Origin of the sequence: Nocardia terpenica, from assembly GCF_013186535.1 — a bacterium.
In the GTDB taxonomy this organism is placed as follows: Bacteria; Actinomycetota; Actinomycetes; order Mycobacteriales; family Mycobacteriaceae; genus Nocardia; species Nocardia terpenica.
Window position 1 is genome coordinate 224,574 of record NZ_JABMCZ010000001.1, and the last position, 922,746, is coordinate 1,147,319.

General features: G+C 68.4%; 763 protein-coding genes, 9 tRNA genes and 9 pseudogenes (2 of these 781 running past the window's edge). 435 read left to right on the forward strand and 346 right to left on the reverse strand.

Features of this window, described 5'->3' with window-relative positions; translation table 11 throughout:
* Positions 1 to 2,120: the 3' portion of an alpha-glucan family phosphorylase gene (glgP, locus tag HPY32_RS01110; RefSeq protein ID WP_067582194.1), read on the forward strand. Its footprint begins 472 nt before the window's first position; 2,120 of the gene's 2,592 nt are visible here — the last part of the coding sequence; the start codon falls outside the window, past its left edge; its stop codon occupies positions 2,118 to 2,120.
* 104 nt (positions 2,121 to 2,224) lie between these two features.
* Here glgP and HPY32_RS01115 read toward each other — a convergent pair whose 3' ends face one another.
* On the reverse strand, positions 2,225 to 4,279 hold the full coding sequence (locus HPY32_RS01115) for an AMP-binding protein (protein ID WP_067582197.1): 2,055 nt from the start codon (positions 4,277 to 4,279) through the stop codon (positions 2,225 to 2,227).
* 270 nt (positions 4,280 to 4,549) lie between these two features.
* Between HPY32_RS01115 and HPY32_RS01120 the strand changes: the two genes are divergently transcribed.
* Positions 4,550 to 5,911, forward strand: a complete 1,362-nt coding sequence (locus HPY32_RS01120) for an NCS2 family permease (protein WP_067582200.1) — start codon at positions 4,550 to 4,552, stop codon at positions 5,909 to 5,911.
* A gap of 106 nt (positions 5,912 to 6,017) precedes the next feature.
* Positions 6,018 to 6,557, forward strand: a complete 540-nt coding sequence (locus HPY32_RS01125; protein ID WP_082870895.1) for a DoxX family protein — start codon at positions 6,018 to 6,020, stop codon at positions 6,555 to 6,557.
* A 181-nt stretch (positions 6,558 to 6,738) separates the two neighbouring features.
* Here HPY32_RS01125 and HPY32_RS01130 read toward each other — a convergent pair whose 3' ends face one another.
* From HPY32_RS01130 to HPY32_RS01140, 3 genes are read right to left on the reverse strand one after another with little or no spacing between them, the layout of a single operon-like run.
* Positions 6,739 to 8,790 carry an ATP-dependent DNA helicase gene (locus HPY32_RS01130; RefSeq protein WP_067582203.1) on the reverse strand — a complete coding sequence of 684 codons (2,052 nt, stop codon included), beginning with the start codon at positions 8,788 to 8,790 and terminating at the stop codon, positions 6,739 to 6,741.
* 52 nt (positions 8,791 to 8,842) lie between these two features.
* Positions 8,843 to 9,409 carry a nicotinamidase gene (locus HPY32_RS01135; protein ID WP_067582206.1) on the reverse strand — a complete coding sequence of 189 codons (567 nt, stop codon included), beginning with the start codon at positions 9,407 to 9,409 and terminating at the stop codon, positions 8,843 to 8,845.
* A 41-nt stretch (positions 9,410 to 9,450) separates the two neighbouring features.
* Positions 9,451 to 10,764: a nicotinate phosphoribosyltransferase gene (locus tag HPY32_RS01140; protein WP_067582210.1), complete on the reverse strand. Its 1,314-nt coding sequence runs from the start codon at positions 10,762 to 10,764 to the stop codon at positions 9,451 to 9,453.
* A 138-nt stretch (positions 10,765 to 10,902) separates the two neighbouring features.
* On the opposite strand from HPY32_RS01140, the gene clpS reads away from it, so the two are divergent.
* The 9 genes from clpS (at position 10,903) to rdgB (ending at position 16,794) form a co-directional block, all read left to right on the forward strand.
* Entirely contained in the window at positions 10,903 to 11,247 is a 345-nt protein-coding gene (clpS, locus tag HPY32_RS01145; protein WP_067585513.1) for an ATP-dependent Clp protease adapter ClpS, read from the forward strand.
* Between the two features lie 21 nt (positions 11,248 to 11,268).
* A complete protein-coding gene (gene aosR, locus HPY32_RS01150) occupies positions 11,269 to 11,838 on the forward strand; it encodes an oxidative stress transcriptional regulator AosR (protein ID WP_067582213.1) in 570 nt (189 codons plus the stop codon).
* 201 nt (positions 11,839 to 12,039) lie between these two features.
* Positions 12,040 to 12,465, forward strand: coding sequence for a M67 family metallopeptidase (locus HPY32_RS01155; RefSeq protein WP_067582216.1), 426 nt, complete (start codon positions 12,040 to 12,042; stop codon positions 12,463 to 12,465).
* A 35-nt stretch (positions 12,466 to 12,500) separates the two neighbouring features.
* Complete coding sequence (locus HPY32_RS01160; protein WP_067582219.1) at positions 12,501 to 12,779, forward strand: MoaD/ThiS family protein; 279 nt, start codon at positions 12,501 to 12,503, stop codon at positions 12,777 to 12,779.
* A 4-nt stretch (positions 12,780 to 12,783) separates the two neighbouring features.
* Entirely contained in the window at positions 12,784 to 13,746 is a 963-nt protein-coding gene (locus HPY32_RS01165) for a PLP-dependent cysteine synthase family protein (protein ID WP_067582222.1), read from the forward strand.
* 87 nt (positions 13,747 to 13,833) lie between these two features.
* The gene (locus tag HPY32_RS01170; protein WP_082870896.1) at positions 13,834 to 14,541 is read left to right on the forward strand and encodes a rhomboid family intramembrane serine protease; all 708 of its coding nucleotides are present in this window, start codon (positions 13,834 to 13,836) and stop codon (positions 14,539 to 14,541) included.
* Positions 14,542 to 14,610: 69 nt separating this feature from the next.
* On the forward strand, positions 14,611 to 15,375 hold the full coding sequence (locus HPY32_RS01175; protein ID WP_067582225.1) for a cyclic nucleotide-degrading phosphodiesterase: 765 nt from the start codon (positions 14,611 to 14,613) through the stop codon (positions 15,373 to 15,375).
* A 46-nt stretch (positions 15,376 to 15,421) separates the two neighbouring features.
* Positions 15,422 to 16,186 carry a ribonuclease PH gene (gene rph, locus HPY32_RS01180; protein ID WP_067585519.1) on the forward strand — a complete coding sequence of 255 codons (765 nt, stop codon included), beginning with the start codon at positions 15,422 to 15,424 and terminating at the stop codon, positions 16,184 to 16,186.
* Positions 16,186 to 16,794 carry an RdgB/HAM1 family non-canonical purine NTP pyrophosphatase gene (rdgB, locus tag HPY32_RS01185; RefSeq protein WP_067582228.1) on the forward strand — a complete coding sequence of 203 codons (609 nt, stop codon included), beginning with the start codon at positions 16,186 to 16,188 and terminating at the stop codon, positions 16,792 to 16,794. Before rph ends, rdgB begins: the two co-directional genes overlap by 1 nt.
* A gap of 88 nt (positions 16,795 to 16,882) precedes the next feature.
* On the opposite strand, the gene HPY32_RS01190 is transcribed toward rdgB, so the two are convergent.
* The 3 genes from HPY32_RS01190 to HPY32_RS01200 all read right to left on the reverse strand — a co-directional run bounded on the left by HPY32_RS01190 (position 16,883) and on the right by HPY32_RS01200 (position 18,796).
* Positions 16,883 to 17,278: a DUF3817 domain-containing protein gene (locus HPY32_RS01190; RefSeq protein WP_082870897.1), complete on the reverse strand. Its 396-nt coding sequence runs from the start codon at positions 17,276 to 17,278 to the stop codon at positions 16,883 to 16,885.
* Positions 17,275 to 17,712, reverse strand: a complete 438-nt coding sequence (locus tag HPY32_RS01195; protein WP_067582231.1) for a transcriptional regulator — start codon at positions 17,710 to 17,712, stop codon at positions 17,275 to 17,277. Before HPY32_RS01195 ends, HPY32_RS01190 begins: the two co-directional genes overlap by 4 nt.
* Before the next feature lie 208 nt (positions 17,713 to 17,920).
* On the reverse strand, positions 17,921 to 18,796 hold the full coding sequence (locus tag HPY32_RS01200; protein WP_171982684.1) for an oxidoreductase: 876 nt from the start codon (positions 18,794 to 18,796) through the stop codon (positions 17,921 to 17,923).
* 147 nt (positions 18,797 to 18,943) lie between these two features.
* Here HPY32_RS01200 and HPY32_RS01205 point away from each other — a divergent pair, with 147 nt between their 5' ends.
* Entirely contained in the window at positions 18,944 to 20,986 is a 2,043-nt protein-coding gene (locus HPY32_RS01205; RefSeq protein WP_067582234.1) for an MDR family MFS transporter, read from the forward strand.
* Between the two features lie 12 nt (positions 20,987 to 20,998).
* Here the strand turns inward: HPY32_RS01205 and HPY32_RS01210 are convergent, their stop codons facing one another.
* Complete coding sequence (locus HPY32_RS01210; protein WP_067582237.1) at positions 20,999 to 22,204, reverse strand: FAD-dependent oxidoreductase; 1,206 nt, start codon at positions 22,202 to 22,204, stop codon at positions 20,999 to 21,001.
* Between the two features lie 187 nt (positions 22,205 to 22,391).
* Positions 22,392 to 23,054, reverse strand: a complete 663-nt coding sequence (locus HPY32_RS01215; protein ID WP_067582240.1) for a PadR family transcriptional regulator — start codon at positions 23,052 to 23,054, stop codon at positions 22,392 to 22,394.
* A gap of 65 nt (positions 23,055 to 23,119) precedes the next feature.
* Between HPY32_RS01215 and HPY32_RS01220 the strand changes: the two genes are divergently transcribed.
* Positions 23,120 to 24,040: a LysR family transcriptional regulator gene (locus HPY32_RS01220; RefSeq protein ID WP_067582243.1), complete on the forward strand. Its 921-nt coding sequence runs from the start codon at positions 23,120 to 23,122 to the stop codon at positions 24,038 to 24,040.
* Between the two features lie 92 nt (positions 24,041 to 24,132).
* The gene (mmuM, locus tag HPY32_RS01225; RefSeq protein WP_082871168.1) at positions 24,133 to 24,996 is read left to right on the forward strand and encodes a homocysteine S-methyltransferase; all 864 of its coding nucleotides are present in this window, start codon (positions 24,133 to 24,135) and stop codon (positions 24,994 to 24,996) included.
* On the opposite strand, the gene HPY32_RS46025 is transcribed toward mmuM, so the two are convergent.
* Together HPY32_RS46025 and HPY32_RS01235 are read right to left on the reverse strand one after the other, a co-directional pair.
* A complete protein-coding gene (locus tag HPY32_RS46025; RefSeq protein WP_067582246.1) occupies positions 24,989 to 25,939 on the reverse strand; it encodes a M56 family metallopeptidase in 951 nt (316 codons plus the stop codon). The two genes, mmuM and HPY32_RS46025, sit on opposite strands and share 8 nt — an antisense overlap.
* The gene (locus HPY32_RS01235) at positions 25,936 to 26,304 is read right to left on the reverse strand and encodes a BlaI/MecI/CopY family transcriptional regulator (protein ID WP_082871169.1); all 369 of its coding nucleotides are present in this window, start codon (positions 26,302 to 26,304) and stop codon (positions 25,936 to 25,938) included. The genes HPY32_RS46025 and HPY32_RS01235 overlap by 4 nt, the downstream gene beginning before the upstream one ends.
* 433 nt (positions 26,305 to 26,737) lie before the next feature.
* On the opposite strand from HPY32_RS01235, the gene HPY32_RS01240 reads away from it, so the two are divergent.
* From HPY32_RS01240 to HPY32_RS01255, 4 genes are all read left to right on the forward strand, one after another.
* Entirely contained in the window at positions 26,738 to 27,532 is a 795-nt protein-coding gene (locus HPY32_RS01240) for a helix-turn-helix transcriptional regulator (RefSeq protein ID WP_067585528.1), read from the forward strand.
* 37 nt (positions 27,533 to 27,569) lie between these two features.
* A complete protein-coding gene (locus HPY32_RS01245) occupies positions 27,570 to 27,971 on the forward strand; it encodes a nitroreductase/quinone reductase family protein (RefSeq protein ID WP_067582252.1) in 402 nt (133 codons plus the stop codon).
* Between the two features lie 72 nt (positions 27,972 to 28,043).
* Entirely contained in the window at positions 28,044 to 28,661 is a 618-nt protein-coding gene (locus HPY32_RS01250) for a hypothetical protein (protein WP_067582255.1), read from the forward strand.
* 34 nt (positions 28,662 to 28,695) lie between these two features.
* Complete coding sequence (locus HPY32_RS01255) at positions 28,696 to 29,343, forward strand: pentapeptide repeat-containing protein (protein ID WP_067582258.1); 648 nt, start codon at positions 28,696 to 28,698, stop codon at positions 29,341 to 29,343.
* Positions 29,344 to 29,352: 9 nt separating this feature from the next.
* Here the strand turns inward: HPY32_RS01255 and HPY32_RS01260 are convergent, their stop codons facing one another.
* Complete coding sequence (locus HPY32_RS01260; RefSeq protein WP_067582261.1) at positions 29,353 to 30,678, reverse strand: lipase family protein; 1,326 nt, start codon at positions 30,676 to 30,678, stop codon at positions 29,353 to 29,355.
* A gap of 178 nt (positions 30,679 to 30,856) precedes the next feature.
* On the opposite strand from HPY32_RS01260, the gene HPY32_RS01265 reads away from it, so the two are divergent.
* Positions 30,857 to 31,477, forward strand: coding sequence for a TetR/AcrR family transcriptional regulator (locus HPY32_RS01265; protein ID WP_067585531.1), 621 nt, complete (start codon positions 30,857 to 30,859; stop codon positions 31,475 to 31,477).
* A gap of 3 nt (positions 31,478 to 31,480) precedes the next feature.
* Here HPY32_RS01265 and yczE read toward each other — a convergent pair whose 3' ends face one another.
* The gene (gene yczE, locus HPY32_RS01270) at positions 31,481 to 32,101 is read right to left on the reverse strand and encodes a membrane protein YczE (protein ID WP_067582263.1); all 621 of its coding nucleotides are present in this window, start codon (positions 32,099 to 32,101) and stop codon (positions 31,481 to 31,483) included.
* 265 nt (positions 32,102 to 32,366) lie between these two features.
* Between yczE and trpS the strand changes: the two genes are divergently transcribed.
* A complete protein-coding gene (trpS, locus tag HPY32_RS01275) occupies positions 32,367 to 33,344 on the forward strand; it encodes a tryptophan--tRNA ligase (protein WP_067582265.1) in 978 nt (325 codons plus the stop codon).
* A gap of 149 nt (positions 33,345 to 33,493) precedes the next feature.
* On the opposite strand, the gene HPY32_RS01280 is transcribed toward trpS, so the two are convergent.
* Positions 33,494 to 34,252 carry a VIT1/CCC1 transporter family protein gene (locus tag HPY32_RS01280; RefSeq protein ID WP_067582268.1) on the reverse strand — a complete coding sequence of 253 codons (759 nt, stop codon included), beginning with the start codon at positions 34,250 to 34,252 and terminating at the stop codon, positions 33,494 to 33,496.
* 13 nt (positions 34,253 to 34,265) lie between these two features.
* Positions 34,266 to 34,730, reverse strand: a complete 465-nt coding sequence (locus HPY32_RS44290) for a MarR family winged helix-turn-helix transcriptional regulator (RefSeq protein ID WP_067582271.1) — start codon at positions 34,728 to 34,730, stop codon at positions 34,266 to 34,268.
* Positions 34,731 to 34,855: 125 nt separating this feature from the next.
* Here HPY32_RS44290 and HPY32_RS01290 point away from each other — a divergent pair, with 125 nt between their 5' ends.
* The 5 genes from HPY32_RS01290 to HPY32_RS01310 all read left to right on the forward strand — a co-directional run bounded on the left by HPY32_RS01290 (position 34,856) and on the right by HPY32_RS01310 (position 40,010).
* On the forward strand, positions 34,856 to 35,179 hold the full coding sequence (locus HPY32_RS01290) for a rhodanese-like domain-containing protein (RefSeq protein ID WP_067582279.1): 324 nt from the start codon (positions 34,856 to 34,858) through the stop codon (positions 35,177 to 35,179).
* 71 nt (positions 35,180 to 35,250) lie between these two features.
* Positions 35,251 to 36,219, forward strand: coding sequence for a serine/threonine dehydratase (locus HPY32_RS01295; RefSeq protein ID WP_067585534.1), 969 nt, complete (start codon positions 35,251 to 35,253; stop codon positions 36,217 to 36,219).
* Between the two features lie 366 nt (positions 36,220 to 36,585).
* The gene (locus tag HPY32_RS01300; RefSeq protein WP_067582282.1) at positions 36,586 to 38,586 is read left to right on the forward strand and encodes a hypothetical protein; all 2,001 of its coding nucleotides are present in this window, start codon (positions 36,586 to 36,588) and stop codon (positions 38,584 to 38,586) included.
* A gap of 138 nt (positions 38,587 to 38,724) precedes the next feature.
* Positions 38,725 to 39,495 (forward strand): hypothetical protein, encoded by a 771-nt coding sequence (locus tag HPY32_RS01305; RefSeq protein ID WP_067582285.1) that lies wholly within the window; start codon positions 38,725 to 38,727, stop codon positions 39,493 to 39,495.
* 2 nt (positions 39,496 to 39,497) lie between these two features.
* The gene (locus HPY32_RS01310) at positions 39,498 to 40,010 is read left to right on the forward strand and encodes a hypothetical protein (RefSeq protein ID WP_156674145.1); all 513 of its coding nucleotides are present in this window, start codon (positions 39,498 to 39,500) and stop codon (positions 40,008 to 40,010) included.
* Between the two features lie 6 nt (positions 40,011 to 40,016).
* On the opposite strand, the gene HPY32_RS01315 is transcribed toward HPY32_RS01310, so the two are convergent.
* Positions 40,017 to 40,241: a helix-turn-helix domain-containing protein gene (locus HPY32_RS01315; protein ID WP_082870899.1), complete on the reverse strand. Its 225-nt coding sequence runs from the start codon at positions 40,239 to 40,241 to the stop codon at positions 40,017 to 40,019.
* Between the two features lie 584 nt (positions 40,242 to 40,825).
* Here HPY32_RS01315 and HPY32_RS01320 point away from each other — a divergent pair.
* Positions 40,826 to 41,896 carry a calcium:cation antiporter gene (locus HPY32_RS01320; RefSeq protein WP_231951560.1) on the forward strand — a complete coding sequence of 357 codons (1,071 nt, stop codon included), beginning with the start codon at positions 40,826 to 40,828 and terminating at the stop codon, positions 41,894 to 41,896.
* A gap of 23 nt (positions 41,897 to 41,919) precedes the next feature.
* Here HPY32_RS01320 and HPY32_RS01325 read toward each other — a convergent pair whose 3' ends face one another.
* The 3 genes from HPY32_RS01325 to HPY32_RS01335 form a co-directional block, all read right to left on the reverse strand.
* The gene (locus HPY32_RS01325; RefSeq protein ID WP_067582291.1) at positions 41,920 to 42,255 is read right to left on the reverse strand and encodes a YnfA family protein; all 336 of its coding nucleotides are present in this window, start codon (positions 42,253 to 42,255) and stop codon (positions 41,920 to 41,922) included.
* Positions 42,252 to 43,052: a MerR family transcriptional regulator gene (locus HPY32_RS01330; protein WP_231951561.1), complete on the reverse strand. Its 801-nt coding sequence runs from the start codon at positions 43,050 to 43,052 to the stop codon at positions 42,252 to 42,254. Before HPY32_RS01330 ends, HPY32_RS01325 begins: the two co-directional genes overlap by 4 nt.
* A 164-nt stretch (positions 43,053 to 43,216) precedes the next feature.
* Positions 43,217 to 43,429 (reverse strand): DUF397 domain-containing protein, encoded by a 213-nt coding sequence (locus tag HPY32_RS01335; protein WP_067582294.1) that lies wholly within the window; start codon positions 43,427 to 43,429, stop codon positions 43,217 to 43,219.
* Between the two features lie 332 nt (positions 43,430 to 43,761).
* Here HPY32_RS01335 and HPY32_RS01340 point away from each other — a divergent pair, with 332 nt between their 5' ends.
* The 12 genes from HPY32_RS01340 to yidC all read left to right on the forward strand — a co-directional run bounded on the left by HPY32_RS01340 (position 43,762) and on the right by yidC (position 54,733).
* Positions 43,762 to 44,115 (forward strand): hypothetical protein, encoded by a 354-nt coding sequence (locus HPY32_RS01340; protein WP_067582297.1) that lies wholly within the window; start codon positions 43,762 to 43,764, stop codon positions 44,113 to 44,115.
* Positions 44,116 to 44,376: 261 nt separating this feature from the next.
* Positions 44,377 to 45,222 carry an ABC transporter permease gene (locus HPY32_RS01345; protein WP_067585540.1) on the forward strand — a complete coding sequence of 282 codons (846 nt, stop codon included), beginning with the start codon at positions 44,377 to 44,379 and terminating at the stop codon, positions 45,220 to 45,222.
* A gap of 1 nt (position 45,223) precedes the next feature.
* Positions 45,224 to 46,090: an ABC transporter permease gene (locus HPY32_RS01350; RefSeq protein ID WP_067582300.1), complete on the forward strand. Its 867-nt coding sequence runs from the start codon at positions 45,224 to 45,226 to the stop codon at positions 46,088 to 46,090.
* A gap of 4 nt (positions 46,091 to 46,094) precedes the next feature.
* A complete protein-coding gene (locus HPY32_RS01355; RefSeq protein WP_067582303.1) occupies positions 46,095 to 47,120 on the forward strand; it encodes an MlaD family protein in 1,026 nt (341 codons plus the stop codon).
* Between the two features lie 320 nt (positions 47,121 to 47,440).
* A complete protein-coding gene (locus tag HPY32_RS01360; RefSeq protein ID WP_067582306.1) occupies positions 47,441 to 48,439 on the forward strand; it encodes an MlaD family protein in 999 nt (332 codons plus the stop codon).
* Positions 48,436 to 49,452 carry an MCE family protein gene (locus HPY32_RS01365; RefSeq protein ID WP_067582309.1) on the forward strand — a complete coding sequence of 339 codons (1,017 nt, stop codon included), beginning with the start codon at positions 48,436 to 48,438 and terminating at the stop codon, positions 49,450 to 49,452. The genes HPY32_RS01360 and HPY32_RS01365 overlap by 4 nt, the downstream gene beginning before the upstream one ends.
* Positions 49,452 to 50,534 carry an MlaD family protein gene (locus HPY32_RS01370; RefSeq protein WP_067585543.1) on the forward strand — a complete coding sequence of 361 codons (1,083 nt, stop codon included), beginning with the start codon at positions 49,452 to 49,454 and terminating at the stop codon, positions 50,532 to 50,534. Before HPY32_RS01365 ends, HPY32_RS01370 begins: the two co-directional genes overlap by 1 nt.
* On the forward strand, positions 50,531 to 51,934 hold the full coding sequence (locus HPY32_RS01375) for an MlaD family protein (RefSeq protein ID WP_253949535.1): 1,404 nt from the start codon (positions 50,531 to 50,533) through the stop codon (positions 51,932 to 51,934). The genes HPY32_RS01370 and HPY32_RS01375 overlap by 4 nt, the downstream gene beginning before the upstream one ends.
* On the forward strand, positions 51,931 to 52,887 hold the full coding sequence (locus HPY32_RS01380; RefSeq protein WP_067582312.1) for an MlaD family protein: 957 nt from the start codon (positions 51,931 to 51,933) through the stop codon (positions 52,885 to 52,887). The genes HPY32_RS01375 and HPY32_RS01380 overlap by 4 nt, the downstream gene beginning before the upstream one ends.
* A 15-nt stretch (positions 52,888 to 52,902) precedes the next feature.
* A complete protein-coding gene (locus HPY32_RS01385; RefSeq protein ID WP_067582316.1) occupies positions 52,903 to 53,511 on the forward strand; it encodes a hypothetical protein in 609 nt (202 codons plus the stop codon).
* A gap of 18 nt (positions 53,512 to 53,529) precedes the next feature.
* Positions 53,530 to 53,826 carry a DUF6412 domain-containing protein gene (locus tag HPY32_RS01390; protein WP_067582319.1) on the forward strand — a complete coding sequence of 99 codons (297 nt, stop codon included), beginning with the start codon at positions 53,530 to 53,532 and terminating at the stop codon, positions 53,824 to 53,826.
* An 82-nt stretch (positions 53,827 to 53,908) separates the two neighbouring features.
* Positions 53,909 to 54,733, forward strand: a complete 825-nt coding sequence (yidC, locus tag HPY32_RS01395) for a membrane protein insertase YidC (RefSeq protein ID WP_067582322.1) — start codon at positions 53,909 to 53,911, stop codon at positions 54,731 to 54,733.
* Here yidC and HPY32_RS01400 read toward each other — a convergent pair.
* Positions 54,654 to 55,202 carry a hypothetical protein gene (locus HPY32_RS01400; RefSeq protein ID WP_156674146.1) on the reverse strand — a complete coding sequence of 183 codons (549 nt, stop codon included), beginning with the start codon at positions 55,200 to 55,202 and terminating at the stop codon, positions 54,654 to 54,656. The genes yidC and HPY32_RS01400 overlap by 80 nt on opposite strands.
* A 153-nt stretch (positions 55,203 to 55,355) precedes the next feature.
* Here HPY32_RS01400 and HPY32_RS01405 point away from each other — a divergent pair, with 153 nt between their 5' ends.
* Complete coding sequence (locus tag HPY32_RS01405; RefSeq protein ID WP_067582328.1) at positions 55,356 to 55,781, forward strand: hypothetical protein; 426 nt, start codon at positions 55,356 to 55,358, stop codon at positions 55,779 to 55,781.
* Here HPY32_RS01405 and HPY32_RS01410 read toward each other — a convergent pair.
* From HPY32_RS01410 to HPY32_RS01420, 3 genes are all read right to left on the reverse strand, one after another.
* Complete coding sequence (locus HPY32_RS01410) at positions 55,751 to 56,431, reverse strand: class II aldolase/adducin family protein (protein ID WP_067582331.1); 681 nt, start codon at positions 56,429 to 56,431, stop codon at positions 55,751 to 55,753. The two genes, HPY32_RS01405 and HPY32_RS01410, sit on opposite strands and share 31 nt — an antisense overlap.
* A gap of 29 nt (positions 56,432 to 56,460) precedes the next feature.
* The gene (ctaD, locus tag HPY32_RS01415; RefSeq protein WP_082870900.1) at positions 56,461 to 58,137 is read right to left on the reverse strand and encodes an aa3-type cytochrome oxidase subunit I; all 1,677 of its coding nucleotides are present in this window, start codon (positions 58,135 to 58,137) and stop codon (positions 56,461 to 56,463) included.
* Positions 58,138 to 58,239: 102 nt separating this feature from the next.
* Positions 58,240 to 59,298, reverse strand: a complete 1,059-nt coding sequence (locus HPY32_RS01420) for an AraC family transcriptional regulator (protein WP_231951461.1) — start codon at positions 59,296 to 59,298, stop codon at positions 58,240 to 58,242.
* Positions 59,299 to 59,332: 34 nt separating this feature from the next.
* On the opposite strand from HPY32_RS01420, the gene HPY32_RS01425 reads away from it, so the two are divergent.
* The 4 genes from HPY32_RS01425 (at position 59,333) to HPY32_RS01440 (ending at position 62,591) form a co-directional block, all read left to right on the forward strand.
* On the forward strand, positions 59,333 to 60,793 hold the full coding sequence (locus HPY32_RS01425; RefSeq protein ID WP_067582337.1) for a flavin-containing monooxygenase: 1,461 nt from the start codon (positions 59,333 to 59,335) through the stop codon (positions 60,791 to 60,793).
* A 338-nt stretch (positions 60,794 to 61,131) separates the two neighbouring features.
* Positions 61,132 to 61,617, forward strand: coding sequence for a methylated-DNA--[protein]-cysteine S-methyltransferase (locus HPY32_RS01430; protein ID WP_171982685.1), 486 nt, complete (start codon positions 61,132 to 61,134; stop codon positions 61,615 to 61,617).
* Positions 61,607 to 62,323 carry a 2OG-Fe(II) oxygenase gene (locus HPY32_RS01435; RefSeq protein ID WP_067582339.1) on the forward strand — a complete coding sequence of 239 codons (717 nt, stop codon included), beginning with the start codon at positions 61,607 to 61,609 and terminating at the stop codon, positions 62,321 to 62,323. Before HPY32_RS01430 ends, HPY32_RS01435 begins: the two co-directional genes overlap by 11 nt.
* On the forward strand, positions 62,316 to 62,591 hold the full coding sequence (locus HPY32_RS01440) for an Ada metal-binding domain-containing protein (RefSeq protein WP_067582342.1): 276 nt from the start codon (positions 62,316 to 62,318) through the stop codon (positions 62,589 to 62,591). The genes HPY32_RS01435 and HPY32_RS01440 overlap by 8 nt, the downstream gene beginning before the upstream one ends.
* Here the strand turns inward: HPY32_RS01440 and HPY32_RS01445 are convergent.
* From HPY32_RS01445 to HPY32_RS01460, 4 genes are all read right to left on the reverse strand, one after another.
* On the reverse strand, positions 62,573 to 62,953 hold the full coding sequence (locus tag HPY32_RS01445) for a hypothetical protein (protein WP_067582345.1): 381 nt from the start codon (positions 62,951 to 62,953) through the stop codon (positions 62,573 to 62,575). The genes HPY32_RS01440 and HPY32_RS01445 overlap by 19 nt on opposite strands.
* Positions 62,954 to 63,015: 62 nt before the next feature.
* Positions 63,016 to 64,071 carry an aminotransferase class V-fold PLP-dependent enzyme gene (locus HPY32_RS44295; protein WP_067582348.1) on the reverse strand — a complete coding sequence of 352 codons (1,056 nt, stop codon included), beginning with the start codon at positions 64,069 to 64,071 and terminating at the stop codon, positions 63,016 to 63,018.
* Positions 64,072 to 64,112: 41 nt separating this feature from the next.
* A complete protein-coding gene (locus HPY32_RS01455; protein ID WP_067582351.1) occupies positions 64,113 to 64,643 on the reverse strand; it encodes a dihydrofolate reductase family protein in 531 nt (176 codons plus the stop codon).
* A 1-nt stretch (position 64,644) separates the two neighbouring features.
* On the reverse strand, positions 64,645 to 65,562 hold the full coding sequence (locus HPY32_RS01460) for a helix-turn-helix domain-containing protein (protein WP_067582354.1): 918 nt from the start codon (positions 65,560 to 65,562) through the stop codon (positions 64,645 to 64,647).
* Between the two features lie 179 nt (positions 65,563 to 65,741).
* On the opposite strand from HPY32_RS01460, the gene HPY32_RS01465 reads away from it, so the two are divergent.
* Positions 65,742 to 66,467 (forward strand): VIT1/CCC1 transporter family protein, encoded by a 726-nt coding sequence (locus HPY32_RS01465; protein WP_373686595.1) that lies wholly within the window; start codon positions 65,742 to 65,744, stop codon positions 66,465 to 66,467.
* Positions 66,468 to 66,479: 12 nt separating this feature from the next.
* Here the strand turns inward: HPY32_RS01465 and HPY32_RS01470 are convergent, their stop codons facing one another.
* Positions 66,480 to 67,478, reverse strand: a complete 999-nt coding sequence (locus tag HPY32_RS01470) for an acyl-ACP desaturase (protein ID WP_067582356.1) — start codon at positions 67,476 to 67,478, stop codon at positions 66,480 to 66,482.
* Positions 67,479 to 67,777: 299 nt separating this feature from the next.
* Here HPY32_RS01470 and HPY32_RS01475 point away from each other — a divergent pair, with 299 nt between their 5' ends.
* From HPY32_RS01475 to HPY32_RS01485, 3 genes are all read left to right on the forward strand, one after another.
* Positions 67,778 to 69,022 carry a KasA/KasB family beta-ketoacyl-ACP synthase gene (locus HPY32_RS01475; protein ID WP_067582359.1) on the forward strand — a complete coding sequence of 415 codons (1,245 nt, stop codon included), beginning with the start codon at positions 67,778 to 67,780 and terminating at the stop codon, positions 69,020 to 69,022.
* Positions 69,023 to 69,123: 101 nt separating this feature from the next.
* The gene (gene fadD32, locus HPY32_RS01480; RefSeq protein ID WP_067582365.1) at positions 69,124 to 71,007 is read left to right on the forward strand and encodes a long-chain-fatty-acid--AMP ligase FadD32; all 1,884 of its coding nucleotides are present in this window, start codon (positions 69,124 to 69,126) and stop codon (positions 71,005 to 71,007) included.
* 265 nt (positions 71,008 to 71,272) lie between these two features.
* Complete coding sequence (locus HPY32_RS01485) at positions 71,273 to 71,506, forward strand: hypothetical protein (RefSeq protein WP_067582368.1); 234 nt, start codon at positions 71,273 to 71,275, stop codon at positions 71,504 to 71,506.
* 30 nt (positions 71,507 to 71,536) lie between these two features.
* On the opposite strand, the gene HPY32_RS01490 is transcribed toward HPY32_RS01485, so the two are convergent.
* Positions 71,537 to 71,965 carry a hypothetical protein gene (locus HPY32_RS01490; protein ID WP_156674147.1) on the reverse strand — a complete coding sequence of 143 codons (429 nt, stop codon included), beginning with the start codon at positions 71,963 to 71,965 and terminating at the stop codon, positions 71,537 to 71,539.
* Between the two features lie 221 nt (positions 71,966 to 72,186).
* Here HPY32_RS01490 and HPY32_RS01495 point away from each other — a divergent pair, with 221 nt between their 5' ends.
* The 5 genes from HPY32_RS01495 (at position 72,187) to HPY32_RS01515 (ending at position 78,639) form a co-directional block, all read left to right on the forward strand.
* Entirely contained in the window at positions 72,187 to 73,692 is a 1,506-nt protein-coding gene (locus HPY32_RS01495) for a hypothetical protein (RefSeq protein ID WP_067582377.1), read from the forward strand.
* A gap of 61 nt (positions 73,693 to 73,753) precedes the next feature.
* Positions 73,754 to 74,593 carry a DUF72 domain-containing protein gene (locus HPY32_RS01500; protein WP_067582380.1) on the forward strand — a complete coding sequence of 280 codons (840 nt, stop codon included), beginning with the start codon at positions 73,754 to 73,756 and terminating at the stop codon, positions 74,591 to 74,593.
* A 118-nt stretch (positions 74,594 to 74,711) separates the two neighbouring features.
* Positions 74,712 to 75,209, forward strand: coding sequence for a MarR family winged helix-turn-helix transcriptional regulator (locus HPY32_RS01505; protein ID WP_067582384.1), 498 nt, complete (start codon positions 74,712 to 74,714; stop codon positions 75,207 to 75,209).
* A 9-nt stretch (positions 75,210 to 75,218) separates the two neighbouring features.
* Positions 75,219 to 77,789 carry an MFS transporter gene (locus HPY32_RS01510; RefSeq protein ID WP_067582387.1) on the forward strand — a complete coding sequence of 857 codons (2,571 nt, stop codon included), beginning with the start codon at positions 75,219 to 75,221 and terminating at the stop codon, positions 77,787 to 77,789.
* 31 nt (positions 77,790 to 77,820) lie between these two features.
* The gene (locus HPY32_RS01515; RefSeq protein ID WP_067582390.1) at positions 77,821 to 78,639 is read left to right on the forward strand and encodes a YceI family protein; all 819 of its coding nucleotides are present in this window, start codon (positions 77,821 to 77,823) and stop codon (positions 78,637 to 78,639) included.
* Between the two features lie 2 nt (positions 78,640 to 78,641).
* On the opposite strand, the gene HPY32_RS01520 is transcribed toward HPY32_RS01515, so the two are convergent.
* The gene (locus HPY32_RS01520) at positions 78,642 to 78,974 is read right to left on the reverse strand and encodes a hypothetical protein (protein WP_067582392.1); all 333 of its coding nucleotides are present in this window, start codon (positions 78,972 to 78,974) and stop codon (positions 78,642 to 78,644) included.
* Between the two features lie 439 nt (positions 78,975 to 79,413).
* Between HPY32_RS01520 and HPY32_RS01525 the strand changes: the two genes are divergently transcribed.
* The 3 genes from HPY32_RS01525 to HPY32_RS01535 are packed head-to-tail and all read left to right on the forward strand — an operon-like array spanning position 79,414 to position 82,882.
* Entirely contained in the window at positions 79,414 to 80,460 is a 1,047-nt protein-coding gene (locus HPY32_RS01525) for a helix-turn-helix domain-containing protein (protein WP_067582395.1), read from the forward strand.
* Positions 80,457 to 81,887, forward strand: a complete 1,431-nt coding sequence (locus tag HPY32_RS01530; protein ID WP_067582398.1) for an aminotransferase class I/II-fold pyridoxal phosphate-dependent enzyme — start codon at positions 80,457 to 80,459, stop codon at positions 81,885 to 81,887. The genes HPY32_RS01525 and HPY32_RS01530 overlap by 4 nt, the downstream gene beginning before the upstream one ends.
* Positions 81,884 to 82,882 (forward strand): Rossmann-fold NAD(P)-binding domain-containing protein, encoded by a 999-nt coding sequence (locus tag HPY32_RS01535; protein WP_067582401.1) that lies wholly within the window; start codon positions 81,884 to 81,886, stop codon positions 82,880 to 82,882. Before HPY32_RS01530 ends, HPY32_RS01535 begins: the two co-directional genes overlap by 4 nt.
* On the opposite strand, the gene HPY32_RS01540 is transcribed toward HPY32_RS01535, so the two are convergent.
* The 3 genes from HPY32_RS01540 to HPY32_RS01550 form a co-directional block, all read right to left on the reverse strand.
* Positions 82,849 to 84,237 (reverse strand): aspartate aminotransferase family protein, encoded by a 1,389-nt coding sequence (locus HPY32_RS01540; RefSeq protein ID WP_067585555.1) that lies wholly within the window; start codon positions 84,235 to 84,237, stop codon positions 82,849 to 82,851. The genes HPY32_RS01535 and HPY32_RS01540 overlap by 34 nt on opposite strands.
* A 176-nt stretch (positions 84,238 to 84,413) precedes the next feature.
* Positions 84,414 to 84,899, reverse strand: a complete 486-nt coding sequence (locus tag HPY32_RS01545) for an Lrp/AsnC family transcriptional regulator (protein WP_067582404.1) — start codon at positions 84,897 to 84,899, stop codon at positions 84,414 to 84,416.
* A 232-nt stretch (positions 84,900 to 85,131) separates the two neighbouring features.
* Positions 85,132 to 86,649, reverse strand: coding sequence for a PucR family transcriptional regulator (locus tag HPY32_RS01550; RefSeq protein ID WP_067582406.1), 1,518 nt, complete (start codon positions 86,647 to 86,649; stop codon positions 85,132 to 85,134).
* A gap of 125 nt (positions 86,650 to 86,774) precedes the next feature.
* Here HPY32_RS01550 and HPY32_RS01555 point away from each other — a divergent pair, with 125 nt between their 5' ends.
* The 7 genes from HPY32_RS01555 to HPY32_RS01585 all read left to right on the forward strand — a co-directional run bounded on the left by HPY32_RS01555 (position 86,775) and on the right by HPY32_RS01585 (position 94,893).
* On the forward strand, positions 86,775 to 88,205 hold the full coding sequence (locus HPY32_RS01555) for an aminobutyraldehyde dehydrogenase (protein ID WP_067582409.1): 1,431 nt from the start codon (positions 86,775 to 86,777) through the stop codon (positions 88,203 to 88,205).
* Between the two features lie 9 nt (positions 88,206 to 88,214).
* Complete coding sequence (locus HPY32_RS01560; RefSeq protein ID WP_067582412.1) at positions 88,215 to 89,738, forward strand: APC family permease; 1,524 nt, start codon at positions 88,215 to 88,217, stop codon at positions 89,736 to 89,738.
* A 124-nt stretch (positions 89,739 to 89,862) separates the two neighbouring features.
* Positions 89,863 to 91,203 (forward strand): 4-aminobutyrate--2-oxoglutarate transaminase, encoded by a 1,341-nt coding sequence (gene gabT, locus HPY32_RS01565; protein WP_067582414.1) that lies wholly within the window; start codon positions 89,863 to 89,865, stop codon positions 91,201 to 91,203.
* 144 nt (positions 91,204 to 91,347) lie between these two features.
* Complete coding sequence (locus HPY32_RS01570; RefSeq protein ID WP_067582417.1) at positions 91,348 to 92,802, forward strand: NAD-dependent succinate-semialdehyde dehydrogenase; 1,455 nt, start codon at positions 91,348 to 91,350, stop codon at positions 92,800 to 92,802.
* A 49-nt stretch (positions 92,803 to 92,851) separates the two neighbouring features.
* Positions 92,852 to 93,427, forward strand: a complete 576-nt coding sequence (locus tag HPY32_RS01575) for a Uma2 family endonuclease (RefSeq protein ID WP_197696392.1) — start codon at positions 92,852 to 92,854, stop codon at positions 93,425 to 93,427.
* An 87-nt stretch (positions 93,428 to 93,514) separates the two neighbouring features.
* Positions 93,515 to 94,027: a mycothiol transferase gene (locus HPY32_RS01580; RefSeq protein ID WP_082870903.1), complete on the forward strand. Its 513-nt coding sequence runs from the start codon at positions 93,515 to 93,517 to the stop codon at positions 94,025 to 94,027.
* 8 nt (positions 94,028 to 94,035) lie between these two features.
* On the forward strand, positions 94,036 to 94,893 hold the full coding sequence (locus HPY32_RS01585; protein WP_067582423.1) for a GNAT family N-acetyltransferase: 858 nt from the start codon (positions 94,036 to 94,038) through the stop codon (positions 94,891 to 94,893).
* Positions 94,894 to 94,906: 13 nt separating this feature from the next.
* On the opposite strand, the gene HPY32_RS01590 is transcribed toward HPY32_RS01585, so the two are convergent.
* A complete protein-coding gene (locus tag HPY32_RS01590; RefSeq protein ID WP_197696393.1) occupies positions 94,907 to 95,443 on the reverse strand; it encodes a GNAT family N-acetyltransferase in 537 nt (178 codons plus the stop codon).
* A gap of 84 nt (positions 95,444 to 95,527) precedes the next feature.
* On the opposite strand from HPY32_RS01590, the gene HPY32_RS01595 reads away from it, so the two are divergent.
* The 4 genes from HPY32_RS01595 (at position 95,528) to phoA (ending at position 100,690) form a co-directional block, all read left to right on the forward strand.
* The gene (locus HPY32_RS01595) at positions 95,528 to 97,144 is read left to right on the forward strand and encodes a DUF885 domain-containing protein (RefSeq protein ID WP_067585564.1); all 1,617 of its coding nucleotides are present in this window, start codon (positions 95,528 to 95,530) and stop codon (positions 97,142 to 97,144) included.
* Positions 97,145 to 97,292: 148 nt separating this feature from the next.
* A complete protein-coding gene (locus HPY32_RS01600) occupies positions 97,293 to 97,787 on the forward strand; it encodes an aggregation-promoting factor C-terminal-like domain-containing protein (RefSeq protein WP_082870904.1) in 495 nt (164 codons plus the stop codon).
* A 137-nt stretch (positions 97,788 to 97,924) separates the two neighbouring features.
* A complete protein-coding gene (locus HPY32_RS01605; protein ID WP_067585570.1) occupies positions 97,925 to 99,067 on the forward strand; it encodes a DUF475 domain-containing protein in 1,143 nt (380 codons plus the stop codon).
* Positions 99,068 to 99,199: 132 nt separating this feature from the next.
* Positions 99,200 to 100,690, forward strand: coding sequence for an alkaline phosphatase (phoA, locus tag HPY32_RS01610; RefSeq protein WP_067582425.1), 1,491 nt, complete (start codon positions 99,200 to 99,202; stop codon positions 100,688 to 100,690).
* 147 nt (positions 100,691 to 100,837) lie between these two features.
* On the opposite strand, the gene HPY32_RS01615 is transcribed toward phoA, so the two are convergent.
* Positions 100,838 to 101,440, reverse strand: a complete 603-nt coding sequence (locus HPY32_RS01615; RefSeq protein WP_067582427.1) for a TetR/AcrR family transcriptional regulator — start codon at positions 101,438 to 101,440, stop codon at positions 100,838 to 100,840.
* Between the two features lie 580 nt (positions 101,441 to 102,020).
* Here HPY32_RS01615 and HPY32_RS01620 point away from each other — a divergent pair.
* The 17 genes from HPY32_RS01620 to HPY32_RS01700 all read left to right on the forward strand — a co-directional run bounded on the left by HPY32_RS01620 (position 102,021) and on the right by HPY32_RS01700 (position 132,525).
* A complete protein-coding gene (locus HPY32_RS01620; RefSeq protein ID WP_171982686.1) occupies positions 102,021 to 102,839 on the forward strand; it encodes a CPBP family intramembrane glutamic endopeptidase in 819 nt (272 codons plus the stop codon).
* Positions 102,840 to 102,851: 12 nt separating this feature from the next.
* Positions 102,852 to 106,097: a type I polyketide synthase gene (locus tag HPY32_RS01625; protein WP_156674148.1), complete on the forward strand. Its 3,246-nt coding sequence runs from the start codon at positions 102,852 to 102,854 to the stop codon at positions 106,095 to 106,097.
* Positions 106,081 to 111,927, forward strand: coding sequence for a condensation domain-containing protein (locus tag HPY32_RS01630; RefSeq protein ID WP_171982687.1), 5,847 nt, complete (start codon positions 106,081 to 106,083; stop codon positions 111,925 to 111,927). The genes HPY32_RS01625 and HPY32_RS01630 overlap by 17 nt, the downstream gene beginning before the upstream one ends.
* A gap of 2 nt (positions 111,928 to 111,929) precedes the next feature.
* Positions 111,930 to 115,055: a type I polyketide synthase gene (locus HPY32_RS01635; protein WP_171982688.1), complete on the forward strand. Its 3,126-nt coding sequence runs from the start codon at positions 111,930 to 111,932 to the stop codon at positions 115,053 to 115,055.
* Positions 115,048 to 120,729 (forward strand): non-ribosomal peptide synthetase, encoded by a 5,682-nt coding sequence (locus tag HPY32_RS01640; RefSeq protein ID WP_067582440.1) that lies wholly within the window; start codon positions 115,048 to 115,050, stop codon positions 120,727 to 120,729. The genes HPY32_RS01635 and HPY32_RS01640 overlap by 8 nt, the downstream gene beginning before the upstream one ends.
* Complete coding sequence (locus HPY32_RS01645) at positions 120,726 to 122,504, forward strand: fatty acyl-AMP ligase (RefSeq protein ID WP_082870907.1); 1,779 nt, start codon at positions 120,726 to 120,728, stop codon at positions 122,502 to 122,504. Before HPY32_RS01640 ends, HPY32_RS01645 begins: the two co-directional genes overlap by 4 nt.
* Positions 122,501 to 123,457, forward strand: coding sequence for a cysteine peptidase family C39 domain-containing protein (locus HPY32_RS01650; RefSeq protein WP_067582447.1), 957 nt, complete (start codon positions 122,501 to 122,503; stop codon positions 123,455 to 123,457). Before HPY32_RS01645 ends, HPY32_RS01650 begins: the two co-directional genes overlap by 4 nt.
* 2 nt (positions 123,458 to 123,459) lie before the next feature.
* Complete coding sequence (locus tag HPY32_RS01655) at positions 123,460 to 125,223, forward strand: HAD-IIIC family phosphatase (RefSeq protein WP_067582451.1); 1,764 nt, start codon at positions 123,460 to 123,462, stop codon at positions 125,221 to 125,223.
* A gap of 7 nt (positions 125,224 to 125,230) precedes the next feature.
* Positions 125,231 to 125,464, forward strand: coding sequence for an acyl carrier protein (locus HPY32_RS01660; RefSeq protein ID WP_157777340.1), 234 nt, complete (start codon positions 125,231 to 125,233; stop codon positions 125,462 to 125,464).
* Positions 125,461 to 126,978 carry an SDR family oxidoreductase gene (locus HPY32_RS01665; protein WP_082870908.1) on the forward strand — a complete coding sequence of 506 codons (1,518 nt, stop codon included), beginning with the start codon at positions 125,461 to 125,463 and terminating at the stop codon, positions 126,976 to 126,978. The genes HPY32_RS01660 and HPY32_RS01665 overlap by 4 nt, the downstream gene beginning before the upstream one ends.
* Complete coding sequence (locus tag HPY32_RS01670) at positions 126,941 to 127,921, forward strand: ABC transporter ATP-binding protein (protein WP_067582460.1); 981 nt, start codon at positions 126,941 to 126,943, stop codon at positions 127,919 to 127,921. The genes HPY32_RS01665 and HPY32_RS01670 overlap by 38 nt, the downstream gene beginning before the upstream one ends.
* On the forward strand, positions 127,908 to 128,699 hold the full coding sequence (locus HPY32_RS01675; protein WP_082870909.1) for an ABC transporter permease: 792 nt from the start codon (positions 127,908 to 127,910) through the stop codon (positions 128,697 to 128,699). Before HPY32_RS01670 ends, HPY32_RS01675 begins: the two co-directional genes overlap by 14 nt.
* 46 nt (positions 128,700 to 128,745) lie before the next feature.
* Positions 128,746 to 129,906, forward strand: coding sequence for an AbrB family transcriptional regulator (locus HPY32_RS01680; RefSeq protein ID WP_067582463.1), 1,161 nt, complete (start codon positions 128,746 to 128,748; stop codon positions 129,904 to 129,906).
* Positions 129,907 to 129,992: 86 nt separating this feature from the next.
* Positions 129,993 to 130,790: an acyl-[acyl-carrier-protein] thioesterase gene (locus HPY32_RS01685; protein ID WP_067582466.1), complete on the forward strand. Its 798-nt coding sequence runs from the start codon at positions 129,993 to 129,995 to the stop codon at positions 130,788 to 130,790.
* Positions 130,791 to 130,847: 57 nt separating this feature from the next.
* Positions 130,848 to 131,315: a peptide-methionine (S)-S-oxide reductase MsrA gene (msrA, locus tag HPY32_RS01690; protein WP_216675947.1), complete on the forward strand. Its 468-nt coding sequence runs from the start codon at positions 130,848 to 130,850 to the stop codon at positions 131,313 to 131,315.
* Between the two features lie 199 nt (positions 131,316 to 131,514).
* On the forward strand, positions 131,515 to 132,312 hold the full coding sequence (locus HPY32_RS01695; protein ID WP_067585576.1) for an alpha/beta fold hydrolase: 798 nt from the start codon (positions 131,515 to 131,517) through the stop codon (positions 132,310 to 132,312).
* A 66-nt stretch (positions 132,313 to 132,378) separates the two neighbouring features.
* A complete protein-coding gene (locus HPY32_RS01700; protein WP_067582473.1) occupies positions 132,379 to 132,525 on the forward strand; it encodes a DUF1059 domain-containing protein in 147 nt (48 codons plus the stop codon).
* A 10-nt stretch (positions 132,526 to 132,535) separates the two neighbouring features.
* Here HPY32_RS01700 and HPY32_RS01705 read toward each other — a convergent pair whose 3' ends face one another.
* A complete protein-coding gene (locus HPY32_RS01705; protein WP_082870910.1) occupies positions 132,536 to 133,198 on the reverse strand; it encodes a DUF4232 domain-containing protein in 663 nt (220 codons plus the stop codon).
* A gap of 460 nt (positions 133,199 to 133,658) precedes the next feature.
* Positions 133,659 to 134,726 carry a zinc-binding dehydrogenase gene (locus tag HPY32_RS01710; protein ID WP_067582477.1) on the reverse strand — a complete coding sequence of 356 codons (1,068 nt, stop codon included), beginning with the start codon at positions 134,724 to 134,726 and terminating at the stop codon, positions 133,659 to 133,661.
* A 69-nt stretch (positions 134,727 to 134,795) separates the two neighbouring features.
* On the opposite strand from HPY32_RS01710, the gene HPY32_RS01715 reads away from it, so the two are divergent.
* The 4 genes from HPY32_RS01715 (at position 134,796) to HPY32_RS01730 (ending at position 137,586) form a co-directional block, all read left to right on the forward strand.
* Positions 134,796 to 135,596 (forward strand): helix-turn-helix transcriptional regulator, encoded by an 801-nt coding sequence (locus HPY32_RS01715; protein WP_067582480.1) that lies wholly within the window; start codon positions 134,796 to 134,798, stop codon positions 135,594 to 135,596.
* A 381-nt stretch (positions 135,597 to 135,977) separates the two neighbouring features.
* Positions 135,978 to 136,874 carry a helix-turn-helix domain-containing protein gene (locus HPY32_RS01720; protein WP_082870911.1) on the forward strand — a complete coding sequence of 299 codons (897 nt, stop codon included), beginning with the start codon at positions 135,978 to 135,980 and terminating at the stop codon, positions 136,872 to 136,874.
* Positions 136,864 to 137,070 (forward strand): DUF397 domain-containing protein, encoded by a 207-nt coding sequence (locus tag HPY32_RS01725; protein ID WP_067582486.1) that lies wholly within the window; start codon positions 136,864 to 136,866, stop codon positions 137,068 to 137,070. The genes HPY32_RS01720 and HPY32_RS01725 overlap by 11 nt, the downstream gene beginning before the upstream one ends.
* A gap of 135 nt (positions 137,071 to 137,205) precedes the next feature.
* A complete protein-coding gene (locus HPY32_RS01730; protein ID WP_156674151.1) occupies positions 137,206 to 137,586 on the forward strand; it encodes a hypothetical protein in 381 nt (126 codons plus the stop codon).
* Between the two features lie 8 nt (positions 137,587 to 137,594).
* On the opposite strand, the gene HPY32_RS01735 is transcribed toward HPY32_RS01730, so the two are convergent.
* Positions 137,595 to 138,179 (reverse strand): hypothetical protein, encoded by a 585-nt coding sequence (locus tag HPY32_RS01735; protein ID WP_171982690.1) that lies wholly within the window; start codon positions 138,177 to 138,179, stop codon positions 137,595 to 137,597.
* Entirely contained in the window at positions 138,176 to 138,829 is a 654-nt protein-coding gene (locus tag HPY32_RS01740; RefSeq protein ID WP_067582499.1) for a papain-like cysteine protease family protein, read from the reverse strand. Before HPY32_RS01740 ends, HPY32_RS01735 begins: the two co-directional genes overlap by 4 nt.
* 304 nt (positions 138,830 to 139,133) lie before the next feature.
* On the opposite strand from HPY32_RS01740, the gene HPY32_RS01745 reads away from it, so the two are divergent.
* A complete protein-coding gene (locus tag HPY32_RS01745) occupies positions 139,134 to 139,988 on the forward strand; it encodes a C1 family peptidase (protein ID WP_197696394.1) in 855 nt (284 codons plus the stop codon).
* On the opposite strand, the gene HPY32_RS01750 is transcribed toward HPY32_RS01745, so the two are convergent.
* Both HPY32_RS01750 and HPY32_RS01755 read right to left on the reverse strand, forming a co-directional pair.
* Positions 139,985 to 140,548 (reverse strand): TerD family protein, encoded by a 564-nt coding sequence (locus HPY32_RS01750; RefSeq protein ID WP_231951465.1) that lies wholly within the window; start codon positions 140,546 to 140,548, stop codon positions 139,985 to 139,987. The two genes, HPY32_RS01745 and HPY32_RS01750, sit on opposite strands and share 4 nt — an antisense overlap.
* A gap of 196 nt (positions 140,549 to 140,744) precedes the next feature.
* Complete coding sequence (locus HPY32_RS01755; protein ID WP_082870913.1) at positions 140,745 to 141,437, reverse strand: MIP/aquaporin family protein; 693 nt, start codon at positions 141,435 to 141,437, stop codon at positions 140,745 to 140,747.
* 167 nt (positions 141,438 to 141,604) lie between these two features.
* Here HPY32_RS01755 and HPY32_RS01760 point away from each other — a divergent pair, with 167 nt between their 5' ends.
* The gene (locus HPY32_RS01760; protein WP_067582501.1) at positions 141,605 to 142,216 is read left to right on the forward strand and encodes a TetR/AcrR family transcriptional regulator; all 612 of its coding nucleotides are present in this window, start codon (positions 141,605 to 141,607) and stop codon (positions 142,214 to 142,216) included.
* Here the strand turns inward: HPY32_RS01760 and HPY32_RS01765 are convergent.
* Complete coding sequence (locus HPY32_RS01765; protein ID WP_067582504.1) at positions 142,197 to 143,081, reverse strand: SAM-dependent methyltransferase; 885 nt, start codon at positions 143,079 to 143,081, stop codon at positions 142,197 to 142,199. The genes HPY32_RS01760 and HPY32_RS01765 overlap by 20 nt on opposite strands.
* 39 nt (positions 143,082 to 143,120) lie before the next feature.
* Here HPY32_RS01765 and HPY32_RS01770 point away from each other — a divergent pair, with 39 nt between their 5' ends.
* Together HPY32_RS01770 and car are read left to right on the forward strand one after the other, a co-directional pair.
* A complete protein-coding gene (locus HPY32_RS01770) occupies positions 143,121 to 143,744 on the forward strand; it encodes an HAD family hydrolase (protein WP_171982691.1) in 624 nt (207 codons plus the stop codon).
* Positions 143,745 to 144,066: 322 nt separating this feature from the next.
* Entirely contained in the window at positions 144,067 to 147,540 is a 3,474-nt protein-coding gene (gene car / locus HPY32_RS01775; protein ID WP_067585591.1) for a carboxylic acid reductase, read from the forward strand.
* Here car and HPY32_RS01780 read toward each other — a convergent pair.
* A complete protein-coding gene (locus HPY32_RS01780; protein ID WP_156674155.1) occupies positions 147,509 to 148,117 on the reverse strand; it encodes a hypothetical protein in 609 nt (202 codons plus the stop codon). The two genes, car and HPY32_RS01780, sit on opposite strands and share 32 nt — an antisense overlap.
* 36 nt (positions 148,118 to 148,153) lie before the next feature.
* Here HPY32_RS01780 and kynU point away from each other — a divergent pair, with 36 nt between their 5' ends.
* Positions 148,154 to 149,377 (forward strand): kynureninase, encoded by a 1,224-nt coding sequence (gene kynU, locus HPY32_RS01785; RefSeq protein ID WP_067582511.1) that lies wholly within the window; start codon positions 148,154 to 148,156, stop codon positions 149,375 to 149,377.
* Positions 149,378 to 149,491: 114 nt separating this feature from the next.
* Here the strand turns inward: kynU and HPY32_RS01790 are convergent, their stop codons facing one another.
* Positions 149,492 to 150,454 (reverse strand): VOC family protein, encoded by a 963-nt coding sequence (locus HPY32_RS01790; protein ID WP_067582513.1) that lies wholly within the window; start codon positions 150,452 to 150,454, stop codon positions 149,492 to 149,494.
* Positions 150,447 to 152,192 (reverse strand): FAD-dependent monooxygenase, encoded by a 1,746-nt coding sequence (locus tag HPY32_RS01795; RefSeq protein ID WP_067582516.1) that lies wholly within the window; start codon positions 152,190 to 152,192, stop codon positions 150,447 to 150,449. Before HPY32_RS01795 ends, HPY32_RS01790 begins: the two co-directional genes overlap by 8 nt.
* Positions 152,193 to 152,300: 108 nt before the next feature.
* On the opposite strand from HPY32_RS01795, the gene HPY32_RS01800 reads away from it, so the two are divergent.
* Positions 152,301 to 153,092, forward strand: a complete 792-nt coding sequence (locus HPY32_RS01800; RefSeq protein WP_067582519.1) for an IclR family transcriptional regulator — start codon at positions 152,301 to 152,303, stop codon at positions 153,090 to 153,092.
* A gap of 113 nt (positions 153,093 to 153,205) precedes the next feature.
* On the opposite strand, the gene HPY32_RS01805 is transcribed toward HPY32_RS01800, so the two are convergent.
* On the reverse strand, positions 153,206 to 153,568 hold the full coding sequence (locus tag HPY32_RS01805; RefSeq protein WP_067582522.1) for a histone-like nucleoid-structuring protein Lsr2: 363 nt from the start codon (positions 153,566 to 153,568) through the stop codon (positions 153,206 to 153,208).
* A gap of 328 nt (positions 153,569 to 153,896) precedes the next feature.
* A complete protein-coding gene (locus HPY32_RS01810) occupies positions 153,897 to 154,835 on the reverse strand; it encodes a MerR family transcriptional regulator (RefSeq protein WP_067582525.1) in 939 nt (312 codons plus the stop codon).
* Positions 154,836 to 154,961: 126 nt separating this feature from the next.
* On the opposite strand from HPY32_RS01810, the gene HPY32_RS44300 reads away from it, so the two are divergent.
* A complete protein-coding gene (locus HPY32_RS44300; protein ID WP_067582527.1) occupies positions 154,962 to 155,399 on the forward strand; it encodes a hypothetical protein in 438 nt (145 codons plus the stop codon).
* A 14-nt stretch (positions 155,400 to 155,413) separates the two neighbouring features.
* Here the strand turns inward: HPY32_RS44300 and HPY32_RS01820 are convergent, their stop codons facing one another.
* Positions 155,414 to 156,523, reverse strand: coding sequence for an AbrB family transcriptional regulator (locus HPY32_RS01820; protein ID WP_082871173.1), 1,110 nt, complete (start codon positions 156,521 to 156,523; stop codon positions 155,414 to 155,416).
* 200 nt (positions 156,524 to 156,723) lie between these two features.
* Here HPY32_RS01820 and HPY32_RS01825 point away from each other — a divergent pair, with 200 nt between their 5' ends.
* Positions 156,724 to 157,017 (forward strand): hypothetical protein, encoded by a 294-nt coding sequence (locus tag HPY32_RS01825; protein WP_156674157.1) that lies wholly within the window; start codon positions 156,724 to 156,726, stop codon positions 157,015 to 157,017.
* 8 nt (positions 157,018 to 157,025) lie between these two features.
* Here HPY32_RS01825 and rpoB read toward each other — a convergent pair whose 3' ends face one another.
* Entirely contained in the window at positions 157,026 to 160,493 is a 3,468-nt protein-coding gene (gene rpoB, locus HPY32_RS01830) for a DNA-directed RNA polymerase subunit beta (RefSeq protein ID WP_067582533.1), read from the reverse strand.
* 1,468 nt (positions 160,494 to 161,961) lie between these two features.
* Here rpoB and HPY32_RS01835 point away from each other — a divergent pair.
* Complete coding sequence (locus HPY32_RS01835) at positions 161,962 to 162,714, forward strand: helix-turn-helix transcriptional regulator (protein ID WP_082870914.1); 753 nt, start codon at positions 161,962 to 161,964, stop codon at positions 162,712 to 162,714.
* A 58-nt stretch (positions 162,715 to 162,772) separates the two neighbouring features.
* Here HPY32_RS01835 and HPY32_RS01840 read toward each other — a convergent pair whose 3' ends face one another.
* Positions 162,773 to 164,005 carry a cytochrome P450 gene (locus HPY32_RS01840; RefSeq protein ID WP_067582536.1) on the reverse strand — a complete coding sequence of 411 codons (1,233 nt, stop codon included), beginning with the start codon at positions 164,003 to 164,005 and terminating at the stop codon, positions 162,773 to 162,775.
* A 216-nt stretch (positions 164,006 to 164,221) separates the two neighbouring features.
* On the opposite strand from HPY32_RS01840, the gene HPY32_RS01845 reads away from it, so the two are divergent.
* The 8 genes from HPY32_RS01845 (at position 164,222) to HPY32_RS01880 (ending at position 174,176) form a co-directional block, all read left to right on the forward strand.
* Complete coding sequence (locus HPY32_RS01845) at positions 164,222 to 167,332, forward strand: non-ribosomal peptide synthetase (RefSeq protein ID WP_082870915.1); 3,111 nt, start codon at positions 164,222 to 164,224, stop codon at positions 167,330 to 167,332.
* Complete coding sequence (locus tag HPY32_RS01850) at positions 167,329 to 168,174, forward strand: ABC transporter permease (RefSeq protein ID WP_197696397.1); 846 nt, start codon at positions 167,329 to 167,331, stop codon at positions 168,172 to 168,174. Before HPY32_RS01845 ends, HPY32_RS01850 begins: the two co-directional genes overlap by 4 nt.
* Positions 168,175 to 168,178: 4 nt before the next feature.
* The gene (locus HPY32_RS01855; RefSeq protein WP_067582539.1) at positions 168,179 to 169,165 is read left to right on the forward strand and encodes an aldo/keto reductase; all 987 of its coding nucleotides are present in this window, start codon (positions 168,179 to 168,181) and stop codon (positions 169,163 to 169,165) included.
* A gap of 25 nt (positions 169,166 to 169,190) precedes the next feature.
* Entirely contained in the window at positions 169,191 to 169,796 is a 606-nt protein-coding gene (locus HPY32_RS01860; RefSeq protein ID WP_067582542.1) for a dTDP-4-dehydrorhamnose 3,5-epimerase family protein, read from the forward strand.
* A gap of 13 nt (positions 169,797 to 169,809) precedes the next feature.
* A complete protein-coding gene (locus tag HPY32_RS01865; protein ID WP_067585602.1) occupies positions 169,810 to 170,751 on the forward strand; it encodes an NAD-dependent epimerase/dehydratase family protein in 942 nt (313 codons plus the stop codon).
* Positions 170,752 to 170,910: 159 nt separating this feature from the next.
* Positions 170,911 to 171,891 carry an ABC transporter ATP-binding protein gene (locus HPY32_RS01870; RefSeq protein WP_067582544.1) on the forward strand — a complete coding sequence of 327 codons (981 nt, stop codon included), beginning with the start codon at positions 170,911 to 170,913 and terminating at the stop codon, positions 171,889 to 171,891.
* The gene (locus tag HPY32_RS01875; protein WP_067582547.1) at positions 171,888 to 172,727 is read left to right on the forward strand and encodes an ABC transporter permease; all 840 of its coding nucleotides are present in this window, start codon (positions 171,888 to 171,890) and stop codon (positions 172,725 to 172,727) included. The genes HPY32_RS01870 and HPY32_RS01875 overlap by 4 nt, the downstream gene beginning before the upstream one ends.
* 33 nt (positions 172,728 to 172,760) lie before the next feature.
* Positions 172,761 to 174,176, forward strand: coding sequence for an NDP-hexose 2,3-dehydratase family protein (locus tag HPY32_RS01880; protein ID WP_231951467.1), 1,416 nt, complete (start codon positions 172,761 to 172,763; stop codon positions 174,174 to 174,176).
* Positions 174,177 to 174,179: 3 nt separating this feature from the next.
* Here the strand turns inward: HPY32_RS01880 and HPY32_RS01885 are convergent, their stop codons facing one another.
* The 8 genes from HPY32_RS01885 to HPY32_RS01920 all read right to left on the reverse strand — a co-directional run bounded on the left by HPY32_RS01885 (position 174,180) and on the right by HPY32_RS01920 (position 183,095).
* Entirely contained in the window at positions 174,180 to 174,815 is a 636-nt protein-coding gene (locus HPY32_RS01885) for a dTMP kinase (RefSeq protein ID WP_082870917.1), read from the reverse strand.
* Between the two features lie 189 nt (positions 174,816 to 175,004).
* On the reverse strand, positions 175,005 to 176,105 hold the full coding sequence (locus HPY32_RS01890) for a nucleotidyltransferase domain-containing protein (RefSeq protein WP_067582556.1): 1,101 nt from the start codon (positions 176,103 to 176,105) through the stop codon (positions 175,005 to 175,007).
* A gap of 271 nt (positions 176,106 to 176,376) precedes the next feature.
* On the reverse strand, positions 176,377 to 177,645 hold the full coding sequence (locus HPY32_RS01895) for a phthiocerol/phthiodiolone dimycocerosyl transferase family protein (RefSeq protein WP_067582559.1): 1,269 nt from the start codon (positions 177,643 to 177,645) through the stop codon (positions 176,377 to 176,379).
* 18 nt (positions 177,646 to 177,663) lie between these two features.
* The gene (locus HPY32_RS01900; protein WP_067582562.1) at positions 177,664 to 178,770 is read right to left on the reverse strand and encodes an acyl-CoA synthetase family protein; all 1,107 of its coding nucleotides are present in this window, start codon (positions 178,768 to 178,770) and stop codon (positions 177,664 to 177,666) included.
* Positions 178,767 to 180,197, reverse strand: a complete 1,431-nt coding sequence (locus HPY32_RS01905; RefSeq protein ID WP_067582565.1) for an MmgE/PrpD family protein — start codon at positions 180,195 to 180,197, stop codon at positions 178,767 to 178,769. Before HPY32_RS01905 ends, HPY32_RS01900 begins: the two co-directional genes overlap by 4 nt.
* Positions 180,194 to 181,033, reverse strand: coding sequence for a cyclase family protein (locus HPY32_RS01910; RefSeq protein WP_067582568.1), 840 nt, complete (start codon positions 181,031 to 181,033; stop codon positions 180,194 to 180,196). Before HPY32_RS01910 ends, HPY32_RS01905 begins: the two co-directional genes overlap by 4 nt.
* Positions 181,030 to 181,911, reverse strand: a complete 882-nt coding sequence (locus HPY32_RS01915) for an HpcH/HpaI aldolase/citrate lyase family protein (protein WP_067582571.1) — start codon at positions 181,909 to 181,911, stop codon at positions 181,030 to 181,032. Before HPY32_RS01915 ends, HPY32_RS01910 begins: the two co-directional genes overlap by 4 nt.
* Positions 181,908 to 183,095 (reverse strand): CaiB/BaiF CoA transferase family protein, encoded by a 1,188-nt coding sequence (locus HPY32_RS01920; RefSeq protein ID WP_067582574.1) that lies wholly within the window; start codon positions 183,093 to 183,095, stop codon positions 181,908 to 181,910. The genes HPY32_RS01915 and HPY32_RS01920 overlap by 4 nt, the downstream gene beginning before the upstream one ends.
* Before the next feature lie 221 nt (positions 183,096 to 183,316).
* Between HPY32_RS01920 and HPY32_RS01925 the strand changes: the two genes are divergently transcribed.
* The 15 genes from HPY32_RS01925 (at position 183,317) to HPY32_RS02245 (ending at position 284,873) form a co-directional block, all read left to right on the forward strand.
* Positions 183,317 to 184,666 (forward strand): carboxylesterase family protein, encoded by a 1,350-nt coding sequence (locus HPY32_RS01925; RefSeq protein WP_067582577.1) that lies wholly within the window; start codon positions 183,317 to 183,319, stop codon positions 184,664 to 184,666.
* 329 nt (positions 184,667 to 184,995) lie between these two features.
* On the forward strand, positions 184,996 to 197,985 hold the full coding sequence (locus HPY32_RS43720) for a type I polyketide synthase (protein ID WP_216675861.1): 12,990 nt from the start codon (positions 184,996 to 184,998) through the stop codon (positions 197,983 to 197,985).
* A 51-nt stretch (positions 197,986 to 198,036) separates the two neighbouring features.
* Complete coding sequence (locus HPY32_RS43725) at positions 198,037 to 212,853, forward strand: type I polyketide synthase (RefSeq protein WP_216675862.1); 14,817 nt, start codon at positions 198,037 to 198,039, stop codon at positions 212,851 to 212,853.
* Between the two features lie 104 nt (positions 212,854 to 212,957).
* Positions 212,958 to 237,482 carry a type I polyketide synthase gene (locus HPY32_RS44310; protein WP_373686596.1) on the forward strand — a complete coding sequence of 8,175 codons (24,525 nt, stop codon included), beginning with the start codon at positions 212,958 to 212,960 and terminating at the stop codon, positions 237,480 to 237,482.
* Positions 237,483 to 237,510: 28 nt separating this feature from the next.
* Entirely contained in the window at positions 237,511 to 257,688 is a 20,178-nt protein-coding gene (locus HPY32_RS02160) for a type I polyketide synthase (RefSeq protein ID WP_067582587.1), read from the forward strand.
* Between the two features lie 11 nt (positions 257,689 to 257,699).
* Positions 257,700 to 258,959 (forward strand): nucleotide disphospho-sugar-binding domain-containing protein, encoded by a 1,260-nt coding sequence (locus HPY32_RS02165; RefSeq protein WP_067582590.1) that lies wholly within the window; start codon positions 257,700 to 257,702, stop codon positions 258,957 to 258,959.
* A gap of 49 nt (positions 258,960 to 259,008) precedes the next feature.
* Positions 259,009 to 259,743, forward strand: coding sequence for a TetR/AcrR family transcriptional regulator (locus HPY32_RS02170; RefSeq protein WP_067582593.1), 735 nt, complete (start codon positions 259,009 to 259,011; stop codon positions 259,741 to 259,743).
* Positions 259,740 to 260,204: a hypothetical protein gene (locus HPY32_RS02175; RefSeq protein ID WP_067582596.1), complete on the forward strand. Its 465-nt coding sequence runs from the start codon at positions 259,740 to 259,742 to the stop codon at positions 260,202 to 260,204. The genes HPY32_RS02170 and HPY32_RS02175 overlap by 4 nt, the downstream gene beginning before the upstream one ends.
* Positions 260,205 to 260,229: 25 nt before the next feature.
* Positions 260,230 to 261,441 carry a macrolide family glycosyltransferase gene (locus HPY32_RS02180; RefSeq protein ID WP_067582598.1) on the forward strand — a complete coding sequence of 404 codons (1,212 nt, stop codon included), beginning with the start codon at positions 260,230 to 260,232 and terminating at the stop codon, positions 261,439 to 261,441.
* Positions 261,442 to 261,523: 82 nt separating this feature from the next.
* Positions 261,524 to 262,798: a cytochrome P450 gene (locus HPY32_RS02185; protein WP_082870919.1), complete on the forward strand. Its 1,275-nt coding sequence runs from the start codon at positions 261,524 to 261,526 to the stop codon at positions 262,796 to 262,798.
* A 13-nt stretch (positions 262,799 to 262,811) separates the two neighbouring features.
* Complete coding sequence (locus tag HPY32_RS46030; protein WP_216675863.1) at positions 262,812 to 273,701, forward strand: type I polyketide synthase; 10,890 nt, start codon at positions 262,812 to 262,814, stop codon at positions 273,699 to 273,701.
* A 21-nt stretch (positions 273,702 to 273,722) separates the two neighbouring features.
* The gene (locus HPY32_RS02230) at positions 273,723 to 282,482 is read left to right on the forward strand and encodes a type I polyketide synthase (RefSeq protein WP_067582604.1); all 8,760 of its coding nucleotides are present in this window, start codon (positions 273,723 to 273,725) and stop codon (positions 282,480 to 282,482) included.
* A 108-nt stretch (positions 282,483 to 282,590) separates the two neighbouring features.
* Positions 282,591 to 283,343 (forward strand): thioesterase II family protein, encoded by a 753-nt coding sequence (locus HPY32_RS02235; RefSeq protein ID WP_067582607.1) that lies wholly within the window; start codon positions 282,591 to 282,593, stop codon positions 283,341 to 283,343.
* Positions 283,336 to 284,100, forward strand: coding sequence for an aldose epimerase family protein (locus tag HPY32_RS02240; protein ID WP_156674161.1), 765 nt, complete (start codon positions 283,336 to 283,338; stop codon positions 284,098 to 284,100). The genes HPY32_RS02235 and HPY32_RS02240 overlap by 8 nt, the downstream gene beginning before the upstream one ends.
* Positions 284,097 to 284,873, forward strand: a complete 777-nt coding sequence (locus HPY32_RS02245; RefSeq protein WP_067582612.1) for an alpha/beta fold hydrolase — start codon at positions 284,097 to 284,099, stop codon at positions 284,871 to 284,873. Before HPY32_RS02240 ends, HPY32_RS02245 begins: the two co-directional genes overlap by 4 nt.
* A 203-nt stretch (positions 284,874 to 285,076) precedes the next feature.
* On the opposite strand, the gene rfbA is transcribed toward HPY32_RS02245, so the two are convergent.
* Both rfbA and HPY32_RS02255 read right to left on the reverse strand, forming a co-directional pair.
* Entirely contained in the window at positions 285,077 to 285,943 is an 867-nt protein-coding gene (gene rfbA / locus HPY32_RS02250; RefSeq protein ID WP_067582615.1) for a glucose-1-phosphate thymidylyltransferase RfbA, read from the reverse strand.
* A gap of 39 nt (positions 285,944 to 285,982) precedes the next feature.
* Positions 285,983 to 286,747, reverse strand: a complete 765-nt coding sequence (locus tag HPY32_RS02255; RefSeq protein WP_067582618.1) for a VC0807 family protein — start codon at positions 286,745 to 286,747, stop codon at positions 285,983 to 285,985.
* A 1,369-nt stretch (positions 286,748 to 288,116) separates the two neighbouring features.
* On the opposite strand from HPY32_RS02255, the gene HPY32_RS02260 reads away from it, so the two are divergent.
* Positions 288,117 to 289,754, forward strand: coding sequence for a helix-turn-helix transcriptional regulator (locus HPY32_RS02260; protein ID WP_067582621.1), 1,638 nt, complete (start codon positions 288,117 to 288,119; stop codon positions 289,752 to 289,754).
* A 179-nt stretch (positions 289,755 to 289,933) separates the two neighbouring features.
* On the forward strand, positions 289,934 to 291,463 hold the full coding sequence (locus tag HPY32_RS02265) for a glycosyltransferase family 39 protein (protein ID WP_082870921.1): 1,530 nt from the start codon (positions 289,934 to 289,936) through the stop codon (positions 291,461 to 291,463).
* Here HPY32_RS02265 and HPY32_RS02270 read toward each other — a convergent pair.
* Together HPY32_RS02270 and HPY32_RS02275 are read right to left on the reverse strand one after the other, a co-directional pair.
* On the reverse strand, positions 291,447 to 292,175 hold the full coding sequence (locus HPY32_RS02270; RefSeq protein WP_067582624.1) for a VC0807 family protein: 729 nt from the start codon (positions 292,173 to 292,175) through the stop codon (positions 291,447 to 291,449). The genes HPY32_RS02265 and HPY32_RS02270 overlap by 17 nt on opposite strands.
* Complete coding sequence (locus HPY32_RS02275) at positions 292,172 to 292,762, reverse strand: TetR/AcrR family transcriptional regulator (protein WP_197696398.1); 591 nt, start codon at positions 292,760 to 292,762, stop codon at positions 292,172 to 292,174. Before HPY32_RS02275 ends, HPY32_RS02270 begins: the two co-directional genes overlap by 4 nt.
* A 151-nt stretch (positions 292,763 to 292,913) precedes the next feature.
* Between HPY32_RS02275 and HPY32_RS02280 the strand changes: the two genes are divergently transcribed.
* The 4 genes from HPY32_RS02280 to HPY32_RS02295 all read left to right on the forward strand — a co-directional run bounded on the left by HPY32_RS02280 (position 292,914) and on the right by HPY32_RS02295 (position 298,650).
* Positions 292,914 to 295,952 (forward strand): alpha-mannosidase, encoded by a 3,039-nt coding sequence (locus HPY32_RS02280; protein ID WP_067582629.1) that lies wholly within the window; start codon positions 292,914 to 292,916, stop codon positions 295,950 to 295,952.
* A 252-nt stretch (positions 295,953 to 296,204) separates the two neighbouring features.
* Complete coding sequence (gene ccrA / locus HPY32_RS02285; RefSeq protein ID WP_067585611.1) at positions 296,205 to 297,527, forward strand: crotonyl-CoA carboxylase/reductase; 1,323 nt, start codon at positions 296,205 to 296,207, stop codon at positions 297,525 to 297,527.
* A 28-nt stretch (positions 297,528 to 297,555) separates the two neighbouring features.
* Positions 297,556 to 298,209 (forward strand): HAD family hydrolase, encoded by a 654-nt coding sequence (locus tag HPY32_RS02290; protein ID WP_067582630.1) that lies wholly within the window; start codon positions 297,556 to 297,558, stop codon positions 298,207 to 298,209.
* A gap of 84 nt (positions 298,210 to 298,293) precedes the next feature.
* Positions 298,294 to 298,650: a cupin domain-containing protein gene (locus HPY32_RS02295; protein ID WP_082870922.1), complete on the forward strand. Its 357-nt coding sequence runs from the start codon at positions 298,294 to 298,296 to the stop codon at positions 298,648 to 298,650.
* Positions 298,651 to 298,672: 22 nt separating this feature from the next.
* On the opposite strand, the gene HPY32_RS02300 is transcribed toward HPY32_RS02295, so the two are convergent.
* The 12 genes from HPY32_RS02300 to HPY32_RS02355 form a co-directional block, all read right to left on the reverse strand.
* Positions 298,673 to 299,707 carry a beta-ribofuranosylaminobenzene 5'-phosphate synthase family protein gene (locus tag HPY32_RS02300; RefSeq protein ID WP_067582633.1) on the reverse strand — a complete coding sequence of 345 codons (1,035 nt, stop codon included), beginning with the start codon at positions 299,705 to 299,707 and terminating at the stop codon, positions 298,673 to 298,675.
* Positions 299,704 to 300,705, reverse strand: a complete 1,002-nt coding sequence (locus tag HPY32_RS02305) for a phosphoribosylaminoimidazolesuccinocarboxamide synthase (RefSeq protein ID WP_067582636.1) — start codon at positions 300,703 to 300,705, stop codon at positions 299,704 to 299,706. The genes HPY32_RS02300 and HPY32_RS02305 overlap by 4 nt, the downstream gene beginning before the upstream one ends.
* 201 nt (positions 300,706 to 300,906) lie before the next feature.
* Entirely contained in the window at positions 300,907 to 302,514 is a 1,608-nt protein-coding gene (locus HPY32_RS02310) for an FAD-dependent oxidoreductase (protein ID WP_197696399.1), read from the reverse strand.
* 32 nt (positions 302,515 to 302,546) lie between these two features.
* Entirely contained in the window at positions 302,547 to 303,116 is a 570-nt protein-coding gene (ssuE, locus tag HPY32_RS02315) for an NADPH-dependent FMN reductase (protein ID WP_067582641.1), read from the reverse strand.
* Positions 303,117 to 303,154: 38 nt separating this feature from the next.
* Positions 303,155 to 304,336, reverse strand: a complete 1,182-nt coding sequence (locus HPY32_RS02320; protein ID WP_067582644.1) for an amidohydrolase family protein — start codon at positions 304,334 to 304,336, stop codon at positions 303,155 to 303,157.
* Positions 304,336 to 305,529: an MFS transporter gene (locus HPY32_RS02325; RefSeq protein WP_269456496.1), complete on the reverse strand. Its 1,194-nt coding sequence runs from the start codon at positions 305,527 to 305,529 to the stop codon at positions 304,336 to 304,338. Before HPY32_RS02325 ends, HPY32_RS02320 begins: the two co-directional genes overlap by 1 nt.
* Before the next feature lie 49 nt (positions 305,530 to 305,578).
* Positions 305,579 to 307,009 (reverse strand): adenylosuccinate lyase, encoded by a 1,431-nt coding sequence (purB, locus tag HPY32_RS02330; protein WP_067585624.1) that lies wholly within the window; start codon positions 307,007 to 307,009, stop codon positions 305,579 to 305,581.
* Between the two features lie 11 nt (positions 307,010 to 307,020).
* Positions 307,021 to 308,247 carry a Rieske 2Fe-2S domain-containing protein gene (locus tag HPY32_RS02335; RefSeq protein WP_067582647.1) on the reverse strand — a complete coding sequence of 409 codons (1,227 nt, stop codon included), beginning with the start codon at positions 308,245 to 308,247 and terminating at the stop codon, positions 307,021 to 307,023.
* A 16-nt stretch (positions 308,248 to 308,263) separates the two neighbouring features.
* Positions 308,264 to 310,294 (reverse strand): class I tRNA ligase family protein, encoded by a 2,031-nt coding sequence (locus tag HPY32_RS02340; protein ID WP_067582650.1) that lies wholly within the window; start codon positions 310,292 to 310,294, stop codon positions 308,264 to 308,266.
* On the reverse strand, positions 310,291 to 311,619 hold the full coding sequence (locus tag HPY32_RS02345; protein WP_067582653.1) for a lysine N(6)-hydroxylase/L-ornithine N(5)-oxygenase family protein: 1,329 nt from the start codon (positions 311,617 to 311,619) through the stop codon (positions 310,291 to 310,293). Before HPY32_RS02345 ends, HPY32_RS02340 begins: the two co-directional genes overlap by 4 nt.
* On the reverse strand, positions 311,616 to 312,818 hold the full coding sequence (locus HPY32_RS02350) for a saccharopine dehydrogenase family protein (RefSeq protein ID WP_197696401.1): 1,203 nt from the start codon (positions 312,816 to 312,818) through the stop codon (positions 311,616 to 311,618). Before HPY32_RS02350 ends, HPY32_RS02345 begins: the two co-directional genes overlap by 4 nt.
* A 10-nt stretch (positions 312,819 to 312,828) precedes the next feature.
* Complete coding sequence (locus HPY32_RS02355) at positions 312,829 to 314,079, reverse strand: ATP-grasp domain-containing protein (protein WP_067582656.1); 1,251 nt, start codon at positions 314,077 to 314,079, stop codon at positions 312,829 to 312,831.
* A gap of 167 nt (positions 314,080 to 314,246) precedes the next feature.
* On the opposite strand from HPY32_RS02355, the gene HPY32_RS02360 reads away from it, so the two are divergent.
* The 6 genes from HPY32_RS02360 (at position 314,247) to HPY32_RS02385 (ending at position 319,688) form a co-directional block, all read left to right on the forward strand.
* The gene (locus HPY32_RS02360; protein ID WP_067582659.1) at positions 314,247 to 315,356 is read left to right on the forward strand and encodes an NAD(P)/FAD-dependent oxidoreductase; all 1,110 of its coding nucleotides are present in this window, start codon (positions 314,247 to 314,249) and stop codon (positions 315,354 to 315,356) included.
* Between the two features lie 49 nt (positions 315,357 to 315,405).
* Positions 315,406 to 315,759, forward strand: a complete 354-nt coding sequence (locus HPY32_RS02365; RefSeq protein WP_156674162.1) for a hypothetical protein — start codon at positions 315,406 to 315,408, stop codon at positions 315,757 to 315,759.
* 10 nt (positions 315,760 to 315,769) lie between these two features.
* Entirely contained in the window at positions 315,770 to 316,792 is a 1,023-nt protein-coding gene (locus tag HPY32_RS02370; RefSeq protein ID WP_067582661.1) for an LLM class flavin-dependent oxidoreductase, read from the forward strand.
* Positions 316,793 to 316,797: 5 nt separating this feature from the next.
* Positions 316,798 to 318,120, forward strand: a complete 1,323-nt coding sequence (locus HPY32_RS02375; protein ID WP_067582663.1) for an LLM class flavin-dependent oxidoreductase — start codon at positions 316,798 to 316,800, stop codon at positions 318,118 to 318,120.
* A 13-nt stretch (positions 318,121 to 318,133) separates the two neighbouring features.
* Complete coding sequence (locus tag HPY32_RS02380; protein WP_067582666.1) at positions 318,134 to 319,030, forward strand: ParB/RepB/Spo0J family partition protein; 897 nt, start codon at positions 318,134 to 318,136, stop codon at positions 319,028 to 319,030.
* 205 nt (positions 319,031 to 319,235) lie between these two features.
* Positions 319,236 to 319,688 carry a DUF6196 family protein gene (locus HPY32_RS02385; RefSeq protein WP_197696402.1) on the forward strand — a complete coding sequence of 151 codons (453 nt, stop codon included), beginning with the start codon at positions 319,236 to 319,238 and terminating at the stop codon, positions 319,686 to 319,688.
* Positions 319,689 to 319,714: 26 nt separating this feature from the next.
* Here HPY32_RS02385 and HPY32_RS02390 read toward each other — a convergent pair whose 3' ends face one another.
* Positions 319,715 to 320,440, reverse strand: a complete 726-nt coding sequence (locus tag HPY32_RS02390; RefSeq protein ID WP_067582672.1) for a dienelactone hydrolase family protein — start codon at positions 320,438 to 320,440, stop codon at positions 319,715 to 319,717.
* 466 nt (positions 320,441 to 320,906) lie between these two features.
* Complete coding sequence (locus HPY32_RS02395; protein ID WP_067585630.1) at positions 320,907 to 321,458, reverse strand: helix-turn-helix domain-containing protein; 552 nt, start codon at positions 321,456 to 321,458, stop codon at positions 320,907 to 320,909.
* A 90-nt stretch (positions 321,459 to 321,548) separates the two neighbouring features.
* On the opposite strand from HPY32_RS02395, the gene HPY32_RS02400 reads away from it, so the two are divergent.
* The gene (locus tag HPY32_RS02400) at positions 321,549 to 322,814 is read left to right on the forward strand and encodes an alpha/beta hydrolase (protein WP_067582676.1); all 1,266 of its coding nucleotides are present in this window, start codon (positions 321,549 to 321,551) and stop codon (positions 322,812 to 322,814) included.
* A 371-nt stretch (positions 322,815 to 323,185) separates the two neighbouring features.
* Here the strand turns inward: HPY32_RS02400 and HPY32_RS44335 are convergent, their stop codons facing one another.
* Both HPY32_RS44335 and HPY32_RS46440 read right to left on the reverse strand, forming a co-directional pair.
* Positions 323,186 to 323,374 carry a hypothetical protein gene (locus HPY32_RS44335; RefSeq protein ID WP_231951469.1) on the reverse strand — a complete coding sequence of 63 codons (189 nt, stop codon included), beginning with the start codon at positions 323,372 to 323,374 and terminating at the stop codon, positions 323,186 to 323,188.
* A gap of 239 nt (positions 323,375 to 323,613) precedes the next feature.
* Positions 323,614 to 323,754 (reverse strand): annotated as a pseudogene (locus HPY32_RS46440) (MarR family transcriptional regulator); the annotation flags it as partial.
* Positions 323,755 to 324,397: 643 nt separating this feature from the next.
* Here HPY32_RS46440 and HPY32_RS02415 point away from each other — a divergent pair.
* The 15 genes and pseudogenes from HPY32_RS02415 to HPY32_RS02480 all read left to right on the forward strand — a co-directional run bounded on the left by HPY32_RS02415 (position 324,398) and on the right by HPY32_RS02480 (position 340,120).
* Positions 324,398 to 324,703, forward strand: coding sequence for a hypothetical protein (locus HPY32_RS02415; protein ID WP_067582679.1), 306 nt, complete (start codon positions 324,398 to 324,400; stop codon positions 324,701 to 324,703).
* Positions 324,700 to 326,766, forward strand: coding sequence for a hypothetical protein (locus HPY32_RS02420; protein ID WP_067582682.1), 2,067 nt, complete (start codon positions 324,700 to 324,702; stop codon positions 326,764 to 326,766). Before HPY32_RS02415 ends, HPY32_RS02420 begins: the two co-directional genes overlap by 4 nt.
* Positions 326,763 to 327,116, forward strand: a complete 354-nt coding sequence (locus HPY32_RS02425) for a hypothetical protein (RefSeq protein ID WP_067582685.1) — start codon at positions 326,763 to 326,765, stop codon at positions 327,114 to 327,116. Before HPY32_RS02420 ends, HPY32_RS02425 begins: the two co-directional genes overlap by 4 nt.
* A 102-nt stretch (positions 327,117 to 327,218) precedes the next feature.
* A complete protein-coding gene (locus HPY32_RS02430; RefSeq protein ID WP_156674163.1) occupies positions 327,219 to 327,887 on the forward strand; it encodes a hypothetical protein in 669 nt (222 codons plus the stop codon).
* Positions 327,888 to 327,948: 61 nt separating this feature from the next.
* Positions 327,949 to 328,338, forward strand: coding sequence for a YbaB/EbfC family nucleoid-associated protein (locus tag HPY32_RS02435; protein WP_171982693.1), 390 nt, complete (start codon positions 327,949 to 327,951; stop codon positions 328,336 to 328,338).
* 81 nt (positions 328,339 to 328,419) lie between these two features.
* Positions 328,420 to 328,743 carry a WXG100 family type VII secretion target gene (locus tag HPY32_RS46770; protein WP_444939651.1) on the forward strand — a complete coding sequence of 108 codons (324 nt, stop codon included), beginning with the start codon at positions 328,420 to 328,422 and terminating at the stop codon, positions 328,741 to 328,743.
* A gap of 99 nt (positions 328,744 to 328,842) precedes the next feature.
* Positions 328,843 to 329,142 (forward strand): annotated as a pseudogene (locus tag HPY32_RS46775) (WXG100-like domain-containing protein); the annotation flags it as partial.
* Positions 329,143 to 329,497: 355 nt separating this feature from the next.
* Entirely contained in the window at positions 329,498 to 335,794 is a 6,297-nt protein-coding gene (locus tag HPY32_RS02445) for a toxin glutamine deamidase domain-containing protein (protein ID WP_171982694.1), read from the forward strand.
* Entirely contained in the window at positions 335,787 to 336,374 is a 588-nt protein-coding gene (locus HPY32_RS02450) for a hypothetical protein (RefSeq protein WP_156674166.1), read from the forward strand. Before HPY32_RS02445 ends, HPY32_RS02450 begins: the two co-directional genes overlap by 8 nt.
* A gap of 31 nt (positions 336,375 to 336,405) precedes the next feature.
* Positions 336,406 to 337,188: a hypothetical protein gene (locus HPY32_RS02455; RefSeq protein WP_156674167.1), complete on the forward strand. Its 783-nt coding sequence runs from the start codon at positions 336,406 to 336,408 to the stop codon at positions 337,186 to 337,188.
* Positions 337,185 to 338,201: a DUF6301 family protein gene (locus tag HPY32_RS02460; protein WP_156674168.1), complete on the forward strand. Its 1,017-nt coding sequence runs from the start codon at positions 337,185 to 337,187 to the stop codon at positions 338,199 to 338,201. The genes HPY32_RS02455 and HPY32_RS02460 overlap by 4 nt, the downstream gene beginning before the upstream one ends.
* Positions 338,202 to 338,279: 78 nt before the next feature.
* Positions 338,280 to 338,648 (forward strand): toxin-antitoxin system YwqK family antitoxin, encoded by a 369-nt coding sequence (locus tag HPY32_RS02465; protein ID WP_067582720.1) that lies wholly within the window; start codon positions 338,280 to 338,282, stop codon positions 338,646 to 338,648.
* A 72-nt stretch (positions 338,649 to 338,720) separates the two neighbouring features.
* Entirely contained in the window at positions 338,721 to 339,083 is a 363-nt protein-coding gene (locus tag HPY32_RS02470) for a toxin-antitoxin system YwqK family antitoxin (RefSeq protein ID WP_067582722.1), read from the forward strand.
* Positions 339,084 to 339,197: 114 nt separating this feature from the next.
* Positions 339,198 to 339,686 carry a DUF6301 family protein gene (locus tag HPY32_RS02475; RefSeq protein ID WP_067582725.1) on the forward strand — a complete coding sequence of 163 codons (489 nt, stop codon included), beginning with the start codon at positions 339,198 to 339,200 and terminating at the stop codon, positions 339,684 to 339,686.
* Positions 339,683 to 340,120, forward strand: coding sequence for a TY-Chap domain-containing protein (locus tag HPY32_RS02480; protein WP_067582728.1), 438 nt, complete (start codon positions 339,683 to 339,685; stop codon positions 340,118 to 340,120). The genes HPY32_RS02475 and HPY32_RS02480 overlap by 4 nt, the downstream gene beginning before the upstream one ends.
* A gap of 659 nt (positions 340,121 to 340,779) precedes the next feature.
* Here the strand turns inward: HPY32_RS02480 and HPY32_RS02485 are convergent.
* Entirely contained in the window at positions 340,780 to 341,178 is a 399-nt protein-coding gene (locus tag HPY32_RS02485; RefSeq protein WP_067582733.1) for a hypothetical protein, read from the reverse strand.
* 367 nt (positions 341,179 to 341,545) lie between these two features.
* On the opposite strand from HPY32_RS02485, the gene HPY32_RS02490 reads away from it, so the two are divergent.
* Positions 341,546 to 341,887 carry a hypothetical protein gene (locus HPY32_RS02490; RefSeq protein WP_067582736.1) on the forward strand — a complete coding sequence of 114 codons (342 nt, stop codon included), beginning with the start codon at positions 341,546 to 341,548 and terminating at the stop codon, positions 341,885 to 341,887.
* A 355-nt stretch (positions 341,888 to 342,242) separates the two neighbouring features.
* Positions 342,243 to 343,139 (forward strand): esterase/lipase family protein, encoded by an 897-nt coding sequence (locus HPY32_RS02495; protein WP_082870924.1) that lies wholly within the window; start codon positions 342,243 to 342,245, stop codon positions 343,137 to 343,139.
* A gap of 12 nt (positions 343,140 to 343,151) precedes the next feature.
* Here HPY32_RS02495 and HPY32_RS02500 read toward each other — a convergent pair whose 3' ends face one another.
* Positions 343,152 to 343,595: a hypothetical protein gene (locus HPY32_RS02500; protein ID WP_156674169.1), complete on the reverse strand. Its 444-nt coding sequence runs from the start codon at positions 343,593 to 343,595 to the stop codon at positions 343,152 to 343,154.
* 585 nt (positions 343,596 to 344,180) lie between these two features.
* Here HPY32_RS02500 and HPY32_RS02505 point away from each other — a divergent pair.
* The 3 genes from HPY32_RS02505 (at position 344,181) to HPY32_RS02515 (ending at position 347,439) form a co-directional block, all read left to right on the forward strand.
* On the forward strand, positions 344,181 to 344,843 hold the full coding sequence (locus HPY32_RS02505; RefSeq protein ID WP_156674170.1) for a hypothetical protein: 663 nt from the start codon (positions 344,181 to 344,183) through the stop codon (positions 344,841 to 344,843).
* A gap of 80 nt (positions 344,844 to 344,923) precedes the next feature.
* Entirely contained in the window at positions 344,924 to 346,015 is a 1,092-nt protein-coding gene (locus tag HPY32_RS02510; RefSeq protein ID WP_216675864.1) for an acyl-CoA synthetase family protein, read from the forward strand.
* On the forward strand, positions 346,015 to 347,439 hold the full coding sequence (locus tag HPY32_RS02515; protein WP_082870925.1) for an aldehyde dehydrogenase family protein: 1,425 nt from the start codon (positions 346,015 to 346,017) through the stop codon (positions 347,437 to 347,439). Before HPY32_RS02510 ends, HPY32_RS02515 begins: the two co-directional genes overlap by 1 nt.
* Here HPY32_RS02515 and HPY32_RS02520 read toward each other — a convergent pair.
* Entirely contained in the window at positions 347,422 to 348,177 is a 756-nt protein-coding gene (locus HPY32_RS02520; RefSeq protein ID WP_082870926.1) for a P-loop NTPase, read from the reverse strand. The genes HPY32_RS02515 and HPY32_RS02520 overlap by 18 nt on opposite strands.
* A gap of 9 nt (positions 348,178 to 348,186) precedes the next feature.
* Positions 348,187 to 348,486, reverse strand: coding sequence for an alpha/beta hydrolase (locus HPY32_RS02525; protein WP_067582755.1), 300 nt, complete (start codon positions 348,484 to 348,486; stop codon positions 348,187 to 348,189).
* Positions 348,487 to 348,761: 275 nt separating this feature from the next.
* On the opposite strand from HPY32_RS02525, the gene HPY32_RS02530 reads away from it, so the two are divergent.
* Positions 348,762 to 349,316, forward strand: coding sequence for a hypothetical protein (locus HPY32_RS02530; protein WP_067582758.1), 555 nt, complete (start codon positions 348,762 to 348,764; stop codon positions 349,314 to 349,316).
* Positions 349,306 to 350,004, forward strand: a complete 699-nt coding sequence (locus HPY32_RS02535; protein WP_156674171.1) for a hypothetical protein — start codon at positions 349,306 to 349,308, stop codon at positions 350,002 to 350,004. The genes HPY32_RS02530 and HPY32_RS02535 overlap by 11 nt, the downstream gene beginning before the upstream one ends.
* Before the next feature lie 18 nt (positions 350,005 to 350,022).
* Here HPY32_RS02535 and HPY32_RS02540 read toward each other — a convergent pair whose 3' ends face one another.
* Entirely contained in the window at positions 350,023 to 352,605 is a 2,583-nt protein-coding gene (locus tag HPY32_RS02540; RefSeq protein WP_156674172.1) for a helicase C-terminal domain-containing protein, read from the reverse strand.
* Between the two features lie 691 nt (positions 352,606 to 353,296).
* Positions 353,297 to 353,378, reverse strand: a tRNA-Leu gene (locus tag HPY32_RS02545).
* 387 nt (positions 353,379 to 353,765) lie between these two features.
* Here HPY32_RS02545 and HPY32_RS02550 point away from each other — a divergent pair.
* Both HPY32_RS02550 and acpS read left to right on the forward strand, forming a co-directional pair.
* The gene (locus HPY32_RS02550) at positions 353,766 to 363,098 is read left to right on the forward strand and encodes a type I polyketide synthase (protein ID WP_067582767.1); all 9,333 of its coding nucleotides are present in this window, start codon (positions 353,766 to 353,768) and stop codon (positions 363,096 to 363,098) included.
* 161 nt (positions 363,099 to 363,259) lie between these two features.
* The gene (gene acpS / locus HPY32_RS02555; protein ID WP_067585636.1) at positions 363,260 to 363,685 is read left to right on the forward strand and encodes a holo-ACP synthase AcpS; all 426 of its coding nucleotides are present in this window, start codon (positions 363,260 to 363,262) and stop codon (positions 363,683 to 363,685) included.
* A gap of 109 nt (positions 363,686 to 363,794) precedes the next feature.
* Here the strand turns inward: acpS and HPY32_RS02560 are convergent, their stop codons facing one another.
* Positions 363,795 to 364,427, reverse strand: coding sequence for a TetR/AcrR family transcriptional regulator (locus HPY32_RS02560; protein WP_373686615.1), 633 nt, complete (start codon positions 364,425 to 364,427; stop codon positions 363,795 to 363,797).
* A 247-nt stretch (positions 364,428 to 364,674) separates the two neighbouring features.
* Between HPY32_RS02560 and HPY32_RS02565 the strand changes: the two genes are divergently transcribed.
* On the forward strand, positions 364,675 to 365,988 hold the full coding sequence (locus HPY32_RS02565; protein ID WP_156674173.1) for a DUF7159 family protein: 1,314 nt from the start codon (positions 364,675 to 364,677) through the stop codon (positions 365,986 to 365,988).
* A 159-nt stretch (positions 365,989 to 366,147) separates the two neighbouring features.
* Here HPY32_RS02565 and bcp read toward each other — a convergent pair whose 3' ends face one another.
* Positions 366,148 to 366,621 (reverse strand): thioredoxin-dependent thiol peroxidase, encoded by a 474-nt coding sequence (bcp, locus tag HPY32_RS02570; RefSeq protein ID WP_067582773.1) that lies wholly within the window; start codon positions 366,619 to 366,621, stop codon positions 366,148 to 366,150.
* Positions 366,622 to 366,732: 111 nt separating this feature from the next.
* Between bcp and HPY32_RS02575 the strand changes: the two genes are divergently transcribed.
* Positions 366,733 to 366,957 (forward strand): DUF3618 domain-containing protein, encoded by a 225-nt coding sequence (locus HPY32_RS02575; RefSeq protein WP_067582776.1) that lies wholly within the window; start codon positions 366,733 to 366,735, stop codon positions 366,955 to 366,957.
* A gap of 73 nt (positions 366,958 to 367,030) precedes the next feature.
* Here the strand turns inward: HPY32_RS02575 and HPY32_RS02580 are convergent, their stop codons facing one another.
* Both HPY32_RS02580 and HPY32_RS02585 read right to left on the reverse strand, forming a co-directional pair.
* A complete protein-coding gene (locus HPY32_RS02580; protein WP_067582779.1) occupies positions 367,031 to 367,345 on the reverse strand; it encodes an excalibur calcium-binding domain-containing protein in 315 nt (104 codons plus the stop codon).
* 228 nt (positions 367,346 to 367,573) lie between these two features.
* Positions 367,574 to 368,104 (reverse strand): hypothetical protein, encoded by a 531-nt coding sequence (locus HPY32_RS02585; RefSeq protein ID WP_156674174.1) that lies wholly within the window; start codon positions 368,102 to 368,104, stop codon positions 367,574 to 367,576.
* 271 nt (positions 368,105 to 368,375) lie between these two features.
* Between HPY32_RS02585 and HPY32_RS02590 the strand changes: the two genes are divergently transcribed.
* On the forward strand, positions 368,376 to 369,830 hold the full coding sequence (locus tag HPY32_RS02590) for an amidase (protein ID WP_067585642.1): 1,455 nt from the start codon (positions 368,376 to 368,378) through the stop codon (positions 369,828 to 369,830).
* A gap of 111 nt (positions 369,831 to 369,941) precedes the next feature.
* Here the strand turns inward: HPY32_RS02590 and HPY32_RS02595 are convergent, their stop codons facing one another.
* The 4 genes from HPY32_RS02595 to HPY32_RS46035 form a co-directional block, all read right to left on the reverse strand.
* The gene (locus tag HPY32_RS02595; protein ID WP_067582785.1) at positions 369,942 to 370,961 is read right to left on the reverse strand and encodes a crotonase/enoyl-CoA hydratase family protein; all 1,020 of its coding nucleotides are present in this window, start codon (positions 370,959 to 370,961) and stop codon (positions 369,942 to 369,944) included.
* Between the two features lie 144 nt (positions 370,962 to 371,105).
* Entirely contained in the window at positions 371,106 to 371,435 is a 330-nt protein-coding gene (locus tag HPY32_RS02600; protein WP_067582788.1) for a hypothetical protein, read from the reverse strand.
* Positions 371,432 to 372,115 (reverse strand): response regulator transcription factor, encoded by a 684-nt coding sequence (locus HPY32_RS02605; RefSeq protein ID WP_067582791.1) that lies wholly within the window; start codon positions 372,113 to 372,115, stop codon positions 371,432 to 371,434. The genes HPY32_RS02600 and HPY32_RS02605 overlap by 4 nt, the downstream gene beginning before the upstream one ends.
* A complete protein-coding gene (locus tag HPY32_RS46035; RefSeq protein ID WP_197696406.1) occupies positions 372,112 to 373,272 on the reverse strand; it encodes a sensor histidine kinase in 1,161 nt (386 codons plus the stop codon). Before HPY32_RS46035 ends, HPY32_RS02605 begins: the two co-directional genes overlap by 4 nt.
* A 220-nt stretch (positions 373,273 to 373,492) precedes the next feature.
* Here HPY32_RS46035 and HPY32_RS02615 point away from each other — a divergent pair, with 220 nt between their 5' ends.
* Positions 373,493 to 374,167, forward strand: coding sequence for a VC0807 family protein (locus HPY32_RS02615; protein ID WP_156674175.1), 675 nt, complete (start codon positions 373,493 to 373,495; stop codon positions 374,165 to 374,167).
* Between the two features lie 3 nt (positions 374,168 to 374,170).
* Here the strand turns inward: HPY32_RS02615 and HPY32_RS02620 are convergent, their stop codons facing one another.
* On the reverse strand, positions 374,171 to 374,818 hold the full coding sequence (locus tag HPY32_RS02620; RefSeq protein WP_216675867.1) for a TetR/AcrR family transcriptional regulator: 648 nt from the start codon (positions 374,816 to 374,818) through the stop codon (positions 374,171 to 374,173).
* Positions 374,819 to 374,963: 145 nt separating this feature from the next.
* Here HPY32_RS02620 and HPY32_RS02625 point away from each other — a divergent pair, with 145 nt between their 5' ends.
* The 16 genes from HPY32_RS02625 to HPY32_RS02700 all read left to right on the forward strand — a co-directional run bounded on the left by HPY32_RS02625 (position 374,964) and on the right by HPY32_RS02700 (position 390,769).
* Complete coding sequence (locus tag HPY32_RS02625) at positions 374,964 to 375,959, forward strand: C40 family peptidase (RefSeq protein ID WP_171982695.1); 996 nt, start codon at positions 374,964 to 374,966, stop codon at positions 375,957 to 375,959.
* A gap of 392 nt (positions 375,960 to 376,351) precedes the next feature.
* Positions 376,352 to 377,128, forward strand: coding sequence for an SDR family NAD(P)-dependent oxidoreductase (locus HPY32_RS02630; protein ID WP_067582803.1), 777 nt, complete (start codon positions 376,352 to 376,354; stop codon positions 377,126 to 377,128).
* A gap of 27 nt (positions 377,129 to 377,155) precedes the next feature.
* The gene (locus HPY32_RS02635; RefSeq protein WP_067582807.1) at positions 377,156 to 378,631 is read left to right on the forward strand and encodes a coproporphyrinogen-III oxidase family protein; all 1,476 of its coding nucleotides are present in this window, start codon (positions 377,156 to 377,158) and stop codon (positions 378,629 to 378,631) included.
* Complete coding sequence (locus tag HPY32_RS02640) at positions 378,624 to 379,058, forward strand: SRPBCC family protein (protein ID WP_067582810.1); 435 nt, start codon at positions 378,624 to 378,626, stop codon at positions 379,056 to 379,058. Before HPY32_RS02635 ends, HPY32_RS02640 begins: the two co-directional genes overlap by 8 nt.
* Before the next feature lie 23 nt (positions 379,059 to 379,081).
* Positions 379,082 to 380,623, forward strand: a complete 1,542-nt coding sequence (locus tag HPY32_RS02645) for a class I adenylate-forming enzyme family protein (protein ID WP_067582813.1) — start codon at positions 379,082 to 379,084, stop codon at positions 380,621 to 380,623.
* The gene (locus HPY32_RS02650; RefSeq protein WP_067582816.1) at positions 380,620 to 381,543 is read left to right on the forward strand and encodes an SRPBCC family protein; all 924 of its coding nucleotides are present in this window, start codon (positions 380,620 to 380,622) and stop codon (positions 381,541 to 381,543) included. The genes HPY32_RS02645 and HPY32_RS02650 overlap by 4 nt, the downstream gene beginning before the upstream one ends.
* On the forward strand, positions 381,540 to 382,688 hold the full coding sequence (locus HPY32_RS02655) for an alpha/beta hydrolase family protein (RefSeq protein ID WP_067582819.1): 1,149 nt from the start codon (positions 381,540 to 381,542) through the stop codon (positions 382,686 to 382,688). Before HPY32_RS02650 ends, HPY32_RS02655 begins: the two co-directional genes overlap by 4 nt.
* Complete coding sequence (locus HPY32_RS02660) at positions 382,685 to 384,100, forward strand: MFS transporter (protein WP_067582822.1); 1,416 nt, start codon at positions 382,685 to 382,687, stop codon at positions 384,098 to 384,100. The genes HPY32_RS02655 and HPY32_RS02660 overlap by 4 nt, the downstream gene beginning before the upstream one ends.
* Complete coding sequence (locus tag HPY32_RS02665; RefSeq protein ID WP_067582824.1) at positions 384,097 to 385,362, forward strand: beta-ketoacyl-[acyl-carrier-protein] synthase family protein; 1,266 nt, start codon at positions 384,097 to 384,099, stop codon at positions 385,360 to 385,362. Before HPY32_RS02660 ends, HPY32_RS02665 begins: the two co-directional genes overlap by 4 nt.
* Positions 385,359 to 386,624 carry a ketosynthase chain-length factor gene (locus HPY32_RS02670; RefSeq protein ID WP_067582827.1) on the forward strand — a complete coding sequence of 422 codons (1,266 nt, stop codon included), beginning with the start codon at positions 385,359 to 385,361 and terminating at the stop codon, positions 386,622 to 386,624. The genes HPY32_RS02665 and HPY32_RS02670 overlap by 4 nt, the downstream gene beginning before the upstream one ends.
* Positions 386,608 to 386,847, forward strand: a complete 240-nt coding sequence (locus HPY32_RS02675; protein ID WP_067582830.1) for an acyl carrier protein — start codon at positions 386,608 to 386,610, stop codon at positions 386,845 to 386,847. The genes HPY32_RS02670 and HPY32_RS02675 overlap by 17 nt, the downstream gene beginning before the upstream one ends.
* On the forward strand, positions 386,840 to 387,763 hold the full coding sequence (locus tag HPY32_RS02680; protein WP_067582833.1) for an aromatase/cyclase: 924 nt from the start codon (positions 386,840 to 386,842) through the stop codon (positions 387,761 to 387,763). The genes HPY32_RS02675 and HPY32_RS02680 overlap by 8 nt, the downstream gene beginning before the upstream one ends.
* The gene (locus HPY32_RS02685) at positions 387,760 to 388,680 is read left to right on the forward strand and encodes an MBL fold metallo-hydrolase (protein WP_067582836.1); all 921 of its coding nucleotides are present in this window, start codon (positions 387,760 to 387,762) and stop codon (positions 388,678 to 388,680) included. The genes HPY32_RS02680 and HPY32_RS02685 overlap by 4 nt, the downstream gene beginning before the upstream one ends.
* A 79-nt stretch (positions 388,681 to 388,759) precedes the next feature.
* Positions 388,760 to 389,188 carry an SRPBCC family protein gene (locus HPY32_RS02690; protein WP_067582839.1) on the forward strand — a complete coding sequence of 143 codons (429 nt, stop codon included), beginning with the start codon at positions 388,760 to 388,762 and terminating at the stop codon, positions 389,186 to 389,188.
* A 5-nt stretch (positions 389,189 to 389,193) separates the two neighbouring features.
* A complete protein-coding gene (locus tag HPY32_RS02695) occupies positions 389,194 to 390,126 on the forward strand; it encodes a DNA-3-methyladenine glycosylase family protein (RefSeq protein WP_082870927.1) in 933 nt (310 codons plus the stop codon).
* 46 nt (positions 390,127 to 390,172) lie between these two features.
* A complete protein-coding gene (locus tag HPY32_RS02700) occupies positions 390,173 to 390,769 on the forward strand; it encodes a TetR/AcrR family transcriptional regulator (RefSeq protein ID WP_067582842.1) in 597 nt (198 codons plus the stop codon).
* Here the strand turns inward: HPY32_RS02700 and HPY32_RS02705 are convergent.
* The 4 genes from HPY32_RS02705 to HPY32_RS02720 form a co-directional block, all read right to left on the reverse strand.
* Positions 390,741 to 392,186, reverse strand: a complete 1,446-nt coding sequence (locus HPY32_RS02705) for a sodium:solute symporter family protein (protein ID WP_231951472.1) — start codon at positions 392,184 to 392,186, stop codon at positions 390,741 to 390,743. The genes HPY32_RS02700 and HPY32_RS02705 overlap by 29 nt on opposite strands.
* Complete coding sequence (locus tag HPY32_RS02710) at positions 392,183 to 392,410, reverse strand: hypothetical protein (RefSeq protein ID WP_067582845.1); 228 nt, start codon at positions 392,408 to 392,410, stop codon at positions 392,183 to 392,185. Before HPY32_RS02710 ends, HPY32_RS02705 begins: the two co-directional genes overlap by 4 nt.
* On the reverse strand, positions 392,400 to 393,608 hold the full coding sequence (locus tag HPY32_RS02715) for a M20 metallopeptidase family protein (protein WP_067582848.1): 1,209 nt from the start codon (positions 393,606 to 393,608) through the stop codon (positions 392,400 to 392,402). Before HPY32_RS02715 ends, HPY32_RS02710 begins: the two co-directional genes overlap by 11 nt.
* Positions 393,609 to 393,724: 116 nt before the next feature.
* Positions 393,725 to 395,101, reverse strand: a complete 1,377-nt coding sequence (locus HPY32_RS02720; protein ID WP_197696407.1) for a pyridoxal phosphate-dependent decarboxylase family protein — start codon at positions 395,099 to 395,101, stop codon at positions 393,725 to 393,727.
* A 536-nt stretch (positions 395,102 to 395,637) separates the two neighbouring features.
* On the opposite strand from HPY32_RS02720, the gene HPY32_RS02725 reads away from it, so the two are divergent.
* Together HPY32_RS02725 and HPY32_RS46040 are read left to right on the forward strand one after the other, a co-directional pair.
* Positions 395,638 to 396,933 carry a M14 family zinc carboxypeptidase gene (locus tag HPY32_RS02725; RefSeq protein WP_156674177.1) on the forward strand — a complete coding sequence of 432 codons (1,296 nt, stop codon included), beginning with the start codon at positions 395,638 to 395,640 and terminating at the stop codon, positions 396,931 to 396,933.
* A 132-nt stretch (positions 396,934 to 397,065) separates the two neighbouring features.
* Positions 397,066 to 398,952: a YecA family protein gene (locus HPY32_RS46040; protein ID WP_067582859.1), complete on the forward strand. Its 1,887-nt coding sequence runs from the start codon at positions 397,066 to 397,068 to the stop codon at positions 398,950 to 398,952.
* Positions 398,953 to 398,961: 9 nt separating this feature from the next.
* On the opposite strand, the gene HPY32_RS02735 is transcribed toward HPY32_RS46040, so the two are convergent.
* From HPY32_RS02735 to HPY32_RS02745, 3 genes are all read right to left on the reverse strand, one after another.
* Positions 398,962 to 399,828 (reverse strand): LLM class flavin-dependent oxidoreductase, encoded by an 867-nt coding sequence (locus HPY32_RS02735; protein WP_067582862.1) that lies wholly within the window; start codon positions 399,826 to 399,828, stop codon positions 398,962 to 398,964.
* Between the two features lie 73 nt (positions 399,829 to 399,901).
* The gene (locus HPY32_RS02740) at positions 399,902 to 400,798 is read right to left on the reverse strand and encodes an alpha/beta fold hydrolase (RefSeq protein WP_067582865.1); all 897 of its coding nucleotides are present in this window, start codon (positions 400,796 to 400,798) and stop codon (positions 399,902 to 399,904) included.
* A 53-nt stretch (positions 400,799 to 400,851) separates the two neighbouring features.
* Positions 400,852 to 402,072 carry an ROK family transcriptional regulator gene (locus HPY32_RS02745; RefSeq protein ID WP_067582868.1) on the reverse strand — a complete coding sequence of 407 codons (1,221 nt, stop codon included), beginning with the start codon at positions 402,070 to 402,072 and terminating at the stop codon, positions 400,852 to 400,854.
* A 458-nt stretch (positions 402,073 to 402,530) separates the two neighbouring features.
* Between HPY32_RS02745 and HPY32_RS02750 the strand changes: the two genes are divergently transcribed.
* From HPY32_RS02750 to HPY32_RS02770, 5 genes are read left to right on the forward strand one after another with little or no spacing between them, the layout of a single operon-like run.
* Positions 402,531 to 402,866 carry a PadR family transcriptional regulator gene (locus tag HPY32_RS02750; protein WP_156674178.1) on the forward strand — a complete coding sequence of 112 codons (336 nt, stop codon included), beginning with the start codon at positions 402,531 to 402,533 and terminating at the stop codon, positions 402,864 to 402,866.
* Positions 402,847 to 403,821 (forward strand): sterol desaturase family protein, encoded by a 975-nt coding sequence (locus tag HPY32_RS02755; protein ID WP_082870929.1) that lies wholly within the window; start codon positions 402,847 to 402,849, stop codon positions 403,819 to 403,821. The genes HPY32_RS02750 and HPY32_RS02755 overlap by 20 nt, the downstream gene beginning before the upstream one ends.
* Entirely contained in the window at positions 403,815 to 404,888 is a 1,074-nt protein-coding gene (locus HPY32_RS02760) for a PrpF domain-containing protein (RefSeq protein WP_067582874.1), read from the forward strand. Before HPY32_RS02755 ends, HPY32_RS02760 begins: the two co-directional genes overlap by 7 nt.
* Complete coding sequence (locus HPY32_RS02765) at positions 404,885 to 406,009, forward strand: AbrB family transcriptional regulator (protein ID WP_067582876.1); 1,125 nt, start codon at positions 404,885 to 404,887, stop codon at positions 406,007 to 406,009. The genes HPY32_RS02760 and HPY32_RS02765 overlap by 4 nt, the downstream gene beginning before the upstream one ends.
* A gap of 1 nt (position 406,010) precedes the next feature.
* Positions 406,011 to 406,970: an SMP-30/gluconolactonase/LRE family protein gene (locus tag HPY32_RS02770; protein ID WP_067582878.1), complete on the forward strand. Its 960-nt coding sequence runs from the start codon at positions 406,011 to 406,013 to the stop codon at positions 406,968 to 406,970.
* Between the two features lie 312 nt (positions 406,971 to 407,282).
* Here the strand turns inward: HPY32_RS02770 and HPY32_RS02775 are convergent, their stop codons facing one another.
* From HPY32_RS02775 to HPY32_RS02785, 3 genes are all read right to left on the reverse strand, one after another.
* Positions 407,283 to 407,486: a hypothetical protein gene (locus tag HPY32_RS02775; protein WP_156674179.1), complete on the reverse strand. Its 204-nt coding sequence runs from the start codon at positions 407,484 to 407,486 to the stop codon at positions 407,283 to 407,285.
* 172 nt (positions 407,487 to 407,658) lie between these two features.
* Positions 407,659 to 408,732 (reverse strand): alpha/beta hydrolase, encoded by a 1,074-nt coding sequence (locus HPY32_RS02780; protein ID WP_171982696.1) that lies wholly within the window; start codon positions 408,730 to 408,732, stop codon positions 407,659 to 407,661.
* 313 nt (positions 408,733 to 409,045) lie between these two features.
* Positions 409,046 to 409,747: a TetR/AcrR family transcriptional regulator gene (locus HPY32_RS02785; protein WP_067585651.1), complete on the reverse strand. Its 702-nt coding sequence runs from the start codon at positions 409,745 to 409,747 to the stop codon at positions 409,046 to 409,048.
* Positions 409,748 to 409,861: 114 nt separating this feature from the next.
* Here HPY32_RS02785 and HPY32_RS02790 point away from each other — a divergent pair, with 114 nt between their 5' ends.
* Both HPY32_RS02790 and HPY32_RS02795 read left to right on the forward strand, forming a co-directional pair.
* Positions 409,862 to 410,728, forward strand: coding sequence for an SDR family NAD(P)-dependent oxidoreductase (locus HPY32_RS02790; RefSeq protein WP_067582884.1), 867 nt, complete (start codon positions 409,862 to 409,864; stop codon positions 410,726 to 410,728).
* A gap of 145 nt (positions 410,729 to 410,873) precedes the next feature.
* Positions 410,874 to 411,734 (forward strand): SDR family oxidoreductase, encoded by an 861-nt coding sequence (locus HPY32_RS02795; protein ID WP_067582887.1) that lies wholly within the window; start codon positions 410,874 to 410,876, stop codon positions 411,732 to 411,734.
* A 191-nt stretch (positions 411,735 to 411,925) separates the two neighbouring features.
* On the opposite strand, the gene HPY32_RS02800 is transcribed toward HPY32_RS02795, so the two are convergent.
* The 7 genes from HPY32_RS02800 to HPY32_RS02830 all read right to left on the reverse strand — a co-directional run bounded on the left by HPY32_RS02800 (position 411,926) and on the right by HPY32_RS02830 (position 416,988).
* Complete coding sequence (locus HPY32_RS02800; RefSeq protein ID WP_067582890.1) at positions 411,926 to 412,942, reverse strand: tyrosine-type recombinase/integrase; 1,017 nt, start codon at positions 412,940 to 412,942, stop codon at positions 411,926 to 411,928.
* Positions 412,939 to 413,409, reverse strand: coding sequence for a hypothetical protein (locus tag HPY32_RS02805; protein ID WP_156674181.1), 471 nt, complete (start codon positions 413,407 to 413,409; stop codon positions 412,939 to 412,941). The genes HPY32_RS02800 and HPY32_RS02805 overlap by 4 nt, the downstream gene beginning before the upstream one ends.
* A 263-nt stretch (positions 413,410 to 413,672) precedes the next feature.
* Entirely contained in the window at positions 413,673 to 414,761 is a 1,089-nt protein-coding gene (locus HPY32_RS02810) for a GAF domain-containing protein (protein ID WP_171982697.1), read from the reverse strand.
* 15 nt (positions 414,762 to 414,776) lie between these two features.
* Complete coding sequence (locus HPY32_RS02815; RefSeq protein ID WP_067582898.1) at positions 414,777 to 415,046, reverse strand: hypothetical protein; 270 nt, start codon at positions 415,044 to 415,046, stop codon at positions 414,777 to 414,779.
* A 293-nt stretch (positions 415,047 to 415,339) separates the two neighbouring features.
* Positions 415,340 to 415,540, reverse strand: coding sequence for a hypothetical protein (locus tag HPY32_RS02820; RefSeq protein ID WP_156674182.1), 201 nt, complete (start codon positions 415,538 to 415,540; stop codon positions 415,340 to 415,342).
* A gap of 17 nt (positions 415,541 to 415,557) precedes the next feature.
* The gene (locus HPY32_RS02825) at positions 415,558 to 416,523 is read right to left on the reverse strand and encodes a GAF domain-containing protein (protein ID WP_156674183.1); all 966 of its coding nucleotides are present in this window, start codon (positions 416,521 to 416,523) and stop codon (positions 415,558 to 415,560) included.
* 123 nt (positions 416,524 to 416,646) lie between these two features.
* On the reverse strand, positions 416,647 to 416,988 hold the full coding sequence (locus HPY32_RS02830; protein WP_067582902.1) for a hypothetical protein: 342 nt from the start codon (positions 416,986 to 416,988) through the stop codon (positions 416,647 to 416,649).
* A gap of 216 nt (positions 416,989 to 417,204) precedes the next feature.
* Here HPY32_RS02830 and HPY32_RS02835 point away from each other — a divergent pair, with 216 nt between their 5' ends.
* The 14 genes from HPY32_RS02835 to HPY32_RS02900 all read left to right on the forward strand — a co-directional run bounded on the left by HPY32_RS02835 (position 417,205) and on the right by HPY32_RS02900 (position 431,639).
* Positions 417,205 to 418,593: a cytochrome P450 gene (locus HPY32_RS02835; protein WP_067582905.1), complete on the forward strand. Its 1,389-nt coding sequence runs from the start codon at positions 417,205 to 417,207 to the stop codon at positions 418,591 to 418,593.
* A 41-nt stretch (positions 418,594 to 418,634) separates the two neighbouring features.
* Positions 418,635 to 419,879, forward strand: a complete 1,245-nt coding sequence (locus HPY32_RS02840) for a GAF domain-containing protein (RefSeq protein ID WP_067582908.1) — start codon at positions 418,635 to 418,637, stop codon at positions 419,877 to 419,879.
* Positions 419,880 to 420,205: 326 nt separating this feature from the next.
* Positions 420,206 to 420,712, forward strand: coding sequence for a hypothetical protein (locus tag HPY32_RS02845; RefSeq protein ID WP_067582913.1), 507 nt, complete (start codon positions 420,206 to 420,208; stop codon positions 420,710 to 420,712).
* A gap of 5 nt (positions 420,713 to 420,717) precedes the next feature.
* Positions 420,718 to 422,112: a cutinase family protein gene (locus tag HPY32_RS02850; protein ID WP_171982698.1), complete on the forward strand. Its 1,395-nt coding sequence runs from the start codon at positions 420,718 to 420,720 to the stop codon at positions 422,110 to 422,112.
* 3 nt (positions 422,113 to 422,115) lie between these two features.
* Positions 422,116 to 422,772: a hypothetical protein gene (locus tag HPY32_RS02855; RefSeq protein ID WP_067582920.1), complete on the forward strand. Its 657-nt coding sequence runs from the start codon at positions 422,116 to 422,118 to the stop codon at positions 422,770 to 422,772.
* An 11-nt stretch (positions 422,773 to 422,783) separates the two neighbouring features.
* Positions 422,784 to 423,071, forward strand: coding sequence for a hypothetical protein (locus tag HPY32_RS02860; protein ID WP_067582923.1), 288 nt, complete (start codon positions 422,784 to 422,786; stop codon positions 423,069 to 423,071).
* 8 nt (positions 423,072 to 423,079) lie between these two features.
* Entirely contained in the window at positions 423,080 to 423,298 is a 219-nt protein-coding gene (locus HPY32_RS02865; RefSeq protein ID WP_156674185.1) for a hypothetical protein, read from the forward strand.
* A gap of 10 nt (positions 423,299 to 423,308) precedes the next feature.
* Entirely contained in the window at positions 423,309 to 423,950 is a 642-nt protein-coding gene (locus HPY32_RS02870; protein ID WP_156674186.1) for a DUF8175 domain-containg protein, read from the forward strand.
* Positions 423,951 to 423,982: 32 nt separating this feature from the next.
* A complete protein-coding gene (locus HPY32_RS02875; protein WP_156674187.1) occupies positions 423,983 to 424,729 on the forward strand; it encodes a DUF8175 domain-containg protein in 747 nt (248 codons plus the stop codon).
* Positions 424,726 to 426,150, forward strand: coding sequence for a TrbL/VirB6 family protein (locus HPY32_RS02880; RefSeq protein ID WP_156674188.1), 1,425 nt, complete (start codon positions 424,726 to 424,728; stop codon positions 426,148 to 426,150). Before HPY32_RS02875 ends, HPY32_RS02880 begins: the two co-directional genes overlap by 4 nt.
* Positions 426,147 to 427,610 (forward strand): SCO6880 family protein, encoded by a 1,464-nt coding sequence (locus HPY32_RS02885; RefSeq protein WP_067582938.1) that lies wholly within the window; start codon positions 426,147 to 426,149, stop codon positions 427,608 to 427,610. The genes HPY32_RS02880 and HPY32_RS02885 overlap by 4 nt, the downstream gene beginning before the upstream one ends.
* 116 nt (positions 427,611 to 427,726) lie before the next feature.
* Complete coding sequence (locus tag HPY32_RS02890; RefSeq protein ID WP_216675870.1) at positions 427,727 to 429,283, forward strand: putative type IV secretion/conjugal transfer ATPase; 1,557 nt, start codon at positions 427,727 to 427,729, stop codon at positions 429,281 to 429,283.
* A gap of 64 nt (positions 429,284 to 429,347) precedes the next feature.
* A complete protein-coding gene (locus tag HPY32_RS02895) occupies positions 429,348 to 430,385 on the forward strand; it encodes a C40 family peptidase (RefSeq protein WP_082870932.1) in 1,038 nt (345 codons plus the stop codon).
* 138 nt (positions 430,386 to 430,523) lie between these two features.
* Complete coding sequence (locus HPY32_RS02900; protein WP_156674190.1) at positions 430,524 to 431,639, forward strand: toprim domain-containing protein; 1,116 nt, start codon at positions 430,524 to 430,526, stop codon at positions 431,637 to 431,639.
* 15 nt (positions 431,640 to 431,654) lie between these two features.
* On the opposite strand, the gene HPY32_RS02905 is transcribed toward HPY32_RS02900, so the two are convergent.
* Complete coding sequence (locus HPY32_RS02905) at positions 431,655 to 432,353, reverse strand: hypothetical protein (protein WP_156674191.1); 699 nt, start codon at positions 432,351 to 432,353, stop codon at positions 431,655 to 431,657.
* Positions 432,354 to 432,400: 47 nt separating this feature from the next.
* Between HPY32_RS02905 and HPY32_RS02910 the strand changes: the two genes are divergently transcribed.
* The 9 genes from HPY32_RS02910 to istB all read left to right on the forward strand — a co-directional run bounded on the left by HPY32_RS02910 (position 432,401) and on the right by istB (position 440,910).
* Positions 432,401 to 434,188 (forward strand): type IV secretory system conjugative DNA transfer family protein, encoded by a 1,788-nt coding sequence (locus HPY32_RS02910; RefSeq protein WP_171982699.1) that lies wholly within the window; start codon positions 432,401 to 432,403, stop codon positions 434,186 to 434,188.
* Positions 434,185 to 434,697 (forward strand): DUF4913 domain-containing protein, encoded by a 513-nt coding sequence (locus tag HPY32_RS02915; protein ID WP_067582952.1) that lies wholly within the window; start codon positions 434,185 to 434,187, stop codon positions 434,695 to 434,697. Before HPY32_RS02910 ends, HPY32_RS02915 begins: the two co-directional genes overlap by 4 nt.
* Positions 434,698 to 434,712: 15 nt before the next feature.
* The gene (locus HPY32_RS02920) at positions 434,713 to 435,213 is read left to right on the forward strand and encodes a hypothetical protein (protein ID WP_067582954.1); all 501 of its coding nucleotides are present in this window, start codon (positions 434,713 to 434,715) and stop codon (positions 435,211 to 435,213) included.
* 57 nt (positions 435,214 to 435,270) lie between these two features.
* A complete protein-coding gene (locus tag HPY32_RS02925; RefSeq protein ID WP_156674192.1) occupies positions 435,271 to 436,380 on the forward strand; it encodes an AAA family ATPase in 1,110 nt (369 codons plus the stop codon).
* A gap of 14 nt (positions 436,381 to 436,394) precedes the next feature.
* The gene (locus HPY32_RS02930; protein ID WP_067582960.1) at positions 436,395 to 436,916 is read left to right on the forward strand and encodes a hypothetical protein; all 522 of its coding nucleotides are present in this window, start codon (positions 436,395 to 436,397) and stop codon (positions 436,914 to 436,916) included.
* A 121-nt stretch (positions 436,917 to 437,037) separates the two neighbouring features.
* Positions 437,038 to 437,658, forward strand: coding sequence for a hypothetical protein (locus HPY32_RS02935; RefSeq protein WP_067582963.1), 621 nt, complete (start codon positions 437,038 to 437,040; stop codon positions 437,656 to 437,658).
* A 53-nt stretch (positions 437,659 to 437,711) separates the two neighbouring features.
* Positions 437,712 to 438,524 carry a hypothetical protein gene (locus HPY32_RS02940; protein WP_067582966.1) on the forward strand — a complete coding sequence of 271 codons (813 nt, stop codon included), beginning with the start codon at positions 437,712 to 437,714 and terminating at the stop codon, positions 438,522 to 438,524.
* 143 nt (positions 438,525 to 438,667) lie between these two features.
* The gene (istA, locus tag HPY32_RS02945; protein ID WP_067585657.1) at positions 438,668 to 440,140 is read left to right on the forward strand and encodes an IS21 family transposase; all 1,473 of its coding nucleotides are present in this window, start codon (positions 438,668 to 438,670) and stop codon (positions 440,138 to 440,140) included.
* Complete coding sequence (gene istB, locus HPY32_RS02950; RefSeq protein ID WP_067582969.1) at positions 440,137 to 440,910, forward strand: IS21-like element helper ATPase IstB; 774 nt, start codon at positions 440,137 to 440,139, stop codon at positions 440,908 to 440,910. The genes istA and istB overlap by 4 nt, the downstream gene beginning before the upstream one ends.
* Before the next feature lie 693 nt (positions 440,911 to 441,603).
* On the opposite strand, the gene HPY32_RS02955 is transcribed toward istB, so the two are convergent.
* The 9 genes from HPY32_RS02955 to HPY32_RS02995 all read right to left on the reverse strand — a co-directional run bounded on the left by HPY32_RS02955 (position 441,604) and on the right by HPY32_RS02995 (position 449,009).
* Complete coding sequence (locus tag HPY32_RS02955) at positions 441,604 to 442,626, reverse strand: IS110 family RNA-guided transposase (protein WP_067577925.1); 1,023 nt, start codon at positions 442,624 to 442,626, stop codon at positions 441,604 to 441,606.
* Positions 442,627 to 442,801: 175 nt separating this feature from the next.
* Positions 442,802 to 443,818, reverse strand: coding sequence for a site-specific integrase (locus HPY32_RS02960; RefSeq protein ID WP_067582972.1), 1,017 nt, complete (start codon positions 443,816 to 443,818; stop codon positions 442,802 to 442,804).
* Positions 443,815 to 444,288 (reverse strand): hypothetical protein, encoded by a 474-nt coding sequence (locus HPY32_RS02965; protein WP_156674193.1) that lies wholly within the window; start codon positions 444,286 to 444,288, stop codon positions 443,815 to 443,817. The genes HPY32_RS02960 and HPY32_RS02965 overlap by 4 nt, the downstream gene beginning before the upstream one ends.
* A 252-nt stretch (positions 444,289 to 444,540) precedes the next feature.
* Positions 444,541 to 444,813 carry a hypothetical protein gene (locus HPY32_RS02970; protein ID WP_156674194.1) on the reverse strand — a complete coding sequence of 91 codons (273 nt, stop codon included), beginning with the start codon at positions 444,811 to 444,813 and terminating at the stop codon, positions 444,541 to 444,543.
* A gap of 335 nt (positions 444,814 to 445,148) precedes the next feature.
* Entirely contained in the window at positions 445,149 to 446,366 is a 1,218-nt protein-coding gene (locus HPY32_RS02975; protein ID WP_171982700.1) for a GAF domain-containing protein, read from the reverse strand.
* Between the two features lie 48 nt (positions 446,367 to 446,414).
* Complete coding sequence (locus HPY32_RS02980) at positions 446,415 to 446,681, reverse strand: hypothetical protein (protein WP_156674196.1); 267 nt, start codon at positions 446,679 to 446,681, stop codon at positions 446,415 to 446,417.
* A gap of 255 nt (positions 446,682 to 446,936) precedes the next feature.
* Complete coding sequence (locus tag HPY32_RS02985) at positions 446,937 to 448,073, reverse strand: GAF domain-containing protein (RefSeq protein ID WP_156674197.1); 1,137 nt, start codon at positions 448,071 to 448,073, stop codon at positions 446,937 to 446,939.
* Between the two features lie 103 nt (positions 448,074 to 448,176).
* A complete protein-coding gene (locus HPY32_RS02990; RefSeq protein WP_067582996.1) occupies positions 448,177 to 448,512 on the reverse strand; it encodes a hypothetical protein in 336 nt (111 codons plus the stop codon).
* Positions 448,509 to 449,009, reverse strand: coding sequence for a hypothetical protein (locus tag HPY32_RS02995; RefSeq protein ID WP_067582999.1), 501 nt, complete (start codon positions 449,007 to 449,009; stop codon positions 448,509 to 448,511). The genes HPY32_RS02990 and HPY32_RS02995 overlap by 4 nt, the downstream gene beginning before the upstream one ends.
* Before the next feature lie 342 nt (positions 449,010 to 449,351).
* On the opposite strand from HPY32_RS02995, the gene HPY32_RS03000 reads away from it, so the two are divergent.
* The 6 genes from HPY32_RS03000 (at position 449,352) to HPY32_RS03020 (ending at position 454,366) form a co-directional block, all read left to right on the forward strand.
* On the forward strand, positions 449,352 to 449,768 hold the full coding sequence (locus HPY32_RS03000; RefSeq protein ID WP_067583001.1) for a hypothetical protein: 417 nt from the start codon (positions 449,352 to 449,354) through the stop codon (positions 449,766 to 449,768).
* A 53-nt stretch (positions 449,769 to 449,821) separates the two neighbouring features.
* Positions 449,822 to 450,289 carry an ImmA/IrrE family metallo-endopeptidase gene (locus HPY32_RS03005; protein ID WP_156674198.1) on the forward strand — a complete coding sequence of 156 codons (468 nt, stop codon included), beginning with the start codon at positions 449,822 to 449,824 and terminating at the stop codon, positions 450,287 to 450,289.
* A 6-nt stretch (positions 450,290 to 450,295) separates the two neighbouring features.
* Entirely contained in the window at positions 450,296 to 451,522 is a 1,227-nt protein-coding gene (locus HPY32_RS03010) for a hypothetical protein (RefSeq protein ID WP_067583006.1), read from the forward strand.
* Entirely contained in the window at positions 451,455 to 452,540 is a 1,086-nt protein-coding gene (locus tag HPY32_RS43760; protein WP_082870936.1) for an FAD-dependent oxidoreductase, read from the forward strand. The genes HPY32_RS03010 and HPY32_RS43760 overlap by 68 nt, the downstream gene beginning before the upstream one ends.
* Complete coding sequence (locus HPY32_RS03015; RefSeq protein ID WP_067583009.1) at positions 452,524 to 454,014, forward strand: carboxylesterase/lipase family protein; 1,491 nt, start codon at positions 452,524 to 452,526, stop codon at positions 454,012 to 454,014. Before HPY32_RS43760 ends, HPY32_RS03015 begins: the two co-directional genes overlap by 17 nt.
* A gap of 70 nt (positions 454,015 to 454,084) precedes the next feature.
* Positions 454,085 to 454,366, forward strand: coding sequence for a hypothetical protein (locus HPY32_RS03020; protein ID WP_156674199.1), 282 nt, complete (start codon positions 454,085 to 454,087; stop codon positions 454,364 to 454,366).
* Between the two features lie 240 nt (positions 454,367 to 454,606).
* Here HPY32_RS03020 and HPY32_RS46045 read toward each other — a convergent pair whose 3' ends face one another.
* On the reverse strand, positions 454,607 to 455,602 hold the full coding sequence (locus HPY32_RS46045) for an FAD-dependent oxidoreductase (RefSeq protein WP_171982701.1): 996 nt from the start codon (positions 455,600 to 455,602) through the stop codon (positions 454,607 to 454,609).
* Positions 455,603 to 455,808: 206 nt separating this feature from the next.
* Here HPY32_RS46045 and HPY32_RS03030 point away from each other — a divergent pair, with 206 nt between their 5' ends.
* Both HPY32_RS03030 and HPY32_RS03035 read left to right on the forward strand, forming a co-directional pair.
* On the forward strand, positions 455,809 to 456,906 hold the full coding sequence (locus HPY32_RS03030) for a hypothetical protein (protein ID WP_067583017.1): 1,098 nt from the start codon (positions 455,809 to 455,811) through the stop codon (positions 456,904 to 456,906).
* 248 nt (positions 456,907 to 457,154) lie between these two features.
* Positions 457,155 to 457,397, forward strand: coding sequence for a hypothetical protein (locus HPY32_RS03035; protein WP_156674200.1), 243 nt, complete (start codon positions 457,155 to 457,157; stop codon positions 457,395 to 457,397).
* 1,101 nt (positions 457,398 to 458,498) lie between these two features.
* On the opposite strand, the gene HPY32_RS46445 is transcribed toward HPY32_RS03035, so the two are convergent.
* Positions 458,499 to 458,747, reverse strand: a complete 249-nt coding sequence (locus HPY32_RS46445) for a hypothetical protein (protein ID WP_331713278.1) — start codon at positions 458,745 to 458,747, stop codon at positions 458,499 to 458,501.
* Here HPY32_RS46445 and HPY32_RS46450 point away from each other — a divergent pair.
* The gene (locus HPY32_RS46450; protein WP_331713279.1) at positions 458,740 to 459,099 is read left to right on the forward strand and encodes a hypothetical protein; all 360 of its coding nucleotides are present in this window, start codon (positions 458,740 to 458,742) and stop codon (positions 459,097 to 459,099) included. The genes HPY32_RS46445 and HPY32_RS46450 overlap by 8 nt on opposite strands.
* Positions 459,100 to 459,369: 270 nt before the next feature.
* Here the strand turns inward: HPY32_RS46450 and HPY32_RS44355 are convergent, their stop codons facing one another.
* Positions 459,370 to 459,747 carry a hypothetical protein gene (locus HPY32_RS44355; RefSeq protein WP_231951476.1) on the reverse strand — a complete coding sequence of 126 codons (378 nt, stop codon included), beginning with the start codon at positions 459,745 to 459,747 and terminating at the stop codon, positions 459,370 to 459,372.
* A 207-nt stretch (positions 459,748 to 459,954) separates the two neighbouring features.
* Here HPY32_RS44355 and HPY32_RS03045 point away from each other — a divergent pair, with 207 nt between their 5' ends.
* The 15 genes and pseudogenes from HPY32_RS03045 to HPY32_RS46780 all read left to right on the forward strand — a co-directional run.
* Positions 459,955 to 460,605: a deaminase gene (locus tag HPY32_RS03045; protein WP_156674201.1), complete on the forward strand. Its 651-nt coding sequence runs from the start codon at positions 459,955 to 459,957 to the stop codon at positions 460,603 to 460,605.
* 1,150 nt (positions 460,606 to 461,755) lie between these two features.
* Complete coding sequence (locus tag HPY32_RS03050) at positions 461,756 to 462,802, forward strand: ParB/RepB/Spo0J family partition protein (RefSeq protein ID WP_082870938.1); 1,047 nt, start codon at positions 461,756 to 461,758, stop codon at positions 462,800 to 462,802.
* A gap of 3 nt (positions 462,803 to 462,805) precedes the next feature.
* Positions 462,806 to 463,822, forward strand: coding sequence for a phosphoenolpyruvate mutase (gene aepX, locus HPY32_RS03055; protein WP_197696408.1), 1,017 nt, complete (start codon positions 462,806 to 462,808; stop codon positions 463,820 to 463,822).
* Positions 463,823 to 464,107: 285 nt separating this feature from the next.
* Complete coding sequence (locus HPY32_RS03060; protein WP_082870940.1) at positions 464,108 to 465,028, forward strand: phytanoyl-CoA dioxygenase family protein; 921 nt, start codon at positions 464,108 to 464,110, stop codon at positions 465,026 to 465,028.
* Complete coding sequence (locus tag HPY32_RS46455; RefSeq protein ID WP_082870941.1) at positions 465,018 to 466,262, forward strand: enolase-like domain-containing protein; 1,245 nt, start codon at positions 465,018 to 465,020, stop codon at positions 466,260 to 466,262. The genes HPY32_RS03060 and HPY32_RS46455 overlap by 11 nt, the downstream gene beginning before the upstream one ends.
* Positions 466,259 to 467,488, forward strand: coding sequence for an MFS transporter (locus HPY32_RS03070; protein WP_082870942.1), 1,230 nt, complete (start codon positions 466,259 to 466,261; stop codon positions 467,486 to 467,488). The genes HPY32_RS46455 and HPY32_RS03070 overlap by 4 nt, the downstream gene beginning before the upstream one ends.
* Positions 467,489 to 467,492: 4 nt before the next feature.
* Positions 467,493 to 468,461 carry an aminotransferase class IV gene (locus HPY32_RS03075; RefSeq protein ID WP_082870943.1) on the forward strand — a complete coding sequence of 323 codons (969 nt, stop codon included), beginning with the start codon at positions 467,493 to 467,495 and terminating at the stop codon, positions 468,459 to 468,461.
* A complete protein-coding gene (locus HPY32_RS03080; protein WP_067583022.1) occupies positions 468,458 to 469,252 on the forward strand; it encodes a transketolase in 795 nt (264 codons plus the stop codon). Before HPY32_RS03075 ends, HPY32_RS03080 begins: the two co-directional genes overlap by 4 nt.
* Positions 469,245 to 470,171, forward strand: coding sequence for a transketolase family protein (locus HPY32_RS03085; RefSeq protein ID WP_171982703.1), 927 nt, complete (start codon positions 469,245 to 469,247; stop codon positions 470,169 to 470,171). The genes HPY32_RS03080 and HPY32_RS03085 overlap by 8 nt, the downstream gene beginning before the upstream one ends.
* Position 470,172: 1 nt before the next feature.
* Positions 470,173 to 471,372, forward strand: a complete 1,200-nt coding sequence (gene aepY / locus HPY32_RS03090) for a phosphonopyruvate decarboxylase (protein WP_067583024.1) — start codon at positions 470,173 to 470,175, stop codon at positions 471,370 to 471,372.
* 548 nt (positions 471,373 to 471,920) lie between these two features.
* Positions 471,921 to 473,171: an aminotransferase class V-fold PLP-dependent enzyme gene (locus HPY32_RS03095; RefSeq protein WP_197696409.1), complete on the forward strand. Its 1,251-nt coding sequence runs from the start codon at positions 471,921 to 471,923 to the stop codon at positions 473,169 to 473,171.
* Positions 473,172 to 473,174: 3 nt separating this feature from the next.
* Positions 473,175 to 474,098 (forward strand): DMT family transporter, encoded by a 924-nt coding sequence (locus HPY32_RS03100; RefSeq protein ID WP_082870945.1) that lies wholly within the window; start codon positions 473,175 to 473,177, stop codon positions 474,096 to 474,098.
* A 42-nt stretch (positions 474,099 to 474,140) separates the two neighbouring features.
* Positions 474,141 to 474,905 carry a class I SAM-dependent methyltransferase gene (locus HPY32_RS03105; RefSeq protein WP_156674202.1) on the forward strand — a complete coding sequence of 255 codons (765 nt, stop codon included), beginning with the start codon at positions 474,141 to 474,143 and terminating at the stop codon, positions 474,903 to 474,905.
* Positions 474,906 to 474,938: 33 nt separating this feature from the next.
* A complete protein-coding gene (locus tag HPY32_RS03110) occupies positions 474,939 to 476,000 on the forward strand; it encodes a D-alanine--D-alanine ligase family protein (protein ID WP_082870946.1) in 1,062 nt (353 codons plus the stop codon).
* Between the two features lie 555 nt (positions 476,001 to 476,555).
* Positions 476,556 to 476,684: pseudogene (locus HPY32_RS46780) on the forward strand (histone-like nucleoid-structuring protein Lsr2); the annotation flags it as partial.
* Positions 476,685 to 476,924: 240 nt separating this feature from the next.
* On the opposite strand, the gene HPY32_RS03120 reads toward HPY32_RS46780, so the two are convergent.
* From HPY32_RS03120 to HPY32_RS03185, 14 genes are all read right to left on the reverse strand, one after another.
* Positions 476,925 to 477,647 (reverse strand): hypothetical protein, encoded by a 723-nt coding sequence (locus HPY32_RS03120; RefSeq protein WP_156674203.1) that lies wholly within the window; start codon positions 477,645 to 477,647, stop codon positions 476,925 to 476,927.
* Positions 477,644 to 480,157, reverse strand: a complete 2,514-nt coding sequence (locus HPY32_RS03125; protein WP_067583032.1) for a TPR repeat domain-containing protein — start codon at positions 480,155 to 480,157, stop codon at positions 477,644 to 477,646. Before HPY32_RS03125 ends, HPY32_RS03120 begins: the two co-directional genes overlap by 4 nt.
* Positions 480,157 to 480,465, reverse strand: coding sequence for a hypothetical protein (locus HPY32_RS03130; RefSeq protein WP_067583035.1), 309 nt, complete (start codon positions 480,463 to 480,465; stop codon positions 480,157 to 480,159). Before HPY32_RS03130 ends, HPY32_RS03125 begins: the two co-directional genes overlap by 1 nt.
* Before the next feature lie 136 nt (positions 480,466 to 480,601).
* Entirely contained in the window at positions 480,602 to 481,318 is a 717-nt protein-coding gene (locus tag HPY32_RS03135) for an ESX secretion-associated protein EspG (protein WP_067583038.1), read from the reverse strand.
* Positions 481,315 to 482,715: a WXG100 family type VII secretion target gene (locus tag HPY32_RS43765; RefSeq protein ID WP_067583041.1), complete on the reverse strand. Its 1,401-nt coding sequence runs from the start codon at positions 482,713 to 482,715 to the stop codon at positions 481,315 to 481,317. The genes HPY32_RS03135 and HPY32_RS43765 overlap by 4 nt, the downstream gene beginning before the upstream one ends.
* A gap of 19 nt (positions 482,716 to 482,734) precedes the next feature.
* A complete protein-coding gene (locus tag HPY32_RS03145; protein WP_082870947.1) occupies positions 482,735 to 483,412 on the reverse strand; it encodes a DUF3558 domain-containing protein in 678 nt (225 codons plus the stop codon).
* Complete coding sequence (locus HPY32_RS03150; RefSeq protein ID WP_067583047.1) at positions 483,409 to 483,792, reverse strand: hypothetical protein; 384 nt, start codon at positions 483,790 to 483,792, stop codon at positions 483,409 to 483,411. Before HPY32_RS03150 ends, HPY32_RS03145 begins: the two co-directional genes overlap by 4 nt.
* 136 nt (positions 483,793 to 483,928) lie before the next feature.
* Positions 483,929 to 484,417, reverse strand: a complete 489-nt coding sequence (locus HPY32_RS03155) for a DUF3558 domain-containing protein (RefSeq protein ID WP_156674204.1) — start codon at positions 484,415 to 484,417, stop codon at positions 483,929 to 483,931.
* A gap of 1,072 nt (positions 484,418 to 485,489) precedes the next feature.
* The gene (locus tag HPY32_RS03160; RefSeq protein WP_082870948.1) at positions 485,490 to 486,518 is read right to left on the reverse strand and encodes a nucleoside hydrolase; all 1,029 of its coding nucleotides are present in this window, start codon (positions 486,516 to 486,518) and stop codon (positions 485,490 to 485,492) included.
* Positions 486,519 to 486,617: 99 nt separating this feature from the next.
* Positions 486,618 to 486,842 carry a hypothetical protein gene (locus HPY32_RS03165; protein ID WP_067583056.1) on the reverse strand — a complete coding sequence of 75 codons (225 nt, stop codon included), beginning with the start codon at positions 486,840 to 486,842 and terminating at the stop codon, positions 486,618 to 486,620.
* The gene (locus tag HPY32_RS03170; protein ID WP_156674205.1) at positions 486,832 to 487,182 is read right to left on the reverse strand and encodes a hypothetical protein; all 351 of its coding nucleotides are present in this window, start codon (positions 487,180 to 487,182) and stop codon (positions 486,832 to 486,834) included. The genes HPY32_RS03165 and HPY32_RS03170 overlap by 11 nt, the downstream gene beginning before the upstream one ends.
* 209 nt (positions 487,183 to 487,391) lie before the next feature.
* Positions 487,392 to 487,862, reverse strand: coding sequence for a hypothetical protein (locus tag HPY32_RS03175; RefSeq protein WP_067583062.1), 471 nt, complete (start codon positions 487,860 to 487,862; stop codon positions 487,392 to 487,394).
* On the reverse strand, positions 487,852 to 488,256 hold the full coding sequence (locus tag HPY32_RS03180) for a hypothetical protein (RefSeq protein ID WP_156674206.1): 405 nt from the start codon (positions 488,254 to 488,256) through the stop codon (positions 487,852 to 487,854). The genes HPY32_RS03175 and HPY32_RS03180 overlap by 11 nt, the downstream gene beginning before the upstream one ends.
* A 98-nt stretch (positions 488,257 to 488,354) precedes the next feature.
* Positions 488,355 to 488,765, reverse strand: a complete 411-nt coding sequence (locus HPY32_RS03185) for a hypothetical protein (RefSeq protein WP_156674207.1) — start codon at positions 488,763 to 488,765, stop codon at positions 488,355 to 488,357.
* Between the two features lie 326 nt (positions 488,766 to 489,091).
* Between HPY32_RS03185 and HPY32_RS03190 the strand changes: the two genes are divergently transcribed.
* Both HPY32_RS03190 and HPY32_RS03195 read left to right on the forward strand, forming a co-directional pair.
* Positions 489,092 to 489,979, forward strand: coding sequence for a helix-turn-helix domain-containing protein (locus tag HPY32_RS03190; RefSeq protein WP_067583068.1), 888 nt, complete (start codon positions 489,092 to 489,094; stop codon positions 489,977 to 489,979).
* Positions 489,980 to 489,987: 8 nt separating this feature from the next.
* Positions 489,988 to 490,200: a DUF397 domain-containing protein gene (locus tag HPY32_RS03195; RefSeq protein WP_082870949.1), complete on the forward strand. Its 213-nt coding sequence runs from the start codon at positions 489,988 to 489,990 to the stop codon at positions 490,198 to 490,200.
* Positions 490,201 to 490,439: 239 nt separating this feature from the next.
* On the opposite strand, the gene HPY32_RS03200 is transcribed toward HPY32_RS03195, so the two are convergent.
* Positions 490,440 to 491,579 (reverse strand): cytochrome P450, encoded by a 1,140-nt coding sequence (locus tag HPY32_RS03200; protein WP_067583071.1) that lies wholly within the window; start codon positions 491,577 to 491,579, stop codon positions 490,440 to 490,442.
* Positions 491,580 to 492,300: 721 nt separating this feature from the next.
* On the opposite strand from HPY32_RS03200, the gene HPY32_RS03205 reads away from it, so the two are divergent.
* From HPY32_RS03205 to HPY32_RS03305, 22 genes are all read left to right on the forward strand, one after another.
* Positions 492,301 to 493,107 (forward strand): DUF8176 domain-containing protein, encoded by an 807-nt coding sequence (locus tag HPY32_RS03205; protein WP_156674208.1) that lies wholly within the window; start codon positions 492,301 to 492,303, stop codon positions 493,105 to 493,107.
* Positions 493,104 to 493,943 carry a hypothetical protein gene (locus HPY32_RS03210; RefSeq protein WP_067583077.1) on the forward strand — a complete coding sequence of 280 codons (840 nt, stop codon included), beginning with the start codon at positions 493,104 to 493,106 and terminating at the stop codon, positions 493,941 to 493,943. The genes HPY32_RS03205 and HPY32_RS03210 overlap by 4 nt, the downstream gene beginning before the upstream one ends.
* Before the next feature lie 137 nt (positions 493,944 to 494,080).
* Positions 494,081 to 495,946 (forward strand): cutinase family protein, encoded by a 1,866-nt coding sequence (locus HPY32_RS03215; protein ID WP_156674209.1) that lies wholly within the window; start codon positions 494,081 to 494,083, stop codon positions 495,944 to 495,946.
* A complete protein-coding gene (locus tag HPY32_RS03220) occupies positions 495,946 to 496,845 on the forward strand; it encodes a TnsA-like heteromeric transposase endonuclease subunit (RefSeq protein ID WP_231951480.1) in 900 nt (299 codons plus the stop codon). The genes HPY32_RS03215 and HPY32_RS03220 overlap by 1 nt, the downstream gene beginning before the upstream one ends.
* Entirely contained in the window at positions 496,842 to 498,902 is a 2,061-nt protein-coding gene (locus HPY32_RS03225; protein ID WP_067583083.1) for a TnsB C-terminal domain-containing protein, read from the forward strand. Before HPY32_RS03220 ends, HPY32_RS03225 begins: the two co-directional genes overlap by 4 nt.
* Entirely contained in the window at positions 498,899 to 499,945 is a 1,047-nt protein-coding gene (locus HPY32_RS03230) for an AAA family ATPase (RefSeq protein WP_067583086.1), read from the forward strand. Before HPY32_RS03225 ends, HPY32_RS03230 begins: the two co-directional genes overlap by 4 nt.
* Positions 499,942 to 503,028: a TniQ family protein gene (locus HPY32_RS03235; protein WP_067583091.1), complete on the forward strand. Its 3,087-nt coding sequence runs from the start codon at positions 499,942 to 499,944 to the stop codon at positions 503,026 to 503,028. The genes HPY32_RS03230 and HPY32_RS03235 overlap by 4 nt, the downstream gene beginning before the upstream one ends.
* A gap of 65 nt (positions 503,029 to 503,093) precedes the next feature.
* On the forward strand, positions 503,094 to 504,128 hold the full coding sequence (locus tag HPY32_RS03240; protein ID WP_067583095.1) for a C40 family peptidase: 1,035 nt from the start codon (positions 503,094 to 503,096) through the stop codon (positions 504,126 to 504,128).
* A complete protein-coding gene (locus tag HPY32_RS03245; protein WP_067583100.1) occupies positions 504,125 to 505,516 on the forward strand; it encodes a P-loop NTPase family protein in 1,392 nt (463 codons plus the stop codon). Before HPY32_RS03240 ends, HPY32_RS03245 begins: the two co-directional genes overlap by 4 nt.
* Entirely contained in the window at positions 505,513 to 505,965 is a 453-nt protein-coding gene (locus HPY32_RS03250) for a hypothetical protein (RefSeq protein WP_156674210.1), read from the forward strand. Before HPY32_RS03245 ends, HPY32_RS03250 begins: the two co-directional genes overlap by 4 nt.
* Before the next feature lie 172 nt (positions 505,966 to 506,137).
* Positions 506,138 to 506,728 (forward strand): DUF8175 domain-containg protein, encoded by a 591-nt coding sequence (locus HPY32_RS03255; RefSeq protein ID WP_082870953.1) that lies wholly within the window; start codon positions 506,138 to 506,140, stop codon positions 506,726 to 506,728.
* A 9-nt stretch (positions 506,729 to 506,737) separates the two neighbouring features.
* Positions 506,738 to 508,915 (forward strand): hypothetical protein, encoded by a 2,178-nt coding sequence (locus tag HPY32_RS03260; RefSeq protein WP_082870954.1) that lies wholly within the window; start codon positions 506,738 to 506,740, stop codon positions 508,913 to 508,915.
* The gene (locus tag HPY32_RS03265; RefSeq protein ID WP_067583106.1) at positions 508,912 to 510,486 is read left to right on the forward strand and encodes a hypothetical protein; all 1,575 of its coding nucleotides are present in this window, start codon (positions 508,912 to 508,914) and stop codon (positions 510,484 to 510,486) included. Before HPY32_RS03260 ends, HPY32_RS03265 begins: the two co-directional genes overlap by 4 nt.
* The gene (locus tag HPY32_RS03270; protein ID WP_067583109.1) at positions 510,483 to 511,985 is read left to right on the forward strand and encodes a putative type IV secretion/conjugal transfer ATPase; all 1,503 of its coding nucleotides are present in this window, start codon (positions 510,483 to 510,485) and stop codon (positions 511,983 to 511,985) included. Before HPY32_RS03265 ends, HPY32_RS03270 begins: the two co-directional genes overlap by 4 nt.
* Positions 511,982 to 512,476, forward strand: a complete 495-nt coding sequence (locus HPY32_RS43770) for a hypothetical protein (RefSeq protein ID WP_067583111.1) — start codon at positions 511,982 to 511,984, stop codon at positions 512,474 to 512,476. Before HPY32_RS03270 ends, HPY32_RS43770 begins: the two co-directional genes overlap by 4 nt.
* Complete coding sequence (locus HPY32_RS03275) at positions 512,473 to 513,867, forward strand: type IV secretory system conjugative DNA transfer family protein (protein ID WP_156674212.1); 1,395 nt, start codon at positions 512,473 to 512,475, stop codon at positions 513,865 to 513,867. The genes HPY32_RS43770 and HPY32_RS03275 overlap by 4 nt, the downstream gene beginning before the upstream one ends.
* The gene (locus tag HPY32_RS03280; protein WP_082870955.1) at positions 513,864 to 514,541 is read left to right on the forward strand and encodes a hypothetical protein; all 678 of its coding nucleotides are present in this window, start codon (positions 513,864 to 513,866) and stop codon (positions 514,539 to 514,541) included. The genes HPY32_RS03275 and HPY32_RS03280 overlap by 4 nt, the downstream gene beginning before the upstream one ends.
* Before the next feature lie 47 nt (positions 514,542 to 514,588).
* Positions 514,589 to 515,857: a DUF1173 family protein gene (locus HPY32_RS03285; protein ID WP_067583117.1), complete on the forward strand. Its 1,269-nt coding sequence runs from the start codon at positions 514,589 to 514,591 to the stop codon at positions 515,855 to 515,857.
* On the forward strand, positions 515,769 to 518,336 hold the full coding sequence (locus HPY32_RS03290; RefSeq protein WP_156674213.1) for a hypothetical protein: 2,568 nt from the start codon (positions 515,769 to 515,771) through the stop codon (positions 518,334 to 518,336). The genes HPY32_RS03285 and HPY32_RS03290 overlap by 89 nt, the downstream gene beginning before the upstream one ends.
* Positions 518,337 to 518,434: 98 nt before the next feature.
* Complete coding sequence (locus HPY32_RS03295; RefSeq protein WP_067583123.1) at positions 518,435 to 519,817, forward strand: hypothetical protein; 1,383 nt, start codon at positions 518,435 to 518,437, stop codon at positions 519,815 to 519,817.
* 244 nt (positions 519,818 to 520,061) lie between these two features.
* Positions 520,062 to 520,751, forward strand: coding sequence for a hypothetical protein (locus HPY32_RS03300; protein ID WP_067583126.1), 690 nt, complete (start codon positions 520,062 to 520,064; stop codon positions 520,749 to 520,751).
* Positions 520,748 to 521,020, forward strand: coding sequence for a hypothetical protein (locus HPY32_RS03305; RefSeq protein WP_067583129.1), 273 nt, complete (start codon positions 520,748 to 520,750; stop codon positions 521,018 to 521,020). The genes HPY32_RS03300 and HPY32_RS03305 overlap by 4 nt, the downstream gene beginning before the upstream one ends.
* A gap of 35 nt (positions 521,021 to 521,055) precedes the next feature.
* On the opposite strand, the gene HPY32_RS03310 is transcribed toward HPY32_RS03305, so the two are convergent.
* Both HPY32_RS03310 and HPY32_RS03315 read right to left on the reverse strand, forming a co-directional pair.
* The gene (locus HPY32_RS03310) at positions 521,056 to 521,487 is read right to left on the reverse strand and encodes a hypothetical protein (RefSeq protein WP_156674215.1); all 432 of its coding nucleotides are present in this window, start codon (positions 521,485 to 521,487) and stop codon (positions 521,056 to 521,058) included.
* Positions 521,488 to 521,646: 159 nt separating this feature from the next.
* Positions 521,647 to 521,859: a hypothetical protein gene (locus tag HPY32_RS03315; protein ID WP_067583136.1), complete on the reverse strand. Its 213-nt coding sequence runs from the start codon at positions 521,857 to 521,859 to the stop codon at positions 521,647 to 521,649.
* 106 nt (positions 521,860 to 521,965) lie between these two features.
* Between HPY32_RS03315 and HPY32_RS03320 the strand changes: the two genes are divergently transcribed.
* The 3 genes from HPY32_RS03320 to HPY32_RS03330 all read left to right on the forward strand — a co-directional run bounded on the left by HPY32_RS03320 (position 521,966) and on the right by HPY32_RS03330 (position 527,617).
* Positions 521,966 to 522,388, forward strand: coding sequence for a hypothetical protein (locus HPY32_RS03320; protein ID WP_067583139.1), 423 nt, complete (start codon positions 521,966 to 521,968; stop codon positions 522,386 to 522,388).
* A gap of 323 nt (positions 522,389 to 522,711) precedes the next feature.
* Positions 522,712 to 526,737, forward strand: a complete 4,026-nt coding sequence (locus HPY32_RS03325) for a PDDEXK-like endonuclease domain-containing protein (RefSeq protein WP_067583142.1) — start codon at positions 522,712 to 522,714, stop codon at positions 526,735 to 526,737.
* Position 526,738: 1 nt separating this feature from the next.
* Positions 526,739 to 527,617: a hypothetical protein gene (locus tag HPY32_RS03330; RefSeq protein ID WP_067583144.1), complete on the forward strand. Its 879-nt coding sequence runs from the start codon at positions 526,739 to 526,741 to the stop codon at positions 527,615 to 527,617.
* A 157-nt stretch (positions 527,618 to 527,774) separates the two neighbouring features.
* On the opposite strand, the gene HPY32_RS03335 is transcribed toward HPY32_RS03330, so the two are convergent.
* Positions 527,775 to 528,749 carry a hypothetical protein gene (locus HPY32_RS03335; RefSeq protein WP_067583147.1) on the reverse strand — a complete coding sequence of 325 codons (975 nt, stop codon included), beginning with the start codon at positions 528,747 to 528,749 and terminating at the stop codon, positions 527,775 to 527,777.
* A gap of 865 nt (positions 528,750 to 529,614) precedes the next feature.
* Between HPY32_RS03335 and HPY32_RS03340 the strand changes: the two genes are divergently transcribed.
* The 3 genes from HPY32_RS03340 (at position 529,615) to HPY32_RS03350 (ending at position 531,009) form a co-directional block, all read left to right on the forward strand.
* The gene (locus tag HPY32_RS03340) at positions 529,615 to 529,947 is read left to right on the forward strand and encodes a hypothetical protein (RefSeq protein WP_067583150.1); all 333 of its coding nucleotides are present in this window, start codon (positions 529,615 to 529,617) and stop codon (positions 529,945 to 529,947) included.
* Positions 529,944 to 530,306, forward strand: coding sequence for a hypothetical protein (locus HPY32_RS03345; RefSeq protein WP_067583154.1), 363 nt, complete (start codon positions 529,944 to 529,946; stop codon positions 530,304 to 530,306). Before HPY32_RS03340 ends, HPY32_RS03345 begins: the two co-directional genes overlap by 4 nt.
* A 268-nt stretch (positions 530,307 to 530,574) precedes the next feature.
* The gene (locus HPY32_RS03350; RefSeq protein WP_171982705.1) at positions 530,575 to 531,009 is read left to right on the forward strand and encodes a hypothetical protein; all 435 of its coding nucleotides are present in this window, start codon (positions 530,575 to 530,577) and stop codon (positions 531,007 to 531,009) included.
* Between the two features lie 103 nt (positions 531,010 to 531,112).
* On the opposite strand, the gene HPY32_RS03355 is transcribed toward HPY32_RS03350, so the two are convergent.
* Positions 531,113 to 531,343 (reverse strand): hypothetical protein, encoded by a 231-nt coding sequence (locus tag HPY32_RS03355; RefSeq protein WP_067583160.1) that lies wholly within the window; start codon positions 531,341 to 531,343, stop codon positions 531,113 to 531,115.
* A gap of 454 nt (positions 531,344 to 531,797) precedes the next feature.
* On the opposite strand from HPY32_RS03355, the gene HPY32_RS03360 reads away from it, so the two are divergent.
* Positions 531,798 to 534,218, forward strand: a complete 2,421-nt coding sequence (locus HPY32_RS03360) for a DEAD/DEAH box helicase (RefSeq protein ID WP_067583163.1) — start codon at positions 531,798 to 531,800, stop codon at positions 534,216 to 534,218.
* Positions 534,219 to 534,307: 89 nt separating this feature from the next.
* On the forward strand, positions 534,308 to 535,183 hold the full coding sequence (locus HPY32_RS03365; RefSeq protein ID WP_231951482.1) for a DUF885 domain-containing protein: 876 nt from the start codon (positions 534,308 to 534,310) through the stop codon (positions 535,181 to 535,183).
* Between the two features lie 8 nt (positions 535,184 to 535,191).
* Here HPY32_RS03365 and HPY32_RS03370 read toward each other — a convergent pair whose 3' ends face one another.
* The gene (locus HPY32_RS03370) at positions 535,192 to 536,058 is read right to left on the reverse strand and encodes a hypothetical protein (RefSeq protein WP_067583169.1); all 867 of its coding nucleotides are present in this window, start codon (positions 536,056 to 536,058) and stop codon (positions 535,192 to 535,194) included.
* 224 nt (positions 536,059 to 536,282) lie between these two features.
* Between HPY32_RS03370 and HPY32_RS45555 the strand changes: the two genes are divergently transcribed.
* The gene (locus HPY32_RS45555; RefSeq protein ID WP_269456482.1) at positions 536,283 to 536,417 is read left to right on the forward strand and encodes a hypothetical protein; all 135 of its coding nucleotides are present in this window, start codon (positions 536,283 to 536,285) and stop codon (positions 536,415 to 536,417) included.
* A 311-nt stretch (positions 536,418 to 536,728) separates the two neighbouring features.
* On the forward strand, positions 536,729 to 537,439 hold the full coding sequence (locus HPY32_RS03375) for a GIY-YIG nuclease family protein (RefSeq protein WP_067583172.1): 711 nt from the start codon (positions 536,729 to 536,731) through the stop codon (positions 537,437 to 537,439).
* A gap of 288 nt (positions 537,440 to 537,727) precedes the next feature.
* Here HPY32_RS03375 and HPY32_RS03380 read toward each other — a convergent pair whose 3' ends face one another.
* From HPY32_RS03380 to mobF, 4 genes are all read right to left on the reverse strand, one after another.
* Complete coding sequence (locus HPY32_RS03380; protein ID WP_156674216.1) at positions 537,728 to 541,447, reverse strand: tetratricopeptide repeat protein; 3,720 nt, start codon at positions 541,445 to 541,447, stop codon at positions 537,728 to 537,730.
* A gap of 611 nt (positions 541,448 to 542,058) precedes the next feature.
* Positions 542,059 to 542,376, reverse strand: coding sequence for a hypothetical protein (locus tag HPY32_RS03385; protein ID WP_216675871.1), 318 nt, complete (start codon positions 542,374 to 542,376; stop codon positions 542,059 to 542,061).
* A 155-nt stretch (positions 542,377 to 542,531) separates the two neighbouring features.
* Positions 542,532 to 542,822, reverse strand: coding sequence for a hypothetical protein (locus tag HPY32_RS03390; RefSeq protein ID WP_067583183.1), 291 nt, complete (start codon positions 542,820 to 542,822; stop codon positions 542,532 to 542,534).
* 118 nt (positions 542,823 to 542,940) lie between these two features.
* Positions 542,941 to 547,590, reverse strand: coding sequence for a MobF family relaxase (gene mobF / locus HPY32_RS03395; RefSeq protein WP_067583186.1), 4,650 nt, complete (start codon positions 547,588 to 547,590; stop codon positions 542,941 to 542,943).
* Positions 547,591 to 547,816: 226 nt separating this feature from the next.
* Between mobF and HPY32_RS03400 the strand changes: the two genes are divergently transcribed.
* Positions 547,817 to 548,548, forward strand: coding sequence for a hypothetical protein (locus tag HPY32_RS03400; protein ID WP_067583189.1), 732 nt, complete (start codon positions 547,817 to 547,819; stop codon positions 548,546 to 548,548).
* 240 nt (positions 548,549 to 548,788) lie between these two features.
* Here the strand turns inward: HPY32_RS03400 and HPY32_RS03405 are convergent, their stop codons facing one another.
* From HPY32_RS03405 to HPY32_RS03435, 7 genes are all read right to left on the reverse strand, one after another.
* Positions 548,789 to 549,103: a hypothetical protein gene (locus HPY32_RS03405; protein WP_067583192.1), complete on the reverse strand. Its 315-nt coding sequence runs from the start codon at positions 549,101 to 549,103 to the stop codon at positions 548,789 to 548,791.
* Between the two features lie 28 nt (positions 549,104 to 549,131).
* On the reverse strand, positions 549,132 to 549,440 hold the full coding sequence (locus HPY32_RS03410; protein ID WP_156674218.1) for a hypothetical protein: 309 nt from the start codon (positions 549,438 to 549,440) through the stop codon (positions 549,132 to 549,134).
* 89 nt (positions 549,441 to 549,529) lie between these two features.
* Positions 549,530 to 550,024, reverse strand: coding sequence for a single-stranded DNA-binding protein (ssb, locus tag HPY32_RS03415; protein ID WP_067583196.1), 495 nt, complete (start codon positions 550,022 to 550,024; stop codon positions 549,530 to 549,532).
* Positions 550,025 to 550,430: 406 nt separating this feature from the next.
* A complete protein-coding gene (locus tag HPY32_RS03420; protein WP_082870957.1) occupies positions 550,431 to 552,146 on the reverse strand; it encodes a DNA cytosine methyltransferase in 1,716 nt (571 codons plus the stop codon).
* 427 nt (positions 552,147 to 552,573) lie between these two features.
* Positions 552,574 to 553,365, reverse strand: a complete 792-nt coding sequence (locus HPY32_RS03425) for a hypothetical protein (RefSeq protein ID WP_156674219.1) — start codon at positions 553,363 to 553,365, stop codon at positions 552,574 to 552,576.
* 66 nt (positions 553,366 to 553,431) lie between these two features.
* Complete coding sequence (locus tag HPY32_RS03430) at positions 553,432 to 554,685, reverse strand: hypothetical protein (protein WP_082871183.1); 1,254 nt, start codon at positions 554,683 to 554,685, stop codon at positions 553,432 to 553,434.
* A gap of 114 nt (positions 554,686 to 554,799) precedes the next feature.
* A complete protein-coding gene (locus tag HPY32_RS03435) occupies positions 554,800 to 556,218 on the reverse strand; it encodes a hypothetical protein (RefSeq protein WP_231951484.1) in 1,419 nt (472 codons plus the stop codon).
* Between the two features lie 18 nt (positions 556,219 to 556,236).
* Here HPY32_RS03435 and HPY32_RS46785 point away from each other — a divergent pair, with 18 nt between their 5' ends.
* Positions 556,237 to 556,659 carry a hypothetical protein gene (locus HPY32_RS46785; protein WP_231951485.1) on the forward strand — a complete coding sequence of 141 codons (423 nt, stop codon included), beginning with the start codon at positions 556,237 to 556,239 and terminating at the stop codon, positions 556,657 to 556,659.
* 87 nt (positions 556,660 to 556,746) lie between these two features.
* Here the strand turns inward: HPY32_RS46785 and HPY32_RS03440 are convergent, their stop codons facing one another.
* From HPY32_RS03440 to HPY32_RS03475, 8 genes are all read right to left on the reverse strand, one after another.
* Positions 556,747 to 556,953 carry a hypothetical protein gene (locus HPY32_RS03440; RefSeq protein ID WP_156674220.1) on the reverse strand — a complete coding sequence of 69 codons (207 nt, stop codon included), beginning with the start codon at positions 556,951 to 556,953 and terminating at the stop codon, positions 556,747 to 556,749.
* 120 nt (positions 556,954 to 557,073) lie between these two features.
* Complete coding sequence (locus tag HPY32_RS03445) at positions 557,074 to 557,352, reverse strand: hypothetical protein (protein WP_067583207.1); 279 nt, start codon at positions 557,350 to 557,352, stop codon at positions 557,074 to 557,076.
* Between the two features lie 189 nt (positions 557,353 to 557,541).
* Positions 557,542 to 558,477, reverse strand: coding sequence for a bifunctional DNA primase/polymerase (locus HPY32_RS03450; RefSeq protein ID WP_197696411.1), 936 nt, complete (start codon positions 558,475 to 558,477; stop codon positions 557,542 to 557,544).
* Positions 558,474 to 559,043, reverse strand: a complete 570-nt coding sequence (locus HPY32_RS03455; protein ID WP_156674221.1) for a hypothetical protein — start codon at positions 559,041 to 559,043, stop codon at positions 558,474 to 558,476. Before HPY32_RS03455 ends, HPY32_RS03450 begins: the two co-directional genes overlap by 4 nt.
* 180 nt (positions 559,044 to 559,223) lie before the next feature.
* Entirely contained in the window at positions 559,224 to 560,036 is an 813-nt protein-coding gene (locus tag HPY32_RS03460) for a hypothetical protein (RefSeq protein WP_067583214.1), read from the reverse strand.
* A gap of 264 nt (positions 560,037 to 560,300) precedes the next feature.
* Positions 560,301 to 560,759, reverse strand: a complete 459-nt coding sequence (locus HPY32_RS03465; protein ID WP_156674222.1) for a hypothetical protein — start codon at positions 560,757 to 560,759, stop codon at positions 560,301 to 560,303.
* Positions 560,756 to 561,316, reverse strand: a complete 561-nt coding sequence (locus tag HPY32_RS03470; RefSeq protein ID WP_156674223.1) for a hypothetical protein — start codon at positions 561,314 to 561,316, stop codon at positions 560,756 to 560,758. Before HPY32_RS03470 ends, HPY32_RS03465 begins: the two co-directional genes overlap by 4 nt.
* A gap of 70 nt (positions 561,317 to 561,386) precedes the next feature.
* Positions 561,387 to 561,962: a hypothetical protein gene (locus HPY32_RS03475; protein WP_156674224.1), complete on the reverse strand. Its 576-nt coding sequence runs from the start codon at positions 561,960 to 561,962 to the stop codon at positions 561,387 to 561,389.
* Between the two features lie 604 nt (positions 561,963 to 562,566).
* Between HPY32_RS03475 and ltrA the strand changes: the two genes are divergently transcribed.
* Positions 562,567 to 563,964, forward strand: a complete 1,398-nt coding sequence (ltrA, locus tag HPY32_RS03480; protein ID WP_067583226.1) for a group II intron reverse transcriptase/maturase — start codon at positions 562,567 to 562,569, stop codon at positions 563,962 to 563,964.
* Between the two features lie 340 nt (positions 563,965 to 564,304).
* Here the strand turns inward: ltrA and HPY32_RS03485 are convergent, their stop codons facing one another.
* Together HPY32_RS03485 and HPY32_RS03490 are read right to left on the reverse strand one after the other, a co-directional pair.
* On the reverse strand, positions 564,305 to 566,269 hold the full coding sequence (locus HPY32_RS03485) for a recombinase family protein (RefSeq protein ID WP_067583229.1): 1,965 nt from the start codon (positions 566,267 to 566,269) through the stop codon (positions 564,305 to 564,307).
* A 132-nt stretch (positions 566,270 to 566,401) separates the two neighbouring features.
* The gene (locus HPY32_RS03490; protein WP_197696320.1) at positions 566,402 to 566,749 is read right to left on the reverse strand and encodes a hypothetical protein; all 348 of its coding nucleotides are present in this window, start codon (positions 566,747 to 566,749) and stop codon (positions 566,402 to 566,404) included.
* 129 nt (positions 566,750 to 566,878) lie between these two features.
* Between HPY32_RS03490 and HPY32_RS03495 the strand changes: the two genes are divergently transcribed.
* Positions 566,879 to 568,006: a reverse transcriptase/maturase family protein gene (locus tag HPY32_RS03495; protein ID WP_067583232.1), complete on the forward strand. Its 1,128-nt coding sequence runs from the start codon at positions 566,879 to 566,881 to the stop codon at positions 568,004 to 568,006.
* A gap of 456 nt (positions 568,007 to 568,462) precedes the next feature.
* On the opposite strand, the gene HPY32_RS03500 is transcribed toward HPY32_RS03495, so the two are convergent.
* The 6 genes from HPY32_RS03500 to HPY32_RS03525 all read right to left on the reverse strand — a co-directional run bounded on the left by HPY32_RS03500 (position 568,463) and on the right by HPY32_RS03525 (position 572,953).
* Positions 568,463 to 568,831 (reverse strand): class I SAM-dependent methyltransferase, encoded by a 369-nt coding sequence (locus HPY32_RS03500; protein ID WP_156674225.1) that lies wholly within the window; start codon positions 568,829 to 568,831, stop codon positions 568,463 to 568,465.
* The gene (locus tag HPY32_RS03505) at positions 568,816 to 570,099 is read right to left on the reverse strand and encodes a deazapurine DNA modification protein DpdA family protein (RefSeq protein ID WP_156674226.1); all 1,284 of its coding nucleotides are present in this window, start codon (positions 570,097 to 570,099) and stop codon (positions 568,816 to 568,818) included. The genes HPY32_RS03500 and HPY32_RS03505 overlap by 16 nt, the downstream gene beginning before the upstream one ends.
* A 157-nt stretch (positions 570,100 to 570,256) precedes the next feature.
* Positions 570,257 to 571,261: a hypothetical protein gene (locus HPY32_RS43775; RefSeq protein WP_197696412.1), complete on the reverse strand. Its 1,005-nt coding sequence runs from the start codon at positions 571,259 to 571,261 to the stop codon at positions 570,257 to 570,259.
* 23 nt (positions 571,262 to 571,284) lie between these two features.
* Positions 571,285 to 572,310, reverse strand: coding sequence for a tyrosine-type recombinase/integrase (locus HPY32_RS03515; RefSeq protein WP_067583245.1), 1,026 nt, complete (start codon positions 572,308 to 572,310; stop codon positions 571,285 to 571,287).
* Positions 572,307 to 572,687: an AbrB/MazE/SpoVT family DNA-binding domain-containing protein gene (locus HPY32_RS03520; RefSeq protein ID WP_067583247.1), complete on the reverse strand. Its 381-nt coding sequence runs from the start codon at positions 572,685 to 572,687 to the stop codon at positions 572,307 to 572,309. The genes HPY32_RS03515 and HPY32_RS03520 overlap by 4 nt, the downstream gene beginning before the upstream one ends.
* A gap of 193 nt (positions 572,688 to 572,880) precedes the next feature.
* Positions 572,881 to 572,953, reverse strand: a tRNA-Lys gene (locus HPY32_RS03525).
* Between the two features lie 223 nt (positions 572,954 to 573,176).
* Between HPY32_RS03525 and HPY32_RS03530 the strand changes: the two genes are divergently transcribed.
* Positions 573,177 to 574,373, forward strand: coding sequence for a L,D-transpeptidase (locus tag HPY32_RS03530; RefSeq protein ID WP_171982706.1), 1,197 nt, complete (start codon positions 573,177 to 573,179; stop codon positions 574,371 to 574,373).
* 1 nt (position 574,374) lies between these two features.
* On the opposite strand, the gene HPY32_RS03535 is transcribed toward HPY32_RS03530, so the two are convergent.
* The 5 genes from HPY32_RS03535 to HPY32_RS03560 form a co-directional block, all read right to left on the reverse strand.
* On the reverse strand, positions 574,375 to 576,069 hold the full coding sequence (locus HPY32_RS03535) for a beta-N-acetylhexosaminidase (RefSeq protein ID WP_301546020.1): 1,695 nt from the start codon (positions 576,067 to 576,069) through the stop codon (positions 574,375 to 574,377).
* 3 nt (positions 576,070 to 576,072) lie between these two features.
* Entirely contained in the window at positions 576,073 to 576,933 is an 861-nt protein-coding gene (locus HPY32_RS03545; protein WP_067583256.1) for a carbohydrate ABC transporter permease, read from the reverse strand.
* Entirely contained in the window at positions 576,924 to 577,865 is a 942-nt protein-coding gene (locus HPY32_RS03550) for a carbohydrate ABC transporter permease (protein ID WP_067583259.1), read from the reverse strand. Before HPY32_RS03550 ends, HPY32_RS03545 begins: the two co-directional genes overlap by 10 nt.
* A 6-nt stretch (positions 577,866 to 577,871) precedes the next feature.
* Complete coding sequence (locus HPY32_RS03555; protein WP_231951487.1) at positions 577,872 to 579,197, reverse strand: extracellular solute-binding protein; 1,326 nt, start codon at positions 579,195 to 579,197, stop codon at positions 577,872 to 577,874.
* Between the two features lie 224 nt (positions 579,198 to 579,421).
* Positions 579,422 to 581,119 carry a helicase HerA-like domain-containing protein gene (locus HPY32_RS03560; RefSeq protein ID WP_067583262.1) on the reverse strand — a complete coding sequence of 566 codons (1,698 nt, stop codon included), beginning with the start codon at positions 581,117 to 581,119 and terminating at the stop codon, positions 579,422 to 579,424.
* Positions 581,120 to 581,284: 165 nt separating this feature from the next.
* Between HPY32_RS03560 and orn the strand changes: the two genes are divergently transcribed.
* The 5 genes from orn to HPY32_RS03585 all read left to right on the forward strand — a co-directional run bounded on the left by orn (position 581,285) and on the right by HPY32_RS03585 (position 586,928).
* Positions 581,285 to 581,908 (forward strand): oligoribonuclease, encoded by a 624-nt coding sequence (gene orn, locus HPY32_RS03565; protein ID WP_373686616.1) that lies wholly within the window; start codon positions 581,285 to 581,287, stop codon positions 581,906 to 581,908.
* A gap of 54 nt (positions 581,909 to 581,962) precedes the next feature.
* Positions 581,963 to 582,035, forward strand: a tRNA-His gene (locus HPY32_RS03570).
* Between the two features lie 263 nt (positions 582,036 to 582,298).
* On the forward strand, positions 582,299 to 583,780 hold the full coding sequence (locus HPY32_RS03575; protein WP_067583268.1) for an aldehyde dehydrogenase family protein: 1,482 nt from the start codon (positions 582,299 to 582,301) through the stop codon (positions 583,778 to 583,780).
* Positions 583,781 to 583,837: 57 nt separating this feature from the next.
* Positions 583,838 to 585,379, forward strand: a complete 1,542-nt coding sequence (locus HPY32_RS03580) for an APC family permease (protein ID WP_067583271.1) — start codon at positions 583,838 to 583,840, stop codon at positions 585,377 to 585,379.
* Positions 585,372 to 586,928 carry a GMC family oxidoreductase gene (locus tag HPY32_RS03585; RefSeq protein WP_067583274.1) on the forward strand — a complete coding sequence of 519 codons (1,557 nt, stop codon included), beginning with the start codon at positions 585,372 to 585,374 and terminating at the stop codon, positions 586,926 to 586,928. The genes HPY32_RS03580 and HPY32_RS03585 overlap by 8 nt, the downstream gene beginning before the upstream one ends.
* On the opposite strand, the pseudogene HPY32_RS03590 reads toward HPY32_RS03585, so the two are convergent.
* Positions 586,912 to 587,034, reverse strand: a pseudogene (locus tag HPY32_RS03590) (nuclear transport factor 2 family protein); the annotation flags it as partial. The gene HPY32_RS03585 and the pseudogene HPY32_RS03590 overlap by 17 nt on opposite strands.
* A 46-nt stretch (positions 587,035 to 587,080) precedes the next feature.
* On the opposite strand from HPY32_RS03590, the gene HPY32_RS03595 reads away from it, so the two are divergent.
* A complete protein-coding gene (locus HPY32_RS03595) occupies positions 587,081 to 587,971 on the forward strand; it encodes a helix-turn-helix domain-containing protein (RefSeq protein WP_067583277.1) in 891 nt (296 codons plus the stop codon).
* An 11-nt stretch (positions 587,972 to 587,982) separates the two neighbouring features.
* Here HPY32_RS03595 and HPY32_RS03600 read toward each other — a convergent pair whose 3' ends face one another.
* Positions 587,983 to 589,167 carry an epoxide hydrolase family protein gene (locus tag HPY32_RS03600; RefSeq protein ID WP_231951488.1) on the reverse strand — a complete coding sequence of 395 codons (1,185 nt, stop codon included), beginning with the start codon at positions 589,165 to 589,167 and terminating at the stop codon, positions 587,983 to 587,985.
* Positions 589,168 to 589,641: 474 nt separating this feature from the next.
* Positions 589,642 to 591,897, reverse strand: coding sequence for an ATP-binding protein (locus tag HPY32_RS03605; RefSeq protein ID WP_156674228.1), 2,256 nt, complete (start codon positions 591,895 to 591,897; stop codon positions 589,642 to 589,644).
* Positions 591,898 to 591,962: 65 nt separating this feature from the next.
* Here HPY32_RS03605 and HPY32_RS03610 point away from each other — a divergent pair, with 65 nt between their 5' ends.
* Positions 591,963 to 592,799 carry a class I SAM-dependent methyltransferase gene (locus HPY32_RS03610; protein ID WP_067583280.1) on the forward strand — a complete coding sequence of 279 codons (837 nt, stop codon included), beginning with the start codon at positions 591,963 to 591,965 and terminating at the stop codon, positions 592,797 to 592,799.
* Here HPY32_RS03610 and HPY32_RS03615 read toward each other — a convergent pair.
* The 16 genes and pseudogenes from HPY32_RS03615 to HPY32_RS03685 all read right to left on the reverse strand — a co-directional run bounded on the left by HPY32_RS03615 (position 592,780) and on the right by HPY32_RS03685 (position 609,700).
* A complete protein-coding gene (locus tag HPY32_RS03615; RefSeq protein WP_067583283.1) occupies positions 592,780 to 593,196 on the reverse strand; it encodes a VOC family protein in 417 nt (138 codons plus the stop codon). The genes HPY32_RS03610 and HPY32_RS03615 overlap by 20 nt on opposite strands.
* A 22-nt stretch (positions 593,197 to 593,218) precedes the next feature.
* Positions 593,219 to 594,784 (reverse strand): 4-hydroxyphenylacetate 3-hydroxylase family protein, encoded by a 1,566-nt coding sequence (locus HPY32_RS03620; protein WP_082870963.1) that lies wholly within the window; start codon positions 594,782 to 594,784, stop codon positions 593,219 to 593,221.
* The gene (locus HPY32_RS03625) at positions 594,781 to 595,335 is read right to left on the reverse strand and encodes a flavin reductase family protein (protein ID WP_067583286.1); all 555 of its coding nucleotides are present in this window, start codon (positions 595,333 to 595,335) and stop codon (positions 594,781 to 594,783) included. The genes HPY32_RS03620 and HPY32_RS03625 overlap by 4 nt, the downstream gene beginning before the upstream one ends.
* Positions 595,336 to 595,347: 12 nt before the next feature.
* On the reverse strand, positions 595,348 to 596,334 hold the full coding sequence (locus HPY32_RS03630; protein WP_067583289.1) for an aldo/keto reductase: 987 nt from the start codon (positions 596,332 to 596,334) through the stop codon (positions 595,348 to 595,350).
* Entirely contained in the window at positions 596,331 to 597,578 is a 1,248-nt protein-coding gene (locus tag HPY32_RS03635) for a multidrug effflux MFS transporter (protein WP_067583292.1), read from the reverse strand. Before HPY32_RS03635 ends, HPY32_RS03630 begins: the two co-directional genes overlap by 4 nt.
* A 43-nt stretch (positions 597,579 to 597,621) precedes the next feature.
* Positions 597,622 to 598,431, reverse strand: coding sequence for an ArsR/SmtB family transcription factor (locus tag HPY32_RS03640; protein ID WP_082870964.1), 810 nt, complete (start codon positions 598,429 to 598,431; stop codon positions 597,622 to 597,624).
* Positions 598,424 to 598,969: a CapA family protein gene (locus HPY32_RS03645; RefSeq protein WP_171982801.1), complete on the reverse strand. Its 546-nt coding sequence runs from the start codon at positions 598,967 to 598,969 to the stop codon at positions 598,424 to 598,426. The genes HPY32_RS03640 and HPY32_RS03645 overlap by 8 nt, the downstream gene beginning before the upstream one ends.
* 37 nt (positions 598,970 to 599,006) lie before the next feature.
* Positions 599,007 to 599,621 (reverse strand): annotated as a pseudogene (locus HPY32_RS46465) (CapA family protein); the annotation flags it as partial.
* A 42-nt stretch (positions 599,622 to 599,663) separates the two neighbouring features.
* The gene (locus HPY32_RS03650) at positions 599,664 to 600,194 is read right to left on the reverse strand and encodes a RidA family protein (protein WP_067583295.1); all 531 of its coding nucleotides are present in this window, start codon (positions 600,192 to 600,194) and stop codon (positions 599,664 to 599,666) included.
* A 27-nt stretch (positions 600,195 to 600,221) separates the two neighbouring features.
* Positions 600,222 to 601,847, reverse strand: a complete 1,626-nt coding sequence (locus tag HPY32_RS03655) for a long-chain-fatty-acid--CoA ligase (RefSeq protein WP_082870965.1) — start codon at positions 601,845 to 601,847, stop codon at positions 600,222 to 600,224.
* 79 nt (positions 601,848 to 601,926) lie between these two features.
* On the reverse strand, positions 601,927 to 603,339 hold the full coding sequence (locus HPY32_RS03660; protein ID WP_067583298.1) for a class-II fumarase/aspartase family protein: 1,413 nt from the start codon (positions 603,337 to 603,339) through the stop codon (positions 601,927 to 601,929).
* A gap of 42 nt (positions 603,340 to 603,381) precedes the next feature.
* Positions 603,382 to 605,364, reverse strand: a complete 1,983-nt coding sequence (locus HPY32_RS03665; RefSeq protein WP_067583301.1) for an FAD/NAD(P)-binding protein — start codon at positions 605,362 to 605,364, stop codon at positions 603,382 to 603,384.
* Positions 605,365 to 605,371: 7 nt separating this feature from the next.
* A complete protein-coding gene (gene aroF, locus HPY32_RS03670) occupies positions 605,372 to 606,694 on the reverse strand; it encodes a 3-deoxy-7-phosphoheptulonate synthase (protein ID WP_067583304.1) in 1,323 nt (440 codons plus the stop codon).
* Positions 606,691 to 607,674, reverse strand: a complete 984-nt coding sequence (locus tag HPY32_RS03675) for a methionyl-tRNA formyltransferase (protein ID WP_156674231.1) — start codon at positions 607,672 to 607,674, stop codon at positions 606,691 to 606,693. Before HPY32_RS03675 ends, aroF begins: the two co-directional genes overlap by 4 nt.
* Complete coding sequence (locus tag HPY32_RS03680; RefSeq protein WP_067583311.1) at positions 607,671 to 608,555, reverse strand: ThiF family adenylyltransferase; 885 nt, start codon at positions 608,553 to 608,555, stop codon at positions 607,671 to 607,673. Before HPY32_RS03680 ends, HPY32_RS03675 begins: the two co-directional genes overlap by 4 nt.
* 179 nt (positions 608,556 to 608,734) lie before the next feature.
* On the reverse strand, positions 608,735 to 609,700 hold the full coding sequence (locus HPY32_RS03685; RefSeq protein WP_082870966.1) for a ParB/RepB/Spo0J family partition protein: 966 nt from the start codon (positions 609,698 to 609,700) through the stop codon (positions 608,735 to 608,737).
* 544 nt (positions 609,701 to 610,244) lie between these two features.
* Here HPY32_RS03685 and HPY32_RS03690 point away from each other — a divergent pair.
* Positions 610,245 to 611,804, forward strand: coding sequence for a class I adenylate-forming enzyme family protein (locus HPY32_RS03690; RefSeq protein WP_082870967.1), 1,560 nt, complete (start codon positions 610,245 to 610,247; stop codon positions 611,802 to 611,804).
* A 275-nt stretch (positions 611,805 to 612,079) separates the two neighbouring features.
* Here HPY32_RS03690 and HPY32_RS03695 read toward each other — a convergent pair whose 3' ends face one another.
* The gene (locus tag HPY32_RS03695; protein ID WP_197696414.1) at positions 612,080 to 613,621 is read right to left on the reverse strand and encodes a sodium:solute symporter family protein; all 1,542 of its coding nucleotides are present in this window, start codon (positions 613,619 to 613,621) and stop codon (positions 612,080 to 612,082) included.
* 81 nt (positions 613,622 to 613,702) lie between these two features.
* Between HPY32_RS03695 and HPY32_RS03700 the strand changes: the two genes are divergently transcribed.
* Positions 613,703 to 614,890, forward strand: a complete 1,188-nt coding sequence (locus HPY32_RS03700) for a helix-turn-helix domain-containing protein (RefSeq protein WP_082870968.1) — start codon at positions 613,703 to 613,705, stop codon at positions 614,888 to 614,890.
* Here the strand turns inward: HPY32_RS03700 and HPY32_RS03705 are convergent.
* Positions 614,871 to 616,178 (reverse strand): serine hydrolase domain-containing protein, encoded by a 1,308-nt coding sequence (locus HPY32_RS03705; protein WP_067585710.1) that lies wholly within the window; start codon positions 616,176 to 616,178, stop codon positions 614,871 to 614,873. The two genes, HPY32_RS03700 and HPY32_RS03705, sit on opposite strands and share 20 nt — an antisense overlap.
* Before the next feature lie 308 nt (positions 616,179 to 616,486).
* On the opposite strand from HPY32_RS03705, the gene HPY32_RS03710 reads away from it, so the two are divergent.
* A complete protein-coding gene (locus HPY32_RS03710; RefSeq protein WP_067583323.1) occupies positions 616,487 to 617,815 on the forward strand; it encodes a serine hydrolase domain-containing protein in 1,329 nt (442 codons plus the stop codon).
* A 202-nt stretch (positions 617,816 to 618,017) separates the two neighbouring features.
* On the opposite strand, the gene HPY32_RS03715 is transcribed toward HPY32_RS03710, so the two are convergent.
* Positions 618,018 to 618,959 carry an amidohydrolase family protein gene (locus tag HPY32_RS03715; protein ID WP_067583326.1) on the reverse strand — a complete coding sequence of 314 codons (942 nt, stop codon included), beginning with the start codon at positions 618,957 to 618,959 and terminating at the stop codon, positions 618,018 to 618,020.
* Between the two features lie 55 nt (positions 618,960 to 619,014).
* Between HPY32_RS03715 and HPY32_RS03720 the strand changes: the two genes are divergently transcribed.
* Positions 619,015 to 619,479 carry a MarR family winged helix-turn-helix transcriptional regulator gene (locus tag HPY32_RS03720; RefSeq protein ID WP_067583329.1) on the forward strand — a complete coding sequence of 155 codons (465 nt, stop codon included), beginning with the start codon at positions 619,015 to 619,017 and terminating at the stop codon, positions 619,477 to 619,479.
* A 451-nt stretch (positions 619,480 to 619,930) separates the two neighbouring features.
* On the opposite strand, the gene lysA is transcribed toward HPY32_RS03720, so the two are convergent.
* Entirely contained in the window at positions 619,931 to 621,274 is a 1,344-nt protein-coding gene (gene lysA, locus HPY32_RS03725) for a diaminopimelate decarboxylase (RefSeq protein WP_067583331.1), read from the reverse strand.
* A 144-nt stretch (positions 621,275 to 621,418) separates the two neighbouring features.
* Positions 621,419 to 622,213 (reverse strand): mycolate reductase, encoded by a 795-nt coding sequence (cmrA, locus tag HPY32_RS03730; RefSeq protein ID WP_067583334.1) that lies wholly within the window; start codon positions 622,211 to 622,213, stop codon positions 621,419 to 621,421.
* Between the two features lie 171 nt (positions 622,214 to 622,384).
* Between cmrA and HPY32_RS03735 the strand changes: the two genes are divergently transcribed.
* On the forward strand, positions 622,385 to 623,569 hold the full coding sequence (locus tag HPY32_RS03735) for a serine hydrolase domain-containing protein (protein ID WP_253949537.1): 1,185 nt from the start codon (positions 622,385 to 622,387) through the stop codon (positions 623,567 to 623,569).
* Positions 623,570 to 623,574: 5 nt separating this feature from the next.
* Entirely contained in the window at positions 623,575 to 623,727 is a 153-nt protein-coding gene (locus HPY32_RS03740) for a hypothetical protein (protein WP_156674232.1), read from the forward strand.
* Positions 623,728 to 623,761: 34 nt separating this feature from the next.
* Here HPY32_RS03740 and HPY32_RS03745 read toward each other — a convergent pair whose 3' ends face one another.
* From HPY32_RS03745 to HPY32_RS03755, 3 genes are read right to left on the reverse strand one after another with little or no spacing between them, the layout of a single operon-like run.
* Complete coding sequence (locus tag HPY32_RS03745) at positions 623,762 to 624,349, reverse strand: VOC family protein (protein WP_067583337.1); 588 nt, start codon at positions 624,347 to 624,349, stop codon at positions 623,762 to 623,764.
* Positions 624,349 to 626,388, reverse strand: a complete 2,040-nt coding sequence (locus HPY32_RS03750; protein WP_067583340.1) for an NADPH-dependent 2,4-dienoyl-CoA reductase — start codon at positions 626,386 to 626,388, stop codon at positions 624,349 to 624,351. The genes HPY32_RS03745 and HPY32_RS03750 overlap by 1 nt, the downstream gene beginning before the upstream one ends.
* 7 nt (positions 626,389 to 626,395) lie before the next feature.
* A complete protein-coding gene (locus HPY32_RS03755) occupies positions 626,396 to 626,962 on the reverse strand; it encodes a PadR family transcriptional regulator (RefSeq protein ID WP_067583342.1) in 567 nt (188 codons plus the stop codon).
* A gap of 287 nt (positions 626,963 to 627,249) precedes the next feature.
* On the opposite strand from HPY32_RS03755, the gene HPY32_RS03760 reads away from it, so the two are divergent.
* Positions 627,250 to 628,005, forward strand: a complete 756-nt coding sequence (locus HPY32_RS03760; protein ID WP_067583344.1) for an SDR family NAD(P)-dependent oxidoreductase — start codon at positions 627,250 to 627,252, stop codon at positions 628,003 to 628,005.
* Between the two features lie 82 nt (positions 628,006 to 628,087).
* Here the strand turns inward: HPY32_RS03760 and HPY32_RS03765 are convergent, their stop codons facing one another.
* Positions 628,088 to 628,705, reverse strand: coding sequence for a TetR family transcriptional regulator (locus HPY32_RS03765; RefSeq protein WP_228786820.1), 618 nt, complete (start codon positions 628,703 to 628,705; stop codon positions 628,088 to 628,090).
* Positions 628,706 to 628,850: 145 nt separating this feature from the next.
* Between HPY32_RS03765 and HPY32_RS03770 the strand changes: the two genes are divergently transcribed.
* Genes HPY32_RS03770 through HPY32_RS03780 form a run of 3 tightly spaced genes read left to right on the forward strand, consistent with a single transcriptional unit; the run spans position 628,851 to position 631,547 of the window.
* The gene (locus tag HPY32_RS03770) at positions 628,851 to 630,047 is read left to right on the forward strand and encodes a ferredoxin reductase (protein WP_067585715.1); all 1,197 of its coding nucleotides are present in this window, start codon (positions 628,851 to 628,853) and stop codon (positions 630,045 to 630,047) included.
* Positions 630,048 to 630,062: 15 nt separating this feature from the next.
* The gene (locus tag HPY32_RS03775; RefSeq protein ID WP_067583356.1) at positions 630,063 to 631,226 is read left to right on the forward strand and encodes a fatty acid desaturase family protein; all 1,164 of its coding nucleotides are present in this window, start codon (positions 630,063 to 630,065) and stop codon (positions 631,224 to 631,226) included.
* Positions 631,227 to 631,547: a hypothetical protein gene (locus tag HPY32_RS03780; protein ID WP_067583358.1), complete on the forward strand. Its 321-nt coding sequence runs from the start codon at positions 631,227 to 631,229 to the stop codon at positions 631,545 to 631,547.
* Here HPY32_RS03780 and HPY32_RS03785 read toward each other — a convergent pair.
* Complete coding sequence (locus tag HPY32_RS03785) at positions 631,544 to 632,107, reverse strand: DUF4254 domain-containing protein (RefSeq protein WP_067583360.1); 564 nt, start codon at positions 632,105 to 632,107, stop codon at positions 631,544 to 631,546. The genes HPY32_RS03780 and HPY32_RS03785 overlap by 4 nt on opposite strands.
* A 418-nt stretch (positions 632,108 to 632,525) precedes the next feature.
* On the opposite strand from HPY32_RS03785, the gene HPY32_RS03790 reads away from it, so the two are divergent.
* A complete protein-coding gene (locus HPY32_RS03790; protein WP_231951490.1) occupies positions 632,526 to 632,879 on the forward strand; it encodes a hypothetical protein in 354 nt (117 codons plus the stop codon).
* Positions 632,880 to 633,314: 435 nt separating this feature from the next.
* Positions 633,315 to 634,031, forward strand: coding sequence for a DUF4389 domain-containing protein (locus HPY32_RS03795; protein ID WP_067583364.1), 717 nt, complete (start codon positions 633,315 to 633,317; stop codon positions 634,029 to 634,031).
* A gap of 33 nt (positions 634,032 to 634,064) precedes the next feature.
* Here the strand turns inward: HPY32_RS03795 and HPY32_RS03800 are convergent, their stop codons facing one another.
* From HPY32_RS03800 to HPY32_RS03810, 3 genes are read right to left on the reverse strand one after another with little or no spacing between them, the layout of a single operon-like run.
* Complete coding sequence (locus HPY32_RS03800; RefSeq protein ID WP_067583366.1) at positions 634,065 to 635,072, reverse strand: ABC transporter ATP-binding protein; 1,008 nt, start codon at positions 635,070 to 635,072, stop codon at positions 634,065 to 634,067.
* Positions 635,069 to 635,899 (reverse strand): ABC transporter permease, encoded by an 831-nt coding sequence (locus tag HPY32_RS03805; protein WP_067583368.1) that lies wholly within the window; start codon positions 635,897 to 635,899, stop codon positions 635,069 to 635,071. The genes HPY32_RS03800 and HPY32_RS03805 overlap by 4 nt, the downstream gene beginning before the upstream one ends.
* The gene (locus tag HPY32_RS03810) at positions 635,892 to 636,674 is read right to left on the reverse strand and encodes an ABC transporter permease (RefSeq protein ID WP_231951491.1); all 783 of its coding nucleotides are present in this window, start codon (positions 636,672 to 636,674) and stop codon (positions 635,892 to 635,894) included. Before HPY32_RS03810 ends, HPY32_RS03805 begins: the two co-directional genes overlap by 8 nt.
* Before the next feature lie 528 nt (positions 636,675 to 637,202).
* Here HPY32_RS03810 and HPY32_RS03815 point away from each other — a divergent pair.
* The 5 genes from HPY32_RS03815 to HPY32_RS03835 are packed head-to-tail and all read left to right on the forward strand — an operon-like array spanning position 637,203 to position 642,672.
* Positions 637,203 to 638,324 (forward strand): sugar ABC transporter substrate-binding protein, encoded by a 1,122-nt coding sequence (locus HPY32_RS03815; protein ID WP_067583379.1) that lies wholly within the window; start codon positions 637,203 to 637,205, stop codon positions 638,322 to 638,324.
* Positions 638,324 to 639,097 (forward strand): ATP-binding cassette domain-containing protein, encoded by a 774-nt coding sequence (locus HPY32_RS03820; protein WP_067583380.1) that lies wholly within the window; start codon positions 638,324 to 638,326, stop codon positions 639,095 to 639,097. Before HPY32_RS03815 ends, HPY32_RS03820 begins: the two co-directional genes overlap by 1 nt.
* Before the next feature lie 16 nt (positions 639,098 to 639,113).
* Positions 639,114 to 640,535 (forward strand): sugar ABC transporter permease, encoded by a 1,422-nt coding sequence (locus HPY32_RS03825; RefSeq protein ID WP_067583381.1) that lies wholly within the window; start codon positions 639,114 to 639,116, stop codon positions 640,533 to 640,535.
* Between the two features lie 54 nt (positions 640,536 to 640,589).
* Positions 640,590 to 641,747, forward strand: a complete 1,158-nt coding sequence (locus HPY32_RS03830; RefSeq protein ID WP_156674233.1) for an ROK family transcriptional regulator — start codon at positions 640,590 to 640,592, stop codon at positions 641,745 to 641,747.
* A 28-nt stretch (positions 641,748 to 641,775) separates the two neighbouring features.
* Positions 641,776 to 642,672, forward strand: a complete 897-nt coding sequence (locus HPY32_RS03835; RefSeq protein WP_067583390.1) for a LysR substrate-binding domain-containing protein — start codon at positions 641,776 to 641,778, stop codon at positions 642,670 to 642,672.
* On the opposite strand, the gene HPY32_RS03840 is transcribed toward HPY32_RS03835, so the two are convergent.
* From HPY32_RS03840 to HPY32_RS03855, 4 genes are all read right to left on the reverse strand, one after another.
* Positions 642,647 to 643,483, reverse strand: a complete 837-nt coding sequence (locus tag HPY32_RS03840; protein ID WP_067583393.1) for a M24 family metallopeptidase — start codon at positions 643,481 to 643,483, stop codon at positions 642,647 to 642,649. The two genes, HPY32_RS03835 and HPY32_RS03840, sit on opposite strands and share 26 nt — an antisense overlap.
* 185 nt (positions 643,484 to 643,668) lie before the next feature.
* Complete coding sequence (locus HPY32_RS03845; protein WP_231951492.1) at positions 643,669 to 645,270, reverse strand: peptide ABC transporter substrate-binding protein; 1,602 nt, start codon at positions 645,268 to 645,270, stop codon at positions 643,669 to 643,671.
* A gap of 139 nt (positions 645,271 to 645,409) precedes the next feature.
* On the reverse strand, positions 645,410 to 645,829 hold the full coding sequence (locus HPY32_RS03850) for a pyridoxamine 5'-phosphate oxidase family protein (protein ID WP_171982708.1): 420 nt from the start codon (positions 645,827 to 645,829) through the stop codon (positions 645,410 to 645,412).
* An 83-nt stretch (positions 645,830 to 645,912) separates the two neighbouring features.
* The gene (locus HPY32_RS03855; protein ID WP_067583399.1) at positions 645,913 to 646,365 is read right to left on the reverse strand and encodes a winged helix-turn-helix transcriptional regulator; all 453 of its coding nucleotides are present in this window, start codon (positions 646,363 to 646,365) and stop codon (positions 645,913 to 645,915) included.
* 85 nt (positions 646,366 to 646,450) lie between these two features.
* On the opposite strand from HPY32_RS03855, the gene HPY32_RS03860 reads away from it, so the two are divergent.
* Positions 646,451 to 647,692, forward strand: a complete 1,242-nt coding sequence (locus tag HPY32_RS03860; protein WP_231951493.1) for an MFS transporter — start codon at positions 646,451 to 646,453, stop codon at positions 647,690 to 647,692.
* On the opposite strand, the gene HPY32_RS03865 is transcribed toward HPY32_RS03860, so the two are convergent.
* The gene (locus HPY32_RS03865; protein WP_067583402.1) at positions 647,680 to 648,123 is read right to left on the reverse strand and encodes a PIN domain-containing protein; all 444 of its coding nucleotides are present in this window, start codon (positions 648,121 to 648,123) and stop codon (positions 647,680 to 647,682) included. The two genes, HPY32_RS03860 and HPY32_RS03865, sit on opposite strands and share 13 nt — an antisense overlap.
* Positions 648,120 to 648,350, reverse strand: coding sequence for a ribbon-helix-helix protein, CopG family (locus tag HPY32_RS03870; protein ID WP_067583405.1), 231 nt, complete (start codon positions 648,348 to 648,350; stop codon positions 648,120 to 648,122). Before HPY32_RS03870 ends, HPY32_RS03865 begins: the two co-directional genes overlap by 4 nt.
* An 85-nt stretch (positions 648,351 to 648,435) precedes the next feature.
* On the opposite strand from HPY32_RS03870, the gene HPY32_RS03875 reads away from it, so the two are divergent.
* The gene (locus HPY32_RS03875; RefSeq protein ID WP_067583408.1) at positions 648,436 to 649,098 is read left to right on the forward strand and encodes an HAD-IA family hydrolase; all 663 of its coding nucleotides are present in this window, start codon (positions 648,436 to 648,438) and stop codon (positions 649,096 to 649,098) included.
* A gap of 6 nt (positions 649,099 to 649,104) precedes the next feature.
* On the opposite strand, the gene HPY32_RS03880 is transcribed toward HPY32_RS03875, so the two are convergent.
* On the reverse strand, positions 649,105 to 650,037 hold the full coding sequence (locus HPY32_RS03880) for an alpha/beta fold hydrolase (RefSeq protein ID WP_067583411.1): 933 nt from the start codon (positions 650,035 to 650,037) through the stop codon (positions 649,105 to 649,107).
* Positions 650,038 to 650,150: 113 nt separating this feature from the next.
* On the opposite strand from HPY32_RS03880, the gene HPY32_RS03885 reads away from it, so the two are divergent.
* Both HPY32_RS03885 and HPY32_RS03890 read left to right on the forward strand, forming a co-directional pair.
* Complete coding sequence (locus tag HPY32_RS03885) at positions 650,151 to 651,122, forward strand: helix-turn-helix transcriptional regulator (protein WP_067583414.1); 972 nt, start codon at positions 650,151 to 650,153, stop codon at positions 651,120 to 651,122.
* 52 nt (positions 651,123 to 651,174) lie between these two features.
* Entirely contained in the window at positions 651,175 to 652,398 is a 1,224-nt protein-coding gene (locus HPY32_RS03890; protein WP_067583417.1) for an MFS transporter, read from the forward strand.
* On the opposite strand, the gene HPY32_RS03895 is transcribed toward HPY32_RS03890, so the two are convergent.
* Entirely contained in the window at positions 652,352 to 653,599 is a 1,248-nt protein-coding gene (locus HPY32_RS03895) for an MFS transporter (protein WP_171982709.1), read from the reverse strand. The two genes, HPY32_RS03890 and HPY32_RS03895, sit on opposite strands and share 47 nt — an antisense overlap.
* 73 nt (positions 653,600 to 653,672) lie before the next feature.
* Here HPY32_RS03895 and HPY32_RS03900 point away from each other — a divergent pair, with 73 nt between their 5' ends.
* Positions 653,673 to 654,047, forward strand: a complete 375-nt coding sequence (locus HPY32_RS03900; RefSeq protein ID WP_067583423.1) for a MerR family transcriptional regulator — start codon at positions 653,673 to 653,675, stop codon at positions 654,045 to 654,047.
* 100 nt (positions 654,048 to 654,147) lie between these two features.
* Positions 654,148 to 654,993 (forward strand): alpha/beta fold hydrolase, encoded by an 846-nt coding sequence (locus tag HPY32_RS03905; protein ID WP_197696415.1) that lies wholly within the window; start codon positions 654,148 to 654,150, stop codon positions 654,991 to 654,993.
* On the opposite strand, the gene HPY32_RS03910 is transcribed toward HPY32_RS03905, so the two are convergent.
* The 6 genes and pseudogenes from HPY32_RS03910 to HPY32_RS03935 all read right to left on the reverse strand — a co-directional run bounded on the left by HPY32_RS03910 (position 654,925) and on the right by HPY32_RS03935 (position 661,118).
* Positions 654,925 to 655,308 (reverse strand): allophanate hydrolase-related protein, encoded by a 384-nt coding sequence (locus tag HPY32_RS03910; protein WP_067583426.1) that lies wholly within the window; start codon positions 655,306 to 655,308, stop codon positions 654,925 to 654,927. The genes HPY32_RS03905 and HPY32_RS03910 overlap by 69 nt on opposite strands.
* Before the next feature lie 16 nt (positions 655,309 to 655,324).
* Positions 655,325 to 656,335, reverse strand: a pseudogene (alc, locus tag HPY32_RS03915) (allantoicase).
* A gap of 93 nt (positions 656,336 to 656,428) precedes the next feature.
* Positions 656,429 to 657,568, reverse strand: coding sequence for a glycerate kinase (locus HPY32_RS03920; RefSeq protein WP_067583429.1), 1,140 nt, complete (start codon positions 657,566 to 657,568; stop codon positions 656,429 to 656,431).
* A gap of 130 nt (positions 657,569 to 657,698) precedes the next feature.
* On the reverse strand, positions 657,699 to 659,390 hold the full coding sequence (gcl, locus tag HPY32_RS03925; RefSeq protein WP_067583432.1) for a glyoxylate carboligase: 1,692 nt from the start codon (positions 659,388 to 659,390) through the stop codon (positions 657,699 to 657,701).
* Positions 659,391 to 659,418: 28 nt separating this feature from the next.
* A complete protein-coding gene (locus HPY32_RS03930; RefSeq protein WP_067583435.1) occupies positions 659,419 to 660,300 on the reverse strand; it encodes a 2-hydroxy-3-oxopropionate reductase in 882 nt (293 codons plus the stop codon).
* Positions 660,297 to 661,118, reverse strand: a complete 822-nt coding sequence (locus HPY32_RS03935) for a hydroxypyruvate isomerase family protein (RefSeq protein ID WP_067583438.1) — start codon at positions 661,116 to 661,118, stop codon at positions 660,297 to 660,299. The genes HPY32_RS03930 and HPY32_RS03935 overlap by 4 nt, the downstream gene beginning before the upstream one ends.
* A gap of 302 nt (positions 661,119 to 661,420) precedes the next feature.
* Here HPY32_RS03935 and uraD point away from each other — a divergent pair, with 302 nt between their 5' ends.
* From uraD to HPY32_RS03970, 7 genes are all read left to right on the forward strand, one after another.
* Complete coding sequence (uraD, locus tag HPY32_RS03940) at positions 661,421 to 661,918, forward strand: 2-oxo-4-hydroxy-4-carboxy-5-ureidoimidazoline decarboxylase (RefSeq protein WP_067583440.1); 498 nt, start codon at positions 661,421 to 661,423, stop codon at positions 661,916 to 661,918.
* Positions 661,915 to 662,250, forward strand: a complete 336-nt coding sequence (gene uraH, locus HPY32_RS03945; RefSeq protein ID WP_067583442.1) for a hydroxyisourate hydrolase — start codon at positions 661,915 to 661,917, stop codon at positions 662,248 to 662,250. The genes uraD and uraH overlap by 4 nt, the downstream gene beginning before the upstream one ends.
* Positions 662,251 to 662,256: 6 nt before the next feature.
* Positions 662,257 to 663,162 carry a factor-independent urate hydroxylase gene (pucL, locus tag HPY32_RS03950; RefSeq protein ID WP_067583444.1) on the forward strand — a complete coding sequence of 302 codons (906 nt, stop codon included), beginning with the start codon at positions 662,257 to 662,259 and terminating at the stop codon, positions 663,160 to 663,162.
* A 22-nt stretch (positions 663,163 to 663,184) separates the two neighbouring features.
* Positions 663,185 to 664,564 (forward strand): nucleobase:cation symporter-2 family protein, encoded by a 1,380-nt coding sequence (locus HPY32_RS03955; protein WP_082870974.1) that lies wholly within the window; start codon positions 663,185 to 663,187, stop codon positions 664,562 to 664,564.
* Positions 664,565 to 665,026: 462 nt separating this feature from the next.
* Entirely contained in the window at positions 665,027 to 665,794 is a 768-nt protein-coding gene (locus HPY32_RS03960) for an IclR family transcriptional regulator (RefSeq protein WP_231951495.1), read from the forward strand.
* Positions 665,795 to 665,904: 110 nt separating this feature from the next.
* Positions 665,905 to 666,867: a carbohydrate kinase family protein gene (locus HPY32_RS03965; protein WP_082870975.1), complete on the forward strand. Its 963-nt coding sequence runs from the start codon at positions 665,905 to 665,907 to the stop codon at positions 666,865 to 666,867.
* A gap of 103 nt (positions 666,868 to 666,970) precedes the next feature.
* Entirely contained in the window at positions 666,971 to 668,872 is a 1,902-nt protein-coding gene (locus HPY32_RS03970) for an ArnT family glycosyltransferase (RefSeq protein WP_231951569.1), read from the forward strand.
* A 4-nt stretch (positions 668,873 to 668,876) separates the two neighbouring features.
* Here HPY32_RS03970 and HPY32_RS03975 read toward each other — a convergent pair.
* The 3 genes from HPY32_RS03975 to HPY32_RS03985 all read right to left on the reverse strand — a co-directional run bounded on the left by HPY32_RS03975 (position 668,877) and on the right by HPY32_RS03985 (position 670,134).
* Positions 668,877 to 668,950 (reverse strand) — tRNA-Asp (locus tag HPY32_RS03975).
* Positions 668,951 to 668,961: 11 nt separating this feature from the next.
* A tRNA-Gly gene (locus HPY32_RS03980) sits at positions 668,962 to 669,037 on the reverse strand.
* A gap of 74 nt (positions 669,038 to 669,111) precedes the next feature.
* On the reverse strand, positions 669,112 to 670,134 hold the full coding sequence (locus HPY32_RS03985) for an LLM class flavin-dependent oxidoreductase (RefSeq protein ID WP_231951496.1): 1,023 nt from the start codon (positions 670,132 to 670,134) through the stop codon (positions 669,112 to 669,114).
* A gap of 138 nt (positions 670,135 to 670,272) precedes the next feature.
* On the opposite strand from HPY32_RS03985, the gene HPY32_RS03990 reads away from it, so the two are divergent.
* Positions 670,273 to 670,488 carry a hypothetical protein gene (locus HPY32_RS03990; protein WP_067583455.1) on the forward strand — a complete coding sequence of 72 codons (216 nt, stop codon included), beginning with the start codon at positions 670,273 to 670,275 and terminating at the stop codon, positions 670,486 to 670,488.
* A 12-nt stretch (positions 670,489 to 670,500) separates the two neighbouring features.
* Here the strand turns inward: HPY32_RS03990 and HPY32_RS03995 are convergent, their stop codons facing one another.
* Complete coding sequence (locus HPY32_RS03995) at positions 670,501 to 671,265, reverse strand: enoyl-CoA hydratase (RefSeq protein WP_067583458.1); 765 nt, start codon at positions 671,263 to 671,265, stop codon at positions 670,501 to 670,503.
* A gap of 136 nt (positions 671,266 to 671,401) precedes the next feature.
* Between HPY32_RS03995 and HPY32_RS04000 the strand changes: the two genes are divergently transcribed.
* The 3 genes from HPY32_RS04000 (at position 671,402) to inhA (ending at position 673,920) form a co-directional block, all read left to right on the forward strand.
* On the forward strand, positions 671,402 to 672,328 hold the full coding sequence (locus HPY32_RS04000) for a LysR family transcriptional regulator (RefSeq protein WP_082870976.1): 927 nt from the start codon (positions 671,402 to 671,404) through the stop codon (positions 672,326 to 672,328).
* A gap of 85 nt (positions 672,329 to 672,413) precedes the next feature.
* Positions 672,414 to 673,121 carry a 3-oxoacyl-ACP reductase FabG gene (fabG, locus tag HPY32_RS04005; RefSeq protein WP_067585733.1) on the forward strand — a complete coding sequence of 236 codons (708 nt, stop codon included), beginning with the start codon at positions 672,414 to 672,416 and terminating at the stop codon, positions 673,119 to 673,121.
* 1 nt (position 673,122) lies between these two features.
* Entirely contained in the window at positions 673,123 to 673,920 is a 798-nt protein-coding gene (gene inhA, locus HPY32_RS04010) for an NADH-dependent enoyl-ACP reductase InhA (RefSeq protein WP_067583460.1), read from the forward strand.
* Between the two features lie 53 nt (positions 673,921 to 673,973).
* Here inhA and HPY32_RS04015 read toward each other — a convergent pair whose 3' ends face one another.
* The 5 genes from HPY32_RS04015 to HPY32_RS04035 all read right to left on the reverse strand — a co-directional run bounded on the left by HPY32_RS04015 (position 673,974) and on the right by HPY32_RS04035 (position 679,285).
* Positions 673,974 to 675,158, reverse strand: a complete 1,185-nt coding sequence (locus HPY32_RS04015) for an acyl-CoA dehydrogenase family protein (RefSeq protein ID WP_067583463.1) — start codon at positions 675,156 to 675,158, stop codon at positions 673,974 to 673,976.
* A 50-nt stretch (positions 675,159 to 675,208) separates the two neighbouring features.
* Positions 675,209 to 676,861, reverse strand: a complete 1,653-nt coding sequence (locus HPY32_RS04020; protein WP_067583467.1) for an NAD(P)/FAD-dependent oxidoreductase — start codon at positions 676,859 to 676,861, stop codon at positions 675,209 to 675,211.
* Between the two features lie 35 nt (positions 676,862 to 676,896).
* The gene (locus HPY32_RS04025) at positions 676,897 to 677,940 is read right to left on the reverse strand and encodes an acyltransferase domain-containing protein (RefSeq protein ID WP_067583470.1); all 1,044 of its coding nucleotides are present in this window, start codon (positions 677,938 to 677,940) and stop codon (positions 676,897 to 676,899) included.
* 21 nt (positions 677,941 to 677,961) lie between these two features.
* Complete coding sequence (locus tag HPY32_RS04030) at positions 677,962 to 678,549, reverse strand: flavin reductase family protein (protein WP_067585736.1); 588 nt, start codon at positions 678,547 to 678,549, stop codon at positions 677,962 to 677,964.
* 88 nt (positions 678,550 to 678,637) lie between these two features.
* The gene (locus HPY32_RS04035; RefSeq protein WP_067583473.1) at positions 678,638 to 679,285 is read right to left on the reverse strand and encodes a methyltransferase domain-containing protein; all 648 of its coding nucleotides are present in this window, start codon (positions 679,283 to 679,285) and stop codon (positions 678,638 to 678,640) included.
* 185 nt (positions 679,286 to 679,470) lie between these two features.
* Here HPY32_RS04035 and HPY32_RS04040 point away from each other — a divergent pair, with 185 nt between their 5' ends.
* The 16 genes from HPY32_RS04040 (at position 679,471) to HPY32_RS04115 (ending at position 696,172) form a co-directional block, all read left to right on the forward strand.
* Complete coding sequence (locus HPY32_RS04040; protein ID WP_067585738.1) at positions 679,471 to 681,111, forward strand: GMC family oxidoreductase; 1,641 nt, start codon at positions 679,471 to 679,473, stop codon at positions 681,109 to 681,111.
* A gap of 46 nt (positions 681,112 to 681,157) precedes the next feature.
* A complete protein-coding gene (locus HPY32_RS04045) occupies positions 681,158 to 681,691 on the forward strand; it encodes an RNA polymerase sigma factor (RefSeq protein ID WP_082870978.1) in 534 nt (177 codons plus the stop codon).
* On the forward strand, positions 681,688 to 682,965 hold the full coding sequence (locus HPY32_RS04050) for an NAD(P)/FAD-dependent oxidoreductase (protein ID WP_082870979.1): 1,278 nt from the start codon (positions 681,688 to 681,690) through the stop codon (positions 682,963 to 682,965). Before HPY32_RS04045 ends, HPY32_RS04050 begins: the two co-directional genes overlap by 4 nt.
* Positions 682,966 to 683,029: 64 nt before the next feature.
* Positions 683,030 to 684,790, forward strand: coding sequence for an NAD(P)/FAD-dependent oxidoreductase (locus tag HPY32_RS04055; RefSeq protein WP_067583479.1), 1,761 nt, complete (start codon positions 683,030 to 683,032; stop codon positions 684,788 to 684,790).
* A gap of 293 nt (positions 684,791 to 685,083) precedes the next feature.
* The gene (locus HPY32_RS04060) at positions 685,084 to 686,109 is read left to right on the forward strand and encodes a ParB/RepB/Spo0J family partition protein (RefSeq protein ID WP_082870980.1); all 1,026 of its coding nucleotides are present in this window, start codon (positions 685,084 to 685,086) and stop codon (positions 686,107 to 686,109) included.
* A 129-nt stretch (positions 686,110 to 686,238) separates the two neighbouring features.
* On the forward strand, positions 686,239 to 686,511 hold the full coding sequence (locus HPY32_RS04065; protein ID WP_067583482.1) for an acyl carrier protein: 273 nt from the start codon (positions 686,239 to 686,241) through the stop codon (positions 686,509 to 686,511).
* A gap of 37 nt (positions 686,512 to 686,548) precedes the next feature.
* Positions 686,549 to 687,838 (forward strand): beta-ketoacyl-[acyl-carrier-protein] synthase family protein, encoded by a 1,290-nt coding sequence (locus tag HPY32_RS04070; protein ID WP_067583485.1) that lies wholly within the window; start codon positions 686,549 to 686,551, stop codon positions 687,836 to 687,838.
* A gap of 1 nt (position 687,839) precedes the next feature.
* Positions 687,840 to 688,343: an ester cyclase gene (locus HPY32_RS04075; RefSeq protein WP_067583487.1), complete on the forward strand. Its 504-nt coding sequence runs from the start codon at positions 687,840 to 687,842 to the stop codon at positions 688,341 to 688,343.
* On the forward strand, positions 688,340 to 689,701 hold the full coding sequence (locus HPY32_RS04080) for a cation:proton antiporter (RefSeq protein WP_067583491.1): 1,362 nt from the start codon (positions 688,340 to 688,342) through the stop codon (positions 689,699 to 689,701). Before HPY32_RS04075 ends, HPY32_RS04080 begins: the two co-directional genes overlap by 4 nt.
* 9 nt (positions 689,702 to 689,710) lie before the next feature.
* Positions 689,711 to 691,429, forward strand: a complete 1,719-nt coding sequence (locus tag HPY32_RS04085; protein WP_067583495.1) for an AMP-binding protein — start codon at positions 689,711 to 689,713, stop codon at positions 691,427 to 691,429.
* Positions 691,426 to 691,647, forward strand: coding sequence for a phosphopantetheine-binding protein (locus tag HPY32_RS04090; RefSeq protein WP_067583497.1), 222 nt, complete (start codon positions 691,426 to 691,428; stop codon positions 691,645 to 691,647). Before HPY32_RS04085 ends, HPY32_RS04090 begins: the two co-directional genes overlap by 4 nt.
* Positions 691,644 to 693,050: a flavin monoamine oxidase family protein gene (locus tag HPY32_RS04095; protein ID WP_082870981.1), complete on the forward strand. Its 1,407-nt coding sequence runs from the start codon at positions 691,644 to 691,646 to the stop codon at positions 693,048 to 693,050. Before HPY32_RS04090 ends, HPY32_RS04095 begins: the two co-directional genes overlap by 4 nt.
* Complete coding sequence (locus tag HPY32_RS04100; protein WP_067583499.1) at positions 693,047 to 694,453, forward strand: KamA family radical SAM protein; 1,407 nt, start codon at positions 693,047 to 693,049, stop codon at positions 694,451 to 694,453. Before HPY32_RS04095 ends, HPY32_RS04100 begins: the two co-directional genes overlap by 4 nt.
* Positions 694,450 to 694,929 carry an FAS1-like dehydratase domain-containing protein gene (locus tag HPY32_RS04105; RefSeq protein ID WP_067583501.1) on the forward strand — a complete coding sequence of 160 codons (480 nt, stop codon included), beginning with the start codon at positions 694,450 to 694,452 and terminating at the stop codon, positions 694,927 to 694,929. Before HPY32_RS04100 ends, HPY32_RS04105 begins: the two co-directional genes overlap by 4 nt.
* A complete protein-coding gene (locus HPY32_RS04110) occupies positions 694,926 to 695,387 on the forward strand; it encodes a MaoC/PaaZ C-terminal domain-containing protein (protein WP_082870982.1) in 462 nt (153 codons plus the stop codon). The genes HPY32_RS04105 and HPY32_RS04110 overlap by 4 nt, the downstream gene beginning before the upstream one ends.
* Positions 695,384 to 696,172, forward strand: coding sequence for an AfsR/SARP family transcriptional regulator (locus HPY32_RS04115; RefSeq protein WP_171982710.1), 789 nt, complete (start codon positions 695,384 to 695,386; stop codon positions 696,170 to 696,172). Before HPY32_RS04110 ends, HPY32_RS04115 begins: the two co-directional genes overlap by 4 nt.
* 368 nt (positions 696,173 to 696,540) lie before the next feature.
* Here the strand turns inward: HPY32_RS04115 and HPY32_RS04120 are convergent.
* Positions 696,541 to 696,625 (reverse strand) — tRNA-Gly (locus HPY32_RS04120).
* 37 nt (positions 696,626 to 696,662) lie between these two features.
* A complete protein-coding gene (locus tag HPY32_RS04125; RefSeq protein WP_067583505.1) occupies positions 696,663 to 697,664 on the reverse strand; it encodes a DUF2156 domain-containing protein in 1,002 nt (333 codons plus the stop codon).
* A 116-nt stretch (positions 697,665 to 697,780) separates the two neighbouring features.
* Here HPY32_RS04125 and HPY32_RS04130 point away from each other — a divergent pair, with 116 nt between their 5' ends.
* Genes HPY32_RS04130 through HPY32_RS04150 form a run of 5 tightly spaced genes read left to right on the forward strand, consistent with a single transcriptional unit; the run spans position 697,781 to position 702,823 of the window.
* A complete protein-coding gene (locus HPY32_RS04130; protein ID WP_067583507.1) occupies positions 697,781 to 699,415 on the forward strand; it encodes an aldehyde dehydrogenase family protein in 1,635 nt (544 codons plus the stop codon).
* Positions 699,415 to 700,551 carry an acyl-CoA dehydrogenase family protein gene (locus HPY32_RS04135; RefSeq protein ID WP_067583509.1) on the forward strand — a complete coding sequence of 379 codons (1,137 nt, stop codon included), beginning with the start codon at positions 699,415 to 699,417 and terminating at the stop codon, positions 700,549 to 700,551. The genes HPY32_RS04130 and HPY32_RS04135 overlap by 1 nt, the downstream gene beginning before the upstream one ends.
* Before the next feature lie 10 nt (positions 700,552 to 700,561).
* Positions 700,562 to 701,812: an aspartate aminotransferase family protein gene (locus HPY32_RS04140; RefSeq protein ID WP_067583511.1), complete on the forward strand. Its 1,251-nt coding sequence runs from the start codon at positions 700,562 to 700,564 to the stop codon at positions 701,810 to 701,812.
* 15 nt (positions 701,813 to 701,827) lie between these two features.
* Positions 701,828 to 702,325, forward strand: a complete 498-nt coding sequence (locus HPY32_RS45565; RefSeq protein WP_067583513.1) for an SRPBCC family protein — start codon at positions 701,828 to 701,830, stop codon at positions 702,323 to 702,325.
* A gap of 3 nt (positions 702,326 to 702,328) precedes the next feature.
* Positions 702,329 to 702,823 (forward strand): hypothetical protein, encoded by a 495-nt coding sequence (locus HPY32_RS04150; RefSeq protein ID WP_067583516.1) that lies wholly within the window; start codon positions 702,329 to 702,331, stop codon positions 702,821 to 702,823.
* Here the strand turns inward: HPY32_RS04150 and HPY32_RS04155 are convergent.
* The gene (locus tag HPY32_RS04155; RefSeq protein WP_067583519.1) at positions 702,789 to 703,415 is read right to left on the reverse strand and encodes a TetR/AcrR family transcriptional regulator; all 627 of its coding nucleotides are present in this window, start codon (positions 703,413 to 703,415) and stop codon (positions 702,789 to 702,791) included. The two genes, HPY32_RS04150 and HPY32_RS04155, sit on opposite strands and share 35 nt — an antisense overlap.
* A 93-nt stretch (positions 703,416 to 703,508) precedes the next feature.
* On the opposite strand from HPY32_RS04155, the gene HPY32_RS04160 reads away from it, so the two are divergent.
* The gene (locus tag HPY32_RS04160; protein ID WP_067585750.1) at positions 703,509 to 705,782 is read left to right on the forward strand and encodes an MMPL family transporter; all 2,274 of its coding nucleotides are present in this window, start codon (positions 703,509 to 703,511) and stop codon (positions 705,780 to 705,782) included.
* Here the strand turns inward: HPY32_RS04160 and HPY32_RS04165 are convergent.
* From HPY32_RS04165 to HPY32_RS04175, 3 genes are read right to left on the reverse strand one after another with little or no spacing between them, the layout of a single operon-like run.
* Positions 705,722 to 706,489, reverse strand: a complete 768-nt coding sequence (locus tag HPY32_RS04165) for a metallophosphoesterase family protein (RefSeq protein WP_067583522.1) — start codon at positions 706,487 to 706,489, stop codon at positions 705,722 to 705,724. The two genes, HPY32_RS04160 and HPY32_RS04165, sit on opposite strands and share 61 nt — an antisense overlap.
* Positions 706,490 to 706,543: 54 nt before the next feature.
* Positions 706,544 to 707,809: a YhgE/Pip domain-containing protein gene (locus HPY32_RS04170; RefSeq protein ID WP_082870984.1), complete on the reverse strand. Its 1,266-nt coding sequence runs from the start codon at positions 707,807 to 707,809 to the stop codon at positions 706,544 to 706,546.
* Positions 707,810 to 707,863: 54 nt separating this feature from the next.
* Positions 707,864 to 708,898: a TRM11 family SAM-dependent methyltransferase gene (locus HPY32_RS04175; protein WP_067583525.1), complete on the reverse strand. Its 1,035-nt coding sequence runs from the start codon at positions 708,896 to 708,898 to the stop codon at positions 707,864 to 707,866.
* A gap of 341 nt (positions 708,899 to 709,239) precedes the next feature.
* Between HPY32_RS04175 and HPY32_RS04180 the strand changes: the two are divergent.
* Both HPY32_RS04180 and HPY32_RS04185 read left to right on the forward strand, forming a co-directional pair.
* Positions 709,240 to 709,633, forward strand: a pseudogene (locus tag HPY32_RS04180) (hypothetical protein); the annotation flags it as partial.
* A 95-nt stretch (positions 709,634 to 709,728) separates the two neighbouring features.
* Positions 709,729 to 710,886: a hypothetical protein gene (locus HPY32_RS04185; RefSeq protein WP_156674235.1), complete on the forward strand. Its 1,158-nt coding sequence runs from the start codon at positions 709,729 to 709,731 to the stop codon at positions 710,884 to 710,886.
* A 459-nt stretch (positions 710,887 to 711,345) separates the two neighbouring features.
* Here HPY32_RS04185 and HPY32_RS04190 read toward each other — a convergent pair whose 3' ends face one another.
* Positions 711,346 to 712,170 (reverse strand): helix-turn-helix domain-containing protein, encoded by an 825-nt coding sequence (locus HPY32_RS04190; RefSeq protein WP_082870986.1) that lies wholly within the window; start codon positions 712,168 to 712,170, stop codon positions 711,346 to 711,348.
* 194 nt (positions 712,171 to 712,364) lie between these two features.
* Between HPY32_RS04190 and HPY32_RS04195 the strand changes: the two genes are divergently transcribed.
* The 4 genes from HPY32_RS04195 (at position 712,365) to HPY32_RS46470 (ending at position 714,154) form a co-directional block, all read left to right on the forward strand.
* Positions 712,365 to 712,679 (forward strand): heme-binding protein, encoded by a 315-nt coding sequence (locus HPY32_RS04195; RefSeq protein WP_067585756.1) that lies wholly within the window; start codon positions 712,365 to 712,367, stop codon positions 712,677 to 712,679.
* A gap of 58 nt (positions 712,680 to 712,737) precedes the next feature.
* Positions 712,738 to 713,040 (forward strand): putative quinol monooxygenase, encoded by a 303-nt coding sequence (locus tag HPY32_RS04200; protein ID WP_067583535.1) that lies wholly within the window; start codon positions 712,738 to 712,740, stop codon positions 713,038 to 713,040.
* Positions 713,041 to 713,044: 4 nt separating this feature from the next.
* On the forward strand, positions 713,045 to 713,593 hold the full coding sequence (locus HPY32_RS04205) for a type 1 glutamine amidotransferase domain-containing protein (protein WP_067583537.1): 549 nt from the start codon (positions 713,045 to 713,047) through the stop codon (positions 713,591 to 713,593).
* 204 nt (positions 713,594 to 713,797) lie between these two features.
* Positions 713,798 to 714,154 (forward strand): antibiotic biosynthesis monooxygenase, encoded by a 357-nt coding sequence (locus tag HPY32_RS46470; RefSeq protein WP_331713288.1) that lies wholly within the window; start codon positions 713,798 to 713,800, stop codon positions 714,152 to 714,154.
* A 102-nt stretch (positions 714,155 to 714,256) separates the two neighbouring features.
* On the opposite strand, the gene HPY32_RS46790 is transcribed toward HPY32_RS46470, so the two are convergent.
* From HPY32_RS46790 to HPY32_RS04225, 3 genes are all read right to left on the reverse strand, one after another.
* Positions 714,257 to 715,329 (reverse strand): IS630 family transposase gene (locus HPY32_RS46790; RefSeq protein WP_444939652.1). Its coding sequence is split into 2 segments (ribosomal slippage): positions 714,257 to 714,792 and positions 714,792 to 715,329, totalling 1,074 coding nucleotides; the frame shifts between segments, so codons are not numbered across the junction.
* 301 nt (positions 715,330 to 715,630) lie between these two features.
* On the reverse strand, positions 715,631 to 716,293 hold the full coding sequence (locus HPY32_RS04220; protein WP_067583540.1) for a TetR/AcrR family transcriptional regulator: 663 nt from the start codon (positions 716,291 to 716,293) through the stop codon (positions 715,631 to 715,633).
* A 102-nt stretch (positions 716,294 to 716,395) separates the two neighbouring features.
* Entirely contained in the window at positions 716,396 to 717,349 is a 954-nt protein-coding gene (locus tag HPY32_RS04225) for an enoyl-CoA hydratase/isomerase family protein (protein WP_067583543.1), read from the reverse strand.
* 337 nt (positions 717,350 to 717,686) lie between these two features.
* On the opposite strand from HPY32_RS04225, the gene HPY32_RS04230 reads away from it, so the two are divergent.
* A complete protein-coding gene (locus HPY32_RS04230) occupies positions 717,687 to 718,742 on the forward strand; it encodes an alcohol dehydrogenase catalytic domain-containing protein (RefSeq protein ID WP_269456484.1) in 1,056 nt (351 codons plus the stop codon).
* A 119-nt stretch (positions 718,743 to 718,861) separates the two neighbouring features.
* Positions 718,862 to 719,728: a class A beta-lactamase gene (bla, locus tag HPY32_RS04235; RefSeq protein WP_171982802.1), complete on the forward strand. Its 867-nt coding sequence runs from the start codon at positions 718,862 to 718,864 to the stop codon at positions 719,726 to 719,728.
* A gap of 72 nt (positions 719,729 to 719,800) precedes the next feature.
* On the opposite strand, the gene HPY32_RS04240 is transcribed toward bla, so the two are convergent.
* Positions 719,801 to 720,697: an SDR family oxidoreductase gene (locus tag HPY32_RS04240; RefSeq protein ID WP_067583552.1), complete on the reverse strand. Its 897-nt coding sequence runs from the start codon at positions 720,695 to 720,697 to the stop codon at positions 719,801 to 719,803.
* Positions 720,698 to 720,702: 5 nt separating this feature from the next.
* Positions 720,703 to 721,116, reverse strand: coding sequence for a nitroreductase family deazaflavin-dependent oxidoreductase (locus tag HPY32_RS04245; protein WP_067583555.1), 414 nt, complete (start codon positions 721,114 to 721,116; stop codon positions 720,703 to 720,705).
* A 403-nt stretch (positions 721,117 to 721,519) separates the two neighbouring features.
* On the opposite strand from HPY32_RS04245, the pseudogene HPY32_RS46050 reads away from it, so the two are divergent.
* Positions 721,520 to 721,781: pseudogene (locus tag HPY32_RS46050) on the forward strand (MFS transporter); the annotation flags it as partial.
* A gap of 213 nt (positions 721,782 to 721,994) precedes the next feature.
* Positions 721,995 to 722,816 carry an MBL fold metallo-hydrolase gene (locus tag HPY32_RS04250; RefSeq protein ID WP_082870988.1) on the forward strand — a complete coding sequence of 274 codons (822 nt, stop codon included), beginning with the start codon at positions 721,995 to 721,997 and terminating at the stop codon, positions 722,814 to 722,816.
* A 406-nt stretch (positions 722,817 to 723,222) separates the two neighbouring features.
* On the opposite strand, the gene HPY32_RS04255 is transcribed toward HPY32_RS04250, so the two are convergent.
* Positions 723,223 to 723,399 carry a hypothetical protein gene (locus HPY32_RS04255; protein ID WP_171982712.1) on the reverse strand — a complete coding sequence of 59 codons (177 nt, stop codon included), beginning with the start codon at positions 723,397 to 723,399 and terminating at the stop codon, positions 723,223 to 723,225.
* A 133-nt stretch (positions 723,400 to 723,532) separates the two neighbouring features.
* Between HPY32_RS04255 and HPY32_RS04260 the strand changes: the two genes are divergently transcribed.
* Positions 723,533 to 724,801, forward strand: coding sequence for an NsdA family TPR-like regulatory protein (locus HPY32_RS04260; RefSeq protein WP_067583560.1), 1,269 nt, complete (start codon positions 723,533 to 723,535; stop codon positions 724,799 to 724,801).
* Positions 724,802 to 725,179: 378 nt separating this feature from the next.
* Positions 725,180 to 725,551, forward strand: coding sequence for a phosphotransferase family protein (locus HPY32_RS44375; protein WP_231951570.1), 372 nt, complete (start codon positions 725,180 to 725,182; stop codon positions 725,549 to 725,551).
* A 1,546-nt stretch (positions 725,552 to 727,097) separates the two neighbouring features.
* On the opposite strand, the gene HPY32_RS04270 is transcribed toward HPY32_RS44375, so the two are convergent.
* A tRNA-Arg gene (locus HPY32_RS04270) sits at positions 727,098 to 727,171 on the reverse strand.
* Positions 727,172 to 727,379: 208 nt separating this feature from the next.
* Here HPY32_RS04270 and HPY32_RS04275 point away from each other — a divergent pair.
* The 8 genes from HPY32_RS04275 (at position 727,380) to HPY32_RS04310 (ending at position 739,815) form a co-directional block, all read left to right on the forward strand.
* Positions 727,380 to 729,419, forward strand: coding sequence for a bifunctional copper resistance protein CopD/cytochrome c oxidase assembly protein (locus tag HPY32_RS04275; protein WP_067583563.1), 2,040 nt, complete (start codon positions 727,380 to 727,382; stop codon positions 729,417 to 729,419).
* Positions 729,416 to 730,372: a threonine/serine dehydratase gene (locus HPY32_RS04280; protein WP_082870989.1), complete on the forward strand. Its 957-nt coding sequence runs from the start codon at positions 729,416 to 729,418 to the stop codon at positions 730,370 to 730,372. The genes HPY32_RS04275 and HPY32_RS04280 overlap by 4 nt, the downstream gene beginning before the upstream one ends.
* Positions 730,373 to 730,500: 128 nt before the next feature.
* Positions 730,501 to 730,788, forward strand: coding sequence for a hypothetical protein (locus tag HPY32_RS04285; RefSeq protein WP_067583566.1), 288 nt, complete (start codon positions 730,501 to 730,503; stop codon positions 730,786 to 730,788).
* Positions 730,789 to 731,000: 212 nt separating this feature from the next.
* A complete protein-coding gene (locus HPY32_RS04290; RefSeq protein ID WP_082870990.1) occupies positions 731,001 to 731,474 on the forward strand; it encodes a single-stranded DNA-binding protein in 474 nt (157 codons plus the stop codon).
* Positions 731,475 to 731,549: 75 nt separating this feature from the next.
* Entirely contained in the window at positions 731,550 to 733,226 is a 1,677-nt protein-coding gene (gene ettA / locus HPY32_RS04295; protein ID WP_067583569.1) for an energy-dependent translational throttle protein EttA, read from the forward strand.
* Positions 733,227 to 733,586: 360 nt separating this feature from the next.
* A complete protein-coding gene (locus HPY32_RS04300; protein ID WP_067583572.1) occupies positions 733,587 to 738,479 on the forward strand; it encodes an NAD-glutamate dehydrogenase in 4,893 nt (1,630 codons plus the stop codon).
* Between the two features lie 174 nt (positions 738,480 to 738,653).
* Positions 738,654 to 739,091, forward strand: coding sequence for an acyl-CoA thioesterase (locus HPY32_RS04305; RefSeq protein WP_269456499.1), 438 nt, complete (start codon positions 738,654 to 738,656; stop codon positions 739,089 to 739,091).
* Positions 739,092 to 739,128: 37 nt separating this feature from the next.
* Positions 739,129 to 739,815, forward strand: a complete 687-nt coding sequence (locus HPY32_RS04310; RefSeq protein ID WP_171982713.1) for a DUF8185 domain-containing protein — start codon at positions 739,129 to 739,131, stop codon at positions 739,813 to 739,815.
* A 232-nt stretch (positions 739,816 to 740,047) separates the two neighbouring features.
* Here the strand turns inward: HPY32_RS04310 and HPY32_RS04315 are convergent, their stop codons facing one another.
* Both HPY32_RS04315 and HPY32_RS04320 read right to left on the reverse strand, forming a co-directional pair.
* Positions 740,048 to 740,362 carry an AzlD domain-containing protein gene (locus HPY32_RS04315; protein ID WP_067583578.1) on the reverse strand — a complete coding sequence of 105 codons (315 nt, stop codon included), beginning with the start codon at positions 740,360 to 740,362 and terminating at the stop codon, positions 740,048 to 740,050.
* 43 nt (positions 740,363 to 740,405) lie between these two features.
* The gene (locus tag HPY32_RS04320) at positions 740,406 to 741,146 is read right to left on the reverse strand and encodes an AzlC family ABC transporter permease (protein ID WP_067583581.1); all 741 of its coding nucleotides are present in this window, start codon (positions 741,144 to 741,146) and stop codon (positions 740,406 to 740,408) included.
* Between the two features lie 76 nt (positions 741,147 to 741,222).
* Here HPY32_RS04320 and HPY32_RS04325 point away from each other — a divergent pair, with 76 nt between their 5' ends.
* The gene (locus HPY32_RS04325; RefSeq protein ID WP_067583584.1) at positions 741,223 to 741,795 is read left to right on the forward strand and encodes a helix-turn-helix domain-containing protein; all 573 of its coding nucleotides are present in this window, start codon (positions 741,223 to 741,225) and stop codon (positions 741,793 to 741,795) included.
* Between the two features lie 2 nt (positions 741,796 to 741,797).
* Here HPY32_RS04325 and HPY32_RS04330 read toward each other — a convergent pair whose 3' ends face one another.
* Entirely contained in the window at positions 741,798 to 742,154 is a 357-nt protein-coding gene (locus HPY32_RS04330; protein ID WP_067583588.1) for a hypothetical protein, read from the reverse strand.
* A gap of 59 nt (positions 742,155 to 742,213) precedes the next feature.
* On the opposite strand from HPY32_RS04330, the gene HPY32_RS04335 reads away from it, so the two are divergent.
* Positions 742,214 to 742,660, forward strand: a complete 447-nt coding sequence (locus HPY32_RS04335) for a MarR family winged helix-turn-helix transcriptional regulator (protein ID WP_197696417.1) — start codon at positions 742,214 to 742,216, stop codon at positions 742,658 to 742,660.
* Here HPY32_RS04335 and HPY32_RS04340 read toward each other — a convergent pair whose 3' ends face one another.
* Positions 742,661 to 743,359: an HNH endonuclease gene (locus tag HPY32_RS04340; RefSeq protein WP_195117849.1), complete on the reverse strand. Its 699-nt coding sequence runs from the start codon at positions 743,357 to 743,359 to the stop codon at positions 742,661 to 742,663.
* A gap of 453 nt (positions 743,360 to 743,812) precedes the next feature.
* Between HPY32_RS04340 and HPY32_RS04345 the strand changes: the two genes are divergently transcribed.
* The 4 genes from HPY32_RS04345 to HPY32_RS04360 are packed head-to-tail and all read left to right on the forward strand — an operon-like array spanning position 743,813 to position 746,636.
* Positions 743,813 to 744,217 (forward strand): globin, encoded by a 405-nt coding sequence (locus HPY32_RS04345; protein ID WP_067583596.1) that lies wholly within the window; start codon positions 743,813 to 743,815, stop codon positions 744,215 to 744,217.
* A gap of 33 nt (positions 744,218 to 744,250) precedes the next feature.
* Positions 744,251 to 745,858: a glycoside hydrolase family 13 protein gene (locus tag HPY32_RS04350; protein ID WP_156674238.1), complete on the forward strand. Its 1,608-nt coding sequence runs from the start codon at positions 744,251 to 744,253 to the stop codon at positions 745,856 to 745,858.
* 42 nt (positions 745,859 to 745,900) lie between these two features.
* Positions 745,901 to 746,179, forward strand: coding sequence for an aa3-type cytochrome oxidase subunit CtaJ (ctaJ, locus tag HPY32_RS04355; protein WP_067583602.1), 279 nt, complete (start codon positions 745,901 to 745,903; stop codon positions 746,177 to 746,179).
* On the forward strand, positions 746,166 to 746,636 hold the full coding sequence (locus tag HPY32_RS04360) for a DUF5130 domain-containing protein (protein ID WP_067583605.1): 471 nt from the start codon (positions 746,166 to 746,168) through the stop codon (positions 746,634 to 746,636). Before ctaJ ends, HPY32_RS04360 begins: the two co-directional genes overlap by 14 nt.
* 81 nt (positions 746,637 to 746,717) lie before the next feature.
* On the opposite strand, the gene HPY32_RS04365 is transcribed toward HPY32_RS04360, so the two are convergent.
* A complete protein-coding gene (locus HPY32_RS04365) occupies positions 746,718 to 747,542 on the reverse strand; it encodes a class I SAM-dependent methyltransferase (RefSeq protein ID WP_067583607.1) in 825 nt (274 codons plus the stop codon).
* A 77-nt stretch (positions 747,543 to 747,619) separates the two neighbouring features.
* Between HPY32_RS04365 and HPY32_RS04370 the strand changes: the two genes are divergently transcribed.
* Both HPY32_RS04370 and HPY32_RS04375 read left to right on the forward strand, forming a co-directional pair.
* Positions 747,620 to 748,216, forward strand: coding sequence for a TetR/AcrR family transcriptional regulator (locus tag HPY32_RS04370; RefSeq protein WP_067583610.1), 597 nt, complete (start codon positions 747,620 to 747,622; stop codon positions 748,214 to 748,216).
* 51 nt (positions 748,217 to 748,267) lie between these two features.
* The gene (locus HPY32_RS04375; RefSeq protein WP_171982714.1) at positions 748,268 to 748,696 is read left to right on the forward strand and encodes a helix-turn-helix domain-containing protein; all 429 of its coding nucleotides are present in this window, start codon (positions 748,268 to 748,270) and stop codon (positions 748,694 to 748,696) included.
* 787 nt (positions 748,697 to 749,483) lie between these two features.
* On the opposite strand, the gene HPY32_RS04380 is transcribed toward HPY32_RS04375, so the two are convergent.
* From HPY32_RS04380 to pepN, 3 genes are all read right to left on the reverse strand, one after another.
* Positions 749,484 to 750,074 carry a ClpP family protease gene (locus HPY32_RS04380; RefSeq protein ID WP_067583613.1) on the reverse strand — a complete coding sequence of 197 codons (591 nt, stop codon included), beginning with the start codon at positions 750,072 to 750,074 and terminating at the stop codon, positions 749,484 to 749,486.
* Complete coding sequence (locus HPY32_RS04385) at positions 750,071 to 750,676, reverse strand: ClpP family protease (RefSeq protein WP_067583616.1); 606 nt, start codon at positions 750,674 to 750,676, stop codon at positions 750,071 to 750,073. The genes HPY32_RS04380 and HPY32_RS04385 overlap by 4 nt, the downstream gene beginning before the upstream one ends.
* A 296-nt stretch (positions 750,677 to 750,972) precedes the next feature.
* Positions 750,973 to 753,561: an aminopeptidase N gene (gene pepN, locus HPY32_RS04390; protein WP_067585765.1), complete on the reverse strand. Its 2,589-nt coding sequence runs from the start codon at positions 753,559 to 753,561 to the stop codon at positions 750,973 to 750,975.
* A 121-nt stretch (positions 753,562 to 753,682) separates the two neighbouring features.
* Between pepN and HPY32_RS04395 the strand changes: the two genes are divergently transcribed.
* Positions 753,683 to 754,516 carry a phosphoribosylaminoimidazolesuccinocarboxamide synthase gene (locus HPY32_RS04395; protein WP_067583619.1) on the forward strand — a complete coding sequence of 278 codons (834 nt, stop codon included), beginning with the start codon at positions 753,683 to 753,685 and terminating at the stop codon, positions 754,514 to 754,516.
* On the opposite strand, the gene HPY32_RS04400 is transcribed toward HPY32_RS04395, so the two are convergent.
* Positions 754,502 to 755,722 (reverse strand): NAD(P)/FAD-dependent oxidoreductase, encoded by a 1,221-nt coding sequence (locus tag HPY32_RS04400; protein WP_067583623.1) that lies wholly within the window; start codon positions 755,720 to 755,722, stop codon positions 754,502 to 754,504. The two genes, HPY32_RS04395 and HPY32_RS04400, sit on opposite strands and share 15 nt — an antisense overlap.
* A 135-nt stretch (positions 755,723 to 755,857) precedes the next feature.
* Here HPY32_RS04400 and HPY32_RS04405 point away from each other — a divergent pair, with 135 nt between their 5' ends.
* Positions 755,858 to 756,496 (forward strand): mycothiol-dependent nitroreductase Rv2466c family protein, encoded by a 639-nt coding sequence (locus HPY32_RS04405; RefSeq protein WP_156674240.1) that lies wholly within the window; start codon positions 755,858 to 755,860, stop codon positions 756,494 to 756,496.
* Positions 756,497 to 756,541: 45 nt separating this feature from the next.
* On the opposite strand, the gene HPY32_RS04410 is transcribed toward HPY32_RS04405, so the two are convergent.
* Positions 756,542 to 757,594: a M48 family metallopeptidase gene (locus HPY32_RS04410; RefSeq protein ID WP_373686617.1), complete on the reverse strand. Its 1,053-nt coding sequence runs from the start codon at positions 757,592 to 757,594 to the stop codon at positions 756,542 to 756,544.
* Between the two features lie 91 nt (positions 757,595 to 757,685).
* Here HPY32_RS04410 and HPY32_RS04415 point away from each other — a divergent pair, with 91 nt between their 5' ends.
* Both HPY32_RS04415 and HPY32_RS04420 read left to right on the forward strand, forming a co-directional pair.
* On the forward strand, positions 757,686 to 758,147 hold the full coding sequence (locus tag HPY32_RS04415; protein WP_067583629.1) for a ribose-5-phosphate isomerase: 462 nt from the start codon (positions 757,686 to 757,688) through the stop codon (positions 758,145 to 758,147).
* Entirely contained in the window at positions 758,147 to 758,959 is an 813-nt protein-coding gene (locus tag HPY32_RS04420) for an Fpg/Nei family DNA glycosylase (RefSeq protein WP_067583632.1), read from the forward strand. Before HPY32_RS04415 ends, HPY32_RS04420 begins: the two co-directional genes overlap by 1 nt.
* Positions 758,960 to 758,962: 3 nt before the next feature.
* On the opposite strand, the gene HPY32_RS04425 is transcribed toward HPY32_RS04420, so the two are convergent.
* Complete coding sequence (locus HPY32_RS04425) at positions 758,963 to 759,832, reverse strand: GA module-containing protein (RefSeq protein WP_067583635.1); 870 nt, start codon at positions 759,830 to 759,832, stop codon at positions 758,963 to 758,965.
* Between the two features lie 64 nt (positions 759,833 to 759,896).
* Positions 759,897 to 760,901 (reverse strand): GGDEF domain-containing protein, encoded by a 1,005-nt coding sequence (locus HPY32_RS04430; RefSeq protein WP_067583638.1) that lies wholly within the window; start codon positions 760,899 to 760,901, stop codon positions 759,897 to 759,899.
* Between the two features lie 452 nt (positions 760,902 to 761,353).
* Here HPY32_RS04430 and HPY32_RS04440 point away from each other — a divergent pair.
* The 4 genes from HPY32_RS04440 (at position 761,354) to HPY32_RS04455 (ending at position 763,659) form a co-directional block, all read left to right on the forward strand.
* A tRNA-Gly gene (locus HPY32_RS04440) sits at positions 761,354 to 761,427 on the forward strand.
* Between the two features lie 468 nt (positions 761,428 to 761,895).
* A complete protein-coding gene (locus HPY32_RS04445) occupies positions 761,896 to 762,555 on the forward strand; it encodes a hypothetical protein (RefSeq protein ID WP_156674242.1) in 660 nt (219 codons plus the stop codon).
* 120 nt (positions 762,556 to 762,675) lie between these two features.
* On the forward strand, positions 762,676 to 762,903 hold the full coding sequence (locus HPY32_RS04450; RefSeq protein WP_156674243.1) for a hypothetical protein: 228 nt from the start codon (positions 762,676 to 762,678) through the stop codon (positions 762,901 to 762,903).
* 54 nt (positions 762,904 to 762,957) lie between these two features.
* Positions 762,958 to 763,659: a helix-turn-helix domain-containing protein gene (locus HPY32_RS04455; RefSeq protein ID WP_082870992.1), complete on the forward strand. Its 702-nt coding sequence runs from the start codon at positions 762,958 to 762,960 to the stop codon at positions 763,657 to 763,659.
* A gap of 187 nt (positions 763,660 to 763,846) precedes the next feature.
* On the opposite strand, the gene HPY32_RS04460 is transcribed toward HPY32_RS04455, so the two are convergent.
* Positions 763,847 to 764,647 carry an NHL repeat-containing protein gene (locus tag HPY32_RS04460; RefSeq protein WP_067583650.1) on the reverse strand — a complete coding sequence of 267 codons (801 nt, stop codon included), beginning with the start codon at positions 764,645 to 764,647 and terminating at the stop codon, positions 763,847 to 763,849.
* A 287-nt stretch (positions 764,648 to 764,934) separates the two neighbouring features.
* On the opposite strand from HPY32_RS04460, the gene HPY32_RS43780 reads away from it, so the two are divergent.
* Both HPY32_RS43780 and HPY32_RS04470 read left to right on the forward strand, forming a co-directional pair.
* On the forward strand, positions 764,935 to 765,147 hold the full coding sequence (locus HPY32_RS43780; RefSeq protein WP_197696418.1) for a hypothetical protein: 213 nt from the start codon (positions 764,935 to 764,937) through the stop codon (positions 765,145 to 765,147).
* Positions 765,148 to 765,443: 296 nt separating this feature from the next.
* On the forward strand, positions 765,444 to 765,899 hold the full coding sequence (locus tag HPY32_RS04470; protein ID WP_156674244.1) for a hypothetical protein: 456 nt from the start codon (positions 765,444 to 765,446) through the stop codon (positions 765,897 to 765,899).
* 563 nt (positions 765,900 to 766,462) lie between these two features.
* Here HPY32_RS04470 and HPY32_RS04475 read toward each other — a convergent pair.
* The 23 genes from HPY32_RS04475 to HPY32_RS04580 all read right to left on the reverse strand — a co-directional run bounded on the left by HPY32_RS04475 (position 766,463) and on the right by HPY32_RS04580 (position 788,625).
* Positions 766,463 to 767,953: a hypothetical protein gene (locus tag HPY32_RS04475; RefSeq protein WP_156674245.1), complete on the reverse strand. Its 1,491-nt coding sequence runs from the start codon at positions 767,951 to 767,953 to the stop codon at positions 766,463 to 766,465.
* A 15-nt stretch (positions 767,954 to 767,968) separates the two neighbouring features.
* Positions 767,969 to 768,367: a hypothetical protein gene (locus tag HPY32_RS04480; RefSeq protein ID WP_156674246.1), complete on the reverse strand. Its 399-nt coding sequence runs from the start codon at positions 768,365 to 768,367 to the stop codon at positions 767,969 to 767,971.
* A gap of 73 nt (positions 768,368 to 768,440) precedes the next feature.
* On the reverse strand, positions 768,441 to 768,701 hold the full coding sequence (locus HPY32_RS04485; RefSeq protein ID WP_231951497.1) for a hypothetical protein: 261 nt from the start codon (positions 768,699 to 768,701) through the stop codon (positions 768,441 to 768,443).
* A 7-nt stretch (positions 768,702 to 768,708) separates the two neighbouring features.
* Positions 768,709 to 768,924, reverse strand: coding sequence for an Acb2/Tad1 domain-containing protein (locus HPY32_RS04490; RefSeq protein WP_082870993.1), 216 nt, complete (start codon positions 768,922 to 768,924; stop codon positions 768,709 to 768,711).
* Positions 768,921 to 770,189 (reverse strand): peptidoglycan DD-metalloendopeptidase family protein, encoded by a 1,269-nt coding sequence (locus tag HPY32_RS04495; protein WP_067583667.1) that lies wholly within the window; start codon positions 770,187 to 770,189, stop codon positions 768,921 to 768,923. The genes HPY32_RS04490 and HPY32_RS04495 overlap by 4 nt, the downstream gene beginning before the upstream one ends.
* Positions 770,190 to 770,205: 16 nt before the next feature.
* Positions 770,206 to 771,741 carry a Gp37-like protein gene (locus HPY32_RS04500; protein ID WP_082870994.1) on the reverse strand — a complete coding sequence of 512 codons (1,536 nt, stop codon included), beginning with the start codon at positions 771,739 to 771,741 and terminating at the stop codon, positions 770,206 to 770,208.
* Positions 771,738 to 772,568, reverse strand: a complete 831-nt coding sequence (locus HPY32_RS46795) for a hypothetical protein (RefSeq protein WP_067583673.1) — start codon at positions 772,566 to 772,568, stop codon at positions 771,738 to 771,740. The genes HPY32_RS04500 and HPY32_RS46795 overlap by 4 nt, the downstream gene beginning before the upstream one ends.
* Positions 772,569 to 772,585: 17 nt before the next feature.
* Entirely contained in the window at positions 772,586 to 776,158 is a 3,573-nt protein-coding gene (locus HPY32_RS04505) for a phage tail tape measure protein (RefSeq protein ID WP_067583676.1), read from the reverse strand.
* Between the two features lie 27 nt (positions 776,159 to 776,185).
* Positions 776,186 to 776,569, reverse strand: a complete 384-nt coding sequence (locus HPY32_RS04510) for a DUF7426 family protein (RefSeq protein ID WP_067583680.1) — start codon at positions 776,567 to 776,569, stop codon at positions 776,186 to 776,188.
* A gap of 10 nt (positions 776,570 to 776,579) precedes the next feature.
* The gene (locus HPY32_RS43785) at positions 776,580 to 777,218 is read right to left on the reverse strand and encodes a DUF7426 family protein (protein WP_197696419.1); all 639 of its coding nucleotides are present in this window, start codon (positions 777,216 to 777,218) and stop codon (positions 776,580 to 776,582) included.
* Between the two features lie 17 nt (positions 777,219 to 777,235).
* On the reverse strand, positions 777,236 to 778,006 hold the full coding sequence (locus HPY32_RS04520; RefSeq protein ID WP_156674247.1) for a phage tail tube protein: 771 nt from the start codon (positions 778,004 to 778,006) through the stop codon (positions 777,236 to 777,238).
* On the reverse strand, positions 778,003 to 778,443 hold the full coding sequence (locus tag HPY32_RS04525) for a phage tail terminator protein (protein ID WP_067583686.1): 441 nt from the start codon (positions 778,441 to 778,443) through the stop codon (positions 778,003 to 778,005). Before HPY32_RS04525 ends, HPY32_RS04520 begins: the two co-directional genes overlap by 4 nt.
* Positions 778,440 to 778,781 (reverse strand): hypothetical protein, encoded by a 342-nt coding sequence (locus HPY32_RS04530; protein ID WP_067583693.1) that lies wholly within the window; start codon positions 778,779 to 778,781, stop codon positions 778,440 to 778,442. The genes HPY32_RS04525 and HPY32_RS04530 overlap by 4 nt, the downstream gene beginning before the upstream one ends.
* A gap of 12 nt (positions 778,782 to 778,793) precedes the next feature.
* Complete coding sequence (locus HPY32_RS04535; RefSeq protein ID WP_067583696.1) at positions 778,794 to 779,120, reverse strand: hypothetical protein; 327 nt, start codon at positions 779,118 to 779,120, stop codon at positions 778,794 to 778,796.
* Positions 779,117 to 779,545 carry a hypothetical protein gene (locus HPY32_RS04540; protein ID WP_067583699.1) on the reverse strand — a complete coding sequence of 143 codons (429 nt, stop codon included), beginning with the start codon at positions 779,543 to 779,545 and terminating at the stop codon, positions 779,117 to 779,119. Before HPY32_RS04540 ends, HPY32_RS04535 begins: the two co-directional genes overlap by 4 nt.
* Positions 779,546 to 779,622: 77 nt before the next feature.
* Positions 779,623 to 780,444 (reverse strand): phage major capsid protein, encoded by an 822-nt coding sequence (locus HPY32_RS04545; RefSeq protein ID WP_156674248.1) that lies wholly within the window; start codon positions 780,442 to 780,444, stop codon positions 779,623 to 779,625.
* Between the two features lie 108 nt (positions 780,445 to 780,552).
* Positions 780,553 to 781,281 (reverse strand): hypothetical protein, encoded by a 729-nt coding sequence (locus HPY32_RS04550; protein WP_067583705.1) that lies wholly within the window; start codon positions 781,279 to 781,281, stop codon positions 780,553 to 780,555.
* A gap of 103 nt (positions 781,282 to 781,384) precedes the next feature.
* Positions 781,385 to 781,558 carry a hypothetical protein gene (locus HPY32_RS04555; protein ID WP_156674249.1) on the reverse strand — a complete coding sequence of 58 codons (174 nt, stop codon included), beginning with the start codon at positions 781,556 to 781,558 and terminating at the stop codon, positions 781,385 to 781,387.
* The gene (locus tag HPY32_RS04560) at positions 781,555 to 783,345 is read right to left on the reverse strand and encodes a phage minor capsid protein (protein ID WP_067583708.1); all 1,791 of its coding nucleotides are present in this window, start codon (positions 783,343 to 783,345) and stop codon (positions 781,555 to 781,557) included. Before HPY32_RS04560 ends, HPY32_RS04555 begins: the two co-directional genes overlap by 4 nt.
* A gap of 18 nt (positions 783,346 to 783,363) precedes the next feature.
* The gene (locus HPY32_RS04565) at positions 783,364 to 785,031 is read right to left on the reverse strand and encodes a phage portal protein (RefSeq protein ID WP_067583711.1); all 1,668 of its coding nucleotides are present in this window, start codon (positions 785,029 to 785,031) and stop codon (positions 783,364 to 783,366) included.
* A 2-nt stretch (positions 785,032 to 785,033) separates the two neighbouring features.
* On the reverse strand, positions 785,034 to 786,341 hold the full coding sequence (locus HPY32_RS04570) for a PBSX family phage terminase large subunit (protein WP_067583715.1): 1,308 nt from the start codon (positions 786,339 to 786,341) through the stop codon (positions 785,034 to 785,036).
* Positions 786,338 to 786,760, reverse strand: coding sequence for a hypothetical protein (locus tag HPY32_RS04575; protein WP_156674250.1), 423 nt, complete (start codon positions 786,758 to 786,760; stop codon positions 786,338 to 786,340). Before HPY32_RS04575 ends, HPY32_RS04570 begins: the two co-directional genes overlap by 4 nt.
* 599 nt (positions 786,761 to 787,359) lie before the next feature.
* A complete protein-coding gene (locus HPY32_RS04580) occupies positions 787,360 to 788,625 on the reverse strand; it encodes a hypothetical protein (protein WP_156674251.1) in 1,266 nt (421 codons plus the stop codon).
* Between the two features lie 201 nt (positions 788,626 to 788,826).
* Between HPY32_RS04580 and HPY32_RS04585 the strand changes: the two genes are divergently transcribed.
* The 7 genes from HPY32_RS04585 (at position 788,827) to alaS (ending at position 795,089) form a co-directional block, all read left to right on the forward strand.
* Positions 788,827 to 789,141, forward strand: a complete 315-nt coding sequence (locus HPY32_RS04585; protein WP_067583721.1) for a WXG100 family type VII secretion target — start codon at positions 788,827 to 788,829, stop codon at positions 789,139 to 789,141.
* A complete protein-coding gene (locus tag HPY32_RS04590; RefSeq protein WP_067583724.1) occupies positions 789,142 to 789,438 on the forward strand; it encodes a WXG100 family type VII secretion target in 297 nt (98 codons plus the stop codon).
* Positions 789,439 to 789,449: 11 nt separating this feature from the next.
* On the forward strand, positions 789,450 to 790,829 hold the full coding sequence (locus HPY32_RS04595; RefSeq protein ID WP_197696420.1) for a WXG100-like domain-containing protein: 1,380 nt from the start codon (positions 789,450 to 789,452) through the stop codon (positions 790,827 to 790,829).
* A 20-nt stretch (positions 790,830 to 790,849) separates the two neighbouring features.
* A complete protein-coding gene (locus HPY32_RS04605; RefSeq protein WP_156674252.1) occupies positions 790,850 to 791,149 on the forward strand; it encodes an immunity protein CdiI family protein in 300 nt (99 codons plus the stop codon).
* Between the two features lie 15 nt (positions 791,150 to 791,164).
* Positions 791,165 to 791,599, forward strand: a complete 435-nt coding sequence (locus tag HPY32_RS04610; RefSeq protein WP_082870995.1) for a hypothetical protein — start codon at positions 791,165 to 791,167, stop codon at positions 791,597 to 791,599.
* A gap of 28 nt (positions 791,600 to 791,627) precedes the next feature.
* Positions 791,628 to 792,326, forward strand: coding sequence for a cysteine hydrolase family protein (locus tag HPY32_RS04615; protein ID WP_067583730.1), 699 nt, complete (start codon positions 791,628 to 791,630; stop codon positions 792,324 to 792,326).
* Between the two features lie 90 nt (positions 792,327 to 792,416).
* Positions 792,417 to 795,089: an alanine--tRNA ligase gene (alaS, locus tag HPY32_RS04620; RefSeq protein WP_067583733.1), complete on the forward strand. Its 2,673-nt coding sequence runs from the start codon at positions 792,417 to 792,419 to the stop codon at positions 795,087 to 795,089.
* 1 nt (position 795,090) lies between these two features.
* On the opposite strand, the gene HPY32_RS04625 is transcribed toward alaS, so the two are convergent.
* From HPY32_RS04625 to HPY32_RS04690, 14 genes are all read right to left on the reverse strand, one after another.
* Complete coding sequence (locus HPY32_RS04625) at positions 795,091 to 795,756, reverse strand: HAD family hydrolase (protein ID WP_067583736.1); 666 nt, start codon at positions 795,754 to 795,756, stop codon at positions 795,091 to 795,093.
* Complete coding sequence (gene pyrE, locus HPY32_RS04630) at positions 795,756 to 796,298, reverse strand: orotate phosphoribosyltransferase (protein WP_067583740.1); 543 nt, start codon at positions 796,296 to 796,298, stop codon at positions 795,756 to 795,758. The genes HPY32_RS04625 and pyrE overlap by 1 nt, the downstream gene beginning before the upstream one ends.
* On the reverse strand, positions 796,298 to 796,903 hold the full coding sequence (locus HPY32_RS04635) for an SLOG cluster 4 domain-containing protein (protein WP_082870996.1): 606 nt from the start codon (positions 796,901 to 796,903) through the stop codon (positions 796,298 to 796,300). Before HPY32_RS04635 ends, pyrE begins: the two co-directional genes overlap by 1 nt.
* Positions 796,900 to 797,769 carry a nucleotidyltransferase domain-containing protein gene (locus tag HPY32_RS04640; protein ID WP_156674253.1) on the reverse strand — a complete coding sequence of 290 codons (870 nt, stop codon included), beginning with the start codon at positions 797,767 to 797,769 and terminating at the stop codon, positions 796,900 to 796,902. Before HPY32_RS04640 ends, HPY32_RS04635 begins: the two co-directional genes overlap by 4 nt.
* The gene (locus HPY32_RS04645; protein WP_156674254.1) at positions 797,766 to 798,632 is read right to left on the reverse strand and encodes an aspartyl/asparaginyl beta-hydroxylase domain-containing protein; all 867 of its coding nucleotides are present in this window, start codon (positions 798,630 to 798,632) and stop codon (positions 797,766 to 797,768) included. Before HPY32_RS04645 ends, HPY32_RS04640 begins: the two co-directional genes overlap by 4 nt.
* A gap of 381 nt (positions 798,633 to 799,013) precedes the next feature.
* Positions 799,014 to 799,715, reverse strand: a complete 702-nt coding sequence (locus tag HPY32_RS04650) for a histidine phosphatase family protein (RefSeq protein ID WP_067583753.1) — start codon at positions 799,713 to 799,715, stop codon at positions 799,014 to 799,016.
* A 675-nt stretch (positions 799,716 to 800,390) separates the two neighbouring features.
* Positions 800,391 to 801,626 carry a helix-turn-helix domain-containing protein gene (locus HPY32_RS04655; RefSeq protein WP_082870998.1) on the reverse strand — a complete coding sequence of 412 codons (1,236 nt, stop codon included), beginning with the start codon at positions 801,624 to 801,626 and terminating at the stop codon, positions 800,391 to 800,393.
* Positions 801,627 to 801,717: 91 nt separating this feature from the next.
* Positions 801,718 to 802,560: a hypothetical protein gene (locus tag HPY32_RS04660; protein ID WP_156674255.1), complete on the reverse strand. Its 843-nt coding sequence runs from the start codon at positions 802,558 to 802,560 to the stop codon at positions 801,718 to 801,720.
* Positions 802,561 to 803,007: a hypothetical protein gene (locus HPY32_RS04665; protein ID WP_156674256.1), complete on the reverse strand. Its 447-nt coding sequence runs from the start codon at positions 803,005 to 803,007 to the stop codon at positions 802,561 to 802,563. It abuts the gene before it with no gap.
* A 4-nt stretch (positions 803,008 to 803,011) separates the two neighbouring features.
* Positions 803,012 to 803,581, reverse strand: coding sequence for a class I SAM-dependent methyltransferase (locus HPY32_RS04670; RefSeq protein WP_067583766.1), 570 nt, complete (start codon positions 803,579 to 803,581; stop codon positions 803,012 to 803,014).
* Positions 803,578 to 804,156 carry a ParB N-terminal domain-containing protein gene (locus tag HPY32_RS04675; protein WP_067583771.1) on the reverse strand — a complete coding sequence of 193 codons (579 nt, stop codon included), beginning with the start codon at positions 804,154 to 804,156 and terminating at the stop codon, positions 803,578 to 803,580. Before HPY32_RS04675 ends, HPY32_RS04670 begins: the two co-directional genes overlap by 4 nt.
* A complete protein-coding gene (locus HPY32_RS04680) occupies positions 804,153 to 805,178 on the reverse strand; it encodes a phosphoadenosine phosphosulfate reductase domain-containing protein (protein WP_082871196.1) in 1,026 nt (341 codons plus the stop codon). The genes HPY32_RS04675 and HPY32_RS04680 overlap by 4 nt, the downstream gene beginning before the upstream one ends.
* Before the next feature lie 79 nt (positions 805,179 to 805,257).
* The gene (locus HPY32_RS04685) at positions 805,258 to 805,857 is read right to left on the reverse strand and encodes a ParB N-terminal domain-containing protein (RefSeq protein ID WP_067583777.1); all 600 of its coding nucleotides are present in this window, start codon (positions 805,855 to 805,857) and stop codon (positions 805,258 to 805,260) included.
* Positions 805,857 to 806,321, reverse strand: coding sequence for a DUF6378 domain-containing protein (locus HPY32_RS04690; protein ID WP_156674257.1), 465 nt, complete (start codon positions 806,319 to 806,321; stop codon positions 805,857 to 805,859). The genes HPY32_RS04685 and HPY32_RS04690 overlap by 1 nt, the downstream gene beginning before the upstream one ends.
* On the opposite strand from HPY32_RS04690, the gene HPY32_RS04695 reads away from it, so the two are divergent.
* On the forward strand, positions 806,302 to 806,439 hold the full coding sequence (locus tag HPY32_RS04695) for a hypothetical protein (protein ID WP_156674258.1): 138 nt from the start codon (positions 806,302 to 806,304) through the stop codon (positions 806,437 to 806,439). The two genes, HPY32_RS04690 and HPY32_RS04695, sit on opposite strands and share 20 nt — an antisense overlap.
* Positions 806,440 to 807,141: 702 nt before the next feature.
* On the opposite strand, the gene HPY32_RS04700 is transcribed toward HPY32_RS04695, so the two are convergent.
* The 15 genes from HPY32_RS04700 to HPY32_RS04770 all read right to left on the reverse strand — a co-directional run bounded on the left by HPY32_RS04700 (position 807,142) and on the right by HPY32_RS04770 (position 820,996).
* Positions 807,142 to 807,654 carry a hypothetical protein gene (locus tag HPY32_RS04700; protein WP_156674259.1) on the reverse strand — a complete coding sequence of 171 codons (513 nt, stop codon included), beginning with the start codon at positions 807,652 to 807,654 and terminating at the stop codon, positions 807,142 to 807,144.
* A gap of 52 nt (positions 807,655 to 807,706) precedes the next feature.
* Complete coding sequence (locus HPY32_RS04705; protein ID WP_067583783.1) at positions 807,707 to 808,012, reverse strand: hypothetical protein; 306 nt, start codon at positions 808,010 to 808,012, stop codon at positions 807,707 to 807,709.
* A gap of 863 nt (positions 808,013 to 808,875) precedes the next feature.
* Entirely contained in the window at positions 808,876 to 810,321 is a 1,446-nt protein-coding gene (locus tag HPY32_RS04710) for an NF041680 family putative transposase (protein ID WP_067583788.1), read from the reverse strand.
* Positions 810,322 to 811,364: 1,043 nt separating this feature from the next.
* The gene (locus HPY32_RS04715) at positions 811,365 to 811,586 is read right to left on the reverse strand and encodes a hypothetical protein (protein ID WP_156674260.1); all 222 of its coding nucleotides are present in this window, start codon (positions 811,584 to 811,586) and stop codon (positions 811,365 to 811,367) included.
* Positions 811,583 to 812,032: a hypothetical protein gene (locus HPY32_RS04720; protein ID WP_067583791.1), complete on the reverse strand. Its 450-nt coding sequence runs from the start codon at positions 812,030 to 812,032 to the stop codon at positions 811,583 to 811,585. Before HPY32_RS04720 ends, HPY32_RS04715 begins: the two co-directional genes overlap by 4 nt.
* Positions 812,033 to 812,108: 76 nt before the next feature.
* A complete protein-coding gene (locus HPY32_RS04725; RefSeq protein WP_067583794.1) occupies positions 812,109 to 812,720 on the reverse strand; it encodes a hypothetical protein in 612 nt (203 codons plus the stop codon).
* A gap of 528 nt (positions 812,721 to 813,248) precedes the next feature.
* Complete coding sequence (locus tag HPY32_RS04730) at positions 813,249 to 814,208, reverse strand: DUF3560 domain-containing protein (protein ID WP_067583797.1); 960 nt, start codon at positions 814,206 to 814,208, stop codon at positions 813,249 to 813,251.
* 147 nt (positions 814,209 to 814,355) lie between these two features.
* On the reverse strand, positions 814,356 to 814,544 hold the full coding sequence (locus tag HPY32_RS04735) for a hypothetical protein (RefSeq protein WP_156674261.1): 189 nt from the start codon (positions 814,542 to 814,544) through the stop codon (positions 814,356 to 814,358).
* Entirely contained in the window at positions 814,541 to 815,086 is a 546-nt protein-coding gene (locus tag HPY32_RS04740) for a hypothetical protein (protein ID WP_067583800.1), read from the reverse strand. Before HPY32_RS04740 ends, HPY32_RS04735 begins: the two co-directional genes overlap by 4 nt.
* A 199-nt stretch (positions 815,087 to 815,285) precedes the next feature.
* Positions 815,286 to 815,768 carry a hypothetical protein gene (locus tag HPY32_RS04745; RefSeq protein ID WP_067583803.1) on the reverse strand — a complete coding sequence of 161 codons (483 nt, stop codon included), beginning with the start codon at positions 815,766 to 815,768 and terminating at the stop codon, positions 815,286 to 815,288.
* Between the two features lie 204 nt (positions 815,769 to 815,972).
* Positions 815,973 to 816,449, reverse strand: a complete 477-nt coding sequence (locus HPY32_RS04750; protein ID WP_067583807.1) for a hypothetical protein — start codon at positions 816,447 to 816,449, stop codon at positions 815,973 to 815,975.
* A 21-nt stretch (positions 816,450 to 816,470) separates the two neighbouring features.
* On the reverse strand, positions 816,471 to 817,586 hold the full coding sequence (locus HPY32_RS04755) for a hypothetical protein (RefSeq protein ID WP_067583810.1): 1,116 nt from the start codon (positions 817,584 to 817,586) through the stop codon (positions 816,471 to 816,473).
* Between the two features lie 634 nt (positions 817,587 to 818,220).
* Positions 818,221 to 819,300, reverse strand: coding sequence for an AAA family ATPase (locus tag HPY32_RS04760; RefSeq protein ID WP_067583813.1), 1,080 nt, complete (start codon positions 819,298 to 819,300; stop codon positions 818,221 to 818,223).
* Positions 819,301 to 819,316: 16 nt separating this feature from the next.
* A complete protein-coding gene (locus HPY32_RS04765; protein ID WP_067583817.1) occupies positions 819,317 to 820,264 on the reverse strand; it encodes a YqaJ viral recombinase family protein in 948 nt (315 codons plus the stop codon).
* 510 nt (positions 820,265 to 820,774) lie between these two features.
* Positions 820,775 to 820,996: a helix-turn-helix transcriptional regulator gene (locus tag HPY32_RS04770; protein ID WP_067583820.1), complete on the reverse strand. Its 222-nt coding sequence runs from the start codon at positions 820,994 to 820,996 to the stop codon at positions 820,775 to 820,777.
* Between the two features lie 254 nt (positions 820,997 to 821,250).
* On the opposite strand from HPY32_RS04770, the gene HPY32_RS04775 reads away from it, so the two are divergent.
* The gene (locus HPY32_RS04775; RefSeq protein WP_082870999.1) at positions 821,251 to 821,625 is read left to right on the forward strand and encodes a helix-turn-helix domain-containing protein; all 375 of its coding nucleotides are present in this window, start codon (positions 821,251 to 821,253) and stop codon (positions 821,623 to 821,625) included.
* A gap of 393 nt (positions 821,626 to 822,018) precedes the next feature.
* On the forward strand, positions 822,019 to 822,390 hold the full coding sequence (locus tag HPY32_RS46475) for an ImmA/IrrE family metallo-endopeptidase (protein ID WP_507236491.1): 372 nt from the start codon (positions 822,019 to 822,021) through the stop codon (positions 822,388 to 822,390).
* Between the two features lie 49 nt (positions 822,391 to 822,439).
* Here the strand turns inward: HPY32_RS46475 and HPY32_RS04785 are convergent, their stop codons facing one another.
* Complete coding sequence (locus HPY32_RS04785) at positions 822,440 to 823,684, reverse strand: tyrosine-type recombinase/integrase (RefSeq protein ID WP_067583830.1); 1,245 nt, start codon at positions 823,682 to 823,684, stop codon at positions 822,440 to 822,442.
* 269 nt (positions 823,685 to 823,953) lie between these two features.
* Between HPY32_RS04785 and HPY32_RS04790 the strand changes: the two genes are divergently transcribed.
* The 5 genes from HPY32_RS04790 (at position 823,954) to HPY32_RS04810 (ending at position 829,516) form a co-directional block, all read left to right on the forward strand.
* A tRNA-Pro gene (locus tag HPY32_RS04790) sits at positions 823,954 to 824,027 on the forward strand.
* 88 nt (positions 824,028 to 824,115) lie between these two features.
* On the forward strand, positions 824,116 to 824,589 hold the full coding sequence (locus HPY32_RS04795) for an NUDIX hydrolase (RefSeq protein ID WP_067585781.1): 474 nt from the start codon (positions 824,116 to 824,118) through the stop codon (positions 824,587 to 824,589).
* A 99-nt stretch (positions 824,590 to 824,688) separates the two neighbouring features.
* Positions 824,689 to 826,176: a sensor histidine kinase gene (locus HPY32_RS04800; protein WP_067583833.1), complete on the forward strand. Its 1,488-nt coding sequence runs from the start codon at positions 824,689 to 824,691 to the stop codon at positions 826,174 to 826,176.
* A gap of 63 nt (positions 826,177 to 826,239) precedes the next feature.
* Positions 826,240 to 827,493 (forward strand): bifunctional glycosyltransferase family 2/GtrA family protein, encoded by a 1,254-nt coding sequence (locus HPY32_RS04805; protein WP_171982718.1) that lies wholly within the window; start codon positions 826,240 to 826,242, stop codon positions 827,491 to 827,493.
* A 64-nt stretch (positions 827,494 to 827,557) separates the two neighbouring features.
* A complete protein-coding gene (locus tag HPY32_RS04810; protein ID WP_067583839.1) occupies positions 827,558 to 829,516 on the forward strand; it encodes an ArnT family glycosyltransferase in 1,959 nt (652 codons plus the stop codon).
* Between the two features lie 13 nt (positions 829,517 to 829,529).
* Here HPY32_RS04810 and HPY32_RS04815 read toward each other — a convergent pair whose 3' ends face one another.
* The 3 genes from HPY32_RS04815 to HPY32_RS04825 form a co-directional block, all read right to left on the reverse strand.
* Positions 829,530 to 832,100: a polynucleotide kinase-phosphatase gene (locus HPY32_RS04815; RefSeq protein WP_067583842.1), complete on the reverse strand. Its 2,571-nt coding sequence runs from the start codon at positions 832,098 to 832,100 to the stop codon at positions 829,530 to 829,532.
* Positions 832,100 to 833,680, reverse strand: a complete 1,581-nt coding sequence (locus tag HPY32_RS04820) for a 3' terminal RNA ribose 2'-O-methyltransferase Hen1 (protein ID WP_067583845.1) — start codon at positions 833,678 to 833,680, stop codon at positions 832,100 to 832,102. The genes HPY32_RS04815 and HPY32_RS04820 overlap by 1 nt, the downstream gene beginning before the upstream one ends.
* 70 nt (positions 833,681 to 833,750) lie before the next feature.
* On the reverse strand, positions 833,751 to 834,320 hold the full coding sequence (locus HPY32_RS04825) for a condensation domain-containing protein (RefSeq protein WP_067583847.1): 570 nt from the start codon (positions 834,318 to 834,320) through the stop codon (positions 833,751 to 833,753).
* Positions 834,321 to 834,544: 224 nt separating this feature from the next.
* Here HPY32_RS04825 and HPY32_RS46480 point away from each other — a divergent pair.
* The 6 genes and pseudogenes from HPY32_RS46480 to clpX form a co-directional block, all read left to right on the forward strand.
* Positions 834,545 to 834,598, forward strand: a pseudogene (locus HPY32_RS46480) (hypothetical protein); the annotation flags it as partial.
* Positions 834,577 to 835,098, forward strand: a complete 522-nt coding sequence (locus HPY32_RS04830) for an FKBP-type peptidyl-prolyl cis-trans isomerase (RefSeq protein WP_373686619.1) — start codon at positions 834,577 to 834,579, stop codon at positions 835,096 to 835,098. The pseudogene HPY32_RS46480 and the gene HPY32_RS04830, both read left to right, overlap by 22 nt.
* Positions 835,099 to 835,198: 100 nt before the next feature.
* Entirely contained in the window at positions 835,199 to 836,572 is a 1,374-nt protein-coding gene (tig, locus tag HPY32_RS04835) for a trigger factor (RefSeq protein WP_373686597.1), read from the forward strand.
* A gap of 170 nt (positions 836,573 to 836,742) precedes the next feature.
* Positions 836,743 to 837,357 (forward strand): ATP-dependent Clp protease proteolytic subunit, encoded by a 615-nt coding sequence (locus tag HPY32_RS04840; RefSeq protein ID WP_309247500.1) that lies wholly within the window; start codon positions 836,743 to 836,745, stop codon positions 837,355 to 837,357.
* A 27-nt stretch (positions 837,358 to 837,384) separates the two neighbouring features.
* Positions 837,385 to 838,050 (forward strand): ATP-dependent Clp protease proteolytic subunit, encoded by a 666-nt coding sequence (locus tag HPY32_RS04845; protein ID WP_067583854.1) that lies wholly within the window; start codon positions 837,385 to 837,387, stop codon positions 838,048 to 838,050.
* 333 nt (positions 838,051 to 838,383) lie between these two features.
* The gene (gene clpX, locus HPY32_RS04850; RefSeq protein ID WP_067585787.1) at positions 838,384 to 839,667 is read left to right on the forward strand and encodes an ATP-dependent Clp protease ATP-binding subunit ClpX; all 1,284 of its coding nucleotides are present in this window, start codon (positions 838,384 to 838,386) and stop codon (positions 839,665 to 839,667) included.
* 166 nt (positions 839,668 to 839,833) lie between these two features.
* Here the strand turns inward: clpX and HPY32_RS04855 are convergent, their stop codons facing one another.
* Positions 839,834 to 840,406 carry a carboxymuconolactone decarboxylase family protein gene (locus tag HPY32_RS04855; protein WP_067583856.1) on the reverse strand — a complete coding sequence of 191 codons (573 nt, stop codon included), beginning with the start codon at positions 840,404 to 840,406 and terminating at the stop codon, positions 839,834 to 839,836.
* Between the two features lie 158 nt (positions 840,407 to 840,564).
* On the opposite strand from HPY32_RS04855, the gene HPY32_RS04860 reads away from it, so the two are divergent.
* Together HPY32_RS04860 and HPY32_RS04865 are read left to right on the forward strand one after the other, a co-directional pair.
* Positions 840,565 to 841,161, forward strand: a complete 597-nt coding sequence (locus tag HPY32_RS04860) for a TIGR03086 family metal-binding protein (protein WP_067583859.1) — start codon at positions 840,565 to 840,567, stop codon at positions 841,159 to 841,161.
* A gap of 64 nt (positions 841,162 to 841,225) precedes the next feature.
* Entirely contained in the window at positions 841,226 to 841,684 is a 459-nt protein-coding gene (locus HPY32_RS04865) for a MarR family winged helix-turn-helix transcriptional regulator (RefSeq protein ID WP_067583862.1), read from the forward strand.
* 135 nt (positions 841,685 to 841,819) lie between these two features.
* Here HPY32_RS04865 and HPY32_RS04870 read toward each other — a convergent pair whose 3' ends face one another.
* The 3 genes from HPY32_RS04870 to HPY32_RS04880 all read right to left on the reverse strand — a co-directional run bounded on the left by HPY32_RS04870 (position 841,820) and on the right by HPY32_RS04880 (position 845,723).
* The gene (locus HPY32_RS04870) at positions 841,820 to 842,215 is read right to left on the reverse strand and encodes a hypothetical protein (protein WP_231951499.1); all 396 of its coding nucleotides are present in this window, start codon (positions 842,213 to 842,215) and stop codon (positions 841,820 to 841,822) included.
* Positions 842,216 to 842,556: 341 nt separating this feature from the next.
* Positions 842,557 to 843,402, reverse strand: a complete 846-nt coding sequence (fdhD, locus tag HPY32_RS04875) for a formate dehydrogenase accessory sulfurtransferase FdhD (protein ID WP_067583867.1) — start codon at positions 843,400 to 843,402, stop codon at positions 842,557 to 842,559.
* A complete protein-coding gene (locus tag HPY32_RS04880; protein ID WP_067583870.1) occupies positions 843,399 to 845,723 on the reverse strand; it encodes an FdhF/YdeP family oxidoreductase in 2,325 nt (774 codons plus the stop codon). Before HPY32_RS04880 ends, fdhD begins: the two co-directional genes overlap by 4 nt.
* A 157-nt stretch (positions 845,724 to 845,880) precedes the next feature.
* On the opposite strand from HPY32_RS04880, the gene HPY32_RS04885 reads away from it, so the two are divergent.
* From HPY32_RS04885 to HPY32_RS04900, 4 genes are all read left to right on the forward strand, one after another.
* Positions 845,881 to 846,321: a hypothetical protein gene (locus HPY32_RS04885; protein ID WP_067583874.1), complete on the forward strand. Its 441-nt coding sequence runs from the start codon at positions 845,881 to 845,883 to the stop codon at positions 846,319 to 846,321.
* A 419-nt stretch (positions 846,322 to 846,740) separates the two neighbouring features.
* Positions 846,741 to 847,865 carry a PheS-related mystery ligase SrmL gene (gene srmL / locus HPY32_RS04890; RefSeq protein ID WP_067583877.1) on the forward strand — a complete coding sequence of 375 codons (1,125 nt, stop codon included), beginning with the start codon at positions 846,741 to 846,743 and terminating at the stop codon, positions 847,863 to 847,865.
* A gap of 110 nt (positions 847,866 to 847,975) precedes the next feature.
* The gene (locus HPY32_RS04895) at positions 847,976 to 849,256 is read left to right on the forward strand and encodes an erythromycin esterase family protein (RefSeq protein ID WP_067583880.1); all 1,281 of its coding nucleotides are present in this window, start codon (positions 847,976 to 847,978) and stop codon (positions 849,254 to 849,256) included.
* A gap of 88 nt (positions 849,257 to 849,344) precedes the next feature.
* A complete protein-coding gene (locus HPY32_RS04900; protein WP_067583883.1) occupies positions 849,345 to 849,620 on the forward strand; it encodes a YggT family protein in 276 nt (91 codons plus the stop codon).
* On the opposite strand, the gene HPY32_RS04905 is transcribed toward HPY32_RS04900, so the two are convergent.
* The gene (locus HPY32_RS04905; protein ID WP_067583886.1) at positions 849,610 to 850,233 is read right to left on the reverse strand and encodes a LysE family translocator; all 624 of its coding nucleotides are present in this window, start codon (positions 850,231 to 850,233) and stop codon (positions 849,610 to 849,612) included. The two genes, HPY32_RS04900 and HPY32_RS04905, sit on opposite strands and share 11 nt — an antisense overlap.
* Before the next feature lie 109 nt (positions 850,234 to 850,342).
* Between HPY32_RS04905 and HPY32_RS04910 the strand changes: the two genes are divergently transcribed.
* On the forward strand, positions 850,343 to 850,801 hold the full coding sequence (locus HPY32_RS04910; protein WP_067583889.1) for an Lrp/AsnC family transcriptional regulator: 459 nt from the start codon (positions 850,343 to 850,345) through the stop codon (positions 850,799 to 850,801).
* A 75-nt stretch (positions 850,802 to 850,876) separates the two neighbouring features.
* Positions 850,877 to 852,139, forward strand: coding sequence for an alpha/beta hydrolase (locus tag HPY32_RS04915; RefSeq protein WP_197696421.1), 1,263 nt, complete (start codon positions 850,877 to 850,879; stop codon positions 852,137 to 852,139).
* Between the two features lie 58 nt (positions 852,140 to 852,197).
* Here the strand turns inward: HPY32_RS04915 and HPY32_RS04920 are convergent, their stop codons facing one another.
* Positions 852,198 to 853,637: an MFS transporter gene (locus HPY32_RS04920; RefSeq protein WP_067583892.1), complete on the reverse strand. Its 1,440-nt coding sequence runs from the start codon at positions 853,635 to 853,637 to the stop codon at positions 852,198 to 852,200.
* A 102-nt stretch (positions 853,638 to 853,739) separates the two neighbouring features.
* Here HPY32_RS04920 and HPY32_RS04925 point away from each other — a divergent pair, with 102 nt between their 5' ends.
* On the forward strand, positions 853,740 to 854,180 hold the full coding sequence (locus HPY32_RS04925) for a MarR family winged helix-turn-helix transcriptional regulator (protein WP_067583895.1): 441 nt from the start codon (positions 853,740 to 853,742) through the stop codon (positions 854,178 to 854,180).
* A gap of 183 nt (positions 854,181 to 854,363) precedes the next feature.
* Here the strand turns inward: HPY32_RS04925 and HPY32_RS04930 are convergent, their stop codons facing one another.
* Together HPY32_RS04930 and HPY32_RS04935 are read right to left on the reverse strand one after the other, a co-directional pair.
* Positions 854,364 to 855,389 carry an S-adenosylmethionine:tRNA ribosyltransferase-isomerase gene (locus HPY32_RS04930; RefSeq protein ID WP_067583899.1) on the reverse strand — a complete coding sequence of 342 codons (1,026 nt, stop codon included), beginning with the start codon at positions 855,387 to 855,389 and terminating at the stop codon, positions 854,364 to 854,366.
* The gene (locus HPY32_RS04935; RefSeq protein WP_067583903.1) at positions 855,386 to 856,075 is read right to left on the reverse strand and encodes an SDR family NAD(P)-dependent oxidoreductase; all 690 of its coding nucleotides are present in this window, start codon (positions 856,073 to 856,075) and stop codon (positions 855,386 to 855,388) included. Before HPY32_RS04935 ends, HPY32_RS04930 begins: the two co-directional genes overlap by 4 nt.
* Before the next feature lie 120 nt (positions 856,076 to 856,195).
* Here HPY32_RS04935 and HPY32_RS04940 point away from each other — a divergent pair, with 120 nt between their 5' ends.
* Positions 856,196 to 856,990, forward strand: coding sequence for a VOC family protein (locus tag HPY32_RS04940; protein WP_067583906.1), 795 nt, complete (start codon positions 856,196 to 856,198; stop codon positions 856,988 to 856,990).
* Between the two features lie 12 nt (positions 856,991 to 857,002).
* On the opposite strand, the gene HPY32_RS04945 is transcribed toward HPY32_RS04940, so the two are convergent.
* Entirely contained in the window at positions 857,003 to 858,544 is a 1,542-nt protein-coding gene (locus HPY32_RS04945; protein WP_067583909.1) for a glycerol-3-phosphate dehydrogenase/oxidase, read from the reverse strand.
* Between the two features lie 172 nt (positions 858,545 to 858,716).
* Complete coding sequence (locus HPY32_RS04950; protein ID WP_067583913.1) at positions 858,717 to 859,343, reverse strand: TetR/AcrR family transcriptional regulator; 627 nt, start codon at positions 859,341 to 859,343, stop codon at positions 858,717 to 858,719.
* A gap of 107 nt (positions 859,344 to 859,450) precedes the next feature.
* Between HPY32_RS04950 and HPY32_RS04955 the strand changes: the two genes are divergently transcribed.
* Together HPY32_RS04955 and HPY32_RS44390 are read left to right on the forward strand one after the other, a co-directional pair.
* On the forward strand, positions 859,451 to 861,028 hold the full coding sequence (locus tag HPY32_RS04955) for an FAD-binding oxidoreductase (protein ID WP_171982805.1): 1,578 nt from the start codon (positions 859,451 to 859,453) through the stop codon (positions 861,026 to 861,028).
* Complete coding sequence (locus HPY32_RS44390) at positions 861,025 to 862,191, forward strand: diacylglycerol kinase family protein (RefSeq protein ID WP_309247501.1); 1,167 nt, start codon at positions 861,025 to 861,027, stop codon at positions 862,189 to 862,191. The genes HPY32_RS04955 and HPY32_RS44390 overlap by 4 nt, the downstream gene beginning before the upstream one ends.
* 137 nt (positions 862,192 to 862,328) lie before the next feature.
* Here the strand turns inward: HPY32_RS44390 and HPY32_RS04970 are convergent, their stop codons facing one another.
* Complete coding sequence (locus tag HPY32_RS04970; RefSeq protein ID WP_067593356.1) at positions 862,329 to 862,700, reverse strand: hypothetical protein; 372 nt, start codon at positions 862,698 to 862,700, stop codon at positions 862,329 to 862,331.
* 186 nt (positions 862,701 to 862,886) lie between these two features.
* Positions 862,887 to 863,471, reverse strand: a complete 585-nt coding sequence (locus HPY32_RS04975) for a helix-turn-helix domain-containing protein (RefSeq protein ID WP_269456525.1) — start codon at positions 863,469 to 863,471, stop codon at positions 862,887 to 862,889.
* A gap of 78 nt (positions 863,472 to 863,549) precedes the next feature.
* On the opposite strand from HPY32_RS04975, the gene HPY32_RS04980 reads away from it, so the two are divergent.
* The 10 genes from HPY32_RS04980 to proB all read left to right on the forward strand — a co-directional run bounded on the left by HPY32_RS04980 (position 863,550) and on the right by proB (position 877,346).
* A complete protein-coding gene (locus HPY32_RS04980; RefSeq protein WP_067593353.1) occupies positions 863,550 to 864,479 on the forward strand; it encodes an NAD(P)/FAD-dependent oxidoreductase in 930 nt (309 codons plus the stop codon).
* Positions 864,480 to 864,692: 213 nt separating this feature from the next.
* Positions 864,693 to 867,395, forward strand: coding sequence for a valine--tRNA ligase (locus HPY32_RS04985; protein ID WP_067593350.1), 2,703 nt, complete (start codon positions 864,693 to 864,695; stop codon positions 867,393 to 867,395).
* On the forward strand, positions 867,392 to 868,843 hold the full coding sequence (folC, locus tag HPY32_RS04990; protein WP_067593347.1) for a bifunctional tetrahydrofolate synthase/dihydrofolate synthase: 1,452 nt from the start codon (positions 867,392 to 867,394) through the stop codon (positions 868,841 to 868,843). The genes HPY32_RS04985 and folC overlap by 4 nt, the downstream gene beginning before the upstream one ends.
* Positions 868,840 to 869,247, forward strand: a complete 408-nt coding sequence (locus tag HPY32_RS04995; RefSeq protein WP_067593344.1) for a DUF4233 domain-containing protein — start codon at positions 868,840 to 868,842, stop codon at positions 869,245 to 869,247. The genes folC and HPY32_RS04995 overlap by 4 nt, the downstream gene beginning before the upstream one ends.
* Positions 869,248 to 869,305: 58 nt before the next feature.
* Positions 869,306 to 869,722, forward strand: coding sequence for a nucleoside-diphosphate kinase (ndk, locus tag HPY32_RS05000; RefSeq protein ID WP_067596185.1), 417 nt, complete (start codon positions 869,306 to 869,308; stop codon positions 869,720 to 869,722).
* Positions 869,723 to 870,123: 401 nt separating this feature from the next.
* Positions 870,124 to 873,678: a translation initiation factor IF-2 N-terminal domain-containing protein gene (locus HPY32_RS05005; protein WP_067593341.1), complete on the forward strand. Its 3,555-nt coding sequence runs from the start codon at positions 870,124 to 870,126 to the stop codon at positions 873,676 to 873,678.
* A 321-nt stretch (positions 873,679 to 873,999) separates the two neighbouring features.
* Positions 874,000 to 874,311 carry a 50S ribosomal protein L21 gene (rplU, locus tag HPY32_RS05010; RefSeq protein ID WP_067593338.1) on the forward strand — a complete coding sequence of 104 codons (312 nt, stop codon included), beginning with the start codon at positions 874,000 to 874,002 and terminating at the stop codon, positions 874,309 to 874,311.
* Between the two features lie 60 nt (positions 874,312 to 874,371).
* On the forward strand, positions 874,372 to 874,638 hold the full coding sequence (gene rpmA / locus HPY32_RS05015) for a 50S ribosomal protein L27 (RefSeq protein WP_067593335.1): 267 nt from the start codon (positions 874,372 to 874,374) through the stop codon (positions 874,636 to 874,638).
* Between the two features lie 116 nt (positions 874,639 to 874,754).
* Positions 874,755 to 876,215, forward strand: coding sequence for a GTPase ObgE (gene obgE / locus HPY32_RS05020; protein ID WP_067596184.1), 1,461 nt, complete (start codon positions 874,755 to 874,757; stop codon positions 876,213 to 876,215).
* 3 nt (positions 876,216 to 876,218) lie between these two features.
* On the forward strand, positions 876,219 to 877,346 hold the full coding sequence (gene proB / locus HPY32_RS05025; RefSeq protein WP_156674682.1) for a glutamate 5-kinase: 1,128 nt from the start codon (positions 876,219 to 876,221) through the stop codon (positions 877,344 to 877,346).
* 22 nt (positions 877,347 to 877,368) lie between these two features.
* On the opposite strand, the gene HPY32_RS05030 is transcribed toward proB, so the two are convergent.
* From HPY32_RS05030 to HPY32_RS05040, 3 genes are all read right to left on the reverse strand, one after another.
* Positions 877,369 to 878,634: a hypothetical protein gene (locus HPY32_RS05030; protein ID WP_171982719.1), complete on the reverse strand. Its 1,266-nt coding sequence runs from the start codon at positions 878,632 to 878,634 to the stop codon at positions 877,369 to 877,371.
* Positions 878,631 to 879,005, reverse strand: a complete 375-nt coding sequence (locus HPY32_RS05035; protein WP_067593326.1) for a hypothetical protein — start codon at positions 879,003 to 879,005, stop codon at positions 878,631 to 878,633. The genes HPY32_RS05030 and HPY32_RS05035 overlap by 4 nt, the downstream gene beginning before the upstream one ends.
* A gap of 92 nt (positions 879,006 to 879,097) precedes the next feature.
* Positions 879,098 to 879,802: an ESX secretion-associated protein EspG gene (locus tag HPY32_RS05040; RefSeq protein ID WP_067593323.1), complete on the reverse strand. Its 705-nt coding sequence runs from the start codon at positions 879,800 to 879,802 to the stop codon at positions 879,098 to 879,100.
* Positions 879,803 to 880,118: 316 nt separating this feature from the next.
* Here HPY32_RS05040 and HPY32_RS05045 point away from each other — a divergent pair, with 316 nt between their 5' ends.
* The 10 genes from HPY32_RS05045 to HPY32_RS05090 all read left to right on the forward strand — a co-directional run bounded on the left by HPY32_RS05045 (position 880,119) and on the right by HPY32_RS05090 (position 892,584).
* Positions 880,119 to 882,779, forward strand: coding sequence for a phosphoenolpyruvate synthase (locus tag HPY32_RS05045; protein ID WP_309247514.1), 2,661 nt, complete (start codon positions 880,119 to 880,121; stop codon positions 882,777 to 882,779).
* Entirely contained in the window at positions 882,769 to 886,092 is a 3,324-nt protein-coding gene (locus tag HPY32_RS05050; protein WP_156674679.1) for an AMP-binding protein, read from the forward strand. Before HPY32_RS05045 ends, HPY32_RS05050 begins: the two co-directional genes overlap by 11 nt.
* Positions 886,089 to 886,355 (forward strand): acyl carrier protein, encoded by a 267-nt coding sequence (locus HPY32_RS05055; protein WP_067593317.1) that lies wholly within the window; start codon positions 886,089 to 886,091, stop codon positions 886,353 to 886,355. Before HPY32_RS05050 ends, HPY32_RS05055 begins: the two co-directional genes overlap by 4 nt.
* On the forward strand, positions 886,352 to 887,494 hold the full coding sequence (locus HPY32_RS05060) for an SDR family oxidoreductase (RefSeq protein ID WP_067593314.1): 1,143 nt from the start codon (positions 886,352 to 886,354) through the stop codon (positions 887,492 to 887,494). The genes HPY32_RS05055 and HPY32_RS05060 overlap by 4 nt, the downstream gene beginning before the upstream one ends.
* Complete coding sequence (locus HPY32_RS05065; RefSeq protein WP_231951842.1) at positions 887,491 to 888,396, forward strand: nucleoside-diphosphate kinase; 906 nt, start codon at positions 887,491 to 887,493, stop codon at positions 888,394 to 888,396. The genes HPY32_RS05060 and HPY32_RS05065 overlap by 4 nt, the downstream gene beginning before the upstream one ends.
* Entirely contained in the window at positions 888,393 to 889,349 is a 957-nt protein-coding gene (locus tag HPY32_RS05070) for a ScbA/BarX family gamma-butyrolactone biosynthesis protein (RefSeq protein WP_067593308.1), read from the forward strand. Before HPY32_RS05065 ends, HPY32_RS05070 begins: the two co-directional genes overlap by 4 nt.
* On the forward strand, positions 889,346 to 889,957 hold the full coding sequence (locus tag HPY32_RS05075; protein WP_309247502.1) for a nitroreductase family protein: 612 nt from the start codon (positions 889,346 to 889,348) through the stop codon (positions 889,955 to 889,957). Before HPY32_RS05070 ends, HPY32_RS05075 begins: the two co-directional genes overlap by 4 nt.
* Before the next feature lie 55 nt (positions 889,958 to 890,012).
* On the forward strand, positions 890,013 to 890,948 hold the full coding sequence (locus HPY32_RS05080; protein ID WP_067596181.1) for a UbiA prenyltransferase family protein: 936 nt from the start codon (positions 890,013 to 890,015) through the stop codon (positions 890,946 to 890,948).
* Positions 890,949 to 891,171: 223 nt separating this feature from the next.
* Positions 891,172 to 891,681, forward strand: a complete 510-nt coding sequence (locus tag HPY32_RS05085; RefSeq protein WP_067593302.1) for a hypothetical protein — start codon at positions 891,172 to 891,174, stop codon at positions 891,679 to 891,681.
* Between the two features lie 447 nt (positions 891,682 to 892,128).
* Entirely contained in the window at positions 892,129 to 892,584 is a 456-nt protein-coding gene (locus HPY32_RS05090; RefSeq protein WP_067593299.1) for a pyridoxamine 5'-phosphate oxidase family protein, read from the forward strand.
* Positions 892,585 to 892,587: 3 nt separating this feature from the next.
* On the opposite strand, the gene HPY32_RS05095 is transcribed toward HPY32_RS05090, so the two are convergent.
* Positions 892,588 to 893,682: a methyltransferase gene (locus tag HPY32_RS05095; RefSeq protein ID WP_067593296.1), complete on the reverse strand. Its 1,095-nt coding sequence runs from the start codon at positions 893,680 to 893,682 to the stop codon at positions 892,588 to 892,590.
* A 42-nt stretch (positions 893,683 to 893,724) separates the two neighbouring features.
* Positions 893,725 to 896,235, reverse strand: a complete 2,511-nt coding sequence (locus tag HPY32_RS05100) for a cytochrome P450 (protein WP_082871695.1) — start codon at positions 896,233 to 896,235, stop codon at positions 893,725 to 893,727.
* 51 nt (positions 896,236 to 896,286) lie between these two features.
* Here HPY32_RS05100 and HPY32_RS05105 point away from each other — a divergent pair, with 51 nt between their 5' ends.
* Positions 896,287 to 897,573 carry a glycosyltransferase gene (locus tag HPY32_RS05105; protein ID WP_067593290.1) on the forward strand — a complete coding sequence of 429 codons (1,287 nt, stop codon included), beginning with the start codon at positions 896,287 to 896,289 and terminating at the stop codon, positions 897,571 to 897,573.
* Between the two features lie 331 nt (positions 897,574 to 897,904).
* Here HPY32_RS05105 and HPY32_RS05110 read toward each other — a convergent pair whose 3' ends face one another.
* The 4 genes from HPY32_RS05110 to HPY32_RS05125 all read right to left on the reverse strand — a co-directional run bounded on the left by HPY32_RS05110 (position 897,905) and on the right by HPY32_RS05125 (position 904,255).
* A complete protein-coding gene (locus HPY32_RS05110) occupies positions 897,905 to 898,846 on the reverse strand; it encodes a D-isomer specific 2-hydroxyacid dehydrogenase family protein (protein ID WP_067593287.1) in 942 nt (313 codons plus the stop codon).
* A 53-nt stretch (positions 898,847 to 898,899) separates the two neighbouring features.
* Positions 898,900 to 899,886 carry a non-homologous end-joining DNA ligase gene (ligD, locus tag HPY32_RS05115; protein ID WP_067593284.1) on the reverse strand — a complete coding sequence of 329 codons (987 nt, stop codon included), beginning with the start codon at positions 899,884 to 899,886 and terminating at the stop codon, positions 898,900 to 898,902.
* 1,055 nt (positions 899,887 to 900,941) lie between these two features.
* On the reverse strand, positions 900,942 to 903,074 hold the full coding sequence (locus HPY32_RS05120; protein ID WP_171982806.1) for a RecQ family ATP-dependent DNA helicase: 2,133 nt from the start codon (positions 903,072 to 903,074) through the stop codon (positions 900,942 to 900,944).
* Between the two features lie 284 nt (positions 903,075 to 903,358).
* Positions 903,359 to 904,255, reverse strand: coding sequence for an alpha/beta fold hydrolase (locus tag HPY32_RS05125; protein ID WP_067593281.1), 897 nt, complete (start codon positions 904,253 to 904,255; stop codon positions 903,359 to 903,361).
* A gap of 139 nt (positions 904,256 to 904,394) precedes the next feature.
* Between HPY32_RS05125 and HPY32_RS05130 the strand changes: the two genes are divergently transcribed.
* From HPY32_RS05130 to HPY32_RS05140, 3 genes are all read left to right on the forward strand, one after another.
* Positions 904,395 to 904,877 carry a hypothetical protein gene (locus HPY32_RS05130; RefSeq protein ID WP_067593278.1) on the forward strand — a complete coding sequence of 161 codons (483 nt, stop codon included), beginning with the start codon at positions 904,395 to 904,397 and terminating at the stop codon, positions 904,875 to 904,877.
* Positions 904,878 to 904,974: 97 nt separating this feature from the next.
* On the forward strand, positions 904,975 to 906,165 hold the full coding sequence (locus HPY32_RS05135; RefSeq protein WP_197696594.1) for an MFS transporter: 1,191 nt from the start codon (positions 904,975 to 904,977) through the stop codon (positions 906,163 to 906,165).
* An 88-nt stretch (positions 906,166 to 906,253) separates the two neighbouring features.
* A complete protein-coding gene (locus HPY32_RS05140; RefSeq protein ID WP_067593275.1) occupies positions 906,254 to 907,093 on the forward strand; it encodes a glycoside hydrolase family protein in 840 nt (279 codons plus the stop codon).
* Positions 907,094 to 907,130: 37 nt separating this feature from the next.
* On the opposite strand, the gene HPY32_RS05145 is transcribed toward HPY32_RS05140, so the two are convergent.
* Positions 907,131 to 908,540, reverse strand: coding sequence for an MFS transporter (locus HPY32_RS05145; protein ID WP_067593272.1), 1,410 nt, complete (start codon positions 908,538 to 908,540; stop codon positions 907,131 to 907,133).
* Positions 908,541 to 908,611: 71 nt separating this feature from the next.
* On the opposite strand from HPY32_RS05145, the gene HPY32_RS05150 reads away from it, so the two are divergent.
* Positions 908,612 to 909,604 carry a GlxA family transcriptional regulator gene (locus tag HPY32_RS05150; protein ID WP_067593269.1) on the forward strand — a complete coding sequence of 331 codons (993 nt, stop codon included), beginning with the start codon at positions 908,612 to 908,614 and terminating at the stop codon, positions 909,602 to 909,604.
* A 13-nt stretch (positions 909,605 to 909,617) separates the two neighbouring features.
* On the opposite strand, the gene HPY32_RS05155 is transcribed toward HPY32_RS05150, so the two are convergent.
* The 6 genes from HPY32_RS05155 to HPY32_RS05180 form a co-directional block, all read right to left on the reverse strand.
* Positions 909,618 to 910,829 carry a lipase family protein gene (locus tag HPY32_RS05155; RefSeq protein WP_067593266.1) on the reverse strand — a complete coding sequence of 404 codons (1,212 nt, stop codon included), beginning with the start codon at positions 910,827 to 910,829 and terminating at the stop codon, positions 909,618 to 909,620.
* Between the two features lie 132 nt (positions 910,830 to 910,961).
* On the reverse strand, positions 910,962 to 911,720 hold the full coding sequence (locus HPY32_RS05160; protein ID WP_197696593.1) for a maleylpyruvate isomerase family mycothiol-dependent enzyme: 759 nt from the start codon (positions 911,718 to 911,720) through the stop codon (positions 910,962 to 910,964).
* A 78-nt stretch (positions 911,721 to 911,798) separates the two neighbouring features.
* Positions 911,799 to 912,332, reverse strand: a complete 534-nt coding sequence (locus HPY32_RS05165) for a hypothetical protein (protein ID WP_082871692.1) — start codon at positions 912,330 to 912,332, stop codon at positions 911,799 to 911,801.
* A gap of 179 nt (positions 912,333 to 912,511) precedes the next feature.
* A complete protein-coding gene (gene xylB, locus HPY32_RS05170) occupies positions 912,512 to 913,912 on the reverse strand; it encodes a xylulokinase (protein ID WP_197696655.1) in 1,401 nt (466 codons plus the stop codon).
* Complete coding sequence (locus HPY32_RS05175) at positions 913,909 to 914,919, reverse strand: zinc-dependent alcohol dehydrogenase family protein (RefSeq protein WP_067593254.1); 1,011 nt, start codon at positions 914,917 to 914,919, stop codon at positions 913,909 to 913,911. The genes xylB and HPY32_RS05175 overlap by 4 nt, the downstream gene beginning before the upstream one ends.
* 50 nt (positions 914,920 to 914,969) lie before the next feature.
* Positions 914,970 to 915,809, reverse strand: a complete 840-nt coding sequence (locus HPY32_RS05180; RefSeq protein ID WP_067593251.1) for a helix-turn-helix transcriptional regulator — start codon at positions 915,807 to 915,809, stop codon at positions 914,970 to 914,972.
* A gap of 101 nt (positions 915,810 to 915,910) precedes the next feature.
* Here HPY32_RS05180 and HPY32_RS05185 point away from each other — a divergent pair, with 101 nt between their 5' ends.
* The gene (locus HPY32_RS05185) at positions 915,911 to 916,618 is read left to right on the forward strand and encodes an SDR family oxidoreductase (RefSeq protein ID WP_067593248.1); all 708 of its coding nucleotides are present in this window, start codon (positions 915,911 to 915,913) and stop codon (positions 916,616 to 916,618) included.
* A 25-nt stretch (positions 916,619 to 916,643) separates the two neighbouring features.
* The gene (locus tag HPY32_RS05190; protein ID WP_067593244.1) at positions 916,644 to 917,312 is read left to right on the forward strand and encodes a peptidylprolyl isomerase; all 669 of its coding nucleotides are present in this window, start codon (positions 916,644 to 916,646) and stop codon (positions 917,310 to 917,312) included.
* Between the two features lie 285 nt (positions 917,313 to 917,597).
* Here HPY32_RS05190 and HPY32_RS05195 read toward each other — a convergent pair whose 3' ends face one another.
* From HPY32_RS05195 to HPY32_RS05205, 3 genes are read right to left on the reverse strand one after another with little or no spacing between them, the layout of a single operon-like run.
* Positions 917,598 to 918,938, reverse strand: a complete 1,341-nt coding sequence (locus tag HPY32_RS05195) for a cytochrome P450 (protein ID WP_067593241.1) — start codon at positions 918,936 to 918,938, stop codon at positions 917,598 to 917,600.
* 51 nt (positions 918,939 to 918,989) lie between these two features.
* On the reverse strand, positions 918,990 to 919,529 hold the full coding sequence (locus tag HPY32_RS05200; RefSeq protein WP_067593238.1) for a cupin domain-containing protein: 540 nt from the start codon (positions 919,527 to 919,529) through the stop codon (positions 918,990 to 918,992).
* Between the two features lie 7 nt (positions 919,530 to 919,536).
* Positions 919,537 to 920,139 carry a TetR/AcrR family transcriptional regulator gene (locus HPY32_RS05205; protein ID WP_067593235.1) on the reverse strand — a complete coding sequence of 201 codons (603 nt, stop codon included), beginning with the start codon at positions 920,137 to 920,139 and terminating at the stop codon, positions 919,537 to 919,539.
* 108 nt (positions 920,140 to 920,247) lie between these two features.
* On the opposite strand from HPY32_RS05205, the gene HPY32_RS05210 reads away from it, so the two are divergent.
* Together HPY32_RS05210 and HPY32_RS05215 are read left to right on the forward strand one after the other, a co-directional pair.
* Entirely contained in the window at positions 920,248 to 920,949 is a 702-nt protein-coding gene (locus tag HPY32_RS05210) for an SDR family oxidoreductase (protein WP_067593232.1), read from the forward strand.
* A 41-nt stretch (positions 920,950 to 920,990) separates the two neighbouring features.
* Positions 920,991 to 921,416, forward strand: coding sequence for a tautomerase family protein (locus HPY32_RS05215; RefSeq protein WP_067593229.1), 426 nt, complete (start codon positions 920,991 to 920,993; stop codon positions 921,414 to 921,416).
* A 34-nt stretch (positions 921,417 to 921,450) separates the two neighbouring features.
* Here HPY32_RS05215 and HPY32_RS05220 read toward each other — a convergent pair whose 3' ends face one another.
* Positions 921,451 to 921,894, reverse strand: coding sequence for a VOC family protein (locus HPY32_RS05220; protein WP_067593225.1), 444 nt, complete (start codon positions 921,892 to 921,894; stop codon positions 921,451 to 921,453).
* Positions 921,895 to 921,952: 58 nt separating this feature from the next.
* Positions 921,953 to 922,746: the 3' portion of an ornithine cyclodeaminase family protein gene (locus tag HPY32_RS05225; RefSeq protein ID WP_067593222.1), read on the reverse strand. Its footprint extends 229 nt past the window's final position; only the last 794 of its 1,023 coding nucleotides appear in the window; the start codon falls outside the window, past its right edge; the stop codon is at positions 921,953 to 921,955.

Below are 922,746 nucleotides of genomic sequence, written 5' to 3' on the forward strand. Positions count from 1 at the left end.
TGTACCGCTCCGGGTATTTCCGGCAGTCGCTCACCGCCGACGGGTGGCAGACCGAGCACTACCCCGACCTGGATCCGCAGGGGCTGCCGCTGCGGCTGCTCACCGAGGAGGGCGCGCCGGTGCTGATCCACGTGCCGATGCCGGAGGGGCGGGTGCTGCGGGCGCGGGTGTGGATCGCGCAGGTCGGCCGGATTCCGTTGCTGCTGTTGGATTCCGACATCGCCGACAACGATCCGGAGCTGCGCTCGGTGACCGATCGGCTCTACGGCGGCGATCAGGACCATCGCATCAAGCAGGAGATTCTCGCCGGTATCGGCGGGGTGCGGGCGGTGCGCGCCTACACCCACGCCCACGGCCTGCCCGATCCCGATGTCTTCCACATGAACGAGGGGCACGCGGGCTTCCTCGGCATCGAGCGGATCCGCGAATTCATGGCCGCCGGAATGGATTTCGATGCCGCCCTGACCGCGGTGCGGGCGGGCACGGTGTTCACCACGCACACCCCGGTGCCCGCCGGTATCGACCGTTTCGCCGCCGCGCTGGTGCGCCGCTACTTCGGCGGCTCGCACGGGGAGCGGGAATCGCCGCTGCTGCCGGGTGTTTCGGTGGATCGGATCCTGGGGCTGGGCCGCGAGTCTGATCCGTCGGTGTTCAACATGGCCCACCTCGGGCTGCGGCTGGCCCAGCGCGCCAACGGCGTATCGAAACTGCACGGCGAGGTCAGCCGGGCCATGTTCGCCCCGCTGTGGCCGGGTTTCGACGCCGCCGAGGTGCCGATCGGATCGGTCACCAACGGCGTGCACGCCCCCACCTGGGCCGCGCGCGAATGGATCGACAAGGCACGCGAATTCGTCGGGCCCGAACTGGTCGAGGAGGCGCGCGGCTGGGAGCGGCTGCGCGACGTCGATCTGCGCGAGCTGTGGTCGACGCGGAATACGGTGCGCGGCATCCTCGTCGACGAGGTGCGCCGCCGGTTGCGGGCGTCGTGGCTGGAGCGCGGCGCGGCCCCGGCCGAATTGGCCTGGGTGGACGAGGTTTTCGATCCGGGTGTGCTGACCGTCGGCTTCGCCCGCCGGGTGCCGACCTACAAGCGGCTGACCCTGATGCTGCGCGATCCCGAGCGGCTGCGGTCGCTGCTGCTGGATCCGCAGCGGCCGCTGCAACTGGTGGTGGCCGGTAAGAGTCATCCGGCCGACGACGGCGGCAAGGGCCTGATCCAGCAGGTGGTGCGGTTCGCCGACGATCCCGCGGTGCGGCATCGCATCGTGTTCCTGCCCGACTACGACATGTCGATGGCGCGCTACCTGTACTGGGGATGCGATGTGTGGCTGAACAATCCGCTGCGCCCGCTGGAGGCGTGCGGCACCTCGGGCATGAAGGCCGCGCTCAACGGCTCGCTGAATCTGTCGATCCGCGACGGCTGGTGGGACGAGATGTACGACGGCGAGAACGGCTGGGCCATCCCGACCGCCGACGGCGTGCGCGACGACCACCGCCGCGACGATCTGGAGGCCGCGGCGCTGTACGAGACGCTGGAACGGTCGGTGCTGCCGCGCTTCTACGAGCGCGACCACGACGGGATGCCGGTGCGCTGGATGGAGATGGTGCGCCACACCCTGCAGACCCTCGGCCCGCAGGTGCTGGCCTCGCGCATGGTCCGCGACTACGCGGTGGACTACTACGCGCCGGCCGCCGCCTCGTATTCCGCTGTCGCGCAGGACGAGTACGCCGGTGCGCGCGAGCTGGCCGAGTACCGGCGGCGCGTCGAGTCCGCGTGGCCGCACGTGAAAGTGACCCAGGTCGACAGCTCCGGCCTGCCCGACACCCCGGTGATCGGCGCGACCCTGTCGCTGCGCGCCCGCATCGACCTCGGCGGCCTGGCGCCCGCCGACGTGGTGGTGCAGGCGGTGCTCGGCCGGGTCACCCAGGACGACGACCTGTCCGACGTCACCACGGTCGAAATGTCGCATACCGGAAGCGATTCCGGTTTCGAGATCTTCGCCGTACAGACCGAGGTCCCGCTGTCGGGCGCGGTCGGCTACACGGTCCGCGTCCTCCCACACCACCGCCTGCTGTCGAGCGACGCCGAGCTCGGCCTGGTCGCCTCGCCCAGCCCATAGCCCTGTCGCCGTCCAGCCCTGATCCCGGCGTGCTTTTGGCCGGGATCTCACGCTAGATCCCGGCCAAAAGCACGCCGGGATCAAGAGAAAGCATGCCCCCGGGATCAAGACGACTGAATCAGCATGCGCTTCATTATCTTCCCCGTAGCATTGCGCGGCAGCGCATCCAGGAAGGTCACATCCCGCGGAACCGCGAACCGGCCCAGCCGGTGGCGGATGTAGTTGCGGATCATGTCCGGGTCCAGGCCGAAGCCGTCGCGCTTGACCACGAAGGCGGCCAGGCGCTGGCCGAATTCGCGGTCCGGCACGCCGATCACCGCCACCTCGCTCACCTGCGGCAGATGCGACAGCGCCTCCTCGACCGGGCGCGGGAAGACGTTCTCGCCGCCGGAGATGATCATCTCGTCGTCGCGACCGGCGACGAACAGGCGGCCGGTGGCGTCGAGATAGCCGACGTCGCCGGTGTCGAGCATGCCGTCGGCCTCGCCGGGCGGCGCGGCGTCGGTGTAGCCGTCGAACAGCATGTGGTTGCCGACGAAGATGCGCCCGGTCGCCCCGACCGGCACCGGCCGCGAATCCTGGTCCAGCACCGCCACTTTCGTGCCCAGCGGCGGGCGCCCCGCGGTGGTGGGGGAGACCCGCAGATCGTGCGGGTCGGCGATGGTCGCCCACGACACCTCGGTGGAGCCGTACACGTTGTAGAGGATGTCGCCGTAGGTGTCCATGAACCGCAGCACCGCGGCCCCGGCCAGCGGCGCCCCGCAGCTGGCCACCACCCGCAGGCTGGAGGTGTCGTAGCGGTCGCGAATCGCGGTGGGCAGGTCCAGGATTCGGTTCACCATGATCGGCACCACGATCAGTGTGGTGATCCGCTGCTCGGCGATCAGGCGCAGGCAGTCCTCGGCGTCGAAGCGTTCCGGCAGCACCACCGTGGCCCGGATCGGGGTGCTGATCTGCAGCGCCGCCAGCCCCCAGGTGTGGAACAGCGGCGCCGGGATCAGCATGGTCTCGTTCATCTGTAACGGGATTCGCGACAGCAGCGCCGCGACCGTGCCGAAGCCCTTCGGATGCGGGCGGCGCGCACCCTTGGGGGTGCCGCTGGTTCCGGAGGTCAGCACGATCAGACGGCCGGGGCGGGCAGACTTGACGAATCCGGTTGTCTCCGTATCGATCAGGTCGTCCACGGTGGCGCGTCCGGGGTGCGGCGCGGGACCGTAGGTGGTGAACCGCGGCAGCTCCGGCGGCAGATACCGGATCAGCTCCTCCAGGTCGGAATCCGCGAAAATAGCGGTGAGGCGGTGCTTTTCGGCGATCTCCTCGATCCGGGTGGCCGACAGCCCGGTATTGAGCAGCACCACGTCGGCGCCGAGTTTGCCTGCGGCGACCATGATTTCCACCATTTCGACATGGTTGCGCGACAGCAGCCCGATGGCGTCCCCGGTCGCCATGCCCAGCGCCGCCAGCGCCCCGGCCAGCGCGTGGGTGCGCCGGTGCAGTTCGGCGAAGGTGCGCACCCCGCGATCGTCGACGACGGCGGCGCGGTGCGGGGAGTGCGCGGCGGCCGCGGCGTACCCGCCGGCCAGGGTGAACCCCCACTTGGCCAGGCGGCCGAGCTGTTTGATGCCCCGGTCCGGCCGGTAGGTGCGCACCACGCCGGTCGACACCATCTGCCGGGCGACCTCGGCCTGCCGCCGCATCGGCGAATCCTCGCCGTTGACGACCACCGACGTGGGCGCGCCCGCGATGAGATCGGCCACCCGGTGCAATCCGGCCAGGATCCACTCGGACACCGCCGCGTTCGACAGCGCCGCGACCGCCGGATGCACCCGGCCCGGCGCGAAGAAGGTGACCACGACCCGGGTCCGCTCCTCGTGGTCGCGCAGCCGGATCGCGGCGAAGCTGCCCAGCGCCGGGCACTGCAGCTCCAGCTGCGCGGCCTCGCGGCCCGCGATCAGCAGCACGTCCAGGGTGCGGATCTCGGCCGGGCCGGAGCCGATGCGCAGGCGCAGCACCGGCGGGCCGCCGTCGGTGTCGAGTCGTTCGCAGGCGCCGATGCCGGGGAACAGTCGGGCGTAGGTCTCGGGATCGTTCAACAGATCCCACAGGGCTTGACGCGCGATCGCCAGATCCGTGACCGCGTCGACGACATCGGTAACCAATGGCTTGCACTTCCGACATGGCCGGTTCGGAACCACGATCCGGCGGGTAACGTAGTTGTAATGGTCGTCACAACCCAGGTCAAGAACCTGCGGATTCTAGGCGAATTCTCCGTTAAATTGCCACAGGTTTGCGCGTAACTCGAAGTTACATATAACCACCGCCGGTGGCGATTGCCTCCGGTTCGCCGATGCCGAATGGCGGCATGCGCTTTGCGGCATATACGGTGCTCAGGGCATTCGTAGTTCGGTCGGCCGAGGTGGAGACAGCAGATGAGTACCGACGTTCAGTCGCGTCTGAGGGGTCGTATCGACTCCTATTTCGGAATCAGCAGGCTCGGTTCGACCTACAAGCGCGAGATCATGGCCGGGACGGTCACCTTCCTCGCGATGTCGTATGTGCTCGCGGTGAATCCGGCCGTACTCGGCGACCACGGTCAGCTCGGCGCGCGCGGCATTCCGACGCAGGCGGTCTTCACCGCGACGGCCGTCGCCGCGGTGGTCGGCACGCTGGTCATGGGAGTGTGGGCGCGCTACCCGGTCGCGCTGGCCCCCGGCATGGGCCTGAACGCCTTCTTCGCGTATTCGGTCGTGCTCGGCATGGGCATTCCGTGGCAGGAGGCGCTGTCGGGCACCCTGCTCTCGGGCGTGATCTTCTTCCTGCTGGCCGTCACCAAGGTGCGCGAGAAGATCATCGACGCCATTCCGCTGCAGATGAAACTGGCCGTCGGCGCGGGCATCGGCATGTTCGTGGCCTTCCTCGGCCTGAAGAACGCGGGTGTCGTCGTCTCCAACCCGGCGACGTTTGTTCACCTGGGTGATTTCACCAAGGGAACAACCCTGCTCGCGCTGTTCGGACTGCTGGTGACGGTGATCTTCCTGGTGTTCGGCTGGCACGGCGCGGTGCTGTACGGCATCCTCGCGACCACCGTGGTCGGCATCGTCAGCGGGCTCGTGCAGCTGCCGCGGCACGTGGTGGCCATGCCGCACGGGCTCGAGCACACCTTCGGCCAGGCCATCGTGAACCTGCCGCACGCGTTCACCGGGCAGATGGCGATCGTGGTGCTCACCATGCTGTTCGTCGACTTCTTCGATGCCTCCGGCACCCTGATCGGCATCGCCAACCAGGCCGGGCTGCTGGGTTCGGACGGCAAGCTGCCGCGCGCCGCGCAGGCCCTGGCCGCGGACTCGATCGGGACCACCGCGGGTGCCATCATCGGAACCTCCACCACCACCGCCTATGTCGAGTCCACCGCGGGTGTCAGCGCGGGTGGGCGGACCGGCATGACCGCGGTGTCGACGGCCGGGTGGTTCCTGATCGCGATGTTCTTCTTCCCGCTGTTCTCGGTGGTCGCCGACGCACCCTCGGTGACCGCGCCCGCGCTCATCGTGGTCGGCGTGCTGATGGCCCGGTCGCTGGGCGACATCGAGTGGCAGAAGCTGGAATACGCGGTCCCGGCGTTCATCACCGTGGTCATGATGCCGCTCACGTACTCGATCGCGAACGGCATCGCCATGGGCCTGCTGTTCTATCCGGTGGTGATGGTGGCCCGCAGGCGCGCCCGCGAGGTGCATCCCATCATGTGGGCGCTGATGGCGGTATTCCTCGCATACTTCTTCTTCCTCGCGGAGTAGACCGACCTCGCGGAATAGACGATGAACCGTCTATGGTTGTGTCCCGTGTTTCAATCGGACCATGGTCCGTTTTGCTTTCCCCAACTAAGCAGATGAGGACACAGCCATGACTGCCAACAGTAATACCGCGTTACGCACCACCCCGGGCGGCTCCGGCGAAGCGCTCGGTTCCGTGTCCGGGCCCGCGATCGGCCTTCTTCTCCTGCGGGTCGTCTTCGGCGGCCTGCTGTTCAGCCACGGCAGCCAGAAGCTGTTCGGCTGGTTCCACGGGGCCGGATGGGAGAAGACCACCGCCGGGTTCGAGCAGATGGGTTACCATCCCGGCAAGTTCTTCGGCACGCTCGCGGGCCTGTGCGAATTCACCGGCGGCGCACTGCTGTTCCTGGGCCTGGCGACGCCGCTGGCGGCCGCGATCGTGGTCGGCACCATGCTCAACGCGATCCACGTGGAATGGTCGCACGGCCTGTACAGCGGGTACGAGACGGCGCTGCTGTACCTCGTGGCCGCCGCCGCGGTGGGCTTCACCGGTCCGGGACGCTACTCGCTCGACTACGGCCGCCCGTGGTACCGGCACGGCGTGGTGTGGGGCGGGGGCGCGATCGTGCTCGCGGTCGTCGCGGCGGTACTGACGCTGGCGCTCAAGTGATTTCGGTCGGCTGACATAGGTGTCCCCGCGCCGCGTGCAGGGCTTGGCGCGGGGACATCGGTTACGTCGATGTGGGAATTGGGGGTCATCGGCGTACCGTTCAACAATTTACTTCCGCCCAGAAGTGAACTCTAGAGCTGTGAGAGGTATCACAGCCGGGCGGATTTGTCTCGGGTTTACCTCATTTCGCCGCGGGTGCGGCGGTGAGGCGCTGAAGCGCCTTGGTCACGACCTCGGGGTCGGAGGTCTCCCAGTACGGCGGCAGCGAGGCCCGCAGGTACGCGCCATAGCGCGCGGTGACCAGGCGCGGATCCAGGATCGCCACCACGCCGCGGTCGTGCACGCTGCGCAGCAGCCGACCCGTGCCCTGGGCCAGCAGCAGCGCGGCGTGATTGGCAGCGATGGTCATGAAGCCGTTGCCCCCACGGGATTCCACCGCGCGCTGGCGCGCCACCAGCAGCGGATCGTCCGGGCGCGGGAACGGAATGCGGTCCAGGATGACCAGGCTCAGCGACGGACCCGGCACGTCGACGCCCTGCCACAGCGACAGCGTGCCGAACAGCGAGGTGGCGTCGTCCTCGGCGAACCGGCGGACCAGCGCGCCGGTGGCGTCGTCGCCCTGGCACAGCACCGGGGTGTCCAGGCGCTCGCGCAGAATCTCGGTGGCCGCCTTGGCCGCTCGCATCGAGGAGAACAGTCCGAGGGTGCGGCCGCCGGCGGCGCGGATCAGCCGCTCGATCTCGTCGAGGTAGGCCGGGGCCAGCCCGTCGCGCCCCGGCGCGGGCAGATGCTTTGCGACATAGAGGATTCCGGACTTGGCGTGATCGAACGGCGAGCCCACGTCGAGCGAATTCCACCGTATCGCACCGGAATCCGAGGGCGCCTCGCCGCCGTTGGCCAGCGCCGGATCCACCGTGTTCGGCGACTGCGCGGGCAGCCCCCAGGTGCCGGCCAACCCGTCGAAGGAGCCACCCACCTGTAGCGTCGCGGACGTCAAAACCACTGTGGCAGCGGCGAACAGGCGGCTGCGCAGCAGTCCGCCCACCGACAGCGGGGCCATGTGCACGGTGCGGCGGGCGACGCCGCGCACGTCCTCGACGGCCAGCCAGACGACGTCGCGCCGGGCCGCCGGATCGGACTCCTCGAAGGTGGTCAGCACCCGCACCGCCGCGTCGTGCACCTCCTCGACGGCGGACAGGGCCAGGTTGCGCGTCGCGGCGGCATCCGGATCGCCTTGCGGCGCAGTCGATCCCTGCGGGGCGAGCGCGGTGCGGCAGTTCCAGGCGGCGTCGCGGACCAGGGCCAGCACCGGGGCCGCGCCCTCGGGCAGCCGATCCCAGCGGCCGGGCGGGAGCTCGTCGAGCAGGCCGTGCCACGCCTCGGCCGCGCCCTCGAGCCGGTCGACCTCCTTCTCGTCGACCAGCTTCGCGCAGCGCTTGGCGGCCGCGCTGATGGCGGCGGTGGACAGCTCGGAGGTGGCCACGCCGGTGACCCGGTCGACCAGCTCGTGCGCCTCGTCGATGACCACCACGTCGTGTTCGGGCAGCACCTGGATGCCGCTGATGGCGTCGATGGCCAGCAGGGCGTGATTGGTGACGACCACGTCGGCCTGCCCGGACTCGCCGCGGGCGCGCTCGGCGAAGCAGTCGGTGCCGAACGGGCAGCGCGACTTGCCCAGGCACTCCCGCGAGGAGACGCTGACCTGCCGCCACGCCCGGTCGGTGACGCCGGGGGTGAGCTCGTCGCGGTCGCCGGTCTGGGTGTCGGAGGCCCACTCGTTGAGGCGCTGCACCTCGCGGCCCAGCCGGGAGATGGCGAACGCGTCGAACAGCTCGGCGTCGGGCGCCTCGTCCGGGATCGCGCTATTGATCTTGTTGAGGCACAGATAGTTGTTGCGCCCCTTGAGGATCGCGAACTTCGCGCGGCGGCCCAGCGGCTTCTCCAGCGCCTCGGCCAGGCGCGGCAGGTCGCGGTCGACCAGCTGCCGCTGCAGCGCGATGGTCGCGGTGGACACCACCACCGTGCGCCCGGTCTGCACCGCGTGCCGCAGGCTCGGGATCAGATAGGCCAGCGACTTGCCGGTGCCGGTGCCCGCCTGCACCGCCAGGTGCTCCTTGGTGTCGATCGAGTGCGCCACCGCCGCGGCCATGGTCTGCTGGCCCTTGCGCGCCGTGCCGCCGAGCGCTTCGACGGCGGAGGCCAACAGGGTCGGGACGGGCGGCAGTTCGGGCACCGCAGCAGACTACTGCGCCGGACCGACAGCCACGACCAGCGCCCGAGAATCGTCAGTTCTCCAGATGCCCGGCCAGTTCCACGCCCGCGCCGCGCATCCGGTCCAGAGCCTTGGCGACGGTGTCGGGAGAGACCCCGGCGGTGAGGCCGAGCAGGACCCGGGTGGTGAACCCGGCGGTGCGGGCGTCCAGGGCGGTGGCGCGGACGCAGTGATCGGTGGCGATGCCGCAGACGTCGACGGCGTCGATTCCCTTGGCGCGCAACCAGTCCGCGAGACCGGTGCCGTCGGCGGTGGTGCCCTCGAAGCCGGAGTAGGCGGCGGTGTGGGCGCCCTTGGAGAAGACCGCCTCGATCGGGTCGGTGTTCAGATTCGGGTGGAAGTCGGCCCCGGGGGTGCCGACCCGGCAGTGCGGCGGCCAGCTGTCGACGAAGTCGGGCGTCGCGGAGAAGTGCGCCCCCGGGTCGATGTGGTAGTCGCGGGTGGCGGCGATCGCGTCGTAGTCGGAGACGCCCAGGTACTCGCTGATCCGGTCGGCCACCGCGGCGCCGCCCGCGACGGCCAGCGAGCCGCCCTCGCAGAAGTCGTTCTGCACGTCCACGACGATGAGTGCTCTGCCCATGGTGTGCCCCTCGATTCGGCCGGGTCGGTCGCGGCCCGCCCTCATTGTAGGAACGTGGTGGGGATCGCGGGCTCTCCGGCGGACAGTTTCAGGCCCTCCCACGGCAGGCTCACCAGCCCGCTCGCCACCAGCTCCCGGCTCTGCGCCAGGGTGGGCGCCGCGTCGGTGACCTTGCCGTCGCGGACCAGCGGCACCAGCAGCTCGCGCGCCTGGAAACCGTTGGGCCGCGGGTGTTCTCCGGCGGCCGGGTACACGATCTCCTCCACGATGGTGCCGGTCGGCCGGGCCAGCCGCACCGCGCGCTTGGTGCCGCCGCGGGACTCCTTGTGGCTGCTGCGCTTGGCCACCGGCACCCCGTCGACCTCGACCAGCTTGTAGACCATCCCGGCGGTCGGCGCGCCCGAGCCGGTCACCAGCGAGGTGCCGACCCCGTACGCGTCCACCGGTTCGGCGCGCAGCGCGGCGATCGAGTACTCGTCCAGATCCCCCGACACCACGATGCGGGTCCGGGTCGCGCCGAGCGCGTCCAGCTGGTCGCGCACCTGCCGGGCCAGCACGCCCAGATCGCCCGAGTCGATGCGCACCCCGCCGAGTTCGGGACCGGCCACCTCGATGGCGGTCGCCACGCCCTGGGCGATGTCGAAGGTGTCGACCAGCAGCGTGGTGCCGATGCCCAGCGCCTCGATCTGGCTGCGGAACGCGGCCGCCTCGTGCTGGCCGTCCGGTCCGCTGTGCAGCAGGGTGAACGCGTGCGCGCTGGTGCCCGCGCCGGGAATTCCATAGCGACGCACCGCCTCCAGATTGGAGGTGGCGTCGAATCCGGCCAGGTAGGCGGCCCGCGCGCTGGCCGGGGCGGCGAGCTCGTGGGTGCGCCGCGACCCCATCTCGATCATGCGCCGCCCGCCCGCGGCATTGACCATGCGCGCCGCCGCCGACGCGATGGCGGTGTCGTGATTGAGAATCGACAGGATCAGCGTTTCCAGCACCACGCATTCGGCGAAGGTGCCCCGCACGGACAGAATCGGCGAGCCCGGGAAATACAGTTCGCCCTCGCGATAGCCGTCGATATCTCCGCCGAACCGGTAGTCGCGCAGCCACTCCAGGGTGCGGTCGTCGAGGAATTCCGCGGCAACCGCGAGTTCGGGCTCGCCGAAGCGGAATTCGGCCAGCGCGTCGAGCAATCGTCTGGTGCCCCCGACCACCCCGTATCGACGGCCATTGGGCAACCGTCGAGCAAATGCTTCGAAGGTGCAGCGCCGCCGCGCCGAGCCGTCCGTGAGGGCGGCCGCGAGCATGGTGAGTTCGTACTGATCCGTCAGCAGCGCGGTGCTGGGCACGGAGTCCGCGGTATCCACGCCGTCACTGTAGCCGCCGGGTGTCGTCCGCCCCGGTCACGGCGTCACGCGGAACTCACCGCGCGGTCGGCATGTCGGCATCGTCCGGGTGTTGTGTATTCGGAGTCGCGTCGTACCCTGAAGGTTATGGGTCTGTGCATGAAGGACGCTGTCCGGGTTGCCGCCGGTCCGGTCGGCGCAATCGTGGAACTGTCGGCCGCGCAGGCGACCCCGGAGACGATCGAGGTCACCGAGATCCTCGAGGCCGAGGACCGGCCGTGGGTCACGGTGGTCTGGGACGATCCCGTCAACCTGATGCACTACGTGACGTACATCTTTCAGAAGCTGTTCGGCTATAGCAAAGCCAAGGCAACCGAGCTGATGTTCAAGGTGCACAACGAGGGTAAGGCGGTGGTGTCCTCCGGCTCGCGCGACCGGATGGAGCACGACGTCCAGCGACTGCATGCGGCCGGCCTCTGGGCCACCATGCAGCGCGACGAATGACCGGCCGACTACCGTAAGTCCGTGCGTAAGTGGAGCAGGAAGAACTCGCTGAGCGGGCTCAAGCTGCGGTCGGAGATGGACGCGCGGGAAGCCGAGGTGCTGCGCTCCCTGGTGGGCGCGGTAACCGGACTGCTCGCCGACCGGGCGCAGTCGACGCCCGAGGACGATCTGGCCGCGCTGACCGGGCTACGCATCGGCAACACCATCCCGCCCGACGACCCGCGGCTGGCGCGGCTGCTGCCGGACTTCCACCGCCCCGAACCGGGCTCGCCCGACGCCGATAGGGCCGATATCAACAGCGCGCTGCGCAGCCTGCACGAGCCGGAGATCATCGAATCGAAGGTGGCGGCCGGGACGGTCGTGCTCGACACCCTGCCCGCCTCGGGCGGCAAGATCGTGCTCACCCCCGAGCAGGCCGACGCCTGGCTGGTCGCGCTGAACGATGTGCGGCTGGCGCTGGGCACCGCGCTCGGGGTCGACGCCACCACCCCCGATCATCTCGACCCGAACGATCCGCGCGCCCCGCATCTGGACGTCTATCACTGGCTCACCTGGATGCAGGATTCGCTGTTGCAGGCGCTCGCCCCCTGATTGCCGTGCCGCGCAACGAAATATGAATCGTGGTGCGCGAAACCCTTGACAGCGTCGCTGATCGGCGCATTTTCCGGGCGAATGCGGGAAATGCCGGTCCGGGGCCCGGATCGCCGGGAATAGCTGCATATCCTGGGCCGTTGACGACAGCGTTTTCGGCTCGCGATCGAGGACGCCGGGCGCGGACGGAAGGATTCGACAGTGTTGGTGATCAGGGCCGACCTCGTGGAGGCGATGGTGGCGCACGCGCGTGCCGACCATCCGGATGAGGCGTGCGGGATCATCGCCGGGGCCGAGGGGTCCGATCGTCCCGAACGCTTCGTGGCCATGGTCAACGCCGAGCGCTCCCCCACCTTCTACCGCTTCGACTCCGGTGAGCAGCTGCGGGTGTGGCGGGAGATGGACGATCGCGACGAGGAGGCGGTGGTGGTCTACCACTCCCACACCGCGACCGAGGCGTACCCGAGCCGCACCGACATCTCCTACGCGTCCGAGCCGAACGCCCACTACGTGCTGATCTCCACCCGCGATCCGCGCGAGCACGAGCTGCGCAGCTATCGGATCGTCGATGGCGAGGTCACCGAGGAACCGGTGCGGGTCGTCGCGTCGTACCTCGTCGAGGGCTGACACCGTCCACAACCAGCGCAACCAAGGAGCACCCCATGGCGGTAACCGTGTCCATCCCGACCATCATGCGACCCCTCACCGGCGGTGAGAAGCGGGTCCAGGCAAGCGGTTCCACGCTCGCCGCGGTGATCGACGATCTCGACGCCACCTACACCGGCCTGAAACAGCGGCTGCTGTCGGACGGCAAGCTCAACCGCTACGTCAATATCTATGTCGACGACGAGGACGTGCGCTTCACCGGCGGGCTGGCGGCCGAGGTGCCCGAGAACGGCACGGTGACCATCCTCCCGGCCGTCGCCGGTGGTTCGCGCTGATCCCGTGGCACGCTTCGAATCGCTGATCGAGACCCTCGGCAATACGCCGCTGGTGGGTCTGCGCACGCTGTCGCCGCGCTGGGACGGCGACGACCACGTGCGGCTGTGGGCCAAACTCGAGGACCGCAACCCGACCGGGTCCATCAAGGACCGCCCCGCGCTGCGGATGATCGAGCAGGCCGAGGCCGACGGCACGCTGCGGCCCGGCTGCACGATTCTCGAACCGACCAGCGGCAACACCGGGATCTCGCTGGCCATGGCGGCCAAGCTCAAGGGCTACCGGCTGGTCTGCGTGATGCCGGAGAACACCTCGGTCGAGCGGCGGCAGCTGCTGACCATGTTCGGTGCCGAGATCATCGATTCACCGGCCGCGGGCGGCTCCAATCAGGCCGTGGCGCAGGCCAAGAAGATCGCGGCCGAGAATCCGGACTGGGTCATGCTGTACCAGTACGGGAACGCGGCCAACGCCCTGGCCCACTACGAGGGCACCGGACCGGAGATCCTCGCGGACCTGCCGGAGATCACGCACTTCGTGGCGGGGCTGGGCACCACCGGCACGCTCATGGGCACCGGGCGCTATCTGCGCGAGCACGTCGCGGACATCGACATCGTGGCGGCCGAGCCCCGCTACGGCGAACTGGTCTACGGATTGCGCAATCTCGACGAGGGTTTCGTGCCCGAGCTGTACGACGAATCGGTGCTGACCTCCCGGTTCTCGGTCGGTCCCTACGACGCGGTGCGGCGCACCCGGGAGCTGATCGCGCAGGAGGGCATCTTCGCGGGCATCTCCACCGGGGCCATCCTGCACGCCGCGCTCGGCGTGGGGAACAAGGCGCGCCAGGCCGGGCGGCGCGCCGATATCGCGTTCGTCGTCGCGGACGGCGGGTGGAAGTACCTGTCCACCGGGGCGTACGACGGAACCCTCGACGAGGCCGAGGAGCGGTTGGAGGGTCAGCTCTGGGCCTGAGCGATCGGTACGCTCGAAGGAGCGAGGTCCGGTTCGAGCGTCCGGCCGTGTCGTGCGGCGCCCGGGTCCCGTGAGGAGGTTCATGCGATGACCGACGGCATCGGTTCGTCGTTCGATCCCGATCGGATCGCGGCCCTGCGCGGGGTGTCTCGCCCGTCGGGGCTCACGCCGCGTGGCACCTCGTCGGCCGCGCTGAAACTGCTGTGGCAGCGGGCGATCGTGCTGACGCTCGGATTCACCGCGCTGCTCTACGGTGTCCTGGGCATCGACGCGCTCGACCATCACGATCTCGATCAGATCGGCGGTGTCCGACCCCGGACGGGGGAGGGGCTCACCGGCATCGTCTTTGCGCCGCTGTTGCACTCCGGTTTGCCGCATCTGCTCGGCAATACCCTGCCCGTGATCGTGCTCGGCATGCTGACGCTGCTGACCGGAATCGCCCGCGGCCTGACCGCCACCGCCATCGTCTGGGTGATCGCGGGATTCGGCACCTGGGTCATCGGCCAATCGGGGACGACCAATATCGGGGCCTCGGTGCTGGTGTTCGGGTGGTTGACCTATCTGATCTCGCGGGGATTCTTCGCGCGCAATGTGTGGCAGATCCTGATCGGTGTTGTCGTGGGGTTGCTGTACGGGTCGATTCTGTGGGGAATTCTGCCCGGACAGGTCGGAATATCTTGGCAAGGGCATCTTTTCGGGGCCGTGGGTGGAGTGGTTGCCGGCTGGGTACTCTCTGGGGATGAACGTCGTCATCGTCGTGGAGGTCGCGCCGGCCGCCTCCCGTCTGCGGGGTGACAGCACAACCCGGCCGGTGAGAGCGGGGATTCCCTCTTGACCGACAATGCAGCATGGCAGCATGGGGGAATGCGCCTCACCGTCCTCGGATGTTCGGGCAGTGTGTCCGGCCCGGATTCCCCGGCGTCGGGTTATCTGCTGACCGGTCCGGATATGACGCCGACGGTGATCGATTTCGGCCCCGGCATCCTGGGGGCGCTACAGCGGCATCTGGATCCGGGTGAGGTCGACATCTTCCTCACCCATTTGCACGCCGATCACTGCCTGGATCTTCCGGGTTTGCTGGTGTGGCGCCGATATCATCCCAATCCGCCGAGCGGGTGCGCCGTCGTGCGGGGGCCGTCGGATACCGCGCTGCGGATCGGCAACGCCTCCGCCGAGATCGGCGGCGAATGCGACGACTGGTCCGATGTGATCGATATGCGGGTGTGGTCGGAGGGTGTGCCGGTGTCCTTCGGGCCGGGCCATACCGTGACCGCCCGCCGGATGTTCCACCCGCCGGAGTCCTACGGCCTGCGCATCACCACCGCGGCGGGCCGCACCCTCGTCTACACCGGCGACACCGCGCTGTGCCCGGCGGTCTTCGAGCTCGCCGCGGGCGCCGACGTCCTGCTGTCGGAGGCGTCGTGGACCCACGACCCGGCCAATCGCCCTCCGGGTATTCATCTTTCGGGCACCGAGGCGGGCATGGTGGCCGCTGGAGCCGGTGTCGGCGAACTGCTGCTCACCCACATCCCCCCGTGGACCTCGCGGGAGGATGTGATCGCGGAGGCGAAGGCCGAGTTCAGCGGGCCGGTGCATGCGGTGTCGCCGGGCGAGGTCATTGATATCTGAGGGCCGCCGGAGGCGGCGCCAAAAGCACAGCGGTTAGGCTGTGGCCGTGTCTAGACGAGCCGATGGCAGGGCGGACGACGAACTCCGCGAGGTCCGGATCACCCGGGGATTCACCACGCATCCGGCGGGTTCGGTGCTGGTGGAGTTCGGGCAGACGCGGGTGATGTGCACCGCGAGCGTCACCGACGGGGTGCCGTCGTGGCGCCGCGATTCCGGATTGGGCTGGCTCACGGCCGAATACGCGATGCTCCCCGCAGCCACCCACACCCGCAGCAGCCGGGAGTCGGTGAAGGGCAAGGTCGGTGGGCGCACCCAGGAGATCAGCCGGTTGGTCGGCCGCTCGCTGCGCGCGTGCATCGACCTGGCGGCCATCGGCGAGAACACCATCGCCATCGACTGCGATGTGCTGCAGGCCGACGGCGGCACCCGCACCGCCGCCATCACCGGCGCGTACGTCGCCCTGGCCGACGCGGTCACCTATCTGGGCGCGGCCGGGCAGCTCGCCGATCCGCAGCCGCTGTCGTGCATGATCGCCGCGGTCAGCGTCGGCGTGGTCGACGGCCGGGTGCGCCTGGATCTGCCCTACGAGGAGGATTCGCGCGCCGAGGTCGATATGAACGTGGTCGCCACCGACACCGGCACCCTGGTCGAGGTGCAGGGCACCGGCGAGGGCGCGACGTTCCCGCGCTCGACACTGGACAAGCTGCTGGACTCCGCGCTGACCGGCTGCGAGCAGCTGTTCGCGATCCAGAAGGAGGCGCTGGCGCTGCCGTACCCGGGTGTGCTGCCCGAGCCGGAGAAGAAGAAGTAGTGACGCGCACGATCCTGGTCGCCAGCCGCAACGCCAAGAAGCTCGACGAGCTGCGGCGCATCCTCACCGAGGCGGGCATCGAGGGCCTACGGATCGTCGGCCTGGACGAGGTGCCGCCCTACGAGGAGGCCCCCGAAACCGGCGCCACCTTCGAGGAGAACGCCCTGGCCAAGGCCCGCGACGGCGCGGCCGCCACCGGATTGGCCTGCGTCGCAGACGATTCCGGCCTCGCCGTGGACGCGCTCAACGGCATGCCCGGCGTCCTGTCCGCCCGCTGGTCCGGCCGCCACGGCGACGACGCCGCCAACAACGCCCTCCTGCTGGCCCAACTGCACGACGTCCCCGACCACCGCCGCGGCGCCCGCTTCATCTCCGCCTGCGCCCTCGTAGCCGACGGCCGCGAAACCGTCGTCGTAGGCGAATGGCCCGGCACCCTCACCCGCCACCCCATAGGCACCGAAGGCTTCGGCTACGACCCCCTCTTCACCCCCACCAACGAAACCCGCACCTCCGCCCAACTAACCCCCGCCGAAAAAAACGCCACCTCCCACCGAGCCCGAGCCCTCCGAGCCCTCCTCCCCACCCTCGCATCCCTGGCCGAGCGTTAGATCTGGTCTCAGCTCTTTTGAATTGGGCCGGGCCCTTTTGTTCCCTGTTGCACGGCCCCCTGGGGCCGTGCAACAGGGAACTAGCGGTCTACAGGCTGTAGTCGGCGCGGACCTGGCGGGTGCGGTAGTGCTCGCAGATGAAGGAGAGGAAGGGGATGGTGCCCGCTAGGGCCGTGATGATTGTGGTGGCGGGCTTCCAGCGGGTCTTGATGGCCAGGTCGATGGTGAAGACCAGGTAGAGCATGTAGAAGATGCCGTGGATTTGGCCTACGTAGAACAGCCAGTGGGGGGCCTTGCTGCTGTCGTCGAGCAGGAGGTATTTGTAGATCATTTCGGCGCAGAGCAGGAGGAGCCAGACGCCGGTGATGTAGGCCAGTGCGCGGTAGCGGGTCAGCGCCGAGCGGATGCGGGCGGTGTCGCGGGTGGTGGGGCCGGGCGCCTGGGGGGCGGTGGCCGGGGCGGTGGGGTTGTCGGCGGCGCTCAACCGGCGCTCCTCTCGGATTCGTGCGGGATGCCGACCTGCTCGCGGGCGTCGCGCTCGTACAGTTCGGCCAGATACCTGTTGTATTCGGCGAGTACCGGATCGTCGGCGCGCGGCGCGGTCGGCCGGTCCGGCAGGATGCCGGGCGGAATCTCGCGGGGCGCAACGGTTTTCACCTTTTTCCGCGGTCGCTCGGGCGCGGCGGCGGGCTCCGGCTCGTCCGGTTCCCGCGTTTCACGCTCCAGGCGCACGAACCGGATGTAGGCGAACACCACGAACCCCGCGAACAGCGGCCACTGCAGCGCATAACCCAGGTTCTGCGCCGTGCCGCTCGCCGATTCGAACCGACCCCACTGCCACCAGCCCAGCGCCAGGCAGGACAGCGAGGCCACGATCACCAGAATGATCAGAGCCGGGCGGCGGTGTGGAGCGGACACGGCTACCACGGTACTCGTCTACTACACGGTACGTAGTGAGAGGTCCCGGCCAAAAGCATGCCGGGAACAAGAAGCGGGATCAGCATGCGCCGGGAACAAGAAGCGGGATCAGCATTCGCCGGGAACAAGAAGTGGGATCAGCGTGCGCCGGGAACAAGAAGTGGGGATACGCCGGGAACAAGGGGGCGAAGAAATGCGGCCCGGCGCATCAGAACTTGTAGGTGATGCCGGTCAGGCGTTCGGATTCCTCCCAGAGGCGGCGCCACAGGTCTCGGTTTTTGGAGAGTTTGGTGGAGGGGGCGGGGCGGACCGGGCCGTTGACGCCGAACAGGCGGGTGGGGCCCCAGTAGGTGTCGGGGTCGGCGTCGGGGGTGGTGGCGGCGAAGAGGCTGGATTCGGCGGCGTGGGTGGGGGAGTGGCCGATGACGGCGATGACCGGCTTGGCGATGCGGTCGGTGAAGGTTTCGGTGCGGGTGAACAGGTCCGTGGCGGCCATGCCGGGGTGCACCGCGTAGGAGCGCTTGCGCGAGCCGGATTCGGCCAGGCGCCGCTGCAACTCGCGGGCGAACATCAGATTCGACAGCTTGGCCTGCGAGTAGGCGAGGTTGCGCTGGTACCGCCGGTGCTCGTAGTTCAGGTCGTCGATCCACAGCTTGGGCGTCATGGCGTGCGCGACGCTCGACAGCGTCACGATCCGGTCGCCGATCCGGTCCAGCAGCAGCCCGGTCAGCGCGAAATGGCCCAGATGGTTGACGCCCCACTGGGTCTCGAAACCATCCTTGGTGCGCGAGAACGGGATGTTCATCAGCCCGGCATTGTTGATCAGCACATCGAATTCGCCGGTGCGTTCGGCGAACTCGCGCACCGAGGCCAGATCGGCCAGGTCCAGCGCCGCCACCCGCACGTCGCCGTCGATGCCATCGGCCACCTGCTGTGCGGTGGTGGTGTTGCGGCAGGCCATGACGACGGTGGCGCCCTTGCCTGCCAGCACTCGGGTAGTGTGCTTGCCGAGGCCACCGTTGGCCCCGGTGATCACGAAGGTGCGCCCGGTCTGGTCCGGGATTTCGCTGGGATTCCACGCCATGGTCGAGACCTCACTGCCTTACCGTGTACGACGACGCGCCGGTGCGCTCCTGCCTAGACCTTACTTCAGAGTAAGTTTATCCGGTAGGGGAGCCCTACGACGCCGTGTCGTCCTGCCGAACCGGGCAGGTCGGCACATACTGAGCTAATGACCGGTGCCCACGCAGTCGCCGAAGCCGCCGCGCCCGCACCCGTGAGTCGTGGCCGGGCCAATGTCGTATTCGTCGCCGTCGTGCTCGGCATGCTGATGGCCGCGCTCGACTCCACCATCGTCTCCACCGCGCTGCCGACCATCGTCGCCGACCTCGGCGGCGCCGGGCACATGGCGTGGGTGATGACGTCGTATCTGCTGGCCGAGGCGGTGGCGACCGCGCTCGCGGGCAAGTTCGGCGATCTGTTCGGGCGCAAGGGCGTATTCCAGATCAGCGGGCTGATCTTCATCATCGGGTCGATGATCGCCGGTCTGGCACACGGGATGACGCTGCTGGTGATCGCGCGCGCCGTGCAGGGCGTCGGCGCGGGTGGGTTGATGGTCACCGCGATGGCCCTGATCGCCGACGTGATTCCGCTGCGGGAACGCGGCAAATATCAGGGTGCGCTGGGCGCGGTGTTCGGCGTCACCACCGTGATCGGCCCGACGCTGGGCGGATTGTTCACCGACCACGCCAGCTGGCGCTGGTGCTTCTACGTGAACGTGCCGGTCGCGATCGTGATGATAGCCGTTGCGGCACGGGCGATTCCGTCGATCCGCGTGGCGGCCCGGCCGGTGATCGACTACCTCGGCATCGCCCTGGTCGCGATCGGCGTGAGCTGCCTGGTGCTGGCGCTGGAGTGGGGCGGGCAGGAGTACGCGTGGGGTTCGGCGACGATCATCGGGCTGTTCGCCGCGTCGGCAATTCTGTTGGTGGCCTTCGTCTTCGCGGAGCTGCGTGCCCGGGAGCCGATGCTGCCGATGCATCTGTTCCGCAGCAATGTCTTCACCGTCTGCTCGATCCTGAGCTTCATCGTCGGGTTCGCCATGCTGGGCGCGATGACCTACCTGCCCTCGTATCTGCAGTACGTGGACGGAGTGTCGGCGACGGCGTCGGGCCTGCGGACGCTGCCGATGGTGATCGGCCTGTTCACCACCTCCATCATGTCCGGCCAGGTGGTCGGAAAGACGGGGCACTACAAGTACTTTCCGATCGTCGGCAGCGCGGTGATGGCGGTGGGCCTGTACCTGATGTCGACCATGGGACGCGGCACCGGGTTCTGGCTGGAATCGCTGTACATGCTGATCCTCGGCCTCGGGCTGGGTCTGACCATGCAGGTGCTCACCATCGTGGTGCAGAACACCGTCCCGTACTCCGATCTCGGCACCGCCACCTCGGGCGTGACGTTCTTCCGCACCATCGGCAGCACGTTCGGCACCGCGATCTTCGGCACCCTCTACAGCAACAGGCTGCAGCCGAACCTGCGCGACGCCCTGCTGCACACCCCCGGCGTGCCACCCGCGGTGGCGGCCAATCCGCAACTGCTGCACAAACTTCCGTACGAGAAGGCGATCCCGGTCATCGACGCCTACGCGCACACCATCCAGTACGTGTTCCGCTGGGTGGTGCCGGTGGCGGTGCTCGGCTTCCTGGTGGCCTGGTTCCTGCGGCAGGTGCCGCTGCGCGACAGCGCCCGAGCCGAGGCCACCGATGTGGGCCAAGGATTTTCGATGCCGGAGTCGGCGGATCGGGTGCAGCGGCTGGAACAGTCGCTGGCCACCATGATGCGCAAGCTGCGCGACGACGAGCTGCCCGCCCCGCATATTCTGGCGGCCGCGGACAGCCCGCTGACCCGCGATCAGTGGTGGGCGATCGGCCAGGTGCAGATGCTGAACCGGGTCCGCGGCGCGGCCACCATGGACGCCATCGCCCGCGCCCACTGGATGCCGCCCGAGGTGCTGAAACCGGTGTACGACAAGGCCGTCGGCAACGGCTACGTCGAATTCGACGGTGAGCGTATGGATCTCACCGACAGCGGGCGCGCCGAGCTGGATCGGGTGCTCGCGGAATGGCGCCGGTGGCTGTGCGGCTACCTGGACGACTGGGATTGCGCCGACGCGGAGGATCGGCGGCTGCTGGATCAGGCGGTGGACAATATCGCCGCCAGGCTGCTCGACGAGGCCGAGCGACCGGACGTATTGCCCGCTCGCTCGGCCTGATTCGGCGTCGGCTCAGATCCTGGCCAGCTCCGCGGTGACGTCGACCCGGGCGTCCCAGTCGATGGTGTAGCCCTGCTCGCGCCGCATCACCTCGTCCATCTTGCCGAGCTTGGCGAAGATCGGCATCATGACCGGCAGCAGCCGCCGCATCACCGGCCCGAGGGTCTTGGTGTGGTTGACCTTCGCCCCGCGCGCCGCGATGCGTTCCACCCGGGGTCGGCGGATGCGCTCGTAGGTCGCGAAAGCCGTTGCCGGGTCCGGGAAGTCGCGCAGGCAGCGGGCCAGCTGGATGCCGCTCTCCACCGACAGCGACGCGCCCTGGCCGGTGCTGTTGGAGGGTGCGTGCACGGCGTCGCCGACCAGCGCCAGGCGGCCGCGATGCCAGTGCGGTACGGGCGGCATGATGTGCAGGCCGCCGACGGTGATCAGATTCTCGGGGCGGGTGTCGCGGACGAACATGCCGCCCGGGACGTCGTCGCGGTAGGTCTCGCGCAGGATCCCGAGCCAGTGCTCGGCCGGGGTGGCGCGCGCCTCCGACATCGAAATGTACTGCTTCTGCGGCAGATTCGCGCCCCAGCACACCCGGCCGTCGGGCATGGACCAGTACAGGTAGTAGGCGTTCTTCCCGAAGTGGAAGAACATCGTGTCCGGCTCCAGCTCGACCGGGGAGTCGAGGAAGGCGCCGAAGCCGAGGAGGCCCGTGTAGTCCGCGGCCGGTGCGTTCGGGTCGATCAGGGTGCGCACCAGCGATTTGATGCCGTCGGCGCCGATCAGGATGTCGGCGTCGGCGGTGGTGCCGTCGGCGAAGCGGGCGGTCACGCCGTCGCGATGTTCGTCGACGCCGACGAGGCGCTTGTCGTACTCGAACCTCACCCCGGACGCCACCGCGTGATCGTGCAGCACCGTGTGCAGGTCGCTGCGGTCGACCGCGTGCAGCGGCTCCATACCCGTGGGCGCGGGCAGCCGAATGGTGTTGGTACCCATCATCATAACGGTGTTGTGCATGGGCAGCGCGACCTTGCGGACCGCGTCACCGGCCCCGATGATATCCAGCGCGGCCAGCCCGTTCGGGGCGAGGCCGAGCGCCGCGCCGATGTTGTAGGCCGGGCCCGGATACGCCTCGTAGACGCGGGCCTCGATACCGGCCTGGTGCAGGGCCGTGGCGGTCACCGGACCGGCGATGCCGCCGCCGATGATCAAAGCGGAACGAATGGACATGACGGATCTCCCTGGTTGGTTCGGTGGTGCTCGAACAGCGCCCCAGGGAGCCCGGTTATCCTGTAGCTGCCACACTCGGTCCGGGTTCGCCTGCAAACGGATGCGGTTCGAGACGGTGATTCGATCGGGCTCGGCGTCGGTGTTGCCGCACCGCGCCGGGCCCGATTGCTTTGAGCGAGCGAAGGATTCACGAATCCTTCGGCGCCCGGAAGTCCCCCCTTTCGACCATCGCCACGATGTCTGCCGGTGGCGTGCCGTCGGCATGCCATTGCCGCCAGAGATCGATGTGCGGGAACGCACCGGAGGCCAGCTGGTCGCGCAGGGTGCGCGCCCACTCGGCCTCGGCCTCGAGCATCGCGACCGAGAACTCGGCCTCGACGAGGAACAGGCGCGGCAATCCGGCCGCGGTCATGGTGGTGAGCTCGGCGCGCGCCGTGGCCGTCACCTCGTCCAGCTTGGTGACCCGCTCGCCCAGCAGGGCTATCACCCGGTCGGGGCTCAGCAGGCCCATGATGGACAGGCCGGAGACGAAGCGGTGGTGTTCGGGCTCGGGCGTGGACAGCAGCTCGGCCGTCCAGTCCTCCATTTCGGTGCGACCCGCGGCGGTGAGGCGGTAGATGGTGCGCTCGGGCCGCGCGCCGTCGCGCTCGCTGCCCGCCACCTCCAGGAACCCGTGCTTCTCCAGGTTCTGCACCACCGTGTAGAGCGAGCCCCACTTGATGTCCATATCGCGTTCCTTGCCGCGACTGCGCAACACCGCGGCGATCTCGTAGCGATGCATCGGCCGCTCGACCAGCACCGACAGGACCGCCAGGCCCAGCAGGTTCTCGACCTTCCGTTTCTTCGCCATCGCGCCTCCTTACTCGCCTACGAATATACGTCTACGAGTATTCGTCCGCAAGTAGACTCGGCGAGATGAATGGCACGGGGAGCGAGGGCGGTCTCGACCTGGTCCAGCTGCGGACGTTCCTGGCGGTGTATCGGGCGGGGTCGGTGACGGCGGCGGCGCGCCAGGTCGGGCTGTCGCAGCCGACCGTGACCACGCAGCTGCAGATGCTGGAAAAGCGGTGGGGGAGCCAGCTTTTCGAGCGGCTGCCGCGCGGGGTGACGCCGACCGCGGCCGCCGACGAGCTGGCCGCGCGGCTGGCCGGGCCGATGGACGCGCTGGAGGCGATCGCGGGCGGGGGAGTGCGGGCCCCGGTCGCGCAGCCGCCGGTGCGGTTGGCCGGTCCGGCGGAAATGCTTGCCGCGCTGGCACTGCCCGCGCTCGCGCCGCTGATCGCGCAGGGGGTGCGGCTGACGGTGACCGACGGGGCGAACGAGGACCTGCTCGCCGGGCTGCGCACCGGTCGGTACGACCTGGTGCTGTCGGAGATCCGGCCGCGCGGGCGGACCGTGCGGGCCGAGGCGCTGGTGGACGAGGAATTCGTGCTCGTCGCCGCGCCCTCGGTGGCGGCCGGGATCGACGCCCGGCGGCTGCGCACGCACGGGCCCGCCGAGCTGGCCGGGCTACCGCTGATCGGTGACGCCACCGACCTCCCGATGGTGCGGCACTACTGGCGGCACGTCTTCGGCCTCCGGCTCGATGCCGAACCGGCGGTGGTCGTCGCGGATCTGCGCGCGGTCGCGGCGGTGGTCGCCGCCGGTGGCGGGGTGAGCGTGCTGCCACGGTATCTCATTGCCGCACAGCTGGATTCGGGTGCGCTGGCGCCCCTGCTGGAGCCGGGGGACCCGCCCGTCAACACCGGCTTCCTGGCCCGCCGCATCGGCGCCCCCGCCCTCCCGCACGTGGATCTGGTGTACGACGCCCTGCTGGCGGCCGGGCGCGGCCGGTAGTCGTCGTCCCGGCTCGGTGCGCCGGAGTCGTGCGCGGTGCACGGCCCGCGACCTAGAGTGAGGTTGTGGTGTTCGATCCGCGGGCGGGGGTGCTGATCTCGGACGGGGGGCTGGCGACCGAGTTGGAGGCGCGCGGGCACGATCTGGCGGATGCGCTGTGGTCGGCGCGGCTGCTGGTGGATGCGCCGGAGGCGATCCGGGCCGTGCACGCGGCGTTCTTCCGCGCCGGGGCGGTGATCGCGACGACCGCCAGCTATCAGGCGTCCTTCGACGGGTTCGCCGCCGCCGGTCTCGATCGCGCCGAGACGATCCGATTGCTGAGGCGCAGTGTGGAATCGGCCCGCCAGGCCCGCGACGAGGCGTCCGGCGACGGCCGCCCGCGCTGGGTGGCCGCGTCCGTCGGCCCGTACGGGGCGGCCCTGGCCGACGGCTCCGAATACCGTGGGCGCTACGGCCTTTCCGCGGCGCGACTGCGCGACTGGCACGCCCCCCGGCTGGCGGCCCTGGCCGAGGCCGAGCCGGATGTGCTTGCCCTGGAAACGATCCCGGACGCCGACGAGGCCGAGGTGCTGGTGGATCTGGTGGCCGACCTCGGCCTGCCCGCGTGGCTCAGCTACACCGTCGCGGGCGAGGCCACCCGCGCGGGACAGCCCCTTCCCGATGCCTTCGCCGTCGCCGCCGACGCCCCGAACATCGTCGCCGTCGGCGTGAACTGTTGCAGTCCAGCCGATGTCGCCCCCGCCATCGCCGCCGCCCGGGCCGCCACCGGCAGACCCGCGGTCGTCTATCCCAACAGCGGCGAGGGCTGGGACCCCGTCGGCCATACCTGGACCGGACCCGCGCTCTTCTCGGAAACCCAAGCCCACGAATGGGTTTCCCTCGGCGCGACCATTATCGGCGGCTGCTGCCGAGTGCGGCCCGCGGATATCGCCCGCCTCGCGGCGGCGCTCACGTGAGGCAGAGCCAGAGCTCGGTCGCGGCGGCGGTGGTGACCAGTGCCGGGCCGGTGACGGCGATGCCGATGCCGGTCAGCAGGCCCGCGCGGGTGCGGTAGTGCGGGCCGGGGTCGGGAGCGGCCAGGCGCCGGGCGCGGGCCAGGATGTCGGTTCCGCTGGCGCCCAGGGCATTCGAGGGGACCGTGCCCGACATGGCGAGCAGGCCCGACAGCAGCGGGACCCGGCCGTGGGTGCGGACGGCGGCATCGTCGGCGGACATCTCCAGCAGGCGCGCGATCTCGCGGGCGCCGACGGTACACAGCCGCAGCCGGGGGAAGGTGGCGGCCAGGCCGCGGGTCACCGCCAGCAGCAGGGGATGATGGCGGGCGAGATGGGCGTGTTCGTGGGCGAGCACCGCGGCCAGTTCGCGATCCTCGAGCGCGGCGAGGGCGGCGCTGGTGACCACCACCACATTCGGTTCTCCCGCAACGCAATACGCGGCCCGCTCGGGGGTATCGACGACCACCACCTCGCCGACATCGTGGCGCTGCACGCGGCGGCCGGTCAGGCGCAGCGCCTCGGCGTGATCGCGCGAGCGCAGCCGCATCCGCCGCAGCAGCCGGGCCAGCCGCACCCCGAGCATCGCGATCCCCGCGACCAGTGCGGCCGTCACCGCCACCAGGGCGAGTTCGGCGGCGAGACCGGCATGCCCGGTCGCGATCACCTCGGCCTCGTGCAGCCCCTCGGCCATCAGTCGCTCCGGCCGCAGCCAGGAGTGCGTGGCATCGGCGAGCGCGAGACCGGCGGCGACGGCCCAGCAGCCGAGCGCGCTGACGATCAGGGTCGACCACGCCGCCACACCCAGTCGCGGGGCGACACCGTGGCGGGTCAGCCGCGGGAGCACCCGCGGGGCGCAGACCGCCACCACGGTCGCGAAGACGAACAGTCCGAGGGCCGCGCTCACTCCTCGGCCAACTGTCTCAGTGCCGCGCGCAGTCGCTCGGACTCCTCGGGACCGATCTGCTCCACGAAATGCGCGAGCACCAGATCCGACCGGCCGCCGTCGTGCAGTGCCTCCTGCATCAGTCGCGCGCTGTGCTGCTCCCGGCTCAGCTTCGGCCAGTAGCGGTATGCCTTGCCCTCCCGGCGGCGCTCCAGCCAGCCCTTGCGATGCAGGTTGTCCATGGTGGACATGACCGTGGTGTAAGCGATCTCACGCTCGCGCGCGAGCTCGTCGAACACCTCCCGCACCGTCGTCTGTTCGCCCTCACGGTTCCAGAGCCGGTCCATGACCACGGCTTCCAGGTCCCCGAATCCGCGTGTAGGCAACTGCACCTCCCTCGTCGTGCCGCCCCGAAAGGCGGGTCGGCTCGGGACATACTATCTACGTAACCCGCCCGTAGTCGGGTGAGCGAGCGAACGCGGTTTGCTAATCAGACAAAATTCACCTACTGTCTACGTACGTAGGTGATAACGAATCGCCTGGCACACACTTCGGCGGACCTCCCTCAACAGTCCGCCGGAAGGTCGCGACGCGACCGATCGATCCGCGTGCGGTACCCGGGCTTCCCTCATCAGCCCCGGCTGCCGCGACCGCGCCGGGGGACACGGCGCGACCGCGGACCGGTCGTGACGCTCGTGACCGCGCCACCCCCGGATCCGGCGCCGGCACGCCGGTTCCCGGGGGTGGTTTCTCGTCTGTCGCGCCGCGATTCCCCGCGGGGAATGGCGCACCGCCGCCGCACTGTCGATCATGGGCATCATGACGACCGCACTGGCAGATCCCGGCCCGTTCGCCCGGGAGTTGCGGCGTTGGCGCGGGCTGCGGCGCTGGAGCCAGCTCGATCTCGCGATCCGCGCCGACACCACGCAGCGCCACCTGAGCTTTCTCGAGCAGGGCCGCTCGCACCCGGGCCGGGCGCTGGTGCTGCGGCTGGCCGAATCGCTGGAACTGTCGCTGCGCGACCGCAATACGCTGCTGGCGGCGGCGGGCTATGCCCCGGCCTACCGCGAATCCGGCGTGGACGCACCGGAATTGGCGCCCGTGCGCGGGGCATTGCGCGGCATCCTCGACGGGCACATGCCGTATCCGGCGCTGATCGCGGACCGGCGCGGCACCCTGCTCGAATCCAATGCCGCCTTCGGCCTGTTCACCGAGGGCTGCGCGCCCGAACTGCTGCGGCCGCCGGTGAATACCCGTCGCCTCGCGCTGCATCCCGACGGCATGGCCCGGCGGGTGCTGAATCTGCCCGAGTGGGGACGGCACGTGACCGAGGCACTGCGCCAACGGATTCGGATCAGCCCGGACCCCGAGCTGGAGGCATTGGTCGCCGAATTGGAGGGCTACCTCCCGCCCGCCGACCCCGGCCCCGGCTACCTCGGCTTCGCCGTCCCGCTCCGAATGCGCTGTGACACCGGCGAATTGCGCTTCATCACCACCCTCACCTCCTTCGCCACCGCCACCGACGTCTCGCTGTCCGAACTCCACCTGGAGGCCCTGCTCCCGGCCGACGAGACCACCGCCCGCTATCTGCGCCAGCGCGCCGAATCGCGGTGATCCGTCGGCGGTGCCGCGCATGCGATAGCGTCGGCGCATGGTGAACCGTCGTGATCTGCAGCATCGAGTCATCACGAGCTTTCAGCGGAATATCGGTAATCCGATCCTGCGCCGACTGGGCGGGCAGACCCTGCTGGAGACGACCGGGCGGGTCAGCGGGCAGCCGCGGATCACCCCGATCGGCGGCCGCCGCACCGGAAACTCGTTCTGGTTCGTCTCCGAATTCGGGGACCGCTCGCAGTACGTCCGCAATATCCGCGTCGACAATCGGGTGCGGCTGCGGCTGCGCGGTCAGTGGCACACCGGCACCGCGCACCTGCTGCCCGACGACGACGCGGTGGCCCGGCTGAAGGAACTGCCCCGTTACAACAGCACGGTCGTGCGGGCATTCGGCACGGATCTGCTCACGGTGCGCGTCGATCTCGACCCAATACCGTGATCTTCGGTAACGTGCCTGATGGATGGGCTTTTCGGAGCATCGGTGCAACTGGTGGACGAAAGGTTGTCGACAATGGCGTCACCGGAGAACGGGCAGCAGACTCCGCCGTCCGGCGGCGGAAAAACCACCACCCCGCGCAATATCGCCATTGCCGCGGTGATCGTGGCGATCATTGCGGTGGCCGCGCTGGTGGGGGTGCTGGTCGACCGATCGGACAAGGGATCGGGCAGCACGACGACCAGCACGACCACCCCGGCGCCCACCACCTTGAGCACCGCCCGCCCGACGTCGTCGGCCCCGGTTCCGCAGCCGCCCGGCCCCGCCCGGCCCACCGCCGCCCCGAAACCTCCTGCCCCACCGGCACCCTCGCCGCGACCCGCCGCCCACAAGGTCGGTGACGACTGCTCCCACGACGGCATCGTGGCGCAGTGGGGTCTGGCCCCCGATGGCAGCTGGGCCTGTATCCCGCAGGGCCAGGGCGGCGACGAACACCAGGTCGGTGACGACTGTTCGCACGACGGCATAGTCGCCCAGTGGGGCCTGGGCCCCGACGGCGCCTGGATCTGCATTCCCCAGGGCCAGGGCGGCGAGCAGGGTGGCGGCATCCTCACGCCCCCGCCTCCGCCGGTCACGCCGACCGTCCCGGGCGTACCCGAGATTCCGACTCCGCCGGGGCCGGGGGCGAGATAGCCGGGTTGTCGGTGGGGTCGCCTAGGGTGCAGGAGTGCCTCGTGACCTTGCCGATCTGCCCTATGCCCGCTATCTGACGGCGTTCGATGCCGAGCTGGAATCGGATTACGATTACGAGTCCGTTCATCTCGACAATGCCGTGTTCGACGACCTCGATGTGCATGGTGTGCGATTCACCGAGTCCGCGTTCACCGGGGTGGCCTTCGCCGGGGGCATCATGCAGCACGGGCGATTCGACGATGTCTGGCTGCGGGGCGTGCGTTTCGTCGGGGTCAATCTCGGTCAATCCACCTGGCTGAACAGTGAATTCGTGGACAGCGCGCTGTCGGGCGTGGAGCTGGTCGGTGCGACGGTGCGCCGAATCCGGTTCGAGGGCTGCAAATTCGAGTCGGTGAACTTTCGCACGGCGCAGCTGCGGGACGTCAGTTTCGTCGACTGTGTGCTGCGCGACACCGATTTCAGCGAGGCCGGGCTGACCCGGGTGACGTTCCCGGGCTCGCGTCTGGACGGGGTCACCCTGCACCGCTCCACCTTGGACGCGGTCGACCTGCGCGGCGCGGCGACCCTGGACCTCACCGCCGGTATCGACTCGCTGCGCGGTGCCATCGTCGGCACCGCGCAGCTGCTCGACCTGGCGCCCGCCTTCGCGCGGGCCGCCGGAATCATCGTGCGCGACAACTGAACTCGGGCGTCAGATGCCGATCCGCAGCCGGGGTCCGGGCGGCAGGCCGCGCAGCATCGCGCTGATCCAGGTCTCCGCGGCCGGGAGCACCGACAGGTCGGCGGCCACATGCTCGGGGATCGGCGTGGTGACGTAGCGCAGATCGACGCCGCTGTTCCAGTACGCGTCGACCGTCGATTTGATCGAATCCGGGAACGGCAGCAGCTCGTCCCAGATCCCGTGCCACATGAGGACCGGCATATCGGGCAGATTCTGCGGCTGCCCGAGGCTCTGCTCCACCAGAACATTGTGAATGGCCGGATCGTCGAGGCTCTTGCCCGGCCGCAGATACGCGCTCACCGGGCGATAGGCCCCGGTGAGGGCGCTGGTCCACACGCACCGTCCCCGAACGTTTTTCAGCAGCTCCTGTCCCTCCGGCGTCAGGTACTCGGCCGGATCGAACACCTCGGGATAGCTGCGCGACAGATTGGCCAGCGCCAGCCACATGGTGAAATTCGCCGGACCGCTGAAGTTGGCCAGGCCCTCGTCGTGGGAGATGTTGTGCCGGGCGATCTGCACCATGTCGCCGGGCACCCCGCCCTCGGCCGCACCGAGGATCCGCAGCTCCGGGGCGTAGGCGCGATGCCGCTCGGCGGCGCGGGCGGTCCCGCTCCCGCCGCCGGAGTAGCCGTACAGCGCGGCGGCTGAATCCGCCAGTCCCAGCGTGGGATCGTTCTTCGCCGCGCGAATGCCGTCGAGCACCAGATTGCCCTCGCCGAAGGTCAGGAACTCGGTGCCGTCGAGGCCGTCGAAATCGGTGACCGCCACCGCGAATCCCTGTGCCAGGAAACCGGCCAGCAGGGTGATCTCCTTGAAGATCCCCGCCCGCAACGTGAACGACGGATTGCACAGCGCCGCACTGCCATCGATGGCCTCCTGATACGACAGGATCGGGCGCGGGCTGCCGATCCACGGCACCGGCGGAATCAGCACGGTGGTCGCGGTGACCGCGGCCCGGCCGCGAACATCGGTGGTGCGGAACAGGATCTGGCGGGTGGTCAGCGGCATCGGAATGCCCGTCACATACGTGCCCACGTCGCGGGTGCGCACGATCTGCCCGTTCGCCATCGAATCCAGCCCCGGCGGCGGCGCGTACCAGGGATCGGTCGCCGGATCCGGCGCCGGCAGATGGCGATACAGGTCGGGCTCCTTCGGCAGATCCGGGAGCTGATTCTGATCGGGGGGCATCGGCGGGAGCGGATCGGCGAGCGCGGTGGCGGCCCCGGCCACACTCGACATCAGCAGTACCACCGCGGACACGGCCACGGCCACAACGGGTTTACGGAGGGAGAACATGCTCGTCCTTTGCGATCGGCGATGATCGGCACGCCCTACACAGATACCGAATGCTCGCTAACGCTAGCGGAGCCGTTCCGGAATGGGAATGTTTCCGAGAAACCTTCTGCCCGAGGTGTTTACGCTGGTCGGTCGGCATTGTGAAGACGCACAGAACGGGGCCGCCATACTGGGCATCATGCCCGAAAAGTCGGAACGCGCCGAGCGTCGTACCCAACAGCAGCGCCGGGAAGCGACGATCGCGAAATTGGTCGACGCGGCCATCGACACCATCATCGAGGACGGCTATTACCGGACCACGATCGCCGCCATCTGCGGCCGTGCCGGAGTGTCGGCCGGGGCGCTGTTCCGTCACTTCGAATCCCGGCTGGCCCTCATCGCGGTCGTGGCCGAGGAGATCAGCCGCCGCATCCTGGCCGAGGCGGACGGGGTGCTCGCCGTGCCGCGCGACGAGCGCGCACCGCAGGTGGAGAGCGCGCTGCGGCTGCTGGCCGGGCTGGCGGGGTCGCCGCTGGTCGACGCCTGGCACGAGATGATGGTGGCCGCCCGCACCGATCGGGAGCTGCGCGAGCGGATCGCCCCGGCGCTGCCGCGGTTCTACGACGGAATCCTGGTGCGCGCCAAGGCACTCGGCGCACTCGACGGGCTCCCGGAGTCGGTGCACGAGCTGGCGGCCTTCTCGCTCACCCATTTGTTCTCGGGGGCGGCCCTCACCGGCAGCGTCTACCCGCGCCCGGACCTGGATGCGCGCCGAATTCCCTTGGCGGTGGCCTGGATTCGGTCCACGCCGGAACTGTAGGGGTCAGGCCGGTACCGGTTGCGGGGCCGGGGTGGTGTGAAAGCCCGGGAGCCAGCGATCCACGAACGGGATCAGCGCATGGATGAGCGGGCCGATGCCGAAGGCGTAGACCAGGGTGCCGATGCCGACGCTGCCGCCCAGTAACCAGCCGGTGACCAGCACGGTCGCCTCGATGCCGGTCCGCACCAGCCACACCGGGCGGCCGGTGCGGCGAACCAGGCCGGTCATCAGGCCGTCGCGCGGGCCCGGGCCCATGCCCGCGCCGATGTAGAGCACGGTGGCGACCGCATTGAGCAGGACCGCCGCCACCATCGCGCCGATGCGCACCGGGAGCGGGTGGGCCTGCGGCAGCAGCCACAGCCCCGCGTCGACCGCCAGCGCGATCACCACGACATTGCTCACCGTGCCCAGTCCCGGCCGCTGCCGCAGCGGAATCCACGCCAGCAGCACCGCGATACCGGTGGCCGCGGTGACGGTGCCGAAGCTGACCGGCACGTGCCGCGCCACGCCCTGATGGAACGCGTCCCACGGGTCCAGGCCGAGGCCCGCGCGGATCATCACCGCCATGGACGTCCCGTACAGCCAGAGTCCGAGGTAGAGCGCGAATAACCGGCGAAGCAACATTCGGCAAGCATGCAGGCAACTGGCCTTCGAAAACAGAGCCAGTCGGTCACGGGTGGACTGGTTTTCGGGCGGCGAAAAAGCTCTGGCCGGAGCCACGGGGGTGCTGTTAGTCTCGCGAGGTGCGGACCCTCGTTCATCTCGTGTGGTGGCGGCCCTGACGGGTGGCCACCACTTATCCGCATGCTCTGTAACAACGGCCGCCCGAATCGGGCGGCCGTTGTTCGTGTGATGCCCGATTCGGCTCGCCCCGAAAGGAATCCATCACATGCCACGACGACTCACCGGCTTCACCCCCTCGGGCGATCTGCACCTGGGGAACTACTTCGGAGCCATCGAACCCGCGCTCCGCGAGCAGGTCTCGGGTGACACCGGCATCTTCATCTCGGACCTGCACGCCCTGACGCTGCCGCACGATCCGGCCGAGGTGCGCAGGCGCACGCTGGAATTCGCGACCCTGCTGCTGGCCGCGGGCGTCGATCCCGGTCTCGGCCCGTTCTTCGTGCAGTCGCAGGTGCCCGAACACACCGAGCTGCACTATCTGCTCGAATGCGCCACCGGCTACGGGGAGGCGCGGCGGATGATCCAGTTCAAGGAGAAATCCCGGCGCGGACAACAGGTTCGGCTGTCGCTGCTGACCTATCCCGTCCTGATGGCCGCCGACATCCTGCTCTACGACGCCGAGGAGATCCCGGTCGGCGAGGACCAGCGCCAGCACGTCGAACTCGCCCGCGATGTCGCCACCCGCTTCAACGCCGCCTACGGTCCGGTGTTCACCCTGCCGCGGGCGGTGAATCCACCGGTGGCCGCGCGCATCATGGATGTCGCCGATCCCACGGTGAAGATGAGCAAGTCGCTGTCCGCTGCGGGCTCGCTGCGGCTGCTCGACCCACCGGATGTGTTGCGCCGCACCGTGATGCGCGCTGTGACCGACGGCGGCGCGGAGGTCGCCTACGACCCCGGCCACCGGCCCGGCGTCGCCAACCTGCTGACCATCCTGTCGGCCTGCACCGGAACCCCACCGGCCCGCCTGGCCGAGAACTTCAGCGGCTACGGCACCTTGAAACACGCGGTCGCCGACGCCGTTGTGGCCCTGCTGGAACCGATCCAGCGCCGCTACGCAGAGCTGTCGGCCGATCCGGAGTATGTCCGAAAGGTACTGCGGCAGAGCGCGATAGAAGTCCGGGAAAGAGCCGCGGTCAAGGTGGCGCAGACCAAGGAAGCGATCGGCCTGCTACCTGTGTGAAGATCCCGGCCAAAAGCACGCCGGGATCACAGGATTCGGATGCGCGCTGGAGTGGGGGATTTGGATGCGCGCCGGGGTAGCGGATTCGGATGCGCCATGAGATCCCGGCATGCTTTTGGCCGGGATCTATTGTCGCGCGCCCCCGCCCGTCACGCCCCCGCGGTCCCCGCCAACTGCCCGATCCCATAGGTGATCGCCATGGCCAGTGCGCCGCCGATTACGACGCGCAGCACCGCTCGGCCTCGGCTGCTGCCGCCGAGGCGGGCGCTTACCGAGCCGGTCAGGGCGAGGGCTGCCAGGACGGCGGCGAAGGTTATCGGGATACGCCAGGATGCCGGGAGCAGGAGGATGGCGGCCAGCGGTAGCAGGGCACCCAGGGTGAAGGAGATGGCCGAGGACATCGCGGCCTGCCAGGGGTTGGTGAGATCCTCGGGGTCCAAACCCAATTCGGCCTCCGCGTGGGCGGCGAACGCGTCGTGGGTGGTGAGCTCCTGGGCCACCTGCCGGGCCGTCTCCGGGGACAGGCCCTTGGCCCGGTAGATCTGCGCCAGTTCGCGCAGCTCGTATTCCGGCTCCTCGGCGAGCTCGCGCCGTTCCTTCGACAGCAGCGCCCGCTCGGAATCGCGCTGGGTGCTGACCGAGACGTATTCGCCGACCGCCATGGACATGGCGCCGGCCACCAGCCCGGCCAGGCCCGCGGTGAGAATGGGCCCGCGGCTCGTGGTGGCGGCCGCGACGCCGACCACCAGGCCGGCGGTGGACACGATGCCGTCGTTGGCGCCCAGCACCCCGGCCCGCAACCAGTTCAGCTTCGCGCCCAACCCCTCGGTGTGCGGCTCGTGCGGATGCGGATTCTCGGCTGTTTCGTCCACGACGAGCAGACTATGCCCGCCCGGCCCCGATTCCATGGACCCGGAACGGTCAGGGTCGCCGAGGATCGGGGAGGGCGGTCGGGCCCACGACCTTGCGCAGGGCCGCGGCCACCGAATCGAGCTCCGCGGTGCTGAGGTCGGCGAAGCGGCGCTGAATGCCGGACAGGTAGTGCGGCGCCGCCTCGCGCAACCGTTCGCGGCCGGTGTCGGTGATGGAGACGAAGGCGGAGCGGGCGTCGTCGGGGTTGGTGTCGCGACGGACCAGGCCGTGCGATTCGAGCTCGGTGACCAGGCGACTCACCCGGGTCCGGCTCAGGACCACCCGCTCGCCGAGGTCGCTCATCCGCAATTGGTGCGGCGCATCGAGTTCGAGCAGGACGTCGTACCAGCTCAAGGGGAGCCCGGTCGCGCGGCGCAGCTCGGCATCGAGCTCGGGCACCAGCTTGGCGTGCACCTGCAGCAGGGCGGCCCAGGCCCCCACGGCCGGATGGGATCGTTTCGGAGAGTTCGCCACGACCCCAGTCTAACCAGTTGCGTGCGCCCGCACATATTTAGTAGCGTGTGCACGCACGCAACTACGTGCACGCAGTTGTTCCCGGCATGCTTTCGGCCGGGATCCCCCCGCAGAAAGGCACTCCCATGACCGCACTGATCACTCGCGACGAACTCGCCAAGGAGATCGAGGCCGGTTCGGTGATCGTGATCGACGCGCTCGGCGCCGAGTACTACGCCAAGGCGCACCTTCCCGGCGCCCTGAACCTCGTCGAGGAGGACGTGGAAAGCGAAGCGCCGCGCCTGATTCCGAACAAGGACGCGGCGATCGTCACCTACTGCTCGAACGCGGCCTGCGGCAACAGCCAGCAGGTCGCCACCAGGCTGGAGAACCTCGGATACACGAATGTGCGCAAGTACCGCGAGGGCATTCAGGACTGGTCGGAAGCGGGCCTGCCGCTCGTGAGCTGACGAGTGTGGCGGGCGCGATCGCGCCCGCCATCCGGACCGATAGGGTGGCCGAGGATACCGAAGGAGTGTGCATGGTGGATCGGCTCGGCTACGACGAGATCAAGACCGCGGCGGACCGGATTGCCGGGCTGGTGCGTCCCATCGCGGTGAGTCCGGTCGAGGCCGGGGCCATCGCGGGCGCCGACTCGGGGCGGGTGTGGCTGGCGCATGAATATCTTCAGCACACCGGCACCTTCAAGGCCCGGGGCGCGCTCAATTTCATTGCGGCGCACAAGGAAACGGGCACCCTGCCGGATGCCGGGGTGACCATTGCCAGTGGCGGCAACGCCGCGCTGGCCTGCGCCTGGGCCGCCCGGCGCGAGGGTGTGCGGGCCACGGTCTTCGTTCCCGAGAACGCCCCCCGGGTCAAGGTCGACAGGTTGCGCCGCCTCGGCGCCGAGGTGCGTCAGGTCGGCACCCAGTACGCCGAGGCCGCGGCCGCCTGCGCCGAATTCGCCGCTCGCACCGGCGCTCTGGCCTCGCACGCCTACGACAATCCGCTGATCGCCGCCGGCGCGGGCACCCTGCTCGACGAGATCCGCGACCGGCTCCCGGATCTCGACACCGTCGTCGTCGCGGTCGGCGGGGGCGGACTGTTCGCCGGGGTCGCGACCGCCGCGGGGCAGCACGGCATGCGGACCGTGGCCGTCGAACCCCGCACCTGCCGCGCCCTCAACGCCGCCGTCGAGGCCGGACACCCGGTCGATGTGCCGGTCGACTCGATCGCCGCCGACTCGCTGGGCGCGCGCCGGGTCACCCCGCTGGCCCTCACCGCCGCAACAGTTTTCGACACCCGCTCGGTGCTCGTCGACGACGCCGATATAGTCGCCGCCCGACAGACCCTGTGGGACGACCGCCGCATCGCCGTCGAAGCCGGCGGCGCGGCAGCACTGGCCGCCCTCCTCCGCAACCCGCAGGCGTACGTCCCCGCGCCGGGCGAGCACATCTGCATCGTGCTGTGCGGAGCCAATACCGATCCATCGGATCTCGCGAACGGCTGACTGTGGCGGCGGGCACGCCCGCCGCACCCGGGCTGTGCGCGCTACGGTCCGTGGGATCTCTCATCCAGAACCAAAACCTGGACCACTACCTCTGCGAGGTGGGAGGAACACGCGCGAAGACGATCGCGAACGGGTGTGCGGAACTGGGATTCGGCGTCCGTACTCGTCAACTGGTACCGGTACCCCGACGGCCCGTGTCCGGTACCGGGAACCATTCCGAAGTTCGCGACCCCTGCATGCCGGGTGTGGACGCGGCTCGACCCACCGGTGCAACCCTTGCCCAGCTTGCCGAGCAGGCGTTATGTGTAGGACGATCGGACGCCAGTCTGGATGCTCTGAGCTGTTGATTCGCAACTAGGGGGATCGGTGACGTTGAAGGTCGATCCGGACGCGCTACGCGGCTGGGCGAAGTGGTTGGACGGATTGGCCGGTGAGATCAAAGATCTCGGTAACGGCGTCACCGCACCTACCGACGCCAGCGACCCGTTCCCCGGCACTGACCTGGCAGGCAGCGTGAGTGCTGCGCGTGACCAGGTGGAATCGGCGCTGACATTCTTCTCGTCTCGACCGCAGGAGATGTCGGAGATCGCCAAGGGTGCAGGTGCCGACTCTGCTGCTGCGCGAGTGAATGCGGAGAAGATGGCCGGTAGTCACCTCATGGACAAGGTCGGCAACCTCAGGACGGTCTCGACCACTCACCAGGGCGAGCTGGCCCATGCGAAGCAGTTCGTCATCGACAAGCGAAACCTCATCCAGGGCATGGGATTCGAGGTCGCCGACGACGGCACGGTAACCAGTGTGGCGAAACAGCAAGCACTGAAGGCAGCGGCAGGCCGCAACCCGACGTCCGATCCCGGCTACCTCACCAAGGCCCTGATCGACGTCGAATACGAAGCAGCCCAACAACAACTCGCAATGGTCAGCGCCTTACAGAACGCCGACAACACCGCCACTGCCGCGAAGGCAGCCATCGACGTCGCCAAGGCCGAGCTGGCACATGTGGCGTTCTTCGAGATGCCACCGCAGGGTATTCGGGCCTTGTTTCCGGGCCTGCTACATCCGGATACGGCCAAGCCGGAAGAACTACCGCCGATCCTCGGCGACGCGATGAAGCTGGAGCAGGGCATTCCGCTCACGGTCACCAACTCGGACGGGTCGACGAAGACGGTCACCCCGAACCCGGACGGCACCCTTACAGTGGCGACCTCGGTGCAGCAGCCCGACGGATCGACCATCACCACCGAGACCACGGGGCACAACCCACCCGTCACCACTGTGACGAAGCCTCGACCCGACGGTTCCGGCATCGTCGATATGACGATCACTGGGCCGGACGGCAAACAGCAACAGCTTCAGAAGATTCCGGACGGCAACGGAAAGACGAGCACGTACGCGATGAACGTGGACGGTTCGCGTGGTGCCAAGGTGTCCGAGTCGTATCCGCAGAACGGCGGCACCGTCACCGACAAGTACGGCCCGAACGGTGTTATCGACCGGCAATGGCAAAGATCGGACGGATTCCGGGCCTTCGAGCAATACGCGCAGGGAGCAGACGGGCAGTCGCATCTGGTAGGAACCGCGAACTCGGCTGGTCTGCAGTCACAGATGCAGCAGGACGGTACTGTCAAGACCACGTATCCGGACGGTCGCACGGCACAGACCGCGCAACTCGCCGACGGTCGCATTGTGACGAAGTTCCAGGATGGTTCGGTGCTTCAGTACGACCCGAGCCAGGCACCGCCGAACACTCCCAAGCAGACGATCTGGGACGACGTGAAGTCGTTCACGGGCTCCGAATGGAACAGCCTCTACGGCTCCACCAAGGACACCGTCGGGACACATCCGCTCGCAACCGAGTTCTCGGCTGCCGCAGCTGGGGGTGCGGAATGGGTGAAAGCGGGTGGAGAGTCGATGGCTAGCCAGGCCGGGGCTGCGATGGCCGACTCCCATATCAATCAGATGCGGGCTCTCCAGATGCTCGATTCCGGGACTCCGGGAGCAGGGCATGCCTTCGCTGGCGCAATGGATTCCGCCACCGATGCCGCATCCAAGGCACAGCTCGGTCAGCTGCTGAAAATGGACAGCAAGGCTCTCGGCGGATTGCCCCTGGGTGCCGCGGTCAACGCATACGTCAACTGGGACGACTGGGCACACCACAACAAGCCGGGAGATGAAGCGATAGCCAACGCAGCAGGCGGTACGGTCGGTGGCTGGGCAGGAGCGCTGCTCGGAGCCGAACTAGGAGGCGCGGCATGCGCGGCAGGCGGGCCGATCGGATCGGCATTCTGCGCCGGAGTCGGAGCTGCACTTCTAGGCTTCGGTGGCGGTGCAGGTGGTGCATGGGCTGCTGAGCAGCCGTTCAAGTAGATGTGCGCGAGCCCAGGAGGATTCGGATTGCCCGTGAACAACGAGAACCGTGAGGCCCCGCTACTTGAATGGCCGAGAGAATGGGGGCCGCAACGGCTACCAACGGTACTTATAGTCGCACTCGTATTCGTAGTGGTAATGGCTCTGATCTTTATCCCCTACACGTTGGATTACGCCAGGCGAGGGGAGCCTCTGAAGGCAGCCTTCGGCGCAGTAGCGGGGTTGATGTGCGTCAGCTTCTTCGCCGTCTTCATCCCGCGCCTCAAGGTGCGAAAGAGTAGTTTGCCGCGAACTCTGATGGTCCGCTCCATCAACGACGACGGGGTTGGTCTTCGTATTGATGTCCATTCTTCACTGCGACCCTTACTTGTCGCCTGGCTCTTGATCGGTGCCGCATTTCTGGTTTTGCGTGGAATCCTTTTCGTGTCCAACATGTCAGGAAGTGGCTCGACCAGGACAGGAATAGACCTGGGTGGGTTGATGATCGTTGTGATCGCCCTCGCAATGCTCGCATTCCTCGTCATTTACCTGTTCGTCGGCCGTGGGCGGCAGTACTTCTTCGCGATGACCGGGCAAGGGGTATCCCAGGGCCTCGGTCGTACGACAAGGTCTCTCGCATGGGACGAAATTGCCCTGATACGGCCGATCATGCTCAATAACACTCACACCGTGCAGATCGTCCCCAGGCCCGGCAGCAGAGTGCACGTCAACACCGGACGCAGCCTGATCGACCGCTTGCAGCGTGGCCTGCTGGAGAAGTCCATCGACCTGCCCACATCGACGCTCAGCATTGATCCGTCACTACTACTGCATTCGGTTTATTTCTATTGGCAGCACCCCGAGCTGCGGAACGAACTAGAGTCTGACGCAGTGATCGACAGAATTCGGCGCGGCGAGCTGACAGGCTGAACATGAGACCAGATCAGTGGGATACCTACGAGATCGTGATGGATCTCGGGTGGCCGACGTTCGCGCCCGGCGCTTGGTGGAAATTCGCGCTATCCGCTGCACTGCTCGTCGTTGCCCTATTTTCGGTACTTCGCATCGCATTGCTGGCCCGCAAGGCCGACAAGGGCCGATATTCTCAGCTTGCCTATGCGGCAGTCATCGGAATTTCTCTTGCATCAATGGTCCCGCTCCTCATGACCGTCCACCAAACGACATCTGAACATCGACGGGAAGTTCAAATGAAAGCAATCACCGAGAGGACGGGATACCGGTTCTCTTTCGGAGCTGAATCTTTCCCTTCGGGTGAGTTGTTCCAGAACGAGTCCGTCATCGTACAGCGCGATAGAATATCGCAGATCTGCTCTCTTTCGACATGGCGTAAGCATCGGTGGACCGGCGAATGGCTCCCCCGGCCGACGCACTGGTGGGACGAGACGAACACAGCGAAGATTCTGCTGATATGTCCTAAATCTTGAGCCACATCAGGTAGTCAGAAGGCGCTCGATCTCGGTGACGCGGCGGTCCAGACGTGACGAGCTGACAGCACGTGCTCGGCCGCCTTGTCGTTGTCCAGTTTCGAGCAAGCCCAGCAGAGACTTACTGAAATGGGTACGCGCGGCCAGCGCGGCCAAGCTGACACCGGCAGCCTCACGGGCGGCGCGCAATCGGGCACCGAATGCGGCCGAGTCCCGTTGGCCGGTCTCCATCTCATCATCGTAGGCGGGGTGTAGACGCTAATCGGTATCGGTTGCCGCGCAACGGGAGTGAGGCTGTAGGCAGGCCCAGATGCCGGGTGAGTGTCAGCGTGACAGGAGATCGTGAGCCGAACGGCGCCGACAAGTGCAGGTGGAAGACGCTCGCGCGGTGGACGCGGGTCTGTGGCCGAACAGCGGCCGTGCTTGTTGAGCCATTCCTCTCCGCCGCCGCTTCGCCTACCTGCTTGGACAGTTGTGCGCTCCTGGCCGGGAGCGCAGCAGGGCGACAAGCATGAAACATAAGCAATCACCGCAGGTTCGGAACGACGGCCCGTGGATCGGAGCGGAGCGCTGGGGCTACGTGAAGTGTGGTCCGAAGACCGGCACTGTGCTGGAAGTGCCAAACCGTGGCCCCGGTGGTGGACGGGCGGATAGCCGCACACGAGCGCAAGCTACGCGACGTCGCTCCAGGTCCGTGCGCGTGGAGCCGAGTGCGCATGGACCGGGTCGCAGACGCGGCAGAGCCAGGCGATCAATGTCTCATTTACCCTGAATGCTGAGAATTCGCTGCAATCATGGAGGGTATGACGCGCCTGCTGATCCGACGCTGGACGACCATTGTTCCGTTGCTGGCCGCCGTGGTTCTAGCAATCGCGTGGTTCACCCATCCCTCCGGTCCGGCGGTGATCGTCTTGGCGTTGGCGCTGGCTGGAGCGGTGCTCTCGGCCGTGCAGCATGCCGAGGTGGTGGCCCATCGGATGGGGGAGCCGTTCGGATCGTTGGTGCTGGCGGTGGCTGTCACCGTGATCGAGGTCGGCCTGATCTTGACCTTGATGGCGTCCGGTGGGGACGATGCGTCGTCGTTGGCGCGCGATACCGTGTTCGCGGCGGTGATGATCACCTGCAACGGAATCTTCGGGTTGTCGCTGTTGGTCGGCGCGGTGCGTCGACGGGTGGCCGAGTTCAATGCGGAGGGGACGGGCGCAGCCCTGGCAACCGTGGCTACCCTTGCCACGCTCAGCCTGGTGTTGCCGACGTTCACCACGAGTAAGCCCGGTCCGGAGTTCTCCGGATCGCAGCTGGCGTTCGCCGCGGTGGCTTCATTGCTGCTCTACGGGTTGTTCGTGATGGTGCAGACGGTTCGGCACCCCGGCGACTTCCTGCCCGTGGAATCCATGAACGACGCCGACGAGCACAGCGAAACACCTTCCACTGCAACAGCATTGGTCAGCCTCGGGTTGTTGCTGGTCGCGCTGATCGGCGTGGTCGGGCTCGCGAAAATGGTGTCGCCGTCGATCGAAAACGGCGTACACGCAGCGGGGCTTCCGCGCTCGGTGGTCGGTGTGGTGATCGCCATGCTCGTCCTGCTACCGGAGACCCTGGCCGCCGTCCGCGCTGCCCGTCGTGGCCGTGTCCAAACCAGCCTGAATCTGGCGCTGGGTTCCTCGATGGCGAGTATCGGGCTGACGATTCCCGCCATCGCCATAGCCACGATCTGGATCTCGACGCCCTTGACGTTGGGTCTGGGCGCGACCCAGATGGTGCTGCTGGCGCTGACCGTCGTCGTCGGCGTGCTCACCGTCGTTCCCGGTCGAGCCACCTTGCTGCAAGGCGGAGTGCATCTTGTGCTGTTCGCGGCCTTCGTGTTTCTCGCGGTGAGCCCGTAGGGGGACTCGAGAGTTCGTGGGAGTCAGGTTGTGCGGGGTGCGTACATGATGACGGCGACCCCGATCATGCACACCAAGGCTCCGATGATGTCCCAGCGGTCGGGTCGGAAGCCGTCGAGGGCCATCGCCCAGGCCAGAGATCCCGCGACGAAGACACCGCCGTAGGCGGCGAGGATACGGCCGAAGTGGGCGTCGGGCTGCACGGTGGCGACGAACCCGTACAGGCCCAGGGCGATCACGCCCGCACCGATCCATGCCCAGCCGCGATGTTCGCGTACCCCCTGCCAGATCAGCCAGGCCCCGCCGATCTCGAAGACCGCGGCTACGACGAACAACGCGATCGAACGAGTTACCGTCATGAGCGCCTTGCCTTTCCGTCTCGGGGACGAAGGGGATTCTCGGGCAGACCGAACACCTCGGCGAGCAAGTCGGTGCCGTCGGTGGGAGCGCGTACCTCCAACCGCAGTGCCGGCCCGTCCAGATGGAGGCGGAAGTCGAAGAACGGGCAGCAGTGTTGTTCGGCCGCAGCCAATTCCGCGAGCATACCGGCACGGTCGACCGGCACGACCAGCCGCACACCGTCGGGGATGGTGGTGCGGACGGCACCGTCGAGCGCGTCGCGCCATCGCTCGATCCGGTCGGTCATCGCGTCGCCGGTCAACGAGCAGGCGACCGGTGCGTTGCGCCAGCGTTCGGTGTTCTCGGCGTTGGCGCGGGTGGGGGACAACGGCAACTCGGTTGCCCGGGTGGTGTCGGTGGGGGCGAGGAAACCGCAGTCGGGGTCGCAGCGGTCGGTGCGGTCGGGCAGTTGATCGAGTCGTTGCAGGGCGATGTGCAGGGACGTGATGAAGGCGCGTAGTTCGGTCAGTCGGGCCTCGGCTTGGTCCAGCCTTGCCCGGATCCGCGGCCGCAGATCGACTTTGACCTGGGTGCATGGCCCGTCCTGCCATACCGGAAGCAGTTCGCCGATCTCGTCGAGGGACAGACCGAGGTTCTTGGCTGCGCCGATGAACGCCAGCCGTTCGATCGCGTCCGGTCCGTAGGCGCGGTAGCCGGTCGGGGTGCGGTCGGCGGGGAGCAGCCCCGCGGTCTCATAGAACCGCAGCGTCGTGGCCGGGACGCCGCTGCGTTCGGCCAGCTCGGAGATGCGCATCATGGTCACAATGCGACGGTAAACCTTTGACCCCACTCGAAGGTCAACAGTGATCTTTGACGCGCTCGGCCCGAACGTCCCGGAGCAGCGTCTCGGACAAGAGCGATCTCGGGGGCCTGCTATGAGTAACGCAAGCCCCCGGACAGCGGTTTCTCCGTTCTGCGTGGTCAGGCGGTGATGAATCGGTCGGTGCGGACGCCGTCGAGGAACGCCTCCCATTCGCAGGGGGTGAACTGGAGTACGGGCGCGTGCTGGCCGTCGTTGGTGTTGAATACCGCGATTGTGCCGTCGCCCAATGCCGCGAAGGCCACGCAGTGGCCGTCGGGGCCGCTGGCAGCGGCTTTGAGCGCGGGGATTCCGTCGAGGTCCTTCTTGTTCATGGCGATCTCCGAAGTCAGAGCAGAGGGGGATGGGGGGTCTTGCGGCGACGTCCGGAGCCACACACGTCGGGACTCGCAAACATCTGGTCACCTTGTCTACGCGGTCGTGCCCGCGAATCGCCAGGGGGCGAACGTCACCGCAAAAAAGGCCGAAAGTCCCTGCCGCGTCGGCATTTTCAATACCGACCGGCAGTTCCTGCCAAGGGCTGGTCCGATACTTTTCGCGGGCTTCGTCTTCCTGGCGGTGCGTCCTCGGGCGTACAATATGGCCGAATTCCCGAGTCCTGAAGCGTGGCTCCGGATCTCACTCCCAGTCGACTGAGGAGATCATCATGGATCCGGTCGTATCGCCCATCGCGTCGCTGCCTCCCGCGAACGATTCCCTGCCACCCCACCGGTTCTTCGAACCCGTCCCCGAACTGACGGGACGGAATGCGGCGGCCTTCGCCTACAACAGTGACCGCCTGGTGCGCCACCTCTTCGAAATCAGCCTGTCGCTGTACCCGCTGCGCGCCGAACTCCACCGCACCGACGCCACCGTTGCCGAAATCCGCGCCGCGGGCGACGCCCTCGCCGGACTCCTCGACAGCCTGGACACCGTCATCCGGGATACCGGCCTTGCCATGCTCGCCCTCGCCCTGGAAACCGGCGGCGCCGACCCCGAGATCGACCGGCAGGCCAGCTGATCCGTTCTCTGGCGGTGTGCTGAATATTTTCCCGTTGCGCACCTTTTGTGTCATGACGTGGCTCACAGCGATAGCCGTTCTGTGCTGATAACGCGTGTCAGAATCATGATCAACTTAAAAATTATGCGGTTGACCAGGGTTTTGGGCTAGTGGTCGACAAGCGGCGAAGAGGGCATGCTCACACCGTGACGCTCTTTACTGTAACCAGTTGTAACTATTAGCTTCGTGTTGGCAGTGTTGCCGATCACGGAGAGGCCCACGTTGAAACTCGAGACACACCGCGGCTCGAGCGCGTCCGCCGTCCGAATCGTCCGCAAGAATTTCTCCGACACCGGGGTGTCCGCGCTGCGCACCTTCGGCCGGGCGGTGGATATCGCGCGAGAATCGGTGGCGGGAACGGCGACCGATATCGTGCGCGCCGAATTCCAGTGGCGCGAGGCGATTCTGCAGGCGTGGCGACTGGTGACGGTGACCGCGATTCCGGCCGTGCTCATCGCGATTCCGTTCGGCGTGATCGTATCCGTCCAGGTGGGCAACCTTATTCACACGCTCGGCGCGGATTCGCTGCTGGGCGCGACCGGTGGGCTGGGTGTTATCAAACAGGGCGCGCCGCTGGCGACCGGGTTCCTGCTCGGTGGCGCGGGGGCGGCCGCGATCGCCGCGGATCTGGGCGCGCGGACCATTCGCGAGGAGATCGATGCGCTGAATACCATGGGTATCAGCCCGATTCACCGGATGGTGATCCCGCGGCTGGTGGCCATGGTGGTGGTCGCGCCGCTGCTGAACATCCTGATTATCTTCGTCGGCGTCGTGGCCGGTTACGCGGTCGCGGTCGGCGGGCAGAACGTGACGCCCGGAAGTTACTGGGCGACCTTCGGTTCGTTCACCACGGTCGCCGACGTGTGGGTGTCGCTGCTGAAGGCGGTGCTGTTCGGCTTCCTGGTGGTGATCATCGCCTGCCAGCGCGGGCTCGAGGCCAAGGGCGGGCCGCGCGGGGTGGCCGACGCGGTGAATGCGGCCGTGGTGCTGTCGGTGGTGTCGATCGCGATCGTGAATCTCGGTGTGACACAGGTGGTCGAGATGTTCCTGCCGACGAGGCTGGTGTGAGATGGCGGTATCGACCTACGCGCCGAAGGGATTCGGCTGGTTCTCCCGTTTCTACCGCCGCCGCGGCCTGATCCTCGCGCGCCTCGAGGCGCTCGGTTTCGTGCTGACCTTCGTGTGGCAGGTGCTGTCGTCGATTCCGTTGACGCTCAGGCGGTATCGCGACGAGACGCTGCGCATCATCTCCGATATGACGTGGGGTCGCGGCTCGGTCATCGTGGGCGGCGGCACCGTGCCGATGATGATCGTGCTCGGCCTGGTGATGGGCGCCTCGGTGGCGGTGGAGTCGTTCACGATGCTGGACATGCTGGGCATGGGCCCGGTCACCGGCATCGTGTCCGCCTACGCGACCACCCGGGAGCTGGCTCCGATCGCCGCCGCCATCGGTTTCGCCGCGCAGGCCGGGTGCCGGATGACCGCCGAGATCGGCTCGATGCGCATCTCCGAGGAGATCGATGCCATCGAGGCGCTGGGCCTGCGGTCGGTGCCGTTCGTGGTGACCACCCGCGTCATCGCCGGGGCCATCTCGATCGTGCCGACCTTCCTGATCGGGCTGATCCTGTCGTATCTGGCCTGCCGCGGCCTGATCACGCTGGTGCACGGCCAATCCGCGGGCGTGTACGACCACTACTTCTTCCAGTTCGTCACGGGCTTCGACGTGATCGCCGCCGTGATCAAGGTCGCGATCTTCGCCACGGTGGTGATCCTGATCCACAGCTACTACGGCTTCTTCGCGACCGGCGGGCCGGAGGGCGTGGGCATTGCCTCGGGCCGCGCGGTGCGCGCCTCCTCGGTGGCCATCGTGGCCATCGACATGGTGCTCACCATTGCGCTGTGGGGTTTCAACGCGACGATCACATTCACGGGGTAGCGCGATGCCGAAGTACGGAATGCCCGGGGTCGCCGTGGACAAGCGCCGCTCGCTGCTGATCGGCACGGTCGCGGTGGCCGTGATCGCGGCCGTGGTGGTGGCGGTCTGCGTGTATCGGGGGATGCGGTCCGACGACGGGCTGCGGATCGCGCTGCACACCGAGCAGATCGGTGACGGTGTGCTGGCGGGCACTCCGGTGCGGGTGGACGGCGTGCAGGTCGGCACGGTCACCTCGATCGCGCCCGCCGATTTCGGGACCCAGCGAATCACCCTGCGGCTGGACCGTTCTCAACTGCACGGGATCGACGACAGCCTGCGGGTGGACTACGCTCCGGCGAATCTGTTCGGTATCAGCGAGATCGAGCTGCGGCGCGGGTCCGGCGGGACACCGCTGCGGCAGGACGCCGTGCTCGATCTGACCGGGAATCGTTCGGGCGCAATCTTCGACGCGACCATGGGCAGCCTGCTGCGCAGCCTCTCGCAGACCGGGGACGCGCTGCTGACGCCGCAGATGGCCACGGTCATCGCCCAGATCGCGGGCGACACCCAGGCGTTCACCCCGCTGGCGCAGGCGATTCTGACCGTCGCGCAGACGGTGACCGACAACCAGAAGATGTCGGCCTCCGAGCTGGTCGGCCGCCTCGGCCCCGCCCACGACGGCGGCGGCAAATTCGCCGGGGCGACCATCCAGGTGCTCGATCTGCTGCGCAATATCCCACGGCTGCAACAGGATCGGCAGACCTTCGACGCCGGTGTGCGGCTCACCACCGGGCAACTGCTGCCAGGCGTGGCGGCCCTGGCCACCCAGTCCGGCGCGGACCTGTCCGCCACCACCGACCAACTGGCTCCCGTCCTGTCGCTGCTGGCCCAGATGGTCCCCCGCCCCCACCAATCCGGCGCGGACCTGGAGGAGTTGTTGCAGCGCTTCCGTTCCGCCATGCCCGACACCCCGAACGGCCCGGTCTTGAATGCCGAGGTCGACCTGCGCGGGTTCCCGGTCCTGGCCCCACTGCTGGGAGGTCGGCGATGATTGCTCGCGCGTTGTCTGGTGTTGCCGATGGGACGGTTGTCGGGGCCTCGGGCGCTGGCGCGTGGGCGGTGGCTCGGCGTGGGGTGTGGCTGCTGGGAGGTCGGCGATGATTGCTCGCGCGTTGTCTGGTGTTGCCGATGGGACGGTTGTCGGGGCCTCGGGCGCTGGCGCGTGGGCGGTGGCTCGGCGTGGGGTGTGGCTGCTGGGAGGTCGGCGATGATTGCTCGCGCGTTGTCGGGCGCTGCCGATGGGACGGTTGTCGGGGCCGCGGGTGCTGGCGCGTGGGCGATGGTCGGGCGCGGGGTGCTGGGAGGTCGGCGATGAAGGTGGGTGCGGCGGCCTGGCGGCTGGTGGTGTTCGCGGGGGTGATGGTGGTGGTGTTGGCGGTGGTGTTCACCGCGATCGAGCGGCCGGTGTCGGGGCGGACCGAGGGGCACGATGCGCTGTTCACCGATGCCAACGGGCTCAAGGTGGGGGACGACGTGCGGATGTACGGGGTGCAGGTGGGCAAGGTCGAGCGGATCGGGCTGGACGGGACGCTGGCGCGGGTCCGGTTGTCGCTGAAGACCGATGCGCCGATCTACGACAATTCCAAGCTCGCGATCCGGTATCAGAATCTCACCGGACAGCGGTACATCGACCTGCAGCAGCAGCCGCAGCCGGGTGCGCGGATTCCGGCGGGCGCGACGGTCGGCACCGAGCGCACCGTGCCCTCGTTCGATGTGACGAGCATGTTCAACGGCCTGAAACCGGTGCTGTCCACCATTTCTCCCGAGGCCGTCAACCAGTTCAGCGCCAGCATGGTCGCGCTGATCGAGGGCGACGGCGGCGGCGTCGGCCCGGCCCTGGACGCCATCGGCAAGTTGGCCTCCTATGTGGACAACCGCCAGCAGGTGATCTCCACGCTGATCCACAACATGTCCGACCTGTCGGACAAGGTGGGCGGCCGGGTGCACTATCTGGTGCCGCTGCTGGCCCGGCTCTCCGACATCTTCGAATCGCTGCAGCGCAATATCGGTGGGCTGGCGCAGTTCGCCATGTCGGCGCCGTCGGTGCTGGGGCCGCTGGACACCATGTTCGATGCGCTGGGCCTGCAGACCGGTGACGACGTGGATGCGCTGATCCACAAGCTGTTTCCCGATCCGAAGCAGGCCGTCGAGGTGTTCGACAAGCTGCCCGGCCTGCTCGCGGGCCTGGACGCGGCCGCCCCGAAGACCGTCGCGGGCTGGAAACCGCAGTGCTCCAAGGGAAATGCGGAGGTACCGGGCGTGCTCCAGGTCCTCGTGGCGGGACAGCGGGTGGTGCTGTGCAACGGATGAGCCTGCCCCGCATCGCCGTTCGCGAGCGCGTGATCACCGACGAGCCGACCCGGCGGCGGCGCGAGATCCGGCTGGGCATCCTCGGCGTGATCCTGGTCGCGGTGCTCGTGGTCGCCGCCGGGGTGCTGTACGCGGTGCCGTTCGGGAAGACGACCTACACCGCCGACCTGGCCGAGGCGCAGTCGGTGAAGGTCGGCGACGATATCCGGGTCGCCGGAATCCCGGTGGGGAAGGTGAAATCGCTGGAACTGAAGCCGGATCGGGTGGTCATGCGCTTCACCGTCGACTCGACCGTGTTCGTCGGCAACGAATCCTCGCTGGACGTGCGCATGCTCACCGTGGTCGGCGGCAACTACGTCGCGCTGTTCCCGTCGGGCGGTAAACCGTTGGGCGGCACCGCGATTCCGCGCGAACGGGTGCGCCTGCCGTACAGCCTGGTGCAGACCTTCCAGGACGCCGCCGCCCCGCTGAACGCGATCGACGGAGATACCTTGCGCCGCAACCTGTCCGCGCTGGACTCCTCGCTGGAGAAGGCCCCCGATTCGCTGCGCACCACCCTGAACACCCTGCAGACCTATGTCGACGGGTTGAATCGGCAGCGCGCCCAGGTGTCGAAGGCGATCGCGGTCGCCGACGAGTACGTGACCATGTACGACGGCGCCAAGACCGATCTGGGGCGGCTGATGGACAACGTCAATCTGATGGAGACGGTCCTCGAGGACAAGCGCGCCGAGCTGCGCGAGGGCGTGCGGCTGCTCGGTGCGGTCATCGATCGGGTGGCCGCGCTCGCGCCCACCTGGAATTCGGCATTGAAACCGACGGTGCAGCAGCTGGCCGACGCGCTGCCGCGGCTGAAACAACTCGGCACCCAACTGGAGCCCGCCCTCGAGTCGGTGCGGAGCCTGCAGCAGAAGGTGGGGCAGTGGGTGATTCCCGACGGGGGAGTCACCGTCGACCAGTCCGGGCAGACCGCGACCGCGGTGTGCGTGCCGGTGCCGGGGAAGGACTGCTGATGCATCGGGTATTGGCGTCGCGGGCCTTCATGTCGGTGGCCGGTGCGGTCGTGCTGGTCGTGGTCGCCGCCGCCGGGTATTTCGTCGTCTTCGATCCGGCGAAGAAGACCGAGAGCTACTGCGCGATCATGCCCGACGCCATCGGGCTGTATGTGGGCAATCAGGTGACCATGCGCGGCATCCCGGTCGGGACCGTGACATCCATTGCGGCGCAGGGCGCGTCGGCGAAGGTGGAATTCTCGGTGGACGCCGACAGGCCCGTGTACGCCGACGCCGGGGCGACCACGCTGTCCGACAGCATCGTCGCCGCCCGGCAGCTGGCGGTGGTGTCGAGCGGCACCACCACCGCGCGCTGGAATCCGGCGCAGTGCCTCACCAAGACGCTGACGCCCAAGAGCATCTCCGAGACGCTGAACGCGCTGGCCAAGCTGTCCGCCGAAATCCAAGGGCCGGACCGGAACTCGCCCGACGCACTGGCGCGCGGGCTGTCGGCGCTGAACACCGCGACCGCCGGGACCGGGCCGCAGATCAACGAGATCGTGCAGAAGCTGAGCGCGGCCATGGCCGCGCCCGATGCCGACATCGCCCACCTGGCGGGGATCTTCGACGCCTACGCCTCGGTGGGCAGGAAGGTCGAACAGCACTGGGGCGACCTGAAATCTATGCTCACCCGGCTCGCGCCGGTCCTGGACCAGGCCACCACCGACCTGCTCCAGCCCGGCGCCCGCCTGTTCGACGGCCTGCAGCAGGTGGTGCCGATGCTCAACGACCTCACCACCATCCTCGGCGACCCGATCATGCGCGCCCTCGACGCCACGGTGCCGCTGGTGAAATTCCTCCGCGCCCACGTGGGCTCGCTGGCCCAGATCATCACCATGACCCCGGTGCTCACCCAGGCGTTCCGAACGGCGGGCGAATCCGGAATCGGCTACGCACCACCACGAGTCGCGATCCCCCAGCCCGACGCCGACACCGTCTGCGCCGCGGTGAACACCCTCGCGCCGGGCCGCTGCTCGGCGGACGGCGGCCTGGCAAAGGTGGACGCGGCGACACTGGTACTCGGATTGGCAGGTGTGCGATGAGGATTCGTCGGTTCGACACCACCGGCACGCATGTTCCCGGCGTGCCGCCCACCAATATTCCCGGCGTGCCGCCCACCAATGTTCCCGGCGTGCCGCCCACCAATGTTCCCGGCGTGCCGCCCACCAATGTTCCCGGCGTGCTTTTGGCCGGGACCTCGCGAGATCCCGGCCAAAAGCACGCCGGGATCAAGGAAGTGGAGCACGCCGGGGTCAAGGAAGTGGAGCGCGCCGGGGTCAAGGAAGTGGAGCGCGCCGGGATCAAGGAAGTGGAGCACGCCGGGGTCAAGGAAGTGGAGCGCGCCGGGATGGACGGGGTTAGGCGTGGTGGGAGTGGCCGGGTGAGGAAGGGGCGTTTGCTGGCCGGGCTGGCTGTGACCATGGCCGCCGTATTGCCTGCCGCCGGTTGTGCTTTCGACCCGTCGTCGGTTCCCGTGCCGGGGACGACGGTCTCCGGGCCGACGTATCGCGTTCGGATCGAGTTCTCGAATGTGTTGAATCTTCCGGCGCGGGCCAAGATCATGGCCAATGGGGCGCAGGTGGGGACGGTTTCGTCGGTGGCGGTGGTTGATTCGGCGCGGGCGGGCGGGCGCGGGGGGTATGTGGTTGTCGATGCGGATATTTCGAAGTCGGTGCGGTTGCCCGCCACGACGGTGGCCGAGCTGCGGCAGAACACCGTGCTCGGGGATATTCACGTCGCGCTGATCACGCCGCCGGGCGGGTTCGGCTCGCTGCTGGCCGACGGCGGCACCATTCCGCTGCGACAGACGAAACCGCCTGTGCAGCTGGAGGATACGATGGCCGCCGTCGCCACCTTCACCCAGGGCGGGTCGGTCTCGCAGCTGCAGGACATCATCAATCGGTTCAACGACGTGCTGCCGAAACAGCCGGAGCAGACCGCGCGCATCTCCAAGACCATGGCCGGGGACGCGGTCGACCTGGCCGCCAATCTGGACCGGGTCGACTCGCTGCTCAACGGCATCGGCACCAATGCCCAAGTGCTGCACGACATCCGGCCGGAACTGGACGACATCCTGAGCCAGCATTCGGTGGACGAGATGAACGGCATCGTCGCCTCGATCATGGGGGTGAACAACCTCTTCGGCGCACTCGGCCCGGTGGGTACCTCGCTCGCCTGGCTGGGGCCGCTGCTGACCAGCACCGACGCCGCCGCGCAGGCATTCGTGCCGCTGATCGCGGGCAGCCGCCCACTGGACCTGAGCAAGCCGTCGAATCTGCAGGCGCTGGTGGCGCTCCTGCGCGACAAGGTGATTCCGTTCGCCGAGCACGGACCCAAGGTGAATGTCGTCGGCGTGCGGACCGCGGCGTCGGCCGAGGTGTCGACCCAGGACCAGGTCGACCGGATCGTGGCGACCCTGCGCATGATCGGACTCGTGCGATGAAACTCGGACCACTGGCCTCACTGGGCGGAATCGCCGCCATCACCGTGCTCGGCGCGAGCTACCTGACCTTCGGTGTGGTGCGGGTCGACCCGCTCGCCGACTACACCCGCGCCACCATGGTGCTCACCAATTCCGGTGGGCTGGGCGTGGGTTCGCCGGTGCTGCTCACCGGAATCGAGGTCGGCCGGGTCACGTCGGTGAGCAATGCCGCCGACGGCGTGGAGGTCGGTTTCCGGGTCGGCGCCGACCGGCACGTGCCCACCGACAGCACGGTCACCATCGAGAGCCTGTCCGCGCTCGGCGAACCCTACGTGGAGTTCCGGCCGAAGTCCGGCTCCGGGCCGTACCTGCGCGACGGGCAGCGCCTCGAGACCACGAATGTCCGGATGCCGCTGTCGATTCCGGAGGTCGCCCGGCTGGTCACCAAGACCATGAACCAGCTCGACCCGGCGGTGATGAGCTCGCTGGTCGACACCGCGGGCAAGGCGTTCGTCGGGACCGACGGCTCGATCCCGAACCTGGCCCGCTCGGGAGATCTGCTCGCCGCGGCGATCATGAGCCGCAGCCCGCGAATCGCGGAGCTGCTCAACAGCTTTCAGGCCGCGGCCGCCGACATCGACTGGGCCGGACCGGCGACCGCCGCGGCCGCCCCCGAATTCATTCGATTCACCAAGGCGCTCGACGATTTGGTCGCGGCCGTCGGCCGCCTGGTCGACACCCGGCCGCCCGAGAGCTACACCGACGGCAGCGGTCTGGTGCCGTTCCTGGCCAAGCTGACCGACACGTTGAAACAGCTCGGCCCCGAACTGCGGTCGCTGGCACCGGTATTGCAGCCGCTCACCGACGCGACCACGGCCGCCGCGCCGCGCATAGATATCTCCAGCCTGATCACGCAGGCGCTCGACGACGTCGGCACCGACGGAGCCGTGCGGGTGCGGGTCAATGTCAAATAGGAAAGTGAGGACCGGATGTCGAACGACACCGAACCGAAGCGGGTAGTCGACGCGGAGGAGACCGCCGTGTCCTCCGCCACCGAGGAGGCGGCCAAAGCGCCACGGACCCTGTCGATCCGGCTGTCCACGGTGCTGACCGCCGCGGCAGCGGTGGCGCTGGTCGCCCTGTCGGCCGTCTTCGGGTCGCTGTGGCTGTCCGCGCGCGGGCAGCTGCACGATCGCGACGCCAAGGCCGCCGACGAGAAGCACGCCGAACAGGTCGCCACCGATTACGCGCTGGGCGCGGCCGATATCAATTACCAGGACGTGAATTCCTGGGTGGCGAAGCTGAAGGCCAATACCAGCCCGCAGCTGGCCGACAAGTTCGACGCCGTCGCGCCCAAGCTGTCGCAGATCCTGGTGCCGCTGAAGTGGACCTCCAGCGCCAACCCGATCTCCGCCACCGTGACCGGCAAGACCAACGGCGTCTACAAGGTGAACGTGTTCCTCAACACCACCTCGGCCAGCGCCCAGACCCCCGACGGCACCCAGACCACCGCGGCCTACACCGTGGATGTCGACGCCGCCAACGGCTGGAAGGTCACCGACGTGGGTGGCGTGGCTGCCGCCCTGCCCAAGCAGTAGCCGGGTATTCTCGTCGCCATGGTCACCCGGATCCGATCGACGGCGCTGCTGGTCTGCGCGCTGGTCGTCTCCGTGTGGGCGGCGATGCTGGTACCGGTCGGCGAGTCCAACTCGTGGCTCGCGGTCGGCGCGGCGGCCATGGTCGTGCTGGCCGTCGCGGCGGCCGAGTCGACGCGGGTTCTCCCGGCGCCGGTCGCCGTGTGCAGCGGGCCGCCGGTGTCGGCGCAGCGGCGACGCCGGGGATCGTTCCTGCGCCAGAGCAATCCGGACGCGGCGGGCCGAGCACGGCCCAGGGCACCGGGTCGCGGCGACTGACCGTGCCGTTCGGCACGGTCGATCGTTTCGTCGACCCTGTTCACTTCTCGCCCGTTCGCGGGCGCCTCCCGAGTGAGGTGTCATGCTCGATTTCGTCTACTACCCGGTGTCGGCCGTGCTGTGGTTGTGGCACACCGGTTTCGCCGCCCTTCTGGGCGCCGCCAGCGGCGCGGCCTGGGCGCTGGCCATTGTTTTTCTGGTGCTCACGCTGCGCGCCGCGCTGTTCCGGCCGTTCCTGGCGCAGGTCCGGTTCTCCCGCACCATGGCGGTGCTGCAACCGCAGATGCGCCGATTACAGGCCGAATTGGGCCACGACCGCGAAAAATTGGCGGTCGAGATGCAGAAATTGCAGAAACAGCACAACTTCAATGTGCTCAGCGGCTGCCTGCCGATGTTCGGGCAGCTGGTGGTGTTCATCGGCCTGCTGCACGTGCTGCATTCGTTCGACCGCACCTCGGCGGTGGCGGGAATTCCGTTCCTGGGCAGTCCGGTGCGGATGACCGCCGCGCAGAACGCCGCCACCGCCAACTACGTGTTCTCGCCGGATCAGGTGCAGTCGTTCCTGCACGCCAAGCTGTTCGGCGCACCGCTGTCGGCGACGCTCGCCACCTCCGGTAGCGCGTTCGGCACCGTGCTCGCCGTGGTCATCCCGCTGGTCGTGGTCTCGGTGATCGCCACCCACTGCACGGCCCGCGCCTCCATCGCCCGCCAACTCGAATCCACCCCGCAGACCCGAATGATCAACTGGATGATGCTGTGGCTGTTCCCGATCGGCACGCTCGTCGCGGCGTTGATCATGCCGCTCGGGATTCTGGTGTATTTCGCCACTAGTAGTGTGTGGACGTTTGTGCAGCAGCATGTGGTGCATCGGAGGTTGGGGCCGATCGAGTCTGTGTCGACGGGGTAGGTATGCGCACTTCACCGCGGGCGAGGGGAGTGGCCTCGCCCGCGGCGCCGGGGTGGGTTATCACCACCGTGGCTACGGTGAGGATTTGGTCCAGGTCTGCGCCGCGGGCGGCCAGGCGGGCGATGATGCCCAGGCGGCGTTCCGGGCCGTTGGGGTGGACGGTGACGCCGGGGCCTGTGAAGCGGTGGCGTCGGGCGTCGTAGCGCAGGGGAATGCCGTCGCGCACAGCGAGATACGCGTCGATGTCGAGGCGGCGGTGGCGCACCGGGTCGATCATGAGATCGGCGATGAGCCGGTCGGTCTGCTCGGCGAGCAGCGGCTCGCCGACGGGCGCCGAGCGCCGGGCGCGCGCCGCCGCCGCTCGCCGGTATTCCTCGGCGGGGGCGCGGAGCAGTTCCCGGTGCTCGGCGATGACGGCGGATAGCCGTCGGTCGGCACCATCGGACGACGACGAGCGGAGCTCGGACATGAACGGCCTTTCCTCGGGTTGCGGGATTACCTTGTGCTGCAACCTGGTCGGCGTCCGACACCCATGAGTATGCCGCAGGGGTACGACAGGTTTTCATTGCCTCGGAGCGGTGCTACCGTGGTAGCAAGTTACTCATCTACCAAGGTATTGGTCATGACAGATAATGAATCCGAGCCCAAGTTCGTCACCGAGGAACAGGTCCGCCGCATCATCCGGGAAACCATGAATGAGGCACTCGCCCAAGGGAATCCCTTCGCACACCCGCAGCACCCCGGCGCGCACGGCGTGCCCGGTTTCCCGTCGGCGCCCGGCGGGCCGATGCCGGGCCCGCCGCCGATGCCGGGCATGCCCCCGCACCCGAATTTTGCTCCCCCCGGCCCGTATCCGCAGCTCCCGCCGTTCCCGCCCCCGCCGCCCGGGATGGATCCCTTGATCCAGTCCAGCTTTCGCACCGACGCCGAACTGATGCGCCGGGTCAAGGCGAAACTGGCGATGGAGGGGCGTAGCCTCCAGGATCTGCTCAATGCGTTCCTGTGGACCTGGGTCAATCAGGGCGAGCCGGGCCGGTCGGATATCTGATTCGGTTTGGGCACACCGTAATTGGTTCGTGTGATTACCTCGCGGACCGCGTCCTGCTGCTCGTGGGTGAGGGTGCGCGGGGTTCCGGCGGATTGGGCCTCGAGCAGGATGGTGCACGCCCACTCCAGCAGCCGCGTGTGCTCCACCGCCTCGGCGAGGGTGGCGCCCAGCGTCACCGCGCCGTGGTTGGCGAGCAGCGCGGCCTGCTTGCCGCGCAGCGAATCCCGCACGGCCGCGGCGAGTTCCGCGGTGCCGAACGGGTGGAACGGCACCACGGGCGTGGCTCCGCCGAGCGGAAGCTGCTGATAGTGGATCACCGGCAGCTCGTCGCGGATCAGCCCGACCGCGATCGAGCGCGGCGCATGGGTGTGCACGATTGCGCCGCAGCGGAACTCGCGATAGATGCCCAGGTGCAGCTGTAGTTCCGAGGTCGGGGCGAGCCGCCCGTCCAGCACCGTGCCTTCGAGGTCCACGACGGTGATCTCCTCCGTCGTGATCGAGGCGAGCGCGGCCCCGGTGGCGGTGACGGCGACCAGATCGCCCACCCGCACGCTGACATTGCCCGCCGTCCCGACCAGCAGCCCGGCCGCGGCCAGCGCCCGGCAGGCCGCGACGATCTCGGCGCGTTCGGCGGCAAGGGTGGTCGGCACATCGTCAGCCTAGGGCAGCCGCCCGCCGCTCACTGCGCGGTGTGTGCGACCTCGGCCGTGCGCGCCGCGCTGTGCGAGCCCCAGCCGACGTGTGCCTCGGCCCGCATCCGCTCCACCATGTGCGGGTAGTGCAGCTCGAAAGCCGGTCGCTCGGAACGGATTCGGGGCAGTTCGTAGAAGTTGTGCCGCGGCGGCGGGCAGGTGGTCGCCCATTCCAGCGAGTTGCCGTACCCCCATGGATCGTCCACCGCCACCACCTCGCCGTAGCGGTAGCTCCTGAAGACGTTCCACACGAACGTGATCATCGACAGGCCGAGAACGAACGAGCCGATGGTGGAGATGGTGTTGAGCGTGGTGAACCCGTCGGTCGGCAGATAGTCGGCGTACCGGCGCGGCATGCCCTCCGCGCCCAGCCAGTGCTGCACCAGGAAGGTGGCGTGGAAACCGAAGAACGTTGTCCAGAAATGGATCTTGCCCAGCCGCTCGTCCAGGAAGCGCCCGGTCATCTTCGGGAACCAGAAGTAGATGCCGCCGAAGGTCGCGAACACGATGGTGCCGAACAGCACGTAGTGGAAGTGCGCCACCACGAAATAGGTATCGGAGACATGGAAATCCAGCGGCGGGCTGGCCAGGATGACCCCGGACAGGCCGCCGAACAGGAAGGTGGTGATGAAGCCCACCGACCACAGCATCGGCGTCTCGAAGGTCAGCGTGCCCCGCCACATGGTGAAGATCCAGTTGAAGAACTTCACCCCCGTCGGCACCGCGATCAGGAACGTCATCATCGAGAAGAACGGCAGCAGCACCGATCCCGTCACGAACATGTGGTGCGCCCACACCGCCACCGACAGCGCGGCGATGCCGAGCGTCGCGTAGACCAGCGTGGTGTAGCCGAAGATCGGCTTGCGGCTGAACACCGGAATGATCTCGGTGATGATCCCGAAGAACGGCAGGGCCACGATATAGACCTCGGGATGGCCGAAGAACCAGAACAGATGCTGGTACAGGATCGCCCCGCCGGTGGCCGCGTCGAAGACGTGCCCGCCCAGGTGCCGATCCACCATCAGACCCATCAGCGCCGCGGTGAGGATCGGAAACGCCAGCAGCACAAGCACACTGGTGACGAGGATGTTCCAGGTGAAGATCGGCAGCCGGAACATGGTCATGCCGGGCGCGCGCAGGCACACCACCGTCGTGATCATATTGACGCCGCCGAGAATGGTGCCCACGCCGGACACCGCCACGCCCATGATCCACATGTCGGCGCCGGTGCCGGGACTGTGCTCGGCCAGGCTCAGCGGCGTATAGGCCGTCCAACCGAAATCGGCCGCGCCGCCGGGGGTGACGAATCCCGCCGTGGCGATGGTCGCGCCGAACAGATACAGCCAGTAGCTCAGCGCGTTCAGCCGCGGGAACGCCACATCGGGCGCGCCGATCTGCAGCGGCAGCACACAGTTGGCGAAGCCGAACACGATCGGCGTCGCATAGAACAGCAGCATGATCGTGCCGTGCATGGTGAACAGCTGATTGAACTGCTCCGGCGACAGGAACTGCAATCCGGGCCGGGCCAGCTCGGAGCGCATGAGCAGCGCCAGCAGGCCGCCGACCAGGAAGTACGTCATCGACGTGACGATGTACATGATGCCGAGCAGCTTGGGATCGGTCGTCGTCACGACGTCCCAGAGCTTGGCGCCCTTCGGCCCCATCCGAGCCGGGTACGGCCGCACGGCTTCGATCTCGCGAGATGGTGCTGTGGTCACAGATCCTCCTCGAACCCAATCGGATTCGAGTGTGTCACCGACACAAGATCAATTGTGCGGAATGCGCTTCTGCCGCCGGTGCGAGCGGCGGACGGCGGACGGGGTCGTGCCCCACCAGCGGCGGCAGGAGCGGGTGAAGGTCGCCTGCTCGGACAGGCCGAGCAGGGAGGCGATTTGGCTCATCGGCAGATCGGTGGTGGTCAGGTAGCGGTGGGCCTCGCCCCGGCGCACCTGGTCGAGGATGGCCGCGAACGTGGTGTCCTCGTCGGACAGGCGGCGCTGCAGGGTGCGCGGGTGCAGGGTGAGAAGCCGTGCGACGGCGGTGATTTCGGGCGCGGCCGTGCCGATCAGCTGCCGCACCGCCGCCCGCACCCGCGGCACGAGCGACGGGCCCGCATCCGCGGACTGCTCGGCCAGGAAGGCCATCGCCAATCGACGCAGGTTCTCGTCGCCACCGGTCAGGGCGTGCGCGGCGAGGCTGCGCGGGACCCGCAGCAGGGCAGTGGGCCGCTCGAAACGGACCGGGGCGCCGAAGAATTCCTCGTACACCGCGGCCGGTGCGGGCGGGCGATAGGGCAGGTCCACCGATCGCAGCGCGTACGGCCCGCCGATCAGCCGCTGAATCGTGCGATGCAGGAAGCCCAGGCCGAGATCGGTGCCCTGCACCGGCGGCGGCGCGGGCACGCCGTAGTGCAGCGCGATCAGACCGCGGTCCCCGTCCGGGTCCGGTTCCAGCGTCAGGCTCAGGGCGCGGGCGTGCACGAACAGGTAGCGGGAGGTGCACTCCAGGGCGTCGGCCAGGGTGGGGGAGTTGCGGATGGCCAGCGCGAGCGGGCCGAGCATGCCCAGATCCTGCCGGGCCGCGATGCGCAGGCCCAGGTCGGGGCAGTGCAGCCGGGCCGCGGCGATCTCGAAGACCGCCGCCATCGCCTCGTCGGAGACCAGGAGGTCGTCGGTGTCGAGGGCCGCGACCGGCAGCCCGGCCAGCGCGGCGAACTCCTCGGCATTGCCCCCGAGCTCGGCCACCGTGGCCCGGAAACCGCGCATCCCCGCCGACCGGATGACCGACATGTCGTCCAGAATCAAATACTTGTCGCGCAAAGTCAAGAAGGCGAGCGGGACGGGCCGCACACTGGTGGGTATGGAACATCTCGATGTCGTCGTCGTGGGCGCGGGGCTGTCCGGGATCGGCGCCGCCTACCGGATTCAGACCGAACTACCCGGTAAGAGCTACGCGATCCTCGAGGCGCGGGCGGCGATCGGCGGCACCTGGGATCTGTTCCGCTACCCCGGCGTTCGGTCCGACTCCGATATGTTCACCCTGGGTTACCCGTTCCAGCCGTGGCGGGACGCCAAGTCCATCGCGGACGGCCCTTCGATTCTGCGCTACATTCGCGAGACGGCCGAGCGGCACCGGATCGACGAGCGAATTCGGTACGGCACCAAGGTGATCGCGGCCGAATGGTCGAGCGCCGAGGCGCGCTGGACGCTCACGCTGGAGCGCGACGGCGAACGGTACGGTCTCACTTGCGGATTCCTCTACGCCTGCTCGGGGTATTACAACTACGAACAGGGGCACTCGCCGGATTTCCCCGGCGTCGAATCGTTCTCGGGCCGGATGGTGCATCCGCAGTTCTGGCCCGAGGATCTCGACTACTCGGGTCAGCGGGTGGTCGTGATCGGCAGCGGCGCGACGGCCGTGACGCTGGTGCCCGCCATGGCGGAGCGGGCGGAGCTGGTCACCATGTTGCAGCGCTCGCCGACCTGGATCTCCGCGGTGCCGGGGCGGGACAAGCGGGCCGACCGGATTCGCGCGCTGCTGCCGCCGGACCTGGCGCATCGGGTGATCCGCACCAAGAACATCCTGTTCAATGTGGGTTTCTATCAGTTCTGCCGCCGCCGCCCGCAGGCCGCGCGCAAGATGCTGACCGGGCTGACCACGCGCATCCTGAAGGACGAGGCGCTGGTGGCCGAGCATTTCACGCCCAGCTACGACCCGTGGGATCAGCGCCTGTGCGCCGTGCCCGACGCCGACTTCTTCAAGGCGATGCGCAAGGGTAAGGCGGCGGTGGTCACCGACCGGATCGAAACCTTTGTGCCCGAAGGGATTCGGCTGAAGTCCGGCCGGGTGCTGGAGGCCGACGTGGTGGTGTCGGCGACCGGGCTGAAGCTGCTGGCCTTCGGCGGCATCGCGCTGACCGTGGACGGCGAGCCGGTGAACCTGTCCGAGCAGTTCGTCTGGCAGGGCACCATGCTGACCGGCGTCCCCAACTTCGCGGTCTGCATCGGCTACACCAACGCCTCCTGGACCCTGCGCGCCGACCTGACCTCCCGCCTGGTCTGCAAGATCCTGACCCACCTGGACCGCCGCGGCTACCCCGCCGTGGTCCCCCACCCCCAATCCCACCTCACCGAACACCCCCTCCTGGACCTGGCCTCCGGCTACATTCAACGCTCCATAGCCGACTTCCCCCGCCAGGGCGACCGCCACCCCTGGAAGGTCCGCCAGAACTACCTCCTCGACTCCGCCACCACCATGCGCACCAGCCTGGACAAGACGCTGCGGCCGGTCATGAAAGCGCCTGTGCTGGAACGAGTCTGACGCCGACGTCTGGAGAACGCCGGTACCGCTCCCCTTCGGTCCCGGCGTGCTCCCTTCACTTGATCCCGGCGTGCTTTCTTCTCTTGGTCCCGGCGTGCTTTTGGCCGGGACCTCGCGGGAGATTCCGGCCAAAAGCACGCCGGAATCATGGTGAACGCTCGCCGGGATGACGAGGGGTGGCGCGCCGGAATGGTGGGTGCACGCGCCGGAATGCCGGGTGAACTGCGCATACTCCGGTTGTCGGTCATGAAATGCTATGTCTGATTTCCGCCGGTATCGGGGTGGGGCGCCGGGCAGATTGGTTGTGGAAGCACGTTGGCTCTAGGAAGGGAGCTTCGATGAGTGTGTACACGATCATGAGTAGTCCGGTGGGGGAGCTGGTGCTCGTCGGGGAACCGGCGGGGGCGGGGGTGGTGCTCACCGGGGTGTCGATGGTGGGGGGTAAGCGGGACCGGATTCGGGACGGGTGGGTCGAGCGGCCCGAGGCGTTCGCGGCGGTGGTGGCGCAGTTGAATGCGTACTTCGCGGGGGAACGGACCGGGTTCGATCTCGAATTGGGCGGTGGGGGAAGCGAATTCCAGCGGCGGGTGTGGGAGGCGCTGGACGCGGTGCCGTACGGGACCACGGTCACCTACGGGGAGATCGCGGCGCGGATCGGCGCCCCGCGGGCGGCGGTGCGCGCGGTGGGGGCGGCGATCGGGGCCAATCCGCTGATGATCGTGCGGCCGTGCCACCGGGTCGTCGGCGCGAACGGGGCGCTCACCGGTTACGCGGGCGGGGTCGAGCGCAAGCAGCGGCTGCTGGAGCTCGAACATGCCGGGTAGCTCCGTGTGGGCGGAGCGGGTCGCCGAGCAGGACTGGGCGGCGCTGGCCGCGGAACTGGACGAGCACGGTCACGCGCCGACCGGCCCGCTGCTGACCGCCGCCGAATGCCGGTCGCTGGCCGGGCTCTACGACCGGGCGGAGCTGTTCCGCACCACCGTCGACATGACCCGGCACCGGTTCGGATCGGGCGAATACCGTTATTTCACCCACGATCTGCCCGAGGTCGTGCGCGAACTGCGGGCCGCGCTCTATCCGAGACTGCTGCTCATCGCCCGCGATTGGGCGCAGCGGCTGGGTCGGCCCGGCTCCTGGCCGGAGCGCCTCGAGGACTGGATCGCCCTGTGCCACAAGGCGGGACAGGTCAAGTCGGCACAGATCCTGCTTCGTTACGGTCCCGGCGACTGGAATGCCCTGCATCGAGACCTGTTCGGCGACATGATCTTTCCGCTGCAGGTCGTGATCGGTCTCGATGCGCCCGGCACCGACTACACCGGCGGCGAGTTCCTCATGGTGGAGCAGCGCCCGCGCGCCCAGTCCCGCGGCTCGGCCCGGACGATCCCGCAGGGGCACGGCCTGATCTTCACCACCCGCGAGCGCCCGGTGCGCGGCAGCCGCGGCTGGTCGGCGGCCCCGATGCGGCACGGGGTCAGCGCCGTGCGCTCCGGGCGACGGCACACGCTCGGCCTGGTCTTCCACGATGCGTGAGTACACCCTCCTCGGCGCGGACGGAAAGCCGTACCGCAGCAAGGATCCCGGCACCCTCGGCGGCCATCGTCGGCTCCGCATCTACGGTCGCCTGGACTGCCCGTCGGCCCTGCGGGCGCTCGCCCGCGGGACATACGGTGCGAATCGGGTGTTCTTCGCCGATGAGCAGACCGCGATCGCGGCGGGGTATCGCCCGTGCTCGGTGTGCCTGCGCGCGAAGTACCTGCGGTGGAAGCAATCGGACCGGGATCATCGCCGGTCGCGATGACGCCGCCGAATCGCCATGGGGTGCGGCGTGAACCGGCGGTGCACGATCTGCAGCGCGGCCAGCAGCACCACCGCCACGCCCGCCGCCGGATAGTCGCGGGTCAGCAGCCCCAGCAGCGCCAGCCCGCCGAAGGCCGGGAGTTCGAGGACCGCGCACCAGCCCAGCAGGCGTAACCGGGTCGAGTGGGCGTCCAGCCAGGCGAGACCGTCGTCGACGATGTCCTCGGCGATGTCGGGTTCCACGAGTCCGTCGCCGACCTGCACGAGTCGGTGCACGGCCTGATCGCGGGTGATCCGGCCGAGCCACGCCTCGTCGATCAGCCGCTTACCCTCCATGGCGACTTCCGTGATGACCGCGTTCATCCTGCGGGATCCCTTCGAATCTGTCCCGCAGATTGTAGGCGTCGCGGCTGGCTACCCGACCGCTATCCAGCCAAAACCGTTAGGGCACGGTCGATGTCGGCCTCGGTGTTGTACAGGTGACAACCCAGCCGCAGCCGCCCGGCACGCATCGATCCGACCACACCCGCCTCCCGCAGCCGGTGGATCTGCCCGGGTTCCGCCTCGATCGACACGATCGCCGATTTGCCCGGCGGCAGGCCGAGCCCGGCCCGCAACCGATCGGCCAATGCGAGGTTGTGCCGGTGGATGGCGTCGATCCCGGTCGAGAGCAGCAGCTCGAGCGCGAGCCGCTGCCCGATCCAGGCGGGCCAGACCGGTGCGAGATCGAAACGCCGTGCGTCGCTTGCCGTTCGGAGCGGGGCGTCGTAGCAGGTCTCCCACGGGTTGTAGCCGGAGTACCAGCCCGCGGCCAGCGGCCGCAGCTCGGCCAGCGCCTCGTCGGTGCCCGCCAGGAACGCCGCGCCCTTCGGTCCGAGCAGCCACTTGTAGCCGACGCCGACCACCCAGTCCGCGCCCAGATGGCGCACCGGATACCAGCCCGCGGCCTGGCTGAGGTCGAAAAGGACTCGGGCGCCGTGGTTTCGGGCCGCCGCCCCGACGGCGGCGGTGTCGACGATGCCGCCGTCGGCGGACTGCACCACCGCGGCGGCGACCAGTGCGTCGCCGGGTCGGACGGCCTCGGCGAGGCCGGTGAGCGGGACCGTCCGGACCCGCAGATCGGGGCGCACCAGGAATGGCCACAGCACCGAGGTGAACTCGCCCTCGGGCAGCACGACCGCGGCGCCCTCGGGCAGCGCCGCCGCGATCAGCGATACCAGCTGCGATACCTGTGCTCCGATGGCGATCTGTTCGGGAGCGAAACCGGTCAGCGTGCCGATCGCGACGCGGCAGTCGGCGACGATCTCGTCGACGCCGGTAATGTCGAAAGTTCCTTCGGCGCGCCGCTTTTCGGCGGCGGACACCGCCTCCGCGACCGCGGTCGGCAGTAGGCCGTAGCTGGCGGCATTGAGGTAGGCGACCGTGGGGGCGAAGGCGGTGCGAATCGAATCGGGGAGCAGGGCAGAGGTGGAGACCGTCACCGATCCATCATGTCCGCCGCACCGGCTCCTGTCCTCCGGATTTATTTCACGACGTCGTATCGCACACAGGCGAATTCGCCGTTGGCGACGAGTTCGATCTGCTTCAGTTCGACATGGCGGGGGAGGAGCGGTTTGCCGGAACCGATGGTGACCGGGGCGATGCCGACGGCGACCTCGTCGAGCAGGCCGTGCTCGGCGAACCGGCCCACCAACTCGCCACCGCCGACGATCCAGATATCCCGATCGCCCGCCGCCGCGGCCATTTCCGCGTGCACCGCTGGCACGGACTCCTGGGTGAAACGAATATCGGCGTCGGTGCGTGGCGAGAAATTGCGGTGGGTGAATACCCAGGCCGGAACCGTGTAGTACCAGGGTTCGCCGCCGTGGTTTTCCACGATCCACTGATAGGTATTGGCGCCCATGGCGAGTGCGCCGATCCCGGCCAGGAAGGTGTCGACGCCCATCGGGCCGTTGGTGTCGCTCTCGCGGGTCAGCAGCCAGTCCAGGGAATGGTCGTCGGTCGCGATGAATCCGTCGAGGGTGGTGGCGGTGAAGTAGATGGTGCGGGGCATGTCATCCTCTCCGGCGAAGCCACAAGATCGGGTCGCCACTGTCGATATCTGTTGAGCTGTCGGCCAACTCGCTGCGCAACCACTGGCGCACGAGCAGGCGGCGGTGGGCCGCGTAGGTGAGGGTGTGGGCGATGACGCTGCCGAGGACGAAACTCTCCGGCGGATCGCACAGCGCGTCGATCAGGGTGTCGCCCCAGCCGCCGCGCCGATCGATCTCGCGCACCGCGTCGAGCCAGCGCGGACCGACCTCGTCGAGGCGGCGGCGCAGCGCGGGCAGATCGTCGGGCCCGTAGGTCGGCTGGTCGGCGCCCTCGATCGAGGCCAGCCACGCCTCCTTGGTGCGGATCAGGTGGTGCAGCGTGGTCGCGATCGAATCGTCGGGCCCGTCCCATTCGAGCGCCACGCCGTCCCCGCGAACGCGCCGGAACTGTTCCGCGGTGAGCCTTTCCGCCAGCGTCAGCAATTCGCGAGTGTCATCGAGATCGTGATGCAGCAGCAGCGACGTCGGATCCATATCGTGCCGTCCCGCCGACTCGCTCTCCACCCACAGCGACATCGGCGGATGAAAGTGAATCCCGTTGGCCGCCGGTAACCACCGCTGCTTGCGCACCTGCGGCGTAGCACTCGGCGCATGCCCGAACGCCCTGGCGAAGGCCCGCCCGAACCCCTCCACCGAGTCGTACCCCGCCCCCCACGCCACCTCGGTCACCGACGCCCCCGCACTCAACTCCCACGCGGCCCGCTCCAACAACACCCGCCGCCGCATGGCCACCGGCGACTCCCCGGTCGCCCGCGAAAGCTGCCGCGCAAAATGAAACGGCGAGGCATACGCCCCCGCCGCCATCCGCCCCAGCGTGGAGTTCCCCTCCTCCAACACCGCATCCAACAACTCCCGCAACCGATCACGTCCCTTGACCACGACACCAGTCTGTCCCGCCGGGGCGCGCCCGCGCTTGACCGATCTTGCGCATGTCGGGAACGAATTCACGAATTATGACGAGGATAGGTTTGTAAAGCCTTCCCTTGCACTGCATTACCTAATTGTGGTGAGGCTTGCATTGCTGGAGGGATGCGGAATTCGGGGCTAAATTGCGAGGGGTGGAGAATGGACAGAGCGGTGTGGTGGTTGCCACACATTCGGAGCCGCACGGGATCGGGTTGGCGTCGCGGCTGAATTGGTTGCGGGCGGGAGTGCTGGGGGCCAACGACGGGATCGTGTCGGTGGCGGGCATTGTCGTCGGTGTGGCAGCGGCCACCGTGGATCGGGGGACGATTCTCACCGCGGGTATCGCCGGACTCGCCGCGGGCGCGGTCTCGATGGCGCTGGGAGAGTACGTGTCGGTCAGCACCCAGCGCGACAGCGAGCGGGCGGTGCTCGCGGTCGAGCGGCGCGAGCTCGAGGAGATGCCCGAGGAGGAGTTGGCCGAGCTCGCGGCGATCTACGAGGGCAAGGGGCTGTCCCCGGCGACCGCGTGGAAGGTCGCCGAGGAACTCACCGAGAACGACGCGTTCACCGCGCACGCCGAGGCCGAGCTGGGCATCGACCCGACGGAGCTGACCAATCCCTGGCATGCGGCGTTCTCGTCCGCGCTGTCGTTCACGCTGGGTGCGTTGCTGCCGCTGCTGGCCATCCTCACGCCCGCCTCCGTCCGGGTGCCGGTGACCGTGATCGCGGTGCTGGTGGCGCTGGCCCTGACCGGCGCGATCGGCGCCCGCCTGGGCGAGGCCCCGGTCGGCCGCGCGACCGTCCGGGTACTGGTGGGCGGGGCGCTGGCGATGGCCATCACCTATGCCGTCGGCCACCTGGTCGGCATGGCCATCTGATCGAGCGCGACGTTATCCCTTGGCCCCCACCAAATTTCGCCTGGCCGCCTCCCGTGCCAGCGCGCGGTCGCGCTGTTCCTCGAAGCGCACGCAGTCGCCCTGTAGCTTCTCCAGGAACTCCCCCAGGCGATTGCGGTTCGCGTCGCCGTGCGGGCCGAAATCGTTGCGCTCGAAGATATTCCACTTCCGCACCACCGGCATGACCACCTCCTCCAGATGCTGGCGCAGGTCGTAGATGCCGTGCTTGGCCATCAGCACGCCGTTGCGCCGCCAGTCGGGCATGCCCGCGCCGGGCATCTGGAAGTGCGTGATGATGTCGGTGATCGCCTGTAATGCTTGATCCGGCACCAGGTCCAGCGCCGCGCCGCACATATTCCGGTAGAAGATCATGTGCAGGTTCTCGTCCAGGGCGATGCGCTGCAACATGCGGTCGGCGATCGGGTCGTCGCACACCTTGCCGGTATTGCGGTGACTGACCCGGGTGGCCAGCTCCTGGAACGTCACATACGCGACCGAATGCAGAAATCCGGTGTCGGCCAGCAGATCCTCCACGGAGCCGCCGCCGTCGCGGATGAGCTTCATCGGGTTGTAGCCGCCGGTCATGTGCGCCATGCGCGCGTTCTCCAGCGCCACCGGATCCACGGCGCGCGTCACCACCAGATAGTCGCGAATGACGATGCCGTGCCGGTTCTCCTCGGCGGTCCAGCGGCCCACCCAGGTGCCCCAGGCGCCGTCCCGGGAGAAGTTCTCGGCGATCTCGCGGTGGTAGGAGGGCAGATTGTCCTCGGTGAGCAGATTGGTGATCATGGCGGCGCGGGCCACCTCGCTCAGCCGGGATTGCCCGAGTTCCCAATCGGTCCCGTTCATCTCGGCGAAGTTGCGCCCCTCGTCCCACGGCACGTACTCGTGCGGATGCCATTCCTTGGCCATCGACAGGTGGCGGTGCACGTTCTGCTCGGCGATGGGTTCGAGCTCCAGCAGCAGCTCGAGCTGGGTCAACTTCCTGGCCACGATGATGCCCTTCCTCGAATCTGGATCGGCGGGGACGGTGCGGGAAGAAACCGGTACAGTGCATTAGCGACCGGATTGCTGCGTGTCATATGGCACGGCCGGTCAGGTACGCCTCGATAATGTAGTCCGCCGCCGACCGGCTGCTCGGGGCAGGAGGGTGCGTCGCATTAAAGAGGACGCAAATCCTGTTCAAGGCGTCCCCGGGGAGACGGCCCCGGCCGAACGGCCCAGTCACTTCCGCTTGTATTCGCCGCAGTGTTGCCTACGCCCGCAGTGTTGCCACCGAAAGTGAGCCGAGAATGACGATCTCCAGCCCGATGCGCTATCCCGACGTCGTCGTGACGAGCCTGGCTGCCACCACATCGATCGCCGGTGACGTGGACTCCACCTGGAAGGGCCTGCTCAACGGCGAGAGCGGCATCGACATTTTGGACGACAGTTTCATCGACCAGTTCGAACTGCCCGTGCGCATCGGCGGGCACCTGAAGGTCAATCCGGACGACAGCCTCACCCGGGAGGAGACGCGTCGGCTGTCCTATGTCGAGCGGATGGCGCTGGTGCTGGGCCGCGAGGTGTGGCGCAACGCGGGCAGTCCCGAGGTCGACGGCGAGCGCCTGGCCGTCTCCATCGGCACCGGGCTCGGCGGCGCGGAGATCCTCATCGACGCCACCAACAAGATGACCAACGGCGGCTACAAACACGTGCCGCCGCTGGCCATTCCGATGATCATGCCGAACGGCTCGGCGGCGGTGGTCGGGCTGGAGCTGGGCGCGAAAGCCGGTATCTGCACGCCGGTTTCGGCCTGTTCGTCCGGCTCCGAGGCGATCGCCAACGCCTGGAAGATGATCGCGATGGGTGACGCCGACATCGTGGTCACCGGCGGCGTCGAGGGTTCCATCCAGGCGCTGCCGATCGCGGGATTCAGCATGATGCGCGCCATGAGCACCCGCAACGACGATCCCAAGCGCGCGTCGCGCCCGTTCGACCGCGACCGCGACGGCTTCGTCTTCGGCGAGGCGGGCGCGATGATGGTGATCGAGACCGAGGAGCACGCCCGGGCCCGCGGCGCCACGATCCACGCGCGCTTACTCGGGGCGGCCATCACCTCCGACGGATTCCACCTGGTGGCCCCCGATCCGGACGGCAAGGGCGCCGCGCGGTCCATCACCCGCTCGCTGCAGCTCGCCGGGATCACGAAAACCGATGTGGCGCATGTGAATGCGCACGCGACCTCGACCTCCATCGGCGACACCGCCGAGGCTCGCGCCATCGCGGCGGCCATCGGCAATCACGCCTCGGTGTACGCGCCGAAATCCGCACTCGGCCATTCGATCGGCGCCGTGGGTGCGCTCGAATCGGTGCTGACCGTACTCTCCATTCGTGACGGCATCGTCCCGCCCACATTGAATTTGGACAATCAGGACCCGGATATCGACCTCGACATCGTGCACGGTCAGGCTCGTTCCGGACGAATCGACTATGCCGTCAACAACTCGTTCGGGTTCGGCGGGCACAACGTCTCGCTGACATTCGGACGGTACTAACGCCGAAGCCCGAAGAGCCTGCTACTCTTCGGGCTTCGGTGTCGATCTGTTCGTTCGGTGTCATGGCACGGCCTCGCGTCGTGCGTGAAAAAGGATAGGGAATGATCGGCGAGACGTACGAGACCTTCGATGATTTTCTCGATGAGCACGGCAACATCAAGCTCCCGAGTGATGCGACCCTGATCGATTTGGTCGATATGCACAGCTCGGCGAATGGCGATGACCTTGCCTACCGCTATATCGACTATTCACGCGAACGGGACGGTGAGTATCACGAGCTCACCTGGCGGCAGTTCGGCGTGCGGCTGCGGGCCGTGGCGTCGCGGCTGCAGCAGGTGACCTCGCCCCGCGACCGCGTCGCGGTGCTGGCGCCGCAGGGCCTGGACTATGTGGTCGCGGTGTTCTCGGCGGTCTACGCGGGCAATATCGCCGTGCCGCTGTTCGATCCGGAGGAGCCCGGGCACACCGACCGCCTGCACGCGGTGCTCGGCGACTGCGAGCCCACGGCGATCCTGACGACCGGCGCGGCCGCGGCGGGGGTGCGCGAATTCTTCCGCGCGCTGCCGGTCTCGCAGCGGCCGCGCATCATCGCCGTCGACGCGATTCCCGACAGCGTGGGCTCGACCTGGGTGCTCCCCGAGATCAATATCGACAGCGTGGCCTACCTGCAGTACACGTCGGGGTCCACGCGCGTGCCCGCCGGGGTCGAGATCACCCACCGCGCGGTGGGCACCAATATTCTGCAGATGATCGATGCGCTCGGTCTCGTCGAGAACGCGCGCGGGGTCACGTGGCTGCCGATGTTCCACGACATGGGACTGCTGACGGTGATCCTGCCGACCGTTATGGGCAAGTTCATCACCATCATGTCGCCGAGCGCGTTCGTGCGCCGCCCGTACCGCTGGATCAAGGAACTGGCCGCGGCCTCCGACGGCGCCGGAACCTACGCCGCCGCACCGAATTTCGCGTTCGAGCACGCCGCCGCGCGCGGGCTGCCGAAGGCGGGGGAGTCGCTGGACCTGTCGAATATCATCGGCCTGATCAACGGCAGCGAGCCGGTGTCGGTGTCCTCGATGCAGAAGTTCAACGATGCCTTCGCGCCGTACGGGTTGCCGAAGACGGCGATCAAGCCGTGCTACGGCATGGCGGAGGCGACGCTGTTCGTCTCGGCCACCCGGCGCGAGGACCAGGCCAAGGTGGTCTACGTCGATCGCGGGCAGCTCAACGCGGGCCGCATGGTCGAGGTCGATCAGGACGGCGACGATGCCGTCGCGCAGGTGTCGTGCGGTTACGTCTCGCGCTCGCAGTGGGCGGTGATCGTGGACCCGCAGACCGGGGCCGAGCGGCCCGACGGCCAGGTCGGCGAGATCTGGTTGCACGGGGAGAACATCGGCATCGGGTACTGGGGGCGGGCGGAGGAGACCGTGGCCACCTTCCACAACCTGCTCACCGCGCGGCAGCCGGGCAGCCATGCCGAGGGCGCCGCCGAGGATGCGCTGTGGATGCGGACCGGTGACTACGGCGCGTACTACGACGGCGAGCTCTACATCACCGGCCGGGTCAAGGATCTGGTGATCGTGGACGGGCGCAATCACTATCCGCAGGACCTGGAGATGTCGGCGCAGGAGGCGTCCACCGCGCTGCGGCCCGGATTCGTGGCGGCGTTCTCGGTGGCCGCCGACGAGTTGCCCCCGCAGGCGCTCGAGGGCGGCCGCGACTCCGGTTCCGAGCAGCTGGTGCTGGTCGCCGAAAGGAACACCGGCGCAGCGAAACTCGACCCCGACCCGATCGCGGAGACGGTGCGCGCCGCCATCGCCAAGCGGCACGGCGTCACCGTGCGGGACCTGCTGCTGGTGCCCGCGGGCTCCATCCCGCGCACCTCCAGCGGCAAGATCGCCCGCCGCGCCTGCAAGGCCGCCTACCTCTCCGGCACCCTCCGCGGCGGCCACCGCCAAGACGCCTTCCCGGACGCCATCGACGATTAAGGGATCCCGGCCAAAAGCATGCCGGGATGACTGGAGCCTGCGTGCCGGGATGACGGCGGCTGCCCCTCGTCATCCCGGCATGCCGACCCTCGTCATCCCGGCCTGCTGACCCTCGTCATCCCGGCCTGCTGACCCTCGTCATCCCGGCATGCTTTTGGCCGGGACCGGCACGTGGATGTCCTGCGCTTGTCCTGCGGTGAGGGGAGGATGTTCGGCTACCGTTGAGCTACATCAGTTTCTGTGTGACCGCGCAGGAGGGGTCGACATGGACAACACGATCGCCGAGGTGATTGCGGTGATCGCGCATACCGCACCGGAGCGGCCGTTATCGCTCGATCGGGCGCACCGGGTGATGCAGGTGCACTCGGGGTGCTCCACCGAGAGTTGCCGCAACAAGCGAGCAGCCTTCGCGGCGCTGGTGGACGCCGGGCATATCGTCCCGGACAGCTGCCGCCCCCGGCAGCAACCCGAGGAGGAGGATCGTCAGCCCTCGGGATAGCGGGGGACAGCGGCCCGGGGCGCATGCCCGTCAATGCCCTTCGGGTGTGCTCGGGCTGAAGTTGGCGCCGAAGGCGTAGAGAATCGGGAGCACCACGGCCGCGATCGGGCTGTAGATGTGCAGTTCCTCCGGCAGCGCGCCCAGCGAATACGCCCAGATGCAGTAGGCGCCGACGCCGAAGCCGATCGGCAGCCAGCGGTGCCGATAGCTCGCCGCCGGATACTGCTTCATGAGCAGTGGGATCGTGCCCAGGCCGAGGACGGCGAAGATCACCAGCAGCCACACCGTGCGTTCGATCGTGTGTGCCCCGGTGAGCCCCGTGACCGCCGCCGAGGCGGCCAGATACGGGCCGCTCGTCTCGATCGGGAAGTACTTGGCCAACCGCTCCTGATAGGAGTCGCCACCCGTGGCCGGGGCCGCGCCCCGGGTGCGGACCACGGGCGCCACCGCGCGCGCCATCGCGACCACCTCCATCCCCCTTCGCAATTCAGTCTCGCACCCGTTTCAGACCGACGGACCGGGATTTTCCCGACCGATCCCGCACCGGCATCCCACCGTGATGTCCACGGTTGTCCTGCGCATCGACGTGCTGCAAGACGGTGTTCTGTGGCAGACTCGGCACGCGTGATGCGGCCGCTCGACGACCGTAGGCCGAAGGTGATGCGGGAGTTGGGAATGCGATGGAGCTGAGTGCCATCGAGCGACGGGTCGCCGAGGATCGACGCGTCGCCGCGCAGGAGCGGACCGCCGAGGCCGAGCTGCGCCTGGCCGCCTCGCTGTACGAACTGGCCGAGGGGTTTCTGGCCACCAAGCAGGACGGTTCGGGGCGCGACCGGGCGCCGGCCGCGCTGGAACCGGCCCAGGAGGCGGTGCTGATCCGGCTGCGCTGGCTCACCGCCGGACACGTGAGCGCGCAGTTCGCCGGGCAGGTGCAGGAGGCGCTGCGGCTGTTCGAGCAGGCTGCGCGCACCATCGGGCACCGGGAGCTGGCCACCGCGACGATCCGGCAGGCGTGCGACGCGTACCACCATGTCGCGCAGCGCTATCCGCTGGCGGCCGGGGTGTGCGCCGACGGGCTGTCCAAGTGCGGCGTGTGGCTGTGCCGGTTGGATCCGAGTTCCGCGGTGGCCGCGAGTTCGGAGGCGGTGCGCATCCGGGCGGGGCTGTTCGCGGGCGATCCGGAACAGTCGACGCGCTACCTGGCGAGCCTGAACATGCTGCTGCGCACGCTGATGATCGGCCGCCCGCGCAAGCAGGCGCTGGCCATGTACCGCGAGCGCTACGCGGCGTGGACCTCGCCGGAGATGACGACCCGGCTGCGCGAGACCCGCGCCGAGGATCTGGACTTCACCGCGAAAACCCATGCGGCGCTGGCGAAGCTGGACTGCAAGACGCTCGAGCGCGCCGGGCGGCTGACCCAGCACCAGATCCTGTACCAGACCGAGGGCGACCTCAGCACGATCGAGGAGATCAACTGGAAGCTGGGCCTGGTCGGGCTGAAACCGCTGGCCGCCGGGGCGCTTCCGGACCTGCCGTCCAAACCGGTCGACATCACCGCCTCGTTCGGGACGCTGAGCGTGCGCTGCACCGCCCCCGACGCCCTCGAGCAGGTTCGCGACGCCGTGATCGCCGCGTATGCCGCCGACGGGGTGCGGGCGGTCGGCAGCGGCTTCTTCCGCGGCATGCATCAGCCGCTGTGGGAAATCCCCGAGCCGCAACTGAACACCTCCGCGCAGCTCGGCGACGACGTCGTCCTGATCGAACGCTCCGGCGGCAAATGGATCTCGGTGATGAGCCTGAACTGGGAGCTGACCCCCACCGGCAGCCATCCGCTGGCGCTGCGGCTGGCGCAGCAGTGGCCAGTGCTCGCGGTCAACACCACCGAGAACCTGGCCTACGAGCTGTGCTGGTACGTCGACGGCGCGGCTACCCAGTACGCCGCGCTCGGCCGCCCCGCCGGGCAGCCCGCCCTCGCCCATCCGCTGGCGCCCCTGGACTTCGCGACCTTGGCCGACTACGGCGCGGACTATGCGTCGGAAACCCAGGTGCGCGCGGCATTCGGCAATACCGCGATGTTCGCCAAGCTCACCCACCTGCCGTCGAGCGGCATCCGGCAGGCCGGGCAGTCGCGCCCGCTGGCCGAATACGGTGACCGAATCCTGTTCTTCCGCAAGGGCGCCGCCTGAGCCGAGCCAGTGGCGGTGCCTGGGCGTTTTTCCTGTCGTAGGCGTGCGTTAGCGTCGGAGGATGCAGTTGTCCGTGGGATGTGCGCAGTGGACGCACGCGGCCTGGCAGGAGCGGCAGCCGAATCCCCGCGAGCGACTACGCGGTTACGCCGACTGGTGCACCGCGGTCGAGGGCAACACCACCTTCTACGCCACCCCCGCCCGCGCCACGGTGCAGTCCTGGGCGCGGCAGACCCCGCCCGGCTTCCGCTTCGTGGTCAAGCTGCCGAAAACCATTACCCACGAACGCCGGATGCGCGGCGCCGAGGCCGAACTGCGGGAGTTCCTGGCGGCGGTGGAGCCGCTGGAGTCGCGGCTGCACGCGCTGTGGGTGCAGCTGCCCGCGTCGTTCGGGCCCACCGATCTCGGTGCGCTGGCGCGATTCCTGCGCGAATTGCCGCCCGAGTACCGGCACGCGGTGGAGGTGCGGCACCCGGCCTTCTTCGACGACCCGCGCGCCGCGGGGCAGCTCGAGCACGTGCTGTCGCGGGTCGGCGCGGAGTGGATTCCCTTCGATACCACAGTGCTTTTCGCGGCCCGGCCGACCAGTCCGGGTGAGCGCGAGGCGTGGGGCAAGAAGCCGCGCGTGCCGCGGCGCACCCGCGCGCTCACCGACTACCCGATCGTCCGCTACCACGGCCGCGACAACCTCGACGCCACCGTCGCGGGATGGAAACCGTGGCTCGCGACCGTCGTAAATTGGTTGCGCGAGGGCCGCTCGCCGACCATGTTCATCCATACGCCCGACAACGCCGAATCACTGGTGCTGGCCCGTCGCTTCCACGCCGAGGTGCGGGCCGAGCTACCGGAGCTCGAGCCGCTACCGGAGCCGGCGCCGACGACGCCGATGACCTTGTTCTGAGCGGTTGCCGGGTCGAGGCCCGGAATTCGGGAATGTTGCGGGCCGTCTGTATAGTTGGCATAGGCAACTAGTTGTAGTTGCTAAACAAGTCTTCGGGTACGGGGAAAAGGTGATCGGAATGACCGTTGCGGGCATCGACCGAACCGTGTCCACCGGCGCGCTCGACGATGCCGACCGGCTCGGTGCACAGCTGATCCGATTCATGCGTGCGATCAACCGGGCCAAGACGCAACTGGCCAAGCACGGACCGGATGGTCTGGAGAAGCTGGCCTACGCCGTGCTGTTCTGCCTGGTACACGACGGGCCGCAGCGCACCGGCAAGCTAGCCGAACAGTTGCATGCCGAAATCTCCACCATCAGCAGGCAGTCGCGCACCCTGGTGGAGCACGGCCTGGTCGAACGCCGGGCCGATCCGATCGACGGCCGCGCCTGCGTGCTCGCCGCGACCGCCGAGGGCGAACGGGTCTTCGAGGAGAACCGGCGCCTGCGCAATCTCTGGATGGCCGAGATGCTGGCCGACTGGCCGGACACCGACCGTTCCACGCTGATCGCCCTGCTCGATCGCCTCAACAGCAGCATCGAGTCCACCCCACCCCGACAAGTCGAACCGAGTTAGGCCCATACCATGACGAAATCGATCACCGAGGCACCGGTGGCACAGCCGGAACGGGAGGCAGGTGCGGGTGCGCCACTGTCGCATCGGCAGATTCTGACCATCCTGTCCGGCCTGCTGCTGGGGATGTTCCTGGCCGCCCTGGACCAGAACATCGTGACCGTCGCGATCGTGCGGATCGCCAACAGCTTGCACGGCTTCGACCAGCAGGCATGGGCGACCACCGCGTACCTGATCACCGCCACCATCAGCACGCCGCTGTACGGCAAGCTCGCCGACATCTACGGGCGGAAACCGTTCTATCTCACCGCGATCGCCCTCTTCGTCGTCGGTTCGGCCGCGTGCACCGCGGCCACCTCGATGTACGAGCTGGCCGGGTTCCGCGCCTTCCAGGGCCTGGGCGCCGGCGGCCTGATGTCGTTGGCGTTCACCATCATCGGCGATATCGTGCCGGCGCGGGAGCGGGTCCGCTACCAGGGCTACTTCATGATGGTGTTCGGCACCTCCACGGTGCTCGGGCCGGTGCTGGGCGGCTGGTTGTCCGGCTACGACCACCTGGGCGGCATCGAGGGCTGGCGCTGGGTGTTCCTGGTGAACGTGCCGATCGGCGTGGTCGCGCTGGCCGTGGTCGCCAAGGTGCTCAATGTGCCGCACCAGCGCCAGAACCATCGCGTGGACTGGTATGGGGCGCTGGCGCTCACGCTGTGCGTGGTGCCGCTGCTGATCGTCGCCGAACAGGGCCGCAGCTGGGGCTGGGGCTCGAACAGGGCCATCATCTGCTACGCCGTCGGCGCGGTCGGGCTGCTGCTGTTCGTCGCCGTGGAATATCTGATGAAAGACGCCGCGCTGATTCCGCTGCGGCTGTTCAAGAGCTCGACGTTCTCGATCACCATTCTGGGCGGCTTCATCGTCGGTATCGCGATGTTCGGCGCGCTGTCGATGGTTCCGCTGTATCTGCAAGTGGTGCGCGGGTTCTCGCCCACCAAGTCGGGTCTGCTGATGCTGCCGCTGGTGGCGGGCATCATGATCGGCTCGCAGCTCGCCGGGCAGATCACCCGGTTCACCGGCCGCTACAAATTCCTGCCGGTGGTCGGCACGGCCGTGATCGCCGCCGGCTCGGCGCTGTACGCGCAGGTGCATTTCGACAGCCCGCTGTGGCAGCCGCTGGTGTACAGCGGCGTGATCGGCTTCGGTCTCGGTGGCTGCATGCAGACGCTGATCATCGCGGCCCAGAACGCCGGTCCCCGTTCGGATATGGGCGTGTCCACCGCGTCGGCCACCTTCTTCCGGCAGATGGGCGGCACGCTGGGTGTCGCGGTCTTCCTGACGATCCTGTTCAACCTGCTGCCGCATCGGATCGTCGACGCCTTCGGCGGTCAGCTGCCGCCGGGCTTCGACGCCGGCAAGCTGAGCCAGCTGCAGTCCAACACCAGCGGCATCGCGGCGCTGCCGACGCAGGTGCGCGAGCCCATCCTGGTCGGCTTCACCAACTCGCTGCACGGCGTGTTCTACGCCGCGGCGGGCGTGGCGGTGCTGGCCTGCCTCGTGCTGCTGTTCATGAAGGAGATTCCGCTGCAGGACGGTTCGCAACCACCGGCCGAGGCCGCCGCGGAACCGACGCCCGAGGAGAAGTGGACCGAGGAGCAGATGTGGGAGGGCGCCGCGCAGGCGCTCACCGAGCCGGAACCGGTGCTCGCGGGCGTGGGACGGCACGCGGTATCCGAACTCAACGGCAGCGCGGAACCCGCGCGGGCCATGGCGGTCTCGCAGCTGGCGGTGGTCGACTCCGCGGCCGGGTTCGCCGCGCCCGACGACGGGTACCACACCGTCGGCGGGCGCATTCACCGCGAGGACGGCCATGCCGTGCCGGGCGCCGCGCTCACGCTGATCGACCAGCGCGGACACCAGGTTTCGCGGGCGACCGGCGGCACCGACGGCAGCTATCGCATCGGCACGCCGGGGTCGGGCAGCTTCGTGCTGATCGTGTCGGCGAGCGGGCATCAGCCGGCGGCGGTGAACGTGCTGGTCGGCGACCGGCCACAGACGCTGGACCTGACCCTGCTGGGCTCGGGCGAGCTGTCGGGCGTGGTGCGGTCGGCCGCGCACGGCGACCCGCTGGCCGGTGCCACCGTCACGCTCACCGATCCGCGCGGCGAGGTGGTCGGTGCCGCGGTCACCGCCGCCGACGGCAGCTACGTGTGCCACGGCGTGGTGTCGGGCACCTACACGCTGGTCGCGGTGGCCGACCACATGCGGCCCAGCGCAACGACATTGGTCGTGCCCGACAGCGGGCTGCTGCACTACGACATCGAGCTGGCGGCGATGGCGGTGCTGGCCGGATCGGCCTGGGCCGACGGCCGCATCGTGCCGGACGCGCAGGTGTCGGTGCTGGACGCCGACGGTGAACTGGTCGCCTCCGCCCGCACCGACGAGCAGGGACACTACGTCGTGAGCGATCTGCCCGCGGGGGACTACACCGTGGTGGCGCGCGGGTATCCGCCGGTGAGCAGCCGGGTCACCGTGTCGGGCGGGGAGGTCGAGCACGACGTGCGGCTCGGGTACGAGGAGTCGGCCTCGTCGTGATCGGCGCGGCGCTAGCGAAACAGGTAGTCCAATGAGTGGTTTGACGGCACGTATTCACACCGCGGAGGGCTGGCCGGTACCGGAGGCCGTGCTGACGGTGACCGACCTGAGCGGGCGGCAGCTGGCCCGGGCGGGCGCCGATGCGACGGGCGCGGCCGATACCGGGCCGCTGCCGCCGGGCACGCACACCGCGGTGGTGACCGCGCCCGGTTTCCGGCCGATGGCGCAGGTGGTGCGGATCGCGGCCGACGGGTCGGGGCGGCTGGGCGAGGTCACGCTGGCCCCCGAGGCGGGCGTGATCGACCTGCCGCCCGCGGGGCCGTGGACCATCGACCCGATTCACTCCACGGTGGTGGCGACCGCGCGCCACCTCGGAATCGCCAGCGTGAAGGCGCGATTCGAGGTGGGCGGGCGGCTCGTCGTCGCCGACGGTTTCGAGCGGTCGACGGGCGTCGCGGAGATCAAGGCGGCCAGCATCGACACCGGGATCGGGATGCGCGACGACCATCTGCGCTCGGCCGACTTCCTCGATGTCGAGCGGTATCCGGTGATCACCTTCACCGGCAACGGATTTCGCCGCACCGGCGCCGACACCTGGGTGATGGCGGGCGAACTCACCCTGCACGGGCAGGTCCGCCCGATCGAGCTGGATGTCACCTACGGCGGCGTCGGGCCCGATCCGTGGGGCGGGGTGCGGGCCGCCTTCCACGCCGAAACCCTGCTGCGCCGTAGTGATTTCGCCATCGATTACAACGCGATGGTGCGCGCGGGGGTGGCCGCGGTGGGGACGACGGTGAAGATCGATCTGGATATCGAAGTGGTGCGGGGGGATCAGTTGCCGCAGTTCTAGGTTCAGTGGGCCGGGACGAGTTGGCCGTCGGGGTCGTGGGACGGCTCGTCGCGGTCGGCTATGCGGGTGTAGAGGCGGATCAGGGCCCGTTCCACGTCGATGCCGAGTTCGGTGGCGCGCAGGGCGGCCAGTTCGAAGGCCAGGCGGTTGTCCACCAGGCGGGGATCGCTGAGGGTCTCGTCGAGCACCATGCCGCTGAGCGCCTGCTCGCGGGTCAGTGGGAGTTCCGGCAACCAGCTGAGTGTCCAGTAGCCGCCGGTCGCGGTCGGTAGGTACTGTGCGAATTCGGGAGTGACGTCGCTGGTGATCAACCAGGCGGTGCTGTCGAGTGCCATGAGTGTTGCTCTCGGTGAGTGGGTACTTCTGCGCCTCGTCGGTCGTTCACTCCGCCCGATGCGCTCTGTAGAGCGAGTGGCTATGTCTAAATGCTATGTAGCGCCTCATCGGGCTGTCAACTAAGCATTGCCGATATCTTGTGCCGCTCTTACGACTTGAATGATTTTATTTAGTCCTGTTTGACACATATTGTCGAGATTGTGTGCCGAATGTGGTGTATGTGCTTGCGGATGGTGTTGCAGCGCAGCGGATTCGGCAGATTTTCCGGCATGATCGGTGCCTTGTGCGGTCGTCGAAGGGGGAGTAGAAGGAGATGGGGAGCAGGGTTCCGGCGTGGCGATCCCGCCGAGCCACTCCGAATGACACAGTGTGATTAGGATTCCGCACGGTGACACCGGCTGTGCAGGAATGGATCCAGGAGATGAGGGGAGGCGCGGCATGGCAGGCTCGACGCCCGACGGCGAGCGGATCGGGGACCTCGTCCGCCGGCTTCGCATAGAGCGTGGCTATACGCAGGCGGCACTCGCGAAAAAGGCGGATTGCTCGCGCAGCCTCATCCAGCAGATCGAGAACGGCACCCGGGTTCCGCCGCTGCCGCTGCGCGAGCGCCTGAGCGCGGCGCTGGGCGAGGAGCTGCCCACCGCCGCCGTCGCCGACCCGGCCGCCGAGGTCAGCCACTACGACCTGCGCATGCGGTTCAATATCCTGCTCGGGAAGGATCCGCGGATCGTGGAGCGGGTGCTCGCCATCGCGCAGAGCGTGATCGACGCGGCGTCGGCCCGCGAGGAGATCGACCCGCTGCGTCAGATCGCCGATCGCCAGCTCGAGCGCGCCGAGGAGATCCTCGCGCAGATTCCGTCGCGCAGCGCCACGGTGTGGGAGTGGAACACGGTCATCGACTGGCTCACCATTCTCGAGCAGGCCCAGCGTTCGGTGCGCGCCATCCACACCGCCGATCTGGGCACCATCGGCGGCGACGTCGGCGACGACTACCACGCCATGATCATCCGGCTCGCCGACGACGTCCACGAGCCGAAGGTCGACGTGCGCCGCATGTATGTGCTCGACCGCATCGAGGACGCCTGGTCCTACGACGAGAAGCTGTGGCGGCAGTCGCGATCCGGGGTGGAGAACGTGCTGGTCAAGCGCGAGCATGCGCGCAATGCGCAGAGCATGCTGGTGGTGGACGACCGGTACGTGTGCGTCGGGGAGTACGACTACTCGCGGCAGACCCGGGTCGCCACGCGCTTCTCGGCGCTGCGGCACGACGTGTCGTTCGCGGTGCGCCGCTTCGAGCGGCTGTACGAGCTGCGGCAGATGGGGTCGGCCATCGTGGTCAACGACTTGCTCGCGGATCCGTCGCTGGCCGAGCTCCGGGCGCTCGCCGAGGGCGATACCCGCGCCCGGTTCCGGGCGGCGTTGACGCGCGCCTGGAACGAGCTGCCCGCGCCCGGGCAGGCGCCGTGGGAGGTCGAGCGGCCGTGAGCTGCGGTTCGGTCGTCGAACGATCCGAGCTGACCGCGTTGACGCGGCGGTCCGAGGCGCGTAAACGCCTGGTGCGGCGCCATCTTCGGCTGCTCGGCGGGGATTTCGCGGGTATCGCCGGGCGGCGATACGAGGGGCTGCTCGACGTTTATCACGGCGAGACCGGGTTACGGATCGACCCGGCCGCGGCGGCGGCGCTGGAACGGGCGTGGCGGGAGATCCTGCGCGCCGACCCGCCGCCGGACTATCCGGCGGGCGCGGCCTACGACAAGTGGCAGCCGCTGGTCCTGCGCGAACTGGCCGCCGAGCGGATGTTCGACCGGTTCTTCGCGCCCGCCGCCGGGGTGCCGGGGGTGCGGGTGCGCGCGGATGAGGTTGTGGTGTGCCCGTATTCGAGCACGGTGCTCTTGGAGGAGGCGGTCGCGACGCTGGCGCGCCCCGGCGGTGTGATCGTATGCCCCGAGGGCTTCTACAAGAGCGCGAGCATTCACGTCGAGAAGTGCGGGGCGCGCATCGTGACCTGCCCGGCCACCGTCGACGACGCGTTCGCCATCGATCCGGAGTCGCTGGCGCGCTGCCTGGCCGAGCATCGGGCGCGCGGCGACCTGTGCGGGGTGCTGCTGACGCTGCCCGGTAATCCGGTGGTGGCGCACTACTCCCGGCGTCAGATGGCGGCCATCGCCCGGGTGCTGGCCGCGGCCGAGGTGCCGATCATCTGCGATATGGCCTTCGATCGGATGCTCGCCGCGCACATTCCGATCGCCGCGATGGCGGCCGACACCGCGCGCGGGCCGGTCCGGCTGTACGACCGGGTGCTGACCATCACCGGTAATTCGAAGGGGTACAACGCCGTCGGGCCGTGCAAGTTCGGGGCCGCGTGCACCGGCGACGCCGAATGGCTGGCCCGCATCCGGGAGCGGCTGACCGTCAGCTTCCAGCGCGAGAGCACCCACCTGGTGCGCGTGCTGCTGGAGAACACCCCCCGCACCTACTTCCGGCACAACCGGAAGATCATGCGCGAACAGCTCGATCGCGCCCTGGATCTGCTAGCGGGCATCAACCACCGCGCGGGCGCGAAACTGCTGCGGCCGTTGGGAAGTGCACAGGGCATGTTCCTCACGGTGTTACTCGATCCGGACCTGCTGGTGGCGGCCGGAGTGGGCAGCGGCGCCGAGCTGGAGGACCTGCTCCTGGCCGGGGCGGGCATCGATAGCGTGGCGCTGGATCGCACCGGGTCCTCGCGGCTCGGTGTGCGCCTGAATGTGCTGGCGCCGCGCAAGGCCCCGGGGTACGAGGACCGGGGGTTGCTCGAGGAGCTGTTCGATCGGCTGGACGAGCTGTTACGGGAGTTGGTTTCGGGGCGGGGCTATGCGGAGATTTTAGCCGCGCGGGGGCTGATGCCGCTGAATTCGAGTGTGGCGCAATGATTGTCGGGGTGCTGCGGGAGACCGGGGTGAACGAGTCGCGGGTGGCGTTGGTTCCGGCCGATGCGCGTCGGTTGCGGAGCGCGGGGTGGACGGTCGTGGTCGAGCGCAATGCCGGTGGGGCGGTGGGGTTTACCGACGCGTCGTATGTTCGCGCGGGGGCTGTCGTAGTCGGCGATGCCGCCGCGGTCGTGGCGCGGGCCGATGTGGTGCTGTGGGTGAAACCTCCTCGGTACGACCTGGATTCGATGCCGCTGCGGCCGGGGCAGATCCTGGTCGGCTTCCATGATCCGGTGCATCGCGGCGCGGAGCTCGCGCGCCTGTCCGCCCGGGGCGTGGTGTGTTTCGCCTACGAGCTCGCACCGCGCGACAGCGAGATCGACGCCCTCTCGGCCATGAGCCGGGTCGCGGGCGACGTCGCGTACCGGGCGGGGCGGGACCTGCTGGCCGACGACGTCCGGGAACGCCCGGTCCGCTCCCTCGTACTCGGTTGCGGCCCGGCCGGATTGGCGGCCGTCACCGCCGCGGTGGCACACGGCGACGAACCACCGACGGTCGTCGGCACCCGATCCGCGCAGGAAGAATCGGCGATCCGACACGGCGCCAAGCGCTTTCGCGCCTATCCGACCCACGCGAGCACGGCAATCCGCGACCTCATCGCCGCCGAGAAGTTCGACCTGGTCGTCTGCGCCGCAGCCCGCCGCGGCGAGCCCGCACCCGTCCTGATCGATTCCGCCGCCCTGGACGCCCTCGGCGCGGGCGGCGTAGTCGTCGACCTGGTCGCCAAGGCGGGCGGCAATTGCACCGCCACCCTCCCCGACCGAACCGTCCACCTACCCAACGGCGTCACGATCACCCACCGCTCCAACTACCCCTCCGACCGAGCCCACGAGGCCAGCCACGCCTACAGCACCGCCACCGCGGCAACCGTCCTGCGCCTGGGGCCGGAAGGATGGGGCAGGGGTCAGAGATGGGACAGGGCGGTGGTCAGGGCGTAGCGGATTGCCTGTTCCATTTCGTCGAATTGGGATTGGTCGCAGATCAGGGGCGGGGCCAGTTGGATTACCGGTTCGGCGCGGTCGTCGGCGCGGCAGTGTAGGCCCGCTTCGAAGAGCTTTTCCGAGACTATGCCCTTGAGGATGTGGGTGGCTTCGGCGTCGGTGAACTTTTCCTTGGTTGCCTTGTCCTTCACCAGTTCTACCGCGTAGAAGTAGCCGGTGCCGCGGACGTCGCCGACGATCGGCAGGTCGTACAGCTTTTCCAGGGTGGCGCGGAACGCGGCCTCGTTTCGGCGGACGTGGTCGTAGAGGCCCTCGTTCTCCACGATGTCGAGGTTGGCCATGGCGACCGCGCACGACACCGGATGGCCGCCGTAGGTGGAGCCGTGCAGGAAGGTCTGGCCGTTGCGGAACGGCTCGAAGATGCGGTCGCTGACCATGACCGCGCCCAGCGGCGAATAGCCGGAGGTGAGGCCCTTGGCGGTGGTGATGATATCGGGCTGGTAGCCGAATTTCTTTGCGCCGAAATCGTATCCGAGGCGGCCGAAGGCACAGATCACCTCGTCGGAGACCAGCAGCACGTCGTGTCGGTCGCAGATCTCGCGCACCCGCTGGAAGTAGCCGGGCGGCGGCACGAAACAGCCGCCGGTGTTCTGCACCGGCTCCAGGAACACCGCGGCCACGGTGTCGGCGCCCTCGAAGAGAATGGCCTCCTCGATGCGGTCGGCGGCCCAGCGGCCGTACGCCTCGTAGTCGTCGACGTGCTCGGTGGCGCGGTAGAAGTTGGTGTGCGGCACCCGCATCGTGGACGGCACCAGCGGCTCGAAATCGGCCTTGGCGCCGGGGATTCCGGTGATCGACAGCGCGCCCATCGAGGTGCCGTGATACGCCAGCGAGCGGCTGATCACCTTGTGCTTGGTGGGGCGGCCGGTGGCCTTGAAATACTGCCGGATCAGCTTCCACGCGGTCTCGACCGATTCGCCGCCGCTGACGGTGAAGAACACCCGGTTCAGGTCGCCGGGCGCGGCGTGGGCCAGTCGCTCGGCCAGCTCCAGCGCGGTCGGATGCGCGTAGCCCCACAGCGGGAAGTACGCCAACTCGCGGGTCTGGCGGGCCGCGGCCTCGGCCAGCTCCTCGCGCCCGTGACCGACCTGCACGGCGAACAGGCCCGCGAGCCCGTCGAGGTAGCGCTTGCCGTGCGAATCCCACACGTAGGCGCCGTCGCCGCGGACGATGACCGGGACATCGTCGCCGGTGATGCCGGTGTGCGGGGTGAAATGCATGAACAGGTGATCGCGGACGATCCGCCCGGCATCCTGGGTACTGAGATGTCGGGCGTCGGTAGTCGCAGTCAAGACGAGCTCCTCGCAGCGGGGATGGAAAGGACGGCCCGGGCAGTAGCCGCAGGGCGCCGACATGTCGGTTATCCCATACCGAGGGCGAGCGCGCAACTAAATCAGTTGCGTCGATGGGTCACGACTATCGAAAAATCGAGCCTTTCGGTGATCTAGCTACGGATTTCGTTGTCCGCTCAGCGGGTGCTCCACTGGTAGGTCTGCTTGCGCAGCTTGAGGTACATCATGATCTCGGCGCGTCGCACGCCCGGCAGCGTCCGCAGCCGGGTAGAGACCAGATCCAGCAGCGCCTCGTCGTCGGAGCACACCGCCTCGCACAGCACGTCGTAGCGGCCCGCGCACTCGACGACGTAGGTGATGTCGTCCATGGCGGCGAGCGCGTCGGAGACCGGGCGCAGCGGTCCGTCGACGGTGATCGCGACCATCGCCTGCCGAAAAAGCCCGACCTGCAACGGATCCGAGACCGCGACGATCTGGATGACGCCCGCGTCGGAGAGCCGCTGCACGCGCTGGCGCACCGCCGCCTCGGACAGGCCGACGGCCTTGCCGATGGTCGCGTACGGCCGCCGCCCGTCCTGCTGCAACTGGGCGATGATGCGCTTGGAGATGTCGTCCAGCGCCGGCGCCTGCCGGTGGGAATCGTGATCGGTCACGCTCGGCATCCTGCCCCGAAGAGGGGGTGCGGACAATGGCCGGGGCGGGTCGTGTCGGGGTGATCGGGGCTGACGGCAGGGGGTGGGGCAACGAAATCCGTTGTTTTTCGGGATTGACAGTATCGATTCCGTAGGGTTCTCTTGACGCCGTCGGTGCTGTGCTCTCTTGCACCGTCACTTCCGGCGCGCGACTCGTGACGCCACGCGCGCCGGAAGACAGCCGGAAGACATCGGCGCATTCTCACGAATCCCGGGCCAGCAGGGCCAGCAGCAGTTCGGCGCGCACCCGGGCGCTGTCCAGGTCGACGCCGAGCAGATCCTGGGCCGCCGCGATTCGCTTGCGCAGCGTGTGCCGGTGCACGCCCAGCGCGATCGCCGCCGACTCCCACTGGCCGTTGGCCTCCAGGAAGGCGCGCAGCGCCGCCGTCAGCTCGGTGCCGTTCCCGCGGTCGTGCTCGGTCAGCGGCGTGAGCAGCGTATGTGCCATCGTGTCCAGCACCCGGCGGGTCTCGGCGAACGACAGCAGCGACCGGCCCGCCAGATCGCCGAATTCCACGGCGGCACCGCCGCGTTCGGCCGCCGAGGCCGCCAGACCGGCCGAGCGGGCCGCCTCGGCCAGCTCCGGTAGCGCGTGAGATTCGCTGAGTCCCAACCGGATCGACCTGCGGAAACCGGTATCTATGGTCAGGCGGCGGGCGAAATCTGCTGCCGCGCAACCCGGTAGCACCACCAGCACCCGATCGTGGTCGGTGTGCAGGAACAGGGGGTATCCGGCGCGCAGGGTCGCGTCGTCGATCGCCGCGCGCACCGCCGCGGCGGCCTCGGCCGAATCGCACTCGGCCGCAAGCACACCGATCCGCCCCCGCGCGTCGGTGATCTGCGCGAGCTGCGCCCACGCCGGGGCCGGATCGGTCTGGGCCCCCAGCAGCAGCGCCAGCGCCGTGCTGTTGAGCCGGTGCTGCGCCGCCCGCAGCCGCTCCGGTTTCTCGAAATCCAAGGCCAGCAACGAATTCGCGTGTCCGAGCAGAATCTGGTCGACATGGCCGAGCGGCGCCGGGCCGACCACCACCAGATCCCCGTAGGTGCGCGCGCCGACGCTGATGCGCTGATGGGTGAGCGATCGCCCGGACGGATCGGTGCGCACGCCGCTGGCCACCTCCGGATCCGCCGCCAGCGCCGCCCGCACCGTGCGCAGCAGGTCCTCGCCCGGGGCCGTCGGGTGCGCGTCGGTGAGCTGCCCGGCCGGGTCCAGCACCAGCACCGTCGCGCCCAGCGAGGTCGCCAGCTCCCGCACGATCGCCTGCGCGCCGGATCGCACCAGCGCCCGCGTCATTCGCGGCTGCGCGCGCGAGGCCCGCAGCAGCGCGTCGTATTGGAGTTCGGCCACGCGCGCGGTCACCCGCTTGACGATGGCCGCGAACGGGGTCGGCAGCGGCACCTCGAACAGCGGAATCCCGATCTCGTCCGCGGTCGCCACCAGTTCGGGCGGGATCTCGGGGTGCGACAGGCCGGTGCCGAAACCCACCGCGGCGACGCCGCATTCGTCGAAGCCGCGCAGAAAGGCCCGACGCTCGGCCGAACTCGCGGGCAACCGCATGCCGGTGGTCAGCACCAGCTCACCGCCGGACAGCCAGCGATACGGATTGTCCAGCTCGGTGGTGAGGACGAGATCGACGGTGCGGGCCACGCCGGTGCCGCCGCCGACGAGGCGGATCGCGAGATCGGGTTGGGACAATACCCAGCTAACAGGAACGGACATCGAGTCGAGTGTACAAATCGTCGAAGCATCGGTGTGTAGCGCGCCATTTCGGCAGGCGCGCGGGGATGTGGCTCAGCGCACACTGGCGGTGAAATGTAACGCCCGACAGATGGACGGTGAACGCAGTGCCGAGTCCCGTACTCCAGAACTACATCGACGGCGAATTCGTGGCGTCGTCCGCCACCTCGACGATCGACCTGGTCAATCCGGTCGACGAGAGCGTGGTGGCGCAGGCGCCCGTTTCCGGGGCCGCCGATGTCGATGCCGCCATGGCCGCCGCCGAGCGGGCATTCCGGACCTGGGGGAGGACCACGCCGGGCAAACGCCAAGCCGCGTTGCTCGCGCTGGCCGATGCCATCGAGGCGCACAGCGACGAACTGGTGGAGGCGCAGTGCCGCAACACCGGTCAGCCCAAGGCGATCATCGCCGCCGAGGAGGTGGCGGTCAGCGCCGATCAGGTCCGGTTCTTCGCGGGCGCGGCCCGGTTGCTGGAGGGCCGCGCGGCGGGTGAGTACATGGAGGGGTTCACCTCCTATGTGCGGCGCGAGCCGATCGGCGTGGTCGGCCAGGTGACGCCGTGGAACTACCCGCTCATGATGGCGATCTGGAAGATCGGGCCCGCGCTGGCGGCCGGTAACACCATCGTGCTCAAGCCCAGCGACACCACGCCGGAGAGCACGCTGGTGCTGGCCCGGCTCACGAAAGGCATTCTGCCGGATGGGGTTTTCAATGTGGTGCTCGGCGACGCCGGCACCGGTGAACTGATCGTGAACCACGCGACCCCCGGCCTGGTGTCGATCACCGGCTCGGTGCGGGCCGGTATCGCGGTGGCGGGCGCGGCCGCGCAGCAGCTCAAGCGCACCCACCTCGAGCTCGGCGGCAAGGCCCCGGCCGTGGTGTTCGGCGATGTCGATATCGCCAAGGCCGCCAACGGGATTGCCGAGGCGGCGTTCTTCAACGCCGGGCAGGACTGCACCGCCGCCACCCGGGTGCTGGTGCACGAATCGGTGCGCGACCAGCTGGTGGATGCCCTGGTGCGCAAGGCCGAAACGGTCAAGCCGGGGCTGCCCGACGATCCGGACACCTTCTACGGCCCGCTCAACAATGTCAACCACTATGCCGCCGTGATGGGCAAGCTGGCCGCGCTGCCCGCGCACGCGAAGGTACTCACCGGCGGAAATCGGGTGGGGGACAAGGGTTTCTTCGTCGCGCCGACCGTCGTCGCCGATGTGCGCCAGGACGATCCGATCGTGCAGGAGGAGACCTTCGGCCCGGTGCTGACCGTGCAGTCGTTCCGCGACGAGGCCGAGGCGATCGAGCTGGCCAACGGCGTGCGCTACGGCCTGGCCGCCAGCGTCTGGACCCGCGATCACGGCACGGTCGAAAGGCTCACCCGGGCACTGGATTTCGGCGCGGTATGGGTGAACTGTCACATCCCGCTGGTGGCGGAGATGCCGCACGGCGGATTCAAGTTCTCCGGGTACGGCAAGGATCTGTCGGCCTACAGCGTGGAGGAATACACGCGCGTCAAGCATGTGATGAGCACGCACGACTAGGCCGCACGGGTGACGACGACGGTCGACGAACAGGGGTTCGTCGACAAGGGTTTGGCCGCGGGTAAGGTCGGCACGTTCGCCGGTGCGGTACTGGGGATTTCGACGGTCGCGCCCGGGTACACGCTGACCGCGAGCATCGGGTTGATGGTGGCGGCGGTCGGGTTGAAGATGCCCGCCATCATTCTCGCCGGATTCGTGCCGATGTTCCTCACCGCGTACGCGTATCGGGAACTGAATTCCCGGATTCCGGACTGTGGGGCCTCGTTCACGTGGTCGGCCAAGGCATTCGGGCCGTACGTGGGGTGGATGTGCGGGTGGGGCATGGTCATGGCGACCACGATCGTGCTGTCGAATCTGGCCTCGATCGGCGTGGAGTTCGCATATCTGTTCCTGGCCAAGGTGTTCGATCAACCCGGCCTCGCGGAACTGGCGGACAACAAGGCCGTGAACATCGTGAGCACGCTGGTGTTCATCGCCGTGGCGACGGCGGTATCCAGCCGCGGCATCACCACCAGTCAGCGGGTGCAGTACGTGCTGGTCGGGTTCCAGATGGTGGTGCTGATCGGCTTCGCGGTGACCGCGCTGATTCGCGTCGGGGCCGGAAACGCCCCGGCCGGACTGCATTTCGAGCCGGGCTGGTTCAATCCGTTCACCGGGCTGACGCTGAGCGCGTTCGCGATCGGCGTCACCGGATCCATCTTCGCCTTCTGGGGCTGGGACACCTGCCTGACCCTGGGGGAGGAGTCCAGGGATCCGAATCGGGTGCCGGGGCGGGCCGGGCTGCTGTGTGTGCTGTCGATCCTGCTCACCTATCTGCTCGTCGCGGTCGCGGTGATGATGTACGCCGGGACCGGGACCGACGGGCTGGGGCTGGGCAATGGGGCCAACGCCGCCAACGTTTTCGGGGCGCTCGCCGATCCGGTGCTCGGGTCGTGGGGCGGGCCGGTGTTGATGCTGGCGGTGCTGGCGTCGTCGGCGGCGAGCTTGCAGACGACCTTCCTGCCCGGGGCGCGCACCATGCTGGCGATGGGGGTGTACGGGGCGTTCCCGAAGCGGTTCGCCGAGGTGCATCCGCGGTTTCTGGTGCCGTCCTACAGCACGGTGGTCGCGGGCGTGGTGACCGGTGGCTTCTATACGGTCGTGACGCTGCTGTCGGAGCACACGCTGATGGATACCGTTGCGGCACTGGGCATCATGATCTGCTGGTACTACGGGATCACGGCGTTCGCGTGCGTGTGGTACTTCCGGCGGGAGCTGTTGTCGAGCGCTCGGAACCTGGTGTTCAAGGGGGTGTTCCCGCTGCTGGGCGGGGTCATGCTGCTGGCGGTGTTCGTGGTGTCGGTGCGGGAGAGCATGAATCCGGCCAACGGGTCGGGGGCGTCGATCGGCGGCATCGGGCTGGTGTTCTTCATGGGCTTCGGGATGCTGGTGCTGGGGGCCGTGCTGATGCTGGTGATGTGCTGGCGTGCCCCGGAGTACTTCCGCGGCCGGATGCCGGAGCGGGCGGCGATGGTCGTGGCGGAGACCGGGTAGCCGGGTCGCGCACTGGACGAAATGTCGTGGCCGCCGGGTCCGCGATGGCCGGATCGGCGCTGGTCCGCGCGCTGTCGGCGGCGAAAACTATGGGTAGCTGTTCAATTCGACGGGAGTATTTTCGATGACCGAGATCGCCTACCGGTTGCCGCAGCGGCGGCAACTGGTCACCGCCCTGCCCGGGCCGCGTTCGCAGGCGCTGGCCGCGCGCCGGAAGGCGGCGGTGGCCGCGGGGGTGGGCTCGTCGGTACCGGTGTACGCGGCCGACGCGGACGGCGGCGTGATCGTCGATGTGGACGGCAATGCGCTGATCGACCTGGGGTCGGGCATCGCGGTGACCGGTGTCGGGGCATCGAATCCGGCGGTGGCGGCGGCGGTGGCCGAGCAGGCGGCACGCTTCACGCACACGTGCTTCATGGTCACCCCGTACGAGGGATACGTGCGGGTGGCCGAGGAGTTGGCGGCGCTGACGCCCGGTGCGCACGCCAAGCGCAGCGTGCTGTTCAACTCCGGTGCGGAGGCGGTGGAGAACGCCGTCAAGATCGCGCGGCTGGCCACCGGGCGCAGCGCGGTCGTCGCGTTCGACCACGCCTATCACGGGCGCACCAATCTGACCATGGCGTTGACCGCGAAATCCATGCCGTACAAGGCGAATTTCGGTCCGTTCGCGCCGGAGATCTACCGGATGCCGATGTCGTATCCCTTCCGCGACGAACCGGGGCTGACCGGGGAACAGGCGGCGCGGCGGGCGATCTCGCGGATCGAGACGCAGCTCGGGGCGCAGACGGTGGCGGCGCTCGTGATCGAGCCGATTCAGGGTGAGGGCGGATTCGTCGTCCCCGCACCGGGATTCCTGGCGACGCTGTCGGAATGGGCTGCGGCGCAGGGGATCGTCTTCATCGCCGACGAGGTGCAGACCGGATTCGCGCGCACCGGTGCGTGGTTCGCGTGCGAGCACGAGGGCGTGGTGCCCGACCTGATCACGCTGGCCAAGGGTATCGCCGGTGGCATGCCGCTGGCCGCGGTCACCGGCCGCGCCGACCTGCTCGACGCGGTCCATCCGGGCGGCCTCGGCGGCACCTACGGCAGCAACCCGGTCGCCTGCGCCGCCGCCCTGGCGACCATCGACCAGATGCGCGAGCTGGACCTGTGCGGGCGGGCGCGTGCCATCGAGGCCGCGGTCCTGCCCCGCCTGCGGGACCTGGCCGCGGAGACGGGCGTGATCGGCGATGTGCGCGGGCGGGGGGCGATGCTGGCGATCGAACTGGTGCGAGAGGGGGGTGAGCCGGACGCGGATTTGGCCAAAGCGGTTGCCGCGGAGGCATTCTCGCGGGGTGTTGTGCTGCTGACGTGCGGGTCGTTCGGGAATGTGATTCGGCTGCTGCCGCCGTTGGTCATCGGGGATGACTTGCTGGCGGAGGGGATTGACGTGCTCGGGGAGTCGTTGCGGGCGGCTGTGGGGTGAGGGGATCCCGGCCAAAAGCATGCCGGGATCAAAGATGTCGGGCGTGCCGGGATGGAGATGTCGGGCGGCCAACCCCCCTGATCCCGGCGTGCTTTTGGCCGGGATCTCCACGTGACCAGTGAATTGGATTGAGGAGCAATGATTATGGCCGATTGTGCCGAGGTACTGGGGCGGATTCCGACCAGGCTGTGGATCGGTGGGGAGCAGGCGGGCGCGAAGGGTGGGCGGACGTTCGAGGTGTGCGATCCGGCTACCGGGGCGGTGCTGGCCGAGGTGGCGGATGCGGGGGCCGAAGACGGGGAGCGGGCATTGGCCGCGGCCGCCGCGGCGCAGGCCGGGTGGGCGGCGACGCCTGCTCGGGAGCGGGCCGAAATACTGCGGCGGGCTTGGGAATTGGTGATGGCGCGGCGCGACGAGTTCGCGCTGGTGATGACCATGGAGATGGGTAAGCCGCTGGCGGAATCGCAGGGGGAGGTCACCTACGGCGGCGAGTTCCTGCGGTGGTTCGCCGAGGAGGCCGTGCGGATCAACGGGCGCTATACGCGGTCGCCGTCGGGGACCGGGCGGATCCTGGTGACCAAGCAGCCGGTGGGGCCGACGCTGGCCATCACGCCGTGGAACTTCCCGCTGGCCATGGGAACTCGCAAGATCGCGCCCGCCTTCGCCGCGGGCTGCACCATGGTGGTGAAGCCCGCCGCCGAGACACCGCTGACCATGCTGCTGCTCGGGCAGGTCTTCGCCGACGCCGGGTTGCCGCCGGGCGTGCTGTCCATCCTGCCGACCTCGCGCGCGGCCGAGCTGACCGATCCGATGTTCGCCGACGCGCGGCTGCGCAAGGTCACCTTCACCGGATCGACGGGTGTCGGGAAACTGCTTGTGGCACAGTCGGCCTCGCGGGTGCTGCGCACCTCCATGGAGCTCGGCGGCAATGCGCCGTTCGTGGTGTTCGACGACGCCGACCTCGATGCCGCCGTGGACGGCGCCATCCTGGCCAAGATGCGCAATATCGGCGAGGCGTGCACGGCGGCCAACCGATTCCACGTCGACAATGCCGTGCGCGCCGAGTTCACCGCCCGGCTGACCGACCGGATGAAGGCGCTGAAGATCGGCCCCGGCTACCTGGAGGGTTCCCAGGTCGGCCCGCTCATCAGCGAGAAGCAGCGCGCCACCGTCGCCGACCTGGTGGCCGACGCGGTCGCCAAGGGCGCGGTCGTCACCACCGGCGGCACCCCCCTGCTCGGCGAGGGCTACTTCTTCGAGCCGACCGTCCTCGCCGACGTCCCCGCCGACGCCCGAATCCTGCGCGAGGAGGTCTTCGGCCCCGTCGCCGCCATCACCGGCTTCGACGGCGAACAGGCAGGCATCGCCGCCGCCAACGACACCGAATACGGTTTGGCCGCATACATCTACACCACCAACCTGGACCGCGCCCTCCGCGTCGCCGACTCCCTGGAATCCGGCATGGTAGGCATCAACCGCGGCATCATCTCCGACGTAGCCGCCCCCTTCGGCGGAGTCAAAGAATCCGGCCTCGGCCGCGAAGCAGGCACCGAGGGCATAGCGGAGTACCTGGAAACGAAGTACATCGCCTTGCCCTAGCCGCCTCGAGCTATGTTTGACGACGAGCCGTCCGCAAGGAGTGATATCCGTGACTGTCGCCGCGATGCACCCACGCCCGGGCAATCTGCGGGCTGCGGCCGAGCAGATCGAACGTGCCACGGGCTTGCGTGTCGAGATATTGGGAGGCCATCTCGTGATGTCACCGACGCCGCGTGGCAAACACGCGGGGACGGTCAGGCGTTTGCGCAGGCAGATCGAGGCGGCCATACCGGCTGGCCTGGCGCCCTACGAGGTTTCGTCGGTAGCCATGCCTGGCGATGCGGACGACTACTGCACACCGGATCTCGTGATCCTTCCGGATTCCTGGGACCAGGACGACGAATGGCTGGCGGATCCGGGGGACGTCGAGCTGGCTGTCGAGGTGATCTCGAAGAGCGAGAAGGCAAAGGAAATAACCGATAAGAACGGCTGGTACAGCGTGGCGGGTGTGCGCATGCTACTGGTCGTCGACCCGCGATTCGGGCGTTGGACCCTCTACACCCACCCCAGGGACGGTGTCTACCACGGCCGCCTCGACGGTGACTACGGTGACCCGATTCCACTCCCCGAACCATTCGCCCTGAACCTCGACAGTGGTTGCCTGCCACGCTATGGCGATGGCTGACGAATAAGGCTTCCTCCGCGTGGTTGTTGTCGGTGGGGGTGTGTACGGTCGGGGCCGGGGTAGCTACGCGGGGAAGGAGATTCGGGCGTGAGTGGTAGTGCCGATGTGTTGGTCGATGGGTATGAGCGGGTTCGGGAGGTGGTGCACGAGGCTGTCGACGGGCTCGATGAGCAGGGGCTGGCGTTTCGGGTGGACCCGGGGGCCAACTCCATTGCCTGGCTGGTGTGGCATTTGACGCGGGTGCAGGATGACCATATTGCCGAGGTGGCGGGGCTGGAGCAGGTGTGGACGGCGCGCGGGTGGTATGAGCGGTTCGCGCTGCCGATCGACCGGCGGGCGACCGGATACGGGGACAGCGCCGACGCGGTGGGCCTCGTGCGGGCGTCCGCCGAACTGCTGACCGGCTATTACGACGCGGTGCACGAGCAGACGCTGCGGTACGTGCGGGACCTGCGCGACGAGGATCTGTCGCGCGTCGTCGACCGGCGTTATCGGCCGCCGGTCACGCTGGGTGTGCGGCTGGTGAGTGTCATCTCCGACGATCTCCAGCATGCCGGGCAGGCCGCGTATCTGCGCGGTGTCATTCTGCGGACGCAGTAGGGGCAGACGTGACGACGACCGAAGCGGATCGGCTGGTCGTCGCCGCGGCCACGGTCGAGGAATGGTCCTCGACCGTCACGGGCTGGGCGGCCGACGAGGGCTGGAATCCGGGCCATCATGATGTGCGCGCGTTCTTCGCGCAGGACCCGGCGGGCTTCTTCCTCGGGCGCCTCGACGGCGAACCGGTCAGCGCGGTGTCGGTCGTCACCTACGGTCCCGACTACGCGTTCCTCGGTTTCTACCTGGTGCGGCCGGAGCTGCGCGGGCGCGGGCTCGGGCTGGCCACCTGGCGTGCCGGGCTGCGGCACGCGGGGAACCGCACGGTCGGGCTGGACGGCGTGCCCGCCCAGCAACACAACTATCGCGCAAGCGGTTTCGAGCTGGCCTACCACTCCGCCCGCTACCGGGGCATACCCCGGCTGCCGCCGCCCGACGGCACGGTCCGGCCGCTGACCCCGGCCGACGATCTCACCGCCGTGCACGCCTACGACAGCGCCTGCCTGCCCGCCGACCGTCCCGCATTCCTGACCGCATGGCTCGCCGGACCCGGCCACCACACGGTCGGGCGCATTGTCGACGGCACCCTCACCGGCTACGCCGTCGTCCGCCCCGCCCGCGACTCGGCCCGGGTGGGACCGCTGTTCGCCGACACCCCCGAGGACGCCACCCACCTGCTGTCCGCCCTCGCCGCGCAGGCGGGCGGCCCGCTGGCCATCGACGTCCCGCTCTACAACGAGGGCGCCGTCCGGCTGGTCGAGCAGGCCGGTCTGCGTCCCGGCTTCGAGACCGCCCGCATGTACACCGGCCCCGTGCGCGATTACGCCCGCCATCGCGTCTACGGCGCCACGACGCTCGAATTGGGTTGATACCCGGCGGAATTCAGGTCAGGCGCGCGTACATGTACATGTCGACGGGTCGGCCCGCGATCCGCTGCCACCGGCGCAGCAGCCCCTCCCGGTGGTACCCGGCCGACTCCGCGGCGCGCCACGACCCCTCGTTCCAGGGTTCGATGTACAGCTCGAGCCGCGACACCTCCTCGAGCGTCGAGCCCCAGTCGGTGAGCAGCCGCAGGGCCCGGCCCGCGTAGCCGCGACGGCGGAAGCGCGGCCCGACCCAGTACCCGATCGAGGCCCGGCCGTGGTCGATATTGCGCCGCATGAGCGAGATCTGCCCGACCGCGGCGTCGGTGTCGTAGTCCGCGACGGCGAACGACCAGCCCTCCCCGGCGGCCGCCCGCTGATGCTGACGCCGGACGTACGCGTGCGCGTCGACCTCGTCACCATTGGCGGAAACAGTTGTGATCCAAGGGATCAGCGGATCCCGCCCGGCCTCCATGACCAGGTACACATCGGCCGCGGCGAAGGGGCGCAGCCGAATCTTCTCGCCCTCCAGTACGGGCATGGTCAACTCGCTCACGGCTTCGAGCCCACACCCGCGAGCCGCGCCGTGCAACCCAAAATTGGCGTCGCGGTGATCGATTCGACAGGTACCGTGGCCGGTATGTCGACCTTCGTGGAGCGAGCCGGGCGGATCGTCGATGCGATACTGCGGACGGATCCGGACGCGGGCGCGCTGGTGGGCGATCATCGGGCCGACGGACAGCTGCCGGACTGGTCCGCGACCGCGGTGGGGGAGCGGGTCGCCATGCTCCGGGAGGCGTCGCACGCGCTGGCCGAGGTCGACGACGAGGCGCTGCCCGCCGAGGACCGGGTGGACCACGCGCTGCTGCAGCAGTATGTGGACGCGGCGCTGTTCGAGCTCACCGAGCTGCGCGAGCACGAGTGGAACCCGTTGCGGCACAACCCCGGAAGCCTGCTGTACACGCTGATCGCGCGCCCGTTCGCGCCGCCCGAGCAGCGACTCGAGGCGCTCACCGCGCGCCTGACGGCGCTGCCCGACGCGTTGGCCACCGCCCGCGGGACACTGACCGACTGCCCGCGCATCCACGTCGAGACCGCCATCGGCCAGTTCGGCGGCCTCGCCGCGCTCATTCGCGAGCAGGTGCCCGCCCTCGCCGCGCAGGTCCCGGGCGCGAACCCGGAACCGGTGCTCGCGGCGGCGGTTTCGGCGGTCGACGACTTCGCGGGCTGGCTGCGCAAGCGACTCGACCACTCCACCCGCGACCCCCGGCTGGGCAGGAGAATGTGGGAGGCCAGGCTGTGGCACACCCTGGACACCGAGCTGAGCCCCGCGCAGATCCTCGACGGCGCCCAGCGGCGCGTGGATCACCTGCTCGACCAGATGCGCTGCGCCGCAGGCGAACTCCTGGGCGTCGCCCGGCCCGACGACGACACCGTGCGGGCCGCGCTGGACCACCTGGCCGCCGACCACCCCACCAACGACACCATCGTCGCCCTCGCCGCCACCGCCCTCGACGAGGCCCGCGCCTTCGTCGCCGAGCACGACCTCGTGACGCCGGTGGGCGACATGCTGGTCCTGCAGGAGATGCCGGAGTTCGCCCGCGGCATCTCGGTCGCCTACTGCGACCCCGTCGGACCGCTCGAGACCGCGGACATACCCACCTTCTACGCCATCGCCCCCGCGCCCGCCGACTGGTCACCGGCCCGGGTGGCGTCGTTCTATCGCGAATACAACAGCCACATGGTCCGCAACCTCACCGTGCACGAGGCGATACCCGGCCACTACCTGCAGCTGGCGCACGCGCGCCGGTTCCGCGGCTCGACGCCGGTGCGCGGGCTGTGCTGGAGCGGGCCGTTCGTCGAGGGCTGGGCATGCTACACCGAGGAACTCATGTCCGAGCACGGCTTCGGCGGCCTGCCGGTGCGCATGCAGCGGCTCAAGTCGCATTTGCGCGGGGCCGTCAATGCCCTTCTCGACCAGGGCGTGCACTGCGACGGCCTGACCGAGGCCGAGGCCATGGACCTCATGGTGCGGCGCGGCTTCCAGGAGGAGGGCGAGGCCGCGGGCAAGTGGCGGCGCGCGCAGCTGTCCTCGGCCCAGCTGTCGACGTACTTCGTCGGCTACAGCGAGGTCTCGGCCATCGCCGCCGCCCGGCCCGCCGGCACCTCGCCGCGCGCCTGGCACGACGCGATGATCGGGCACGGATCGCCGTCGCCGCGCCATCTGCGGGCGCTGCTGGAATTGCCCGGGAATTGATACGAATAAATTCCCCGGCGCGTGTTTCGGCGAATCGCTGACACGCCGTAACGCAATACCCGGTATTTTCCGCGGTTAATGGTTTGCTCTTTTTCGCACCGCTGACGTTTCTTGCCTGTCGGTCGACGAGAAAGGAAACGAACCACCGATGCCGCATCGAATCTCACGGGGATTCGCAACGGTCGGGATCTGCTGTGCCGCCGCCGTGGTTATTGCCGCGTTCCCCGTCGCCACCGCCTCGGCCGATGTCGTCGACAGCGCCGTGACCAGCGTGGATGACGACAGCGACGCGGTCTCCTCGGCGGTGGTGCCGGATCTGATCGGCCTGGGCGCCGGATTGGTCTGGCCTTTGCTGCGGCTGCCTCCGAAAATTGCGGCGCGCATCATCGTGCCGCCGGATCAGTACGATTCCTTCGACAACATCATCACCCGCGAAAGCGGCTGGAACACGTTTGCGATCAACCCCGCCTCCGGTGCGTACGGACTCGGCCAGGCGCTGCCGCCGCAGAAAATGGCCACGCACGGACCGGACTGGCCGGTCAATCCGGTCACCCAGATCCGGTGGGCCTACGACTACATGAACCAGCGCTACGGCAGCCCGAACGGGGCCTGGGCTTTCTGGCAGGCGCACGGCTGGTACTGATCCGGCGAACAGTTCCGTCCGGTGATTGTGAGAGCGCCCGCCGAGCTGTCACAATCAACCCAGGGTTGCGGGCACTCTGGATGCCGCTATCCGTGGAGACCAAACCCGCGGGTGTCGGGCTGACGAAAGGCATCGACATGTTCGTGCGCGTGTTCGCCCTGTCGTTCATCGTCGCGGTGGCGGCGCTGCTGGTAGCGCTGATCTACGGCGGCCCACAGGCGCTCGTGCTGGCCGCGATCCTCGGCGTCCTCGAGGTGTCGCTGTCGTTCGACAACGCCGTGGTCAATGCCAGTGTGCTGCAACGAATGAGCCGGTTCTGGCAGCGGATGTTCCTCACCGTCGGCGTGCTGATCGCGGTGTTCGGCATGCGGCTGCTGTTCCCGCTGATCGTCGTCGCCATCGGCGCGCACCTGGACCCGCTGCGCGCCCTGGACCTGGCGCTGCACCCGCCCGCGGGCGGGGCGCCGTTCTTCGCCGACGGGCGGCCCAGCTACGAAACCCTGCTGGGCGACGCCAATCCCAAGATCGCCACCTTCGGCGGCATGTTCCTGCTGCTGCTGTTCCTGAACTTCGTGTGCGGCGAGCGCGAGGTGAGCTGGCTGTCGTGGCTGGAGCGGCCGCTGGCCCGGCTGGGCCGGTTCAACATGTTCACCGTCGTGGTGTCGCTCATCGTGCTGGTGCTGGTCGCGGGCATCGTCGCGCCGAACGACAAGGCCGACGTGGTGATGGTCGCCGGGGCGCTGGGCATGGCCACCTACTTCCTGGTCGACGGGCTCGGCGCGCACTTCGAACACTCCGAGGAGTCCGACGCGTCCGACCGGCGCGGGCCCTCCCGGGTCGCGGTCGTGACCGGTCGGGCCGCGTTCTTCGGCTTCCTCTATCTCGAGGTGCTGGACGCCTCGTTCTCCTTCGACGGCGTCATCGGGTCGTTCGCGATCACCGCGGACCCGATCATCATCGCGCTGGGGCTGGGTCTCATCGGCGCGATGTTCGTCCGCTCCATCACCGTCTACCTGGTCCGCAAGGGCACGCTGTCGGAGTACATCTATCTCGAGCACGGCGCGCACTGGGCGATCGGCGCGCTCGCGGTCGTGCTGCTCTACTCCACCGGTCACCACATCGACGAGATCGCCACGGGCCTGATCGGCGTCACCATCATCGCCGCCGCCTACCTCAGCAGCGTGATCTACAACCGGCGGCACCGATCCGACGACGGTGACACCGCGGCGGAGCGCAACCTACTGAGCGAGGCCGAGACCCGCGAGGTCGCCGCAAGCTGACCGTCGTGGTTCCGGCATGCTTTTGGCCGGAATGTCCCTTTCATCCGTTTGTCACCATGGTGTTGCCAGTGGTTCAGACCGGACCGGCACGATCCGCTGGACTGTTTCCTCGAGTGGCAGATGGGGTTTCGCATGCCGGTCGTCTCGTCCAATTCCGTGTCTCGTCGGCGTCGCGTGGTCGCGGCCGCCGGGGTGGCGGCCGTGCTCGCCGGTGTGGTGACCGCCTGCGGGTCCGATTCCGGCAGGCAGTCGGTCGGCGAGCCGATCAGCCCCGGTGCGCGGGGAACGCTGACCGACAACGGCGGAGCGCGCCGGCTCACCGGCGATCGCAGCGCGGCGCTGCGGGCGTCGATCGACTCCGGGCGGGCCCGCAATGTCATCCTGCTGATCGGCGACGGCATGGGCGATTCGGAGATCACGGTGGCGCGCAATGTCGCCGAGGGCGCGGGCGGCTTTTTCCGGGGCATCGACGCGCTGCCGCTGACCGGCTCCTACACCCACTACTCGCTGGACAAGGCCACCGGGAAGCCGGACTACGTCACCGACTCCGCGGCCAGCGGCTCGGCCTGGGCGACCGGCACCAAGACCTACAACGGCGCGATCGGGGTGAACCTCGCCGGTGCGCCGCAGGCCAATCTGCTCGAGATCGCCAAGGCGAACGGCAAGGCCACCGGCAATGTGACCACCGCCGAGATCCAGGACGCCACCCCGGCCGTGCTCGCCGCGCACGTCACCGACCGCAAATGCTATGGGCCCGAGGAGACCTCGGTGAAGTGCCCGGCCAACGCGCTCGAACGCGGCGGCCTCGGCTCGATCAGCGAGCAGCTGCTGAACACCCGCGCCGATGTGACGCTCGGCGGCGGCGCGAAGAGCTTCGAGCAGCGCGCGACCGCCGGGCAGTATCAGGGCAAGACGCTGCGCGAGCAGGCGCAGTCGCGCGGATACACGCTCGTGTCCGATCGCGCCGGGCTGGACGCGGTGGCCAAGGCCGACCAGGACACGCCGCTGCTCGGCCTGTTCGCGCCGGGCAATATGCCGGTCCGCTGGACCGGTGACAAGGCGGTGCGCGACGGCATCGCCCGCCCCGCCCAGACCTGCCGGGACAATCCGGAGCGCAAGGTCGACACCCAGCCCGACCTGGCGACCATGACCCGCAAGGCCATCGATCTGCTGAAGGGCCGCGGGGACGGCTTCTTCCTCCAGGTGGAGGGCGCCTCGATCGATAAGCAGGACCACGCCGCCGATCCGTGCGGGCAGATCGGCGAGACCGTCGACCTGGACGCCGCGGTGCAGTCCGCGCTGGAGTTCGCCAAGGCGGACGGCAACACCCTCGTCATCGTGACCGCGGACCACGCGCACAGCAGCCAGATCGTGCCGCTGGACACCAAGTCGGCCGCCCTCACCAGCCGGATCGTCACCAAGGACGGCGCGGAGATGGGAGTGTCCTACGGCACCGCCGAGGAGGGCGGCTCGCAGGAGCACACGGGCACCCAGCTGCGCGTCGCGGCCTACGGGCCGCGGGCGGCCAATGTGGTCGGGCTGAGCGACCAGACGGATCTGTTCTTCACCATGTCGGATGCGCTGGGGCTGGATCGGGGGAAGAAGGCTGTGGCGGGGAAGTAGTTTCTCTTGGTCCCGGCCAAAAGCATGCCGGGACCAAGAGGGTGGAGGCTTCTGCATGGTCCCGGCCAAAAGCGTGCCGGGACCATGAGGTGGGAGCTGCTGAGCTACTCCATGATCCCGGCGTGTTTTTGGCCGGGATCTTCTCTTTCAACTGGTCAAGCTCGGCCAGAGGGTGGTGGCGACGCGGTCGGCGAGGTCGGGGGAGACCTCGCCGGAGCGGAGGTAGTCGGCCAGGTATGAGCCGTAGCAGAGGGTGCAGACGGTGTCGATGTCGAGGTCGGCGCGGATGTCGCCACGGTGTTGCAAGGCGCGCAGCGCGTCGGCGAATCGGGCCAGGCGCGGGCCGATGGCGCGCTCGCGCACCACGGCGACCAGCTCCGGATTGTGGGCCTCCTCGGCGAGGATCGAGCCCAGCAGGCGCAGTGGGCGGCTGCTGGACGCCGTGGGATCGAGCCGGCGCAGCGCCGTCCGCAGGCCGTCGATCCCGGCCGGGCCCGCCGGGTCGGGGCCCGCGCCGCCGGGTGCGTCCGTGGCGAGGCTGAAATCCAGTGCGGCGCTGACCAGTTCGCGCTTGCTCGGCCAGCGGCGGTAGACGGTGGGTTTGGTGACCCCGGCGTCGCGGGCGATGTCGGCGACGCTCATCCGGGAGTAGCCGTCGGCGGCGAGCCGATCCAGGGTCGCCCGCAGGATGGCCCGCTCCACGGCGGGGTCCCGGGGGCGGCCCCGCCCCCGCGCGGGCTGTTCACTCACGGTTCTCCTCGGCCGACGATTTACTTACCGGTTGCGGAAACGAACGGATCGTAGCAATCGGGGTCCGCGCGGGGCCGCCGCGGTGTGATCGTGGCGACCGGAGAAGTTGAACTCGAGACGATTCGAATCCTGCTCCGGAGAGCGGTGTCGGAGGCATGCTGTGGTCCGGCCCACCGAATTCCGGCATCGGTTAATTTTTAGCTATCTGACGCGTCCAGGTTGGAACGATGCAGATTCACTCTGCAACACGTTGGCTACCTTCGCTTAAAGCTCCCAAATCGGACATTGATTCGAATTTGCATCCGATTGAAGCTGCAAGTATCAGGTGCCCGAGGTCACAGCAGGTCGCTATTGCTCCGGTAGACAGTACTTCCAGGTGGTAGTACTGTCCCTGCATGTCGACGACGTCCCGTAGTGGCTACATATTCCCGGCGCCTTATATGTCGGCCGCCCCGGTGAATGATCGGCGATGCGCAAGTGAATAAAAGGTGAACCGGTCTCCAGCGTCGTCGGCCCGCTTCACCCTGGCAATTTTTCGAGCAGAGCAGTACCGATCGGATTGTCGATGAAAATCTTCTGCGTGTTGTTCCTGTTGTATCTCGTTGTCGCGGAGTCGTACTTCGAGATACATTCCGTCCGTAAATTCACCCAGGAATTCGGTGGGCGCTCCGATGCGCGCATCCGGCTGTACCAGGGTGGCGTGGCTCGCACCTGGCTGGCCCTGGCCGCCGTTTTCGTCGCCTTCGCGGCGAGCGGGACCTCGTTGACGAAGCTCGGTCTGGGGGGATTCGATACCGCGGTTTTCCGGCACTTCACGCCCGTCGAGAAGGTCGTCGCGCTGGCGATCGCCGTCGTGTACGTGGGTTATCTGCTGATCCCCGCTGTGGTGCCGCTCACCGGGCGCGCCGGGCGCGAGTTCATCGCCCGCAAGATCGAGTACGTCGTGTTCATCACGCCCGCTAATCGGTCCGAGCGGTTCTGGTGGATCATGAATTCGCTGAGCACCCCCGCCGAGGAGATCGTCTATCGCGGATTCACGATCTACGCGGTCGACCTGCTGTTCCCGAATTTGCCGTTCTGGGTGCTGATCATCCTCGCCGCCGGTGTCGTCGACGGTCTGCGGCACGCATTCCGCCCGATGGTCTCATTGCAGGTGATATTCGGTGGTGTCGCCCTGGCGCTGCTCTATCAGATGACCGGCTCGCTGTGGCTGACGATTGCGGTAAAGCTGTTCCACGACTTCCGGGTGCTGGCATTTCCGCTCGATCTGGCGCGGCGGAATCTGGCCGAGAAAGGTCTTTCGGAAATCCCCGGGAAAACGTCCGAACCCACCCCTGCTGCGGTCGGCGATGTCCCGACTGCCAACGGCTCGGCCGGGAGCTCGGTTACCACGCGGTGAAGGTGCTTTTGAATGTCTACAGAGGTAGCTCGTCACTCCGCTGACGAGATCAGTTCCTTCATCGTTGCGACCCTCGGAGAATTGCTGGACACGGTACCGGAGGAGATCGCGCTCACCGAGCCGTTCGCGAGCTTCGGGCTCACCTCCGCGCTCGCCGTGATCCTGGTGGGCCGGGTCTCGACCTGGCTGGGCCGGACGCTGCCGCCCGATCTGCCCTGGGAGTTCCCCACCGTCCAGGAGATGGCCGAGGGGCTGGCGGGCGGCCCGCACGCCGACGCGGCGGACGCGGCCGAACCGGTCGCGCAGCGGCCGCGCGGCGCGCAGGAGCCGATCGCCGTCATCGGCATCGGCTGCGCGGTGGGCGACCGCCGCGGACCCGAGCAGCTGTGGGAAACCCTGTGGCAGGGCACGGAATTGGTGGGCGAGATGCCCGAGCACCGGCGCGGCGGCGCGCAACCGCGGCCGCGGTTCGGCTCCTTCCTGCCTGATCCGTATGCCTTCGACGCCAAATACTTCGGCATCTCCGCCGAAGAGGCGGCGTACATGGATCCGCAGCATCGGCTGCTGGCCGAGACCGTGGCCGACGCCCTGGCCGACGCCGGGCTGCCCGCGGAGCGGCTGGCGGGCACGCCGACCGGCACGTTCGTCGGCATCAGCGCCGGTGAGAACGCGCGCAGCCTGGGCGAGGGCACCTCGATCGCGGCGGTCACCGGCAATGCGGGCAGCATTGCGGCAAACCGGCTCTCGTACCTGTACGACCTGCGCGGGCCCAGCATCAGCGTGGACACCGCCTGCTCGTCGTCGCTGGTCGCCGTGCATCTGGCGCTGCGCAGCCTGAACGACGGCGACTGCGAGCTGGCCCTGGTCGGCGGGGTGAACCTGACCCTGGAGCCGAGCGTCACCGACTCGCTGGCCGAGGCCGGGATGCTCGCGCCCGACGGCCGCTGCAAGACCTTCGACGAGCGCGCCGACGGCTATGTCCGCGGCGAGGGCTGCGCGGCGGTCGTGCTCAAGCCGCTGGCGCAGGCCGAACGCGACGGCGATCGGGTCTACGCCGTGCTGCTGGGCAGCGCCGTCAATCAGGACGGCCGCACCAACGGGCTCACCGCGCCCAACTATCGCTCCCAGGTCGAGGTGCTGCGGCGCGCCTACCGGCGGGCCGGGGTGCGCCCGGGCGACGTGCAGTACATCGAATCGCACGGCACCGGAACCGCTCTCGGCGACGCCGTGGAGGCGCGCGCCCTGGGGACCGTGCTCGGCGAGGACCGGGGCGGCGACCGGGCGCTGGTGGGCTCGGTCAAGACCGTGGTCGGCCACCTCGAGGCCGCCGCCGGACTGATGGGCTTGGTCAAGACCGCGCTGGCGCTGCACCACGGGCAAGTTCCCGGCAACCTCAATTTCGAGCGGCCCAGCAGCCACATCGCCTTCGACGATCTGCCGTTCACCGTCGCCGCCGAGAACACCGCGTGGCCGGATCGGACGGGTCCGGCGCTGGCCGGGGTGAGCTCGTTCGGCTTCGGCGGCACGAACGCGCACGCCGTGCTGACCGCCGCGACGCCCGCCCCGGCCGCCGCCGTGCCCGCGTCCGCCGAGAAGCCCCGGCTGTTCGGCATTTCCGGGCGCAGCGAGCAGGCGACGCTGGCGCAGGTCGACGACTGGCTCGCGCTGCTGGACGGTGCGAACCCGCTGGACCTGGCCGCCCTGTCGCACGCCTCCACCGCGCGCGGGAGTCATCATCCGTACCGGGTCGCCGTGGTCGCCACGCGGCCGGAGGACCTGCGGCAGCGGCTCGCGGCCGTCTCCGGCGGCTCGCTGCCGCTGGGGGCCGCCGCGGGCCGGGTGCCGCGCGGCGGTGCGGGCCGGATCGGGTTCCTGTTCAGCGGTCAGGGCAATCAGTGGCTCGGCATGGGCCGCACCCTGATTCGGCGGCAGCCGGTGTTCCGGGACGCGCTGCGCGCGGTCGACCGCGAGCTGCGGCCGCTGCTCGGCTGGTCGCCGTTCGCGATCATCGACCGGGGCCGCGACGCCGAGGCGCTCGCCGACACCGCGACCGCGCAGCCGCTGATCTTCGCGCTGCAGATCGCGCTGACCGAGCTGTGGCGGTCGTGGGGCGTCGTCCCGGGCGCCGTCGCCGGGCACAGCGTCGGCGAGGTCGCGGCCGCGCACGTGGCCGGGGTGCTCGACCTGCCGACCGCGGCGCGCATCATCGCCGCCCGGGCCGCGACCACCGCCACCCTGCGCGGCAACGGCAGCATGGCCGTGGTCAACCTGCCCGCCGACGAGCTGGAACCGCTGCTGCCGCACCATGTTTGGATCGCCGGGCACAACGCCCCGCGGTGGACGCTGGTGTCCGGCGTGGCCGACGGGGTGGAGGCGCTGGTGGCCAGGCTGGAGGCCGACGGCGTGCTGACCCGGCGGCTGCCCGGCGAGTACGCCTTCCACTCGCCGCTGATGCGGGAGTGCCTGGATCGGTTCGCGGCCGAGATGCCCGCGGTGGCGGCGGCCGAGGCGCGAATCCCGTTCTACTCCACCGTTACCGGCGACCGGGTGGACGGCGTCGCGCTCGGCACCGACTACTGGCCGGATCAGGTGCTGCGCCCGGTCGCCTTCGCGGAGGCGACCGGCGCGATGGTCGACGCGGGCGTGGCGACGTTCGTGGAGCTCGGGCCGCATCCGGTGCTCGGCGGGATGGTGAAAAGCGTGCTGCGGCACCGGGATCGGTCCGGTATCGCGGTGCCGTCGCTGGCGCGCGATCTCGACGATCTGGAGGTGCTGCTGTCGTCGGTGGCCGAGCTGCATGTGCGCGGGCACGAGATCGACTGGACGGCACTGGATTCCGGACACAAGCCGGTGGTTCGCCTGCCGCTGTACCCGTTCGAGCGCACCTCGTACCGGCTGGTCGCGGGCGAGCCGCGGATCGAGCAGGCGGCGGTGGCGCAGCGGCACACCGGGCTGTTCGACGACGATGCCGATTTCGTCGCGCCGCGTACCGAATACGAGCAGTTCGTCGCCGAGATGTGGGCGGAGCTGCTGGGGCTGGAGCGGATCGGGGTCTTCGAGAACTTCTTCCGCATCGGCGGGCATTCGCTGCTCGCCACCCGGTTCGTCCGCCGGGTCCGCGAGCTGTTCGACATCGAGTTCCCGCTCCGGCTGGTCTTCGAGGAGCCGACCGTCGCCCGGGTGGCGACGGCGTTGGAGGAGCTGCTCGTCGAGCAGGCCGATGCGTTGTTGGAGAACGAACATGAACTCACCAGCTAGTAACCTGGCCCTGGCCAAACTGCGCGAGAAGCGCGCGGCGGGCATCGGCGCCCAGGGAATTCCCGCCCGCACCGGGACCGGCCCGTTCCCGGCCACCCCGGCGCAGCGCGGCATCTGGCTGCACGAGCAGCTGGCGGCCAACGACGCGCTCTACCATGTGCCGCTGGGCATTCGGATCACCGGCGAGCTCGACGTCGACGCGCTGCACACCGCCGCCTCGGCCGTGGTGGCCGAGCAGCACGCGCTGCGCACGGTCTTCACCGAGGCGGCCGGGCTGCGCGGCGAGGTCGTCGACGACGTCGAGATCGACTGGGAGACACACGATCTGCGCCTCGTTCCGGAGGCGGTGCGGCCGCAGGCCCTGGACGAGCTGTTGACCACGGTCTCCACCGCCCGGTTCGATCTGGTCGGCGGGCGGCCGGTGCGGTGGGCGCTGATCCGCCTCGGCGCGACCGACTGGCTGCTCGCCGTGGTCGCCCACCACCTGGTGCTGGACGGGCTGTCGATTCCGGTGCTCATCGAGCAGCTGTGGTCGGCCTACGGCGGGCTGCGCTCGGTGGCCATGCCGACGCTGACCCCGGTGCGGCAGTACGCCGATTTCGCGGAGTGGATCGACCGGCAGCCGCCGCGCACGGCCGCGATCGAGCGGCGGGCCGGGCTGGTGCGCGGGGTGCCGCCGCTGGATCTGTCCGTCGGCCGTCCGCGCCCGCCGCGGGTCGGCAACGACGGCGCCAAGGTGCAGCTGCCGGTGCCGCCCGAGACCACGGCCGCCGTGCGCGAAGCCGCTGCGGCGCACGGTGTTCCGCCGTTCGTGTTCCTGCTCGCCTGCTATCAGCTGGCACTGGCCGCGCACACCGGCCGGGACGACTTCGCCGTCGGCATCCCGATGGCGGCCCGCCCGTACGACGAACTCGCCCGCACCATCGGGCATTTCGTGAACACCGTGCCGGTGCGCTCGGTCCTCGCCGCCGGGCAGTCGTTCGCGGAACTGCTGCGCGCCACCCGCGACAGCGCGCTGGCCGCCTACGAGGACGAGACCGTCCCGTTCGAGGGCATTATCGAAACCCTCGGCGGGCCATGGGATCCGCGGTACAGCCCGGTGTTCCAGGTGCTGTTCGTCCAGCAGCGCCTGGAGCGCCCCGATCTGAGCTCGCTGGGCCTGAGCGTGGACTGGCACCCGATCGACACCGGCGCCACCCTGTACGACCTGGTCCTGCACGTCGCCGAGGCGGGCGACGACCTGGTCTGCGAAACCACCTTCAACACCGCGATTCTCGACGAACCCGCCGCCCGCCGCCTCACGGGTGACCTGATCACCCTGGCGGCCACGGCGGCCGCCGACCCGACCATTACGGTCGCCGACCTGCTCCGCACCACCCCGCACCACCACCTGCTGATCCAGGTCGCGACCCCCGGCGGCGAGGAAGTGTCCGCCGGGCTGGCCGAGGCGTTGTACCGGGGCGGTGTGCCCGCACGGGTTGTGGCCGAGAGCGCCGATGCCTCCGTGGGTTCCCCTGGCGATTCCGGCGTGCTTTTGGCCGGAATCCGCTCTGCTGCGGGAGATCCCGGCCAAAAGCATGCCGGGATCACGGGTGAGGGTGCCGGGATCGCGGGTGAGCATGCCGGGGTCGCGGGTGAGGGTGCCGGGATCGCGGGTGAGCATGCCGGGGTCGCGGGTGAGGGTGCCGGGATCGCGGGTGAGCATGCCGGGGTCGCGGGTGAGGGTGCCGGGATCGCGGGTGAGCATGCCGGGGTCGCGGGTGAGGGTGCCGGGATCGCGGGTGAGCATGCCGGGGTCGCGGGTGAGCGCGCCGGGATCGCGGGTGAGCATGCCGGGGTCGCGGGTGAGCGCGCCGGGGTCGCGGGTGAGGGTGCCGGGGTCACGGGTGAGCGCGCTGGAGTGACGGGCGGGACTCCTGCTGGCGTGCTCGGCGAGGTGCGCGCGGTGGTGGGGGAAGGTGCAGTGCCGCAGGGTCGTAGCGATCTTATTGTGGTGGGGGCGGGGTTTGTCGAGGGGGACGAGGGGGCTGCTGTCGAACTGGCCGAGGAGTGCACTCGGGCTGGGGTGGGGCTGGTTGTGCTTGTGCCGAAGGGGGTCGAGGTTGCGCCTGTGCTTGCGGCGCAGGGTGTGATTGTCGAGGTGGAGGGGGACGGGGACTCGTACGGGCTCGGGTGGGGGATCGGGCGGCGGGTGCTGTCGTGGGCGGGGGCGGGTGGTCCTGCCGGGTTGGCTCCCGCGGTGGCGGCCTGGTTGGCGCAGCAGGCGGCCGTGGAGGTTTCGGAGGAGCCGGAACGGGTTGCGGCGCAGGGGGATTCGGCGGTCGAGTTCGAGTCGCCGAATGGGCCGGTGGAGACTCGGCTGGCGGAGTTGTGGGCTCGGGCGCTCGAGGTGCCTGTGGTCGGGCGGCATGATGATTTCTTCCTGCTGGGTGGTACCTCGCTGGGGGCTACCCGGTTGTTGTCGCAGGTGCTCGACGAGTTCGGTGTGACCGTGTCGTTGCGGGAGTTGTTCGAGCGGCCCACCGTTGCCCAGGCGGCATCGCTGGTGGAATCGGCGGCGGCGGAGCGGGATTCGGGTGCGGCGCTGGTTGCGGTGGCGCGCGCCGACGGTGAGCCGCTGCCGGTGTCGTATGCGCAGGAGCGGCTGTGGTTCCTGGAGACGTTGGATCCGGGGAACAGCACCTACATCATGCCGGGTGGGCTGCGGTTGCGCGGGAAGGTCGACGTGCGCGCGCTGGAAGTGGCGCTGGCGCTGGTGGAGCGGCGGCACGAGGTGCTGCGCACGGTCTACCGCACCACCGATGACGGGCAGCTGCGTCAGATCGTGCGGCCGCACGCCGCGCGCCCGCTGCCGTACACCGACCTGTCCGACCTGGCCGCCCCCGACCGCGAACGGGCCGAGAACGAGCTCGCCGCGACGGTGTACACCGCGCCGTTCGATCTGGCCGAGGGCCCGGTGTGGCGCTACCACCTGGTCGAGACCGGGCCCGACGAGTACCTGCTGATGATGGCCCTGCACCACATCGTCTGCGACGGCTGGTCCATCGCGGTGCTCAGCCAGGAGGTGTCCGCGCACTACCGGGCGCAGCTGTCCGGCCTCGACGCCGAATTGCCGCCGCTGGCGGTGCAATACGCGGATTACGCGCAGTGGCAGCGGGACAGCGCCGACCACCTGGACGCGCAGCTCGAGCACTGGCGAGACACCCTCACCGGCGCGCAGATCACCGAGATCCCCGGCGACCGCCGCCGCCCGGCGCGGCGCACCTCGCGCGGTGCGGTCGAGCGCGGCACGCTCGATCCGGAGCTCATGGCCGCGGTCCGCCGGATCGCCGCCGACCGGGGCGTCACGAACTTCGCGGTGCTGCTGTCGGCCTTCTACGCCATGCTGCACCGCTACACCCGCCAGCAGGACCTCATCGTGGCCTCGCCCATCGCGGGCCGCACCCGCTCGGCGACCGAACCGCTGGTGGGCTGCTTCCTCAACACGCTCGCGCTGCGCACCGCGGTCGATCCGGAGGAGCCGGGCACCGAGCTGGTGGCGCGGGTCGGCCGGGTGGTGCTCGCGGCGCACGAGAACCAGGAGTGCCCGTTCGAACGGGTGATCGCGGCCCTGGTGCCCAACCGGGACATGAGTCGAACCCCGTTGGCGCAGATCATGTTCAACTACCTGAACACCCCGCCGCCGGTGCTGGACATGGCCGGGGTGGGCGTGGAGATGGTCGACGCCCCGCGCCGCACCGCCAAGATGGACCTGGACCTCACCGTCGACGAGACCGGCGGCGACATCCGGCTCAGCCTCGAATACAGCACCGACCTCTACGACGCCGACACCGCGCGCCGGTTGCTGCGGCACTACGTCGGCGCGCTCACCAGCCTGGTCGAGGACCCGCGGCGGCCCGTCGGGCACATCGCCCTCGGCGAGCCCGAGCACCCCGCGCCCGCCTGGGAACTGCCCGGCGCGGCCGTGGTCCCCGATCCGGAACCGGGCGAGTCGCTGGCCGACCGGCTCGCGCAGGTGGCCCGAACCCGCGGCGGCGCACCGGCATTGAGCAACGACGAGCGCCGCGCCAGCTACGCCGAACTCGACGCGCTGGCCGACCACGCCGCCCACATGCTGCTGGGCGCGGGCGCGGCCGACGGCGGCGTCGCCCTGCTCTATGACCACACGCCGGAGAGCTTCGTGGCCGTCTGGGCGGCCGTGCGGGCCGGGGTGCCGTACATGCCGCTGGATCCGCGCGCCCCGCAGGCGCGGCTCACTGAGATCCTGGCGGAGGCGAAAGTCGGTGTGGTGCTGTGCGATCCGTCGCTGGTCGACACCGCCCGCGCCATCGCGGGACCGGCGCGCATCCTGCCCGTGGCGGCGCGCACCGGCGAGGCGCACCTGTCTCCCGGGCCCATCCCGCACGTCGCTGTCGGCGCGACCGCCGACCGCCCGGCCTACGTCACCTACACCTCCGGCTCCACCGGGCGGCCCAAGGGTGTGGCGCAGAGCTCGCAGGCCGCTCTGGCACATGCGATCTGCTACGCGCAGCGACTGCGGATCGGGCCGGACGACATCGTCGCCGCGCCCGCGCGCTACACCTTCGACGCCGGGATCCTGAATTCGTTCGGCGCGGCGGTGGCCGGGGCCGAACTGCACGTGATCGACCCGCACCTGTTCACCCCGGCCGCGCTGCGCACCGAGATCGACAGCGCCGGGGTGACCGTGCTGCACTGCACGCCGACGCTGTTCCGCTACCTGCTCAGCGACGCCGCCGAACCCTGGCTGCCGCCGCGGATTCGGGTGGTCGGGCTCGGCGGCGAGGAAGTGGTGCGCGGCGACGTCATCGACTTCGGCCGCCACTTCGGGCCCGACTGCCGGTTGGTGAGCCTGTACGGGCCCACCGAATGCTCGGTGGCGCTGCAACATCTGGTGACCGCCGCCGACGCGGACGGCGCGGGGGTGCCGATCGGCTTCCCGGTCGACGGCGTGGAGGTCGATCTGGTCGACGAAAGCGGCCGCCCCACCGAGGTTTTCGGCGAACTGGTGCTGCGCAGCCCGCGCGTCGCGCTCGGCTACTGGGAGCGGCCCGAGTTGACCGAGGCCGTGTTCGGCGTCGGCCCCGACGGCGTCCGGTACTACCGCACCGGCGATCTGGCGCGGCGCAGCACCGACGGGCGGCTGATCTTCGTGGGCCGCAAGGATCGTCAGGTCAAGATTCGCGGGCACCGCGTGGAACCCGGCGAGGCCGAGACCGCGCTGCGCTCGCATCCGACCGTCGGCGAGGCCGCCGTGGTGCTCGACCGCGAGGCCACCGAGCCGCGGCTGGTCGCCTACCTCACCCAGGACGGGCCGCTGGAGCCGGACTACAGCGAGCTGGCGGCGTATCTGCGAACCCGCCTGCCGGACTACATGATTCCGTCGGCGTACCAGGTGCTTCCGGCGCTGCCGCGCGGCCTCACCGGCAAGCTGGACCAGAACCGGCTGCCCCGCATCGCCCCCGCCGCCGCGGCCGAGTTCGTGCCGCCGCGCACCGACCTGGAACGGGTGGTGGCGCAGGTGTGGTCGGAGGTGCTCGACCGCGAGGTCGGGCTGGGACAGAACTTCTTCGACCTCGGCGGGCACTCGCTGGCCCTGGCCCGCGCCCGCGGCCTGCTGGAACGGCGGCTGGGCGTGCAACTGGCCATGACCGACCTGTTCGCCGCGCCGACGGTCGAGGATCTGGGCCGCCTGCTGGCCGGGCGGACCACCCCGCAGGAGGACACCGATCGCGGTCTCGAACGCCGCGCCGCCGCCGCGCGGCGCCGCGCCCACCGCCGGCCGGGCGCCTCGGAGAGTAACGGGAGCTAGGAATGACCGAGTCAGACAACGACTTTCGCATCGCTGTGGTGGGCATGGCCTGCCGCCTGCCCGATGCCGAGACCACCGAGCAGTACTGGCGCAACCTGTGCGCCGGGCACGAATCGGTGCGGCCGCTGCGGTCGGCGGCCATGCCCGCCGAGCCGCCCGCGGGCTACGTGCACGCCGGATCGACGCTGGCCGATCACGACCGCTTCGACGCCGAATTCTTCGAGATGAGCGCGCGCGAGGCACAATTCACCGATCCGCAGCACCGGCTGTTTTTGCTGTGCGCGTGGGAGGCGTTCGAGGACGCGGGCATCGTGCCCGCCGAGAACCCCGCTCCCGTAGGCGTTTTCGCGGGCGCGGGCCTGAGCACCTATCTGCTGCGCAACCTGGTCGCGCACGCCACCCTGTTCGACAGCCCGTCGGCGCAGCTGCACGCGCTGCACGGCAATGCCTCGGACTATCTGGCCAGCAAGGTGTCCTACAAGCTGGACCTGACCGGGCCCAGCGTGGCCGTGCAGTCGGCGTGCTCGACCTCGCTGGTCGCGGTGCACCAGGCGGTGCAGGCGCTGCAGGACTTCCAGTGCGACGTGGCGCTGGCCGGTGGGGCGAGTGTGCAGGTGCCGCACGAGTCCGGCTATGTCTACGAGGAGGGGTCGATCCTGTCCCCGGACGGGCACTGCCGGGCCTTCGACGCCAATGCGGCGGGCACCGTGTTCGGGTCGGGCGTCGGCGCGGTCGTGCTGAAGCGGCTCGGCGACGCCCTCGCCGACGGGGACCGCATCCACGCGGTGATCCTCGGGTCGGCGGTCAACAACGACGGCGGTCGCAAGGTCGGCTACACCGCGCCCGGGATCGCCGGGCAGCGGGCCGTCATCCGGGAGGCGCTGTCGGTGGCCGGAATCGGGGCCGACACCATCGGCTACGTCGAGGCGCACGGCACCGGCACCCGGCTCGGCGATCCCATCGAGGTGGCGGCGCTGACCGCCGCCTATCGCGAACACACCGACGCGGCACAGTATTGCGCGCTGGGTTCGGTGAAAACCAATGTGGGGCACCTGAATTCGGCGGCCGGTGTGGCCGCGTTCATCAAGGCGGTGCTGTCGGTGCGCGAGGGCGCGATCCCGCCGAGCCTGCACTTCACCCGGGCCAATCCCGAGATCGACTTCGCGGCCAGCCCGTTCTTCGTCAATACCGCGCTGCGCCCGTGGCAGAGCGAGGTGCGCCGGGCGGCGGTGAGCGCCTTCGGCATCGGCGGCACCAATGCGCACGTGATCGTCGAGCAGCCGCCCGCCCCCGTCGCGGAGCCCGCGGCGACCGGGCCGCGCGCCCTGCCGATCTCGGCCCGCACCGCCGGGGCCGCCGACCGGCTCGCGGCGCGGCTGGCCGATCATCTCGACGGGACGGGCCGGGACCTGGCCGCGGTGGCGCGCACGCTGGACCGCGGGCGGCGGCGCTTCCCGCATCGGCGCCTGGTGGTCGCCTCGACGGCCACGGAAGCCGCTGCGGCACTGGCACATCCGATCACGGGACAGGCGCTGGCGGCCCCCGCGCCGGTGCTGCTGTTCCCGGGGCAGGGCGTCTCGCTCGGTTCGCTGTTCCCGCGATTGGCGGCGGCGGTCCCGGCGTTCGGCAACCGGTTACGCGAGTGCGGTGAGTTGCTGCGCGAGACGGCCGGATTCGATCTGGACGCGGCGCTGCACGGGCCGGAGGGCACCGAGCAGACGCAGGCGGCCGTGTTCGCGGTGGAGTACGCGCTGGCGGGCATGTGGCGCGAGTTCGGTGTCGAGCCGCGAGAGTTGCTGGGGCACAGCCTCGGTGAGCTGGTGGCCGCCACCCTCGCCGGGGTGTTCGAGCTGCCGGACGCGCTGCGGCTGGTGGTCACCCGCGGCCGGTTGATGGCCGCCGCGCCGCCTGGCGCGATGCTCGCCGTCTCGGTGGGCGCGGAGCAGCTGGCCGAGCTGCTGCCGGAGCAGGTGTGGCTGGCCGCGGACAACTCCCCGACGCGGTGCGTCGTCGCCGGCGGGCAGTCGGCGGTGCAGCGCCTGGCCGAGGAGCTGTCCGGCGGCGGGGTGGCCGGGGCGCTGCTGCCGGTGGGGCACGCCTTCCACACGCCGCTCATGGACGAGGCCGCCGCGCAGTTCGCGGCCGCGGTCGGGGCCGTGCAGCGGCGGGCCCCGCGAGATCCGTTCTGGTCCAACCTGACCGGCGCGCCGATCACCGCCGAGCAGGCCACCGATCCGGACTACTGGGCGCGGCAGATGACCAGCCCGGTGCGCTTCCGCGAGGCGGCGCAGGCGGTGCTGCAACGGAATCCGGGCACCGTCGGGCTCGAGGTGGGGCCGGGCAAGTCGCTGGTGTCGTTCCTGCGCTCGATCGAGCGGTCGACGCCGACGGTGGCCTCGGCCGGTACCGGGTCCGGTGACCGGCCCGCGGCCGATGTGATCGCCGAGGCGGCGGGGCGGCTGTGGGTGTCCGGGGTGGAGGTGGACTTCGGTGCGGTGCATGGGGATTCGGGGCGGGGGCGGGTGGGGTTGCCTACGTATCCGTTCGTGTTGCAGCGGTATTGGATTGATCCGCCTGGGACCGGGGATCCCGGCCAAAAGCATGCCGGGAACAAGGTGGGCGAGCGTGCCTGGAGCATGGGGGGCGAGCGTGCCGGGAGCATGGGGGGCGAGCGTGCCGGGAGCATGGGGGGCGAGCGCGCCGGGAACATGAGGGGCGACGTTGCCGGGACGGGTGAGCGGCCGGGGACGCCTGTGGTGGTTCCTGAAGGATTCGCCGCCGTCGAGGCCGAAACCGCTGAGGATGCCGATGAATTCACCGTGTCCATGCGGGCGCGGGTGGCGGATGTCTGGTATGAGGCGCTGGGGACCGATGACATTGCCGATGATGCCAATTTCTTCGAGGTGGGTGGGGATTCGCTGATGGCGGTGCATGTGGCGACGCGGCTGCGGGCCACGTTCCCGGTGCAGCTGGCCCTGGGGGATCTGTTCGCCCGCCCGACCATTGCCGGAATGGCCGACGTCATTGCCGACGACCTGATCAACCGATTGGACGAGATGTCCGACAGCGAGGTCGAGCTGCTGCTCGACGAGCGCGGCACCACCGAGGAGCGCACCGAAAATGCCTGAGCTGTCCGACATTCGAGGATCGCGGCGGGAACTGCTGCGCCGCTGGGCCGCCGGTCGCGCCGAGCGATCGGGCATCCCGAGGCGGCCCGACCCGGCCGCGGCCGTGCCGCTCTCGGCGGCGCAGCAGCGAATCTGGTTCCTGGAGCAGCTGTTCCCGGGCCGCGCCACCTACACCATGCCGCTGGCGCTGCGCCTGTTCGGCCCGCTCGACGTGGCCGCGGTGCGCGACGCCCTCGCCGTGGTCGTCGCCCGGCACGAGGCGCTGCGCACCACCATCGAACTGCGCGACGGGCTTCCGGTGCAGGTGGTGGGGGAGGCCGGTCCGGTCCGATTCACCGTGGTCGAGCCGGAGGAACTGGACCCCGAGCGGCGCGAGGCCGATGCGCTGGACCGGGTGGATCGGTTCTGCCGCACCGTCTTCGACCTGTCCGGCCCGCTGTTCGAGGTGCTTTTGGTGCGCCTGAGCGCCGACGAGGCGCTGTTCGCCATCGCCATGCACCACATCGTCTCCGACGGCTGGTCGCTGGGCGTGTTCGCGACCGAGCTGATGGCCGCCTACGGCGCGGACGGCGCGTCCGCGCTGCCCGAATTGGCTGTGCAGTACGCCGATTACGCGGAATGGCTGCGCACCCGCGCCGGGCGCGACGAATTCGACGGCGACCTGGACTACTGGCGCGACGTGCTCGGCGACGAGCCGCCGCTGGTGACCTTCCACCCCGATCGGCCGCGCGCCCTGCAACCCGAAAGCCGGGGCGCGCGACTGACATTCACCATCCCGGCGGAGATCTCCACCGGCCTGCGGCGGCTGGCGGGCGAGGTGCGGCGCAACGATCGCCCCGCGACCCTGTTCGTCGCGCTGATGGCGGGATTCAAGGCGCTGCTGCGGTATTACACGGGCGCGGAGGACATTACCGTCGGCACCCCGATCGCCAATCGCACCCGGCCCGAGGTGGAGCCGCTGATCGGGTTCTTCGTCAATGCGCTCGCGCTGCGCACCGATCTGTCGGGCGCGCCGACCTTCCGGGAGCTGCTGGCCCGCGAGCAGGGCGTGGTGTTCGACGCCTTCGACCACCAGGAGGTGCCCTTCGACCTGGTCGTCGAGCACGTTCGCCCGGACCGGGAACTGAGCCACTCGCCGCTGTTCCGGACCGCGCTGGTGCTACAGAACACCGCGCTGCCGGAGCTGAGCGTGTCCGGCATCCGCGCCGAATACCTCGAGGTGCATTCGGCCACCGCGAAATTCGATGTGCTGGTGCAGCTGCGCCCGGTCGGGGACGAGATCGTCGGTGCGATCGAGTACGACACGGACCTCTACGACGAGGCGACCGCGGCGGGGCTGGCCCGGCACTTCGTGGCGCTGCTGGGGGCGGCGGTACAGCGGCCGGATATTCCGCTGGCGGAGTTGGATTTCCTGGAGGACGAGGAGCGCGAGCGGGCGATCGCGGCAGCGCTGCCCGGTGACGATATCGATGCCCCGAATGCCACCCTGCACGAGCTGTTCCGGGCCCAGGCGGCGCGGACGCCGGATGCGGTGGCGGTGACGTTCGGTGACGAGCACACGAGCTATGGCGAACTGGTTGCGGCGGCAAGCGATTTGGCGAGGGTGCTGCGGGGGCGCGGAATTGGGCTGGGTGACTTCGTCGGCATTCATCTGGAGCGGTCCGCCGATGTGGTGGTCGCGATTCTCGCGGTGCTCGAGGCGGGGGCCGCTTATGTGCCGCTGGATCCGATGAATCCGGGGGAGCGGATTTCGTTCATGATCTCGGATTCCGGTGCGCGGCTGGTTATTACGCAGGAGTCGCTGGCGGGGGCGCTGGGGGCGGAGGATGGGCCGGAGCTGCTGGTGGTGGACGGGGAGGTCCCGGCCAAAAGCACGCCGGGACCAAGGGAAGAAGGCACGCCGGGACCAAAGGAAGAAGGCGCGCCGGGGGCAGCGGAAGGCGGATCGTCCGTCGGCCCGCAGGACCCCTGCTATGTCATTTACACCTCCGGCTCCACCGGTGTGCCCAAGGGTGTGGTTATCGAGCACCGGAATGTGGTTCGGCTGTTTTCCGGGACCCGGCGGTGGTTCGATTTCGGGGCGGGGGATGTGTGGACGATGTTCCACTCCTACTCCTTCGATTTCGCGGTGTGGGAGATGTGGGGCGGGCTGTTGCACGGCGGGCGGGTCGTGGTGGTGCCGAGCGAGATCAGTAGGGCCGCGGAGGATTTCGCGGAGTTGGTGGTGCGGGAGGGTGTCACCGTGCTGAATCAGACGCCCTCGGCGTTCCTGCAACTGATTCCGGCGCTGGCGGGGGCGCGGGGGGACGAGCTGGCGCTGCGGTGGGTGGTGTTCGGCGGTGAGGCGCTGGACCTGCCGAGCCTGCGGCCCTGGTTCCAGCGGCACGGCGACCGCGCGCGGCTGATCAATATGTACGGCATTACCGAGACCACCGTGCACGTCACCTATCGCGAGGTGACCGCGGCCGATGTGGATTCCGCGGCGGGCAGCCTGATCGGCGTGCCGCTGCCGGATCTCGGCGTGCTGATCCTGGACCCGGCCGGGCGGCCGGTGCCGGACGGGGTCGCGGGCGAAATGTTCGTCAGCGGCGCGGGTGTCGGTCGGGGATATCTGAATCGCGACGAGCTGACCGCCCAGCGGTTCGTCCGGCACCCGCTGCTCGGCGAGCGGCGGCTGTACCGCACCGGCGATCTCGCCCGCCGCCGCGCCGACGGCGATCTGGAGTACCTGGGCCGCATCGACCATCAGGTGAAGGTGCGCGGGTTCCGGATCGAACTCGGCGAGATCGAGGCCGTGCTCGACGCCCACCCCGGCGTCGAGCAGTCGGTGGTGCTGGCCCGGGAGGACAGCGGCGGAACCGTCGCGCTGGTCGCGTATTTCACGCCCCGCGACCTGTCGGCCGACGAGGATGCCGTGGCCGCCGAACAGGATCAGGTCTCCGACTGGGAGGTGGTGTTCGACAGCACCTACGGGCAGCACCGCGACGATATCGAGTCCGATTTCAATATCACCGGCTGGAACAGCTCCTACACCAATGCCGCCATCCCGGACGAGCACATGCGCGAGTGGGTGGACTCCACCGTCGAGGCGGTGCGCGCGCTGCGCCCGCGCCGCGTGCTCGAAATCGGTTGCGGCACCGGCCTGCTGCTGTCCCGCCTGGCGCCGGACACGGAACGCTACGACGCCACCGACATGTCCTCGACCGCGCTGGCCCATGTCCGCGAGAACATCGCCGCGGGCCTGTCGCAGGTGCGGCTGTTCCAGGGCGCCGCCGATCAACTGCCCGAGGACCTGACCGGACCCTACGACGTCATCCTGATCAACTCGGTGGTGCAGTACTTCCCGAGCGCCGACTACCTGACCCGGGTGCTGGAGGAGGCCGCCGACCTGCTCGGCCCCGACGGCGTGCTCTACGTCGGCGACGTGCGCGACCTGGACCTGCTGCGGGCGTTCCACACCACCGTCGAGATGGCGGCGGCCCCGGCCGCCGGAGCCGCCGAACTGGCCCCCGCCGTCACCGCGGCCTGCGACCGCGACGCCGAATTGCTGCTGGCCCCACAGTATTTCGCCGATATCGCGGCGAATCACCCGAACCTGTCGGGCGCGCGGATCCGGCTGCGGCGCGGCGCGCACCTCAACGAGATGTCGCGGTTCCGCTACGACGCCGTGCTCTACGCGGGCGGCCCGCAGCGGCCGGTGCTGGCCCGGGTCCTGGACCCGGCCACCTCGCCCGCGGCGCTGGCCGACCTGCTCGCCCGCGAGGAGCCGGAGGCCGTCGTGGTCCCGGATGTGGCCGACGCCCGCATCTCCGGCCCGCTGGCCGTGGCCGCCGCCGTGGCCAAGGGGCGCGCCAATGCCGCGGAACTGCGTGCGGCGCTGGCCGATTCGGACGGCGCCAACCCCGAGACCTATCTCGCGCTGGCGGAACGGTCCCCGTACCGGATCGAGGCGATCCGCCGCCCGGCCGGGCGCTTCGACGTGATCGCCACCCGCTGGGACGTGCCGCTCGCGGCCGCCCCCTCCCGGCCCGTGACCTGGCGCGGCGGCCCGGTGACCTCGGACCCGTTGCGGGTCAAGGCCCGCGACGATCTGGCCGTGGCGGTGCGCGCCCACCTGGCGCGGCGGCTGCCGCAGCACATGGTGCCCGCCGGGGTGATGGTGCTGGACCGATTCCCGCTGACCACCAACGGGAAACTGGACCGCCGCGCCCTGCCCGCCCCGGTGCTGCGCCGCAACCCGGTGTCCTACGAGCCGCCGAGAACGCCGCTGGAGCAACGGATCTCGGCCGTCTTCGCGCAGGTGCTGGGCGTGCCGCGGGTGGGTCGCGAGGACAACTTCTTCGACCTGGGCGGGCATTCGCTGCTCGCCGCGCAGCTGGTGCTGCGGCTGAAGGAGACCTTCGACGAGGACATCCCGCTCGGCTCGCTGTTCGCCCGGCCCACCGTGGAGGGCGTGGCGGCGCTGCTGAGCGGCGACACCGCCGCCGGGGAGGTCGTCGACTACGAGGCCGAGGTGCGGGCGATCACCGCCCGCTGGCCCGTCGGTCCGTGGCCGCTGCCCGCGCACGCGCCGACCGGCGCGGTGCTGCTCACCGGCGCGACCGGCTTCGTGGGCGCGTTCCTGCTGCGAGAGCTGCTGAGCCGCACCGACCTTCGGGTGCACTGCCTGGTGCGCGCCGACAGCCGGGCCGCGGCGCTGCGGCGGTTGACGGCGGCGTTCGACGACTACGAGCTGCCGCACGACGGGCTGGACCGGGTCGTCCCGGTGCTCGGCGATCTGGCCGAACCGCGACTGGGCCTGAGCGAGAAGGAGTTCCTGCTGCTGGGCCGCAGCGTGGACGCGATCTACCACAACGGCGCGCACGTGAACTTCGCGCTGCCCTACCGGGTGCTGGAGGCGGCCAATATCACCGGCACCGAGCTGCTGCTCGACCTGGCCCGAAGTGCCGGTGTGCCACTGCATTTCGTGTCCTCGCTGTATGTGCTCGGACCGGGCGACGGGGCCGACGGCCGGGTCGGGAAGCCCGCCCCGCCGCGCGACCCCTCGCAGCTGGCGCTGGGCTATCTGCAAACCAAGTGGGTGGCCGAGCGGCTGGTGTGCGAGGCGGGCGAGCGCGGGCTGCCGGTCGGCGTGTACCGGCTCGGCCGCATCGGTGGCGACAGCGCCACCGGGGCGTGCCAGACCAGCGACTTCTTCTGGCTGCTGGTCAAGGCCAGCCAGGAGGTGGGCCTGGCCCCGGACGTCGACTTCACCGTCGACCTCGCCCCCGCCGACTTCGCCGCCGCCGCGATCGTCGAACTGGCCCGAAACACCGGACCGGGCACGCACATTCACCACGTGCGCAACCCGGCGCCGGGCGCCTTCGCCGACGCCGTCGCCTGGATTCGGGAGGGCGGCTGGGAGATTCGCCTCGCCGGTATCCCCGAGTGGCGCGACGCCGTCGCCGCGCACGCCGCCACCGCGGGCCCGGAGTCGGCCGCCTACCGGGTGCTGAGCCTGCTCGGCGGCGGCGACGGGCTCGCTCCCGCACTGAGTTTCGACGTCGACCCGGCGATCGAGCGGGCCGGGGTGGCCTGCCCGCCGGTGTCGCGCGAGCTGTTCGTCCGCTACCTGGACTACTTCCGCAAGATCGGTTTTCTTGCGCCGCCGTCACGACAGGAGGTCGGAGTATGACCGCGACGTTACCCACTGCACCGGCGGTGCAGTACGAGACCATGATCCACGCGCTGCGCACGCACGCCGAGCGCCGCCCCGACGCGATCGCCTACAGCTTCGTCAACTACCCGGATCCGCAGGACCCGCACGGCGAGACCACCTCGCTGACCTTCCACGAAATGGACCGCGCCGCACGGGCGTTCGCGGCCACCCTGCAACCCATCGCGGAGCCGGGGGAGCGGGCGGTGCTGCTGCTGCCGCCCGGACTGGACTACGTGAAGGCGTTCTTCGGCTGCCTGTACGCGGGCATCATCGCGGTGCCGCTGTTCCCGCCCAGCACTCACAACGCCAACGGCCGACTCGACGCGGTGTGCACCGACGCCGACCCGGCCTGCCTCATCACCACCGACGACGACATGGCTCGGGTGACGAGCTGGCTGGACGCCTCGCCGACCGACTCCACCCGGCTGATCGTGAGCACCGGCGAGGTCGACGACGCCTTCGCCGCCACCTGGGACTGGCCCGACGTCGACCCGGAACAGTCGGCGCTGCTGCAATATACGTCCGGCTCCACCCGCACCCCCGCGGGCGTGATGGTGCCGCACCGCGGCCTGCTGGCCAACGGCCGCCAGGTGTACGACACGCTGGGCCGGGTCGGGCTCGGCAAGGACGACGACCTGGCCTTCGTGAGCTGGCTGCCGCTGTTCCACGACATGGGCCTGATGGTCGGCGTCGTGCTGCCGATCATCGCCGGGCACCAGGTGGTGCAGCTGTCCGCGTCGTCGTTCCTGCGCCGCCCGGAGCGCTGGTTGCAGGCCATCAGCGACGCGCCGCAGCAAACCTTCGCCGCCGCACCGAATCTCGGCTACGAGCTGTGCGCCGAGCGGATCACCGCCGACCAGCGCGCCCGCCTGGATCTGAGCCGCTGGCGCTACGGGCTGGCCGGTGCGGAGCCGGTGCGGGTCGCCACCGTGCACAAGTTCCGCGAGGCGTTCGCGCCGTGCGGGCTGTCGGAGTCGACGCTGTGCGCCGGGTACGGGCTGGCCGAGTCGACGCTCATCGTCTCGGTGAACTGGGAGACCCGCGGCGGCATCCGGATCCTCACCGTGGACCGCGAGGAGCTGGCGAAAGGTGTGGTGGCCGTGACCGATAGCGATGGTGCCGAGGTCGTCGGCGCGGGCTCGGCCGTGCCCGGCACCACGATCGCCATCGTGGACCCCGAGACCCGGGAACTGCTGCCGGAGGGCCGCCTCGGCGAGGTGTGGGTCACCGGCCCGGCCATCGCCAACGGCTACTACAACCGGCCCGAGGAGACCGAGGCCGCCTTCCGCGCCCGGCTGTCGCCGCCGGACGGCACCCACTACCTGCGCACCGGCGACATCGGCTTCCTGCACGACGGTGAGCTGTACCTGACCACCCGGCTCAAGGACCTCATCATCGTCGACGGCCGCAACTTCTATCCGCCGGACCTGGAGGACACGGCAGAGCAGGCGCACGCGCTGGTGCTGCCGGGCCGCTGCTCGGCGTTCGCCGTCACCGAGGGCGACCGGGAGAAGATCGTGGTGCTGGTGGAGGCCCGGTTGCAGGTCGGCACCGAGGAGGGCGCGGCCACCGCCGCCGAACTGCGGAAGGCGGTGCGGCAGGCCATATTCGACGTGCACGAGGTCGGCGTGCACGAGGTGGTGCTGGTCGCCCCGGGCGCGATCCCGCGCACCTCGAGCGGCAAGATCCAGCGCTCGGCCTCGCGGCAGGCATACCTGGACCAATCCCTGCGAGTACTGAGGGCGAAATGAGCACCACCCTGCACACCCACGGCGACAAGCTGACCTGCTTCACCGCCGCACTGGCCGGGGCGCTCGTCGCGCGCGGCGAAACATCGTGGTGGCGGCCGCTGCTCGCGGGCGGGCCGTTCCTGGCGGTGACCCCCGCCGACACCCTGCTGCGCTTCGATCACCACCCCGCCCCGCCGCTGCCCGCGCTCGGGCTGCGGGTCACCGGCGCCGACGACTGGGACACCGCCTACACCGCGATCGCCGAGCGGATCGCCCACGACGGCGCGGCCGTGGTGCTCGGCGACGTGTACCACCTGCCCTGGCAGCGCGGTTACCGGCGCTGGCACGCCCCGCACTGGTTGACGATCGTGGTCGAGACCGGCGGCTGGGTCGCCGCCGACCCGCTCGCCATGACCACCGAACTGGGCCCGCAGGCGGGCACCCGGATGCCGATCCCGGGCCCGAACGAGTTGCGCGAGTGGGCGATCAGCATCGGCGCGGAGGACGCGGTGCCGCGGCTGCGCGAGGAGTCGATGGCCGGTTCCGCCGACATCGCGCCGGGCCGCGCCTACCGCTGGCTCGAACCCGACCCGGATCCGGTGATCGCCCCCGCGCCGCCGGAGCGGCTGGTCGGCCCGGACGCGCTGCGGGCGCTGGCGAGCCGCTACCGATTCGCCCGCGGCGCCGCCGATTTCGAGCAGATCGACGACCTGTGGCAGGCGCTGCGGCAGCGCGAACTGCTGCTGTGGGCGGCCGACCGGGACGCCGACGTGCTCGACGCGGCCGGGCGCGCGCACTGGGAGGACGCGCTCGAACGCTGGCGCGCCCTGCCGCCGCTGCTGCTGCACGCCCGCCTGCGCGCCCGGTCGGGCGGCACCGTCAATACCGCGACCATCGCCGACACCCTGACCGCCCTGGCCGAATTCGAAGATCAGCACCTGGCGTTCGGCGCCCGGCGCACGGAGGAACGGTAATCGTGCACACCCGACTCGCCACCGAACTCGCCCCCGCCGACGGCTACGCCGAGTGGACCCGCCGCGCCGCGGAGGCCGAAACCCTTGCGGCCCAGGGCGTTCCGGTACGGATCGCGCTGCTGGCCAGCTACACCACCGAATTCCTGACCGAGCTGCTGCCGCTGGCCGGGGCCCGCGCCGGTCTCGCCCCGGAGCTGCTGCGCTTCCCGTTCGGGCAGCTGGAACAGGTGCTGTTCGACCCGCAGAGCCCGCTGCGCGAGGGCGATTACGTGGTGCTGTCCGGAACCCACCACGACCTGGTCGACTCGGTGGAGGAGAACGTGCGCCGCTGGGTCGGGCTGTGGGACGCGGCCGCCCGGCTCGGGGTGCGCGCCATCCAGCTCGGCTTCGCGCCCCCGGCCACCGACACCTACGGCCCGGTGGCCTGGCGCACCCCGCAGTCGCGGTCCGGGCTGGTGCGCGCGGTGAACGCGGCGCTCGCCGAGCAGGCGGCGGGCCGGGTGCTCTACATCGACACCGAACAGCTCGCGGCCCAGGTGGGTTTGAGCCGTTGGGAGGATCCGCGCAGCTGGTATCGGGTGCGGCAGCCGTTCGCGCCGGACAGCCTGCCCTGGCTGGCGACCGCGATCGCCGACACCGTCGCCTCCGACCGCGGCCTGTCCGCGCGCTGCGTGGTGCTCGACCTGGACGGCACGCTGTGGGGCGGCATCCTGGGCGAGGACGGCATCGACGGCATCCGCATCGGCACCGGGCCCGACGGCGAGGCGTTCGCCGAATTCCAGCGCTACCTGCGCGCGCTCACCGAGCGCGGCGTGCTGCTGGCGGTGGCCAGCAAGAACGATCGCGACCTGGCGCTGCGGGCGATCGCCGAGGCGCCCGGCATGGTGCTCGGGGTCGACGACTTCACCTGCATCGTCGCCGACTGGCGGCCGAAATCCGAACAGTTGCAAGAGATTTCGGACCGGGTCCGGCTCGGGCTGGGCAGCATGGTGTTCGTCGACGACAATCGCGCCGAATGCGAACAGGTCGCCGCTGCCCACCCCGAGGTGCGCACGGTGACCCTGCCCGCCTCCCCGGCGAAGTTCCCGGCGCTGCTGGCGAGCCTGCCGTGGCTGCATCCCGGATCGCTGTCGGACGAGGACTTCGCGCGGCAGCGTTCCTACCAGGCCCTGGCCGCCGCCGAGCAGCTGGCCACCGGCCGCACGCTCGACGAGTTCCTGGCCGGGCTCCGGATGGAGGCGGTGATCGAGCCGATCAACAGCACCACCATCGATCGGGCCGCGCAGCTGGTGGCCAAGACCAACCAGTTCAACCTGACCACCCGCCGCCACACCCAGACCCAGGTGCTGAAGATCTCCGAGGACCCGCAGTGGTTCTCGGTCACCCTGCGGCTGCGCGACCGGTTCGCCGACCACGGCATCGTGGGCGTGCTGCTGGCCGAGGACCGCGGCGGCGTCGCCGAGATCGACACGCTGCTGCTGAGCTGCCGGGTGATCGGTCGCGGCGCCGAGGACAACCTGCTGGCCGCCGTGGCCGAATGGGCCCGCGCCCGTGGCTGTTCCCGGTTGCTGGGCCGCTATCTGCCGACACCGCGCAACGCGCTGGTGAGCGAGCTGTATCCGAGTCGGGGCTTCGTCGCCGATGCCGACGCCGACACCGCCGGGGGCGAGACCACCGTGGGCTCGCCGTACGGCTACGACCTGACCGACGGGGTCCCACCCCGCAGCCCCCACATCCGAGAGGCGCAACTACATCATGGCCACTGATCAACTGATGGAACGTTTGCTCGAGGTGTTCGCCACCGTCGTCGGCGAACCGGCCGCGTTCGGTCCCGAGACCGCCCGTGGCGATATGGACGTCTGGGATTCGCTCGCCCAGGTGCGGCTGGTGTACGCGGTCGAGCGCGCCTTCGGCGTGGAGCTGCCCGAGCGGCTGCTCACCTCGGAGGTCTCGCTCGCCGACTTCGCCGCCGCGGTGGCGGCCGCGCAGCGAGCGCTGACGTCATGACCACCCGGGCGTTCCGGCTCACCGACGCCGACGTGGCGGCCTATGCCGACGCGGTCGGCGATCGCAACCCGCTGCACGTCGATGCCGACTTCGCGCGCCGATCCCCCTACGGCCGCCCGATCGCGCACGGCGCCCTGGTCGCGACCCTCGCTCTGGCCGCCCTGTTCGACACCGTGGATCCCCGTCTGGTGCACGGCATTCGGACCACCTTCCGCCAGCCCGCCGTGCCGGGACGGCGCTACGAGATCGAGTGGACGCTCACCCCGGGCGAGGCGCGCGGCCGGGTCAGCTTCGGCGGCGTGGAGGCGGTCGGCATCCGCTGCACGCTCGGTCCCGGGCTGCGCTTCTCCGAGGAGCACAGCGACTGCGTCCCGCACCTGATGCAGCCGCGCCGCCTCGACCCGGCCGACCCGCCCGGACCCGAAACCGGGTGCTACGCGGTCGATCACCGCGGCATCGCCGCGCTGGCGGACCGGCTCATCGGCGGCCGGGTGCCCGAACACGTGGCCACCGTGCTGGGCTGGGTGAGCTACTGGACCGGCATGTGCACGCCCGGCCGGGACGCGCTGCTGGTGGCGTTCGCGGTGGACCTGCTCGGCGCGGGCTTCGGGCCGATCGAATTCCATACCGACGCACCGGATGTCGACCGCCGGTCCGGGCTGATCACGCTGCACGCGCGGACCCGCTGCGGGGTGAGCGCCGACGTGACGGTGGAAAGCCTGGTCCGCGAACCGGTTCCGGGCCCCGACCCGGCGGAGCTGGCCGCGGTGCTGCCGCCGTCGTCGGCGCTGGCCGGGCGCACCGTCCTGGTCGTCGGCGGCAGCCGCGGCCTGGGCGCGGCCGTCTCGCTGGGCCTGGCCGGGCAGGGCGCGCGGGTCCTGGTCGGCTGCTCCCGCTCCCCCGACGCGCTGCTGGCGGCCGCACCCGACCAGCGCGACCGGCTGCGCCCGGTGGTGGTGGACGCGAGCAAGCCGCGCGCCCTGGACGCGGCGCTGCCCGACACCCCGCTCGACGGGGTGGTAGTGCTGGCCGCGCCCGCCATTCCGACCCTGCCGCTGGCCCCGGACGCGGTCGACTCCGCCACCGAATTCCTCACCGAGAGCGCCCGATTGGTGCTCGCGCCGCTGTCGGTGTGCACCGGGCGGCTGCGGCCCGAGGCGTCGGTGGTGCTGGTCTCCTCGGAGGCGGTGACCGACCCGCCGCAGGGCTGGGCCCATTACGCGGCGGCGAAATTCGCGGTCGAGGGGCTGGCACACTATGTGGCACGCCATCATTCGTGGCGGGTCTCGGTGGTCCGGCCGCCCCGGCTGTGGACCGAACTGACCAACACTCCGGGCGGTCGCGCCCGGAGCAACCCCATCGGACCGGTCGCGGCCGCCATCGTCGGGGCCTTCACCGCCCCGGCGGGCGCGCCCGGCGAGGTGCGCGTCCTCGGGGAACCCGAAACGTTGCCGACGCCGAGCGAGGAGGTGTGGCGTGCTGGAAATCCACGACCTGAACAAGTCCTACGGTAAGAAGAAGGTGCTCACCGGGGTTGATCTGACCGTGCGGCCCGGCGAGGTGCTGGGCCTGCTCGGCCCCAACGGCGCGGGCAAGACCACCACCGCCTCGATCGTGGCCGGGCTGACCGCCGCCGATTCGGGGACGGTGCGCGTCGCCGGGATCGACATCCGCACCGACCCGCGCCAGGCCCGCCGCCGGCTCGGCCTGGCCCCGCAGGAACTCGGCGTGTACCCGATCCTGACCGCGCGGGAGAACATGGAGTTCTTCGGGCGGCTCATGGGTGTGGGCCGCACCGAGCTGCCCGCGCGGATCGCGGAAGTGGCCGAGCGCCTGGGCATCACGCCGTTCCTCGGCACTCGGGCGCACAACCTGTCCGGCGGCCAGCAGCGCCGCCTGCACACCGCGCTGGCGCTGCTGCACCGGCCCGAGGTGCTGTGGCTGGACGAGCCCACGGTGGGCGCGGACGTCACGGCCCGCCAAGACCTGCTCACCGAGGTGCGCGGGCTCGCCGACAGCGGCGCGGCGGTCGTCTACGCCACCCACTACCTGCCCGAGCTGGAGGTACTCGGCGCGCGCGTGGTGGTGTTGCATCACGGGCGCATCCTGGCCGAGGGATACGCCCCCGAACTCGTCGAGCGCTATGCGAAATCCGCTGTGAGCCTGGAATTCTCGGACTCGGTGCCGGAGGGGCTGGGCGCCTGGCGGGGTCTGCCCGGCGCGACCGTCACCGACGGGCGGATCCTCACCGTGCCCACCGGTTCTCCCGGTCAGCTGCTGGCCCAGCTGTTCGCCACCCTGGGCGGCGACGCGGATCGGTTGCTGTCGGCCGAGGTGCACCACCCCAACCTGGAGAACGCCTACCTGGCGATCATGGCCGCGGCGGGCGACTCCGATCCCGACGACGACATCGTCGTCCCGGACGCCGCGGAAAGGAGTTCCGATGTTGTTGCATGATTCCGCGCTCGCCCGGGTGCGCGCGCTGTCGTGGGCGGACTTCCACCGCATCCGCTCCGATCCCGCGCAGCTGATCATCATGACGGTGCTGCCGATCGGCTTCATGGCCTTCCTGACCCCGATCGACAAGTATCAGCTGCGGCTCGCGGGTGGCTACCCGCACGCCAACGGGGTCGAACAGGCCGGTCCCGGAGCGATCGTGCTGTTCGCCTTCTTCATCACCAGCCTGCTGGGCGCCTCGTTCTTCCGCGAACACGAGTGGGGCACCTGGGATCGGCTGCGGGCCGCACCGGTGCGGGCCGCGGAGATCATCGCGGGCAAATCGTTTCCGCTGCTGGTGTTCTCGGCACTACAGCTGACGATCGTGTGGGTCGTCGCCTTCTGGGTCTTCGACCTGCACAGCGAGGGCTCGGTGGTCTGGCTGGCCCTGCTGACCGCCTGCCTATCGATAGCGACCTGGGGGTTCGGCATCGCGCTGGTGTCGGTCTGCAAGTCCATCGATCAGCTGACGATCATCGCGCAACCGATCTCGCTGGCCCTCGGCGGTCTCGGTGGCACCATCGCCGCGCGGGACACGCTCCCGGACTGGGCGAAGAGCCTGTCGCCGGTCACGCCGCAGTATTGGGCGCTGAAGGGGTTCAGGGCGGTCATCCTGGAGGGCGGTGGCTTCGACGCCGTGGCCACGCCCTGTGTCGTATTACTCGGTGTCGGCGCCGCCGGTGCGCTGATCGCCACATTCCGATTCAGATTGAGCCACGCCAAGATCGGACGGAGTTGAGTCGGGTATGTTCCGGCGGGTAAGACCCCGGCCCGCGCGGGCGGGTATGACGGGAAAGCAGGCGATCGGCTGGGTGGCGCTGCTGGGTGCGGTGCTCGTGGTCGCCGAAATGCTCGACCGGGTGCGGTTTCCCGCGCCCCAGATGATTCTCGCGATCGTGGTCGGCGGCGGGCTGGCGGTGGCGGGGCGGCTGCCCGCCCCGCTGCCGCGCGAGGTGTCGATCGGTGTGCAGGCGCTGCTCGGGGTGCTGATGGGCAGCTATCTCGAGGTGTCGCTGCTGAGTTCGATCGGGCTGGCGCTGCTGCCGGTGCTGGCCATCACCGTCGCGACGCTGGTGGTGAGCGTGCTGGTGTCGATGGTGTTCGCGCGGGCCTGCAAGGTGACGCTGCCGACGGCGACGCTGGGCCTGCTGGCGGGCGGGTCGGCCGCGGTGGTGTCGTGCGCCGACGAGATGGACGCCGATGTGCGGCAGGTGGCGTTCATGCAGTACCTGCGGGTCATGCTGGTGGCGGTGAGCGCCCCGGCCATCGGCGCGCTGCTCGACAACGGCGGTCACGTCGCGAGGGTGGCGGCGACGACGGCCCACCAGGTCACCGATCCCGATCTGCCGCACTGGATGGTGGTCGGCCGCGGCGACCAGGTCGCGGGGGTGTGCACCGCGATCGTGCTGTCGCTGATCGGTATTCGGCTCGGCCGCTCCCTGCGCATCCCGAGCCCCGCGCTGATCGGCCCGATGCTGCTGACCGCCGCGGTCACCGCGCTGGGCATCAGCCACGGGTACGCGCCCACCAATCTGTTCAAGGAACTGCTGTTCGTGCTGATCGGGTTCGACGTCGGCACCCGCTTCACCCGGGCCGTGGTGCTGGAGATGGCTCGCATGATTCCCGGCATGACCGTCGCCATCGTCGGCCTGTCGGCGGTGGTCGCCGCGCTGGCGTATCTGCTGTCGCTGTTCGTGCCGCTGGAACTGTCCGACCTCTACCTGGCCACCACGCCCGGCGGCATCAATGCGGTGATCGCCGCCGCCGAGGGCATGAACGCGAATATGCCGCTGATAACCAGTGTGCAAAGTGTGCGGCTGCTGTTCATGGTCGCCATGCTGCCGCTGATGATGCGCCTGTTGCGCAGCTGCGTGGACCGGGTGCAGGTGCCCGAGACCGTTCCCGAGGACACCGCCGTCCTCGAACCCGCGCTCGTCCCGGAATGACGAGATAACTCCGCACGGATACGATGATCACAATTCGGATCGTGCTCGACTGCCCAGTATCGGATGAACGTCCGGAGGTCTTGTCGATGACGAAACAGCTTGTGATCGAGAACCAGGCGTTACGGCCGTTGGCCTCGGTGCCCGCGGCCGGACACATCTTCGATGTCGATCGCCGGTTGGGCACCGTGGAGCTGGACGAGCGGCAGTGCCTGCGGGTGGACGGCGTCGCGCGGTATCTGCAGGATGTGGGCGTCGATCACCTCGAGCACGTGGGCGCGCTGCGCGAGCATCCGCACTGGATCGTGCGGCGCACCGTGATCGACGTGATCCGCCCCATCGCCTGGCCCGCCGAGCTGCGGCTGCGGCGCTGGTGTTCGGGCCTGTCCTCGCGCTGGTGCACCATGCGGGTGCGGCTGGACGCCGACAACGGCGGACCGATCGAGACCGAGGGCTTCTGGATCCATATGAACAAGGAGTCCATGAGCCCGTCCCGCTTCTCCGACCGCTTCTTCGACCTGCTGGCCACCACCACCGACGAGCACCGCTTACGCTGGCGGCAGTGGCTGAACGAGCCGCTGCCGTCCGCCGCGGGCGCGCGATTCCCGTTGCGCCGCAGCGATATCGACCATTTCGAGCATCTCACCAACACCGCCTACTGGGACGGCGTGCACGAGTTCGCGGCCACCGCGCCGGATCTCACCGCCGGTCCGCACCGTTACGTCCTGGAATACAACCGCCCGATCCGCTTCGGCGAGGACGTGCACATCCACGCCGAGCGCACCGCCGAGGCACTGACCCTGTGGTTCGCCGTCGACCGCGAGGTCCGCGCGGTGGCCCGCATCGGCGAACTTCCGGGAGAATGGCACCGACCGCAGTTCACATAAGGAGGAACCGTGACCGATACGCGGACAGCGATTCTGGCCGGTGGGTGCTTCTGGGGCATGGAGGACCTGATTCGCAAGCAGCCCGGGGTGGTGTCGACCCGGGTCGGCTACACCGGTGGCAGCAACGATCATCCGACCTACCGCAACCATCCGGGCCACGCGGAGGCCGTGGAGATCGTCTACGACCCCGCGCGCACGGATTATCGTGCGCTGCTGGAGTTCTTCTTCCAGATCCACGACCCGACCACCAAGGACCGCCAGGGCAACGACATCGGTACCAGCTACCGATCGGCCATCTTCTACCTCGACGACGAGCAGAAGCGGGTCGCGCTGGAGACCATCGCCGATGTCGAGGACTCGGGGCTGTGGCCCGGCAAGGTGGTCACCGAGGTGACCCCGGCGAGCGAATTCTGGGAGGCCGAGCCCGAGCATCAGGACTACCTGCTGCGCTACCCGGACGGCTACACCTGCCACTTCCCGCGGCCGGGCTGGAAGCTGCCGAAGCGGCAGACCACCGCGCGGTAGCCGCGAAATCGTAGCTCCCCCACGGGCTCCGCGCGGGGGGTAGGGTCGGTCGCGCGGATGTCGGGGTCGTTCCCAGCGGGGGACGGGCGAAAGGGCGGTGCGCGTGGTCGGTGGGATCCTGGAGCAGGAGCGGTGGCGGGGGCACACATTCGGCCGCAGCGCGTTCGCCCGGACCGAGGACGCTCGGAGACTGCACTACATGGTGCGGGGGACGGGCGAACCGACCGTCGTCTTCGAGTCGGGCATGGGGTTCTCGCGATCGATCTGGGGCCTGGTGCAACCGGCGGTGGCCGAGCGGGTCCGCACCGTCGTCTACGACCGGGCCGGAACCGGGCGCAGCGACGACGATCCGCGCCCGCGCACGCTGGCCCGGCTCTCCGGCGACCTCGATGCCCTGCTGCGGGAGTTGGGGCCCGGCCCGTACGTGCTGGTCGGGCACAGCTGGGGCGGGCCGATCGTGCGGGTCACCGCGGAGTCCGACCCCGAGCGCATCCGGGGGCTGGTCCTGGTCGATCAGAGCGACGAGAACTGCGCGCTGTATTTCGCGCGCGCGGCCCGGCGCAACCGGGTCGCGACCCGCGTGCTGCTGCCGGTGCTCGCCGGGTCCGGGCTGTATCGCAGGCTCGGCGGGAGGCTGGGCGCGGCGCAACCGGCCGATGTCGTGGCCGATCACCACGCCGAGGATTTCACCGTGCGGGCCGCCCGCACCCTGCTCGCCGAACAGGACAGCTTCGCCTCCGAGCTGCGGCGGCTGCGCGACCGGCGGATCGACCTCGGCGAGATCGAGATGAGCGTCATCTCCGGCACGCGAATGCCGCGGCGCGGCGGGCTCGAGCGCGCGGCGCTCATCGACGCCCACCGCCGCACCGCCACCCGCACCCCCAACGCCCGCCACATCGAGGCCGCCCGTTCCGGCCACCTGGTCATGTTCACCGAGCCGGACCTGGTCATCTCCGAAATCCTCCGCCTGGCCGGGGCCGCGACGCAGAGCCGTTGAGGTGCAAGGGTTTCGGTATCCGTGGATGATGGTCTGTGTCGATACCGACGACATCGGAGAGGTGACATGAAGACCAAGCTCAACTGCCCGTGCGGCGAGTACATCACGGGCACCGACGAAGACGATCTGGTGGCCAAGACCCAGGCCCACCTGGCCGCCAAGCACCCCGGGCACGACTACTCCCGCGACGAGATCCTGTTCATCGCGTACTGAGCGGCCGCCGTCAGCCCCGGGGAGCAGTGCCGGGGTGGATGGGGCCGATGGTGAGGGAATGGATGTCCGGGCCCGCGCAGTGCTGGGTCTGCCACGGGAGGAACAGCGACGCCGTCTGATCCGGCGGGTAGATGCGCAGGCCCGCGGCGGGCGAGAGCTTGCACTGGGCCGGGTCGTAGCCACCGATTCCATTGCTGTCGTGCAGCAGCGCGCTGGCCTGGTCGCCCGGTTGCAGGGTCACGGTCTGGACCGGGCCCTCCGCGCGGGTGGCCGGATTGCCGGACTGGTCGCCGGATTCGGTGACGTAGGAGACCCCCGGGTAGCCGGTCAGGGCGCAGGCGATGCCGGAGGAGTTGGTGAAGACCACCGTCACGTACAACTGTCCCGCGCCCACGCCCTGCTGGCCCTTCGCGACCGAAAGCTGGCTGGTGGCACACTCTTCCGCCCACCTGGACTCCGTCGCCGGGGAGGTGGCCGGAGCGCCGCCGCCCGACCCGGACGCCGCCGCGCTAGCACTCGGCGCGGCCGACGTCCCCGCGCCCCCGGCGGTGGTGGCCCCGCCCGCACCACCTCCGCTACTACACGCCGTCAGGGCCAGCGTGGCCCCCACGAGAACGGCGGCCGGGCCTGCCGCCAGGCGAATCATCCGGTACCTCGGGCTGATCGGCATCATCGTGAACTCCCTATGTCTCTCGGATTATCGCCGGAATAGATTGTGCCGTTTCCACTTTCGCGGGTGGGTTCCCGGTCGAAGCATGCCGGGAACCCGGGGGAGGCATGCCGGGAACTCGGGGAGCGTGCCGGAACTTGGTGCCGGGACTAGGGGGAAGTGTGTCGGGAACTCGGGAGAAGTGTGCCGGAACTGGGGGAGTGTGCCGGGGCCTCAGGGAAAGTGTGCCGGGAACTGGGAGGAGGTGGGTCGGGAACCTGGGGCGCGCCGGGAACCGGCTGGGGGCATGCCGGGAACCGGGGGGCGTACCGGTTTCGTGAGCGGTGAGTTCCCGGCCAAAAGCACGCCGGGAACTGGAGGAGACATGCCGGGATCGTGGTCCTCCCGGCTTGTTCTCCGCGTGGTCCCCTCTCTCGGTTCCGACGTGGTCCTTCTCTTGTTCCCGGCGTGCTTTTGGCCGGGATCAGGGGATGAGGACGACGATGGTGAGGCTGTGGGAGTTGGCGGCGGTGGTGAGGGCGGTGGTGGGGGTGTCGAGGGAGACGGTGGTGATGTTCAAGGGGGAGAGATTCAGGACGCCGGTGCGGAGCATGGACCATAGGGTCAGGAGGGTGGTGTCGCGGCACATCCAGGAGCCGCGGAGGGTGAGGCGGCGGTGCATGAAGTCGCCGTAGGGGATTGGCAGGTTCTGGCGGACGCCGCCCACCAGGACCCAGGTGCCGTCGGGGCGGAGGGCGTCGTATCCGGCCATGGTCGGGTCGGGGGTCGGGACCGCGCCGAGGGCGTCGACTACCGCGTCGATCGGTCCGGCGGCGGCGATCGCCTGGCCGTCCACACCGCGATTTCCGGTGAGCGGCACCGGGATCACGCGCGGATCAAGGCCCGCGAGCGCGTCCAGCGATTCTCGATTGCGGCCGTACGCGACCACCGCCGCCGCCCCGCGCGCCAGCGCGACCAGCACCGCCGCCCCGCCGAGCTGACCCGTCGCACCGACCACGGCGACGATCTGCCCGGCGCGCACCCCGGCCCGCTCGACCGCCTCCGCCGCGACGCCCAGCCACGGCAGAAACGCCAGCCGCTCTACGGGATAGGCGTCCGCGCCCGGCAGCGCGACCAGCGTCCGCTCCGGCAGCACCGCCCGCTCGGCGAACATGCCGTCGCGCCACACCGCGCGCATGCGATCGGTGACCGGGGTGGCCCGGCCGTCGCCGCCGATCCCCGTCCAGCCCAGCAGCGCCTCCTCGGGATCGCTGGTCCGGCCCGACCGGAACAGGCCGGTCGCCACGACGATATCGCCCTGCCGCACGCCGAACACGTCGTCGGCGGTCGCGGTGACGCGCCCGATTCCGGTGGGGCCCAGCACGATCGGGGTCGGGAACCCGCCGCGTCCGCCCGCCACCAGCACATCGGTGTAGGCGGGAATCTGGACGGCCAGCACGTCCAGGGTGGCCCCGCCGCCGCGCAGCCGGGGCTCGGGCACCTCCGCGAGGCGCAGTCCACTGTCCGGCGTCATCATCTGCCATGCCTTCATGACCACTAGTTCACGCGCGGCCCGGCGTGGTATCCAGGGCCGCGTGATGGTGGAATCGGGAGTGACACGATGACGAGCGAGCATCGAGCGGCGGCGCGCCGCGAACTCGGCAGCTTCCTGCGGGCACGCCGCGAGCGCACCACCCCGGAGGAGATGGGCCTGCCCGGCTCGCCCCGGCGGCGCACCCCCGGCCTGCGCCGCGAAGAACTCGCGGTGCTCGCGGGAGTCAGCACCACGTGGTACGCGTACCTGGAGCAGGGCCGGGACGTCCATCCGTCGGATCAGGTACTGGCGGCGATCGCGAATGCGTTGCGGCTCACCGGAGCTGAGCGCACCCACCTGCGCGCACTGGCGGACGGCACGGCCCGCGAGCCCCTACCCGCCGCACCGGCCCCCGCCGAGACGGTCGCCGCACCGGTCGCGGCGATCCCCGCCCTGGTCGCCCCCGCCCCCGCATACATCACCGGCGCCACCACCGACGTGCTGGTGTGTAACGACGCGGCCACCGAATACTTTCCGGGACTGTTCGTTTCGTCCGAGCACCCGAATCTCGCACGCTGGGTATTCCTCGACCCCGAATCCCGCCACGTGCTGGTCGACTGGGCGGAGGTAGCGCAATCGGTACTGGCGCGACTGCGAACCAATGCCGGGCGACACCCGGGCGACGAGCGCTTCACCCGCCTCGCCGCCGAACTCCGCGCGGGCAGCCCCGAAGCGAACGCCTGGTGGTCGCGATACGACATCGCGTCAAATCGCTCCGGCGCCAAACAAATTCGCCATCCCACCCACGGCCTCCTCACCCTCATCCACGCCGCCTTCACCGTCGCAGATGCCCCGGAACAGGTCCTGGTCGTGTATTCGCTGCCGTGAGTGACCTGTCAGGACAGGTAGCCGCGCCGACGACATATCTCCCGAAGGATACTTTCGGTGCCGCATTCGTGGCCCTGGTGAAGCTGGTAATTGAACAGCAACGGGGGAATTTCTTTCGGGCGCAGCTGGTTCAGATCCACCTTGTATGGGCAGGGACAGGCGCCGCGTGCGCCGTTTTCATATTTCATATGCGTCTCGCATACCAATGGTAGTGGGATATTGGCCCCATAGGTCTACTCCGGTCCGAGAACGGTCGGAAGCTCTGACGCGGAAGATCCGCGTCAGAGGTGCCATACTTAAATTTCGGAACGCCCCGAAACAGGGGCTTCCGCAACGGAACATTCCGCAAAGGCGTACACCAAAAATAGTGAGGCTAACGAAATGGCCACTGGATCTACCCTCGCACGTAGAGCGCTCGGTCGGCAGTTGCACAAGCTTCGTGAACGCGCAAAGGTCAAGCAGGCCGAGGCGGCAAGACTGATCGGCGTGTCCCCTCAGACCATCGGCCGCCTGGAGGACGGCGAGACCACCCGCCCGAACGATGTATTTTTGAATATTCTTTGTGATGCCTACCGGGTCACCAACAAGGAACGCAAAATGGTGCTCGGGCTGTCTCGTGATGTTCGGAAAGCGGCAAAACAGGGCGGTGGGTGGTGGCGAGGCTTTGCGGACGAGTTTCCGGCGGACTTCGATCATTATCTCGCACTAGAGGATGCCGCGAATAGATTGACCGTATGGAGAACTACCATCCTTCCGGGATTGCTCCAGATCCCGGAGTACCGGCGGGCCATCGCATGGTCCGAGATTCCGCAGCTCTCGGCCGAGACGATCGATCAGCGAGTCGAACTCGTGGTCAGGCGACAAGCGAAGCTCGAGGATCCAGAGTTTCATTTGGACGCCCTCCTTTGGGAAGCCGTGCTTCGGGACCGGGTGGGCGGCGCCGCCGTGATGGCTGAGCAAGCCCGCCACCTTGCGAAACTGTCTGAGAGACAGAATGTTTCGATTCGCATCGTGCCATTCGACGCCCGTCAACGCCTCGGGGTCATGGTGGGCGCGTGCAGTCTTCTGGAGTTCCCGCCACTGCCGCAGTCCAAGGCTGCGGTGTCGCCCATCGTGTACGTCGAAGAGTACGTAGGGGACCTCTACTTCGAGCGTGAAGAGGAGGAGGTGCGGCCCTATCGAGACGCCTTGCGGGAGATCTCCCGTGTAGCGTTGGGTACTGCGGAGTCCAGGCAAAAAATCCTGGAGATAGCGGAGGAGCATCAGCGTGAATGTTGACCTGACCGATGCGAAGTGGTTCAAGTCCAGCCGCAGCTCAGGCAAGGATGCGTGCGTGGAGGTGGCGCACTTGGGTGGGGGTCTGGTTGGTATGCGCGACTCGAAGGACCCCGCCGGACCGGCGCTGGTCTTCACTCCTGCCGAGTGGGATGCCTTCACCTCGGGCGTGAAAGATGGTGAGTTCGACCGCGTCTGAGCTCGGGTACGTCGACAGCCCTGCCGGAAGTCCGGTGGGGCTTTGTCGTTTCGGGCGGCGCGACACCCATCCCGGAGCGCTGTGATCACGAATGTACAGAGATACCTTCACATACCGACGAAGAGGGGAAGCTCTGTGAGGATGCTGCTCGGCGCGTTCGCGTTGTCCACCGGTGCCGCGCTGGTGTGCATGCCGATCGCCAGTGCCAGGCCCGATGCGGGCGAAGCCAATGTCGCGGTGCTCAAGGTCAATCACGCCAACGGCGAGGTCACTGCCGCGTATGAATGCAGCGGCATAGAAAACCCGAAGATCGAAGTGACGTTGACGCACAAGGCGAACGGCAAAACCGGTAAGGGCGAGACCAACAAGCTGACATGCGACGGGAAACCACACTTCGCCGTCTTCGCGACCAACTTGGGGCCGGGAAAACACGGTGACAAGTACGACGCCGACATCAGTCTCGGCGAGACGGATGTGAGGATCCAAGGCCAGGAGGACGCGAACGTGGGCGGGTAGGTACTGGATCAGCGCGACGCCATCCAGCCGCGGAATTGGGCCGCGTCGAATACCCGGCCCTTCGGCATCGGAACGGTTCCGGGGGTGAGCACCGTGATTTCGGACCGCGTCCAGGCGAACCAGGTGTGTGTCGGATAGTCCAGTAGCAATCGGGAATTCGCGGGGAGCGGTTGGGTCGTTTCCTCCGTACCGGTCGCCACGGCGCGCGGCGGGTAGGACGGCGTCGGGACCAATTGCACGGTGTCGGTTTCGGGGCGGTCCGAAATACGTACCGGGACGGCGATATACGAGGCGACTCCGGCGCGGTCCAGCGGGGCGGCCGGGTCGGCGACGAAACCCGGGTTGGTCGCGTAGACCGTGACCGGGGTGCCGGACCGCCGGATCGCGGTGTTTCCGGCGGCGGCGCGGGCCGGATCCTGGGAGCGGAGAAACGATTCCGCGAGCCGCCGCACGCTGGGCGAATCCAGGGTGCGGTCGATGGCGGGGAGATCCGGTGCGGACACCCACGCGGGGGCGGGGGCGGGCTTGGGGTGGGTGCATCCCGGCAGGATCAGGGCGGCCGCGCCCACGCAGAGGGCGGCGCGCAGTCTCATCGCGGGGCGATGCCGTAATCCTCGCCGAACCATATCCAGTCGGGATTCTGCGTGTACGAACCGATGGTCTGGGTGACGCTGCGCCGCGAGGTCGGCCAGGGGTCACCGTAGGTGATGGTGTCGGCGGCCACGTCGTATCCGTAGATCACCTGCGCGTGGCCGCCGCCCGCCGTCCAGGCGATTCCGGCGATCACGGGGCGGTTCGCCGAGACCTCGTCGACCACCTTCGTCATCGAGAACGGCGCTCCCACAGCCGCATCGAAGCCGATCTGGTGGAAGGCCGCTGCGACCTGCTCCAGCGACGCCTGCTGATTCGGGCACGCGCCCGCGGAATCGGCACCGTGCACAAGTTTGCAGTAGTCGTTCTGGGTGATGGGCCTGCTCAGGTAGGTGGCGATCGAGGAGCCGTCGGCCGCCCAGCACCACTGATCGTGCGTCTGGGTCTGTTGCAGGTACGGGAGGGTCTGCGCGCCGAACGCGCCCGAGCGGGGCTCGGGGACCCGGGGCAGATCCAGGGTGACCGTCAGGCCGTGTGATCGCCCGGCCGGGGCCGGATCGGTGGCCGCGGGATCGGCGGCCGCGGTGCCGCCGCACGCGAGAACAGCCGAAACGGCGGTGAGCAGGCCGATAAGTTTCCATTTCAACCCCACGGCGGTCCGTCCTTCCGGAACAATTGTGCTCGGAAGATACCCAACCGTCCGGGTCCGCGCAACGGCAGCTGCCAGATTGTGCAGTTTTACAGGTCCGACATCGTTCTCAACCCGGAGTTAACGATCTTGCAGAAATTATTTGTTGCCAGGTCGGCGATCGTGTGGAAAACTCCTCGTCCAGTTCGATGATGCTTCCATCCTGAAGCGATAAGTCGCGCATGTGCCCGACCGAGTCGAACCCTTTCGAAGATTCACCCATTCGCGTGGGGTGGATGCCTCATGCGAAATTCCAGCAGGAGGAACCTTGCGCTACTCGAGTTTGTCCGCTGCCGTGGTATTCGCGATGGGGGTCGGCATCGCGACGGCCGGGGTGGCCGCGGGCGCCCCGGCCCCGGAGTTGAAGCACCACGCGCTGGGGCTCGACACCGCGGCCGCCAAGGACAGCCGCAGCCGCGACACCAGCGTCGGCCTGACGCTGCCGGTGCAGGTCGGCGCCGTCGGCGCGCCGCCCGCGTCCTATTCGTTGCAGCAGTACGCGCTGCCCGCGGGCGATCAGGGGCCGGTCGGGTCGTGTGTCGCCTGGGCGACGGGCTACAGCGGCTACGGCGTGCTGCTGAACGAGCAGAATATTTCCGGCGGGCCGATGGCCCCGATGTTCATCTATTCCCAGATCGCGAAGGGCAACGATACCGGCACCTATGCGGGCGTCGCGCTGCCGATGGAACAGCAGCAGGGCATCGATACCAAGTCCGACTACTGGCAGGGCGATTTCGACTACACCACCCAGCCCGATGCCAAGGAGCGCGCCAATGCCGCGCACTACAAACTCTCCGGCGCCAAGGACCTCACCAAGGGCGATATTGTGACGAATATCAAGCAGGCCATCGCCTCCGGTCTGCCCGTGCCCATCGGATTCGATGTCCGGGAGAGTTTCGAGAATTTGAACGGCAGCAATTACAATTACGATCCGTCGCCGAACGAGCGTATTCTCGGCGGTCACGAGGTCACCATCGTGGCCTATGACGCCAAGGGTGTCACCATTCAGAATTCGTGGGGTCCGGATTGGGGGAACAAGGGCTTCTTCACCGCGCCCTGGTCCTTCGTCACGGGTGGCGATGTGGACGAAATCCACTCGATGGGCAGGCTGATTCCCGCCTAGCCCGGGTCGCCCGGCGCGAGGTACCGCCGGACGTGCGGGATCGCGTCCACGGGATGGCTCGCGTCGAGCGGTCGCATGATCTCGCGGTACCGCCAGGCCGGGTCGGCGCGGTCCAGCGCGCCGACCACCAGGCCGGTGTGCGGGCCGCGGGGCAGGTCGTAGCGGGCGATCCGGGCCTCGGAGGCGGCGTCGACCAACTGGCAGAAGCCGTTGTCGACCTGCTCGAAAGTCTGTCCGGTGTAACAGGTTACGAGCGGGATGACGGTGGTGACGGCGGGGGACAGGCGGGTCAGGTCGACGGTGACGACCTCGTCCGCGCCGGGGCCCTCGCCGGTCACATTGTCGCCCAGCAGGCGGACCGCGCCGTCGGTGGAGGTGAGCTGCTCGTGATAGACGACGTCGGTTAGGCGGTCGTCGGCGAACAGCAGTACGGCGAGATTGAGATCGACTGCGACGCGGAGGGATCCGTACCAGCGGCGACGATTCAGGGGGTCCCAGCCTAGGCCGATGAGGAGGTACTCGAGCGGCAGGCCGTCCTCGCCGAGCAGGGGGATCGTCACCGGTCGTTCCCCTTTCGCGGATCGTTGATTGTTGCTGCTTCCACTCTAGTTGGGGGTTCCCGGCCAAAAGCATGCCGGGAACATGGTGGGGCGCATGCCGGGAACATGGTGGGGCATGCCGGGAAGATGGTGGGGCATGCCGGGAAGATGGTGGGGGCGTGTCGGGAACATGGTGGGGAGGGTGGCGTGGGTCGCGCTACCGATCGCTCGGGTTTAATGCGCGGAAGGCCAAGCCCGCGAGGGCTCCGCCGACCAGTTCGGCGATGACGTACAGGAGCGTGACAGGGCCGAAGAGGCCCATGGTCATGCCGCCCAGGACTACGGCGGGGTTGAATGCCGCGCCGGAGATGCCGCCGACGGCGATGGCGCCCGCGGCGACGGTGCCGCCGATGGCCAAGCCGTAGAACGAGTTTCGGGGGTGGTCGGCGCTGGTGGCCACGTTCAGGACCACGTAGGCCAGGGCGAAGGTGAACGGCAACTCCACCGTGAGCGCCCCGGCCAGCAGGTGGCCGGACGGGCTCAGCGAACGGTCCGCGGCCGGGCCGGTGACCGCGCGGACGATCAGCGCCGCGACCACGCCCGCCGCCAATTGGGCCACCCAGTAGCCGGTGGCGACGCTCGCCTCGATCCGGCCGCGGACCAGCGCGGCCATGGTCACGGCGGGGTTGTAGTGCCCGCCGGAGATGTGCCCGCCCGCGTAGATCATCACCGCGAGCGCCGCCCCGATGGCCAGCGGCGCGAGCGCGCTGCCGCTGTGTACCGCGGTGCCGACGGTGAAGACCAGAAAGAACGTGCCGATCGCCTCGACGGCGAGCCTGCGGGCGAGCGCCCCGTCGATCGCGTGCAGGACGTGCTGCGCGGTCGCCGGGCTCCGGTCTGCGGCAGTCATAGCGCTTCCTCCATTTTCGAAACTAAGAGTTCAGTTACTGCCAGGCTAGCGCGCTCGACGAACCGCGCGCCTGAGGAGAGTGTAAGAACTTCCGGTCGGCTATAATTACGAAACTGATAGTGCAATTTTTGAATACCCCGACCGTTCCGAACCCAGGAGATCCGAGGATGACCACCCCGGCGGCGCGGCGCGGCCGCCCCCGCAGCGAACGGGCCCGCGAGGCCACCCTGGACGCCACCATGACCCTGCTGCTCGAGCGGGGGCTCGCGGGCACCGGCATGGACGCGGTGGCCGCGGCCGCCGGGGTCAGCAAGGCGACCATCTATCGCTGGTGGCCGACCAAGGAGAGCCTGGCGATGGACGCGCTGTACCGGGAGTGGGCCGCCGTCCCGCCCGCCACGGATACCGGTGCGCTGCGCGAGGATCTGCGCGGCCTGCTGCTGCCGTGGGCGAACCTGGTGGCGCGCCGCCCGTACGGCCGCGTCTTCGTCGGCCTGCTGGCGGAGGTGCTGTCCGACCCGGACTTCGCGCTGGAGTACCGGAGCCGGTTCGTGGAGAACCGCCGCGAGGAGGGCAGGCTCATCCTGCAACGCGCCATCGGCCGCGGCGAGGTGTCCCCCGACATCCGCATCGAGGTGGTGCTGGACCTGCTCTACGGCCCGATCTACCACCGCATGCTGCACGGGCACGCGGCGCTCGACGACCGCTTCGTGGGCGAGGTCATCGACACCGTGCTGGACGGAATTCGGCCCGCCGCGGTCAGGGACGAACGGCCGTGATCAGTCCCGCCAGCGAGCGCGGCGCCGTCGGCCCGGCGCCGGGTTCGGCGGACAGGCGGCCGTGCCGGGCGAGGTAGTCCAGCAGGGCGATGCGCTCGCTCGTCCAGCCGCGGGCGGCGAACCAGGTCGCCGCCTCGGTGTGAGTCTCGCTGTAGATCAACCGGATCCAGTCGCCGCCGCCGGATTCGGCCTCGGCCGCGGCGATCACCTCCGGCGGGGCCACGCCGCGCTCGTCGGCCGCGATCCGGCTGCCGGAGGCGCTGAGCGCGTCGACGGATTCGAACAGCCGGGCCCGGGAGTCGGTCGACAGGTACGGTAGCAGGCCCTCGATCAGCCAGGCGGTCCCGGCGCGCGGGTCGAAACCGCACTCGCGCAACGCGGGTGGCCACGCGCCGTCCGGGTCGACCGGCACCTCGCGGCGCTCGGTCCGAGGTTTGTGTCCGGCGCCGGATATGGCCCGCTGCTTGAACTCCAGCACCGCGGGGCGGTCCACCTCGTAGACGACGGTGTCGTCGGGCCAGGACAGGCGGTAGGCGCGCGCGTCGAGGCCCGCCGCCACGATCACCACCTGGCGCAGCCCGGAATTCGTTGCGTCGCGGAGGTAGTGGTCGAAGTAGTGGATGCGGGCCGCCTGTAGTTCCTGGAAGAACACGCCGAAGTCGTTGTCGGTCAACGGATTGTCGGCCGCGGCGTGGTCGAGCAGCGCGGCCCACTCGCCGCCCGCGGCGCGCAGGAAGATCTCCGCGAAGGGGTCGACCGCGAGCGGGTCGGGGCCCCGGGCGGCCATGGCGCGGGCGGCGGCGACCTGCAAATCCAGGGACCCGACACCACATTCGGTGTTCCAGAAGTCGCCGTCGGGCCGCATGATCGTCAAAGTTACTCGTCATCGATCATGATTGCGGGTATGACGGATGAGACCTGGGTGCTGTTCGACTACGGCGGCGTGATCAGCCGCGACCAACCCGACGCCGACCGCGCCGCGCTGGAGCGGGCGGCCGGGGTCGACCCGGAGGCGTTCTGGGCCGCGTACTGGAATCACCGCCGCCCCTTCGACGACGGCTCGTACACCACCGCCGACTACTGGCGGGCCATCGCCGCCGATCTCGAAACCCGCTGGGACCATGACCGGATCGAGCTGCTCGCCGATCTCGACGTGCGCAGCTGGCTGCACCTGGACGCCGGGACCACCGAGATCATCCGCGCGCTGGCCGCCCGCGACCGGCCGATGGCGCTGCTGTCCAACGCCCCGCGCACTATCGCCGCCGCCCTCGCGGACCTGCCGGAGCTGACACCGCTGCGGCAGCTGTACTTCAGCTGCGACCTCCGCCTCGCCAAACCGGACCCCGACATCTACCACCGGGTGCTGGACGGCCTCGGCGCCCCCGCCGAGCGGGTGGTCTTCATCGACGACCGCCCGGAAAATCTCACGGCCGCAGCGACTGTGGGCATCCGCCCGATCCACTTCACCACCTCGGCCGACCTTGCCACCGACCTCGCCCGGGAACTGGACGATTCCTCGGCGGCGTAGCGGGGAAAATTTCCTGGCCAACGGCGAAATACTTCCATTCGGGAGAGCATTGCACAGGGCGATGCCGCGGGTACGCGGTGTCGCGGTTAACCGTGCCATCCTTTTCGGTCCGCCAATTGTTTTGCCCCACTGAATGTTTCGACCCGGCGGCGCGTCCCGGGTCGATCGGCGCGGGGTGAGAGTGGGCTGGGTTACGTCTCGCGGGGACGGCCTTGATGGACCGGGGCCCGCAGGCGTACCGTGACTCGGGTCGACACTTGTTGTCCGAAACTAATTGTTTATCGCTGCTGTTCCGCTCGTCGTGGTTGGAGAGGTCGTGATGATGGTGGACGAACGTGTAGTAGAACGGATTGCCGAGCTGGAGGCGACCGACGCGCAGTACGCCGGGGCCCGTTCGGACAGAGCGGTCGCGGCCCGCGTCAACGATCCGGAGTTGCGGTTGCCGGAGGTTGTGCGCGCGGCCCTCGACGGCTATGCCGATCGACCGGCGCTGGGAGCGCGCGCGGTGGAGGTGGTCGCCGAACCCGGGACCGGCCGCCGTGTCGCCCGGCTGACCAGGCGCCTGGAGACGGTGACCTACCGGGAACTGGGCGAGCGGATCGCCGCGGTCGCGGGCGGGCTGCGCCGTGACCCGGACGGGAATTCGCTGGTGAGCCCGGGGGATCGGGTCGTCATCCTGGGGTTCACCAGCATCGACTACACGGTGGTCGATCTGGCGCTGACGCAGCTGGGCGCGGTGTCGGTGCCGCTACAGGCCAGTTCGTCGGCGCAGCAGCTGCGCCCGATCGTGGTCGAGACCGAGCCGCGGGTGGCGGCGGCGAGCATCGATCACCTGCTCGACGCGGTGGAACTCGCGCTGACCGGATTCGCGCCCGCCCGGCTGGTGGTCTTCGACTACCTGCCCGAGGTGGATGCGCAGCGCGAGCTGTTCGATACCGCCGCCGAGCGGCTGGCGGGCAGTGGCGTGGTGCTGGAATCGCTTGCGGCCGTGGCCGATCGCGGCGCGGGCGGGTTCACCCCCGAACCCCCGGTCACGGACGATCCGCTGTCGTTGCTGATCTACACCTCCGGTAGCACCGGCGCGCCGAAGGGCGCCATGTACCCCGAGAGCCTGGCGATCCGGCTGTGGCGCGGCGGTTTCGGGCTGGAGGACGAGGACCGCGCGCCGGGCGCGTGGATCACCCTGAACTTCATGCCGATGAGCCACGTGATGGGCCGGGCCACCGTGTTCGGCACGCTGGGCCGCGGCGGCATCGCGTATTTCGGTGGCTCGAGCGATATGTCGACCTTCCTCGAGGATCTGGCGCTGATCCGGCCGACGCAGTTGCAGTTCGTGCCGCGCGTGTGGGAGCTGCTGTTCCAGGAGTATCAGCGGGCGCTGGACCGGTACACCCCGGACGAGGCGCTGACCGTCCTGCGGCGGGACGTGCTGGGCGGCCGCGCGCTCGCGGGCCTGACCGGGTCGGCGCCGATCTCGGCCGAGGTGTACGAATTCGCCGATCGGCTGCTGGGCACCCACGTGATCGAGCTCTACGGTTCCACGGAGGCCGGTGGCATCTTCGTCGACGGCCGGGTGCTGCGCCCGCCGGTACGCGACTACAAGCTCGCCGACGTCCCCGACCTCGGCTACTACAGCACCGATCGGCCGTACCCGCGCGGCGAGCTGCTGCTGCTCACCGAGACCCTGTTCCCCGGCTATTTCCGGCGGCCCGAGGTCACCGCGGAGGTGATCGACGAGCAGGGCTACTACCACACCGGCGATGTCGTCGCCGAGGTCGCGCCCGACGAACTGCGGTATCTGGATCGCCGTAACAACGTGCTCAAGCTGTCGCAGGGCGAGTTCGTGACGGTGTCGAAGCTGGAGGCGGCCTTCGCCGCGAGCCCGGTGATCGAGCAGATCTATGTCTACGGCAACAGCTCCCGGCCGTATCTGCTGGCGGTCGTGGTGCCGACCGAGAAGGCGCTGGCCGGGGACGAGGCGGCGGTGAAATCCCGTGTGACCGAAGGGCTTCGGGCCATCGCGGCAGAGGTGGGCTTGCAGTCCTACGAGGTGCCGCGCGACTTCCTGATCGAGACAACGCCTTTCACGGTGGAGAACGGCCTGCTGACCGGCATTCGCAAGCTGGCGCGGCCGAAGCTCAAGCAGCACTACGGCGAACGCCTCGAGCAGCTGTATCACGACCTGGCGCAGGGGCAGGCCGCCGAGCTGCGCGCGCTGCACGAGGGCGCGGCCGACCGGCCCACCCTGGAGACCGTCACCCGGGCGGCGGCGGCGCTGCTGGGGGTCGCGGTCGCCGATGTCGCGGCGGATGCGCGCTTCACCGATCTGGGCGGAGATTCGTTGTCCGCCTTGACCTTCGGCAATACCCTGAACTCCATTTTCGAGGTGGAGGTGCCGGTCGGTGTGATCGTCGGCCCGGCCACCGATCTGCGGGCGCTCGCGGAGTACATCGAGCACGAGTCCGCGACCCGCGGCGCGCGCCCCACCTTCGCGAGCGTGCACGGGGCCACCGCGACCGAGGTGCGCGCGAGCGATCTCACCCTGGACCGGTTCATCGATCCGGCGGTACTGGCCGCCGCGCCCTCGCTGCCCCGGGCGACCGGTCCGGTGCGCACCGTATTGCTCACCGGCGCAACGGGTTTCCTCGGCCGGTATCTCGCGCTGGAGTGGCTGGAGCGGGTCGCCCAGCAGGACGGCACCGTGATCTGCCTGGTCCGCGCGACCGACGACGCGGCGGCGCGCGAACGCCTGGACCGCGTGTTCGACAGCGGCGATCCCGCGCTGTGGGAGCGCTACCGGGGGCTGGCGCAACGGCATCTGCGGGTGCTGGCCGGTGACAAGGGCAGCGCGAATCTCGGCCTGGACGAGCAGACCTGGCGGGAACTGGCCGATACCGTCGACCTGATCGTGGATCCCGCGGCGCTGGTCAATCACGTGCTGCCCTACAGCGAACTGTTCGGCCCCAATGTGATCGGCACCGCGGAGCTGATCCGGCTGGCGCTCACCGGCCGTATCAAGTCCTACGACTACATCTCCACCGTGGGCGTCGGCGACCAGATCGAACCGGCGGCGTTCACCGAGGACGCCGATGTGCGGGCGATCAGCGCCGTCCGGCGGATCGACGACAGCTACGCCAACGGGTACGGCAACAGCAAGTGGGCCGGGGAGGTGCTGCTGCGCGAGGCGCACGATCTGGTCGGGCTGCCGGTGGCGGTGTTCCGCTGCGACATGATCCTGGCCGACGGCGTCTCGATCGGGCAGCTGAACCTGCCGGACATGTTCACCCGGCTCATGCTCAGCCTGGTCGCCACCGGTATCGCGCCGGAGTCGTTCTACGAACTCGACGCCGACGGCCACCGGCAGCGGGCGCACTACGACGGCCTGCCGGTGGACTTCATCGCCGCCGCGGTCGCCGAACTCGGTGTGGGCGAAGGGTTCTCGACCTATCACGTGATGAACCCGCACGACGACGGGATCGGGCTGGACCAGTACGTGGACTGGCTGGTCGAGGCGGGCTACCGGATCGACCGCATCGCCGACTACCGGTCCTGGCTGGAGCAGTTCGAGACGAAACTGCGCGCGCTGCCCGAACGGCAGCGCAAGGCATCGCTGCTGCCGCTACTGCACAACTACCAGCATCCGACGCCGCCGCTCAACGGTGCGATCGCCGTGACCGATCGCTTCCGCGCCGCCGTGCAGGAGGCGAAGATCGGGCCCGACAAAGACATTCCGCACGTCGGCCCGGCCGTGGTCGTCGGATATGTCACGAACCTGGAGCATCTGGGACTGCTCTGATATCCGCGGCAGGCTCCGCGGCGAGGGCGGCGAGGGCGGCGAGGTCGGCGCGCAGCTGCGCCACCTCGGCGGCCACCTCGTCGCGGAGCTGTTCGCGTTCGGTGAGGCTGGCGCGCAGGCTCTCGATGGTGTCGTTCATGGTGGTGAGCTTGCGGTCGGCTCCGTCCAGGCGCCATTCCAGGACCGCGCGGCGGTCCACGTCGTGGCTGGCATTCTTCACCCACGCCACCACGTATTCCAGCCATTCGGGCTGTTTGGGCATGGGCTCGGCGTCGTCCCAGCCGCGGCGCAGCGCGGGTTTGCCCGACAGCACCCGCTCGTCCTCGGTGGGCGTATTCATCTGCACGAGATTGAGCTTCCCGGCGCTGGTCACCACGGCGGTGAGGCGGTAGCGTCCGGCGAGGTGCATCCGCAGTTCCGCGGTGCCGCGCCCGTCGGCGTCCATCGCGCCGAGCCACGGACCGTCCGCGGCGCTGATGATCGACTCCAGCACGCCGAGCTGCCCGATCCCGCGCCGCAGCCGCGTCGCCCGTTTACGCAGGTCTTCCGTGGTCGCGGTCATCTGGTCCCAATGCACGCCCCCGACTGTAACGACATTTTCGGAAGGAAGCCGATGACGACCTCCCTGGCGGACGCGCGTCGCCTCGACGACGAGGACCCGCTGCGCGGCTTCCGCGACCGGTTCGTCCCGCCGACCGATCCCGGCCTGGTCGCCTATCTCGACGGCAACTCTCTCGGGCGGCCGCCGAAAGCCACCGTGCGGCGGCTGCATTCGCTGGTCACCGAGGAGTGGGGGAGCCGGTTGATCCGGTCGTGGTCGGAGCGGTGGATGACGCTGCCCGAACAGATCGGCGACCGGCTCGCGGCCGCCACGCTGGGCGCGGCGCCCGGTCAGGTGGTGATCGCCGACTCCACCAGCGTGTGCCTGTACAAGCTGCTGCGCGGCGCGCTGGCGCTGCGGCCCGGCCGCACCGAGATCGTGACCGATCGGCACAACTTCCCCACCGACAGCTACATCGTGCAGGGCGTCGCCGCCGAACTCGGCCTGACCGTGCGCTGGATCGACTCCGATCCCGACGCGGGCGTGACGGCCGCGGAGTTGGCGGCGCAGCTGAGCGAGAACACCGCGGTGGTCACGCTCTCGCACATCGCATATCGCTCGGCGTGGATCGCCGACCTGCCTGCGCTCACCGCGCTCGCGCACCGGCACGGCGCGCTGGTGGTGTGGGACCTGTGCCACAGCGTGGGCTGTGTGCCGCTCGAATTGGATTCCTGGGGAGTCGATTTCGCGGTCGGCTGCACCTACAAGTATCTGAACGCGGGCCCCGGCGCACCGGCCTTCGGCTATGTGCGCGCCGAGCATCACGAGGACTTCCGCCAACCCGTGTGGGGGTGGATGGGCGGCGACGATCCGTTCGCCATGCGGCACGAGTACCGGCCCGCCTCGGGGGTGCGCCGGCTGCTGTCCGGCACGCCGCCGATCACCGCCATGATCGGCGTGGACGAGGGCGTGAGGCTGGTGGCCGAGGCCGGTATCGAGCGCATTCGCGCCAAGGCCGTCGCCCTCACCGAGACGGTGGTCGCGCTGGCCGACGAACGGCTTGCGCCGCACGGCATTCGGGTGGCCTCGCCGCGCGATCCCGCCCGCCGGGGCGGGCACGTCACCCTCGCCCATCCCGAGGCCGCCGCGCTCGCCCCGCGCCTCATCGATGCGGGCGTCGTCATCGATTTCCGGCCGCCGGACGGCATCCGGGTCGGATTGTCCCCGCTCACCACGGGATTCGCCGAGATGTGGGAGGCGATGGACGTGGTCGCCCAGCTCGCGGGGCGCGGCTAGCCGATTTGGGCGCGGGCGCCCGACCTCATTACTATCTACGTACGGAGATAGTAAGTATTGGTCGGAATGGAATGAGGACACCGCGTGCGTCGACGAGCCTGGTTTCGCCTGGGGTTACGCATTGCCCTGATCGGTGCGGCGATCGTCTGGCTCGGCGGTCTCGCCTGGCTGGTCGTGCATCTGTGAGCGCCAGGCCGGGGTCTGGCCGCCCCACAGATTGACGGTGTGCGGGTTGGGTTTCCATCGTCGCGGCACGTAGGCGGCGTGGTCGTCGTGGAACTTCTCCATCTCGGCCGACAGCTCGATGTGATTGCCCGCGGGGTCGTCGAAGAAGACGAACAGGTTGTTGCCCGGACCGTGGCGGCCGGGGCCCCAGGTGATGTCGACGCCCTCGTCGGTGAGCCGGTCGCACCACGCCTTGAAGTCCGCCCACTCGGACAGGTCGTAGGAGTAGTGGTCGATGTCGCCGCCGCGACCGACCTGCACCGCCGCCAGGCTGTGGTGATCGCGGTCGCTGCGCAGCCATGCGAAGCGCCCGTCGTCGAGTTCGTCGGACAGGCGGAAGCCGATCACGCCGACGTAGAAGGCCACCATCGCCTCGACGTCGTCGGTGCCCAGGGTGAGGTGCTGGTATCGGACGGGCCGGTATCCGGTGTCGGCGGCGGATTCCCCCTGCCGCAGCACGGTGCCGTGGAAATGGACCTCGGTGCCGTCCGGGTCGACGGTCGAGATGCCGTGCGCGACACCGGATGCCGCGTCGATGTATGCCGGATCCAGGTCCTCGACCGGATATCCGCCCGACCACAGCCGCCCGGCGATACCCGCCACGCCGCCGGCGTCGCGCACCTCGAACCCGTAGTGCCGCAACCGTTTCTCGCCCTCGACCAGGTCGACGACGTGATGGCCGGTGCCCCAGCCCAGCCGCACCCCGCCCCCGGCCAACTCTCCGTGCACGACCAGCCCGAGAATCCGCTCGTAGAACCGCACCGTCGCGCTCAGATCCGGAACCGAGAACCCGATATGCGACGCCGCCGTCCGCGCCAACGCAACCGTCTCCACAACCGGCGAACTATCCACAGCAGCCCACCTCCGCCACGGTGCCTTCCGAACCCGGCGCTTCCACCCCTCTCGGTCCCGGCATGCCCTCCCCTCTTGTCCCCGGCACGCCCACTTCTCTTGTCCCCGGCATGTACTCTTCGCTTGCTCCCGGCATGCCCTCTTCTCTTGTTCCCGGCATGCTTTTGGCCGGGATCCACCCCAACACCCGATCCACAACACCCCCCGACGCCCTTGGGCTCCAAGCGGCGGCAATGATCCGATCCGGCCGGAGCAAAACGAATTGCCCCGAGTACGAGGAGAATTCGCGGTGCAGCCCACCGTCGACATCGAGCAGCACCCGGTGCCGGGTGCGGGGCAGCACGTCGCCGGTGACCACCACCGCCTGCCGGGCCGCGAATGCCGTGCACACGGGGTGCACCGCGGCCCAGTCGGAGTCGTCGACGTCCACGGCGAGCACCGACCAGCCGTTGCCCAGGATGTCGTCCAGGCGGCGCAGCTGGTGGGCGATCGTGTCGAAGACCGTGGGCTGGCCGATGGGCACCCCCACCTCGCCGGTCGCCCCGTCGGCCAGCACGAGGCCGTCGTCCAGGCGGTGCGGGGGGCGGAAACGCATCTGCTCCAGGAAGATCCGGCCCGCGGCGGTGCCCAGCGCGCGCCGCACGGCGTCGTCGCGGCGGCGGGCCAGGCCGGGCCGGGTCGTCATGACCACCCGGCCGAGCCGTTCGGACAGGCGGATGGTCGCCAGCGCGTGCGGGGCGCGCTCGGCCTGATAGCTGGCCAGCACCGACGAATCCAGCCGCCCGGCCAGCACATCGGCGATCTTCCAGGTCAGATTGGCCGCGTCCCGGATCCCGGCGTTGAGTCCCTGACCGGCGAACGGCGGCATCATGTGCGCGGCGTCGCCGAGCAGGAACGAGCGGCCGATCATCCATTCGTCGGCGATCACCGCGTGGAAGCGGTAGTTGACCGCCCGCTCCACGTGCTCGGGCTCCAGGGATCGGTAGCGCGACACCAGCTTCCGGATCAGCTCGAACGACGGCTGTTCGCCCGCCGCGCCCTCGCCGTCGAACAGCCGGAACTCGTAGCGGCAGCGCCCGCCGAGCCCGGGTATCACCACGTGCGGGCGGTACGGGTCGGCGTAGTGCATGGCGAACCGCTCGGTGTGCGGATCGCCGACCGTGTCGACCACCAGCCACACATCGGGATAGCTGCGGCCGCTCATCTCGACGCCCTGTAGCAGCCGGGTGGCCGAGCGGCCGCCGTCGCAGCCCAGCACGTACGCGGCGTCGAGGACCTGGTCGACCCCGTTCGCGCTGGCGCGCAACCGAACCCGGTCGCCGAGCTGCTCGATTCCGGTCACCCGCGTCCCGAATCGCAGCCGCACGAACGGCGATGCCGCCAGCGCCGCGACCAGCGCCCGCTCCAGATCGGGCTGGGCGAACGGATTCTTGATCGGATAGCCGAGCCGGAACGGATGCGGCCCGCGGGCCTGGAACAGCGGCAGCCCCGCGCTGTCGTAGTAGCGAGTGCCGGTGCCCGGCACCACGATCGGCAGAATCCGGTCGACGATCCCGGCCCGCTGATACACCCGCAGCGACTCGTCATCGATGCTGATCGCCTTGGGTTCGTCGCTGGTGGATTCGTGCTGTTCCAGCACCACGACGTCGACTCCGCGCGCGGCCAGCAGCGCGGCCGCGGTCAAACCGACCGGTCCCGCCCCGCACACCGCGACGTCCACACTGCCCGACGACGCCATCTCGCACCTCTTCGATCTCCGGAAACGCTGCCTCTACCGTAGAATTGTGTCCTGTCTTACAACAGGGATGTCCTGAAAAGCGGGACTCGGAATAGCTGAGGCGGGCGCGTGCAGACCGGAGACCATCGAGCGGGCAGCGGATATCGCGAGCGGAACTCGACCGCGGACCGCGCGCTGGACATCCTGGGCTTGTTCAGCGCGGGAAAGCCGGTGTGGTCCGGCACCGAAATCGCCGACCGGCTGGGCGTGGCCCGCTCCACCGGCTACCGCTATCTGCAGAGCCTGGTGGGCCGCGGTTTCATCGAGGAGGCCGGGCACGGGTACCGGCTCGGCCCGCGCGTGTTCGAACTCGCCCGGGTGGCGCGCGCCGGGCTCGGGCTGTCGGAGGTGGCGCTGCCGGTCATGCGCGGGCTGGCCGAGCAGGTGAACGAAATGGTGCTGCTGACTCGGCGATCCGGCCGGTCGGTGGTGTGCCTGGATCTGGTCGAGGCGTCGCGCGGGGTGCGCCTGACCTACGAGCGCGGCCAGGTGCTGCCGATCAACGCGGGCGCCGCCGCGCAGGTCCTGCTGGCCTGGGCCGATCCCGTGGAGGTGACGGCGCTGCTCGGCGCCGGGCCGCTGGAGCGGTTCACCGCGCGGACCATCACCGATCCGAATACGCTGCGCGCCCGGCTGGTTCAGATCCGCAAGCAGGGCGTCGCCGTCGCTCAGGGCGAACTCGACGAGCACATTCTCGGTGTGGCAGCGCCCATTCGCGATGCCGGGGGAGCGGTGTGCGCGGCGGTGAGCGTGGCCGCCCTGGCCGTGCGCATCCCGCGGGCCGAGCTGCCGGCGCTGAAATTCACCGTGCGCGCGGCCGCCACGGATATCTCACGCCGCCTGACCCTGGTCGACGCCTGAGCCCTGCCGTTTACCGCCGGAACGAGCCAGGCTCGCGGCGGTGGGCACCGCTGCGAGCCTGGAGGCTTCCGACGATCGGACCGTGGCCGACGAGAAAATTCGACGGTTAGTGTTCAGGAGTTGCTCTGCCGGTACGCCTCGACAAGCTCTTTCGGCAGCCGACCGCGCGCGGGGGCGGTGCGCCCGTTTTCCTGCGCCCAGTCACGAATCTTGCTCAATTCCGCCTTGCTCAGTCCGCCGGAACCGTTCGAGGCGCCGGCCGGCTTCCGGTTGCTGCGCCGGCCCCCGGTGCGCCGGGCGACCTTGGTGTACGGGTCGAAGGTGGCGTAGAACTTGTCCCGGTTCTTCGCACCCAGCTCGATTTCGTATTCGACTCCGTCGATCGCGAAGGAGATCGTCGGATTCGGGACGATGGTCGTATCGATCCGCTCGCCACTCACATCGTCGTAGGTTTCCACGACCGTTTTCTGTGCCATTGGAATAGGCTAGCACTCCCGGCGATCCTATTTCCAACCTCCGCGGCCGACGCGATTAGAGCATCGATTAGCGGCCCGGTATCGGTTATCATTGTCCGCACCCCATTGCAAACCTCACGGCCTTCCGCTATCGGATTGTCCGAATTCATCCGGTAAACTCCGCCGGGCCGCGGCGACGGGCACGCCCGCCACCCCGGCCCGATCGGCTCCGGGAACCTCCATCCCGGCGCATCCGCCGACCGGAACCGGTCGGACTATTTCTCCTGGAAGGATGTATCGCCGTCGTATTCGAGCGTTCGGAGTTTGTCTGCCGCTTGGCAACTCGGGATCAGGGCGCCGGATGGGCGCGCAGTGCCGCGATCGTCCATTCCCATGCGGGGGACTCGTCGGGGCGGGCGGGCCAGTTGTTGATTACGCCCATCAGTTCCCAGTAGCGGGCCACCCGCGCGTTGGCGAACGTCGCCAGGCGGTCGGTCAGGGCGGCGCGGTATTCGGCGGTGTCGGTGGTGTCGAAGGTTTCGGCCCAGGCCGCGACGATCTCGGCGAGCACCGCGGCGGCGCGATCCGACTCGGCGGCAATGCCTTCGGATAGCGCGGCACCGGCCTTGTCGGCCACCAGCCGGGCCAGGGCCGCATTCGCCTCGCCGGGGGCCTGCTCGGCCTCGGCACCGCGCACGGCCATGGTGCGCACGACCGACCGGAAGTCCTCGTCGGCCACCAACTCCGCCATTTCCACCCAGGCGTCCACCTGTGCCGGGGTGGGATCGTCGGGCAGTTGCGGCTTCGCCGAACGCATCTTGGCGACCATGTCGGCATCCGCGTCGACACCGGTGAAGGTGGCGTCCCAGAATTCATCGATAATGCGCTGCCGCTCTTCCTCGTTGAGCTTGGCGAGCTTGTGCATGAGTCGTATCTCCTCTTCACTGGATCCCCGTTCGGCTACCGCCCGCAACACCGCCCGGCGCAACCGCAGCGTCCGGATCTGAGTGTCCAGTGCGTCCGCATGTCGTTGGGCGAGTTGGGAAATGGTGAGCTCGCGGCCGAGCGCCCGTCGAATGGTCGGGATATCGATACCCAGCTCACGCAGGGTGTTGATCAATCGCAACCGCGCGACGGCCGTCACGTCGTAGAGCCGGTAGCCCCGGGGTGTTCTCTCGGTCGGCGGAGTCAGGCCCTCGTCTGAATAAAACCGGATGGTCTTCACAGGCAGGCCGGTGATCCTGGCCAGTTCTCCGATCGCATAGAGCCTGTCTCCGTCGTTGTTCACGCACCCAACCTTCGCTACTCCAGTTACTGGAGACTCAAGCCTATTTCCGGGAGTGTGTTCGGGGTCATATCGGGGGATGATGAATGGACCGGAAGGTATGGGTCGGGCATCGATAGGAGGTCCACCATGATTCACATTCGGTTCGGGGCGCGTTCGGCGGTGTTCGCCGCGGGGGTGGTCGGTTGCTGGGGGTTGGGCGCGGTGGCGGCGTTCGCCCAGGCGCCCGCGTCGGTATCGGTGCAGCCCGAGCTCACCTACAACGTCACCACGCTGACCGTTGCCGGGTCGGCGACCTGCGGCGGGAGTGGTCAGGCCGGGGTCACCGTGGTCGACGGGTCGCTGGAGCAGATGTTCCCCGGCGGTGTCGGCGGGCCGATCGCCGTGCGGTTGGACGGGCCGGTCATGGTCGACTGCGACGGTGCGGCGCATGCCTGGCAGGGACATCTGGTCGCGCCCGGCCGGGCGCTGCCCAACGACTCCGGCGGGATGCTCACGGTCACGCTGTCGCAGGGGCCGACCGTGCTCGCCACCACCGGGTCCCAGCCGATCCACATCGTGTCCTGAGCGCGGCCGATCGCCTAGCGCGCCACCAGTTCTCGGGTGAGCGCGCGGCGCTCGGCCGTGCGGCGCAGCGCGCGGGCCAGCAGGGGTAGCGCGAGCATCATCAGCAGCAGGCGCAGGCTCTGCACGCTGGTGATCAGGGGCAGGTTGGCGTTCATCGATTCCGCGGTCGCGAGCACCGCGTTGATGCCGCCCGGCGTGGTGGCCAGGTAGATATCGGACAGTTCCAGGTCGATCAGCAGCGCGAGGGCGCAGGCCAGCGCCGCCACCGCCGCCGAGAGCGCGACGATGGCGAGCGTCATGCCCGGGATCATGCGGGCCATCTCCACCACGACCGCCCGGGTGAAGCGGGTGCCGACCTCGAAACCGATGACGACGAACAGGAATTCCTTCAGCAGGTTGGTCGGCGCGTATCCGTGCGTGAGGCCGAGCGCGGTCACCGCGGCGGTGATCAGCAGCGGGCCGATCAGCGCCGGGCTCGGCAGCTTCAGCCTGCGGCCCACCGCGATTCCGGCGACGCAGAGCACGATCGCGATGGACAGCCCGGCGATCTGATCGCCGCGCCCGACGATCATCCAGTGCGGCAGAACGGGATTCGCCGCCACGGGGGTCGAGGACGAGTGCCCGCCGCCGAGCAGTGCGGCAATGGCGGGGGCGCTCAGCGCCACCAGGGCGACCCGCAGGTACTGCATGAACGCGACCCGGCGCGGGTCGGCGTCCATATCGTCCGCGCAGGCCACCACCGCCGCGGAACCCCCGGCCAGCATGCCCAGCGTCGCGGTCGGCAGGTCGACCCGGGTGAACCGGGCGAACACCCACGCCACGCCGATGCTGACCCCCAGCGTGGCGACGGTCACCGCGAGCAGCGGCAGGACCGCCAGGCCGATCGAGGACAGCAGCGAGATCTCCAGGTAACTGCCCATCAGCACGCCGAGCATCGCCTGCACGCCGATGGTCAGCCGCCGCGGCATCGGCGCGGGCAACCGTCCCGTCAGCGCGAGCACCGCACCGACCACCATTGCCAGGATCATCTGGGGGGCCGGAAAGTGGAGTCGGCCAAGCCATTCCGCGGCCACGAGCACGACGACGATCAGCGCTGTCCAGCCGACTATCTGCCACCGGTTCATGTTCATCCAGCATGCCATGGTTCAGTGAACATCTAGTTACTCAACCTGAGAACTCTCTCAGACTTCGCGGACCGTGGTCACTCGGTGACCAAAGACCCTATCTGGACGAGACACGCGCGACTCTATACTCGGGTCGCGCGTCATCGCACTGTGTGAGCCCGGCGTGGTGGCTCCGTGCCGATGCCGGACCAGGAGTCGACATGACAGCAGCGGTGCAGCCGTCGGGCGATTCGTTCGGACCCGCCTTCGCCGAGGCCAACGATCAGCTCGTGCGCAGCATCTTCGACGCCGGGTTACGAATGCACAAGCTGGGCAATGCCATCGAACGCGACCCCACCACCTCCCGGGAATTCCGCACCGCGGTCACCGACGTGCTCGACGAACTCGACTCGGTAATCCGCGCGGCCGGGCTGGCCATGCTCGCCCTGACCCGCGACCACGGCCCGGCCCCCGCGCCCGCCGCGCGGCACTCCAGGAAATTTCGGAAACGCTGAGGGCGGGATCAGCTCGACAGGTCGTCGATCGTCGGTGATTCGTTGCGCGACAGGGTGATTCCGAGACCGGCGGCGGTGCGGTCGAGTTCGTCGTCGCCCTGGTTCAACTGGACGGCGGATCCGGAGGACAGCACCTCGACGTTGAGGCACAGCGACTGGAGTTCCTTGAGCAGCACCTTGAACGACTCGGGGATGCCCGGCTCGGGGATGTTCTCGCCCTTGACGATGGCCTCGTACACCTTCACGCGGCCCACCACGTCGTCGGACTTGATGGTGAGCAGTTCCTGCAGGGTGTAGGCGGCGCCGTAGGCCTGCATGGCCCAGCACTCCATCTCACCGAAGCGCTGACCACCGAACTGCGCCTTACCGCCCAGCGGCTGCTGGGTGATCATCGAGTACGGGCCGGTCGAGCGCGCGTGGATCTTGTCGTCCACCAGGTGGTGCAGCTTCAGGATGTACATGTAGCCCACCGCCACCGGATACGGGAACGGCTCCCCGGTGCGGCCGTCGAACAGGGTGGCCTTGCCGTCCGCCCCGACCATGGTCTCGCCGTCGCGGTTGGGCAGGGTGGAGGCGAGCAGCCCGGCGAGTTCCTCCTCGCGGGCGCCGTCGAAGACGGGTGTCGCGAGATTCGTGTCCGGTTCCGCCGACAGCAGCTGCTCGGGCAGCCGCTGCGCCCAGTCCGGGCGGACACCGTCGGTGAGCCGAATATTCCAGCCCGCCTTGCCGATCCAGCCGAGGTGGGTCTCCAGGATCTGGCCGATATTCATTCGGCGCGGGACGCCGTGGGTGTTGAGGATGATGTCGATCGGGGTGCCGTCGGGCAGGAACGGCATGTCCTCCTTGGGGAGGATCTTGCCGATGACGCCCTTGTTGCCGTGGCGACCGGCGAGCTTGTCACCGTCCTGAATCTTGCGCTTCTGCGCCACATACACGCGCACCAACTCGTTCACACCCGGCGGCAGATCATCGTCGTCCTCCCGGGAGAACACCCGAATACCGATCACCTTGCCCGACTCACCGTGAGGCACCTTCAGCGACGTGTCACGCACCTCGCGCGCCTTCTCACCGAAGATCGCCCGCAGCAACCGCTCCTCCGGCGTCAGCTCGGTCTCACCCTTCGGCGTCACCTTGCCCACCAGAATGTCACCATCACGCACCTCGGCACCGATCCGCACAATGCCCCGGTCGTCCAGGTCGGCCAAAACCTCGTCGGAGATATTGGGGATGTCGCGGGTGATCTCCTCGGCGCCGAGTTTGGTGTCGCGGGCGTCGATTTCGTGCTCCTCGATGTGGATCGAGGTGAGCACGTCCTTCTCCACGAGGCGCTGCGACAGGATGATCGCGTCCTCGTAGTTGTGACCCTCCCACGGCATGATCGCCACCAACAGGTTCTTACCCAGCGCCATCTCACCGCTGTCGGTGCTGGGCCCGTCCGCGAGGACCTGGCCCTGCTCCACCACCTGGCCCTCGTCCACGATGGGGCGTTGATTGGCGCAGGTGCCCTGGTTGGTGCGGGCGAACTTGCGCATGCGGTAGGACCTGCGGGTGCCGTCGTCGGCCATCACGGTGACGTAATCGGCCGAAACCTCCTCGACCACACCGGGTTTCTCGTTGATCACCATCTCGCCCGCGTCGATGGCGGCGCGCAGCTCCATGCCGGTGCCCACCAGGGGCGCCTCGGCGCGGATCAGGGGTACGGCCTGCTTTTGCATGTTCGCGCCCATGAGGGCGCGGTTGGCGTCGTCGTGTTCGAGGAACGGGATCATGGCGGTCGCCACCGACACCATCTGGCGCGGCGACACATCCATGTAGTCGACCTCGGCGGAATCGATGACCTCGACCTCGGAGTCCTTGCGCCGCACCGCGACTCGCGCCGAGACGAAGCGCCCCTCGGCGTCCAGCGGCTCGTTCGCCTGCGCCACGACGTGCAGATCTTCCTGATCGGCGGACAGGTAGTCGATCTCGTCGGTTACGCGCCCGTCGATCACCCTCCGGTACGGCGTCTCGATGAAGCCGAACGGATTGACCCGCGCGTACACCGACAGATAGCCGATCAGGCCGATGTTCGGGCCCTCGGGCGTCTCGATCGGGCACATCCGGCCGTAGTGGCTGTAGTGCACGTCGCGGACGTCGAGACCGGCGCGTTCGCGGGTCAGGCCGCCGGGCCCGAGTGCCGACAGGCGGCGCTTCTGGGTGAGGCTGGCGAGCGGATTGCGTTCGTCCAGGAACTGCGAGCTCTGCGAGGTGCCGAAGAATTCCCGGATCGCGGCGACGACGGGGCGGATATTCATCAGCGTCTGCGGCGTGATGGCCTCGACGTCCTGGGTCGTCATGCGCTCGCGCACCACGCGTTCCATCCGGGACAGGCCCAGCCGCACCTGGTTCTGGATCAGCTCGCCGATGCTGCGCAGGCGGCGGTTGCCGAAGTGGTCGATATCGTCGACATCGACCGGCACCTCGATGCCGCCGGGCGCGGTCATCACCGCGTCGCCCGCGTGCAGGTGCAGCAGGTATTCGACGATGGTGACGATGTCCTCCTCGGTGAGCACCGCCGGACCGACGGGCTCGCCGGTGTGGATACCGAGTTTCTTGTTGATCTTGTAGCGGCCGACGCGGGCCAGGTCGTAGCGCTTCTCCTTGAAGAACAGGTTCTCCAGCAGGTTCTGCGCGGACTCCTTGGTCGGCGGCTCGCCCGGACGCAGCTTGCGGTGGATGTCGAGCAGCGCCTCGTCGGTGCCCGGGGTGTTGTCCTTCTCCAGCGAGGTCAGCATAAGTTCGGAGAAGCCGAACCGCTCGGCGATCTGCTCGCCGGTCCAGCCGAGCGCCTTGAGCAGGACCGTGACCGGCTGGCGGCGCTTGCGGTCGATGCGCACGCCGACGGTATCGCGCTTGTCGATATCGAATTCCAGCCAGGCGCCGCGGCTCGGGACGACGCGGACGCTGTGCAGCTGCTTCTCGGTGGCCTTGTCGATGGCCGCGTCGAAGTAGACGCCGGGCGACCGAATCAGCTGGGACACCACGACGCGCTCGGTGCCGTTGATGATGAACGTGCCCTTGTCGGTCATCATCGGGAAGTCGCCCATGAAGACCGTCTGCGACTTGATCTCACCGGTGTTGTTGTTGATGAACTCCGCGGTGACGAACAGCGGCGCCGCGTAGGTCAGATCCTTGTCCTTGCATTCCTCGATGGATGCCTTGACCTCTTCGAAACGCGGGTCGGAGAGCGTCAGCGACATGGTGGCGGCGAAGTCCTCGATGGGGCAGAGCTCCTTGAGCACCTCCGCCAGCCCGCCGGTGGGCTCCTCACCGCGGGCGATGGCCCGCTCGCGCCAGGCGCGGGCGCCGATCAACCACTCGAAAGACTCGGTCTGGACCGACAGCAGCCCCGGAACATCCAGGGGCTCACGGAGTTTGGCGAACGAGACCCGCCCATTGGTCCGACTGGAGACTGTCACTATGCGTCCTTCCAGCACCTCGCGATGCCCGCGCGTGCGCGGTCGCAACGGTATCTGCTCGTCCTGTGGCCGTATTTCACATTGCGCACCTGGGACGCTGTCCGGACGCGGCACCGCCACGGTCATTTCGCATTTCGAGAGTCGGACAGCACGCGCCCCGGCGCGAAGTCCTAAATTACACCCGAACTCGATCGGTGTCGAGGATTCCCCAAAAATAGGCACCGATTCTCGGCGCCTTTCCCATTTCAATAATGGCATCCGGATATACGGCTCGTCAAGTATGTTGTCGTGTCCGGCTCGGCGCCGGTCCGGGCGGTCTCGGGGCGCTGCCGGGTGGTGGTCGGCGGGGGCGTGGGCGCGGGCGCCCGGGGCGCGGGCGGGGGCCGCGGTGCTCGGTGCGGGCGCCGGTTCCCGGCCGTGGGTCCGGTGCGTGCCGAGTGCGGGAGCGTAAACCCCTACGGATACCCCCTAAATCGGATGAGCTGTTCCGAGGGCACCCGTAAGGGGAGATCTCGAGACCGTGATCGGGGCGGATCTGTACGGTCCGCGGCCGTCCCACCCGAAAATTTTGGATGTTACAAAGCGGCTTTTCGGAATAACCCGGGTCACAGCGGGGTCGCCGTAGTCGATTGGGCCACAATGTGTGCCATTGGATCAACTCGTGCTATAGCGGCTGGTGACGTGTGATCCGTTGTCTCGCATTGCGAGTCGGTGGACCGTTCGTTACGGTGCTTATAGCCGTCCTGTACCGGATCCAGCCGCAGGACAAGTCGTTCGGACCCGGAAGGGGGGCATCATGTCGGGGTTGATCTCCCTCCGTGCGCGACATTCGATTCCGCGGACCCCGGTCGACCGGTCCTTCCGCCCGCCGGTTCGACACCGTTGCGGCCGAACCGGCGGGGTCGTGGCCATCGGTGGGTTGTTACTGAATATTCACGCCGTCGATGCGACGCTCCGGCGTAACCGCAGGTAGGAAGCATTTTCCATACCCCGAATTCGGACGGTTCGGTCCTCGTGTGCGGCCGTCGAGTGCGCTGGCGTGGGGTTTTCCGGCAGGTGAGAAATTGATCCGCATTCCCCCTGGTCCGTTTCTTTGAATTAGCTGTGTATAGCCTGTCCGATTTGTGGGGAATGTTACCGAACATTTGACTTTACGGTAACTCCGGTTAACAGGTTGGCGTGCGGTTGATCAAAGGCCCGAGGGACCCCTTAAGGGTCCCTCAAGGGGTGCTCGAGGGGCTGGCCGTGAATAGAACTGGCATATAGTGGGTGACGGCCGACGCCCGGTAGAGGAAGGGACAAGGGTATCTGCGAGCGTCGGTATTTGCGTCGGTTACCACCGCCGAAATTGGCTCGAGGGCGATGGTGTTCCGAGAACAAGCGTGGCATTACCTACGCTCCGGCGTAGGTACGGTTACCGGCTGGGAATCGAAATTCCGGAGGGTCGATGAGCGCCCCCAGTCGGTAGATTTTCGGAGGGAATCTCGTGAAAAGTTCCACAATCTCCACCGCGAGCGAAACGATCAGGACTGCCGGGCTCACCTCGCGCAAGACGGTCGGGAACCTCTCGTGGCTGATCGATGGCGATGTGCTCTACCGCTCACTGTTCGAGAATTCGGGCCTCGGGGTGGCCGGTCTGGGCCGCGACCTCGTCGTGCACGATGCCAACCTCGAGTTCACCCAGGCCCTGGATCGACGCCAGGAGCATGTCATCGGGCGCAACTTCTTCGAGTTCCTCCACCCGGGCAGCCACCCGCCCGTGCGCAGGCACTTCGAACGGCTGACCGACGGGCGGCGGACCAGCTTCACCGACCGCATCACGGCCCTGCGGCCCTCGTCGATGGTCTTCACCGGGGAGATGACGGGTATCGCGGTCAACCGCGGCGCCCATCGGGCGGCGGCGGTCATCGTGCTGGTGCGGCCGGAGCGCGGCGGCGAGTCGCAGCACACGCCGACCGTGTCGAGCGCCGTCTCGCAGCACGGCCAGGGGCTGTCGGAGATCGACGCGAAGATCCTCGAGGGAATCGCCAAGGGAATGTCGACGATTCAGCTCTCCTCGCAGCTGTTCCTGAGCCGCCAGGGCGTGGAGTACCACGTGAGCACGATGCTGCGCCGCCTCAAGGCGCGCAACCGCGCGGCCCTGGTCTCGCGGGCCTACGCCGCCGGGATCCTCGGCCTTGGGTCGTGGCCTCCCCGGGTGCTGCCCGAGGCGATCCACAGCCCCAGGCGCGCGGACTGAGAGTCCCCGGATAAGAAGACGAGACGTGCGGGGTCGGGAGCGACCGGCCCCGCTTTGTCTATCCGAAGGCGACCGGCAGTTCGTGGACGCCGTAGTGGGTCATCTCGTCCCGCATCCGCAGGTCCGAATCGGGCACTGTCACCCGCAGTTTCGGCAGCCGGGAGAACAGGACCGTCCACCCGACCCGCAGCGTCACCCGGGCGAGGTGGTGGCCGATGCACAGGTGCGCCCCGTGGCCGAAGGCGACGTGACCGCCGGGCGCGCGCGTGAGGTCCAGCCGGTCGGGGTCGTCGAAGGCGGCCGCGTCGCGGTTCGCCGCGTTGAGCGCCAGCACCACCAGCTCACCGGCGCGGACCGGTTGCCCGCCGGTGCCGTCCGCCGCCGCGCCCACCACCACGTCCTCGAGCGCGCGGCGCGAGGCGCCCCACTGGGAGATGGTCAGCCACCGCAGCAGCTCGTCGACCTGACCGTTGTCCGACCCGGACCGGAACAGCCGCAGCTGCTCGGGATTTCGCAGCAGCGCGAGCGCGCCCAGGCCCAGCATGTTCGCCGTGGTGTCCATGCCGCCGATGACCAGCACGCCGGTGATCGACCGCAGTTCCTCGGCATCGAGGTCGCCCCGCACGGCGAGATCGGTCAGCACGTCGGGGGCCTCGCCGGACCCCAGCCGGGCGGCCGCGGCGAGCCGGTCGTCCACGATCCGCTCCACCGCCTCGCCGATGCGCAGGATCGCCTTGTAGGCGACGTGCACGTCCACGGTCAGGCAGAAGGTGGTGTCGACGTCGCGCTGCAACTGCTCGCGCTCCGACTCCGGCACCCCGAGCATTTCGCAGATCACCCGCCCGGCCAGCGGCACCGCGTACTCGGCGACGAGATCGGCCTCCGTGCCCGCCGCCTCGAGCCGGTCGACCTGCTCGTTGGCGATCTCGGCGATCCGGTCGGCCATCCGCTCGGTGCGCCCCGAGCTGAAATAGCGGGTGAGCATCCGGCGGTAGCGGGTGTGGTCGGGCGCGTCCATCATGTTGAACGTCCCGCGGTCGGGCGGCGTCGGCACCCACTCGGTGATCGGGTCCGGCGGCACCGGCGGCTCGATGAGGTCGTTGCGGTGACTGAACCGGGCGTCGCTGAGCACCTGGCGCACATCGGCGAACCGGGTCACCAGCCAGCCGTAATCCCCACTGGGAAGCCGGATCCGGTGGATCGGGTCCGCGCCGCGCAGGCCGCGGTACTCCTCCGGCGGGTCGAAGGGGCAGCGGCGTGCCATCGGCATGGGTGCGGGATCGGGCGACATCGCTACTCCTGACGGTCGGGTGACTTGCCCACCCCAGCCCTATCCGGTCGCCGCGCGGAAGGGCAACGGCCGCTGTTCTTTTCTGGGGAGGCTCGCAGTTTTTGCCGCGGCGGCGCTCGCGCGGAGCCGGGTACCCGCGAAGTCTGGGTAATTTTCGGTCCCCGCGTTCATAGGTTCGTAGCGACACCTTCTCGCTACTGGAGCCGGAGACACTTCGTGACCAGCAACCTCGGCGGCCGGGCAGACCACGACCGTGCCTACAGACGTCCGATCTCTCCTGTCGAGCAGCAATTCATCGCGGCCGGGCCGGACGCCGCGGTCACCCTGCAGTTGTGCGTGGTGGGTGACGGCAGCCTGACGGCCGCCGACCTGGAGCGGGCGGTCGCCGTCGCGGGCGACGCCTGCCCGGGCAGCCGATGTGCCGCCGTCGACGGATACATGGTCGACACCGGCGTTCCGCCGGTCGTGCGCGATGCCGGGGAGATCACCGGCGACATCGGTGACCTCGCGGACCTGCGCCGCCGCCCCGGCGGGGACGGGCGGCCGCTGTGCGAGGTGATCCTGGCGCGAAGGCCCGCCGGTGCGCTATCGGACGAAACCGGCTCCGCCACCGTCGTTTTCCGGGCGGACCACGCGCTGATGGACGCGCGTGGTCTCGTGCTGTGGGCCGCGGCCGTTTTCGCGGCGCTGCGCGAGCAGACCCCGACGCCCGCCACCGACACGATCACCGATGTCGAACTGGCGACCCGGCTGCTGGCCGAGCTGCCCGACGCCGGGGACCGCAAGCCGCCCATGCTGCCCCCCGAGTGGGCGCTGGTGCTGCCGCGGACGTCCAAGGACGCGAACGGTCCGCTGTGGCGGCGGCGCAGCATCGAGGGCGTGCACCACGGGCTGGTCGCGCGCCTGGTCGCGCAACTGGCGGCCCGGCAGGGCCGGGTCCGGTGCCTGATCCCGGTCGACCTGCGCCGCCACGACCCCTCGGTGTCCAGCACCGCGAACCTGGTGCTACAGGTCGTCATCGACGCGTCGGCCGACGACGACTGGACCGACCTGCACGCCCGGCTGCTGTCGGCGCTGGCCGACCGGCGCGAGCTGGACATGTGCCCGCCGCCCGATTCCGACGGCGGCGATCCCGACACCATCCGGCTGATTCAGCGGGGCTTGAACCGGATCGCCCTCGACCAGGGCGTGGCCACCGCCACCGCGATCGTCTCGCACTGGGGACGGCTGCGGCGCGCGGATTACAGCACCGCCGCGTTCACCGCGCGCGGGCTGTACACGCTGCCGGTGATTCCGCCGGGCGCGCCGGTGGTGATCGATGCCATCGAGGTGGAGGGCCGCACCGACGTCTCCGTCGGCTGGTACGACGACCTCGGCGTGGGTCCCGCGGCCGAGCAGCTGCTCGCCGAGCTGAGCGAGGCGGTCTGGCCCGCCGAGCGCAGCCGCTGGGAGGGCAACGACACCGCCCGGCCGCTGCCGGAGACCACCGTGGTCGAGGACCTGGCCGCGACGGTCGCCGCGACCCCGGACGCCGTGGCGATCGCCGAGCTCGACGGCACCGAGATCGCCTACCGCGAGCTGGACGCGCACGCCGACCGGATCGTGGGCGCGCTTGCGCGGCACGGGGTTCGGCGCGGGGACGTGGTCGGCATCGTCGCCGGGCGCAGCGCCGCCACCATCGCCGCGATCTGGGGTGTGCTGCGCGCGGGCGCGGCCTACCTGCCGTTGGACACCGCCCACCCGGACGCGCGGATCAGCGATCTGCTGGCCGACGCCGGTGCGCCGCTGTGCCTGATCGAGCGGGAGCAGACGGGACGCGCGCTGGTGCCCGCCGGGGTGGCGGCGATCGTGCTCGAGGACGCCCTCGCCGACGACGCGAATAGTGAACGGCCCGAGCCGATTCGGCTCGGCCCGGACGATCTCGCCTACGTCATCTACACCTCCGGGTCCACCGGCAAGCCCAAGGGCGTGCAGATCGAGCACGGCGCGCTCGCGAACTATGTCCGGTGGGCCACCAGGGAATTCGGGGTGCGCGCCGATTCGCGCATGCCGTGGCTGACCTCCCCGTCGTTCGACGTGTCGGCGACCACGCTGTACGCGGCGATCGCGGCGGGCGGCGCCATCGTCCCGGTCACCGCCGAACCGGCACCGGACGTGCTGCGTGAGGTGCTGCGCGAGTCGCGGGCCACCGAGATCACGCTCACCCCTTCGCATCTGGAGCTGATCGGCCGCCTGGGGATCACCGTGGCCGGGGTGCGCGCCCTGATCGTCATCGGCGAGCAGCTGCGCACCGCGGTCGCCCGGCGGGCGCGCGAGGTGTTCGGCCCGGACTGCCGCATCCTCAACGAGTACGGGCCCACCGAGGCCACCGTCGGGGTCTCGGTGCACGAGTACGACGACGCGATCGACGGCGGCCCGGACGCCGCCGCGGTGGTGCCCATCGGGCGGCCGCTGGACAACTGCACCATGCACGTCCTCGACGACGACGGTCGACACGCCGGGATCGGCGAGGTCGGGCGGCTGTTCCTCGGCGGCGTGCAGCTGGCGCGCGGGTACCGGGGGCGGCCGGACCTCGATCAGCAGCGGTTCGTGCGGCTCGCCGACGGCGAAAGGGTGTACGACACCGGCGATCTCGCCCAGGTGCGGCCGAGCGGGGCGATGGAGTTCCACGGGCGCACCGACGATCAGATCAAGATCCTCGGCCACCGCATCGAGCCCGCCGAGATCGTGCAGGAGGCCGAGGCGCACCCGGACGTTACCCAGGCCGTGGTGCGCGCCCGCGCGCCCCGGCCCGGCGCGGCGCAGGTGCTGTGCATGTGGGCGTGCCTGCGGCCGGGCGCGCCGCCCGGAGCCGCCGAGGATCTGGAGCGGCATCTGCGGAACCGGTTGCCGCACTACATGATCCCGGCGGCCACGGTGTACATGGAGGTGCTGCCGCAGACGGTCAACGGCAAGGTCGACGCGCTGTCGCTGCCGAATCCCTTCGAGCGGGACGCCGAGACGTGGGCGGACGCGCAGGACGCGCCCGGCGCGGCGGACGGCGACGAGGTGACCGCGGCCGTCGCGGCGATCTGGAGCGAGGTGCTGGACCTGCCGCAGGGCCAGGTTCCGGTGTCCACCATGGACTTCCATCGCTTCGGCGGCGACTCGCTGTCGCTGCTGCTGATGATCGACCGGGTGGCGAACGAGGTGGTCGGGCCGCCCGGCAACGCACGGCTGTTCGGCAGGCTCGGCGACCTGATCCGCAAACCCACCATCGAGCACGTCGCCGAATTGGCGCGCGCGGCCCGGGGCCGCGCGCTCGACCGGACGGGATCGGGCGCATGAGTGAGGTAATGACCGTGCCGAACAGCGGCACCGGCACCCGCATCGCGTCCTACCGTCCGCGGCCGGGCGGGCGATCGGAAAGCCTGGGCGTCTTCGGCGCGCTGATGGCGCGCGACCTGTTCGTGACCGTGCGCGAGCTGCCGTCGTTCATGGTTCAGGTCATCCTGCAACCGCTGTTCATGCTGTTCATCTTCGGCGTGGTGCTGCGCGGGCTGGACCTGGTGACGCCGGAGCTGGTGCGAATCCTGCTGCCCGGCGTGGTGAGCATGACCATCTTCCAGACCGCCGTGCAGAACACCGCGCTGCCGCTGGCCGTGGACTTCGCGGCCACCCGCGAGATCGAGGACCGGCTGCTCGCCCCGATCTCGGTGACCGCGGTCGGAATCGAGAAGGTCGTGTTCGGGGCGATGCGCGGGCTGATCGCGGGCATCGTCATGGTGCCGATCGGGCTGCTCATGCTCGGCGGGCACTGGCCGCTGGCGGCGTGGCCCGCGGTGATCGTGATCTGTATTCTCGGCGCGCTGTCGGGCGGGGCGCTCGGGCTGGTGATCGGCACCTCGGTGCCCGCCCGGCACATCGGCGTGGTGTTCGCCGCGGTGCTGCTGCCGCTGATGTTCACCGGCGCCGCGCAGTACCCGTTCTTCGGGCTGGCCAAGCTGCGCTGGTTCCAGGTGATCGTCGCGCTCAACCCGATGACCTACGTCAGCGAGGGCATGCGCTGGCTGGTGCTGCCGGGGCGGCACTCGATTCCGCTGTGGATCGATCTGACCGTGCTGATCGTCGCGACCGCGGGGCTGCTGGTCCTCGGTACCTCCGGATTCCATCGCAAATCACAGGATTGAGCCGATGCACTACTCCCGACTCGGACGTACCGCGCTGACGGTCAGCCGACTCTGCCTGGGCACCTTGAACTTCGGGGTCCGCACCACCGACGCCGAAGCCTTCGACCTGATGGACACCGCACTGGATCGGGGCATCAACTTCTTCGACACCGCGAACCACTACGGCTGGCAGAAGCACCGCGGATTCACCGAGGAGGTCCTCGGGGAGTGGTTCGCGCAGGGGGACCGCCGGCGGGACAAGGTGGTGCTGTCCACCAAGGTGTTCCAGCCGATGAGCGACTGGCCCAACGATCAGGGCCTGTCGGCGCGGCACATCATCGCCTCCTGCGAGGATTCGCTGCGCCGGATGCGCACGGACTGGATCGACCTGTTCCAGATGCACCACATCGACCGCACCGCCCCGTGGGACGAGGTCTGGCAGGCGATGGAGACGCTGGTGCAGCAGGGCAAGATCCGCTACGTCGGCTCCTCCAATTTCGCGGGCTGGCATCTGGTTTCGGCGCAGGAGTCGGCCAATCGCCGCAACTTCCTCGGCGTGGTCGCCGAGCAGTGCGTGTACAACCTGGTGCGCCGCCACGTGGAGGTGGAGCTGATCCCGGCCGCCACCGCCTACGGGATCGGCGTCTACGCCTGGTCGCCGCTGCACGGCGGGCTGCTCGGCGGCGCGCTGCGCAAACAGGCCGAGGGGACCGCGGTGAAGTCGGCCCAGGGCCGCGCCGTGGTCGCCCTCGAGACCCAGCGCGACACCATCACCGAATACGAAAAGTATTGCGCCGCACTCGGTGCCGACCCCGCCGAGATCGCCCTGGCGTGGGTGCTGTCCCGGCCGGGGGTGACCGGGGCCGTGATCGGGCCGCGCACCCGCTTCCATCTCGACAGCGCGCAGCGCGCGCTGGAGCTGCCGCTCGACGAGGACGTGTGCACACGCCTCGACGAGATGTTTCCCCCCATCGGCAACGGCCTGCCGGGCCCCGAGGCGTGGGCCCGATGACCGCCTCTTCCCGGAACGGATTGTCATGCAGTCACGCAAGCTGGCGGTAGAAGGCGCCGTCGAATTCACCCCGCGGGTGTTCTCCGACGAGCGCGGCATGTTCGTGTCGCCCTTTCAGGAGTCGGTCTTCGACGAGGCCGTCGGCAGGCCGCTGTTCACGGTGCGGCAGACCAGCTACAGCCGGTCGCGGCGCGGGACGGTCCGGGGCATCCACTACACCGCCACCCCGCCCGGCGCGCACAAATACGTGTGCTGCGTGCAGGGGAAGGCGCTCGATATCGTCGTCGACATCCGGGTGGGCTCACCGACTTTCGGCCGCTTCGACGTGCTGACGCTGGACCCGGAGACCTTCCGGGCCGTCTACTTCCCGCTCGGGGTGGGCCACGCCTTCGTCGCGCTGGCCGACGACACCGTGATGTCCTACACCCTGTCCACGAGCTATGTGGCGGAGAACGAGCTGGCGCTGGCCGTGCTCGATCCCGAACTGGCACTGCCGATTCCCGGTGACATCGAGCCGATCCTGTCCGACCGGGACCGGGTCGCGCCGACGCTGGCCGAGGCGAAAGCGGCCGGGCTGCTTCCGGATTACCACCGCTGCACGGAGATCGAGTACGCGCTACGGCGGGTCTGAGGAGGAATTGGCGATGGGTGCTTCGACGGTGGCCGTGCTGGGCGCGACCGGCGGTGTCGGGCGGTTCGTCTGCGCGGCGTTCGCGCGGGCGGGATACGACGTGCTCGCCGTCGCCCGGCGCTACACCGCGCACGTGTACGACCACGAGTTCGCGCCGCTGGATGTCGCGGCGGCCGATCCGCGGGAGATCGCCGCGGTCCTCGACGCCGCGGGTGTGTCGGTGGTGGTGAACGCGACGGGCAGTTGGGGCCGCACCGAGCCGGAACTGGTGTACGCGCACGTGACGCTGATCGAACGGCTGCTGGCGGCGCTGCCGCTGCTGTCGCGGCGAATTCGCCTGGTACACATCGGATCCATTCACGAGTACGGTCCGGTGCCCGCGGGCACGCTGATCGACGAGACCCGCACCCCCGCGCCGACCACCGCCTACGCGCGCACCAAGCTGATCGGCTCGGAGGCCGTCCTCGATGTCACCCACGCGGGTGTGGTGGACGGTGTCGTGCTGCGCGCGGTGAACGTCTGCGGTCCCGGCACCACCTCCGCGAGCTTCCTGGGCGCGGTGGTCGACAAGCTGCGGGCGGCAATTCCGGGGGAGGTCGTGGAGCTCACCGTCGCCGACGCCCGCCGCGACTTCCTCGATGTGCGCGACCTCGCCGATGCGGTGGTGAAGGCCGCGACCGCCCCGGCGGTCGGCCGGGCCGTCAATATCGGCTGGGGCGTGGCGATGTCGATGCGTGAGCTGGTCGGCCTGCTGCACACCGTGTCCGGTCTGCCCGAAGACGCGGTGCGCGCGCTGGACGCGGTGCTGGAGAGCAAGGGTGGCGGCGGCTGGACCCAGGCCGACATCCGGCTCGCCGCAGACCTTCTCGGCTGGAAACCCACGATCGGGCTCTCCGAATCGCTGCGCGACATGTGGGAGGCCGCGGCCGTCCCCCAGCGCGCGGAGTCTGGGTAATTTTCGGTCCTGGTGTTCTTAAAGTTTGGGAGCGAACCCCCTTCTCGCTAGGAGCCGGAGACACCTCGTGGACAGATATCTCGGCGATCGGGCAGACCACGCCGGTCGAGCCCACGGACGTCCGATATACCCCGCAGCACCCCGGACGGAGGCGGGCGCATGAGCCAGGATGTGGCCGTCGAGGTCCGCGATCTCGTCAAGCGGTACCCGGGCGCGGACACCAATGCGGTGGACTCGCTGAGCTTCACCGTGCAGCCGGGTGAGGTATTCGGGCTGCTCGGACCCAACGGCGCGGGCAAGACCACCACGGTCGGCGTGCTCACCACCCGCGTGCGCCCCACCTCCGGGTACGCCTCGGTGTGCGGGGTCGACGTCCTCGAGGATCCGATCGGCGCCCGCCGGGTGCTTGCCGCGGTGTCGCAGCGCAATACGCTCGACGGATCGCTCACCATTCGGCAGAACCTGCTGTTTCACGCGCGCTACCACCGCATTCCGCGCGCGGAGCGGGCCCGGCTCGCGGACGAGATCCTGGAGCGAATGAGCCTGACCCCGGTGGCGAACCGCAATATCGGCCAGATCTCCGGCGGCCAGACGCAGCGCGTCATGATCGGCCGGGCGCTGATGCACAAGCCGGACGTGCTGTTCCTCGACGAGCCCGCCAACGGCCTGGACCCGCAGGCCCGGCTGTTCGTGCACGATCGGGTAGTGGACCTGCACCGCGACGGCACCGCGGTGGTCATCACCACCCACGACATGAGCGAGGCCACCAAGCTCTGCAACCGCGTCGGCATCGTCGACCACGGCCGCATGCTCGCGCTCGACACCCCCGCCAAACTCACCGAGCTGCTGCCCGGTTCGTCGTCGGTCACCCTGACCATCGGGCGCAACGAGTCCGCGGTCGAGAAGGCCCAGGACGTGCTGGCCACGATCCCGGTGGTCCGGCGGGTCGAGCCGATCGAGGGCACCGCCGAGACCGCCGAGGAGACCATCCGGCTGTACTCGGATTCCGCTGCGCCGCAGGTGGTCAAGGCCGCCCTCGACATGCTGGCCGACGGCGGCTGGGAGGTGCGCGACGTCACGATCGGCAAGCCGGGGCTCGAGGACGTGTTCATCGAGCTGACGGGACGGGATCTGAGATGACGACCGTGTCCCCCGCCGACACCGCCGCGACCGGTCTGGCGCGGCCCCTGCGGTCGGCCGCGCGGACGGGCAGCAGCCTCGGGACGTTCGGCGCGCTGCTGGCCCGCGATCTGTTCGTGATGGTGCGCGAGGTGCGGCCCTTCCTGGTGCAGGTGGTGTTGCAGCGCCTGGTCATGGTGTTCGTCTTCGGTGTGGTCCTCGGCAAGCTGGGGCTGGCGACGCCCGCGATGGTGAAGATCCTGCTGCCCGGCGTGGTGAGCATGACGATTTTCGGTGCGGCCGTGCAGAATACGGCGCTGCCGATGGCCATCGACTTCGCCGCGGGCCGCGAGATCGAGGACCGATTGCTGGCCCCGATCTCGGTGACCGCGGTCGCGATCGAGAAGGTCGTGTTCGGGGCGATGCGCGGCCTGATCGGCGGCATCATCATCACCCCCGTCGGTCTGGCCATGCTCGGCGGGCACTGGCCGCTGTCGGCGCTGCCCGCGGTGGTGGGGATCTCGGTGCTGGGCGCGCTGGCGGGCGCGGCGATGGGGCTGGTGATCGGCACCTCGGTGGCGGCCCGGCACATCAATGTGGTGTTCGCCGCGGTGCTGCTGCCGATGACCTTCACCGGCGGGGTGCAGTTCCCGTTCTTCGGCCTGGAGAAGCTGCGCTGGTTCCAGGTGGTCGCCGCGGCCAACCCGATGACCTATCTCAGCGAGGGAATCCGCTGGCTGGTGATGCCGGACATGCATTCCATCGCCCTCTGGATCGACGCGGCCGTGCTGCTCGGCGCGACCGCCGTGCTGCTCGCCATCGGGTGCGCCGGGTTCCGCCGCCGAGCGCAGGACTGACACGGCAAGCGGCCGAAAGGAATTCGAATGAACATGCCCGGCCTTCGACAGGTGGACGGTGAACTGGCGTTGCGGCTGCTGGCCTCGGCCGCGACGACCGAGGGGTGCTGCGTCAGCCGCGAACAGTTCGACCAGTGGCTCGCCGATCGGCGCGCCGCGCAGCGAATGACGGTGCGGCGCATACCGTTCGCGGAGCTGTCGGGCTGGCGGTTCGACAAGGCGACCGGCGATCTGGGGCATCACACCGGCCGCTTCTTCACGATTCAGGGGCTGTCGGTGCGCACGGACCGGCCGCCGGTGCCCGCCTGGACGCAGCCGATCATCAATCAGACCGAGATCGGCGTGCTCGGCATCCTGATCCGCGAATTCGACGGCGTGCTGCACTGCCTGATGCAGGCGAAGGTCGAGCCGGGCAATGTGAACGGGATCCAGCTCTCGCCGACCGTGCAGGCGACCAAGAGCAACTATCAGCAGGTGCACGGCGGCACGGCGGTGCCCTACATCGAGTTCTTCCGCGACGCGCCCGCGCACACCGTGGTCGCGGATGTGCTGCAGTCCGAACAGGGTTCGTGGTTCTACCAGAAGCGCAACCGCAATATGGTGGTCGAGGTCGGGCCGGAGGTGGTGGCGCAGGAGGACTTCATCTGGCTCACCCTCGGCCAGATCAGCGACCTGCTGCGCGAACCCAACCTGGTCAATATGGACGCGCGCACGGTGCTGTCCTGCCTGCCCTACCGGCTGCTGCCGGGCCCGGCGTGGACCGACGGGTCGCTGGGCGCGGCCATCGCGCGGTCCTCCGACGGCACCCGCGGCGGGCTGTACACGATCCGGGAGATCCTGAGCTGGATCACCGGGGCGCAGGCGGAGTACGACGGCGGCCGGGAGCTGATCAGCCTCGGCGAGGTGCGCGACTGGCAGCGCTTCGACGACCGCATCTCGCACGAGACCGGCGCCTACTTCTCGGTGGTCGCGGTCGACGTGACCGCGAACGCACGCGAGGTGCGCTCCTGGTCGCAGCCGCTCATCGAACCGCACGGGCTAGGACAGGTCGCGCTGCTGGTATGCCGCATCGAGGGCGTGCTGCACGCGCTGGTGCACTCCCGAGTCGAGCCCGGCTTCCTCGACGTGGTGGAACTGGCCCCGAGCGTGCAATGCGCCCCCGACAGCTACGACCACCTGGGCGACGAGGCCCGGCCGATGTTCCTGGATGTGGTGCTGGGGTCCTCCGCCGACCAGACCCATTACGACTGCGTCCTGTCCGAGGAGGGCGGGCGTTTCCTGAACGCGGTCAGCCGGTATCGGGTGATCGAGGTGGATGCCGAGATCGGCGAGGGGGCGGCCGACTATCGGTGGATGACGTTGTATCAGTTGACTAATCTGCTGCAGTTCAGCCATTACTTGAATGTGCAGCTGCGGACCCTGGTGGCGGTGCTGCGCGGGTTGGGGTGAGGATCAGCGCCGCACCGGGCCGAGGCTTTCGAGGATGGCGTCGGTGATGTCGTCCGGCGGCAGGGTCGCGTCCAGCGGTGTCCACGACAATTCGTCTGCCAATTCGTCAAGTGTGCGGAGGCTGCGGCGCTGGAATTCGATGAAAGTTCGTTCGTCGCCGTAGCCGCTTTCGTAGTCGCTGCGGTCGTGTTTGCGGGACAGGGCGGTTTCGGGTGTGATGCGCAGGTAGAAGGTGTGGTGGGGGGTGGGGAATCCTTGGGTGCAGGCGCGTAGGGTTTTCGGGTCTGCGCCGTGGGCTATTTCGGTGGCGAAGTACTTGTACCAGTAGGCGTTGATCAGGAGGATGTTCGGGGAGTGGGCGAGGGCGCGATCGAAGGCCAGGCGCATCCAGTGGAAGAGGAAATAGCCGCGGGCGCCGGGGCCTAGGATGCGGACGTAGGCGAATACGTCCTCGCGGGTGCGGAAGGGGAGGCGTTCGGCGACGAACGGGTCGGTGAACGGGTCCCAGATCGTGGCGGTCGCGGTGTGTATGCCACGGTCGGTCAGCTGCTTTTCCAGGGCGGCCACCTGGGTGCTCTTTCCGGATCCGTCGCCGCCGGAAATGCAGATCAATAGGGGGTCGGGGCTGTTTTCCGGCATCGATCCGTACTCTCCTTCTATACTGTTCCTGTCTCGAGGATTCCTGGCTCGAGCAGAGCGGAGGGGGCCGGTCGGCGACCAGCCCCCTCCCTCAACCGGTTGTCACTTCCACGGCGGGTGCCAGATCACACCGCCACTGACAACGATCTTCACGTCGTTGACGTTCATGGCGAACCTCCTTTCCTTCCTCTATCGGTTCGTCGCGAGAGCGACGACGTCACACTCGACGAGCTGCGTCAGCGCAGCGTCGAGAAGTTCCGGTGAAATGCCCGAGAATTCGTCTCGGCTCCGCAGCGCGTGGTACAGCTCGTCGGTCGGGCGGCCGTCGGATTCGCGCCAGATGCCGACCATGGCGGCGGTGGTGCTGAATCCGGTCTGCGGCGAGATGAGGCCCCACGACCGCGGGAAGCGGATGGGGATGGTCCAGGGATTGCGGGTGGGACCGCCGTGGGTCCAGGTGTCGGGGAACGCGGGCAGCGACCGCAGCGGGGTGTCCCAGCCCTCGCGCAGCGACCATGCGATCAGGTGCCCGGCGAAACGCATTCTGCGCGTGACGATCTCGGTGACCTCCCGGAGGGAGAGGTCGCCGACGGGCTGGCTCAGCAGGTGGTAGACGTCGTCGGAGACGGCGCTCAGCGCGGCGTTGCGAAAGACCCTGCGCAGCAGGAACTTACGGCCGATGTACAGGTCGTCGACCGCGGCGAGGGCGCATTCGACGGCCTCCTCGACACCGATGACGGATGCCTGGAGTGCGGTGAGTCCGTCGCCGATGTGCAGCGCCCCGGCGACGTCCTCGGCGAAGCTGGAGGCGTACCAGGCCGTGCGGCTCATGAGGACCTGCCGCAGGGTGTGGCGGGCCACCGCGGGTGTGGGCAGGCCGCTGTCGTTGTCGACCAGAATTGTGCCGATGGCGTATCGGACGGCCCGTTTCAGTTCGGGTTCGCCGAGTTCCACCTGCCAGCGATTGTCTTCGGAAATGGTGTTCGCCGCGCATATTCGGGCGAGTTCTTCCAGGCGATTCGATGTGATCGGATTCACCTGGACGGTATATCCGTCCTGAGAAAGGTTGCCCTCGCGCAGATCGGTGCGGGCGGAAATATACAGATCTATGTCCGAATTTCCGTGGCCGAGCCCGGCCGCGAGCGATCCGCCGACGAAGGCGAGCCGGATATCGGCGCTGTTCACGACCTTGTCCAGCACGCGACGCGCGGCGGTCAGGTGTGATTCGTCGAGAAATCGGTCGGCAACCGTCAGCTCGGCGAAACCTGCCGTGCGCTCGACAATGTGCACGTGAAAACCCCCTGCGACGAGAAGTAAAGCAATGCAATGCCTCGATCCGATGTGTGTGAGAAAGGCATACCCCTGCGGACTCGGTTCCGACCCCTTCGGATCCGTTGTCCCATATCCCTGTGATTCATGAATATATCCGGCGGTTGCGATCGTGTCCAGACCTCGCGTGAAAAAGTTTCACGGCGGCGCGATCGGGTCGAAATCCGGAAACGCGGACAGTCCGTGATACCCGATGCCTATAATAGACATCGGGTATCACGGGCTGTTTTCGTCAGTGCTTTATCAGGCGGCGCAATACCTCGCTCAACGCGTCCAAGCGACGCTGTGAATCCCGTTTCTCCTCCGGCGACGGCGAATGGTGCTCGATGCCCAGCCGTCCGTTGAAGGTGCTGGCGGTGTAGCGGGACACATTCGTCGGCCGCGCGTGCCCGACCGGGGCCTTGGTGCGGCGCGCGGAGTGGAAGTTGGTCATCCGCAGGTCGTCGGGCAGCTGCAACCGCGGGATGCGGCCCCAGTTGGTGAGGCTGATGATGGCGGGCCCCCGCTGCTGTGCCGGTGCGCCCGAGTCCTGGGCCGCCTCCGCGTTCTGTGCCCGCGCGCCCGCCGAACGGTATTCGGCCAGATCGAGGAAGCTGGTCAGCAGGGAGTCGTCGCTCATCCGGGCCTTCAGCTGGTCGCCGACCGCCCGGCCGATGGTGACGGCATCGGGTTCGGCGATCTCGGGGACCTCGAAGCCGATGTAGCCCAGCACGATCGTGCCCTCGGTGGGGCCGACCGGTGGCGTGAAGCGGTGGCGGATGTTCACCGGGAAGATGTACTGGAACTCGGCCAGCGGGCGGCCGCTCACCTCCGCCTCCGCGAGCAGGATCGCCCCGGACAGCAGGCCGTTGATGGTGACGTGCTCGCGGTGGCCGAGGTCCACCAGCGCGGTGGTCTCGGCCTCGGTCAGGCGGAACTGCGCCGACCGCTGCACGACCTCGACCCGCTCCGGCTCGGGCGCGGGAGACCGCGGCGCCTCGGACGGCGCTGCCGCGGACCGCCTTTCGATGCCGCGCTCGGCCAGCAGCTCCTCCAGCGACTTCGGGAACGGGCGGCGCGGCAGGTCGACGGTCGCGCCCGCGAGCGCGGCGGAGTACGCCGACCACAGCGAGGTGAGCACCTCCAGGAAGAAGCTGCCGTCGGAGATGCTGTGATTGCCCATCAGCGCCACGCTCGACTCGTCGCCGTTGCCGACGACATTGAGCGCGCTCAGCGCCCGGCTCGAGTCCATGGCCGCACCCGTCAGCGGTTCGTCCGGGTCGCCCTCGTGGAACCGCGGCTCCGGAGTGTCGGCGGACTCCACCAGGTAGGTCTCGCCGTCGCTGGTCTGTAGCGTGGCCGCCAGTACCGGAAAGGCTTGACACACCGCCGAATAGGCCGCCTGCAGGGCATCCCGATCGATTCGGCCCACCGTCCGCATCACGTATCCGGAGAACGCGTCGTTCTGGGCGAAGGACTTCTCGGTAGGCGCCAGCGGCCGCCTGAATCCGACTTCGGTCATACGATACTCACCTTCCCATTAATAGATGCCCTCGATCACTTGCTCCCCGCCGAAGACGTCGACGGGTTTCGGACCGGCCACCGAGTCGCCGACCTGGCCCGGTCGGCCCTCGACCCGGATCGCGCTGTCGCGCTCCAGGTTGTTCGGCAGGAACATGCCCTTGCTGACGTGGTTCATGACGACCTGGCCGCGCTGTCCGTAGGGGACGGGTTCGCGGGTGTCCGGGTCGACGACGCGGAAGGTCACGATCGGGCTGCGCGGGTCGTAGACGATCTCCTCGTCCGGGCTGACCCCGGCGCGTTCGCGCGCGCCCTCCAGGACCAGCGCGCTGTTGTACCGGCTGATCAGGGTGACGTCGGGAAAGTGCTCGTGGGCCAACAGGAATCGGTCGTCGGCGGTCATGTGCGCGCCGCCCCAGAACACGACCTTGATCTTGGCGTTGATCAGCTTGGCGATCCGCGGGCGGTCCGCGCACGCCTTCAGCAGCTGCGGGGTGGTCACCAACATCCCGACCTGCTGGCTGTCCAGGATGTGCTCGATCTGGTCGAGGATGTGCTCGACGTACGCCTTCGCCTCCTCGGTCGCGCCGCGCCGGATGAGCTTCTTGACCCAGCGCGGGTCGATGTCGATGGAGAACTTGACCGTGTTCTGCCGCGCCACCACCCAGTCGTACTGCGAGCCGATCTTGTGCGGTCCGGTGGGCGCGGCCACCAGGATGTTCGACGGCTCCCGCCCGCTGAACACCGGACCGGCGAGCATGCGGTCGATGGACGCCTCGATCCAGTCCGGCATCAGGATGACCCGCTTGGGCGCGCCGGTGGTGCCGCCGGTCTCGAAGACCTTGGGCGCGGGCGGATTCGGGCCGTAGCCGCGCGGGATGAGGTCCTCCACGGCGACGTCGCGCAGCTCGTCGACGACATTCGGGAACAGTTTCAGGTCGTCGAAGGTGCGCACGTCGCGCAGCGGATCGAAGTCGAGGCGCTGGGCGCGGCTCAGCCAGAACGGGGACCCGGTCTCCTCGCCGAAATGCCATGCGACCGCGACCCGGAGGTATTCGTCGGGGTCGGTCGGATGGACGGCGGGGTCGATGATGGCCCATTTCGGGTCCGCGCTGAGGCTCGTCATGAATTCCCTCCGGAGTGATGGGTGCTGAGCAGTTGCATGGTCGGCCGCGCGTCGGGCGCCTCGATCAGCCCGCGGATCTCGCGGGCGATGGCCGCGGCGGTCGCGGCGTCGTAGCGGGTCGCGGCGTTGAGCGTGAACTTGCGGTCCAGCTCGGCATCGGTCAGCGGCCGGTGCGGCCCACCGCGATTGGTGTCGCGGGCGACCCGTTCGGTGCGGCCGTCGGCGAGGCGCACCGTCACCCGCGCCGGGAACTGGTCGGGGAAGATGGCGGTGCACTCGGGGTCCGCGTGGCAGGTGACCTTGCCCGCCAGCGCGACGACCTCGGCGCGGTGCGCCGCGGCATCGGTGAAATCCTCGACGTACAGGCCCAATCCGCCGCCGCCGAGCAGGGCGGCGGCGACGGTGTACGGGCCGGAGAATGCGGCCGCGTATCCGGTGGCGGGCGCGGCCTTGGCGGCCGCCGGTTCGGCGATGGTGCGCAGCACCGGTTCCGGCACCCCGAGTTCGATGGCGCGAACTTCGTCGGGGCGCACGCCGCGGCGGCGCAGCTCGAGGGCGGCGTCGATGCCGGTGTGTGTGAAGTGGTTGCACGGATAGGGTTTCACGTGCATGCGGTCGCTGTGCCAGTGCTCGCCGAGCCCGTCGGTGACCCGCTCCGGGCGCGCCCGGTCGCCGCAGAATGCCTGGAAGAAGCCGAAGCGTCCCTCCAGCACGGTCGGCGGCCCGGTGAGCCCGGCGACCGCGAGTTGGGCCGCGGTGACGCCGCAGTGCGCGGCCCAGCCGGTCTGGATGCGCTTGACCGTGCCGCCGGTGCGGTTCGCCTCGATCAGGCCGCTGGCCATGCTGGCCGCGATGCTCGCCGCGGCCGCGATGGTGGCGGCATCGCCCGCCAGCACCATGGCCGCCGCCACCGCCGAGCCGACGGCCCCGCAGATGCTGGTCGCGTGCTGGCCGCGGTCGAAGAAGATCGAATTGCGTTGTTCCGCATCGTATCCGGCCATGCCGAGCCGGATGCACACCTCGGTGCCGACCGCGAGGGCGTCCAGCAGGCGGGGGCCGTCGGCGCCGGTGGCCTCGGCCACGGCCAGCACGGTGGGCACCACGCAGGCGCTGGGGTGCAGCACCGAGGGCAGGTGGGTGTCGTCGTAGTCCATGCAGTGCGCGAGCGTGCCGTTGACGAATGCGGCCGACGCGCTGGGCATCCGGTCGCGCTGCCCGATCACGGTGCAGTCCGGGGAGGCGCCCCACTGGCGGGTGACGGCGAGGACGGTGTCCCGAATCGGTTGTGCCGAGCCGAGAATCATCACGCCGACGGTGTCCAGCACCGCGCGGGCGGCCGGATCGCGCCGGGTGCGCGGCAGTCCGTGCTTCACCACGTGTTCGGCGAAGTCGGCCACCTCGTCGATGAGCCCCCGCACCGCGCTCATCGGCCGCTGCTCACGATGGCGAGCGGGCGGATCGGCGAGCCGGTGGCGCCGACGATGTTCAGCGGGGCCAGGACGAACGCGAATTCGGCGATGCCGCGGTCGGCGAGGTCGGTGAGCCGCAGGTGCTCCATGATGTGAATACCGTTGTCCACGAGCAGGATTCGATGTACGGGCAGGGTGGCGTGGCCGCGGCCCGGATGCACCTGCTCGAAGGCCGAGGTGTCCGCGCCCGCCGCCGCGACCTCGTGCCGGGCCAGCCACCGCGCGGCATCGGGGGTGACCCCGGGGACGCCGGATTCGAAGCCCAGATAGCGCTGCGGCTGCGTCCACAGCGTGCCCCAGCCGGTGTTGACCAGGCACACCCCGCCGGGCTGCGGCCGCACCCCGGCCCGCTCCGCCGCCTCGGCCAGCTCCTCGGCGGTAATGCCGTGACCGCCCGGAAGATGCTGTACGCCATGCAGTTTCGCGATGTCCAGCAGGATGCCGTGGCAGATCCGCGGCGCGATGGTGTCCACGCCGTGCACGCTGAACGCGCCGCCGGTCTGGGCGGCCATGCAGTCCACGCCGTCGTAGAGGAAGCCGTCCTGCGACACGTGGGCGAGGGCGTCGATGTGCGTGCCGACGTGGCCGCCGGTCATGATCATCTCGCTGGCCGCGGAGCCGCCGTCCTCGCGGACCATGTCGCCGTGGCGGCGCGCGAGCACCATCCGGAAGCCGGGATGGTTGGGGGAGCAGGGCATTCCGTTCGCCAGCGGCTGGGCCAGGTCGATGGTCTGCACGCCCGCGGCGACCGCGGCCAGCAGCGGGTCGGCGATCCGGTGCGAAATCTCGGTCACGGCTGCACGTTCCCGACCAGGTCCAGGGCGCTGGCCAGCCGCAGCGTCTGGCGCGCGTTGGCGATGGCGGGCGGGCCGACCATCTTGCCGTTGCCGTCCATCACGATCGACTGATTGGTGTCCTCGGCGAGCGCGGCCACCGCGCAGATCTCCATCGCCTCCTCGATCTCGTGCGGTTGCGGGGTGAAGACGCGGTGGATGATCGGCAGCTGCGACGGGTGGATGGCCATGCGGCCGATGAAGCCGAGCGCCTTGCCGTGCACGCTGGTCAGCTCGAGGCCCTCCAGATTCCGCGGATCGGGGAACACGCTTTGCAGCGGATTCGGCAGTCCGGCGGCCCGGGACGCGATGATCGCCCGGGTGCGGGCGGCGTCCATGGTGGCGCCCTCCATATCGGAGTGCAGGTCGGCGCGCAGATCCGATTCGCCCAGGCCCAGCATGCGCACCGACGGCGCGGCGATGGCGAGCCGGTAGGCGTTCTCCAGCCCGCTGGCCGTCTCGATGAGCACGTGGATGACGGCCTCGCTGTTGCGCTGCCGCAGCAGCTTGGCCACGTGCCGAATCTCGCTGGGCTGCTCGGCCTTCGCCAGCCGCACCCCGGTGAGGCCGACGCCCGCGACGGCGAGCACGTCTTGTTCGCACAGCGTGGAGTGCATCGAATTCAGGCGCACGAAGGTCGGTTTGGGGGTGGGCCGCGAGGTGATGTCGGCGACGATCTCGCGGGCCTCGACCTTGTGCCGGACCGGGACGCCGTCCTCGAGATCGAGGATCACCGCGTCCGATTCGGACTCGTACGCCCGCGTGATCCGGTCCACGTGATGGCCGGGGACGTACAGGCAACTCCGGTAGACCGGATAATCCAGCTGAGAGCCGCTCATCTGCCGGCCTCCTCCTTCAGCGGGCGGGACAGTAGCTCCTCGGTGTGCGCACCCAGGTGGGGCCCGGCCCACCGGATGCTCCCGGGCGTCTGCGACAGGCGGAACGGGACCGTCGGCATGGTCACCGTGCCCAGGTCGGCGTCGGGCACCGACACCAGCAGCGACCGCGCCCGGAACTGGGGGTCGGCGGTGATGTCGTCGACCTCGTAGATGGGTGCGGCCGCGGCCTCGACCCGATCGAATTCGGCCAGCACGTCCGGCCTTTCGCGCGCGGCGATCCAGCGGCCGACGGCCTCGTCGATGAGGTCGCGGTGCGCGGCGCGGCCGGAACCGTCGGCGAACCACGGCTCCTCGCACAGTTCGGGCCGCCCCGCCAGGCGCATGACCCGCTCGGCGACCGCCCGCGACGGCGCCGAGATCGCCACCCACCGGTCGTCGGCGCAGCGGTACACGCCGCGGGGGGCGTTGTTGTTGGATCGGTTGCCCAGCCGGGCGGGCTTCACGCCGAAGTGGTCGTACTCCGACAGCTGCGCGCCGAGCGAGCTGATCAGCGTCTCGGTGATGGCGACGTCGGCGGTCTGCCCGCGGCCCAGCCGGTCTCGGGCGCGCAGCGCGATGAGGGTCGCGCAGGCGGCGTGCAGACCGGCGATGGCGTCGCCGAGCGGGAACGAGGGCAGCAGCGGTTCGCCGTCGGGCTCACCGGACATGGCGGCCAGGCCGCTCATCGCCTCGGCGAGCGTGCCGAAACCGGGTCGGCGGTGGTAGGGGCCGTCCTGGCCGAATGCCGTGACGCGGGTGAGGATCAGCCGGGGGTTGGTCTCGGCGAGCACGTCGGGGCCCAGGCCCCAGCGCTCCAGGGTGCCGGGCCGGAAGTTCTCGATGACGGCGTCCGCGGTGGCGGCCAGTTCCAGGAAGCGCGCGGCGTCCTCGGGGTCGGAGAGGTTGAGCGCGACGCTTTTCTTGTTGCGGTTGAACACCTTCCACCACAGCGACTGACCGTCGCGCACCTGGCCGAACCGGCGCAGCGGGTCGCCGGACGGATGCTCGATCTTGATCACGTCGGCGCCGTAGTCGGCGAGCATGCGGGCGGCGAAGGGCCCGGCGAGCAGGGTGGACGCATCGATGACGGTCAGGCCCGCCAGGGGGAGTTCCGTTTCCGCTGCGGCCCAATCTTGTTCGTCCAACGTCCGACCACCCATCCGTTATGGCGCGGCCGACCGACTCGAGCCGTTGCGGCGCGCATGCCAGAGATATCGCCCGGGCGGCGCGGCGGGCAATGGTTCGCCGCCGATTCCTGGGGGGTTTCGTAGTCTTTCGGCCCGGCGCGGAGTCTGGGGGATTTCCGGTCGCGGTGTTCCTAGGTTGATCGAGGACGGGCCGGACGAATTCGGTAGGAGCATCGACGATGAGTGACCTGGTGGTGGAGACGTCGTCCGGGCAGGTACACGGCTGTCTCGACCGCGACGTGCCGAACTGGCGCGGCGTGCCGTACGGGCGGATCGAGGCGCGGTTCCGGCCTGCCGTCGCGGTGGCGCCGGTCGAGCGGGTGGACGCGAGCGTGTGGGGGCCGGTGGGCTGGCAGGTGCCGATGTACGCGGGGATGCCGCCGCGGTTCGTGCACCCCGACGCCGTCGAGAACGAGCAGTGCCTGAACCTGAACATCTGGTCGCCCGGCGTCGACGGCAAGCCCCGGCCGGTGCTGGTGTGGCTGCACTTCGGCGGCCACGTGTACGGCAGCGGCAGCACGCCGTCCATGGACGCCTGGGTGTATGCCGCCCACCACGACGCGGTCATCGTGACCGCGAACTATCGGCTCGGGCCGTGGGGCTGGCTGTATCTGGGCGAGCTCGATCCGGAGTACGCCGACGGCGCGAATCTTCCCGTGCAGGACCAGATTCTGCTGCTGGAGTGGATCCGCCAGAATATCGCTCAGTTCGGCGGGGACCCGGGCAATGTGACGCTGTTCGGCTCCTCCTCGGGCGGTTCGGATGTCGGCACGCTGCTGGGCGTCCCGGCCGCGCAGGGGTTGTTCCACAAGGCCGCCATCTACAGCGGCACCGCCGAGACGCCGGTGAGCCGCGCGGAGGCGGTGCGCCGGGCCGAGCGGTTCATGGCCGGGGCCGGGAAGCTGGCCGGTTCGGTGCGGGAGCTGTCCGAGGTGGCGAACGTGGGGCTGCGCTACATCCACGGCAAGCAGCTGGAGAAGGACGGCCGGGTGCCCTACCATCCGTTCGTCGACGGCCGGGTGCTGCCGCGCGAGCCGCTGGCCGCCGTCGCCGACGGGCTGATTCGCGAGGTGCCGCTGCTGATGTCGGTCACCGCGGCGGAGGCCCAGTTCTACGAGATCATTTCGCCGGACACGATCGACCGCATGTACGCGGCCCGGTCCGGCCCGGACCCCGACGCCGATCGCGACACCAAGATCGAGTTCCTGAGCGACGTCATGTTCTGGCAGCCCACCGAGCGCCTGCTCTCGGCCGCGCGCGCCGCGGGCGGGCGGGGCTGGTGGCAGGTATTCGACTACGTGCCCAGCAATTCGCCCAACGGCCACCGCCCGGAATTCCGCGGGCGGCCGATGCACGGGGCCGATGTGCCGACGCTCTTCGTGGACCCGGACGACGCCGAGTTGACGGATATCGATCGCGCGGTGGGGGCGGAGGAGCAGCGGGCGCTGATGGGGCTGGCGCGGGACGGGCGGGCGCATTGGCGGGAGTGGTCGCCGGAGAATGCTGCGCCTTATCGGGTTGGGCCTTAGGTGGGTCTCCCGTTGGTCCCGGCCAAAAGCACGCCGGGACCAACGGGAGACCTGACGGGACTGCGGGATGGTGGAGCGAAATGCCTTCTCGCACAAGCCCGTCGGCGATCGACCATGCCGATGACAACTGAATCGACCGAAAACAGAAGCAGCAGAAGAACAGAACGCTAGGGGTTGTCCCAGAGTTGTTCTACCGGCCTACAGAGGTCGGCCCTCCCGTGGCTACCGTCGGCTCGGAGGTACGCCGTCACCTGTGTAGACGGGACGACCGGTGAACTCGTCCCTCACTGTCCGTGCGGTGCCATCGCCTAGTCCTGGGAGTGCGATCGATGAGCGTTAGTGGTCCGGGTGTCGAGCCGATCGCGGTGGTCGGACTGTCGTGCCGGCTGCCCGGCGCCGCGAATCCGCGGGCGCTGTGGGAGATGCTGCGCGCGCAGCGGGCCGCGATCCGGCCGCTGGACGGTGCGCGGGCGGCGGCCATGGGCGAGCGGCCGGGCCGCGCGGGCGGCTGGCTCGACGACGTCGCCGGTTTCGACGCCGAGTTCTTCGGCATCGACCCGCAGGAGGCCGTGGCGATGGATCCGCAGCAGCGGCTGTGCCTCGAGCTGGCCTATCAGGCCGTGGAGTCCGCGGGGATGTCCCGTGCGGCGCTGCGGGGTTCGGCGACCGGCGTGTTCGTCGGGACGATCTGGGGCGACTACGCCGACCTGCTCGACACCGTCGATCCCGGCCGGTACGACATGACCGGCGTCGCGCGCGGCATCCTCGCCAACCGCGTCTCCTACACCTTCGATCTGCGCGGCCCGAGCATGACCGTCGACACCGGGCAGTCCTCCTCGCTGGTCGCGGTGCACCTGGCCGCCGAGAGCCTGCGCGGCGGGGACAGCGAGATCGCGATCGCCGGTGGCGTGAATCTCGTTCTGGCATCGGCCAGTAACGCGCGGTCGGTGGCCTTCGGCGCGCTCTCGCCCGAGGGCCGCTGCCACACCTTCGACGAGCGGGCCGACGGCTACGTGCGCGGCGAGGGCGGGGCGCTGCTGGTGCTGAAGCGCCTCGACCGCGCGGTGGCCGACGGCGATCACGTGCTCGCGGTGCTGGCGGGCAGCGCGGTCGGCAACGACGGCACGACCGGCACGCTGACCACGCCGTCGCCGGACGCGCAGGCCGAGGTGATCCGGGCGGCGTGCGCCCGCAGCGGCATCGAACCCGCCGAGTTGCAGTACGTGGAATTGCACGGCACCGGCACGCCGGTCGGCGATCCGATCGAGGCGGCGGGGCTGGCCGCGGCCGTGGGGCGGTCCGGGCGTGACCCGCTGCTCGTCGGCTCGGTGAAGACGAATATCGGTCATCTCGAGGGGGCGGCGGGCATCGCGGGCCTGCTCAAGACCGTGCTCGCCGTCGCGCACGGCGAGATTCCCGCGAGCCTGAACTTCCGCAGGCCGCCCGCGACGATTCCGCTCGCGGAGCTGGGCCTGCGGGTGCAGTCGGAGACCGGGCCGTGGCCGCGACTCGCGGACGCCGCGACACCCAGGTACGCCGGGGTGTCGTCGTTCGGCATGGGCGGGACCAACTGCCACATCGTCATCACCGGGGCGCCCGCTCCTGCCCGGACCGCCGTCTCGGACGCGCCGGAAGCCGTTGTGCCGCAGGTTCTTTCGACGCCTTCGCAGGCCGCACTGGCCGACGACACGGCGGCGCTGGGCGACCCGCGACCCTCCGACCCGGAGGTGCCGGAAGCCGTTGTGCCGTGGGTGCTTTCGGCACGTTCGCGAGCAGCGCTGGCCGCGGTCGCAGACGGCATGGCGGCGCTGGGCGAACCGCAGTGGTCGCGGACCGAGATCGCGGCCGGGCTCGCGCGGCGCGATGCCTTGGAGCACCGGGCGGTCGTGCTCACCGGATCGGGACGGCCGACGGCCGACCTCCTCGCGGATCTGTCCCGCGGCGTGATCGACCGGCACGTGGTGGTCGGCGATCAAGTCGTGCCCCGTCATTCCGGCGTGTCCGGTGCCTCTAGTCATTCCGGCGTGTCCGGTGCCTCTAGTCATTCCGGCGTGTCCGGTGCCTCTAGTCATTCCGGCGTGTCCGGTGCCTCTAGTCATTCCGGCGTGTCCGGTGCCTCTAGTCATTCCGGCGTGTCCGGTGCCTCTAGTCATTCCGGCGTGTCCGGTGCCTCTAGTCATTCCGGCGTGTCCGGTGCCTCTAGTCATTCCGGCGTGTCCGGTGCCTCTAGTCATTCCGGCGTGTCCGGTGCCCCTAGTCATTCCGGCGTGTCCGGTGCCCCTAGTTATCCCGGCGTGTCCGGTGCCCCTAGTTATCCCGGCGTGTCCGGTGCCTCTAGTCATTCCGGCGTGTCCGGTGCCTCTAGTCATCCCGGCGTGTCCTTGGCCGGGACCGGGCCGGTGCTGGTGTTTCCCGGGCAGGGGGCGCAGTGGGTCGGGATGGGTCGTGCGCTGCTCGATGCGCCGGAGCGGGTTGCCCGGGTGTATACCGATCGGCTGCGGGAGTGCTCGCGGGCGCTGGTGGCGGCGGGTGGTCCGGACGCGCTGGCGGTGCTCACCGCCGCCGAGCCGGGCGGGCTCGACGGGACGGCCGTGGTGCAGCCGGTGACGTGGGCGGTGTCGGTGGCGCTGGCCGCGGTGTGGGAGGCCGCCGGGGTGCGGCCCGCCGCGGTGATCGGGCATTCGCAGGGGGAGATCGCCGCCGCGGTGGTCGCGGGGGCACTGACGATTACCGAAGCGGCGCATGTGATTACGGCGCGCACGGTGGGCCTGCGGGTGCTGGCCGAGGCCGGTACCGGCGGCATGCTGTCGGTCGAGCTGGGGCGGGCGGACCTCGAACCGCGCCTGGCGGGGACCTCGCTGGTCCTCGGCGCGATCAACAGCCCGGCGGGGACCGTGGTCTCCGGCGACCTGACCGAACTCGAGGCGCTGGCGCAGGCGCTGCGCGCCGACGGGGTGCGGGTGCGGCGGGTGCCGATCGAATATGCCTCGCACTCCCCGGCGATCGATGCCATCGCCGACGCCGTGCGCGCGGATATCGGTGTGCTCGCGCCGAAACCGCCGCGGGTGCCGTGGCTGTCCACGGTGACCGGCGAGTGGATGACGGAAACGCTGCCCGCCGATGCCGACTACTGGGTGCGCAATCTGCGCGAGCAGGTCCGCTTCGCCGACGTGGTGGCGCGGCTGGCCGAGGCCGGGCACACCGTGTTCGTGGAGTGCGGCTCGCATCCGGTGCTGATCGGCGCGATCGAACAGTCCGGCGGGACAGCGGAATTCGGCGATCCCGCGGTGCTCGCCACGCTGCGCCGGGACGATGGCGGTGCGGACCGGTTGTTGGCCGCGCTGGCGGAGGCGTGGGTGGCCGGAATCGATATCGACTGGGCCGCCGTGGTTTCCGAAACCCATGCGGTGGCGTTGCCCCCGAATGCCTTGCCGCCCTATCCGTTCCAGCATCAGGTGTTCTGGCCCGGCACGGTGCCGACGCGGGCGGCCGCCCGGGAGCCGATCGTCGCGGCGCCCGCGGTACCGACCGACGATGCGGTGGAGGGTGCCACCGGCCGGTTCGCTCGGCTGTCGGAGGAGGCGGCGCGCAGCGAGGTGCTGGGCACGATTCTGCGCGTGACGGCCGAGCTGCTGGGGCGCGACACGGCGGCGGACATCGACGCGGAGGCGACATTCCGCGAACTCGGCGTCGACTCGGTGCTGTCGGTCCAGGTGCGGACCGCCATCGGGCGCGCCGTCGGGATGCGGCTGGCGAGCGTGGTGCTGTTCGATCATCCGACGCCGCGGCGGTTGGCGCAGTGGCTGACGGATCGGTTGCGGCCCACGGGCATTGCGGCCGAGACCGTTGTTTCCGCTGCGCGCGGTCGGACCGGTGCCGGTGTCGACGACGACCCGATCGTGGTGGTGTCGGCGGCCTGCCGGTTCCCGGGCGGTGTGGAGAGCCCGGAAGCGTTGTGGGAGGTCGTCTCCGGCGGCGACGACGTGCTGTCGGGCTTCCCGGCGGACCGGGGCTGGCCCGCGGGGCTGTTCTCGGCGGACCCGGAGGCCGTGGGGCACTCGTCCGTGGATCGGGGCGGATTCCTCAGCGGCGCGGGCGAATTCGATGCCGGGTTCTTCGGGATCTCGCCGCGCGAGGCGCTGGCGATGGATCCGCAGCAGCGGGTGCTGTTGCAGTGCGCGTGGGAGGCGTTCGAGCGCGCGGGCATCGACCCGCGCGAGCGGACCGCCACCGGGGTGTTCCTCGGTGCGATGGCGCAGGATTACGGCCCGCGCATGGATCGTCCGGCCGGAGGGCTGGACGGCTACCTGCTAACCGGCAATGCGACGAGCGTGGCGTCCGGGCGCATCGCGTACGTGCTCGGGCTGGACGGCCCGGCGCTGACCGTGGATACGGCGTGCTCGTCGTCGCTGGTGGCGCTGCACCTGGCGGTGCGCAGCCTGCGCGACGGCGAATGCGAGCGGGCGCTCGCCGGTGGGGCGACCATCATGGCGACGCCGGGAATCTTCGTGGAATTCAGCCGTCAGGGCGGGCTCGCCCCGGACGGCCGGTGCAAGCCGTTCGCCGCCGCCGCCGACGGCACCGGGTGGAGCGAGGGCGCGGGCGTCGTGCTGCTGGAGCGGCTGTCGGCGGCGCGGGCGGCGGGGCACCGGGTGCTCGCGGTGGTGCGCGGGTCGGCGATCAACTCCGACGGCGCGTCCAACGGGCTGACCGCGCCGAACGGCGTTGCGCAGCAACGTGTTATCCGGTCGGCGCTGGCGTCGGCGGGGCTGGCGCCCGGGGACGTGGACGCGGTCGAGGCGCACGGCACCGGCACCGTGCTCGGCGATCCGATCGAGGCCGAGGCCCTGCTCGAGGTCTACGGGGGCGACCGCGCCACGCCGCTGTCGCTGGGGTCGTCGAAATCGGTGCTGGGCCACAGCCAGGCCGCCGCGGGCATCGCGGGGCTGCTGACCATGGTGCAGGCGTTCGCCAACGAGGAGTTGCCCGCGACCCGCGGTGTCGACGCGCCGAGCCCGTTCATCGATTGGGAGCGCGGCGCGGTCGTGCTGCGCACCGAGGCACAGCCCTGGCCGCGCACCGACCGGCCGCGCCGGGCCGGGGTCTCCTCCTTCGGAATCTCCGGCACCAATGCGCACGTCATTATCGAGGAACCGCCGGTGCTCGGCGACGTCGCCGCCACGCCCGCGCCGGTCGCCGGATCGCTGGAGCCGTGGGCGTATTCGGCCACCGATGCCGACCGGCTCGAGGCCCTGGCCGAGCGCCTCACCGATCTGCCCAATGCCGAGACGGCGGGCATTGCCGCCGCCCTGGCTCGCAGGCCCGCGCTGGCGCACCGCGCCGTGCTGGACGGCACCACCCGGACGCCGATCGCACGGGGCGTAGTGTCCGCCGGCGGCGGGGGCACGGTGTTCGTGTTCCCCGGGCAGGGGGCGCAGTGGGTCGGGATGGGTGCCGAATTGCTTTCCGCCGGTGGTGTTTTCGCCGAGCGGCTGACGGAGTGCTCGGCGGCGGTGGTGGCCGCGGGTGGGCCGGATGTGGTGGCGGTGCTGGCGGGCGGCGGCGATCTGGACGATGTCGCGGTGGTGCAGCCGGTGTCGTGGGCGGTCATGGTGGCGCTGGCGGCGGTGTGGGAGTCGGTCGGGGTGCTGCCGTCCGTCGTGGTCGGGCATTCGCAGGGTGAGATCGCGGCGGCCGTGGTGTCGGGTGCGCTGTCGGTGGCCGAGGGTGCCCGGGTCGTGGTTTCGCGGGCGACGGCGTTGCGGAGTTTGGCCGGGTCGGGTGCGATGGCCTCGATCGGGGAGCCGGAGGAACGTGCGCTGGCGCGGATCGCCGCGTGTGGTGTCGAATCCGAAGTCGGTGTGGCGGTGGTGAATTCGCCTGGCTCGGTGGTGGTATCGGGTCCGGTGCGGGCCGTGCAGGTTGTGGTGGATTCGGCGGTTGCCGATGAGGTGCGGGCGCGGGTACTGCCCGTCGACTATGCCTCGCATTCCCCGATGGTGGAGGGCCTGGAGTTCGAGTCGGTCGAGACGGCGACGCCGCGGGTGCGGTGGTTGTCCACGGTCGACTGCGCCTGGGTCGAGGAGGCATTGCCCGGGGAGTACTGGGAGCGGAACCTGCGGCTGCCGGTGCGGTTCGGTGAGGCCGTCTTGCTGTTGGTGGACAACGGCTTCCGGCATTTCCTGGAGATGAGCGCGCACCCGGTGCTGGTGGGCCCGGTGGAGGAGGTCGCCGAATCGGCCGGGGCCGACGAGGTGGCGACGGTGGGCTCGCTGCGCCGCGACGAGGGCGGCTGGGACCGCCTGGTGGAGTCCTTCGCGCAGGCGTGGGTGCGCGGCGTGGGGGTCGACTGGACCCGCGTGGTCGGCGTGCCCGGCGTAATGCCCGCGGCAATACCGACCTACCCGTTCCACCGCACGCACTACTGGGCGCTGCCCGAAGAGGTCACCGGCCCGGCGCCGGTGGCGGATCCGGTCTCGGCGGAACTGTGGGCGGCAGTCGACAACGACGATGTGACCGCCTTCAGCGCGGCCCTGGACGTCGACCCACAGGCAACGCTCGAGCAGATCCTCCCCCGCCTGGCCGACTGGCGCGCCCGCCGCGCCGACGAGCAGCGCACCGAGTCTTGGCGCTACCGGGTCGACTGGCAGCGTCTCGCCGACCCCGGCCAAAAGCATGCCGGGGGCCAGGGTGGAGCGCGTGCCGGGGACCAAGGTGGAGCGTATGCCGGGGGCCAGGGTGGAGCGCGTGCCGGGGGCCGAGGTGGTGTGCATGCCGGGGGCCGAGGTGGTGTGCATGCCGGGGATCAGGGTGGTGTGCTTGCCGGGGATCAGGGTGGTGTGCTTGCCGGGGACCGGGGTGGGGTGGATGCCGGGGAGCAGGGTGGAAAGCGTGACGGGAGTCTGGGTGGGGTGGGCGCGGGGCATTGGCTGCTGCTTGTTCCGGAGGCTTCTGATGGTGACGAAATAGATTCTGTTGCAACGCCTTTGGCTGCGGTTACCGGGGCTGCGGTCCATCGGGTTGTGGCGGGGGAAGCGGCGGAGCGGCTGGCTGAGGTTGTGCGGGTGGAGCGGCCGGATGTGGTCGTTAGCCTGCTCGGGTTGCGGAGAACGGGTGGGGCGAGCGCGGTTTCGCCTGTGCTGGCCGAGACTGTCGGCGTTGTGCGGGCGTTGGCGAGTGTGGGGGGCGAGGCTCGGCTGTGGTGTGTGACGCGGGGGGCGGCGGCGGTGACCGAGGCGTTGGACGGGACTGCGGTGTTGGATGGTGGGCCCGATCCGTATGCCGCTCAGCTCTGGGGGTTGGGGCGGGTTGCGGCGCTCGAATATCCCGATCGGTGGGGCGGTCTCATCGATTTGCCCGTGATATCGGTGCCGCCGGTCGATCCCGAGGCGGAGGCGGAGGTTTGGGCTCGGCGCATTGTCGGGGCGGTTACCCGGGGTGATGGCGAGGATCAGGTGGCGCTGCGGGATGAGGGGGTGTTCGGGCGGCGGCTGTGCCGGTTGGAGGCCATCGAACCGGGCGAGGACCGGCCGCGGCAATTGCGGGGGACCGCGCTGGTGACCGGTGGTACCGGGGCGCTGGGTGCGCATGTGGCGCGCTGGCTGGCGGGTGCGGGGGACATTACGCACATCGTGCTGACCAGTCGCCGCGGTGCGGATGCGCCCGGTGCCGACGAACTGCGCGCTTCCGTCGAGGCGCTCGGTCCGCGAGTGAGCTTCGTGGCCTGCGATATCGCCGATCCCGCCGCCGCGGTGGAACTGGTGGAGCGGTATCAGCCGAGTGTGGTCGTGCATGCCGCGGGTGCCATGACGCTGACGCCGCTCACCGATATCACCCCCGAGCAGCTGGACGATGTGCTGATCGCCAAGGTCGCCGGTGCGGAGAATCTGGACGCCGCCCTCGGCGATCGGCCGCTCGACGCGTTCGTGCTGTTCTCCTCCATCTCCGCGTGGTGGGGTGTCGCCGACCACGGGTCGTACGCGGCGGCCAACGCGCACCTGGACGCGCTGGCGGAACGCCGCCGGGCCATGGGCCGCACGGTGTTGTCGATCGGCTGGGGACCGTGGTCGGGCGGCGGCATGATCGCCGCATCGCTCGGCGAGACGCTGGCCCGCCGCGGCGTGCCGCTGATCGATCCCGAACCCGCGATCCTCGCCCTGCAACGGGCACTCGACCGCGACGACCCGGTCATCGCGCTGGCGGAAGTGAATTGGGAGAACTTCGTCTCGGTCTTCACCACCTCCCGCCCGAGCCACCTGTTCGACGAGGTGCCGGAGGCCCGCGCCGTATTGGCCGCGGCCACCGCCACTTCCGGCCCGGACACCGAGGCGCAGGGCACCGCCGTCGCCCGCCGGATCGCGGCCGCCACCGTGGACGAGGCCGAACGGCTGGCGCTGGAGCTGGTGACCGGCGAACTGGCCACGGTCCTCGGGCACGCCACCGCCGACGCCATCGATCCGGCGCGCGCGTTCTCCGAGATCGGCGTCGACTCGCTGGGCGCGGTCAACCTGCGCCGCGCCCTGCGCGACGCCACCGGGGCGACCATGGCGACCACGGTCGTCTTCGACCATCCGACGCCGCAGCGGCTGGCGCGGTGGCTGGTGGGCCGGTTGCGGCCCGCGGATTCCGGTGTGGCCGTTGCCGATTCCGGATCCGGCGCGGCCGCCGTGCTCGACGATCCGGTGGTCGTGGTGTCGGCGGCGTGCCGGTTCCCGGGCGGCGTGGAGAGCCCGGAGGCGCTGTGGGACATCGTATCCCGGGGCGGCGATGTGACGTCCGGCTTCCCGGTGGATCGCGGCTGGCCGTCCGGGCTGTTCTCGGTGGACCCGGAGGCGGTGGGCCGGTCGACGGTGGATCGCGGTGGATTCGTCACCGGGGCAAGCGAATTCGATGCCGGGTTCTTCGGGATCTCGCCGCGCGAGGCGCTGGCGATGGATCCGCAGCAGCGGCTGCTGTTGCTGTGCGCGTGGGAGGCGTTCGAGCGGGCGGGCATCGACCCCCGTTCCCTGAGCGGCAGCCGGACCGGCGTGTATGTCGGCATGACCGATCAGGACTACGCCCACCTGTTGCGCGGCGACGGCACCGCGGAGGCGCACCTGGCCACCAGCGTGGCCAACAGCGTTGCCTCCGGGCGCATCGCGTATGTGCTCGGGCTGGAAGGTCCGGCGCTGACGGTGGATACGGCGTGCTCGTCGGCGCTGGTGGCGCTGCATCTGGCGGTGCGCAGCCTGCGCGACGGGGAATGCGATCAGGCCCTGGTGGGTGGCGCCATGATCATGTCGACCCCCGACCAGTTCATTCGATTCAGCCGCCAGCACGCGCTGGCCCCGGACGGCCGGTGCAAGCCGTTCGCCGCCGCCGCGGACGGGTTCGCCCTGTCCGAGGGCGCGGCGATGATTCTGGTGGAGCGGCTGTCGGTGGCGAAGGCGGCGGGGCACCGGGTGCTCGCGGTGGTGCGCGGGTCCGCGGTCAATTCCGACGGTGCGTCCAATGGCCTGACCGCGCCGAGCGGCGTTGCGCAGCAACGGGTGGTGCGCGCGGCGCTCGAGGTCGCGGGCCTGCGCCCGGACGATATCGATGCCGTGGAGGCGCACGGCACCGGCACGGCGCTGGGCGACCCGATCGAGGCGAGCGCGCTGCTGGAGGTGTTCGGGGCGGACCGGCCGGAGCCGCTGTGGATCGGGTCGGTGAAGTCCAATATCGGGCACACCCAGACCGTCGCCGGGCTGGCCGGAGTGATCAAGACCATCCTGGCCATGCAGCACGAGCAGCTGCCGCCGACCGCGCACGTCGATGCGCCGAGCCCCTATATCGACTGGGACTCCGGTGCGGTCCGGCTGCTCATGCAGGGGCGGCCGTGGCCGCGCGCCGGTCGGCCGCGCCGGGCGGGTATCTCCGCCTTCGGCATCTCCGGCACCAATGCGCACGTCATTCTCGAGGAGCCGGATCGGGATCTCGACTGTGCCTGCGGCGCAACCGAATCCGTCGGTCCGGTGGCGCTGCCGCTGTCGGCGCGCGATCCCGAGGCGCTGGCGGCGGGCGCGGGCAGGCTGGCCGCGCACCTGACCGAGGCGCCCGCCCTGCCCCCCGTCGCGGCCGCCCTGGCCCGGCGCACCGCCTTCGAGGAGCGTGCCGTCGTGCTCACCGGGGGCGCCCGGCCCGATGCCACGCAGACCCTGCGTGCGCTCGCCGCGGGTGAGGTGCCCGGTGACGTGATTCGGGGTGTGGCAACGGGTTCCGGTGCGGGGGTGGCCTTCGTCTTCCCGGGCCAGGGTGGGCAGTGGGTCGGCATGGGGGCCGAATTGCTGGCCGCCGGTGGGATTTTCGCCGAGCGGCTGACGGAGTGCTCGGCGGCGGTGGTCGCCGCGGGCGGCCCCGATGTGGTCAAGATTCTGGAGAGCGCAAGCGATCTGGACGATGTCGCTGTGGTGCAGCCGGTGTCATGGGCGGTCATGGTGGCGCTCGCGGCGGTATGGGAGTCGGTCGGCGTGGTGCCGTCGGTGGTGGTCGGGCATTCGCAGGGCGAGATCGCGGCCGCCGTGGTGTCGGGTGCGCTGTCGGTGGCCGAAGGTGCCCGCATCGTGGTGTCTCGATCCACGGCACTGCGGAGCCTGGCCGGGTCGGGTGCGATGGCCTCGATCGGAGAGCCGGAGGAACGTGCGCTGGCGCGGATTGCCGCGTGTGGTGTTGGGTCCGAAGTCGGTGTGGCGGTGGTGAACTCGCCCGGTTCGGTGGTGATCTCCGGTCCGGTGCAGGCCGTGCAGGCCGTGGTCGATTCGGCAATCGCCGATGAGGTGCGGGCGCGGGTGTTGCCCGTCGACTACGCCTCGCATTCCCCGATGGTGGAGGGTCTGGAATTCGAGTCGGTCGAGACGGCGACGCCGCGGGTGCGGTGGCTGTCCACGGTCGACTGCACCTGGGTGACCGCGGGGCTGCCGCGCGAATACTGGGCGCGCAATCTGCGGCTGCCGGTGCGGTTCGGTGAGGCCGTCTCGCTGTTGGTGCTCAATGGTTTCCGGCATTTCGTGGAGATGAGCGCGCACCCGACGCTGGTGGGCGCGGTGCAGGAGGTCGCGGAGTCCGCGGCCACCGACGAGGTGGCGGTGGTGGGTTCGCTGCGCCGCGACGAGGGCGGCCGGGACCGGCTGCTCGGATCCTTCGCGCAGGCATGGGCGTTCGGCATGGCGGTCGACTGGACCCGGACGACGGAGGCGCCCGGCCCCCTGCCCGCCGTGGTGCCGACCTATCCGTTCCACCGCACCCGCTACTGGCCCGAACGCGCCACGGCCGCGAATGCCGCTGCGGCCGTGCCGGATTGGCACCACCGCGTCGTGTGGCGTCCGGTGCCGCTTCCGGCCCGTCCGGTCGCCGAGTCCGCCCCTTGGCTGATCCTCGCCCCCGGCGACGAGCCGGTGCGTGAACTGCGAAACGCGTTGGTGGCGGCCGGTTTCGCCGAGCCGGACATCGTGACCGTCGAGCCCGGGACCGACCGCGCCGCGCTCGCCGATCGGCTGCGCGCGGCCGCCCGCACGCCGCACTCGGCGGTGGTGTCGGCGCTGGGCCTGCGGCCGGGGGAGACCGCCGACGGGGTCGCGGCGGGCACGGCGACCGCCGTGACCGTGGTGCAGGCCCTGGGCGACGCCGGTGTCGACGGCCCGTGGTGGTGGCTGACCCGGCGCGCGGTCTCGACCGCGCCGAGCGAAACCCCCGATGCCGCACTGGCACAGCTGTGGGGGCTCGGCCTGGTGGCCGGGCTGGACGACCCCGGCCACTGGGGCGGTCTCGTCGACCTCGGTGACCTCGGGAGCGACCTCGCGACCGCCGTGGCGGTCATCGGCACCGGCACCGACGAGGATCAGCTCGCCGTGCGCGAGGGCCGGGTGCTGGCGCGCCGAATGATCCTGGACACCCCGACCGGGGACGGATCGAGCTGGCGGACATCGGGTACCGCGCTGGTCACCGGCGGCACCGGGGCGCTCGGCGGGCACGTCGCGCGCTGGCTGGCCGACGCCGGGGCCGAACGGCTCATCTTGACCAGCAGGCGCGGACCCGATGCGCCCGGCGCTGCCGAACTCGCCGAAGAACTCGGCGGCCGCGGCGTCGACGTCCGGATTGTCGCGAGCGATCTCACCCGTGCCGACGATCGGGCCGAGCTGGAGAAACTGCTTGCGGGGCACCAGGTTCGGACGGTCGTGCACACCGCCGGGATCGTCGGGACCGAGGCACCGCTGTACCGGCGCACCCTGGACGAGGTCGCGCACACCGTCACGGCCAAGGTCGGCGGCGCGGAATACCTGGACGCCCTGTTCGCCGATACCGACCTGGACGCGTTCGTGCTGTTCTCCTCGGGCGCGGCCACCTGGGGCAATGCCGGACAGGCCGATTACGCCGCCGCCAACGCCCATCTCGACGCGCTCGCCGCGCGCCGCCGGGCCGCGGGCCGCCCCGCGCTGTCGGTGGCGTGGGGCGCCTGGGCGGGCGGCGGCATGGTCGACGACGACACCGCCGCCGCGCTGCGCAATCGTGGTGTGCGGCAAATGGATCCCCGTGCCGCCGTGGGCGAACTGGCGCGGCTGCTCGCCTCCGGCGCGGGTCCGACCGCCGTCGTCTCCGATATGGACTGGGCGCGGTTCGTCGACGTGTACACCGCGGTGCGGCCGCGGCACCTGTTCGACGATCACGGTGCGGTGCGGCATCGTTCGGTCGCCGCGGAGGAGCCCGAGCAGGCCGCGGGCAAGGCCGATCCCGCCGCCGCGCTGCGCGAGCGGCTGGCCAAGGCGGTCTCGGAGACCGAGCGGACCCGAATCGTGGTCGAACTCGTGCGCCGCACCGCGGCCGCGGCGCTCGGGCACGACAAGCTGTCGGCGGTGGGCGCGTCCCGCTCCTTCAGCGACCTCGGCTTCGAATCGGTGACCGCGGTCGAGTTCCGCAACCGGCTCGCCGCGGCCAGCGGCATCCGCCTGCCCGCCGGGGCGGTCTACGACTACCCGAGCTCGGCCCGCCTGGCCGCGCACCTCATCGACCTACTGGGCCCGATCGCACCGGCGACCGGGGACGGCGCGCCCGTCACCGTGACCGGCGCGTTCGCCGACCTCGAGACCGCGCTGCGGCAGGCGGACGGGGCCTGGCCCGACGACCTGGACACCCACGACCTCGCCGCCCGGCTGCGGGCGCTCGCCGACCGGCTCACCGAGACCAACGACGCCGCGCCCGCGGTGCCCGACCTCGAGCCGACCGGCGGGCCCATCGACGCCGATCTCGAATCCGCCTCCGGCGACGAGATCTTCGACCTCATCGACAACGAGTTCGGGACGGTCTGACCGATCCCGCGAAACCGCGCCCCCGCGCGGTGCACCGAAGGAGCCGACTGCATGGACACCGAGTCCCGCCTGCGCGACTATCTCAAGCGCGTCACCACCGACCTGCGGGCGGCACGCCGGGAGCTGGAGACCGAACGCGGCCGCCGGACCGAGCCGCTGGCCGTGGTCGGCATGGCCTGCCGATTCCCCGGCGGCATCGCCACCCCCGAGGCGTTCTGGGCGGCGCTGCGCGGCGGGCGGGACATGGTCGGTCCCTTCCCGACCGACCGCGGCTGGGACCTCGAGCACCTGTTCGACGCCGACCCCGACCACCTCGGCACCTCCTACACCTCCCAGGGCGCGTTCCTCGACGAGGCCGGGCAGTTCGACGCGGGCTTCTTCGAGATCTCCCCGCGCGAGGCGCTGGCCATGGACCCGCAGCAGCGGCTGCTGCTGGAGACCTCGTGGGAGGCGTTGGAGAGCGCGGGAATTGATCCGCGCGGGCTGAGCGGCCAGCAGATCGGTGTGTTCGTCGGGGTGAGCAACCAGGGGTACGGCACCCCCGGTCCCGCCGAGGTCGAGGGGCACGTGCTGACCGGCACCTCGGGCGCGGTCGTATCCGGGCGCCTGGCATACGTTTTCGGGCTGGAGGGCCCGACCGTCACCGTCGACACCATGTGCTCGTCGTCGCTGGTGGCGCTGCATCTCGCGGCGCAGGCGGTACGCGCGGGCGAGTGCGACGCGGCGCTGGTGGGCGGCGCGACGATCATGGGCACCGCCCGCAACTTCGTGGAATTCAGTAGGCAGCGCGGCCTGGCGACCGACGGCCGCTGCAAGCCGTTCTCCGCGGACGCCGACGGCACCGGCTGGGGTGAGGCGGTCGGCACCGTCTTCCTCGAGCGGCTGTCGACGGCCCGCCGCGCGGGGCATCCGGTGCTGGCGGTGCTGCGCGGCACCGCGATCAACTCCGATGGCGCGTCCAACGGCCTGACCGCGCCGAACGGGCCCTCGCAGCAGCGGGTCATCGGTGCGGCCCTGCGGCGCAGCGGATTACGGCCCGACGAGATCGACGTGGTGGAGGCGCACGGCACCGGCACCGAGCTCGGCGACCCGATCGAGGCGCAGGCCCTGCTGGCCACCTACGGGCGCGATCGCGACCGGCCCCTGCTGCTGGGCGCGCTCAAGGGCGCCACCGGGCACACCCAGGCGGCCTCCGGTGTCGCCGCCCTGATCAAGATGGTGCTCGCGCTGCGGCACGGGTATCTGCCGGGCATCTTGCACCTGAATGCGCTGTCCCCGCATGTGGATTGGTCGGCCGGGGCGGTCGAACCGCTGGTCGGCGGCCGGGAGTGGGCGGCGGTCGAGGACCGGCCGCGGCGGGCCGGGATCTCCTCGTTCGGCGGCAGCGGCACCAATGCGCACGTCGTGCTGGAGGAGGCCCCGGCCCCGGAAGAAGCCGAAACAGGCAGTGTGGCAACGATATCGGGGCCGGTGGCCTGGCCGCTGTCGGCCCGCGACGCGGAGGCGCTGTCGGCCATGGCCGCCAATCTGGCCGCGGTCGTGGGTGATTCCGATGCGCGGCAGGTGGCCGCCGCCCTCTGCGCGCGCAGTACGTTCGACCACCGCGCGGTGCTCATCGATCCCGGGACCGAGGCGGTGGCCCGGCTCGGGGAGCTGGCCGCGGGCCGGGCCGGAGACGGCGTGGTGCGCGGGCGAGTTCGCGCCGGTGGCGACGCCCCCGTCTTCGTGTTCCCCGGGCAGGGCGCGCAGTGGGCGGGCATGGGCGCCGAATTGCTGGACGGCACCGGCCGTTCCGCGGAGGTGTTCGCGCGGCGGCTCGCGGAATGCTCGGCGGCGGTCGAGGCCGCGGGCGGTCCCGATGTGGTGGCGGTGCTCCGCGACGGTGGGGAGCGCAGTCTCGACGATGTCGGTGTGGTGCAACCGGTTTCGTGGGCCGTGATGGTCGCGCTGGCGGCGGTGTGGGAGGACGCGGGCGTCGCGCCGGGCGCGGTGATCGGGCACTCGCAGGGCGAGATCGCCGCGGCCGTGGTCGCCGGTGCGCTCTCGGTCGCCGACGGCGCCCGCGTGGTCACCGCCCGGGCGCTGGCGTTGCGCGCGGTGGCCGGGTCGGGGGCGATGGCCTCGCTGGGCGAGACCCCGGAGCAGGCCGCCGAGCGGATCCGCGAGCTCGACGGCGTCGAGATCGCCGCGATCAACGGGCCCGCCGCGGTCGTGGTCGCCGGACCGGTCGAGGGCGTGCAGGCCGCGATCGCCGCCGCCGAGGCGGAGGGGCGGCGCGCCAAGCTCATTCCCGTCGACTACGCCTCGCACACCCCGGGCATGGAGGTGCTGCGCGAGCCGGTGCTGGCCGCGCTCGACGGCCTCACCCCGTCCGCGCCGCGGGTGCCGTGGCTGTCGACCCACGATGTCGACTGGATCGACAGCGACAGCGCCGACGCCGCCTACTGGTTCGCCAATCTGCGCGACACCGTCCGCTTCGCCGCGGGCGTCGCCGCGCTCCTGGACGCGGGCTACGACTCGTTCCTCGAGATCAGCGCGCATCCGGTGCTGGTGCCCGCCATCGAGGACGTGGCCGACGCGACCGGCGTCGAGATCGCCGCGGGCGGCACGCTGCGCCGCGGCGAGGGCGGCGCGACCCGGGTGCTGACGGCCCTGGCCGAGGCCTGGGTCGGCGGCGTCGCCATCGAGTGGGAACGCTTCGTCGCGGGTGTCGACCCGCGGGCGGTATCCCTGCCGACCTATCCGTTCCAGCGCCGCCCCTACTGGCTCGCGCCGACCGCCGCCGCGGCCGACGCCGATCCAGCCGACGCCGCGTTCTGGAATGCCGTGGCGGACAACGATATCGCCGCGCTGGTGGAGGCGCTGCCCGGCGACGCGATCGACTCCGGGCGCGAGGCCGCGGCCGTGCTCGCCGAGGCCGTACCGCTGCTGGCCCGGTGGCGGCGCGGGCGCGCGGACAAGAACACCCGCGACGGCTGGCGCTACCGGATCTGCTGGCAGCCGCACCCGGACACCACCGCCACGGCCACCGGCACCTGGATGCTGGTGCGCCCCACCACCTTCGCCGCCGGCGATGCCGTCGTCACCCGGGTCCGCGATGCGCTCGCCGCGGCCGGGATCGAGGTGGTCGACGTGGCCGTCGAGCCCACCGCGGACCGCGCCGACATCGCCGCGCTGCTGGGCGAATTCGCGGCCGAGCCGGACGGCGTGGTGTCACTGCTGGCCGCCGCCGAGTCCGATCACCCCGAGTATCGCGGCCTGCCGGTGGGCGTGGTCACCACACTCGGACTGCTTCAGGGCCTGGGGGACAAGGGAATTGCGGCTCCGCTGTGGGCGGTCACCGTCGGGGCGGAGACCACCGCCGCCGACGATCACCTCACCCGGCCGCTGCAAGCCGCGGTCTGGGGTCTCGGGCGGGTCGCCGCGCTCGAACACCCCGACCGCTGGGGCGGGCTCGTCGACCTGCCGGAGGCCGACCCCGCGTCCGACGATCCGGTGCGGCTGCTGCCCGCCGTCCTCGCCCACCCCGTCGAGGACCAGGTGGCGCTGCGTGCCGCCGGAGCGCTGGTGCGCCGGTTGCAGCGGGCCACGCGCCCGGCGCGCGAGGCCGCGAACGGTCGCCGCACGCGGGGGACCGCGCTGATCACCGGCGGCACCGGCGGCCTCGGCGCGCACACGGCCCGCATGCTCGCCCGTTCGGGCACAGCGCATCTCGTGCTATTGAGCCGCCGCGGACCCGAGGCCGAGGGGGCCGCGGAACTGTGCGCCGAGTTGGAGGCGATGGGTCCCCGGGTCACCATCGTGGCCTGCGACGCCGACGATCCGGCCGCGGTCGCCGCGGTCGTCGAGCGGATCGAGGCCGAGGGCGAGACGATTCGCACGGTCGTGCACACCGCGGGCGTCGGCATTCTGGTGCCGCTCGCCGAGACCGGGCTCGAGCAGTTCGCGGCGGGCGCGGGCGGCAAGCTCTCCGGCGCGCGGGTGCTCGATGCCCTCTTCGACGGGGAGCGCGGGCGCGAGCTCGACGCCTTCGTGCTGTTCTCCTCGGTCGCCGGGCTGTGGGGCGCGGGCGATCACGGCGCGTACTCGGCCGCCAATGCCGTCGCCGACGCCATCGCCTCGGCGCGGCGCGCCCGCGGGCTGGTCGGCACGTCCATTCCGTGGGGCATCTGGGAGGCGTCGGGCGGCGGCATGGGCCGCGACGTCATCTCCACCCAGCTGAAGTGGCTCGGCATCCGGTTCATGCCCGCGACGCTGGCCATCGACGCCATGGCCGACGCGCTCGAGGACGACGAGACCCTGCTCGCCATCGCCGATATCGACTGGGACACCTTCGCGCCCGTGTTCACCGCGGCCCGGCGGCGTCCGCTGCTGGACGGCGTCCCGGATGTGGCTGCGGCGCTGGGCCGTACGGCCGCGGCCGAGGCGGACACCGACGGTCCCGGGTCGGCGCTGCGTGCGCGGATGGCGGCGGCCACCGACCCGCGCCGGGTGGTGCTCGACGCGGTCCGCGACGCCGTCGCCGCCGCGCTGGGCTTCGCCGCCCGCGACGAGGTCGACCCCGATCGGGCGTTCCGGGAACTGGGCATCGACTCGCTGACCGCGGTGGCGCTGCGCAATACCGTCACCGCCGAGACCGGCGTGCGGCTGCCGGTGACCGTCGTCTTCGATCACCCGACCGTCACCGCGCTCACCGACCACCTGCTGGCCGAACTCGGCGTCGCTGCGGTGGATATCGAGCACGACGCGACCGCGCCCGCGGCGACCGCGACCGACGATCCGATTGTGGTGGTGGGCATGGCCTGCCGGTTCCCCGGCGGCATCCGCACCCCCGACCAGCTGTGGCAGGTGCTGCACGACGGCGTCGACGTGATCGGCGGCTTCCCGACCGACCGCGGCTGGGACCTGGACGGGCTCTACGACCCCGACCCCGATCGCGAGGGCCGGATCTACACGCGCTCGGGCGGATTCCTGCACGACGCGGCCGAATTCGATCCGGAGTTCTTCGGCATCTCGCCGCGCGAGGCGCTGGCCATGGACCCGCAGCAGCGGCTGCTGCTCGAATCCTCCTGGGAGGCACTCGAACGCGCCGGAATCGATCCGCGCGCGGCCGCCGACGCCCGCACCGGTGTGTTCATCGGCGCGGCCTATCAGGGCTTCGGCGGCACGGTCGGGTCGACCGACGCCCCCGTCGGGCCCGAGGGCGCCGAGGGGCACATCGTGACCGGGCTGGCGACCAGCGTCGCGTCCGGCCGCATCTCCTACAGCTTCGGGTTCGAGGGCCCGGCCGTCACCATCGACACCGCGTGCTCGTCGTCGCTGGTCGCGCTGCATCAGGCGAGTCAGTCGATCCGCGACGGCGACTGCGATCGGGCGCTGGTCGGCGGCGTGGCCGTGATGGTGGCGCCGGTCGGGCTGCTCGGCTTCAGCCGCCAGCGCGGCCTGTCCGAAGACGGCCGCTGCCGGGCGTTTTCGGCCGACGCCGACGGCATGGGCCTAGCCGAGGGCGCGGGGATGCTGGTGATCGAGCGGCTGTCGGTGGCGCGGGCCGCCGGGCATCCGGTGCTGGCGGTGGTGCGCGCGTCGGCGATCAACCAGGACGGCGCCTCCAACGGGCTGTCCGCCCCGAGCGGGAAGGCGCAGGAGCGGGTCATCCGGGCGGCGCTGCGCCGGGCCGGGCTCACCGCCGACGATGTCGATGTCGTCGAGGCGCACGGCACCGGGACCACGCTCGGCGACCCCATCGAGGCCGGGGCGCTGCTGGCCACCTACGGCCGCGACCGCGACCCCGAGCGGCCGCTGTGGCTCGGCTCGGTGAAATCGAACATCGGTCACACCCAGGCGGCGGCGGGTGCGGCCGGGCTGATGAAAATGGTGCTGGCGCTACAGCATTCGGAACTGCCCGCGACCCTGCACGCCGACAACCCCAGCCCCTACATCGACTGGGAGTCCGGTGCGGTGCGGCTGCTGACCGAGGCGCGCCCGTGGGCCGCCGACGGCAGGCCGCGCCGGGCCGGGGTCTCGGCATTCGGCGTGAGCGGCACCAATGTGCACGTGATCCTGGAGGAGCCGCCGACCCGGGACCCCGAGCCGGTGCCCGTCGCGCCGATCCCGGTGCCGTGGGTGGTCTCGGCCCGCACCGAGGCCGCGCTGGACGAGATGATCGCCGGGGTGGGCGGTCTGCCTGCCGACGGCCCTGGGGCGCAGGCGGCGGCCGCGGTGCTCGCGCGCAAGACCGCCTTCGAACACCGGGCCGTGCTCGACGCCGCGACCGGGGCGGTGCTCGCCCGCGGGCGGGTCGCCGCGCGCGGCAGCGGCACGGTCTTCGTCTTCCCCGGCCAGGGCGCGCAGTGGGCGGGCATGGGCCGGGAACTGTTGGCGGCCACCGACGGTCCGGGCGCGGTGTTCGCCGCGCGGTTCGCCGAATGCGCCGACGCGATCGCCGCCGTCAGCGATATCGACGCCCGCGCCGCGGTGGCCGACACCTCGGGCGCGGCGCTCGAGGACGTGGCCATCCTGCAATCGGTGTCCTGGGCGCTCATGGTCGCCCTGGCCGCGATGTGGGAATCGGTCGGGGTGCGCCCGGCGGCCGTCATCGGCCACTCGCAGGGCGAGATCGCGGCGGCGGTGGTCGCGGGCGCGCTGTCGCTCGCCGACGGGGCCCGGGTGGTCACCGCCCGCGCGCTGGCGCTGCGCGGCGTCGCCGGGACCGGGGCGATGGGCTCGATCGGCGAGGGGATCGACGCGGTGCGGGCCCGGCTCGCCGGTCGGGACTCGGTCGTGGTCGCCGTGGTGAACGGTCCGGCCTCGGTGGTCGTGGCCGGAACGCCGGAGGAGGTCGAGGCGGTGCTCGCCGAGGCCGCCGCCGACGGCGTGCGGACCCGGCTGCTGCCGGTGGACTACGCCTCGCACTCGCCGCTCATGCAACCGTTGGCCGAGACGATCACCGGCGCGCTCGCCGGGATCGGCGGCAGCACGCCGGACATCCCGTGGTACTCCACCGCGCGGCCCGGCTGGGTGGACACCGCCCCGGAACCGGGCTACTGGTTCGCGAATCTGTCCGGCACCGTGCACTTCTCGGACGCGGTCGCGGCGGTGGCCGCGGCGGGCTACGACGCGTTCGTGGAGATCGGCACGCACCCCGTGCTGGTGGCCGCCGTGCTGGAGACCGCCGACGCCGCCGGGCACGAGGTGACGGCCAGCGGCACGCTGCGCCGCGACGAGGGCGACCTGAACCGGGTCGTCGCCGCGCTGGCCGAGGCGTGGACGGCCGGGGTCGCGGTGGACTGGACCCGCGTCCTGCCCGGCGACCGCTCCGCCGCGGCCGCCGTGCCCACCTATCCGTTCCAGCGGAAACGCCTGTGGCTCAACGCCATCGAGACGGCCGCGCCCGATGCGGCCGCCGGTGACGCCGAGTTCTGGGCGGTGGTCGAGCGCCAGGATCCCGCCGAACTGGCGCGGACCCTGGGCACCGACGCCGACGCCGTATCCGGCCTGCTCCCCACCCTGGCGGCCTGGCGTCGGCGGCACGACCGCGACGGCGCGGTGGCCGCGTGGCGGCACCGGGTGCGATGGGTATCGGCCACGGCCCCAGGGCATTCCCGGCTCACCGGCCACTGGCTGGTGCTGACCGGGACTGCTACCGATGTGCGGGCTGCCGGGACTGCTACCGATGTGCGGGCTGCCGGGACTGCTACCGATGTGCGGGCTGCCGGGACTGCTACCGATGTGCGGGCTGCCGGGACTGCTACCGATGTGCGGGCTGCCGGGACTGCTACCGATGTGCGGGCTGCCGGGACTGCTACCGATGTGCGGGCTGCCGGGACTGCTACCGATGTGCGGGCTGCCGGGACCGCTACCGATGCGCGGGCTGCCGGGACCGCTACCGATGCGCGGGCTGCCGGGACCGCTACCGACGCTCGGGCCGCCGGGACCGCTACCGACGCTCGGGCCGCCGGGACCGCCACCGATGCGCGGGCCGACGAGACGGCCACTGATGCGCGGGCCGACGAGGTCGTCGCGGCGCTCACCGCCGCGGGCGCGGAGGTGACGCTGCGGCGCTTCGATCCTGCCGCCGCCGAGGTGCGCCTCGAGGACGGCACCGATCCGGCGGGCATTCTGCTGTTGCCCGATACCGAGCCGGTCGGCGCGGTTCCGGGAGGTGTGCTCACCCTCGCGGCGCTGCTGCGCGCCACCGTCGGGTCGACGGCAGCGGTGTGGTGCGCGACCCGGGCCGCGATCCCCGCTACCGACGCCGATCCCGTCGACGAACGCGCCGCCGGGGTGTGGGGTCTCGGGCGGATCGCCGCCCAGGAGTATCCGGATCGCTGGGGCGGGCTCGTGGATCTGCCTGCGCGACTGGACGATCGGACGGGCGGCCTGCTCGCCGCGGTGCTCGCCGGTGCCGGTGCGCTGGCGGGCGAGGACCAGGTGGCGGTGCGTCCGGCGGGGCTGTTCGTGCGCAGGCTCGAGCACGCCTCCCGCGCTGCGGCCCGGTCCGCCTGGACGCCGCGCGGGACCGTGCTGGTGACCGGCGGCACCGGCGCGCTGGCCGGGCATGTGGCCCGCTGGCTGGCCGGGGCCGGGGCGCAGCGCCTGGTGCTCGCCGGACGCCGCGGACCCGACGCTCCCGGCGCGGCCGAATTGCGCGCCGAACTCATCGATCAGGGTGCGGTGGTCGATGTGGTCGCCTGCGATGTCACCGACCGTGCCGCGCTGGCCGCGCTGCTGGATACCTACCGGCCCGATGCCGTGGTGCACACCGCGGGCATCGTGGACGACGAGCTGATCGCCGACCTCGACGCGGATCGCGCGGCGGCCGTGTGCGCCCCGAAGGTGCTTGCGGCCCAATACCTGGACGAACTCACCCGCGACCGCGAACTCGATGCGTTCGTGCTGTTCTCGTCGATGGCGGGCGCGCTCGGCGGGTCCGGGCAGGGCGCCTACGCCGCGGCCAATGCGACGCTGGACGCGCTCGCCGAATGGCGGCGGCGCGAAGGACTGCCCGCGACCGCCATCGGCTGGGGCGCGTGGGCGGGCGACGGTCTCGCGGAGGCGGTTTCCGATCGCCTGCGCGGCCAGGGCGTGCTGCCCATGGATCCCGAATCCGCCGTCGCCGCCATGGCCGCGGCCGTCGGCTCCGGCGCGGCGCACGTGATCGTCGCCGATGTCGACTGGGCCCGGCACGCCGAGGTGCTGACCGCGTCGCGGCCGCTCCCGGCGCTGGCGGGCATTCCCGAGGCCGCGCCCGCACCGGCCGCGCAGGAATCGGACGTGCCGATCCTGGCGGGGCTTGACGCCGAGGAGCGCCGGGCGGCCGTGCGGCGGCTGGTCCGGACCGAGGTCGCCACGGCGCTCGGGCTGGACGGGCCCGGAGATGTGGTGTCCGACCGCACCTTCCGCGATCTCGGCTTCGATTCGCTCACCGCGGTCGACCTGCGCAACCGCCTGGTCCGGGCGACCGGGGTGCGGCTGCCGGTGACGCTGGTCTTCGACTACCCGACCGTCGACGAGCTGGCCGATCACCTGCTCGCGCGCTGGAGCGCGGACCTCGGCGTGGCGGTGACGCCGACCGAGCCGACCGCGGACACCCTCGCCCCGAGGCCGGTGCCGACCGGTGAGGACGTGATCGCGATCGTCGGTATGGCCTGCCGCCTGCCGGGCGGGGTGACCAGCCCGCAGGACCTGTGGGACCTGCTCGAACGGCGCGGTGACGCCGTGGTCGCCTTCCCCACCGACCGCGGCTGGGACGTCGCCGGGCGCTACCATCCGGACCCCGAACACCGCGGCACCTTCGCCACCACCGGCGGCGGATTCCTGGACGACCCGGCCGGATTCGACGCCGAGTTCTTCGGCATCTCCCCGCGCGAGGCGCTGACCATCGACCCGCAGCACCGGCTGCTGCTGGAGACCTCCTGGGAGGCGTTCGAGCGGGCCGGGATCGCGCCCGCGTCGCTGCGCGGCAGCCGCACCGGCGTGTTCGTCGGATCCAACTACCACGACTACGGCTCCCGCCTGTCCGCCGAACCCGGCATCTACGAGGGGCAGCTGGCCACCGGCAGCGCGGGCAGCGTCGCCTCCGGGCGGGTGGCGTATTCCTTCGGGCTGCAAGGCCCGGCGGTCACCCTGGATACCGCGTGCTCGTCGTCGCTGGTGGCGATGCACATGGCCGCGCAGGCGCTGCGGACGGGGGAGTGCTCACTGGCGCTGGCCGGTGGTGTCACCGTGATCTCGTCGCTGGACACCTTCATCGAGTTCTCCCGCCAGGGCGCGCTCTCGCCGGACGGGCGGTGCCGCGCGTTCGCCGAGGACGCCGACGGCGCGGGCTGGGCCGAGGGCGTCGGCGTGGTGGTGCTGGAGCGGCTGGCCGACGCGCGGGCGGCCGGGCATCCGGTGCTGGCGCTGCTGCGGTCCTCGGCGATCAACTCCGACGGCGCGTCCAACGGCCTGACCGCCCCCAATGGCCCTGCGCAACAACGGGTCATCCGGGACGCGCTCGCCGCCGGGGACCTGTCGCCCGCCGATATCGACGCCGTCGAGGCGCACGGCACCGGCACCCGGCTCGGCGATCCGATCGAGGCGCAGGCGCTGCTGAACACCTACGGCGCGGTCGAGCGCGCGCACCCGCTGTGGCTGGGCGCGCTGAAGTCCAATATCGGCCACACCCAGGCGGCGGCGGGCATCGCGGGCGTGATCAAGTCGGTGCTGTCGCTGCGGCACGGCCGGTTCCCCGCCACCCTGCACGCCGAGACGCCGTCCTCGCGGATCGAATGGGACAGCGGCGCCGTGCGACTCGCCCAGTCCGCGGTCGAGCTGCCCGATGCCGGGCGGCCGTGGCGGATCGGGGTGTCCTCGTTCGGGATCAGCGGCACCAATGCGCACGTCATCGTCGAACAGGCCCCGGCGGAGGCCGCGGCGCAGGCGGTGGCCGAGCCGGAGGTGGTGCCGTGGCAGGTCTCCGCGCGCAGCCCCGAGACCCTGCGGGAAGCATTGGACGCCATGGCCTCTCGGTGGACACCGGATGTTCCGCGGCGTGCCGTCGCGGCCGCGCTGCGCCACCGCGGCGTGTTCGATCATCGCGGCGTCGTGCTGGCCGGTGCCACCGCGGAGCCGAGCGTGGTCGGCGGCGCGGTCGTGCCCGGCCCGACCGGAATCCTGCTGTCCGGCCAGGGTTCTCAGCGGCTCGGCATGGGCCGCCTGCTGCGGGAGAGCTTCGAGCCGTTCGCGACGGCCTTCGACGCGGCCCGCGCCGCGGTGGACGCGCACCTGACCGGTTCGATCGCCGACGTGATCGACGGCGACGACGCCGAACTGCTGGCCGGAACCGGCTGGGCGCAGCCCGCGCTGTTCGCCTACCACGTCGCCGGATACCGGCTGCTGGAGAGCTGGGGTCTCGCGCCCGGCGTGCTGGTCGGGCATTCCGTCGGCGAGATCGCCGCGGCGCACCTGTCCGGCGCGCTGTCGCTGGCGGATGCGGCCCGCCTGGTCGCCGCCCGCGCGACGGCCATGGCCGCGCTGCCCGAGGGCGGCGCCATGGCCGCGATCTCGGCCACCGCGGACCGGCTGGCCGCGCTCACCGCCGACCTGCCGGAGGGCCTGAGCGTCGCCGCCCACAACAGCGCCACGAACCTGGTGCTGTCCGGGCCCGCCGAGATCCTGGAGCGGGTGCTGGCCGAACGGGCCGACGGCCTGCGCGTGTCGCGGCTGGTGACCAGCCACGCCTTCCACTCGCCGCTGATGGCCCCCGCCGCCGCGGCCGTGGAACGTGTTGCCGCCGAACTGGAGTGGCACGACCCGGCGCTGCCGGTGATCTCCACCCACACCGGTGTGGCGGTCGACCGCGCGGCCTGGGCCGACCCCCGGCACTGGTCCGGCCAGCTCACCGCGCCGGTGCGCTTCGCCGCCGCCGTCGCCGAGGCGATGCGCGCGCACGGCGTCGGCCGCTGGCTCGAGCTCGCCCCGCACGCCACGCTGACCGGGCACGTGGCCGCCGACCACCCGGCGGTGGTCACGGCCTGCCTGGGAGACAAGAACATTCGCGAACCACTCGCGGCGCAGCGCGCGGCGGCCACCCTGTGGGTCGCGGGCGCGGACCTGCCGGGCTGGCCCGGCGAACCGGCCGTCCCCGCTGCCGCCGTGCTGCCCACGTTGCCCACGTATCCCTTTGCGCACCAGCGCTATTGGCTCGACGCGCCGGTGCCGGTGACGCCGGAGTCGCTGGGCCTGGCGGCCACCGGGCAGCTGGTGCTGGCCGGGCATCTCGCGCTCGCCGGGGCCGACGAGCACCTGTTCACCGGGCGGCTGTCGGTGACCTCGCATCGCTGGCTGGCCGATCACGCGGTGGGCGGCGCCGCGATCGTGCCCGCGACGGCCTACCTCGAGCTGGCGCTCGACGCGGCCGCCCGCAGCGGCGCGGGCGCGGTCCGCGAACTCACCGTGCAGGTGCCGCTGGTCCTGCCGGAGGCGGGCGGCGTGGATGTGCAGGCCCGGGTGCACGCGGCGGCCGAGGACGGCAGCCGGATGCTCACCGTCGACGCGCGGGAGGACGGCGGCGACTGGGTCCGGCACGCCGAGGGCACCCTGGGCGCGGTCGACGCCGGGACCGCCGAACTGCCGGGCGCGTGGCCGCCCGCCGGTGCGGCGCCGCTGACCGTGACCGGCCTCTACGAGCGGATGGCCGACGGCGGCTTCGCCTACGGTCCGGCGTTCCGCGGCCTGCGGGCCGCGTGGCGCGACGGCGACGCGGTGCTCGCCGAGGTGGCGCTGCCCGAGCACATCGCCACCGACGCCGCCCGCGCCGCACTGCATCCGGCGCTGCTCGACGCCGCCCTGCACACCATCGCCCTGGATCGCGATCCCGGCGACGGCGCGGTGATGCCGTTCTCGGTGCGGTCGGTGCGCATCGACCGCCGCGGCGCGGCCGCGCTGCGGGTGCGGATGCGGGCGACCGGCCCGAATACGGTCGCGCTCGACCTCGCCGACGCCGCGGGGACGCCGATCGGCCGGGTCGAGGAGGTGGCGCTGCGTCCGGTCCCGCGCGCGGTGCTCGCCGGGGCGCGGTCCCGGACCATGTACCGCGTCGACTGGGTCCCGGCGTCGACGCCGGTCACCGCGCCGGCCGCGGTCGAATTCCACACCGACCTGATGGGCGTCGGCGGGGAGATCGGCGGCACCGTCGTGGTGCCCGCGCCGATTCCCGCCGACGGCACGCTGCCGGAGCGGACCGCGGCGGCGACCCGGGCCGCGCTGCTGCTGGTGCAGCGGTGGCTGACCCTGCCGCAGCGGGCCGACGCCCGGCTCGTGGTGCTCACCACCGCCGCCTGCGCGGCCGGTGATCACGCGCCGGATCCGGCCGCCGCGGCCGTGCTCGGCCTGGTGCGCGCCGCCCAGGCCGAACACCCCGATCGGTTCGTCGTGCTGGACCACGCGCCCGCGTCGGTGCCGGGACACGAGGTCACCGAGGCCGCGGTCGGCGCGGCGGTGGCCTCGGGCGAACCCGTGCTGGCCTGGCGGGACGGACAGCTGCGGGTGCCGCGGCTGACCCCGGCCGCGAGCCCGGCCGCGGCCGATCCGGCCTGGCGGGGCACCGTGCTGGTGACCGGCGGAACCGGCGGGCTCGGCGCGGCCGTGGCCCGGCATCTCGCCGCCCGGCCCGAGGTCGAGCGGCTGGTGCTGACCAGTCGCCGCGGCCCGGCCGCCGACGGCGCCGAGGACCTGCGCGCCGAATTGGCCGGGCTCGGTGCGCAAGTCGAGATCGTCGCCGCCGATCTCACCACCGACGACGGTGTCGCCGCCGCGATCGCCGCGGCCGACGGGCGCGTCGACTCCGTGGTGCACGCGGCCGGTGTGATCGACGACGGCGCGATCGAATCGCTGACGCCGGAGCGGATCGCGCCGGTGCTGGCCCCCAAGGTGGATGCGGTGACCCGGCTCGCCGAGCGGCTGCCGCAGGCGCGGCTGGTGCTGTTCTCCTCGCTGTCGGGCACCTTCGGCGGTGTGGGACAGGCCAATTACTCGGCCGCGAACGCCGCGCTCGACGCCCTCGCCACCCGCTGGCGGGGCGGCGGCCGCGAGGTCGTCTCCATCGCCTGGGGCCTGTGGGCGGTGCGCAGCGGCATGACCGGCGAGCTGAGCGCCGCCGACCGGGCGCGGCTGGCGCGCGGCGGCGTCGTGCCGATGGACACCGCCGAGTCGCTGGCGCTGCTGGACGCGGCGGTGGCGGCCGGGACGGCGACCGTGGTCGCGGCCCGGTTCGACATCCCGGCCCTGCGGGCGGCCAGCGGCGGCGTCCCGGCCCTGCTGTCGGCGATCGCGCCCGCGGCCCCGGCTGTCGCGGCCTCCGCGGCGCTCCCGGCGACCGCCTCGGCCACCGGTGTGCTCGATCGGTTGCGCGGGGTGGACGAGGAGGAGCGGGCGGAGATCCTGCTCGATCTGGTGCGCACCGAGGCGGCGCTGGTGCTGGGTCATTCCTCGATCGACGCGATCCCGGTGGATCAGGGCTTCCTGGATGTGGGCTTCGACTCGCTCACCGCGGTCGAGCTGCGCAACCGGCTGGGCGCGGCGACCGGCCTGCGGCTGCCCGCGACCATGCTGTTCGACTACCCGAACATGCGGCGGCTGGCCGGGCTGCTCGACGAGCTGCTGCCCGCCGACGAGCACGGTCCCGGCCTGGCCGAGATCGCTCGCCTGGAGGGCATCGCGCGCGGCCTGAACGGGGACGACCGGGCGCGGCAGGCGCTGGTGCAGCGCCTGCAGGACGTGCTCGGGCTGCTCGGTGCGGGCGCCGAACCGGCCGATCCCGCCGAACTGATCGAGAGTGCCTCCGACGGCGAGCTTTTCGACATCATCGACGGGCTCGGCGTGGACTAGATCTAGGAGATTCCGGGTCCCGCGACGGGTTGACTGGAACATGCCGGTGGCGGTGCCGAAAAGCACCGTCACCTCACATGTTGTCGCCGATGCGGATGGGGCCGGTGTCTCGGATGGAAAACGCGGGCAAGCTGCGGGACTACCTGAAACTCGTCACTGCTGACCTGCACGAGGCCAAGCAGGAGTTGAAGGCCCGGGAGGAGGCCGAGCGCGAGCCTCTTGCCGTGGTGGGTATGGCCTGCCGGTTCCCGGGTGGTGTCGCGACGCCGGAGGACCTGTGGTCGCTGGTCGACGCGGGCGCCGACGCGATCGGCGGCTTCCCCACCGACCGCAACTGGGACGCCGAGGGCCTGTTCGATCCGGACCCGGATCACCCGGCCACCTCGTACTGCCGCGAGGGCGGCTTCCTCGACGATGTCCCGGGCTTCGACGCCGACTTCTTCGGCATGTCCCCGCGCGAGGCGCTGGCGACCGACCCGCAGCAGCGGCTGCTGCTCGAAACCGCCTGGGAGGCGCTGGAAAACGCGGGCGTGCAGCCGCGCGGCCTGCGCGGCTCGGCCACCGGCGTATTCATCGGCGCGGGCGCGGACGGATACGGCTCCGATGTCACCGCGATTCCCGAGGAGCTGGGCGGGCACCTGCTCACCGGCACCTCCACCTCGGTGATCTCCGGGCGCCTGTCCTATGTGCTCGGGTTGCAGGGCCCGTCCCTCACCGTCGACACCGCGTGCTCCTCCTCGCTGGTCGCGCTGCATCTGGCCGCGCAGGCGCTGCGGGCGGGGGAGTGCTCGATGGCCCTGGCGGGCGGCGTCACGGTCATGGTCACGCCCGCCGTCTTCCTCGAATTCAGCCGCCAGCGGGGCCTGGCTCCGGACGGCCGCTGCAAGGCGTTCTCGGAGTCCGCCGACGGGACCGGCTGGGGTGAGGGTGTCGGTCTGGTGCTGCTGGAGCGGCTGAGCGACGCGCTCGCGGCGGGTCGTCGGGTGTTGGGGTTGGTGCGTGGGTCGGCGGTGAATTCCGATGGTGCGTCGAGTGGTTTGACCGCGCCGAATGGTCCGTCGCAGCAGCGTGTGATTCGTGCGGCGTTGGGTTCGGCGGGGTTGTCGCCGAACGAGGTGGATGCGGTGGAGGCGCACGGTACCGGCACGGTGCTGGGTGACCCGATCGAGGCGCAGGCGTTGCTGGCGACCTACGGGCAGGGGCGGGAGCGGCCGCTGTGGCTCGGGTCGATCAAATCGAATATCGGTCATACGCAGGCTGCCGCGGGTGTTGCCGGTGTGATCAAGATGATCAAGGCGATGGAGCACGGGCGGCTCCCCAAGACCTTGCACGCGGACACCCCGTCCAGCAAGGTCGCCTGGCATCGCGGATCGGTGTCGCTGCTGTCGTCGGCCATGGACTGGCCCGAGACCGAACATCCGCGCCGCGCAGGCGTTTCCGCCTTCGGCGTCAGCGGCACCAACGCGCACATCATCCTGGAGCAGGCACCGCAGACCCCGGCCCAGAAGACCGCCGGGGACAGTGAGCAAACAGCCGCCGGGAACAGTGAGCAAACAACCGCAGACACCGCCAACGGGAACCCGTGGCTGCTGTCGGCGCGCAGCGAAGATGCGCTCGGTGCGTTCGCCGCCCGTCTGCTCCACCGCCCCGATCTACTCGCCGATCCCGTCGGAACGGCCGCGGCCCTGACCGGACGGACCCTCTTCGAACGCCGCGCCGCCATCCTGGCCGACACCGACGACGATCGGTCCGCCGCCCTGGAGGCGCTCGCCGCGGGCCGATCCCATCCGGCCCTGGTCACCGGATCGCTCGCCGTCGGCGGCACCGCGGTGGTATTCGGCGGGCAGGGCGCCCAGCGGCTGCGCATGGGCCGCGAATTGCGTTCCGCGTACCCGGTTTTCGCGGAGGCGTTCGACGCCGCCTGCGCCGCCCTCGACGCCCGGCTCGACCGCGACCGTGCGCTGGCCGAGGTGATCGACGGCGCGGGCGCCGACGACGCGGCCGCCACCGCCCTGCTCGCCACGACCGGATGGGCCCAGCCCGCCCTGTTCGCCTTCGAGGTCGCGGGTTATCGGCTGGCCGAATCGTGGGGCCTGCGCCCGGCCGTGCTCATCGGCCACTCGCTCGGCGAGATCACCGCCGCCCACCTCTCGGGCGCGCTGTCGCTGGACGATGCCGCGCGACTGGTCGCGGCGCGGGCCGACGCCATGGCCGCGCTGCCCGAGGGCGGCGCCATGGCCGCGCTCTCCGGCGATCCCGACCGGCTGGGCCGCATCATTGCCGCGCTTGGAGCCGAAGTCGTTGTGGCGGCCTACAATTCGGCCTCCGGCGTGACGCTGGCCGGGGCCGCCGACGCGCTCGAGACCGTGCTCGCCGAGGTCGGCGACGGGGTCCGGGTCGCCCGGCTGGCGACCAGCCACGCCTTCCACAGCCCGCAGATGGCCCCGGCCGGTGCCGCCCTCGCGGCCGTCGCCGCCGACCTGACCTGGTCGGCCCCGGCCATTCCGGTGCTGTCCACGGTCACCGGCGCGCCCGTCGAGGCGCGGACCTGGGCCGATCCCCGGCACTGGGCCGACCAGCTCACCCACCCGGTCCGCTTCGCCGACGCGGTCCGCGCGGTCGGCGAGATCACCGAACCGGGCCGGTGGCTGGAGATCAGCCCGCGGCCGTCGCTGACCGGATACCTGGCCGCCGACCGCACCGAGGCGGCCCACTGCCTGTGCGAGCGCGACGATTCCGGGCCCGCGGCCGCGCGCCGCGCCGTGGCGAGACTGTGGGCGAGCGGGGCCGACCTGGATCGGTGGCCCGGCCTGTCCACCGATCCGCACGCGGTCGGTTCGCTGCCCTCCTATCCGTTCCAGCACCAGCGGTTCTGGCTGGACCCGCTGCCCGTCGAGGCCGCCCCGGCCCCGCTGGTCTCCGGCGCCGACGCCGCCTTCTGGCGCACGGTCGGCGACGACGACGTGGCCGCGCTGTGCGACCTGCTCGCGGTCGATCCGCAGGTCTCGCTGACCGACCTGCTGCCCGCGCTCGCCCGCTGGCACGAGGGGGCGCGCCGCGACACCGCCGCCGACACCATGACCTACGCCGACCGCTGGCTGCGCCGCTCGGTCCGCCCCGCCGCCGGGTCCCCGGGTACCTGGCTCGTGCTCACTTCCGGTGCGGCGCACCAGGAACAGACGATCGCCGTGCTGCGCGCCGCGGGTCTGCCGTTGCGCACCAGCGCGATCGATGCGGGCACCGACCTGGAAACCCTTCTCGGAGAGCCGGATTCCGTCGCCGGTGTGCTACTGCTAGCCGAGACGGATCCCTCGGCCGACCCGGGCGCACTGCTCGCCGGGACGGCACGGGTCGTGGCCGCGGTGTCCGCGGCACTGCCCGACGCCCGCCTGTGGGTCGCCACCCGCGATGCCGTCCGGGTCGGCGACACCGAGGCGATCGATCCGCTCGCGGCGGCACTCTGGGGCCTGGGCCGGGTGGCCGCCCTCGAGGCCCCCGGCACCTGGGGCGGCCTGCTCGACCTGCCCGGCGAGATCGACGAGCGCACGGCCGACCGGATCGTGGCCGTGCTCGACGGCCGCGTCGGCGATGAGGACGCCGCCGAGGACCAGGTCGCGGTGCGCGCCAGCGGCGTCTACGTGCGTCGCCTGGAACGCCACACCCTGCCCGCCGAAACCTGGACGCCGCGCGGAACGGTGCTGATCACCGGCGGGACAGGAGCATTGGGCGGGCACGTCGCCCGGTGGGCCGCCCGAGCGGGAGCCGACCGCATCGTGCTGGCCGGACGCCGCGGGCCGGATGCCCCAGGGGCGCAAGAACTTCGGGCCGAACTCGTGCAGCACGGTACGGACGTCGAGCTGGTCGCCGTGGATGTCTGCGATGCGGACGCCCTCGCCGCGCTCGTCGGCGGTCTCGCGGACCTGCGCGCGGTGATCCACGCCGCCGGTGTCCTCGACGACGGCGTGCTGACCGCGCTCGCCCCCGAGGCCGTGGCCCGGGTCTGGGAGCCGAAAGTCGGTGCGGCGCAACGGCTGGACCTGCTCACCCGGGAGCGGGACCTCGATGCCTTCGTCGTGTTCACCTCCTTCGCCGGATACCTCGGCAACGCGGGTCAGGCCGCGTACGCGGCCGCCAATGCGGCCCTCGATGCGCTGGCCGCGCGCCGCCGCGCGGCCGGGCACCCCGCCACCGCGCTCGCCTGGGGACCGTGGTCGGGCGGCGGCATGGCCGCCGACGCCGCGCTCGCGGAACGCTCCGGCCGCGCCGGTGTGACCGGGCTGCCGGTCGATATCGCGCTCGCCGCCACGGCCCGGGCCACCGGTGGCTCCGGACAGTCGGTGCTGGTGGCCGATATCGCGTGGGAGCGCTTCGCCCCGTCGTTCACCTCGGTGCGCCCGTCGGCGCTGTTCGGCGAGCTGGCCGAGGTCCGCGCCGCCGCACCGGCACGCCCGCCGGTGGCCGCCGACCTGGACGGGCTCACCGCGGACGAGGCCCGCCGCCGCATCCACCGGCTCACACACGTCACGGTCGCGCAGGTGCTCGGCCACGCCTCGCCGGGCACCCTCGATCCGGCGCGCCCGCTGCACGATCTCGGCCTCGACTCGCTGACGGCCGTCGACCTGCGCAACCGCCTTCAGGTCGCCCTGGACACCCAGCTGCCCGCCACCCTGGCCTTCGACCACCCGACCGTCGACGCGCTCGCCGCCTTCCTGCACGACCGCCGCGCCGGGTCCGCCCCGGCCCCCGTGCCGACCGCGCCGGTGGCGGACCTCGACGACGATCCGATCGTGATCGTGGGCCTGGGCTGCCGCTTCCCCGGCGGCGCGAACACCCCCGAGAGCTTCTGGGAACTGCTGGCCGGGGGCCGGGACGTCATCGCCCCGATGCCGGAGGATCGCGGCTGGGACCCGCAGCTCGTGCGGCAGCACCCCGGTGGCGGATTCCTGTCCGACGTAGCCGGTTTCGATGCCGGGTTCTTCGGCATCTCGCCGCGTGAGGCGCTGGCCATGGACCCGCAGCAGCGGTTGCTGCTCGAAGTGGTGTGGGAGGCATTGGAAGACGCGGGTATCGATCCGCTGTCGTTGCGGGACAGCCGAACCGGCGTGTTCGTCGGCACCAACGGTCAGGATTACGTTGGGGCCCTGGTGGGTTCGAGCGTCGATGTCGGCGGGCATATCAGCACCGGCAATGCGGCCAGCGTAATGTCCGGCCGGATCGCCTACTTCCTCGGCCTGTCCGGCCCGGTGGTGACCGTGGATACCGCGTGCTCGTCGTCGCTGGTGGCGCTGCATCAGGCCGTCGGCGCGGTACAGGGCGGCGAATGCTCCCGAGCCGTCGTCGGCGGTGTCACCGTCATGTCTTCTCCCGGAGGATTCGTGGAATTCTCCCGGGTCGGCGGCCTGTCCTCGGACGGTCGCTGCCGTGCCTTCGCCGAGGGCGAGGGCGGCACCGGGTGGAGCGAGGGTTGCGGTGTCGTGGTGGTCGAGCGATTGAGCGCGGCCCGCGCCCGCGGCGGCCGGGTGCTGGCCGTGGTGGCCGGTTCGGCGGTGGGCTCGGACGGTGCGTCCAATGGTTTGACCGCCCCCTCGGGCCCCGCCCAGGAGCGCGTGATCGCCGACGCCCTGGCCGCGGCGGGACTGACCCCGGGTCAGGTGGATGTGCTGGAGGCCCACGGAACCGGTACCGCGCTGGGCGATCCCATCGAGGCGGGCGCGCTGCAACGAGTGTTCGGCGCGGAATCGCGCGACCGGTCGCTGCTGCTGGGTTCGGTGAAGTCGAATATCGGCCACACCCAGGCCGCGGCCGGGATGGCCGGGTTGATCAAGATGGTGCTGGCCATGGAACACGGCTGGGTGCCCGCCACCCTGCACGTGAATGTGCCGTCGCGGCACGTGGATTGGGACTCCTCGGTGCTGGAACTGGTGGCCGAGGGACGGGCGTGGCCGGAGCACTCCGGCGTGCGCCGCGCGGGGGTGTCGGCCTTCGGCATCTCCGGAACCAATGCCCACGTGGTCTTGCAGCAGGCACCGGAATACGAAGCGCCACAGGAGAATCCGTCGACCACCGAGCCGGTGGTCTTCCGGATCGCTGCCAACGACGAGACCGCCGTGCGGGCCATCGCCGCCGGACTGGTCCCGCTGGCCGGGGACGCCACCCGCGTCGCCGCCACCCTCGCCCACCACCGCGCCGCCCTGCCGCACCGGGCGGTCGTGCTGGACGGCTCGGCCGACGGCCTGGCCGCGCTGGCAACCGCGGAATCCTCGCCGCTGGTGCTGACCGGCCGGGCCGCGCCCGGCCCGACCGGCGTGCTCTTCGGCGGCCAGGGCTCGCAGCGTCTCGGCATGGGACAGGCTTTGCGGGCGAGCTCGCTGGTCTTCGCCGAGGCATTCGACGAGGTCTGCGACGCCCTCGCGGCACACCTGCCCGGCTCCCTCACCGACATCGTCTTCGGCAGCGACGCAACGGTTCTGGCCGGGACCGGCTGGGCGCAGCCCGCGCTGTTCGCCTACCAGGTCGCGGGCTACCGCCTGCTCGAGTCCTGGGGCCTGACCGCGGGTGCGCTGATCGGTCACTCGATCGGCGAGCTCACCGCCGCGCACGTGAGCGGCGCGCTGTCGCTGGCCGACGCCGCGCGGCTGGTCGCCGCCCGCGCCACCGCCATGGCCGCGCTGCCGACCGGCGGCTCCATGGCCGCGCTGTCCGGCGATCCCGAACGGCTCGCCGCGATCGTCGCCGCGCTCCCGGACGGCGTGTGCGTGGCGGCCGCCAATGCGGCGGGCAGCCTGGTGCTGTCCGGCGACACCGACGCCCTGGAGACCCTGCTCACCGGGCTCGACGGCGTCCGGGTGTCCCGGCTGGTCACCAGCCACGCCTTCCACTCGCCGCGCATGGCACCGGCCGCCGCCGAACTCGCCCGCGTCGCCGCGGGCCTGACCTGGAACGCGCCGGGCCTGCCCGTCATCTCGACCCACACCGCGCGGGAGGTGACCGCCGCGGACTGGGCCGACCCCGAACACTGGGCCCGCCAACTGGTTTCGCCGGTGCGCTTCGCCGAGGCCGTCGCCACCGCCGTCGCCGAATACGGCCCGGCCCGCTGGGTGGAGGTGAGCCCGCACGCGTCGCTGACCGGTCACCTCGCGGCCGACCACCCCGACCTGCCGACCGCCTGCCTCGGCCATCGCGACCTGCCCGAACCCGAGGCCGCGCGCCGGGCCGCTGCGGCGCTGTGGATCTTCGGCGCCGACCTCCCGCACGCGCCCGGCATCCCGCACACCACCGAGTGGGCCGAGTTGCCCACCTATCCGTTCACCCACACCCGGTACTGGCCCGAGGCCGACGCCCGCCCCGCCGCCGCGGCGGACGACCCGGTCTCGCGGGCGGTCGCCGGTGCCGATCTCGATGCTCTGCTGGCCGCGGTCGGGGCCGAGCCGAATGCCGAAGAGCATGCGGCGCTGAGCGTTTCGCTGCCGCTGCTGGCCGAGTGGCGGCGCGCCGCCGAGTCCCGCGCCGATGTGCTCGCCCACCGGTGGGCCGTCACCTGGCGACCGGCGACCGTGGCCGCCGCCGTGCCCCGGGGGCGCTGGATCGCGCTGACCCGCACCGAGATTCCGTCCGATGCCGCCGCCGTCATCGCGGCCCTGACCGAGGCGGGCGTCGAGGTCACCACCGTGGCCGTCGACGAAACCGCGTCCGACCCAACCGAATTGACCCGACGGCTCGCCGCCGCGCAGACCGCGGACGGGATCGTGTCGCTGCTCGCCCTGGACCACCGGGCGGCGGACGACGACCACAGCCTCGTCCTGGACACCCTCGAGATCGTGCGGGCGCTCGACGGCGACGCCCCGCTGTGGTGTGTGACCGCCGATGCCGTCGGCGCGTCTGCCTCCGATGGTGCGCCCGCGGCGGTACCGGCGGCACTCTGGGGCCTGGGAAGGGTTGCCGCACTGGAGTATCCGCGCCGGTGGGGTGGTCTCATCGATCTGCCCGCCGCGCCGGATGCCGCCTCGCTGGCGGGCCTGCTCACGGTGCTGGCCGGGGACACCGGCGAGGACCAGGTCGCAATCCGCAAGGGCGACATCCTTGTTCGCCGCCTCCGTCGAGAGGCGGCCGCTACCGAACCGGCGTGGAAGCCGCGGGGCACGGTGCTCATTACGGGCGGTGTCGGTGGAATCGGCGCCCGGCTCGCGCGCTATGCCGCGGAGAACGGTGCCGAGCGGCTGGTGCTCACCAGCAGGCGCGGACCCGATTCCCCGGCCGCCGAGCGGCTGCGCGCCGAATTCGCCTCGACCGGTGTCGATCTCGTGATCCGTGCCGTCGACGCCGCCGATCGCCAGGCCGTCGCCGCGCTGCTCGACGAGATCGATGCCGACGGCCCCGAACTGCGCGCCATCATCCACGCCGCCGGGCTGGGCGAGGCGTGCCCGATTGCGGCGGCCGATCGCGGGGATGCCGCCGCCGTGCTCGCCGCAAAGGCCACCGGCGCGGTCGTTCTCGATACCCTCGCCGCCGACCGTGAACTCGACGCCTTCGTGCTCGTCTCCTCGGTCGCCGGGGTCTGGGGTTCGGCCGGGCAGCCCGCGTACGCGGCCGCCAATGCCGCCCTCGACGCCCTGGCCCTGGCCCGGCGGCAGCGCGGTCTTCACGCGACCTCGATCGCCTGGGGCCCCTGGGCCGGTGCCGGACTCACCGATGTCGACGGTGCCCTCGATCGCCTTGCCCGCCAAGGACTTCGCGCCTTCACCCCGGAGGCTGCCGCTGCGGCCCTCGCGGTACTGGCCGGTGGCGAGGACCCCACCCCGATCGTGTGCGAGCTCGACATCGACCGATTCGCAGACGCTTTCACCATGACCCGGCCGAGTCCGCTGCTGCGCGACGTGGTTCCCGCCGATCCGGAGCCGTCCGAGGCGGGGCGCTCGCCGCTGGCGGACGTCCCCACCGGGCGGCGCGGCGCGGTCCTGCTCGACCTGGTGCACCGGCTGGTGGCCGATGTGCTCGGCCTGACCGGCACGCCCGACCCGCGAATCACCTTCCGCGACCTGGGTTTCGACTCGCTCACCGCGGTCGACCTGCGCAATGCGCTGGCCCGCGAGACCGGGCTGACGCTGCCCGCGGCGCTGGTCTTCGACTACCCGACCGCCACCGAACTCGTCGCCTACCTCCAACCGCGCATCTGGCCCGACACCGGGCAGGCCGAACCGGCCACCCCGGCCCCGGCCACGACCGTCGACCGGGGCTCCGCGCTCGCCATCGTCGGCATGGCCTGCCGCTTCCCCGGCGGCGTGGCCGACCCGGACGGCCTGTGGGACCTGGTCGCCGCGGGCGGCGAGGGCATCGGGGACTTCCCGGACGACCGCGGCTGGGATATCGAGAGCCTGCTCGATCCCGAGCGCCAGGGCATCGCCACCTCGCGCGGCGGATTCCTCTCCGGCGCAGCGGAATTCGACGCGCCGTTCTTCGGTGTCGCGCCGCGCGAGGCCGCCGCGCTGGACCCGCAGCAGCGGCTGCTGCTGGAGGTCGCGTGGGAGGCCGTGGAGCGGGCGGGCATCGACCCGGCCGCGCTGCGCGGCAGCCGCACCGGCGTATACGTCGGGGCGGGCGCCTCGGGCTACGGCCACGGCGTCTCCGCGGTCGCGGAGGAACTGGCCGGGCAGCTGCTCACCGGCACCGCCAATGCCGTGATCTCCGGGCGGGTCTCCTACACGCTCGGGCTGCGCGGACCGTCGGTCACCGTCGACACGGCCTGCTCCTCGTCGCTGGTCGCCCTGCACCTCGCCGCCCGCGCGCTCCAGGCGGGCGACTGCGACGCCGCCCTCGTCGGCGGCGTCACCGTCATGGCCAGCCCGGCCGGTTTCGTCGAATTCAGCAGGCAGGGCGGGCTCGCCGCGGACGGCCGGTGCAAATCCTTCGGCGCCGCCGCCGACGGCACCGGCTGGTCCGAGGGCGTCGGCGTGCTCGTGGTCGAGCGCCTCGACGACGCCCTCGCCGCCGGGCACCGCGTGCTGGCGGTGGTGCGCGGGTCGGCGGTCAATGCCGACGGCGCATCCAACGGACTCACCGCGCCCAACGGCCGCGCCCAGGAGGAGGTGCTGCGCGCCGCGCTGCGCGACGCGGGACTGCGGCCCGACGAGGTGGACGCGGTGGAGGCGCACGGCACCGGCACGGTGCTCGGCGACCCGATCGAGGCCGAGGCGCTGATCTCGGTGTACGGGTCCGGCCGCACCGAACCGCTGTGGCTCGGCTCGCTCAAGTCCAATATCGGCCACGCCCAGGCGGCCGCGGGCGTCGGCGGAATCATCAAGATGGTGCAGGCGCTGCGCCACGAGTGGCTGCCCGCCACCCTGCACGCCGAACCCGCGACCACGCACGTCGATTGGAACGGCGGGGTCACCCTGCTCACCGAGGCCCGACCCTGGCTCGGCGGCGACCGGCCGCGGCGGGCCGGGGTGTCCGCCTTCGGCATCAGCGGCACCAACGCGCACATCGTGCTCGAGGAGGCCCCGGCCCAGCACACCGCGCCGGTCGCGCCGCCCGCCGGTCCGTTCCCGTGGCCGTTCGCGGGCCGCACCGCCGCCGGACTGCGCGACACCGCCGCCGTCCTGCGCGACCGCCTGCCCGACTTCGGTTCCGCCCCGGCCGATCTGGCGTTCTCCCTGGCCACCACCCGCGCCGCGCACGAACACCGGGGCGTGGTGATCGCCCGCGACGCGGCCGCCGCGAGCCGGGCGCTGGCCGCGGCCGCCGCGGGAGCGGAGGATTCCGCCCTGATCACCGGCACCACCCGTTTCGGCCGCACCGCGCTGCTGTTCTCCGGCCAGGGCGCGCAGCGACTCGGCATGGGCCGCGAATTGATCGCCGTCTCACCGGTGTTCCGTGCCGCGTTCGAGGAGGTCGCCGATCTGCTCGACGCCGAACTGGGCGTCGAACCCGGGCTGCGCGAGGTGGTTTTCGGCACCGACGCCGACCTGCTCGCCCGCACCGGTTGGACCCAGCCCGCCCTGTTCGCGATCGAGGTCGCGCTCGCGGCGCTGCTCCGCGCGCACGGCGTGATTCCCGATGTGGTGGTGGGTCATTCGATCGGCCAGATCGCCGCCGCCCATGTGGCCGGGGTATTCGACCTGCCCGACGCCTGCCGGTTGGTCGCCGCGCGCGCCACGGCCATGGAGCGGCTGCCCGCGGGCGGCGGCATGCTCGCGGTCCGCGCCGCGGAGGACACCGTGCTCGAGCTGCTGGACGGCTGGGGATACACCCTCGATGTCGCGGCCGTGAACGGGCCCGCCGCGCTCACCCTGTCCGGCGATGCCGATCTGCTCGCCGAGGTACGAGTCCTGTTGGAGGGCCGCGGTATTCGCGCGACGCCGCTGCGGGTCAGCCACGCCTTCCACTCGGCGCGCATGGATCCCGCGCTCGACGCGGTGGAGCGGGTGGCGCGGACGCTGACCTTCCACGAACCGACGCTGCCGATCGTCTGCGACCGGCGCGGCCGCCTCGCCGAACCCGGCGAGCTCACCGATCCCGCCCACTGGGTGGCCCACCTGCGCGAACCGGTGCGCTTCGAGGCCGCGATCCGCGCCTGCCACGCGCTCGGCGTGACCCGCTGGCTCGAGGCCGGTCCCGATGCCACCCTCACGCCGCTGCTGGCCGAGATCTTCGACTCGATCGCGGGAACGACCGGCGGTCCCGCGGTGGCGCTGCTGCGGCGCGACCGCGAGGAACCCGAATCGGTGCTGGCCGCACTGGCCGCGCTGCACGTCGACGGCGTCGACGTGGACTGGGCCCCGGCCTTCGCCGGTGCGGCCCGGGTGGTCGACGTGCCGGTCACCCCGCTGCGGCGGCGGCGCTACTGGCTGGCGCCGACGCCGACACCCGCGACCGCCCTCGGCGACGGCGAACACCCGCTGCTGACCGCGATCACCACGCTCGCCAACGGCGAGACGGTCCTGTCCGGCCGCCTCGACGCACGCACACACCCGTGGCTGACCGAACACCGCCTCGCCGGTTCGGTCGTATTCCCCACGGCCGCATACCTCGAACTGCTCGTCGGCGCGGCGGACGCGGTCGGCTGCGGCCGCGTGGCGGAGATCATCATCGAGTCGCCGCTGGTGCTCGAGGGCGGGGCCCCGGCCAAAAGCGCGCCGGGGACGAGCAATGGCAGCGTGCCGGGGACGAGCAACGGCAGCGCGCCGGGGACAAGCAATGGCAGCGTGCCGGGGACGAGCGGCGGTCGCGTGTCGGGGCTGGACGATGGCAGTGTGCCGGGGTTGGGTGACGGCAGCGTGCCGGGCCTGGGCGATGGCAGTGGGTCGGGGGCGAGCGGCGGTCGCGTGTCGGGGCTGGGCGATGGCGGTGTGCCGGGGTTGGGTGACGGCAGTGTGCCGGGGCTGGGTGACGGGCGTGTGCCGGGGGCGAGTGGTGGCAGCGTGCCGGGGGCGGTGGAGATTCAGGTTGAGGTTGGTGGGGCCGATCGGTCCGGGTATCGCGAATTTGGTTTTTACTCGCGGGCTTCCGCTGGGCAGGCGTGGCGCAGGCATGCCAGTGGGCGGCTTGCGGTGTTGCCCGGGGAGGCGGGGCGGGTTCCGGCGCTTGCCGAATCCGGTGTGCCGGTCCTCGGGGGCGAGGAGGTCGCGGCGTGCTATGACGCCTGGGAGGCGGAGGGCACCAGTTATGGGCCGACGTTTCGGGCGGTGCGGTCGTTGCGGCGGTCCGGGGGGACCCTCGTTGCCGATATTGCGTTGCCGGAGGAGGGTTCCGGGGCGGAGGCATGGCGAGCCGGATTGCATCCGGCGCTGTTGGATGCCGCGCTACAGGCCGTGGCCATGGGGGCGGAGCCTGCGCCGCCGTCGCTGGTGTTCGCCGCTACGGACATCACGCTGCATGCCATCGGGGCCACCGTGTTGCGTGTCGCGCTCGATGTGACCGATTCCGGCACAGCCGATTCCGGGGCCGGGCGGTCGGTGACCCTGCACGCGGTCGATCCGGCCGGTGATCCGGTGCTCAGCATCGGCTCGCTCCGGCTGCGCCCGGCCGCCGCCTCGGCCGTCGCCCCTCCGGCCGCCGCGGCCGAGGCCACGCCGGAACCCCGTCGGCGGCGTCGGCGGGCCGCGAGCACCGCGGCCGCCGCGCCGAATGCGGTGGCGCCCACCGAATCCGAGGTGGTGGTCGGTACCTCCGACACCGCCGCCGGACCGGCGAATCGCTGGTCGGCGTTGCCCGCGGAGCAGGCGCATGACGAACTGCTCGGCATCGTCCGCGCCCGCACCGCCGCGGTCCTCGGCCTCGAGGACGCCGCCGATGTGACCGCCGGGCGCGCCTTCACCGAGCTCGGCGTGAGCTCGATCGGCGCGGTCGAGATCCGCAACGGCATCGAGCGCGACACCGGGGTGCGGCTGCCCGCGACCATGGTGTTCGACTACCCGACCCCGGACGCCCTCGCCGCCGCCCTGCGCGAGCTGCTGACCGCGTCCGCCGACAGCGCCGCGCCGGTCGCCGCCGCGCGCCGCGACACGGCCACCGATCCGCTGGTGATCGTCGCGACCGCCTGCCGGTTCCCCGGCGGCGTGACCACCCCGGAACAGCTGTGGGACCTGGTCGCCGAGGGTCGCGACGCGATCGTCCCGCTGCCCACCGACCGCGGCTGGGACCTGGCGGCCCTCTACGATCCCGATCCCGACCACCCCGGCACCTGCTACACCCGCGAGGGCGGATTCCTCGACGCCGCAGGCGATTTCGACCCGGTGTTCTTCGGGATCTCGCCGCGCGAGGCGCTGGCCATGGACCCGCAGCAGCGGCTGCTGCTGGAGACCTCGTGGGAGGCGCTGGAGCGGGCCGGAATCGACCCGACCACGCTGCACGGCAGCGCCACCGGAGTGTTCGCCGGTATCACCTATCAGGACTACTCGGCCCTGCTCACCCGCTCCGACGACGACGTCGAAGGCTATGTGGGCACCGGAACCTCGCCGAGCGTGCTGTCCGGCCGCATCGCCTACATCCTCGGCCTACAGGGGCCCGCGCTGAGCGTGGACACCGCCTGCTCGTCGTCGCTGGTGGCGCTGCACCTGGCCACCCAGGCGCTGCGCGACGGCGAGTGCGATCTCGCGCTGGTCGGCGGCGTGACCGTGATGTCCACCCCGGGCTCGCTGATCGAGTTCAGCCGCCAGCGGGCGCTGGCCGCCGACGGGCGCTGCAAGCCGTTCGCCGCCGCCGCCGACGGCGCGAGCTGGGGCGAGGGCGTCGGCGTCGTGCTGGTCGAGCGGCTGTCGGACGCGCGGCGCAACGGCCACCCGGTGCTCGCCACCATCGCCGGATCGGCGCTGAACTCCGACGGCGCGTCGAACGGCCTGACCGCCCCCAACGGGCCGTCGCAGCAGCGGGTCATCCGGGCCGCGCTGGCCGCGGCCGGGCTGGCGCCCGACGATATCGACGCGGTCGAGGCGCACGGCACCGGCACCCAGCTCGGTGACCCCATCGAGGCGCAGGCCCTCATCGCGGTCTACGGCCGCGGCCGCGACCCGCAGCGGCCGCTGTGGCTGGGCTCGCTGAAATCGAATATCGGGCACAGCCAGGCCGCCGCGGGCGTCGCGGGCATCATCAAGATCGTCGAGGCGCTGCGGCACGAGAAGCTGCCGCGCACACTGCATCTCGACGCGCCGACCCCGCACGTGGACTGGTCCGGCGGCGGCGTCGCGCTGCTCGGCGAGGCGGTCGACTGGACCGCCGGCGAGCGGGTCCGCCGCGCCGGTGTGTCGTCGTTCGGCATGAGCGGCACCAACGCGCACGTCATCATCGAGGAGCCGCCCGTCGTCGAGGCGGCCCCGCAGCCCGCACCCACGGCCGAACCGGTCGCCTGGACGTTCTCCGCGCGCTCGGCCGAGGCGCTCGGCACGCTCGCGAATCGCCTTGCGGCGCTGGCCGAGTCGCAGCAAGATCCGGCCGGGGTGGCGCACGTCCTGGCCCGGCGTCCACGCGGTCAGCACCGCGCGGCCGTGATCGTGGGCTCCGGCCCCGACGCCGGATCCGTTGCGGCCGGGCGGTTGCGGGCCTTCGCCGCCGCGCCCGACGCCCCGGTCGACGGGGTGGTTCGCGGCCTCGCGCCCGAGGAGGCCAAGGGCCCGGTGTTCGTCTTCCCCGGCCAGGGCGCGCAGTGGGTCGGCATGGGCGCCCGGCTGTTGGACGCCTCGCCGGTGTTCCGGGAGCGGCTGACCGAATGCGCCGCCGCGCTCGCCGAGGTCGTCGACCTCGATGTGCTCGAGGTGCTGCGGTCGGGTGCGTCGCTGGACGCGGTCGATGTGGTGCAACCGGTTTCGTGGGCGGTCATGGTCGCGCTCGCCGCGGTGTGGCGGGCCGCCGGGGTGACGCCGTCGGTGGTGCTCGGGCACTCGCAGGGCGAGATCGCCGCCGCGGTGGTGGCCGGTGTGCTGTCGGTGCGCGACGGCGCCCGCGTGGTCGCGGGGCGGGCGAGCCTGCTGCGCACGATCGCCGGGACCGGCGGCATGGCCTCGGTCGGGGTGCCCGCGGACGAGGTGCGTGAGCGGGTCGAGGCGGCGGGGCTGTCCGTCGCCGCGATCAACGGACCCCGCTCCACGGTCGTGTCCGGCCCGGTCGACGCGCTCGAGGCGCTGCTGGCGGAGCTGTCCGCCGCGGGTGTGCGCACCCGGCGCATCGCGGTCGACTACGCCTCGCACTCGGCGGGCATGGACCCGCTGCGCGCGGGTGTGCTCGCCGCGCTCGCGGGCATCACCCCGGCCGCCGAGACCGCCGACGGCATCCGCTGGTGGTCGACGGTGCGCGGCGACTGGATGACGCCCGCCGCCGCCGATTCCGCCTACTGGTTCGAAAACCTGCGCGCCCCGGTCGGTTTCCACGCCGGAGTCGCCCGGCTGCTCGCCGACGGCCTGCGCACCATGATCGAGGTCAGCCCGCACCCGGTGGTGCTCCCGGCGATCGCGGAGGCCGCCGAGGACGCGGGACTGCCCGAATCCGGGCCCGACGCGCTGGTGGCCGTGCCCACGCTGCGGCGCGACTGCGACACCCACGAGCACCTGCTCACCATCCTCGCCCTCGCGTGGACCGCGGGTCTGCCCGTCGACGCGACGGTGCTGGGCGCGGCCGAGACCGCGTCGATTCCGGCGTCGAGCGTGCCGACGACGCCGTTCGCGCGGCGGCACTTCTGGCCGACGCTGACCCCGCAGATCCCCGCCGCCGACGGCAGCGACGCGGCCTGGGCCGCGCCGCTGTGGGCGGGCGTCGACAGCGCCGATGTGGCCGGGCTGGCCGGTGAGCTCGCCCTCACCCCCGACACCCCGTTCGCCGAGGTGGTGCCCGCGCTCGCCGCGTGGCGCACGCGGCGGCAACAGCATTCGCTGGTCGACGGGTGGCGCTACCGCATCACCTGGAGCCCGATCGCCGACGCCGCCCCGGCCCCCCTCACCGGCACCTGGCTGCTGGCGACGACCGCGGGGGAGAGCGACACGGTGGTCGACGAGGTGCGCGCCGCCGTCACGAATGCCGGTGCCGCCGTGGTGGATCTGGCGGTCGCGACCGACTCCGGGACCCGGGCGGCGCTCGCCGAGACCCTGACCGCCCTCGCCGCCGATCACGAGATCGCGGGCGTGATCGCGCTGACCGGACTCGCCGCCGGAACCCCGGCCGCGCTGGACGCGGCGCGTCCGACCACGCCGCGCGGCCTGACCGCGACCCTGCACCTGGTGCAGGCGCTCGGCGACGCGGGCATTCCCGCGCCGCTGTGGACCCTCACCCGGGGCGCGGTGTCGGTGGGCCGCTCCGATGCGCTCGCGGCGGCGGAACCGGCGCTGATCTGGGGCTTCGGCCGCATTGCCGCGCTGGAGCACACCGACCGCTGGGGCGGCCTGCTCGACCTGCCGCCGGACACCGGGCTCGACGAGCGCGCCGCGCGCCGACTGGTCGCGGTGCTCGCCGGTGCGGGCGATTTCGGCGCGGAAGACCAACTGGCCCTGCGTGGTTCGGGCGTGCTGGCCCGCCGGATGGTGCGCGCCTCGCGCACGGACACGGCCGTGCGGGACTGGCGTCCGCGTGGCACCGTGCTGGTGACCGGTGGCACCGGCGCGCTCGGCAAGCACCTGGCCCGCTGGCTGGCGCGGGGCGGGGCCGACCGGCTGGTGCTGATCGGCCGCCGGGGGCCCGAGACGCCGGGCGTCGCCGACCTGGCCGCGGAGCTCGAGGCGCTGGGCACCGAGGTGGACGTGATCGCCTGCGACGCCGCCGATCCGGAGGCGGTGGCCGCGCTGCTGGCGACCATCGACGCCGGGCCGCATCCGCTGCGTGCCGTGGTGCACGCGGCCGGTGCGCTCGACGACGGCGTCATCGACTCGCTCGACGCGGACCGCTTCGAACCCGTGCTGCGCTCCAAGGCGGGCGCGGCGGCGGTGCTCGACCGGCTCACCGCCGGACGCGATCTCGACGCGTTCGTGCTGTTCTCCTCGACCTCCGGCACCATCGGCGGTCCCGGCCTGGGCAACTACGCGCCCGGCAACGCCTACCTGGACGCGCTCGCCGCCATCCGCCGTAGTCGCGGTGATGTGGCGACGGCCGTGGCGTGGGGTCACTGGGGCGGCGAGGGCGGCATGGGTCAGGGCGCCGTCGGTGAGCGCCTGCGCCGCTTCGGCGTGCTGGACATGGAGCCGGAGACGGCGCTGCGGGCCCTACAGGACGCGCTCGACCACGACGAGACCACCGTCGCGGTGAGCTCGCTGGACTGGGAGCTGTTCGCGCCCGCGTTCACCGCGGGCCGGGCCAGCGCGCTGCTCGCCGACCTGCCCGACGCGCAGTCGGTGCTGGCCGCCGCCGCGGCCTCCGACGCCGCCGACGGACGGCCGCTGCTGCTGCGGCACCTCGAACCGATCGCCCGCTCGGAATGGCAGCGCGAGATCGGCACGGTGGTGCGCTCCTACGTCGCCGGTGTGCTCGGATACCCGGGCCCCGAGGATGTTTCGTTGGACGCCACCTTCCGCGACCTGGGCTGCGACTCGCTGACCGCGGTCGAGCTGCGCAATGCGCTGGGCAAGGCGGTCGGGATGCGGCTGCCCGCCACGCTGGTGTTCGACTACCCGACCCCCGCGGTGCTGGCCGAGCATCTGCTCGGCGAGATCGCGGCGGTGGTCGGCGACGCCCCGAGCGCCCCGGCGGCGGCGCGGGTGCGCGACCGGGCCGAACTCGACGAGCCGATCGCCATCGTCGGCATGGGCTGCCGCTTCCCCGGCGGCGTGCGCACCCCGGCCGAGCTGTGGTCGATCCTGGCCGACGGGACCGATGTGATCGGCCCGTTCCCCACCGACCGCGGCTGGGACCTGGAGGCGCTGTACTCGCCGGATCCGGATCGGCCCGGCACGTCGTATGCGCGCGAGGGCGGCTTCCTCACGGAGGCTTCGGGATTCGATGCGGAGTTCTTCGGCATCTCGCCGCGCGAGGCCCTCGCGATGGACCCGCAACAGCGGGTGCTGCTGGAGGTGTCGTGGGAGGCGTTGGAGCGGGCCGGAATCGACCCGCTCGGCATGCGCGGCTCGGCGACCGGCGTATTCGTCGGGACCAATGGCACGGACTACGCGGGCCTGCTGGTGGCCGCGGGCGAGGATGTCGGCGGGTACATCGGCACCGGCAATGCGGCCTCGGTGGTATCGGGCCGCGTCGCCTACACCCTGGGCCTGGAGGGTCCGGCGGTGACGGTGGATACGGCGTGCTCGGCGTCGCTGGTGGCCATGCATCAGGCCGCGGCGGCGCTGCGGTCCGGTGAGTGCGACCTGGCGCTGGCCGGTGGCGCGACGGTCATGGCGAGTCCCGGCCTGTTCCAGGAGTTTTCGCGCCAGCGCGGGCTCGCCACCGACGGCCGCTCGAAGGCGTTCGCCGAGGCCGCCGACGGTGCGGGCTTCTCGGAGGGCGCGGGCATGCTCGTGCTCGCCCGGCTGTCCGACGCTGTGGCACAGGGACTTCCGGTGCTGGCGGTCATGCGGGGCTCCGCGGTGAACTCCGATGGTGCGTCGAATGGTTTGACCGCGCCCAATGGTCCGTCGCAGCAACGGGTCATTCGGTCCGCGCTGGCGGTGGCGGGGTTGACTCCGGCCGAGGTGGATGTGGTCGAAGCGCACGGTACGGGTACGACTTTGGGTGATCCGATCGAGGCGCAGGCGGTGTTGGCGACCTATGGTCAGGATCGCGAGCGGCCGTTGTGGTTGGGTTCGATCAAGTCGAATGTGGGTCATACGCAGGCGGCTGCGGGTGTGGCGGGTGTGATGAAGTCGGTGCTTGCGTTGCAGCACGGGCGAATTCCGGCCACCCTGCACGTGGACGCGCCGTCTTCGCATGTGGATTGGTCGGCCGGTGCCGTCGAGCTGGTGACCGAAACGGTGGACTGGCCGGACACCGGACGTCCACGGCGCGTGGGTGTTTCGTCGTTCGGTATCTCCGGCACCAATGCCCACGTGATCATCGAACAGGCCCCCGAGACCGAAACCATCGACACACCAGCGCATTCCGATCTGCCGGTGGTGCCGCTGATCCTGTCCGGCCGCACCCGTGCCGCCCGATCCGCTCGCGCCGCCGACCTGCTCGCGGCCGCCGGGACCCTGGCGCAGGACGGTGCCGTGTCGCTCGCCGACCTGGCTCGCGCGCTCGGGACCGGATCCCCGCGCTTCGATCACCGCGCGGTCGTGCTGGCCTCGACCTGGGACGGCGTGGACGCGGCCCTGGCCGCGGTGCCGCAGGACGAGCCGGGACCGAATGCGATTGTGGGCTCGGTGATCTCGGGATCGACCGGTGTCGTGTTCGCCGGGCAGGGCTCGCAGCGCGCCGGAATGGGCCGGGACCTGTACGCGGCCTTCGGGGCGTTCGCGGACGCCTTCGACCGGATCTGCGTGGAGTTCGATCGCTGGCTGGATCGTCCGCTGCGTGAGGTGGTATTCGGTACCGAGCCGGGTCTGGTGGATCGGACCGGGTTCACTCAGCCCGCCCTGTTCGCGTTCGAGGTGGCGCTGTACCGGTTGCTCGAATCCTGGGGCCTGCGTGCGGATGTCGTGCTCGGCCACTCCGTCGGCGAGATCTCCGCGGCCCACGTCGCCGGAGTGCTCGAGCTGGGCGACGCCGTCCGGCTGGTGGCGGCCCGCGCCCGGCTCATGGAGGCGCTGCCCGAGGGCGGCGTCATGGTCGCGGTCGCCGCCGCGGAGGACATGGTCGCCCCGCTGCTCGCCGGGCTCGAGGACACCGTCGGCATCGCCGCGGTGAACAGCCCCGGCTCGGTCGTGCTGTCCGGCTCCGGCGAGACCGTGGACTCGGTGGTGGAGATCCTGCGGGACAAGGGGATTCGCACGCGCCGCCTGACGGTGAGCCACGCCTTCCACTCCCCGCTGGTGGAGCCCATGCTCGCCGAATTCGAGCGGGTGGTCGCGGAACTGGAATTCCACACACCGCGGATCCCCGTCGTCTCGGCGCTGACCGGAGCGACCGCCGGACTCCGGGACATGTCCGACCCGCGGTGGTGGGTCCGGCACGTCCGGCAGACCGTGCGCTTCGCCGCCGCCGTCGAGGCCGCGGCCGGGACCGGAGTGTCCCGATTCCTCGAGGTGTCGCCGCGCGTCGTGCTGCGGCCCATGATCGAGGAGGCGGTGGCCGACGGGGTCGTGCTGTCGACCGCCGCGGGCGCCGAGGTGGGCGAGACCGAATCGGTGCTGAGCGCCGTTGCGGGACTGTGGGTCTCGGGCGGAACCATCGACCCGGCGGGCTGCCTGGGCGACGGCGGTCACCGGCCGACCGAGCTCTACCGCCGGTTGCCGACCTACCCGTTCCAGCACCGCCACTTCTGGCCCCGCGCGCCCCGCGGCCTCGCCAATGCGGGCGCGCTCGGGCTCGACGCCACCGAGCACCCGCTGCTCGGCGCGGTGCTCGAGCTGCCGACCGGCGGGCACCTCGTCACCGGGCGGCTGTCGCTGCGCAACCACCCGTGGATCGCCGATCACGCCGTGGGCGGGACCGTGCTGTTCCCGGGCACCGGATTCCTCGAATTGGCGCTCGCCGCCGGTGAAATCGTCGGCGCGCCGGACGTGCGGGAGGTCACCATCGCCGCGCCGCTGGTGCTGACCAGGGACGCGGCGGTCGACCTGCAACTGATCGTCTCCGAACCCGACGCCGACGGCGTGCGCTCCCTCGAGGTGCGCGGCCGCACGGTCGACGATCCCGACGCCGAGTGGGTCCCGCACGCCGACGGCCTGCTCGCCCCCGCCGCCGACACCGGCCGCCCGGCAACCGATCTCGCCGCCTGGCCGCCCGCCGGGGCGGAATCGGCCGGGGTGGACGACTTCTACGCCCGCTTCGCCGAGGCCGGATTCGCCTACGGTCCCGCCTTCCGCGGCCTGCGGGCGGTGTGGCGGCGCGGCGAGGACGTCTTCGCCGAGGTCGCGCTGCGCGCCGAGGAGAGCGGGGCGGCCGCCGAGATGGGCATGCACCCGGCGCTGCTCGACGCCGCGCTGCACGCCATGATGTTCGCCGAACTCGGCGCCACCGACCGCGGCCGACTCCCGTTCAGCTGGTCCGGAGTTCGCTTGCACGCCACCGGCGCCAGCGCCCTGCGGGTCCACCTGCGGGCCAGCGGGCCGGAGTCGGTGACCCTGACGGTCGCCGATCCCGCGGGCGCCCCCGTCCTGACGGTCGACGAGCTCATGCTGCGCGCCGTCTCGGGAGCCGCGGCGATCTCGCCCGAAATCCGTGCCGCCCGTGCGGCACTGCACCGGGTGCGCTGGATTCCCCAGGCGTGCCCGGACGCCCGGCAGGTACCCCCGACGCTGTGGGTGCCCGCTGGCGCGGCGGTGCGGGTGAGCACCGAGATTCTCGACAAGGTCCGCACCTGGCTCGACGCCGACGCCGGGGACGGCCCGCCGCTGGTCGTGATCACCAGGGGCGCAACGGGTTCCGATCCGGATACCGCCGTCGCCGCCGCGGCCGGACTCGTCCGCTCGGCGCAGGTGGAGAATCCGGGACGGCTGGCCCTGCTCGACACCGACGCGGCCGAGGTGCCCGACGCCATCCTCGCCGGGGTCGCCGCGCTGGCGGGCACCGGAGCCGAATCCTGGTTCGCCTGGACCGGCGGCGACCTGCGGGTCGCGCGCCTGGCCACCGCGACGGGCGCGCGCCCCGAAGACGTTGCCGCACACGGGCTCGTGCCCCCGGCGTGGAATGCCGACCCGCGGTCGGCCTGGCGGCTGGAGGTCGGGCCGGGCGGCGCGGGCACGGTGGACACGCTGGTGCTCGCCCCGAATCCCGCTGCGGGCGAACCGCTCGCGCCCGGCCAGGTGCGGCTGTCGGTGCGGGCGGCGGGCCTGAACTTCCGCGACGTGCTCGGCGCCCTCGACATGTACCCGGGCGGCATCGACGCGCTCGGCAGCGAGGCCGCGGGCATCGTCACCGAGGTCGCCGACGATGTCACCGCGCTCGCCGTCGGCGACCGCGTCACCGGCGTCGTCTTCGGCGCCATGGGTTCGGTGGCCCGCGCGGACGCCCGCATGCTGGCGCGGATCCCCGACGGCTGGGACTTCGTCACCGCGGCGTCGATTCCCATCGCCTACCTCACCGCCTGGTACGCCCTGGTCGACCTCGGCGGCGTCAAGGCGGGGGAGCGGGTGCTGGTGCACGCCGCGACCGGCGGCGTCGGCGGCGCGGCCGTGCAGATCGCCCGCCACCTCGGCGCCCAGGTGTACGCCACGGCATCCGATGCGAAGCGGGATGCGTTGCGGGCGGCCGGTTTCGACGACGATCACACCGCCTCCTCCCGGACCACCGACTTCGGCGCGCACTTCACCGCGACCACCGGCGGCGCGGGCGTGGACGTGGTGCTCGACGCGCTGGCCGGTGACCTGGTCGACGCCTCGCTGCGGCTGCTGCCGCGCGGCGGCCGGTTCCTGGAGATGGGCAAGACCGATATCCGCGATCCGGAGCAGGTGGCCGCCGCCCATCCGGGCGTCGCCTACCGCGCCTTCGACCTGTGGGAAGCGGGCCCGGAGCGGATCGGCGCGATGCTCGGCGAGGTGCTGGGCCTGCTGGCCACCGGAGACCTCGCGGTGCCGCCGGTGCGGACCTGGGATGTGCGGCGCGCCCGCGAGGCGTTCCGCTACCTGGCCCAGGCCCGCCAGATCGGCAAGGTCGTGCTGCGGGTGCCCGCGCCGCTCGACCCGGCGGGCACCGCGCTGGTGACCGGCGGCACCGGCGGACTCGGCGCGGCCCTGGCCCGGCACCTGGTGCGCGAGCACACGGTGTCCAGCCTCGTGCTGACCTCGCGCCGCGGGCCGGACGCGCCCGGCGCGGCCGACCTGATCGCCGAGCTCGAGGCCGCCGGGGCCCGGGTCGCGGTGGTGGCCGCCGACGTCACCGACGCGGCCGACGTGCGGCGGGTGCTCACCCACGTGCCCGCCGACGCGCCGCTGACCGCCGTGATCCACACCGCCGGTGTGCTCGCCGACGGCATGCTCGCCAGCCAGAACAGCGAGCGCATCGCGACGGTGCTCGCGCCGAAGCTCGACGGCGCGCGGGAACTCGACGCGGCGACCGCCGACGCGGATCTCGCGGCGTTCGTGGTGTACTCCTCGGTCGCGGGCACCTTCGGGTCCGCGGGGCAGGCGAACTACGCCGCCGCGAACGCCGCGCTGGACGCGTTCGCGACCGGACGCCGCGCCGCGGGACGGCCCACGCAGTCGCTGGCCTGGGGGCCGTGGTCACCCGAGGTGGGCATGACCGCGGACCTGGACGGCGGCGCGAAATTCGGTGCCATGCTGCCGTTCTCGCTCGACGCCGGGCTGGCCGCCTTCGACGCCGCGCTGACGGTGGACGAGGCGGTGCTGGTGCCGCTGCGGGTCGACCGCAACACCCCGCCGGAGGCGACCCCGCCGCTGCTGCGCGGCATCGTCACCGCCCGCGAGGCCCGGCCCACCGCGGCGGGCTCGGGTCAGGCGGGCGACCGGCAGGCCGCCGCGGCCGACCTGATCGCCGAGCTCGCCGGGCTGGGCGAGGCGGCCCGCGCCGACGCGCTGACCGACCTCGTCTGTGCCCATGCCGCAACGGTTCTCGGGCACGACGACCACGGCCAGCTCGACCCCGACCAGAACTTCTCCGATATCGGCTTCGACTCGCTGACATCGGTGGAGTTGCGCAACCGGCTCGGCGCGGCCACCGGCGTCCGGCTCCCGGCCACGCTGGCGTTCGACTACCCGACCCCGGCCGCGCTGGTGGAACTGCTGGGCGAGAAGCTCGCGCCGAAGATCGCCGCGCAGGCGGGCACGGCGGCCACGCCGGACGAACCCGCGACCGCCCTGCGGCCGGAACACCTGGCCGAACTCGACCGGCTGGAGCAGCTGGTCGGCGGCCTCGGCGAGCAGGCCCGCGCGGCCGCGGTCACCCGGCTGCTCGACCTCGCCGCCCGGTGGGGCGTCCCCCCGGCCCCTACCGGCGGCGAGCCCACCACCAACGGCAACGGCGCCGCCCACAGCAATGGAAACGGCAACGGGCACAGCGCATCCGCTGATCCCGCCCCCGCCGACACCTCCGCCCGAGACGCCGATCTCGAGGCCGCGACCACGATCGACGACGTGTTCGCCCTGCTCGACAAGGAGCTGGATTCGTGAGAGTTACCGACGTGAGAAAGGTCCGCCAGTGAGCAACGAGTCCGCGACGGGCGCCAAGGCGGTCGACGAGCAGAAGTACCTCGAGTACCTCAAGCGCCTGACCGCCGATCTGCGATCGACCCGCGAGGCGCTGTCCGCCATTCGCGAGCGCGAGCACGAGCCGATCGCGATCGTCGGCATGGCCTGCCGGTACCCGGGCGGCGTGCGCAGCCCGGAGCAGCTGTGGGAGCTGGTCGACGACGGCGTCGACGCCATCTCGACCTTCCCCGCCGACCGCGGCTGGCCGATCGCGGACCCGTCGGCCGCGCAGGGCGGATTCCTGCACGACGCGGGCGAATTCGACGCCGGGTTCTTCTCCATGGGTCCCCGCGAGGCGCTGGCCACCGATCCGCAGCAGCGCCTGATGCTGGAGGTGGCGTGGGAGTCGCTGGAGCGGGCGGGCATCGTCCCGGCCGCGCTGCGCGCCTCGGACTCGGGCGTGTTCATCGGCGCGGCCGCCTCCGGCTACGGCGTGGGCGTCACCGCGGCCCCCGAGGGCATCGAGGGCCATCTGCTGGCGGGCGGCGCGACCTCGGTCATCTCCGGGCGCATCGCCTACCACCTGGGCTGGGAGGGCCCGGTCGCGACCGTCGACACCGCCTGTTCCTCCTCGCTGGTCGCCATGCACCTGGCGGTGCAGGCCCTGCGCCGGGGCGAGTGCTCGCTCGCGCTGGCGGGCGGCGTCGCCGTGATGGCCACGCCCGCGATGTTCGCGCAGTTCAGCGCGCAGCAGGGGCTGGCCGCCGACGGCCGGGTCAAGGCGTTCTCCGATTCCGCCGACGGCACCGTCTGGTCCGAGGGCGCGGGTGTGCTGCTGCTGGAACGGCTTTCCGACGCCCAGCGCAACGGCCGCCGCATTCTCGGCCTGGTGCGCGGCACCGCCATCAATTCCGACGGCGCCTCCAACGGGCTGACCGCCCCGAACGGTCCCTCGCAGCAGCGGGTCATCCGCGCCGCGCTGACCGACGCCGGGCTGACCCCCGCCGAGGTCGACGCCGTCGACGCGCACGGCACCGGCACCTCGCTCGGCGACCCGATCGAGGCCCAGGCCCTGCTCGCCACCTACGGGCAGGACCGCAACGGCACCGGCCCGCTGCTGCTGGGCGCCCTGAAATCCAATATCGGGCACACCCAGTCCGCCGCGGGCGTCGGCGGCGTGATCAAGATGCTGCTCGCCATGCGGCACGGGCGGCTGCCGCGCACCCTGCACGTGAATACCCCCAGCACGAAGGTGGATTGGTCGGAGGGCGCGGTCGAGCTGCTGACCGAACCCACCGCGTGGCCGGTGGCCGACCGTCCCCGCCGCTCGGCGGTGTCCTCGTTCGGCATCAGCGGCACCAACGCCCACGTCGTCCTCGAGCAGGCCCCCGAGCCGGTGGCCGAGACCCGCACGGCCACAACCGTTTCCGAGGGCGTCGGCGCGTGGCTGATCTCGGCCCGCAGCGCCGAATCCCTGGCCGGTCAGGCCGCCGCGCTCGCCGAATTCACCGAGCGGTCGGCGGCCACCGCGGCCGAGATCGCCGCCGCGCTGGTCGCGACCCGGTCCACCTACGAGCATCGCGCCGTCGTCCTGGGCGCGGACCGGGACGAACTGGTCGACGGCACCCGCGCGCTCGCCGCGTCCCGTCCGCATCCGGACGTGGTGACCGGCACCGTATTACGCGGCCGCACGGCCTTCCTGTTCCCGGGCCAGGGCAGCCAGCACGCCGGGATGGGCGCGCGGCTGGCCGCGGCGTCCCCGGTGGCCGCGGCCGCGTTCGACGAGATCTTCGCCGCGTTCGACCGGGTGATCACCGACGGCTCGCTGCGGGAGGTCATGTTCGCGCCCGCCGACAGCGAATCCGCGCGGCTGCTCGACGACACCCGCTGGACCCAGCCCGCCCTGTTCGCCGTCGAGGTGGCCACCTTCCGGCTGTGGGAGAGCTGGGGCGTCACCCCGCAGCTGCTGATCGGGCACTCGGTGGGCGCGCTCGCCGCCGCGCACGTCGCCGGTGTGCTGTCGCTCGAGGACGCCGCCACCCTGGTCGCCACCCGCGCCCGCGTCATGAGCGAGCTGCCCGCCGGGGGCGCGATGGCCGCCATCGCGAGCTCCGAGGAGGAGGTGCGCGCCACCATCGGCTCGGACGAGCGGGTCGATATCGCCACCATCAACGGCCCGTCCGCGGTCGTGGTGTCCGGTGTCGCCGAGGCGGTGGACGCGCTGGTCGCCCGCTACAGCGAGCGCGGCGTCCGGTGCACCCGGCTGCGCGTCAGCCACGCCTTCCATTCGGCCCTGATGGAGCCCGCGCTCGCCGAATTGCGCACCGTCGCGGCCGGATTGACCTTCCGTCCGCCGCGCATCCCGATCATCTCCGACCAGACCGGCCGCCCCGCCGACACCGCCGAGCTGACCGATCCGAACTACTGGGTCGACCACATCCGCAAACCCGTGCGCTTCGCCGACGCGATCGCCACCGCCCGCGCCCGCTCGGTCACCCGGTTCCTCGAGGTCGGCCCCGGCCGCGCGCTGAGCACCTCGGCGCGCACCGTCGCCGACGGGGACGGCAAGCCCCTCGCCGTCATGCCCGGATTCCGGTCCGGCCGCGACGAATACCGGGAACTGCTCACCGCCGCCGCCCTGCTGCACGTGGCCGGGGTGACACCGTCGTGGCCGACCCTGCTCGGCAGCGCCGCGGCCCCCGACATCGACCTGCCCACTTACGCTTTCGACCGCACCCGCTTCTGGCTGACCCCCACCTTCGACGCCTCGGCCGCGACGACCGGCACCAGCGCCGGGTGGGAGCGGTCCTTCTGGGAGCAGGTGGAACGCGAGGACGTCGACGCACTGGTCGGCCAGCTCGGCGACCAGGACGGCGCGGCCTTGGCCGCCGTCGTTCCCGCGCTCGCACAGTGGCATCGGGATCGGCGCATCGCCGACGAACTCGCCCGGCTGCGGCTGCGCGTCACCTGGAGCGTGTGCCCGGTGCCGACCAGCCCGACGCCCGCCGGGACCTGGATCATCTTGGGCGCCAACGACTCCGACCCCGCGCTCGCCGCGCTGCGCGCCACGGGACTGGACCTGCGGGTCACGGCCGACGACGACTTCGCGACCGTGCTGAGCACCGAGAACGCGGCGGGCGTGGTGGCGGTGCCACCGGCCGGACGCGACGCCGCCGCCCAGGTCGCGGCCCTCACCGCGTGGCTGCGCACCCTCGCCACGCACGCCGAGGGCCGCACCGCCACCCCGCGGCTGTGGGTCCTCACCCGCGGCGCGGTGTCCACCTCGCGGCGCGACCCCGCCCCCGACCCGGCCGGTGCCGCCGTGTGGGGTGCGGGCCGCGCCCTCGCCCTGGAACGGTCCGACCTGTGGGGCGGCCTGATCGACCTGCCCACCGACGAGGTGGACGACCGGACGCTCGGCCGCCTGCGCGGCATCCTCGCCGGGGCGACCGGCGAGGACCAGGTCGCGCTGCGCGCCGCCGGTGCGCTCGCGCGCCGCGTCGAGCGCGCCCCCGAGGCCAGCGACCACACCGACTGGACGCCGCGCGGCACCGTGCTCATCACCGGCGGCACCGGCGCGCTCGGCGCGCACGTGGCCCGGCTCGCCGCCCGCCGCGGCGCGGCCCACCTCGTGCTGCTCGGCCGCCGCGGGGCACAGGCCCCCGGCGCGGCCGAACTCGCCGCCGAACTGCGCGCCCTGGGCGCGGAGGTCACCCTCGCCGCCGCCGACGCCGCCGACCGGGACGCACTGGCCGCCGTGCTCGCGCGCATCGACGCCGGACCCCATCCGCTGACCGCCGTGGTGCACGCCGCGGGCGTCGGCGACGATACGCCGCTCGCGGCCGCCGACGACGCGGCCGTGCGCGCCGTGCTCGACGGAAAGGCGCTCGGCGCAGAGCATCTCGACGCGCTCACCGCCGATCGCGACCTGGACCAGTTCGTGCTGTTCTCCTCCATCTCCGCGGCCTGGGGCGCGGCGGGCCAGTGCGCCTACGCCGCCGCCAACGCGCGCCTGGACGCCCTCGCCGAGCGCCGCATCCGGTCCGGGAAGCGGGCGACCTCGGTGGCGTGGGGACCGTGGCGCGGTTCCGGCATGGCCGCCGACCCCGCGGCCGACGCCCACCTGCGCCGCCGCGGCCTGAACCCGATGGATCCGGTCGTCGCGCTCGTCGCCCTGGAGCGGGCGCTGTCCGCGGCGGCCCCGGTCGGCATCGTCGCCGATGTCGACTGGCAGCGCTTCCTCCCGGCCTTCACCGTCGTGCGTCCCGCGCCGCTGTTCGACGCGTTCGCCGCCGCCCTCGACACCCCCGCTCCCGACACCGGATCCCGCACCGCGGCAACCGGTTCCGAGCTCGTCGAGCACATCGCCGCGGCCGGAGCCGCCCAGGCACCCACCGTCGTGCTGGATGTGGTGCGTGCCGTGACGGCCGGGGTGCTCGGGCACGCGGGCGGCGACGCCGTCGACCCCGACCGCACCTTCGGCGACCTCGGGGTGGACTCGGTGGCCGCGCTGGCGCTGCGCGACGGATTGGTCGCGCCCGCGGGCAGGCCGCTGCCCGCGACCGCCGTCTTCGACCACCCGACCCCCCGCGCGCTGGCGCACTGGCTGCTCGACGAATTGGTCGGCGCCGCAGCCGGTCCCGCGGTCCCGGCCGCGACCACCGCCGCCGTCGACGACGATCCGATCGTGATCGTGGGCCTGGGCTGCCGCTTCCCGGGCGGTGTGGATGGCCCGGACAGCTTCTGGGAACTGCTGGCCGGCGGCCGGGACGTGATCGGCCCGCTGCCCGACGATCGGGGCTGGGACCCGAACCTGGTGGCGCAGGCGCCCGGCGGCGGATTCCTGTCCGACGCCGGGGGTTTCGACGCGGCGTTCTTCGGGATCTCCCCGCGCGAGGCGCTGGCCATGGATCCCCAGCAGCGGGTGCTGCTGGAGGTGGTGTGGTCGGCGCTCGAGCACGCCGGGATCGACCCGGTATCGCTGCGGGACAGCCGAACCGGCGTCTTCATCGGCTCGAACGGGCAGGAATACGCCACCGCCCTGGCCTTCTCGGGCGAGGACGTCGGCGGGCACGTGACGACCGGCACCGCGGCGAGCGTGCTGTCCGGCCGCATCTCCTACACGCTCGGCCTGTCCGGCCCCTCGGTGACGGTGGACACCGCGTGCTCGGCGTCGCTGGTGGCCCTGCACCAGGCGGTGCACGCGGTGCGCGCCGGGGAGTGCGAGCGCGCCCTGGCGGGCGGCGTCACGGTGATGGCGGGACCGGGCGCGTTCGCGGAGTTCTCGCGGCTGGGCGCGCTGTCGGTGGACGGGCGCTGCCGGGCCTTCGCCGACGGCGAGGGCGGCACCGGCTGGGGCGAGGGCTGCGGCGTGGTCGTGGTCGAACGGCTCAGCGCCGCCCGGGCGCGCGGCGGCCGGGTGCTGGCCGTGGTGCGCGGGTCCGCGATCAACTCCGACGGCGCCTCCAACGGTCTCACCGCCCCGAACGGTGTTGCGCAGCAGCGAGTGCTGCGCGCGGCCCTCGAGGTCGCGGGCGTGCGCGCCGACGATATCGACGCCATCGAGGCGCACGGCACCGGCACCGCACTGGGCGACCCGATCGAGGCGTCCGCGCTGCAACAGGTGTTCGGCGGTGGGTCGCGGCGCGATCCGCTGTGGCTGGGCTCGGTGAAGTCCAATATCGGCCACACCCAGGCCGCCGCCGGTATCGCCGGGGTGATCAAGATGGTGCTGGCGCTGTCGCGCGGCTGGCTCCCGGCCACCCTGCACGCGAATGTGCCCTCCCGCCACGTGAATTGGGACTCCTCGGTGCTGGAGCTGGTCCAGGAGGGCCGGAGGTGGCCGGAGCGAGAGGACGGCGCCCGGTTCGCCGGTGTGTCGGCGTTCGGCATGTCCGGAACGAATGCGCACATGGTGTTGCAGGCGCCCGAACCCGTCGCCGAGTCCGACCGGACCGGAGAACCCGCCGGGGCCGATCCCGTTCTGATCAGCCCGATCGTCCCGTGGATCTTCTCCGCCCGCACCCGGTCCGCGCTGACCCGGATCGCCGAGGGGCTGATCCCGGTCGCGGAATCGGGGGCGGACCTGAGCGGGGTGGCGCGAGCCCTGTTGCGCCGCAGCACCTTCGGCTACCGCGCGATGCTGCCGGTCGACAGCGGCCACCACGGCGTGTGCGCCGCCGCGCGACTACAGGCGTTCACCGCCGCGCAGGGCGCCGGGCCGGTGGACGGCATCATGTCCGGTGTCGCCGAAAGCTCCTCGCCCCGCACGGTATTCGTGTTCTCCGGCCAGGGCGGGCACTGGGCGGGCATGGGCGCGGGGCTGTGGGACACCTCCCCGGTGTTCCGGGCCCGGCTGTCCGAATGCGCCGACGCGCTGGCCGAGGTCTGCGATCTGGATGTGGTGGAGGTGCTGCGGTCGGGCCGCGAACTCGACGGCGACGCCGTGGTGCAGCCCGTCACCTGGGCCGTGATGGTGGCCCTCGCGGCGATGTGGCGGGCGGCGGGCGTCACGCCCTACGCCGTCGTCGGACACTCGCAGGGCGAGGTCGCGGCGGCCGTGGTCGCCGGTGCGCTGTCGGTGGCCGACGGCGCGCGGGTGGTGGCCGCGCGCTCCCGCTTGGTGGGCGCCCTGGCCGGTTCCGGCGGCATGGTGTCGTTCGGCTGGTCCGAGGCCGAGGTGCGCGAGCATCTCGCCGAGCTCGACGGCGGCGACGCGCTGACGGTGGCCGCGCTCAACGGCCCCGCCGCCACCGTGGTGGCGGGCCCGGACGAGCCGCTGGGCCGCCTGATGGCGGTCGCCGAGCGCGCCGGGGTCCGCAATCGCCGAGTGGCCGTGGACTATCCGTCGCACTCCCCGGCCATGGACGCGCTGCGACCGCAGCTGCTGGCGGCGCTGGACGGGATCGCGCCCGCGGACCGGACCGTCGACGGCATCCGCTGGTGGTCCACCGCCCGCGGCGGCTGGCTGGACCCGGCACAGGCCGGGGCCGACTACTGGTTCGACAACCTGCGTCAACCGGTGCGGTTCCGCCCCGCCATCGAGGCGCTGCTGGCCGACGGCTGCCGCGTGCTGATCGAGGCCGGACCGCATCCGACGCTGCGGCCCGCGATCTGGGAGATCGCCGAGAGCCTGGACCTGCCCGAGACGGGGCCCGGCGCGGTGACGGCGATCGCGACCCTGCGGCGCGACGCCGACTGGCCCTATCAGCTGCTGTGCGTGTTCGCGCGGGCCTGGATGTCGGGCGTGGACATCGACTGGTCCCGGATCCACATCCCGGCCGAAACCCGGTCCGAGACACCGGATCTGCCCACCTACCCGTTCGAGCACACCCGCTTCTGGCCCGCGCCGCCCGCGCTCGCGGCACCCACCTCGGTGGACGCCGCCTGGGCCGCGCCGCTGTGGGCCGGAATCGACCGGGCCGATGTCGACGCCCTGGCCACCGAGCTCGCCGTCGCCCCGGACGCCCCCTTCGCGGAGGTCGTTCCGGCACTGGCCGCCTGGCGCGACCGCCGCCGCGAGGGGTCGATGATCGACGGGTGGCGCTACCACATCGCGTGGCATCCGCTGCCCGACCCGGCCCCGGCGCACCTGACCGGAACCTGGCTGCGCGCCACCGCCGCGGGCGCGCCCGGCGCGGTGGCCGACGAGGTCACCCGCGTGCTGCGCGCGGCCGGGGCCACCGTGGTCGACCTCGAGGTCGCGGCCGACCTCGGACACCGGTCGGTGGCCGCTTCCCGGCTGCGCGCCCTGGCCGCCGAGCACGGCGAATTCGCCGGTGTGATCGGCCTGACGGGCCTGCTCACCGGCGTCGACGACGCCTTCGACGCGCTGCACCCGACCACGCCGCGCGGGCTCACCGCGACGCTGCATCTGGTGCAGGCCCTCGGCGACGCCGGGGTGACCGCACCGCTGTGGCTGGTGACCCGCGGCGGCGTCTCGATCGGCCCCTCCGATCGGCTCTCGGCCGCGGAACCGGCGCTGATCTGGGGCTTCGGCCGGGTCGCGGCCACCGAGCATCCCGACCGCGTGGCCGGTCTGATCGACCTGCCCGCCTCGGTCCACGACGGATTCGACGACCGCGCCGCCCGCCGATTCGTGGGCGTGCTCGCCCGGGCGGGGGCACTGGGCGCGGAAGACCAACTCGCGCTGCGCGATTCGGGCATCCTCGGCCGCCGGTTCGTGCGCTTGCGCCGCCCGGCCGCCGAGACTCCCGTGCAACCCTGGCGGCCGCGCGGCACCGTTCTGGTCACCGGCGGCACCGGCGCCATCGGCGGCCATCTGGCCCGCTGGCTGGCCCGCGGCGGCGCCGAGCATCTGGTGCTGGTGTCGCGCCGCGGCCCGCAGGCGGCGGGCGCGGCCGAGCTCACCGCGGAACTCGAGGCGCTGGGCGCGCGGGTGACCGTGGTGGCCTGCGATGTCGGCGACCCGGCCGCCGTCGCCGACCTGCTCGCCGAGATCGACGCGGGCCCGAGCCCGCTGCGGGCGGTCATGCATGCCGCCGGGGCACTCGACGACGGCCTCGTGCAGGACCTCGACGCCGACCGATTCGAGGTCGGGTTGCGGCCCAAGGCCGGTGGCGCGGTGGTGCTGGACCTCGCGACCCGCGGCCGGGATCTCGACGCGTTCGTGCTGTTCTCCTCCACCTCCGGCGTGCTCGGCGGCACCGGTCTGGGCAACTACGCGCCCGGCAACGCCTTCCTCGACGCGCTGGCGCTGCTGCGCCGCGACGCGGGGGAGCGGGCCACCGCGATCGCGTGGGGCCACTGGGGCGGCGAGGGCGGCATGGCCCGCGGCGAGGTCGGCGCCCGTTTGCAGCGCTACGGCGTGGTGGACATGGCGCCCGAGACCGCGTTGCAGGCGCTACAGGTGGTGCTCGACCACGACGAAACCAGCCTGGTGGTCGCGGCTTTCGACTGGCAGCACTTCGCGCCCGCCTTCGTCGGCGCCCGCCCCGCCCCGCTGCTGGCCGAGCTGCCGGACGCCCAGCAGGTGCTGGCCGCGACCCGCGGCGGCACCGCCGAGCGGGCCGATCGCCCCGCGCTGGTCGCGCTGCTGGCGGACGTGCCGCCCAAGGATCGGCCCGCGGAGATCGGGAAGGTGGTCCGCTCGTATGTGGCCGCCATTCTGGGACATTCGGGTCCCGAGGCGATCGTGCCCGGCACCGCGTTCCGCGACCTCGGCATCGACTCGCTGACCGCGGTCGAGCTGCGCAATGCGCTGGGCAAGGCGGTCGGGATGCGGCTGCCCGCCACGCTGGTGTTCGACTACCCGACCCCCGCGGCGCTCACCGAGTTCATCATCGAGCACGTCGCGGGCTCGGTCGACGGCCCGTCCACCGCCCGCCCCGCCGCCCCGGCGACCACCGCCGTCGGCGCGGACCCCGTGGTGATCGTCGGCATGAGCTGCCGCTTCCCCGGCGGCGTGCGCACCCCCGAGGACCTGTGGGAGCTGCTGGTCGACGGGCGCGACGCCATGCGCCCGTTCCCCACCGATCGCGGCTGGGATCTGGAGGCGCTGTACTCGCCTGATCCGGACCGGCCCGGGACCTCGTACGCACGCGACGGTGGATTCCTGGTCGGCGCCGCGGAATTCGACGCGGAGTTCTTCGGCATCTCCCCGCGCGAGGCCCTCGCGATGGACCCCCAGCAGCGGATATTGCTGGAGGTGTCGTGGGAGGCGTTGGAGCGGGCCGGAATCGACCCGTCCGCGCTGCGCGGCTCGGCGACCGGCGTCTTCGCGGGCACCAACGGTCAGGACTACGCGGGACTGCTGGTGGCCTCCGGCGAGGATGTCGGCGGCTACATCGGCACCGGCAATGCCGCGGCCGTGCTGTCCGGGCGCGTGGCCTACGCCCTCGGGCTGGAGGGTCCGGCGGTGACGGTGGATACGGCGTGCTCGGCCTCGCTGGTCGCGCTGCATCAGGCCGCGGCCGCGCTGCGATCCGGTGAGTGCGATCTGGCCCTGGCCGGTGGCGCGACCGTGATGGCGACTCCCGGTCTGTTCCAAGAGTTTTCGCGCCAGCGCGGACTGTCCGCCGACGGCCGCTGCAAGGCGTTCGCGGATGCCGCCGACGGCACCGGCTTCTCCGAGGGCGCGGCGGTCCTCGTGCTGGCCCGCCAATCCGATGCGGTGGCCGCCGGGTACCCGATCCTCGCCGTGGTGCGCGGTTCCGCCATCAATTCCGATGGTGCGTCGAATGGTTTGACCGCGCCCAATGGTCCGTCGCAGCAGCGGGTCATCCGGTCCGCGCTGGCCATGTCCGGATTGACCCCGGCCGAGGTCGACATGGTCGAAGCGCACGGCACGGGTACGACTTTGGGTGATCCGATCGAGGCGCAGGCGGTGCTGGCGACCTATGGTCAGGATCGTGAGCGGCCGTTGTGGTTGGGTTCGATCAAGTCGAATGTGGGTCATACGCAGGCGGCTGCGGGTGTGGCGGGTGTGATGAAGTCGGTGCTTGCGTTGCAGCACGGGCGAATTCCGGCCACTCTGCACGTGGATGCACCGTCTTCGCATGTGGATTGGTCGGCCGGTGCCGTCGAGCTGGTGACCGAAACGGTGGACTGGCCGGACACCGGACGTCCACGGCGCGTGGGTGTTTCGTCGTTCGGTATCTCCGGCACCAATGCCCACGTGATCATCGAACAGGCCCCCGAGCCCGCCGTCACGACCGCGGAAGACACTGTGGCCGAGGTGCTTCCGGTGCTGCCCCTGATCCTGTCCGGCCGCACCCCGGCGGCGCGGGCGGCGCAGGCCGGTGCCCTGGCGGAGCTGTGCGCGGATACCGACCCACGGCTGCCCGCCTTGGCGAGCGCGCTCGGACGGCGCACCGCCTTCGATCATCGCGCGGTGGTCCTGGCCTCCGACCGCGACGGTGCGCATGCGGGCCTGGGTCTGGCCTCGAACGGCGATCAGGGCCCGAATGTCGTTGCGGGCTCGGTGATCTCCGGATCGACCGGTGTCGTCTTCGCCGGACAGGGCTCGCAGCACGCCGGAATGGGCCGGGACCTGTATGCGGCCTTCGACGCCTACGCGGACGCCTTCGATCAGGTGTGCGTGGAGTTCGACCGCTGGTTGGATCGTCCGCTGCGCGACGTGGTGTTCGGCTCCGAACCGGGCCTGGTGGATCGGACCGGGTTCACTCAGCCCGCCCTGTTCGCGTTCGAGGTGGCGCTGTACCGGTTGCTCGAATCCTGGGGCCTGCGTGCGGATGTCGTGCTCGGCCACTCGATCGGCGAGATCGTGGCCGCCCACGTGGCGGGCGTTCTGACCCTGGCGGACGCGGTGCGGCTGGTGGCCGCCCGCGCCGGACTGATGGAGGCGCTGCCCGAGGGCGGCGTCATGGTTGCGGTGGCGTGCGCTGAGGAGGTGGTCGCCCCGCTGCTCGCCGGACACGAGGACACCGTCGGCATTGCCGCGGTCAACGGCCCACACTCGGTGGTGCTGTCGGGACTGGGCGAAACGGTCGACTCGATCGTGGAAATCCTGCGGGACAAGGGCATTCGCACGCGCCGCCTGACGGTGAGCCACGCCTTCCACTCCCCGCTGGTGGAGCCCATGCTCGCCGAATTCGAGCGGGTGGTCACGGAACTGGAGTTCGCCGAGCCGCGCATCGCCCTGGTCTCGGCGCTCACCGGGGCCGAGGTGGGTCGGGCCGAACTGTCCGACCCGCGCTGGTGGGTCCGGCACGTCCGCGAGGCCGTGCGCTTCGCCGACGCGGTCGAGGCGGCCGCCGCCGCGGGAGCCACCCGATTCGTGGAACTGGCGCCGCGCGCGGTGCTGCGACCGTCCCTGGAGCAGGTGCTGGCCGACGCCGTGGTGGTCTCGACCGGCACCCGCGCCGAAACCGGCACGGACGCGGTGGAATCGGTCGTCACCGCGGTGGCCCGCCTGTGGGTCTCCGGCGGCGAGGTGAATCCCGTGGCCTGCCTCGGCGACGCCACCCCCGGTGCCACCGAACTGTTCGAGCACCTGCCGACCTACCCGTTCCAGCACCGCCACTACTGGCCCGTGCTCGACCACGCCGCCCTCGCCCGGCGCACCGACCCGCGGTCGGCCACCGACGAATTCTGGCGGCTGATCACCACCGGCGAGCCCGACGACATCGCCCGCGCGCTCGGCATCGACACGGCGGCCCTCGCCCCCGTGCTGCCCGCGCTCGCGGCCTACGACGAGCGCCGCCGCGACACCTCGGCCACCGACGGCCTGCGGCTGCGCGTCGCCTGGCGCAAACTGCCCGAACCGGCCCCGGCCGCCCTGCGCGGCCGCTGGCTCGTCGCCTGCGCGCCGGATACGGTGCCGCACAACGATTTCCAGCAGACCCTGATCGACGCGCTGGACCGCGCGGGAGCCGACATCGTCCGCCTCACCGCCGAGGACCGGGGCGACGCCCGCACCGCCTGGTCCGAGGCACTGCGCCCGGTGCTCGGCGAGCCGATCGCCGGAGTGGTGTCACTGCTGGCCGCCGCGGACCCCGAGCCGGAACAGCCTGTGCCAGCGGGCTATTCGGCCACGATCGCCCTGGTGCAGGCGCTGACCGATGCCCGGGTGACCGCGCCGGTGTGGGCGGTGACCGTCGACGCCGGTGCCGCCCCCGACCAGGCCATGGCCGCCTCGTTCCTGCGCGTGGCGGGGCTCGAACATCCCGAATTGCGCGGCGGCATAGTCGATCTCCCCGATCGCGCGCCCAATCGGCAGCTTACCCAGCTGTTCGCCGCCGCCGTCGCCGGGCGGACCGGGGAGGACGAGATCCGCCTCCGCGACGGCGCGGCCTTCGGCCGACGGCTCGTGACCGTGCCCGCCGCCCCGGCCGCCACCGAATCCGGCCGGTTCGCCGCCGACGGCACCGTGCTCGTCACCGGCGGCACCGGCGCCATCGGCGGCCACCTGGCCCGCTGGTGCGCCGCCAACGGCGCCGCCCACCTCGTGCTCGTCGGCGCCCGCGGCCCGCAGGCGCCCGGCGCCACGGAACTCGCGGCCGAACTCACCGACCTCGGCGCGACGGTGGACATCGTCGCCGCCGACGCCGCCGACCGCACGGCCATGCGGGCGGTCCTGGACGGGCTGCCCGCCGACCGGCCGCTGCGCGCGGTGATCCACGCCGCCGCCGTCCTCGACGACGCGACCATCACCGCCATCACCCCCGAGCAGGTGGCCCGCGCGCTGCGGGTCAAGGTCGGCGGCGCCCGGCTGCTCGACGAGCTCACCGCCGACGCCGATCTCGAGGCGTTCGTGCTGGTTTCGTCGCTGGCGGGCGTGCTCGGCGCCCTCGGCCAGGGCAACTACGCGCCCGGCAATGCCGCCCTCGACGCCCTCGCGCAGGCGCGTACCCGGCGCGGCCTGCCCGGCTCGGCGATCGCCTTCGGCTCCTGGGCGGGCGGCGGCATGGTCGACGGCGAGCTGGACGCGCGCCTGCGCGCCGCCGGTATGCGGGCACTGGAACCCGCCCGCGCCACCGCCGCCTTCGGCGCCCACCTCGCCGTCGGCAGGCGGCTCGGCACCGGCGGACCGGCCTACGAGATCGTCGCCGACTTCGACTGGACCCGGTTCACCCCGGCGCACCTGGCCGGGCGACCGGACTCCCGGCTGCTCGCCGAGATCCCCGCCGCCCGCGAATTCCTCGGCGCGGCAAAGGAAGCCGACACTCCGACCGGCGGTCTGGCGGCACTGCTGTCCGAACTCCCGGCTCACGAGCACGCCCTGACCGTCGACGCCCTGGTGCGGCGGCACGTCGCCGCCGTGCTCGGCCACGACGGCGCCGAGGCGATCGACCCGGTCGTGACCTTCGGTTCGCTCGGCGTGGAATCGCTTGCCGCGGTGGAGATCCGCAATGTGCTCTCCGGTGTCACCGGCCTCGCGCTGCCGCCGACCCTGGTGTACGACTACCCCACCCCGGCGGCGGTGACCGACTACCTGCTCGGGCTCGTCCAGCCGGAGGAGCCCGCCCGCCCCGCACCGGTGCGCACGCCGCGGCCCGGCGGCGGCGACCCGGTGGCCGTGGTCGGCATCGGCTGCCGATTCCCGGGCGGGGCCGACACCCCGGAGCGGTTCTGGGACCTGCTGCTGCACGGCACGGACGCGGTCGGCGACTGGCCGGACCGGCGGCAGTGGGACCTGCTCATCGACCCGGCGGACACCATCACCACGCGGGGCGCGTTCCTCGACGAGATCGACGGCTTCGATCCCGCGTTCTTCGGCATCTCCCCGCGCGAGGCGCTGGCCATGGATCCGCAGCAGCGGCTGCTGCTCGAAATCTGCTGGGAGGCAACCGAACGCGCCGGGATCGACCCGTCGACCCTGCGCGGCAGCCGCACCGGCGTGTTCGTGGGCACCAACTCCCAGGACTACGCCTCGCGACCGATGGAACTGCGCAACGGTGCGGAGGCCCAGCTCGGCACCGGCACCTCCGCGAGCGTGCTGTCGGGCCGGATCTCCTACGTGTTCGGCGCGGAGGGGCCGTCGATGACCGTCGACACCGCCTGCTCCTCGTCGCTGGTCGCGCTGCACCTGGCCGCCCGCGAACTGCGTTCGGGCGACTGCGATCTCGTCCTCGCGGGCGGCGTCACGGTGATGTCCACGCCGGGCCTGTTCGCCGAGTTCACCCGGCAGGGCGGGCTCGCCGCCGACGGCCGCTGCAAGGCGTTCGCCGACGAGGCCGACGGCACCGGCTGGGGCGAGGGCGCGGGAATCCTGGTGCTGGAACGGCTTTCGGATGCTCGCGCCGCCGGGCACCCGGTGCTGGCCGTGCTCTCCGGCACCGCGGTCAACTCCGACGGCACCTCCAACGGCCTGACCGCGCCGAACGGGTTGTCGCAGGAGCGGGTCATCCGCTCCGCCCTGGAGGCCGCCGATCTCGCGGCCGAGGACGTGGACCTGATCGAGGCGCACGGCACCGGCACCACGCTCGGCGACCCGATCGAGGCGCGCGCCCTGCTGAACACCTACGGCAGCGCCCACCGCGACCGGCCGCTGTGGCTGGGCTCGGTGAAGTCCAACATCGGCCACACCCAGGCCGCCGCGGGCGTCGCCGGGGTCATCAAGGCGATCCTGGCGCTGCGGCACGAGACCGTGCCCGCCACCCTGCACGCCGAAACCCCGACCCGGCACGTGGATTGGACCACCGGCGGCATCGAACTCGTGCAGGCGCCCGTCGCCTGGCCCGCGAACGGACGGCCGCGGCACGCGGGCGTCTCCGCCTTCGGCCTGTCCGGCACCAACGCGCACGTCATCATCGGCGACGCCCCCGAGGACGACCGGCCCGCCCCCGAGGCCGAGACGCCCCGACTGATGCGGACACCGATCCCGTGGGTGCTCTCCGCGCGCACCCCGGCGGCGCTGGCGGACCTCGCGCAGCGGGTGGCCGAGCACACCGACGGGACCGACATCGATCCGATGGCGGTGGCCCGCACCCTGGCCACCGGCCGGGCCGCGTTCGAGGAGCGGGCCGTGGTGCTCGGCCCCGACACCGCGGCACTGTCCACCGCGCTGCGCACCGTCGGTGACGAGAACGCGCCCGCCACAACCACTCTCGTGCGCGGCCGGGCGCGCCGCGGCCGCACCGCCGTGGTGTTCACCGGCCAGGGCGGGCAGCGCCCCGGCATCGGCGCGGAGCTGGCGACGGCGTTCCCGGTGTTCGCCGCGGCCGTCGAGGAGGTCGTCGCGGCCCTGCGCGCGGCCGGTGGCGACGAGGTGGCCGACGCGGTCACCGTCGCCATCACCGCACCGGCGGGCCCCGGCGACGCCGCCTGGCTGGACCGCACCGAACTGGCGCAGCCGACCCTGTTCGCGCTGTCCACCGCGCTGTTCCGGCTGCTCGAATCCTGGGGCGTCGACATCGACGTCGTCACCGGGCATTCCGTCGGTGAGATCGTGGCCGCGCACGTCGCGGGCGTGCTCACCCTGGACGCCGCCGCCCGGTTCGTCGTGGCCCGCGGCCGCGCCATGGCCGCGCTGCCCGAGGCGGGCGGCATGCTGTCGATCACCGCGGGCGAGGACGTCGTGTCCACACTGCTCGACGACCTCGACGCCGGGCTGCGCGACCGGGTGTCGGTGGCCGCGGTGAACGGTCCCGCCGCGGTGGTGGTGGCGGGCGGCGACGACGCCCTCGCCGCGCTCGCCGAGCGGGCCGCCGAGCGCGGCCTGCGGACCCGCCCGCTGCGGGTCAGCCACGCCTTCCACTCGCCGCTGATGCGGCCCTGCCTCGACGACCTCGCGGCCGCGGCCGAAACCGCCGCCCGCGACGCCTCGGTGGCCGTGCGCTCGGTGGTGTCCACCCTCACCGGCGGCCCGGTCGGGCGCGGCGAACTCGCCGATCCCGCGCACTGGGTGGAACACGCCCGCCGCCCGGTCCGCTTCGCCGACGCCGTGGCCGCGCTGCGGGAGCAGGGTGTCACCCGATTCCTCGAGGTGGGCCCGGACGCCGGTCTCGCCGGTGTCATCGCCCAGGGCGTGGCCGACGAGGAGCCGGAGGCCCGGCCGGTCGCGGTGCCGCTGCTGCGCCGCGACACCCCCGAACCGGTGGCCGCGCTCGCCGCGCTGGCCGCGCTGTACGCCGATGGCGGCCAACTGGATTGGGCGCGGCTGCTGGACGACGGCACCGCGCGGGCGGTGCTGCCGACCTATCCGTTCCAGCGCCGCTCCTACTGGCTGCGCGCCGACGCGACACCGGTGACGGCGGCGGTCCTGGGCGATATGCGCCATCCGCTCGTCCCGATCACGCTGCACGACCCCACCGGCGGCGTGACCCTCGCCGGGCGGCTGTCGCTGCGCGCGCATCGCTGGCTCACCGAGCACACCATCGGCGGCACGCCGATCGTGCCCGGCGCGGCCTTCGTCGACCTCGCCATCCGGGCGGGCGACGAGACCGACGCGCCCTGCGTCGAGGAACTGCTCCTGGACGTGCCGCTGCCGCTGGACACCGGCGACCTGGACGTGCGGGTCATGGTCGCGCCCGCGACCGAGGACGGCCGACGCGCGCTGACCGTGCACGCCCGCCCGGCCGACGACCCGGACGCGGCCTGGACCCGGCACGCCCGGGGCCGACTGGGTGAGCCAGGGGAAACCCTTGCCGCACCGGGCGATTGGCCCCCGACGGACGCCGACCCGATCGAGGGCACGCCCCCGCAGTGGTATGCCGACGCCGAGGCGGCGGGCTTCGCCTACGGACCCGTCTTCCGCGGGCTCCGGCGAGTCTGGACCGCGGCGGGCGAACACGGCACGGACGTCTTCGCCGAGGTCGCCCTCCCCGACGACGCCCACCCACCGGCCGATGCCTTCGCCCTGCACCCGGCCCTGCTGGACGCGGCCACCCACGCCCTGGTGGTGGCGGGATCGCGGCTGACCACCGACGGTGTGCTGCCCTTCCTGTGGGCCGGTGTCACCCTGCACCTCGAGGGCGCCCGCGCCCTGCGGGTGTGGTTCCGGGCCGGAGCCAACCCCGACGAGTTCGCGGTCGTCGCGACCGATACCGAGGGCACGTCGGTCTTCGAGGCGACGGCGCTGCGGCTGCGGCCCGCCGCCGACCGCAGCCACACCGAAGACGCTGCCCCGCAGGGCATTCGCGACGACGGGCTGGTGCTCGCGGTGCCGCGGACCGTTCCGCTGGACGCCGAGGTCCCCGCGATCGCCGGTCGCCGCTGGGCCGTCGTCGGCGACGATCCGTTCGACGTGGCCGCCACGCTCGACGCGGTGAACGTGCACCTCGAGGTCTACTCCGACCCGCACGTGCTGGCCCAGGCGTGCGAATTCGGCGCGGTCGCGCCGCCGGTCCTGTTCACCGGCATCGCCGGAACCGACCCCGAATCCGGTTCCGCCCCGGCCGAACTCGCGCCCCGGCGGTGCGCCGAGATCCTCGATCTGGTCCGCGCCCTGGTGGCCGAACCGGCGCTCGCGGACAGCCGCCTGGCCGTCCTGCTCTGCGGTGCCCGCCCCGACGGCGAACTCGCCGATCCGGTGAGCGCGGCGGTGGCCGGATTTGTGCGGACGCTGGCCGCCGAGCACCCGGGTCGCCTGGTCCTGGTGCACGTGGATTCCGATGTGCCACAGGCCGATTCGCTCGCGACGGCCGTGACGAGCGGGCACGGCGAGGTCGTGCTCCGCGACGGGGCGACCCATCTCCCGGCGTGGCAGCGCCGGACGGTACCGCTGACCCCCGGCACGCACCTGCTGCGCGAGCCGGGCACCGTGCTGGTGACCGGCGCGACCGGCGGGCTGGGCACGGTCATGGTTCGCCACCTCGTCGCCGAGTGCGGCGTGCGCCGCCTGGTGCTGGCCTCCCGCGGCGGAACCGAGGTCATCGACCTGGCGGACGCCGAGGTCACCGCCGTCGCCTGCGACGTGACCGACCGCGCGGCGCTGGCCGCGCTCGTGGACGGCATCGCCGATCTGCGCGCGGTCGTGCACATCGCCGGTGTCATCGACGACGCGACCGCCGCGACCATGCGCCCCGAGCAGATCGACCGCGTCTTCGCCCCCAAGGCCGCTGCCGCGTGGGCGCTGCACGAGCTGACCGCCGACCGGGACCTCGACGCCTTCGTCCTGTTCTCCTCGGCCGCCGGTCCGCTGGGCTCGGCCGGGCAGGCGAACTACGCCGCCGCCAACGCCTTCCTCGACGCCCTCGCCGCGCACCGGCGCGGCCTGGGCCTGCCCGGCACCGCCATCGCGTGGGGCAGCTGGGCGCCGATCGAGGTCACCGGCCGCGAGACGCGGGGCATGACCGCCCGCGCCACCGGGTCCGACCGGGCCCGCGTCGCCGGGTACGGCATGCGCCCGATCCTCGCGGCCGAGGGCGCGCGACTGTTCGACGCCGCCCTGGCCGCGCCCGCGGCCGCCGTGCTGGCGCTCGCCGTCACGAACCGGTCCCGGTCCGTGATCGACGGCCCCGCAACCGGATTCGAGGAACTGGTCGGCGGCGGCAAGGCCCGGCCCGCACGCCGCCGGGCTGCGGCGAGTGGTACCGAGACGACCAAGGCGACCCCGGCCGCGGGCTCCGCGCTGCCCACCGACCCGGCCGCGCGCAGGCAGGCGCTGGCGGGCCTGGTCATCGCGCGGGTGGCCGAGGTCCTCGGCCACGACGACACCGCGGAGGTCACCGGCGACATGTCGTTCGTCGAACTGGGCATCGACTCGCTGACCGCGGTCGAGCTGCGCAACCGGCTCGAGGCGGCCACCGGCCTGCGGCTGCCCCCGACCATCGTGTTCGACGTGGCCGGACCCGGCGACCTGGCCGACTACCTCGCCGACCGGCTCGACCAGGCCGGATCCGCGACGGCCGACACCGACCGGGCCCCGGCAGAGGTGGTCGCGGCCCCGGAGGAGACCCTCGCCGGTCTGTTCCGGGTCGCCGTCGAGCAGGGCAAGATGGACGAGGGCTTCGCGCTGCTACAGGCCGCGGCCGAGCTGCGCCCGACCTTCACCGGTCCCGCCGACCTCGAGCGGCGGCCGGTCCCGATCCGGCTGGTGTCGCAGGGCCGCAACCCGACGCCGATCTTCGCCTTCAGTTCCTATGTGGCGCTGGCCGGTGTCCACCAGTACGCGCGCCTGGCCTCGATTTTCCGCGGGGACCGCACGTTCTGGGCGCTGCCCGCGCCCGGCTTCGGCACCGGTGAGCCGCTGCCCGCCTCGCTCGACGCGGTCGCGCGGTTGCAGGCCGAGGACGTCCTCGCCCGCTGCGGGGACACCCCGCCGATCCTGCTCGGCTCGTCCTCGGGCGGCACCCTCGCCCAGGCCACCGCCGACGAGCTCACCCGCCGCGGGGTCCGACCGGCCGCCATCGTGCTGATCGACACCTACCACCCGAAGGTGGACTCCCCGTTCGCGCGGTTCGCGGCGGAGATGATCGGCGGCATGTTCGACCGGGAGGAGACCTTCGCGCGCATGACCGTCGACCGGCTCAGCGCGATGAGCTGGTACCTGCGCACCATCGGCGAATGGGAACCGCCGACCGGACCCGAACCCATCCTGCTGCTGCGCGCTGGGGACCCGCCGGTGGACCTGCGCGCCGAGGACGGCACCCCGCTGCCCAAGGCGGAGTGGCAGACCAGTTACGAGCGCGCCGATCTGGTGCTCGACGTTCCCGGCAACCACTTCACGATGATGGAGACCCACGCGCGCTCGACCGCCGCGGCCATCCGGGACTGGCTCGCCACCGTTCTCGCCGAGGACGGCCCGGAAGACAAGAAGGACTAGGAGATTCGACCATGCGCGTGCTGTTCGCATGCCTGCCCGAGCGGTCCCACCTGTACTGCATGGTGCCGCTCGCCTGGGCGATGACCGCCGCCGGACACCAGGTGCGCGTGACGGCCCCGCCGTCGTTCGTGCCGACGGTGCAGCAGACCGGCCTGACCGCGGCCCCGCTGAGCTCGGAGGGCACCATCCACGAGCTCATGGCCGCGGCCCCGCCGGAGACCCAGGACGAGCCCACCACCAACTGGAGCCGCTGCGAGCCGGGCGAGGTGAGCTGGCCGGAGCTGCTGGAACGGTACGAGGTGAGCGTGCCGTACGGGTTCGCCCTCTACAACGACCACATGGTCGACGACCTGGTGGATCTGGTCCGCGACTGGCGGCCCGACCTGGTCGTGCGCGACCCGATCGCCTTCGCGGCCGGTCTCGCCGCCCACGTCGGGCACGTGCCGCAGGTCCGGCTGCTGTGGTCCGCGGACGTGTGGGGCCGCACCCGCCGCACCTTCCGCGGGCTGCGCGCGGCGGATCCCGCCCGCACCGCCGACCCGCTCGCCGCGTGGCTCGGCGAGGCGGCCGCCCGCTTCGGCACGACCTACGACGAGGTGATCTCCGACGGGCTCGCCACCATCGACATGCTCCCGCCCCCGCTGCGCCTGCCGTCGGATCTGACCGAGCTCCCCATGCGGTACATCCCGCACAACGGCCCGGCCAGCACCCCCGACTGGCTGCGCGCCCCGGCCGAGCGGCCCCGCGTCTGCCTCACCCTCGGCACCGCCAACACCGAAGGCTATGGGGCGGACTACGTTTCGGTGCCCAATGTGCTGCGGGCGTGTGCGGACGCCGACTTCGAGGTGGTGGCCACCCTGCTGCCCGCCCAGCAGGAGGCGGTGCGCGCGGCCGGACCGCTGCCCGCCACCGCGCGCCTGGTCGATCCGGTGGCGCTGCACCTGCTGCTGCCGACCTGCGCCGCGATCGTGCACCACGGCGGCTTCGGCTCCTTCGCCACCGCGCTCGCCGCCGGAATTCCGCAGCTCATGGTGTCGACCTCGTTGGCCGACAACGAGTTCCGGGGCCGCGCGTTCGAACGCACCGGCGCGGGCCGGTTCTTCCACCACACGCAGGCGCGCCCGGACACCGTGCGCGACGCCCTGGACAAGCTGCTCGCCCCCGGATCCGGTGCCCCGCAGGCCGCCGCCGCGCTCGCCGCGGAGGTGGCCGCCATGCCCACCCCGGCCGCCGTCGTGCCCCGGCTGGAGGAGATCGCCGCGGCATACTGATTTTTGTATGGTTGTGCAAGATCTCGGAAATGCGTGCTAATCTCAGCACATGTCTTCGGATAATGGCGCGGTCTTGCGAGAACGCACGTTCACCGAGGTCGCCCGCCGCGACCAGATCGTGCGGGCCGCGATCGCGACGCTCGCCGAGGTCGGCTACGCCAAGACCTCGCTGGGCAAGATCGCCCGCACCGCGGGCCTGAGCAGCGTCGGCATGATCTCCTACTACTTCGACGGCAAGGCCGAGCTGATGTCCGAGGTCGTCGCGACGGTCCTGGCCGGGGCGGAGGCCGAGGTCGGCCCGCGCGTGCGCGAGGCCCCCGGCAGGCTCGCCGCCCTGCGCGCCTACATCGAGGCGTCGCTGTCCTACATCGCGGGGCACCCCGCCGAGATGGCCGCGCTGTTCGAGATCTCCTCCGGCCAGCGCAAGCAGGAGGAGTCCTACGGCGAGAACATCGAGGCCGCCGGCGTGCAGATCGTCGCCGACCTCGTCGCCGGGGCCCAAGCCGAACTCGGCACCCCGGACGCCCTCGATCCCCACGTCGTCGCGGTCGCGGTGCGCGGTGCCATCCACATGGCGCTCGCGCAGCGGATGCACGAGCCCGCCGACGTTTCCCGGCCGAAAGCACGCCGGGATGACGATATAGGCGCATGCCGGGATGACGATATGGGTGCATGCCGGGATGACGATGTGGGTGCATGCCGGGATGACGATGTGGGTGCCCGCATCGCCGACCTGTTCGAGCGATCGCTGCGTTTCGTTCCCCCCGCAGGAGACCCGCGATGACCCTCCCCACCACCCCCACCGCCGACGCCGCCGCGCGCTGGCGCCCCTGGTACAACCGGCTGCGCGTGCTGGTCCTGGTGAACGCCGTGCTGGCCACGATCCTGCTGATCGGCGCCATCCGCTCACCCCACCTGCCGTCCCAGGCGTGGAACCGTGTCGGCGCGGCATTCGCCCTGTCGCTGGTCTACATCGCGCTGGTGTTCTGGCTCAACCGCGGCGTGCAGACCTCGCCCGTCGCCCTGCAGCGCCTGCACCGGTCCGCCCTGTTCGGCCCCATCGGCATGCTCATCGTCATCTGCGTGCCCGGCGAATACCCGATGTGGATGCGCGGCGAGCAGGTGGTGCAGCTGCTGCTCCTGCTGGGCGTGGTCTACATCGTCCGCCGCCCGGAGGTCGACGCCATGTTCCCGGGCTGGAAACAGTTGCCGAACCGCCGTCGCCGTCGCCGCGCCGCCCGCTGATCGGGGCGGCCGGGCCGAGGCACCGATGGCGCACATCCTGCTCATCCAGTATCCGGCCAGCGGCCACATCAACCCCACGCTGCCGGTGGTCGAGGAACTGGTCCGGCGCGGGCACCGGGTGAGCTTCGTGGTCTCGGAGGACTACCGCGAGATCGTCGAGGCCACCGGGGCGCGCATGCTGGCCTATCCCTCGCTGGTGCCGCCCGGCTGGTCCGGGGTCGAGATCCCGCTGCACCCCAGCGGCGACGAACTCGCCCGCGCCCACATCGACATGATCCACGAGACGCTCACCCCGCTGCCGTCGATCGTCGCGTCCCTGGGCGCGGACCGGCCCGATGTCGTCGTCTACGACGTGCTCGGCTGCGCCGCGGGCCGGATGCTGTCGCTGGCCTGGAAGGTGCCCTCGGTCGTGGTCTGCCCGACCTTCGCGGAGAACGAGACGTACTCGCCGTACACCGCCGCCGCCGATATTCCCGCGCCCGGCCCCGATCATCCGCTGCTGCGCCAGGCCGCCGCCGTCGTTCGCACCGCGCTGGACGCCTGGGGGCTGCGGCACGTCACGGTCCCGGAGTTCCTGTCCGGCGCGGGGGAGCGGTGCTGGCTGGTGTTCCTGCCGCGCGCATTCCAGTTGGGCGAGAACACCTTCGACGAGCGGTACCACTTCGTCGGCCCGTGCCTGCGGTCCGGCGCCGACGACACCGGCTGGTCGCCGCCGCCCTCGGGCCGCCCCGTCGTGCTGGTCTCGCTGGGCACCCTGCACTACGACGGGTCGGCGGCGCTGCTGCGCCGGGCGGTCGAGGCGACGCAGCGGGAGGGGGCGCACGCCGTCGTCGCGCTCGGCGAGGTCGACCCGGCGGCGCTCGGCCCCCTCGGCGAGCACGTCGAGCTGCACCGCCGGGTCCCGCAGCTGGCGGTGCTGCGCCACGCCGCCGCGTTCGTCTCGCACGCGGGCATGAACTCGACGATGGAGGCGCTGGCGCACGGCGTCCCGCTGGTCGACCTGCCGCAGACCGGCGAGCAGCGGATGGTGGCCCGGCGGGTGTCCGGCCTCGGCCTGGGTTGCGCGCTCGACCCGGAGACCGCGACCGCCGCCCACATCGCCCGCGCCCTGCACCTGGTGCGCACCTCGGCCGCGGTGCGCGATCGGGTCGCCCGGATGCGGGCGGCCGTCGCCGCGGGCGGCGGGGCGCGCGCCGCCGCCGATCTGATCGAGTCCAGGATTGCGGTGTTCCACTAGAAACCGCCGCCGACGCTTCAGGGTCCCGCGCCGTCCGTGTTGTTCTTCAATAAACGACTCGGTCGACACTCCAGGGAGCGTCATGACTTCATCCCGCACGGCCACCCCGCTCGGCGTCGGTGCCCTCACGGACGCCGATCCCGGCGCCCTGCTCGCGCTCGGTTCGCCACCGCCGGTGGAAACCGACGGTGGCGCAACGCTTCTCGAGTGGCTGCGGGTCCGGCGCGCCGCGGGTCCGATCTGGCGCGACGACCGGGGCCACTACCACCTGTTCCGGCACGCCGACCTGATCGCCGTCGTCTCCGATCCCGCGACCTACTCCTCCGATACGGTGACCCGCCCCAGCGGCGGCACCGAATCCCCGCCGCCGGGCACCCTGCTGCTGATGGATCCGCCGTGGCACCGCACCATGCGCCGGCTGGTCACCAAGGCGTTCAGCGCGCGCCGGGTGAACGATCTCGGCACCCGGATCGCCGAACTCGCCGCCGAACTGCTCGACGACATCGCCGCGCGCACACCGGATGCGGACGGCGGCGTCGAGGTCGACCTGGTCGACACCTTCGCCAATCCGCTGCCGGTCACCGTGATCGCGGAGCTGCTCGGCGTCCCGTTCGACGACCTCGACAAATTCCAGAAGTGGGCGGACTGCCTGCTGACCGACAAGATGGACGACCCCGAGGGCGCGGCCCGGCTCAACACCACCATCCTGGAGATGCGGGACTACCTGCAGGGGCGCGTGGACATCCGGCGAGCCGAGCCCGCCGCGGACCTGATCGGCACCCTGGTCGCCGCCGAGGTCGACGGCCGCACCCTCACCGATCGCGAGGCGATCAACTTCGCGGCGTTGCTGCTGCTCGCCGGGCACGTGACCACGGCCGTGCTGCTCGGCAACACCCTGCTGTGCCTGGACACCGCCCCGGGTGAGTGGGCGGCGCTGCGCGCGGACCCGTCCCGCATCCCCGCGGTGCTCGAGGAGGTGCTGCGCCTGCGCCCGCCGTTCCTGGCCATCGAGCGGGTGACCACCGGCCCGGTCGAGCTCTGCGGTGAGCAGCTGCCGGAGAACGCGGTCATCCACCTGTGGCTGCTGTCGGCCAACCGGGACGAGCGGGTCTTCGAGGACCCGGATGCGTTCCGCCCCAACCGATCCGAGTCGATGCAGATCGCCTTCGGGCACGGCATCCATCACTGCCTGGGCGCCTCGCTGGCGCGGATGGAGGGCAAGATCGCGATGGAGCTGATGCTGGAGCGGTTCGACGACGTCCAGGTCCGGCGCGACGAGGAGTTGCGGTGGCATCAGGACAATGTGCTCGGCGCCCGGCACCTGCCGTTGCGGATCGTCCCGAGCCGGCGGGCGTGAGGGAAGCGGGAGCATGACCGAGTCGACACCGTCGGCGACCGAGGCGCAGCTACGGTCCTACCTCAAGCGCGTCACCGTGGATCTGCAACGGACCAGGGCGAAGCTGGCCGACCACGAGCGCCGGGCCGCGGCCGATGCCGAGCCGATCGCCATCGTCGGGATGGCGTGCCGCTATCCGGGCGATGTGCGCTCGCCCGAGGACCTGTGGGAGCTCGTCGACACCGGTGCCGACGCGATCTCCGGGTTCCCGTCCGATCGGGACTGGGACCTCGGCGCGCTCTACAACCCCGACCCCGACAACCCGGGCACCACCTACACCCGGGAGGGCGGATTCCTGCACGACGCCGCCGAATTCGATCCGGAATTCTTCGGCATGACCCCGCGCGAGGCGCTGGCGACCGACCCGCAGCAGCGGCTGCTGCTCGAAACCGCCTGGGAGGCAACCGAACGCGCCGGGATCGCGGTGTCGGATCTGCGCGGCAGCCGCACCGGGGTGTACGTGGGCGTGATGTACAACGACTACGCCACCCGGCCGATCGCCGACGTGTCCGAGGTGGAGGGCCATCTCGGCAACGGCAGCGCCCCGAGCATCGCGTCGGGCCGCGTCGCCTACACCTTCGGCCTGGAGGGCCCGGCGGTCACCATCGATACCGCCTGCTCGTCGTCGCTGGTCGCGCTGCATCTGGCGGCGCGTGCGCTGCGGGCGGGGGAGTGCTCGATGGCCCTGGCGGGCGGCGTCACCGTGATGTCGACCCCGGTCACCTTCGTGCAGTTCGCCCGCCACCGCGGCCTGTCCGCGGACGGCCGGTGCAAGTCGTTCGCCGAGGGTGCGGACGGGACCGGCTGGGGTGAGGGTGTCGGGCTGGTGCTGTTGGAGCGTTTGAGTGATGCGCTGGCGGCGGGTCGTCGGGTGTTGGGGTTGGTGCGTGGGTCGGCGGTGAATTCCGATGGTGCGTCGAGTGGTTTGACCGCGCCGAATGGTCCGTCGCAGCAGCGTGTTATTCGTGCGGCGTTGGGTTCGGCGGGGTTGTCGCCGAACGAGGTCGATGCGGTGGAGGCGCACGGCACCGGCACGGTGCTGGGCGATCCCATCGAGGCGCAGGCGTTGCTGGCGACCTATGGGCAGGGGCGGGAGCGGCCGCTGTGGCTCGGGTCGATCAAATCGAATATCGGTCATACGCAGGCTGCCGCGGGTGTTGCCGGTGTGATCAAGATGATCAAGGCGATGGAGCACGGGAGGCTCCCCAAGACGTTGCACGTGGAAACCCCGTCCAGCAAGGTGGATTGGGATGCGGGCGCGGTCGCGCTGCTCACCGAGCGCATCGACTGGCCCGAGACCGGCCGCCCGCGCCGCGCGGGCATCTCCGCGTTCGGCGTCAGCGGCACCAACGCGCACGTCATCATCGAGCAGGCGCCGGAACCGGAACCGGCGGCAGCGCCGTACGCGAGTACCGACGCGGATTCCATTGTGCCGCTGCTGCTCTCGGCTCGCTCGCCGGAGGCCGTCGCGGCCTCGGCGCGGCGGCTGTCGTCCTGGTGGACCCGGGCGGGCCGCGAGGCCGAATCGCCCGCCGCGCCCGCGGTCGCGGCCACCCTGGCGAGCCGCACGGTCTTCGATCATCGCGGCGTCGCACTGGTCCGGGGCGGTTCGCCCGCGGACGCGCTCGACGCACCCGGCGGATTCGTCACCGGCTCCGTCGTTTCCGGGCCGACCGGCGTGCTGCTGCCCGGACAGGGCGCGCAACGTCTCGGCATGGGCCGGGACATGTGCACTGCCGCACCGGCTTTCGCCACCGCCTTCGACGAGGTGTGCGCCGCGCTGGACGGGCTGCTGCCCGGCGCGCTGCGCGATGTGTTGTGGGGCACCGACCCCGAGCTGCTCGCCGACACCCGCTGGGCCCAGCCCGCCCTGTTCGCGATGCAGGTCGCCGGATACCGCTGGCTCGCCGCGCTCGGCCTGAAACCCGGTGTGCTGGTGGGGCATTCGATCGGCGAGATCGCCGCCGCGCACCTGTCCGGCGCGCTGTCGCTCGCCGACGCCGCCCGGCTCGTCGCCGCCCGCGCCACCGCCATGGGTGACCTGCCGCGCGGCGGCGCGATGGCCGCCGTATCCGGCAATCCCGAAGCCCTCGCGGCCCTCACCGGCCGATTGCCGGAAGGGCTTTCGGTGGCGGCGGTCAACAGCACGACCAGCCTGGTGCTATCGGGCGCCGCCGAGGTCCTGGAATCCGTTGTCGCCGGGGTCGATTCGAAGCTGCGCGTCTCCCGGCTGGTGACCAGCCACGCCTTCCACTCGCCCGCCATGGCCCCCGCCGCCGACGCGGTGGCCGCCGCCGCGGCCCGGCTGACCTGGCACGCGCCGACCATTCCGGTCGTCTCCACCCTTACCGGCCGCGCCGTCGACCCCGACACCTGGTCGGACCCGCGCTACTGGGCCACCCAGCTCACCGAGCCGGTGCGCTTCGCCGACGCCGTCGCCACCGCCGCCGCGGCCCGCTGGATCGAGATCGGGCCGCACCCGTCGCTGACCGCGCACGTGGTCGCCGACCACCCCGGCGTGCCGGTGACCTGCCTCGGCGACCGCGACGGCGATGCCCGCACCGCCGCGCATCGCGCCGCCGCCACCCTGTGGTGCGCGGGCGAATCCCTGCCGGGCTGGGTGCCCGCGGCCGATGCCGCCGCCGCGACCCCGCCCATCGATCCCTTTGCGCGCCGCCGCTTCTGGCTGTCGGGCGCGCTCCCGGACCGCGACGAGCTCCCCGGCGACCTGCACGTCCTGCGCTGGCACCCGGTCCCGGTCGTCGACCCGGCCGCCGACCCCGGCATCCGGATCCTGGACCTGGCCGAAACACCCTCCGCCGCAGACGATTACCAGCGCATACTCGACCGGTCGACCGATGTCCTCGTGGAATTGCAAGGGCAGCAGGACGACTCGGGAATGCTCGCGGTGGTGACCCGCGGCGGCGTCGATATCGGCGGCGAGGCCGCACCCGAGCCGTGGGCCGCCGCGGTCACCGGCCTGGTCCGCGCCGTGCAGTCCGAATCCCCCGGCGGCATCCTGCTGGTCGACGCCGCCCCGGAGATCGACGCCCGGGCCGCCGTCGCGACCGCGCTCGCCACCGGCCACGCCCAGGTCGCCGTGCGCGGCAGCGGCGCCTTCGCGCCGCGCCTGGCCGCCGCCCCGGCCCCCGGCGCGGAACCCGATGCCTTCGACGGCCTCGACGAGGCCGCCACGGTCCTGGTGACCGGGGCGACCGGCGCGGTCGGTCGCGCGGTGTGCCGCCACCTGGCGGCGCGCGGTGTCCGAAACCTGTTGCTGCTCAGCCGCCGTGGACCCGAAGCCCCGGACGCCGAGATCATGGTCGAGGAACTGGCCGCGCTCGGAACCCGGGCCGTGCTGTTCGCGGGTGACGCCGCCGATCCGGCGGCCGTCGCGGCGGCGCGCGCCGCCGTCGAGCCCGAGCATCCGATCCGCGCGGTCGTGCACGCCGCCGGAGTCCTCGACGACGGTGTGCTCGCCGATCTCGACGCCGAGCGGCTGGCCACCGTGCTGCGGCCCAAGGTGCGGGCGGCCCTGGTCCTGGACGCGGCCTTCCCGGACGTGCCGCTGATCGCCTTCTCCTCCGCCGCTTCGGTTCTCGGCGCGGCGGGCCAGGCCAACTACTGTGCCGCCAATGCCGCGCTCGACGCGATCCTGGCCCGGCGTCGCCGCCGCGGAGCCCCCGGACTGTCGATCGCCTGGGGACTCTGGAATTTCGGCGACACAACCGGCATGGGAACCGGCCGCACCCTCGCCCGCGCCCGGCGCGCCGGGGTGGACGCCCTCACCGAAGCCGACGCGCTCGCCGCCTTCGATACGGCGCTGCGCACCGACGCGGACGCGGTCCTACCCCTCCGCGTGATCGGCCGGTACCAATCGGGAACCGGGGGCGAACGCCCGGAGGTGTTGCGCCCCTTGACCGTTCCCCGGCCCGACGCCGCCACGGCCGGACCGCTCGACGAGCGCGCCGCCCTGGACCTGGTGTCCGCCACCCTGGCCCGGGTCATCGGCTACGAGGGGGAGCGCGCGCACGCCATCGCCCCCGACCGCGCCTTCGCCGAACTCGGTGTCGACTCGCTGATGGCCGTCGAACTGCGCAATGCCCTGCAGCGCGCCACCGGCGCGACCCTGCCCGCCGCGCTCGTCTATGACTATCCGACCCCCCGCGCGGTGGCCGGTCTGCTCTGCGCCGACGCCGCGCCCGCAACTAGTACGCGCGTCGTGGCCCACAGCACCGAACCCATTGCGGTGGTGGGCATGTCGTGCCGCTTCCCGGGCGGCGTGCGCAATCCCGCCGACCTGTGGCGGCTGCTGCTCGCCGAACGGGACGCGCTGGGCGGCATGCCCACCGACCGCGGCTGGGACCTCACCGGCCTCGGCGATCCCGCCACCAGCCCGGTGGCGACCACGACCGGCGGATTCCTGTCCGACGTCACCGGATTCGACGCCGCGTTCTTCGGCATCTCCCCCCGCGAGGCGCTGGCGATGGATCCCCAGCAGCGCCTGCTGCTCGAAACCTGCTGGGAGGCATTCGAATCCGCCGGGATCGACCCGAATGCGCTGCGCGGCAGCGCGACCGGCGTGTTCGTCGGCACCAACGGGCAGGACTACACCTCGCTGCTCACCGAGTCCGACGAGGAGGTCGTCGGGCACCTGGGTACGGGCAATGCCGCCAGCGTGCTGTCCGGGCGGATCGCCTACACCTTCGGCCTGCGCGGGCCCGTGCTGACCGTCGACACCGCCTGCTCCGCCTCGCTGGTCGCGCTGCACCAGGCCGCGATCGCGCTGCGCGCGGGCGAATGCGAATACGCGCTCGCCGCGGGCGTCAGCGTCATGAGCACCCCGTCGGCATTCATCGAATTCACCGCCCAGGGCGGGCTGGCCGCCGACGGCCGCTGCAAGGCGTTCTCCGCCGACGCGGACGGCACCGGCTGGGGCGAGGGCGTCGGCGTCCTCATGCTCGAGCGGCTGTCCGACGCCCGCGCCCGCGGCCACGAGGTGCTGGCGGTGGTGCGCGGCAGCGCGGTGAATTCCGACGGCGCCTCCAACGGCCTCACCGCCCCGAACGGCCCGGCCCAGCAGGCGGTAATCCGCGCCGCCCTCGCCGCCGCCGGACTCACCCCCGCCGACGTCGACGCCGTCGAGGCCCACGGCACCGGCACCGCACTCGGCGACCCCATCGAGGCCGAGGCACTCCTCGCGACCTACGGCCGCGCGGACCGCAAGCACCCCCTGCGCCTCGGCTCGGTCAAGTCGAACCTCGGCCACACCCAAGCCGCAGCCGGTGTCGCCGGTGTCATCAAAACCGTCCTGTCCCTGCGCGCAGGCATCCTCCCCGCCACCCTGCACGCCGACACCCCCACCCCCCTGATCGACTGGACCGGCGGCATCCGCCTGCTCCAAACCACCGAACACTGGCCCGACACCGGCCACCCCCGCCGCGCCGCAGTCTCCTCCTTCGGCTTCAGCGGCACCAACGCCCACATCGTCCTCGAACAGGCCCCGCCCCCAACAACACCCGACCCCACACCCCCCACCCCCGACAACCTCGTCATGCCACTATCGGCCCGCAGCCCAGAAGCCCTAGCCGCCACGGCCGCAGCCCTACACACCCACCGCACCACCCCCACCCCCAACGAAACTTCCCCCCACGATTCCGGCACGCTTTTGGCCGGAATCCCCCCCGCCACAGAAGATCCCGGCCAAAAGCACGCCGGGATCATGAGTGGGACTGATGCCGGGTTCGCGAGTGGGACTGATGCCGGGTTCGCGAGTGGGACTGATGCCGGGTTCGCGAGTGGGACTGATGCCGGGATCACGAGTGGGGCCGACGCCGGGATCGCGAGCGGGGCCGACGCCGGGATCACGAGGGGGGTCGACGCCGGGATCGTGAGCGGGACCGATGCCGGGTTCGCGAGTGGGACTGACGCCGGGGTCACGAGTGGGGCTCCCACCGGGATGACGAGTGGGACTCACGCCGGGAAGACGAATGGGGCTTCGGCCGACGTGTTTACCAGCGGTGTCGATGGCACCGGCGGTGACATCGGCAGTGGTGACACCACTCTCGCTGACGCTGAGATTGCGCGCGGGCTGATCACACAGCGGGCCAGTCATTCTCGGCGGGCGGTGCTGCTCGGTCCGGACTTTGCCGGAGGGTTGGCGGCGCTGGCGGCGGGCGGGGAGCATCCGACGCTCGTTACCGGTACCGCGACCGAGGGTGCCACTGCGGTTCTGTTCGCCGGGCAGGGCACTCAGCGGCCGGGTATGTCGGAGGAGTTGCGGGTCTTTCCGGTATTCGCCGCGGCTCATGATGCCGTGCTCGCGGCCTTCGATGCCCTCGCGGATCGGTCGCTGCGCGCGGTGATTCGGGAGGACGAGCGGGCATTGGCCGACACCCGGTGGGCGCAGTGTGCGATCGTCGCGCACGAGGTGGCCCTCTATCGGCTGGCCGAGCACTTCGGGCTGCGGCCCGATGTGGTCGCCGGGCACTCCATCGGAGAGCTCACCGCGGCCCACATCGCCGGGGTTCTCGCTCTGCCCGATCTCGCGGCCCTGGTCACGGCGCGCGCCGAGTTGATGTCGCAGGTGCCCGCGGGCGGCGAGATGTGGTCGGTGCGGGCCGGTTCGGACGAGGTGCTGGCCGTCCTCGACGAGGTCGGCGAGCGGCACGGGCCGGTCGCGCTGGCGGCGATCAACGACGACGACGCGGTGGTCGTGTCCGGGACGGCCGCGGCGACCGCCGCCGTGGCGGCCATCCTCGAGGGCCGCGGCCGCCGGGTGCGCCGCCTCCAGGTCAGCTGCGCCTTCCACTCGCCGCTCATGGAACCGATCCTGGATCGCTTCGAGACCGCCGTGGCCGCGCTGGACCTGCGGCCCGCCACCCTGCCCGTGGTATCCACGGTGACCGGCGCCGCGCTCGACCCCGAGGCCATGACCGATCCCGCGTACTGGGTCGAACACGCCCGCGCCACAGTCAGATTCGCGGAGGCGGTCGACACCCTCGCCGATCGCGGGGTGACCCGATTCGTTGAAATCGGGCCCGACGCAACGCTCACCACCCTGACGGCCGCACGCTTGGCCGGGCTCACCGCCGCCGGGCGCGCGCTGCCGGGCGCGGTGGCGCTGTCCTTCGGCGAATCCCGTTCCTGCACACCGCGAACCGTGCGCGCCGGGCTCGCCCGCCTGTGGACGCACGGCGGCAATGTGGACTGGACCCGCCTCACCGGCGTGGCCGCACGGGGACCGGCGGTCGCACTGCCGACCTATCCGTTCCAGCACACGCGCTACTGGCCGCGGCCGTCCCGGCGCGGCCGGGACCTCGCGGCACTGGGCCTGACCGGCACCGGCCACCCCGTCCTCACCGCCGCGGCGGAACTCGCGGGCACCGGAACGCAGCTGTTCACCGGCCGATTCGCGGTCGCCGAACACCCGTGGCTCGCCGATCACCGCATCGGCTCCGCGGTCCTGGTCCCCGGCACCGCCCTGCTGGAACTGGCGCTGCTGTCCGGCGACCGGCTGGGTGCGCCGCGCGTGCTCGACCTGGCGATCGTCGCGCCGATGACCCTCGGCCGCGACGGCACCGTACAGGTCCAGGTGAGCGTCGACCCGGAGACTGCCGACGGCCGCCGCACCATCCGGATCCACGGCTGCACCGACGGCGCGACCTGGACCCTGCACGCCGACGGCATCCTGTCCGCCGACGACACCCCCGGCGACGACCCCCACCCGCTGCCCGCCGAGACTCCGGCGGACACCGTCACGGCGGGGGAGACGCTGTACGCGGAGCTCGCGGCCGCCGGGTTCGCCTACGGCCCCGCCTTCCGCGGCCTGCGAACCCTGCGGCCCGGTACGGACGGCGAGGTGCTCGCCGAACTGGCTCTGCCCGAACCGTTCTCCGCCGACGCGGGCCGCTACGGCGTACATCCCGCGCTGCTCGACGCCGCGCTGCACGCCGCCGCACACCTGAATCTCGACGCCACCGACGCGGCCTCCGACCGCCCCGCCCCGTCGGGCCGACTGCCCTTCGCCTGGGCCGACGTTCGCCTGCACGGCGCCGGGGCCGCGGCGGCCCGCGCCCGGCTGACCCGGGTCGGCGCCGACACCGTGGCCGTGCAACTGCTCACCGCGACCGGCGACCCGATCGTCACCGTCGGCAGGCTCACCCTGCGCGCCGTCGACAGCCGTCGGATCGCCGCCGGGGCGGGCCCGAACCCGTTGCGAGTGGACTGGATCGGTGCCCCGATGCCCGAAAACACCACCGCCGCACCCGTTTCCATCGGCACCGACGTATCCGGTTGTGCCCGTGTCGAATCCGTCGAGGCGGTCCCGGCGGGCGACGCGCTCGCCGTGCTCGAGCCCGGCCTCGCCCCGGCCGTCGCCGCCCGGCGCACCCTGGACCTGATCCGGCCCTGGCTGGACCGCCCCGCCGGGCGGCTCACCGTGATCACCTGCGGCGCGGCGGGTCCCGAGCGTTCGCTGCCCGTCGATCTCGGCGGCGCGGCGGCCTGGGGCCTGGTCCGGTCCGCGGCCTCGGAGCACTCGGGCCGATTCGCCCTGCTGGACGCCGACACCCTCGACGGCGTCGCCGCCGCGGCCCGCGGCGGGCTGCCGGAGGCCGCGCTGCGCGCCGGTGCGCTCTCGGTGCCCCGCGCCACCGACGACCGGTTCCTGCCGGTCCCGGACGCGGACGCCTGGTCGCTCGTCATCCGCGAGCGCGGCACCCTGGACGGGCTCGCCCTCGAGGCCGACCCGCGCGGCCTGCGGGCGCTGGCGCCGGATCAGGTGCGGATCGCGATCCGCGCCGCGGGCGTCAACTTCCGCGACGTGCTCAACACCCTGGGCATGTACCCCGGCGACGCCCCCGACTTCGGTCTGGAGGGTGCCGGTGTGGTGACCGAAATCGGTTCGGCCGTCACCGATCTCGCCGTCGGCGACCGGGTGCTCGGCATGTTCCCCGGCGCGTTCGGTCCGGTCGCGGTCGCCGACCGCAGCTCCGTGCACACCCTCCCGGACGGCTGGAGTTTCGCGCAGGGCGCGGCCTTCCCCGTCGCCCACCTGACCGCCTACTACGCGATGACCGAGCTCGCCAAGGTCGGCCCCGGCACGCGCGTGCTCATCCACGCCGCCGCGGGCGGGGTCGGCATGGCCGCGGTGCAGATCGCCCGGCACCTGGGCGCCGATATCCACGCCACCGCCAGCCCCGGCAAGTGGGCCACGCTGGCCGCGCTGGGCCTCGGCGAGGATCGCGTATCCTCCTCGCGCACACTGGAATTCGAGCAGCGCATCCTGGCCGCCACCGAGGGGCAGGGCGTCGACGTGGTGCTGGACGCGCTCGCGGGCGAGTTCGTGGACGCCTCGCTGCGGCTGCTGCCGCGCGGCGGATCGTTCCTGGAGATGGGCAAGACCGACATCCGCGACGCCGCCGCCGTCGCCGCGGATCACCCCGGCGTCGACTACCGCCCATTCGATCTCGCCGACGCGGGATCCGAGCGCATCGGCCGCATGCTGGGCGAGCTGGTCCGGCTCGTGCAGCGGGGCGCGATCACCGCACCGGCCGTCACCGCCTGGGACGTGCGGCAGGCGCGGACCGCGTTCCGCTACCTCAGCCAGGCCCGGCACATCGGCAAGGTCGTGCTCACGGTGCCCGCCGCGCTCGACCCCGACGGCACCGTCCTGATCACCGGCGGACTCGGTGGCCTGGGCGCGGTCCTGGCCCGGCACCTGGTCACCCGGCACGGCGCGCGGCACCTGCTGCTCGCCGGACGCCGCGGCGCGGCCACCGACGGCGCGGGCGAACTGTGCGCCGAGCTGCGTGAACTCGGCGCCGACGTCACCGTCGCGACTTGCGATGTGGCAGAACGCGATCAGGTCGCGGCGCTGCTGGACACAGTCCCCGCCGAGCACCCGCTGACCGCGGTCGTGCACGCCGCGGGCGTGCTGCGGGACGGCATCGTGCAGCAGCTGACGCCGGACGCGCTGGCCGCCGTGCACGCCCCCAAGACCGACGGCGCGCGGCACCTGGACGAGCTCACCCGCCGGGCCGACCTGGCGCGGTTCGTGGTGCTGAGCTCCGCCGCCGGGGTGCTCGGCGCACCCGGTCAGGGCGCGTACGCCTCGGCCAACGCGGCGCTGGACGCGCTCGCGGCCAGTCGTGCCACCGAGGGCCTGCCCGCGACGAGCATCGCCTACGGCCCGTGGACCGGGGTCGGCGGCATGGCCGACGCGCTGAGCGAGACCGATCGGCGGCGCATGGCCCGCTCCGGCGTGCCCGCGCTCGCGCCGGACGACGGTCTCGCGCTGTTCGACGCCGCCTGGCACGACCCGGCGGGCCCGGTCCTCGCCCTGCTCATCGATCGGCGCACGCTGGCCCGCGGCCCCGTCCCGGCCGTGCTGTCCGGGCTGGTCGCGGCGCAGGCGGGCGGGACCTGGCAGTCCTCGGCCGCCGCGGCCGAAGAGTCCTCGGCGGCAGCGGATCTCGTGGACCGGCTGCGCACCCTCGACGCCGCCGCGCGCCGCCGGACGCTGGTCGATCTGGTGCGCCGGACCACGGCCACCGTCCTCGGCCACTCCGGTGGCGGCGACATCGACGCGATGGACAGCTTCTCCGACCTCGGCATCGATTCGCTGACCGCCGTCGAACTGCGCAACCGCCTCGGCGTCCGCACCGGCCTGGCGCTGCCGAGCACCGTGGTCTTCGACCATTCCAACCCGACGGCGCTGGCCCGCTACCTCGGCGAGCAGCTCGTCCCCGACGAGCCGCGGCCGGAGGAGCCGCCGGCGCCCGAGCCCGAATCGGGCGTGGACTACACAGCACTCGACGTGGACGAACTCGTCCGGATGGCCATGGGCCCGGACGCGTCCTGAGCGATTACGGAGTCACTAGGCATGGCAACTTCTTCCGAACAGGTCGTCGCCGCGCTGCGCAAGTCGCTGGCGGACAACGAGCGGCTGCGCCAGGAGAACGCGGAACTCCGCAGGGCGAACGACGATCCGATCGTGATCGTGGGCATGGGCTGCCGGTATCCGGGCGGCGTGGCGAACCCGGACGGCCTCTGGGACCTGCTGATGCGCGGCGGCGACGCCATCGGCCCGCTGCCGGAGGACCGGGGCTGGGACCCGAGGCTGGTGCGCGAGCACCCCGGCGGCGGATTCCTCTCCGACGCGGCCGGTTTCGATGCCGCGTTCTTCGGCATCTCGCCGCGCGAGGCGCTGGCCATGGACCCGCAGCAGCGGCTGCTGCTGGAGGTGGTGTGGGAGGCGCTGGAGGACGCGGGCATCGACCCGCTCTCGCTGCGCGACACCCGCACCGGCGTGTTCATCGGCGCCAGCAACCACGAATACGCCGCCACCCTGGTGCATCTCACCGAGGACGTCACCGGGCACGTGATGACGGGCAACACCCTCAGCGTCGTGGCGGGCCGGGTGGCGTACTCGCTCGGCCTGCTGGGCCCGGTGGTGACCGTGGACACCGCGTGCTCGTCGTCGCTGGTGGCCCTGCATCAGGCGGTGAGCGCCGTGCGCAGCGGGGAATGCGGCCGCGCGGTGGTCGGCGGCGTGGCGGTCATGTCGAGTCCCGGTGCGTTCGTGGAGTTCTCGCGCGTCGGCGGCCTGTCCTCGGACGGCCGCTGCCGGGCCTTCGCCGACGACGCGGGCGGGACCGGGTGGAGCGAGGGCTGCGGCGTCGTCGTGGTCGAGCGGCTCAGCGCCGCCCGGGCGCGGGGCGGGCGGGTGCTGGCCGTGGTGGCGGGCACCGCCGTCGGCTCCGACGGCGCGTCCAACGGCCTGACCGCCCCGTCGGGCCCCGCCCAGGAGCGGGTGATCTCCGATGCGCTGGCCGCCGCGGGACTGACCCCGGGCCAGGTGGACGTGGTGGAGGCGCACGGAACCGGTACCGCGCTGGGCGATCCCATCGAGGCGGGCGCGCTGGCCCGGGTGTTCGGCGCCGCGTCCCGGGACCGGTCGCTGCTGGTGGGTTCGGTGAAATCGAATATCGGCCACAGCCAGGCCGCCGCCGGTATGGCCGGGGTGATCAAGATGGTGCTGGCCCTGCGCCGGGGCTGGGTCCCGGCGACCCTGCACGTGGATGTGCCGTCGCGGCACGTGAATTGGGACGCCACGGTGCTGGAACTGGTGGCCGAGGGGCGGGCGTGGCCGGAGTCCGGCGGCGTGCGCTGCGCGGGTGTGTCGGCCTTCGGCATCTCCGGGACGAACGCGCACGTACTGCTGCAACAGCCGCCGAAAGCCCCTGCCGCCCCGAATGATTCGGACGACCTCGACCCGGAACAGCCGCTGCCCTGGCTGGTGTCCGCCCGCGACCCGCACGCCCTCGCGGCCCTCGCCGGACGCCTGGGCGCCCTGGCCGAGCGCACCGAGTTGCGCGACGCCGATATCTCCGCCGCGCTGGCCCACCGCCGCGCCGCGCTCTCCCACCGCGCGGTGCTGCTGCCGGGCACCGACCGCGCACCGGCGCTGGCCGCCCTCGCCGCCGGAACCGAAACGCCCGATGTGGTCACCGGATTCGTCCGGCGCGGCGGCACCGCGCTGGTGCTGCCCGGCCAGGGCTCGCAATCGCTGGGCATGGGCCGCGGGCTCGCCGACCGGTTCCCGGACTTCGCGCGCGCCTTCGACGAGGCCTGCGCCGCCCTGGATCCCCTGCTGGGACAACCACTCCGCGATATCGTCTGGGGCGACGAGGAGAGGCTGACCGACACCCGCTGGGCCCAGCCCGCGCTGTTCGCCTACCAGATCGCCGCCGCTCGGCTGCTCGAATCCTGGGGTCTGGTCCCCGATGTCCTGATCGGCCATTCGGTCGGCGAGATCGCCGCCGCGCACCTCTCGGGCGCGCTCGAGCTGGCCGACGCCGCGCGGCTGGTCGCCGCCCGCGCGCTGGCCATGGCCGACCTGCCCGGCCGCGGCGCGATGGCGGCGCTGTCCGGCGACCCCGACACCCTCGCCGCCCTGGCCGAGCGGCTGCCCGACGGCGTGGCGGTGGCCGCCCGCAACTCCTCGTCCAGCATCGTGCTGTCCGGCGACACCGCAGCGCTCGACGCCGTGCTTGCCACAGCCGGTGCGGCGGTGCGGATTTCGCGGCTGCGCACGAGCCACGCCTTCCACTCCCCGCTGATGGCGCCCGCCGCCGCCCCGCTCGCCGCGGCGGTCGCGGACCTGCGCTGGTCGCCGCCGCGGCTGCCCGTGGTGTCCACCGTGACCGGGCACGAGATCGAACCGGACACCTGGGCCGAGCCCGGCTACTGGTCCACCCAGCTCACCGCGACCGTCCGCTTCGCGGAGGCGGTCTCGGAGGCGATCGGCGAATTCGGCGCGGGCCGCGTGCTGGAGCTCGGCGCGCATCCGAGCCTGATCGGCCATATCGCCACCGACCACCCCGACACCGCCGCGGCTGCGCTCGGCCACCGCGACCTGGATCCGTGGCTCGCCGCGCACCGGGCGGCCGCCGCCGCGTGGTGCGCCGGGGCGGACCTGCCCCGCTGGATCGCGCCCGGCCGCGCGCCCGGCCCGCACGTCGACCTGCCCACGTATCCCTTTACCCACCAGCGCTTCTGGCCGCCCATCCCGGTGCCCGCCGACGATACCGACGATGCCGCGCTGTACGCGGTCGAGTGGCGCGAGATCGCCGACGCCGTGGCCGCCGCCGAACCCGAACCGGTGCACTGGATCTCGGTGGAGCCGGGAATTCCGGTGGCCGAGACCGCGACCCGGGCGCTGGCCGCGCTCCAGGACGCCCTGACCGAGGACGACACCACCCTCCGCGTCGTGGTCACCCACGGCGCGGTCGCCGCCGCACCGGGCGACCGGCCCGATCCCGCCCAGGCCGCCGTGCGCGGCCTCGCGCTCGCCGCGCTCGCCGAGACACCCGACCGCTTCCGGCTCCTCGACCTCCCGGTCGGCTCCACACCGGAAGACGCCGCGCCGCACCACCGTCCCACCTCGGACGAACCCGATGTCGCCGTCCGCGACGACCAGCGCCGCGGACCCCGCTGGGCCGCAATCGAATCCGCCGACACCATCGATAGCGCGCCGATCGGCGACGGCCCGGTCCTGATCACGGGCGGCACGGGTGGGGTGGGCGCCGCCGTGGCCCGCCACCTGATCGCCTCCGGCGCCACCCATCTGGTCCTGCTGAGCCGCCGCGGCCCGGACGCCCCCGGCGCGGCCGAATTGCGCGCGGACCTCGCCGAATCCGGGGCGACCATCGACATCGTGGCCTGCGATGCGGCCGACCCGGCGGCATTCGCGGCCGTGCTGGCCGACCTGCCCGCGCCGCCGTCGCTGGTCGTGCACGCCGCCGGTGTGCTCGACGACGGGCTGCTCGCGAACCAGACCCCGGAGCGGCTGCTCGCCACGCTGCGCGCCAAGATCGATGCCATTGCCGCCCTCGACGCCGCCGTGGCCGACGACACCGAGATCGTCGTGTTCTCCTCGGTGGCAGGCGTATTGGGGTCGGCGGGCCAGTCCACCTATGTCGCGGCCAATGCCGCACTGGATGCCTGGGCCACCGCCCGCCGCCTCGAGGGCGCCCGCCGCCGCACCATTGCGTGGGGACCCTGGGCGCTGGGCGCCGGAATGGCCGACGGGGCCGACGCGGCCACCGAGCGGCGGCGCGAAAGCGGCGGCCTCACCGGCCTTTCCGCGGAGTCGGCGCTCGCCCTGTTCGATGCCGCGCGCCGCCGCCCCGAACCGATGGTGGTCGCCACCGCCGTGCGCCGCGACCGGCTCGCCGCGCTCGGCCCGGCCCTGCCCGCCGCCTGGCGCGACCTGGTGCCGTCGGCCGCGCGAGAACCGGTGGCGGACAACGCACCCGAACCCGCCTCCTGGTCCCGCCTGGCGAATCTGCCCCGCCGCGAACAGCTCAATGCGGTCCTGGACCTGGTCCGGACCTCGGCGGCGACGGTGCTCGGGCATCGCGGCCCGGACGCGGCCGCGGCCATCGGCGCCGAACACGAATTCCGCAGCCTCGGTTTCGATTCCCTGACCTCGGTGGAACTGCGCAACCGCCTCGCGGCCGCCACCGGCCAGCGGCTGTCGCCCACCCTGGCCTTCGACTACCCGACGCCGCGGCGGCTCGCCGACCACCTGACGAATCTGCTCGGCGGCCACACGAACACGCTCGTCCCGGAGGTGTCCCGGCGGCAGCCGGTCGACGACGATCCGATCGTGATCGTGGGTCTGGGCTGCCGCTTCCCCGGCGGCGCGGAGAATCCGGACGGCTTCTGGGAGTTGCTGGTCCAGGGCCGGGACGCCATCGGCCCGCTCCCGGACGACCGCGGCTGGGACCCGGAGGTGGTCGCCGCGGGCCCCGGCGGCGGATTCCTGTCCGACGCGGCCGGTTTCGATGCCGGGTTCTTCGGCATCTCGCCGCGTGAGGCCCTTGCCATGGACCCGCAGCAGCGGCTGCTGCTCGAAGTGGTGTGGGAGGCATTGGAAGACGCGGGTATCGATCCGCTGTCGTTGCGGGACAGCCGAACCGGCGTGTTCGTCGGCACCAATGGCCAGGATTACGTTGGCGCGCTGATAGGTTCGGGCGTCGATGTCGGCGGCCACCTGGGAACGGGCAATGCGGCCAGCGTCCTGTCCGGCCGCATCGCCTACTTCCTGGGCCTGTCCGGCCCGGTGGTCACGGTCGATACCGCGTGCTCGTCCTCGCTGGTGGCCCTGCATCAGGCCGTCGGCGCGGTACAGGGCGGCGAATGCTCCCGAGCCGTCGTCGGCGGTGTCACCGTCATGTCCGGCCCCGGGGCATTCATGGAATTCTCCCGGGTCGGCGGCCTCTCACCGGACGGCCGCTGCCGCGCCTTCGCCGAGGGCGAGGGCGGCACCGGCTGGAGCGAGGGTTGCGGCGTCGTGGTGGTCGAGCGATTGAGCGCGGCCCGCGAACGCGGCGGCCGAGTCCTGGCCGTGGTCGGTGGTTCGGCGGTCGGATCCGACGGCGCCTCCAATGGTTTGACCGCCCCCTCGGGTCCGGCACAGGAACGCGTCATCGCCCAGGCGCTGGCGACGGCTGGCCTCGGCCCCGCCGACGTCGACGTGCTCGAGGCCCACGGAACCGGTACCGCGCTGGGCGATCCCATCGAAGCGGGTGCGCTCGAACGCGTCTTCGGGGCCGAACCGCGCGACCGCTCGCTGCTGCTGGGTTCGGTGAAGTCGAATATCGGCCACACCCAGGGAGCGGCCGGGATGGCCGGTCTGATCAAGATGGTGCTGGCCATGGAACACGGCTGGGTCCCCGCCACCCTGCACGTGCAGGAGCCGTCCCGATTCGTCGACTGGGACCAATCGGTCCTCGAACTGGTCGACCAGGGCCGATCCTGGCCGACCGGACCGAGCGGCGTTCGGCGCGCGGGCATTTCGTCGTTCGGCATCTCCGGCACGAACGCCCACGTGGTGCTGCTGCAAGCACCGCAGCCCGCCCCCGACGAGCGGCCGACCCCGGCGGGCGACGACCTGCCGCTGGTGCTGTCCGCCGCGACCCCCACGGCGCTGGCCCGCGCCGCCGACCGGATCGCCCGGCACATCGATCCGGAATCCACGCCGCCGCACGCCCTTTCGGCCACGCTGGCCCGCCGGGCCCGGCTCCCGCACCGAGCCGCCATCGTGACCGGCACGGACACCGCCGCGGCCGCGCTCGCGGCACTCGCCCGGGGCGACCAGCACCCCGCGCTGATCACCGGCGTCGCCCGGCCCGGCGGCACCGGAATCCTGTTCCCCGGCCAGGGCACCCAGCGCCTCGGCATGGGACGCGAACTCGCCGCGGCCGACCCGACATTCGCGGCCGCCTTCGACGAGGCGTGCGCGGCGCTGGACGCCTTCCTCGACCGCCCCCTGCGCGAGGTGTGCTGGGGCGACGAGGCGACGCTGACCGACACCCGCTGGGCCCAGCCCGCGCTGTTCGCCTACCAGATCGCCGCGTACCGGCTGCTCGAGGCCCGGGGCCTGGAACCCGCCGTGCTCCTTGGCCATTCGGTCGGCGAGATCACCGCCGCCCACGCCGCGGGCGCGCTCGGCCTCGCCGACGCCGCCCGCCTCGTGGTCGCCCGCGGCCGCCTCATGTCCGAGACCACCGCGGACGGATCCATGGCGGCGGTGTCCGGGCGGCCCGACGCGCTCGCCGAGCTCGCCGCCGACCTGCCCGCGGGAGTGGTTGTCGCCGCACGCAACTCGTCCACCAGCATCGTCCTGTCCGGCGACACCGCCGCGCTGGACGCGGTCCTGACCGGACTCGATGCCGAGCTGCGCGTCTCGCGGCTGCACACCAGCCACGCCTTCCACTCACCCCTGATGGCCCCGGCCGCCGACGCCCTGGCCGCCGTCGCGGGCGAGCTGCGCTGGTCCGCGCCGCACACCCCGGTCGCCTCCACGGTCACCGGCAGGATGCTCGAACCCGGCGCCTGGGCCGACCCCGCGCACTGGGCGACCCAGCTGACCGAGCCGGTGCTGTTCGCCGACGCCGTCACCGCCGCCGCCAAGTCCACCGGCCTGGCCCGGTGGATCGAGCTCGGCGTGCACCCGTCGCTGGTCGGACACGTCCGGACCGATCACGACACGCGCGCCCACTGCCTCGGCCACCGCGACGAACCCCCCGCCGCCACCCTGCGCCGCGCACTGGCCCAACTGTGGTGCGACGGAGCCGAATTCGCCGCCTGGCCCGCCACCGCGGGCCCGCACCTGACCCTGCCCACCTACCCCTTCGAACACCAGCGCTTCTGGCCGCCGGTCACCACCGGCCTGACCTACCTGCGCGAGGAGTGGACCCCGCTCGGCCTCGCCGCCGGGACACCGTCCGGGCGGTGGCTGCTGCACACCGACGGCACGATCGATGCGGCCCTCGCCGCCCTGCGCGACGCGCTCGCCGCCGATGTCACCGCCACCGACGAGGACCTGCGGGCGGCCCTGACCGACGACATCCCCCCGGCCGGTGTGCTCGCCGTCGTGGACACCGTGAACGCCGTCCCCGACCTGGTGCGCGTGCTCGCCGCCGCCCAGCAGACCGGCGCCGAGACCAGGCTGTGGTGCCTGACCCGCGGCGCCGTCGAACCCGGTGCGGCCCAACCCGATTCCGCGACGCCGGAGGCCGCCGCCGTGTGGGGGCTCGGCCGCAGCGCGGCACTGGAACACCCCGGCCTGTGGGGCGGCCTGCTCGACCTGCCGCCGAACACCGACGACGCCCAGCGCGACGCCCGCGCGGTGGCCGCGGCCCTCGCCGCGGGCGGCGAGGACCAGATCGCCGTCCGCGACGGACAGGCCCACGCCCGCCGCCTCGCCGCCATGCCGCGCACGGTCGGCGCCGAATCCTGGCAGCCGTCGGGAACCGTGCTGATCACCGGCGGCACCGGCGCGCTGGGTGGGCGGATCGCGGTGTGGTCCGCCGAGCACGGCGCCGACCGCATCGTGCTCGCCGGTCGCCGCGGCCCCGACGCCCCCGGCGCCGACGACCTGCGCACCGCCATCGAATCCCGCGGCGCCACCGTGCATTTCGCGGCGCTCGACATCGCCGACGAGGCGGCGGTCACCGCACTGCTGGCCGACCTGGACACCGGGCCCGCCCCGACGGCCGTCGTGCACGCGGCCGGTGTGCTCGACGACGCCCCCCTCACCGCGCTGGAACCCGCGCTGCTGGCCTCGACCGCGCGCCCGAAGGCGGTCGGCGCGGCCGTCCTGGACGCGGCCACCCGCGGCCGCGATATGGACTTCATCGTCCTGACCTCCGTCGCCGGGGTGTGGGGCAGCGGCGGCCAGGGCGCGTACTCGGCGGCGAACGCCGCGGCCGACGCCATCGTCCGTCGCCGTCGCCGGGCCGGGGAACGCGCCGTCGCCATCGCCTGGGGACCCTGGGACGGCGGCGGCATGGCGAGCGATCCGCAGGCGCGGGCCGCGCTGACCCGACGCGGGCTGCGGCCGATCGATCCGCAACGCGCCCTTGACGTTCTGCCCACCCTCGCCCGCGGCCCGGAGCCGGTGGTCGCCGTCGCCGACCTGGACCTGGAACGGTTCGTCGCCACCTTCACCAGTCTGCGCCCCGCCGCGCTGCTGGCGGACCTGGCCGTGCCCACCCGCACGCGATCGGGCGAGCGGACGGTGGCGGACGCGGGCGGTGCGGACGCGCCGACCCCGCCGTGGCGGGCGGCCTGGGATCGGGCCGAGCCCACCGACCGCCTCGACCTGGTCACCGGCCTGGTCCGCACGGAGGTCGGCGAGGTGCTCGGTCACACCCGGGTGACCGCGCTGGACGCGGCGACCCCGCTGCGCGATCTCGGTCTCGACTCGCTGACCTCGGTCGACCTGCGCGACCGCATCCGCGCCGCCACCGGCCTGGACCTGCCCACCACCCTCGCCTTCGACCACCCCTCGATCGGCGAGCTCGCCGCCGAGGTGCACCGCGAATTGGCCTCCGCCGGAACCGATGCCGTGCTCGCCGACGTCGACCGGCTCGCCGTCCGGCTCCGCGACCACCTCCCCGACGAGCACCGCGAACACCTGCGGCTGCGGTTGCGCGAGATCCTGGCGGGCCTCGAGGAGACCGACGACGAACCGGACACCCCCCTCGGCGCGACCTCGGCGCGGGAACGGCTGGCCGAGGCCGACGACGAGGCGCTGTTCGCCTTCATCAGCGAGATCCGGGGCGGGTAGCGGGCGAAAATACTAGCGAATCCACTGGATCCGGGCCCCTAGGCTCGGAGGGGGCACGTGACGAGCAGTTCGACGGCCGGTACCGACCTGGCCACCGAAGGAGGACCGATGACGATGATTTCCCCGGACACCGGGGTGTGGTTACGTCGCTACGCGCCCTCGGACGTTACCGACAAGGTGCTGGTGTGCTTCCCGCACGCGGGTGGTTCGGCCACCTACTACCTCCCCGTCGCGCGCGCCCTTGCCTCGGTGACCGACGTTGTCGCCCTGCAATATCCGGGCCGCCAGGACCGCCGCGCCGATCCCTGCATCGATGACCTCGGCGCACTCGCCGACGCCATCGTCCCGCAGCTGCTGCCGTTGGCGGGCAAGAAGATCCGGTTCTTCGGGCACAGCATGGGCGCGACCCTCGCCTTCGAGGTGGCCCGCCGCCTGGAGGCGAACGGCACCGAGATCGCCTGCCTCGTCGCGTCCGGTCGGCGCGCCCCGTCGCGGCACCGCGACGAGACCGTCCACCTCAGCGGCGACGACGGCCTGCTCGCGGAGCTGACCAAGCTGTCCGGCACCGACGCGAAACTGCTTGCCGACGAAGAGGTCCGGCAGATGATCCTGCCGTCGCTGCGCAGCGACTACAAGGCCGCCGAAACCTACCGCTACCGGCCGGGCCCGCCGCTGCGCTGCCCGATCATCGCGCTGGCGGGCGACGCCGACCCCAAGGCCACCCTGGACGAGGTCGCCGCGTGGGAGGAGCACACCACCGGCCCGTTCCGGTTCCGGCAGTGGCCCGGCGGCCATTTCTTCCTGACCGACCACCAGGCGGAGGTACTCGACGTGCTGCGCGAGGAGATCGGTCGTGAGTGACGTGGCCGCGGACATCATCCGGGTCGCCGCGGACGGGGTGCAGGTCGAGGTCGATCCCGTCGGGCCGCGCCTGCGCGGCCTCACCCTCGACGGCGTCCCCTATCTGGCCGACGGCACCGCCTCCGGCGCACGGCTGGTCGGCGCCGAGGACGGCAAGCCCGCCCAACCCCTGGTGGCCGACGGCACGCGCTGGCGGGTCCGCAGCAACAACGGCGGCACCATGGTCTTCGCCGCCGACACCACCCTCGCCTGCAATGTCGTCACCGCCGTCAGCGTGGGCGATTTCGGGCTCGCCGTCGTGCACGGCATCACCAACACCGGCGCCGACCCCGTCCGGGTGGGCGTGGTCGCCGACGTCCACCCCGCGGCGGGCGCCGCGGCCGTGCTCACCCTGTGCGGGCAGGCGCCCGACCTGACCGACCTGGTCGGGGCGGATTCCGCCGAGGTGACCGGGCGCGCCGTGACCGGCCCGGACCTGGACGTGCTCATCGGCGGTGGCCGCCCGCTGCCCGGGAAAACCCATGTGGTGCACCGGCTTCGGGCGGGGGAGGACCGCCCCGGCGACGGCGTGCGCATCTGGGGCGAGGCCGAATTCGAGTGGACCCGTGCGACGGTCGGCTCCGGCTCGGTCCGGCTCGACCTGCGCACCTACCCACCCGACGCACCCGCCACCGACCTGCACGCCATCGCACCCGGGGAGACGAGAATGCTGTCGTGGGGCATGCAGCCGTTCGAACTCCAGGGGCCGACCTCATGACGACGGCCGCCGGAATCGCGGTCGTCGAACGGGGCGAGGGCGCGCCGGTCGTCCTGCTGCACGGCGGCCTCGGCACCCATGTCACCTGGTTGCCGTTCGTCGACGCGGCCGGAAACGGCCTGCGCTTCTTCCTGTTCGACAGCCCCGGACACGGCGGGTCCGACCCGCTCGACTCGCCGCTGACCTATTCGCTGGCGGCCGACCGGGTGGCCGCCGCCATTGCCGAACTCGGCCTGGACCGTCCCCTCGTCGGCGGCTGGAGCGACGGCGGCCAGATCGCCCTCGAACTCGCCGTCCGCCATCCGGGCACGGCGGGCGCGCTGATCGTCGGCGGCGCCTATCCGCGATTCGATCGCGGCGGCATCCGCGACAAGCACCGAATGCTGCTCGGCGCCAACCGGCGCAACGAACCCAATCTCGAATTCCTCGACTACTGCCTCGGCGAAGAAGGCCCGACCATCAAGGGCTGGCACCCGGGCGGCGAACCGCAGTGGCGGCGGGTCGTGGAGGATTCGGCCCACATGTGGCTGACCTACGAGGGCCTGTCCGATGAACAGCTGGCGGGCATCGACATTCCGGTCCTCGTCCTCGGCGCGGACCAGGACGAGCTGGTCGGCCCGGAGATGACCGTGGAACTGTTCCGCGCCCTGTCCGGGTCCGCCGCCGAGCTGGCGATCATCCCCGGCTCCGACCACGACGCCATCCGAACCCCCACGGGCGCACCACGTTTCGTCCCCCCGTTCCGCGCGTTCACCGACCGTGTCGCCAAATAACCTGCCGCCCTTCGCCATTCCGGCGTGACGCTGGCCGGAGCCATCGCCGGGCTTTCGGCCCGGAATCCGCCCTCGTCATTCCGGCTGTCTGCCCTCGTGGTTCCGGCTGTCCGCCCTCATGGTTCCGGCTGTCCGCCCTCGTGGTTCCGGCTGTCTGCCCTCGTGGTTCCGGCGTGCTTTTGGCCGGAACCACGAGGGCACACTCACTCCGCGACCAGCAGGCTCTCCAGATACTCCCCGTACCCGGACTTCGCCAGCCGCCGGGCATGCGCGGCCAATTCCTCGTCGCTGATGTATTTCTTGCGCCAGGCGATCTCCTCCGGCGCGCCGATCTTCATTCCCTGCCTGCGCTCGATGGTGCGCACGAACTGGGCCGCCTCCAGCAGCGACTCCACGGTGCCGGTGTCCAGCCACGCCGTACCGCGCGGCAGCACCTCGACATTCAGCTTCCCCATCGCGAGGTAGGCATTGTTCACGTCGGTGATCTCGTATTCCCCACGGGCGGAAGGCCGCAACCCGCGGGCGATCTCGATGACCTGATTGTCGTAGAAGTACATCCCCGGCACCGCGTACTGGCTCTTGGGCGCCGCGGGCTTCTCGGTGATCGACACGGCGATCCCGTTCTTGTCGAACTCGATCACGCCGTACGCCGAGGGATCCGACACCCGGTAACCGAAGATCGTGGCCCCGTCGACGGCGTTCAGCTGACTGAGCTGCCGCCCCAGCGTGGGACCGTAGAACAGGTTGTCGCCCAGGATGAGCGCCACCGAGTCGTTGCCGATATGGTCCGCGCCCAGGATGAACGACCGGGCCAAACCGTCCGGCTCGGGCTGCACGGTGTAGGTGAGCGAGATGCCCCAGGCGCTGCCGTCCCCGAGCAACCGCTGGAACTGCGCGGCGTCGTGGGGTGTGGTGATGACCAGGATGTCCCGGATCCCGGCCAGCATCAGCGTGGACAGCGGATAGTAGATCATCGGTTTGTCGTACACGGGCATGAGCTGCTTGCTCACCCCGATGGTGAGCGGGTGCAGGCGCGTACCCGCCCCTCCCGCCAGGATAATTCCACGCATGAGATCCCTCGTGGCGCTTGCCGATCCGCCGATCCGCGGTCAGGAGGCCGCGGCGGCGCGGCGGCGGCGCTGGAATTCGAACTCCGGGGGCAGCTTCTTGCGCCCCCGGCGAAGATAGACATTGGTGATGACCTGCATGACGAAGAACCAGGCGAAGTACTGGCTGCTGTTGGTGCCGACCACCACGTCGACGGGCAGGGTGTAGGCGAGCACGATGCGGATGGCGGCGTCGACCAGCAGGCCGACACCCCAGATCACGGTGATCGTGGTCCAGATCCGCCGGAACGCCGGGTAGTTCTCCCAGATGGTGTCCCAGTTCATCATGCCGGGCTTGCCGTAGCGGCCCTCGAGCAGTGGCCGGGCGATGGAGAACGCGGTCGGCCGTTTCGCCCAGCGCACCGAGGCCAGGAAGTAGATGCCGCCGAAGCTGGTCATCCAGGCGTCTCGGGTGAGCAGCGCCCGCGCGTCCTTGGTGGTCAGCGCGAGCAGGATGCTGATGATGAGGAAGACCAGGATGAGGACGGCGAAACCGTCCTTCTTCTTCAGCACGACGGCCTGGATGATGTAGCTGATGATCGGCGGGATGGACGTGGCGATCAGCGAGGTGATCTCGCTGTAGCCGACACCGCGCAGCACGTAGTACAGCACCAGCGGCACCAGCAGATCGAACAGGGCGATGATCAGGGTGAGCCGGCCACCGGTGTGCTCGGGCGGCGGCGGGTTGTCGGCTCCGAGCGTAGGCGCGGTGCCGCCCGCGGGGTTGTCGGTAGTCATGTCGTCGGTGGTCCTGTCGTCGTCGGTCATCCGGTGAACCTCTGCCGCGGACCCGTCTCGCTCGGCACGGCTCGCGCAGCGAAAAGCGTGTAGTTGTAGACCTTTTCGGGCATCGTCGGCCACCCAGGCCGCCTCCGAGGGCGATGCTACGAGGATGCGAGAGGGCCCGACCACCGGATACCCCGGAATATGGGGATTCAACTAGAGTGTGCCCGAAACGATCTCACGAGGGAACCCCGAAAGGAACCCCTCGGTATAACGGACAAATAGGACGCATAGCGATCCGTTTACTTGTTGCGACCAATCGGTCGGACTTGTTACCATCTGGTGATGCTGCGGAGGGAGCCGCAGGGGGAGGAAGGGGTTTGAAAATGCGGTCATGGAGACCTGACCGATCGAATGGCGCAAGCGTACTGCCCGGTTGGCTCGCTGCCGCCCACCCCGCGCCGGATATCCCTCCCGGACCCGAGTCGACGTTACGGTAAGTGGTCCGCCCGGTATTTTTTCGCTCAATCGGAAGAGACGGCCCCCCGGCGTCGTTGCATACATGGCACCCCGGAGGCCGGTCCCGCCCGTCGACCGTGGAGATTCCACACCCGACCCCCGGCGGCGCGGCAACGCCCGATTTCACCGCCGAGGCCGTCGGCAATCGGGCAATCCGTGTTGCGCCGAAACGGTTGACGGAAGCGCTGGAATGGTAATTGCTCAATGAATGCCGAATCACCCGGCGGCGCATCGAGTATATGTGAAGTAATGCCGTTCAGGTATGGTCCCGATAGGCTGTTCACCGTTTTGTCACATGTCATTTCGAGCCGCGTAGCAAGCCGGGGGGTCGCGACATCCCGATACCGCCGGTTCCGGCATGAAGTGCCTGGTGGGAAGTTGAATTTGCGAGTATCGAAGCGATCGGCATTTCCGGCAAATTGGACATTCGCACCAAATACGGCAGAGAACGGAATCTCAGCTTGCTTTCGTTTGCGTCCGGTAATAGCATTGCGGGCGAGCCGGGACGGGAGTTACCCGGCTTCGGATCGTACGAATCGGTGCGTTGGCGGCCCCTGGTGAGAGCGAGATCTGTGTGACTTTCTGAAATTTGTTTCGACTGGTCAATTGGATTCAGTGCTGATGGGCGTTGTCGGATAGCAGATGACGGCGTCGGGTGAGACAGGTGGCGGTTCTTACCAGGTACTCGGATACCCAGCCGAAGCATGCGTATTCGGCTGGAGCGTGGCGAAATGCATGGATCTTTGATTGTACGGAGTGAGTCGACGCTGATTTTACGAGCGGTTGCCGCAATGTCGCGGACCGTTCCGGCCACACGACCGCATGTCGCGAAGGCATACGGTCCTCTCTGCCATGACCTGGCGGAAGCGTTTGTACGGACAGGGGGGTACGGGGAATGCTCGCCGAGCGCGAGAACGAAATCCGTTTGCTGAACGACCTGCTGGACGACAGCGCACACGGCAATGGCAAGGTCGCGATCGTCAGGGGCCCGGTTGCCACGGGCAAGACCGAGCTGCTGTCCACCCTCGCGCGCCTGGCGACCGAGCGCGGACATGTCGTCCTGCGCGCGTCCGCCTCGGTGTTCGAGCGGCATCTTCCGTTCAGCACCCTCGGGCAGGCACTGAACCCGACCTGGGAACCGGGCGAACTGGTCACCCTGGAGTCGGCCGCCGACAAGCTGTTTCAGCTGGCCGCGACGACGCCGATCGTCATCGCGGTGGACAACGCCCAGCACATCGACGCCGATTCGCTGAGCTGCCTGTGCTACCTGGCCGAACGAGTCGGCTTCCATCGCATGCTCATCGCGATGGCCGAATCCAGCAGCGTATTCGCCGACGATCCCTACCGCGGCGCGCTGCGCAGGCACCTGAATGCCCGGAAAATCAGCCTGGGCGCACTGTCGGAGCGCGGGATCGCCCGGGTGCTCGGCCGCGAACTCGGCGCCGCCGCCGAACAATTCGCACCCGAGTGCTATCACCTGACCGGCGGTAATCCCTTGCTCGTCCGTGCCCTCGTCGAGGACGCCGCGGCCGGAACGGGCAGCGCTTTCCCGGGCGCCGCGGTAAAACGCCTGGTTCCGGGCGACGCATTCGTCACCGCGGTCGGCGCGTGCCTGCATTCCTGCGATTCTCAGGTCATGGAGGTGGCGCGGGCGCTGGCCATTCTGCACGAGGACGGTTCCGCCCAACTCGTGGCCCGGCTCGCGAATGCCGAACCCGATGTCGTCGAGCGATCGCTGGGCGTTCTGGAATCCGCGGGATTGGCACACAACGGCACCCTGCGGCACCCGGCGATCCGCCGGGCCGTATTGAGCGCCATCGACCGCCCGACCCGCAACGAATTGCGCACCCGCGCGGTTCGATTGCTGCTCGACTACGGCACGACGGCGGTCGTCGCCCGGCATCTGGCACTGGTTCCCGAACAGCTCGGACCCTGGGCCGTTCCCATTCTCTGCGATGCCGCCGACGAGATGCTGGCGGTGGACGAGACGCATTCCGCGATCGATTATCTGAGCCTGGCGCGAAATGCGACCGACGACGAACCGCAGCGCACGGAGATCACCATGCTGCTGGCCGCGCTGCGGTGGGGTACCGACCCCGCGGGCGTGCGCCGACATCTGGTGCCGCTGTACAACGCTTTCGTCGGCGGGCAGCTGAAGCCCGAGCTGGTCGAGACGGTGGTCAAGAATCTGACCTCGCTCGGCTACCGCGCGAATGCCAAGGAAATGCTCGACAAGCTGTTCGTGGTCGACGGGAGCGACGACGAACCGCCGCTGCGCGAGGCCGCCATGGCCACGACGACGGAGTTGTCGTCGAAGGAACCGCGACGCAATGCGATGTCCGCCCTCAGCGAGGCCGAATATCGGGTCGCCTCCCTGGCCGTGCTCGGCTATTCGAATCGCCAGATATCGCGTAAGTTGTATATCACTGTGAGTACTGTCGAACAGCATCTGACGCGGATATACCGCAAGCTCAATGTCAGCCGCCGTTCCGACTTGCCGACGGACCTGGTCGCCGTCAGGGACGTCGGCTAACCGGTACGAATATCAGTGATCCCGGCATGCTTTTGGCCGGGATCTCAGTGGGGGGCGTCGGGCGATAGTCGGCCCGACGAGCCAACCGCGTGCGGCCGCGCTCTACGCCGACCGCCGCGGTTTCCCCCTGTTCTCCGAGGCCCCCGCGCCGAGGATCGGGCGGGGAAATGGTAAGGGTGATGATGACGTCCCTCGACAGGGAATTACTGATGGTCCGCCGCGAGGTGCGGGCGCGGCGGACCTCCCCGGTGGCGTGGTTGCCGGTCGCGGTGGTGGCGGCCGGGTTGATCGCGTTGCTGCTCGTGTTCGCGAACGAATACGGTTACGCCCCCGACGAATTGTATTTCCGCCTGCTCGGAAAGCGCGGTCTCGCCTGGGGATACGTGGACCAGCCGCCGCTTTTGCCCATGGTGGTGCGCGCCGCGACGGCCGTCTTCGGCGACAGCGTCTGGGGAATCCGGGTGCCCGCGATGCTGTGCGCGGCCGCGGTCACCATGCTCGGCGCGGTCATGGCCGCCGAACTGGGCGGGACCCGGCGCGCGCAGACACTGACCGCGTTCGCCGTCGGGACCTCCGCGCTGGTGCTGAACTTCGGCCACTACATCGTCACCAACAGCCTCGACACCGTGGCGTGGGCCGCGGTGCTGGTCTGCGTGCTCCGCGCGCTGCTGCGGGAGCAGGGCGTGTGGTGGTGCTGGGCGGGTCTGGTGGTCGGGGTCGCGCTGTACGCGAAATACATTGTGCTGCTTCTGGTTGCGGCGTTGCTGCTGGGCCTGGTACTGGCCGGGCCGCGGAAGGTGTTCGCGGACCGGTGGTTGTACGCGGGCGCCGGGCTGGGCCTGGTCATCGGCTCGCCGAATCTGATTTACCAAGCGACACACGACTTTCCGCAGCTGCACATGGCGCAGGCGCTGGGCAGCACGGACGGCACGGCCTACCGCGCCATGTTCGTCACCAACCTGGTGCTGCTGCTGGGTCCCCTCCTGTTCGTGCTCTGCATGATCGGGCTGGTCCAGCTGTTCCGGGTGCCGGAGTGGAAACCCGTGCGGGCGTTGGGCATCGGCTACGTGGTCGCCGCCGCGGCGTCGTATCTCGTCGACGGCGGGCGGCCCGACTACACCGGCGGCCTGCTGATCGCGCTGCTGGCCGTCGGCTGCGTGGTCGCCGACCGCTGGGTGGGAGTGCGCACCCTGCGCCTGGTGACGCTGGTGCTCGCCCTGGTGCTGGGGGCCGCGCTGCAGGTGGTGCTGTCGCTGCCGGTGATCCCGCGCAGCGAGTTCCACAAATTCCAGCGCGCGGGCCGGTCGCTGCAGGATGTCGGCTGGCAGCAGCTGGCCGCGCAGGCCGAGGCGGCCTACCGGGCACTGCCGGACGCGGACCGCGCCGACGCGGTGTTGCTGACCCAGAACTTCGCCGAGGCGGGCGCCCTGGACCGGTACGGCCACGGCCTGCCCGCGATCTACAGCGGGCACAACGGGTTGTACGAGTGGGGCGCCCCGCCGGACTCGGCGGGCGTGGTGGTCGCGATCGGCGTCGACCCGGCGCGGCTCGCCGCCGACTTCGGCTCGTGCCGAACGGTGGACACCGTCGACAACCGGCTGGGCATCGACAATCCCGAACAGGGCCGACCGATCATCGTCTGCCGCGACCGCGAAAAGCCGTGGGCCGCACTGTGGCCCGGCTACCGGCACCTCAGCGCCTACCCGTGACCCCGGCCGCGGCGGGCAGGCCGCCCGAACCTCGGAACGACGCGTACAGCGCCGAGCCGCCGTCGAACAGCCCGGCGAACCGGTAGTAGGTATTGGTGACGATCAGCAGCACGACCGAGGTCACCGTGTACATCGGCGTGCTGAGCGCGGGCACCGTGTCGACCGGCAGGCTGTAGGCCATGAGCACGCGCACGACCGCGTCGCCCAGCAGCGCCAGCCCCCACAGCACGGTGGCCACGCGCCAGATCCGGCGGAAGCCCGGCAGCTGCTCCCACAGCTGCTCCCAGTCGCCCGGGACGCCGCGGCGGGTCAGCCGCCGCTCCAGCACCGGGCGGCTGTAGAGGAAGGCCAGCGGCCTGCGCCCGAAGCGCACCGAGACCAGGAACCACAGGCCGGTGATGCCGGTCAGCCAGCCCTCGCGGGCGAGCATGAAGCGCGGGCTCCCGGCGATCAGCGACACCACCGCGCCGAGCACCATGACCGTCACCGCGTACAGCGCCACGCCGTCGACGCGGCGGTTGCGGATGAGCCGCACCACGGCGATCGCGGCCGGAATGGCGGCCGAGATCAACAGGCTCAGGTACATGCCCATCCCGGTGCTGCGCAGCACGTAGTAGAGGACGGTCGGCAGGACGAGGTCGGTCAGCAGCTCGAGGAGCATGCGCCGCCCCGACTGCTGCGGGGGCGCGGGGCTGGTCTGCGTGGTGGTCATGGGGTACTCCCGGTGGTGGCGAGGTCGAACAGGGTGGTCAGCTCCGCCGCGTACGAGCTCAGGTCGAGGTCCGGCGCGGTGCGGAGCAGGAACGGCAGGCCGTCGATCGCCCGCTCGATGGTCGAGGCCATCACGAAGGTGTCGAACTTGCGGAATTCGCCGGAACGCTGCCCGGCCTCCAGGATGTCCTGCACGTAGGAGAGGGTGCGCCGTTCGTTGGCGCTGTCGTAGCTGCGCTCGTCGTCGGTGCCCCGGAACTCGAGGAAGATCGACATCAGCGCGTCCATCTGGGTGCGGCGGGCCGCGATGAACTCGACCCGGCTGCGGATGTAGGTGAGCAGGGCGCTGCGCTGGTCGGGCAGGTCCCGCAGGCGCTCGGACATGAAGGCGCGGATCTCGGTGGACACGTCCGCGATGACCGCGCGCATCAGCTCGTCCTTGCCGGAGAAGTGATACGAGATGAGCCGGGTGCTGCTGAGCTCGGCCCGTTCCGCGATCCGCGCGAACGATGCCTGCCCGTAACCGAGTTCGGCGATCGTCTCGATGGTCGCGGCCACGATCTGGGCGCGGCGTGCGGTTGCCGTCACCGACCGCCCGGTCACCTCTCTTACTTGCATGAGTAATTATTACGTCGGTCGAGTAACGCTGTCAAGGGCGGCCCGGGTCCGGCGCGGACCGAGAGGTTTTGTGGTTGCATGGCTTCGGGGGAGATCAGTCCACGAACCTTCGGAGTGGCGAATGCACGATGATCGGAAGTTGGTCGAGGACCGCATCTTCCGGATCCTGGTGGAGCGGATCCGGCCCGCGGTGTATCCCGAGTCGGTACCCGCCCGGATCGAGGTGTGGCACGCCCCCGGCGAACCGGTGCCGGTGGCCGAGGGCCTGTCCGCGCAGTACCGCGAGGCCACGGTGGGTCAGATGTGGGGGCCGCCGTGGGCGACCATGTGGTGCCGGGTCACCGGCGAGGTGCCCGCCGCCTGGGCCGGGCGCACCGTGGAGGCGGTCATCGACCTCGGCTTCGACGCCAGCATGGCCGGATTCCAGTGCGAGGGAATGGTTTACGCGCCCGACGGCACGGTGATCAAGGGGCTCAGCCCGCGCAATTCCTGGGTGCGGATCGGCGCGCCCGCCGCGGGCGGCGAGCGGGTCGAGCTCTACGTGGAGGCGGCCGCCAACCCGACCATCTTCGGCGGCACCGCCGGGGCGGCGATGTTCCGGCCCACGCACCTGGGCCACCGCGACACCGCGGGCGACGCCCCGCTGTACCGGATCTCGCGGGTCGCGCTGGCCGTGTACGACACCGAGGTGGCCGACCTCGGCGCCGACATCCAGGTGGCGGTGCAGCTGATGCGGGAGCTGCCCGAAACCGGTTCGCGCCGCTGGGAGATCCTGCGCGCGGTGGAGCGCGCGCTCGACGCGCTGGACGTGCACGACGTGCCCGGCACCGCCGCCGCGGCGCGCGCCGAACTCGCCGACACGCTGGCGCGCCCGGCGCACGCCAGCGCGCACCGGATCTCGGCGGTGGGGCACGCGCACATCGACTCCGCGTGGCTGTGGCCCACCCGGGAGACCGTCCGCAAGGTCACCCGCACTGTCGCCAATGTCGTCGATCTGCTGGAGCACAACCCGGATTTCGTCTTCGCGATGTCGCAGGCCCAGCAGTTGGCGTGGGTGAAGGAGCGCGCGCCGGAACTGTTCGCGCGGGTCGCCGCGCAGGTGGCGGCGGGCCGGTTCGTCCCGGTCGGCGGGATGTGGGTGGAGTCGGACACCAATCTGCCCGGCGGCGAGGCGCTGGCCCGGCAGTTCGTGCACGGAAAGCGTTTCTTCCTGGACGAATTCGGCCTGGAGACCGAGGAGGTCTGGCTGCCGGACTCCTTCGGCTACACCGCGGCCCTGCCGCAGCTGGTCGCGCAGTCCGGATCGCGCTGGTTTCTCACCCAGAAGATCTGCTGGAACCAGATCAACAAGTTCCCGCACCACACGTTCTGGTGGGAGGGATTGGACGGCACCCGGGTTTTCACGCATTTCCCGCCGGTCGACACCTACAACAGCGAATTGACCGGCGCCGAATTGGCGCACGCGGAACGCAATTTCGCCGAGAAGGGCGGCGCCACCCGGTCGATGGTGCCGTTCGGATACGGCGACGGCGGCGGCGGACCGACCCGGGAAATGCTCGCCCGCGCCGCGCGGCTGCGCGATCTCGAGGGCTCGCCGCGGGTGGCCGTCGAGGCTCCGGCGGAATTCTTCCGCAAGGCCGAGGCGGAATATCCGCACGCGCCGGTGTGGTCCGGCGAGTTGTATCTGGAATTGCACCGCGGCACCTACACCAGCCAGGCGCGCACGAAGCAGGGCAATCGCCGCAGCGAGCATCTGCTGCGCGAGGCCGAGCTGTGGGCGGCCACCGCCGCGGTGCGCCACGGCGCCGAGTACCCGTACGACGAGCTGGACCGGATCTGGAAAACGGTGCTGCTCAACCAGTTCCACGACATCCTGCCCGGCAGCTCGATCGCCTGGGTGCACCGCGAGGCCGAACGCGACTACGCCGAGATCGCGGTGCGGCTGACCGAGATCATCGACGCGGCCCAGCGGCGGCTCGCGGGCGCGGGCGCGGACACCGTGGTGTTCAACGCCGCCCCGCACGCGCGCGACGGGGTGGCGGGCCTGGGCGCGGCCGCCGCGGCGCAACCCTCCGGCGACCCGGTCCTCGCCGAACCCGCCGACGGCGGATTCGTGCTGGCCAACGGGGTGCTGCGGGTCGTCGTCGACGGCAACGGGCTGCTGCGCTCGGTGTACGACCTCGCGGCGGGGCGGGAGGCGATCGCGCCCGGCTCGTCGGGCAACCTGCTGCAACTGCATCCGGACGTGCCGAACAACTGGGACGCCTGGGACGTCGACCGCCACTACCGCAATACGGTCACCGATCTCACCGCCGCCGACAAGGTCGTGCTCGAGTCCACCGGCCCCGACCGGGCCGCGGTCACGGTGGTGCGCACCTTCGGGCTCTCGACGGTGCGCCAGCGGCTGACCGTGCGGGCGGGGGAGCGGGCGATCGAGATCGACACCGAGGTCGACTGGCACGAGACGGAGAAGTTCCTGAAGCTCGCCTTCGGGCTGGACGTCGCCGCGGAGCGGTCGGCGGCGGAGATCCAGTTCGGGCACGTGCACCGCCCTACCCACGTCAATACCAGTTGGGAGGCGGCCCGATTCGAGATCTGCGCGCACCGCTGGATGCTGCTGGCCGAATCGGGGTACGGTGTCGCGCTGGCCAACGACTCCACCTACGGTCACGACGTGGCCCGAATCCCGCTGGACGGCGGCGGATTCGGCACGCTGCTGCGCGCGTCGCTGCTGCGCGCGCCGCGGTTCCCGGACCCGGACACCGACCACGGCGTGCACCGCTTCCGGCACGCCCTTATCCCCGGCGCCGACGTGGCCGCCGCGGTCTGCGAGGGCTACCGGATCAACCTGCCGGTCCGGGAGGTCGCGGGCGCGAACGCGGTGGCGCCCCTGCTGACGGTGGACAATCCGGCCGTGGTGATCGAGTCGGTGAAACTGGCCGACGATCGGTCCGGGGACGTCGTGGTGCGCCTGTACGAGGCACACGGCGGCCGCGCGCGGGCCCGGCTGACCGCGGGTTTCCCGCTCGCCGCCGCCCGCTCCACCGACCTGCTGGAGCGGGAGTGGGCGCGGACCGAGCACTATGGGGTGGGCGGCTCCGATATCGAAATGGCATTGCGCCCCTTCGAAATCCGTACGCTCCGGCTTTCGATCGGATAACGCAGCACAGTTTCGTCCGTGAATTCACTAGAGTCGTCCGCGAATTCATTTTCAGGGGTCGATAGGGGTGGGTAGGGGCGGAAAGGGTTGGTGGGCCGGATCACGTCGTTCTACGCTCTTCCCGAGGCGCACACCATATGCGGGGAGCGGAAATGATATGACCGCCTGGAATTCTCGGAAGGTAGACTCCCCGGGCCATTCGCCCTTTTCCGAATGTTCGTCGCCGGTGGTCGGAATGAACGAAGGATGATCATGGACGAACTCTCCGCCGCCGTCGTCTCGGGGGCGTCTTCCGATGTGCTGGAACGCATTCCGGTGCCCACCGAATACACGGCGGCGCATCTGCGGATCGAGGATGTCGACATGTTCCGCGGCGTCGCGGACAAGGACGTCCGCCGGTCGATCCACGTCGACAAGGTGCCGATGCCGGAGCTGGCCCCGGACGAGGTGCTGATCGCCGTGATGGCGGCGGCGATGAACTACAACACGATCTGGTCGGCCACCTTCGAGCCGCTGCCCACCTTCAATTTCCTGCGCTACTACGCCAAGCAGGGCGGCTGGGCCGCCCGCCACGATCAGCCCCATCACGTTCTCGGTTCGGACGCGGCCGGGGTGATCGTGCGCGTGGGCAGCGGCGTGCGGAACTGGAAGGTCGGCGACCACGTGGCCGTGGCGACCGCCCACGTCGACGACCAGGAGCCGCTCACCCACGCCGACGGCATGCTCGGCGCCGAGCAGCGGGCGTGGGGTTTCGAGACCAACTTCGGCGGCCTGGCCGATTACGCCGTCGTCCGGGCGAGCCAGCTGCTGCCCAAGGCCGCGCACCTGAGCTGGGAGGAGGCGGCGTGCAATCCGCTGTGCGCCGGCACCGCCTACCGGATGCTGATCAGCGAGCACGGCGCCAATATGCGCCAGGGCGACGTGGTGCTCATCTGGGGCGCGGCCGGCGGCCTGGGCGGGTACGCGGTGCAGTTCGTGCGCAACGGCGGCGGCATCCCGATCGGCATCGTCAGCTCCGACCGCAAGGCGGAGATCGCCCGAAAGCTGGGCTGCGAGTTGGTGATCGACCGGCGCGAGATCGGTGAGATCTCCCCCGACCCGGAGACCACGGTGGCGGCGGGTCGGCAGCTGGGCAAGATCATCCGGCGCGAGATCGGCGAGGACCCCAATATCGTCTTCGAGCACGTCGGGCGGCAGACCTTCGGCGTCTCGGTATTCGTGGCCCGGCGCGGCGGCGTCATCGTCACCTGCGGCTCCAGCACCGGCTACGAGCACACCTTCGACAACCGCTACCTGTGGATGCGCCTGAAGCGAATCATCGGCAGCCACGGCGCCAACCTGTACGAGCAGTACCAGACCAACCGCCTCATCGAGCGCGGCCGCATCATGCCCATGCTCTCCGCGATCTACCCCCTGCGGGAGTCCGGCGAGGCCGCCCGCACCATTCAACGCAACGAACACCTCGGCAAGGTCGGCGTCCTGTGCCTGGCCCCCGACCCCGGTCTCGGCGTCACCAACCCGAGCCTGCGCACCGAGATCGGCACCGACCGCCTCACCCCGCTGCTGAACGCCTGACACCGATTTCGGCGGGTATGTTGGCCGGGTGGGCACAACATATCAGCTGTTCGTATTCGATTTCGACGGCACACTCGCCGATTCCGGTGAGTGTGTCGTCGCCTCTTTTGCCGGGTCGCTGGAGCGGAACGGGCTGCCACCGGTCGAGCCGCGCCGGATTGTCGAGAATATGGGTCGTTCCCTGCCCGAGGTATTCCGCGATCTGACCGGCGGTATCCACGACGACGCCCGCTACGAGCGATTGGTCGCCGATTACCGCGATCTCTATTGGAAATTCCTGCCGGAGAAGACCAGGGCATTTCCCGGTATCCGCGACGCGCTGGAGCAGGTGACCACCGCCGGTGCCGAATGTACGGTGGCCACGAGCAAGAACACCGAGTTCGCCGTGGTCTCGGCACGGCACCTCGGCATCGGCGACTACTTCCGGCTGTATATCGGCGACGACCTGGTGGTCCGCAAGAAGCCGCACCCGGAGATGCTGGAGCGCACGCTGGCGGAGACCGGCATCGACCCGGCCGATGCCGTGATGATCGGCGACGCCGCCACCGATATCGCGATGGGCGCGGCCATGGGCATGGATACCATTGCCGTCACCTGGGGCGCGCATTCGGTGCAGCAATTGCGGGCCGCCGGGCCGACTCACATTATCGACACCGCGGCGGAATTGCATCGATTCGCCTGAACCCGCGGGCGCTCGCTTCCCGGCCGCCGCCGCGGCATACTGCGGTGGTTCACGCATTTCTGATGCGAATAAGGGAGTGACGTCGTGTTCATCGATTGGGAAAAGATGCCGCGCACGCGGAGTCCGCGCGCGAAGGACAGCAGGCGGATCGCGAGCGGGCAGAATATGTCCTTCGTGCGGATCGAGATAGAGCCGACCGCGGAATTCACCGGGCAGACGCACCACCACCCGCACGAACAATGGGTGGTGGTGCTCGGTGGCGAGGTCCGGATGTCGGTGGCGGGGGAGGAGGTCGGGCTGTCGACCGGCGACGTGCTCTACATCCCCATCGAGGCTCCCCACGCGCCGCTGGGTGTCGGCCCGGCGGGAGCGACGTACCTGGAGATCTTCTCGCCGCCGCGGATGGATCTGCTGCCGGGCAGCATCGTCCCGGCGGTCTGAGGACTACTCGTGCGGGCCGTCGTCACGGCAGCCAGTCGGCGGCCAATCCGCTGTTGCGCACGGTGGTGAACCAGTGATCCCGGATCAGGCCGCGCTCGCGCAGGCCCTCCGCCCAGTGGGCGGCGGCCTCCGGATCCCTGGTGAAGGCGAAGCAGGTCGGCCCGTGGCTGCTCATGGCGATGGCGTCGATACTCGGCTGGGCGCGGCCCTCGTCGAGCAGGTCGACCATCTCCCGCCCCTGCAATTCGATCTGGGCGCGTTTGAAGTAGCCGGTGAAGGTCAGTTCGTCGACCACGGAGCAGAACGTGTCGTAGTCGCGTTCGGCGACGGCGGGCGCCAGCCCCATGAACACCAGGTGGGAGGTGCGCCACGATTCGGCGGGCGGGATCGGCATGGTGGTGGTGAACCACTCCAGTTCCTCGGCGCCGCCGATGTGGCGGCCGTTCGCCAGCAGAATCAGGATCGGCCAGTCCGGGAAGTCCAGCTTGACCAGCGGCGTCGGCGGTTCGACGGCGGTGGCGAAGTGGCTGGGGCGCAGGTACTTCCGGGGTTCGTCGGCGAAGTCCGGGGGGTTCGGGTGGCCGCAGTCGACCAGGAATCCGCCGTGCTCGGCGAGCCCGGTGCTCGCGCCGGAGGTGCGGCCGCGGCCGAGGGTGGCCGACAGCCACCGGATGTCGGGGGTCCGGTCGCAGAGCAGCCCGTAGGCATATCCGGCGGCAATGAGAGTCGTTGTCTTGGAACCGAATCCGCTGTGCGCGGGGAGCGCCGCATCGATGTCGAGGTGAACCGGCGGGCCGTCCCAGAGCGTGCGGAGCGTGTCCGCGGCGGCGGTGAGCGCGGCGTGGTGCTCGCCCTCGACGCCGGTGATCGTGGTGGGGCCGGACGCCACGGCGGCGGTCACCCTCGCCCCCGGCCGCTCGACACCGATGGACGCGATTCCGTTGCGGCGCCGCGATTGCGCGTCCAGGCTGATCAGGGTGAAGCTGATCCGGGCCGGGGAGGACACCCGGACCGCGCTGCCGTGGCGGGTACTCGCCGCCGTGAGGTGCGAGGTCATGCGGCACCGCCGATCGGTGCGGCGGTCAGGCCGGTGCGCTGCCGGAGATCGGTGGGGTTTCCGCAGGCGGTGACGAAATCCTCGACGGCGCGGTGCAATCGCTCCGCCACGGCCGGGCCGGTCGTCCAGGCGGCGGCCAGCGCGGCGTAGATCTCCGCCGTCGCGGCGACCAGGTCCGGCGCCAGCGGCTCCGGCCGGGGCCACCGATCGCGGGGTATCCGGTCGGCGACCAGGCGCTGCACCACCTCGCGCAGGCCGGGGTGCAGGAAGCGCAGCAGTTCCTTGCAGACCGGGGTGGCCCCGAGATAGAAGCGGTTCTCGTCCGGGGTGCCCGCGTGGTCGATCAGGATCGGCCTGCGGTCGCCGTCGAAGCCGAATTCGGCCTTTCCGTCGGCCAGCGTCAGTCCCACTGCGGCACAGTGCCGTTCGAGTACGCGGGCGACGCCGGTGGTCAGCTCGGTCAGCACCGCGAGGTCGGCGGGGTCCACACCGCCGACCCGGGCCGCCTCCGCCCGGCCGATGAATCGGTCGGTCTCCTCGTATTTGGTGGTGAATTCCACCATCGGCTCGGCCAGCCAGGGCGCCCCGGCGTCGCCGTACGGCGGCACGGTGGCGTGGTCCAGGGTGCCCGCCGCGGCCCGGCGATGCACCGAGGATTCCCGGGGCAGGGCCAGCCGGTAGACCACCTGCAACGGAATGGTGCGTCCGGGACCGGCGGGCCCCTTGCTGCCGTCGGTGTCCACGTCGAGCAGCTGGATCCGAATGGCGTTGTCGGCCACCTGCTCCAGGAAATGCGTCCAGATATCGGCCTGTTCGAACAGCTCGAACGAGCGGACCGCCATGGCGCACGAGGCCGCGCCCTTACCCGGTATCTCGTCGGGCATCACCCCGAAGTCGAAGACCGAATAGCGGTCGGAGAAGACGAATATGCCCTCACCCGGCCGTCCGTCGGCGGGCGGAACCAGTACCTTCAGATCCTTACTGGACCAGCGTTTCACCTGTTTGCTCCTGTGTCCGTTTGGATGTCGCGCGCAGTTGGATTCTGTTGTGGCGCTTACTGTTCGGGAATTTATACGTGAAACTCGGCTACTGCCAAGGCGATCGGTGACGGGCATGCGAAAGGCGGTTTCCGGCAACGCGAAGCGCGCGCGAACAACTGAGGAAATTCCTCAGTCGGGTGTGATAGCCGCGGTGCGGACCTATCCGCGGGGCCGCCGCGCGAGCGCGGTGCCGAGACAGTAGGCCGCGGTCAGCGCCGGACCGAGTGTGCCGCCCGAGCCGGGATAGCCGGGGCCCATGACGGTCGCGGACACATTGCCGCAGGCGAACAGTCCGGGCACCGCCGTGCCGTCGGTCCCGAGCACCTCGCCCGCCGGGCCGGTGACCGGACCGCCCTTGGTCCCCAGGGCGCCGGGGACGACGGGGACGGCGTGGAAGGGCGGCGCGGCGAGCTCGCCCAGGCAGGGGTTGCCGCCGTGGCGCGGGTCGCCGTAGTAGCGGTCGTGCGCGGTCTCGCCGCGATGAAAATCGGGATCGCTGCCCGCGCGGGCGTGCGCGGAGAACCGCTCGATGGTCCGGGTGAGCTCGTCCGGGTCGACGCCGATCGCCGCGGCCAGCGCGGCCGGGGTGGCAGCGCTGGTGAACCAGTCCGGCGCGGGTTCGCGCGGCGACGCGGTACCGACCTGGTAACGGGTGCGGAAGGTTTCGTCGAAGACCAGCCACACCGGCAGGTGGTCGGGCCGGTGCTGGTCGGCGTCGAAGTTGAACAGCACCCGGGTGATGTCGTGGTAGTTGACCGCCTCGTTGACGAACCGGCGACCGTGCCGGTCGACCATGATCGATCCCGGCAGGCAGCGCTCGCCCACGAGGTGGCGGGTGAGCGGGGCCCCGTCGTATCGCTCCGGTACTCCCGCGAGCGCGGGCACCCACCACGCCTGGCTCATGCGCTCCACCGCGGCGCCCGCGGCCAGCGCCATCGTCAGGCAGTCGCCCTCGTTGCCCGGTGGGCTGGCGGGCAGGACCGGGATATCGCCCAGAAACGCGGTGCGCAGCACGGCATTCCATTCGAATCCGCCCCCGGCCAGCACCACGTTCGCGGCCGGGAACTCCCGCCCGTCGGCGGTCCGGACACCCGTCACCCGCCCGTCCGCGCGCAGCAGCGCGGTGGCCCGCGCCTCGGTCACGAACCGCACCCCGCGGTCGTCGCAGGCCGCGACCAACCCCGCGACCAGCGCCGCGCCCACGGTGAGCACACCCTCCGACCGCCGCCGTTCGAGTAATTCCCGGTCGGGGCCGTCGAATCGGGCGAGGTGCCGCTCGTGATAGGTCAGCGGCGGGAACTGCGGTCCACGGCGGATGCGCCCGAGCAGGCCGGGCCGGTCCGCGGTCGGGAAGGGCTCGTTGTCCAAGCAGCGACCCACATTTCGCGCGCCCGGCCACTCGGAGTGATAGTCGGGGCGATCGATCGGGAACAGCCGGACCGGGGTGTGCTCCAGCAGCCACTGCACCATCTCCGGTGCCGCCTTGACGTAGTGCTCGAGCCGGGCGCGGGGGACCGTGCCCTCGGTGACCAGGTCCAGGTAGCGCAGGGCGTCGTCGGGGGAGTCCTCGATGCCTGCGGCGGCCATCGGAGCATTGCCGGGCACCCACAGCATGCCGCCGGACACCGCGGTGGTGCCGCCCAGCAGTGCGGTGCGCTCCAGCACCGTCACCGACAATCCGGCGTCCGCCGCCACCGCGGCGGCGAGCAGACCGGCGCCCCCCGAACCGACGACAACGACTTCCGCGCAGGGCATTTCGTCTTCCACGAGCTTCCTTCCGGTGGATGGATCGGGCGGCGTCATCGGATGGCGGCGGTCCAGTGACCACCGGCCAGCGAATCGCGCGCGTGCAGCGTCTCGGAGAAACGGTCGACGGCCTCGTACAGCGGCCCGGTCGTCTCCGGTGCCAGCACCACGTCCTCCCCGATCAGCTGGATGTGGGTGTCCAGGACGAACCAGCCGGGCAGGATGTGATGCGCGCCGAGCGCGGAGAGCACCGGCCGCAGCGCGTAATCGATCGCCAGCACATGGGCGGGGCTGCCCCCGGTGACCACCGGCAGCACCGCCTTCCCGGCCAGCGCGTACTGCGGCAGCAGGTCGAGCAGCGTCTTGAGCACGCCGCTGTAGGCCGCCTTGTAGACCGGCGAGGTCACCACCAGCCCGTCGGCCTCGCCGATCGCCTCCACCACCGCCGCCAGCGCCGGGTCGGTCGCGTCCGCGGCCAGCAGCGGACCAGCGGGCAGATCGCGAATCCTGATGGTGCGCACCGTATGTGAGTGCAGGCGCAGCCGCTCGGCCAGATGTTCGGCGAGCGCCGCGGTCCGGGACACGGCCGACGGACTTCCGGACAGCACGAGAACAGATGTCATGGGGCGACCTCCTGGGGCGCGGTTTCGTGATGTTCTTCTCAGATGGCGACCGGCGCGCTGGGCACGACCGGGACCGCCGGGCGGGGCGTATTGCGGCTCGGCAGTGCGCGCAGCTCACCCGCGGTGACCACGGCGGTGATCGCCGGAATGTCCCCGACGCGCAGCGCGTCCGCGGCGGTGTCGGCCTGGGAACCGGCCGGTGCCGCCAGGGCCAGCACGTCCGCGGGAGCGCCCGGTGCGAGCCGCCCCGCGGACAGGCCCCAGGTGTCGGCGTTGTTGCCGGTGGCCAGCGACCAGGCGACGGCGGGTTCCAGTCCGCCGAGCGCGGTCAGCTCCAGCACCGTCTTCAGCACCGCCAGCGGCATGACGCCGAAGCCGGACGGCGTGTCCGAGCCGACCACGATCCGGTGCAGCTGCTCGCATTCGGCCGCGCGGCGCACCAGATGCAGTGCGGCCCTGAGATTTCCCGCCTGCACCACCTGTAGCGCCATATCGCTCTCGGTGAGCAGCAGCTCCGCCTCGGCCGGGGACAGTGCGGTCGGGCCGCCGTTCGCGTGCCCGCACACGTTCGGCCGCAGCGCCAGCACCACCTCGCCGTTGTGCGCCGCGCCCCCGGCCGCGCTGGCGCCACCGGCATGACACATCACCGTCATCCCGTGTGCCTGCGCCCAGCGCACCTGGTCGCGGCCGTCCAGCGGATGGGCGAACGCGCCGAATCCGAACTTGGCCAACCGAACTCCGCACCCGGCCAGCTCCGCGAAGTCGGCCTCGGTCAGGGTCGGCTCGATCAGGACCGCACCGGCGTGCACCCGCATCCCGCCGGGCCGGTACTCGGCGAAACAGCTGTGCGCCGCCACCGCCAGCGCCTTGACCCCGGCGGCACTGCGCGGGCGGCCGGGCACATGCACCTCGCCCGCGGAGACGGTCGTGGTGATGCCGCCGTGCACGTACCCGGCCAGGTAGTCCACCGCGCGCTGGCGTGGGCTGTAGTCACCGAAGGTGACGTGGCCGTGCGAGTCGATCAGGCCGGGAGCCAGTGTGCCGCCCCGCAGGTCGATCACCTGGTCGGCGGCCTCGAGGTCGGCGGCGAGCCGATCGGCGTCGTCGACGGCCGCGATCACCCCGTCGCGGCACACGACGGTGTCGACGCCGGGCAGCAGCGGCTCGGCGAGATCGCCGGAGAACACGGTCGCCGCACCGGTCAGGACCAGCGTGCCCATCAGCCCGCCTGCCCGGTCGCCGACGATTGGGCGACCCGGTCCGGCGCGGGCGGCGCGAGCCGCCGATAGCCGAGCCCGAGCAGCAGCAGACACCCCGTCACGCCGAACACACCGCACGCCGCCGCCCAGTGCGTGCTGGCGTGGGTCAGCACCACACCCACGAGCGCCGCGCCCATCGAGTTGCCCGCGGCGAAAAGGGTGACCAGCCAGGCGAATGCCTCGGTGGTGGTGCCCGCCGGGGCGAGCATGCCGATGAGCAGCCACACCGAGGCCAGCGTCGGCGCCAGGAACATGCCGGTCAGCAGCAGCACCGCGAACATCGGGACCGGCGGCGGTACGAGAGTCAGCAGCAGCCAGCCGATCAGCAGGCCGCCGACGCTCACCAGCAGCCGGGTGCGCGGCTGGATCGTCCACCTGATCGCCCCGTAGCCGAGCACGCCCGCCAGCGAGGCGAGCGAGAAGACCGCCAGCAGCATCGGCGCGCCGCCGGGGACCCGGTGCTGTTCGGCATAGGAGACCGACAGCACGTTCAGCGTCCCGATCGACATCCCCGCGCCGGACGGCGCCAGCAACACGATGATCAGCCCCAGGTTGCGCAGCGGCCCGAGCCAGTGCCGGTCGTGCGGACTCGGTCGCCAGCGCCGCGACGGCGCGGCCGTGGCGAACACCAGCACGCCCAGCACGCTCAGCGCCGCCTGCACCCACAGCGCGGTGATCGGCGCGGCGATCGCCAGGCACAGCGACACCGCCAGTGGCCCGGCGACGAAAACCAGTTCCTGCGCGGCGGAATCGACCGCGTAGACGTTCTCCAATTCCTCCTGGGCGAAGATGTCCGGCCACAGCACCCGCAGGCACGGTTCGAGCGGCGGGGTGAACGCACCGGCCAGCACCGCGCCCAGCAGCACCGTCGGGTGCTGGGCCGGTGCCAGCGCGATGAGCACGAATCCGGCCGCGGCCAGCACGGTCGTGGCCGCCAGCACCCTGGTCTGACCGATACGGTCGACGGCGCGGCCCAGCACGGGCGCCCCGACGGCGGCGGAGATCGCGAAGCAGGCGGCCGCCGCCCCGATGAACGCGTACCCGGCACCGGCGTGCCGCAGCGCCAGCGGAATGGTCACGGCCGCCATCGAACTCGGCAACCGCCCGATCCAGCTCGCGGACAAGACGCGAAAAGCGTGTGGTGTTCGGAGCATTCGCAGGTAGTTCACGCGCACCCTCTTTCGTTTCTCCTCGCCGCGATGGTCACAGGAGCGGCTCCGGGCGGTAGTCGGCCGCGGCGGGGTCGGCGGCCACCACTGCGGCGACCCGCGAACCGATTTCGGCGATCTGCTCGGCCGCGACCCCGGTGAACGCCCCCCGATCGGCGAGCAGTCCGGTCAGCAGCGCCTCGTCCAAGGGGAAGCGGTCGTCCGCGCCGAGGGTCCGCAGCAGCGTGTTGCCGGTGCCGCCGTCGCGCAGGGTCGCGGCCGCGGCGATCGCGTGCTCCTTGATCAGCTCGTGCGCCCGCTCGCGGCCCTGCCCGGCCCGCACCGCGGCGACGAGCATCTTGGTGGTGGCCAGAAACGGTAGGTGCCGTTCGAGTTCGGCGTCGATGACCCTCGGCGCCGCGGTGAATCCGTCCAGCACGGTCAGGGCGGTTTGCAGCAGTCCGTCGAGGGCGAAGAAGGCGCCCGGCAGCGCGACCCGGCGCACCACCGAGCAGGACACGTCGCCCTCGTTCCACTGGTCGCCCGACAGCTCGCCCACCATGGCGGCGTGCCCGCGCAGCACCATCATCAGGCCGCCGATCCGTTCGCAGTTGCGCGGATTCATCTTGTGCGGCATGGCCGACGACCCGACCTGACCGTCCGCGAATCCCTCGCAGGCCAGCTCGTGCCCGCTCATCAGGCGGATGGTCCGGGCCAGGCTGGCCGGGGCCGCGGCCAGCTGCACGAGCGTGGAGACCACCTCATGGTCCAGCGAGCGGGGATAGACCTGGCCGACGCTGACGAATCGGCGCTCGAAGCCCAGGTATTCGGCGATCTTCGTCTCCAGCGCGGCGACCTTCGCCCGGTCGCCGCCCAGCAGATCCAGCATGTCCTGCAGGGTGCCGACCGGGCCCTTGATGCCGCGCAGCGGGTAGCGGCCCAGCAGATGGTCGAGTCGCTCGACGGCGAACAGCAGCTCGTCGGCCGCGGTGGCGAAGCGCTTGCCCAGCGGAATCACCTGTGCCGCAACATTGTGCGTGCGTCCGGCCATCGCCGTGTCGGCGTGCGCGGTGGCCAGTGCGGCGAGCCGGGCCAGCACGGCGACGCAGCGGCGTCGGATCAGCCGCAGGCTCTCGCGCACCAGCAGCTGTTCGATGTTCTCGGTGAGGTCGCGCGAGGTCATCCCCTTGTGCGCGTGCTCGTGCCCGGCGAGCGCGTTGAACTCCTCGAGTCGCGCCTTCACGTCGTGCAGGGTCACGTGCTCGCGCCGCCGGATCGAGGCCAGGTCGACCCGGTCCACGACCGCGGTGTAGTCCGCGATCGCCCGTTCGGGAATGTCGATGCCGAGGTCGCGCTGGGCGGCCATGACCGCGAGCCACAGCCTGCGCTCGGCGATCACGCGGTGGCGCGGGGACCACAGCGCCACCAGATCCGACGACGCGTAGCGGGTGGCGAGGACATCGGGCACGGTCTCGTCGATGGTCATGTCGGCCGCGGTCATCCGACGAGTTCGCGCCAGGAGGCGTCGTCCGCGGGGACGACGAGGGAGGCCGAGGTGATCTTGCCGTAGTCCACGTCCGCGCCGAGCCCCGGCGCCACCCCACCGGCGGCGTGCGTCTTGACGGCGTTCATCAGGAAATTGCGCGCGCGGGCGATGCCCGTATCGCTCTTGCCCGGGTTCTCCAGTGTCCGATCCACGATCGCCCCCATGCTCTCCTGCACCGCGATGTCCTGCATGGCAAGTCCCCGGATACCGGAGAAGCTGCTCCCGTCCCGCATCGCGATCCGGTCCTGCCCCCACATGTTCTCCCGCGAGTACCCCTCCCGAAAGTTGTCCTTGTTCATCTCGTCGAGCCGCAGACCGAATTGCGCCGCAAAGTAATTCGGGTCCACCGGCTGATTCTCGTTGTACCAGAGGTACCAGAACAGGGTGCGGTGATCGTCGATCGGCACCCAGGCGTGCCAGAGCCGGTCGCCGTTGGGCAACTCGGGCACGATCGTGTACCAGGGCATGATCATCGGCTTGATCCGCACCAGGCTGTCCCCGGTGGACAGGGTGCGGATCGCGGCATAGCGGATGCCCCACGCGGTGTGCTCGATATCGTCGTGCGGCGCACGGTCGTCGAGCAGATCGCGCAGCGGGCCGCCTGCGGCCTCGGTCTCGTGCAGCAGCGACACGTGCGCCGAATCGATATCGGCCTCCAGCCCCTGCATCCAATTGCAGTCCAGGACGGCCACGATCGCGAACACCTGCTCCGCGGGCAGGTCGGTGAAGGCGAAGCGGGGGAACGGTGACGGCGTGCGGTCGGTGCCGCCGACCCACACCCACACGATGCCGCCCGCCTCCACGACCGGGAAGTGCCGCAGCTTCACCAGTCCGGCGAACCGTCCGCCGTCCTCCGGTTCGGACGGGGTCTCCAGTACCTTGCCGGAGGTGTCGAACTTCCAGCCGTGATAGATGCAGCGCAGCGCGCAATCCTCGTTGCGGGCCAGCGCGAGCGAGGCGCCGCGGTGCGGGCACGCCTCGGCGAAGCAGCCGAGCGAGCCGTCGTCGCCGCGGAAGATCACGTAGCGCTCGCCGAGCAATTCGACCGGGACCGGTTCGCCCCCGGCGGTCACCCGCTGGGAGCGCAGCACCGGCATCCAGTATTCGCGCAGGAGCTCACCCATCGGCGTGCCCCGGCCAACTCCGGTCAGTGTGTCGTTGACGGACCTGGTCGCCATGTGGCGGGACCTCTTTCTACGGTCGGCTGAAAAGATCGGTGTCGAAGGTGATGTCGGTGCCGGGCCGCACCCAGCGCGGGTCGATGGCGCAGGGGATGCCGTCCGGCTCGCCGAGCGCGGCGGCGAGCCGGGCGGCCACGCCCGGCGCCAGCGGGGTCAGCGCCATCGCCAGCGTGCGCACGGCCATCAGCTCCAGCGCGACGCTGGTGCGGGCCACGCCCGCCGCCGGGGTGGTCGCCAGCACATCCGTGCTCGTCTCGGCGAAATCCCGGGCCTGCGTGACGAATACGCGCATCGCGGCCACCACCGACCGGGCGTTGAACCGCTCCGGCAGGTAGCCGAGGACCGCGGCCGCCGCGAGATCGGTGATCTGGCCGTAGAACCGCTCCGTCTCGACGTTCCAGCCGCCGCCCTCGGGCGCGCGCCCGTCGAAGTACTTCAGCGTCCGCGCACCGACCTCGTCGATCCACGCCTGCCAGCGGCCGATCAGCTCGTCGGAGACGAAGGCCGCGTAGCCCGCCGCCGTGAAGTTCCGCCGCCGCACATCCGGTGTGGTGGCGGCCAGGTACAGCCGGAGCTGGTCGGCATTGGCCGCCGTGAACGCCTCCCGGGCCCACACGGCGTGCCTGCGGCTGGTGGAGAACTTGGCGCCCTCCAGCAGATAGAACTCGTTGCACACCAACGTATCCGGCAGCGGGAGCGCGTCGGTGAACGTGCCGAGCACGGCCGGGAAGGCGAAGGCGCGCAGGAACGCGTTGTCGAAGCCGAAGAACAGCACGGTGCGGGGCCGCTGCTCGGCGGCATACGCCGACCAGTCCGCCGCGCCCTGCTCCCGCGCCAGCTTGTCCAGGGCGACGAGGAAGCGGGCGGCGAGCTCGAACGCCGAATACATCCGCTGATCCGCCAGCGCCGGGTCCGCCCCGCCGGTCTGCTCGACGTGGATCGGAATACCGTTCGTGGTCGGTGTGCTGACCGGCAGATCCGGCAGCGGCTTGGCGAGCACCCGCTCGATGTAACCGCGCAACCGCGCGTTCATCGCCGTGCCGCGCAGATAGTCGGTAAGCCTGTCGCGCAACGGTTCCAACGGCAGGAAGTAGCGGGTGAGCAACCGCTGCGACGCTGCGGCCCCGCAGCCCGCGCAGCGCGGATCGACCAGCTCGCGGTCGTTGTAGGGCAGCGCGCACGCCTCGCACTCGATGCCCGCGGTCTGATCGGACCCGCAGTGCGGGCACGACCCGGAGACGAACGCCTCCAGCAGGAATCGCCCGCAGGGTTCGCAGTAATTGGTGGGCTCGGACCGGGTGACGAGCGCGCCCTCGGTGAGCAGCCGCCGGAACACGGTGGTCGCCATCGCCGGGTACGACGGTTCGCTCGGCCGCACGAAGACGTCCCACTCCACCCCGGCGGCGGCGAGTCCCGCGGTGATGGCGTCCGTATTACGTTCGGCGAGTTCGTGAAACGACAGCCCCGCCGCCGCGGCCGCGGCGGCCACCTGGGTCTGATGACCGACCGTCCCCAGCAGCAGGTGTGCCCGCGCCCCGGTGGCGAGCACCGCGCGACGGCAGGCGTCGGCGGTCAGCAGCGGCCCGGCGATATGCCCCAGGTGCAGTTCCCCGTTCGGGGTGGGGAACGACGGCAGGATCAGCACCGGCCGGTCCGGCGTGCCCGTTGCCTGCCGCTGCCGCCGGTCGGCGTGGGTCCGGGCCAGGGCCGCCATGTCCTCCCACCAGATCGAGTAGAACGACAGCGGCCGGTCGGCGGAGGTGTTGCGCAGCGTGTGCGGCGCCAGCGGCGGCAGATAGACGGCATCGCCCGCCCGCACCGTCCGAGTCGTTGTGTCCCAGCCGATTTCACCCTCGCCGTCGAGGATCACCCACGCCTCGAGATCGTGATGGTTGTGCTCGGTGGTGATCTCGCCGGGCCGCAGTGTCACCCGGCGCACCTGAAACGGCGCGGCGGCGGCGGTCGCCCACTCCGGGGCCGCGCTGCGGACGAAGTCCGGCGCGTCGAGCTCGGGCAGGGTGCGGGGAATAGTGCTGACGATCATCGATGCACCACCGTTCTGTTCGTCTCGTTCCGGTCGGCGGCCTCGGAGTCGACCGTCTGCCAGTCCAGCGCCGCGGATACCGCACCGGTGTCGTACCGTTCGAAGCCGAGCAGGCTGTTGGCGATGGTCGCGCTGCGCCAGGCCAGCAGGCTCAGATTGGGGTCGGCGACGCCGAAGTGCTGCCGCGCCGCGTTCTGCACATACACCCGATTGCCCGCCGGTCCGGTCCAGTCGAGGCTGAAATCCGCACGCACCCCGGTAGTTCCGTCGCCGGACGGCAGCACCGAACGCAGCGGCGCGAGGGGCCGCGGGAGCTCGTGCCGATAGCCCGTCGCACAGACCACGAGGTCGACCTCGTGGCGCACTTGGTCGCCGTCGTGCGGCAGCCACGCGGTCGCCAGGCCCGACCCGGTCTGGTCGATGCCGGTCAGCCGGTGCCCGAGCAGCACGGTGCACGGCCGCGGCACCTGCTCCAGCATCTCCAGGTCGTAGAGCCGCCGGTAGATCGCCTCCAGCAGGCTCACCGACACCCCGTCGCTGGCCATCTGCTGCTGCCGCACCAGTTCCGCCCGGCGCCCGGCCGGCAGGCCGTGGAAGTAGCGGCTGTAGTTGGGCACGAACAGCTCGTCGACGAACGGACTGTCGTCCAAGGGCAGCATATTCGGGCGCGAGGTACCCCAGACGATCGACGCGGGCCGATCGCGCGCGGTGAGCAGATGATGCACCACCTCGGCGCCGCTCTGCCCGCCGCCGACGACCGCCACCCGGCGCCCCGCGAACTCCCGGGGCGCGTCGAGCAGCGCCGAGGCGTGCAGGACCCGCGCCGGATCCAGCCCGGCCGCGCACGCGGGCAGCTTCGGCGGTAATCCCGTGCCGCTGACCACGTTTCGCGCCCGCAGCACACCCCGATCGGTGCGCACCGCGAACAACTCCCCGTCCCAGCGCACGTCGTGCACCCGGACCCCGAAGCGCAGGCCGGGAATGCGCTCGGCCGCCCACCGGCAGTACTGCTCGAACTCCCGGCGCGGCACCTTGGTCCGGCCGGTCACCAGCAGCCGGTAGAAGCGCTTGGTGTCCACCAGAAATGACGGGAACGAGAACGGGTTGGTCGGGTCGACCGGCGTGACCAGATCCTTGAGGTAGTGCACCTGCATCTGCGCGTCCGGCAGCATCAATCCGGGGTGCCACTCGAAACGCGTCCTGCTGTCGAGGAATTCGGCCTCGAGTGCGGTCCCGCCGGCGCCCGCCAGCAGTGCGGCGAGACTGAGGTTGGCGGGCCCGATACCGATGCCGATCACATCGAGGACGTCGTGTCCACTTCTCATGCGGGTGTGCCTCCAGTTGTGACGCTGCTCGGTGGGGACGCGGCCGCGGGGTCCTCGGCGGTGGTGGTCCACCGCACCCCGAGGGCGGCCAGGTCGGCCTTCATGCGTGTGAAGTGCGTGGCGGACAACGCCTCGTGCGGGCGCAGCCAGCCGGTGGCGGATACCGTGCCCTCGGCCAGCATCGCGGTGGCGGAGGCGAGGGTGAATCCGGTCGTGCGGGTCATCGCGGACAGCCCGGTGCTGCGGTCGAACCGATCGACCAGCAGTGCCGACGCGGTCGCCGCCCGGCCGTCGGTGTCCGCCCGGCCGTGCCCGGTGACCTCCAGCACCACGATGTCCTCGTCCTCGGACCCGGCCCGCAGCCGCGGCGCGAGCACGTTCTCGACCACCCGCAGCGGGGAGACCGAGACGCCGTCGACGACGACCGGCGTCTCGTCGAGCAGGCCCAGATCGGCCAATTCGGTGACCGCGCCGGCGAATCCGGGCCAGCGCAGGGTCTTCTGCGTGCAGTCCGCCGCGGCCAGCGCGGGGTGCCGGGCCAGCCAGGGCACCATGCCGTCGTGATAGCCCTCCAGCCGCCCCACCCCGGGCACGTCGCGGGTTTCCAGCCCGGAGAATCGCAGCTGGCTGACCGTGCGGCCGTCCTTGATGGCGAGCGAGCGGCGCTGCGCGATGGGCAGGTGGTTGGCCTGCTCACCGCCGAAGAACGCGGTGTAGCCCCAGGGCGGCCGGGGCGTGGCGGGGATGCCGCCGCAGCGGATCTCCAGCGCCGCGACCTCGCCGAGCCCACGGGCCACGTCCAGGGCGAACAGTTCGGTGAGCCCCGGCTCCAGGCCGATCGGCAGCAGCACCGGGATACCGGCCGCGGTGGCGACCGCGTCGAGCTCGGACAGCTGCGCGGCCGGTGGCCGGGTGATGCTCGCGATCGGGATCCCGGCCGCCGCGGCCGCGTCGATCGCGGATCGGGTGCCCGCCCAGGGCAGCGCGACCGCGACCGCATCGCTGTCCGCGAGCGCGTCGGCCACGTCGTCGGTCACCAGAATCCGGCAATCGCCGTGCGGCTCCAGCCATCTCGCCAGGCCGTCGGCCCGGCCGCCGTCGCGATCGATGAGCGTCAGGCACGACACCCGCGGGTCGCGCGCGAGCGCGTATGCGGCGCCGCGGCCCATCTGGCCGCAGCCCATCAGCACCAGCTTCACGACGGCCCACTCACTCCCGGCCCCCGGTGACCGTCGCGGTCACCGCTGTTCCCGCGGTGTCGAGCAATCGGTCCAGACCCGCCCGGTCGGTGTGCCGGGCGCAGATCGCGGCGACCCGCTGGGTGCCGAAGTTGTCCGGCGGCAGCGCCACATCGGCGCCGACCGGCACCTCGGTGAACACGTGGTGATAACCGGGGTCCTCGACCAGATCGGCGAGTCCGGTCAGCCCGTCGAACCGGCCCGCCGATTCGGCGAGGACGAAACGCAGCCCGGCCTGCATCTCCCGGTCCGGGGTCAGCCGCAGCGGCTCGCCGGTCGACACCCGAATCACGTTGGCGAAGAAGTCGATTCCGGTGGCCAGTGGCACCAGATGTGAGGCGATGTAGTCACCGGCCGGGCGCGCGGCCACCTCGATGAACCGCATACCGTGCTCGCCCCACTTGGCCTCCAGGTGGAATGCGCAGTTGTCGAAGCCCAGCGCGCCGACGATCTGCTCGGTGCGGGTGCGGATCTCGGCGAGGGCGGCGGCGGGCAGGACGCTCGGCAGCCGGTGGGACAGTTCGAGATGGAACGGCTCGGTGGTGACCTTGTCGGTCACCGCGACCTGGTGCACCACGCCGCCCGCGACGAAACCCTCCACCGACAATTCGGTGCCGGTCAGATATTCCTCGACGATGAATTCCGCGCCGAACTGTCGGAAAACGGGGTCGAACGCGGGATCGGCGATCCGCTGCAACAGGGCCATGGCGGGTTCGAGATCGGCCTCGGTGCGCAGTTCCAGGATGCCCTTGGAACCGGAGGCGCCGGTCGGCTTCACGACCACGGGAAAACCGATGTCCGCCACGGCATTACGCAGCTCCGCCAGATCGCTCACCCGCGCATAGCGGGGCAGTACGCCCGCCACGCCGGACAGCGCCTGCTTCATCGCGTACTTGTTGCGCGCCGACAGCGCGGCCTGCGCCGACAGCCCCGGCAGGCCCAGATCCGCGGCGATGGCGGATACCAGCTGCACATCGATCTCGGTGAAATTCGGGACGCCGACGATATCGTGCGCGCCCGCGATCTCCCGGGCCAGCTTCAGGGACCGCTCCAAGTCGTAGGTGTCCACCTGATGGAACTCGTGTACCAGGGGCTGGGCGAACTCCGGCAGGGCCCGGCCGAGCAGGATCACCCGGTGGCCGAGGCGGCGGGCGGCCAGCAGGGACTCCAGCCCCTCTCGTTTGATCCGCCGCAGATTGACGAACAGGACGCTGCTGCTCACGCGATTCTCCAGACCGGTCGTGTTGGTTCTCGGATGTCAGCGCCAGTCAACCACGGGCTTCCCGGACTGAAAAGATTTGTCTCGCAACACATTCCCTATTGCCCACCGATTGCGCCGAAGGATATGTGTTGGTGCGTCCGGGCAGCTGTCGACAGAGGAGGAACGGGATGAGGGTCGTGGTCATCGGCGCCGGTGTGATCGGATGCTGCGCCGCCCTCCGGTTGGCCGAGGCGGGCGCGCGGGTGAGCCTGGTCTCGGAGACGGGGCCGGGTGCCACCCTGTCCGCGCACAGCTTCGGCTGGGCCAACGCCATCGACGACGGTTCGTCCGCGTACTACGACCTCAGCGTCGAGGCGCTGGCCGCGCAGGAGCGCCTGGCCGTCGATACCGCGGAGTCGCCGCGGTGGTTGTGGCGCAGGGGAAATCTGCACTGGGCCGACGATGCGCCCGGCGCCGCGGCGCTGCGCGACACCGCCGCCGGGTATCGCGAGCACGGATACCCCGTCGCGGAACTGTCACCGGCCGAGGTGCGGCGCGAGCTGGAACCGGGGCTGCGGTTGGATGGGGTGGCCGGGCCCGTCTACTTCTATCCGGACGATATGCACGTCATGGGCGATCTGATGCTGAGCGCGGTGCTGCGCCGGGCCCGAACCGCGGGCGTGCGCCTGCGGATCGGCGAGCCGGTGGCCACGGTATTCCCCGACGGCAGCGGCGTGCGGTTCCGCGACGGGGAATCACTGGCCGCCGACGCCGTGCTGTGCTGCGCCGGGCGCGGAAACATCGACCTGCTGGCCGGTCTCGGGGTCGCACTGCCGCTGCTGGAACCGGGTAGCCCCCAGCGGCTGACCCGCGGTCTGCTCGTCCGCACCACCCGGGTGGCCGAGCCGGTCACCCGGGTGGTGCACGCGCCCGGTCTGAGCATCCGGCCGGACCGCGACGACCGGCTGATGCTGCACTGCCACGACCTCGATCACACCCTGACCGCCGACTCGGACGCGCTGGCCCTCGCCGACCGGATCCTGGATCGGCTGCCCGAGGTGCTGCCCGGCGCGGCCGGGGCCGGGGTGGAGTCGCTGTTCGTCGGCGTGCGCCCGATGCCACGCGACGGGCGCTCGATCGTGGGGCCGGTGCGCGACGCCGAGGGCGTGTATGTCGTTGCGACACACAGCGGTATGACTCTGGCCCCGGTGCTCGCCGAGATCGCCGCCCGCGAGGTGCTGGGTGCGCCCGACCCGTCGGCCGACGCGTTCCGGCCGGAGCGGTTCGCGCTGCTGTAGCGCAAACACGATGCGCCGGAACGGATCCGCGACTGAGGAAATTCCTCACTTGACCGCGAGCGAGTCGCGCATTGGCGCGCCGAACTATGTTGCCCGACAACATATTCCGCGATATTTCACGGAAAACGTTGCGGTATATGGTAATTCGATCGAAGCTTGCGTCATTGGCGGCGCATTACCAGATCTCGGTGGAGTCGTGCAGGCGAACGGGCATCTACGGGAATCGGACAATAGGGGTATTGACTGGTGTCTACGCGCTATGGTTACTTTCTTTCAAGCGGAACTTTCGGATCAGGAATTCACGCTAGGCATTCCGCTGCAACTTGTTCGAAAGCTGCTCGCCGTTCAGGTTTTCTGGTGGCCGAGTTGTGCACGATTGGGAAGTGGGGCACGGCCATTCTGAGGCGATATTCATGACGGCGACAACGCGAAAGCCGATTGTCTCCGTCGGTTACGAATTGCCGCGAGCAGGGATGACGGGGCCCGCCCGGGCCCTGCTCGCCGTGGCCCGGGCCGCGGAGGCCGCCGGTGTCGACTACCTGGTCCTGCCCGACCGGCCCGCCGCCGATCCCGGCGGCGCGAGCGCACCGGCCGCCGCCATCACCGCGGCCCTGCTCGCCTCCGGCACCGAGCACCTCGGCGTCGTGGTCTCCACCGCCATCGCGTACTGGGAGCCCTACAATCTCGCCCGGGTCCTGGCCTCGCTCGACCACATCAGCGCGGGGCGGGCGGGCTGGCAGGTCGTCACCGCGCTCGACGCGGCCGCCGACGCCAATCATCGCCGCGCCGGATTCGATCCGGCGGCCAACCGCGAGGCCCGCGCCATCGAGTACGTCCCGCTGGTCCGCGACCTGTGGGACAGCTGGGAGGACGGCGCCTTCGTGCACGACAAGGACAGCGGGTGCCTCGTCGACGTCGACCGCATCCACGTCCTCGGGCACGCCGGTCCCGCGCTTCAGGTGCGCGGCCCGCTGAACGTGGCCCGCCCGCCGCAGGGCCACCCGGTCGTATTCGCCGCCGCCACGGACCCGCTCGTCGCCTCCGCCGCCGACGTGCTGACCACCGGCCGCCCCGGCGCGACCGACCGGCCGCACCGGGTCCTCGCGGTCGAGCCCTTCGTCGCCGCGGACACCCGGCGTGCGCACGAATTGCACGGCGCCGCAGGCACACCCGAGGGCGACGCGGATCGCGCCGTCGTGGTGGGCGCTCCGGCCGCGGTCGCCGACCGATTACTCGGCTGGGCCGACTCGGTCGATGGCTTTCTCGTGCGATTCGCCACCCTCGACCAGCTTGCCGCGTTCACCGACCTGGTCCTGCCGCGCCTGCGCGCGGCCGGATCGCCCGAGCCCGCCGGTCCGCGCAGCCTCCGGGCCCGACTGGGTCTGGCCAGGCCCGCGAACCGGCTCGTCGCCACCGCCGCCGCGGAGAGGAGCTGACCGGCGTGTCTACCAAGCGTGCAATGCACCTCGGCCTGATGTTCTGGGCGACCGGGACGCATTCCGCGGGCTGGCGCCATCCCGACGCGCGGGGCGATGCGGCCTACGACATCGGCCTGATCCAGGAGGTCAGCCGAACCGTCGAGCGGGCCAAGTTCGACTTCGTATTCCTCGGCGACCGCCTGGCCACCGATCCCGCGCTGCAGCACAGCAATCCGGCGCAGATCTCCCGCCTGGAACCGTTCGTCACCGCGACCGCGATCGCCGCGGCCACGACCCACATCGGCATCGTGGTGACCGCGAACCCCACCTACTCCGACCCGTACGGCATCGCCCGGATGCTGGCCTCGCTCGACCACATCAGCGGCGGACGTGCGGCCTGGAACCTGGTCACGGGTGCCGATCCCGCCGCGGCCCTGAACTTCGGCCGCGACGCACACTGGGAGACCGACAAGCGCTACGACTGGGCCGAGGAGACGCTGCGGGTCGTCCGAGACCTGTGGGACGGCGGCGACCGGGCGATCGGTCACCGCGGCACATACTTCTCCGTCGACGGACCGCTCGACGTGCCGCGCCCGCCGCAGGGCCACGTGGTGCTGCTCAGCGCGGGCACCTCGGACCGCTCCCGGGAGCTCGGTGCGAGCCGGTGCGACATGGTGTTCGCCGGTCCGCAGCCGACTCTCGCTGCGCGCCAGGCGTATTACGCCGACATCAAGGAGCGGGCGGCCCGCCACGGCCGCGCGGACCAGGTGACCGTCGTCCCCGGCCTGACCCCGATCGTCGCGCCGACCACCGAGGAGGCCGTGCGGCTGCACGACGAGCTGAACGCGCTACTGGTCCTCGACCCGGAGGAGGAGGTGACCGATCTGGTGCGCGCCGGTGGCCTGGGCGAGGGATACAAGCGCAATCGCGCCTGCGCCTCGCGCGCGTTCGGCATCGACATTCGCGGGTGCCGCCTGGACGACGTGGTGCCCGCGGAGCAACTGGCCGCGGTGTCGGAGGAGGGCGCCCGGCGGCTGGCCGAGATCACCCGGCTCACCCGGCGCACGGCCGACGGGCCGGAGCGCATCACCTACGCCGATCTGGTGCACGGCACCCCCGCTCAGCTCTCCCACGTCGTGGTCGGCAACCCCGAGGAGGTCGCCGACATGATGCAGGAATGGTTCGAGGGGGACATGGCCGACGGGTTCAACATCTACCCCGCCTACGTCCCCGGCTCGATCACCGCCTTCACCGAGCTGGTCGTGCCGGAGCTGCAGCGCCGCGGCCTGTTCCGCAAGGACTACCACGGCCGCATGCTGCGCGACCATCTCGGCCTGCACGGATAAGGGGGAATCTCCGATGTCCTCACACATGGTGCCGGTCGCGCCGGCCGAACTGGTCGTCGTGCCGATAGCGCTGCTGGCGCAGGCGGACAGCCCGCGCACCGGCGGCGTCGACGCCGAGCACGTCCGGCTGCTGGCCGAGGTGGCGGGGGATCTGCCCCCGATCGTGGTGCACCGGTCCACGATGCAGGTGATCGACGGCATGCATCGCGTGCACGCGGCTCTGGCCCGCGGCCAGAACAGCGTCCGGGTCAGATTCTTCGACGGCGACGCCGCCGAGGCGTTCGTGCTCGCGGTGGAGTCGAATATCGGGCACGGCCTGCCGCTCACGCTGTCCGATCGCCGCGCCGCCGCCGCCCGCATCGCCCGCTCCTACCCGTACTGGTCCGACCGCCGCATCGCGGCCACGGCGGGCATCTCACCGAAAACCGTTGCCGCGGTACGCGCCCGATCGGCCGAGGAGATCCCGCGCTCACGAGTCCGCGTCGGCCTCGACGGCCGCGTCCGCCGCCTGCCCACCCCCGACGCGGACCGCTGCGACGTCACCGACACCCCCGCCCGGCGGCAGCCGGACACCCCGGTCAAGAAGCCGGCGGTCGGACGAGTCGCCGACACATCGGGCCCCCAGGCGACAGCCTTGATCCAGGCCCTGCGCCGCGACCCGTCCCTGCGTTTCAGCGAGACCGGCCGCACCCTCCTCCGCCTGCTGGACCTGCACATCGTCCAATCCTCCACCTGGGGCTCCATGGCCGACAGCGTCCCCCCGCACTGCACCGAAATAGTCGCCGAACTGGCCCGCACCTCCGCCGTCACCTGGCAACTGTTCGCCGACTCCCTGGACCGCAAATCCGCCGAATTCGACCAGCAACACCGCGCCCCGATCCCCCCGCAAGACTACGAATGCCGCGCCTGAACCACCCCACGCCGCACAAACCTCGGAAACACAACAAGCGTCGCCGACGACCCGGTCGCGGAGCGGTCGGCTGCGGAGGGCGGCATGGTCGACGTGCACGACTCGATGACAGCCGCGACATTGGAGGCACCTTGCGCCCCGAACCCTTCACCCTCACAGCCGGAATGGATGGGAACGCAAGGGTGTTGCCACGCTGGTGGTGAGTGTGAGTATTGAGACTGCGGAACAGACCGAGCAGCGGCTGCGGCGGGTGATTGCCGAGGCCGATCTCGTTGTGCACGACGGTGTCTGGTGTTTTACGGAGTGCCCGGCCGACCAGCCGCCCACGCTCACCGGTGGGACGCTCGCCGTCGTTCGGGACCAGGAGAGTTGGAGCTCCCTGGTCCCGTTCACCGAGGACAGCGACGGTGTCGAGCGCTTCGGGATCTTCTCCTTCCATTTCCCCGATGGTGCGGACAACAGTGGTTTCGTCGGCTGGCTGGCCACCCACCTCAAGAGTGAGCTGGGGACCGGCGTATTCGTCGTCTGCGGCAGCAACCGCGCCCGCGGCGGCATCTATGACTACTGGGGCTGCCCGGTCGACGTGCTGGATCAGGCCATCGCGGTCGTCGGGAAGCTACGAAATGACCTCGGCGGCAAGCCTTCTGGCCCTCGGTAGGCCCCGTACCGCCGGACAGCCAGCCCTCACTTCAAGTGCCGGGCGAAAAACCGACCCCCATCCTCGCCCTCGAACTGCGGGACGCCGGTGTGCCCGCCCATATTGGCGTGCAGCGTCTTCTCTCGAGAACCGAAGGCGTCGAACAGGTCCAGGGCAAGTTGCCGGTTGTTTCCTTCGTCGTCCCACTGCAGCAGGACCTGCAGCGGAATGGTGATCTGCCGGGCCTCCTCGAACATGCTGCGGGGCACGAAACTTCCGGCGAACAAACGGGCGGCCGCGATACGCGGCTCGACCACCGCCATCCGAATGCCGATGGCGATCACCCCTCCCGCATACCCGACCGGACCGCCGATCTCGGGCAGCGCAAGAAGAGCGTCCAGGGCGGCCCGCAATTCCGGGACCGCCTTGTCGACCAACGGGAAGACGAGCCGCTCGACGATCTCGTCGTCGACCGGCTCACCGGCCTTCAGCGCCCGCTGCAAATCGGCGCGGGCCTGCTCGATTGCGGCGAAACGGGGCCGCTCACCGCTCCCGGGGAGCTCGATGGTGGCCGCGGCGAGGCCCTCCGCCGCGCAGTGCCGTGCCCGGGCCACCAGTCGGGGGTACATCCTGTGCAGCCCGCCGGGATGGCCGAGCAGGATCAGCGGGGCCGGTGCGGATCCGGGCGTCCACAGGATGCCGGGGATCTCGCCGAGGGTGAATTCGCGCTCGAGAACGCCGTCGTCGAGGCGCTGTTCGGAAATGAATTGCATGGTCGTGCCTTTCGGGAGTGCTCTAGAACGGCGCTCCCGGACGACCTATCGCCCGACCGTGACCCCAGAGGGGAGCACCCATATCAATACTGCGTTCACGGGTACCACCTCCTCGTTCTCTTGCACGGCCTTCGAAAAGTAGCAGTACTCACCGTTGTCCGCCAACAGGTTTTTGCTACACGGCGGCCCATCATTTCGTTCTCTTCGATCACGATGGTCCTCGGCGTGCGTGAATCTCATAGTCGGCCCGAAGAACTCGTCGTGGTCCTCTGCGCGAGTCACAGCATTCCGCCCCTTGATCTCGTGCGCGCCGTCGCCAGTCTCTGCGCCGGTCCCAGCCCCCGGTACGACGCACATCGGCTGGTCGGCATCCGCATCGCCGGTTTGCGCCGCCCCGACTGAGCCCGCTGGAATTTCCCAGCCGTTGCCCCACGATCATCGCGAACCAGAACCTGTTCGGAGTGGATCACGCCCGATCCTGCTCGGCCGGTTCCGCGGATGCCAGCGGGAACAGGATCGGACTGAGCAGGTACGGGTCGCGGTTCGGGGTCGCCTCGTGCGCCAGACGCGGCGCGACGACCGCGCGCAGGTCGTCGATCATGCGGGTGAGTTCGCCGCGGTCGAGCCAGATCGCGTGCTGGCGGTAGCCGACGAGATCGGTTGCCGGATCGGCGGTTTCGCTGTCCAGATAGGTCTGGAATTCGGCCTGCAATATCGCCATCGCCATGGCGAAGATGCGCCGATGCTCGTCGACGGTCGCGGCGGCAGCGGTATCGGCGTCGATCACCGCGCGCTCGCGCCGTAGCCGATAGCTGCGCTCGACCACGCCGCGGACCCGCCGCTCGCCCGCGACCTCGAGGATCCCGTGTTCGGCCAGCAGGTCGATGTGCCGGTACACGGTGGCTTTCGAGACATCCGGGATCCGCGCACACAACTGCGCCGTGGTGGCGACGCGGCCGGACAGGGCGTGAACGATCCGCAGTCGCACCGGATGTGCCAGCAGCTCCGAAGGATTCATGGACATATGGTCTCACAATTGATACTGTTCGCAAAGTTGAGAACATTTGAGTCGCGCTCGAGCGGGGCGACTCCGGATGAGGAGTTCCACATGACGATGTCGATCCCGGAGCGAATCGGTGCCGAGGTTGTCGAGCACCTGCGCGCCGCCCGATTCCGGCGGGTGCACGAGATGTTCGCGCCACCTCTACAAGCCCTGGTCTCTGCCGAAAAGCTTTGTACCGCTTGGCAATCCGTGCAGGAGAAATACGGGACCGTGGTCGACGCCGATGCACCGACCGGTACCGAGGGCTCGTCGGGTACGGCGGTGCGGGTACCGATGCGCCTGACCGACGGCGAGCTGTGGGTCGAACTCGTGGTCGACGATGCGGGCCGCCTGGCCGGTCTGCGGCTGACGCCGCCGGTCGAACCGTGGCAGCCGCCGGACTACGCCGATCCCTCCGCATTCGACGAGTACGACATGGCACTCGACGCCGATCCGCTCCCGGTACCGGCGACGGTCACCGTTCCCCGCCGACGGGGCAGCTGCCCGGCGGTGGTCCTGCTCGCGGGTGGCGGGCCGTTCGACCGTGACGAGACGTCCGGGTCGAACAAGCCGTTGAAGGACATCGCCTGGGGACTCACGAGCCGCGGCATCGCCGTGCTGCGATTCGACAAGATCACGCACGCGCACCCCGAATGCCTCGACGAAACATTCACCGCCACAGACGAATACGTGCCCTATGCCGCGGCCGCCGTGCGAGCCCTGCGAACGCATGCCGCGGTCGCCGCCGATCGGGTATTCGTGCTCGGACACAGCATGGGCGGCAAGTTCGCTCCCCGGGTCGCCGCCACCGAACCGGCCGTCGCGGGCCTGATCACCATGGCCGCCGACGCCCAGCCGATGCAGTGGGCCGCGGTGCGAGTCGCCCGCTATCTCGCCGCACTCACCCCGGGTGGCGAAACCGCCGCCCGGCAAACCCTCGAAACCCTGACCCGCCAAGCACAGTCGGTCGACAGCCCGGACCTCTCCCCGGCCACCCCCGCCGCCGACCTACCGCTGGGTTACTCCGCGGCATACTGGCTGGACCTGCGAGCCTACGACCCGGTGGCAACGGCCGCCGCGCTCGCGAAACCGATGCTCGTCCTGCAGGGCGGCCGGGACTACCAGGTCACCGTGAACGACGACCTGTCCCTCTGGCAAGCCGCACTCGGCGACCGCCCCGAGGTAACCATCCGCATCTACACCGCCGACAACCACCTGTTCTTCCCCGGCACCGGCCCCTCCACCCCCGCCGAATACCTTGCGCCACAACATGTCGACCATCACGTCATCACCGACATCGCCGCATGGATCACCACATCGCACACGTCGTAGCGGCATCACCGATCACGATGGCAGCGCACCGAAACTGTGGTTGTGTGTGAGATCGACTGGCACCCAACGATTCTCGCTTGGGCTGGTCCCGGAGTCATTCGCCCGTCATCGCGGCATCCCCGATGACGGTTCAACATCCCGCCGCTCGCGACGACCAATCCCAGTGCGCCACAGGATATTCCGCCGAGCACGGCGAGACGTGAATGGATCCCCCGCCCGGACAGTGGCGCGGTGGCGTAGCGACGGGGGTGCCAGACCTCCGTCCACGCCGATCCATCATCGGATCGTGTCTCCCCGTGATGCGCTATCCGAACGTCTGCAATTTCGATCGTCTCCGGTATCACCCCGAAATCACTTCCGCTCCTGACGGTTCACGGCAACGCCAGCAGCGCAATGGCAGATGCCGCGCCGACCAATCCGAGAGCCAGCCGTCGATCGACTCGTTCGCGCAGGAATATCAGCGCCAGCAGCACCGGAATCGCCGGGCACAGAGCGGCCGAAACCGTGGCGACGGCCATCGGCCCGCAGCCGTCCGTCGCTCGGCCTGCCCGACCGGGCACACCTGATCATCGGCCACACAGCACGCGCGATCACGCGACCGGCACACCCGCGCCGAGCTGGGCAATTGGCCGTAGATGGCTTCCAGCAACTTGCCCAGTTTGTCCTGCTCGGCCTCGTCGAGGAGCCCTACCAGGGTCGCCAATGGACCGTCACGAGCGCGCAGAACCCGTTCCGCCGCAGCGGTTCCCTCATCGGTCGGATGCACCTCCACCGACTTGCCCGACGCGCTCCGCCGACACACCAGCCCCTGAGCCACCAACCCGTCCACCATCCGAGTAGCCGCCGACTGACTGAGCCCGACCCGCCGCCCCGACTCAGTCACCGACACCCCGGGCACAGTGGACAAAATGACAAGCGCAGCGGCCCCACTGGAACCGATCCCATCAGCATCCGTGGCCCCTCCACCATCAGATCGCTGACCGCCAGCGCCGCAGCCCCGAGGAGGTTACGAGCGCGAGCTTCATGCTGGTCGAACATCTCCCGTAATACACTGATATCGCGACCGAAACCCAATGGCCGACAGTAGAGTTCAGTGCCACGCTCAGAGAAGCTGCAAGGGAGGGACTACTCCGACTCGGACGCGGGTGGTCGGGTCGAGCGGCGTGGCTGGCGAAACGAATGATCGGTGAGGCACGCGAGAATCGGTGGAGTGGACAACCGTCTGCCGCGTGTCCGTCTCCGGACGTGAACTCTGTACGTGGCAGCCCTACGGAACGAAACCGCCTGAAGTTCAAGGGGACATCTCGCAATCTCAGCGTAACGATTGTGCGTTCGCCGGATTCGGCCTGCATCGGGTGTCTTTCGTTGCCATGATCGGCTGTTGATGGTGGACGTCGAGGGTCTCGCGCAGGAATGTGTGGGCCACATCGCAATGTGTCAGCTGAATAGGCTGTGTGCCAACGGCACAGCGATCTACCTGGCTCCGGGTGGCGTGTGTGCTGGTGTTTCTGTAATGATCGGGTGATCTGACCCGTCTCTCCTGGGGGCGGCTCTGCGGACAAGATCTGAGTTGAGGAGGGGGAGTGTTCTTCGTTCCGGAGTCGGTGTTGGCGATGGCGCAGACGATCGAACCGGCGGCCGAGGCGACGCGGGGGCATGCGACGCGGATCGCGGGTGCCGGGTTCGAGGCGGGGCATGCTGGTCAGGATTATCGGGAGCAGGGGCAGAGGCTGGCGGCGGGTGTTGACGGGATCGTTGCGATGTTGCAGTCGTGGTCGGAGGCGTCGAGTGCGACGGTGGGGGCGTTGCGGCAGGCGGTGTCTGCGAGTGTGTCTACCGATCAGGGCAATCGGGCGCGGATCGTGGCGGCGGGGGAGGGGTCGGTGTGACCGATCCGCGGGCGTATGAGCAGCAGTATCAGGGTGGTTTGGCGTCGACTCGGCTGGGGCTGGAGCGTTTCCTGAAGGAGGACGGTAAGAACGTCTTCGACCCGAAGAAGATCTGGAAAGACAAGCCGAACATCAGTGGTCCCGGTGTGAATGAGTTGCTGGATCAGGGGGCTGTCGGTTTGGAGTGGTTCCGGCTGGCGCTGGTGCGGTATCACCGGGTGGGGGAGGTGGTGAAGCTGCCGGGATTCGACCGGATCGTTGTGCCTGCGGTGCCGGTGGACGGTGGAACAATCCCGGTGGAGCCGATCGATACGACTGCGGATCCGAACAAGACGATGATTGCGCTCGAGGGCCGGTATTACGACCAGCAGCGCAGCATGAATCTCGACAGCTTGCGGAAGCTGTCGTCCGAGATCACCGGTGCCGCGCTGGGTGCGGGTGATCGTGCTGGGGCGGTGGATATTACCGGGGATCTGGCCGGTGTGGCCGGTGCGGTGCCCGAGGCGTGGCAGGGGCAGGGTGGGACGGCCGCACAGGACCATCTCGCGGGGTTTCATGCGCATGCCGACCAGCAGTCCCAGTATCTGCAGTCGGTGGCGGCGGCGTTGTTCGGGCTGCCGGATGTGTTGTTGCAGATCGTTAGGGACAAAGCGAGTTTCGTGGCCGGGTTCGACAGTCCGCAGTGCCCGGTGGCGGGGCACGCGATGCGGATCGGCGACGGCGACGACCCGGTGAGTGTGATCATTACCGTCGCGGCCGGTAAGGCCGGAAACCTGTTCAGAGACGACAAGGGCACGGTGCGTGACCAACTGCACCTGGAAAACCGTGATCAGTCCGAGCAGGCGTCCAAAGACTGGTTGAGCAACCATTTCGGCCCGGCGGTGCGGGAGGCGTTCACCGCCTTCATTCATCAGTGCGTGCTGGCCGACTACTACATTCGCCAAGCTTATAAGCCGGTGATCGACCTGCTGGACAACCACGATCGGACCCCGTTCCCGAAACCGCAGGATCCGCCGGCTCCCCCGCCGCAGTCTCGGCCGACCGGAACCGCGACCTCACCGGCATCGGTCACCGCAGCGGGTCTCGCCGCCGGGACTCCCGTCACCGCGGCGGGCCTCGACACCACCGCACCGCCGACTGCGTCCGTATCGACGACTCCTGCAGGCGTGCAGTCGAATCCGCTACAGACACTGACAGGTCTGGCCGGTCAGGCGCAACAGGTGGTGACCGGCCTGGCCGGACAAGCCGCGCAGACGGTGCAACAAGGCGTCGGCCAGGTCGAGAACATGATCCAGAACGGGCTGGGCGGACTGCCCAGCACTCCACCGACCGACCCGGCCGCGTCCTCGGATTCGAGGCCGCTGGCGAGTTTCCCACTCGGCGGCGGAAACCTGTCGCTGGCACAGACCCGAGACGGTGCGGTGACCGCGACATTCACCGGCCCCGACGGCAAACCGCAGCAGTACACGCTCGGCATCAAAAACGGCGCACCGTACCTGACCCGCAGCGAGGACCCATCGGCTCCGGCGGGCGGTGCGTCCGGCACTGCCACCACCGGCCACCGGAGTACAAGCGGGGGAACGGGAGTCGGCTCGGGCGGCAGGCTTCCCACCGGAAGCCCTTCGCCCATAGCGCAAGTCGGTGCCTCATCGGAGCACACACCCCCGATCTCGGTGCCCGCCACCGCATCCGGAACACCCGCATCCGCCTCACCCGTCACCCCGGCACAGGCGGCCACAGGATCGACACCGAGCGGCATGCCGATGGGCGGCATGCCCCCGGGCGGCGGCGCTTCCGCAGGAAAAGGCGCACCGGACGGGGAACGCCGCTCCACCGGAATCATTCCCCCCAAACCGCTGTGGAACACACTCCCCGGTCGCGAAGGCCCAGTCCTCGATGCTTCCGCCATACCCGAGCCAGCGGCCACGGAGAGCCTCTACACCGGCCCGACCACGATGCCCGCCTCCGCCGCACTCCGCCCCGAACCGCCCGCACCACAGGCACCGCCTGCCCCACGCCGCGACGGTGTGAAGATCGAGATCGATATGGGTGACCAACGATGACCGACTACCAGGCAGAGATGGACCGAATCCTCGCCGAATACACCGCCGCCTCCCGCACGGTCCGCGAGCAGTTCATCGACGCCGACGAAAGAACAACCCGCGGCGGCACCGACGTATTCGCCTCGCTGCGCGAGGAATTGGCCCGAAGCGAACAGGAGCAGCAGCATCCGGAGGAAACCAAGGCACTCGAGGAACGCGACCGGCTGCTGCGCGAGACCGCCGAGCGGGCGCGGCAGCGTCGGCTCACCGCGGAGCACGGCCGGGAAACCTATGTGCTGCCGTCGGACTGGACCGAGGAGGACGAGGCCCGCGAAGAGGGCTACGGTCAACCGAAGTCCTGGCTGGTCTGAGGGCGGAACGATATTCGATTTCGAGAGGCGGGGTTCTGAATTGATCTGGTCGGTGCGGCGTCGAATGGCCGATGTGGCCTGGAAATCGGACGGGAGGCGGTAGTGGAGTCGACATCGCGGAGGCCCGAACTCTTCGAGTACCCGTATCCCCGTAGCCTCGTGCTGCCCGAGATCCAGGACAAGGACCACGCTTGGGCGCGCGCGAATCCGGAGACGTGGATGTACTACGTCGATCCGAAGGTCGACAAGTCGGCGCTCCAGCATGCCAATGTGATGGGCGGTCGATTGGCCGACGACAAGGGCGGTTTCGCCGACTACTGGTTGAACCCGGAGTTCGTGCCCACTCCCGAATACGCCGGTGTGGAGCTGACCACCGAGTTCGAACAGGTGTTGTGGCGGACGAACTCGGGGTTCAACAATATCGGCAATCTCATCGAGGCTTTCAGCCGTAGCCGGTTGACTGTTGTGCTGCCCGTGGATGATCCGGAGGGGTTGCGAGGCTGGCCGCTGCGTCGCGAGGGTGACTCGTGGTGGTTGGATGTCTATACCTCCGCGGGCAAGCTGCCCCGTGATGTGAATCCCTGGCTGCGCCGGGAGGTTTCGGGTACGGATGTCCTCGAACAGGTATGCCCGGTGGAGCAGACCAAGGTGAACATCAATCCCGATTCGGAGCCGGGCGTAACGCTTTTCGGCGAGGACCTGGCGCACTGGTGGGCCGAGTGGCGCGAGGCCGAGCGCCGGTATCGCGCCGAGCAGTCCGGCGAACAGTAGCGACATGGAGCGTTGGGAGCGGGACGAGATTCGTTCGGCCAACGCTCATTTGCGGTCGGAGTTGGATGCGATCGAGTCCGATTTCGATCGTGAGATGGGCCAGTTGGGTGAGATTTATCGCAAGCTCGCGGCGATGAAGGTGCACGCGACGTCGCCGCATGATTTGGCGCGGGTCACGGTGAACTCGTCGGGTGTGGTGGTGGAGGTCAGCATTGCCGAGGACGCCTACAAGCGCAGCACTCCGCGTCAGTTGAGTGAGGATCTCAATACCGCGATCCGGGGCGCGGTGCAGGCGGCGGGCCAGGCTCGCGAGGAGGTACTGGGACCGGTGAAGTCGATTGTGGACGGGATGGCCGATCTCGGTGACATCGTGGCGGGGGCGCCGAGTCTGCGTGAGCTGGAACAGCAGCTGTCGCAGCCACCGGCGGAGCCGCCGGACCGATCACGGTGAGCTGCTAGGGAATTCATGGAACCGTCGGCGCTGCTGCTGCGTCGAACTTCGGAGAAGCGAACCTGATGAGGGAAGGTGATCGTGGCTGACTTCTGGGCGGATCCCGATCGATTGCGTGCGGTGGCACCGCAATTCGCGCAGTTGGGTGACGATGTCGAGGCGGCGCTGACGAAGCTGCAGCAGGGGATTGATGCGGAGGGGCCGTGCTGGGGTGACGACAAGCCCGGTCAGGAGTTCGCGAAGAAGTATCCGCAGGGCGGTGGCCCGGGTGGTACCAGGGAAGCCCTTGCGGCACTGGCGAAATTGGCCGACACCCTGCGAGCGACCGGGGACAAGATCACCGGGTCGGCGAATGCGGCCCAGGCTCAGGATCAGCACAGTGCCGACCAGATCCGTCGGGTGTAGCGAAGGAACGCCCGCGTGACTTTGACTCGCCCGCCGCTGATCCCGGATTTCCTGCTGGACTTCGTGGCGGGGCATTGGCCACACGGTGACGAGGACGCGATGCGGCGGCTGGCCGGGCACTGGTCGGAGATGGCCGATGCGCTGAAAAAGCTGCAGGGTCCTGCCGACCAGACCATGACCGCCGCGTTGTCGGCGATCGGTGGACAGACCCATGCGGCGATGGCGACCTACTGGCAGGAGATCTCCGGCGGCAGCGCCAGCGATCTGGATGGTCTGATCGCGGTGTGCGAAAACTTCGCCGAGCAGCTCGAACACGGGGCCACCGATATCGAGCACGCCAAGCTGACCATCTATATCTCGATCGGCACGATGGTGGCGATGGCGTTCATCCCCTTCGGTCAGATCGCCGATCTCGCGGCCGTCGCGGCGGTCCGGCTGGCCATCCGCCGGGTGGTGCAGCAGTTGATCGGCAAGATCATGACCAAGGGGGCGACGTTCCTGGTCGAGCGGGAAGGCATGCAGCTGGCTGCCCGCTGGGGGGCAAGGCTCGGTACCCAGGCGGCGATGGGTTCGGCGCTGGGTGCCGGGACCGATCTGGCCGCCCAGGGTATCCAGGTCGCCGAACATCACCGCGAGGGCGGTATCGACTGGGGCCGGTGCGTCGGCCGAGTCCGGTGCCGTGGCGGGCGCGGTTGGCGGGACGATCGGCGCGGGAACCAGCCACGTCGGGGGAAAGCTCCTGGGCCAGGAGGTCATGGAGTCCAACAAGCTGGGTGGCGTCGCGGCCCGCTGGGTGAGCGAGATGCCCGGCAATGTCGTCGGCAACACCGTCGCCCAGGCCGCGACCTCCGAGGACCATCGTGTCGATCTCGGCAGTGTGGTGGAAGGGGCCGGAGGCGGCCTCAGCCGTCACCATCCCTCCGAGGCCGGACCGCACATCCAGACCGCGTCGCTGACGGATTCGACCCACGTATCCACCGACCGCCCCGACCATTCCGATGTCGCGCCCGCCTCCGCCGTCGATGAGCACGCACCCACCCCTTCGACCCATAACACCGTCGACCCGTCGATCCCTTCGAAGACAACGTATCCGGGGTCGAGCGGTGCGCCGGTGGCTGTCACCGGAGCGGGGTCCGGCGATCACGCCCCCGCCTCCACCGTCGCCGCCGGGCATCACGATTCGATAGCGCCCCAACCGGATTCGCCCGGTATCGGCCATCACGGCGACACCCGATCCTCGTCCGCCGTCACCGCGAGCGCTGGCGGACCCGCACCGCTCGACCATGCTCCGACCAGCCAGCCACCCGCCGCCCCGGCGGATCGCCTCGGCGCCCACACCGCGGAAATGACTCCGCCGCAGCCGATTACCCCTTCCGGAGACCGCCCTTCTCCAGTGAGCGCGGTCCGCTCGTCCGCAGACGCTCCGCCTCGCATCGAGAATGCCTCCAGGCCCGAGACACCTGCGGTCGCGAACGATCGCGGCGCGAACCTGCACCGCACCAACGACATTCCACACTCCACCGCCGACCGATCACCCACTCCTCAGCGTCTCGATACTTCACCGCACACCCCGACCGACCGCCCGCAGAATGTCGAGACCGGTACCCGCGCACAAACTTCCGCTCCACCCGGCGACGGATCGGGTAACCGTGCCCCGCGGACGCGCGATGTGGCAGATCATCCGTCTCGCGAGATCCCAGGACCGGATCAGCCGCGTCCCACGGGCCCAGGCCACGACGCCGTGTCCGAGCACGCCCCGTCACACGGCCAATCGCCTGCCGCGCGATCGGACCGCGGCGGCTCCGACCTCGCAAACGCCCCCCACCGCACCGGGCGAGACATTGATCCTCGCGATGCCGGAGCCCCGGCCCCGAATCGTGCTGCGGCACCCGCCCACACCCCGCGAGTACCCGACGGTAGTCATCATCGGCAGTCGGACCCGGCAACGATCCCGCCTGCCCATCGCCCGGACGAGTTCGCCCCGGCAGCAAGGCGGGCCGAAACGCAGCGACCCGCTGAATGGCCGGGCGATCGTACCTTCGGCTCTGACACAGGCTCGTCGCCGCAACGGCCGACCCTGCCGCACGAGCCGGGTTCTGTGCCGCTGCAACTGGATTTCGGACAGCAGTACGCGGTGGACAGGTATGCCGCCGAGCACGGCATGACCTACGACGAGGTTGTCCGCGGCCTCCAAGAGGGCAGGCTCGAATTCTCTCGGTACGGGATCCGCAAGAGGTCCGGGTTCACAACCGAGCGACGAGACACACCCGACATTGTCGACCAGCACTATCTCACCGAGGTGGTCACCCACAACCTCACCAATAGAGCGGAGCCACGCCAGTACACGAGCGCCGAACCCGACCAATTCAGAGCCGGGTGCCATGACGATGAACTGCCCAGGCACCTGACGCGGGCCATGCCCGACAACGCACTGCGCGATGCGGTCGAGCCTGTCGACCCCACCAAGATCGTCGTGACAGAGCTCGACGAGAGCCTGTCTCCGATGTGGCGGGATCTCAGCGAGAACGACGAATATCTCGACGCCAGAAGTGCGTTGTATCGCATGGATTCCCGGGGACCGGAGATCTTCGGGACCGGTTTCGAACCACGAAACGCCAGTCGGCTGGACATCTCCAGCCACAACGGTCAGGCCGGGCACGACGGCTTCGTATCCCTGTCGAAGAGCCCGGAACACACGATCACCCGGGACGGCACCGGGCTCGGACGCACGCACGAGCTGGAACGGTTGCCCGACGGCAACTTCCGCCAGATTCGCTATATGCACGAGCTGTATCACGCGCACGGCATCGACGTGGACGCGACCTTCCACGACGCTACCGCGCGGAGCGAGGCTTTTGCGGGTAGCCACCACGAAGCCGAAATACTCACCCCCGGCGGGATCTCCGCCGACCAGATCTACCGCATCTGGCCCAGAGAAATCATCGTCGATGCCCACGGCAACCCGCTGTCCATCAGGGTCGGCGAACCCATCTACAACCCACGCTTCGCCCACCTGGACAACCCCCGCTTCACCGCCACCCACGATGTCCCCGAACACATCCGAGGCGGCTCGGCCGACGAACACAACGGACATACCGATCCGGCCGAGAACGACCGTCGTGCACCGGAATCACGGCCACCGGCACCGTACGAACCATGGCTGTACCGCGCACCCGAATCCGAGCCCGCACCGCCACGGGAGCCGGAGTCTCGGGCTGCAACACCGGACGCACCCTGGTTGTCGTATCGTGCACCGGAATCGCAGCCACCGCACACGCCGACGCACGAATCCTCGACACCGCGATTCGCACCCGAGTCGCATCCATTGCCCACTCCGCACGGGGTGGAGCAACCTCATGCACCGGTGCCGGAACACCCTCGACCGCAACCACATTCGATGCCACCGCATGCGCAGGAAGCACCGAACCGGCATGCGGCGTGGCCGTCGCACAGAGCCCCGGAATCGGTGCCGCCGCCGCACGCCCCGACCCACGAGTCCGCGACCGCACCGGCGCAGCCGCATCCGATGCCGACCCCGCACCGTGCGCCCGAACCTCCGCCGACCGTCGCGCCGACCCGTGCGCGCGAAGTGGCTCCGCCGCACTCCAATCGTGTTGACCCACATCAGCAGATAGCGCCTGCCCCGCGCCCGTCGCAGACGAATATGCCTGCGGCACCGCATATTCCATCCACTCCACGGTCAGAGCCGCGCCCACCGGTGCCGCATCGGCCGGTACCGGAACGCGCGCATGCGGTACCACCGCACGAGCCTCCGGTGACGCCGCCGTCGCCACGAGAGCGTCCGCACACTCCGCCACCGCTCCAAGAGCGTCCGCACACTCCGCTACCGCTGCAAGAGCGTCTGCACACTCCGCTACCGCCGCAACAGCGTCCGCATACTCCGCCGCCGTCGCAACAGCGTCCGCATACTCCGCCGCCGTCGCGGGAGCGTCCGCATACTCCGCCGCCGCCGCAAGAGCGTCCACATACTCCGCCGCCGCGTGACCAGTTCCGTGAGCACGGGTCGCGACCGGTCCACCATGGGGATTCGCCTGTGGCTCCGCATGATCCGCGTCAGGCTCGTCCGCATTCGGTTGACGCTGGTCCTCGTGTTCATCCGCAGGAGATGCAGCGTGCGGCCGCGGCGCGGCAGGCGCGAGAGTTCTACCGGGGTCGGCCGCCGGAAGATGGTCGGGTCACTGCGGTGCGGACCGGGCGTGGGCCGGATGGTAGGCCCGCTTATGGTTTCCGGCGTTATCCGGAGGCTCCGGGTGGGCCGATCGCGGTGGCTGGTGTGAAGGTGCATGTCACGTTCGATCGGAGTGTGACGCCGGAGCAGGTCGGTCGGGTGTGGGAAAGGGCGCAGCTGGCCACGGATTTGGTGTTCAATCATGGTCAGCGGTTGTTGTCGGGTGATCGGGTGCTGGTCGATCTGGCGCATACCGCGGATCCGGCGGAAGCGAACCTGCACATCCACGTCAGCGACACCGCCGGGCCGTGGCATCCCGACAGTCACCTCGATGCGGTCGCCGACCGGTTGTGTGAGCAGCTCGGGTTGTCGGCGGAGCCGAGACAGCACGGACCGGGGTTGAGCTCGGAGGAGATTCGCCGGATCAGCAACGACATCGCCAAAAGCAACACTCCTGCCGTGCTCGATGGTCTGCCGGAGACTCGGGTGATCGGCAGCGGTCATCTGCAGCAGCTCGAGCGGGCCGAGTATCAGCATGCGGTGGAGGACGCGTTGCGGGACGGTAACCGGTTCCTCGTCGGCGCGGACCCGCGTACCAATCCGTATGGGTGGCAGATCAACGACGGTGGGCTTCGGCGTCCGGGGCGTAACACCAACTGTGTCGACAACTGCTTGGCGGCGTTGTCGTGTTTTCATGGTCGGCCGGAGGTGGCCTTGGCCCGTTGGCGTGATCATGCCGATGAGGCTGGTGACTTGGGTGAGTCGCCGGATCGTGCCGGGGCGTGGATCGGTGGGCAGTGGGGGCATTACAACGACGGGCGGTCGATCGCTGCGCAGTATCAAGCGTTGCATGAGCGGATGCTTCGTGCGGGTCCTGGCTCGTCGGCGCTGGTGGGTCAGTCGTGGCATGCGCGCGACGACAATGGTGTGCCCCTCTACCATCGCGACGGGTCACCGGTGCTCAACGGCGGCCATGCCATCGTGATCGTCTACCCGCACGACGCGTCCGGGCCGGTGTGGTGGGACCCGCAGGCCGCGACCTTTTCCGATCATCCGCCTCGCGCCCTGACCGACAGGGCGGCCGAGATGGTGTACATGACCGTCGATCCCGAGAGAGGACACCTAGGTGGCGCCAGAACTGGAGACCAGGGAACAAGTTCAGCATTATCTGGCACAGATCTTCGGTCCCACGGTGGGGTTTCAGACGATTCGGTGCGAGCACGGCTGGGTGTGCCGACAGAAGCTCACCCCGCAACAGACGGCCACCGGCCAGCCGATCGGGCTGGGGAACTACGTGGTGAACACGCAGACCGGGGTGGTCACGGCCCACGCGAGTCTGGACCCGATCACGATCGGGGAGATGTACGACGAAGCGATCCGGACCGGTCAACCGGTGCAGGGGTATCAGATCTACCCCGTGCAGTGGAGGGTGAGCATCCAACGCACCCACGAGAGCGCGCAGACGATCGAGTACCACGTCCACGCGCAGAGCCTGACTCGCCCGCCCGAACCGTCCGAGGACTATCAGCTGACGATCGACAAGACCACCTTCGCCTATCAGCCGACAGCACCACTGGCAATGAGCGTCCTGTCCTGGGCGGAACACAAGAGCCGCCAGGACGGCACCTGGCCGACCGAGGGGACCTTCGAGGAATAGACCACGGGGAGCCAGCACGCGACGCCGATACCGCCCTGACCACCTCGACACCGCAAATCCGCCTCGCCGGTAACGAGGGCTTCGAGGTCCCACACCAGCACATCGCCCCGGCCGATCCGCCGCCGCAGTCCACGTCCGGAGCACATGGCCAGTCGAGCGAGGGGGCGAATCGCGCCCATATCGCCGGTGCCGATCAGACTCCGTGGACCCCACCGCCCCGCCCCGAACTCCCGGTTGTCAACGACCCGGTCTCGAACGCCAAGGCCGCCGAGATCCGCCAGCAGATGAACCCGACCCCGGAGCACCACCCCGACCGAAGCCACATCGCGCCCCCAGACCCGACGAATAACCCACCGAGTCACGAAGACAAACCGACTTCGCAACCACACGACCACTCGAAGGCGCCACTCACCAAGGACGCCAAGCAGGTTGCCGATCTGAACGACCATCCCGGCGGCGTAGCCCGGGATGGAAACGGCCTGGTCGTGTCGGTAGACGGTCGGGCAATTCAGGAACACGTCGACACCATGGCGCGAGATCGAGCGCAGGCATTCCGCGCCGCGGCGGAGAATAATAGGCCACGCCCCGGTGAAAAACAGCAGCAAGCGGAAAAGCGGGTGACTGCGGCAAAGAAAAATGGAACTTATGTCAGTCGGAAAACGCACGGCCGGGTCACGGCAATTGTAGTCGACAGGCGCACCGGCATTGCTTATGAAGGCGTCAATGGTGCGGGTAACGACCTAATCCCCGAGGAGAGTCTGCATCAAACCTTGTATGACAATCTCCAGCAGATGAAGGGAGCTGGCCCGCTCGCGGGCGGAAAATATCCTGCATTGGATCGCCACGGCGATCTGGAAAATCCTCCGGCACGCGACTACCCGCACTACGATCAACCGCTCGGGCATGCCGAAGTCAAAGCGGCAAATGAAGCATTGTGGGCGCGTGAAGAAATAAATGAGACCCGACGTGCGAACGGCGAGCCAGAATACCCGACCGGGCCGGAAGCGCTACGTGAGCTGTATTCGCAGACCTATGTCCCGTTCGATTCCGGCAACCCCGAACCGAAGCCATACTGCGCTAATTGCGATCGCATGATGGGTGGGGCGGAAAATTATAGCGGCAGATACACAGGATTTCCGCATGCCGGGGACAATCTCGTGGGCCAGTATCAACCGCAGGTTAGAGAGCTTTCCGGACGTGGGTGAGCATGCTGTAGAGAAAATGTTATCGCGCATCCGAGATGAGAGAATCATGCCGGCGCGAGAAATTGAAGAACAACGTTCGAAACTTTTGAAGGACTTGGATGATAATCAGCGTGAAATCTTACAGCACATAGTCGAATTTGCGGATATCGGTAGGACGCCCGATACGTTGGCCGCACCGGGTCGGTGGCACACCAGTGAGGCGCTGGATCGAGCCCGCGATGCGATAGCACACGGCGCTCCTCTCGGGCAGATCAGCAGGGACCTCGCGTTCGCAAGGGAACATCTGCTCGTGGCGCATCGGCAGGAGCTCGCCAGCCGATTCGTGGCAGCGCAAGAACTCGATCTCGGGCACTCTGCGGCTACGGTGAGGGGGTTGTTGTACCTCGATGTTCTCGAGCGTGATCGTGCGATCGTGGTCGAACTGGATGCAGCCGAACGTCGGCTGATCGAAAAGGTGAATCAACAGATCCTCGAATCGCACGGACAGCAATTGGAAGAGCGTGCGCGGTTTGTCAAGGACTGCATGGCGCGAGCCCGGGAGATGGAAAAGTCAGAACAATTTCGAGGCGGCGCAGTGTGAGATTCAGAATCAACGAGTAATGGAGGCTCGGGTGCTAGAAGGTCTGGGCCTGGACAAGGAGCATCACCGACTCGTGCTCGAGGCATTGGAAGCAGAACGCGCCCGAGCGCTTGGCAGGGCGGCCGATACGTTCGGCAACGAGGTCGTGCGGCAAGCGCACAACAAAGCGGTCGAATCACGGGAGCTGCACCAGCAGGAGCGAGCGGAAGCCCTCGGGCAAGCCCTTGAACAGGCGCGACAGCTCGAGCACACCCTGGGACAGGGCAGGGAGCCAGACCCGGAACAGGCGCGACAAGCCTATGAGGCGCTGCAGCGTGCAATCCGCGACGAGCGGGAGATGGAAGCGCGGGCGATGGAGCCTTTGCAGCTCGGAACGGAACATGCCCAGGCCGTAAGTCAAGCGCTGGAGACGGAGCGCAGCCAAAGATATGGGCAAACCCTCGAGGTTGTCGAGCGGGAACACCTTCGGCAGCAACACAACCAGTTCGTCGGTCAGAGAAAAGCACTGCATCTGACGCCTGATCAGGCCAGAACTTTGGACCCGCAAACCTATTCCCTCTGCATCGAACTTGCCCCGAGCGATTACGACCCGGAAAAGCGTGCTTACATACACGAACGCGCTGGACAGCCGCCGGTTCGGGTTCCATACGATTCGCTGGAGCGCAGGTACGCCGAGGCGGCAAGGACGATCGGGCTCGGGTTGTCGGTAGAAGGTGCGGAGGCCAACTTCTTGCGGTCGCTCGGCGGGGCCGAGGCGGCGACGGAGGCCGGTCGCAGCGACGACCGCTACACCGGACCGGGGGTATCTCGATGACGACGGGAACCATAGCCAAGCGGCAGTTGCCACTCGTTCTGCACGGCAGGCTCGACGAGGGCCAACTCGAAAACCTCTGCGCGAACCTCGGATTGACCGCCTCTGGGAGCACGGACGAATCGATTGGAACCGAGCTCGGGCGCTACACCTGTCAACACCCTCGATTTCGGACACTCACCGACGTGATCCTCACTCTGGTCCGGTCCGGCCCCGCCGAATGGACACTCGCCGTTGACGTTGCACCCGGCTCCGATATCGACTCATGGCTGCGCTGGGTCGAAACGGGTGTTCGTGCCGCAGGGTTGGCAATCGACAGCCGGGTCCTGCCGCCATCGTCCCCGGAACGAACCGAGGCTCAAAGACGTGCGGATCTGGAGGAGGCCACGTACGTGATCGAACAGACCCACCGCGCCCTGGGGATAAGGCGCTCCTCCGAGTCCACTGCCTCGATCACAGACAGGTCCACCGGGGCACCAGCGGAGTCGATCATTCGTCTTCCAGCAATCGACATCCGTCGGAAGATCCGACCCGACCCGATCCGGCCACCGCGAGAATCGACAGGGTGGCGAGCGCTCGACGATCATCAAGTCGTAGAGCTGGCCGTTCGACTCCGCAGCCTGGTCTGGTCGTGGCGTATGGACGACATGTTGAGGCTCAGCGCAGTAATCCCATGGCACTGGGAGCCTGCCGAACTCGGCTCGACAATGTCTGATAGCCAACCGAGCACGGCCGATGGCTACGTGTACGGCGATGGCGCCGAGGCGAGCTGCATCGAGTTGGCCGTGACGACACCGGGCACCGATCCCGCGCAACTACTCGCGGCGTTCACCCGAATGGCCGATGTGCTCACCGAAACCCTCGGCGAGCCGAACACTCGGGTCTCGGAGGCATTACCCCAAGCTTGCTGGGCCTCCGAGAAGAATACATTGGTACTTGCTGTGCGACGGCGTACTGTCGCTCTGCTCTTGGAGAGGCACGACTCCGAGCATGGCAGCCGGTCGAAGCTACCGTAGTGTGGCGCTGATGCCGCAGACCGCATCTCGTCTCCTACCCTGTCGGACACACGGAAGAGCGATACCAACCGAGGGATCATGACAAAACGGATCAACGCCGACTTCGACCCGATCAGCTGGGATGTTAACGATCGGCTGATGTATCAGGGCGAACCCTTCACCGGCGAGGTTGTGGAAACTCTCGGGGACAAAATCCTGTCGCAGCAGTCCTATGTCAACGGTATTCCACACGGACCGGATCGGGAGTGGTGGCCGAACGGAACTCTCGAGTCCGAAGGTCAGATGCGGGACGGACGCCCTTATGGAATCTATCGTAGATGGCATGAGAATGGGCAACTGGCCGGTGAAAAACACTTCGGTGACGACGGTGCACTGCACACCGTGCTCGAATGGGACGAGGACGGCAATCCGATCGAATTACGGACGCGCAGGCGAAGAAATTCGTGAACTGACCTCGATGACACCTCGTCGGCACCCAGCCTGGCAGAGACAGGTGACAGCGATATCGACCGGGGAGTCATGACAAAGCGAATCAACGCCAACTTCGACCCGGTCAGCTGGGATGATGATCTTCGCTTGGAGTACCAGGGAGAGCCGTTCACCGGCGAGGTGGTCGAAACCCTCGGCGACCAACTCCTGTCCCAGGAGTTCTACGTCAACGGCATCCCCCACGGGCCGGACAGAGAGTGGTGGGAGAACGGCGCTCTCAAGTCCGAAGGCCAAGTACGACACGGTCGCGCCTATGGCGTGTTCCGTACATGGCATGAGAACGGCCAATTGGCCTCCGAGAAGCACTTCAGCGACAACGGGCGACTGCACACTGTTCTCGAATGGGACGAAAATGGCAATCCCATAACAGATGAGGGGAGACGCAGAATTTAGCCAGTGTCGCAATGCCCGGCCCAACCGTCGTCGCATGGTGGGAATCCGAATAGCATTGGCGCCGTGATCATCCGGCGTCGACCGAAGCGAGCGGCTGGTGGATCGTCTCGGACAATGACGGAAGGGCGGCTGGCCGATAGCGAGATTGTCGACTTGGCCACTCGCCTACGGTCTTTCAACTGGTCCTGGCGGTTGGCCGATGTATCGGTTCTGGTGGACGCGTTCGGCTGGCAGGTGCAAACCACACGGCCGGACTGGGGCCTGCTCGACGACGGGTTCGGGATGGCGAGCGGGCGCGTGCACGGCCGCGACGGCGCTGTCGAGGGCATTGAGCTGCGTGTGACCGACTACGCGACCGATGATCCGCACGGTCGAGAGCAGGTTCGGGATGCGTTCGCCGGGATGGCTGTCGCATTGAGTGCTTCGTTCGGTGAGCCGTCTGCCCGTAAGCCTGGCGAATCCGCCGAGATCCGGTGGGCGGGTCCGGATACCACCGTGCAGCTAACCCGGCTGGGGAACTCGGTGCGTTTGCGTCTGGCGGCCAATGACTACCTGCGGGCTCTTGACCGCGCTGTCGAGCTGGAGGCGGAGGGCTTGCTGTGACCGATTGGGGGCAATTCGCCGAAGGGCTTGCGGAACAGTTGGCGCTCTTGCCTTCTGGAGCGATCGTGAAAATCGTTGCTCCCGGCCGGTTCGCCCAATTCGCGCAGGACGATGATTCGCTGGTCGCTCATCTGATCGGCGACGAGCATCTCGCCCCGGCGGATCGGCCCGTTGCGGAGAGGCGTCGGCGCATTGTCGATGCGGGCTGGCGGTTGCCTGATGTCGACCATGCCGGGAACTGGTGGATAGAGCTTCCCTGGCCGGTCATGTCGAATATCTACCGGCAACTCGCGGCCATGGTCGTCACCGGGCTTCGTGACGGTTTAGGCGTTCGCGGTCCCGCGGATCTGGTGTACGAGGCTTGGAACGGCAAGGCCGGTAACGCGCCGATGGATCTGCCGCTGCTGGGCCTGCCCCGGGGCGGTGTGTCGTGAATTTCCTGGAACGCCAACTCACCCTGCGCCTCGGTGGCCCACTCGACCAATCCCACCTCGACCGCTTGCGAGGCGGCCTCGGCCTTCAACCATGCGGGGCTGCCACCGATCCGGTGGGCAGCGAGTTAGGGCGCGTGTGAGCTGTCGAGCCGTATATTTTTCGCGGCTCGACAACCCAGACGCCGGTGTAGAGTGCGCTCGCTCATCGCCCGCCACGGCTGCCGGGCGTTTGATCTCGTGTTGTGTTGTCAGGCAGCGGATTTCAGGTATTTCGATATCTTCTTGACGTCCTCGTCACTGATAATCAGGCCCACGCCTTGGCGCATCGTGCGCATTCCGACCGACGATCCGACCAGAGCGCTGGCACCGCCGCGAGCGCACCGGGGAAGTCCGCTGTGGATATCGCCTCGCATCCACGCCGAACTACGCGGCGATATCGCGGTCCGGCAACGCGATCGGACGAAATAGCCTGGCGCCGAAGAGTATCCGGGGCTGCTGCTCAACCGGCGCGGGGTCGACATCGCCACCGTCGCCGGGCAGCTCGGCACCCCGTCTGAAATCGTCCGCACCTACACCCAGCCCAGCGACCAAGACCTCGCCGCCGCCGTCGACCTTCCCCGTCGACCGACAGACCCCGCTCCTGCGGCGCAATCACCTGATCAGCCGATCGTATAATTCCCCTTGGCCTCGACCGTGGCGAACGAATAGGTGGGCTTCGCCAGGATGGTCACATCCCGGTCGCCCCCGGTGTTGCGCCACACCAAAGTCGTATTCGCGCCCGGATTGACACCGGCGGTGCAGCCCAGGTCATCGGTCTGTCCCGCCGTCTCGGCGCAGAACTTGACCTGAGTGCCCCCGGACGAAATCAGATTCACACTCAAACTCTGGCCTGCGCCGATATGCATCGAGCCCTGCGTCGGATTGCACGAGGCCCACCCCACACGCTGCAGAGTGCAGTCGAAATCCAACGGGCCCGCCGCGCTCGCCTGCCCGGCCACAACGGCCAAGAAAGGTGCAGCGGCCAACGGCGCCAACGCGGCCATGACGATCTTCTTCATCGAACTGTTCCTCTTCCCCAACAGTTGATCCCCCGAATCGGCCGCCGAGCATCCCTCCCGATTGCAACGAGTCGGCCGTCACAACCATTGGCAGGCAACCCGATTCGCTGCCCAGTCTAGATTTTCACCCGGGCAGGCGAGCAAGCCCCAGGAAGTGAGGGGCAAGCCGGAATGATCGAACGACAGGCAAGGACATCGACAGCCAGTACCGGGCCGCGTCGTCCAGGGGCCGCCGGGCATCGCAGATGGTGCGCATGGAGGCGGTGAGATCGACGAATTTCGATGGCGCGCTCGGCTTGCTGCCTCAGCCGGACGGCGCCCGCTCTGACCGGCCGGTCGTGTCGGTGCCTGATGGGATACTTCCGACATGGGGTATGAGGCTGTACGGCCGACCGGGCGCAGGGGGCGCTTGCCGGGCGGGTACTCGGTGCGCGGGTATCACCGTTTCACCGACCGTCCCCGCCGCCCGCCGCGCTACCGGTCCATGTATTTCCACGGCCACCGCAGTGGGTCGGCCGAGCCGATCCTGTGGGTCGGCGGGCTCATCGTAGGTGGTGTGGTCATCCTGCTCGTCGTGCTGACCCTCACTCACATGAAGTCCCCCGGCAGGCCAGCCGACACCACCGTTGTCCCCTCGGCCATCGCACCCGCGCCCGCACGCCCGGCTCCGGCCGCGCCGCAGCCGTGCTACCCGCTCCAGCCGTGCTGATCGCGAGAGGAGCACGGCTTCAGTCCGGGTGTGCAGTACGCACTATGCCGCCGCGTGTCGTTTCCGTCAGCTGCACGGTGGCGCCGCCACGCGCCAAGGACGGCAACGACGAAGGTCGTGATCGTTTCGAGCAGCGGCATTGACACCCCTTACTTGCCGACGAGCACGGCAGCAGTAGCCATCGTGAGCACGAACAAGTCGACAAGGACGCCAGTGCGGCGGCCAGTACGGACACGACATCCGCCCGGCGGAGTGTTAGATTATCGCCTGATTCGACCATTTCCGTATGGAATTTTCACCCCGCGGGAGTGCCGATCTCCACCACTGATCAGCATTTCCGGATGAGGAGCGCATCATGGTCAGGTCTCTCGGCGGCATCGGTGGCGGTGCGGTACGGACGGCGTTGGGTGTTGTCCTAGCCCTCGGGCTGCTCTTCGCGTCGGCCACGGTCGCGGTCGCCGATACCGGATCCTCGGATCCGGATCTGGTTGCGGCGCCGCCGGGTTCGAACGACTGGTCCTGCCGCCCGGGCCGCGATCATCCCCGGCCGGTGGTGCTGCTGCACGGCACCTTCGAGAACCGGCTGCTGAACTGGTTCGCGCTGGCGCCGCAGCTGGCCGGGGCGGGGTATTGCGTGTATGCCCTCGATTACGGTCGCAGTCTGGGCGGTTCGGTGTCCGGCGTGGGACCGATGGCGGAATCGGCGCGGCAGATCGCCGATTTCGTCGACCAGGTGCTCGCCTCGACCGGTGCCCGGCAGGTGGACATCGTCGGCCATTCCCAGGGCGGCATGCTTCCCCGGTACTACCTGAAGTACCTGGGCGGCGCGGGCAAGGTTCACACCCTGGTCGGCCTGGCTCCCGACAATCACGGAACGACCTGGGGTCTGCTCCATCTACCGATAACCCTGATCCCCCCGGCCACCACCGTCGCGTGCCCCGCCTGCACCGAGCAACTGCCGACGTCGGAGTTCATGCGCCGACTCGACAGCGACCCGCAGGTACTGCCGGACGTGCACTACACCGTAATCGCCACCGACACCGACGAATTCGCGACACCACACTCCACATCGCTGCTCCCACCCGGCCCCAACGTCGACAACATCGTGTTGCAGAACGTGTGCCCCGGCGACCTCAGCGAGCACATGCTGATCACCTCCGACCCGGTGGCGATCCGACTGGTCCGCAACGCCCTCGACCCGGCCCACGCCGTAACCCCGACCTGCGCACCACTACAGGTCGGCTCGGCCTGACCGACGCCTGTATCAGGGCCTCGTCGGATCGGTCCTGAGTTGGCTACTGCCCGCCCCGGCCAAGGCGTCGTCGAGCGCATCGAGCGCGGGATTCGCCGGACCGACCGCGACGGGACCGTCGAAGACCGTGGCATTCAGCGTGTCGACATCTCCAGGAGTGTCGCAGTAGACGACCACCTTCACCCACGGATTACCCACAGGCGCGGGCACAGTTTTGAGCCCGCCGAACCGCTGGTAGAACTCGTCCTGTGCGACGACCGCGCCGTTGATAGTCGCCAAATATTTCGTATTGCACTGCGCGGAGGCGTGAACGAAGAACTGCACCCGTTCCCGGCCACCGGTGACCGATCCCCATGCCGTGCCTTCGTCGGCCGCGGCCGTTCCAGATCCGGCCACCATGCCCGCGGATACGATCGCCGCCAATGCCGCGGCAACCCCGACAACGCTCACTCGCATAGCTCCACCCTTCGGTCGGTCCTACAGCGGAACGTCAACAACGCCATGCCGCGACATCGCCCGATTCCACTTCGAGCTACCAGTCGGTTAATCATCGTGACCATACCATGCAGGTGACTCCGAGCAGGGCCGATGCACGCCAAATGCGTTGCACTGAAACGGATTCGTGACGGAGACCAGCGGGCTTCCGTAATCAACTGTCGCGAGTTTATGGCGTCCGGGCAGCGTGTATTACGATCCGCGGAGATATGTTCGCGACACATGGCAATTCGACCTCTTCGAACCGATCACCATATACCGGCAGAAAGTTACCGATGCGGGGTTCGATATGCCGATGATTCACGACTGGACGAAGCCGGTAACCGCCACCATCGCGGCCATCGGGGTCGCCATCACCGGTACGGGGACCCATCGTCGCCGCACACAAGAACGTCGCCGATGTCGCACGCTATATCGCCCTCGTATGCGACAAGCCGCCGCGCGGGTCGTTCTGGATGAAGGCGTCAGCAGCACGAACAGTGATGGGCAACACATAGATGTTACAATGCAACAGGTTGGTTGGTATCTAAGGGTCGATCCGAGCCATTGCTCGAGCGGATCCGCCCCGCTGACTCGGTGCGTATCTGTCGATCGCACAGTCGTTCCTGCAGTCTGTTTGCCGAGATTCTTCGTGGACGGAAGGTAGGCGGTCTGAACGCCGTTGCGCGACTGGTCATTGCTCGGCCACGCAGCAGCTTGGTGGCGGGTGTGGCGGTCATGGCGCTGTGCGGACTGTTCGGTGCCGATGCGGCCTGTCGTGAGCTGCCGGATACCGTCGGCGCGGTGCTCCGTACCGGCAGGTGGCAAGTGGTCGGCCGAGCCGACAGTACCTTGAATCTGATCCCGGTCGATCGGGTAGCCGCAGCGGCCGTCGAGATAGCCTCCGCGACAACGACATCCGAGATCTACCATCTGACCAACGTGAACAATTGCCGGATCGGTGATCTCGCCGGTGCGCTCGCCGATGTATTCGGCATCCAAGAGCCCGGATTCGCCGCCACCAGGGACGATTTCACCGATGTCGACCGGCTCGTCGATACCGCGCTCGGCGAGTACCGACCATATGCCTTCGGCGACAAGCGGTTCGACGTCACCCACGATCCCGGCTGGCCGCATTCCTTCGCTGGCACACCGTCAACCGCGCCGCACCGAGAAGCGGGGCACTTTCGTAATACCGCAACCGAAGGGAGGTTGTCATGGTCCAGATGATTGCCGCCAGCGTCGCGTCCGACTGGGTTCGGGAGCTGATGGAGTGGCATTTCAACCCGGACACCGGTAGCCCGTTCTGGTTGGCGAAGGCCGAGTCGTTGGATTTCGATCCGCGCAGCGACGTGCGGTGCGTGGCCGACCTGGTTCGGTTTCCGGACGTCTCGTCGGATCTGCGTGATGTGCGAGTGGAACAGCTGGTACCGAAAGGCATCCGAGAGGGGACGCCGCGGGTATTCGAATCGGGGGGCACGACCGGACGACCCAAGCGGATCGTCGATTTCACCGCCTGGGACGAGGAAGCGACGGCGACGAATGCGGCACTCGACGAGCATGCGTTCCCGGAGCAGGGTAACTGGCTGTATGTCGGGCCGACCGGCCCACATGTCATGGCGTACATCGTTGCTCGGGTCGCCCGGTTGCGCGCGGGTGCGGTGCTGTCGCTGGACTTCGATCCGCGCTGGGTCAAACAGGCGCTGCGCGCCGGGCAGCACTCGGTCGCCGAAGCCTACGTCGCGCATATCGTGGAGCAGGCCCATGACATCCTGCAGGACCAGCGGATCGCCACCGCGGTCTTCACCCCACCGATCCTGATCGCCGCGGCTCGCCGGACTCGGCTGGTTCGGCGATTGGATCGAGTGTCCGCCATCATGTGGGCAGGCACCAGCATCAGCCCGGAGACGCTGCGGCTACTGGAAGCCGATATCTTCCCCGGCATCACGTTCGCCGGGCAGTACGGCAACACCATGATGGGGGCCACGATGCAGCGTCCGCGGGGCGACGACGATCCCGCACGGTGCGTATTCCGCTCGCTCTACCCTCGCGCCCATGTCGATGTGGTCGACTTCGCCGATCCCACCCGGCCGGTTGCCTATGGCGCGCGCGGCCGTGTCCGGGTGCACCGTCTGACCCGTGACATGTTCCTGCCGAACATGTTAGAGCGTGACAGCGCGATCCGGGTCGCGCGCGTCAACGGTGATGACGACCTGGCCGACGTGCGGCCGTGTTCTCCCGACGAGCTGAACATGGCCGATGCCGATCGCACCGACGCCGCGTCGTCTTCGCCCGGCCCGTATGCGCCGGGCGGGGCGTACGCGAATGGAAGCTATGAGGCGTACGGCGAGTACGGGGGAGGGGCCTATTCGGACGGAGCCTATGTGGAAGGTGTGTACTGATGGACTCCTCCGATGCGTCGGTACTGCTCCATTACGGCGGTGTGAGCCGGATATCGTTGGACCGCAACCCGATTCGCACCATCGATGGCGAGGTGGTCGGGTGGTTGCACGAGGCGCCGCCACTGCTGGTGGACGTGGCGATCGCCGCGCTGCGCGAGGTGGGCGATCTTCCGCCCGACGAGTTGCTGGAGGGTGTGGCCGAGGCCAGTCGGTTGTTCGGCTGCGACGATCTCGACGGCGTGTCACCGGATCGATATTGCGCGATGTTGTCGGCCGTATCCGGGGCGTCGGTACATATCGGGGAGCTGACGCTGGCCACGGTCGGTTCGTACGGTGGCGCATTGCCGTTGGCGTTGCGACATCAACGGCCCGCGGAGGTCGGCACGGTGATGCATCGCGGCGGGGTGACCGCGGAGATGCGTTGGGTGCCGCGCGGCCGCGTGCTCACGGTCATCGCGCCGAGCAATCATCCGGCCACCTATACCCTGACCATGTTCGTGCTGGCCTGCGGCTACCGCGTCGCGCTGCGTCCCGGCGCCGCGGATCCCTACACCGGTCGTCGGCTGGTGTCCGCGATGACCGACGCCGGACTCGGCGACCGAATCGCGTTGCTGCCCACCGGCCACGGCACCGTTGATCACCTGGTCCGGTCGGCCGACCTCGCATTGTGTTTCGGCGGCCCGCAGCTCGTTCGCCGCTACGCACGCGATCCGCGGGTGTCCGTCCACGGCCCGGGGCGTTCCAAGGTTGTCACCGGCACCCGCGTGACCGCCGATACCCTGGACTATCTCGAGGACGCCGTCGCGGAGGGCGGCGGGCTACGCTGCATGAACATCTCGGCCGTCTACACCCCGGACGATCCCGCGACGGTCGCAGATGCGTTGGCGCACCGGCTGTCCCGGCTGCCGGTGCTGCACCCCACCGATCAGAACGCGGTGCTACCGGGCGTGTCGATGGCCGAGGCGTCGGCCATCGACGCCGTGATCCGTCGCTACGGGCCGTCGGTACGCGACCATTCGGCACCGCTGTACGACGACCGCACCGTCGAGCAGGTCGGTCCCGGTTCGGCGGTACTGCGACCCCGCGTCCTGTCGGTATCGACGCCCACCCACCCGCTGATCGGCACCGAGCACCGCTTTCCTTTCGTCGTGCTGGCCCCGTGGCCCGCCGAAGCCCCGGTGCGGGTGCGCATGAGATTGCTCCGCGACACGTTGGTCGCAGTGCTACTCGACGACGACGAGGAGCTATCGCGAGCAGCCTTGGCCGACACCAGCATCCGGAAGGTCGTCGTCGGCCCGACCGCACCATGGTGGACCAGCCCGTCGCTGCCCCACGAGGGCTTGCTCACCCAATTCCTGTTCGACGGCAAGACATTACTCACCCGCTCAGGAGCCGAACTTCCGACTTCATCGACCGTTGAGTGATAAGTAGTCGCGCACCGCTCCGGTCACAGCGTCGAGGTCGGTGGGCGCGGGTGTGGCGCCCGGCCGGTACGGCACGCTGGTGAGCTTCGTGATTCCGCGGCTCCAGATGGTGCGGTCGGACGGGGTCGGTGGGTGCAGGTCGATGCGGCAGGTGCAGTGGGGGCAGGACAGATGGGCCATATTCTCCACGCCGCCGAGGATGGGGATCTCGAAGCGTTCGAGCACGGTGACGAGACGGTGGCTGTCGAGATGGGAGACTTCGGCGGGGGTGACCACGAGCAGGACGGCGACACGCTCGGCCATGCGCGGTAATGCCCGTCCGAGATCATTGGTACCCGGAGGCAGGTCGACGACGAGGAGCTGGCGGTCCTCCCAGCGGGTACGGGTAATCAGGCGAGCGAGCAGCAGTTCGGCGAAATCGGTTCCGGCGGCGAAGGGTTGGGTGCCGGCGAGTAGGAATCCGGCCGAGGCGATCTGGATGCCGTCGATTTCGACGGCCTCGAGATCGGGCTCGCGGCTGGTGAAGTCGACAATGCGCAGGGACTTGGCCGGCACATCGCGGCGCAGGCCCACCATGCGCGGGATGTCGGGACCGTACACGTCGGCGTCGACCAGGCCGACCCGCAGCCCGCTGCCGGTGAGGGCCCGGGCCAGGGTGAGCGCGATGCTGGATTTGCCGACGCCGCCCTTACCGCTGGCCACCGCGACGACGGGAGTGGCAAAGGAGGGTGTTGTCACTCTGTCACGCTACCGATCCGGTATCCCGAGGGTAGTCGAAGGTCTTGCCGCGAGCAGATATTGGTCGGCGGCAGCGGTGATACCCGGGTCGCGCCCGTACACGCCGTGTCCGACACCGTTGCGGGTGAGCAGGATGCTGCCGGACACCAGCTGCTGTGCCCGCACGGCTGCGGGATACGGCGTAATCGGGTCGGTGGTGGTGCCCAGAATGAGGGTGTGTGCATGCGTGGCGTTGGGTGGATCGGCATCCACGGCGACCTTGATCGCCAGCAACAGTTCGGGAACGCGCTGGATCTCGTCGAAGACCATCTGGCCGTCGGACTCGATGAAGCCGACCGGATCGGCGAGCGCCGACTGTCGATCTTGGGGACGGTCCAGGTCTCACAAGGGGCCACCGGTGCTTTGTCGCGGCTCCGTCGGCATCGAGTATCGAGTGCGGTCGAGATCTTTCGGCGAGGTCTGAACTCGTGTGCAAGGTAGCGCTTCTGCGCCTTGTTGGCAGACAATGATGTGCAACCGTAGCATGCTTGTTTATCGGTCGAGCCGACCCTGACGGGACACGTAGTGAGCAGCGAAGGGGAAAGGTGAGTCCGGAGGAACTGCTAGCCGCAGAGTCTGAGATACGCTCGGTGATCGTCGGGACCGGCCTCGAGTGGGTGCTCGACGAAGTCGATGCTGCGATTGCAGCCGGTGTCCCCGAGGAGAAGGTGCTCCGCCGCCGACAGCAGCAGGTCGGTGGATCTGCCGGTAGAGCGGCCGAGGCTACGAAGTACGAGGTGGTGGACCGAGCATTAGCAAGCGCGGAGCCTGGGACATCCGGTCGGGGCGCAACGCTGGTGATCGCTACGCGCGCCATGACGGACCAGGAACGTGTGCGGGTCCTCCTCGAAGCGCTCCGGCGGGTGTTGGTCGAGTTGCCGTACATTGAGATCGAGACACTGAAGACGCTGCGGACTGTCCCTGAGAGTGACGAGGGTTCGCGAAGCGAAGTTGAAGGAGTTGTGTTCGAACCGGAAGAAACGCCCCGGCCACGCCGCCGGACTTCGATTATCCTCGGCGATCGACTGCCTGATGCGCGACGTCAGCGGCTGGACACCCTTTTCGCCGCAGCTACCCGTGAGGTTGAACGTGACCGCTGATTCGATGCCGAATGCCCTTACACAACTGGTTGCCGAGATCGGAACGCTCCTGGAGGCCGGAGACATTTCGTATAACTCCGCTTCGGACCCGCCCGATGTCTACGAAGGTTTTGTTTTCGCGCTGATTGTGGGTACTGCAAGCCGACATGGTGCCAGTGTGCGCTACGAAAATGTCTATGGTGCGAGTACGGGCAAACTTGTATTCCGTACCAGCCCGGGGCAGCTCTATGGTGACAGTCGGCCATTCACTCATGCGGTAATCGAATTCAACGGTGCGCCCGCCCTCGAGGTGCATCTGGGGGTATATGTGCAGGGCTCCTCCAGGGTGCTACACGAGTGTGATGTCTTGGTGCTGCCGGCTCAGGAGGCTGCGATCAGTCGCGCACAGAAGATTGCGCCGCGGGGCAGTCAGGCTGTCCTTGTGGTCGAATGCAAATACTATGTGTCAAATTTGGGGATCGGTTTGGCGCGGAACTTCGAAGGCTTGCGCGCCGATATTCGAACTCAGAGCGAAATCTTTGTCTCCAATACGAGTTCACCCAGCCTGACGAGATATCTTGATGCGCGCAATCGCGAGTTCGAAAGTAATGTCGTACCGAACTCGCCGCAGGCCGGCTACCTTCAGGCGGAGATCCGCAAGACATTCAAGAGCTATCTCAGCAAGTATGCGCCGTCGACTGTGATCTAGCGTGACGGTTGTGATCGTTCAGCGGTGCGTGTTGAACGTGCTGAGGACATCCTGACGTCGCAATAGTCGGCCTCCGCTGGGTGACAGGAGCCGAGACAACCAATCGCGATTCGGAAGCTGCTTCTCCATAGCAGCCCTGGCTGCTCCGCGCTCTGCTGTAGTGCCTGTCCCATAGGCAGATAGATAGATCGAAAAGCGATCGGTCATCTCGGTAAAAAGTGCCTCGATGGCGTCGCTGTGAAGAAGTACGAGATCTGAGCTGGCAGCGGCGGCATCAGGAGCAACATCGGTCAGAACAGTCAGCAGACAACCGAAAACCCTCGCTGTGGGATGCTTTCTCTCCTCCTCTTTGACCTGCCCGAGTAATTGATTTACATCGTCGCGGGGAACAGATTCTGGTCCTGTGCCGGTCTTGATCTCCCACACCCTGCGATGGCCCTTGCGGGGCGTTGCCCACACCCACAGCGCATCGCTGGCGCTCTGTCCGGAAGGGCGGCTGCCTGATGCGCCGCACAGTGAGGCGAGAACCTCTAGTGCTTCTGCTCTTTCATCGTGACTCCCAGTCAGTTTCCGTTGTGCCCGGGCCAATCGAGCCCGAAGCTTGTCTGCTCCGACCTCTCGGATCCAGTGATCCCATTCCAGGAATAAGGCATCGTGTTCGGTGGGTGTTAATTGTAGTCCGTCCAATTCTGAGACAGTGCGGCCGAGACGTACGAACCACGCGGTCCGGGGTGCCGACTCTATCGCCTTGGAAATCGCGTCTCGTGCGGCGGAAACAGCCGCATCGCCACCTTTTAGGTATAGGGCGTGGCCCTGCACGTAGCGCCAAAAAGCACTGTGCTCGGGCTCGCGGCTTGCGCGTAGACTATCCGATGCCGCGGCCGCATGGTTCGCGGCTGAGGTGAAGTTGCCAATCCATAGGCTGGTTATCGCTTCGACCTCATCGTCGGAACTATCGGTAGTCGAGCTTTCGGCAGCTCGGCCCGGTCGCCGCCGCTCCGCCGGGTCGCCTTCGCTGGAGCTAACTGTCGATATTGTGCGGTGCGTTTGCCAGAACTCAGTGGCAGCTGCACTTACTGCTTCCCAACCTGAGCCATGCAGTTCGAGTGCCGATCGAACGATCGACTGAACATCTGTGCCGAGTGACGAACGTACTGCGCTCTCGGCGAGGGTACTGGCGAATGCGGGGTCCAATCCGAGATACAGAGCTGAATCTGTTTCGGTACGGTTTGCTCGTCCGAGTGCCTGTGTAATTCGCTGGCCAACCCGGTGCCGCATGAAGGTGGCATCGCTCAAGTACGCGACGACGAAGCGTTCGAACTCGGTGGAGGCGGCGGGCACAGTAGGTATCACAACCAAGCGACAGACTTCATCGGGGAAGTCCATGCCATCGAATCGGCCCGCAGTAACCAGGTGGCCGCCGACGGAATTACGCCAGGCTTCCAATTGCGTATCCTCGCCCGAGATCAGGCGATACACAGTAGAGTTGCGCTCTCGTAATTCGCCTTCGAGCTTGTCGGCCTCGTAGTTACTGGCACATAGCCATGCGACGCGACCCGGTCCGCTTTCGCGCGCGGCCGTTGCTTGGTCGAAAGCAAACTCCAACGCTTCGTTTTTCGACCATTCATCCGTCAACGGGCTGATCAGTAGGACACGACGACCAGTAGAGGCTTTCCGAAGCTCGACGGGTGTTTCGATTACCGTTACGCGACGTACGCCGAGACGACGCTGGAGGTCTCCTGGCTGTCCGAGCGTAGCGGAGAGGTAGATGCGCAGTTTGGACTTTGCATAGCCGGGGACAGTTTGCGTTGGAGGGTGGTAGGGCCGGATCTCGATGCTGGAAGGCCCCACCAGGACTCCGCACCGGGACAGATGAGTTCGAACTTTCTGCCACGCGAAGTATCCAGAAGACCCTTTGGCGACGACCGGCGAACGGTCGATGGTTTCGATCGCGCCCTCGACCACCGTCGACCAGTCGTTGAACGCGATCAGCTCCGGCGGGCTCCCGGACGGTGTTGTGCCATCCCGGAGCGCTTTCAGGGTGGGATAGGCGTTCCCGGCGTGGTGTAGGACGAGATCGCAGAGTTCCCGATATAGGTCGATCCCACCACCGGCTTCGCGTGGCACCCTAAGGGTGAACATGCCGGCGAGCGGTTGCTCGGCCAGATGCGCATCGTCGAGGATCACGAGATCGGCCGGCTCGACCTTGGGGCTGCTGTTGAAGTAGACCCAGTAGTTCATTACACCGACTGCTTGAGCCTGGTGGTAGTCGTCCATCTCGGCACCGAGGTATCGACGTCCCTCGAAACGGTGAACATCGACTCCGGGGAGCCCACCCGCCTCGGTTTGTACTTGCGCAGCCAGCTGTTTGGTGCCCGTGAGGTATGCGACAGACATGCCCAGATCCAGCGCCCAATCTGCGATCAGGAGCGCAATGAGGGTCTTGCCCTCACCAGTCGGTAGCTCGATGCCGATATCGGACACTGCGGCGTGGTCGAGTTCGGCGAACTTATCCAGGACGTAGCGTTGCGCGGGCCGCAGCGTCCGAAACTGTTCCGATGCCAGCTTGCCGAGGCGCTCATCGAAGTTTAGAGGGGCCACCTGATCAAGCGTGCCTCAGGACGGATGGGTATTCCAGAGATTGGGCCGATCGCAGTGGGTTGCGGCCAGCTGCGGGCCGAGTCCCTTGGTGGCCAGGGCATGTTGCTCGAGTACGTGAACGTGACACGTCTGCCACAGTCTCTCGGGCTCCGGTCGGCGCGGGCAGCAGTGCGTGCAGGTCGTGCCAGCAGTGTGTGCAGGGCGCCGGGCGGGAGCACGGCCATGCGCCGGTATTCGGGGTAGGCAGTCGCGGCACCGGATCACCGACGGACCGGGGTGGCGGCGACTACGAGGAGTTCAGCTTCGACGTAGGTCGCCGTGGTTCGGGGGCTTTGCCGTAGGTACCGTCGTGTGAGGCCCGGTTCGTGCGGGCAGTGGCCTGGACCGCGCGAGCCATCTCCTCCGTGTCGGGCTTGACGGCTCGTCCAATCGTCGTGTTCCTCACGGGTTTCCAGTTGCCGGAAGTGTCTCGCAGGTGCGCGGTGTCCCGGATCGAGGCTGCCGCGAACTCTGGGATTTACCTCGTTGAAGGTCGGTGACACTGGGGTGATGTCAATGAGATCGGTGGGGAGATCCCCATCTACGACGGCGGAAGCCGGGCCGTACCGAGGATGTCTGGGGCCCGGCGTCGGACAGTGAGTCGACTGTGAGGGATGCCGTCTTCGATGGTGTCACCGATGACGAATATCTGTGCGCGAGGGGGGACTTGAACCCCCACGTCCGAGGACACTGGAACCTAAATCCAGCGCGTCTGCCAATTCCGCCACTCGCGCGTGATGGTACGACCGTCCAAACTCTACCGGGCTTGACCGGGTTCGCGAAGTCCGGCGGTCGTGTTTTGTACTCATGAGTAACACCACCTGCGGTTATAACAATAGCGTAACGGTCAATGTGAGGGGCCCTCAACTTTTCTACGCGTGGGTAACGGCGTGAGACCAGCGGCTTCAAACGTGAGGGAGGGTCATGTTTCAGAAGATTCTGGTACGGACGTACCTGAATACCGGCGGGTAGGCCCCTAGATGCGGGGCCAAACGTGAGGATTTCCTCATGATTTTGTGCGATCCTCGGCCTTCATCAGGTCCTCAGGGGCGAGGGACGCCTGTGCACGAGGGAGCGGCTCCCAGGAGGGACGTGCCGCCACGAGAAGGAAGTCGAAACTCTTGACGATCAACGAGAGCACCGGGGCCGGATCGCGCGCACGGGTAGCACGGGTAGCCGGGGGAGCTACCGACAACAGGATCAAATCGTCGCTGCTGGATCGCCTGCTGGCGGGGGAGACCTATGCCCTGGCCTTCGGCGGTCAGGGCGCGCGCTGGCTGGGCGAGCTGGAGGAGATCGGGCGCGACAGCGCCCTGGAACCGGAGCTGACCGCACTGGTCAACGAGGCCGCCGCCAAGCTGGAGCCGATCGCGGCGCAGCTGCTGGTGGTGCGCCCGGTCGGCTTCGACCCCGTCGCCTGGATGCTGGAGGACGACCTCGCCGACCCCGACGCCGGTGAGGTGTCGGCCGCCCCGCCCGAGCAGGTGCTGCGATCGGCCGCCGTCTCGATGCCCGGCGTGTTCCTGACCCAGGTCGCCGCGCTGCGCGCGCTGCGCCTACAGGGCCTGGACCCGGCCGCGCACGCACCCGTCGCCATGATCGGGCACTCCCAGGGCCTGTTGGCCGCCGAGGCCGCCCGCACGCACGGCGCGCGCGACGCCGAACTGCTCGCGCTGGCCCAGATGATCGGCGCGGCGGCCACTCTCGTGGCCCGACGCCGCGGGCTGATCCCGGTGGGGGAGCGCTCGCCCATGGTGGCGGTGTCCAACGTCGACCCCGAGCAGCTGCGCGAGGTCGTCGCCGAGGTGTCGCAGGGCGTGGATGCCCAAGCCGCCGTGGTGGTCTCGATCCGCAACGGCCGCCGCCGCGCGGTGCTCTCCGGCACCGTGACCCAGCTGGAACGGGTGCGCCGCCGCTGCGCGGAGATCAATGCCGAGCAGACCCGCGACCGGGACGCCAAGCGGCGCGGCGGCGCGGTGTTCGCGCCGGTGTTCGAGGACGTCGACGTCGAGGTCGCCTTCCACCACCCCGCCCTGACCGACACCGTGGATCTCGTTGTCGGCTGGGCGAATCAGTGCGGCGTGGACGCCGACACGGCCGCGCGGCTGACCCGCGCCATCCTCGTCGACCCGGTCGACTGGGTGGGGACCGTCGAGGCGGCCGTCGCCGCCGGTGCGCACTGGGTGCTCGACCTGGGCCCCGGCGACCTGCTCTCCCGGCTCACCCAGGGCTCGCTGCGCGGCACGGGGGTCGGCATCGTCGCCGCCTCGACCCGGCCCGGGCAGCGCAACCTGTTCACCCCCGGCGCGGCCCCCGAGGTGGCCCCGGCGTGGTCGGCGTTCGCGCCGCAGCCGGTGCGGCTGCCCAACGGCCGCATCGTCGTCGAGACCGCCTTCACCCGCCTGACCGGCCGCTCGCCGATCCTGCTGGCGGGCATGACCCCGACCACCGTCGACGCGAAGATCGTTGCCGCCGCGGCGAATGCGGGCCACTGGGCGGAGCTCGCCGGTGGCGGCCAGGTCACCGAGCAGATCTTCGCCGACCGGGTGGCCGAGCTGAAGCGGCTTTTGCACCCGGGCCGCGCGGTCCAGTTCAATTCGCTGTTCCTCGACCCGTACCTGTGGAAGCTGCAGCTGGGCGGCAAGCGCCTGGTGCAGCGCTCCCGCGCCGCGGGCGCACCGTTCGATGGCGTGGTCGTCACCGCGGGCATTCCGGAGCTCGAGGAGGCCGTCGCGCTCATCGGCGAGCTCACCGAGATCGGCATCGAGCACGTGGCATTCAAACCCGGCACGGTGGCCCAGATCCGGGCCGTGCTGCGGATCGCCGACGAGGTGCCGGACTATCCGGTCATCACCCACATCGAGGGCGGCCGGGCCGGTGGGCACCACTCCTGGGAGGACCTCGACGACCTGCTGCTCGAGACCTACGCCGAGCTGCGCAACCGGCCGAACGTGATCGTCTGCGTCGGCGGCGGCATCGGCACGCCCGAGCGCGCCACCGAGTACCTGACCGGCGAATGGTCGGTGGCACACGGCTATCCGGCCATGCCGCTGGACGGCGTGCTGGTCGGCACCGCCGCCATGGCGACCCTGGAGGCCACCACCGCCCCCGAGGTGAAGCGGCTGCTGGTGCAGACCCCCGGCACCCCCGACTGGGTCGCCGCGGGCACCGCCACCGGCGGAATGGCCTCCGGCCGTAGCCAATTGGGCGCCGACATCCACGAGATCGACAACTCCGCCTCGCGCACCGGGCGACTGCTCGACGAGGTCGCCGGCGACGCCGACGCCGTCGCCGCCCGCCGTGAGGAGATCATCGAGGCCCTGAACCGCACGGCCAAGCCGTATTTCGGCGATGTGGCCGCCATGACCTACCGGGAATGGTTGCGGCGCTACGTCGAACTGACCGTGGGCCTGGACCGCCGCCGCGACTTCGACTGCGGCACCGACCTCGGCGACGCCATCACCGAGGCCACCCGCTCGGTGTGGCTGGACATCACCTGGCGCGACCGGTTCGCGGAGATGATGCGCCGCACCGAATCCCGCCTGCACCCCGCCGACCGCGGCGAGATCCCGACCCTGTTCGCCGACGACGAGGCGTTCGAGGATCCCGCGGAGGCGCTGACCGCGCTGGCCGAGCACTACCCGGATGCCGCCGAGACCGTGCTGCACCCCGCCGATGTGTCGTTCTTCGTGGCGCTGTGCAAGACCCCGGGCAAGCCGGTGAACTTCGTGCCGGTCGTCGACCGCGACGTGCGCCGCTGGTGGCGCTCGGATTCGCTGTGGCAGGCCCACGATCCGCGCTATTCGGCCGACCAGGTGTGCGTCATCCCGGGCACGGTGTCCGTCGCCGGGATCACCCGCGCCGACGAGCCGGTCGGCGAATTGCTGGACCGGTTCGAGCAGAACACCGCCTTCGCGCTGATGCGCGACGGCGTCACCCCGAAGGCGGTCGACGGCCGCCGCCGCGCCGAGGTCACCGCGGGCATCATCGACATCGTGCTCGCCGCACCGGATGTGGCGTGGGCGGGCCGCACCACGGTCAACCCGATCCACCGCCTCGGCGACCGCTTCGAATGGACCGTCGACGACAAGGGCGCGGTACACCCGCCGACCGGCGCCACCCTCACCCCCACCCAGGGCCCCGACACCGACCACGCCTACGTGGAACTGACGGTGCCGCTGCTGGGCCGCGACGCCGTGCGCATCCGCATGACCGTGCCCACCTCCGTGTACAACGGCGGTGCGCCGGTGGTGACCGAGGCCGACGCCGAGGAGGCGATGTCCGCGCTGCTGGCCGTCGCCGCCGGTCGCACCTTGCCGGAGGTCAAGTCCGCGGGCGGAATTCACGTCGCGCACGTGAATCTCGCGTGGACGCCGGATCTCATCGCCGATCACGCGGGCGTCACCGGCGCGGGCCTGCCGCCGACGCTGAGCACCATCGGCCGCACCGTGCCCGACGTGCTCGTGGGCGCCTGCTGGCCCGCGGTGTTCGCGGTGCTGGGCGCCGCCCGGACCGACGACGGCGCCAGCGTCATCGAGGGCATGCTCGACCTGGTGCACCTGGACCACCGCATCGAGCTGATGCACGAATTGCCGGACAGCCACGCGGTTCTCACCGTGCGCGCGGAATCCGGCGCGGTGGTCGACACCGATATGGGCCGCGTCGTGGAGGTGCGCGTCACCGTCGGCGTCATGCGCGACCACGGCCTGGACACCCCGGCGGTGGCGACACTGGTGGAGCGCTTCGCGATTCGCGGCCGCAACGGCGAGGGCGTGCTCGCCGATCCGCCGCGCGCCGCGGGCACGGTCTCCGAGCAGGCGCAGGACACGCCGCGGCGGCGGCGCCGGGACGTCACCGTCACCGCGCCGCGGGCCATGGCGGCCTTCGCCGAGGTGTCCGGCGACCACAACCCGATCCACACCAGCGATTCCGCCGCCAAGCTGGCCGGGCTGGGCAGCCCGATCGTGCACGGCATGTGGCTGTCGGCCGCCGCGCAGCACGTGGTCTCGGCGGTGGACCCCGAATCCGCGCTGCCCGCACGGACTCTCACCGCCTGGACCACCCGCTTCCTCGGCATGGTCCGCCCGGGCGCGGACATCGACGTGCGGGTCGAGCGGATCGCGGTCGACCGCGGCGGCGAGATCGTGGAGGTGTCCTGCCGCACCGGCGGCGATCTGGTGATGACCGCGACCGGGCGGCTGGCCGCGCCGAAGACCGTGTACGCCTTTCCCGGACAGGGCATTCAGACCAAGGGGATGGGCCTGGACGCGCGGTCGCGGTCCAAGGCGGCCAAGCAGGTCTGGGACCGCGCCGACAAGCACACCCGCGCGGCGCTCGGCTTCTCCATCCTCGCCGTGGTCCGCGACAACCCGACCTACCTCAAGGCGCGCGGCGTGGAATACCGCCACCCGCAGGGGGTTCTGCACCTGACCCAGTTCACCCAGGTCGCCATGGCGACCCTCGGCGTGGCCCAGGTGGCCGAGCTGCGCGAGGCCGGGGCGTTCGTGGAGGGCGCCATGCTGGCCGGGCATTCGGTCGGCGAGTACAACGCGCTGGCCGCGGTCGCCGGGGTGCTGCCGCTGGAGGCGGTGCTCGAGGTGGTGTTCCAGCGCGGCTCGGCCATGCACGAGCTGGTGCCGCGGGATGCCCAGGGCCGCAGCGACTATCGGATGGCCGCCATCCGGCCCTCGCAGATCGGGCTGCCCGACGCCGAGGTCGTCGACTACGTGGCGGCCATGGCCGAGCGGGCCGGTGAATTCCTCGAGGTTGTGAACCTGAACCTGCGCGGCGCCCAGTATGCGATCGCGGGCACGGTCAAGGGGCTCGAGGAGCTGGAGGCCGACATCGAGCGCCGCCGTGCGGAATTCGGCGGCAAGCGAGCGTTCATCCTGGTGCCCGGCATCGATGTGCCGTTCCATTCGACGGTGCTGCGCAAGGGCGTTCCCGAGTTCCGGCACAAGCTCGACGAGCTGCTGCCGCAGAACCTGCACCCGGAAGTCCTTGCCGGACGCTACATTCCGAATCTGGTGCCGCGGCCGTTCTCGCTGGAGCGCGACTTCATCGCCGAGATCGCCGCGTACGTGCCCTCCGAGCCGCTGGCCCGGGTGCTGGCCGACTTCGAGGACTGGGCGGCGCGCCCGGCCGAGCTGTGCCGGGTGGTGCTGATCGAGCTGCTGGCCTGGCAGTTCGCCAGCCCGGTGCGCTGGATCGAGACCCAGGACCTGCTGTTCGGCGATGTCGCCGACGGCGGGCTGGGCGTGGAGCGGTTCGTCGAGATCGGCCTGGCCGCCACGCCGACCGTCGCCAACCTGGCCGCCAACACCCTCAAGCTGCCGCAGTTCGCCACCGCCAAGGTGGAGGTGCTCAATATCGAGCGCGAGGCCGGTGTGGTGTACTCCACCGACACCGATCCCGCCGTGGTCGACGAGCCGGAAGAGACTGTGGCCGAGGCGGTTCCGGCCGCCGCGAGCCCGGCGGCCGCCCCGGTCGCCGCCCCCGCTGCCGCGGCAGGCCCGCGCCCGGACGACATCCCGTTCACCGCCGCCGACGCCACCCGCGTGCTGATCGCGCTGTGGACCAAGCTGCGGCTGGACCAGATCGGCCCGGTGGACACCATCGAGGGCCTGTGCGACGGCGTGTCCTCGCGCCGCAACCAGCTGCTGGTGGACCTCGGCTCCGAGCTGTCGCTGGGCGCCATCGACGGCGCCGCCGACGCGGACATGGGCGCGCTGTCGGTCACCGTCGAGCGCCTGGCCCGCACCTACAAGCCGTTCGGCTCGGTGCTGTCCGACGCCGTGAACGACCACCTGCGCAAGGTGTTCGGCCCGTCGGGCAGGCGCCCGGCCGCGGTCGCCGAGCGCGTGAAGAAGGTCTGGCAGCTCGGCGACGGCTGGGCCCACCACGTCACCGCCGAGGTGTCGCTGGGCACCCGCGAGGGCGCCAGCGTGCGCGGCGGCGATCTGGGCGGCCTGGTGTCGGGCGGTCTCGCCGACGGCGCGGCCGTGGACTCCGCGATCGACGCGGCCGTGCAGGCGGTCGCGGCCCGGCGCGGTGTCAGCGTGGCGTTGCCCGCGGCCGGTGGTGGCGGCGGCGCCACCGTCGACGCCGCGGCGCTGGGCGAGTTCACCGAGCAGATCACCGGCCGCGACGGCGTGCTGGCCACCGCGGCGCGGGTCGTGCTCGAGCAGCTCGGCCTCGCCGACGAGGCGACCGCGCCGGAGGCGACCGAGGAGTCGCTGGTCGACCTGGTCTCGGCCGAATTGGGTTCGGACTGGCCGCGTTTGGTGGCGCCGGTGTTCGACGGGCGCAAGGCGGTGCTGATCGACGACCGCTGGGCCACCGCCCGCGAGGATCTGGCCCGGCTGTGGCTGGGCAACGACGCCGACGTCGCCGACCTGCCGGTCGACGGCTACCTCGGCGCGGGCGATGCCGTTGCGGCGCAGGCGAACTGGTGGCGTGCGCGGGCGATGTCGGAGGCCCGCTCGGTGCTGGCCGGGGCGTACGAACGCATCGCCGCGGCCGCGACCACCGCCGAGGCCGGGGCCTGGTCCTCGGATATCGCGGTGATCACCGGCGCGAGCAAGGGTTCCATCGCGGCGGCCGTCGCCGGACGCCTGCTCGGCGGCGGCGCCACGGTCGTGGTCACCACCTCCAAGCTGGACGACGGACGGCTGGGCTTCTACAAGCGGCTCTACCGCGAGCACGCCCGCCACGGCGCGGCGCTGTGGGTGGTGCCCGCGAACATGGCCTCGTATCAGGACATCGACGCGCTGATCGACTGGGTCGGCAACGAGCAGTCCGACAATGCCGGTGGCGCCAAGGTTCTCGTGAAGCCCGCGATGACCCCGACGCTGCTGCTGCCGTTCGCCGCGCCGCGGGTGGCGGGCTACCTCTCCGACGCGGGCGCCCGCGCCGAGATGGAGATGCGGGTGCTGCTGTGGTCGGTGGAGCGGCTCGTCGGGGGCCTGTCGGCGCTCGGCTCCGACCACGACGTGGACGCGAAACTGCATGTGCTGCTTCCGGGTTCGCCCAACCGCGGCATCTTCGGCGGCGACGGCGCCTACGGCGAGTCCAAGGCGGCGCTGGACGCGGTGGTGGCCAAGTGGCGGGTGGAGAAGTCGTGGTCGCAGCGGGTCACCCTGGTGCACGCGCTGATCGGCTGGGTGCGCGGCACCGGGCTGATGGGCCACAACGATCCGCTCGTCGCCGCGGTCGAGAAGGCCGGTGTGCACACCTGGTCCACGCCGGAGATCGCCGACGAGCTGCTCAAATGGTGCACCTCGCGGGCCCGCCTGATCACCGCCTCGGGCCCACAGCAGATCGACCTGACCGGCGGCCTGGCCCGCGCCAAGCTGGACCTGTCGGCGCTCGCCAAGGACGCCGAGAACGAGTCCGCCGATGGTGACCGTCTGCCCGGCGATAGCGACCGTCTTCCCGGCGAAGGCCGGGACCGGACCATTCCCGCCCTGCCCGCGCCGCCCACGCAGACCTCCGCGCTGCCGGTGCCCGAATGGGGCCCGGTGACAGCGGATCTGCGCGACATGGTGGTCATCGTCGGCGCCGGGGAGCTCGGGCCCTACGGGTCGGCGCGCACCCGCTTCGAGATCGAGGTCTCCGACCGGCTGTCGGCGGCGGGCGTGCTGGAGCTGGCCTGGACCACCGGCCTGGTCACCTGGGAGAACGACCCCAAGCCGGGCTGGTACGACACCGAAACCGGGGACTACGTCGAGGAATTCGAGCTCGCCGACCGGTATCACGATGCGGTGGTGCAGCGCTGCGGCGTCCGCCGCTACGGCGACGACGGCGCCATGGTGGACAACTCCGCGCCGCTGCTCACCTCGGTGTTCCTGGACAAGGATCTGACGTTCGTGGTCCACGGTGAGGCCGAGGCCCGCGCGTTCCACGCCGCCGATCCCGAGCACACGGTCGTCAGCCCGGTGCCCGGCAGCGGCGACTGGCGGGTGATTCGCAAGGCGGGCACCGAGATTCGGGTGCCGCGCAAGGCGAAGCTGTCGCGGACCGTCGGCGGCCAGATCCCGGCGGGCTGGGATCCCACCCGGTGGGGCATCTCGCCGGATATGGCGGGCTCGATCGACCGGGTCGCGCTGTGGAACATCGTCTGCACCGTCGACGCGTTCCTGTCCTCCGGGTTCAGTCCGGCCGAGTTGATGAGCTGGGTGCACCCGGCGCTGGTGGCCAACACCCAGGGCACCGGCATGGGCGGCATGTCGTCGATGCGCTCGCTGTACATCGACAACCTGCTCGGCGAGCCGCGGGCCAACGACATCCTGCAGGAGGCGCTGCCGAACGTGGCGCTGGCGCACGTGGTGCAGTCCTATGTCGGCAGCTACGGCGGGATGATCCATCCGGTGGCGGCGTGCGCGACGGCGGCGGTGTCGGTCGAGGAGGGCGTGGACAAGATCCGGCTCGGCAAGGCCGAACTCGTGGTCGCGGGCGGCTTCGACGATCTGGGCATCGAGGGCATCGTCGGCTTCGGCGACATGTCGGCCACGGCGGACTCGGCGGCCATGAGCGCCAAGGGCATCAGCGACCGGTACTTCTCCCGGGCCAACGACCGCCGCCGCGGCGGCTTCGTCGAATCGCAGGGCGGCGGCACGATTCTGCTGGCGCGCGGTGACGTGGCGCTGGAGATGGGCCTGCCGGTGCTCGGCGTGGTGGCCTTCGCGCAGTCCTTCGCCGACGGCGTGCACACCTCCATTCCCGCACCGGGATTGGGCGCGCTGGGCGCGGGCCGCGGCGGCGCGGAGTCCCGGATGGCGGTCGAACTGCGCAAGCTGGGCGTCACGCCGGACGACATCGCGGTGGTGTCCAAGCACGACACCTCCACGGCCGCAAACGATCCCAACGAGTCCGAGCTGCACGAGCGGCTGGCCGCGGCGATCGGGCGGTCCGCGGGCGCACCGCTGTTCGTGGTCTCGCAGAAGTCGCTCACCGGGCACGCCAAGGGCGGTGCGGCCGCGTTCCAGCTCATCGGCCTGTGCCAGGTGCTGGAGCAGGGCGTGGTTCCGCCGAACCGCAGCCTCGACTGCGTCGACGACAAGATGGCCGAGTACCCGCACCTGGTGTGGGCGCGTGAGCCGCTGCGGTTCGGAGATCGGTTCGCGCTCAAGGCCGGTCTGGTCACCTCGCTCGGCTTCGGCCACGTCTCGGGCCTGCTCGCGATCGTGCATCCGCAGGCGTTCGTGGCGGCCATCGACCCGCAGCGCCGGGCCGACTACCAGCGCCGCGCCGAAGAGCGCCGCTTGACCGGCCGCCAGCGCTTCGCCGAGGCCATGTGCGGCGGCGCCCCGCTCTACGAGCGTCCCGCCGACCGCCGCCTGGGCGGAGAAGGCACGTCCGCCAAGCGAATTCGCCAGCTGGAGGCCGACATCCTGCTCTCCGACGGGGCCCGGCTGAGCGCCGACGGGGTGTACAGCGCGGCGCCGGAAGCCTGACGCCCGCCGGGGTAGTCCCTGGCCCCGGCATGCTTTTGGCCGGGGCCTTCCCCAAAACCACACTCGCATATCAGCGCAACTCGTGTGCACACACGGGTTGCGCTGATATGTTGCAGCCGATTCGACGAGTACTTCCCCAGAGGGTGAGGAGCTTTCACACCGTGACGATCCTCGGCATCGGCCTGGACTTGGTGACCATCTCCGAGTTCACCGAACAGCTCGAGCGGGCCGGAACCACCATGCTCCGTGAGAGTTTCACCGCGGGCGAGCGGCGGTACTGCCAGAGCAAGGGCGCCGACCCGGCCCGCAGCTTCGCGGCCCGCTGGGCGGCCAAGGAGGCCGTGCTCAAGGCCTGGGCGTCCTCCCGCTTCGCCCGCCGCCCCCAGATCGGCGACAACCCCTACCCCCTCATCGAGGTGGTGAACGACGCCTGGGGCCGCCCGAGCATCAAACTCCACGGCCTGGCCGCCGAATTCCTCCCCCGCGCCCGCGTCCACCTCTCCATCACCCACGACGGCGACACCGCCGCCGCCATGGTGGTCCTGGAAGACCCAGGCGAACTGGCCGACCTCATCGACCACCCGTAGCCCCCCGCCGATCGCCCCCCGCTTTGCCCGCCATTGTCGGCTCGGCTTGCCCGCCGGTCGGCCCCGGCTTACCGCCGTTCGTTGGCCCCGGCGGGCTTTTGGCCGGGGACTACAGTTGGGGGTCGCGTTGGCCGCCGGTGCGTGATTCCTTTTCGGCGACAAGGAGATACGCGACCATGAGGCGCTTGAGTTCGCCGACGGCGGCCTCGTGGCTGAGGCCGTCCTGGACCGAGAAGTTCATCATCGAATACACCACGTGCACCAGTACCTGGGCCATCATCGAGCGGCGGGCGCGGGGGGTGCGCGGCATCAGTGGGCGCAGCATCTGCTGCACCACCTCGGCGAACTCCTTCTCGTGGATGGCCCCGGTGGCGCGGGTGGAGGGCGTGGACTGCATGGCCAGCCACACCTCGCGCCGGGACGGGTCGGTCATCCACAGGTCGGCCAGGTGGTCGACGAGCTTGTTCATGTGCCGCAGCCAGTCCATCGACGGGATCTCGCCGTGGAAGTCGGCCAGTTCCTGCGAGACCGCCACCAGGTCCTGCCTATTGAGCTCGCAGACGATCACGTACTTGTTGGCGAAGAACTGGTAGAGGGTGCCGATCGGCACCTCGGCGCGCGCCGCCACCTCCTCACAGGTGAACGACTCGAATCCGACCTCCACCAGGAGCTCGCGGGACGCCTGCAGCAGCGCGTCGAATTTGCGCTTGCTTCGCTCCTGGGTGGGACGGCGCCGGGGCATCAGCTCCTGTGGGTCGTCCTGCAGCTCCAACGCCGGATCCGGACGTCGGGTCGACCTCGTTGCCGCGCGCGCTTCCACCACAGTCTCAGGCTAGCGGTAGCGACACGCGGATGACACGCGGCTGCGCCGGTCGACTGCCGTTTCGTTGTCGGTCATGACCCATCCGCGCCGGATGTGGTGACGAACACATACCGAGTATGCGTACCTCTACGTGGCGGAAGGCGTAATTGTGGTAGCTCGATCCGTGGTGACTTTAGGCGTTTCCACCGAGCGCGGCACCGTGCACGCGGTGGCGCTGACCGATGAGGGCAAGCTGCCCGACCGGGTATTGGTCCAACGGTCGCTGCGAATAGGCGGCGACGGCCGGTCGGATCTGGCACGTGCGGTCGAGGCCGTGCTGGAACTGCTGTCCGACGAGATCGGCCCCGACCGGGAAATCGGCGGGGCCGCAGTGGTTTACCGGGACCCGGCCGAGCGGCGGACCATCGTCACCGGCCTGGCGGACGGCCCGTGGCGAGCCGCCTCCATGGTCTCGGCCAAGACCGCGCACCTGGCCCTGGCCCGGGCGATGACCTGGGCCGACGAATTCGATCATCTGGTCGTCTGCGAGGTGGCGCCCGGATACCAGACGTTCACCCTCGTCGCACCCGAGCGCGACCGGGTGCTGGCCTCCCACACCACCACCAGCGCCACGGTGAGCAAGGAGACCATCCGCCCCGCGGCGACGGCGGCGTGGGACCAGTTCGACGCGGCCGGTGTGCGGCCGGATGCGGCGGTGCTGATCGGCTCGGCGGCCAGCCTGCCCGCGGTGGCCACGGTGCTGTCCAGCGGCTTCGGCGCGCCGCTGGTGCCGTGCCAGATCGCCACCGTCGCGACGGCCGCCGGCGCCGCCCTGGTGGTGGAGGTGGCCGAGGAGACGGAGGCCGTGCCGGAGCAGTCGGGGCGGACCCGCCGTACGGCCGCGCTGTTCGCCGCGGCCAGCGTGCTGGCGGGCGGCCTGGTGGGTGGCGGGTTCTACGTCACCGCCAACCACTCCCGGTCGGTCACCGCCTCGCGGCACGCCGATACCCGCGTCGCGGCCGATATCCAGCGGGTCCCGGCGGCCGTGCCGCTCCCGCAGCCGGAGTTCGGGCCCGCGCCCGAGGCGTCGCCGCCGCCCGGCGACGCGATCGCCGACACGGACTCGTCCGCGGCCCCCGACGTGGTGACGGTCGACCCCGCCACCGTGAACTGGGGCTCGTCGGGCGAGGGCCAGCGCCTCGGGGTGCGCGGAAGCGACACCGCCCCTTCGGATTCCGAGGCGGCCAAGGCTCCGGACAAGCCGCAGCCGCAAACCGATTCCGCCGCGTCCGCGCCCGCCCAGGCCGCCCCCGGCTCGGGCGCGCCCGCCCCGGCGACTTCGGCCCCGATGAATCCCGCCACCGCACCCAACGGGGCCCTGCTGTTCCCCGGCGAGTCCGCCCCACCCCAGTTCGGCACCGCCGATTTCGACCACTGGTGGGACAACCACTGGCATTTGGTGATGCAGTGGGTATCGGGGATGACTACGCCTCGCACGTGAGTGGGTGGCCTGTGGTCCCGGCCAAAAGCGTGCCGGGACCATAGGTTTGGCGTGCCGGGTCCAGGTTTGGGACGCCGGGGCCGTGGGTTTGGCACGCCGGGCCATTGGCTTCCGGCGTGCTCTCCCATGTTTCCGGCATGCTTTTGGCCGGAAACCCGCCTACACCGACAGGTCGCGGCGCAGCTTGGCGACGTGGCCGGTGGCTCGGACGTTGTACTGGGCCAGGGCGATTGTGCCCTGCTCGTCGACCAGGAAGGTGGAGCGGATGACGCCGGTGATCTTCTTGCCGTACATCATCTTCTCGCCGTAGGCGCCCCAGGCGGTGAGGACCTCGCGGTCGGGGTCCGACAGCAGGGGGAAGGTCAGCTTCTCGTTGTCGCGGAACTTGGCGAGCTTGGCGGGCTTGTCGGGGGAGATGCCGACGACGTCGATCCCGGCCCCGCCGAGCTCCGCCAGGCTGTCGCGGAAATCGCACGCCTGCTTGGTGCAGCCGGGGGTGCTGGCGGCCGGGTAGAAGTACACGATCACCTTCCGGCCGCGGTAGTCGGCGAGCGACACCGGCTTGCCGTCGGCGTCGGGGAGCGTGAACTCGGGGGCGGCGTCGCCCGGACTGAGTCGCTGGTTCTCGGTCATGACCAAGCACGGTAATCGACAGAGGTGACAGCGACCCGCCCATCCCGGTCCCGGATAGACTCGACCACCAGCGGCTAGGGTCGACACACCGACGAATACAGGAGATCAAGGGTGGCGAAGAATACCGAGAGCATCGAACGGGACATCGAGGTCGCGCGCAATCGACTCGCGAACACCCTCGACGAGCTCGCGGTGCGGGCCGATCCGCAGCGGATCGCCGACAAGACCAAGCACGCCGTGCTGGCGAAGCTCAACGAGCCGAAGGTGAAGTACGGCCTGATCGGCGCGGGCGCCCTGGTCGTGCTGCTGATCGGGGTGAAGATCGTCCGCCGCTGAGGGCCAGGACCGCCGTTCTACGAAACACCCGGTGTGGCTGTGCCACACCGGGTGTCGTCGTTCACCGGGCGAATCAGACCGTCGGGCAGGCCATTCCGGTGCCGTCCGGGTCCAGGTGCGGGGAGTAGCCGGGCTGGCCACGAAACAGCGGCGCCACACCCGCGGCGCGGGCCGCGTCGCAGTCCTTGTAGACCGGACCACCGGCGGAGCCGGTCTGGGCCAGGCCGGAGGAGCCGGTGGCGCCGACGAGATCGTCGATCCCCGACGATCCGGTGCCCGCCGAACCCGTCGGGATGGTCGGGGCGTCGGCTAGTGCGGTCGGGGCGATCGGGGCGGCGAGGGTGACCAATCCCGCGCCCACGGTCACGATGAGCCTGCGTACGTTCATGTAGTCCTCGATGTCAGCTGCGGTTGATACGGCGGTGGGTCGGCACTCCCCGCGGTGGCCGGACCCGGACCGCGGTGTCTACTGTTCTGATGGGCGGTGCCGTTGTCAACTGGAGCGGTGCGATCGCGTCGACTTCCCAGTCGATTCCCAGTCGGTTGCCCGGCGGGGCGGCCGGAAAATCGTTGCGTTCGCCCATGATTCGAGGAACGACAGCACGCGAGGGCGCGCCTAGTGGGTGACGACCGTGCACTGCCCGCCCGAGAACATCGGTGTCTGATCGACCGGCAGGCCGGGATCCGGGTCGACGATGATGTCGAAGTCACCGGTGATCGACGCCTCGCAGTCGTCGAGCGCGGGTTCGGGCTGCATGCTCGCCGGGCCCATCCACAGATCCACGTGGCGCTTCTGGTTCTGCCAGTCGGTGGTGCATTCGGCGCAGCCGTCCTCCATGATGAAGTACTTCTGCAGGTGCGGGACGTAGATGATGGTGCCGGGTTTGTGCTCGCCCGGATCGGTGGCGAAGGTGATCGGGCGATCGTGGGTGCCCAGATCCTCGGTGGCCTGCTGGTGGATCTGCGGGTAGGCGATGACGGCGGTGCCGTAGTGGCCGTTGCCGTCGTCGTTGTCGTTGAATCCGTAGGACGTGACGTAGACGTGGTAGGTCTGCGAGTCCGCGTGTGCGGTCGCGAGTGGCATGCCGACCACCAGTCCCATCGTGGCCGTTGCCGTCGCGAACAGAGATCCGATTGTACGGAACATGGTTGTGCCCCTATGAAAGACAGACGTTCGAACCGAGTTACCAAACTGTCCGGGACTTTTGGATGGGAACAGTTTCACACCCGGGCCGAGTTTTCGCGCGCCGATTCGCGGAAATGTATGAGAGAGATTACGTTCATCGGTATTGACAGTCGAATGTGATGCTGCCCCAGCATCATTCACGTATCTGAATGGCGCGGACACAAGTGCGGCACAACCGCGATATCGCGTATTGCACTCGACCGAACTCTCGAACAAGATCTACCGTGAAGGAATGGAATGGGCGTATCGCACAGCTGAGCAGACCCTCGCCGCGCTGCGGGCGGGGGAGGTGACCTCGGTCGAGCTGACCGAGGCATCGATCGCGCGGATCGAGAAGTACGACGGGGCCGTCAACGCGATCTGCGTGCCGGACTTCGAGCGGGCCAGGGCCGCGGCGCGGGAGGCGGACGCGGCGCGCGCTCGCGGCGAGGATCGCCCGCTGCTCGGCCTGCCCGTGACGGTCAAGGAGTCCTACAACATCGCCGGGCTGCCCACCACCTGGGGCATCCCGGAGTTCGCGGGCTACCTGCCGGAGGAGGACGCGCTGCAGGTGTCGCGGCTGAAGGCGGCGGGCGCGGTGCTGCTGGGGAAGACCAATGTGCCGCTGGTCCTGCGGGATTGGCAGAGCTACAACGACATCTACGGGGTCACCAACAATCCGTGGGACCTCGACCGCAGTCCCGGCGGGTCCTCCGGTGGGTCGGCGGCGGCGCTGGCGGCGGGGTACGGCGCGCTGTCCATCGGCTCCGATATCGCGGGCTCCCTGCGGGTTCCGGCGCATTTCTGCGGCGTCTACGCGCACAAGCCGACCTACGGCCTGACGCCGTCGCGCGGGCATCTCGCGCCCGGCGCGCCCGCACTGCCCACCGCGATCGATCTCGCCGTCGTCGGTCCCATGGCGCGCTCGGCGCGCGATCTCGCGCTGCTGCTCGACCTGATGGTGGCCCCCGACCCGCTGACCCTCGGGCTGGCCTACACCGTGAACCTGCCCGCGCCGCGGCACGACCGGCTGGCCGACTTCCGCGTGCTGGTCCTCGACGAGCACCCGACGCTGCCCACCGGCTCGTCGGTGCGGGCCGGAATCGAGCGGGTCGCCGCCGCGCTGATCGCGGCGGGCGCCCGCGTCGAGCGGCACAGCCCGCTGCTGCCCGACCTGACCGACACCGCGGCGCTGTACTCCCGGCTGCTGACCGCCGCGCTGAGTGTGAATATGCCCGCGCCCGCCTACGAGCAGATCCGCACGGCCGCAGCGCAACTCGACCCCGCCGACGACAGCCCGGCCGCCGAGAGCCTGCGCGGCATGGTGCTCGGCCACCGGGACTGGCTGGCCGCCGACGCCCGCCGCGAGCAGCACCGCCACGGGTGGCGGGCGCTGTTCGCCGAATTCGATGCCGTGGTGTGCCCGGTCTCGCCGACGCCCGCGTTCCCGCACGACCACACCGACTGGCAGACGCGGCGCATCGACATCGACGGCGCGGACCACCCGTACGGCGATCAGATGGCGTGGGCAGGCGTGGCGACCATGTCCGGCCTACCCGCCACCGCGATCCCGGCGGGCCGCGGCGACGACGGCCTGCCGGTGGGCGTGCAGATCCTGGGCCCGATGTTCTGCGACCGCACCCCGCTCCGCCTGGCCGAACTGCTCGAGCGGGAGATCGGCGGCTTCGAACCACCGGCCCTCGGCTGAGCACGTCCACTCGTCATCCCGGCGTGGCACGTCCACTCGTCGTCCCGGCGTGCTTCCACTCGTCGTCCCGGATGCTTCCACTCGTCACCCCGGCGTGCCACGTCCCACTCGTCATCCCGGCGTGCTTTTGGCCGGGGACTTCCCATCGCCGAACGGCTCGTCGCGCTCCCGGACCGCCTCGCGGAAACCCGCTGTCGCGGCGCGGGTCTGGAATGCGTAACCCTCGCGGGTGTGCCGGGAGATGCCGTCGAAGACGGTGCTGATCATTGCGGAGTTGGCGACGCCCTGCGCCAGCAGCGCGCTGTTCAGCGCCAGCTTCGCCATGACGAGCTGATTGATCGGGACCTGCGAAATACGGTGCAGCAGGGCCTCGGTGCGGTCGTCGAGTTCGTCGGCGGGCCAGGACTCCACGGCTAGGCCCCATTCCACGGCCTGCCGCCCGGTCAGGCAGTCGCCGGTGAACAGCAGGCGTTTGGCGCGCTGGTCGCCGAGCCGGTGCGCCCACATGCCCGCGGCGGGGATTCCCCAGACGCGGGTGGGCGGATAGCCGATCTTGGTGTCGTCGGCGCAGACGATCTGGTCGGCGAACAGCGCGATATCGGTGCCGCCCGCGACCGCGAAGCCGTGCAGCTTGGCCACCGTCGGCTTGTTCGCGTACAGCAGGCTGGCGAAGCCGCGGTTGCACCGGCTCATCATCTGGTAGTCCACCATGGGATCCCATGTGCCCCGGGGATTGTGGTTGCGCGCCTGCACCATCGGGTCCAGCGGGGTGCCGGTGTCCGGCCGCGCCCCGCCCTCGGCGACCACCCCACCCTCGTCGAGCACCGACAGGTCGTACCCGCCGCAGAAGCCCTTGCCCCGCCCGGACACCACCATCACATGCACCCGCGGATCCAGATCGGCGCGCTCGACCGCATGGGCCAGCTCCCCCGGGGTGTCCATGGTGATGGCATTACCGTGCTCGGGCCGGTCGAAGGTGATGCGCGCGATCCGCCCGGTGACCTCGTAGGTGAGCGTGCGATAGCGATGCTCGTCGCCCACTATCGGGCGCCCGGCGTACGGCGAATCGTCTCCGGCGGTCGCGTCATCGCGCCAAGCCGCCGGTCGGGTACCGGAATGCTCTGTGTCCACCCAAGAAGTGAACCTCGGTTCATTTCTTACTGTCAACCCTCGCTGCGCTCGGGTACGGGGGATTGACGGGCGGGTACGGGGGATTGACGGGCGGGTCCGGGGACTCAGGAGCGCGAGGGGATGGTGAGGAGTGCCTTCGACCGGTCAGGATCGGTCGGGCTCCGACCATGGTGTCACCGGCGGCTTTACCCACAGGATCTTTTCGTCCAGGTGATTGCGTTGTGCTGCGGGGTGGTTCGGGTTTCGGGTGGCCCAGGCGTCTTTTTGGTCGAGGAGGTGGGCTACCTGGGTCCAGGTTTCGTCGGTGCCGGGTGGGTTGATGTTGGCGGCGCGGGCCAGTTTGCGGCGGGTGGTGGGTGGGAGGGCCAGGAGTTCGGGGGCGGTGATGCCGCGGGGCCAGAGGTAGGCGGCCAGGCGGCGGGCCTTGTCGGCGCGGCTCTTGTCGGCGGAGTCGGTGTGTGCGTAGTCGGTCATGGTTCGGCGAGGCCCTGGCGGTAGGCGTAGCGGACCGCGTCCGCTCGATTGCGTGCGCCGATCTTGGCGAAGGCGTTGTTGATATGGGTTTTCACGGTGGTTTCCTCGACGAACAGGGCCGCGGCGATCTCGGCATTGTTGAGGCCGCGGCCGATCAGGCCGATCACCTCCGCCTCGCGGGCGGTGAGGCCGTCCGGCTTCGGGGCGGCTCGCTCGGTGCGCGCCCGCTCGGCCTTCGGCGGGTCGGCGGCCGGGCGGGTCAGCGCGGCCACCAGCCGCCGCGACACGGCCGGATCGAAGGTGGACTGCCCGGCGGCCGCGGCCCGGATCGCCGCCGTGATCTCCACGCGCCCGGCATCTTTGGTGAGATAGCCGCGCGCCCCGGCCCGCAGCGCGGCCGCGATGGAATCGTCGTCGGAGTAGGTGGTCAGCACCAGCACCGCGGTCCGCGGATAGTCGCGCGCGATCCGCTCGGTGGCCGCGACGCCGTCGGTTCCGGGCATGCGCAGATCCATCAGCACCACCTGCGGGCTCAGCTCCGCCACCGCGCGCAGCGCCTGATCGCCGTCGCCGACCGCGCCGACCACGGTCACCTCGTCGGACAGCCCGAGCAGCGCCACCAGACCTTCCCGCACGACCTGCTGGTCGTCCACCACGAGCACCCGGATCGCCTCGTTCACTCCGGAACCTCCGCCGTCACCAGCCAGCCATCACCCTCGTGCGGACCGGCGGACAGGGTGCCCCCCGCCAGCGCGATCCGCTCGCGCATTCCGGTCAGACCGTACCCGCCGCCGGGGACGGGCTCCGGGGCCCGGTCGGTCGGCGGGTTGCTCACCGACAGGCGCACGCGGTCGGGCCGGTAGTCGAGGGTCACGGTGACGGCCGCGCCCGGCGCGTGCTTGGCGGCATTGGTCAGCGCCTCGCGCGCGGTGCGCAGCAGCGAGACCGTCGCCGCCGAGCCGAGCGGCCGCGGCGTCCCGGCCCGGTGCCAGTCGATGACCAGGTGATGATCGCGCCGGCACCGCTCGACCAGCTCGGCCACCGCCTCGTGCAGCGGCGGCACGTCCTCGCGCAGGGCCGCCACCGCGCCCCGGGCCTCGGCCAGCCCGTCGGCCGCCAGCCGCCGCGACCGGCGCAACCGGGCGAGCGCGCCGTCCACATCGCCCTTGTCGCCGAGCAGTCCCTCGGCCACCTCGAGCTGAATGGTCAACGCGCCCAACGAATGTGCCAGCACATCATGCATTTCCCGGGCGATGCGGGCGCGTTCGTCCAGCGCCGCCGCGCGGGCGTGTTCGTGCTGGGCGCGGCGGGTCTGCTCGAGCAGCAGTTCGGTCTGGTTCACCCGGACCAGGTACTGGCGGCGATACAGGCCGCCCAACATGAGCGCGACCAGGATTGCCAGGTAGGTCAGCAGTTCGCCGCGGGTGCGCCCGGCCCACAGGCATCCGATGGTCAGGATCATCGCGCAGCCGAGGCCGATCGGCACGATCACCCGGGTCGGCAGCGCGGTCTGCTGGCTGAGCATGCTCGCCGCCGCGCACGCCATGACGATCGCCGCCCCGTCCGCGGCCGGTCCGACGGTGGCGGCGCCGAGCACCGCGCACATGATCAGTCCGGCGGCTCCCCAGCTCGGGCGCCACCGCTGGCACAGCGCGTGAATCAGCCAGCCCCCGAACGCCGTTGCCAGCACCGCCCACTCCCAGCCCGGCACCACGCGACCGTGGTTGACGAGCAGATTCACGGTCAGCAGGACGGTGCCGAGGGCTCGCCACAGCGGGCTGCTCTCCGGGTCGCCGCTGATCATCCGCTGCCAGGTTCGCAGCAGCTGCTGCCGCACCGGCCCTCCTTCCGTGGTCGTCGTCCGCATTCTCCCGTGCCTGCGCACTGTGGCGGCGACGGCGTCGGGGCGGACCGGTCCGGGGGTGGAGATTCGGGTGGAGATTTTCGTGCTCCCGCCGTGAGTGGAGGCGGCGGATGTCCATCCCGGCGCCGACGTGGCGCACCCTCCCGCGCGCATAGCGTTCGATGCGACACCGAGCAACGAGGGAGAAACCATCATGACAGTCGCCACGGACCTGCCCGCTCGCCCCGACCGCGGGTCCGGGCGAGCGCGCGATCTGCTGTCGCTCGGGCTCAGCATCGGGCTCGGCCTGGGCAGCTACTACGTTTTCCGCGCGTTCGGGGTGAGCGATGTCGCCGCGCTCGTGGCCTCGAGCATCGTCACCGCGCTGTGGGTGCTCGGGGTCGCCGTGGTCCGGGGCAGGCTCGACGGGCTGGCGGCGATCGGCTTGCCGCTCAATGGATTAGGGCTGCTGATCGCGTTCGCCGGTGGCGACGCCCGCCTGGTGCTGGCCAAGGATCCGCTCACCTCGGCGGTGCTGTGCGTGCTGCTGCTCGGCAGCCTGGTGGTCGGCCGCCCGGCCATATTCGGCATCTCCCGCCGCCTGCACGCCGGGGGCACGGAATCCGCTCGCTACTGGGAAACGCTGTGGCACAACGACCCTCAGGTCCGCCACGCCTTCCGCCGCTCCACCGAGCTGTGGGCCGCGGGCTTCGCGGTCGACGCCACCATCCGCCTGCTGATGATCTACACCCTGCCCCTCTCGGTATCGGTGGCCCTGATGAACGTCGTCCAGTTCACCATCCTCGGCATCCTCGCCGCCTTCACCTTCCACACCCGTCGGCGCTTGAATATGAAGGGGCGCATCGAACAACTGGTTGTGGTCGGGTAGTGGTCAGGCTATCCCGGCGTCGACGAAGCCGATGATCTCCGCGCAGATTTCGTCGAGGGTCACGGTGCTGTCCGGGTCGCGGTCGCTGCGGGCGAGTTCCTGCGCCAGCGAATTCACCGCGCCGATGACGGCGATCGCGAACAGTCGGTAGTCGCGGGGGCGGGCGACGCCCTGGGCCACGGCCCGCTCCGCCTCGGTTTGCAGCAGCGCGCCGATCCGCCTGCGCCATTCCCCGCGCCACTGCTCGACGGTCTCGCTGACGCCGACCACCTCGATGTAGCAGACCCGCGCGGTGCGGGCGTCGGCGCAGGTCACCTCGAGGTAGGCGCGGAAGCCGCGGGCAATGCGATCGGCGACCGGCAGCTCGGCGGTCTCCTCGAGGGTGGACAGGGCGGCCGCCGAGGCGCGCCCGGTGATGTCGTCGGCGAGCGCGATCAGCAGATTCTCGCGGCTGCCCATCTCCTCGTAGAAACTGCGCGTGGAAATGCTCGCCGCGGCGCACAACTGCTCGATGGACGTGTTGGCATAGCCCTGCGTCCCATACAACTCGAGCGCACCCTCGAGCAACCGCGCCCGCCGCTCCCCGGCCCGCTCCGCCGCGGACCGCCCCCCGTAGTGCCGCCCGCCCTTGGCCCCATCCTTCATAGCCATCACCAGGCAGATTACTCGAGCACCACCCCCATCCCACGCCCGCCCCGACGGCGCGGCGCGGCGTGGGTCTCTGTTTCGGAATCGGGCGGGGCGGTAGCGGCGTGCAGTACCCTGAGCTATGGGGTACCGGGCTCGTTTGGGTGGAATGCTGAGCGTATTGGGTCTTGCTGCCGCGCTGCCGATTTCGGCGGGGGCCGAACCGGCGCCGCCTACGCCGCCCAGCGCCTATGTCACGGTGTCGGCGGCCACGGTGTGGACCACGCCGCAGAGTCCGCGGCCGGTGGATGCGCCCGCTCTGACCAATCCGGTCGATGTGCGGCGCTGGCTGGCGGATATGACGCTGGCCCAGCAGGAGGCGCTCACCTCCGACAATCTCACCCAGACGCAGGCGCTGTTCGGCGACCGCGTGTATGTGCTGGGGGAGCAGGGCGACTGGGACGAGGTGCTGGTGCCCGGGCAGCCCACGCCGAAGAACGCGCTCGGGTATCCCGGCTGGATTCCCAAGGCGCAGTTGACATCCGACCCGGCCTTCGGAGCCCTGAAGGACAACGCGCCGTTCGCCCTCGCCGACCGGAGCGTCACCACGTGGCTCTACAACGATCCCGAGGTCGCCGACCGCAACCTCGAAATCAGCGTGAACACCCGGCTTCCCGTGCTGAGCCGCACCGACAAGGCGGTGCTGGTCGCCACCCCGGATCGCGGCCCGAAGTGGCTGGACGCCCGGGCGGTCGCGGTCTACGGGAAACCGTCGGACATCCCGCGGCCCACCGGCGCCGACCTGGTCCGCTTCGCCGCCATGTTCGTGCACATCCCGTACCTGTGGGGCGGGCGGGCCGGATTCGGTTACGACTGTTCCGGTTTCACCTCCACCATCTACCAGGTGCACGGCATCACCCTGCCGCGCGACGCGGGTCCGCAGGCCACCGACGGCAGCGCCCGCCCGGTCGACAAGTCCGACTTCCGGCCCGGCGATCTGCTGTTCTACGCCAGCAACACCAGCGACCCGGACTCGATCTACCACGTGGCCATGTACTACGGGGACAACCAGATGATCGAGGCGTTCGACGCGGCGACCCCGGTCCGCATCACCCCGGTCCGCTTCGGCCCGGACTACTGGGGCGCGCGCCGCTACCTTCCGTGACAGTGCGGATGTGCACTCGGCCAGAATGAGGGCGTTCGGTATTTCCGAATGCTTACCGATCGGCGAGCATTGTATTTGCGGACAGGAAAAACTGGGGGTTGACCCTCCATGGGGCCGCGTATACCCTTGCAGCAGGGTCGGGGAGGAAGAACAATGGACTCAATCAGATCGAAGGTGTGGGGATTCACGTTCGAGTTCGGCGAATTTCGGACACTGCCAAACTGTGAACTATTTCGTTAAGTAATATCCGTCGGCTATCGCCCGACGCGCTTCCCGTCCCACACCGGGCGAATTTCCGCCGATATGTTTCATTGCCAGGCGTTGCGAGGCCGCAGCGGTGGCAATTCTTTGCAGCGACTCGAGATCGCTTGCGGCACCGAGAAAGTTAGTATATGAATACGGCGTTGGTAACAGGGGCCTCCGGTTCCATCGGGTTCGCAATCTCCGACCAACTCGTCTCCGACGGTTTCGACGTCATCCTGCTCGGCAGGTCACTCGATCCGCTCGAAAGCGCCAAGAAAAAGCTCCTGACCGATCACCCGGATCGCCGCGTCGAGATCCAGCTCTGCGATGTGCGGCAGCCGACCGGCGTCCGGCGGCTGTTCGAGTCGCTGACCAGCCGGGACGTCACCCTCGCGGTCCTGGTCAACTGCGCCGGAATCTCCGGCGGCGGGTACACGGCCGAGATATCGGACGCGCTGTGGGCCGACGTCATGTCCACCAATCTGAACGGGACCTTCTACGTCATCCGCGACGCGCTCCAGCTCTCCCGGATCGCCCCCGGCGGCCGGATTATCAATATCGCCTCCACCGGCGGAAAACAGGGCGTCATCCACGCGGCCCCGTACTCGGCGTCCAAACACGGCGTGGTCGGCCTGACCAAGGCCATCGGGCTGGAACTGGCCCGCAACGGATCCGGTATCACGGTGAACGCGGTATGCCCCGGATTCGTGGAATCCGATATGGCCGAGCGGGTGCGCGAACATTACGCCTCGATCTGGGGGACCAGCGTCGACGAGGCACGCCGCCGCATCGAGGAACGCGTTCCGCTCGGGCGTTACATAGCACCCGACGAGGTCGCGGCAATGGTCTCCTATCTCGCCTCCCCGCGCGCCGCGGGGGTCACGGCCCAGGCGTTGAACGTCTGCGGCGGCCTCGGCAACTACTGACCATATTTATCGCCAGAAAGACATCCCATGACCACCACCGAACTGAAACCCACCGAAACCGGCGACCCGTATCCCAACAAATGCTATCTGCCCTTCATTCTCTACCCGCCCGGCATGCACCGGATCGACGGCGGGCGGGAATGGCTCGAACAGCACGTGAACATGCGGCAGGAGGGCGTCGATTTCGTCCTCTACATCGGAATCCCGTTCTGCCGCACGCGCTGTAAGTCCTGCCCCTACTTCGCGAGCCTGCTGTCGGAGAACGACCCGCGCGGCCGGGAGGAGCGCTACGTCGAGGCGCTGATCACCGACATGCGGCGCTGGGCCGAGTACCCGAAGTTCGGCAAGGGCCTGGTCCGCAACATCTACATCGGCGGCGGCACCGGAAGCATCCTGAAGACCGCCAACCTGAAGCGCGTGGTGGACACCGTCGTCGAGGTGTTCACCGTCGCCGAGGACGCCGAATTCACCCTCGAGGGCAACGCCCGCGACTACGACGACGAGAAGATCGACTACGTCGTGCGGTCCCGGATCAACCGAATCAGCCTGGGCGTGCAGTCCTTCCAGCCCGAGATCCTCGGCGTGATCGGCTCACCGCACGCGGCCGAGGACAGCGCGCGCGTCATCCGGGCCTTCCAGGCGCGCGGATTCACCAACATCCAGCTCGACCTCATGTTCAATATGCCCGGCCACACGCTCGACATCTGGCGGCGCGATCTGGAGACGCTCAACGAACTGGACGTCCCGCACTTCACCATCTACCTGTATCGGATCCACAAGGACACCATTCAGGACAAGCTGATCATCAAGGGCAAGATCCCGCGCCCGGCCGCACCGGAGAGCCCGATGGTCAAGGCCATGTACCGGGAGGCGGTCGAGATCGCCGAGGGCATGGGCTACTCGATGTACATGGTCGACCATTTCTGCCGACCCGGGTACGAGAACATGTACAACCACTACAACTGGAAGGTCTACATCGATACGCTGGCCATCGGGCCGGGGTCCTACAGCTACTTCGACGGGCACCGGCTGGGCACCGAGGCCGACCCCGAGAAGTACATGGAGCGGGTCGAGAGCGGCGATCTGCTCATCAGCTCGATCACCGACAAGATGTCCCCCCGCGTGCAGCGGGAGCGCTACGTCATCTTCGCGCTGCTGTACTACGAGATCGAATACGACTTCTACCGAAGCAAATTCGGCACATCCTTCCGCGACGACTTCGCCCCCGAACTCGCCCGGCTGCAACGCAAGGGCCTGATCGAGCTCGCCGACGATCGCATGAAGCTCACCCAACTCGGCCTCGTCTGGCACACCAATGTGATCCTGGAATTCTTCAACGAACAGTTCTGGCGCGACGAGGATTCGCTGCGCGAGCCCAACTGGTCGCTCAACGGGGTCATGGTCGAGGTCGGCGCCCACGAGCGCGCCTACTGGCTCGGCGAGGAGGGCGTCGCCTTCTATCCGCCGATCACCGCGCCCGCCGAGGCGGCCGACCATGACTGAGCGGCACCGCTTCCTGGCGGCGAGCACCGCCACCGTCGTGGCGACCCGCGGCAACGTGTGGGCGCTGTGGGCCGACGTCAACGGCTGGACGTCGTGGAACACCGGTATCAAGGCCAGCCGGTTGCACGGAAACTTCAAGCAGGGCAGCACATTCGACCTGACCCTGCAGGGCGGCCTGACCGCCGTCGGCACCATCGTCGAGGTGTCGCAGGGCGAGGGCTTCACCGACGAGACACCCACGCCGTTCGGGGTGGTCCGCAACGACCATCGCATGGCGGTCTTCGGGGACCTCGTCATCGTCACCCACCGGGTGGCGGCCGATATCGACACCGCGGTGGCGGCCGAATTCGGGACCGGAATCTGGCCGGGAATGCAGACCGGCCTCTACGACTCGCTGGCCGAACTGGTCGATCTCGCGGGCGACTGACCGCCACGACAAGGCAGGAACGGATGAAACTCGTCTCGATGCTGGCGCAGGCCAGGGCGACCGACACCTTCGCCGTCCTCGACGGCCCGCACCGCCGCACCCGCCGCGACCTGCTCGCCGCGACCGCCCGCTGCGCGGACCGCATGCGGGCGGCGGGCCTGCGTCCCGGCCGCCGGGTGCTGGCGCTGCTGGACCAGGACGCCCGCGGGCTGGTCTTCCTGGCGGCCGCCAGCGCGGTCGGCGTCAAGGTATTGATGCCCTACGACCTGGCCCGGGCGGCGGAGCCGGAATGGGCACGGCTGGTGACCCTTTCGCGCCCGGACTGCATCGTGACGACCCGGGATGTCGGCGACGCGGTGCGGGCCGCCGCGCACGCCGACCGCATTCCGGTCCTGTACGTCGGCGCCGACCCGTTCGGCGCCGACCCGGCCGGGGAGCCGGTCCCGGCCGAGATCGCCGCGCCCGTCACCGAATTCCTGGTGCTGTTCTCCAGCGGCACCACCGGACGGGCGAAGGCGATCTGCGTGTCCGAGGAACTGGTGTGCCGCCGGATCCTCAGCGTCACCCGGGCGCTGCGCTTCGGCCCGTCGACGCGGGCGTTCATGTCGGGGCTGATCAACAACACCACCGGGGTGATCTTCGGATTCGGCGCGCTGGCGCACGGGTCGGCCCTGATCTATCCGCCCGACCGGCGGCCCGAGACCTGGCCCGCGGTGGTCGCGGAGACGGGCGCGACGCACATCATGCTCCGCCCGGCCGCCCTGCGCCGGTTCGTGGACGCCGCGCTCGCGCAGGGCGCCGACCTCGGCAGCCTCGAGGTCGTCGCCTACGGTGCCGCGCCCCTGCCGCGCCGGTTGCTCGAGCAGGCCCGCGCGCTCACCGGCTGTGCCTGGATCCAGGGGTACGGCCTCAGCGAGACCTTCGGGCCGTTCTGCTGGCTGGACGAGACCGGTCATGCCGAGGGCCGGTACCGGGCGGGCGTGTACTGCGTCGGCCGCCCCGACGACACGGTGGAGCTCCGGCTCGAACCGACGCCCGAGCACCCGGCCCCGCGCGGCGAGATCCTGCTGCGCGCGGGGCGAATCATGCAGGGCTACTACGACCCCGGAACCGACCGCGTCACCCCCCTCGGCGGATGGTTCCGGACCGGCGACATCGGCGAGTGGTCGTCGTCGGGAGATCTGTTGCTGAAAGGCCGGATTCAGGCGACCATCCTCGGCGACAACGGCCACCGGGTGCACCCGGAGGAGGTGGAGGCCGCCCTCGCCGGGGTCGCCGATGTCGACGAGGTCGCCGTCGTCGGCCTGCGCGGCGCCGACGGCGTCTCGGAGAAAGTCGTTGCGGCCGTGCGCGGTCCGCTGCTGGCGCACTCCGCGGCCGCCATTCGCGACCGGGTGCGGGCCGGTCTCACCGGGGTGCTCAGCGAGGAGCTGTGGCCGGAACTGCTCTACCCCTGCGCACACCCGCTACCCGTCAATGCCGGGGACAAGGTGGACCGCCGCCGCCTCGCGGAATCCCTCGACCCGACCCTGCTCATCCCCCTGACCGGAGCTGATCGATCGTGAGCCTGGAACTTTCGCACAATATCGTCTGCCCGGCCCCGGCCGAGCGGGTGTACGCCCTGCTCACCGACCCGGCGGGCTGGCCCGGCATCCTGACGCCGTGCAAGGCGGCGCGCGTGCTGTCCGCGACGGCGACCACACAGACCGTCGAGCTGACCATGACCGCCGGAACCGGGACCGCCACCTGGGTGACCGAACGCGTGCTCCGGCCGGAGTTCTACGGCGTGGAGGAGGGACAGCCGCGGCCGATGCCGCGGGTCGAACGGATCGACACGAGCTGGCGGGTGGTGGCCCTGGACCCGAATTCCTGTGTCCTGCTCACCGAACACGTCGTCGACGCCGCCGACGACGCGGCCGCGCACGTGCGGACGATGATCCACCGCAATATCGGCAGCGCGCTGGTCGACTACCGGACGGCGAGCGAGAAGCCCCGCGCGGCGACACCGATGATCATGCCCGACACCAGGATTCGGCACACCGCGGAGTGCGCGACCGACGCGGATACCGTCTACGGGATCGTCTGCGACACCCGGTCCTGGCCGACGCTGTTCGACGCCTGCGTCGGCGTCGAGATCGTGCGCGAGGACGGAAATACCTCGGACGTCAGGGTTTTCGCCGAGCAGGACGGCCGCCGGGTGAGCTGGGAGACCCGGCGCACGCACCATCCCGCGCTGCGCCGGGTCGACTACATGCTGCCGGTTCCGATGCCGTTCGTGGCGGAGATGGCGGGGCAGTGGCGGGTGATCCCGCTCGAGGCGCACCGCTGCCTGCTGGCCGTCGACCGCTGGTGGACGATGCTCGACGACGTCACCGGCATTCGCGACGGCATCGAAACCGTCGCGCAGGCAACGGATTTCGTCCGCTCGTACGTGGACACCAATGCCGGGGCCGAGATGCGGGCGATCGCGGCGGTGGCGCGGTGACCGCCGCCGCGGTCCGCCCGCCCCGGATCCCGGTCGAGGTCGTCGCGGCCTGCGGGTACTTCCTGCCGCGGCTGATGTTCCTGAACTCCCGGATCGCACCCCAGATCCACTGGGGAGACGTCACTTCCGCCCTGGACGGCTTCCCGCTCGACGACCTCGATCTCGCGTCCGCGGGCTTCTGGCGCGAGTGGGCACGCCGCTGGGAGTCGGTGGCGCAGACCTATGTCGGCGCGGCCGCGGCGTCGACCACCACCGCGGGCCGGACCGCCGCGCTGCGCAGCGCCGCGGCCTGCTACCACTGGGCCGAATTCATGTATTTCGACGATGCGGAGCGCAAACACGCACTGCGGCAATCGGTTCGGAGCTGCTTCCGGCGAAGCCTGGCGGGCTCACCGACACCGCTGACCGAACAGGTCGCGCGGCTCGCGGACGGCACCGCGGTGCCGGTGTGGATCGCCCTGCCGCCCAACGCATCCGCGCCGGTGCCGTGCGTACTGGTCTGCAACGGCCTGGATTCGATCACCGAGGTGGAGCCGCTGGCGCTCGCCGAAACCTATCTGGAGCGCGGGCTCGCGGTGATCCTGTTCGAGGGCCCCGGCCAGGGCCTGGCACTCGGGCGCACCCCGCTGCGGGTCGACATGGAGGAAATCGTCGGCGCCGTCGCCGATCTCGCGCGCGCCCATCCCGCCGTCGACGCCGACCGGCTGGGCTTCGCGGGCATCAGCTTCGGCGGCTACTTCGCGCTGCGCGTGGCCCAGCACCTGCCGGGCACCTTCGCCTGCGTGCTGAACTTCTCCGGCGGCCCCCGGGTGGCGCCGTTCCCGGGGCTGCCCCGGCGGCTGAAGGACGACTTCCGCTTCGCGTTCCTGCGGCCGCCGGGCGCGGATCTGACCGGGCTGCTGGCGGATTCGGCGCTCGACATCACCTGGATCCCCGACACCCGGGTGCTCAGCGTGCACGGCGCGCTCGACGACATCTTCCCCGTCGCCGACATCCGGCGGCTCGACGAGCAGTGGGCGGGCCGTCACCAATCGCTGGTGTACGAGTCCGAGGCGCACGTGTGCCTCAACAGGCTGGCCCAGGCCGCCCACCGCGCCGCCGACTGGGTGCACTCCTGCCTGACGACCGATCGAGGACTCGCATGACAACTCCGAAACCGACGCCCCCGGTCGTGTCCGGGCGCACCTGGGTGATCGCGGCGACCATCGTGCTCGGTGCGTTCATGACCCAACTCGACTCCGCCCTGGTGAATATCGGCCTGGCGACCGTCAGCGGCGCGCTGCGCACCGATCTGACCACCGCGCAATGGATCGTGAGCGGTTACCTGCTCGGCCTGGCCGTCGGCCTGCCCGCCTGCTCGTGGCTGTGCCGCCGATTCGGCGCGGGCCGGGTCTGGCTGCTGGCGCTGGTCGCGTTCACCGTCGTGTCGGCGGGCTGCGCCGCCGCCCCCGACATCGGGGCCCTCATCGCGGGCCGATGCCTACAGGGCCTGGCGGGCGGAATCCTGCTGCCCGCGGGGCAAACCGTCATCGCCTACGCCGCCGGGCGCGGTGCCATGGGGCGGGTCATGAGCGTCGTCGGTTCCGCGCTGGTGCTGGCGCCCGCGCTCGGGCCGATCGTCGGCAGCACCCTGCTCGCCCGGCTGAGCTGGCCGTGGCTGTTCCTGGTCAACCTGCCCGTCGGCGCGATCGCGATCGCCCTCGGCCTGCGGGTGGTGCCGCGCGGCGAGCGCAGCGCCGGAACGCGTTTCGACGCACCGGGATTCGCGCTGATCGGGCTCGCCCTGCCGCTGGTCGCCTTCGCCATCGACCGGATCGGACAGCCCGGCGCGGGGCGGCCCGTCCTGGTCGCGATCCCGCTGCTGCTGGGCGTGCTGCTCACCGTGCTGTTCGTCCGGCGGCCACCGGCGCCGGGACGGCTGCTGGACCTCGCGGTCGCCGCCACCCCGACGTTCCGGGCCGCGGCCGCGGTCAGCCTGCTGGTGGGGATCGTGCAGTTCGGCGCGCTCGTGGCGTGGCCGCTGTATCTCCAGATCATCGCCGGGGACGGACTGATCGCCTCCGGCGTGATCATGATCGGATTCGCGCTCGGGTCCGCCATGCTGATCGTGTCCGGGCGGCTGACCGATCGGATCGGCGGCGGCCCGGTCTGCGTGGCCGGGACCGCGATCCTGGTCGTGAGTTTCCTTCCGCGCGTGCTCTCCTCGACCGGCGGCACGGTCGTGGTCACCGAGATCTGCCTGATCGTGCTCGGCATCGGTTCCGCCCTGTCGATCGTGCCCGCGTCCACGGCCGCCTATGTGGCCGTGCGGCCGCCGCAGATGCCCGACGCCGTCACGATCATCAATGTGCTGCTGCGCGTCGGCGGCGTGCTCGGCGCGTCGGTCGTGGTGGTCGTCATCGGCAGCCAGGCCATCCACGGGGTGCACGATCCCGGGCGATTCCGGGCCGTGTTCCTGGTGCTCGCCGTCGTGTCGGCGCTCGCGTTCGGATTCTCGGTCCGGCTCGTGCGCGCGGCCACAGTTCTATCCGCTCAACCGAAAACAGCTGTGCAATGAGAGTTCCCGTCATCACCGGAATCGGGGTCCGCGCGCCGGGCAGCGCCGATCGCGCCGGATTCTGGAAGATGCTGGTCGAGGGCAAACCCGCGATCCGCACCATCGACTACTTCGACCCCGCGCCCTTTCGCTCCCGCATTGCCGCGCACTGCGATTTCGACCCCGTCGCCGAGGGGCTCACCCCGCGGGAATGTCGCCGCATGGACCGGGCGACCCAGCTGGCGGTGGCCGCGGTGCGCGAGGCCGTCGCCGATTCGGGACTCGACCTCGACGCGGCCGACCCGCACCGGATCGGGGTGAGCCTGGGCAGCGCCACCGCCGCCGCCACCAGCCTGGAGCGCGAATATCTGGTGCTCTCCGACAGCGGGCGGCAGTGGGAGGTCGACGAGAATCACCTGTCGCCCTACATGTTCGACTACCTGTGCCCGGCCGCCATGCCCGCCGAGGTGGCCTGGGCCGTGCACGCCCAGGGCCCGGTCGCGCTGGTGTCCGACGGCTGCACCTCGGGCATCGACGCGGTCAGCGCCGCGGCCGACCTGATCCGGTCGGGCCGGGCCGATATCGTCGTCGCGGGCGCGGCCGAGACCCCGATCACCCCGATCGTGCTGGCCAGCTTCGACGCGATCAAAGCGACCACGCCGCACAACGATCCGCCCGAGGCCGCCTCGCGGCCCTTCGACGCCGACCGGGCGGGTTTCGTGCTCGCCGAGGGCGCCGCCATCATGATCATCGAGGAGCTGGCGGCGGCCCGCGCCCGCGGCGCGACCATCTACGCCGCCATCGGCGGCTACGCCACCCGCCTCAACGCCTATCACATGACCGGGCTGCGGGTCGACGGCCGGGAGATGGCCGAGGCCATCCGCATCGCCCTGGACCGCGCCCGGCTCGACCCGACCGCGGTCGACTACATCAACGCGCACGGCTCCGGCACCAAGCAGAACGATCGCCACGAAACCGCCGCCTACAAGCGCAGTCTCGGCGATCACGCCTATCGGGTGCCGATCAGTTCGATCAAGTCGATGGTCGGGCACTCCCTCGGCGCCATCGGCTCGATCGAACTGGCGGCCTCGGCGCTGGCCATCCACACCGGCACCATCCCGCCGACGGCGAACCTGGACTCGCCCGACCCCGACTGCGATCTGGACTACGTGCCGCACACCGCGCGGGAGCGGACCGTCGACGTCGCCCTCAGCGTCGGCAGCGGTTTCGGCGGCTTCCAGAGCGCCATGGTGCTGCACTCGGCGCAGAGCGTGGCCGCATGAGTGTCGTGCTCACCGGCATCGGCATCGTGTGCCCGACCGGCATCGGCATCGACCGGTACTGGGACAGCGTCCTGGCGGGTAGGCACGGCATCCGTCCCCTGGCGGGCGCGGCCGGGAACTACTCCAGTTCGCTCGCCGCCCGGATCGAGGGATTCGATGCCGCGCAATGGTTGTCGGACCGGCTGCTGCACCAGACCGATGTCTCCACGCGGTTCGCGCTGGCCGCGGCCGAACTGGCGCTGGCGGATTCGGCGATCGACCCGGACGCGCTCACCGACTACGACAAGGGCGTCATCACGTCCAATGCCACCGGCGGATTCGAGTTCACGCACCGGGAATTCCGCAAGTTGTGGACCGAGGGCGCCGATGTCGTCAGCGTGTACGAGTCGTTCGCCTGGTTCTACGCCGTCAATACCGGGCAGATCTCGATCCGGCACGGCATGCGCGGGCCCGGCACCGTGCTGGTCGCCGAGCAGGCGGGCGGACTGGACGCGATCGGGCGGGCGCGCGACGTGGTCCGGCAGGGCACCCCGTTCGTGCTGTGCGGCGGCGTCGACTCCTCGATGGACCCGTGGGGGTGGGTCTCGCACATCGCCAGCGGCCGGTTGACCCGCAGCACCGACCCGGACCGGGCCTACCTGCCCTTCGCCGCGGAGGCCGACGGGTACGTCCCGGGCGAGGGCGGCGCGCTGCTGGTGCTCGAGGACGCCGACTCCGCCTCGGCGCGCGCCGCCGCCCACCGCTACGCCGAGATCGCCGGTCACGCCTCGACGTTCGACGCGGCCGACGATCAGGGCGGCCCGGCGGGGCTGGCCCGCGCGATCCGGCTCGCGCTCGCCGACGCCGGGCTCACCCCCGGCGACGTCGACGCGGTCTTCGCCGACGCGGCCGGGGTGCCGGAGCTCGACCGCAGCGAATCCGACGCCCTGACAGGGGTTTTCGGTAGCACCGGGCCACCGGTCACCGCGCCCAAGAGCGGCACCGGCCGCCTCTACAGCGGGGGCGGTCCGCTCGACGTGGCCACCGCCGCGCTGTGCATGCGCGACGGCGTGCTCCCGGCGACACCCGGAACCACCGCGGTCCGGGCGGACTGCGCGGTCGACCTGGTGCTCGGCGCGCCGCGCCCGGTGGACGTGGGGGTCGCGCTGGTGCTCGCCCGCGGTCGCCTCGGCTTCAACTCGGCCCTGGTGCTCACCCGGGCTTCGTCCGCTGACAACTCGTCCGCCGACAACCGAAAGGACAACGATGGCAACGATCTCTGAATCCGATGTCCTCGCCGCGCTGATCGCCTCCGCCGGGGAGCCCGAGGCGCAGGTGCGTGCCGAGGAACTGCTCGACACCACCTTCGAGGAGCTCGGATACGACTCGCTGGCCCTGATCGAGAGCGTGTCCCGGCTCGAAAAACGGTTCGCCGTCACGATTCCCGACCACCTCGTCATGGACTGCCGCACCTTCCGCGAACTGGTCGAGCGCGCGAATGGCTGAGCACACCTATTCGCACGCCGCCTGGTGCGCGGGATCGCCGGGGGACGCCTACGGGCTCGTCGCCGATGTCACCCTGTGGCCGATCGTCTTCGGCCCGACCGTCGCGGTCGACGTGCTGGACCGCGGCACCCGCGGCCCGGTGGTGACCGAGGAGTTCCGGATCACCGCGCTGGTCGACGACCGGGTGCGCGGCTGGACCTCGCGCCGGGAATTGAACGCCGACGAGCGGACGATCGGCTTCCGCCAGCGGCATGCCCGCCCGCCCATCGAATCCATGTCCGGCAGTTGGAGTTTCCGCCCCGACCGCGGCGGCACCCGGGTGGAGCTGGTGCACCGCTGCGTGCTCGCCGACGACGGAGCCGACACCCGCGCCTGGCTGCGGGCCGCGCTCGACGCCAATTCCGAACGGGAACTGGGCGCGCTCACCGACCTGTGCGCCGCGGCGGTCCCCGTCGGCGATCTGGTCCTGCGCTGCGCCGACACCGTGCCGGTCGACGACATCGACCACGCCTACCGGGCCATCGATGACGCCGGATCGTGGCCGGACCGGCTGCCGCACGTGCTCGAATCCGTGCTGAGCGAACCCGAACCGGGCACCCAGGATCTGCGGATGACCGTGCGCACCCCCGACGGGACCGTGCACCGGACCCGATCCATCCGGCTGTGCACCGCCGGAAAACGGATCCGCTACAAGCAATTACAGACACCGGACGGGCTGGCCGGGCACAGCGGCCGCTGGGACTTCGACCGGGACACCGCGACCGTCACCGGCAGCCATCTGGCGCTGCTGGATCCGCGCACCGTCACCGATCGCGAGCAGGCGGCCCGGTTGCGCGAAACCTTCGGCGCCCGGCTGCGCGCCAACAGCCGGGCGACCCTCAGCACGCTCACCGGCGTCGCGGGACACCGGTCATGACCCGATCGACCGCCCCGCTGGGGCACGTGCAGGATATCGGCAACGGCGTGCACGCGTTCGTCCAGCCCGACGGCGGATGGTTCCTCAACAATGTCGGCATCGTGGTGGGAGCCGACCTCGTCGTACTGATCGACACCGCCGCGACCGAACGCCGCACCCGCGCGCTGCTCGCCGCCGTGGACGAGCTCGCCCCCGGCCGTCCCCGGATCGCGGTCACCACCCATTTCCACGGCGACCACACCCTCGGGAACGCGTTTCTCGACCGCGAGACCCGGATCGTCGCGCATGCGGGGACCCGTGCCCTGATGGCGGAGACGGGGCTGTCGGTGACCGAGATGTGGCCGGAGGTCGAGTGGGGAGCGGTCCGGGTCCGGCTGCCCGACGTCGAGATCACGGATTTCGCTGCGGTGCATACCGGTTCGCATCGCGTCGAGCTGCGGCACCCGGGCGTGTCGCACACCGCCCACGATCTGGTCGCGTGGCTGCCCGACGACGGCGTGCTGTTCGCCGGGGACCAGGTGATGTCCGGCTGCACGCCGTTTCTGCTGTTCGGCTCGGTCCTCGGCGCCCGGGAGGCGATGACGACGCTGCAGGAGCTGCGGCCGCGGGTCGTGGTGCCCGGCCACGGGGCCGTCGCCGACGCCGGGATCATCGACGACAACATCACCTACCTGGAGTGGATCCTCGACCTCGCCGCGCGGGCAATGCGCCACGGCCACAGCCCGGTTCGGGCCGTCCGCGACGCCGGGCCCGGTCCGTTCCCGCACTGGATCGATCCGGAGCGGCACGTGGCGAACGTGCATCGCGCGCTGGCGGATCTGTGGGGCGTGCCGGGCGGGACCCCGCTCGACCTCGCGAAGGTGATGGCCGATGTCGCCGCGGCCTGCCCGGGCGGGCGGCTGCGATGCCGGGCGTGAGACCACCCGAATATGTCGTACCCATCGAGTACATTTCCGGCGGGGAGTCCGCTGCGAAAAGCAGAATCAGGAGAGCATCATGTGGAAGACCGAATACTCCGCCACCACCGACCTGTCCGCCCACGCCGTCTGGAATGCGTTGCGCGACATCCACACCGGCGCCGCGATCAGCGGCGGCGGCGACACGTTCGAGATTCACGGCCCCTACGAGATCGGCACCGAGATATCGGTGACGCCGCAGGGGCAGGAAACGTTCCGGTCGGTTATTGTCGAGCTCGTCGAGGGCGAGGTTTATGCCGACCGCACCGAATTCAACGGTCTCGTGCTCACATTCCGGCACCTGTTCCGGCCCGAGGGCGGGCGGCTCACCGTCACCCACGAACTGCTCATCGAGGGCCCCGAGGCCGACCGGGTCGGGCCGGAGCTCGGCCCGCAGATCAGCGCCGACTTCCCCGACGCCATGAAATCCCTGTTCGCCATTGCCGCCGAGCGCCGCACCACGGCCTGACCGCCATGACACCCGCTCGCGCGACCACTGTTCCGCGATCGCCGCGCATCGACACTCGGCGGGGGCGGATCACCGTTCTCGGCCGGTTCTCCCTCGCCGAGTCGATCGACTTCGGCTTCGGCGCCCGCCGCGCCGAGACCGGCTCGGCCATGCGCCTGGCATTCGTCACCGACGACTACGAGGGCCACGCCGCGGTCGTGGTCACCCAGCCCGGCCCGCACGACGTCCACTGCGAGGTGGTGTCGGCCCCCGATCCCGAAGCGGCACTGCGCCAAACGGCGCGCATGCTGTCCATCGACGTGGACGGCACCGGGTGGGACGAGCTCGGCGTCGGCGACCGGCTCATCCGGGCGCTGCAGCGGGCCCGGCCGGGCCTGCGCCCGCCGCTGTTCCACTCCGCGTACGAGGCCGCCGCCTGGGCCGTGCTCTCGGCCCGCCGCCCGGCATCGGCCATGACCGTGCTGCGCGACCGGCTCGCGCAGGCGCACGGCGCGAGCTTCGACCTCGCCGGACAGGTCGTGCACGCGTTCCCGACGCCCGAACAACTGCTGCGGGTCGGCTCCTTCCCGGGCCTGCCGGAGGAGAAGCTCACCCGCATGCAGGAGGTGGCGCGCTGGGCCCTGGAGGGCAGGCTCGACACCGACCGGCTGCGCGCCCTCGACCCCGCCGAGGCCCTGCGAATACTGCAGGGAATCAAGGGCATCGGCCCCTTCTACAGCATGCTCGTAGTGGTCCGCGCCCTCGGCCACACCGATGTCCTCGCCGAGGGCGAACCCCGCCTGCTCGCCACCCTCGGCCACCTACTAGCCCGCCCCACCCCCGCCACCCAGCAGGACCTGGCAACCCTCGCCGAAGCCTGGCACCCCTGGCGAACCTGGGCCACCGTCGCCATCCGCGCCGCAGGCCCCCGCCTCGCCCCACTCACCGACCCGGCCTGATCCCGGCTATTCTCGGAGGGTCCCTCCACTTGGCCGGAGGTCGGTCATGTCCGAGCACGACTTGCAGCGGCGGGCCCTGCGCGCCGATGCCAGGCGGAACTACGAGCGCATCCTCGCTGTTGCCGATGCGGCGGTCGCCGAGCATGGTGCGGGCGCCTCGCTCGAGGAGATCGCCCGCCGCGCCGGGGTCGGCTCGGCGACCCTGCACCGGCACTTCCCGACCCGGAAGGCCCTGCTGGAGGCGGTCTTCCACGAGCGGGTGGAGGCGCAGTGCGCCCGCGCCAACGCCCTGGCCGACCGCGCGGACACCGCCACCGGCCTGATCGTCTGGCTGCGCGCCGTCGGCGCCTACATCGCCACCACCCGCGGCCTGGCCTCCTCGCTGCTCGACGGCGGCCACACCCCCGGCCCGCTCGCCGAAACCACCTGCTACACCATGATCCGCACCGCCGGATCCACCCTCCTGCACGCCGCGGTAGCGGCAGACGCCGTCCGCCCGGAAGTCTCCATCGATGACCTCCTAACCCTGGTCAACGCCATATCCCTGGCCACCGAACACATCCCGGGCAACGCGGCCGAAGCCGACCGCCTGCTGCTGCTCGTCATCGATGGCATCAGAGCGCGGCCTCGTCGAGCACCCTGACGTCGCCGCTCCGCCGCCGCGACACCCGCACCGCCGCCTCGACCAGGACCGCGACCGCGATATTGATGCCGAGGGCGGGGATTCCCGCGTTCACGTTGGCCAGGTTGATCTTCCAGAAGGTTGCCCAGATGACGAAGCCGACTCCGGCGAGGAGGCCGCCGAGGACGGACGCCTTGCTCAGTAGTGGGCGGTCGGGGAGCCCGGCGAGCAGGCCGGGGGCGAATTGGACCAGGCCGCTGTAGGTGATGAGCAGCAGGTTGGCGAGGGCGTTGGGGCGGGTCAGGTCGAGGATGAGGGCCGAGCCCAGGATGACCAGGACCGCACCGTGATTGGTGAGGAATTGGGCGCGCGGGCCGCCGACGCGAATCACGTTGCGCGCCACGTTCGACGACATGGCCAGCACCATGACCGAGGCGGGTACCATCGCCGCCGCCGCGCCCGCCACCGCGATGAATCCGAGTAGCCACGGCGGTAGGGCCTGCCGCGCCAGGGTCAGCAGCGCGCCGTTGGCCGACGCGTCCCGGGACAGGGCGAGGATGGCGACGAAACCGATGGTCATCGGCAGGATCAGGGTGATCTGATAGAGCGGCAGCATGATCCAGTTGCGGCGCAGGCTTTTCGGGCTGCGGGCCGACAGCAGCGCGGGCCAGCTGAACGGGAAGGTGAACAGGCCGCTGCCGAGGAAGCTGGCCAGCATGCTGGTGATCCACCAGACCCGATCGTTGGGACCGGCGTGCACGGTCAGCATCGTCGGGTGCAGCCGCGCGACCTCGCGGAAGGTGTGCAGCAGACCGCCGCCGGTGAAATGCAGCGGCACCGCCACCGCCACGATCGCGACCGCGGCGAGCATCAGCGCATCCTTCAGATACGAGGTGGCGGCCGTGCCGCGGATGCCCGCCCAGAGCACGAACGCCGCCGTCAGCACGGTCCCGGCCACCATTCCCCAGGTGCCCGAACCACTGTCGTGCGTGACCAGCCCGATGATCAGTCCCAGCCCGGTGATCTGCAATTGCAGATACGGCAGCATGAACACCACCGAGCAGACCGCCACCACCGTGCCCAATGTCGTGCTGCCGTACCGCTGTTCGTAGAAATCGGCCTGGGTGAGATAGCCGTGCCGCCGCCCCAGCCGCCACAGCCGCGGCCCGATGAAATACCAGGTGATGCACGCCAGCGGCACGTACGGAATGGCGTAGGTGGCCGCCACGCCGCCGGTGAACGCCAGGCCCGCCATGCCGAGGAAGGTGAAGGTGGTGAAGGTCTCCCCGGCCTGCAGGAACCACATGGTGACCGTGCCGAAACGGCCTCCGGCGACCGACCATTCGGCGAGATCGGCGGCGGGCGTGCGGCGGCCGAGGAAGCCGATTACCGCGATCACCACCATTCCCGCGAGCGCGATGATCGCAACGATGTTCACGGCGACGGTTCTCCGCCCTCGTCGTCCGAGTGCCGGGTGCGCCCCCACTCGACCGCCGCCAGGGCGGGCACGATCACCAGCACCCACGCCGAGGTCCAGACCATCATGGCGGGCAGGCCGAGCCACAGCCGCGCGGTATTGACGAACGGCAGCCAGGGCGTGGCCACCAGCGCCACCGCCGGTATCACCGGCAGCAGCAGGACGAGATCGCGGCTACGGCGCACCGACGGCCTCCCGGGCGAGGCGCCGGATCGCGAGCTCGGCCAGCAGCGCCGCGCCGTCGGGCAGGACCGCGTCGTCGAAGGTGGCCCAGGGGGAGTGGTTGTAGGCGGCCTGCGCGGGATCCACATCGCGGGGCACGGCGCCGAGCATGGCGAAACTGCCCGGGATGGCGTCCAAGACGCGGGAGAAGTCCTCGGAACCGGTGAGCGGGTTGGCCATTCGCTGGAAGCGCTGCTCGCCGAAGACCTCGGCGACGGTGTCGGCGAGGAAGTCGGTCTCGGCGGGATCGGTGGCGGTGACCGGGTATTCGTTGTGGTACTCGACGTCCACCTCGAGCCCGTGCGCCGCCGCGACGGACCGCACCAGCGTCACCGCGGCATCGGTGACCCGGGCCTGCGCGGCGCCCGAGAAGCTGCGCACCGTCGCCTCGAACGAGGCCGTATCCGGAATGATGTTGCGGCGGGTCCCGGCCCGCACGACGCCGACGGTGAGCACCACCGGATCGAAGACGTCGAAGGTTCTGGTCACCATCGTCTGCAGCCCGGTGATCATCTCGGCCAGGGCGGGCACCGGATCCTTGGCGCGGTGCGGGCTCGCGCCGTGGCCCCCGGCCCCGCGGACGGTGACATCGAGCCGGTCCGACGCGGCCAGCATCGCCCCGGTGCGAGAGGCGAAGACGCCCTGCGGAATCGCCGCGGAGGTCACGTGCAGCCCGTACCCGGCCGCCGCCCGCCGCCCCGCCGCGTCCAGCACCCCCTCGGCCAGCATGTGCCCGGCCCCGTCCCAGCCCTCCTCGCCCGGCTGGAACATGAACACCACGTCCCCGGACAGCTTGTCCCGATGCTCGCACAGCAGCCGGGCCGCCCCCACGAGCATCGCCACGTGCAGATCGTGACCGCAGGCGTGCATGGTGTCCCCGGTCTGCGAGGCATACGGGACGTTCACCCGCTCGGCGACCGGCAGCGCGTCCATATCCCCGCGCAGAAGTACCGCGGCCCCACCGGGATTCCCGCGCAGCACCGCGGTAACCGACGACAGCGAGTCCCCCGTCTCGATCTCCAGCGGCAGCCCGTCGAGCGCGGCGAGCACCCGCTCCTGCGTGTGCGGCAGCTCGAGCCCCACCTCGGGCCGCCGATGCAGATCCCGCCGCACCCGGGCCAGCTCATCGGACAGTTCGGACGCATCATCAACAAGCCCCACGGGCCACCTCCCGAACATGACGCGAAACCCGATGCGAGATACCGAGCTTCACTGTTTCAGACTTGCGATGATTCCCTATCGAATTCGGTCACGCCACGGGAACGGCGAATGTCTCCTCAGGCGAGCAGGCTCGCCGTCCGCGAGATCAGATCGAGTAATCCGTCGAATTGTTCCGCGTCCGTTCGCGGATGCAGCAGGGTGACCTTGAGCCAGAGTCTGCGCTGGCCGTCGGCGTCGGCGGCGATGGCTCGGCCGAGCACGGCGGTGCCCTCGTGCAGCAGGTGCCTGCGGACGGCGGCCACCAATTTGTCGCCGGTGTGGTCGTCGGCCCAGTCCGCCTCGATCGGGCGCAGCAGCACGGTGCTGATGCCGATCTCGCCGGGGCGGCGGCGCAGGCCGGGGTGGGCGTCGACGGCGGCGGCGAATCGCTCCGCGGTGCGCACGCAGTGTTCGATGAGCAGGGCGATGCCGCGGCGGCCGAGGGCGCGCATGGTGACCGCGATCTTGAACGCGTCGGGTCGCCGGGAGGTGCGCAGGGAGCGGCCCAGCAGATCGGGCAGTCCCGCCTCGGTGTCGTCGGCCGCGTTGAGGTAGTCCGCCTCGATGCTCAGCCGGGTCATGACCGACGCGTCGCGCACGGCCAGGATCCCGGACGCCACCGGCTGCCAGCCGAGTTTGTGCAGATCGAACGAGACCGTATCGGCCGCCTCGATGCCCGCGAGCCGCCCCGCCAGTTCGTCGCTGAACAGCAGCGGCCCGCCGTAGGCGGCATCGACGTGCAGGTGCGCCCCGTGCGCGGCGGCGATCTCGGCCAGCCGGGGGAGCGGGTCGATCAGCCCTTCGTCGGTCGTCCCCGCGGTGGCGACGACGACGGCGGGCCCGGACAATTCGCGCAGCACCCGGTCCACCGACTCGGGCGGCAGGTGGCCGTGGGGGCAGTCGACGACCACCGGGTCGGGCAGCCCGAGCAACCACGCGGCGCGCCCGATGCTGTGGTGGGCGTTGGCACCGCAGACCACCCGCACCGGACCGGTCGCGCGGGCCTGTTCGCGGGCCAGCAGCAGCGCCATGAGATTCGACTCGGTGCCCCCGCTGGTGATCACCGCGTCCGGCCGCGCGGCCCGCGGATAGACCAGGGCGGCAAGCACATCCGTCACACCCTGCTCGATCACCGACGCGGCGGGCGCCTGGTCCCACGAGTCCATGGACGGATTGAGCACCGACGCCGCGAAATCCGCCGCGGCGGCCACGGCCAGCGGCGGGACGTGCAGATGCGCGACACAGTACGGATCCGACGGGTCGGCGGCACCGGCGGACAGCACGGTGGTCAGCTCCCGCAGCGCGGTCTCCGGGCCGTCGCCGTGTTCCGGCAGCACCGCACCGCCGAGCGCGGCGTGCACCCGCCGTGTCACCGCCCCCGGCCCGCCCGCGGGCAGCGGTCCGTGCCGCTGCTCGGCGCCCTCCGCGAGCGCGTCGAGAACCACGGACGTCATGTCCCGCAAGACGTTTCCGAACCCAGCCGGAGCGGCCACCGCATCGACCGGCGCCATGCCTCAACTCCAATTCTTGACACTATCGCCGAAATACGATCCGGTCAGCATCCCACCGGCGAAGAGGACTGTAGGTCTTGGTATCTCGGCCGGGCAACCCCGTGTGTGAGACCTCACCGGCCGCTCGGATCCGGCGGTGCGGTGCGCCGCCGACTCCTTTGCGCGAGCCGCGAATGCATGGGCTGCACAAGTATGCCCACCTGGAATCATTCGAATTCCGTGAATAACCCCTAGGGCAGGTAAATAATCGGTGAACGGTGCACAAACATAAGGTGTACGAGAATTTTGATCATATTTGCCCGGTCGTACCATCGACGTGCCACTACCTCTGAAAGTGGCGTGAGAGAAAAGAGAGGTCGATGAGCAGTATCCGCAAGACTCTTGCCTCTGTTTCTGTGGTGGTTGTCGGTGGCTTTTCCGCACTTGCTTTCAATCCAACGATAGCGTACGCCAACGATGGCGGACCCTATTATTGGGACGTGCCGGTGCCGACGCAGGCGCAGGTGGACATCATCGCTCGCGCGGGCATAGAAATGGTTCCCGCAGGTCCGGGCCGGGTGACGATCGCGGTCGACGAGGCGGGCGCTCAGGCGCTGCGGAATCAGGGCCTGGAGCCGACGAAGAAGGCCCCGGTATACAAGTCGCTACCGCAGCAGCCGAAACCGCCCGGCGCGGAAAATACGTACTACGGCGGCTATCACACCGCGTCGGACCTGCTCGATCACGCCCGGAATGTCGCCACCAAATACCCCGGAATCGCCCAGGTGCACGATTTCGGCAAAACCTGGCTGGCCACCCAGGGCTCCGGCGGTCACACCATGAGCGTCCTCTGCCTGACCGGATCCAAAACACCGCCGCAGGCGACCGATCAGCAAAAGGCCGCGGCGAAAACGTCGGGCGATCCGGCCGGGTGCGCGCTGTCGCCCACCTCGACCAAACCGCGTTTCCTGCTGACCGTGCAGATCCACGCCCGCGAGTTGGCGACCGGTGAACTGGGCTGGCGGTGGATCGATTACCTCGCCGACGGGTACGGCACCGACAGCACGGCGACCTCGATCCTGGACTCCACCGAGATCTGGGTCGTCCCGGTGACCAACCCGGACGGTGTCGACGTGGTGTCCAGCGGCGGCGACCAGCCCAAGATGCAGCGCAAGAATGTCGACAACAGCCAGACGCCGCCGACCTGCGACGTCGTCGACGGGTCCGGCCAGGGCCCCGGCGTGGATCTGAACCGCAACTTCACCGAGCGCTGGGGCGGGGATTCGACGGACCCCTGCGCCGAGACCTACCAGGGCCCGAGCGGGGGCAGCGAACCGGAAACCCAAGCCGTGCAACAGCTTTACGCGGACCTGTTCCCCGACCAGCGGCCCAGCGGCGGCGGCGATGTCCCCGATACCGCGACCGGATTGATGATCGATCTGCATTCCTACGGGAATTACGGCATCATCCCGAACGGTGACACCGATACGAACACGGCCGAATTGCGGGCATTGACCACGAAGATCGTGCCCAGCGGGTTCGTCGTCGGCACCGACGTCGAGACCGTCGGATATTCGACCACCGGATCGACCATGGACCAGGCGAACGGAACCCTGGGCGTAGCGGCACTCACCATCGAGATCGGCCCGAACGATGCCTCGGACTGCGGCGGCTTCATGCCCAGCTACTCCTGCGTGGACAGCACCTTCTGGCCGGAAATGAAGCAGGCCTTCACCACCGCCGCCCAATCGGCGGGCGCACCGTACAAACAATCCGTAACCCACACGGCCCCTTGAGCTTTCGAGCCGTCCGGTAACCAGAGTCCCCTCCCGCCGCCCGACCGGGAGGGGACCGTTCGTTCGAGCTCATGACAGCGGCCTGCCGGATATGACCACGCGGCGCGGCGGGCGGGTCTACCGTGGGCTGTCGTGACCGATCCGATCGCCGATCGCGCGTTCGACCTCCTCCGTGCACACAGCCCACTCACCGAGGACGAGTGGTGCGAGATATTGGTGGCCCACGGGGTGGGGAATGCGCGTGAAATGAGGGAATTGATCCAGAGTTTCGACGTTCCGTGGCTGGGGTTCCTGCCGGACGGGCGCTATATGGCACTGGATGTGCTGTATCGGGACCGGATACTGACCCACCGGCTCACCGCCGTGGAGATCGACGCTGGGCTGATCGCCGCCGACCCGGATCTGAGTCCGATGCTGACCGGCCCCGATTCGGCGGATATCGAGGGATTCGGCGGCGCGCGAACCGCTTACGACAAACTCGACGCCGACATCCTGGACGGTCGCGAGCTGCCCGGGTACACCCACCGCATCCTGGTGTTCGCGCCGTCGGCGCTGGCGGAACTCACCCCGGGCACCCTGATCGGCCTGCAGATCGTCGACGGTCGCGCGCGGCTGCGCGTGGTATCCGAGCCGATCGCCCCGCCGTCGGTGACGGTGGCCGCGATCGAATGCCGGGTGGCCGAGGACGGCGTCACCGAAATAGACGATGTGTGCTGGGAGGCGATGCAGGCCGACCCTCGCCTGTTCACCCGGCCGACGCTGCCGCTGTCGGAGCTGGTCACGGCGGCCGGGCTGGTCCGCAAGGGCAATCTCATCGCGCAGCCGGGATTCGATTTCGACAATATGCCCGGCATCGACCCGGCCGAAATCCTGCAGGTCATCGACAAACTGACCGAAGAGCAGGCCCGAGCCGTGGTCGCGTTCACGGAGCTGACCGACGCGGTGGCGGCCGCGCCCGCCGAGGAGCAGGCCGCGATCCTGGCCGCCGCGAGCCTGGACGAGTTCGTCCCGATGGGCGCCGAGCGGCCCGCGCGGTCGGCGCTCGAAGAACTCACCGTGCGCTCGGAGTGCGACCCGAACGCGCTGGTGACGGTCGCCGAGCACGTCGCCCGGCACGGCCCGCGCAAGCTGGTGGCGGCCGCGCACTGGCTGGCCGCCCGCGCGGTCGAGGTGCTCGACCGGCTCGACGAGGCGCAGCACCACCTCGATGCCGCCGTCGGCGCGGACCCGTTCTGGGTGCTGGCGCTCGCCGACCGCGCCCGCTACGCGATCGACCGCGGCGAATTCACCCAGGCGCTGGGCCTTTTCGACCGCATCGACGGCGGCCAGCGCTTCCCCATCTACTGGCTGCTGGAGGAGATCGTCACGGCCGGACCGGAACTCGGCCGCAACGACCGCTGCTGGTGCGGCTCCGGCCGCAAATACAAGGTGTGCCATCTCGGCCGCGGCGAACCCACCCTCGCCCAACGCGCCCGCCTGCTGTACCAGCGCGCCTGCGTCCACTGCGACCAGCCCGAATGGCGCAGGGTCCGCACGAAACTGGGCATGGTCCGCAGCCGTCACTGGGACACGGGCTCGCTCCACGCCCTGGACGACCCCCTGGTCGTGGACATCACCATGTTCGAGGCGGGCGGATACGCCGACTACCTGGCCCGCCGCGGCCACCTCCTCACCGCCGACGACCGGCTGATCACGGAACAGTGGCAAACGGTCCGTCGATCGATCTACAAAACCGAGCGGGTGCATCCCGGCCGCGGCATCACCCTGCGCGACCTACGCACCGACGAACACCACATCATCGCTTCCCCTTTCGCCAGCCACCACCTCCACCAGGGCCAACTGTATTGCTGCCGACTGGTTCCGGCGGGGGAGGAGATGATCGCGGGCGGCAGCTTCGAACCGGTGACCGATGAGCAGTGCGAGGGATTGTTCGCCTTGCTCGACGACGAGACCACGGAACCGGACCAGCTCATCGAATTCCTCAGTACGCGGTTCGAGGAGTGCCCGGAGGACCAGTGATGTCGCCGCCTACGGGACGAGCGGGCGAACCTTCTCGGCGATGAAGCGGAAGAACCCCACGGGGTCGGGTTCGTCGGGGGTGGGTTCGAGGACCACCGTGTCGGCACCGGCCGCTGCCCACCGTGCCACCACATCGGCGATCGCCTGCGCGTCGCCCACGGCGCACAGGCCGTCGTCGACGTCATGACCCAGTTGCCGCACTTCGGCCGCGGCGCGGTCGGCCGCGTCGGGGCCGGTGGCGGCCACCAGCTGGACCATGAACGAGAAGTCGCCGTCGCCCCCGCGCGCCGCCCGGCCCTGCCGGGTCAGCTCGATGGTCTGCCGCACGCCCGCCAGCGTGGTGCCGGTGACGACGCCATCGGCGGCCTCGCCCGCCAGCCGCAGGGTACGTGGCCCGAATCCCCCGACGACCACGTCCGGCGCGGTGACCGGTGGCCAGTCCAGGGCGACATCGTCGAGCTGAACATAGCGGCCCCGCACCGTGATTCGCTTGCCCGCGAGCAGATCCCGGAGCGCGTCGAGATATTCGCGCAGCAGGGTGATCGGCGAGGCGACCCGGGCGCCGACCTGACCCATCCACTGCTGATTACCGTGGCCCACCCCCCAGATCGTCCGGCCGGGGAACATCCGCTCCAGCGTCGCGATCTCCATCGCCGTGACGGCGACATTGCGCAGCGGCGCCGGGAGCACCCCCACACCGATACGCACGCGCTCGGACCAGGCCAGCGCGGCCGCCGCGGTCGAAATACCGCCCTCGGCAAAACAATCCTCACACAGCCACAGCTGCTCGAGCCCCGCCGAATCGGCCACCCGCACCACCTCCCGCAGCCGCTCGGGAGGATTCTGCGGCTTGAACACCACACCCAGGGTCGTCATGCCCTCAGAGTTACCAGCCGGAACCGCCTGCGGTCGAGGGGATTTCGCCGCATCGGGTATCCCGAAGCCCCGGCTATCGGACGGCGTCGACGTGGTCGAGCAGGTGGGTCAGCACCGCTTCGGGGGCTTCGATCTGTGGCCAGTGCCCGATGCCGTCGTCCAGCATGACCACGTCCGGGTCGGGAATTACCTGCCGATACCGGTCGGCCATGTGCCGACCGGAGTTCGGGTCCGCGGGTCCATCGATGAACCGCATCGGAACCGTGGTCTCGCGCATCGCGCGTACCCACCGGTTGCGATGGACGTATCGGTCGTTGACGAAGCGGCCGACCTTGTGGCTGACCCGCTTGCCGTCGTTGAAACCCAGGATCTGATCGAACTGCGTGATCAGCCGCGGCGACGGTTTGGTTGCGGCGCCGAACATTTCGTCGATCGACCGCGCCAGGACCGCTCGCGACATCAGGACCCGCTGGTAGCGGCTGGCCAAGGCGCCCAATGGAGTACGAGACAGCAGGGTCTGCACCAGGCGAGGGGTGTACACCTCGTTGAACAGCCCACCGTTGAGCCAGGTGATCGACTCGATTCCGCACCGGCCGTAGGCTTGGCCGCCGGAGTCGTGGCGGGCCAGCATTTCCTGAGCGACGGAGACGCCGATGTCGTGGGCCACGATATGGCAGGTCTGCACGCCCAGGTGGGCGAGTAGCGCCTCGTGCATATCGGCATGGTCGAGCACGGTGTACTCGTAGGCGACCGGCTTGTCGGAGAACCCCATACCGAGCATGTCCGGCGCGATCACGGTGAACCGCTGGGTCAACGCCCCCCAGATCGGTGCCCAGTCCCAGGAACTGAACGGATAACCGTGGATCAGCAACAGCACCGGACCCTCGCCCTCGACCCGGAAGAAGACATCGAACCCCAGGTAGTCGAAGTACCGACCACCAGATCTCCACTGCTCGAGCTCGGCGTCCATTCCACCACCTCCGGCAGCTTCCGATTCCGAACTCAGCATAGAGCCGATCGGTACTACCCGACTCTGTGGCCGGGCCGGTGGCCCTGGCGGCGCGCCGTGCCGTCGAGTAGGGCGTTGACGGCGGGGGGAGCGAGGACCTGGTCGAGAATCATTGTGGCGCAGGCCTGTATGCCCGTGGGCGCGTCCTCGGCGCTCGACTCGATGCGCAGTGAGCGGGTGGCCAGGGCCGAGGATTGCTGGTAGATCAGTTCGCGCATCCCGGCTATCAGTGGTTCGGCGGCGTGTGACAGGTCGCCGCGGACGATGATGACGGCGGGGTTGAGGATGTTGACCGCCGCGGCCAGGGCTTCGCCGATGCGACGCCCGGCTTCGCGCACCAGTCGCAGTGCGTCGGGGTCGTTGTCGTGGACCAGGCCGACGAGTTCGGGCAGCGCGGACACGGGCTTACCGGCTTCGGCGAGCTGTTCGAGCAGGGCCAATCCGCCCGCCACGGTTTCCAGACAGTTCAGGTCGCCGCAGCGGCATCGGCGCGACGGAACCCCACCCACCTTGATATGCCCGATCTCGCCCGCCGCCCCCCAGGCGCCGTGTTGCAGTCGACCGCCCGCGATGATCCCGGCGCCGATGCCGGTGGATGCCTTGACCAGAAGCAGGTCATCGATGTCGGGGTGCCTCGCATGTTCGGCCAGGGCCAGCAGATTCACTTCATTGTCGACCCTGACCGGCACGCCGAACCGCTCGGCGAAGAATTCGGCCACGGCAATGCCGCCGAACACGGGCTTGGCGGCCAGGCTCATGCTGTGGCCGGTGGTGACATCGACCGCGCTGGGTACGCCGACGCCGACACCGTGCACGAGCCGCCCGGGCAGCGGTGTCCGCGACAGGAGCCGATCCAGGTGTTCGGCCGCGGCGGCGAACACGGTCTGCGCATCCTCGCTCATGCTCACCGCGAACTCGGACTCGGCCAGTACCCGGCCCGCGAGGTCGCACACCGCGACCTGAGCGCGGCTGACTCCGATCGACGCGGCCAGGACGACCCCCGATTCGGGGTTGAACACCAGCCGGGTCGGGGGCCGTCCACCGGTCGACCCACCCTCGACGCGTTCGACGACGAGTCCGCGCTCGAGCAGCTGCTCGACGCGCAATGTCACCGCTGTTCGCGACAGTCCCGTCAGTCTGCGAATATCCGCGCGGGTCACCACGTCATGCCCGCGGATCAGCCACAACACGTCCCCGGCCGAGGTACCGGGCGTCGTTGTCGGTCGGCCAGTCACCGTTCCTCCTCGCCGGTTCAACGACCACCGTATCCGATTTGTTCAGACCGACTTATCCTGTAGTTAGGTCTTAAAAGATCCAAAGTTTGCTTGCCTGAGGACCTAAGTGAGCGTTAGCGTGTGTATTCGATCACAGTTCGGCCCACGCATGTCGGTCCCCCGCGGACCGCGCGGCGGCATCGTCGATTCGCCCTCTTGCTTCGGCGGCCGGTTGGTCCCGGCGGTCTCGGCCGCTGCCGCAGCACGCTCGTCAACACCGTGTAGCGACTCTCGATCCGAGGAGGAAATGTATGCCCACTCATGAGACCGAGAAGGTGGACGACTCCGGCGCCCCCTGGCTCGAGCGCGCCCGCTGTGGTGTCCGGCCCCGCCTGGACCGCCGGGGATCGTGTGGGCGTCCGCGACGCGGGTTTCCGATCCGATCCGTGATCGACCACTGACGGGCGGGAGTGGGCGAGATGGCTTCATTCTCGGGCTCACGCATGCTCGACAGCAGTCTGCTGTTGCTGTTGGCCGAGCGTCCCGATCACGGGTATTCATTGCGCAATCGCCTCGAACACCTCGGGCTGGACTTCCACGGCGAGCCCGGCGCCCTGTACCGGCGCCTGCACGTGCTGGAACGGCGGGGATTGGTCGAGCACCGCGTAGATCATTCCCACAATGGGCGGAAAAAGAAAGTCTATTCGACAACTGTGGCCGGTATTGCAGAGCTCGGTAGCTGGGCTTCGTCGCTGCAGGGCACGCTCGAAATAATCCAACAATGGCTTGCCGCGCATGCCAGCCTCTCACGGTGAGTGTCTTTCACACTTATACGCCTTCGTCGAGCAACCTATTCTTTCCGTCACCGGATGCATCCGGTGGGCCGAGATTATTATTCGTGTCCCCTCGGCTGATGAATGTGTTGAAGAATCTACGAAGATGAGGTCGATCATGCGTGTGCTCATCGAGGCTGCGGGGCTGGTTGTGCTCGCCGCGATCGAGGCCGTGGCCACCCAGTGGAGACATTTGGTGCGCGGCCAGATCAGAAAGGTCAGGAATCTGACCTTCACCGTGGTGAATCATGCCCTGATTCCGGTGGTCAGCGTAACCATGGCGCATTTCTTGGAGCCGCGGATAGGCACCCAGTGGATCGCCGGACTGCCCGTGATCGTCGGCTTACCGTTGACCATTGTGGTGCTCGATTTCGCCGGATACTGGTTCCATCGCTTCAGTCACCGCAATCTGTTTCTGTGGCGGTTTCATCAGATCCACCACCTGGACGAGGATTTCGACGTCACCACCGGTGCCCGGGTGCACACGGTAGAGGAGACGATGCATCACCTGATCCTGCTGGCCCTGGTGGTCGTGTTGGGCGCACCGGGCTCGTACTTCGCCGCATTCGCCACCATCTCATTCCTGATAGCGCTGTTCCACCACGCGAATATCGCGATCCCGGATCGCCTGGAGCGCGTGCTGCGGCTGGTGCTGTTCACCCCGGCGCTGCATGTCCCGCATCACCATGAGGACATTGTCAATACCGATACCAATTTCGGGTTCATCTTTCCGTGGTGGGACCGGATGTTCGGCACCTTCAACACCGTCGCCCGCACCCCGCAATGGCGTATCGGGCTGGACTATTCCCACGATCTGCCGCTGCATCGGCTGTTCGTCCAGCCGTTTCTGCCTCGTCAGCTGAAGGAGACCGCGACCCCGCCGACCCCCTCGGCCGCGACGTCGGTCGGTACCGGAAAAGGCGGGGCGGCATGCTGATATCGATCGAGGCCATGTTGATACGGGGCGGCACGTCCAAGGGCCTTTATCTGTCCGGCTCCGACGTGGATGCCTGCGGGATAGCCGCGGATGTGCTGTTACCCGCACTGCTGGGCTCGCCGGATCCGCGTCAGATCGACGGTCTGGGCGGAGCGAGCACCACCACGAGCAAGGCCGCCATCGTCCGGCCGTCGACGCGGCCCGATACCGACGTGGACTTCCTGTTCGGGCAGGTGGATATCGAATCGGCCGCGGTGGATTGGAGTCCCACCTGCGGGAATGTGCTCGTGGGGGTGGGGCCTTTCGCGATCGAGCGCGCGATGGTGCCCGTGCGCGGTGAAACCACCGATGTCCGAGTGCATTTGGTCAATACCGGCGCGCATGTGGTGCTGACGGTACAGACCCCGACCGGGGCGGTGCGCTACGACGGTTACGAGGAGATCGCCGGGGTGCCCCGCAGCGCGGCCCCGGTCGGGGTGACATTCACCCGGTTCGCAGGCGGGGCGACCGGAGCGCTGCTGCCCACCGGCAAACCGACCGACATCGTCGACGGGGTCGAGGTGTCCTGCGTCGACGCCGGCGTGTGCGCGGTGCTGGTCCGCGCCGCCGATGTCGGCGTCGCGGGAACGGAAACCCCGGATCAGCTCAACGAGAACCGAGAGTTGTTGCGGCGCCTGGAATCCCTGCGCCTGCAGGCGGGCGCCTTGATGGGGATGGGCGATGTCACCGGCCGCGTGATACCCAAGGTCATCCTGCTGTCGGAGACCACCGAGGCCACCATCCGGTCGCGCTACTTCGTGCCCACCAGTTGCCATCCGGCGCACGCGGTGAGCGGAGCGGTGTGCCTGGGTTCCGCACTCGCCCTGCCGGATACGATCGCCCGGGACCTCGCCCCGGCGGCTGCGGATTCCGGTCGCTACACCATCGAACATCCGGCAGGTCTGATCGACATCGGCCTCACGGTCACCGACGGCCGTCCGGCCGGGGCCACCGTGGTGCGCACCGCGCGAAAGCTGTTCGACGGCACGGTATTCGCCGATATCGACGCGGCGCGGGTGACGGCATGAACGTCGATACCGTGCATGCGAGGCTCGAGGTCGATCATCGTGACGTGTCGACGAGCGCCGCCCTCCGAAAGGGGTTACGGCCCCGGGTGCGCTGGGCCTTGTGTGTGGCCATCACCCTGGCGGTCGGTGTCGTGCTGGCCTACCTCGGGCTCGCTGGCGGTTGGCTGATCGCGGCGATGCTGGCCGCGGCGCTGATTGCCCTGGGCACCGGCCGCGAGCTGGCGATCGGCGGCCGACCGGTCCGGCTCGCCCAGGCGGTGATCGGAGTGCTGGCCGCACTGCCCCTGTGCGAGTTGCGCGGCGGCACCGCCGTCGGTTACGGCGGTGCGGCCACCGTCACGATCCTGACCACCCTGGCCTTCAGCATCGCCTGCGGGCTACTGCTGGCCGGCGCCGGGCAGGGAATCTCGGCGACCACCGGAATCCTGTCGATGATCGCGGGCGGCGCCAGCACGGTGTCCACGATCGCCGACCAACTCGGCGGAGACCAGAGATTTGTGTCCCTGTCGCAGTACCTGCGGCTCATCATCGTCAGTGCGACTCTGCCCGTGGCACTTCCGCTCCTCGGGAGCACCGCGCCGCACGGCGGCGCGCCCGTGGATCAGCGGTCCACGGGCGCGGGGCTCGCGATCACGATCGCCATCGTGGCCGCCGCCGGGCCGCTTGCCGCGCGCATGAAAATCCCCGCACCGCACCTGCTCGGACCACTGGCCGTGGCCTTGGTTGTGGGCGTGTCCCTGCCCGCCGAGCTGCGTCCCGCCGTGCCCGACCCGATGAAGATCGCGGCCTATGCCGTTATCGGCTGGCAGGCCGGGGGCGGCTTCTCACGATCGGCCGCGAGCCGGTTCCTACGCCTGCTGCCCTACATTCTCGCGTGCATCGCCGCCACCATCTCCGGTTGTTTCGGAATGGCCGCCGTCCTGTCCGACTGGTACCACGTCCCCCTCACCGAGGCATACCTGGCCACCTCGCCCGGCGGCATCTATTCGGTATTGGCCATATCCCATGACATCGGCGCCGGTCCGGTCGTCACCACGCTGCAGGTGCTCCGCATGATCGTGATGCTTTTGACCGCGATCGCGCTGCCCTACCTCATTCGGCGATATCGAAAGGAACGATGACATGAAGCGCGTTCTCGGCATCTCGATGGTGTTCGCCTGCCTCGGCAGTGCGATGCTGGTACCCGCGGGTCGGGCCGCCGCGCACCCCTCGGTGTTTCCCACCACGATCGACCTGCCCGCCGGATTTCAGCCGGAGGGCATTGCGATCGGATCACTGCCGGTGGCCTACTTCGGCTCGAAGGCAGACGGTTCCGTCTACCGCGCCAGCCTGGTGACCGGGCGGATCCACCTCCTGAGCCCCGGGCCGGGCACACCCGCGCTCGGACTCGAACTCGACCACCGCGGCCGACTGTTCGTCGCCGGCGGCACCGGAGGCGACGCCCGCGTCGTCGACACCCGCACCGGCTCGATCCTCGCCGACTACCAACTCGGAACCCCGCCAACCACACTCGTCAACGACGTAATCCTCACGCCGACCGGCGCCTGGTTCACCGACTCACGCACCCCCGTGCTGTATCACCTACCCATCGACCGCGACGGCACGCTTCCATCCCCCGAAGCGGTCGAGCGCCTCCCGCTAACCGGCGACATCGCCTACATACCCGGGGCATTCAACGCCAACGGCATCACCCGCACCCCCGACGGCACCAGCCTGATCATCGTCCAAACAGTCACCGGCCAACTGTTCCACGTCGACCCCACAACCGGCACCACCCACCAGATCCCCCTAGGCACCGAATCAGTCCCCGACGGCGACGGCCTACTCCTACAAAACAACACCCTGTTCGTAGTACAAAACCGCCACAACACCATCGCCATGATCACCCTGAACCACTCCGGCACAGCAGGCACACTCGAAACCCGCCTCACCAACCCACATTTCGACGTCCCCTCAACCATCGCATCCTTCGGCCACCGCCTATACCTCCCCAACGCCCGCCTGACCACACCCCCCACACCAACCACGCCGTACAACGCCATCGCGGTCGACCGACCACGAAATAACGACCGACGGCATTGACGGTTCCGGCTCTGGACCGGTTCACCGGTGATCACCCAACCATGAGACGTGGCCGAGACTACGACCGTGACCGTAGCGAAGAAAGCTTCCTGAAATGCCAAAAGCCCTGGCGAGCGATCTGCCAGGGCTTTTATGGTGTGCGCCATCAGGGACTTTGACACACTTTCTCTACCTACAGCCAGGCTGTAGGTGTTCATGCGATAGACGGTAGCCCTCGACTCTGGCGTCGTCAACGCGCCACTCCGAGGGGGCGTGGGAGCGGTCGGTACCCACGAGACTGTTGATGAGGTCGAGCTTGGCGCGGACTGGTAGTTAGTCGGTGTCGCCTTCGCGGAGCCTGGCCCGCAGCCGCGCGATGACGAGGTCGCGCTCACCGAGCGCAGCCTTCAGATCGGATGTGCTCAGCGTGAGTGAAGCTTCGTCAGTGGGAACCGAATCGACTTCCGCACGTGGTGGCGTGAAACCGGACGGGTACCGGCGAATTGTGTGAAAGGTCAGCCAAAATTCGCAGTTCACCGCTGTCTCTTTTCAGGAGACTTTGCCGTGGTGTCAGAACGATTCCAGTGCCTGCGGTCGGATGGCAAGTCAGGGCCGCGGGCGTCTGGACCGGCAATCCTCAATGATCGGGTTGCACTCCTGGTGTGCGAGCATCGCGCGATCAGGGTCGGAGCCAGGAGGCCGATCCAGGTCACAAGCGGTCGGCGAACCAGTCGGCGACAAGCTGCCGCGCGGGGTCGGAGTCATCCATGCTGCAATGTTCGGCACCGCCATCAACGCCGTCGAATACCACCAGTTTCTTGTCGCTGGACCCGGCAGCTTCGATCGCTTCCTCCGCGTGCGAGAGAGGGATCATCGAATCGTCGGCACCATGCACAATGAGGAAAGGCTGCGTCAGGTGCGGCAGCGCTTCGGCGAGGGCGAACGGCTTCACTTTCTCCAGCGCCTGCTCCATCGTGTCGGTGCCCATCACCCACGGCAACTGCCAGAACGGCACCGGAGTGGTTTTGGACCGGGTCTCCCAGCGGTGCTGCCATAGTTGGCCGTAGTCCCACACCCCGCCCCACGCAGCGCACGCCTTGATCCGGTGCTCGAAGGCCGCGCCGCGTGGCGCGTAATACCCGCCGAGACTGATGCCGAGCAGACCGAGCCGCTCCGGATCGAGGTCCGGCCGGGTCATGAGGTGATCGACGATCGCGGACGTGGGCACCTCATAGTCGGGGCGTGACGCGACACCACGCAGCCGCAACGGCTCCCCGGTGCCGGGAGCGTCGACCACCAGACAGGCGATGCCGCGGTCGGCGAACTCCTCCCGGATGATGCAATACAACAGCTCCTTGGTCACGTCGAAACCGTTGTAGAAGATCACCACCGGAGCCCGCCCGACTACGTCTCGGGCGGGGATCAGCCAGCCGGGCAGGATGCCGTCGGGCGAGTTGATCTCGACGCGCTCGAGAGGCCGCGGCATCGTCTCGACGGCCTTGCCGAATGCCTCGAGAGCCAGGCTGTAACTATTGGTCTTCGCCGGGCCGGGCGCGGTCTGGCGCTCGCCAGTCAGGTAGTAGTTCACGGCATTCAGGAACCGCTCGGACGCGCTGCGCCGATAGCCCCGGCTGAGGTCCCGCTTCGCGAATTCGACCTGGAGCGTGCCCGCCTCGTCCCACGCTTTCGTCCACGCCTCTGGATCGGGCTGCGCCTCGCGCAGCCCGGCGAGTTGGCGGTCGATCTGGCCCAGTTGTCCGCCGGCGGTGATCGACAACAGCACGGCCGAGGACCACATGTAGTTGTCCGGAAAGTACCTGAACACGAGACCTCCTTGACCGAAGCGGGCGCTATCCGGCCGATGCTACCGGCCTGAACACGATTCACCAGGAGCCTCACCGGCATTTTTCGCGGCGCGCGGTGCCAACCGTCCCCGCTCAGTCAGTGGATTGTGCGGACACCGGGTACCAGCCGCGCGAACCTCCAGACCACGGTGAACTGGCGCACCTGTCGACGAATCGCGTTCGGCCGCAGAATGATGCATCGACGCCCGGCAGATCTGTCAGGACCGCCTTCAGTGAGTATCGTTGCAGTATTTATGGCCGCTGCGTCGCCGAGCGTGCGGCGTAGCCGGTGAGCAGGGCGTCGATGATGTCGGTCAGTTGGGGCTCGACATCCACGACGGCGTGTACGAGTTCGGGTTCGGATTTGTAGAAGTCGCGTAGTTTCGTGCCGGGGGCCGCCATCTGCCACATGGCTCCGGCCATCGCGGTTGCGGTGGCGATGACGCTGAACGCCTGGTCGAGCCGCAACAGGGTGACAGTGCAGAGCGTGGAGCTGACTTCGGTGACCACGGCGATGGCGCGAGTCTTGAATTCCCGGACCCTCTCCAGTGAGACATTTCGTTCCAGGTTCAGCGGCGTGTGCGCGAGGAGGTCGCAGAACAGTGGGCGGGAAACCAACGAGTGAGCAATCACAGCTGCGGTCTCGCGCGCTGTCGCATCCGATTCCGGCCGCCCGGCACTGGGGCGGGCCGCGAGGTTGTCAAGCTCGCCGCGCACCGCCACCGACCATTCGTCCCAAGCACCGACCGCCAGTTGCAGGAAGATGTCCTCGCGCGTCTCGAAGTAGCGCAACATTGCCGACTTGTGCATACCGACCTCGTCGGCAATGGCGCTCGCAGTCACCTCCCGCACGCTACTGTCCATGGCCAGGCGAGCAGCCGCCACCAGGATCGCCTCCTGCCGAGCGCGCTTCGCCTCGGGGGTACGAGCACGTTCAAAGTCGAAATCAGTCAAACCAGTCACCGTCCAAGCATTGAGTTGCCGCGACCTGGTTGTCGAGCAAATCGCCCATCTCCAGCATAATACAACCTAATTGCATTATTAGTGAAACCGTGTTTCACTAGAGCCATGAGTCCGCAGACCAATACTTGGTTCATCACCGGCTCCTCCCGAGGCTTCGGCCGTGCCCTCACCCTCTCCGCACTCAAGGGCGGCGACAGCGTCGTGGCGACCGCCCGCAGGCCCGAACAGCTCGCCGACCTCGCCGCGCAGTACGGCGACCGGGTCCTCCCGGTCGCTCTGGATGTGACCGACCCTGCTGCGGCCGAAGTCGCACTTACCGCCGGGCTGGAGAAGTACGGCCGGATAGACGTGGTGGTCAACAACGCCGGCTACGCCAACGTTTCCCCCGTCGAGACCACCGACGAGTCCGATTTCCGCCGCCAGTTCGAGACCAACTTCTGGGGCGTCTACAACGTCTCCCGAGCCGCGCTGCCGCTGCTGAAGAAGCAGGGCGGGGGCATCGTGATCCAGTTCTCCTCGAGCGGCGGACGCATCGGCAGCACCCCCGGACTCGGCTCCTACCAGGCAGCAAAATTCGCCGTCGACGGATTCACCCGGGTCTTGGCGGCCGAGACCGCACCGTTCGGCATCCGCTACCTCGTGGTCGAACCGGGCGGCTTCGCGACCGACTGGGCAGGAGCCTCCATGCAGATCGAGGAGATACCGCAGGACTACCGCCAGACCGTCGGTGCCTTGGCCGAGCTGCTGCGCGCCGGTGCCGCACCGGGCGACCCCAATCGGGCCGCGGAAATCCTTGTGCGGGTTGTGCATTCCGGCCAACTGCCCAGCCATCTGTTACTCGGAGCCGGCGCGGCCACGATGGCCCTGGCCTACTCCCGCAGCCAGATCGCCGAGGCGAGCGCTTGGCAGGCCGTCTCGGTCTCCGCCGACACCGGTGCCGGCTACCCAATCGATCTGCCTATCGTCCACTGAACCCGCCAAAGCGGCAGGAAGGACAGGCCATCCGAGAGCACTTTCACCGACAAGGCCGCCTCGTCACGGGCGCGCCGGATCAGGGCTGACATAGGTTCGATTGACCCCGAGAACGGCTTTAGAGCATCGACAAAGGGAGAAGCGCATGTCTGCGAAAACGATCGTTATCACCGGCACGGCCAGCGGTTTCGGACAGCTGAGCGTGCGTCGCTTCAGCGAGGCCGGCTGGAATGTGGTCGCCACGGTCCGCAAAGAGACCGACCTCGACACCCACGCCGCCATGGAGAACGTGAAGACTCTGCTGTTGGACGTGGACGACGAGCAGGCCGACCTGGCATTCGGGGAACTCGCGCAATCACAGTTCGGCCGCGTCGACGCCCTGATCAACAACGCCGGATACTTCCAATCCGGCCCACTCGAAGCCACGACCATGGACCAGGCCCACCGCCAGTTCCAGACCAACGTCTTCGGTCTGATCGCATTGAACAAGGCGTTCATCCCGATCTTCCGGGAACAGCGATCGGGTGTCATCGTCAACGTCAGTTCGATCAGCGCCGACGGCGGCTACCCCTACAACTCGGTGTACCAGGCATCCAAGGCCGCGGTGGCCTCCCTCACCGAGGGTTTGCACGCGGAGCTGAGCGGGTTCGGCGTCCTGGTCAAGGCTTTGCATCCGGGTGCCATGGCAACGAAGATCTACAGCAAGATCGACGGTGCCCAGAACGTTCCCGAGGACTATGACGCTTCGTGGAAAGCATTCACCTCGCTGAACATGATCCTCTCCGACCCGGAGATCACCGCCGAGGCGATGTACCGGATGGTGATTGACGGCGACACCCGCAAGGTTCACTACTACAGCGGCCCCGATGGCGAAGCGACGCCCCGCGTAAAGCAACTTCTCGGCCAGGACTGGTACTTCGAGGAACTCAGCGCCCGCAACCGCAACGAAGCCACGCCGCTGTGGGAGGCATTGATGCCCCACCCCAAGTCAACGGCTCGGAACTGAGACCGACCAATGTATTCCAAGGGCAGCTTCATCGTGGCGATGCGCTCGGCGGCAGTTGGCGGCAGATAGATCCCGGCGATTGTGTCGATTGCCGTTCTTGCATGGGTCGGCCCATGCGACGAAATCAGTTATGCGCGTCAGCTTTTCGGGCGTTTATCCCTTACGGGGTATTCGCTCCGGATTGCCCGAACTCAGGGCACCAACGGGTGTGGCTCGCCAGTCATGGCCGCAAGTGCCTCGGCGACCTCCACCAGACTTGCTCGGATGTATGTCGCGGTCTGTCCGCTGCGGCCGTCGGGCTCGGCGTGGCCAGCGTAGGCGCGGGCCACTGCGTAACCGTAGTTGCGTTCGACCCAGGTGAGGGTCGTGTGACGGAGCCAGTGTGCGCTGATCTGTTGACGGCGGACCCATTCCAGGTGCGAGCCGATGCGGTTCCACAGAGAGTCGTAGTGGCGACGGGTGATTGGGTGACCGTTGCGGCGACGGAACAGGGGCTCGCTGTCGACAGGATCGTCTCCGTGGCGCTCGGCGATATGTTGGAGCATGGCCCGCATCAACGAAGGCGAGACCGGCTGCCAACGGACGGTTTCGCCCTTCTCACGAAGGAAGATGAGACATTGTTCTGGGTCAAGGTCTTTCGGGCGCAAGGCTAGGGCACCGCCACGGCGACAGGCGGTTTCGATGTGCAGCCGCAACAACATCGTGTCGAGAGTTGGGTCGTTGCCGGTGGTAGCAGCTACCTGAACGATCTCGGCGAGTTGGTGGTCTGCGATGGCCCGCCGGGTACTGGCCAGTCGCCGGGGTTTTGCGACACGTTTGGCAGGGTTGTCGTCGGGCCGGATATAGCCGTCTTCCTCTGCGTACCGGTAGAGGCAACGCGCGGCAGCGATGAGATTCTCGGCCGCGCTGCGCCCGCCTCGGGAGTTGCGGCGCACGATGGCGTCCTCTTTGGCTTGTGTGGCGAGCTGGCGCAGCTCCGCTGGTGAGGGCTCATTAATGACACGTTCGCCCCACGATTCCTCGATGCGCCGCAGGTATGTGCCGTAGACCCGTAGCGAGGTCGGGGGCATCAGCGCCCTGATCGTGGGGATGTACTCGGCGAAGGTCGGGATGGTCGTCGGCTGCGCCGTCGCGATTAGCTGCTCGGGGGTGAGTCCGAGTCGGGAAAGCAGCAGCCGGGCAGCGTCGATTTCGGTGGTGGTGGTCATCGGACCGTACTCGTCGCCTGCTCATGGAGCGTCGAAAGGGCCTGATCGATCACCACGAGGGGGTAGATCAGCAACAGGCGGCCAGGCACTGATGCAGCGATCAAGAGCCGGTCTCCAGGTTCGATCCCGCACCGATGTCGAATGACGGCTGGCAGCCGAAGATGGCCGTCGTGATCCACGCGGAAGCCGCCGTCCGAATGCTCGAAGGCGACGGCCGTCCGTCCAGCCACTGTCAGGGAAATCGGCTGTTCAGGAAGCCAGCCGAGTCGCTTCACCGCCGCGCGGTCGCCAACCTGTCCGTGGCAGCAAATCACGGCAACGCTGTATTCGAATCGGTTCATCGCTCCGGTACCGATCATCAGCTCCGGCATCGGGAGAGGGCCGGTACGCCCCATCGGGGTGCCGCGTCGCGAGTTGGCCGGTGGCCAGACGGCCAAGCCGTCGGTGTCTATATCGTTGATGTCCATTGGTTCGCGCCTATCCGCTCAGCAGGTGACCCCGGCGCACGCACGCGCGAACCCTCGGTGTGATCGGTGAAGGCGCTGACCTCGCAGGGTGTACATGCGCGCCAGCCGGGGATGAGTCTGGACTTTTGTGCAAACCGTCGGACTGTCAGGCGGTTGCCTTCAGGGCGGATACTCGCGCCCCGGAGAATAGGCACCGGAACTTCAATAGCCAATGTCTATTATAGCACTAGCGTACAATTCAGTATTTCGCTCCGCCTGCCGGCTCATTTGGGTTGCTCAGGGTAGTCGGGTTGTGCAAGACGGGAACTCCGGTCTGGCAGATACTCGGTATGGGTGTCGGCCTGGAGAAAGCGGCCGATTGCGAACGGTCCATTCCTTCGTCCGTGGTACGGCAAGAGGATGATCCTGGTTGGGGTGTAGCCATTTGTGTGGTTGATGGCGCGCACTACGCCTTCGTCGGGTGCGACGGCACTGGCGAGTCGTGCGCGGTCCTCGGGAGGGAACACTTGGTCGGGTGCGCGAGTGCAGTCGATCCAAGGCGGAGGGTCGGTCAGCCACCGGACGACGGAGCCGTCAGGAACATGAATGACCCCGAGGTATGTCTTCTCGGCCCGCAAGTATTCGCGGAACGCTGTCTGTTCCAGCGTGGCTTTCGGCGGCCGGGACGTCGCGAATGTTAGGTCTTCCAGAAGTCCCCAGGCACCAACGGTTTCAGCGTCGTTGCGGGCGCGAATCGTTGCTTGCCAATACATATCCCGGTGGTGCGTCAGGTTGCGGACGGTGCCCGTTGTCCGAAGCCTGACCTGGGCTCGAGGCCGATACAGGAGGTTGTACACCTCCTCGTGGTGATCGAAACGGTTGGCGTTGTGCCAGAACATCGCCAACGGCAACGCCGGCACGAATTTCGAGTCGGGAATGCCCGCCATCCTGGTGCATTCGACTGTCAGATGAACCACCCTGGCCGGGAGGTCCCATACAACTCCTGTGGCGTGGCGGGGCTCGGGCGGATCTTCGTCGACCGGCCCGAGCCAGTACTGGACCCCATGAACCCGTTGCTGCGGGCCGAACACTGGGCGAGCGAGGAGGACGTACCTCCGACCGCGGTGCCCGAAGACCGCCTCGACTGACGCACGCCGATCCCGCGCTTCGATGATGTGGCCGTATATCTCATCGGCGGTGACGCTGGCTCCGAGTTTGGCAGTGTTGATCGTGCGCTCGATGAGCCTTTTGAGGACCACGAAGTCCTTCTCGCCCTCTCCACCGGAGACGACGGTCGGCTCTGCCGCTGGATCGAGTGTCTCAACCATGGTCCAGGGCTTTGACGCTGCATCTAACTTGCGTGTGGTGTACATGGCGACCTACCTGCCCTACTCGGCCGCGTCGTTGGCGGCGAGGGCAAGAGCCTGATCCGAGAACCACTCCGCAAGCTCGTTGCTCTTGTACATGTCCATTCCCTGTTGGAATTCGTTGAGCAGCGCAGTGATTACGCAGATGGGGTGGACATCCTCGGCGATCGACTCCGCCAGGTGGTGCAGCATTGCGGTTACGGCGTCGGCGTCGTGGCGCGCGGTGTGTGCCAGTACAGCCATGGCGATCTGCCGTTCGCGGTGCGAGGCTTCGTAAGGTAGCGAATGCATTTCGGGCTCCTTTGTCCGATTGGTCGGTCGGAGCCGCTGGCCGGAAAGGCCGGAGGCGACTCCGTCGGATGCGACAGACCTCAAACGACCGCACGAAATCGCGGCGATACAGTCGGGAAGGTCGGTCGGCCGGACACCACGTGAGCCGGATTCGGCTGTCGGTGTTTCGGCTACATCCGGCGTCGCCTCCAGCGAGGCCGGGGAACCCTATGAGAGGGCGGAATTCAATTGTGCGGGTTGGACAGTGACGCTGATCTATTAGTTCTTACCTTGAGCAGGTTTGCGGTGCTCCGTCATTGACGGAATCGGCGAACCTCCGCGAAGGGGCCGAACACTCCGGTCGCGGTCAGCCCGACACCAACAAGCAGGACCAACGGGTTGGAAAACGCGGCGGCCACGATAGCACCGAGTGCTCCGAGCACACCAATGCCCAGCATTAGCGCGATCCGCATTACGAGAACTGGCTTGCTGGGGTGTGTGTACATGTCCTTCACGAGATTTCCTCCTTCGTCTAGCTGTTACCCAGACTTGTGCGGGTGACGTCGAGTACGGCTTGTGGTGCTCCGTCACAGGGCACGGCGGTCCAGCTCGCCCGTACACGAATCCAGGATTCGGTGTCGCTGAATCGCATTCGGAACAAACACTGTTCGGTCACGGCTCCGCCGATCAGGGCGTCACGGCAGCGTTGAAGTTTGGCGGTGTCCTCGGGATGGGTCTGTGGGACTTCGGTTATCCACCGATCCAACGGCGGAGGTCCCGGCACGATCCATTCATGCACAAGGCCGGACCGTAGATCGACGAGGCCAGCTCCGTGTCCCGGTGACACTGGCATCGTGCGCCATACGCCGATGTCGAGAGCCCTCGGAGTCGGTGGTTCGATCTCGGTAATGTCGCAGACAATTACACGCACCAGCGGTCCCTCGGGTGATGGGCAGGATCGCGCGGCGACGCAGAGATGGCGACGTTCCGGACCGACGCTTGTCGCGCTCCCGATCCATTGCTGGCCGGCCGGTGCCGACATCAGTTCAAGCAGGCCCGCCCGATCGGCACAGCCGTCCAGTTGACCTAGCAGATACGGAAGTACGCTCTTGCCAGTAACTTCCGGATTGTCCGTCTGCTGGCTGATCTCGCATCCTTGCGCAATACCGGTGCGCGGGTCGAGAGACAGCACGCCGATCGGCAGCCGCGGTGGAACCTCTGCGTCGGCACGACCAACCCAGAGTTGCACGGCGTAGACCTGGGCGGCTGGGCCGATCACCGGCACGGCCACAATTCGTAGCCACAGACCCGAGGCCAGCCGTACTGGTATCTCGGCAGGCTGCCCGGACCCGACTACCTGGCTTAACACCGCATCGAGTTGCGACGCGACGTTGGCGCATCCAGCGATCCGGGTTCTGCTGGAACGACTAAATTGTCGGATATGCCCGTCTTCGAGAATGACAGACGGCCCTGCACTGGTCATAGTCTCGAATAGCACCCAGCCCTCCTTCGCGGCGTCCCGGTGCCTCTGGGACTGGCGATCCCGGTGCCGACGCGACGCAGCGTTGGAACGTGGGCTTCGGTGGGTGTTTCTGGCGGGGGCAGTCATGATTTTCCCCTTTCAGAAGGCCGCTGCCTGCGAGGCGAGCGCGACCGCCTCGGCGGAGAATCGCTGAGCAAGGTCGTCACCGCATTCGCGCATCGTGCAGCGGCACTCGTCGAGGATGGTGCTGATGATCGACAGCGAATCCTGGGTGTCGAATGGCTCGGCGAGCACGGGCATAGCGCAGCGGCACTCGTCGAAGATGTCCGTGATGATGGACAACAGATCCAGCGGGTTGTTCGGCTCGGCGAGTATGTCGAGCATGGCTGCGATGGCGTCGCCGTCATCGCGTGCGGCATGCGCCAGCAGGGCCATGGCGATTTGCTGTTCGCCGAACGGCGAGTACTCCAGCGGATTCATGATGAACCTCCGGGGACAACAGCCCGGCGAGGAACAGGCGCGGACTCCGGTTACCGCCGGAGTGCGGCTGCCCGCCGGAGCGGGGTCATCGGGGCTAATACAAGTCCCCGGAGAAACCAGACCATTAGGTCGGCAAGTCACAGGGTAACGCTTCACTGTGACCGACGCAACATCGATTTGCCGAAAATTTTCTGGGCATAGGGCAGACTGGTCGCCATGACCGGTGCCTCAAGCCCTGCTGTCGCCTTCCCTCACCCCAAAGACCGGCACCCCATGCTGGGTGACGTCAAAGCCGTGGACTCGTCGCGTCCGACGCAGAGCGAGGCGGAACTCGCCCGCGAACTCGGACCGATTTACGAGCTGATGTTCGGCACCGAATACCGGCTGCTTGTGGTCACCGGAACCGAACTTGCAGAAGAACTTTGGGATGAAAGCCGGTTCGAGAAGCATGTGGCCGCGCCGCTGGAGAAGCTGCGTGAGGTGACCGGCGACGCGCTGTTCATGGCGTACAACTCCGAGTCGATTTGGGGGATCGCTCACCGGATACTGACCCCCGGTTTCGTCAAGCCCGCGATGGCGATTTACCACGACGCGATGGTTTCGTCCATCGAATCAATGTTTGAGTATTGGGACAAGGCTGGGGCACGGCCTCGTGTGAATCTCACTCAAGACCTCAACAGCTTGACCTTTGAGCTGATCGGCCGAGCTGGGTTCTCGACCTCGTTCCGCGCGTTCGATCACGGCGCGGACTCCGATCTGCACCCGTTTCTGACACAGCTCAACAGGGCCATGTGGTGGATCTCCACGTCGTCGAATTCCACGCCGATGGCCCGCGTCCGGCTCGAACGTCAGCACGGCCAACAGTACAAGGACGACCTGGTTGCCCTGCATGAGTACGGTCTCCAGCTCGCCCGCCAGCGTGCCTCCGAACCCCGGCAAGGACCGAAAGACCTGCTCGACCTGATGCTGACTAACGAGGACCCAGCCACCGGAGAAAGGCTCCCCGAAGAAAACATCGCCTACCAGGTCGTCTCGTTCCTGCTTGCTGGGCAGGAGACGACCGCGGGCACGCTCGGATTCGCCCTGTATTTCCTCATGCAGCAGCCGCAGATCGCTGAGCGAGTGCGCGCGGAAGTGCTGGAGGTCTGCGGGGACTCGCCCATCGCGTTTGACCAGGTCGCGAAGCTGCGGTACACCCGGTGCGTCGTCGACGAGACACTGCGCCTGTGGCCCAGCGCCCCCGGCTACTTCCGCGCCGCCCGCGAGGACACCGAAATTGGCGGTCAATGGCCGATACGCAAAGGCGAGCCGATCTTCGTTCTCACCCTCGGCCTGCAGACCAACGAGGACTGGCCCGATCCCCTCCGATTCGACCCCGACCGGTTTCTGCCAGGCCGCGACAAAGGCCCATACCGGCCCTTCGGCACCGGCCCGCGCGCCTGCATCGGCCGTCAGTTCGCACTCCACGAAGCCGTGCTCACCCTCGCTTTAGCGACCCGGCGGTATAATTTTGTTTCCGACCCTGACTACACACTGACCGTGCATGAGCAGTTGACCATCAAGCCCGAAAGCTTGCATGCCACACTGGAACGTCGTACCACCTGACGCCTATCACGCCAGGTGGGAGTCGCCAACGGAGGTGACCCGTGGACACTGTGCCAACGTCGGACAAGATTCCATGGATCATGGTCGAAACGCTCGATCCGGCCATTGAGCCCGCGGTCGTCTCGGTGGGTGGCGACCCCCGCCCCTTCACACCACTCGACCGGAGTGTAGATCGGCTGCTCAAGAACCAGGCCATTCCGGCGAGCTACAGCAAGATGGTCAAGCGGAAGGTCCGTCACGCCATCGACGAAGTCCGGCGAACGGGCACCGAGTTCGACAGTAGCGACAAACCCGTCCGAATCGGCCACGTGCATTACCGGCTGGTCGCGTTGCCGGTGCCAGGGCCGAACATGGGCGTCCATGCGGTCCAGTTCTGGTTCGGCCCCGAGAGCATGCCGCGGTCGCATCCGGAGCCACGTCGTGCTGCTGGGGTCGTGTGGGACTTGGGCAAGCAGGTGATCTGTCAGCCGATCGAATCGCAACGGTTATCCGGCGTCCCTGACGACGAGTACTTTCCCGAGGTCTCCCTGGCGGGCATCTTCGACCGGGCATCGCAGTTCGATGGACACGACCAGGTGCTCAAGCTGGTCTACAACCCTCGCCCCGGCGATCGACTTCAGTGGCAGGTCACGGTGCCCCACATGAACGGCACCCTGATGCTGTGGCAGGTCACGATCCGCGCTCGCGACGACGAGGAGTGCAAGGGCGCATGGTGGATGTGGGAGGACATCACCAGCCCGAAACACCCGCCCAGCCATCCGACACTTGAGTCGATCGGGTACCGCGCGATTCACCGCCAGGCGGGCACCTATGCGGCCGTCGTCATGATCGCGTACCCGGCGACTATCAGCTACTGGCTCACCGAGCCCGCGCCATGGATCAGATGGACCTTCCTGAAGAAGCCCGCCGACGTTTTCCATCCCGAAGACCGAGCAAAGCTCAACATGCTCAACGCGGAGCTCGAAGTCGGTAGCTCCGCCGAAGTCACGGTCCGGACGCTCACGGCTGACGGCGGCTACGCCCTTACTCGGATGTTGTTGTCTCCCTACCCCGGCTATATCGGCAAGGGCATGATGATCGGCCAGTTCCTCCAAGCCGACGACGAACGCTCCCACATCCCCTTCCACCCGGTCGCCGTGCAACCTGGCGAGGTCGGCTACGACGAGCAGATGCGACGGCACCTTGCCCGCTGGCCCGCCGTATCTCCGACAGTCGGACAGCACTGGTCGCAGACCCAGCAACCGCCAGATTCCGACACCCAGTCGGGGGACGGGGAAGGTGACTGATGCGCTCCAACGAAGCAGGCGGTTGATAGCAATTTCCGCTGGTCAGTGCCCGATGACCCATCGATTCCGACGCAGGATTAGCTGAGGGCTTGCGCGTCTGAGTTATAATTGACATCGGCTATTGAAACGGTGACCATCGGTCATCATCCGGGGCGCGGTCTCCACCCCGAAGGCTCGACCCCATTCCGGGGTTGATGCGCATTTCCAACACATGGAGTTGTCCCGGCGTGTCTGGGCGACTCATCCAGGGCTGCTAAGTCCTGATGGTGGCACTCCTCCAGAGGTGAGGAGTTCGATCGTCGCTCCGAACGCTGTTGCAGCGCGGAGTGATTCACACGGACGGCCGGGCCTTCGGCCGTCCACCCTATCCGGCACTCGACAATCGCGCGTCAGCAGGCCATGTTCCTGCCGCCAATCCGCAGCGGTTGCAGCGAGGCGGACTGGAGTGCGCCATGAACACGAGCCGAACGGCCACTGCCGTCGATTCCCTACTCGATGTCAACGAAATCAGCGCCCGCACAGGGCATTCCCCCAAATCGATCCGCCAACTCCGCTCAATAGGCCACGAGCTGTACCGACTCGCCCGCAAGGACGGCAATCGCCTCGTCTTGGAGGCGTCGGTCGTCGATGAGTGGGTCGAGTATCACAAGACCGGCGTCCTTCGCCGCCTCAAACTCAAGCAGGGCCAGCAGAACCGCCAGCTCGCCGAATCCCGCGAGCGTCTGCTGTGCGACGACGACCGGAAGAGGGTCGTCAAGGGCTACGACTTCATCCAGCACCACTGGTGGTGCCGCGATTCGCTCTGCCGCGGCTGCCTCGGCGAGGGCTGGTGATGCACATGGTGATTCGCACCCTCCTGGTTCCGGTCCTGGCGTCAGCAGTCGTTGTGTCCGCGGGTGGTGCAGCGCTTGCCGCACCAGCTCCTGGCGCTGCCCAGTCATGTCCTGCCCTTGAGGTTTTCGGGATTCAAGGCACTGGTGAGTCGTCGCCGGACGCGAATCCGAAAACTGACACCGGGATGCTCGGCATGATGTTCCGGCCGATGATGGCCGCAGCACCGGGTCTGATCGACCGGACCTACGTGGACTATCCGGCAAGTTTCGGTGGTGCGACGGCCGGCGGCCCGATGCCGTATGTGCAGTCGGTCGATCAAGCGGTGGCTGGGATGGATCGCGCCGTAACGGACCTGGCCAAGCGCTGTCCGTCGACCATGTTCGCCGGGGCCGGCTATTCGCAGGGCGCACACGCGATGTCGATGTGGGCCAAACGTGTCGGCGCGGGCACCGGACCGATCCCGGCCGAGCGAGTCGCCGGCGTCGCATTGCTTGCCGACCCCGCGCGGCCACCGCAAGCGCCGGTCTTTCCCGGCCGTCCCGGCACCAGGTCACCCGAGCCGGTGCCTGGCACCAGTGGCAGCGAGGTTGCCCGGATCACAGTTACCGATCCGGGGCTGGGCGGCTCTGGAATCGCGCCGCTGGCCGATGTGGATCAGGGCTACGGCTCGCTAGCCGGACGAGTGGCCGATATTTGTACGCCTGGCGACCTGGCCTGCGACGCACCGGAGCACGCCCCAATTGCGCACCTGATAACCAATATCGCAGGACAGTCGGAACTGAATCCGCAGGACCCCATCGCAGCGATTTCCACGGTCGCACAGGCGCTGGCGACGACCTCGTTCAAAACAGCGGTGCCGGTGATCAACGAGGACATTCAGGGCACCAGCCTGGACGAACTCAGCTACGAGCCACAGAAGACGATCTCCCAGCGGTTGGCGGAGGCGTCGGACCCGCGAACACCGCTACCGTCGATCAACGACGCGCTGTCGGCGCTGATCAAGGTCGGGACCATCGGGTTCAACGCCGTGAAAACGGTCGTGACCAAGGTCTTCACACCTGAGACCATCGCGGAACTGGCAACGGTCGGTCTCGCAAACCCGGTGGCCGCGGCCATGACGCTGGGAACCAAGATCGCTTCGGCGACGATGGAATTGGTTCCGCCTGCGGCCCAATCGCGTTTGGTCAATGAGGCGTTCACTGCGCTTCAGGACAACATCACCGACAACCGCGACCTATTCAATGTCGCCACGCTGGTCCGCTACAGCGACACCATCGCCAAACATCAAGGATATGCCTCCGTTTCGGCATCGCCGACGGGACAGGCACCTGTGATCGTGGCTGCGAACTGGTTCGCCGCTGCCGCTCGCGACCTTGCCGCTCACCAGGGAACGAGGTGAGCAGTGATACTCGCGAACCCTGCTGAATTCGCCGGGGACAACCTGGCTCTGGGAACCCAAAGTCCGAACCTGGTGATCGTGCCGCCCGAGGCGCACCGCGCCCTGGTATGCGACGTTCCGCTGTCGTGCGACGCCGATTCACCGCCGGAATGGGCAGTGATGGCGGCGCATGGCGGCGCGGCAGCGTCAACCCTGACCCGATGGTGGTCCACGGCCGCCGATACCAGTGGCCGGTGGCCGGGCAATCCCGACACCACTCAGTTCGTGGTGCTTGCGGCACGCGAGTGCATGCCGGGACTCGTCGCGGCGGCGACCCGACTGCGGGAGTGGCACTCCCAACTCGCACCGAGCGGTGTGATGGTGCTCGGCCTGGTGCTCAGCGCGGCACGACCGGGCCGCGTTCCCGACCCGGTGCGCCGCTACCGCGACATCCTCGCCCCATTGGTCGCGGGCGCGGTCTACCGGATCGGCTGGCACGACGAACTGCTGGCGCTCGAACGCCGCGAAATCGCCTCCTGCGAACCGCAATCGGCGAGTCACTCGCCACGTCGACGCAGCGCTCTGACCGTCACAGCCCCCCGCGAGGTCGGTCGCATCGCCGCCCAAATTACGGACTCCATCGCCGGTTTGCAGAAAACCGGCGTTCTGCACCAACTCTGAAGGGATCACCTATGTCGCTTCTCTTTGCCGCACAGTCGACCGTCGCTTATCTCGCCGACACCATCAATGTGACCCCGACCGCTCCTCCCGGTTCTAACCAGTTGCTGCGCATCGTCGGATGGCTGTCGTGGGCCGCCATGACCGCTGGCGTGGCCGGAATCATCTTTGCCGGTGGCAAATTCGCGTGGGAACGCTGGCACGGCGGCGCAATGGAGAGCCCGAAAATTGTGCTGGGTGCGCTGGTCGGCGGCATCTTGATCACCTCAGCCGGCGCGATCATGAATGCCGTCGTGGCCTGATGACGCGAATGCCGGACTCGGTAACCGCCCCCTTGTTGCAACTGTTGGGGTGGCTGGGCTGGCTCGTCTTGCTGATCTGCACGGGCCGAATCATCTTGGCCGCAGCGCTTCTGGTGGTGCGGTCTCATCGCGACGAGAGCATCGAGGGCCTCGTCGGCGCGCTGTTGGGCGGCATCATTGTCGGCTCCGCCGGTCTGATCGCCGCCGCTCTCTACGCACCTGTCTGAGGAGGAATCAATGCTCCGTTCACGAATCCGAATCATTGCGGGCCTGTTGGCAACCGCCGCAAGCGTAAGCATGCTGGCGGGCTGCGGGTCGTCTACCCACCAAGCCTCCAGCTCACGACCGGACCTGTATGCAGCCCCCTCGCACCTGCGCTGGACCGTGTTCCAGGGTGTGCCGGTTCCAGAGGGCGACCAAGGACCGAAGCATTTCGACGGCCCGGTGGCGTCCGGCTACGACCTGTCGCCGACGGGGGCAGCGTTGGCCGCCATCGAGTCCAGTATCAGAGTCGCGGTCGCCGATGACACCCAAAGGGCGGACGTGGGCCAGAAGTTGCTGGCACCCGGCCCTGGCCGTGACCGATGGGCCACGGCGCGGTGGCAGATCACCATTACCGAACCTGTCGACCCTGCCATCGCTCCGCGTGTGCTCGGCTACACGATCACCAGCTACACCGCGACCAAGGCCAGCGTCGACATCTACGCCCGCCAGGCCGATCGTTCGATCACTCGCACCAGCACAACCGTGACCTGGCGTGACGACAACTGGCTGCTGGAACTGCCCGCCACACCGGACAAGCCGCTGGTCGCGGCGGTGTCCACTACGCCGGGAGACATGGTCGCCCTGCCGCAAGCCAGCGCCGGGGCGGGCCGATGACACCCATACGACGAACGGCTACATGGGTCGGCGTGGCTCTCACGCTCATCCTGATCGCCCTGTTGGTGGTCAGCCATCGCCAGGATCACGGCCACCACGACCGAAGTCCTTCAGTGTCGATACCCATGCCGAGCATGCCGTCGACCGGCAGATCGGCCAATGGCCTGCCGAGCATGGACCTGTTCGGCAATCGGCTCGACCCTGCCGGGAACGAAGCCGGCGCGGCCCTTGCCCAGGACGCAGGTCGACGCCCCGACCCGCACGCACCCGACTACCTGTCAATCACACCGTCCGGCATGGTGTGGCAGCGCGGCTGGGGTGGAGCCGCGCTGGGCGTGTCACGTAGCGACGGGCCGTCCCGGATCGATGGTGGGATTGCCTCGGGCTATGCCGACACGCCCCAAGGTGCGGGGCTGGCCGCGTATGACGCACTGGGCCGGGCGTTGGCTGCGCCTGATGGCGTGTGGCAGCAGGTGATCGCGCAGCGGTATGTGGATGGTGGGCAGGCACTCGCGTCTCGCTTCGGGCGCAGCCATGCCACGACACCCGATATGGCGAAATACGTTGTGGTTCCGGACGGTATCCGTGTGATGCCAGGTTACCGACCCGACTTCGCCGTTGTGCAGATCGCGATTCGCGGCAAGGACGGCTGGGGTTGCTCAACCTGGCCGATGGTGTGGACGAACGGCGACTGGAAAGTCCGCACCCCCGAAAACCCCGATGACCTCTGGGCGTCACAGCCATTGGATTCGCTGACCGGATTCGGAGTATGGAAATGAGCAAGCGGCTATTCGCTCGCGTCGCCACAACCGGGTGCTTGGCAGGCGGGATCGCGGTCGCCGGAGCCGGTGCCTGCGATGCGGACCCGATCCTCGACGCATGCGGCTACTTACCGGTGGTCGGACCTGCCTGTACTGCCGCGAATATGGCTTTACAGGCAGGTGGAGACGCGATTCACGACGCAGCGGCGTCCGGGTTCCACTCGATCGCCGACTCCATGGCGGGTGGGTTCGGTCGACTTTTGGAATGGAGCATGTCGTGGTGGGTGCGGCTGCCCTCGCCCGATTTGACGCAGATGTCGGCGTTGCAGAGCGTGCGTGATCACACCACCGGCTTGCAGGTGTTGTTGATGACTGCCGCGATCATGTTCACCGCTGCCCGGTTGGCGCTCGCCCGTCGTGGCGCGTTGGCCGGGGAGGTGCAGGAGTCGTTCATGGCGTTCGCTCGCGCCGTGTTCGCCTCATGGATGTTCGCTGCTGTCATCACGGCCGCCACGAAGGCGGGTGATGCGTTCTCCGACTGGGTGATTAGCGACGCCACGCACGGCCAGGCCACTGCCACCTTGTCGCTCATGATGGGCCACGCGACATTTGATCCGCTAGGCACTGCTGCCATGTTCATCCTGTGCCTGATCGGGTTCATCGGTGCGCTCCTGCAACTGGCATTGCTCGTCGTTCGACAGGCACTGCTGATCGTCGTCGTCGGCGCGATCCCGATCGCTGCTGCCGCGGCAGGAACCGGACCGGGATCTCAGGCGTACAAGAAGCTCATCGCCTGGGCAATCGCCTTCGCGTTGTTCAAGCCGGTCGGGGCGATCGTGTATCTGATCGCGTTCGAAGCAGCCGGAGCCCCGGACGCATCCGGTCAGCAGCGGTTACTCGGACTAATTCTGCTCGCGCTGGTGGGACTCGTATTGCCAGCGTTGATGCGGATGATCGCACCCGCAATCTCGACGATGGGCTCCGGGGGCGGCGGCGTCGCGGCGGCGGCAATGCTGGGTGGCGCGGTCGGCATGGCCGCAGCGTCCGGAGGCAAGGCCGCAAGCGGCGAGTCGGGCGGGGGTAGCCAGTCCGGCGGTGCCGACAGTTCCGCGGACTCCGGCGGCTCCTCGTCCTCCGGTGGAGGCAGGGCCATGACCCCCAGCATCGCTAGCGGCGACGGCGGCTCCTCGGCTGCCGGCGGGAGCGGTGGCGGCGGTGCTGGTGGAGCCGGTCAAGCGGCTCAAGGCGGTGCCACGTCGGGCGGCGCTGGTACCGCTGCGGCGGGAGCGGCGGCGGCTGGTCCTGCGGCTGCGGTCATGGCAGCCCAGGAACTCGGCAGCGCCGCGCAGAGAGTCGGTGCACAGGTCGGCGGTGAAGCCGACGCGGGCGCGGGGGGCAACAACGGGCGGAATCTCGAACCACATGAGGTGCGGCGATGAACCGAATGTACGGACGGTGGGAAAAGCCCCGCAGTGCAGGACTTTTCGGCTTGACCTGGGGTGTGTCGATGATGGGCATGGGCTTGGTGGTCGCCATCATGCTCGGCTTCATGTTCACCCGATCGTTGCTGGTGGCAGGCGCGCTGCTTGTTGCGGCAGTGATCGTGTTCGTTCCGTTGGCCGTTGTCCGCAACGGCCGAACAGGCTGGGAGACAGCGGTCCTGCGCGCGCAGTTCCTGTTGGCCCGTCGCCGCGGTGAGCACGTGTATCGGGCGGGACGGTTCTCGATGATTCCAGGGACATCGCGGTTGCCGGGGTTGATGGCCGACTCGACGATGGTTGAGTACGAGACCCCTGGTGGTCGCCGATTCGCGATGCTGCACCTGGCCCGCACCGATCACTACACAGTGGTGCTGCGGGTGCGTCCGCGCGGCAAGGAGCTGGTCGACCAGGCCCAAATCGACACCTGGGTCGAGGGGTATGGCCGGTTCCTGGCCACGCAGGGCCGTGACGAGGTCGTGGCAGTCACCGCTGTACTTGAGCATGTGGTGGAAACACGGCTGGCCCAACGCCGTGAGGTCGAGCGGCTGGTGCGTCCCGATGCTCCGGCGTTCGCGCGGGCCGTGATGAGCGAAGCGGGCAGCAGCGCCGGGACCGGGGTGCGGATCGAAGCCCGGATCGCGTTGACCTATAGGGCAATCGGTCAGGCTAAGTCTCGCCGCGACCGGGCCGAGCAGGCGAAGGAAATCGGACAACGGATGCAAGGTGTGCTCGCACATCTGCACAACGCCGGCTTGCCCGCCGTGCCGATGACTGCGGCGGAGGTCATCGGGCTCGTGAGGTCTCGCTACGACCTCGCCGCCCAATGGGACGTGGAGGCCGCGGGCGACGACATCACCTCGACTCAGAGCTGGGACAACGCCGGTCCGATCTCGCATCTGGACAGCTGGGACCACTACGTTCACGATGCTGCCCGGTCGGTGACGTGGGAGATGGATGCCGCTCCGCGCGGCACGGTGCTGGAGACCGGGTTGGAGGAGTTGCTGCGGCCCCGCCCGGACGTTCCGCGCAAGCGGGTGGCGATCGTGTATCGACTCCACGCGGCGGGCGAGGGCGCGAAGATGGTCGACTCCGACTATCGGGATGCGCTCGCGGCCGAGCAGACCGAGCGCGGCATCGCATCGGCTGCTGCTTCCATCAGGGTCGCCAATACTCAAGCCGCCCGTCAGGAACAGGCACGCGGAGCCGGCCTGACCCGCTTCGGCGTGTTGATCACGGTGACCGATCGGCTCGATGCGGACATGCCGGGCATCGAGGCGACGGTACAGGCGATGGCGGCTGCGTCCCGGCTCGGCGTGCGCCGCTGTTACGGCTACCAGGCGTCCGCGTTCGCCGCGAGCTTGGGCATCGGCTTGGTGTTGCCCGAGCACGCTTCGATTTCCAAGCGGGTGACGGCGTGAAGCAGGCACGGACGGCCCGGATTGCCGGGATACGAGTGATGAGTCCCGCTGCGCGGTCCGCTGCCGAAGCAGCAGCGACTGGGCGAGGTCTGCGACGGCTGCGGGCACGGTATCGGTTGTGGCAGGACGACGCCCGCCACGAGACGGCAGAACGTCGCGAAACAGACACCGGCCGAGACGGATTCGACAGGACATTGGCCAAGTTGACCGATCGTGGCTACCGAGGACTCGGTGGTGGACGCGCCTCCGTGGTGCCGGCAATGCCGGAATGGCGTTCTACAACCACCCAGGTGGCTGGGTTGTGGCCGTGGGCAGTCGGCGCGGCAGCACCGGCCGTCGGCACGCCGATCGGACACCACTGGGTGACCGGTGAGCCGGTGCATTTCGATCCGATGTCATGGTTCCGAGCCGGCCACATCACCGCACCGAGCATGTTTGTGTTGGCGCTCAATGGATTTGGCAAGTCCTCGTTGCTCCGTCGGCTGGTCACAGGTGCCGTAGCCGAAGGGGACACGGTGATGTGTCTGGGCGATACCAAACCCGACTACCGCGACCTTGTCGAGACCCTGGGCGGTCAGGTGATCGATCTGGGCTACGGTCACGGCAAGCTGAATCCGCTTGCGGTCGGTGCCCTCGGTGCCATTGTGGATCGCCTGCCTGATCCTGCGATGAGGCGTCAGGTGGCGTCGCGAGTTCTTGCCGGTCAGGTAACTGTTGTCGCAGCGCTCATCGAATTGGTGCGCGGCGGGCGCGTCGCAGATTACGAGGAAACGCTGCTCGCCGCCGCGCTGCGGCACCTGTACGGCCCTGGCGGATTCACCCCGGCACGCCCACCGTTGCTGGAGGATCTGTTGGCGGTCGTTTCCGACAGCGGCGAGCAGATGATGCAGTTCGCCGAAGAGGACACCGTCGAGTCCTACCGCACTGCCACCAAGCCGCTGCGCCGGTCGCTACGCGCATTGGTGGAAGGGCCATTCGGCGAGATTTTCAACGGCCACACCTCAGTGGTTCTCGATCCGGGTAGCCCTGCCGTCTGCATCGATGTGTCGCACATCCCCGAGGGTGACACAAAGCTGCTGGCGGCGGTCTTGCTGGTGTGTTGGTCCGACGGGTTCGGCGCGATACACGCGGCGCACACCCTCGCGGATGCGGGATTGGCCCCCAAGCGGATCTTTCATGTTGTCATGGACGAGATTTGGCGAGTTCTCGGTGTGGGCGATTTCATGGTGGACAGAGTCGATAGCCTCACCCGGCTGAATCGAACCTTGGCCACATCGCTGATCATGTGCTCCCACACGATCAAAGACCTCGGCGCATTCGACTCCCAAGCCTCGGTGAACAAGGCGCTCGGCTTTCTGGAACGCGCACGCGCCAAGGTTATCGGGCCGGTCGGCCCCGACGAAGTCGAACGACTTCGCGCGGTCATGTCATTCACGGTGACCGAAAAACTACTCGTTAATTCGTGGGCCGCGCCGCGCCCACCAACAGACAACACCAACAGAAGCAGCGGCGGCGGGCTCGAAACACCCGCAGGCGCAGGATGTTTCCTACTGAAGACCGGTGAAGACAATTCGCCCGGAATTCCGTTCCGCATGACATTCACGCCCACCGAACGGGCCAGCGGAATCCACAACACCAATAAGAGGTTTGACGGAATCAATTCCGCCGCATAGAGAAAACGCGGAAACCCGTTCTGGGGCGTTATCCTTCGTTGCGTCTTGACAGGCAGGTGATGTCATGGACAACTCAAAAGCCTTACTCGCTGCTGCGCTGACAATACCACTACTCATTGTCATCACGCTATTCGTTGTTTTCGGCGCGGATTTCGATGGCGGCTGCACCAGTTCAACACCTCAACCGGCCAGCGTCGTCACGGGATTGGACCGGCTCACACCACGACAGCAACAAATCGCTGCAATCATCATCGGGCGCGGTCAACTCCGCAAGCTCCCGTCCAAGGCGCTGGTAATCGCTGTCGCGGTCGGACAGGACGAGTCGAACCTGCTCAATCTGGCCAATCCCAGTGTGCCCGAATCAATGTCGCTGCCCAACGACGGAATGGGCCACGATCACGCCAGTGTCGGCGTGTTCCAACAACAACCGTGGTGGGGCTCCATCCCGGACCTGATGAACCCCGCCGTGGCCAGCGACAAGTTCTATGACGCCCTGTTGAAAGTCCCTGACTGGCAAGCGATGCCAGTTGCCACGGCTGCGGCCACTGTTCAACGCAACCTCAACGGCGCGGCCGACTACGCCCGATACGAGGCCGCTGCCTCCCAGATCGTCACTCGAATCGCACCGGCTCTGGCCCCGGTGAACGACATGGCCGCGTGTGCCGCGTTCGGGTCATCGGCGATCGGCCGCAGGATCGCAGCCGCGGCGGCGTCCCAAATCGGCGTCACCTACGCCTGGGGAGGCGGCGACATCACCGGCCCGACCCAAGGCAAGCACGACTACGGCCCAGCAGACCGATTCGGCGACTACCTCAAAATCGGCTGGGACTGTTCTGGATTGACGCAATGGTCGGTGTTTCAGGCCACCAGGAAGGCCATCGCTCGAACCAGCGAAGCCCAGTCGGCGGGCGGTACGCCCATCGATCCAGCATCCGCCCAACCAGGAGACCTCGTGTTCTTCGGTGGCACCGCAACCGCCCACCACGTCGGGGTCTACCTCGGAAAAGGGCTGATGGTCGACGCCCCGCAATCGGGCGAGAAAGTCCGGCAAGAGCCAGTCGCCGGATTCGGCGGACCTGTCACCTACCGCAGATACGGCTGAACACCAAAACGTTCGTCAGAACCTGCACGTGACCAGAGGAGCAATCAGCTTGTTGCACAACATAACTCATGGCTTCGATTACTGTCGCGCCGAAATTGCCGCCGCAGGGGGCCGTCCCAACCGGCGAGGCGGATCTCGATGACCGCCTCCACAGAATCGGGAACCTCATTTGAGCTGATACATCAAGCGTTGCTCGCCGTAAGCGGACAACCGGCGAGCGAGGGTGCCTGGACCACCTTCCTATGCCCGACTCACGACGACAACCAAGCCAGCGCAGGCATCAAGTACGACGCCGACCAGCACCGCACCGTGCTTCGCTGTTTCGCCGGATGCCCCGACGGTCTGATCCTCGACAGTCTGGGACTGACCGTCGGTGACCTGTTCGACCGGCAAGCCATCGGTTCGCCAAGGCATGTGCCGACACTCCGGCAGGGAGCATCACAGCGGACGCGCGCAGCGACTCCCCTGCCCCGCAAGAAGCGCGGTCTCGGCAAGCAGATCGGCTGGCCGGAAGAAGTCGCTCAATACGTTTACCGCGACATCCACGGACAGCGCGTCGGGCGAGTAATCCGGACTCGGACCGAACATGAGCACGGCGTCTCGAAGGGTTTTTACCTGCGCCGATACGACCCGGCAACCGATACCTGGCCGCTGGGAGCGTTCGAGCCGATCCTGTACCGGCTGCCTCAGATCGCCGCGGCAATCCACGAGGGACAAACCATCTGGATCTGCGAAGGCGAGAAGGACGCCAACCGTGCCGCCGGCCTCGGGCTCGCCGCGACCTGCAACGCGCTGGGTGCCGGATCGTTCACCCCTACCCACGCCCAACAACTGGCCGGTGCGCGCCGTGTCGTCATCGTGGCTGACCGCGACCGGGCCGGTTACGCACACGCCCGCGCAGTCCGCAAGCTGGTACTCCCTCTGGTGCGCGAGCTGGTGATTGTCGAGGCGCGCGATGGGAAGGACTTCAGCGACCACATCGACGCAGGTCACGGTCTCGAAGATTTCGACCCGGTGAGCCAGCTCGGCTATACCGACTCCGACGTCGCGGACTTGGTCGACCTGCGGCTCGACGCCTCCGACGACGAAGCGCGGATGGATAGCGACCCCGAGGCGGCGCGGCTCATCGCATCCGTGGGCTCACCTGCGCCTCAACAGTATTCCGGCTCATCAGCAGACCACGTAGGGCCGCATGCGCTGACCGGATACCTGTCGGACTCCATCAGCCGCCGCGACGACGGGATTGCGCCGTGAACGCGCCACATGCCGTCATCCGCAGGACAACGTCAGCCAACACGTCTCGGACATGGAGGTCAGATGACTGAAATCGATGAAATCACACAGCAATTGACACGCTCCGCTGCCCACACCCTGCGAGCGGCGCGTTTGGCCGTCGACCGCCACCGCCAACGGACCGGACGCCAGCGAGACGAGGACCGCCGTGAACGCGAGCATCGCCTCCGCGTCTTCGAAACCCAATTGCGCACCACAGTCCTTCAGCGCCAACTGGCAGCCAAACAGGGCAACGACCAGATCGCTGCCGAACTTGCTGCGGTCGAACGCGATCAAAAGGCTGGTGAGCTGCGAGCACGGTGGGCTGCGGCCGAAGCGTACCGCGACACGGACCCGGCATTGGCCGACGCCTGGGCAGCTCGACTCCGAGAAGCCGGGATCGACCCAGAAAACGCTCGCGCGCTCGCAGATGAATTCGCCGGCGAGCCCATCGACTATTTCGACGTATCCGACGAGCAGCAGCTTGCTGTCGATCACGTGGAGATGGCATTCGACCTTGCTGAACCGCATACGCCGGCATCGGCGAATTCCATTGGCCGGGCTACCGGAGTGGACGACGGTGCCGAAGCTGCCCGGCTCATCGACATCGCTCACCCGTCTGACCAGCCTGTCGGACCGATCTCCGTCTCCCATCAGGTCCCGGCCGCGAGTACCCAGGCGCTGGACCTCGAGCACGTCGCTCAACTGTAGCCGGCACACGATCGGAGATCAGAACCATGAGAGTGACCCGAGAAACCCGTCGTATCAACAAGTCCGGCGTCGGAGACGAAGTAACCGTACTGTTGATCGGTTGCGGGGTGATGTTGGCCGGCCTACTCGTGTGGACCGCCTTGGCGCTCGGATGCTTGTGTGCCGGAGCGCCGCTGACAAAGAATCCCCCCGCCGCGCTCATCAAGATTGCCGCAGGAACCCAACCCTGGCCATGGCAATCGAGCCTCATCCTGGTCGCGATGGTGGGGTCGACGGCTGTCTGCGCGGTCCGCATGCGGCGGGCACGGCCGAGGAAGGGGCGACTCGACTATGCCGCCCGCACGATGCAGCCGGTGCGCACACTGACCGGTGCCACCCACAAGGATGTCGCCGAAATGGCCCAGCGGCTGATGCCCGACGCGCTGGATGTCGCTGAGAAGTTCCCCGGCGTACCACTCGGTGATCCTGTCCAGGGCGGGGACGCCGTCGAGCTGAACTGGGAAATGCCCGCGACATTCGTCTCCGGCACACGGACCGGCAAGACGATGGCCTGGGCGATTCCCGCCGCACTCGGCGCACCGGGAGCTTTGCTGGCCACGTCCAACAAGCCCGACCTTTACAGCCATACCCGCTACGGGCGTGAGCAGGTCGGCAAAGTGTGGCTGTGCGACTTGCAGGGCGTGACCGGCACCAGGAGAGCCGAGTTCTGGTGGAACCCGCTGCGATACGTCGACTCACTGGCCGACGCGCGAAAGCTCGCGTCGTTCTTCATCTCTGCCAGCCGCGAGGCAGGAGACCGCAAGGACGCCTACTTCGACGGTGCCGCAATGGATTTGCTGTCCACCTACATCCTCGCCGCCGCGTGCGCGGAGGGCGACCTGTTGCACACTGCTGAGTGGCTAGGTCGCGACCAGGACGAAACCCCGCTGCTCATCCTGCATCTGCATAACCACCACAACGCCGCTCGGCTGATCACCGAGAAGCAGAGCCTGACCTCACGCCAGCGTGACGGCGTATTCGACATGGCTAGAAGGTTTCTCGGCAATCTGACCGACGAAACTTACGCCCAAGTCGTCATCCCTCCGCGCCGCCGGATCATCTCTGTCTCCGGCGACGAGCAGACGGGCATACAACTGTCCAGCGAGGCGGATGACCACGTCAACCACGATCTTCCGGAGTTCGATCCGCGGGCGTTCGTGGACTCCACCGACAGCCTCTACGCCCTGTCGATGGAAGGCCCAGACAGCGCCGCGCCGATCATGACGGCCCTTGTAGGTCAGATCATCGAGGCTGCCCTCAAATCGGCACGGCAGCGTCCGAACGGCAGGTTGCGGCTGCCCTTGCTGGCTGTGCTCGATGAAGCGGCGAACTGCTGCAAGCTCGGCGAACTGCCGAACTACTACACCTACGCCGGCGGGCACGGCGTCATCCTCATGACCTTCTTGCAAGTCCTGGAACAGGGCTTGGAGCTGTGGGGCGAACACGGGCTGTACAAGATGTTCGCGCAGAGCATCGAGTGCTACGGCGGCGGCATCGGCGACACCAACTACCTACGTCGCTGGGTCGATCTCGTCGGCAACCACGAAGTCGCCGACACCCAGGTCAACACCGGCCGCGGCGGCACCGGCTATACCCGGTCGTGGCGCAGCGAACCCATCATGGAAGTCGCTGATCTGGCTGCGCTGGAAAAAAACCGCGCCGTCATCCGCATTCCTGGCAATAAGCCCACCTTGTGCCGCAAGACCTTCTGGACGGACACCAAATTCGCGCCGGTCATCCGCCGGTCGCTCGAACTGTACTCAGGAGGGCAAGCAGCATGAGCGCAAGTCCCGAGCAGGAGACACCCGCCTTGGCGTACCCCTGGTTCGTCGACTGGGCCGAGGACTGGTTCTTTCCCCAGTACGCGCGGAGGCTCGCTTCCGGAAATCGGGAAGGCACCTACACCTGGTGTGCCCAGTGGTGGCGGCACCGGGAGGTCGCGGTGCGGATGGCGGCGCTGTGGCAGGCGTGGGAAGCCGCCCGGATCACCCCGGACGGTTCGGCCATGAACGGCTGGTGGCTGATGCACGCGGACCCGACGATGCGCGTGCTTACCGACGCCGCCAACGGCCCGATGTGGCGCTGCACACCCCAACGCCATGACCAGGTCGCGACCCTCCCGGTCGAAGCAGTACCGCCCGGCTACTTCCCCAAACCGCCCGCACAAGAGCTGTCGCCACAGCCGGCCCGATCACGCACCAAGACCGCAACCGGCAACGGGTCATCGCCAGCCGGCGGCCGACCCAGCACCAACATCATCGACGACCTCGACGACGGTCTCGACCTCTAGCCGAAGGACAAGTCCATGGATCGCAGCGACGAAGCCCTCATGCGCGAGGCATTCGCCCAGTACTGGCACAAGCACGAACGAGTGGAACAGTTGTACCGGGAAGCAGAAGACCTCGCGTCAGCCTGGCTGGACGGGCCGCTCGCCGAGCACTGGCAGTATCTGGGTACAGCCGTGGCGGACTGGGTCGCCAAGCCCAACATGATGCGTCGATACACGACCCTCCTGGCCAACGGGCGGACCATGCCGGACGTCACCACTGACATCCAAGCCCGCAGCATCTATCAGGCCCAGCTTCTCGCCGATCCCAACGGTCACCAAGTCGTTGCTCCGGAGGACCAACAGCTCGCAGTCGAGCTAGTCCAAGCGCGGACGCGCTTGGACGTGGCGGCGAGTTACCTCATCGACGTCGCCCACCCGAACGGCACCAGCAGGCCCGATCCGGTGCGTGTGGACACCGCCCGCGCCCTCCCTCCAGCTGCCGTGTCGGGTAGTGCGGGCAACGACCTCGACCTCTAGCGCCGTGGACGAGCCGAATCAGTCAGTAAATCAACGTGATTCATGCGAGGACGTGAAATGACACAGTCAACATCGGACACCGCGACCGAGTTCGCAGAACTCCTTTACTCCATCATCGACACCTGGCGATCCAGAGACCCAGACGCCGGCAGTATGCCGGATGACGTTCGCAGACAGATCAATTTGGCTGTCCGCGAGGACAATCGCCGCAAAGCGGTTGAATACCAGAGCGCCCGAACGAAAATCGAGGCCGCGGTCCGCGACCACCAGCACAACATGCTCGTCGGCTACCGACCAAGGTGCGCTGAGACGCACGACACCTGGTTCACCCGGCAACAACAGCTCGGCAAGCAGCGATTGGCGATCGAGCAGGCCATCAACGCCGAACCCCGGTTGACCACCGAGGACCGAGGGCAGGCAGTCGCGGCGCTCTCGGTGGCCCACCACGCGCCGAGCACCCCCGCGCTGCCCGTGTTCACTCCGCACCCGCCCACCGGGCTCCAGGCGCTGCGCGCCCGCGTCCAGGCAAAGCTCGCACAGTGGCGTGCAGGACAGCTCAGCGACAAGCAGCGACGCATGGCCGAAGCCTGGGAACAGGTACATCGCGAGCGCCGCGAACAAGCCCAACGCCTCGCCGGACCGGAAGCGGCTGAAACACTGGACCTTTCGCGCGCTCTCGGCTTGCACGACCACGGGGTGTGGCTCAGCCGCGACACCCACACTCAACAACAGGCTCAAATCGGCGAACTCGAAGCAACCGTCCAAACGCTGCGCACAGAAAAGGACCAATTGGCCCAGACGGTGGCGGAGCTAACCGCGCGCCTCGACCAGCTGGTGCGACCGACCGCAAACCAGGCTCCGTCCGAGCAGCAGCAGAAGCCGCCCGAGCGCCAACAGCCATCTACCGACCAGGTCAAACCTGATCCTGCTGCGCCGGAGAACCCGGTTGTCGGCGAGACCGAGACCCTGTCGACAGACTCGGCGCTACCTGCTGACGAAACCCCGGCCGAGACAGCCGAATCGGACAAGGCCACAGCCGATCTGATCGGCGCGGCTCACCCGAATTTCGTTACGCCTCAGCCCAAACCGACGGCGTCCACCCAAACCACGGCCGAACACCAACATGTCGTCTCCGCACCGTCGGCTGGTGACGGCCTCGACATCTGACGAAGGGGATTGTGATGGACCCCGACGAAACTCTGCGCCACATACGAGAAATCGTGTATCGCCTCCGCGCGGATTTCTTGAACGACAAGGGCATCCAAATGCATCTCGGCATGCTTGTTGACCGAGTATCCGAGCTGGACGAATGGCTCAGCGACGGCGGAATCGCGCCGTCGGCGTGGACTTCCGACGGGCGGAAGCCGTTCGAATTGCCGCGTTCGCAGCGGATGCGTCGGCTGGGCATGGAGGTGTCCGATCACATTCTCCGGCTGGTCGACACCGCCGATGAGTACACCCGCGGCGACCTTCAAGGGGTCACCGAGGTTGTGGCCTACGACCTCGTCAACCAGGTCTTCCACATCGCGCAGTCTTCGCCGGACGCAGATCGTGCCGAGGCCCGGATCGGCCCCGCGTCAGCGTCGGACCTGATCGCCAAGGCGACTCCACGACCTGCCAGCCCAGGTCCGATCGGTCGGCCTTCCGGCGTGGTGGACAACACGACCGCAGGCTCCGGCGCGGACAGCGCCTTGGACCTGTGAAATCGACCCTGAACTGGGAAAAGAGATACGATGGCATCGAATTCGCGACACCCCGGCGAGGGGCAAATAGATCTGTTTGACTTGCCGGCATCCTGGATGTCGGTAATCGAGGAGGACCAGAATGTCACATCAGATTCGCCAGATAGTCGAGACGACCTGGCGCGAGCACATCGGGCTTCCGACGGAGTGGAGCCCGACGCAGATCGACAGCTTTCTGGATCAGCAGACGGCCTCGATCTGTGGGGAAATCGAGCAGCGGATGGGAACGGCGCAGGGTCCGGCGGTAGCGCGCTGGAAGCTGGAGCATCCCGGTCAGGAGCCGGACTACATGACATTGGTGGCGCTGATCAACACGGGCCGAGCGCAGGTGACCGAGGAAGTGTTGAGCGAGGCGCTGTACGAGAAGGTGCCCGAGCCCGAAGACAGCCGCGACGATCTGCCGGTCGAACCGGCAAGGCGGATGGTGAGCAGCTCGCCGGATCGGTGGAGGTTCCCGGATCAACGGACACCGGAACCGGACGCCGACCTCGACGCGCTGGCCGATCGGCTGCTGCCGAATCGGTCGACGCTGGTGCGGGTGATGGCGGAGCACCTGTTGCAGACGATGAGGGAGGACAACCAGCCGCTGCCGGACGTACGGCACGACCCGGCCATGTTGTCGTTCATCAACCGGCTGGAAGCCGGGATGCGGCTGGACGGCCAGCCGCTCGACGGCCCCGGCGCTCTCGTCGAAACGCGCTAGATCCCAACCAACTCTCGCTGCTCGACGACTTCGGCGCACAGCCGATCGACCCGATGGCAGCGAATCCCGGTGCCACGCCGCTGCCGCCCACTCCAGCGGAGCTGCGCGCCACCGCACAACTTGGTGACCAGCAGAATCGATCAGCCCAGCAGCCCTCCGCGCCCGTAGCCGACCGAACCGGCACGCGACCCGATCCGCGCAGGAAGCCAGCCCCACAAAACGCGGACGCGGAACAGTCCGGCCGTGAGACAACAGAATTCAGTGCGGCGCAGCGGATCGAGCAGATCATCGTCGATGCCGGACTCGATGACGAGCAGGTCGAGAGTCTGAGCTTCGATCTGGAAGCCTGGCTCGATGCGTCCGCAGCGCAGTCACCCTACGCTGACGCGCTCCGAGAGCGGCTGACACGACGGATCGCCGAAATCCGGTCCCTGACCGGCGACGCCGCCGACACCACCATCGACCGCAACCAGCCTTCCGAGGCCGGGCAGATCGATGCCGTCGTGCGGGAAACGGCGGCTGGCACAGATATCGAAGCGCCGGCCGACGGCGAATCCGATGCCGGCTTGCCGGAACCGGTCGATTTCGTGCCCGGCACGGCAGTCCTCGTACCGGACGATCCGAAGGACCGCGCCCGCGCCAACCTCGACGTCATTCGCCTACTCGACGCCATCGATTCCGAGGATCGTTTCGCGACGCCGGACGAACAGGCCGTTCTCGCGACATGGTCGGGATGGGGTGCGATTCCGGAAGTCTTCGCCCGCCAGGCCATTGGATGGGACGACGAGCGCGCCGACGCGAAGGCTGCCAGCGGACACCGGATAATCCGGGTGGGCGGACAGGTGGCTCCGGGCTGGCGGACATGATTTCTCCGGATGGGCGGACATCTGAATCTCCGGGACACGCCTGAGTAAATGCGAAACGGGATCTTTCGGGCGGGTTGGCTTGCGTGTGATCGCTCGTCACCTGCGTCGAAGGGATCCCGTTGACCAAGTCCGACAGGGAGATCATGGAGATTCTGGAAGCGTTCGACCTGACCCGCTGCGCGCACTCGGCCGCGCAGCTGGCCGGTGTCGATGAGAAAACGGTGGCCCGCTATGTCGCGATCCGCGACGAGGGCCGCGATCCGCGGGTGAAACCGCGGAGGGTCCGTTCGATCGATCCGTTCGTGGGCAAGATCGAGGAGTGGGTGGACAAGTCCCAGGGCAAGGTCCGCGCCGATGTGGTGCATGAGCGGTTGCGGGCGATGGGATTCACCGGCACCGACAGGTCGACGCGGCGCGCGGTCGCGCGGGCGAAGGCGGCGTGGAAGGCAGGCCACCGCAGAAAATACAGGCCCTGGCTGCCCGAGCCGGGGATGTGGTTGCAGTTCGACTGGGGCGAGGGCCCGCGCGTGAAAGGGCGCCGGACGCAGTTGTTCTGCGCGTGGCTGGCGTGGTCGCGGTATCGGGTGGTGATCCCGTCGTGGGACCAGACCCTGGGGTCGCTGGTGCTTGGCGTGGATGTGACATTGCGCCGGATCGGTGGCGCCCCAACGTATTTGCTCACCGACAACCCGAGAACCGTGACGGTGGATCGGATCGCGGGGCTGCCGGTGCGGCATCCCGAAATCGTCGCGGCCGGACGCCATTACGGCTGCAAAGTGGAAACATGTGAGCCCTTCGATCCGGAATCCAAGGGCGGCGCGGAGCACACGGTGAAGATCGCGAAGGCCGATCTGGTGCCGACCACGGCGAATCTGCTGCCGGAATATGCGTCGTTCGCCGAGCTGGCCGATGCGTGCTGGGCGTGGTGTGAGCGGGTCAACGCTCGCCCGCATCGCGAGACCGGCGTCGCGCCGATCGCCCGGCTGGGGATCGAGCGAGCGCATCTGCATGTGTTGCCGGCTGCTCCGCATGCGATTGCGCTCGGTGAGGAACGCCTGGTCGGTGACGATCAGACGATCCGGTGGGGATCGGTGCGGTATTCGACCCCCGACGGGCATCAAGGCGAGAAGGTGTGGTGCCGGGTCGCCGGAGAGGAGCTGGTGGTCACCGGCCGGAACTCGGTGGGGCTGGCCGAGATCGCCCGCCACGAGTTGTCGACGCCGGGGCATCCGCGCATCCTCGACGAGCACTATCCGCATCATGCCGGCGGGGATCTGCCGCGGGTGCGGAAACTGCGGCCCCGCACTGCCACCGAGATCGCGTTCCTCGACCTCGGTGAAGGAGCCCGCCGCTGGCTGACCGAAGCCTCGGCTTCCGGGGTGTCGCGGATCCGGGCGAAAATGACCCGGGCGCTGGAGCTGGCCGCGATCACCGGGCCCGACGCGGTCGAGGAAGCCCTCGGTGTCGCCGCGATGGCCGGCCGCTTCGATGACGGCGACCTCGCCGCGATCCTCGACCATCTGGCGAAGTTCCCGGCCGTCGAGGACGTGGTGCGCGCCGACGAAACACACTCGGTGCAACCGGGAACCGCCGGTTGGGGGAGGTTCGGCGCATGAGTCACCCGAAAGCCCCCGCCCTGCCCGACGAGCTCGACGCGATCTGCCGTCGGATGCGACTGCCCTATCTGCGCAAGGCCGCACCCGATGTGCTGGCCACCGCCCGAGCGCAGCGCTGGGATCCCGCCGAGGTGGTGCGGGTGCTGCTCAACGAGGAAGTCACCGGCCGCAATTCCGCCACCCGCCGGCAGCGCCGCAAGCGCGCGAATTTCCCTACGGGAAAGACGTTTTCGTCGTGGCTGCCGGAGGAATCCACCATCCCCGAACCCACGCAGAACGCGCTCGCGACACTGGAATGGGTTGGGCGACATGAGAATTTGGTGGTGGCCGGAGCCTCCGGCACGGGCAAGAGCCACTTCGTCGAGGCGCTGGCCCACTCGGCGATCGAGAAAGATCTGCGGGTCTCGTGGTTCACTCTGGAATCCCTCGCTGTCACGATCGGCAAGGCCAAGGTCGACGGGTCGATCGCCCGCGCGGTCGCCCGGATCTGTTCCTGCGATCTGATCGTGTGTGACGACATCGGCATGCTGCCGGTCGGCCAGGACGCCGCCGAAGCGTTCTACCGCGTGATAGATGCCGCATATGAGAGGCGTTCCATCGCCGTGACCAGCAATATTCATCCGTCCGGATTCGACACCATCATGCCCAAAACCTTGGCCACCGCGGCAGTGGATCGCCTTTTGCACCACGCGCACCTGGTCCAGACAAAAGGCGATTCCCACCGGCTCGCCGAAGCCCTCGCCGGCAAAGGGGTGACGCCGCTGAGCTGACCTGATTCAGCCGGAGACCTGATGTCCATCAGCCCGGAGATCTGCCGTCCGCCCAGCCGGACCCGTCAGGTCCATCCGCCCGGAGGTCCAAATGTCCGTTGACAGAATGACCAGGCAGCCCGACGGGAGCCTGTCCCACACCCGTGACACGGTGATGAGGGGGGCGGCACACCGCACACCACAACCTCGAAACAGAAAGGCACACACCACAGTCCCCGACAACCGCCCGCCCCAACAGGACCACCCAGCGCCGCCACCGGCCAAGGCGTCGACGCCACTACCGCACGCCCCACCCCGCCGAACGAAGACCGGGAAACCGACATCGAGCGACTTGACCGGCCCCACCCCTTCATTCCTGTAAAGGGCGGGGCCGGTCAAGCGGTCGTGTGACTATTTCCGCTGGATGCCCGCAGTGTGTTTTGTGGTGGGGACGCGTGTAACCGCCTTCCCGGGTGGTGCAGGGAAGTTGCGAGAGGGGTCGGTGATTCGGTTTGTTGTGTCGTCGTTCTCCAGGTCGTCGATGAGTTGACGCGTCAGGCCGGGTGGTCCCGGCTGTCGTGCATTCCTTCGCCTGCGACAGGGTGGGGCGTGGAGCTCTGCGACACGCGGCATACAGGGTCAATCAGAAATTCGACCACGCCGTCACGGGGGCCGGAAGGAGGGACGACCACGTGCATGCCGCGGCCGGGATGCTCACCCCGCGTTCCTGGCCAGCGCCCGGATCTCACCGTCGCGCAGGCCGTAGTAGACGAGGATGAGCAGCTTGCGGGCCGCCGCGATCTTGGCGATGTTGCGCCCGCGCCGGTCGGCGATCCGGTCGCGGTCGGCGCGGATCTTGGTGGTGCCGCCGACCTGAATGGCTTCCACCAGCGCCCACCGCAACAACCGGGACCCCTGCTTGGTGATCTTTCCGCGGTGCACGGTGGTGTCGGATTCGCGGTGGCGTGGGGTCAACCCCGCCCAGGAACACAGCTGCGCGGGCCCCCGGAACCTGTCCACCTCACCGATCTCGGCCACCAGCACCGCCGCCAGCACCGGGCCGATCCCGGGCAGCTGCTGGATCGTTCGGTAACCACGGTGGCCGTCGAGCCGGGCCGCGATCCGGGTGGTGAACGTGTCGACTTCGGTGTCGAGGACATCGATCAAGTCCAGCAGCGATCTCACCCGCTGCGCGTAGACCTCGTCCAGGCGGACCTTGGCCAGTCCGGCCCGTCCCTGGACCCCGAACAGATCGGAGGCCGGGATGAGCACTCCAGCCTTGGCCAGCACGCCGTGCACCTGAGCCTTGAGCCCGGACCGCAGGTTCACCAGTTTGGCCCGGTAACGCACCAACTCCCGAAGCTCTCGGGTCGGCGGTGGCGCGATCCACGCCTCGGGCAACCGGCCCATCCGCAACAGATCCGCCAGGTCCGCGGCATCGCGCACATCGTTCTTCACCCGCCGATGCTGAAATCCCTTGACTCCCAACGGATGCGCCAGATGCACCGTGGCACCGCACTCTCGGAGCGTGTCCACCGCCCAATACCAGCCGTAACAGGCTTCCACCACCACCTCCGGCGCCGGACCGGCCTGCCGGATCTGTTCCGTCAGCACCGCCGGATCGTTGGCGATCTTGACCACCCCGATCCGGTTGCCGGCTTCGTCCAGTCGGACGATCACCGACCGGCGACGATGCAAATCAATACCCACGAACTGCTTTCCGCCATCCTCGTTCACCAGGGGCCTCCACAAACTGTGCGGAATCTGACACCCCAGCATCAGCCGAGACGCCACAGGAGCGGGAGACCCCGCCCCTTACATGGCATCAGGAATGACACGCGGAGATGGCCGAGAAGTTCGATGCCTATCGACAGACTCTGTCCCCCGGCCCGCCTTTGCGGTGCGCTGGTGGCTAGGCGGCGAGCGGGTGCGGGATCCCGGTCATAGCGGACAGCGCTTCGGCGACCTCTTGGACGCTGGCGCGGATGTAGGTGGCGGTCTGGCCGGTGCGACTGTCCGGCTCGGCATGCCCGGCGTAGGCGCGAGCGACTGCATAGCCGAAGTTGCGTTCCACCCAGGTCAGCGTTGTGTGGCGGAGCCAATGGGTGCTGATCTGCTGGCGGCGGACCCATTCGAGGTGAGTACCGATCCGATTCCAGAGGGAGTCGTACCGGCGGCGAGTGACGAGTCGGCCGTCGCGCTGGCGGAACAGGGGTTCGGTTTCGACGGGACTGTCACCGTGTCGTTCCGCGATGTGGTGGAGCATTGCCTGCATGAGCGGGCGCGACACGGGTTGCCACCGGACGGTTTCGCCTTTCTCCCGTAGAAGGACAAGGCATTGCTGCGGATCGAGGTCCATGGGCCGTAAAGCAAGGGCCCCGGCGCGTCGGCAGGCGGTTTCGATGTGTAGCCGAAGCAACATGGCATCCAGGCACGGATCGTTGCCGGTTGTCGCGGCGACATGCACGATTTCGGCGAGTTGCTGGTTCGGTATCGCCCGCCGGGTGCTGGCCAGTCTGCGGGGCTTGGCTACCTTTCGGGCTGGGTTGTCGTCAGGACGGATGAATCCGTCCTCTTCGGCGTGCCGGTAGAGATACCGGGCAGCGGCGATGAGACTCTCCACGGCGCTGCGTCCACCGCGGGAGTTACGGCGGACGACGGCCTGCTGTTTGGTCGTTTCGGCGAGTTGCCGCACGTCGGCAGGGGTCGGTTCGGTAATTACGCGCTGACCCCACGCCTGCTCGATGCGTCGCAGGTAGGGGCCGTAGACGCGCAGGGTGCTCGGCGGCATCGTGGCAATGATCGCCGGTATGTAGACGCTGAAGGTCGGGATGTCGGCGGGCGTGGTGGCCTCGACGAGCTGTTCCGGGGTGACGCCGAGTCGGGCGAGTAACAGCCTGGCGGCCTCGATCTCGGTAGCGGCTGTCATCCGGCACCATTCATTGCTCGTTCGTGCAACGATGACAACGCCTGCTCTATAACTCGCATCGGATAGATAAGAAGGAACTTGCGTCGCACTGACGCCGCAACAAGAACTCGTTCACCCGGTGTGATTTGGCAGCGATGGCGGCACACTGCGGGAAGAAGGAGATGTCCTCGACCCGTCAGTCGGCGGTCGCCGTTTGGGTCTTGTCTGACGATGATGGTTCGCCCGGCAACCTCTATTGCCAGCTTCGGCTCGGGTCCCCAATCCAAGACTCCTACCGGCCTACGGTCACTGAGACGACCGTTGACGCTAACCGACGTGACGCTGTACTGGAATTGATCAGCCTCGGCATCGATATCCGCCGCTAACTCCGGCATCGGGAGTTGCATCGGTTGATCGGAATCGGCTGACACCAGGGATTGCGTGGCCGACCAGGTCAGCGGTACGAGGGTGTTGTTGGGGTCATTTTTCATTCGCTGCCCTGTTCAGGCGTGGCCTTCTTGGCCGCGACCCACTCGTCGACGTCGGCTTCGTCGAAGAGCAAGGGGGAATTCCGGGCGCGGCCGGCTTTCCATGCCCGGTCGTAGAGTTCGTGGCCTTCGACGCGAAGGTGGCGGATGCGGTCAGGGCTATGTCCGGTTCGTGCAGAGACCTGGTGAATTCGGAGAATTCTCCCCCGGACACGATCAGGTCGTCCCTGTGCATGTTTCATCGGAGCGGCCCGCTCAGCTAAGGTCAGCCTGTGTGGCGAGTGCTTGCGCCTCGCCGGAGAACCATTGTGCGAGTTCTTCGGCATTGGCCATATCCATGCCTTTCTCGAACTCGGCGAGCAGCGCGAAGATCACATAGGCTGGGCGCACGCCCTCGTCCGGATCCTGGATCATGTTGATCAATGTGATGACGAAGTCGATGTCTCTGCGGGCCGTGTGAGCAAGTGCGGACATCGCAATTTGTTGTTCGTGGACGGAGGGGACTGGGTATTGCTGGACTTGTGCCATGAGGATCACCTCGTGAGGTCGTCCGGCGGGTGCAGTGTTGATATGGCCATCGGCCAGCGGAACCGCCGGAGAATCGCAGACTGACCCGACGCTGCGCTGTGGAACAGGAGCAGAAGGTCGTCGGGAAGCCATCGCTGCGGCACTGATGCACTGTCGGACGATGGCGCTACATCCGGATTCGCTACCAGCGTTCACCGGGAAACCCTGAAAGAGGGCGCTCATAAATTGTAGACCTGAGATCGGAGTCCGTGCAATCTTCTGGCTACCCGTGCAGGAGTGCGCAGATGAGGGTGTCGTCCTCGGCGGCCAATGGATGCCGGGGACATCTGCGCAGGTCAGGGTTGATGTTCTGTAGTGAAGTCGATGATGGCCTGGGGGCGCCGAGTGTCTCGCAGTGCTGACCACTCGGCGTGAACCGGAAGCCACGGGTTTGTCTCGACGAACCTGATCCGGAGGTCGGCCGTGGCGTTGGTGGCTCCCTGGCGTAGCTCGGCGCAGCAGCGGGCGATGGCGGCCATGCCATTGTCGTCGATGTCCGGGTTACGGGATGTCCACGGCTCGAGAGGGCCCGTGACCGGGCACAGCCATCGGTTGATGAGGCATGTGCCGAGATCGATTCGGGCGAGAGCGTGAGTTGGCGGGATGGGGCAGCCGGCGAGGGTGGCCGAGTCCAGGTGAGGCGGTGGCGGCGGCTGCAGGCCGGTGATGTCGTGGACGATGCCGCGCACGCTGCGCTTGCCGGAGTCGATGTATACCCGGGCGATGATGCGGAGGTGCCGGCGGATGATGCTGAACCGGCCCGGGGTGGTGACTGTTCCGATCCATCGATCCGCGGCCGAGTTCCGGTCGAACAGATCCAGGAAACCGAGGAAGTCGTCGAACCCGTCGAAGTGGCTCACAAGATCCGGCAGGGTACGGTGTGTGCGGGACGGGCTAGGCAGGACCCCCAGTTGCCGCTCCAGCGCGGAGTTCAGTTGCGCGACACCGGTTGTGGCGTCCCATTCGATGGTGCCGATCGGTGCGCGCCTCGGCGGCTTCTGTGTGGGGGTCCCCGTCCACAGCTGTACCGCGTGGACCGCTCCGGATGGGCCCAGGGTGGGCACGATGTGTACCGCGAGGGGCGCTGTGCCCTGTATTTCGCGGTATTGCCGCTTCCGGGTGAGGATGCATTCGCCGACGGTCGTGGGCAGTATCTGCGAGGCTCTCCTGCTTTGCGCGATGCGGGTCCGGTCGAGTACTCCATGGTCTTTGAGCTTGTCCTGATCGGCAACGACGACGAGTTCGGCTGTGGCGGAGAGCGTTTCGGCTAGAGCCCAGCCGAGGACGCGAGATTGTTCTGGCTGCTCGGTTCTGGCTCGAGGTGTCTGCTGGGTTCCTGCCGGGCTTGGTGGGCGGCGGCGGGGCAGGTCGGCCGGAGAGGGGCAGCGGTGGGTGGAGGCCGCTGGCTCCGGCCGGGCCGGGTGGAGACCGGGCGTGGGCGTGGTGTGGCCGAGTCGTTCTGTGCCGTGTCCGTTCGGAGCCGGATCGGCGTGGGCCTGGGGGTCGGTAGTCATTTTCGGGCTCCTGTCCGCGGTGAATGAGGTATGAACGCGGGCAGGGGATTACCCCTCGCGCGGGCTGCGGATCGGCGGCTGGTGGGCGGCCTGGTCGGCGAGGGACAGCGCTTGCCTGGAGAACCATCGGGCGAGCTGTTCGGGGTCGATGACGTCGATGCCGCGTTGCCATTCGGCGATCATGACTGCGGCGACGTTGACCGGAGAGAGGTCGGCGGTGGGATCCGAGAGTAGGTGCAGCGACGCGGCGAGCGCGATACGGTCGCGGCGGGCAGCGTGGGCGAGGATCGCCATCGCGAGCTGCTGCTCGGGCACGGAAGCATAAGGAAACGACGGGTTCATGGAAGTGCCTTTCGGTCGAACAAACGGAGTGTTGTGTTCGGGCTTGGAAAGACACACTGGCGATCCGAGGCCCGATTGTGCGCCGCTCGCCCCGCGGTGCGGGAAAGCGGGAGCCGTGTACTGGAACAAGCCAGTACCGGCGGGGTCTCGGTGCCGGAATACCTCGGATCACCGGAAGTATTTATTCCGCCTTGCTATTATACTGCAAATATTGGTACTGCCGTACCGTTATGGCGGAGAATTTTCTATCCAGAAATCGATAGACGCTTGTGGCCGTGAGTAATTCGCTAAGGGTGAGCCGCTCACGTGCAGCGTTGTCCAGGGGCCGTGGTCGATGAACCGCACGCGCAGGGAGAGGGTGACGGACCTGCCGGCGGTCAGGTCTGCGACAGCGATCAAGGCCGCGCGCAGATCATCGGGATGCAACTGGGGGTTGGCGTGGCGCCACGGGGCCAGGTGGGGATCGTGGCAGATGACCGAATGCATGAGCGTTGTGCGCAGGTCCATCAGCGTCGAACCGTGACCGCAGGTCGTGCGCGACGATAGATTTGTCGTGCGAGGTGATAGGTGCTCTGCCAGGGGATCCCAGCTAGGGGGTGGTGTCATGGCGGTGAGATCGGCGATCACCGCGCGCACGATCGGCACGCCCTTTGGACCTATCACCGATCGGGCGGCCATCCATAGGTGCCGCTTGGTCTTCGTGGCTGGGTCGGCCACGACGAGGCTTTCGCACCATCGAGGTGCCGGCTCGATCGGATCGAACAAAGCGATCAGGCCGAGCTTCTCGTCGATCCATAGGACGTGTTCGAGGACCGCGGGCAGTGTCCATGGCACATCGGTACTGAACAGGGCGGATATGGGTGTGAAGCCGTCGGGGCTGCCGAAGTGGGCGAGCAGACTGGTGTCGAACTCCAGGGGAATCAGCGGTACCTGCCGGACGACCTCCTCGGGGGTAGCGGTGTGGATTCGTACGGCGTGGACGGTTCCCGACGGTCCGAACACGGGGAGGCAACTGACCGGCAGTCGCTGATTTCCGGCCTGGAAATGTGCGGTGACCGGCTGGTTCTCCCGGATCGTGCGATGTACGAGAGCGAGCCCCTGGTCGGCAACATTGGGGCCCAGCGCAGGCCAGCTGGTCTCACGCAGGGCACGGAACACGCGCTGGAAGCGGCGCTGACCGCCCGAGTTTGCGATCACCGTGGGCTCGGACTCGAAGCCGTCTAGACATTCGGCGATGAACCAAAATCCAGTGCCCGCAGCCGGTCGGTGCGTGAGCGCGCGTCGCGTCGCGTCGGTGTTTCTCACTGCCGCGCAGGTGGCCAGATTTCCGGAGACGTGGAACCTGGTCTTACGTCTTGTGGTCATCGTCGACCTCCTGTCGGTGAGTGGGCTTCTCCTTCTCGGCCGCCGCGCCCCGAAAAGGCTGGTGGCGGAAGTTTTCGTGTGCCGTGGTGGTTTCGCCGCCTGTTTACGGTGGTTCGGCGGTGAGGGTGAGTGCTTGGGCCAGTGCTGTCGCGAGTCCGTGGGCGCCGACTGCGTCGAGTTCGCAGTCGCCGCCGAGCCCGGTGTCGATGACGTATGTTGTCAGGTCGCGTTCGATGCCGGTGGGGTTGTAGTACTCGGTGCGGAGAACCATGAGGCTGCCGTGGTCGGTGCCGGAGATGGGGATGGTGCGCCGGTGCACGCATATGAGGTCGGTGCCGTCGTTGTCTTCCCAGCCGTGGTCATCGGGTCGTTCGCACCAGAGTGGGCAGGGCTCGCGCAGGGCTGCCGGTGCGGTGTCGTGGAGGCCGGCGGTGGTCATGAGGTCCACCTCTGGTCGGGTGTCTGAGGGTCGCTGAGGTGCGCGGTGATCCCTGGAAGATGGGCAGCGAGCAGATCCACCAGCTCGGTTGCGACGATTTCGTCCAGTGGGTCGTCGGCCAGGCGAGCCGCCAGTTTCCGGGCCCGATGGGAGTAGTCCGAGTCGGCGACCGTCGGGGCTGCGGCCAGGTGCACGAACTCCCATCCGAGGCAGCTGGCGGCGTGGTGGTGGCCGCCAGCGTGCAGCTGGGCGATTCGCTCGATGATGGCGTCGATTCCATATGCCGCAGCGATTTCCCGGAGGTCATGTGTTGGTTCGTCGCCGTTGCCGTGCGCTGGCTGCGATGCCTGCTGCGGCGCCGGTCCCGCGACGTGAATGCGCGGTGCGGGGGAGGTGCGCAACTCGGCTGGATTGTTGCTCGTGCCGCACTCCGCTGGCTCGGTCCATGAGGCGGTCAGTGCAGCGGTGGAGTTGGTGTGTGGTTCTGCGGTTGTCATCGGCAGTCCCTGCCTTATTCGGCTCGTTGACGCCGGCTGTCCGCCGGATGGTCGAGATCACCGGCGTCGACTGGGGAAGACCAACCGCTTCTTCGCACTCGCCGGAATGCCGGCTATTCGCGTATGCACGACGAGGTTACGTCCGTCACATATATCTTAGCAACACTTTTGCGATATTATAGCAAAGCTTCTCAGCAATGATATGATGTGAGAGCGGTCGACATAGGTTCCTGAGTGTGTCGCACCCCCGGGAACGGCTGCAGTGTTCTGGCGGTATTCGAGCCGGTCGAGCTGTTCCTATATGGATGTTGTAGGGCCTGCACGCAGATCGGAGAGGCCACAGTGACCGACAAGCATCGCGGTAGCAGCACCAAGGGTGACCCCGACCACTTCGGCATGGTGATGCGCGGGGAGCGGGAAGCGCGCGGCTGGAGCCGCAAGACCCTGCACGATGAGCACGACGGCCCGTCCGAGATGACGCAGTACGGGGTCGAGATCGTCAGGAAGAAGCGTCCCAAGAAGCCCACGTACGACGGGTACGACCGCGCCTTCGGATGGCCTCCGGGTACAGCGGCAGGCATTTTCCACGGCGACCCGCCGCCGCGCAAGAATGAGCCGGCCACGGGGGGTGGCGAGGACGACGTCCGGCAGGCGATCGCCTTCCGGCTCTCCGGGTACTCCCCGGCCGAACTCGGTCAGGTGCTGGACCTGCTCAAGATCGTGGAAGGGATGCGCAAGCCGACCCCGGAAGGAGATTGACCACGTACCCGTCATTGGTCGATACGCCACCGCTCTGGTTGCCGGTGCGGTACATGATCCTGCGTCGGCGCGTAATCCGGCTGCTTCGTCGCCTGCAAGTCGAGCCGTCGGACGGTGTCCCCGCCATTGTCGCCGCACTGACACGGCGCGTCGGCCCGATCACCGTCAAACCGCACCCCCTCGTCGTCCCCGGCTCCCTGGCCATCACGGTGCATGACCCCGACCTGGGCGTGGTGATCTTCGTGCAGGAGACGACGACGCCCGAGCACCAAGCCCACCTGCTGCTCCACGAGCTGGCCCACGTAATCCTCGGCACCACCGAGGACGCTGCGGTGGTGACGGGCGGTGACCAACACGACCGCAGCGGCCACTACACCGAGCCCGCGGAGCGCGACGCGGAATTCGTCGCCCGGCTCATCTCGACGCGGATCGACCTGAGCACCGGCGCACAACTTCCCGCCCAGGCCGACGAACGCGCCGAGCGACTCGCGCGGACGTTGCAAGAGCGGATCGGCTGGTGACGCGCCATGACCTACGACTCACCCTGGAATATGCCGCTACGCATCGCGGTGACCGTGCTGATCGGGGTGTGGCGGTGCTGGCAGATGACCCACCGCAAACCAACCGCCGAGTCGCTGGCGATCACCGTGGCGATCCTGGCCGCCTGCGTGGCCGGGTGCCTCGAAACGCTGTCGGCCGCGCAGGCCCGCTCCGTCACCGGGCGCCCGTACATCACCGCGTCCCTGCAGACCTGGACCCTGATGATCATGCTCGTCGCGCTGTGCGTCTACTACGCGGCGGGTCACGCCACTCCTGCGGCCAGGAACCTGATCTACACGGTGGCCGGGATCGGCGCTGTGTCGGCGGTCGCGACCCTGGTGTCCGGCGTCACGGTGACGCCCGGCCGCGCGCTCTGGGATTTTGAGCATACCGACACGTTGACCTGGTATTTCACGAGTGCCCTGTTCTTCCCGGTCGCCACCTTCGCCGCCGGTCTGCTCGCCGCCCGCGCGGCACGCCGCGCCACCGGCGCGCTGCGGGTCGCGCTCGGGCTGGCCACCACCGGCCTGTGGATACTCGCTCTGAACGGGCTGGTCATGCCGTTCGGGTTCTGGAGCGGCCACCGGGCCGCCAGTATCGGCATCGGGCCGCAGGATGCGTTGGCTGAACCGCTGAAAGCGATCGTCTTCGTCGGCTACATCGTCGGCGGCGTGGTCGTGGTGCTCAGTTGGGCCGCGGTGGCCGTCGCGCACCGCACGCGGCAACTGCGCGCGACGTGGATCGCCACACTCGATGCCCGCGCCATGCGCCGGTTGCGCGATGACCTCGGCACCATCGGGCCTTACCTGACATTTCCCCGCGCGGGCTGGACTCCGCTGCTGCTGCGACCGCATACCGCGCGCATGACCGCCCGCATCGAATGCCGCGACCGCCTGGTCACTTTCAGCCCGCGCCTGGCCGACGAGCTCGATCCCGCTGCCTATCAGGACCCCGACAGCGTCGCGGCGGCCCTGGTCCGTCTCCGCCGGGCGGGCGCCCTGTATCAGCCCGACAGCCAGGTCGCCGCGGCACCGATCCTCATCATCCCCGGAGCCGACGGCCGGGACCAGCTGATTCCCCTAGCCCGCAGTTACGCACGACAGAGCAGGCCCGACCGCTACGCACGCAACGCAAGGAGATCAGCCCATGGTGACCATCATCGGTGGCGGTATCGCAGGATCGGCCCTCGCGGGCGCCTTCGCCCGGCGGGGTAAAGAAGATGTCCGCCTCTACGAGCAACAAACCGACGTGACCGCGGGCGGCGCGTTCCTCGTGGTCGACGGGCGCGGTCACGCCGCGCTCACCGCCCTCGGCGTCGACGAGGATCGCCTGCACGACGCCTCCTATCCCCTGAACGGCCTGCGGTCCATCAGCAGCGCGGGCGACCGCATCGAGGCCACCCCCGACCAGATCCGCGAGCGAGGCCACCGCTTCTGGCAGCGCCGTCGCCTGATGGCGATCCTGGCCGAGCACGTCGCCGATTCCGGGGTCGACACGCATTACGGCGCCCCCGTCACCGACATCACCCTGGGCGTCACCGACGGCTGCCTCCTCCACCACGGCACCACGACTACCGCCGTCACCGACGACCTGATCATCGCCGCCGACGGCATCGATTCCGTGGTCCGCGCACGCCTCGAGCCCGCCCGTACCCCGGTCTACGCCGGCGAGGTGATGCTCTACGGCATGACCACCGGCCCGGTCGAGCTGCCCACCGACCCGAGCACTCTGCACTTCTATCGTGAGGTCGACTCCCAGCTGTGCACCTTCGGCCACATCTGGCGACCCGACGAGCCGGCGGCCTGGTTCATGCGCTTCACCCGCCCCGCCGCAGACCCCACAGACCTCGGTGTCCGCCCGATCGACGAATGGGCCGAGACTGTGCTCGCGGGCACACCGCACAATCAGAACCTCGCCCGGATCCTCGTCGAGAACACCAGCCAGGTGTACCTGGCCAACGCCCGCAACGTCCCCCTCACGGGCGCGGCAGAGCCTGAGCTGCCGGTCCTGCTCGTCGGCGACGCCGACCATGCCATCACCCCCGCCGCCGGAGTCGGCGCCCGCGATGCCCTCGAAGACGTGCACGCCGTCTACCAAGCCCACATATCCGGTGAATCTCCCGCCGCCGCCATGGCCCGCCGCCGCGCCCAGCTCATCGACAGCCGCAATATGGCGGTGGCGCAAGGCGTCACATCCGGGACAGGAGGACGCGACGGTGGCCGAGCAGAGTGAGACGGTCACCGCGGTCACCGACGCAGGGCAGATCCGCGGCCGCGTGACAGCCGACGGAATCCTCAGTTTCCTGGGGGTTCCTTATGCAGAACCGCCTGTCGATCCCCGGCGTTTCGAGCCTCCCCGGCGCAGAAAGGCGTTCGAGACACCGTTCGAAGCGGGCGAGTACGGCCCGACAGCTCCGCAACGCCGAAGGCAGGGGCCGCTCGCGGCGATCATGCCGAATGTCGTACGTCCCGGCGAGGACTTCCTGAACCTCAACATCTGGACGGGAGCCCTCGACGGCCGTCGGCCCGTCATGGTGTTCATCCACGGCGGCTGCTGGACGTGGGGGTCAGGGACCGATGACGGGTACAACGGGTCCCGCTTCGCCCGCGACGGCGTCGTCCTCGTCACCATCAACTACCGCCTCGGTTTTGATGGGGGGTTCGCGTGGTTCGGTGACGGAACACCCAATCTCGGCCTCCTCGACCAGATTTCAGCGCTCGAATGGGTGCGCGACAACATCGGCGCGTTCGGCGGCGACCCGCACGCTGTCACCGTGTTCGGTCAATCGGCCGGTGCTCTCAGCATCGGAGCCCTGCTCGCCATGCCCCGAGCGCGGGGGCTGTTCCAGCGAGCGATCATGCAGTCCGGAGCCACCTACCACGCCATCGGCCCCACCTCTGCCCGGCTGGTCGCACACCGTCTCGCCGCCGCCGTGGGCGTCCCGCCGTCGCGCGAGGCACTGTCGAAGGTTCCGCTCGACGAGCTTCTCGAAGCACAGGAACAAATCTCGGCGGACATGGCGAAGAATCCGAACACACGGCTGTGGGGCGACGCCGCGGCGAACGGGCTGGCATTCGAACCCATCATTGATGGCGACACCTTGCCTGTGCTGCCGATTCACGCCCTCCAGCACGGTGATTCGGCTGATGTCGACCTCCTGGTCGGCACCAACACCGAAGAGACGATGATCGCCTTCGCCCCCTCGGGTGTCGACCACGTCCAGGCATCGATGCTTCATCCGATCGCGCGGCGAGCCGGTCTTCCCCCCATCCGGGCTCTTGAGGCGTACCGCGCCGAGCGCCCGGCCGGACGTCCGGTCGACCACGCCACCGCCATCCTCACCGATCAGACCTATCGAATCCCGGCCTTGCGCACCGCCGAAACCCACCCGCGCGCTTATGTCTACGAGTTCGCCTGGCGCTCACCGGGATTCGACGGCCAACTGGGGGCCTGTCACGGCGCCGAGCTTCCCTTCGTCTTCGACAACCTCGACAGCCCCGATTGGAAAACACTGGTAGGCGACGCACCGCCCCAGAAACTCGCCGACCGGATGCACGCCACCTGGATCCGATTCGCTCGCACCGGAGACCCGGGATGGGACCGCTACGACTCCGGCAAACGAGTCGTCATGATCTTCGACGGCAACTCCAGAACGGTCTCCGATCCCCGAGGTATCACTCGCGCCGTGTGGTCCGGTCGGCAATGACGTAGCCGAGGAGACAGCCGATCGTTTCCCCGACCATGCTGCCCGCAACATCACGTGAAGGAGGATAACCATGTCCGACACAGTGACCGCCCAGCGGTACGTTGTCCGCTATCCGAACGTCGAAGCACTGCAGTTCGACGGCACCGACGAGTGCGCTCGCCAGCTGCAGCAATGGGGCGCGCCGGTCTGCCCGGACCCGCTACCCGATGGCGGCTGGATGCTCGAATGCACGGCGATCGGCGCCTACCGGCCGCAATCGCTCTACCACAACGTCTGGGTGATTCACTCCGAACTCGGCTGGGACATCTGCGAGCCGGAACAGTTCGAGCGCATGTACACGAGAGCGGGGTGAGTACCTCGGACGGACGGGGCTGTGCACCATCGAAGTCGGCTCTGGCACAACGATTCAGGACAGGTCGGATCCGATCCGATCACCACGTTGTCCACCACCGATCACGAAGTGTCTCAGTGGGATTGCCCGGCCCGATGGCCACGTGGTGGAGTTGAGCGATGTCGCCGGATGGACCAAGGATGAGTTGATCGCGCGCATCTTGGATATCCAGTTCCCGGCCCTGAAGACCGGACCCAGGCATCACAACTGCAACTCGTGAGCAGGTACCCGAGGCCGCGGTTGGCCAAGTTCGAACCGATAGGCAGCGAGGGCGAGGGGGCGGCGTTCGGCCGTGAACGCTTCGAGTCCGGCGGGGAGGTCGGCGGCCTGGCGGAGGCTGCGGGCGAGCACGATCGCGTCTTCGATCGCCGAGGTCGCTCCTCGGCCGGCTAAGGGTGACGCAGCGTGCGCGGCGTCGCCGACCAGCACGATGCGGTCGGTGTGCCACGGCCCGTCGGGTGCGAGGTCATAGAGCGCGATCGGGGTGCTGACCTCGGAGGCGTCGATGAGGTCGCCGACCTCGGTGTCGCGCACCGACTCCAGCATCACCGCCACGTCCGGGATGTCATCGGGTGCCGCTGTGTTCTCCAGGATGGCCCAGAACGATCCCGCACGGACGTCGCCGACGTAACCGACCAACCCGGATGAGCGCGTCCAGAAGTGCAGTACCCCGGTAGGCAGCCCGGGTACGCACTTCGGATGATGGCAGTAACGGATGACTTCTCCGGTAAAGGCCAGCTGAGTGGCGTTCCCGATAGCCTCCCGCGTGGTCGACCGAGCCCCGTCGGCGCCGACGATGAGATCGGCGGTCAGGTCCTCGGCTCGTGCGGCGCACCCATACCGGCAGCGGACGCCTGCCTGGTCGAGCCGATCACGCAGGGCGGCAAGCAGATCGCGACGCCACACATGGGTACTCGGCCACTGATGCGTGGGTTCGTAGCGCGAGTACTCGCCCCCCTGCCCCGTCCGAGTGTCGACATACGCCGCCCTGACCACCGGAAACCCGGCAGTACGGACACGGTCACCGACACCGAGTCGCTCCAGCACCGTCATCGCTGAGGGACCGAGAGTGAGCCAGCCCCGGACATCGGCCGATCGTGAGTCGGCCTCGTAGACCTCCACCACTGCACCGACCTCGGCGAGCGCCAGCGCCGCACAGGCCCCAGCAATCCCGCCGCCGATGACGGCCACTCTCACCCCGGAGATTGTCACTAGATCAGGCTAGGAGACCCGGCTACCGAACTTGGCCGATATCACCGACTTCCTCTCTGCCAAGAGTGGTAGCCGACCTCCAACCGTCGAGTCGTGCAGTTGCCGAAAGCCCTGAGCGCACTTTCGAGCGGACTATGATGACACACCCCACGAAGAGTTGACGTCGCACGACACGACAGGATTCGGTGGTCATGAACGGCCTCACAATGGACCAGTGGTGGTTCCGCTCCGGCGTTCTGGCGGTGGTCACTCTCTGGCGGGTATATCAGACAATCCGCCGCCCCTCGGTCACGTCGGCGCTGATCACGGTCGGAATCCTCGCGGTTGCAGCCAGTTTCGTCTTCGAAGCGCTGGGAAACTCGGAGAATCTCAAGGGCGGCCGGCCTTTCCTGCCCACCTCGATAGAAGTACTGCTGCTGATGGTGGGCTGGCTCGCCCTCGGAGCGTATTACGCTCACGCCGACGCGAGCCGGGTGGCGTGGCGGATCGTCATGTTCCTCGTCGGATTGGCCTCGGTGAGCTTCCTTCTGATCGCCGTCATCGGATTCGTCATCCCCGCTGGGATAAACCTCTACAACTTCACCGTCGGCGAAGTGGTGCTGTACTACCTGGCGCAGCTGCTGATCTACCCGGGATTGAACGGGGCCGTCGGATATCTGGCCTACCGGCACACGCGCCGGTCGCGCGGTGCGTTGCGCGCCGCCTTGACACTGACGACATTCAGCCTGTGGCTGCTGACGCCGATGCTGGTGGTCCGGTTCGTCGAAGTGTGGGACCGATATCGCGGAATTGCGGTACCGCGCTTCATCATGCCGATGTGGCAGGGCATGTATTTCTGCGGCGCGACCCTTCTGTTCGTCAGCTTCATTGCGGTGGCAGCAGCACACCGCACCAAACAACTGGCCGACATGTGGCGTGCGGTGCGCGACAACCGGAAGCTGCGGCGGCTTCTGCACGACCTGGAAGCGATCTCACCACCGCATTTCGCCTATCCCCAGACCGGCTGGACACCCCTGCTGCTGAAGCCGCACACCGCGCGCATGACCGCCCGCATCGAATGCCGCGACCGTCTGGTCACCCTGAGCCCACACCTCGGCGCGGAACTGACGCCTCACGACTGCAATGAACCGGCCGCGGTCGCACGAGCGATCGCCATGCTTCACCGGAGCAGCGGACGACCGCCCGAAACCATGTCCACACAACCGATCGCGATCTTGACCGAGGAGTCACCCGAGAACGATTTACTGGTCAAACTCGCCGAAAGCTACTGCCGCCTCACAGAGAGGTAGCGACGGGGCTCATCCTCGACGGACCGGACGACCGTGCCAGCCGCCTTCCAACAGTCGGGGTGCCTCTACATCTGGCGGCCCGGCGAGCTGGAGGCTTGGTACGTGCGGTTCACCCGCCCCTCCGCGGACCCAGGCAGCAGCGCCTGGAACGCGCTGCGATCGCTTGCGATCGGGTCCCGCCGTCAAGGCCAGCTCGCCGAACCCCGAAAACCGGCTCGTGGTGCGGCAATTGGAACGTGACTGGGAACATGTCAGAACAAACTCTCACTACGCAATGGCAACTGATCGAGGACCACGAACGCTCCCTGCGTCAGCGTCCCACGCGGTTGTCGGCGGCCGAATTGGCCGTGATCGGTGCTGTCGCAGACGATATCCCGGCGCTGTGGTCGGCGCCGACAACCACCGTCGGCGACCGCAAGAAGCTGATCCGTGCCGCCATCGATAAGGTCACCGTCACCCCCGCGGGTGCCATGCACACCACCATCTGCTAGGCCGCGGCCACCACACCGACGCTGACCTGGTCCGCCCCGTCGCCCGCATTGACCAGCTGTCCTACTACCCAGCCCTGACCGAACTACTCGCCACGCTGGTCGGTGCAGGACTGGACAACAGCGTAGTCGCCGACCAGCTCGCAGCCGAGGGCTGGCGCACACCCCGGTTACACGACCGCTTCAACATCGGCGAGATTCAGCACCTGATCCGCCGCCTGGGCCTGCGGCCCGGCCTTGAGCACGACCGCACAAGCGATCGGGGACGTCTCGGCCTCGACCAATGGTGGCTCAGCGCCCTCGCCCGCGAAATCGGCACGCCCACAGTGACTCTCTACAACTGGGTGCGCCGCGGCTGGGCCACCGGCCGCCAGGACAGCCGCCCGCCCTACCGCTGGATCATCACCGCCGATCCGGCCGAGGTCGCACGTCTGCACGCCTTGCACCGGCTCCCACAACCGCCGCCCCTGGATCCCCGACAACCCCACAAACGCCAAAGCTCAACCACCACAAGGAGAACCAGCATCATGAGCAAATCCGATTACACAGATCGCATTGAGAACAACCCACCTCGACGGGGTTGAGGTCCGGGCGTAGGCCCGTAGCTGGCCGACCGTGAACCAGTCCCGGTCGGCGACATAGCTGCGTATCCCGAGGCCAGGTGTGTATTCAGGTTTGTCCCAGACCAGCATAACCTTGCTGCCGGTGAGCGTCGGCGAGCAAATCCCGGTAGTTGGTCCACGCGAAACTCTGTCTGGCCGAACGGCTTCGGTCGTAGCAGTGCGGCCGATAGATCAGCCGGGACCAGTCGCCGGGCCGATAGCAACACAGCGCGCTCTTTGACCTCGGCGTATCTGCGTGCATGGGCGACGCAAAGCTGGGCCGACGGCGCGGTCGCATGCAGCCCGCCCTCGCAGCCTTCGACACGGCAATGCCAACCGTAGGTGGGGTGGTGCGGCGGAAACTCGACCGGTTCCGCCAACAGCCACTCCGGAAACTGCTGACTGACAATGTCGTAGCGGCCATCCGGGCTCAACCCCAGATACTCGGCCGCCGAGTCCGGAACCGACGTCAACGAGGTGCTCGCAGCGATGTCCGGCGTCGTCACGAGTCGGCTCCGCGGGCCTGGCCCGGCACCAGAAACGGTTCGGCCGGTGGGCGGGCGCTGGCGTCCCATGCCTGCTGCAGGAATTTCATCGCCTGCCGGTTGGCCGACCGTCCGTAGACGTCGGTGACCATGGCCGGGCTGGACCAGCCGAACTCCTGGGTCACCAACTCGGCGTTGAAATCCGACTCGGCATAGAGCGCGGGCCGCCGCCTTGTGCCGGAAGGAATGCGGAACCAGATGGACATTCAGGCCGGCGCGGGAACAGGCCCGACGCAGCATCTTTCGGACACCGCCCGTGTGCAGTGCCGCGCCAGCGGTGGCGCCGGTGAGATGGACCAGGATGTGCTCGTGGTCGACCAGGTGCTGGATCGGACCGAACTCGTCGAGCAGATAGGCGTGGAACGTGCTGATCATGTCATTGGAGACCGCGCGGAGCACCCCGTCGACGGTGTAACCGTCCCGGGTTGGGGTCGCTGGGGCGTAGGACTTCGCGCAAGCCCGGTTGGGGTTGTCGTTGCGGCCGACGACATGAACGTGCGGGTCGGCGCGCTGCCTGCAGGGATGGTTCCGGGTCAGGTGCAGGTCGCAGAACCGTAGCCCGCAGAGCCCGCCGACGCGCAGACCACCGTCGTGCAACCAGGTCACGATCATGACGTCCCGGACTGTCGGCAACACTCCCGGCTCGAACAACGCCTCGACGACCTCATCGAGCAGAAACCGACGCTGACGCGAATCCTTCTGTAGGGCGAGCTGATTCGTCTCGACCGACCGCCGACCACGACGGGCGAAGCTGCGCCCCGAGGTCAACGCCTCGACCAGCTCCGGCCGAACCTCGCCGGTCACCTGCAGCGACAGATAGTAGGACCTTCACCACCGTCGCGACGTTGCCCGCCGCCGACGTGCCCAGCGGCTTGCGGTCCGGACGGCGCCAGACCAAGCCATACATACCGTCGGCCTGCCGGTGACGCCATTCATGTAGCGGCGCAGGTCATCGAAGGTCACTGAGTCCGGACTGCGGCTGTTCACATGCAGCCAGTTCAGGTGATCGACCAGGCTGTAAGCATAGGTCTCCTGCGTCGACGTCCCGTGCCGGGTGAGCACCGCCAACGACGGCCGGTGCACCTCACCGGCCGGAGAGAAGATCCAATGCGACAACCGGCCGTCGGGGTGGCGGACCTTCCGAACGGTGAACCGATCCAGATCCACGACCGCCGACGTGGAGGTGAGTGTGGCGAATGTAAGCATCAATCCCTGTTCGCCACAGAGCAATTCAGGGATGGGTACGAATATCGCGGACGCCGGTTACGTGGGGGCTAAGCGACAGATGCTCGGGCGAGTGAAACCGGATCTTCTCCGGAAAGCGAATTCTTTTGAGCAACTGAGTATCCGAGGACGGAACAACGCACCGGCATCTCGCCCGACACCGTGGAGCGCTCTGCGACACTGGTGTTCGTGCCCGAACTGGACGCCATCTGGCGTGAAGCCGATACCGCGATGCTCCGGTGTCTCGAGCTTGCCCACGAGTCGTTTCTTTCGCGCGGACTGCCGGTCGGTTCCGTCATCGGCACCGGGGACGGTGAAGAAATCGGGGAAGGTCGCAATCGCGTCTACGATCCTTCCGGCGGGCCCGACCGGCTGCAGCGCACCTCCATTGCGCATGCCGAGATGAACGCCCTCGCCAGCGTCGATACCACGACCGATTCGAGCAGCCTCACCTTGTGGTCGTCACATCGGCCGTGTCTGATGTGTGCGGCGGCATGCGAATTCACGGGTGTGGGCAGCGTTGTCTTCATCGCCCCTGACCCTTCAGACGCTGCGGTTGTCCGAGACCCGGACGGGATCGATCCGGAATGGGTCGTGGTTGTCAACCTGCTGTTCCTGTCTGGCGTGGCCGCGCGTTCGGGTCCGCCGTCGCCGACGATCGCGCGCGCCCGGTGGAGAGAACCGGAGGTCGTCGCCTTGATGGGGACCGACGCTGACACAGCTCTTCGACAGCAGCCGCTTCGCGCTGCCCTGATCCCGCTATGGACGGGCATAACGACGGCAGCGCAGGAGCGCCTCAACCACCATGGGCGCGGTGTCGGTCCATCCCGATCGGTGTAGTCGATCATCAAGGGCCGGTCTGTCCGCGTTCCGATCCGCGGATATCACGCAAAGTGTGCCTGATCCAGCATTCGACCGGCATTGACGTTTCGCTCGAAGATGGTCCAGCAGCCTCCAACGCTCAGCACCATGGTCTGGGGGCCGACACTCTTGCGTGCTGGTGGATCCGGCCGCGAACGCGAAGAGCAGGGAGCCCGAAGAGATAGGGGATACACACAAGACTGCTCGGCTGAGGGGTGACGAATGTTTCGCGTCCTGTTCGAGGTGGTCACTCGGAGCGCCGTGCGGACTGACTGGACCATGGGGCGACCGAACCGCGAGCGGTGATGCCAACAGTCCATGTCATTGATCGCGGGCCAGCGGGGCCGACTGATCCCTCGGAGGTTCAGTGCGACTGAGGTCACTCATCGATCCGGACAAGAATTCTCCTGCGATTCTCCGGGTGTGTGACTCGTAGATCGCCGTATAAGGCCAGTTCAACGACAGTGATTCTAGAATCAGCGTAGAAACGCTCTCAGAAGTTCGATTGACATTCCCTGTGATGCGCCTTACATTCACCTGAGATGGCACGAGCGGGCGGCGGAAGAAAAGGCTGCACGCGCCGATAGGTGTGCGTGATTCAAGTTTTCACTCGCTGAAGCTCGCTACATTGTTCCCCTCTGTGTGCTGCTGACCCAATGAAAGGAATTGGGCAATGGGCATGTTGCATAGCTACTCCGCAGGGCAATTCTTGCCTCGGCCGGATTTTCAGGCCCGTCAAACGATTCGCGACCGCGCGGGTGAGTGCGCTTACAGTAATCATGGATGCCCCTGCGCATTCTCAACGGATCGACGTATGTATCGGATGATTGCGTATCCTCCGCCCGAACGAGTCGACCTGCGATCTCCTCGCGGAGAAGCGTGGCATGGGGAGTGACTTTACACGCTTTCGGCAGTGTTTGTGCGAGGAGCTGCGCTGTGCCGCACCTGCATATATGCCGGGAGCGCGGTAGAACATTGATTACCTACATGGAGAACGGACGGGAGTGACCGGGAGTAGCAAGCTGGTTGGCGCGGGTGTTCCGCAGTTCGCCAGCGAGTTTCATATCGGTTCGTGATGCCTTCTGAGCAGAAAACATTATAACCGGAATATGCAGGGGGAGAAATCTGCATGAACTTAGATGTAGAAACGTGTAAGGGCTTGAGCGTCGACGAGCCGAATTGTGCAACCCTAATTCGAATAGATTGGGACCAGGTCCCGATCGCGGATTTGGCACTGGATAAGCTCAAGGGTGTAATGTTTGTCCGTGGTATAGGAACGGATCCCGAGCACGTGAGCAATTTGTCCGAGGTGCTGGATAACCTTCCACCAATTACTGTTCACTCGGAAACAATGTCCGTGATAGATGGTATGCATAGAGTCGCCGCCGCTAGACTAGGGGGAAGGTCGGCAGTTCGTGCGCGTATGTTCAACGGAACAGCCGCAGAGGCAATGGTGTTGGCAGTGCAGTTGAATGTTGCTCATGGCCTTCCGCTGACACGGTCTGACCGCGCAGCTGCCGCAGTGAAGATGATTGATAAATATCCACAATGGTCAAATCGAATGATTGCGACGTACGTTGGCTTGTCGCCCAGCACTATCGGATCCCTTCGCCCACGTTCGTCTGATCAGATCGATCAGACGAACATCCGTCTCGGACGCGATGGTCGATCGCGACCAACGGATCCCGCCGCAAGCCGGCAACGCGTAGTCGAGGTCTTGCGTAGGAGGCCGGCGGCATCTATCCGCGATATCGCGACCGAGGCGGGCGTGTCGGTATCGACAGTCCACGATGTCCGCAAACGAATATCCAGCGGCATGGACCCCATCGCTCGCCGATCCCACAAGGCCAAGGGCAACCAGCCTGGTCAGGTATCAGGGCAGAGAGCGGACAAAAATGCCGCCAATCTCGTAGTCGCGCTGGCAAACGATCCTTCTTTACGGCTCAACGAATTTGGGCGCCAACTCCTCCGATGCTTCCATCTGCACCGAGTCACTTTGATGGAACCGAATCGTGCTGCCGAAATGGTTCCGAATCACTGCGTCGGTAAGGTAGCTGAGTTGGCCCGAATCTATGCCAACAGCTGGGCCGATTTGGCGAACTTACTCGAATGTCGTATATCGACTGATCAGGCAAGTGCCTTAAAACCGCAGTCGCTTGAGGATAAGCATAGTTGAAATGTGACTCCAAAGTTTACTGAGTTCAATGGAAGGACTTTTCAGGTGCCTACCTATTCAACAACAAACGATTTGCGCCGGGCGCGCCTTTCTGGATTGTTAAGCGAAAGAGGCTGCATCCGAGTTATAGAAGCGCATAATCCAATTTCGGCGATCGTCGCAGAAGGCGCGCATGTCAGCGCCAGCGGACCGTTTTCGGGAGAATTCGATGCGATCTGGTCTAGTTCTTTGACCGACTCCGCAGTGCGCGGCTTGCCGGATATTGAAATTCTCGATTGGCGTATTCGACTGGCGGCCATCGACGAGATCTTCGCAGTGACGGCCAAGCCGCTAATCATGGATGGCGATACTGGCGGACTCCCGGAGCATTTTGAGTACACGGTTCGTGAATTAGAGCGACGCGGTGTATCTGCAGTGATCATCGAAGATAAGCGCGGCCTCAAGCAGAATTCGCTACTTGGTGGATCTCGGTTACAAGAGATGGAAAGTATGGAGCGTTTCTGCGACAAGATACGACGCGGTAAGGCCACGCAAGTTACGCAAGAATTCCAGATATTCGCGCGCATCGAAAGCCTGATTCTGGGAGAGGGAATGCATTCTGCATTGCAGCGGGCTGATGAATATGTAAACGCGGGCAGTGACGGGATAATGATCCATAGTCGAGACAAATGTCCAGACGATGTAATGAAGTTCGCGACAGAGTTTCGTAAGACTCACCCTGGAGTCACGCTGATAGCCGTTCCAACTACGTACAACAGTGTGCATGCGGACGAGCTTGCCGGGGCAGGTTTCAATATCGTCATATACGCCAACCATCTGTTCCGGTCTTCGATGAAGGCCATGCAAGATGCATGTCGAAGGATCCTCTTGAATGGCAGGACTGCCGAGGTGGAGGAAATTTGTGTCGATCTGGCTGAAATCCTGAATCTGGCCCGGCCGGTCATGCCCACAGCGGACCGGCTCAGCGCTGTTCGGACGGGCGAACTCGAAAATATTGACTCCTATCGCCACACTCTATAAATTAATTCTGTGGCTGCCACGAGATGTAAGTAGTAGCCATTTTTAGGAATCATCGAAGAAATGGAGAATGGAAATGTCTATCTCTGTTCGCGTCACCGAGGATCGAGTTATTCTGAGCGAAGACTCGGGTGAGAATGGAAAGCGGCAGGAGATCGGTCCAGTCTGCGCTTCCTTCAAGCAGTTCATTTCGGAGGTTAAGGAAGGAAAGTACGACAACCTCGTCTAGATAGTCATCGGCTGGGTGGCTCACGCCACCCAGCCGACCCTGGGCGAAGGTTAAAGCGGATGGAGGAATGCATGTTACGGGCGGGCGTTTCGAATATATCGACGGCATCGACAGCATCGGAGCGCGACTGGCAGCCGCTATCCGATGAACAGTTTTGCAGTTATGAAAAGGACGGATATCTACTTCTCCGAAGTGTTTTCAATGAAGCGGAGGTTGAGCTCGGCCTAGCTGTTGTGTCGGATGCCCTGGCTATGCCGCATCCGACAATTGGTCAGCATGCAAGCTTTGCCGACTACTCTCACACGATCCGAGTTCGTAATGCGGTTGATGGCTTGCCGGGCCTCGACTACTTTCTCGATCATCCACGGCTTGTGGGGCCATTAATGACCTTGCTGAACCATAGCGTACATATCTTGGGGACTGAGGTATTTGTCCGCTCCACTCATGCGGATGCTTTGGAGTACTGGCACACCGATGGCGGCGAATATCTACAGCGTCTGCAGTTGGCCGAAGGCAGCCCGAGCCTTCAAGTTAAAGCACAAATATTTCTCACCGACGTGACAAAATCGAATAGCGGAAACTTCTTGCTGATACCAGGGAGCCATCGTAAGATACCCAACTCCCGGAACATGTTATGCTACATGGACGAGCTGGATGAACCACTAAAGCAGGGAATCCTTCCAGAGGACGCCGTTGAGGTGAAAGCAGCACCTGGCGATGTACTAGTTTTTCCGTATTCGCTATGGCACGCTGTATCGAAAAATGTAGTCCGTACTCGAAAGACGTTTATATTTAGATATGGAAATTTGTGGCACCGCCCGCATGATTATCTAACTCAACCGCAACGAGTCCTTGACCGTATGTCGCCGCGTTTGCGCCGTATGTTCGGAGACTTTGGAGATAACGTTCATCCCTCCGACTATTATAAACCTGTCGATCAAGGCGATATAATGGCTCAAGGCGGAAATTATGGCAAGTGAGAATTCTATAACCAAGGTGATTGCTCGTGGCCTGTACGACTCGAATGGACGTGCGGCCGTTGAAGTTACTCTTGTCGACGGGGCAGGACGGAGCTCGAGTGCGCTAGCCCCGCGCGGCTCGAGCGTTGGTGAGTATGAGCCGGCACATCTGGAGGATGCTGCTTCGCAGCCTCGACTTAGGGCGGTGGCGCCTGCTGTGCGCGCAGTAGCACAGCAGGTAGAGCCAGCGCTGGTTGGACTCGACGCGTCAGATTTGACCGCGGTAGATCGCCGGCTCGACGATCTGGACCCACCTCCATCACGAAAGGTCATAGGCGGCAATACAACCATCGCTACATCCATGGCTGTAGCACAATTGGGCGCGCTCCAGCGTTCGCTCCCGCTGCACACACACCTGCGGGACTTCGTCGGCCTACCGGAAGCCGACCGACCTCCGTTGCCTGCCATGAATATTATTGACGGTGGCCTTTGTCCTAGCTCGAAGGTTCCGCACATCGAATTTCTCTTGTTTCCTGACCCAGATGTTCAGCTGTTGGACGCAGTGGAGACCAGCATCAGGGTCCGTGACTACGCGCGAGAAGTGTGCTACCGGAGAGGATACGAAGCTGCGACGAGCCAGCAGGGTGCCATTTCCGTGCCTCTGCAGTCATGCACGGAGGGGATGGATATTATCCTCGCAGTCCTGCAGGAACTCGGGGTAGAGTCTGGATTCCGCCTCGGTCTGGACATGGCGGCGTCGGACGTTTGGAGAAACGGTAAGTACCAGTTCCCGTGGACCAATCGCGCACTGTCGGCTGATGCACTGCTTGACACTTATCTGGAATGGATCCCGCGATATAGTCTTCGCTACCTTGAGGACGGGTTCAGTGCCTCGGCGATGAGCGAATTCACCGTGCTGACATCGAAGGCGGGAGACATGATGATTGCCGGTGACGATCTCTTTGCTTCGAACGTGAGCCGTGTAACCGCTGGCGTGCAAGGAGGGTGGGCGAATGCTGTCGTGGTAAAGCCCAATCAGGCCGGGACTGTTTCGGCGGCGATTCGGGCTGCGGAGGCGACACGGAACAATGGTGCGACATTGGTAATTTCGCAGCGCAGCGGGGAAAACGGCGGATCGTTCATCAGTAGTCTGGCGATCGCTTGTGGTGCACGGTACATCAAAGTCGGAGGTCCCGCGCGTATGGATCGCATCGCAAAGATCAACGAACTTCTCACCACACTGGCACCGAAATGATGGCAATACGGCCACGGCTTGCCGTTGTCGCTTTGGCAATGGGCGTGGTCGAGTTTGGTGACATAGCTTATCTGGTAAGCCTTTCGGCCTCGCTGTACCTGTACGGTGGTTCGTCGATGCATGTCGCGTACGGGATGGCGGCGTACAGCATCGGCAGCTTGGTAGGATCGTGGGTTGGTGGCATTCTTGTCGATGCGATTCCAGCACGACGCTGGATGTTAATCGGTAATACATGCGCAAGCATTCTTGTTTTTACCAACGTATTTGCGGCGTCGCTGCCCGTCCTCGTTATATACGCCGCGGTGGTCAGCATTGCATCGCGGGCCATGCTGGTCAGTCAACAGTCCTGCTTGCCTTTGATTGATTCGGTGAGCCTGCTTCGCGCGAATTCTGTCGTGATGATTTGCCGCAGGATAGGACAGCTTTCGGGTCCGGGGCTGGCGGGAATTCTTGTGGCCCGCGGCGATCTTCATCTTGTGTACGTGCTGAATGCGGCGACGTTCGCGGTTGCCGCCATCGTAGGCTTTGCAGCAGTGCCTGCGGGAACAGCGACTACAAAGAAAAAAACGGGTGAGAGCAAGAGGGATTTCTCATACATCTTGCGAATACCCGCTGTACGCTCGTCTTTCGTGGTGAACTGTGTAACCGGGATTCTTGCGGGTACAAGTAGTGTTTCAATCGTTGTGTACACCGGATCGGTGTTACACGGTGGAGCACGGGAGTTCGGTCTCATCTCAGCTTTCACCGGTGCGGGTGCAGTACTGGGTACGATTGTGGCGCCGCTTGTTGGAAGAATGATGCCAATTAAAATGTCTGTTGCTTCGACAGTCGTATCCGCCGGCGTTGCGCTGAGTATTCTTCCGTTCGTGATGTGGTTACCTGGAGCTGCCGCGCTGCGCGCAGTGAACGGCTATGCAGTGAACGTCATCTTTATTCTTTTGATGGCGAACTTGCAGAGCCATGCTCCTAAAGAGATGTATGGTCGTCTGATCGCTACGACACGAAGTGGTCAGGATTCCCTGATGATTTTATTCATCATGGTGTCAGGCGTACTGGTACAGGCGGTTGGAGTTCGCGTGGTTCTGGTCTTTGTGGGTAGTCTCGCAGTTCTTTGTGCTGCTTTGATTGGCTTGTCGAAGAACCCGTTCGATTGGGAGCCCGCCGACAGAGTAATTACCGACGATAGCAGGTGGCGCCGACCCGGAACAGAACAATCGGTCGGATGACATCATGAGTGGACTGAATAAGGCAGGTAACTCAATGGATAACTGTCTCGACAACGTCAGCGGCAGGAGCGTGCCGAATAATTTTTCTTGGGTGGATGGTGAGTGGGTGGCCAATATGTCCATACCGACACGAACCACGGCGGTCTTGTATGGCGCTTCGGTTTTCGATAACTGCCGTGCCTGGCGAGGTGCGGATTGCGCATCGGTCTACGGACTGGTCGATCACATAGAACGATTCCGTCGTTCGGCGACCGAGGCCCTGCTCGATCTGCCCGTGAAGGATAGTGATCTGACTGATGGGATCGCTGCGGTGTTGAGCTGTAGCCCTCCGAATAAATTTGTGCGGGTGCGCATGCTCGCCTTCGGAGCGGACGAAGAACTGTGCTCACGCCGTGCATCAGTCGTTATCTTTGCACTACCGGTAGAGGGTTACGCACCGCTGAATCCTCGCCTGGTCACATCTACTACCCGGCGTCGGGTATCCGGGGATCTGCCTCGCACGCTGAAGAGCCCGAGCGGATATCTGTTCGTCCGGCGCGAGGTGGCACGAGCCCGTGTCGCCGGATACGACGACGTTGTCCTTGTTAACGAGCACGACCGGATATCAGAAGCAACGCGCTCGAATCTCGTGATAGTGAATGGCTCCGTTTTCAGTAGCCCGCCGACTAGCGAGGGCGCGCTGCCAGGAGTGACGAAGCGAATCGTGCGGCAACTGGTGACTGCTGCAGGCTTCCGCTGGGAGAGTCGCCCAATCGACTGCCAGGAATTGACCTCGGCTGAGGGAGTGTTGCTGACCAGTTCGTCGCTCGGTGTGACGGCAGCACAGTCGGTAAATGATCGACAGTTGGCGACAACCGAAGCCATGCAAACTATCTGCGCACGCTATGCTGACTTGCCGTTCGCCGAATCCGACCACGCGTCTCTGTCGGTGCTTCCGCTGCGTGATCAGGCGGAGAAGGTGTCGTTCGGATGACACTCGACGAGGCCCTCTCCACATTGCGGTTCCAGACATTAACGATGATCGCCGATGCCGGCTCTGGCCACCCAGGAAGCTCTCTGTCATGCTTGCATATTCTCGCAGCACTTTTTCATAAGGTCCTCCGCGGCGTGGCATCGCAGGATCGTGACCGCGATCGCCTGGTGCTCTCGAAAGGGCATGCGGCTCCCGCGCTCTATGTAATGCTGCGCGATATCGGAGTGCTCGCATCGGACGACATATTTGGGTTGCGTAGTATCGGTTCACGGCTGCAGGGGCACCCGGATCGATTACGTACTCCAGGTGTCGAAGCCAGCTCCGGATCTCTCGGACAGGGTTTGTCTATGGGCGTCGGCCTGGGGCTCGGCCTACGTCATCGCAACAGTCCAGCCCGCGTTTATGTCCTTCTAGGCGACGGCGAACTCCAGGAAGGGCAGGTCTGGGAAGCCGCCGCGTTGGCAGGTCATCTCGGGCTGGCTAACATTACGGCGATAGTCGATCGTAACCGGCATCAGCACGATGGTCCCACAGAATCGATCTCGACACTTGAGCCCCTCGCCGACCGCTGGCAGGCGTTCGGCTGGGAGGTCGATGATGTAGACGGCCATGACGTCCAAGAGCTGGCGGCAGCGATGGTACGTCGAAATAGCGGTCCGCGAGTCCTGATCGCGCATACTGCAAAGGGGTTCGGTGTGCCTTTTATGGAAGGAGATTCACCCTGGCATTCGGTCAAGGATGTAGAGGTCCTCCGCCGATACGTCGTTGAGTTGGAGGCATACCGTGCGTAACGCGTTTGGTATTGCGCTGATTGAATTGAAAGAAGACTTTCCAGAGTTGGTGGTATTGGATGGTGATAATGCTACCTCGACGCAGACCCAGCTGTTTTCTAACCGCTTTCCAGAGGCGTTCCTCAACGTAGGTATTGCAGAGCAAAATATGGTCGGGATCGCCGCCGGATTAGCCTTGGCAGAACTCCGACCCGTGGCCTCGGCTTTCGCCTCGATGCTCGTCAATCGGGCACTGGACCAGATCACACACGCGGTGGCCTATCAGAAGCTTGGCGTAGTACTTGTCGGGCACTACGCCGGCCTATCCGGCGGTCGTGAGGGTGCATGTCATCATTCCATCAGCGACATCGCGGCGCTGCGTTCGGTCCCAAACCTGTCGATCGTCTTGCCCGCGGCGGATGAAGACGTACTACCACTGCTACGCCTGGCTGTGCAGTCGGGACAGCCTACCTACCTGCGGCTGAGCCGACAATCTGCGTCGCGCCTGCCACGCCCGGATCGCGGTTCCCCCATGGAGGGCTGGTGCTATTGGGGCAACGACGAGCCTGAGATCCTAATCGTGACATGCGGACCGATCGCGGCGATGGCAGTAGATCTGCAACCTGAACTGGGAGCGAATACCGGCGTGCTGAATATTTATCGTATGAAACCATTTCCCGACGCAGGCTTGTGGGAAACAACACACAGGGCGCGGGCGATCGTGACCGTTGAGGAACATTCGGTGGTCGGCGGGCTCGGCAGTATGATGAGCGAGTGGACGGCACAGCATAAGCCGGTTGTGAATGTTCCCCTCGGAATTGCGGATGAGTTCACTGTATCCGGTGATCACTCCGAACTGCTGAAGCTGTATGGCATATCGCCGACCAATATCTTGAACGCGGTTCATTTGGCTGTGCACCGAATGGAAAGGGGCAGATAGCATGTTCACCGCCGATAGTCTGCTCATCGAATTGACCGCACGGGGTGTGGGTGAGGTGACGGGTGTGCCTTGCTCGTATTTGACGCCCTTGATTAATCGTGTGGCATCGAACGACCGTGTGTCCTATTTTCCTGCAACCCATGAGGGCGAGGCGGTCGCGATAGCGGCCGGTAGTTGGTTGGCTGGAGCTATTACTTGCGTCATATCTCAAAACTCTGGCCTGGGGAATATGGTCAATCCCCTAACGTCTTTGTGTCATCCGTGCCGAATTCCGGTTCCGATGATTGTGACATGGCGTGGCGAACCAGGTGTTGCCGATGAACCGCAACATGAACTGCTCGGCGCAAAAACGCCTGACTTGTTGACACTCATCGGTGTCGGCCACTCGGTGCTGCCCTCGAAGCCAGAGCGACTGAGTGCAACAGTGGGTTTAGGCTGGGAAGCGATGCAACGCGATGAATTGCCATACGCGTTTATACTGCGTGGCGGGTCGATCGCTCCCGAGGCATTGTCCGAAACCTGGTCGACGGGTGCGGCCGAATCTGTAGTCATGGGTGGACGTGATCGGCCGAGAAAATGCTCGCGTCGAATTGACGCACTGGACACGCTGCTGAGCGCTGTTGTGGACAGCGCAGCGATAGTATCAACCACTGGCAAGACCAGCCGTGAACTATTCACTCTCGCGGATAGGCCGCAGCATTTCTACTTGGTGGGCGCAATGGGCTCGGCCAGTGCGGTGGGGCTGGGCGTGGCCCGGCACACGAGCACCCCCGTCGTCGTTGTCGACGGCGACGGTGCCAGCCTGATGCGGATGGGCACGTTCGCCACAGTGGGAGCGGCAGGGCCGCCTTCCCTCATCCACATACTCCTCGACAACCAGGTGCACGACTCGACCGGTGGCCAGCGCACACAGGCTGAGTACGTCAACTTTCCGGCCGTAGCTGCAGCGTGTGGGTACCGGTGGGTTTTCGACTGTGCTGACTTGTTGGAGTTCGAATTCGCCGTACAGCGTGCCCAGACCACGCAAGGTCCTGTTTTTATCTATCTGCGGATCAAACCAGGATCCATCGAGAATCTTGGGCGTCCTACCGTACGGCCATCAGACGTCGCCCGGCGATTCCGAGATTTCGTCAAAGCGAGCAAGGCGGGATGGGATACCGCTCAAACGATGGAGGAGGCTCATTGCATTGAGCAATTGTGACAACTGGCACGAACGGCCGGACATCGCGTCCGCCCTCGCGCATCTGGATGCTCACTACGCGATGTTGGATTGTAGGACCCCAGGCGCGCGAAGAGACCGGTTTCTAAACGATATCCGGCGCTTCCAAACCCCGATAGCTGAAAGCAAATTACGGGCAGGGCTCGTATCTTGTGGAACAAGACGTCGCTCAGCTGATGACATCCAAAACCTCGCGTTCGGTACTTGGCTGACGTTCCTAGAACCGGTGCAGGGTCTGGCCGAAGCCCTGGACGAGTATCGTTTTACCGATGACGGAGTTGGTTGGCCAGGAGCCTTTGGCCGTCAGTGGGCACGTCGTGCCAGCGATGTGGCATGGACTATCTACATGGCGTCATGCGAACCGACCTGAATTCGGCTGCTTGCCCCCGGGGCGCGGAGCCGGGCTACTACGGAACCTTATGAACTATGTCCACGTGAGATGTTCTTAGAGACTCGCGTGTGTGCTCTCCTGCCTCGAATCCAAGACAGGTGCACCCTAGCCGATTCGCATCGAAGGAATTGAAGTGCGAGTGTACGACAGCGTGACACGTTTCCCGGGGCCGGACTATACAGATATCGCCCGAATTTCCGACCTCGACCTTCGAATGATACGCGACGATACGCCGGGGACCGAATGTGTAATTCACCTGAATAATGCCGGGGCAGCCTTGATGCCTCGACCGGTGATCGATACCATGCGGGAGCACATCACCTTAGAATCACAGATCGGCGCATACGAAGCCGCAGAAGCGATGGAGGGTGAGATCCGTGCTTCCTATACCTCGATAGCCCAACTACTCGGTTGCAGTGCGAACGAAATCGCAATAACGGACAGCGCGACGCGGGCTTGGGGCCTGGCTTTTGGCTCGATCCAATTTCATCCCGGAGACAGGATCCTGGCTTCGCCGGTCGAGTACGGGAGCAACTACCTGGCGCTGCTGCACTCGGTGCGACACCTCGGTATCGAAGTCGAAATACTGCGTGTCACGGAGTCGAGCATCATCGACACTGCCGCATTGCGCGAAACCATGGACGAGCGGGTTCGGGCCATTCTCGTTACCCATGTACCAAGTCACTCCGGAGTGATAAACCCGATAGCCGAGATAGGGGAAGTAGCGCGCAAATACGGTTCGCTGTACATGGTCGATGCCTGTCAGTCTGTGGGACAAATACCGATTAGCGTATCCGAGATCGCCTGCGACTTCTTGTCCGGATGTGGCAGAAAATATCTGCGAGGCCCGCGCGGAACCGGCTTTCTCTATATGCGACCAGACATCTCGCACGAGATCGAACCGCCAATGTTGGGATTGGACGGAGCTAGATGGTTGGGTGGTACTCGATACGAAATCGCGCCCGGCGCAAAGCGGTTTGAAACCTGGGAGGCGAATACGGTGGCTAAGCTGGGCCTCGGTGCTGCCGTCGACTATTCATTGACTTTGGGAATTCACGCTATTCGAGAACGCGTCACCACGCTGGCGGACTACCTACGCCGGTGTTTGACCTCGGTTTCGGATGTCCATCTGCTGGACCAATATAACGCGGACGGATTGGCCGGAATAGTTGGTTTCGATGTCCCTGGGCGAAATCTCTACGAGATCAGAAACCAATTGAAAAAGAAGAGAATTAACGTTTGGATTTCTCTGTCGAATACCGCGTGCGTAGACATGGAGAGGCGGAAGCTGAACGAATGCATCCGTGTATCGGTGCATTACTACAACACAATTGAGGAGATCGACACCTTTTGCAACTCGCTACTCGATTCAATTGACGGGCGCGTGTGAAGCATGACTTTAAAGCGGATCGCGAATTTCGGACCGGATGCGTCGCGGGTATTGAGCTATGGTTGCTTGATCGCTGCGGCCGTGTTGTTCGGGTGCACGGGAGTCCTGGTCAAGAACGTCTTTAAACCACCATACTCTACGCTGTCTCTCATATCACTTCGGGCAGTCGTCAGCTTGCTAGTAATGTTGCCTATAATGGTGTATAGGGGCCTGTCTGATCTGAGGATAGATCGGACGCAGTTTCGAGCTCTGCTGGGTCTCGGTCTGTGGCTGTTGCTGGTCAACGTAACCTTCTTCTGCGCGATAAACTTGGTGCCTGTTGCCGAAGTAATTGCTCTGCAGTACACCGCGCCAATTGTGGTGCTACTCGTGGAAATTTTGAAGAAGGCCCAGCCAATGACTCTTTCAGCTGGCGCCGTCGTCGTCGCCTGCACCCTCGGTATAGTACTCCTCTCGGAGGTCCGCTCCGTCGGACTCGGAGGAAAGGGCACAGCGGGTTTCCTTCTTGGTGTGGCTTCTGGTATATCCTTCGCCTTCTACAATCTGCAGGGAAAATATTCTAGCGCAATCGGTCTCAATGCCCGAACGACAACCTTCTATTCGATCCTCTTTTCTGTTGTTCCCTGTCTACCGTTTCTGCCCTTCCTTAAAATTGACTTTTTCGTGGAGAGCTGGCAGACCTTCTTCTGGCTGATCGTGGTGTCGATCCTCGGTTGCGGTCTTCCCTGCCTGTTGTTGTTCAAAGGATTGGGAGGGGTCAGCGCCTTTCCGGCGACGGTCGTAGGTGTTCTGGAGCCCGTTGTTGCGGCGATTTGTGCATATGTGGTTCTGCATGAGAACCTGTCGCTGCAACAAATGGCTGGGGGAGTAGTCGTTGTTTGTGCAGCGGTTTACGCTCCGAGGTCGGTTTCTCGGAGATATCGCTGAGGCGGTATTTCTCATATCCCTTCGACGTTTGGAAGACTTGATTTGATTATTGAACACCATCCGGCAGAGCTTCTCGACACATATCTGGAGATCTGTTCGGGAGAGCAGCTGTTCGTATCCCAGGCACTCGCGGCTTTCGATGCGGTAGATTCGCTTGGCAGTATGCTCGACTGTGCAGTCGGTACCGGATTCGGGACGATCCCGTTGTTGCGGTCTGGTCTACCGCTCGTTTGCTCAGATGGCAGCGCCGAGATGATAGAAAGATTTCACCTGAACTGCAGACGTGCGGGGCTGGGAAACCGGTCGATTCTGGCCCAATGGGCAGACCTGCCGAACTACTTTCCGGCCGTCTTCGACCTGGTAATGTGCCGGGGGAATTCATTGGCGTACGCCGACTCGTGGGACGACGAGGAAGCTCCCAACCCCGATCCGGAAAGAATCGGTCGGCACCTGCGCGGTATGGCGGGAGCGCTGCGCAGCGGCGGTGCGTTGCTGTTGGACATCCCGGATACCCGTGACATCACATCAGATGTCTCCTATGTCACGGAGAACGGCGGGTTAACCAGGGATGGTCTGCGTGTGGCGATTGTCGACGAAGTGCACGTATCACTGGCGCACCGTCTCAGACGATGGCGCACGACAATGACGATCGACGGGACGGTATATGGGTTCGAAAGAACGTCGCATCTGATTCAATTGGAGGAAGTTCGGTCCGACTTAAAGGCGTGCGGCTTCGACGAAGTGAAAACACTTGAGATCAGGAATATTCGAGATAATTTCATTTCACTCTTGGCGATAAAGTTGTAGTTCTGTTGTCTCAATGGAAAGTAGTCGGCCCGTATGCGGATAGTAGTAGTTTGCGGTGGAGTAAGTTCCGAACGAAGTGTCTCGATGTCTTCTGGTCTGACTGTAACGAAAGCTCTAATCGCCGCGCATCACGACGTTGTCGTGCTCGATCCGGCACAGCAGCCGTCGGTGCTCATCGGCGGTTCCGGCTCGGGTACAGACCACCTCTTCGACCTGGAGATCCAGGCTGAACTGCCTGGTTCCGGCGTCGGTCGGTGCGGAGCCTCATTTCTCGACTCGCTGATGGCACCCGATGTGTGGGATCAGCTCAGAGGCGCGGACATCGTCTTCGTCGCCCTGCATGGCGGATGGGGCGAGGACGGGCATGTGCAGGCACTGTTCGAGATGGCCGGTATCCCTTTCACGGGCGCGAGTAGCGTGGCATGCAATTTCTCGTACCGGAAAAGTCGAAGTCTTCAGCTGTTAAAAGCAGCCGGAGTACCGACACCTGAGCACGTTGTGTGGGAAAGCCAGGTACGGTCGGTGCCTGCCGATGCTATCGCGATGGTAAATCGGGGACCTGTCGTCGTCAAACCTGATACTGAAGGCTCAAGTGTAGGCGCTCATTTGGTCGATAATGCAGTACAGATCGAATCGATCAAGAACAATACCGCTGATCTGGTAATCGGTCCCTACCTCCCGGGCCGGGAGTTCACAGTCGGCGTCATCGGCGATACGGTGCTGCCACCGGTCGAGATCAACAATATTCGCGCCTTGTTCGATTACCAGTCCAAGTATCGAAGGGAAGTTTCCTGTCAATGCCCCGCCCCTGTCGATGATGCATTGAACGAGCGTCTGAAAAAGTATGCTCTCAGTGCACACCAAGCGCTCGCCTTCGACTCGACGATGTATTCGAGAATAGATTTCCGGTGCGACGCGGACGAAAATCCATTTGTGCTAGAGGTGAATGCACTTCCTGGCCTCTCGCCGGTGAGTTTGTTGCCTCTGGCGGCCATGCAGCTGGGCTGGAGCTATCTGGAGTTGATCGAATCCTTGATCAACCTGAAGCTTAGTAGTATTCGGAGATGTCGGTCCGTTTCAGCATCCAGCGGTTAATATTGCAACTGGTACGCTCAGAGATGAAATGATGGCCAGGTTAGTGACCGATCGGAAGCTGGTCGTCGCGAGCCAGTGTGAGTCCGGTCCAGGTAACTGCGAACGGACGTCGTCCCGGGTGCGTGCTCGTACGAGAAGTGCTGGAGGAACTCAAATCCGCCCGCCGCCTCCGGACCGTGATCCGGCAGGTACCGAAAGATCATCCGAGTCCCCGCCTGGAACCCACACCGCCCCAGGCGCCCTCAATCAACGAAGAAACCAACCGACAAGGCCCGGTTCGTACATCCCTTCGCAGATGGCCCCTACCGCTACGTCAACGGCATGGCCATTATCTAGCCAGAGCGCCTGTTCAAACTGTTCTGTGCCCGGGATAGACGGGCTGCTGCAGGGGGTGTCATTGTCATCCGCGGCGCATGGCGTGTTGGACGTGGTCGCGGTCAGGGGTGATCTGGGCGTGGCGCTGGGTCATGGCGGGGATGGGGATCGTCCCGGTTATGTGGGCTTGGTAGACGGCGCGGGCGTCTTCGAAGGCGTCGCGGGCGCCGAACCGTCGAATTCGGCCTCGGAAGAATCACATACGAGACCAATCTGACCGCCGACAACGGGCGAGAACTCCGCAACACTGTCGCCTACTGGGCCCAGCACGCGCGAAAGATCTCTGCATACAACAGATTCCGCCGCTAGGGTCTGATTTCTTCTCTCGCAGCGAGATGGACCACACCAGCTGACCGAAGAACGCGCACCCGAAGCGCCTCCACCGGTAAAGCGATCTCGGGTCGTCGGAAGTGTTCGACGGAGTGGGCAACTGGCCTCGGCCGGGTCAACTTGCGGTGTAGCATTATCGTGTGCGGCCCCCGAACTACCCCTTGGTTCGGGGGCCGATACCCATACGTCGATTGCCGAACTCGGAGGGTGGATAGTTCGTTATTTCTGTCCCGGCGCGGGTGTAATCGGCGGCGGGGGAGTCTGTACGAACGGTTCGGGGGCGAACTTGTCGCAGTGCACGCTGGGGGATTCGTTGGGAGCTCCGGGTGGTTCGATTGCGGTGACGAGTGTGCGTGGGGCGGGTGTCTGATATGGGTCTGCGGCCGAGGGTTTTGTTGTCGACACTACGGTCAGCGCTTCAGCGGCGTGGGAACGATTCCCGGGGTCTTTGACCAGCTTGTCGTCGATAAGGCTGTATGTGCCGGGTGTGTCGAACTGGCACAGGGTCACGCGGTAGCCGTCCTCGGCAGGCGTGGTGCCGACTACTCTCCAGAGCATTCCACCGGTGGCTGGCCACTTGCTTTGTGTCGCCTCCCAGCTCGATCTGGAACCGATGTATGTACGAGTGACACGTTCGTTGTAGGCACGTTCGAGGTCGGGTTCGTAGTGGTCGGCCCACATGAATTGATCATCTGCCATTGCGGTTTCGGCGGCGAATCGTGCGGCAGCTTCTTCTTGGCCCGTCAGCGGTACCGCGAAATCCCAAGTGAAGGTAACGGGCGGATAGGGCGACTTCGGCCGAGCTGTCGTCGTTGGTGCTGATGGTGATGCGGTGGGCTGGCCGGGCTGGTTCGCGCAGGCGGTGACCACCGCGGCGGTGGCGCAGAGAACGGCCGATGCTCTGATGATCGTGCGGTTGCTGTAAAGTGACGTTCCTGTCATTTCATCTCCAGCTTTTCGGATCCTCCATCAAGGAAGTTCTGGAGCTTTTGCCGATCGTCCTTCAGGCCCATCGCAATGGCGATGTCGCCGGACTGTTCCGACTCACGCATATAGTCTGTCAAACCTCGATCGTGCAAGTACCGCGTCAGCGCATCGCTCGTGCCTTTCGGGTTTTGGTCCGCTACATGGATCGGTCCGTTGTGATCGGCGTTGAGCAGGTCCGAGGGTAGCTGACCGTTTCGATAGGCTGCGTCCAGTAGCTTGTTCCTCGTTTCGTGACTTAACTCCGCGGAAATGTTGTTGACGTTCGGATCTTGGACATGGATCGGATCGGGCTTGGGGTTCCAGGCTTCGATCGCGGAGTCCATCCATTTTGCAGGCAGGCCGGTGCCATACTTGTTGACGGGATCACCGACTACGCTGGGAAGAAGGTCGGTGGCCGGTTTGGTGATTTTGTCCATGGGAACTGCGTTGGTGACCAGCTCTTTTGCGATGTCCGCAGCTTTCTGTTTGCTGTCGTAGACCTCTTGCAGGTGTTTCGCGGTTTCCTCGGCGTTCATGTTGTCCTGCTGGAACAGGGCGTTGTAATGCTGGACGGTCATCCGGTCGTTCAAGCTTTGGAAGTGATTGAAGTCCTCGTTGTTGGAAAGCCAGTCTCCGACGTTGTTTCCGCCTTCCCGCATCGCCTGGTCGTAGATGGCGGCCTCGCGGAGCGCCCGGCCGGTCTCGAGCAGGTTGCGGCCGTCCTCGGATTGGTTGGCCAGGAACAACAGTCGGTCCCCGTCGTCACGGCTGAGCCGCACCTCGGTGGAGGTGAGCTGGGGATACACATGCGGGCCTCCGGTAGGTAGAGCCAGCGATTGCCCCTGCCTGGGGTCGGCGAGCGCATCCAGATTGGGTGCGAGTACCTTCGACAGCCCGGTGGCCAGTTCGGGGTTCTTCTTGAAAAGGTCGGCGTTGTTCTGGAAGACGGTGTGGTCTCCCGATCTCGCCAGCTGCTCGGGGTGCTTGTCGTCTGCGGGGGCGAACACGTGGGGTAGTGCGGCGATGGTTTTGCGTGAGAGGTCGCCGTCGGGTGTTTGGTCGTGGGCGTGTTCGCCTGCCCAGCTGTACAGGCCGGAGGCGACCTTGCCTTTGTCGCCCCAGTCATGCCCGAAGACTTCGTTGCGGAAGGTTTTCGGGTCGCTGTAGATGTCGCCGGGGGTGGTGACTTGTGCGGGGGGATCGGTGAGGAGGTTGTAGTCGACCTCGTGGTTGCGGACGCCGAGGTCGAGGAAGGCGCGGGCGGCGTCTTTGATCTGCGGTTTGTCCTGGTCGAAGAATTCTTGGGACAGGCCGGTAGGGCCGACGTATTTGAACCGGTCGACCAGATCGTTTACCGACTGGGTCTTGCCGTCGACGTAGCCGGCGAGGCTGGCGCCGGTGACGGCCAGCTGCCCGCCCATCGCCTTGCCCGGTGTGAAACCGGGGTTCGCCTCGCCGAGCAGCCGCGCGAATTTGGATTGGTCGGCGAGGCGGTCCTTGAATTCCAGCGCGGTCTTGGGTGGGGTGGACTCCAGCCGGTCCGACACCAGGTGTTGCATATAGCTGGGCAGCTGGTTCATGCCGCCGGGCCGGAATTGGCCGTCGGGGCCGGTGCTGCCGACCTTTTCGTTGGACAGCATCATGATGGCGTTGGCCAGGTTGTCCCGCTGCACCGCTGCGGCCGGGGTGGTGATACCGGCGCCCCTGGCGAGTTCTTCGGATTGGGTGAGCCGATCCGAGAGCGCGAACAGTCCGTCTTTGCCGGAGTTGGTGAAGAATTCGTGGTAGTAGTCCTGCACGTCGGCGGGAATGGTGGTGACGTTCTTGCCGTCGGCCAGGTCTTGGAGGTCTTGCGGGGTCAGGTAGTACTGCGGCATACCCGCTGCGATGGCGTCGATCGCCGCTTGGTCGTGCGTGCGGGCGGCGTCGGCCAGCCGTTTGCCGTCCTCGCCGCCGAGGCGACCGCCCTGGGACGCGGCTTCGTCCACTTCGATGGCGGAGCCGAACAGGTCACCGGCGGCGCGGACCAGTTCGCCGCGCTCGCTGAGCAGGCGCCCGAGTTCGGCCTCGGCCTGCGCCAATTCGCGGTAGGCGGTGTTGATGGCGTCCTGATGGGACTGCACGGCGGCGGCGTCTTCCCCGGAGACCTGCCAATTGTCGGCGACTTTCAGCCTCGCCTGCTCGGCGTCACCGGCCTTGGCGCGTAACACGGTGCGGTGGGAGTCGACGTTGTCGACCGCGGGCCCGAAGGTGTCGAGGAAGTCACCGATATCCCGGTAGATCTTGCGGGCCTCGTCGTGGTCCTGGCCGACCCGGTCGTAGGCGGCGGTGTAGGCCGCGCCCTTCCAATCGTGCCCGGCGTCGGTGAAGTACTTGCGTGACTTGTCGATCTCTTCCAGGAACTTCTCGTTGCCGCCGTGAACGGTTGTGGCCCAGTCCTTCAGCGTTTGCAGGTTCCAGCGGTCCAGCTCGGAACGGCTCGGCATCACTGCCTCCCCGATGCGTGGAAGTCGAGTTCGTGCATCTTGGCGGCGAACTGCTCGTCGGTCATCGCCAGACTCTTACCGCACTCGCGGACTTTGCCGGCCACGCCGCGCATCCGTTCGGCGACCCGCAGGTACGCGCCCTCCACATTCTCACTCGCTTGGATACAGGCCCGCCAGACGGTCGATCCCGGCATGGCGACGGCGACCTCGTTGTCCTTGCCGCGCACCTCGATGCCATCGATCGCGCCCCCGATCGTGTCCAGCGTCCCCGCGAGCTTGGTGAGCTGGTCGATGTCAGCCTGAAGCATGGTCGGTCCCCCTACTCTCATCCCACGGCCCGCATCGCGACCGAATATCCAACCAAACGGAACCAACGTAACAGCCACACGAATCGGACGAAAACGAACAATCCGGCGGTGCGGCGCGGTCGCCGGAACCACACTGTTACCGGTGTCCGGCGAGCCGCGTAATGTACTGCGCCAGTTCTTCGTTGGCGACCGGGATCAGGCTCATATCGGACCCGACGGTCAGTAGGTAGCGTCCGTCGCCGGTGAAGTCGAGCCACGTGCGATGCTGCGGCGGCGGGGACATCTCGTCCTCGGGCAACACGGTCACGGTGAGATAGCCGCGGGCATCGATCGGGCGGCGCAGCACCTGCCGCAAGCGTTTGGCGCGGCGGCTGCTGTCGGTTTCCTGCCATTGGCCCGGGTCCGGGAACAGTACGGCTTGCCGGGGTTCGCACATCGCCGCCAATCCGCCTGCCGGAGCCGAACCGAGAGCGGTGACCAGATGCTTGGCGACGGTCCGGGCGTGACAGGACACCACGGTCACCGTCTCACTGTTAGCGAGAACGGCGGCGCCCCACTCGGAGAACGCGACACCCAGCGCCAGGATCGACTCCGGTTGCTGCTCACCGTCGGTGAAACGGTCACCGAATGCCGTGATCGTGGTGACATCGGTGCGAGCGATGAACCGCAACGTGCCGGTCAGATCCGGGTCACCGTTGAACGGAAACCTCTCGGCGAGTTTCAGTGCGGCCCTGGCGCTTTCGGTTCCCGCTCGACCGTGTGGAGCGAGGTTGATCGGATACGGCCGGCGATCTCGACCCGTCTCCGTGGCCCAGACGTGAGTGAACCCGTCCGGTGTGAACGTCCACCTCACTCGCCGTCCCCCATCGGGGGCTTCCCGTAATGGATCCTCGGCTCGGCAGGCGACGCGGCGCTCGGCGGTACCGGTGGGGCCGGTTCGATGACGTCCGGGTCGGAACCCAACACACCGGACCCGGCATCCGGCAGGTCCGACAACTCCTCCCACTGTCGGCGCAAATAGTCCGGACTGGACTTGGTGCGTTCCCCCTCCGACCCTTTACCGCGGCCGCCGTGCGGCATGCCGCTTGTCGGGGAACCCGGCGCACCAGCCGCCGACGCAGCGGCACGCCCAGCAGCCCCGGCCGATTGCGCCGCTGCTGGTGACTGCTGCCCGGGAACAGACCGGCCCGGCCGGGCCGGGGACGAACCGCCACCGCGACTTATCGAACCCGAGCCACCCCGGCCACCTCCGATCGGACCGATACCGCCGACCTGCCCCGGACCCACGCCCGAGGACGCCGTCGCGCTCGACGGCACGGTCTGGGTGCCCTCGCCGGGACCGGTGCCGGTGACGCCGCCGGGCAGACCGGGGATCGAGGATGGCTGCGTAGCCACAGGACCCCCAGCCGACGAAGGTCGGGTCTGATCCGCTGATTTCCCGGGCTCCTGATCGTTGCCGCCCGCCTGATCACCGGGCTTCCCGTCCCCGGACTGGCTCTTGTCGTCGGACCCACCGGAGCCCGGACCAAGATGACCACCGCCGGAGCCGGTGCCACTGCCCGAGCTGAGACCACTGCCCGAGCCGGTACCGCCAGGGTTTTGCCCTCCGGGCTGGTCACCGCCCGGTGCGGGCGGGGGAGGCATGAACCGCGGCACACTGTCCCCCGACGCTGGGTGGGTAGGGTTGTACACGTAGTTCATCGTGTCCTGCACGTCCGCCTGCATCGCCGCTGCCGCGTCCTGATACTTCCGCAACCGAACACCACCATCAGCAGCCTCGGCCGCAGGATCCGGATCGGCCTTATACGGCGGAGGCGGCGGCGGGATCGCGGCGCGCACCGTCTGTGCGCTCTCGGAATTCAAGCTCATCAACTGCTGCACGGCGGTCGCCGTCGTATGGGCCTCGCCACCCCCGGCCACGAACGCATCCGTCGACTGCTGCGCGGCACTCGCGAAAGTCCCCGACCAGGAAGCGAACTCACGCTTCACGTCCTGGGAGAACGTAGTGAACAATTCGTTCAGGTTGTCGGCGCGGTTCTTCCACTCGGCCGCGATCTGACCCAACGCACCCGGATCGAGCTTCTCATGCACCAGATCCCAGATCTGCTGGTGAGTGTAGGGGGCGAACACCTCCCGATCAGGCACATACGCCGGATCGCTCCCGGCCGGACCGAAACCGGTCACATGCCCCAGCTCGGACACCTTCACCTGAATATCGAAGGCATGATCCTTCGCCGTATTATCAGCCACCAGGTTCGCCCCCTTGTATCTAGTTGTCTCCGATACGCGGAATGATTGCCTCCGCCAGATCTGTCATGCCCGCGCACTGCTCGGGAACCGGGCCGTCGATCTTGTCTGCGAATGTGACTCGGGCAAAATCAACGTAGCCGACCTTTGTTTGCAGCAATAGATCGCAGAGGGCGCGCCGATTCGGGCGAAGCAGCATCGCCGCGTGTCCGTCGATCGTGAGGTCTTCGACCTGGTCTCCATCCAGACCGGCTTTCGACCGGCCCTCATCCATTGTACGATTCCCCGATAAGATGCTGAGAACATATGCTTTATCTGGAGACTTAAACTCGCATCCTAGGAACGTGTACTCGGCATGGATGTCTGTGGCACGCTTACGAGATTGAGGGTCATAGCCGATGCGTTTGACCGTATCGTCATCGATCCAGGTGCAAGGATCGAAAGCAACGTCCGGCCGATTCTCGTTCTGCTGCTTCGGCGGCTGAAGGCTTGGCGCCGTCAACGTTGGAAATGGTGGCCGCCCACCAGAGCTGGTCACGCTCGACTCGGCCCCCACGGTGGTGTTTCCGGTAGTTTGCGCTTGAGGGGTGCCGTGGGTCGAAGTTGCGCATCCTGCCACCAGTAGTGCAACCGCTACACCCATGATGCCATTGCGGGTGTAGTGTCGCAGATGGTGATTGCTAACGGCCTGAATTGTCATACGTCGCCCTCAAGGTAATTCGCAGTTGCCTTGATTGCGGCCTTGTTGGCAGCGTCGGCCTCGGTAAACTTCTTCCCGGCAGCCAAGTAGGCCGCTTTGTAGCGCAACGCTGTTTCCCGGAAAGCAGCGAGGGTGTCCATGTACTCCTGTCCCTTTTTGCTGAACCCCTGTGTGAGCCCGCGACCGGAAGGTAAGTCGGCAAACCCCGTGACTCGAGTAAGCCGTTGTGCGGCTGCTATCTCGTCTACCAAGCCATCCGCCAGCTTGTCGCAGGTCGCCGCCAGTCGTAGCGCGCCGTCCTCCGGCATTCGGAATTCTCCGGCTTTGGCGGCTTCGTACATTGCCTGCCCAGCCATTTGCCCCTTGTCCGGTAACGCCACAGCCGCTCACCCCCTAGGTCTCGACTGCCGGGCGTGGGCAGCCCAGCCTAGAGGGAAAGCGTATCAGCGCCTCCGAGTGAACGTTCAACGTCGCCGCGGTCCACCCTCGGCTGGGCCGCTGTGCCGCGCTCTGCGGTCAGTGTGGCAGCAGCGGAACCACGATGTTCGCGACCTCGAGAACACGGTCGCGGGGCTCCACAGGGCTTCGTGGGTCCAGCCTGAGTACCTCGATGCTGTAGGAGCCCTGGGGCGACGGGAAGATCAGATGGAGCTGGCCCCCTGTCCGGTCCCGGACAGGGCGATAGAGGAGCCCGTCGCGGCCAGCCACGGTGACCGGCACGAATTCGGCTCCGGCTTCCTTTCTCCGGAAGTCGTCTACCGTGTAGATCTGCGACCACACCGCGACGGCGTAGGTCCGGGGGATGTCGTGGCCGCCGCATCGTTTGAACCCGTCGACTCGATCGAAACCAGCGATGCTGGAGCTGAGGGTGGAGGGATCGATGCCGATCTGCTGCCACACGTCGTGACCGAGTGCGCAGGGATCCCACAGTGCGTCTGTGGCTGGTGCCGGGGCGGTGGCTGGGATAAGGGAGTGGTTGTTCGTCTGTTCACGCTCGTCGGTCATGACCGCCCACCCAGCGTGTGTTCGGCAACCCAGGTGTCGGCGCATCCTTTGGCTTCCTCGACCGACCGAGATGTGGTCTCCCACAGCATGGTTCCGTCTGATTCGCCGATCCACCACGTACACGTCGATGGTGCCGTTGCTCGTATGCGTCCAATACATCTTGGGTAGAACTTGAACAGCCAGTAGCGCTGTGGGCCCTCGCCGCGAAGCTCCCACCCGCCGGTGGCGTGCTCGGGGCGGATCATTCCGGACGGTTGCTCGCTCATATCCGTTGCGCCTGTCCGGGTGATGTCGTGGTTCGAGCTATCGAGTCCATAATTTCCTACTTATGTGAGTGGGTTGCTGGTACATCCCGAACAGCGACGGCCGAGACGCCCAGCGCGGTGTCTTCGCCCACGTATGCAGAAAGGTGGTTGCTGCCTTCACGCAGGCGATGGAGTCGATCTGCTGGTCGACGAAGGTGCGTGCCCTGTGAAGACCAGGGTTTGCTTGGTCGGGGTGACCGAACGGTCCGGCGTGCATACGCAGCCGTCGCTGCCCCTACGCCGCGTTGGTCGTATTCGGGGGCGAGTCGTTGGACTAGTTCGGTCGCATTCTCCCGAGATCCGCGTGTCCGGCGAACCGGGCCAGATCTCGGGAGCTGCCTCGAATTCCACTGCGGCCCAACGATTCGATACTGCCTACGACGTGAAACAAGCTGAGGGAAACCAACACTGGCGTAGGTGCAGAGCACGCACATCGCCCAGAAGCCCAGACCGATCAACACGGCGGTCATATCAACCTCCGGGGGTTCGCAGCCGAGCCGTGCATGCGAAGCCGGACGACCGCGATCACGACCACCAGCGCCGCACCGGCGGATGGCTGGAGTGTGCTGCCAGCGTTGCTCGCCGAGAAACCACTACGATAAGGTCCCGATTCGTCGCGTGAGTGGTATCGAATTCGTTTGCTGCTCATGGTGATTCCCGAAGTAGCTGGTCTTGGCTGGGTTTCCGAGAGTTGATCGGGCGGTGGACCCATCGCCGAGAAACGAGACGGGATCTGCGTTCGGGCCTGGGCGAGGCAGACTCGCCGGTCATTGGTCGTCGTCTCCGGTGTCCAGGTTGATGGCTTGTTGGAGGCGGATTTCCGGGATGATCCGGCTCAACCAGGCGGCGAAAGCGGCATAGTCGATGGAGGTGGTGACCGTGAGGGGCCGCCCGGCCGGGTTGCGGTGCAGGCGGGCGTCGGGGCCGACGAGGATCGGCTCGGTGACGAACTCGGCGACTCGGGCGCCCACCGCGACGGCGACGGCGACGGAGTCGGCCTGCCAGCTGCCGTCGGGGTGGCGGGCGAACCAGTGGTCGCAATACAGTTCCGCGAGCTGGGCGAAGGGGGTGTCGGTGGTGTGGAACCAGTCCACGAGCGGCGAGTCCGGAGTGACGCGGAGCCTCGGGTGGTTGGTGTGGGTCGACAGCAGCAGCCGGGGGCGGTGCGCCATGCGCAGGGCGACTCCGGCGGCGACCTGGTCGATGTGCAAGTTGTGGCTGGCACGAGGCATTTTTCGGTAGTGGTCGAGCCATCCGCCCTGCAGCACCAGGTCGATGGTCTCGCTCAGGTGCGGGTGCCGGTAGAGCAGGGCGGCGATGTTGGTGAATGCGCCGAGACCGATCACTGTGACCGGGGCGTGTTCGGCGCTGGTGGCGACGATGTCGACGGCGTCGCTGTGCGGGCCGGGGATCCGGGGCAGGGGGTAGTCGGCGAACAGGAAGCGGGTGTCGCTGTCGGCGAGTTCACTGCCCGCGGCGACGGGTACCTCGGGGCGGCCGAGCAGATCCAGCACCAGCCTCGCCAGGCCAGCTCGCCGCCCGCGGGTCTCGTCGGAGGTGATCACGATCAACCGGCGGATGATGCGCGCGGCCACCCACAGTGCGATCAACTCGTCGAGGTCCCAACCGATCTGGCTGTCGAGCACAAAGAGTCGCGAATCGTCGCCCTCTTTGTCGAGGTCCCAACCGATCTGATTCTTGAGCACATAGATTCGGGAATTGTCGACTGCCGCAGCCGGAGTCGGGGTAGCGGCCGGTGCGGGAACGGGGACCGGAGGGTCAGGGTCGGGGTGCATGGCGGTTTCCTTGGACAGGTGCGAGGGTGTTGCGGTCGGGTTCGGGCGAGGCCGTGGTCGGTCGGTCCGGTGGTGAGGCGAAACAGGTTGTCGCCGGGGTCATGCCAGGCGGCATGCCCCGGTGGGCTCGTCGTCGGCGGCGAGGCGGGTGAGGCTGGCCAGCCGGACCAGACAGTCGTCCGGTGAGTGGTTGCGGTGCAGGGCGTGTAACTGCTGCGCGCGGGCGCGAGTAAGTGGTCCGAGGAACTCGACCCGGCACATCACCTCCGCGAACCGGCTGCCGGCGGGCACGAACAGGTGCGGATGCGACCGGTCATCGGTCATGACGACCCCGGATGGTGGTCGCGGCGGCGATGATGGCGTCGGCCAGCGCGGGCACACCGGGCCGGGTCCGGCCCTGCGGCGGACGTATCCACACCCGGACCGGGTCACCGGGGGTCGGCAATCCGATCACCCCGCGCGGGACCACGACCATCACACCGAACCGCAACAGCCGCATCGCGATTCGCCCCGACTCCCCCAGCGAAGTCGGACCGTCGCCCAGCAACATCCACACCGTCGAATGAATCGACACCACCGGCACCGGGGCCAGCCCCTCGGCCGCGAGCACCCGCACCGCCAGCGAGCGCGGCATCATCAACCCCGACACCGGCTCCGCACTCACATACAAACCGCCATCCCCGCAGAAAGCATTCAACCCGAATTCTCGCCGATAAATATCGCGACGTTCGATAACCTCGTGAATCGAGACCGAATATCGGGTTTCAGGCACAGCTGTGGTGATCATCGAATTCTCCTCTATCTGTAATAATGTGAAATGAAATCGGTTATCGGAAGATTTTCTCGCGGCCGTGAATGCGGCAGCCGTCAGAATCAGGAGGTCGGGGCCTGCGTGCGCAGGGCGGGGACGCATTCACGGATCAGGGCCAGCAGCAGCTGTAGCGACGGAACTACACCGCCGGGCGCGGGGGCGTTGACCCAGGACTCCTCGGTCTCCGCGGCCGTCAGCGTTCGCGGTAACAGGACGCGGGTTCCATGTGGGATCACTGCCACGGCATGGGCGGTCAACAATTCCGTGCTCGGGGGACTGATCCGGTCTGGTCCGGGCACGACCAGGGCCACGTGGTTGCCCCAGAGCCGGTCGCAGAACTCCGGGATCTCGGCGGCGAGCAAGCCGCACACCGCGCGGCTCAACGTGCCCGGCATCATGACCGCCCCGAGCGAGGCGTCGGTCGTCAGCTTCGGAGAACCGTCATGGACAGCGACTGAGGCCAGCCCGCATCCGCGATACCACTGGCACACTTGTTCCGCGGCGTCCGCATTCGTGTCGAGGTCAATGGGCATCGGTGACCTCCACGACGTGGGCGTGGCCTCGGCTGGCGATGTAGTCGAGCACGCAGATACGAGCTACCCCCATCCCGGACAGGTGCCCGGTGAAGGTCAACACCATGTGCGCCTCGGCGCGGACGCATTCCGCGACCAAGCGGACCAGCTCCGGGGGCAGTTGGCAGCTCTGTTGTGGAGATTCATGGAAGACGCCAGCGAGTTGATGGTGGTACTCGACCGAGGCGATACGGGCCAACGCGGCGTCATACGCCTCGACCGCATCGTCCGCGATCAAATCGGTGCGCACGTAGCCGTAACACAAGGGTGGCAGCATCACCACGTCACCGCTGATCGGTGCGCGGCCACATTTGCTCGTTGGGTTCGGATCGCGAGTCCGATGAGGTTCGAACATGATCTGCTCCTTGCCGGAATATTCGGCACGCGCGGACGCGCGGAGGCCCTGGTAGTGACCGCACCGCACCGATACCGGGTGGATCACCGATTGTGTACTCAAATGTCTCGATCACCTCCCCCGATAGAACTGCCGCCCGAAAGGGCGCGGCGATCACCGCCCCACCCCGGTCCGGGTAGCCGACGTAAGTGCCGGGAGGGTGCAGGGAGCAGCGGTCTTCGTTCCCAGCGGATCTCCGGCTGCAGGGTCCACAGGTCGGCATCGCCGCGGATGGTCCCCATCCAGCCATACACATGCCACAGCGCGGGAACCACGACCACCGAAATCCGTGCTGGTGCCAACGATGCGAACAATCGCGGAAACTCGGCCTCCGACTCGACGATGTTCACGTCGACCAGCTCGGCGCCGCGATCGCCAGCCCACTCCACGATCCGACTGACCAGCAGCTCCACCGGCAATGACCGGCATGCGTCGACGCGTACTACACCCAGAACTCGCGCGGTCACCATCGTTCACACCCCGCCATACCGGGCGATTCGAGGCGTGGGCTGCTGCGGTCGGTCATCGTGCTGCCGCCGCTGATTTCCAGGCATGCCCCAGGGGTGCGCCTCTCCCAAATGCGGCGATTGATTTATGGGCACTGCGGCTGAAGCTTGCTCGCATCGCCATCACCGTCCTGCTGGTCCCAACGCTCTTCAGCGTCGGTATGGGTGTGTTAGCTGCGTCACGTTCTGTGGGTAATCTAGCTGGTATACATACCAGACGCAATACCTAGCGGTCGCCAACTCGTGAGTGGGCTACAGTGCTACCGGCGTCGTAGATACGGAGGCCCGACATGACTGACCGGAGTGCCGAGCCCGATCGCAGGGCTGATCCGAATGCCTTGCGGTTCTTGATCGGTCGCGAGCTGCGGGATGCCCGCGAGCGTGCGAAGAAGACGCAGAAGGAGGCGTCCGAAGTCCTCGACTGCACTCAGACGAAGATCACCTACCTCGAATCCGGTCGGAACCAGCAACAGCCAGCGGAGATCAAGGCGCTCCTGAACTTCTACGGAGGCTCTACCCGGATAGATCCGGTGCACGTCGAGCGGTTGGCATCACTCGCGGAGAGGGCAGACCAGTCGAGCTGGCTCGCGCCGTTCGGCGATGTCTTCCCGAACTGGTTCAAGATCTTTGTCGGGTTGGAAGGTCTGGCGAGCAGGGTCTTCACCTACAAGCAGACTCTGTTGCCGGGACAGCTACAGACGCCCGAATACGCAACGGCACTACTCGACGGAAACCTTCGCGTGGCTCCGATGGATGCTCCGCAAGTCGTCGCAGCTCGGATGGCTCGACAACGTGTTGCGGCCGAGAGGAACCCGTTGCAGTTCTGTGCGGTCATCGAGGAGTATGTGCTCGACCGGATCGTCGGCGGTCCTGAAGTCATGCGGTCGCAACTCGAGCACGTGCTGGAGTTGATGGAGCGTGACAACGTCGAACTGCATGTGATGCCGGTGAGCGTCACGGTTCACGACGGGCTCGATGGTGAGGTCATGCTTCTCGATTTCGACGCCGCGCAAAGTATCGGCTACATCGAGTACCCCGCCGGTGCCATCTACGTGCAGCAACTCGACCAGATCGCGCTCTATAAGATGGCTGCAGATCGGCTCTGTAGGGCGGCGCTCTCGGTATCGGAGTCCGCCGAGGTCATCAGGCGCCGAATCAGGAAGCTATCGGCACGTTAGGAGTATCGGTGATTACCGGCGACCGCCTGGAATGGCGGAAATCCAGCTACAGCAGCAATGGCGAGAACTGTGTCGAGGTCGCCCACTGCGAAGGTGCTGTCTTCGTACGCGATAGCAAATACGTAGGGCCCCTTGAGGATCGGCCGGTCATCGCGGTGAGCGACGTCGATTGGGAACTGTTCATCAAGAGCATCGCAGCCAGTCAGTTTGATCAACGGTAGATTCCTGGCTGGGTGAGGACGGTCGGGGCAATCTGGTTGTGGTGCCGACGGTTTCGCGCACAGCGGTGGTGCAGCCTGGATGCGGGAGTCTCTGCGGAGTGGCCGCTTAACCTCCACTGGCTGCTCGCGCACGTTTTTCTCGGCGGCGGTGGCTTGCAGGATGAGGGCCGGTGAGCTGGCTGCCGAGATAGGTTGGGGGAGTTTGAGTGTGCATCGGTGACCGGTGAAGATCTGGCCGGTCAGTCCCAGCGGACTTGCACCGACAGTGGCTTGCGGAACACGAGGCCGTGGGGTCGGGCTGGTTCGTCCAGTCGCAGGCCCGGAAGTGTGAGCAGCTTTTCCAGTGCCGCTTCGGTTTCGAGGCGGGCCAGTGGGGCGCCGAAGCAGGAGTGTGGGCCCCGTGCGAATGTGAGGTGTGTGGCGGTGTCGGAGCGGTGTATCGAGAACCGGTCCGGGTCGGTGAATATCTCGGGGTCTCGATTGGCTCCCGCGAGGGACACTCGGACCAGGTCGCCTCGGGCGATCGGGACACCGCCGAGTTCGGTGTCCGCCGTGGCGTAGCGGTCGACCACCGCAGCGGTCGGTTCCAGCCGTAGTGATTCCTCGATCGCGGCGGGTAGCAGGTTCGGTTCGGCCTGGACCAGGGTGTGTTGGTTGGGATGGTCGAGCAGGTGCACGACCGTGTTGGTGATCATGCCCTCTGTGGTGTCGATGCCGCCGAACATGAGCACTGCGGCGTTCGCCGCTACCTGTTCGGTGTCCAGGCCGTGTGCCCGGGCCGCGGCGAACAGTGCGGAGTCTGCGGCGGCTATGACGCTGTCTCGCAGTTGCTTTCGCACGTCGTTGGCGTCGGCCGGTCGGCCTGCGGTCAGGTCGGATACGGCGGCGACGAGTGTTTGGTACCAGGACCGGATCGTGGTGGCGTCCACATCCGGGAGGCCGAGGGTTTCGGCCATCACCGTGACAGCCAGCGGGCCCGCGAACTCGGCCCGCAGGTCCGCCCGCCCGTTCGGCATGATCGTGGCGAGCAGGTGTTCGGCTGTGGTGTGGACGAATTCGGTGAGTCGCTCCCGCACCAGTGGCGGTCGGAATGGGCGGGCGAACGGGTCACGGTGGCGGGCGTGTGCGGTGCCGTCCAAGCTCAGCATGTTCGGGCCGAGTAGCCGGGCCGTGGAGAACCGGGGGTCGTCGACGGTGAATGTCTCGGCGTCCCGCAATACTGTGCGGGCCAGGTGGTAGCCGGTTACGAGCCAGCCGTCGAACACGGGTAGCCAGGACACCGGTTCGCTGGTACGCAGCTCGGCGAGCAGTGGGTGCGGATCGCGTTCCAGGTCCTCGATCAGCATGCCCGCACCGATCGGGAAACAACCGAGCGTCATACACACGACGGTACGTTCCCGGGGATCGGTTTCGCCTCCACATTGTCTCGCTCCGAGTAGTGAGCGTTACACGCGCACCAAGCAAGTGCGCTCCGCCGACCCAAAAAGGATTCCCCGGTCGCTGAGATATCAGCCCTGCCGATGTCCATTTCCGGCTGGTTTGGAGGAGTCCTCCGGTGAGACACCGTCCGTACCTGCGAACCCACATCGCCGCTCACTCACCTACCCAAGCACCCTGCCCGCTGCTTGCTGGCCGACCAAGGCATCGCCGTCCAATTCCTGACACTGCTGACCCCGGGGGCTACGTGCTCACCTAGGCTGCGTCGCGATCCGTCCAACTGTGTGCGTGTTTGCCTTGGAGTTGCGCGATTGGTGTGAAGTGTCCTACATTGGCTGTGCGCCCCTTTCTCGGGGGTTTCCCGGTGATCGCTGGTAGCGGATCCGGATGTAGCGCCACAAGAGCATGAGCAGCGCGTAACGCGTGGTTGTGCTGTGGTTTCCCGACATATGACGTGATCGACGGATAGTTCGGTACGAGTGTCGGCGCGCATTCGCCATGAGCCTGCCTGGTGCAGAGCGAGCCGCGAACGGCGTCTTTCCGCCTGCGGCCTTCGCGATGCCTGCGGGTCGCCGTGGAAGTGGGTCCGCCATGCGGAGATCCGACCTTGGAAAGCGTCGTTTTCGTCGTGGGTTCATAGCCAGCACGTTGCGGGATGACGCCATGCGTGGCACCGCGCAGCCGTCCTCGCGAATTCAAGCGCTCGCCGATACTTTGCCGCCGCCGGTCCGGCAAGCCATCGCGCAAGCCCAGCAGGCGTTCGACACAGGTCCAGGCACAACTGCGCATTCGCTGCATCCGGTGTCGAGCAGAGCCGCACGGTTCACCGGCCTGAACACTGCGACATCTGGCTTGGCTGAGGATTTCACCGCGGTGTGGGTCGAGCTAGAGAGTCGGCGCACTCATGGTCGGGCGCAAACGGGAGCGCGTCGATGCTTCGCGATCATCGCGGCGGCCACTTGCGCAGCGACACTGTCGATCGCGGTCGCGCTGTCGCTTCCCAAGTCCGTCACACATTTCCCCCGCACGAGCGGACCACGGCCTAGCCACCGGCCCTCTCCGGTCGCAACCGCCGCGTCGGCATCGCCGGTCGCGGACGCCTGCCCGAAAGTGCCTGTGGTCACCGACCGCACGGTCGAGGGCACCGCTACGGGCGGATCCGACTCGGGACCCGACGCGGTGATGGCGTTCGAAACCGCGTATTACACGAAGCGCAGCGGCGCGGCGACACGCGCGGTGACCACCCCTGACGCACAAGTGCCTGCGGCGGCGGCGGTGATTCAGGCGGGCATCGGCTCCATCCCACCCGGCTCCGAGTTCTGCGTCGTAGTCAGTCCGGCCGGAACCGACGCCTGGCATGTCGATGTGACCGAGACCAGATCCACTCGACCGCCGACGCTCTACCGGCAGATGGTGACCACCGTCAGCGTGGACGGTCGGGTCCTGATCACGGGGATCTCGCAGCGATGAGCACCGAATTCGATATCGAATGCTGGGAATCCCTGCCGGTCGAGGCCAGTGACTATCCAGGGACTCCGCCGCATGCTTTGGCGCATCTGGTGCCGCGACACCCGCTGGAGGAGTCCGTTCCGGCGATCCTCGTGGTCGGCGGCTGCGGGGGAGCGGGTGCCACTACGACGGCGTTGGGTTTGGCGGCAGCGGTCGCGACCACGACGGACTACGACGCGGTCGCGGTCGATGCGACCGCGACCGGCGGCGACCTCGGGCTGCGCGGCGCGGACGAGCTGATGCGGCCGGTCTCGATGCAGTCGTGGCTGGCCGGAATCGACTCCGGCACAACCAGTGTGAGCCGAGAGGTGCTGTCGTGCTCGAGTTCGGGCGCGGGATTGCTGTGGCGCGACGAGGCGCCGCTGCCGAAGCGGACCACGGTGGCCACGGCCGCGCAGTTGTTGACGCTGTCGGGCTATTTCGGGGTCTACGACGGTGGGTACCCGGTGTCGTCACGGCATCTGCTGCCGCTGATCGCCGATGGCCGCACCTGTCTGGTCCTGACCATCCCCGCGCGGGCGGACGCGGCGAACCGGATGGGTGCGAGTCTGCAATGGCTCGACGACAACCTCGGCGGTGACGTCGTCGCCGACACGACCGTGGTGGTGTCGCACCAGAGTCCTGACACCGGACCGGTCGCCGACCGGTTACGCCGCCACCTCGCGGGCTGGGTCCGCGACGTGCTCGAAGTTCCCTTCGACCCGCATCTGACATCTGGTCTGGCGATCAGCGTCGACCAACTCACCCCCGCTACCAGTGCCGCGTACGCGCGCATCGTCGAAGGAGTCTGGCCGTGAACCGCCCGATTATCATTCTTGCGGTCTCGGTTGCCGCGATCACCGCGACGGTAGTGTCTGCGACCGGCAGCGCAGTCGCCGCACCCGCTGACGGGGCCGCTGGTGGCTCGGGATGCCCTGCCGTGGCGGGGATATTCTTGCCCGGAACGTGGGAAACCAACCCGAGCGCCGACCCGGCCCGCCCGGTCGGGATGCTCGCACCGGTCGCCACCGGCCTGCAGGCGCGATTCGGGAGCCGGTTCCTGGCCCGATTCCCCGGATACTCGGCCTCGGCGTGGGACCGTGGCCTGTCCTACGCCGACAGCGAAGCCACCGGCATCGCTGCCGCGACGCGGGAAATCACGGGAATCGCACGACGTTGCGCGGCAACGAAATTCGTGCTGTCGGGCTATTCGCAAGGCGCGGACGCGATCGGCGACGTCGCCGCCGGGATCGGTTGTCATTCCGACCCGATCCCGCCGCAGCGAGTGATCGCGGTCGGGTTGGTTGCCGACCCCAAGCAAGGCACCGCGGGCGGCAAACTAGTTGGCCCCCGTGTCACCGGCCAAGGCATTGAAGGCCCACGACCCAGCGGGTTCTGTCAACTGTCGGCGATCACCGCCGAATTGTGCGACCCGAGAGACGAATACTGCTCCACCGACGCCGCGACCAACCCGATCCTCGCCGGCCTGGGGCGAATCCTGACCGGCCACACCCCCGGACCCGCCGCCGGGCCATCGACCGGGTCCGGACCGAGCGACAGCTCCGGCACGACTGACGGCCCGGACAAGACGACCGCGCTGACCCAGTCGCTGATCTCGGACTTCACAGGCGCAGACCTACCGAGACTGGCGTCGAACATCAACACAGTTGTCTCGCAGGCACTGTCGGAACACCTCGATCCCGCCACCGTATCCTCGGCTGCGGCAGCGGTGCAGTCCACCCTGCGTCCGTTGGCGGACCTGGCACGGTGGGCAGGCGGCAACCCCTCGACCACAGCGGGTCTGGCCCAGGCACCGGCCGGTTCACCACAACGGCAGGCCGGTCAGGTACTGACCGCCGCCCAGAACAGCAACCTGAGTGCGGCACTGAACTCGGTCGCCGCCATCGCATCCGGGGCGTCCGGAACCAACAACGCCGGTCCTGGCGACTTGACGGGCGCCGCCAAGACGCTCGCGTCCTCGACTGCGGCATTGACATCGACTCCCGCGGACGCACTGTCACAGGCACAAGCAGTGTTGTCGATCCTGAAACCGTCGACGATGTTCGACCAGGTCGTGAACGTCGCGACGAACACGCTGGCCTTCGCGACCAATGTCCCGAAAATCCTGGACACCCTGCGCGAGATCGTCGGGACCGTCGGTGACGGGCATACGGACCTGGCTGCCAAGGTCCGCGCGCTGCATCAACAGTTCGGACAGCTGAACGTGCTGTGCAACCCGCTGGTGAAAATGGCGGCCGGTGTCGACTTGCATCTGGTCGCGAACCTGCTGGCACTGATCCCCGATCCCCAAGGCATCGCGCAGATCGCGTCGGCGGTCGTCGGCATCCTCGCCAACCTCGATGTCGTCGAACTCGCGCTGCAGGTCGGAGGGTTGCAGGACCAACTCTGGGGTATCGCCGAAGCCATCACCGGCGGTGGAAATCTCCTCGATGTTGGCTCCCGATTCCTCGGCCTGACCCCGACGCTGCTCGGTTTCGCCACCACCGCAGTGAACACCCTGACCGGCGCAGCGAAGACCCCCGCAGCAGCGTTGGACGCCACACCGGCCGGCGGCTCGGCACCGTCGATGGGGGGTGCGCCCGATCTGGCGAGTCTGGCCGGGGCGCTGACCAACTCGGCGTCACAGGGCCTGGCTGACCTCGGCAAGCTGGTCTCCGCCGGAATTTCGGCGGCCTCGTTCTTCGCCAGCGGCGTGCACGAGGGCTACGACCATTTCGTCGTTGACGGCTCCGGCCGCAGCGCCATCACCTGGCTCACCGACTGGTTCGCCAGCCGCATCCAACAAGTCGGGGCCGTGTGATGGACGAATATGGTGTAGGTTCTCATCTTTCTTGGCGTCTTCTCATTGATTTGGCGTTGATGTGGCGAGTGCGCCAGATCGGTGAGAATTGCCTGCGGCGTGTCTGCGACTGGTCCGTTCTCGACGGCGGAATGGTTGGCGGCATGATTGAAAACATTTGTGTACCAACTGGTTTCGCTGATTTCGGTTCTGCCGACGTGCGGGTCCGCTATCGGGGCAATGATGGCCGGTTCGCGGATACGACCTTGCGGCAGTTGCCGATCGGGGACGTGCTGGATGGTTTGCCGGTGCGGGAGTTCCGTTCCTACAAGGGGCGTCTGCATTATTCGGGCTGGTATTGGTCGTCCACGACCGGCGCGCACCTGGTGTACGAGAGCCGCCTGGAGCTGGCGAGATTGCTTGTGGCCGACCATGACCCGTCGGTGGTGGCGATAGCGGCGCAGCCGTTCCTGCTGGAAGGACCCGACGGTGAGCGGGTGCGGCGGCATGTGCCGGATCTGCTGCTGGCTCACGCCGATGGCGCCGTGACGGTGGTCGATGTGAAAGCGCCCTCGCGGGCGGGTGATCCGGCGGTGGCAGCGCAGTTCGCATGGACCGAGAAGTTGTGCGGTCTACGGGGATTCGGTTTCCAGGTGTGGACCGGCGCGGACCCAGTCGTGTTGGAGAATCTGCGGTTCCTGGCCGGATATCGCCGGCCGATGACGGTGCGCGCGGACTTGGCGGCGGCGGTGTTGCAGACAGCGGTGGCGCCGGTGAGCCTGGCTGCGCTGGAGCGTGGGCTGGCTGGGACGGCGAGCCCGTCGCTGATCCGGCCGGTGGTGTTGGGGCTGCTGTGGCAGTCGCGCCTGCGCGCGGATCTGGCGCGCCGCCTCGGCGGCGACACGGTGGTGGCGGCATGAATACACGCACGGTCCAGGTCGCGGTGGGTGTGGTGTTGCTGTTCGACGGTGAGACGGTGCGGATCGTCGAGTTCGACGGACGCCGGGTCACGCTGCGCCACAGCGATGATCGGTTCACGACGGTCACGGTGGCTGAGTTCGTTTCTCGTGCATGCGGTCTCGACGCGGGCGGCGATGGCTTCGAAGATGCCGGACTGATTCTGGCCGGGCTGTCGGCGTCCGAGCGGGAGCTGGTAGCCGAGCGGGCCGGGCACGTGCGGGAAGTGTTGACCGGTTACCGGGCCGGTCACGCCGAGGCCGCCGCGGACGGTGAGCCCAGATCCGAGTACGGCGTGGGTGTGGCGCTGGCGGATCGCTACCGGGCCAAGGCCGGTGAACTGGGCATCGGCGTGCGCACGATCCAGCGGTGGGCGGCGGCCTACCGCCGCGCCGGGGAGGCCGGACTGGTCGACGACCGGTCCCGCAAGGGGCGGTGGACGGCGGTGGATCCCCGCTGGGACGCGGCGGTGCGTGCGGAATTCGCTGCGGGCGTGGATAAGTCGACACCGTCGCGGGCGGCGCTGTTGATGCGCGTGGCGCAGCGGCTCGAGCGCGAGCACGGGGCGGGCGTGGTGGCGGTGCCCTCGCAGGCGACGGCGTATCGGCGCCTCGAGCTGTTGGCCAAGGGCACCAACGCGGTCTCGGGATCGGCGAGCGGACGCCGCTCGATCGCGGAGCGCCCGGCGGGGGTTTACGGGCGGCTGCGGGCGATGCGGCCGGGCGAGTATGTCGTGCTCGATACCCAGGATTTGGACGTGTTCGCGATGGAACCGGTGACCTGCCGGTGGCTGCGGGCCCAGTTGACCGTCGCCCAAGACCTGTTCGACCGCCAGATTCTGGGGTTGAAGGTCACGCCGGTGTCGACCAAGGCGGTCGATGTCGCGGGCGTGTTGTTCGAGGCGGTCACCGGCCACGGCTCGGGGCGTCCGGCGTTGGGGCCCGCGCACGGGCTGCCGGATCGCCTGGTGTTCACCGAATCCGGTGAATCCGACGGCGAGATCTGGTGCCCGCCAGAGACGTTGGTGATCGATCACGGCCAAGCGTTTGTGTCGACGCATGTGATCGGGGTCTGCGCTCGGCTGGGCATCTCGATCCAGCCCGCGCAACCACGCAAACCCACCGACAAACCCACCGTCGAACGATTTTTCCGATCCCTGCGCGAGGGCCTGATCCAGCACCTGCCCGCCTACAAGGGCCCGGACCTGCACAGCCGCGGCGCCGGTCTGCCGGAGCAGGCGTTTTTGTTCCTGCACGAACTCGAAGACATCATCCGCGACTGGATCACCACGGTCTATCACAGGACACCCCATGACGGTCTGGTAGTGCCGGACTGGCCGCGAGTGGCGTTGTCGCCCAACGACATGTTCGCCGTCGGCCTGGCCAAGGCCGGAGTGCTGCGCATCCCGGCGGCACCGGAACTGGTGTTGGAGTTCCTGCGAGTGGCGTGGCGCACGATCCAGCACTACGGCGTCGAGATCGATGGCCGCCGCTACAACGGGGCCGCGCTGGATCTCTACCGCAACCGGCGCAGCGACTACGGCGGCATCGCCGCCGGCAAGTGGCCGGTGCGGGTCAACGATGACGACGTGCGAGTTGTCTATTTCCAGGACCCCGCCGACGCGAGCTGGCATCGCCTGGACTGGGAACACGCCCCCATGCTGGACACCCCGTTCTCGGCCGAAGCCGCCCGCTACGCCCGAGACCTCGCCACCGCCACCGACCGATTCGCCGACCCGGTGCAGGCATTGGCGCAGGTGCTGAGTCGCTGGAGCACCGGGGAGGTGATCGATCGACGCGAGCGACGCATGGCCGCGCGATTGTCGGCCGAACGCAGCGGGATCCAAGCGCTCGCCGAGCTCACCGCAGCCGAGCCTGCCCCCGCCGTCACGACGGCGGAACCGGTCACGCAGATCCACGGTGACGACGACACCGAGGACGAGGTGTTCGACGACCCCGAACTCGACGGCGGCGACGTCGCCGACGGCTTCTGGGACGACGCATTGGAGGTGCTGCCATGAATACTGCCTACAGCCTCTCACGCAAACAAGGGTGGCGCCGCTTCGTCGACACCCGCGCCCGGACCCGCCCCGAGGCCATGACCCCGAAAGCATTGGCGGCGTTGGGCTGCGACGCGATCGCGGACTACAACGACACCCGCTGCGATTGGCACGCGAATTTCGGCACCATCGCCACACCCCAGCTGATCACGGTCCGCGACGAACTGGACGTGATCGTGGCGTCGAATCGCCAAGACCCCGACCGGGTTCGCGGCGCGGCCGTGATCGACGGCTATCCCGGACTGGGCAAGACCACGATCGTGAACCTGTTCGGCCGGGATTTCCACCGAGCCGCGCTACGCCGCCGCGGTGAGCTCACCGACGAAGGCCACGAACACATTCCGGTATTCCGGGTCGGGCTGACCTCGAACACCACACTGCGCACGTTGAACAAGATGATCTGCCAGTTCTACGGTCATCCCGCAGCCGAACGCGCCAGCGCCGCGCAGCTGGCCAGCTACGCCACCGATTGCGTGCTCTCCTGCGACACCCGCGTCGGCATCATCGACGACATCCATTTCATCCGTCACGATTCCCGCGACGGTCTGGCGGTCAGCAACCACCTGAAATGGCTGGCGAATGAGCTGCCGGTCACCTTCATCTATGCCGGGGTCGGGCTGGGCGAGCGGCGGTTCTTCGAGGAAGGACTCACCGGCGCGCAGGCCGCCCTCGCCCAGAGCGGGCGCCGCTGGACCCGGCTGACGGTGGAACCCTTCGACCACGACGAGCACTGGCACGCCCTGATCAAGGCCGTCGACCGCCAGGTCGTGTTGACCCGGCGGCGTCCCGGCCAGCTCAGCCGCCACATGGATTATCTATTCGCCCGCACCGGTGGGCATATCGGATCACTGATGACTCTGATCAACCGAGGCTGCTTCAAAGCGATCCGCACCGGCACCGAATCCCTGACCCGGGAACTGCTGGACACCGTCCGCATCGATGAGACAGCCGAAAAGGCCGCACGCACAATCCGAACGGACACCCCGAAGGTGGTGACGCGATGAACGACATCGCCATCACCACACTGCCGTTGCGGGTCGACATTATCGACGGCGAAGCCGTGGACTCCTGGATCGAGGCATTGGCCCGCCGCAACGGCACCTCGCCGCAGGTGCTGCTGCAAGCACTCGGCGCCGGTTACGACCTGCGCCGCACCCGGCACCTGCTGAACACAACGACCGACCCTACAATCCTGCGGCACCTGGAACACATGGCCGGGCTGCCCGCTGACCGGCTCGACGCCGCCACGGGCCGCGACCGGTCCTGGGCGACACACAATTTCGCCTCCGGTCGTTCCCGGTTCTGCCCCCAATGCCTGAGCGCCAGCAACGGCCGCTGGCCGCTGAGCTGGCGATCACGATGGCAACTCGCCTGCCCCCAACACCACGCGCTGCTGCTCGACACCTGCCCGGCCTGCGCCGACACGCCACGGAGTCTGTTCGCTGGCGGGCGTGACCCCGTCCCCGCCTCGACCTGCACCCACATCGTCGCGCCACCACGCGGGCGCTGCGGCACCGACCTGTCGGCCGCGCACTGGCGAGCCGCACCCAAACCCGTTCTCGACAACCAACACTGGGTCCAGCAACTCATCGCCGCCCCAGCAGCACAGACCCGCGATCCAGCGCTCTCCGGAGCCGACCTGCTGCCGGTCATTTCCTGGCTGCTGGCCAGCGACCTGGACGGCGCGCTCGCCGACGCGCAGACGATCAACCCCGACCGCAGCGCCACCACCTACCACAGCGACGGCACACCGACCTACCTCGACACCGCACTGACCGCCGCGCTGCTGGCGCGAGCGAGGACCCTCCTCGACAACCCGGACCAGCCCGCTATCACACTCATTCGCACGATCTGGGCGAACAACCCACGCCCACAACGATTCCCGCCAGCCGGGATCGACTTCCGGCGCTGGCAGCCGATGAACGGCAGGTTCCCCAGCAGATTCGTCCGAGCCATGGACCCCGACCTGGGTGCGATGACCCGGCTGCGGCTCAAAAGCCCCATCACCTCGGCGACCCACACCGCCCACGACACCACACCCCGGCTGCATGCGATACCGCAAATGCTGTGGCCGGACTGGACCTCACGACTGCTACCAGCCTCGAGACTCAACGCCGAACGGTTCCGTGCTGCGCTGAGCATTCTGCTACTCCTGCCCGGCAGCCACCCCACCGGCGACTACACGACGCTACTGAACCCGAGAATCTCCGCAGGCAACCTCACCAAGGTGCTGCAAGGCATGGCGAAACTACCCACCGGATCCGCCGTCACCGACGTGATCACCCTGCTCTGCCGCATCGCCGACCACCTCGACACCACCGGCTCACCGATCGACTACCAACGCCGCCGCGAACTCCTCCCGGCCAAAACGATCACCTGGCAGCAATGGCGCGACGTGGCCTGCGCGGCCGGAGCCCACCCAGGCGACCCGACCAGAGGCCGTCTGCGGTTCGCGCAACGTCACCCCCACCAGCTGCTCGCCGGCGCGGATTTGGCCGACCAACGACACCCACTCACCTTTCGAGACGCCACCGACCGCACCAGCTACATCACCTTCCTGGCCAACCTCACCCCGCAGCTGCGCTGCGAGCTGCACCGATACGGGCAGCAACTGCTCGTGAAGCTGGGCATCAACGAACCCCTCACCTGGTCACCACCCACCGCACTCGCCGCGGGCCTCGCGCTACCCGGCATCGATCCCGCCGATCTCGACACCGATCAAATCCGACGCCTCGTCTTCGACGAACACCGCTGCCTCGGCGACGTCGCCGAGGCCCTCGGCCTCCACATCGACCACGTCCGGCTGGCGATGGAGGGCTTGGACCGGCCTCACCTGCAACAAAAGAGCGCCTCACCCGCCGCCTGGCACCGCGACCGTGACGCCGCCAGGGTCTTGACCCGTGAGTACTTCGAACGCGAATACCTCCGCGGCGGACGCAACCTCGGCGATATCGCCACCGAAACCGGATTCGGTGCACGGCGTGTCAGCCGCGTCGCCAAACAGCTCGGCATCCCCCTGCGCAAAGCCGCCGACGCGTTCCCGCTCAACCCGCAATGGCTGCGTGAACAGTACTGCGACCGGCTGCGCACCAGCGCCGACATCGCTACCGAACTCGGCACCGACCAGCAGACCATCAACTACGCGCTGCACCGGTTCGCCATCCCCACCCGCCCCCAAGGCACCTACAGCCGCACCGAATACCTGCGCACCCTCGACCACACCGTGCCCGCACGCGTCCGAACCGCGGTCGAAGGTCAACTCGGCGGCTGGCTTCGCCTGCACCGCTTCCAGATCGCCATGGCGTTCCCCAACCTCGCCACTGCCATGGCCTACCTCGGCACACACACAGCACTGCTCGCGCAGTTCCAGCGACTCGAACAGCAGATAGGCGGCCCCCTGTTCCAGCGCGCCGACCGACGCACACCCCAACACCCCACCACGCTGGGGCAAGCGCTGCTGGCCGACCTCGACACCGACAACGTTCAACAGCTGATGCTCCAAGCATTGGGCACCAAGGCCATGCCTATGCCAACTCCCGCAGCCATCGAAGCAGTCCGAGCGGACGCATCCTCACCAACACCGGCCCGGCAACCCCGACACCCCGACAACCACACCCCACGAAGGTATTCCGCCGCCGACACCGCGAAACAACTTGCCGCACAGCAACGCAAACGCGACTACGAACAGATCTTCGCCGACCTCGCCATACGTCCAATACGCATCGCGGCCGAAAGCACGCTGGTAATCCTCAACGACCTGCTCCACGCCCCCGGCGAGCAGTCCTACGGTCTCGCGGTGCTGCACCGCACCGGACTCACCGAGGGCACCGTCTACCAGGCCCTCGAACGCCTCCACAAGGCCGGATGGCTCACCAGCCAGCTTGAGGACGAGGCCACCTACCGCGCCCGATGCGCCGCACGACGGCCCAACCCCACCCGTCGCCGCACCTACTACCGATTCACTCCCGACGGCCGCACAGCAGCCCAACGAGCCCTCACCAACAACCAAATACGAGAAAACGCCAGAAAGGTGAGAACACACCAACGCCAAACCGTTGAGAAGCAACCAGATTCGAGCCGGTCATGACGAATCAAAATTGCCAACTACGACGGGAACCTACATATGGGACAGCGCTGTCCGGCGGCAAGCCGTTGGCAGTCGTCGGCCTGATCGGCTTGGCGGTCCTGATGCTGATCATCGGCATCGGCGGGCGACGCCACAACGACCCGAACTGTCTGCCCGGCATGCCCAGGGGCGACGCTCGCGAAGCCGCGATGGGTCTGCTCGGCCCAACCGGGTACGGCAGCGGCTGCGGGCCTTCGCCCGCGGCAGCCGCGCTGGCGCCCGGGTCGGTTCCGCCGGCGTTCGAGCCGTGGATCGAACGCGCCGCCACGCTGTGTCCGGAAGTGACCGCGCCGCTGTTGGCCGCGCAGCTGAAACAGGAATCAGGGTTCAACCCCGACGCGCAAAGTCCGGCCGGAGCGGTCGGTCCCGCGCAGTTCATGCCCGCGACTTGGGCCGCGCACGCCGTCGACGCGGACGGCACCGGCCGCAAGGACCCACACAGCATCCCGGACGCGGTCATGACCCAGGGCACCTACGACTGCGAACTCGCCAAGATCGCGAAAGCTGGGGTGGCACAAGGCAAGCTGCACGGCGACCTCACCAAACTGTGGCTGTCGATGTACAACTGCGGGCCCGAGGAGACTCTGCGCGAGGGTCAGGTCTGCCAGAACAGCCAAACGCTGAATTACGTACGTGCGATCCCCGCTGCCGCCCATGCGTACGCGTTCGGTGCCGCCGTGGTCGCCGAAGCGCTGCGCTGGCGCGGCACCCCCTACGTCTGGGGCGGCGGCGGAGCTGACGGGCCGACCGCACCTCACGGCGGGACAGCCGGATTCGACTGCTCCAGTCTGGCCATGCGCGCGATCGCTGTGGCATCGGGCGGGCAGATTATCTTGCCGCGCACCAGCCAGCAACAGGTCCATGACTCCCGCGGAACACCGGAGCCGCTGTCGGCGGTCCAGCCCGGCGACCTCGTGTTCCTGCCGGGGGACGCGCCCGAACACGTGACTGTCTACATCGGCGACGGAAACGTCGTGCACGCCCCCCAACCGGGCGATGTCGTGAAGATCTCGCCTGTCGCATTCCTGGGACCCAATGCCTCAGTCAGGAGGTTCGGATGAACAACGACCAACCCCAACCGTCGCAACCCGACACCACGATCGGTGAACAACAAAGCAGTCCAACCGAATACGACGCCGAAGCAGTCGTCGATCTGCGCCGCCAGCGGCTGCGGCCCACTGTCGCTGCGAGCGAGCCGGACGAACACGACGCCGACTGCGATGACGTCGGCCAACCAGTCGACGCGGACGCTACCGAGGTCGCGGACCCGTACGGGGTGGGCGAACACAATCTGCGACCTGCCCACCCCGACAGCGCACACGCGAGAACCGGCGGGCAGGCAAGCCCGGCGGTGCTGAAACACGCCGACGGAGTCGAAATGGACCCCGCCGAATGGGGTTGGCGCGGACGGTTGAACGCACTGAGAGTCACGCGTCTGCGCCCCGTCCAGGGCGGCGGCGAAGTGGCATTTCGCCGAGCGATCGAACACATCCGTCAACCTCTGCCCGGTACCCCGGTGATCATGGTCGCCAACCCCAAAGGCGGCACCGGCGTGACACCGGCAACCCTGATACTGGCCAACGTATTCGGGCTGTATCGCGGCGGCGGAGTCGTGGCCTGGGACAACAACGAGGCCCGCGGCACCTTGGCCGCGCGCGCCGCCACGACCCTTGACACCGATCCGACGGTGTCCGACGTATTGGCGAATGCCCGCGCACTGTGCTCGGCCAACGCCGACGCGGCGAGTCTGGCGAGGCTTCTGCGATTGCAGCCGACGCTCGACGAAGTGCTGGCCTCCGACCAGGCCGGCGACCTGGTACAGCTGATCGGCCGCAACGAATGCGCCGCGATAATGGCGGTGTTGCGGCGGCATCGATCGATGGTGCTGATCGACACCGGCGACAACGACCGCGCCGAGTCCTTCGGGTGGTCGATCGAGAACGCCACCCAGTTGGTCGTGCCGCTGGTGTGCCGACGCGACGCCACCTACATGGCGTTGCGAATGCTCGAGACCATCGCCGCCCGCGGGCGCCGCGACCTGGCGACCGGCGCGGTAGTCGCCCTGGCAGAGGGCACCGCCACCGACCCGGCCGCGCGTGACGCGGTCCTCGGGGCGCTCGACCACGCCGGAATCACCCAAATCCTGCCGGTGCCACTGGATCCGGTACTCGCCGGCGGCGACCGCATCGTATGGAGCCGCCTGTCGGCAGTGACCACCCGGGCATGGACACATGTCGCCGCAGCAGTCGCCGACGGGCTGGCCGAAGCCCTCTCACGCAGCGGCGCGCCGCTGGAGGCCGCGTACCTGCCCGAAACCTACAGCACGCCAACCCAATCCTGCGACATGCCCCACTGCGGCCGGTGCCGGACACCGGGGAACTTGAGCGACTGCCCGCGCGCAGGCGTCGCGCTGCCCCGCGACCGACGCCCCTACAGCCGGCGGCGGTGACCGACATGGCCACGCCACACCAAACCCATCGACCCCACGGGAGGCCCACCATGAAACCCGTCACCTGCCTGCGCTGGATGTGCGCGCTGACGCGCCGGGCCGCGTGCGCGGCACTGACAGCCGGAATGTGGCTGCTGCTCGATGCCGCATCGGCATCAGCCGCGATCCCCAATCCCCTTGGTGGCGTGGCACCGGACTTCGGCCTGTTCGGCGACGCGATGAACTCCACCTGGAAACGGATCGTCGCGTTCATCTGGGCGCTGATCCTGGTCGGCTGTGTCGTGCGCGTCATCGTCGGCGCCTTCAAAGTCCGCCGGGCCAAATCCCGCGGCTACACCAACGACCTGGCCGAAGGCTCGGAGGAGCTCCAAGACGCCCTCATCGCGCTGGGCCTGGTCGCGTTGGCATCGCCGTTGATCGGCACCGTCCTGTTCGTCGTCGGCGGCTGACCCCGCCCCGCCGAAGGTGGAGGAGAAATCAATGAGCACCAAGGGATTCGGTGGCTTGTCACCCGACACGGCGACGACACCGTCCACACAGCCCGCGACTGCCGCGACACCTGGAACCGGATCAACCAGACGGATCAACGGCCGGTGGCTTCTGTCAGCGGTCGCCGCTGTCGTGATCTTCGTCGTGGTCGCGCTGTCTCTGCATGCCTGCGGGCACAGCGGCACCAGAACTGAGGTCCGCGCCGCGCACGGCCCCACCCGGATCACGGCCGGGGTCCCGAGCGGCTACAGCCACGACCGGGCGGGAGCGGCGACCGCCGCGGTGAACATCGTTCAGGCACTGACCCAAGCAGGCCAGGGCCGCATCTCCGCAGGCGCAGCGCGATCGGCATTGGTGGCGTCCACGCCGGGTCCCGGCCTGGCGAGATCGCTGGACATCGCCGCCGGCCGCGGCCAGGACAGCAACGTGCTCAACGTGTTGCCCGCCGCGGTTAGCGTCGAGTCGCTGTCCGGCGGCTCTGCACAGGTCGACGTGTGGACCGTCGCGGTGTCGCGGGGCTCGATCACCCCCGGCGACCCGGTTTCGGTGATGACGCTGTGGTCCTCGACCAGCGTGTCGCTGACCTGGGAACACGGCGACTGGAAAGCCAAAGACCTCACCACCCACACCGGACCCACACCCGACGAGGTCGTGGCGCCGGGCTCTGGTTCACCGCTGACCCACTCCCTGCTCGGCGGCTACTACACCTTCTACGTCGACTAAAGGCAGACGATGATGATGCGGCGATACCTGTTGCTCCTGATCGTCACGGCGATCGCGGCGCTGACGCTCGGCGGTGCGGCCGTCGCGTCGGCCGACCCCTCACCCGGCCCGATCGCACCCTCATCAGGGGCACTTCCGCATGGGTTCCCGGCCGACCTGCGCAAATTCGTCGGCGGCACAGCCGAATTCAAAGCGGCACCGTGGTTCACCGGAGTCTGCAAGGACCGCGGCGGCGACATCGGCGCCTACATCAATGCCGCGCTGGCCGTGGAGGATCGCCTCATCTACTGGTCGATGTCCGACGATGAAAAGAAGAGGCTGCTCGGAATCGGCTCGTTCACGCCGGGCGGACTGGCGGGCCAAGACCCGCCCCTGAACGCCGACGTCGACGCCGGCCGTGAACCGCCGAAAGACTATCTGCCGAGGGTGTTCCCGTCCGGCGATCCCGGCTACGCCCTGCCGCAACCGGCATGCGCCGACGATCTCAAACGATGGGCGACCCCGCAGTGGAACACGTGGGGCTTTGTGTGGGCGTCGGCGCCGGACAAGCAGTCGATGACCGAAATGCGCAAGACGCCCGGATTCGGTGATGTGCCGGAGAAGGCGTGGACCGCGCCCTGCGGCGGCGGAATTCCCGGAAGCTACTGCGCCCACGCCTTCTTCGTCAATTGCGACCAAGCCGACGCGCCCAGCGACGACCAACAGCGCTGCGTCGCCTGGAATACCCGGGTGGCCCACGTGTTCGCCGGAACAGCCCATTGGATCGACAAGAACACGTCCTTCAGCGACCGGGTCGACGAGTTCATGCACGACTCGGGGATCTACGCCGCCGGAAGCGCTTTCGTCCACGCGTTCAGCTGGTTCTTCGGCACCGCGATCCCCGGCGTGGTCAAGTTCGTCGCCGACCCGCAATCGGTGATCGACGACTGGGCCAACTCCGCGAAAGCCTCCGCCGTCGACCTGTCCACCAAAGTCCTGCACGGACTCGCGGCGGTCGGCACGTTCGACCCCAGCCAAGGCTGGTTTCTGCGTTGGTACGCCCTGTCCACCAGTCTCGGCGTCGCCGTGATGGGCCTGATGACGCTGCTGGCGCTGTGGCGGGCCGCGTCCAAAGGAGAAACTGCGAAAACCATTGCCGCGGATCTGTTCGGATACCTTCCCGCCGGCATCGTATTGATGCTGTTCGCGCCGTTCTGCGCTCAACTGCTCGTCGGCGCCGCGAATGCCATGTCCGACAGCGTCGTGCACATCTCCGGCCCTGACATGGGCGACATGGTTACCAACCTGCAGAAATTCACCGGCCAACTCACTGCGCCCGGTCTGCCGGGCGGGGTGATCGTCGGCCTGATGCTGTTTCTGCTGCTGATCGCCGGATGTCTCGCAGTGTTCTTCGGCTTGTTGATGCACGCGGTGGCTCTGCCCGCTCTCGCGGTGGCTTCGGGCATCGGATTCGGGATGTGGGTCCACCCGAAATGGCGGAGCAAGGCGCTGCGGCCGGTGCTGCTGTTCATCGCCCTGGTGATTTCCAAGCCGCTGCTATTTCTGCTATTGGCTGTGGAAACCAGCGTTATCAACGCGGGCCTGACCGGACAGGCCGCCGGGCAAGGCAATCTCGGCACGCTCGGACAGCTGTGCCTGGTCGTGGTCGCGTTCATCGTCGTCGGGCTCGCGCCGTGGTCGCTGCTGAAGTACGCGCCGATGCTGCCTTCACGCAGCGACGCCAACGGATTCGGTGGGCACTCCGGCTCGCTGATGGCAGGCGCGATCGGCGGCCTCGGCTCGAGGGAGTTATGGCGACGCTCCAACCAGGGGGCGTCGCGGTCCCGCACCGACCCGCAAAAGGGTAAGGGCGGGCGGGGGGACACCGGCGACGGCGCGGACCCGAAGTGGCGTACCGCCGACTCGAACGACGGACGCAGCCCGACCGAAGCCCGGCTGGGCGACACCATGGGCACCCGCCGAACCGACACCATCGGCACGAAGAGCGGCGGCGAAAAGACCGAACGCGGAGCAGGCGCACGCCTCGCGGCCGGACTCGGCAAGGGTGCCAGTGCCGCCGCCTCTCTTGCCTCGTCCGCCGCCTCCGCGGGTGTCGCCGCCATCCCGATCGCCGCGGCCGGTGCCGCCGCTGCCCTGCAGAAGGGCCGCGGCGTCGCCGAAGCCGCGCCCGGAGAGGCCGAAGAATGAGCAGCGAACAACGCACCTACCTGCTCGGCGGCGAAATCGCCCGTCGCTCCTGGCTCGGTTTATCCGAACCCGTCCTCATCACGTGGGGATGCTCGATCCTGGCCGCGATCGCCACCTATGTCATCGGCGGCGGCGCCGCCTGGTGTCTGGTCACCATCGCCGTCGAATTGGTCGCGGTGTTCGCGGCCACGATGGAGTTCGGCGGCAAACGCTCCTGGGCGTCGCTGCGGACCCATCAACTGCGGACCTGGAGCAGGCGCCGCCGCGGCGAACACATCTACCGCAACCCCGCCGACCCCGCCTACGGTGACCCGCAGCGCGATCCTGGCTGGGAGATGCCGGTCCCGCTGGGCAACACCAGCCCGCTCAACGTCACCGGCACCGGCCTGGACGACATGTTCATCCTGCGCACCGCCAACCCGGGTGAGCGCACGGTCTTTACGGTCATGCTCGCGGTTGAAGGGGTGGCGGCCGGGTTGCGGGGTGACGCCGCCTACGCCGCGACGTCGGCGGCGTTCGGTGCCCTGCAGGCCCAACTTGCTCGCCCGTCCTCGTTCGTCCGTGGCATCCAACTCGTGCATCGGTCGGTGCCGCTGGACATGACCCCGCATCAGCGGTGGGCCGAAAACCAGGTCGGACGGCTCGCGGATGAACGACTGTTGCCCGCCGTCGAGTCCTACGGCGCGTTGATCGACGTGCTCGCCCCGCTCGCGGAGGAACACCGCGTCTTCGTAGTGTTGCGCATTCCGCAAACCGACGCGTTCATGGCCGCGACCGCCCGCGCGGCCCGCGCCAAGAACGCCCCGATCGAAGGCGGCATCGCCCAGGTCATCCGGGATGAAACCGAGCGGACAGCGCGTCTGCTCGCCCTGGCGGGCATGGGACGGGTCGAGATGTACGGCCGTAAACGTGCCTGCGCGGTCCTGCGGGCCTGCGTGGACCCCGACTTCCGGCTGGGCCGCCACGCCGACTCGGATTGGGACACGTGCTGGCCCAGCTATGTCGGTGGCGGCGACAGTGTCGCGGTCGGCGAGCACAGTGGGTGGCGCACCCGGGTCGGGTTCATTCCGCCGCGGGCGATCGAACCCGTCCCGCTCGGCCCGTTGTGGCTGGCACCGCTGCTCAGCGGTGTGGAAGCTGACCCCGGCGACGACGACACCGCACCGATGCCCACGATCCGCACCATCAGCGTGCGCATCGACTTCGTCGCCGCACACACCGCGCGCCTCGCCGCCAAAGGCGACTTCACCGCTGACGAAGCCCGAAAACTCAAAGAGGCCGCGAAAGGCAAGATCAGCGACGGCTCCGCCGAAGTACTGGCCTCCGCCTCCGATCGCCGCCGCCACGACCTGATGCCCGGCTCCGGGCACCACGGCGCGATCTACGCCATCGCGATCGCGGTGACCGGCCGCGACAGCGAAGACCTCGACCGTGCCTGTCTGCGGGTCACCGAAGCCGCGGGCGAGTCCGCGCTCGCCGAAATCGACTGGTGCGACGGCGATCACGACGTCGCGCTCTTCGCCACCCTGCCGCTCGGGCGCGGCCTGGCCGAAACGAGGCACACCCGATGACCCGCCGATCCCGCATCCGCCGTACCCGGACACAACGCGCCGCGCAGGTCCACCGCGAACCGAAACAGCGATCCGCCAACCATTTACGCCTGCGGACAAGTCGCAACCGAAACCACACCGCGGTGCCCTCGACCGACGGAGTCGGTCTCGGTCGACGAGCTGCCCCCAAACGGCGTCGCCTGCTGGACAAATACGGCTGGTACGAGCAGCGCCCCGAAGGCGCATGGACCACCACCCGGCAAGCCGAAGCGCTCAACCTCGCAGGCAGCCGCCGCGCCTCCCGCTACGAAGGTGTGGTCGCCGGACTCAACATTGTCTCTGGCGAACTGGAGATCCTCGACCCCTTCGCCCTGTACGGCGAGGAAATCTCCGGCATCAATGTCTGCGTGATCGGGGACATCGGCCAAGGCAAGTCCGCGCTGATCAAGACGGCGTTCGGGCTGCGGCAACTCATCGCCGACCGCCAAGTGGTGATCCTGGACAAGAAACCCCAGTCCGGCCTTGGCGAATACACCCCGATAGCGCAGATGCTGGGCGCCGCATCGATCCGCTTCCAAACCGGCGGAGGCGGAGCATGCGTCAACCTGCTCGACGCCGCAATCAGCACCGGCGGCGAACACGTCGGCGGCCTGTCGGGCATCGTGCCCGCCGGCCAGGAAGCGCTTGTGCTGGCGGTGCTGGCCGACAGCATGAGCCGCGAACTCGATGAACGAGAGAAGTCCGCGGTCGGGCTCGCGCTCGAACTCGTCAACTCTGCGGCTCGCGACCAGGGCCGCGCCCCGGTGATCCGGGAGTTGGCGATGCGACTGCTTGATCCGAATACAGGCGACTTCGACACCGTCGGCGGTCGATGGGCCGACCGTGGTCTCGAATGGGGTGTCGAGCCGGGCCTGGCGCTGCTGCGACTTGCCGACCGCGACCTCAAAGGACTGGTCGACGCCGAAACCAGCCCGGAAATCCGCGACAGCCTCGACACCCACCCCCTGGTCCATTTCGACCTGTCCGCCTTGCCGACCGACGGGCCCGCACTGCGGGTCGTGATGACCGTGATCAACACCTGGCTGGCCAACCGGCTCGCCGCCCGTTCCTCGCGCTTCGCCCAAACGATTCTCCTCGTCGAAGAAGGCTGGCATGTCGCCCAGGGCAGCACCGGCGAAGTGTTCCAGACGAACATGAAACTTTCACGCGGACTCGGTCTGTGCACCGTATCGGCGTTCCACCACATCAGCGATCTGCCGGGGGAGTCACCGGCCCGAGCGCTCATGCAGGAAGCCTCGATCGTCGTGCTCATGGGGCAGGGCCGCGAAGACGACATCCGCGAAACCTGCCACATGTACCGGCTCCCACCGGGCACCGAGGAAACCCTGATGCGGCTGGGCCGCGGCCAAGCTCTGGTCAAGATCGGGCGGCGCGACCCATTTCTGTTGCAGCACATCCGATCCCCGCTCGAGGTCGCTCTCACCGACACCGACAGTGCCGTGAAGGGCAAAGCAGCATGACCACCCAACGGCCGCTACCCAACCCCATCCGCATGGAACCGGTTCTTCCGGCGGGGCTCGTGCTCGCCCTGCACATCGTCTGCGGCGGGTTCGTCGCGGTCTTCGGCGGCGGGGCACTGTCTGCGCTGCTGTGTCTGCGCGGCCCCGCCGCTCCCGGCTGGCATGAACTCACCCCCACGCTGGCCCGATTGACCGAACACTGGGGTGATCCCGCCGCCGCGTGGCCAGCCGACCCGCGACCCGGTCCCGGCTGGCTGACCTGGCCTTGCATGATCGTCGTCGCCATCGCCTGGTGCAGCGCGGTGGCGATCGTCGGCGCCGAAATCGACTCCCGCCGTCGGCACCGCCGTCGCCGTCTCGGGCTGGCAACCCGGGGTGACCTGCGCAGGATCGGACTCGACCCACACACCGCCGCCCGCAAATCCGCCGCCGAATTCCCCGAACAAGCACGGCGCGAGCCACGCCGGTATCGACGGAGGTGGCGGCGATGAATCTCCGGAATCGACTGCGCCGACGGCCGGTAGCGCCGGACCGGCTGACCGTCCGGGTCGGGGTCCTGGCCTGCGACCCACGATCCTGGGTGTGCTTGTCACCTCGAGACGGCGTTATCGTCTACGGCCCCACCGGATCCGGCAAGACCTGGCGGCTGGCTTACCAGCGTGTGTGCGACGCACCCGGATTCGTCGCCGCCACTTCGACCAAAACCGATCTGATGGCGGCGACATTCCTCGACCGCGCGACACGGGGCCGTATCGCAGTGTTCGACCCCGAAGACCTCTCGGGATGGCCCGGGAAAATCCGATGGTCACTGCTGTCGGGCTGCGCGGACCCGGACGTGGCCATCCGCCGCGCCGAAGCGCTCACCAAGGCGATGCCGCTGGAAGGCACCAAGAACGGCGGGTATTTCGAATCCAAAGCCGCCACCCTGCTGCGCTGCTACCTGCACGCCGCCGCCCTCGACGACCGCTCGATCCGCGACGTGCGCGTCTGGGTGCCCAGCCGCACCAACCGCACCGCCGTCGACATCCTCGGTACCCACCTACCCGACTGGGCCGCCGAACTCGAACAGATCCTAGGCTCCACCTCCGAATCCAGCGACGACGTCCTGGCCGCCGCCGCACGCCTGCTCGAACCCCTCGCCTCACCGAAGATGCTTGCCGCGGTGGACGTTCCCGGCGCGGAGTCCTTCGACGTCGAATCGTTCGTCTTGGACACCACGCACGCGAACACGCTCTACCTGCTGTCCAAAGGCACGTCACAGAGCATGGCGCCATTCGTGGCCGCTCTGGCCGCCGAGATCCATCACGTGGCCGACCGCGCCTCACAGAAACGGCCCGGCAAACGGCTCGACCCGCCCGTGCGGCTGGTGCTCGACGAAGTCAACAACGTCGCGCCCATCCCGGAACTACCCAGCATCATGACCGACAGCGGCGGCAAAGGCATCACCGTCTGGGCATTCGCGCACAACCAATCCCAGAACGAACTGCGCTGGGGCCAGATCGGCGGGCGCATGCTCGGCCAGTCACCGCCGGCCATGCTGCTGCTGCCCGGTCTGCGCGGCGACGAACTCGAAGCCGTCTCGCGGCTGCTTGGACAACGCAAGCAATGGGAAGCCAGCCTGTCGCGGACCATGGGCCGCAGCTACTCCCAACGCGACGAACCGGTCCTGCGCGCCGACGAAATCCGCGAACTCGACGAAGACCAAGGGCTGCTGATCTACCGCCACGCCCCCGCCGCCGTGCTGCGGCTGCCCAGCGTATGGGACGACCCCCGCACCCAACGCCAAGTTCGGGCGGCGCTGGAGACCTTCGAAACCATCGTCACCACAGGCGAAGTCCAGCCACAGCTGCGGCTCGATGCACCGGAAGCGAGGCGGCCATGACCGTCGAACCGCACACACCGCAGGACGCGACGCTGGACCGGCCCCATCGAAGCAGGAGCCGTGACGGCGCGTGCCGATTCAGCTGGGCCGACCTCGACACCGACGCCGCCGCACAGCTGTGGCGCGAACTCGCCGACTGGGTCGACTGGCTGCGGCATCGCTACCAACTCGGCAGCCGCGTCCCCACCTGCTGGTACCGGCACGGCAGCGCCGTGGAAACGCTCACCGCGCTCATGGCCGCACACCACGCCGCCTACCTCCCCGGACCCGACCAACACGACACACCCCGAGAAGACCTCATCGCCTGGCACCAGCAATGGCTCTGGCCAGCCATCGACCAACTCACCCGCATCAGCGACTTCTCCAGCTGCGGCCCGGGACGCTGCGGCTACCGCACCCAACCCCAACCCACGCATCCCGGATTCGACGACTTCGTCGACAACGACCTCGCCGACCGACCCGAACCCGCGCTGACCCCCGCGGCGCCGGAGGAGACCACCGGACCGGAACTCGTCGGCGACGAGGACATGGCCGAACTCATCGCAACCCAATCCGCGCAATCCATCCAAGCCGCCGGACGCACCGTCGCGGTCCGCTACGACGGCCGCGTCTGGGTGTACTCGCGCATCGCCGGCGGCTGGATCCCCGAACGCAGCAGCAGGCGACGGCCATGACCACCCGTCGACCACACCCCGACATCCGCGAAAGGTGGTGACAGCCAATGTATGTCATCAACGGACAACCCATCGACAGCGACCACGGCAACGCCCAAGCCATGCTCGCCGCAGCACACGCCACCGGAACCCGGCCACGCTGCACGTGCCAAGGCGGCGACGGCGGCGATATGTACATCGCCAAGGTCAGCGGCCGATACCTGATCAAACGAATGCCCGGCACCGGATCGACCCACGACCCGATGTGTACCTCCTACGCACTGCCACCCGAAGTCTCCGGACTGGCGCACCTACTGGGAAAGGCGGTGAAAGAGCAACCCGAGACCACCCGGATCACCCTCGGATTCCCTCTGACCCACCACAGACGCCGCGTCGCCACCGCAGCCGCGGCCACCGAGGTCGATGACAGCGGCGGCGATCCCACCAAGCTGACTTTGCGCGGTCTGCTGCACCTGCTGTGGGACGACGCCGGATTCACCCGGTGGACACCGGGCATGCTCGGCAAACGCAACTGGGCCACGATCCGCAAGTACCTACTCTGCGCCGCAGAAGACAAGACGACCAACCGGACTCCGCTGGTCAATCGGCTCTGGATACCCGAAACGTTCAACTCCGAGAGTAAGGCCGAGATCATCGCCCGGCGCACGGCCGCCCTGTCTCACATCACCGGCAACCGATCGCACCGCCGGCTCATGATCGCCGTCGGCGAGATCAAACGCATCACGCCGACCATCACCGGCGCCGCACTGCTGTTCAAGCACGTACCGGACCTCCCGCTACACCTCGCGAACGAGACGTACACGCGGATGGTCGCGACGTTCGACACCGAACTGTCGCTGCGAGCCGACAACCCCGACACGCATCTGATCGGAATCCTCACCTTCGGTGAATCCGACAAGGGCACGACCGATGTCGAACAGATCGCGGTCATGACAGTGACCCAGCACTGGATCCCCGTCACCACACCAACCGAAAAGCACCTCGTCGACCGGCTCACCGACGATCAACGACGGTTCGTGAAATCGCTTCGCTACAACCAGGGCCCGGACACCCCCATGGCCGCGCTCACCCTCATCGACACCTCCCCGGTCACGGCGTGCTACATCATCGGCACCGACGACAGCGACCTGCTGCGCAGCGGCATCGACTCGCTCATCTCGACATCGCAGCTGGACTCATGGATCTTCGACGCCGCCAATGAAACACCACCACCAGCGGTGGCACGGCGTGACCGTCGATCTCACGACGAACCCGACCAGCCCACCCTCGACATCGAACTCCCAGACCCGCCTGAAGGGAATCACGGCGATGAGTGACTTCGACTTCAGGCGCGACGTCATCGGCGACGACCTGGTGGTCGACGGCGTGGCCTACTCCGCGACCGAATGGGAGAGTGACGGCGAAGGCGGCGTCCAACGGATCGCCGACCGGGTTCGCCGGGAACTCGACGAGCGATTCGACCCGGAGGTGCGGGCGCACGCGGACCTGGTCGATCTGCTCGACTCGCCGTTCTCCGTCACCTTCGCCGCATCGGCGCCCGACGCCGACAACCGAATCATTCAGATCGTGTTCTACCACGGATGGACCGCATTCGAGCTGGAAGCGGAAGCGGGCCGACGACCCGAAACCGACTCGAGCGCAATTAGTCCGTACGACCCGGCAAACCTACGAGTCGCTGGCGAATATCGAATCGAAAGCGAATCGCTGGAGCGGCTGCTGCAGTACCTGGCCGCCGAACCGGTACTCCAGGACCACAGTTCCTCCACCGACCAGACGACCAGACGACCGCCCATCGTCGTGCCTGAGACGGAACGAACGATCCTGCAACAACATCAGAGCGGGATCAACACCCTTCGTGACGCTGTACGCAGCGCCCGCAGTCCCGCAGCGCTTGCGGCGGCACGGGAACAGGTCGCCGCAGAACTGCGGCGCCACGAGGCGTCAGCACCGGACCTGCACGGCGGCGCGTCCGATGTCGACACTGCCGTCTACGACATCACCCGCGACGGGTACCGGACCTTGGTCGCGTCGCTGGACGACCGCATCCGGCGGCGATCCGGCGCGCAAGCCGAGCCGACAACTCAGATGGATGCGCAGAGAGCACGCCCCGCCGCAGTGAGCGAGCAGAACAGGGCACTCGTCTTCGGCACGAAGGAGCGTGTGCTCCGCGAAGACGACATCATCGCTCTGCCTGATGATCTCGCAGACGCGACCGACGTCGTGAATCCGGGTGGCGCGAACCTTGGTGCAGCAGTGAGAACTCAGCCGCGCGATGCGACAGTCCGCGATCATCGCGATCGAGTACGGGCACGCTTCGATCCGCAGTACGAGGCGTATTCCGAGCTCGAGAAGGTGCGCAGCCAGGGAGTGAACGTCGTGTTCGCCGCCGCGACCGACGCCCAGCCGCATCGCGTCGTACAGATCACCTTCACCGAACATCACGAGTTCGCTGCCCGAGAACTGGTCTCAGATCCCGAGTGGGTGCCCTCGCTATCGGCACCCGCACCCATGTATCTCGACGGCGTTGCCTTGCGTCCGATCGGCGATTACCGCTTGGATGACGCGGAACATCTGGGAGCGGTGATAGGCCAACTCCAAAGAGGGCCAACGCTCAACGGCGACCAACCATCCCGCAGCGGGCCGGTCCTGGTGCCGGCGGCGCACGAAACAATCCTTCTCGAGTTCTTGACCGATCTCGACAACCACCTCGGTCGAGTTCAGGAAAAGGGCACATTGGACGCACTACTCGCTGCTCATCAGGCCGTGAGCAGCGAAATGGCCGTCATGCGACTCGGGGATATGCACCCGGAAATCTCCTGGGAGTGCGAGGTACTGCAGGCCGAGCTCGACGGAAGGATCGGGCGGGTCCTGAACGGTCTCGAGCCTGTCGATGAAAAGGCGACGGGATACGTCGATCTCGACCCATGGGGCGACTACCCGGATTCACCGACCGCCGGTCTTATGGACTCCGCCGTCAGCAGGTCGGCGGAGATCGCGGATCAGATAGAGATTGCCGTTCGACAGCGGTTCGACCCGACATACCCGCAGTGGAAAGCACTCCACGAGACCGAAACCCGCGGAGTCTATGTCGAGTTCGCCGCACCGGCGGCTGATAGCCCCGGACGACGCGTCTCGATCAGCTTCAACAGCGATGCCGGGCAGTGGCAAGCCCGCGAATATCGGCGCGAACACAACGAGCACGTCACCCTGACCGAGTACGTCGGTGAGTACCGGGTCGGCTCCGGAGTGCACCCGTGGCTCGGCGAATTCCTCGACGGTCTGGAAACCAGGCCCGTCCTCATCGACGCCCGGACAGGAGAAGCGATTCCGCGTCCGGCGGTCCACCCTCCCGACACGGCACAAGCACAGCTGTGGAAATACGCGACCGACGTCGCCGACCTCGCCACCGGGCTAGACAGAGCACGCGGAACGGCAGGTTACCGCGCCGCTTACAAGGAGCTGGTCGACTCGATCACCGAGCCAGGACACAGCGCAGAGTGGAGCCACGCCGCCCAACAACTGCTGGATGAATTCGGCCGTCGGATCGCGATTTCCGACGCCTTGCGCGAATCGTCCGGTCGCGCAACCGACGGCATCGGTGACCGGGTGAGGCCACCCGAACCGACCAATGGCGGGGGCCGATTCTCCGACGGCTCCCGTCATGGGGCGCGAGCTGATGACCATACGCAAGGCGGCCCAGCAGAGCGCGCCGAAGGAACGAGCCCATCGTGGGCGCAGCGCATACGCAGGGGTCTGTCGAAACCCCGTGCGGCGCACCCGCGCCGACGCATCTGAACTCCGCGAAACCGCAGCGAAGGAGGCTTCGCGATGACAACACCATTGACATCCCGGATCGCAGCGCACTGCGCTGTCGAGCGGCAGGAGCAAGGGCCATGGCTGAGCCACTGATCGACCGCGACATCGAAGCCATCTCCGCCGTCGCCGCCCTGGTGAACTCCGGTGACCTGCGCCGCGCCAAGCAGCAGGTACGCGAACTCGCCAAGACGATCGACCGTGAGCGTCTTGGCATGATTTGGCAGTGTGTCTCGATCTGGGAGCGCCACCCGTACGAGGAGGCCAAAGCCGAGATGAGACAGCTCTGGCACAACAACCCGGCACAGCGCGCACTCATCGAAAAACTGGTGCCGCCAACCGATCCCCACGTACACGAGGAGCCAGGCAACCGGCTTCCCGCACGACCGGCCGGCGGACGGAGCGTGCGAGCCAGTGCCACGAACTCCAACGGCAGCGACTTCTACCGACCACCCCGCGACACCCGCCGTCGCGTGGACCCGGCGCTGCGGACCGGCCCGACCCGGCCGTCCAATCGCGAGGAACACGCCATCGTCGACGCGTACTTCGGCGACACCGCCGCCGACCAACACACCCGGGCCGCGGCATTACGTCATCGCAAGCGCGCAGGCGAGGACACGATCGACGACAGCGAGCTGGTGAACGAGGTGCCGGATGGGCGGGCAGGTGTCGACGACAACAAACCGTACGCCCGAGACAGTCGAAAACCCTTCGCATCACTGGATATTCAGCACGACAGCGACTACGACGACGACCGCTACAAAGAGGTCGAGGACGCCTACCGAGACCAGGACAAAGAAGACGCCGCCCCGACCCTGCGCGGGCTGCCGTGCGTGGGCTGCCGCCTCGAACGCGCGGCACTCGACGGCAGCACCTCGCCCTACGGGTTGCCGTACAACGAACGCATCCGATCCGGACGTGGCGACGACGGGCTGTGCAACCCATGCCGGATCGACGGCGTGACCGGAATCGGGGAACTTCCGCTGGGACACAGCAGGATCGACGCCATCAACGCCCGATGCGAATTCATCGCCGAACAGAGCGGCCCGGCCGCGCGCAGCATCCTTCGGCAGGAATGGCGCCTCTGCAGGGCAATGGGTGACATTGGATACCGCGCCATCGAAACCTGGGTCCGCAACCACCCCGAACTACCGCAGGCACCGAAACAGCCGAAACCGCGCAGCACATCGACCGCCGGCACCGAGCCCGCCAGCGTCAGCAACGGATGGTGCGAGAGCTGCAGCGAGTTCCGCCAAGTGACCGACGGACAGTGCCTCGACTGCCGTCCTGCCTCGACTGCTCCACCCAGCCGGCTGCTCAGAAAGGGCGAGGTACGTAGCCGGGTCGAGCGTATCGAACGCGCACAACAGCCCGCCCCGGTCGTCACCACAGAACAACGGCGCCAGCGCCTCTGGCGTAGCCAATCCGCGTCGCGGAAAACCGGCCAGCGCCGACACCTGTAAGTCGTATCTGACACATCCATCGAGGACCGTCATGACCACCACGAGACAACCTCGGCGAGCCACCTCCTACCTCGCCGCATTCGCAATCCTCGCTGACCCTGCCCGGCCTCACGAAACACCGCCACCCAGCAGTGCCGAGTTCCACACGCTGCACGACGCGCTGACCTGGCTGCACAACCGTGCACACAACGGCACTTCGGCATCCGCACCAGCCTTGGCTGCGGCAGCCGTCTATGCCCGATCTGTGGGCCGACAAGAATTCGCGCCGATACGCCGGTTCGGTGTCGGCACCGCCACCGAGATCGCCGCCGCGATCCGCACGGCGATCACGACCGCTCGGGCCGCCCAACTGGTGACCGGAACCGGCCGGATGACATCGGTCACCGGTGATCCCGCCTGCGAGGCAGCAGAAGCGCTGGACCAGGCCCTTGCGGGCGGTGTCAGCATCGAGTTCGCCGATCCCGCTGAACCCAGCCGAATCCTGATCGTCGGCATGATCGACCGGGAATGGACGACCGTCGAGTACCGGCAAGACCATCCACGCCGCGGCGAACTCCGCGAAATCGGCCGCGTCGGCGTACCGCATTACGCACGAGTGACCGACATGCTCGGCGACCTCGCCATCGGCGCCCCCTACCGCAGCACCGAGCGGACCGGACAGCACCTGCCGACGGTGACCGTACCGGCCGACATCGTGCAAGACCTCTGCGCGTTCCAAGCCCGCCTCGATGCGCTCGCAGCGAGAGCCCGGATATGTGCGTGCGACCACCCGGAGATCCTGCGCACCGCGCCACACGGCGGCACCACCGACGCAGCCGAACCCGAAACCGCCGCGACCAATCCTCGCCTCGCCGACACGGCGCGCAGCCCACACAGAATGCACGGACGCCGCCACACGGCAGGCACGCGAGCACGACGAAAGGCACGGTTATGAGCCGCATCCGACTGCAGACGCTCGACTCTACCCACCATCCCGACCGAGAAGTCATCGTAGGCTGGGACCGCGGCCTCCAGACCTACTTCGCGCAAGTCTTCGACGGCCAAGACAAAACCGGTGAAGACATCATCCTGCTCGACGTCGGCAATCAACTCGGCGAGTTCGCCAACCCACAGCAAGTTCTGCAGGGGTCGGCGGCGTTGATCAGTTGCCTTCTCTCCCGCAGAATTGACTCTGACCAGACCCGCGCGATGCAGCGCCGGTAACGTCGCCGCTTTCAGTCGTCTGACTGTCGATTTTCTCAGGACGGTCGCATTCGTTCCTCGACTGCGGCACGGCCTTCAGGGGTGAGTGGCCACTCGAATTGCGCATCGATCCACCATCGACCTCCCCCGATGTCGCGGACGTAGTCCCAATTGCTGAATGCGCGCAGCACCACGGCGGCGGCCGGGGCGAGTACTTCGGCTTCGATCTTCTCCACCATCGACACCGGCCACACCAGCCGCCCGTCCGGCAGGGGAACCGGGAGTCCGAAAACCTCATGCAATGTGTCTTCGCGGTAGCCGTTTCGCACCAGATCGGCAGCGGTGTACCAGTACTGCGTATATTCGTTGTACCGGTCCGGCGGCGCGATCTCGGCACGCGCCGCCTCTTGAGTAGCCATCCATCCATCCAACGAATCGGGTGTGGCGTTTGACGGGTAGGGCGCTTGGGGCTGTTGCTCTGCGTCCATCTTCGCTATCCTTCCGACGGTCTGTCCGGCATGGTCTCGGCAAGCTCTTAGATGATCATGGTCCTCTCGTATCGATGTGGGAACTTGGTTCATCGACGGCGTGCCGCGTGACCTGGATCGGTAGGCCCGCGCACAGTGCGGCAGCCCGATCGAGCCGGATCAGAATGGAGTGTCGGGGTCGAAGTAGCTTCGTGGGCGCGGGGGTTCGCCGAGAGCGGCGGCCAGTGCGGCGTGGCTGGGGTAGAGGTGGGACAGCCCAAGGCTGTCGATCGCGTCAGCGATCTGATCGCCGGTCCACACGACCAGGTCGGCGGCCGTGCGGTGCAGGTAGTAGCGGAACACGTCGAAGTCCTCAACGATGATGTTGATCATGTTCGGAGTGTGGGGTGCGCGGAGCGCGGGAGACCTTGCACGGTTTCCAGCGGGCGGTGGCTGCACTTGGGCATTGTGATCCGCCGTCGTTGGCGAAAACGGGTCGATGCCGGCGATCGAGGGCACACACCAGCAGTGGGTGGACCGGGGCGAACGCTGGTATGCGACATCCACTCTCACCCCGAAGGTTCGCGGCATCTTCCGCGGTGCTATGGCGAAGGCCGGTCGCTGGCTCGTCGCCGAGCATCCCGAAACCACCGAGCCCGGCCAGTGGACCCGCCAGACCGGTGCGGCCTGGGTCGGGGCCATGGACCGCCTCAATGTCGGCGACTACGTCCAGCGCACGGTCGGGCTGTCCAAACGGTCCGGCAAGCCGCTGAGCCCGCGCACCAAGGCGTGCTATCCCATTGCGACCAGGACCGTGTTCCGGGACATGCAGGAATGGGAGTGGATCCCTTGTCCAGCCGCAGGTCAATCGTCACCTCTGTTGTTTACGCAGTACTTCACGACCATTCGGTGCAATGAATGACACAAACGTTTAGACCGGGTGTTGACGTGGTCAACGTGGTCTTGAGGGTGGTTCCGAGTAGTTTCTCGCGGGATTCTCGGTTGCTGCGATGGCGGCGGAGTCGTCCCCGCAAGGCATGAACGGACCGGCTGGCCGCTGCGTGAATGGTCGGGGCGTGCGGCCTGGGCCTAAATCGGCTCCGTTCGGTTTGGTTCTGGTTCTTTAGTGAAGTGCTGCACGGGGTTTCGTTGCACCAGATTGTGTGTCATCCTACAGAGTCCGCCGCTTCGGTGGGCTCTGTACGTTCTGCTGTATCACCACCTGTCGTCGAGGGGATCTGCGGTATGACTACGCAGTTGGAGGCTGCGCGGCTGGATGTTGTCATCGCCAAGGCCGCCGAGTGGCGGGACCAGTTGATCGATCTGGGGCACCGCAATACGTTGCTGTACTTCCGTGCTACCAAGCGTGGCAGCCTTGATCTGACCAATGCCGAGGCTTCGGCGCTGGCGGAGCTTGAAGTGGGCAAGCGGGTTTCGCTGCGTGCCATGTTTCCCGGCAGTGACCAGCACCGGGATGCGTGCGCCCGGGCCGGTAGCGTCGGCCGGATTATCAGGCTGTTCGCCGAGGAGCAAGGTATCGATGTCGGACGGGTTGCGTTCGGGTTGGTCCGGACGAATCCGTTGCAGCACAGAGGTTCGGTGCCGGTGCCTTCGTTACGTGCCCCACTGCTGCTGCGCCCGGTCTTCGTGAAGGCGCGCACCGCGACCGAAAGCGACTTCAGTCTGGAGTTCAGCGATGAGGCCGAGTTCAATCCGGTTCTGCTGTACGCGCTGGACCGCCAGTTCGGCATCGATGTGGATCGGGTCCGCGAGCGGCTGGAGTACCTTCTTGACGAGGACATTGATCTGGACACGCTGGTGGAGCGAGCGTATGCCGAGCTTGCCCGAGTAGCCGGCGCTCAGAACATCGAGCTCGAGCTCGACCGCGCTGTCATGCTGGGGACCTTCAACTACGAGAAGCTTCCGATGGTCGAAGATCTTGCGACCGCGAGCGAGTTGCTCGCCGCACACGATCTCGTTGCCGCTCTTGCCGACTACGATCCGGCGAAGGACGCCCTCGCTCAGGATTCGGCCGGCTACTGGCCTGCTGAGATCGACGAGTTGAGCCCGGCTGACGAGTTCCTCGTGCATGACGCCGACTCGTCACAGCATCGGGCAGTGATGGCGGCGCTCGCCGGGCACAACGTCTTCATCGAGGGGCCACCGGGCACCGGGAAAAGCCAGACGATCGCCAACATCATTGCTGGTGCTGCCGCGCTCGGGCAGCGGGTGCTGTTCGTCGCTGAGAAGCGGGCCGCGATTGAGGCTGTCATGAACCGGCTGGTCGCGGTCGGACTCGGTGGCTTGATGCTCGATCTGCACAGCGAGAATGCGAGCAAACGCGAAGTTGCGCGCCAGCTGGCGGAAAGCCTGGCCCGTGTCACCAAAGAACCGCCGGTCGATGTCGTGGACGTTCATACGCGTCTGGTGGCTTCGCGGCAGCGATTGCTCGCTCACTCCGCAGCACTGCATGCCAGGCGGGAGCCGTGGGGGTTGAGCGCGTACGAGGTTCGCGATCGGCTGCTCGATCTCCCCGAAGTGAGCATCCCCTGCGCATTCCGCGGCTCTCAGCTGAAGACGCTGGACGCACATGTCGTCCGGCAGCTTCAGGATGACCTGAAAGAGTTCGTCGATCTGGGAGGGCTTCGAGTCCTGCGCCAGGAGACACCGTGGTGCCGTACGAAGGTCGACAACGAGCAGCAGGTCGAGCAGATTCTCGTCGAACTCGACGACCTCGCCGGCCATACCCTGCAGCGAAGCCAGCAAGGGATGGACTCGTTGCTCCGCCGGGCGGGACTCGCCAACCCGGGCAATGTCGTCGGCTGGAACGATGTACTCGAGTTGTTGGATGATGTCTCCGGAACGGTTGATACCTTCGGGCCGGATATCTTCGGTGAGAAACTGGAGTTATTCTACTTCGCTACCGGAGATCGGAAGCAGCGGAAACGAATCGCGATCAGCACAAAGCCGGGCTGGATCGAGCGCTACCGGTTGATCAAAGAGCTCCGTCGGATGACCAGCGGGAAGATCTCTCAGAAGGCTGCTCTTCACACGGCGCTCAACGATGTTCGTGAACAGCGTCATCGCTGGAAGATGTCGGGTGGGCCGAACACCGAGCCCTCTCAGGTAGAAGGTCTCGAACAGGTCAGCCAGGACTACAAGATCCTGCGGAGACAGCTGGCGTCGGTTGCTGCATCGGCGGGATACCCTGATCTGGAAACCGAGCCAGCTCATCAAGTCGGAGTACAGTTGAACCAGCTGCGCGCCGACAAGGACACGCTTTTCCGGATGCCTCGGCTCAATCAGTATATCGAGCAGTTTCACAGCCTGGGTCTTGATTCTTTTCTCGATGAGGCGGCGCGGCGGAATCTCGCCGCCGAGCAGGTGTGGGAGGCGTTTCTGCGAATCTGGCTGGGTTCACTCGATGACGAGTTCAAGCTGCGGGTTCCCGAGATCGGTCAATTCGTACCCGAGCAGTTGACCAGAGCCGCAGACGAGTTTCAGCGCGCAGATATCCATCACCGGGAATTGGCTGCTCGGCGTGTCCGCCGGAATGTGGCGAAGCAAGCGCGGCAGGCCAGTGACGGCCATCCGGACCAGGCCCGGATTCTCCAGCAGCAGGCCAGCCGTAAGACACGGCATATGCCGACCCGCAAACTGGTCGAACAGGCATCGGATGTGATGCTGGCCCTGCGCCCGTGCTGGGCGATGTCACCGCTGGTCGCCAGCCGCATGTTGCCTGCCGAGCGATTGTTCGATCTCGTGATATTCGACGAGGCCAGCCAGATCCGGCCCCACGATGCGATTACATCCATCATGCGCGGAAAAAGCGTGGTCGTGGCCGGGGATGAGAAACAGCTGCCGCCGACGAACTACTTCGAACGTCGGCTGGCGAGCGGCGACGACGACAACGACGACGACGAGAACCTGTCGGACTACGAATCAATCTTGACCGCACTCAGACCGCTGCTGCCGATTCAGCATATGCTGAACTGGCATTATCGCAGTGCTGACGAGCGCCTGATCGCCTTCTCCAATCGGGAACTGTACCGAGACCAGCTGGTCACCTTCCCGGGATCGACCAAGGAGAGCCCGGTTGCGCTGGTCCGGGTCGACGGTACGGCCTCGCCGGGGCAGAACGGGTCGTCGCCAGCGGAGCTGAACAAGGTTGTCGAGCTGGTCATGCACCATGCCCGGACGAGACCCACCGAAAGTCTCGGTGTGATCACGTTGAACACCACGCACCAGGCCAGGATCGAGCGCGCGCTGATCCAGGCGCGCAAGAACGCCCCCGAGTTCGAGGAGTTCTTCGCCGCAGATAGGGAACCGGGTCGGCGGTTTTTCATCAAGAACCTCGAGAGCGTCCAGGGCGATGAACGCGACGCGATCATCCTTTCGGTCGGCGTGGCTCGCGACGCGGCAGGCCGCATCTCGGGAAAGAGTTTCGGACCGTTGAACCGCTCGGGTGCCGAGCGGCGAATCAACGTTGCCGTCACGCGCGCGAGGATACGGATGACCGTGGTGGCAGCGTTCTCCTCGGCCGATCTTCCCGCCTCGGCGATGCGCGGAACCGCGCTGCTCGGCCGCTACCTCGACTTCGCGGAACGGCACGGCGAGATCGATGAAGTCGGTGCACCGACCGACACCGAGCTGAACGGATTCGAGCGATCGATCCGCGACGCGCTGGTGGCCCGCGACGTTCCCGTTCATCCTCAGTGGGGGATTTCGGGCTATTGCATCGACTTCGCGCTGGCGCACCAGGACCAGCCGGGGCGGATGATTTTGGCAGTGGAAGCCGACGGTCACCGGTATCACAGTTCGGCGTCAGCGCGGGACCGAGACCGGCTGCGCCAGGCTCACCTGGAGAAGCTGGGCTGGCGGTTCCACCGCGTGTGGTCGTCGGCGTGGTACCACAACCCCCAAGCCGAGGCCGACAAGATCCTGGCAGCATGGCGCGACGCCATGGTGGCGGCGGATACAGCGCTGCCGCCGGAGCCGCCCCCGGCCACCACACCGGATCCCGCGGAACCGGTGATCCGTCGTGGGCTCCGCCCGGAGGTGCCGACAGGTTTGAGAATCCACGAATACAGCGACCGCGAGCTGATCGCGATCTGCCGCTGGCTGATGTCCGACAGGCTGCATATCAGCCGGGAAGAAAGACTTGCCCAGGCGATGACGGAACTCGGCTTCCGCCGCCGCGGCACCAGGATCACAGAGCGGTTGACGCACGCGATCGAGGCCGCCCAACGACTCGTCGACAGGGAGGAATGACGTGACACAGCTCGATCCGCGCACCGTGGACAGACTGGCCGAGGTGATCGTCGACATCGGTGGCCCGTACGAGCGCAAGGGGTACGAGCTGGAAGCGCTGCTTCAGCGGGCGAGGTGGGAGGTCACCCCCATCTACGACGGTTCACCGCGAGTGGAATGGCTGCGCGATCAGCTCGAGGCGCGCCAAGAGTATCCCGGCGAAGTGGAACGATTGTTGTGCCGCGTGTGCGATCCCATCGAGTACGACGATGGAGTCCTGATCGCCGAGGAGATCCGCGCCGCCGTCAACGAACGGCTCGCACCCGAGCATCTGGCGATCACGCTCGTCAGCGGACGCCCCGTCCTCGGCGCCGTACAGACGGCCGGGCAGGATCCAACCTTCGCCGAGCCACCAGACCTGCAACAGCGATTGGCGGCCTTGGTGTCGGACCAAGAAACGGTCCACGTTCTGATGGGGAGAGTCGAGGAAACACGGATTTGCGTCGCTGGCGGTGCCTACCGTATGGCGACCATCGGAATCGGCACCTTCATCGAAGGACTGCTCCTGGCGGTATTGCTCGAACGTGACGAGGACCTGCGCCGCAACGGGTTTCCCGACGTACGCCGGCGTACACTCCCGGGAAAGCGCGATCCCAATAAGCGGACCTCAGCGGATTGGGTGTCTCTGGAGCTACTGATCGATACCGCCTACGACAAGAACTGGGTCCAACTCGACGCCACAGCATTTGCCCACGCGGTCCGCGATTTCCGGAACTTCATCCATCCACGAAAAGAGATCACCGAGCAGCCCCGATTCGACGCTGACACCGTCATGTTGTGCTGGGGCCCGGTCCAGGCGCTGATGAACGACCTTGAGCAAAACCTGCCCCCGCTACCGTGACTCATGCGCTGTCGATGCTCAGTCGGGCTGGTCCATTCAATCGTGTTCTTGCACTTCAAGACTGCTCGATCAGTCGGGCTGTCCGGCATCGTGGCCAGTCTGGGATCCCATGCGACGCACCGGGCAACTCCGGGCCCGGAGTACGAAGCACCCTGGTTCAGGGCCGACGTGTTCGCGAGCGACGCGATGCCGGGTGGGCTGGTTTTCGGGGCCATTGGCTGTGCTGATTCGGCTGGTCGGTGGAGGGGACGATACGAGCCGCGACGAAGCAGTAGTAGGCGTGATGGTCGAGCCGGAAGAGGCTCGGATCGAACCGATCCTGGGAAGCGAGGAAGAACATCCACGACCGCACTGAGCTGCCACCGTACTCGCGTGCCTGTCTCTGGGCGGTGGTGATCTCACGCTGCAGCGCGTTGCGGAGTCTGGTGTCCCACGCTGACCAGTCGATGACGACCTGGTAGGGCTTGATCACGCGGGCGCGGGTGTTCCGGTCGCGGCCACCAGCGTAGAGGGTGATGGTTGCGGTGGCGTCGGTGTAATCCGGGTGCGCGGTCCAGGCGACCTCCGAGTAGAAGATGCGCGGGCGCGGGTAGTCACGGATGGCGTAGCTGTCCAGGCGTTTGAATGCGTATCGGTATCGGTCGGCATCGACGCCGGGGAGGTCGATGGACAGATCGGCGCGATCGTGCGGGTAGAGCACGAACATGCTGCAGAAGGGCCGGATCGTGGCCGCGGTCGTCGCTCTGGTGCCGTGACATGGGCCGCCGGACCCCGACCGGCTCGAGCCGGTGGTGGATTGCCTGGCCGATGCGGCATCGGCGGCGGGATCAGTCTGTTCGCGTTCCTCGGGTACGACCAAGCGGGCCGGGTAGCCAGCCGTGCTCGACAACCGGGACCGTCTCGGCTGCAACGGGCCTCCGCGGACGTAGGTGACCTCGCCGGCGATACGGCAGTCGTCTCGGTGCCGGGCGCTGAAGTGCGGTGCGACCCTGGACTCGCTGTCGAGGGCAACCGGCCAGGCGTGCCCGCTGCAGCCGAGGCACTCGTAATCATCGGTGTTGGGTTGGTCGCCGGTAGACAGCTCGATCGCCGTCACGATCACCTGCCGCCGAACATCCCACGCCACATCCATCAGATCCCCTCCTATACCATGCTTTCCACCCGCATACCCATCTTCCATAGTGCCGGGCTCGACCACCCAGGACAGACGAGCTCCGATGCGATTACAGGCTGGCTGCTCCAATTCCATTACCACGGTGGATGTCTCGCGCTCGATCGCGAAGGATCAACGCGAATTATCGTGCTGGCCTATTTGTCCCGTCCCAGCAACTGGCCGTGATACGCGAGTTGCTGGGACCAAGCACCACCGCGCGGTCCACCTGCCTCGTGCGCCATGAGATCCTGCTGGTGATCGACGAGTCCGTGCCCGCGGTGCACCCGCTGTGCGAAGACCGGTATACCCCTGCCTATTCCGAGCACCTCGTCGACAGGTTCCTCACCGCCCTCATGGCCCGGCCAACATCCGGCCGAGTCATGTGCGCTGCAACAGATCTCGTGCCAACACCGGGCCCGCACCAGAGGGTGCGTGGGTGCGGTCGGAGTTCTGAACTGCTGAGTGTCGGCCGGTCGGGTTCTCTTGTCGGGCGGTGCCTTCGGGGGAGGAGGTCGACGTTCCGCGGAATCCGGACCTGCCGTGTGCTGTGTGTGGAAAACTCTTGTGGCGCACGAGAACAAGTCGACCGTCGGGTGAAGCCACTTGTCAGCCGTGCCGCAGGGCGGCCCGCGTGCATGCGTCTGAGGCACTGGCGCCGCCGGTGCGCCGGATCCCCGGAACACCGGGACGGTGGGTGTCGGGCCGGTGCCCAGTGTGCGGGAACTGGTTCGTTTCGCGGAGCCTGCGGCAGCACATCGCTTGTTCGGACGAGTGTCGCGGACAAGCTCTGCAAGGACAGCGTGCCGCCGTGCGTCGCCGTGCGTGCCGTTCTCATCGTCGGCGGGTGACCGAGAACGGGCACCCGATCGACCTGGAGCGGGTGCGGTGGTCAGGCGCGGGCTACCTGCGCCGCGACACCGGGTGGACCGAGTGCGAGGGTAGTGTGCGGGTCGGGATCACGCATGGCTGGCCCGACCCTCCACCGGTTGTCGCTGCCGTCGTGCTCGGCATCGCCAAACGCGCCAAGGATACCCCCGCCACCGCCGTCGGGGCCCGGACCGCCGGGCCGTTCAGCGAGACCCTCACCACCGGCCCGGACGGCTCGATCGGCGGGGTCACCCTCACCCCGACAGAGCGAGATCTGCTCGCCGTCTATCGGATCGTCGCGATCGGATGAGTTTCCCGTTGCGCGGCGTTGTCGGCCATCACCGCTACCGCGACGGCGGCCTCGACGCCCACGGCAACCCGGTCCCCTCCTATACCCCGCCCCTCGATGCCCCCGGCACCCCAGTTGCGGTGTATGGGTGGGGACCGGCCCGCTCGGCCGAACCCGCCCTGCCCGGCCACGACCGCGTCATCATCGACGTCAAAATCTATGTGCCTGCTGACTTTTCGCCCGCGCCACGGGATCTGGTCGATCTGCCCGCCGGGCCGGCGGGGCGTTTCGAGGTCGTCGGGATAGCCGGCGACGCCAACCACGGCCCGTTCGGGTGGGTGCCGGGCAATGTCATCGCCGTCAGAAAGGTGGACGGCTGAATGCCGAAACCGAAACTGTCCTGGAATACGAATGCTTTCTACAACCTGCGCCGGAGCCCGAAGGTGGTGCGGGAGCTGGAATCTCGTGGCCGCCGCGTCGCCGTCGCTGCCGGGACGGATTCGCGACGAAATCGGCTCAGGGTGCACGCCGCCCCGAGGGCCGCTGGCGGGTCACCGTGTTCCCCGCGACGGCGAAGGCCGCCCGCCGCAACGCCCGTGACAACACCCTGGTCAAGGCGCTGAATTCCGCCCGCGGACGATGAGGCCCGTGCCGGAGCTGGTGGAGTTCCCGGCGGTCGAAACCGTGGTCGTGGCCTACCTGGGCGCGCGGCTGGCGGCTCGTGGGGATCCGGCGAGAATCGCGACCGCTGTTCCCGATCCACGCCCGTCCCGCCTGGTCCGGGTCACCGCCGCCGGTGGCGGCAACGACCGGCTGGTGCTCGCGGCACGGATGGTGATCGTCGAATGCTGGGACACCCGCGAACCCGCCGCCGTCGAGCTCGCCGAGCTGGCTCATGCGATCCTGCTGGCCGCTGCCCGCGACCCGGCCGAGCCCCGCTTTCGCGCCGTGACCACCGTGGGCGCGCCGGTCAACCACGAAGACCCCGACACCAGGTGTCCCCGTTACCAATTCACGGTCTCGGTCGACCTGCGCGGGACGCTGTTCCAGCCGGGGCCGACCGCGCCCGAGGCTCCGCTGTGAGTGGTGTGGCGGACGCATCGCAGGACGCGGGGGGTGTCAGGCCGTTTCCTCCGGGGGAGGTGACGGGCGTACTGGTCGACAGCGTGTCCAGGTAGTTGTTCCATCACTGGTTGGCGATGAAGAACACCAGCCATATCAGCGGCAGGAACACAATGGCGACGGTGGCCCAGCCCGACCACGCGGCGATACCGGCCAATATGTACAGCGGTACCGCGTAGGTGAACATTCTCTTCCAGAACTCGCGGGGACGCATTTTCTTGTAGTTCGATACCGCCCACCACCCGAACGCGAAGACGAGCACGAACGCCGCGTAGTTGAGCACGACCTGGACCACGGGGGCCTTGCCCAGGTTCTCCGCTAGCCAGCACCACCCCGGGTTGGGCAGGAGCCCAGTCGATCCATTCGGCGAACTGCTGCTCGGCGGGCGACGGCTCCAGGCCGTCGTTGATGATCAACAGCACAGCGACCTCCCGCCTCGCATCGGTCGCGGCCCGTCGCAGGGTGCGGCAGACCGCGAGATTCGAGAGTATCGCGCCAACTCCATTCTGCGGGTTGGTGTTTCACGAAACGGCACTGTCGGTCAGTTGGCACTGGCTACAGGTCGTTGTTGGCACCGATTGGGGTGTCGGGCTGAGGACGCGCCGGTGGGGGTGTGTTTCATGATGGCGTGTCTGGTGAATGTCGGCGCAACCTCAACCGACCAGACAACAGCATCGTCTCGCTGACAGAGGGACTGATCCTCACCCAAAGTGCGTGCTGTCGTGCGTGATCGGGCAGACTCACTCTTCGTGGAGCGATATCCCGGCGAGCTCGACACCCTGCGTGCCGAGAACCTCCGCCTACGCAACCTGTTGCGTCTGACACCGGAACAGGTCGGCGCCGCTGATCCCGACCAGACCAGTGCTGGCACGCCGGTCGATATGCGTTCCCGTCCAGAGGCCAAGGTGCGCTTCTACGCGGATCTGTTCCGCTGCCGCACCGATGTCTACGCGGTGCGCTGGGAGAACAAACGCGACGGCCGATCTGGGTGGATTCCCGCGATCAACGGTCGCTGGGTCAAAGGAGCAAACCGGGACAGCCTCGACTACCGTCGGCTCACTCCCGACGTCATCGCCAAGCACCTGCGTGGTGATCAGCACATCGGCTTCTACGCTCTCGGCGACGACGACACCTGCTGGTGGGTAGCGGCCGACTTCGACAAAGACACCGCGATGCTCGACGCGCTGGCCTACGTAAAGGCCGCACGCGCGAAGGATATTCCAGCCGCCCTGGAGGTGTCGCAGTCCGGACGCGGCGCGCACGTCTGGATCTTCTTCGCCCACGCTGTTTCCGCCGCCACCGCACGACGACTGGCGACGGGTCTGCTGGCAGAAGCCATCGCCCTGCGCGGCAGCATGAGCTTGACCAGCTACGATCGACTCTTCCCGTCCCAGGACACCCACACTGGAAAAGGTATGGGCAATCTGATCGCCGCCCCGCTCAACGGGGCGCGACGCCAACACGGCACAACTCTGTTCCTCGATCCCGCCACGCTGGAACCCTTCGACGATCAATGGGAATACCTGTCGAGCATCCCGCGCCTGAGTTCCCACGACCTCACCAGACTGACACGAATGGTCACCGAGCCAACAACCGGCAACAAGGTGCGGAACCTGTCGCTGCCGACCTCATCGAAAATCATCCCCCGACCCGCCGCGCTCATCCGAACGACATTCGCCGCCCGCCTCACCCTCACTGCCGCCGATCTGGGACCGGCGATGATCTCGGCGGTCAAACACGCCGCGAGTATCCCGAATCCCGAATTCTTCGACCGGCAACGCGCACGCAGAAGCACCTGGGACACTCCACGATTCATCCGCAGCTACGACGAAACCCTCGACGGAGACCTGATCCTTCCTCGCGGCCTTCTCACGCTGCTCACAACCCTGGTCGAATCAGCCGACTCCACGTTGAACATCGACGACAAGCGCGTCTGCGGGACTGCGGTGCAGCTCACATGCGCCACCGAACTGCGCCCCGAACAGCGCCAAGCGGTGCAGCACATCGAAGCCCACGAACACAGCATTGTCGTCGCGCCACCGGGGACCGGCAAGACCGTGATCGCCTGCGCCGCCATCGCCTCCCGATCCACCTCGACTCTCGTGCTCGTCGACCGCAAAGCGCTCGCAGATCAGTGGCGTCAACGCCTCCACGAGCATCTCGGTGTTCGATGCGGACAGATCGGCGGCGGCCGGTCCAAAACCACTGGGTCCGTCGACATCGCGTTGCTGCCCACCCTGACTCGCAGAAACAACATCGCCGAGATCACCGGCCCTTACGGATTCATCGTTGTCGACGAATGCCATCACGTCGCAGCATCGGCGTTCACCGACGTCCTCAACCAGATCCCGGCCCGCTACTGGCTTGGCTTGACCGCCACACCCCAACGGCGTGACCAGCTCGAAGATCTCATCTACCACCAACTCGGCGCGAACACCCACACCATCACCGCGCCGAGCCCAGGCGAACTGCCAACCGCCCACACCATCCCAGCACCGCACAGGCAACTCCACGTCCACCCCACCTCGTTCGTCTACACCGGTGATGCTGATCCGGCCAAGCCCGGCGGGATCGCGGAGATCTACCGGGCTCTGACCGCCGACGAGCTGCGGTGCCGTCAGATCGTCGACGACGTGCTGCGCGCCCACAAAGACGGAGCCCACGTGCTCGTCCTGACCCGCTGGGTCAAGCACCTCACCGCACTGGCCGACGCGCTCACCGCCGCCGGTTGCACCGAGGTGATCCAGTTGAAGGGCGGCATGAAAGCCTCCGAACGCCGCAACGTCCAGACCCAAATAGACAGCGCCGAAACTCCGCTGCTGATCGTCGGCACCACCTCCTACATCGGCGAAGGCTTCGACTGCCCCCGCCTCGACACCCTCTTCCTCGCCGCCCCGGTCACCTTCCCGAAACTCCTGGTTCAATACGCAGGCCGGATCACCCGCACCCACGCGGGAAAAACCATCGCCACCGTGCACGACTACCACGACGCACTGGTGCCGGTCATCGCATCCTCCCTACTCAAACGAGCCTCCGGATACGTCGAACTCGGATTCCCAGACCCCCGAAAACGAGTTAAAGAAGCCCCAGGCCCCAGGACAGAAGGCTACTTTGCTCAGGCGGACGCTGCGCGAGCCGACAACTTGAACTATCCTCAAGCGGCTCGGTGACAGACACAACCTGCAAATGATAAGAAAACCTGTCGTCACAGAATGTTGGCGGTGTTCGACCTAATCCAGGGTCGCCGACCGAGGATTCAGTGCATGCAAGGACGCGTCCTCACCGTAGTCAAGAAGCAACCCCGAGCGGCAGGCTTTTGGGCACTACCGACGTCGGGGAGATCCTGTCCCGGCTGCGGGACGACCCCGCCCTGCGTTACGACACCGGCGAGGAGATCATGGCCGATGTCTACAAATATCTGGCCGCGAACACCGCCATGTCGGACTGGTTCACGCGCCTGCCGAAACAGTCCTGCACTCCAGTGCCGGTCCCGGATTTCCTGGCCGCCACCATCCCGGCAGCGTTCTACTATCCACCTGCCGCCGACGGGTCGCGGCCGGGCATGTACTTCGTCAACCAGCATCAACCCAAAACCCGTTCCCTCTACGGCACCGCCGCGGTCACGTTCCACGAGGCCGTACCGGGCCACTATCTCCAACTGACCATTGCGAGCGAACTCGACCACCTGCCGCAGTTCCAACGCCAATCGTTCTCCAACACCGCGTTCGTGGAAGGGTGGGGTCTGTACGCGGAACCCCTAGCCGACGAAATGGGCCTGTATCCTGATCCGTTGGCGCGCCTGCGAATGCTCACCTCCGACTCGCTGCGCTCGTGCCGCTTGGTCGTGGACACCGGCCTGCACTCGAAAGGCTGGACGCGCCAACAAGCCATCGACTACATGAGCGCCCACGCCCCCATCTCGCTTGCGGAAATCGAGGTGGAGGTCGATCGGTACATCACGATGCGCGGCCAAGCCGTCGCCTACAAAATCGGACAGAATGAGATCCTGCGGCAACGCGCCCGCACCGCCGAGCGGACTCGGGGATCGGTTCGACATCAAGACATTCCACGATCGCGTGTTGAGCGCGGGGCGGTGAGCCTGCCGGTGCTGAAGGAACTGACCGCATCGGTATAAGCTTTGACTCACACCTCGGTATCGGCCGTGATGCGGTCGAGCGCAGCGTTCCAGGCGTCGCGGAGGAGTTCCCGGTCGGGTTCTCCGATGTTGTCGCCAGAGTCATAACAGCCGCAGGGCCTAGCGTGGAAGCTCTGCTCGCAGTGATGAACCGCGACATTTCCGCAGTTGGTGCAGCCCACCCATCCGGTGTCGGCGGGAGCCAGGTCGTTGGAAACGTCGTCGCGGTGGTCGGGCTCGAACCTCTGGCCGAGTACACCGGCCGGAATCGCGTCCTCCGGCCACGCTACCGAACGTCCGGGATCCACCGGTTCACTTCCCAACACCAGCACGTCATGCAGCCGTGGCCTATCCCCGACAGTTCGATACAAGTCCAGCCGACTGATCTGCTCGATCCGTGCCCACGCGTCCGGGACGCCGACCTCCACGATCAGAGGTGCTTCACCGTCGACCACGAAGCACGCCTGGTTGCCCGGGCCACCCCTGTGGTAAACGGCCTGCCAGCCGATGCCGCGGAAGAACTCGCCGAAGACCGCGTCCACTCCGCCGGCATAGGTGACGCCGTCGACGACCACAGGTTCAGGTCCGGACCAGATATCGTCGAGCATCTCTGTCTCGAATGCCGACCGGACATAACCGACGACCCACTCGGCATATTGGTCAATCGACTCCCGAATCGTCTCCTCACTACGGTCCCGCCCCACGTATACCGGCGGATGATCGTCCGGCAGAGGTCGCAATTGTCCTGTCGCGGGATCCACGATGTCTTCGGGCCGTACGCCGCTGATGTATGAGATCCCGTTGATGCGCATATCCCGCCGCTGCGCCTGAGCATCCAGCCGCAACGCTTCGACCAACTGATCGAACCACTGCATCCGGCCGCGACCTCGCCGCGGAACTCGCGCAACAAGTCGGCCGTCACCGCTCATCTCCGATACCCCTGCCTCAAACTGGTTCTGGTTCAACGACGCGACCGCAACCGACCAGCCCGTTCCACAGAGGTCCGCCGGCCGCACGATAGGCCCACGTGCATTCTCACCCATGCTGGCTTCTCATCCACGGGTTATCTCGGAACGGCGCTTGCCGACCCTCACTGATCGTGACCGAGGAGATGGTGAGCAACCCGCTCACCCACTGCGAAGGCACGATCGGCGTGTTCAACCGCCCTGCTGACCGATGCCGCGGCGTCGCGGTCCAGCCGATCTACGAACACCTCGGCACCGAGGGTCCATGAGCTGTTCTTGCGGGCCGCAGCGAACGCGCTGGCGCTGGCCGCCCGATGCGAAATCCCCGCGCTCGGTGAACTCGGCCCTGCTGCGCCCACCGCCCACCGCTTCGGCCGCGATGACCTCCAAGCTGCCGACCCACTGGCAAGACCACGGTAGTGACCATCCTCGGTGTCTCCGCAAAAGAAAACCGACCGATCTACCTGTGGAAATGATGGATTCGCGGGGCGGAAACCTGTCGGTAGCGCGTGAGAGTATCCCGTATCTGGTTCAGGCGCTAGTTGCCTGAAAGTTCACCGACGCAAAGGAATACACGATCATGGGATACATCTACGCCTTTCAGCTGGGGTCGCTGGCGAAGTTCAAGATCGGCCAGACTTCGATGACGCCCGAGAAGCGAAGGTCCTCGCTGCAAACCTCGTGCCCGGAGCCGTTGTCGTTGTTCGATGCCATCGAAAGCGACGAGTACAAGGCCCTCGAGAAGCACATCAAGGACACGTGGGGTCACCGACGCAACACCGAGGGCGGTACCGAGATCTACCACCTCACCGAAACCGAAGCCGCGCAACTGTTCTCCGACTGCCGGACATGGGTCATCGAGGAGTTGCCCAAGTTGCGGCGAACCGAGGAGCTCGAAGCCCTCGAACCGGACCCGACGGTGTTGCCCAGCGACTCCCAGACCCTCGCGCTGCGGGGTCAGTGGATCATGCTGCATGACCAAGAGCAGCGGCTTCAGCGGGAGTATGAACAGGCTGTGGCCGAGCGGGCGCGGGTGGAGACCGAACTCAAACTCGCCATCGGCACCGCCACTGGCATCGACGGAGTCGCCACCTGGGAGACCGGCGTCAAAAGTCGCCGCATCAACCCCGACCTGATCGAAGCCAGAGAGCCGGAGCTGTATGAAAAGTCTCTGGAGCCGAGGTTGAACGCCGAGACGTTCAAGACCCTTCTCAAGGCTCTGGGACGCGAGGACGACTACGAGAGTTTCCAGGAGATCCGGCACACCAGGAAATTCAAAATCGCCGAATGAGCGGCATCCGGGTCCGGGCCGGTGCGTGTGGTGGTCGGCCTATCCTTGTCGGGCATGGCGACGATTTCGATCGATGACGCGCTGCTGGCCTGGATCCGGGAGATCCGGGAGTCTGTCGGGCCGGGGGACTCTGGTCGGGACAGCTGACAGGCTTGCGTGTCAGCGGAACGTAGCCGATCGCATTCGTGGTGCCTGGCTGGTAGCAGACGGTGAGTGACAGTACCGCTGCCGAGTGCGGGTCTGGGCCGGTCGCTTTCGCGTGGTGTCGTTCTGAGTGGAGCGTGCATGTCATTCGCCGCCGTGAAGTATGACGTTGATGAAGGCGAAGGCCACGACGATGACGAACCATATTTGGGTGAGCAGGTCGGGATCGTCGTGGCCTTTGAGGGGCGAGCAGTCCGGCTCAGCCCCGGCACCGTCGGCGAGGGTGGCATTGATCAGAGCGATGGCGATGGCGTGGGCTTCCCTGCTGACGTGAATCTGGTGGGCGGAAATAGTGTCGATATCGAAACTCTCGCGTATTCGGAGAGCAGCCCGTTGAGGGCCAAATCGTTCTATTAGCAGTTCCCGTACAGACGTCAAGGTCGTAGAGATAATGGTGGCGCCAAAAGGTATCTTGTAAAATAGAAAGTACAGCTCTTCATCGGCGATCAGATCCGAAATATTCCATTCGCGACCAGGATCGGTACCGATCGCCCACAGTCCGTCGTGAATGTTTCGTTGGACCTGGATGATGTCGATGGCGACTTTGCCGTCGCCAGCAGGGGTGCTGGCCGACCTGCCGGAGGCTGTCAAAACGCTGAGTAGGGAGTGCGATTCGGCGGAGTCGGTCGACGTGTCGACGGAGCCGGTAAGGGCGTTCAGAAGAAGCTGATCTTGTTTGCTTTCGGGGTGATCGCGTGTGTAGATCTCACTGTCGACGTTCTGTGCTTCGTGCACGTAGCGCAGGGCCTCGGCGTCCTCACCCAGCTCTTGAAGGACGATTGCCAGATTCATCAGGGGCGCAGGCAGGCGCGGGCGAAAACTTGCAGGCATCGCTTTCAGGATCGTGATCGCCTGTTCGAGGTTGGCTCGCGCCTGGTCGAGATCGCCCATGACGTGGGCGAGTCGTCCTTCGATGGCGAGAGTATCGGCGAACACGATTGAGGTGCTGTCGAATCCGTATTCGGCAGCTAGCTTACGAGCCTCGGCCATCAGTTCATGTGCCTGTTTGAACCTTCCGGCGGAGATGGCGGCGTCGCCTGCGAGGTGCAGATGGTCGATCCGCGCTCTCGGGGGGAAGTACGGTGCTATGTCGGGCCGGTTCTGTAGTTCGACAATGGCCATCGCAAATTTGAAGGACGACAGGGTCGTGCCCAGATCGCGGGCAATGATTGCGGCGGCACTGTACGCATTGACTACCAGCAGTGGTGACAGCTGTTCGCTGTGGCCACTGATGCGATCGAGGGTTCGATCGCAGAGCGCGGCAGCGTCCTGGGTGCGATTGAGCATGCGCAAGATGCGCGCCTGGGTGGTCGATATCTGCACTGCGAAGTGGACGTTGAATTCCATATCGGACAGCTCTTCGATCCGGGACAGCAACAGCTCTGCGGAATCACGGCGGCCGTGCATGGTCACGATGGGTTCCGCAGCGGTGACGGCCTCGGCGATCAACAGTGGGTTGCGCAGTTCATGCCCCCATGTCAGGCTCAAGTCGATCGCGTCGAGGGCCTCGTCGACCCGGCCGGCGAGGGAGTATGCCTGCGCGAGAGGAAGTTGCATGCGAGCGGCTGCCAGCTTCCAGCTCGGAGCTGCGGTGATATTCGCGTGGTTGATGGCATTACTGGTGGCGAACTCGCCTAGTTCGGTGGCTGTCCATCCATGATCGGCGCTGGCCTCGTTCGCACCAACCAGCGAAAGGCGGTGGCACAGAAGTGCTGCCATCGTGATCGGACCCGCGCCTGTGTAGCCGCGGTCGAGAGCTGAGATTGTGATATGGATAGCTGCGCTGAGGTTCTCGTCGAGATTGGGGATGGGGTCGGTGATCGAGCCTCCTGTGGATGTCGGCAAGAGCACGCTGATTCCTGCCTCCAGCCAGGGCGCCGCGTCGGCGACTCGGTCGAGTATTGCCAGTGCTATCAGCGGATGCACCGAGAGATGGTCCGCGCTGGTTGTGAGTAGCGATATGCGTGCCAGATTCTCAGTGGCGCGGTCACGGAAGTTCTTGTCGTGCAGTTTTTTGCGTATCTCGACCGCAAATTCGGTTGCTCGTGGGATTGGCTCTGAGTGGGTATGCGGCGGCTTCCTCCGAAATCGCGACCACCATCGGTCTGTCGCCTCGGTGTCGACCGCGGCAGTGGGTGCGTGGACGGATGTAGTCGGGCTCGCCGCGTCGAACACTGAATCGTGCAATGGTGCGGGCCCCATGAACGCCAGGACGGTCAGGAGGGTCAGCGCTTCCGGCGAGGTGCTTTCGACCGCTTCGATATTTATCCGGATCGATTCGATGATCGATGCAGGATGCCCCGTGGCCTTCCCGAGCGCCAATGTGTGCGCTGGAGCTTCTCGCAGCCGAGTGAGGTAGCTGGTGACGGAGCGGCGAAGGACGTGGCAGTGGTCGACGGCCTGATTGAGCGCCAAAGGATTGTCGTACAGGTCTGCCCGCAGCCGGTCACGGTCTTCGGCAGTCTCATGCGGCAGATGATCGGCGAGAAACGCACGGCTTTCGTCCGGCTCCCAGGCGTGGAGCCGCACTTCGCGATATCCGCTGTCGAGGTTGGCCACCGTCGTGGTGATCAGTACCCGGCACAGCGACCGGCGAGGGATCAGACCACGCAGGGTGTCGGCGTCGACTACTCCGTCGAGGATCAGCAACAAGCTTGTTGTCGCGGGCATGGCGGGTGTTACCGCTGTCCGGGCATCGGCGATATCGCCGCTCCGGGGACCGTCACCGGTTTGACGCAGTTGTTGCAGTCCAGCAACCACGTCGGCGCGGCTACTGGCGCTGATGAACACCGGGCGCAGGGTATCCGCATGCAGTGCAGCGAATTGTGTTGCCACGCTGGTCTTCCCGCATCCAGTCATGCCGGATACGCAAACCGGGACCACAGCGCTGACGGCCCCGGGCTCGAGGAAGTCGGTCAACTGTGACAGCGCAGCGGCGCGACCGACGAATCGATCGTCGGCCTCCCACCCGAATCCGGGATCGGGCACTCTGGACGCCAACCGGCGGTCATGCTCTCTCAACACGATCGCCTCAGCCTCCATCACTGGAAGCGTTCTCGACGCGAGCCGGGCCGCATCATCGGCATCCAGGTGCGGGTACAGCCGATCCACCAGTTCCCTGCGAGTATCGGTCGACGGTGGTGCGGGAGACGCAGCACTGAGCTCGATAATGCGGTTACACAACAGGTCGAAACATTCTCGCGCGAACAACGGAGCGAAATCGCGTCCATGACGCCGCAGGAACTCGGCGACCGCCGCCGCACCGACAGCATCGATATCGAACCTGCGAGGCAACGGCTCGGCGAGCAGTTCCAGATCACGCGCGAACGCGCCCGTGTCCTCCGGAGCGACCCCGACAGTCCGGGTCAGCCAATGCAGAAAATCCGCCGACGGCGCCGCCCCGTCTATCAGACGCGCGTGATCGTCGCGCGCATCGCCGACGAATCCGGCATTCGACCAGAAAGCCAGCTGGCACGCCTGCTCAGCCTCCAACCACTGCCGATACAGAATACCGAGCATCTCCTTCAGCTTTGGTCGGCTCCACCCGCTGTCGCCGCTCTTCTGGTCAGGCTCGCGATGCTTGATCGAGACAAGCTTCGGCCGCCGATCACGGTAGAGCAGGACAATGTCCGAGGAGTGTTGCAGAGCGATCGCTTCGATATCGCTCTGTTGCAGCAGTTCCCGAATCAGCCCCAACGCAGCAGCTTGCTTCTCGTACCTGATCCAGGACTCGGTCGGCGGTCCCGCATTCTTCTTGTCCACAGGCAACCGCCGAACCGGACCCTGCTCCCCCATATCAGCCACGCCGCGAGGATACCGAGTTCCACCGACAGGTCAGCGTGTATCGAGGACGTCCACCGGGAGGTCCGCCTCCGCGGGCGCAGCCGATGCCGTGGGTGATGGCAGAACCTGCCAGGCATGGCTCGGGTCGCGTGCAGGGCCCGTTCCTCAACTCGTTGAACAGAGTGCTGGGTCGCAGATTCCGGATCCTCGGCGGAGGATGCGTTCGCTCAGATATTTCAAGGTGTCGGATTCTTTGGCGCCTGCGCGGGTGCGGGGTGTTGAGGTTGTGGAGTTCGTCGAGGGTGCTGCGAGCGTCGCGGCTCACGCCGGCAGACCGCATCGGTGATGTTGGGCACTGCGAGATCGGCACGTCGAAGAACCGTGGGAACCCCATCGCGATCGTCTCCGGGGCCGCTGCTAGTGGGACGGTGATGCAGACGACAGGGATGTCGTTGGCGGAGTGTGGATTTCGGCGTACGTGGATCACCTCGGTGGTGTTGTCGGTGCGGGTGGGACCGGACACCATCAGCCGTATGGTCGGTAGCGGGCGTGGCGGTTGCGTGGTTGCCGCCCGAGTTTTGGTTCTGGTGCACCGTGGTGATTCGTGGCGGTTTTGACAGCGCAGCCGGCGGCTAGTCTGAATGTACTGACGCTAACGGCGTGTCGGTGAGTTCTGCGTGGAGGCGGTCGACGATGTCGAGGAGCGGGATGGTGACTTCGCCGTTCTGGGATTGTCGAATTCGGTCTACGAGATGCCCGATGATTTTGGAGCGCACGGGGTCGTCGAGATTCCTGCGGACCAAGTGGCCGTAGGCGATGACCAGCACAGAGTATACCTGCGCAAGCTCCTGGTGGCAGGATCCGGCGACGCGGATGCGGTTGGCCTGGTCGGCTGCTGTGGAGGAGGCCGCAGCGACGAACCCGACTGGGTCGCCCGAACGCAAGGTCACGATGGATTCCGCCATTGTCATTATCGCGTCGATCGGCGTGTAAGTCGGTAACGCACAATACCCACATCCATCTACCGGCAGACGACGATAAGTTCAGGGCGCACCGCCAGAGTGGAGGGGTGAACCTGCAGCTTGTGAAGGTGATCAGGGGTTGATCACGGCAGGGCGCGAGGTTGGAGACGTCGCAGACCGGGTAGTCGAAAGGTGTGCTTGGCGATGGCGGATCGCCACGAACGGTCGCGGACGGCCAACCGCCTATGGCTGGCAAGCCACAACGCGATGCCGAAGGCGAGCCAGCCGAGATGGGCCAACGGCGCCTTGTACGGAAACAGGAAGACAGACGCGATGGAGTCGATCACTAGCAGGATGGCGAGGAATCGGGCGAGTCCGGGATACAGCGCCCAGGACAGGAGAAGTACCAGTGCAATGATGACGCTCAGCCCCATCTGCCCATGATCGACGTCCCTCTCTCGGTGTTGAGCGAGCGCGCGGCTACCAGAATTGTCCGCAGGGGACCGATTGGCATCAAGAGGCGATGATGGACCGCCGCGCCACCGCAAGGAGCTACAACGATCGACGGCCACGGCGAACGGGCAGTGATCGCTGTCGCCGTAGGAGTTTCCGACGCCGCCGGGCATCCCGTGTGGGGTCATCCGACGCTGATTCCGGGCCGGTTGACGGGTCGTCGGGACGTGGCGTCGGCGCGGAGGAGAGATTGTCGGGTGATGATGGTGCGCCGCCATCGGGGTTCGGATGATCCGTGACCGGCTGACCGCCGGCAGGCGGATCAGTTCGAGGGAGAACCGCAGCGCGGTCGCTGTCGTGGAGCGAGCGTTCCTCATGGGCGATACGCCGCCGAAGCTCGGCGGCGAAATCCACAAGACGTTGGTCGATACCGGGGAACTGTGGGGGCGGTGGGCTCAGCATCGAGGATGGCGTCCCAGCCGGGATAAGTGCGGTGTGCTCGGTCACCTGGTTTACCGCGCCCACCGCTGAGATGAGTTCGGTCGTGGACGTGTCGTCGCTGAGCGCCAATGTCTCGAGTTTGACCGCGCCGATCACGATGGCTGCGGCCGTGTGTCGGGTCGCTATCTCGCGGGCGACCCATCGCTTAGCGCGGTCGGCCAGCAGGAAGGCAGGATCGCGGGCCTCCAGCAGGCCGGGGCCGAAATCGGTGAAATCGTCGGTGGTAATCGAACCGATCAGCGCACTGGCGTTCAGCCCCGCGGCGTTGGCACGAGCGATCGAGTCGAGCAAGGCGGCGAAATGCTGCGAGCGGGCCGTTTCAGCGCAGATCACCACAGGCAGTGCCCGGTACAGCAGGTACCGTCCATGTTCGTCAGACAGCTGCCTGATGTAGTGCTCATGGTCGCCACGTAGCCGGTTGAGACGTTGGATACGCATCCGACGGGTTAAGTCGTCGCGACCGGACTCGGTATCCGGCGTGTCGGCGGCTTCCACCGGGGCAGCCGGTCCGGGGCCGCCGGTGAGGCGTCGCCGAAGTTCGTCGGCAAGATCGGCGAGTTCGGTGTCGACGCCGGGATGACGGCTCGGCACGGGCGGGCAGCCCGTCACGGGAGCGTCACGCAGCGTCCTGAATCGACCCGATTGCGCTAGCACTTCGCGGCGATTGACGGCGGCAGCGGCGGCGTACAGCGCCGTGTCTCCAGCCGCGTCCGCAGTCAAGGTGTTGGTCGCCGCGGAGACGGCTGCCGTAACGGGCGTGAGTTGCTGCGCGATCCAGTGGTCGGCGCGAGCACACAGCACTGCTGCCACATCGCGTGCGGTGGCCAGGCTGTCGCCGAGGTCGTCGCCGCTGTTGGTGGCGATGTCGGTGACGAGGGCACGGGTGTCGAGCCGATGCTGATCGGCCAGTGCGATGGTGTCGAGCAGGGTTTGGAATCGGTCGGAGGTCTCGGCGTTGCGATAGAGCACGACGGGCAGCGCCCGGTCGAGCAGGTGCCGGCCGCGTGCGTCGGCGAGCAGCTGGGTGATGTGGTCGTAGATGCCGCGCAGTCGCGCGGGGTCGTCGATGCGGGCCAGTTCGAGTCGCATGGTTTCGGTGGCAGTGAGATTGTCGTCCTCGCGGGCCAGGACCTTCGCGAACATTTGCTGTTCGGTGATCGGGTCTTCGGGCTGCTGTTCGCAGGTCGGGTCCAAGGCGTCGGTGGCCAGGTAGATGCGGTTGGATTCCGCGCCGCGGGTGAGTCCGACGTAGGCCAGGGCACGGCCGAGGGTGGCGTTCATCAGCAAGTGACACCGGTCGACGGTGCTGCCTTGGCTGCGATGCACTGTGGACGCATAACCGAGCTCGACGTTGGTGACCACGTAGTCCGCCGGTAGACGCACACTGCCGCGGTGACCGACACCGAGAACAGTGATCGACCTGTCGCCGTGCACTTTCCGGATGCGCCACAGGTCGCCGTTGTCGATGCCGCTGCCGCGGCGTTTGCCGCTGGTGATCCGCAACCGGTTGTCGTTGAGACGAGTCACCACGACATCGCCGACAAAGCCGTCAGCGCTGTCAGATAACCTCACCGATCCGCGTGTGGTGTCGATACGTCCGGACGCGGTGTGTGCTGCTTGGGCGGCGAGGTTCAGGGCGGTGACGTCATCGATCGTGGCCGCGAGCATAAGCGAGGATTTCCCGGCGGCGATGTCGGCGAGGTGATTGGCCAGGATGTGCTCGCGCAGCTCGTCGACCATGCCGGAGGTGACGCGGCCGGAGTCGCTGTAGAAATCCCAAGCCGTCTTCGCATCACCGGCACGGACCTGAAGTGTGGCCGCGGCCTCGCCGGCGGTGGTGAACCGGACGATCGTCATCAGCGTTGGCACGCGGGTGTCGGCAGCGACCAGGCGCAGCGCGCCACCGGATTCGACGGCCGACAGCTGGTGCGGGTCGCCGACCCACCGCACGACCGCGCCGTGCTGGTGAGCGAGTCGTTGCAGCTGGTGCAGGTCATGGGTGGCCGCCATGGCGGCTTCGTCCACGAGCAGCATCGCGCCCGGGGTGATGCCGGTGGGCAGCCCGTACTTGGCCAGGGTCAGGATCCGGGCGAGGGTGGAGCCGCGTACGCCGATGCTGTCGCCGAGTTCGCTGGCGGCGTTCTTCGACGGACCCAGTGCCAGGACCGGCCTTCCGCTGGCTTGCCAGGCGCGGGTGACAACTTTCATCGCGGTGGTCTTGCCGCTGCCGGCGGGGCCGACGGCGGCGGTCAACGCCATCCCCGAGGTGCAGAGGTGATGCGCTATCGCCCGCTGCGCGGCGTTGAGACGGTGCTGGCGGGGTGCGTACCGCTCGACTTCGATGATGGCCGCGTCAATCGCGGCGTGGGGCAGGTAGTGCTCGGTGGCGGTGTTGGCTGCGTCGAGCAGGCGGTGCTCGGCGGCGAGGACTTCTTCACTGGTGTAGCGGATCGCCCCGGTGACGGTGAATTCGCTTTCGCCGTTGCGCCGCGCGATGGCTGCGGGTACCGGGTCCGGGCTGATGGTCAATTGGATGCTGTGTCCGTCGCGGACGGCTTGCACGATTTCTTCGACGGCGGCGCGTTGCGCGGTGTCGCTGTCGAAATCGCATAAACCGACTCGTTCGTCGGCGGCGGAATAGATATTGGCCTCGGTCCAGGTCGCCCGGCGCCGCGCGACCGTGGCCGCGATTTCTCCGGCGATCCGTTTCGGGTCGTATGTTGTGCGCTGGGAGGCGGTGAATGCCTCGTCGATGTCGGCGAGCAGCTCGTCAGCGTCGCGTGAGCGCAGCAGTAGCCGAACCTGCTCGATGGCCGCGGCGCGGTCGCCGATGTGCGTGCCGACGTATCGGTCCACTGCGTGCTCGATCGCGGCGGTCAACTGCGCGTCGTCGGATCGCAGAACTTCGGACGCGCCGCCGACGGCCACGCCTGCGGCGATGGCGACTCGGCGGGCGTCGAACGCGGCCGGATGCTCATCGAGCCGATGCTGTTCGAGGAGATCGGTGACGAATTGGCTTGCGTCGCGGCCGTCGCCGAGGAAACCCCGGACCCGGCGATCCCAGCCGGCCAGCATGTCGCGCAGGCTGTGCGGTTCGGCTTTGGCGTCCCGGGTTTCCAGCGTCGCCTGTTGCGCCAACTTGGCCTGGGCGCGCTTGTCGGGATTGTGGCCGTGTGTTCGCCGGTACGCGGCGAGGAGTTGTTCGGTGCGGGCGATGATCGCGGTGCGGCGCCGGGAGAAGAATTCGATCATGGCATCGGAGATGCCGACGATCTCGAGCACCGGTTGCTTGCCGCGGCCACGGGAGCGTTCCTCGAACCGCAACCCGAGACGGCGGCGCAACTTGCCGACGATCATCGCGTTGTAGCGGCACGACAACGCCACGGCGCCGCCGTAGAGAGGCCGCGCGTCGAGCGAGGACCATTTGCCGTCGCTGCCTTGGACTTTGGTCGATATCGTCGCGTGCGTGTGCGGTAACGGGTCGCCCGTGCGCGAATCATAGTGACGGAACAACGCGACGGTGAACCCGTCCGCATCGATCTGCCGAATGCCGTTGTGGCCGCGGCGGGTGACCGCGTACCGCTGCTCGGCCCACTCCAGGGTTTCGCGCATCGCTTCCTCGTGGCATTCCCAGATGACGCGGCGCACATCGTCGTCGGCCAATCCCCACAGGATCGCGATCGATTTCTGCGGGGTGAAGACGCAGTCGAAACCGGCGACGGCCTTGCGTGAGTTGGCCTTCTCCTGAGCGAGTGCGTCCTCGATGGCCTCGGTCGACGGCTCGGTGCCGAGTTCGGCGGTCAGGTGCGTGCGGGTGGCCTCGGTGCGCAGCATCATCCGCTCGTCGTAGGTTGGTCGCCGCTTGTTCTTCTCGGTGAACGCGACCACCATCCGATCGAGCAATTCCGATATCGGCGTTGAAGAGGAGAATTGATAGAAATTCGTGCCCAAGCTCGCGGCGGCGATCGCCTCGGCAATCGACTTTCCGTCGGCCAAGGCTTCGGTGATGATGCGGTTCGCGTCCGGGTGCATTCCCTCTCCGAACAACAATTGCATCTGCTGTTCGGTCACCTCGCCCGATAAACCGAGCGCGGCTGCTCCGCGGCCGAACCACTGGCCCGGCGGGCAGCCGTGCGCGGTGTAGTAATCGGTGAGGTCACGGGTTCGATCCCGCATCCGGTCACCCGTAGCGACCTGCTGGGTCAAGTACTCGTAGCCGTCACCGGAATGTAGTCGGTGAAGTGTCATCACCTATTCGAAAGTCCCCCAAGTCGCATCGCGATGCAAGGGGTGTGACGCGTTTAAAAAGAAAGCCCATATGGGATGTAATGGTATGTGATGGCGCGAGCGAGGATGGTATTTAGATGGGGTGGTCGCAGAGCTACATTGAAATTCTGGGGAAACGGAATGAAAGAACGGCCACGCCGCCCGGATCCCGGACCGCGAGGCGACCGGCGAGGCATGGATGCCGGGAGTGGAGGACGAGATGGACAGTCAGCGGCCACGCAAGCGGTCGACGTCGGGACGGGCGATCGCGCGCCGCATCGCCGCACAAGCGGTGCGAGACCAGCTCGAGATCGCCAGGGCCAACGGCGACGACCTGTACCTGTTCCGCCGCCACCGTGAGGCTCAGAGGCGGGCAGCGGAGCGCCGCGACGCTGCCATCGCCGTGGCGACGACTCAGTACGAGGCGGCTGTGACGAAAGCGAAAGACACCTACGAGAAGGTGATAGCCGTCGTGCTGCCGCAGCAGAGCGACGCGCTTCGCCGGATGAAGCAACGAGGCGTCAGCGACGCCGACCTCGGCACCTGGTCCGAGATGCCGGTCGGAGAACTGCGCAAGCTGCTGGGCAGCGGCCGAAGCGCAGCGTCAACCGGCAAGTCGAAGCGAGCGCGTCCGAGCCCGGCGCGCGATGACGACCGAAGCGCGGAGGTCTCAGAGCGAGAGGACGCGGCGGGACTATCGGAGCGCGGAGGGAAGCAACCGCCGCAGTATGGACGCGCGGACGATCCGCGCGGCGAGGCGGGAACGCCACACGCCGTACTTGACGGCGAATACAACGTGCCCGGTCAGCCACAGCACGATACCGGCCAGCAGCCAGACGGCATGGGCGGCGGGAGCTCGGTCGGGGAACAGGGCCAACGTGAGGACGGAGTCGACGACGAGCAGGATTCCGCCGATCCGGGCGAGGGTGGGAAACAGTGACCAGAAGATCAGTAAGCCTGCAACAGCGATGACAGCCAACCAGATCAGTGCCATGGCAAAGCCTTTCTCTCGCGCGGCCCAGGGCCGAGGGGAATGTGGGGATCGCGAGCGTCGCTGTGGCTTGGCGTGGACTTCGGGGGCCGTGTCGGCGGGTCACCGCGCATCTGCTGGGCAGGCGGGTAAGTCAAGTGTCGACACGGCCCTCGCAATCCGCGCCGGTCGCGGTGGTCGGCCGCGCGGTCAGACGCTGTGCTGCTCGCCGGAGGAGGTGATGTCGCCGTCGGCGTCGGGGGTCGAGGGTTGTGTATTCGGCAGGCTCCAGTCGTAGGAGCTGCCGGGGTGGGGTGCGACGCGCGATATGCCGGTGGTGGCAAGTCGCTCGCGGCGCACGTCGTTGAGCTGTTCGGACTCGCGGTCGAGACAGTCGTCCACGGTCACGGTCAGATCGTGGACGACTGTTTCGAGAGCGCGACAACGGTCCGAGAGTTCCGCGACCAGAGCGCGCAGCCGAGAATTCTCGGCTTCCAGGTCGACTCGTAGGAGTGGCTCGGACATGACGCACGCATCCGTGGGTGTACCCGACTCAGTCGGGTAGCGGGGTGACCGGTCGACGGTGATAGTGCTCGAATTGCGCCCGCCGGAAGTCGGCGGCAGCGATACGGACACCACGGTCGGACAACCGCGCGACGTAGCGGTCGAGGCGGCCCTGGGCCGCGGCGTGATCATGGGCGGAGATGCTGCGGGCGATGTTTTCCATCAGCTGATGCGCGCGCCGGTCGATCGTGGGGTAGCGGGTGGCCCAGGAACCCTCCATGCGTTCCCACTGGTCCGGGTCGTAGGTGAGGTCACCGACCCACCCGTCGATGTGCGCGGTCGCAGTCACAACAGTCATCGTTTTGCCTTTCAGGACGAGGGAATGGAGACAAGGACGCCTGTCCCGGCCCGTATCGCGGGACCGGGACAGGCGATGGGAGATGAGGGTCAGAACGGCGGCTTGTCGTCGTCCCCCTCGGGGGACGACTGCTCGCCCGCGCCGACCGAGACCGGGGTCTGTTCGGCGGCATCGCCCCACGGGTCGTCGATCGGCTCGCCGATCACGGTGGCGGCGCGCGACGCCTTGGTAACCACCGCCGTCGCGTACTGCAACGACGGTCCGAGGACATCGATGGTCATCTCCATGACGGTGCGCTTCTCGCCCGTGTCTTTCACGGTGTAGCTGGACTGCTTCAACCGCCCGTACGCGATGACAGTCATGCCGCGGCTGAGGCTGTCGGAGATATGCTCGGCCAGCGCACCCCACGCGGTGCAGCGCATGAACACCGCGGGCAGGTCCTTGTACCGTTCGGCGTCCTTGTCGTAGTAGCGGTCATTGCACGCGACAGTGAAGTGAACGCCGGCTTCGCCCTTTTTGCTGAAGAACAGTTCCGGGTCGGCGGTCAGGTTGCCGATGACGGTGGGAGTAATTGCTCCGAACATGGTGAGTCTCCTCGGGTGAAGTGAGTTGATAGGACGACCGACCCACCCCGGCCCTACCAGCTCGAAAGCGAGAAGAGCTGGATCGGTGCCCGGGGGCTGTCGATCTATGGCTCCGCCATCGGGCTGCGGCAAGGGCGTCAAGCCTGGGGCGCTTTTCCGCAGGCTTGACGCCCTTGCCACGGCCTGATCCCCTTGGGGTAGATCGACAGCCCCCGGCACCGATCCCACCTACCCACCGCACCTTTCGTGTACCGACCCGACAATGCCGCAAGGCTTTCCGGCCAGGTCGGATGCTGGGAATCTCCTCAACAGGCACCGGCGAATGTCGAGTTTGGTTCGGAACGATGGGCGCTGCTGGTGAAGGACCCTCGTGCCGTGCGATGAGCAGGTCGTCGTGCAGGCCGGTCTACGCCGCCAGCGGTAGGGAGCGGGTCGGTGCCGCAGTGCGCTGGTGGGGAGCCGGGCTGCTGGGCCAGCGGTCGATCTCTTCGCCGGTGATGGCCTCGACCAGCGCGGAAATGATGACTTCCGCGACGGGCGGGGTGACCGCGTTGCCGAGCTGGCGTACGCGCTGGCGCTTGTTGCCGACCACGACGTAGTCGGTGCCGAACGCCATCGCCCGTGAAATTTCGTGCGGCTCGAGCATTCTGAACCGGACATCGTTGATGTACTCCTCGCTGAGGACGTCCACGAGGGCATAGGTGTCGCGGGTGGTCAGCGTGCCCATGGGCTCAGCCACCGGGTGTGGGACGCTCTTGCCGAAGTACGGCAACAACATCGACTCCCACAACCCATCCGGCATGGTCGTTGAGGGGGTGACCAGGCCGTGGTGATTTCCGGACGCGGTGACGGTGGCCAGGGCCACCATCACGGACCGGGCATCGGAGGATCCGCCGCGCAATTCGGTGACGAACGGCAAGAAGCACACGGCGGTTTCGGCGCGGGTGGTCTGGGTGCGCATCGGCATCGTGGCCGGCACGGCTTCTTTGCCGTCGCGGCCCTCCATCGGCACCACCAGGGGCGGCACCACGAGTCCGTGATTGGATCCGTCCGCGACAACGGTGGCCATCGGCTCGTGCAATCCGACGGTGCGTGCCCTATCCGACCGCAGCAATGCAAGGAACGGGGCCGGAATGGCGATGCCGTCGTTTTCGCGGGTGGTGCGGGCGCTCATCGGCGCGGTGACCGGTATCGCCGCGTCGCGCCAGGTCCCGCCTGCGGGGACCATCATCGGCGCAGGAGTCGCATAGCGCTTGAGTCCGACGCGGATGCGCTCCATCGTCTTCTCCGCTAGAGGCCGATCCCGATCACCGATGCGGGTACCTTCCAGGCTCCAGTCGATCGCAGTCGCCGCCGGGGACGCGGGCGGCTCGAGCACGGAGTTCCGGCAGGTCACGTGCGGGCACCGGTAGGTGTACTGTTGCCGGTAGCGGCCCATGTCGACGCCGGGCTGTTTGAACACCTGCAGCGCTTGGACCCATTCGCCGCAGACCTCGCAATACGCCAAGGGCCGCAACCACTTATCCCAATCCGGTTCGCGCTGCAACGCGGTGTCCCAATAAGCCAGGTAGAGCCTGTCGCGCGACTGTGGGGCGAGTGGTGTGCGGGCGGGCTGGGCGTGCATGGAGTTCATCGCGATCAGCCGGGTCTTATAACCCAGTGCGCGGATTTCCCCGATCCAGCGACTCCACTGGTCCCACCCCCTGACCTCGACAACGTTTTCGACCACTCCGGCGCGGACCCTGCCGCCGCGGTCGATAACACCGCGCAGATACTGGGGGACCTCTTCCATCAGAGCGCGGGAGCGTTCGGCTTCCTCGTCGCGAGGCATTTCGAGCAGGTCGGTTTGGAGGCTGTTGTGGAAGTCGCGGCGCGCTCCGCGCGCAGAGGACCATTGCGGGCACTCCGGGGACGCCCACAGGAGGTCGGCGACTGGCCAGCGATGCACCGGCGCGGTGCGGATGTCACCAAGATAATGATCGGTAGCTGGAAAATTTCTGGAATGCGACTCAATTGCCAAGTCCCAATGATTTGCGGCGCGAGTGACCTGAACGCCGGGAACAGCGTGCGCGCCTTGGCTGGAGCCACCGGCGCCACAGAACCAATCCATCAACTCGAGCATGGGGATCACAGGACCTTTCGGAAGACAACGATGACGGAAGGCGACCCGCGCGGCAGAGGCATCGGACAGGAACGAAAAACGTTGCTGCCGGGACCATTTGAACGGTGAGCCTGAATATGATCAGCGGAGAAACCGAGGTGTGACGCACAACGCGGAACTACCGATGGTCGGGCACGAGACAGGTTCGACCGCAACAACTCAGACGAAGACAAGAAGAGTCAGCTGTTGAAAAGAGTTGTCATGGAAGACAATCGGAACCGACAGAGTGAATCGACAGTCCCGGGTGCAGGGGCTTGACGCAACCGCGTGTGACCGTGGCTGCTCGGGAACTGCTGGGCCTCAGCCGAATGGAGAAGGACAATCGACGGCACGGTGAGCCTGCTCCTATGGCCCACGTCGTACGAGAGTTTGCAGTTTGGGCGAAGTTTCACAAGCCTTGCGCGGCCAGGGCGCGAGCGAGAGCTGACATGAGTGTGTATGCCTCGGCGTAGGCGATGGCCTCGTCATCGCATTGGGTGTCGTACAGCGAGACAAGCCATCCGGTGGGTTGCTCATCGTCGCGCCCGCGCACCAATGCGTGGTCACCGTCTGTAGCCAGGAGGTAGCGATGGCCTTTGTGGGCTTCGATGGCCGTGCAACCGTCGCCTGTTCCAACAGGATGGACTGACTCCCATCCGGCGGACTCGAGCGCCTGGATCTCCTCGGCGTACAGCGTTGTGAGAGTGCGCGTATGATCCGCGGCTGCTGTCGCTGGGATGGCGGCCTTCGTGAATGCGCCAGCGGATGCGCGTAGCAATTGATCGTCGAGCGTGCCGTCCACGAGGTTGGCGATAAATCCGCCATCGAGGTACACGCACACGGTGAACCGGTCCGAGCCTCCCGGCACGCCGTCCATCTCGTTGTTCGATACCGCGACGTCATATCGGTTGGGCAGGCGTGCCCAGAATGCGTAAGCGCCCGCTCCGAGGTAGACACATTCGCACGTGTCTGCGACGGCGTAACGTCTGACCGTCCGGAACTGGTCAGGGTACCGGGATATGAAATGTTCGCATCTATCGTTCATTACTCGGGTGCCTTTCAGTGTGTTGGTGCCTGACCACACCACGAGAACGGAGACCAATTCGCTGATCTGATCAGCAGAAAGGTCGGCGGCCATGCAATCGCCGTCTTCTCGGCGTTCAGCAGAAAAATGCAGACGACCGTGTCCGAGGTCGATCACATACAGCAGCGATCTCCCTCATCGGTGGCGGCATAGATTTCATGATGAATGGAAATATTCAGCTCCTTAGTCGGTGTCGAGCTGATATCGGGGATGTAATGCCAATGCCATGGCCTCGATGGCCAGATCGTCGAGTGTGTCGGCGCGGGTGGGATCGGCCAATGTTTGGGAGAAACTGGTAATTGCGTTGGCGATCCCAGCAGCGTTGAGCTGGCCACCCGCAATAAAATGGCTGAGAATTCCGGTGCGTTCGGTGTCGGAGAACCGCATCTGTTTGGAGATGACGGTGATTGTCTTGTCGGGTTCGGTCACCGGAGTTGTCGCGGTGGTATCCAGACGCGCGATCTGTTCGGCGAGGAATTCAGGCGAGAGCCAATGCCGGACCGTGTCGCGGGTTTTGGCCGTCATGACGGCCAATTGCTTGTCGTAGGTGTCCTGGGACCAGGCAACCGCGCCGGCCTTGAGTCGGCTGCCGAGGTGGACGTCGCGGACGGCCAGCATTGGTAGGGTCAGTCCGTTACCACAGACCTGGACGTAGAGTTCGGGTTTCAGCACGACCGCGCCATGACCGGTTTCGGAGTTGGAGAAGCGGAAGCCGGCGAACATGACCGGCAGGTCCGGATTGCTGGGCGTCGAGGCGGCGTGCGTGCGACGGAGGGGCGGGGTGGTGACGGTGGTGCGGTCGTGGGCGAGTTGTGGTGTGGCGAACGGATTGCGGTAGTTGGCGAGGAGCGCCGGAGCAAGTTGGGCGACGGCGGGTGAGTAGACCTTGACGTGCATGGCGGAGTCGGTCAGGTCGCAGGAGCGGATGGTGACCGGGGTGCCTGCCTGGTTGATGCCGTCGAGAACGGCGGTCAACACGTCGAAGTTGTCGCAGATGCCGAAGCGGTCTGATAAGACCGCCCGCAAGATCCCCGGTCCGCCGGGATCACCGCGGAAGGTCCGCAGGAGGAACTTCCGGTGGTCGGGGTCATGACGGCTGTCGGAGCCGGGGACGCGGCCGTGGATCTTGCCGTTGATGTTCACGTCGAACAGGTCCACGCGGCCGGTGTCGCGCAGGTGGCGCAGGTAGCGGCGGGATATGTCGAGTTTCTCGGCGAGGTCGCCGTCAGCGGAGGCGGTCGGGAGGTACCGGCCGTCGACCGGGGTGACACCGGCCTCGTCGATGACGGGATCGGCTCCGGCTAGTTCGATGAATCCGTCACGGCAGGTCAGCGCGGTAACGGGGGCGACAACGTCGAGTTTGGCGGCCTGCTGGGTTTGCAGCAGAGCGACCATGTCGTCGAGTGCCGCGTTGCGGACGGCGGTGGGCACGGACACGAGGACCATCTCCAATCGGGGAAAGGCGGTACGAAGAGGCAGTTCGCCGGTGTGCCGGGGGTCGGGCACACCGGCGAAGACGGGGATCAACGGAGCGTTGATATCGGGGTGCGTTTAGAGGTCGGTCTCGATGGAGTCCGGATCGAGCTCGCCAATTCCGGCGAGTTCGATTGCGACGAGCGGGTAGCCGCGCGTGGCGAGGAAACGCAGGTAGAACGCCACGTTGTTGTGGTTGTCGCGCCCGGACGCGACCTCGCGCATCCGCCACAGATCCTTGGTGATCAGCCATTCATAGCCTGCGAGAACAAGGACGTAGACATAGACGTCGGCCCGGCCTCGGGTGGCCTCGGTCAACGACGTGGCGGCGTCTTCGGCGTTGTCGAATCCCAGCATGCGCAGCGCCATGTCGGCGGCGCCGAACCGGCTCAACAGCTCCGGATCACGCAGCAGCGATGCGGCGACGAACTGGGCCTCGTCCTTGGTGAGGGTTCTGCGCGGCACGATGTGCTCGGCCAACCAATCGCGCCGGGCGGCGTTGACCGCCTTGGCCTGGTCACACAGCTTGTCGATCCGCGCGGCTGCCTGCCGCTCGGCCTCACGGCGCTCGGCCGCCAAGCGCGCCGCCTCCGCACGGGCAGCCTCCACCCTGGCGGCCTGTTCGGCGGCGAGACGCTCGGCCTCGATACGAGCGTCGTCACGACGCTGGGCTTCGTGCGGGTCTTCGGCGGTGTCGTCAGGATCGTCGACGGCGGCGACGGAGGCCACGGGGGCGGTGTCGGGGGTGGCGGCTTCGACGTCCTCGGAGTGGACATCCGGGTCGTCGTTGTCTCCGGTCGGAGGTGAGACAGGGTCGGGCTCGGCGAGTTCGACGTCGTCCAGGGGCGCGGGCACGACGTCGGCGGCGGTCATGTCGGCGGGCCGGATGTACCACCACGGACGCCACGGTGACAGTTTGACGGTGTCGGCGTGGCGCAGCCCGTCGGCGGCCTGGGCGGTGCGGTCCTCGTCGGTGTCCCAGTCCACGGTGTCGGGATCGACCGGTACGCCGGTCTCGGCGTCGGTGATGTCGAGCTCGTCGTCGAGGTGCTCGAGGTAGACCGCCCACAACGCGGCGTGTTGCCGGGTGGCGGCAGGTGTGACCTGCAGGCCGTCGGGGGTGCGAACGTCGTCGATTGGCACATAGCCGTCGGCAGCCTGCGCGAAGTCGTCCTCGTGCAGGACGCGATAGCCCTGTTCGGTGTAGCCGAGAGCCTCAGCCTGGTGGGCGAGAGCCTGGTCACGTTCGTCGCGCAACAACTGCGCGGTCCAGTTGAAATCGCGGGGGTCGGTTTGTTCCAAGCGCGCGACGGCGTCGGTGTCGCCGGCATTCTCGAATTCTGCGATGACCTCGAGCTGGGCGAGGTCCAATGAGCCTTCGTCGAGCAGTCGTCGGGCCGTCGGCGATTTACCGATCAGGGCCGTGGTTTTCACGGCGTCCTTCTTCATGTGAGTTGCTTTGGACACTTTGGCGATCGGCATGCCCAGGTCCAGCATGAGCGCCACGGCCGCAGCGTGGTCGCCCTTGGGCAAGGCGACGCGGCGGTACGTGCCGAGTTGTTTCGTGATTCGCGTCAGCGCGCGGGTTTTGTCGTCGAGGTCGGGTGCGCGGCGGACCCAGCCTGGTATGGCGTCGAGGCCCGCTTTGCGCGCGGCCAGTACACGCAATTGGCCATCGACGACGCTGATGCTGCCGTCGGCGGTGAGTTCGGCGATGATAGGAATGGAGACGCCGTCTTCCCGAACGGCGGCGAGAAGCTCGACCAGCTCGGGATCGGATTCGAAGGTGTCGTCGAAAGTTCGGCGGACGTTATCGTCTACGACCAGGGTGCGGGGATCCAGCGAAGGCGGCTGGACCAGGAGTTGTTCGACAGCGTCGGTGGATTCGGAAACTGGTGCGGATTCGGCGATATCTATCGACATGGTTGTCTCCCTTGATATTTCAAAGGTTGCCGGGATCGACGCGCGGACTCGGCCGGGGCGTTGCAGTCGTGAATTTCTGGACACAGGCGCTGAGATGCGGGCCTACGGTTCGTGGAAGCCGGTCTCGTAGCCGTCGCCCACGCAACGCAGGCAGGCCAGGTGACCTTTTTCGCCCTCGCAGTTGAGACACCGAACAAAGTGGAAGTCGCACTCCGCGGAGGCGAACGGCCCTGCGAGCCAGCTGTCGTAGTTGTCGAGCCAGATGTTGTCGCCGCAGTGGCGGCACACTCGTGACCGGTCGGATGGCATATCAGCCCTCGACGGAAAGTAGGGGCGGGTGCACGCGGCGGCGGTGGGTGGATGAGTGTGCGACCGCGCCGCCGGTGCGTGTGAGCGAAATGCGGTGAGAATGATATGGACTGCTACGGGTTAAGAACCCGAGTCGCCGTAGTGCGTGTCGGGGCCGTTGTTAACGGACACGACCAGCGGCAACGCAGTGGCCGGGATGTCGTCGTCCTCGACGTGAACGAAGGTGTCCGAGCAGCGCTGGCGGATGTGAACGCAGACTCCGGCGAACTGGAAGACGTACATGTCGGTTCGGTCGCCGTACTCGGGTTGGGTCTCGAAGACCTGAATGCAGGCGAGACCGAGCCGATGAATATCCGGAATTCCGGGAGAACTCTTGGTGACGGTATAGGTGATCGCCATAACTGACCTGCCGTGGTCGTGACGGATGGTTGGATGGGCGGGGACCGATTGCAGGAACGGTCGAGCGGCGGTGTCGAGCCACCGGTCGAGCCGGGCCGCGCCGCACCAGCCGATATGCCGGTTCTCGAGTTGCGAAACGATGCGTCGGCGCGTCCGGCGGAGAAGCGCGACTCGCGAGACGGATGAGAGTCAGCTGATTCGGCGTGGGCGGAGCGCGCCATAGGCGAGGCCGTCATCGATGGTCCGGGCGGCCTCGGCTTCGGTGAATCCGTCGTATCCGATGTGGTGGCGGGCGGCCTCGTGCAGGACCACGCGAGCCTCGTGTTCGTCGAGTTCTCCGCCGCCGACGAGCCGCCCGAGCGCCCCGGCGGCACGCAGCAGTGTCAGATGCCGTTGGCCGGTGACCGCGGAGGTGACCGCGTCCGCCTCGTTCCGGAGAACCTTCGAGATGTAGGCGTGGGCGCGATAGTCGGGTAATACCAAGGGATGTCGCGGCGGTGGTGGCGGTGGCGTGAGCGCGTCGGCCAGCCAGTCGGGCAGCGCCGCGACCGGTGTGCGGCGAACGATCCGATACACGCCGCCGGAGCAGCGCGACCCGGGCGCGACGACGTAGCCGCCAACGCCACGGGTGTCCACCCGCCACCCCAAGCGGGCGGTGCTGTTGCCGAGATCGGACCGCGGTGGTGGCCGAAAGTAGAGGTGCCATCCTGCGGGGGTGCGGACGGTCAGGGTCCGCGAAGGAACCGGCGTGCCTGCGGCCTCGGCCAGGCGTATCAGCACATCGCGTCCGTCGACGGCACCGGACCATTGCGGAGGCGGGTCGGCGTCGGCACCGGCGTCGAGGTCGAGGACGAGCAATCGGCTGGGACCGCAGGCGATACCGATGTTGAACGGCACCGTACGCCAGAATCGGCGGATATCGGCGTGCTCTCGGGTTGCCGCGTCCTGCCAGCCCTTGATGGCCGGGCGCTTATCCCCTGGGCGCAAAGGAAACACATAGTTCCCGGCCGCCGCTGCGGCCAGTGCCATCTGCCTCATCGGTGCGATCCGTTCGCTGAAGGGGGCACCCGGCGCGATGCGGGCCGATTGCCTGGCGACCGCGTTCGCCCACTGTTCGACAGTCATGATCGGGGCTCCATCGACTGGCGACCGGGAGGCGGATCGGGACGCGGATCGGTGGGGTCGTATCGGCCGGGTTCCCAGTCCTCGACGTCGCTCCCGCATACCGCGCACTCGGGATGGGCGGTGCCGTCGGACGTGACCTGCAAATGGTGGGAATGCGTGCTGTAGACGCAGCTACAGCCCGGTTCGGCGTAGCATTCGCGTTCGCCGCCGTCGGGATGATTGTGGTCCCAGTCCCGCGCCGAGACGTCCTGCTCGTCGAGGATCGGGTAGTCCCGCAATGCGGTGATGATCCGGTCGAGCTCACGCAGGGCGGCGGCGTCGTCGGCACGGACGGTCAGCGTGTGGATCTGTCCGCCCGGCCACAGATCGATGCGATAGTCGATGCCGAACGCTGAGACAGCGGCGATGTATTGTTGCGCGACTTCGTAATTGGATTCCGCAATCGTGGTGTCGCCGCGGGCGTTGACCGACAAGGGTGTGGTCAGCCAGAACCAGTCCTGCCGATCGCTTCTGCGTGTCCACCAGACGCTGTCGCATTCGCGGCTGTGGGCTTGAAGGTCTTTCACGAGCGGAATCACGGCGGCGATACGGTTGGCACGGCGTTTTCGTGCTCCCGGCATAAGATGTGTCCCTTCCTACGAGCAGGGCGTCCGCGACACCAGCGGTGCCCAGTTGAAGGTTCCGGCGGGCCGGTGCTCGTCGGGCGGCCCGCCGGAATCGGGCACCGATCGGGTGGTCGCGGAACCTCAAACCAGTTCGGGTGCGCGGCGGTGCCGCGGCACGGCGGTGTGCGGGGTGACCGTGCGGCGAGCGACGTAGCGGGGTGCCAGATACTCGTCGGCGTACCAGCGGCCCGGTGACAGCCACGGGTGATTGGCGTGCTCGCCGTCGACCGCCGGGTCCACACCGGGCCGGAAGATCCGCAAGTGGCCCGGACGGATTGCGTGGTCGGGGCCGAGGGCGGCGTTGAAGCCTGCGACGCTGTCGGCGTCTGCGACGACGACATTGGCCACACCCGCGATCGCAGCGGCGGTGCTGTTCGCGATCGTGCCGAAACCGGACGCGCTACGGCGCAGGCGGGTGAACAGGTCGGGTATGTGCATCATCACCACGATCGGGACACGACGATCGAACGCCGATACCTGTTCGGCCAGCTGTTCACCGGCGGATGCCCCGGCAACGTAGCGGGGTGTCGTCGACAGTAGATCCTCACCTACGCTCGGCCGCAGACCGTGATCGATCAGCGATGCCACGATCGACGGCGCGGCGCACGACCGGCCCTCGCCCCGCACCTCGACGCTGATCGTCGTGGAAAGCGTGCCGGACTGGCGGCGATCCTGCACCGCCCACAACCGGGTCCGTTGAATGGCATTTCCGGACCGCAACTCGACCAACGACGCCGAGTATTCGTCGGGATCGGGGCGCGAAAACTGTTGGCGCGCTGTGATGAAGCGGTTGACCGATGCTTCAGCAGCGACCCAGGTCGTGAATGCCGCCATCGCGGAGGTGAGCGCGTCGTGGGCATGGTCGGTCCAGGCAGCGGTGTAGAGAAGTTTCATGGCTCACTCCTGTGACGAGGGGGTCAGTGCGAGCACTCGCAGACGCGGGGCTCGGCCCGTGTGGTGGGCGCGTTCCGCTCGCCACGGCGTCGGGAAGGGTGTCAAGCCTGCGGGCGCTTTTCCCGCAGGCTTGACACACGACCGACCGCCGTCGGCAGCATCACAAGCGCCCGCCACACGGGCGAACCCCGCCCAACCCCACCAACACGCCAATCTGGACGGCGCTGGGCCGGGCGGATCCGGAAAGTGCGGTTCGCGGAACCGCTATTGCAGGTCGGGCATCGGTTCGCGGCCGTCCCAATCGAAGCAAGGCACGAAACGAGCCGGATCACGCAGGTCGCGGCGGGCCCCGTTGCGGGCCCACCGCTCGGCCTGCTCCGGGCTGTCGGGTCCGAGATCGAAGGGGAACTCGTCGACCCGCTCACTCCAGGTCGCGGTTCCGGCGATGTCGTCGGGATCGGAGAAAGTGATGTACTGGATGTGCCGCTTGACATCCCATCGGTCGCCGGGATCCCGGTCCTCGTCGATCATCGACCAGTCCAAGCGATACCAGACCACCGTGATCGCGGCGCCGGATCCATCTGCATGGACACACATCCAGCGAACCGACCAGCCCACGCCCGCACCGTCTCCACCGGGTTCGTCGATGTGCAGCGGCCCGATGTCATGGGTTGTCCACGAGGAGCGTTGGCGAAACTGCGGTGAGCCAGCGTCTGTAGTCACGATGACGTCGCCCCTCGAGTAGCCAGCAACATCCGGTAACGGGCATCGACAGCGGCATCGGCGTGTTCGTAATCGAGGCTGATTCGGCTACGGCGGTCCAGCAATTCGTCACGGACACGAACAGCCTCGATGTAGCGATAGTGGGCCACGCGATGATCGGTGAGGAAGTCAGTGGCCAGCGAATACAACAGATCGGCAGCGGCGCGCTGGGCATCTTCGGGCTGCGAACGGATCTTCTTGCCCAGCGGAGCATGCAACCGGCCGGACTCACCGCCGACGGTAAAGTGGGGGCCAACCCCGTCGGTGACCGAGTCGGGATAGAAGTACACCCAGCACACCAGGCCGCCCACGGTGTTTCCGGCGATGACCAAATCGCGGAATTCCACCGACACGGCCGGCTGCCAGTCCTGGCGACGACCGGTCCCCACGACATGGCCACAGACGGCCAAGACCGCGATGCCCTTAGCCGGAGGCTCGTCAGACGAGGAGATCCGGTAGGCGGCGCCATTGCCCGGCGTCACGATGTCGAGGGCTGGTGCGAATCGAAGGGCAGTCACGACGTGCCACCTCCATTCTGTGAATATCAGGAAAGGGAAATGCGCTCAGCCCCAAGGGGTGGCGACGGGATCAGGCACCGAACGGGCAGGGGCCGAACATATCGGTCCAGCAGGCAGGGCAGGTACGGGACTTGAGAAACTCGCGATCGGGGATCGACAGGTGCGCGAGCGCGTCCTGGAGGAGCATTCGGCGCTCACGCCATGCGGTGAACCTGGCACGGTTGACCAGGAAGGTTTCGGCCTTGCCGCAGCTTTCGCAGGTCACCTCGACCGGCATGTCCAGCGCAGGGCCGGCGTCGAATCGGCTCGGGTGGTTCCGTGAGTCGTTCACGGGGACTATCGGGTTGATCGGTCGGCATGGAAGTGGTTGCGGCGGTGGATCTTCGGGGGTGTGGTCGGCACGCTGGGGTACCAGACCCCGATGTGGCGATGTCGTCGAGTCGTCGTGCCGTGGGACATCATTGCGCCGGATGGTCGGGAGTTGCACGGAGTCGCTGCGGTCACGTAGTTCGCAGTTGGTCGGCGGCTCATTGTCGGCGGTGCAGTCGTAGCAAATGCCGATCAAGCGGTCGTGTATCAGGTTCTTCGGGGAGATGGTGACGTTCTTAACCTTGCGGCAGCGCTCGCAGTATCCGATGGTGCGCATGTGCTGATGCCTTTGTGCGTCCAGTAGGAAAGGTTGGTTGGTTATGTGAATGACTGACGGCTGATTCGTAAGCTCGTCGTCGCTTGCCGGTGGAAGTCCGGTCCGGGTAGCTGCCAGGAGGCCCGGTAGCAGGCTGGCGGTGCCGTCTGGAAACGGGTGGTGCCGAAGCCCAGCGTCGAACGCCCTCGTGTGTGGGGTGTGCAACCGAACGGTCCGTAACGTGAAGTGAAGCCTGCCGCGTCGTTATCTCACCTGCCCGGTGACGGGTGGGACGAGAGAGTGCCGAGCCTCGAAAGGATGGGCGAAGGCCATGGAAGCGGTGAAGACCCTGGAAGAGCAGCCGTGACGGACTCTCCGGCGTAGGGGGCGCGGAACGTTCGGATAGTGGCGGCGGGAACTGGAGAGGCCCTCCCCGGCCCACTCGACTGCGTGAATCGGGTGGAGCGGCGTGACCTATAACCGGTGAGGAGCCGGGAAGTGGAAGCGAGCCGGAAGGGCGTCGGAGGTGGCTGTAGTACCGATCGAGCCGAGCGGACAACATAACCGCCGGTGAGGGAAGGGCCACTACTTCGTCGATGCATGCTGATGTAGATGGAGGTGCCCGATGAGTGCCCTGAAGCTGGCTAGTCCCGCCGACTCCGGAACCGTTGCGCTGAGCGGGGTTTCGGTGGACAAGGTGCGTGCCCTGCAACACATGCTCTACCGGACGGCCAAGGCCGATCCCGGACGACGGTTTCATGCGCTGTGGGACAAGGTCTCGCGCAGAGACGTCTTGTGGCGCGGCTGGGTCGCGGTGCGCCGCAACAACGGCGCTCCGGGTATCGACCGGATCACCCTGGACTGGATCGACGACGAGTACGGCGCTGACCGGCTCGTTGACGATCTGGCCCGCGAACTGCGAGACGGGTCGTATCGACCGCTCCCGGCCAGACGGGTCTTCATCCCGAAACCGGGATCGAACGAGCAACGGCCACTGTCGATTCCCGCGGTTCGTGACCGGATCGTGCAAGCGGCGGCCAAGATCGTGCTCGAGCCGATCTTCGAGGCCGACTTCGCCGAGTGCAGTTACGGTTTCCGCCCGAAACGCAGTCCGCACGACGGTTTGCAAGTCCTGGTGAACGAGAGTTCCCGGGGCAGGCGGTGGGTGGTGGAAACGGATGTCGCCGAGTGCTTCTCGGCGATTCCGCCTGACCGGTTGATGGCGGCGGTCGGGGAGCGGGTGGCTGATCAGCCGGTGCTCAAGCTGCTGCGCGCGATGTTGCGTGCGGGAGTGATGGACGCTGGGGTGGTCCGCCATCCCGACACCGGAACCGCGCAAGGCGGGGTGATCAGCCCCTTGATGTGCAACGTGTATCTGCATCGGCTCGACCGGGCATGGGACACACGCGCTTTCGGGGTGCTGGTGCGTTTCGCTGACGATCTGCTGGTGATGTGCAGATCCCGGCAGCAGGCCGAGGCCGCGCTCGTGCGGCTGCGGCAGCTGCTGGCCGAACTCGGCTTGGAGCCGAAGGAAGCCAAGACACGCATCGTCGAATTGACCGAGGGCGGAGAGGGTTTCGACTTTCTCGGCTTTCATCATCGGCTGGTGAGGTCGCGGGGATTGCGTGGCAGGCGTGGGGTGGTGTTTCTGGCTCGCTGGCCCAGTGATCGGGCGATGCGACGGGCACGAGACCGGATCACTGAGCTGACGATGCGGTCTCGGCTGTGGTTGCCGGTCGAGGAGGTGGTCAAGGACCTCAACAGGTTCTTGCGCGGGTGGGCGGGCTATTTCCGCTACGGCCACTCCGCTGTTCGCCTCGAGACGATCGAGGATCATGCTCGTATTCGACTCGCCCTGTTCATCGGCAAGCGGCACAAACGTGGTCGTGGTTTCGGCTGGACCATGGTGAACCGCTCGCCGGACAGGTGTGGGTTGCTGAACCTGAGAGGGACTGTTGTGGCACCCAGGGCGAACAAGCCCTGGCGGGAGAAGCCGAATGCCGGTGGTGAACGGCGTCGGTAAGCCGTGTGCGGGAGAACCGCATGCACGGTTTGAGGCGGCGGGAGCTGGAGAGGCCACTGCCTGACCACGGACACCAGGGGACGCACAACCGACCGGGAAACCGGCGGCACGAAGGCCCTGGGTCCTACCGTCAGTGATCATTCGTTACTCCAGTTCCCGACCCGACCTGTCGGACTGTGTTTCACGCGCGTGGTCCGTGCCGGGTCTGGGTGCTGGGGTGTGGTGGCGGTGTCGGCCGGATAGATGAGAATCGAATCGTCGTCGGAGATGATCAGCAGAAGGCGGGTTCTCCAGCCGGGAGAGTGCCGAGTGCGCCGTTGACGGCCTGGTGGTCGGCGATCTACGAGTGGAATGACCAATCGCCGGGCTGGGGTGCGTCGAACGGGTAGCTGGGCGTGTGAGCATGGTCGAGAATCGGCGCGCTGTCGTAGGGCTTGCGCCAGGATCCGTCGTCGGAGGTGGTCGCGTGGCAGGCGGGGTCGGTGCAGTTGCGGCGCCATCCGTGGAATATCGCGGCGTAGGTGAGGTGGTCGCAGTTGATCAGCAGGGAGAGACGACCGCTACGGGCCACGGTGGTGTCGGCGCCGCGGCGGGTGGCGAACAAGCCGACCACCAGGCCGTGCCAACTACGCATGGCGTCGAGGTTACGCCCCCAACGCAGTTGGCAATGTTCGCCCTCCGTGTCGGTGTCGGCGGCGGACTCCTCGCCGCTGTTGGTGCGTTCACGCAGTGGGATGCGGTGGCGGATGGTGATCTTCTCGGGGCCGATGAGGACGTCTTTGACCAGCAGTTTCACCACGCGTCGGCGGTCGTCGACGGTCGCGGTCTCGGCGTTGGAGCGAAGCTGGGCGAGGAACCCTTCGAGGTCGCTGGCGAGCGCGAGGTAGCCTTCGCGGTCGGCTTGCTGGGCGTCGAGGGCGCCGATCTGGTTGCGCAGGCTGGTTTCGCGGGCCCGCAGCTCGGGCATGCGGGCGCGCAGTTCGTCGATCGTGATCAGCTGCTCACCGAACGCTTCGATCATCGCGGCGATCCCGGAGCGGGTCTTGGCCAGCGCGGTATCAAGTCGTTTGCGTTGCGCCACAACGGGGTCGGAGGATTTCGCGGTGTCGAGTCGTTTGTCGATCTCGGTGCGGATCAGCGCGGGGTCGGCGAGCAGGGCGGTGAGGTGGTCCCAGACGACGTCATCGAGGTAGTCCGCGCGGACCGGTTTGTTGTCACAGACCCGTCCGCCTTCGTAGCGGTAGTTGTCCGAGCCCAGGCATCGGTAGTAGGAGATCCGCTTGTTCGTGGTGCGGGTCGCGGTCCGGTAGTAGCCGTAACCGCATCGGGCGCACGCTGAAAGTCCTTGCAGCAGATACGATTCGGTGTGTCCCCGGCCTCGTCCGCGGCCTGTGGTGCGTTTGTTCTCGGCCAGCCGCGCGGCGACCCGGTCGAAGGTTGCTTGCGACACGATCGCCGGGACCGCGATCTCGATCCATTCCTCGCGTGGGCGGTCCACGGTTTTCGACGCGGTCGGTGTCGAGCGGCCCGCCAGCCGCGCCACCCGGTTGAGGTCCGCCGATTCGTGCACGACCTTCGTCTTGCCGAACACCGCCCGTCCGGCATAGGCCGGGTTACGCAGCATGCCCCAGATCACCGACCGATCCCACCGGGTCTTGCCGGTGCGGGTCGGGGTGCCGGTATCGGTGAGCCAGCGCGTCAGGTCGGCGATGGAGGCCCCGTCGTCGGCGTAACGCCGAAACATCTCCGCGACCAGCGTTGCCTCATGCTCGGCGATCTCGTAGACCGCGCCACTGTGGTCGGTTTTGCGCAGATAGCGGTAGCCGAACGGGGCACCGCCGAGCACGTTGACCGACCCCGATTTGGCGCGGTGGGTCTTGCCGCGCCGATACCGTTCCATGATCTGGGCTTTCTCGTATTCGGCGAACATGCCCTGGAACTGCACCATCAGCTGGTCTTCGGGGGTGTCGCCGCGCGGTCCGCGGACGAACTCGACCCGGACCCCGGCGCGGGTGAATTCCTCGATCAGCAGCGCCTGGTAGGCGAACTTGCGGGCGAGGCGGTCCGGTGAGTAGCACAGCACCACATCGATATCGACGCCCGCGATCAGGTCCCGCAACCGCTCGAGCGCCGGACGGATCAGCGTGGCCCCGGAATGCCCGTCGTCGCAGAAGATCCACTGCTCAGGCACCTCGAGCCCGAGGTCTGCCGCGTGGGCGCGCAGGGCTTCGATCTGGGAGCCGATCGTCTCGTTCTTCTTCTGCCGGGCCGAGGACACTCGGGCGTACATCACCGCGTTCGTCATGCGGTGTCATTCCTTCCTGACCGGCTCGCGGAATGCGGGCCCGTCGTTGCGGTACCAGAATGGCGTAGGCCACCGACACATCCGTGGCCGCGTGACGGTCGAACACGAACTCCGCTTCGACCGCCCGCTCGTTCACCTGCGACGCAGCTGTCCAGGGCCCCGCGCCAAGAACTCCGTCAACGCCGCCGCCACCAGGGCGGAGATCGTGATCTGCGAGCCCCGCGCCCGGTCCCGGACCCGCCCCGCCAGCACCGCCGGCAGCTTGACGGTGAAAACCACCGACTCGCCGGGAACCGTGACCCGGCCCTCGCGCACCGCGTGATCGGCATACCGGCGGGCTTGCCGCGTCGAGCAGTCGAACCGAGCTGCCACTGCCACAACAACTTCGGCGACCGATAGCCCCGTGGCGAGGAGATCGGCAGCGGCATTGACCCGCCGCGCGTACTCGACCGCACCCACCCGGACACGACCATCAGCCATGACATAAAACTACTACCCGACATGTCAATCCCGCTCCGGAACAGAGGAATTGGCACGAGGCATCAGCTCGAGCCGACGGTAACTCAGCTCGACGTCGAAGCAGAAGTTGCCAACTGCGTTGGGGGCGTAGTGTCGCCGATCCTGTGCAACATCTACCTGCACCGGTTGGACGATTATGTCGAACACACGCTCATTCCCGAATACACGAAGGGGACACGAAGAATCCGCAACGCCGAATACGAGCGGATCCGTCACCGGCTGGCGCGAGCCCGCCGCCGCGGTGACCGGGATATGGTGCGGCAGTTACGCACTCGGCTGGCTCGCCTGCCCAGTGTCGACTGCCGCGATCCCGGCTACCGTCGGCTGCGCTATATCCGCTACGCCGACGACGTTCTGCTCGGATTCGCCGGACCGAAAACCGAGGCCGAGGACATCAAACAGCGGCTGACCAGCTTCCTGCGCACCGACCTGCGCCTGGAGCTGTCGCAGGAGAAAACGCTGATCACCCACGCGCGCACCCACGCGGCACGGTTCCTCGGATACGAGATCACCACCCAGACCGGCATCGGCGGCCGCAAGACCGCCGAGGGCAGTATCCGGCTGCGGGTGCCGATCCCGGTAATCAAAGCCTCGTGCGCGCCCTATCTGCGGGGCGGTAAACCCGCTGCGCAGCGTGCCCTGCAGAATCTCGACGACTACAGCATCGTTGCAGCATTCGGGGGTATCTATCGGGGCCTGGTCAACTATTACCTGCTCGCCGCGGACGTCTACCGTCTCGAACGGCTGGGCTGGGTGATGCAGACCTCGCTGTTGAAAACGCTGGCGGGCAAGCACAAATCGTCGATGGTCAAGATGGCGACCCGGCATCGGGCCACCATCGACACCCCGCACGGTCTGCGCACCTGCCTCGAGGCAACCCGCCACCATCACAACGGCAGGCCCCTGGTCGCACGGTTCGGAGGCATCCCCCTCACCCGGCGCAGGACCGCGATCCTCACCGATCGCGTTCACGCCCGGAATCCCTTGTCACGCAAGGAGATCGTTACCCGGCTCCTGCATGACACCTGCGAGCTCTGCGGAAGACACGGCACCGTGGACGTCCACCACGTCGCGAAACTCGCCGACCTCGCACCCCTCGGCCCCGATCAACCGGCTTGGGACACGATCATGGCACGAAAGCGACGCAAAACCCTCGTGGTCTGCCCGCCCTGTCACGAACTGATCCACACCGACCGCACCTGGGCCAGCACGGAGTAGTCACTGGAGAGCCGGATGATCGGGAAACCATCACGTCCGGTTCGGCGGGAGGCCGCCCGGAAAAAGGACCCGCACACCGCGGGCACCTCGCCGGACGGCCTACCCAACCCTTCAAACGAGCAAGTGATCGACGAACCGGCCATAGGTCGGCCCGTGCCCGTCCAGGCTTCGGAGGTTGCGCCGCCCACCATCTCCGTGTAGCTGATAGTTAACGGCCGATGGCCAGGTACTCACCACACAAGTGGCTGCCAGCGGGGAGTTTTCAACTGGCCACTGACAAGGCGGCATAACTCACACGCCGAAGATCATTAGAGGCACCCAAGATAGCGCGCAGGCGAGTAGACCCAGCCGACAGCTTCACCGTGACTGGAACCCGCCTCAGGCTGGGGCGGATACCCTCGATGCACCTGCAGGTTCCTGCCATCAGCGTTGCGAGAATTTGCGAACCCGCTCATTTCAGGTGGCCTCGGGCATGATCCGCATGCCGATCCGGAGGTAGTCCGGATTGCGTTCCACACAGACGAATTCGCGCGGCGGCTCACCGTTCCAGCGGTGATCGAGGAGGTTGCGGCACGCGAAGCTCAAGTGCCCGATGCCGGCGCACAGGTCGATGATGCGGGTTCCCACGACATCGATGCGCATGTCACCCGCCAGCCCCAGGGGCGTGAAATATGCTCCGTCCAAACAGTGTTCGGGATTGGCGGCTTCCTGCCAGTGATCCAGGACGAACCTCTTCTCCTCGTCGTCGAGGTCGCGATCGGCATCGATTAACAGGCACGCTTCACGATGCAGCTTGGCTTGGCTCCTGCTCATTGTCGTCGACATACGAATTTCCTTCGCTCAGGCCACGTTGCCGATGGCCGGGAGTGGGTGGGATCGCGCCCAGGCGCCGCGCGGGTGGGCAGCGCGTCGAACAGCGCAATCTGGTCGGGCGCTGGGACGCGGGAGCGGGGACTGGTTGTTGCGGTCCGGCGGAGTGGGCGTGGGATCGGTCCTGCGGGAACAGGATCGGACCACAGGCCGGGGTCGGCGCGGGCCACACGCTCGGCGCAGGCACGCAGCGCGTCCATGGCCTTTTCCCGCCAGTGCAGGGCATAGCGGAAACAATTTCGGCAATCGGTGATCACGCGTTCGCCGGTGATGGGGTCCGGCCGAGACAGGTGCACACAACCGGGCAGCCGGACATGGGCAGTGCGAGAGGCCATCGACCAGGCTTGACTATCACTGCTACGGAGCAGGTGACCGGCCAGTCGGAGCGCATTCAACGACATCCCGTAGCCATGGATTTTCATTCCCAGCGGCGCGAGCGCAGCGAGGACCCTGGCCACGTCGCGGGCGCGATTCTTGCGGCAGACGCTTCCAATTCCGACCCACCGGCCCGTCAGGTCGATACCGGCCTCGAGGTAGCGGTGGTAGTGCTCGACGTAGTCGTGCGGATGCCAGCCTTGCAACGTGGGCAGCCACGGCACGAAATCGAACTGCTCGGACAGATACAGGTAGTTCTCCAGAGTCGCCTGCTGATGCTGGCTTGTGCTCAATCCGGTGAACCGCAGACATCCGGGTTCACAAGGGATGTCTTGGATCCCGACGAACAACGGCGGCCCGATGTCCTCGATCAGCCGAGTCCACAACGCCCCGTATTCGTCGGGATGCGCCCACCAGGGATGCCCGCGCGGATCGGCGGTCAGCATGATCGCCGAATACGCTCCCGAGTCCCCGGCATACGGGGCCCGGATCGCTTTGACCGGGAATCTTTCGCCGCGAGAGCGATACTGCGCCAGTCTTTTCGCCGACACGAATACCGGCACCGGAGACGCGGCCATCAGACTGGGTTGACCGATCCCCAAGAAGAACAGCATCCTGCGGGCCGGGTCGAGATGATCAGCGCTGGTGGTCCACGGCGTGAGCGGTCCCCACGCGGTATCGCACCGTTCGACCGATGCGGTGGCCGTCGACAGCAGACCCCGCAGATCAGAATCTTGAGTAAGCAGGGACGGCAAAGCACCTCCCAGAAACACGAAAATTTCGGGGAATTCAGACGGGACAGAGTGAGTGGAAATTCCCGCCGCCGAGAGCGCGATTTCTCCAAACACAGATCGGGTTCGCGGGGGCGGCGGGCCGGCCGTTCAGTCCGCCTTGGCGGCGGAAAAGGGGTGTCAAGCCGCACGCTTTTCGCGGCTTGACACCACCCGCCGCCAAGGCAAACTGATAAGGCCGCCGCCCCCGCGAACCCGGCTCTGTCGCTTCACCTCAATCCGCGTGAGTTTCGCGCATGAGCATGTGCGTGAGCGCCGCGCCCATTCCGAGCACCACAACCGGAAGGCACGCGACCATCATCGTGATCGGCCACGGTGCGATCCGGGTTCCCGCAGCCTGCATCAGATGGTAGGCGACTTGCCCGGCAGCGCCGAGCGTCAGGCTGCCGATGGCCGACCACTTGGCGTAGTTGACGGTCTTCGCGGTCCGGATGCGATCCGACAACCAGACATACAAGGCGTACGACGCGTAAGCCTCGACGCCGATCGGCAGCGTGATCGCCGTGTTGAGGCGGGCGGAATCCCAGATGCCCGGCAAGGGATGAATGACACCGAACCCGGTCAACTCACCCAAACCGACCCAACCGGACCACACCGCCACCGCTGCGGGCAGCGCGATCAGCAGCACGGGCCAAATCCTGACCGGGCGAGACGACGTTCGCGGTGCCTCAGCTGCTCGAGCGTCGCGACCGGATTCGTCGTCGGTGACGCCGTCAACCGTCAACTCGCCGAATGGTGACGCGTCGACCCGGCGGTCTTCCGGCTCGGGTTCATCGCTAGGAGACGCGCCGATCTCATCATTTGTACGAGACTCTGTAATTGACGCGTCCACTGGCTGCTGTTCGAATTCGAGTGTCGTCACCTCAGTGACCGCGTCCTCCATATTCGCGAGACCGACGCCGTCAGGCGACGCCGGGTCGGCAGGGCGAGGTCGGCAATGGTGAGCTCGCCGCCAATCGTTGACCACGTTCGATGCGTGCTGACGCGAGACCTGCGCTCCGCAGCGCGCCAGCACCGAGCGCACGTCGTCGGTCGTCGGGTCTGCGAACAGCTCGCACACGAGCCGCATCATGTCCTTTTTGGTCGAGCAGCCTTCGAGAGCTGTTCGGAGCATGACTTCGTCGGGCACCTCCTCCAGCCGGTTGAAACCTTCGGAAAGCACGGCCAGCGCGCCTGCACTGGCGGGGCGTGTCGTAGGCCAGGTCGCTTCGATGGTCATATTGCTGTCTCCATCCGGCTCGCTCACGCCGCTGCGGCGAGTGGATGGGGCTCGCCGGTCAAGATGGCCAGTGCCAACGCGACTTCCTCGAGGCTGGCCCGGGTGTAGATGACCGTCGAACCTTCGGACTTCCCCTCGGCGTGTCCGGCGTAGGCGCGGGCCACGGCGAAGCCGAAGTTGCGTTCCACCCATTTCAGGGTCGTGTGCCGCAGCCAGTGGGTGCTGATCTGCTGTTTTTCGACCCACGGCAGTTCGAGCCCAATCCGGGTCCACAGTCCGTCGTATCGGCGGCGGGTGATCGGCTTGCCGTTGCGGTAGCGCAGTAGTTGTTCACCGGGTTGTGCGCCCCGCTTGCGGGCATGATGGAGCAGGTTCGCCATCAGCGTGGGCGAGATCGGTTGCCAGCGAGGGATTTTGCCCTTCTCCACGAGGTGGATCAGGCATTGCTGCGGATCGAGGTCGTCGAGGCGTAAACCCAGGGCACCGCCCCGTCGGCACGCGGTCTCGGCGTGCAAGCGAAGCAGCACCGTGTCCAGGTCCGGGTCGTTGCCGGTGGTCGCGGCCACCTGCGCTATCTCGGCGAGCTGTTCGAGCGGTAGGCCCCGCCTGGTGGACGGGATACGACGCGGTTTGGCAACTCGTTTTGCCGGGTTGTCGCCGGGCCGGAGGAAGCCGTCGCTCTCGGCGTGTCTGTAGAGGAATCGCAGCGCCCCGATCATCGCCTCGGCGGCTCCGCGGCCGTCGCGGGCGTTGCGGTCTTGTTTGGCGTTGCGTCGAGCGGCGTCGCGCATCTCGGTGATCTCTGTGATGGTGGGTTCGTCGATGCGACGGGGGCCCCATTCGCGTTCGAGGTATTTCCAGTGGGTGTTGTAGGTGCGTAGCGTGCTCTGCGAGCTCACCCGTTCGCGAATGGCCGGGATGTATTCGGCGAATGTCGGCGCGGGTGGGCGGACGTCGAGCAGATCGGCGGCGGTGATGCCCATCCGGGCGAGCAGGGTGCGCGCGGCGTCGAGTTCGGCGGCGGTGATCGCCGGGGTAGCGGTTGTCACGACTGCTCACCGCCGTCGATACGGTCGCGGATCTCGGCGACCAGATCCGCGAGCGCGACCTGACACACGATGATCAGCCGTTTCTGGTCGGGATGGGCAGCCAGCAGCACGCGGTCGCCTTTGTGCAGGCGGATCGCCTTGCGGATGTCCGCGGGTATGGAGAGTTGCCCGTTGCGTGCGATCGCGTGACCGCCGGGTTCGCCGCCGGTGACCAGCAGCACACCGGGCAGGCTGGGGGCGGCCGGCCGGATCCGGATCGGGGTGCCGGGGACCCAGCCCAGCGAGCCGAGTACAGCGCGTTCGGCCAGACGGCCCGCGTGGTTGACCAAGACCGAGCCGTAGACGACACGAATGCTGTCCAGCGAGGTCGGCTGCATCCGATCCAGGCGCCCGCCCCGCAACCATGCCGGTGGTATGCCAGAGTCCGGTGGCACAGTACTGTGATCAGCCGTGGCGGCAGACGTCGGCAAGGCGAACGGGAAAAGACCGCCGATGTTCGGTGTCTCTGCAGCGTGTTCTAGCGCGCTAGAACACGAGATACGAGGATGGTGTCCAGAAGTACCGGAATTGTGCGCCATCAGGGACTCGAACCCCGAACCCGCTGATTAAGAGTCAGCTGCTCTGCCAATTGAGCTAATGGCGCTGGTTGTGCTTCCGTTTCGGGGCGGTGGGCTCCGTTGCGGTGCGGGGAAAACCATAACAGGACTGTGCGGGGAAAGTGAAATCGGCTGTTCAGGGGTGGTGTGGGGGTGTTGTTGTCGTGTTTGCGGGGGTTGGGGGTGGGGTGGCTGGCAGAATGGGCGGGGCTTGGTCTCGGGCGGGCGCGGCGGGTTGTGGGCGCGCACGATGCAGGGAGCGGGGTTGGCATGGGCGTGAGGCTTGGTCGGCGTCGGGCGGCGGTGGTTGCCGTGTTTTTCCTGGTCGGCGCGGTGGTTGCGGGGTGTGGTGGGGCGGGGTCGGGTGGGGGAGAGGCGCTTCGGGGGGAGTCGGTGGTCGCGTTGTTGCGGCCGAAGTTCGTGCTTCCGGTCAGGGATGGGCAGGTCGGTGTCTCGCCGGGGGAGCCGTTGGCGGTGCGGGTCGATGACGGGCGGTTGACCGGTGTCACGCTGCTCACACCGGAGGGTGACCCGGTCCAGGGCCGGATCGCGCCCGACGGGCGGTCCTGGCGGCTGGGCGAGCAGCTCGGGTTCGGCCGCACGTATCGGCTGCGGGCCGATGCCGTCGGTCTGGCCGGGGTGGCGTCGGCGGAGCTGAGCTTCACCACTCTCGCGCCGCTCGAGCGCACCCATCCCTGGATGGTGCCCGGCGACGGCGAGGTGGTCGGGATCGGTCAGCCGGTGGCCGTGCAGTTCGACGAGAACATCGCGGATCGACGCGCCGTGCAGGACGCGATCCGGATCACGACGGTGCCGCCGGTCGAGGGGGCGTTCTACTGGGTCACCAATCGCGAGGTGCGGTGGCGGCCGGAGAACTTCTGGGCGCCCGGCACCCGAATCACCGTGGACGTCAACACCTATGGCCGCGATCTGGGCCGGGGGCTGATCGGCGACAACGACATTCACGCAAGTTTCACCGTCGGTGACGCCACGATCTTCACCGCCGACGACAACACCAAGACGGTGACCGTCGAGCGCAACGGCCAGGTCCTGCGCAGCATGCCCACCTCGATGGGCAAGGACTCCACGCCCACCGACAACGGCGTCTACATCCTCAGCGACCGGTTCGACCGAATTATCATGGACTCCACCACTTTTGGCGTCCCATCCAGTTCGTCCGGTGGCTACCGCACCCCGGTCGACTGGGCGACGCGCATGTCCTACAGCGGCATCTTCATGCATTCGGCGCCGTGGTCGGTGGGCCAGCAGGGCTCGGTGGACACCAGCCACGGCTGCCTGAATCTGAGCCCCGCCGATGCCCGGTGGGTCTACGACAATGCGAAGCGCGGAGATATCGCCATTGTGAAGAACACGGTGGGCGGCACGCTGTCGGGCCTGGACGGCCTGGGCGACTGGAACATTCCGTGGCCGGAGTGGAAGGCCGGGAACGCCGACAACAACCGCTGAGTCAGCGCGGCCGGTGCGCCGTGCGGGGCACGTCGGGCCGGGTCTGCCACGGATGCGGGCCGTCCAGGGGGCGGTACTCCACGCCGAGTGCGTCCAGACGGGGCAGGTGGTGCTCGCGCAGCCGGGACAGGAATTCGGCGTAGTCGGTTTCCGGTGGGCTCCACGCGATTTCGGCGATGGCGCACAGGCGCGGGAAGGTCGCGTAGTCGACCCGGCGGACGGTGTCGAGGTGCTCGCTCCATATCTGTGCTTGGATGCCGAGCACCCGCGGGTCGTCGGGCGAGGGCCGGTAGCGGTAGACGTCCTCGAGGGTGCGCAGGTACCCGACGGGAATCGGCTCGTCGGGGTGGTCGGACTGCCGATGATCAAGGTACAGCCGGGTTTCCGGGCACAGCACCACCTCGTGCCCGGCGTCGAGGGCGCGCGCGGCCACCTCCTCGTCGCGCCACGCGCCGATCACCATCGGCGGCAGCGATTCCGCGTCGAGCACCTCGTCCCAGCCCATTGCGCGGCGGCCGCGGTCGGCGAAATAGCGGGCCATGTCGGCGACGAACCGGCCGTGTTCGACTGTGGCGCCGGGAACTTCGTCGCCGCCGAGGCAGATCACCTCCGACGGGAACACGGTCAGCACGTGATCGAAGACGCGGCGGAAGAAGTCCCGCGCGCGGTCGCCGGGCTCCAGGAGCGAGGTGCTGATTCCCCAGGAGGTCCAGACCTCCCACGGCTCGGTGGATTCCGGCCCCAGCTCCGGGTACGCGGCGATCGCGGCCCGCGCATGGCCGGGGATATCGATCTCCGGCACCACCGTGATCGCGCGTTCGGCCGCATAGGCGACGATCTCACGCAGATCGTCGGTGGTGTAGTAACCGCCGTGCGGCCTACCGTCACGTTCCGGGCCGTCGTGCCGCCCCACCATGGAACCCGTTCGCCACGAGCCGATTTCGGTCAGCCGCGGAAACTCCGGGACCTCGATCCGCCAGCCCTGGTCGTCGGTCAGATGCAGGTGCAGCACGTTGAACTTGTGCGCCGCGAGCAGATCGACGAACCGGAGTACCTCGGCTTTGGTGCGGAAGTTGCGTGCCACGTCGAGAAGGCAGCCGCGCCAACGGAATCGGGGGTAGTCCTCGATTATTCCGCAGGGGATCCCGGCCAAAAGCATGCCGGGATCATTGGGTGGTGGTGTGCCGGGATGACTGAGGGGTGGTGCGCCGGGATCACTGGGTGGTGGTGCGCCGGGATCAGTGGGTGGTGGTGCGCCGGGATCAGTGGGTGGTGGTGCGCCGGGATCAGTGGGTGGTGGTGCGCCGGGATCAGTGGGTGGTGGTGCGCCGGGATCAGTGGGTGGTGGTGCGCCGGGATCAGTGGGTGGTGGTGCGCCGGGATCAGTGGGTGGTGGTGCGCCGGGATCAGTGGGTGGTGGTGGGCCGGGATGGTGGAGGGGAGGGGTGGTCGGGTGGATTGGGGCGGCGCGGAAGGTGTTGGGGCCGAGGAGTTGGCGGAGGGTTTGGTGGGCGTGGGATTCGCCTGCGGGGTCGGCGGTGTGCAGGGTTATGGCGGTGGGGGTGATGGTGAGGCGGTAGCCCTCGGGCGGGAGGGTCGGGTCCGGATACACGTGGATGGGGGTGGGCCAGGGGCAGGTGCCGGGGTGGGGGATGGCGGTGACGGGGCGGGGGAGGAGGGTGTCGAATGGTGGCATGGGTCAGCCCTTTACGGCGCCGTCGAGGCCGGACACCAGCTTGCGCTGCATTACCAGGAACAGCACCAGTGCCGGGATGGTCATCAGGGTGGAGGACGCCATTACCGCGCCCCAGTCGGTGTCGTCGGGGGTGAAGTAGACCAGAATCGCCTGCGGCAGCGTCTGATTCTCGGTCTTGGAGATGATGAACGTCTTGGCGAACAGGAAGTCGTTCCAGGCGTGGATGAATGCCAGCACGCTCACCGACACCAAGCCCGGCCCGACCAGCGGCAGCAGGATCTGCCAGGTGAACCGGATCCGGCTCGCCCCATCCAGTTTCGCGGCCTCCTCCAGCTCGACCGGCACCGCGGCGACGAATCCGCGCAGCAGCCAGATCGTCAGCGGCAGGCTGAAGGCCAGGTCCACCAGCATGATCGAGCCCAGCTCGTTGAGCCTGAGCGCCGGGACGGCGCCGCCCATCGAGCGCATGAGGAAGAACAGCGGAATGGTGAGCGCCTCGACCGGAACCATCTGCGCCACCAGGATCATCACCAGCAGCACCGCCCGGCCGCGGAACCGGAACCGGGTCAGCGCCACCGCCGACAGGAACGACAGCAGCAGCGACAGCGCCACCACCACGACCGCGACCAGCAGGCTGTTGGCGAAGTACCGGCCGAAACCGTTCAGCGACAACACCCGCTGGAAACTGTCCCAGCTGGGCGCGAGGGTCCACGGTCGCGGATGCGCCGACTGGATCTCACCGGCGGGTTTGAGCGCCGACAGCACCATCCAATACAGCGGGAAGGCAACCAATCCCGCGATCACGACCGTCACCGCCTCGGCGGCGAGGCGAGACCCCCTGCGGCGGGGCGATGTCACTCCCATGCTGTGCTCCGGCGCTGGAATCGGACGTAGAGTCCGGTGATCGACAACAACAGCAGCGTCATCAGGACGCCGATCGCGGCGCCGAGCCCGTATTCCTGCCCGGCGAACGCCTTCTGATAGGCGTAGACATTGAGCACCAGATTCCGCCCGGCGACACCGCCGCCGTTGGTCATGACATAGATCTGGGTGAACACCTTGAAATCCCAGATGATCGACTGCACCGTGGCGATCAGCAGCAGCGGCCGCAGCATCGGCAGGATCACCGAGCGCACCGTGTGCCACGCGGAGGCGCCGTCCAGCGCGGCCGCCTCCAGCACCTCCTTCGGTATGGCCCGGATGCCCGCGTACATCGTCACCATGACGAACGGGAACGAACACCAGATCACCTGGGCGGCAACGACTCCGAAGGCGCTGAGGGTGCCGTAGGTCCAGGAGTGGCCGCGCATCGAGCCGAAGCCGAGACCCGCCAGCGCCTCGTTCACCACCCCGAAATCGGTGTCGAACAGGAACAGCCACACGTAGGAACCGGCCACGGCCGGGGTCGACCACGCGCCCAGCGCCGCCAGGAACAGCAGCGTGCGGGGCAGCGACCGCACCCGGGCGGCCAGGACCGCCAGCCCGGTGCCCACCACCAGCGAACCGAGCACGCAGGCCGCGCCGAACCCGAAGGTATTGGCCAGCACCGTCCAGAACTGGCTGTCCGACAGCAATTCTCGATAGTTGCCGAGGCCGAGGAAGTGCAGCGGCTCGACGCCCGCCGCCTGGGCCTGGCCGTAGTCGTAGAAGGAGATCAGCACGATCTGGTAGATCGGGTAGGCCAGGACGGCCGCGAGCAGCAGCCCCGCGGGCGCGAAATACAGCCAGGCGGTGAGGGTGTCGCGGCCGATCCGGCGCGGTCGCGCGGCGCCGGCCGGTGGTTGTCGAAGTGCCATGTGCGCCTACCTGAATGCCTTGTTCATCTGCGCGGCCGCCGCACCCAGCGCGGCGTCGGAGGATTTCGCGCCGGTGGCGATCTGCTGCACCGCGGTCGGCAGGATGTTCTGACTGTCGATCTTCGACCACGCGGGCGTGACCGGAACGAATTTGGTTCCGGCCGCGAGGGTTTCGACGAACGGCCGCAGGGACGGGTCGGCGGCGGCCAGCGTGCGCTGCACCCCGGCCAGGGTCGGCAGGTTGCCCATCGCCCGGTACATCTTCTCCTGATACTTCGCGTTCGCGAGCAGTTCGGCGAATTCGCGTGCGAGACTGCGATGTTTGCTCGCCCGGAACACGCCGAGCAGGTTGCCGCCCGCGAAAGCCGGTGCGATCGAACCGGGTCGGCTGCCGGGCAGCGGGACCACCGCGTACTTTCCCTGCGCCGCACCCTGATCCACGGCCTTGCGGTTGAAGTCGCCGCCGATGGTCATCGCGGCCTTCCCGCCCGCGAACGCCTGCACGCTCTGGGTGCCGGTGAATCCGGCGCACTGCGCGGGCGGGCAGATGTCGTCGTGAATCAGGCCGGTATAGCGGGCGATTCCCGCGCGGGCGGCCGCGGAGTCGATCGCGGCGTTCCACATGGTGCCGTCGTAGTCGGCCAGTTCGCCGCCGTAGGCCCACAGGAACGGCAGTAGGGCGTAGGTGTACTTGCCGCCCACCGCGATTCCGTACATGTCGGGCTTCGCGGCCCGGATGCGACGGGCGGTCTCGGCCAGTTCGTCGAGCGTGGCGGGCGGGCGCAGATGCAGGTCGGTGAAGATGTCGGTGCGGTAGTACAGCGCGCGAATGCCGGTGTACCACGGTAATCCGTAGATTTTGCCGCCGGATTTCGCGGTGTCCAGGACCGAGGGGATCAGGTCGGCGCCGTCGGGCCAGGCCGCAACGTCCGCGCCGAGATCGGCGAAGGCCCCGGTCACCGCGTACCCGGCGAGGTCGGTGTTGCCGTATTCGGCGACGTCGGGCGCGTTGGCGGGATCGTTGAAGGCCCCGGCGAACTTGTCCGCCCGGCCCGCCACCGGCACCCACTGCACATCGACCTGCACGTCCGGGCGGGTCGCGGTGAATTCCGCGATGGCCTCGTTCACCACCGCCTCCTTCGGAGCGCGGTTGGCCTCGTCGAACAACCACACCCGGACGGTTCCGGTCCGCTCGTCGGCGCCCGCGCCCGCCGGATTCGAATGCACCGGAGCGCATCCCACCAGCAGCGATACGGCGACGCCGACGACCAGTCCGCACAGGCGGGCCCTCGAACGGGATAAGCGGTGTGGCATCAACTCTTCGAACCCCATGATGTCCGTTGCATATAATGCAACATATGTTGCGATCTATGCCACATGTGTAGCACTGAAACCGGACAATTTTCAATAGCCGGAGTGATGTGGGTCTCGTTCGTGTGCGAATGATTCCGGCCAAAAGCGTGCCGGAATCACGGTTGGGGAGTGTGCCGGAATGACGGTCGGGGAGCGCGTGCCGGAATGACGGTTGGGGAGCGGGCCGGAATGGCGGCGGGGGGCTACCGTTTGCGGGTGCCGAAGATGCTGCGGCTGATCTCGCGCCCCGCGGCGGTGGCGGCGGAGCGGAGGAAGCTCTTCACCGCCGGATTGTTCATGATGCGCTCGGCGGCGCCCGGTTCGGGCGGGGCGGACTTGCCGGGCGCGGGCGCCTGGTCCGGCTGCTGCTGTGCCGCAGCGACTTTCGCGGAGAGGATCTCGTAGGCCGATTCGCGGTCGATGGTCTGCCCGTACTTGGCGGAGAGCGGGCTGGACTGGGCGCGCGAGCGGATGGCCGCCTCGCCGATGGTGTCCATGAGCGAGCGCGGCGGCCGCAGGCGGGTCCAGGCGACCGGGGTCGGGGCGCCCTTCTCCGACAGCACCGTCACGACCGCCTCGCCGATGCCGAGCGAGGTCAGCGCCTTCTCCAGGTCGTAGGCGGCGGTCTTCGGGTAGGTGCGCACCGTCTTCGACAGCGCCTTCTGGTCCTCGGGGGTGAAGGCGCGCAGGGCGTGCTGGATGCGCGCACCCAGTTGGGAGAGAACGGAATTCGGCACATCCGTGGGCAGCTGGGTGCAGAAGAACACGCCGACGCCCTTGGAGCGGATCAGCTTCACCGTCTGCTCGACCTGCTCCAGGAATGCCTTGGACGCGTCGTTGAACAGCAGGTGCGCCTCGTCGAAGATGAACACCAGCTTGGGCTTGTCGGCGTCGCCGATCTCGGGCAGGGTCTGGAACAGGTCGGCCAGCACCCACATGAGGAAGGTGGAGAACAGCACCGGCCGCGACGATTGCGCGCCCAGCTCGAACAGGGTGATCACGCCCTGCCCGCCCGCCGTGCGCAGCAGATCGTTCGGATCCAGTTCGGGCTCACCGAAGAACGTGTCCCCGCCCTCGCTCTCCAGATTGACCAGCGCGCGCAGGATCACCCCGGCCGTGGCCGCGGAGACGCCGCCGATGCCCTTGAGATCCTCCTTGCCCTCCGGGCTGGTCAGGTGCGCGATGACCGCGCGCAGATCCTTCAGATCCAGCAGCGCCAGGCCCTGCTTGTCGGCCCAGTGGAAGATCAGCCCGAGGGTCGACTCCTGAGTCTCGTTGAGCCCCAGCACCTTACTGAGCAGCACCGGGCCGAACGAGGTGATGGTGGCGCGGATCGGGATGCCGATGCCCTCGGTGCCCAGCGAGACGAATTCGGTGGGGAAACCGGATGGCGCCCAATCGGATTCGCCCACCTCGGTGGCGCGGGCGGCCAGTTTGTCGTTCGGCTGGCCGGGTTGCGCGAGGCCCGACAGGTCGCCCTTCACATCCGCCAGCACCACGGGAACGCCCGCGGCGGAGAGCTGTTCGGCGATGCCCTGCAGGGTCTTCGTCTTCCCGGTGCCGGTGGCCCCGGCGACCAGTCCGTGCCGATTGATCGTCCGCAGCGGAATCCGTACCCGCGCGGTGGAATTCACCGTGTCGTCGACCATTACCGCGCCCAATTCGAGCGCCGCGCCCTCGAAGGCGTAACCGGCCGCGATCTCCTGCGCGACCGCGGAACCCGGATTGTCCGCGGATTTCCCGGCGCCGGATTTCGTGCCCTCGGATTTCGCGGTGCTCGCCTCGGATTCCGCCGCTTCCCGTTCGGCCGCCTCCGCCTCGGCCGCCGCTTCGGCCGCGGCACGCGCCGCCGCCTCGGCCGCCTTACGCGCCGCCGCCGCCTTTTCCTGGGGACTAGTCATTGCCGATCCTCCGTCCGCCCTGCCAACTGCTCGCCAACATTGCCGACCGCCTGCACGAAGCGCGGATCTGCGAAAACCATATCCCCCTGTCGGCCGGTCGAATGCGCGACATCCGTGATGACGCCCGACACACCCGTTACCCTTGCGCAAGTGTCCGACAAATACATGGTGTGGATGGATTGCGAGATGACCGGCCTCCGGCTGGACAGCGACAAGCTGATCGAGGTGGCGGCGCTCGTCACCGACAGCGACCTCAATGTCCTGGGAGAAGGCGTGGACATCGTCATTCATGCCGATGATGCCGCGCTCGCCGCGATGCCGCCGGTGGTTCAGGAGATGCACGCGAAATCCGGGCTGACCGACGAGGTGCGCCGCTCCACCGTCACCATGGCCGAGGCCGAGCGGCAGGTCCTCGACTACGTCAAGCAGTATGTGCCGACCCCGCGCACGGTCCCGCTGGCGGGTAATTCGATAGCCACCGATCGCGGCTTCCTGGCCCGCGACATGCCCGCCCTCGACGCCCACCTGCACTACCGCATGATCGATGTGAGCTCGATCAAGGAGCTGTGCCGCCGCTGGTACCCCCGCATCTACTTCGGTCAGCCCGAGAAGGGTCTGTCCCACCGCGCGCTCAGCGACATCCGCGAGTCGATCCGCGAACTCCGCTACTACCGCCGCACCGCCTTCGTCGCCGCCCCCGGCCCCTCCACCGCCGAGATCGCCGCCGTCGCCGCCGCGCTCACCGAGCCCCCGAACAGCACCGATACCCCAGGTGAGGGCGCCGATTAGGTTCTGAACAAGGGTTCGCGTTACGATCTAGCGCGCCGGAACTTACCGGCGATGGTGAGCGTAGTTCAGTTGGTAGAGCACCAGGTTGTGATCCTGGCTGTCGCGGGTTCGAGTCCCGTCGCTCACCCTGCAAGGGGCAGGTCGGGAACATATTCCGGGCCTGCCCCTTCGACATGAATTCGGGATTTGGCGAAGCTTCCTCGACGAGGAGGTGATTCGCTGTGTGAGACCACGTGGTCTACCCTGTTTCAGCGAACTGGAAGCTAATCGTTGAGAACTTCAGGGAGTGTGCTGGCACACGGTGCCACGTTGTCTTCCACCAGGGGTGCCGGTCGGACATCACATCGCGGAGTTCCACGAACGGGCCCTTGATCGTCTGGAAGAGGTGCAATGAACGCAGACCCGGACCTACTCATCGGCGGCGTATGGGAGCACGCGTCGGACGGCGGCATCCGCCGGATCGTCAATCCGGCGGACGGCTCCGTCGTGGCGACCGTGGACGAGGCGACACCGGAGGACGCGCGCCGGGCCGTCGCCGCGGCGCGTGCGGCCTTCGACGACGGGGCCTGGGCCGCGACGCCGGTCGCCGAACGGTCGGCGCTGCTGCTGCGGATCGCGGATCTGCTGGTCCGGGACAAGGAGGAACTGGCCCGGACCGAGACCCTCGACACCGGAAAGACGCTGGCGGAGAGCCGAATCGATATCGACGATATCGTCTCGGTGTTCCGCTACTACGCCGGACTCGTTGCCACACAGGCGGATCGGCTGATCGATGTGGGCGATCCGGCGGTGCTCAGCCGGGTGGTGCGCGAGCCGATCGGCGTGTGCGTGCTGATCGCGCCGTGGAATTACCCACTGCTGCAGATGTCCTGGAAGGTGGCGCCCGCGCTGGCCGCCGGGTGCACCATGGTGGCCAAGCCGAGCGAGGTCACCCCGCTGACCACCATCGCGTTCGCGCGCTTGGCGGTCGAGGCGGGCGTGCCCGCCGGGGTGCTGAATCTGGTGCAGGGCAGCGGAGCGGTGCTCGGCGAGGCCCTGACCGCGAACCCGGACGTCGATTTCATCTCCTTCACCGGCGGGCTGGCGACCGGGCGGACCATCGCCCGGGTGGCGGCCGAGCACGTGACCAAGGTCGCCATGGAGCTCGGCGGCAAGAATCCGCATATCGTGTTCGCCGACGCCGACTGGGACAGCTCCGTGGACCAGGTGCTCACGGGCGTATTCCTGCACTCCGGGCAGGTGTGTTCCGCCGGAACGCGACTCATCGTCGAGGAGTCCATCGCCGACGATTTCGTTGCCGAACTGGCGCGCCGCGCCGAGCGGATCCGGGTCGGCCCGGGCCTGGACCCGGCGAGCGAGACCGGGCCGCTGGTCTCCCAGGAGCACCGGGCGAAGGTGGAAGACTATGTCGCGCTGGGTATTTCGGAGGGCGCCACGCTGGTGACCGGGGGCGCCCGGCCCAGCGATCCGGCGCTGGCGGCGGGAAGTTTCTACCTGCCGACCATCTTCGACCGCTGTGACCGGTCGATGCGGATCGTCCAGGAGGAGACCTTCGGCCCGATCCTGACGGTGGAGCGGTTCAGCACCGAGGACGAGGCGATCCGGCTCGGCAACGACACCGAGTACGGTCTGTCGGCCGGGGTCCGCACCTCCGACGCGGCGCGCGGCGAGCGCATGGTGCGCGCGCTCCGGCACGGCACGGTGTGGCTCAACGACTTCGGTTATTACACCGCCGCCGCGGAATGGGGCGGGTTCAAGAAATCCGGGAACGGCCGGGAGCTCGGCGCCACGGGGCTCGCGGAATATCAAGAGCTCAAACACATCTGGCACAACACGGCACCGAAGCCTGCGGGGTGGTTCAAGGGCGTCTAGACGAGCACTTCACGTTCGGCCCGGACGGGCCCGTACCGCGAAAGGCATTGCAACGTCATGACAGTCACGCAACCACCCCGGGGGTCCGACTCCAACGGGTTGGCGGACTTCGGTTATCGCGAAACACTCGATCGAAGTATCGGGAAGTTCGCCAGCTTCGCCGCCGGTGTCAGTTACATCTCGATCCTCACCGGCACATTCCAGCTGTTCTATTTCGGGTTCGGCACCGCGGGTCCGGCGTACCTGTGGTCGTGGCCCCTGGTATTCGTCGGGCAGCTGGCGGTGGCGCTGTGCTTCATGGAGCTGTCCGCGCGATACCCGGTGGCCGGTTCGGTCTACAACTGGTCGAAGGCGCTGGGCAGCAGGATCGTCGGGTGGTCGTCGGGCTGGCTGATGCTCACGGCGTCCGTCGTGACGCTGTCGGCGGTGGTGCTGGCGTTGCAGCTGAACCTGCCCCGGCTGTGGCGCGGGTTCCAGCTGATCGGTGACGGCAGCGGGCGACACGATTTCGCCGCCAATGCGGTGCTGCTGGGCACCGTACTGATCGTCTTCACCACCCTGGTGAACGCCTTCGGCGTGCGGCTGATGGCGATGATCAACAGCGCCGGGGTGTTCATCGAGTTGATCGCCGCGGTACTGATCGCGATCCTGTTGGCGGCCAACGCGACTCGCGGCCCGCAGGTGTTCTTCTCCACGCACGGCTACGGCGCCGGTGAGACGGGCGGTTACCTGGGCGCGTTCCTGGTGGCCTCGCTCGCCTCCGGCTACGTGATGTACGGCTTCGACACCGCGAGTTCGCTGGGCGAGGAGACGGTGCAGCCGCGGCGCACGGCGCCCAGGGCCATCCTGCGGGCGCTGCTCGCGTCCTTCGTCATCGGGGGCGCCATCCTGGTTTTCGGCGTGATGGCGGCGCCCGACCTGTCGGATCCGAACATCGGCGCCAACGGCGGCGGCCTGCAATACATCGTGAAGCAGGTGATGTGGGGCCCGCTGGGCACGATCTTCCTGTGCTGCATCGTGGTGGCGGTGACGGTGTGCGCGCTGGCCGTGCACACCGCCGCGATCCGGCTGGCCTTCGCGATGGCCCGCGACAACGCGCTGCCGTTCGGCGAGAAGCTGGCTCGGGTGCACAGCAGGACACAGACGCCGGTGGTACCGGCCGTGCTGATCGGCGTGCTGTCCGCTCTGATCCTGGTGATCAATATCGGCCAGCCGAAGATCTTCACGGTGCTGACCTCCATCGCGATCATCATGATCTACCTGGCGTATCTGATGGTGACCGGGCCGATGCTGCGCGAGCGGCTGCAAGGTCGGTGGCCGCCACGGGAACTGGCGGCGGGCGGCTACTTCACCATGGGCAGGTGGGGGCTGCCGGTGAATATCGTCGCGGTGGTGTGGGGCGTCGGGATGGCGCTGAACCTGGCCTGGCCGCGCACCGCGGTCTACGGCACGCCCTGGTACGACACCTGGGGCGCATTCGTCTACATCGGCCTGATCCTCGGCGTCGGGCTGCTGTGGTACCTGCTGCGGGGCAGGCGCAACATCGGCACGCTGGCTTCGCACGTGGCCGCTGACACGGAGGTGAAAAACGATGTCTGACAATACTTTCGATTACGTGATCGCCGGCGGCGGTTCGGCCGGGTGCGTGCTCGCCGCGCGGCTGAGCGAGGATCCGGACGTGACGGTGTGCCTGCTGGAGGCGGGGCCGTCGGATGTGGGTGACGAGAATATCCTGCGGCTGGACCGGTGGATGCACCTGCTCGATTCGGGCTACGACTGGGACTATCCGGTCGAACCGCAGGAGCGCGGCAACAGCTTCATGCGGCACGCCCGGGCGAAGGTGCTCGGCGGATGTTCCTCGCACAACTCGTGTATCGCGTTCTGGCCGCCCGCCGAGGGGCTGGACGAGTGGGCGGCCATGGGGGCGAAGGGCTGGAGCGCGGCCGAGGTGCTGCCGTATGTGACCCGCCTGGAGAACAACAGCGCCCCGGGGGATCAGCACGGTCGCAGCGGCCCGGTGCGGCTGCGCGATGTCCCGCCGAACGATCCCTGCGGTGTCGCGGTGCTGGAGGCCGCGGCGCTGGCCGGGCTGCCCACGGTCGAATTCAACCGGGGCACAACGATTCGCAACGGCGCCGGATGGTTCCAGATCAACGCGGACGAGGACAACACGAGAATGTCGTCCTCCCACGCGTATCTGCACCCGATCCTGGGCTCGCGGCCGAATCTCGAGGTGCGCACCGGATGCTGGGTCAGCGAAGTGCTGTTCGACGAGGCCGGGGGCGCCACCGGCGTGCGATACCAGCGCCCCGACCTCACCGGCTACGACACCGCCACCGCGCGCCGCGAGGTGATCGTGACCGCGGGAGCGATCGACACCCCGAAGTTGTTGATGCTCTCCGGAATCGGGCCCGCGGAGCACCTGCGCGAGATCGGTGTGCCGGTGCGGGTGGATGCGCCCGGGGTCGGCGCCAACCTCGACGATCACGTCGAGGGGCTGGTGTTCTGGGAGGCCGCGCGGCCCATGGTGACCACCTCCACGCAGTGGTGGGAGATCGGGCTGTTCGCCACGACCGACGACGCGCTGCGGCTCCCGGACCTGATGATGCACTACGGCAGCGTCCCGTTCGACATGAATACGCTGCGCCACGGCTACCCGACCACCGACAACGGATTCTGCCTCACCCCCAATGTGACCCAGGGCCGCTCGCGTGGCACCGTCCGGCTGCGCAGCCGCGATTTCCGGGACCGGCCCCGGGTCGACCCGCGGTATTTCACCGACCCGGAGGGCCACGACGAACGGGTGATGCTCGCCGGAGTTCGGTTGGCCCGCAGGATCGCCGAACAGGCGCCGCTCCGGGAGTGGATCGCCAGGGAACTGGCCCCCGGCCCCGAGGCGGTGACCGATGACGAACTGCTGGACTACATCCGGGCCACCCACAACACCGTCTACCACCCCGCGGCCACCGCCCGGATGGGCGCGGCCGACGATCCCATGGCGGTGCTGGACCCGGAGCTGCGGGTGAAGGGGGTGCGACGGCTGCGCGTGGTCGATGCCTCCGCCATGCCGAAACTGCCTGCCGTGAACCCGAATATCACGGTCATGGCCATGGCGGAGAAGTGCGCGGATCTTATTCGGGAAGCGTGAGGGTTCGCATGGTGCGCTCGATCTCCCAGAAGGCGCGTACGGCGACTATTTTGCCCGCCTCGTCGACCCCGTAGAGGAACACGCCCTCGGCGTCGAGCCCTCGGCCCGGCTTGCTCGTCATCGGGTCTCCTGTTGTCGATAGCTTTGATCTCATGGTGTTCGACTCCACGCGTTTGGATCTCCAGCCGTACGTCGGGTTCGAGATGGAACGCTATGTCCGGCGGACGTTTTGCAGTTGGCAGGATGCGGGCTGGCGGTCCCTGCTCGTGCAGCGGTTCGAGCACGTCCCCATGGTCGAGGACATGGAACTGCCGGGTACGGCGGATCTGCACCTGGTGCTGCCGGTCGGTGGACGTGCCGTGCTGGAGACGCGCAGCGGTGGCCGGTGGGGGCGTACCCGGTGGGCGCCGGGGCGCCTCGAGCTGTTGGCTCCGGATCGGCCTGCCCTGCGGCGCTATCGGGCGGACGGGGTGCTGCGCAGCGTGCAGGTGCACATTCCCCGGGACACGGTCGATTCGACGGCGGCCCGGCTCGGCGGTGGCGCGGTGGATTTCGATGCCGTGGCCGCGTCGGTGACGGCGGGGGATCCGCTGGTCGAGGAGATCATCCGGGCCGTCGGTGGCGCGGGCGCGGTCGATGATCTGTATGCCGAGTCCGCGGCGGCGTTGCTGACCGTGCACCTGCTCACCCGCCATACCCGGCTGTCCGCCGGGACGCCGCCGAGGCGGGAGAACGCGCGCGTTCGTGCGGTTGTGACGGTGATGCGCGCGCGGCTCGCCGAGCCCATCACCCTGGCCGATCTCGCCGACGAGGTGCACCTGAGCGTCTACCACCTGGTCAGGGTCTTCAAGGAGGCGACCGGGGTGACGCCGTACCGGTACCTGACCCGGTTGCGGATCGACGAGGCGAAACGGCTGTTGCGCGAGACCGATCTGACGATCGCCCAGATCGCGGTGCGGTGTGGCTTCGCCGGGCCCGCCCCGCTGTCGACCGCGTTCCTGCGGCACACCGGGGCGCGTCCCTCCGCGTACCGCAATTCTTGACGGGGACAACGCTACGGTTTCCGCGTGTGCCGGAACGCTTCTCGGATCTCGGGAACCAGCAGGTGCGGCTGTTCGAGGCCGGGGAAGTGGCCACCGCGGTCCAGTTCGTGCCAGGGCCGCAGATCGCGGTAGCGGCGCTCGGCCCAGCGGCGGGCGGTCGGCCAGGGATCGGCCGGGAATATCGAGCAGGCGGTGGGAGTGGTTATCGGTTGCGCGTTTTCGGCCTCCGCGCCGCGCGGCACCCAGCGCATCGCCTCCCAGTACCACCGGGACGAGGAGGCGCCGGTGCCGGTCAGCCAATACAGCGCGATGGTGTCGATCTGTTGCGAAATGCTCACGCCGCCACCGTATTCGGGCCGGGTATCGGCGTAGGCGGCGAACTTCTCCCCGAGCCATGCGGCCAGCCCGGCGGGGGAATCGAGCAGCGAGTAGCCCACGGTCTGTGGGCGCGTGCTCATTTGCATCCCGAAGCCGTAGCCGTCGGTCATGTGCAGGGTGCGCCGGTCGAGGATGCGTTGTTCGGCAGGGGTTGGCGCGACCAGGTCCTCCGGCAGCGGGGAGGCCACCGGCATCGTCAGGTGCAGACCCGCGACCCGCTCGGGCGCAATGCGCGCGAGTTCGGTGCTCACGAACGCGCCCCAGTCCCCGCCGTGCGCGCCGAAACGCGGATAGCCGAGCACGGTCATCAACTCCGCCCACGCCCGCGCGGTACGGCCGGGATCCCAGCCCCGCTCCCGCGGCCGGTCGCTGAACCCGAATCCCGGCAGCGCCGGTATCACCAGGTGGAAAGCATCGCGCGCGGAACCCCCGTGCGCGACCGGGTCGCTCAGCGGCCCGATGATGTCCTCGAACTCGAGGACCGAACCGGGCCAGCCGTGCGTCAGCAAGAGCGGCAGCGCATTCGGCTCGGGGGAGCGCACGTGCCAGAACGCGATCCCCAGACCGTCGAGCACCACCCGATAGTGGGGAATGGCATTCCACCGCTCCTGCCAGATATCCCAGTCGTGCTCCCGCCAAGCCTCCAGCAGCGCCGTCAATCGCTCCAGTCCGATTCCCTGGGTCTGGTCCGGCACGGTCTCGGGTTCGGGCAGCCGCACTCGATCCAGCCGGGCACGCAGATCGGCGAGGTCCCGATCGTCGATACGAATGGCGAAGCGCTCGGGGCCGAGCGTCTCGCCCGCAGAAATATCAGCCACGACATGAACCGTAGAATCGGGTCATTCCAGCCTCCATACCCGAGATTGCGGTGTGCCGGTCAATAATTGCGCAGCGGCAGCACACCGACCGGATAGTCGGCGCCGTCGAAGACGGCGATGGTATCCAGCGCCCGGTTCGTCACGGCGGAGCTCGAGCACTTCCTCGACTGACGGGTAACCGCGACAGGGCCACGTCAGGGGCTTCGGTCCCGGCGTGGCCCTTGGTGTCTGCCTGGAATTCCGAGTGATATGCCGACTCGTCCCCTCACTGCGAGTCGGTGCACCACGTGGAAATCCGGGTGTCGATCTATCACTGTGTTCGGTTGCTCACCATCCACTATCGGGGACGGCTATCGGTGGGGAACAGGCGTCTGCGGTTGCCTATCCGGTTGGCAACTCCCCGGAAGGTGCAGGTAGGCACCGGCGGTGGCGCGACGTTGTAGCGTCGCGATCATGGGTGTCCCGCCTCGATCGCTACGGGTTGTCCGCGCGCCGCAGATGTGCGCGGAGCCGGGTCGCGCGGCGGTCGTCGAGGCCCTCGAAGATCTCCAGCGCGCGGGTCAGGGCATCGACGGCGGCCCGCTCGTCGCCGGTCTCCCGCAGGATCAGGCCGCGGACCTCCAGGGCGTCGGCCTCGCCCCAGCGGTCGCCGGTCTCGTGGCTGGCCGCCTCGGCTTCCGCGCACAGCGCCAGCGCCGCCGCGTGGTCGCCGCGCCGCCGCGCGGTGCGGGCCAGTCTCGGCAGCGCGTAGCCCTGGCCCTGGCGGTCGTTCATCGAGACGAACAGGTCGCAGCCGCGGCGGCCGTAGTACCAGGCTCGGTCGAGGTCGCCGAGTTCGCGGTAGACGTCGCCGAGATGCGCACAGGCCGTTGCCACTCCGTACACCACGTCGATCTCGGCGAACACGTCGTTCATCCGATGCAGGTATTCCGCCGCGGTCGGATAGTTGCCGAGGTCGAACTGGGTGAACGCCAGGCCCGCCAGCGCCCAGCCGCGGTCGTATTGTTCGGGGCACACCGCCAGCGCCTCCTGGAACAGCCGTTCCGCGATATCCCATTCGCCGCGGCGGCGGTGGGCCTCGGCGAGATTGCTCGAGCACACGCCGTAGCCGTAGGTGCTGTCCCCGGCCCGCGCCGCCTCGATCCCGATCTCGTGCATGGCGATCCACTCGTCCCACGGGCAGCGGAACAGGAAGTAGTAGATCGCCCGCACCGGCAGCTGCCACGCCTGGTCGTACAGGCGGTGATCGGCGGCCAGCCGGGTCACGCCCACCATCGACGACAGCTCCGTATCGCACCAGCGCATGGCGCGGTCGTAGTCGCCGTCGAAACGCGCCGGGTTCACGCCCTCGACCGGCGGGGTCAACTCGATGCGGGGGCGTTGCGGGGCAATGGTTTTCATGGCGGCGTCCACGCTGGCCAGATACCAGTCCACCAGCCGCCGCACCGCCGCCGCGTAGTCGGCGCCGGAGTCCTCCGCGCGCATCAGCTCGGCCGCGTACACCCGCAGCAGATCGTGCAGGCGGTACCGGTTGCGGCCGGTCTCCTCGACCAGGTGCGCCGTGACCAGGGTGTCCAGCTCGCGCTTGGCCACCGATTCGGTGAGCCCGGCCAGCGCCGCGGCGGCGCCGGTCCCGAACGTGGTGCCCGGATGCACGCCCAGCAGCCGGAACATCCGGGCCGCGTGCGCGGGCAGCGCCTGATACGACCAGGAGAACACGCCCCGCACCTCCGGCTCGGCGGCGCTGAGCACGTCCAGCCGCTCGTGCTCGACGGCGAGGTCGTCGGCCAGATCGGCGATGGTGCGATGCGGATAGGTCGCCATCCGGACGGCGGCGATGCGCAATGCCAGCGGCAGGTACGCGCACCGGCGGGCGACGGTGGCGACGGCGGCGGGTTCGGCCGCGGCGCGCCCGCCGATCACCTGGCGCAGCAGCACGCGGGCGTCGTCGGGGCCCAGCGGGCTCACCGTCACGGCGGCCGCCGATGACGAGGCAACCAGCAATCCGGTCAGCCGCTGCCTGCTGGTCACCAGCACCGCGCAGTCGGCCGACCCCGGCAGCAGCGGCCGCACCTGCCGACTGTCTCCCGCATTGTCCAGCACGATCAGGATTTTCCGGCCGTGCACGGCCGAGCGGAACAATCCGGACCGCTCGTCGAGGCCGGACGGAATGCGGTTCGGGTGCACACCCAGGGCGCGCAGGAATCCGTCGAGGACCTCGGCGGGGTTGGCCGGGCCGACGCCGCCGTATCCGCGCAGATCCGCGAACAGCGCTCCACCGCGGAAGGTGCCCGCGATCCGGTGCGCACAGGTCAGTGCCAGCGCGGTCTTGCCCACCCCCGGCGGCCCGTCGACACACACCACCGGCACCGAACCCGATTCGCGATCGTGGACGGTCAGCAGCTCGATCACACGCGTCAGCTGTGCGGCGCGGCCCACCAGCGCCGACGGCGCGGCGGGGAGCTGGGCCACCGGCAGGGCGTCGCGGCGGGCGACGCGGGCGGCGGTGGCCTTCGCCCGGGCCGTCAGCGCGCCACCGGTTTTCAGCACCCGGTCGCACGCCTGCGCCACCGCCTCCGACAGCGGCTGCCGATCGTTCTCCAACCGCGACAGGTAGCCCTTGTCGTAGTGCGCGGCCTCGGCCAGCTGCGCCAGCGACAGACCCGAGCGTTCCCGTAGACCGCGCAGCAGTTGACCGTCGGTCTGCTCCTCGCTCGGTGCGTCAGCCATCGCCACCCTTTGTCAGGACTGCAATTCAGTTCTGACACTACGACAACGGTGAAGGAGCCACCCGCATGGACAGCGAGTTCGACCAGGAAACGATCGCACTCATGCGCGCCAACGAACGCAACTGGGATGCGCGCACCCCGATCCACGCCGTGTCGCGGTTCTACGACGCGCCCGCGGAGTGGTGGTTCGCGCCCTTCGAATGGGACGATCTGGGATCGCTGGCCGACCGCGACCTGGCGCACCTGCAATGCCATCTCGGCACCGAGACGATCGCGTTCGCGCGCCGCGGCGCCCGCGCGGTCGGCCTGGACTTCTCCGAGCGGGCCGTCGAGCAGGCCCGCCGCATCGCCGACCGGCACGGTGCCGCGGTCGACTACGTCCGGGCCGACGTGTACGACGCGGTGACGGCCCTGGGCGCCCGCCGATTCGACATCGTGTACACCGGCAAGGGGTCGCTGTGCTACCTGCCGGATCTGCCCCGCTGGGCCGCGGTGGTCGCGGCCCTGCTCCGCCCCGGCGGCCGGGTGTACGTCGTCGAATTCCACCCGCTGCTGACGGCTTTGGGCCCGAAACCCGGCCCGGACGAGCCGGACCTGGTGCTGCGCCACGACTATCTCGAGGGCCGCGGCCCCATCGAGCACGACGGCACCCACACCTACACCGACGGCCCCGCGCTCCCGCCCGACGCGGCCCGGGGATACGAATGGGCACACGGCATCGGCGAGGTGGTCACCGCCCTGGTCGGGGCGGGCCTGACCATCACTCGCCTCCGCGAAACCGAGCTCCTGCCCTGGCCCCGCTGGAAGCGCATGGTTCGCGACGAGCAGAGCGGATGGTGGAAGCTGCCACCCACCGATGTCCGTGTGCCACTGCTGTATGCGCTCACGGCGGTGCGGGAGTAGCAGGCGAGGGCCAACTCTCGCCGGGCAGATCGAGATAGTACTCGAGCTGCACATTGTCCGGGTCGCGGAAACAGACGAATTCGGCCGGGCGCCACGGATGGCGCTGAATGCCCGACGTCGGTACTCCCGCCGCCGCCAGCCGCTCCACGATGCCGGTCAGTTCCTGCCGTTCGGACACCCGCAGGGCGAGATGGTCCATGCCGATGCGGTATTCGCTGAACCGATCGCCCGATTCGGTTCCCTGCAGGGGCGGGCGCAGCAGGATCGCGGTCTCGCCGACGAATACCCGGTACAGCGCCGAATCCGCCGTCGGCTGGTCGGTCACCAGGCCCAGCACCTCCGCGTAGAAGTGCCTGGTTCTGGCCACGTCGCGGCAGCGGAGCGTGATGTGATGCACGCAGTCGACTGACAATTCGTCCTCACCCCCGCCGGGAACCGTTCGGGCCGATCAGGTCCGAGACGGTCCAGCCGTCCAGGTCGTATTCGGCCATGCACTGCTCCGCGAAACCCTTGTAGCCGTCCACCTGACCCGAATTCTGCTGGGCCAGCAGGACTTCGACCCGGACGTTCTCGTGGTTGCCGGAGTAGTTCCGCTCGTACAGCTCGTGGCGTCCGGCGAATTCGGTGCCCACCGAGTCCCAGATCAGCTTCATCAGCTTCACCCGCTCCACGGCGTCGTAACCGTTGGATCCGCGCACATACCGGTCGAGGTACGGGCGCAGCGCCGGTTCCCGGAAATCGCGAGCGTGCGAGTTGAGGTAGATCAGGGCGCTGCCGAGATCCTGGTGGATGATCTCGCGCACCCGCGGATACCCGATGGTCATGAACCACCGGTAGGCCAGGCCGTAGTCCAGGTTGGGCAGCAGTGCGCCATCGTGCCACGGCACCGGGTGACACACCATGGCATCGCTGATCGCCCAGAACAGGTTTCGCCAGCACAGCACCTCGCCGACCCGGGTCTGGATGCCGCGGAAATCCTTGGTCCCCGTCACCTCCACCCCCTTGAGCAGCAGCCCCGCCAGGAAATCCAACTTGACGGCCAGCCGGGTCACCCCGTGGAAGGTGAACCGGTGAATGAATCCGCTGTTGTTGAGGAAGGTACCGGCCTTCTCGGTGTCGCCGTAGATGAAGACGTTCTCCCACGGCACCTTCACCCGGTCCAGCACGAAGATGGTGTCGTTCTCGTCGAGCCGGCTGGACAGCGGATAGTCGAACGGGCTGCCCATCGCATCGGCCATCGCCGAATACGACGGTCGGCAGATGAGTTTCAACCCCGGCGAATCCATCGGCAGGGTGCACACCAGCGCGAACTCGCGCTTGCGGACCGGCAGCCCGTAGTGGGCGATGAAGTTGTAGTGCGTGATCGCCGAACCGGTGGCGACGACCTTGGCGCCGCTGACCACCAACCCGTCGTCGCGCTCCTGCTCGACATGCACGAACACATCGCCCACCTCGTCGGGCGCCTGATCGCGGTCGACCGGCGGGTTGATCACGGCATGGTTCCAGTACAGGACCTTCTCCTGCGACTCGGCGTACCAGCGGCGGGCGTTCGGCGCGAACTGCCCGTAGAAGTCGGGGTCCGCGCCCAGCGTGCCGAGGAAGCTCGCCTTGTAGTCGGGACTGCGGCCCATCCAGCCGTAGCTCATCCGGGCCCACGCGGCGATCGCGTCGCGATCGCGCCGCAGATCCGAGATGCTGTGCGGCGCACGGAAGAACGGGTGGGTGCGGCCCCCGCTGCCGGTGTCGGTGGGCACGGTGAGCTCGGTGCGCCGGTTCGGATCGTGCAATGCGTCGTAGAGCCGGGCGGTCATGCGGATCGTGTTGGCGAAGGCGGAATGCGTTGTCACGTCGGTGATTCGCTCCCCGTACGCCCACACCTCGCGGCCGTCGCGCAGGCTGTCGATGTACTCGGCCCCGGTCAGCGGCCGGGTTCGCGGCATCGGATCGTCCGCCCGGTCGGCGGAATCGCGTTCTGTTGTGGTCATGTCACACTTCCTGTCGTCGCCGGCAGCACCGGCTCGATGTGCAGCACATTGGCGGGACCGTCCAGCGAGCCGTGCCACGGCATCGCCGTCGACGCGGGCCGGAGGCGATGAAATCCGCTGCGGTAGAACAGCAGCGGGAGGCCGCCCCGCACCTCGAACTCGCGGACCCGCCCCACGTGCAGCAGATGATCGCCGCCGTCGTAGCTGCGCCACGGTTCGCACACGAGGTGGCCGAGGGTGTCCGCCAGCGTCGGGCCGTCGCCGTCCGACCAGGGGATCGGTCCGCGCATCGGTCGTCCGGCGAAGTGCAGGGCGAGGTCGCGCTGATGTTCGGACAGAATATTGATCACGTAGTCGCCCTCGCCGAGATGTCGGCCCGCGCGGCTGGCCCGGTCCAGCGCGACCAGCACCAGGGGCGGATCCAGCGAGACGGCGGTGAAGGAGTTCACCGTGGCGCCGTACACCCGATCCCCGCGTCGGCAGCCGACGACGGTGATGCCGGTCGAGAAATGGCCCAGCACGGTGCGGAGCTCGCGGGCGTCGAGATTCACCGTGCGGCCCCGTCAGGCGTCGACGGTCCGCATGATGCCCTCCGGATACCGTTCTCCCGCAACGGAACCCGCTGGCATAGCGGTGGTCAGTAGGTGAATCTGCTTCTCGCTCAACGAGATTTCCGACGCGGCGGCGTTCTCGGTAAGGTAGCGAAGCCGTTTGGTGCCCGGGATCGGCACGACGTGCTCGTCCCGGGTCAGCAGCCAGGCCAGCGCCACCTGGGCGGTGGTGGCGCCGATCTCGGCCGCGATCTCGGTGACCCGGTCGAGCAGCCGCAGGTTCTGCGCGAGGTTGTCGCCGAGGAATCGCGGATCGGTGCGCCGATAGTCGTCGTCGGCGAGAGCGGACAGGTCGCGGACCGTTCCGGTGAGAAATCCCCGGCCCAGCGGCGAGAAGGCCACCAGGCCGATGCCCAGCTCCCGGCAGGTCGGCAGCATCGAATCCTCGACGTACCGCTCGAACAGCGAATACTCGCTCTCCAGCGCCGTGATCGGATGGGTGGCGTGCGCGCGGCGCAGGGTCTCGGCGTTCACCTCGGACAGGCCGATGTAGCGCACCTTTCCCGCCCGCACCAATTCGCTCATGCCGCCGACGATCTCCTCGATCGGCACGCTGCGGTCGCGCCGGTGCAGGTAGTACAGGTCGATGACGTCGACACCCAGTCGGCGCAGCGAGTCCTCGCACGCCTGGCGCGCGTACTCCGGCGAGGAGTTCAGCACGAAGCTGCGGTCCTCGGTCCAGCCGCGGATACCGAACTTGGTGGCGAGCACCACCTCGTCGCGGCGTCCCGCGATGGCCTTGCCGATCAGGGTCTCGTTGTGCCCGTTGCCGTATCCGTACATATCCGAGGTGTCCAGGAAGGTCGTTCCCAGATCGATGGCGCGCCGGATCGTGTCGACGGACTCGTCGTCGGAGGACGGCCCGTACGACTGCGACATCCCCATGCATCCGAGGCCGATCTCCGAGACCGGCAGTGCACCGAGCAGACGTTGCTTCATTTCCCACTTCCTTCTACTTCTTGCTTGCGGACCAGCGGCCGGACGGCGACGGCCACGACCGCGAGGCTCGTGACCAGGACCGCCATCGGCAGCGCCGAATGTCCGTTGGAGATCCCCGCGAACGGCGCCACGATTCCCGCGAACACGTACTGGGTGAGGCCGATCAGCGACGCCGCGCTGCCCGCGTTGACCGCCTCGGCCACCCCGAGCGTCATGCAGTTGGGCAGCAGCAGGCCGATGCTGAAGGCGAGCACGAACAGCGGGACGCAGACCGCGACCAGGGCGCTCGTTCCGGTCAGCGCCACCACCAGCAGCCCGGCCCCGGCCCCGACCAGGCCGCCGATGCCCCAGCTCAGCATGTGTTGCGGGCGAACCCTTCCGACGACCCTGCCGTTGATCCAGCCCGCCGTGGCGATGCCGATCGCGTTGAGGGCGAACAGCAGGCTGAACAATTGCGCCGACGCCCCGAACCGGCCTTGCAGCAGATAGGGCGAGCCGGAGATGTAGGCGAACAGCGTCCCGAAGGCGATACCGGCCACGCACAGCACGCCGACGAAGGTGCGGTCGGCGACCAGGGCGCGCAGCCCCGCCCGCAACTGCCCGGGGCTCCCGGACACCCGCTGCTCGCCGGGCAGGGTCTCGCCGAGGATGGCGAGGACGCCGATCACGAAGACGGCGCCGAGAACGGCCAGCACCACGAAGATTCCGCGCCAGGACACCACGCGCAGCAACTGGGCGCCGACGATCGGCGCAAGCACGGGACCGAGCGCGCTGATCACCATCAGCCGGGAGTAGTACCGTGCCGCCGTATCCCCGGTGAACAGGTCGCGGACCACCGCATTGGCGATCACGATCCCCGTCGAACCCGCCAGGCCCTGCACCAGGCGCGCGCCGACCAGCACCCCGACCGACGGCGCGAACGCGCACACCAGGGAGGCGAGCGCGAACACCGTCATGCCGACCAGCAACGGGCCGCGCCGCCCCCGCACATCGCTGATCGGCCCGCCGATCAGCTGGCCGACACCCAGTCCCACCAGGCACGCGGTCAGGGTGGTCTGCACGCTGGACGCGTTGCTGTGCAACTCCGCGCTGATCCGGGGCAGCGCGGGCAGATACATATCGATGCAGAACGGCGCCATCGCGGACAGGCCGCCGAGCAGGATCAGCAACGCCGCTCTGCCACGCCGAACCTCGTGGCCCGTCGGCGGTCCGGCAGCCGCCGTCCGGCTTTCGGTGTCGAACATTTTCACGACAAGCACCCCCTAGAGTCGAGCGTTCCGTTTTCCTTCAGCGCCAGTCGTTTTCGCTGGACGCCGCGCGGTCCGGGCCGAAGGGCTCGGCGTCGGGATCCACGCCGAGCGATTCGTACAATCGCCGCGCGCCCTCCTCGGTGACCCGGACGATCCGGTCGCCGAGGCGGGGCCGGACGATCCACCCGCGATCCAGCAGTTCGGCGGTCAGCATCGACGCCAGCGTGCCGGCGAGGTGGTAGCGCCGCTCGCTCCAGTCCAGGCAGGGGCGCACCAGCGGTCGTCCGGTCTTGGGCACATCGCCGCAACGCACCCCGAGGGGCGCGAACTCGTCCCAGCGGAACCGATCGACGCTCAGCGAGTCGCCGTCGACATAGATCAGCCCCTGGGCGAGCAGCGCGTCCGCCAGCGCCACCCCGAGTCGTCCCGCGAGATGGTCGTAGCAGATCCGCGCCTCGTTCAATTCGTCCAACTGCCGCGCGGTGCGCAGCGAATTCGGCGACGGGATCGGGGCCAGCGCGGCGAGCGCCTCCAGGATGGTGGCGACATCCGCGCTCGCCAACCGGTAGTAGGCGTGCCGACCCCGGCGTTCCACGCTGAGCAACCGGCGCTGAACCAGTTGCCCCAGATGCTCGCTCGCCGTCGCCCGGGAGACCCCGGCGATCCGGGCGAGCTGGCTGGCCGACATCGGCTCGTCACCGACCAGCGCGCTGATCATGGTGACCCTGGTCTTGTCGGCCAGCAGGCGGGCGACGACGGCGATATCGGGGCCGACATACCTGCGGCGCAGGGCCGACGACCGCAGCGACTCCACGTTCTCCTCGGGCTTGCGGCGCTGGTCAGGCATGGGACACGAACTGGATGGCGTCGTCGGGAAGACCGGAATCCGGTTGCGGCCGAACGAGTTCGGTTCGCAGCAGTTCCTCGGCGCAGCAGCGGCGCAGATACTCCACCACGCGCTGCCCCTGCGGGCTGTCGGCGGCGAACGGGATCGGCTCGTTGGCCCGGTCGATCACCGCGGGTCGGAACCCGGCGGAGACGACGTTGTCCGCCGCCGCGCCCTCCCGGACCCGGATCACGGCGATACCGGTCATGCGGGAGTCGGGGTGGAACGGCAGCAGCGGGTAGTCCTCCCGCGGCCGAATGCGGTACTCGCCGAATCGGCGGGTGAGCGCCAACTCGTCCTCCGGCGCGGCCGCGGTGAGGTAGCCGTCCCTGGCCTGCCGCTCGGGCAGTCCGGGCAGGTCGAACAGAAAATGGCCGAGCCCGTAGAAGATCGGCTTGCCCCGGTAGAACTCGACGCCGCGGAGCATGTGGTGATGGTGTCCGACGACCGCGTCCGCGCCGGAATCGATGGCGAGGCGGGCCGGTGCGGCGCTCGTGATCGGTCAGCACGAACGGCCGGGTGAAATCGCCCCAGTGGAAACTGGTGACCACGACGTCGGCGCGCTCGCGGGCGGCCTCGATATCGCGCCGCAGCGCGCGGACGTCCTCGGGGAACGCGGTGGTGGTGACCTTGGGCAGCAGCCCCGGGTTCCACTCGTTGAGTTCCCAGGGGGAGTAGTGCGTGTGCGCCCGGATCGGCGCGAGCCCGGGCACCCCGGGACGAGCCTCGTACCCGTGCGGGAAAACCGCCGCATACGCCAGGAAGGCGACGCGCGGCGGACCGTCGACCACGACCGGGGTCCGGGCCTCCACGATGTTCTCACCGGCCCCGACCGGCTGGATTCCACGGTCCAGCAGCGCCTTTCGGGTGCCGAGCAGGGCCGCGTGGCCACCGTCGACGCTGTGGTTGTTGGCCAGCGACATCACCGTGAACCGGCCGCCCGCCAGCGCCCGGGCGTTCGCGGCGCGCGTGACCACCGGCGATCCGGAACTCGGCGCCCGCTCCCAGGCGTCGCTGAAGACGCCCTCGCAGTTGCCGAAGACGATGTCGCCGTCGGCGAGCGCGTCACCGGCGGCGTGGAATGCGCCGGTGGGCGCGGCGCGGTCGATGAATACATCCCCCACGGCGAAGACAGACAGTTCGGCTGTCACGAAAACCCTCCCCTTTCTCGGTGTTTCGAGGTCGCGCGGCCGTCACTCGGCGGACTGCGCGTGCAGCACGAGCTGGGCCTCGATCTCCACGGGCTTGTTCCACGGCAGACCGGCCACGCCGATCGCCACCCGCGCGTGCGTGCCGATCTCCCGGCCGAACGCGGTCACCAGCAGCTGCGAGGCCGGATTGAAAACCCCTGGGAAATCGGTGAACTCGGGCGTGGCGCTCGCCATGCAGTACAGCCGGCGCCAGGCCCGGATCCGGCCGAGGTCGCCGATCTCGCGTTCCAGATCGGCCAGGATGCCGAGCAGGGTCTTGATCGCGGCCTGCTGCGCCCCCGCCAGGTCGACCTCGGCGCCGACCCGGCCGGACACCTCGTCGACCTCGCCGTCGGCGTCGATGGGGACGTGCCCGGAGACGAACACCTCGTTGTCGATGACGCGAATCAGGCTGGACGGGATGGCGATCCGCTCCGGAAGCTTCCACGCGACGGGCAGCCGGTGGCCCGCCTCGGCGAGTCGGCGCCGGACCTCGGCGCCCGTCACGCGTTCGGCGCTGGTTGTGCTGGTCATCTGTATTTCTCCTTCCGTGGCATCCGGTCAGGACGCCGGTGACGGATCGGCGGCGAATTGTCGGCGCAGCGCGTTCTTGTCGACCTTCCCGACACTGGTGCGCGGCAGCGCGGGGGCGAAGACGATGCGCTCGGGCAGCCATGCCCCCGGCACCCTGGTCAGCAGGTGGTCGACGAGCTCGGCCGCGGTGGGCGCCGGTGCGGCGTCTCGGACGGAAACCACGGTGGCCCAGGGCCGTTCGCCGAGTTCGGGGTGCGGCACGCCGACCACCGCCGCCTCCGCGACGCCCGGGTGGCCGGTGAGCTGCTCCTCCAACTCGACGGTGGAGATCAGCGCGTCGCCGGAGCGCACCAGGTCCTTCATCCGATCGACCACGCGCAGATAGCCGAGCCGATCGATGCGCGCCGCGTCGCCGGTGCGCAGCCAGCCGTTGTCGAAGGTGTCCGGCCGGGCGCCGTCGCGGTAGTACTCGGCGGCCACCCAGGGGCCACGGATCTGTAGCTCCCCGATGGCGCGGCCGTCCCACGGCAGCTCCGCGCCCGCGTCGTCGACCAGCCGCATCTCGACCATCGGCGCCGGACGGCCCTGGGAGGTCAGGTAGTAGCGCAGGGTCTGCTCGTCCGGCGCGTCGCCCGCCTCCTGCGGCAGGCGGTCGAAGCAGCCGTGCCCGCTCGTCTCGGTCATGCCGAAGACCTGCACGATCGGCACGCCGACCTCCTCGGCGAACGCCCGCGACAGCGCCCGGGGCACCGGGGAACCGCCGCACAGGTATTCCCGCAGGGAGGACAGATCGGTCCGGGTGCGCCGCCAGTGGTCGAGCAGGCCGGGCAGGGCCGCGCCGAAACCGTCGGCGACGGTGGGGCGTTCGGTCGCGATCAGCTCGCAGATCGCGGCGGGGGACTGGTCGGCGCCGGGCAGCACCAGGCCGCAGCCCTGCATGGCGGCGGCGAACGGCAGCCCCACCTGGCTCAACGACAACGGCACCAGCGGCAGCAGGATATCGGTCGCGGCAAAGGATTTGGCGTTGGCCAGGCCGCTGCACATGCTCTGCAACACCGTGCTGCGGTGGCTGAACAGCACGCCCTTCGGCCGTCCGGTGGTGCCGGTGGTATAGCTCAGATGGGCGGGCGCGTTCTCGTCGATCTCCGGCCAGTCGACGACGGGTTCGGCCGCGGCGAGCAGCTTTTCGTAGTCGCCCGGGTCGTCGGAGTCGTCGGCCGTGCCGTCGGGCAGCACGATCTCGAGTCGGCGGTGACGCAGCAAATCCGCGGCGCGCCACCAGGATTCGCGCAGGCCGCGGTCGCACAGCACCAGCCTGTCGTCGGCGTGCTCGACCAGGTACGCGACCTGTTCGGCGTCGAGACCGACATTGATGGTGTGCAGGACCGCGCCGATCGAGGTGACCGCGAAGTACGCCTCCACGTGCCGGTGGGTGCTGGTCGCGAAGGTGGCCACCCGGTCGCCGGGCCGCACGCCGAGGCTGCGCAGCGCACCGGCCAGTCTCCTGGCCCGGCCGATCACCTCGCCCCAGGTGCCGCGGTGGATGCCGGTCGGGAATCGGGTGACGACGGGCCGCTCGGCGAACAATCGCTCGGCCCGCGGCACGATCATCTCCGGGATCGTCAACGGCCTGTTGCCCATGCCGGACTGCATCGGCTCACCTCTCGTCTGTTCGAAATCGGTGCCGTGGAGAAGGATCGGCTCCGACTGTAGGTCTGGAACAGCTCGGCGCTCACCGAACTGTGCTCGCGGCGCGGTATCGGCGCAGTGCGCGCTCGACCAGCGCCTCCGCCGCGCCGAGGTAGGTCTCGGGCCGGATCAGCTCGCGCAGGTGGTCGCGATCGAGCTGGTGTCCGGCCGCACGCGCCGACTCGGTGAGCAGGTCGGCGAGGTCGCGACCGGTCGTGCCCGACTGCCGGGTCGCCTGTGCCAGAAGCTCTTTCGCCGCGCGTCGGCCCAGGGCGGGCGCGAGTGCGACGGTGAGCCGTTCGGACACCACCGCGCCCGCGGTCAGCGCCAGGTTGGCGCGCATCCGCTCGGGGAAGACGGTCAATCCGGCCAGCAGCTCCACGGCATTGCGCGCCGCACCGGCGGTGAGCCGCAGGGCTTCCCGCAGCGGCTGCCACTCCGCGTGCCAGCCCCCGGCCGAGCGTTCGTCCTCCACGATCATCGACTGGTACAGCACCAGCGCGTACGGCGGCACCTGGCGGGCCGCGGTGGCGATCATGGTGGCGTACACCGGATTTCGTTTCTGCGGCATCGCCGAGGACGCGCCGCGACCCGCGGCGGTGGCCTCGGCGACCTCGCCGATCTCGTTGCGCGTCAGCACCTGGACATCGGCGGCGATCTTGCCGAGGGCGCCGGTGGCGACGCAGAGCGCCGCGGCGACGTCGGCGATCGGGGTCCGCGCGCCGTGCCAGGGGACGAGCGGTTCGGCCAGGCCGAGCTCCGCCGCGAACGCCGCGGCGAGTTCGATCGAGCCGTCGGCTCCCGCGCCGTTCGCGTATTCCTGGTACGCGGCAAGGGTTCCGGCGGCGCCGCCCAGCGCGGCGGGCAGCCCGCCGTCGAGGACGCGGCGCACCCGATCGATCGCGTCGAGCAGCAGTTGCAGCCAGGTGGTGGCCTTGAGGCCGAACGTAATCGGCACGGCGTGCTGGGTGAGGGTCCGCCCGGCCATGGGGGTGCCGCGGTATCGGTCGGCGAGCCCCGCGGCCGCCCCCGCGGCGCGCCGCAGATCGTCGAGGACGCGCCGCAGCGTTCGGGCGCACAGCAGCATCATGGCCGAGTCGAGGATGTCCTGACTGGTACTGCCGCAGTGGACGTGATCGGCGGCGCCGGTGTCGAGCGCCGCGACCGCGGCGGTCAGCTGGGCGACGAGCGCGACGACCGGGTTCGCCGTCGTGCGGACGCCCGCGACGAGCGCGCGGAGATCGATGCGCCCGGCGTCGGCCGCGGTGGCGATGACCCGCGCCGACTCGGCGGGAATCATCCCGCACCGGGCCTGCGCCCGCGCCAGGGCGACCTCGACCTCCACCATGGCCCGCACCCACGCCCGGTCGTCGAGGAGTTCGCCGACATCGGTGTCGGCCCATCCGGGCGACAGCAGCCCGGTGTCGGCGTATTCGAGCACTCCGTCGTTCGTCATGGTTTCTCGTCTCGTTGTGGAATGTCTTGCGGTGGAATGGATTCAGCCGGTCGACAGGGCCGACGCGCCGAGCCGGGAGGCGGTCAGGCCCGCCCGGGCCACCGAGTCGGCGTCGCCGAGGATGACCGAGTCGACGCCCGGCCGGATGCCCGCGGCGGTCACCCAGTGCACCGTCTCCGTCGGCACGCCGAAGGCGAACCGGCGCGGATGGGGACGGCGGTTCCCGTCGAGCACGTGGTAGGGGCGCTGGGTGACGGCCAGCCCACCGGTTTCGTAGTACCCGCCGCCGCGAATCGGGATGCGGTGCGGCGCGCACTCCCCGCGGGCGAGCAGGCGTCGCAGCAGGGGATCGGTGGTGCGCCGGATGTCGGTGTCGGGCAGGCGAGCCTCGATCAGGGCCGTCGCGCGGTACCCGGAGCCGGGTATCGCGGGGGACCGGATGCGGAATCCGTCGCCGTCGTCCGGACATTCGATCGTCACGTCCGGTCCGACGACGGTGAGCACGCCCGCCTCGATCAGCGCGATCATCTCCTCGATCCGGGATACCGGGGGGCCGATGGAGAGAAATCCGTTGAACGGCGTGTACCACCGCTGGAGTTCGTCGCGATAGGAGTCGCCGCCGAGGCCACCGTGGTCGACGACGAGCCGAATCTCGTTGCGCAGGTCCCGCAGTACGTCCAGCGCCGCCTTGAGGGGGCCGTCGACATTGCCGCGCCGCGCCGCGCGGACGTCACGCTCCAGATAGTCCAGCAGCCAGCTCCGGAACTCGGCGACGCCGGTGAGGCTCCGCTCGTCGTACGGGTACGCGATCCGGTGCCAGTCCCACCGCTGCGCCGCCGAGATCCCGAACCGTTCCAGGAGCGCGGCTTCCGCCGGAGACTCGTGGTGGCTCAAGGGATTCGACGATCGTGGGTGGCCCGAGAGCTCCGCGTGGGCGACATAGGAGTGCAGGAAGGCGTCCGCGTCGCACCGGCAGCGCCGATCGGCGATCAGCGTCGAGTAGTAGACCGCGCGCACCTCGCGGTCGATGATCGGCCAGACGTCGGCATCGAAGGCGACGGGTTCGCCGCGGTCGGCCCGGCGTCGCATGCGGTCGATCACGGGCGCGGTGAAGAACAGCGGCGTGTGCCGACCGTGCGGTCCCTTCTGATTCTCGCCGCGGGCATGATAGGGCACGCCGCGGCGCGATCCCGCGATCAAGATCGGCTCCAGCCCGGAGCGCTCGTAGCGCAGCCGCCCGTCCGATCCGCGCGTGAAACTGCCGCCGCGCCCGGTCGTCAGCAGCGCCATGTAGTCGAAGAAGTTGAGCCCGAGACCGCGCAGCGCGGTGGGTTGTCCCGGGGCCAGGCGATCGACGTCGACGTCGGCGGGATTGCCGGGCGGCACGTAGAGCAGATCGCGGCGTCCGGCGAAGTCGGCGAGCGCCCGCTCCCGGTCGGTCGGCCGCGTGCCGGTGTGCCCGAGCGTCAGGATCACGGCGTCCAGGCCGGGCAGCGTCGTTCCGTCGGCGAGGGTGACGATCTGGCGGCCTTCGTCGTCGTCGGCGACATCGATCGCGGTGCGGCAGTGCGGGGTGATCGCGATGTCCGCGGGAGCGGTGTCGGTCAGATGACGCAGCACCCAGGCGAGGTAGCGCCCGTAGAAGGCCCGGGTGGGATAGGTGTCGGGGCCCAGCGTCGCGGCCTCGGCGCGGACGTGCTCGGGAAGCCCGGGAAACGGATCGACCAGCGCGACGAATCGCGCCCATTCGTACAGGCTCGGGCCCGGCACGATCGGTCCGGCACACGACACGCTCTCGTCGACGAACATCGTGATCTGCGCGGCGACGGTATTCATCAGCAGCTGCGGCGGCTGATCGGTCCGCCAGACCCGGCTGCCTCGGCCCAGATGCGGATCGACGAGGTGAATGTGCAGGCGCGCGCCGGGGCCGAGCAGGTCTCGGGCGTTGGCGCAGAGGCGTTCGAACACCGACAGGCCCCGCGGTCCGAGTCCGACGATGCAGACCGTGGTCGTGCTGGAGTCCATGGTGTCGTCACTCGGTGGCCGACGGCAGCGCGGGCAGCGGACCGCGGCCGAGCCGGAGCAGCGCCGCCGCCAATTCCTGCCCGCCCGGCCCCAATTCGCCGTATCGGCGCAGCACGTGCTCCTCGCGGCGGTGCGCGATCCGCTCACCGCCGCTCGCCACCCGGGTATGAACGATCTTGCGGGACACCGCGGTTCGCCGCCGGACCAGATCACGGATCTGGGTGTCCATCGCGTCGATCTCGCGGCGCAGCCCGGCGATGCGGTCGGCGCCGTCGGGCGGCTCGGCCGCGGCGTCGCCGGGCGGGTCCCAGCTCGCCGTCGCGGTGCGCCCCAGGGTCGGCGACAGCATGCGCACGACGTCGGTGAGTGCGTCCACCTCGTCGGGGCCCAGGGCCTGCATGCCGTCGCAGAGCGCCCGGTGCGGCGTCGGATGGACGTCCACGATCAGGCCGTCGGCCCCGGCGGCGACCGCCGCGCGCGCCAGCGGCAGCACCAGATCCCGATCTCCGCCCGAGTGCGAGGGATCCACGACGACCGGCAGGTGGGACAGCCGCTGCACCAGCGGAATCGCGCTGATGTCCAACGTATTTCGGGTCCGGGTCTCGAACGTGCGGATGCCGCGCTCGCAGAGCACGATATCCAAAGTGCCTGCGTGGGCGACGTATTCGGCCGCGAGCAGCCACTCGTCGATCGTGGCGGACAGGCCGCGCTTGAGCAGCACCGGTTTGCCCACCGCGCCGACGGCCGCCAGCAGCGCGAAGTTCTGCATATTGCGCGCGCCGATCTGCATCATATCGGCATGCGCGGCAACCACATCCACGTCCCGGGTGTCGAGCACCTCGGTGACCACCGGTAGGTCGGTCTCCCGGCCGACGTCGGCGAGGATGCGCAGGCCCGCCCGGCCCAGCCCCTGGAACGAGTAGGGCGAGGTGCGCGGCTTGAACGCGCCGCCGCGTAGGACGGTGGCGCCGGCGGCCTTCGCCAGCAGCGCCGCGTCGAGCATCTGCTCGGGCGATTCGACCGCGCACGGTCCCGCGATCAGCGTGCACCGGCCGGGCCCGAACGGTACCCCGGCGACGGATACGGTCGATCGCGTCGCGTGGCCCTCGCGGGTCACCAGCTTGTAGGGCGCCGAGATCCGGATCACCTCGGCCACCCCGGCCGCGCTGACCAGCGGCAGCCGTTCGAACCGCTCGATGTCGCCGACGAGGCCGATGATGGTGCGACTGCTGCCGCGGCTCACCACCGGCGTCCCACCGGCCGAATTCACCATGCCGACAACCGATTCGATATCCGCGTCACCGGCGTCCGGGCGCATGACCACGATCATCCGGCCACCTCCTCGGGCACCCGGGCGCCGAGCGTGACCCCGTCGGGGAGCAGTCCCGGATGCTGGTCCACGCGGACCTCGGCGCCCTGGTTCTCGATGGTGCGGATGCGCAGCCACGTGTCGTTCGCCGCCACGAGCCAGGCGCCGCCCACCCGGCGCACCGTGCCGGTACGCGCCAGCGGCAGGCGCACGCCGATATCGGAGTCGTCGAGCGACAGCAGGACGATCCGCACTCCGTCCGACCGGAACGTGTGCGCGCCGGGGTGGCGGTAGCCCGCGCGCACGATCCGCCGGATGTCTTCGGCGCGGGACTCGAAATTGATCAGGTAGTCCGCCGGACGTGGGCGGCCGAAGTAGCTGCGCTCCCGCGGATTCTGCGGCGTGGTGGTGAACGACCGATCGGCCAGGCGCGGAACGAGTTCCGCGAGCATCCGCACGTTTTCGCGCTCCTGCATGCCGCGCAGTTCGACGGCCGATTCCCGCCCGGTCAGCCGCATGCGCCGCTGCATGATGATCGGCCCGGTGTCGACGCCCGCGTCCACCTCGATCGCGGTGACCCCGCCCTCGCGCTCGCCGTGGCGGACCATCCAGAAGAACGGGGCCAGACCGGCGTAGCGCGGCAGCGGGCTGGGGTGGAAGTTCACCGCGGTGACCGCGGGCACGGCCAGCAGCGCCGGTCTGAGTATCTGCTGGTAGTTGCCGACGATGAGATAGTCGGGCCGAAGCTCGACCAGGGTATCGATCATCTCGGGCGCATTGACGTCGACGGGCCGGAAAACGCGCACGCCGAGGTCGCGTGCCTGCGCCTCGAGGTCCACCTGATCCGAATCGTGCACGAAATACGAGCACAGCCGTCCCGGTCGTGAGGTGACCACGCCGACCAGGTCCACGTCGGGATGCCCGGCCAGGAGCGCCAGAAACGGCGAGCCCAGCTTGGAGTTTATCTCCGACAGCAGGATCACCCGGATTCGGTTGTTCATCCGGCCCACCCCGCCCGCTGCACCAGTTCGGCCTTCCAGTTCACGGTGTCGAAAATCGCGTATCCGGGCTGCACGGGCAGGACGGCCCGGCCGGGGATGTCCAGAATTTCCTGGGTGAGCAGTTCGGTGAGAATGCCTTCCGCCAGCGGCGGGCAGGCGCCGAAGATCGGCATTCGATGCATGTCCACGAACCAGTGATCGAGGGCGGCCCGGCTCGGATAGGCCGGAATCTTCGGCATGATGCGTTCCATCAGCCGCCGTACCGTCTCGGGGGTGAGCTCGGCGTTTTCGTCGAGCCCGTACACTTCCTCGATGGGCATCGAGTCCCGGGTGTATTTGAACACGATCACCGTATGCCCGACGGTGGGTATGTTGAGCATGAATCGGCACCGCTGCGATGCGCGGTACGCTCGGTGCAGGGCATAGCGGTTCTTGATCTGGAAGAACTCCATCTGGTCCATGACGTAGTCGCAACCGTCGACGAATTCCACGGCGGTATCGGGTGTCAGACCGTCCGGGAATACGTCGATGTTGACGTCCTCGGTCAGGGCGAAGGCCTGCTCGGCCACCACCTCGGCCTTGTTCCGGCCGACGGTGTGCAGGTCGGCGCCGAGCTGGCGCTGGATATTCGAGATCTCGAAGGTATCGGGATCGGCCAGTTTCAGATTCCGTACCCCCATGCGGACGAGCCGAAGGGCGACCGCGCCGCCGATGCCCCCGGTGCCGACGATGCCGACGACGGAATCCCGTAGCCGCTCCTGTCGCGCGCGTTGTTCGGGCAGGGTATTTCCGAGCCAGCCGAGATTGCGGTCCACGCGCTCCCAGTAGAGTTCGTCATTGTATTCGCCCCGGTAGCTTTGTCGCTGGTCGGCAACAGTCACTTCGACCCCCTGAAAACAGGTTCCCAACAGTAGGTTCCACTCATTTGTAGTCCAGGTTCGGTCAGGTCCGCGCCTAAGTGTGCTTCGGAATTCCGGAACTTTACGATGAGCCGGGTGGTGAAATGTTCAACTATATTGTCGGTGGTATGTTTCAGGTTTCGGGTCGAAGATTGCAGAATCTAGGACTGCTCGTCGAGTTCCTCGGCGATCTGCGCCCACTTTTCCGCGCATCCCCGGGCCAACTCGGCGACGGTGGCGGTGCAGTGCGGCGGAATCGCCCGCAGGAAATCTTTCGAATTGTCCGGATCGATCTGATGGACGCCGAGCCACTGCAGCAGGGATCGGCCCGCTTTCGAGAATCTCAGCGAGGGGTCTCGGCGCAGTTTGTCCAGGGCGATCTCGAGATTCATGGCCGTCGGTGTGACCGGCCGACGCCGAGACAATGCCGATTGCGACTTCGCGTCGCGCATTCGGTTCGGCAGCGGGTCGTCGCCTCGACGCATTCGCCGGCGCACATCGCGGGCGGTCTCCGGGGAAATGCCCGCCGCCTCGGCGATCTCGCGCAGGGATGCCTCCGGGCGGGCGACGATGATGTCGCGGGCCCGGAGCCGGCCCGCGGCGCCACTGAGCGGGCGGATCCGCCCGTCCACGCCGACCCGGGTGTCCGACTGCTGGAATCCTGAGGTTGGACGGCGCCGAATGGCACCGATCGTGGTGTCGGCGAGCCCGGTGATTCCGGCGATGACCCGATTGGACCACTCGGGGTGCGCGGCGAGGATGCGCTCGGCCGCCGCCTTACGATCCGGTAGCGACAGCGGAAGTCCGTGCGTGACATTGGCCTCGACCGCCCGGACGAACGCGTCGTCGCGGCTGCCGTCGAAGAACTCGACCTCGATGGCGGTTCTGCCGAGCAGCCGGGCCGCGCGCAGCCGATGCATGCCGTCGATCACGCGCAGGGTACTGCGATGGACGAGGATCGGGGGCAGGACCGCATTCGACTCGGCGAGCAGGCGCACGTGCCCGTCGTCCTCACCCTTCGATCGCGGGGAGTCCGCGGGTAGCAGCGAGCTGATCGGTACCAGGCACGACGCCGATTTCTGTTGCGACACAACGCAACTGCCCTGCCGGCCGTCGTTGCCCTGCATGAAGCGACCTCCCCCTGGTGTCACCGGCACTCGGTCGGCGGCGGCATACTCCCGGATACCGCCCCGATTTCGCTCGCGCCGGCCCGGCCGTCGGAGTGACTGTTGCAAGCCCACGGCTCCGGTACCCAGCGCGGAGTGCCCACGGCCACTGTGGTAGAAGCTAATCTAATTGTCAACTGCCGCAGCCTGTTCCGTCCCACCGAGAGGGACGGTCGGCCGGGTCTCGGAGCAGCGATCGCGACAATGGTCAAGCCGGTAATCCGGTGGTCGCGCCGGTTGACTCGCGCCGAGCGGCGGGCCTACCCTGAGACCCGGGTGCTTCAACCATCATCAACGACCTTCGTTCGAGTTCGATTGACAAGGGTCGAGGTCGAAATATTCGGTGCCGGAGAAGTGATGCGCGCAGGCGAGAAGAGGCCGCCAGATCATGGACCTCCTGGACGTCGTCTACCGCCTGGAACAAGCCGAACGCGGCGGAATCATCGAGGAGAACGCATTACATCCAGTGGACGCATCTCGACGCTGAACGCCTGGAAAGGTCACCATGACGACGAGCTCTGCAGCCGAGACAACGATGGTCCGCGTCGCCCTTACGGCGTTTGCGCAGCGCCGCCAGCAGGTGGCGATCACTCATGCGGGTGGTGATTCGACCTATGGTGAACTGCTCGACCGCACTTACCGTTTGGCACGCGCCCTCGGCGCCCAGGGACTGAAGCGCGGTGATGTGATCGCGCTGGCGACAGGCGCCCATCCGGATACCTTCGCGCTGCGGTTCGCGGCCAATGCGCTCGGCTGCGCCACCACCGTTCTCTACGACGATCTGGCACCGGCGGTACTGGTGGAGATGCTGCGCACCGTTGGTGCGGCGGCGGCCGTCTTCCGGCCCGATCACGATGCCGACCGGATACTGGCGGCCGTGAAACAGGTGCCGGGCACCGCGGCTCTGGCGCTCGGGGATCACCCTGATGCGGTGAATCTGGCGAAGGCGGCCGCGGCCGAGTCCGGTGAGCCGGTCGAGATCCAGGCCCGCCCCGAGGATCTGGCCTCGATTCGACTCACCGGCGGCAGCACCGGGACGCCGAAGGGAATTCCCCACACCGCCGTCGCGCCTGCCTATTTCGCCCCGGACGTGCTACCCGGCTTCGCCATGACGCAACTGCTGTGCACGGCCATCGGACATCTCGGAGGGACGATAGCCGAGGTAGTTCTGGCCGCAGGCGGGCGTGTGGTGTTGCAGGAGAACGGATTCGACCCCGGCGATGTACTGGCGGCAATCGAGCGAGAGAAGATCCAGTACGTCTGGATGCATCCGGCCATGTTGCACCGGCTGCTGGACCACCCCGGCCTGGCATCCACCGACACGTCCAGCCTGCGTTCGCTCACGATCGCCGGCGCGCCCAGCACACCCGAGCGGATAGCGCAGGCGCTGAGGCGTTTCGGGCCGATCATCACCCAGGGATACGGGACATTCGAATTCGGGCAGATCACCCTGCTCAGCCCCGAGGAGCACCAGCGGCCGGAATTGCTGACGACCGTCGGCCGTCCGGTGCCCGGCGTGCAGGTGAGCATCCGCGACCGCGAGGGGCAACCGCTCGGCATCGGGGCCACCGGTGAGATCTGGGTGCGCGGAAGCGGTTTGACGAGCGGTGTGATGTCCGGCTACTACAAGCGCCCGGACCTCACCGCCCAGGTAATCCGTGACGGCTGGTACATCACCGGCGACCTCGGATTCTTCGACACCGATGGATATCTCAGCGTTGTCGGCCGCAGCAAGGACGTCATCCTTGCGCGCGACAAGGTACACCCGGTCCAGGTGGAGAACGTACTGCACCGGCATCCACACATCCAGCAGGCCGTCGTCTTCGGCGTCACGAACGGTGTCGACAACGACGAAAAGGTGGGTGCCGCAATTGTTCCCACGCCCCCACAGCACGATCTGTCGACCGACGACGTGGCCGACTGGGTTCGCTCCGAACTGGGTGGAGCATACGCGCCCGAAGTGGTGCTGATCCTGCCCGAGATTCCCATTGTCGGCAGTGGCAAGCCCGACCGCGCCGGATTGCAACGCATGGCCAGGACCGTACCAAGATCCGATTTAGACTGATACGTAATTATGAGATCCAACGGTCTTTCATATGGGTTGACCATCTGGCGACGGATGCCTTATCTTGATGAGTTCGGCGAATGTCGTTTCTAGCGAAGGCGGTTGCTGATCGGACGCCAATTGGGGGCTCGTGGGTTGGGGGAGATCGCGGCGGTGTATGGGGTGGAGGCGATTGTGGGGCGGGTGGAGGAGTTGCGGGCTGCGGGGAATCATTTGGCGGCCGATACCATCGAGTATGAAATGCGGGGGGCGGGTGGGGAATTGGTGGATTCGGATTATGTGGTCCGGGTGACTCGGCAGTTGGTGGCCGTGTTGCGGGACGGGGCGGTGGATGAGGCTACCGCGTTGCGGTTGGTGGGGGCGCTGGTTGCGCGGGCGGCCGGGGGATGCGGGTGTGGGCGGTCGGGCGTACTCGACTGACGCGAAATCCGCACCGCCGCTTCGATCATCGCCGCGACCGCGATATTGAGCCCGAGGGCGGGCAGGCCCGCGTTCACGTTTGCCAGGTCGATCTTCCAGAAGGTCGCCCACACGACGAACGCCTCCCCGGCGAGGATGCCGCCGAGGACGGCCGCCTTGCTCAGCAGCGGGCGCTCGGTGAGGCCCGCCGCCAGGCCCGGGGCGAATTGGATCAGGCCGCTGAAGGTGATCAGCAACAGATTGGCGAGCGCGTTCGGCCGGATCAGGTCCAGGATCAGTGCCGATGCCAGGATCAGCAGGACCGCGCCGTGATTGGTCAGCAGCCGGGCGCGCGGGCCGCGGACGCGAATCACATTGCGCGCCAGATTCGACGACATGGCCAGCACCATGACCGACGCGGGCACCATGGCCGCCGACGCACCCGCCACCGCGATCAGCCCGAGCAGCCACGGCGGCAGCGCCCGCCCCGCCAGCGTCAGCAGCGCGCCATTGGCCGATGCGCCCCGGGGCAGTACCAGGATGGCGGCGAAGCCGATGACGATCGGAAAGATCAGAACAATCTGGTACAGCGGCAGCATCATCCAGTTGCGGCGCAGGCTGCGCGCGCTGCGGGCCGACAGCAACGGGGGCCACAGCGCCGGCAGCGTGAAGAAGGCGCTGCCGAGGAAACTGGCCAGCATGCTGGTGATCCACCACACCTGATCGTTCGGCCCGGCGTGCAGGGTCAGCATCGCCGGATGCAGGCGGGTGATCTCGCCGAAGGTGTGCCCGATGCCGCCGGTGAAATGCAGCGGCACCGCCACCGCCACGATCGCCACCGCGGCGAGCATCAGCGCATCCTTCAGATACGAGGTGGCCGCGGTCCCGCGCAGGCCCGACCACAGCACGAACGCGGCCGTCAGCACCGTCCCGGTGACCTCGGCCCAGACACCGGAACCGCTGTCGCCGGTGACCAATTCGATGATCAGCCCGAGCCCGGTGAGCTGCACCTGCAGATACGGCAGCGTGAACAGCACCGACGAGAGCGCCACCAGCGTGCCCAGCGCCTTGCTGTCGTAGCGATGCTCGTAGAAATCGGCCTGGGTGAGGTACCCGTGCCGCCGCCCCAGCCGCCACAGCCGCGGCCCGATGAAATACCAGGCGACGCACGCCAGCGGGGTATAGGGCAGGGCATAGGTGACGGCGACGCCGCCGGAGAACGCCAGGCCCGCGAGGCCGAGGAAGGCGAAGGTGGTGAAGGTCTCCCCGGCTTGCAGGAACCACATGGTGACCGCGCCGAATCGCCTTCCGGCGACGGACCATTCGGCGAGGTCGACGGCGGGCGTGCGGCGACCCAGCAAACCTACCGCCGCGATCACCACCATCCCCGCGAGCGCGACGACTACGGCGGTATTCACCGTTTCAGTCTCGCAGTGGCGCACTTGCGCCCGCACCCAATTCGGACCTGCGAGAGCGTCTTTTGCAGGAATAATCGTCGTATGGGTCAGGCGCTTCGAGAGTTGAATCCGCAGGTTTCGGCCGCGGCGCTCTTCGGTGCGGAATTGCGGGCGCGGCGGCTGGCGTGCGGCCGGTCGCTGCGCGAACTGGGGCAGGCGGTCCTGGTCAGCGGCGAGCTGCTGGCCAAGGTGGAGAAGGCGCAGCGCCGCCCGCGCCCGGATCTGGTGCAGCGGCTCGATGCCGTGCTCGGCGCGCGGGGTGCGCTCGAGCGTCTGGCCGCACCGCTGTTCACCACCGCGGATCGGCCGCCGGCGCGCCCGCCGCTGCTGTCCCCCGACAGCGCCGAGCCCCGGCTACGGCGGGTGATCGACGAGGTGCGCGCGGCCGATCACGCCCTGGCGTCGGATCGGCTGGCCGAGCTGACCACCTTCGCCGGAGCCGCTGCCGCCGTGGACGGTTCGGGCCTGACGGCGGCGGCGAAGCTGTCGCTGCGGCGCGCGGTGGCCGAGGCCCAACAGCTCGCCGGATGGATGCTGTTCGACCGGGGCGACCAGCCGGGCGCCGAGCGGATGTTCACCGCCGCCCGGGGCGCGGCGCGCCAGGCCGGGGCCGCCGATCTCGTCGCGTATGTGCTCGGACCCAGCGCGGCGTATTCCAATATCTGGGGCGGTGATCCGGAGCTGGGTGTCGAGCGCGCGTACGGGTCGCTGGCGTGGGCGCGGCGCAGCGGCAATCGGAGGCTGGCGGCGTTCGCGGCCGCGGTGGCCGCCCGCGCCCATGCCCGGCTGGGCGAGGAGGAGCTGTGCCGCCGGATGCTCGGCGAGTCGGAATCGGAGCTGAACCGGCACGTGGCAACCGAACCCGACCCCGGCTGGCTGTCGGTGTTCGACGAGGGAACCCTGGTCGGGTACCGGGGGTCGTGCCTGTTCGATCTCGGCAAGCCACGGGAGGCGATCGCGGAGCTGGAGCGGGAGGAGCGGGCCGGATCGCCGCTGTTCGTGCGCAATCGCATCATCTGGCGGCTGGAGAGCGCCCAGGCGCACCTGAAGCTCGGCGAGCTCGAACCGGCGTGCGCCGCCATCGAGAAGGCGCTCGACCACGCCGAGTCCGGCGCGGTGACCCCGCGGGTGGTGCGGGTGTTCCATGCCGTCGACCTCCGGGTCCGGGCGAGCCGGGGCGTGGCCGCCACCTCGGAGCGGCTGCGGGATTTCATCGTGGCGAACGAGTGAACGGGTAGGTGAGCCAGTGCATTCGGATCTCCGACGCACCGCGGGTGACGATCAGGCGTTCACCCTGGTACCGCCCTTCGACCGTCCGGTAGTTGTCGGGCGCCTCGGCGACGAAGCGGGAATCGGTGTTGTCCGGATCGTCGGCGAGGTGGGCGTGCAGGCCGTCGTGCCGCCAGGTGAAGATGGTCTCCTCGCCCTCGGACCACCAGCGGCCGAGGATATCCCGGATCTCCTCCGGGCACGGCGGCGCCGGTTCGAAGACCGGCGCGGTGGTCGGCGGGTGCAGGGCGGCCGCCCGGTCGGCGAGCTCGGCGGTGAGCTCGGACAAGACGATGCCGCGGGTGGCATTGGTGCAGGCGACGACCACGATCCCGGAATCCCGGTCGGTGGCCAGCGACGCCTGGAAGCCGGGCACCGACCCGGTGTGGCCCGCGAGCACGTGATCGTCGCGGCGATCGAGGATGAGGCCCAGCCCCCAGCCTCTCGTCCACGCCCGGGTGTCGACCATGACCTGCAGGGTGTGCATGGCGTCGACGACGGAGGCGGGCACGACCTCCGGTTCGGCCCCGATCAGCGCATTGCCCCAGCGCAGCAGATCGCCCGGAGTGGACCACAATTGGCCGAGGACGGCGATGGCCCGCATATCCATGACCGGTTCGCGATGGAAGGCGTCGGCGAACGGATCGAGGCGGTAGCCCACGACCGCCTCCTCCGGCGGTGTCCATGAGGTCTGGCTCAGGCCCAGCGGGGTCAGCAGCGTCTCGGTGATCAGCTCGGCGCAGGGGCGGCCGGTGACGTGTTCGATGATCGCGCCGAGGGTGGCGTAGCCGAGATTGGAGTACTGCCAGCGCTGCCCGGGCTCGGCCACCATCTCCACGCGGGACAGCGCCTCGCGGAATTCGGGTTCGGACGGGCCGCGCATCGACTCCCACATGTCGATGGGGACCTCGCGCTGGATGCCGCCGCAGTGGGCCAGCAGCATGCGCAGGGGCACCTGCCCGAACGAGGTCGCGGGCAGGTAGTGCCGCACCGGGGCGTTCAGGTCCAGCAGCTGCCGCTCGACGAGCCGCAGGGCCAGGACGGCGGTGAAGGTCTTGGTGATCGAGCCGATCCGGTAGGCGCTGTCGCGGCTCACCGGAATCCGCTGTTCGGCGTCGGCGAAACCCGTTGCGGCCGCGGCCAGGACGACGTCGTGCCGCGCGACGGCCACCGTCAGGCTGGGCAGGCGGTGCGCGGTGCGCCACCGGGCGACGTCGTCGGCCAGCGTCTTCTCGAAGTCGGCGCTCATGATCCCTCCCTTCACCCTCAGCATCGCACACCGCACCCCGTCGGCCATGCGTACAGAATCGGTTGTACGCATGATCTGTCTTCCGCCGCGGCGCTATTCGGTCGACCCTGGAATCAGCACCCGCTGCCGGTCGGCAACGACGCCCATCGGCCCGGGTGCCGCTTTCGGTGGTGCGCACGGGAGGGGAGTGCGTCACCCCCGAATCGAGACCCCGAAACCTGCGCCCCCACAATTTCCGGCACCCACAACCGATAACACGGCCCCCGCGCCACCGATGTGACCCACGGTAGCTCGGGAAGAGGTGTGGTGTGCACGGCTGGACGAAAAGCGTTGCCGCGACGGTGATCGCGGTCGTCGCGATGGTGATGGGCCTCGCCGCGTCCGCGGCGAATGCCGAGGGTGACGGGATGAAACATTGTGCGGCCGTGGACGGCCGGGTGCCGCAGACCGCCACACCCGAAGAGGTCGGGCTGGATGCGGCCGCGCTGCGGCGGGCGATCGCCTTCGCGGCGGATTCGACCCGGTTGACCGTGCGGGTGTTCCGGAACAACTGCCTGATCGCCTCGGGGCCCACCGGCGATCGGTTCGGCGGGATGCCGTGGAACATGTGGAGCAGCACCAAGAGCGTGGTATCGATCGCGACGGGGATCGCCGCCGACGAGAAGCGGCTGCGGCTCGACGATCCGATCGATGCCTATCTGCCTGCGGGACTGGGTGATTCGGCGCATCGGGCGATCACCATCCGCAGCCTGCTGACCGAGACGTCGGGTATCCGGGTCGCGGTGGCGTCCGAGGGGATCACGGGATTGCCGCATCTGGATCCGAATGTGGTGGCGCAGGCGATGGGAATGCCGATCGAATCGCCGCAGGGGGCGGTGTGGCAGTACAGCCAGCGCGCGGTCGATCTGCTCGCCTACGTGGTGCAGCGGGCGGTGGGGGAGGACTTCCAGGCGTACGTGCAGCGAAAGCTGTTCGATCCGTTGGGGATCGAGCGCGGCGACTACTACTGGGGCCGCGATCGCAGCGGAAACACCTACGGCTACGCGCATCTCGTGCTGCCCGCCGACGACTTCGCCAAGATCGGCCTGCTGCTCGCCGATCACGGTGACTGGCACGGCATTCGGGTCCTGTCGGCCGAATACCTGGCGGAGGCGTCCAAGCCCACCGCCGCCAATCCGTGCTACGGATACCTGTTCGTGGTCAACGGCCCGGAGTGCGGCGTCTACTTCCCGGGTCTGCCCCCGGACGCGATCCAGATGTCGGGAATGATGCGCCAGGACAACTTCATCGTGCCCAGCCTCGGGCTGCTGGTGAGCTGGACCGGGGTGACGGTGCCCGGCAGCTCGCTGGGCTTCCCGCACGAGGTGCTGCGCGGGGTCGCCGCCGCCTTCCGCAGCCCGCGCCTTCCCGACGGCGGACCCTATGTGCCGCAACCGGATATCAGCCTGGCCGACCCGATGATCTCCAACCCCGACGCCACCCTCTCCGCCCTCGGCCTCGGCCCCGACGCCTACCCCGGCTGCGGCCCCACCTCCTGCCTCGGCAAGCCGCTGTACCCGCCGTTCGCGGACTGGCCGCCGGGCTGCTACATCATCGGCTGCACGGGGACGGACCCGCGAACGCCCGGAATCCGTTGACCCCCAGCTCATTCCCGTCATACAACCTCGTCGGCCCCTGATTCCGGCGTGCTTTTGGCCGGAATCCATCGTGAGATCCCGGCCAAAAGCACGCCGGGATCAGGGTTGTGGCTCGCCGGGATCATGGCATGTGGCTCGCCGGGATCATGGTTGTGGCACGCCTGGATTATGGTTGTGGCACGCCGGGAGATCGGCGGGCGGGTTACCCCGCCAGCCGCGGGAACAACTTCTCCGCATTGCCTCGGTTGACGGCGGTGAGTTGGCCTGCGTCCCAACCGAAGTACGAGTCGAGGTTGTCGTCGAAGATGGTGCCCATCGGGTCGGCGGCGAAGGGCCAGTCGCTGCCGTACAGGATGTGGTCGTGGTCGGCGAAGGCCGTCAGGGACGGGAGGGCGGTGGGGCTGGCGGACAGGGCGGTGTCGAAGTAGAAGCGGCGCAGCTCCGACATGGTGTCCGCGGCCGGGGTGTGGGTGCCGATGGCCTCCGACGCGATCGCGATGCGGGACGCCAGATACGGCAGGGCGCCGCCCGCGTGCGAGAGGATGATCTTCAGTTGCGGATGGCGGGACAGCACCCGGGCGCGCGCCAGGTCGACCGCGGTGCGGGTGGTGTCGAACGGGAAGTCGGTGACCGGCGCGGGTAGGCCGGGCAGCATCGGCAGCGGCATCTCGGTCGGGTGGATGAAAATGACCGCGGCCCTGGCGTTCAGCTCGGCCCACAGCGGCTCGAACGCCGGGTCGCCCAGGTAGCGGCCGCGCGCGTTGGCCATCAGCACCACGCCGTCGGCATGCAGCACGTCCAGCGCGTAGACCGCCTCGGCGACCGCGCCGTCCACATCCGGCAGCGGCAGGCTCGCGAACTGCCCGAACCGATCCGGCCGATCCTTGACCAGCTCGGCGGTGAATTCGTTGGCGGCGCGGGAGATTTCGCGGGCCTGGGCGTCGTCGCCGGTGTGCGTGCCGGGGGCGCTCACCGACAGCATGCCCGTCGCCATGCCGCGCCCGTCCATCATCGCCAGCGCGGCCTCGGTGCTCCACGGCGGGATCGGCCACCCGCCCGCGTCGAGGCCGAGGCGCTCCACCGTCTGCCGATAGCTCGGCGGAAGGATGTGCTGGTGAACGTCGATACGTGCGGAATCGGACATCCTCTAGCCTCCTAATGGCTAGCAAGCTAAATGTTGCACTGCTAGGCTAACATTCGTGGATGCGGGCGACAAGGACGACTTCGAGGAGCTGGCGCGCGCGGCCGACGCGCTGTTTCTGACCATGCGGCAGGCCCGCTCGGCCGCCCTCGGCGCCGATCAGCTGTCGCTGTCCCAGCAGGCCCTGCTCGAGCCGCTCATCGAGGAGCGGGCGCTCCCGGTGGGCGCCCTCGCGGCCGCGGCCGGGGTCAGCGTGCCGACCGCCACCCGCATGCTCAAACAGCTCGAGGCCAAGGGCACCGTCACCCGCACCCGCTCCGCGCAGGACGAGCGCCGCGTCCTGATCGCCCTCACCCCCCAGGGCAACCGCCAGATCTCCGCGGTCCGCGCCCAACGCCGCGAACTCCAGTCCCGCGGCTACGCCGAATTCACCCCCACCGAACGCCGCGACCTAGCCCGCCAACTCCGCCGCCTCGCCGCCATAGTCCGCTCCCAAATGCCACCACCTCCGGACGCGGTGTGATCCCGGCCAAAAGCACGCCGGGATCAAGAGCAGGCTTGCCGGGGAATAAGGGGCTCGCCGAGGAATTGAGGAGACTCGCCGAGGGATTGAAGAAGCCCGCCGGGATCGTTAGGGAAGCCCGCCGGGATCGTCCCCTCGTCATCTCGGTGGGACCGTCCTCCTCGTCATCCCAGCGTGGATCATCCCCGCATGATCCCGGCGTGAATCCCCCTCATGATCCCGGCATGCTTTTGGCCGGGATCTCCCGTGGATTCCGGCCAAAAGCTCGCCGGAATGACAGGGGGCAGCTCGCCGAAATGACGGGGAGGGCAGCTCGCCGGAATGGGGAGGGGACGCGCTCGGGACGGTGGAAAGGGCGTGCCCCCTCCCGAATTCGGGAGGGGGCACGTCGGCAGGCGCGGGGCGGCTGTGACCGGGCCGCGGGAAGAGGTGCGCCTGCGGTCGGGGCGGGTCAGCCCAGGTCGCGGGAGAGGAGGTCGGCGGGGGTTTCGCGGCGGAGGATTTGCTGGCAGCGGCCCTCGTGGACGGCGACGATCGGGGGGCGGCCGACGCCGTTGTAGGAGGAGGCCAGGCTGTGGTGGTAGGCGCCGGTGCACGGGATGGCCAGGACCTCGCCGGGGCGCAGGTCGGCGGGCAGGCTCACGTCGTGGGCGAGGATGTCGCCCGCCTCGCAGTAGCGGCCCGCCACCGTGGCGGTCATGTGCGCGCCGGTGGGGTGCCGGTTCGCGACGACGGCGTCGTAGCGGGCGCCGTACAGCGCGACGCGCGGGTTGTCGTTCATGCCGCCGTCCACGATCACGAACGTGCGCCCGCCCTCGATGTGCTTGATCGTCATGACCCGGTACAGCGTCACTCCGGCCCGGGCGGCGATGGCGCGGCCCGGTTCCATCGCGATGTGCGGGCGCGGGAAATGGTGGCGCGCGCAGGCGGCGTCGAGGGCGTCCTCGACGATGTCGGCGAGCTCGGGCAGGTTCATCTCCGGATCCCCGCACCGGTAGGCCACCGCGTGCCCGCCGCCGAGGTCGAGCTCGGTCATCAGGTGGCCGTGCTCGCGGTGCACCCGGGCCATCTCGGCCACCATGCGGCGCACCCCCTCCCCGTAGTAGTCGGGGTTGGAGATCTGCGAGCCCAGGTGGCAGTGGAACCCGACCAGGCGCAGCGTCGGCTGCCGCAGAATCCGCTCCACCGCCTCGGCGGCCTGCGCGCTGCCGATCGGGAAGCCGAACTTCTGGTCCAGCACACCGGTTTTCACCGCCGGGTGCCCGTGCACGTCGATATCCGGCGACAGCCGCAGCAGCACCTTCTGCGGCCTGGTGGCCAGCGCCGACAGCAGCGTGACCTCGGTGAGCGAGTCGAGCACGATCCGGCCGACCCCGGCGGCCACCGCAGCCTCCAGCTCGGCGAACGGCTTACCGCTGCCGTGCAACACGATTCGTTCCGGATCCACCCCGGCGGCCAGCGCGATGGCCAGCTCACCGGCGGAGCACACATCGACCGACAGGCCCTCCTCGGTGACCCAGCGGGCCATCGACTTGGTCATCAGTGCCTTGGCCGCGTAGATGATCTCGGCGTCCGGGAAGTGCTTACGGTAAGCCTGGCAGCGCCGGCGCACCTCCGTCTCGTCCAGGACGTAGGTGGGCGTGCCGTACTGGTCCGCGATGTCGGCCAGGGCCACGCCGGCGACGGTGATGCGTCCGAGGTCGTCGTAGTGGGTTTCGCACGGCCAGACCGACGTGGCCAGACGCGGGGACGGCATTCCCGACCGCAGAGACGGAAATATCTCGAGCAGCGTCACGGGCTCTCCTGTGTGTTCCCCGCTTTCTCCTGTGCTGCGGGGCCATCGACAGGACTACGCCGTTTTCCGATCGCCGAACCGTGTGGATACGGCCCCTTGACAGCGCGCCCGTTTATCTTGACGCGGTGCTGACGTCAGGTGTGATCAGCCACCCAGCTTCTTGTAGAACGAGCCGACGATGGGCGCGGTCAATGCCCGCGGCGCATACTGCCCGGCCACGCTCATGCCCTTGCTGATCAGGCCGGGGACCACGCGCATCTTGTTGCGGGCCAGCGCGTCGAGCGACAGCTTGGCGGTGTAGGCGGCCGTCACCCAGATGAAGTCCGGGATCTTGGTGCCGACCTCGTCCTGATCCGGATTGTCGGTGCGCACCGGGCCCGGGGCCAGCAGCGTGACATGGACGCCCTTGCCGGTGAGCTCCCCGCGCAGCGATTCGGAGAAGCTGTTGGTGAACGCCTTGCTGGCCGCGTAGGTGGCGTTGTTGGGGATGGGCATGTTCCCGGCCGCGGAGCCGGTGATGAGAATGCCGCCGCCGCGGCGCGCGATCATGCCGGGCAGCACGGCCAGCGTCAGGTCGTGGACGGCGACCGCGTTGAGTTCCATGATGGCCCGCTCGAAGTCGGGGTCGAGCTCGGCGACCGGGCCGAAGGTGGCGACGCCCGCGTTGTTGCACAGGATCGCGATATCGCGCTCGGCGAGCTCGGCGGCCAGCGGGGCGCGCTGCTCGCGATCGGACAGGTCGATCGCCCGCACCTCGGCGGTGACGCCGTATTGCTCGGTCAGGCGCTGGGCCAGCTCGTTCAGCAGGTCGCCGCGGCGGGCCACCAGGATCGTCGAATAACCGCGGCGGGCCAGTTCCTCGGCCAGGGCGGTTCCGATACCGGACGAGGCTCCGGTGACGACGGCACGGTTCTCGGCAGTGGGGGCAGGCAGGCTCACGCGGCGAGCCTACCGAGGACCCCCGGGGGTGGTGCTGGCCCCACCCCCGGCGGGGTGGTCGCTGTAGTGGAAAGCCGGGTGGTCGCCGGATGGGGTGCGCGGCCCCGGATTCCTACCGTTGATCTCAGGTCGGACCGCCCGGGTCGCGACCGTCGATCCGAAGGAAAACCCTTGACTACGAGTCGTTTTCGACCCTCTACGCGGCGCGCGATGTGGATGGCCGCGGCGGCGGTGACGGTCTGCTCGGTGGCCGCGTGCGAGACGGCGGGCACGTCGGCGGCCCCGGGCGCGGAGGGGACCGCGATCGTGCGCGCGCTCGACACCGTGACACAGCGCGGACTGCCCGGGGCGCAGGTGGTGATCACCGAGCACGGCCGCGACCGGACCATGACATCGGGAGTGGGTGACGGCGCCACCGGCGCCCGATTTCCGGACGGCGCCCACATCCGAATCGGCAGCAACACCAAAACATTCGTCTCGGTGGTGCTCGCGCAGCTCGTCGCGGAAGGGCAGGTGGATCTGGATGCGCCTGTGGAGCGATATCTGCCGGGCGTGGTCCGCGGCAACGGCAACGACGGCAACCGGGTGACGGTGCGAAACCTGTTGCAGCACACCAGCGGCCTGCCCGACTACATCCCCTCGGGCGACCCCGCGGCACTGGCGCGCGCGAATCCCGCTCAGCTGCGGGTGGATCGGGAGGCGGTGCGGCAGCAGTACTATGCGCCCGCCGATCTGGTGGCGCGGGCGATGACCATGCCGCCGCGGTTCGAGCCCGGCGCGAAGTCGGTGTACACCAATACGAACTACATCGTGCTCGGCATGCTGATCGAGCGGGTGACCGGTCGGCCGATCGCCACGGAGATCGATCGGCGCATTCTCGCGCCACTCGGCCTGAGGGACACCTACTTTCCCGCGGCCGACGACACCGGACTGCGCGAACCGCATGCACAGGGTTACGACATCGCCGACGGCAAGCGCATCGATGTCACCGCGGAGAACACCTCGTGGGCGTGGGCGGCCGGTGCCATGGTGTCGACCGGTGCGGACATGAACCGCTTCTTCACCGCACTGCTGGGCGGCAAGCTGGTTCCCCCGGCGCAACTGGCCGAGATGCGCAAAACCATGCCGTGGGATCGCGATTCCGGCGGATACGGCCTCGGGCTGATCCACATCCCGGTGTCGTGCGGCAAGGACGTGTGGGGGCACGGCGGCAGCATCTTCGGCTTCGAGACCCACAACGGCGTGACCGCGGACGGGCGGGCGGTGACGCTCACGGTCAACGAACTGCCGCGCGACCAATCGGACATGGACATCATCACCAAGGCGTTCGACACCGCCATCTGCGCGGCGAGCTGAGCCCCGTGCCCGCCATCCGGCCGCTGCTATCGATCGCCCTCCTGGTGATGCTGGCGATTCGATTGGCGGCGGCCGGAATTCGCGCGCTGGCCCGGCTGCTGCCGATCCTGATGACGCTTGTTCGCACGGTGGTGATCGAGCTCAGGTCCTACCACTGACTCGGACTCGAGGTGGTTGGGGCGAGACGGCCGCTCAGCGGGGCTTCGGCTCCATGAAGGCGATGCCCCAGCCGATGTGGCCGGTCCAGACGCTGGCGATGCGCCCGCCCTGCACGGCCGGTTTCGGATCGCTGATGGGGCCGCCGGCGGCGCGGACCGAGGCGACGGTGGCGTCCAAATCGGGTGCGCCGAAGGCGATTCCGAGCAGGGACGCGGGGCGGCCGGAGCCGACCACCTCGATGAACGCCTCGCCGACCCGATAGAAGGCCATCTCCGGGCCGGACGGGCCGCGCGGATGGAAGCGGCGGCGCGGCTCGGTCCCGAGCACCCCGTTCAGCGCCTCGACGGCCTCGTCCAGCCGCGGCACCGTGTACACGATGTGGTCGACGAACGTCACGCCGTTGGGATGCGTTGCGCCGGAGCGCGTTCCGGCCTCGTGCACCACCTCGGGAATTCCCAGGACCGCCGGATCATCGTGCACGACATCGAATCCCCACCCGGGCGTCACACCCACGGTGCACGCCACCTGCCCGATCTGGAGTGCCCCACCCTCGGGAGCAAAACCCAGTGCCGCCCAGGATTTCTCGTCGCCCGGCAGGCCGAGCCGGTTCAGGACGGGCATTACAGCGCCGCGGCGAGTCGGGTGCCCTGGTCGATGGCGCGCTTGGCGTCCAGCTCCGCGGCGAGCTCCGCGCCGCCGATCAGATGGATCCGCACCCCCGCGGCCCGCAGCGGCTCCTCCAGCTCGCGCACCGATTCCTGTCCGGCACACAGGATCACGTTGTCGCATTCGATGACGGTCGGCCGCTGCCGCTGCTCGCCGAAGCTGATGTGCAGCCCGCGATCGTCGATCCGCTCGTAGTTCACCCCGCCCACCTGCTCGACACCCTTGGCCTTCACCGCCGCCCGGTGCACCCAGCCGGTGGTCTTGCCCAGGCTCTTCCCGAACGACGACGACTTGCGTTGCAGCAGCACCACTTCCCGCGCGGCGGGCGAGGGCCGCGGCGCGGTGAGCTGACCGGGGGCGTTCGGATCGTCGCTGGTGACGCCCCACTCCTGCTTCCACTCGTCCAGCTTCAGCGAGGGGTGGCCCTCGACGGTGAGGAATTCGCTGACGTCGTAACCGATTCCGCCCGCGCCGATCACGGCCACCTTCTTGCCCACCGGTTTCTGCTCGCGCACCAGCTCGGCGTAGGTGAGCACCTTCGGGTGGTCGATGCCGGGGATGCCCGGAATGCGCGGGCGCACACCGGTGGCCAGCACCACGTGGTCGTAGCGGCCCTCGATCAGCTCGGCCGCGCTCACCCGCCGGTTCAGGAACACCCGCACCCCGCTGACCTCCAGCTTGCGGGTGAAGTAGCGCAGGGTCTCGGAGAACTCCTCCTTGCCCGGGATGCGGCGCGCGATGTCGAACTGGCCGCCGATCTTGTCGTCGGCCTCGAACAGATCCACCTTGTGGCCGCGCTCGGCCAGATTCACCGCCGCCGACAACCCGGCCGGGCCCGCGCCCACGACCGCGATCCGCTTCGTCCGGCGGGTGGGCAGCAGCGTCAGCTCGGTCTCGTGCCCGGCGCGCGGATTCAGCAGGCACGACACGGTTTTGTGCACGAAGGCGTGGTCCAGGCACGCCTGATTGCAGGCGATGCAGGTGTTGATCTCGTCCTCGCGGGTCTGGCGGGCCTTGTTCACCCATTCCGGGTCGGCCAGCAGCGGCCGCGCCATCGAGACCAGGTCGGCGTCGCCGCGGGTGAGGATCTCCTCGGCGGTCTCGGGCATATTGATCCGGTTCGACGCGCACACCGGAATGCGCACCCGCGCCTTGATCTTCGCGGTGAACTCGACGAACGCCGCCCGCGGCACCGAGGTCACGATCGTCGGCACCCGCGCCTCGTGCCAGCCGATGTCGGTATTGAGAATGCTGGCCCCGGCCGCCTCCAATTCCGTGGCCAGGGCCAGGATCTCGGTCTCGGTCTGGCCGTGCTCCACGAATTCGGCCATGGACAGCCGGAAGACGATGAGGAAGTCCGGGCCCACCGCGGCCCGCATGCGCCGCACGATCTCCAGCGGGAACCGCCGCCGGTTCTCCGCCGAACCACCCCAGCGATCGGTGCGCTTGTTGGTGCGCGGCGCCAGGAACTGGTTGATCAGGTAGCCCTCGCCGCCCATCACCTCCACGCCGTCGTACCCGGCGAGTTTGGCCAGCTTCGCGCAGCGCACATAGTCGTCGATGGTGCGCTCGACGCCCTTGTCCGACAGCTTGCGCGGCCGGAACGGATTGATCGGCGCCTTGATCGAGGACGCCGAAACACTGAACGGCACATAGGCGTACCGGCCCGCGTGCAGAATCTGGATCGCGATCTTGCCGCCCTCGGCGTGCACCGCCCTGGTGATCGCGCGATGCCGGTACGCCTCGGTCCGGTTGGTGAGCTTCGCGCCGAACGGCAGCAGCCAGCCCTCGCGATTGGGCGCGTAGCCACCGGTGATGATCAGGCCGACCCCGCCCCGGGCGCGTTCGGCGAAATACGCGGCCAGCCGGTTGGTGTCCCACGCCCGGTCCTCGAGGCCGGTGTGCATGGAACCCATCACCACGCGATTGCGCAACGTGCCGCCGCCGACCTGGAGCGGTTCGAACAGGTGCGGGTACGGGTGGGACGCCGTCATCGGGGAATCACCTTTCGGGAGTGGGGCACGGCGAGGGGTCGCGGCGCAGCGCCGCGAGCACCTCGTCGCACCAGTCGACGAATCCGGCCTCCACGCGAATACCGCCGCGCAGCACCAGATATTGATGCAGCGCGGTCGCGGCGAGGCGGTTCGGGTCGGGGAAGTCCTTCTTCTCGATCAGCCGGTACAGCTCCAGCCGCTGCGCGTGCTGCTCGCGGTGGCGGGCCACCTCGGCGCACAGCGCGGACAGGTCGCCGTGGGCGGCGGCGCGGATCTTCACGCCCAGTTCGCTGCGCAGCGGCCCGATATCGTCGGTGGGCTCGCCGATCCAACGGGCCAACTCGGCGCGACCGGCGGGGCTGACGGTGTAGACCTTCTTGTCGGGGCGGCCCTCCTGGGCGACGACCTCACCGGCCACCCAGTGCCGCTCCTCCATGCGCTTGAGCACCCGGTAGATCTGCTGATGGGTGGCGTTCCAGAAGAAGCCGATCGATTTGTCGAAGCGGCGCGCCAGTTCGTAGCCCGAGCCGGCCCGCTCGGTCAGCGATACCAGCAGCGCGTGCTCCAGGGCCATAGCGCCGAGATTAACCGATACTCGCCGTACTATGCAACTGAGTGCATAGAGCGGAATCGGCGGTGTCTTGTACCATCAACAATGGTGCTCGCACCATCTCGGATACGGGAAGGGCACCTCGCGCATCCGGGAGGTTCGCGGGGTGCCCTTCTGTATGCGGCCATCGCTCGGTGTCGACCGAGTCGCCGGATTTGCGCGAATCGATTTGCTGGACACCGTCGCCCGGGGATCGTACAAGGTTGGACTAAAACGCTGGCGGCTCGAAAAGCCTTGGCTACCATGGTCTGATGGCGCATTCCTACGTGGTGACCGGAGGCGCCCGGGGGGTCGGGCGGGCCATTGTCGCGCGTTTGCTGGCCCGCGGTCACGTGGTGGTGGTCGAACGCGACGCCGCCGGATTGGCCTGGGCCGCGGGCAGAATCCAGGTGGTCAGCGGCGACGCGGGCTCCGAGGAGGTGGCCGCGCACGCCGCCGATCTGGCTCAGCGCGCGGGCGCCCTGATCGGCTGGGTCAACAACGCCGCCGTATTCCGCGATGCCTCGGTGGATTCCGCCCCGGCCGGGCGCGTGCTCGAGCTCATCGAGGCCAATCTGCGCCCGGCGCTGGCCGGATGCGCGGTGGCCGTGCGCAGCTTCCTCGCCGCGGGCACCGGCGGGGCCATCGTCAATATCAGCTCGCATCAGGCGCGGCGGGCGGTGCCCGGCGTGCTGCCCTACAGCACCGCCAAGGCCGCCATCGAGGGGCTGACGCGGGCGCTGGCCGTCGAATACGGGTCGCGCGGCATCCGGGTGAACGCGGTCGCGCCGGGCTCGGTTGCCACCGAACGCTATTCGGAATACCTCGCGGGCCTGGCCCCCGCCGCCGCGGCCTCGGTGGAACGCGACATGGCCGCCCTGCACCCGCTCGGCCGCGTGGCCACCGGCGACGAGATCGCCGCCGCCGTCGAGTTCCTCTTATCCGGCGACGCCAGCTTCATCAACGGCGCCAGCATTCCCGTCGACGGCGGCCGGTCGGTACTCGCCTTGGATCCCGAGGCGCGCTAATTGATTTCCCGGCGCGCTTTTGGCCGGGATCCTCACGAGATCCCGGCCAAAAGCGCGCCGGGAACAAGAGTAGAGGTAGCGGTCAGCTCGAGCGCCAGGCCGCCATGCCGAGGGCGATGAGCCGGACCTGGCGCACGGTGCGCTCGACGAGGTCCGGGCGCTGGTGGGGTGGGGCCGTGACGTAGTCGGGGATGTGGTTGGCGACGGTGGAGACGATCAGGTCGGCGGCCAGCTCCAGGTCTTCCGGGGACCAGGAGTCCAGGGCGCGCAGGCGGGAGAGGTCGACCACCAATTCCCGTGTGATCAGCTGCATTTCGACGACGATCGCGCCGCGCAGGGCCGCCGAGCCGCCGTGCCGCTCGCGAACGAGGAAGCCGTAGAGCGCCTCCCGACCGGCGACCTGGGCGAAGACGAACCGGACGGTCTCGGCCAGCCGGGCGTCGGGGGTGCGGCGCAATTCCCGCAGCGCCAACCGCAATTGGCGCACACCCTCGTCGACCAGCGCGGTGCCGAGTTCGTCCAGGGAGGTGAAGTGCCGGTAGAACGCGGTCGGCACGATGCCCGCCGAGCGGGCGATCTCGCGCAGGCTCAGGGCGGCGAAGCCGCGGTCGGCGGCCAGCGCCAGGGTGCCCTCCAGCAGTGCCTGCCGGGTGCGTTCCTTGCGCTCGCCGCGGGTCTGGGCGCGGTCCTGCTCGTCCATTGCGGTGAGCATACATCCGTTCACGACTCATCCATTCATTTCGGTGTTGCCCCGGTCACATCGCCAGCAGGTTGAACTCTTGCGGTACCGAGGGGCACACTATCTAAGTGTACAGATGTGCACCGAAATGCAGTGGGAGAACCGCATGGCAGGACTCGTCGACCTGGTGCAGACCCTGACGTCGCCGCACCCCCTCGATCGCTACCTGGAGTTGGTGCGCCCGGCGCTGACCGTGCGCGATCTGCGCGCCGAGGTCACCCGGGTGCGCCGGTCGGTGCCCGGCTCGGTGACGCTGACGTTGCGCCCGCCCCGGCGCTGGGCCGGACATCGCGCCGGGCAGTTCATCCAGATCGGAGTGGTGATCGACGGCGTCAAACACACCCGCTGCTACTCGCCGATCGACCCGCAGTCGCCCCGGCGGCGCTCGCTGGAACTGACCGTCAAGGCGCATCCGGGCGGGCTGGTGTCGCAGTACCTGTATCGGCACGCCGCGCCCGGCATGGTGGTCGATCTGGCCCCGGCCGCAGGCACTTTCGCCCTGCCCGACCCGCGGCCGGACGCGCTGGTGCTGATCAGCGGCGGCAGCGGCATCACGCCGGTGCTGTCGATGCTGCGCACGCTCGACGCCGAGGACTATCCCGGACGGCTGGTGTTCCTGCACTACGCGAAATCGCCGGAGGCGGTGCCGCATCGGGGTGAGCTCGACGCAATTGCCGAGCGGCACAGTAACTTTCGGATCGTGCTGAGCTACCCTTCGCTCGGGCGGGCCGAATCGGCGGGCGAGGCACAGTGGAGTTGTGACGGGCCGCCGCCCGCCGGTCATTTCGACTACGACGCGTTCGAGCGCATCGCGCCCTGGTTCGCGGGGGCGCAGACCTATGTGTGCGGCCCGGCCTCGCTGATGGATGCCGTGCGTCGCGTGTACGAGGCCGAGCAGTTGGATGGCCGGTTGCATACGGAGGAATTCACCGTGGTTCCCGGCCAAAAGCATGCCGGGAACATAAGGGGCGGGCCTGCCGGGAACATAGGGGGCGGGCCTGCCGGGAACATAGGGGGCGAGCATGCCGGGAACATGGGGGGCTCTGGTGCCGAGGGAACCACCGTCTTCTCCGCCAGTGGCGTTCGGGCCGACAATGCCGGGGCCAGCCTGCTGGAGCAGGCCGAATTCGCCGGGCTCACACCGGTTTACGGCTGCCGGATGGGAATCTGCCTGTCCTGCACCTCGATCAAGCGCTCGGGCTGCACCCGCAACCTGCGCACGGGGGAGCTCGACAGCGATCCCGACCAGCCGATCCAGCTCTGCATCAACGCCGCCGTGGGCGACGTCGATATCGAAATCTGAAAGGGGAGAACGACTATGGCGATACTCACCGAAACCGGCGACGGGCCGCTGGTGCTGAGCCCGGAGCAGGTCCGCGAGATCGGCCGCGAACTGGACGAGCTGCGCGCCCGCATCACCGCCGACCTGGGCGAGCGTGACCGCGCATACATCTACTCGATCATCAAGGCGCAGCGCGGTTTCGAGATCGCCGGGCGCGGCCTGATGTATCTGGGTTTCCTGCCCCCGTTCTGGCTGGCCGGGGTGGCGGCGCTGAGCGTGTCCAAGATCCTGGACAATATGGAGATCGGCCACAACGTCATGCACGGGCAGTGGGACTGGATGCGCGAGCCCGGCCTGAATTCCCGTGTGTTCGAATGGGATACGGTCTGCCCGGCCGATCAGTGGAAGCATTCGCACAACTACGTGCACCACACCTTCACCAATATCCACGGCCGCGACCGCGACATCGGCTACGGCATCCTGCGCATCGACGAGGGCCAGCGGTGGAATCCGTACTACCTCGGCAACCCGGTGTACGCGTTCGCGCTGATGATGCTGTTCGAGTGGGGCGTCATGGTGCACGACCTGGAGGTCGACAACATCATCCGGGGGCGGCGCAGCTGGTCGGACATCAAGCGGCTGCTCAAGGGGCAGTGGCGCAAGGCGGGCCGCCAGGTGCTCAAGGACTACGTGGCGTTCCCGCTGCTCAGCGGCCCGCTGTTGGTATCCACCCTGGCCGGGAACATCGCCGCCAACCTGGTGCGCAATGTCTGGGCGTACTCGATCATCTTCTGCGGGCACTTCCCCTCCGGCGTACAGACGTTCACCGAGGAGGAGACCGCCGAGGAGACCCGCGGCGAGTGGTACGTGCGCCAGATGCTCGGCTCGTCCAACATCACCGGCGGTCGGCTGTTCCACATCATGTCCGGCAACCTGTCCCACCAGATCGAGCACCACCTGTTCCCGGACCTGCCCGCGAACCGGTATCCGGAGATCGCGCCGGAGGTCCGCGCGCTGTGCCGCAAGTACGGCCTGCCCTACAGCACCGGCCCGCTGAGCAGGCAGATCGGCTCGGTGTGGGCCAAGATCTTCCGGCTCGCACTGCCGCCCGCGCTGACCGGGAGTGCCCCGGCTCCCGGTGTTATCGTGATGCGAGAGCCGCGATCCGAGCGGTCGGAGCCGAGCGAAGCGGGCGTTTGAATGATCGGAAAGTTCGAGAGCAACAAGGATCTGATCCAGGAATTGACATCGTCCGGGGCACGACATGTCGGCAATATCGCAACGATCATTACCGGCACCGTCGCGGAGGTGACCCGCGAGATCGGTGAGTGGGTCACCGACGCCATCGAAATGCGGGAGGCCGCCCGGGCCGCCGAGCGCGACCGGGAGGCCGCCGCCCACGTCAACACCGGGCGCGACGACCCCGACGTGCTGATCGACGAGCCGAAGCAGACCCCCCACGCCTCGGCGGCGCAGCCCTACATCGACGCGGACGTCGAGATCGTCGATCCGGAGCGTTAGAACACCGGTAGCCGTCGTCTGTGCTCCACGACGTCGGTGACCAGATCCTTGTAGCCGTCGGCCAGTTCGGCGAGGCGGACCCAGTGCAGGTGCGCCTCGCCGTCGACCGCGCGATGGGTGAGGACCGTGGCCCGGGCGCGGGCGTCGACCTTCGTACTCGGCAGTGGCAGCCCCAGCGCGTCCTGCGCCGCGACCCACTTGCCGGCCATTCGGTCGATCACCGCACCGAGGGTCTCGGTATGCAGCGAGGCTCCGGCCCGGTGCGCGATATTGTCCGCCACCCAGTTGTCGATATGCTCCACCAATTTCGCGCGGTCGCTGTCGATGTCGTCGACGAGCTGGCTGTAGGCCGCGACGTGCCGGGCCGACGTTCCCGGGGCCCGGGCGGCCTGCTGCGCGGCGCGCCGCCGTTCGTGACACTGCACCAGCTCGCGTGCCGAATCGAGCACGCAGTGACCGCACGGAGCGGAGTCGGCCGGGGCGCGGAATGCCCGCAGGACAGCGCCCGCGGACGGCAACTCACCGGGTCCGGTACGGCCACCGGGGTATTCGGTCGCCATGGTTACCCACCCTCGCTAACGATCTCATTGGATACGCCAGGGCCGAGGAGGTAACGGGGAGTGGCTCCCCTCGGCACCGGCGCAGCCCCGCATCGCGGACACGACAGCCCACCGCAACCGCTCACGGCGAAAAGACCGGGAATTACGCGACGATGCGATGAGAGACTGCCCGAAAACAGGGACATATCCAGGAAAGCGCGTCGGAAGAACCCGCGCAACAGGCCAACACCCGAAACCCCTAAGCTGCCGGGGAATCGTTATACATCATTACGACAGGGTTACATGATCGCGTAGATCGGTGACCTATCCGATTGCTGGATCTAGGTACCCATTCGTTGCGGTACCGAAACGTCGTGGCGCCGACGGGCTCCCGGCGCGGGGAGCGATGCGGCGGCAACGCGTCGGCGGAGGTGCCCGCGTGTCGGCGGTCGTTCGGATACCCTGCTCGTTCGTGGCCGCGTACGTCTCGTCGCCGGAGTTGACCTTCGGCTTCCTGTTCGCCCTGGAAGACCCCGAGCGAATCGCCGAGGTGGTTCGCCTGCTCATGGAGCGTCGGCGGGTTTCGGTCTTCCGGCTCGCGCACATGTCCGGTGCGGCGGGCCCGCCCGAGCGCTACGTGGTGAATTGGGCTGCCATCCCGCAGATCTCGATCACCACCGACGCTCCGGATGCGAACGAGTTGCTGGAGAAGCGAACAATGCTCGTCAATGCCTTCCTGGGGGAGGACGGCGAGGTGAGTTTGTACTCGTCGGAGGGCCAAGGCCCCAGGTAGTTGATACGAACCCATCGTATCGGGCGACCGACTTGTTACGGAGATTCAACCCACATCGCCTCTCAGTGTCCCCTCAGTTACGAGTCAGTGAACGTTAAGGACTCGTCGGAAGAGTGGGCCCCGTCGACGAACCACACGGTTCGGCGGTTCACGGATACGACAGAAGAGGTTTGAGGAATGATCCCCGTCATCATTGATACCGGTAGCGCCGCGCTCAACGGACTGTTCAACACCGGCAGCGCCGCTTTCCACGGCATCCTGAACACCCTGTTCACGGGTTCCTTCGGCGGCTGATCCCGCCCGCAAGCTCTCCTTGCACAAAACCGCCCCGGCGCTGACGTAGCGCGCCGGGGCGGTGCCATGTCTTCTCGGTGACACAATTGGCGGGCAACGGCCCGACGACTTGCCCGGAATACGCCCGAGAGGAGCTTGGTCATGCAACCCCAGACCGCAGCCGCAAGCCCGATCCGCGTTCGCGGCGATCTCGACCCGGCGGTTTCCCGCTGGCAATGGATCTTCAAATGGATTCTGGCAATTCCGCATTACATCGTGCTGTTCTTCTTGCACATCGCGTACTTCGTGGTGACGATCGTCGCGTTCTTCGCGATTCTGATCATCGGACGTTATCCCCGCGGGCTGTTCGATTTCAGTGTCGGTGTGCTGCGGTGGGGCTGGCGGGTGGAGTTCTACGCGTGGTCGCCGCTGGGCACCGACCGATACCCGCCGTTCAGCCTGAAGTCCCGCGACGACTATCCGGCCGACCTGGAGGTGGACTACCCGGAGCGCCTGCACCGCGGCCTGGTCTTGATCAAATGGTGGCTGCTGGCAATTCCGCAGTATCTGATCGTGTACGCCTTCGTCGGCGAGAGCTGGAGCTGGACCTGGCGGGGCGATGACGGCGACCAGACCACCACCATGTTCTACGCGCCCCTGCTGGGGATCCTGGTATTGATCGCCGCCATCGGGTTGCTGTTCACCGGCCGCTACCCGCGCGGTCTCTTCGATTTCGTCATGGGCCTGAACCGCTGGATGCTGCGCGTGCAGATCTACACGACGCTGCTGCGCGACGAGTACCCCCCGTTCCGCCTGGACCAGGGCGCACGGGAGCCGGAGGCGGGGCCGCAGCCCGCCGCCGGAGCCGCCTTCGCCTGACGCGCGTTACCGCTGTCGCCCGCCCGCCGGTCGTCAGGCCCACCCGGGCGGGCGGGCACGCAGCAGCGAGGATTCGGCCTGGGTCTGGTAGATCCGGCGCACCACCTCCTCGATGCCGGGCTCCTCGATGGACAGGTCCCGGACCTCCGCGCGCGCCGAGACGGCGGTGAGAAGCTGTGCGGCCGTGGTGGTTTCGGGGTCGAAGGCGAGCCGCTGCCGGATGCCGCCGCCCTCGCTGGAGATCAGTTCCGCCCCCGGCAGCCCGGTCAGGTCGGGGGTGGGCGCGGCGAGATCGACGACCAGTCCGCGCCGCATCCCGGCGGTGGCGGCGAGCCCGGTCAGCGAGCCGTCGTAGACCAGCCGCCCCCGGTCGACCACCAGCACCCGCTCGCACAGCCGCTCGATATCGCCCATGTCGTGGGTGGTCAGCAGCAGCGTGGTGCCGCGCTGAATCCGCTCGTAGCACAGGAATTCGCGTAATCGCTGCTTGGACAGCACATCCAGGCCGATGGTGGGCTCGTCGAGGATCAGCAGCTCGGGCGAATGCAGCAGGGCCGCAGCGATTTCCGCGCGCATGCGCTGCCCGAGCGAGAGCTGCCGCACCGGGGTGTCGAGGGTCGCGGCCATGTCCAGCTGCTCCACCAGTTCGTGCGTGCGCTTGCGCACCAGCTCCGGGTGCAGCCGGTGGATGGCCGCCAGGATCGTGAACGATTCGCGCAGCGGCAGATCCCACCACAGCTGCGATCGCTGGCCGAACACCACCCCGATCCGCCCGGCCAGCTCGCGGCGCTGGCGCACCGGCTCCAGCCCGCAGGTGCGGACCGTGCCCGCGGTGGGCACCAGGATGCCGGTGAGCATCTTGATGGTGGTGGACTTGCCCGCGCCGTTGGCCCCGATATAGCCGACGGCGGCGCCGCATTCGACGCTGAAGCTCATCCGGTCGACCGCCGTCAGCACCTCCCGCCGTCTGCGCAGCCGCCCGTCCTCCCGCCGCCATGACACGAATTGCCGTGTCAGATCGGTGATCTCGATCGCCGTCATCCGCCGCCTCCCTGGTAGTGCCGCACACCCACATGCCAGCAAGTCAGAGCGAGAATCCAGATCCACAGCGCCGCACCGGGAGTCGCCCAGGCCAGCCACGCCGGCAGCCAGGGGGGACCGGGGCGGCCCAGCAACGCGATGGTGGGCAGATAGCCGACGAACGACACCGGCACCGCGAATCCGAACAGCAGCCGCAGCGGTGCGCCGAACACCGCGGTCGGCTGCTGGGCGGCGAAGGAGCCGCCGTAGGTGAAGCTGTTGGTCAGCTCCGCGCCGTCGATGAGGAAGAACTGTAATCCCGCCGCGCACACGAACAGTCCGGCGAAGATCGCGGTCCCACCCGCCAGCGACAAGCCAAGCAACGCCAATCGTGTTGCGGTCCAAGCGATATGGTTGCAGACCAGACCCGCGACGAGCACCGTCCCGGCCACCGCGGCGCGCGCCAGCCGGCGCAGCGAGATGTCGCTGGTGATCAGCTGCAACAGCAGCGGCTGCGGGCGCAGGTGGAAGGCGTCCAGGGTGCCCATCCGGATGTAGGTGGGCAGGGTGTCGGTGTGCCCGACCAGGACCTGGGCGAGCGCGAAGGCGAGATTGGCCAGCCCGAACAGCAGCAGCATGGCGGTGCTGTCGATGCCGCCGAGCACGTGCACATTGCGGTAGATGACCCACACCTCGGCGAATTCCACCGCGCCGACCAGCAGCGAGGACAGCATGTCCGCGGCGAACGACAGCGGATACGCCTGCTGCGAACGCATCCGGGAGCGCAGCACCGCCCGGTAGGGCGTGAACCAGTGCCCGTGCGCGACCGGCACATTCCGGTCAACCACCCTGCACCTCCAGCTTGCAGCGCCCCGCGCGCAGCAGCAGCCGCCCGGCGGCCAGCCCGGCCAGCACCCAGAGCAGTTGCAGCGCCAGGATCTGCGCGGCCGCGCCGCCGCCGACGCGACCGGACAGCACGTCGATCGGGCCCTGCAGCAGCGAGGGGAAGGGGGTGCAGTCGGCGGCGGTGCGCAGCCAGGACGGGAACAGGTGCACCGGGACGAACAGCCCGGCCAGGAAGGTCGCGACGATCTGATAGAGCAGCCGGATGCCGCGCGTCTCCACCAGCCAGAATCCGGCCAGGCTCACCGCGAACAGCAGCAGGAACGAAATCGTCACCGCCAGTACCACACTGACCGCGCCGAGCAGATACGGCGCGACGGCGCGCGGCAGCGCGAGCTGGGTGCTCAGCAACCCGGCGAGCACGCTCGGCAGGCCGCGCAGCAGCAGGGTGCAGCCCGCGCGCCCGAGATCGGCGGCCAGATAGGAGAGCTGGATATCGACCGGGCGCAGGAAATCGATGGCGACATCGCCGTTCTTGATCCGGTCGACGATGTCCAGCGCCGGACCCATCACCCCGAGCGAGCCCAGCAACCCTTGGGACAGCCAGACATACGCGCCGATCGATGTGGAATCGTAGCCGCCCAGACCGGCCGTGGTGTGCACCGCCGCCAGCATCACCGAGGCGCGGATGAGACCGAACACGACATTGGTGAACATGCCCGCGAACATCGCCAGTCGATAGTGCCACTGCCTGCGGAAACCCGCCTCAGCCAGTCGCACGTAGACTGCTGCATCAGCATGCACAGTCAAACCACGCTACGGCCATCCTGTCCCGTTCACAACAGGGTCCGGAAATCGCGGCTGTTCCGATATTGATACCGACCGGTATTCGACTCGCAATCGTGTACTGCCCCGAATTCCAGGGGCGCAGCAATTACGTAACACGGTGTCGGTCAACGCGATACCCTCCCTCGAGCGTCCGGTAATACCGAACAAACCCCCACATTGCGTGGAGCTGCCGACGATCAACCGAATTCGAACGGCTTTCGCCGCAGGCGTTTTCGCCTTCGCCGCCGTCGCGGGAATCCGCCTGATTCGGTCTCGGTGACTGGAACTGCTCCCTCACCGTCGACGGTACCGGCGGCCGCGGTGGCGTTCCCCTCGAAGTGACTTGTGCCACACCGTTGTTCAATTGTGACCTCTGCCGCGCCGCGGGTGCCATATGTTGTTGCCTACAACATTTGGCCGACGCCGTCCGGAACCTCCCGAGCCGGGCCCGTGGGCCGCCAGCTCGAAAGGTTTCACCTGATGGGGACGAAAACGTCCGGGGCCGTCGCGGTTGTGCTCGCGGGCCTGCTGACCCTCACCGCCTGCGGTTCCAACTCCAGCAAGACCACTCCGACCACCAGCGGTGGCTCCAGCGGCGGGGGAGCGAACGGGACCGTCGGGGTGATCCTGCCGGAGACGGCGACCTCGGCGCGCTGGGAGGGTTTCGACCGGCCCATGCTGCAGAAGGCGTTGAGCGCCCAGGGATTCGACGCCGACGTCGAGAACGCGCAGGGCGACGTGCAGAAGTTCACCACGCTGGCCGACGGCATGATCGCCAAGGGCGTGAAGGTGCTGGTGATCGCCTCCATCAATAGCGAGGTCGGCACGGCGGTCGCGAACAAGGCGCGCAAGGCGGGCATCCCGACCATCGATTACGACCGGCTCAACCTCGGCGGATCGTCCGACTACTACGTGTCCTTCGACAATGTGCGGGTCGGCCAGCTGCAAGGGCAGGCCCTGGCCGACGCGCTGAAGGATCGCCACGGCGGGCAGGTCATCGAGATCGAGGGCGCGCCCACCGACAACAACGCCACCCTGTTCGCGCAGGGACAGCGCAAAGCCCTGCAGCCGCTCTACGATTCGGGCGCGCTGAAGCTGGTGGCCAGCCAGCCCATCGACGGCTGGGACAACCAGAAGGGCGGCCAGGTCTTCGAGCAACTGCTCACCGGCAACGGCGGCAAGGTCGACGGCGTCGTGGCCGCCAACGACGGCCTGGCCGGGGCCATCATCACCGTGCTGAAGAAGAACGGCCTGAACGGCAAGGTCCCGGTGACCGGCCAGGACGCCACCGCCGACGGCCTGAAGGCGGTGCTGCGCGGCGATCAGTACATGACCGTGTTCAAGCCGATCCAGGACGAGGCCACGGCTGCCGCCAAACTGGCCGCGGCCCTGGCCAAGGGCGACAAGGCCGCCGCCGACGCCATCGCCACCGCCAGCACCCAGGACCCCAAGGGCAACCGCCAGGTGAAATCGGTGCTGCTGGACCCGCATACGATCACCCGCGCCGACGTCAAGCAGGTCGTCGATCAGGGCTACGTCAAGGCGAGCGAATTGTGCACCGGTGATGTCGCATCGGCCTGCGGCCAGCTCGGGATCTCGTGATGACCGAACCCCTACTGCACATCACCGGCCTGAACAAGAGCTTCGGTGCCGTCCATGTCCTGCACGATGTCGAATTCACCGCTCCCGCAGGCGAAGTCACCGCGCTGGTCGGGGACAACGGTGCGGGTAAGTCGACGCTGGTGAAGTGTATTGCCGGGATCCATCCCGCCGACTCGGGGGAGATCCGGTTCCGCGGTGCACAGGTGCACCTGCGCGGGCCGAAAGACGCTGCGGCACTGGGCATCGAGGTCGTCTACCAGGATCTCGCGCTGGCCGACAATCTCGACATCGTGCAGAACATGTTCCTCGGCCGGGAGCGCGGCAGGCCGTGGTTCATGGACGAGGCGGCCATGGAGGACGCGGCGCGGCGCACGCTCGCCTCGCTGTCGGTGCGAACGGTGAAGTCCGTCCGCACCCCGGTGTCGTCGCTGTCGGGCGGGCAGCGCCAGACCGTGGCGATCGCGAAATCGGTGCTGTGGAACAGCAATCTGGTGTTGCTGGACGAACCGACGGCCGCCCTCGGGGTGGCCCAGACCCGGCAGGTGCTCGACCTGGTGCGCCGGCTGGCCGAACAGGGCCTGGGCGTGGTGCTGATCAGCCACAACCTCGCCGACGTGTTCGAGGTCGCCGACCGGATCGCGGTGCTGTACCTGGGCCGGATGGCGGCCCAGGTGCGGACCGCCGAGGTCACCCAGAACCAGGTCGTGGAACTGATCACCGCGGGCCGTTCCGGCGATCTGGGCCTGGCCCGGCCGGAATCCGCGGTGCTGTAGCAGGAAAGACAGTGTGATGACGCAAGTTTCGGCCGACAAACCCGCAGAGACGGCGATCGCCGATTTCGGCATCGATACCACCACGGTGTCCACGGCCGAGGCCGTGCGCGCCTACGTGGCCCGGGTGCGGGGCGGTGAGATCGGTTCGCTGCCAGCACTTTTGGGGCTGGTGGTGCTGATCGTGCTGTTCTCGGCGCTGTCGGACGTGTTCTTCTCGCTCAACAACATCGCCAATCTGCTGGCGCAGGGCGCGGGGCAGACCATCATCGCGATGGGCATCGTGTACGTGCTGCTGCTCGGGGAGATCGACCTGTCCGCCGGTACCGCGTCCGGGGTGGCGGGCGCGGTGCTGGCCATGCACTTCGTCGACAATGGAAATCTGTTGTCGGGCATGGGAAACACGGTGTTCATCGTGTTCAACGGGCTGCTGGTGCTGGCGGCGGTGCTGGCCGCGCTGCTGCGGATCTGGCCCGGGGTGGCCATGTCGCTGCTGGGCGTGGTGATCACGGTGGTCGGCGTGCACGCCAATCCGTGGATCGAGATGCTGCTGGCGGTCTGCGTGGGCACCGCGATCGGCTGCATCACCGGCTTTCTGATCGCGCGGATCGGAATGCCGTCGTTCGTGGTGACGCTGGCGCTGTTCCTCGCCTGGCAGGGCGCGATCCTGCAATTGATCGGCGAGGGTGGCGTGCTGGGCATCAGCTCCTCGCACGTGCTCGATCAGGTGGCCAACGGCAATCTGTCGGTGCCGTGGAGCTGGGTGCTGTTCGTGGTCGCCGCGGGCGGGTACGGGGGCGTCACGCTGATCGGCCACTTCCGCAGGCGGGCAAGGGGTTTGGTGAGCTCGCCGACGCCGCTGGTGCTCGGCAGGGTGGCGGCGCTGACCGTGCTGGCCGCGGTGGCGACGGCGCTGATGTCGGTGAACCGGTCGCCGAGCCCGCTGATCAGGATCTCCGGGGTGCCGTACGTGGTGCCGATCGTGCTGGTGCTGTTGACCATCGGCACCTACGTGCTCAATCGCACCACCTACGGCCGCCACCTGTACGCGATCGGCGGCAACCGGGAGGCCGCGCGCCGGGCCGGGATCAATGTGACCCAGCTGCGGGCCAGCGTTTTCGTGATCTGCTCCGGGTGCGCGGCGGTCGGTGCGATCGTCTACTCCTCCAAGGTCGGCTCGGTGGATCCGCAGGCGGGCGGGTTGAATACGCTGCTGTTCGCGGTCGGCGCGGCGGTGATCGGCGGGGCGTCGCTGTTCGGCGGCAAGGGCCGGGTGGCCGACGCGGTGATCGGCGGTGCGGTGCTGGCGGTGGTCGGCAATGGTCTGGGCCTGCTGCGGCAGCCCGCGGCGGTGGTCTCCATCGTCACCGGGCTGGTGCTGCTGCTGGCCGCCACGGTGGACGCGTTGTCGCGGCGGCGGGCCGCGGCGACGGGGAAGTGATCCGCACCGAGGGTGGTACGACGATGAGGGGTCCACGATGCTGTTCACGAGGTCATGACGGTCGCCAGGCCGGACGAGGTGCGCCGCTACAACCGGACCTCGCTGCTGCGGCTGCTGCACGTGGGCGGTCCGGCCACCCGCGCCACGCTCGCGGCCGAGTTGGGGCTGAACCGGTCCACGATCAAGATGCTGGTGGACGGATTGGCCGGGGACGGCGTCGTCCAGGAGCGGGTGCCGCGGCTGGCCCAGGGTGCGGGGCGGCCGTCGCTGCTGGTGCTGCCGCAGTCGCAGGCGGTGGTGGTGCTCGCGGTGGACGTGCAGGTCGAGCACGCCGCGGTGGCCCTGGTCGGGCTGGGCGGTCAGATCCTCGGCCGGATGAGCTGGAATCTGCGTGGGCGGCAACGGGATCCGGACGAGGTCGTCTGCCATGTCGCGGAGAACGCCGCGCTGCTGGCGCAGGACCTGCAGCTGCGTCCGGTGGCGGCGGGGGTGTCGGTGCCCGGGGTGGTGCGGCGCTCGGACGGGCTGGTGCACGACGCGTCGAATCTCGGCTGGCGGCAGGTGCCGCTGGGGGAGCGGGTGGGCAGGGTGCTCGGCGTGCCGGTGGTGGTCGGTAACGACGCCGAATTCGGTGCGCTGGCCGAATATGTGCGCGGCGTGGGGCGCGGGGCGTCGGACGCGGTGTTCGTCTCCGCCGATGTCGGGGTGGGCGGCGGCATCATCGCGCAGGGCAGCCTGCTGCGCGGCTCGGCCGGATATCTCGGTGAGATCGGGCATATGACGGTCCGCCCCGGCGGCCGAATCTGCCACTGCGGCAACGAGGGCTGCTGGGAGACCGAGGTGGGGGAGGCGGCGCTGCGCCGGGCGCTGGGCCTGCCCGACGGCAGCCCGCGCGGCGCGATCGTCGCGGAAATGCGGGAGCTACAGCGGGATTCGGACCCGGCGGCGCGGCTCGGCGACTACGTCGACTGGCTGGTACTGGGCCTGGTCAATGTCGTCAATATCCTCGGCCCGGAACTGGTGGTGCTGGGCGACCTGTTCACCACGCTGCCGATGCCGGTGGTGGCCCTGGCCCAGGAGCAGGTCCGCCGCCGCAGCATGGTCAGCCGGGCACTGGGCGGGGTGCGCATCGAAAAGTCGTCGCTGGGCGTGGATCTGAAGCTGCTCGGCGCGGCCGAGGCCGCCTTCGAGGACGTGCTCGCCAGCGTGTGAGGCGCTGGTCGGCTGCTAATCTCTCGGCGTGAAATCTCAGGCGAATTTGGCCGCGCTGCGGGCGCTGGAAGCCGCGGAGCGCCTGCACAGCTATTCGCTCGCGGCGCAGGAGCTTTTCCTCACCCACAGCGCGATCAGCCACCAGATTCGCCAGCTGGAAACGATGATCGGCGCGCCGCTGTTCGTCCGTTCCGGTAATTCCATGCGGCCCACCGCCGCCTGCCGCCGACTGGCCGTCAGCCTGCGCCGCAGCCTGCACGACATCGATACGGCCCTACGGCTGGCGGCCACCGCCGACAATGGCGCGACGCTGCCGCTGGAGTTGAGCGCCATGTCCGATCTCGCCGACGCCTGGCTGATCCCGAAATTAGGCGAATTCACCGACGCGCATCCGGGCGTTCGTTTTTCGCTCCGTCGGCACGCCGACATCGCATCCCCGGACCCGGCATCGGTCGATATCGGAATCTGGCATCGCCCCGTCGAATTGCGGGGATTTCGTTTGGTGCGGCTGCCCGAGGACACGGTCATCGCCGTCTGCAGCCCCGAACTCCTGACCCGATATCCCGGCCTGACCGCCGACACGCTGCCCGATGCACCGTTGCTGCACTTCGGAACCCGATCCTGGCGCGAATTCCTCGAGGCCGCGGGCTGCGCCGATGCCGAGCCGTCGGCGGATGTGACCTTCACCGATGCCGGGGGGCTGCTCGGCGCGGCGCTGGCGGGCCGGGGCGTCGCCATGATCCGGACGCTCATCGCGACGCCCTACCTCGACACCGGCCGCCTGCTCCGGATCGGCGATATCGAAATCCCCGCGCACCTCGGCTATTTCGTCACCTGGCGTGAGGACCACCCGCGGGCGGCCGACATCACGGCGTTCTCCGACTGGCTGTGCGCGCAGCTCAGCGCCGGTGATCGTAGAAGGTGACGTCCTCACCCTCGCGCAGATCGAGCACCTCGCACCCGGTATCGGTGACCGCGACCACGTGCTCCCAGTAGGTCGTCAGCGAACCATCCGCCGATACCGCCGATCGCGTCGAATTCGGTAGCCGCACACCCTCGCCGCTGCCCGCGCTGATGAACGGTTCCACGGTGATGACCATGCCCTTCTCCAGCACCCGCCCCGCGTTGGTCGGATCCTCGTAATACGGAATCAGCCAGCCGTCCGCGTGCACCCGACCGATCGAATGCCCGGTCGCGCTGGCCACCCGGAGCATGGAGAAACCGTACGACTCCACATACGCCTGCACCTGCCGGGCGATCGACTGCACCTGGGCCCCGGGCCGCACCAGGCTGATACCCAGGCACATGGCCTGATACCCCACCGCATTCAACAACCGGGCCTGCGCGGAGGTTTCGTCACCCACGATCCACATCCGCTGGGTATCGCCGCACCAGCCGTCCTTCTTCAGGCTGACGTCGACGCCGAACAGATCGCCCTTCCGCAGCGGAATCTCGCTCGGCTCACCGCTGAACGCGACCTCGTTGTGCGCGATGGACACCGCCGCGTATTCGCTGGAGTCGTAGCCGGACAGATCTTCCCGATCTATTTCCGCACCGTATTTATTGACGATCAGATCGTGGGCGATATCGTTGATCTGCATCGAGGTCACCCCGGGCCTGATGTGCGGCGTCAGCTCCTCCAGCACGCGGGCGGAAATTCCGCCCGCCACCCGCAGCATCGCGATCTCGTCGGGCGTCTTGACCGAAATTTCGTCGTAGTCGACTCCGTGCCCCATGGCAAACCTCCTGTTTTTCGGATTCCGGCCGAGAGCATGCCGGAATGACGAATGCCGAACCGGCCGGAATGACAGGAACCATTATTTCCCGCCCGAGAGGAGGTTGGCCAACGAGAGATATTGGACAGCGATGTGAATGAATTTCACAGGCGTGCCGGGCTTTTCGCGGCCCGGCACGCCCGGTCTTACTTCTCGATGTCTTCGAAGTCGAACAGCCCGCTCCAGGACAGCGGTGCCTGCTTCACCTTGTCGGATCGGCCCGCGTTGGCGATGTAGTCGTACATCGGGATGTCGGCCATATCGTCGATCAGCAGCGCCTGCGCCTGGGAGATGATCCGGTAGGAATCCTCCGGCGTGAGCGCCGCCTGCGCGGCGTCGATCAGCTTGTCGAATGCGGGGTTGGCGTAACCGATGTCGTTGGTGCCGGAACCGCTGTAGAACTGCGACACCAGGAACTCCAGCATCGACGGGTAGTCACCCTGCCACCCGTACCGGAACGCCTTGCCGATGGTCTTCGAGGTGATCGCGTCGCGCATCTGCTTGAAGGTCGGGTAGGGGAATCCGGTGGCGTCGATGCCGAGGGTGTTCTTGATGCTGTTGGCGGTGGCGTCGACCCACGCCTGATGGCCGCCGTCGGCGTTGTAGCCGATCTGATAGCTGCCCGACCACGGCGAGATCGCGTTGGCCTGCTCCCACAGCTTCTTGGCCTGGTCCGGATTGTATTGCAGCGCCTCCTGACCGGGCAGGTTGCCGTTGAACCCGGGCAGGGTCGCGGCCGTGAAGTCGCGCGACGGAATGCGGCTGCCGTGGAAGATGTTGTCGCAGATCTGCTGCCGGTTGATGGCCATCGAAATCGCCTTGCGCCGCAGCACTCCCTCCGGACCGGTGAAGTGCGGCAGGTTCTGCTGCATGCCGATGTGCATGCTCTGCGCGACCGGCTTGGCAATGGCCCGATCGCCGAGATCCTTCTTGTAGGTGGCCAGCGCGCTGTCCGGAACCGTGTCCAGCGCATCGAGATTGCCCGCCAGCAGATCGGCGTAGGCGGTGTCCATGGATTGATACATCACGAACTCGATGCCCTTGTTCTTCGCCGGGCGGCCGCCGTGATAATCCGGATTCGGGGCGACGTCGATCCGCACATTGTGCTGCCACTGCGTGAGCTTGTACGGGCCGTTGCCGATCGGATTCTGTCCGAACGCCTTCATATCCTTGTAGGCGACATCGGGCAGCGGGTAGAACGGCGCGAACCCGAGCGACAACTCGAAATCGATCGACGGGCGGGCCAGATCGACGGTGAACGTGTGGTCGTCGAGCACCTTCAGCCCCGACATGGTCTGCGCCTTGGGCGGGCTGGCCGACACGTCGTCGTATCCGGCGATCGACTGGTACGCCCAGTTCTGTAGCTGCGCATTGGTGCTCAGCGCGCCGAAGTTCCAGGCGTCGACGAAGGACTTCGCGGTGACCGGGGTGCCGTCGGTGAACTTCCAGTCCGGCTTGATGGTGATCTTGTAATGCTGGCGGTCGGTGGTGTCGATGGACTGCGCCATCTCGTTGAAGACCTTGCCGTCGGCGTCGTAGTACTTCAGTCCGGCGAACAGCCGGTCGACGACCCGGCCGCCCTGGTTCTCGTTGGTATTCGACGGAATCAGCGGATTCTGCGGCTCCCCACCGTTCACGGTGACGATGTCGCTCGCGGCGCCCCCGCCGCCGGACGAACATCCCGTCAGACCGAGGCCGGTGGCCAGTAAGGCGGCCGTCACCAGCGCACCCAATCGTGTGAATCGCACAGCGCTCTCCCATCTCGCCCAGCACGGACTGATGCGGACAGTAGCCATTTCCGACGATTCCGGCATGCGTTTCCGGTGATTGCGGCGTGCCGCCCTTGTGATTGCGGCACGCCGTCCGCGGCCGACGGATAGCGGGGCGCTACTCCTTCGTGTAGTCCGTGCTCAGCCACCGTTCCGGGCGCATGCGAATGAGCAGCGATCCGGTGCCGTAGTTCTGCTCGGTGAAGGCCGTGCCCTCGGCCTCGCCGAGGTAGCGAATCGCGATGGGGCGGACCATGTCCGGGGTGGCGGGCTCGATGGTGGTCACCGGGCCTTCCGCCGTGACATACCGGTACGGCGGCTGTTCCACCTGGGCGGTGAGGGAGAAGCGGCCCGCGGCGCGGATCAGTTTCTCCTTCACCGACCCCTGCTCGGTCCAGATCAACACCTCGCCGCCCGGCTCGTAGCCGTACCAGATCGGCACCGACAGCGGCGCCCGGTCGGGCCGCTCGACGGCGATCACCCCCACGTGGAGTTCGGCCAGGAACTTCTCGCGCTCTTCGCCGGTCATCTTCGCCATCGAAAGTCCTTTCGGGTTGGTGTCGCCGGATCTGACGTATCAACAACCGCCCGGGGCGGCAGCGTATTTCCGACTTGTCGGTTTCATTCGATCTTGTGTACCCGGGTCGTCGCCGCCGTGACGGGTCGGCCGTCGTGGCCTTCGGCGCGCAGCGCGGCGACGGGATTGCCGTGCCGGTCGACGAGTGTCGAGTGGGGTTCGCCGTCGGTGAAGGCGTGCCGTTCGCCCCACTGGCGCAGGGCCACGACGAGGGTGAACAGGTCCTGTCCGGCCTCGGTGAGCCGGTAGCTGTGCCGCTTGCCGCCGGGGGTGGTGGTCGTGGCGAGGATGCCGTGGTCGACGAGCCTGCGCAGGCGGTCGGTGAGGATGTTCCGCGCGATCCCGAGCCGCTGCTGGAATTCGGTGAAGGTGGCCGCGCCGTCCATGGCGTCGCGCACGATCAGCAGGCTCCACCGGTCGCCCACGAGATCGACGGTCCGCGCGACCGGGCAGGTGGGATCGGTCCACTCGCGGCCGGATCCGAGTGTCGTGGCCATGAGCCTCTCCTCGATAGGTTGCAATTCGAAACCATTATGCCTTACGGTCGAAGAGTTGCAATTTGCTACTGATTTGGGAGGCGTGGTGGCGACAGGAGTCACGAGAGCGCAGCGATCGGTCCTGGCACTGGTGTGCGCGGTGGCCGTATCGACGATCTATGCGAGCCAGCCGGTGCTGGAGGCGGCGGGCGCGAGCCTGGGATTGGCGCGAGAGTCGTTGGGCGGGTTGGTCGCCGCCGGGCAGATCGGCTACTTCGTCGGTCTGATCCTGCTGGTCCCGCTGGGCGATGTGCTGAATCGCCGTCGGCTCATCATCGCGCACCTGGTGCTCACCGCCGTGGGCGCCGCGGTCACGGCCGTCGCCCCGAACGGTGTCGTCGCGATGGCGGGGCTGGTGGTCGCGGGCCTGTTCGCGGTGGTGGTGCAGGTGGCGGTCGCCTATGTGGCCGCCGCCTCCGCGCCGAGCGAGCGGGGTCGCAATATCGGCGCGGTCACCTCCGGTGTCGTGCTCGGTATTCTCGGCGTCCGCGTCCTCGCGGGCGCCCTGGGCGACACGGTCGGCTGGCGGGCGGTGTACGCGGTGCTCGCCGTGCTCTGCGTGGTCCTGGCGTGCACCGTTCGCGCGACGCTCGACTCCGGCCAGGGGGCTCCCGGCGCGCGGTACACGCAGGTGCTGGCGTCGACGGTGCGGCTCGTGCGCACCGATCGCCTGTTCCTGAGCCGCGGCCTGATCGCCTTCTTCCTGTTCGCGTCCTTCGGAACCCTGTGGAGCGGAGTGGAATTGCCCCTCGGCGCCGCGCCCTGGCATCTCGGCACCACGCAGATCGGGCTGTTCGGATTGCTGGGCCTGGCCGGGGCGCTCGGCGCCGCCCGCGCGGGCCGATGGGCCGACGCCGGTCGCGCCCAAGCGATCACGGGTTCGGCGCTGGCCCTGCTCGCCGCCTCCTGGCTACTCATCGCCCGGCTCGACACCACCCTGTGGCTGCTCGCCCTCGGCATCATCGTCCTCGACTTCGCCGTCCAGGCGGTACAGGTCAGCAACCAACACACCCTGACGGCGGCACACCCCGACCGCGCCAGCGGCATCATCGGCCCATACATGGCCTTCTACTCCCTCGGCTCCGCCCTCGGCGGCCTCACCACCGCCTGGGCATACAGCACCTGGGGATGGTCGGCCTGCTGCTGGATCGGCGCAGGCTACACCCTGGCCGCCCTGCTGGTGTGGGCCGTGGCCCAGGCCACCGGCACCACCCGGCGCGGTGCGGTGCCCGAGGCGCCGGATCTGGCGGACCGCGCGGTCCTGGTAGACGGGGCTCAGTCGTCCTGAAGCAGCAGTCGAAACGAGGGATGGGCGGGCGTCAGAGGGCGGACGGCGCGAAAGTCCTTCTCGTCCAACGTCAATATGTCGTTGGTGAGGTAACGCTCGGCGAGGACGACAGTGACCGCGTCCGCCAGATCGAGCCGGAGACCTCGATACTGCTCGATGATCTGCTGAGCGGCCCGGAGGTCGTCACGGTCGACGGCGGGCACGAGCACCGCGCCCTCCTCGGCCGAGGTGAGCAGATCGTCGAGCACGAGATCGGCTGTGCGGCGGTCTTTTCCGAATCGCGCGACCAACAGATGATCGATCTCATCGAGGACGAGTGGCGAGACGACCGCGACGGAGGTGGCGAGGTATTCGCGAGCCCGCTCGTGCAACCCCGCGGCCCGGTCGTAGGCGGCGATGATGGCCGACGTGTCGGCGATAAAGAAGCTCACTCGCCGTATGCCTCGCCGAGTAGGTCCGCACTGTTGGCGGCGAACTCGGGATCGCCGGAATCGAACGACGGCCACGGGCGGGTGCGGCGGACCTTGTGCGCCCGCAGCAAGACGAGGTCGATACCCTCCCGGATCAGATCGGCTTCCGATCGCCCCGACGCTTCGGCGGCCTCTTTCAAGCGGGCAGCCTGTTCGGGATCGAGGTACACGCTGGTCTTGGCCTTCATGAACGTAGGGTACCGCGTAGGGTACTTGCCGAGGGTGAGCCGACGCGGATTGCGCTGCGGCAGGGGCTGTGGCTACAACCGACTCATGACGGTTACCGCTACGCTTGTTGCCCGCGGTCTGCTCCTTGATATGGACAGCACGCTTGTGAATTCCGAAGCCGCTGTGGAGCGGCTGTGGCGGGGGTGGGCCGCGGCGCACGGGCTGGTTGCCGCGGATGTGTTGGCGGTGGCGCATGGGCGGCAGGGTTGGGCGACCATGGCTGAACTACTGCCTGATCGGCCTATGGAGCTGAACCTTGCCGATAATGCCCGCATGTTGGCGGAGGAGACCGTCGCCGTGGAGGGGGTGGTTCCGGTCGCGGGTGCGCCGTCTTTTATGGCGGCCATTGCGCGACTTCCGCATGCCCTGGTGACCTCCGCCAATATCGCGCTCACCGAATCCCGCATGGGCGCGGCGGGTCTGCCCATACCGGCGATCCGCATTACCTCCGAATCGGTCACGCTCAGCAAGCCCGATCCCGAGGGCTTCCTGAAAGCCGCTGCCGAACTTGGTCTTTCGCCCGAGGAGTGCTTGGTCTTCGAGGACTCCGAGGCGGGGATCGCCGCCGGAAAGGCGGCCGGTATGCGTGTCATCGGCGTCGGCTCGCGCGCCGCCGCCTTCGCGCCGACCGCCCACGTGGACGACCTGACCCGTATTCGCGTGGAGCAGTTGGCCGATGGTGCGATCGCGGTGCATGTGACGGCTTGACCGTGTTCAACTGCTGTGCAGGAACAGTTCGAGTGCGGCCAGTAGCTCGTGCGGTGCGTCCTCGGGGGTGAAATGACCGCTGTGGGGTAGTTCGATGATCGGCGCGTGCGGGTAGGCGAGCCGGAATGCCGGAATGATGTGGCGCGGCAGTAATGCGGTGTCCCGCATGCCCTCCACGAGGATCGCGGGTTTGGCGCACAGGGCGGCGACGGCCTCGGGATTCGGTGCCGCCGGTGCGGCGTTCGGGTCCGGAGCGACCAGTTGCTGGGGGAAGCGGAGCACGCCGCGGCATTCGGCCGGGCCGGTGAAGTGGCTCGAGTACGCGCGAACCCAAGTGGGCGTGATGATCTCGGGCCGAGCGATCGTCTGCAGGGCGAGCATGAGATGGCAGACGGTGGAGCCCGCATTGCCGAGGATCTGCTCCAGGGTGCCGTCCGCATGCGCCGCCGCGGCCCAGCGGAACCAGGAGCTGTCGGCGATATTCGCGGCCATCAGCTCGTCGTATCCGGGAAGGCCCAGCGGCACAACGGTATTGGTGGCGAAGATCCGCGCTACCCGATCGGGGTGCCGCAGCGCGAACCCGGTGCCGATCGGACCGCCCCAGTCGTGCATGACCAGTGTGATGCCGGTGAGATCGAGTTCGTGGGCGAGCAGCACGTCGAGATTGTCGACGTGCTCGACCGCGAGATAGTCGCGATCGGCAGGGGTGGCGCTCTTGCCGAATCCCATGTGGTCGGGCACGATCACGCGCCGGGTGCGCGACAGCGGGCCGATGAGATGCCGCCACAGATATCCCCAGGTCGGCTCCCCGTGCAGCAGCACGATCGGCTCCGCGTCGCGGGGGCCGACGTCGATGTAGTGCTGCCGGAATCCGGCCGCTTCGGTGAAGCTGGCCGCGAAAGGCCAAGTGCCGTCGAAGGTTTCGGTTGCGTCGATCATTCGTTCCTCCGGTGGTCGTTTCGATCGGATCACACCGTAGGCGCGGACCACTGACAGGGGCTGTCAGTGCAGGCGGGCGATTTGCTGTCGGTGGGGGTCGGCAGACTGAGGGGGTGCGTGCGAGCAGGTTGCTGTCCATTGTGTTGTTGCTGCAGGCGCGGGGGCGGATGACGGCGGGGCAGTTGGCGCGGGAGTTGGAGGTGTCGGTTCGTACCGTTTACCGCGATATGGAAGCGTTGAGCGCCGCGGGGATTCCGCTCTACGGCGAGGCCGGTCACGACGGCGGCTACCGGTTGCTCGACGGCTATCAGACGCGGCTGACCGGCATGACGGTCGATGAGGCGGAGGCGCTGTTCCTGTCCGGATTACCCGGTCCGGCCGCCGATCTGGGATTGGGAGCGGTGCTGACCGCCGCCCAGCGGAAACTGATGGCGGCACTGCCGGAACAGGTGCGGGCCCCGGCCGGACGGATCTCTCAGCGATTCCACCTAGATACCGTCGGGTGGTACACCCTCCCGGAGGGGCTCGCGCACCTGCCTGCCGTGGTGGACGCGATCTGGAGCCACCGATGCCTCCGCATCGGATACCGGCGCTGGGCCGATCCCCGGCAAGTGCAGCGCACCCTCCATCCCTACGGCCTGGTCCTCAAATCCGGTCGCTGGTATCTGGTGGCCGCGGCGGGGGAGAGCGTCCGGACCTACCGGGTCTCGCAGATCGTCACACTCGAGGCGCTCGATGAAACCTTCGAGCGCCCCGCCGATTTCGACCTGGCGCGGTACTGGCAGGACTATTTGGACGAGTTCGACGCCCGCCGCCGACAGGGAACCGCCACCGTGCGACTGTCGCCGCACGTGCTGAATCGCCTCGAACACCTGCTCGATCCCGATGTGGTGCGAGCGGTACGCGACACCGCCCGCATCGAATCGGACGGCTGGTCCAGCGCCGAGATCCCCCTGGAAACCATCGAACACACGGCGGGTGTGCTGCTGCGTCTCGGCAGCGACGCCGAGGTTCTCGGCCCGCCCGCCCTGCGTCAGCACATGAGCGAGATCGCCGCCGCCCTGGCCCGCACCTACGCGAAATAGTGCCGGATTCGCTGACACGAGATGTCAGCGAGGCGTCTCTAGATTGCCGGGCATGCCGAAAAGTGTTGCGCCGCGTCCCGATTCCGGACGGTCCGTGCTGCTGTTGCTGGCAGCCGGTCTGTTCGCCATCGGTACCGATGGCTATGTGATCGCCGGATTGTTGTCGCCCATAGGCGCGGATCTGGGTGTCGGCACCGCCGCGGCCGGACGGTTGGTGACCGTGTTCGCTCTGGCCTACGCCCTCGGCGCACCGGTGGCGGGCACGCTGACCGCGCGGTTCTCCCGGCGCGGTGTCCTGCTGGTCGGTCTGGCCGGATTCGCCGCCGCCAACCTGGCCACCACGGTTGTCGGCGACTACGGCGCAATGCTCGCGGCCAGGGTGGTGGCGGCATTGGCGGCCGCCGCTTTCACTCCGGCCGCGTCGGCCGCCGCCGCAACGCTGGTGACCCCCGAACGCCGGGGCCGTGCGCTGGCCACCGTCGGCGCCGGGATCAGCGTGGCCACCGCGGTGGGCGTCCCACTCGGCACGCTCGTCGGCGAATGGTTGGGCTGGCGAGCAACATTCGCCGGAGTCACCGCGCTCGCGACGATCACCGCCCTCGGACTGGCGGCCCTGCTACCGCCGATACCGTCCGATGCGGAGCGCACCACCGAAGGATTCACCGCGATCGCGGACATGCGCGTGTGGGCGGCATTGCTGCTCACCGTGACCTGGATCATGGGAGCATTCACCGTCCTGACCTTCATCGGCCCGGTACTCGTCGCCGCGGCCGGAGTGCACGAGACGGCACTCAGCGCCTGGCTGCTGATCTTCGGCATCGCCGCGGTAGTCGGCAACAACCTCGGCGGCCGAGCCGCCGACCACTACCCAACCGGCCGCCTGCTCCCGATCAGCACCGCCGGACTGGCCGTCGCCCTCGTCATACTCGCGCTGTTGTCCAGCACCGGCGGCCACGGCCGACTCGGCGCGGTATCGGCAGCCGCAGCCATGATCGGATGGGGCATCTTCGGCTGGTCGTTCGCCCCCATCCAACAACACCGCCTCGTCGACCTGGCACCCTCATCCGCCGGAATAGTGCTGTCGTTCAACGCAAGTGCCATTTATATCGGGATCAGCGGAGGAAGCCTGGCGGGCTCCTTCGCCCTGGAACGCCTTGGCGCGGCAGGTGTCGCCTGGACCGGGGGACTGATCGAACTCATCGCTGTCGTCATAGCCGTCGCGATCGCAATCAGCTCGACGTCTCGATACAACCGGTCGTCTGCCGCAGTGCGCTGATGTTGAGACGCCGGGAGCGTTCGGTGACTGCGGTGATGGCGACCGTGGTCAGGGCGAGGGTGGCGGCTGCCAGTGAGCACCATGGGGCGAGGAGGTATCGGCCGGGGTGCCAGGTGATGAGTAGCCCGGCGATGGCTGGTCCCAGTGCGTTACCGAGGTTGAGCATGGCTACGTTGACGCCGGAGGCCAGCGTGGGTGCGTCACCCGCCAGTGCGAACACCCGACCGTTGAGGGCGGGGACGGTGATGCAAGCGGTTGTTCCGAAAAGGAATACGACCACACCCAACACGATCACCGACTGGTGGATCAGCACCATCAATGCCGCGATCGTGATAATGGTGCCGATCAGGCCGGTTGCCATGGTTCGGAGGAAACCGTGTCGGACCGCGGTGCCGCCGAGGGTGACGCCGAGCATGGAGCCGATCCCGAACAGGGCGAGAAGGCCGCCCGTCACGCCGGATCCGAGGTGCCCGATCTGCGTGGTCAGCGGTTGCAGGTAGGTGAATGTGGCGAACATGGCCACCTGGAACAGCACCACCACGGCAAAGGTGACCAGCATCGCCGGACGGATCAGGACGCGTGCCTCCGCGGCCAGTTGCGCGCGCAGGCCGTCGGCGGCCGCCGGTGCGGATTCGATCCCGGTCCGCCCGAGCAGCACGCATCCGGCCACGGCGAGCACGGCAACCAGCACGAAGGCGGCCTGCCAGCCGAAAAACGACCCGGCCCACGCCGAAACCGGCACCCCCACCACGTTCGCCACGGTCATTCCGCCGACCACCACGGCCAGCGCCCGCGCCCGCATCGACGGCTCGACCATGCGCACCGCCGCGACCGCGCCGACGGACAGCTGGGTGGCGCACGCGACACCGGATACCGCCCGCAGGGCGATCACCGCCCAGAAGACCGGGATCGCCGCCGAAAGCACGTGCGCGACAGCGAATGCCGACATCGCGGCGATCAGGGTGCGCCTGGGATGCAACCGGACGGTGAACGCCGCCGTAACGGGCGCGCTGACCATCACCGCGACGGCGAAAACGGTGGTGAGCAACGCGATCACCGGCGCCGGTCGCCGGAACGAGGCGGACATCGCATCGAGCAGGCCCGAGATCATGAATTCGCTGATACACACCGTGAATACGCACGCCGAGAGCACCACCACGCCGGATGGCAGGCGTCCGGTCGGCCTTGTCGTTGTCGTCATACCCGGCAGCATCGAGGATTGACGCTTGTGGCAAGGTCAAGTCCGATCCACGCGCTTTATCCAGGAGAGGTCGATGCAGATCGGCGATTTCGCGGCGGCAACCGGCACAACGACCCGCATGCTGCGCCACTACGAGTCGCAGGGCCTGCTGGAACCGGCCCGCCGCGATGCCAACGGCTACCGCGACTACGACGAGTCCCAGATCGCCCAGGCCCGCCAGATCCGGGACCTGATCCGCTCCGGGATCCCCACCCGCCTGGTCAAGGATCTGCTCGGCGCGCTGACCGACAGCGACGGCATCTACCCCGAGCACGTCGATCCCGGCACGGTCGACGCCGTCGAGAACGAGTGGCAGCGGATGTGCCGGTGCGTCAATTGCATGGCGCAGCGCCGCGATGCCCTGCGCGCCTACCTCGACCAACTCGGCTCCCCGGCCCGCCCGGCCTGACCCGGACCGCCGCGAAATTACCACCGAGGTAATCGTTTTCGCTTCCGGCGCTCCGTAGGTTGGATGCCGAGATCCCGACCGGACAGGAAGTTGGAACACCATGCCGTACCTCAGCGCCGACAGTGTCGATCTGTTCTACCGGGACTGGGGCACCGGCGCGCCGGTGGTGTTCACCCATACGTGGGCGCTGAGTTCGGCGATGTGGCAGTACCAGGCGGCGGCGCTGGCCGACTGCGGGTTGCGGTGTGTCACCTATGACCGGCGCGGTCACGGGCGCTCCGATCAGCCCGGGGGCGGCTACGATTTCGACACGCTGGCCGACGATCTGGCCACCGTGATCGAGCGGCTCGACCTGCGCGATGTCACCCTCGTCGGCCATTCCACCGGGACCGGGGAGATCGTGCGCTATCTGGCGCGGCACGGTTCGGACCGGGTCGCCAGGATCGTGCTGGTGTCCTCGGCGCTGCCGTTCATGTTGCGGACACCGGACAATCCCGACGGTCTGCCGATGGCCGCCTGGGACGAGATGCGGGCGCAGTGGCGCACCGATTTCGCGGCGTGGGCGCGTCGGGTGGCCGAGCCGCTGTTCGGGGTCGGGCTGCCGGGGATCTCGATCTCCCGGGCGCTGATCGACTGGTCCACCGCCGACAGCCACGCGACCTCGGTCAAGGCCATGCTGGACCTCAGCCACGCCGTGAGCGAAACCGATCCACGGCGCCGCAGACGAATTCAACCCGCTGCCGCTGTGCGGCGAGCTGACGGCGAGCCTGATTCCGGACAGCCGCCTGAAGGTCTACGACAACGGACCCCACGGCCTGTACCTGACCCACCGGGAGCAGCTCACCGCCGACCTGCTCGAGTTCATCGAGGGTGGAAGCTAGCGGCGGGTTCCCGACCGGTACGCGCGCCAGTCGCCGATATCGGAGATGTCGATGAGGTCCGGTGAACCCAGCCGGTCTCGGCGCAGAACCGTTGCCAGGCAGGCGGTTCCGTCGTCGAGTTCGATGAGGTCGAGTTCGAGTTCGGGGGGTTCGGCGGGGATCAGGTGGTCGCGCAGGACCTCCATCGGCACCTCGTAGACCTCGCCGATGACCGCGCGGCCGTCGCGGTCGGTGGCGATCATGGCGGGGAAGCGGTCGGCCACGGAGTAGTAGCGGTATTTGGCGGCGCTGTGGGCGGTGCGCAGCAGCGGGGCGCCCTGCAACTGGGCGTTGAGGCGGCCGCCGCGCATGCCGTCGCCGTTGAGGAACATCAGAACCATGGGGTGTCCGTTCGGGTCAGTGGGCGGCGGTGGCGGTGAAGCGATCCCGGAGCTGTCGTCGGCCCGCGTCGGTGAGGGCGCCGAACAGCCGCAGGCGTGCGATGCCGCCGTCGGGAAAGACATTGAGCCGCACCTGTGTCAGCGGCGGCGAACCGGCGAGCCGGAAGCGGTGCGGGGCGTCGGGTTGCACCGGGGTGCAGCCCAGCAGCGGTACCAGCTCACCGGATCGCGTGAATCCCTCGAGCGAAATCTCCGCGGGCGCATTGCCCTTGTAGTGCGTGGTGTCGACCTCGAGCACCGCGGGCACCGCCTCGGCGGCCAGTGCCAGTGTGGCCCAGTCGTTTCCGTCGTCGCGGCGGCGGCGCATCTCCCAGCCGTCGGCCATGAACCGCGAAAGGCCCGGCTGCAGCATATTGTTCGGCGGCGAGAAGAAGCCGTCGCTGCACGCCACCGCCCGGCCGCCATTGCGCAGCGCGACCAGATCGAACGGCACATCGTCGATTTACTGCGGGTCCGGCACCGCGGTGCCGTGCACCCGCACCCGCGCGATGCCGCCGTCCGGATGCATGTTCACCCGCACGTGGGTGAACCGCCGCTCCCCGGACACCTCGAACTCGTTGCGGGCGTCGCCCTGGATCGGCGAGCGCGGCACCACCGTATGCCAGTGCGCCGCAAGCAGTTCCGCCACGGTGGGATGACCGGGAACGCCGCAGCCCTCGATCGACACGTGCGGCGGATAGTTGCCGACGAAATGCGCGGTGTCGACCACGATGCCGGTCGGCACCCCGGCAATGCCCAGGCGGATCACCGCCCAGTCGGGCCCGGGGCCGCCGTCGCGGCGGCGACGAGTCTCCCACCCGTCGTATTCCTGCCCCTTGTTGTTGAAGGTGTGCGGGCGATACACCGGCGCCTCGCCCTTGATGAGATTCTCCCGCTCGGCGAAGAACTCGTCATTGGCGGCGACCACGCTGCCGCCGACCTCTCGCGCGGCCAAGTCGGGAAGCTGGGACCAATCGCTCATCTCCATCCCTTTCTGCAGTGCACTTTCCGTCGCCCTGGCGGAAGCCGAAACTCGTTGACGGCGAGTTGGTTTCGGCTTCCGCCAGGGCGACGGGATGCGTCATAACGGTATATTCGGCAGCCAGTCCCGGGCAATCCGCTCGCCCTGCCGTTCCAGCAGCGACCCCGCATTCAGCTGGCAGCGTTCCACGTCCGGTTCCAGCGCGGTGAGCGGGTAGACCGCCTCGATTCCGGCCGCACGCAGCTGTTCGGTGTCGAGCAGGCAGCGACCGGCTACCGCGACGGTCGGAATGCCTGCCTGTGCCGCGCGGGCCGCGACGCCCACCGGGGCCTTGCCGTGCAGGGTCTGCTCGTCGAGCGAGCCTTCCCCGGTGACGACCAACCGGGCGCCCTTGACGGCCCGGTCGAAGCCGACGAGGTCGAGCATGACGTCGATCCCCCCGGCCCGGCGCGCGCCGAGCACCGCGAGGGCCGCGAATCCGATACCACCGGCCGCACCGGCGCCCGGCCGGTCGGCGGCATCGAATCCGGTGCGCCGCGCCACCAGGCGCGCCCAGTGCGTGAGACCGGCCTCCAGCAGGGCCACCTCGCCGGGCCCGGCCCCTTTCTGCGGGCCGAAAACGTGTGCGGCACCGTGGTTTCCGAGCAGTGGATTGTCGACATCGCTGGCCAGGATCAGCTCCACCTCGTGGATCCGCGGGTCGAGCCGGTGCAGATCCGGATAGGCGATATCGGCGAGCGCCCCGCCACCCGGTCCGACCGGATCGCCGTGCGCATCCCGCAGTGTCGCGCCCAGGCCGACCAGCAGCCCGGCGCCGCCATCGGTGCAGGCGCTGCCGCCCACGCCGAGAACGACGGTGCGACAGCCGGTGTCGAGCGCCGCCCGCAGCAGCTGACCGACCCCGAGGCTGGTCGCGGTCCGCGGCGAGAACCGCCCGCCCGGCAGCCGCCACAGCCCGCACGCCGCGGCCGACTCCACCACCGCCACCTCACCGTTGTGCGCGAAGGCCGCACCCACCGGCTGCCCCGTCGGCCCGGCCACCTCGACGGTGACCCGCTCGAATCCGGCGGCCAGCGCGGCGTCGACGGTTCCCTCGCCGCCGTCGGCCACCGGCACCCACCGGATTTCGGCGCTCGCACACACCCGCCGAACCCCGGCCCCCACCGCCTCCGCCACCTCGGCAGCACCGAGCGAGCCCTTGAACTTGTCCGACGCCAGGACGATTCGTGGCCCACTCATGCTGCCCTCCTTCGTTCGGAATCTGGCCTCCGATAGTGGATTCCGGCCAAAAGCATGCCGGAATGACGAGGTGGTCTGCGGCCGGGATGACGAGGTGGTCTGCGGCCGGGATGACGAGGTGGTCTGCGGGTCACGCGGGCTCGAACTCGCGCACCGCGTCGATGGCCGGGCCATGCGCCGTATTCGCCTCGCGCTCGACCATGATCTCCACCAGCACCGGCCGCGAGGTCACCTCGGCCTGTTTGCGGGCCCAGGCGATGGCCTCGGCGATATCGGCCGGGTCGGCGACGCGGCGGCCCGAACAGCCGTATGCCTCCATGAGTTTCACGTTGTCGGTGCCGCATTCGTCGTAGTGGATGTCCACCTGGTAGTTCATCTCGTACGGCAGCGACGCCTGGCGAATCAGGCCCAGGTACTCGTTGTTGATCATGATGATCACGAACGGCACGTCGTACTGGGCCGCCACCGCCAGCTCCTCGACCAGGAACTGGAAGCCGTAATCGCCCACCACCGCAACGACTTCCGCCTCCGGCCTGGCCGCCTTGACGCCGATGGCGGCGGGCACCTCCCAGCCCAGCGGGCCCGCCTGACCGCACACCTGGTAGTGCCGCGGCAGGTACGACTTCTGGAACTGGCCCGACCAGATCTGATAGAGGCCGATGGCGGTGACGAAATACGTGTCCTCGCCGAAGATCTCGTTGATCTCCTTGAACACCCGCGGCGGCTTGATCGGCGTGACATCGAAATCGTCACGGCGGGTGAGGGTTCCGCGCAGCTCGCCGAGCCGGGCCACCCACGGGGCGAAGTCCCGCTCGCTGCGGCGGCCGCGCGCCTGCGCCAGCAGCGCGGTGAGGAACGGCCGAACATCCGACACCACACCGAGATCCGGCCCGAACACCTTGCCCAGCTGGGTCGGCTCGATATCGACGTGGATGAACTTGCGGTCGCCGCGATACACGTCGAGCTTGCCGGTGTGCCGGTCGCCGAAGCGCGCGCCCAGCGCCAGCACCAGATCCGATTCCAGGAACGCCGCATTGGCCCAGCGCTGACTGGTCTGCACCCCGGTGATGCCCGCGAACAGCTCGTGATCCTCGTGGAAGGAGCCCTTGCCCATCAGCGTCACCTGCACCGGAATGCCCAGCAGCTCGGCCAGTTCGCGCAGTTCCTCGTGCGCCTCGCCGGTGATCACGCCGCCACCGGCCAGGATGAGCGGACGCTCGGCCGCCAGCAGCAGATCCAGCGCGCGCCGCACCCGCGGCGGATGCGGCAGCACCCGCGCCACCGGCAGCGGCGCGTCGATGCTCGGATCCCACTCGATCTCCTGCTTCTGCACGTCCAGCGGCAGATCGACGAGCACCGGCCCGGGCCGCCCCGAACGCGCGATCCGGAACGCCTCGCGGAAGATCCACGGCGCCTGCGCCGCCTCCTTCACCTGCACCGCCCACTTGGTGACCGGCTCGGCGATGGCGACGATATCGACCGCCTGGAATGCCTCCTGGTGCAGCTTGGTCGACTCGGCCTGACCCGTGATGCACAGGATCGGAACCGAATCCGCCTGCGCGGTGTACAGGCCGGTGATCATATTGGTGCCCGCCGGACCCGAGGTGCCGATGGCCACGCCGACATTGCCGGTGGTACGGGCCCACCCGTCGGCCATGTGCGTGGCGCCCTCCTCGTGCCGCACGATGAGATGCCGCATATCGGTTTTCCGCATCGCGTCGTACAGCGGCAGGATGGCCGCGCCGGGACAGCCGAACGTGACGTCCACGCCCTCCGACAGCAGCACATCCAGCACGGCCTGCATGACCGGAACCTTTGCCATGATGTGAATTCCCTTCTGGTGCGGCCGGTTACGCGCCGCGGCCGTTGAGGTTCTCGATCACCTTCAGCAGCGCCGAGTGATCGAGCGAGCCGTAGCCCTGCGCGCGCCCGGCGGCGATGAGCGAGGCGACGAGACCCGACACCGGCAGCGCCACTTCGGCCTGCCGGGCGGCGTCGGACACGATGCCCATGTCCTTGTGGTGCAGGTCGATTCGGAATCCGGGCGCGAATTCGCGCGCCACCATCGAGGTGCGCTTGAGTTCCAGGATCCGGCTGCCCGCCAGGCCACCGGCCAGCACGTCCAGGCCCTTGCCCGCGTCGACGCCGAGCGCCTCCATGAGCACGATCGCCTCGGCCACCAGCGCGTAGGTGCCGCCGACCACGAGCTGATTGGCCGCCTTGACCACCTGCCCCGCGCCGTGCGGGCCGACGTGGATGAACGTCTTGCCGACCGCCTCGAAAATCGGTGTGGCGGCGGCGAAGTCGGCGTCGTCGCCGCCGACCATGATGGACAGCACGCCCTGCTCGGCCCCGGCCTGACCGCCCGATACCGGCGCGTCCAGCACCCGGTATCCGGCCCGCGCGCCGGTTTCGGCGATCGCGATCGAGCTCTCCGGGCGAATGGTGGAGAAGTCGATCAGCAGCGCACCGGCGGGCGCGTGCGCGAAGACACCGTCCTCGCCGAGCACCACCTTCTCGACCTGGGGGTGGTTGGGCAGCATGGTGATCACGATCTCGGCGTCGGCGACCGCCTCGGCGATGCTTGCGGCGGTCTTGCCGCCGTCGGCCGAAAGCCGTTCGTAGGCTTCGGTATTGAGGGTGTAACCGGTGACCTCGTGGCCCGCCTTCACCAGGTGGCTGGCCATGGGTGAGCCCATGATGCCGAGGCCGATGAATCCGATCCTGCTCATTCGGTGACTCCTTGTCGGGTGGGCAGCCAGGCGAAGCTGTCCGCGCTGGCGCCGGAGGGGACGTATTCGGCGGCGACGTAGCCGCGGTAGCCGGTCGCGCCGATCTTGTCGACGTAGCCGAAGATGTCGAGTTCGCCGGTGCCGGGCTCGTGTCGCCCCGGGGCGTCGGCGATCTGGACGTGGGCGATGCGATCGGCGTATCGCACGATGACCTTGTCCAGGTCGTCGCCGTTGACGGTGAGGTGGTACAGATCGGCGAGCAGGCCCAGGTTCTCCGCCCCCTGCGCGGCCACCCGGTCGATGACGCCGATCGCATCCGCGGCGGTGCGCAGCGGATACCGCGGCGCGCCGCTGACCGGTTCGATCAGCACCGTGGCGCCGATGGCGGCCACCGCGTGCGCGGCGTGTACCAGATTGCGGACCGCGACCTCGTCCTGTCCGGCCGCGTCGACGCCGTCGATCCGGTTGCCGTACAACGCATTGAAGGCGCGGCAGCCGAGCCGGTCGCCGATGCGGACGGCCACCTCGACGCTGGCGGCGAAGTCGGCCTCGCGCCCGGGCCACGACACCAGGCCGCGATCACCGGCGGGCATATCGCCCGCGGAGAAGTTCAGCCCGATCAGCCGCACCCCGGCCCGCTCGACGGCCCGCACGAAGTCGTCGACCTCCGCGGGGTCGGGCGTGGCGGTGGGGAACGGCCACCAGAACTCGACCGCGCCGAAACCGGCCCGGGCGGCCGCGGCGGGGCGCTCCAGCAGGGGGAGCTCGGTGAACAGCAGGGACAGATTCACCGCGTAGGGGAGGGGTTCTCGAGTCATGCGGTCTCTTTCCTTCTCGGCCGCGCTTGCTTCCGTCGTTCCGGCCGCGCTTGCTTCCGTCGTTCCGGCTGCGCTTGCTTCCGTCGTCCTCGGCATGCTTTTGGCCGAGGATCAATTCCGCAATATGGAATCTTTCTTCCGTAATACGACGGTAGCGGCACTCGGGTGTGGCGGTCAACACTTTTGGCGAAATCCGGAGAACCCTCGACGGACCCGTTGACAGGCTGCTGTGAGCGGCCTTACATTCGATAAAGCGGAATTTAGTTTCCGCATTGCAGAATTCTCTAGCGGAGGTTTGCCCGTTGACGGAACCGCTCCCGATATCCACCATCAATGCCCTGCCCGCCGATGCCTGGTCGGCATCGTTGAAAGCGGTTGTGGGCGTGGCGGAATGGGTCCAGGCGGTCGGCGCGGCCCGCCCGTACGCCGACCGCGCCGCCCTGGTGGACCTGGCCGAACGCGAGGCGCTGGCGCTCACCGATGCGCAGGTGCGGGCCGCCCTGGCCGATCACCCGCGCATCGGCGGCGCGACCGACCCCGGCTCCCGGGCCGCGAGCGAACAGTCGGGGGTCGATGCCGCCGACACCAATCTCGTGGAACGGCTGCTCGCCGGAAACGCCGCCTACGAGGAGCGTTTCGGCCACATCTATCTGGTCTGCGCCGCCGGTCGCGACGGGCGGGAGCTGCTCGCCGATCTCACCGAGCGACTGACCCACGACCCCGAGACCGAAATCGGCGTCACCCGGGGAGAACTCGCCGCGATCGCGCGAAAGCGGTTGGAACGGACGGTAATCGAATGACCCGCAGTGCCATCACCACCCACGTGCTAGACACCGCCGCCGGGCATCCGGCGCGCGGGGTCGCGGTGCGGCTGGAGGCCCGCGACGCCGACGGCTGGCGCGAACTCGGCTCCGGCCGCACCGACGACGACGGGCGCGTCACCTCGATCGGGCCGGACAGCGTGCGGGCGGGCGACTATCGCCTGATCTTCGACACCGCAGGCTATTACGGCGATCGCGACCGATTCTTTCCCGAGGTGACCGTGACCTTCACCGTCACCGATCCGCGGCAGCACCACCACGTGCCACTGCTGCTGTCCCCCTTTGCCATGTCCACCTATCGAGGGAGCTGACCATCCATGGCCATCCAGCTCGGGCCGAACCAGTACGGCAAGGCCGAAAACCGTCTCGTGCGGGTCTTCCGCGACACCGATCGCCACAGCATCCGCGATCTCAACGTGTCCACCTCGCTGCGCGGCCGGTTCGCCGACGCGCACACCTCCGGCGATCAGCGCGACATCCTGCCCACCGATACGCAGAAGAACACGGTCTTCGCCTTCGCCAAGGAGAAGGGGGTCGAGGCGATCGAGGACTTCGCGCTCTCCCTCGCCGATCACTTCATCGCCCGGTGCCCGGGCGCGGACGGCGCGCGCATCGAGATCGACGAATACGCCTGGGACAGAATCCCGGTGGACGGGCTCGGGCACGACCACTCGTTCGTGCAGACCGGCGGCGGCATCCGCACCACGGTCGTCAATGTGGACGGGGTCGGGCCGGACCGGCGCGCCCATATCGTCTCGGGCATCAAGGATTTGGTGCTGCTGAAGACGACGGGCTCGGAGTTCCACGGCTTCTTCAAGGATAAGTACACCACCCTGGAGGAGACCCACGACCGGATCCTGGCGACGTCGCTGGTGGCTCGGTGGCGATACGACTATGCGGATGTGAACTGGGACAAGAGTTTCGACTCGATTCGCGCGATCCTGTTGCGGCAGTTCGCCGCCGTGCACTCGCTGGCGCTGCAGCAGACCCTGCACAGCATGGGGCGCGCGGTGCTGGAACAGCACGTGGAGGTCGCCGAGATCCGGTTCTCCGCGCCCAACAAGCACCACTTCCTGTATGACCTGGCGCGTTTCGGCGTCGACAATCCCGGCGAGGTGTTCATCGCCGGGGATCGCCCGTACGGGCTGATCGAGGCGACCGTCGAGCGCGACGACGCCTCCGATGCCGGTGCCGCGTGGCACGGCATCCCTGCCTTTTGTTGATCCACAGCTAGGAGGTGCGGCAATGGGCGTGCGCCGCAGGACAAGGGTGTCCACCGGGCTCGGCGGCGAAACCGAAGAGCCGCACCATCATCCGGTCGACGCGTTGCCGCCGCCGTGGCAGCTGCTGGCCGGTGGGTTGCAGCACATCGCGGCCATGGTGGCGGGAGTCGTTGCGCCGCCGTTGATCATCGGCGCGGCGGTCGGGATCGGCGCGGTCGAGCAGGGGCTGCTCATTACCGCGAGCCTGTTCAGTGCCGGGCTGGCGACGCTGCTGCAATCGTTGGGCTGGTGGCGATTCGGGGCCCGGCTGCCGCTGATCAACGGGGCCTCCTTCGCGGCGGTCGCGCCGATCCTGGCGATCGTGGGGTCCTCGGCGCACGGGGACGCGCTGCCCATCGTGTACGGGGCGACATTGGTCGCCGGGGTGTTGGCAACCCTTGCCGCGCCGTATTTTTCGCGATTACAGCGGTTCTTCCCGCCGGTGGTGGGCGGGACGGTGATCACGCTGATCGGGCTCTCGCTGTTGCCGGTCACGCTGAACTGGGTGCGCGGCACCGGGGAAGGGGGCGGGACGCGGGTGCCGACGGCGAATCTGGCGATCGCGGCGGTGACGCTGGCGGTGGTGTTGATCTGCCATCGGTTTCTGCGCGGGTTCTGGCGGCAGCTGGCGCTGCTCATCGGGTTGGTGGCCGGGACGCTGCTGGCCTGGCCGCTGGGCTTGATCGATACGTCGACGCTGCGGGGGGCCGCCGTGTTCGGATTCGTGCCGCCGCTGCACTTCGGTGCGCCGCAATTCCATGCCGGAGCGATTATTTCGCTGTGCATCGTGATGCTCGTGGTCATGACGGAGAGCACCGCGACCATGATGGCGCTCGGTGAGATCGTGGACCGGCCCGCCGACGAGCGCACCCTCGCCGACGGCCTGCGCGCCGCCGGTGCGGGCACCGCGCTGAGCGCGGTCCTCGGCGGATTCCCCTGCGGCGCATTCGCTCAGAACGTCGGCCTGGTCGCCCTGACCCGCATGCACAGCCGCTACGTGGTCGCCACCAGCGGCGCCCTGCTGGTGCTGCTCGGCCTGTTCCCGGTGGCCAGCGGCATCGTCGAACTGGTCCCCAAACCGGCCCTCGGCGGCGCGGGCCTGGTCCTGTTCGGCACCGTGGCCGCCAGCGGCATCCGCACCCTCGGCCGAGCCGACCTCTCCGACCCGGTCAACACGATCATCGTCGGCGTCTCCCTCTTCATCGGCATGACCCCGATCGTGGCCCCCTCCTTCTACACGGGCCTACCCGCCCCGGTGGTCACCATCATGGGCTCGGGCATCAGCGCAGGATGCATCACGGCAATCCTGCTACACCAAGCCTTCCGCATCCGAGCGCGCCGAGCCGTCGGCGCGGAGGCATAGCGATACTCACCGCCGTGGACTCCCAGCGCGCGGCCTATTGTCTTGGTCGATGCACAAGCTTGGTGTTGTGGTTGCGGTGCGGGGCTTGGTGTTGTGGTTGCGGTGCGGGGCTTGGTGTTGTGGTTGCGGTGCGGGGCTTGGTGTTGTGGTTGCGGTGCGGGGCTTGGTGTCGTGGTTGCGGTGCGGGGCTTGGTGTCGTGGTTGCGGTGCGGGGCTTGGTGTTGTGGTTGCGGTGCGGGGCCTGGTGTCGTGGCCCCGGTGCAGGGCCCGGCGTCTTGGTCCCGATGTAGGGCCGACGTCTTGGTCCCGATGCACGGCTTGGTGTCTTGGTCCCGGCGTGCTTTTGGCCGGGACCACATGCTTTCCGCAATACTGAACTAATATTCCGCCATGCGAACTTCCATAAGGTGGAATGGGCCTGCGAAGATGGTGGAGACATCCACACCCGAGGGAAGGATCGCCGTGGTCGAGACGCGAGCGCGGGCCGGTGGCGGGGTGCAGTCCGTCGACCGGGCCTTCGAGCTGCTGGAGCTGGTGGCCGACGCGGGCGGGGAGGCGACGCTGTCGCAGCTGGCCGAGGCGTCCGGGCTGCCGCAGCCGACCATTCACCGGCTGCTGCGCACATTGATCGCCGGTGGTTACATCCGGCAGCAGCCGTCGCGGCGGTACTCGCTGGGGCCCAGGCTGATTCGACTCGGCGAGACGGCCAGCCGGGTGCTGGGCGCGTCGGCCCGGCCGCATCTGACCCGGCTGCGCGACCTCACCGGGGAAACCTCCAATATGGCGGTGCTGGACGGCGATCAGGTCGTCTACGTCGCCCAGGTGCCCTCCCCGCACGCCATGCGCATGTTCACCGAGGTCGGCCAGCGCGTCGACCTGCACTGCACCGCGGTCGGCAAGGCCGTGCTGGCCACCCTCCCCCCGGACGAGTCCGACCGCATCCTCGCCCGAATCACCATGAGCCCCCGCACCTCTCACACCATCACCGACCCGGCGGTCATGCGCGACGAGATCGCCCGCATCCGCATCCAGGGCTACGCCGCCGACGACGGCGAACAGGAAATAGGCGTCCGCTGCTTCGCCGTAGCCATCCCCGAAGCCCCCACCCGAGCCGCCATCTCCATCAGCGGCCCCCAGGCCCGAGTCTCCAGCCTCGACATGAACGCAGTAATCCCCCTCCTCCAGGAAACCGCCGCCCACGTCGGCCGAGACCTGGTGTCCCGCAGTTGAGCAACTGATCAGCATCGTTGTCCGGACAGCGGGACGCAACACGCTCTATGGTCGTCCCAATGTCGTGATCATGAGTGGGGCGATGGCAGTAGTGGAGGTGGACGGTCGTTATGTCGGTGACTGAGCGTGTGGTGGCGGTGGCTGGGGAGGCGCTGGTGGATTTGGTGCCGTTGGAGGGGGTGGGGCGGTTTCAGGCGGTGCCGGGGGGGAGTCCGGCCAATGTGGCGGTGGGGCTGGCGCGGTTGGGGGTGCCGGAGCGGATGTTGGCGCGGATCGGGTCCGATCCGTTCGGGCGGCGGATTCGAGAGTACCTGCGGGACAATGGGGTCGGGCTCGAGCATGTGGTGGACGCTACGGAGTCGACGTCGCTGGCCATTGTCGACTTGGATGGGGAAGGCGTGGCGCACTACGACTTTCGCATCGACGGCACCGCGGACTGGCAGTGGACCGACGCCGAACTGGCTCATGCCCTGGACGGCGATGTGGTGGCCCTGCACACGGGTTCGCTGGCGCTCATGATCGCGCCCGGCGGAGATGCGTTGCTGCGCTTGGCGGAACGGGCCCGAGACTCGGTGACCATCTCCTTCGACCCGAATGCCCGGCCGCAGTTGATGAATCACGAGGCGACCGTCGAGCGAGTGCGGGCGATGCTGCGCGTGGCCGATGTGGTCAAGGTCAGCGCCGAGGACCTGGCCTGGCTGCACCCCGGCTGGTCCCCCGAGGACGCCCTCGCCGACTGGATCACCCGCGGCCCGGCCCTGGTGGTGGTCACCCTGGGCGGCGACGGCTCGCTCGCCGCCACCGCCGCCGACCCCACCCCGATCCACCGTCCCGGCAGGCAGATCCGCCTGGTGGACACGGTGGGTGCGGGCGACGCCTTCACCTCCGGCCTGCTTTCCGGCCTGCACCGCCGCGACCTGCTGGGCGCCGACCGCCGCCCCGCCCTGCGGGAACTCCCCAAGCCCGACCTGACCGCCGTCCTCGACGAGGCGACCCTGACCGCCGCCCTGACCTGCACCCGCCGCGGCGCCAACCCACCCACCGCCGACGAGATCCGCCGGTATCGGGAGTGAATCGGTCGGTCTCCCAGGAAGCGCACAGGGTGTGCGCAGGTGGTGGCCACGAATCGCGGCCACGATCGGTGGGGTGACTTCGACTGTGGTGGAACGGGCCGCGGTGCCGGTGGCGGCATCGGCGGTCGGGCGCGGGTACGGGCGGCGAGTGTCGCTGGTGGTGTTGCTGGCGGGGACGGCGGTGCTGTACCTGTGGGATCTCGGGGCCGCGGGGTGGGCCAATCAGTTCTATGCGGCGGCCGTGCAGGCGGGGTCGGTGAGCTGGAAGGCGATGCTGTTCGGGTCCAGCGACGGGGCCAATGCGATCACCGTGGACAAGACGCCCGGGGCGCTGTGGGTGATGGATCTGTCGGCGCGGCTGTTCGGATTCAATGCCTGGAGTCTGCTGGTGCCGCAGGCGCTGGCGGGTGTGGCGGCGGTCGGGGTGCTGTACGCGGCGGTGCGACGGGTCGCGGGGCACGGTGCGGGGCTGTTGGCGGGGGCGGCGCTGGCGCTGACTCCGGTGGCGGCGTTGATGTTTCGCTACAACAATCCGGACGCGCTGCTGGTGCTGCTGCTGACCGCGGCGGCCTACTGCGTGCTGCGGGCGATCGAGAAGGATTGCGCGGCATGGTGGTTGCCGCTCGCCGGGGCGGCGGTGGGCTTCGCCTTCCTGGCCAAGATGATGCAGGCGTTCCTGGTGCTGCCCGCCTTCGTCGTGGTGTATCTGCTTGCGGCGCATGGGCCGTGGCGCACCCGGATCGTGCGGTCGGTGGTCGCGGTCGGGGCGCTGGTGGTGTCGGCGGGGTGGTATCTGGCGCTGGTGGCGCTGTGGCCCGCGGATGCGCGGCCCTATATCGGTGGGTCGCAGCACAATAGCGTCCTCGAATTGGCCCTGGGCTACAACGGTGTGGGGCGGCTCACCGGCAATGAGACCGGCGGTCTGGGCAATACGAACTTCGACGCCGGGTGGGACCGGCTGTTCGGTGACCAGATGGGCGGCCAGATCGCCTGGCTGCTCCCGGCGGCGGTGATCCTGGCCGCGGCGGGTCTGTGGGTCCTGCGCCGCGCTCCGCGCACCGACGCCGTGCGGGCGGCGCTGCTGCTGTGGCTGGGCTGGCTGCTGGTGACCGGGGTGGTGTTCAGCTTCGCCGGGGGCATTGTGCACCCGTATTACACGGTGGCGCTGGCTCCGGCGATCGGCGGCGCGGTCGGCATCGGCGCGGCCCTGATGTGGCGGCGGCGCAACGACATTCGCGCGTCGGCGGTACTGGCGGGCACGCTCGCGATAACCGTTGCCCTGGCGTGGGTGCTGCTGCGCCGCACGCCGGACTGGACTCCGTGGCTGGCCCCGGCCGTTGTGGTCGTCGGTGTGGTGGCGACCGTCCTGCTCCTGATTATCGGCCGACTCCCCGAGGTCCTCGCCGCCGCGGCCACCGCCCTGGCCCTGACCGCGGCGCTCGCCGGACCGACCGCCTACTCGTTGGTCACCGTATCGTCCACCCACGGCGGCGCGATCCCCTCCGCCGGTCCGCCCGGCTCCGGTTTCCCCGGCCACTTCCGTCCGGGCAATGGAATGCACGGCCGCCCAGGGGCTCCCGGCGGCAGGCACCCGGGCATTGGCAACGGATGGAATGCGGCGGCCTTTGCGGCGATGCTCGGTGCCGGTAAGGCGGGACCGAATGTTGTTGCGGCGCTGGAGAACAATGCGAGCGGCTACACCTGGGTCGCGGCGACGGTCGGGTCCAACAATGCGGCGACCTATCAGCTGGCGACCCGGGAGCCGGTGCTGGCGGTCGGCGGTTACAACGGCACCGATCCGTCGCCGACGCTCGAGCAGTTCGAAGCGGCTGTGGCGCAACACAAGATCCACTACTTCATCGACAGTCCCATGATGGGTGCGCGGCGGGGTACCTCGTCCGGCGGAAGTCGGGCGGCCGCCGAGATTTCGGCGTGGGTGCGGGCGAACTTCGTGGCGCGCACCGTGGATGGGGTTACCGTGTACGACCTGACGGGTACCGGATAGTGTGCGACCCTGACGGGACTCGAACCCGCGACCTCCGCCGTGACAGGGCGGCGCGCTAACCAACTGCGCCACAGGGCCTTGAAGAGAAGTGGAGCGGATGACGGGATTCGAACCCGCGACCCTCACCTTGGCAAGGTGATGCGCTACCAGCTGCGCTACATCCGCGTTTCCGCCTTCCGGCGGCGAGAGAAAACAATAGCCGATGGGCGCGGGAATGACGAATCGCCTGGTCAGGGTGTCTAGGACCGGACCCGGCCCGCGGTCTGCAGCCCGACCACCCGCGCCAGCCGCCGATGCGATTCCAGCCGTGCGGACCGGTCGTAGGTGCTGGTGTGCACGAGGATCTCGTCCGCGCCGGTGCGGGCGATCAGGCGCTCCAGATCGTCGGCGACGCCGTCCTCGGTGCCGTGGATGTGCCCGAGCATCGCCTCCTCGAAGTGGCGGCGCTCCCGCTCGGTCATGGTGGCGGGGTCGGCGGCCTCCGGCGGCATCAGGACCGGGAACTCGCCGCGGGTGCGCGACCAGGCCGCCGACCACGCCTCCGGGATCAGCAGCCGCCGCGCCTGCTCGACCGTGTCGGCGATGACGACCGACGAAGAGACCATCACATACGGTGACCGCCCGCCCGCGCCGGGCCGGAAGTCGGTGCGGTACTGCTCGATCGCCGCCACCATGGCGTCCTCGCCGTGCGCGGCGGCGATCACCAGCGGCAGGCCGAAGCGGGCCGCCCGGTCCGCGCCGGACCCGATCGCCAGCAGGAACGCGGGCACCCGCAGACCCTCCGCGGGCCAGGCGTGCACCCCGTCGCGGCCGCGGGCGAAATAGTCGAGCAGCTCGGTGAGCTGCCGATCGAAATCGTCGGCGTCGGAACGATCGTGGCCGAGGGCGCGCCGCACCCCGCCGGTGAAACCCACCGACCGGCCCAGCCCCATATCGATCCGGCCCGGGAACAGCGACTCCAGCACCCCGAACTGCTCGGCGACCACGAGCGGCCGATGGTTGGGCAGCATCACCCCGCCGGTGCCCACCCGGATCCGCTCGGTCGCCGCGGCGACCGCGGCCGCCAGCACCGTCGGCGCCGAGCCCGCGACCCCGGGCACGCTGTGATGCTCGGACACCCAGAACCGGTGGAAACCCCACTGATCGGCGAGCCGGGCGAATTCGACGGTGTCCCGCAGTGCCGCCGGATGGCTCTGCCCCTGCCGGACGCGGGAGCGGTCCAGGATGGAGAACCGGACGGAATACAACGAACCCATGCCCATGACAACGCCTGCCGCCCGCACAGATTCCGCATCATTGAGCAGGACTCAACGCCGGTTACCGGAATGGCCCTTGTTCCGTGAGGCATTCAGAGCGACGATTCACTTGGCAACAGCGTGGGCGACGTTGGGGGAGGGCCGATGATCATGCTGTCCGCGGTGCTATCGATGACGCTGATCGCCGCGGTGGGGGTGGCGTGCTGGTGGCTGCTGCACACCGTCGAATCGTTGGATCGATACGACCTGCCCCATCGCGCCCGGCGGTTGCCGTTGGATCATTCCGACGGCCCGCTCAGGAGGGACTTGGCCCCGGGGATACGGCATACCTGTGCCCCTTCGCCGCGATCCGACGTCTGATGTGCCCGGCGCTCAGTCCCGGGGCCGGGTGATTCGCCGGCGCAGCGCGTCCAGTCGGGCGGCGAACTCCGGCGAGCCGAGCGAGGCCAGCTGCGGGGCGAGTTCGGCGTCGACGGCGTCGGTGTGCGAATCCAGGGTCCGGGTGATCCGCATCGTCCGCTTGGTGGCGATCACCAGGTCGCGGGGCGCGTCGGCGGCGCCCCGGGCGAAGCCGACCGCCTCGTCGATCAGGGTCTCGTGATCGCCGAGGACCGTGCGGTGCACCAGTCCCGCGGCGTGCGCGGCGTCGGCGTCGAGCGCCTCGCCGAACAGCGTCATCGCGGCCGCGCACTGGGGGCCGACGGCGCGCTGCAGCATCCAGGTCATGCCGCCGCCGGGATGCAGGCCCAGCCGGGCGAAGCCCGCCTCGAAACGCGCTCGCGGACCGGCGATCCGGATATCGGCGGCCAGCGCCAGGTTGAGCCCGGCGCCGACCGCGGCGCCGCCGACCGCGGCGATGGTCGGCAGCGTGCAGTGCGCCACGGCGAGGAAACCGGCGTAGATCGCGCGCAGGGCCTCCGGCGCGGCGGCGCCGAGCTCGCCCAGATCGGCCCCGGCGCAGAACCTGGGCGGCGCGCCGGTGATCACCAGCGCGTGAATCCCGTTGTCGCGCTCGGCCTTCGCGACCGCGGCGGCCAACCGCTCGGACAGCTGCGGGGCGAGGGCATTGCGCCGCTGCGGATCGGACACGGTCAGCACGGCGACCCGCGCGCGATGCTCCACGATGATCTCGGCCATGCTCGGATGGTAGACCGTCTGGTATGTCACGCGATGGGCGTGGCGCACCAGGTTTCGCGGGCTTTCCTCCGCCGCGCGGGGATGGGAGGCTCGGCAGCAGTCGATATTTCGGGGGTGACCACAATGGGCGGTTTCCGTGGCCGTTGACGTGGATTTCCGTCAGCTCGAGGCGTTTCTCGTGCTGACCGAGGAACTGCATTTCGGGCGCACCGCGGAGCGCCTGCGGCTGACGCCGGCGCGCGTGAGCCAGCTGGTGCAGAAGCTGGAACGCCAGATCGGTGAGCCGCTGTTCGCCCGCACCAGCCGCCGGGTCGAACTGCTCGCCTCGGGCGAGGCGCTGCTGGCCGAGGTGGGGCCGACCTACCGGCACCTGCAGGAGGCGATGTCGAACGCGCGGGCGCGGGCGCGGGGGCTGCACCGCGCGCTGCGCGTCGCCTACGTGGTGACGGTCGGCATGCCCCGGGTGCACGCCCTGGTCTCCGCCTTCGAGCGGCGGTGCCCGGACGTCGCGGTGTCGACGCATCCGCTGCGGCAGATGCCGGTGTTCGCGGCCCCGGTCCGCGACGGAACCGCGGACCTGCTGCTGCTGTGGCTGCCGGGCGCGCCCGAGGAGTTCCGGGATCGGGAACCGGATCTCGAGGTGGGCCCGTCGCTGGGGACGCGGACGCGGGCGCTGGCCGTGGGCCGCGATCATCCGCTGGCGCAGCGGTCGGGGGTGCACATCGAGGAATTGGCCGCGCACCGCGTCTTCCGGCCGCCCGCGTATCTGCCGGACTGGTTCACCGATGCCTGGACCCCGCCCGTCACGCCCGGCGGGCTGTCGATCGAGCGCATCGACCTGGGGTCGCGCTGGGGGGTGGACCAGGTGGTGGACGGCATGGTGCGCAAGGGCATCGGGCTGCTGACCGTCACCTCGCTGGTCGATATCGTGCTGGTGCCCGATATCGTGCTGGTCCCGGTGATCGGGTTGCCGGTGGTGCACCTGGCCGCGGTGTGGCGGCGCGGGGCGGAGTCGGCCGTGCTGCGCGAGTTCCTCGAGGTGGCCGCGGACACCGCCGACTAGCACGCCAATTATCAACTCGCGCAGTGTAATTGTGCCGATTGTCGGCGGCGGGGTCCACTCGTACATTCGAGCCGTGTCGAATTCCATGCAGTCCAGATCGGTTCTGGTAACCGGTGGCAATCGCGGTATCGGGGCGGCGATCGGCCGGCGGCTCGCCGCCGACGGGCATCGGGTCGCCGTCACCCATCGTGGCACGGGCGTGCCCGATGACCTGTTCGGAGTGAAATGTGATGTGACCGACCCGGATTCGGTGGATCTGGCGTTCACCGAGGCGGAGCGGCGGCACGGCCCGGTGGAGGTGGTGATCGCCAACGCCGGGGCCACCGAGGACACCCTGCTGATGCGCATGAGCGAGGACCAGTTCGCCCGGGTGCTCGACGCCAATCTCACCGGCGCCTTCCGGGTGGCCCGCCGGGCCACCATGGGCATGCTCCGGGCGCGGTGGGGGCGGCTGGTGTTTCTCGGATCCGTTGTCGGCCTGGGCGGTTCGGCGGGGCAGGTCAATTACGCCACCGCCAAGGCGGGCCTGGTGGGCCTGGCCCGCTCCATCGCCCGGGAGCTGGGTTCGCGCTCGGTCACCGCCAATGTGATCGCGCCCGGATTCATCGAGACCGATATGACCGCCGCGCTCGGCGACAAGGTGCGCGACCAGGTGCTGGCCGCCATTCCCGCACGGCGGGTGGGGCGTCCGGACGATGTCGCCGCGCTGGTCAGTTTCCTCGCCTCCGACGAGGCGCAGTACATCAACGGCGCCGTCATCCCCGTCGATGGCGGCCTGGGCATGGGACATTGAAATGAGTGGCCTGCTGGAGAATAAAACCATCCTCGTCACGGGCATCATCACCGATGCCTCGATCGCCTTTCATGTGGCCCGCGTCGCCCAGCAGCAGGGCGCGCGGGTGCTGATCACCGGGTACGGCCGGGTGGGGCTGGTGAATCTGATCGCGCGGCGGCTGCCGGAGCCGGTGCCGCCCGCGATCGAGCTGGACGTGCGCGACCCCGGGCAGCTGGCGACGCTGGCCGAGCGGGTGCGCGAGCTGGCGCCGCAGGGGCTGGACGGGGTGGTGCATTCGATCGCCTTCGCGCCGCCGAGCTGTCTGGGCAATCCGTTCCTGGCCGCCCCGTGGTCGGATGTCGCGGTGGCGCTGGAGGTTTCGGCGTACTCGTATGCGGCGCTGGTACAGGCGCTGCTGCCGGTGCTGAACCCGAACGGGTCGGTGGTCGGCATGGACTTCGACCCGCGCACCGCCGTGTCGTTCTACAACTGGATGGGCGTGGCCAAGAACGCGCTGGAGGCGGTGAACCGCTACGTCGCGCGGGAGGTGGGCGGCAAGGGCATTCGCTCGAATCTGGTGGCGGCGGGGCCGATCAAGACGCTGGCGGCCAAGGCGATCGCCGGGACGGCCATGGGCGCGGGCGCCCAGCTCGACGAGCTGAACGAGGCGTGGAACCGGCGGGCGCCGCTGGGCTGGGACGTCGAGGACCCGACCGCGGTGGCCAAGTCGGTGTGCGCGGTGCTGTCGGACTGGTTGCCCGCCACCACCGCCTCGGTGCTCTACGTCGACGGTGGGGCCGGGCACATCAGCGCATGAAAAGCGTTCTGCGCAAGCAGAATACGCCACTACTGCGCGCGCGGCGCACGTCGTCACTGCGCGCGCAGGATGTCGGCCATGCGCTGGCGCAGCACGATCGGTGTCCCGGCCGCGCTCAGCCAGCCCGCGCAGTCGCGCCACAGCTTCTCGATGCCGCCGCCGCGCACCAGACCGGCGCCGCCCCACAGCTCCAGCGCGCGCCGGGCGGCGGCGATACTCCGTTCGGCGGCAACGAGTTTGGGCAGCACCGTGAATTGCAGATCGGGCATCGGGTCGTGGTCGGCGTTCCAGGCCGCCCGCCACAGATAGGTGCGGGTGAGCTCGATGTCGGTGTACATGTCGGCCAGATACGCACCGACGGACTGATGTTCGATGATCGGCCGCCCGCCCTGCACGCGGGTGCGGGCGCGGGTGAGCGTGCGGTCGAAGCACTCCCGCATGACGCCCAGCGCGCAGGCCGCGGTGTAGCAGTTGCTCGCCTGCACCGGCCGGGTCAGCTGGGCGTAGACGCCGTTGACCGGTCCGAGAATGTTCTCCTGCGGCACGAAGACGTCGTCGTAACCGATTTCGCCGTTGTTGGCCAGCCGCTGGCCCAGCATGTCGTGCACCACACCGAAACTCACGCCCGGCGTCTCGGCCGGGACCGCGAAGCAGGTGGCGCTCGTGACGAGCGGGCCGGACGGGTCGGTCCGCGCGATGCACAGCAGCACATCGGCCCGATTGGCGTTGAACACCAGGCATTTACGGCCGTTGATCCGATAGCCGCCGTACACCGGTCGGGCGCTGGTGGCGACGCCCGCGCCCGGCGCGTTGTAGGGCAGCACATTGTCCGAACCGGCCTCCGGCTCGGTGATCGACATGGCCAGCAGGCCACGCGGATTGGCCGCCAGGCGGCCCAGCAGCTCGTCGCGCTGCTCGGGAGTGCCCAGCTGCTGGATGATTTCGATCGAGCGCCAGTGCTGCCCGAAGACGGCCGCCGCCCCGGCATCGGCGGCGGCCAGCTCTTCGAGGATGGTGATATTGGTGAGATGGTCGGTGCCGTGCCCGCCGTGCCGCACCGGCGCCGGGGCCTGCCGGATGCCGCAGGCGTCGGCCTTCTCGACGATCTCCCACGACCAGCCGTCCTCCGGGCGCGGCTGGGCATCCAGGGTGGCGGCCATCGGCCGGATCGCCTCGTCGGCGAAGCGCCGGGCGATCTCACGCCACTCGCGGGCACCGTCGGGCAATCGGAAATCCATGGCTCTCCTCGTCTCCGCGATCGCAAGGGTGGAACCGAAAGGACCGATCGTCAGGCGAGATGCGGATCGGGGCGGCGAGCGTGCCAGCGGGTGAACGTCTTCGGGTTCAGGAACATGTCGCGGCAGTCGGGATTGGTGAGCGCCCAGCGGAATCCGGAGCGCGCGACCGCCAGGTTGGCCTCGGTCAGCTCCAGCTGGATGTGATGCCCGGAGCGTTCCAGGCCCTCGCGCGTCATCCGGATCGGGAACTTGTATTCGTCTGCGACGGTGAGGATTCGGTGCGCGGTCTCGCCCGCGGCGGCCTCGCCCGCGCGGAACCGGTCGAGCAGGTCACCGGCGCGGGTGAAGAACGCGCGGTAGTCGGGGTCCTCGAAGTCGGAGAACACCGGATCGGCGACCTCGCCGGACAGATACCGCGGATCGCGGGTGGTGGTGTAGGCGGCCAGCGCGGTCATGAGCCGGAACTCGGTGGGCACGGTCGCCAGCGCCCACACCCGCAGCCACGCGTTCCACAGATCGAAATCGGCGGTGGCGGTGAAGGCCCCGGCGACGAGCCGGTCGTTGAAGCCGAGCACCCGCCCGTGCATGGCCTCCAGATGCTCGAAACGCTCGTCGGCGAAGTCGTCCTCGCGCAGCGCCTCCAGCAGCGGATCCACCAGTGCCGCGGTCACTTCCAGGGTGTTGATCAGGCCGCGGGAGAACAGCGGGTCCAGCGCGCCGGAGGCGTGCGACATCATCGACCACCGGTGGCCGACCGATCGGCTGCTCGAGTACTGCAGGCGGCCGGTGTTGACCCACGGCCGCACCGTCTTGGCGCGTGCGAATTGCGGTGCGACACTGGGGAATCGATCCAGGAACTGCTGGAACTCGACCTCGGCGGGCACGTTCTCCGGCTTCGGGTACACCCGCGGATCGACGGTCAGGCCGATGCTGACCAGGGGGTTGGTGGTGCCCTCCCGGTTGTCGAACGGGATCACCCACAGCCAGCCGCCCTCGAACACGTGATGCAGCGTGCTCTGGTTCCACGGCACCGACATGGGGGAGTCGGGGTCGAAGACGCCGACGTCGACCATGTGGGTGAACATCGAGCGGGAGTGGTGCGCGAAGCGCGGCGGATTCTCGCGCAGGCCGTACTTCTCGGCCACCACGCTCCGGAAACCGGAGCCGTCCACCAGGTATCGGGCGCGCACCGTGGTCTCGCCGCCCGCGTGCTGGGTGTGCAGGGTGACCCCGGAGTCGTCGATCTCGATGTCGCGCACCCGGGTCTGCTGCCGCAGCACCGCGCCGTAGCGCACCGCCTGATACGACAGCCACGCGTCGACGTCCTGGCGGAACAGGTGGTTCTCGTCCTTGGAGCTGGTGCCGATCGCGAAACTGTCCCGGGGATCGTAGATCTGGCCCGCGCGGTGGTAGGCGAAGCCGAAGCTGCGCTTGATCCCGGAGGTGGAGGCCACCTCGCGGTGGATCCGCTCCGGGTAGGCGATGGTCTCGAGTTCGGGCACGTCGTAGCGCTCGGCGAGCATGCAGCTCAGCAGCGAGGTGTGCGGGATGGTGGATTCGCCGACCGCGAACCGCGGGTGGACACCGCCCTCGATCATCAGCACGCGCACGCCGTGCCGCGCCAGGATCATGCCCAGCACGGCGCCGCTCATGCCCGACCCGATGATCGCGACGTCGAAGGTGGTCTCAGTGTCTCGGATCATCGCCAGAACTCCTCGTATGAAAATCGTTGGGGTACTTAAGATCCCGCCCTGATCGGCGATTGTCGAGGCGCGTCGTTGCACACGTCGGCGGGCTCGGCCGCCCGCGCCAGCGCCGCGGTGAACGTCCGGCAGTCGTCGTCGCCGGGGGCCGCGCTGCGCAGCCACAGATGACCGGGGTCGGGCGCGCAGCGCTGGCCGAACTTCAACAGCGTGTGCGAGGGCCCGATCTCCACGAACCGGAGTGGGCCGCGGGCGGCGGCGGTGCGCACGGCGGCGGCGAAGTCGACCGGCTCCAGGCAGTGCCGGACCCAGTGCTGCGGGCGCGACAGCTCGGCCGCGTCCGGTTGGCCGCCGTCCAGCGCGGAGATCAGCGCGCAGCGCGGCTCGGTGAATCGCAACTCGGCGATGATCGCGCCGAGCGCGTGCGCGGCCGGGGCCATGAGCGGGGAGTGGAAGGCGTGCGACACCTTCAGCCGGGTGCTGGGCATCTTCCGCTCCCGCAGCGCGGCGGCCGCGGTGGTCACCGCGTCGGGCGAACCGGAGAGCACGCACCGGTCCGGGGCGTTGATCGCGGCGAAGGACAGCACGGCGGCGAGCTCGAGCTCCTCGACCACCGGCCGCACCCGATCCACGCCCGCCGCCACCGCCAGCATCGCGCCGGGCTCCTCGAGCTCCTGCATGAGCCGTCCGCGCGCGGCGACCAGCCGCACCGCGTCGGGCAGCGACAGGCATTCGGCCACCGCGGCGGCCGCGATCTCGCCGATGCTGTGGCCGAGCACGGCATCGGGCCGCACCCCGTGCGCGATCCACAGCCCCGCCAGGGCGTATTCGAAGGCGAACAGGGCGGGCTGCTGGTAGGCGGTCCGCGCCAGCAGGGTTTCCGCGTCGTGCTCGGCGCCGTCGTCGGTGCGCACCCGGTCGCGCAGCATCAGATCGGCGACCGAGAGGTCCAGGTGCGCCCGGAACAACCGGTCGCAGTCCGCGAGCCGGTCCCGGAATTCGGGGTGCCGTTCGCGCAGCGGCAGCGCCATCCGCGGGTACTGTGAGCCCTGGCCGGTGAACAGGAATGCGGTCCGCACGGTGTACCCCTTTGTGCCGGTTCAGAATTCGCCGATCCAGTCGGCCTCGGTGTCGGTGCCGTCGAGGAAGTCGACGGGGCGCAGGACGCGCATGTAGTCCCGGCGCCAGTAGCCCAGCGGGAAGCGCCGGGGATCGGCGTCCCCGGCCAGCACCCGGCCCAGCACGATGACGTGATCACCGGCCTCGACGATGTCGTGCACCGCGCACTCGGCGTGCGCGAGCGCGGCATCGATCAGCGGCAGGCCGGTGTGCGCCGCGCCCCGCCACGCCACGCTCGCGAACTTGTCCGGCGCGGGTTTGGCGAAAAGGTCGGAGATGGCGTGACTTTCGACGTCGAGCAGCGAGACCACGAAGGCGCCGCGGGCGCGGATGGCGTCCAGGGTGCTGCTCGGGGTCTTGACGCAGAACAGCAGCAGCGGCGGCTCGAGCGAGACGCTGCAGACCGCCGAGCAGGTCAGCCCGCACGGCGCGCCCGCCGCGTCGGCCGAGCCGATGATGCAGACGCCGCTGAGCAGCGAGCCCATCACGCGCCGGAACTGCTCGGGCTCGATGCCCGCGGTCTGCTCGGGAGTGGCTGCGGGGCATGCGGTTACGTCGGTTCCGGCCATCTCGTCCTCCATTCTCGTCGTCAGTGAACACCGAGGTCGGCGGGTGTGTCGACGGGTGCGATTGCGCGCCGGGGCGTGCAAGTGCGGACTATCCGCTGTTGCACGGCCGCGCGCACAGCACGTGGAACTCGTGCGCGCCGTGCCCGGCGCGGTGGTGGGTGGTGACGCGCAGGCCCGCCGCCCGCACCGCGTCGACGATCGTGGCGACCGGCCGCAGCCGGAATCCGTATGCGGTGAACGGCAACTCCGTCATCGCGACCGGATCGCCGAACACCAGCACCAGCCGCCCGTGCGGGCGCAGCACGCGCGCCCACTCCAGGCACGCCGGTTCGGGATCGTCGAGGAAGTAGAGCGTGTGCACGGTGAGCGCGGCATCGAGGCTGGCGTCGGGGAACGGCAGCCGCAGGATCGTGGCGCCGTGCAGGGCGAGCGTGCCCGCGGTCAGTGCCGGGCGGAAGCGGCGGGCCGCCAGGGTGAGCATGGCAACCGATCGCTCCACGCCGTGCACCAGCCCGGCCGGGCCGACCCCGGCCAGCAGCCGGGCGAGCCCGAGCCCGCCGCCGAAGCCCAGGTCGGCGACCACCTCACCCGGGCGGGGCCGCAGGGCGGTGACGCCCTCGACGATGGCGCGCCGGTTACCTCGATCCAGGCCCGGACCGAGCAGCGGCCCGGCCGGACCGTGCGGTTCCCGGAGTTGGGCGGCCAGCGCGGCGGCCACCGGTGCGGGAAGTGTCATGGCAACTCTCCTTGCGAACGAGACGGGATTACGCCGGGATTACGCGCGGCGAGCCCCGATGCCCGCACACTCGGTTCATGCGTGACACATTCGGCCACCCGCGAAGGATTTGGAGACTTCAGGTGTTCACCGATCCCGCGTACCATCCCGGATGGTCGTTTCCCACCTACACCGGGGGTACGAAAATGGCTGTCCCTCAACCGGATAAGCATTACTCGCACATCATCGTCGGCGCCGGATCCGCCGGATGCGTACTGGCCGGACGGCTGTCGGAGGACCCGAACGCATCGGTCCTGCTGGTGGAGGCCGGTCCGTCGGATCGGCACCCGCAGATCCAGGTCCCGGCGGCCTTCACCCGGACCTGGCACACCCGCTTCGATTGGGCGTATCACACTGTGCCGCAACATCTTTGCGCCGACAGGGAAATGTACTGGCCGCGCGGTCGGGTGCTCGGCGGCAGTTCCTCGATCAACGCGATGGTCTACATCCGCGGCAGCGCCGACGATTTCGACGGCTGGGCCCGCGACGGCAACGCGGGCTGGTCCTACCGCGACGTGCTGCCGTACTTCCGGCGCAGCGAGGACAACAGCCGCGGCGCCGACGAGTGGCACGGCGTCGGGGGACCGCTCGGGGTCTGCGATCCGCGGTCCCCGCACCCGTGGTCGGAGGCATTCGTGGCCGCGGGCGCGGCGGCCGGGCTGGGCCGCAACCCGGATTTCAACGGTGCCACCCAGCGGGGCTTCGGGGTGTACCAGGTGACGCAGCGCGACGGCGCCCGCTGCTCCACGGCGCGCGCGTACCTGGCCCCCGCCCGCGGCCGCGGCAATCTCGACGTGCTGACGGACGCGCTGGTGACCCGGCTGCTGTTCGACGGAACCCGGTGCGTCGGAATCGAATTCGTCCGGCAACGACGTGGCGTCGCGGACCGCAGCGTCACCTACAGCTGTTACGGCGACGAGGTGATCGTCAGCGGCGGCACGGTGAACTCGCCGCAACTGCTGATGCTCTCGGGCATCGGGCCCGCCGATCATCTGCGCGAACTGGGGATCGCGGTGCGGCAGGATCTGCCCGTCGGCATCGGTCTACAGGACCATCCGATGGTGCAGGTCGGTTTCCGCTCCCGCAGCGGCGGCAGCCTGCTGGGCGCGGAGAGCCCGCGGCAGGCACTGAACTACTTCCTGCGCCGCCGCGGCCCCTGGACATCGAATGTGAGCGAGGCGGCGGGCTTCGTCCGCACCGACGAGACCGACGCGCCGCCCGACATCCAGTTCAACTTCCAGCCCGCGCTCATCGCCGGGCACGAGCAGCCGACCGAGCACGGCCTGAGCATCGGCGTGGTGCTCATCGATGTCGCGTCCACCGGCCGAATCCGGTTGCGCAGCACCGACCCCGCCGAGCCGCCGCTGATCGATCCGAACTACTACGCCGAGCCGTCGGACCTGCGCTCGGCGGTGCGCGGCGTGCGGATCGCGCGCCGGGTGGCGCAGTGCGTCCCGCTGGCGGGCATCCTCGCCCGGGAGGACTGGGTGGGCGCGGACGCGCGGACCGACGACGAGATCGGCCGGGCCGTGGCGCGGTCGGCGGAGACGCTGTTCCATCCCACCTCGACCTGCCGCATGGGCGTCGGCGCGGACGCGGTCGTCGACCCCGAACTCCGGGTGCGCGGCATCGAGGGGCTGCGGGTGGTGGACGCCTCGGTCATGCCGCGGGTGCCGCGCGGCAACACCAATGCGCCCACGATCATGATCGCGGAGCGGGCCGTGGATCTCATCCGGGCGAGCGGGGGGCACCGCCACCGGCAACACCAGGTGTCACCCGCCGACTGACACCGGTTCCGCATTCGACCCTTCGGTACTCGCGGTGGTGGCGTTTATGCGAAAGACAGTGACCGACGATCCGGGCCGCGCCCGGGAGCGAGACGGTAGCCGGGAGCGATGGCATCTGGTGTATGCCCACCGCACCCGGCTGGTGGAACTGGCCCGGCGGCGATTGCCCTCGGCGGCCGACGCCGAAGACTGTGTGCACGAGGCGTTTCTGCGGGCGGTGGGGCATCCACGGCTCGACCCCGACCGGGCGGGCGGCTTTCTCACCGTCACCGTGCTGCGGCTGTGCGTGGACTTCCATCGGCGCGCGCAGCGCACCGACCGGCTGCTGTATCGGCTGCGCGATCCGGGATACGCCCCGGCGCCGGAGCAGATCGTGCTGGCGCACAGCGCGGCGCTGGCGATGCTGGAGGCGGTGACGCGGCTGCCGCATCGGCAGCGGCAGGTGGTGTGCGAGCGCCTCGGCGGCTCGTCCACCGCGGAGGCCGCCGGTCGGTTGGGCGTGAGCGTGAAATCGGCGGAGTCCGCGCTGACTCGGGCGCGCGCCCGGCTGGCCCGCGAACAGGCGATGGCGGCGCTATGACAAGCGAATTCGTGACGCCCTGGCGGGCCTGCCCCGCGGCACCCCGACCCGCATTGCGCGGCGAACGCCGCTGTGCCACCGCCATCGTCGGTGGCGGCCTGGCCGGGCTGTCGGTCGCGGTGGCGCTGGCCGAACTCGACCCCGGGCACGAGACGGTGCTGCTGGAGGCCGGGCGGATCGGGGCGGGCGCGAGCGGCCGGGGCACCGGGCTGGTGGGCCCGCGGGTCGGGCCGCCGCTGCGCCGGGTGCGCCGCCGCCACGGCGACGAGGTGGCGCGCGCGGCATACCTGGCCTCGGTGCGGGCGGTGCAGCGGGTCGCCGAGCGGATCGACCGGTACGACATCGATTGCGCCGCAACGAGAGGCGACCAGCTGCTGGTGGGCGCCGGCGCGACGGCGACCGAGCTGGCCGCCGACACCCGGTGCGCGCTCGACCTGGACCTGCCGGTGCGCGAGGTCGCGGCGCAGACGCTGCCGCCGGGATACGACTACGGCGTCCGGCACGGCCCGGCGCTCACCGTGGATCCGCTGGCGCTCACCACCGGGCTGGCGGCGGTGGCCGAGCGCGGCGGCGCGGTCGTGTACGAGCACAGCCCGATGCGGGCGGTGCGGTCCGGCCCGCCGATCCGGCTCGAGACGCCGGAGGGGGCGGTGACCGCCGATCGAGTCGTGTTCGCGCTGAATGCCTTCGCCGGTGCTCACGGGCTGCTCGGGGTGCGGGTGCAGGCCGCGGCCACCGCGCCGCTGCCCGACTCCGCGCTGGCCGGTCTGCCGTGGTTGCGGTCCGGCCCGATCCTCGAATTCGGCACGCTGGCACCGTATTTCCGGCTCACCCCGGATCGCCGGATCGTGCTCGGCGGGGGCGCGGTGCGACGCGGCGTGCGCGGGGACCGGCCGCTGGATCGCCGGGCGCTCGAGGCCGCGCTGCGGCGGCTCGGGTCCGGCGCGCCGATCGCGCTCAGCCACGCCTGGTCGGGGCCGATCGCCATGACCCGCGACGACTGGCCGGTGGTCGGCCCCGTGGCCGCGGACGACGCGATGCTGATCGCCGGGGGCTGGTGCGGGCACGGGCTGGCGCTGACCGCCGCCGCGGGAGCGTGGCTGGCGGAGCGCATCGTGCACGGAGAACCGGTGGCGGGCACCACCGCTGGGCTGCCGTGGGAACGCGGCGCGGGGCCCGCCCTGCCGACCGGGTCCGTCCCCGAGCGGGTGCTGGACCGCTATCTGGCCCGCGTCTCGGCCCGGGCTTACCCGCCGGGCGCCGCGATCGGGTGAGGGTCGGCGAGGTGTTCGAGCGTAAGAGAAATGAACGCTGTCACAAGGGGTCAGGAGAGAGCGCATGCAGCCGGAAGACAAACAGACCTATGACGTTGCGATCGTCGGCGGGGGAGTAGGTGGCTCCGCGCTGGCGGCGATCCTCGCCCGCCACGGGGTGCGTGTGCTGATCGTCGAGGGCGGCGGGCATCCGCGCTTCGCGATCGGCGAGTCGACGGTCCCCGAGACCACCATCGGGCTGCGGGTGCTGGCTCGCCGCTACGACGTTCCCGAGATCGCCAACCTCGCCAACAACACCGACCTGCGCCACCACGTCAGCAGCGCGTGCGGGGTGAAGCGCAACTTCAGCTTCGCCTACCACCGGGAGGGCGAACCCTTCCGCGCCCGCGAGTGCACCCAGTACCCGACCTGGGGTCCGCCGCTGGGCCCGGACTCGCACTTCTTCCGGCAGGACGTGGACGCCTACCTGTACTCGGTCGCCCTGTCCTACGGCGCGACCGGGCGCACCCACACGCCCATCACCGGCGTCGAATTCGATTCCGCCGGAGCCGAACTGCACACCGGCTCCGGCGAGACCTACCGCGCCGCGTTCGTCGTCGACGCGGGCGGGATGCGCAGCGTGCTGGCCGACGTGCTGGACCTGCGCATCGACCCGCCGTATCGCACCCGCTCGCGCGCGATCTACAGCCACTTCGTCGGCGTGCAGCCCTTCGACCGGGTGATCCCGCCGCGCCGCGAGCACGGCATGCCGAGCCCGCTCGGGCAGGGCACCCTGCACCACCTGTTCGAGGGCGGCTGGATGTGGGTGATCCCGTTCGACAACCACGTCGAATCCACCAATCCGCTGTGCAGCGTGGGCATCAACCTCGACATCGACCGCTACCCGCGGCCCGACGATATGACCGCGGAGCAGGAGTTCTGGTCGCACGTCGAGCGATTCCCCACCATCGCACGGCAATTGGCGCACGCGAAGGCCGTGCGCCCCTACATCGCGAGCACCCGCAGCCAGTTCGCCTCCCGCCAGGTGGTCGGGCCGCGCTGGTGCATGCTGCCGCACGCGTCGGACTTCATCGATCCGCTGTTCTCGAGCGGGCTGGCGGTGACGGTGATGGCGCTCAACGCGCTCGCGCACCGGCTCATCGACGCCGTGCGCGCCGACGACTACGCGGTGGAGCGGTTCGACTACCTACAGACCTGGACCAAGCGCATGTTCGACTACTACGACGCGCTGGTGTTCAACTCCTACACCGCCTTCGACGATTTCGAGCTGTGGAACGCCTGGAACCGGGTGTGGACCATCGGCACCCTGTACGGCGCGACCTCGCAGATCCAGACGCTGCTGTCCTATGAGCGGCGGCAGCGGCCGGAGGCGTTCGAGGCGCTGGAGCGCGCCCCCTACCGGGGACTGCAGGCCATCGACAATCCGCAGTTCGCCGAGCTTTTCGACACCGCGTGCGCGGCGATGGCCGACTACCGCGCGGGGGACATCAAATCCGACGAGGCGTGCGGGCGCATCTACGACGCGCTCGGCCGCAGCGGCCTGGTGCCGCGGGTGTGGGGCACCCTCGACCCGGCCGACCGGTGTCCGGCGGGCACGTTCACGCTGCCGCCGATGCACTTCATCCACCTGTGGGGCAAGCATTTCAGCCCGGCGCACGTGCGCGGCTCGTATTTCACCCAGGGCGTCGGCACCGTGGTGCGCGACGCGGCCGGGTTCTATGCCAAACAGGTCGGTCGCAATGTGACTGCGCTGCACCAGTCCATGCGCGATATGTGGATCAATTGGAATCAGGATTGGCAGAAGGTAGGGGGACCGCGACGGTGAACAACAACTGATTGTCGTGAGGTCGACGGGTCGGCGGCCCGCGTGGCTGCCGATATCTCGTCGTGGGCAGGGAATTATCGAATAACGTATCGGGGTGGTTCCTTTTCCGCACACCGCACGGATCGAATAATGCTCGGGGGCTCGTAGTGGTGCGCGGGCGAGTATCCGGGGAGCCACTCCGAAATCATTGAACGATCCGACGACTCGCAAGGGCGCGGGCGATGGCTCGGCTGCGGCCGGATGTCCATCGATCTCGGATATTTCATTCGGTCGTACTCGCGAGAGGTTTCGACATGGTCGCCGAATGCGAACAATTGGACACATCCCAGGACATCGGTCAGCGGCGGTCGGCGGACCGCTCGGCGGTCACCCACCTGCATGCCGTCGACGGCGCGCGGGCGGTGGAGAAGGTGCCGATCGCGGAGTTGGTCGGCGCGGACTCGCCACGCTCGGGCGGCGCGGACGAGGCGCACGTGCTGCGGCTGATCGAGGCCGGTGATCAGCTACCGCCGATCATCGTGCACCGGCCGACGATGCGGGTCATCGACGGCGTGCATCGGGTCCGCGCCGCCGTGCACGAGGGCCGCACGGAGATCGATGCGATCTTCTTCGAGGGCTCCCGCGAATCGGCGTTCGTGCTGGCCGTGCAGACCAATATCCGGCACGGCCTGCCGCTGTCGCTGAGCGACCGCCGGGCCGCCGCGGTGCGCATCATCGGGGCCCATCCGGCCTGGTCGGACCGGATGATCGCGAAGATCGCGGGCCTGTCCGCCCGGACCGTGCGCGGCGTGCGCACGTGTGCAACCGCGGAGTCGGAGCAGTTGCACGGCCGGGTGGGCGCCGACGGCCGCTACCGCCCGCTCGCCTCCGCGACCAGCCGCCAGCTGGCGGCCGAGATGCTGACCGCGCATCCGGAGGCATCGCTGCGGCAGGTCGCCAAGGCGGTCGGCATCTCCCCGGGGACCGTGCGCGACGTGCGAGATCGGTTGCGCCGCGGGGAGGATCCGGTGCTGCCGCGCCGCACGGCCGGGCGGCCCGCGCCCCGCCGCGAGGCCGTGCCGCCGACGGAGGAACCGCCGCCGGTGGACGTCCCGCAGATGCTGCAGACCCTGGGCAAGGACCCGTCGCTGCGGCTCAACGAGGAGGGCCGCAAGCTGCTGCGCTGGCTGCATCTGCACGCGGTGGATCTGGAGGACTGCGCCCAGGTCATCGCGTCGGCGCCCGATCACTGCGTCGGCGTGATGGCCGAGCTGGCCCGCGGTTGCGCGGACAGCTGGGCGCGTATCTCCGCGGAACTGGCCGATCGTGTACCCGACTGAGGTAATTCCATCCGATAAATGCACGCATTGCCCCGGACACGCCGTCCGGGCAACACTGATCACATTCGGCGCCATAATCGCTCGAGCACCGATTCGCGCCGAAGACATTGCTCTCGTAGGGAGGCCGGAATGATTGAGAAAATTCGCGAGTCGGTAATCACGGCGCTGCGCGAGATGAATTACGACACCTCCGAGGTGACCGGCGCGACGATCCTCGGGCCGGAGGGTCTGGATCTGGAATCGCTGGCCGTCGCCGAGCTCGCCGTCCGGTTGCAGGACGAATACGGCGTCCGATTCCAGGACGAGGAAATGGGCGAACTGGCCGGGGCCACGCTCGATCAATTCGCCGCGATCGTGAGCGAGCGCATCTCCGCCGCGCCGGCCGGCGCGGATTCGGTGTAGACGGCGCGAACGACGCGACAGTGAGGGGAGTGGATCAATGACACAGCATTCGGTCCCGCGCGCGGTCGTCACCGGCATCGGCCTGGTGACCCCGATCGGCCGCGCGATCGACGAGTTCTTCTCGGTCCTGTGCGAACCGGGCTCCGGACTGGTGCGGCCACCACGGGGACATATCGGTGAGGGTCTGGTCGATGCCGCCGGGATCGCGCCGGTCATCGATCCGTTCTCGGTGGTGCCGCGCACCGACGCCGGTGTGGCCGACCGGTTTTCGGTGATGGCGGTGGCCGCCGCCGACGACGCGCTGGCGGACGCGGGGGTGAAGATCGGCGAGGACGTCGATCCGAACCGCGTGGCCGTGATCGTGTCCACCGGCGCGGGCGGCATGGAAACCTTCGAACAGCAGGCCCTCGTGCAGCATGCGCGGGGGACGGGCGCGGTCAGCCCGTATTTGTTCGCCGGGTTCCTGCCGAACATGGCCGCGGCCCGCATCGCCATCAAGTACGGGATCCGCGGGCCCAGCGCCACCATCTCCACCGCCTGCGCGGCCAGCGCGCACGCGATCGCGGAGGCGCTGCGGCTGATTCGCGGCGGCGACGCCGACGTCGTGGTCTGCGGCGGCACCGAGGCGTCGCTGGGACCGACCGGCCTGGCCGGGTTCCGCAACGCGCGGGCCCTGTCGTCGGGCTGGGACGATCCGACCCAGGCGAGCCGCCCGTTCGATCGGCACCGCAACGGTTTCGTGCTCGGCGAGGGCGGCGGCGTCCTGGTCGTCGAGCGCGCCGACCTCACCGACGCGCGCGGTGGCTCCGGCTACGCCGATCTCATCGGCTGGGGCGCCACCACCGACGCCTACCACCTGGTGATGCCGCGGCCGGACGGGTCCAGCGCGGCGCAGAGCATGCGCGTCGCGCTGCGCAACGCGGACGTGTCCACCGATCGGGTGGGCTATCTGAACGCGCACGGCACCGGCACCCGCATCGGGGACCTGTCCGAGGTCAAGGCCATCCGCGAGGTGTTCGGCGACGACCAGCCGAAGGTGAGCTCCACCAAGGGCGTCACCGGTCATCTGCTGGGCGGCGCGGGCGCGATCGAGGCCGCGGCGACGGTGCTGGCGATGTCGCGCGGGCAGCTGCCGCCCACCAAGAACCTCGACGACCCGGACCCCAAATGCGAGCTCGACCACGTGCGCGGCACCGCGCTGGCCACGAAGGTGGATGTGGCGCTGTCGAATTCGTTCGCCTTCGGCGGGCACAACGTGAGCCTGGTGTTCGCGCAGCCGTCCACCCGCCGCCGCCGGGGCAGCGGCGAGGCCGACGGGGAGGCGTGAGATGACCGAGGCCACCCAGCGGCCGTACTTCGACCTGCTGCCCTCGTTCGACGCGCTGCGCCGCCGCGACCTCGGCGACGCGCCCTGGTGGGACGACGACTCGGTCTACGATCTGGGCTCGCGCGGAGTTCGGCGCGGCCGCACCGAGATTCGCGGCTACTTCGACGAGATGCTGTGCGCCTTCCCGGATTTCGACATCGAAATCCGCCGCGTGGTCACCGAGGGTTCGTCCCGGGCGGTGCAGTGGGAGGCGGTCGGCACCTTCACCGGCGGCCCCTTCCAGGGCGTGTCGCCCACCGGGACCCGGGTCACCTTCCACGGGCTGGACCTGATCGAGTTCGACGGGCCGGTGATCCGATCCTGCTGGGAGTACAGCGATCCGCTGTCGTTCGCCCGGCAGGTCGGCCTGGTGCCCGCGGACAATTCGGCCGCCGACGCGATGCTGCGCGGGGCGTTCAATGTTCGCACCCGGCTCGGCGGCGTGCTGCGGAGGCCGGGTCGATGAGTGCCCCGGTCCTGGCCATCGCGGCGCCGATTCCGCCGATCCCGGGTCATCAGCTGCTGGTGCTGCTGGTGCAGTTGGCGGTGTTGCTGGCGGCCGCGCGGGCGCTGGGCGCGCTGGCCGCCCGCGTCGGAATGCCCGCGGTGGTGGGCGAACTCACCGCCGGGGTGCTGCTCGGCCCGTCGGTGCTCTCGCACCTGATCCCCTCGGTGAGCCGGTGGCTGTTCCCGGCTCAGGCCGAGCAGCTGCATCTGCTCGACGGGATCGGCCAGCTCGGCGTGCTGCTGCTGGTCGGTCTCGCCGGGATGCAGCTGGACATGGGGCATGTGCGGCGCAATGCGGGCAAGGCGGCGAAGGTGAGCCTCGGCGGGCTGCTGATCCCGCTGGCCCTGGGTGTCGGTGTCGGCCTGCTGATTCCGGTTCCGCTGCGGCCCGCCGACACCGGGCGGCCGCTGTTCGCGATGTTCCTGGGCGTCGCCATCTGTGTCACGGCCATCCCGGTGATCGCCAAGACGCTGATGGAGCTGAAGCTCACCCACCGCGATATCGGCCAGCTGATCCTGACCGCCGGTGTCATCGACGACGCGGCCGGATGGCTGCTGCTGTCGATGGTGTCGGCCATGGCGACCAGCGGGCTGCGCGGCGCCACCATCGCGAGCTCGCTCGGCTGGCTGGCGCTGGTGCTCGTGTTCGCGGCGTTCGTCGGCCGCCCGCTGGTGCGCACGGTGATGCGGCGGGCGGAGGCCACCGGCGATTCGACCATCGCGGTCGGTACCGCGGTGATGCTGCTGCTGCTCGCCGGGGCGGGCACCCAGGCGATGAACTTCGAGGCGATTCTGGGCTCGTTCTTCTGCGGCATCCTGATCGGTTCCTGCGGCGTGGATCTGGGGCGGCTGGCCCCGCTGAACACGCTCGTGATGTCGGTGCTGGCGCCGATCTTCTTCGCCTCGGTCGGCCTGCGCATGGACCTGAGCGCGCTGACCCACTGGCCGGTGTTGCTGGCGGCGCTGGGCATTCTCGCCGTCGCCATCGTCGGCAAGTTCCTCGGCGCGGCGCTGGGCGGGTGGGGCAGCGGGCTGAGCCGGACCGAGTGCGTGGCGCTGGGCGCGGGCATGAACGCGCGCGGCGTCATCCAGGTGATCATCGCGCTGGTCGGGCTGCGGCTGGGTGTGCTGGGCACCGAGGCGTACACGGTGCTGATCCTGGTGGCGATCGTGACCTCGGTGATGGCCGCGCCCATCCTGCGCCGAGCGATGGCCGGATCGGCGGTGACCGAGGCGGAGACACACCGGCACCAGCGGCTGGTGGCGCTCACCCAGCACACCGTCGCGGACCCCCGCGCCGAACTCGAGGCCAGCTGAGGAGATGCGATGAGCCCCAAGACGATTGCACACACCCGGCCCGCCACCGATCTGCTGGCCGACTTCGCCGCCGCCGTCCGCCGCCACCCCGACCGCCCCGCCCTGGTACACGGCGACACCATCCTGACCTACCGCGACCTCGACACCCGAGTCCGCATCGCCGCCGCCCACCTGGGCCCAACCCCCGGCATAGTAGGCGTCCTGGCCTCCCACACCCCCGCCACCATCATCCAAATCCTGGCCATCCTCACCGCAGGCGGCGCCTACTGCCCCTTGGACAACACCCTCCCCCCAGCCCGCAAACACTCCCTGGCCACCACCATCGGCGCCGAGTACCTACTCTCCGCCACCCCGAACCCGGTTGCCCCACCGGGCATTCCGATAGTCGACACAATGTCGACGCCCCCCACTGACGCACCGGCCCGTTCGTCCGCCGACGCACCGGCTAGCTCGCCCGCCGACATACCGGCCCGCCCGCACGATGTGATTCCGGCATGCTTTTGGCCGGAATCTACTGGTACGCAGCGGGTTGCGATTGATCCCGGCCAAAAGCACGCCGGGATCACAGGAGGACAGCGTGCCGGGATGATGGGACACCTCGGTAATGGCACCGCGGCCGACCACGGCAGCACCCCGGCCGAGCTTGCGGAGCAGCCCGCCTATGTGCTGTTCACCTCCGGCTCGACCGGGCGGCCCAAGCCTGTCGTCACCCCGCGCCGGGCATTGTCCGCCGCGGTGGGGTCGTTGCGGGCGCTGTTCGAGATCACGCCCGAGGATCGGGTGTTGCAGTTCGCGGCGTTGAGTTGGGATACCTGTTTCGAGGAGATCTTTCCCGCGCTGACCGCCGGTGCGGCAGTGGTTTTCGACGATGACGCGCACAGCGGGTCGTTTCCGCGGTTCCTGCGGGCGGTGGCGGCGCGCGGGGTGACCGTGCTCGACCTGCCCACGGCGATGTGGCACGAGTTGGTGTTGTATTTGCGCGAGGAGGACGCCCGGCTGCCGGAGTGCGTGCGGCTGGTGGTGATCGGCGGGGAGGGGGCCGCGCCGGAGCGGCTGCGGCAGTGGCGGCAGGCCGGTACCGCCGGGATCCGGCTGCTGAACACCTACGGCTGCACCGAAACCACGCTGATCACCCACGCGGCCGAGTTGACCGGGGACGCCGACGATCGGGTCCCGCTGGGCCGGGCGCTGCCGCACGTGCGCGAGCACGTCACCGAGGAGGGTGAGCTGCTGATCGCCGGGCCCGCACTGGCTCTCGGCTATCTCGATCAGCCCGAGCAGACCGCCCGCAGCTTCGAGATCGCCGACCACGGCGACGGGCCGCGCCGCTGGTTCCACACCGGCGACCTGGTGGCCCGCGGCGACGACGGCCTGCTGCATCCGCGCGGGCGGCTCGACGATCAGGTGAAGGTCCGTGGCGTGCGGGTGAATCCGGCCGAGGTGGAGGCGCAACTGACCACCCACCCGGCGGTGACCGCCGCCGTGGTCATCGGCGAACAGCGCCTCGGCCGCACCGCCCTCGTCGCCTACGTCACCGTGCGCTCGCCGGTCGAGCCCGCCGAGCTCACCGCTCACCTGCGCCAGCGGCTGCCCGGCCAGTTCGTGCCCGGCATCGTGAAAATCCTTCCGGCACTGGCCACCACGGCCAGCGGCAAGATCGACCGAGCCGCGGTACAGCGCCGAAGCACCGGCACCATGGATCCACCGAGTCGAGGAGTCGGCCGATGACCGCCGAACGTATCGTCCAGATATTCAGTAGAGTCCTGCAATCCGGGGAAGTGACCGCGACGTCGGACTTCTTCGAGCTCGGCGGCGATTCGCTGCTGGCCACCCGGGTGCTCAGCGCGATCGCCCGGGAGTTCGGCGCCGAGCTGTCGTTCGAGGAGTTCGCCGAGGCTCCGTCGGCCGGCGCCCTGTCGGCCAAGGTCGCGAGCGTGGCCCGATGACCGGGCGGCCGCACCGGGTGATCGTGGTGGGAGCCGGCCTGGCCGGGCTCGTGGCCGCCACCGAATTGGCCTGCGCCGGAACGGATGTGCTCGTGCTGGAGGCCCGCGATCGGGTCGGCGGCCGGGTGCACGGCATCCCGGTCGCGCCGCGGGTGTGCGCCGACGCGGGCGCGGCCTACCTCGGCGTGCGACACACCGAACTGCTGGCGCTGCTCGCCGCGCACGGCCTGGGCACGGCCCCGACCGAGATGGCGGGCGACAGCGTCTTCACCGTCACCGACCGGCGGATGGTGCGCGCCAGCCGGGTGCCGCCGCTGCACGCGGTCGCCCTCGGCGAGCTGTTCGATCGGCTCGAGGATCTGGTCGAGGAGGTCTCGGCCGAGGCCCCCTGGCACGGCCGCGACGCCCAGCGCATGGATCGAACGACGGTGGCGCAGTGGGCTTGCGAACAGCTCACCCATCCCGATGCCCACACCTTCTTCCCCCTGTTCCTCGGCGAGATGATGGCCGCGGACCCGGCGGCGATCTCGGTGCTGCACATGGCCTTCTACCTGCGTTCCGGCGGCGGCATCCGCTACCTCAACGCCTTCGAGGGCGGCGCCCAGCAGTGGCGGGTCGACGGCGGCGCGCAGCGGCTGTGCGAGAGCCTGGCCGCGCCGCTCGCCGATCGGCTGCGGCTGCGCCACCCGGTGCGCGCGGTGCATCAGGGCCCGGACGGCGTTGCGGTGCACTGCGATTCGCCACACGGACCGGTGCGCCACCGCGCGGACGCGGTGGTGATGGCGGTGCCGCCGCTGCTGGCGCAGGCCGTCGACTACCGGCCCGCGCTCGCCGCCCCGCGGGCCACGGCCGTCACCGGTCGCGGCTGCGCGGTGAAGGTGCACCTGATCTACCCCGCGCCGCTGTGGCGCGAGCACGGCCTGTCCGGCTGGTCGGTGAGCGCGCGGGGACCGCTGCTGTCGACGGTGGACGACTCACCGGCGGACGGCTCGGTGGGCGTGCTCACCGGATTCGTCACCGGCGCCGAGGCCACGGCCTTCTCCGCCCTGCCGCCGCAGCGGCAGCGCGCCGAGGTCATCGATCAGGTGCGGCGGACGTTCCCGCAACTGCCGCCGCCCCGCGACTGCCTGGTCACCGACTGGGTCGCCGCCGAATACAGCCGAGGCTGCTACGCCGCCCTGTTCGGGCCCGGCGACTGGCTGCGGCTGGGCCCGGCGCTGCGCGCGCCGCACGGCCGGGTGCACTGGGCGGGCACCGAGACCAGCCCGCGGTTCTTCGGATTGATGGAGGGCGCGATTCGCTCGGGCCGCCGGGTCGCCGACGAACTGCTCGACCGAACATCAAGGGCCGCACCGGAATTCGCTCCCGCGGCCACGGGAATCGGATCGGGGGTGACGTCGTGACGATCGCGACCGACCTGCGGCGCGCGGGCTACGTCGCCGCGACCGACCAGCCGTACCGGTACGTCCGCCCCGAACTGGTGGAACCGGACTGGCGGCGCTTCCCCGCCTGGTCCGAGGTGACGACCGCCCAGTGGCGCGATCCGCAATGGCAGCGCGCGCACTGCGTGAAGAACATCGGCCAGCTGCGGGCGGTGCTCGGCGATCTGCTCGCCGACGAATTCCTCGAGGACCTGGCCGCCGATCAGGCCCGCTACTCCACCATGTCGATGCTGCTGCCGCCGCAGATGCTCAACACCATGGCCCCGGTCGCCCGCCCCGAGCGGCGCGCCTTCACCGAGGCGTTCTATCGGGATCCGGTGCGCCGGTACATGATTCCGGTGCTCAGCGACCGCGACCCGGTGAACTGCTCGCACCCCTACGCGGAGCGCGATTCGCTGCACGAGGCGCAGATGTGGGTGGTGGAGGGGCTGACGCACCGGTATCCGACCAAGGTGCTGGCCGAGCTGGTGTCCACCTGTCCGCAGTACTGCGGGCACTGCACCCGCATGGATCTGGTCGGCAACTCCACGCCGACGGTGTCCAAGACCAAACTGGAACTGCGGCCCGCCGATCGGCAGGACCGGATCCTGCAGTACCTGCGCGACACCCCGTCCGTGCGCGACGTGGTGGTCTCGGGCGGGGATCTGGCGAATGTGCCGTGGCCGCAACTGGAGTCGTTCCTCGAGCGGCTGCTCGCGATCGAGTCGGTGCGCGACATCCGGCTCGCCACCAAGGCGCTCGCGGGCCTGCCGCAGCACTGGCTGCAACCGCGGATCCTCGACGGCGTGACGCGGATCGGGCGCATCGCGGCCGAGCGCGCGGTGAACCTGGCGGTGCACACCCACGTCAACCACGTGCAGTCGGTGACGCCGCTGGTGGCCGAGGCCGCCCGCGCGATGCTGGACGCGGGAATCCGCGACGTCCGCAACCAGGGCGTGCTGCTGCACGGGGTCAACACCACCGTCGACGACCTGCTGGATCTGTGTTTCGCGCTGCAGGGCGAGGCGAATATCCTGCCCTACTACTTCTACATGTGCGACATGATCCCCAATGCCGAGCACTGGCGGATCGCGCTGTGGGAGGCGCAGCAGCTGCAGTCGGCGATCATGGGCTATCTGCCCGGCTATGCGACGCCGCGGCTGGTCTGCGACGTGCCGTACGTGGGCAAGCGGTGGGTGCACCAGGTGTCGCAGTACGACCGGATCCACGGAATCTCGTACTGGACCAAGAACTATCGCACCGGGGTGGACGGGGAGGATTCCGAGGCGCTGATGCGCCGCTACCCGTTCTACGACCCGATCCGGACGCTGCCGTCGCTGGGGCAGCGGTGGTGGCGCACGCATCAGGAAGGGAGCGAGTCATGACCGTGTCGATACGGGGGCCGGAACGGACCGCGGCGCAGTCGTATCCGGTGGCGACCGAGAAGGTTCGCGAATTCGCCGCGGCCATCGGCGACGACGCGCCGATCCGGCACGATCCGGCGGTCGCGAGGGCCGCCGGGTATCCGGGTGTTGTTGCGCCGCCGACGTTTTCGATGGTCGTGCTGCGCCCGCACATCGAGGCGGTGGCGACGGCCGAGCTCGGCATCGATCCGGAGACCGACGCCGTGCTGCACACCGGCCAGCGGTTCGTGTACCACCGGCCGATCTGCGCGGGCGAGCATGTGGACTGCGCGGTGACGATCGAAAACCGCAGGGACACCACGGCTCCGGACGGTGCCCGGGTGACGAAGCTGGATCTGTGCAGCAGGCTGTCGGTGGCGGGGGAGTTACGGATCACCGTGTACACGGCGATGATGGTGCAGTTCGGCACCGTCGGCCGGAACGGGGCGTCGTCATGACCGCCGGTAAATCCGCTGCGGCGGAGACGATTACGGCCGCTCTGGCGGTGGGCGCGACGCTGGAGCCGGTGACCTGCCGCATCGATCGCGCCGATCTGGTGCGGTACGCGGGGGCCTCCGGCGATTTCAATCCGATCCACTGGAGCGAGCGCACCGCCCGCGCGGTGGGGCTGCCGACCGTGCTGGCGCACGGCATGCTGCTCATGGCCCTGGCCGGGCGCGCGGTGGGTCGGTGGACCGACGCGCCGCTGACCTCGTTCGACATGCGGTTCGTGCGACCGGGTTTCGTGCCCGACGACGAGGTGGGCCTGCCGATCGAGATCCGCGGCCGGGTGAGCGAGCGCGACGCCGGGCGGGTCCGCATCGTGCTGACCGTGCACGCCGCGGCGGGCGCGACCCTGGCCCGCGCCGCGGCCGAGGTCGACGAGATGCCCGGTGCGGAACGGGGATTCGCGTGAGCGGGCGGCTCGAGGTCGGGGTGCTCGGCCCGCTGCGGGCGACCGTCGGCGGGGCCGTGGCGCCGCTGGCCGGGACCAAGCTGCGGAGCATGGTGGCGCTGCTCGCCCTCGACTCCGAGCGATTCCTGCGCCGCGACGAACTGATCGAGGAACTGGGCCTGGCCGACACCACCAAGGACGCGGTCAACGCCCTGCACGCGCACGTGGCCCGGCTCCGGCGCTGGCTGCACGAGAACGGTTGCGACACAAGCGCCATCGAGACCGTCGGCTCCGGCTACCGGCTCGCCGTCGACCGCTCGGCCGTCGATGCCCACCGCTTCACCGACGGGGTCACCCACGCCCTCGCCGTCGCCCGCCGCGACGCCCCCGGCGGCCTCGCCGTCCCCTCGGTGGTCGCCACCATGCTGGAAGACGCCCTGTCCCAATGGCGCGGCGACCCCCTGGTCGACGTGGCCGACGGCCCCCGCGCCGCGGCCGCCGCCGACGAACTGCGCCGCCTCCGCACCAGCGCCCGCGAGGTCCTCCTCGACGCCTGGCTGGCCACCGCCCGCCCCCGCGACGTAGCCCTCGCCGCCCCCGCCTTCATCGAAGACGACCCCCTCGACGAACGCCTCCGCGAACAATTCATCCTCGCCCTCCAACGCCTGGGCCGCCACGCCGAAGCCGTAGCCGCCTACCGCTCCGCCGACCACGTCTTCCGCACCGAACTCGGCATCTCCCCGGGCCCAGGCCTCCGCACCCTTCTGCACACCCCGACCCCTCGAGTCCTCGCCACCCACCGGTAGAGATCCCGGCCAAAAGCATGCCGGGAACAAGGTGAAAAGCATGCCGGGAACAAGGTGAGAAGCCGCCGGGAAAATGAGAAGTCATCGGGATCAAGAGAAGCCGCCGGGTTCAAGATAGGAACCCGCCCGGATGGTCCTTCTCCCCAAGGCGCTCCTGTCTCGTTCCAAGGCGCTCCTGTCTCGTTCCCGGCGTGCGCCTTTCATTCCGGCGTGCGCCTCTCCCTTCCTGCGCACGTCCTTCTCTCCCCGCGTGCGCGTCCCCGCGTGCGTCTTTCTTCTCCCGGCGTGCGCCTGTCTCCGCGTGCGTATCTCTTTTCCCGGCATGCGTCCATTTTCTTTTCCCGGCACGCTTTTGGCCGGGATCCAAGCGGAAGGGGCAGGATTCGAACCTGCGTGGGCTATGAGCCCGACCGGCGGGGCCGGTCCTCGTTGGGCCACTTCGAGTACCCTTCCGGGGGTTGAAACAAGTTGCTGGAGAACTCCTTTCGGATCAGATGGCCTTGATGGCGCGGAGGAAGGCGAGGATGCCGCCGGGGGCTACGCGGCCGCGGAAGGCTACGTATTCGGGGATCGTCGCGGTGGGTTGCCATTTGAGTTTGTATTCGAGCTGGGTGGCGGCGGGGTAGAACAGGCCGCCGCGGCGTTCGGCCGCGCGGAGCATGCGGGTGGCGGGGCGGCTGGCGCTGGGGTGCAGGTGCTCGTCGGACAGTCCGGTGAACGGGGTGAAGCCGAAATGTAGCCAGGCGCAGCCGGATTCGCGGAAGCGCTCGATGGCGTGCAGGTTCACCGCCTCCATCACGCCGGGCGGGGCCTCGGGGCGGCGGCGGCTCAGGTCGTGCAGCCACCCGGACCGCGCGCCGAATACCGGTGCGTAGGAGATGTATCCGATCGGCGTGCCGTCGACGGTGCCGAGAAACAGCCTGCGCCACGGCTGGAGCGGCCCGCCGATCTCACCGATCGTGAACGCCAGCTCGTGGGCCCGGCGGCCCTTGCCGCGCAACCACTGCGCGTCGATCGCGGCCAGCGTCTCGGCGTGCGCGACGGGATCGATCTCCTCGATCGTCAGCCCGGCCCGCTTGGCCCGCGAGATCTTGTTGCGCAGCCGCACGAACCGCTTCCCGCCCAGGCTCCAGCCGTTCAGCTCGAGCGCATAGGACGCGCCCAGCTGGTTCACCGAAAACCGGTGCCCGGCATAGAGATCGGCGTCGTCGCGGGGTACCTGCACGGCGACCACGCGCCGCCGGGCCGCCCGCGCCGCGGCGAGGAAGTCCGCCAGCAGCCGCGCCCGGTCCGGCCCCGGAGCGAACGGCCCACCGAACTGCACCCAGTACCACCCCACCCGGCGATAGGCCACGAAGCCGTCGATCCCGGGGGTGGTGAAGCAGGTCTTGTCCCGATTGAGCGCCAGGAAGGCGCTCGGGTTGTCGGTGTGGGCCGCCAGCACCGCGAGCCGACCGGCGTGGTCGGTGTCGAGGGCATCGGATGCGGTCACGGGAATGATTGTGCGCCAAGGGGTCTGACGTAGCCCTGAAGTCGCCCCGGCCGGATTTCAGAACCGTTTCAGCGCCCCGGCCGAGACTGGTCGCGACCGAATCTTGAGGAGACGACATGACAGCGAGCATCACCGAGCAGGGGATCGCCTCCTACGGCAGTTACATCGCGGGCAAGGACGTGCCCGGCGACCACTGGGTGTACGTATTCTCGGCCACGGCGATACTCGAGGACACCTTCGCCATGCTGGCCCTCAAACGCCAACTGGAGCGCGGCGATCCGGCCGCCCCGGCCGAACTGCCGCCCGCGGTGGTCGCGCGGGTGGCGGTCGCCGACGCCGACGCGGTGGCGGATGCGCTGAGCGCCGCCGCGGCCGCCTTCCCGACCTGGCGCGCGTTCCCGCTCGAGGCGCGCTTCGATACCGTCGGCGCCCGCATCCACGCCAATCTCATCGAACACCGCGAGGCGATCGAGCACCTCATGGTCGAGGAGGGCCACCCGATCGCGGTGGCGCGCTTCGAGGTCGGCGCGATCATCGACTCCTACAGCCCGCAGGCCCTGGCGTATCTGCGCGGCCAGCTGTGGTGGGAGACCCGCCGCGACGGACGCCGCATCGTCATCCGCCGCCGCCCCGACGGCGTGGTGTGCGTGAACCCGCCCGCCAACTCGCCGACGGTCAGCGCCGCCTTCTTCGCGGCCGCGGTCCTCGGTGGCAACACCGTGGTGGTGCGGGCCCCGCGCACCGTCCCGCTCAGCATCATGTACACGATGCGCGAGGTGATCGCGCCCGCCCTGGACGCGGTCGGCGCGCCGCCCGGCACCCTGAACGTGGTGTGCGGCCAGCCCGCGCCGATGATGGAGACCTGGCTGAACAGCCCCCACGTCGCCGACATCATCCACGTCGGCAGCGTCGAGAGCGGCCGCAAATACGAACAGCTCTGCGTGGCCGCGGGGAAGAAGCCGATCCTCGAATTGTCCGGCAACGACCTGGTCCTGGTCTGGGCCGACGCCGATCTCCCGGCCGCCGCGGCGGTGCTCGTCGAGAGCTTCTTCGGCTCCGGCCAGATCTGCATGCTGCCCAATCAGGCCCTGGTCCACCCCGCCGTCGCCGACGAGTTGATCGCGCTCATGGTCGAACGGGCCCGCGAGGTCCGCCCCGGCTATCCGGAGGAGCCCGGCGCCCTGCTGGCCCCCGTGCTGCGCCAGGACGGCTACCGCAACGTCCTCGCCGACGCGGTGCGCAAGGGGGCGCGGGTGGTGACCGGCGGCCACGGCATGGACTTCGACGGCAATCGCGACGAGCGCGGATTCTTCCTGGCGCCCACCATCGTTCGCGTCGACGGCCTGGCCGCCGCCCGCGAGGTCGACGCCGTCGCGCACGAGACGTTCTTCCCGCTGCTGCCCGTCGTGGTGCCCGATCCCGCCGACGAGTCGCGGCTGCTCGACGAGTTCGTCGACTTCGCCAACTCCAATCCCTACGGCCTGCGCAACTCGCTGTGGGCGCGCGATCCCGCGGTGATCGACCGGTTCCTGCGCGACGTCGACAACGGCGGCGTGCTGAAGATCAACGACTCGCACCTGGGCTATCTGGCCCCGCTCGCCCCGCAGGGCGGCACCGGCGTCACCGGCGGCGTGTTCGGCGAGGCGAGCTATCCCGTGCTGCGCACCACCCGGTTGCAGAGCGTCGCGATCGTCGAATCCGGTTCGGGCACACCGGCCATCGTTCCCGCTCCGCTCGGAGGTGAATCCTGATGTACACCCTGGATCGCGCCCGGTCCCGCTGCGAGGCGCTGCTGCCGGGCCTGCTCGGCAAACTGGCGGAGGTGCCGCTGCTGGACTGGGAGCAGCCCGGCAATCCGGGCCTGGACCTGTTCCGCGGCTGCGGCGGGCCGGGGCTGGTCATCCCGAAAGAGTATGGGGGCCTGGGTGGTTCGGCGGCCGACGCGGTGGAGGTGTTGCGCGCCATCGGCGCGGCGTCCCCCTCGCTCGCGGTCGCGACCGCCATGCACCACTTCTCGCTGGCGAGCCTGTTCGCCGTCACCGACACCCTCGAACCCAGCCCGGAGGAGCGCGCCCTGCTGGCCGCCATCGCCGACCAGAACCTGCTGGTCGCTTCGGGATTCGCGGAGGGCAGGCCCGGCCAGGGCGTGCTGTCGCCGCTCATGACCGGGGTGCGCGACCAAGGCGGCATCCGGGTGTCGGGCGCGAAGAAGCCGTGCAGCATGTCGCGCTCGATGGATCTGTTCAGCGCCAGCGTCGCCGTGCCGACCGACAACGGCGGCAGCGAACTGAAACTCATGCTGGTCCCGGCCGCCACGCCCGGCGTCTCCGTGCACCCGTTCTGGCAGGCGCCGGTGCTGACCGGCGCCGAGAGCGACGAGGTGCGCCTCGAGGACGTCTTCGTCGACGACCGGCTGCTGGTCGACGCCGAGATCGGCGACAGCGGCGAACTCGACGCGCTGCAGACGGTCGGCTTCATCTGGTTCGAGGTGCTCATCACCTCCTGCTACCTGGGCATGGCCAGCGCGCTCGCCGAGCGCGCCTTCGCCGACTCCCGCCGCGGCACCGAACTGCTGTCGGCGCTGGGCGTGCGGCTGGAAACGGCCGCGCTGCTGCTGGATTCGGTCGCCCGCAGGCTCGTGACCGACGAGCCCGACAACCGGCTGCTGACGCTGGCCGTGACCGCCCGCTACGGCGCGCAGGACGCGATCACCGACGCGGTCGCGCTCGCGGTCGAGGCGCTGGGCGGCATCGCGTTCATCGGCGGGCAGGAGGTCGCCTATCTGGCCACCGCCACCCGCTGCGTCACCTTCCATCCCCCGACCCGGGTCAGCACCCACGCCGCCCTGGCGGCGGCGCTGCGCGGCGGCGTGCTGCGGCTGTCGTAGAGGAGTCCCGATGACAACAACGGATACCGTCGATCCCGCCTGGGTCGCCGATCGATACCGGCGCTCCCTGTCGGCCGGGCGGGCCCGGTTGGCCGCCATGCTCGGCGGTCAGGTCGAGGTCCACTCCGAGGGCGCCTGGCTCACCACCAGCGACGGCGAGCGCTACCTGAACGCCGGGGGTTACGCCGTACTCTTCACCGGCGCACGCCATCCCCTCGTCGTGGAGGAGGTGCAGCGGCAGCTGCACACCCATCCGGTGGGCACCCGGCTGTTCCTGGAGCCCACCGCCGCCCGCGCCGCCGAGGCACTGCTCGGCGTGGCGCCCGCGGGACTGGAGCGGGTGTACTTCGGCTGCACCGGCGCCGAGGCGGTGGAGACGGCGATCAAGCTGGCGCGCGTCAACGGCCGCCGCCGACTCATCGCCACCACGGGCGGCTTCCACGGCAAAACCCTGGGGGCGCTGTCGATTACCGGCCGCCCCGCCTTCCAGGACCCGTTCCGCCCGCTGCTGCCCGGCGTGGTCACCGTGCCCTACGGCGACACCGGCGCGTTGGCCGCGGAACTGGAACGCTACCCCGGCGAGGCGTGCGTGGTGCTCGAACCGGTGCAGGGCGAGAACGGCGTGGTGATCCCGCCGCCCGGCTATCTGACGTCGGTGCGCGCGCTGTGCTCGGAATACGGTGCGCTGCTGGTGGTCGACGAGATCCAGACCGGCCTCGGCCGCCTCGGCGCGTGGTGGGGCTGCGACCGGGAGCGGGTGCGCCCCGACATCCTGCTGTCCGGAAAATGCCTGGGCGGCGGCGTGATTCCGGTCTCGGCGGTGCTCGCCCCGCCCGAGGTGTTCGCCCCGCTGGACCGCGACCCGTTCCTGCACACCTCCACCTTCTCCGCGGTGCCCATCGCCATGGCCGCGGTGTGCGGGGCGATCCGGGCGATCACCGAGGACGACCTGGTGGCCCGGGCGGCCGCCCTCGGCACGCGACTGCGCGACGGCCTCACCGAGATCGCCGCGCGCCGCCTCGCCGCGCACGGTTGCCGGGTGCGCGGGCAGGGCCTGCTGATCGGCGTGGAACTGGCCGACCCCGGCCTGACCGGCGCGCTGCTGGTCGAACTGGTGGCCCGGCACGTGGTGGCGAACCTGTCGCTGAACTGCGACCGGGTGCTGCGCCTGACCCCGCCCGCGGTGCTCACCGACGCCGAGGCGGATCTGTTGCTCGAGACCTTCGACGAGGCCGCGAGCTCACCCGTGTTCCGACATTGAGAACGGAAGTGGACCATGCGAACTGCCGAACTGCACCTGCGTTCGGAACGCGTCGACGCCGACGAGGCGTTCCGGCGCGTGGGCAGGCTGGAGAACTATGCCGCGATGTCCGAGGACGTCCACTCGGTGGTCGTCCATCCGGGCGCCGACGGCGCGCCCGCGACCAGCGACTGGGAGGTGTTCTTCCGCAACGGCCCGCTGCGCTGGACGGAAGTCGACTACTTCCAGCCCGACCGGCGGCGGATCGTCTTCGAACAGACCGCGGGCGATTTCGATATGTTCCGCGGCTCGTGGCGGATCGAGCCGGACGGTCTCGGCTGCGACCTGTATTTCGAGACCACCTTCGATTTCGGTATCGACAGCCTCGCCGGAATCATGGAGCCGCTGGCGGCGAAGGTACTCAAGGAGGGGCTGGCGGTCGCGGTGCTGCGGCTGCTCGGCGACGGGGAGGTCATCGACGACCCGACGGTCGCCGCGGTGGTGGCCGACCGGATCGCGGTAGCGGGGAGCTGAGACATGGACGCCTACAACCACTTCGAGAGCGACATCACCTTCAAACTGACCCGGCTGGAGAATCTGGTCGCCCTGTTCGTCTCGCTGGCGCTGTTCATCGCGCACATCGGCGAGGTGCGCTGGCTGCCCGCGGTGCTGCTGTTCGTCTACATCGACGTGATCGGCTACATCCCCGGCCTCATCGCCGAGCGGCGCTCGCTGGCCAGTGGGGGCGACGGCCGCATCTCGAAGGTCTACTACGTGCTCTACAACGTCATGCACACCTGGATCACGCAGGCCGTGGTGATCGGCCTGTGGGGCTGGATCTTCGGGTTCGAGTGGGCGCTGCTGGTGATCCCCATCCACCTGTGCGGGGACCGCTCGGTCTTCGGGAACTCGTTGAAACCGTTCAGCATTCCCTTCGACAGCAAGGGCCCCATCCCGGAGTTCGCCGATTTCCGCGGCCGCCTCGCGGGCGGTGTGCTCACCGGTCCTCGGGCCGAACGAACAGCCCGGTGATCATCCGATCCACCACCCGGGTCGCCGCCTCGCTCGCCGCGTCGGGGTCCGGATCCGCCGAGATCGCCCCCGCCGCCGCGAGCAGCAGCCCGTATACGATGCGCGCGGTCAGCGGGATCGGCAGCTCCGGCCGCAGCTGGCCGCGCTCGGCGATGGTGGTCAGCTGCGCCCGGATCAGCGGCAGCACCTGACCCTCGTCGACCCGGCGGATGCGCTCGCTGCCCAGCACGGCCGGACCCTGTTGCAGCAGCGAGCGTTTCACCGGGTCGGTGCCGAACAGGGTGAGCATCTCGGTCGCCCCGGCCAGCGCGAAGGCGCGGCCGTCGAAGCCGTCCTGGCGCTGCGAGTCGGCGGTGCGGGCCACGACCTGCTCTATCCCGGAACGCAATTCGCTGCGTAGCACCTCCTCGAAGATCGCGCGCTTGTCCGCGAAGTGGTGGTACACCGCGCCCTTGCTGACCCGGGCCGCCGCGGCGATGGCATCGATCGAGGCGTCGGCATAGCCCGGATCGACGAACAGGGTGCGGGCGGAATCCACGATCGCGGCCCGGGTGAGGGCCGCGTATTCCTCGCGTCGAGTCTTGACCACCATAGTGACCCAAATTATATTACCGACTATCGGTATGTCGATGAACCATCGGTCGGTCGTCTGCCGGTGGATGCGTCTGCGACGGGGAGGCTGACCGTGCTCTTCACTGGACTGGCTCGACTCGCCCTGCGGGCGCCGCGGCGGGTGCTCGGGGTGGCCACGCTGCTGCTGCTCGTGGCCGGTGTGTTCGGCCTGCCGATCGCCGAGCAGCTCCCGGCGGGCGGCTACGACGATCCGCGGTCGGAGTGGTCGCGCAGCGAGCAGGCGCTCGCGCGGGACTTCGGCGTCGGCGGCATCTCGGTCGTGTTCACCGTGTCCGCCCCCGGCGGCGTCGACAGCCCGCCCGCCCAGGCCGCGGGCCGCCGCATCGCCGACACGCTGCAACGGTCGGGCGTGGTCGACGAGATCATCTCGTACTGGTCGGTGCCGCAACCCTTCTCGGCGCCGCTGGTCAGCGCCGATCGGCACACCGGGCTGGTCACCGCGCTGGTGGCCGGGTCCGACGGGCAGGCGCCGGTGCGCGCCCGCGCCCTCGCCGCGGAACTGGGCGGCACGGCCGACGGCGTGCGTGTGCAGGCGGGCGGCCAGGCCGTCGCCATGGACGACATCAACCGGCAGTCGCGCCAGGACCTGATCCGCATCGAGGCCCTCGCGATCCCGTTCACCTTCCTCGTGCTGGTCTGGATCTTCGGCAGCGCGGTGGCGGCGCTGCTGCCGCTGCTGATCTCGGCGTTCTCCATCGGCATCTCGACGGCGCTGCTGCGGGCGCTCAACCAGTTCACCGACGTGTCGATCTTCGCGCTCAACATCACCGTGGCGCTGGGAATGGCGCTGGCGGTGGACTATTCGCTGTTCATCGTGAGCCGTTATCGCGAGGAGGTGGCGCAGGGCGCGCCCCGGGAGCAGGCGCTGCGGCGCACGATGGCGACGGCCGGGCGCACGGTCACCTATTCGGCGCTGACGCTGATTCTCACGGTGTCCATGATGCTGATCTTCCCGATGTACTTCATGAAGTCGATCGCCTACGCCGGGCTGATCGGCGTGTCGATGAGCCTGCTGGGCGCGCTGGTGGTGGCGCCCGCGCTGCTGGTGCTGCTCGGCGACCGGATCGACAGCGCCGATCTGCGCGGGCCGGTGCGCCGCCTGTTCGGGCGGGCGCCGCATCCGCCGCGCCGCACCCCGGAGCAGACCCGCTGGTATCGCATCGCCGGATTCGCGGTCGACCACGCGGTCCCGGTGGCGGTGCTGATCACCGCGCTGTTCGTGCTGCTGGGCCTGCCCGCGCTGGGCATCAAGCTGGGCTACCCCGACGATCGCGTGCTGCCGGACGCGGCGGCGGCCCGCCAGGTGGGCGATGTGATGCGCGCGGAGTTCCGCCAGAACGTGGCCGGGACGGTGCGCGTGGTGCTGCCCGACGGCATCGGGCCCGGCGACGCGCTCGACCGCTACGCCGCGGCGCTGTCGCGGGTGCCCGACGTCACCGGTGTCAGCGCGCCCGACGGCATCTATGTCGGCGGAAACCGGCTCGGCACGGTGAGTTTCGGCTCCGGGCAGCGCGGCGACGCCGCCTACCTCTCGGTGGCGACCTCGCGCGACCCGTACTCCGCCGCCGGGAAGGATCAGCTCGCGGCGCTGAAATCGGTGCCCGCCCCGGCCCCCGTGCTGTTCGGCGGGCTCGCGCAGCGCGATCAGGACAATGTCGCGGGCATCGTCGGCCGGGTGCCGCTGGTGCTGGCGCTGGTCGCGCTGGTGACCTTCGTGCTGATGTTCCTGTTCACCGGCAGCCTGGTGCTGCCGATCAAGGCGCTGATCATGAATCTGCTGGCGCTGGGCGTCTGCTTCGGCGCGATGGTGTGGATCTTCCAGGACGGCCACCTGGGCGCGCTGGGCACGCTCAGCACCGGGGCCACCTTCGCGGCCATGCCGCCGCTGATCGCCTGCACGGCCTTCGGATTGTCCATGGACTACGAGCTTTTCGTGCTGTCGCGGATGCGGGAGGAGTGGTTGCGCGGGAAGGGCGATACCCGGCGGTGGGTGGCCATGGGCCTGGGCCGCACCGGCGCGATCGTCACCGCGGCCGCCACCGTCATGGCGGTGGTGTTCTGCGCGATCATCGCCTCGCAGGTCTCGTTCATGCGCGCGTTCGGCGTCGGCCTCACCCTCACCGTGCTGATGGACGCCTTCCTCATTCGCATCCTGCTCATTCCGGCGTTCATGCGGCTGCTCGGCCGGGCCAACTGGTGGGCGCCCGGTCCGCTGGCGCACTGGCATACCCGCATCGGCCTGCGCGAGGGCGAGGCCGCCGACGATCAGGCGGTCGGCGAATCCCGCCTGCCCGCAACCGATTCCAGCGGGATGGCGAGTTCGTAAACGGCGAAGGGCGCGCCCAGCACCGGCTGGGCGACATTGCGCACCGGAATGCCGCCCGGCGTGACGCCGCATTCGGTGCCCAGATGCGCGTGCCCGTGCACGGCCAGATCCGCGCCGCAGTCGTCGACGGCCTCGCCGAGCAGATACGAGCCCAGGAACGGATAGATCTCGCGGGGCTCGCCGTGCAGGGTGTCGGCGGCGGGGGCGTAGTGGGTGAGGGCCACGGTCACGTCGGTGTTCAACTCGCCCAGCGCCTTTCGCAGCTCCCGCGCGAGATCGGCGGTGTGCCCGGCGAATTCGCGCATGAGACGCTCGCCGAAGGCGCTGGCACACCGGCCCGCGAAACCGCCGCCGAACCCCTTCACCCCGGCCACGCCGAGGGTGTGGCCGTCGACGCACACCGTGGCCGAGCCGCCCTCCAACATCGTGATGCCGTATCCGGTCAGCAGGGCGGCGACCTCGTCCTGCCGATCGCTGTGATGGTCGTGATTGCCGAGCACCGCCAGTACCGGCACCCCGAGATCCGCGAATTCCGCGCCGACCACGGCGGCCTCGTCGAGCGTGCCGTGCCGGGTGAGATCGCCCGCCAGCAACAGCACGTCGGCGCACTCGGGCAGCCGCGCGAGCGCGGGCCGCAGCAGCCCCGCCGAGCCGGTTCCCAGGTGGACATCACCGACCGCTGCGACGCGGATTCGTGCGCGGTTCATACCCGAGGCTTACCCGTGCCGGAACGCGACAAACTGGCCGACGCGGTCTGCGGCTCAGGCGGTTTCGTCGGCGGGCTCGTCGCGGTGCCGGGCCGCCCGCACCCGGTCGTAGCCGACGGTGGCCAGCACCCCGAGCACGACGGCCAGGCCGACGCCGAGCGTGCACATGGCCACCGCCCGGGTGAGCCCGGCCGCGGCGCGGGCGTCGAAGTAGAGGATCGAGCGCACCCCGAGAAACACCTGGTGCATCGGCTCGAACCGGGACAGCACTCCGTACAGCCGGGGCGTGGCCTGCACGGGCATGATCCCGCCCGAGGACGGCAGGCCCAGCGCGATGAACAGCAGCATGTTGACCGGCATGCCGAGGGTGTTGAGCACCGGTGCCCGCAGCGCGGTCGCCACCGTCGCCACCACGGTGAGGTTGGCCAGAGCGGTCATCCCGATCGCCAGCGACGCGAAGGCGCTGAAGCAGTACAGGATGAGGTGATGGGCGACGGGCATGCCCAGCCCGGTGGCGATCGCCTGATACAGCCCCGCCATCACCAGCGCGACCACACCGATGAGCGCCCACTTGAACAGCAGTGCCTTCCACCGGGATACGGGCGGACCGTCCGCGAGCGCGGTGTCGACCCCGACGTAGACCATCATGCTGCTCGTGAAGCCCGCGAACACCACCAGCAGCGTGAAATAGAAGGCCGAGATCCCGTTGGCCGTGCCCTCCGGCAGCGGATCGTAAGGAGTGGTCGTGATGCGGAGGGGCGTGCCGAGCGTCACCAGCGCCGCCTCCGACAGCGGCACCCCGTTCGCGCGCGCCCGCTCCAGGGTGCGCGCGCCGAGGGCGGCGTTCACGTGGTCCAGGGCCGGGGTGATCAGGCCCTGGGTGATCGTGACCGCGGTCGTTCCCGCCCGCGGATTGGTGTGGACCTCGACGGTCGGCGGCATGCCGCGCTCGGTGGCCGGGCGCACCAGGGCGTCCAGACGCGCGCTGAAGTCGGCGGGAATCACGATCTCGCCGTACGTATTTCCCAGCGACAGCTGCCGCTCGGCCTCGGCGGCATCGGTAACCTGCAGGCGCACTCGGCCATCCGGTAGCGCGGCGACGATCTCGTCGGCGACGGCCCGCCCGTGGTCGCCCCGGTCGTTGTTCACCAGCACCAGCGGAAAGTCGTGCAGATTCCGCTCGGGATCGAGAACGCTCCCCAGATACGACATCGCCAGCAGGCTCAGCAATCCCATCGCCACCACGACCGGGATCGCCCACAGCTTGTGATCCCACCGCGAGGGACCATTCGGCTCCGCCCCCGACTCCGCAGACGTCACGGCCCCGACGCTATCAGCACCTTCCCGGCACACCTACCTGACATGCGGTGATGGTCAGGGGCGCCGGGCGACCACGATATCGCGGACGATCGCCTGATCGACCCGGTGCTCGAAATCCAGGTACGGTCCCGCTTCCACGGGCTCGAGCCCCGCGTCGGCGAGCACCTGCGTGAGGGCATCCCGACGGGCCACATTGACATTCCAGGACAGGCCGAGGGCGCCCCCCGGCTTCAGGAGCGCGGCCCAGCCCGGAGCCGCCTCCCGGACGAGATCCAGGGGGTTGCGGGCGAGGCCGTGCTGCTCGGTGCGGCTACCGTGCTGCACCCCGTACGGCGCGTCCGCGACGGCCAGATCGAAGGTCCCCGGCCGATAGAAGCTCGTGGCCTTCGTGGTGTCCGCATTGACATAGGTGAGCCGCAGAGCGTTCCCGGCCTTGTAATCCTCCTTGGTGACGCCGACCGAAACCTCCAGCTTCTGCCCCAATGTCTTGTGCTCGCGCCGAATCCGCGTCACCTCCGCGGTGTGCTTGAGCCGCTTACGCTTCAGCCAGGTCTGTAGAAAGGTGGAATAGGCTTCGAAATCCTTCTTGTCGATGTCCAGCCCCGCCACATCGAACCCGTACATCAGCCCCTGATTGAGCGTCGTCCCCCGGCCGCACAGCGGATCGACGAGCGCGAATTTCCGATCGAGCATCTCCCGGGCCGACGAAGTGGCCAGCAACGTGACATTGAGCAACAGCTTCGTGAAGTGCTCATTGGTCTTGCCCTGATACTTCTGGATCGTGAGCAGATCATCATCGAACTTGTCGAGCGAACGCAGCTCCACCGGCGCCAGCAATCCCCCCTCGATCCGGAACAGGGCGAAGACCGACGACATATTAGCCAGAAACGCCGCATCCTTGTCACCGATCTCATCGGCCTCGAAGCTCACATACGGCACCCCCCCGATAACAGTCTCCCGTATATCAAATACCTTCCCCCCCAACACCGACGCATCGAACGCCGCCAACTCGGCCATCGTCAACCCAACCGAAGCATCCGCATAAACCCTGTTCATCGCGGGCAGAACAAGCAGTGCGTAGCGGGCCATGATCTCCTACTCCGGGTACCGATGCGGTCAGCTTGCGTTGACACAAGCAAGTTGCCCATCCTACCGGTGCCCTCAGGGGCAGAGATCCGCCAGCGCCAGCGCATGTCGACCCCACGGGGAGTTCCCACCGGAAGATGCCGGATGTTTGGACTCCCACCACCCTGGGTGTCGATCCAACGGCAGGTATCACCGCAGGGTAAGCGATGATTTGCGCCCCCGGCGGGGTCCGTCACAGAACTGTCCGGTTGTGGCCAGTGGTGCGGAGGGATAGTCCTCGGATAGTTGCTGGATGTGGGGGATGTTGTGTTCGGCGATGGTGACGGTGATGTGGGCGTGGTGGAGAACACGCCCAGGAACGGCCACGACCCGAAGGCGCGCGGTGCCTGCACACCGATCGCGGGCCTCAATTTCGTTCAAGACGATTTGTTCACGCGCTCAACCGTTTCGACACGTCCGGGTCGTTGGGCCGGGTCGGCGCGGCTGGCGACAATGCCGCGATGGAAAGTTTTTCAGTCTCTCCAGCACAATTTCTTGGTCCGGCAGCGGTGGGACACGTGTGAACAGTTGCGGATCGCGGTAGTCATCTGGATCGAACGCACCGACCACCGCCGACGTCGACAAGCCCGCCTCGGGCGGTTGACCGCGATTGAATCCGAAACCATCATGTCCCAGCAGCCCGACAAGCTGCTTGACCACTGTCCCTTCATCGCGCAGAAACCCCCACCGCCGTCATAGTCGAGAGTGCCGGTGGTCAGGGGTGGATACCCGGTCCGCCGCCATCCGCCAGCGCGCTCGCCGAATGTAGATCACTGATGTGATAGCGTTTTCGTATGATCGCATCGAGTGCGTTTGCCGGTCGGGGTGGTAGAAAATGGCGTCGACTATTGGTGTTGCTCGCGATTTTCGGTGCGATTGTTGCCCTGATGGCTGGGGTGATTTGGTTCGTGATTCTGCGTAATCCGGGTTCGACATACGCGGAACTGGATGAGACCGACAAGGCGATGTTCGATCAGTTGTCGACGCAGTACGAAACGTTTGCTACACAACCGGAACGGCTGTGGGACAACGAGTATCGGTACGATCGGATGCCGCTGGTGCTGATCCGCGCCAGGAAGGACCGTGGAATAGTTTGGCGGTACATGTATCTGGTCAACGCGTCGGGAATCGTGGACACTTCCGGATTCCGGAAGATCGACTTCCCGGGTAATCCCTACCTGCACGACGTCTTCGCTACCAAGGCGCTTGGGGGTCGGTCCCTTTCGCTACTGTTCCCGGCCAATTTCACCGCATTGCGCCTCAGCGGCAGGGAAGTCCTCGCGTTCAAATACCACCCGGATATGTTCTCCCGCGAAACCGACCCGACGCTCACATTCCCATACTTTTCGATGCACGAGGCGTTTCACTACTATAAACAAGCAAGTTGGGATTTCGATCGGAACGGGCGGACCACCTGGGTGGAGAATTATCCTACCGGCGCCGATCATCTCTCGTTGCTGCATACCGAGTTCGCCTTGCTCGACCGCCTCGGTACCGAAGCCGACCCGGCCCTGTTCTCGGCGATAGCCCGCGACCTCGCCCTGGTGCGCGCCGCTCGCTACCAGCGGTGGCCGCAGCTGGTCGCACAGGACAACACCGAAGCCATCGAGGGCACCGCGCGATATTTGGAGCGCCGCTACTCGGACCTGACGGGCGGCAAGGTCGGTGTGCTGACCAACAAGCAGGGGCAGACCTCCACTTTCACCGCGGTACTGGATTGGATCGAGCAGAACCCCGACCGAGGCAAGATCCTCGAACGCACCATGGCTTACGAGACCGGCGCCCAACTCGGCTACATTCTCGATCGGCTCGAACCCCGGTGGAAGAAACTCATGGAACCGGCGCCCATCGGCGAGCGGCTCACCCAGCACGAAATTTTGCGCCGCCATTTCGGCATCACGGCCCCGACCACCGATGACGATCTCGCTCGAATCCAGCAAACCTACCACTGACACCGGTTCCAGGCGGATCGGTGACCAGCGCCGCAGCGTTTCCAAGCAGTGCAGCGACGGCAGCGGATAGAGCGAATAGGAGGGAAGCTGCCACTGCTCGCCTGAGTTGAGCCGTTTGGTGAACGGTGCGACGAGGGCAAGCAGTGGAATGCGCCGGTGTCGGGCGTGGTGTCGTACCCAGTCGTGTTCGAGGATCCCGCCGGTCGGTGCGCTCGCGATGAGCGCGGCGCGCCGTCGCGGGCATCGACCTTGATCATCGGCGGGAGGCGTCGTTCGGTCATGTACGTGCAGTATTTGCGGCGCCCGGGGCAGGGGTGCGACTGTGGATGTATTGCAGCTCGGCTAACCCGACCCATATCGCTGCGGAAATAGCTGGCACCCTGCTCACTCGAGCTCACCCATCCGGTGGTGAGGAAAACCGGTACCCGACACCCGCTCGAATGGACGGTACCCTCCTTCTTATCGGGCTGATAGTGAGCGCAGGATGGTGTCGTCGGGCGAGCCCGGCGCGGTGGTGTAGACCACCAGGGCTTGGTCGGGGTCGTCGGGTAGTCGGAAGGTTTCATAGTCCATGCCGATCACTCCTGCTGTGGGGTGGCGTATTCGCTTGTGTCCGTGGGTTTTCTCGCGGACGTTTTGATCGGCCCACATTCGGCGGAAGTCGGTACTGTGTTCGGAGAGTTCCCGGACCAGATCGGTTAGTTGCGGGTCGTAGGGGTGACGGCCGGCGTCGAGCCGGAGTTGGTCGACGGTGTCGCATGCTTTGTCTCCCCAGTCGACCCACACGCGCCGTCCGGTGTCGGACAGAAACACCAGGCGCGCGAGATTGCGTTGTTCCGGTGGTAGCGCAGGGAAGTCGGCGATCAGCCGCGCGGCCCCGGCGCTCCAGGCCAGCACGTCCAATCGGCGCCCCAGCACATACGCGGGAATGTGGTCCAGGATGGCCAGAACCTGACGCAACCCTGCGCGCACGTGTTGCGGTCCGCCCGGTTCCTGCTGGGCGGGAGCGGGTTTGGCAAGGTTCCACAGGTGAGTGCGTTCCGACTTGGTCAGTTGCAGCGCGCCGGCGATGGCATTGAGTACCGCGTCGGATACCTGCCGAACGCGGCCTTGCTCGAACTGCACGTAATAGTCGACGCTGACCCCGGCAAGCATGGCCAGTTCCTCCCGGCGCAGTCCGGGCACCCGGCGCAGGCCCCCGCTCGACGGCAGGCCGACGTCGGCGGGTTTGAGCCTGCCGCGGCGTGATCGGAGGAATTCACGCAACTCCGCACGGTTGTCCATGGCCCCAGTATGCAGACCCCGGCATACAGATCCCGGCCCACGGGCAAGGTGGTGCTGGCAACCCCGGGGACCCGACCACCCAGGGACGAGCGACGCCTGGTTACCGGCTCACCGATCACGCACAGTGAATGTCGTCGAACCTGCCGCATCGAATCGAGCGGCGAAACACCCGACACAACAAGGGAGCCACACGCATGTATCACGTGCTCGTTCAATTCGACGTTCCGCCGGCCAAGCGGGAGGAATTCATCGCCGCCGCCCTGGGTGATGCCAACGGCTCGCTGGCCAATGAGCCCGGCACTCGGCGTTTCGAGGTGATCCGGGACGAGAACAACCCCAATCGGGTCTATCTCGACGAGGTATACGACAGCGCCGAAGCGTTCGAGACCCACTGCCAGGGCGAGGCGATCGAGCGTTTCTACGAGTTGATCGACAACTACGCCTACGGTCCGAACTTCCTGTTCAAGGGCCACACCGTCGAAGACAGTGGCTCCACCGTCGACAGGTGATCCGGAAAACGCCCACCAACACTCTGCTCCCGACCGGGCAGACCTGAGAAGGACGACAATGACCTACCACGTGTTCGTACAGTTCGATGTTCCCCCTGCCAGGCGAAACGACTTCATCGCGCATGCAAACTTTGATGCTACAGGTTCGCTTGCGAACGAGCCGGGCACCTTGCGTTTCGAGGTTCTTCAGGACGAAGACAATCCGAACCGCTTCTACCTGGGCGAGGTCTACGAGGACGAAGCCGCATTCGAACACCACTGCAATCAGCCCACGATCAGAAAATTTTACGAGTTCGTTGATTCCTACGCCCAGGGTCCCAACTTCTGGGCCCGCGCCTACCGCCGTGAGCAGAAAGGCTGACAAAATGTCCAATCCTCGTGAAGCATTATTCATCGTCTCCGATCTCGGAGTGGAGCGCGACGAGTTGCTGGTTCCCACCGAGCGGCTCGCCGCCGCAGGAATCGGCGTCACCGTCGCCTCACCGAGCGGAGGAAAAATCCAGACTTATCTCAACGACACCGATCGCGATGTCGTCGAGCGCGCCGACGCAGCGCTGGATAACCTTACTCTCGCTGATTTCGACGTTTTGGTGATCCCGGGGGGAACCCTCAATGTCGATCAGCTCCGGTGCAACCGCCACGCTGTCGAGGCTGTCAAGGCCTTTGTTGCCGCAAGCAAGCCCATCGCGTCGATGTGTCACGGTCCCTGGGTGCTGGTGGAAGCTAATGTCCTTCCCGGTAAAACTCTGACCTCCTATCACACTGTCCGCACCGACCTCATCAACGCGGGCGGTGATTGGATTGACGAACCTGTCGTCGTCAGTTCCACCAATGGCTGGACACTCATCACATCTCGACAGCCTACCGATCTCGACGCTTTCACTGCAGCTATCATTGACCATCTCGGTCACTGAATGCTGAGCCACCGGGCAGGGCCTCCATGGAGGTCCTGCCCGGGGTTGTGTCTGCTCGCAGAGAATGAAAGGGCATTCCTTCGGTGGAATACCCGGGCCGACTACAAATTGGACCAGCTGGTTGACGGGTTTGATACGAGACAGACCGCCTTTTTCGAAGATATGGCATAAATTGGAACGTGTTTGCAGACAACGACGACTGAAGTGGTAAAATTATGCTTATTCATTAATGTCAAGTTTTCGGTACGCCCCGATCTCGGTGGGCAGTGGCTGCGATTGGTTGATGACGAGTTCCTCTTGGTCGAGGCGTTTCGTGATGCGGAGTCGGGGCAGCTGCACGTGCAATCCGAGCACTTCGAGGCGGCGGTCCAACTCCCGACATCCTGGGGCTCGTCCTCCCATTCGCCGAACCGTGGGGGCCTATGTCGGCGCGCTGGCGTCCAGAAGCCCCACAGGGATGTCTTCGACACCAGCTCGCTCGAGTGTTCCGAAACCGCTGGCCCAGTTCAGCAGCTGCCGGTAACCGGTCGTGGTGGTGGGAAATCTGTTGTGTCCCAGTGACTATCCTTGGACACTGATGACGAACGCGACGTGGAAGTCCTTGTGCGTGTCGACGCCGAGGATCACCGTCTCGTCGTTACAGAGGCTGATTTCGTGTTGTCGTCATGATCGTTTCGGGGTGGGTGTGAGTCCGGTTGCGGTGAGGCAGCCGTCGATCAGGTTGGGGTGGTAGCCGATGCGGTGCAGGTCGCTGCGCACGATGCGCATGAGGTGGTCGGGGTCGGTGATGATGCGGTTGGCCAGCCGGCCTCGCCGCAGTAGTGACCAGATGCCTTCGGTCGGATTCAGATCGGGCGCGTAGGCGGGCAGTTGGTAGACAGTGAGCCAGTCGTGGCCGGTGACGAATCGGCGCATGCCGGCGGTGAGGTGGGTGTTGAGGTTGTCCCAGCAGACCACGATCGGCCCGCCGAGTTGCCGGTGGGCGGCGATGAGCAGGTCCCGGTAGTCGGTCCAGGCGAAGCTCTTCCTGCCCGAACTATTTCGGTCGTGCCGATACGGTCGCCAGATCAGCCGGGACCGATGGCCGGGCTTGTAGCAGGTCAGCGCGGCGATCGATATCCGGCGGGTGGTTCGGCCCCGGACCCGCACGATCGGGGTGTGCCCGCGTGGCGCCCAGGTCCGTGCGGTCGGCGGCGTCATCGTGAACCCGGCTTCGTCTTCGAACACGACCCAGGCTCCGAGCGCCGCCGCGGCGGTTTTACGTGCGGCCACACGTCCTTCACCCACGTCGCGACCGCCGCGTCGTCGCGTTCGACCGCCCGGCGGGCAGGTTGCTGACGGCTCCACCCGTGCCGGTGCAACAACAACGACACCCCCTTGATCGTGTAGGAGATGTGGAACCGGCGCCCGATCACGGTCTTGATCCTGGCCAGAGTCCATTTCTGGTCCGGCCAGCCGTGCTCGGCCGGGCCCTTGGCCAGCTCGTGTTCGAGTACCTGGAACTGTTCGTCGGACAGCAACGGCAGCGACGCGGGGCCCTTGGACCGCAACGCTTCCCGCCCCGCCGATCCCCACGCCTGGCGCCACCGTTGCACCGACCGCACGCTGACTCGCAGCCGGTGGGCGATCACCGCATTGTCCTCGCCCCGGGCGAAAGCGTCCGCGGCTTCCAGCCGCAACCGCTCCCGCAACATCCGTCGCTCGGCGGTCAGCCCACCGCCTTGCGGATACCGCACCCACCAGATGTACCCCACCCACCAGCCACGGCCGTCAAGCCCAGCGACAACACGAATTCAGCCGCTGTAGTGCCGGGTCGGCAGGCGTGATCGTCACGGGGGATGCTGGGCACGTCGTCGACGAGGTGACGTGCGGCGTTTTCGAAGCAGCGCACGTGTGTCATCCCGGGCGAGCAGATCGCCGGTCGTGTTGTACACCAGATAGACAAGCCCATAGGTGCAGCCGGTCGAGACCTGGGACGTATCGCCCCATGGCCCCGGCTGGTCGGCGGGGCAGTTTATTTCCCTGACCGGCTGCCTTTCAACCGAGTTCGAGCATGGGGGCGAGGTAGGTGCGGGCGAAGTGGCGGGCTTGATCGGGGGTGTCGAGAGGGATTGTCGAGCGGCTGGTGAGGATGAACGACAGGGTCATTCGGATGTGCAGTTCGGCGACGGTATGCAGGTGCTGCAGCCGGTCGCCGGGGATCGGCTTGTCACCGTAGAGTTCCCGCCGCCAGACAGATACGCAGAATTCCCGGGCGAGGTCTAACAGTGGATCGGCTTCGGTGGTGAGGCTGGGCAGGATCGTTTCGGGTTCGGTTTCGAGCAGCCGCCGAAGCAAGCGGTGGTTACGCAGGAATTCCACCGTGTAGGCGGTGCTTTCAGCGATACGGTCTTCGACGGTGGATTGCGCCGACACCGCGGCGGTGCTGCCTGCCAGATACTTGCGCACCTCGTTGAGGACCACGGCGTCGGAGAGTTCCTGCTTGGTAGAGAACCGGCGGTAGACGGTGGCGCGGCCCAGCCGAGCCCGGCGCGCCACGTCGTCGATGGTGGAGCGGCGCCACCCGACCGTCGCCGCCTGCTCATAGGCGGCGGCGAGGATGCGTGTGGTCACCGCGTCGTCGTTGTCGAGCTGGGCGATCAACTCCGCATCGGGTGCGATGAGATTCGCGATCAGAGTGTGCAGTACGGCCTCGGACACCGGCCCTCCTTATCGAACAGCGATCCCAGGCCGACATCGAGCCTGAATAAGTCTCGGACATCTCAGCATAGGGTCGCCCGCCCCGCACGGAGCCCGGTGGGTTCACGGTACGAATTCGGCGGTGGTTCCGGCGAGCAGGTCGGGTAGATGCTGCTCCGCGAAGGTGACGACACCCTGTCCTCCGTTCGTGTGCTGTTCGACCAGGCCGACGTAGGTCCCGAGAGCGTTCTTGGTGTCGTGACGGGTGGCGAGGGACAGGAACCGCGCTCGTTCGAATGCCAGTCCCTTGTCGATGGGCCGGGAGCCGTAGTGGTAGACGGCGCGTTTGATCGCCTCGACCGCGGCGGGAGCACGGGTGGCCAGGCGTGCGGCGGTGAATTGGGCCTCGTCGAGGAGTTCCTCACCGCGCACGAGGCGGTGGACGAGGCCGACTTCGAGGGCTTCGATGGGGGACAACGGTTTCCCCTCGACGACGAGTTGGATGGCACGGCCGACCCCGAGGGTGCGGGTGAGGATTTGGGTGCCGCCACCGCCGGGGAACAGTCCCAGCAGGACTTCCGGCTGGCCGATGCCGTAGGGCCCCTCAGCCATCAGCCGGATGTCGCAGGCGAGGGCGAGTTCGCAGCCGCCGCCGAGGGCCATGCCGGACACGGCCGCGACGAACACGGCGCTGGAGCGGCGCATGCGGCGGGTGACGTCGTGGTACCGCAGCAGCGCGGTGATCCCGGCGGCCGGCGTGTGTTCGAGGGCTTGGCGCAGGCCCGGTATCCGGCGTAGCGCGTCGACGGCGCGTATACCCACGCCGACCAGGCGCGGACCGAGGGACAACCCGACCCGTTCGGCGCCCTGCAGGATCTCGGCGATGTCGTAATGGCTGATGAACGTGTCCGGTACGGCGCTGGCGATGACCACGGCCCGGACACCGGGGTCTGCCTCGACCATGTCGAGGAGCCGTCCGAGTTCGAACACGAGCTCGGCGGTGAGGAAGTTGAACGGCGGATTGTTCAACGAGGCGGTCACGACCGGACCGTCGCGGCGGATGTCGAGCACGGACATAGATGTTCTCCTTGCCCTATAGGTTCCTGTGGCGCTATTGTACGATACATCGAGTCTAAATATGTATCACTTGTCTCAGAATCAAGGATCGGACGAGGCATCGGCGGGCCAGGCGGCAACCGTCGGCGGATCGCTTTCGGCTCAACCGAAGGAGCGGACTTTGACTCAGCATCGACCACGCAGCGTCGCCGAGCATTACGCCAGACTGGCGGTAGCCCCCGCATTGGCCACCGGACTTGCGGTGTCCCTGGAACGCGATGCCGGTCTGCGGTGGCAGCGGCTACGTAACGGGGCACAAGACCACCTCGCACAGCGACGACGGCCGACGCGGCCACGCATGCGGGCATTGGTTGTCGGCCCGGGTGGACGCGTCCAGTGGCGCGACGTTGCGTCACCGCCGCCCCCCGGTCCCGGTGGAGCGATCGTGCATCCGATCGCGATGGCCACCTGTGATGTCGACCGGCCCATGGGTCTGGGTATGTTCCCGTACCCGTTGCCGATGCACTTCGGTCACGAGTGTGTCGGCGAGGTCGTGTCAGTCGGGGAGGCTGTCCGCACCGTACATCCCGGCGACCGCGTAGTCGTCCCGTTTCAGATCAGCTGCGGCACATGCTCTCCGTGCCGATCCGGTCACACCGGCAGTTGTGCCAGCGTTCCACCGTTATCGATGTATGGATTCGGCGTTGCCGGTGGCCACTGGGGTGGCGTGATCTCCGACCTGGTCTCGGTGCCGTACGCCGATGCCATGCTCGTGGCCCTGCCCGAGGGCATCGATCCGGCGGCGGCCGCATCGGTCGCCGACAACGTCTCCGACGGCTACCGCAGCGTTGCGCCCTACGTAGACACGATGTTGCAACGCGATTCGGATGCACACGTTGTGCTGCTGTCGGAAATCGGTCGGCGGGAACCGTTCAGCTCCAGCGTCTTGCTGTACGCCGGACTGGTCGCCCAGGCCATGGGTGTTCGCAACATCCACTTTGTCGATCATCGGGCGCACCTTCGCGCCGAAGCCGAGCGTCTAGGCATGAATGCGCTTGCGCCCAACGAGCTTCGCGGGCTTCCACCTGCAGCCCTTGTCGTCGATTCGTCGGCCACCCCCGCGGGCCTGCGGAGAGCGATTCGGTACACCGCGCCCGACGGCACCTGCACCAGCCTGGGTTCGAGGAACCGCAGTGCGCGAATCCCCGCCTTGCTGATGTATGGGCGCAATGTGACCTATCGTCTCGCCCGTAGCCACGCACGCACCGCCATACCGGCTGTGCTCGAGCTCATGCGCGAAGGCAAGCTCCAGCCGGAGCGAGTCACCACCGACCTAGCGGACCTCGACCATGCTCCGACTGCGATTCGAGGGCATCTCACCAGCGACTCGACCAAAACCGTTCTCGCCGAATGATCCGCGCACGGTGCGCTGTCCGGACCGGCCGTTCACGAGACACCCCATGCTGTTTCGGCATGGGGTGAACCGTTTCCGTCTTCGACAGTCCGGGAGTGAAGTGTCAGGCTCGGCGGCGAATGCTCGCCGCGGCGTTGCTGGTTCCCACGGCGGGGTATCTCGCCACGGCCGCAGGTTCGGCGGCGCCGCCGCGGCCGGATCCTGTTGCGTCGCTGGCCGAACTGGAGCGTCGGTACGGTGCGCGGCTCGGCGTGTTCGCGGTGGCGACCGGCACGGGCGCCACCCTCGCGTACCGGGCCGACGACCGGTTCGCCATGTGTTCGACGTTCAAAGGGCTCGCCGCCGCGGCGGTCCTGTCCCGAAACCCGTTGTCGCACCTGGATACTCGGGTGTCATTCACCCGGGACGAGATCCGCTCGATCTCCCCGGTCACCGAGCGGCACGTCGACACCGGCATGACGATCGGGCAGTTGTGCGATGCGGCGATCCGCTACAGCGACGGCACCGCGGGCAATCTGCTGCTCGACGATATCGGTGGCCCGGCCGCGCTGACCGCCTATCTGCGCACCCTGGGTGACCCCTGGAGCCCCATGGACAACTATGAGCCCGAGCTCAATCGAGACGCTCCCGGCGACGAACGCGACACCAGCACACCCCGCGCACTCGCCACCGATTACCGCACCCCTGTGCTCGGCACCGCCCTGTCGCCCGAGAAGCGTGGCCTGCTTACCGATTGGCTGCTGCGCAGCACCACCGGCACCGGCCGCATCCGCGGCGCGGTCCCCGGGAGCTGGCAGGTCGCTCATAAGACCGGCACCGGTGATTACGGGCGAGCCAACGACGTCGCCATCATCTACCCACCGTCGACTCCGCCGCTGGTCCTGGCGATCATGTCCGACATATCCAACGACTACAACGCCCAGCCCAGCGACCAACTCATCGCCGAAGCCGCCACACGAACACTCACCACACTGACGGGCCGGTGAGCGAGCGGGTCAGCCAGGCGCGGACCGACCGGATTGTCCTGGGCTGGTAGAGGATTCACAACTCGATACTTGCTACTCGGCGTGCTGCGGTCGGAGCGGATCGGGTCCCAGGACGTTGACCGGCGGCGCGACCTGGTTGAATTGATCGTTGGCGACACGCATGGCGAATTCGTACGGCAACGAGAATTTTCGTGCGATCCAGTGGCCGAGGCGAACGTCGTTGGACGTGTACACCATGAACCTGTTCTTCTCGATACCTTGGATGATGCATTCGGCCACGTGTTCCGGCGACTTCGCATATCGCTGGAATCGGGCGAGTTGGCGTGCGACTTCGGGGTTGTCGCGGTCGATGCCCACAATCTCGATCGAGCCGACCAGCGGCGTGTCCACCGCGCCGGGTACGACCAGGTGGACATGAATTCCGTGGCGGCGCAGGTCGAATCGCAGGACCTCCGAGATGCCGCGCAGTCCGAACTTGCTGGCTCCGTAGGCGGCGTGCCAGGGCAGTCCCATCAGCCCGGCCACCGACGCGACGTTGACGAGGTGACCTCCGTTGCCGGCGCGGATCATCGAGGGAACGAAATTCTCGATGACGTGGATCGGGCCCATGAGATTGATGTCGATCATGGATTTCCAATGACGGTACTCGAGATTGTCCACCGTGCCGAAGATTACGTGTCCGGCGATGTTCATCACGATGTCCGGGCTACCGAAGGCGGAGTGTACGTCCCGCGCGAACGCGGCGACCGCGTCGTGGTCGGAAATGTCCAGTGCTGCACAGGATCCGACAATGCCGCGCGCGTCGGTGATCAGCGCGATCGTCTCCTGCAGGCCCGAGTCGTTGATATCGGTCAACGCGAGATGCGCCCCCCTGCGCGCCATGGCGACCGCGGTGGACCGGCCGATCCCACTGGCCGCGCCGGTGATGAGGACCTTCTTCCCGCTGAAATCACGTTTCCTGGATGCCATGTCTGTCACCATGGTGAATTTCCTTCCGAATGCGACGAAGAGCCCGGCTTGACAAGGTCTGCGACGAGAGCCTGTTCCGCGGGGCGGATGAGCAGGCGAACAACGGGCCCGAGTTCATCGGTATCGGCGGGATCGACGATGTGTGGCGCGAGCATTGCCCGGGTGTGACCGAGCCGTTGGATCGAAGCCGCTTCCTGGTGCACTACATTGCGGACCCAATCGGAACGTGTGCCGTAGTACAGGGCGATCACGATGCGACCGCGCGATTTCCATGCGAACACCGGAGTGCGGTACGGCCGGCCCGAACGCCGCCCGCGGTGGACAACGATCGCCCACGGTGGTATCACCCACGCCCAGTTCTTTTGCAGTCGGTTGCTGACATTTTTGTTGAATCGCGCCAGCGAACGGGGAAGTTGCATCTATCCCTCGTTTTCGGATCGGTGCGTTCTGCCAGGACCGTCATGGGCGTCCCCATCCGGCTATATACAACTGAGACATATTATGTCTCATAGTCTCGAACGCTAGCACCAAGACGGGTTGCAGGCAAGGCGCATCCGAACCGCTCGACTCCGACAAGCCGAACCGGTGATCCCGGCCGCGTCCTCGTCGGACCCCGAAAGCGCGGCCCCTTGCTGAGGTTGCCGTTCGAATGCTAGTGTCCTGAGACATGGAGACATAATACGTCTCATAGTGTACGAGATCCTGATCAGAGGCGTGAATCCACGAAAAGGCGGAGTCGTGTCCCAGGTATGTCGCCCCAGGTATGTCGCATCGCTTCGGTACCCGTCGTCGCATCGCCGGTCGACCGCGGCGCGACGTGAGTTGCCGCTGGTTATGGTGTGCGCGGCAGTGCACATGCTGATGCTCGACACGACGATCGTCGCGGTGGCCCTACCGAGCATCCAGTCCTCGTTCGGGGCGTCGCTGCGCAGGTCGCAGCGGGCGATCGATGCGTATACGCCGCCGTTGGCCTGCCTGTTGCTGACCATTGCCACGATGGGGCCGGCTCGGCCGACAGCGGCTGTTCCTCGCGGTGATCGCGTTGTTCACCACGGCCTCATTGGCGTGTGCACTGTCCGGCGCCATGGGTCGGCCGGTGTCTTTGTCGTTGGGCGGCGCCGGAGTTTGCCACGCTCGCGGTATTCGCGGCCTGGGCAATACCGGGCACGGCACCATCTGCCCGTCACAGGACTCACCGTGACGGTTCCCCACCCCGCAGGCGGCGACCCGGCCGAAGCGCTCGACCAAGGCGTGGGCTCGATCGATGACCGTCAGGTAGTGATTGGACGGACGAGCCATGCGTATCCACCACCTCAACTGCAGCACGTTCGCCCCGCGCGGTGGCCGGTTGGTGTCCTCTTCAGGCACGGGACTCGGTGTGGTACGGATGGTGACTCATTGTTTGCTCGTCGACACCGGGCCCGAACTCATCCTCGTCGATACAGGTCTGGGAACCGACGATACGGCTGGTGCTCGTTCGGCAGTAAGCCCGCTTCTGCGGGCACTGCTGCGGCCGCGACTCGACATCACCGAAACCGCCGCCCGGCAGATCGTCGAACTCGGTTACCGCACCGACGATGTCGGGCATATCGTGCTGACGCACCTCGACTTGGACCACGCTGGCGGTATACGAGACTTTCCGAATGCGTACGTTCATGTCAGTGCTACCGAACTGATCGCCGCCCGTCATCCCGCGACCGCGATCGAACGTAGCCGTTACGTCCGTGGACAATTCGCCCATGACCCCCTCTGGGTCGCGCACGATCTCGACGGAGGGCGCTGGTTCGGATTCGACGATGTGCATCCACTGCATGGCCTGCCGCCGACGATCCTGGCCGTCCCCCTCCCCGGCCACACCCGCGGTCACTGCGGCGTGGCGATAGACACCGGACGCCGTAACGCACCCCGATGGCTACTACATGCGGGAGACAGCTATTTCTCCCACACCCAAATCAGCGGCGAGCAGCGCTGTCCGCCACTGCTCGCAGCGTTTCAAGCCATCGCGCAAACCGATCGAAAGAGCCGTCTGGACAACCTCGCCCGACTGCGCGAGCTGGCCATGCATCCCGACGCCGAGATCATCTGCTCCCACGACCCGACCTACCTTCTACGGCGATAAGAGCCCGTTTTCGAACCTCCTTCCGCGGGTGCGGTGGTCGGGTTCTTCGGTGAGCTGCGGGACATCCCGGACCGGTTGCCGTGATCGCCGTCGCGGCTGGTCGCCGTCGGGTAGCGACAGTGGCTGGGAACGGAGTGGTCGACCGTGCCGGTCGGATACGGCTCGCAGCCGTCGGCAGGAACCTCCGATGCCCTTTCCGGCGGCTGCGGGCGTGCGGGTGTCAGGACAGGTCGGTGTCGCGCACCGGCGTAGGTCGAGCAATGCGTGCCCAGCCAATCGAGATCGGTGCGGAATCCTGCCGGTGGGCACGTCGCCGTACGTTTGCCGGACGTCGAGGCCAGTGCAGACGGTATCGAGCAGTGCGGCCGCGGCCGTGACTATCAAGCCGTCGTGGCTGCCGACCGGCTCAGTCGTGTGATCGGTGTTTGCCGCCGGTTGTGGCTTTGGCGGCGGATTCTGTTGTAGGGCGGGGGATTTCGATGGTCGGTTCATCGAGATCGCGGTGCAGGTGGGCGCAGAAGGCGTCTACCGAGCCGAGACCCGACACCTCGATCCCGGTCGACCCGAGCACCCGCTTCATCATTGGTCTCACCCCCCTCGTCGCTGACAATCGTGGTACGACTCTCTCGCACAGAAGTATTCGACGGAACAGCCCGCCGTATGGCTACCGTGCGACTAGCGTGTGACTACCGCAGCTCGCGCAGGAAACGCACACGATGATCTTGGGGCGGGATTGGACCGGATTCGAAGCAACCGCTCTTCAGACAGCGACCCGTCAATCGGTTCGTGAATTCGCCGCGCAACTCGGCGTCGATCCGAGCGCCATCACCAAATGGCACTCCCGCGGCCGATCAATCATATTGCGCCCCACCACACAACAACTGCTCGATATCGCACTGGCCCGCGCCACCGACGCCGAGCGGGCACGGTTCCGCGAACTACTCACCGGCGAGAACACTGCCGATACGCTCGTGGATGTGGACCGCCACGACTTCCTGCATGCCGCAGCCCTTGCCGCCGCTGCTGTCGTGGTCGGATCGCACCGGCAAGTCGCCGCGAAGGTCGCTGTTCCGCCGCGGGTCGGGCCGGACGAGATCGGCCGGATACATACCGCCGCTGCGGTGTTCACCTCGATGGACCACACCTACGGCGGCGGCCTCGTGCGCGAGGCAGTCGCCACCCAGGTCGCCTACGCCGAAGGCTTGCTCACCTCCAGGTGCGCGCCGAAGTACCGGCGCGAGTTGTTCGCGGCGGTCGGGTTTCTCGCGCACGCCGGTGCATTCATGGCGTTCGACTCCTACCATCACGCCGACGCGCGACGCATGTTCGCGTTGGCCTTGTCCTGCGCGGAAGCTGCCGGTGACTGGGATCTGTGCGCGAAGGTACTGTCGTCGCGTGCGCGGCAAGCGATCTGGTGCCGCGACCCGGAGGGCGGACTCACCGACATCGCGAGGGCCCCGGAACGAGCGGATCGGCTCACTGCCACCGAGCGAGCCATGCTCTACACAGCCCAAGCCCGCGCCTGCGCCAAGCAGGGCTTGGTCCAAGACACACTGACCGCGGTCGGGCACGCCGACGACGCATTCACCCACGCTAGCCTCGCCAACGACCCGACCTGGATGGCCTACTACGATCTCGCCCAGCACCACGGCGACACCGGGCACGCCCTCTACGACCTGGCCGTCCACGGCCACTGCATCACGGCCGCCCGCACCCGACTGACTGCCGCAGTCGCGGGTCATGGCGACCTGTTCAAACGCTCCCGCGGCATTTCCGCCACCAAACTCGCCTCACTACTCATGCTCACCGGTGACCCCGCCGAAGCCGCCGCCATCGGCACGAACGCTGTCACCGACCTCAGCAACTTGCGTTCCCGCCTAGCCGCCGACGACCTGCGCGAGCTCCAGATTCTCACCGCCCACACTCGGACCTCGGAGGTAACCGCATTGTCCAACCGTATTGACACCGTTCTGGCCCACACATGACCGCCGACACCATCCTGCAGAACGTTCTTGTCCGCGCCTGCGCCCAAGCCGGGCTTGACACCACCGACGTCACCCTGATGCGGATCGGTGAGAACGCCATCTATCGGCTGCCGAAGGGGGTGATCGCGCGCATCACTCGACCGGGTCAGCGGGCTGCTGCCCACCGCGAGGTCCAGGTTTCTCGGTGGCTGGAAACCTCGAGCATTCCGGCCGTTCGGGCCATCGCCGATATCGAGCAGCCCGTGGTCGTCGACGACCGCGCGGTCACCTTCTGGCACGAACTCCCAACCCACCACCCCGGAGCCCCCGTCCAGGTCGCCTACGCCCCTGCGCCGACTCCACAACCTCCCACGCCCGGCCTCTTTCGACCTCTGCGACCTGGACCCCTTCGTCCGGCTGGACCAGCGAATCGAATCCGCACAATTCCTCACCGCACACGACCGCGCCTGGATGCGAACACATCTCACCGAACTACGCCGACGATGGAGCCATCGACCCACCGGTTTGCCTTGGTGTGTGATACACGGCGACGCCTGGATCGGCAACGTCGTGGCCACCGAGGACGGCGCCATCGTGTTCCTCGATTTGGAACGAACCTCGTTCGGCCCTCCGGAATGGGGCACTGTCCACACCGCGATCAAACACACGTCCTTTGGCTGGATCACTGCCGCGGACTACCAAAAGTTCTGCGATGCGTACGGGCATGGGAAGGGTTCAACCTGCTCCGTGACATCCGTGAATTTCGGATGACCACCATGGCCGTCCAAACCGCGACAACCAATCCAGTCGACCACGAACAAGCCTTGCACCGCTTGGCCTGCATCCAAGGTCGCCACGGCCCACGCCCGTGGATCAACTGGCACTCGTTGTCCTGAGCTTCGGTGTTGGCCTACCGTAATGTGCGGTCGGGCGTTCACTCTATACGCTGCGATTCGTGCACACCCGTGCCGATATGCCCAGTATTGTTGCTCGGTTTATTGGACGCTGCGGAAACGTGACGGTACGGGAAATCGCACACAATGGATGTTCTCTTTATCTCTTTGGAAGAGATAGCTCCTGATGACCGGGCCGATCCCGTAATCCGACCGTACGGCACGAATTGGGAAGAGTCTGAGCCAGCGGTAGCAGGTGATTCTCTGGAAGAACATGTTCTAGATCTGCGACGTGGGCCGATCATGGCGGCGTCGGACGAACGTCCGGAAATAGCCGAATGTCGGATGCACTGCACCTTTACAGGGTTGCAAGATCGAAACAGAAACCGGTATCAGAGTGATTGGGGAGCATCAGGAGACGAAGTTCAGCAGAATGGCAACTGTGGGCGGAGATGCGAAGTGGTCGGGGCTTCCCGGACCCCTTGTGCTGGCGGTGAAGCACGAGCGGAACACGGTGATCCATGGTAGGTGGTACCCCGAGTGCAGTTACTCGCATCCAGAGGACGCCGCCTTGATGTGTGTGCCTCATTCGGCAGACACCTATGCGCAGTCCGGACCGGTTTGTCATGTGGCACGTAGTCGCTACAGAAAATGGTCGATGGAAGAGGCGTGGGCTGTATCCGAGATTGAGGATTTGGCCGATCAGCCGGATCAGCTGGCCAACCGGTTCTACAGTGCCAATGGCATGTAGGACATTCGGTAGCCGGTCGAAGGTCGATTGGGAGTGCTGGCTTTCGCGAGCGGTGACCGGGCGCAGAAGCGTCGCGGTGAGTTGGGCAGGCGGTCGGCCCGTCGACCACCAGCATGGTCTTCCAGCCCCATGGCCTGCAACCTGACACCGCGAGCGTCCTGCGGACGTATTCGATCACGTGCCCACCGAACTAGGGCAATCCTTTCGCCTGGGGTGTAGCCCGCGCGAAGATGTCGAACTGACCATTCTCGGGAAAGCCTGTTCGAGGGCCAGCTCGAACACTCGGCGAATGGATCGACAAGTATGGGATTGTCTGGAATTCAGCAAGGTCTCGAAGATCCTCTGCGAGTGAACCGGGCTGTGGCCCTATGGCATTGCCGAGCCGGAGGCTGACCACGTAGAGCGCTTCGAGGCCGAGAGCGGCCAGGTTCTCGTGGACTGTGCGGCGCAGATGTTCGGGTCGTCGGGTCGGGGCAATCCGCCCTGCTGATCACGGGTTGCGCCGGTCCTGGTCGCACAACAGACCCCAAGGCATAGCTACCGAGGAGGCGCGCCTCACTGACACCCGGACTGCGGCCAGCATGATTCATGGGATGTTTATAGCTGCATGCGAGCGGAAACACAGAGCAATGGTGTGCGAACCCGCTGATTAGCGGGTCGCAGTTCTGTGTCGCGCCCCCGGCAGGAATCGAACCTGCGACCTAGGGATTAGAAGGCCCTTGCTCTATCCAACTGAGCTACGGAGGCAGTGCGGGCATCGCACGGGAGGTGCGAGCACCACACACCATGCCGGGTTCGCGGCACGGTGTCCAGCTCATTGATTATAGCGAGCGTCCAAGTCCGTCCTGGTTGCCGTCGAGCAACCTGTGGCCCTGTCGGGTGGGTCACATCGGGGCGGGGGAGCGGGGGCGGGGCGGGGCCGTTGTGGGCGCCGGACCGAACTACCCTGAGTGCTATGTCGTTAGCGCAGGACCCGTCCGTCGAACCTGACAGCCAGGCCGGTCGGTCGGAGCCCGCATCGACGTTCCCGGTGCTGGTCGTGTTCGCGGTGGCGATGGCGGCGCTGGTCGCGCCACTGGTCGTGGGTTTGTCGGCGGCGCAGGCGTTGACGCTGCTCGGGATTCCCGATCCGGGGCCGCTGACCACCTACGGCCTGCCCGCGGTCCGTGCCGTGGCCGACCTGTCCGCGGCGCTGGCGATCGGCTCGCTGCTGTTCGCCGCGTTCCTGACCCCGCCGCAGCGCAACGGGCTGCTCGACGTCGGGGGATACCGGGCGTTACGCCGGGCCGGGATCGCGGCCCTGGTGTGGGCGGGCTCGGCGATCCTGCTGATTCCGCTGACGCTGTCGGACACCACCGGGCAACCTGTGCGCAGTATCCTTCGGCCGGAACAGATCTGGGACGCGATCGGAAAGGTGGAGGTCGCCGGTTCCTGGCGCGCAACGGCTTTCATGGCGATCGCGCTGGCGATCGGCTGCCGGATCGCGCTGCGCTGGGGCTGGACGCCGGTGCTGTTCTGGTGGTCGCTGCTGTGCCTGATGCCGGTCGCGCTGACCGGGCACTCGTCCTCGGGCGGCTCGCACGACGTCGCCACCAACAGCCTGATCCTGCACCTGGTCGGCATGACCCTGTGGGTGGGCGGCCTGTTCGCGGTGCTCGCCCACGCGCTGCGCGGCGGGGCGCACACGGCCCTGGCGGCGCGGCGGTTCTCGATCGTCGCGACGTGCGCGTTCGTGACGGTGGCGATCAGCGGCGTGCTCAACGCGTGGGTGCGGGTGCCGTGGAGCGACCTGCTCACCACCACCTACGGCCGCCTCGTCCTCGCCAAGACGCTCGCGCTGTGCGTGCTCGGCGTCATCGGATTCGTGCAGCGCCGCAAGGCCGTTCCCGCGCTCGCGGCCGACCCGAACGACCGCGCCGCCCTCATTCGTTATGCCGGGGTCGAGGTGTTGGTGTTTGCCGCCACACTCGGTCTCGCGGTGGGCCTGGGCCGCACGCCGCCGCCGGATCTGCGGCGCGTCCCGACCCCGGCCGAGGTGGAGTTGGGTTACAACCTGGCCGGTCCGCCGACCGTCGCCCGCATCCTGTTCGACTGGCGCTTCGACCTGATCTTCGGCACCCTCGCGATCGTGCTGGCGCTGCTGTATCTGGCCGGGGTGCGGCGGCTGCGGGCGCGCGGTGACACGTGGCCGGTCGGCCGCACCATCTCCTGGCTCGCCGGGTGCGCGGTGCTGCTGATCGCCACCAGCACCGGCGTCGGCCGTTATGCCCCGGCCATGTTCAGCGTGCACATGGCCCAGCACATGCTGCTGTCGATGCTGGCGCCCATCCTGTTCGCGCTCGGCGGCCCGGTGCTGCTGGCGCTGCGCGCCCTGCCCGCCGCCGGTCGCGACGCCCCGCCCGGGCCGCGCGAGTGGGTCCTGGCCGCGGTGCACAATCCGGTGTCGCGCTTCATGACTCAGCCCGTGGTGGCGTCGGTGTTCTTCATCGCCGGTTTCTACGCGCTGTATCTGGGCGGCATCTTCGACAAGGTCCTCGACGAGCACGGCGCGCACCTGGCGATGAATGTGCACTTCCTGCTGTCGGGCTACCTGTTCTACTGGGTGGTGCTCGGCATCGACCCCAAGCCGCGGCAGGTGCAGTCGCTCACCAAGGTCGGCATGGTGTTCGGGTCGCTGCCGTTCCACGCCTTCTTCGGGGTCTCGCTGATGAGCATGACGACGGTCATGGGCGGCTGGTTCTACCGCTCGCTCGGCCTCGGCTGGAACAGCGACCTGCTCGGCGACCAGCACACCGGCGGCAGCCTGGCCTGGGCCAGCGGCGAGATTCCGCTCGTGGTGGTGATGCTGGCGCTGCTGATCCAGTGGTCGCGCAGCGACGAGCGCCTGGCCCAGCGACTCGACCGGGCCGCCGACCGCGATCACGACGCCGACCTGGCCCGCCACAACGCCATGTACGCCGAACTGGCCAAGCGGGACCGGGAGGTCCGGCCGTGACCGACGCGCCCGCGTCGCGACGGATCAGGCGGCTGTACCGATCGGATGTGCGCGCGGCGAAACTGCGCCTGGGCAGGCACATTCGGGTCACCCCGGTCTTCCACACCGAGGTGACCGGTCCGGCCGGTCCGGTCAAGGTCACCTTCAAACTCGAACACCTGCAGCACGGCGGCACGTTCAAGGTGCGCGGCAGCCTCAACGCGCTGCTGGAGACGCCCGCGGACGATCGCCCGGTGGTCATCGCCTCCGGCGGCAATGCCGGAATCGCGGCGGCCCTGGCGTGCGCGGTGCGGGGCCGCGCGTGCACGGTGGTGGTGCCCGAGTCCGCGCCGCACACCAAGGTGGCCGCCATGTGGGCCTACGGGGCCGAAGTGCTGTGGTACGGAACGACATACGCCGACGCCCACCGGTACGCCGACGAGCTCACCGCCGAGCGCGAGGCGCTCCAGCTGCACGCCTACGAGCTGCCCGCCGTGGTCGCCGGTGCGGGCGTCGTGGGTCTCGAGATCGAGCGCCAGGTCCGCGGCCGCCCGCCGGTGCTGGTCGCGGTGGGCGGCGGCGGGCTGGCCGCGGGCATCTCCGCCGCGTTCGGCGCGCGCGGCCGGGTCGTCGGCGTGGAGCCCAAGGGCGCGCCCACCCTGAACGCCGCCCTGACCGCGGGCCGCCCGGTCGACGTCCCCGTCAACACCATCGCCGCGGATGCCCTGGGCGCCACCAGGATCGGCGACATTCCCCTGGAACTGGCCCAGCGCTACGGCGTCGGTTCGGTCCTGGTCTCCGACGATGCCATCGCCATGGCGCGCGAATATCTGTGGCGCGAATTCCGCATCGTCGTCGAGCCCGCGGGCGCGACGGCCCTGGCGGCGATTCAGAGCGGCATGTACGTGCCCGCGGTGGGGGAGCGCCCGGTCATCGTATTGTGCGGGGCCAATACGGATTTGGGAACGCTGTAATAATTCGCTCGTTTCCGCGCTGTCAATCCGGCGTTTACCCGTCGCGCGGGATTAGGATGCCATTTCGAGGATCCACCGACAGGGCAGAAGCTCGCAGGCGGTACACCGTTCGGAAATGGGTGAGTGGCATGGAGATTCTCATGGCCGCCGTCGCGGTCGCGGCGCTCGCATCGGCGGTGTTCTCGGCCGTCGACGCGGAGAAGGGACATTCCAAGCGCGCCATTGTCACGCTGGTGTGCGCATTGGTCGTCGGGGCCGCCGCGGTATGCGGGCTGGCGCAGCCGGATACCCGCCTCGGAATTGTCATCGGCGCGGTGATACTGCTTGCCGTGCAGCTCGTTCCGAGTAATTCGCCGTACCGGTCGCGCGGCGGGCGGCCCGTGGGAGCCGAGCGGTCGACGCAACCCCGGCACTGAGCGGCGGCCGCCCGCCGCGCCTCCCCGCGTTATGGAACGATCTCTGTTCACAGTTGGGAAATTCATCCACAATCTCCGATCGCGACTGTCGCGGGGGCGCCGGATCGATCAGGCTTGGACGTGTCCCCCGAACCGAAGGGAAGCGGCTCGGGGGACCGCGGGGACCAGTCTGCACCCACCGTCGCGGCGGTGAATTGTCAAGGGGAGCAATCATGTACGAGGCGCATACCGCGGTCATCGGCAACGTCGTGTCGCATCCGGTGCGGCGCAGCCTGCCCGGCGGGGACCAGGTGGTCACCTTCCGCATGGCCAGCACGTCCCGCCGGTTCGACCCCGGCAGCCGCGAATGGGTCGACGGCGGCACCCTGTTCCTCACCGTCACCTGCTGGCGGCGGCTGGTCGAGGGCGTCGACTCCTCGCTCCAGCGCGGCGACCCGATCATCGCCTACGGGCACCTGCGCACCACCGAGTATCGCACCCGCGACGGCGTCCAGCGCCACGACCTGGAGCTGCGCGCCGCCGCGCTCGGCCCGGATCTGGGCCGCTGCTCGGCTCCGGTCCTGCGCCGCCCCGGCCCCCGGAACTCTCTCGACCGCACATCCGTTGACGGCGAGGCCGCCGTGCGCGTGACCGTCGAATCAGACCCCGCCGAGCCGCGCGTCCCGGCCCCCGCCGAGGCGGGATGACGAGGGAATAGCCTCGCCTCGTCCCCGTCGCCACCCTGAACGGAGACGCAGCGCGTCACAGATAGGATTTCCTACATGGCAGAGTTCATTTACCAGATGCGCAAGGTTCGCAAGGCGCACGGCGACAAGGTCGTCCTCGACGATGTGACCTTGAACTTCCTCCCCGGCGCCAAGATCGGCGTCGTCGGTCCGAACGGCGCCGGTAAATCGAGCGTGCTCAAGATCATGGCAGGCATCGACCAGCCGAACAACGGCGAGGCGTGGCTCGCGCCCGGCGCCACCGTCGGCATCCTCCAGCAGGAGCCGCCGCTGAACGAGGACAAGACCGTTCGCGGCAACGTCGAGGAGGGCCTCGGCGAGATCAAGGTGAAGCTCGACCGCTTCAACGAGATCGCCGAACTCATGGCCACCGACTACTCCGACGAGCTCATGGAGGAGATGGGCAAGCTCCAGGAGGAGCTCGACCACGCCAATGCCTGGGACATCGACTCTCAGCTGGAACAGGCGATGGACGCGCTGCGCTGCCCGCCGCCCGAGGAGCCGGTCACCAATCTCTCCGGCGGTGAGCGCCGCCGCGTGGCGCTGTGCAAGCTGCTGCTCAGCAAGCCCGATCTGCTGCTGCTCGACGAACCGACCAACCACCTCGACGCCGAGAGCGTGCTCTGGCTCGAGCAGCACCTCGCCCAGTACGAGGGCGCGGTGCTGGCCGTCACTCACGACCGGTACTTCCTCGACAATGTCGCGGGCTGGATCCTCGAGCTCGACCGCGGCCGCACCTACCCGTACGAGGGCAACTACTCCACCTACCTGGAGAAGAAGGCCGAGCGTCTCGAGGTCCAGGGCAAGAAGGACCAGAAGCTGCAGAAGCGCCTCAAGGACGAGCTCGCCTGGGTGCGCTCGGGCGCCAAGGCCCGCCAGGCCAAGAACAAGGCCCGCCTCGGCCGGTACGAGGAGATGGCGGCCGAGGCCGAGAAGATGCGGAAGTTGGACTTCGAGGAGATCCAGATTCCGGCAGGCCCGCGCCTGGGCAATGTCGTGGTCGAGGTCGAGCACCTGGACAAGGGCTTCGGCGACCGGCAGCTCATCAAGGATCTGTCGTTCACGTTGCCGCGCAACGGCATTGTCGGTGTCATCGGCCCCAACGGTGTCGGTAAGTCGACGCTGTTCAAGACCATCGTCGGCCTCGAGCAGCCCGACAGCGGCACCGTGCGCGTCGGCGAGACGGTGAAGCTGAGCTACGTCGACCAGAACCGCGCCGGCATCGACCCGAACAAGACGGTGTGGCAGGTGGTTTCCGAGGGCCTGGACTTCATCCAGGTCGGCAACCAGGAAATGCCCTCGCGCGCTTACGTTTCCGCGTTCGGCTTCAAGGGCCCGGACCAGCAGAAGCCGGCCGGCGTGCTGTCCGGCGGTGAGCGCAACCGGCTGAACCTGGCGATGACGCTCAAGCTGGGCGGCAACCTGATCCTGCTCGACGAGCCCACCAACGACCTCGACGTGGAGACCCTGGGCTCGCTGGAGAACGCGCTGGAGAGCTTCCCCGGCTGCGCCGTGGTCATCTCGCACGACCGGTGGTTCCTGGACCGCACCTGCACCCACATCCTGGCGTGGGAGGGCGACGACTCCAATCCGGCCGACTGGTTCTGGTTCGAGGGCAACTTCGAAGCCTACGAGGCCAACAAGATCGAGCGCCTGGGTCCGGAGGCGGCGCGTCCGCACCGCGTCACCCACCGCAAGCTGACCCGCGACTGATTGCTCGCCGGTCCGGCAGGGCCGGGGTCCCCAATCTCGGTATATCGGACCGTAATTGGGTTCCGGCCCAGGCCCGGGTTTGTCAAGCAAGGAACCGGCTACTCGTCGGTTACTTATAAGCGAACAGTGTGATTTCGTTACCGAGCGGCGCATGCCAATTCGCTACCGGTGCAATGTCTATCGCGCATCACCAGCCCATTCGGGTGGTGCGCCGGGGAGGTCGTACCTAACGGAAGGTTCGTATGGCGCGGTGCGGCCGGGGCTTTGGAGGGATTCCTTCCCGGCTGCTGCGGCACCCAGCTACTCTCGACTCCGGCGTCACTTTGTTACGGAACCCAATCCGAGGAGTTGGCGAAGAAAATGACGGTCTCGTCCGAATTGTCCAGTGCGGCGTGGGCCGCGAGCATGCCGGAGCGCTTGCGCGGCGAGCTCGCGACCCTCGAGGAGGCATATTTCCGCCACGTGGACGCCGGCGACGTCGACTGTGCGATCACCGGGAATTCGACCCAGGTGTTCCGCAGGCATATCGAACTGGGCGTGCAACGTTCGCCGGGGGAGTCGCGCGTGCGGGTGTATCACCCGGACGACGGGTCCGGTCTCGGGGCCGCGCTGCAACTGGTCACCGACGACATGCCGCTGCTCGTGGAGTCGGTGGCGTCGGCGCTGAGCCGCATGGGCATCAGCGTCAGCGAGGTGATCCACCCGATCTTCGAAGTGACGCGCGACGCGCAAGGTCTACTGCAGTCCGCGGCCCCGCACGAGGTCGACGGCAACGGCGCGAGCGGGCTGCGCGAATCGTGGATGCACGTGCAACTGCATCCGTCCACCAGCGCCGATCTGCTGGCGCGGATCGAGGCCCGCATTCCCGACGTGCTCACCGACGTGCGGCAGGTCATCGGCGACACCGAGGCGATGCGCGCCGTGCAGGACCGCTTGGCCGACGAGCTCGAGGTGGCCGCCAAGAACGGCACCCCGCCGTTCAGCGGAACCGATCTCGTCGACTGCGCGCACCTGCTGCGGTGGATGGCCGATGGGCACTTCACCGTGCTGGGCTACGCGCGCTACGAACGCACCGAGGGCGGCGCGCGGTCCGTCGTGGACTCCGACAGCTGCCTCGGCGTGCTGCGGCCCAACGTGGGCACCGACTTCCGGGTGCCGGTCAACGGCGGCAACCGCCCGCTGCTCATGCTCACCCAGGGCCTGGTCCCGGCCACCGTGCATCGCTCGGTGTACCCGTACTTCATCGGCGTCGCGGAGGTCGACGACTCCGGCGCCGTCACCGGCGAGCACCTGTTCATCGGCGTGTTCACCGTGACCGCGATGCACGAGAACGTGCTCGACATCCCGGTCATCGAGCGCCGGGTGCGGTCGGTGATCGAGGCCAGCGGGTTCGACCTGGACTCGTTCTCCGGTCAGGCCATGCTCGAGGTCATTCAGTCCTTCCCGCGCACCGAGCTGTTCTCCTCCGACGTGGAGACCATGCGGCGCACCGCCGGCGCGGTGCTCAGCGTGGGCATGCGGCGGCAGGTGCGGCTGTTCCTGCGCTCGGACTCCTACGGCCGGTTCGTGGCCTGCATGGTCTACCTGCCGCGCGACCGCTACACCACCCGGGTCCGGCTGGAGATGCAGGACATCCTGGTTCGCGAACTGGGCGGCGTGTCCATCGACTATTCGGCGCGCGTGTCCGAAAGCGAGCTGGCCAGCGTGTATTTCACGGTGCGCCTGCCCGAACCGGGCACCCCGGTGGACGCGTCGGAGGCCAACCGGCTGCGTATCCAGGGGCTGCTGGCCGAGGCCAGCCGCACCTGGGCCGACCACCTGCGCGACGATTCGGCGACCTCGGCGCTGCTGGATCCCGCCGTGGTGCAACGGTATTCGGCCGCGCTGCCGGACGCCTACAAGGAGGACTTCGAGCCGAGCCGGGCGCTCGCCGACATCATGCGGATGGAGCGGCTGGGGCAGGGCCACATCGACCAGCACCTGTACCGGCGGCCCGAATCCGACCCGGGCGCATGGCGATTCACCCTCTACATCCGCGAGGGCATCTCGTTGAGCCAGGTGCTGCCGCTGCTGCAGAGTCTCGGCGTCGAGGTCGTCGACGAGCGGCCCTACCAGCTGGACTTCGAGGACGGCAGCGCGGGCTGGATCTACGACTTCGGCCTGCAGGCGCGCCCGGACCTGTTGCGAAAGTCGCTGGACCGCAACATGGATGCCGAGCTGGTCGAGACCACCGAGCGGCTCGAGGTCCTGCACGCCCAGGAGCGCGGGCTGCGCGAGCGGTTCACCGAGGCGTTCGACGCGCTGTGGTCGGGCCGCGCCGAGGCCGACGCGCTAAACGAACTGGTGCTGCGGGCCGGGCTGAGCTGGCGGGCGGTGTCGATCCTGCGCGCGTACTCGAAGTACCTGCAGCAGGCCGACTTCCCGTACAGCCAGGCCAATATCGCGCGCGTGCTGCTGGCCTCGCCGGACGCGGCGCGGCTGTTCGTCGACCTGTTCGCGGCCATGTTCGACCCGGACTCCGCGTCGCAGGAGCGGGCGAGCGAGCTCGAGGCCGCGCTGGGCGAGCGCATCAACGACGTGGTGAGCCTGGACGCCGACCGCATCCTGCGGGCCATCCTCAGCCTGGTGAAGGCGTCGCTGCGCACGAACTACTACGTCACCGACGCCGAGGGGCAGCCGCGGCCGTACCTGTCGATCAAGGTGGAGCCGCGCGAGATCTCCGAATTGCCCAAGCCGCGGCCGCAATTCGAGATCTTCGTGTACTCGCCGCGGGTCGAGGGCGTGCATCTGCGGTTCGGCCCGGTCGCGCGCGGCGGCCTGCGGTGGTCCGACCGCCTGGAGGACTTCCGCACCGAGATCCTGGGCCTGGTGAAGGCGCAGGCGGTGAAGAACGCGGTGATCGTGCCGGTGGGCGCGAAGGGCGGCTTCGTGGTGAAGCATCCCCCGGCCGGCACCGGTGATCCGGCCGTCGACCGGCAGGCGCTGCAGGCCGAGGGCGTGGCCTGCTACCGCACCTTCATCTCGGGCCTGCTCGACGTCACCGACAATGTCGACCACGCCACCGGCACGGTGCTGCCGCCGGCGCGGGTGATCCGCCGCGACGGCGACGACACCTATCTGGTGGTGGCCGCCGACAAGGGCACCGCGACGTTCTCCGATATCGCGAACGACGTTGCGCAGCAGTACGGTTTCTGGCTCGGCGACGCGTTCGCGTCGGGCGGGTCGGCCGGATACGACCACAAGGCCATGGGCATCACCGCCAAGGGCGCGTGGGAGGCCGTCAAGCGGCACTTCGCCGAGATGGACATCGACACCCAGACCCAGGACTTCACCGTCGTCGGCATCGGCGACATGAGCGGTGACGTGTTCGGCAACGGCATGCTGCTGTCCGAACACATCCGGCTGGTGGCCGCGTTCGACCACCGGCACATCTTCCTGGACCCGAATCCCGATGCGGCGCGGTCGTTCCGGGAGCGGCAGCGGATGTTCGCGCTGCCCCGGTCGTCGTGGGCCGACTACGACGCCTCGCTGATCAGCGAGGGCGGCGGCGTGTGGGACCGCACGGTGAAGGCGGTCCCGGTCAGCGCGCAGGCCCGGCAGGCGCTGGGGCTGGCCGACGACATCACCGCGCTGTCGCCGCCGGAGCTGATCCGCGCGATCCTGAAGGCCCCGGTGCAGCTGCTGTGGAACGGCGGCATCGGCACCTACATCAAGGCGAGCACCGAATCGCACGGCGACGTGGGCGACAAGTCCAACGACGCGGTCCGGGTGAACGCGAACGAGCTGCGGGTCGAGGTGATCGGCGAGGGCGGCAACCTCGGTGTCACCGCGCTGGGCCGCATCGAGTTCTGCCGCAGCGGCGGCAAGATGAACACCGACGCGCTGGACAACTCCGCCGGTGTGGACTGCTCCGACCACGAGGTCAACATCAAGGTGTTGCTCGACGGCGTGGTCTCCAGCGGCGAGCTGGCGCCCGCCGACCGCAATCCGCTGCTGGCGTCGATGACCGACGAGGTCTCCGCGCTGGTGTTGTTCGACAACGTGTCCCAGAACTTCCTCATGGGAATGTCGCGGACCGAGGCGCCGCGGATGCTGAACGTGCACATGCGCCTGATCGACGAGCTCGAGCAGCAGCGCGGCCTGGACCGCGAGCTCGAGGCGCTGCCGTCGGATGCGGACATGCAGCAGCGCTTGGCGGAGGGGCGCGGGCTGACGTCACCGGAGCTGGCGAATCTCATGGCGCACGCGAAGCTGACGCTGAAGGCCGATCTGCTGGACTCCGATCTGCCCGACCACCCGCACTTCTCGGCCCGGTTGCCGCTGTACTTCCCGACACCGCTGCGGGAGCGCTTCGGCGCCGCGATCAAGAAGCACCGGCTGCGTCGCGAGATCGTGACCACCATGATCGTCAACGAGATGGTCGACCTCGGTGGCATCACCTACGCGCACCGGCTCAACGAGGAGATCGGCGCCACCACCACCGACTCGGTGCGCGCGTTCGCGGCGGTCAGCCAGATCTTCGACCTGCACGCGATCTGGGAGCGCATCCGCACCGCCGACGTGACCGTCGCGGTCAAGGACGAGCTGGAGCTCGAGACCAAGCGCACTCTCGACCGGGCCTCGCGCTGGCTGCTCACCAACCGGCCGCAGCCGATCGCGGTCGGCGCGGAGATCCACCGCTACAGCGGTGCGGTGCGGGAGCTGGCGCCGAAGGTGCCCGGTTGGCTGCGCGGCCACCACATCGACACCCTCCAGGAGCAGTCGGCGAAGCTCATCGCCCGCGGCGCGCCCGCGGAGCTGGCGACCGAGGTGTTCGGGCTGCTGAATCTGTTCCCGCTCATGGACGTCGTCGACATCGCCGACATCACCGATCGCAGCGGGGACGAGGTGGGCGCGCTGTACTACGCGCTCAACGAGCACCTGAAGATCGACTGGCTGTTGCAGGCGGTCAGCCATCTCGAACGCGGTGACCGCTGGCATTCGCTGGCCCGGCTCGCGCTGCGCGACGACATGTACGCCTCGCTGCGCTCGCTGACCCTCGACGTGCTCTCCGCCGGAGACCCGGAGGAGACCGCCGAGGAGAAGATCGCGTACTGGGAGTCGAAGAACCAGTCCCGGCTGGGCCGCGCCCGCTCGGCTCTGGCGGAGTTGTTCCAGTCCGGCAAGCACGATCTGGCGACGCTGTCGGTGGCGGCGCGTCAGGTGCGCAGCATGGTGAGCGGCGTCGGGGCCCAGACCGAGGGCCTGCACTGACGGCTCGGGCATAGCGCGTGACGCGGGACCGACCACGACCCGGACGACGGCTCGTGGTCGGTCCCGGCATACTGGGTAGCCGAACGGCCCGGCCGCCCGCGACAGGCGCGCGGGCGGCAACCCGATCGGAGGTTTCGCGTGACGAGTGTCGGTTCGGTGAACGGTAACGGGACGGTGTCCCGATCCGTCGTGCTGCCCAAGCGCTTCCACAGCAAGGTCGAGGTGCGCTGGTCGGATATGGACGCCTTCCAGCACATCAACCATGCCCGCATGGTGACGCTGCTGGAGGAGGCCCGGATTCCGTGGCTGTTCGACGTCGGCCGCCCGACCGAGCAGCTGCGGACCGGCTGCGTGCTCGCCGACCTGCACGTGCGCTACAAGCACCAGCTCCGCCACGACGACACCCCGCTCGACGTCGCCATGTGGATCACGCAGCTGCGCGCCGTGGACTTCACCATCGGTTACGAGGTGCGCGCCAACGGCTCGTCTCCGGATTCGCCGCCCGCGGTCCTGGCGACCACGCAGCTCGCCGCCTTCGACATCGACTCCCAGCGGTTGCGCCGGCTGACCGACGCCGAGCGCGAATACCTCGCCACCTGGAAGGTCGACTGAGCGCGAGTTCGACTGCGGGACAACGGACAACGACGCGATGACGTTCGAGTACTCCGACAGCCGGGTGCTGCGGATTCCCGATCCGGCCGAGCGGGAGAACCTGGCGACCTTCGTCGGCCGCGCCGTCCGCATGGACCCGGCCGCGGTCGTCCGGTTGCGGCGACGCGGCGACCGGTACGTATCCGCGTGGGTCGCAACGGGTTTCGAGGCGCTGGCGGTGCGCACCGTGCTGGCCGACCTGGGCGTCGACGATGTGACCGTCGGCGGCGACGTGCTGCTGTCCGGGCTGACCGGTCCGGGCGCGGGCGGCCCGATCGACCTCGGCTTCGCCATGGATTCGGCATGGCGCGCCGCACTGCCGCCGACCACCGGCTTCGCGCACGTCGAGGACGTCCCTGCCCGCACCCTCGTCGAATTGGCCGAGCGCGGCGCGCAATTGGCCGAGGAACACGGCAGCAGCCACGGCCCACCCGCCTCCCTCCTGGACCAAACGGTGCTCACCGTGACCGGCAACGACGAACACGTCGAAGTCCCCATGCGAGTAGTCTTCGCCCTCACCGCCATGGATTTCATCCCCCACTCCGGCGACCGCCCCGCCCCCCACCACATAACCCCCACCGAAATAGTCCGCGTCCGCACCACCCGAACCTGGCTCCGCCTGGACGCCCGCTACGGCTCCGTAGCCCGCCACCGAGGCCCCACCCTCCCCCTCCTCACCCACTAACCGAACCAACCCACACCCCACCGGCAACCTGCCCCACCCACAATCCGCGCGCGCTGGCCCCGCCCCTCAGAAATGCTGGCCCGTCAATGATCTTGGCGCTGACCCTGTTCGTGGCTTCGGAGCGTTAGTCCGTCGATGGTTCTGAAGCGTCGGCCCTGTTCATGGTCCTGAAGTGCTAGCCCGCCATGATCCCGGCATGCTTTTGGCCGGGATCTCTCCCGTCACCCCCCGCTCAAGCAACCCCGAGCAGCCGAATCAGTGCCGTCGTCACCGCCGCGGCGAGGGCTACGAGGATCAGAGGGGCTCGGCGCCAGGCGAGGATTACTGCGACGAGGACGCCTGCGGGGAGGGCGAATCCGGCCTTGTGGCCGGAGGGGATCATTTCGGTGACTGCCAGGGCGATCAGCAGGACCACCGAGCCGATGTCCATCAGTTCGGTGATGCGGGGGGACAGGTTGATGTGGCGGCGGAGGAGGGGGCCTGCCAGTCGGATGCCGTAGGTGCCGATCGCTAGCGCGATCGCCCCGATGATCAGGGTGGTGGTCACGGGTGGGTGCCTCGCAGCTGTCGGAGAACGGTGGGCGGGAGGGTCATTCGTGGTCGCCGACAGTCACCGGCTCGTGGTCCGCGGTGACCGGTTCGGGGGCAGCGGGTTTCGGCTCGCGGCGCGGGACGAGCGCCAGCAGCGCGGCGGGTACCAGCGCCAGCAGTACCGGCAGACCGGCGGCGAGGAAGGGGGTGGTGGCCGCGGCCACGATGGCTCCGGCGAGCGCGGCGCGGCGGGTGCGGGGATTGCGCAGGGCGGGCAGCGCCAATGCCAGCAGCACGGCGGGGAACACCGCGTCCAGGCCGAACCGATTCGGATCGGGCACCGCCGCGCCGATCGCCACGCCGCACAGCGCGCCCAGCGGCCAGGCCAGCATTACGCCGATTCCGCACATCCAGTACATGGCCCGGCGGCGGTCGCGATCGGATTCGGCCAGTGCCAGCGCGACGGATTCGTCGTTCATGGCGTGCGTGCCGATCAGGCGCCGCCAGCCGGTGCCGACCACGTCCGGCACCGACAGCCCGTAGGGCAGATGCCGGACATTGACCAGCAGGCCGACCAGCACCGCCGCCACCAGGCTGCCGCCCGCGGCTACGATGCCGACGAACAGGAACTCCGCACCGCCCGCCAGCACCAGCACGCTCAGCAGAACCGGCAGCCAGGCAGGCAGTCCGGCCGTGATCGTCGTCGCCCCGTAAGACACGCCGATCACGCCGACCGCGAGGCACACGGCGGCGATTGCGGAGAAGTCACCACGATCCAGTGTTCGCCATATCGAACGCACGGCTTCTATAGTGAACACTCGTGGTTCGATTCGTCAACGAGGCCCCCGGCCCCTCCGGGTACTGTCGGTAGCCACTATGACCGAGCACGACGGCGCGCAATCCGCGCCACCGCAGGAGGCCATCGCCGCTGCGCTGCGCCGGGAACGCGCGCGCTCCGGCATGTCGCTGACCGAGGTGGCGCGCCGGGCGGGTGTGGCGAAATCCACACTCTCGCAATTGGAATCCGGCCTCGGAAATCCGAGCATCGAAACCCTGTGGGCGCTGTGCGTGGCCCTGGGCATCCCGTTCTCCCGCCTGCTGGATCCACCCCGGCCGCAGGTGCAGGTGATCCGCGCGGGCGAGGGGCCGGTGCTGGCCTCCGCGCGCGCCGACTACCACGCGACCCTGCTGGCCGCCTGCCCGCCGCATTCGCGCCGCGACATCTACCGCATCGCCGCCGAGCCCGGCCACCCCCGCGAATCGGAACCGCATCTGCACGGCGAAATCGAGCACGTCCTGCTGGCCGCCGGTCGCGCCCTCGTCGGCCCCACCGACGCCCCCGTGGAGCTCCACCCCGGCGACTACCTCCGCTACCCCGGCGACCAGCCCCACATCTTCCAGGCCCTGGAGCCCGGCACCTGGGGCATGCAGGTCAGCGAATACGGCTGAGCTCAGTGCACGGCCAGCCACCAGGCCGAGCCGAAATGGACCGCGGCGGTCACCGCCGCACCGGTGGTCATGCCCCAATTGCGTTGCGCGGCACCGATGGCCACATCGGCGGCCTGTACGGCACCGGACACCAGCAGGATCGCCACCAGTCCGGACCGGTCGCCGAGGGTCGGCAGGATCACGACCGCGATGGTCAGCGGGATGGCCCGCGCCGCGTACATCCATGCGTAGAGCGACGCTGCGGACGTCACCGGGCCGTGCGCGAGCACCGCGGGGCGCAGCGCGGCGGCGATGGCGAATCCGCCTGAGACGAGGGCGAAGACGGCATTGACCACGGCGAGCGCGGCATGAGCGGGCATCGAGTCACCTCATGAATGGTTCACGATCTGAATGATTAACTCGAAGTATCATGTCGCCTGTGAACGCTGTCAAGACGGGGCTCCCGGCAACCCTGACGTTTCGGCTGGGCTATCTCGGCACCAAGATCGCGGACCGATTCGCCGAGCGCATCGCCGAGCATGACCTCAAGCCCAAGCACGTCGGTTTGCTGATCGTCCTCACCCGGGACGAGGCCGCGTCGCAGCAGGAACTGGCCGCACAACTCGCGGTCGCGCCGAGCCTGGTGGTATCGCTCGCCGATCACCTGGAGCGGCTGGGCGCGATCGGGCGGGTCCGCGACCCGCGGGACCGGCGGCGTCAGGTGCTCACGCTGACCGCGGCCGGGCGCGAACTGCTCGCGGCGTGCGAGCGGATCGCCCGCGCGCTCGACGACGAGATCGCCGCCGAACTCGGGGCGCAGGATCGCCAGAACCTGCATCGCGCGCTCGCGGCCGTGGCCAAGGGCGCGGACCTGCCGATCGGCTGACTAGGCCGCGCCCTCGCCCAGGTACTGCAACCAGATCGGGTCCAGATCGGCCGTGGTCGACAGCAACCGCCAGTGCGGCCCTTTCGGCGAGACCAGCGGCTGGCGCAGCGTCCAACCCAGCTCGCTGAGCAATTTGTCGGCCTTGCGGTGATTGCACGGCGCGCAGGACGCCACGCAGTTCTCCCACGAGTGCGGGCCGCCCCGGCTGCGCGGGATCACGTGGTCGATGGTCTCGGCCTTGCCGCCGCAGTAGCCGCAGCGATACCGGTCCCGGTGCATCAGCGCCGCGCGGGTCATCGGGACCCGGGCGCGATAGGGCACGCGGACGTAGCTGCGCAGGCGGATCACCGACGGCACGGCGACCGAGGAGCCCGCGGAGTGGACGACCGGGCCTTCCTCGTTGTGGTGGACGGGATCGGCCTTGTCGCAGATCAGGAGGACGATGGCGCGGCGCGCGGGCAGGGCGGTGAGCGGCTCGTAGGTGGCGTTCAGAAGCAGCACCCGGCGCTTCACCCAGGGGGCGACAGCAGGAGGAAGGGGAGGAGTTTCGGGATATCGGTGCGGATGCGCACCCGGCGAAGATTTATTGGAGAGGACATGCAGCGGAGTAGCCCCCGACCCACGATTGTGGACATCGGCGGGCTGGAGTTGTCGGTGTGTCCTCGCCTCGTGTGACCGGGCGCCGTTCCGCTGCTTCATGGGAACCCCGAATTCATTTTGTCCGGTAGGTGCGGTATCTGAGCAGACACTGCCACCCAGTTGACCATGGAACGCCAACCATTGCACGGTGATTTCGCACATTGTGCGGTACGTCCCGGTTAACAGGGGATGAGCGGTGCTGGACGAGAGTTGGCTGGGCTGTCACCAGGATGCCGCCCGCCCCGCCACCTCCGCGAGCACGGTTCGGTCCCGATTGTGTGCCACCTTGTCGCGAGCTCGCCCCGACGCCGGGCCGAACCGGAGCGATATGCTGGCAGAGTCATGGTCGGGCGCGCTGTAAGACCGGAGCGAGTCTTACGAGCGACGTTCGCGGCCGGCTCGTCGTTCAGCGGCCGAAGCGCATGCGCGCAGCGCGAGTCTCGGCCGCTGAACGACGAGCCGGCCGCGAACACGCCGCGACGAAGGAGCGGCAATCAAACACAGCGAGGATCGATGACTTCCGGCGAGCAGACGGCGACATCCTTCTACGAGGCGGTCGGTGGGGCGGAGACGTTCCGGCGGCTGGTGGCGGCGTTCTACCGCGAGGTGGCCCGCGACGAGGTGCTGCGCCCGCTGTATCCGGAGCAGGATCTGGGCCCGGCCGAGCGGCGGCTGCGGATGTTCCTCGAGCAGTACTGGGGCGGGCCGCGCACCTACTCCGACGAGCGCGGGCACCCGCGGCTTCGGATGCGGCACATGCCGTTTCGGATCGGGCCGATCGAACGCGACGCCTGGCTGCGCTGCATGCGGATCGCGGTGGCCGAGATCGAGCCCGAGGTGCTCGACGACGAGCATCGCCGCGCCCTGCTCGATTATCTGGAGATGGCGGCCAATTCGCTGATCAACGCGCCGTTCTGAACCGACGCCCGAATTTTGGCACCATGGGCGGTTGTGACGCCTTCTGCAACCGAGGATCCGGACGCACCGTGGTGGCGATCGGCGGTGTTCTATCAGATCTACCCGCGGTCGTTCGCGGATTCCGACGGTGACGGCGTCGGCGATCTGGGCGGCGTGCGCGCCCGGCTCGGCTACCTCGACATGCTCGGGGTCGACGCCCTGTGGATCTGCCCGGTGATGCGCTCGCCGATGGCCGACGGCGGGTACGACATCAGCGATCCCCGCGACATCGATCCCCTCTTCGGCGATCTCGCGACGCTCGACGAGCTGATCGCCGAGGCGCACGAGCGGGGCATCCGGGTCACCATGGACCTGGTGCCCAACCACACCAGCGACCGGCATCGGTGGTTCGCCGCGGCGCTGGCGGGCGCGCCGGACGGCCCGGAACGCGCACGCTACATCTTCCGCGACGGCCGCGGCCCCGGCGGCGACGAGCCGCCCAACAACTGGCCAAGCATCTTCGGCGGCCCCGCCTGGACCCGCGTCACCGAACCCGACGGCACCCCCGGCCAGTGGTACCTGCACCTGTTCGCCCGCGAACAGCCGGACCTGAACTGGGACAATCCGGAGGTTCTCGCCGATTTCGAACGGACCATGCGGTTCTGGCTGGATCGCGGCGTCGACGGCTTCCGCATCGATGTCGCGCACGGCATGGCCAAACCGCCGGGCCTGCCCGACCTGGACCACGTCCACACCCGCATGCTGCTCCACGACGACAGCGACCCGCGCTTCAACAATCCGGGCGTGCACGAGATCCACCGCAGGCTGCGCAAGGTGCTCGACGAGTATCCGGACGCGGTGTCCATCGGCGAGGTGTGGGTCGACGACAACACCCGCTTCGGCGAGTACGTGCGCCCCGACGAACTGCACCTGGCCTTCAACTTCCGGCTCGCCGAGGCCGCCTTCGAGGCGACGGAGATCCGTGCGGCGGTGGACAATTCGGTGGCGGCCGTGACCTGGGCGGGCGCCACCCCGACCTGGACGCTGTCCAATCACGACATCGAGCGCGAGGTCACCCGCTACGGCGGCGGCGCGATCGGCCGGGACCGGGCGCGGGCAATGATCCTGCTCGAATTGGCGCTGCCGGGCGCGGTGTTCGTCTACAACGGCTCCGAACTGGGGCTGCCCAATGTCGACGATCTGCCCGACGAGGTGCTGCAGGATCCGGTGTGGGAGCGGTCCGGGCACACCGAGCGCGGCCGGGACGGCTGCCGGGTGCCGATTCCGTGGGAGGGTGACGAACCGCCCTTCGGCTTCACCACCGCCGCGCGGTCCTGGCTGCCGATCCCGCCGCGGTGGGCCGACCGGACCGTCGAGCGCCAGCTCGAGCGCCCGGATTCGACGCTGGCGCTGTACCGGCGGGCCATCGAATTGCGCGGCGCGCGACCGGAATTCGCCGGGGCCGGGCTGGAGTGGGCCGACGCGCCCGCCGAATGTGTGGCCTTCCGGCGCGCGGGCGGGCTGGTCTGCGTGCTCAACGCCGCCGCGGACCCGATCCCGCTGCCGCCGGGGGAGGTGCTGCTCGCCAGCGCCCCGCTCGTGGGCGGTCGGCTGCCCGCGAACGCGGCGGCCTGGCTGGTCCGGGCGGACGACACGGCATAGGGACTCGACAGCGCCGCCGGACCCATCGTCTACCGTTGGGCTGTGAGCATTCTCGAGACAGTGCTGATCTTTGTCGGCATTCCACTGGTGATCTATGCGGTGATCGCCGGGTTGTCGTTCCTCGGTAAGCCGCTGCCCGGCGAGAAGCCGGTCCACTACAACCTCGGCGACAAGTGGGCCGCGGATCCGGTGCTGTGGAGCGCGACCGACGAGGTGACCGCAACCGGTCACGATGTCACCGAGTCCTCGCATGGCAGTCATGCGGCAATCGAATCCGCGCGGACGGACCTGATCGGAGGCCGGGCAAGTGGCAAGTTCTAAGTGGCCCGCGGTGGTCGAGGCCGACCTGCCGCACGGATGGGTCGTCACCACCAGCGGACGGGTCTCCGGCGTGCACGAGGCCGGCGACGTGTTCAAGGAGGCGCCGTTCAGCGACAAGGAACGGCTGATCATGGACAACACGCTCACCGAGGCCACCCGCAGCACGAAGGTGCGCTTCAACGTCTACATCGGCGATCTCGGTGCGGACGCCGCCGCGGGTGTCGACGCGCTGTTCCCGGCCACCCCCGAGGCGGCCCGCTCGGTGCTCATCGCCGTCTCGCCGAACGACAAGGCCGTCGAGGTGCGCTCCGGCCGCGACGTCGCCGACCGGGTCAACGACCGAGTCTGCCAACTCGGCGTCACCGCCGCCCTCAGCTCCCTGCGCCAGGGCGAATTGATCGACGGCCTGGTATCCGCGGTCCGCGTAATGGCCGCCGCCATCGGCCGCCCCAGCTGATTTCGAATGCCGCCCACCCCCTTCGGTTTACCGGAGGGGGTTCGGCGTTTCGGCCGGGGCCGATGAGTTGTGGTGTCGGGCTCAGGTGGTGTCGGTGCGTTGGGCGGTGAGTACGACGGCTGTGTAGTGCATTGTGAAGGTGCCGCCGATGTTGTCGATGGCTTTGCCTATGTCGGTGAGTAATTCGGTCATGGTGGTGGTGGGGAGGCGGGCGCTGACGCCTGCGGTGGGGAGGCCGTCGAGCCATTCGTCGCGGGTGTAGGTGTGGGGCCAGGGGAATTGCCACCGGTCGATGTCGGTGAAGCTGTCCGTGGTGCGCAGGGCCTCTTCCGCGCGGGTGCAGATCGCCGAGTATGCCTCGGCTCCGGCCGTCATGCCGCGCAGGATCGGCAGGTCGGGGAGCAGGCGGTGGTAGACCTCCGCGAAGGCGTCCTCCACCTCGGGCGGAAGTTGCATCGCGTTCCAGAACGCGGCGAAGCGGCCGCCGGGGCGCAGGGCCCGCGCCGAACTCCGCGCTCCCGCAAGGGGATCCACCCAGTGCCAGGCTTGGCCCGCGATGACCGCGTCGAAGGTGCGCCCGCCATGATCCCATTCCTCGAAGCGCGCCACCTCGACCTCGAATCCCTGCGCTCGCGCGAAATCGGCCATGCGCGCATCGGGTTCGACGCCCAGCACCCGGCAGCCCGCCGCGCGGAACTGCCGCGCCGCGATGCCGGTTCCACAGCCGACGTCGAGCACGTCCGGGCCGGGGCTCGCGGCGACGAGGCGGTGCACCATGGCATCGGGGTAGCGGGGACGGGCGCGGTCGTAGCGGGCCGCCTCCGCGCCGAACGATTCGGCCATATCGCGGGCCCGATGTGGTTGGTGCTCGGGAGGTCCCGGGTGCCCGGGCGGTAGAGTGACCATGTGCCCACTTTAGTGGGCGTGTGCCCACTCGCGATGGCTGTTCGCTGGTAGCCGAACGGCGAAGGGAGGATCGGACGATGCCGACCGGCGTCGCCATCAGGGATGTGCGCGAGCAGCTGTTCGCCGCCGCCGAACGCATCCTGCTGCGGGACGGGCCGAACGGGCTGACCAGCCGGGCCGTCACCGCCGAGGCGGGGGTGGCCAAAGGCGTTCTGCACCGGCACTTCTCGGACTTCGACGGCTTCCTCGCCGAGCTGGTGCTGGACCGTGCCGCGCGCATCGAACGCCGAACCGCCGCCCTGTGCGAGTCCGCGGGGACCGGGAGCGTCGCCGGTCGGTTGGCCGAGGCGCTGACCTCGGTCTTCGAATCCGTCGCCGTCGCCATCGTCAGCCTGGTCATCTTCCGGGACGAATTGCGCGCCCGGCTGCGCGAGACCTGGCCGACCGGCGTCCCCCTGGCGACCGAGGCCACCGCCATGATCGCCGCCTACCTCACCGCGGAGCGCGACCTGGGCCGGATCGCGGCGGACGCCGATATCGACACGCTCGCACCTACTTTGACGGGAGCCGGGCACCTGCTGTTCGCCGATCGCACCGGGACCGCCCCCTCGGCGGAGGCCGTCGAGAAGATGACCACCACCGTCCTCGGCGCGGTACTGAACTCCGCACGGTGAGTGGCGGGGGATGCCGAGCCGCCGAGAGGCGAATCTCTGTACGCTCTGGGTATGGCCGAGCACCCGACACTGCACTCGATCCCCGGCGGACGCGAGGATCGGTCGCCCGCCCCGCAGCCCCGCGAGCCGCTGTGGCGCGAGGTCCTCGGCCAGCGCCTGCGAGAACTCCGCCGCGACCAGGACGAAACCCTCGCCGAAACCGCCGGCCGCGCAGGAGTCTCCCCCCAATACCTCTCCGAGGTGGAACGCGGCCGCAAGGAACCCTCCAGCGAAATGATCGCGGCCCTGGCCGGAGCCCTGGGCACCACCCTCGCCGACCTCACCGAACAGGTAGCCGAAGACCTACGCCGCCAGTCCATCCTGGTCCGCATGTCCGCCCCCACCGCGCCCCCCACCCGCCCAACTTCCCGCCTGACCATCATCACCGGCCCCGACAGGCCCCACCGCCGCCCCACCGGCCCGGTCCTCATGGCCGCGTAACCCCTCGCCGAGCACGGCCCACACTTCTACGCACCGGTTCCCTCAACGCCCGGCAGGCGTAGTCCCTCGAGGGCCTTCAGCGCGCCCATTCCCTTGATGCGCGTTGCCTTCCTCGAACTCTCGGTATGCCTGGCGCCCCACTGAGGTTCGTGACGCGATATCGCGACGACCGCCGCCATTCCGGCATGCTTCGGCCGGAATCCACTGGTACGCAGCACGTTCCGATGGATCCCGGCCAAAAGCGCGCCGGGACCCCGGCGGGCCCTCCCTGTGGGCCTTGGCGTGCTGGTCTCCTTGTGGGTCCGGCGTGCTGGTCTTCTTGTGGGTCCGGCGTGCTTGTCCCCTGTGGGCCTTGGCGTGCTGGTCTCCCTGTGGGCCCGGCGTGCTCGTCTCCTGTGGGCCTTGGCGTGCTGGTCTCCCTGTGGGCCCGGCGTGCTCGTCTCCTGTGGGCCTTGGCGTGCTGGTCTCCCTGTGGGCCCGGCGTGCTCGTCTCCTGTGGGCCTTGGCGTGCTGGTCTCCCTGTGGGCCCGGCGTGCTCGTCTCCTGTGGGCCTTGGCGTGCTGGTCTCCCTGTGGGCCCGGCGTGCCCGTCCCCTGTGGGCCTTGGCGTGCTGGTCTCCCTGTGGGCCCGGCGTGCCCGTCCCCTATGGGCCCTGGCGTGCTGGTCTCCCTGTGGGCCCGGCGTGCCCGTCCCCTATGGGCCCTGGCGTGCTCGTTTCCCTGTGGGTCCGGCGCGCCCGTCTCCCTATGGGCCCCGGCGTGCTTTTGGCCGGGGCCCACAGGGCGAGTCAGGAGCGGGGGTCCAGGACTCTGTCGGCCAGGCCGTATTCGATGGCGGCCTGGGCTGTGAAGACGCGGTCGCGGTCGGTGTCGTGGCGGAGGGTTTCCAGGGATTGGCCGGTGTGTTGGGAGAGGATGGTTTCTACCTGGGAGCGGAGGCGGACCAGTTCGTCGGCCTGGATGATGAGGTCGGGGATGGCGCCGCGGCCGCTGTCGGCCGGCTGGTGCAGGACCACGCGGGAGTGCGGGAGCATGGTGCGATGCCCTGGCTTGCCGCCCGCCAGCAGGACCGCGCCGACGGCGATGGCCTGGCCCACGCAGAAGGTCGCCACCGGGGACGATACGTGCTGCATGGTGTCGTACACCGCGAGCATGGCCGACAGGTCGCCGCCCTCGCAGTTGATGTACAGATTGATGTCCCGCCCGGGGCTCTCGGCCTCGAGGTGCAGCAGCTGGGCGATGAGCGCGTTGGCCACCCCGGAATCGATCGGCGTGCCGAGGTAGACGATGCGCTCGGCCAGCAGATGCGAGTAGACGTCCATGATCCGCTCCCCGCGCGGATTCTGGGCGATGACGTTCGGAATTGTGTAACTGCTCATTTCGAGATCCCCACTCGCTGCCGTTGCGGAATGACCTGACCGAACGAGTCGACGATCCGGTCGATGAAGCCGTACTCCTGTGCCTGGGTCGCGCTGAACCACCGGTCGTGCAGCGAATCCTCGTAGATGCGATCGAAGTCCTGCCCGGTGTCCTCGGCGATCAGGCCGACCACGGTCTTGACGGTGTAGCGCAGATCGTCGGCCTGCACCTCGACCTCGGGCGCGTGGCCGCCGATGCCCGCCGAACCCTGATGCATGAGGATCCGGGCGTGCGGCAGCGCGTACCGCTTGCCCTTCGTGCCCGCCGAGAGCAGGAATTGCCCGGCGCTGCAGGCCAATCCGAGCGCGAGCGTGGAAACGTCGCACGGAATCAGCCGCATGACATCACGAATCGCGAGCATCGCCGGGACCGAGCCGCCGAGGGAATGGATCCACAGCGAGATGCCCGCCTCGGAATCCTCGGCCGCCAGCGTCAGCAACTGCGTCATCAGCACGGTGCCGTTGTCGTCGTCGAGGTTCCCGTCGAGTACGAGAATGCGCCGGCTGAGCAATTGCTCCCGCACGCGCCAATTGAACAGCGGAGTCTTGTCGTCCTGAGCCATGCCCCCACGGTGCCCGACGAAACGCCCCGACCGGCCCCCTCGCTGCTGTGAGCAGATCTGCTCACAGCAGCGAGATCCCGGCCAAAAGCATGCCGGGATGGCGAGGGATAGCGTGCCGGGATGGCGAGGGAAAGCGCGCCGGGATGGCGAGGGAAAGCGCGCCGGGATGGCGAGGGAAAGCGCGCCGGGATGGCGAGGGATAGCGTGCCGGGATGGCGAGGGAAAGCGCGCCGGGATGGCGAGGGAAATGTCGCCCCGATCCCGGCGTGCTTCTGGCCGGGATCGGGGCGCTGAACCTAGCTGGCGTCGAAAGACCTTGCGCGCAAGGAGCGTTCGATGCCTGCCTTGCCCTCGAGGACCAGGCGGCGGAGGGCGGGTGGGTGGTCGCCGGTCAGGAAGCGGTCGGCGGCGGCGACGGCCTCCGGGGTGATGGCCCAGGTGGGGTAGAGGTCGATCACGACGGTCTGGGCGACCTCGCTGGAGCGGCGCTCCCACACCCCGGGCACGTCCGCGAAATACCGGTCGACGTAGGGCGCCAGCAGGTCCGCCTGGCCGATGGGGGCGAAGCCCGTGACGATCGCGCGGGTGGTGATGTTGGGCACCGAATCGTCGTGCACGACCGTGTCCCACGCCTGCTCCTTGACCGCCGCCTGCGGGCGCATGGCCCCGGCGGTGGCGGCCTGGCGCCGACCGGTGGCGGTCGGATCGCGCCGCAATTCGGCGTCGATGAACGGGGTTTCGAGGCCGTCGGCATCGATCGCCCCGGCCGCGGCCAGCGCCTGCACGATCCGCCAGCGCAGATCGGTGTCGACCTCCAGCCCCGCCAGCCCGACCGTTGCCGGGTCGGCGTCGAGCAGCCGCCGCAGCACCTCGAGCTGCGCCGCCGTGGCCGGTCCCCGGGTGAGCGCATTGGCAAACGCCAGCTGGTGGTCCGAACCGGGCTCGGCCGCCCGGGCCAGCTCCAGCAGCCGCCCGGTGAACTCGGGCCAGCCGGTCTCCCGCGCCCACACCGGATCCGCGTAGCTGGCCAGGGCCGTCTGCGTCTGCAACAGAAGCCGTTGCACCACACCGATTTCCGTCTCGGCCGCGATACCGCGCTGCACCAGCGCGGCGAAATCGCGGGCCCGCATCTCGGCCTGGCGGGTCATCTCCCAGGCGGCCGACCAGCACAGCGTGCGCGGCAGCGACTCGGAGATGTCGGCGATGCGCGCCACCACCGTGTCCAGCGATTCCGGATCCAGCCGCACCGAGCAGTAGGTGAGGTCGTCGTCGTTGATCAGCACCAGCTTGCCGCGCTCGACGCCCACCAGCTCCGGCACCTCGGTCCGCTCGACCGGGTCGACGTCGAGCTCGACGCGCTTGGTGCGCACCAGCTTTCCGTCCCGGTCGTCGTAGACGCCGACGGTCAGTCGGTGCACGCGCCGCTCGCCCGCGCCCGGGGCCGCCCCCTCCTGAAGCACCGCGAACCGGGTGAACTTGCCGTCGACGACCTCGAAATCGGGCCGCAGCGTGTTCAGGCCGGTGGTCTTCAACCACTGCGCGCCCCAGCTGGAAAGGTCACGGCCGGAAGCCTTTTCGAGCGCGCCGACCAGATCGTCGAAGGTGGCGTTGCCGTAGGCGTGCGCGGCGAAGTAGTCGCGCAGGCCCGCCAGGAACGGCTCCAGCCCGACGTAGGCGACCAGCTGCTTGAGCACCGAAGCGCCCTTGGCATAGGTGATTCCGTCGAAGTTCACCTCCACCGCGGCCAGGTCCGGGATGTCCGCGGCGATCGGGTGGGTGGACGGCAGCTGATCCTGCCGGTACGCCCACGACTTCTCGAGATTCGCGAAAGTGGTCCAGGCGCCGGTGTATTCGGTCACCTGCGACTGGCACAGCACCGAGGCGAAGGTGGCGAACGACTCGTTCAGCCACAGGTCGTCCCACCACTTCATGGTGACCAGATCGCCGAACCACATGTGCGCCATCTCGTGCAGCAGGGTCTCCGCGCGCCGCTCGTAGGAGGCGCGAGTCACCTTGGAGCGGAACACGTAATCCTCGAGGAAGGTGACCGCGCCCGCGTTCTCCATGGCCCCGGCATTGAACTCGGGCACGAACAACTGGTCGTACTTGCCGAAGGCGTACGGCACGCCGAAGTTGCGGTGGTAGAAGCCGAAGCCCTGCTTGGTCTCGGTGAAAAGCCGTTCGGCGTCCATGAATTCGTCCAGCGAGGCGCGGCAGAAGATGCCCAGCGGGATGCTGCCGTGCTCGTCGGTGTAGGTGTCGGTCCACTTGGCGTACGGCCCGGCGATCAGCGCCACCAGGTAGGTGCTCATGCGCGGGGTGGTGGCGAAGGTGTGCCGCAGCACCCCGCCGGTCTTCTGCGAGTCGACGAGCGCGCCGTTGGAGATCACCTCCCAGTCCGCGGGCGCGGTGACGGTCAGGTCGTAGGTGGCCTTGAGGTCGGGCTGATCGAAGCAGGCGAACATGCGCTTGGCGTCGGCCGTTTCGAACTGCGAGTACAGATACACCGCGTCGTCGGTGGGATCGACGAACCGGTGCAGGCCCTCGCCGGTGTGCGAGTATTCGCAGTCGGCCTCGACCACGAGCTCGTTGTGCTCGGCGAGGCCGGTGAGGGTGAGGCCCTTCGATTCGTCGTAGTCGCCGATCTCGAGCGGGACACCGTTGAGGACGGCCGAGCGGACCCCGGCGGCGACGATGTCGACGAAGGTCTCCGCGCCCGCGGTGGCGGTGAACGTGACGGTGGATCGCGAGAAGAACGTGTCACCGGTGGCCGCGGCGGGGTTGGTGGGCTGCCCGGTCAGATCGAGTTCGACACGATAGTTCTGCACGCCGATCGTCGCGGCGCGTGCGATCGCCTGCTCACGGGTGAGGTTCGGTGCGGACAAGGACACTCCTTCACTGGTCGGCCCCGGCGCCCGGGTGCGGGCGCAACGATGCCCAGAATGCCATGTCGGAGCGCGCGGTCGCCCTGGGTAGGCTGAGCCTCGTCGAAAACGAGGAGGACAGGTGAAGCACATCCACGCGGGCAAGGTGCGCGATCTCTACGAGGACGGCGATTCGCTGATTCTCGTCGCCTCCGACCGGGTCTCGGTGTACGACGTGGTGCTGCCTACGCCGATCCCGGACAAGGGCGCGCTGCTGACCCAGCTGTCGAACTGGTGGTTCCGCTACCTGTCCGACGTGCCCAACCACGTGCTGTCCACCACCGATGTCCCGGCCGAATTCGCCGGGCGCGCGGTGCGGGTGAAGCCGCTGAAGATGGTGCAGGTGGAGTGCATCGCCCGCGGGTACCTGTCCGGTTCCGGCCTGAAGGAGTACCAGCGCACCGGCTCGGTGTCCGGGGTGGCGCTGCCGCCCGGGCTGCGCGAGGGCGACAAGCTGCCCGAGCCGATCTTCACCCCGACCACCAAGGCGTCGCAGGGCCACGACGAGCCCATCGCCTTCGCCGATGTGGTGCGCCAGGAGGGCCGCGAGGTCGCCGAGCGCCTGCGCGAGCTCACCCTCGCGATCTACACCCGCGGCGCGGCCTACGCCGCCGAGCGTGGCGTGATCATCGCCGACACCAAGGTCGAATTCGGTTGGGACGGCGACGTTCTCACCCTCGGCGACGAGGTGCTGACCTCCGACTCCTCCCGCTACTGGCCCGCCGCGCAGTGGTCGCCCGGCCACCCGCAGCCCTCGTTCGACAAGCAGTTCGTCCGCGACTGGGCCACCTCCACCGGCTGGGACAAAGAGCCTCCCGGCCCGGAGATCCCCGCCGACATCGTGGCCGCCACCCGCGCGAAATACGCCGAGGCGTATGCGCTCATCACCGGCGAGGAGTGGTCACAACTCCACTGAGGTGTCCGCCAAACGCTGCGGATCCACCGGATCGCCGGACTGAATGAGCTGCTTGATCCGCTCGGTGACGTCCCAGACGTTGACGTTCATCCCCGCCAGCACCCGGTTGCCGGAATCGAGCCAGAACGCCACGAATTCGCGTGCGTCGGTATCGCCGCGCACGACGACCGTGGCCTCCTGATCGGGCGCGACGTATCCGGTGTACTCCATCCCGAGGTCGTACTGATCGGTGAAGAAGTACGGCAGCCGGTCGTAGGCCGCGGGCCTGCCGAGCATGGTCCGCGCGGCCACGGCGGGCTGGTTGAGCGCATTCGCCCAGTGCTCCACCCGGATTCGCCGACCCAGCACCGGATGCTGCTGTTCGGCGATGTCGCCGACGGCCACGATGTCCGGGTCGCTGGTCGCCAGGCTCTCGTCCACCAGCACGCCGCCCTCCACCGCGAGCCCGGCGTCGGCGGCCGGTTCCACGTTCGGGCGGGCGCCGACCGCGAGCAGCACGGCGTCGGCCGCGATCTCGGTGTCGTCGTCGAGCCGCACGCCGGTGGCCCGGCCGTCCGCGGTGACGATCGCCGCGACCGCGACCCCGCACCGCAGATCCACCCCGTGGGCGCGGTGCAGATCGGCGAAGACCTCACCCATCCGCGTGCCGAGCGCGGCCCGCAGCGGCACCGGCTCGGTCTCCAGCACGGTCACCTCGACACCGGCCGCCCGGGCCGCGGCGGTCACCTCCAGCCCGATCCAGCCCGCGCCGATCACCGCCAGCCGCCGGATCGAGCCGAACAGGGCGAGGAGAGCGTCGGACTCCTCGATGGTGCGCAGCACGTGCACGCCCTCGGCGTCCGCGCCGGGCAGCGGCAGCCGCCGCGGCCGGGACCCGGTCGCGAGCGCCAGCTTGTCGTAGTGCAGGGTCGAACCATCCGGCAGCGCAACGGTTTTCGAGGCCCGATCGATCGCGGACACGGTGGTGCCGAGCATGAGCTCCACGTGATGGTCGCGGTACCACTGCGCGGCGTGCACGGTGAAGTCGGGCAGCGCCTTCTTGCCGAGCAGGTGTTCCTTCGACAGCGGGGGCCGCTCGTAGGGGAGGCGCTCCTCCTCGGTGATCAGCGTGATCGAACCGTCGAAGTCGTTGTCGCGCAACGCCTCCGCGAGTTTCGCCGCGGCCAGCCCACCGCCGACGAGGACGAACCTGGAATCTGTGGTCATGAAAACCTCCGGGGACGGCAACCAGGTTTCTCGACCCTAACTCGCCCCGATGGGAAATATCCGGAAGTTCCCGTCGTTGATGAGAATCGACGGTGTTACCACCCCGCCTCCCCCATTTTTCGAGAGGACGACGACGTGAGCGGAACGAAGGACAAGGTCGACTTCTGGTTCGACCCGCTGTGCCCGTGGTGCTGGATCACCTCCCGGTGGATCCTCGAGGTCGAGAAGGTCCGCGACATCGAGACCCACTTCCACGTGATGAGCCTGTCCGTGCTGAACGAGAACCGCGACAACCTGCCGGAGCAGTACGTCGAGCTGCTGAAGACCGGCTGGGCCCCGGTGCGGGTGGCGATCGCCGCCGCGCAGAAGCACGGCGACGAGGTGTTGTCCCCGCTCTACACCGCGATGGGCACCCGCATCCACAACCGCCGCGACGAGTACATGGGCGAGGACCGGGCCAAGTCGCTGGCCGCGGTCATCGCCGATTCGCTCGACGAGGTCGGCCTGCCCGCCGAGCTGGCGCAGGCCGCCGACAGCGAAGAATTCGACGAGGCGCTGCGCGTCAGCCACCACGCGGGCATGGACAAGGTGGGCCCGGACGTCGGCACCCCCACCATCCACATCAACGACGTGGCCTTCTTCGGGCCGGTCCTGTCCCGCATCCCGCGCGGCGAACAGGCGGGCAAGCTGTGGGACGGCGCGGTCGCCCTGGCCGCCTACCCGCACTTCTTCGAGCTCAAGCGCACCCGCACCGAGGACCCCACGTTCGATTAGGAACGACGGGCGGTGGCCACGCCGCGATGAAGGGGTGCGGCGTGGTTACTGCGGGAGGCTCGGGGCCTCGCCGTAATGCCCTGCGGCGGGCGGATATCCGGGCGGCGGGGTGGTCGCCTGCGGCGGCGCGGACGGGCGCAGGAACAGCTTGCCGTGCCGGGTGCGGTCGCGCAGCGCCCACATGCGCCAGGTCAGCACCGGGTGCGAGGACAGGGCATTGGCGATCCAGACGAACAGGCCCTTTTCCTGCGACGCGCGATTCGCCATCTCGTCGAAGCCGACCAGCGAGTTCAGATATTTGCCACCCGCGAGCACGCGCATCGCGCCCGGTGCGCCGCCGGGGCGGTTGCAGAAGCCGTGATTGTCGGCGGTGTACTCCTGGGCGCGGATGAGCGAGCTGCCGAGGATCGGCAGGAACGGCACCAGGAACATGCCCAGCTGCCGCCAGTAGGACACGTGCCCGGCGGCGATGTGGCCGACCTCGTGGCCGATGATGAACGCCAGCGCCTCGGGATCGCGGGCCCGGCCGCCGACCTCGAACAGATCGCTGTAGACCACCACGTAGCGCCGGAATCCGTGGCCGGACGCGAACGCGTTGATCTGTCCGTTGCCGAGCAGCACGTAGGCGTCGGGAACCGTGGCCAGGCCGTAGCGGGCCGCGGCCTCCGCGACCATCCGGTAGCCCTCGGGAAATTGAGTGGGCGACATCCGGACCGCGTTGACCCGCTGCATCGCGTAGTTCACGCCGCGGCCGAACCACAGCAGCACCGGCGCGGCCAGCAGGGCCAGCGCGTAATCGCTGACATAACCCAGCAGCAGCAACCCGATCGCGACCAGATAGGCGAGCGCCGTCGCCACGATCACGATCACCAGCAGCGGGATCTCCCAGCTGTGCCGGGCGGGCCGCCCGTACGGTGACAGGCCGCGCGGGCCCTGCGCGGCCGGAACCTGCGGCGGGACATACGGCGCCTGCGGCGCCCATCCGGGCGCGCCGAGTCGGGGGTCCCAGCCGGTCATCCCCGTGACGGGATTCCAGCCCGGCGGCTGTGCGGGCGAGGTGGATCGTGCCCACTGGTCGTCTGACTGCATGTCGAGCACCCTATCCGTGCGCACTCTCCGCGACCCCGCCCAGGATCCACGCCGCGGCCCGGGACGAATGCGCTCGCGACCGCCTGACACAATCACGTCCATGCGCGTATACCTGGGTGCCGACCATGCCGGCTTCGAACTGAAGAACCACGTCAAGGACCACCTGCGGCAGGCCGGTCACGAGGTGATCGATTGCGGCGCACACGAGTACGACGCCGCCGACGACTACCCCGCGTTCTGCATCGACGCCGCGCAGCGGGTCGTCGCCGACGAGGGCTCGCTCGGCATCGTGCTCGGCGGCAGCGGCAACGGCGAGCAGATCGCCGCGAACAAGGTGCCGGGCGCCCGCTGCGCGCTGGCCTGGAGCGTGGAGACCGCGAAGCTGGCCCGCCAGCACAACAACGCGCAGCTGATGGGCATCGGCGGCCGCATGCACTCCACCGAGGACGCCCTCGCGATCGTCGACGCCTTCCTCGCCACCCCCTGGTCCGAGGAGCCGCGCCACCAGCGCCGCATCGACATCATCGCGGAGTACGAGAAGACCGGCGAACTGCCGCGCTGATGCCCGAGGGACATACCCTGCACCGCCTGGCGACGCTGCACCACCGCCGCTTCGCCGGGGGTGTGGTGCGGGTCTCCAGTCCGCAGGGGCGCTTCGCCGACGGCGCGGCGCTGGTGGACGGGCACGTGCTGACCCGGGCCGAGGCGTGGGGCAAACACCTGCTGCACCACTATGATTCGGGCCTGGTCGTGCACGTGCATCTCGGCCTGTACGGGACGTTCACCGAATCGCCTGCGCCGCTGACGAATCCGGTCGGGCAGGTGCGGATGCGCATGATCGGGGCCGGTCGGGCCGAGCAGGCGTTCGGCGCGGATCTGCGCGGCCCCACCGCCTGCGAGGTGCTGCACCGGCCCGAGGTCGAGGCGCTCACCGCGCGCCTGGGCCCGGATCCGTTGCGCCGCAACGCCGATCCGGACCGCGCCTGGCAGCGCATCCACCGCTCGACGCGCTCGCTGGGCTCGCTGCTGATGGACCAGGCGGTGCTGGCCGGGGTCGGTAATGTCTACCGCGCGGAACTGCTGTTCCGGCACGGGATCTCGCCGCGGCGGCGGGGTCGCGACCTGACCGCCGCCGAATGGGGCGAGCTGTGGACCGATCTGGTCGAGCTCATGCGCATCGGTGTGCGCCGGGGCAAGATCGTGGTGGTCCGGCCCGAACACGACCACGGCGCACCGTCGTACGCGGAAGGCAGGCCCCGCACCTACGTGTACCGGCGGGCGGGGGAGCCGTGCCGACTGTGCGGCGCGACGGTTCTGCACTCGGTGCTGGAGGGGCGAAACCTGTTCTGGTGCCCCACCTGTCAGCCCGGCTGACGATCAGAAATCGCCGCCGCCGCCGAAGTCTCCGCCCCCGAAGTCGCCCCCACCGAAATCGCCGAATCCGCCGCCGCTGTCGCCACCGAAGTCACCGAACCCGCTGCCGCCGCCGTAGTCTCCGCCCCAGCCGCCGTTGTCGTATCCACCGCCGTCGTATCCACCGGCGTCGTACCCGGCCTGGTCGCCCGCGTCGAAGCCCGCCTGATACCCGGCGTCGTAGCCGGAGCCGTAGCCGCCCTCGAATCCGGAAGCGCCGTAGGCGACGCCGGACATGCCGCTGAACAGGGCGTCGAACAGCAGCGCCGAACCGACACCCCAGGCCCCGGCGACCAGCGCGGTCTTCCACCACGGCTCGGAATACCACCCGGCCGGGACCGGACGGCCCGCGACATACCCGCCGGGGTAGTAATTGGGCGTCTGCGCCGTCGGATTCGGCGACGCCTCGATGCGGCGGCCGTCGTAATCGATGGTGCGGTCCTCGGTGACCCGACCGGCCCGGCTCTGCCCGTCCAGTTCCGGCACCGCCGGTCCGGGATCCAGGCCCATGGCCTCGCGGGCCGCGCGCACGTAGTAGAGCCCTTCCAGCGCAGTCTCTTTGGCCAGCCGGGTCTGCGGCACGGTGGTGGCCTGCTCGATCTGCGAACCGGCCGCGTTCAGCCGCTCACCGGCGTCGGCCAGGGCCTGTTTGGATGCGTCGTTGCTGCCGGTCAGGTTGTACACCTGCCCGCCCAGGCGTTCGATGAGCCGGCGCGCGTCGGCCTTGGCATCGGCGAGCTGCTCGGCCTGGCGATTGCGTGTGGAGCGTCCGGCGAATGTCACCACGACGAACACGATCAGCACGAGCACCAACAGGATCAGCAGAAGTCCCACACCGACAAGGGTACGCGGCGCCCGAATATTGCCGATTGCTTGCCTATCGGCCCGGACGCCCGGTTCAACCCGCGACGGCGGCGGTGCGGAGGGTGCGCCGGGCGGCGAATTCGCCCGGCTCGTCCTCGTCGTCGCCCAGCTCCGACAGGGCGAAGCGGCGTTTGCCCGCCGTCTTCGCGGAGTACATCGCGCGGTCGGCGCTGCGCAGCAGGTCGGAGAAATCACAGGCGCGCCCGGCCGGGCAGTACGCGGTGCCCACGCTCGCGGACACCGGCACCCGGCCCGCGGCGGTGCGCACCGGATCGTGCAGCGACGCCAGGACCCGCATGGCCACCTCGCCGAGCGTATTGCGGTGGGCGGGCAGCGCGAGCACGAATTCGTCGCCGCCGTACCGGCATACCACGGTGTTGTCGGGGCAGGCGGCGCGCAGCCGCCGCGAGATCTCCACCAGCACCTCGTCGCCGACCGCGTGGCCGAACCCGTCGTTGACCTGTTTGAAGTCGTCCAGGTCGATGAGCATCAGCCCGACCCCGCGCGAGCGATCGGTGGCCATCAGCCGCACCCGCTCCTGCAGCAGCGACCGGTTGGCCAGATCGGTGAGCGCGTCGTGGGTGGCCTCGTGCCGCAGCCGATGCTGCAGCTCCGCGATCTCCTGGACCCGCACCGACACCGCGGCGGTCAGGTTGCGTTCCTGCTGGGCCAGGGCCCGCTGCTGCAGAGCCTCGGCATAACTATCGATGGCGTGACTGGCCACGAACGGCCAGCGGGTGGCGATGAGCGAACCCGGCTCGCCCGGCGCGAATCCGAGCAGCGCGCGGGTCGCGGGCGCCAGCATCCGGGTGTTCTCGAACGGGGCCTCGGCCAGCCGGTGGCCGATCGCCCGGGCAGCGTGCACCGGAAACGGTTCCGAGCCCGCCAGCGCCAGCAGTTCGTCGATGATCGCCGTGAAGAGCCGTTCCAGCCGATCGGGTGGCGCGGGCTGATCGGCGCCGACCGAGACGGCGCGGGACCAGTCCCGCGTGATGGCCGCGACGGTGGCGGCGGTTCGGGTGTCCAGCTCGGTGGGCATCGGCGCTCACCTCGCGCGGACGTCGTCTGTGCCGGCACCCAGGCCGGCCACGCCCTCCGGATCGTGCTCACTGCTATGCGGTCGGGTACACCATCGGCGCACGCTCACCGCCCCCTTTCCAGATACCCCCGTCCGGCAAAAAGGATCCTAGCAAGCCACTCGACATCGAAAGACGAGGTTTTACAACCTGTTCCGATATCTCGCGAATGGCGATCGGCAGTGAGATCGTCTCACCGTCCGCACCGTTACACCCCATTTCCGCGTGTCTTCATCGACGCGCCGAAGAGGTGCCCAGGGAACGAGTACCAGGTGCGCCCGACCTTCGCAATACCCGCATGTCCGGCGGCCGCAACACGGCCCACCGGCTGGGCGATTGGCGTTTCTGAAGTGAGGTTCGGTACAGTCTCAGGCGCAGCCGACATCGCGCCGACCTTCTCGGCGTCGTAGGCACTGCGGGCGTAGTTCAATGGTAGAACCTCAGCCTTCCAAGCTGATGGTGCGGGTTCGATTCCCGTCGCCCGCTCCACCCACGAAAACCACTGCTAAGCAGTGGTTTTCTGCTTTTCGGCCAACGTGCCTCGTGTTGCCCGAACGCCCTGGTGTAACCCAGGGTGTAACCATTCCCCTGGTGTAGCCGTTGCTCGGCTGCCTCACTGTCGACGACCGCTCCTAGCGAGCGGCCATTCGTGACATGAATCACACTCCCACGGTTGCAGCGTACGACTGCGACCGCGGGAAGTGCATTGTTCGCCACCTGCCCATTCTTCCATGCCTATCGGCCCCCTGCGGTCCGTCGCTCATCGCCAATCTCGCTGCTGTGCAGGGCTTTCGGTTGCCACATACATATCCGGTATGTATGGTCTGGGATGCGACCGGCCGCCACCGGTCGCACCACAGAGCGGGATCGCCGAAGTCGGTGCCGCGTAGTCGAAAAGGGAACCCATCCATGACGAACGAGCATGATTACCTCCGCAAGGCCCGCACCCTGTTCGAGATGGCCGAGAGCGTCGCCGGAACACCGGCCGCCGACACCTACAACGAGCGCGCCATGGCCCTGTGCGCCAAATTCGGCATCGACCAAGCCGAGGCGCGACGCCGGGCCGATGCGCCCGAACAGGCCCCCATCGTCAGCGAGGTCATCCGCCTCCAGGGCAAGTACATCCCGTTGCAGGCCGACCTTCTGCATGCGATCGGCACCGCACTGCACTGTGCAACCATCTACAGCGCGTTCGGGAAGTGCGTCATGGTCTACGGCACTGCTGACCACATCCTCCGCGTGCAGCTGCTGTTCGGATCACTCACCACACAAATGCTCATCGGCGCAGCGAACAGCGTGCCCGAACCGCCCTTCGACCACCATCAGGTCCGTGCTTACCGTCGCAGCTGGATCATCGGATTCATCCGCACCATCCAGGCCCGTCTCACCCAGGTTGAGGAGGCGGCGGTCGCCGGTAGCCCAGGCACGTCGCTCATGCTGCGCGACGACGGTGACCGAGCGACGGAGACACTGCGCCGTGAAAACAAGGGGTCGATCGTCAGCAGTAAGACGGTGGGTGCCCGAGACGGTCGCGGCGAACACCATGGGGCTCAGGCCGGTGCACGAGCAGACATCGGCAATACGGCTGTGAGGGGTCGCCCCGCTCTCGGTCGGTAATCCATCCCCGCGGGCTGGCCGTTGAAGTGGCCAGCCCGCCGAAGGGTGCGATCGGCAGCCCGCGCCATACATACCTGATTTGTATTATGGGCCTGCCCAACGCGACCCGAGAGGATGCCGATGTCCGACCTGCCCGGCTACATGACTGCCCAGGAGTGCGCAGACGAGGCGGATGTCGAACTCCGCACCTGGCACGCCTACGTCAACCGGCCGACCAAGACCAATCCGGCCCCCAAGCCCAAGGTCAAGGTCGGAAGCACCCCGCTCTGGGACGAAAACGAGTTCCGGGCATGGAAAGCCAACCGACCCGGCAGCCCAGTCCGCAACAATCCAGCAGACAGAAGATGACTGCTGCCCGTCCGCCAACGGGCAGCAGTCATCGAAACCAAAGGAACCCATTCGATGCACTCCCGTGCTGTCATCGCGTCCAGGGGCGCCCGCCTGATCTGTGCCCTCGCGTTCGCGTCTTCCTTCACCGCATCCAGCGATATGGCCGCCCGGTCCGGCATCTCGCTTCCGATGACCTACCCGTTGGTGGTCGACGGTTTGATCGTCGTCGCCACCATCGCTCTCGACGAACTGCGGGGCTGGGCCGCCGCCTATGCGTGGTTCCTGTTGGGGACAAGTACCGCGTTGGCGATGTGGGTGACCGGGACGCACGTCTTCCTGTCGCCCGACGCAGCGATTCCGACACAGCTGCGCGTCGCGATGGCAATTACCGCACCAATCGCGATGCTGGCGGCGACGCACCTGGCGATGATGCTGCGACACAACGCATCATCAGCGACCACCGACCCGAAGCCTGAGAACGCCGCAACGCCTGCGCCAGAGGAATTCGATGCGCCCGATCCGGCCATGGATGTGGTGCACAACCCCTCCCTGTCGCCACTGTCGCACCTACGTCGCGTCGGCGACGCGACGTCACCGACGACGGTTGACGCGGACGATGCCGCACCTGATGGCACGAGCGACGCACGGGCGCGCGCAGTTACGTTCATTCGCGACACCGATTGGTCGAACTATCGGATCGCGCGTGAAGTCGGCCGGTCCGAGGCGACGGTGCGTCGATGGCGTCACGCGGAACGCGCCACAGCTTCGGTGTGACGCGCAGACGACGCGTATCGCGAAAGCGGTGCGCGTCGTCGTCTGCGGCCAGTAGCTGGATGAGTATCTGGCCGCAACTCATTAACTTTCGGCTAGCCGCCGGTGACTGGATTGAACTCGTCCAGGGGAGGGTCGGCAAGCGCCACGACACTGTCGGCCCACCGGCGTGGTCGCGTCGCGGCGTTGATTACGGGTTGCGGATGAGCTGGATTGCCTCGGGCTGATACCCGATGACCGTGATGTTGCCGTCCTGATCGAGTGCCAGTGCGAGCGGTCGCATCACGCATGGCTTGCTCGACAACGGTTCGCAGGTCTTGACCAGTGTGATCAATGTCCCGTCCGGATTGAACAGAGCCACGGTCGAAGAATGTTGCGCCTGGCCGCCGTTGGCCACATAGATCGTTCCGTCGCTCCCAACATCAACGCCAGCCGGGCCGTCAAGACCATTGGTCGCGATCAGCTCAGGCAGTTTCCCGTCAGCGAAGCGATACAGACCTTCCGGGCCGCCGCCGCGCTGGGTGACATAGGCGGCACCGCTGCTGTCGATAGCGATGCCGTGAATGCCCTCGACCTCCCCCGTGCCGACAGTTTCCTGGTCAATGTCATTGGTCAGCCGAACCACGCGACGGTTCCCGCCGTCAACAACCAGGATCCGGCCCGCGAAGTCCACGTCGACATCGGTGGGGAACCGCAGCTCCACGAACGGCAGTACCTCACGCTTGCCGGTGGCCGGAGTGAATCGGATGACCTCATGGCGTCCGTAATCGACCACTAGCACGCGGCCGGACGGGTCGACCTTCACTCCGTAAGGGTCGCTCAGGCCGGTGAGCGCGAGCGGTGCGACTACCCCGTCAGGTGAGCGCTGCAGTATCTGCTTGCTGTCCCGATTCGCGATGAACGTGTTGCCAGCATCATCGATGTCGACGCCGACGGTGATGCCGAGTCCTGGAATCTGCAGCTTGAACGCCGTATAGGTCGGTATGGTCATGAATATCCTTAGTGTCTAGGAATTTGCTCGCTGTGAGCATGTTAGATACCTATGGCCGATACTCCTGAACTTGGTTCCGCGAGTTGACCTTCCGCTGTTGACGACCGGCCAGGGGTGGTGGGGCCGGGCTAATCGCCGCACATAGGGAGGGCATGCTTGGCAGGGTCTACAGGGTCCAAGCGCCCCGTCGAACACCATTACGCATAGCGGGCGATCTAGCGCGTCAAACTTTCTGGCAGGGTTGCTCGGTTTACGCTCCGAGCACGAGATCAGGAAGGAGACGCGCGGTGGCGAGGTCACGGCGGTTGAAGATCCCGATCGAGGACACGGTTCGGGTGGTGTTGTCGGTGCTGGCCGGGGAGATGAGCGCCGCGGAGGCGGCGAGGCGGCGCGGGGTGAGTACGGCGTCGGTGGGCAAGTGGAAGCAGGTTTTCCCGGACCGGACCCGCTGCTGCGACACGTCCGCACTCGGGTGCGGTCACCCCAGACCAACGGTGTGATCGAAAGGTGGTTCGGCACCGTGAAATACGAGCACCAGGCACTCGGCGATCGAACACCTGACGCGGCCTACACGGGCGTCGACCAGCGGAAAACGCTCGAAAAGCGGCATAGCGGGTGTTTGCGCACAGGCGTGGCGGTCGCTTCCAGCCTCGCTGGCAGGTGGTGGTCGACCGACGCCATCGGGCTGTGTTTTCTGCTCGTTGGGCCGAGAGACCGATCTTCTGCCCCGGTGGCTCCGAATACCGACCGTCGGACAACTGGACAGTTCGGTCGTTTTCATACTCCAAGGAGCATCGTGAGTACTATTCGCGGGCAAGTCTCGGTGCTGGCCACCGCCGGGTTGATATCGGTCGCGGCCATGATGGCCGCCGCGCCGATGGCGCACGCCGCGACCGACTCGATAAAGGTCACAAACGCCAAACACACCGCGGGCCCGAACGATTCGTCGGTAGTCGAAGTCACCGGCACAGCGACCTGCGCCCCCTCGGACGAGAAAGCCGTGGTGAATGTAGAGGCCCAGGTCAAGACGGATAGACAGGAAATGGTGAACAACGACCCCGACCCGTTCGGTACTGCCGACAATACCGAGCTTGAGGAGGTACGAATCACGTGTGACGGAAAATCCCACAAATGGACCGCCACGACCCACGCAGTGGAAAATCCGCCGATCAACGAGATCACAGAGATCTACGCCAAGCTGGACCACTCGGGTACCACCCTCGCCAGCGTCGACTGGAAGCCTCGTAAGTAAACCACGCCACGACCCGTCGGATACCCTGGCAATCCAGCATCGGCGATAGCGATCGCCTACGTCGATCGGCGTAGGCGATCGCAACCGTGCGCAGGCGGGTACGCCCCGTGACCGGCCCTACCCCGCACACCGATCCTTCGACAACGACACCATCCGCTCTGTCAGTCAGCCACCGCGACCGGAGCCCCATCCCGATGGGGCAAGTCAATTCGGATCGCGCGGAAAGCGGCTACAGGACATGCGCGCGGCCAACCGCGCGAGCCTGCCGTCGACTTCACCGCCAGGTGGAACCTGCCAGAAGGTTGACGCAGGACAACGATTTCTACTACACCCACCTCTGGGGAAACGTCCGCACATCATGCCGTTGGACGCGCGACAACACCGGACAACTTCGCAATGGACGTACTCCGACTACGGGTGCGCGCCTTCCATGCTCAGCAAGCCATGCATTGCCGGAGAGTTACTAATGTTCGTCAACCGGCCACGACCGTGAGCTACGTGGCCGCTGCAACTGGTCGTCCTTGAGGAATCTCCGCCTGGCCGCTAACACGTCGTCTCGCTGGTCAACCTAGGACGAACCAAGGCCACCACTTGTTGGTGCCGAAGCTCGCGAAGGGTATTGACGAGGGTGGACCGTCGAAGCCAGGGCCGTTGCCTCCGCTTCCTCCTCGCGACCAGTAGTACGGCTGTCGCGGATGGATACCCGCAGGCTGCGCAATCTCGTAGCGCTGCAAAGCAATCAGCTCGTAGCCGCCGAGTCCGAAATAATTCTGTAGGAATCCGACCGCGAAGACGTCGCCCTTGGCGGCGGTGATCGGACCGGTAGCGGTCCCATCAGTCGACATGTTGAACCGGTAGTGGGTATCGCTCTGGCCCAGTCGGGTTTTGATGTCTCCGGATGTCCACAGCAGGGTGTCGAGGTCACCGGTCGCCTGGTTCAGCTTGTACAGGCAGATGTGGACGTTGTTGACCAGGGACCACCCTGAAGGGCCGATGATCAGGCCAATTTCGTTGTAGGTACGGTCTCGTCGGGCGCGGATGAAGCCCAGCTCGAGCGCGCCAGACGCTGGCGTGTAGAACGGGACGATGCTTTCGGACTCGCCGCCGTCCTTCGTGGCGTTGGTGAGCAGAACCGCTTGTGACAGCGGGAAAGTCGTGTCGTCGTTAGGATTCAGATTCTCCCACAATGGGATATCAGTGGGGATGTCCGAGTAGTCCGGTTTCGATGCCACCGCGGTCTGGGCATTTGTTGCGGCTGTGTGGGCATCGTGCGCAGTCGCTTGTGCCGCCGCCGCTGTCTCCCGCGCCGCTGTAGCAGTCGCATGCGTCGCCGACAGCTGCCCGAGACCGGAGCGGGCCGAGAACGCAGCGAGCCCCCACGAGTAGTTGGGAATGATGCCCTGGAACTTGGTTTCGGACGAGAATCCGACGGTGCGGTGTGCTGAGTCGATCGGGTACCCCGACACATCGGTGTGTTCCAGGATCGTGGTCTTGTTGATCATGACCCGGTACGTGGTCCCGGAGGGGACGAATTCGACGGTGTCGGATTCCCGGACTCCGCGCGAGGTGACCGACTTCCAGTCATTGAAGGTCCAGTTGTCGCCGGACCGAGTGCCGCGGCCGATGTACAGCGCGTCGCGGTAGGCGTTCAGGTAGACGAACTCGGTGAGGTCCGCATTCGCGCGGAGGTACAGGGAGGTCATCGCTCCCGCCATGACACCGGCAGGGTTGACGATGGCGGCGACGGAATGGTTGTCGTCGGTCATCTGCTGCGGGCATATCGCGTACCGGATGCCGGTCGAGATACCCGTGTTGTCGATCCGGGCGGCGGAGTCGATGATGCCGAGCCCCTGCCCAGCGCCGCCCTGAATCCAGTCGTTGCCGAGCACGGGCGCGTTCAGTCGGTTGAACTTATCCACGTACGCCGAGCCTGTGGCAAGGCGTGTTTCGAGTTCGGCGATCGCTGCGCCGTGCGCGGAGTTGATGCCCAGCAGGGAGCGGACCCATGCCTCGATGGCGGCGATGAAATCGAGCTTCACTGCGGGTGGTTTCACGAGTCGCTTCATTGGCTATACCTCGTCGACGAGTGGTGCTGGGACCGCGGGCGCGGTGGCGGCGGCCGGTTGAGCACGTGCCCAGCCCAGCAGCGCGTGTAAGTAGTCGATGGCGGCTCGGTACCGGTTGCGAAGTACGTCGAGCGCGGTGTGCAGTTCGCGAACCTCGCGACGCAGGTTGTCGACGTCCTCACGGATCGGCGTGATGACGAGGGCGAAGTCTGCACGTTGCTGCTCCAGCATTGCCTGCCAACGCGCATCGACCGCTCGGTCCGCATCCAGCGCGTCGTCCGCAGCGGCGGCTTGTGCCTCGGTGCGCGTTTTGGTGCGCGATGCGTGCCATACGCCAGCAGCGCCCGCGAGCACTCCGGCAAGTGCAATGAGGTCTTTCAAGTAAGGGGTGACGGCATCCACCGGGGCCTCAATCCTCATGCAGCAACGACCGATGTCGCCCCGTGCATAGCGGGGCGGCACCGGTCGTCGGGTGTCAGGCGGGCTCGGCGGCCAACCAGGGGAGATAGGTCTGCAACCAGGCGTTGACCGTGGGCAAGGCCAGGACACGGGTGATGCCAGCAGCGATGGCGAGCGCACCGGCCAAGCCGGGCGTCGACTCGGCGATACCCGACGCATCGACGATCAGCGGCAGCATCGCCAGCAGGCCGGTTATGACAGCGAGTACTGTGCGGGCAGTTGCGCGCCACGGGTGCGCAGACTGTGTGGACATCGGAGTGGGGGATGGATTGCTCATCGGTGGTTCACCTTTCGGCCTGGCGGGCAACGCTCGCGTTGGACCAGAACATGACGGTTTCCAAATGGGTGATGGCGAGAGCCTTTTCGCGACTCTCGGGCAGGTGCTCGTCGAGAAGTAGCGCCAGCGTCTTACACGCATCGCGAACGGACTCGTGCTGCTCGTGCTTGTCGGCAGTGGCGATGTGGAAGGTGAATCGGTGCGTGATGTCCGCGGCGCTCACGCGGCATGCCCCAGGGCGGCGGCGATGGCATCGAGCTTCGATTCGATCGCCTTCTCACGCTCCTCGCTCGCTCGTCGCCACTGATCCAATGCCTCGATCTTCTTGTCGCATTCGAGGACGAATCCCACCAGCGAGTCACGGAAGTCGGACTGATTGCCGTCCTCGTCCTTGAATCGGGATTGGAAGCGGTAGCCGAGTTCCTTGGTGATCAGGTTGTACAGCTCTTCCTGCTTCGCGTCGGACAGTGCCATGAGGAATCCCTCGTTCTTTCGGTCGATCTGGTTCTGGATATCGGTGCGGAAGCGGTGCATGTCCAGGCTGCCGGGATCCCACTTGCCTTGCTTGCGGCCCGCCCATTCCTTGTGTGCGATGACGTGGTCAGCGCCGTACCCGAGGCGGCGGCATATGGCGGCGCATACCTTCACGTAGGCCCAATACTGTTGAGGCGGCCAGCCTTCGGTGCCGTTGTTGGCCGCTTCGATGCCGATCGTGTAGTAGTTCGCGTCGTCTTCCGGCAGCCCTGGCCATTCGCCGAGGCCGGCGTGCCAGGCGACGCCGACGCCGCACACTGTGACCGTGCCGTCTTGCGCAAGGTGAACCTGTGACAGCAAGCCGCGCAGTGCGTCGGTGCCGTACATGATTTCGGTTGCGGGCGTGCGTGATCCACCGGTGTGGTGGCACACGACGCCCCAGATGTTGCGGAAATCGCCCTGGCCGCGGTCGCGCCAGCCGGGGGCCTCGACGACGTTGAGTCCTTCGTCTCGCAGGACGTCGGCGAGCCAGGTGGGGTCTCCATACCAGCCCACTGCCGTACCTCCCTTCGTTGGTGTGGTGGGTGTGATAGCGCTCGGGTCGAGTGCGCCGCGCAGCCACGGCGCGGGGTCGATCGCCTTCCCGCCGATGCGGCCGGGTGTGGTCCAGACTTCGAAATGGCAATGCGGGCCGGTTGATTCGCCCGCAGAACCTACGTAGGCGATCAGCTGTCCGGCGTGGACGCGTTCGTTGGGGCGCACGCGGATCTGCTCGGGCTCCATGTGGCTGTAGATGAGGTCGACGCCGTGTTCGCGTTGCGAGTCGATCCATATCCAGTTGCCGAACCCGTCGGCCGGACCGGCAGCGATCACGATGCCGTCGGTCGCAGAGTAGATCGGGATGCCGTGTGCGGCAGCGAGATCGAGACCGCAGTGGAAGGTTCCCCAGCGTGTGCCGAAGCCGGAGCTTACGGTGTAGGTGCCGTCGCATAGTGGTTGGAATTTCAGTGACATAGGTTGTGTCCCTTGGCTACCCGGTGCCGTTCGCAATGGCGCGGGAGAATGACGCGAGTCCGCTGACTCGGTCGATAAGCTGCGACCAGGCGTCTTTCATTTCGTCGTCGTCACCGATCGTGACGAACTCCGTGCACTTTTCGTCGCGGGAGTCCTCGACCTCAACACCGGAGACGTAGTCCTCGACCACTGTTCCTCGGTCCCAGAAGCTCATGATGTCGCCGACCTGAAACCTGCGACCGGAGCCGTCGTCGACGCCGAAGGAAAATCCGCGGTCGTCGATGCCTCCGCTGATGACCTCCAGCTTCAGTGACTCGCCGCCGCCGTTCTGGCGGAGCCCGTTCATTCCGACGGCGAAGGAGTCCAGACTCCATGCGGTGGTGTTGTCGACGAACGCTTCGCCCCAGCCGTGGACGCCCAGGTCGGCGCGGAGCCGCTCGTCACGAAAACGCTGATAAGTGAAGAAGATGTCATCGAACAGGTCGCCGACGAGCAGGCCGCCGAGGTCGAGGCCTGGAACGAGAAAGTTCAGTAGTGCTTGCAGGGCAAGGTTCGCGCCCCACTCGACGACCTGGTTCACGAAATCCGGTGCCTTTCCGCCAACGACGACATCGTGCGCCTTGGGGTGGGAGACGCCGCGCTTGTAGTTGACGATGTGTCCGGAGTCGGTACGCCACTGCATCCAGCGGCGGTCCCGCTGCACCTTGGTGTCGAAGACGTATCCGGCGTGCTGCATCTTGCCCCACTGGTCCGGGTCTGCGAGGCCGAGGACGTTGTCCGGGTTGGTGAACCAGAAGAAGTTGTCGCCGGACAGGTCGAGGACGTTTTGCAGGCGGGCGAGGGTGTCGGTGTTGAACACCGACGGCGACGGGCCGTCGTTGGGAAGCCAGAGGTTGCAGGACAGGCCGCGGCCGGAGTGTTCGGTCGTCATCTTGATCAGCTCGTCCATCCGCGTGAAGCGTGCGTTGACCACGCACAGGTCCTCGGTGAACGAGTTGATGACCTTGAGGATGTCGTCGAGTGTGTTCAGGTCCTTGAGCTGTGGCAGCTCGGGGACGTCGTACTGGATCGGCAGGGCGGCGTAGACCGGTTTCTGGAGCCGGATCATGTTCTTGGCCAGGAAGTACTTGATCACGAAGTCGACCGGACCGAACATGATGTCCTGCTTGCCGGTCAATCCGATCTGCACCTCGGGCGGGAGCATCGGGTTGACCCAGGCGAGCACGGTCAGCAGCCAGTACAGGTTGGAAACGCAAGTGGCTGTAACGATCTCCTCGCCCGGCTTGCCCTCCATCACGGCGGAGATCACCCGGCCGTCCCACGGAATACCGTTGTAGTAGGTGCGCAGCGGGACGACGTCGCGCTTGCACGCCATGAGCCGGGCGGCCATCGGGTGATCGCCCTTGACGATGATGGTCCCGGTACCCGGCACGTCCCAGAACCAGCCGAATCGCGCCTTCATGTAGGGGCCGAGCGGGCGCGACTGCGTGCAGTCCTGATTGAATATCTCGATGTCGAACGCCGGGGGCGTCTTCGAATTCGGCCTCATCATGCCACCGCCCGCTGATACCGCTGGGGCAGAACGACTTTGATCCGGCTGGCGCCACTGGTTCCGATCCCGGACAGGTTCAGTGCGACGGTCGAGCGGGCCGGAACCTTCCTGTACCAGTGGACATTTCCAGCAAGAGGCCACTTGTCGTCACCGTCCGCGTTGCGGATGTGCGGGTACTCCGGGTCCGTCTCGACCGTCCACACTTCACCCGCGGCCAGGGCTGGCAGCGTGATCTGCTCACCATCGACGCCGATCGTGAATTTGCCTGGACCGGTCAGTTCCCAGTACGGCCACGCGTCGACGTCACCCGCGTTGTGAATGCTGTTGCCGTCGAACGTCTCTGGCGTGAAATCCGGAGGCGTGACGGGCGCTGCGTTCCAGTCGGAGTCGTCGGAGGCGAGCGCAACCTGCTCGGTCATCCAGCCGATGTCTTGAAGTTGGTGCAGTGGGGGATCCGCTACGGCCTTCTCGAGTCGAACCCACTGCCACCGATCGCCACCACTAGGTGAAAAGACGTGAAACTCGGCCAGTTCGGAGCCGGTGCCCAGGCTTGTGCGCCATTCGTTCCAGACTGCTAGGGCGTTCGTGCCCGGTGCTACCGGTCCGATGCGCACGACGAGGGTGATCGGGTTGATTTCGAGGTTCGTGCCGCGGTAGGTGGCACCGCGCTGGCGAGCGTTCGACTGCCGGACGTGTTCGAGCGGCGCCCCGCCGAGGCCGGTAGGGGTCTCGGCAAGGCGCAGCGGGCATTCGGGGTCACCGAATTGCCAGATCGAACGGGATTGTCCGGGGTATTCGACGCCGCGCAGTTCGTACTGCACGGACATGCGTGTCCCTTCGGGGGTTACAGCCCCAACTGCTTGATTGCGATTTCAGCCGCTCTCCGGCCCGAGTCGATGTCCACCTGGACATCAACCGGGTCACCCGACTCGGCCGCTTCAGCGATGCGTTGCAACAGTGCCGAGATCTGCTCCAGACCCTTGTCCAGGCCAGGGAGAGCGGTGTTGCCGGTGTCGAACCCCTGGAACTTGCCCTCGCCACCCCAGCCGGAGGCAGCAGTAAGAGCGAGACCGGACGCTGCGGCCAGCGCCCGGTACGCGTCCTGTGCCGCGGCGGCGAGCGGCACGTCGCGGTGAGGTGTCGACAGCGGGATGTCGCTGCGGTTGGAGGTCTTGATGACCTCCCACGAACCGGTGTGCACCCCGTTGTCGCCGTCCTGGCCGACACCGCCGAAACCACCGACGGCGTATGGTGTCAGCGAGAATCCGAAGCGGTCAGCGACTTGTCGCAGAATGCTGGTCGAGCGTGCCCGCTTGGCCGCCGATAGCGGGATGTATGCCTCGCCACCGGTTTCCGGCTCGGCCCACACTCGCATCTCGCCAGCGTCCGCGATCTGAGCGACGTGGTGTTCGCCGCCATCGGCGAAGAGGCGGGCGCTGAGGGTGGCGATCGGCTTGCGGTCGGGGTCGAGAGTTCTGTTGCCGCGCATGGTATCCGGCCAGTTGGTGACGAATACGCGGCTGCCGCCCTCGCTTTCGCTCGCGGTGGTGGTTCCGGCGAGGGTCGGTGAGTCGGCTCCGCCGCCCGTTCGCGTGGACGGCGTGCCTTGGTTCTTGCCTAGGTCGCCACCCAGAACGAAATAAGCGTGGTCGGTGAACATCGGGTCATCTGCCCCGGTCTCGCCGCCGATGACGACCCCCTGGCGGCCGTTGGACTCGAAGTTCGTTCCGTCGGGGAAGGTTCCAGCGGTGTGGCCCGCCTCTCCGCCACCGTTGTCGTACCAGCCGATACGCAATGTGCCTGGCCCACCGTGCCCCGGCGTCGCACCGAGATCAGCCAGCCACGAGCCCTCTGTCATCGTCGACATGCGGGACTCGTACGCGTCGCGGCCGACGGCCTTGTTGACCACAGCCGAGACGAACGCCGAGCAGTCGATGCCGTCCGGACCGAAACCGCCCATGGCATAAGGTGTTCCGGCCATGCTCTGGGCGTACGAGGTCGCCGCGTCCAACCCCGCTCTGCCAACGGTCACTCCGCCGTCGGCGAACCTGAGCAAGTCGTAGCCGAACCGCTGCGCCACATCGGTCAGGATCGTCAGGGAGCGCGATCGTTTCGACTCGGCCAAAGGGATGAAGGCTTCGCCGCCCGTCTCGGGTTCCGCCCACTGGATGAGACCGGGCTGTCCTGGCTCGATCATCGCTTGATCGGGCAGCTTGCCGTCGGCATAGTGCACGTAGCCACTTTCCGGCGAGTACGCGGGCGCCTTCGCCCTCAGCTGTGCGTTGTCGATGCCCGCCTGTACGCGCTGCCAATCCACCTGGAGATCGACAGGGATCTTCTTGCCGGTGTTCACGGTGACGAAGTTGTCCAGGGTCTTCTGGGCCTCTTGCGTTTCCGCGGTGACCTTGGAGCTGCCGTCAGGCAAGGTCGTGACCTTGAACCCGAAGTCTTCCAGTCTTTTCCGGGCATCGTCGGTCACTGCTTTGATCAGCACCGACTTGCCGTCGGGTATGGCGTCGACCTGGTCGCCGAACAGACGGGACATCTCGGCAGAGTCGACGGCCTGTTGACCCGCGGTGCGGACCGAATCCCGCATCGCGTCGATCTTCGGACGGGCACGGTCGAGTAGGTCTGCCATCGTGCGAGCCTTGGCGGCGGCGTCGTCCATCTGCTCGCCATACCAGGCGGTGAACTTGCCCGTGTTCTCGATCGCCTTGCCCGTATCCTCCAGCCCGGGAATGTGTTTGACGAGGCTACCCAGTTTCTCGGAGAAGCCGCCCAACGCCTGTAACGCCTTGCCGATCGAGTTGCCAATCCCCTTCTGCATGGCCGCGAATGCGCGCAGAGCCCCGGAGGCGAAGGTAACCAGTCCGTCGAGACAGGCCAGGCCGGCATCGGCGAGGTGGGTGAAGAACGAGATGATCTCCGGCTTGTGCGCTGACACCCAGTCAGCGGCCTGTTGAAGAGTCGGCCCGAACGCTTCGGCGATGGAGAACTTGACTCCATTCATCGCCGAGGTGATCGAATTCCGAGCCGCCTCGAACCGGTGCGCCGTGGTGTCGCCGATGGTTCGCGCCGCTTGATCAGCGGCGCCAGCGACGTTGCCGAACTGATCGACGGCCGTATCCAGGTTCAGCGCGTATGCCGCACCCTGGATGTCCTCGAACTTCGTGCCGAACAGCGCCAAGGCGGCGTTGTACCGATCCTGCGGATCCTGGATGCTCCGAAGGCCCCGAAGCAGCTGGGCGATCATGTCGCGGGCTTCTCGGCCGCCGGAAGCCATTGCCTTCTGTGCGTCCTCGGCCGAGACTCCGAGCTTGTCGAAACCGGCTGCGCCTTCGGCAGTTCCGTCCGAGACACGCAGCTTGAATTCCTTGAGGCTGTCGATCACGACGTCGGTGTCGCGGGCACCGGCCTTCACGCCTTGCGCGACCAGCGCCCAGCCCTCCGCACCCTCCAGGCCGAGCGCTCGCAGCTCCGTGGAGTACTCGTCGAAGGAGTCGAGCAGGTCGTGCGAGTTGTTCAGGCTGTTCTGCTGTGACTTCACCAGCAGGTCGAACGCGCCCGCGGCATCCTTCGCGATGCCGTTCTTGACCGCCTGACCGGCCGATCGCGCAACCGCTGGGACTTCCTCGCCAAGCAGTTGGGAGACGACGGTCAGTTTCTCGATGACCGGCTGCATCTGCCCGGCGGTCTCGGTGCCGTTGAGTAGTCCGGCCTCGATTGCGGACTGCACTGTCTCCATGTTGGAGTTGACCGACTCACCCCACCCGTTGGAGAAGGCGTTACCCGCAGCGTTCCCGATGACCTGCATGGTCTGATCGGAGACGCCGAGGCGGGCCTGAATCAGGGCAGCATCCTTCTGCAACTCCATTCCGTCGGTGATGGCCTTCGCCAGCACGGCACCCGCAGCCAGACCGACCCCTGCGACACCGACGAGCGCCATCGCGATCGGCCCGCCCTTCCCAGCCAAGCCTTCGAGCTTGCCTGCGAACCCGGACACGAACGCATCACCCATCCGCGAGCCAGTCGAGGCCATACCGGTCGTGTGGGAGCCCAAGTTGCTCAAGGCTCGCGAGGCGCGCTGAGCGGACTGTGCCAGGCCGCCGGGGATGTCGATACGGCGGACAGCGTCAGCGGCATGTCCGGCGGAGCGTTCGATCCGCTCGACGTCACGGGCAGCGCCCTGCGCCGATCGGCCGAAGTGTTCGACATCACGGGCAGCGTTGCGCGCGCCCACTCCGCCACGCTCGATTCTGGAGCCGGTGTTGGAGAAGCTTCGGTCAATCTGCGTGGCTGCCCGATCCGCCGCTCCGCGGAGTCCGGTGAACCGGCGCTCGGCGTTGTCTAGTTTGCGCTGGAATCGGGAGTCCTCGATGGACAGTTCGGCGTAGATCTCGCCGAGCTTGGTAGCCATATGTGGCTCCGTTCAAAGCAAGTCGGGTCAGTCCGCCTTGGTCTCCGTTGTGGTGTCATCGGTCCCGGCATCGAGCATGGCTTGGATGTCGACGAAGTCGGCCAGCTGCGCGAATTGCCAGTGGGCGCGCCCCATGTCCGGGCTGCCGCCGAAGTGGAGGAGCGCGGTGCGACCGGCGTGCATCGCCATCGTGTCGGGTACGCCGTTGCGTGCCATCTCCTCGCGTACAGGTCCGAGAATCTTGACTACCTCGGCGTATTCCTGTGCAGTGGTGAGTGTTTCGTCGGCAACGAGGGAGCGGAGTCGGTCGGCTTCGGTGATGCCGGGGCATGTGATCTTGTAGAGGACGCCACCGATAGGTAGGGAGAGGTCTGGGTCGTAGAACTCGGTCAGGTCGCGCAGTGCGGCCATAGGGCGGTCCTTACTGGGTCGGAGGGAAGATTGCGCGGTGCAGTCGGGTGCCTGGGGTGTTGGCAAGGTCGCGGATGCGTACTTCGAGCCATCTCCACGGACGTCCGTGCAGCACTCCGGAATTGACGTCCACTCCGAACACGGTGTGCAGGTCGAGTTCGAGTTCGTGCCAGTGGGACAGGATTTCGCGCCACGACAGCGTCAGGGCGGCAGTGTTGGTCGGTGCCATCTCCAGCGGGTTGAACCAGTGCCGTAGGCCGGTCGCAGGGTCTATCGGGCCTCCGCCGGGATCGTCGGGTCCGAGGTAGCCGGGTGCGGAGGTGTCCGCCTCGGTGTCGTTGTCCGCGTGGATTTCTCCGTTCCAGAACGCGGCGGCGGCGTCCGGGCCTTTCCCGAAGTGCAGCAGCGCGGTTCGCCCTGCGAGAGCGATCACCGTAGCGTCTGCGCCCAACTGGTCGAGTTGATCCCGTGCGCCGTCGAGTAGTCCTCGAACCTCGGCCCGCTCAATCTCGGGCGTGAGTGCGTCGAGGTCGGCGAAGAGCTTGCGCAGCCGCAGCCCCTCCCAGGCGGTTGGTGATGCGATACGCACCGGCTGGCCGCGCACCGGGAGGTTGAGGTCAGGGTCGAGGAATTCGTCGAATTCCTGCACGATGCGGACCCTTTCGGTCAGGCGATAGTCACGGTGCCGCTCGGAGTGAGACCGGAGCCGGAGGCGGTGATAGTGGTGACGGTGCTCGGCAGAGTGACGGAATAGCTGCCCGCGGTTCCGGTGACCTCGGCGCTACCGGTCCCGACGGTCGACAGTTTCTCCAGTGCGGTCCTCACCGCAGCCGGGGTGGCGTTGTAGGTGATGCCGGACGTCGTCTTACCGTCCACAGTGAGGGTGAAGGTTCCGCCGGTCGTGTCCTCGGGCACGGTGATGGTCTTCGTGGTCGACGCGGCGGGCTTGGTGATCTGCTTGTGCTGGCCCTGACCGGTGCACGTGGCGGTGAACCCGTACAACCCCTCCTTGTCGTCGGCCGAGGACACCCAGTTGACAGCAAAGTAGCCGTCCTTGGCCTCGTCGATTTCGTCGGTGCGCCAGTAGCGGATGTGGGCGGTGTTGCGGTCGCCGATCTCCTCGCCGTGCGCGCGCAGTTTCTCCTGACCAGGGTCGGGCATGTAGGCGGGCGAGCGGGTGCCTTTGCGCAGTCCGGCTAGTTCCAGGTTCTCGCCGATCGCAGTGGCGATCTGGGACTTGCGTCCGCCGGAGTGGATGTCGCCGTTGTCCTGGAAGGTGATGTCGTTGCTCGGGCTGACCTTGTTCAGGCCCATGACGAACACCCAATCAGGGGTGCCTGCTTTCTCGGTGCCCCAGTTGAGGTCGATCTGAACGGCGTAGTCGCGGGCCAGTGCGGTAGCCATTCCGGCCGAGTTGGGGGCCTGGAGAGTGGTCACGATGTCGTGCCTCCTGGATTGAGTGTGAAAACGTAGGAGTCGGCGCGTTCGAAACGGCCGGTGGCGTCCGAGGTCGTGAGCCCGCGAATTCTGCGTCGGCATAACAAGACTCGCACTCCGCCGGGAAGGGTGAGGTGGGACATGTCGTGCAAGGATCGGGCTGCGAGGTCGGCAGCATCGTCGGTGGCGCGTGGATCGGAGCCTGCGGCGCGCCACCGTAATTGGACGTACACGTCGGGATTGTGGTCGTCTCGGTCGAACGCTTCGTCGTAGACGGTGATCGAGATGGCATCGTCCGGCTTGGGCGGCAGCAGGTTCCAGAACACCGCCGGGAGTGCGCCGCTGGGGTAGGCACCGGTGGGTTGGTAGCGGGCCAGTCCGAGCGCGGCGAGGTGACGGGCGAGGGCGTCGAGGAACGTGCGGGTGTCGGTGATCACGTGCCCAGTCGCCTGCTGATCGCCGCGGAGACGATGCATTCCAGTTCGTCGCCGAACTGGTTGAGTGGCTTTTCCAAGTATTTCGCCTGCCGTCCGTGGGGGTGGTGCAGGGTGAGATCTTCGTGCTGGCGATAGGCGTAGGGCGTGTTGTAACCGACGCGGGCCTTGCCGTCTCGCACCTCGGCGGTGCCGGAGTTCATCAGCGGTCCCTCGTCGAGCGGGACGATCGCATTCGATTGCGCGAGAAGTACTTCGGCGGCCTCGAACAGGCCCTCTTCGACACCCTCGCGGGTGACCGCGGCGAATCGGTCGCCGTCCCAGTGGAAGGTCAGCGCCATCGCGGGCACCTCCTATTCGAGGTATACGACTTGAGTATCGGGAAACGGCGGCCCCGCATTGGAAACGGAGGCGGCAACGACTTTTGTTGTGCGACCGCCGAATTCGTCCGGCAAGGTGATCCGCGAGCCAGGCGGGATGTAGGCCACGCCCGCGGGGAATGCGATTGACGCTGACGACACCACTTCGTCGCCGCTGGTGTCACGCACCATCTGGTTCTTGGCGGCGACGTTGCCGCATTCTCCGCCCGGTGGATCGAAGAGCGGTCCGGCTGCGCCGTTGCCGACGTACCGGTGCACGAGTACCCAGTGGCGCCAGAACAGTACGAGTGGATCGGTCATCGCCGGGCCGCCATCGACGACCCCAGGCCCGCCGTGCGAAGCACGCTGTAGGCGGTGTCGGCGAGCCCGGTCAGCAGCCTGGTCCGGGCGCTGGCCTGCTCAGTGTCGTTGTAGCTGACCGATGAGCCGTTGGTCGCCGCCGACATGACGACGGGGGTGAGGCCGGCAGTGCCAGCCAGTGGGTTGATGCCATTGTGGATCCACTCGCGCACCTGGACGCAGGTGGCGACGGCGAGTGCATCGGCGAGAACCGGATCGGTAGGCAGACCGGCAGGGGTCGCGTCGTACAGGTCGTTCTTGGTGGCGAATCGCACGATCTGCGTCGCGGCCCGCAGGTACCGGTGGGCATCGCCGTCGTCGAGCTGGTCGAGCTGGGCCGCGGTGACGTGCTCGGCGAGCTGGTCGGGGGTGGCGTAGGTGAGCACGAATCCTCTTCACGGAAGGACGCGCCTCGCACGGCCGATTTCTAATGAGCGTCAGCCGGTGCAGGTCGCATCATCGGTCAGGCGGCAGCGGGAGTCGCAGGCGGTGCCAGCAGGACCGAGGCCGAGGCCAGGCCCTCGGGGCGGAAGACCTTGCCGCCGTAGATGTTCACGCCGCGCACGATGTCCGCGAATCTATTCTGAGCGCGCAGTGTCTCGACGTTGGATAGCTGGTTGGCGAACGACAAAGCCTCGGAAACGCCAGCGATGACCACGTAGTCGTCCTTGGCCGCGCCAGTGCCGCCGACCTTGTTGATGTTGTTCGACTCCAGGATGTCGAAACCGGCCATGCGGCCGACGGTGCCGTTCAGCAGCGGGCCGACGCTGCCCAGCTTCTCGGCGTTGATGAAGCGTGCGTCGAGCAACAGCGGCGATAGCAGTTCGGGCGGGATCGCCAGGTATCGGCCGGTCTTCGGCACGGAGGCGCGGTCCAGCTTCTCGCGCAGCTTGACCGCGACGCGGTACATGCTGAGCTGACCGACGCTGGCCTTCTCGGGCTCGCCCTCGGTCACGGTCACGCGACCAAGGTTGTTGCCCGCGAGCACACCAGCCTTGAGCTGGTTGTACAGGAACAGGTCGACCTGGTTCTGAAGCTTGTACCCCGCGCGGGCGGTGGCCGGGTCTTCGAAATTCTCGGCGGCCTGGAGCTTTTCGATGTCATTGACGCGGAAACCGAAGTAATCGCCCTGGTCGATCACCATCGCGGTTTCGCTGTCCGACAGATCCTCGATCTCGAGATCGGTGTTCTTGTCGTACTTCTTGACCGTCGGGTCGCCGATGGACGAGACGTGGACGGTGTCGCCCTTCTCACGGATGGTGCCCTCGTATTTGCGGTTGGCCACCTTGGGCTGACCGAAGACCAGGTCGGCTTCGAACGGCAGTAGGACCTGATCGGACCAGAATTCGGGAATGAAATTGATTGCCATACGGCTCCTTGAACGGGTGCGGGGTTACTTGCGGCGGCCGAGGATTTGGTTCGCTCGGCCTTCCTGGACCGCCTTCACGCGCTCGGACGGCGAAAGGGCCTGGTACTGCGCGTAAGTGAGCTGCCCGGAGTTCTCGCCCTTGCCGGAGCCGGTGTCCGCGCCGGAGCGCTTGGGCGGCTTGGGCGGCTCGGCCACGGGGGTGAGGCGGAACTTGTTCGGGTTCTTCTCGACGGCCTTGGAAATCTCCGCAGCCACCTGGGCGGCGAAGTCGTCGGCAGTGAGGTCGAGCTTCGAGATCGCGGCGGAGAACGCACGCGAATCGAGCAGCGCATCGGCGTCGACGTCCTTCCCGGCTGTGCGGTACACGGCGAGTTCGACGCGGGCCTCGTTGGCGTCCTTGACGGCTGATTCCAGCTGGGTGGTCAGCTTTTTCGGATCGGTGGCCTCGTCGTCGGAGACGAAGCCGAACAGCTTGCCGACCTGCTGTTTGAAGGCATCGAGGTCGGTTTCGGCCTTGCTGGCGCGGGTGCGGTACTTGGCAGCGTCGTTGCGCGCCGACCGCAGCCGCGGATCGTCGGCCTGGCTGCCCTTCGGCTCACTGCCCGCGTCCTCGCCGCTTTCCAAGGCATCGGCAGTGCCGGAACCCGGTTCATCGCTTTGCGGTGCGTCTGGGGTTTCGGGCGTGGTGTCGTTGTCGATCTCGTCGGCCTCGGGGGCGGCGGTCGGCTCGGTGGTGGGCTGGGCAGTGGACATGGCGAACCCTCCTGGGGTGCTGGGTGATTGGTGCGTCCGCGCCAGGCGGTGCACGAAGACGCCCCGCCAGCGAGGGCGGGGCGTGGGTTTCGGGGGGTGGTGGTTACTCGGTGTCGGGGACGTCGAGCGCGTGCTTCAGCCGCCCGCGCAACCACATGCGGGCCAGCAGCTGACGCGGGCTACCGGCCGGGGCTGGCGTGTACGGGTTGACGGCGTCGGCTTGTCCGGCGGCGGCCACGCCTTCCTGATAGGCGCGGTAGAGGTCGCGTCCGCTCATCGCAGGAAGTCCCCTCTCGCGCTTCGTATCCGGTCTGCTTCCTGTGGGTCGAGCAGGTCGGCCTTGAACTCGTCGAGTGTCGGGCGGCCGTGCTGGTCCCAGTAGGCGCGCAGTTCCTCGGAAGCGTACTTCTCGGCGGTCTTGGCATTGCCGAACCACAGGGAGCGTGGATCGACCCCGGCGGCCTGTCCGGCCTTGGACAGCATGTAGCCGTTGGTGGCTTCTTCGGCCCGCAGCCAATGATGGTAGGCGTGGTCCTTGTAGGCGTGACGGGCCAGCTCGTTGAACGACTTCCCCTCGTATCCCTGCCCACGCAGCATCGAGATCGCCGCTTGGGAGCGTTGGGTTTTCACCGAGATCCCGTACGCCTTCTCGACGGCGGACTCGTGGTCCCAGCCCTCGGCCATGAGCTCGTCGTAGATGCGCTCATATCCAGCCCACCGCTCGGCCCGCTGGGCGGCGAGCTTGCGGCGGTGCTGATCCTCGGCCTCGATGCGGTCGAGGAGGTCCATATCGAGATCGTTGACGGCCTTCTCGGCGGCGTCGGTGAGCTGCTGATCGTCGAGATGCTCGAACTCGCGTTTGCGGCGCGTCAGCTTCGCCTCTGTCTTCACCACGGCGGGTTGGGCGTCGATCGCGGGCGGGGTGGGGTTGCGGGTCAGCTTCGTCAGCGTGTGCGCGTTTCCTACATCGCCTTCGCGCAGCTGCTCCCGGTGCGGGCGGCGGGCGACACCGGTCTGTTCGACGTGGGCGCGGATAGCGGCTTGGCGGGCACGGACTTTGGCGGTCGCCGCCTTCTTCGCCTCCGGAGTGATCGCGGCGGCCTGCCGTCGTTTCGCCTCGCGCACCTGGCGTTCCAGGCGGCGAAGCTTCTGCTCGTCGGCGTAGCCCTGTTCGTCGTACGGTTCGACTTTCGGGCGCGGCGCACCGGGCACCCACAGGGTGTGGGTGTGTTTACAGTTCGGGTGATGCAGGCCGGCGGTCTCCGCCTCGCGCATGGATGCGACCACCGTTGCGGTGACAGCGGCGCCAGACAGCGGCGACGTCGCTTCGACCTTCCCGTTCGGGGTGCGGCCGGTCAGGGAAACGATGCGGCCCTCGAACTTGCGGCACTGCGGGGCGGGGCGCGGGTGGCTGGAGATGACGACCAGGTCGTAGCCGCGCTGCACCAGTCTGTCCGTGTGCCCCTGTTTCAGGGCGCGCAGAGCGGCAGTGCGCACGGCCATTTCGGCGTAGGTGTCGATGCGCCAGTTCCGTCCGGCCTTGTCGCGGAAGCTGGTGATCCCTCGGGCCGCGAAGTGGTCGAGCGCGGCTTGGGTGGCTTCGCGGCGAGTGGTGACGCCGGTGACGACGCGGCCTGCGACCTCGGCGACGACTTGGCGGTAGCCGTCCACGGTCGACCGCAGGATGTGCGAATGCGTCGACACGACAGCCGCGGTGGCTTCCGCTGCGAGGGCGGACACGGCTTCCTGGGAGACGATCGGGGTGGGCGAGCTGGACGGCGGCCCCGGAATGTCGCTGTCGGCAGCGGCGATGCCGGTGGTGTGCGCCGCCAGCAGCGTGGCCTCGACCTGCTGGGCGACGAGCGGGTCCAGTGACAGCAGGAATCCGCGCGCCTCCTTCGACAGGCGGGCGATCTCGCCGAGCTGCACGCTCACCCACTGCGGGGTGTCGATGCCCTTCTCGATCGCAGTGGCGACGCGGGCGAGCAGCTGCACTTCGGCGTCGGCGTAGATCTGCGCGACACCTTCTTGCAGGCCGTCAACGGCGGCGGGCTCGAATGCCATGCGCGAGCCCGCCTTCCGTTATTCAGCGAACGGCAGCTCCTCGCTGTCGCCCTTGGTGTCTTCGGTGGGGTTTGCCTCGTTGTCGGCGGGTTCTTCCTCGGCTGGATCAGGTTCGGGGAAGGGCTGATCCGCGCCCAGCGCCAGCGGATCGGCGACCGCGCCTTCGTCGAGAATCCGCGCGACTTCGTCGGCAACCTGCTCGTCGTCGTAGTCCGGATTCAAGTAGCGGACCTTCCACTCGGTCGAGACCGCCTTCGCGGATTCGAGTGCCTGGAGGGTCTGGCCCTTGGATTGCATCGACTCACGGGCAGCAGGCGGCCAGTGCACCTCGATGTCTTGGCCGAGCGTCGCGCCGGTCTCGAACACGGCGGCGTCCACCTCGATCAGCGTGCGAGCGGCCTTGGCGAGCACGGCTTTCCAGATGCCGGATCGGGTCTTGAACGTCGCGGTGCTGGCGTCCTTCTTAGCGTCGACCTCGGTGGCGGTCATGGCCGAGCCGGAATCGTCGGGGAGCCCGAACGTATACGGGGAGAACCCGACTCGCCGCAGAATTGCGCGCAGGAACCCTTCGCCGGTGCGGAGGTGGTCGTCGACGCGGATCGCGAACTGATGCGCCTCGATAACCGGGGTGCCGTTAGGGACACCACCGACCCTCTCGTACACCTCCTGCTCGACGTTGAACGCCGTGCCCTTGCCCGGCCCCTTCACCTCCAGCAGATGCTCGGACACCATGAGCCGGGCCTTGGCCAAGCGGACGTCCCGCGCCAGCGACGAATAGGTTTCGTCGATCTGGTCCATCAGGCCGATGACGGCCTGGTCGCCGATATCGGAGCGGCCGAAATGCTGGAGAGTGCCCTTGCCGCGAAACATCGGGTTGGGCAACGCATTCGGGAAATAGAAGGCGGTCAGTTCGGCCGAGCCGGTATCGACATAGCCTTCTTCGTTGACCGGAATACCCTTGGTTTCAGGGTGTTCCGAAAGGTCGATCTGTCGGCCGAGCGTCACGGCCGTGCCCTCGTACAGGCCGTGATAGATGCGCCCGTACACCTGCGTCTCGGTGCCGTCGCTGTGGTATTCGATGTAGCCGGGCTCGTGCCGTTCCAGGTGGCGCAGCACGCGGTCCTCGGCCTCGTTCTGGTCGACGACCTCCCAGAAGGTCACCGCGGATAGCTCACCGTAGATGAACTCGGGCACAGCCTGATCGGCGTCAACGAAATCGAGCCAGGCGTGGTCTTTGACCTGCGAATTCCAGACGATGCGGGCGTACACGCCACCGAGCGCCGAGCCGGACTCGGCGCCCTGGAGCATCGCCGAATGCATCTGCGGCGAATTGAGGATCTTGTCGATACGCTCGCGGGCCTCGTCGTTGGCGTCCTCGTCGTCTGCCGCAACACGGAACGCGACGGGATCGGGCAGCAGCAGCGAGGCGGCGGTCTGCACGATATCGGCAGCGACCGGGATGTGGATCTGCCGAATCTGGTTCGACACATCAGGTTTGGTACCCCAGAACAGGCGTCTGATCCGATCGCGCAGCGTGCCACCGAGACCCGAACGAGCGGGCTCGCCATGGCTGGCGGAGAGCTTCTCGGCGTCGCCTTCCCACCACACCTGGCAGGTGGCGAACATCTGGAATGCGGGCGCGAGGTGGCGCGGCGGCCACGGCATATTGGCGTCGGGCAACGGCATCTCTACGTTGCCTCCTTGGCGGCGGGTATAGGGCGATTCAGCTGGGAGAACCAGGCGAACTGCGACGAAACGACGGCGTAACGCAGTGCGTCGCAGAAGTGGTCATCGATCTTCACGGGCTTGTCGATGCCTTTCTCCGATGCCTTGGAATCCCATACGTAGCCGTGGATCTCGGAAAGCAGGCGCTCGCAGCGGGCGGAGATCGCCAGTTGATCGGTCGATAGCAGCGCGGCTACGGTACGTATACCGTCAACCACCTCGTTCGTGGCGTCGGCGACTCGGGCGGTGTCGTCGCGGTAGAGCTGGAGTTTGAAGCTCGCAGCGGCTGGGTCGACGAATACCCATTCCGGTTCGTACCGGTTGTAACGCAGCCATTCCGTAAGCGATGCCGATAGCTCGGCGTCGGTGCCACGCACCGGTGCCCACTCATCGATCACGTAGAGACGGCGGTCGACTCCGAGCCCTACCAGCAGTCCTGCGGTGGGATTCGTTGTGCCGTAGTCGATCCCAAGCGCGAGCACGCGCGCCATACCAGGAAGCTGTTCGTAGGGGACCCGGTGACGCGTCTCGTCGAACGCCTCGTAGACCGCCCCATCGGCCAGAACCCACAGTCCAAGGACGAACCTCTTGTACCAGACGCCCGTATAGCTACTCTTCAGTGCAGCAACGAATTCCGGGTCAAGGCTCGGATTGTCATCGAGAATGAAACTGAACCGATGCAGATCCAGCGGCCGATCCGGATCACCCTCCGGCCGCCGCTCGTACAGGTCGCTGCGGTCGATGACGCTCCCGTCGTGGGTGACCCACACCTTCGCGCGGTCGAGCCAGCTCCTCTTGAACCAGTGGTGCGGCGACTCCGGATTGCCGGTCGCGAACAGCTGCGCGCCGGGTACCGAGAGCCGAGAGAACAGCATGTTCCAGTAGGACTCGGGCAGGGTCGGCGCTTCGTCGGCATAGGCGCCAGCCAGCGTCAGGCCCTGAATCTTCGTGCGGGCACTCTCGTTGTTCGCGCCGATGAGGATGACGTTGCGCCCGCAGATGTTGACGGTGCCGTTACCGAGGTTGATCTTCACTCGGTGCGGGCCGAGCATGTCCAGGATCGGCAGGACAAGATTGTTGATTACGGTCCGTTCGGTGCGGCCGGTCATGAGAAGCGCGCCAGGAGGACCGTTGCGGCAGTAGCGAATCCAGTCGATCAAGGACGTGACCGTCTTCGATGACCGCACACTGCCCTCGTAGACATTCACACGTGCTGTCGAATATCGAACTGCAAGAAGCTGTTTGCCGACCAGAGGCCGAATGGTTGTCACTCCGCGGTCTCCGTGCTCGGATCAGAATCGGGTGGCCCGCCGGTGAGTATCGCCTCCAGCCAGGCGTCCACCGCTGGCAATGATCGGCCGTCCTGCGCAACCTTCTGCGCAGCGAGCTGGTCGACGCCAGTCAACTTGGCGCGGCGTTCCATAATCTTCAGCACGCGGTCTATCGCCTGGAGTTCGCCTTTTGCCGCGGCGAGCCAAACGCCGTGCATCATTGTGTCGAGCCGTGAAAGTTCCAGCTGTAGTACGGATTCCGCGGGCTCGCGCGTCAGTTCGGCGAGCGCATCGGCAACGTACCCGTATGCAGTGGCCGGGGCGACCTCTAGCGCGGCAGCGATCTGCCGATAGCTCGCGCCGACTTCCCGCAAGGCCAGGGCCTTGGCCATCTTCTTCCGCCGCTCGATACTCTCCACGCCGGTCCTGCCTCTCCCTAACACCTCCTGTGCCTCCGTTCGGGTTCCGTTGCGCGCAGGCACATCGGGAATGAATCCTCGCCGCATATGGGCAGAAGCCTGCCCTCCCTCGCATCTCAGCCGCCGACCTCAGTTCTGTATGCGGGGATGGGAGGGAGGGCAAGGTCGATGCCCACCGATACGGTGGGGTTGGCAGGCGCGGTAGGGCTCGAACCTGCGCCTTCGGCCGCGGGTGACCAAAGCTGCTCCGACTGAGCTGCGCGCCCGGTTCCGCGAGATCAGCTCGCGGAACCGGTGCCGAGGGCCCAGAAGACGTACATCAGGATCTGCGCAAGCAAGGACATGGATATTCACCTCCCGGAGACGTAAGGACGCCCACGCTCAACCTGCAGGGAGCGTGGGCGTCGTGAAGGGGCGCGACCGCTGGATCGGCGATCGACGGCTTCCCCTCGAAGGCGCATGACCCTGACGAGGGGTCTCAGATCATGCGCGGACGGCAATAGCCTATCGGGGTTGGCGCGACAGTGCGGAACCTGTAGTAGATGCGTGACCAGCCTGAACGCTCGATATTCTTCTTGAGCGGTACGGGCCGAAACACGCTAGAGGATGCCGTGCAGCACTGACCCCCACGACTCCATCGCTTGATTTAGTTGAGTCCCGGTGGTGGCCGCTGTGGTAATCGCGGCGAGCGCGGCCTTCATCATTCCGCGGCTCCTCTTTTCTGGCGGGGTGCGTGCGGCGTCTGCCAGATACTCGACGCTTTCAAGCAGGTCGCTGCGATCTTGTTCGCCGAGATTGGGCTCCTCCAGAACGGCCTGTTCTATCGTTGCTAGAGCCTCTCCGAGGCGGGAGTCTCCCTGATTGACAACAGTCGATATCGAGGATTCTATGTTTGCGATTTGTGATGCAAACTGCCCGCCGTAAAATGTACCCCCATGGAAGTTGACTGAATGTGTCGGCTCCAGTCGCCCCTGGCCTGCTGATTCCGCGTAATCCGACATCCGTTCCTGTACCTCCGTTAGGTAATTAATGCAAAGAATGTAATATGCGCGAATAGGGTCAGGATCCCAGTCTATAAATTCGTCCACTCTGGCGGCATCGCGGGTTAGGAGGTTGAATCGGTGCCTTACCTCGCCTGACAATCCCTTGGTTAGAGAATTCGAAACCTCGGCTATCCACGGTCCAATTGACCGGGGCTCGGAATTGTTGGACAGTCTCGCAACTTGTTTCCATGCGTCGTCGATATGATCGGTGATGTCGGCAGCGACAAGACGTCCGAGCATCCCCTTATTGACATATCCGTGCCGGGGAGGGTGGATCTCATCTGGGACTGCAAGAAATAGCGGTGGCCTAATGGCTTCCTGAAGTACCCGCGCGATGTCGTCAAGGTACTTCCAAGTGCCGCAGCTGACGCATAGGAGCCCTAGTTTCAGTGGACTCCTCCCTGATATGCTCTCGTTACGTTTGTAATCCCTGGCCATCTGGAACGCTGACTCGATCACATCGGCCGCTAATCTAATTCTCGCGTTCGCGCCATTATTGTAATTTCCAAGCTGAGTATGTTTTAACTCATGTTGCACAAGTTTCCATGCGCTGATTATCCAATCGTGCGAATTTCTTAACTGATAGTAATCTAACCTTCCAATAGAGTGGTGATGAGGTTCGATCACCTCATTCCAGTCGTTCGGTGGAGGAGTTCGGATCTCGGAGAGTCCCGAAGGCTCGTATAGGCACCTCTCAAGACTGTTGGCTAAGATAGTGGCTTGCTCACTCAGCTTGTTGAATAGAGTGATCATCGTCTCGGATCTCTCGCGCAGCCGTTGGTCAAACTCGCGGATGGTTCTCCGGGCTTCCTCCCCGTCCATTGGGTCATGATCCATCGACTTCGCCTACCACACAACCTTTGTGGAGGTACGTAGTCGGATCATCGGCTGGACCACCCCTAGCAGTGAGAGATCCGGCCTCCTAGGCTGACGCGGATGCATCGGCCGCGGAGCCACCCCCATGGACTGTGCGTCATATAGTGCGTATGCGACCGACGTACGGAGTCACTGAGGGGAGGCAGTATGGCTGATCGCGTAGACGTCGACCCGGTCGAGGTACACGCCGCGGCGAACTGGCTGGAAACGTCGGCTCACGAGGTCGCCGATGAGCTGGACAAGCTGATGCGCGAGGTCCGGGCATTCATCGGCGGCGACTGGCAAGGCAGCGCGGCCGGGGCGCATCACGATGCGTGGGACGACTGGGGAGAAGGTGCCCGCCAGGTCATCGCTGGTCTTGAACACGATGCCGCGGCGCTGCACCGGACTGCCGACAGCTTTGCAGGCACGGACCAGGGCAGTGCCGATGCGATTGGCGCAGTCGACCCCAAGGCGGTATAGGTGGACACCGGCAACTACCGCGTCGACCTGGACGGGATGCAGACCCTCATCGACAAGGCCGCTGGCCTAGAGAAGCGAATCGACGACCGACTGCGAGACATCCAGAAACGCATCAAGGACCTACACGTCGACTGGACCGGTCAAGCCGCGGCCGCTCACACCGAGGCCGCCGCAGAGTGGGTAGCCGGAGCCGCAAAGATGAACACCGCGCTCGGCGACCTCCGCAAGGCACTGGATCGGGCACGCGTGGCCTATCAGGCGGCTGGTCGGACCAACCACGGGATGTGGCCGCAGTGACACCCCCCACCGTGCCGGTGATCGTCTGCCGTGTCGACGAATATCATTCCGCTGGTGAGGTTTTCGGTCAGATGTCGACCGATGCAGTGACCACGCACTCGTCGTTGGTGACAGTGTTGACCTCGTCCGCGGGCATGGCTGGTAGTGACAGTGTTGGTCAGCAGTGGGCGGCTTCGTATAACGAAGCTGCGCAGCTTGCGATCTCGAGCTCATCGAAGCTTGCGACCGCTCTTGGTCAGGTCAGGGATCTGATCGTCGTTGGTGCTCACAACCATCAGGTCGCGGAGACCGCCGCCAACCTCAAGGACCTGCCGCCACCGCAGGCTCCGCAATTGCTTCCCGCGCCCTGCCTGGCCGAAAACGTGCCGTCCGCTGCCGGAAGTGGGATACCCGAGCCGTTCGGGTGGTCGATCATCAAGGACGCCGTCGGTTGGGCATGGCCGAATGGCCATCAAGATCAATTGAATGCGGCCCAGGCCGCCTGGCATACCGCCGCTGCCGATTTCCGTACCGCCGCTGGTTCGACGCTGCAAGCAGTCGAACTTCTCCGGAACCAGCAGTCACCCGAGATCGAGATCGCGGTCCAAACCTGCAACGATCGTCAAACCGACCTCAACGCGTTGGCGGACGCCTGCCAGACACTCGGTGACGCGTGCGGCAACTACGCCCATCACCTCGATGAGGCACACGAGAAGATCCTCGTTGTACTTCAAGAACTCGCGATAGAAACCGCCGTGGCAGAGACCGCATTCGCGGCCCTGGCGCCGGTCACGGGGACCCTGTCGGAATGGATCGGCAACGGCGCTATGGCCGCTCGTGTCACCGTGAAGGCCCGACGTGTCGCCACCATCATCGGCGAACTGGCAACGAAGGCAGCGAAAATCGTCGTAGACGCAATCAAGCCGCTGGTCGAGCGACTGAAGCCTCTATTCGAACGTATTCGCAAATGGGCCGAAGCCGCCAAGGCCAAGCTGTCGAAGGGTGGTGATGGACTGCCCGGAAGACCCGGATCGGGTGTAGGGCCATCATCGACTCCAGCAGAGCGCGAAGCGTTGATCCAAGAACTCGATCAGGCTGGAATCAAGTTCAACCCCGAAAAGATCGTGCAGATAGGGAAGGACTCCGATGGAAAGGTGATCTTCCTGGAACAAGGAAATGACCGAGCTGGGCTTCAGCACGTTCTCAAGCACGCCGGAGACTTTGTGAACAAAGGGGTTCGCGAAGACGAGATCCCCGAGGTTGTCCTGCGGGCTGTTACCGAGGGGGAAAGGGTTGGAGTCTCGGGTAGAGACAGGCCGATATTTGAGATCATGCACAACGGTCAGCTGGTGAAGATTGCCGTGACAGTCGGAAGTAATGGCTTTATCGTCGGAGCTAATCCGATATCCTAAGCCAACGAGGAGGGAGAGGAATGAATCGCCTGCAGTTACGTCCAGAAATTCAATGCTACCCTATATGGGTATTTCGTGACGGCATGTTCAATAATGTGGAGCCCAGCTCACTGGGTTTGTCGAGCGACCTCGCAAATGCGTTGGAGCGGTGGGCGGATCGGTGGGATGCTACGTATGACCTCGTGAATGATCCGGGCAATCCACACTTCGACACAGATGCGGATGAAAATCGCTTTTGGGAGGACGGCAGGGAGCTTGCGGATCGTCTTCGGGCCGAGCTTGGTGACGGATGGGGAGTCGAGCTTGAGTTGCCGAAATAACCAAGGTTGGCGCACATGACAGACATTCAGAAATGGGAACGGCAACTCCAGTACGATCTCGCCGAGATCCGCCGTAACAGTCAGGACCTCGCGAACGCAGTGACCGCCGTGCGAGGTCGCGGGGTAATGCAAGGTGTCTTTATTGAGGTCAACGCCGATGGTGATATCACCGACCTGCAGATTGCGCCTGGAGCGATGCGATGGACTAGCGCCCAGCTCACTTCCGTGATACTCGACTGTCATCGCAAAGCCCGCGCTGACGCAAGGGCTAAAGTCGAGCGGCTCGTCCGCAAAGCCGACCCGCGAATACGCAGCCAGCTGCAACAACTGCACGGAGCGTCGGAAGCATCGCAGCCGGAACGGCGGCCGATGACAGAAGCGGAAATCCAAGCAGCCGATGACGAATATTTTGAGCGCATGAACCGCCTCGGCTGGAGAGACGGCCAGTAATTAGGCCATGCGGACGAATGGAGCGACAGTGGGTGACACCGCGGTACTGATGATCGACATGCAAAATTCGTATGTCGCTGATGACGGGGTACGTGACGCATTAGGATGGCCGCCGATCTGGCGACTCGATGCGGTCATCGCTGAATGCGCTGCGCTGCTCGACACTGCGCGACAGTACGGGCTGCCGATCGTGTACTCGCGTGGAGTCACCAGCGAGGTTGGTGCCCTGGCCTCGAACCCCCGAGCGCGGCGGCATATGCAACTACGGGCCGATACGGTGCCTTACCTATCCGATGAGCAGCAGCAATGGCGGACCCAGATTATGGATGCGGTCGCGCCGCAGCCTGGCGACCTGGTGCTCACCAAGACCCGGCCGAGCTTCTTCACCTACACCGAACTCGAGCCAGTCCTGCGTAGCCTCGGCATTACCCGTCTGGTCGTGGCCGGCCTGCAAACCAATGTCTGTGTCGAGGCCACCGTCCGTGGTGCACTGGACCGAAACTTCGATGTAGCGGTAGCCGAGGACGCTGTCTCCACCGACGGACCCGCACTGCATGAGGGCGCTCTCAACTCGATGCGCGTGCTGTACACCGAGGTGGCGCCGTGGCGGGAACTGCTGGCTCCGAACGCATCCTGGGACCGGGCCTTCACCACCCTCGACTACGGCCGCGACCCGTCCTACTGGTCGGAAGCCGACGCACTGACCCCGGAGGATCAAGGCGTCTGAAAACGGCTGGACCGGCCCACTTACGATTGAGTGCGAGGCCGCCCTTTCTGAGCGGCGGCTCACCCTCCGACAACCTCTTGGAAGGCGTCCATGCACTCGGCCGACATCAGTAGCCGCGCCCTTCGATTCTTCGAGACCCAGGGCCACACGGTGGTGCCCTCGGCATCGCTGATCGCAGACGACCCGACGCTGCTACTGATCAACGCAGGCATGGCACCGTTCAAGCCATACTTCCTCGGCGAGGCACCGCCGCCGTTCCGGCGAGCTACCAGCTTGCAGAAGTGCGTGCGAACCGTCGACATCGAGGAGGTCGGCAAGACCAGCCGACACGGCTCCTTTTTCCAGATGTTCGGCAACTTCTCCTTCGGCGACTATTTCAAAGAGAAGGCCATCCCATTCGCATGGGAGTTTCTGACATCGTCGGCCGCCGACGGTGGGCTCGGGCTGCCCGAGGACAAGCTGTGGGTCACGGTCTACCTGGACGACGACGAAGCCGAGCACATCTGGCGCAACGAGATCGGCGTACCAGCCGAACGCATCCAGCGGCTCGGCATGTCCGAGAACTTCTGGTCGATGGGTGTCCCCGGCCCTTGTGGCCCGTGCTCGGAGATCTGTTTCGACCGCGGCCCAGACTTCGGGCGTGACGGCGGCCCGGTCGCCAACGACGAACGCTACCTTGAGATTTGGAACCTGGTGTTCATGCAGAACATCCGGGGCGAGGGCCCGGCGAAGGAGGGCTACCCGATACTGGGTGACCTGCCGTCGAAGAACATCGACACCGGGTTCGGGCTTGAGCGCATGGCGGCCCTGCTGCAGAACGTGCCCACGATCTTCGACATCGACACCACCCGTCAGATCCTCGACCTGGCAGCCGAGCTGAGCGGCGCCAAGTACGGAGCGAGCGTCAGAAACGATGTCGCCTTGCGCGTCGTGGCCGACCACATCCTCACGAGCGTGATGCTCATCGGTGATGGCGTCACCCCGTCGAACGACGGCCGCGGATACATCCTGCGCCGAATCCTGCGCCGCGCCGTGCGGATGATGCGGTTGCTGGGGTCCGAGGACCCAGTCGTGCATGAGCTGGTCGCCCGGACTGTCCAGGTGATGAGCCCGATGTATCCCGAGCTGACGGGCGAGCACGAGCGCATCGACCGGGTCGCCGTGGCCGAAGAAGGCGCGTTCGTCCAGACGCTGAGGGCCGGTACGGCCATCTTCGACCTGGCCGCCGAGGAAGTTCGCAAGAGCAGCAGCCTCGTCCTGCCCGGCGACAAGGCGTTCCAGCTCCACGACACCTACGGATTCCCGATCGACCTGACGCTGGAAATGGCGTCCGAGGCCGGGCTGACGGTCGATGAGGCTGGCTTCCGGAGACTTATGGAAGAGCAGCGCGCTCGGGCAAAGGCCGACGCCGCGGCTCGCAAGACCGGTGGTCACGGCGAGACGGGTGTCTACCGCGACCTGCTCGCGCTCGGCCCAACCGAATTCACGGGGTATGGCGAACTCGAATCGGAGGCAGTGGTCCGCGGGCTCATCCGCGAGGGTGAGCGGATTCAGGCGGCCGAGGAAGGCGACATCATCGAGGTTGTCTTGGACCGCACCCCGCTGTACGCCGAATCCGGCGGTCAGGAAAGCGACGCCGGGACGATCGTCGCCGACGGCACCGAGCTGGAGGTGCTCGATGTCCAGAAGGTCGCCCGGAAGCTGTGGGTGCACCAGGTACGCGTGCTCCGCGGTGAAGTGACCGAGGGGCTGAACGTCTGGGCGAAAGTCGATCCCGAATGGCGGATCGGCGCCCGACAGGCTCACTCGGGTACCCACATCGTTCACGCGGCCCTGCGGCAGGTGCTCGGCCCGACCGCTCTGCAGAGCGGTTCGTACAACAAGCCCGGCTACCTCCGCCTGGACTTCTCGTGGACCGGAAGTCTCTCACCCGAGACGCGCAGCGAGATCGAAGAAGTTTCGAATCTGGCGGTGCGGCGCGACCTGCCGGTCGCTGTTGAGTACATGCCGTTGCCGAGGGCACGCGAGATCGGTGCGCTGGCACTGTTCGGGGAGACCTATGACGAAGAGGTCCGCGTCGTGGAAATCGGCGGGGCCTGGTCACGGGAGCTGTGCGGCGGAACGCACGTCAGCCATGCCTCGCAAGTCGGTCCCTTGACACTGATCAGCGAGTCCTCCGTCGGATCAGGTCTGCGGCGTATCGAAGCGTATTCGGGCATCGAAGCCGTCCGCTTCCTCTCCAAGGAGCGTGCGCTCGCGGTGAACGTGGCCGATATTCTTCAGGTCCCGACGGCCGAGATAGCAGATCGAGTCTCTGTGCTCGTCAAGCAGCTGCGCGACGCGGAAAAGGAGATCGCGCGGTTCCGAGCTGGGCAGCTTCAGCGACTGGCGGACGAATTCGTCAAGGACGTGTCCACAGTCGGCGGAGTCAGCGTGGTTGCCGAACATCTGTCGGAGCCAGCCACGGGGGACGAGCTGCGCGCCCTGGCGCTCGACATCAGGGACCGCCTGAAGGGGCGGCCTGCAGCCGTCATCGTGACCGCGTTGTCCAGCGACAAACCGATCGTCGTCGCAGCCGTCAATGAGCAGGGCCGCGCACGGGGCCTCAAAGCTGGAGACCTCGTTCGTACGGCTGCAAAGGTTCTCAAGGGCGGCGGTGGAGGCAAACCTGACATCGCACAGGGAGGCGGTACTGATCCGCTCGCGACAACGGAAGCCTTGCAGGAGGTCCGACGCGTGATCGGCGAATCCGTCAGCTCGTGACCTACGCGGAGAACGGTCGGCCACCGAGATGCGTCAGCAACTCGGGGCCGACCTGATCCGGCCGGGCGAGCACGATGTCCGCGCCCGCGAGGACATTCGCACCCCCGAACCCCCAGCCAGCTCCGACGGTGAAGACCCCGGCGGCGCAGCCTGCCGCCACATCGGTTGGCGTATCACCAACGAAGAACGCGTGTTCAGGTGATACGCCGAGGTGGGCGCAGGCAGCCAGAACACCGTCCGGGGCGGGCTTGGCCGGTGCATCCTCGTGCGCGATGACGACATCCACCAGCTCGGCCACCCACCGGGGTAGCAGGAACCGGAGGCGGCTACGTGCTTGTGCGGTGATGATGCCCAGGCCGACACCCTGTTCGCCCAGCGCCGCCATGCCGGACATGACGGCGTCGAAGACACGGACGCTGCCGACCGCTGTCGACAACGCCTCGTCGAAGTGATCCCGGTACACCCTGCGCGCGTCTGTAACCCCAAGTGCCGCAAGGGCATCGACGGGTGGAAGGGCTACGCAGGGGTCGAGCGTCATCGGATCGACAGCGACGGTCGACCACGCACTGACAAGAGCGCGCAGCGCATCTTTCGTGGCCGACCGCGTGTCGATGATGACGCCGTCGAGGTCGAACAGGGCGGCGTATCCGAATGCGCGACGCTGCATCAGCGTGCGCTCCGGCGAGGGGCTGCGTTGTCGAGGACGGATGGTGTGAGCAGGGAGCGCAACTCGATCCCGTTGTCCGCCAGCCGATCACGCCCACCGAGGTCGCGATCGAGGATGCATAGGACCGAGGAGACCTCAGCGCCTGCCTGACGTAGCGTCTGCGCCGCTCTCAGTACCTGTGAACCGGTGCGCACGACATCGTCGACGACCACCACCTTGCTGCCGGTAATGGTGCCTGCCTCAATCTGGTGGTACGTGCCATATCTTTTCGGCTCGGGTCGATAGAACGCCGCGCAGGCACCGGTTGCTGCCGACAGGGCGACAGCCAGCGGGACGCCACCCAACGCCACCCCAACCACGGACTCGGTGTCTCGTGGGAACTCGTGCGCCATGGCGTCGGCGACATCTCGAAGCAGCAGGGGATCTGCGGCAAGCAGATACTGATCGAAATACTCGTCCAGCACCTCGCCAGACGGAAGCGTGAACGGGCCTCGTCGGATCGCCGCAGTGCGGATACGCGTGATCAGGCTTATCGACACCATTACCCATGTCCGTTCGCTGCGGTCGGATCTGCATCGTTATGGGAATTTCTGAGGCTATCGACAAATTCGACGAGCGCAATTCTGAACGCCGCCATGTCGGGAATCTCTCGAAGGAATCCGAGTGGCCGTGTCGGCGACTCGAACAACCAATGTTCCGACCTCAAGAACGTTGACAATCGCACTGCTGTTGCACCGGTCAGCCAGACAGGCACCGGGCGAATGTTTCCCGCATACCAAATTGCAGCCGTCAGTTCATGAAGGGTGCCGATACCCCCGCCCATCGCGATGATTAGATCCGCAGGATCAAGGAACTGATGCAGCCGATCGCCCAGGCTCGGAAACTGAATTGCACCTGAAATGTACGGATTGAACTTCCCCCAATTGACATCGGACAACGTGACAGCGACGACGTTCCCGGCGGCATGTGCTGCACCTCGCGCCGCTTCTTCCATCAGCCCGTTGTATCCGCCGTGTTGTAGAAGAAACCCAGCCTGTGCAAGTGCGCGCCCTACGCCATGAGCGAGCTTCTGCTCTTGCTCGGACGATGGGACAACACCGCCGAAAAATGTTGCGGTCCACCCGTATTTGTACGAGTTCTTGGTCATGGCAGCTCCAGATAGTAGCGGTAGGCGTCGATTGCTTCACGGAGCCCATAGACCGTCTCCGGCGCCACTGTTTTCGCGAGTGTGAATACTCGATCCAAACCCGCAGTCAGCGATCCCACAGTTGGAATGGCCTGCGTGGAGATTAGCGCTGTCAAATGGTTGAGGCATTCTCGCCCTATGGGCGTAGCGCCGATCTCTTCCTTGAGCTGGTACCATCCATAAAAGGTGGAGGTCGGCGCAAGGGCTGCTTTGATGAGATTCTTCGCTGCCGTGTTGAAAAGGAACATCTCCGAGTAGGCGATGAGTTCCTGACCGCGTGCAATCCGTTTTCGTATCAGGTAGCCGATAACGAGAGCTTCGATCAGCAAATCTTTGCAGGAACGTAGCGTACTCATCGTGCGGGCGACGAATGGCGCGACGCCGGGGTCAGGCTCGTACACTGCATGCGGGTCACGAGTGAAGACCGGTTCACAGACGGTGCGTTCCTGGACACGGCCAATATGGCTCGCTGGGACCACATACAAGTCGAGCTGTTGAAGGTGACCGCCCCAGCCGAGGAGATACACGTAGCCGAGCCCGCCCATATCCCCGACGATTGTGTCGCGCCAGCCAGGGAGAATGCCGCCCAGCTCTGTCACGACCAGGGGGTCGAGGACTGAGACGAACTCCTGGAGCAGGCAGTCGTCTACTCCGACAACGAAGTCGATATCGGACAAACGATCGGCAGTTCCACGCGCCAGGGAGCCGCGTACAAGGAGGTGTGTTACCGCTTCACTTCGAGTAAGTGCCTGGGTCGCGTACTCCAGCAGGGCGAACTGATTCGGCCGATTGGCTTCGACGAGCTGGTGCATGGCTGGCCGGTTCACTGTTCCTCCCTCGTCGATCGCACCGCGCCGAGCAGAATCTTCTTGTTCGCTCTCCAATGGCTGGCCTGGTCTGGGCAACCGAGCGAGTCGTACAGCGACGCGATCATGTCGTAGATCCCTCCCTCCGGGAGCGTCCGTTCGTAGAACAACCGCAGTAGATAGTTCTCCGCTGACTTCCGGTATCCCAGACGAGCCAGTGACACGGCTTTACGGAAGTAGCTGTCGAGTTCGACGCCCGTTGCGGCTGGCAACCGATAGACGTCTGCTGGATCAAGCCATTCGTGATCCGTCAATTCTGCTAATCGATCATCGGTATAGCAATCCAACAACAGGTGATAGCGGTCGGGACCGAGCAGATTGCACGCGCCATGCACATGCGTCGGGGTGAGCCGCCAGATTCGACTCGCTCGCAGGTGTACCCGTGCTCCACCGACAACAAGGGCGGCCGAGCTATTGGTCGCAAGAGGAATATGGAGTCGGTATCGCTCCGACTCGTCGAGCTCGTCATAGTCGCGGTGTTCCCACAGAAACGAATTTGGGCCGAGGCGCGCAATTCGGACCCACATGTAACGTAGGCCCAACGAAGATAGGAACCTGTGCGTGACAGGCATTTTCCGTAACAGTGTCGTCTCGACCGGGGTGCAATCCCTTATTCGGACGTCGGTCGGCGATCCGGTGTCGTTGAGTAGCGACAACGTCCACCAGCCGCCGGACTGATATTGGGAGTACTCGGCCACCCACATCTCATCGTCCGGAACGGTCAGCACCTCATGCTGAAGCCGTTCGAGCAGCAGGTCGTCAACTGCTTGCAGGCAAGCGATCTGTCTAACGACTCCACGATTATCTGTGCTTACGATAGGCAACAGCTCGTCCTTTCTCCCCGAGCCCCATGAGAGTGGGGCGAATTAAAGTAAATTCGACCGTATGGGGGGCGGCCGTACTATCTGGATAACCCCAATGCGATGAGGATCGCGTCATGGAATCTCATCATCGATTCTCGGCAGGACATCTGTGTCGTCCTCATCGCTCCACCACCGAATGGGTTTCATCGGCATATGAACGCTTGAGGACCGCCCCTCGACCAGGCCCTCGTCCTCGAAATCTCCGCAGCTCGACGTAATGCCCGCCCGATGCCGCCCCTGGCTCCCCGCCGACTTCCAGTACGCCCCGAACCGGAAGGACAGCACGGCGGTGAAGAAGAGCGAGGCTGGCCAAAGTATCAGGACCAGGGCCGGAGTCATCGCTCAGTCCCATGACGCCACTTGCGATTCTCGCCGCGGAAGCATCGTGGTGAGGTGCCGAGTGTCGTTGTGCCGCACCAGGGTCCAACGCCAGTAGTCGTCTTCCGGATCGCTCCAGGACAACCGCTCCTTCTGCCAGACCGTCTGTGCGGTGTAGCCCATTCGGAAGGTGATGTCCGCCCGGCTCCATGGCACCAGCCCCAAGAAGGATTGCGCCGCTGCGATGACCGTCTCGTGATGAGCTACCACTAGGACCGTCTCGTTCGGGTGCTGCAGCACCACCTCATTCAGCTCCTGGGCGGTCCGTCGGGCGAACACAATCCACGATTCAGCCCCAGCGGCAATAGGTACGTGTGGTAATAGGGTTGGCGTACCACCCAATGCGGCAACAACTTCCGACCACGACTTGCCTTCCGCCTCGCCATATATCGGGGCAGGAAAGGCCGCGAAGACTGGTCGCTTGATCGTCTGACCAATGATCTCGGCCGTTTGAACGGCCCGTGGCGCGGTCGAACTATAGATCGTGCTAATCGACCGTCGATTACCTTGCTCGCCAAGGTATTTGGCAAGGCATTCGCTCTGTTCTCGCCCCTGATCGGTGAGTCCGACACACATCCGTTCTCCGGCCACGATGTTGTCCACGTTGCAGTGAGCTTCGCCGTGGCGAACAAGGATGAGCCGGGTAGAAGTTCCAGGGTCGGTCATTACGTATCCTTCTCCAGTCGTGGTAGAGGCTTGAGGTTGTCCGCCAATGCCATTGCTATTCCCAGAGCTCAGAGCATGGCAAGGGCGGCAGGTCATCTTGCACGTCATCGTCTACGGTGACGACCAACTCCGACTTCGAATTTGCAGCTGCCAGCTCATCAGCCACGCTCTGCGCTTGTTCCGCGGTGGCCTGGTAATCGAGCGTGAACGCGCCTGACTCGATGCGGATATGACGGATAGTGGTAGGTCGCATCGCGAATCACGACCTCCGTGGCACATGCGATCCAGCCTCGATCCCGACCGCGCTGCATGGACATTGCATTGTCCGGTAGGCCGGTTGGATCGCCGCCGTCTCCTTCGGCTGCGAGGCCGTGAGGAATTGGAGAGATGCTCGGCGTGCTTCCTTGTCAAGCAGGGCAATGGTTTGGTGGATGGCAAGCGAATACATCCCAGAGCGTTCCTTTGAGTGAGTCATCTCAGGACACCCTGGGGCACGGGGCATACCCCGCCGATTACCGCCGGTCCGTTGGCGATTCGGCTACAACATGGGGTACTTACTGCCGCGCCCCAGGGTGGAACTGACCGTAAGGCCGCTTCTGGGGCGTTGTTGTCCTGTAAGGACAATCGGCGAATTTCAATGAAAGTTACTGCGGTCAGCTAACTTTCGAGGACACTTCAGGAGTTTGAGGCGAGCTCCGGTGCGATTCCTAGCCGCCAAGCCAAACCACGCAGGTTCCGCCCACCAGCATCGCGACGAGCACTGCGCAAGTGGTCGGCTACGGCCTCACGTACGAACACATCGGCATGGACTCGTTGCGGCGCAAGATCTTCGGCCTTGAGGAGGACCTCGACCCCCTTGTCTCGATGCTTAGCGTCAGCAAGCAGCGAGCGCCCGACTTCCATATAGAACTCCGCCTGACGGCTCTTGCTTGGGATTGCATCGACTCGAACGCCGCGGGCTTGTTCGGCGACTCGACCTTCATCGCCGAACTCCATCCCGATCGTCGCCTGCCAAATCCCGACGTTGGCACGACCGAACCAGAGATGAGCGAAGCTGCCAGCCTCATCCTCCATACGCTGAGCCACGACCTGCGCCTCCGCCAGATGTGTGGTCGCGGTATCGCGATCTGCCTGCACAGCTGCGGCCAGAGCGGCAGATAGATGCAGCATTCCGTAGATCTGAAGGACGTCGGAACTGTCTAGATGCGGTGTCAACTGGTCGGTCATCTTGATTGCCCGGCGGTACTGCTCCGGTCGGGACAGCCCACCGGTCACATCACCCCGGAGCCAGGCGGTAAACCCTTGCCAGGCAGGCTCTTCGAGCACCTCGGCGCACTGTTGAGCGGCTTTAGCCGCAAGCAGTGGCAAGCCGCGGCCACCTAGCCGCTTGGTCGTCCAGACTGCTGAGGTGTAGCAGAGAATCAAGCCGCGCAACGCCTCACGCCGCCGCTGCGCATCACGCGCGTAAATAGCGTGAAGCTCACCGATCAGACCGGGAGTGAGTTCACCCTGAGCGGCGTAATCCGACGTGCCGTGGATGAGGTAGGCCAGCCGTTCCAGATCAGCTTCCACCTGTGGCCACTGACGGACCTCCGCGCCGGGATCATCGCCGAGCTCGTAGACGTCGAGGGCGTTTTCCATGGCTATCAGCCCTGCATGTGCCTGCTCGCTGTGCTCTGGTGCCAATGAATGCCAGGGGTAGGCGTTGAACTCCGTCGGTGCCACTTTGAGCGCCCGCGCAAGTGCTTCGAGGGTGGCGCGGCTAGTGAGCGACTGTTCACCACGCTCTAGTCTGCCGAGATAGCCGAAGCTGATGCCAGCAAGGTCGGCGACTACCTGCATGGTCTGGCCCCGCCATGCGCGGATCTCACGGAGTCGGCGACCAACGTCATTGGGCGGTATGTCGTGCATAACGTTTCTCCCTTGACCATGTCCCCCCAAGGTGACCTCACCGTACCGCCGCAGTCTTGGTCAGGGCCAGGGTAAACGAACGACCGGTCCTCTACGCGGCGGGCTCGGTGGACGAGCCTGAAGGCCCAGCGACGATAGTCGTGTGCCGCGAGACGGAGACCGATTGTGCGGTTGCCGCTCTGATAGCAGTGGCGACACAGGCTGTGCGTGAGCGCTTTCGGGCATGCAGTGCGGCTACGTCGCCGAGCCGGAATGTGGTACCGCGGTCTTCGACACAGCCGATGAGCTGGCCGCGCTCGTGCCATTTCCGAATCGTGCCGGCCTGGATGTGCGCGCCGTACAGTTCGGGCAGCAACCGCGCCAACTCCACGGCGGTTCCGGTGTATTCGGCAGTGGCCCTGCGCATCCAATCGCGATTCTGATCGACGTCGTGAGGAATTCCGCATCGGGGGCACGCTACGACCGTCAGATGCGCCGGTGCGGACACAGGGGCGCCGCAATCGGTGCACCTGCCGCCGAACACCCGATGTGCGGGAGAGTCGACCGCACCCCATGCCTTGGTGACGGCCGACTGGACTCGCTCTATCCATTCCACCGCGCCGGTTCCACGGGCTGTGGTTGGAAGATCGGCGAGGATGGCCGCTGCTGCCGCGGCCGGACTCACCGCGCGGGCCGCGAAGGGCGGACGCGCGGCGGCCTGCCGGAGTGTGCGCAGGAGGTGCTGCCGTCGATCCGATGCCCGCAGGTTGACAATCATCGGCCGCTTGTCTCCGCTGGTGCGCGCACCGGGATCACGTTGCGCACGAACGCTGTCGGTTCTGGTTATCGTGATTTCGAGCTGCCGGAACAGCTCGGGTATACGGCGCAGATCGTCGACGAACGAAGCGAGCAAGGGTGCGGGTACACACGGCTCGGGCACGCGCTGCTTCTCCAATCAGGTGCGGGGTGCGTGGGGGTGGATGAAACGGACCGGTGCGAGGCCGTCGAGGAATGTCGCGGCTACCGGCTTGTTGACAGTCGCGCCAGGCCAGCCTTGATACCCGTTGCTGGGACGAAACCGAGTCTTCATGACAACGAATCCAGAATTCTGCGTCTGCGCGTCAGGCCGGTTGCCGTCGCAGATCCAGCGACGGTATTCCGCGAACAGCTCTGGCTCTCGGAACCGGGCGTGCACGATGAGATGGCAGATAATGCACAGGGGCACATACGTTTCCGGCTGCGAATAATCCTCAAGGTGGCCGTGGATAGCGCCACCGGTTTGGTAGCACACGGCACATTCACCCGGCGGCTCCCAGAGTCCTGAACTCCACATCGCCGTGAGCTCGGCTTGGACCCGCTCGCGATACTCGCCGGGAAATCCGTTGTAGGTTGACAGCGCCACCGGCCTACTCCTTCACGGTCAGATATACGCGGTGTGAACCGTCGACAGTGGCTGTCTGCCAACGTGTTCCGAGTTCCGCGGTTTCGATGGCCAGTGATCGTAACCTGTGTGAAGCATCGCGTCGCGGTGCCCGCCCTTCGACAAACAGGTGTCGCACACCGGAATTCGCGAGAGTTGCCGCCAGCAGTGGGGGCGTCACGCCCGCGTCATCGAGTTCCGGAATGACGCGTCGGGCAACGACAATGGTGACGCCCTCCGCGCGCAGGAGATCGCCGAACGCGTCGAGCTGGTTCGGGGTGAGCACCCAACGTCGAACTGGGATCGTGTGGCTGTAAGTGCCTGCGGTCCGGCCTGCCTCGATGGCGTTGGCGTCAGCTTCGACACCGAGCACGGTGAAACCGGCCTGGCCGAGACGGCGGGTCAGTAGTCCGGTCGACGAGCCGAGATCGAGCAGCGTCCCGTCGGCCGGGCCGACATCCGAGCGGATCAGGTTGTAGATGCCGTCATGAATATTCGGGAAGCGGCCCGAGCGCTGCCAGTCGTACAGGTGCTCGGCGGAGTCGAATCGTGTCACGAACGCTTCCCGTCCTCGGCCGGATACCAGGCCGGTGAGTACGCCCACTTCGCGATGCTCCGCGCCGCGAACACACCTTCCTGCGCGAGCAGGTCGACTTCGGCCCGCGTCGCTCCCATCTCGCGGGCGATCTCCTCGGGGTCGAGATGCCACTCGTGGAGGAGTTCGCGCACGATCTCCGACATCTGCACGGCAACGTGTGTGCCCTTGGCGCGGTTGATGCGAATGGTCATCAGCATGGCGGTCGGCCGGTCGACGTCGAGAACCGCGACTGGGACGCCGCCGCGCCAGCGGGCGCGGACGGTCTTCGAGTCCTGCGAGAGGCGCCAGCGGTGGAAGCCGTCGATGATCAGCCGTTCCGGATTCACCAAGACGGGTTGCAACCAGCCCGTCGACAGCAGCGACCGCTCCAGCAAGGTCAGCTCGGGTTTGTGCACGCGATTCGGGTTCCAGGCGTTCGCATTCAGGGTGTCGGCCGGTACCCACTGAATGTGGTCGATCGGATCGCCACCCGCAGGGGCAGATTCGAGGAGGGGCAGGCCGTCGGCGTTCGCTCGCTGGTCGATGGTGGTCATGCGCGGGTGGCTCTTTTCGCTTGGTCAACCTTGGAGAGGGGAGTGATGGTGCGCTTGTACGCGCCCGCTGCCATCTGTTTGAGGACGTGGTCGGCCGGATAGGCGGCGGGATGCTTCCGCGCCGAAATACGAACGCGAGCAAGGGACTTCAACGCCTTCGCTCGCTGCTGCTCGTCGTCGATGGTCTCTTCGATGTACGCCTGAACACCGTCCAGCGATTGCCCGTACCGGCGCAGCATGGCGGCACGGTCCAACTCGCTGTAGTACCGCTCCTGCACCGCCATCTCGGGAACGAGGTCGATCACTTGGGCGTACAAGGTGGGCGCATACTCGCGCAGGCGGCCGAACACCTTGGCAGACTCTGCGTGCAATGGCGTCGAAACTCGCAGTGCGGCACCAGATACCACCTGTGCGTCGTACAGCGGGCAGTAGCGGATATCGCGGTCGTAGAAGTATCGGAAGATGTCGTTCTCTTGCCAGTCGAATAGCGGTTTCACCGTCATCACGCGCCGGTCGTGAGTGGCGTTGATGTAGTTGTCGTGCAGCTTCGACTTGAGTGCGTTCAACCGCATGATGCTTTCCGCGGCGCGGACGCCGGTAACGATCGCGACCTTGCCCTTCTCGTCGCGCGAGACGAGGGTGTCGGCGGTGTACTGGTCGAGGACCAGGTGCTCAGGAAGCCCCAGTTTCGCGAGAGTGAGTGCCCATTGCGGCATCGGCCGCATGTGGGTGCGGTTCGGGTCCCACTGCACGTACCGGGTTGACTGGCCCAGAATGTACTTCGTGGACTCCAACGGAACGCAGTACCAGCGCATGTAGATCCAATCGAGTTGCCGGTACTCGTCGACGAATTCGACTACCTGATCGGGGATCAGCTCTTCGTCGCGGAACACCACCTTGATCGGACGGTCGTCGCCACGCTCCAGCGCGACCTCACGCACCAGGTGCAGCGCGGCGAGTGAGTCTTTGCCGCCGGAGAACGCGACCATGACCGTGTCGAACAGGTCGTAGACGCGGTGCATCCGCTTGCGAGCCTCGGTGTGAACGTCGGTGTCGATGAACCTGCGGATTTTGGTCACGGTACCGCCCCGATGGTGTTCCTCATTGCCGCTTATCCTCCGTGGCTTGCAGGTATTCGGTCAGCCGCTCCGCGAGGGTGTCCATGTTCTTGTAGGTCCGTCGCAGCCACCTGGTGAACTCGAACCACTCGCCCTGCTGCGCCTCGTTGTCGAAGATGATGTTGTAGGAGATGACACCGGCGCTCGGCACGGGTGCCTCGTCGAGCGCGTCGTCCGGCTCGGTCTCGAGCGATTCCAGGAGCCGGTCCAGATCGCTGGTGTCATAGCCGGTGGCGTGCAGGTCCGGCAGCTCGTGCAGGGCGTCGAGGAGTGCCTGGGTGTCGTAACCGGACTTATCGTTGGCGCGATTGTCGACAAGGTTGATCCGGTGGGCGGTGTCATCGTCGACGTCGACCCAGTGCACGTCGATCTCGTTCCAGCCCAGTCGTTCTCGCGCCACATGAACGGTGTTGTTGCCGACGAGGATGACGTTTGGTCGCTTCTTCGCACTGTGGGTGCCGCGATTGACCACGACCGGCCTGTACTGACCGAAGCGGGTCAGTGACTCCTCGATGAGGTCGTGATCGCCTTTCCGAGCATTTCCGGGGTAGTAGTGCAAATCGGTTATCGGGTGCAGGGCCATCAGGGGTTGATCCGTTCTGCCGCCCCAGCGTGGGCGGCGATCTCGACATAGCTGTCTCGCTTATAGCCGTCCTTCACCCGCGAGACATTGAGCAACACAACGAGATTGGCTACATCGTGAGGCGTGACCCTTGTACCGAGATACGCGCTCCACAGCGCCGCGATACGCGTGAACGACTCGCTATTGTCGCCATCAAGTCGCTCCGCGGCTTCCGAAAGCACGGAGCCCGAGGCCGACACGACTCCGTTCGACGCTTCGGTAGGGCCCTCGGTGCGAATCGGTGGTGCGAATCCGTGTGCAGTGGCGGCACTTTCGGTTTCGGTCTGCAGCTGTGGATGTTCGAGGTCGGCGACGCTGGCCGAGTCGTGCTCGGTGAAGCGGTGCGCGTTCTTGGCGAGGACGTCTTCGAACTTGGCACGCAGCTGGTCGGCGGTGACGCCGATCATGGGCGCGGCGCTGGTCATCAGTGAATCCATTCGTGTGGGGCGGGATTACGCGGAGATGGGCGTGGCGCTGCTCGACAACAGGCATTCTCGAATCAAGCTGTGCGCGTTCGATATCGACGCTTGGATGAACAGGTAGTGCAGACACCCTTGGCGGCGTACCGGACATGTCCAGCTGGTGGTATAGAGCTGCGCGGAACCATGGGACGCTGGCAGTCTTCGCACTCCTTCGATGGCTCGAGCTTGTGCACATTGGCCAGGCGCCCGGCGCGGTAGGTGGCGGTGTAGCAGCCCGTGCACAGCCCTCGAGCTGCATGATGGGCCGAATCCCCGTCCAGCGGACGACGTTTCGGGACGAGGACGCGACTGCATCCCGTGCAACGGGCCGGTCGCCGTTGACCAGTGTGACGTGCGATCACTTCGTTGAGTGCATCGGTGGTCGCGCCATCACCGCGGCACACGATCCCCGCAGCAACCACCCCGTCGGCCGGACGCACAACCGACGGTTTATCGTCAACCACACCGGCAGTCAACGCGCTGCGGGCACAGTAAACCAGTTGTGCAGTGGGACACCGTGTTTCGCATATAGTGACCGCAGCGCGGGTCGGCCAGTGCTGGTGCCAATCTTTGAACTCGCCGGGTTGGAGGAATCCCGGTCGCCCGTGGCAGGGCGGCAGCATCGACATCTCCATAACGACCATCGTCATCAAACCCAGGCTCGGAGGGTACTGGCGACGCGTGTCCCTGTGTCCACTTCCTCACGGAAGGGCAGGCGGTTCGGGCTGCAAGACCAGCCAGAGAGTGAATCCGACAGCAAACAACAGAGGCCACAGGACGTCCATCACCTCGTGCACGAGCATTCCCGTCCGAAATGGCGGTAGAACACCGACTGGCCCCCGCGGTAGCCGCGCGCCCTGGCGACCCGAAGCAGATCGGCGACGGTGCGACCCGAGTCCAGATGATTGTCGATGGCAGCGCGGTCACTTGTAGTCAGGCCGACGATCCACTGGCCGGTCATGCACGGCCGCGCACGCCTCTTCGTCCCGGCAGCGACTTCCAGATCCGCGGCCAGGCCGACGGCAGGCTGACGATTCAACGCTCCGCGTACGACAGTGAAGGGTCCGTATGCAGAAACATCGTGGTCAGAGTGCGGGTTCACCGAGCCGGGGGTCCACCACAGGCCGCGGTGCTTCTCCCAAACCGCGCGACCGGGCACATGGCCGAGAATGACCGCTTCGTCCGGAAGGGTGCTCAGGGTTCGAATCCAGTTCGTGGGAACGGAAACGACCGCCGGTTGGCACGAACATTCCTGAGCGAAGTCGTGGTTGTCGGCGCGCAGGGCAGAGCTGGACATGCGAGTACTCCTGAGACGGGATGGGTTCGACGGCCTGGCGGGATCGTGAATGCTAGTGGGCAGCTTGATATCTCGCGGCGAAAGCCTGCTGTGGACATACGTCGAGCTCGCCGTCCGGTCCGCGAATGATCCAATCACCAAGCCGGACAGGGAGCCACACCTGTAGCGCCTGGCTCCACAGTTCGGCGCTCACGTCCGGATCAAGGTAGACGGCCGGATACGCTCCGCTGGGGTATTCACGCAGGCCGCCTGCGGTGGTGAACGACTGACGACCGGCGAGTGCGCGGTTGATCTCAGGCAAGTTGTCGCTGGTGTACTGGATGGCGTCGAACTCGACCGCTTTGCCGATGTGTCTCATTCGGAAACCTCAGCGGTGCAGGGGATGATGAAGCCGAGGGCTGTGTGGCTAGCAAGCACAGCGTTCACGCTATGGCCAGTTTGGGCGGGTTGCGTAGTTGTAGCAATCCGTATCCGCGGCCTGGGCAGCCATGGCCCGAACTTGTCGGTCCGACGGAGCAGAATCCACCGCATGTCACAGCTTCATCCCTTGCTGGAGCCGCAAAGAGCCTTGCAGCGACTTGCCAATCGGGCGGGGCGTGCATCCCGCTGTCTGCATCATCGATCGGTGAATTCTACTGCTAGCCATCTCATCTCCCCCTAAAGTAGGCACTCATGGCATGGAACAAGGCCGCAGAAATCCGAACAACACTGCACCGCTTGAGAGGGAACGACAAGAATGGCCAGCTGAATGAGATGCCGTCAGAACAGCTTGCTGTCGACGATGATCGGACCGATCTGCGTTTGCTGGCCGGACCGATACGAGAACAGCAGCGTAGGCACACCCAGGCGGCGATGAGGATCATCGGAGCTGGTGCAGCCGCGTACCTCGCCGGTGTTCTCTTTCTGAACTATTTGCGGCTCGTATACGGGCAGACCACCATTCCGCTGTCAATGACGACGAGCGATCAGTCGTTGGCGGCGACGCTGCTCGGCGGACTCGCAGCACTAGTTATTGCCCTCAACGTAGCTACATGGTCGATTCGAGGATCCCAAAACCGAAAAGAGCTAGACGGCATCGCTGTATTGTCGAAAGAAAGACTTGCCGAGCAAGCTGCTCAGCTAGCGCGCTATCGGACCCTGTCCCAGGCGGCTGTGACTTGTGCCATGATGGCGGTCTTTATCGCGCTGTCGGCATTCTTTCCCAGCCGCTCAGCTTGTTCTTTAACCTCCGTGGCTTTCAGGTTGGCGGCGTTGATAGAGGGCCGTGAGGCGTTTGACCGTTTTGCCGACGTCGAAGCGGGTGGCGCGGAGGCGGTTTCGGTGTCCGCGTGGTCGTCCGGGTCCGGCTCGGGTGGGTTTGGGCGCGCTGGCGGGACAGCCGATGGTGGCGCAGAGGTTCCGAAACCCTCGCCGGACCCGGGCCGGAGTGAGTCGGTGTGGTGGCGCGGGTTTCTCCCATCGATGGCGCAGGTCGGCTGTCAAAGCGCGTGCGAGCCGTAGTTGAGTATGGGCTGCGATGATCAGCCAGGTCCAGCGATCAGCTGCCTGCGGGGTGCGAAGCTTGGGGCGGGTCCAGCCGAGAGTTTGTTTGAACAGCCGGAAGGTGTGCTCCAGGTCGAATCGGCGTAGGAACGCCTGCCAGGTCCGGTCGATGTCCTCGACGGCGGCGCCGGTCTTGGATGACCATAGCCAAATCGGTGGTGCAGCACGGTCTTTGGACAGATGCTCGACCTCGAGCCGGATCAGCGTGCCCTCGAATACCGGCAGCGGTTCGTCGTGGTCGATCCAGGCCGCGCGGCGGGTCAACCGTGGGTGGACCCGATCCCATGCTTGCGCGCTCGCCTTGCCGTAGTTGGCGGTCGCGGTGATCGTGGCGACCGTGGGCTGCGGCCAGGACTGTGGGTCGGCGAAGCGGAACTCGGGCCCGTGCATCGGTGGGCGGCCGTTGGTCCCGGGCAACCGGACCGGCTTCGGCAATCGCATCACCCGATCCGACCGCAGCCTGCCGACCATCTCGACCGGCAGGTCACGCAGCATCCACCCCAACCGGCAGATGTCGTAACCAGCGTCGGCGACGATCATGATGTCCGGATCCCCGGGACGCCACTGGCCCGCGCCGATCAATCGATCCACGACCTCACGCAGCTGGGTGGCGGTGACTGCTGCCGCATCATCAGCGGGACCCAGACGCACCGCATCCAGGATCTGCGTCCACGAACTCCCACCGGGTTCGAGGACGGCCACGAACGAATACGGCCAGCCCGGAATGAACTGCGACGCCGATTTCGCCCGCCCGTAGACGTGGCAGAACAACCGATCCGGGGAACATTCCGCGTCCGAACGCAACCATGCCGACACGTCCACCGCCAACACGAGACGGCCATCACCAAACCTCGGCAACTCGCTGCTGCACAACAGGTTCCGAAGCCTCGGCACATCGATCCGGCCATCGTTGAGGCCGCCGTAGAGCGCGCCGTGCCCGCGACGATGCTCAGGAGTCAACGTCAGCTCCACCACCGACCGCACCGCGCCCTGGGCACACAGCACCGCCTCGGTCAGCTCGAACAACTCATCACCCCGCGCGGTCAGACACGCATAGAACTCGCCACGCATCCGCGCCAGTTCCGCGAACGCTTCCCCCGCTCGACTGCCGACCGGCAGACTCATCTCAGGCCTTCGTCTCGATCAATGCATCCTTGGTCGGAGCACATGATCAGACGAAGGCCGCCCACCTGTCCTGCGAACCATTAAGCAAGCCAAACGGTTTGGAACTCGGAGGTTAAAGAACAAGCTCAGGTAAACACGAACTGCTGCCGGGGCTAGCCATCTTGGCGACCGGTGGAATCATCGCAGTGCTCAGCGTCGATACCAGCATCCTGCTTCGCCGAGCTCCCGACATCGATGCCGAGGTGCGTAAGCACCGCATGGAGGAGGACATCGTCCGATTCCAGCGGGTACTGCGCGGAAAGGGTCCGTGGTCGCGTAGTCTCACACCCCGGCCTACATGGGCCCGAACTCGCCTTGGCGCGGCCTTGTGGTGGACATACCAGATCGTTGCCGCGGTGATCCTCACCACGGGAATACCTATGGGCATACGAGTGGTCGGTTGGGTAGGCACCCAGCACACCGCCAAGGAATACGCGGTGAGCATCGCCCAGCTAGCAACTCTGGCCTTATTTTTGGTTACCGGAATCACTGTCTGGGCATACTCGATAGTGACGTTTCTGATCGATCGACAGTTCTTCATGGCTGCGGCCATCACACTGATGTCGGGGTCGCTGTCGGTCGCTGGTATATGCGGAGCGGTCCTTGCATGGAGCCACCCACCGACCTGGGGCCAACTGATTCGGGCGGTACTGTCGATTCTCTCGGCCTATGCCGTTCCTCTCTTGCTGGTCGGGAAAGCCCTACGGTCTTCAAGAATTGCCAGCTTAGTGTGGCCCGGCGCTGGACTCCGATGGTTGATCCGTCGTTCCATTGTATTGAAATGGGCAACATTTAAACGCGAATTGGCGCACGGTGCTCAGTCGACACGACCGCGCAAACGTCCGAGTCGGCCGCCAGTGGGATGGTTGCGAAAGGCGCTGTGGTGGTCATTGCGCTGGCCATGGTGGTGGGTGCCCGCAGGCGGTCGATGGTACCGACGGATCTCCGGAACGGAGTGACTATCCGCTCGCAGGCAGGTAGCGAAGCGAGCGGACCGCTCCTCGTTACCTAGGGTTATCCGGCCAGCCGACTTCTCGGCGGAGCGCAGCGCTGCGCGCTTCGATTAGCGCGAGCAATTCCCTTGTAGTGGAATGGATCTCGGTGCCTTCGCTGCTCATCTTCAGTGTGCTGATGCGGTCCACAAGAGTTCGAATCTGCTGGTCGATTCCGACACGCTCCCGGTGGGCGGAGTGGTCGACGATGCGCGGTGTGTCCGGTGGAGTCATGCCGCTGTCTCCCAGATCGCTACGGCGTGCTTGATGCCGATGAGGCTCCCGGCCTTGCGAATTCGTCCATCGCGCTCGGCGCGCCGAAGCACTGCACCCAGAACGTTCGTGTCCCCTATCGCGGGTAGGTCATCGTGCGTGAAGCGTTCGCCGGGCTTCTCACACAGTTTCGCGAGGACCCTCTCGACGGCGGCGATTTCCGGGGTTACGAGGCGGAATCCGGCGCGGTGCAACGCCCGCTCCAGTGCGGCCACGCTGTCGTAGCCGAGCTGACGAGCGGCCATCCCGATCGGCGTACCGCCCTGGGTCAGCCAAACGTACTCTCGGACAAGATTTGTGTCGGCCTCGTCGCGGTGCCCGCCGCTCGGGAGCTTGTTGGTCGTCTTGCGGCGTCTGGTCGCGAGCATGTCGAAGTCGATGTCTTCCTCGACGTCGTAGGTGGACATGTTGGGTTCCTTCGGGTGTGCCCTGCGGCGGCCTGGTGTGGTGGCCGCCGCAGGTGGTCGAACTGCTTCGCAGCCGTCAGATGCCGGGCCGGTAGAGGACGGTGATGGGCGCGAATTCCATCAGCTCGTCATCCGGCCAGGGGGCGATGCTTCGATCGGCGAGGTGCCACCCGGTGTCGGACTTTTGGGCGGCTATGCCGGTGCCGAGCAATGCAACCGTGCCGACGGGAAGGACTGCATCATCGAGCTGTTCGAGCGTGCTGATCAGGAGTTGAGTCGTCGATGCGCTGGTCTCGCGTGCAGCAATCTCGTAGACCTCCTGCTGGCACTCCTCCAGGGAATCCCAGTATGTTCGCGCACCTAAATGGTCGAGCGCCCATGTACGACCGACTTTTGCGACATGTTGAGGCTTCACCATGCTGGCGATGTATCGATCATCTCGGGTCCGATAGAGGCCCGGAACCAGTGATTCGCGTAGCTCCAGAGTCGGGCTGATGTCCTCAGCTTGAGCTGAGGCGTAGCCGGTGCCGTTGAGTTCGTCGACGACGTGCCAGAGACCGATGTAGCGGCCGGTGTAGTGCAGGTGTTCGCCGAGTTCGGCGTCGGGGCCGAACATCCTGCGAAGTGCTCCGAGGACGGTGGCCTCGTCGACCTTTTCGACGACTTCGCGGATACGAATCCACTGCATAATTGGGTTCCTTTGTGTTGATGACCCTGATCGCGGGCTGACTGATGTCCGGTGGCGGCCGGACACTTTTCAATCATACATACCGGATTTGTATTGGTGGTTGGAATCTGCTGTGCAACAACATCTTCCGTCCTCAATGGGGCGGGGATTCGCTGATGTCTTCCGACCGAATCCGCCTGCGCGGCGGCCTTGTTATTGCAGTGCGGTGCTTGTACTCGCTTTGGTAGTCGGTATTCGCGGCTGTGCACGGACCGCAGCGGCAGCCCCAGTTCTTGTACGTCCACACCGCGCCATGCGGCAGCGGATGGCCTCGGCTGTCGTTGGTGGCGTGCCACCGTCCGGCGACCAAGACGCGCGCGGCGAATCGGTCGCGGCGGCGCGCATTCATGTGTTCTCTCATGGCTTTTCGGCACTCCGAGCACCGACAGCCGTAGACGTTGTACGAGGTGAACCGTCCGTGTGGAATGCACTCCATGCATCGGCAGCGGTGCATGTGGTAGCTGACAGGAGTCCCGTGCTGCGGCTCGGTCATTCGGACACCTGCTTCACGTCCTGAATCTCGTGGTACGGAACGGTGTCGTTGTAGCCGTCGACGTACAGGTTCTTGAGCGTCACGGTTTTCTGGCTGACGCGGACGACCTCATACCAGCCGTGGCGGTACTTCACCATGTCGCCCTTGGAGATATCGGCCTTGCTGTAGTTCGTCGCATGCCCATCGGCGATCTGCTGCGCGCGAATGTTCTTCCAGTACTGAATGTCTCCGGCGCGGTGGTCCATACGCGCCTCGACACTCTTCCAGTGTTCGCCGGTGGCCGGAGGATCAACGAAGGTGTACGGGGCGCGTCCACGCTTGCCGCCATCCAGGATCCGCTGATCGGCCCGCTGATCGGCCTCCAGCTTCGCGATGCGGTTCGCGACAGTGACGGGCGAGTACCTGAGTTCAGTTGTGCGGGCGGCAGATCCAGCGCGGTCGCGTGCTCGTTCCGCAGCCCTGTTCGCCTCCACAGAACGGCCGAGTGCGTCCCACGCGCGCTCGATGGATTTCCGGTGCCGGTGCTCGCTGTAGTGGCCGACCTTGATCGGCTCACCCATGGGCGGCACTCTCTCGTCTGCCCGCCGGTGCGCGGCGTCCGCAGCTGCGGCTTGGCGGGCGCGGCGGTCGGCCTTCGCTTCCAGGGCTGCGACTCGGTCCTCCTGCCGTTCGGCGCGTGCGGCTTCGGCTTCGGCGGCCGAGCGCGCGGTGCGGTCGATCAGCAGCTCGACCGTGTACCCCGCTGCGCGGAGGGCGTCGGCCGCAGCCTTGATGTGGTATTCCTTCGGTTGCTGGTCGCGAGATGCGTGGACAATCCATTGCTGAAGTCTGCGCGACCACTTCCAGTGGCCGACACGGCGTTTCACTTCGCAGATGACTTCGTAAGTGCCGTCTCCGCGGACCGTGTCGTTGAGCATCGTGCCTTCGGCCGCGGTGTGGGTGATCGTGAGTGTCATTGGGATGGGTTCTTTCTCGTGATCCCGGCGCACCGGTGGCGGCCGGTGCGCCGGGATGCGATTAGCGCTGATCAGTTGGTGATGGTGATGGTGACGGTGTGCTCTCCGGTGCCGTCGCAGTGGCGACAACCGTTTCCGTTGCAGAGTTCACAAAGGGCCCAATGCGTTTCCTTCATGTCGCACCTCATGCCTTGCCGTGCTCGGTCGATCCGCAGAGTTGGCAGTAGCCGACGGTCTTGCCAGCGTCGGGAAGGTGCGGCCTGCCGATTCGGCGCGTTCGATCTGCTCATCGACCCAGCGATCGTGATAGTCGTCCGGGTCGGCCTCATAGCTCACGGCTGCTGCTTCAGCAGGGCATCGAGAGCCCGATGCGACGCTTCGAGATCACGGTGGTACTCCGCCGTCGCGCGGATGAACTTGGTCTCGACATCAGCGATTCGGTCTTGGGCATCCTGGACCTTCGCCTCGTGGAGGCGTACGGGTGTGTGCCAGAAGGCGACGATTTGCGGGAACAATTCGTCGAGGTGGTCGATCGCCGCTGCCGTGACCACCCCACCGCCGACACGGCGTGTGCAGTGATCTTCAGTCGCGCCAACGCTGGTCGGATGAGGTCCGTGCGACTCGATGACGATGTTGCGGTGGCCGGTGTACTCGCGGCCATTGATAGTGACGTATTCCGGCAAGCCCTGCTCGGCGCGGTCGAACAGCGGCGAGAGCCTCATGTGCAGGCACCAGGTGTCGTACCCGCGACCATCCAGCCCGCGGTAGCGGTACTGGACGCTGATCGGACCGGTGACAGGGCCCTCGGCGAAGAGGATCGGATGTCCTTCGGTGTCGAGAACACCTGTGACGTCGACTGTTTGGATTGTCTTGGGCATGGTCGTACTCCGTGGGTTCCGTTGGGTGACCGTGGCGGCGGTCAATCGGATTCAGTGAGGTCGAGCAGGTCGCTCGGGTATTCGTGGCCGTCGGCGTCGATGTTGAAAGTGAGCTCCAACATGTCGGGCCGAGGGCTCGCCAGGTCGATGCGTTCTCGACGAGAGATACTGTGGCGCTGCTCTTTTGAGCGGCCCCGAGTCACCGCTGCTGGCGCTCTCGGCGGGCGGCGATTCCGGCTGCCTGAGCGGCGTTGAGATCGGAGGCGGGCATGATGCCCGTCGCGGCGACACGGATGAGGTGGATAGCTGTGTACGGCTGGTTCGTGGCGTACCCGTCGCGCAGTGCGTCGTAGAGGCCATTGCGGGTGTACGCCTCGTCCTCCAGCTTTGCGGCGCGCTCGGCGTCCTGATGCTTGCGGAACGCTTCGCACGCCTCGAATGCCTTGTGGTTCATGCGCTCTACGGCTTTCGGGCCGTACACGTCAGCAGCGATGCTCTCGCCTTCGGTCATGGTGTGGAACTCGCCGACCTGATCGGTCGCGGCGATCGGCCAAGCCTGTTCGAGCCACCCGGCGACGCCTTCCGACGGGACAAGCAGGATGTCGCCGGACTTGATGTCTTCTCGAAACTGACTGTGGTCGTACGCCTCGCCGGTAGATCCGAATACGTGCACATTGCTCATGATGGGCTCCTTGGATTACACCCGTGGCGGCGGGCTGAAATGAATTGTGCTGCATCGCATTTCGATCTCGCGATGGAAGCGACAGTATCCTGTTGGCCCCGTAGTGTCAACAAACTACGCAGGCACTACGCGTGAGTGTTCGAGCTTCCAACGTTCGGGGTATCAACGCGAACGCACTGCTGAATCCCGGAACGAGCACTCGAGTCACGCGAGTCGTCCCGGATCGACGCGTTGTTCGTGGCCGTTCGATGGCAACCCCAGATCGCCCGAGAACACACGACTCGGCTTGCCACCGGACTCCACCATGGTCGACGGCTCGGAGACCCATCTATGGCGAGATACAGGCTGCCGAGGTCCATGTGTTCGAACCTTCGGAATGTACAACGCTCGCGCAGCAGCACGCTGCTCCGCGGTAGCAGGCGGTGCCGTCGGTAGCTCCGGACGGTACTTCGGCGCTTTGCGGTCCGCATTGATGCGAGCGGTGATGTGGCCAGGCATGATCCGGTCGGTCGATTCGGCGTAGTGCTCGCGGATGGCTTCGGCGGCAGCCTCGGGTTTCCACTGTGCCCGGTGTGCTGCGTCGAGCCACGAGTCGGCCATGAGGCCGTCGATATTGCGGCAGTCGTAGGACTGGGCGAGCTGAAGCAGGGCGATGACGACGTCGCGGGGGTCGCCGGTCATTCGGGGTTGCTCCTCTCCGGGTTAGGCGGGGATTGCGGGGGACGGGCCGAAGCTGGAGAGCCCTCGCGAAGTGTCGACACGGGCGGGGACGGGTAGGCCAGCGGCTCGAAGGATGTCGGGGTTCGGGTTGGTTTTCAGTGCTTCGGCTTGGGCGAACTTCAGCTCGGCAGGTGTGAGCTGGCGGCCGTTGGGCATCACCGGTCGCGCTACGGCTGTGGTTCGGTGCCCGGATTCAGCGGCACGGCGAATCCAGTTGCGCCATGCGGCTGTCCAGTCTGCGCGGCGCTCAGCCTTGGATCGCCAGTGGTCGACAAACTTTCGGTGTTCGGACTCCAAGTCGACCGTCGGGCATTCGGTACGCATGGCGGCAATCGCGGTTTCGGGTGGCATCCAGTTCTCGGGAAGCAATGCCGATCGAGGACGCGACTTGCGGCCCTCTACGTCGTCAGACGTAGAGGGTTTAGGTTCTGGTTCTGGTACGTAACCCTTAACCGATGGGTTACCGGATGCCTTGGCCGATGGGTTATCCGATGGGATGCGGGATGGCTTGACCGATGGGTTAGGCACGGCCTCGGCCGCTGTCGATACCGGGTCGGCCGATCGCGCTGCGGCCTGGTCGTCGACTACGGCGAGATCGGTTCTGCGATGCGGAAATCCAGTCGGGTACTTGCGTGGATCGATCTGGGGGCGGTGCAGGAGTGCCTGCACCCGTTCCTTGCTCCAGCCCTTGTACTCGGGCCGCAGGCCATTCAGCTTGAACAGCTCATGGATAAAGACGGCGCGGATGGGATCCGAGCTGACGGCAGCGTAGTCATTGGCCATGGTGACCGCTGCGTTCGGCTGCTTCAAGACGCCGTCGTGCTTGACGAATGTGCGGATCAGCACCTCTTCGGTCGCCTCGTCGATGACGATGTACAGCCGTTCGGCCAACTCGACGGCCGCTTCGCAGATGTCCTCGAGCGTCCAGCCGCGGGCTCGGGCGACGAGCCGAATCGGCCGCCAGTCCGTCACACCTACCTTGGACAGCTTCGGATCGGTCAGTAGCACGAAGTAGAGATGTTGGGCCGCGGGGGAGAGCGTCTTGAAATCCTCATCGGCCCAGATGTCTAGACGGACAGCAGCGTATTCGCGTGGCATGGTGCGGCTTTCTGGATCGGGTCTCAGGCATAGGCACGAGTGACGGTCAGCGCACAGGTCGAACGGACAGCACGGCGCTGCCGAACGATTGGAACTGGCGGCGGCAGTCGCGGCAGATCACGTCCGGGTAGGGCATGGCGCGTAGCTCGGCAAGGTGACGTCGGCAGATGTAGGAGTCACTGCGGAAGGGTGGCCGGGCTTGGCAATCATGGTGGGTTATATCGAAATCAGCTGGTGCCGAACATGGTTCACGTCGGCGGAGCATGGCCACGCCGACCTCGCAGCGTGGGTGTAATTCCCACGCTGCGAGGTCGGCGGCGAGTATTGATGTTGTCACTCGGATGGGATGCGGTGCCTTATTGTCATGCAGCTTCTCCTCGGTCGTGAGCACGTACCAGCGCGTCTATGTACGTCTGACCGAGCGCGGCTTCGACGCGCTCCTGGGCTGCGATGGATGCTTCGAGGTAGACCGAGGTGAACAGGGACGCGTCGATCAAGATGCGTCGGCCATCGCTGGTCAGCGGACGGCGCGCACGGTTCGCGTCGGCGTGCGCGGCACGGCAGGGTGCACACGCGGCCTCCCCATGTCGCCGATGCCGTTTGTAGCCCTGGTCGGTTCCGCATTGCACTCGGCTCATGGGACGGCTGCCGTTTCGTCGATCGGAGCGGCGACGCCCATTGCGGCGTTTACCGCCTGGTTGGCGCGGTCAGCGGTCGACAGTGGCGGCGGAGAAGCCGCCTCCTGCATTTCGGCGGCCCGCGTCTCCGCAAGGTCGCGAAGCTCCCTGCGCAGTTCGTCCGGCAGAACGCCTGCGGCCTTCCACAGCCGGGTGAGGTCGGCGGTGGTGGTCGCTGCGTCGATCGCTGCGCGTAACTCGGCCGCGGCTTGTTCGGGAGTTGGCCCGGAGTCCGAGGGATTCAGCGTCCTCAACTCTCGTGGCCGGGCTGTGCGCGGGTCGCACTTCATGATGTCGAAGATCAGCCACTCCAGTGTGAATTGTGGTGCGGGCTGCGCTTTGTCGACACCGGGGCGGATGCCCGCATGGACTGAGCGGACGCCGATTACGCGTGGTGCGGAGTCTCGGGAAAGACGGACCCATGCCGAGACATCGTAGGCGAGCATCTTGTGTCCCTCGACTCGGTATTCCTTCGTGTTGGGGATCGGCTTGCCGGAATTATCCAGCGCTGCAACCTCTTTGCCCCTGGCTGTGACCACGACGATGCCGGGCGTGGTCATCAGCATCCGCATGAACTGGCCGTGACGATCGTTCGCGTCATTCCACAGGTTCATGGCTGGCTTGATCTCGGCGTCCGGGTCTGCCTCCAGCAGCTTCTTGCCTGTCTTCGATCGGCGGGCACGGCTGCCGACCCAGTCCTTGAGCATTTCCCACAGGATGGTCATCGAGTCGATCAGCAGGACGACGGGCGGGTCACCGGCCTTCGCCGCCTCGGCGGCGACCGCGCGCACTTCGCGGACCTGATCGGTGATGTCGCGCCAAGTGCCGTCGTGCTCGATCACCTCGTAGTCGGCACCGGGGATCGCCGCATATTCGTCCATCGAGCCCTCGCCGAGATCGAGCCAGAAGGCCCGGCCGACCTTGGCGCTGGCGGTGAGTTCGGCCATCGCCCAGGACTTCCCGGTCTTCTCGCCGCCTTCGACGAGTATCAAGGGCCAGGGGACGGCACCAGTGGGTTTGCGCGTTTTGAGCGCCATGGCGGTGACAGCCCTTCTATCGGTCGGGATGGGTTGGGGTGGTCGGATCGTCGACGACGAGCGACCAGTCGATGGGACGGCGCATTTTGTACAGGGCGACACCGGTTTTCGTCGGTTGGCGAGTCGCGACAACCTGCGTGTGCTTGCCGGTGCCCACTACGGCGCGCCGGGCGCGACCCATGACGCGCAGCAACTTGGATTTGACCAGGTTCAGTCGTTCCTCGGCCGCGTCGACTCCGGCGAGTGCGTCTTCGAACTCGCGCGCCAGCTCGCGGGTCACGCGCCAGTCCTGACCTCGCCGGGTGCGGTCGATCTCCGGGTGTGCCCGACGAATCGCGTCGTACGTCGCCGAGTGCCCGTCGACCTCCGGCGGCTGGCCGTCGGGGTCCATGGCATTGAGATAGAAAGCGCGGCAGTGGCTTTCGACCTTTTCGGCCAACGTTGAGTCGTACTCGACAATGAACTCGTCCTCGTCGAAGAACGGGCCGAGCTTCACGACGTATGCGCGAGCGACATCGGCCATGTGCATCTGCCACTGGACCTGGAGGTAGTAGCCGAGCGGTATCTCGTCGGTGCCGGGTCGACCCCACTGATAGTCGCCGTAGCAGTCGGTCTTCGCCTCGACGCAGAAGATCTCGGTCGTGTCCGTATGGACGGCGACGTCATCCGGGGTGGCCGCTGCCCAGGATTCGATGCCAGTGCGCGAGAACGTCTGCGCACCAACACGCTCCAGCTCAGGATAGCGACGGAAGAATCGGTCGAGGATGACCGGCTCGAAGTCGCGGCCCCGCTCCATGGCCTCGTTGTCGGGGTCCGGGTCGATGGCGTTCCGCAGGAGGTAGAACTCCTTGGTCGGTGACGAGTACTTGCTGGCGTTGAGGATGCCGGGAATTTTCGACGCGGTGATTCTTCGCCTCCAGTCTGAGCTCCCCGGTTGCATGACGATGCGCGGTGAGGTGGTCATCGGACCGTCCCTGCGACGACGAGGATCAGTACGAATACGGCAACCGTGATCGCCGCGCCTACAGCGGCGGTGATGAGATGGGCTGCCACAACCGACAACGGCTTGCTCTGTCGGCCTGCACGGTGACGGCCCGTCACGCCGTCACCTCCTGCGGTGTGATGGATACGGCGGCCCGGCTGATGGACTCGGTGAGGGCGCGGACCGCAGCGGCAGGGGAGTCGGCGTCGGCATGGAGCCACGTCGCGTGGTCATGCCATGAAACTCCGGGTGCGGCTCGAAAACGCTCGGGGAGAAAGCTTGTGGCGCTGAATCCCTTGTACAAGCGCTCAAGTGCCCAATGCGGAGGCTTGCTCGCGTCGAGAGCTTGGAGCGCTCGTTCGAGCTGAGCAACTGCGGCGTCGAGAGTGTTATCCTGTGCTGGCATCTTTGGGATGGGTTCCTTTGGGTGCACTTGACCGGCGTCGCACTCTCTGGCGGGAGAGACGCCGGTCGCCCTGTTTCTGGGGATAATTACGCGACTCGGGGTTCCCAAGGCTTGGCACGCAGCCAGTCCTTCACGTCATCAATGAGCACACGCTTGCTCCGGCAGCCTTTCGGCGCGACAGCCGCCAGATTCCCGGCATCGATCTGCTCGGTGATGAACGTCTTGCTGTAACCGCAGGCGTCTGCGGCTTCCTGCACGGTGAGTGCGATGCGGTCCGGTGGGAACGTTGATTCCTCGGTAGGGGGCACTGCGGGCTCCTTTGGGTCTGGGCACGAAACGTGTGGCGGCACGTCTCGATGCGTGGCGATACGTGTCGAAGCGTATGCGTAGTTTGCGCGTAGTGCAACATGGATTGTGCGCTCGACCGGGTGTCTGTCTGGCGGTGGCGATACCTACGGTTCCGTAGGCTGGTTATCTATCAACTAATGCTGGTACCGTTCACCAGTTGGTTGTCGTGCGCACTTCGTGCCTACTACGCAGGGATTCAGGGAAGACGTTAACCATGCCTGAGCAGTGGGAGTTCGGCCGCAGGGTGCAGGCGGCGCGTGAGGCTTTGGGGCTGTCGAAGCGTCGCGCAGCCGAACTCGCCGACGTCAGTGAAACCCGCTGGCGTCACCTCGAGAACGGTTGGGAGACCTTGCGCGGGCAGAAGTTCCCGATCAAGACAACGCCCGAGACGGTCTATCGGGTCGCCACGGCCGTCCGGCTAGATCCGGACGAGCTTCTGGCTGTAGCCGGGTTCGACCCGCAGATGCTCCATGATCCCGAAAAGGATGGCATCAAGTCGGTCGATCTCAGCGGCCTCACGTCCGGAGAGATCGACGAAGTCCGGAGTTTCATCCGAGAATTGAAGGCCAGCAAACGAAAAGCGAAGTAGCTTCCATGCGGAACTATCTGCCTTTACGGTTTCTTTACGCATGCTGTGACCGTCGAAGTTACTGCCGCAGCAAGCATTTGGCACAGATCCTCCGGTGGCGTGCCGCGTTCACCTTGTCGTAACAGTCTGGCAAAGTAGTCGATGAACCGGGCGTACCAGACAGTGAGATTGGGGGCTGGACAAGGTTTGCACCGGCTCTTGGGCAGGTTGCCTGATCTCTTCGAGGAGGGGGACGTTCTGCAGTACGAAGCCTACGATCCGTTCGCGGATCTCATGTCTCGCGCCGAGCTAACCGTGGGCGTTACGGAGTTGCCCGTCGGCGATGCCTGGTGGGTGCAGGACGAGCGGGTGATCCTGCTCGACTCGCGCCTCGACGATGTGCAGCGGCGGTGCATGTCCGCACACATGGCAGCTCACCTGGATCTCAACCACTGCCCGATCCCTGCCGCAGACCTTGACCGTCTCCACGCTCGTGAGCATGAAGCTCAACGCCTCGCTGCAAGCCGCCTCGTCCCCGTCGACCAACTGCTACAGGTTGTCGATCGTGTGGGCACCCGATTCGAAGACATTGCACTCACGCTGCGTGTCACCCCCGCCACCCTCCGGGTACGACTGCGGACGTTCCCCTCGGGCGACCGAAGACGCTGGGTCGACGCGAACCAGCAGATCGAATGTCTCCCACACCGAGTCCCTGCCCTTCGGTGTTCACTCACTGCGAGTCTTTCCGCTGCCGAGACCGCTCAGGTGCCAGCGCTGTCGGCTTGATTCGCCTTCGTGCCCGGACGCCCAGGGGTGGGTGTCCGGGCACGATTGGTCAGGCGGCTACCAGCCACTCACTCAACTCGGTGATCGCTTTGCGCTTCTCGGCCAGCTTGACCTTCGTGTAGATCCTGTTCGCCGCGACGGAGCTTTGCCCCATGATCGCCATCCGGATCTCTTCGGACACGCCGAGTTCGAGCAACAGGTTGTTTGCCGTGTGACGGCCGCCCGCGTGCAACACATAGATTGGCACCTCGGCTGCCGCGCTGGCGTCCTTCCACGCCTCGGTGTCATCCCGAGACCGGATCGGCACGCCTTTCTCGGAAACCCACACGAGGTTCCAGGGGTTCGGCGGGGACGATTCCTTGAGCCGCTTCAGTTCCACCAACAGCGGCGCCGGAATCGGAACCACGCGTGTCGACTCGTCGGTCTTCGGCCGGATGAGTGCGGATGACCGGTACAGCGGAATGAATTCCTCGCCGTCGGCGACGTCGAACATCTCGCGCGGATACACCTCCTCAACTGGCAGCGGGTCGCCCTTCTTCCGCTTGAGCGGCAGCCACTGCAACTCCCACGACAGATCGAGCGTCTCCTCCTCGAAGTCGACCCGATCCCACGTCAGGCCGAGGCATTCACCCTGACGTGACCCCAGTAGCAGCGCCATCAACCAGCGCGCGAACATCGGATCGTTCCTCTCCCTGGACTTACGCAGGACTGCTCGCGCCTCCTCGACATTCAACGGCTCGCGACTCGCGCGGGTCCGATCCTTCGGCTTCTCTACCAGCTCAGCGATATTGCGGGTGTTTTGCGGAAGGACCTCTTCGATAACGGCGTCGCGGATCGCGAGGCTGAGTACGCTCTGCGCTTGCTCGGCCATACGTACACCCGCACCGGACTGCTTCACGCCGCGGTGGATCGCGCGGATGTGTTCGGCCTTGACCTTGGCGAGCTGGACGTTTCCAATGTGCGGGATGATGTGGCAATTCACGATGGACACATAGTTTCGGTATGGTCGCGGCTTCATCCGCGGCTTGGCATAGTTCGGCAGCCAGAACTCGAGCCACTCGCAGACCTTGCGTTTGTCGACCTTGATCGGCTCCCCGGAAGCGAGCTTCGCCAGGAGCTCGTTCTTCGCCTTGATCAGCTCGTTGCGATTCCTACGCCGAATGACCGTGTAGTCCCGGTCACCGTTCGGCTTCCTGTCCAACTCGCACTTGAAGCACCAGTAGACGACCTCGCGACCCTTCCGGTCCTTGCGGATCTCCTTGTACGGCTCACCCGAGCCGCGCGCCTTTCCCACTGCGGTCTTGACCTCTCATCCAATGGTGACCGCTCGGACGCTAGGGGTGGGCGTCGACAGTTTTTCGCTCCGCTGGGTGTAACCATTGGGTGTAACCATCCCGGCGTATCGAGGCGCATCGAGGCGCATCGAAGACAGCGCCTTACCTGCTGGTTTGACATCGTTTCACCCGGTAGACCAGGATCTACGGTGGTCGGGCGCATCAGCCTTCCAAGCTGATGGTGCGGGTTCGATTCCCGTCGCCCGCTCTGTACCCCTCGGGGGTGTAACGGGGTGTAGCGCAGCTTGGTAGCGCATCCGCTTTGGGAGCGGAGGGTCGCAGGTTCAAATCCTGTCACCCCGACAAGGCTGGAAATCGAAGACGCCCACCGTGTTTCGTGGTGACATCGCGCGCCCGTCGCCGCGCGTGCGGCAGACTACTCGGGGTGACCATGAAATTCAGCGCGGGTGTTCTGCTGTTCCGGCGGCGCGGGGAGGCGGAGGTGCTACTCGGCCACATGGGCGGGCCGCTGTGGGCGCGCAAGGACGCGGGGGCGTGGTCCATACCCAAGGGCGAGTTCGAACCCGACACCGAACAGCCGCGCGATGCCGCACGGCGGGAGTTCGCCGAGGAACTCGGACTGCCGGTGCCGGACGGGGACTGGATCCCCCTCGGCGAGGTGCGTTACGGGAGCGGCAGCGGCCGCAAACAGGTCACGGTCTGGGCGGTCGAGGCCGACCTGGATCCCGGCCGGATGATTCCGGGAACCTTCGAGATGGAATGGCCGCCGCGCTCCGGACGATTCCAGAAGTTCCCCGAGATCGACCGCGCGGCCTGGCTGGACCTCCCGGCCGCCCACGAGAAGCTGGGCGCCGGACAGCGGCCGTTCCTGGACCGGCTGGCCGCCCACCTCGCGGCGGGGTGATCAGAAGATGCCCAGCGGGTTTACAGCATCTTCACAGGGTTCGTCCGCCAAGATGGGCGGGGTGAGCATCGGAATTGCGGAGTGCGAGCCGGGGCGTCGATGAACGTCCGCACGGCGGTCGTTCGTCGTGTCTCGGCCCTCCCGCTGCGGGTGGGACTGGTCGTCGCCATGGTCACGCTGGCGGGCGCGGTGCTGCTGGCCTCCGGTGTCGCGGTCACCTCCGCGCTGTCGCGTTCGCTCACCGCCCGCATCGACGAGCAGCTGCGCGACTCGGGCTCGGGCTGGGCGAAACCCCGGCCGATGAAGCAGGTCGACACGCCGTCCGGTCCGCGCTGGATTCCCGCCGACATGCCCGGTCCGCCGCCGCGCCCGAACTCCTCCAGCGAGCAGCCGCGGCGCTTCTTCGAGCTGCGCAAGTCGCCGACCGGGGAGATCTACGTCGAGCACCCCGGCAACGGCGGCTCCGGCCCCGACATCGCCGCGCTGCCCACGCACGGCATCGCCACGGTCCCCGCCGCCGACGGCTCGTCGGCCAGGTGGCGCGTGCTGACGGTCACCAATCAGTACGGGTCCTCCACGATCGGCTTGGCGCTCAACGACAATCGCGAGACGGTGTCGCGGCTGATCCTGTTCCAGGCGGGCACCGGCGCGGTCGCGCTGCTGGCGCTCGGCGTCGTCGGGTATTTCGTGGTGCGCCGCAGCCTGCGGCCGCTGCGGCAGGTGGAGGAGACCGCGGCCGCCATCGCGGGCGGCGACCTGAGCCGCCGCGTCCCGGTCCGCAATGTCGACACCGAGGTCGACCATCTCGCGCAATCGTTGAACGCGATGCTGGCGCAGATCCAGCGCGGCGTCATCGTCACCGAGGCGTCGGAGGAGGCGGCCCGGCGCTCGGAGGCGCAGATGCGCCGCTTCGTCGCCGACGCCAGCCACGAACTACGCACCCCGCTCACCACCATTCGCGGCTTCGCCGAGCTGTATCGCCAAGGGGCGAGCAAGGATCCGGCGCTGGTGCTGGAGCGCATCGAGGTCGAGGCGGAGCGGATGGGCCTGCTGGTGGAGGACCTGCTCATGCTGGCGCGGATGGACGCGCAGCGCCCGCTGGCCCAGGAACCGGTGGACCTGCTGGCGCTGGCCGGTGACGCCGTGCACAGCGCCCAGGCGGTCGACGCCCACCACGACGCGCCGAATCATCCGGTGGCGCTGGAGGTTCGCGACGGCGACGGGACGCTCGAGGTGCTCGGCGATGCCGCGCGGCTGCGGCAGGTGCTGGCGAATCTGCTCGGCAACGCCCTCGCGCACACCCCGCCGGGCACGCCGGTCACCGTGCGGCTCACCCCGGCCGTCGACGAGGTGCGCATCGACGTGATCGATCGGGGCCCGGGACTGTCGGCCGATGCCGCGGCCCGGGTGTTCGAGCGGTTCTACCGCGCCGATGCCTCGCGGACCCGGGCGAGCGGCGGGTCGGGACTGGGCTTGTCGATCGTGCAGGCGCTGGTGCGGGCGCACGGTGGGCAGGTGCGCGTGGACAGCACGCCGGGGGAGGGGGCCACCTTCATCGTGGTGCTGCCGCGCAAGCCGCGCGCGTAGCTCCCAGCCATCTCCCAGCGCCGATCCAGTGCGCACGCAGTCGGGCCGACGAATCTCGATGACATGACCGAGATTTCGACCGATACGCCGGTACTGGATGTCGTGATCCCCGTGTACAACGAGGAGCGTGATCTCGGCGTCTGTGTGCGTCGACTGCACGCCTTCCTGGGCGACGGCTTTCCGTTCCCGGCCCGGATCACCATTGCCGACAATGCCTCCACCGATGCGACCCTGGCGGTCGCGCACTATCTCGCCGCCGAGCTGGATGGGGTGCGGGTGGTGCATCTGGACCGCAAGGGGCGCGGACGCGCGCTGCGCGCGGTGTGGGAGACCTCCGATGCGCAGGTCGTGGCGTATATGGATGTGGATCTGTCCACCGACCTGAATGCCCTGCTGCCGCTGGTCGCGCCGTTGGTGTCGGGGCATTCGGATCTGGCGATCGGTACCCGGCTGGCCAAGTCGTCGCGGGTGGTGCGCGGGCCCAAGCGGGAGTTCATTTCCCGCTGCTACAACCTGATCCTGAGGGCCTCGTTGCAGGCTCGGTTCTCGGATGCGCAGTGTGGTTTCAAGGCCATGCGCACCGATGTCGCCCAGCAGGTGTTGCCGTTGGTCGAGGATGGGGAGTGGTTCTTCGATACCGAGTTGCTGGTGATCGCCGAGCGTGCCGGGTTGCGGATTCACGAGGTGCCGGTGGACTGGATCGATGATCCGGACTCGCGCGTGGATATCGTCGATACCGCCCGCAAGGACCTGCTCGGCGTCTGGCGGGTGAGCAAGGGGCTGGCCCGCGGCACCCTCCCGGTGGATCAGTTGCGGGCCGCGATCGGGCGCGAACCGCTGGTGGACGGCGTGCCGCTGGGCATGGTCGGCCAGTTGGTGCGGTTCGGCATCATCGGCGTGGTCTCCACCCTCGCGTACATGCTGCTGTATCTACTGTTGCAGCCGATCGCCGGACCGCAGGCGGCGAACTTCCTGTCGCTGCTGATCACGGCCGTCGGCAATACCGCCGCGAACCGGGCCTTCACCTTCGGCGTGCGCGGCTCGACCAAGGTGGTGTCGCATCAGATCCAGGGCCTGCTGATCTTCGGACTGTCCTGGCTGCTGACCGGCGGCTCGCTGTTCGCCCTGCACCACTGGGCGTCGCACGCCCCGGTCCACCTGGAACTGCTGGTGCTGGTCGGCGCGAACCTCATCGCCACCCTGACCCGCTTCGTGGGCCTGCGCTGGGTGTTCCGCAATGCGGTCCCGGCCGCGGCGCTGCGCAGCGAGGCGGCGGCCGAGGGCCTGCATGCCGAGCAGGTTCCCGTGCGGTCATGATCGTCCCGAGGCTATCCCAGCGATCTCCCAGCTTTGTCCCAGGGAGGAAACGGAGAAAACCCGCATGCTGTCTGTCGTGACGGAAACTGCGAGTGTGCCGGTGCGCCCGGCTCGGGACGGCGATCGAACCCGGCGATGGGAGTATCCGGCCCTGGCGGCCCTGCTGATCGGCACGGCGATCGCCTATCTGTGGAACCTGAGCGTCAACGGGTGGGCCAATTCGTTCTACGCCGCCGCGGTGCAGTCGGGGGCGCGGTCGTGGAAGGCGTTCTTCTTCGGCTCCTCCGACTGGGGGAACTCGATCACCGTCGACAAGACCCCGGCGTCGCTGTGGCCGATGGAGATCTCGGCGCGGGTGTTCGGCATGCATTCGTGGAGCATGCTGCTGCCGCAGGCGCTGCTGGCCGTCGCGTCGGTGGCGCTGGTGTGGATCACGCTGCGCCGCACGGTCGGAGCCACCGCCGGGCTGCTCGGCGGCTTGGCGCTGGCCGTGACTCCCGTTGCGGCGCTGATGTTCCGGTTCAACAATCCCGACGCGCTGCTGGTGTTCTTGATGCTCGCGGCCGTGTGGGCGATGACCCGCGCCCTCGAGGACGGGCGCTGGCGCTGGCTGGTGGCGTGCGGCGCGCTCGTCGGATTCGGTTTCCTGGCAAAGCAGTTGCAGGTGCTGCTGGTGGTGCCCGCGCTGGCGCTGACCTACCTGATCGCCGGTCCGCCGAAGCTGGGTACCCGGCTGCTGCAACTGCTGGCGGCCGGCGGCGCGCTGATCGCCGGGGCCGGGTGGTGGGTGCTGATCGCCCAGCTGTGGCCCGCCGACTCGCGGCCGTATTTCGGTGGCTCCAAGGACAATTCGATCCTCCAGCTGACCTTCGGCTACAACGGGCTGCAGCGGCTGGGCGTGGGCGAGGGCGGCGGCGGATTCCCCGGCCCGCCCGGCGGCGGCGATCCGGCTCAGCACCAGCGCTTCCCGTTCTTCGGCTCCTCGCCCGGACTGCCCCGCCTGTTCAGCGAGACGGTGGGCGGCCAGATCGCCTGGCTCATCCCGGCCGCGCTGGTACTGCTGGTGGCGGCACTCGTTCTGCGCGGCAGGGCCGCCCGCACCGATCCGCAGCGCGCGGCACTGCTGCTGTGGGGCGGCTGGGGAGTGGTGACCGGGCTGGTATTCACCTTCATGCGCGGGATCTTCCACCAGTACTACACGGTCGCCCTGGCCCCCGCGGTCGCCGGGACCGTCGGCCTCGGCGCGGTCCTGCTGTGGCGCGACCGCGACCGGTGGTGGGTGCGGACGGCACTCGCCCTGACCCTCGCGCTCACCACCGTGACCGCGGTGGTCTTGCTCTCGCGCACACCGGAATTCGTGCCGTGGCTGCGCTGGGCGGTGGCCGTCCCCGGCGCGCTGGCGACGCTGGCGCTGCTGTTCCCCCGCCCCCGCCGTCTGGCGGCGATCGCGGCCACCGCCGCGATCGTCACCGCCGCGGCGGGCCCGGTCGCCTACTCGATGAAGACCATCGCCACCGCCCACGAGGGCGGCATCGTCATCGCCGGTCCGCGCACCGACATGAGCTTCGCCTTCCGCGGTGGCATGCCCTTCCCCGGCGCACACGCACCGGGCGGCAAGGCAATCCCCGCCGCTGATCCCGCGATGGGTGGCCCCGGCCAATTCCGCACTCCCGGTAAGGATGTGCTGGCGCTGCTGGCCCAGGACGGCAATTCCTACACCTGGGCGGCGGCCACGGTGAGCTCCATGGGAGCCGCGGACTACCAACTGGCACTGAACCTCCCGATCATGCCGGTCGGCGGCTTCAGCGGCGGCGACCCCGCCCCCACCCTGGACCGGTTCCAGAAGTACGTGGCAGACCACCGGATCCACTACTTCATCGGCAGCCGCTTCGGTGGCGGCGGCGGGCCGGGCCGCACCAATTCCGTCGCCTCCCAGATCAATCGCTGGGTGACCGACACCTTCACCCCCACCACCGTCGACGGCGTCACCGTCTACGACCTGACCGCGCCCAAGGCCCGGTAACCGGTAGCACCGCCTACAGGCGCGGGTCGACCGGTTCGGATTCCAGTGCCAGGACGGCGAATACGGCCTCGTGGACTCGCCACAGGGGGTCGCCGGAGACGAAGCGGTCCAGGGACTCCAGGCCGAGGGCGTATTCGCGCAGGGCCAGGGCGCGTTTGCGGCCCAGGCCGCGCGAGCGGAGGCGGGACAGGTTGGCGGGGTGGCGGTATTCCGGGCCGTAGATGATCCGGAGATATTCGGGGCCACGGCATTTCATGCCCGGCTGTATCGGTCGGCCCGGTGCGGTGGGGGAGAACGCCAGCGAGTCGGCCGGTTTGACCACCATGCCCTCGCCTCCGGCGGCGGTCAGCTCGGTCCACCAGGCGGTGGCGGCGGATTCGTCCTCAGGGACGGTGAGATCGACGAACACCCGCCGGGTCGGGGCGAACAGGTCCGGGTCGGCGGCCACCAGGGTATCGAGCTGGCGCAGATGCCAATCGTGGTCGCGGATGGCGTGATTCGCGCCCTCGGCGGCCAGGATCTGGAACGGCGCCAGGCGCACGCCGTCCAGGCCGTCCACCGGCCAGCAGTAGCGGCCGTAGGCGGCGGTGAAGGCGTCCGCGTCGACGCGGCGAACGCCGGTGCGGTCGGCCAGTTCGCCTACGTCCAAACCTCTTTCGGCCGCCGCGGCCAGCACGTCGGTCGCCGCGCCCAGGGCGGCCCGCGCCGCCGCGCCGACCGCGGCGTACTGCTCGCGCAGCAGCCCCATCGCCTTGGCCGACCACGGCAGCAGCTCGGCGTCCAGCGCCAGCCAGGACGTGTCCAGGGCGTCGAACAGCCCGGCCCGCTCGGCGGCCGCGCGCACCCGCGCCAGCACCGCCTCGGTCCGCGCGGGGTCGTCGAAGAACGGGCGGCCGGTGCGGGTGTAGAGCGCCCCGGTGCCGCCGTCCGCGACGGCGAACCGGTCCCGCGCCGCCTGCGCCGACCGCGCCACCACCGCGACCGCGCGCGAACCCATATGCTTCTCCTCGCACACCACCGACGTCACGCCCTCGGCGCGGTAGTAGCCGAAGACCTGCGCGGGATGCTCCAGCAGATCCCCGGAATCGGCTGTGGCACAGGGCGACATCGTCGGCGGCAGATAGATCAGCCAGCGCGGGTCGACCGCGAACCGGCTCATCACCTCCAGCGCGGCGCTCGCATTCTCCTCCTGCACGCTCACCCGGCCCAGGTGCCGGGTCGCCACCACGCGGCGGCCGATCACATCGTCGAGATCGAGCACGCCCGGATCCCGGCGCACCACCGCCCCGGTCGGCGCGGGCGTGTCCAGCGGGCGCGCGGGCTCGTACCAGACCTGCTGCGCCGGAACGGAAACCGGCTCCCGCTCCGGGTAGCGCAGCGCCGTCAGGCGGCCGCCGAACACCGCCCCGGTGTCCAGGCACAGCGTGTTGTTCACCCAGCGCAGCTCCGTGATCGGGGTGTGCCCGTACAGCACGGTGGCCCGGCCGCGATAGTCCTCGGCCCACGGGTAGCGCACCGGCAGGCCGTATTCGTCGGTCTCCCCGGTGGTTTCGCCGTACATGGCGAACGAGCGCACCCGCCCGGAGGCGCGGCCGTGATACTCCTGCTTCAGCCCGGCGTGCGCGACCACCAGCGCGCCGCCGTCGAGGACGTAGTGGCTCACCAGGCCGCGGCAGAACTCGTGCGCCGCCTTGCGGAACTCCTCGCCCTCGGCCTCCAGCTGCGCCAGCGATTCCGCCAGCCCGTGCGCGACGCGGGCCCGCTTGCCGTCCAGCGCCCGCACCAGCTTGTGTTCGTGATTTCCGGTGACGCACAACGCGTGTCCGGCCGCCACCATGCCCATCACCAGGCGCAGCACGCCCGGGGTGTCGGGGCCGCGGTCGACCAGATCGCCGACGAAGATCGCCGTGCGGCCGCCGGGGTGATGCGCGTCCACCGGGCGTCCCGCGTCGTCGCGGCGCAGCAGGTAGCCCAATTCGCCCAGCAGCGTTTCCAATTCGGCGCGGCAGCCGTGCACGTCGCCGATCACGTCGAACGGTCCCGTGAGCTCCCGCCGGTCGTTCCACGCCTTCTCGTCGACGACGGTGGCCGCGGCGATCTCCTCCACGCCGCGCAGCACATACACCCGGCGGAACCCCTCGCGCTCCAGCCCGCGCAGGCTGCGGCGCAGATCCCGCTGCTGGCGCGCCACCACGTGCCTGCCGAGATGCGCGCGGTCCGGGCGGGTGGCGTTGCGCTCCAGGCACACCCGCTCCGGCACGTCGAGCACGATCGCCACCGGCAACACATCGTGCTCGCGCGCCACCCGCACCAGCTCCTGGCGGGCCATGGGCTGCACATTGGTCGCGTCGACCACCGTCCGCAGCCCGCGCCGCAACCGCACGCCCGCAATATGATGCACCAGCGCGAACGCGTCCGCCGTGGCCGACTGATCGTTCTCGTCATCGCTGACGATGCCGCGGCACGCATCGGAGGAGACGATGGACGTGGCAAGGAAATGCGTCCGCGCGAAGGTCGATTTACCCGATCCGGTGCAGCCGATCAGGGCGACGAGCGACAGTTCGGGAATAGAGAGCTCGGCCATTACGCACCGACCTCCCCGCCGAATGCCGTTGCCGTATCGTCGGATATCGAACTCCGCTGGAACACCGCCATCTGCGTCGGCGCACCGAGCAGCGCGTCCTCGGGGCCGATCGGGTCGAATCGCACCGCATAGCCGTATCGTTCGGCCACTCCGTGCGCCCACGCGGCGAATTCCGCTCGGCTCCACTCGAATCGGTGGTCGGCATGCCGGAATCTCCCGCCCCGCAGGCCCTCGTAGCTGACGTTGTACTCCCCGTTGGGGGTGGTGACGATCACCGCACCCGGTGCGGCCGAACCGAACACCGCGTGCGCCAACGCCGCCAGCCGCGGCGGATCGACATGCTCGATCACCTCCATGAGCACCGCCGCGTCGTATCCGCGCAGCGCCGCATCGGTATAGGTGAGCGCACCCTGCCGCAGCGTCACCCGCTCCGCCACCCGCGGGGGCAGCCGATCCAGCCCCAGCCGCCGCTGCGCGATATGCAGCGCCCGCATCGACACATCCACCCCCACGATCTCGGCGAACCGCTTGTCCGCCAGCAACTCCCGAATCAACGCGCCCTCGCCGCACCCGAGATCCAGCACCCGCCGCGCCCCGACCTCCCGCAGCGCGTTCAGCACGGCCTGCCGCCGCGCCACCGCCAACGAGGGCCCACGCTCCCCGGCAGCAGCACTCGACTCACCCGCGCCGCATTCGGCCTCCGCCGCGCGTGCCCCCATCGCCGCCGGGTCGGTATCCGCGAGTGGACCATTCTGCGGCGCGGTCACTTCCGTGGCACCAGCCGCGCTGTCCACATTCTCCACCGCGCCCAGCTGCTCCGGATCCGTCTCGTCGATCTCGGCGAGCCGGGCGAGGGCCGCGCGGATGAGGGATCGGCGGCGGGACAGGTAGCGGTGGGTGATCCAGGTGCGCTCCGGGTGGGTGGGCAGCCAGCCTTCGCCCGCGCGCAGGAGTTTGTCGATCTCGTCGGGCGCCAGCCAGTAGTGCTTGGCGCCGTCGAGCGCGGGGAGCAGGACATACAGGTGGGACAGGGCCTCGGCGACGCGGATGGTCGCGGCCAATTCCAGTCGCAGATAATGGGATTCGCCCCATTCGGGGAAGGCCGGATCGAGGGCGATCGGGGTGGCGCGCACCCGCCAGCCGAGCGGGGCGAACATGCGCTCGGCCAGTTCGGGGCCGCCCTGGCAGGGCACCGCGGGCAACTCCAGCCGCAGCGGTAGCGCGGTGGCGGCCAGGTCGGGCCGCTGCGCGCAGCGGCCGTGCAGCGCGGTGCCGAATACCGTCGCGATCGCCACCGCCAGCAGCGAGGACGCCGCGTAGGGGCGATCGTTCACATACTGGCCGAGGCTGAATTCCGGTGTGCCGCGCGACTTTCCGCGCACCAGCCGGATCGGATCGATCTCCAGCAGCAGCGCCGCCGTGCAGCGCTGCTCGGCGGCCTCCGGATACAGCACGTGCGCCCTGCCGTAGGACTGCTCGAACACCTGCACCCGGCCGGGATTCTTGTGCAGCAGAAAGCCCAGGTCGGTGGCCACCCAGTCGGCCCCCGCCGCCCGCGTACAGGTGATGGTCAGTAGCACTTGGTGATCCTCGCCCGTGGTGGTCTCGGCGGCAAGCGAATTCCGGACCGAGTGGCCGCTCGCTTATCGCTCAGCCGACGGTCGCGAGCGCGGGCTCGAGGAGTTGCACCCGGCGTAACTCGTGCACGTGCAGCGTGGCCGGGCGGGGCGTGTCCCAGCGGGTCGGGCGGTTGCGGCGGCGCGCGGCATAGGCGGTGATCAGGTCGCGCGACAGCCGGGCCGGAGACAGGCGATCGGCCGCCCGCCGCGACAACCCGACGATCAGCATGTGCTCGGGTATATCGTCGACGGTATCGACAATGCGGAAAGTCCGGGCGTGCACCGGAATCGGCGCGGCTCGGATCTCGTCCAGGAAATCCGCGATCAGCACCGGCAGATCACGGCCGGAGGTGAGGATCGGCACCAGGTGCACGGTGGGCGCGGCATCGGCGGCCAGCACGAGCCGGGTCGCCGCGGAATTCACCACCGGGTGCACCGTGCGCAATGGTTCGTGGCGGGCGACGAGATCGGCGAACGCGTCTTGCAGACCGACCGCGTACAAATAGCCGGTGAATCGCAGCGCGAAGGAGACGATGCCGGGCCGGGGCGGCGCGGCGGGTTGCGGGGCGGGGGTCACCACGGTGGTTGTGCGCAGCTCCATGCCGTTCCAATCCTCGTCCGTACCCGACGTTTCCGACGGTGTACGAGCGGAGCTTATAGCCGCCGTACGAGTTTTGCTGGAGAAGATTCGTACTTATTGTCGGCCGGGCGAATCCGGTCAGGGAAGGGTCAGGTCGAGGGGCGTGCGTAATAGGGGTGTGCGCGCACCGGTAGGTTTCGGCGCGGCGGCGATCCGCGTCGCCGACTCGGGAACAGGAGCGACTATGCGCACAGTGGGCAGGATCGTCTCGACCGGCGTGGTCGCGGCCGCGGCGCTGACGCTGGTCGGGTGCGGGAGCGGCGACACATCGTCCCCGTCCGGCTCGTCGACCACGGCCTCCGCGGCGACCTCGGTGGCCGCCGCACACGGCCGCGAGTGCACCGCCGACGATGTCAAGACCACCGGCGGCTTCGGCGAGGCGCCGACCATCACCATCCCCGACGACTGCGATCCGCCGAAGCAGCTGATCACCAAGGACCTGGTCAAAGGCAGCGGTCCGGGTGCGGCGCCCGGGCAGCGGCTGACCATGAACTACACCCTGGTCACCTGGTCGGACCGCAAGAAGCTGGACAGCTCCTTCGACCGCGGCCAGCCGTTCCCGCTCACTCTCGGTGCGGGCGAGGTCATTCCGGGCTGGGACAAGGGCCTAGCCGGTATCACGCAGGGCACCCGGCGGCTGCTGATCGTCCCGCCTGAACTGGGCTACGGCCAGGGCGGCAACGGCGTGAAACCCAACGAGACCCTCGTCTTCGTGACCGACGCCGTCAAGGTCGGTTGAGCCGATTACAGCGCCCCGGGGCAGGTCTACTAACCTGGTCGGGATGCGATCGGGGGGACCGACGACGTCAACCAGAGAACAACGAACAAGGAGCATGTCCGTGAAGAGCACCGTCGAGCAGCTGAGCCCGACCCGGGTCCGCATCAATGTCGAGGTGCCCTTCGAGGAGCTGAAGCCCGACTTCGACCGCGCCTACAAGGAGCTCGCCAAGCAGGTGCGCATCCCCGGCTTCCGCCCGGGCAAGGCGCCCGCCAAGCTGCTGGAGGCCCGCCTGGGCCGCGGCGCGATCCTCGAGCAGGTCGTCAACGACGCCCTGCCCGCGCGCTACAGCGAGGCCGTGACCACCTCCGAGGTGAAGGTCATCGGCCGCCCGGAGATCGAGATCACCAAGATCGAGGACGGCCAGGAGCTGGCCTTCTCCGCCGAGGTCGACGTCCGCCCCGAGATCGCCCTCCCGGCCTACGACAGCATTGCCGTCACCGTCGACCCGATCACCATCGCCGACGAGGACGTGGACAAGCAGCTGGACTCGCTGCGGCAGCGCTTCGGCACCCTCAAGGGCGTCGACCGTCCCGTGCGCGATGGCGACTTCGTCTCGCTGGACCTGTCGGCCACCGTCGACGGCCAGGACGTGCCGGAGGCGTCCACCACCGGCCTGTCGCACGAGGTCGGCTCGGGCCAGCTGATCGACGGCCTGGACGAGACCCTGACCGGCATGGTCGCCGAGGAGTCCAAGGAGTTCACCTCCACGCTGGTCGCCGGTGAGCACGCGGGCAAGGAAGCGGTCATCACCGTCAAGGTCAACTCGGTCAAGGAGCGCGAGCTGCCCGAGGCCGACGACGAATTCGCCCAGATGGCCAGCGAATTCGATACCGTCGACGAGCTGAAGACCGATCTGCGCAAGCGCGTGGAGCAGGGCAAGAAGGTGGAGCAGGCCGGCGCGATCCGCGACAAGGTGCTCGAGGCGCTGCTGGAGCAGACCGAGGTGCCGTTGCCCGAGGGCGCGGTGCAGGCCGAGGTCGACGCCGTGCTGCACGACGCGGTGCACGGCTTCGACCACGACGAGGCCAAGCTCGCCGAGGCGCTGGAGGCGCAGGGCTCCTCGCGCGAGGAGTTCGACAAGGACACCAAGGAGGCCGCCGAGAAGTCGGTGAAGACCCAGCTCCTGCTGGACGCCATCGCGGAGTCCGAGAACACCCAGGTCGGCCAGGAGGAGCTCACCGAGCGGATCCTGTTCCAGTCGCAGCGCTACGGCCTGTCGCCGGAGCAGTTCATCCAGCAGGTGCAGCAGGCCGGGCAGCTGGGCGCGGTGTTCGCCGACGTCCGCCGCGGCAAGGCGCTGGCCACCGTGGTCGGCAAGGCGACGGTGACCGACACCGACGGCAACACCGTGGACACCACCGAGATGTTCGGTGGCCCGGAGGCGGACACCTCCGCCGACGAGTCCGCCGAGGCCACCGCGAGCGCCGAGTAACTACAGTGCACAACCAGCGCGGGTGCGGCCGGGAGACGGCGGGGTTTGCGCTGTGAGCGAAGTGGGGCGGTACCGGAAGCTCGGTGCCGCCCCGCTTCGTTAGGGTTTGTGTCAGCGAATCAGAAATGGCGGTGCTGGAAGCACCGAGCCGGTGAGAGAGGGCAGTTACCGTGACAATCAATCAGGCAGGGCCGGTCATGACATCCGCGACTGCTGGTCTCAACCTCAGTGATTCGGTGTACGAGCGTCTGCTGCGCGAACGCATCATCTTCCTGGGTACACAGGTCGACGACGACATCGCCAACAAGCTGTGCGCCCAGCTCCTGCTGCTGTCGGCGGAGGACCCCTCCCGCGACATTCAGCTCTATGTCAATTCCCCGGGTGGCTCGGTGACCGCGGGCATGGCCATCTACGACACCATGCAGCTGGTCGCGTGCGACGTCGCCACCTACGGACTGGGTCTGGCCGCCTCCATGGGTCAGTTCCTGCTGACCGCCGGCGCCAAGGGCAAGCGCCACGCGCTGCCGCACACCCGGGTCATGATGCACCAGCCGTCGGCCGGTATCGGTGGTAGCGCCACCGACATCTCCATCTACGCCGAGCAGCTGGCCCACACCAAGCGCGAGCTGAACGAGCTGCAGGCGCTGCACACCGGCAAGTCCATCGAGCAGGTCACCGCCGACGCCGACCGCGACCGCTGGTTCACCGCGCAGCAGGCCCTGGAGTACGGATTCATCGACAAGGTGATCACGCACGCCCATCAGGTCAACGGCTCCGCCAACTAGCCACGACCCGAGACTTGGAGAAGAAGAATGACTCTGATCGATCCGCGCTCCCTGTCCGGTAACGCACCGGCCGGTCCGCAGTCCCGCTACATCCTGCCGTCGTTCATCGAGCATTCGAGCTTCGGTGTCAAGGAGTCCAACCCCTACAACAAGCTGTTCGAGGAGCGCATCATCTTCCTCGGCGTGCAGGTGGACGACGCCTCGGCCAACGACATCATGGCTCAGCTGCTGGTGCTCGAGTCGCTGGATCCCGATCGCGACATCACCATGTACATCAACTCCCCGGGTGGCTCGTTCACCTCGCTGATGGCGATCTACGACACCATGCAGTACGTGCGCGCCGACGTGGCGACGGTATGCCTGGGCCAGGCCGCCTCCGCCGCCGCGGTCCTGCTGGCCGCCGGCACCCCCGGCAAGCGCGCCTGCCTGCCCAACGCCCGCGTGCTCATCCACCAGCCGTCGCTGGAGGGTGGCATCCAGGGCCAGGTGTCGGATCTGGAGATCCAGGCCGCCGAGATCGAGCGCATGCGCCGCCTGATGGAAACCACCCTGGCGCGCCACACCGGCAAGGACGCGGACACCATCCGCAAGGACACCGACCGCGACAAGATCCTCACCGCCGACGAGGCCAAGGAATACGGGATCATCGATACGGTCTTCGACTACCGGAAACTCAGCGCTCAGAAGAAGTGATCGCGCACGGCCTCCCGTCGTCATCGCGCACGGCGGCGGGAGGTTTCGTGCCGTGAGCCAAGGCACTTCGATCGTGCGACCCCGGACACGGCGGCGGGAAAAGATGCTCGAGTTGTCGACCTCCGTCGCGCCCACCGGGTACGGTCACTACAGGGACCTTTGCTCATTGGTTGTCGGCACTGTCCGAGGCTCGTAAACAAACTGCCGAAAGCTTCGAAAATCCGATCGGCGCACAACACTGATCGATGCGGGGCGGGTAGCGTTGTTCGGAGGCGGCTTGTCGGCAACCGGGACAGACGGTTGCACGCGGACAAGGAAGTAGGGACCTACGAGATGGCGCGCATCGGTGATGGCGGCGATCTGCTGAAGTGCTCGTTCTGCGGGAAGAGCCAGAAGCAGGTCAAGAAGCTCATTGCGGGGCCGGGGGTGTACATCTGCGACGAGTGCATCGATCTGTGCAACGAGATCATCGAGGAAGAGCTGGCCGAGTCCAGCGAGGTCAAACTCGACGAGCTGCCCAAGCCGGCGGAGATCCGGGACTTCCTGGAGCAGTACGTGATCGGTCAGGACACCGCCAAGCGGACGCTGGCCGTGGCCGTCTACAACCATTACAAACGCATCCAGGCCGGGGACAAGGGCCGCGACAGCCGTGGCGAAACGGTGGAATTGTCCAAGTCCAACATTCTGATGCTCGGCCCCACCGGTTGCGGCAAAACCTATCTGGCGCAAACGCTGGCGAAGATGTTGAACGTGCCGTTCGCCATCGCGGACGCCACCGCGCTGACCGAGGCCGGATACGTCGGCGAAGACGTGGAAAACATCCTGCTGAAGTTGATCCAGGCCGCCGATTACGACGTGAAGCGCGCCGAGACCGGCATCATCTACATCGACGAGGTCGACAAGATCGCGCGCAAGTCGGAGAATCCGTCCATCACCCGGGACGTGTCCGGTGAGGGCGTGCAGCAGGCGCTGCTGAAGATCCTGGAGGGCACCCAGGCGAGCGTGCCGCCGCAGGGCGGGCGCAAGCACCCGCACCAGGAGTTCATCCAGATCGACACCACCAACGTGCTGTTCATCGTGGCGGGCGCGTTCGCGGGCCTGGAGCGGATCGTGCAGGACCGGGTCGGCAAGCGCGGCATCGGTTTCGGCGCGGAGGTGCGCTCCAAGGCCGAGATCGACACCACCGACCACTTCGCCGACGTCATGCCCGAGGATCTGATCAAGTACGGTCTGATCCCCGAGTTCATCGGCCGCCTCCCGATCGTCGCCTCGGTCACCAACCTGGACAAGGACTCGCTGGTGCGCATCCTGTCCGAGCCGAAGAACGCACTGGTCAAGCAGTACGTGCGCCTGTTCGAAATGGACGGCGTGGACCTGGAATTCACCGGCGACGCGCTGGAAGCCGTTGCGGACCAAGCCATTCTGCGCGGCACCGGCGCGCGCGGCCTGCGGGCCATCATGGAGGAAGTGCTGCTGCCGGTGATGTACGACATCCCCAGCCGCGACGACGTCGCCAAGGTGGTCGTCAACGCCGACACCGTCAACGACAATGTCCTGCCGACCATCGTCCCCCGCAAGCCCCAACAGCGCCCCGAGCGCCGCGAGAAGTCGGCCTAGCCGGGGAGTAGACGTCCGACGGGGCCATCCTCTGATCCCGGTGGCTCACCCTCTGATCCCGATGGGCCCAACCTCTGATCCCGGTGGGCCCACCGTCTGATCCCGGCGTGCTTTTGGCCGGGATCTACCGATAGATCCCGGCCAAAAGCACGCCGGGATCAAGCGTCTACCGCTCCCAGGGGACCCGGCAGGAATCCGTGCTGAAGCCCTGGGCGGTGATGCCGAGGGCGGAGTATGTGCGGGACCGGAAGTTCTCGTGGCCGATCTGGTAGGTCAGCTCGAACACGCCCTCGGTGCCGAAGCGCTTGCGCAGGTCGGTGACCTGCTCGTCGGTGACCGTCGGGGGAGTGGCGGTCATGGCATCGGCGTAGGCGATGGCGGCGCGCTCGTCGTCGGAGTAGTGCGGCGAGGTCTCGTAGTCGGCGATATGGCTCAGCTTGTCGACATCGAGGTGGCTCAGTCGCATCAGCATGGTGCCGAAGTCGACGCACCAGGAACAGCCGACCGTCCACGCCACCCGGTAGACCGCGATCTCGCGGATCTGCGGCGGCAGCACGGCGCTGGCCCGCTGCACCAGGCCCTCGTTGACGGCGGCGGCGGTCAACAGTTTCGGATGATTGGCCGCGACCGCGAACGGTTCGGGCACCTCGCCGAAGCGGCGCTTGGCGTACCGGTAGAGCAGGCGAGTCAGCGGTCCGGCCTGCTCGGGGCGGACGGCGGGAATTCGGGTGGCGCTCATGATTTCTCCTTCCGAGGGTTCTCATCCCTTGGACGAGCGGCGGTCGCCGCATGTGACGGGCACCCGCAGTGACCTCGCGCACTCAGTGTCGCACCGGGATCGAGGCGCAGAAGCAGATAATAAGTATGGACTTATGATGTGCGGAAGCATATGGTCTGATGATGACCAACATTATCGAACTCAATCGCCGCGCCGTCGACCACAGCGTGCAGATCGTGTCCCGCCTGACCCCCGCCGACCTGGATCGGCCCACCCCGTGCGCCGCGTGGAAGCTCGGAGATCTGTTGCAGCACATGATCGCTCAGCATCGCGGGTTCGCCGCGGCGGCCCGGGGGAACGGCGCCGACCCGGAGGTCTGGGAGGCGCGGCCGCTCGCCGACGATCCCGCGGCCGAGTATGCCGACGCCGCGGCCGATGTCCTCGCCGCCTTCGCCGAACCCGGTGCGCTGGAACGGGATTTCGCGCTGCCGGAGGTCGCGCCGGGGTTCACCGCGCCCGGCAGCCAGGTCCTGGGCTTCCACCTCGTCGACTACGTGGTACACGCGTGGGACGTCGCCCGCGCGCTCGGCATCGAGTACCGGCTGGAGGAGGAGCTCGCCGGGTACACCCTCGACGTCGCCCTCGCCGTCCCGGACGACGAGCACCGCACGCAGCCGGGCGCGTCGTTCGCTCCCGTGGTGCCGGTGCGGGATTCGGCCGACGCGATGGACCGGATCCTCGGCGCGCTGGGTCGCTCGCCGCAGTGGCCGAACTGAACTCGCGCGGTGGTCGGCCGTTGCCCCTGCGGGCGGCCGGACCGCAGGACGTAAGTTTGTCCGCATGGCGAAGACGGAGCGTCCCGATCTGGCGGCGATGATCGCACCGCTCGGCCGCGCCCTGATGATGATGGAGCGGCCGGTGCTGGAGGCACACGGAATCACCATGTGGGCATACTCGGTGCTGCTGGCGTTACGCCGCGGACCGGCGCGCGGTCAGGGTGTGCTGGCGGAGGAGATCGGCGCGGACAAGACCCGCATCATCCCCGTGCTCGACGATCTCCAGGAGCGGGGTCTGATCGAGCGCCGGCCCGACCCGGCCGATCGCCGGGCCCGGCTGCTCGCGCTGACCGCGGCGGGCGAACGGCTGTGCGACGCCGCGCAGTCCGATATCCGAGCCAAGGAAGAGCTTCTGCTGGACCGGCTGGACCCTGCCGATCGGCGCGGCTTCCTCAACGCCCTGACCACCCTCGCCGCGCTGTCCCGCGAGGAGATCGTCGGCGAGAGCGCCACCTCTCGATGACGCATCCCCCCGAGCCCCTTATGGATCGGAACCGGTAGCGATCGACCGATCGTGCCCGTGCCCGGAGATCTCCATCGACCTCCCGTGGTGCTCCATTGCACCTTCGTCCGATGCCTACTGATCGCGGGGCGAGTCCTACCTGTTACGACGGCCCGGCAGCCGGAAACTCATCGGCGCCGGGTCCCGCAGGCGGACGCGCTCGCGCGGCGCGGCGAGCAGGGCGACCAGTCCCAGCACCGGCAGCAGCAGCGCCGCCACCACGCTGAGAACATAGCTGCCCGTGGACATTCCGGCCGGGTGATGACTGGCGTGATAGACCAGATGCGGCACCCCGAACACCAGCCACCCCAGCCCCGCCGCCCGGGAGAGCAGACCGTCGCCGTAGTACAGCGCGGCCCCCGTCACCGCCGCCAGCCCGAGGAAGAACGCCCCGACATCGGCGGCCAGATGATGGTTGTACGGCCCGTCCATGGCAATCCAGTCCAGCCCGAGCCCCGGAAAACTGCGATACCAAGCCTCCGTCGCGACCACACCCCACACCCCCACGACCACCCCTTGTATCGCAAGAATCCACAACGAAATCCGAGTGACCAACCACCGCCGCCGATCAACATCGAGCCGCATCCGCACCCGCAACTTGTCCCCCGCACGCTCCACCGAAATCCGCACAGGAGCCTCCCGTCCGCCGTAGAGACCGCTCTCGCCCACGGTAACCACCCCCCACCCCCCGAACAAGAGGCCACACCGGCCCGCCCCGTTGTCCTGGCCTGCTTCGCGCCGTTGTCTCGGCCTGCTTCGCGCCGTTGTCTCGGCCTGCTTCGCGCCGTTGTCCCGGCCCGCTCCACACCGTTATCCCGGCGTGCCCCCCACCGTTATCCCGGCGTGCTTTTGGCCGGGATCGGGTCGTTCACCGTGATTCGGTGGTCGCCGGTGTAGATGTTCATGGTGTTGCCGCGGAGGAAACCGGCCAGGGTGAGGCCGGTTTCGGCGGCGAGGTCTACGGCCAAGGAGCTGGGGGCGGAGACGGCGGTGAGGATGGGGATGCCTGCCATGACCGCTTTCTGGGCCAGTTCGAAGGAGGCTCGGCCGCTGACCATCAGGATGACGTCGGGTGCGGGGATCAGGTTTTCGCGCACGGCCCAGCCGATGACCTTGTCCACGGCGTTGTGTCGGCCGATGTCCTCGCGGACGGCCAGGGCGGTGCCGTCGGAGGTGAACAGTCCGGCGGCGTGCAGGCCGCCGGTGGCGTCGAAAACGCCTTGGCGGGAACGTAGTTCGTCGGGCAGGGCGGCGAGGGTCTCGGCGGCGATCACCGGGCCGTCGGGCGGGAGCGGGAATCGGGTCCTGGTGCGCACCTCGTCGAGCGCGGTCTTGCCGCACAGGCCGCAGGCGCCGGTGGTGAGGAAGGCGCGGGGCCGGATCGGGGTGGGCGTGCGCAGCTGGATGTCGAGCACGTTGTAGGTGTTGCGGCCCTCGGCGTCGGTACCGGCGCAGTAGCGGGCGGTGACGATGTCCTCGCGCGAGCCGATGATGTTCTCGCTCAACAGGAATCCGTGCGCCAGATCGACATCGCTACCGGGCGTGCGCATGGTGACGGTCAGCGACCGCCCGTCGACCCGCAACTCCAGCGGCTCCTCGACGGCAAGGGTATCGGCCCGCGGAGCCGACCCGCCGGTGGTGACGCGCAGCGTCCGGCGGCGGACGGTCACCCTACTCACGCGGGGGCCTCGCCGGTCTGCGGGCCGACGTGGACGTGTGGCTCCAGCCGGATCGTCACTCCCTTGGACACCGGCGTATTCGAGCGTTCGGCGACGTGGTCGAGGGGGACCAGGGGATTGGTTTCGGGGTAGTAGGCGGCGGCATTGCCGCGGGGGGTGGAGTAGGGGACCAGGCGGAAGCCGGTGATGCGGCGTTCGGAGCCGTCGGTCCACTCGGAGATCACGTCGACGAGATCGCCCTCGGCGAAACCGAATCCGGCGATGTCGTCGGGGTGAACCAGCACCACCCGGCGGGCGTTGTGAATGCCGCGGTAACGGTCGTCGAGCCCGTAGATGGTGGTGTTGTACTGGTCGTGGCTGCGCAGGGTTTGCAGGATGAGGCGGCCGGGCGGGACGGGCAGCCACCGCAGCTCGTTCACCGCGAAATTGGCCTTGCCGGTGGCGGTGCGGAATTCGCGGGCGTCGCGGGGCGGGTGCGGGAGCTGGAAACCGTTGCGCTGGCGCACCTTCGCGTTGTAGTCGGCACAGCCGGGGACGACGCGGGCGATGGCGTCGCGCACGGTGTCGTAGTCGCGGCGGAACCGCTCCCACGGCACCGGGTGATCCGGGCCGAACAGTTCCCGCGCGAGCTCGCAGACGATGGCGACCTCGCTGCGCAGCCGATCGCTCACCGGCGTCAGGCGGCCGGTGGACAGGTGCACCATCGACATCGAATCCTCCACCGACACCTGCTGTTTCACGCCGTCCTGCAGATCGAGGTCGGTGCGGCCGAGGGTGGGCAGGATGAGCGCGGTGCGGCCGTGCACGACGTGGCTGCGGTTCAGCTTGGTCGACACCTGCACCGTCAGCTCGCAGGCGCGCAGCGCGGCCTCGGTGACCTCGGTGTCGGGGGTGGCGGAGACGAAATTGCCGCCCATGCCCATGAACACCCGCGCCCGCCCGTCCCGCATGGCGCGAATGGCGTCGACCGTGTCGAAGCCGTGCGTGCGCGGGCTGGCGATGCCGAATTCGGCGTCCAGCGCGGCCAGGAAGGATTCGGGCATCTTCTCCCAGATGCCCATGGTGCGGTCGCCCTGCACATTCGAGTGGCCGCGCACGGGGCACACGCCCGCCCCCGGCTTGCCGATCATGCCGCGCAGCAACAGCAGATTGGTGGCCTCCTCGATGGTGGCGACGGCGTGCCGCTGCTGGGTCAGGCCCATCGCCCAGCACACGATCGTCGCCCGCGACTGCGCCAGCAGCAGCGCGGTGCGCTCGAGCTGGTCGCGGGTCAGCCCGGTGGCCTCCTCGACCGTCGCGAGATCGACCGCGCGCATATGCTTTTCGTATTCGGCGAAGCCCGCGGTGTGCGCGTCGACGAAGACGCGGTCGACCACCGTGCCCGGCGCGCGATCCTCCGCCTCGAACAGCAGCTTCGCCAAGCCCTGGAACAGCGCCATATCGCCGCCGAGGCGGATCTGTAGGAAGTCGTCGGCGATGGTGATGCCGGTGGTGAGGCCCTTGACCGTCTGCGGATCGCGGAAGCCGATCAGGCCGGTCTCCGGCAGCGGATTGACCGCAATGATCTTGGCGCCGTTGGTCTTCGCCGTGCTCAGCGCCGACAGCATGCGCGGATGGTTGGTGCCCGGATTCTGCCCCGCCACGATGATGAGATCGGCGGCCGCGAAATCGTCGATCGAGACCGACCCCTTGCCGATGCCGATGGAGGCCGACAGCGCGGTGCCGGAGGACTCGTGGCACATATTGGAGCAGTCCGGCAGATTGTTGGTGCCGAAGCTGCGCACCAGCAACTGATACAGGAACGCGGTCTCGTTGGCGGTGCGGCCGGAGGTGTAGAACAGCGCCTCGTCGGGAGAGGCCAAGCCGCGCAACGCCTCCGCGATCAGCCGGTACGCGTCGTCCCATTCGATGGGGGAGTAGTGGGTGTCACCGGGCCGCAGCACCATCGGGTGGGTGAGCCGGCCCTGCTGGCCCAGCCAGTACCCGGACTTGGTCGACAGTTCCTCGATCGAATGCCGGGCGAAGAACTCCGGCGTCACCGTGCGCAGGGTGGCCTCCTCGGCCACCGCCTTCGCGCCGTTCTCGCAGAATTCCGCCGGGCGGCGATGCCCGCTCGGCTCCGGCCACGCGCAGCCGGGACAGTCGAAGCCGTGCCGCTGATTCACCCGCGCCAGGGTGCGCGCGGTGCGCGCGACGCCCATTTCCGATACGGCTCGTTCCAGCGCCACGGTCACCGCCTGCACGCCCGCCGCCCGTTCCTTCGGCGGCGTCACGGCTAGCGCGGATTCGTCGATGTCCCGGGTCGGCGCGTTGCGATGCATGGTCCTATCGTCCTCTCGACAGTCTTCGAGCCTACGCCCGGACCCGCCGCGGCAAAGTCGCTGCGCGGTTCCGGCCCTGCGAACGTCCCTCGCGCGCGAGGATCGATGCCGATGCCGCCGCGGCGCCCGGCCACGGCACGACGAGGAGACGAGACCGATGAACACGCAGACCGGATACGGACGCGGCTCGGCCCCGCGCGGGCTCGGGCTCGCGCTGATCACGGGCGCGCTCGGCGCGGCGGTGGTGGCGCTGGCGTCGCCGGCCGCGGCGGAGCCGGCGGTGACCCGGCTGGGCGCGACCCCCGACATGAACTTCGGCATGGCCACCAACTACGGCACCGGCTGCAACTACACGCTGCAGGCGTTCGTCTCCGATCCCTCGGCCCCGGTCGTGTTCTACGACAACGGCGAAATCCTCGGCGTGGCCAAGCCCACCGGCGCATACGCCGTCTTCCCCTGGGTCCCCACCACCCCCGGCCACCACACCCTCGCCGCGGTACAGTCCGGCCAGCCCGCCGACCTACCACCCGCCACCCTCGACCTACCCGTCGGCTTCGGCGTCCATCTCGGCTACGGCTGCAACGTCTTCGGCGGTTGATCCCGGCCAAAAGCATGCCGGGATGACGAGGTGGGGGCATGCCGGGATGACGAGGTGGGGGCATGCCGGGACGAGGAGGTGGGGGCATGCCGGGATGACGAGGTGGGGGCATGCCGGGATGACGAGGTGGGGGCATGCCGGGATGACGAGGTGGGGGCATGCCGGGACGACGAGGTGGGGGCACGCCGGGATGACGAGGTAGGGGTGTGCTCGCATGGCGTGTGAGGGGTGTGCGGGGGATGACACCCGAAAATCGGGTGCGCGGGGTCTTATGCTCGATGCATGGAGTGGTGCAGGCGATTTATTCGCCCCCGGTCGATAGGCCGCGGGCGTGTGGGCGTGCATTCCGTCAGCTAGGTGGCCGTGGTTGTCGGTCGGGGGTTGTCGCCCGATTCGATCGATGACCAGGAGATCACCCCGTGTCTACTTATCTGACTTCCGCTGAGTTGTCGCGTGCGCTGAGCGTGCGTGATCTGACCGATCCGGTTCAGGGCGGGCATGCCCTGCAGGTCCTGTTGGATGCCGTGCTCGCCGCGCTGCGCGCCGCCTGGCCCGGCACGACCGTGCGGACGGTTCGTATACCGCCGATCGTCGCCATCGCCGACAACTACGACGGGCTCGGCTACGACCCGGCCGATGTCACCCGCGATGCCCGCTACACGCGCTACCTCAGCGCGACCACCATGCTGCGCAGTCACACCACCGCCGATATCCCGGCCGTTCTGCGCGGGTATTCCGCTGTGCCGCAGGGCGATTCGGTCGATGAGCTGATCGTGGTTCCCGGGCTGGCCTACCGCCGCGATGTCGTCGATCGCATTCATGTCGGCGAACCGCATCAGGTGGATCTGTGGCGGCTGCGGTCCGTGCCCGGCACCGGCGAGTCGGAATTGCGGGAACTGGTCGCCCATCTGGTCGAGGCCGTGCTGCCCGGTGCGGCGTGGCGAATGACTCCGGCCGTGCACCCGTACACCCACCGCGGATATCAGGTCGACGTCCGGCACGGCGGCGACTGGCTGGAACTGGCCGAGTGCGGGCTCATCGCCGACCGGGTGCTGCGCGGCGTGGGCCTCGACCCGGGGCGGTGGTCGGGCGTGGCGCTCGGCATGGGACTGGATCGGGCGCTCATGGTGCGCAAGGGCATTCCCGATATCCGCTACCTGCGGGCCGACGATGCCCGCATTACCGAGCAGATGCGGGACCTGACCCCGTGGCGGCCCGTGTCCGCGCTGCCGCCGGTGCGCCGCGATCTGTCGGTGGTGATCGCGGACGACACCGACGACGAATCCCTCGGCGACGCCGTGCGCGCGGCCCTGGGCGAGCGCTCGGCGGATATCGAATCCATCCACGTCCGCTCCCGCACCCGCTACACCGAGCTGTCCGAGTCGGCCCGCGCCCGCCTGGGCATCCACCCCGGCCAGACGAATGCCGTTGTCGGGCTGGTGATCCGGCCGCTGACCCGTACCCTCACCCGCGCCGAGGCGAACGCCATCCGCAATGCGGTGTACCGGGCCATCCACCTGGGCCCGCACTTGGAACTGGCGTAGGAGCCCGGACGGCGACTTCTCTAGCGGGATCTGTTTGAAGGATTTCTCGGTGACTGTGGCTGAAATTCCGAGAAGACCACCAACGTAATCTTCAACGATAGCGTCGAAGTATGACCATGACTTTCGATGCTCTGCCGCTTACCGACGAGGCCGCGATTCACACCTCCCTCGAACGGTTTCTGAACGGACTGCCCGAACTCCCGCTGCTGCTCGGTCTGGGCGAACCGACCCACGGGGTGGAGGCGTTCTCCGAACTGCGCAACGACCTGTTCCGTGTTCTGGTGCAGCGGTACGGTTTTCGTGCGATTGCCCTGGAAAGCGACTGCCTGTCGGCTCCGTTGGTGGACGCTTATGTGCACGGCTCCGGCGTGAGTCTGGCGGAGGTGATGGAGCGCGGCTTCAGTCATGGGTTCGGGAAGTCGGCGGTGGGCCCCGGCCAAAAGCGTGCCGGGGCCGTGGAGTCGCTGGGTGCTGGGGCCGTGGAGTCGCTGGGTGTCGGGGCCATGGAGTCGCTGGTCACCTGGTTGCGTGCGCATAATGCCGGGGTCGGGCCGGAGCGGCGGGTGCGGCTGTACGGGTTCGACGCCCCGCTGGAGATGTATCATGCCCCGAGTCCGCGCGTGCCGCTGCTGACCCTGTTCGACATGTTGGCCGAATTCGGTTGCGCCCCAGCGGAGCTCGTCTCTCGGGCCGAGATCGAGGAATTGCTCGGCGCGGAGGGGGCCTGGGCCGATCAGGCCGCGCTCTTCGACGGTGCCGCATCCATCGGCCGTACCGGCGCGGCGCGCGCACTGCGGATCATCGCCGACGATCTGACCGCGCTCCTCGATCGGGAGGTCCCCGCCATCGTGCGCGGCGGGGGCCTCGAGACGTTGCGGACGGCCCGCATGCACGCGCGAACCGCCGTGGGGCTCTTGCGATACCACGACCGCATGGCCAGCACCGGGGCCGATCGGGTCGCGGTCATGCTCGGCGTGCGCGACGCCATGATGGCCGACAATCTGCTCGATATCGTGGCGGCCGAACGGCGGCGCGGCCCCGTCCTCGCCTTCGCGCACAACATGCACCTGCGGCGGCAGCGGTCCGCCTGGACGCTGGCCGGGATGGACCTGTGCTGGTGGAGCGCGGGGGCGCTGGTGAGCCCGATCCTCGGCTCGCACTACGCGTTCGTCGCCACCGACTCCGCCCGCGCGGGCGACGCCCCCGGCACCCTCCAGCAGCGGCTGGCCGCCGTCACCCCCGGCCGCGCGCTGTTTTCCCGGGACACGCTCGCCAAGGCCCGGGATCTGCCCCCTGCGGCGGGCGATTCGGGGTACTTTCCGGTGGAGCCCCGCCATCTGGACCGGATGGACGGCCTCGCCTTTCTCGCACCGCGGCGGCGGCCGAACTGAGAGTCGTCTGAGAACCCGGACATGGGCGACACTTCGGATGGATCGCGCGCGTTGATACCGGTAGGCGGCCACTACGAAGGAGTTCGTCATGAGCCTCATCGGTGCCCTGATCGGGTATCTCCTGACGGCGTTCATCCTGTTGCTCATCGTCCGCATGGTGCTGGACTGGGCCCAGATGCTGAACGACACCCCGCCCTGGATGCACCGGGCCCGCGCCTTCACCCACACCTGGACCGAGCCGGTGATCGGGCCGGTGCGGCGGGTGCTGCGCCCGGTCCGGGCGGGCGGACTCTCGATCGACCTGGCCTTCACGGCGGTGTTCATCGGCGCCCTGATCCTGCGCACCATCGCGTTCAGCCTGTAGCGCGTAGCCGTTCGATCAGCAGCGCGAGCCCCACGGCGATCATGGCGGCTCCCGACACCCGCGACACCACCCGCGCGAGGGTGGGCGCGGCCGCCAGCACGGCGCGGGAGCCGAACCCGAGGCCCGTGTAGAACAGGCCGCAGCTGCCGACGAACACCAGCCCGAGCGCGCCGAGTTGCACCGGCAGCGGCCAGCTTCCGTGCGCGTCCGTGAACTGTGGAAGCATGGCCAGAAATACGAGCAGCCCCTTGGGATTCAGCCCGCTGACGCCGATTCCGGCCAGGGCGCACCGTGTCATCGATCGGGGGGAATGATGCGAATCAACCTGCGGCCCTGCCGGATTGCGCAGCGTGCGGATGCCGAGCCGGACCAGATACGCGGCACCGGCCACCGTGAGCGCGGTCAGCAGCAGGCTCGAACGGCCGATCAGCCCGCCGACTCCCGCCGCGACGAACGCCGTGAGCGCCAGATAGCCGAGCAGCAATCCGGCGACGGCCGGGAGCACCATCCGGTCCCGGGCGCCGGTTGCCAGGATGAAGGCCCAGTCCGGACCGGGCACCACGATGAGCAAGACCGTCACGCCCCAGAAGGCAAGCAGCAGACTCGGATTCACGGCGGATCCTCTCGACGAACGGGCGGTGCCGTCGAACCTATTCCGAATGCGGCCGAAGAGGTTCCCTTGTTTTGCTCGACTCTCGGATACCTGTGGAGGATGTGACGCTGTGGACGCGATCGATCGGAAAATTCTTGCGGAGCTCCAGGGCGACGGGCGACTGAGCATCACCGATCTGGCCGCCCGGGTGGGCCTGAGCGTCTCGCCGACCCACCGCCGCCTGCGGGAGCTGGAGCGCGACGGCGTGATTCGCGGCTACCGCGCCCTGGTCGATCCGGACAAGCTGGGGCTGAGCTTCGAGGCCCTGGTATTCGTGACCATGCGGCAGGAGGACCGCGACACCCTCATCGCCTTCGAAGAGGCGCTTGCCGCCATCCCCAATGTGATTGCGGCGCAACGCCTGTTCGGCGACCCGGACTATCTGGTCCAGATCCGGACCCGCGATCTGGCCGCCTACGCCGAACTCGAGGACAGCACGCTGGCCGCGCTACCGGGCGTGCAGCGGCTGAACTCCACCCTGGTCATGAAGCGGGTCGTCGGCGACCGCGCCCTGCCCACCGAGCGGTGAAAAAGTCTGCGGCATCTGACGAGACGGTGGCGCCGGGTTTCCCCGAACCCGGCCCGCCGGGGGTAGGACGGAGGGGTGCAGAACGATTCCGGACCTTCTCGACGCGGCCGGATACGGCGCGCGAGCAGGATCCTCGGCGCCCTCCTCGCCGTCGTGGTGCTCGCGACGGCCGGATACCTCGGCTATGTCGCGGCGCGCCGGTCGCAGCCGGTGACCCTGCCGACGCCGACCGGCCCGTACCAGGTGGGCCGCACCATCTTCGAGTGGGCCGATACCGCCCGCGCGGATCCCCTTGCACCCCAGCCCGATACGCCGCGCGGCCTGTCGGTGTGGCTGTGGTATCCCGGTGCTCCGGAACCGGGCGAGACGACCGCGCCGTATCTGCCCGGCGCGTGGTCGGGATTGCACATCGGCGGCCCGGCGGGGTTGGGGGAGAGCGGCTTCGGCGTCGTGCACCCGCACGCCGTGCCCGACGCCCCGGTGGCCGACGGCCGCTTTCCGATCGTGGTGCTCGAGCCCGGATTGGGTTTCGCCGCACCCCAATACACCGCGCTGGCCGAGGATCTGGCCAGCCACGGCTATCTGGTCGCGGGCGTCACCCCGACCTACAGCGCGAATCGCACGGTTCTGCACGGCCGGACCGTCACGGCGTCGAAGGCCGGGCTCCCGTCCGCCCTCGACAATGCCGACCTGCACGGCCCCGCCGCCGAACAGGCCGCCGCCCGGCTGCTGAGCGTCTGGGTCGCCGACGCGCGTTTCGCCGCCGCCCGGCTCGCCGCACTGGACGCCTCCGGCCGCTTCGCCGGGCACGTGAACGCCTCCGCCATCGCCTTTCTGGGCCATTCGTTCGGCGGCGCGGCAGCCCTGGCGGCGTGCCGGGCCGAGGCGGCCTGCGTCGGGGCGGCCGACCTGGACGGCACCCAGTACGGCGAGGTCGTGCGCGCCGGGCTGACGAAACCGATGCTGCTCGTGGCGAGCGAGAACTCCTGTGTCACCGGCGATTGCACCGGAACCGCGGACGCGTCCAGCCGCGCGGCCGCTCGCGGGCTCGTGGCCGCCAGCACCGGCCCGGTGTGGTGCTACCAGATCGGCGGCGCGCGACACATCGACTTCAGCGACTACGACGCCTACTACCTGGCCGCGCCGCTGCGAAAGCTGCTGGCGCTCGGCACGAACGGGCGCGGGGTGACACTCACCGTCGTCAGCGCCTACCTCGACGCCTTCCTCGACCAGATCACCCGCGGGACACCGCAACCGCTGCTCACCGGGGAATCCCGGCCCTACCCGGAGGTACGGATCCAGCACACTCCGGGGAGCGGAATCCGCCCTCCGCGATAGCGAAAACGGGCCCGAACACGTAGTGTCCGAGCCCGTTTCGAGCAGTCGTGCCGGTCGATCAGACCGCCGCGGGGACGGCTTCCTTCTCCTCGGCCTCCACGCTGTCGGCCTTCGTGAGCTTGGGCAGGCCGACCAGCGCCGCGAGAATCGTTGCGGCGCAGGCGGCCGCGCCGACCCAGAACGCCACCGCGAACTGGCCTTCCTCCGGCAGCGAGACCGGCAGGCGCGGAATCACCTTGGCGGTCAGCAGCGTCGTGATGATCGCGCTGCCGAGCGAGCTGCCCACCGTGCGGGAGATCGAGTTGATGCCGTTGGCGATGCCGCTCTGGTGATGCGGAACCGACGCCGCGATCAGCGCCGGCATGGCGGCGTAGGCGAGGCTGATCGCCACACCGACCACCGCACCGGAGGCGATGACGGCCCCGGTCGCATCGTGTTCCAGTGCCAGCCAACCGAATCCGACCGTGCCGACCGCACCGGCCAGCGCCAGCACCCAGCGTCCGCCCAGGCGGCCCACCAGGATGCCGCCGATCGGGGCGGCCACCATCGACGAGATCGTCGCGGGCAGCAGGTATTCCACCGACGCCCGCAGGATCGAGGCGCTGAAGCCGTAACCGGTGAGGCGCGAAGGCATCTGGGCCAGGTACGACACACCCATGAACAGCAGGAACATCGCGAAACCGATGAACATGCCGGCCAGGTTGGTGAACAGCACCGGCCGGTAGGTGAACATCTTCAGGTCCACCAGCGGCGCGGGCACCCGGCGCTCGACGATCACCCACAGCACCACGAACACGATCGCGCCCACGAAGCAGCCCAGCGTCTTACCCGAGGTCCAGCCCCACTCGTGGCCCTGCGAGATCGGCAGGAGCAGCAGCACCAGGAACCCGCCCAGCGTCACCGCGCCCGGCAGATCCATGCTGCCCGGATGCCGCTTGCCGGTGGCCGGCACCGCGACCGCCGCCGCGACCAGCGCCAGCACGGACAGTCCCGCGGTGAACCAGAACACCGTGTGGTAGTTCGGATCGCTGCCCTTGGTCAGCAGGCCGGTGGTCACCAGGCCGATACCGCCGCCGAAGCCCAGCGTGCCGCTGACGATCGCCATGGCGTGGTGCAGCCGCGCGGCCGGAATCTCCTCGCGCAGCACCGCCAGCGCCAGCGGGAAGATCGCGGTCGCGACGCCCTGCAGGGCCCGGCCGACCAGCAGCACGCCCAGCGAATTCGCCAGGGCCGAGACCACCGAGCCGATCACGGCCACCACCAGCACGCCGAGCAGCGTCGGCTTCTTTCCGTACAGGTCGCCGATGCGGCCCAGCAGCGGGGTGCACACCGCCGCCGCCAGCAATGTCGCGGTGGTCACCCAGCTCACCGACGCCGTGGAGACGTGCAGCTTGGTGGCGATGAGACCCAGGATCGGCACGGCCTGGGTCTGCATCACGGTCACGATCATGGCCGCGAACGCCAGGACGCCGGTCAGCAGCGAGCCCTTTCGCTCCATCACGGACACCTCCAGATGCTTGAATGGGGATAAGTTTGAAGTATTCAAGCATTTAAGGTTTCAAAGATCTCGGTTGTCAATCGTGGAGGTAGGATCGCCGCTATGAGTCCGGCCACAACGCAGAGCCCGCTGGCATTGCTGATCGCGCGATTCGTGTCCGCGTACCTGCACGACTTCCTCACCGCGGCCGAGGGACACGGCCTGACGCTGACCCAGGCGAAGCTGCTCCTGGCCCTGAACGAGCCTCCGGCCGAGCTCCCGATGCGAGTCCTGGCGGGCCGCCTCGCCTGTGACCCATCGAACCTCACCGGTGTGGCCGACCGCATGGAGTCCCGCGGCCTGGTGCGCCGCACCGTGAACCCCTCCGACCGCCGCGTCAAATACCTCGCCCCCACCGACGAGGGCCGCGAACTCGCCGCCCTGATCCGCAACTCCCAGGTCCGCGCCTACAAGGCCCTGGCCGAACTCACCCCGCACGAGGAGAAACTGCTGGAGGGCATGCTGGAGCGCCTGGTACCCAAGCTCGAGGCGGCCGAGGACTGAGTTCCGCGACGTGCCCGGCGGTAGATCCCGGCCAAAAGCACGCCGGGATCACGGCCTCCCACCTCTGATGGTTCCGGCTGCCACGTCTTATGGTCCCGGCTGCCACTCCTATGGCCCCGGCTGCCACCTCTTACGACCCCGGCTGCCGTCTCCCATGGTCCCGGCGTGCTTTTGGCCGGGACCTCACCGCGGTCGGAAAAGCAGTGCGGTATCGCCGAATTCGTGCCACAGATAGCCGGTGTCCAAGGCGGCCTCGTAGGCGTCACGCACGGTGTCGGTTCCCGCGACGGCTTCCAGGAGGTGGAGGTGGGAGGCCCCCGGTTCGTGCCAGCCGGTGATGAGGGCGTCGACGGATCGGGTTGGGTGGTCGGCGTCGAGGATCAGGTCGGTCCAGCCGGAGGCGGGGCGGACTTCGGCGCCGACGGTGGCCGATTCCAGGGCGCGGGTGACCGTGGTGCCCACGGCGATTACGCGGCCGCCGGTGGCGTGGGTGGCGTTCGCCAGGCGGGCGGTGACCTCGGGGACCGTGTAGCGCTCGGGGCTCGGCGGTTCGCCGGTTTCCGGGGAGGAGACGCCGGTGTGCAGGGTGATCGGGGCCAGGGTGACGCCCGCGGCCACCAGATCGGTCACCAGGTTGTCGGTGAACGGCCGCCCGGCGCTGGGCATTTCGGCGCTGCCCGGCTCGCGCCCGAACACGGTGCGGTAGTACTCCGGTGACCAGCGCTGGGCCACATAGGAATACGTGATCGGACGGCCGTGGCGGGCCAGCAGCGCGGGCACGTCGCCGTCGGGATCGGCGATCCACAGGCGGCGGGCGGGCGGCAGCCAGGGCCTGCGCAGCGTGACCGCCGTGCCCGCAAGCAGCACGCGCCTACCGGGTTTCGGCTCGGCGGCGGTGAACGGGACACCCGCGGGGTCGCGCAGCTCCACCACCCAGCCGCCGTCGTCGAGCCGGGCGGCGAAGTGCAGCACCGCCGGGCGGCCGAGGTAGTGCGCGTCGACCGCGGCATTCAGCGTCGCCGAATTGTTCACCACGACCAGGTCGCCGGGCCGCAGGAAGCGCGGCAGCTCGCGGAAGCGGGCGTGGGTGTGGACGCCGTTGTCCGACACCAGCATTCGCACGTCGTCGCGGGCCAGGCCGCGCGCCTCCGGCGGCTCGGTGGCCGCGCGATCGGCGGGCAGCGCGAAGTTCTCCAGGATGACAGTCATTGCGGGATCAGGATTTCCGCGGCGATGTAGCGGCCGCTCGGCGGGCGATTGTCGATCAGGTGCAGCAGCGCGGGCACCACCGTCCCCGGCTCGGAGCGGTCGGAGATGTCCTCGCCGGGGAAGGCGGCCTGATGCATGGCGGTGCGCATATCGCCGGGATCGAAGGAATAGACGCGCAGCTGGGGATTCTCGGCGGCGAAGATCGCGGTCAGCTGGTCCAGTGCGGATTTCGACGAGCCGTAACCACCCCACCCCTCGTAGGGGGTGGTTGCGGCGTCGGAGCTGACGGAGACGGCAATGCCCTTGGCCGCCTGAAGTTTCGGACGAGCCAGTTGCAGAACGCCCAGGGGCGCTACGACATTGGTGTGCAGCACAGTGGCGAATTCGTCGAGCGGATAGTCGGCGAGCCGGGGCATCGGGCTCGGGCCGAGCGCGCTGGCGTTGTTCACCACCAGATCGAGCCGGTCGAATTCGTCGAGCACGGTCGCGAGCCGGGCGCGATGGGCGGGATCGGCCACGTCACCGGCGATCGCCATCGCGCCCGTCGCCTCCCGCACCCGCGCCAGCGGCTCCAGCGTGCGGGCGGTGAGGATCAGGTCCCAGCCGCGCGCGGCCAGCGCCAGGGCCACCGCGCGGCCGAATCCGGCCGATGCTCCGGTAATGAGAGCGGTTGGAGATGGTTCCATGACACCATCGTCGAACCTGAAGAGATGTTCAGGTCAAGGAAAATTCGCCCGGGCCGATGAGTTCGCGGCTCGGGTGCCGTCGTATCGGTGAAAGCATCCCCACCTACTCCAGGAGCCGTCATGACCTACACCTTCAAGCCCGGCGACCCGTGCTGGGTCGAGCTGTTCACCTCCGACCCCGACCGCGCCATCGCCTTCTACGGCGAGCTGCTGGGCTGGACCGCCGAGCGCGGCGGCCCGGAGTACGGCGGGTACATCACCTTCCGCAAGGACGGCAATGCCGTCGCGGGCGGCATGCACAACGACGGCACTAGTGGCGGGCCCGATCAGTGGACGATCTACCTGGCCAGCGACGCCGCCGAGGCCACCGCCGCCAAGGCCACCGCCGTCGGCGGCCGGGTGGTCGTGCCCGCGATGCAGGTCGGCGAGATGGGCCACATGGCCATCCTGGCCGACCCCAGCGGGGCGGGCATCGGGGTGTGGCAGGCGGGCGTGCACAGCGGGCTGGGTGCGTTCGGCACCGTCAGCGACGGCGCCTGGAGCGACCACGTCGGCTACCCGTCCTGGTTCGAACTGCACACTCCCGCCTACCAGGACGCGCTCCGGTTCTACCGCGAGGTGTTCGACTGGGATCCGTTCACCGTCGCCGACACCCCCGAATTCCGTTACACCACCATCCATGCCACCACCCCGATGCTCGGCGGCGTCATCGACGGCTCCGCGTTCCTCCCCGCGGGCAGCCCGGGAGGCTGGTTCCCGTACTTCGGCGTGGAGGACGTCGACGCCGCCGTGAAAACCGTGGTGGCGCTGGGCGGTTCGGTCGAACAGGAGCCGGAGAACACCCCTTACGGCCGCCTCGCCGCGGTGACCGATCCCGGCGGCGTCCGATTCAGGCTGGGCGGCAACAACTCCTGAGCCGAGCCGGACTCAGGTCAACGCCGCTTCGGCGGCGGGCAGGGCGGCCGCGCGGTCGGCGGGGACCAGTCCGAGACGGGTGCGCCGGTCCAGGAGGTCGGCCGTGTCGAGGGCGCCCTCGTGCGTTGTGGCATAGGCGAATTCGGCGCGCAGGACATCCAGCCCGGGGGCGACCGGTTCGGCGAGGGCCGGATCGCGGCGGGCCACGTCCAGGACATCGGTGGCCTCGCTGCCGTACCGCTCGATGAGCGACGGGGGCGCCGCGATGCGATCGCGTGCCGCGCCGAAGACCGCGCCCACCAGCGGGATTCGCGTGGTGCGGCACGGTGCGGCGGCGAGGCGGGCGTGCGCGACGGCGGCGTCGACCGCGTCCTCGGCCATCGTGCGGTAGGTGGTGAGCTTCCCGCCGACGATGGTGATCGGGCCGCCGGGGGAGTGCAGCACCGCGTGCTCGCGGGAGATGTCGGCGGTGCTGTCCTGGGCGGTGCGCAGCAGCGGGCGCAGCCCGGCGAAGCTGCCGCGGATATCGCTGCGGTGCAATGGTTCCCGCAGCACCGTGTTCGCCGTGTCGAGCAGGAAGTCGATCTCGGAGTCCGTCGGCCGCGGTTCGTCGGGGACCGGGCCCGGCGCGTCCTCGTCGGTCAGGCCCAGATAGACGCGGCCGTGCGCGGCCGGGAAGGCGAAGACGAAGCGGCTGGTGCTGCCCGGAATCGGGACGGTCAGCGAGGCGTCGAGGCCGCCGAACGCCGCCGCGTCGAACACCAGGTGGGTGCCGCGGCTGGGGCGCAGCTCGATGCTCGGATCCACCTCGTCGGCCCAGACCCCGGCGGCATTGATCGCCGAACGCGCTCGCACCGTGAGGGTTTCACCGGTCAGGGTGTCGCGCAGGACCGCCGACTCGCCGGTGACCTGTCGCGCCTCGACCCGGGTGAGGATGCTCGCGCCGTAGGACGCGGCGGTGCGGGCGATCGTCACCACCAGGCGCGCGTCGTCCACCAGCTGCCCGTCCCAGGCGAGCAGGCCGCCGCGTAAACCGTTGCGGCGCACGGTCGGCGCCAACCGTAGCGCCTCCGCGGCGGCGATCCGGCGTGACCGGGGCAGCACCGATGCCGGGGTTCCCGCGCTGCGGCGCAACACATCCCCGGCCGCGAAGCCCGCCCGCACCAGCGCCCGCTGCGCCCGCCCCACGCCCGGCAGCAGCGGCACCACCTGCGGGATGGGCCGCGTCAGATGCGGTGCGGTCCGGGTCAGCAGCACATGCCGCTCCACCGCGCTCTCGTGCGCGATCCCGACCCCACCACTCGCCAGATACCGCAGCCCCCCGTGCACGAGTTTCGAACTCCACCGGCTGGTCCCGAACGCCAGATCATGCCGCTCCACCAGCACCGTCCGCAGCCCCCGCGCCGCCGCGTCCAACGCGACCCCGACCCCGGTCACCCCACCCCCGACGACGAGCACATCGACGACGCCCTCGTCCCCCAGGGCTCGCAATTCCCGTTCCCGCCGCGCCGCATTCAGCGCCGAATCACCGAATCCGTCTCCCGCGCTACGCATTACACAACTCCTGTCTCGCGCGACTGCTCCGCATCCGTTCGGCTCCTGCCTGCGTGCCGGAATCCGCCCGCCGAGCGGGTTTTTCGCGTCGGTGCGTCTGTGCGGTGCTGTCGCGAGTTCCCTGCGATGCCGACTCGATTTGCCCCGGCGGACCTCCCAGCGCCGCAGATACTCATGCCAACCGCTCCGCGCCGTCGGGGAGCAGGTACCCGTCGATCGCGCGTGTGAGCTCGGCGTCGAGGTGGGGTGCGTCGAGGAGGTGGGCGACGGTGGTGGCGGACTGGACCGCGGATTGGGCGATGAGCAGCAGCATGGTGGCCAGTTGTTCGGGGGTGCCGGGGCGGATGGAGCCGTCGCGCTGGCCCTCCCGGATGAGGGTGGTGAACAGCGCGACGAGTTCGCGCTGATTGCGGCCCAGGCGTCCGAACACGTAGGTGAGCATGAGGTCGGTGTCGGTGCGGAAGATCTTGGCGAACAACGGATTCGCGCGGACCGTGGCCGCCCCGTCCACGATGCCGTGCACCAGCCGGGCGCGGGCGCTGCCGCTGGTGGGAACGGTCCGGCGCACGATGTCGCGCAGCTCGCGCACCAGCAGGTCGGCCAGTAGCGAGCCGGTATCGGCCCAGCGCCGGTACACGGTGGGGCGGCTCACCCCGGCGCGGCGCGCCACCTCGGTGAGCGTCGTGCGGCGCACGCCGAACTCCTCCACGCAGGCGCGCGCGGCGTCCAGGATTGCCACGTCCGTCGCCGACGGCTCGCTAGCGGCCTCGTCGGCACCGGGAGCGTCGATCGTGTGCATCGCGGGTCACCACCGGATTCTGGGCGCGAATGCGCCCGCCTCATCGTTACTGCTTGACATTATATGTCAGACTGTAACGCATGGTCGACACGAGACAGCACCCGAGCATGGTGTGGGATGCCTGGGGTGTTCCGTCCGGACACGCGCCGCTCCCGGAGCGGATCCGCACGCTGCTGGTGCAGGTGTTCGGCGTATCCGGCGAGCCGGTGGTCCGGCGCGCCGAGAACGCCGTGCCGCTGCGCCCCTCGGCGCTGTCGCCCGCACACCTCGCGGCGCTCACCGCGGTGGTCGGCGCTGAGCACGTCTCGACCGAGCATCGCGACCGCCTGCTGCACGCGGGCGGCAAGAGCACCCCGGATCTGCTGCGCCGCCGCGCCGAGGGCCCGCAGGACGCGCCCGATGCCGTCGTCCTTCCCGCCGATCACGAACAGGTGCGGGCGGTGCTGGCCGCGTGCGCCGACCACGGCATCGCGGTGGTCCCGTTCGGCGGCGGCACCAGCGTGGTCGGCGGTCTCGATCCGGCCCGCGGCCGCTTCGACGCCGTCGTCGCGCTGGACCTGCGTCGCCTGGACACCGTCGCCGACATCGATGCGGTGAGCGGCACCGCCACCCTGGGCGCGGGACTCACCGGTCCGCAGGCCGAGAAACTGCTTGCCGCGCACGGACTTTCGCTCGGGCACTTTCCGCAGAGCTTCGAGTTCGCCAGCATCGGCGGCTTTGCCGCGACCCGCTCGTCGGGCCAGGCGTCGGCCGGGTACGGCCGCTTCGACGATATGATCCAGCGGCTCCGGATCGCCACTCCCGGCGGCACTCTCGACCTCGGCCGCGCCCCCGCCTCGGCCGCCGGACCCGACCTGCGCGAGCTGTTCGCCGGATCGGAGGGCACCCTGGGCGTCATCACCGAGGTGACGCTGCGCGTGCACCCGATCCCGGAAACCGTTGCCTACCAAGCCTGGTCGTTCCCGGACTTCGCCACCGGCGCCGCCGCCCTGCGCACCGTGGTGCAGGCCGGGGCCGCCCCCACCGTGCTGCGGCTGTCCGACGAGGCCGAGACCGGCCTGAACCTGGCCCGCTCCGGCGATATCGGCGGCGCCGCGGTGTCCGGCTGCCTGGCCGTCACCACCGTCGAGGGCGCCGCCGCGCACGTCGCGGCCCGCGGCGCCGAGGCCGCCGCGCTGCTGGCGGCGGCGGGCGGAACGGCGCTGGGCGAGAAACCGGCACGGGAGTGGGAGCACGGCCGGTTCGCCGCCCCGTACCTGCGCGACGCCCTGCTCGACGTCGGAATCCTCTGCGAGACATTGGAAACCGCCACCACGTGGGCCAATCTGGCGAACCTGAAGGCGAAGGTGACTGCGGCCCTGACGGATTCGCTGACCGCCCAGGGCACACCGGCGCTGGTGATGGGCCATATCTCGCACACCTATCCCACCGGCGCCTCGCTGTACTTCACCGTCGTCGCCAAGCAGCTCGACGATCCGATCACCCAGTGGCAGCGCGCGAAACGGGCCGCCGGGGACGCGATCGTCGCGGCCGGTGGCACCATCACCCACCACCACGCCGTCGGGGCCGATCACCGCGCCTGGATGACCGACGAGATCGGCGATCTGGGCGTGCGGGTGCTGCGCGCGGTGAAGCAGGCCGTCGACCCCGTCGGCATTCTCAATCCCGGAAAGCTGATTCCGTGACCGATTCGACCGCGCCGCAACCGATTCGGTCGGTTCTGCTGGTGACCAATCCGCTGTCCGGGCACGGCCGGGGCCTGACCGCCGCGGCTGCGGCCGCCGCCCGCTTCGCCGATCGTGGCGTGCGGGTGACCGAGGTGCGCGGCGGCACCGCCGAGGAATCGGTGCGCCGGGTGCGGGAGGCGCTGGCCGCGGCCGACGCCCCCGACGCGGTGGTATGCGCGGGCGGGGACGGCCTGGTCTGCATCACGCTGGGCGCGCTCGCCGGGAGCGCGGTGCCGCTCGGTCTGGTCCCGGGCGGCACCGGCAACGATCTGGCCCGCGAACTCGGTGTGCCCGAACACGATCCGATCGCCGCGGCCGACGTCGTATTGGACGGCAGAGTACGACGGGTCGACCTCGGCACCGTGGATCCCGGCCAAAAGCACGCCGGGATCAGGGGGGAGGACGCCGGGGTCAGGGGGGAGGACGCCGGGGTCAGGGGGGAGGACGCCGGGGTCAGGGGGGAGGGTGCCGGGGTCAGAGGGGAGGACGCCGGGGTCAGGGGGGAGGACGCCAGGAGCATAGGGGAGGACGCCGGGATTATAGGGGAGGACGCCGGGAGCAGAGGGGAGGCGGGGGCGGCCGGGTTCGGTGGATCTGCACCGGTGCAACCGATTCGGTTCGCGACGGTCGTCGGGACCGGGTTCGATGCGCGGGTTACCCTGCGCGCCAATCGGATGCGCTATCCCCGGGGCCCGATGCGCTACACCCTCGCCGCGCTGGCCGAGATGGCGAGCGGGCTGGCCGTGCCGTATCGGATCGAATTGTCCGGTGTGCCGGGGCAATCGGACGGTGCGGTGGTCGAGATCGAGGCGGTGATGGTCGCGGTCGGCAATACCCGCAGCTATGGCGGCGGCATGTTGATCTGCCCGGACGCGGTGCTCGACGACGGGCTGCTCGATGTGACCGTCGTCGGGGCGATGTCGCGGGTGGAGATGATTCGCCTGCTCCCGGCGCTCGCCGCGGGCAAACGCGTCGACCATCCCGCCCTGTCCCAATATCGCGCGTCCACCATCGTCGCGACCGCCCCGGGCGCACCCGCCACCGCCGACGGTGAGCCCGCGGGGGTATTGCCCGCGACCTTCCGCGCCCTTCCCGGGGCCCTGCCGGTCTTCGTGCCCTGACCAGTGATTCCGGCGTGTTTTTGGCCGGAATCCCGCGAGATCCCGGCCAAAAGCACGCCGGGATCAGGGGGAGAGGAGTTGCGCCGGGATCAGGGGAAGGAGTTGCGCCGGGATCAGAGGTGGGAGTTGCGCCGGGATCACCAGTTCTGGACGACCACCAGTTCCGGTCCCGGAGCCAGGACCAGGTCGACCTTGCCGCCCGGGCGGGTGCCTGCCTCGGCGACGATGTCGCGCAGGGAGGCGTAGACCCGGTCGCCGGTCTTGGGGAGCTGGGAGTCGGGTCGGATGCTCACGGTGACGTTGTCGCCGGGCAGGTAGCGGTCGATCAGGGCCGGGGCCGGGCTGTTGGCGAAGGCCTGGGTCTCGCCGTGGTCGAGTTCGAGCCCGGCGGCTCCGGCCTGCGGGAAGGTGACGGGGGTGACCGCACCGGCGCTGCCCGCGCCCAGCGCGAGGGTCGCGGCGGCCGCACCGGTGACAGCGGTGGCGAAGACGAGGGTTCGTGCACGCATGAGAACTCACTTTCGGCCGATTTGCTGTGTGATAGCTAGTAGGCCGGACAGTCATTCGGCACGGCAAGGTAAAGTGACCCGTATCACATTCGATCAATCCGGTGACGCAGGTCATGGAGCGTGTAATCCCCTGCCGGGCAGAGGCTTTGCGTATCAGGAGCGAATTGGCCTGTCTCGCAATCCATTTCAGTGCCCGGACGGCCGCGCCCGCAGATGAATACGCTCGCCCTGCCCGCCGAAGATACTGAGGATCTCCACCGGCCCGCTCCCCGTGCTCCCGAACCAATGCGGTTGCCGGGTATCGAATTCCGCCGCCTCGCCCGGCCCGAGCTCTAGATCGTGCTCACCGAGCACCAGCCGCAACCGCCCCGACAGCACGTACAGCCACTCGTGCCCGTCGTGCACCCGCACCTCCGGCCAGGACTGGTCCGCCGGGATGACCATCTTGTACGCGTGCAGCGGACTCGGTCGCCGGGTCAGCGGCAGCACCGTCCGCCCGCCCACCCGCCGCGCGGGCGCCTGCACCCGCGGGTCCGCGGTGCGGGGCATGGCCACCAGTTCGTCCAGCGTCACCCCGTGCGCGTGCGCGATCGGCATCAGCAACTCCAGGCTGGGCCGGCGCTGCCCCGACTCCAGCCGCGACAGCGTGCTCTTGGAGATGCCGGTCGTCGCCGCGAGCGCGGTCAGCGTCATGCCCCGCCGGGTTCGCAGCTGCCGCAGCCGCGGTCCCACATCGGCCAGGGCGGTGGTGAGGGTCGGATCGCTGGTCACGGCACCGATACTCCCGCAATTCCCGGAATCGGCAAACATCGTTGCCGCTTTCGCCACGGCTGCGGCACTGTCGCCGTCATGACGGAAACAACCTATGACGTGGTGATCGTGGGCGGCGGCGCGGCCGGGCTGTCGGCGGCGCTGGTGCTCGGACGCTCCCGGCGCTGGGTGGCGGTCGTCGACGCGGGCGAACCGCGCAACGCGCCGGCCGCGCACATGCACGGCTTCCTGAGCCGGGACGGAATGCCCCCGGCGGATCTGCTCGCGACCGGCCGCCGCGAGGTCGCCGGATACGGCGTGGAACTGATCGACGATCGGGTGGAATCGGCCGAATATGCCGGTTGCGGACTGGATTTCACGCTCCGGCTGGCCTCCGGCGGCCTGCTGCGGGCGCGCCGGATCGTGGTCGCCACCGGCCTGCACGACCGGCTGCCCGAACTCCCGGGACTGCGCGAACGCTGGGGCCGCGACGTGCTGCACTGCCCCTACTGCCACGGGTACGAGGTCTCCGACCAGCGCCTCGGCCTGCTCGGCGGCACCGAGCCCGGCGCGCTCGCCCGCGCCGAACACCTGGCCCTGCTGCTGCCGCTGTGGTCCGACGATGTCACCTTCTTCACCCACGGCATGGAACTGACCGACGCGCAGCGCCGCCGCCTCGACGCCCGCGGGGTGCACATCATGGACGGCAAGGTGACCAGGGTGGTCTCGACCGAGGACCGGCTGCGCGGGGTGGAACTGGCCGACGGGCGCGCGGTGCCGTGCTCGACGCTGTTCGTCGCGCCGACCTTCGTCCCCGACAACACCGTGCTACGCGCCCTCGGCTGCGAGATCGGTGCGGACGGCTGGGTCGTCACCGATCCGGCCGGGCGCACCTCCGTGCCCGGCGTGTGGGCCACCGGCAACGTCGCGGACGCGCGCATGCAGGTCATCACCGCGGCCGGGGCGGGCTCGGCGACGGCCATCGCGGTCAATACCGATCTGGTAGAACAGGACGCGGAGCTCGCCTGAACCCGGCCCGCCGGACCGGAATCCTGAGCCCCGGCTGAGGGGAAACGTGCACCAAGACAAGGGATTCGGGCGAAACCTGAGAATTGCATATGGATTCGTCGACACCGCCCGGATCGGCGGTAATCTGAATGGCGAGAGCGGGGTTTTCGGTGTCCCTCATCCGCCGAAAGCCCCGCTCTTCGGGTGTCGACCCCCAGTCCTTAGAATCGCACGGTGACCAGCACAGCCTCAGAGAACTCGCGTAATCGTGCCGATGCCCTCCCCAAAAGCTGGAACCCCGGCGAGGTAGAGGCCGACCTGTACGAACGCTGGGTAGCCGCTGGTTACTTCACCGCCGATGCGAGCAGCGACAAGCCGCCCTACTCCATCGTGCTCCCGCCGCCGAACGTCACCGGCAACCTGCACATGGGTCACGCCTTCGACCACACCCTCATGGACCTGCTCACCCGCCGCAAGCGCATGCAGGGCTACGAGGTGCTGTGGCTGCCCGGCATGGACCACGCGGGCATCGCCACCCAGAGCATCGTCGAGAAGCAACTGGCCGTCGACGGCAAGACCAAGGAGGACTTCGGCCGCGAGCTGTTCGTGGAGAAGGTCTGGGACTGGAAGCGCGAGTCCGGTGGCGCTATTCAGGGCCAGATGCGCCGCCTCGGCGACGGCGTCGACTGGAGCCGCGACCGATTCACCATGGACGAGGGCCTGTCTCGCGCCGTGCAGACCATCTTCAAGCGCCTCTACGACGCGGGCCTGATCTATCGCGCCGAGCGCCTGGTGAACTGGTCGCCGTCGCTCGAGACCGCCATCTCCGACGTCGAGGTGAAGTACGAGGACGTGGAGGGCGAGCTCGTCTCGTTGCGCTACGGGTCGCTGAACAATGATGAGCCGCACGTGATCGTCGCCACCACCCGGGTGGAGACCATGCTCGGCGACACCGCGGTCGCGGTGCATCCGGACGACGAGCGGTACCGCGACCTCATCGGCACCACCGTGTACCACCCCATCACCGGTCGGCAGCTCCCGATCGTCGCCGACGACTACGTCGATCCCGAATTCGGTTCCGGCGCAGTGAAGATCACCCCCGCGCACGATCCGAACGACTTCGAGATCGGCGTGCGGCACAACCTGCCCATGCCGACGATCATGGACAAGACCGGCAAGATCGCCGACACCGGAACCGAATTCGACGGCATGGACCGGTTCGAGGCGCGCGTCAAGATCCGCGAACGCCTCGCCGCGGAGGGCCGCATCGTCGCCGAGAAGCGCCCGTACGTCCACAGTGTCGGCCACTCCGAGCGCTCCGGCGAGCCCATCGAACCCCGCCTGTCCATGCAGTGGTGGGTGAAGGTGGACTCGCTGGCCCGCGCCGCCGGTGACGCCGTGCGCAACGGGGACGTGAAGATCTACCCCGCATCCCAGGAGCCGCGCTGGTTCGACTGGGTCGACAACATGCACGACTGGTGCATCTCGCGCCAGCTGTGGTGGGGTCACCGCATCCCGATCTGGTACGGCCCCGAGGGCGAGATCGTGTGTGTCGGCCCGGACGAGCGGGCCCCCGAGGGGTGGGTGCAGGACCCGGACGTGCTCGACACCTGGTTCTCCTCCGGGCTGTGGCCGTTCTCCACCATGGGCTGGCCCGACGCCACCGCGGAGCTCGAGAAGTTCTATCCCACAAGCGTTCTCGTGACGGGCTACGACATCCTGTTCTTCTGGGTGGCCCGCATGATGATGTTCGGCATGTTCGTGTCGGAGGATCCGGCCATCGGGGCGGGTAAGGATCCGAGCCGCACGCAGGTGCCGTTCGACGACGTGTTCCTGCACGGCCTCATCCGCGACGAATTCGGCCGCAAGTACTCCAAGTCCAAGGGCATCGGCGTCGACCCGCTGCTGTGGATCGACGAATACGGCGCGGACGCAACACGATTCACCCTCGCGCGCGGCGCGCAGCCCGGCAGTGATCTGTCGGTGGGCACCCCGCACGTGACGGCCTCGCGCAGCTTCGTCACGAAACTGTTCAACGCCAGCAAGTTCGCGTTGATGAACGGGGCCGTGCCGGGCGAGCTACGGGCCCGCGATACCCTCACCGATGCCGACCGCTGGATTCTCGATCGGCTGGAAGAGGTTCGCGCCGAAGTGGATTCGGCGTTCGACCGGTACGAGTTCGGTAAGGCGTGCGAGGCGCTGTACCACTTCGCGTGGGACGAACTGTGTGACTGGTACCTGGAACTGGCCAAGGTGCAGTTCGCCGAGTCCGAGCAGCGGGCCGCGAGCACCCGCGTCGTGCTCGGCACCGTGCTGGATTCCGTGCTGCGCCTGCTGCATCCGGTCATCCCGTTCGTCACCGAGACGCTGTGGCAGGCCCTCACCGAGGGCGCGGCGGGCGAGTCCCTCGTCGTCGCCGACTGGCCGCGGCCGTCCGGTGTCGCCGCCGATCCGCGTGCGGCCCAGCGTATTTCGGACCTCCAGCGGCTGGTTACCGAGATTCGCCGGTTCCGCAGCGACCAGGGCCTGACCGACAAGCAGAAGGTGAGCGCCCGCCTCGTCGGCATCGACGCCGCCGACCTGACCGGCCAGCTCGCCGAGATCACCACCCTGGCGCGGCTCACCGAGCCCGGCGACGGCTTCGCGGCCACCGCCTCGGTCGAGGTGCGGCTGTCCGACGCCACGGTCACCGTCGAACTCGACACCTCCGGCACCGTCGACCTCGACGCCGAGCGCCGCCGCCTGGAGAAGGATCTCGCGGCCGCGCAGAAGGAACTGTCCGGCACCACCGCCAAACTCGGCAACGAGGCGTTCCTGGCCAAGGCGCCCGACGAGGTGGTGGCCAAGATCCGCGGCCGCCGGGAGGTCGCCGAATCCGAGGTCGCCCGCATCGGCGCCCGGCTCGAGGAGATCGCGCGTCTGGCGGCGGCCCGATGACCGAGGAACACGAATTCGCCCACGGCGGGTCCGAGCGCCTGCAGCACGGCCCGTCGCCGGTGGAGCTCGCCGAAATGGCGCTGGTCGAGGCCGAACTCGACCAGCGCCGGCCCGAGCGCACGGCCGAGCCGACGCTGACCCGCATCGCGACCCTGATGGACGTGCTCGGCTCGCCGCAGCGGAACTACCCGGCCATCCACGTCGCCGGTACCAACGGCAAGACCTCGGTCTCCCGCATGATCGACGCGCTGCTGAGCGCCCTGCACCGGCGCACCGGCCGCATCACCAGCCCGCACCTGCAACTGGCCACCGAGCGCATCGCGATCGACAACACGCCCGTCACCCCGGCCCGCTACGTCGAGATCTTCCGCGAGCTACAGCCCTACATCGAGATGATCGATGAGCGCTCGCAGGCCGCGGGCGGGCAGCGGCTGAGCAAGTTCGAGGTGCTCACCGCCATGGCGTACGCGGCGTTCGCGGAGGCCCCGGTGGACGTCGCGGTCGTGGAGACCGGCATGGGCGGCACCTGGGACGCCACCAACGTCATCGACGGCCAGGTCGCGGTGATCACGCCGATCGGCCTGGACCACACCGACTACCTCGGCCCCGACCTCGGCTCCATCGCGGGGGAGAAGGCCGGGATCATCAAGCGTGCCCCCGAGGATCCGCTGGTCCCGCGCGACACCGTCGCCATCATCGCCGAGCAGCAGCCCGAGGCGATGGAGGTGCTGCTGCGCCGGGCCGTCGAGGTGGACGCCGCCGTGGCCCGCGAGGGCTCGGAGTTCCGGCTGCTGTCGCGGCGGATCGCCGTCGGCGGCCAGGTGCTCGAGATCCAGGGCCTGGGCGGGGTGTACGACGAGATCTTCCTGCCGCTGCACGGCGAGCACCAGGCCCGCAACGCGACGCTGGCGCTGGCCGCGGTCGAGGCGTTCTTCGGCGCGGGCGCCCACAAGCAGCTCGATATCGACGCCGTCCGAGCGGGATTCGCCGCCGCCGTCAGCCCCGGCCGGATGGAGCGCATGCGCAGCGCGCCGACCATCTTCATCGACGCGGCCCACAATCCGGACGGCGCGAAGGCGCTGGCGGCCACGCTCACCGACGAGTTCGACTTCCGCCGGTTGGTCGGCGTGGTCGCGGTGCTCGCCGACAAGGACGCGGCGGGCATCCTGGAGGCGCTGGAACCGGTCTTCGACGAGATCGTGGTGACGAGCAATGGCTCGCCGCGCGCCCTGCCCGCCGAGGAACTCGCCGACCTCGCCGTGCAGCGCTTCGGCGACGAGCGCGTCGTCACCGCCACCACCATGACCGATGCCGTGGAGACGGCCATCGCGATCGCGGAGGAGGCCGGGGACGCGGGCGAGCCCGTCTCGGGCGCCGGGATCGTCGTGACCGGGTCGGTGGTCACCGCAGGCGCGGCCCGTTCGCTGTTCGGAAAGGAACCCGCATGAGTGAGCAGTCGGGGCCGGTCCCGCCGCCCGCCACCGACCCCTGGAAGGGCTTGCGCGGCGTGATGGCAGGCGCGCTGGTGCTGGAGGCCATCACCGTGCTGCTGGCGCTGCCGGTGGTCGGCGCGGTGGGCGGGGGGCTGAGCTGGTGGTCGGTCGCCTACCTGGTCGGTCTGGCGGTGCTGATGATCCTCGGGGCGGGGTTGCAGCGGCGGTCGTGGGCGCTGCCGTTCAATCTGGCGCTGCAGGTGCTGGTGCTGCTCGGGGTGTTCGTGCACGTCTCGATCGGCGTCATCGGGGTGGTGTTCGCCGCGGTGTGGGCGTTCATCCTGGTGCTGCGCTCCGACGTGAAGCGGCGGATGGAGCACGGATTGCTGCCCAGCCAGCGCACGTCGCGGCCCTCCTGAGCGGCCCGCGGCCCGCTTCGGTTCGGATTCCCGCGCCACCGCCGGTTACTCTGTGCGCGTGACTGAGCAGACGTTGGTACTCATCAAGCCGGACGGCGTGGCCCGCGGCCTGGTTGGTGAGGTGATCACCCGCATCGAGCGCAAGGGCCTCAAGATCGCCGCGCTGGAGCTGAAGCAGGTGTCGCCGGAACTGGCCGGCGCCCACTACGCCGAGCATGCCGAGAAGCCGTTCTACGGCTCGCTCATCGACTTCATCACCTCCGGCCCGGTCGTCGCGGCCGTGCTCGAGGGTCCGCGCGCCATCGCCGCCTTCCGCCAGATCGCCGGCGGCACCGACCCGGTCGAGAAGGCCGTCCCGGGCAGCATCCGCGGCGACTTCGCCCTCGAGACCCAGTACAACCTGGTCCACGGCTCCGACTCCCCCGAATCCGCCAAGCGCGAGATCGCGCTCTGGTTCCCCGCTTTCGCGCAGTAGTTCCGCTCGGTCCAGCACCTCCGTGCGCCGATGGCGAATACCCGGCGCACGGTGTGGGATACTGGCAGTGGATGTGATCGACGCTCACCGTTTGCGGAAGGTGTCGCGCGCACCCGAATGACACCGCGGTTCGACGCCGCTCATCGCTGCCCCGGACGGTTACCAAGACTCGGCTGTCCGGCGGCACGCTGGATGAGTGCTCGAATCAGGTGTTGAAGCCAACAGCCAGGCGCCGCGTGACCAGTTAGCCCGCTCGACGAACGACAAGGTGATAACCGGGCACGCGGGGCGAGACCATATGACCTTGCGTCCCAGGACGTGAGGCGAACGGACAGTGCCCCCGCGTCGGCCGCGTCACTCTCGGTACGAGTGGGACGCGCCCGGGGGCCCGAGGAGATTTCGTGGCCGATCAAGAGCCGCTGGAAACGTCGAAAAATAATGGTGAACGCGCTTCACACGAGGCGGTAGGGGCAGGGGAGGCGGCGCAGTTGCCGGAACGTATCCGGGTCCACGCGCTGGCGAAGCTGCTGGGAACCACCAGCAAACGTATTCTGGCCCACCTGACCGAACTGGGCGCCGAGGCCCGCAGCCCGCAGTCCAGCCTGGACCGCACGGTGGCGGAGTCGGTACGGGACGCCTTCGTCCCCGCCGAGCCGGAACAACCCACCGATCCGGCGCCGCCGGAACCCGCCGCCGAGGCAGCGGGCCCGGAGCCGAGCGCGCAGAGTCCCGAGCCCGCCGCCGAGGAACCGGCGCCCGCCGAGACCGTGGCGCCCGCCGAGGTCCCGGCGCCGACCGAACCCGAACCGCAGCGACAGTCGTTGTTCACCAGCCCGTTTCAGCCGCAGCAGGCGCAGGTCGACGAGCCGGTGGCGTTCGAGGCGGCCGCCACGGTGGCCGCGCCGCTGTTCCTGCCGCCGGATGCCGCCGCCGCCGAGGAGATGCGGCGCAAGCGTCGCGCCGAACGGCAGGCCAAGGCCGAGGCCAGAACCCAGGACCGGACCGAGGACAAGCCCGCCGAGCCCGCCGACGCCGACCGGGCCAAAACCGAGCGCGGCAAGGACGACCGCTCGAAGGACGAGCGCGCCAAGTCCGATCGAGCCAAGGACGAGCGCGCCGAGGACGAGGACACCACCGACGACTCCGCCGAATGGGACGACGAGCAGTCCCACGACGACGGCGAGGACGGCGGCCGGTCGCGTCGCCGCCGCCGGGGCCGTCGCGGCCGCGGCCGGGGCCGCGGCGAGCAGCACCAGGACGGCGACGAGGCGACCGACGCCGACGACGCGGAGGACACCGACGAGGACGCCGACGCCGAGACCACCGACGAATCGACCGACGAGTCCGCCGCGGTGCCGGAGGGCTCCAGCCGTCGCCGTCGCCGCCGTCGCCGCCGCAAGGGCGGTGACGAACCCGAGTCCGAGCCGTCGGACGACGACCCGCCGAACACCGTCGTGCACGAGCGCGAGCCGCGCAGCAAGCGCCGCGCCGCCGTCGACGAGGTCCAGGGCATCAGCGGCTCGACGCGACTCGAGGCCAAGCGCCAGCGCCGCCGCGACGGCCGCGAGGCCGGTCGCCGCCGCCCGCCGATCCTGACCGAGTCGGAGTTCCTGGCCCGCCGCGAGTCGGTGGACCGGGTGATGGTCGTGCGCGAGAAGGCGTTCCCCGACCACCCGAGCGCCACCACCCAGGTCGCGGTGCTCGAGGACAACATCCTGGTCGAGCACTTCGTGACCAGCACCGGCCAGGCGTCCATGGTCGGCAACGTGTATCTCGGCAAGGTGCAGAACGTGCTGCCCAGCATGGAGGCGGCCTTCGTCGACATCGGCCGCGGCCGCAACGGCGTGCTGTACGCGGGCGAGGTGAATTGGGAGGCCGCCGGACTCGGCGGCCGGGAGCGCAAGATCGAGCAGGCGCTCCGGCCCGGAGACACCGTGCTGGTCCAGGTCAGCAAGGATCCGGTCGGGCACAAGGGCGCCCGGCTCACCACCCAGATCAGCCTCGCCGGTCGCTTCCTGGTGTACGTGCCGGGCGGCAGCTCCACCGGCATCAGCCGCAAGCTGCCCGACACCGAGCGCAAGCGCCTGAAGGAGATCCTGCGCGACATCGTGCCGCAGGACGCGGGCGTCATCATCCGCACCGCATCCGAGGGCGTCAGCGAGACCGAGCTGGCCCGCGACGTGGAGCGGTTGCAGTCCACCTGGAAGACCATCGAGGGGCAGTCCCGCAACGGTTCCAGCGCGCCCAAGACCCTCTACGAGGAGCCGGACCTGCTGGTCAAGGTCATCCGCGACCTGTTCAACGAGGACTTCTCCAAGCTGGTCATCGAGGGCGACCGGGCCTGGACCACGGTCGAGAACTACATCCGCACCGTCGCCCCGGACCTGCTGGCCCGCGTCGAGCGGTACGACAGCGGTACCGGTGTCGACGTCTTCGGCAGCTACCGCATCGACGAGCAGTTGGCCAAGGCGCTGGATCGCAAGGTGTGGTTGCCCTCGGGCGGCACCCTGGTCATCGACCGCACCGAGGCCATGACCGTGATCGACGTCAACACCGGCAAGTTCACCGGCGCCGGCGGCAGCAACCTCGAGGAGACGGTCACCCGCAACAACCTGGAGGCGGCCGAGGAGATCGTGCGCCAGATGCGGCTGCGCGACATCGGCGGCATGATCGTCGTCGACTTCATCGACATGGTGCTCGAGTCCAACCGCGACCTGGTGCTGCGTCGGCTCACCGAATCGCTGGGCCGCGACCGCACCCGGCACCAGGTGTCGGAGGTGACCTCGCTGGGCCTGGTGCAGATGACCCGGAAGAAGCTGGGCACCGGCCTGGTCGAGGCGTTCTCCACCACCTGCGAGCACTGCCACGGCCGCGGCATCCTCGTGCACAACTACCCGGTGGAGACGGCCCCGGCCGAGGAGGGCGTGGGCCGCCGCGAGGGTCGGCGTCGCCGCAAGGACAAGACGGCCTCGCCCGCCGAGCCCGTCGCCGCCAACGGCGCCGCGCCGGTCGAATCGCACGAGGAGGATGCGGCCGTCAAGCGGGCGCACCCGGTGGCGCTGGCCATGGCCGCCCACCACACCGACGAGGACATCGACGTGGTCGAGGCGGTCGCCGACGCGGTCGAGGCCCAGGTCGCCGACGAACTCGAGTCCGAATCCGCACCCGTGCCCCCGACCCGCGAGGAGCGCCCGTCGCGCCGCCGGGAGCGGGGATCCCGCCGTGCCGTCCGCGCCGCCGGATCCGAGACCGCCGCCCCCACCTCCAAGCCCGAGGCCGCGAACGCCACGGCCGAGGTCTCGGCGAGTTCCGGTGCCGCCGTGCCGGATACGGCCGCGGCGTCGACCGATACGGCCGCCGCGTCGACGGGTAAGGCTGCGGCATCGGCGGATACGGCTGCCGCGTCGACGGGTTCGGCTGTGGCGTCGGCGGATACGGCTGCCGCGTCGACGGGTTCGGCTGTGGCGTCGACAGATACGGCTGCCGCGTTGACGGATACGGCTGGCCCGTCGGCGGATACGCCTGCCGCGTCGGCGGGTTCCGGTGCATCGGCGGATTCCACTGCTGCCGTGTCGGATACGGCTGTGACGTCGGCGAGCTCCCGTGCTGCCGGGGCTGGGACGACCGGTGCTCCGTCCGATACCGCTGGGGCTGTGACGGATTCGACCTCCGAGGCGGCCGAGCGCACCGAGACCCCGGCGAAGGCCGCGGCCCCGGCTCCCCAGGGAGACGAGGCGGCGGAGGCCGCGCCGCGGACGCGTCGTCGGGTGGCCCGTACCGCCGCCGCTCCCGCCGCGGACAGCAAGGGCGCGGTGTTCGTCCTGTCCAGCTCGGACCGTGACCGGACCCCGGCCGTCGACTTCACCGCCGACGCCGCCCCGGTCGCCGTCCCCCGCACCCGGCAGCGCCGCCGGGCCGCGGGCCGCGCCGCGGGCGCCCCCGAGCAGAACGACTGAGTTCTTCCTCACAGCGAAGTGCGCCGTCGGCCCAGCTGGCGGCGCACTTCGCCGCTCGGGGTGCCGCGCCGGGCCCGGGGCGACCGACGGGTTCACCCCGGTTTTGTTGCGACCGTGGGCGTCCTGTACTCTTGGACGGTCGCTGCCCGGTGACAGCAATGCGCTGTGGGACCCGTGGCCCGGTTCGAACGAGAGCCACCAGGCGCCGAGGCGGCGGTGATTACCAGACCAATGGGCGGCGGTCTCCGGTGCGCAACCGGCAGGCAGGCCGTGTGAACACAGTGCCGATGCACTAGTAGAAGAAAGTAGGGTAGCCGACCGATGGCAACGTACGCGATCGTCAAGACCGGCGGAAAGCAGTACAAGGTCGCGGTCGGTGACCTGGTGAAGGTCGAGAAGCTCGAGGGTGAGCCGGGCACCGCGGTGTCGCTGGAGCCGGTGCTGGTCGTCGACGGCGCCACGCTGACCACCGATAAGGACGCGCTGGCGAAGGTTTCGGTGTCCGCCGAGGTGGTCGATCAGACCAAGGGCCCGAAGATCCGCATCCACAAGTTCAAGAACAAGACCGGCTACCACAAGCGTCAGGGCCACCGTCAGAAGCTGACGGTCCTGAAGGTCACCGGCATCAAGTAAGCGGCTAGGGGGCTCCCGCCCCTAGGGCAGCACAGCCCCCAGCACGAGGAGTATCCAGCTATGGCACATAAGAAGGGTGCATCCAGCTCGCGCAACGGTCGCGACTCGAATGCCCAGCGGCTCGGCGTGAAGCGCTTCGGCGGTCAGGTCGTCAAGGCCGGCGAGATCCTGGTCCGCCAGCGTGGCACTCACTTCCACCCCGGCGTGAACGTCGGCCGCGGTGGCGACGACACGCTGTTCGCCCTGGCGGCGGGCGCGGTCGAGTTCGGCACCAAGCGTGGCCGCAAGACCGTCAACATCGTGGTTCCGGAGCCGGTGCAGGCCTGAGCCGCACCGGAGCCTCTTCCACAACACTTCGAAGCGGGTCAGGGTGACAGACACCCTGGCCCGTTTTCCTGTCTTCGGCAGCAGGCCGATCGTCGAGAAGGAGGATGATCAAGAGCATGTCCAAGTTCATCGATCGCGTCGTGCTGCACGTCCGCGCCGGTAAGGGCGGTCACGGGTGTGCCTCGGTGCATCGGGAGAAGTTCAAGCCGCTGGGCGGCCCCGACGGCGGCAACGGCGGCAACGGCGGGGATGTGATCCTCGAGGTCGACCCGAACGTGCACACCCTGCTGGACTTCCACTTCCACCCGCACGCCAAGGGCGGCAACGGCAAGCCCGGCGAGGGCGGCAACCGCGACGGCAAGCAGGGCACCGAGCTGCTGCTGAAGGTGCCCGACGGCACCGTGGTCATGAACGCCGACGGCGAGGTCCTGGCCGACATGGTCGGCGTCGGCACCCGCTACATCGCCGCGCGCGGCGGCCGCGGCGGCCTGGGCAATGCGGCGCTGGTCTCGCGGGCGCGCAAGGCGCCCGGCTTCGCGCTGCTCGGCGAGGAGGGCGAGGAGCGCGATCTCGTCCTGGAACTGAAGTCCGTCGCCGATGTGGGCCTGGTCGGCTTCCCGTCGGCCGGGAAGTCGTCGCTGGTGTCGGTGCTGTCGGCCGCCAAGCCGAAGATCGCCGACTACCCGTTCACCACCCTGGTGCCGAATCTGGGCGTGGTGTCCAGCGGCGACACCACCTTCACCATCGCCGACGTGCCCGGCCTGATTCCCGGCGCCAGCGAGGGCCGCGGCCTGGGCCTGGACTTCCTGCGGCACCTGGAGCGCTGCGCGGTGCTCGCGCACGTGGTCGACTGCGCCACCCTGGAACCCGGGCGCGACCCGGTGTCCGATGTCGACGCGCTCGAGGCCGAACTGGCCGCCTACCGGCCCGCGCTGAAGGCCGATGCCGGGCTCGGCGATCTGGCCGACCGTCCGCGCGTGGTGATCCTCAACAAGGTCGACATCCCCGACGCCGAGGAACTCGCCGAGATGGTGACCGCCGAGTTCACCGCTCGCGGCTGGCCGGTCTTCAAGATCTCGGCGGTATCGCGGGAAGGCTTGCGGCCGTTGACCTTCGCGCTCGCCGACCAGGTGCGCCGGTACCGCGAGGCGCATCCGAAGGCGGCGCCCAAGCGGCCGGTGATCCGGCCGGTCGTGGCGGGCGAGAGCGGCTTCAGCGTGGTGCGCGATCCCGAGGTCGAGGGCGGTTTCATCGTCCGCGGCGAGCGGCCCGAGCGGTGGGTGCGCCAGACCCAGTTCGACAACGACGAGGCCGTGGGCTACCTGGCCGACCGCCTGGCCCGCCTCGGCGTCGAGGACGAGCTGGTGCGCCTGGGCGCCGAGCCCGGCGCGTCGGTGACCATCGGCGACGTCTGCTTCGACTGGGAGCCACAGGTTTCCGCCGGAATCGATATGGTGATGACGGGTCGCGGTACCGATCCGCGGATCGATCAGAGCGAGCGCATCTCCGCTGCCGAGCGCAAGCATGCCTCCCGCGTGCGGCGTGGTCTGGTCACGGAGGACGAAGACCAGGAGTGAGGTATGACGCGGGTTGATGCGGGGCGGCAGCTGAGCGAGGCGCGGGCGGCGATCGCCTCGGCGCGCAGCGTCGTGGTGAAGATCGGCTCCTCGGCGCTGACCAGCCTCGAGGGCGGGCTCGACACCGGGCGGCTGGACCGGCTCGCCGACGCCGTGGAGGCGCGGATGCGGGCCGGTTCGGATGTGGTGGTGGTGTCCTCGGGCGCCATCGCGGCCGGGATCGCTCCGCTCCGATTGTCTTCCCGCCCCAGGGATCTGGCGACCAAGCAGGCGGCGGCGAGCGTCGGGCAGCTGGCGCTCGCGCACGCCTGGGGCACCTCGTTCGCCCGCTACGACCGCGTGGTCGGCCAGGTGCTGCTCAGCGCCGGTGACTTCTCCCGGCGCGAACAGCATCGCAATGCGCAGCGCACCCTGGACCGGCTGCGGGCACTGCACGCGGTGGCCGTGGTCAACGAGAACGACACCATCGCCACCGAGGAGATCCGCTTCGGCGACAACGACCGGCTCGCCGCGCTGGTGGCGCATCTGGTCGGCGCGGACGCGCTGGTGCTGCTGTCGGATGTGGACGGGCTCTACGACGGCGATCCGCGCAAGGGGTCGGCGACGTTCATTCCCGAGGTGCGCGGCAGCGCCGACCTGGACGGCGTGATCGCCGGCAGCGGCGGCGCGCTCGGCACCGGCGGGATGGCGTCGAAGCTGTCGGCCGCGCGGCTGGCCGCCGACGCGGGTGTGCCCGTCCTGCTGGCCGCCGCCTCCGATGCCGCCGCCGCGCTGTCGGGCGCCGCCGTCGGTACCGCCTTCGCCGCCCGCCCGGTTCGCCTGTCCGCCCGCAGGTTCTGGGTCCGCCACGCCGCCGACAGTCGCGGCGCGGTTTTGCTCGACGACGGCGCGGTGCAGGCCGTCGCGGACCGCCGCCGCTCCCTGCTGGCGGCCGGTATCACCGGCGTGCGCGGCCGCTTCTTCGGCGGCGACGTCGTGGACCTGATCGCCCACGACGGCCGCATCGTCGCCCGCGGCGTCGTCGAATACGACAGCACCGAACTGGAATCCATGCTCGGCCGCTCGACATCCGAACTCCCCGAAGGCATGCACCGGCCCGTCGTCCACGCCGACGACCTGGTCAAGGTGTAACCCTCGAAAGTCGTTGGGCCGCCTACTGACCCGGCATGACGCCCGGTTGGTCCGGGACGGTCGACTCCGGAATGGGGCCGGTGACGCCCGGCTGGCCGTCCTGATCGGTGAGCGGCGGGCCCTGCTGGGGGGCCTGCGGTGGGGGTGGCGCCGGGTGATGCGTGGGCGGCGGAGGCGGTGGGGGAGTGTGGGTTTGGGGGACCGGCGGCTGCGGCGGGGCCGTCGACGGTGGTGGGGGTGCGGCCGGAGGCGTTGAGGGGGCGGGAGATTCGGGTGCCTGCGGCGGCGGGGTCGGCGCGGGCTGCTGGGACGGTGTGGGGACGGACTGCTGCGGTGGTACGGGTTGCTGGGTGGTCGGTGGTACGGGTTGCTGCGTCGACGGCGGCGCGGGGTGCTGCGTCGACGGCGGCGCGGGGTGCTGCGTCGACGGCGGCGCGGGGTGCTGCGTCGACGGTGCAGGGCTGGGGGAAGGGGTTGCGGGCGTGGTGTTTTCGGGACCTGGGGTCGGTGGAGGTGCGGGCGTGGTGTTTTCGGGCGTCGGGGCCGCCGGAGGTGCGGGTGTGGCGGGGGCCGGGGGAGTCTGCTGCCGCGGCGGAACCGACTGTGGCTGCGGCGGAACCGACTGTGGCTGCGGAGGAACCGACTGTGGCTGCGGGGGAACCGACCGCGGCGCGGGTGGATTCGAGCGCAGCGGCGCGGGGGCGCTCGGCAGGCCGGGCACGGCGGGAGGCTCCGGCAGGGCCGGAATGCCGCTGCCCGCAGCGGAATACGCCGGTTTGTAGATCATGTTCATGGCCAGCACCGCCTCCTGCCGCAGTGCCTCCTGCGCCTGCTGCGCGCCGATGACGTGGGCGGCCTCGAGCAGGCGGGCGACGGTGCCCACGGGTCCGGAGTCGCCGGACGGCACGACCGCGACCTTCACGGCCTCGGCCGCCGCCGCCAAGGCGCCGAGGCGAGCGCCGACTTCGCCCAGCACCGCGGCCAATTCGTCCACCGACTCGGCGAAACTGCGTGTGCACGCCGACGCGGCGTCGGCGGCGACGCCGGTCCACCGCACCGAATCCATCACCCGGCCCGCGGTGTCGCGGGTGATCGGCATCGAGGTGGCCAGCGTGCCCGCCGCCTCCAGCCACACCAGTGACGTTTGCAGAATCTCCCCGGCGTCGATCCGCTGCGTGCCCGCGTAGATCTGCTCGTGCGGCATGGATTCGAAATGCTCTATGGCACTGATGTATTCGGGATCGGTACGGTGCGGTGGCTGCGGTCCGTACCGGAATTCGGTAGTCATCGAGGCAGCCTCGACGATATCGCGCGCAGTGCGGCGGCATGCGCGGCGTCGGCCTCCTCGTACAGTCCAGCGCTGGTCAGAAATGCCTCCTTCATCCGGTAGGAGGCGGCGATGTACTGGTCCAGCAATGCCGCGGCATCGCGCGCCTTACGCCCGAATCCGGCCTGAAGCTGCTCCGCGGAGAAGAAGCCGCCGAAACCGTGTAACTGCGAGACCGATTCGAGGCGCTGTTGCAGATAGCGCAACCGGTCGGCCTGCTGCTCGTAGATATCCGCGCAGCGACGAGCCGCCGCCGGATCGAACGTGACAGTGCCACTCTGCGCCGCCTGCAGGAACCGGGCTATATCGGCCTGGCTGGTCTCGATCGTCATGAGCACCCCTGAGATCGGTCGGTCGTGACTCAGCCTAACCGGATCGCCCCCGCGCGGTCAGCGCAGTGGTCCGGTCCGATCGCCGCCCCCGATCACCGCGGAATGCGTTTCTGCAGGTGAGCGGCGATTTGCGGGCCGGAGGCCGGTACTACGTGCACCTCCTCCCCGGCGCGGATCAGATAGCGGCCGTCCCCGGCCACATCGATCCACGTGTAATAGACCGGCGCGGGGGGATTTCGGCGATCCAGGGCCGACTCGATGCGGATGTGCCCCTCCGCGGTATGCGGTTTGAGCAGCAGCCGCCGGATGCGCGGTGCGAGCGGCTGGGTGACCATGACGGTCTCCTCGTCGCGCACGGCATCGGCGGGCGCGGTCCGCGCGGGCTCCTTCCCGGGCGGCGTGTCCGGCAGCAGCGCGGCGATGCGGGCGCCCAGCTTGGTGGTGTGCCCGATCGAGATGTGTACCCGCCCACCGAAGTCCGCGGTGCCGCCGGGTTCCTGGACGGCGAGCACGGCATGGTCGTAGACGACGGCGCCCACCGCGCGAATCTCGCTGCCGGGCGCGTGCTTACCGCCGACCGCGATCACCCGCGTATGCGGCCGCGCCAGAATCCGCAGGCATGCCGACAGATCCGGATCGGCCCCCAGCGGCAACCGCACTTCCAGGGTCTTGCGTAATGTCGCCGCCTGATCTTCCGTACGCGGACTCTCCAGAATCCGAATCGGGAACGGATGACGATCCGTGTCGGTTTCTCGCCAGATATGCGCGAACTCGTCCGGTGCGAAAGTCCAGCCCACGCCGAGTAACACCCTTCGTTTTATATGCAAGAGTCTGCACGTAGCGTAGCCGTGTCGAGGTCACGCGGCCAGGTGAGCGTCATGCGTTCAGGTGAGCCCGAATTGATGCGAGGGTGAGCCACTGTCGTTAACACCACTGGATACCCCTCGATATAACCGAACAACGCCGGGACCGAGGTAGATGCCTGGGTCGCTTTCCGGTTGTTTCGACTATCCGACGATCTCGCCTCGTAGGCGCAGTGTAGGCGCAGCGGGGGAGCGACGGGAGGGTGTAGTGCAGGGTTCGGATTTCAAGCTCGATGTGGCCGGAGCGAGTGTGGGGGGTAAGGCGTGGGGGTTGGGGTTGTTGCGGGGGGCGGGGTTTCGGGTGCCGGAGTGGGTTGTGGTGGAGGGGAGGGTGTTTGGGGGGTTGGGGGGTGGGTTGGTGTCGGAGGTGGAGGGTTTCGTGGGGGAGGTGGAGTTGGAGGGGGCGTTGAGGCGGGGGGCCAGGTTGCGGGAGCAGATTCTGAATGCTGTGTTGCCGGGTGGGGTGGTTGAGGAGATCGGTGCGGTGTGTGCAGGGTTGGGGGAGGGGCCGGTGGCGGTGCGGTCGTCGGCAGCAGCTGAGGATGGAGAAGGGTATTCGTTTGCGGGGCAGTTCGATTCGTTTCTGAACCGGCGTGGTGTCGATGAGGTGGTGGAGGCGGTGCGGGGGTGTTGGGCGTCGGCGTTTTCGGAGCGGGTGATCCGGTATGCGTTCGCGCACAATGTGGCCTTGTCGGGGGTGCCGTCGGTGATCGTGCAACGACTGATCCCCGCTAGGGCGAGTGGGGTGTTGTTCACCGCGGATCCGGTGACCGGGGCAACGGATGTGGTGGTGATCGGGGCGGTGTACGGGCTCGGTGAAGGCCTGGTGTCGGGGGCGGTGGATGCGGATTCGCTGGTGGTGGACAAGGTCTCGGGGACGGTGGTGGAGACGGTGATCGGGGAGAAAGCCACCGCCTATCAGCCCGATGGTGATTCCGGTTGTGTGGCAGTGGAAGTCGATCCCGACCGGCGTTCCCGTGTCGCGGTGTCGGAGGCGGAGATCGCGGAGCTGGTCGATGTGGGGCGTCGCGTCGAAGCCGCGTTCGATGGTCCGCAGGATGTAGAGTGGGCGGTGGGCGAGGACGGGGTGTGGCTGCTGCAAGCTCGCCCAATCACCACCCCCGTCGGCGCGCTGCTGCGCGGGGCCGGGGAGGACCTAGCCGAGGGGGAGATACGGGTCTGGGACAACTCCAATATTATCGAGAGTTTCAGCGGGGTGACCTCGCCGTTGACGTTCACGACCGCGGCCGATATCTACGGCCGCGTCTACCGCGGCTACGCGGAGTCGTTGCGGGTGCCGAAGGCGCAGGTGGCGCAGACCGAGGCGTGGACGTCGGTGTTGTTGGGCAGTTTCCACGGCCGGGTGTATTACAACCTGCTGCACTGGTATCGCATGGTCGGCATCGCCCCCGGCTACCCACTCAACCGGAAGGTCCTGGAAGCCGCCCTCGGGGTCGCGGAACCACTACCGAACGAGATCGCGAAGACGTTGCGGCCGTTCACCTTCCCGAACCCGGTCGCGCGGCTGGTGTCGCGGGCGGTGACCACCGCAACGTATGTGCGGCGGATCGTCGGCATCGACGCCATGATGGACGAGTTCCTCGCCGAGTTCTACCGCGTGTACGACGAGTTCGAGACGGTCGACACCTCGATGATGTCGGGGCGGGAGGCGTTCGAGCGGTATCGGGTGTTGGATCGGGATCTGGTGCGGCGGTGGGGGCCGTTGATGGTGCTCGACGCCATGCTCCTCACTTTGACCGGGGTGTTGTATGGGGTGACTCGGCTGATGCTGCCGAAGGCACCGGAGTGGTTCCTGTACGCGGTGATCGGCCCCGGCAGCGATGTCGAATCCGCCGAACCCGCCCAGGCGATGACCGAACTCGCCGCCCAGGTGCGCGCGGATCCGGAGCTGCGGAAGCTGGTGGAATCGGTTGCGCCACATCAGGTCTACGACGAACTCCGCGTGGCAGGACACACCGAGTTCGTGGCGCGGGTGGATGACTACATCGCCCGCTACGGGTATCGGAGCCTGGACGAGCTGAAGTTGGAGACCCCCGATTTGCGGGAGGATCCGGCGAGCCTGTTCGTGATGTTGCGGGCCGCACTGCCGTTGGAGCGGCCGCAGCGGCGCGGAGAAGCCGACGCCTACCTGGATGCGCACCTGCACGGGTGGCGGCGGCGTGTGTATGAGCGGTTGCGGGGGAAGGCGTCACGGTGTGCGGGGCATCGGGAGCGGTTGCGATTCTGCCGGACGCGGGCGTTCGGGATGATGAAACGCATGATCCGGGTCATGGCCCGCGACCTGGTGTCGCGCGGCGTGCTCGACGACCCGGCCGACGTCTACCAGTTGACCATCCAGGAACTCCGAGGCTGCTACGAGAGTGCCGCCAGCGAGGATCTGCGGGCGCGGGTGACGCTGCGGAAACGGCAGCGGGCCACCGATACCCGCTTGGTCGCCCCGCCCCGATTCACGACCCGGGGGCCGGGGTTCGGGCGCGCGGAACTCGCCGCCCAGGGCTGGGTGCCGGTCACCGCGACTCCCGCCGCGACCGCGGGGGCGGTGCTGACAGGGACGCCCTCGGGTGCGGGGGTGGGTGAGGGTCGGGCGGTGGTGGTGGACACGCCGCAGGATGTGGCCGGTGGGGTGTTGGTCACCTACCGCACCGACCCGGGCTGGGTGGCGGTGCTGCCGTCGGCGCGAGCGCTGGTGATCGAGCGGGGTAGCCCACTCACCCATGTGGCGATCGTGGCCCGCGAACTCGGGGTGCCGACGGTGGTGCAGCTCCCCGGGGTGACCGCGGCGATTCGGACCGGGATGACGATCAGGGTCGACGGCACCGAGGGAACCGTGACCGTGCTGGCGGAGGGGAATGGACGCGATGAGCAGAAAGACGGTTCTGATGAGCACTGACAGTGTTGCGGTGGTACGAGGATGGCTGGCCCACCCCTCCGCCGACACCGGGATCTATCTGGCGGATGAGGCCGACGGCTGGGACTACCGCTCCTACACCGAGTTGGCCGACCTGACCTGGTCGGTGGCCGGGGTGTTGCGGGCGCGGGGCCTGACCGGTGAGGACGGGGCGTGTGTGATCATGCCGACCGGGTTCTCGTGTGTGGCAGCGTTTTACGCGGTGTGGGCGTGTGGCGGGGTATTCACGCCGGTCGCACCACCGATGTTCGGGGACCTGTCGCAGTATGTGGAGCATGTGGCCGCGATCCTCGCGCAGGCCGATCCGCGGTTGGTGGTGACCTCCCCCGAATTCGAGCCCCTGGTGCGTCAAGCGATGACGGCCGCGGGGCGGGCCGACGAGCCGGTGGTGATCGGCACCGAATTGCCCACTGGTGACCGGGTTTTCGCGGATCCGGCCGAGTGTGCGTTGTTGCAGTTCACGTCGGGGTCGACGGGGACGCCGCGGGGGGTGCGGGTGTCGTGGCCGAACCTGGCCACCAATATCGCGATGATCACGCGGTTGATCGAATGGCGGCCGGGGGAGGCGATGATGTCGTGGCTGCCGCTGTATCACGACATGGGCCTGGTCGGCGCATTCCTCACCACCGTCGCCAACCAAGCCGACCTGTATTTGATGCGGCCGGATCAGTTCGTGCGCGACCCGGTGCGCTGGTTACGGGCGATGACGATAGCCCGCCACGCCCCCTCCCCGTCGTTCGCGCTCGGGTATGTCGCCCACCGCGTCACCCCCGAACAAATCCAGGATCTCGATCTGTCGGGGTGGCGGACGTTGGCGGTGGGGTCGGAGCCGGTGGAGGTGGCGGATTTGCGGGCGTTCGCGGAATTGACCGGCCCGCAGGGCTTCTCCGCCGACGCCTACACCCTCGCCTACGGCTTGGCGGAGGCGACGTTGATGGTGACCTCCTCCACCCGCCACCGGCCCCTCACCGCGCTACGCCTGGACACCGGGAGCCTGCGGTTCGGGTACCCCATCCGAGTCACCGCCGAAGCCGCGCTCGGTGACGGGAGGTGGGTGGACGGGCCGGGCTGGATCACCGGCCTGGGGTACTCCACCCCCGAGTCGCGGGTGCGGGTCGTCGACGAGCACGGCCACGACCTGCCCGACGGGACGTTGGGCGAGATGGTGGTGGCCGGGGACTCGGTCGCCCTCGGGTATTCCGGAGAGGAAACCACCGGTAGCGGTACCCGCATCGAGAACGGTGACCTGTTCACCGGTGACGCCGGATTCCTTTACCACGGTGAGGTGTTCGTGCTGGGGCGGATGGGCACGAGTGTGAAGGTGCGGGGCCGGTCGGTGTTCATGGAAGACCTCGAATCCCGCATCGCCCGCGACACCGGCATCACCAAAGGCAAACTCGCCGCCGTCGCCCTCACCGATGCCGGTGCGCAGGGCGTGGCGTTGTTCGCCGAAACCGCGCCGGGGGACTGGATCAGTGAGGCGCGCCGCATCATTCGGGGTGAGTTGGGTCCGGCGCAGGCGGTCACCATCGTGACCGGGCCGCGGGGGTTCATCCGCCGCACCTCCAGCGGCAAACCACGCCGCCGCCACATGTGGCAGCTGTATCGCGACAACAGCCTCGACGGCGCCCACGTCCACGACACCCCCGATATCGAGGCCACCGGCGCCGATCGGCCCGAGCCTCTGGATCGCTTGCACGAGTTACTGGATCGGGCATTGGCGATGGTGGCAGTCCCGCCGGATTCGGCGGTGTTGTTCGAGGGGTCGCTGGCCGAGGGGTTCGGAAACGACGGCTCCGATATCGACTTCCTAATCGTGGCCCCCGGCGACGAACAGATGCCGACGCTGCCGACGGTGTTGTTCCTCGACGGCCGCCGCATCGAAATCCGCACCCGCTCCCACACCCAACTCCGCCACCAACTCGACCAGGTCGCCCGCGGGGAGGTGGAGGAGGATCTGCTCAACCGCTGCCAACGCTTCCTGCACGCCACCGTCCTCCGCTCCGGCCCGGAAACCCTGGACCTGGACGGGCTCCGGGAGTTGTTGCCGCGCTCCGTGTTCGCGGGGGTCGTGGCGGGCTGGTGGGCCGAGCGCGCCCGCCACGCCCTGCGCTACGCGGTCGCCTTGCACGCGTTGGGTGAACACGACGAGGCCGTGGCTTGGGCGCGCGACGGGCTGTTGCAAGCGGTGAAGGCATGGCTGGCCGAACACGGCGAAACCTACCTGGAGACGAAATGGCTTCCCCACCAACTGAACCGACTCGCGGCCGCTCGACCGGACACAGCAGCGTTGATCGGCCGCTACCGCTCGCTGGATGAATCTGCTGATCTGGCAACGATTCTCGCCCTGGCGGTGGGGTTCGGTGTGGAGGTCGCCGACGACTCCGACCAGATTCTGTTGACCAGGGTGGCGAAGGTGACGACGTGGGCGGTCGGGGACCGTGTGCACGTTCTGCGCGACGACCGCGACGTGTTCGCCCTGTCCGACCGCGCCGCACACGCCTGGCGCTCGGTCGTCGTACGCCGCTCCCTGCGCGACATCCTCACCCGCGCCGCCATCGGCCCCGAACTCGCAGAATTCATCCGATTGGGGCTGGTCGGGTTGGCCTGGCGGGGCGCGGGCGCGATCACCCCCGCGTTGGCGATGTGTAAACCGTTGCGCCCCTACACCCCTGTCCCGTGCCCGGTCGCCCCTGCCATCGAGTTGGCTGGTGCTGCTCGTGATGGTGGGGTGGCGGTGTCGCCGTTGCCCGCGACCCGGTTCATCGCGTGTGCCTCGGAGTTGGTGTGGGCGAACGTGGTGGTGGAGAACGCCCGCGAGGACCTGGCCGGTGCCGTCAAGAGCGGGCAGGGCGCGGTCGCCGACATCGCCGCGCACCGGGTGGTCGCCATGTGTGTCCGGATGCTGTTGTCCGCGTACGGGATCCACCCGCTGCCCGCCGACACCACCCCCACCCAGACTTTGCGTCGCCTGGTACCCGCCACGCCCCCCGATCTGATCGCGGTGGTGGAACAGGCCGGGCAGGTGCGGTTCTCCCCGATCCCGCAGATCGGGGACGACGCGTTACGGAAGATGGCGGTCCTCGACGACCTTATCGCCCGTATCCGTGTTGTGGTGGGTGGCACGGGTTTTCCGGCGTCGTTCGACTCGGGTGAGCAGTGGCGGCGCACCCTCGACATCAGTTACGACTGGCTGCGCATCGCCGGGTACCTGGACACCGACCTACCCCTGGACGAGGCCCGCGACCTGCTCACCACCGGAGGCCACCAACCACACCAAGGAGGCTCGCAGTGACCGATATCGACCACAGCACCCCCGCCCGCGTCCGGGAGTTGATCGCTGCCATGGCACCCGACCCGGGATCGGCGGTCACCGACGATCAGCAACTCGTGACCGACCTGGGCTTCGACTCGTTGCGTCTGATGGAACTCACCCTGGTGTTGGAGCAGGCGTTCGACCTGCCCCGCTACCGCCCCGACCAACTCGCCGGAGTCCACCGCGTCACCGACGTGATCGCCCTGATCGAACAGGGCCTGAGTGAACGGAGCCAGCCATGACCGGCACCGGGGCGGTCCTGCTGACCGGTGCCACCGGTTTGGTTGGTGCGGAGGTCGCCGCCCGCCTGCTGGCCGCTGGACGCGAAGTTGTGGCGGTGCGGCACACCACGTCCCGCATCCTCCGCAACGACGGCACCGTCCTCGACGGCGTGCACGCGGTGCCCGGTGACATCCGCCGTCCCGGCCTCGGCCTCACCCCCAACGAGCCGGGTGTGGTTGATGATCAGCGGGTGGGGGTGATCGTGCACAGTGCCGCGACTACCGCCTTCGACGCCACCGACACCGACTATCAGGAACTCAACGTGCAAGCCACCGCGCACGCGGTGGAGTTGGCGCTCGCGTGGGGTGTGCCGCTGGTGTATGTGAGTACCGCGTATGTGTGCGGCATGCAGGGCGGCACCATCGAGGAGGCGGAACTCGAGGGTGGGTCCGGGTTCGGTAACCGGTATGAGGACAGCAAGTTCCGTGCCGAACACCTGGTGCGGGGCGCAGCGGGGTTGCGGTGGGTGATCGTGCGGCCCGGGATCGTGACGGGTGCGACCGGGACCGGGCGGATCCGGGATTTCAAGAATCTGTACACGGTGGTGAAACTGATCGTGGAGGGCAAGCTGCGGGTGCTGCCCGGCCGCTACGACGCGACGATCGCGCTGGCCCCGGTCGATCATGTCGCCGATGTCATCACCACCGCCACCCTGAACGTCGATACCGCGAGTGGGCGCACCTTCCATGCCCTCGGCCGTGGCGGGTTGTCGCTGCGGGAGGTGTCGGACGTGCTGGCGGAGTACCCGTCGTTCCGGGTCGCGACCTTCGTCCCCGAATCCACCTTCACCGCCGAAGACCTGGATCCGTTGCAGCGGGAGTACTTCCTCCGCATCGGCGCCCTGTATACCAGCTACTTTCAGCGCCGCCCGGTGTTCGCGACCGCGAATGCTGATGCGCTGCTCGGGCGTTCGAGTCCGGCGACCGGCAAGGACTATCTACGACTGGTGCTGGACTACTGCCTGGAGTCCGGTTACCTCGGCACTCCGCTACCGACGGTGCGTGATGTGCTCGCGCGATACGTCCAGCCCCCCAAGGGCAACGGTGTCGCAGCGTCGCGAGGTACGGGTGACGACAGGAATCTCGGAGGTGTGTTGTGACGAACTTGCGTGAGCTATTGATGCCCCTGACCCCGCAGTCGGCGAAGGTGGACGCCTATGTCGCCGACACCTATGTTCAGGAGGCGGTGACACAGCTGGAATCCCGGGGCGTTGATCCTGCTGTTTTCGCGCGTAAGTATTCGATGTTGTTGTTGAAGCCGGATGCGATCGTCGCGCGTGCGGTGGATAAGACGTTGGTGTGGTTGCGGGATAATGGGTTTCGGGTGGTGGCGGTGCGGGCGGTGCCGGTGGGGCGGCATTTCGTGCGTGCGTTGTGGTATTTCGCCTGGAATATCGCCTCTCCCGAACGCCGCCGCATCGCCGACCTCCTCGCCGCGGTCTCCGATGCTCTGGTGTTGGTCATCGCCAGCGACACCGACACCATGCCCACCCCGGTGCGGTTGGCCGCGGGCAAGGGTGCCACGAATCCGGCCAAGCGTCATCCGGGGGAGTTGCGGTATCTGCTGGGCCGCCACAATTATCTGTTGAATCTGGTGCATTCCCCGGATGATCCGGCGGATGTGTTGCGGGAGTTCGCGATCTATTTCGACGAACGCACCCGCACCCAGATCCTGACCGAGATCAATACCGGCCGCGACCGGTCGGCGCTGGCCAGTGAACTCGGTGACCACCTGTATGCCCTCACCCCCGCCCGCAGTTTCGACCGGGCGACGGCGTTGGAGCGGATCCTCACCGAAATCGGCGGCGCGCCACCGGGTTTCGACCCCGCCTGCGATGCCGACTGTGCGCGGTTGCTGTACCAGGCGTGGGCGCAGGATCGGCCGCTGGATCCGTGGTCGGTGATCGTGCTCGGCTCCCACGTCCTACCCATGCGCACCGGGACCCAGCCCCAGACGCTGCCCCCGGTCACCGCCCACGACTGGCTGAAGGATCGCCCATGACCACCGACATCGCCCGACCATCCACCGCCACCCACATACGAACGATCTCCCGCCACCTCGCCCACCGCTGCGCGGTCTCGGAAGTCTTCGTCACCTCCCTACACGCAAACACCGAAGACAGCTACACCGTCGGCGCGCAGCTACCCCGCATGCACGCCTACTACGGTGATCACGTGGGAGCGGCTGCCGTGCAGTATGACCCGCTGCTGGTGATGGAGGCGGCCCGTCAGGCCGCGATCGCGTTGACGCACGAATACTTCGGCGTGCCAGGCGATATGGCGTTCGTGGTGCGCACCTTCAACGGCAGCGGCGCAGACACCGCCGCCTGGCGAATCGGACCCACCCCCGCCGATCTGGTCATGACCGTGCAGATCACACGCCGCCACCAGCACCACGGCCGCGTCCACGGCGTGGACATGGTCCTCGACATCGCCTGCGCCGATACGCCGATGATGACCGTCGACGGCTCCTTCACCTGGATCACCCCCCACCAATGGGAACAACTACGCGACAGCGCCCGCACCGGTCTGGGCCTGGGTGGGTTCGACGGCACGACCGTGTCCGGTGAGCGCGCCGACCCGGCGACGGTGGGCCGGGAGAGCCGCCGCAATGTCGTGATCGGCCCGCTCCAACCCCACTCCGAAGGCGGCACAGCGGCTTTGGTCGCCGACACCGGCCATCCCGCCCTGTTCGACCACCCCCTCGACCACGCCCCCGGCAGCCTGCTCATCGAAGCCGCCCGCCAGACAGCGACCGCCCTGCTGGGCCCGAACCCACCCCAACTACTCTGTGTCGCAAGCACATTCGAGAAATTCGTGGAACTCGACCACCCCGCCGCATGCATCGCCGAGATCGTCCAGACCGATCCTGTCGTGATCCGCTGCGACATCCACCAGGGCGACACCACCGCCGCCCGTATCGACCTGGAATTCGCCGAGGTACCCGAACAGTGACCGATCTCGACCTGTTGACCACCACCCGCGCGTTTCGCCGCCGCCTCGACCCCACCGCCCCCATCTCCTACCGAGACATCCAGGACTGCCTCGATATCGCCGTGCACGCCCCCAGCGGCTCCAACCGCCAACCCTGGCACTTCGTCCTCATCGACGACCCCCACACCCGCCATACCATCGCCGACTACTACCGCCAAGGCTTCGCCCACAACCTGTCCGGCCGCACCCCCCGCCCCGACCAACTGCGCGATCTCGACTCCGCCCGCCACCTCGCCGACCACCTCCACACCATCCCCCTACTCATCCTCGTCTGCACCCACGGCCGCCCCCCGGCCACCGCCGCCCACCTGGCCAGCTTCTACGCCTCCATCTACCCCACCGTCTGGAACCTGCAACTAGCCCTGCACGCCCACGGCTACGGCACCTGCCTCACCACCGCCCACCTCACCCACGAACACGACACAGCCACCCTCCTCAACATCCCCTACGACAACATCACCCAGGTCGCCCTCCTCCCCGTCGCCCGCCTCCACCCCGGCACACCCACCCCACCACCCCGCCGCCCCGCCACCGAAGCCACCAGCTGGAACCGGTGGAGCACACCATGACCGAGCCCGCAGAACATCCTCGGGCAGATGGCCGACCCGGCCGGGGGTGTCGGTCATGACCGAGTCGATCACCCAGCGCCGCACCGGTATCGCCGTCGCGATGGGTCGTCTGGCGCGGTTCACCGCCACCAGGTACAAGCCGTACTACCTGCTGTACGCGGTCGTGTGGACACTGGCGGTCGAAGCCACCGCCGCACTCGTGTCGCACCCGCAGGTCGGGTGGCGGCCGGGCGGGGCGACGGTGGTGCGGGTCGTGGTGGTGGCAGGAGTGTTGCTGTATCTGCGGATGGTCGACGAACAGAAAGACCTGGGATACGACCGGATTCATTATCCGGATCGACCGTTGGTCACCGGGGCCATCACCACACGCGAGTTACGCATCGCCATGACCGTCCTCGCGGCCGCCGCGATCGGGGCGTCGCTGGCACTGTCGGTGTGGTCAGGGGTATGGATCACCATCGTGCTCGGGTACGGGCTGGTGCTGTGGGGCCTGGAACGGGCATCGGCGGCCATCCGGGACACGCTGTTGCTGAATCTGGCCGTCACCTATCCGGTGCAGGTATGGCTCACCGTCTACGTGGTGGTGTCGGCCATCGGGACCGGGCAGGTCCAATCCCGATGGGTCACAGCAGGAGTCGCGGTCGTATTCGCGGGAGCGTTTCTGGGATTCGAATTCGCCCGCAAAACCACCAGCACGGCCCGGCCGGGGGAGTGGTTCTACTCCAACATTCTCGGGGCGACCGGCAGCGCCGCCGCGGTGGTGTCGTGCTCGGTGCTGGCGGTGGGGTGTGACCTGATGCTGGTGCAGCCGTGGCGGTACCCGATCACACACGCGGTGGTGGGGTGGATCGCGGTGGTAGCGTTGGTGTTTCCGCTATGGGGCACGCTGCGATTCCGGCGACAAAACCGGGATTACCCCGTTGCCGCGGCTGTGCTGTTCATACTCACCCTGTACGCCACACTCATCACCCAAGCACTCGTTCTGCCGTGAGCTTTGCGGATGGTCATCGGAGGGCCACCGAAAGGGCAGTGGGCGGACCGGGTTCGGCGCGCATTCTGGAGGTGCACCCGGCGCCGCTCGAGGAAAAGCCCCCTTCGCAAGATTGCGGCGCGCCGGATCCGGTGCGGTCCGCCCTTGCCGCACCGGGCTCGCGGTCCGGTGTCCGCGCGTGTGGCGCCGGGTGCGTTCGAGCCCGCTTTGGAGGTACCTCGAGATGTACGTACCGCAGCCGGACGGCAGGATAGTCGCTGCGGGACCGGCCCCGGACGACAGCGCCCGGACCCGGTTACCGGATTGGCACGAACTGCTGGCAGCCTTCTGCGGGCATATCGGCGATCAACCCGATGATCATCCGATCACCCGCTGGGCGCGCGCCCTCGCCGAACTGCATCTGGCGCGTCGTGAACATCCGTTGCACGTGGCCGAGATCGACGGTCGCCGTAACGAACTCGTCGCCCACATAGACGACTGGGTGGCCGCCCATACCGCGCGCCGCCCGCGCTCGCAGTCGCTGGGCGCCGTCGTCGACGGGATGGCCGCGGCTCAGGTCCGCGCCACCCATCTGCTGCGCAGCGTCGACGACGTCACCGACGATCGAGTGCACAGTGCCTGGTTCCAGCTGGCGTCGATGGCCGACGGCTGGACCGATCTGGTCGAGCAGGTGCTGGGGGTGGCCGCACGGCCGCTCGCACGCCCGCTTCGCTCCCGGGCCGCGGGTGCCTGAACGGTCGGCGCCGCCGGCGTCGGCGTGACGGCCGGGTGGTGCCCGCGGCCACGGGGGTCGAATACCGGGGGAGGGCGCGCCGTTGTCGCGCAGGCGAATCGAAATGGGGGAGTCGGTTCCTGCCCGGTCACCGGCCCCGGTTCGTCGATGACGGGTGGCGCGCGGTCCGGTGGAATCTCGTCACCGCCGCGTCGCAATATGCTCGCAACCAGCGGGTGACCGGGCAGCATGTGCGCGGTGACGTCGGCGATATCGCGCAGCGAACCGCCGATGTCCGGGGTCGACAAAACGTTTCGGGTTTCGGGCGTCCCGGTTCCGGGAACGTCGTTATGTGTCCGGACCGCATCACAATGGACGACTTTTGGGGCTAACAACACGATGACCGGTCGAGTCGACGACTTCGCGAGGCGGCCGCCGTCGCCATGTTCGTCGGGAATCGCACACCGGGTGGGCGCGCGCGACGCCGCGGGCCGCCGCCGGGCCGAGAACACCCCCGCGCACGTGTCGCGGGATCTGACGACGACCGAATCGCTACGCCTGCTCGCGGGCGTGCGGTTCGGCCGGATCGTCTACTCCCGCTACGCGCTACCCACCATCCGGCCGGTGAATCACCTCGTCGACGGGGAAACGATCATCGTGCACGCCGAGCGCGCGGCCGGGCTGGCGCCGGAACGGCAGGTCGTCGCCTACGAGGCCGACACCCTCGACGAGGACACCCGGCGCGGCTGGTGCGTCATCGTCACCGGCACCTCCGACCGGGTCACCGACCCGGCGGAGATCGACCGCTACCGGGGTCAGCTGTGCGCGTGGCTGCCCGGCCCGCGCGACCATTTCGTCCGCATCGAACCGGATATCATCACCGGCATCGAATTCGTCGACCCGGACGATCCGCGGTTGGCCTGACCGCTACGCCGGGCGGGCCTCGAGCACGGATTCCGGTGAGGCCGTGGGCACCACGCGGGTGACGGCCAGTCCCGCGCGCGCCAGCAGCGACCGGTAGTCGGCCTCGGTGCGCTCGCGCCCGCCGCTGTTCACCAGCATCTCCAGATCGATGTATTTGCCCGGATGCGGCCGATTGTCCTCGGGCAGCACGATTTCCACGAGAATCAGGCGGGCGTCGGCGGTCATGGCGGCGCGCACCGTGCGCAGGATCCGCTCGGCGCTCGCATCGGGCCAGTCGTGCACGACGTGCTTGAGGATGTAGGCGTCGCCGCCCGCGGGCACGGCGTCGAAGAACGATCCGCCGCGCAGCTCGATCCGATCGGATCGGTGCGGGTCGGCCTCGGCCACCACCTCGGGCAGATCGAACAGGATGCCGCGCGAGCGCGGGGCGCGCGCGAGGATGTCGGTCAGCAGCGCCCCGCGGCCGCCACCGACGTCGACGACGGTGCCGAATCGGGTGAAATCGTAGGCGGCGAACAGGGATTCGGCGGTGAGGGTGCCGATGCTGGTCATCGCGCGGTCGAACAGATCGCCCAATTCCCGGTCGGTGCGCAGATAGTCGAAGAATTCCATCCCGTCCAGCGCCTGACCCACCGGCCGCCCGGTGCGGACGGCGTCGACGATATGGGTCCAGTGGCGGCGATGCGGCCCGGAACCGAAGAACAGCGCGGCATCTCGCAGCGAGGTCGGCGAGTCCCGGCACAGCGCGCGCCCGGCCGAGGTCAGCGCGTAGGTGCCGTTGCGGCGGCGGGTGAAGATGCCGTAGCTGGTCAGCAGCCGCAGCAGGCGGGTGAGGGCGTCGACGTCGGCGCCCACCGCGCGCGCCAGATCCGTTGCGTCGCGCGGCCGTTCGGCCAGTGCGTCGGCGACGCCGAGCGCGGCGGCGGCGTGGATGGCCTGGGTCAGCCAGCCCGCGGCCAGCAGCTCCATCAGCGCCAGCGGGCCGGGCGCGAGCCGCCGGTACGCCTCCGCCAGCCCGTAGCGCACCAGCTCCACGGCCCGGATCATCGGCAGCGGAGGCAGTTTCGGGAGACGGGATACCAGATCGGGTAGGGCCATGGCTGCTCCCTCCGGTCGGATGGTCGGCGGTCGGTGCCGAGCCTATGGGGTGATCGCCCGGCGCGGCCGCAACCGCACCGGGAGTCGGGCGGGTGAGGCCACGAAGTCGCGGCCCGCGGGCCGGACGCGGTAGCCCGGATCGGGGATCGGTTCCCAGCGCGACAGCAGCGCCGCCGACTGCAGCGTGATGGTCAGCAGCGCGAAATTGTTGCCGGGACAGTGCCTGGGGCCCACCGAGAACGGCAGCACCGCGGCCCGTTCGATCTCCTCGACCCGCCCGGGGGCCCAGCGGTCGGGGTCGAATGTCTCCGGGGCGGTGAAATAGCGCGGGTCGTGGTGAATCATGTACGGGCTGAACGCGACCACCGATCCCGCGGGCAGCGTGACGTCGCCGAGGGTGATCGGCCCGGCGGCGGTGTTCGTGCTCACCCACGGCCCCCACATGCGCAGCGTCTCCAGCAGCACCAGGCGCAGATAGGGCAGCGCCGCAGCGTGTTCCGGCCGGACCGGGCCCGCGCCGACGACCTCGTCGAGTTCGGCGCGCACCCGCGCCGCCACCTCGGGATGCCGCATCAGCTCGTGCCACAGCCAGGCCAGGATCGAGGCGGTGGAACCCACCCCGGCGGCCAGCATGAGCAGCAGTTCGTCGACGATCTCGTCGTCGGACAGCCGAATTCCGGTCTCCGGGTCGACATGTCGGATCAGCGCCGACAGCACGTCGTGGAAATCGTGGTCGCGGCGGCGGTATTCGGTGACGACCGCGCCGATCTCGGTGCGCAGCACCCGGGCCCGCTCGAGGAAGCGTCGATTGGCGAGCACTCGGGCCCGGCGCACCGGCTCGGGCAGGGCGGCCCGCTGGATCACCTGGCCCAGCAGCCACGGAACATGGTCGCGGATCTGGTTTTTCGCCTCCGCGCCGAAATCCGCCGTGAACAGGGTGGCCGAAATCGTATCCAGCACAAGGCGATGCGCCTCGTCCATCAGGTCTACTCGGCCCGACGACAGCGAGCCCGCCCACTCGTCGGCGATATCCGTTGCCACCCTGGCATATTCGAGCAGCCGTCGCTGACGCAGCGCCGGGGCGATCATTCGTCGCCGCAGCTCGTGCGGCTTACCGCTGAGCACATTGGAGGCGCCGTGGATGATGTCGCGCACCGCCGCCCGCAGGTCCTCGCGATGGAATTCGCCCGCCTCGCCGAGGGCGACCCGGCGGATGAGCTCCGGGGTGGTGACCACGTAGGCAGGCTGCGGGCCCAGCCGGATCCGCACCACCGGGCCGAGGGCCGACAGCGAGGTGACGAAGCCGAGCGAGTCGCGCAGCACGCGCAGGCTGTGGCCGAGCAGCGGCAGCGCGCCCGGGGCGGTGGGGATGCCGGGTGCGGGGCGAAGTTCGTTGTACAGCGCGGCCATTCGTTCGGTCTGCAACGACTGTCGCACCGAATCCGAGTGCGCGGCCATCGTTTTCCGCATGGCCTCCAGGCTCGCCCGATCCTGGGCCAGCTCCCGCAGCGTGCGTGCGATGGACTGGGCGGAGGGGCCGTCGGTGCACACCCCGCCGCCCGCCGGAATCGTCTCGGCCAGATCGGGATCGCAGTACACCACCGGCAGGCCCACGGCGATCGCCTCCAGCAGCGCCATGCCCTGGGTGTCGAATCCGGTGGACGGGAACAGCAGCACATCGTGGTCGCGCATGGCCGCGAGGCATTCGGCCTGACTCACCGCGCCGTGCCACCGCACCCGGTCGCCCGCCGCCGCGCGGACCTGGGCCTCGGCCTCGCCGCTGCCGTAGACGTCCAGCGTGCAGCCGGGCGCCAGCCCGACCGCCGTCACCGCCGCCGCGGGCCGCTTCTCCGCCGACAGCCGCCCGCACCACAGCACGCGCAGGGTCGGGCTCGCCGATGCGTCCGAGTCGGGCAGCGAATCCAGCAGCGCGTCGTCGACGCCGTTGGAGATCACGTGCAGCGGCCGGGTGAGGCCGTGCGCGCGCAGGCGATCCGCGAAGTGCCGCGACGGCGCGACGACCGCGTCGGCGGCCTCGGCATGGCCGATCATGGTTTGCCAGGCGTGGTGGGCGGCGCGAGTGTCGTTGTGCCGCAGCACTTTTCCGTGGTGCGGCAGGTACAGGCGATGCAGGCCGCGGATCGCCAGCGCCGACAGGTAGGGCGCGGGCGAGGTGTGCGCGATGAAGGCGTCGTCGCGGCTGTGCGCGGTCTGCACCAGGGGGATGCCGTGGCGGCGGGCGGCCCGCACCCCGAGAATGCCGACGCCGTAGGTGGTGTGCACGTGCACGACATCCACCCTGTGGCGAGCGAATGCGCCATCGATGAACCGATAATTGGTGCGCGACGGTATGACCATCGGGTACCCGTTCACGCGAACACCGGGCACCCCGGCCAGCACGACCACATCCGGGTCGTCGCCGCCCGGGCCCGGCACGGTGAACACCGTGACGCGGTGCCCGAGCCGTTGCAGGGCGCGGCGCTGCGCGTTCACCGAGGTCTGGATCCCGCCGACGGAGTCCGGGTGGAAATCGGTGAACATCGCTACGTGCACGCTCCCACAGTACGGCCGTTTCAGGTTTGGACGAGGAGTACAGGAGTGGGTATGCGGGTGGCGATTCCGTTGACGGGGACCCGGGGTGATGTGCAGCCTGCGGTGGCGTTGGGGTTGGAGTTGGTGGGGCGCGGACATGAGGTGGTCGTGGGGGCGCCGCCGAATTTGGTGGGATTCGTGGAGCGGGCGGGGTTGAAAGCACAGGCGTGTGGGCCGGATGTGCAGCGGTTGTATTCCTCGGAGGCGGGACAGCGGGCGTTGGCGGCCGGGAGCAGTTTCCGGTTGATGCGGTTGGTGGGTGAGCAGATGGCCGAGTATGCGGATCGGATGAATCGCGAGGTCATCGAGGTGTGCGAGGGGGCGGAGGTGATCGTGTCGACCATGCTCACCGAGGACCGCGCGCATCCGGCCGCCACCGCGATGGGGGCGCCGTTGGTGTCGTTGCACGGTTTTCCGTGCCGCAGCAACGGGGCGTATCCGTTTCCGGGGGCGTTGCCGCCGCACTGGAGCCCGCCCGCGGTGGTGAATCGGGCGAGCTGGGCGCTGGCGGAGAATCTGCGGCGAGTGGTGTTCGCACGATATTTGAATCGGTTGCGCCGTGAGCTGGGTCTGCCGCCCACGATGGCGAGCACCGCCGCGCAGTTGGCCCGTGACGGAGTGCCGGAGGTGCAGATTTACGACGCCGCGTTGGTGCCGGGGTTGGCGCAGCAGTGGGGGTCGCGGCGGCCGTTCGTGGGGTTTCTGCCGTTGGAGCGGGCGGCACGGGAGGCGGTGGGGGAGTTGGCGACCGAGCATGCCGACGTGGTGTCGTGGCTGGAGGCCGATGAGCCGCCGGTGTACTTCGGGTTCGGCAGCATGCCGATTCGGGATACGGGTGCGGTGTTGGGGATGGTGGAGCGGGTATGTGCGCGGTTGGGGGTGCGGGGCTTGGTGAGCGCCGGGTGGAGCGATCTGGATGTGGCCGACGCCCGCACCGATTCTCGCGTCAAGGTGGTCGGCCCGCTGGCACATGATCTGGTGTTCCCGCGTTGTGCGGCGGCGGTGCATCACGGAGGAATCGGGACGACGTTCGAGAGCCTGCGAGCGGGATTGGCGACACTGGTGTGCTCGGTGTCGTTCGATCAGCCGATGTGGGGTGGACAGGTCGAGCGATTGGGGGTGGGGGCGCACGTGAGTTTCGCCCGATTGACCGAGGACCGGTTGACCGCAGGGGTGCAACGTATCCTGCGGCCGGAGGTGGGGCAACGGGCCCAGGAATTCGCGACCCGACTGCAATCGCACGCCGACGCAACGGCTCGCACCGCGGACATCGTCGAAGAAACCGCAGCCCGCGCGTGACCAGGCTCAGCCGATAATCCCGAGCCCACGCCGGTTGCGTTTGCCCCTGGGCCTCTCGGCTGCGCCTCGAGGCCCAGGGAAATCGGTGAGAGGCTGCCGAGGTGTTGTGCCATGTTTGCGCGTCCGCCCAGGTAGGTGGGCCGCCTATGAGATCCAATCCGCAACTTACTCCTCGGCGGCTTCTAAGCATGTCGGCGTAGGTCCCGCCGTGATCCCGGCGTGTTTTTGGCCGGGATCTCTTGCAGCGGGGGGGATTCCGGCCAAAAGCATGCCGGAATCATGAGGGGCCCTTCTTGATTAGGTGGCTGCGGATGTGTGTGGCGGGGGCTCGTCAGTATCCGGCGGACACGTCGATGGGGGCCAGTAGTTCGCGGCCGGAGGCGAAGCGGGCCACGTTCTCTCGGACGTGGTCGGCGAAGGCGATGGTGCGGAGATGTGGTGGGTTCGAATCATGGGGGGTCACAATGGCATTCGGGAGGTCCCACAGGGGGTGGCCGTTGGGGAGCGGCTCGGGGTCGGTGACGTCCAGGCCCGCGCCGCCGATGGTGCCCTCGCGGAGGGCGGTCGCCAGGGCGTCGGTGTCGACCAGGCTGCCGCGGGCGATGTTGATCACCCATGATGTTGGCTTCAGTTGTGACAGAACGTCTTTGCCGATCAGGTGCCGGGTGTCGGGTGTGGCGGGGGCGGCGATCACGACGTGGTCGGTGCGTGACCATACCTGCGGAAGATCCTGTGCCGCAATGGTTTCCACTACGCCGGGGGCTTCGATCGGGGTGCCGGAGCGGGTGACCGCGATGATTCGGGCGCCGAGGGGTGCCAGCATGGTGATCAGTTCGCGGCCGATGCCTCCGGCGCCGACGATTGTCACGGTCGCGCCGCGCAGGGTGCCGACGCGGGGGAAGAATTCGGTTTGCCGCCATGTTGTCGCTCGCAGGTGCTCGGGCATATTGCGGACGCCCGCGAGCAGCAGGGTCAGTGCGTGTTCGGCGACGCTGTGGGCGAAAGCGCCTGCGGCCGAGGTGAATACGATATTCGGGTGGCGGTCGAACAGGCCGGTGTCGAACCACTTCTCCACACCGGCGGAGAACAGCTGCACCCACTCCACGGAGTCCGGCAGTTGCTCGGGGAAGCCGTCGGGTTCGCCGTCCCAGACCAGCGCACGGGCCCCGTCCAGCTCGGTCACGGTGCCGCCACCCGCGGTGATCGCCTGCTCCAGCAGGGGAGTGGGGCGGGGTGCGAGCGCGATCGGAACGGGCGTGTCTGGGTGGGTCATCGGGCGGTCTCCTCTGTGGGCGTCCGCCCCAACATACCGATCTCCGGGTGGACTCAGTCCTCGTCCTCGTCCAGGTCGACCTCGACCCGATCGCGGTCGGCCCATTCCAGCAGCGGATCCAGCTCGAAGATCGCGTCATCGATGCCCGCGTGCAGGTCGCCGAGCTCGGCGTAGCGGGCGGGGACGGTGGCGATGGTGAAGTCGCGCGGATCGATATCGGGAATCTCGTCCCAGCGGACCGGGGTGGAGACCGTCGCCGCGGGCACGCCGCGCACCGAGTAGGCGGCGGCGATGGTGTGATCGCGGGCGTTCTGGTTGTAGTCGACGAACAGCAGCTTCGGATCGCGGTCGCGTCGCCACCAGGTGGTCGTGACATCGTCGGGGGCGCGGCGCTCGACCTCGCGGGCAAAGGCGAGCGCGGCCCGGCGCACCTCCTGGAAACCCCAGCGTGGATCGATCCGCACGTACACGTGTAACCCCTTGCCGCCGGAGGTCTTCGGCCAGCCGACCGCGCCCAGCTCGTCGAGCACCTCGTGCACCACACCGGCGACCCGCTGCACCCGCGACCACGGGCAGTCCGGCATCGGATCCAGGTCGATCCGCCATTCGTCGGGCTTCTCGGTATCGAAGCGGCGCGAATTCCACGGATGGAACTCCACCGTCGACATCTGCACCGCCCAGATCACATCGGCGAGTTCGCCGACGCACAGCTCGTCGGCATGCCGCCCGTAGCGCGGAAAGTACACGCGCACAGTCGAAATCCAGTCCGGAGCGCCCCCGGGCAGACGTTTCTGATGCACCTTGCCGCCCGGCAGCCCCTTGGGGAACCGGTGCAGCATGCAGGGCCGATCCCGCAACGCATTGACGATCCCGTCCCCGACGCTCAGGTAGTACCGAGCCAGGTCGAGCTTCGTCGCCCCGGTGTCCGGGAAGTACACCCGATCCGGATTCGAGACACGCACCGCGCGCTCACCGACCTGCAGCTCGACGGCCGGCGCGGCGGACTTGCTGGCCACCCGTCCGACGATAGCGATGATCATCCCCCACCGCAGCCCTTCGAGCCCGCGCGCCGACCCGTTTCGCCGCTCGAGAACATCGGCCGCCACCCAGCGGCACGCGCGCACACTGGCGACATGAAGAAACTGCTCCGCGCCCTGAGACGCCTGTTCTCCCGCAAGGTAACCGCCGGCGGCGGCCCCCCGAACTCGGGCAGCGGCGGCGCCGCCGGTGTCCGCGAACCGCGCCGCCCATTACCCCCGGACACCCACCTTCGCGGTGCCCGGACGCCCGACCCGGACCCGCAGACGGTCCGGCTACCTGACGCTCGCCATTGAGCTCCATACCGGGCAGCATTGTGCCGGTCCGGTGGAGGTGGCGACGGTGCCGGGTTCGTGAGGTGGTACCGGGTTGTTGAGATCGGCATCGCGGTGTCGCCTGTGATCCCGGCGGTGTCACCTCTCATCCCGGTAGTGTTGCCTGTCGTCCCGGTGGTGTCGCCTGTTATTTCGGTGGTGTTGCCTGCTGTCCCGGTAATGTTGCCTGTTGTCCCCGGTGGTGTTGCTAGTCGTCCCCGGTGGTGCTGCCCGTCGTCCCGGTAGTGTCGCCTGTCATTTCGGCGGCGTTGCCTGTCGTCCCGGTGATGTTGCCTGTCATCCTGGCGATGTCGCCTGTGATCCCGGCGTGCTTTTGGCCGGGATCCATCGTAACCAGCTGCGTACCAGTAGATTCCGGCCGAAAGCATGCCGGAATGACGGCAGGCGGTGGTGACATCGCGTCACGAAACCTCAGTGGGACGGCTGTAGCCAAGGGCTGGCAAGGATAGTGGCTGGGTCGCCCGTCCGGAAGGGGCTGGTAATGGCGGGTTGGTGGAAGAAGCGGTGATTGGAGAGCGGGTGGGGCCGTGATGGTGGGCTGACCGGATCGGGTTGGTGGCTGACTGGATCGGGTTGGTGAAAGTGGTGATGATTGCGGAGCTGGGGCGGGCGGTCGAGGCAGCGATATCGGGGTAATGCCGGGGCTCGCAAGGTGGTGATTTTCGGGTCTGTTGGGTGTGGTTGCGCTCGGGCGATGGGTTCGGGCGCTCGGTCGGTGGGCGTCAGGTGGGGGTGGCCAGGGCGAAGGGGAGGACGGCGGGGGCGCCGGACAGGCGGAGGGTGCGGGCGGCGAGGGTTAGGGTCCAGCCGGTGTCGGTGAGGGTGTCTACCAGGAGGATTGGGCCGTCGAGGGTGGGGAGCTCGGGGGGTTGCCAGGAGTCGAAGAGGGCGGCTACGCGATGGGCGGAGTTGGCGGCGGAGACGGGGCGGCGGTCGGGGCGGGGGTGCAGGGTACCGAGGTCGCGGAGGCGGCCGACGCGGGCCAGGCGGGCGGCCAGGTCGGCGGTGAGGCGGGGATGGGTGGGGGAGGACATGGCGAGCACCGAGGTGGGGCGCTGGTCCCAATCCCAGTCGCGCAGAACGGCGACGCATGCCTCGAATACGGCATCGGGCACCGGTCCGTCGGGCCCGTCGAGCAGCGCGCGCAGGCGCTGGCCCCACCCCAGGTCGCTGAGGCGCCCGAGCACGCGACCGACCTCGGGCCCGTCGGAAATCTTGCCGGACAACGGAATTCCCAACTTAGCCATCCCCGTCGGCCACTGCTTGCGCGGTGCCAGATCAAGACCGGGCCGGTCCAGGCGAGCACGAGTGGCGGCAACCTCATCGGCATCGACGGTGGTGTCGGGGCGAGCGCCGGTGCAATTGTCACAACGGCCGCAGCGATTTTCAGCGTTCGGGTGTGTTCCGTTTTCCAGTTCCCGGCGCGCTTTTGGCCGGGACAGTCCCGGGTCGTCGAGTTGGCGGCGGAGGAAGGTCATTCGGCACTCGGTGGTGGATTGGTAGTCGATCATGGCCTGCTGTTCGGACTCTCGGGCTACCGACAATCGCTCGTAGCGTTCGGTGTCGTAGGTCCATGGTTCGCCGGTTGCGAGCCAGCCGCCGCGTACGCGACGCACCGCCCCGTCCACGTCGAGGACCTTGAGGACCATCTCGAGGCGGGAGCGGTTCAGTTCCACCAGTGGTTCGAGTGCGGCCGTCGACAGGGGGCGGTCGATGTCCAGGGCGTCGAGCACCGAGCGCACCACGTGTTCGCGTGGGAAGGCCACCGAGGCGAAATAGCTCCAGATTCGGCGGTCCTCCGGGCCGGGGAGCAGGATTACCTCGGCGCGTTCGGTGCCGCGTCCGGCGCGGCCCACCTGCTGGTAGTAGGCGATGGGCGAGGAGGGTGCGCCCACGTGCACGACGAAGCCGAGATCCGGTTTGTCGAATCCCATGCCGAGTGCGGAGGTGGCGACCAGGGCCTTGACCTCGTTGTCCAGCAGGGCGGTTTCCAGTGTCTCGCGCTCGGCAGGGTCGGTCTGCCCGGTGTAGGCGGCCACGCGGTGACCGTGGGAGGCGAGCACATCCGCCAGGTCGTGGGCGGCGGCGACGGTGAGCGTGTAGATGATTCCGGAGCCGGGCAACTCGTGCAGGCGGCGGCTCAGCCAGGCGGTGCGCTGCACGGCATCGTCGAGGCGGACCACCGACAGGTGCAGCGACTCGCGGTCGAGCGTGCCGCGCAGCACCAGCGTGTCGGTGCCGATCTGGGTCGCCACGTCGGTGACCACGCGGTCGTTCGCGGTCGCCGTGGTGGCCAGCACCGGGACGTCGCTGCCGAGATCGGCGATCAGGGTGCGGATGCGGCGGTAGTCGGGCCGGAAGTCGTGTCCCCAGTCGGAGACGCAGTGCGCCTCGTCGATTACCACCAGGCCCGCGTCGGCGGCCAGCTTCGGCAGCACCGAATCGCGGAAATCGGGATTGTTCAGCCGCTCCGGGCTGACCAGCAGCACGTCGACCGTGCCCGCCGCCACCTGGGCGTGGATATCGTCCCACTCGGTGACATTGCCCGAATTGATCGTCGCCGCAACCACTCCCGCGCGCTGCGCCGCCGCGACCTGGTTGCGCATGAGCGCCAGCAGCGGCGATACGATGACCGTCGGCCCCCGCCCGTCGGCCCGCAGCAGCTTGGCGGCAATGAAATACACCGCCGACTTACCCCACCCGGTGCGCTGCACCACCAGCGCCCGCCGCCGCCGCACCACCAGCGCCTCGATGGCGGTCCACTGGTCCTCCCGCAAGCGGGCCCGCGGCCCGGCCAACTCCCGCAACAGCGCTTCGGCAGATCCCCGCAGGTCGGTCATAGTCACGCCGACCATCGTGCCCGACCCCACCGACACAGGACCACACCTCCCACCCATCCGCACCCCCCTGCACGAATCCGCACCCGTTGCTCGCTCCTTCGTCGCATCGCAACGGGTACTTGAACAGCCGCAACAGCCGCAGGGGCACGGAGCAGTGGCGCGGGTGCTGAGCCGTGGCAGAGCACCGAGCAGTGGCACGGGCACGGGCACGGAGCAGCCGCAGGGGGGCCGAGCAGTGGCACGGGTGCAGAGCAGCCCTGGAGGCACCGAGCAGCCGCGCGGGTACGGAGCAGCAGGGGTCAGGCGGTGCGGCGGTCCGTTTCGGCGGCCAGGGTGAGGAGGGTTTTGCGGACCAGGTCGGGGCGTTCCTCCGGGACGAAATGGCCGCAGTTGGGGACGTATTCGATGGTGTAGTCGTCGGCGTGGGCGGTGTCGGCGGAGGCGAGGGTGTGGTGGATGGCGCTGTCGTCGGTGCCGAAGAGGGCGCGGATGGGGATGGTGGCGCGAGGGGCCGGGGTGCGCTGGGCCGAGAGGGCGTCGTGCAGGAGGAAGGTGCGGTAGGTGTCGGTGGCGGCGCGGGCGACGATCGGGTCGCGGAAGCGCTCGGTGTAGGCGCGGACCACGTCCGGCGGGAAGGTCGAGCGGTCGGTGGTGGCGACCGCGAAGACGCGATCCAGGAATCGGGTGCGTCGCTGGAGCGGCACGCCGAACGTCGCCACCAGCGGCTGATACGCCAGGAATCGCCAGACGTGGGGCAGCATCGTGCGCGGCGTCTGCCACGGATGTGCGATGTTCAACGGCGCGAAGCCGTCGAATCGCTCGGGATTGCCGGTGGCCAGCAGGAATCCGATATAACCGCCCCAGTCGTGCCCGACCAGCAGCATGCGGTCCAGCCCCAACGCGTCGATCAATGCCAGGACGTCCGCGGCCACCTCGCGCTTCTCCCAGCGGTGCGGCGCCGGACCGGACCAGCCGTACCCCGGCAGATCCGGCGCGATCAGGCGCAGCCCGGCGGGCGGGTCGGCGAGCAGATGACGGTAGGTGTAGTGATGTTGCGGCCAGCCGTGCAGCAGCAGCACCGGTCGGCCATCGGCGGGACCCGCCTCGGTGACATGGAAACGCACGCCCCTGGCCGGGACGAACGATCGCCGCGCACCGGCGATCGGCGGCGGTGCCGAGAAGTCGATCGTGGGCATACCTGTGATCGTAACCGCCGGTAACGGGAACGCCACGCCGAGAACGAATTCCGCATGCCGAACCGCTTTCGGCCCACGGTGGCCCGACAATAGAGGCCAACCGAGACGCGGGCACCGCGAACAGCAGGGAGGACGGGCGATGCCGAACAAGTTCGAGTCACCTGCGGGCTGGTCCCCGCCCGGGACCCAGTTCCAGAGCAGTGGCGTGACCGGTCGCACGGTGGCCGGGGTGTTGTTCGGACTGGTGGCGACCCCGATCGGAATCGCCTTCGCGGCCAAGGGCGGTGCGGACATCCGCTACTGGGTCATCGTCGGCGCGGTGACCGACCGCTGGACCGCCGCCCTGGAGATCATCGGCGGCTCCCTTGTCCTGCTGCTCGTCGCGGCCATGGCCGTCTTCTCCCCGGCCGGGACCGTCGTGGCGAGCCTGGTGTGGGGAATCTTCCCCGGCCTGCTGCACATCCTGTTCCCCGACGACACCTTCCGCCTGATCGGCGACCTGCCGTACATCGATAGCGCCATGCAGGTGGCGCTGCACTCCTGGGTCACCTATGGATTCGCGCTGATCTCCGGATTCATGTTGCTCGGCGCGGGACTCGTGGGGATATTGCGCGCACGCTGACGGTGATGTCCGATCTCCGCCGGATCGGCGGTGGGGACGGCCGGTGTACTGGGTTCGGCGCCGAACCTCGAATCCAGAAACTACCGGAAGGACGATCGTGTCCGTCACTGTCGAAACGCCCCCGCGGGCGACCCTGCCCGTGCCGCGGTGGGCCGGGGTGGTGTGCCTGTCGCTCGGCATCTTCATCATCGTGACCAGCGAGATTCTGCCCGTCGGGCTGTTGAATCCGATCGCGGCCGACTTCGGTGTCTCGGTCGGCACGGGCGGGTTGCTGATGACGCTGCCGGGGCTGGTGGCGATGGTGAGCGCGCCGCTGGCGACCGTGGCCACCGCCCGCTTCGATCGCCGCCTCATGCTGATGCTGTTCATGCTGCTGCTGGCGGTCGCGAATCTGCTCACCGCCGCCGCGCCCGCCTACTGGCTGGTTCTCCTCGGTCGCGGGCTGGTGGGGTTGGTGATCGGCGGGTACTGGTCGATCGGCGCGGGGCTCGCGTCCCGGCTGGTGCCGCGGCGGTCGGTGGCGACCGCGACCGCGATCATCTTCGCCGCCGTGCCGGTGGGTTCGGTGCTGGGCATCCCGCTGGGTACCCAGCTCGGTGCGAGCGTGGGCTGGCGGGTGTCGTTCGCGATGCTGTGCGGGCTGTCGATGGCGGTGGCGACCGCGCTGCGGTGGGCGCTGCCGTCCCTGCCCGCGCTGGAAGTCACCAGTGCCGCAGTGCTTTTCGGTCTGCTGCGCCGTCCCGGTGTGCGCTCGGGTCTGCTGGTCACCGCGCTGATCGTGATCGCGCACTTCGGCGCCTACACCTACGTGACGCCGTTCCTGCGGGACACGACCGGCGTCGGAAAGGCCACGGTCGGTGGCTATCTGCTGATCTACGGCCTGGCCGGGATCGCTGGAACCATGAGCACCAGCCGCACTCTCGCGCGCAGCCTGCGCGGCACCCTCGCCGTCAGCGCGGGCCTGATAGCCGTTGCGACACTGCTGCTTCCGCTGCTGGGCCACCGGTCCGCGGGGGCGATCGCGCTGCTGGTGGTGTGGGGTCTGGCCTACGGCACCGTCCCGGCCTGCTCGCAAACCTGGTTCGCCCGCTCGGCCCCGCACGCCACCGAGGCGGCGACGGTGCTGTTCACCTCCTCGTTCCAGGCGACCCTGGCGATCGGTGCGCTGGTCGGCGGCGTGGTGGTGGACGCCGCCTCCACGCGTGCGGTGATGCTGTGCGCCGGGGTGCTGGCGGGTATCACGGCGGTGGTGGTCACGCTGGCGCGGACGCCACGATCCGATCGCTGAATACCCGCTGGATTGCGATGACGCGGCGATCCCGGTAATGGCGGCGTGTCGGGGTGTGGTGGCTCGGCGAGGCGGGCACCGTAGAGGTATGCAGGTGAGTTCCGGGCAGTTCTGCCGAATCTACAATCCGAGTATCGGGGAGACGCAGCTCTGGTACATCAATGATCACACCATCGTGCGGGATCGGTCGGGGGGCTGGCATTTGTTCGGAATCACCCATCCCGAACCGGCCGATCCCGATCACGAGGTCGAATTCGCCCATGCCACAGCGGATAGCCTGGGCGGGCCGTGGACCAAGCAGCCGTCCGCGCTGACCGCCGATCCGGGGTACGGCGAGACCCATCTCTGGGCGCCGCACGTGATCGAGAGCGGGGGAACGTATTTCATGTTCTACGCGGGTGGCGGGCCGGATCACACCGCGGCCGAGATCAACCTCGCCACCTCCACCGATCTGTTCGCCTGGACCCGACGGCCGGAGGGGCCGCTGTTCCGCGACGGCTACGACGCCCGCGATCCGATGGTGTTGCGCGTCGGCGACCAATGGGTCATGTACTACTGCGCGACAAGCGATCCCACCGGCGGCAACCACGTGGTCGCCTACCGCACCAGCACCGATCTGGAGCAGTGGAGCGACCGGGCCTTCGCCTACGTCGACCCGACCACCGGCACCTTCGCCGGGAACACCGAATCGCCGTTCGTGGTGGAGCACAACGGATCCTGGTACCTGTTCATCGGTCCGCGACCGGATTACGTGGGCACCGACGTCTTCTGTAGCGACGACCCGCTGAACTTCCGGATCGAGGACCAGGTCGGCCACATCGAGTCCCACGCCGCCGAGGTCGTCGACGACGATGGGGCACTGTGGATCACCAGCGCGGGCTGGGCGCAGGGTGGGGTATCCATCGCGCCGCTGCGTTTCGGAGAGTGACGGGACAGGATGTTCAGGCCGGGACCCGTCGGCCGAATCAGGATCGGGCACCGGCCTTCTCCGGCCGGAACGCAAGCCCCGCGGCGGCGGCCAGCGCACCGGTCACCACCATGTACACCCACCCCGCCCGGTAGTCGGACAGCCCGGGGACGGCCGCCCGCGCCATGATGGCCGTCAGGATCGCCACGCCCAGTGCGGAACTCGTCTGCCTGGCCATCATCAGCGTGCCCGAACCCAGCGACAGCTGATCGGGCCGCAGCAGCGCCGAGGCGCCGAACAGCGGTGGTTGCAGCAGGGCCGTGCTGATTCCGGTGAGCAGCGCGCCGGGCAGGAACATCAGGGCATAGGAGGGGGTCACGCCCGACAGCACCGTCCACCACGCCGCGCCCAGCGCGATGGTCGCCCCGCCCAGCGCGGCCGAGGCCCGGGCGCCGATGCGGGCGACGAGGCGGCCCGACAGCGGCGAAACCAGCAGGCAGATCAGCGGAATCGGCGCGATGCCCAGGCTGGCGCGCAGCTCCGAGTAGTGCCAGTGCTGGGTGAGGAACAGCGTGCCCTCCAGGATCAGCGCCGCGAATGCCAGGTAGTAGCAGAACACCCCGAGCGTGGCGATGCGGAACATCTTGTGCCGCAGCACGTCCGGGCTCACCACCGGATCCGGGTGCCGCCGCACGTGCCGGGTGAACAGCGCGGTCAGCACGATGGCCGCCGCCAGGGTGCCCAGCGTGGCGGCCGAGGCGTACCCCCAGTCGTGGCCCTGCACGAAGACGGTGGTCAGCGCCGCCGTCGCGCCGAGAATCAAAGCGGCGCCGAGCAAGTCGAGCTTGCGCCCGGCGTGGGCCCGCACATCCGGCAGCAGCCGCAGCCCGTACACGAATGCCACCACGGTGAACGGAATATTGAACAGGAAGATCCAGCGCCAGCCCGCCTGCAACAGCAGGCCGCCGATCACCGGGCCGCTGCCGCCACCGGCCGCCGCGATCGCGGTCCAGATCCCCATCACCGTCGGATGATCGCGCTTGTCGAACGACGGCAGCACCAGCCCGAGCCCGGTCGGGACCAGCAGCGCCGCCGCGGCCGCCTGCACCACCCGCGCCGCGATCAGCACGCCCAGCGTCGGCGCCACCCCGCACGCGATCGACGCCAGCCCGAAAAGCGCTATGCCGACCAGGAATCCGGTCTTGCGGCTGGTGTCGTCGGCGAGCCGCCCGGCGGGCACCAGCAGCGCCGCCATCACGATCGTGTAGGCGTTGAGCACCCAGGAGACGGTGCTGGGCGCGGCGTGGCCGAACGACGACTCCAGGGTCGGGAACGCCACCGTGACCGCGAACAGGTCCAGGATGGCCAGGTACTGGGCGATGCCCGCGACCGCCAGTACCCGCCATCGGCGCGGCGACTCGATGATCGGGGCGGGGCGTGCGGTCTGCGGACCGGCGGATGTGGTCATGACTGCAACTATCCGGTTACAAGATCGCGAGCACGAGTGGCAGATTTGCCACTGTGCGCTAGATTTCTGACATGAGTGAGAGTCGGCCGGGCACCGTTGCCGTCGCCGTGGCGCCGGGACAGCCGGTATTCGAGGTGGCCATTCCCTACCAGGTATTCGCCGAGGCGCCGTACGGAGTCGATCCCGAGCGCTGGTACAGGTTCCGGCTGTGCGGCCCGCGCGGCACCCGGCACGCCTCACTGCGCGATCCGTTCATCACGCTCACCGACTACGACTACGACGATCTGATCACCGCCGACACGGTGATCGTGCCCGCGGTTCCCGACGTCCGGCAGGACCCGCCCGCGGATCTGGTTCAGGCCGTGCGCGCGGCCTACGACGCCGGGGCGCGGGTGGCGGCGCTGTGCTCGGGCGCGTTCGCGCTCGCCGCCGCCGGGCTGCTCGACGGGCGGCGCATGACCACGCACTGGAAGCACGTGCAGGTGCTGCTGGATCGCTATCCGGGGATGCAGGTGGACCCGACGGTGCTCTACATCGACGACGGTCGCATCCTCACCAGCGCGGGCACCATGGCGGGCATGGATCTGTGTATTCACCTGATCCGCAAGGATCTCGGATCGCAGGTCGCCAATGCCACCGCCCGCAATATGCTGGTGCCGCCGCATCGGTCGGGCGGCCAGGCGCAGTACGTGCGGTCACCGGTGCCCACCGACGCCAGCGACCCGGGGCTGTCGGCCACCCTGCAGTGGGCGCTGGCGCGGCTCGAAATCCCGTTGGCCGTCGGCGATCTCGCCCGTCAGGCGGGCATGAGCGAGCGCACGCTGGCGCGCCGCTTTCACGCCGAGCTGGGGGCGACGCCGCTGCAGTGGCTGCTCACCCAGCGGGTGATCCGGGCGCGAGAGTTGTTGGAGGCCACCGATCTTCCGGTCGATGTCGTCGCCGAGCGCTGCGGTCTCGGCAGCGCCGCCAATCTGCGCGCGCACTTCGGGCGGGAGGTCGGCATCTCGCCCAGCGAGTACCGGCGCTCGCATCGCGCCAGCCGTCACGAGGTGGTGACGGGCTGAAAAGTGTTGTGGGTCAGGTTGTTCCGCAATTGGTCGGGGCGGGGTTCCCGGCGATGCGGTCGGCCAGGTAGGCGCCGATCCACGGCATGGCGGTCATCGCGCCGGACAGGTGTTCGCCGGGTTCGCGAATGCGGTCCACCGCGACTCCGGCCGCGCAGTAGCGGTCCAATTGTGCGTCGGCCTGCGCCACATCGGTGACCTCGTCGCCGAGGGCGTGGTATTCGAGGATCGGTATGCCCGGCGTGGCATGGCCGAGGCTGTTGCGCCGGAACAGCCGGACCGCGCGCGCAGTGCCGAGCGGGTCCGGCGTGCTGGACAATTCGGTGCTGTGCAGGAACGGATACCGGGCGAGCATCTGCACCACGCAATCGTTGTCGCCGGACGCGATGACGGCCGCGCCGTGCGCGCTGAGCAGGGTGCGCAGCCCCGCTTCCGGGTAGGCGCGGTCCAGGCCGATGAGCGCGCCGACCAGGAAGCCGGAGAACGGGCCACCGTCGACGTCGCGGGGGACGGCGGTGAGGTCGGCGGGCATGCCGCCGACCGCGGCGCCGACGAGCGGGAGGTCGGGGGCGTAGGTCGGTTGCAACTCGGCGGCCCACAGCGAGGCGAACGCGCCGCCGGAATATCCGGTGAGCGCGACGGGGGAGCGCGGGGTCAGCCCGTCGGTTCCGCCCGCGAGCGCGGCGCGAATACCGTCGAGCACCCCGTGCCCGGCCATCGGCCCGGCGAGGAATTCCGACTGCGGCCCTTCGAAATCCGGGGTGACCACGGCCCAGCCCCGGGTGAGCGCGGTCGCCGCCATCGACACCACATCCGAGTGCGCGCTCCCCAGCCCGGCGGCGAGCCCCGCGCCGAGCGCATACGACGGAGCGCAGGAGGTCGCGACCCCGTCCTCGGCGACCTGGAACGACAGCAGCGGGCGCGGTCCGGGGCCGGGCCAGGGGGTGGCCGGGGCCAGCACGGTCGCGACGGTGGCGGTGGGTGCGTCGTGACTGTCGGTGGTGGCATACAGCAGCTGCCGGGCCGTCACCGGCAGTGGCAGATTCGCGAACGTGACGGTGGACGGCCGCGACCGCAGCACCGTCCCCGGCGCGTACGCGCCGACATCGCCCGGCACCGCGTAAAACGAGTCTTGCTCCGGCGGCACCGGATCCGCCTGCGCCCGACCACAAACCGCGATCACGACGGCCGCCACCGCCCCCGCGACTACGCCCCAGCGCCTCATCCCGACCTCGCCTCCACCCCTGTTCGCGGCCGATCCCCGTGCGCGGGCACAACTTTCGCCGCCCGACAGCACGAACCTCGACGGTACCCGCCGACCACACCGGTCCGGATGATTTCCGACGATTCGCCGGAATCAGAATGCGGTGCGCCGCAACCAGGTATCGAGCACGGCCGGGTCCCCGTCGACCTCTAGCCGGGGATGGTCGGCCGAAATGCGCCGCAGAAGCAGGAGATACACCTCGACCGCCGGGCCGCGGACGGTTGTCGTGGCCGGGAGTCGGCCGTCGGTCCAGACGATGGTGTCGGTCGCGCGGCGGACCGACCAGGTGGCGTCGGTGTCGGTGGCGTGCAGGGACAGGCTGGTGCCGTGGTCCAGAGGGGTCTCGAAGTGGGTGGATCCCATCGCGATCAGGGAGAGGAATTCCGCGACGCCGTCGGCGGCGAGGACCGCGTCGATCGTCACCGGCCGGGCGTCGCTGAGGAGGGCGTCCGCGCGGTGCCCGGTCACCTCGTGCAGGCGGCGGCGCACCCACCACTCGGCCGGGCGTGCCGCTCCATACGCGGTCCATACCGGCACGTCGGATCCGATGGCGTCGATGGCCGCGAGCACCAGCCGCGCGCCATCTCGCAGCCAGGCCACGGTCGCGTCGATCCCGTTCGGCCGCCCCGCATCGGGCACCTGATCGATGGCGTACGGTCCGGTGGACCGGTCGGCGATCAGCGCGGCAACCCAGCGGTGCCCGGCCCCGACATGCGCGATCAGATCGCTCAATGTCCAGCCCGGACAGGTCGGCACCGGCATTGCCGGATCGGCCGTGCGATAGAATTCCCCGAGCAGATCGGTCTCGCTCAGCAGGGCCCGCCGCAACGCTACGGCATCGAGAGCACTCACGAATTCGACGGTAATGCAACCTGATTCCGGCGGATACCACAAATTCCAACGGGTCTGTCAAATCACCGTCAGAGACCGCTACGCCGGTCCTGCCACCCGGAACCCGTCGAAAAGCCTGCCCCCGAACAGATCCAGCACCCGCAGGACGGCCGTCGCCATCGGCGCGATATCCCCGGACGCCACGCACCGCACCCCGCGTCCCAGCGCACCGGCATGATCGGTCCCCGCATCGCGGTCCAGCGCAACCATTTCCCGATGCAGCCACTTACCGTCACCGGTCCACCGCCCGTGCCCGGTCACCAGCAGGTCGGCGGTCGCCCGCCACAGCGTCGCCGCGATCGCGAGCCGTTCATCGGCATCGGGCGAGCCGAGCAGATCGTCGAGGAGATCGGTGCTCCGATAGCGGGCGGCACGCACCTCGGCCTCGGTCAACGGATCCGGCCCGGCGGCCAAGAGCCGGGCACACGAGTCCCGCAGCCGAACCCCGCTACCGTCACCATCCACGAGGATGTGTGACTGCGCGATCAACCGCAGCGTGGTAGGCCGCCGCCGCGCCCGCTCCTCGGCCCGAAAGAACTCCAACGTCTCCTCCGTCTGCACAAACAACTCCACCGGCCGATCCCCGTGGTGCAAAGACTCCCGATACGGCGCCGGTGGCCCTGCTAGCAGCACGGTCACATCCAGATCCGATGTCGCCGTGGCGTTTCCGCTCGCGGAGCTACCCCCGAGCCAGGCGGCCCGAGCATGGGGGAATCGCTCGCGGACTAGTTGTCCGGCGGCTTCCGCGGGGCTCATAGACGGTGGACCAGGCGGCGGGTGCGGCCGTAGCGGGCGCGGATCTCCCGACCGGGAGAGGCCGGGGGAGGCGGGATTTCGCGGGTGGGCGGTGGGTCCCAGGCGGGCGGTTCGGGGGTCGCGGCCAGCGCCCACGCGGCCTGGCGGGCCGCGCCGAGGGCGACGTACTCCCGGGGCTCGGGGACGGCGACGGTGGCGTCGAAGATCTCGCTGGCCACCTCGGCGACCAGGGGATTGGCGGCGGCGCCGCCGATGAGGACGACGCGGCGGGGCGCGGTGCCGTCGGTGTTCAGCTGGTCGAGGGCGTCGGCGAGATTGCACAGCATGCCCTCGATGCCCGCGCGGGCGACGTGCCGGGGGAGCATGTTGGTGAGGGTGAGGCCGTGCAGGGTGCCGGTCGCGTCGGGCAGGTTCGGGGTGCGCTCGCCGGTGAGGTAGGGGAGCAGGGTCAGACCCGCGGCACCCGGAACGGATTGCCGGGCAACCGCTTCCAGCTCGGCGTGCTCGATGCCGAGCATGGCGGCGGTAGCCTCCAGAACCCGGGCGGCGTTGAGCGTGCACACGAGCGGGAGGTACGCGCCGGTGGCATCGGCGAAACCGTTGACGGCGCCGGTGGCGTCCGCGGCGGCGGTCTCGCTGCGCGTATAAGCCGTCCCGCTGGTGCCCAGTGACACCACCGCATCCCCGACGCCTATCCCCAAACCCAGTGCCGCGGCGGCATTGTCGCCCGTTCCGGCGGCGACGGCGATGCCCTGCGGGGTGTGTCCCGCGAGTTCGGCCGGGCCGAGTACCCGGGGTAGTTCCGGGGTTCGGCCGCGAAAGGCCAGTGATACCAGGTCGGTTCGGTATCGGCCCGTGGCCGCCGACCAGTACGCCGTGCCCGAGGCGTCGCCGCGGTCGGTGGTCGGGGTCAGGCCGGGGGTGCCGCCGCGTAGTTGCCAGGTCAGGTAGTCGTGTGGAAGGAGGACGCGGGCAACGCGATTCGCGAGGTCGGGTTCGTGGTCGGCCAGCCAGCGCAGCTTCGATACCGTGTGGGCGGCACGGGGGACGATGCCGACCGCGTCCGCCCATGCCTGGGGGCCGCCGAGTTCGGTGACGAGGTCGTCGGCGGCGTGGGCCGAGCGGGTGTCGTTCCACAGCAGGGCATCCCGGACCGGGTAACCGTCGGCGTCCAGGGCGACCAGGCCGTGCTGCTGGCCCGCCACGGCGATGGCCGCCACCCCGTCGAGCAGGCCCTCGCTCGCCTCCCGCAGCGCCCGCCACCATGCCTCGGCGGGCACCGATGTGCCGTCCGGATGGCGGGCCCGGTTGTGCCGCACCACCTTTCCGGTGTCCGCGTCGCAGACGACGATCTTGCACGACTGGGTCGAGCTGTCGACTCCCGCTACCAGCATCAGTGCCGCTCCCGTGCCGTGGGCCGGATCTGGATCTTGCGTCCGGTGCCGGATCGGAAGGTGTGCAGCGCCTCGGCGAAGTCGTCGAGCGGGAAGTCGTGCGTGATCATGGTTTCCGCGTCTATCACACCCTCGCCCAGCAGGTCCACGGCCCGGCCGAAGCTGTGCACCACGGCCATCGAGCCGACGATGGTGAGCTCGTCGTTGTACACCCGAAACGGCGAGATCGACGCGCGCGCCGTCGCCGCGGCCACCCCGAACTGTTGGAACGTCCCGCCGCGGCGCACCCGCGCGAGCCCGTCCTCGATGGCCGCGATCGCGCCCGTGCAGTCGATGACGATCTCCCAGCCCTCCGGCCGGTCCAATTCGTCGGCGGCCGTGACCGCGGCGTCCGCGCCCAGCGTGCGCGCCACCTCCAGCCGGGCCGCGTTCACGTCGACCACGCACACCGAGGCCGCCCCCGCCGCGACCGCCAGTTGCAGCATGAGCAGGCCCATCGTTCCCGCGCCGTAGATCAGGTAGTGCGAGCCCAATTCCCGTGGCAGCACATCGAATCCGTGCACCGCGCAGGACAGCGGCTCCACCAGCGCCCCGTGCGGGTCCGGCACGTGCCCCGGCAGCCGATGACAGTTCGCCGCGGGCGCCCGCACGTATTCGGCCATCGCCCCGTCCACGGTGTCGCCGATCGCGCCCCAGTTCTCGCACAGATTTCCGCGCCCGATCGCGCAGTAGTGGCACCGCCCGCAGAACAGCGACGGATCCACCGCCACCCGATCACCGACCCGCACCCCCGCCGCGCCGTCTCCGAGCGCGACCACCTCCCCGGCGAACTCGTGCCCCGGCACGATCGGATACGGCGTCGGCGGGAACTCGCCCGCCACGATGTGCAGGTCCGTCCCGCAGATTCCCACGGCCCCGACCCGCACCACCACCTCGCCCGCACCCGGCGCCGGATCCGGCACCCGCTCCACCGCGAACCGTCCGGGTTCGTCGATCACCAAGGCACGCATCCTTCTACCTTGCACCGGAACCGGCCGCGCGCGGACGTTTTCCCGCCGGATCACCCGGTCATGGTCTGCGTGCCGAGCACGGTGATCAGCGCGAGGCGTTCGGCGTCCTCGGTGCCCGGCTCGGCGGTGTAGACGATGATCCGCAGGTCGGTTCCGGCGACCGTCAGGACGTCGCAGTCGAGGGTGACCGGACCGGTCAGGGGATGGTCGATGGTCTTGCGGGAGCCGTTGTGGCGGCCCACGGCGCCGGAGTCCCACAGCTCGGCGAAGCGGGGACTGTCCGCGCGCAGCGTCGCGATCAGCTCGCGCAGGCGGCGGTCGGCCGGGTACCGGGCGGCGGCCGCGCGCAGGTCGGCGACCATGGCGGTGTGGAAGGCGCGCAACTCCTCCGGGGTGTGCCGCGCGCGGCCGCCCGGGCCGAGGAAATTGCGCCAGACCGCATTCCGCTCCAGGCCGCGCCACCCGGTGCAATCGCCCATCAGCGCCGCGTACGGCGGGTTGGCGACCAGCAGGGTCCACGAGGCGTCGTACACGCCGACCGGCGTGCCGCTGAGCCGGTCGAGCATGCGCTGCACGCTCGGGGTGATGAAGGTCGACACGGTCTCGGGATCGGGGAGCGCCAGTCCCGCCAGGCAATACAGGTGCGTGCGCTCGTCCCCGGACAGCCGCAGCGCCCGGGCCAGCGCCTCCACCACCTGCGTGGACGGATTGGACGCGCGGCCCTGTTCCAGCCGGGTCACATAGTCGACCGAGATCCCGGCCAGCTGCGACAGCTCCTCCCGCCGCAATCCGGGCGCGCGCCGCTGCCCGCCGCTGGGCAGCCCCGCCGCCTCGGGCGAGATCCGGTCCCGCCACCGCCGGACCGCCTGCCCGAATTCCGCCGTCGCCATGACCCCAGTCTGCGCCACGGCCCGCCGCCGTACCTGGTATCGGCAGTCCCAGGAAGATCGGACTCCTGGCTGCCCGCTCCGCCCGGGACGACGCTGTAGCCATGACGACAACACTGATCACCGGAGCCAACAAGGGCCTCGGATTCGAAACCGCCCGCCAGCTCGTCGCCGCCGGGCACACCGTGTACCTCGGCAGCCGCGACGCCGAGCGCGGCCACCGGGCCGCCGAGCAGATCGGCGCGCGGCCCGTGCAACTCGATGTCACCGCCGACGCCTCCATCGAGGCCGCCGCGAAAACCCTTGCGGCGGAGGGCGGTCTGGATGTGCTGATCAACAATGCCGGGATCGAGAGCCGCACCGCGACCAATGGCGTACCCGGCGCGGCGGAGGTGACCGGCGACGTCATGCGAGAAGTCTTCGACACCAACGTCTTCGGCATCGTCCGGGTCACCCGTGCCTTCCTGCCGCTGCTGCAGCGCTCCGCCGCACCGGTGGTGGTCAATGTCAGCAGTGGGCTCGGCTCGCTGACCGTCGTAACCACACCGGGCACCTCGGCGTACGACTACCCCGGCGTGGCCTATCCGGCGTCGAAGGCCGCGGTCAACATGGTGACCGTGCAGTATGCCAAGGCGTTCCCCGCGATTCGCATCAATGCCGTCGAACCCGGCTACACCGCAACCGATCTCAACGGCAACACCGGCACCCAGACCGTCGCGGAGGGCGCGGAGATCATTGTCGCGATGGCGCAGATCGGTCCGGACGGACCGACCGGCGGATCCTTTTCCCGCTCCGGTCCCCTCCCGTGGTGACGGTGTATCCGCTACGTTGCTGCCTATGAAGTCACGCTGGGGTGCCGCACTGGCCGTTGCCATTGTGTCGATGTCCGGTCTGATCACCGGCGCGAATCCGGCCTCGGCCGCGCCCGCGCCGGTGACGTGGTGCTCGTTCACGCCGACCCCGGAGAACCCGGCGGCCCGGCCGGTGCTGGCCCCGCCGCCGATCGCCCCGACCCTCGGCACCATCGACGTCACCCTTCGGTTCGACTACGGTCCGGTGACCCTGCGCCTCGACCGCGCCGGGGCCGCGCCCTGCGCCGTGCAGAATATGACGAGCCTTGTGCTGCAACACTTCTACGACCAGAGCCGGTGCTGGCGGCTGACCGACAGCGCCCGCCTGGGCGTGCTGCAGTGCGGCGACATCTACGAGGTCGAGAAGGGCGGCCCGGGCTACCGGTTCCCCGACGAGGTCGACGGCACCGAAGCCTACGAGCGCGGCACCATCGCCATGGGCAACCAGGGCCCCGGCACCAACGGCAGCGAGTTCTTCATCGTCCACTCCTACGCCCACATCCCGGCCGCCTACTCGGTACTCGGCCGGGTCGTGAGCGGAATGGACGTCCTGGACCGCATGGTCGCGGCAGGCATCACCCCCACCGAACGCGGCCCCCGCGACGGCCTGCCCGCCCAGCCCGTCACGATCGAGGATGCACACCTGGCGGTCTGACGGGCATGCTGCCATCGAGGATGCGCACTTGGCCGGTCTGAGCATGCCCCGTCATTGAGGGCGTGCGGCTTGCGGTCTGACGGGCATGCCTGTCATCGAGAGTGCGCACTTGGCCGGTCTGAGCATGCCCCGTCATTGAGGGTGCGCGGCTTGCGGTCTGACGGGCATGCCTGTCATCGAGAGTGCGCACGTAGCCGGTCTGAGCATGCCTGTCATTGAGGGTGCGCGGCCTGCGGTCTGACCGGCATGCCTGTTATCGAGGATGCGCGGCTTGCGGATTGACGGTCAGCGTGGGATGACCGTCATCAAGATGTCCTCCTCTGCCCACAGGACGAAGCGTTCGATCGGGGTTACCGTGTGGTTGGCGGGGAGTTCGAAGTGGAAGCGGTGCACCAGGATTGCCAGGACCAGTTGGGCCTCGGTCATGGCCAGGGTGGCGCCCTCGCAGCTGCGGGGGCCGAGGCCGAAGGGGATGTAGGCGAGCCGGGCGCGGTGGGCGGCCTGGCCGGGGGCGAACCGTTCGGGCCGGAAGACCTCGGGCTCCGGCCAATGGTCGGGGTTCATGTGCACGGCCCGGAAGGGGTAGAAGATGGTGGTTCCGGCGGGAATCGTGTAGTCGCCCAGGCGAATATCCTCGGTGGTCTCGCGCGCGCCGTAGGGGCCCGGCGTGTAGAGGCGCATCGACTCCTTCAGCACCGCGGTCAGATACGTCAGTCGCTTGATATCCGCGTAGCCTGGCGCGGGCCGGTCGCCGAGCACGCGGTCCACCTCCGCGGCCAGGCGCTCGGCCGAATCCGGGTGCTGCGCCAGCAGATACAGCGTCCAGGACACGGCCACGCCGGTGGTGTGGTGCGCGGCCAGCATGATGATCAGCACGGTGTCGCGGATGCGCGCCGCGGACTGGCCCGCCGCGGCCAGGGCGGCGATCAGATCGCCGCCGTCGTCGCGCGCGCCGGCGGCCTCGTGCACGGCGAGCACCTCGTCGACGGTGGCGCGGAGATAGGCCAGCGCCCGCTGTGCGCGCAGGCGGCGTGCGTGATCATCGCCGGTCCGATTCTGTTGCGCCAGATACTCGGTCAGCACATCCTTGAACGCCGCCACGATCCGACCGGCCTGTTCGGGGGAGTCCACCGCGCTGCCGAAGGCGTAGGCGCCGATCATGCGCAGCGACAGCTCGCTGAGATCGCGTTGCAGCGCAATGGGCCCGGCCGCGGCGGTCTCGGCCCACCGGTCGGCCAGCTCGCCCGCCAGCGCCACGAACTGCCCGAAATGCGCCTCGTGCGAGGGGCGTCCGGCCAGCACCGACAGCAGCACCCGCCGCCACGGCGCATGCTCGCGCGCGTCGAGGGTTTGCAGGTTCCCCGATTCTTGCAGGGGCGCAAGGAATCCGAACAACTTCTCCGGCCGTTTATCGATGCGGGCGGTCGCCTCCAGCAGCACCGGATCGGCGACCGACACCGCCGTTCCCGCGCCCGGCAGCCGGAAGCGCACCACCGGACCGTATTCGGCGTGCAATCTCAGCTGATAGTTGTGCAGCCCGCCCGCGGCCATGATCTCGGCGGAGCCGTCGCCCGCGCAGTCGGGGCCGGGGATCGTGGTCGCGGCACTGTTCATACGTGGTGGCATGATTCCTCCCGGATGTTCGGGTCACGCGTTACGTCATGGGAATTCGGTACCTCAGAGAAACTCGGTGCGATACTTCGGCGCGAGCCGCCGCGCCCGGTCGAGGATCCCATCCTGCTCGGCGTCGGTGAGGGCGGGCGGGTTGTCCGGGTCTGCGACCGGCAGGCCGACCGCCAGGAAGTACTCGTCCTGCCCGGCCGGGGTGCACATGCACAGCATGCGGGCCGGTTCCTCCGACGCATTACGGAAGTAGTGCGGGGCATTGGCGGGAATGTTCACGGTCTGCCCGGCCCCGGCCTCGATGTCGGTGCCGCGGAAGGTGAATCGGATGCGGCCCGCCGTGATCGTGAACATCTCCTCGAAGTCGTGCCGGTGCGCGGGCGGGCCGCCACCCGGCGGCACCCGCATATCGATCAGGGTGTAGTGCCCGGCGGTGGCCGAGCCGGGCACCAGGATGGTGTACACGTCACCCGACAGTGTCAGATGTCGAAGTCCGGCACCGGTGTTCGCATCGGCGACGGTCAGCGAGCGCCCGGGATCGTCGGGGGGAAGGGGCCGTTCGGGTATAGGGGACTGGAAGCCGGTGTCCGACATGCTCTTATCATGACTGCCCGGTGGGCTCCGCGTCCGCCCCTATCAGAAAGTCCTTGGCGGCAGCGAGGATCCGGGTGGACAGTTCGTCGCCCGCGCTGGCCCGCGCCAGCATGAGCGCACCCGCCATCACCGACAGTTCGACCAGCAGTTCGGGATCCGTGTCGCCGGTGCGTTCCCCGAAGTCGGCGAGCCTGCCGAGCATGGTCCGGATGCCGTCGAGATAGGCCGGGCGCAAGGGGCTCTCGGCCTCGGCGCGCGCCACATCCCCCGCCAGCGCCGCGATACCGCACCCCTGCCCGGCCGCGTCGCGATGCGCGACCGACAGGTAGCGCCAGATGAACGCGCGTCGCGCCGCCGGACCGTCCGGGCTGTCCGCGCGAATCCGGTCCATCTCGCCGATCTTCTCCGCGTAGGCGGCCTCGCACGCCTGCGTCACCAGATCGTCCTTGGAGCGGAAGTGCCGGTAGAACCCGCCGTGGGTGAGCCCGGCCGCGGCCATCACCTCCGGGACGGTCACCGCGGCGGCCCCGCGCTCGCGGATCTGCGCCGCGGCCGCGTCCAGGACCTCCCTGCGATGCGACTCGGCCTGTGCTCGGGATGCTCGCGGCACGTGAACCCCTTCCGTTCGAGATGCGATGGGCGGTTCCAGTCTTGCGCATCCGTTTAGATGATGAGAATAATCTATTTCGTCAGCGGAATCGATCCGGAAGAGAGAGACATGACGAGAATCGAGGGCGCGGTCGCGCTGGTGACCGGCGGGCGGCGCGGGCTCGGCCGCGCATTCGTCGACGAACTGCTGCGCCGCGGCGCGGCCAAGGTCTATGCGACGGCCCGCACGCCCGAGCCCGATGCGAACCCGCGCATCGAACCGCTCGCCCTGGATGTCACCGACGCGGCGTCCGTCGCGGCGGTGGCCGACCGGGCCCGCGATGTCGACATCGTGGTCAACAACGCGGGCGTGCTGCTGCCCGCGCCGCTGCTGCGGGCCGACATGGCCGATGTCATCGCCACATTCGAGACCAATGTCTTCGGCCCGCTGCGGGTCGCGCAGGCGTTCGCGCCGATCCTGGCGGCCAGGGGCGGCGGCGCGCTGGTCGACATCCATTCGGTGCTGTCGTGGGGCGCGGGCGCGGCGGCCTACGGGGCGTCCAAGGCGGCGTTCTGGTCGCTGACCAATTCGCTGCGCGTCGAGTTGGCCGCGCAGCACACCCAGGTGGTCGGGGTGCATCTGGCCTTCGCGGACACCGACATGGTGCGGCGGCTCGACGTCGAGAAGATCGATCCGGCCCGGGTCGCCGCCGCGGTGTTCGACGGCGTGCAGCGCGGCGAGCGCGAGGTGCTCGTCGACGAGGCGACCCGGCGGGTGAAGGCCGCGCTGTCCGGCCCGGTCGAGGGGCTCACCCTCGCCATCGGCCGCTGACCCTGTCCCACAACTCTTTTCGACTCAGAAGGACGCACCCGATGCCGCTCTGGCACATCTATCACCCGGCCGACACCTACTCCGAGGCGGACAAGAAGAATTTCGCCCGGGACATCACCGACTTCTACACCGGCTTCGGCCTGCCCGCGTTCTACGTCGTGGTGGTATTCGACGAGGTCGACGAGTCCTCGTTCTTCGTCGGCGGCGAGCAGGCGACCGACACCGTGCGGATCGTCGTCGAACACCTGGCCCGCCATCTCGACGATCCCGCCCTGCGCAAACGCTCCACCGAGCGACTGAACGAGATCATGGCCCCCTACACCCGCGACCGCGGATTGCATTGGGAATTCCACACTTACGAGTCGCCCCGGGACCTGTGGATGATCGCCGGTCTCTTCCCGCCGGGGCCGGGCACCGAGGTCGAGCAGACCTGGGCCCGGGAGAACAAGCCGCTGCCGTACTACTGATCCCGGCCAAAAGCATGCCGGGATGACGGAGGTGTCATTCCCCCGGGCGGCTGCCGTCCAGGAAGTACACGACCTCCCAGAGGTGGCCGTCCGGGTCGGCGAAGTAGCCCGCGTAGATGCCCCACGGGCGGGTCAGCGGCGCGCGGATGATGGTGCCGCCCGCCGCCGCGGCGCGGGCGAGCACCCGGTCCACCTCGTCCCTGCTGTCGACGAACCAGCCCAGGCCGACGGCGGAGCCGGTGACTCGTTCGAGCGGCACCCCGGCGTCGGTGGCCAGGTCGGTGCGCCCGTACACCGACAGCAGCATTCCGTTGTCGAGGGTGAACATGGCGACGGTGCCGCCCGGATTCTCTTGGTCCGCAACGAATTCCGTGCCGATGATCCCCGGCGTGGACAGGCCGAGGCCGTCGCGGTAGAAGCGCATCGCGCGCTCCACGTCGTCGACGGCGAGGCTGAGGGCATCGATGGAGGCTTTCATGCGGCCAGTCAACCGCGGGCCGCGCCGAAGAATCTTGAACGAATCGGACAGGAGCCGGTCAGAACGTCTTCAGTGAGGCGACGCTGCCGATCTCGGTGCCTATTCCGAGGGTCCTAGCCCTTTCGCACACGGCGACGGCGGCCGCGAGATCCTGATCGGCGGCGCCGATGGACTTGAAGACCGTGATGTCGTCGGCCCGGCGTCGGCCCCGAGCCTCGTCTCGCAGCAGCGCGGTCAGGGTGGGCGCGGCCGCGACCGCCTGGGGATCGAGGTCGTGCCAGGCCGTGATGTCGCCCGACTCGGCGATGACGAGATCGGGTGGGGCGTCGAAGCAGACGGCGTCGGCCCGGGTGAAGGTGTCGGTGTCGAGTTCGCGCAGGGCCGGTGCCGTCGAGCCGATCGACACCACGTGCTGTCCGGGCTCGAGCCATTCGCCGCGCAGCGCGACCGGGCCGCCGGATCCGGTATTGGTCGCGGCCACCACCACATCCGTCGCGGCGACCGCCTCCCGGGCGGAGTCGACCGGCGCGACCTCGATGCCGAGTGTCGCGCTCATCCGCTCGGCGAATGCCTCGCGCCGAAACGGCCTGGGGCTGAACACCTTCGCCCGCCGGATCGCCCGCACGGCAGCCACCGCGGCGAGATTGGTCTCGGCCTCGAGACCGGCCCCGATAATGCCGACGGTGCGGGCGTCGGCCCGGGCCAGCCGCCCGGTCGCCACCCCGGAGGTGGCCCCGGTGCGCGCGGCCGTGAGATAGGCGGCGTCGACCAGGCCCGTCACCGCGCCGGTCGCGATATCGCAGAGCACCACCAGGTATCGGACCCCGCGCTCGAACGAGCCGTGAAACATCT

What these genes read in the sequence shown, in the direction of transcription:
- HPY32_RS01120 (WP_067582200.1), top strand. Translation starts at nt 4,550, where the DNA reads ATGAGTACCGACGTTCAGTCGCGTCTGAGGGGTCGTATCGACTCCTAT.
- HPY32_RS01125 (WP_082870895.1), top strand. Translation starts at nt 6,018, where the DNA reads ATGACTGCCAACAGTAATACCGCGTTACGCACCACCCCGGGCGGCTCC.
- HPY32_RS01135 (WP_067582206.1), bottom strand. Translation starts at nt 9,409, where the DNA reads ATGGGCAGAGCACTCATCGTCGTGGACGTGCAGAACGACTTCTGCGAG.
- clpS (WP_067585513.1), top strand. Translation starts at nt 10,903, where the DNA reads ATGAAGGACGCTGTCCGGGTTGCCGCCGGTCCGGTCGGCGCAATCGTG.
- HPY32_RS01160 (WP_067582219.1), top strand. Translation starts at nt 12,501, where the DNA reads ATGGCGGTAACCGTGTCCATCCCGACCATCATGCGACCCCTCACCGGC.
- HPY32_RS01170 (WP_082870896.1), top strand. Translation starts at nt 13,834, where the DNA reads ATGACCGACGGCATCGGTTCGTCGTTCGATCCCGATCGGATCGCGGCC.
- HPY32_RS01175 (WP_067582225.1), top strand. Translation starts at nt 14,611, where the DNA reads ATGCGCCTCACCGTCCTCGGATGTTCGGGCAGTGTGTCCGGCCCGGAT.
- HPY32_RS01200 (WP_171982684.1), bottom strand. Translation starts at nt 18,796, where the DNA reads ATGGCGTGGAATCCCAGCGAAATCCCGGACCAGACCGGGCGCACCTTC.
- HPY32_RS01205 (WP_067582234.1), top strand. Translation starts at nt 18,944, where the DNA reads ATGACCGGTGCCCACGCAGTCGCCGAAGCCGCCGCGCCCGCACCCGTG.
- HPY32_RS01210 (WP_067582237.1), bottom strand. Translation starts at nt 22,204, where the DNA reads ATGTCCATTCGTTCCGCTTTGATCATCGGCGGCGGCATCGCCGGTCCG.
- HPY32_RS01215 (WP_067582240.1), bottom strand. Translation starts at nt 23,054, where the DNA reads ATGGCGAAGAAACGGAAGGTCGAGAACCTGCTGGGCCTGGCGGTCCTG.
- HPY32_RS01220 (WP_067582243.1), top strand. Translation starts at nt 23,120, where the DNA reads ATGAATGGCACGGGGAGCGAGGGCGGTCTCGACCTGGTCCAGCTGCGG.
- HPY32_RS01240 (WP_067585528.1), top strand. Translation starts at nt 26,738, where the DNA reads ATGACGACCGCACTGGCAGATCCCGGCCCGTTCGCCCGGGAGTTGCGG.
- HPY32_RS01245 (WP_067582252.1), top strand. Translation starts at nt 27,570, where the DNA reads ATGGTGAACCGTCGTGATCTGCAGCATCGAGTCATCACGAGCTTTCAG.
- HPY32_RS01250 (WP_067582255.1), top strand. Translation starts at nt 28,044, where the DNA reads ATGGCGTCACCGGAGAACGGGCAGCAGACTCCGCCGTCCGGCGGCGGA.
- HPY32_RS01260 (WP_067582261.1), bottom strand. Translation starts at nt 30,678, where the DNA reads ATGTTCTCCCTCCGTAAACCCGTTGTGGCCGTGGCCGTGTCCGCGGTG.
- HPY32_RS01265 (WP_067585531.1), top strand. Translation starts at nt 30,857, where the DNA reads ATGCCCGAAAAGTCGGAACGCGCCGAGCGTCGTACCCAACAGCAGCGC.
- yczE (WP_067582263.1), bottom strand. Translation starts at nt 32,101, where the DNA reads ATGTTGCTTCGCCGGTTATTCGCGCTCTACCTCGGACTCTGGCTGTAC.
- trpS (WP_067582265.1), top strand. Translation starts at nt 32,367, where the DNA reads ATGCCACGACGACTCACCGGCTTCACCCCCTCGGGCGATCTGCACCTG.
- HPY32_RS01280 (WP_067582268.1), bottom strand. Translation starts at nt 34,252, where the DNA reads ATGGAATCGGGGCCGGGCGGGCATAGTCTGCTCGTCGTGGACGAAACA.
- HPY32_RS01290 (WP_067582279.1), top strand. Translation starts at nt 34,856, where the DNA reads ATGACCGCACTGATCACTCGCGACGAACTCGCCAAGGAGATCGAGGCC.
- HPY32_RS01295 (WP_067585534.1), top strand. Translation starts at nt 35,251, where the DNA reads ATGGTGGATCGGCTCGGCTACGACGAGATCAAGACCGCGGCGGACCGG.
- HPY32_RS01305 (WP_067582285.1), top strand. Translation starts at nt 38,725, where the DNA reads ATGGCTCTGATCTTTATCCCCTACACGTTGGATTACGCCAGGCGAGGG.
- HPY32_RS01310 (WP_156674145.1), top strand. Translation starts at nt 39,498, where the DNA reads ATGAGACCAGATCAGTGGGATACCTACGAGATCGTGATGGATCTCGGG.
- HPY32_RS01315 (WP_082870899.1), bottom strand. Translation starts at nt 40,241, where the DNA reads ATGGAGACCGGCCAACGGGACTCGGCCGCATTCGGTGCCCGATTGCGC.
- HPY32_RS01325 (WP_067582291.1), bottom strand. Translation starts at nt 42,255, where the DNA reads ATGACGGTAACTCGTTCGATCGCGTTGTTCGTCGTAGCCGCGGTCTTC.
- HPY32_RS01330 (WP_231951561.1), bottom strand. Translation starts at nt 43,052, where the DNA reads ATGATGCGCATCTCCGAGCTGGCCGAACGCAGCGGCGTCCCGGCCACG.
- HPY32_RS01335 (WP_067582294.1), bottom strand. Translation starts at nt 43,429, where the DNA reads ATGAACAAGAAGGACCTCGACGGAATCCCCGCGCTCAAAGCCGCTGCC.
- HPY32_RS01340 (WP_067582297.1), top strand. Translation starts at nt 43,762, where the DNA reads ATGGATCCGGTCGTATCGCCCATCGCGTCGCTGCCTCCCGCGAACGAT.
- HPY32_RS01350 (WP_067582300.1), top strand. Translation starts at nt 45,224, where the DNA reads ATGGCGGTATCGACCTACGCGCCGAAGGGATTCGGCTGGTTCTCCCGT.
- HPY32_RS01355 (WP_067582303.1), top strand. Translation starts at nt 46,095, where the DNA reads ATGCCGAAGTACGGAATGCCCGGGGTCGCCGTGGACAAGCGCCGCTCG.
- HPY32_RS01360 (WP_067582306.1), top strand. Translation starts at nt 47,441, where the DNA reads ATGAAGGTGGGTGCGGCGGCCTGGCGGCTGGTGGTGTTCGCGGGGGTG.
- HPY32_RS01365 (WP_067582309.1), top strand. Translation starts at nt 48,436, where the DNA reads ATGAGCCTGCCCCGCATCGCCGTTCGCGAGCGCGTGATCACCGACGAG.
- HPY32_RS01370 (WP_067585543.1), top strand. Translation starts at nt 49,452, where the DNA reads ATGCATCGGGTATTGGCGTCGCGGGCCTTCATGTCGGTGGCCGGTGCG.
- HPY32_RS01375 (WP_253949535.1), top strand. Translation starts at nt 50,531, where the DNA reads ATGAGGATTCGTCGGTTCGACACCACCGGCACGCATGTTCCCGGCGTG.
- HPY32_RS01380 (WP_067582312.1), top strand. Translation starts at nt 51,931, where the DNA reads ATGAAACTCGGACCACTGGCCTCACTGGGCGGAATCGCCGCCATCACC.
- HPY32_RS01385 (WP_067582316.1), top strand. Translation starts at nt 52,903, where the DNA reads ATGTCGAACGACACCGAACCGAAGCGGGTAGTCGACGCGGAGGAGACC.
- HPY32_RS01390 (WP_067582319.1), top strand. Translation starts at nt 53,530, where the DNA reads ATGGTCACCCGGATCCGATCGACGGCGCTGCTGGTCTGCGCGCTGGTC.
- yidC (WP_067582322.1), top strand. Translation starts at nt 53,909, where the DNA reads ATGCTCGATTTCGTCTACTACCCGGTGTCGGCCGTGCTGTGGTTGTGG.
- HPY32_RS01400 (WP_156674146.1), bottom strand. Translation starts at nt 55,202, where the DNA reads ATGTCCGAGCTCCGCTCGTCGTCGTCCGATGGTGCCGACCGACGGCTA.
- HPY32_RS01405 (WP_067582328.1), top strand. Translation starts at nt 55,356, where the DNA reads ATGACAGATAATGAATCCGAGCCCAAGTTCGTCACCGAGGAACAGGTC.
- ctaD (WP_082870900.1), bottom strand. Translation starts at nt 58,137, where the DNA reads ATGGGGCCGAAGGGCGCCAAGCTCTGGGACGTCGTGACGACGACCGAT.
- HPY32_RS01425 (WP_067582337.1), top strand. Translation starts at nt 59,333, where the DNA reads ATGGAACATCTCGATGTCGTCGTCGTGGGCGCGGGGCTGTCCGGGATC.
- HPY32_RS01430 (WP_171982685.1), top strand. Translation starts at nt 61,132, where the DNA reads ATGAGTGTGTACACGATCATGAGTAGTCCGGTGGGGGAGCTGGTGCTC.
- HPY32_RS01435 (WP_067582339.1), top strand. Translation starts at nt 61,607, where the DNA reads ATGCCGGGTAGCTCCGTGTGGGCGGAGCGGGTCGCCGAGCAGGACTGG.
- HPY32_RS01440 (WP_067582342.1), top strand. Translation starts at nt 62,316, where the DNA reads ATGCGTGAGTACACCCTCCTCGGCGCGGACGGAAAGCCGTACCGCAGC.
- HPY32_RS01445 (WP_067582345.1), bottom strand. Translation starts at nt 62,953, where the DNA reads ATGAACGCGGTCATCACGGAAGTCGCCATGGAGGGTAAGCGGCTGATC.
- HPY32_RS01455 (WP_067582351.1), bottom strand. Translation starts at nt 64,643, where the DNA reads ATGCCCCGCACCATCTACTTCACCGCCACCACCCTCGACGGATTCATC.
- HPY32_RS01475 (WP_067582359.1), top strand. Translation starts at nt 67,778, where the DNA reads ATGACGATCTCCAGCCCGATGCGCTATCCCGACGTCGTCGTGACGAGC.
- fadD32 (WP_067582365.1), top strand. Translation starts at nt 69,124, where the DNA reads ATGATCGGCGAGACGTACGAGACCTTCGATGATTTTCTCGATGAGCAC.
- HPY32_RS01485 (WP_067582368.1), top strand. Translation starts at nt 71,273, where the DNA reads ATGGACAACACGATCGCCGAGGTGATTGCGGTGATCGCGCATACCGCA.
- HPY32_RS01490 (WP_156674147.1), bottom strand. Translation starts at nt 71,965, where the DNA reads ATGGCGCGCGCGGTGGCGCCCGTGGTCCGCACCCGGGGCGCGGCCCCG.
- HPY32_RS01495 (WP_067582377.1), top strand. Translation starts at nt 72,187, where the DNA reads ATGGAGCTGAGTGCCATCGAGCGACGGGTCGCCGAGGATCGACGCGTC.
- HPY32_RS01500 (WP_067582380.1), top strand. Translation starts at nt 73,754, where the DNA reads ATGCAGTTGTCCGTGGGATGTGCGCAGTGGACGCACGCGGCCTGGCAG.
- HPY32_RS01505 (WP_067582384.1), top strand. Translation starts at nt 74,712, where the DNA reads ATGACCGTTGCGGGCATCGACCGAACCGTGTCCACCGGCGCGCTCGAC.
- HPY32_RS01510 (WP_067582387.1), top strand. Translation starts at nt 75,219, where the DNA reads ATGACGAAATCGATCACCGAGGCACCGGTGGCACAGCCGGAACGGGAG.
- HPY32_RS01515 (WP_067582390.1), top strand. Translation starts at nt 77,821, where the DNA reads ATGAGTGGTTTGACGGCACGTATTCACACCGCGGAGGGCTGGCCGGTA.
- HPY32_RS01520 (WP_067582392.1), bottom strand. Translation starts at nt 78,974, where the DNA reads ATGGCACTCGACAGCACCGCCTGGTTGATCACCAGCGACGTCACTCCC.
- HPY32_RS01525 (WP_067582395.1), top strand. Translation starts at nt 79,414, where the DNA reads ATGGCAGGCTCGACGCCCGACGGCGAGCGGATCGGGGACCTCGTCCGC.
- HPY32_RS01535 (WP_067582401.1), top strand. Translation starts at nt 81,884, where the DNA reads ATGATTGTCGGGGTGCTGCGGGAGACCGGGGTGAACGAGTCGCGGGTG.
- HPY32_RS01545 (WP_067582404.1), bottom strand. Translation starts at nt 84,899, where the DNA reads ATGCCGAGCGTGACCGATCACGATTCCCACCGGCAGGCGCCGGCGCTG.
- HPY32_RS01550 (WP_067582406.1), bottom strand. Translation starts at nt 86,649, where the DNA reads ATGTCCGTTCCTGTTAGCTGGGTATTGTCCCAACCCGATCTCGCGATC.
- gabT (WP_067582414.1), top strand. Translation starts at nt 89,863, where the DNA reads ATGACCGAGATCGCCTACCGGTTGCCGCAGCGGCGGCAACTGGTCACC.
- HPY32_RS01570 (WP_067582417.1), top strand. Translation starts at nt 91,348, where the DNA reads ATGGCCGATTGTGCCGAGGTACTGGGGCGGATTCCGACCAGGCTGTGG.
- HPY32_RS01595 (WP_067585564.1), top strand. Translation starts at nt 95,528, where the DNA reads ATGTCGACCTTCGTGGAGCGAGCCGGGCGGATCGTCGATGCGATACTG.
- HPY32_RS01600 (WP_082870904.1), top strand. Translation starts at nt 97,293, where the DNA reads ATGCCGCATCGAATCTCACGGGGATTCGCAACGGTCGGGATCTGCTGT.
- HPY32_RS01605 (WP_067585570.1), top strand. Translation starts at nt 97,925, where the DNA reads ATGTTCGTGCGCGTGTTCGCCCTGTCGTTCATCGTCGCGGTGGCGGCG.
- phoA (WP_067582425.1), top strand. Translation starts at nt 99,200, where the DNA reads ATGCCGGTCGTCTCGTCCAATTCCGTGTCTCGTCGGCGTCGCGTGGTC.
- HPY32_RS01625 (WP_156674148.1), top strand. Translation starts at nt 102,852, where the DNA reads ATGTCTACAGAGGTAGCTCGTCACTCCGCTGACGAGATCAGTTCCTTC.
- HPY32_RS01630 (WP_171982687.1), top strand. Translation starts at nt 106,081, where the DNA reads ATGAACTCACCAGCTAGTAACCTGGCCCTGGCCAAACTGCGCGAGAAG.
- HPY32_RS01635 (WP_171982688.1), top strand. Translation starts at nt 111,930, where the DNA reads ATGACCGAGTCAGACAACGACTTTCGCATCGCTGTGGTGGGCATGGCC.
- HPY32_RS01640 (WP_067582440.1), top strand. Translation starts at nt 115,048, where the DNA reads ATGCCTGAGCTGTCCGACATTCGAGGATCGCGGCGGGAACTGCTGCGC.
- HPY32_RS01645 (WP_082870907.1), top strand. Translation starts at nt 120,726, where the DNA reads ATGACCGCGACGTTACCCACTGCACCGGCGGTGCAGTACGAGACCATG.
- HPY32_RS01650 (WP_067582447.1), top strand. Translation starts at nt 122,501, where the DNA reads ATGAGCACCACCCTGCACACCCACGGCGACAAGCTGACCTGCTTCACC.
- HPY32_RS01660 (WP_157777340.1), top strand. Translation starts at nt 125,231, where the DNA reads ATGGAACGTTTGCTCGAGGTGTTCGCCACCGTCGTCGGCGAACCGGCC.
- HPY32_RS01665 (WP_082870908.1), top strand. Translation starts at nt 125,461, where the DNA reads ATGACCACCCGGGCGTTCCGGCTCACCGACGCCGACGTGGCGGCCTAT.
- HPY32_RS01675 (WP_082870909.1), top strand. Translation starts at nt 127,908, where the DNA reads ATGTTGTTGCATGATTCCGCGCTCGCCCGGGTGCGCGCGCTGTCGTGG.
- HPY32_RS01680 (WP_067582463.1), top strand. Translation starts at nt 128,746, where the DNA reads ATGACGGGAAAGCAGGCGATCGGCTGGGTGGCGCTGCTGGGTGCGGTG.
- HPY32_RS01685 (WP_067582466.1), top strand. Translation starts at nt 129,993, where the DNA reads ATGACGAAACAGCTTGTGATCGAGAACCAGGCGTTACGGCCGTTGGCC.
- msrA (WP_216675947.1), top strand. Translation starts at nt 130,848, where the DNA reads ATGGAGGACCTGATTCGCAAGCAGCCCGGGGTGGTGTCGACCCGGGTC.
- HPY32_RS01695 (WP_067585576.1), top strand. Translation starts at nt 131,515, where the DNA reads ATGGTGCGGGGGACGGGCGAACCGACCGTCGTCTTCGAGTCGGGCATG.
- HPY32_RS01700 (WP_067582473.1), top strand. Translation starts at nt 132,379, where the DNA reads ATGAAGACCAAGCTCAACTGCCCGTGCGGCGAGTACATCACGGGCACC.
- HPY32_RS01705 (WP_082870910.1), bottom strand. Translation starts at nt 133,198, where the DNA reads ATGATGCCGATCAGCCCGAGGTACCGGATGATTCGCCTGGCGGCAGGC.
- HPY32_RS01710 (WP_067582477.1), bottom strand. Translation starts at nt 134,726, where the DNA reads ATGAAGGCATGGCAGATGATGACGCCGGACAGTGGACTGCGCCTCGCG.
- HPY32_RS01715 (WP_067582480.1), top strand. Translation starts at nt 134,796, where the DNA reads ATGACGAGCGAGCATCGAGCGGCGGCGCGCCGCGAACTCGGCAGCTTC.
- HPY32_RS01720 (WP_082870911.1), top strand. Translation starts at nt 135,978, where the DNA reads ATGGCCACTGGATCTACCCTCGCACGTAGAGCGCTCGGTCGGCAGTTG.
- HPY32_RS01735 (WP_171982690.1), bottom strand. Translation starts at nt 138,179, where the DNA reads ATGAGACTGCGCGCCGCCCTCTGCGTGGGCGCGGCCGCCCTGATCCTG.
- HPY32_RS01755 (WP_082870913.1), bottom strand. Translation starts at nt 141,437, where the DNA reads ATGACTGCCGCAGACCGGAGCCCGGCGACCGCGCAGCACGTCCTGCAC.
- HPY32_RS01760 (WP_067582501.1), top strand. Translation starts at nt 141,605, where the DNA reads ATGACCACCCCGGCGGCGCGGCGCGGCCGCCCCCGCAGCGAACGGGCC.
- HPY32_RS01765 (WP_067582504.1), bottom strand. Translation starts at nt 143,081, where the DNA reads ATGCGGCCCGACGGCGACTTCTGGAACACCGAATGTGGTGTCGGGTCC.
- HPY32_RS01770 (WP_171982691.1), top strand. Translation starts at nt 143,121, where the DNA reads ATGACGGATGAGACCTGGGTGCTGTTCGACTACGGCGGCGTGATCAGC.
- car (WP_067585591.1), top strand. Translation starts at nt 144,067, where the DNA reads ATGGTGGACGAACGTGTAGTAGAACGGATTGCCGAGCTGGAGGCGACC.
- kynU (WP_067582511.1), top strand. Translation starts at nt 148,154, where the DNA reads ATGACGACCTCCCTGGCGGACGCGCGTCGCCTCGACGACGAGGACCCG.
- HPY32_RS01795 (WP_067582516.1), bottom strand. Translation starts at nt 152,192, where the DNA reads ATGGCGTCGTCGGGCAGTGTGGACGTCGCGGTGTGCGGGGCGGGACCG.
- HPY32_RS01805 (WP_067582522.1), bottom strand. Translation starts at nt 153,568, where the DNA reads ATGGCACAGAAAACGGTCGTGGAAACCTACGACGATGTGAGTGGCGAG.
- HPY32_RS44300 (WP_067582527.1), top strand. Translation starts at nt 154,962, where the DNA reads ATGATTCACATTCGGTTCGGGGCGCGTTCGGCGGTGTTCGCCGCGGGG.
- HPY32_RS01820 (WP_082871173.1), bottom strand. Translation starts at nt 156,523, where the DNA reads ATGAACCGGTGGCAGATAGTCGGCTGGACAGCGCTGATCGTCGTCGTG.
- HPY32_RS01825 (WP_156674157.1), top strand. Translation starts at nt 156,724, where the DNA reads ATGACAGCAGCGGTGCAGCCGTCGGGCGATTCGTTCGGACCCGCCTTC.
- HPY32_RS01840 (WP_067582536.1), bottom strand. Translation starts at nt 164,005, where the DNA reads ATGTCGCCCGATCCCGCACCCATGCCGATGGCACGCCGCTGCCCCTTC.
- HPY32_RS01850 (WP_197696397.1), top strand. Translation starts at nt 167,329, where the DNA reads ATGAGTGAGGTAATGACCGTGCCGAACAGCGGCACCGGCACCCGCATC.
- HPY32_RS01855 (WP_067582539.1), top strand. Translation starts at nt 168,179, where the DNA reads ATGCACTACTCCCGACTCGGACGTACCGCGCTGACGGTCAGCCGACTC.
- HPY32_RS01860 (WP_067582542.1), top strand. Translation starts at nt 169,191, where the DNA reads ATGCAGTCACGCAAGCTGGCGGTAGAAGGCGCCGTCGAATTCACCCCG.
- HPY32_RS01865 (WP_067585602.1), top strand. Translation starts at nt 169,810, where the DNA reads ATGGGTGCTTCGACGGTGGCCGTGCTGGGCGCGACCGGCGGTGTCGGG.
- HPY32_RS01870 (WP_067582544.1), top strand. Translation starts at nt 170,911, where the DNA reads ATGAGCCAGGATGTGGCCGTCGAGGTCCGCGATCTCGTCAAGCGGTAC.
- HPY32_RS01875 (WP_067582547.1), top strand. Translation starts at nt 171,888, where the DNA reads ATGACGACCGTGTCCCCCGCCGACACCGCCGCGACCGGTCTGGCGCGG.
- HPY32_RS01880 (WP_231951467.1), top strand. Translation starts at nt 172,761, where the DNA reads ATGCCCGGCCTTCGACAGGTGGACGGTGAACTGGCGTTGCGGCTGCTG.
- HPY32_RS01885 (WP_082870917.1), bottom strand. Translation starts at nt 174,815, where the DNA reads ATGCCGGAAAACAGCCCCGACCCCCTATTGATCTGCATTTCCGGCGGC.
- HPY32_RS01895 (WP_067582559.1), bottom strand. Translation starts at nt 177,645, where the DNA reads ATGACCGAAGTCGGATTCAGGCGGCCGCTGGCGCCTACCGAGAAGTCC.
- HPY32_RS01900 (WP_067582562.1), bottom strand. Translation starts at nt 178,770, where the DNA reads ATGACGAGCCTCAGCGCGGACCCGAAATGGGCCATCATCGACCCCGCC.
- HPY32_RS01905 (WP_067582565.1), bottom strand. Translation starts at nt 180,197, where the DNA reads ATGAGCGCGGTGCGGGGGCTCATCGACGAGGTGGCCGACTTCGCCGAA.
- HPY32_RS01915 (WP_067582571.1), bottom strand. Translation starts at nt 181,911, where the DNA reads ATGAGCGGCTCTCAGCTGGATTATCCGGTCTACCGGAGTTGCCTGTAC.
- HPY32_RS01925 (WP_067582577.1), top strand. Translation starts at nt 183,317, where the DNA reads ATGAGTGACCTGGTGGTGGAGACGTCGTCCGGGCAGGTACACGGCTGT.
- HPY32_RS43720 (WP_216675861.1), top strand. Translation starts at nt 184,996, where the DNA reads ATGAGCGTTAGTGGTCCGGGTGTCGAGCCGATCGCGGTGGTCGGACTG.
- HPY32_RS43725 (WP_216675862.1), top strand. Translation starts at nt 198,037, where the DNA reads ATGGACACCGAGTCCCGCCTGCGCGACTATCTCAAGCGCGTCACCACC.
- HPY32_RS02165 (WP_067582590.1), top strand. Translation starts at nt 257,700, where the DNA reads ATGCGCGTGCTGTTCGCATGCCTGCCCGAGCGGTCCCACCTGTACTGC.
- HPY32_RS02170 (WP_067582593.1), top strand. Translation starts at nt 259,009, where the DNA reads ATGTCTTCGGATAATGGCGCGGTCTTGCGAGAACGCACGTTCACCGAG.
- HPY32_RS02175 (WP_067582596.1), top strand. Translation starts at nt 259,740, where the DNA reads ATGACCCTCCCCACCACCCCCACCGCCGACGCCGCCGCGCGCTGGCGC.
- HPY32_RS02180 (WP_067582598.1), top strand. Translation starts at nt 260,230, where the DNA reads ATGGCGCACATCCTGCTCATCCAGTATCCGGCCAGCGGCCACATCAAC.
- HPY32_RS02185 (WP_082870919.1), top strand. Translation starts at nt 261,524, where the DNA reads ATGACTTCATCCCGCACGGCCACCCCGCTCGGCGTCGGTGCCCTCACG.
- HPY32_RS46030 (WP_216675863.1), top strand. Translation starts at nt 262,812, where the DNA reads ATGACCGAGTCGACACCGTCGGCGACCGAGGCGCAGCTACGGTCCTAC.
- HPY32_RS02230 (WP_067582604.1), top strand. Translation starts at nt 273,723, where the DNA reads ATGGCAACTTCTTCCGAACAGGTCGTCGCCGCGCTGCGCAAGTCGCTG.
- HPY32_RS02235 (WP_067582607.1), top strand. Translation starts at nt 282,591, where the DNA reads ATGACGATGATTTCCCCGGACACCGGGGTGTGGTTACGTCGCTACGCG.
- HPY32_RS02245 (WP_067582612.1), top strand. Translation starts at nt 284,097, where the DNA reads ATGACGACGGCCGCCGGAATCGCGGTCGTCGAACGGGGCGAGGGCGCG.
- rfbA (WP_067582615.1), bottom strand. Translation starts at nt 285,943, where the DNA reads ATGCGTGGAATTATCCTGGCGGGAGGGGCGGGTACGCGCCTGCACCCG.
- HPY32_RS02255 (WP_067582618.1), bottom strand. Translation starts at nt 286,747, where the DNA reads ATGACCGACGACGACAGGACCACCGACGACATGACTACCGACAACCCC.
- HPY32_RS02260 (WP_067582621.1), top strand. Translation starts at nt 288,117, where the DNA reads ATGCTCGCCGAGCGCGAGAACGAAATCCGTTTGCTGAACGACCTGCTG.
- HPY32_RS02265 (WP_082870921.1), top strand. Translation starts at nt 289,934, where the DNA reads ATGATGACGTCCCTCGACAGGGAATTACTGATGGTCCGCCGCGAGGTG.
- HPY32_RS02270 (WP_067582624.1), bottom strand. Translation starts at nt 292,175, where the DNA reads ATGACCACCACGCAGACCAGCCCCGCGCCCCCGCAGCAGTCGGGGCGG.
- HPY32_RS02280 (WP_067582629.1), top strand. Translation starts at nt 292,914, where the DNA reads ATGCACGATGATCGGAAGTTGGTCGAGGACCGCATCTTCCGGATCCTG.
- ccrA (WP_067585611.1), top strand. Translation starts at nt 296,205, where the DNA reads ATGGACGAACTCTCCGCCGCCGTCGTCTCGGGGGCGTCTTCCGATGTG.
- HPY32_RS02300 (WP_067582633.1), bottom strand. Translation starts at nt 299,707, where the DNA reads ATGACCTCGCACCTCACGGCGGCGAGTACCCGCCACGGCAGCGCGGTC.
- ssuE (WP_067582641.1), bottom strand. Translation starts at nt 303,116, where the DNA reads ATGACATCTGTTCTCGTGCTGTCCGGAAGTCCGTCGGCCGTGTCCCGG.
- HPY32_RS02320 (WP_067582644.1), bottom strand. Translation starts at nt 304,336, where the DNA reads ATGGGCACGCTGGTCCTGACCGGTGCGGCGACCGTGTTCTCCGGCGAT.
- HPY32_RS02325 (WP_269456496.1), bottom strand. Translation starts at nt 305,529, where the DNA reads ATGCTCCGAACACCACACGCTTTTCGCGTCTTGTCCGCGAGCTGGATC.
- purB (WP_067585624.1), bottom strand. Translation starts at nt 307,009, where the DNA reads ATGACCATCGACGAGACCGTGCCCGATGTCCTCGCCACCCGCTACGCG.
- HPY32_RS02335 (WP_067582647.1), bottom strand. Translation starts at nt 308,247, where the DNA reads ATGGCGACCAGGTCCGTCAACGACACACTGACCGGAGTTGGCCGGGGC.
- HPY32_RS02340 (WP_067582650.1), bottom strand. Translation starts at nt 310,294, where the DNA reads ATGATCGTCAGCACTATTCCCCGCACCCTGCCCGAGCTCGACGCGCCG.
- HPY32_RS02345 (WP_067582653.1), bottom strand. Translation starts at nt 311,619, where the DNA reads ATGAGAAGTGGACACGACGTCCTCGATGTGATCGGCATCGGTATCGGG.
- HPY32_RS02360 (WP_067582659.1), top strand. Translation starts at nt 314,247, where the DNA reads ATGAGGGTCGTGGTCATCGGCGCCGGTGTGATCGGATGCTGCGCCGCC.
- HPY32_RS02370 (WP_067582661.1), top strand. Translation starts at nt 315,770, where the DNA reads ATGACGGCGACAACGCGAAAGCCGATTGTCTCCGTCGGTTACGAATTG.
- HPY32_RS02380 (WP_067582666.1), top strand. Translation starts at nt 318,134, where the DNA reads ATGTCCTCACACATGGTGCCGGTCGCGCCGGCCGAACTGGTCGTCGTG.
- HPY32_RS02390 (WP_067582672.1), bottom strand. Translation starts at nt 320,440, where the DNA reads ATGCAATTCATTTCCGAACAGCGCCTCGACGACGGCGTTCTCGAGCGC.
- HPY32_RS02395 (WP_067585630.1), bottom strand. Translation starts at nt 321,458, where the DNA reads ATGAATCCTTCGGAGCTGCTGGCACATCCGGTGCGACTGCGGATCGTT.
- HPY32_RS02400 (WP_067582676.1), top strand. Translation starts at nt 321,549, where the DNA reads ATGACGATGTCGATCCCGGAGCGAATCGGTGCCGAGGTTGTCGAGCAC.
- HPY32_RS02425 (WP_067582685.1), top strand. Translation starts at nt 326,763, where the DNA reads ATGACCGACTACCAGGCAGAGATGGACCGAATCCTCGCCGAATACACC.
- HPY32_RS02445 (WP_171982694.1), top strand. Translation starts at nt 329,498, where the DNA reads ATGGAGTCCAACAAGCTGGGTGGCGTCGCGGCCCGCTGGGTGAGCGAG.
- HPY32_RS02460 (WP_156674168.1), top strand. Translation starts at nt 337,185, where the DNA reads ATGACGACGGGAACCATAGCCAAGCGGCAGTTGCCACTCGTTCTGCAC.
- HPY32_RS02465 (WP_067582720.1), top strand. Translation starts at nt 338,280, where the DNA reads ATGACAAAACGGATCAACGCCGACTTCGACCCGATCAGCTGGGATGTT.
- HPY32_RS02470 (WP_067582722.1), top strand. Translation starts at nt 338,721, where the DNA reads ATGACAAAGCGAATCAACGCCAACTTCGACCCGGTCAGCTGGGATGAT.
- HPY32_RS02475 (WP_067582725.1), top strand. Translation starts at nt 339,198, where the DNA reads ATGACGGAAGGGCGGCTGGCCGATAGCGAGATTGTCGACTTGGCCACT.
- HPY32_RS02485 (WP_067582733.1), bottom strand. Translation starts at nt 341,178, where the DNA reads ATGAAGAAGATCGTCATGGCCGCGTTGGCGCCGTTGGCCGCTGCACCT.
- HPY32_RS02490 (WP_067582736.1), top strand. Translation starts at nt 341,546, where the DNA reads ATGGGGTATGAGGCTGTACGGCCGACCGGGCGCAGGGGGCGCTTGCCG.
- HPY32_RS02495 (WP_082870924.1), top strand. Translation starts at nt 342,243, where the DNA reads ATGGTCAGGTCTCTCGGCGGCATCGGTGGCGGTGCGGTACGGACGGCG.
- HPY32_RS02500 (WP_156674169.1), bottom strand. Translation starts at nt 343,595, where the DNA reads ATGCGAGTGAGCGTTGTCGGGGTTGCCGCGGCATTGGCGGCGATCGTA.
- HPY32_RS02515 (WP_082870925.1), top strand. Translation starts at nt 346,015, where the DNA reads ATGGACTCCTCCGATGCGTCGGTACTGCTCCATTACGGCGGTGTGAGC.
- HPY32_RS02525 (WP_067582755.1), bottom strand. Translation starts at nt 348,486, where the DNA reads ATGGTCTTCGACGAGATCCAGCGCGTTCCCGAACTGTTGCTGGCGATC.
- HPY32_RS02560 (WP_373686615.1), bottom strand. Translation starts at nt 364,427, where the DNA reads ATGCCCCGGCGCCGTCCCACCCAGGAGCGAAGCAAGCGCAAATTCGAC.
- bcp (WP_067582773.1), bottom strand. Translation starts at nt 366,621, where the DNA reads ATGACCGAGAACCAGCGACTCAGTCCGGGCGACGCCGCCCCCGAGTTC.
- HPY32_RS02580 (WP_067582779.1), bottom strand. Translation starts at nt 367,345, where the DNA reads ATGAACGTACGCAGGCTCATCGTGACCGTGGGCGCGGGATTGGTCACC.
- HPY32_RS02585 (WP_156674174.1), bottom strand. Translation starts at nt 368,104, where the DNA reads ATGTTCCGTACAATCGGATCTCTGTTCGCGACGGCAACGGCCACGATG.
- HPY32_RS02590 (WP_067585642.1), top strand. Translation starts at nt 368,376, where the DNA reads ATGGAATGGGCGTATCGCACAGCTGAGCAGACCCTCGCCGCGCTGCGG.
- HPY32_RS02600 (WP_067582788.1), bottom strand. Translation starts at nt 371,435, where the DNA reads ATGACCGACTACGCACACACCGACTCCGCCGACAAGAGCCGCGCCGAC.
- HPY32_RS02615 (WP_156674175.1), top strand. Translation starts at nt 373,493, where the DNA reads ATGACAGTCGCCACGGACCTGCCCGCTCGCCCCGACCGCGGGTCCGGG.
- HPY32_RS02620 (WP_216675867.1), bottom strand. Translation starts at nt 374,818, where the DNA reads ATGGCTATGAAGGATGGGGCCAAGGGCGGGCGGCACTACGGGGGGCGG.
- HPY32_RS02625 (WP_171982695.1), top strand. Translation starts at nt 374,964, where the DNA reads ATGCTGAGCGTATTGGGTCTTGCTGCCGCGCTGCCGATTTCGGCGGGG.
- HPY32_RS02630 (WP_067582803.1), top strand. Translation starts at nt 376,352, where the DNA reads ATGAATACGGCGTTGGTAACAGGGGCCTCCGGTTCCATCGGGTTCGCA.
- HPY32_RS02635 (WP_067582807.1), top strand. Translation starts at nt 377,156, where the DNA reads ATGACCACCACCGAACTGAAACCCACCGAAACCGGCGACCCGTATCCC.
- HPY32_RS02640 (WP_067582810.1), top strand. Translation starts at nt 378,624, where the DNA reads ATGACTGAGCGGCACCGCTTCCTGGCGGCGAGCACCGCCACCGTCGTG.
- HPY32_RS02645 (WP_067582813.1), top strand. Translation starts at nt 379,082, where the DNA reads ATGAAACTCGTCTCGATGCTGGCGCAGGCCAGGGCGACCGACACCTTC.
- HPY32_RS02660 (WP_067582822.1), top strand. Translation starts at nt 382,685, where the DNA reads ATGACAACTCCGAAACCGACGCCCCCGGTCGTGTCCGGGCGCACCTGG.
- HPY32_RS02665 (WP_067582824.1), top strand. Translation starts at nt 384,097, where the DNA reads ATGAGAGTTCCCGTCATCACCGGAATCGGGGTCCGCGCGCCGGGCAGC.
- HPY32_RS02670 (WP_067582827.1), top strand. Translation starts at nt 385,359, where the DNA reads ATGAGTGTCGTGCTCACCGGCATCGGCATCGTGTGCCCGACCGGCATC.
- HPY32_RS02675 (WP_067582830.1), top strand. Translation starts at nt 386,608, where the DNA reads ATGGCAACGATCTCTGAATCCGATGTCCTCGCCGCGCTGATCGCCTCC.
- HPY32_RS02680 (WP_067582833.1), top strand. Translation starts at nt 386,840, where the DNA reads ATGGCTGAGCACACCTATTCGCACGCCGCCTGGTGCGCGGGATCGCCG.
- HPY32_RS02685 (WP_067582836.1), top strand. Translation starts at nt 387,760, where the DNA reads ATGACCCGATCGACCGCCCCGCTGGGGCACGTGCAGGATATCGGCAAC.
- HPY32_RS02690 (WP_067582839.1), top strand. Translation starts at nt 388,760, where the DNA reads ATGTGGAAGACCGAATACTCCGCCACCACCGACCTGTCCGCCCACGCC.
- HPY32_RS02695 (WP_082870927.1), top strand. Translation starts at nt 389,194, where the DNA reads ATGACACCCGCTCGCGCGACCACTGTTCCGCGATCGCCGCGCATCGAC.
- HPY32_RS02700 (WP_067582842.1), top strand. Translation starts at nt 390,173, where the DNA reads ATGTCCGAGCACGACTTGCAGCGGCGGGCCCTGCGCGCCGATGCCAGG.
- HPY32_RS02720 (WP_197696407.1), bottom strand. Translation starts at nt 395,101, where the DNA reads ATGACGTCCGTGGTTCTCGACGCGCTCGCGGAGGGCGCCGAGCAGCGG.
- HPY32_RS02735 (WP_067582862.1), bottom strand. Translation starts at nt 399,828, where the DNA reads ATGACGACCCTGGGTGTGGTGTTCAAGCCGCAGAATCCTCCCGAGCGG.
- HPY32_RS02740 (WP_067582865.1), bottom strand. Translation starts at nt 400,798, where the DNA reads ATGGACGCCGAGCTCGAGCAGTGGAGATCTGGTGGTCGGTACTTCGAC.
- HPY32_RS02750 (WP_156674178.1), top strand. Translation starts at nt 402,531, where the DNA reads ATGGCTTCATTCTCGGGCTCACGCATGCTCGACAGCAGTCTGCTGTTG.
- HPY32_RS02755 (WP_082870929.1), top strand. Translation starts at nt 402,847, where the DNA reads ATGCCAGCCTCTCACGGTGAGTGTCTTTCACACTTATACGCCTTCGTC.
- HPY32_RS02760 (WP_067582874.1), top strand. Translation starts at nt 403,815, where the DNA reads ATGCTGATATCGATCGAGGCCATGTTGATACGGGGCGGCACGTCCAAG.
- HPY32_RS02765 (WP_067582876.1), top strand. Translation starts at nt 404,885, where the DNA reads ATGAACGTCGATACCGTGCATGCGAGGCTCGAGGTCGATCATCGTGAC.
- HPY32_RS02770 (WP_067582878.1), top strand. Translation starts at nt 406,011, where the DNA reads ATGAAGCGCGTTCTCGGCATCTCGATGGTGTTCGCCTGCCTCGGCAGT.
- HPY32_RS02790 (WP_067582884.1), top strand. Translation starts at nt 409,862, where the DNA reads ATGAGTCCGCAGACCAATACTTGGTTCATCACCGGCTCCTCCCGAGGC.
- HPY32_RS02795 (WP_067582887.1), top strand. Translation starts at nt 410,874, where the DNA reads ATGTCTGCGAAAACGATCGTTATCACCGGCACGGCCAGCGGTTTCGGA.
- HPY32_RS02800 (WP_067582890.1), bottom strand. Translation starts at nt 412,942, where the DNA reads ATGACCACCACCACCGAAATCGACGCTGCCCGGCTGCTGCTTTCCCGA.
- HPY32_RS02805 (WP_156674181.1), bottom strand. Translation starts at nt 413,409, where the DNA reads ATGGACATCAACGATATAGACACCGACGGCTTGGCCGTCTGGCCACCG.
- HPY32_RS02810 (WP_171982697.1), bottom strand. Translation starts at nt 414,761, where the DNA reads ATGTACACCACACGCAAGTTAGATGCAGCGTCAAAGCCCTGGACCATG.
- HPY32_RS02815 (WP_067582898.1), bottom strand. Translation starts at nt 415,046, where the DNA reads ATGCATTCGCTACCTTACGAAGCCTCGCACCGCGAACGGCAGATCGCC.
- HPY32_RS02830 (WP_067582902.1), bottom strand. Translation starts at nt 416,988, where the DNA reads ATGAATCCGCTGGAGTACTCGCCGTTCGGCGAACAGCAAATCGCCATG.
- HPY32_RS02835 (WP_067582905.1), top strand. Translation starts at nt 417,205, where the DNA reads ATGACCGGTGCCTCAAGCCCTGCTGTCGCCTTCCCTCACCCCAAAGAC.
- HPY32_RS02850 (WP_171982698.1), top strand. Translation starts at nt 420,718, where the DNA reads ATGGTGATTCGCACCCTCCTGGTTCCGGTCCTGGCGTCAGCAGTCGTT.
- HPY32_RS02860 (WP_067582923.1), top strand. Translation starts at nt 422,784, where the DNA reads ATGTCGCTTCTCTTTGCCGCACAGTCGACCGTCGCTTATCTCGCCGAC.
- HPY32_RS02865 (WP_156674185.1), top strand. Translation starts at nt 423,080, where the DNA reads ATGCCGGACTCGGTAACCGCCCCCTTGTTGCAACTGTTGGGGTGGCTG.
- HPY32_RS02870 (WP_156674186.1), top strand. Translation starts at nt 423,309, where the DNA reads ATGCTCCGTTCACGAATCCGAATCATTGCGGGCCTGTTGGCAACCGCC.
- HPY32_RS02880 (WP_156674188.1), top strand. Translation starts at nt 424,726, where the DNA reads ATGAGCAAGCGGCTATTCGCTCGCGTCGCCACAACCGGGTGCTTGGCA.
- HPY32_RS02885 (WP_067582938.1), top strand. Translation starts at nt 426,147, where the DNA reads ATGAACCGAATGTACGGACGGTGGGAAAAGCCCCGCAGTGCAGGACTT.
- HPY32_RS02895 (WP_082870932.1), top strand. Translation starts at nt 429,348, where the DNA reads ATGGACAACTCAAAAGCCTTACTCGCTGCTGCGCTGACAATACCACTA.
- HPY32_RS02900 (WP_156674190.1), top strand. Translation starts at nt 430,524, where the DNA reads ATGACCGCCTCCACAGAATCGGGAACCTCATTTGAGCTGATACATCAA.
- HPY32_RS02915 (WP_067582952.1), top strand. Translation starts at nt 434,185, where the DNA reads ATGAGCGCAAGTCCCGAGCAGGAGACACCCGCCTTGGCGTACCCCTGG.
- HPY32_RS02920 (WP_067582954.1), top strand. Translation starts at nt 434,713, where the DNA reads ATGGATCGCAGCGACGAAGCCCTCATGCGCGAGGCATTCGCCCAGTAC.
- HPY32_RS02925 (WP_156674192.1), top strand. Translation starts at nt 435,271, where the DNA reads ATGACACAGTCAACATCGGACACCGCGACCGAGTTCGCAGAACTCCTT.
- HPY32_RS02930 (WP_067582960.1), top strand. Translation starts at nt 436,395, where the DNA reads ATGGACCCCGACGAAACTCTGCGCCACATACGAGAAATCGTGTATCGC.
- HPY32_RS02935 (WP_067582963.1), top strand. Translation starts at nt 437,038, where the DNA reads ATGTCACATCAGATTCGCCAGATAGTCGAGACGACCTGGCGCGAGCAC.
- HPY32_RS02940 (WP_067582966.1), top strand. Translation starts at nt 437,712, where the DNA reads ATGGCAGCGAATCCCGGTGCCACGCCGCTGCCGCCCACTCCAGCGGAG.
- istA (WP_067585657.1), top strand. Translation starts at nt 438,668, where the DNA reads ATGGAGATTCTGGAAGCGTTCGACCTGACCCGCTGCGCGCACTCGGCC.
- istB (WP_067582969.1), top strand. Translation starts at nt 440,137, where the DNA reads ATGAGTCACCCGAAAGCCCCCGCCCTGCCCGACGAGCTCGACGCGATC.
- HPY32_RS02960 (WP_067582972.1), bottom strand. Translation starts at nt 443,818, where the DNA reads ATGACAGCCGCTACCGAGATCGAGGCCGCCAGGCTGTTACTCGCCCGA.
- HPY32_RS02965 (WP_156674193.1), bottom strand. Translation starts at nt 444,288, where the DNA reads ATGAAAAATGACCCCAACAACACCCTCGTACCGCTGACCTGGTCGGCC.
- HPY32_RS02970 (WP_156674194.1), bottom strand. Translation starts at nt 444,813, where the DNA reads ATGGCACAAGTCCAGCAATACCCAGTCCCCTCCGTCCACGAACAACAA.
- HPY32_RS02975 (WP_171982700.1), bottom strand. Translation starts at nt 446,366, where the DNA reads ATGACTACCGACCCCCAGGCCCACGCCGATCCGGCTCCGAACGGACAC.
- HPY32_RS02985 (WP_156674197.1), bottom strand. Translation starts at nt 448,073, where the DNA reads ATGACCACAAGACGTAAGACCAGGTTCCACGTCTCCGGAAATCTGGCC.
- HPY32_RS02990 (WP_067582996.1), bottom strand. Translation starts at nt 448,512, where the DNA reads ATGACCACCGCCGGCCTCCACGACACCGCACCGGCAGCCCTGCGCGAG.
- HPY32_RS02995 (WP_067582999.1), bottom strand. Translation starts at nt 449,009, where the DNA reads ATGACAACCGCAGAACCACACACCAACTCCACCGCTGCACTGACCGCC.
- HPY32_RS03005 (WP_156674198.1), top strand. Translation starts at nt 449,822, where the DNA reads ATGATCCTGCGTCGGCGCGTAATCCGGCTGCTTCGTCGCCTGCAAGTC.
- HPY32_RS03010 (WP_067583006.1), top strand. Translation starts at nt 450,296, where the DNA reads ATGACCTACGACTCACCCTGGAATATGCCGCTACGCATCGCGGTGACC.
- HPY32_RS43760 (WP_082870936.1), top strand. Translation starts at nt 451,455, where the DNA reads ATGGTGACCATCATCGGTGGCGGTATCGCAGGATCGGCCCTCGCGGGC.
- HPY32_RS03020 (WP_156674199.1), top strand. Translation starts at nt 454,085, where the DNA reads ATGTCCGACACAGTGACCGCCCAGCGGTACGTTGTCCGCTATCCGAAC.
- HPY32_RS03030 (WP_067583017.1), top strand. Translation starts at nt 455,809, where the DNA reads ATGAACGGCCTCACAATGGACCAGTGGTGGTTCCGCTCCGGCGTTCTG.
- HPY32_RS03035 (WP_156674200.1), top strand. Translation starts at nt 457,155, where the DNA reads ATGTCAGAACAAACTCTCACTACGCAATGGCAACTGATCGAGGACCAC.
- HPY32_RS46450 (WP_331713279.1), top strand. Translation starts at nt 458,740, where the DNA reads ATGGACATTCAGGCCGGCGCGGGAACAGGCCCGACGCAGCATCTTTCG.
- HPY32_RS46445 (WP_331713278.1), bottom strand. Translation starts at nt 458,747, where the DNA reads ATGTCCATCTGGTTCCGCATTCCTTCCGGCACAAGGCGGCGGCCCGCG.
- HPY32_RS44355 (WP_231951476.1), bottom strand. Translation starts at nt 459,747, where the DNA reads ATGCTTACATTCGCCACACTCACCTCCACGTCGGCGGTCGTGGATCTG.
- HPY32_RS03050 (WP_082870938.1), top strand. Translation starts at nt 461,756, where the DNA reads ATGAACTTAGATGTAGAAACGTGTAAGGGCTTGAGCGTCGACGAGCCG.
- HPY32_RS03060 (WP_082870940.1), top strand. Translation starts at nt 464,108, where the DNA reads ATGGAGGAATGCATGTTACGGGCGGGCGTTTCGAATATATCGACGGCA.
- HPY32_RS46455 (WP_082870941.1), top strand. Translation starts at nt 465,018, where the DNA reads ATGGCAAGTGAGAATTCTATAACCAAGGTGATTGCTCGTGGCCTGTAC.
- HPY32_RS03070 (WP_082870942.1), top strand. Translation starts at nt 466,259, where the DNA reads ATGATGGCAATACGGCCACGGCTTGCCGTTGTCGCTTTGGCAATGGGC.
- HPY32_RS03075 (WP_082870943.1), top strand. Translation starts at nt 467,493, where the DNA reads ATGAGTGGACTGAATAAGGCAGGTAACTCAATGGATAACTGTCTCGAC.
- HPY32_RS03080 (WP_067583022.1), top strand. Translation starts at nt 468,458, where the DNA reads ATGACACTCGACGAGGCCCTCTCCACATTGCGGTTCCAGACATTAACG.
- aepY (WP_067583024.1), top strand. Translation starts at nt 470,173, where the DNA reads ATGTTCACCGCCGATAGTCTGCTCATCGAATTGACCGCACGGGGTGTG.
- HPY32_RS03100 (WP_082870945.1), top strand. Translation starts at nt 473,175, where the DNA reads ATGACTTTAAAGCGGATCGCGAATTTCGGACCGGATGCGTCGCGGGTA.
- HPY32_RS03110 (WP_082870946.1), top strand. Translation starts at nt 474,939, where the DNA reads ATGCGGATAGTAGTAGTTTGCGGTGGAGTAAGTTCCGAACGAAGTGTC.
- HPY32_RS03120 (WP_156674203.1), bottom strand. Translation starts at nt 477,647, where the DNA reads ATGACAGGAACGTCACTTTACAGCAACCGCACGATCATCAGAGCATCG.
- HPY32_RS03125 (WP_067583032.1), bottom strand. Translation starts at nt 480,157, where the DNA reads ATGCCGAGCCGTTCCGAGCTGGACCGCTGGAACCTGCAAACGCTGAAG.
- HPY32_RS03130 (WP_067583035.1), bottom strand. Translation starts at nt 480,465, where the DNA reads ATGCTTCAGGCTGACATCGACCAGCTCACCAAGCTCGCGGGGACGCTG.
- HPY32_RS03145 (WP_082870947.1), bottom strand. Translation starts at nt 483,412, where the DNA reads ATGACAATTCAGGCCGTTAGCAATCACCATCTGCGACACTACACCCGC.
- HPY32_RS03155 (WP_156674204.1), bottom strand. Translation starts at nt 484,417, where the DNA reads ATGACCGACGAGCGTGAACAGACGAACAACCACTCCCTTATCCCAGCC.
- HPY32_RS03160 (WP_082870948.1), bottom strand. Translation starts at nt 486,518, where the DNA reads ATGCACCCCGACCCTGACCCTCCGGTCCCCGTTCCCGCACCGGCCGCT.
- HPY32_RS03165 (WP_067583056.1), bottom strand. Translation starts at nt 486,842, where the DNA reads ATGACCGATGACCGGTCGCATCCGCACCTGTTCGTGCCCGCCGGCAGC.
- HPY32_RS03175 (WP_067583062.1), bottom strand. Translation starts at nt 487,862, where the DNA reads ATGCCCATTGACCTCGACACGAATGCGGACGCCGCGGAACAAGTGTGC.
- HPY32_RS03180 (WP_156674206.1), bottom strand. Translation starts at nt 488,256, where the DNA reads ATGTTCGAACCTCATCGGACTCGCGATCCGAACCCAACGAGCAAATGT.
- HPY32_RS03185 (WP_156674207.1), bottom strand. Translation starts at nt 488,765, where the DNA reads ATGGTGACCGCGCGAGTTCTGGGTGTAGTACGCGTCGACGCATGCCGG.
- HPY32_RS03190 (WP_067583068.1), top strand. Translation starts at nt 489,092, where the DNA reads ATGACTGACCGGAGTGCCGAGCCCGATCGCAGGGCTGATCCGAATGCC.
- HPY32_RS03200 (WP_067583071.1), bottom strand. Translation starts at nt 491,579, where the DNA reads ATGACGCTCGGTTGTTTCCCGATCGGTGCGGGCATGCTGATCGAGGAC.
- HPY32_RS03205 (WP_156674208.1), top strand. Translation starts at nt 492,301, where the DNA reads ATGCGTGGCACCGCGCAGCCGTCCTCGCGAATTCAAGCGCTCGCCGAT.
- HPY32_RS03210 (WP_067583077.1), top strand. Translation starts at nt 493,104, where the DNA reads ATGAGCACCGAATTCGATATCGAATGCTGGGAATCCCTGCCGGTCGAG.
- HPY32_RS03220 (WP_231951480.1), top strand. Translation starts at nt 495,946, where the DNA reads ATGGACGAATATGGTGTAGGTTCTCATCTTTCTTGGCGTCTTCTCATT.
- HPY32_RS03225 (WP_067583083.1), top strand. Translation starts at nt 496,842, where the DNA reads ATGAATACACGCACGGTCCAGGTCGCGGTGGGTGTGGTGTTGCTGTTC.
- HPY32_RS03230 (WP_067583086.1), top strand. Translation starts at nt 498,899, where the DNA reads ATGAATACTGCCTACAGCCTCTCACGCAAACAAGGGTGGCGCCGCTTC.
- HPY32_RS03235 (WP_067583091.1), top strand. Translation starts at nt 499,942, where the DNA reads ATGAACGACATCGCCATCACCACACTGCCGTTGCGGGTCGACATTATC.
- HPY32_RS03245 (WP_067583100.1), top strand. Translation starts at nt 504,125, where the DNA reads ATGAACAACGACCAACCCCAACCGTCGCAACCCGACACCACGATCGGT.
- HPY32_RS03260 (WP_082870954.1), top strand. Translation starts at nt 506,738, where the DNA reads ATGATGATGCGGCGATACCTGTTGCTCCTGATCGTCACGGCGATCGCG.
- HPY32_RS03265 (WP_067583106.1), top strand. Translation starts at nt 508,912, where the DNA reads ATGAGCAGCGAACAACGCACCTACCTGCTCGGCGGCGAAATCGCCCGT.
- HPY32_RS03270 (WP_067583109.1), top strand. Translation starts at nt 510,483, where the DNA reads ATGACCCGCCGATCCCGCATCCGCCGTACCCGGACACAACGCGCCGCG.
- HPY32_RS43770 (WP_067583111.1), top strand. Translation starts at nt 511,982, where the DNA reads ATGACCACCCAACGGCCGCTACCCAACCCCATCCGCATGGAACCGGTT.
- HPY32_RS03275 (WP_156674212.1), top strand. Translation starts at nt 512,473, where the DNA reads ATGAATCTCCGGAATCGACTGCGCCGACGGCCGGTAGCGCCGGACCGG.
- HPY32_RS03280 (WP_082870955.1), top strand. Translation starts at nt 513,864, where the DNA reads ATGACCGTCGAACCGCACACACCGCAGGACGCGACGCTGGACCGGCCC.
- HPY32_RS03285 (WP_067583117.1), top strand. Translation starts at nt 514,589, where the DNA reads ATGTATGTCATCAACGGACAACCCATCGACAGCGACCACGGCAACGCC.
- HPY32_RS03295 (WP_067583123.1), top strand. Translation starts at nt 518,435, where the DNA reads ATGGCTGAGCCACTGATCGACCGCGACATCGAAGCCATCTCCGCCGTC.
- HPY32_RS03305 (WP_067583129.1), top strand. Translation starts at nt 520,748, where the DNA reads ATGAGCCGCATCCGACTGCAGACGCTCGACTCTACCCACCATCCCGAC.
- HPY32_RS03310 (WP_156674215.1), bottom strand. Translation starts at nt 521,487, where the DNA reads ATGGACGCAGAGCAACAGCCCCAAGCGCCCTACCCGTCAAACGCCACA.
- HPY32_RS03315 (WP_067583136.1), bottom strand. Translation starts at nt 521,859, where the DNA reads ATGATCAACATCATCGTTGAGGACTTCGACGTGTTCCGCTACTACCTG.
- HPY32_RS03320 (WP_067583139.1), top strand. Translation starts at nt 521,966, where the DNA reads ATGCCGGCGATCGAGGGCACACACCAGCAGTGGGTGGACCGGGGCGAA.
- HPY32_RS03325 (WP_067583142.1), top strand. Translation starts at nt 522,712, where the DNA reads ATGACTACGCAGTTGGAGGCTGCGCGGCTGGATGTTGTCATCGCCAAG.
- HPY32_RS03335 (WP_067583147.1), bottom strand. Translation starts at nt 528,749, where the DNA reads ATGGATGTGGCGTGGGATGTTCGGCGGCAGGTGATCGTGACGGCGATC.
- HPY32_RS03345 (WP_067583154.1), top strand. Translation starts at nt 529,944, where the DNA reads ATGAGTTTCCCGTTGCGCGGCGTTGTCGGCCATCACCGCTACCGCGAC.
- HPY32_RS03370 (WP_067583169.1), bottom strand. Translation starts at nt 536,058, where the DNA reads ATGCAGTGGTTCGATCAGTTGGTCGAAGCGTTGCGGCTGGATGCTCAG.
- HPY32_RS03375 (WP_067583172.1), top strand. Translation starts at nt 536,729, where the DNA reads ATGGGATACATCTACGCCTTTCAGCTGGGGTCGCTGGCGAAGTTCAAG.
- HPY32_RS03390 (WP_067583183.1), bottom strand. Translation starts at nt 542,822, where the DNA reads ATGGGGCTGAGCGTCATCATTGCACTGGTACTTCTCCTGTCCTGGGCG.
- mobF (WP_067583186.1), bottom strand. Translation starts at nt 547,590, where the DNA reads ATGACACTTCACCGACTACATTCCGGTGACGGCTACGAGTACTTGACC.
- HPY32_RS03405 (WP_067583192.1), bottom strand. Translation starts at nt 549,103, where the DNA reads ATGTCCGAGCCACTCCTACGAGTCGACCTGGAAGCCGAGAATTCTCGG.
- HPY32_RS03410 (WP_156674218.1), bottom strand. Translation starts at nt 549,440, where the DNA reads ATGACTGTTGTGACTGCGACCGCGCACATCGACGGGTGGGTCGGTGAC.
- ssb (WP_067583196.1), bottom strand. Translation starts at nt 550,024, where the DNA reads ATGTTCGGAGCAATTACTCCCACCGTCATCGGCAACCTGACCGCCGAC.
- HPY32_RS03420 (WP_082870957.1), bottom strand. Translation starts at nt 552,146, where the DNA reads ATGCTCGAGTTGATGGATTGGTTCTGTGGCGCCGGTGGCTCCAGCCAA.
- HPY32_RS03435 (WP_231951484.1), bottom strand. Translation starts at nt 556,218, where the DNA reads ATGCTGGACCTGGGCATGCCGATCGCCAAAGTGTCCAAAGCAACTCAC.
- HPY32_RS03440 (WP_156674220.1), bottom strand. Translation starts at nt 556,953, where the DNA reads ATGCCATCCGACCGGTCACGAGTGTGCCGCCACTGCGGCGACAACATC.
- HPY32_RS03445 (WP_067583207.1), bottom strand. Translation starts at nt 557,352, where the DNA reads ATGGCGATCACCTATACCGTCACCAAGAGTTCTCCCGGAATTCCGGAT.
- HPY32_RS03450 (WP_197696411.1), bottom strand. Translation starts at nt 558,477, where the DNA reads ATGACTGTCGAACAGTGGGCGAACGCGGTCGCCAGGCAATCGGCCCGC.
- HPY32_RS03460 (WP_067583214.1), bottom strand. Translation starts at nt 560,036, where the DNA reads ATGAAACTTCTCTACACCGCTGCCTGGACCGACCATGCCCACGACGCG.
- HPY32_RS03475 (WP_156674224.1), bottom strand. Translation starts at nt 561,962, where the DNA reads ATGCGCACCATCGGATACTGCGAGCGCTGCCGCAAGGTTAAGAACGTC.
- ltrA (WP_067583226.1), top strand. Translation starts at nt 562,567, where the DNA reads ATGAGTGCCCTGAAGCTGGCTAGTCCCGCCGACTCCGGAACCGTTGCG.
- HPY32_RS03485 (WP_067583229.1), bottom strand. Translation starts at nt 566,269, where the DNA reads ATGACGAACGCGGTGATGTACGCCCGAGTGTCCTCGGCCCGGCAGAAG.
- HPY32_RS03490 (WP_197696320.1), bottom strand. Translation starts at nt 566,749, where the DNA reads ATGGCTGATGGTCGTGTCCGGGTGGGTGCGGTCGAGTACGCGCGGCGG.
- HPY32_RS03500 (WP_156674225.1), bottom strand. Translation starts at nt 568,831, where the DNA reads ATGTCGACGACAATGAGCAGGAGCCAAGCCAAGCTGCATCGTGAAGCG.
- HPY32_RS43775 (WP_197696412.1), bottom strand. Translation starts at nt 571,261, where the DNA reads ATGACCATCGAAGCGACCTGGCCTACGACACGCCCCGCCAGTGCAGGC.
- HPY32_RS03520 (WP_067583247.1), bottom strand. Translation starts at nt 572,687, where the DNA reads ATGCAGCCGACCTCGCTGGACAGCATTCGTGTCGTCTACGGCTCGGTC.
- HPY32_RS03530 (WP_171982706.1), top strand. Translation starts at nt 573,177, where the DNA reads ATGGGCGTGAGGCTTGGTCGGCGTCGGGCGGCGGTGGTTGCCGTGTTT.
- HPY32_RS03535 (WP_301546020.1), bottom strand. Translation starts at nt 576,069, where the DNA reads ATGCCACCATTCGACACCCTCCTCCCCCGCCCCGTCACCGCCATCCCC.
- HPY32_RS03545 (WP_067583256.1), bottom strand. Translation starts at nt 576,933, where the DNA reads ATGGGAGTGACATCGCCCCGCCGCAGGGGGTCTCGCCTCGCCGCCGAG.
- HPY32_RS03550 (WP_067583259.1), bottom strand. Translation starts at nt 577,865, where the DNA reads ATGGCACTTCGACAACCACCGGCCGGCGCCGCGCGACCGCGCCGGATC.
- HPY32_RS03555 (WP_231951487.1), bottom strand. Translation starts at nt 579,197, where the DNA reads ATGGGGTTCGAAGAGTTGATGCCACACCGCTTATCCCGTTCGAGGGCC.
- HPY32_RS03560 (WP_067583262.1), bottom strand. Translation starts at nt 581,119, where the DNA reads ATGACTAGTCCCCAGGAAAAGGCGGCGGCGGCGCGTAAGGCGGCCGAG.
- orn (WP_373686616.1), top strand. Translation starts at nt 581,285, where the DNA reads ATGGTGTGGATGGATTGCGAGATGACCGGCCTCCGGCTGGACAGCGAC.
- HPY32_RS03575 (WP_067583268.1), top strand. Translation starts at nt 582,299, where the DNA reads ATGAACGCAGACCCGGACCTACTCATCGGCGGCGTATGGGAGCACGCG.
- HPY32_RS03580 (WP_067583271.1), top strand. Translation starts at nt 583,838, where the DNA reads ATGACAGTCACGCAACCACCCCGGGGGTCCGACTCCAACGGGTTGGCG.
- HPY32_RS03585 (WP_067583274.1), top strand. Translation starts at nt 585,372, where the DNA reads ATGTCTGACAATACTTTCGATTACGTGATCGCCGGCGGCGGTTCGGCC.
- HPY32_RS03595 (WP_067583277.1), top strand. Translation starts at nt 587,081, where the DNA reads ATGGTGTTCGACTCCACGCGTTTGGATCTCCAGCCGTACGTCGGGTTC.
- HPY32_RS03605 (WP_156674228.1), bottom strand. Translation starts at nt 591,897, where the DNA reads ATGGCTGACGCACCGAGCGAGGAGCAGACCGACGGTCAACTGCTGCGC.
- HPY32_RS03610 (WP_067583280.1), top strand. Translation starts at nt 591,963, where the DNA reads ATGGACAGCGAGTTCGACCAGGAAACGATCGCACTCATGCGCGCCAAC.
- HPY32_RS03620 (WP_082870963.1), bottom strand. Translation starts at nt 594,784, where the DNA reads ATGACCACAACAGAACGCGATTCCGCCGACCGGGCGGACGATCCGATG.
- HPY32_RS03630 (WP_067583289.1), bottom strand. Translation starts at nt 596,334, where the DNA reads ATGAAGCAACGTCTGCTCGGTGCACTGCCGGTCTCGGAGATCGGCCTC.
- HPY32_RS03635 (WP_067583292.1), bottom strand. Translation starts at nt 597,578, where the DNA reads ATGTTCGACACCGAAAGCCGGACGGCGGCTGCCGGACCGCCGACGGGC.
- HPY32_RS03640 (WP_082870964.1), bottom strand. Translation starts at nt 598,431, where the DNA reads ATGCCTGACCAGCGCCGCAAGCCCGAGGAGAACGTGGAGTCGCTGCGG.
- HPY32_RS03650 (WP_067583295.1), bottom strand. Translation starts at nt 600,194, where the DNA reads ATGACCAGCACAACCAGCGCCGAACGCGTGACGGGCGCCGAGGTCCGG.
- HPY32_RS03655 (WP_082870965.1), bottom strand. Translation starts at nt 601,847, where the DNA reads ATGCAGTCCGGCATGGGCAACAGGCCGTTGACGATCCCGGAGATGATC.
- HPY32_RS03660 (WP_067583298.1), bottom strand. Translation starts at nt 603,339, where the DNA reads ATGACGAACGACGGAGTGCTCGAATACGCCGACACCGGGCTGCTGTCG.
- HPY32_RS03665 (WP_067583301.1), bottom strand. Translation starts at nt 605,364, where the DNA reads ATGGACTCCAGCACGACCACGGTCTGCATCGTCGGACTCGGACCGCGG.
- aroF (WP_067583304.1), bottom strand. Translation starts at nt 606,694, where the DNA reads ATGATCGTGGTCATGCGCCCGGACGCCGGTGACGCGGATATCGAATCG.
- HPY32_RS03675 (WP_156674231.1), bottom strand. Translation starts at nt 607,674, where the DNA reads ATGAACAACCGAATCCGGGTGATCCTGCTGTCGGAGATAAACTCCAAG.
- HPY32_RS03685 (WP_082870966.1), bottom strand. Translation starts at nt 609,700, where the DNA reads ATGCAGGGCAACGACGGCCGGCAGGGCAGTTGCGTTGTGTCGCAACAG.
- HPY32_RS03690 (WP_082870967.1), top strand. Translation starts at nt 610,245, where the DNA reads ATGACGACGAGCTCTGCAGCCGAGACAACGATGGTCCGCGTCGCCCTT.
- HPY32_RS03700 (WP_082870968.1), top strand. Translation starts at nt 613,703, where the DNA reads ATGGGTCAGGCGCTTCGAGAGTTGAATCCGCAGGTTTCGGCCGCGGCG.
- HPY32_RS03705 (WP_067585710.1), bottom strand. Translation starts at nt 616,178, where the DNA reads ATGAGCGCCGACTTCGAGAAGACGCTGGCCGACGACGTCGCCCGGTGG.
- HPY32_RS03715 (WP_067583326.1), bottom strand. Translation starts at nt 618,959, where the DNA reads ATGTCCGATTCCGCACGTATCGACGTTCACCAGCACATCCTTCCGCCG.
- HPY32_RS03745 (WP_067583337.1), bottom strand. Translation starts at nt 624,349, where the DNA reads ATGCCCGTCCTGAACCGGCTCGGCCTGCCGGGCGACGAGAAATCCTGG.
- HPY32_RS03750 (WP_067583340.1), bottom strand. Translation starts at nt 626,388, where the DNA reads ATGACGGCGTCCCACCCGTACCCGCACCTGTTCGAACCGCTCCAGGTC.
- HPY32_RS03755 (WP_067583342.1), bottom strand. Translation starts at nt 626,962, where the DNA reads ATGGCCCTGGAGCACGCGCTGCTGGTATCGCTGACCGAGCGGGCCGGC.
- HPY32_RS03760 (WP_067583344.1), top strand. Translation starts at nt 627,250, where the DNA reads ATGGCGCATTCCTACGTGGTGACCGGAGGCGCCCGGGGGGTCGGGCGG.
- HPY32_RS03765 (WP_228786820.1), bottom strand. Translation starts at nt 628,705, where the DNA reads ATGGACGAGCAGGACCGCGCCCAGACCCGCGGCGAGCGCAAGGAACGC.
- HPY32_RS03770 (WP_067585715.1), top strand. Translation starts at nt 628,851, where the DNA reads ATGGCAGGACTCGTCGACCTGGTGCAGACCCTGACGTCGCCGCACCCC.
- HPY32_RS03775 (WP_067583356.1), top strand. Translation starts at nt 630,063, where the DNA reads ATGGCGATACTCACCGAAACCGGCGACGGGCCGCTGGTGCTGAGCCCG.
- HPY32_RS03780 (WP_067583358.1), top strand. Translation starts at nt 631,227, where the DNA reads ATGATCGGAAAGTTCGAGAGCAACAAGGATCTGATCCAGGAATTGACA.
- HPY32_RS03785 (WP_067583360.1), bottom strand. Translation starts at nt 632,107, where the DNA reads ATGGCGACCGAATACCCCGGTGGCCGTACCGGACCCGGTGAGTTGCCG.
- HPY32_RS03795 (WP_067583364.1), top strand. Translation starts at nt 633,315, where the DNA reads ATGCAACCCCAGACCGCAGCCGCAAGCCCGATCCGCGTTCGCGGCGAT.
- HPY32_RS03800 (WP_067583366.1), bottom strand. Translation starts at nt 635,072, where the DNA reads ATGACGGCGATCGAGATCACCGATCTGACACGGCAATTCGTGTCATGG.
- HPY32_RS03815 (WP_067583379.1), top strand. Translation starts at nt 637,203, where the DNA reads ATGGGGACGAAAACGTCCGGGGCCGTCGCGGTTGTGCTCGCGGGCCTG.
- HPY32_RS03820 (WP_067583380.1), top strand. Translation starts at nt 638,324, where the DNA reads ATGACCGAACCCCTACTGCACATCACCGGCCTGAACAAGAGCTTCGGT.
- HPY32_RS03825 (WP_067583381.1), top strand. Translation starts at nt 639,114, where the DNA reads ATGACGCAAGTTTCGGCCGACAAACCCGCAGAGACGGCGATCGCCGAT.
- HPY32_RS03830 (WP_156674233.1), top strand. Translation starts at nt 640,590, where the DNA reads ATGACGGTCGCCAGGCCGGACGAGGTGCGCCGCTACAACCGGACCTCG.
- HPY32_RS03840 (WP_067583393.1), bottom strand. Translation starts at nt 643,483, where the DNA reads ATGGGGCACGGAGTCGACTACGACGAAATTTCGGTCAAGACGCCCGAC.
- HPY32_RS03850 (WP_171982708.1), bottom strand. Translation starts at nt 645,829, where the DNA reads ATGGCGAAGATGACCGGCGAAGAGCGCGAGAAGTTCCTGGCCGAACTC.
- HPY32_RS03855 (WP_067583399.1), bottom strand. Translation starts at nt 646,365, where the DNA reads ATGGCCACGACACTCGGATCCGGCCGCGAGTGGACCGATCCCACCTGC.
- HPY32_RS03870 (WP_067583405.1), bottom strand. Translation starts at nt 648,350, where the DNA reads ATGAAGGCCAAGACCAGCGTGTACCTCGATCCCGAACAGGCTGCCCGC.
- HPY32_RS03875 (WP_067583408.1), top strand. Translation starts at nt 648,436, where the DNA reads ATGACGGTTACCGCTACGCTTGTTGCCCGCGGTCTGCTCCTTGATATG.
- HPY32_RS03880 (WP_067583411.1), bottom strand. Translation starts at nt 650,037, where the DNA reads ATGATCGACGCAACCGAAACCTTCGACGGCACTTGGCCTTTCGCGGCC.
- HPY32_RS03890 (WP_067583417.1), top strand. Translation starts at nt 651,175, where the DNA reads ATGCCGAAAAGTGTTGCGCCGCGTCCCGATTCCGGACGGTCCGTGCTG.
- HPY32_RS03895 (WP_171982709.1), bottom strand. Translation starts at nt 653,599, where the DNA reads ATGACGACAACGACAAGGCCGACCGGACGCCTGCCATCCGGCGTGGTG.
- HPY32_RS03900 (WP_067583423.1), top strand. Translation starts at nt 653,673, where the DNA reads ATGCAGATCGGCGATTTCGCGGCGGCAACCGGCACAACGACCCGCATG.
- HPY32_RS03905 (WP_197696415.1), top strand. Translation starts at nt 654,148, where the DNA reads ATGCCGTACCTCAGCGCCGACAGTGTCGATCTGTTCTACCGGGACTGG.
- HPY32_RS03910 (WP_067583426.1), bottom strand. Translation starts at nt 655,308, where the DNA reads ATGGTTCTGATGTTCCTCAACGGCGACGGCATGCGCGGCGGCCGCCTC.
- HPY32_RS03920 (WP_067583429.1), bottom strand. Translation starts at nt 657,568, where the DNA reads ATGAGTGGGCCACGAATCGTCCTGGCGTCGGACAAGTTCAAGGGCTCG.
- gcl (WP_067583432.1), bottom strand. Translation starts at nt 659,390, where the DNA reads ATGGCAAAGGTTCCGGTCATGCAGGCCGTGCTGGATGTGCTGCTGTCG.
- HPY32_RS03930 (WP_067583435.1), bottom strand. Translation starts at nt 660,300, where the DNA reads ATGAGCAGGATCGGATTCATCGGCCTCGGCATCATGGGCTCACCCATG.
- HPY32_RS03935 (WP_067583438.1), bottom strand. Translation starts at nt 661,118, where the DNA reads ATGACTCGAGAACCCCTCCCCTACGCGGTGAATCTGTCCCTGCTGTTC.
- uraH (WP_067583442.1), top strand. Translation starts at nt 661,915, where the DNA reads ATGACCCGCAGTGCCATCACCACCCACGTGCTAGACACCGCCGCCGGG.
- pucL (WP_067583444.1), top strand. Translation starts at nt 662,257, where the DNA reads ATGGCCATCCAGCTCGGGCCGAACCAGTACGGCAAGGCCGAAAACCGT.
- HPY32_RS03955 (WP_082870974.1), top strand. Translation starts at nt 663,185, where the DNA reads ATGGGCGTGCGCCGCAGGACAAGGGTGTCCACCGGGCTCGGCGGCGAA.
- HPY32_RS03965 (WP_082870975.1), top strand. Translation starts at nt 665,905, where the DNA reads ATGTCGGTGACTGAGCGTGTGGTGGCGGTGGCTGGGGAGGCGCTGGTG.
- HPY32_RS03985 (WP_231951496.1), bottom strand. Translation starts at nt 670,134, where the DNA reads ATGGGCATGGGTTCGTTGTATTCCGTCCGGTTCTCCATCCTGGACCGC.
- HPY32_RS03990 (WP_067583455.1), top strand. Translation starts at nt 670,273, where the DNA reads ATGATCATGCTGTCCGCGGTGCTATCGATGACGCTGATCGCCGCGGTG.
- HPY32_RS03995 (WP_067583458.1), bottom strand. Translation starts at nt 671,265, where the DNA reads ATGGCCGAGATCATCGTGGAGCATCGCGCGCGGGTCGCCGTGCTGACC.
- fabG (WP_067585733.1), top strand. Translation starts at nt 672,414, where the DNA reads ATGCAGTCCAGATCGGTTCTGGTAACCGGTGGCAATCGCGGTATCGGG.
- inhA (WP_067583460.1), top strand. Translation starts at nt 673,123, where the DNA reads ATGAGTGGCCTGCTGGAGAATAAAACCATCCTCGTCACGGGCATCATC.
- HPY32_RS04015 (WP_067583463.1), bottom strand. Translation starts at nt 675,158, where the DNA reads ATGGATTTCCGATTGCCCGACGGTGCCCGCGAGTGGCGTGAGATCGCC.
- HPY32_RS04020 (WP_067583467.1), bottom strand. Translation starts at nt 676,861, where the DNA reads ATGATCCGAGACACTGAGACCACCTTCGACGTCGCGATCATCGGGTCG.
- HPY32_RS04030 (WP_067585736.1), bottom strand. Translation starts at nt 678,549, where the DNA reads ATGGCCGGAACCGACGTAACCGCATGCCCCGCAGCCACTCCCGAGCAG.
- HPY32_RS04035 (WP_067583473.1), bottom strand. Translation starts at nt 679,285, where the DNA reads ATGACACTTCCCGCACCGGTGGCCGCCGCGCTGGCCGCCCAACTCCGG.
- HPY32_RS04040 (WP_067585738.1), top strand. Translation starts at nt 679,471, where the DNA reads ATGGCTGTCCCTCAACCGGATAAGCATTACTCGCACATCATCGTCGGC.
- HPY32_RS04045 (WP_082870978.1), top strand. Translation starts at nt 681,158, where the DNA reads ATGCGAAAGACAGTGACCGACGATCCGGGCCGCGCCCGGGAGCGAGAC.
- HPY32_RS04050 (WP_082870979.1), top strand. Translation starts at nt 681,688, where the DNA reads ATGACAAGCGAATTCGTGACGCCCTGGCGGGCCTGCCCCGCGGCACCC.
- HPY32_RS04055 (WP_067583479.1), top strand. Translation starts at nt 683,030, where the DNA reads ATGCAGCCGGAAGACAAACAGACCTATGACGTTGCGATCGTCGGCGGG.
- HPY32_RS04060 (WP_082870980.1), top strand. Translation starts at nt 685,084, where the DNA reads ATGGTCGCCGAATGCGAACAATTGGACACATCCCAGGACATCGGTCAG.
- HPY32_RS04065 (WP_067583482.1), top strand. Translation starts at nt 686,239, where the DNA reads ATGATTGAGAAAATTCGCGAGTCGGTAATCACGGCGCTGCGCGAGATG.
- HPY32_RS04070 (WP_067583485.1), top strand. Translation starts at nt 686,549, where the DNA reads ATGACACAGCATTCGGTCCCGCGCGCGGTCGTCACCGGCATCGGCCTG.
- HPY32_RS04075 (WP_067583487.1), top strand. Translation starts at nt 687,840, where the DNA reads ATGACCGAGGCCACCCAGCGGCCGTACTTCGACCTGCTGCCCTCGTTC.
- HPY32_RS04080 (WP_067583491.1), top strand. Translation starts at nt 688,340, where the DNA reads ATGAGTGCCCCGGTCCTGGCCATCGCGGCGCCGATTCCGCCGATCCCG.
- HPY32_RS04085 (WP_067583495.1), top strand. Translation starts at nt 689,711, where the DNA reads ATGAGCCCCAAGACGATTGCACACACCCGGCCCGCCACCGATCTGCTG.
- HPY32_RS04090 (WP_067583497.1), top strand. Translation starts at nt 691,426, where the DNA reads ATGACCGCCGAACGTATCGTCCAGATATTCAGTAGAGTCCTGCAATCC.
- HPY32_RS04095 (WP_082870981.1), top strand. Translation starts at nt 691,644, where the DNA reads ATGACCGGGCGGCCGCACCGGGTGATCGTGGTGGGAGCCGGCCTGGCC.
- HPY32_RS04105 (WP_067583501.1), top strand. Translation starts at nt 694,450, where the DNA reads ATGACCGTGTCGATACGGGGGCCGGAACGGACCGCGGCGCAGTCGTAT.
- HPY32_RS04110 (WP_082870982.1), top strand. Translation starts at nt 694,926, where the DNA reads ATGACCGCCGGTAAATCCGCTGCGGCGGAGACGATTACGGCCGCTCTG.
- HPY32_RS04130 (WP_067583507.1), top strand. Translation starts at nt 697,781, where the DNA reads ATGACAGCGAGCATCACCGAGCAGGGGATCGCCTCCTACGGCAGTTAC.
- HPY32_RS04135 (WP_067583509.1), top strand. Translation starts at nt 699,415, where the DNA reads ATGTACACCCTGGATCGCGCCCGGTCCCGCTGCGAGGCGCTGCTGCCG.
- HPY32_RS04140 (WP_067583511.1), top strand. Translation starts at nt 700,562, where the DNA reads ATGACAACAACGGATACCGTCGATCCCGCCTGGGTCGCCGATCGATAC.
- HPY32_RS45565 (WP_067583513.1), top strand. Translation starts at nt 701,828, where the DNA reads ATGCGAACTGCCGAACTGCACCTGCGTTCGGAACGCGTCGACGCCGAC.
- HPY32_RS04150 (WP_067583516.1), top strand. Translation starts at nt 702,329, where the DNA reads ATGGACGCCTACAACCACTTCGAGAGCGACATCACCTTCAAACTGACC.
- HPY32_RS04155 (WP_067583519.1), bottom strand. Translation starts at nt 703,415, where the DNA reads ATGGTGGTCAAGACTCGACGCGAGGAATACGCGGCCCTCACCCGGGCC.
- HPY32_RS04165 (WP_067583522.1), bottom strand. Translation starts at nt 706,489, where the DNA reads ATGAACCGCGCACGAATCCGCGTCGCAGCGGTCGGTGATGTCCACCTG.
- HPY32_RS04175 (WP_067583525.1), bottom strand. Translation starts at nt 708,898, where the DNA reads ATGGCCCGCTACGCACTGCTTGTTCTGCCCGCGATGAACAGGGTTTAT.
- HPY32_RS04185 (WP_156674235.1), top strand. Translation starts at nt 709,729, where the DNA reads ATGATCGCATCGAGTGCGTTTGCCGGTCGGGGTGGTAGAAAATGGCGT.
- HPY32_RS04190 (WP_082870986.1), bottom strand. Translation starts at nt 712,170, where the DNA reads ATGGACAACCGTGCGGAGTTGCGTGAATTCCTCCGATCACGCCGCGGC.
- HPY32_RS04195 (WP_067585756.1), top strand. Translation starts at nt 712,365, where the DNA reads ATGTATCACGTGCTCGTTCAATTCGACGTTCCGCCGGCCAAGCGGGAG.
- HPY32_RS04200 (WP_067583535.1), top strand. Translation starts at nt 712,738, where the DNA reads ATGACCTACCACGTGTTCGTACAGTTCGATGTTCCCCCTGCCAGGCGA.
- HPY32_RS04205 (WP_067583537.1), top strand. Translation starts at nt 713,045, where the DNA reads ATGTCCAATCCTCGTGAAGCATTATTCATCGTCTCCGATCTCGGAGTG.
- HPY32_RS04225 (WP_067583543.1), bottom strand. Translation starts at nt 717,349, where the DNA reads ATGTCCGTGCTCGACATCCGCCGCGACGGTCCGGTCGTGACCGCCTCG.
- HPY32_RS04230 (WP_269456484.1), top strand. Translation starts at nt 717,687, where the DNA reads ATGCGGGCATTGGTTGTCGGCCCGGGTGGACGCGTCCAGTGGCGCGAC.
- bla (WP_171982802.1), top strand. Translation starts at nt 718,862, where the DNA reads ATGCTCGCCGCGGCGTTGCTGGTTCCCACGGCGGGGTATCTCGCCACG.
- HPY32_RS04240 (WP_067583552.1), bottom strand. Translation starts at nt 720,697, where the DNA reads ATGGCATCCAGGAAACGTGATTTCAGCGGGAAGAAGGTCCTCATCACC.
- HPY32_RS04245 (WP_067583555.1), bottom strand. Translation starts at nt 721,116, where the DNA reads ATGCAACTTCCCCGTTCGCTGGCGCGATTCAACAAAAATGTCAGCAAC.
- HPY32_RS04250 (WP_082870988.1), top strand. Translation starts at nt 721,995, where the DNA reads ATGCGTATCCACCACCTCAACTGCAGCACGTTCGCCCCGCGCGGTGGC.
- HPY32_RS04255 (WP_171982712.1), bottom strand. Translation starts at nt 723,399, where the DNA reads ATGATGAAGCGGGTGCTCGGGTCGACCGGGATCGAGGTGTCGGGTCTC.
- HPY32_RS04260 (WP_067583560.1), top strand. Translation starts at nt 723,533, where the DNA reads ATGATCTTGGGGCGGGATTGGACCGGATTCGAAGCAACCGCTCTTCAG.
- HPY32_RS04275 (WP_067583563.1), top strand. Translation starts at nt 727,380, where the DNA reads ATGTCGTTAGCGCAGGACCCGTCCGTCGAACCTGACAGCCAGGCCGGT.
- HPY32_RS04285 (WP_067583566.1), top strand. Translation starts at nt 730,501, where the DNA reads ATGGAGATTCTCATGGCCGCCGTCGCGGTCGCGGCGCTCGCATCGGCG.
- HPY32_RS04290 (WP_082870990.1), top strand. Translation starts at nt 731,001, where the DNA reads ATGTACGAGGCGCATACCGCGGTCATCGGCAACGTCGTGTCGCATCCG.
- ettA (WP_067583569.1), top strand. Translation starts at nt 731,550, where the DNA reads ATGGCAGAGTTCATTTACCAGATGCGCAAGGTTCGCAAGGCGCACGGC.
- HPY32_RS04300 (WP_067583572.1), top strand. Translation starts at nt 733,587, where the DNA reads ATGACGGTCTCGTCCGAATTGTCCAGTGCGGCGTGGGCCGCGAGCATG.
- HPY32_RS04310 (WP_171982713.1), top strand. Translation starts at nt 739,129, where the DNA reads ATGACGTTCGAGTACTCCGACAGCCGGGTGCTGCGGATTCCCGATCCG.
- HPY32_RS04325 (WP_067583584.1), top strand. Translation starts at nt 741,223, where the DNA reads ATGACCGAGCACGACGGCGCGCAATCCGCGCCACCGCAGGAGGCCATC.
- HPY32_RS04330 (WP_067583588.1), bottom strand. Translation starts at nt 742,154, where the DNA reads ATGCCCGCTCATGCCGCGCTCGCCGTGGTCAATGCCGTCTTCGCCCTC.
- HPY32_RS04340 (WP_195117849.1), bottom strand. Translation starts at nt 743,359, where the DNA reads ATGAAGCAGCGGAACGGCGCCCGGTCACACGAGGCGAGGACACACCGA.
- HPY32_RS04345 (WP_067583596.1), top strand. Translation starts at nt 743,813, where the DNA reads ATGACTTCCGGCGAGCAGACGGCGACATCCTTCTACGAGGCGGTCGGT.
- HPY32_RS04365 (WP_067583607.1), bottom strand. Translation starts at nt 747,542, where the DNA reads ATGGTCACTCTACCGCCCGGGCACCCGGGACCTCCCGAGCACCAACCA.
- HPY32_RS04370 (WP_067583610.1), top strand. Translation starts at nt 747,620, where the DNA reads ATGCCGACCGGCGTCGCCATCAGGGATGTGCGCGAGCAGCTGTTCGCC.
- HPY32_RS04375 (WP_171982714.1), top strand. Translation starts at nt 748,268, where the DNA reads ATGGCCGAGCACCCGACACTGCACTCGATCCCCGGCGGACGCGAGGAT.
- HPY32_RS04380 (WP_067583613.1), bottom strand. Translation starts at nt 750,074, where the DNA reads ATGAGCAGTTACACAATTCCGAACGTCATCGCCCAGAATCCGCGCGGG.
- HPY32_RS04385 (WP_067583616.1), bottom strand. Translation starts at nt 750,676, where the DNA reads ATGGCTCAGGACGACAAGACTCCGCTGTTCAATTGGCGCGTGCGGGAG.
- HPY32_RS04400 (WP_067583623.1), bottom strand. Translation starts at nt 755,722, where the DNA reads ATGACCACAGATTCCAGGTTCGTCCTCGTCGGCGGTGGGCTGGCCGCG.
- HPY32_RS04415 (WP_067583629.1), top strand. Translation starts at nt 757,686, where the DNA reads ATGCGCGTATACCTGGGTGCCGACCATGCCGGCTTCGAACTGAAGAAC.
- HPY32_RS04420 (WP_067583632.1), top strand. Translation starts at nt 758,147, where the DNA reads ATGCCCGAGGGACATACCCTGCACCGCCTGGCGACGCTGCACCACCGC.
- HPY32_RS04430 (WP_067583638.1), bottom strand. Translation starts at nt 760,901, where the DNA reads ATGCCCACCGAGCTGGACACCCGAACCGCCGCCACCGTCGCGGCCATC.
- HPY32_RS04445 (WP_156674242.1), top strand. Translation starts at nt 761,896, where the DNA reads ATGGCCGAGAGCGTCGCCGGAACACCGGCCGCCGACACCTACAACGAG.
- HPY32_RS04450 (WP_156674243.1), top strand. Translation starts at nt 762,676, where the DNA reads ATGTCCGACCTGCCCGGCTACATGACTGCCCAGGAGTGCGCAGACGAG.
- HPY32_RS04455 (WP_082870992.1), top strand. Translation starts at nt 762,958, where the DNA reads ATGCACTCCCGTGCTGTCATCGCGTCCAGGGGCGCCCGCCTGATCTGT.
- HPY32_RS04460 (WP_067583650.1), bottom strand. Translation starts at nt 764,647, where the DNA reads ATGACCATACCGACCTATACGGCGTTCAAGCTGCAGATTCCAGGACTC.
- HPY32_RS04485 (WP_231951497.1), bottom strand. Translation starts at nt 768,701, where the DNA reads ATGAGCAATCCATCCCCCACTCCGATGTCCACACAGTCTGCGCACCCG.
- HPY32_RS04495 (WP_067583667.1), bottom strand. Translation starts at nt 770,189, where the DNA reads ATGTCACTGAAATTCCAACCACTATGCGACGGCACCTACACCGTAAGC.
- HPY32_RS04500 (WP_082870994.1), bottom strand. Translation starts at nt 771,741, where the DNA reads ATGATGAGGCCGAATTCGAAGACGCCCCCGGCGTTCGACATCGAGATA.
- HPY32_RS46795 (WP_067583673.1), bottom strand. Translation starts at nt 772,568, where the DNA reads ATGTCCGTGCAGTACGAACTGCGCGGCGTCGAATACCCCGGACAATCC.
- HPY32_RS04505 (WP_067583676.1), bottom strand. Translation starts at nt 776,158, where the DNA reads ATGGCTACCAAGCTCGGCGAGATCTACGCCGAACTGTCCATCGAGGAC.
- HPY32_RS04510 (WP_067583680.1), bottom strand. Translation starts at nt 776,569, where the DNA reads ATGGCCGCACTGCGCGACCTGACCGAGTTCTACGACCCAGACCTCTCC.
- HPY32_RS04530 (WP_067583693.1), bottom strand. Translation starts at nt 778,781, where the DNA reads ATGGCGCTGACCTTCCACTGGGACGGCGACCGATTCGCCGCGGTCACC.
- HPY32_RS04535 (WP_067583696.1), bottom strand. Translation starts at nt 779,120, where the DNA reads ATGACCGATCCACTCGTACTGTTCTGGCGCCACTGGGTACTCGTGCAC.
- HPY32_RS04550 (WP_067583705.1), bottom strand. Translation starts at nt 781,281, where the DNA reads ATGTCCACTGCCCAGCCCACCACCGAGCCGACCGCCGCCCCCGAGGCC.
- HPY32_RS04555 (WP_156674249.1), bottom strand. Translation starts at nt 781,558, where the DNA reads ATGAGCGGACGCGACCTCTACCGCGCCTATCAGGAAGGCGTGGCCGCC.
- HPY32_RS04560 (WP_067583708.1), bottom strand. Translation starts at nt 783,345, where the DNA reads ATGGCATTCGAGCCCGCCGCCGTTGACGGCCTGCAAGAAGGTGTCGCG.
- HPY32_RS04565 (WP_067583711.1), bottom strand. Translation starts at nt 785,031, where the DNA reads ATGCCGTTGCCCGACGCCAATATGCCGTGGCCGCCGCGCCACCTCGCG.
- HPY32_RS04580 (WP_156674251.1), bottom strand. Translation starts at nt 788,625, where the DNA reads ATGGACGGGGAGGAAGCCCGGAGAACCATCCGCGAGTTTGACCAACGG.
- HPY32_RS04585 (WP_067583721.1), top strand. Translation starts at nt 788,827, where the DNA reads ATGGCTGATCGCGTAGACGTCGACCCGGTCGAGGTACACGCCGCGGCG.
- HPY32_RS04605 (WP_156674252.1), top strand. Translation starts at nt 790,850, where the DNA reads ATGAATCGCCTGCAGTTACGTCCAGAAATTCAATGCTACCCTATATGG.
- HPY32_RS04610 (WP_082870995.1), top strand. Translation starts at nt 791,165, where the DNA reads ATGACAGACATTCAGAAATGGGAACGGCAACTCCAGTACGATCTCGCC.
- alaS (WP_067583733.1), top strand. Translation starts at nt 792,417, where the DNA reads ATGCACTCGGCCGACATCAGTAGCCGCGCCCTTCGATTCTTCGAGACC.
- HPY32_RS04625 (WP_067583736.1), bottom strand. Translation starts at nt 795,756, where the DNA reads ATGCAGCGTCGCGCATTCGGATACGCCGCCCTGTTCGACCTCGACGGC.
- pyrE (WP_067583740.1), bottom strand. Translation starts at nt 796,298, where the DNA reads ATGGTGTCGATAAGCCTGATCACGCGTATCCGCACTGCGGCGATCCGA.
- HPY32_RS04635 (WP_082870996.1), bottom strand. Translation starts at nt 796,903, where the DNA reads ATGACCAAGAACTCGTACAAATACGGGTGGACCGCAACATTTTTCGGC.
- HPY32_RS04650 (WP_067583753.1), bottom strand. Translation starts at nt 799,715, where the DNA reads ATGACCGACCCTGGAACTTCTACCCGGCTCATCCTTGTTCGCCACGGC.
- HPY32_RS04655 (WP_082870998.1), bottom strand. Translation starts at nt 801,626, where the DNA reads ATGCACGACATACCGCCCAATGACGTTGGTCGCCGACTCCGTGAGATC.
- HPY32_RS04675 (WP_067583771.1), bottom strand. Translation starts at nt 804,156, where the DNA reads ATGACCACCATCGACCAGCGAGCGAACGCCGACGGCCTGCCCCTCCTC.
- HPY32_RS04680 (WP_082871196.1), bottom strand. Translation starts at nt 805,178, where the DNA reads ATGCACCGCGTCTACGACCTGTTCGACACGGTCATGGTCGCGTTCTCC.
- HPY32_RS04685 (WP_067583777.1), bottom strand. Translation starts at nt 805,857, where the DNA reads ATGGCCCTGCACCCGATAACCGATTTGCACTACTACCCCGGAAATGCT.
- HPY32_RS04695 (WP_156674258.1), top strand. Translation starts at nt 806,302, where the DNA reads ATGGGCGCGGCGCTGGTCATCAGTGAATCCATTCGTGTGGGGCGGGAT.
- HPY32_RS04690 (WP_156674257.1), bottom strand. Translation starts at nt 806,321, where the DNA reads ATGACCAGCGCCGCGCCCATGATCGGCGTCACCGCCGACCAGCTGCGT.
- HPY32_RS04700 (WP_156674259.1), bottom strand. Translation starts at nt 807,654, where the DNA reads ATGTCCAGCTCTGCCCTGCGCGCCGACAACCACGACTTCGCTCAGGAA.
- HPY32_RS04705 (WP_067583783.1), bottom strand. Translation starts at nt 808,012, where the DNA reads ATGAGACACATCGGCAAAGCGGTCGAGTTCGACGCCATCCAGTACACC.
- HPY32_RS04710 (WP_067583788.1), bottom strand. Translation starts at nt 810,321, where the DNA reads ATGAGTCTGCCGGTCGGCAGTCGAGCGGGGGAAGCGTTCGCGGAACTG.
- HPY32_RS04715 (WP_156674260.1), bottom strand. Translation starts at nt 811,586, where the DNA reads ATGACTCCACCGGACACACCGCGCATCGTCGACCACTCCGCCCACCGG.
- HPY32_RS04720 (WP_067583791.1), bottom strand. Translation starts at nt 812,032, where the DNA reads ATGTCCACCTACGACGTCGAGGAAGACATCGACTTCGACATGCTCGCG.
- HPY32_RS04725 (WP_067583794.1), bottom strand. Translation starts at nt 812,720, where the DNA reads ATGCAGTGGATTCGTATCCGCGAAGTCGTCGAAAAGGTCGACGAGGCC.
- HPY32_RS04730 (WP_067583797.1), bottom strand. Translation starts at nt 814,208, where the DNA reads ATGACACTCACGATCACCCACACCGCGGCCGAAGGCACGATGCTCAAC.
- HPY32_RS04740 (WP_067583800.1), bottom strand. Translation starts at nt 815,086, where the DNA reads ATGCCCAAGACAATCCAAACAGTCGACGTCACAGGTGTTCTCGACACC.
- HPY32_RS04745 (WP_067583803.1), bottom strand. Translation starts at nt 815,768, where the DNA reads ATGAGCAATGTGCACGTATTCGGATCTACCGGCGAGGCGTACGACCAC.
- HPY32_RS04750 (WP_067583807.1), bottom strand. Translation starts at nt 816,449, where the DNA reads ATGACCGGCGACCCCCGCGACGTCGTCATCGCCCTGCTTCAGCTCGCC.
- HPY32_RS04755 (WP_067583810.1), bottom strand. Translation starts at nt 817,586, where the DNA reads ATGCCACGCGAATACGCTGCTGTCCGTCTAGACATCTGGGCCGATGAG.
- HPY32_RS04760 (WP_067583813.1), bottom strand. Translation starts at nt 819,300, where the DNA reads ATGGCGCTCAAAACGCGCAAACCCACTGGTGCCGTCCCCTGGCCCTTG.
- HPY32_RS04765 (WP_067583817.1), bottom strand. Translation starts at nt 820,264, where the DNA reads ATGACCACCTCACCGCGCATCGTCATGCAACCGGGGAGCTCAGACTGG.
- HPY32_RS04775 (WP_082870999.1), top strand. Translation starts at nt 821,251, where the DNA reads ATGCCTGAGCAGTGGGAGTTCGGCCGCAGGGTGCAGGCGGCGCGTGAG.
- HPY32_RS46475 (WP_507236491.1), top strand. Translation starts at nt 822,019, where the DNA reads ATGTCCGCACACATGGCAGCTCACCTGGATCTCAACCACTGCCCGATC.
- HPY32_RS04795 (WP_067585781.1), top strand. Translation starts at nt 824,116, where the DNA reads ATGAAATTCAGCGCGGGTGTTCTGCTGTTCCGGCGGCGCGGGGAGGCG.
- HPY32_RS04800 (WP_067583833.1), top strand. Translation starts at nt 824,689, where the DNA reads ATGAACGTCCGCACGGCGGTCGTTCGTCGTGTCTCGGCCCTCCCGCTG.
- HPY32_RS04805 (WP_171982718.1), top strand. Translation starts at nt 826,240, where the DNA reads ATGACCGAGATTTCGACCGATACGCCGGTACTGGATGTCGTGATCCCC.
- HPY32_RS04810 (WP_067583839.1), top strand. Translation starts at nt 827,558, where the DNA reads ATGCTGTCTGTCGTGACGGAAACTGCGAGTGTGCCGGTGCGCCCGGCT.
- HPY32_RS04815 (WP_067583842.1), bottom strand. Translation starts at nt 832,100, where the DNA reads ATGGCCGAGCTCTCTATTCCCGAACTGTCGCTCGTCGCCCTGATCGGC.
- HPY32_RS04825 (WP_067583847.1), bottom strand. Translation starts at nt 834,320, where the DNA reads ATGGAGCTGCGCACAACCACCGTGGTGACCCCCGCCCCGCAACCCGCC.
- HPY32_RS04845 (WP_067583854.1), top strand. Translation starts at nt 837,385, where the DNA reads ATGACTCTGATCGATCCGCGCTCCCTGTCCGGTAACGCACCGGCCGGT.
- clpX (WP_067585787.1), top strand. Translation starts at nt 838,384, where the DNA reads ATGGCGCGCATCGGTGATGGCGGCGATCTGCTGAAGTGCTCGTTCTGC.
- HPY32_RS04855 (WP_067583856.1), bottom strand. Translation starts at nt 840,406, where the DNA reads ATGAGCGCCACCCGAATTCCCGCCGTCCGCCCCGAGCAGGCCGGACCG.
- HPY32_RS04860 (WP_067583859.1), top strand. Translation starts at nt 840,565, where the DNA reads ATGATGACCAACATTATCGAACTCAATCGCCGCGCCGTCGACCACAGC.
- HPY32_RS04865 (WP_067583862.1), top strand. Translation starts at nt 841,226, where the DNA reads ATGGCGAAGACGGAGCGTCCCGATCTGGCGGCGATGATCGCACCGCTC.
- HPY32_RS04880 (WP_067583870.1), bottom strand. Translation starts at nt 845,723, where the DNA reads ATGCATCGCAACGCGCCGACCCGGGACATCGACGAATCCGCGCTAGCC.
- HPY32_RS04885 (WP_067583874.1), top strand. Translation starts at nt 845,881, where the DNA reads ATGAACACGCAGACCGGATACGGACGCGGCTCGGCCCCGCGCGGGCTC.
- HPY32_RS04895 (WP_067583880.1), top strand. Translation starts at nt 847,976, where the DNA reads ATGACCATGACTTTCGATGCTCTGCCGCTTACCGACGAGGCCGCGATT.
- HPY32_RS04900 (WP_067583883.1), top strand. Translation starts at nt 849,345, where the DNA reads ATGAGCCTCATCGGTGCCCTGATCGGGTATCTCCTGACGGCGTTCATC.
- HPY32_RS04920 (WP_067583892.1), bottom strand. Translation starts at nt 853,637, where the DNA reads ATGGAGCGAAAGGGCTCGCTGCTGACCGGCGTCCTGGCGTTCGCGGCC.
- HPY32_RS04925 (WP_067583895.1), top strand. Translation starts at nt 853,740, where the DNA reads ATGAGTCCGGCCACAACGCAGAGCCCGCTGGCATTGCTGATCGCGCGA.
- HPY32_RS04930 (WP_067583899.1), bottom strand. Translation starts at nt 855,389, where the DNA reads ATGACTGTCATCCTGGAGAACTTCGCGCTGCCCGCCGATCGCGCGGCC.
- HPY32_RS04935 (WP_067583903.1), bottom strand. Translation starts at nt 856,075, where the DNA reads ATGGAACCATCTCCAACCGCTCTCATTACCGGAGCATCGGCCGGATTC.
- HPY32_RS04940 (WP_067583906.1), top strand. Translation starts at nt 856,196, where the DNA reads ATGACCTACACCTTCAAGCCCGGCGACCCGTGCTGGGTCGAGCTGTTC.
- HPY32_RS04945 (WP_067583909.1), bottom strand. Translation starts at nt 858,544, where the DNA reads ATGCGTAGCGCGGGAGACGGATTCGGTGATTCGGCGCTGAATGCGGCG.
- HPY32_RS04950 (WP_067583913.1), bottom strand. Translation starts at nt 859,343, where the DNA reads ATGCACACGATCGACGCTCCCGGTGCCGACGAGGCCGCTAGCGAGCCG.
- HPY32_RS04955 (WP_171982805.1), top strand. Translation starts at nt 859,451, where the DNA reads ATGGTGTGGGATGCCTGGGGTGTTCCGTCCGGACACGCGCCGCTCCCG.
- HPY32_RS04970 (WP_067593356.1), bottom strand. Translation starts at nt 862,700, where the DNA reads ATGCGTGCACGAACCCTCGTCTTCGCCACCGCTGTCACCGGTGCGGCC.
- HPY32_RS04980 (WP_067593353.1), top strand. Translation starts at nt 863,550, where the DNA reads ATGACGGAAACAACCTATGACGTGGTGATCGTGGGCGGCGGCGCGGCC.
- folC (WP_067593347.1), top strand. Translation starts at nt 867,392, where the DNA reads ATGACCGAGGAACACGAATTCGCCCACGGCGGGTCCGAGCGCCTGCAG.
- HPY32_RS04995 (WP_067593344.1), top strand. Translation starts at nt 868,840, where the DNA reads ATGAGTGAGCAGTCGGGGCCGGTCCCGCCGCCCGCCACCGACCCCTGG.
- rplU (WP_067593338.1), top strand. Translation starts at nt 874,000, where the DNA reads ATGGCAACGTACGCGATCGTCAAGACCGGCGGAAAGCAGTACAAGGTC.
- rpmA (WP_067593335.1), top strand. Translation starts at nt 874,372, where the DNA reads ATGGCACATAAGAAGGGTGCATCCAGCTCGCGCAACGGTCGCGACTCG.
- obgE (WP_067596184.1), top strand. Translation starts at nt 874,755, where the DNA reads ATGTCCAAGTTCATCGATCGCGTCGTGCTGCACGTCCGCGCCGGTAAG.
- proB (WP_156674682.1), top strand. Translation starts at nt 876,219, where the DNA reads ATGACGCGGGTTGATGCGGGGCGGCAGCTGAGCGAGGCGCGGGCGGCG.
- HPY32_RS05030 (WP_171982719.1), bottom strand. Translation starts at nt 878,634, where the DNA reads ATGACTACCGAATTCCGGTACGGACCGCAGCCACCGCACCGTACCGAT.
- HPY32_RS05035 (WP_067593326.1), bottom strand. Translation starts at nt 879,005, where the DNA reads ATGACGATCGAGACCAGCCAGGCCGATATAGCCCGGTTCCTGCAGGCG.
- HPY32_RS05050 (WP_156674679.1), top strand. Translation starts at nt 882,769, where the DNA reads ATGAGCACTGACAGTGTTGCGGTGGTACGAGGATGGCTGGCCCACCCC.
- HPY32_RS05060 (WP_067593314.1), top strand. Translation starts at nt 886,352, where the DNA reads ATGACCGGCACCGGGGCGGTCCTGCTGACCGGTGCCACCGGTTTGGTT.
- HPY32_RS05070 (WP_067593308.1), top strand. Translation starts at nt 888,393, where the DNA reads ATGACCACCGACATCGCCCGACCATCCACCGCCACCCACATACGAACG.
- HPY32_RS05080 (WP_067596181.1), top strand. Translation starts at nt 890,013, where the DNA reads ATGACCGAGTCGATCACCCAGCGCCGCACCGGTATCGCCGTCGCGATG.
- HPY32_RS05085 (WP_067593302.1), top strand. Translation starts at nt 891,172, where the DNA reads ATGTACGTACCGCAGCCGGACGGCAGGATAGTCGCTGCGGGACCGGCC.
- HPY32_RS05095 (WP_067593296.1), bottom strand. Translation starts at nt 893,682, where the DNA reads ATGGCCCTACCCGATCTGGTATCCCGTCTCCCGAAACTGCCTCCGCTG.
- HPY32_RS05105 (WP_067593290.1), top strand. Translation starts at nt 896,287, where the DNA reads ATGCGGGTGGCGATTCCGTTGACGGGGACCCGGGGTGATGTGCAGCCT.
- HPY32_RS05110 (WP_067593287.1), bottom strand. Translation starts at nt 898,846, where the DNA reads ATGACCCACCCAGACACGCCCGTTCCGATCGCGCTCGCACCCCGCCCC.
- ligD (WP_067593284.1), bottom strand. Translation starts at nt 899,886, where the DNA reads ATGATCATCGCTATCGTCGGACGGGTGGCCAGCAAGTCCGCCGCGCCG.
- HPY32_RS05120 (WP_171982806.1), bottom strand. Translation starts at nt 903,074, where the DNA reads ATGGTCGGCGTGACTATGACCGACCTGCGGGGATCTGCCGAAGCGCTG.
- HPY32_RS05125 (WP_067593281.1), bottom strand. Translation starts at nt 904,255, where the DNA reads ATGCCCACGATCGACTTCTCGGCACCGCCGCCGATCGCCGGTGCGCGG.
- HPY32_RS05130 (WP_067593278.1), top strand. Translation starts at nt 904,395, where the DNA reads ATGCCGAACAAGTTCGAGTCACCTGCGGGCTGGTCCCCGCCCGGGACC.
- HPY32_RS05140 (WP_067593275.1), top strand. Translation starts at nt 906,254, where the DNA reads ATGCAGGTGAGTTCCGGGCAGTTCTGCCGAATCTACAATCCGAGTATC.
- HPY32_RS05145 (WP_067593272.1), bottom strand. Translation starts at nt 908,540, where the DNA reads ATGACCACATCCGCCGGTCCGCAGACCGCACGCCCCGCCCCGATCATC.
- HPY32_RS05150 (WP_067593269.1), top strand. Translation starts at nt 908,612, where the DNA reads ATGAGTGAGAGTCGGCCGGGCACCGTTGCCGTCGCCGTGGCGCCGGGA.
- HPY32_RS05155 (WP_067593266.1), bottom strand. Translation starts at nt 910,829, where the DNA reads ATGAGGCGCTGGGGCGTAGTCGCGGGGGCGGTGGCGGCCGTCGTGATC.
- HPY32_RS05175 (WP_067593254.1), bottom strand. Translation starts at nt 914,919, where the DNA reads ATGCGTGCCTTGGTGATCGACGAACCCGGACGGTTCGCGGTGGAGCGG.
- HPY32_RS05180 (WP_067593251.1), bottom strand. Translation starts at nt 915,809, where the DNA reads ATGGCGACGGCGGAATTCGGGCAGGCGGTCCGGCGGTGGCGGGACCGG.
- HPY32_RS05185 (WP_067593248.1), top strand. Translation starts at nt 915,911, where the DNA reads ATGACGACAACACTGATCACCGGAGCCAACAAGGGCCTCGGATTCGAA.
- HPY32_RS05190 (WP_067593244.1), top strand. Translation starts at nt 916,644, where the DNA reads ATGAAGTCACGCTGGGGTGCCGCACTGGCCGTTGCCATTGTGTCGATG.
- HPY32_RS05195 (WP_067593241.1), bottom strand. Translation starts at nt 918,938, where the DNA reads ATGCCACCACGTATGAACAGTGCCGCGACCACGATCCCCGGCCCCGAC.
- HPY32_RS05200 (WP_067593238.1), bottom strand. Translation starts at nt 919,529, where the DNA reads ATGTCGGACACCGGCTTCCAGTCCCCTATACCCGAACGGCCCCTTCCC.
- HPY32_RS05210 (WP_067593232.1), top strand. Translation starts at nt 920,248, where the DNA reads ATGACGAGAATCGAGGGCGCGGTCGCGCTGGTGACCGGCGGGCGGCGC.
- HPY32_RS05215 (WP_067593229.1), top strand. Translation starts at nt 920,991, where the DNA reads ATGCCGCTCTGGCACATCTATCACCCGGCCGACACCTACTCCGAGGCG.
- HPY32_RS05220 (WP_067593225.1), bottom strand. Translation starts at nt 921,894, where the DNA reads ATGAAAGCCTCCATCGATGCCCTCAGCCTCGCCGTCGACGACGTGGAG.